Here is a 669,803-nt window from a genome sequence, read left to right on the forward strand (position 1 = left end):
GATGCAGCCCGATCCCTCGCCGGCGGAGCGGCTGCGCGCCGATCCCGACCGCGTCCCGCTACGCGATGCCGCGCTGCTCAGCGAGCTCAGCGAGCGCCTCTACGAGCTCAATTTCGATCCTGACACGCCCGACGGCCTGACCCGCGCCATCACCAAGCTGCAGCAGCGCATTTCGATGGCGCCGACGGGCGAAGCCACCGAGGGCCTGCTGCTGAAAATGCGCAGGATGGAGGATCTCAAGCCCTGGGGCTCGATCGTCTACGGACCCGACGGCAGCAAATGGGGCATCTCCTGGAACCACGCCTCGCGGCGCGCGGCGGTAGCGGATGCGCGCGGCAATTGCGCCGGCGCCAAATGCCCGATCGAGCTCTCCTTCTACGGCAAAAGCTGCGGCGCGTTTGCGATCTCCGACAAGTCCTGGTCGCTGGTCCAGCGCGAGGGCGTGCAGCGCGCCCGGGACGCCGCGCTTGACGAGTGCGGCAAGGCTGGCAAAGCTTGCCGCATTATCGGAGCCGTCTGCGCCGACGGCTCCGGCCGCTGACATCATTTTTCATTTGGATTCTTGCTCATGACCAATGCCGTCACCCGTTCGACAATCCTCGCCGTCCTGCTCACCATCGCCGCCCTCACCTCATCGTCCGCGCTGTCGCCGCTCTCGGCACAATCCGGCAGTACCGGCGGCTCGATCGGCAATGACGAGAAGTCGCTGTCGGGCTCGCGCTCGGACCGCTCGGCCGAGCCCGCGCCCTCGGCACGCCGCAGCAAGCCGGCAGCCGAGGAGCCGCGCTCGTCGTCGCGGCGAAGCGGCGGCGGAGGTGGTGGCGGTGGGTTCGACGGCGCCTGGGTGGTGACCAGCATCGGCTGTGGCGGCTCGACGTCCGGCGCGGTCGTGGTCTCCTCCGGCAAGGTCATCGGCCAGGGCGTCAGCGGTACGGTCAGCCCGAGCGGCTCCGTCAGCACGTTCGGTCATGGCGATGGCGGCGTGACCTTCACAGGTGCGGGACGTCTCGGCGTGCGCAGCGGCTCCGGAACCTGGCGCCGTTCCGACGGCTGCGGCGGAACCTGGACTTCGGCCAAACAGTAACGCCGAAACGCCCCTGCTTCGCTGCGGAACCAAACAGCCCGCAGGCCCAATTCAAGCCACATCCTCTCCGGATTTGCGGCTCATTGCCACCCAACTCTTTGATGAGAAAGGGGGACAGTAGAGTTGCATGCGTAACCGGGAGACCAGGATGGGCAACCGAACCGCGAAATTCGTATCTGCGCTCGTCGGCAGTCTCATTGCCGGCGTGCCACTGGCGGCCGTGTCGCAGAACGCGCCGGCAGGAACGAGCGCAGCCAGCCAGGCCGCCGATTGCCTTGCCTCGCCGAAGGGCACCGCGCCGCAGGGACAGCACTGGTATTATCGCCTCGAGCGAACGACCAAGCGGCAATGCTGGTACCTGCGCGCCGCCGGCGACAAGGACGGCGCGAAGGCCGTGCAGACCGCGCAGGCGCCGACCGACGCAGCACAGGATGCAGCAGCGCCGCCGCAGCAGAACGTGCAGGACGCGCGCGCCGAATATGTGGGTCCGCGCAGCGGTGCCGCCCCCAAGGCGCCGAATGCGATCGCGCTGGCCGCAGCGACGCCCCCGACACCTGCACAACAACCTGCGACCCAGGCTGATGCCGGCGCGCAGCAAGCTCCCGTCGCCACGGCGTGGCCCGATGTGCCCGCCTCCACTGCGCCAGCGCCACAGGGCGCACCCGCCATGGCCGCAGCCGCCGCGCAGCCGAGCGCAAAAGCGTCGAAATCCCCCGCCCCGCTCCCGCCCGCCGCAACGGACGGCACGATCGACAAGCCCGGCGGCTCGGTGCAGATGCTGCTGCTCGTGATCGGCGGCGCGCTGGCGCTCGCGGGCCTGCTCGCCAGCGTGATATACCGTCTCGCCCGCAGGCGCGTGCGCGTCCAGGCCGGCGACCGCCGCGGCCATTGGGACGATTGGGCGCCGCAAGACCACGACCCAAGCCGTGCACCCTGGCAGGATGCAAAGCTGGCCGCCTCACTGCGCCCGCAATCGGGTCCGGTCGACTTCGATGAAGTCCGCCCGCCGCAGACCGCCCAGCTCGCGGCGTTCACCAAGGAGATCGGCAGGCTCGCAGCCCAGTCAGCCTCGGTTCGCAACGAGGCCGCAAAGCTCGACGAGGCCGACATCTTCGACGGGACGTTCGAGATCGAAGCCGCGCCCCGGCTCGTGGCCCCCGAGACCGAAGAGTCTCAGGAGATCGACGCCGACAAGCCGGTCGCCCGCGAGGAACATGATCACGACGAGGAGATGCAGGTCGAGGATAGCGTCGACGTCGACGTGATCACCGCGATGCTGGAACGGCTGGCGAAGCAAGGGCCGCAATTGCCGCAGCCTAGCCCAGGAGCTGGCCTTGCAAACCTCGCACGAAGCCAACGAGGCCAATCCGCCGCTCGCGCTTGAGGCGCTCGGCCTTCAGGATCGACTGCACCTCGGCGAAGGCCTCGTCGACATCGTGGTTGATCACGATGTAGTCGTACTCGGCCCAGTGGCTCATCTCGTGGCTGGCGCGGCTCATGCGCTTGCGGATCACCTCGTCGGAATCCTGCGCGCGTGAGTGCAGCCGCTTTTCGAGATCGGCCGCCGACGGCGGCAGGATGAAGACGCTGACGACGTCGGCGCGCGCCTTCTCGCGCAGTTGCTGCGTGCCCTGCCAGTCAATGTCGAACAGCACGTCCTGTCCCGACGACAGCGCGGCCTCGACGGGGCCGCGCGGCGTGCCGTAGCTGTTGTCGAACACGGTCGCCCATTCCAGCAGTTCGTCGCCCTTCACCATCGCGTCGAAGCGGGACTTGTCGACGAACAGATAGTCGCGGCCATCGACCTCGCCCGGCCGCATCGGCCGCGTGGTGGCGGAGACCGACATGCGCAAGCCCGGCATGCGGTCGATCAGCATCCGCGACAGCGTCGTCTTGCCCGCGCCCGAGGGCGAGGACAGCACGAACATCAGGCCGCGCCGCTCGACACCGTCAGTACCGTGACCGCCCGTCGTCATCGATCACTCCAGATTCTGGACCTGCTCGCGGAACTGCTCGACCACGTTTTTCATGGCGAGGCCCGTATTGGTCAGCTCGATGTCGTTCGACTTCGAGCAGCAGGTGTTGACCTCACGGTGAAACTCCTGCGCCAGGAAGTCGAGCTTGCGGCCGATCGGGCCGCCCTTGCCGATCAGCTCGCGCGCCTGCGCGACGTGCGAGGCGATGCGGTCGAGCTCCTCGCGGATGTCGGCCTTGGTGGCGATAAGGATCGCCTCCTGCATCAGGCGGTCGGAATCGAAACGGTCGGAGGTGTCCAGCAGCGTCGCGATCTGCTCGGCGAGCCTCGCCTTGATCGCCTCGGGCTTGCGGCCCGGCGCGGCTTCCGCCTTCCTGGCGAGCTGCTCGATCTCGTCCACGCGCTGGGTCAGGATTTGACCGAGCGACGTACCCTCGCGGTTGCGCATCGCAACGAGCTCGTCGAGCGCCTTGTCGAAGGCCGCGGCAGCGGCAGCGCGCGCGGCCTTGTCCTCCTCCTCGTCGCCCTCGGGCTCGGCCACTTCGACGACGCCCTTGATGGCGAGCAGGCCGTCGACGCTCGGCGCCACGGCGTCGACCTTGCCGGAGATCACCGCGGCCGCCTTCAGCACCGCATTGAGCACGTCCTCATTGATGCGGACCGTGGCGGCTGCATTGGTGCGCTTAACGGTGAGATTGGCGTAGACGGTTCCGCGCGACAGAAGCTCACCGGCGCGCTTCTTGGCGTGCGCCTCGAGCTCGTCGAACCCCTGCGGCAGCCGCACCCTGAGGTCGAAGCCCTTGGCGTTGACCGACTTCAGTTCCCATTCGAACGTGTACGGCCCGCTTGCACCGTGGCTACGGGCAAAGCCGGTCATGGACGACAGCGCCATCAGGTCAAATTCTCCAGAAACGCGGGATTCGCGGGGCATCAAGCCACGCGAAACTTAAGACTATTTTGCAGGAAAGTGGAATCCGCAAAGTCCGCAGGCAGCTCTGCGGCTGGCCTAGCGCTGCACCACCGGCGGCGAGGGCTGCACCGCGCCCTGCCGCGCCGGTGCGGGAGCCGCGGGCCGTGCCGCCGGCGGCTTTTTCTGCTGGCTGGGCCGGGCCGGCGTGGTCGCCGTCGGCGTATCGGCGGCACCGGGCGCGGCGGCCGCAGCGGGCGGCGCATCCTCGGCCGGCTCGACGGTGTCGTTCTGGATCTGCTTTTCCATCGCGCGCAGCTTGGCGACGTTTTTCTGGTGCGCGTCGTAGGTTTCGGTGAAGGCGTGCCCGCCGGTGCCGTCGGCGACGAAATAGAGGTCGCGGGTGCGGGCCGGATTGGCGGCAGCCTCCAGCGAGGCGCGGCCGGGGTTGGAGATCGGGCCCGGCGGCAGGCCTTCGATCACGTAGGTATTGTAGGGCGACGGCTGCGTGATCTCGCTGCGCTTGATCGGTCGGCCCAGCGTGCCCTTGCCGCCGACGAGGCCGTAGATGATGGTCGGATCGGATTGCAGCTTGATGCGCTGCTTCAACCGGTTCGTGAACACAGCAGCGACGCGGCTGCGCTCGTCGGGCTTGCCGGTCTCCTTCTCGACGATCGAGGCCAGCGTCACCAGCTGCTCCGGCGATTTGACCGGGATGTCCTGATTGCGGCGCTCCCAGATCTCGCCGAGCACGCGCTTGTGCGCCTGCTGCATGCGCTGGATCACCTGATCGCGCGGGGTGCCGCGCGGAAACTTGTAGGTCTCCGGCAGCAGCGTGCCTTCGCGCGGCAGCTCGCGCACGCTGCCGGTGAAGATGTCGTTGTCGGACAGGCGCGCCACGATCTGCTCGGAGGTCAGGCCTTCCGGAATCGTGACCGAATGCTGCACCACCTTGCCCTCGACGATGGTGCCGATGACGTCGCGCAGGGACGCATTTTTCTGGAACGCATATTCACCCGGCTTGAGGTCCGAGCTCGCCTTCAACGCAGCAACGCTGGCGATGAACACCCAGGGATTGATGTCGGTCACGCCTTCCCGGTTCAGCGTCTCGGCGATGTCGCGCTTGCCAGCGCGCTGCGGGATGTTGACGATCTTGTCGTCCTTCAGCGGACCGGGGGCTTCCAGCACCTGCCGGCCGTAATAATAGACGCCGCCGGCGCCGAGCATGGCGATCAGCAGAAGCGTGATGATGGCGTTGCCGACGACCACGAAGGGATTGCGCGCGCGGTCCGATCGCTTCGGCGGCGGCGGGAGCTGCTCGGGCTCAAGCGCTGCCCGCGGACTCCGGGGCGAAATGGGCGGCCTTTCACTCATCGAAGCAACCTGAATCCTGCCGTTTCAATAGCGGCCCGACAATCGCTTGCCGAGCCAAATGCACGCGCCCACTTCCATGACTATCGCCGAATACGGCAAAACGGTGGATTCGTCTCAAACGCAAACTAATTGGCCAAACGCCGGACGATCACAGAGGCATTGGTGCCGCCAAAACCAAACGAGTTCGACAACGCGACATTGACCTCACGCTTCTTGGCATTGTGCGGCACGAGGTCGATCGCGGTCTCCACCGACGGATTGTCGAGATTGATGGTCGGCGGCACGACATTATCCCGAATCGCGAGAATGGCGAAGATCGCTTCGATCGCGCCGGCCGCGCCGAGCAGATGGCCCGTCGAGGATTTGGTCGAGGACATCGCGACCTTGGAGGCGGCATTGCCGAGCAGGCGCTCGACCGCGCCGAGCTCGATCTCGTCGCCGAGCGGCGTCGAGGTGCCGTGGGCGTTGATGTAGTCGAGATCGGATGCGGTGAGGCCGGCGCGCTTGAGCGCCGCCGACATGCTGCGGAAGCCGCCATCGCCATCGGGCGACGGCGAGGTAATGTGATAGGCGTCACCCGACAGACCGTAGCCGATCACCTCGGCATAGATCTTCGCGCCGCGGCGCCTCGCATGCTCGAGCTCCTCGAGCACCAGGACGCCGGCGCCCTCGCCCATCACAAAGCCGTCACGGTCCTTGTCATAGGGACGCGAGGCCTTCTCGGGCGTCTCGTTGAAGCCGGTGGAGAGCGCACGCGCGGCGTTGAAGCCGGCAATGCCGATGCGGCTGATCGGCGACTCCGCGCCGCCTGCCACCATCACGTCGGCATCGCCCAGCGCGATCAGGCGGGCGGCATCGCCGACGGCATGCGCGCCGGTCGAGCAGGCCGTGACTACCGAATGGTTCGGCCCCTTCAGCCCGTGCGCGATCGAGACGTAGCCGGAAGCCAGATTGATCAGGCGGCCCGGAATGAAGAACGGCGACACCCGGCGCGGTCCGCGCTCCTTGAGCAGGATCGCGGTCTCGGCGATGCCGCTGAGGCCGCCGATGCCGGATCCGATCATGGTTCCGGTCGCGCATTTGTCCTCTTCGGTCTCGGGATGCCAGTTGGCATCGTCGAGCGCTTGGCCGGCGGCGGCCATGCCGAAGATGATGAAGTCGTCGACCTTGCGCTGGTCTTTCGGCTCCATCCATTTGTCGGGATTGAAGGTGTCGTTGGTGCCGTCGCCGCGCACGACGGTGCAGGCATATTTCGTCTGAAGATCGGAGACGTCGAAGCTCTCGATCATGCGCGCACCGCTTTCGCCGTTGAGAATGCGCTTCCAGGTCGGCTCGACGCCGCAACCGAGTGGCGAGACCATGCCGAGACCCGTGACGACAACCCGCCTCATATCCGATAACTCCGCATCGAAAGCTTCACGGCCAATAACAAGAAACCGGCTGACCGCTGCGAAGCGGCCCGTCCGGTTTCAATGTTGTCCCCGCGAAAATGAAGAGCCTTAGCTCTTCGCGTTCTTCTCGAGAAACTTCGTGGCGTCGCCGACGGTGAGAATCGTTTCCGCAGCGTCGTCCGGAATCTCGCAACCGAATTCCTCTTCGAACGCCATCACCAGCTCGACGGTGTCCAGACTGTCGGCGCCGAGGTCGTCGATGAAGCTCGCAGCGTCGACAACCTTCTCGGGTTCAACACCAAGGTGTTCGACCACGATCTTCTTAACCCGCTCGCCAATGTCACTCATTGCTTAACCTCGTGTTGTTCCCTGTAGACCCGACCCCCCGGGACGATACGAGCCGTCGTGGTCGTGTTACTTGCCTTCGCTTACGAACTTTGATTGGCCCCATCCTAACCGACACAGGGCCCGGCGAACGACGGCCAAGGCTCCGCATCGCCAATATACAGGGTTTCAAAAACCTGCAATGGCGTTCTTTGCCCATCCGTTGAAGGTCCGGTTATCATACTTCAATTGCCTTGACTACAAGCCTCATTTCCCACCGGAAACGGCCGTTTGCCGCATCCGGCACCGCCCCATGCGGGCAGTGCGGAACGCTGCCCGTCAGATCATGGCCATGCCGCCGTTGACGTGGATGGTCTGGCCGGTGACGTAGGCCGCCTCGTTCGAGCTCAGGTAGACTGCGGCCGCGGCGATGTCCTCGGGCGTCCCCAGGCGGGCGGCCGGAACCTTGGTCAGAATCGTTTCGCGCTGCTTGTCGTTGAGCGCGTCGGTCATCGGCGTCTTGATGAAACCCGGCGCGATGCAGTTCGCGGTCACGCCGCGCTTGGCGTATTCGGCGCCCAGCGTCTTGATCATGCCGATCAGGCCCGCCTTCGATGCGGTGTAATTGCCCTGCCCGGGATTGCCGGTGACGCCGACCACCGAGGTGATGGCGATGATGCGGCCGAAGCGCTTGCGCATCATCAGCTTGGTGGCGGCACGCGCCAGGCGGAAAGTCGAGGTCAGGTTGATGTTGATGACCTCCTCCCAGTCCTCGTCGCGGAGCTGCACGAAGAGATTGTCGCGGGTGATGCCGGCATTGGCGACGAGAATGTCGACCTGCCCCATCGCAGCTTCCGCAGCGGGCACCAGCGCCTCGACCTCGTCGGCCTTGGAGAGGTTGCAGGGCAGCACATGGGTGCGCTCGCCGAGCTTGCCGGCCAGCTCGTCCAGCACTTCCTTGCGCGTTCCGGATATCGTGACGGTCGCGCCCTGCGCGTGCAGCGCCTGCGCGATTGCGCCGCCGATGCCGCCGGTCGCGCCGGTGACGAGCGCCTTTTTGCCAGTGAGGTCGAACATTGAAAAACTCCTCTAGGCCTGCTTCGCGGCGGCCAGTGCATCCTTGGCGGCGGCGACGTCATTGGGTCCACCGACCGCAACGCCGACCGCACCGTCCGCAATGCGCTTGACGAGACCGGTCAGCACCTTGCCGGCGCCGATCTCGAAGAAACGGGTGACGCCCTGTCCTGCCATATAGGCAACCGACTCGCGCCAGCGCACCGTGCCGGTGACCTGCTCGACCAGGCGGCGACGAATCTCGTCGGGATCGGTGATCGCGCTTGCCAGCACGTTCGACACCAGCGGCGCGGCAGGCGCCTTGATCGTGACCTTCGACAGTGCCTCGGCCATCGCGTCGGCGGCGGGCTGCATCAGCTTGCAATGGAACGGCGCGGACACCGGCAGCAGCATCGCGCGCTTGGCGCCCTTGGTCTTGGCGATCTCGACGGCGCGATCGACCGCGGCCTTGTCGCCGGAGACGACTACCTGGCCGCCGCCGTTGTCGTTGGCGGCCTGGCAGACCTCGCCCTGCGCCGCCTCCTTGGCGACCTCCATGGCGGCTTCGTAATCGAGGCCGAGCAGAGCGGCCATCGCGCCGGCGCCGACCGGCACGGCTTTTTGCATGGCACGACCGCGGGTGCGCAGCAGACGGGCGGTATCCGAAACCGTCAGGCTGCCGGCCGCGGCCAGCGCCGAATATTCACCCAGCGAGTGGCCGGCGACGAAGGCAGCATCCCGCCCCACGGAAAAACCTGCTTCAGCTTCCAGCACGCGCAGGGTGGCGATCGACACCGCCATCAGTGCCGGCTGGGCGTTTTCGGTGAGCTGGAGGGTTTCGGCCGGACCATCCCAGATGATCGCCGTCAGCTTTTCCCCAAGCGCGGCATCGACCTCGTCGAACACGGCGCGCGCCACCGGAAAGGCGTCGGCCAAGGCCTTGCCCATGCCAACCGCCTGGGATCCCTGCCCCGGAAATGTGAATGCTGCCGTCATCGGCGCTCCCTGCTTGTCGGCACGATCCCGCCTGAGAACCGGCAGCCGATTACGCGCGGCCGTGGTGCCTGGTTCCTTGGTACCCGGTTCCCTCGGCCATGGTTCCGGATCATGCTCTAGAGGGGGCCGTAGACACTGTCAGGGGCCGGACTGTCAAGCCGAGATGGGAACCCCCGCCGGCGTTCAACTGGGGATATGCCCCCCGTCAGAACCCGCCGGCGGTCTGGTTGGCGTCGACCTTTCCGCCCGCCTGCGCACGGCGCGCGCTGTTCACCAACTCGCCGGGCCGGTCATCCCGGTCGGGCCGGGCCGTCGCCAGCCGCAGCACGGCGGCGTAGCCCGGCTGCACCTCCATGCGGCCCGCATGCCGGCTAGCGCTCAGCAGCCGATGCACCTTCGGCAGATTGTAGCAGGGCACGTAGAACAGCAGATGATGCTCGAGGTGGTAATTCACGTAGTACGGCGCGATGAACAGGCGCTCGAGAAGATTGGCGTGCGTGGTGCGCGTGTTGCGCAAGGGATCGTTGCTGTCGGGAACGACGGCGTGCTCGGCGATGTTGCGGATGCGAGTAATGACCATCATCCAGGTCAGCAGCGGCACAAGCCATAGCAGCGGATAGGCCCACCACACGCCGGCCGCCGCGAGGCCCGCAAACATCGCGGCGTTGACGAGACATTGAGGGCCGAGCTTCTCCCAGAAATGCGCCAGGCGCTGCCGCCACGGCCAGTCCTTCGAGCCGAGCGCGTTGAGCAGCTGTGCCTTGCGCTGCTGGTAGCCGGTCTGTCCGGTGATGTCGCGGATGAACTTGCGGCGGTAGCTCAGCTTCGTGATCGGAAACGGCGCCGACAGCACGAGATCCGGATCGTCCTCCTGCTGCGTGCGCGCATGATGCTGCAAATGATAACGCCGATAGCCGCGCGTCTCCGCAAACAGCGGATAGGCGCAGAACCATTGGCTCAGCGTCAGATTGGTTTTCTCGTCGGCGGACAGGCAGCCATGCGCACCGTCATGCATCAGGATCGCAAGGCCGAGCTGGCGTGAGCCGATGATGGCGACGGCGAGAACATAGGTGACGGGATTGGGCCACCACGCAACCAGCGCAACCGCACCAATGATCAGCGCCCAGGCGTGCGCGATCAGGGCGACGCCCTTCCATGTCACGCGCTGGCGCACGTCGGCGAGTTGATCGTCGGTCAGGAAGTCGCGGGCCCGCATGCGAAGCGCGGTCATGGCCTACCCCTCATCATTCGAATGTGACGCGTCGTCGACGAGCCGCAGACGCGCGCTATCGCCGGTCGATTTCGCCTGCTCGCCGAGCACGCGCAGCATCTCGGCGCACAGCGCCTCCGCCGAGCGGCCCATCGCATAGCCTTCGAGAATGACGCCGATGGCGACGGCCCAGAAGCGCCGCGAGCTTTCGTCGGGCGCGCGCAGGGAACGCCAGCCGTGCCGCGCCACCTGGCTGGCATAGGCGCGAGCGCCTTCACTGTGCAGGCGCTCGATGGTGCGCTCGACCAGCGGCGCCAGATCCTGGCGGCGCCGCGTCAAGGTCAGGGCTTCGGCAAAGAAGGCGATTGAATCGCTCGCCGTCACGGTCTCCGCCAGGGCATGCGTGTAGTCCCGCGGCGTGCGCGCCTTCAGCGCCGCCTGCTCGGTCGCACGCGCCAGATACAAGAGGTCGCGGCAGGCGCATTCGACGAACAGCGCCTCCTTGGTGCGGAAGTAATAGGTGATCTGGCTCGGGAATGCGTCCGCGGCAGTCGCGATGTCGGCGATCGCCGTGCCCGACAGCCCGCGCTCCCGGAACAGCGGGCTCGCCGCATCCAGCAGCAGCGAGCGCATCTTGCGGCCGGCCGAGCGCGTCGCGCGGGCGGCGTGCTTGGGATCGCCCGCCACCTCAACCGCCTCATGGACCGAGTTTTCCACCATTGGGGCCTCCTCGCCGACTTATTTGTATGACATACAAACAAATAAATCAAGGCGGCATGGCATTGGAGGGTGCGCGCCGGCGACCTCCGCCGGCAACCGGGACCGAAACCCGGCCCTCCAACCTTGCAAAGCCGGCCAGAATCCGTATAAGGCGCGCATCCGCAGACCTCGGCCGGGAGCTGAACGGACGGTCTCAGCAAATCATTCGTGATTTTGGTGTGGCAGGGCCAGTCGGCCCGTCGTCCCGTGTTTCCGCCTTCTGAGCTTAATCCCAGAGTCCTTTCCGAAGGCCTCTTAAGGGCTTGACGCCGGGCGATGCGCCAACACGAGGAAAGGACCATCATGGCTCTCTATGAGCATGTCTTTCTCGCGCGTCAGGACGCGAGCACGCAGCAGGTCGAAGAACTGACTGCGCAGATGACCGGCATCGTCGAAGGTCTCGGCGGCAAGGTCACCAAGACCGAGAATTGGGGCGTTCGCTCCCTCACCTACCGCATGAACAAGAACCGCAAGGCGCACTTCGTGCTGCTCAACATCGACGCGCCCGCTGCGGCGATCGCCGAGATCGAGCGCCAGGAGCGCATCAGCGAGGACGTGATCCGCTATCTCAGCGTTCGCGTCGAGGAACTCGAGGAAGGCCCGTCCGCGATGATGCGCAAGGCCGATCGCGATCGCGAGCGTGACGATCGTGGCGGCGGCTTCCGCGATCGTGAAGGCGGCGGCGGTTTCCGTGGCGACCGTGAAGGCGGTTTCCGTGGTGGCGATCGTGACGGTGGTGGCTTCCGCGGTGATCGCGGCCCGCGCCGTCCGCGCGAAGACGCTGAAACCACCACCACGACGGATGGGGAGTAAGATCAATGGCTGAAGCTGGTGCACGCCGTCCGTTTTTCCGTCGTCGCAAGAGCTGCCCGTTCACGGGCGCCAATGCTCCCAAGATCGACTACAAGGACTCCAAGCTGCTGATGCGTTACGTCTCCGAGCGCGGCAAGATCGTGCCGAGCCGCATCACCGCGGTGTCCGCGAAGAAGCAGCGTGAGCTCGCCCGCGCCATCAAGCGCGCGCGCTTCCTGGGCCTCCTGCCCTACGTTATTCGCTGATACGACCAATTCGGCCGGCGGCCCTGAGCCGCCGGCCGAACCTTTTTCGAACTCATAAGGCTTCCGGGTCGTCCGGTCGCCGATGGTTGGGGCGAGACGCCTCTAACCGCTCGAAGGGAGCGGGACAGCTGATGATGGCATTTGTGCTGATAGCCTTGATCGCCGGCGCTGCGTCGGCTCTGATGTTCGCCTCGATCATTTCGGGCGCGCTGATCTCGCTCGTCCTGTTCTATCTCGCCCCGCTCCCGCTGATGGTCGCCGCGATCGGCTGGGGTCCGCTGTGCGCCAGCCTCGGCGGCATCGCGGCCGCGATCGGCCTCGGCGCCCTGTTCGGCCTGCCCTATTGCATCGCGTTCGCCGTCACCGTCGCCCTTCCGGCGTGGTGGCTCGGCCATCTCGTCCTGCTCAGCCGTGCCGCGGGACCCGTCACGCCCGCCGCCGCCGCCACTGATGCGCCTGCCGAGCCTGAGCTCGAATGGTATCCGGTCGGCCGCATCCTGCTGTGGATCGCCGGCTTCGCCACGCTGACCACGATCGCCGCCCTGCTCACGCTCGGGACCGACGCCGAGACCATCATGGGCACGCTGCGGCGCGGCCTGATGCGCCTCCTCCGCGCCACCGACCCGCAAAGCTCCGGCGAAATCGGCCAGTTCGTCGACGCGATGGTGCGCATCGCACCGGCAGGCGCCACCATCATCGCGATGATGACGCTGACCCTCAACCTCTGGCTCAGCGCCAAGGTCACGGCGACGTCGGGCCGGCTGCGGCGTCCATGGCCGGACATGATGACGGCGGAGTTGCCGCCGATGACGCTGGTGGGCCTCTGCATCGCGCTCGCCTTCTGCTTCACCGGCGGGCTGCTCGCGATCGCCGCGCAGATCGCCGCGGCGGCGTTGATGATGGCCTATGCGCTGACCGGCTTCGCCGTGCTGCATACCCTCACGCTGGCGCTGAAGAGCCGCACGTTCTGGCTCGGCTCGACCTACGCCGTCGTGGTCGTGTTCGGATGGCCCGTGATCGCGATGGTCATTCTCGGCCTTGCGGATGCCGTGTTCGGCTTCCGCGAGCGCTTCCTGCGCAGCCGGCAGCCGCCGCCACTGCCGACCCCTTGAGTTCAACCCGAAACCTAAACCTCAGAGAGCACTTCAAAGGAGAACGAATATGGAAGTCATTTTGCTGGAACGCGTGAGCAAGCTCGGCCAGATGGGCGAAGTCGTGAAGGTTCGCGACGGCTATGCCCGCAATTTCCTGCTCAAGCGCGGCAAGGCGCTGCGCGCCACCGCCGACAACAAGGCCAAGTACGACGGCATGAAGGCCGACCTCGAGGCCCGCAACCTCGCCTCGAAGGGCGAGGCGTCCAAGGTCGCCGAGAAGATCGAAGGCAAGAACATCGTCGTGATCCGTCAGGCGTCGGAAGCCGGCCAGCTGTTCGGCTCGGTCAACGTGCGTGACATCGTGATGGCGTTCGAAGCCGACGGCATTTCGCTGGCCCGCCCGCAGATCCAGCTCGACGCACCGATCAAGGTCATCGGCAAGCGCTCGATCACCGTCGCGGTTCACCCCGAAGTCGAAGTCGAGATCACCGTCACGGTTGCGCGCAGCCAGGACGAGGCCGAGCGCATCAACCGCGGCGAAGACATCTCGACCCGCAACGAGGACCGCGACGCGGCCGCCGAAGCGATCGCCGCCGCCGGCGAGTTCTTCGATCCGGAAGCCCAGCAAGACGACGCCGAGCCGGCTCCGGCCGCCGAAGAGAAGTAGGCAGCAACTCGTCGTGCGCGGGCTTGACCCGCGCTTCCATCGTCGAAGAACTTCTTTGATGGATTGCCGGGTCAGGCCCGGCAATGACAGGGAACAGCGAAGCCCGGTCGCCTCAGGCGGCCGGGCTTTTCGTTTTGGCGCCGACGTCTTCGTTCAGCATCGCGATCGAGGCCAGCGCCGTTGCCGTGTGCTTCTCGACGCCGTCGCTGACGCAGAACACGTCGGCGGCAACGACCGAGACCTGGCGGCCCGGCTTGATCACCCGGGCGCGGCAGATCAGCTTGTCGCCAACCGCAGGCGACAACAGATTGAGCTTGTACTCCGCCGTCAGCGCCGGCTGGCCGCGCGAGGTCGCGGCAGCGATCGTCGTGGCGTTGTCGACGAGGAAGGCGGTGACGCCGCCGTGGAAGAAGCCGTGCTGCTGCAGCAGCTCCGGCCGGCGGTCCACCGCGATCGTGCAAGTGCCGCGCGTCAACTCCGAGAGTTCAGCGCCGACCAAATTCATGAAGCCCTGCCGGCCGACATTGCTGTGGATGCGCTCGGCGACGGCTGCGAATTCCGGGTCTGCTTCGTAACGCATGGGGCCTCTCCTCATTGCTTCCTGATGCGGTCCGGCGGCACCAGCGCGCGAATGGCGCAGGCGACCAGCGTGTCGGCTTCGTTGCGCGGGTCAATGCGGTCGCGTCCCGACAGGAAGGCGCGGCAGAAGATCTGCGCGGGCCCGATCAGCTGGCTGACGAACATCACCGGCGCCATCGGCAGCAGCTCGCCGCTTGCAACCAGCGGCGCCCGCCAGCGCTCGATCCCCTCTGCGAGCCGCGCATTCTGCGCGCGCTGGGCGTCGCGGACATCCTCGCCCCACTCACTGCGCGAGATCTCGAAGAGATAGCGCGCCTCGCGGCGGCTGGTGACGACCCAGTCGAGATGCGCCCGGATCAGCCAATCGATGCCCTGCTCGGCCTCGGGAGCAGGATCGAGGGCAGCCAGCACCGCGGCGTGGTAGTGCCCGAGCACCTCCAGGAACAGGGCGCCGGCAAGCTCCTTCTTCGAACCGAACACATGAAAGAAGCTGCCGTTGGAGGCGCGCGCCCGGGTGCGGATCGCGGCGACGGTCGCAGCCTCGAAGCCGACGCGATCGAACACGACCAGCCCGGCCGCCAACAAATCGTCCCGCACGCTCACCGTCATCGACTCCTCCTAGAGTTCTACTCTAGAGCACGACTCCAATGACGGTCAATACGACGAGAAGGCCGCGACTGACGCGGCCTTCTCAGGTTCGATTGAAAACTGGAGGTTGGCTCAGCGCGAGATCGGCGGTGCCGGCGGACCGCCGGAGGACTGGGCTGGCGCCGAGGGAGCCTGTTCCTGCGGCTTCGGCGCCGGGGCCGGTTCGGCGTTGGCGGCAGGCTTCGGAGCCGCCTCTTCCGCCGCCTTGGGTGCGGCCGGCTCGGCGGGCTTGGCGGCGGCCGGCGCTGCCGGCGTCACCTGCGGGACCGGATCGGGCCGCAGTGCCGGCGTGTCGCTGCTGCGCGGCTCGACCTTGGCACTGCTGTCCGGCTTGACCTCGGCAGGTTTGGCCTCGGCAGGCTTTTCGGGCTCAGCCTTCGGGCTCTCGGGCTTCGCGGACTCAGGCTTAGCGGACTCAGGCTTGGCCGACTCCGTCTTGGGTTCGCTCTTCTCGCTTGCGGGCGCGGCGGCATCGACCTTCGGAGCTTCCTCGGTGCCGGGCTTGGCGCGTCGCTTGCCCTTGCGTCCTTCGGGCGCAGCCTGGCCTTCAGGCTTCGCGCCCTCTTCGGCGGGACGCGCGGCACGCTTCTGGCGCGCGCCTTCTGCAGCGGGAGCCGCGGCCTCGCCTTCCGGCTTGGCGGCGTCCTGGCCGCGCGGGCGACGGCCCTGATGCTCGGTATTGGTGCTCGCGTCCTTCTCCTTGGCGCCGTCCTTCTTGCCGTCCTTGGCCTGGTAACGGGTGTCGGTGGCCCCGTTGGAGACGAGGTAGGAGGCGAGGATGCCCGCCATGTCCGAGCTCGTGGTGTAGTGCTGACGCAGGAAGCCCGGCAGCGAGCCCGGCGCGACGGATTTGAGAAGTCCGCGCGGGCTCTTGTGGCAGGCGTTGCAGGTCTGCGCGAAAAGCTGGGACGGGGTTTTGCCGGCCTCGAGGTTGGTCGCTTGCGCAAATACCGGATCGGCCGCGCCGAAGCCGATCAGAAGCAACACCGTCGCGAGGCTGAGCGCTCGGCTCGACATTCCCATCATCTCCATTGAATTCCGAGAGGTGCAGCCGGCACCCGGCACGGCGGCGGGTCACCTTTTAGCCGATTGAGCCGCGAATGGAAGCAGCCTGCATGCGCAAGGATGTGATTAAGCCGCTTTGGAATATCGGCTGTGAACTCAGCGCAATAGCCGCGTCAGGGCGTGGCCGGTCAGGCGCGACGACATGCCGCTAAAAGCTGACCCGCTGCCCCGCGCGCGCGGGAGCGATCAGGCCCAAGCCTGCAAGCGCAAGCCGCAACTCACCGAAACTCGAAAGGTGAAGGGATCCTAGTGGCGCGAGGTGGAAATCGGGGCGGACCGGAAAAGCGCCGTTAACGCCAGTTGCGCCCGCAGTTCCACCAGGATTTCGGGGGCGACGGGCTGGCGACGCACTTCGGGCTGCTCGGCGTGCTCCATGGCCGCGATCAGCCCCGACAGCCAAAGCCGGCTGCCCGCCTCGCTTCGCCAGTTCTGGTGCTGCCGTTCTGGCCGCATCGCTTGCCTCGTTCCCTGTTGGCGGACCGCGGGAGACAATCCCCGGCACGACCGCCCGTTCCGCTCATAACCCCGAAAGAATCCGGGAAGATGTGATCCACTTCACATAAGTCTGGTCGGGCCTGGCTTAGACCGTCGCCATGAGCAAAGAGACCCAAACCTCATTTGACGTGCAGGACGACCTCCGCACCGATTATGCCCTGATCGTCACCGGCGTCGGGGCCGCTCTGGTTGCGCTGGTCTATCTCCTGCTGGTCTGAAGCGAGCCGAAAGCTCCAAACCGCGTGCCGTTTGGCGCGCTCTTCAATACGTCTGCGCGCTTATTTATTAGGTTCACGGTTTCAGGATATTTCCGTGGCGTGGTCGGGGCGCTTTTGGGCCGCGCAAGTTCCGCAAAAATCCGTCAAGCGCGGCGCGTGCCGCGACTGCCAATCATCCACCATTTTTTAGATCGGTTGATAGCGTCCAGCTTTTGCTTCCGCTTTGGCTTGCGGCGGCGCTTTATCCCGGCCCCGCATCCGCCCAAGAAAATTGCTAAGCACGTCCGACCATGGCCCTGACTGATTCGAACGTTCTCAAACTCGCGCCCGATGCCGGAACTCCCGCCTATCGGAGCGCGCCGCATAACATCGAGGCGGAGCAGAGCCTTCTGGGCGCGATTCTGGTCAACAACGATGCCTTTTATCGCGTCTCCGACTTCCTGGAGGCGAAGCATTTCTTCGAGCCGCTGCACCAGACGATCTACGAGACCGCCGGCAGCCTGATCCGGATGGGCAAGATCGCGACGCCGGTGACGCTCAAGACGTTCCTGCCGGCCGATACCGATGTCGGCGGCATGACCATCGGGCAATATCTTGCGCGCCTCGCCGCCGAAGCGACCACCATCATCAACGCCCAGGATTACGGCCGCACCGTCTACGACCTGTCATTGCGGCGCGATCTGATCGGCATCGGCGAGGACATGGTCAATGTCGCCTATGACGCGCCGGTCGACTTCCAGCCGCGGGCGCAGATCGAGGACGCCGAGCGAAAGCTGTACGAGCTCGCCGAGTCCGGCCGCTATGACGGCGGCTTCCAGAAATTCTCGCAGGCGCTGGCGGTCGCGGTCGATCTCGCGGCCAAGGCGTTCCAGCGCGACGGAAAACTGTCCGGCATCTCGACCGGCATGCGCGACCTCGACACCAAGATGGGTGGCCTGCAGCACTCCGACCTCATCATCGTCGCGGGCCGCCCCGGCATGGGCAAGACCTCGCTTGCGACCAACATCGCCTACAACGTCGCGCGCGCCTACGTTCCGGAAGTCCAGGCCGACGGCACCACGAAGGCGGCCAATGGCGGCGTGATCGGCTTCTTCTCCTGCGAAATGTCGGCCGACCAGCTCGCCACGCGTATCGTGGCCGAGCGCACCGGCGTCCCCTCCTCCCACATCCGCCGCGGCGGCATCTCGGAAGCCGATTTCGACAAGATCCGGGAGGTCTCGATCGAGCTGCAGTCGCTGCCCTTTTACGTGGACGCCACCGGCGGCCTGTCGATCGCACAGCTGATGGCGCGCGCGCGCCGGCTGAAGCGCCAGAAGGGCCTCGACCTGCTCGTGATCGACTACATCCAGCTGCTCTCGGGCTCCGGCAAGCGGAGCGATAATCGCGTGCAGGAAATCACGGAGATCACGACCAGCCTGAAGGCGCTGGCCAAGGAGCTCAACGTTCCCGTGATCGCGCTGTCGCAGCTTTCGCGCCAGGTCGAATCCCGCGACGACAAACGGCCGCAGCTCTCCGACCTGCGTGAATCCGGATCGATCGAGCAGGACGCCGACGTCGTGCTGTTCGTGTATCGCGAGGAATATTACCTCGCGATGAAGGAGCCGCGCCCGGGCACGCCCGAGCACGAGAAGTGGCAGCTGGATATGAGCCTTGCGCACGGCAAGGCCGAAGTCATCATTGGCAAGCAGCGCCACGGCCCGACCGGCACCGTCGATCTGGCCTTCGAAGCCTCGGTCACGCGGTTCGGCGACCTCGCGCCTGACAGTCAGCTGCCGGTTCGCAGCAGCAACGACTACTGAGTTCCTTGAACCGCAGAGTTCCTTGAACAGTATCCGCCTCTTGCGTAAAACGACGCCATGACAATGGCGTCCGACCCGAACATGAACCCGCAATCCGGCATTCTCTCCGCGGAGGCCAATCAGGCTGCCGCGCTCGCGGCCTATGGCGGCGTGCTGACCGTCGACCTCGACGCCATCATCGCCAACTGGCGCAAGCTCGAGAAGACGGCGGTACCGGCCGAATGCTCGGCTGTGATCAAGGCCGACGCCTATGGCTGCGGTGCCGAACAGGTCGCGCGTGCGCTGAACAAGGCCGGCTGCAAGACCTTCTTCGTCGCCACCATCGAGGAAGCGCGCAAGGTGCGCGCGGCCGTCCCCGAGCCCACGATCTACGTGCTCGGCGGCTACTTCCAGAACACCGGCGAGCACTACGCCAAGATCAATTGCCGCCCCGTGATCGGCGATCTCAACGAGCTCGCCGAATGGGATGTGTTCTGCCGCCGCACGGGTTGGAACGGCGGCGCTGCGATCCATGTCGACACCGGCATGAACCGGCTCGGGCTGACGCTGTCGGAAGCGCAGGCCATCATCCCCCGCATCAATGCCGGCGACCACGGCATCACACTGGTGATGAGCCATCTGGTCTCGGCCGAGCAGCTCAACAGCCCCGTCAACGCCAAGCAGCTCGCAGCCTTCCGCGGCATTGCCAGCGAATTCTCCGGCGTGCCGGCGGCGCTCGCCAATTCTTCGGGCGTCTTCCTCGGAGCGCCCTTCCAGTTCGACCTGGTACGGCCGGGCGCGGCACTCTACGGCGTCAATCCGACGCCCGAGGCCGACAACCCGATGCAGCCGGTGGTGGACCTCAAGGCGCGCATCGTGCAGATCCGCAATGTCGAGCGCGGCGAGAGCGTCGGCTATGGCGGCACCTGGACCGCGCGGCGGCCTACGAAGCTCGCCATCATCGCGGTCGGCTACGCCGACGGCTATTTCCGCGCCGCCAGCTCCAATGACGGCACCCGCGGCGCCGAAGTCGTCGTGGCCGGCAAGCGCTGTCCGGTCGCGGGCCGCGTGTCGATGGATTTGATCGCGATCGACATCACCGACTTAGCTCCGAACGCGGCGCGTCGCGGCCACATGGTGACGCTGATCGGCGAAGGCATCACCGTCGACGAGCTCGCGCATCATTTCGGCACGATCGGCTACGAGGTGCTGACCAGCCTCGGCCACCGCTATGCCCGCGTCTACAAGGGCGGCAATGTGGAGGAGCCGCTGGCAAGGCCGGAGCCCGTGCCGATCGCCGCGCAGCCGCCCTCTCCGCCGCCGCCGCCGCCGATCGAGCCGCCCGCAGCCCCGCCGCCGCTGCCGGGCTAATCAACGCTCTCCTGCCCCGAACGCTGCGCAGCGCTACATCAGCGGTGCGCTGTTGAGCCGGGGCCCATCTCTCTCAAGAGTTTGCCGCGTCGCTCTGGGTCCCGGCTCGCGCTTTGCGCGTCCGGGACACGGAACAGTTCGCTTACTTCTTCTTTCTGTTGTCCAGCGCCGCCTTGCAGGTCGCGCTGAGTTGGTCGCGCTTCTCGGTGAGGCAGGCAACGACGCGGCCGCCGCCCGGCGCGATGCCGGCGCAGAATTTGTCATAGTCGGTCTTGCAGGCGCCGCGTGGGTCGGATGATTGTGCCGACGCGAGCCCGGAGAGCGCGACGGCGACGACGATGGCGGCAAAGTTCAACTTGGACATGATATCTCCGGGATGGGGCGGCAAGAGCCGGTAGCTCTACATGAAGATCGCGACATTCAACATCAACAACATCAACCGCCGCCTGCCCAATCTCCTGGCATGGCTGCGCGCGGCAAAGCCCGATGTCGTCGCGCTTCAGGAGTTGAAGGCAAGTGATGGCGAATTTCCGGCGGCCGCGATCGAAAAGGCCGGCTATGGCGCAGTCTGGCACGGACAAAGGACCTGGAACGGGGTCGCCATCCTCGCCCGGAAGGCCGATCCCATTCTCACCCGCGACCGCTTGCCTGGAAGACCCGGCGATCGCGAAGCCCGCTACATCGAGGCCGCCGTGCGCGGCGTCATCGTCACCAGCATCTATTTGCCGAACGGCAATCCGCAGCCGGGCCCGAAATTCGACTACAAGCTGGACTGGTTCGCGCGCCTCAAGCGCCACGCCAACACTTTCATCAAGCAGGATCTGCCCGTGGTGCTCGCCGGCGACTACAACGTCGCGCCAACGGAGATCGACATCTATCCGACGCGCTCATGGGACAAGGACGCGCTGATCCAACCGAAGAGCCGCGCCGCCTATGCCTCGCTCATCAAGCAAGGCTGGTGCGATGCGATCCGCGAATTGCATCCGGACGAGCGCATCTACACGTTCTGGGACTACAAGCGAAACCGCTGGCCGCGCGATGCGGGCCTGCGGCTCGATCATCTGCTGCTCAGCCCTGCGCTGGTGTCGCGGTTGTCGAAGGCCGGTGTCGACAGGAAGGTCCGCGGCGAGGAAGGCGCCAGCGATCACGCGCCGGCGTGGGTGGTGTTGAAATAAGCCTCGATGACGGTGCCGTAGGATGGGTAGAGCGAAGCGAAACCCATCGCTATTCGCGCGTGAGATGATGGGTTTCGCTTCGCTCTACCCATCCTACAAGGTCACCGCCCGTAATAGTCCTGCACCGTATCCCACGCCGCCTTTTGCAGCAGCTGCGTGGTCTGCGCGTCCAGTCCCATGGTGTAGGCATTGTCGACCGGCGAACGCCCCGTCAGCGCAGCGAACGTCACGCAGGCCGCGAGATAGGTGCCCGCCGGAGACGGATGCCGCTTGTCCGGTGCGTAGAGATTGAGCTCCGGTTGCAGTTTTCGCACGCGCGCGAAGGCGAGACCCGCTGGAATGACCAGCGCGTCGTTGGCGTTGCCTGCGATCGTATAGGCCTCGGCCAGTTGCTCCGTCATCTCGGGCTTGTCGGCATAGGCCCAGGACATGAAGAACACCGGCCGCATGCCGTGGGCGCGGGCGATCTCACTGTCCTTCTTCGCAAAGGTCGTGAAGGCGTCCTTCAATTGCGGATGGATCGGACACTGGCTGCAATCCATCATCACGACGGCATCGTATTGCCGGCCCGGCTTGTTGAAGATGACGTTGTTCTGCTCGTCGAAGGAATATGCGCCGAGGCCGCCCGGCCGCAGCAGATTGTCCATGTCGTGCCAATCGAGGCCGGAGCCGCCGATCGTCGCCATGGTATTGCGATAGGCCGCCTTGTTGGCGGGATCCACAGCCCGCTCCATGAAGGTGAGATGTCCGGGCATGCCGTTGTTGTAGTAGAAGAAGCTGTTGCCGACGAACAGCGCTGCCTTGGGGACGTCGGGCCCGGAGGTCGTGACCTTCGGCTTGGTCTGCGCCTGCGCATGGGACCCCAATACAACGGCCAGACACATTGCAAGCATCACTCGCGCAACAAGACGCATCATGGCTTCCTCCCCTTTTTTCTCGGGCCGGAAACAAATCAGCTTTTCAGAATCGCCTCAAGAGCACGAACGCGCAGCGGACATGCGCCTTGCAAGCTCACCACAAATTCTTCCCGTCGATCATGTTCACCGGCACGGCGTCCAGATCGAATTCGTCGAACAGGCGCGCGTTCACCGCGACCTTGGGATTGTCGAAATCCGGCTTGCCGCTCGACCAGTCCGGCGACTCCGAATAGGTGCCGCAGCCGCAATTCGCGCAGAAATGGTGTTTGACCGTGCGGCTGCCCCAGAGATAGGTCGCGACGCTGCCGGGCGGCGACAGCAGGCGGAACTGCGCCGGCGTGTAATAGGCCCACAACGCGCCCCGCTTGGCGCAGAGCGAACAGGTGCAGCGCGTCACGCTCGCTGGCGCCTCCGTCACCTCGAACACCGTTTCACCGCAATGACAGCTTGCCTCGATCGGCATGACCCGCTCTCCCCGTTTGTCAGGAGATGGTCGTAGCCGGCCGCTGCTGCCAACATGCTGTCAGCAGCGCATGAGCTCAGGGCGCCTCGTGCGGCGACAGCCGCTTGGCGTTGGCAGCGACATGCTCACGATAGCGCTGGATGATGGCCGCGGGCGTCGCGCCAGCAAGCAGGTTCACGGTCGCCTCGAAGGCGGCGGCGATCTTCTCGCTGACCATCAGCATCACTTCCTGCCCGGCCGCCTCGTCGCCATGGCTGAGCTTTTCGCAGCGCAGCCGCACCACTTCGCTCGCCTCGACGGCAAGCATCGCGCCGGCAACCCAGGGAAAGCCATTGTCGGATCCGCTGAGCACCGCATGGCGGTCGAGCGCGGAGAAAGAGTGATGGTCGGGCATTGCGGACCCCAAGTTCTTTGAGTGAACGCTGCGATCAATACGCTTCAAATTCTAAGGATACGGCCGTGGAACCGGTCGGATTGGGCGGGCCTGCGGCACCGGCCATTAACCAAGGCCCTTGGGGTGGGCACTCCCGTGACCGGGACTTCGGCAGACACCGGAGCTCGGCGTGCTCGCAATCCCTGCCGGCGAAGACGCGATCAGGACCCATGCCTTCAGCCGGTCTGGCGATGAACGCGGTCAGGGCGTGCTGACGGGATTTGCCGCCCGCTGGAACCGACTCATCGAGCGACGGTTACCACCACACACAGGAGTTGCCGCCATGCGCCGCTCGATACCGAAACCGATCCGCAACAAGCTTGATCTCGCCGACCGTGCCCAGACGCGGCTCGTCAGAAAACGCCTGGGTCTCTCCGATGCCGAGCTGACCGCGATCGTCGGGCGCATCGGCAATTCCATCTCCGCGATCAGCAAGGAAGCCGCCAAGCAGCGCGCCACGGTGCTGCCTAAGCCGGTCGATGTGCCTCCCGCGGCCGTGATCGCCTCGGCAACAGCCGCCGAGCAGGCCGCGACCGAATTACCGGCAATAGCGCCGACATCCTGACCGGACTGTCATTGGGGGCAGACATGGACCAAAAAACGTCATCGGACGACGTCCTGACACGGGCGGCGTCGAGCCTGCGCCGTTCGCGGATCACGGAGGGGAAGCCGTTTCCGCTCGGTGCCACCTGGGACGGACTTGGCGTCAATTTCGCATTGTTCTCGGCCCACGCCACCAAGGTCGAGCTCTGCCTGTTCGACGATGATGGCGAGACCGAGCTCGAGCGCGTCGAGCTGCCGGAATACACCGACGAAGTCTGGCACGGCTATCTGCCGTCGGCCCGGCCCGGCACCGTCTACGGCTATCGCGTCCACGGTCCCTACGAGCCCGACGCCGGACACCGCTTCAATCCCAACAAGCTCTTGCTCGACCCCTATGCCAAGCAGTTGATCGGGCAATTGCGCTGGGGACCGGAGCTGTTCGGCTACCAGCTCGATCATGCCGACAAGGACCTCTCCTATGACGAGCGCGACAGCGCGCCCCTCATGCAGAAGTGCCGCGTCATCGACCCCGCCTTCACCTGGGGCGCGGCGCGCAAGCCCGAAGTGCCTTGGGAGCGGACGATCGTCTACGAGACGCACGTCAAGGGATTTACCCAGCTGCATCCGCTGGTGCCTGAGGCAGATCGCGGCACGTTCTCAGGCCTCGCGCATGCGGAGATCCCCGCCTATCTGCGCTCGCTCGGGATCACCAGCGCGGAGCTGCTGCCGATCCATGCTTTCGTCGACGACAGCTATCTGGTCGAGAAAGGCCTGCGCAATTACTGGGGCTACAACTCCCTCGCCTTCTTCGCGCCGGAGCCGCGTTACCTGAAGACGCCGTTCGCGAACGAATTCAAGGAAATGGTCAACCAGTTCCACGCCCACGGCATCGAGATCATCCTGGACGTCGTCTACAATCACACCGCCGAAGGCAACGAGCTCGGCCCGACCCTGTCGTTCAAGGGCATCGACAACGCCAGCTATTACCGCCTGCTGCCGGACAAGAAGCGCTACTACATCAACGATACCGGCACCGGAAACACGGTGAATCTCTCCCATCCGCGCGTGCTGCAGCTGGTTGCGGATTCCCTGCGCTATTGGGCAACCGACATGCGCGTCGACGGCTTCCGCTTCGACCTCGCCACCATCCTTGCGCGCGAGCCCTATGGCTTCGACGAAGGCGGCGGCTTCCTCGACGCCTGCCGTCAGGATCCGGTGCTGTCCAGCGTCAAGCTGATCGCGGAGCCCTGGGATATCGGGCCCGGCGGTTACCAGGTCGGCCAGTTCCCGCCCGGATGGGCCGAATGGAACGACAAGTTCAGGGACACGGTCCGCGCCTTTTGGAAGGGAGACGAGGGATCGATTGCGGACTTTGCCAAGCGCGTTTCGGGCTCCGGTGATCTCTTCAACAAGCGCGGCCGCCGGCCATGGGCCAGCGTCAACTTCGTCACCGCACATGACGGCTTCAACCTCAACGACCTCGTCTCATATAACGACAAGCACAACGAGGCGAACGGGGAGGACAATCGCGACGGCCACAGCAACAACCATTCCTGGAATTGCGGGGCCGAAGGACCGACGGACGATCCCGAAATCATCGCGCTGCGCGAACGCCAGAAGCGAAACCTGCTCGCGACGATGCTGCTGTCCCACGGCACGCCGATGCTGCTGGCGGGCGACGAGTTCGGGCACACCCAGAACGGCAACAACAATGCCTATGCCCAGGACAACGAGACCGCCTGGCTGGATTGGATGGGCATCACGGCCAACGGCCGCAACCTTCGTGAATTCACGCGCAAGCTGATCGCGACGCGCAAGGCCTTTCCGATCCTCTATCGCAGCCGGTTCCTGGTCGGCTCGCACAATGAAGAGCTCGACGTCAAGGACGTGACCTGGCTCTCGCCCTCCGGCGACGAGATGACCAGCGAGCAATGGCAGGACGGCAACGCCAAGTGTTTTGGCATGCTGCTCGACGGGCGCGCCCAGGAGACCGGCATCAAGCGCCGCGGCTCGGATGCGACGATGCTCCTGGTCTACAACGCCCATTACGACGTCGTGAACTTCACGCTGCCGCCCGTCACCGACGGCAGCCGCTGGCTGGGGCTGATCGATACCAACCAGCCGGACATCCAGATGCCTGCGTTCGAGTTCGGCCACGCTTACGAGGTGACGGGACGATCGCTCGTCGTCTTTGGCCTTGCCACCGAGAATGCGGCCACGCGTCGTCTGCGACACGGCCTCGGGGCCCTGCTGGATATCGTGGAGGCGCCGCTGCCCGGCTGGAGTTCGAGCCCCTAGGACGATAACAGGGCGCGGCCGGCATCGCCCTCTCCGGCTGCTCCGGCTAAACTGCTCCGATTCCCGGAGCGCTTCCCTTGGCCTTTCTGTTCGTCCTTGCCGTCGGCCTCGTCGCCGGCACCATCTCAGGCATCGTCGGCACCGGCTCGTCGATCATGCTGATGCCGGTGCTGGTCTACGCCTATGGGCCGAAGGAAGCCGTGCCGATCATGGCGGTGGCATCCGTGATGGCGAATTTCTCTCGCATCCTGGCCTGGTGGCGCGAGGTCGACTGGCGGGCCTGCGCGGCCTATTCGGTCACGGGGATTCCGGCCGCGGTGCTGGGCGCGCGCACGCTGCTGGCGCTGCCCTCGCATGCCGTGGATCTCGCCATCGGCATCTTCCTGATCGCGATGGTGCCGGCGCGGCACTGGCTGGCGCGGCACGACCTCAAGGCCAATCTCTGGCATCTGGCCGTCGGCGGCGCGGTCATCGGCTATCTCACCGGCATCGTGGTCTCGACCGGCCCGCTCAGCGTGCCGCTGTTCCTGTTCTACGGTCTGTCGAGGGGCGCTTTCCTCGCGACCGAAGCCGCAAGCTCGCTCGGGCTCTATTTCGCGAAGTCGGTGACGTTCGAGCGTTTCGGCGCGTTGACCGGCGAGGTCTTCATGAAGGGCCTGATCGCGGGCGCCTCGCTGATGTCGGGCGCCTTCATCGCCAAGCGCTTCGTCCTGCACCTGAAGCCGGACATGTTCCGCCTGCTGATGGACGGCATCATGATCGCGGCGGGGCTCTCGATGCTGTGGAACGCGACGCAGCCCTGAGGCCGCCGCGATCAGACGAGTTCGGGGGCGATCGAGGGGCTGTCGGCGACGACGCGGCTCTCGAGCACCGGCCGTCCCTTGAGCCATTCCAGCACCGCATCGAGCGGCTGCGGGCGCTGATAGAAATAGCCCTGCCCGAACCTCACACCCATCTCGCGCATGGCCGCCGCCTGCTCCGCCCGCTCGATGCCTTCGGCAACGAGCGTAAGCCCGAGCGTGCCGGCCAGCGATGCGATCACGCCGACGATGGCCTTGTCTTCGGCGCTATCGGGAATCTCGCTGATGAACGCCTTGTCGATCTTGACCTTGTCGAGCGGAAAGCGCCGGAGGTGCGCGAGCGAAGAGTAGCCGGTTCCGAAATCGTCGAGCGCGATCGTGGCACCCAGGCGGCGCAGACGTTGCAGCGTCGCGGAGGCGCTGGCGATGTTGTTGATCAGCGAGCCCTCGGTGATCTCGAGCTCCAGCAGCGAGGCCGAAACGTCGAAGCGTGCGCAGGTCGCGCGCAGCTCGGCGGCCAGCGAATGGTCGGCGAGCTCGGACGGCGGCAGGTTGATCGCGATCCGGATCTGCGGCCTGCCGGCGGCGGCCAGTCGTTGCAGCGCCCAGCAGGCATCGGTCAGCACGTAGCGGGTCAGCCGCGCATTGTTGCCGCTGCGCTCGATCAGCGGCAGGAATTCGGCCGGACCGATGACGCCATGCTCGGGATGGCGCCAGCGGATCAGCGCTTCGAGGCCAATGACCTCCTGGCTATCGAGATCGACCTGGCTCTGGTACCAGACCTCGAACTGTCCCTCGGCAAAGCCTGCGGGAATGGCGAGCTCGAGATCCCTACGGCGGCGGTAGTCGCGCTGCAGCTCTTCGTCCAGCACGGCGACCGTGCCGGGCGCCTTGCTCTTGGCGTGATAGAGCGCGATGTCGGCGAGCGTCGGCAGATGCGACAGCTCCGGATCGTCGGCGCGGCGCACGGCAAGGCCGATGCTGGCACGCGGCACGACCTGCTTGTCGTGTAGGTGGATCGGCTCGGAGATGGCGGCCAGCACCTGCTGGGCGAAGGCGTGCGCCGAGGTTTCGTTGCTCACTTCCGGGCGGATGACGACGAATTCGTCGCCGCCGAGCCGGGCGACCCAATCCTCGGCTTCGACCGCGCCACGAAGACGCCGGGAAATCTGGACCAGAAGCGCGTCGCCGGCCTCGTGGCCAAAGGTGTCGTTGATGCCCTTGAAATCGTCGAGATCGATGAAGCAGAACGCCACCAGTGCATCCGGCCGCCCGCCGTCGCGGCTCGCCACGGCGAGGCGCTCGGTCAGGGAGCGCCGGTTGGGCAGCCCGGTGAGCGGATCGTGCGCGGCCATGTGCCCGAGCCGGTCGAGCGCGCCGGACGTCGTGTGCTGCATGGCGTTGAAGGCGCGCGCGAGCTGGCCGAACTCGTTCGAGGAATTGACATCGGCGGGATAGGCCCGGCCGTCCTGCTTGCTGCGCTGGATCGCCGACATCATGACCGCGAGCGGCCGGCCGATGAAGACGTTGGCGGAGATCCGAATGGCGATCAGGGTCGCAAAGGTCGCGAGCAGGCCGACCACCAGCAGCAGCACCAGCCGGCTGCCCGCGTCCGCATAAAGCGCCGCGTGGGAATAAGCGATCGAGATGCGCCCGGCCTGAACGGCCATGTTGCCGTTGCTGTAGTGGATCGGGCGCGAGACCTCGGCGATCGACGGGCTCTCGGAGCGCGCCACCACGCGGGCGATCGCGGCGCCCGTGTCGTCATAGACGGCCGCCGCCGCAATGGTCTCGTCGTGCATGATCTCGTTGAGCACGCCCGTGACCTGGTCGTAGCGCATCTTCCAGAGCGGCTCGGCGATCAGCTCGGCCCGGCTCTCGGCGACGCGGGCCATGCGGGCGTCGAGCTGCTTGATCTGCGACCAGAAGCTCGATGCCTCGACGCCGGCGGAGGCGAGCAATTGCACCAGCAGCAGAACGGGCACGGTCGCCCAGATCATGGCGCGAACGACCGAGCGCGGGCGCTGCGGCGTGGCCGGCGCGTTGCGTTCAGGATCTGTCATCGCCTCATTCTTGCGCATCAGTCGGCGGCGCCTTCCGGAAGCGGCAGGGACGAAATCAGCGCGTCGAGCGAAAAGTCGTAGTGACCGCAGCGCCCGGCCTTCGCCCTGAAGCGCGTGAAGTCGATCCGGTCGAACGCACGCGTCTTGATGAGGTCGCCGACCGAGCCGAGATTCTGGCGGGTGATCGCGGACGTCTTGACCGCGACCCGGGGTGAAGCCGCCGCGAAATCGCAGCCATCGGCATAGTCGCGCAGCAGGACGATCGACCAGCCGCCGAGCAGGAAATGCCCGCCGTCGGTCAGCAGCAGGCGCCCTTCCCTGATCTCGCGCAGCGCGTCCTCCGACCAGTTGAGGCCGACCAGCTGGATGTCGCGGCCGGGCACGATGCCGGCGGCGACCACCGCACGCAGCGCGCCGAGCGCCATCGGATCGTTTCCGGCCCAGATGCCGGCGGGGCGGATCTCCTTGCGCGAGGCCCAGCCCAGATAATTCGTGGTGACCTGCTCGGCCTCCGACTGCGTCCAGTTGGCAAACAGCAGGCGGTCCACCACGACGTCGGGCGCAGCATCCACGGCGAGCTTGAGGCCAGCGTTGCGCGCGATCGACGCGGGCGTGATCTCGTCGCCGCCGATGCCGAGAATGTGGATCTTGCCGTCCGCGCTCTGCCATTTCTCGGCGCGCGCCGCCGTGATCAGCGCGTTCGCCATCCGCGCGCCCGCGGTCTGCAGATCGGTCGTGATGTCGCCGAGCCAGGTCTTGAGCTTCTGACGCGGGGCCCCGAGCCGCACCGCATCCTCGCCGATCAGCGTGTTCGAGAGCAGCAGCGTCTTGACGCCCGCAGCCTCGGCCGCCTCCAGGATCGGAACGGCGGCGGATTCCTCGTTCGACAGGATCAGGAAATCGGGCTTGTCGCGGCGCGCCACCACGCCGAAGCCGAGCTCCTGCATGGTGCGGTAGTTGCGTTCGCTGGTGAGCACCTCGACATGGGCGTCGAGCTGGCGGCCGGCCGCCTGCATGGTCTGCGCGACCATGTCCCAATAGACCTCGCCGGTCTTGCCGGGATTGACGAAGACGATGTCGAGGGGCTTGGCAAGGATCGGGCCGGCGGACGCGAAAACGCCGCAGGCCATGCCCGCAGCGAGCAATATTCGCTGGAATCTCGTCATTTCTCTTCGCCGCCCCTGATGGTTCCAAAATTGGACCCGCGTCCGCTAACACTTCGCAAAATCCACCCGGCGACAGCGGCATAGAGCTAATGAAAGGTATATCTGTCGCGGTAAATTGAGCTATTCGAAGCGCCTTCGATCACCCCCGCCGTTCCGTGCTATCAGCGAGCTGAAACCGCGACTCATCATCCCCATGGCCAAGAACACGCTTTCCTTCGTCTGCCAGAACTGCGGCGCGGCCTATAACCGCTGGCAGGGCAAGTGCGAGTCCTGCGGCGAGTGGAATACGCTCGCGGAAGAAGACGCCACTGGCAGCGTGCCGGTCTCGATCCGCTCCAAGCGCAAGGGACGGACCTTCGCGCTGGAGAGCCTGTCCGGCAAGAGCCCGGACGCGCCGCGGCTGTCCTCGGGGATGGCCGAGCTCGACCGCGTCACCGGCGGCGGCTTCGTCCGCGGCTCGGTGCTGTTGGTCGGCGGCGATCCCGGCATCGGCAAGTCGACGCTGCTGACGCAGGCCACCAGCCTGCTGGCGCGCGCGGGCCACCGCATCGTCTACATCTCCGGCGAAGAGGCGGTCGCGCAGGTGCGGCTGCGCGCCGAGCGGCTCGGCCTGTCAGATGCACCGGTGCAGCTCGCCGCCGAGACCTCGGTCGAGGACATCGTCTCAACGCTGTCGGAGGGCGCGGTCCCGCGCCTCATCGTGATCGACTCGATCCAGACCATGTGGACCGACACCGTGGAATCGGCGCCCGGCACGGTGACCCAGGTGCGCGCGTCGGCGCAGGCGCTGATCCGCTTTGCCAAGAAGACCGGCGCGGCCATTATCCTGGTCGGCCATGTCACCAAGGACGGCCAGATCGCGGGCCCCCGCGTGGTCGAGCACATGGTCGACGCCGTGATGTCCTTCGAGGGCGAAGGCTCGCAGCAATTCCGCATCCTGCGCGCGGTAAAGAACCGCTTCGGTCCGACCGACGAGATCGGCGTGTTCGAGATGACAGGGCTCGGCCTCCGCGAGGTCACCAACCCCTCGGAGCTGTTCCTGTCCGAGCGCGATCTCGGCACGCCCGGCACCGCAGTCTTTGCGGGTATCGAGGGCACACGGCCCGTTCTGGTCGAATTGCAGGCGCTGGTGGCGCCGACCTCGCTCGGCACACCACGGCGTGCGGTGGTCGGCTGGGACCCGAGCCGGCTCTCGATGGTGCTGGCGGTGCTGGAGGCCCATTGCGGGGTCAAGCTGTCAGGCCACGACGTCTACCTGAACGTCGCCGGTGGCCTGCGCATCCACGAGCCGGCGGCCGACCTCGCCGCCGCCGCGGCCCTGGTATCATCCTTGGTTAATGCGCAATTGCCGACCGATGCGGTCTATTTCGGCGAGATCTCGCTGTCCGGCGTGGTACGACCGGTGGCCCAGACCCCGGCCCGGCTGAAGGAAGCGGCAAAACTCGGCTTCCAGCGCGCCGTGCTGCCCGAATCGGCCCGGGGCGAGCCCGGCGGCGATGCCGGATTGTCGCTGAATGCGATCAACAGCCTGACCACTTTGGTGGCCGAGATCGCCGCGCGCGGCTCGCGACGGGGCGAATCCAACGCGCCGGCCGAGAAAAATGCCACACCGGCAAGATTCCGCCGCGGAGAGGGCTAGGTGGAGGTGACGCCGGAGGCCCTCTCCACTATACAGCCGTCACAAAAGCAGCATGGGATTGCGTGGTTGCGGCCTTGCCGGGAACGCCGTCTGCCCCTCTTTTAGGGCAGCGGCCAAGCACCGATTCGCTGAGCGCCTTTGAGAGTACGAGCGGACCAGACCAGCCGATGCCAGTAACCATCCTCGACCTGATCCTGCTCGGTGTGATGCTGATCTCGGGCCTGCTTGCCATGGTCCGCGGCTTCATGCGCGAAATCCTCTCGATCGCAGCCTGGGGCGCCGCGGCGATCGTGACGCTGTACTCGTTCTCGAAGCTGCTTCCGACCGCCAAGACCTATTTCAACAACGACACGGTCGCGAGCGTCGTCGTCGTCGCGGGCGTGTTCGTCGGCACCCTGGTCGTGGTTTCCGTAATCACGGTCCGGATCTCCGACATGATCCTGGATTCGCGCATCGGCGCGCTGGACCGCACCCTCGGGTTCCTGTTCGGCCTTGCTCGCGGGCTCTTGATCGTCGTGGTCGCGTTCCTGTTCTTCACCTGGCTGGTGCCCGACAAGCAGCGCCCGGACTGGGTCACGGGGGCGAAATCCCGCGTGGTGCTGCAGGGAACCGGGGATTGGCTGATGGCCCTCTTGCCTGACGACCCCGAGAACACCATCTTGAAGAGATTCAAGAAAAACAAACCAGATGATGATCAAGCTGATTCCGAGCAGCAGCCTTCGGGCACTGCCGACGGATACAGCAAACCTGCTCGTGACAGCCTGAAGAAGCTGATCGAGAAACCTGCGGCGCGTTGATTGAGCCCTAAAGAGAGGCGCGGACGAGATGCGACACCCTGACCAGGACGCCCAATTTGATCTCGATCCAAACGCCGGCCCGGGTCCGGCCGCGCTAGAGGTTCAGGACGATCTGGAAGGGGATACGCTGCGCGAGGAATGCGGCGTCTTCGGCATCTACGGCCACCCTGACGCGGCCGCCATCACCGCGCTCGGCCTGCACGCCCTGCAGCACCGCGGCCAGGAGGCCGCCGGCATCGTCTCCTACGACGGCAGCCGCTTTCATTCGGAACGCCGCCTCGGCCTCGTCGGCGACACCTTCTCCCGCCGCGAGGTGATCGACCGCCTGCCCGGCAACATGGCCGTGGGCCATGTCCGCTATTCCACCACCGGCGCAACCATCCTGCGCAACGTGCAGCCGCTGTTCGCCGAGCTCAATGCCGGCGGCCTTGCGGTCGCCCACAACGGCAACCTGACCAACGGCCTGACGCTGCGCCGCGAGCTCGTGAAGAACGGCGCGATGATGCAGTCGACCACCGACACCGAGGTGATCCTGCATCTGGTCGCGCGCTCCAGGCGCAGCCGCTTCATCGAGCGTTACGTCGACGCGCTACGCGAGATCGAAGGCGCCTATGCGCTGGTCTCGCTGACCAACAAGAAGCTGGTCGGCGCGCGCGATCCGCGCGGCATCCGTCCCCTCGTGCTCGGCGAGCTCGACGGCTGCCCGATCCTGACGTCGGAGACCTGCGCACTCGACATCATCGGCGCGCGCTTCGTCCGCGACATCGAACCCGGTGAAGTCATCGTGTTCGACGAGAAGGGCCAGGACATCCACAAGCCGTTCCCGCCGATGGCGCCGCGTCCCTGCATCTTCGAATACATCTACTTCTCCCGGCCGGATTCCATCGTGCACGGCCGTTCGGTCTACGAAGTCCGCAAGGCCTTCGGCGCGCAGCTCGCGCGAGAGAGCCACGTGCCGATCGACGTCGTCGTTCCGGTGCCGGATTCCGGCGTGCCTGCCGCGATCGGCTACAGCCAGCATTCCGGCGTACCGTTCGAGCTCGGCATCATCCGCAACCATTATGTCGGCCGCACCTTCATTCAGCCGACCCAGGCGATCCGCGAATCCGGCGTGCGCATGAAGCACTCGGCCAACCGCGCCGCGATCGAAGGCAAGCGCATCATCCTGATCGACGACTCGCTGGTGCGCGGCACCACCTCGAAGAAGATCGTGCGCATGATGCGCGATGCCGGCGCCAAGGAAGTGCACTTCCGTCTCGCCTCGCCCCCGATCCTCTATCCCGACTATTACGGCATCGACCTGCCGGATCGCGGCGGTCTTCTCGCGGCGACGCATTCGCTGGAGGAGATGCGCGAGATCATCGGCGCCGACTCGCTCGCCTTCCTGTCGATCGACGGCATGTATCGCGCCATGGGCGAGCCCGGCCGCGACCCCGCCAATCCGAAATTCTCGGATCACTGCTTTACCGGGGCCTATCCGACCCACCTCACCGACCAGACCCAGACCGAGCAGCAGCCGCGCCAGCTGTCGCTGCTGGCGGAGGCGAGCTGACGGCGAAGCCGTCATCCCGGGGCGATGCGAAGCATCGAACCCGGGATCTCGATGTATTGCCTCGAACCTCTGGATTCCGGGTTCGGTCCTGCGGACCGCCCCGGAATGACGACCACGCGGGGGCTTGTCCCGGCCATCCACGCCTGTAAAACCCCGCCATGACAAAACCCCTCGCTGACCGCATCGCTCTCGTCACTGGCGCCTCGCGCGGCATCGGCTTCGCCACGGCCATTGCCCTCGCCAAGGCCGGCGCGCATATCGTTGCCACCGCGCGCACGCAAGGCGGGCTGGAAGAGCTCGACGACGAGATCCGGAAGGTCGGCGACAGCGGCGCGACCCTGGTGCCGCTCAACCTCACCGATTCCGACGGCATCGCGCGGCTCGGCGCCGGCCTGCACGAGCGCTACGGCAAGCTCGACATCCTCGTCGGCAATGCCGGCGTGCTCGGCCCCTCCTCGCCGATCGGCCATATCGAGCTGAAGGCTTTCACCGACGTGATGGCCGTCAACGTCTCCGCGAACTTCCAGCTGATCCGCTGCATGGAGCCGCTGCTCAAGCAATCCGATGCCGGCCGCGCCGTGTTCATCACCTCGGGCGCCGCCAACAAGGCGACCGCCTATGTCAGCCCCTACGCGGCGTCCAAGGCTGCGCTGGAGACACTGGCGCGCGCCTGGGCGCAAGAGACGGCGAACACGAAGCTGCGCGTCAATTTGTTCAACCCGGGCCCGGTCCGCACCCGGATGCGCGCCACGCTGATGCCGGGCGAGGATCCGGCGACGCTCGACACCGCTGAGCAGGTCGCCGAACTCATCGTGCCGATGTGCGCGCCCGACTGGACCGAGACCGGCAAGTTCTACGACTACAAGACCCGCACGCTGATGAGCTTCCGCTCGCCGGCCTGATTGATGGTCTGATTGACTCGCGCACCTCCCCGCGATTGACTGCCCGTGCTCAAGCGGCAGCAAGCCGCAAGCCAAAAAAGGGAGGTCGCCATGGCGTCATGGCATCGCGCAGGGTTTTCGCGTGCGCTCGCAAAAATTTCTCATGCCTTCTCCATCCTGATCGCAGCCGTCGCATTCGTGCTCCCGGGCACGGCGAGCGCCGGCGACATCCCGACCTTCGCGGTCGATGCCTCCTGGCCGAAGCCGCTTCCCAACAACTGGATCCTCGGCCAAGTCGGCGGCATCACCGTCGATGGGCAGGGCCACATCTGGGTGATCCATCGCCCGCGCTCGCTCACCGACGACGAGAAAGGTGCAAGCCTCACCCCGCCGCGCTCGAAGTGCTGCGTGTCGGCGCCACCCGTTCTCGAATTCGACACTGAGGGCAATCTGCTGCGGTCTTGGGGCGGTCCCGGCCAGGGCTATGAATGGGTCGGCCGCGAGCACGGCATCGAGGTCGACGAACGCGGCTTCGTCTGGGTCGGCGGCAATGCCGACAACGACAACGCCATCCTGAAATTCTCGCTCGACGGCAAGTTCGTCGCCCAGATCGGCAAGATCGCGCCGAGCCTCGGCAGCAACGACACGACGCAGCTCGGCAAGCCCGCCGAGACCGCGATCGACAAGGAGGCCAACGAGATCTACGTCGCCGACGGCTACGGCAACCGCCGCGTCATCGTGTTCGATGCGACCACGCTCGCCTACAAGCGGCATTGGGGCGCCTATGGCAACAAGCCCGATGACGCCAAGCAGGCGCCTTACGATCCCAAGGCGCCAGTGGCGCAGCAATTCGGCAATCCCGTCCACTGCGTGAAGCTCGCCAATGACGGCCTCGTCTATGTCTGCGACCGCATCAACAACCGAATCCAGGTGTTCAAGAAGGACGGCAGCTTCGTGAAGGAGTTCTTCTTCGAGAAGAACACGCTCGGCAACGGCGCGGTGTGGGACATCGCGATCTGGCCCGATCCGAAGCAGACCTATTTGCTCAGCGCCGACGGCGAGAACAACGAGATCCGGGTGATCAAGCGCGAGGACGGCAGCGTGGTCGGCAGCTTCGGGCACAACGGCCGCAATGCCGGGCAATTCCACTGGGTGCACGCCATGGCGATCGACGCCAAGGGCAACGTTTATACCGCCGAGGTCGACACCGGAAAGCGCATCCAGAAATTCAATCTGACATCGGACGCGCTCAAATAGCGTCTCAACGCATTTTGCCCAAAAGTTAACCGACGGATGACGCAACGACGCAGCGTCATCCGGCTTTAGGCGCATTGCCGCCGGCCCTGGGACAGGCTAGAGCCATCAGCCGGAACAAGGCTCCGCAAGATAGCCGTCCGCATATTTGACAATGGAGGAAACCTTTTATGACGATGACGTTCGCGCGCCGCTCCGCGGCCCTTCTGGCCTGTGCCGCCGCCTTCGGTTTTGCAACATCCGCGTCCGCGCAGGACAAGACCGTCAAGATCGGCGTGCTCAACGACATGTCGAGCCTCTATGCCGACATCGGCGGCCCGAACGCGGTCGTGGCAGTGAAGATGGCGGTGGAGGATTCCGGCCTGGCGGCCAAGGGCTGGACCATCGAGGTCATCAGCGGCGACCACCAGAACAAGCCCGACGTTGGTGTCAACATTGCCCGGCAATGGGTCGACACCCAGAAGGTCGACGTGATCGCCGACACACCGAATTCCGGCGTGGCCCTGGCCGTCAGCAACGTCGCCAAGGAGAAGAACGTCGTCCTGCTCAACAATGGCGGCGCCAGCGCCGACCTCACCGGCAAGGCCTGCAACGCCAACACCATCTCCTACACCTACGACACCTACATGCTCGCCAACGGCACCGGCAAGGCGCTGACCAAGGCCGGCGGTGACAGCTGGTTCTTCCTGACCGCCGACTACGCCTTCGGCGCGGCGCTTGAGCGAGACACCAGCGCGGTCGTCACCGCGAACGGCGGCAAGGTGCTCGGCGGTGTCAAGCATCCGCTCAACACCTCGGACTTCTCCTCCTTCCTGCTGCAGGCGCAGAACTCGAAGGCGAAGATCGTCGGCCTTGCCAATGCCGGCGGCGACACCACCAACTCGATCAAGCAGGCCGCCGAATTTGGCATCGTCGAGGGCGGCCAGAAGCTCGCCGCGCTCCTGCTGTTCATCAACGACGTGCACTCGCTCGGTCTGAAGACCGCGCACGGCCTGACCTTCACGGAATCGTTCTACTGGGACCTCAACGAAGGCACGCGCGCCTTCTCGAAGCGCTTCCAGGAGAAGGCGACCAACAAGGCCATGCCGTCGATGACGCAGGCCGGCAACTACGCCGCCATCCTGCATTACCTGAAGGCGCTCGAAGCTCTCGGCGGCAATCCGCATGACGGCGCCAAGGTCGTCGCCAAGATGAAGGAGATCCCGACCGACGATCCGTTGTTCGGCAAGGGTCCGCTGCGCGAGGACGGCCGCCGCATCATTCCGGCCTACCTGTTCGAGGTGAAGAAGCCCGAAGAGTCGAAGGGCCCGTGGGACTATTACAAGCTCGTTGCGACGATCTCGGCGGATGATGCCGCCAAGCCGCTCAAGGACAGCGAGTGCCCGCTGGTGAAGAAGTAAGCGCGAAATTAGTGGGGCGGGTTAGCCGCAAGGCGTAACCCGCCTTTCTTCTCACGCAAAAGAAGATGGCGGATTACGCTTCGCTAATCCGCCCTACGAGAGCGGCTTGACACCACCCAGCGTCCGCACGGCGATCCCTACGCATACCACCATCAACGCCGCCGCCAGCAGGAACGGCGCGCCGGGCAGATGCAGCGGTGCACTGGCGCCGATGAAATATGAAAACGTCAGCGTAAACAAAAACGGGCCGACGAGCTGCGAGACGCTCTGCACGCTCGCGGTCGCGCCCTGCAACTGGCCTTGCTGATCGGGCGCGACCAGCCGCGTCATCAGCGCCTGCGAGGCGGCGCCGGAGATGCCCCACAGCGCCAGAATGGGTATCCCGATCCAGGAGAGCGGCCCGGTCGGCGCGGCGCCGAGGACCACGAATCCGAGCGCGCCACAACATAGACCGAGCAGCAGCGCGTTGCGCTCGCCGATCACGCGCACGATGGGGCCGATCGCGAGCCCCTGCACCACCATGGCGCAGATGCCGACCATCGCCAGCGTCAGGCCCACGGTCTTGGAATCCCAGCCGTAGCGATAGGTCGCATAGAGCACGAAGGTCGAGGGCAGCACCACATGTGCGACCTGCGCGATGAAATTGACGACCGACAACGCGGCCAGCGTCGCGTTCGAGCGCAGCAGGTGCAGCGCTCCAAGGGGACTGGCCGTTCGCCAGCGGAACGGCGAGCGCTTGTCCGGCGCCAGCGATTCCGGCAGCACGAACAGCCCATAGAGCGCGTTGGCGAAACTCAATCCGGCCGAGGCCCAGAACGGCAGGCGCGGATCGATGTCGCCGAGCAGGCCGCCGAGTGCCGGACCGAGCACGAAGCCGGCGCCGAACGCCGCGCCGATCCGGCCGAAGACCGCCGCGCGCCGCTCCGGCGGCGTGATGTCGGCGATATAGGCAAAGGCGGTCGAGATGCTGGCCGAGGTGATGCCGGAGACGACGCGGCCGACGAACAGCCAGGCCAGCGACGGCGCCAGCGCCATCAGCACGTAATCGGCGGCCAGACCGAAATTCGACAGCAGCACCACCGGTCGCCGTCCGAAACGATCCGACAGCGCGCCGAGCAACGGCGAGAACACGAACTGCATCAGCGCCCAGGCGGTGCCGAACAGCCCGAAGATGCGGGCCGCATGCGCGGTGTCGTTGTCGACGAAGCTCTCGATCAGCTTCGGCAAGATCGGCATGATCACGCCGAGCGCGAGCATGTCGAGCAGGATAGTGACGAAGATGAAGGCGACCGCGCCGCGCCGCACCGGCGCAGCGGCCTGCGCCGTCGCCTCGCCGGCGCCGTCGCTCACGACGGACGCTTGCGCTTGTGCGCGAACGGGTTGGCCTTCTCGCGCAGGGTGATGCGCACCGGCGTGCCCGGCAGCTCGAACGTCTCGCGCATGGAATTGATGAGGTAGCGCAGATAGGACTGCGGCACCGCGTCGGCGCGCGAGCAGAACAGCACGAAGCTCGGCGGCCTCGCCTTGGTCTGCGTGATGTAATTGAGCTTCAACCGGCGGCCGGACACGGCCGGCGGTGGATTGGCCTGGACCGCCTGCTCGAACCAGCGGTTCAGTGCCGAAGTCGACACGCGTTTGTTCCAGAGCGCGTAGGCGTCCTGGATCGCCTGCATCAGCCGATCGATACCCTCGCCCATCAGGCCGGAGACGGCGACGATCGGCACACCCTTGATCTGCGGCAGCCAATGATCGGCATCGCGGCGCAACGTCGAGATCGCGCCGCCGCCCTTGGTCTCCATCAAATCCCATTTGTTGACGGCGAGCACGACCGCGCGGCCCTCGCGCTCGATCAGATCGGTGATGCGCAGATCCTGCTCCTCGAAGCGGTTCTGCGAATCCATCATCATCACGACGACCTCGGCGAAGCGCACCGCGCGCAACGCATCCGCGACCGAGAGCTTCTCCAGCTTCTCCTCGATGCGCGAGCGCCGGCGCAGGCCGGCAGTGTCGAACACGCGAAACTCGCGGCCCTTCCAGTTGATCTCGACGGCAATCGAGTCGCGCGTGGTGCCAGCCTCCGGGCTGGTCAGCAGACGCTCCTCGCCGAGCAGATGATTGATCAGCGTCGACTTGCCGGCGTTGGGCCGGCCGACGATGGCCACCCGGATCGGACGCGTCGCGGCCTCTTCCTCGGTCAGCGGCTCGTCGTCCTCGACCTCGTCCTCTTCGACGGGCTCCGGCATCAGCTTGGCCAGCGCGTCGTAGAGCTCGCCCATGCCCTCGCCATGCTCGGCCGAGATCTGGATGGGGTCGCCGAGGCCAAGCGCGAAGGATTCCATCGCGCCCACGTCACCGTGCTTGCCCTCGCTCTTGTTGGCGACCAGCAGCACCGGCTTGTTGGCCTTGCGGGCAAAGTCGGCGAAGGCGCGATCGTTTGGCGTCAGGCCGGCGCGCGCGTCGATGACGAAGAACAGCGCGTCGGCCTGCGCGATCGCGGCCTCGGTCTGCTCCTGCATCCGCGCAGTCAGCGAGCCCTTGGCGCCCTCGTCGAGGCCGGCGGTGTCGATGATGGTGAATTCGAGATCGCCGAGCCTGGCCTCGCCCTCGCGGCGGTCGCGGGTGACGCCCGGCAAATCATCGACGAGCGCGAGCTTCTGTCCGACCAGGCGGTTGAACAGCGTCGATTTGCCGACATTGGGCCGGCCGATGATGGCAATCGTGAAGGACATTGGTCATTCGTGCGCTGCCGGGGCTGCGCCTGTCAATGAAAGGAAAAGGATTAGCGCGAGAAGCTGCCGCTCGGCATCGGCGCCGGGAAGGCACCCTGCGATTGCTGCTGGGTGGTCTGGGTCGGTTGCGCCTGCTGGACCGGCTGATCCGGCGGCGGCGCGGTGGTGCGCTTGCGGACGATCTTGTGCTTGGGCGGCGGGGCTGCCTGGGCCGGTGCCGCCTCGGGCTGGGCCTCGCCATCGACCTCGCCGGCCGGTGCTTCCGCCGGGGCGACGGCTGCCGCGGAAGGCTGCCTGGTGCGCTTCGCCGCCTTGGCGCCCTTCGCCGGCTTGGCCGGCTCCGGCTCTGCGGGCAAAGCCGCCACCGCCGGCGCATTCGGATCGGGCTGTTGCTGCGCGCCCTTGTACAGGTCCTTCGGCACCCCCTGCTCGAGGCCCGGCACGCCTTCCGGGAAGACCGGCTTGCGGTCGCCCGGCAGCTTCTTCTTGGTGTCGAGGAAGTCGAGCATGTCGCTTGGATCGAAGCTGGAGCAGCCGCCCAGGACGCCCGTGAAGGCGATCAGGACGGCGGCTGCGATCAAGCGTGGCGTGCGGCGCATCTGGTGTCTCGTTTACGTCTGAGGACCGTCGTCAGCTCTGGTCAGCTTTTGGCGACGGGCGGCAACAGGGCCTGGAGCGCCTCGGCGCGCGAGCGCAGGCCGGGCGGCGTTTCGCCGTCCTCCGCGATCGCGTCGAGCCATTTGCGGGCCGCGGTCATGTCGTTGTTGCGCCAAGCGGACAGCGCCAGCATTTCGCGGGCGCTGTGCCGGTAGGTCGCCTTGGGCGCGGCGGAAGGCTCCAGCCGCTGCTGCATGTCGGCATAGCTGGCGCTGTCGAGCACGAGGCCGGCCGCGCGGATCTTCGCCAGATCCTGCCACTCGCCGCCCACGCTGCGGTCGGCAGCAAGGTCGTCATACATCTTGGCGGCAGCCTTGGGATCGCGGGCGGCAGCTTCGGCCGCGGCGCGCAGCCGCGCCAGGGTGCGATAGCCCGACGGCGCCTTGGCGGCGAGCTCGGTGAAGGCGGCCTCCGCCTCGGCGTGCTTGTCCTGCTCGGACAGCTCCACGGCCTTCTCGAAGGCGGCGCCGGCCTCTGCGGCCTTCTTGGCTTCCAGATATTGGTATCCGCGCCAGCCACCGACGGCGGCGACGACCAGGACCATCAGGGCGATGAAGTAGATCGAATACTTATCCCACAGCTTCTTGAGCTGTTCGCGACGTACTTCCTCGTCGACTTCGTCAAATAATTCAGACACTTATGCTAATCCCATGCCCGTCCGGGTGCGCGCGCCGAAGCGTCCGCGTCAGGAATCCCGTCCCCCACGTCGCGGCGAGGTACCCTAATGATATGGCGCTGGCAAGGCAAAGCGAGCCCGATCAAGGCGTTAACCACCCGGGAGAGCCGGATGGCCCTGCCCCGACTCAGGCTCCCCAGAGCTCCCGGAGCTGCCGCTTCAGGACCTTGCCATTGGCATTGCGCGGCAACGGGTCGGCCGTGATCTCCAGCGTCTCGGGAACCTTGTAGTCGGACAGACGCTCGGCGCACCACGCCCGCAGGTCCGCATCCGCCACCGGTCCGCGCGTCACCACCACGGCGTGGACGCGCTCGCCCAGCACCGGGCAGGCCTTGGCGATGATCGCGCTCTCGACCACGGCGGGATGGCCGGCCAGCACGGATTCGACCTCGGCCGAATAGATCTTCAGGCCGGCGCGATTGATCATGTCCTTCTGCCGGTCGAACACGCGGACGAACCCTTCCGCATCGACCGAGCCGAGATCGCCCGAGTGCCAGAATCCGCTGGTGAAGCTTTCAGCCGTGGCCGTCGGATTATTCCAATAGCCCTTGATGACGGAGGCGCCCTGGATCCAGAGCTCGCCGATCTCGCCGGGCGGCAGCTCGCGTCCATCCGGATCCATCGCAACGATGCGCGCGCCGGGGCACGGCAGGCCGACGCTGTCGATGTGGCTCTCGGTCAGCTCGCCCGGCATGATCGTCGAGGGCGACGTGGTCTCGGTCGCGCCGTAGCAGTTCATCAGCTTCAGACCCGGGATCGCCGCCTTGAGCTTCTCGATGGTCGCGACCGGCATCGGCGCCCCGCCGAAGCCGCCGATGCGCCAGCTCGACAGATCGTAACCGTCGAAATCGGGCTGCAGCAGGCAGAGATTGTACATCGCCGGCACCATCACCGTGTAGGTGACGCGCTCGCGCGCGGCGAGCTTGAGGTAATCGGCGGCCTTGAACTCGGGCATGATGATTAGCGCGCCACGGCTGCGGATCATGGTCGTGATGTTGGCGACGACGCCGGTGACATGGCCGAGCGGCACCGCGGCGATCGAGCGATCCGCTTGCGTCAATTGCAGGCAGGACACGAACACCATCGAGGAATGCACGATGTTGCAATGGGCCAGCATCGCGCCCTTCGGCTTGCCCGTGGTGCCCGAGGTGTAGAGGATCATCGCGGTGTCCTCTTCGCTCACCTCGACCGGCGCCGGCGGCGGGGCGTTGCCCGTGAGCGCGGCGAAGCGGGATCGGGCCGGATCGTCGTCGACGGCAATGCGGTGCACCAGATCAGGCACGTCCTGCGCGTCGGGCAGCCGCTCGGCGAGCGAGGCTTCGTGGATCAGGATCTTCGCGCCGCAATTGGTCAGCACATAGGCGATCTCCGGCTTCTGCTGGCGCGTGCTGAGCAGAACCGTGACGAGACCCTCATGCGCGGCGGCAAACAGCAGCAGCGGGAATTCGATGCGGTTGCCGAGCAGGATCGCGACGCGATCGCCGCGCTGCAATCCCAGCTTGCGAAAGCCCGCCGCGATCCGTCTGGCCTGCTCCACGGCCTGCCGCCAGCTCAGCCGGACTTCGCCTGCGATCAACGCCTCGCCATCGCCGTTGCGGGCGCTGGCGTCCGCGATCATCGCCCACAGGCTCGCGGGCCGGTCGCAGAACGCCGGCACCACCCGATCGCCGAACCGCGCCTCCAGCCGCATCGGCGGGATCTGAGATTGCGACCAGTCCATCGGAACGCCCTCGGCTTGTTGCTTTGTCACGTTCCGCACACGGCTGCGCGGAACGGTCTTGCGCTGATCCGCTGGCCCTTTCGGGTCCGGATCCCCCGCTACACGCCCACGACCGGCACGCCGATCACGACCGGATGGAACGCGAACGCCAGGGCCAGATAGGCAACGAGGCCGACCGCGATCGCGATCAGGTCGTTGCTGACGCCGCCCACCGGAATGGGCGGGCCGCCGGCGTCGGCGCGATGCTTCAGCGAGATGCGGTCATAGACCGCCCAGCCCAGGAACGAGCCGAACAGGATGATGGAGCCGAGATCGCCATTGGCCAGAAGATGCGCCGCGGCCCACAGCTTGACGCCGGCCAGCATCGGATGCTTCAGCGCCGCATAGATGCGGCCGCGCAGATAGGAGGCCACCACCATGATCACCGCGGGCAGCATCAGCGCGACCGTGATGTGCTTCATCGCCTTCGGGGGATACCAGACGTCGATCCAGCCCGAACTGCGGTAATGGGCGAAGCCCCAGACGATCAGCGCGAGGCCCGCAAGCGAGACCACGGTGTAGAGGAGCTTGTAGGTCCCCTCGCCCAGCTTCGCGATCGCCCGCGCGCGCGCGTCTCGTTTGGTTGTGAAAACATGGGCCGCGAAAAACAGCACCAGCCCCAGGATCATGACCAGCAGACCCACGACATCCTCCCCGCAAAAGCAGCCCCCGCCAATGGCGTATCATCGATTGGCCGACGCTCGCAACTGACGCGCTACTTGCCGAGCTCGCGATTGTCGACATAACGGATCGCGATCGGCCGCCCGGCCAGCGCGCCACCGAGCCCACCGGTGAATTTCAGCGGCAGGCAGGCGTTCAGCGATGAATTGATCGCGTCGAGGTAGGTGGTGCGGGTCTCGGCGGGCACGCTCGCCGTCGCGAAGGTGAGACGCGGCGGGCCAACCAGGCCGCCATCCCTGTTGAAGCTGAAACGCACCGACATCTGCATGCCCGCGCGCGCATTGTCCGATGGCGGCGACCAGCAACTGCGCAACGCGGCAAAGAGATCGCCGATCGTATCGAGATCATGATCGGGCTTCCGGTACTTGGCGCGATCGGCCTCCGATGGAACGCTCTGGATGGTGAGCTGGAGGTTCTGGCCATAGGGATAGTCGATCTCGGGAATACAGGGCCCGGGTTCGAGCGGACTGCAATAAGACGGCGTGCAGGGCCTGCCGTCGAGTACGCTGCACGGCTCATGGGCGAACGGGATCGGATTGATCTGCCGCGGCCGAGCGTCGGCTGGGGCTGTCGAGATCGCCAGCAGGATGATGACGAGAATGCTGCGCCACATGATGCGAACGTGGCATCGCGAATGAACACGTCAAGCCCACACGCGGTCACATGCTCGCGTTCAACTTCGGTGTCGTCGCCCGGCCAGTGCGCAATTGCGCACTAGGGCCGGGCGACCCAGTACTCCGTGACGGCGGAGATGAAACCGATAGGCTGCGGCGTACTGGATTCCCCGCCTTCGCGGGGAATGACAGCAATGGTGTGGCCGCAGGGGTGAGCGCAACGACCGCCCCCCTACCCCCTCTTCTTGACGTCCTTGACGTTGGTGAACTCGATGCCCTCGGCGCGCTCCTTGGTATAGCCGAGATAAAATTCGTTCCGCGCCAGATAAACGGGATCACCGTCGACGTCGTCGGCGATGCTGGAGGTATTGGCGGCGAGGAAGGTGTCGAGCTTCTTGCGGTCCTCCGAGGCAACCCAGCGCGCGAGCTGGAACTCGCTCACCTCGAACTCGACCGGCAGCGAATATTCCGCCTCGAGCCGCGCCTTGAGCACGTCGAGCTGCAGCGCGCCGACAACGCCGACCAGTGCCGGGGCGCCGTCGCGCGGGCGGAACACCTGCACCACGCCCTCTTCCGACATCTGCTGCAGCGCTTCCTTCAGCTTCTTCGCCTTCATCGCGTCGGTGAGACGGACGCGGCGGACGATTTCCGGCGCGAAGCTCGGCACCCCGACGAAGTTGAAATCCTCGCCCTCGGTCAGCGTGTCGCCGATGCGCAGCGTGCCGTGATTGGGGATGCCGACGACGTCGCCGGCGAAGGCCTCGTCCGCGACGGAGCGGTCCTGGGCGAAGAAGAATTGCGGGCTCGACAGCGGCATGCTCTTGCCGGTGCGCACGAGCTTGGCCTTCATGCCGCGGCTGAGCTTGCCGGAGCAGAGGCGCGCAAAGGCGATGCGGTCGCGATGGTTCGGATCCATGTTGGCCTGGATCTTGAACACGAAGGCGCTCATGCGCGGATCGGTGGCCTCGACCTTGCGCTGGTCGCTGTCCTGCGCGCGAGGTTCGGGCGCGAACTTGCCGAGGCCTTCGAGCAGATCGCCGACGCCGAAATTGCGCAGCGCGCTGCCGAAATAGACCGGAGTCAGATGGCCTTCGCGGAAAGCTTCGAGCTCGAACGGTTTTGACGCTTCGGTGACGAGCTCGAGCTCGTCCTTCACCGCCGATGCGTCGAGATTGGCGTTGAGCTTGGCAAGCTCGGCGATCTCGATTTGCTGGGCAGCGCCGGTCTTGGCGCCGCCACCTTCGAGCAGACGCACACCGCCATTGATGACGTCATAGGTGCCGAGGAAGTCGCGGCCGCGGCCGACCGGCCAGGTCATCGGCGTGGTGTCGAGCGCCAGCGTCTTCTCGATCTCGTCGAGCAGCTCGAACACGTCGCGGCTCTCGCGGTCCATCTTGTTGATGAAGGTGATGATCGGGATATCGCGAAGACGGCACACCTCGAACAGCTTTCGGGTGCGCGCCTCGATGCCCTTGGCGGCGTCGATCACCATGACGGCGGAATCGACCGCCGTCAGCGTGCGATAGGTGTCTTCCGAAAAGTCCTCGTGGCCCGGCGTGTCCAGGAGGTTGAAGACGAGCCCCTCGAACTCGAAGGTCATCACCGAGGTCACGACAGAGATGCCGCGCTCGCGCTCGATCTTCATCCAGTCCGAGCGCGTGTTGCGCCGCTCGCCCTTGGCCTTGACCTGACCGGCAAGGTTGATGGCGCCGCCGAACAGCAGCAGTTTTTCGGTCAGCGTGGTCTTGCCGGCGTCCGGATGCGAGATGATCGCAAAGGTGCGCCGCCGCGCCACTTCGGCCGCAAGCGGGGAACGGGCCGGCGATTCGGCTGTGGTGGTGGCGATGTCGGACATGGCGGCAGCGTGTGGCAGGGAAAACGGGCCTGATCAAGCCTCATTTGGTGATTGCGAGGCCTTCCGGCCAGCCCCATATCGGCCTTGGCCATACTGGCCTTGGGGGAGGACGACCTCCCCGCCCATCAGCATGTCAGCCGCGGGGACGCCCCTGCCTTGAATGGAGGGTCGTCATGGCCTGGAGCATCCTGTTCGTCGCTGGTCTTCTCGAGATCACCTGGGCCATCGGCCTGAAATACACGGAAGGGTTCAGCAGGCTCGTTCCGTCCGTGATCACGCTCACGGCCATGGCCGGCAGCGTCATCCTGCTCGGCCTCGCCTTGAAATCGCTGCCGGTCGGAACCGCCTATGCGGTCTGGACCGGGATCGGCGCGGTCGGTACCGCGACACTCGGCATTATCCTGTTCGGGGAGCCGGCCACGGCGCTCCGCCTTGCCAGCATCGGGCTGATCGTCGCCGGGATCGTCGGGCTGAAGCTGGTTACTTGACGAAAATCGTGACGGCCCACCAGGTCAGCGCCGCGACGATGGCCGATGCCGGCATCGTAATGACCCAGGCATAGACGATCGAACTGGCGACGTTCCAGCGCACCGCCGAGAGGCGGCGGGCGGCGCCGACGCCGACGATCGCGCCGGTGATGGTGTGGGTGGTCGACACGGGAACCCCGAGGAACGTCGCCATGAACAGGGTGGCGGCGCCGCCGGTTTCCGCGCAAAAACCCTGCATCGGCGTCAGCTTGGTGATGCGCAGGCCCATGGTGCGGACGATGCGCCAGCCGCCCATCAGCGTTCCCATCGCCATCGCCGCCTGGCACGAAAGCACCACCCAGAACGGTACGAAGAATTCGCCGCCGAGATGGCCCTGCGAATAGAGCAGCACGGCAATGATGCCCATGGTCTTCTGCGCGTCGTTGCCGCCATGGCCGAGCGAATAAAGCGAGGCGGAGGCGAATTGCAGGATGCGGAAGGCGCGGTCCACCGCAAAGGGCGTGGATCGTACCGACGCCCAGGACACGATCGCAACCAGCACCATCGCCAGCAGGAACCCGACGAGCGGCGACAGCACGATTGCAATCACCGTCTTGGACAATCCGCTCCAGACCGTCGCGGAGATCCCGGCTTTGGCCACGCCCGCACCGAACAGCCCCCCGATCAGCGCGTGCGACGACGAGGACGGGATGCCGAGCGCCCAGGTCACCAGGTTCCAGACGATGGCCCCGACCAGCGCCGCGAAGATCACCTGGGCGTCGACGATCGCGGGATCGATGATGCCGGTGCCGATGGTCTGGGCGACGTGCAGCCCGAACACCATGAAGGCGACGAAATTGAAGAACGCGGCCCAGAACACCGCGAATTGCGGCCGCAGCACGCGGGTCGAGACGATGGTCGCGATCGAATTGGCGGCGTCGTGCAGGCCGTTCAGGAAGTCGAACAGCAGCGCGACGGCGATCAAGCCGACCAGGACGGGAAGACCGAGCGCAGCGTCCACAGCAGCCCTGCCCTACACTTGCTCGATGACGATGCTGTTGATCTCGTTCGCAACGTCGTCGAAGCGATCGGCCACCTTCTCCAGATGGTCGTAGATCTCGACGCCGACGATGAAATTCATCGCGCTGCCTTCGCGGTGCTTGAGGAACAGCTCCTTCAGGCCGATGTCATGGAGGTCGTCGACGCGTCCCTCCAGCTTGGTCAGCTCTTCCGTGATCGCGGTCAGCATGGCGACGTTCGGGCCGATCGACTGCATCAGCGGCAGCGCGCGTCCCACCAGATTGGCGCATTCGATCAAGAGCCCGCCGATCTCGCGCATCGGCGGCTCGAAGGTGCGGACTTCGAACAGCATCACGGCCTTGGCCGTCTGCTGCATCTGGTCGATGGCGTCGTCCATCGAGGTGATCAGGTTCTTGATGTCGCCACGATCGAACGGGGTGATGAAGGTGCGGCGCACCGCCGTCAGCACCTCACGGGTGATGTTGTCGGCGTCGTTCTCGAACTGGTTGACGCGCTGGCAATAGACCGGCGTCTCCTCACCCCCGTTCAGCACGCCCTGCAGCGCGATCGCGCCCTGGATCACCGTCTGGGCATGGCGGTCGAACAGGTCGAAGAACCGTTCTTCCTTGGGCAGGAACGCGCGAAACCATCGCATCATGAGGAAAGGCTACCGGTTGGAAATGGCCCGGCCCGAACGGGCCGTCATGAAACTGTCATAGACCATTTTCGATCCGCGTGCGTGTCATCTCACGCCCGCGGAGCCGGATCATCCACCGGATTATCGCGCCAGCGAAACTGGCGCGATATCAATAATTTAGAGCGAGCGCCGGAAGTAATGCGCGATTTCGCCGATGACGCCGCGACGGAAGGTGAGCACGCAGATCACGAAGATCGAGCCCTGGATCACCGTCACCCACTGGCCGAACCCGGCAAGATATTGCTGCATGGCGATGATCACGAAGGCGCCGACCACGGGGCCGAAGATGGTACCGAGGCCGCCGACCAGCGTCATCAGCACGACCTCGCCCGACATCGACCAATGCACGTCGGTGAGCGAGGCGTTCTGCGCCACGAACACCTTCAGCGCACCGGCGAAACCGGCCAGCGTGCCGGACAGGACGAACGCCAGGAACTTGTACTGGTCGGTGCGGTAACCGAGGGAGATGGCGCGCTGCTCGTTCTCGCGGATCGACTTCAGCACCTCGCCGAACGGCGAGTTGATGATGCGGAAGATCAGCAGGAAGCCGGCGAGGAAGCCGACCAGCACGACGTAATAGAGCACCGTCGGCTTGGAGAGATCCAACACACCGAACATGCGTCCCTGCGGGATGCCCTGGATGCCGTCCTCGCCATGGGTGAAGGGCGCCTGGAGATAGATGAAGTAGAGCAGCTGCGACAGCGCCAGCGTGATCATCGAGAAATAGATGCCCTGCCGGCGGATCGAGATGTAGCCGGTGATGAGCGACAGGCCGAACGCGGCCGCGATCCCGACGAGGATGCCGAGTTCAGGTGGCAGCGCCCACACTTTCAGCGCATGCGCGCTGCAATAGCCGGCGGTGCCCATGAACATCGCGTGGCCGAACGACAGCAGACCACCATAGCCGATCAGGAGGTTGAAGGCGCAGGCGAGCAGCGCAAAGCACAGCGCCTGCATCACGAAGAACGGGTAGACGCCCGTGAATGGCACCGATGCCAGCAGCAGCGCCATCACCACGAAAACGATCATCTCGTCGCGCATCGCGCGCGGGGTTGCCGGAATCGTGTCGTCCGTCAGGGTTGTCATATCAGGCCGCCCTTCCCGTCAGTCCCGTTGGCTTCACCAGGAGCACCAGCACCATCAGCACGAAGACGACGGTGTTGGAGGCCTCCGGGTAGAAATATTTGGTCAGGCCCTCGATCACACCGAGCGCGAAGCCGGTAATGATGGAGCCCATGATCGAACCCATGCCGCCGATCACGACCACCGCGAACACGACGATGATGAGGTCGGCGCCCATCAGCGGCCGCACCTGGTTGATCGGCGCCGACAGCACGCCGGCGAGCGCGGCAAGGCCGACGCCGAGGCCGTAGGTGAGCGTGATCATGCGCGGCACGTTGATGCCGAAGGCGCGAACCAGCGTCGGGTTTTCCGTGGCGGCGCGCAGGTAGGCGCCGAGCTGGGTCTTCTCGATCAGGAACCAGGTGGAAATGCACACCACCAGCGAGAAGATGACCACCCAGCCGCGATAGATCGGCAGGAACATGAAGCCGAGATTCATGCCGCCCTTGAGCTGGTCCGGAATGGCGTAAGGCAGGCCGGAGGAGCCGAAATAGTTCTGGAACACGCCCTGCACAATCAGCGCGATGCCGAAGGTGAGCAGCAGGCCGTAAAGGTGGTCGAGCCCGGTCAGCCATTGCAGCATGGTCCGTTCCAGGATCATGCCGAAGATGCCGACGATGATGGGGGCCAGCAGCAGCGCCCACCAATAGTTGATGCCGCCGAGATTCAGCAGGAAATAGGCGACGAAGGCGCCCATCATGTAGAGCGCGCCGTGGGCGAAATTGATGATGTTGAGCATGCCGAAGATCACGGCGAGCCCGAGACTGAGCAGCGCGTAGAACGAGCCGTTGATCAGTCCCACCAGTAGCTGAGCGTATAGAGCCTGCATCGATCCCGCACCCGGTCCCTTCGGCGTTCACTTGAAAGTCGCCCGCAGGCCTTGAAGGCCTGCGGGCCGTTATCTTACTTCTTGAGCAGCGGGCACTTGCTCTCGGACAGCGGCGTGAACGCCTGATCGCCCGGCACCGTGCCGACCAGCTTGTAGAAGTCCCACGGTCCCTTGGACTCCGAGGGCTTCTTCACCTCGAACAGATAGGCGCTGTGGATGGTGCGACCGTTGGGCTGGATCTCGCCCTTGCCGAACAACTCGTCCTCGGTCGGCATCGACTTCATCTTCTCGACGACCTTGACGCCGTCATGAGGATTGCCGCCCAGCGCTTCGAGCGCCTTGAGGTAATGACGCACGCCCGCATAGACGCCGGCCTGCACCATGGTCGGCATCGCGCCGTTCTTCATCTTCTCGCCGAAGCGCTTGGAGAACGCCCGGGTCTGGTCGTTCAGGTCCCAATAGAACGTCTCGGTGAAGTTGAGGCCCTGTGCCGTCTCGAGGCCGATCGCCTTGACGTCAGTGAGGAAGAGCAACAGCGCGGCAAGCTTTTGACCGCCCTTGCCGATGCCGAACTCGGCCGCCTGCTTGATCGTGTTGGTGGTGTCGCCGCCCGCATTGGCAAGGCCGATGATCTTGGCCTTGGACGCCTGCGCCTGCAGCAGGAAGGAGGAGAAGTCCGGCGTGTTCAGCGGATGCTTGACGCCGCCGACCACCTTGCCGCCGTTGGCGGTGACGACCGCGCTGGTATCGCGCTCGAGCGCGGCGCCGAAGGCGTAGTCCGCGGTCAGGAAGAACCAGCTGTCGCCGCCCGCCTTCACCAGCGCCTGGCCGGTGGTGTGGGCCAGCATGTAGGTGTCGTAAGTCCAGTGCACGGTGTTGGGCGAGCACTGCGCGTTGGTGAGATCCGAGGTCGCCGCGCCCGAGTTGATGTAGACGCCGTTCTTTTCCTTGATGACGTTGTTGACGGCGAGCGCCACGCCGGAATTCGGCACATCGACGATGATGTCGACCTTGTCGACGTCGAACCACTGCCGCGCGATCGCGGTGCCGATGTCGGGCTTGTTCTGGTGATCGCCGGAGATGATGTCGATCTTCCAGCCCTTCGCGGCGAGGCCGGAATCCTCGACGGCCATCTGCGCGGCGAGCGTCGAACCGGGACCGCCGAGATCGGCATAGAGACCGGACTGATCGGACAGCGCACCGATCTTGATGGACTTGTCCTGTGCGGAGGCAACGCCTGCAGCGGCGAAGGTCAGCGCGGTGGTCAGCAGCAACGATGCAATCGACTTGGTCTTCATGCAACTTTCCTTTTTGAATTTTCTCGTTGGCAGTTTAGACGCCGAGATAGGTGTGGAGCTTGTCCATATTGGCGGCAAGCTCGGCATTGGAAAACCCGTCGATGATCTTGCCGTGCTCGACCACGTAGTAGCGGTCGGCGACGGTGGATGCGAAACGGAAATTCTGCTCGACGAGGAGGATCGTGAAACCCTCCTTCTTGAGCCGCGCAATGGTGTGGCCGATCTGCTGGATGATGACGGGCGCAAGGCCCTCGGTCGGCTCGTCCAGCATGAGGAAGCTCGCGCCGGTACGCAGGATGCGCGCGATTGCGAGCATCTGCTGCTCACCGCCGGAGAGCTTGGTGCCCTGGCTGTTGAGACGCTCCTTCAGATTCGGAAACAGGTCGAAGATCTGCTCGAGCGGCAATCCGCCCTTACGGATCACCGGGGGCAGCAGCAGGTTCTCGCGCACGTCGAGACTGGAGAAGATGCCCCGCTCTTCCGGGCAGAATGCGATGCCCATGCGCGCGATCTTGTCGGAGGTCGCGCGGATGATGTCCTGGTTGTTGAACTTCACCGAGCCGGTACGCTTGCCGATGATGCCCATGATCGACTTCAGCGTGGTCGTCTTGCCGGCGCCATTGCGCCCGAGCAGGGTGACGACCTCGCCCGCGTTCACGTCGAAATTGATCCCGTGCAGGATGTGGGACTCGCCATACCATGCTTCGAGGTTGCGGACTTGAAGGATGTTTCCGCCGGTCGCAGCCTTGGCCGGAGCCTCGGCGATCGCTGTGTCAGGCATGACCGGCTCCCAGGTAAGCTTCCTTGACGCGCTCGTCCTTGGTGAGCTCGGAGTAATGGCCCTGCGCCAGCACCTGGCCGCGCGTCAGCACGGTGATGATGTCGGAGAGATTGGCCACGACACTCAGATTATGCTCTACCATCAGGATGGTATATTTCGCGGAGATGCGCTTGATCAGCGCCGCGATCTTGTCGATGTCCTCGTGGCCCATGCCGGCCATCGGCTCGTCCAGCAGCATCATCTCCGGGTCGAGCGCGAGCGTGGTTGCGATCTCCAGTGCGCGCTTGCGTCCATAGGGCATCTCGACCGCGGGCGTGTTGGCGAATTCGCTAAGGCCGACGTCGTTGAGCAATTCGCGCGCGCGATCGTTGAAGCGGTTGAGAACCGACTTGGAGCGCCAGAAATCGAACGAAGAGCCATGCTGGCGCTGAAGCGCGACGCGAACGTTCTCCAGCGCGGTGAGATGCGGAAATACCGCCGAAATCTGGAACGAACGAACAAGCCCCATGCGCGCCACGTCGGCGGGCGCCATCGCGGTGATGTCCTGCCCCTTGTACAGGATTTTTCCGGCAGACGGTTTGAGGAACTTGGTCAGAAGATTGAAGCAGGTCGTCTTGCCGGCCCCGTTCGGGCCAATCAACGCATGAATGCTGCCACGGCGAACCTTGAGCGCAACGTCGCGGACGGCGAAGAAACCCGCGAACTCCTTGGTCAAGCCTTCCGTTTCGAGAATAAACTCATCGGCCAAACAGATTTCCCCCTGCCCGCGCTAGATGCGTGGCTATCCTTGTTGCTTCGACTTTCCGGAGGCCCTGGATCAAATCCATGGAGCCTGGCCTTGGAGCCACTCCTCGGAGCCCGTCCGGAACGCCCTCTCCGGGCGCGGAATATGCCGGAGGTGACGGGGGTTAGGCAAGGCGGAAAGCTGAGCAGATCAGGGTCTCCGGCTGGGATACAAATGCTCCCTTAGTCGGAGTGGTCGATGTCGTGCCTGCCCGGCCTCCCGGTTCGCAAAGGCACCGGTCATCAAGTCGTCGTTAACGGTCTTTCGTTCCCCGCGCCAGCCTTCATAGAAAATTTTCCCGCAACTGGCATGATGCATGGGTTTTGACGTTCCGGGAATATTGTCTTGGATTTCGCCAGCGCCGCTCCTTCCGTCGTCAAGTCGATCAGGCAGCGTGATCTGCTGAACACGTGGCTGCGACTCTATGCGCGCGAGCAGATCGCGCCGGCGGTCTGGGAGTATCAGCCCGCAAGGCTCGAGGAAGAGCTGTCCGATCTCATCTATTACACGGTGGACGCGTCGACGCCGGTGCCACGTCTCACCATCCAGAGCGAAAACACGCGCATCTCGCGCGCCTACGGGCATACCGGCAAAGGCGTGCTGCTCGACGATTATCTCGGACCGAGAATCGCGCCCTATGTGATGCCGATCTATTACGAATGCGTGGCGCGCGGGCTACCCGTCTACAGCGTTGCCGACGTCGACGACATCTACGGGCGCATCGTCGCCTATGAACGGCTGCTGCTGCCGTTCCAGGCCGGCGGCAAGGTCTGTCACGTCATCGCCTCGGTGAAGACGTTCTGCGAGGACGGCGGTTTCGAGATCAAGAATCTGATGCGCGGAAATGACGCGCTGCCGCGCCCGAAGTTGCGCGTCGTGATCGACCACGACCTGTTTCACCGGGCGCCCGGCCGCATCGCGGCGGCCGACGTGGTCGAGTTTGCGGACCAGCCGGATCCCGGCCTCCCCACCGAGATCATCGAACTGAACTAGCGGTTAGCGCGATTTGGCGCCGACTTCCTTGGCATAGATTTCCGGCTTGAAGCCGACCAGCAGCTTGCCGCCGATTTCCAGCACCGGCCGCTTGATCATCGATGGTTGCGCTAGCATCAAGGCCAGCGCCTTCTTCTCGGTGACGCCCTCCTTGTCGGCATCGGGCAGCTTCTTGAAGGTCGTGCCGGCGCGATTGAGCAGCGTCTCCCAGCCGACCTTGTCGCTCCACTGCTTGAGCTTGTCCTTCTCGACGCCCGCCGTCTTGTAGTCGTGGAATTCATACGCGACGCCATGCGTGTCGAGCCAGGCCCGCGCCTTCTTCATGGTGTCGCAGTTCTTGATGCCGTAGATGATGTTGGGCACAACCAGTTCCTCGCGCATGCGTGATGCTTCGGCTGCGGCGTTGTACGAAACTCCGCTTCGCGCGACAATATTGCGAACGACGCCAACTCGCCGAACGGACATCCCATGCACGTCACGCACGATCCTGCGGCCGCCGCCGCGCCGACCATCGCCTTCAACGACTTCCTCGCGGTCGATATCCGCGTCGGCACGATCGTCGACGCCAAGCCGTTCCCCGAGGCGCGCAAGCCGGCGTTCCGGCTGTGGATCGACTTTGGACCCGCGATCGGCGTGCGCAAGAGCTCGGCCCAGATCACCGAGAACCATCCGCTCGAGACATTGGTGGGACAACAGGTCGCCGCTGTCGTCAATTTCCCGCCGCGTCAGATCGGGCCCGTCGTGTCGGAAGTGCTGACGCTGGGTTTTCCCGATGCCGACGGAAAGGTCGTGCTGGTGCAGCCGAGCAAGCCCGCGCCGAACGGCGGGCGCCTGTTCTAGAACATAGGGGTCTCGGGTCTGTTCGATGGCCGGCGCGGGCGAACCGCCGGCTTGACCGAAGCCTTGCATCGAATTAAAATGACTGATTGATCGTTTTTTATTTGTCTTGCAGTTGATCACGCCGTTGCGCGGCACAAGTGCAAAACGATCGACCAGTCAGTTATTTGGGAAGGCCACGATGCCCAAGATCAGCGACAAGCAGCGTGAAAGCCGGCGGCAGCAGATCCTCGAGGCCGCCCTCGCCTGTTTCGCCGAGGATGGTTTTCACCAGACCGGCATGGCCGACATCGTCAAGCGATCCGGCCTGAGCCACGGCGCGGTCTATCTCTACTTCCAAAGCAAGGACGATCTGATCGCGGCGCTCGCCGACGACCGGCATCGCCGCGAAGCCGTGCTCAACTCGGTCGCGCAAGGGTCGGGCGACCCGATCGAAGGACTTCACGCGCTGGTGCGCGTCTATGCGCAATGGCTCACCGACCCCGCAGGCGAGGCACGGCGCCGTGTCGGCATCCATGGCTGGGCCGAGGCCCTGCGCAACCGCCGCGTCCGCACCAGCGTGGTCGAAGGCATCGACATGCCGCGCGCTTTGATCGTGGCACTGGTGGAGCGCGGCCAGCATGACGGCCTCATCAAGCGCGATCTCGGCGCGGACGCCGTCGCACGGGTGCTGATCGCGATCTTCCAGGGCTTCGTGCTGCAAAAGTGCTGGGGCGAGGACGTCGACGTCGAGGCCTGCATGGCGACCGTATCCGCCGTGATCGAGGGCTTTCGCACGGCGAAGACCGCCAGCAGGCGGCGAACCAGGACGTAGGCGATGTCCGGGATTCACGACCTCCTCGCCGGTGGCGGCGTCGGCCTGATCGCCGGACTGGCATCGGGCTTTACGGGCACCAGCCCGGGCGGCGGTCTCGTGATCTTCTCGGTACTGCTGCTCGGGGCGGGGCAGCACGTTGCCCAGGGCACCTCGCTGATCGCTCAACTTCCTCCGACGGGTCTCGCCGGCATCCGACGCTACTGGCAAAACGGCAATCGCAGCCCCTTGCCGTGGATCGTGTGGATCGGCCTCGGATCTCTGATCGGCGGCGCCGGCGGCGGTTATGCCGCAACCGCGGTGTCCGACTCCGTCCTGCAATGGACCTATGTCGCTTATCTCGTCGCGCTGATCGCACTGTTGTTGCTGCGCCGCGACCGCAAGGACGGCAGCCACGAGGCCGACGCCCGCGATGAGCTTCACTGGCTGCCCCTGCTCCTGATCGGCACGGTTGCCGGTTTTTCCTCCGGTTTCATGGGGATCGGCGGCCGCCTTGCGATCACCGTCGGCCTCGCCGCCGGACTGCGCGTGCCGCAACACCAGGCGCAACTCGTCAGCCTCGTCTTCTCGGTGATCCCGACCAATCTTCCGGCGGCCTGGATCTATGGCAGCAAGGGGCTCGTGGTCGGCTGGCCGGCCGTTATCGGCATTCTCGCCGGCCTCTGGATCGGCACCGACCTCGGCGCGCGCATGGCCAACGGCGTCAGTCGGTCGGTGCTTCGCCGGGCCATGATCGCGCTCGTCTCGCTGATGGCGGTCTACATGACCACCAAGGCGCTGACCTGATCCTAGGGCCGCTGCGGAATGTTCAGCCCCCGCTGCACCGCCGGGCGCGCAAGACCCCGCTCGAGCCAGGCTCCGACCGATTTGAACTGGGTGAACGCGACGAGATCGCCGGCCTCATAGAAGCCGTTCAGGTTGCGCACCCAGCCGAGCATGGAGATGTCGGCGATGGTGTAGTCGTCATCCATGAACCATTGCCGGCCGGACAGATGCGCGTCCATCACCCCGAGCAGGCGTTTGGCCTCGGCGACGTAGCGGTCACGAGGCCGCTTGTCCTCGAAATCCTTGCCGGCGAATTTGTGGAAGAAGCCGACCTGGCCGAACATGGGCCCGACGCCGCCCATCTGGAAATGCAGCCATTGCAGCGTCTGGTAACGCCGAGCGGCATCCGCGGGCAGGAACTTGCCGGTCTTCTCCGCGAGATATTGCAGGATCGCCCCGGACTCGAACAGCGGCAGTGGCTTGCCGCCGGGACCGCTGGGATCGAGGATCGCCGGAATCTTGCCGTTCGGATTGAGCGAGACAAACTCAGGCGTCTTCTGATCGTCCTTGCCGAAATCGACCAGATGCACCTCGTAGGGCAGCCCGGTCTCCTCCAGCATGATCGAGACCTTGACGCCGTTCGGCGTCGGCAGGGAGTAGAGCTGAAGCAGCTCGGGATGCTTGGCAGGCCAGCGCCTGGTGACGGGAAAGACGGACAGATCGGACATCGGCACTCCGGCAAGCGTTCGTGAGATGCCGCCTAATCTAGGCGGGCGAACGAACGGCGCAAGGCCGACAAACGGTCTGGAAGATCGCGGGGAAGCGGGAACGAGCGGCAATACGCTCGAAACGTCTAGAGCGGCAGCGTTGCGACCCTGACGACCGGGGTCGTGGTTTCATGCTGCAGTCGATACTGGATGAACCATTGGCCCGTGACCAGCAGCACGGCCGTAAAGGCAATCGCGAGCGTCGCGGTCGCCCATTGGCAGACATCGTCCATGGCATTTGTCCCTCCACACTGTGGCGTTAAACGCCCGCTCATGGGCCGTGTTCCTCCCGCGCAGGAATATTTTGCCAGTTTTTCCCGTTCCTGGGACCAACGGGCATCTTGCGCGTTGTGATGGAATGAACATCGAGAAACGCGCCCTGCTCGACCACGCCCAGCGCTGTCGCCGCGTTGCGGAGGACCTCACCCATCGCGAAGCCGCGCGACGGCTGTGCGCCATGGCAGATGCATACGAAGCAAGAGCAGCGAGACTGGACGACGAGGATCGCTCTTCAACGCTCCTCCATTACTTCCGCCGCGACCTCGCCGGTCCAAGCGATCGGCAAGAGTGATCCGGTCAGTAGTTGATCTCCATCCGCAGTCCACGCGGATCGAGATCGTCTCCGCCGACGCGCTGCGTGCTGTCGCGCGCTGCGACCGCACAGGCGCAGGCGTCGATGAGATCGTCGCGGCCGATACCGGTGCCGTGGCGAAGCGTCAGCCATCGCTCGATCTCAGCGAAGCCGCGATCTCGCAGCAGCGCGATGCGCTGCTCGCGGCCGCGCGGTGAGGTCTTCGGTTCAAGCCGCATTTGCCCCGCGAGATTCCAGAAGATCAATTCCGGATGCGCTTCGCCGATCGTCGCTTGCCGCGCTGGCGTCATGGCCTCGTCCACCTCCCGCATCTTGTCCCTGATATTCCAGAGCTGCGCCGAGACGCCCCTGCCCTTACCTTCATGCGTCCAGTAGTGGCGATTGGCTGATGCCATGTCAGGAAATGTCCAGAGATCGCGGCGCGCACCGAGAAACACGGCGGGACCAACCAGCTCACGCGCGCGCAGGTCGCATTCGCGATATCCGCGCACGTTCAATCCGATCGGCATGTCGATCATCGCGCGCGCGTGCGGCATCGCAAGCAGGCGCGTCAGTCCCGGCGAATAGTCGAAGCCGTGATCGCCGTTTTCGTCGATCCACGCTGCAACCCAGCCGAAGCGAAATCCATCGAGACCGAGATAGTTCAGCACGTGATCCTTCCGCGTCTTGTCATCTTCACACGCGCATCGCTTGACATCCGCAGGTTGCGGGCGTATGTCCCGCGGCCTCGCGAACATTTCCGTCCGCGAAAACCATGAACCCAGTGATGAAGCACAGCTACGAAAGATTTGCGCGACTGTCGAATGGCCTACGGCCAATCGATTGCGCACGCCCGGCTCATGGGAGCGATCTTGCCTGACCGCAAGATCGACAGTCCGCTTCTCACGGACCCTCCCGAGCCTGCCGCTCCGGAGGGTTTTTTGTTGCCCGCCGCGCGGCCCCACCGAACGACCCGGCCATGGCCGGAACGAGAGACCCGGATCTCGGGGCTCGCGCTGGAGAGGCGCGTGCCCAAGCGCGCGGGGCCTGCCGGAGGGAACGAGGCGATGAGCCGGACACCGATGGCAGAGCGAACCCTGATGGTTCGCAACATGCGGCGCGTCGACAGCGCCGCGATCAAATTTTTCTAACTCGGTTTGTCGCGCTCGTCGCGGCTCAACCGACGCTGGTGGTGAAGATGTCGGATACTTCCTCCACGGCTATGCGGGTATGCCTCCCGCCTTTGACACACGCACCGGGATGCGGCCTCGGAAAAGGTACGCACGCGGCCCGGCGCAGGATCCGCCCGCAAGGACAGGTCCTGTGTTGTCGTCACTGAAAGCCGATATCGCCCGTTCCCCAGCGTACCCCACAATGGCCGATGCGAGAGCATCGGCCTGGCGGTGGTGAAGATGTCTGTTACTTCGTGGTGAAGGCGCGAAAGCGCCGAGCAGGTTCGAACCCTGCGCGCCGAAAGGCGGATGGCCCGCAAGGGCAGCAACAGCATCGCCCGTTCCCCGCCACCCCCATCACGGTCCGTGGTGAAGATCGCTGTTACTTCGACTGTTAATCGAGAGGTCGCGGGTTCGAATCTCGCCCGGTGTAGTGTGCACCGGTAGCTCAGTGGATAGAGCGCTACCTGGCCTGCAGGGTAAGCTGCAGGCCGGGGTCTCAGCATCGCCTGTTCCCGGATCGTGTCTGTCTCGTCCCCACCGCCGGTGGTGAAGAGCGCTGTTACTTCGGATCGCAATGTCGAAGGTTCGACTCCTTCCGGACGAAAGTCCGTAGCTCAGCGGTAGAGCATGTGACTAGCCCGCAAGGGCGTTTCAGCCTCGCTCGTTCCCCGGCACCCTTTTTCATTTTCCCCATCAACCAGAGGAGGCCGTCATGGTCAGGCTCAACAAGATCGTTCGCGCCTTCACGCGGGAGGGCGCCCGCGCGGTGCGCTTCACGCCCGAGATGGAGCTGAAGCGCGCGCTGATGAACTGCCTCCTGTGGGAGGACCAGTTCTACGAGGACGGCGTGTCCATCGCCGACCGCATCAAGGCGCTCGTGCCGAAGGTCGCGCCCGCCAAGGTCGCGCAACTCGCGAGCGAGGCGCGCGAGGTGATGAAGCTGCGGCACGCGCCGCTGCTCGTCATCCGCGAGATGGCGCGGAGCGAAAAGCACCGCGCCCTCGTTGCCGATACGCTCTATCAGGTGATCCAGCGCCCCGACGAGATGACGGAGCTGCTCGCGATCTACTGGGCGGATGCGCTCGGCCCCATGCAGCAGCGCAAGCGTCAGCCGGTCTCCGCGCAGGTCAAGAAGGGCCTTGCCCGCGCGCTGACCAAGTTCGACGCCTACCAGCTCGCCAAGTGGGACCGCGACGGTGCGGTGCGGATCAGGGACGTGCTGTTCCTGGTGCACGCCAAGCCCAGGGATGCCGACCAGGCCAAGGTGTGGAAGCAGCTCGTCGATGGCGAGCTCGCCTCCCCCGACACCTGGGAGGTTTCGCTCTCTGCCGGCAAGAACAAGCGCGAGACCTTCGAGCGGCTGATCGCCGAGCGCAAGCTCGGCGGCCTGGCGCTCTTGCGTAACCTGCGGCTGATGCAGGCTGCGCAGGTCCCGCGCGAGACCATCGCAGGCGCGATCGAGGCGATGCGGACGGATCGTATCCTTCCCTATCGCTTCATCACGGCGGCGCGCTATGCGCCGGACTTCGAGCCCGAGCTCGAGGCTGCGATGCTGAAGTCGGTCAAGGACCATGTGCGGCTCCCGGGCCGGACGCGGCTCCTGATCGACGTGTCGGGCTCGATGTTCGATCGCCTCTCCGCGCAGTCGGAAATGACGCGCGCGGAGGCGGCGTGTGGTCTTGCCATTCTTGCCCGAGAGATCTGCGACGAGGTCGAGATCTTCACCTTCAGCGACAAGGTCGTGAAGGTCCCGCCTCGCCGCGGCTTCGCGCTGCGGGACGCGATCATCGGTTCGCAGCCGCATGGCGGGACCTATCTCGGCAAGGCAGTGAAGGAGATCGACCGCAAGGGCGATCGCCTCATCGTCTTCACCGACGAGCAGAGCCACGACCAGGTGCCCGAGCCCAGGGCGCGCGGCACCATGGTCAACGTGGCCTCGTATCAGCACGGTGTCGGCCACGGCGCCTGGACCCGCGTCAACGGCTTCTCCGAGGCCGTGGTCGCGTGGATCGCGGCGTCGGAAACGGCATTGAACTGATGCGCAACAACAACGGCCCCGGACGCACGCGCCCGGGGCCTTCAAAATCTCTGAAATGATCCGCTCGTCCCTTCTATAGTGCGCGCGGAATGACAAGGACTTACGACCATGCGACGACCCGATCCCTACATGGAACGCGCCCGCGAGCTCTGCCTCGCCGCCGGCGTCGATCCCGACTCGCGCGTCGGCGAAGGACGCGGCCAGCCCGCCTGGTGCCTGTACAAGGACGCCGCGCGCAAGGAGCATCTCGCCCGCGAGGCCAATGCGACCGCGAGCTCAATCGCCGAGTTCCGGATGCAGGACGCCCGCTTTGCGAACGCGCCGCTGAAGATCTTCGGCCCGCACGAGGATTCGACGATCGCGCAGATGCGCAACTGCATGGCGGTCGGCAACGTCGTGTCCGGCGTGATCTGCGCCGACGGCCATCTCGGTTACGCCCAGCCTGTCGGCGGGGTCATCGCCTATGAGAAGCAGATCAGCATCTCCGGCGTCGGCTTCGACATCGGCTGCGGCAACATGGCGGCCCGGCTCGACATGCGGTTCGAGGATATCGCGGGCCGCGTTCCCACCATCATCCGCGACGTCGCCAGGACGATCTCGTTCGGCGTCGGCCGTGCCAACGCCGAGCGGGCCGAGCACGATCTGTTCGACGACGGCGATGCCTGGCGCGAGAGCGACATGGAGTCGTACCGCCCCAAGGCGGTGAGCCAGCTCGGCACCGTCGGATCGGGCAATCACTATGTCGACCTCATGCGCGACGAGGAAGGCTTCGTCTGGATCGGCGTCCACTTCGGAAGCCGCGGTCTCGGGCACACCTTCGCGACGCGCTACCTCAAGGCCGCCGGTGGCAAGGACGGCATGAACGTCCCGCCCGCCGTGGTCGACGAGGACAGCGAGCTTGGCCGCCGCTACATTGCGGCGATGCAGCTCGCCGGGCGTTACGCCTATGCGGGCCGCGAGTGGGTCGTCGAGCGCGTTCGCCAGATCATCGGCGGCAGCGTCACCGAGAGCGTGCACAACCACCACAACTATGCCTGGCGTGAGACCCACGACGGGCGAGATCTGTGGGTGGTGCGCAAGGGCGCGACCCCGGCGTTTCCCGGCCAGAGGGGATTCGTCGGCGGCTCCATGGGCGACGATGCCGTCATCCTCGAAGGCGTCGACAGCCCGGAAGCCAGGGCCTCGCTCTACTCGACCGTGCACGGCGCAGGCCGCCTGTTCGGGCGACGAGAGGCGAAGCGCCGCTTCTCGCGCGCGGAGATGGACCAGTGGCTCAACGAGCGCGGCGTCACCTTGATCGGTGCCGACCTCGACGAGAGCCCGATGGCCTATCGCCGCCTGCCGGACGTGCTGGCGCAGCATGCCGGCACTGTAAAGGTGCTGCACACGCTGCGGCCGTTCGCCGTCGCCATGGCCGGCGAAGGCGAGTTCGATCCGTGGAAGGACTGACACGAACCGCGGGCGGGAGGCATTGCCCCCCGCCCGCAACTCCTATGCTTTTCCGTCGCCGCGATGCCGCTCGAACAGGCGCTGCGCCAGCAGCGCGTGGCCGAGCGTGCCGCCGGCACGAACCGCTGCCGCGATCAACGCGGCTTCCGCCGATTCCTCGCGCGTGGCCCCTGCTTTCGCCGCCTGCGCCGTATGCACGTCGAGGCAATAGGCGCATTGCGTGGTCAGCGCGACCGCAAGCGAGATCAGCTCGCGATATTTCGGCGGGATCAAGCCGTCCTTGCGTTCGACCGCATGGTTGAACGCAAGGAACGCATTGGCCTCGACCGGCGCGAGCGCGATCAGGGCCGGGACCGATTTCAGATCGTCAGGGTTTTGATAATCGGTCATGGCTCATCTCGTCAGATATTCGCGCATCAAGGCGCGGGCGCGGTGCAGGCGCGCCTTGACGGTCTGCCGGGTCGCGCCGAGTGCTTCGGCGATTTCGTCGATGGTCATCTCCTTGACGTCGCGCATCAGCGCGACATCGCGGTAATGCGGCGGCAGCGCCTCGAACGCCGCGGCCACGTCGAGCCGCAGATCCGCTTCGGGGCGCGACAGCCATGCGGCTTCCGCCTCCCCCGCATCGGCAGCCGGTGCGAGGCCCGCCTTGCGCGCAAGCCGCAGGCATTCGCGGCGAACCACGCTGAACAGCCAGGCCGAGAACGCCAGCAGCGAGCGGATCGTGCCGACGTGGCGGAACAGGATCCACAGCGCCTCTTGCGTCGCGTCCTCGGCATCTGCCGAGCTGCGGCAGGTCGCTCGCGCATAGCGGCGGATGTCCGGCTGCGCCGTCTCGAGCAGCGAGGCGATCGCATGGGAATCGCCGAGCCGCGCCGCCTCGAACAGCCCTGGTGAGATTGCAGCCGCGCTCACGACACGCCCCCTCGTCCGATACCAGCCACCGCGCACATCGGACAATAGCCGACGAGGCCGGTCAGCGCGAAGCCGGCGCCGCTGAGCGCCACCAGCCAGGCCGCAGCGCCGGTGAGATAGACAAATGCGGCGATCGCCACCGCAATCCCCGCAGCAATCCGCACCGCCTGGTGCAGGCCGCCGATGTTCTTCCTGTAAAATGCCATCGCATCCTCCGTCATAGACCGAGGCAAAGTGCCTCGACTACCAAGAGGAGGTGCCGGCCGAAAAGGATTCGCGGCCGACGCTCTTTTTTCGCGGGTCAGCTCCCGACGGCCTGATAGGCCAGGCGCTTGAACTCGAAGTAGAACGGATTCCAGAAGCCCATATGGCGCTGGGCCATCAGGACACCTGCGGTATTGGCCTCCGGGCAGATCCACCAATGGGTGCCGGCCAGCCCACCCCATTGGAATTCGCCGGTCGAATTCGGCGGATCGAACGGCGCCGGCGCGAAGGTGACGGCACCGCCGAGGCCAATTCCCTTGCCGGGGATCGGGCCGAGATTGGCAAAGCGGATGGTCTGCCCTGCGGGCAGCTGGTTCGTCATCATCTGCCGCAGCGTGTCCGGCTTGAGCAGGGTGTCCGACCCCGGCAGCAGCGCGCGGATCATTGCGAGCATGTCCGGCAGGGTCGAGACCAGACCGCCACCGCCCGAGAGCCGCGGGAACGGCCGTCGATAGGCTTGCGGAAACGGCACATTGTCGTCGCGGGTCAGGCCTGGCTTCGTGGGATCGAGCGCATCGGCGCCTTTGTAGAGCGCGACCAGCCTGCCCTGCTGGGCCTCCGGCACATGGAAACCCGTATCGGTCATGCCGAGAGTATCGAAGATGCGCGCCTTGAGGAAGGCATCGAGGGGTTTGCCCGAGACGACCTCTACCACGCGGCCGAGCACGTCGGTGGCAACAGAATATTCCCAGGCCGTGCCGGGATGATAGGACAGCGGCAGATCGGCGAGCTTGTCGATCATGTCGGTGAGCGGCGTCAGCGGATTGAGCACGCGCGCGTCATTGTAGCCTTTGAACAGCACCGTGCCGGGATCGAAGATGCCGTAGCTCAGGCCCGCGGTGTGAGTCAGGAGCTGACGGATCGTGATCGGGCTTTTGGCCGGCTCGACGTCGGCAAGGCTCGCAGCGCCTTGCTTCAGCACCTTGCGATTGGCGAGTTGCGGCAGGAACTTCTCGATCGGGTCATCGAGCCCGATGCGGCCCTCCTCGACCAGCAGCATGATCGCGCAGGTGACGAAGATCTTGGTGTTGGAGAAAGCGCGGAAGATGTGGTCGGGCCGCAGCGCAATGTTCGCCTCGCGATCGGCAAAGCCGACACATTGCTGATCGACCACCTCGCGCCCGCGCAACACCGCCCAGGATACGCCGGGAATGATCTCCTGATCGACGTAACGCTGCATCGCCGTCCGCACGGCGGAAAAATCGGTCGTTCTGGCGTCCATGTGTTTCCCCCAAATTCTGGTTGGGACGGATATAGCGAATATTCGGAGGAAATGAAGGGCGCTCGGAGAGCGCCTATCCTTCCCTCATGAACGCCGTCACGTACAGCCGACGCCTGATCCGCATGCCCTGCCGCTGGTAAAGCGCGATGGCCGAATTGTTGTTCGAGAACACGTGCAGGAACGGACTTTCGCCGCGCGCCTCGATCCGTCGCGCCACCGCCGCGAGCAGCGCTTGCGCATAGCCGCGGCCGCGATAATCGGGGTGCACGCAGACCGCCGTCATCTCGACGAACCGCCCCGGCTTCATCCGCTCGCCCGTCATCGCGACCAGCTCGCCGCCGGCGCGGATGCCGAGGAAGGTGCCGAGCTCATGGGTGCGCGCAGCGAACGGTCCGGGCTTGGTCAGCTCGACCAGCGCCGTCATGGCAGGCACGTCGGCCGGCCCCAGCGTGACGATCTCGGCATCGCGCAGCGGACTGTCGGCGGGCGAGCCGATCATCTGCTCGCCGGTCTCGGCCAGCACGACCTTGAAACCGGCGGGCATCTCGACCGGCTCCGGGGTGAACAATGCGGCGACCTGCGTCCCCGACAGGAGATCGCGGAGCGCGGCAAAGCTCGCCGCGGACATGGCGGCCATATCGGCGAACGGCGTCATGTCGACGGGATAGCGCCGCGCGAGCGGGCCACCCTCGGCCAGATGCTTGTGGCTGGTCGTCAACGCGCTCCAGATCGGATGATCCAGCAGCGCCTCATCGCTGTGGGACACCGGCCTAGTCCTTGTCGAAGCTGACGATGACGGCGGCGTTGGCGATGAGGATGGGATCGTTGGCGACCTCCGTGGCCGAGGGGATCTCCAGCCCGCCCTTCACCGCGGTAACGGTCACGGTGCCGTAAGGCAGCTCCTTGGCGACGGCCTCCTTGTCCACCGCTTCGGGATTGGGCACGCCGATGGTGACGTCGACGAACATGTCGTTCGCGGTCTTGCCGATCATCCGGAAGAAGCCCAGGCTCGAATGCCGGATCGCATCCGACACCGCCCGCTTCGCCGCCTTGGTGGCGTCGCGGCCGTGGACGTCGACGCCCATGCCCATCTCGGTGACACAACGAATGCGGGTCATTTCATATTCCTGTGGTTGGTGGAGTACTTGCAAGTGTCGGCGATCAGGAGGCGCGAGACAAGTGTTCCTCTCGTGTCCCGGACGCGCTGCAACGCTCTTGCGTTGCTGCGCAGAGCCGGGACCCAGGAGACCGCAGAGCTCACTGGTGCATGGGCCCCGGCTCTGCAGCGCACCGCCAAAGAGGCGCTGCGCAGCGTCCGGGGCACGAGGCCGATGATCTCACCCCTTCGCCTTCTCATGCGCCCGCAGCTCGTCGACCAGCACGCGCACGTTCTCCGAATAGTCGATGGGGATCACGACCAGGTGCACGCCGCCCTCCCTAAACGCGGCGTCGAGCGTCGGGCCAAAGCTGTCGATGCTCTCGATCCGGTGGCCCTTGGCGCCATAGGCCTTGGCGTACTGGACGAAGTCCGGATTGCCGAAGGTCATGCCGTAGTCAGCAAAATGATCGACGGCCTGCTTCCAGCGGATCATGCCGTAGGCATTGTCTTCCAGCACCAGCACGACGAGGTTGAGCTTGAGGCGGACTGCGGTCTCCATCTCCTGGCTGTTCATCATGAAGCCGCCGTCGCCGGCGACCGCGAGCACGCGGCGATCGGGATACAGCATTGCGGCCATCATCGCCGACGGCAGGCCGGCGCCCATGGTCGCCAGCGCATTGTCGAGCAGCAGCGTGTTGGCAACGCGCGTGCGATAATTGCGCGCGAACCAGATCTTGTACATGCCGTTGTCGAGCGCGACGATGCCGTTCTCCGGGATCACCTGGCGGATGTCGTGCACGATGCGCTGCGGCGTCGGCGGCCAGCGTGCCTCGGTGGCGCGGTCGGCGATATGGCCAAGGATTTCCTCCCTGAGCGGCAGCAGCGCCGCCGCCTGTGGCAGCTTGCCTTCGAGCCGATCGGCGAGCAGCTCCAGGCTCGGACCGACATCGCCGACGACCTCGGCGTCCGGAAAATAGACCTGCTCGACGCTGGCCGACGTGTAGCTGACGTGAATGACCTTCGGCCCCGACGGTCCCATGATGAAGGGCGGCTTCTCGATGGGGTCGTGACCGATCGCGACGATCAGGTCGGCGGCGTCGATGGCATCATGGACATAGTCGCGCTCGGACAGCGCGGCGGTGCCCATATAGAGATTGGTGCCGCCAGGCACGGTGCCCTTGCCCATTTGCGTCGTGAAGAACGGAATGCCGGTGCGCCGCACGAAGCTTGCGATGCCGTGGGTCGAGCGTGGCCGGCTGGTCGCCGCGCCCATCATCACCAGCGGGCGCCTTGCAGCCATGATCATCTCGGCGGCACGGTCGAGCGCGGCGCGATGGGCGACCGGGATCTCGATCGGATGCACCGGGATCGCCGGCGCCGCCGTCACCTCGTCGCCGGCGATGTCCTCGGGCAGCTCGAGATGCACCGGGCCCGGTCGCTCCTCCATCGCGACACGAAAGGCATCGCGCACCACGGTTGGAATGCTGGAGGCGCTGACGATCTGGCGTGACAGCTTGGTCAGCGGCTTCATGGTCGCGACCACGTCCACGATCTGGAAGCGGGCCTGCCGGCTGCTCATGATCGGCTTCTGCCCGGTGATCAGGATCATCGGCATCGCGCCGAGATGCGCATAGGCCGCGCCCGTGGACAGGTTGAGCGCACCGGGGCCGAGCGTCGAGAGGCAAACACCGGGCTTGCCGGTCAGCCGCCCATGCGTGGCAGCCATGAAGGCCGCGGCCTGCTCGTGACGGGTCAGCACCAGCTCGATCCTGGAGGTGCGCAGCGATTCGACGAGATCGAGATTTTCCTCACCGGGGATACCAAAGATCCGATCGACACCCTCGTTCTCCAGCGCCGCGACAAACAGGTCCGATCCTTTGACTTTGGGTTCCTGTCCGCTCATGTCGCCTCCGCCTGCTGTTGTGCTCCCGTGTTCCGGGAACGGCTGCATCGTAGCGATATGCGGCCTCAGCACAATTCACAAAGCGGCGCGCTTGCATCAACGGCGTCCATGCGAGCGCAGCGACGCGTTGCGCTGCGTCCAGGGCACGAGACCGTCGGCGAATGACTGGCATGAGTTTACATCCTCGCGGCTTATTTCGTTCGACAGCTTGTAGATGACAGGGATGTTGCAAGCCGCGCGCGGCGTGCTATCGCTCGCATCATGACGCCGAAAAACTTCGAGGCTCGCTGCCTGCGCCTGCCGGCTGCCACCAAGGTGGTGCAATGGGAAGGCACGTCCGTGTTCAAGGTCGGCGGCAAGATGTTCGCGCTCGGCGGCGGCTTTGCCGCGGGCTCGGGCGGCTACATGTTCAAGGTCTCGGACATGGCCTATGCGATGCTGATCGAGCATGGCGTGGCGCGGCCGGCGCCGTACCTTGCGCGCGCCAAATGGGTGCAGCTCGTCAGCAACAGCGCCCTGCCCGATGCCGAGCTCGCCGGCTATCTCACGCAGGCCCATGCGCTGATCGTGGCCAGATTGACGCGGAAGGTCCGCAAGGAACTGGGGCTCGGCTAAGCCGGGCGAATTGACCTTCGCATGATATCTGACTAAAGTCAGATATCATGCTCGACCCGATCTCCCGTGTTCGCCGCTTCAACCGTGCCGTCACCTCCGCCGTCGGCGCGCTCGACACCTCTTTCCTGGGTCGCGGCCGGCCGCTGGGCACGGCACGCGTGCTCAATGCGATCGGGCATGGACGCTCTGATATCGCGGAGATCCGCGACTATCTCGGCCTCGATTCTGGATTGATGAGCCGCCTCCTGCGCAGCCTCGAGGACGAAGGGCTGGTCGAGACCGAGGCGCATCCGGACGATGCCCGCCGGCGTGTCGCGACATTGACGCGGACCGGCCGGCGCGAGTTCGCGGCCTATGAGGCGCTGTCGAATGCGCAGGCCGAGGGCTTCCTGGCGCAGCATTCGCAAGCCGAGGCGCTGCTGGCGGCGATGGATCTGATCGCCTCCACCCTGACGCGCGAGCGGATCGCGCTCGAGGAGATGGATCCGCGAAGCGAGGAGGCGCGCTACTGCCTCGGCGAGTACTATGCCGAGCTCGGCCGCCGTTTCAAACAGGGCTTCGACGTTTCTCTTTCGAGGGATCCGGATGCCAAGGAGATGCGCCGCCCGCGCGGCAGCTTCATCGTGGCGATGTCGGACACGCTGCCGATCGGTTGCGTCGGCCTGAAAGGAACGGATCACGGCTATGCCGAGATCAAGCGCCTCTGGGTCGCCCCCGCCGCACGCGGATTGCGGCTCGGCCGGCGCCTGATGGACGCAGCCGAGGATGCCGCGCGCGGGCTCGGCATCGCGCTGTTGCGGCTCGACACCAACAGCGCGCTGCCCGAGGCGGGCCAACTCTACCGCTCGACCGGCTGGCGCGAGATCCCGCGCTTCAACGACGATCCCTATCCGGACCTGTTCTTCGAAAAGCGCCTCTAGACGGAACCGGTCCGCGGTCCTCGCGCGTTAGGGTCGAAGCCGCAAGGAGAGCTTCGCCATGACGAGAGACGACCTCGCCGACATCTACCGCGCCTACATCGCCTGCCTGAACCGGCAGGACTGGCCGACGCTCGGCCGGTTCGTGCATGACGAGGTCGTCCACAACGGCCGGCCGCTCGGCCTGCCCGGCTATCGCGCGATGCTGGAGCAGGATTTTCGCGATATCCCGGATCTGCGCTTCGACATCGCGCTGCTGATCGCAGATCCGCCCCGCATCGCCGCGCGGCTGCAGTTCGATTGCTCGCCGGCCGGGATGTTCCTGGGGCTTGCCGTGAACGGCAGGCGCGTCTCGTTCTGCGAGAACGTCATCTATGAGTTCGACGACGGCAGGATCCGGCAGGTCTGGTCCATAATCGACAAGACCGCAATCGAGGCGCAGTTGAAGGTGCCGTAGCGCGGATGAGCGCAGCGACATCCGGGATTCCGCGCGCAAGGACCCGGATGTCGCTGCGCTCACCCGGGCTACGACGTCATGCCGCCACTGGAGCCACCTGCCCTTGCGGCTTCGGGAACGGCTTGAACGACATCGCCATCAGGAAGGCGCCGAGACCCATCGCCCAGGCGGCGATGTAGAGCCCGGCATAGCTGGAGAACGCATCGTAGATCAGGCCGCCGGCGAGCGGTCCGGTGGCCATGCCGAGGCTGCCGGCCATCGCCGTGCCGCCGATCACCGTGCCCATCATGCGAAGCGGGAAGTTCTCGCGGATGATCACGGCATAGAGCGGCATGGTGCCGGCATAGATGAAGCCGAAGACGGCGCCGACCGCGTAGAAGGTCGTGAGCTGATGCGCGAAGACGTAGGCCAGCGCACCGAAGGCCTGGAGCAGCAGCCCCGAGACCAGCACGCGCTTGGCGCCGAACCGGTCGCCCATCAGGCCGAAGGCGATGCGGCCGCCCATGCCGGCGAATCCCTCGATGCTGTAGATCGTCACCGCCGCGATCAGCGGGATGCCGCAGCTCACGGCGTAGCTGACGGTGTGGATGATCGGGCCGGAATGGGTGGCGCAGCAGAAGAAATTGGTCGCGAGCAGGACCAGGAATTGCGGCGAGCGCAGCGCCTCGCTCATCGACATCTCGCTCGGCCCGGCCCCCTCGCCCACCGGCGCCGCCACGGCCTGCGCGAGCGCGGGCGGACGGCGTACCAGGAACGAGACCGGGATCATGATTGCCCCCACCACCAGCGCGATGATCTGCATCGAGGTGCGCCAGTCATGGCCTGAGACGAGCCAGGCCGCGAGCGGCGACATCGTCATCGGCGCCATGCCCATGCCGGCCGAGACCAGCGACACGGCAAGGCTGCGATGGGTTTCGAACCAGCCGGTCACGGTCGCCATCATCGGCGCGAAGATCGCAGCGCATGAGGCGCCGACCAGAAGGCCGAACACGAACTGAAACACCAGCAGCGAAGTCGCATGGCTGGCGGCGTACAGGCTGAGCGCCAGCACGATCGACCCCGTCAGCACCACCGGCCGCGGCCCGAATTTGTCCGTCAGCGTGCCCCACGCCATGCTGGTGAAGGCCATTGCCAGAAAGCCGATGGTCATCGCGCTGGAGATGCCGGTCACCGACCAGCCGGTGTCCTTGGTGATCGGCTGCAGGAACACCGGCAGCGAAAACATGCCGCCGATCGCGACGCAGCCAAGCAGGCCGCCGGCAGCGACGATCACCCAGCGATAAGGGGATTGGGTCATTCTTGTCTCCCAAGACATCTTGTCTGAGTGGAAGACGAAGGGGAACCGTGCCGGCCGACAGGATCACGCAAGTTTTTGCAAGGGCCGGCCGACACAATTCGCGAAAACAACCCCATGCACAGTAGCCGGCAGCAGCGAGATCAAGGACTTACGGGGCCACGCGAACCTCCCCCGGAGCCTCACATGGCGGCATTGCGGCGCCACGTGCTGACCGTGAGCCAGATCGCTGAGACCAGGAAGTAGAGCGCGCCGACCGCCGCATAGCCGGCGACATTCGCGATCGAGGGGATTGCCGGCATCGTGGCCTGAAAGATAAAGAAGCCGCCTGCGAGGGCTGATTGCCCGCCGCTAAGCAACATGGCCCATTGGGCGCCGTAATGCTTCCAGCGCCGAACGGCCGTCCCGAGCTGAAGCAAGCCGGAGAGCACCGCCCAGGTGCCGAAGATCCCGAGCACCCAATTCATGCTCACCTGCAACGCCACCACGACCGCCAGTGTGGTCGCCAGACTGACCAGCACGTTCAGGCCTTGCGTGCGGTTTTGATTCAAGCCGCCGCTGCAGCGCGCGTCGAGATAATTGGCGGCGGCGTCCCACGCCGGGTACGCGATGAGCAGCGTTGCCGCAATCACCGCAGATGACGGTGCGACGGCAAAGGCCGCGATGACCCAAGCGACGGAAAACGCGGCCCGCACGAAGTAGTATCGCTTCAGCCATTGCGCGTTGCCGGCGACACCCGACGTGGTCTCATAAACTGTCATTTCGTACCCTTACCTACTAGTTGGTAGTTTTATCATGCAGCGATCGACGCAAGACCATCCTGACGGGTCGAATGCCTCGTTCGTCAGTGCCTGGTGGACAGCCGGTCCAGCAACGGCCGGGTGATCGTTCCGAACATTTTGGGATCGCCATAAGCGCGCGATGACAGCATCGCGCCATGAACGGTCGCCATGAATCCCTCAGCCTCGACCTTTGCAGGGCTGGCAAGATGCAGGCGCCCCTTCCGCTTGCCACGCTCCATCGCCGAATTCAGCCACGACGCGAGGGAGCGGAAATGGGCGCGGACCTCGAGCGCCACCTCTTCGGGCAGGATCGGAAGCTCGCTGGCAAGCAGCGCGCAGACGCAGAACGGAGCGGTCGCATCCGTGATGCATGCCTCCCAATAAGCCACATAGTTCTCGAGCTGGTCGCGCGGGTCCGGAATGTTGCGTTCGAGCGCCGCCAATCCCGCCTGCGCCTCCTCGCGATAGCGCGAGACCAGGGTGCGGACCAGATCGACCTTGCTGGCGAAATGATGATGGATGCTCGGCTTGCGGATGCCGACCACGTCGGCGATGTCGGCGTAGCTGAAGCCGTTGTAGCCGCCGGCAATGATCAGCGAGCGTGCGCAGGCCAGGATGTCGTCGGCGGTGGTGGAGACGTTGCTCATGCCGCCTAGCTACCTTCCAGTTGGTAGACAGTCAAGAACGGGTGCTTCAACGATCCGTGAGTGGTAAGAGCCGGCCATGACCGTCCGTCCCCTCGTCCGCTATCCCGACGGCCGGCTCGCAATGCCGGCCCGGCCCGTCACCGCATTCGACGAGGCGTTGCGCGAACTCGCGCAGGATCTGCTCGACACCATGCGCGCCGCGCCCGGCATCGGCATCACCGCGCCGCATATCGGCGTGCCCCTGCGGCTCGTCGTGCTGGAGCTCGATGCCAAGACAGGCGCGCAGACCTACGTCAATCCCGAGATCGAATGGGCTTCGCCCGAGATGATCCTGCACAAGGAGGGCAGCGTCTCGATGCCTGGCGTCAATGACGAGGTGCAGCGTCACGCGCGGGTACGGATCAGCTATTGGGATCTCGACGGCAATATGCAGAACGAGGAGTCTGACGGCTTGCGCGCCGTGTGCCACCAGCACGAGATCGACCAGCTCGACGGCATGTTCTGGATCCAGCGGCTGTCGCGGCTGAAGCGCGAGCGGCTGGTGAAGAAATTCGAGAAGCTGGCGCGGAATTCGTAGGGCGGATTAGCGGAGCGTAATCCGCCAACCCGTGCAGGGCAGAACGAGGGAGATGGCGGATTACGCCGCCCGCCGCGCTTCGCACCGCGGTCAGCTAATCCGCCCTACGCGCTCCCAGACCTCACGCCCTCTTGCCACCGCGCTTGGTGATCGGCGCGTTGCGGCGCTCGCGCTTGCCGCGCGCGATCTCGGTTGCCAGCGCGTCGAGCTTCGGCTCCCAGAAATTCCGGAACTGACCGATCCACGCATCCACCGCGCGCAGCCCCGCGACGTCGACCGAATAGAGGCGCCTCTGCGCCTCGGCGCGAACCGTCGCAAAGCCGCTCTCTCGCAGCACCTTCAGGTGCTGCGAGACGGCCGCCTGGGTGATCCCGAACTCCGCCCCGATCTTGTCGACGACCTCGCCGGACGCCATTTCGCACCCCGCCAGCAGTTCGAGGATGCGACGGCGCACGGGATCGGCGAGGACCTCGAAGACGTGCATCAGCTGCCTGTGCCGGGATGAGCGATGTCGGGCGGCATCTCGCCGCGATAGAACGCGATGGTGCGGTCCGAGCGCGCTTTCGCTTCGTCGGGATCGACCCCGCTCGCGACATGCGCCGCGCGCCAGGATTCGCCGCTGGTGGTCATGAAGTCCTTGCCTTCCTGCGAGCGCATCCAGGCTTCCGCCGTCTCGTGGTCGACCGACGCGCCCGTCGCAAGATATCGCTCGAGCCCCGCGAGAGCGAGGTCCCAGCCGATCCCCACCGCACCCGGGCCGAACTGATTCCAATGATCCTCGATGATCGCGGTGTGCTCAAGCGTCAAACGCGCCTGATTCCGCTCCGCCGTCAGCCTGACGTCGATCCAGCTGGTCGCGCCGCCGAACTCCCACGTCGCCGCAAAATGGGTCGGCGGCGTGCATGCCGTGATGGTGCCGCCCGCATTGCCCTTGACCTGGTAGCGTCCGCCGAGCTGGAGGTCGCCCTCGATCGCCGCAAACCAGCGCGGAATGCGCTCCCTGCTCGTCACGGCGTCCCAGAGATCGTCGACGCTGGTCTCGTACAGACGTGTCAAGGTCACCGTGCTGGCGGGTTTTCCGTCCTTCGCGAAATTCGTCACCGAACGCGTGACGAGCCCCAAAATTCTGGCGACGTCGATTTGCATTTGCGCTCCTCCTCGTTGTCGAGAGGATCAATATCAGTCCAACCTAATATAAGTCAATTCTTATATTAACGACCGCGCCGCTGCGGCGACTTCGCGTTCCGGGCCCGCCGCGCGCCAGCCGAATCACGGCTCCCCTCTCCGGAGCTCTGCAGCACATCAGCGAGATATCGCGCCGGCGGCTTGCCGAGCGCCTTCTTGAACATGGTGATGAAGGCCGCGACGGAGTCGTAGCCGAGATCGGCCGAGACCTGCTGCACGCTCGCGCCCGCGGTGAGTTCGCGCAAGGCGACGATCAGGTGCAATTGCTGGCGCCAGCGCCCGAAGCTGAGGCCGGTCTCCCTGACGACGAGGCGCGCGAGGCTGCTCTCGCTGAGCGCGACGCGGCGGGCCCATTCGGCGAGCGTGCTGCGGTCGGACGGGTCTTTCGCGAGCGCCGCCGCGATTCGCTTCAAGCGCGGCTCGGACGACAGCGGCAGATGCAGCTCCTGAACCGGCATGCGCGGAAGCTCGCGCAAGAGCACCTTCGCCAGCAGCTTTGCCCTCGCCTCCTCGCCAGCGGACGCCGCCGACAATTCGACGATGAGCTCACGCAGCAGCGGCGAGATCGAGAGCGTGCAGCAACGGCTCGGAAGATCGACGATATGAGGCTCGATATAGACGAAGAACAGCCGGGCATTTGCCGTGGCGCGGTTGCTGTGCTGCATGCCGCCGGGAATCCACACCGCGCAATGCGGCGGCACCATCCACAGACCCGTGGGCACGCGGCATGTGACGCCGCCGGCCAGGGCGAAAACCAATTGCCCCTTGCGATGGCTGTGATCGGGCACCTCCTCTTTCGTCCCGCTGACATCGACGCCGACGGCGATGACGGGCGCGCAGCGATCGTCGACGTCGAGGTCGGACCAGGGAAAGCGAAGGGGCTGCCGCATGCTTGCCGGTTTTTAGCAATTGATTGGCCAAGTATCTAAATTCAGCAAGGCGCAAAGTCCATAGATTGCCGTCCTGGATTTGCCCGCCCGGCGGCGGCGCACGCACGGGAGAGACGGCCATGCATGGCATGATGATTTCAAAGGCCGAGCTTGGACGCGAGGTTCGCACGCAAGCAGGCCGCGTGCGCGGCACGTCGCGGGACGCGAACGGCGTGCTGGCCTTCAAGGGCATACCCTACGCCGCCCCGCCGCTCGGGCCGCTGCGCTGGCGCGCGCCGCAGCAGCCGGCCCACTGGAACGGCGTGCGCGATGCGCTTGCCTTCGGTGCCGGCTGCCTGTCCTCGCTCGCGAACGACCATCGGCCCGGGCCGCGTGACGAGGATTGCCTCTATCTCAATGTCTGGACCGCGGCGCGCCACGCGGATGAGAAGCGCCCCGTGATGGTGTGGATCCACGGCGGCGGCTTCCAGTTCGGCTCCTCCGCCAACCCCGCGACCGACGGCAGCGCGCTTGCCGCCAGGGGCGTCGTCGTCGTCAGCTTCAACTATCGCCTCGGGATCTTCGGCTTTCTGGCGCATCCGGGTCTCGATGCGGAGGCGCCCTCGGGCAATTACGGCCTGCAGGATCAACTCGCGGCGCTGCGCTGGGTGAAAGCCAACATCGCCGGCTTCGGCGGCGATCCTGACAACGTCACCCTGTTCGGCGAATCCGCCGGCGCCATGGCCGTCGGCATGCTGATGGCCTCGCCGCTCGCGCACGGGCTGTTTCACAAGGCGATCGGCCAGAGCGGTGCGTTCTGGGACGGCCGGCACGGGCCGCTGCAGACTTTTGACGAAGCCCGCGCGCGCGGTCTCGCCTTTGCCCGGCGACAGGGCGATGGCTCGATCGCGGCCTTGCGCGAGGTTCCGGCCGACTGCTTGAACGCCGCCGCGCCGTGGAGCTTCGACGCCAGCCCAATTATCGGCGCCTTCTCGCCGAGCATCGATCACCATGTGGTGGTGGACGTACCTGCGCGGCGCTTCCTGCGTGGCGAGCAGATGCGCATCCCGCTGCTGGCGGGCTGGAATGCAGCCGAGGAATTCCCCTTCATGGCGCAGGCCCTGCCCCACGCATCGGCGGATAGCTTTCTGGCCGCAGCCGATGCGATGTTCGGCCGAGAGCGCATGGTCGATTTCCGCAGGCTCTATCCCGCTGCGACGGACGCTGAGGCGAAGATCTCCGCGGCCGCGCTCACCGGCGACCTCGTGATCGGCGAGCAATGCTGGCAGTGGCTGCGATTGCATCAACAGACGCAGCGCGCGCCGGCTTACGGCTATCTCTTCAACTACACCTCGCCCTACACGCCGATCGCCTCGCACGTGACCGAGATCCCGTTCGTGTTCGGCACGCTGACGCCGCAGCAGGTGATCAGCGGCACGACGCCACCGGCGGAAGAAGACCGCGCGCTGGCGCAGAGCATGATGGACTATTGGATGAATTTCGCCGCGCATGGCGATCCAAACGGAACGGGCCTGCCCGCCTGGCCCCATTATGACGACAGCGACGTGCTGCAGATCATCGGCACGACGATCGAAGCCCGCCCCAATCCGCAGGGCGCGCGCTTCCGCTTCCTCGACGGCTTCAGGCATGACGGCGTTCTGCCGATGCGATGGCGTGAGACGGCGTAAATCGCACTACCCGCCCGCCATCAGCACCTTCGCCAGCGCCATATAGGCCGGCAATGTCACGGGGTCGTTGGCGGCATTGCCCGCCATCGGATGCGAAGCGTAGCGCGCGATCACCATCTCGGCCTTGGGATCGATATAGATGCCCTGGCCGTGGACGCCGCGCGCCATGTAGGCACCGTGCGCGTTGTGGGAGACCCACCATTGATTGCGGTAGGAGGCGCCCGGCAGCGTGGTGTAACCGGCCGGCTTGAACTTGTCGGGATCGCCGCCGCGCGCGATGTCTTCGACCACCTGCGACGGCACGATCTGGCGGCCATTGAAGCGGCCGTGGTTGCGCATGGTCTCGCCGAAGCGGGCGAGATCGCGCAATGTCGTGGAGAGGCCGCCACCGCCGCTTTCGGTGCCGATGCGGTCAACGTGATAATGCGCGTCTTCCTCCGCGCCCATCGGCTGCCAGATCCGCTCAGACAACAGCTCGGACAGCGTCAAGCCGCTGACGCGACGGATGATCCAGGCCAGCACGTCGGTGTTGACGGTCTTGTAGGCAAAGACCTTGCCGTGCTCGCCCTGCTTTACCTGCGCCATCAGGAAATCGAAGATGGTGGTCGCACCTTCATAGCCCGCCGGGATTGGCGCCATGCCGTTGGCGCGGCGCAGGCCCCAGACGTGCGAGTTCTTGTCGGTGTAGACTTCGGTGTATTCGAGCCCCGTGGTCATATCCATGACCTCGTGCACGCGCGCATCGCCAAACGCGCTCGTCTTCAGCTCCGGCACATAGTCCGTGACGGGGGCCTGCGGATCGATCCTGCCCTCGCTGACCAGCATGCCCGCGAGCACGCCGGTGAACGACTTCGTCACGGACATCCCGATATGCGGCTTGTGCGGCTTCAGCGCGCCGAAATAGCGCTCGTAGATCAGCTTGCCCCGATGCAGCACGGCGATGCCGTCGGTATAGCTCTCCTCCAGCATTTTCTCGAACGTCATCGCCCGGCCATCCATCGTGGTGGACGCGACCGCGCCGATGTCCTGATCCGCCCGCGGCAACACCGACGCCGGCCCTGCCCCGCGCCAGACATTCACGGTCGGCACCAGCTGGCGGATGTTGCTCCACGCCCAGCGCAGCTCGGGGAAATTGCGGAAGGAGCCGTCCTGGAAGGTGATGAGGCGATCGGGGGACGGCGGGAAGCCGCGCATCCAGCCGAGGGCTTCGGGATCGGTGGTGGTGACTTGGCTCTGGGTGGCGGCGTCGGACATGAAGGGCGAACTCCGGAAGGACGAGCCGAAGTCGTATCATTGGAGAGCATGCCGCACACCCAGCGTTTGGGCCGGGTGGATACGCCACCATTGCAAGGACGTTGCTCCGCTGGGGCCGAAACAGGTTCAATCGATCGGCGCGCGCCTTGTGTGCCAGTCCGTCACCGCCTGGAAGGCATGTCCGGCGCGAGCGAGCACACCTTCCGACAGATGCGGGCCGACGAGCTGCATGCTGAGCGGCAGGCCGTCCGAGGCCATGCCGTTCGGCAGCGTGATGGTCGGACTGCCCGAGAAGTCGAACACCGCGGTGAAGCGCAGAATGCTGAGCAGCACGTTGGGATCGGCGCCGTACTCGCCCATTTTGGTCAGCGTCGGGATCGGCACGGGCATGGTGGGCACCAGCAGCAGGTCGATATCGCCGAACAGCGCCGCGAGGCTACCGCTGAACTTCAGCCGCTCGTGATGGATCTGCGCGATCTCGACCCCGCTCATCGCCCTGCCCTGCTCGATCAGCTGCGCGAGATCAGGGCCGTATTCCGACTTCCGCGCCGGATAGGTTTCTAGATGCGCCTCCGCGGTCTCGATCGAGCACATCGGAATCCACATGCTCACGAGCTTCTCGTAAGACGGAAACCTGACCTCGCGGATATCTGCCCCGAGCGCCGCCAGCGTCCGCTCGGCTTCGAGTAGCGCGGCGACGACTTGCGGGTCGATGCCGTTCTGGGTGTAGCTGCGGTCCACGCCGATCCGCAAACCCCGGACCCCGTCGCCGATCCCCGCGAGATAGTTAGGCACCGGCGCCTGCAGTGCCGTCGGGTCGTTGACATCCGCGCCTGCGATGACGCCGAGCATGGCGGCTGCGTCGGCCGCGCTGCGGCACATCGGCCCGACATGGTCGAGCGAATCCGCCAGGGGAAAGACGCCATAGCGGCTGACGCGTCCCCAGGTCGGCTTGATCCCGGTCAGCCCGCACGTTGCCGACGGAAACCGGATCGAGCCGCCGGTGTCGCTGCCGATCGCGCCGAAGCAGAGCCCCGCCGACGTTGCCACGCCCGATCCGCTCGAGGACGAGCCGACCCAGTAATCGACGCCCCAGGGATTGAGCGGCGCCTGGTCGTTCGGATGGTGACTGGTGTAGGCGCCCTCTGTCATCTTCAGCTTGCCGAGCGTGATCGCGCCGGCCTGCTCGAGCCGGTCCACGATCGTCGCGTTGAAGGACGGGACGAACCTGGCGTGGATCGTGGTGCCGCCAGCCGTCGGCGCGAAGCTGGTGTAGCAGAGATCCTTCAATCCGATCGGCACGCCGTGCAGCGGCCCACGCCAGATGCCCTTGGCGAGCTCGGCGTCACAGCGCTTGGCCTGCGCCATGGCGCGCTCGGCAAGGACGAGCGCATAGCCATGAAATTTGCCGTCGAGCTTCGCGATCCGGCTCAGCATGGCCTCGGTCACCTTCGAGGGCAGCAGCTCGCCGCGGCGAAACAGCTCGGAGAGCTCGGTGATCGACTTGTAGTGGATTGGATCTGCTGACATCTGACAGCCCTGTTGTTGTCGGAAACGGCTTCGCCTACCGGCGCCGCATACACGGCCCGGTCTCGTGACTGCGCGACCCCGGGATGCGCCTAGAACTGCACTCCGCGCGTGAGCGCACCGTCGACCACGAGGTTGGTCCCGGTGATGAAGCTCGCAGCCTTGCTGGCAAGGAACACAGCGCCGTTCGCCATCTCCTGCGGCGTGCCCATGCGGCCGGTCGGATTGAGCGCCAGCGCGGTCTGGTACAGCTCGGGATTACCGTCCTTGATCTGGTTCCAGACGCCACCTTCGAAATAGGTGTTGCCCGGCGAGACCGAGTTGGCGCGGATGCCCTTGCCGGCAAGCTGGAAGGCGAGGCCTTGCGTGTAGTGGATGATCGCGGCCTTGAATGTCCCGTAAGGACCGCTGGCGAAATCGACCTCGCGGCCCGACACGCTGGAGATTGTGACGATCGCGGCAGCCTTGCTCTTCTCCAGATACGGCATCGCCGCGTTGACCAGCCGCACCGTGCCCATCATGTCGGTGGAGAACTCCTTTTCCCAGCTCTCCTCGTCCTGCCCGATCGAGAGCGCGCTGACATTGGCGACGACGATGTCGATGCCGCCGAGCTTCGAGGCCATATCTTCCACCCAGGCCTTGAGCGCCGGACCGTTGGAGACGTCGACCGAGCTGCCGAACGCGGCAACGCCCTTCGCCTTGATCGCACTGACGGCGCTGTCCACGTCGGCCCGATTGCGCGCGCAGATGCCGACATTGGCGCCTTCGGCCGCGAAGGTGTCGGCGATCGCCCTGCCGATACCCTTGGTGCTGCCGGTGACGAGAACCTTCGCTCCCTTGAGTCCGAGATCCATGTTCATTTCCTCCCTATTGACGACTTGAAAGCACGCCCGAGGCCGTTCAAAGCAGAAGCTGTTCGCGCACGTTGTCCTCGTTGACCTCGCCGCCTGCGAGCGACCGCGTGATCTTGCCCTTCTCCATGATGTAGCAGCGCTCGGCGATCGCCAGGATCGTGTCGAGGTTCTGCTCGACGAAGATGATGGTGGTGCCTAACTCGTTGCGGAACGACCGCAGCGCCTCGCAGATGTGCTGGACGATGGAGGGCTGGATGCCCTCGGACGGCTCGTCCAGGATCATCAGCGATGGATTGCCGATCAGCGCGCGGCCGATGGCGAGCTGCTGCTGCTCACCGCCGGACATGGTGCCCGCGGCCTGCCGCCGGCGCTCCTTCAGCCGCGGGAAATATTCGTAGACCAGTTCCGGCAGCTTCTTGCCGCCGGGGCCGCCGATCAGCTCGCCGACCTGAAGATTCTCCTCGACGGTCATTTGCGGAAACACATCACGCCCTTGCGGGATGTAGCCGAAGCCCGCCCGCGCCCGCGCGTCGGCCTCCAGCGCGGTGACGTCCTGCCCCATGAAGCTGATCGTGCCGCGCCAGGTTTGCAGCAGGCCGATCAGGCAGCGCATCAGGGTCGATTTGCCGACGCCGTTGCGGCCGATCACGCCGACGATCTCGCCGCGCGAGACCGACATGGTGACGCCCTGCAGGATCGGCGTCGCGCCGTACCCCGCCCATAATTCGGCGACATCGATAATCCGCTCGGAGGACGATGGCTTAGTGAGCATGGGTCTTACCCAGATAGATTTCTGCGACCTTCTCGTCCTGCAAGATGCTTTCGAGCGTGCCGCGCGCAAAGATCCTGCCGAGATGCAGCACCGTGACGCGCTGGGCGACCTGGCGCACGAAGGCCATGTCATGCTCGACCACGAGCACCGTCATCCCCTCGGCGTTGAACGACCTGATCAATTCGCCGGTCTTGAAGGTTTCCTCGGGCGACATGCCGGCGGTCGGCTCGTCCAGCAGCAGGAGCTGCGGCTTCAACGCCAGCGCCATCCCGATCTCGAGCCATTGCTGCTGGCCGTGCGACAGCGCGCCGGCGAGCTTGTCGCAATCTGCCGCGAGATTGAGCAGCGTCAGCAGGCGATCTTCCTCGGCGATGCGCTCCGCGCCGGACAATCGTTCCTGCAGCGCGGTCTGGATGTTCTGCCGGACGGGCAATTCCTTGAACACGCTCGGGGCCTGCATCTTGATGCTCATGCCCCGCTGCACGCGCGCATAGGGGCGCTCGGCCGTAATATCGACGGTGTCGAACAGGATGCTACCCTCGGTCGGCGGATAGAGGCCGACGATCAGCTTGAACAGCGTGCTCTTGCCGGCGCCGTTGGGTCCGATCAGGCAGTGGATCTCTCCGGCATTGACCGCGAGGTCGACACCCGAGACGGCCGTCAATCCGCCGAAGCGCTTCGAGACGCCTTTGACTTCGACCAGCGCCATGATCAGGCCTCTTCCGGTTGCAAGCCGCCGGCCTCGGTCACCGCGTCGCCGCGCCGCCGGCGTCCCTGCCACCAGTCGCCCGCGAGCTTGCCGATGCCGAGCACGAAGCCCTGCGGCGCCAGCATCACGGTCGCGAGCAGCAGCGCCCCCATCAGCACCAGCGCTGCCTGCTGGCTGTAGACCGTGATGGTCTGAAAGCCGAACAGCAGAAGGAACGACCCGACCAGCGTCGCGGTCAGATCGCTGCGCCCGGAGAACGCCACCCATACGATGGGCATCGCGGCGGCCGGCAGGCCGATGCTGGACGGCGTGATGAACTGTCCCCAGGACGTGTAGAGCGCGCCGCTGAGGCCGGCGAGACCGCTGCCGATCACGAAGGTCAGCAGCTGGTATTTACGGACGTCGTAGCCCAGCATCTCGGCGCGCTGGGGATTCTCCCGCGTCGCCACGATGACGTTGCCGATGCCCGAATTGACCAGCATGCGCAGCGCGAGATAGACGATCACGATCAGCGCGATCATGACGTAATAGAGCGCCGATCCCTCGATGTAGAAGTCGCCGACGGTCAGCGGGTCCATGCCCTTCATGCCGTTGAAGCCGTTCAGCCTGGCCGGGCCGATGTGCCATTCCGGCCCTGCCGTCTGGCCGAGGAAAAAGGCCAGCACCAGCGTTGCGGACAGCGTCACGATGCCGAAGAAGATGCCGTTGATGCCGCCCCAGATCATGAAATAGCCGAGGATGCCCGCTGCGATCATCGCAAGGACGACAGAGAGCGCGAGCGCGGCGATCGTCGCGGTGCCGCCGCCCATGTTGATCGCGAGCACGCCGTAGCCGTAACCGGCGATGCCGAAGAAGAGCGTCTGGCCGAACGACAGCATGCCGCCATAGCCCCACATCAGGCAGAGGCCGAGCGCCATGAAAATCCAGATCAGGAAGTAAGCGAAATTGCCGACATCGTAGGAATCGGCCAACGCCGGATAGGCCAGCGCACCCGCGAGCACGACCAGGAAGCAGGACCAGAACATCCTGCCGCGTCCGAGCGTCTGTGGGCCTTCCAGCAGCTTGAACATCACAGATTCCCTTTAGCGGCCACGGCGAACCAGCACGCTGGAGAGCCCCTCGGGCAGCACCCGGATGATCAGGATGACGGCGACCAGCATGCCGATCTGCCCGATGATCTGGCCGTAGCTGGCGTTCAATGCCATCCGGATCATTGCCAGGAACACGGCGGCCGGCGCCGTTCCGAGCAGCACGTTGGCTCCTCCGATCACGACGGTGACAAAACTCTCGACCACGAAGGTCGCGCCCATGGTCGGGATCAGCGTCATGGTCGGCGCGTAGAGCGCGCCGCAAAGCCCGGCGAGGCCGGTGCCGATCCCGAAGCTAATCGCATAGATGCGGCCGGTGCGTGCGCCCAGCGCCTTGGCCATCGCCGCATTCTGCATCGTCGCCCGCGCGATCACGCCAAAGCGTGTCTTCATGAAGATGATGTAGAGACCGGCCAGCACCGCCACCGCGCAGCCGAACAGCACGAGGCGATAGGTCGAGAACGTATAGCCGCCGATCGCAAAGCTGCCCTCGGGCGTTCCGATGCCGCGCACGGCGGAGCCGACGATCAGGAGCATCGACTGCGTCACGATCAGGCTGAGGCCCCAGGTCGCGAGCAGCGAATCCAGCGGCCGCTTGTAGAACCGCCGTACCACGAGGAACTCGACGAGGACACCGATGAGGCCCGCCGTCAGCGCCGCCAGGACCTGTGCAACGGCGAGCGGCACACCGAGATTGACGAGGCCGACCGTGACATAGGCACCGCACATGATGAACTCGCCATGCGCCATGTTGATGACGCCCATCATGCCGAACACGATGGCGAGGCCAGCAGCCGAAAGAATCAGGAACGCGAAGACGTCGGCGAACTGATAGAACAGCGAGAACAATTCAGCCGACATCTTGGTCCCCTTGCCTATCCCGACGCCGCGTCGTTGCGGCGCCGGTCTTGTTCAGAAACGTGACAGCAATCACGAGCAAGATCCGTGCCCGCCTCAGGACTTCTTGGGGAGATGGCTCGGCGTGTACTGGTCCTTGTCGTTCTTCTTGGTGAGATCGCAGCCGATCTCGCCCAACCAATAAGGCTGGATCGTGCCGTAGTCCTTCTCGACTTTCACCTCGTGCTTCGGTCCGACCGAGATCAGGCGCATGCGGTGCGAGGTGTGCTGGCTCTTTGGATCGATGCAGACCTTGCCCTCGGGCGCGTCGATGCAGGCATCGCCGGTCGCGATCACTTTCCGCATGTCCTCGAGCTTGATCGACTTCGCCTTCTCGACCAGCGCCTTGTACATGTAGAGCGCGTTATAGGCGTTGTACCCCATGTCGTTGATGTAGAGCTCGTCGGGGAACTTGGCGTGCCAGCGCTTCTTGAACTCGGTGGCTTCGGGCGTGTCGATCTCCTCGAACCAGTTCGCGGTCGCGTGCATGTTGTTGAGCGCCGGCGGCTTGAACCGCTTGTGCTCGAAGCCGAGCATGACCTTGATCGACGAGCCCATCGGCAGATTGAGGTTGGCCGCGGCCGCCTGCTCGAAGAACGAATCCTGGGCAGCACCAACATTGATCGTCAGCAGCCAATCGGGCTTCGCCTTCTGGATGTTCTGGATGGTCTGCGCGAACTGCGACACGCCGAGCGGGATGAACTCCTCGCCGACGACCTCGCCGCCCAAGTCTTTCATGATCTTGCGGTTCCACTCCGCCGAGATCTGGCCGAAATTGTAGTCGGCGGCGATGACATAGACCTTCTTGCCGAACTTCTCGACCATCCAGGGAATCAGCGTCGAGAACTGCTGCTCGGGCACCGCGCCCATGCTGATCATGCTGGCGTCGCAGACACCGCCCTCATACTGATTGGTGTAGAAATACGGCGTCGAGGTGCGGTCGACGATCGGACGCAGCGCCTCGCGCGAAGCCGAAGTGATGCCGCCGATCAGCACGTCCACCTTGTCGCGATTGAGCAGGCGTCGGCCGAATTCCTGATAGCGTGCGTTGTCGCCCTGCGGATCGAGGTGGATCAGCTCGATCTGCCGGCCCAGAATGCCGCCGCTCTTGTTGATCTCCTCGACGGCGAGTTGCGAGCCGTGCAGCTTCGGCATGCCCATGAAGGCGAGATCGCCGGACACGTCCTCGAGCAAGCCGACCTTCAGCGGCGGTTCTGCTGCGCTGGCCATATTCATCGACGCTGCGGTGCCGAGCATGGCGCCGAGCAAAACCATCCGTAATCTGCGTCCCGAATTCATCGTGATGTCCCCTTTATTGAAAGCGGCTGGAGGTCATGGCTTGAGGTTATGGCTTGAGATAATTCTTCAGGATGGACGCCCCCATCGTGTATTTGGGGTCGACCATGTTGCCGAGGCGCATGCGGCCGGCCTGGCTGAGCAGCATGTAGGCGTCGATCTCGTCGAAGCCGTAATCGGCCGCCATCCACCGCACCAGTTCGCGATAGGCGATGCGCGCCGCGTCCTCGAGCGGACGCGCGCTGCCGATCGTCATGATGAAGTCCTTCGTCTCGAGCCGCGGCCACGCGAAGCTCCAGTTCTTGATCAGGTCGACCTGGAGCGTGACGGTCGCACGCTGCTCCATCGCCACGCCCGAAAGCTCGCCGTCGCCCTGCGTCGCGTGGCAGTCGCCGACGTAGAGCATCCCGCCATCGGTATGGACCGGGAAATAGATGATCGCGCCGGGCGCGACATCAGGCAGGTCCATGTTGCCGCCGTGATAGTCCGGCTGCAACGACGAGATCGCCTCGATCTCCGGCGAGACGCCGATCGTGCCGATGAACGGCTCGTAAGGCAACGTGAGCCTGTCGTTCCAGCGCACGCCGTTCCTGTCGACGTGGAGCTTCTTCACGCGCTCCGGCAGCGGCGGATTGAGCAGCGCCGTCGAGCTGGTCCCGACCAATCCGCCGAACTCGGGAATGATGCAGGTCGTGCCGGCCGGCTGCTCGCCCCGGGTCTCGACGTCGCGGATGTAGATGGCAAGGCAATCGCCCTTCTTGGCACCCTTCACCGCGATCGGCCCGCATTGCGGGTTGAGATAAGGAAAGTTCAGCTTGGCGATGGGGCTGTCGGTCTCCTTGGTCAGCACGCCGCCGAAGGCGTCTTCCGTTTCGACGACGACCACCCCGCCGGGGTCGATCGACAGGGTCGGCTTGGCATAGGGACCGTAGACGTAGTGGAAGTCCCCCTGCTGCTCGATCGTCAGACTATGGGTCGTGCCGGTCGCGCCCTTGGCGACGGCGCGCTTGGCCATGATGGATGTCTTCAACCAGTCTTCGGACATGAGATCGGCTCCTCGGCTCAGATCGCAGGATGACGCTTGTGCCAGTCGGTGACGCGCTGGAACGCATCGCCCGCGCGCACGAGGCTGGCCTCGTCGAAGTGACGGCCGACGAACTGGAAGCCGACCGGGCCGCCATTCGCCGCAAACCCGCCGGGCAAGGTCACGGTCGGGCTTCCCGTCATGTCGAACGGGCAAGTGAAGCGGAGCAGGCCTCCGATCAGCGAGGCGTCCTCACCGAGCGCTGCCATCTTGGCAAGCGTCGGCGCCGCGAACGCCTGGGCCGGGATCGCGAGGAGATCGACCGTCTCGAACAGCGCACGCACAGCGCCGCGAAACGCCTCGCGGCGGAGCACGATCTTCTGGTAGTCCATGCCAGATTGCTGCCGGCCGAGATCGAGTAGGCCCGCCAGCGCCGGGCCGTACTCGTCTTTGCGTGCCGGATAGGTCTCCTCATGCGCGACCGCAACTTCGATACCGCAGAGCGGGAACCAGTCGTCGATGATCGCCTTGGGATCGGGAAAGGCAATTTCCTTGATCTTCGCACCGAGATCGGCCGCCACGCGCAACCCCTCGGCCAGCACCTTGGCCGCATCGGCATCTGTGCCTTCGCTGGTCCAGCGCCGGTCGACGCCGATGGTCACGCCGCGCAGATCGCCGGTCAGGCCGGCGAGATAATTGGGTACCGACAGCGGAACCGCCGTTGTGTCCTTGGGATCCTGCCCCGCGATCACGCCAAGGATTGCGCCGCAATCGACCGCACTCCGCGCCATCGGGCCGATGTGGTCCAGCGTCGCGGCGAGTTCGAATGCGCCATAACGGCTGACCCGCCCCCATGTCGGCTTAAGCCCGGTGACGCCATTGGCCGCGGACGGAAACCGGATCGACCCGCCAGTGTCGGTGCCGAGCGAGCCGAAGCAGAGGCCAGCCGCAGTCGCGACGCCGGAACCGCTCGACGATGCGCCGGGCCAGAGATCCGCGTTCCATGGGTTTTTTGGCGGATCGATCTTCGGATGATGGTCCGCATAGGCGCCTTCGGTCTGCTGCAGCTTGCCGAGGATGATCGCGCCGGCATCCTTCAGCCGCGCGACGACCGTTGCGTCCTCGGTGGGGCGGAAGTCGCGATGGATCGTCATGCCATGCGCGGCGGGTGCGCCCTTCGCCCAGCAGAGATCCTTCACCGCTACCGGCACGCCGTGGAGCGGCCCCCTGATCTTGCCGGAGGCGATCTCCTTCTCGGCCGCAGCCGCTTCCGCGAGTGCTGAGTCGGCCATCACATGCGCAAAGCTTTTGAGCTTGCCGTCGAGCTTGTCGATCCGGCCGAGCATCGCCTTGGTGACTTCGACCGACGACAGTTCCTTGTCCTGGATCTTACGCCCAACGTCGACCAGTCCGAGGTAGTGGAGATCTGTTGCCGCCATCGTCCTTATCCTCCCACGCGATGCGACGCACGCTCACGCGCGGACATGCGTCACCGTTCTGGCGACGCGCAGCGCATCGCAAGCTTGTCTGGCGGCAAACGAAAAAAGCCACCCGTTCCTCCCGAATGAGGCAACGAATGGCTCAAATGCCGCGGCTATGATCTGTCGCTTAGGGGCCGTGATCGAACGAAGCACTTGGATTGCAAAGAGCTGGACGTCATCGGCCAGATCCGCGCACGCGAGGTTCGACAGGTCGCCCTGTAGGAGAAAAGTCTAAGTAACTGCCCATCCTGTTGTCAACGATGCTGCCTGCCTAAATTTCGAGAGTGCTGCGCAGCAAAACGGCAAGCCGACTGCAAGCCAACTCAATGCCCCTTGCGCTGTCATCGACGATGATGATTTCATCTTCGCGTTCCGCGCGATCGAAAGCCGTCAATGACAAAGCCGTCTGTTCCCGTTGGCATCATCTGCTCGCAGTCCGGGCCCTATCAGGCGATGGGCCGCGAGATCCTGAAGAGCGCGATGATGGCGGTCGACGAGATCAACGCGCAGACCGAGTTCGACTTCTCGATCACCCCTCACACTCGCGATCCCCGCGGCATCGTCTCCGAATATCACACGGCCTGCGACGATTTGATCCGCAATGTCGGCGTCGAGCACATCATCGGCTGCTACACCTCGGCCTCGCGCAAGCAGGTGCTTCCGATCGTGGAGCGCACCGATCGCCTGCTCTGGTATCCCGCCCGCTACGAGGGCTTCGAGTGCTCGGACAACGTGATCTATGTCGGCGCCTCGCCCAATCACAACGTGCTGCCGCTGGTCCGCTACGTGCTCGACAATCTGTCGCGGGAGATCTTCTGCGTCGGCTCCAACTATGTGTGGACCTGGGAAACCAATCGCGTCACCCGCGAGCTGGTCAGCGCGGCAGATGGCCACATCCTCGCGGAACGGCTGCTCGAGCTCGGCGAAAGCGCCGTCGGCCACATCGTCGACGAGATCGTCCGCCGCAAGCCGCCGATCGTGTTCAACACGCTGGTCGGAAGCTCGAGCTACGATTTCATCCGCGCCTTCGACGCCGGCACCAAGGCCGCCGGCCTCGAGATTCCCATGCTGAGCTGCAGCCTGTGCGAGCCGGAACTGGCGATCGTCGGGTCGGCATCGGCCGGCTGCATCACCTCGTCGGCCTATTTCGAAAGTATCCGCCTGCCGGAGAACCGCGCCTTCGTCGCGCGCTGGAAGGCGCGCTATGGCGAGGACAGCAGTCCTTCAGTGGACGGGCAATCCGCCTATGTCGCGGTCTATCTGCTGGCGCGCGCGCTGCAACGCGCGGGCACGTCCGACATTGCCGAGGTCAGGCGCGCCGCTGCGGGATATCGCTACAATTCGCCGCAAGGGCCGGTGTGGATCGACGGCGGCAACAATCATTGCGTCCTGACACCGCGGCTCGCCGTCTCCAATGCGCAAGGACAGTTTGACATCTTCTGGGAAGCCGACGCGCCTGTTAAGCCTGATCCCTACCTGACGCAGCTCGACGTTGCCGTCAGCCCGTCGAAGGAAACCTCGGCGGGCGGCGCATTGCCGAACGCGCCGCATTTGCGGGTTGTGAAATGAGCAGACCGTCTTCATTTTCGCTACGCGGACGCAAGGCACTCGTCGCCGTCAAGGACGAACGCGACGCAACCATCGTGCGACGCCAGTTCGAGCGTCTCGGGATCGAGGGTGTCGCGTGGACGCCGGCGGAGCCGGTCGACTTCGCGCCGGACCTGTCACTTATCGACGACGAGTTCCTGCCGCTGCTGCAACCGGCGCAACGCGCGTTGCTGGCGCGATCGCCCGTCATCGCCCTGCTCGGCACCGAAACGCCGAGCCGCCTCAAGCTGGTGTTCGAGCTCGATCCGGCATCGTTCCTGATCAAGCCGCTGCGATCGGCCGGCATCTACGCAGCGCTCGTCATGGCATTCGAGCGCAGCGAACGAACGGGTGAATTGAAGCAGCAGATCGTCAAGCTCGAGCAGCGCCTGCGGTCACGACGCATCGTGCTTGCCGCCGTTCTCCAGGTGATGCATTCGCATGCGCTCGCCGAACCTGCCGCTTTTGCCCTGATCCGCAGAACGGCGATGGAGCAACGCAAAACGATCGAAGAACTGTCCGCGGAGATCACGGCGAGGGGCGTGCTCCCGCGCGCAGCGGGTTAGAGGCCAAGAACTTGGTTCATTTCGGAAACAGCTTGTCGCGAATGTAGCGCGAGGTGGGGGTCAGCTTGAGCCCGCGCGGCTTGCGCCATTCCGCCCGGTCGAGCTCCCTCTTGTCGCCGATCTTCAACGGGCCTGACGCTTTCTTTCCCAGGAAGATCGCATCGCTCATCCGTCGGCCGGACCTTCGGTTCTTGCCGTTGACTTCCTTCCACAGCCGTAGCTCGCCGAGCCTGAGCTTGGGCAGCTCCTCCGTGATCTCGCGATGGAGGCACTTTCTCTCACTCTCGCCGGCTCGCCTGCGGCCGCCCGGAAACATCCAGCGCTTGTCACGCCGCCGCCTGACCAGCAGCACCCTGCCCTTCCTTGCAACGACGAGCTTTGATGACTTCGCCATTCCCTACTCCGTCAGCTCGATCGCGAGAGGTTGGTGATCGGAAGCATCGGTTGCTTCGTTGACCTCGATGCTGCGCACGCGACCGACCAGATCCTCCGTCACGAAAATGAAGTCGCGGCAATCCGGCCCTTCGGCCCATTGCGCGCGGTCGTAGATTCCGCAGGTTGGCGCCCGCGGGCGGCCGGGACGATCGACTGTCCACGCATCCCGATAGTTGAGACCGGGCCGGCTGGCGCGGTCGATCAGGGCATGCTGGGGATCGGCAACGTCGAAATTGAAATCGCCGCACATCAGGCTCGAGGCAGCAACGGTCTGGCTTCCATATGGCTCATCGTGGCGGGAGCCGGCCGGCCTGGGGCTCCCCGATGCGTCCTGCTGCAGATCCAGCAGCCGCGCGATTTGCGCGTGACGCTGATCGGCGGAATGAAATTCGAGATGCGTGTTGACCGTGCGGATTGCGCCAAACGAGGCCAGAACCGTCACCTCCAGGGCGTGACGGCGCATGCTGCGCACCCTACCCGCGCCTGGAAACGGCAACAGGTGATTGGCGATCTGCAACACCGGCAATCGCGACAGCGTCATGTTGCCGAAGCAGTAAAGGCTGCCCGCGCGATCCATCGTCTCGATCGCCGGCCGGAATATCGCGGTGTAGCCGGGCAGCAAGGCTGCGAGCTGAGCGCTCTGGTCCGCGCCATCGCCAAATCTCGAAAAATTGGCGCTGACCTCCTGGAAGCAGAACACATCCGCATCGAGCGTCTGCCTCGCGACGGCAACGATCCTGGAGAGATCGGTGACGCCGTCGCACCCCTTGCCGCACTGAATGTTCCAGGTGAGAAGCCGCATTACCGGATACCCGCGCGCATGAATGACTGAACGAACTGGCGCTGGAACAGCAGGAACGCGATCAGCAGCGGCGCCATCGTCATCACCGTCGCCGCTGTGATCACCGACCAATCCACGCCGGTCTCAGGCGCGCCGAACACGGCGAGGCCCACCGTGAGCGGCCGGGCTTCCACCGAATTCGTGACGATCAGCGGCCACAGGAAGTTGTTCCAGTGATAGCTGACGGAGACGAGACCGAAGGCGACATAGGTGGGCCGGGCTAACGGCACATAGACCCGCCAGAGGATCACCAGCGGGCCTGCTCCCTCGACCCGGGCGGCCTCGACCAGCTCCTGAGGCACGCTCTTGAAGGTCTGCCGCAGCAGGAAGATGCCAAAGGCACTGGCCAGATAGGGCAGCGCGATGGCAGGGATCGTATCGAGCAGGCCCAGCTTGGCGATCGCGCGGTAGTTCTCGACGATGAGGACGTCGGGCATGATCATGAGCTGGAGCAATACGAGCGCGAAGGCAATGCCGCTGCCCCTGAACCTGAAGCGCGCAAACGCATAGGCGGCCAGCGTGGACAGGATGAGCTGGCCGACCAGGACGAACGTCACCAGCACGACCGTGTTGAGATAGTAACGGGCGAACGGCGCCTGTCTCCAGGCCCGGGCAAAATTCTCCAGCGTCCAGGGCGCGGACAGGCTGAACGAGGTGGCATAGGCCGCCGGATGCAGCGCGCTCCAGAAGGCATAAGCCAGCGGGGCGAGCCAGATCAGAGCCAGGAGCCATGCCGCGACAGCCTCGACGGGGTGTGTCCGGCCTCTCATTGGTAGTGGATCCTGCGGTCGAGATAACCGAACTTCAGCAGCGCAATCGCGCTCAGGAGCATGAGAAGCACGACCGTCAGCGTGGCCGCGTAGGAGGAATCCTGAAAGGTGAAGGCGACCTCATAGATGTAATAGAGCAGCAGCGTGCTGGCGTTGTTCGGGCCGCCCTTGGTCATGATGACCAGATGGTCCACAAGCTTGAACGAGTTGATGACCGCATTGATGGCCACGAACAGCGTGGTCGGCATCAGCAGCGGGAACGTGATGCGGCGGAACGTGTACCATCGGCTCGCGCCTTCGATGGAGGCGGCCTCGTCGAGGTCCGGCGAGAGCTGCTGCAGCGCCGCCAGATAGAAGATCATGAAGAATCCGGCTTCCTTCCAGATCACCATGACGATCAGGCAGCCCATCACCGTCGAGGGATCGCCGAGCCAGTTCCAGCCGCCGAGGCCGAACAGCCCGCGCAGCTGATCGAGCGCGCCGTAATCCGGCGTGTAGAAGAACAGCCAGATGTTGGCGACGGCAATCATCGGCAGCACGGTCGGCGTGAAGTAGGCCAGTCGCAGAAAGCCGCGGCCGCGCATGTTGCGATTGACCCAGACCGCCATCAGCAGCGCGAGCGCGATCGAGGTCGGGATGGTGCCGAGCGCGAACCAGAAATTGTTGACCAGCGCCTTCCAGAAGATCGGATCGGCCGCCATGGCCTGGTAGCTGTCCGTCCCGACGAAGACCTCGTTGCCGTTCCGCTTGGTGATGAACAGCGAATGCCGGATCGTCGCGAGGATCGGCCAATGCGTAAACCCGATCAGCAGCACCGCCGCCGGCAACAGCAGCAGCCACGCATTCACGGCATTCCACCACGCCTGCGACCGGGCGCGGCGTTCGGGGATTGGCGATGAGGCGGCGAGATCGGTCATTTTGAAGCCGGCGGGATGGCGGCGAACCGCCACCCCGCCCTGTCCTTACTTGGCGGCGCGCAGCACGCGATCGGACTGCGCCTGCGCGGCGGCCAGCGCTTCCTGCGGCTTTTGCGAGCCCGTGACCGCGGCCTGCACGGCATCGTTCACGAACTTGTAGATGCGGCCGTTTTCGTGGACGGAAAGCTCCGGCACGGCATGCTCGAGCTGATCGCGCGCGACGGTCGCCTGCGGGAAACCCTTGGCGTAGTCTTCCATCGCCTTGGTCTTGTAGGCGGCCGGCGACACCGCGACGTAGCCGGTCTTCATGCTCCATTCCGCCGCACGCTCCGGCGCCGTCATCCACTGGATGAACTTGACGGCGGCCTTCTGCTGCTCGGCCGAAGCGCTCTTGAAGATGTAGAAGCTGCCGCCGCCGGTCGGCGATCCCCGCCTCTCCTTGGCCGGCAGCATGGCCACGCCGAACTGGAATTTCGCGGCGTCCTTGACGGCCGTGAGGTTACCCGTCGTGTGCCACATCATCGCCGTCTTGCCTTCGAGGAAGTCGGTGCGGAGCGTCGCCCAGTCGATGCTGCCGGTCGGCATGACGTTGTGCTTGCGCGACAGGTCGACCCAGTAATCGAGCGCGCCGACCGTCTTGGGCGCGGTGAGGTACACCTCGGTGCCGGCCTCGTTCATCATCTTCTGGCCGTTCTCGATGGCGAGCGCCTGCAGCATCCAATAGCCGTAGCCGGTCGTCGGGATCTCGACGCCCCAACGCGTCGTGTTGGCGCCGTCCTTCTTGACCAGCTTCTTCGACATCTCGACCATGTCGTCCCAGGACGCCGGCGCCTTCTCGGGATCGAGGCCGGCTTCCTTGAAGGCGTCCTTGTTCCAGTACAGCACGATGGTCGAACGCTGGAACGGGATGCTCCAGGTCTTGCCCTCGACCTGGCCGTTGGCCATGAACGCGGGATAGAATTCCTTGAACCAGGACTTGTCGCCGACGAGGTCGTCAAACGGCACGATGGCGTTCTCGTCCATCAGCGTGAACACGTCGGTCGACAGCAACACCGACAGTTGCGGCGGCTGCCCGCCCTTCATGGCGGTCATCGCCTTGGTCATCGTGTCCGTGTAGTTGCCGGCATAGACGGCCGTCACCTTGACGTCCGGATTGTCCTTCTCGAAGCGCGAGACCATGTCGTCGATGATCTTGGTGACGGGACCGCCGACCGCGACCGGATAGTACATGGTCAGATCCACCGCGGCAGCGGGGCGTGCCCCCATCGAGAGCACGGCAAGTGCGGCTGCCATCAACATCGTTCGTCGCGCAATCATCTCTCTCTCCCTCTGTAATCCACCGAGCGCCTGACACCACCGCTGCTATCCAGCGGAGGTCGCCAGCCGGCCCTCCCTGACTGAAGTCTCCAATCGGCATTCCGTCGCCGCATCGAACCGATGCTCGTGACCGGCTTCCCAGGCCAGCCGGACATCCTCGCCGGGCTGAACCTTGCTGAACCCGTCGAGCCGGACCGAGATCGGCTGACCGTCGATGTCGCACAGCACGATGCTGTCGGCCCCGAGATGCTCGACGGCCTTGACCCGCGCGGCATGATCCCCGCCGGGCACGATGCGGATGTGCTCCGGCCGAATGCCCATGAGATGACCGGCCTGGCGCACCAGGTTCATCGGCGGTGTGCCGATGAACCGCGCCGTGAACGCTGTCGCCGGCCGATTGTAGAGCTCTTCCGGCGAACCGTTCTGCTCGATACGGCCGTCGCGCATCAGCACGACGCGGTCCGCCATCGTCATGGCTTCGGTCTGATCGTGGGTGACATAGACCATCGTCATGCCGAGACGCTGCTGCAGCGCGCGGATTTCCGTTCGCATCTCGTGTCGCAGCTTGGCGTCGAGGTTCGACAGCGGCTCGTCCATGAGACAGACCCGCGCCTCGGCGATGATGGCGCGTCCCAGCGCGACGCGCTGGCGCTGCCCGCCCGACAATTGCGACGGCTTGCGATCGAGCAGATGCGCCAGACCAACGATATCGGCGACGCGACGAAGCCGGGCGTCGCGCTCGGCGCGCGACACGCGCCGCACGCGCAGGCCGAAGATGATGTTCTCGGCCACGCTCAAATGTGGAAACAGCGCATAGGACTGGAACACCATGGAGATCTTCCGGTCCGCCGGCGACAGGCGGGCCACGTCCACGCCGCCGATGGCGATCGTGCCGGCGTCGGCCTCCTCGAGACCGGCGATCAGACGCAGCGTGGTCGACTTGCCGCAGCCGGACGGTCCCAGCAGCACAAGCAGCGAGCCCTCGTCCGCCGTCAGGCTGATGTCATCGACGGCGCGCATCGCGCCCCACGATTTGGAGACATGGTTCAGCGTAATCGCCGACATGGCCGGTTCGCTCTCAGCATGATGCAGCTACGCTGATGGCGGCTCGCTCCAAAGGAGCAGCGCAATGCCGGTCGCAGACCGGTCCATGCGTCCTCCCTTGAGCCACGCGCTTTCATCGGCGTAGCGACTAATATGTTCATATGAACATAGTGTGACACCATATGAAACAGAAAATTGCGTCCCAGCTGTTCAAATGATACTTTCGTTGGGAACGGAGGGCTCATGCCCAAGAGCGCTACGACACGTCAGGTCCACACGCTGGAGATCGTGCGCGAGCAAGGCTTCGCGTCCATCGAGCAGCTTGCGGCGCGTTTCGAGGTGACCCAGCAGACGATCCGTCGCCTTGTGAATGCGCTTTGCGACCAGGGATTGCTCCGGCGCGTGCATGGCGGGGTCAGTCTCCCCGTCCAGAATCAAAACCTCGCCTATAGCAGCAGACACAGGTTGAACGCCGAGGCCAAGCGGCGGATCGCGCATGCGACCGCTAAGCTCATTCCCGACGGGACGTCGCTGATGATCGGGCTCGGCACGACTCCCGAATATGTCGCGCAGGCCCTCTCCCGCCGACGCGATCTGCGGGTGATCACCAACAGCCTGAACGTGGCCGCGGCCTTCTCGCACAATCCCGACGTGGAGATCACCATCGCCGGCGGCACGCTGCGGCCGCTCGACCGCGACATCATTGGTGAAGCCGCCGTGCGCTTCTTCTCGGGATTCCGCGCCGATTTCGGCATCTTCGGCGTCGGCGGCGTCGATCCCGACGGCACGCTGCTCGACTTCCATGTCGATGAAGTCAAGGCACGCCAATCCATCGCCGCCAATTCACGAACGTCCGTGCTCGTGGCCGACATCACCAAATTCGGGCGCAATGCGACGGTTCGCGGCGGCCACCTCGACGCGTGCCACCATCTCGTCATCGACGACCGATTGCCGGCAGCGTTCGAGCCGATCGCGCAGAGATACAGCGGCCAAATCCACACGGCCGGCGACGCTCGCGCGGATTTCGAGCTTCTCGGCAACACCTAGCCGGCAACTGCACGTCATCATTGCTCAGCCCGATCGCGCCTCCCCGGAGGCGAGGTCCGCGATCGATTCACGCTGCGTGTCGAACGGCCGGAGAGCGCTCCATTTTGTCGCGGTTGACTTGTTATAACATTTAGGCAAATGTCCTGACTAACCGGAAATATAAATCCGGATTTTCGGGAGGACCGCATGCCGTCATTCACGCCGACGCGACGAACGCTACTCAAGACCGGCACCGCAGCCGCCGCTTTCGCGACGCTTGGTCCGGCCTTTCTCCGGCAAGCCGCCGCGCAGGACGCCGACCTCGCGCCCTACAAATCCGCTGAGATCGACTGGCAGCAGGTTTCCGGCGAGACCATCACGGTCGCCGTGATACCGGCGAGCTATTTCGAAAACCTCATCACGCTGGCGCCGCAGTTCAAGGCGCTCACCGGCATCGACGTCCGCTTCGAAAAGATTCCGCCGGCACAGATCCGGCAGAAGAGCGTCATCGATTTGACCTCGAAGACCGGCACCTACGCGACCCATGCCGCCGACCCCATGTATTATGCGCTCTATGCCGCCAACAAATGGGTCGAGCCGCTCGACACCTATCTCAACGACAAGGCGCTGACCGATCCGGCCTGGTTCAAGCTCGACGACATCATTCCGGCCTGGCGCAGCGCCAACGGCATCGACGGCAAGCTCTACGGCATGCCCTATGACGGCGAAGTCACCATCCAGGTCTATCGCAAGGACCTCTATGACGCGAAGGGTCTGAAGCCGGCCGACACGCTCGAGGCCTACATGTCCAACGCCGCGGCGTTGAACACGCCGAACGATCGGGTCTGGGGCGCGGCCCTGCGCGGCGTCGCCGGTGCCGGCCAGAACATGTACATCTATCCGTCGATCTTCCGCGAGTTCGGCGGCGACTGGATGAAGGGCGGCAAGCTCACCGTCAACGGCCCCGAGGCCGAGGCGGCCCTCGCCTGGTACGTCGACATCATGAAGAAGTACGCGCCGACGGCGGCGGCCAACTGGAACTGGCCCGACATCGCCGACGCCTTCTCGCAAGGGACCGTCGCCAGCTACATCGACGCGCATTCGTCGGCGTCGGTCGTCAACAACCCCGAGAAGTCCAAGGTGATCGGCAAGGTCGCCTATGCCCGCTGGCCCAAGGGCCCCTCGGGCAAGCGCACCACGTCGATCTGGAACTGGGGCTTCCCGATCAATTCCGCGCTGCCGGAGAAGAAGCGCAAGGCGACCTGGCTGTTCATCCAGTGGGCCGCGAGCGCCGAGACCCAGGCGCGCACCGCGCACAAGTTCGCCGGTCCCACCAAGCGCTCGGGCGTCAACCGCACTTCAGTGTGGAAGAACCCCGATTACATCAAGCTGATGAACGGCTTTGGCGAGAACTTCGTCGAGGCCACGATGGGCGCACTCCAGGACGACACCGACGTCGACTGGCGTCCGCGCGTGCCGCAATGGCCGGCGATCGGCGACACCATGGCGACCGCGATCCAGTCGGCCCTCTCCGGCCAGGCCACGATCAAGGCTGCCCTCGACGATGCGCAGCGCCGCATCGAACCGATGATGCGCGGCTGAGCCATGGCGACGACAGCGGTGACATCGGCCGGGATCGCGAGCGAGGCGCCTCGCAGCGATTTCGGCCGCGTCCTGGCGCAGCGCGAGCGCCGGTTTGCAGCGGCCCTGCTTGCACCGGCGTTCCTCGCGCTGCTCGCCACCACGACGTTCCCGCTGCTCTTCCTGGTCTACACCAGCACGTTCCGGATGGATCTGGCGATGCCGTTCACCAACGGCTTCGTCGGTTTCGAGAACTACCAGGTGCTGCTCTCCGACGAGCGTTTCTGGACCTCGCTGCTGGTGAGCCTCGTCTACACCGGCTCGACCGTCGCACTGCAGGTCATCATCGGCCTGGCGCTCGCTCTGCTGGTCATGGACATGAAGCGCGGCCAGGGCTGGTTCAGGGTCATCGCCATCCTGCCCGTGGTGCTGTCGCCGGCCGTGGTCGGCATGATCTGGCGCACCTTCATGCTGGCGCCGGAATTCGGCATCGTCGACTTCCTCGCCATCAATGCAGGCCTCGGCAGCAAGAACTGGCTCGGCGATCCCACGCTTGCGATGGTCTCGGTGATCGCGATCCATACCTGGCAGTGGACGCCGTTCGCCTTCATGGTGCTGCTGGCCTCCCTCGCCTCCTTGCCAGAGGATATCTACGAGGCGGCACGGCTCGACCGCGCCTCTGCCTGGCAACGCTTCCGCCGCATCACCCTGCCCTTGCTGCGTCCGGCGATCGTCATGGTCATCATCATGCGGACCATGGTGGCGCTGACCGCGTTCGCGGCGATCTTCACCGTCACCGCCGGCGGCCCCGGCACGGCGACCGAGATTCTCAATCTCTATGCCTACCGAAAATCCTTCACCGAGCTGTCGATCGGCTACGGCTCGGCGCTCGCGGTCGCGCTGCTGATCGTGACCATCATCATCTCCGGCATCCTGTTTGCGATGCGGAGGGCGAAATGACCGCAAGACGCCTTCGCGTTGTCGCGCTGCTCGCGATCTCCATGGTCTTCCTGCTGGCCTGGGCGTTCCCGATCATCTGGAGCGTCATGAATTCGCTCAAGACCGATTCCGACGTATTGGCCTATCCGCCCAAGCTGGTGTTCGCGCCGACATGGGAAGCCTATCGCGACGTGCTGTTCGGCTCGGGATCGATCCTGCCGAACCTGGTCTCCAGCGTCATCATCTCGGTCGGCACCACCATCGTCACCATGCTGATGGCGGTGCCGGCAGCCTACGCGCTGGCGCGCCTGCGCTTTCGCGGCAAGAAGTTCGCGGGCTTCTACGTGCTGGCGACGCAGATGCTGCCGCCGGTTGGCATCATCATCCCCTACTTCCTGGTGCTGCGGAACATCGGCTGGATCGACACCTATCAGGGCATCATCCTGATCTATCTGTCGTTCTCGCTGCCCTTCGCGATCTGGCTATTGGTCTCCTATTTCGAGGACATTCCCTTCGAGATGGAGGAAGCCGCCTATCTCGACGGCGCCAGCCGATTGAAGACATTGTGGCGGATCATCATCCCGCAAGTCCGCGGCGGCATCGCGGTCACGGTCGTGTTCGTGTTCCTCAATGCGTGGAACGAATTCCTGTTCGCCGTCGTGCTGAGCGGCAACACGGTGCGTCCGGTCACGGTCGCCATGTTCAATTTCGTCTCCGTCGAGCAGACGCTGTGGGCCAAGCTCGCAGCGGTCTCGGTCCTTGCCATGCTGCCTGTCGTCGTCCTCGGCGTGGTCGCGCAGAAGCATATCGTGAAGGGCCTGACGGTCGGTGCAGTCAAGGGCGGAGGGCGCCGATGAGCGGCCAGGGTCAGGTCAGTTTTCGCAACATCGTCAAGATGCACGGCGAGTTCGCCGCGCTCAAGGGCGTCAATTTCGACATCAAGCCGGGTGAGTTCTTCGCCCTGCTCGGCCCGTCCGGCTCGGGCAAGAGCACGACGCTGCGCATCCTCGCCGGCCTCGACGCACCGACCGCCGGCCGCGTGTTGATCGACGACAAGGACGTCACCTCGACCGACGCACGCGATCGCGACATCGCCATGGTGTTCCAGAGCTACGCGCTCTACCCGCACATGACGGTGGCCGAGAACATCGCCTTTCCGCTGGAGATGGCCAAGCTGTCGAAGGCGGAGATCGCGCCTGCCGTGAAGGACGCGGCACGCAAGGTCAAGATCGATCATCTGCTCGAACGCAAGCCGGGCCAGCTCTCGGGCGGCCAGCAGCAGCGTTGCGCGCTCGCCCGCGCCATCGTGCGCAAGGCACGCCTGTTCCTGCTCGACGAACCGCTCTCGAACCTCGACGCCAAGCTGCGACTGGAAACCCGCGCCGAGCTGAAGAAGCTGCAGCGCTCGCTCGGCGTCACCGCCGTCTACGTCACCCACGACCAGGAAGAGGCCATGACGCTGGCAGACCGCATGGCGGTGTTCATGTCCGGCGAGATCCAGCAGGTCGGCACGCCCGCGGAGGTGTTCGCCCGTCCGAACTCGATCGACATTGCCGGCTTCATCGGCAATCCTCCGATGAACCTCGTTCCCGCCCGCTACGTGAATGGCGACGTCATCATCGCGGGCCATCGCCTTAAGACGACGGCCACGACCGCGGGTGAGCGCGATGTCGTGGTCGGGCTCCGGCCCGGCGCGCTACGCATGGCCGAGGGCGGCCTCGGGGCGCGGGTCGACCTGATCGAGGATCTCGGCGATACCGCCGTGCTCGATCTCGATTGCGCCGGCACCATGATCCGCATGCGCGTCGCCGACGGAAACATTCCCGGCGAGGGCGACACGATCTTGATCACAGCCCGTCCGCAAGACATTCACCTGTTCGATCCAGCAACACGCATGCGGCTCTGAGACCATGGCTGTTCAAATACGCAAGAAGAAACCTGCGCCGCTCGGCAGCGATGTGGCCGCGGAGGGCTCGACGCCCCTGCATATCCAGATCCGTGAATCCATTCGCAGCCAGGTGCGCGACGGCAAGTTGATCGACGGGACCGGCCGCCTGATGACCGAGGCCGAACTCGGCCGCCATTTCGGCGTCAGCCGCATCACCATCCGCAACGCCATCGCGCCTCTTGTAAACGAAGGCATGTTCGACCGCTCGCGCGGCCGCGGCACCTTCCTGCGCTCGAACCAGCCCGAGAACTGGGTCGGCCACCTCATGGGCTTTTCGGAAACCATCCGCGACGCCGGCTACCAGGCCGGCGCCACGATCCTGCAGCAGGGCATGACCAACCGGCACGACGCCGCGGTTCGCGAGCAGCTGCGCGAGCGCGCTGTCTGGCAGCTTCGGCGTTTGCGGCTCGCCGACGACACGCCGATCGCCATCGAGCACGCCTTTTATCCGCCGGATATCGGCCTCGAGCTCGAGAAGCGCGATCTGGTTTCGATCATCATGTACCGCGTCTTCGAGGACGAGCTTGGCCTCGCCATCAAGGATGCCCAGCAGACCATCAGCGCCGACCTCGCCGACACCGGTAGCGCCAAGCTGCTGGGAGTGAAGGTGGGCTCGCCCCTGCTCTCCATCGAGCGCGTCACCTTCGGCAAGGACGGCCGGGCGCTCGAACTGCTGCGCGCCGTTTACTTGCCGAAATATTTCCGGCTCAGCATCAACCTGACGCGCCGCCACTAGCAACGCCACACGTCAATAACGAGGACACAAACATGCCGAATGGCGCAAAGACCCCCGATAGCCCCAACATCCTGCTCATCCTCAACGACGACATGGGCTTTTCGGACATCGGCTGTTACGGCGGCGAGATCCAGACGCCGAACCTCGACCGCCTCGCGGCCAATGGCTTGCGTTACTCGCAGTTCTACAACACCGCGCGCTGCAGCCCCTCGCGCGCCTCGCTGCTCACCGGCCTGCATCCGCACCAGACCGGCATCGGCATCCTCACCTACAGCAACGGCCCCGAGGGCTACGCCGGCAACCTGAACAAGAGCTGCGTGACGATCGCCGAAGCCCTCAAGAGCAAGAACTACACGTCATACCTCAGCGGCAAATGGCACATTGCCAGCAGCCTGACGGAGCCGACCGACGCATGGCCGATGCAGCGCGGCTTCGACCATTTCTACGGCACCATCATCGGCGCCGGCAGCTTTTACCATCCCAACACGCTCACCCGCGGCAACGACAATATCGAGCACGAGGCGGTGAAGGATCCCTCGTTCTTCTACACCGACGCAATCAGCGATCAGGCCGCCGCCTTCATCCGCCAGCACAAGGCGCAGAAGCCCGACGCGCCGTTCTTCCAATACGTCGCCTATACGGCGCCGCACTGGCCGCTCCATGCCCATGACGAGGATATCGCCAAGTACAAAGGCCGTTTCGATGCGGGTTGGGACAAGCTGCGCGAGGAGCGGCTCAAGCGCCTCGTCGACGACGGCATCATCCATCCGAACTGGCGCCTGACCGATCGCGATCCGACCCAGCCGCCGTGGACCGACGCGGAGCAGCGCGAATGGACCCTGCGCTGCATGGAGGTCTATGCGGCCCAGATCGACCGCATGGACCAGGGCATCGGCCGGATCCTGAAGGCGCTGGAAGAGACCGGCGAGATGGACAACACGCTGATCATCTTCCTCTCCGACAACGGCGCCTGCGCCGAGGATATTCCGGAAGGCGTCACGGCAAAGGAGCTGGTGGATCAGCTCATGATCGCGCAGGCGAAGACACGCGACGGCAAGCCGGTACGCTTCGGCAACGACCCGACCCTGATGCCCGGCGCCGAGGACACCTATCAGAGCTACGGCACCGCCTGGGCCAATCTCTCCAACACCCCGTTCCGTCTCTACAAGCACTGGATCCACGAGGGCGGCATCGCGACCCCGTTCATCGTGCACTGGCCGCGCGGCATCTCCGAGAGAGGCGGCCTGCGCCACAACCCGAGCCAGCTCACCGACGTGATGGCGACCATTCTCGACGTCAGCGGCGCCACCTATCCCAAGGAGTACAACGGCAACGCCATCCTGCCTTGCGAAGGCGAGAGCCTGGTGCCGTCATTCGCCTCGGCCTATGGCAACCGTGGCCCTTTGTTCTGGGAGCACGAGGGCAATGCGGCCGTGCGCGTCGGCAAATGGAAGCTGGTGCGGAAGTATCCCGGCCCCTGGGAGCTCTACGACATGGAGACGGACCGCACCGAGATGAACGATCTCGCCGCGCAGCATCCGGACCGCGTCAAGGAGATGCTGGCGCAGTATCAGCAATGGGCCAATCGCTGCGGCGTGATCCCGCGGGAGAAGATCCTCGAGCTGATGAAGGCGGAAGGCGGCACCGCCTTCTGGGAGGAAGAGAAGCAGAAATAGGACATGACCGGGGATCGCTCACACTGTTGCACCCAGCATGCCGCCGGCAACGGGCCGGCGACGGGCGAGGATGCACGGGCGGCGATCCCTCCCAGTCCAACCCCGATCCGACGCCGCTGGAGCTCGCTGATCGGCGGAGCCTTTCGCATGGGATCGGACGGCATCGGCTTCGTCCAAGACGGCGAAGGCCCGATACGGCTGGTGACGCTGTCGCCGTATGCCATTGCCTGCCACGCCGTGAGCAATCTGCAATTCGGCGACTTCGTCCGTGCCACCGGCTACACGACGGACGCCGAACGCTACGGCTGGAGCTTTGTCTTCGACGGCCTGTTGCCGGAAGAGACGCGCAACGTACGCACGGCGCGCGTTCAGGAAACGCCATGGTGGGTCCCGGTGACGCGCGCCTACTGGGCGCAGCCGGAAGGACCGTCGAGCAGCATCCTCGACAGGCTCGATCATCCTGTCATTCACGTCTCCTGGAACGACGCACAAGCCTACTGCCAATGGTCCGGCACGCGCCTTCCGACGGAAGCGGAATGGGAGATGGCCGCGCGCGGCGGATTGGACCAGGCCACCTATCCCTGGGGCAACGAGCTGCAGCCCGGCGGCGAGCATCGCTGCAATATCTGGCAGGGCAACTTTCCCGACCGCAATACTGTCGATGACGGCTATTTCGGTACGGCGCCCGTTCACAGTTTCGTGCCCAACGGCTATGGCCTGCACAATGTCGCCGGAAATGTCTGGGAATGGTGCGAGGACTATTTTTCGCCGAGCTATCACCGCCTCACACCGTCACGAGACCCTTTGAACCGCGAGCCGGCTCCCAACCGATCGATGCGCGGCGGATCCTTCCTCTGCCACGACTCCTACTGCAATCGCTACCGCGTCGCGGCGCGAAGCTCCAACACGACCGAGTCCTCGTCCAGTAATATCGGCTTCCGCGTCGTGCGCACCGAGCCGCTGCGGGATCCGGCATAGGATGGCGCAGGCATCCCATCCCGCGAAGCCGGCCACGGCCCCCGGCATCCGCCTGCTGCCGTTGTTCCTGCGCAATTTCGTGCGCAATCGCGAAACCGGCCTCGTGCTGGTCGCCATCGTGGTCGGACTGCTCAGCGGCGTCCTGATCGCCGCGATCTCGAGCCTCAGCCAGGTCTCTCACGCCCTGCTGTTCGACATTCCCTACGACGCACATCTCAGCGCCACCGGCGTGATCTCCTGGCAGCGCACGCTGCTCGTCCCGATGCTCGGCGGCCTGGTGCTCGCACTGATCGGGCTGTACTTCGCCCGGCGCGTGAAGGGACAGCAGCTCGCCGACGCGATCGAAGCCAATGCGCTCTATGGCGGCCGGGTGTCCTTTCGCGGCAGCTTGCTGATCTCGATCCAAACGCTGCTGTCCAACGGGTTCGGCGGGTCGGTCGGGCTGGAAGCCGGCTATACGCAGATCTGCTCGATGTTCGGCTCCCACGTCGGCCAGCGCCTGGCCGCCCGCCGCAACGACATGCGGCTGCTGGTGGCCTGCGGCGCCGCGGGGGCGATCAGCGCCGCGTTTTCCGCGCCGCTCGCCGGCGCCTTCTACGCCTTCGAAGTCGTGCTCGGCGCCTATACCTCCGCCGGTCTCGTGCCGGTCATCGCCAGCGCGGTCACCGCGTGGCTCGTCGCGCGGCAATTGACGCACCAGTCCTTCCTGATGGTGCCCGGCTTCCCCTCACCGGTCTCCGTCGAGATGATCGGCCAGACGGTGCTGATCGGTATCATCTGCGCCTTCGCCAGCATCATCGTGATGCTCGCGGTCGCATTCTCCGAGCGCTGCTTTCAGCGCGTCACGATGTTCAAGGGCCTGCTGCGGCCGATTCTCGGCGGCCTCCTGCTCGGCGGTCTCGCCTTGCTGACGCCAACCGTGCTCGGCGCCGGCCACGGCGCCATGCAGATCCTGCTGGTCAGCAACCCGACCTGGCTCCTGCTCACGACCACGATCGTGTTCAAGATCCTGGCCTCGGCCATCTCCCTCGGCTCCGGCTTTCGCGGCGGCCTGTTTTTCGCCTCGCTCCTGCTCGGCGCCCTGATCGGGCAGCTCTACAGCATCGTGCTGACGGGCCCTCTTCCCACGCTGGCGCTCCAGCCCGGCACGGCCGCCATCGCCGCGCTCGCCGCGCTCGGAACCGGCGTCCTCGGAGCGCCCTTCAGCATGGTCTGTCTCGCGCTCGAGATCACCGGCGATTTCTCGGTCACCGTTGGAGCGGTGGTCGCGTCGTCGGTCTGCGCGCTGATCGTTCGCGAGCTGTTCGGCTACAGCTTCGCGACCTGGCGCTTTCATCTGCGCGGCGAGGTGATCCGCGGCCCGCAGGACATCGGCTGGGTCCGGCAGATGAGCGCGGCCTCCCTAATGCGCACCGATTTCGAGAATGCGCTGACGACGATGCCCATCGGCGAGGCGCAAAAGCTGTTCTCGCCGGCACAGGTCCGCCAGATCGTGCTGCGCGATCCCAACGGCATCTATGCGGGCATCGTGCCCGCCGCGACGCTGCATTCAGTGGCCAATCTGGACGACGAGCAGATCGGGTCACTCGCCCAGCAACAGGATGAGTGTCTGCTCCCGACCACGCCGGTGCGCGAGATCCTGCAGGCCTTTGAACGCAGCGAAGCCGATGTGCTCGCGGTCGTCGACCGCACCGATCATCGCGCCACGATCGGCACCTTGAGCGAAGCACACGTCCTGCGCACCTATGGCGAAGAACTCGAGCGCCGGAACCAGGAGCTGTTCTCGCGTTGACGTTTGAGCCTGACCCTTTCGGAAAGCCGCTGCGCGCTTTTCCGGGTCATGCGTCAGGGCCGCAGATCCATGTCGATCCGCACGAAGTCGCCGCGGTAGGTGACCTCGCCGAGATAGATGACGGTGCGGTCCGCGGTCGTAAAGATGCGGCGGACTTCGGCCACCGGCGAATTCAGCGGCACGCGCAGCAACCGCGCCGCCTCGATATCCGCGGCGCCGATCGTCAGGGTCTGGCGCGCGCTGGCGATGGCGGGATCCCTGAGATCATTCAGGATCGGGATCACGGTCTCGTTGCGAAAGCGCTTCGGCGACCTGCGAAAGATCTTCTCGTCGAGATAGATGGAAATGACGCAATATGGCTGCTTCTCCCGCGAATGCAGCCGGCGCATGAAGACATATTTTTCGGCCGGCTTGCCGTCACCGGGAAGCAGCGGCGCATTGGTGCGGCTCTCCGAGATGTTGATGATCTCCGGCGAGGTGTCGCGGTACATGTCGGCGAGATCGGAGAGCGTCGTCTCGACCTTGAGCCAGCGATCCTGCCCTACTGTCCCCGTAACGAAGGTGCCGCGCCCCTGCTGTGCCTCGATCACGCCGTCGCGGGCCAGCAGCTCCACTGCCTGCCTGATCGTGACGCGCGACACGCCGAACTCGGCGGCCAGCTCCTCGTTGGCCGGCAGGCGAAAGCCCTGGGTCCAGACGCCGCGCGCGATGCGCTGCCGGAAGATGTCGGCGATCTGCGCGTATTTGGGGACGTGACTGTCGGAACTCAATTCCATCTCGCCCTCCGGAATTCAGGCCGCGCGATCAGGCCATGACCAGCGCGGCACCGCGTTCGCCGATCATCAGGCTGGTCGCATTCGTGTTGGCCGAGGTGATCTGCGGCATCACCGAGGCGTCGATCACCCGCAGCCGTTCGACGCCGCGCACGCGCAGCTGCGGATCGAGCACGGCCTGCGCATCGCTGCCCATCCGACAGGTCCCGACGCAGTGAAACACCGTGCCCCCCGTATTGCGCGCAAAATCCCACAGCCCGGCATCGTCCCTTGTCGCCTCGCCCGGCACCATCTCGACGTCCCAGAGCGGGCGAAACGCCCTCTGCTGATATATCTCGCGCAGAATCTTCAGACCCGCAACAATGGTCTTGCGGTCGATCTCCTCGGCAAAATAGTTCGGTGCGATACGCGGCTGCTCGAAGGGATCGGTCGAGCTGATCGCAAGCCGTCCGCGCGATTTTGCGTGGCACTGCCAGACCGAAGCGGTGAAGCCGGAATAGCTGTGCAGGGGCTCACCGGGCTTGTCGACCGAGAGCGGCATCACGTTGAACTGCACGTCCGGCCGACCGCCGACTGCGTATTCCGTGCAGGCCGCGCCGCCTACCTGCCCCGCCCCGACCGTCAGCGGGCCGCTGCCCGCCAGCATCCACTGCAAGCCCATCTTCGCCAGTTCGACGGGATTGCGGACCTGATCGTTGAGCGAAATTCGCTCCTTCAGGCGGACGATCAGCCGGGCCTGATAATGGTCCTGGAGATTGGCGCCGACGTCCGGGGACTCGGCAACGACGGGAATGCCGAGCTTGCGCAGCAGGTCAGCCGGACCGACGCCGGAGAGCTGGAGGATCTGCGGCGACTGCAGCGCGCCGCCGGACAGGATGATCTCGCGATCGGCCGTCGCGCTGTGGACCTGCCCCTTGCTGATCCACTCGACGCCGGTCGCGACGCGACCGTTGAAAACGACCCTGCTGACTTGCGCATGGGTGATGACGGTAAGGTTCGGACGGCCGGCGGCGGGGCGCAGAAACGCCGAGGCCGAACTGGTTCGCCAGTGCCGCCCGATGCCGAGCTGGTAGGTGCCGACGCCGAGCGTCGTGGCGCCGTTGAAGTCGGGATTGCGCGGCAGGCCGAACTCGACGCCCGCCTCGACCCAGGCCTTCGAGGCCGGATTGTCGTTGCGAAGGTCGGAGACCTCGAACTCCCCGAGCCCGCCGTGAAACTGGCTCTCGCCGCCGCGGTAGCGTTCGTGGCGCCGGAAATACGGCAGGAGTTCGCGATAGCTCCAGCCCTCGGCGCCGAGACGTTCCCAATCGTCAAAATCCTCGTGCTGGCCCCGGATGAAGATCAGGCCGTTGATCGAGGACGAGCCGCCGAGCACGCGGCCCCGCGGCCAGACGATGGCACGACCGCCACTTCCCTCCGAGGGTTCGGTCCTGAACAGGCGCGAGAAGCGCTCGTTGTAAATGGTCCGGTAATAGCCGACGGGAAGCTTCAGCCAGAAATTCCGATCCGATCCGCCGGCCTCCAGCAACAGGACGCGGCAGGACGGATCGGCCGACAGCCGGTTCGCAATGACGCAGCCGGCCGAGCCCGCGCCGACGATGATGTAGTCGTAGCCGCGTGCTGGCATCAGATCGTCCGGTACTGTTCGATGGAGGCGAGATCGGGCGTGATGCCGAGGCCAGCCTCGTCACCGAGCGTGATCATGCCGTCGCGGACATCGAGCACGGGGCCGCAGAAGCGGTCGCGCAGCGGGTTTTCGTTGCAGTCGACTTCGAGCAGACCGTCGCCGCCGACGCCGGCGAGAAGATGCGCGGAGGCCAGAAGGCCGATGCCGGCGCCGAGATAATGCGGGCAGAACATCTTTCCCGACGCCAGGATGTCCCGGGCGATGCTCGCGCAAGCCGACAGCCCGCCCCATTTGGCGATGTCGGGCTGGACGACACCGAGCACCGGCTCACGCAGCACCTCGGCAAAGCCGGCGTGGCTCGCGATGTTCTCGCCGGCCGCGAGCGGAAAGCGGATGGCCTCGCGCAACTGCATCCATTCCTGCCGCGGGCGATCGGCGCGGATCGGCTCCTCGAGCCAGGCGAGAGCGAAGTGCTCGAGTTGCGGAGCAAGTTCCAGCGCCTGCGCAATCGTCCAACCCTGATTGACGTCGGCGGCGAGCATACCTTTGCCCACAAGACGGCGCAGCGCGGCGAGATTGGCGCGGTCGCCTGCCGGATCGAAGCCGATCTTCAGCTTCAGCGCGCGATAACCGCGGCCCAGCGCCGCTTCGGCCGTGCGCTCGGACCCGACCGGATTGATGCCGCTGGCGTAGACCTTGATCGTGCGCTCCGCCTCGCCGAGCAGCTTCCACAGCGCGACGTTCCGGCGGCGCGCGTGGAGATCCCAGACGGCGAGATCGATGCCGGCGATCGACTGCGCAAACGGCCCGGCCTCGCCGGATTGCAACGCAAGCACGGAGGTTCCCTGCGTCAGATGCTCGAAAGCGGCGGACGGCTCGGTCAAATTGAACCCTACCAGCGCCGGCGCGAGCAATTCGTTGACGAGCCGAACCCGATGCTCGGCGCCCGGTGCGGGGAAATTGCACCACACCTCGCCCCAGCCGATGTTCCCGTCGGTGTCTTCGACGCGGACGAAGACAGCCGGCCGATCCTTCATCCGCCCGAAGGACGTGATGACCGGCGTGGTCAGCGGGTAGCGATAGCCAAAGGCCTGGACGCTTCGGATGGTGAAAGGCTGCGATGTCATGCGGGAAACCCTGCGACGCCTACGACCAAAGGCGCCACTTGTATGGTCATCCTATTTATAATATGACCTTTGAAAACATCAACCGCAATCTGGGTGGACGCGTCGAATGAACGGAGCTGGCCTGAGACGCATCGGTCTCGGATTGATACCGTGGATCGGTGCAATCCTGCTCTGGTACGCCGTGCGCTGGAGCGGCTTCGTCAACGTCTCGCTGATCCCCGCGCCGCACCAGGTCGCCGCCAAATTCTTCGAGCTTCTCACCAAGGAAGGCCTGCTGATCGACATTTTCGCCTCGACGCGGCGCGTCTTTCTCGGCGTCGCGCTCGGCATCCTCGTGGCCGTGCCGGTCGGATTTCTGCTCGGATGGTATCGCCCCGCCCGCACCTTCGCCGACCCCATGATCAACTTCTTCCGCGCGCTGCCGCCGATCGCGCTGATCCCGCTGGTGATCGTCTATTTCGGCGTCGACGAACTCGCAAAGCTCGTCATCCTGTTCTACGCCTCGTTCTTCTCGGGCGTGATCGTGATGTATGAAGGTGTCTCGCAGATCACGCCGCTCTACATCCGCGTGGCGCAGACGCTCGGCGCCAACCAGGCCGAGATCTTCCGCAAGGTCATCATCCCCCTCACCGTCCCGCATATCCTCACGGCGCTGCGCGTGGCGTTGGGCGTGGCCTGGGCGACGCTGGTCGCATCCGAGCTGATCGCGGCGCAGCGCGGGCTCGGCGCCATGATCCAGAATGCCTCGACCTACTTCCTGCTCGACGTCATCTATGTCGGCATCATCTGCATCGGTCTGATCGCGCTGATCATGGATCTGATCCTGCGCAAGATCACGGCGCGGCTATTGGTCTGGCAGGATCGGGCCATCGCATGACCAAGCGCGCGCAGTTCGACAAGGTGTCGCTGTCCTTCGAGACGGCGAAGGGCCGTCTCAACGTCGTCGAGGACGTCAGCTACGACATCAACGACGGCGACTTCATCGCGGTGATCGGGCCGTCTGGCTGCGGCAAGACCACGATGATGAGCATGCTCGCCGGCTTCCAGAAGCCGACCACCGGCAAGGTGCTGTTCGACGGCCGTCCCGTCGCCGGTCCCGGCCCCAAGCGCGGCGTCATCTTCCAGGAATACGGCGTATTCCCGTGGTTGACGGTGAAGCAGAACATTGCTTTCGGCCTGACGCTCAACGCCAACCATGTCCCGGCCGCCGAGCGCGAGGCCATCTGCGAGCACTATCTCGGCCTGATGGGCCTGTCCGACTTCGCCAATTCCTATCCGAAACATCTGTCCGGTGGCATGCGGCAACGCCTCGCGATCGCGCGGGCCTATGCGGTGAAGCCGCAGTTCCTCCTGATGGACGAGCCGTTCGGAGCGCTCGACGCCCAGACCCGCTCCAACATGCAGAACCTGCTGCTCAAGGTGCTGGAGACCGAAGGCAAGACCGTCATGCTGATCACCCATTCCGTCGAGGAGGCGATCTACCTCGCCTCACGCATCGTGGTGGTGACGGCGCGGCCGGCGCGGATCAAGGAAATCATCGACGTTCCCTTCGCCTATCCGCGCGACGAGTCGATCCAGGAACGTCCGGAATTCGCAGAACTGCGAAGCCACATCAGACAGCTCGTGATGGACGAGTATCGCGCCCAGCAGGCACAGATGCGTCCAGTCTCGTTCTCGGAATAACAGGCAAAACGGAGGAGACATCATGGATCGGCGGCAATTTCTGACCACGACGGCGGGCCTTGCGCTCGGCACCTTCACGGCCGCGGCGCCGGCGATCGCGCAAGCGAAAACCAAGGTCCGCGTCGGCTATCTTCACACCGTCGCCGTCGACGGCCAGATCTGGACCGGCATGGACCGCGGCTCCTTCGAGAAGCAGGGCCTCGATCTCGAGCTGCGGCAATTCAACACCGGGCTGGAAATCTTCCAGGCCCTGATCGGCGGCAGCCTCGACGTGCTCGCGACCGGCGCCGTGCTCTCGAACTTCCCGGCGCGCGGCCAGGGCAAGGTGTTCCTCATCAACGACATCGAGGTCGCGACGGCGCAGCTCTGGGTTCGCGGCGATCAGGGCATCAAGTCGTTCGCGGATCTGAAAGGCAAGCGCATCGCGACCGCGACCGGCACCACGGCGCACGTGTTCCTCGACACTGCGCTGCGGGCCAACAAGGTCGACCCCAAGGAGGTCGAGCTCGTCAACCAGACCATGCCGGCGGCCGTGACCGCCTTCATCTCCGGCGCCGTGCCGGCCGTGGCGCTCTGGGTGCCGTTCAACGTCACGGTCCGCGACAAGGTGCCCGGCGCGACCATGCTGGCCGATGCGTCAGCCTATTATCCCAAGGCGGCCATCATCGGCGGCTGGGCCGCGGCGAACGACTATTACGAACCCAACAAGGAGACCCTGGCCAAGCTGATCCGCGGCTGGGCCGATGCCAACGACTACATCGTCGCCAACAGCAACGAGGCGATGGAGAAGCTGCAGAAGGGTCACTACAGCCAGACGCCGCTGTCCGACATCAACGAGTCCTTCAAGGCCCAGAAGATGTTCACGTCCAAGGACTGGAAGCGGATGTACTCGGACGGGACCGTCACCAACTGGCTGCAGCAATCGACAGACTTCTTCATGGCCAACGCCGGCATCAAGGACTTCACGCCGGCGAGCAAATATTTCGATCCGGGTCTGTATTTGAAGACGATTGCTTAGGGGCGAGCGAACTGAGGGGCTTTTTTGTGTTGGCGCCGGACACGTCACCTGTCCGGCGCGCTCGGACATCGCGACATGCACCTTGTGCGCAGCACCGCGATGCCGTCGGCGTACGTCTCCTCCAGCTGCTGCGCGAAGGTCATAGATCGCCCGTCCACCGTGTTCGAGGCGACCGCGTCGATATCATGCTCCGCGCGCGGCAGCGAAGACGCCGGCCCCGTTCCGCGCCAGACGTTCCCTGCGGGAACGATGCGCCACTGACCCGTTGAACAAACAATTCTCTCATGCGTTTACCAACCGTGTTTTCGCTGACTCCTCGCGCAAGACGGAAGGGTTGTCATGAAAGTTCGCAAATTTGCCGTCGCCGACGCATCGTTCGAACGCTCGCCTGGGCAGGATGCAGAGATATTCGCCGGCAATGTGATCGATCAGCGCGACGGCGGACCAATCACAATCGGCTTCGGGCGCTATGCGCCCAATCAGAGCCTCGAGGAAAAGCTCGCCGTGGACGACGTCATGCTCGTCCTGGAGGGCAAGCTGTCGGTGACGAGCGAGTATGGCACAGTCACCGCCGGTCCAGGTGAGATCGTCCACATGCCCAAGGGGCAGCAGGTCACCATCCGCTCCCACGAGCAAGGCGCCGTCACCGCCTACGTCACCTATCCGCATTGGCAGGAAGCAGGGTGAGATGGCTGTTGGGATGGTTGTAGCGAAGCCAGCAACCATCAACCACGCTTAAGTCTTGTGGCGATGGGTTCGCTGTCTAAGGGGACACGCTAGCCCCTACTCCCACTCAATGGTCCCAGGCGGCTTGCTGGTCACGTCGTACACGACCCGGTTCACGCCCTTCACCTCGTTGATGATGCGCGTCGCGGTCTCGCCTAAGAACTTCATGTCGAACTGGTAGAAATCCGCGGTCATGCCGTCGGTCGAGGTCACGGCGCGCAGTCCCACGACGTAGTCGTAGGTGCGGCCGTCGCCCATGACGCCGACGGTCTTGACCGGGAGCAGCACGGCAAAGGCCTGCCAGATGTCGTCGTAGAGGCCGTGCTTGCGGATCTGGTCGATATAGACGGCGTCCGCTTTGCGCAGGATGTCGAGCTTGTCGCGGGTGATGTCGCCGGGGCAGCGGATGGCGAGGCCCGGGCCCGGGAACGGGTGGCGGCCCACAAAGATTTCGGGAAGGCCGAGCTCGTAGCCGAGCTTGCGGACCTCGTCCTTGAACAGCTCGCGCAGGGGCTCGACGAGCTTCATGTTCATGCGCTCGGGGAGACCGCCGACATTGTGGTGCGACTTGATGGTGACTGACGGTCCGCCGGTGAAGGAGACGCTCTCGATCACGTCGGGGTAGAGCGTGCCCTGCGCCAGGAAGTCGGCGCCGCCGAGCTTCTTGGCTTCCTGCTCGAACACCTCGATGAAGAGGCGGCCGATGGTCTTGCGCTTTTTTTCGGGATCGGTGACGCCTTCGAGCTCGCCGAGGAACTGCTTGGAGGCATCCACGTGCACGAGCGGGATGTTGTAGTGGTGGCGGAACAGATCGACCACGGTCTTGGCCTCATCAAGACGCAGCATGCCGTGATCGACGAACACGCAGGTGAGCTGGTCGCCGATGGCTTCGTGGATCAACACGGCCGCGACCGCGGAATCGACGCCGCCGGAGAGGCCGCAGATCACCTTGCCCTTGCCGACCTGGCTGCGGATCTTGGCGATCTCTTCCGCGCGGAAGGCGCCCATGGTCCAGTCGCCGGTGAGACCGGCGATCTTGCGGACGAAGTTGCGGATCAGCTTGGCGCCGTCGGGCGTGTGCACCACTTCGGGGTGGAACATCAGGCCGTAGTACTTGCGCTTCTCGTCCTGGATGATCGCGAACGGCGCGTTCGGCGAGGTGCCGGCCACCGAGAAGCCCGGCGGCATCCTGGTGATGCGGTCGCCGTGACTCATCCAGACCTGGTTCTTGCTGCCTGAGGACCAGACATCCGCGAACAGCTGGCTGTCGGCCTTGACTTCGACATCGGCGCGGCCGAATTCGCGGTGATGACCGCCCTCGACCTCGCCGCCGAGCTGGGCGGCCATGGTCATCTGGCCGTAGCAGATGCCCATCACGGGCACGCCGGAATCGAAGATCGCTTGCGGGGCACGGGGCGAGCCGGCTTCATGCACCGACTCCGGCCCGCCGGAGAGGATCACCGCTTTAGGCTTCATCTCCTTGAAGGCCTCTTCGGCCTTGTTGAACGGGACGATCTCGCAATAGACGCCGTCCTCGCGCACGCGACGCGCGATCAGCTGCGTCACCTGGCTGCCGAAGTCGACGATGAGAATCTTGTCATGCGCCGAGGCCACCGAGGGCGTCGACGCGGAGCGGTCGTTCTGTGCTGCTGTCATGGCCAGCAAATACGCTGGCGCGGCCCTGCCCGCAACCGCGCTCGCCGCGCGCCCACATGCTTCTTTGGGCATGGACAAACGGATATAGGTCAGTATTATTGACCTATATGCTTCGCTCTCAAAACAGGGGCTGATCAGGGAGAACGCCATGTCACGGCATCACCAGCCATCCACGCTCGCGGCGCTCGGCCGGACCTGGGTCGAGGCCTGGAACGCGCGCGATCTCGAACGCGTGCTCACGCTCTACGACGAGGCCGTCCTGATGACCTCGGACCGCATCCCGATGATGGGTTTTGACGCCAGCGGCACGGTGCACGGCAAGGACGCGCTGCGCGCCTATTGGGGCAAGGCGCTCGGCCTGCTGCCGGAGCTGCATTTCACGCTGATCGATCTGTTCGTCAGCCCCGACAGCGTCGTGGTGTTCTACGCCAACGAGCGGGGGAAGAAGATCTGCGAATATCTGCGGGTGAATGATGCCGGGCTGATCGTGCAGGGCTCGGCGAACCATTTGGTGCACTAGCCCATCCCCGTCATTGCGAGCGCAGCGAAGCAATCCAGGCTGCCGCTGCGGATGCATTTCTGGATTGCTTCGCTGCGCTCGTAATGACGAAGACTGGGGCGACGGCGTGCGTTAACAGAGGCACTGCCGGCCCTTAAGACAGGATTCCCCCATGAAGCTCCCCACCTCCCCCTTCACCGTCACCGACTGGAGCAAGGTCGAGGCCACCATGCATGCCGGCGAGACCGGACAGGCGACATGGCGCACGCTCAATATCGGCGAGCTCCGGGTGCGGATGGTCGAGTATTCTCCGGGCTATCTGGCCGACCATTGGTGCGACCGCGGCCACGTGCTCTACGTGCTGAAGGGCGAGCTGGATTCCGAGCTGCGTGACGGGCGCACATTCAAGCTGACGGCGGGGATGAGCTACCAGGTCTCGGATTTCGGCGACGCCGCGCACCGGTCCTCGACGGCCACCGGGGCGACGCTCTTCATCGTCGACTGAGGTGGGGCCGACGGTTAATTTGCACCGCAAAATAGCAAAGTCGCGCGACGTTTCGGACTACGGGTGGTGCCTTGAAGTGGCCCCAAATTCTCGCTATATTGTGATCATCGATACTTGGCCGAACGACTGGGCCGCTTCGCTTCGTTGCTGACGGGCGCGCACGCTTCAGATGAATTCTCCAAACATCGACTCATCAGGGATCACGGGCGCATTGGTGCGTCATGATCCGCGTGCGTACTCAACCTAACTAAAGGAAATATCCCATGGCTATGGGCACCGTGAAGTGGTTCAACACCCAAAAGGGTTATGGTTTCATCCAGCCGGACGACGGCCAGAAGGACGTGTTCGTGCACATCAGCGCCGTCGAGCGCGCTGGCCTCTCCTCCCTCAACGAGGGTCAGAAGGTCTCGTTCGACATCGTCGCCGACCGCCGCAGCGGCAAGTCGTCGGCTGACAATCTCCGCGTCGGCTAACGCCGGCGCAGCGTTCTGACCACGGACGTACCGGCAGAACGTTAGAGCTAGAAAACCCCGCGACCGGGATCCGGTCCGCGGGGTTTTTTGCGTTTGGGGGCGTCAGACGCGGCGCTGTAGGGCGGATTAGCGCAGCGTAATCCGCCAACACCTGCCTCATCGGAGAGAGACACGGCGGATTACGCCGACCGCTGCGTTTTGCGCAGCCGCCGGCTAATCCGCCCTACGGACCTACGCCTTCTTCAGCACCGAAACGAAGAACCCATCCGTCCCGGTGCGGCGCGGCGTCATCAGCCAGCCCTCCGCCGACTGCAGCGCGGCTTGCGCAAAATCCTCCGCCTTGTCCCAGAGTACGCTCGCGGTTTGCTCGGGCGGGACGACCGCGAATTCGGGATGACGGCTCATGAACGCCCTCACCTGCTCGCCGTTCTCTTCGGACAGCACCGAGCACGTAATATAGGCAATGCGGCCGCCCGACTTTACCAGCGGCGCCGCGCGTTCCAGCACCTCGGTCTGGTCGCGTAGGCGAATCTCCAGCGCGCCGGGGCGCATGCGCCATTTGGCGTCGGGGTTGCGGCGCCAGGTTCCGGTTCCCGTGCAGGGCGCGTCGATCACGACGAGATCGGCGCTGCCACGGATATCCGCGAGAGGATCGGCCTCGCCCTTGGGCGTGCGGACATCGGCATTATGGACGCCGGCACGCGACAGCCGCTCGTGGATCGGCGCGAGCTGGCGCTTGTCGCGGTCGGTCGCGATCAGCCGGCCCTTGCCCTGCATCATGGCAGCAAGCGCCAGCGTCTTGCCGCCGGCACCGGCGCAGAGATCGATCACCTGCTCGCCGGGCTTTGCCGCGGTGAACTGGGCCGCAAGCTGCGATCCCTCATCCTGCACTTCAACGCCGCCCTTGATGAAATCCTCTTCCGCCTGGATGCCGGGATTGCGCGCATCGGCCGAAAGCGCGATGCGGAGGCCCGTTGCCGACCATGGCGTCGGTTCTGCATGAAGATGAGCAAGCGCCTTCAGCACCTTGTCGCGATTGGACTTTAGCGTGTTGACGCGCAGGTCGAGCGGGGCTCGGCTCGCCATCGCGGCGGCCTCCGCCGCACGGTCGTCGCCGAACACTTTTGCCAGGTACGGATCGAGCCAATCGGGATAGTCGCCGGCGATCGCGGCCGGCGCATCCTTCAGGGAGCGATGGCTGAGTGCGGCCTGCTCGGCCTCGGTCAGCGGCGCCGGCGCGAAGCGGCTGCCGTCGAACAGGGCGCCCATCGTCGCCGCGTCCATGGCGCGTTCGAGCCTGAGCATGCCGATCAGCCGCGCGCGCGCGGTATCCGCGTCCATCAGCCAGGCGCTCGAGGCGTAGCGGCGCAGCACGTCCCAGACGAGGCCGGCGATCGCGGCGCGGTCGCCGGAACCGGCGAAGCGGTGCGCGGTGCCCCACTCCTTCAGCGCCTTCGCCGCGGGCACGCGGTCCTTCTCGATTGTGTCGATCAGTTCAATGGCTGCGGACAGCCGGGCAGCGGGGGTCATTTGAATCTTTCAGTGAAGCTTGCAGTGAATCTTGCAAGTCAGGAATTGCGCGCAAGGGTCAGATCAGCAACAGCATCTTCAGCGCGAAGTAGATCCACATCGCCAGCAGCACGAGGCAGCCAGCGAGCCAGACCGTGGAGCGGCGGCCGAGATCGTTCGAGGAGACGAACACGCCGGCATGGGCGAACCGCGTCACCACGAACACCCAGGACATCAGCACGATGAACAGGTCGGCATGGCGGAGCGGGAGCGCCAGCGCGATCAGGACGTAGAACAGCACCGGCAGTTCGAACTGGTTGCGGTAGCAATTGGCGATTTGCGTGGCGCCCTTGGGCCAGTTCGGCTCGCCCAGCGCGATGTCGCGGATCTTGGTCTCGCCCGCAACCAGCGTGCGACGGCGCGCCAGCACCATGCCGATCAGCAGCGCGAAGGTGAGTCCCACCTGCACGAACACAGGCAGCAGAACCATCTGAATAGACATCGGAACTTTCCCGTAAGGCGGCATGCCGCGGCCCGTCATTAGCCGCGTCTGGTGGTCCTGACAATCAACGAGTTGAACCCGTGTTCCCGCTTCCGCGACCAACTGCCGACAGTTAAAGCGATTTTGCCCCCTCGGGGCGCACGGCGAGCCAGCCATGACCACCCTGTCCAGCCTTTTGACCGAATCCGCCGACGGCCAGATCGGTATCCTGATGTCGGCCCTGTCAGGTATCGCAATGGCGCTCGCGGTCGCGCTGGCGATGACGGTTTACTTCCGCTTGAGCTACCGAACCTGGCGCGACGTGGTCAGGCATGGCCTCGCCACCCTCGCCGCGCTCGTCCTGTTCGCCTTCGCCGCCTACGACATGCGCCATGCTGCGGCGGCCTATCTCGGCCTCAACCCGTCCAAGCCGGCGGTCGAGTTCGAGATCCGCATGCCCCGGGAAACTCTCACGGCGGTGTCCGATACCCAGATCGAGTTGCACACCGACCGCAACCAGACCCTGGCGCTGGTTGGCGGCGTGCAGGAACTCGGCGACGGACGCTCGGTCCTGCGTGGCGCGGTGGCGCTCAGCCAGCGCACCGCCGACCGCGTGCTGGTCGTGAACCTCCCCGGCAAGGGCACGTTCGAGTTTCGTCTCCGCCTGCCAGCCGAGCCGCATCGCTCCGAGCAGTTCGGCCCCTGGCACCTCGCCGACCGCATCGCCTCGCCGATGACGGGCGCGGTCGCACCGCAGGACGGCTACACGATCCGCTATCGCGTGCTTTAAACTTTGTTCGGTCGCCGATGACGCTTGCGCGTCATCGTTCCGACAAGCGCGCGCGGATATGGTGATGCCATGTCCGAATTTCGCCTCACGCAGATTTCCGACACGCATCTCGGCCGGCGCTTCCCCGGCCTGATCGCAAACTTCCAGGCGGTCAGCGAGCACATCGATACCAACAGGCCCGATCTCGTCGTCAACACCGGCGACGTCGCCTTCGACGGTCCGACCGGCCGCGACGATGTCGTGTTCGCAAAAGGCCTGCACGACGCCCTGCCCGTGGCCTGCCGCTACATCCCCGGCAATCACGACATCGGCGACAATCCGACCGCGCTCGGGCCTGCGCCGAAGCCTCCGGTCAGCGAAGCGCACCGCCGGCAATTCTGCGACATCGTCGGCGACGACCATTGGATGTTCGAGGCCGCCGGCTGGTGCTTCATCGGCCTCAATTCGCTGGTGATGAATTCAGGGCTCGCCTTCGAGGCCGAGCAATTCGACTGGCTGGGCATGCAGATCGCGCGCACGAACGGCAGGCCGGTTGCGCTGTTCGTGCACAAGCCGCTCTTCCTCAACCAGCCCGACGATCTCGAAACGCCGGAGACCTCGATCCGCTACGTGCCGCAGCCGGCGCGGGCGCGGCTGATCGAGATGCTGGGGACGATCGATTTGCGCCTCGTCGCCAGCGGGCACGTGCACCAGCGGCGCGACTTCACCTGGCAGCACACCCGCCACGTCTGGGCGCCGTCGGCCGGCTTCATCATCAACGATCAACGGCAGGACCGGATCGCGATCAAGGAAGTCGGGCTGGTCGAGTACCGCTTCCGCCCCGACAGTTTCGAAGTCCGCCACGTCAGGGCCAAAGGCCAGGTCGATGTCGACATCGAGAAACTGCTCGCCCAGATGGGCGGCGAGCATTGATGAGCTCCGATCGGCTCAGGCGACGCTCTTGAGATCCTGCTGGATCGCGGCGAGCAACGACTGCAGCGCCGCGCTGTTCACCGGCTTGGCTCCGGCATCATTGGCAGGCGGCAACCTGACGGGCTGCGCCGGCTTGACCGGGCGCTTCGGGAATGGCGGAGGCGGCGCCGGCATCGCGGCGCGTGTCAGATCACGCTCCTCCTCGGCATGAACGAACTTGCCGTGGATGACGTCATCGCGGCGGCCCATGACGAACATCGTCGTCCAATAGCCGGCCGCAAGCAGGATTACGCAGAAAACACTGATCTCTATCATCGCAACACCCAAAATATGCACGATGATTCAATGCCTTCGCGATCCCGTCAATGAACCGCCGGTCACACCTGCGGGTTTTGCGGGCAGGTGTGACCATTTGGTGACTCTTTCTTAACTATCTCCAGGCGGCGTGTGGCCTCGCAGCCACGGGAGTCCCGGCCTGTGTCGCGTCAGGCCTTGTCGGGCCCGACCCGGACCAGCTGCTTGCCGAAATTGGCGCCCTTCAGCAGGCCCATGAAGGCTCCGGGCGCGCTCTCCAGGCCCTCGGTGACGAACTCCTTGTACTTGACCTTGCCGTCGCGGACCCATCCCGACATGTCGCGCAGGAAGTCGCCATGGCGCGAGGCGAAGTCGGAGACGATGAAGCCGCGGAAGGTCAGCCGCTTGGTCAGCGTCGCGCGCATCATGCTGGCCGCCCATTTCGGCGGCTTGGCCTCGGTGTCGTTGTAATGCGCGATCAGGCCGCAGACCGGCACGCGGGCGAACGGGTTGAGCAGCGGGAACACCGCCTCGAACACGGCGCCGCCGACATTCTCGAAATAGACGTCGATGCCCTTAGGGCAGGCGTCCTTCAGCTTGGCCGCCAAATCAGGATCGCGGTGATCGATACAGGCATCGAAGCCAAGTTCCTTCACGACGTAGTCGCACTTGTCCTTGCCGCCGGCGATGCCGACCGCGCGTGCGCCCTTGATCTTGGCGATCTGCCCCACCGCCGAGCCGACCGCACCGGAGGCACCGGCGACGACGACGGTCTCGCCTTCTTGCGGCTTGCCGATGTCGAGCAGGCCCGTATACGCGGTCATGCCGGGCATGCCGAGCACGCCGATGGAGGTCGAGATCGGACCAAGCTTGGGATCGACCTTGATCAGGCCCTTGCCGTTCGAGATCGCGTTGGTCTGCCAGCCCGTGCGTGCACGGACGATGTCGCCCTTGGCGAAGTCCGGATTGTTGGAGGCGACGACCTCGCTCACCGCCTCACCTTCCATCACGCCGCCGACCGGCACCGGTGCGGCGTAGGACGGACCATCGCTCATGCGCCCGCGCATATAGGGATCGAGCGACAGCCAGATCGTGCGCAGCAGCACTTCGCCCGCGCCGGCCGACGGCACCGCGAATTCCTCCAGACGAAAATCAGACGGTTTGGGCTCGCCGACGGGACGTGCGGCGAGAACGATGCGTTTGCCTTGAGACATGGCTTCCTCCGATTTGCGTTTCGGCGTGAACGGAAGCGGAGGCAGCGAGGCGCGTCAATACAAAAGCGGTGGAGAGACAAACTCACTGTCATCGCCCGCGAAGGCGGGCGATCCAGTACTCCGAGACGGTTGTAACTGAACCGAAAGGCCGCGGCGTACTGGATGCCCCGCCTTCGCGGGGCATGACACCGTCATTCAAGCGCGAACGACGACTAACCCCCGCCCGGATAGTTCGGGCTCTCGCGCGTAATGGTCACGTCGTGGACGTGGCTTTCGCGCAGGCCCGCGCCGGTGATGCGGACGAACTGGGCCTTGTCGTGCAGCTCCGTCATGTCCTTGGCGCCGACATAGCCCATCGCGGCGCGAAGACCGCCGGCGAGCTGGTGCATGACGTTGCCGACCGGGCCCTTGTAAGGCACCTGGCCCTCGATGCCTTCCGGCACGAGCTTGAGCGTGTCCTTGATGTCCTGCTGGAAGTAGCGGTCGGCGGAGCCGCGCGCCATCGCGCCGACCGAGCCCATGCCGCGATAGGCCTTGTAGGAACGGCCCTGCCACAGGAACACTTCGCCCGGCGTCTCGTCGGTGCCAGCGAGCAGCGAGCCGACCATGGCGATATCGGCACCGGCTGCGAGCGCCTTGGCAAGATCGCCGGAGAACTTGATGCCGCCATCGGCGATGACGGGAATGTCGGCCTTCTTCGCCGCCTCCACCGCGTCCATGATCGCGGTGAGCTGGGGAACGCCGACGCCGGCGACGATGCGCGTGGTGCAGATCGAGCCCGGACCGATGCCGACCTTGATGCAGTCGGCGCCCGCGTCGATCAGCGCCTGCGTGCCTTCGGTGGTGGCGACGTTGCCGGCGACGACCTGCACCGAGTTCGAGAGCCGCTTGATGCGATTCACCGCATGCAGCACGTGACGCGAATGGCCATGCGCGGTGTCGACGACGACGAGGTCGACGCCGGCATCGATCAGGCGCTCGGTACGCTCGAAGCCGGTATCGCCGACGGTGGTGGCGGCGGCGACGCGCAGGCGCCCCTGCGCGTCCTTGCAGGCGAGCGGATGGGCGACCGCCTTCTCCATGTCCTTGACGGTGATCAGGCCGACGCAGCGATATTGCTCGTCGACGACCAGCAGCTTCTCGATGCGATGCTGGTGCAGCATCCGCCGCGCTTCGTCCTGGCTGACATTCTCGCGGACCGTGACGAGGCCTTCATGCGTCATCAGCTCGGAGACTTTTTGCCGGCGGTCGGTGGCAAAGCGCACGTCGCGGTTGGTGAGAATGCCTACCAGCTTGCCGGGCGTGTTCTTGCCGGCGCCGGTGACGACGGGAATGCCGGAGATGCCGTGGTCGCTCATCAGCTTGAGCGCATCGTCGAGCGTGGCCTCGGGGCTGATGGTGAGCGGGTTCACCACCATGCCCGACTCGTAGCGCTTGACCTGGCGCACCTGGGCGGCCTGCCCTTCGGGATCGAAATTGCGGTGGATGACGCCGAGGCCGCCGGCCTGCGCCATGGCGATCGCCATGCGGGCTTCGGTGACGGTGTCCATGGCGGAGGCCATGATCGGGATGTTGAGCGGAATGGCGCGGGTGACGCGGGAGCGGATGTCGACCTCGCCCGGCATGACGTCCGACAGGCCCGGCTTCAGCAGCACGTCGTCGAACGTAAAGGCTTCGCGGATGCCCTGAAGTTGCACCGTGGCCATTTGCCAACTCCTTCCTGCGGCCTTGCCGCAAATGCTAATGGATGAGCGCCGCCCTCGGCGTACCTTGCGGCATCGCCTTGAGAATCGGAGCCCATCGGTGGGGTTGACGCGGGTCGATAGCACGGCCGCGTGACGAATCAAAGCAATTCGGACGGCTGGCCAGCCATGCACAGGCTTTTTACGTAAATTCGGCGGGGATAGCCTACGCAGCCGCCCAACCGCTGTCATTCCGGGGCGCGACAAAGTCGCGAACCCGGAATCCATCCCACAGCGATCCCGCGGCCCAATAGATTCCGGGTTCGCGCCAAGAGGCTCGCCCCGGAATGACGCCAGAGTTAGAACCAACGCGCCCCGGAACGACGAAAATCGGTCACACCGTTGTTACGCAGGATCTAGGTGCTATGCGTCGATCCGCAATGGTCGCAGGCGGACGGCGATGATAAGCCGCAAGCACCCTTCCTTCTGATTTTCATGACCAATCCCTCATGGTGGACAAGCAACGCATCATTCCGCTGATCGTCGCCACTGCTCTCTTTATGGAGAACATGGACTCGACCGTGATCGCCACCTCGCTGCCGGCGATCGCGGCCGATATCGGCACCAGCCCGCTGACGCTGAAGCTCGCGATCACGTCCTATCTGTTGTCGCTCGCGGTGTTCATCCCGGCGAGCGGCTGGACCGCCGACCGGTTCGGCGCACGGATGGTGTTCGCGATCGCGGTCGGCGTGTTCATGGTCGGATCGGTCGGCTGCGCGCTGTCGTCCTCGGTGACCGATTTCGTGTTCGCGCGCATCCTGCAGGGCATGGGCGGGGCGATGATGACGCCGGTCGGGCGCCTCGTGCTGCTGCGCTCGGTGGACAAGAGCGCGCTGGTCAACGCCATGGCGTGGGTGACGGTCCCGGCCCTGATCGGTCCGGTGATCGGACCTCCGCTCGGCGGCTTCATCACGACCTATGCGTCGTGGCACTGGATCTTCCTGATCAACATCCCGATCGGGCTGCTCGGCATCTTCATGGCGCTGAAGTTCATCGACCCCATCAAGAGCGACGAACGCGAGCCGTTCGATCTCTACGGCATGGTGCTGGCCGGCATCGGGCTCGCGGGCATTGCTTTCGGCCTTTCGGTTGCCGGTCTCAATTTGCTGCCCTGGAGCACGGTCGCGGCGCTGATTGCCGGCGGCGCGATCTCGATGACGCTCTACGTCATTCACGCCCGGCGCACCGGCTCGCCCGTGCTCGATTTCTCGCTTTTGAAGCTGCCGACGCTGCGCGCCGCCGTGCTCGGCGGCTTCCTGTTCCGGCTCGGCATCGGTGCGCTGCCCTTCCTGCTGCCGCTCTTGATGCAGATCGGCTTCGGGCTGTCGCCGTTCCATTCCGGCCTCGTCACCTTCGCCTCCTCGCTCGGGGCCATGGGCATGAAGACGCTCGCGGCACGCCTAATCCGCACCTTCGGCTTCCGCAATTTGATGACAGTGAACGCGATCGTCAGCGCGGTCTTCCTCGCCGTCTGCGCGCTGTTCACGGTGACGACGCCGCTGCTGATCATCATGGTCATCCTGGTGGTCGGCGGCTTCTTCCGCTCGCTGGAGTTCACCGCGATCAACACGGTCGCCTATGCCGACGTCGAGAGCGCGCAGATGAGCCGCGCCACCACCCTCGTCAGCGTCAACCAGCAGCTCGCGGTCTCCGCGGGCGTCGCGGTCGGCGCGGCGTGCGTGGAGACGACGATGTGGCACCACCATGTCAGCGAGATCGACGCCACCGTGTTCGCGCCGGCCTTCGTTGTGATCGCGCTGACTTCGGCAGCCTCGAGCTGGTTCTTCTGGCAGATGCCGGTTGACGCCGGCCACGAGATCTCGGGCCGCAAGGCGGTGGAGATCGCAAGCCGCAAGGGCGCCGCGAAGAGCGCGGCCAACGCCGCGGTCAAGACCGCGACCGAGGATACGCAGGACGTGCGGGACCAGCGGCTGGGGTAGCCGCCGGCCCGCTCAGGACCGGGCGACCGGCTGCAGCGGGACCAGGGCGTAGCCGACACCGCGCACGGTCGCGATCGGCGCGGCCACTCCGTCGAGCTGCATCTTGCGGCGCAGCCGCACGATCAGATTATCGACCGTGTGCTCGCTGATCTCCCTGGGATCGCGGTTCGAGATGACGTCGAGCAGGAAATCGCGGCTGAGCGGCTGCGTCATGCGCGAGGCGAGCGCGGCGAGGATGTTGAACTCCCCCGCGGTCAACTGGACCATGCTGCCGTCGGGGCGGAACAGCTCGCGCCGGACCGGATCGAGGATCCAGCCGTCGAAGGTGATGATCTGCTCCGTCGTCCGCCGCAGCACGCTGCGGATGCGCGCCAGCAGCGTACGCAAATTGATCGGCTTGGAGACGTAGTCGTCGCCGCCGGCATCGAGCCCCGACAGCATGTCGTCCTCGGAGTCGCGGCTGGTGACGAAGATCAGCCCGCATTGTTCGCCGAGCCGCAGCTCGCGCGCCAGCGCGATGCCGTCGGCGTCCGGAAGGTTGATGTCGAGCAGGACGATGTCCGGCCGCAGCGTGGGCAAGGTCGTGCGCAGCTCGGCGCCGGTCGCGACGCCATGCGCGGTCATGCCCTGCTCCTTCAGGAACGAGGTCAGCATCAGCCGGATTTCCGGCGCATCCTCAACAACGAGCACACTGGTCGACATCGACTTTCCGAACTCACTTCTGACGGCCGCACGGGGGCCGCGGCACCTCAACCGACGGCGCCCTGCTCCTTCAACACGAGACCGATCTGCCGGCGGAGTGCGTTGACGGCCTCGTCCCGATCACGAAGACCCGCCAGCACGGTCCTTGCGGCGATCATCGCATCGTCCGCGCTGGCGGCAAGTTCGGACATGCGCAGATTGGCCGCGCTACCCTTGATGCGGTGGGCGATCCCCGCCAGCTCCTTCGGCGTCAGATCGCTTCGCGCCAGCGCGCGGTCGAGCTCCTGCAGGCTGTCGGCAAACATCTCCTGGAATTCGTCGATGCGATCGCGCCCGAACACCTCTTCGAGCGTGAATGCGCTGTCGGGAGCTTCCGCGGCGAGGAACGCCTCGATCTTCCAGGCGATCTCGTCAGCAGGCAGCGTCGCGGCCAGCAGGAGATCGGCGCCTTCCTCCAGCAGGCGGGCGCCCTCCTCCGGTGCGGCCGCCGCGATGATGAAGACGCGCTTGCCCTGATCCGGAGCACGGGAACGTAGCGCCTCTACGAATCCGGGCGGCGGCGCGACCGCGACGATCGCCGCGAAGTCGCGCGCCGTTAGCATGGCACCGGCGGCCTCGAACGAGGCGGCCGGGAAAACGCGAAAACCGAGGCGCCGGAGCGGATCGTGCGCGGCCTTGTGCGCATCGCCCACCACGAGGACATCACCGCCGGCGTTGAGCAGAGCGCCGGGCCCGGCCACGGACCAGCGCCGGCTCGTCAGCGCAGCCTCGATCGTGCGATGCAGGGCCGCAACATCGATCGGCTTGGCCAGATGACCGTCCATCCCCGCCGCACGGCAGGCCTCGACATCCTCCGCCATGACGTTGGCGGTCAAGGCCACGATCGGCACGTTGCTTTGCGGCGAGGCCAGATTGCGAATTCGCCGCGTGGCCTCCAGCCCGTCGACGTCAGGCATCTGCAAATCCATGAGCACAGCGTCGAAACGCGCGCTGCGGACCAACTCGATCGCCTGCTCGCCCGACTTGACCAGCGCGATCCGGTGACCTGCCCGCTCGAGGATACCGCGCGCGACGGCCGCATTGATCTGGAGATCCTCGACCAGCAGCAGGTTCAAGGGCCTCGCCGGCGCGAGCGCCTCCGCCGCCGCATCGCGCACGGCCGGCCCGTCGGCGGCCGGCAGCGGCAACGAGAAGCGGAAGCGGCTGCCGAGCCCCGGCGTGCTCTCGGCTTCGATCTGCCCCTTCATGCCCTCGACGAGCCGCTTGCAGATCGCAAGGCCCAGGCCCGTACCGCCGAAGCGCCGGCGGATCGAGGCATCGCCCTGTTCGAAGGATTGAAACAGCCGGGCCTTTTGCTCGGGCGGAATGCCGATGCCGGTATCCTCGACACAAAAGACGACAATCGCCTCGTCCTGCACGCGCACCGCGGAGACCTCGACCGTGACACCTCCCCGGCTGGTGAACTTCAGGGCGTTGCCGATCAGGTTGAAGAGAATCTGCCGCAACCGCGACTGATCGCCCAGCACCCAGCGCGGCACCGCCGGCGAAATCGCAAGCTGCAGTGTCAGCCCCTTCTCATGCGCGCGCGGCGACATCAGGTTGACGATCTCGCGCAGACCCTGCCTGACGTCGAACGGCGAACGTTCGTAAATATCGGCGTTTCGCTCGAGCTTCGAAATATCGAGGATGTCGTCGAGAATCTTGAGCAGCCCCTGCGCCGAGGAGCGGATGGTCGAAACCCGCCTGCGCTGGGACAGCGGCAACGGATCATCCAGTGCCAATTGCGCCATGCCGAGAATTCCGTTCATGGGCGTGCGGATCTCGTGGCTCATGACGGCCAGGAAGTCGGCCTTGACCTTTGCTGCCGCCTCCGCGGCGTCCTTGGCTTCGCGCAAATCGAGGTTGATCTGCTGCTCGCGCGCGATGCGCAGATATTCCTCGCGCCTGAGACGGTTGAACTGGGTGCGCGCCATCGCACCGACGACGTAGCCGACCAGGATGACCAGCACGATGATGGTCAGGTCGAGCGGACTCTCCGGATCTGGCCTGAGCACCGCCCAGAACAACAGGCTGACCGTTGGCGCATAGGCGCTCAGCAGCGCGACCCAGCGGAATCGCCCGGGGACGCAGAGGTTGAGAGCGATGGCGATCAGCGGCAGCAGCAATCCGCCGTGACGGGTCAGGCTGGGCTGGTTGAACACCAGCGCGTTCAGCGAGAAGAACGCAATCTGGTGCACATAGGTGACCGCGACGATGCGGTCGTATCGGGTCGTCCGCAGCACCGCCAATACGGCGGCAAGCCCCGCGAGTGCGATCAGGATCCGGATCTCGATGAAGAATGCCAGCCGCGGGCCGGCCAGCATCAGGACATCCAGCGGCGCGAACGACAGGCTCGCGGCCGTCTCGGCGAGGATGCAGAGCAGCGCCATCGCCCGCGCCGACCGCCAGGCGCTCGCGGAGAACACCTCCTCCATCTTGCCGTCACGAAATTCGCCGCTCGGCCCTATGCCCCCGCGAAGGTCGAATTCTACCGCCGGCATTCCGGCCCTTCTCCTCGCACGCCAACCACGCGCCTCCTTTGCAGGAGCACCTCGCGCTCGTCCAGCGCCAATTCCGCCGCGCCCCGCGCGCCGCGTTCACGATCAACCGCCGTTGATGATCAGGGCAATCGCATGTGGGAGGTTACGCTTGAGCGCCGTCTCGAAGGACGAGGCGCGCGCTCAGGTCCCGCCCCGAAACCCGGTCGCCAGTACGTAGCGCTCCGAGGAATCCTGCCGGCTCGCCGCCGGTTTGACGTGGCGCACGGTGGCGAAGTCGCGCTTGAGCTGGGCAAGCAGATCGGCGTCCGCGCCGCTCTGGAAGGTCTTTGCCAGGAACGCGCCGCCAGGCTTGAGCACGTCGCAGGCGAACGACGCCGCGGTTTCGACCAAGCCGACGATGCGGAGCTGGTCGGTCTTGCGATGGCCGGTGGTGTTGGCGGCCATGTCGGACATCACGACGTCGGCGCCGCCGCCCAGCATCGCCGTGAGCTTCTCGGGCGCGTCATTGTCCATGAAGTCGAGCTGCGCGAATTCGACGCCGGGAATCTCGGGCATCTCGAGCAGGTCGATCGCGACGACCTTGCCCTTGCCTTCCACCGATCCGACGCGTTTCGCGGCGATCTGGCTCCAGCCGCCGGGCGCCGCGCCAAGGTCGACCACGGCCATGCCGGGTTTCAGGATCCGGAACTTGTCGTCGATCTCCAGCAGCTTGAACGCGGCGCGCGAGCGATAGCCCGCCGCCTTCGCCTTGGCGACATAGGGATCGTTGAGCTGGCGTTCGAGCCAAAGCTTTGACGACAATTTGCGCTTGCCGCCGGTCTTGACCTGAACGTGCAAGCGGCCGGTGGTGTCTTTCGCCATCTCACCAGCTCCTGAGCGCGCCGTCCTCGCGCATCATCTCGACCAGCATGCCTTCGCGCAGGCCCCGGTCGGCGACGCGCAGGCGCGGCAGCGGGAAGGAGCGACGGATGGCATCAAGGATGGCGCAGCCCGCGAGCACGAGATCGGCGCGCTCGACGCTGATGCAGCTGTTGTTCGCGCGCTCCTCGTAGCTCATGCCGAGCAGCTTGTTGATGGTCGCGGTGATGTCGGAATCGTTCATCCAGATGCTGTCGATGCGGCGACGGTCGTAGCGTGCGAGATTGAGATGGATGCCGGCGAGCGTCGTCACCGTGCCCGACGTGCCGAGCAGATGCATGTCGGCGAGATCGCCACCGTGTACTTCCGCGAAAGGCGCGACGTGGTTTGCGACCTCCTGCTCCATCGCGGCGTAAATCTCGGGCGTCACGTCGCGGCCGCCGAACTGCTCGGCAAGCGTCACCACGCCATAGGGGATCGACATCCAGGCCTTGATGCGCGGCTCGGGATTTTGCGCGTCGCGCTCGATCCGCACCAATTCGGTCGAGCCGCCGCCGATGTCGAACAGGATCGCCCCCCGTCCCCTGGGGTCGACCAGCGGCGAGCAGCCGACCACGGCGAGCGCGGCTTCGGTCTCGCGGTCGATCACCTCCAGCTCGATGCCGGTCTCGGCCGCGACGCGGCTGCGGAAGCCATCCGCGTTCGAGGCCGCGCGGCAGGCTTCGGTTGCGATCAGCCGCAGCCGGCGCGCCTTGCGCAGAGTGATCTTGTCCCGGCAGATGCTAAGCGCCGCGATCGCCCGCTCGATCGCCGCTTCGCTGATCGAGCCGGTCGCAGAGACCCCCTCCCCGAGCCGGATGATGCGCGAGAAGGAATCGACGACGCGAAAGCCGTCCTGGGTCGGACAGGCGATCAGCAGCCTGCAATTGTTGGTGCCGAGGTCCAGCGCCGCATAGACGCCGGTTCCCGCTTGCGCGGGGACGGTCGGCTCGGTGGCCAATGCCACCGCCGCCATCGACCCCTCCAGCTCACCGTGCGGCGCAAGGCCGTCGCGGAGCCGCGTGTGGTCATTCATACAAACTGTCTTTCCGCGGCCGGTCGGGCCGGTCTGGAATTGCTTTTTCGCCTGAAATATTAGCAGCGCGGCGGGTATGCGCAACAACGCATCACATGGGACCATGCCCATTCGTGCGTTGTCGTGAACGGGGTGGTGGGCTATTTTTGAAGAGTCCGGTCCTCCAAGCGTCCCCCAAAACGCGCATCTGCCGGCTTTTCAGGTCAATTCCATGCAAGAACACGCCAAATCGTCCACGCTCGAAAACGCTATTGCACTGCAAAAATATGGCGTCGGGCAGCCCGTTCGCCGCAAGGAGGACGACACGCTGGTGCGCGGCAAGGGCCGCTATACCGACGATTTCAACCTGCCCGCCCAGGCCTATGCCGTGGTCGTCCGCTCCACCCATGCCCATGGCACCATCCGTGGCATCGGGATCGATGCCGCCAAGGCGATGCCGGGCGTGCTCGGCGTATGGACCGGCAAGGATCTGGACGCCGCCGGCTACGGCCCCTTCACCTGTGGCCTGCCGCTGAAGAGCCGCGACGGCTCGCCCCTCCTGCAGACCAACCGCCAGCCGCTGGCGACCGACAAGGTCCGCTTCGTCGGCGATCCCGTCGCCTTCGTCGTGGCCGAGACGCTGGCGCAGGCCCGCGATGCCGCGGAGGCGGTCGAGCTCGACATCGAGCCGCTGCCGGCTGTGACCGACCCCGAGGAAGCCGCCAAGCCCGGCGCGCCGCAGCTTTACGACCACATCCCGAGCAACGTCGCGCTCGACTACCATTATGGCGACATGGACAAGGTCAACGCGGCCTTCGCCAGCGCCGCCCATGTCACCAAAGTCGACATCGAGAACACCCGTGTCGCCGTGGTCTCGATGGAGCCCCGCGTCGGCCTTGCCTCCTACGACAAGAAGACCGAACGCTATACGTTGCAGGTCCCGACGCAGGGCGTGGCCGGCAACCGCGCCAACCTCGCCAAGAACCTGAAAGTGCCGAACGAGAAGGTGCGCATCCTCACCGCCAATGTCGGCGGCTCCTTCGGCATGAAGAACATCAACTATCCCGAGTACATGTGCATCCTGTACGCGGCGAGGGAATTGGGAAAGCCGGTGAAGTGGCTCGACGAGCGCTCGACCAGCTTCCTCTCCGACAGCCACGGCCGCGCACAGAAGATCCACGCCGAGCTCGCGCTCGACGCCGAGGGCCATTTCCTTGCGGCCAAGCTCGAGGGCTATGGCAATCTCGGTGCCTACATCACCGGCGTCGCGCCGGGCCCGCTCTCGCTCAACACCGGCAAGAACTTCTCCAGCGTCTACCGTACACCGCTGATGGCCGTCGACATCAAGGTGGTGCTAACCAACACCACGCTGATGGGCGCCTATCGCGGCGCCGGCCGGCCCGAGGCGAACTATTACATGGAGCGGCTGATCGACCGCGCCGCCGACGAGATGGGCATCAACCGGCTCACGTTGCGCAAGCGCAATTTCATCAAGCCGAGCCAGATCCCGTTCGCGGCCTCCTCCGGCGTCACCTATGACAGCGGCGACTTCCAGGCCGTGTTCAACAAAGCGCTGGAAATCTCCGACCACGAGAACTTCGCCAGGCGCAAGAAGGAGAGCAAGAAGGCCGGCAAGCTGCGCGGCATCGCCGTCGGCTCCTATCTCGAGGTCACCGCGCCGCCGAGCCCCGAGCTCGGCAAGCTCGTGTTCGATGCGGACGGCACCGTGCAGCTCATCACCGGCACGCTCGATTACGGCCAGGGCCATGCCACGCCGTTCGCGCAGGTGCTGAGCGCGCAGCTCGGCATCCCCTTTGACGCCATCAAGCTCGTTCAGGGCGACAGCGACATCGTCCACACCGGCAACGGCACCGGCGGCTCGCGCTCGATCACCGCGACCGGCCAGGCCATCGTGGGGGCCGCCAAGCTCGTCATCGAGAAGGGCAAGCGCGCCGCGGCGCACATGCTGGAGGCGTCGGAAGCCGACATCGAATTCGAAGGCGGCAGCTTCACCATCGCCGGCACCGATCGCAGCATCGACATCATGGAGCTTGCCAGGAAGCTGCATGACGGCAAGGTGCCCGACGGCGTGCCTGACAGCCTCGACGTCGACCACACCAGCGATCCGGTCGCCTCCGCCTTCCCGAACGGCTGCCACGTCGCCGAGGTCGAGATCGACCCCGACACCGGCGTGGTGCAGATCGTGCGCTACAGCGCGGTCAACGATTTCGGCACGGTGATCAACCCGCTGCTGGTCGCGGGCCAGCTCCATGGCGGCGTCGTGCAGGGCATCGGCCAGGCGCTGATGGAGCACATCCGCTACGACGAGAGCGGCCAACCGATCACGGGCTCGCTGATGGACTACGCCCTGCCGCGTGCCGAGGACGTGCCGAACATGACCGTCGGCGATCATCCCGTGCCCGCCACGACCAACCCGCTCGGCAGCAAGGGCTGCGGCGAAGCCGGCTGCGCCGGCAGCCTGTCGACGGTGGTGAACGCCGTGCTCGATGCGCTCTCGGATTACGGCATCAAGCATATCGACATGCCGCTGACCTCGGAGCGCGTGTGGCGCGCGATCCAGGACGCGAAGGGCAAGGCGGCGTAAGGGCAGCATCTCTCCGTCGAACATGGCAGCATCGGCAATGGCAACATGCTGCGGCGACTGAAGATCGTATTCCATTATTTCCGAGCCAACGCCGCTATGCGGCGCGATCAATTCGATCGCGCCGCGGAACGGCTGAGCAAGGTGTTGGAGCTCGAGCCCGGCAATCCGTACGCTCACCATGACCGGGGCGTGGCGCTGCAGGGAATGGGAAACTACCGCGGATCGATCGCCGACCTCGACAGATCCATCGCGATCGCTCCACGCCTGGCGACCGCCTACAGCAGCCGCGGAATTTCCTGGAAGTTCTTGGGCGATTTCGATCGTGCCATTGCAGATCAGCTCGCAGCCATTGCGCTATCTCCGCGCCTCAAAGACGCCCATACGGAGCTTGGAGCCGCCTATTTCTGCAAGCACGATTTTGACAGCGCGGTCCGCAGCCTGACGACGGCGATCGATCTTGCGCTCAAGGAACCCAATTGCCTCAAGCAGCGCGGCCTGGCTCACTTCTGCCGCGGAGATTTCAGGGCCGCGATCCCGGACCTGCAACGCGCCTTCGAGGTCGCGAACGACACCTACGCCTTGCTCTTCCTGCATCTTGCCCGCGCCAGGACGGATGAGGATGCGGCGACGACGGCGCTGGAGACGGACGCAACCAAGGTTAGGATCTGGCATTGGCCGTCGGCTGTGGTCGGCTTCTACCTCGGACGGGTCGCGGCCGATACGATGCTCGCGGCCGCCGGCACACCCGATGATGCCGGCGAAGCACAATTCTATCTGGGGCAGTGGCATCTGCTCCGCGGTGAGCACGCGGAGGCAAGGACGGCATTGCAGGCGGCCGCCGAGGCCTGCCCGCCGTGGTTCAACGAACATGTCGCAGCCGTCGCGGAGTTGCAGCGGCTGGGGTGAGTGGTCTCGCGGTGGCTGGCCTGCGCCGTCGCCTCCACACCCACAACTGTCATCACCCGCGAAGGCGGGTGATCCAGTATTCCAGAGACGGCGGGGCTAGAACCGAGGAGCCGCGGCGTACTGGATGCCCCGCCTCCGCGGGGCATGACACCGCGTTTGGAGTGAGACCTCGAACGCCGTAAGTACTCTAGACGCTATAGCTCCCTACGCCGCCGCCTGCTCACGCGGCTGGTAGATCGCGGTGTGCTGGCAATGCGCCAGCGCGGTGGTGCCGTTGGCGACGACGAGCGCGTCGAGCCCGACGAAACGGTGCCCCTTCTTCTCGTAGTTCGCGATCACCCTGGCCCGCGCGGTGATCTCGTCGCCGGCGCGCGCGGCGGACAGCAATTGCATGCGGCTGCCGACGTGGATCCACGGACCCAGGACAGTGTTGTCCACCAGCACGCGGTTCATCACGCGCTGGATCAGGCCGGGATGGCCAAGCCCCTCGCGCGCGAAGATCGGATCGTTCTCCCTGACATCGGCGAGATAGTCCGCGGCATCCTGCCCGGCCCAGCGGCGCGGAATCGTGCCCAGCCATTTGCCCATTTCGAAGGTCGCAGGACTGACCGGCTTGCGCTCGGCCACGGCGGGGACCGCGACATAGTCGCTCAAGGACACCGCCGGCGCAGCCGCCGGCAGCGAGGCCGTCCCCGTCGCGCACAGCTCGGTCCGGCTGAATACCTCGATCGTCAGCAAGCCGTTGTGCTCGGTCGCATCGACATCGGCGGTCTCGCCGTCATAGACCGGCTTGATGAAGCGGGCCTCGATCAGGCCACGCGACAGGAAATCGCGGCCCCAGCGCGCGATCGGCACGTGCATCATGTAGGCGAAGACGTCGACGCCCGGGACCAGCCCGCCGGAAAAGCCGAAGCGACGCGCCACATTGTCGTCGTGCATCTTGTTTTCGGATTGTTTGGCGGTGTTGTAGGCTTCGACGCGGTAGGTTTCGAGCCGGTCCGGCATGGCTGGCGTTCCCATATTCTTGTTGTTTCGGGGCCGATCGTAGGCCCCGGGGAACAGCGGTCAATCCCCTCGCCTTTGCGGCCCGAATGGGGTACCACGCGGCGGAATGACCGATACCCCCACCCGCATCTATGTCGACGCCGACGCCTGTCCGGTGAAGGATGAGATTTACCGCGTCGCGCTCCGGCACGGCGTGCCCGTCAGCGTCGTCGCGGGCAACTTCATCCGCGTGCCCCACGATCCCCTGATCGAGCGCATCGCCGCCGGCAGCGGCATGGACGCCGCCGACGACTGGATCGCCGAGCGGGCCAGGGCGGGCGACGTGGTCATCACCTCCGACATTCCGCTGGCGAGCCGCTGCGTCAAGGCCGGCGCCGACGTGATCGCGCCGAACGGCAAGCCGTTCACCGAAGAATCGATCGGCATGACGCTGGCGGTGCGCAATCTCATGACCGATCTGCGCTCGGCCGGCGAAGTCACGGGCGGCCCGCGCTCGTTCGCAGCCCGCGACCGCTCCACCTTCCTCTCGGCGCTCGACCAGACGCTGCGCCGGATCCAGCGCCGTCGCGCCGATCAGGCTGCAACACATCAAGGCTGACGATGGCGCCCCCGCTGATCCAACTCAAGGACATCAAGCTGACCTTTGGCGGCACGCCGCTGCTGTCGGGCGTCGAGCTCAATGTCGCACCGAGCGAGCGCGTCTGCCTGATCGGCCGCAACGGCTCCGGCAAATCGACGCTGCTGAAGATCGCGGCCGGCCTCGTCGAGCCCGACGGCGGCACGCGCTTCGTGCAGCCCGGCGCCACCGTGCGCTATCTGCCGCAGGAGCCTGATTTCGGCGAGCACAAAACCACGCTCGCCTATGTCGAGTCCGGGCTCGCGGGCGGCGACGACCAGCACCAGGCGCGCTATCTGCTTGAGCAGCTCGGGCTCACGGGCGACGAGAACCCGCACAATCTCTCCGGCGGCGAGGCACGCCGCGCGGCGCTGGCTTTTGTGCTCGCGCCCTCGCCCGACATCCTGCTGCTGGACGAGCCGACCAACCATCTTGATCTCGCCACCATCGAATGGCTGGAGCAGGAGCTCGACTCCAGGCGCAGCGCGCTCGTCATCATCAGCCACGACCGCCGCTTCCTGACCAATCTGTCGCGCTCCACAGCGTGGCTCGACCGCGGCAGGATCAAGCAGATCGACCGCGGCTTTGCCTCGTTCGAGACCTGGCGCGACGAGGTGCTGGCCGAGGAAGAGCGCGACCAGCACAAGCTCGATCGCAAGATCGTCGACGAGGAGCACTGGCTTCGTCACGGCGTCTCCGGCCGCCGCAAGCGCAACGTCAAGCGGCTCGCCAATCTGCATACGCTGCGCGACCAGCGCCGCAATTATCGCGGCACCGCCGGCACCGCCAGTCTCGCGGCGAGCGAGGCGGAGCAGTCCGGCAAGCTGGTGATCGAGGCCAAGGGCATCAGCAAGGCCTATGGCGAGCGCAAGATCGTCGAGAACTTCTCGACCCGCATTCAGCGCGGCGACCGGCTCGGCATCATCGGACCGAACGGCGCCGGCAAGACCACGTTGGTCAATCTGTTGACGGGCGGGGCGCAGCCCGACTCCGGCACCGTGCGATTGGGAGCCAATCTGGAGACGGCCACGCTCGACCAGCACCGCGAGAGCCTCGATCCCAAATCGACGCTCGCGGAGGCACTGACTGGCGGCCGCGGCGACCAGATCATGGTCGGCGGCAGGCCGAAGCATGTCGTCGGCTACATGAAGGACTTCCTGTTCGCGCAGGAGCAGCGCGGCACGCCGGTGGAAGTGCTCTCCGGTGGTGAGCGCGGCCGATTGATGCTGGCGCGCGCACTGGCAAAGCCCTCGAACCTGCTGGTGCTGGACGAGCCGACCAACGATCTCGATCTCGAAACCCTCGACGTGCTCGAGGAGATGCTCGGCGACTACGACGGCACGGTCATCCTGATCAGCCACGACCGCGACTTCCTCGACCGGGTCGTCACCTCCGTGATCGCACCGGAGGGCAACGGCAAGTGGACCGAATATGCCGGCGGCTATAGCGACATGCTGAGCCAGCGTGGCGCGGATCTGAAGCGCGAGACGGCAAAGGCGCAACCGCCTGCGGAGAAGAAGGAGGAGCGCGCCATAGCTCCCTCCTCCGCGCCCAAGCGCAAGCTCAGCTTCAACGAGAAGCACGCGCTGGAGACGCTGCCGAAGAAGATGGAAGCGTTGCAGGCCGATATCGCCAGGCTGCAGCGCGTGCTCGACGATCCCAATCTCTATGCCAAGGATCGGAAGAAATTCGACGATACGTCGGCCGCCATCGCCAAGGCGCATGACGAACTGTCTGCCGCCGAAGAGCGCTGGCTTGAACTTGAAATGCTTCGCGAAGAGATAGAACAGGCATAATCAATGACCACTCCCCTCGCCGCAAAAATCGCCCGTGAATACGGCACGCCCTGCGCCGTCATCGACATGGAGCGGGTCGAGCGCAACATCGCGCGGATCCAGAAGGCCTGCGACGGTGCCGGCGTTGCCAATCGCCCGCACATCAAGACGCACAAGAATCCGAGCATTGCCAAGATGCAGGTCGCGGCCGGCGCCAAGGGCATCACCTGCCAGAAGATCGGCGAGGCCGAGATCATGGCCAATGCCGGCATCGACGATATCCTGATCAGCTACAACCTCCTCGGCGAGGAGAAGATGGCGCGTCTCGGCGCACTGAATGCCAAGACCAACATGACGGTGGCCGCCGACAATTCGACCGTCGTCGCCGGCCTGCCCAAGGCCGCCGCGGCGTCCGGCCGCCCGCTTTCGGTCGTGGTCGAGTGCGATACCGGGCGCAAGCGCGCGGGCGTCGAGACGCCGGCGGAGGCGATTGCGCTGGCGCGCGAGATCGCGGGATCGAAGGGATTGGAGTTTGCCGGCTTCATGATGTACCCGACCGAGACCGGCTGGGGCGACGCACAGAAATTCCTCGACGAAGCGCTGGCCGGCGTGCGCGCGCACGGACTCGATGCCAAGATTATCTCCACCGGCGGTACCCCGAACTTGAAGAATATCGGCAAGCTCAAAGGCGGCACCGAGCACCGTTTCGGTACCTACATCTACAACGACCGCATGCAGGTCGCCGCGGGCTCGGCGACCTGGGACGACTGCGCGCTGCACATCTATTCGACCGTGGTGAGCCGCGCCGCGCCCGAGCGCGGCATCCTCGACGCCGGCTCGAAGACGCTGACCACGGACACCGGCGGCCTCGACGGCCACGGCCTGATCCTGGAGCACCCCGAGGCCAAGATCGCCAAGTTCGCCGAGGAGCACGGCTTCCTCGACCTCTCCCGCAGCAACACCCGCCCGAACGTCGGCGACGTCGTCCGCATCGTGCCGAACCACGTCTGCGTCGTCGTCAACATGATGGACGAGGTGGTGATGGTCCGCGGCGAGGAAATCATCGGCACGCTGCCGGTGGCGGCGCGCGGGAAGTTGCGGTAGGGGCTGCGTAGGATGGGTAGAGCGCAGCGAAACCCATCATGACTAGCGCAAGGCTTCAGGTGATGGGTTTCGCTGCGCTCTACCCATCCTACAAGTTAAGCCGCGCCAACACACCCCTGCCCGCCGCAGCGCCGGTAGCAAACGAGGCCTGCAGCAGATAGCCGCCGGTCGGCGCTTCCCAGTCCAGCATCTCGCCGGCGGCGAACACGCCCGGCAATTTACGCAGCATGTAGCGGTCATCGAGCTCGTCGAAGGTGATGCCGCCCGCCGTCGAGATCGCACGCTCGATCGGGGCGACGCCGGTGAGCTGGACCGGAATGGCATTGATCAGCTCTGCAAGCTCGGCCGGCGAGAACGCTGCCAGCGTCCGGCCGGACGCGATGGCCGCCTCCTGCATCAGACCGATGCCGACCGGCGATAATTGCGCGGCCTTGCGCAGGAAGTTCGCGAGCGATTGCTTGCCGCGCACCCCCGATAGCCGGGTCGTCAACGCGGCGGCGTCGAGGTCGGGCCGCAATGCGATCGAAAGCCGCGCCTGCCCGAGACCCAGCACCGCCTCGCGCAGCTCCGCCGACAGCGCGTAGATCGCGCCGCCCTCGATTCCGCCTCGCGTGATCATCGCCTCGCCGCGCACCGTATGCGCACCGATCGTCAACGCCACGCCCTTGAGTGGCTGGCCCTCGAAGCGATCGCGGAACACATTCGACCAGGCGACCGTGAAGCCGGAATTGGCCGGCCGCAGCTTCGAGATGGCAACGCCTTTGGCAGCGAGGAGCTCGACCCAGGAGCCATCCGAGCCGAGCCGCGGCCAGCTTGCACCGCCAAGCGCGATTACGGTCGCGGCGGCAACGACGGGCACGACCCCACCTGGCGTGCGAAACTGTAGCCGCCCCTCGCTATCCCAGCCGGTCCAGCGATGGCGGAAGGCAAACCGCACGCCGCTGGCATCGAGCCGGCGCAGCCAGGCGCGGAGCAAGGGCGAGGCCTTGAACGCCCTCGGAAACACGCGGCCGCTGGTGCCGACGAAAGTCGGCTCGCCCAGTGCTTCGCTCCATGCCCGCAACGCGTCCGGCGAAAAGGCATCGATCGCGGCTTGCAGCTTCGGCGCCGCCTCACGGTACCGCGCCATGAACTGGGCGAGCGGTTCGCTGTGGGTGAGATTGAGCCCGCCGCGGCCCGCCATCAGCAACTTGCGCCCCGCTGACGGCATCGCGTCGTACACGGTGACGCGCGCGCCGCCCTGCGCCAGCACTTCCGCCGCCATCAGCCCGGCGGGACCGGCACCGATGACGACGACGTCCGTCAGAGCTTGATCCCCGCCCGTGCCGCCGCCTGCGCCACGTATTTCTGAGTCTGCTCGAACGCGCCCGTCAGCGCCCTGGCCTTCGACATGTCGCTGATCTCAGCGAAATGCGCGGCGACCGCGTCAGGCGTCCATTCGGCCTCCGGCAGGTTGATGCCTTCGCTCTCCAGGATCTTGATGACCGCGAAGGAGCCGGCACCGGCGCCCATGATGGTGCGGGTCGGCGCGTCCTCGCTCAGCATGTACTCGACCGCGGGCGTGATCGCGTTCGGCTTCATCAGCTGCAACGCCTGCGGCGGCAGCAACTCCTCGGTCATGCGGGTCGCCGCCGTCGGCGAGATGATGTTGACGCGAATATTGGTCTTGCGGCCCTCTTCCGCGAGCACGTTCATCAGGCCGACCATGCCGGATTTCGCAGCGCCGTAATTGGCCTGGCCGAAATTACCGTACAGGCCGGAGGACGAGGTCGTCAAAACGATGCGGCCGTAATTGCGGTCGCGCATGCCGGCCCAGGCGGCCTTGCAGCAATAGAAGGTGCCGACGAGATGCACGTCGAGCACCTTCTGGAAATCGGCGGCTTCCATCTTGCCGAACGACTTGTCGCGCAGGATGCCGGCATTGGCGCACATCAAATCTACGCTGCCCCACTCCTTGGCGGCGCGCTCGACCATTGCAGTGACCTGTTCGAAATTGGAGACATCGGCGCCGTCGGCCATCGCGGTGCCGCCCGCCTTGCGGATCTCCTCGACCACGGCTTCGGCCGGCGACAGCGAGCCGCCGCTGCCGTCGCGCGCGCCGCCGAAATCGTTGACCACGACCTTCGCGCCGCGGCTGGCCAAGCCCAGCGCATGCGCCTTGCCGAGACCATTGCCTGCGCCGGTGACGATGGCGACGCGTCCGTCGAACCTGATTGCCATTGTGTCAAAATCTCTATTCTTCCCTTCTCCCCTTGTGGGAGAAGGTGGCGCGAAGCGCCGGATGAGGGGTCTCTCTCGGCAGTCGCGCTCGCGGAGAGAGACCCCTCACCCGCCTCGCGTTCCGCGAGGCACCCTCTCCCACAAGGGGAGAGGGTAAGACCCCGCTCTTTGCCGCTTTTTGAGCAGCGATGGGTTGCCGGGTCAAGCCCGGCAACGACGCCTCGTCTCACGCGAAATAGATCAGGCCCAGCCACTCCGCGACCAGCGCCGGCTTGTCCTCGCCCTCGATCTCCACCGTCACGTTGGTGCGGGACTGCAACTCGCCGGGCTTGCGGAGCTTGGCTTCGGCCAGCACGAAACGGCCGCGGATGCGCTTGCCCGAGCGGACCGGCGAGATGAAGCGCAGCTTGTCGAAGCCGTAATTGACGCCCATCGTGGTGCCCGCAATCGCCGGCATCACCTCATAGGACATCACCGACAGCATCGACATCGTCAGGAAGCCGTGCGCGATGGTGGTGCCGAAGGCGGTCTCCTTCTTCGCGCGCTCGGGATCGACATGGATGAATTGATGATCCTCGGTCACGTCGGCATAGCTGTCGATGCGGGGCTGGTCGATCACGTGCCAGGACGACACGCCGATCTCCTTGCCGACCAGGCCCTGATAGGCCTGAAGCGTGATCGGCGCCGACTTCCAGATTTGGTTCACTTAGGTCTCACTCCGTGTTTTCGCCAGTTCCGGGAAATCCTCCTCACGGAATTCCCGGCCGCGCAGCGGATCGTTGCGATCGTCGTCGCGCTCGAGCCGTCGTAGCTGCACGCGGCGGATTTTGCCAGAGATCGTCTTCGGCAGCTCGGTGACGATTTCGAGGCGGCGGATACGCTTGAACGGCGCAAGGCGCGTGTGCAGGTGCTGGAAGATCGAGAGCGCCGTCTCCGGCGAGCGCGCCGCGCCCGAGGTCAGCAGCACGAAGGCTTTTGGGATCGCGAGCCGGATGGGATCCGGGCTCGGCACCACCGCGGCTTCGGCGACGAGCTCATGCTCGAGCAGCACGCTCTCCAGCTCGAACGGGCTGATGCGGTAGTCGGAGGATTTGAACACGTCGTCGGAGCGGCCGACGAAGGTGAGATAGCCGTCCTCGTCTTCGAACACGACATCGCCGCTGCGATAGAGCGCGCCTTCCGCACCGGCCAATTTACCATCGTCGCCCTGATAGCCCTGCATCAGGCCGGCGGGGCGGTCGGCGCCGAGCACCAGCGCCACCTCGCCCTCCTTCGCCGGGTGACCATCGGCATCGCTGACCTGCACGCGATAGCCCGGAAGCGGCCGGCCCATCGAACCGATCTTGATAGGCTGACCGGGCGAATTGCCGGCGAGCGCGGTCGTCTCGGTCTGGCCGTAGCCGTCGCGGATGGTGAGCCCCCAGGCGGCCTGCACCTGGTCGATCACCTCAGGATTGAGCGGCTCGCCGGCGCCGCAGACTTCGCGCAAGCTCACCTTGAACGACGCAAGGTTCTCTTGGATGAAGAGCCGCCACACCGTCGGCGGCGCGCACAGCGTGGTGACGCCGCAGCGGCCGACGGTGGCGAGCAGCGCTTTCGCATCGAAGCGCGGCTGGTTGACCACGAACACAGTGGCGCCCGCGTTCCACGGCGCGAAGAAGCAGCTCCAGGCATGCTTGGCCCAGCCGGGTGACGAGATGTTGAGATGGACGTCGCCGGGCTTCAGCCCGATCCAGTACATGGTCGACAGATGCCCGACGGGATAGCTGCGCTGGCTGTGCCGCACCAGCTTCGGTTTTGCCGTGGTGCCCGAGGTGAAATAGAGCAGCATCGGGTCATCGGCGTTGGTCGCACCGTCCGCCGCAAAACTCTCGGAGGCCTTTGCGGAATCATCGTAAGCGAGCCAGCCATCGGCGGCGGCGCCGACCACGATGCGCACGACATTTTCGGCACCGAGGCTTGCGAATTTCGCGACCTGGTCTTCGGCGGCGACCACCGCCTTGGCCCTGCCGCGATCCAGCCGGTCGCGCAGTTCCTCCGCCGTGAGCAACGTGGTTGCGGGAATCACGACGACGCCGAGCTTCATCGCGGCCAGCATGGTCTCCCACAGCGGAACCACATTGCCGAGCAGCAACAAGAGATGATCGCCGCGCTTCAGGCCCTGCGCGCGCAGGAAGTTCGCGACCTGGTTGGAGCGCTTCGAGAGCGCTGCGAAGGACAGCTTGGTCTGCCGATCCTGCGCGGCGTCGACGATCCAGAGCGCGGGCTGGTCCTTGGACTCCGCATTGGTGGCCAGCTCGGCGTCGAACCAGTCGAGCGCCCAGTTGAAGGGAACCGGATCCGGCCAGCGGAAGCCTTTGACCGCCGTCTGGTAATCCGTCCGGTGTTGCAGAAGGAACGCGCGCGCTTCCTGAAATGTCGTCATGATCCGGGCCCGTCGAATTGGTTTTCGAACGTAGCCCGGATGGAGCGGAGCGCAATCCGGGGCCGGCCGCGCCAGTCGAGGGAATTGTCCCGGATTTCGCTTCGCTCCATCCGGGCTACGAAGCCCCGCTATTTTCCAGCGAGGCTGCGAACGTGCTTGATAATTCCGGAAAAATCCACCCCGCCCTGACCTGCTGCGTCGAAAGACTGATAGATCTCCTGCGCATGCTTGCCGAGCGGCGTCGCCGCGCCGGCGGCCTTCGCGGCGTCCTGAGCCAGCGTCAGATCCTTCACCATCAGCGCCGAAGCGAAGCCCGGCTTGTAGTCGTTGTTCGCCGGCGAGGTCGGCACCGGACCGGGCACCGGGCAATATGTGGTCAGCGACCAGCACTGGCCCGACGAGGTCGAGGCGACGTCGAACAGCGCCTGATGCGAGAGGCCGAGCTTCTCGCCGAGCGCAAACGCCTCGCTCACGGCGATCATGGAGATGCCGAGGATCATGTTGTTGCAGATCTTGGCCGCCTGCCCCGCGCCGCCGCCGCCGCAATGGACGATCTTCTTGCCCATGTTCTCCAGCACCGGCTTTGCCGCCGCAAACGCCTTGTCGTCGCCGCCGCACATGAAGGTGAGCGTCCCGCCCTTGGCGCCGCCGGTGCCGCCGGAGACCGGCGCATCGACCGAGAGCACACCGCTCTTGGCGGCGAGCGCATGCGCGGCCCTCGCGCTCTCGACGTCGATGGTGGAGCTGTCGATGATCAGCGCGCCCCTGGTCATGGCAGGAACGACCTCGTTCCAGACACCGAGCACGTGCTTGCCTGCGGGAAGCATGGTGACGACGACATCGGCACCCTTCACCGCGCCGGCTGCGCTGTCGGCAATGCCGGCGCCGTCGGCCTTAGCCTGCGCGCGCGAGGCCTCGACGAGATCAAACGCCACCACCTTGTGGCCGGCCTTGACGAGGTTGGCCGCCATCGGGCCGCCCATGTTGCCCAGACCAATGAATGCGATCGTGGCCATTGTCGTTTCCTCCGCTAGACGTTTCGTTGATTGAAGCACGATGAAATCAGGTCGAGCGAGCTGCCGGCCTCTTCCCTTCTCCCCTTGTGGGAGAAGGTGCCTCGCGAAGCGAGGCGGATGAGGGGTTCTCTCGGCGTATGCAGCCGGAAGATGAATGCGCGGAGAGAACCCCTCACCCGGCTGCGCTCCGCGCAGCCACCCTCTCCCACAAGGGGAGAGGGTGCACCGCGATCTCGGCCGCATCGGCTCATCTCAGATATCTTTCGTTCTATGTGAACTTCAGCTCGTCCGCGCCGATCTCGGCGAGATACGGCGCAAGCATCTGCGGCGTGACGTCCTCGATTGCTTGCGGCGACCAGCTCGGGTTGCGGTCCTTGTCGATCACGGCGGCGCGCACGCCTTCGCGAAAATCGTCGCTGCGGAACACTTCCAGCGCGGCGCGATATTCGCGCACCAGGCATTCTTCGAGGCTCGTCGACGCGCGCGCGAGCCGCAGCAGCTTCAGCGTCACCACCATGCCGCGCGGCGATTTTTCACTGAGCGTCTTCAGCGTCGCAAGCGCGAATTCCGAGCCGTCGCGCTTCAGCGCCGCGACGATGTCCTCCATCCGGTCGAAGCCGAACAGCGCATCGATGACCGGCTCCTTCGCGGCCACCGGCCCGGCGGTCTCACCGGTCGCAAAGCCGCCGATGAGCTTGCCGACATCGGCGGCACTCGCACCTGCACGCACCTTCGTCAGCGCCTCGCGCAGCTCGGGCAATTTCACCGCCGGCACCACCCAATCGGCGAATTTGGCGTGGATCGCGTCCGGCCCGTTCATGGTCTGGCCGGTCAGCCCGAAATAAGTGCCGATCTCGCCCGGCGAATGCGACAGCAGATAGGTACCGCCGACATCGGGGAAGAAGCCGAGCCCGACTTCGGGCATCGCGAGCCGGGTGCAATCCGTGACGACGCGGTGGCTGGCGTGGGCGGACAGGCCGACGCCGCCGCCCATCACGATGCCGTCCATGAAGGCGACATAGGGCTTCGGGAATTTCTTGATCCGGGCGTTGAGGATGTACTCCTCGCGCCACAGGATCTTGCCGAGATCGCCGTTGACCTTCGAGCTCTCCCACAGCGTGCGGATGTCACCGCCGGCACAGAGCCCCCGCTCGCCGGAGCCTTCCAGCACGATCACCGCGACTTCAGGATCGGCCTCGAAACGGTCAAGCGCCTTCTCGATGTCGCGAAACATCTCCAGCGTGACGGCGTTGATCGCCTTGGGACGGTTGAGCCTGATGATGCCCGCCGCGCCTTCGACGCGGGCGACGAGATCGCCCTCTTCCGCCCCGGTCATCGCGCGCCCTCGATCAGTTTGCGCGCCACGATGAGCTGCATGATTTCATTGGTGCCTTCGAGGATCTGGTGCACACGCAGATCACGCACGATCTTCTCGATGCCGTACTCGCTGAGATAGCCGTAGCCGCCGTGAAGCTGCAGCGCATGGTTGGCAACCTCGAAGCCGACATCGGTGCCGAAACGCTTCGCCATGGCACACAGCATGGTGGCGTCGGGGTCCTTGCGGTCCAGCGCCGCCGCGGCGCGCCACAGGAAGGTGCGCGCGGCCTCGAGCTCGATCGCCATGTCGGCGAGCTTGAATTGCAGCGCCTGGAATTCGTCGAGGCGCTTTCCGAACGCCTTGCGCTCCTTCATGTATGCGCGCGCCTTGTCGAGCGCGGTCTGGGCACCACCGAGCGAGCACGCCGTGATGTTGAGGCGGCCGCCATCGAGGCCGGCCATCGCGATCTTGAAGCCGACACCCTCCTCGCTCAGCCGGTTGGCGACGGGCACGCGGGCGTTCTCGAAGATCACCGCGCGGGTCGGCTGCGCGTTCCAGCCCATCTTGCGCTCATTGGCGCCGAAGGAGACGCCCGGCGTCTTGCCGTCGATGACGAGGGTCGAGATGCCGCCGGGACCGTCACCGCCGGTGCGCACCATCGCGACCAAGAGATCCGTGCCGCCGGCGCCGGAGATGAACTGCTTCTGGCCGTTGAGGACGTAGTCATCGCCGTCGCGCACGGCGCGGGTGCGCAGCGCTGCCGCGTCCGAGCCGGCGCCCGGCTCGGTCAGGCAGTAACTCGCGATCAGCTCCATCGAACAGAGCTTCGGCAGCCATTTTTGGCGCTGGGTGTCGCTGCCGAAGGCATCGATCATCCAGCTCGCCATGTTGTGGATCGAGATGAAGGCCGAGGTGGTCGGACAACCTGTCGCCAGCGCCTCGAAGATCAGCGCCGCGTCGAACCGCGTCATCGCGGATCCCCCGACATCCTCGCGGATGTAGATGCCGCCCATGCCGAGCGTGGCGGCTTCGCGCATCACGTCAACGGGGAAATGCTTTTCCTCGTCCCAGCGCAGCGCATGCGGCGCGATCTTTTCCGCCGCAAACGCCAGCGCCATGTCGCGAACCGCGACCTGATCCTCGTTCAGAGCGAACTGCATGCTGGGGCCTACCCTTTCACTCCATCGTCATTGCGAGCGCAGCGAAGCAATCCAGCATCCCTCCGCGGAGACGGTCTGGATTGCTTCGTCGCAAGGGCTCCTCGCAATGACGGCTGAGCGAGTTCACTTCATCAGCGGGATCGAGAACTCCGCACCTTCCTTGACGCCGGACGGCCAACGCGAGGTCACCGTCTTGGTCTTGGTGTAGAAGCGGATCGAGTCCGGGCCGTGCTGGTTGAGATCGCCGAAGCCCGACTTCTTCCAGCCGCCGAAGGTGTAATAGGCGATCGGCACCGGGATCGGCACGTTGATGCCGACCATGCCGACGTTGACCTTGGCCGCGAAGTCGCGCGCGGCATCGCCGTCGCGGGTGAAGATGGCGACGCCGTTGCCGTAGTCGTGGTCGGACGGCAGCGCCAGCGCTTCCTTGTAGTCGTGCGCGCGCACGACCGAGAGCACCGGGCCGAAGATCTCTTCCTTGTAGATCCGCATGTCCTTGGTGACGTTGTCGAACAGCGAGCCGCCGAGATAGAAGCCCTTCTCGTAGCCCTGCATCTTGAAGCCGCGGCCGTCCACGGCCAGCGTCGCGCCTTCCTTGATGCCGATGTCGATGTAGCCCTTGACCTTCTCGACCGCCTCGCGCGTGACCAGCGGGCCGTAATCAGCCGACGGATCGATCGAGGTGCCGATCTTGAGCGACTCGACGCGCGGGATCAGCTTTTCCATCAGCCGGTCGGCGGTGGATTTGCCGACGGGAACGGCGACCGAGACGGCCATGCAGCGCTCGCCCGCCGAGCCGTAGCCCGCGCCGATCAGCGCGTCGACGGCCTGGTCCATGTCGGCGTCCGGCATGATGATGGCGTGGTTCTTGGCACCACCGAAGCACTGGCAGCGCTTGCCGGTCTGGGCGGCGCGCTCATAGATGTACTGCGCGATCGGCGTCGAGCCGACAAAGCCGACGGCCTTGATATCGGGATCGTCCAGGATGGCGTCGACCGCTTCCTTGTCGCCGTTGACGACGTTGAGGATGCCGGCCGGCAGGCCCGCCTCGATCATCAGCTCGGCGAGCAGCATCGGCACGCCGGGATCGCGCTCGGACGGCTTGAGGATGAAGGCGTTGCCGCAGGCAATCGCGGGCGCGAACTTCCACATCGGGATCATCGCCGGGAAGTTGAACGGCGTGATGCCGGCGACGACGCCGAGCGCCTGGCGCATCGAGTAGATGTCGATGCCGGGGCCGGCGCCCTCGGTGTACTCGCCCTTCATCAGGTGCGGGATGCCGCAGGCAAACTCGGCGACTTCGAGGCCGCGCTGGATGTCGCCCTTCGCATCGGGAACGGTCTTGCCGTGCTCGCGCGCCAGCAGCTCGGCGAGCTTGTCGTAGTCGCGCTGCACCAGCTCGACGAACTTCGACATGACGCGGGCGCGGCGCTGCGGGTTGGTCGCTGCCCATTCCGGCTGCGCGGCGCGGGCGTTCTCGACGGCGGCGCGGACCTCGGCCTTGGACGCCAGCGCGACCTTGGCTTGGACGTCGCCGGTCATCGGCTCGAAGACGTCGGCGGTGCGGCCCGAGGTGCCCTTAACTTCCTTGCCACCGATGAAATGTCCGACTGAACGCATGGAATGATCTCCTTGAGGCCGAGCTTGAACGCTTTGACAAATCCTATCGACCTGCATTTATTAGGATTCAAGTCTGAGATAATGCACCATAGATGTGCGAAAATGCTGGATCAAGGCGCTATCGATTGGGACGACTTTCGCTTCGTGCTGGCCATCGTGCGGGGCGGCTCGGTGTCGGCTGCGGCAAAACAGCTCGGCGTCGACCATGCGACCGTCATCCGCCGCGTCGACCGGCTGGAGAAGCACCTGTCGGCCAAGCTGTTTGACCGCCGCAAAACCGGCTACCTCCTCACCGAGGCCGGCCAACGCGTCGCCGACAGCGCCGAAGCCATGGAATCGACCATCGTCGCCAACCAGGAGCAGGTCGGCGGCTCCGTGGCGCGGCTGACCGGTACGGTGCGGATCGGCGCGCCCGACGGGTTCGGCACCGCCTTCCTGGCGCCGCGGCTGGCGCCCTTCGCCGACCGCTATCCCGACCTCGACCTGCAACTCGTCGCGACCGCCCGACTGTTCAGCCTCTCCAAGCGCGAGGCCGACATCGCCATCAGCCTGACCATGCCGAAGGAAGGCCGCATCGTCGGCCGCAAGCTGCTGGACTACCGCCTCGGGCTTTATGCCGCTCCCGCTTATCTCGACCGTTTCCCGGCCATCACCTCGCGCGAAATGCTGCCGCAGCACCGCTTCGTCGGCTACATCGAGGAGCTGCTGTTCACGCCGGAGCTCGATTACCTGCCGCAGGTGTCGCCGCGGATCTCCGCGCGTTTCCGCAGCGCCAACCTGATCGCGCAGCTCAACGCCACCCTCTCCGGCTTCGGCATCGCGGTGCTGCCCCACTTCATGGCGAGCGATTATCCGCAGCTCAAAGCCGTGCTGCCTGAGGAGATCTCGATCACCCGGACGTTCTGGATGCTGATGCACGCCGACAGCAAGGATCTCGCGCGCATACGTGCGGTCGCGGATTACGTCAGCGAGATCGTGGAGCGCGAGCGGGCGTTATTTGCGGGGCGATGAAGGTCTCGTAGGGTAGGCAAAGGCGCGAAGCGCCGTGCCCACCATCTCTTTCGGCTCGCGCGTACTCGTGGGCACGCTTCGCTTCGCCCACCCTACGGCAGCTCGCCTAATTCTTTGCCTTCTTCGCCGCCGCCTTCGGCTCGCGCTTCGTGACCTCGAGCGCGGTGTCCTTGCCCGCTTTGAGCACCTCGTCGGACAGCTCGCTGGCGCCGGCGATGCGCGAAAGCAACATGGTACCTGCCATGGTCGCCAGCGTCGCGATCGCCTGCTTGCGCGCGGCCTTGCGCGGCGTGTTCGGGATGTAGTCCGCCATCAGCTCGATCATCTCGTCGAGCTTCCCGGCGAACGCCTTGCGTGTTTTCGGGCTCTCGCGGGCGATCTCGGCGCCCAGCGCGGGGATCGAGCAGCCATGGCCGGGATTGTCCCGGTGCAGCGCCGAGAGATAGGCCTCCGCGATCAGCGTCAGCCGCTTCTCCGGCGACACCTCATCGGTGATCTTGCGCCAGTGCTCCATCGAGCGGTCCATGGCGTAGCCGAAGGCCTCGATCACCAGCGCCTCGCGGGAATCGAAATGCGCGTAGAAGCCGCCATGAGTCAGGCCGGCCTCCTTCATGAGGTCGGCGACGCCAATGCCGTGGGCGCCCTTCTCCCGCAGCCGCACCGAGGCCTTCTTCACGATGCGGTCGTGGGTTTCCTGCTTGTGTTCCCGGGAATAGCGCATGCTGGACTCATTGGATGTCGAGGGTCATCTCATAACACGCCAAGCGCGGATTGGGTGCATTAATTCATGTTAAGTTGCTGCCGATCATGGAAAACGTTGCAGTTGCATGCACCGCAAGGGCGCCCTTTCCGTCGCGGACGAAGCCTTCGGTATAGCTGGTCTGCCGCCCCAGCTTGATCACCTTGCCCTCGGCCGAGATCACCCCGGAACGGACCGAGAGCGGACGCAGGAAGGCCAGTTTCAACTCCAGCGTGACCGAGCCCTGGCCGGCCTCGAGCCGGGTCGAGATGGCGCAACCCATGGCGGTATCGAGCAGCGCCGCGGCGGTCGCACCGTGAATCAGCCCAATGGTGTTTTCGAGATCCTCGCGCGGCTCCAGTTCCATGACGATCCGCCCTGGCTCGACCACGGCCATGGTGAAGCCGATCAGCTTGGCGAAGGGCGGTGGCGGCAGGCGGCCATCGCGAATCCCCAGCATGGCATCCATGCCGGACAGGCCCATCGCCGCTTTCGCGACCGGCACAGGAACCTGCCAGTCCACCACGCGCTCGCGCCGCTGCGCCGGCGAAAACAGGTCGGGTTGATCGATGTCGGTCATGGCCACCTCTTAATATGACATACATCATACTATGCTGCGGACTTCGTGCTGGCAACTCACCCTCCTGCCCGCTTGACAAGCCGGGGTTTGGACCCGGAAGTGATCCGATCACCGCGCCTTGCGCGCCAACCAAAGTCGATCGAGATCCCACGATGGAAATGCTCAACCACCATTGCGGCGTGACGCGCGATACGCGCGGCGTCGTCCATGTCGCGATCTGCAACGCCGGCCCCCTCAACATTCTCGGCTCGCCGGTGACCGACGCCGTGCGCGAGGGCCTGCAGCAGCTTGCCTCCGACCGCAGCATCCGCGTCCTCGTGCTGCGCGGCCAGAGCGAGAAGAGCATGATCGGCGGCGCCGACATCAAGGAGATGGCGAAGCTCGAGCAGAAATCGGCCGAGGCCTTCATCAGCCGCCTGCGCGATCTCTGCGAGGCGGTGCGCCAGTTCCCCGCCCCCGTCATCGCGCGCATGCCCGGCTGGTGCCTCGGTGGCGGGCTGGAAGTCGCCGCCGCCTGCGACTTCCGCATCGCCGCGCATGATGCGCATTTCGGCATGCCGGAGGTGCGCGTCGGCATTCCCTCGGTGATCCACGCCGCCCTGCTGCCGCGCCTGATCGGCTGGGCCCGCGCGCGCTGGCTGGTGATGACGGCGGAGAACATCGATGCATCGACCGCGCTCTCCTGGGGCCTGGTCGACAAGGTCGCGGCCGAAGGCGGCCTCGATGCCGAGGTCGAGCACGTCGTGAAGGCGCTGCTCGAATGCGGCCCCGAAGCGTTGCGCTCGCAGAAGGCACTGCTGCGGCAATGGGAGGAGCTGCCGCTGACGGAGTCGGTCAATCTGAGCGTGAAAGTGTTCGGCGAGTCGTTCCTGACCGATGAGCCGACACGGCTGATGGGCGCGTTCGTGAACAGGAAGCGGTAGGCTTGTGCCTCTGCGCTGACGCGGCTCTGACCAAGCAATAGGTGTCATGCCCCGGCTTGACCGGGGCATCCAGTACGCCGCGCCTTCTCGGTTCTGGCCGCACCGCTTCTGGAATACTGGATCACCCGCCTTCGCGGGTGATGACAGCGTGCCGCGGGGTAAAGCACCTGCTCCAATCGAACGAATAAATCTCATCCGACCCACGACATTTTCTCATCCCGGCCGCGGTTGCATTTTTTGCGGCGCATCATATGATGATCATCATCTTTAAATGTCGCCGCCAAGGGAGCCCCGTCATGGCCGAAGCCGCCGATCCCGTCGTCATCGTCTCCGCCGCTCGCACCCCGCTCGGCCGTTTCATGGGCGAGCTGTCGCCGCTTGCCGCGCACAAGCTCGGCTCGCACGTGATCGGCGCGGCGCTGGAGCGGGCAAAGCTCGCGCCGGAGAAGGTGGACGAGGTCTTCATGGGCTGCGTGCTGCCCGCAGGCCAGGGCCAGGCGCCCGCACGCCAGGCCGCGCGAGCTGCCGGCCTGCCCGATGCCACCGGCGCGACCACCGTCAACAAGGTGTGCGGCTCCGGCATGAAGGCGACCATGCTGGCCCACGACATCATCCGCGCCGGCTCGGCCGAGATCGTCGTCTCCGGCGGCATGGAAAGCATGAGCAATGCACCCTATTTGCTCGCCAAGGCGCGCGGCGGCTACCGCGTCGGCCACGACCGCATCATCGACCACATGATGATGGACGGCCTGGAAGACGCCTACGAGACCGGCCGCTCCATGGGCGATTTCGGCGAGGCGACCGCGGAGGCCTACCAATTCACCCGCAACGACCAGGACGCCTATGCGATGGAGACGCTCAGCCGTGCCCGCAAGGCGGTCGAGGGCGGCGCGTTCAAGGCCGAGATCACGCCGATCACGCTGACCGAGAAGGCCGGCCCCCGCGTCATCGCCAATGACGAGCATCCGCTGAAGGTCGATCCCGCCAAGATCCCCGGCCTCAAGCCGGCATTCCGCGCCAACGGCACGATCACGCCGGCGGCTTCTTCCGCCAATGCCGACGGCGCGGCGGCGCTGGTGCTGGCGAAGCGTTCGCTGGCCGATCGGAACGGCCTGCCCGTTCTCGCCGAGATCAAGGGCCACGCCACCCACAGCCAGGAGCCGCAATGGTTCACGACGGCGCCGATCCCGGCGATCCGCAAGCTGCTCGACAAGGTCGGCTGGGCCGCTTCCGATGTCGACCTGTTCGAGATCAATGAGGCATTCGCCGTGGTGGCGATGGCAGCGCAGCGCGATCTCGGCATCCCCCGCGACAAGCTGAACATCAATGGCGGCGCCTGTGCGCTCGGCCACCCGATCGGCGCCACCGGCGCGCGACTGATCGTGACGCTGCTGCATGCGCTCGAGGCCAACAACCTCAAGCGCGGTGTCGCCGCGCTCTGCATCGGCGGCGGCGAGGCGACGGCGATCGCGGTGGAGCGGCTCGCGCACTAGCCCTGGCGTCCGAAATTGAGGGAAGTCTGTCATTTTAGACTTCCCGAAACTGTGCCAAACAGGAAGCATGACGCGGGTCCTCGCGGGACTCGCCAACACGATTGAGGCCCAATGATCTCGAACTGGCTCGCGGCTGCACTCTCCCGCCGCAACATTCATTATGGCTGGGTGATGGTCGGCGTGACCTTCCTCGCCGCGCTGATCAGCGCCGGCACGGTCGGCGCGCCCGGCGTGTTCATCGTGCCCTTGCAGAAGGAGTTCGGCTGGAGCACGGCGGAAATCTCCTCTGCGCTGTCGATCCGCTTCATCCTGTTCGGGCTGATGGCGCCGTTCGCGGCCGCCCTGCTCAACCGCTATGGCCTGCGCAACGTCACGCTCACCGCGCAGCTCATCGTGGTCTCGGCGCTCGTGCTCTCGCTCGGCATGACCGAAGTCTGGCAGCTCGTGGCGCTGTGGGGCGTGGTGATCGGCATCGGCACCGGCATGACCGCGCTGGTGCTGGGCGCCACCATCGCCACGCGCTGGTTCGCGGCACGACGCGGCCTCGTGGTCGGCATCATGACCGCGAGCGTCGCCACCGGCCAGCTCGTGTTCCTGCCGCTGCTGGCAAGCCTCACCGAACGCTATGGCTGGCGGCTGGCGCTCGGCTTCGTCTGCGTCATGCTCGGCGTATCCGCATTCGCCGTGCTGATGGTGATGCGCGACCGGCCGAGCGATGTCGGCCTGCGCCCGCTCGGCGACGAAGGCACCGAGCCCCTGCCCGCCCCGCCAGTCAATCACGGCTCGATCACGGCGGTGGCGCTCGGCACATTGCGCGACGCCTCGAAGTCGACCGCGTTTTGGATCCTGTTCGCGACCTTCTTCGTCTGCGGCGCCTCCACCAACGGCCTCGTCCAGGTGCACCTGATCCCGATGTGCCTTGATTTCGGCATCCCGCAGGTGCAGGCGGCGAGCCTGCTGGCCGCGATGGGCATCTTCGACTTCTTCGGCACGATCATGTCGGGCTGGCTGTCGGACCGCTACGACAACCGCTATCTGCTGTTCTGGTATTACGGCCTGCGCGGGTTGTCGCTGATCTTCCTGCCCTTCAGCGATTTCTCGTTCTATGGCCTCTCCATCTTCGCGATGTTCTACGGGCTCGACTGGATCGCGACCGTGCCGCCGACGGTGCGCCTTACCGCGCAGAAATTCGGACCCGAGCGCGCCAATCTGGTGTTCGGCTGGATTTTTGCCGGCCACCAGCTCGGCGCCGGCACCGCCGCCTTCGGTGCGGGCTTCTCGCGAACGGTCTATCAGAGTTATCTGCCCGCGTTCTTCATCGCCGGCGCGCTCTGCGTGTTCGCCGCGCTGATCGTGCTGGCGCTGTCGCGGCAACCGAAGCCGCAGCCGAAACCTGCCATGGCTTAGCACCCTGGCCTAGTACCTGATTGTGGTGGTGACGCCGAACACCGCGGCGTCACCAATGCGCGAGATCCCGGTCGGATCGCCCGGATTCGGGATTCCGCCCGAGGGGCGGAAGACATATTGAAAGTAAGGCGCGACCAGCCAGCCCGGCTTGATATGCGCTTCGTAAATCATCTCGATCAGTGTCTCGTTACTCCGTACCGGGCTCTGAACGCCGGTGAAGAACCGCGTCTCCAGATCGAGATTGCGCGCGGTGTTCGATATCCGCATGTAGGCGGCCGCCACGCCGAACCGGTCGAGCGGACGGCCGGGCACCAGGCCAACGAAGCCGATGCCGCCGTCGAGATAGAGGTCGATCAGGTTGCGGTCCGGCGGGCTGTAGGCGATGCGGCCGAACGCCGTGATGCCGGGGAGCGAAGCCGAGGTGCTGTTCTCGGTGACCGACGGCGGCCGATAGAGCACCTGTTCGATCACCGCAAAGAGCCCGTAATTGCCGCGAAGTTTCGCAGGGATCCCGCTTCCGCCGGGATCGGCGGTCGACATTCCCTCCGCCGTGAAACGCTGGCTGTCGAATGAGCCGTAATGCTTCCAGGCGCCCGGCGTAAAATTGCCGGCGAGCGGACGTCCTCCGACATCGATGTCGTAGTTGAAGCGAACCTGCCCAATCACCCAGGGCGGATCGTTGACGCGGAATGCCAGGCCGTGATGATCGCGCAACTGCGGATCGGCATCGCCCGGTCCCGACGGATCGCCGTTGAACACCGCCCCGAACGCCGTGATCGTGTCCGTCAGCGCGGCCCTGATGCGAATGCCGGGGACTGCGATCGGTGGCGCCGGGCCGCCGGCCGGAAGGTTGCTCGCCTTGATCGCAGGCCAGCCGAAGGTGCCGTTGACGAAGAGATCGTCGGTCTGGCTGTCGAAGAACTCGACGTCGGCGGCCTGCTGGCCGGCCCGGATGTTGAGGCGGTCGTTGAAAAAGCTCTGCTCGAAATACGCATTGTAGAGCCGCTGGTCGGGCAGTGCCTCGATCTCGCTGATGGTGGCGAGGTTTTGCAAATTGTTGCGGGAGAGGCCCCGGCCGTAGATCACGAGCGCATTGGCGTAGAAGCGCCCGCCAGTCCAGCCGACCAGCTTGTCGAGATCGGCGTCGACCGACAGATCGAGCCGGCCGAAATGGATGGCGCCGCGCTTGACGCCGCCGGTGACGTTGCCGATGTTGTCGGCGATATAGGTGGCGCCGAAGTTGAGGCCCTTGTCGGCGAGACCGTCGTGCCACTCGTTGAACCATTTCGGCGCCAGCCAAGCGGCCGCGCTCTCGTCCTTGGCGCCGGCGAATGCACCGGTGCTCGCCGCCATGCAGGTCAGCGCGATCGCCAGGGTTTTTCGGGCACTCCAACTCACGATCGATGCGCGCTATCTGAAGATGCCCGTGCGTCGCATGAACAGATAGGCCGCACCGACGGATGAGGCCATCAACACCGCCGCATAGAGGAATCCGCTTTCGACGTCAGTCAGCGGCAGGCCCTTCGTGTTCATGCCGAAAATGCCGGTGATCAGCGTCGGCGGGAGCAGCAGCGAGGTCACGATGGAGAGCGTGGGGAGATGGCGATTGCTCTCCTCCTCGTTCTTGAAGCGTAGCTCCTCCTCGAGCAGGCGGCTGCGCTCCCTGAGCTCGACGATGTCGTGATCGAGCCCGTCGAGCCGCTGCGCCAGCTTGCCGGCGTGGATGCGCAACGCGGGCGAAAGACGATCCGTGTTCTTCTGGTCGAGCCGATGGAACAGCACGCGCAGGCCGATAAGCTGGCGATGCAGCCGGACGCAGGTCCGGCGCAGGCGACCGAGGTTGCGGCGCATCTCCGGCCTGACCTCGTCCGCGAGGATCCGCTCCTCGATGTCGTCGATCTCCAGGCCGAGCTTGTCGGCCATCCGATCCAGCGTGTCGGCGACCTCGTCGACGATCTTTTCCAGGAGGTGGGCGACATTGTCGACGCGGTAGCCGCCTTCGAGCACGCGCCGCGTCGCATCCGCCGCGCATAGCGCCTGATGGCGACCGCTGACCAGCAAGCGCTCGGTCATGGCGAAGCGCAGGAAGGCGGTCTCCTCTGTCGCGCTGTCGATGTCGCGAACGAGATCGGAGAACACGCCGTAGACGCAATGGTCGACGACGTGAAGCTGCTGGAAGGTGTCGTTCGAGAGCAGCAGCTCGCGCGCAAGCGGCGGCAGCGTCGATGCCGCGATCCACGGGCGCACGCGACCGTCGGTCAAGTTGAAATGCAGCCAGAGGCGGCCGTCATGGCTGAACTCGATCGGCCGGTCGATCGGCAGCGGCTCGGCACTGCCGTCGCCGTGCAGGCGGAACGCCCAGACCAGGCCGGGAACGGCGGGATCGGCGTTCTCGATCGCGCTGACACGCGCCGCAGGCTCGGCCATGATCACCCTCAACCGCCAACGACTGCCCACTCCGGAAGACGGCTGACGGCATCTTCTTCCGGACCCACGCGGGCTACTCAATTACGTCAGTGTTACAGCTTGATGATGGGGCCCGATCCCGCCGCCGGTAGCGTCGACGCCAGCCACCGTGGGGCGAGCGCGGCCACCGCCTCCCGGCCCGCGTCTCGTGACGATCGCGAAACGCCCCTTGCGGCGGGCAGGATGCGCGAGACATACGGCATATCCGAATTCTTGTAAAGCGAATTTTGGAGCTGGCCCGGCGACAAGCGACAGAGCAAGCGCAGGGGGCGCTCAAAAAAACGAGAAAACAACCCCATGCACAGTAGCCGAGACCAGTGAGATCAATGGCTTGGAGGAGATGCGGAGCAGGCGGCTCACAGGGTTATGGTCTGGCAGCTTTCCCCGCAGCACATCCTTCGAGACGCCCGCCTCCGGCGGGCCCTCAGGATGAGGACCGAGTGTGTGGCCGTGGCTCCGACAAGCTCCTATGCCGCTTGGCCTCATCCTGAGGAGGCGCGTCAGCGCCGTCTCGAAGGACGAGGCGCGCGCTCAGGTCTCGCGAAATGCCATACGCGATTTCCTACCCCGGCCCCGGCAGGTTGCCTGCGAACTGCGGATAGCATTCGCGCAGCTCTTCGCGAATCCGGTCGCGCATCAACGCCAACGTCGCCTGGTCCGGCAACGGGGTCGTGACCTCGCATTGCTCGTTGTCGTAGGCGAAGCCGGTCGTGCCGCGAATGTCGCGCCAGCCATAGCCGGGATGCGTGCTCTCCAGGCGAAACCGTCCCGCCTCCCGGTCGAAGGAAAACAACGCCGCATTGGTTAGCAGGGCATGCGGGCCGCCGCGCCGATAGACGGTCTCGTCGGTGACCCCAGGGGCGGACACGAAGTCCACGCGTTCCACCAGGGATCGCAGGCTGTGCTCCTCGCGGAACAGGATGACGCGCGGAACGAGGAAATACAAATAGGCCGAGCCGAACGAGCCGGGCCACCTGACCGGATTGTTCGGATAGTCGCCGGTGCCGACGAGATTGACGTTGCCGCGACCGTCGATCTGGCCGCCGCCGAGGAAGAAGGCATCGAGCCGTCCCTGCGCGGCGCAATCGAACAATTCCTCGGCGCCGCCGGTGAACGCGTTGTGCTTGACCGACCCGAGGATCGAGACCTGCACGCGCTCCGCTCCGTCGCGCTCGTTGAGTGCGCGCAGCAGCATCGCGCCGGCGGCCGGCATCGGCGACGACTGACCGACCGCGACGTGCCGCACGCCCTTCAGCAGCCGGGAGATCGTGTAGATCATCAGCTCACGGCTGGTGCACGCCTCGCTCATGCCGCGCTCCCCGCGCCCCGGATGTAGGCCTGGAAGCCCTCCAGCGAGCGCGCCGCGCGCGCGTATTTTTCGACTTCCTGCCCGTCCCTCGGATATTCGGCGTAAAGCCCGGTCGGCCATCCGCCCTTTTCCAGCTTTGCCACCGCGCTGACATAGATCGCGGGCAAGACGCCGGCGGCCATCTTCTCGTCCTCGAGCAGCGACGTCTCGGAGATGCGCTCGACGGTCACGAACGCCTTCTTGGAGGCGTGGGCCAGCAGCATGGTTTCGCGCCGGCGCCCCAGCCGGACGTTGCCGAAGCGGTCCGCTTCGGGCGCGTGAAACAGGGCGATGTCGGGCTGGATCGCCGAGACCACGACGATCTTCTCGCCGTCGTCGAACGGGTTCGACGTCACCTTCCAGTCGTCGCGCTTCTTCAGCACGTCGGTGTCGATGATGCCGCGGATCGGCATGAACGGTACGCCCTTTTCCGAGGCCGTGAGGCCTGCGAACACCGCCGGGCACGTCGCATCGCGAAGGCGAATGGATCCATCGCGGACGGCCCGGCTGAAACAGGGCGCGCCACCGGCTTCGCCGAGGCTGACGGCGCTGGTCTCCAGCGTCGCCACGGCACCGGCGCCGATGAGCATATCGACCTGCATGCCGCCAATCGGCGCGCAAACCACATGGAGATCGCGAATGCCGCGATCGATCAGCATCCGAACCAGCCCTGGAGCCGCGGCGTAGTCGTCCGGCGCCAGGCCGAGCTTGCACCCTGAAGGTATCCTCTCCGCCATCTCCTGCGGCGTTACGAAGTCTGTCATCTCGTCACCTCTCCCTGGATTCCCAACCGAGGCGCCAATTCGAACGGCGCCCTATTCTTTTCCGCCCTGATCCCTTGCAACGTAGCCATCACGCGTCTGCGGCAGCTTCCAGCCCAAAACCTTGCTTGCCACCAGCGTGCGCAAGACCTGCGCCGTGCCGCCGCCGATCGTGAACATGCGGACATCGCGCGCCATGCGCTCCAGCGGAAAGTCGCGCGAATAGCCGCGGGCGCCGAACACCTGCAGCGCGTCGTTGACGATCTTGATCGCGGCTTCCGAGGCGAAGATCTTGGCCTGCGCGGCGAGCGTGGGATCGGGGAACGCGCTGCCGCCCGGCCCGCGCGACGTCGCCGCCGCGTGCAGCATCAGGCGCGATGCGGTGAGTTGCGTCTGCATGTCGGCGAGCATCCAGTGCAGGCCCTGGAATTCGCCGATCGGCCGGCCGAACTGCTCGCGCGTCTTGGCCCATGCGATGGCATGCTCCAGCGCGCCGGCGGCAATGCCCATGGCAACCGTGCCCGCGCCGACACGCTGGCTGTTATAGGCATTAATGAGATCGGCAAAGCCGCGCTTGAAGCCGGATGGCGGCAGCAGCACCATGTCCGGGGTGATCTCGAGGTCCTCGAACACGAGCTCGCCCTCAGGCATGCCGCACAGGCCCATCGTCGTCTCGCGTTTGCTGACGCGGAGCCCCTCGGCCTCGCCGCGGATGGCGAGGAAGCCGCCGACGCCGAGATCCTCTCCGCTCTCGTCGAACACGCGCGCGAAGATCAAATGCAGACGCGAGACCCCGGCACCGGTGATCCAGTGCTTCCTGCCGTTGAGTACGTAGCGGTTGCCGCGCTTGTCGGCCCGGGTCGTCATGCCGCTCGCATCGCTGCCGGCATCAGGCTCCGTGATGCAGATGGCGGGCTTGTCGCCAGCCAGGACGAGATCGGCCGCGCGCTTCTTCTGCGCGTCGGTCCCATACGCCATGACGGTCGAGATCGCGCCCATATTGGCCTCGACCACGATGCGCGCGGAGACGGTGCAGGACCGCGCGATCTCCTCGATGACCAGCACCGTGTCGAGGAAGCTCCGGCCCTCGCCGCCATATTCGGCCGGAATGGTCATGCCCATGAAGCGCTCGGCCTTCAGCGCCGCGACGACGTCCCACGGATAGTCGCGCGATGTATCGATGTCGGCGGCACGGCCGCGGATCGTCCCGTCGGAGAGCGCCGCGGCCCTCTCCTTCAAGGCCAATTGCTGGGATGAGAGCTCCATGTCCCGTTCTCCATGTCAGCGGACGAGAAGTCCTGCCGAGCGGTGTGTCAGCCGCGTCCCATGCTGTAGAACTCCGGATTCGGCCGCATGCTGGTGACGTTGGCGAGCCGATTGGAGAGGCCAAAAAAGGCCGTGATCGCGGTGATGTCCCACATGTCCTCTTCCGTGAACCCGTGCGATTTCAACTGAGCGAAGTCGGATTCCGAAACCTTGTAGGCCTCCGTCGAGACGCGCACCGCGAAATCGAGCATCGCCTTCTGCCGCTCGGTGATGTCGGCCTTGCGGTAGTTGACCGCGACCTGGTCGGCGATCAGCGGGTCCTTGGCGCGGATGCGCAGGATCGCGCCATGCGCGATGACGCAATACTGGCACTGATTGAGATTACTGGTCGCCACCACGATCATCTCGCGCTCGGCCTTGGTGAGGTTGCCGGGCTTGTCCATGAGCGCATCATGGTAGGCGAAGAACGCGCGAAACTCGTCCGGCCGGTGCGCGAGCACGAGAAACACGTTCGGAATGAATCCGGACTTCTCCTGGACGGCCAGGATGCGGGTGCGGATGTCGTCCGGCATGTCGGCGAGATCAGGGACGGGAAAGCGGCTGATGGCAGGTGCCTGGGTCATGGCCTGGGGATCCTCACGGGCTAGTCGATGGAAATCGGTACGATCACGCGTCCCCGAACCGCGCCGGCAATGAGACGGTCCGCGACGGGGATGCAGTCTTCGAGGGAAACGCGCTCCGTCATGGCGTCGAGCCGATGCAGGTCGAGATCGCGGGCAAGCCGCTGCCACGCCTCGCGGCGCTCCTCGCGCGGACACATCACGCTGTCGATCCCGACCAGCGTGACACCGCGCAGGATGAAGGGCGCAACGGTGGCTGGAAAGCTCATGCCCGCGGCAAGGCCGCAGGCCGCGACGACGCCGCGATATTTCATCGACGCGCAGACATTGGCGAGCACCTGCCCGCCGGCGACGTCGACCGCGCCGGCCCATTGCTCTTTCGCCAGCGGCTTGCCGGGCTCGCTGAACAGCGATCGCGGCAGGATTCGCTTGGCGCCAAGGCGCGATAGGTAATCGCTCTCCTCCGCGCGGCCCGTCACGGCGACCACGTCATAACCGAGCTTCGCCAGCAGCGCCGTCGCAACGCTGCCGACGCCGCCGGCAGCGCCCGTCACCAGCACCTCGCCGGAGCCGGGCCTGATGCCGTGACGCTCCAGCGCCATCACGCAGAGCGCGGCGGTGTAGCCGGCCGTTCCGATGCTCATGGCCTGCGCGAAGGAAAAAGCAGGCTCGAGCGGGATCAGCCAGTCGCTCTTGACGCGGGCCAACTCGGCCAGACCGCCCCAATGCTGCTCGCCGACGCCCCAGCCGTTCAGCACGACCTTGTCGCCGCGCTTGAACTCGGGCGACGTGGAGTCCTCGACCGTGCCCGCAAAGTCGATGCCGGGCACCATCGGAAACTTGCGGACCACCGGGCTCTTTCCCGTGATGGCCAGCGCATCCTTGTAGTTCAGGGTCGAACAGGCGACCCGCACGGTGACATCGGCCTCGGGCAGCCGGTCGCGCGAAAGCTCGGCCAGCCCGACGGACTGCTTGCCGCCTTCATTCTCGATCAGGATGGCTCGGAAACTATTGCTCACAATCGCGGGTCCTCATGTCCTTGGCCTCGATCATCGACAGGAAGCCGCGCGCGAACACGTCGAGCGCATCGGGGCGCCGTTCAAGCTTGGCGCGCAGCACCGCCCCCTCCCAGCCGATCCAGAAAAAATGCGCGAGGCTATCGCAATCAACGCTTCCAGGGATGTCGCCAGCCGCCTGCGCCGCGCGGAGGCAGCGCGACGTCCGCGCTTCCCAATCGCTGAAAACCGCGGCGAGGCGCTGCCGGAACGGTTCGGGCAACGCACCCATTTCCTGTCCGAGATTGCCGACGAGACAGCCGCGTCGATAGCCGTAGCGCGCCATGCCCGAGCGGGCGTCCGCGATGAAATCGCGCAGGCGCTGCAGCGGGGCGCGCTCTGAATCGTCGAACCACCGATCCAGCTTGCGCGCGAAATAGCTGGCGTAAGCGTCGATCAGCTCGAGGCCGAACGCCTCCTTGCTGCCGAAGTAATGATAGAACGAGCCCTTCGGCACGTCCGCCGCGGCCAGGATCTCCTCGACGCCGACGGCGCTGAAGCCCTTCTCCGTCAGGATCGCAAGACCCGTGCGCAGCAAGCGCGCGCGGGGCGCGTTCGGCTGCGAGTGGTCCTTCGGAGGACGACCGCGCCGACGCCGCTCTGAAACCGAGGCATGGCTGTTCATGCCGATTTATTAGACCGATCGTTTTATAAAATCAACCCCGCGGTTGAATCGGTCCCCAGCTCGGCAGGGCGACAGCGCGAGGGTGCTTCCGCGCGTGAACGCGAGCTCGCCCCTGGCGGGGCTACTTCCATGCTCGTGGGAACGATTTTGCCAGTGGCCGCCTCGACGGACGAAGCGTCTCAACTCGCGCAAATGCGGTGAGGGATCGCCCTGCCCGCTGCCGCAGGATTAGCAGGTCTTCTGCTGCAGATGCTGCACGCAGGTGCAGACGGCCGTCGCCGGATACTTCACGTCGTAATAGGGAAAGCTCGAATTGGTCGGGCTGTTGGTCGAGCAGCGCGGAAACAAATAGTAGCTGTCCGACAGCTTGACGGTGCCTGCGATGGTGAAGCCGAGATTGGGCGTGTAGTCATACGACACCTCGCTCAGGATGAGGGAGATGTTGGCATTGCTGGTGCCGCTCGGCGCGGTGAAGGACGACAAGGTCATCTGCTGACCGACCGTCCTCGCCCCCGACGCGCTGGTCGACTTGCTCCATTGCACCGTGGCCTTGCCGTTGGCGTCGGTCGAAACCTCCGAGACCGTGATCGTCATCAGGGAGGCGGTGCCGCTCATCGTGGGATACGGGGCCATGATGGCGCTCGCCGCCGCGAGAATGCCGTCCATCTGGGTCGATGTGACCGCCGTGTTCTGCGTGATCATGTCGGCGACACTGTGCGCGGTGGCACTGACCTTGACGTTCATGGCGAGCCCGTTGCCGAGCTCGACGCCGCCGACATAGAGCACCAGCATGAACGGAGTCACGATGGCGAACTCCGTCGCGGCCACGGCGCGGACATCGGTCAGCAGGCTCCGAGCGCGGGACGACAGGGCGGAAAACATCAGCTGGCTCCTGGCTCGTTCTGGAACGCGGCGGACGACATGACCAGCCGGTTGCCGTTACCGAGGTTCGAGAGATTGAAACCGAGCGGCCCGAGCACGACGGGCCACACATACATGACGCGGAGAACGACGATGTCGCCGGCATCGCCGGGGTTGTACTGCCAGGTATTGGTGACGTTGCCCGAGGCATCGAAGGTCAACGTGGGCATCGCCGTGTTCGCGGCGGTCCACGAGGTCGCCACCTGCAGGTCGACCATCAGGCCGCTGCAATTGAACAGGATCACGATCTGGTCGCAGACCTTCTGCTTGAAGACCGATTGGGTCATGTTGGCGGACTGAACCTGTCCGGTCATGACGAGGCGCGCCGACTGACGCACGACGGATTCGAGCATCTGCTGGGCGAAGAACACCAAAAACGTCTGGATCAGCGCGATGACGAGCCCGAGGAACGGCGCGGCGACGAGCGCGAACTCGACGGCCGTGGCGCCCCTGTCATCGCGCGCGAACGCAGCGAAGCGACGGCGGCGTCTCTTGGTTGTTGCGGTCATCGGCCCCGTCATGCGCTGTTCCTACTGCACGAGGCTGGCTGTGCTGGACGCGACCTTGATGAAAAGGTCGGTCAGCGCTGTGGAAATGTCGCCGCCGGTCTGAACGTGGGAATAGAAGCCGGGCGACGCGCAGGACTGCAGGTTCTGCGCGATCGTGCCGGTCGAGGACGTCGGCTGGTCGTATTTGTCGATCCAGCTCATGTACCAGGAATCCGTCTTCTGGATGCCAGTCGCGGCACTGGCGATCAGCTGCAGATATTCGGTGTAGAGGATCGCGATCTTGATGCCCCGGTTCTTGATGGTCGTGCACAACGCCGTGTCGAGCGGCTGCTGGCAACGCTTGTAGGAGGCGAAGCTGCCGTTGGGGCACGTCGCGGAGATCTTGTCTTCGACGCCGTCGGTGACGAGGAAGACCACTTCCTGCGGCGTGTCGTTGGCCGCGTTGCTGCCGAGCCCGGGGTTGGGCATGATGTCGTTGAGGCTCTTGAGCGCGCCGGCGATGTCCGTGCCGTAGTCGGTCGGAGGATTGGTCGAGCTGCTGGACGAGCAGCCCGAAAAGACGCAGTTCTGGTAGTAGACCGGCATCAGCGCGATGTTGGACACCTTGGTCCCGGCCGTGGTCGGCGTGGTCAGCGTCGCCAGCGTGTTCAGGGCGACGTCGAACGTATAGAGCGCCGCCTTGTAGGTGGTGTTGTTGAGGGCGGACATGCACTGCATGACGCCGCCCGAAACGCCCGTCTGCGGACAGTTCGACCACGAATTGAGCAGCTGGTTGACGGCGCTCGTCACCAGATCGATGCGCAATGTGATGTTTCTCTGCCGCGCGATGGCGAGGTTGTCCTTGGTGCCGCCGTCGTGGGCGATGTTGGTCTCGTGGCAGGCGAAGCCGCAGTTCTGCGAGGATGATGCCGCCTGGTACGAGGACGCGGTGTACTTGATCAGATTGGCGATGTCGGTCGTGGTCGCGCCGATGCCCATGGAGGGCGAATCGTCCATCAAGAGATAGAAGTTCATGTTGGGCGCGCTGGATGCCCTCGCCGTCGCCGAACCGGCGACCTGCCAGGTCTGCTTGCCGAGGACACCCGGGAAATTATTGACGGACTGTGCGGTGTAGGACACCGTGATGGTTCGCGCGAGGCCGGTATCCGTGACGGTGACCGTCGGCGTCGGGACCGCCGACAGGCCCGGCAGATTCGCCTTCGCCGCGAACACCGCTTCCGCGGTCGCCTGGACGACGGTCTTGTCGCTCTGTGCCAGCATGGCCGGCCGCACCGCTGCGATCGCGGCCGCGTCGGCAGCTGCGTTCAACTGCTCGCGCTTGCGCAAGGCCAGCGTGTAGTCGAGCGTCATGCCCAGCAGAAAGATGATCGGTACCATCGTCAGCGCGAAGATGATGGCGACGTTGGCCTTCCGGTCTGTCGCGAAACAGAGCATTGCGCGGCGAAGCATGAGGTTCATCCTGGCTGCCGTCAGTGCGGCAGCGGTCCTTTCCCTGCGAAATCGACGGAAGAAATTGTCGGGTTTCGATCCCGGCAATCGCCCATCCCGGGCGGAATATGTCGATGGCTCTCTTAATCAACGCTTACGGCCTATCCGCAAACCGGGGAACAATGGGATCGAGATGTCTCATATCGAGAAGGCATCATTAATTTCGCTTAAATGCGATCGCAGCGATTGGCGCTAAACCCTAGGAAACACCCGTAAATTTCCGGATGAATCACAATCTGCGCGTGCCGGCGAAGGGCGCGTCAAGCGCTTCGTGCGCGCAGGCCGAACAGGACATTCGGGAGCGATCGATGCGCCCCCGTCGTCGCACGAAATCCTGCCCGCGCGCCCTCGTGATGAGAGACATATTGCCGTTAGACTCCACGGCGCAAACGTGGACAATGACCGGACGCACGCCAATGTGCGCAGTGCACGTCAAGATGCGCCTGGGGAAACAAAGGGAAACAAATGCCGGCTGCCGGTCCGTCGTCCGAACCCATCATTCCAACCGCTCCGCTCACCACCGAGATGCACGAGTCACTGCGCGCGATCGTGGGCGAGAAGGGCCTGATCGAGGACGAACACGGCAAGCAGCCGTTCGTGACGGATTGGCGCGGATTGCTGGTCGGACGCGCCGGCGCCGTCGTTCGCCCCGGCAGCACCGAAGAGGTCGCGAAGGTAGTCAGGCTCTGCCACGAGCATGGCGTCGCGATCGTGCCGCAGGGTGGAAACACCGGCCTGATGGGCGGCGCCACGCCCTGGCCCGCGCACACCGGCATCGTCCTGTCGCTGGGCCGCATGAACCGCGTGCTGGACGTCGATGCCACCGGCTACTCGATGACGGTCGAGGCCGGCTGCGTGCTGCAGACCCTGCAGGAGACCGCGGCACGGCACGACCGATTCCTGCCGCTCAGCCTTGGCGCCCAGGGCTCGTGCATGATCGGCGGCAATCTGTCGACCAACGCCGGCGGCGTGCAGGTGCTCCGCTACGGCAATGCCCGCAATCTCGTGCTGGGTCTCGAAGTGGTGCTGCCGAACGGCGACATCTGGAACGGCCTGCGGGCGCTGAAGAAGGACAATACCGGCTACGACATCAAGCACCTCTTCATGGGCGCCGAAGGCACGCTCGGCATCATCACCAAGGCCGTGCTCAAGCTGTGGCCGGCGCCGAAGGACGTCGCGACCGCTTGGCTCGCGATCCGCGATCCGCGCGCGGCGCTGGAGATCCTGTCGGACGCGCACGCGGCCTCCGAGGACAATGTCGGCTCCTGCGAGCTGATGAGCCGCAGCGCGATAGACATGGTGCTGCGGCACATTCCGGGCACTCAGGATCCGCTGAAGGCGGAGACGCCGTGGTATCTCCTGCTGGAATGGTCGTCGGCGCGCGCACGCCGGGACGGCACCGAGGGCATGTCCGAGAAGCTCGAGCAGTTTCTCGCCGACCAGCTCGAGGCCGGCCGCGTGCTCGATGCGGCGATCGCACACACGGTCGGCCAGTCCCGCAACATGTGGCGCATTCGCGAGGCTGTCGCCGAGGCGTCCCGCGCCGAGGGGCCCGGAATGAGCTTCGACGTGTCGGTCGCGATCTCCAAAATACCGGAGTTCATCGACCTCGGGCTCAAGGCCGTGCTCGACATTCTCCCGACCATCCGGCCCTACCCGCTCGGCCACATCGGCGACGGCAATCTGCATTTTTCGTTCATGGCGCCTGTCGGCATGGATCAGCAGACCCTGACGCAATACAAGGCCGCGATCACGCGGGCGGTGAACGATCTCGTCACGTCGATGGACGGATCGATCTCGGCCGAGCACGGCATCGGCATCGACAAGCTCGACGAGCTCAGCCATTACCGCTCGAAGACCGAGCTCGACATCATGCGGACCATCAAGCGCGCGCTCGATCCCCAGAACATCATGAATCCCGGCAAGGTGCTCCGGCTGTGATGGACGCCGGGCACCTTCGCCGTGGCCTCAACCGCGCGGATTGACGACCGTATAGCCTCGTAGCGAGCGCGCGTGGAGCCGCGTCGCGTGGCCGCCGGAATTGGCGTCATAGGCCATCCAGGTGTCGCCGCCGAGATGCTGCTCCAGCACGAAGACGTGCCCGCGACGCGCCGCGACCATGCCCGGCGCCGGCGCCGTGCGCGGAAAGCGCAGCCAGTTGGACGCAAGATTCAGTTCCGGCACGACGCGGCCAAACACGCGCAAGGATGCGCCGCAGCCGCAGAAGGACGACGGGCAACCGGCCGGACGGCCGCCGACGACGCGCTCACCGGAGACGGCGATCGTGGTGGCGGCGCTGCCGCCGTCGGTCACGGTCATATGCGTCGAGCGATAGGCCTGCAATGAAGCACCTTGCAGCGAAGCCCCCTGTAGTGAAGCCCTCTGGACCGACGCTTTGGGAGCCCGCTCGCGACGCGGCTGCGAATAGGAGAAGTCGCAGGGCATGGTGACGTTGCATTCGGATGCTTGCTGAGGGATGCGATAAGGCCGCGCCTCGGAAGCGGCGGAGGTGGCGACAACGAGGACGCACGCCGAAACAACCTGTTTGATCATTGCAGGAACCTAAAGTTGGAGGGTCCTGCCCCGCTCCGGAGAAACCAATATTGGTTTGACCAAAATGGGCCTAAAGGGCGGCAGAAACGGGCTTCTGCCGCCGCCCTTAACCTAGGTTATGTTCACGTTGTGCGTGTCATAACGCGGTGAGATCAACCGCCGCGCTATTGCAGAATCGCAGATGCGATCTTCTCCGCCGACATCAACACGGGGAAGTTGGTGTTGGCGCACGGCACCACCGGGAAGATCGAGGCATCGACGACACGCAGGCCCTGGATGCCCTTGACGCGGCCCTGATTGTCGACCACCGCCATCGGATCGTCGGCGCGGCCCATGCGGCATGAACAGGAGGCGTGCCAGACGCCGATGGTCGCCTTGCGCACGAAGGCCTCCAGCGCGTCATCGTCGTTCATCACCTGATCGAAGGTGAAACCTTCGACCACGAAATTGTCGATCATGTAGTGACGCAGCGCCGCCGGCCCGTCCATCAGCGTCGCGGCGATCTTGGTCAGGATCCTGTTCCTGTTATTGACGACGCCGATCTTGCGGACCTTGTCGGTGTAGGCGGCCGGGAACGGCTTGTCCGTCACCTTCTTGACGATGTCGCTCATCTGAATGGCCGCCATCTTGCGGAAGCCGCTCATCAGGCGGTCGAGATCGCGCCGGTCGGACAACAGGTTGAACTCGACGATCGGCTCCGCCGAGGGATCGCGCGAGGCGAGCTTGACCTGTCCGGTCTCCGAATAGGTCTTGTTGACGAAGGTCAGCAGCGAGCCGATCTGCTCGCCGACCGCATGCCAGGCCGACTTCGAGAGCAGGACGACGAACATGTCGCCCTTCGGCACGCCCGCAAGGCCCGAGGAATAGCGCAAGCCAAGCTGCATGTGCCGCCTGGTGTGCTCGTTCATGCGCGCGCCGCGGCGGACAAAGGATGACAGCGAAATCGACGGGTGATCCATCAGGCGCTGGCCGACCCCCGGCAAGCCCATCAAAACGGGAATGCCCATATCCTTGAGATGGCCGACCGGGCCGATACCGGCGCGCAACAGATGCGCGGGCGAATGGATGGCGCCGCTGGACAGGATGATCTCGCGTCCCCGGAATTCCTGCTCACGCCCGTCGACGACAGCCTTCACTCCGACGCATTGCGTGCCTTCGAACAGCAGCTCGCGGACCTGCGTGTTGGTGGAGATGGTGAGATTGGCGCGCTTGCGGGTCTCGCGATCGAGATAACCCATCGCGGCCGAGACGCGCTGCTCGGCCTGGTTGGAATGCGTCACCGGAAAAAAGCCGTCGACGAATTCGCCGTTCTGGTCCGGCAGGAACTGATGGCCGGCCTGCTGGAAAGCGTCGGCGAAGGCCTGCGAATGCCGCGTCCAGTGCTCCCTGGGGATGCGGCGGACCGGGATCCTGCCGTCCTTGCCGTGATACGGCCCGTCGAAATCGAGGTCGCGCTCGACCTTCTTGAAGAAGGGCAGCACCTCGTTCCAGGTCCACCCTTCCGCGCCGCGCGCGTCCCATTCGTCGTAATCGGTCGGCGCGCCGCGATTGGCCATCTGGCCGTTGATCGACGAGCCGCCGCCGAGCACGCGGGCCTGCTCGTATTTGCGCATGGGCGGACGGGCTTCGTGCGGATTGTTGTGGCTGACGACCTGCGTCGTGACCTTGAGCTCGGTCCAGTGGAAGCGCGGATCGAAATAGGCCGTGCCCGGATAGCTGTCCCTGATCTCGGCCGGCTCGTTGCCGGGCGGCGTGTCCTGCCCGGCCTCGCACAGCAGAACCTTGTTGGCGCTTCTCGCCGAGAGCCGGTGAGCCAGCACGGACCCCGCCGAGCCGCCGCCCACGATAATGAAGTCATACACGATTGGCGCTTCCTGTTGTTTTTGTTGGGACAGCTTAGCCCGTTATTGTTTTGCGGTGGAAGTGTCTTGGATTGTGTCGGTGCCGCAGCTCGTGTCCCGGACGCGCTGCAACGCTTCAAGCGTTGCGGCGCTGAGCCGGGACCCAGGAGGCTCCGGATTCGCGGTGAGATGGGCCGGCTCTGCAGCGCACAGCGGAAGAAGCGCTGCGCTGCGTCCGGGGCACGAGAATGTTACGGCCTGATCGAAAAATTCTCCGGCGGCCCGACCTTGCGCAAGGGCTCGGCGAGGCGGGCGAACTCGCACAGCAGCGAGCGCGTCTTGCGGGGATCGATAATCTCCTCGACCCAGAACTTTTCGGCCGAGCGGAACGGCGAGCGCAGCTTGTTGAGACGGTCCTGGATTTCCCCCAGCTTCGCCGCCTTGTCCTCGGCCGCATCGATGTCGGCGCGGTAAGCGGCCTCGATGCCGCCTTCCAGCGGCAGCGAGCCCCAATAGGCCGAGGGCCAGGCGTAGCGGATCGAGAAGCGGTCGGCGGGCTGATGCACGACGCCGGCGACACCGAACGCGTTGCGCAGGATCACGGTGCACCAGGGCACGGTGGTCTGGTTGACCGCGGCCATGGCACGGACGCCGTGACGAATGGTCGCCGCCTTCTCGGCATCGAGGCCGATCATGAAGCCGGGGCAGTCCATGAGATAGACGATCGGCAGATGGAACGTTTCGGCGAAGTCGACCCAGCGCACCACCTTCTGGCACGCATCCGCCGTCCACGAGCCGCCATAATGGAAGCTGTCGCTGGCGAGCACCATCACCGCCCTGCCCTCGAGCCGGGCGAGCCCGACGATGATCGGCTTGCCGAAATTCTTGGCGACCTCGAAGAACGAGCCCTTGTCGACCACGGACTCGATGATCGGGCGCACCTTGTAGACCTGCTTGCGGTTGCGCGGCACCGCGTTCATCAGCGCTTCGTCGCCGCGTTCGGGATTGTCGGTGCAGGGCAAGGTCGGCGGCAGCTCGTAGACCGACGACGGCAAGTAAGACAGGAAGCGCCGCGCACAGGCGAACGCCTCCTCTTCGGTGTCCACGGCATGATCGACCGCGCCGGCGCGGGTCTGGATGTCGGCGCCGCCGAGCTCTTCCTTCGAAAGATCCTGCCCGAGCGCCTTCACTACCGGCGGTCCCGCGACGAACATCGCGGACTTCCGGGTCATGATCGAATAATGGCTGGCGGCAAGCCGCGCGGCACCAAGTCCCGCAACCGAGCCGAGGCCGAGCGCGACCACAGGCACGCGCGACAGGTTCTCGGTCGTGAAGCGATACCATCGCGTGCCGCCGATGCCGCCGGGCAGATTGGCCGCGCCCTTGGTCTCGATGGTCTTGACCGAGCCGCCGCCGCCGGAGCCCTCGATGATGCGGACGATGGGCAGGCGGAGGTCGTGCGCCATCTCCTCGGCCATCAGGGGCTTCGCGGAGATCGAGGCATCCGCCGAGCCGCCGCGCACCGTGAAGTCGTCGCCGACGACAACGACGGTGCGGCCATCGACGCGCGCGCGGCCGAACACGCAGTTCGCCGGCGTCAGTTTCTGCAATTCGCCGCTGGTATCGTATTCACCGATGCCGGAGACGGCACCGATCTCGTGAAAGCTGCTCTTGTCGATCAGCTTGTCGATACGCTCCCGAACAGTCAGCCGGCCCTGGTCATGCTGTCGCTTGACCTTGTCAACGCCGCCCATCTCCCGCGCGAAGGCTTCGCGCCGGGCGAGCTCGTCGAGTTCCGGCTTCCAGTTCATTCACTCCCTCCGAATTGATCGGCTTGTTATTGTTGTGCACGGCCATTGCGACCGGTTTGCGCGAGATACGATTATTGAAGGCGTCGCCCTCCGCGCCCTCCATCAGGCTGCCGAGCGAACGGCCGAGCGCGAGCATGGCCGGCGCGACCTCGTCATGCAAACGCTGCTCGCCATACATCGCCGAGAGCAGACCGATCGTGATGACGACGAAGGTCTGGTACTGCGGCGACCAGATCGGCACCGCGAGGCCATTGATGTGCGGGCTCCACAGGCCGCAGGCCGTGACATAGCCGCGCTCGCGCAGCGACTGCCTGTTGGCCTCGATGCGGGGCTTGAGAATCTTCGCGGCCTCGGGCGCTTCGCGCTCCATTTCCGCGATGTAGGCATCGCCGATTTCCGGCGACAACGCCGCCGTATAGGCCGCGCCCGCCGCGGTGGACGCCATCGAGATGCGGCTGCCGGTGCCCTCGTGCAGGCCGAGCGCAGAGGCCGAGCGCGCGAATTGGAGATAGACCAGATGGAAGCGATCGGGCACGACGAAGCCGACCGTGCCCGGCAGCTGCTCGGCGACTTCTTGCAGCCGCTGGCGGATCATGCTGCGCAGCTGTGCGCCCTTCATCATCGAAGCGCTCATCGCCACCGCGCTCGGGCCGATGCGATATTTTTGATCGCGCGGCAGATACACGAGCTGGCCCATGCGCGTCAGCGTGTGCGTGAGCCGCGACACCGTCGAGCGCGGCAGGCCGCAGCGATTCGAAATCTCGAGATTGCCGAGCCTGCTGTCGTGGCCCTCGAAGCATCGCAACACGTCGAACGCGCGCGACACCACTTGAATGACATCTCCCTCACCGGCATCGCCAGCGAGTGCACCTTGCCTGCTCAACCGCTCGGATCGTCGTCCCATGTTCCCTACCGTCTGTTCCGCTGTGCGGAATTAAATTCCACTTGCAGACGACGCTACCTCAGGCATTTTGCAACGACAACAAAAAGGGATGGCATGCCAGAAATTAAGATCGTCACCGAGGTCGCGGGACGCATCTGCGCAACTCTCGTGCAAGTTGGAGGAACCGTCGCGGATGGCGACGACGTTGTAATGGTCGAAGCCATGAAGATGGAGATACCAGTACCCTCGCCTGCGAACGGCACGATCACGTCACTTCTGGTGAAGCTCGACGACGTCGTTGCGGAGGGACAGGCGATCGCGATCATCACGAACTGACTGCATTCTCCGATATTTCCGCGACAATCTGTCAGCCGTATTCGCGCATGCACGGTACGGCGTTGCCATCGCTTGTTGGCGGTGACATGATCTGTTGCAAACAAAACGTTGTTTCAAACAAAGAAAGAAACTCCTCGCGGCAAAGCGAGGATCATTGGAGGGAAACATGCTTCGTGGGCTGCTCATGCTCGCGCCTGCCTTGGTGGCGGGCATTTCTTTTGCGTCTACACGCTATGCATCCGCCGAGGACATCAAGCTGCCGGCGACGCTGACCCTCACCGCCTATGACACCGGCACCGCGGGCTTCAACATCGCGGTCGGCGTCGGCAAGATGATGAAGGACAAATACGGCACCGACGTGCGCGTGCTGCCCGCCGGCAACGACGTTGCCCGCCTCGCGCCGCTGCGCGCCAAGCGCGCAGCGGCCTCCGCGATGGGATCTGGCACCTACTTCGCGCAGGAAGGCGTGTTCGAGTTTGGCGCAAAGGAATGGGGACCGCAGCCGCTCCAGATCATGCTCTCGACCGTCGACTGCAATTGCGGTTCGCTCGGCGTTGCCGCCGACACCGGCGTGAAGGAGCTGAAGGACTTGAAGGGCAAGCGCGTCGGCTTCGTCGTCGGCTCGCCGGCACTGAACCAGAACTCGCTTGCAGTGCTGGCCTTCGCCGGCCTGACACAGAAGGACATCAAGGCGGTCGAATTCGCGAGCTACGGCGCGATGTGGAAAGGCCTGATCAACAACGACGTCGATGCCGCCTTCGGCACCACCATCACAGGTCCCGCCAAGGAAGCCGAGACATCGCCGCGCGGCCTGATCTGGCCGCCGCTGCCCGCCAAGGACAAGGAGGGCTGGGCGCGGATGCAGAAGGTCGGTTCGTTCTTCTTCCCGCAAACCGCGACCTGCGGCGCCGGCATCTCGCCGGAGAAGCCGGTCGAACTCGGCAATTACCCCTACCCGATCTTCGTCGCCTACGCCTCGCAGCCCGCCGACCAGGTTTACGCGGTCACGAAGGCGATGATCGTGAATTACGATGCCTACAAGGATTCCGCGCCCGGCGCGGGCGGGCTTGCAGCCGACCGCCAGACCAAGAACTGGGTGGTGCCGGTGCATCCCGGCTCGGTGAAGGCACTGAAGGAAGCCGGGCAATGGAGCGATGCACAGGACGCGCACAACAACAAGCTGATCAAGCGGCAGGAGGTGCTCGGCGCAGCGTGGGCGGATTACGGCAAGTCCAATCCGCCGTCGGACGACAAGGCTTTCCTCGACGGCTGGATGAAGGCGCGCGCGGCGGCACTCGCGAAGGCCGAGATGCCGAACGGGTTCGAGGAATAATCCATAGCGTTGAATAGCGCGCGCGGGGTCGATCTGATGACTGCTTCCACTACCACTACCCCGCAAGACGAGCCCAAGCGGGTCGTGTTCGACGACCCGCACGGCGCCGCCGCCAACATGCAGGAGGCTGAGGTCACGCGCGTGCGTGCGCTTCGCGGCGGCTGGCGCTGGCTGCTGGTGGCCGCGACCGCGGCGACCATTCTGCTCTGCATCAACCAGCAATTCTCGCTGCGCTTCTTCATCGGCTACACCCAGCTCAACACGGAGTATTTCTATCTCCTGATCGCGTTGATGCTGCCGTTCACCTTCCTGATCTTCCCCGGCACCGAGAGCGCGCCGCTCGACCGCATCCCCTGGTATGACCTCGTCCTGTTCGTCGCGACGTTCGCCGCGGCGCTGCTGCTGATGTCGAACGTGCGCAAGGCGGCCGAGGCCGGCTGGGAATTCGGCGGCGCGCCCAACAACGTGATCGCCGCGGGCCTCGTGATGTGGGTGATGCTGATGGAGGCGCTGCGCCGCACCGGCGGCTGGAGCCTGCTGCTGAGTGTCCTGCCCTTCACCGTCTATCCGTTGTTCGCCGAAGCCGGCTGGCTCGGGCCGTTCCGCGGCACGCAATCGACGATCGAACAGGCGACCGCCTATCACGTGCTCTCGGGCGAGAGCCTGCTCGGTATTCCCATCCAGGCCTTTGCCGACACCGTGATCGGCTTCCTGGTGTTCGGCACCGCGCTGATGATGACCGGCGCCGGAAAATTCTTCATCAACCTCGCCTTCGCGCTGTGCGGCACGTTCCGCGGCGGCGCGGCGAAGGTCTGCATCTTCGCGAGCGGCCTGCTCGGCATGATGTCGGGCTCGATCATCTCCAACGTGCTGACCGCCGGCACCATGACCATCCCGGTGATGAAGAAGAGCGGCTTTCGCGCCTCCTATGCCGGCGCGATCGAGGCCTGTGCCTCGACCGGCGCGGTGCTGGCGCCGCCGGTGATGGGCGCCACCGCCTTCGTGATCGCGCAATTCCTAAATGTCAGCTACGCCGACGTCGCGCTCGCCGCGATCATTCCGGCCGCGCTCTACTATATCGGCCTGTTCATGCAGGTCGACGCCTATGCCGCGCGCCACAAGCTCAAGGGCATTCCGCGCGCCGATCTGCCGCGCATCATGGATACGATCAAGGACGGCTGGTACTACGTCTTCGTCATCGCGCTGCTGATCGTGATGCTGCTCTACTTCAAGCGCGAAAGCCACGCCCCGTTTTACGCGACGGCGCTGCTGCTGGTGCTGAACCAGTTCTTCTCCAAGGACACGCGCTGGACCTTTGCGACGATCGGCAAATTTCTCGAGGTCAACGGCCGCACCTTCGTCGAGCTGGTCGGCATCCTCGCCGGCTGCGGCCTCCTGATCGGCGCGTTCTCGATGACCGGCGTGGTGTCGAGCCTCGCCAACGACTTGCTGCACATCGCCGGGGACAACCCGTTCCTGCTGCTCGCCATGTGCGCGCTGACCAGCCTGATCCTCGGCCTCGGGCTGACGACGACGGCCTGCTACATCTTCCTCGCCATCCTGGTCGCGCCCGCGCTGGAGAAGCTCGGGCTCAACAAGATGGCGGTGCACATGTTCATCTTCTACTGGGGCATGCTGTCGTCGATCACGCCGCCGGTCGCGATCGCGTCCTTCGCCGCCGCGGGCATCGCCGGCTCGCCCGCGATGAAGACCGGCTGGGAATCGATGTGGGTCGGCAGCATCATCTACTTCATCCCGTTCTTCTTCGTGCTCAATCCGGCGCTGGTGCTGCAGGGGCCAAGCCCCTATCTCGCCGGCCTCGGGCTGATGGGCCTCGCGGCGTTCGGCACGCTGTTCATTTGCGGCGGCATCCAGGGCTACCAGCCCTTCGTCGGCGACCTTCGTGGCGCAGGCGCGCTGGAATGGCCGCTCCGCGTGCTGCTGGTGATCGGCGGCTTCGTGGTGGCGACCCCCGGCGGCGGGATCATGCCGCTGTCGCAGCTGCAGGTGACGCTGCTGGGCCTTGCCATCCTCGTGCCCACCGTTTTGCTCGCCCTGCTGCTGGTGCGGCGGCAAACCCTGGTGCCGGACGGGTTGCGCGCCCCCTGATTGCGTTGCACAAGAGGGGCGATGACACCGCTCTCGCCTCTCGCCTCGGCCTGGACCCGTTCGAAGCCGCCCTTGCTGCGGTTTCTGGACAATTGCCTCAACGAATTCTCGGCCGAGACCTCGGGCCACGTCGCCGATTACATTCCCGAGCTGAGCAAGGCCGACCCTGCCTATTTTGGCATCAGCCTCGCCACCCTGGACGGCCATGTCTATGAGGTCGGCGATTCCAGGGTGCCCTTCACCATCCAGTCGATGTCAAAGCCGTTCGTGTTCGCGCTGGCGCTGGACCTGCTTGGCGCGGCCAAGGTCGAGAGCGCGATCGGCGTCGAGCCCTCGGGCGACCCCTTCAACTCGATCCGGCTCAATTCCGAGAACCATCCGTTCAACCCGATGGTCAATGCCGGCGCTATCGCCTGCACCGGGCTGATCTATGACAGCAAGGGCGCGGAGGCCTTCGAGCAGATCCGCCTTGCGCTCGGCCGTTTTGCCGGGCGCGACCTCGCCGTAGACGAGGCCGTCCACGCCTCGGAAAGCCAGACCGGCGACCGCAACCGCGCCATCGGCTATCTGCTCAAGACCAACGCGGTGATCTCCGACAACGTCGCCGCCGTGCTCGACGTCTATTTCCGGCAATGCGCCGTGCTGGTCACCGCGCGCGACATTGCGGTGATGGCGGCAACCCTCGCCAATCGCGGCGTCAATCCCGTCACAGGCGAGCAGGTGCTGACGCCTTACGCGATCTCGCGCACGCTGTCGGTGATGACGTCCTCGGGCATGTACGACTATGCCGGCGAATGGATCTACCGCATCGGCATTCCCGCCAAGAGCGGCGTCGGCGGCGGCATCCTGGCCGCGCTCCCGGCCCGGCTCGGGCTCGGCAGCTATTCGCCGAGGCTTGACAAGCATGGCAACAGCGTGCGCGGCATCAAGGTCTGCGAGGCGCTGTCCTCGCATTACGATCTGCACATGCTCAATCGCAGCGACGACGCCCGCAATGCCGTCATCGCCGACTACGACATCGGCAAGAGCCCGTCGCGCCGTGTCCGACGCCCGCAGGAGCGCGAGATCCTGACCGCGCACGACCAAGCGGTGCGCGTGATCGAGCTGGTCGGCGTGCTGTCCCTGTCGGCGGTCGACTACGTGACACGCAGGCTTGCAGGGCAGCAGCGTCCGCAGATCGTCGTGTTCGACCTGCACCGCGTTACCTCCACCACGCGCGCGGGCGCGCGGCTGATCGCCGAAGCTTTCGAGGAGCTCGCGGCGTTGAATGTCATCGTCGTGATTTCAGGGGTCCGGCGTGCCTCGAAGCAATGGGACTCTCTACGGGAATGGTCGGCCGAGCTGAAGAACGTCCGTGACTTCTACCTGCTCGACGCCGCGATCGAATGGGCCGAAGACCAGATCGTCTACCGCTATGGCGGCTCGATCGACTTTCACGAGACCACCGAGCTTGGCGAGCAGCCGCTGCTCGAGGGGCTCAGCGAGGACGAGCTGACGGACCTCGCCGCGATCTGCACCATCCGCGCCTATCAGTCGGGCGCGAAGATCCTCGCCACGGGCGATCCGGCCGATTCCCTGTTCTTCCTGCGCAGCGGCGCCGTGCACGTCACGCTGCGCGACGGCGTGCGGCTGGCGACGCTCACCGCCGGCATGGCGTTCGGCGAGATGGCGCTGCTGGAGCCGGCGCGCTCGGCCGACGTCTTCGCCGACATGGCAGCGACCGCCTTCGAGGCTCCCCTGACGGAGTTCGAACGCTTCCGCCAGCAGCACCCGCGCGCCAGCGAGCGCATCATGCGCAACCTCGCCCAGCTCCTTGCCGACCGCCTCATCGTCGCCAATGCTAAGGTTGATATCTTGACGTCGACATGAGCCTCATTCGCAATGAGGTTGTTATGCCCGGGCTTCCATCTCACACTTAAACTACCGGCTCGCCGCCTCGCTCAGCCGCCGCTTGATCTTCGCCGCGCTCTTGTCGAGCAGCTCGGACGGCTTCTGGCCGGTCGCGGCGCACAGGCAGGCCCAGTAATAGACGACGTCGCCGAGCTCATCGACGAGCCCGGCCTTGTCGAGCCAGTCGTCGCGCAGCAGCTTCTTGATGTGCTCGGCGACCTCGCCGGCTTCACCGGCGAGGCCGAGCCCGAGATAGGACAGCCGCTCGTTGGACGGATGCTCATCGACCTTGGCAATGGTTGCGGCCCAGGCCGCGTAGTCGTCGATCGTCATCGGCATCCCTCGCCGCGTCTTTGGGGTCAGCCGACCACTTCAGTGACCGGCTGGAGATCGATCTCGAACGTCTCCAGGAATTTCGACGTCATGATGTAGAACCCGACCGAGAGCTGCAGCTCGACCAATGCGGCGGGCGTCAGCTTCGACGCGATCGCCTTGAAGGTCGCGTCGGTCGGCTTCTTCAGCTTGACGATCTCGTCGGTGAAGGCGAGCGCAGCGCGCTGCGTCTCATCAAAACACTTGGCGGCCTGCCAGTTCTCCAGCGCCTCGTTCTGCGCGTCAGTCACGCCGACATTCTTGCCGATGCGCTTGTGCGCGACGATCTCGTACGGCGCCTCGCACAGGATGCCGGTGCGGGTGATCGCAAGCTCGCGCACGACAGGGTCGAGCTCGCCCTTGTGCCGGATGGCGCCGCCGAGGCGGCAATATTGCTCGAAGTAGCTCGGCGAGTGCGCCATCATGCGGAAGATGTTGGCGTTGCGGTTCTTATCGAGGATCTCGCGCGTGCGGTCGGATGCCTTGGACGGGTCGCTGTAATCGATGCGGGCCATGATTTTCCTGAAGTTTTTCTGAGTTTTTGATGCTCATTGTCGTTGCCGGGATAGGTCCTCAAAAACTCTATTCGTGCGTGGACGCAGGAGCAACAACATCGAGTCAAAATGCCGCCGCATTGCTGATCGACCTTGGCACAGTCGATATTCGCCGCGTGGGGACAAATCGCGGTGAATACTCGCAAGGGGTGTTCCGAGTAAAATAATTGGCCGTCTTTGCGCTTCACCGTGCATCGATGAGTCACGCCCAAGTCTAGGGAGAAAACGGCATGAAGGAAGCCACCAAGGGGGCGGCCTCGGGAGCGCTCGCGCATATGCTGGCGGTGACGGCGATGCTCGTCATCGCCAGCATCTTGTTCTACGGGCGTTAGTTCAGAGTTTGAGAGTTTTCGTCATTCCGGGGTGGCTCTCGCACAGGCCAGGCCCAGAATCCCGTTCCAGGCTCGGTCGTATGACCGCCCCCGAATGACGAATCCCATCTTTGGCGTGTAGCCCGGATGGAGCGTAGCGCAATCCGGGAAAGTCGTTCCGCGAGGCGAGAGCCCCGGATTTGGCTGCGCTCCATCCGGGCTACATTCGAATTTCACTATTTGGCTTTCGCAAAGAACGGCACCAGCTTGCCGGCGAACGGCTTGAAGCTCGCGACGACCGAATCGCCGATGGCAAGGTCGTTCTCGCCGTGGGCCATCATGCGGAACCCTTCGGCGCAATCCACCAGCAGGACGTTGTAGGGCACGTGCGCGCGCGTCTCGGGCGTCGCGGCGCGGCAGACCAGCGAAGTGGCGTAGACCCTTCCCTCGCCGCTGGCGCGCTGCTCGCGCGAATCCGATTCGCCGCACGCCGCGCAGAAGGCGCGGTGGAAATACTGGACATGCCCGCATGAGGCGCAGGTCTGGTAGGTGATGGCCTCTTCGCCCTTGGTCCAGTCGGCCAGACGCTCGCTCATCTCACCCGCTCCAGGAACATGCTCACGTGGGACGACAGCACGCCGCCATCGCCATGCAGCAGCGCGATCGAGGCATCGCGCACCTGCCGGTTGGCCGCCCGTCCTGTCATCTGCAGATGCGCCTCGACCAGATGCGCCATGGCACCGCCGACACCGCAATGGCCGTAGCTGAGCAGGCCGCCATGGGTGTTGAGCGGCATGGCCCCGTCGCGACCGAAATGACCCGCACGCACGCTCGCGGCGGCCTCACCGCGGCCGGCCAGGCCGAGGTCTTCCAGCAGCATCGCGAGCGTGATGGTGAAGCTGTCGTAGATCGCGGCGTAGCGCACGTCGGAGATCGCAAGGCCGGTAGCCTCCTTCGCGCGCGCGATGGAGATCTCGGCGCCGAGCTCGCTGAGTGCGGGCGCGGCCGTGACATGCTGATGGGTGTGGGCCTGCGCGCAGCCGCGGATGCGCACGCCCGCCTCGCCGGTCCGCTCGCGGCTGATGACGAAGGCGGCACCGCCGTCCGACACCGGGCAGCAGTCGAGCAGTTTCAGCGGCATCGCCACGGGCTTCGAGGCCATGACGTCGGCGACTGTGATGGGATCGTGGAATTGCGCGCCGGGATGTGTGCAGGCGTGGGCGCGCATCAGCACGGCGAATTCGGCGAGGTCCTGTTCGGTTACGCCGTATTCGTGCATGTAGCGCGTGGCGACCAAGCCGTAATAGGCGGGAATGGTCGGACCGAGCGGCACCTCGTAGTCGGGGTGGCCGACCTGCGCGAGCGCCTGGATCGAGGCATCGCGGCTCTGCCCGGTGAGGCGGTTCTCGCCGGCGACGACGAGCACGTTGCGGCAGACGCCCGACACGACGAGATGATGGGCCAGCATCGTCATCGCCAGCCCCGTGGCGCCGCCGACCTGCACGGCGTGGGCATAGGACGGACGGATACCAAAATGCTCGGCGAAGACGGTGGCGAGCATGATGTGCGGCGAGACTGTGGAGTAACCGCAGAGGATGCCGTCGATCTCGGAGCGCTTGAGCCCAGAATCGTCGAGCGCGGCCTGCGCGGCCTTGCTCATCAGGTCGAGCGAGGACGAACCTTCATGCTTGCCGAAGGACGTAAGGCCGACGCCGGTGATGAAGCTCATCGTGCTCTCTCCTCGTCATTCCGGGGCGCGACGAAGCCGCGAGCCCGGAATCCATACTCCCGATGGTGGTTATGGATTCCAGGCTCGCGCCAAGGGGCGCGCCCCAGAATGACGGATGAGAGATTTTTCGCCATCAATCGCCCCCTACTCCGGCGCCGAGCGCGTGACGTCGTCGCGGACCATGGCGGCGATCTCAGCTTCGGAATAGCCGATCTCGCGAAGAATCTCCGCGCCGTGCTCGTTGAGACGCGGCGCCAGCCGGACCGGCTCGGCCTCGGTCTCCGACCAGGTCGCGGTCACCTTCATGCTGCGGATCGCGCCCTCCGTCGGATGCGTCACGACCGGAAAGAAGTTGGTCGCCTCCAGATGCTCATCGTGCAGGATGGAGCCGAGATCGTGCATCGGCATGACGGGCACGTCCGCCTTCGTGAGCAGGTCAATCCACTCGGCGGTGGTGCGCATCTCGAAGATGCGGGCGAGCTCAGCATAGACGACATCGATATTGGCAGCGCGGCCGGCGAAGGTTGCGAATTTGGGATCGGCGCGGAGATCCTCGCGCCCCGTCGCCTTGAAGAAATTCTCCCACTGCTTGTCGTTGTAGACGATGACGCTGAGATAGCCGTCCGAGGTCTTGTAGGGCCTGCGGTCGCGCGAGAGGTGGCGGGCATAGCCGCCCTTGTCGAGCGGCGGCTCATAGGTGAGGCCGCCCATGTGGTCGCCCATGACGAAGCCCGCCATGGTTTCGAACATCGGGATATCGACGCGCTGGCCGCGCCCGGTGCGGTCGCGGTGCACCAGGCTGGCGCAGATCGCCCCGACGGCGGTGAGGCCGACGATGCGATCGACCAGCGCGTTCGGCACGTAGCGCGGCACGCCGTCTCCGGTCTGCGCCATCAAGGCGGGCAACGCGGTGGCACCCTGGATCAAATCATCATAGGCGGGCTTCGCCGCGTAAGGCCCGTCCTGTCCGAAGCCGAACACGCCGGCATAGACGAGGCGCGAGTTGATGGCGGAGACGACATCGTAGCCGAGCTGAAGCCGCGCCATCGCCTGCGGACGGACGTTGTAGACGAGGACGTCGGCGTCCTTCAGGAGCCGCAGCACGGCCTCGCGCCCGGCGGGCTTCTTCAGGTCGAGGCAGATCGAGCGTTTGCTGCGGTTGGTGTTGAGGAACACCGGCCCCATGCCGGCATGGCGCATCGGACCGATCAGGCGGGTGACGTCGCCGTCGAGCGATTCCACCTTGATTACGTCAGCGCCGTAATCGCCGAGCATCTGGGTCGCATACGGGCCCATCAGCACGGTGGTCATGTCGACGACCTTGATGCCCTTCAGCGGCCCCATGGTTCGCTCCCGATTGCGCGAAGGGCTCAAGGATCGGCCCCGCGATTTCGGTCCAGCTAAGGGCAGTGATGCCGCGCGCGCAAGGGCGGCCGGCGTATGGCCGCATGCGTCGCGCGGTGATACCGGCCGCTATTTCTTCTGGCGGGATTCGCGGATCTTGAGGAGTCTGTCGAGCTCGTCGTTCTGCTGGCTGATCCGGTCGGCAATACGCGACTCGTTCTGCTCGCCTGAAGCAGCAGCGGCCTGCTCGATGAGCTGGCGGATATTGTCCTCGAGGATCGCGATGCGATCGTTGAGTGCGTCGATGGAGAGAGAGTCTTCGTAGTCATTGCTCATGATGCGCGTCTCGCCAATCAATCAGGAGCGTTAAGGTGGGCCAAGCGAAGCGGGCCCACCATGATCTAACGCAAGGAATGTAGGGTGGATTAGCCGAAGGCGTAATCCACCAACTTGGTCGCCGTGGAAAGCAAAGCGGTGGGTTACGCCTTCGGCTAACCCACCCTACGCACCTACGAGGCCTACTTCAGCGGCTCCAGCACGGAGACGTAGTTCGCGACCGCAGCACCGCCCATGTTGAAGATGCCGCCGAGTTTTGCGTTCTTCAGCTGCATGCCCTCGGGCGCCTGGCCTGCCAGCTGCATCGCGGTCATCACATGCATGGAGACGCCGGTGGCGCCGATCGGATGGCCCTTCGACTTCAGGCCGCCGGACGGATTGACCGGCAGCTTGCCGTCCTTGAGCGTCCAGCCTTCCTTGATGGCGCGGGCGCCCTGCCCTCGCGGCGTCAGGCCCATCGCTTCGTATTCGATCAGCTCGGCGACCGTGAAGCAGTCATGGGTCTCGACGAAGGAGAGATCGTTGAGCGTAATGCCGGCCTTTTCCAGCGCGCGCTGCCAGGCAACGGTGCAGCCCTCGAACTGCAGGATGTCGCGCTTGGACATCGGCAGGAAGTCCTGGGCATGCGCCGTGGCGCGGAAGCCGATCGACTTGCCCATGGTCTTGGCGGTTTCGGCATCGGCCAGCACCAGGGCGGCGGCGCCGTCGGAGACCAGCGAGCAGTCGGTGCGCTTCAGGGGACCGGCGACATAGGGGTTCTTCTCGCTCTCGGCCCGGCAGAAGTCGAAGCCAAAATCCTTGCGCATCTGGGCGAAGGGATTGGCGACGCCGTTCTTGTGGTTCTTGGCCGCGATCAGCGCCAGCGCATCAGACTGGTCGCCGTATTTCTGGAAATAGGAGCTGGCGATCTTGCCGAACACGCCGGCGAAGCCGCCGACCGTGTCGCCGTCCTCGGGCAGATAGGACGCCTTCAGCAGGTTCTTGCCGATCTCCGGACCCGGCGTGCGGGTCATCTGCTCGACGCCGACGACCAGAACGATCTTGGCGGCGCCCGCGGCGATCGCGCGCAGGCCCTGATGCACGGCGGCGGAGCCCGTGGCGCAGGCATTCTCGACGCGGGTCGCGGGCTTGAAGCGCAGCTTCGGGTCGGCCTGGAGCACCAGCGAAGCGGTAAAATCCTGCGGCGAGAAGCCGGCGTTGAAATGGCCGAGCACGATCTCGTCGACATCGCCGGCCGAAATGCCGGCATCGGCCATCGCCTCATTGGCGACCCGGGTGACGAGGCTTTCGACGGTTTCGGTGTCGAACTTGCCGAACGGCGTATGCGCCCATCCGACGATGCTGGCAGTCATGGTCATGTCTCCCTGGGGGTCTCTTCCTGAGCTAAGTCTTAGCTGAGGGATGGCAAGACTTCACGCGCCTTTCAGGGCCTGAAGCGTGCGCTGGCAGATGGCAGTTATGCCGGCCCAGTTCCCGCTCCTGATCTCCGCCGTCGGGCACAGCCAGGAACCGCCGACCGCGACCACATTGGGCTCGGCGAGCCAGGTGGCCGCATTGGCCTCCCCGACCCCGCCGGTCGGGCAGAACCGGACGTTCGGGAACGGCCCACCGAGGGAGCGCAGACCCTTGATGCCGCCGGCCTGCTCGGCCGGGAAGAATTTTGCGACGTCAAAGCCATGCGACAGCGCCATCATCAGCTCGGACGCCGTTGCGATGCCCGGTGCGAACGGCAGGGAGCTGTGGGCCGCGGCCTTCAGCAGATCGGGGGTCAGGCCCGGGCTGATGCCGAACGCGACGCCGAGCTTCTCGACCCGGGTGAAGTCGGCCGGATTGAGGATCGTGCCGATGCCGACTACCGCCTCGGGGACCTCGGCCATCACCGCCCTCGCCGCCTCGATCGCCACGGGCGTGCGCAGGGTCACCTCCAGCGTGCGGATGCCGCCGGCGACCAGCGCGCGCGCCAGCGGCACGGCATCCTGGATGCGCTCGATGGTGAGGACGGGAATGACGGTCGCAGCCTTGAACAGCGCGACGAGGTGGTTCTGTTGGGCAGCTGTGGGCATCTCAGGGATCTTTTCGTTGTCGTGCGTCGCTTTGCTTCGTCGCCTACTTGGTCGCTTGACGCGTCGGTGTCGACCGGTGCCGCTTCTTCGGCGGCATGGCATAGCCCGGAATGATGGCGCCGGCATAGCAGATCACGACGCTGGCGAGGCGATGACCGGCCTGGGCTGCCTCGACCGGATCGGAACCGGCAAGCCGGGCCGCGATATAGGCGGCGGCGAAGCTGTCGCCGGCCGCCGTGGTGTCGACGACGGGATTGGTCATGGGCTCGGCGCGAACCTCGTGGGTCGCCCCGGGGAAGCGCAACAGGCTGACCGGCTCGGCGAGACGGAACACCAGCTCCGAAGTCGGGATGCGCGCCATCAACTGCTCGTGGCTTTCGCCCGGATAGAGCGCCAGCAGATCCTCGGTCGAGGTCAGCACGATGTCGGCGGCGGCAAAGGCCGCGGCAAACACCTCGCGCGCGACATCGCGGTCCGGCCAGCCGCGTGCACGAAAATTGGTGTCGAACACGAAGCGGGTGCCGAGCAGGCGCGCGCGCTTGATCGCCGCGAACAGGCGGTCGCGGCCGGCGGAATCGTAGATCGAGAGCGTGATCGCCGAGAGATAGACAATGTCGTAGCTCATCAGCGAGTTGAGCAGCTCGTCGGTCTCCGGCAGGCTCATCAGCTGCCGCGCCGCTGCGCTGTCGCGCCAGTGGAAGAACTGGCGCTCGCCCTTCGCATCCGTCTGGATCATGTAGAGACCGGGCAGCTTGCCCGCGAGCCGGGCGACGCGCCGCGTGCCGACGTTCTCCGCATTCCAGGCGGCGATCATCTCGTCGCTCAGGGCATCGTCCCCGAGCGCAGTGAGGTAGTCGACCTTGACCTCGAGCCGCGCGAGATACACGGCGGTGTTGAGGGTGTCGCCGCCGAAGCCGCGTGAGTACAGCCCGCCGCCCTGCCCGGCAGACGCGCCGCTTTGCGCCTGCCGAAGCTCGACCATGCATTCGCCGATGCAAGCAACGCTCGCCATCACCAGGGCCCGCTCTGCCGGAGATCAGGCGACGAAATTGCCGCCGAGCTCGTCTTCGATGTGAATGCGGATGATGTCGTCGAAGGTCTTCTCGGCGGTGGTGAAGCCGAGCTCGAGCGACCGCTTGGCGTTGAAGTTGCGCGGCCAGCCGCCGACGATGCCGACGATGAACGGATCAGGCTCGCGCTTGATGCGGGAAGCGACCTTTTCACCCGCCACCCGCGTCAAGGCGGCGATCTGCTCGCCGACCGTCGCCGACAGGCCCGGCATGGTCAGGTTGCGGCGCGGGCCGACCTTTTCGAGGTCCATGGTGCCGGCGTGGAGCAGGAAGCCGACCGCCGAGCGCGGCGTGGCGTGCCAGTGGCGGACGTCCTCGGACACCGGCAGGATCGCTTCCTTGCCGGCCAGCGGCTCGCGCAGGATGTTGGAGAAGAAGCCCGATGCCGCCTTGTTGGGCAGGCCGGGACGGATGCAGATGGTCGGCAGGCGGATGCCGATGCCGTCGAGGAAGCCGCGGCGAGAATAGTCGGCCAGCAGCAATTCGCCGATCGCCTTCTGCGTGCCGTAGCTGAGCAGCGGGGTGTGGAAGAACTCGTCGCCGATCGCATCCGGGAACGGAGCGCCGAACACCGCGATCGAGGACGTGAACACCACGCGCGGCTTGTAGCCGCCGCCGACGAGCCTGACAGCGTCGAGCAGCATCCGCGTGCCGTCGAGATTGATGCGGTAGCCCTTGTCGAAGTCGAGCTCGGCTTCGCCCGAGACGATCGCGGCGAGATGGAAGATCACGTCGGGCCGGCCGGCGATCAGCTTCTCGGCCGCGCCGGGGACCGCGAAATCGCCCGACACCGTCTCGACGGCGAAACCGGCCTTCTCGGGCTTTTTCGGCTCGACCACGTCATGCATGGTCAGTTTGGTGATGTCGCTCTTGCCGAGCCGGCCGTCACGCAGCAGCCGTTCACAGAGTTTGCGGCCGACCATGCCGGCAGCGCCCAGAACCAGAATGTGCAAGAGCTTACTCCTTGTTTATTGGCCGGGGTGCGCCGCTCCTGGCGCGCCCTCGGCAAGCCCCGCGATCACTCCTTCACGGCGCCGGTCATCGCGGACACATAATGCTCCACGAAGAAGGCGTAAAGGATGACGAGCGGCAGCGATCCTGCCAAGGCTCCCGCCATCAGCGATCCCCAGCGATAGATGTCGCCGTCCACGAACTCGTTGACGATCGCGACCGGCACCGTCTTGTTGCTGGTCGATTGCAGGAACGTCAGGGCGTAGATGAACTCGTTCCAGCACAGCGTGAAGCAGAAGATGAAGGCCGAGATCAGGCCGGGAATGGCGAGCGGCAGCACGATCTTGACCAAGATCTGCCAGCGGCTCGCCCCGTCGATCAGCGCGCATTCCTCGAGCTCGAACGGGATGGTCTTGAAGTAGCCCATCAAGAGCCAGGTCGAGAACGGGATCAGGATGGTCGGATAGGTCAGGATCAGGGCCAGCGGCGAGTCGAACAGGCCGTACTGGAACACAACGGTCGCGAGCGGAATGAACAGGATCGACGGCGGCACCAGATAGGCGAGGAAGATCAGGCCGCCGACGAGATTGGCGCCCTTGTAGCGCAAGCGCACGATCGCATAGGCCGCGAGCACCGATGCGACGATCGAGAGAATCGTGGCGCAGATCGCCACATACATCGTGTTCCAGAGCCAGTGCGGATAATAGCTCTCGAACAGCAGCTTGTGGAAATGCTTGAAGGTCGGATTCCAGGTCCAGAACGGGTTGAACCTGTCGAGATCGAGCAATTGGTCGTCCGGCTTCACCGAGGTCAGCGCCATCCAGTAGAACGGAAACAGCAGCACGACGACGATGATGGTGAGCGGCAGGTACAGCGTCACGAGCCGGCGCGGCACCGATTGCAGATAGCTCATGCCCTCGCTGTTATCGACGCGCGCGGGCGTCGCCAGGACGGACTTAAGGTCGACTTTCGAGGCAGGAAGATCAGTCATTGTTTTCCCCCTGCTGCCACTTGCGACGCTGCAGGCCGAACCAGGACACCATGATCGCGGCGAGCAAGAACGGGATCATGGCGCTGGAGATCGCCGCACCCTCGCCGAGCTGGCCTGCGATGATCGCGCGCTGGTAGGACAGCGTCGCCATCAGATGGGTGGCGTTGACCGGGCCGCCGCGCGTCATCGCCCAGATCAGCTGGAAGTCCGTGAAGGTGAACAGCACCGAGAAGGTCATCACGACGGCGATGATCGGCGTCAGCAGCGGATAGGTGATAAAGCGGAAATTCTGCCAGCGGCTGGCGCCGTCGAGCGTTGCAGCCTCGTAGAGCGAGGGCGACACCGTCTGCAGGCCGGCGAGCAGCGTGATCGCGACGAACGGCACGCCGCGCCAGATATTGGCGAAGATCACGCAGATGCGTGCCCAGGTCGTATCGCCGAGGAAGTTGATGTTCTGATTGATCAGGCCGAGATGCTTCAGCGACCAGGAGATGATGGAGAATTGCGAGTCGAAGATCCACCAGAACGCCAGCGCCGAGAGCACCGTCGGCACGATGAAGGGAATCAGGACCATCGCGCGCAGCATCGCCTTGAACGGCATGTTCTCGTTCAGCAGCAGCGCGAGATAGAGCCCGATCGCGAATTTGAGGGCACTGGCGACGAAGGTGTAGAGCAGCGTATTGAACACCGACAGCCAGAAGATGGAATCGTCCCACAGCCACTCATAGTTCTCGGTGGCGACGAAGTGCCCGACGCGGCCGATGCGGGTGTCGGTGAAGGACAGCCAGATGCCAAGCCCGAGCGGATAGGCCAGGAAGAAGATCAGGAATGCCATGGCCGGCACCATGAACCAGAAGCCGAGCCAGTTACGATTGTGTTTGAGCCGGGTCCAGGCGCTGTCCTCGATCATCTGAGGCTTGGCCCGGGGAAGTGCGACATCAGCCATGCCCGATATCCCTGATCGAAATGTTGAAGAGCGGCCGGCCGATGGCCGGCCGCCCCGTGACTATCAGCGATAGATGCGCTTCAGCTGGCGCTCGGCTTCCGCCATCGCGCCCTTCGCATCCTTGGTGCCGGTGCAGTAGTTGGCGAACATGTCGACGACGATGAAGTCGGCGATGGCCGTTGCCGCTTTCTCGCCGACGTGACCGATACCGGCCGCCGGCAACGTGCGCTTGGAGGCTTGCGAGAACACCTCGTTCTTGGGATCAGCCTTCCAGATCGGCGCCGACTCGTAGCCGTTCAGGGTCTGGGTCAGATAGCCCTGCGCGCCGTCCAGCCACTTCTCGTAGTTCTCCTTCTCCAGCATGAAGGCAACGAATGCCTTCGCCGCGTTCGGATATTTGGTGAAGTTGAAGGCGAGGATCGGCAGCGCGAGCTGCAGCTCGGTCGGCTTTCCAACCGGTCCGACCGGCCAGAGCGCGTGATAGGTGTCCTCGGCAAGCTCCTTCTTGCTGGCGTCGGTCTTGGCGGCGACGTAGATCGAGATGCCGTTCGCCGTGCAATAGAGCTCGCCGGCGAGGAACGCCTTGTTGTTGGAGGAATCGTTCCAGGACGCGGTGCCCGGAATGAAGGCCTCGTACAGCGCCTTGCAATATTCCAGCGCCTTCGCCGTCTCCGGCGAGTTGATGATGATCTTGTCGTTCTGGTCGACGGTGTAGGCGCCGTGACCCCACAGCACCCAGTGCAGCCACGAATTGCCGTCGCCCGAGGCATGACCGAGCGCGAAGCCGGCCGGCGTGTTGTTCGCCTTCAACGCCTTGCACATCTCGAGGAAGCCGGGGAAGTCCTTCGGGAATTCCTTGAAGCCGGCCTTGTCGAGTGCCGACTTGCGGTAGGTCATGTAGCCGCCGTTGGTCGCGACGGGAATGCCGAGCCAGTCGTCGCCCTGCTTGCAGGTCTTGGCCGCCGCGTCGGTCCAGCCGCCGTACTTCTTGCCGAGATAATCGGCGACGTCGTTCATCTTCAGCACTTTGGTCGGGAACAGCTGCGGCAGCGTGTGCAGGCCCCAGGCGAGGTCGAGACCGGAGCCGGTGTTGGCCGCAACCGAGGCCTTCGGCTGCACGTCCTCGAAGGACTCGCTGAACACGTTCATCTCGGTGCCGGTCGCCGCCTTGAACGCAGCAACCATCGCGTTGAACGCATCGTCTTCCGCCGGCACGAAGCGCTTCCAGCGCATCACGGTGAGCTTGGCGCCCGCCTCCGCCTTCCAGGGCGAGGTCTGCGCCCAGGCCTTGGCGAAGTCGAACAGTGCCGGCCCGGTGAGCATGCCGGTTGCAGCCAGTGCCGTGCCGCCCTGAAGCAGAGTCCGGCGGGTAAAGTCGTGCATGGTGTCCTCCCTGTGATGCTTTTTTATTGTAATGACTTAAAGCTACGCTACGCGTTCAGGCGTTTTCCCGTTGCGTCGTCGAACAAGTGCACCAGCGACGGATCGGGCTTCAGCCGGACCTTGTCGCCCGGGTTGAACTGATGGCGCTCGCGGAACACCGCGACGACCTGCTCGCCGCCGATCTTGGCAAACACCTGCGTCTCCGAGCCGGTCGGCTCGACCACGACGATCTCGGCCTCGGCGCCGTCGTCCGCGATGGTGAAATGCTCGGGCCGCACGCCGTAGACCGCAGGACGCCCGTCGGACGCCGCAGGCGCGGTCTTGAGCGGCAGCTTGACGCCGTTCGGTCCTTCGAAGGTCGCAACGCCGTTGACGCGCACATGCCCCTTCAGGAAGTTCATCGCGGGCGAGCCGATGAAGCCGGCGACGAACTGGTTGTCGGGCTTGTCGTAGAGTTCGAGCGGCGTGCCCATCTGCTCGACGATGCCGTCATGCATGACGACGATCTTGTCGGCCATGGTCATGGCTTCGATCTGGTCGTGGGTGACGTAGACGGTCGTGGTCTTCAGCCGCTGGTGCAGCTCCTTGATCTCGGTCCGCATGGCGACACGCAGCTTGGCATCGAGGTTAGACAAGGGCTCGTCGAACAGGAAGACCTGGGGATCGCGGACGATGGCGCGGCCCATGGCCACGCGCTGGCGCTGGCCGCCGGAGAGCTGGCGCGGATAGCGATCGAGCAGCGGCGCCAGCGCGAGGATCTCGGCGGCGCGCTTGACGCGCTTGTTGATCTCGTCGGCGCCGGCATTCCGCAGCTTCAGCGAGAAGCCCATGTTGTCGGCGACCGTCATGTGCGGATAGAGCGCGTAGTTCTGGAACACCATCGCAATGTCCCGCTCCTTGGGCTGGACATTGTTGACGACGCGGTCGCCGATCGAGATCGTGCCGGAGGTAATGTTCTCGAGGCCCGCGAGCATGCGCAGAAGCGTCGACTTGCCGCAGCCGGAGGGGCCAACCAGGACGACGAATTGGCCATCCTCGATCGGTACGGTCACGCCGTGCAGGACTTCAAAATTGCCGAACGATTTCCGCACGTCGCGGATTTGCACAGACGACATCTAGCTCCCTCCTCGAAAGTCCACGACGCCTTTCGCGCCGCGACCGTCTTGTTTTTTCAGACTTCGCCGAACGAAGCCCGACCTTAGCGGGCTACATTGTCAGCAGTTTGTGCGGTTTTGGCAATTTGTCTTTGGTTAGTCGTTGCTGGTAGCGCTGTCAACGTTCCTTTGTTTGCGGGACCGACTGTGTTAAGAGCAGCAAATGGGTCGAAAACGCACCAAGTCAGGCAAGATCCGGCTGGCAGAAGTCGCCGAACTTGCCGGCGTCAGCCCGATCACGGCGTCCCGCTTCTTTCGTAATCCGGAGGCCCTGTCGGTCGCCAAGCGGACGCGGGTCGAGAGCGCGGCGAAAGAGCTCGGCTATGTCCCGAATCTCGCGGCGCGTGCACTGGCTTCACAACGCACCGAGGTGATCGGCGTCCTGATCCCCTCTCTCACCAATAACGTGTTCTCGGACGTACTGCGCGGCATCTACGACGCGTCCGAAGGCAGCCGCTACTCGATCCAGCTGTCCAACACCCGTTACAGCATTCTCCAGGAAGAGAAACTGCTGCGCCTGTTTCTTGCGCAGAAGCCGGCCGGGCTGATCGTCACCGGCATCGACCAGACCACGGAATCGCGCAGCATGCTGGAGGCTGCCGACTGCCCGATCGTGCAGATCATGGAGGTCGGCCCCGATCCGGTCGACATGATGATCGGCTTTTCGCACTATGACGCAGCCCGCGCAGCGGTTGCGCACCTGTTCGAACAGGGCCGCCGCAAGATCGGCTTCGTCGGCGCGCGGATGGATCCCAGGGTGCAGCGACGGCTGGACGGATATGTCTCGGCCATGAAGGACGCTGGCCTGTTCGAGCAGCGCCTCGTCGTCACCACGGCAACACCAACCTCGGTCACGCTCGGCGGCGCCCTGTTCGCCGATCTCCTGGCGCGGGAGCCCGGTCTCGATGCGGTGTTCTGCGCCAATGACGACCTCGCGCTCGGCGTGCTCTTCGAATGCCGGCGCCGCGAGATCGCGATCCCCGACCAGATCGCGATCGTCGGCTTCAACGACCTCGAATTCATGGCCTCCGCCGTCCCTACCCTCACCAGCGTGCGCACCAACCGTTACGAGATGGGCAGCACGGCCGCGACCATGCTGATCGAGGCGATCGACGGCCAGCGCCCGGAGCGGCCAGTGCTCGATCTCGGCTTCAAGGTGATCGAGCGGCAAAGTTCGTCGCCGCGCCATTCGGACAGCAGGCCGGCCCTTTCGGCCGCGGGTGCGCCGAACAAAATGGTAGCGTTACCAAGTAGCCATGACTAATATCGTATTTGTGAGGAAACGACCCGCCAGCGGGCCAGCGATCCATCATTCGCGCCCTTGGGCATCGCACAAGCCGACACCCCGGGACTGATGTAGTTGGACGGACGCCAGTGCGTTTGCATTGCAGGAGAAACCAATGACAAAAAAGCCAACCAATGGGCACGCCCCCGCCGGCAACGGCTCTCGCCGCCACCTTCGCTCGCAGGAATGGTTCAACAACCCGCATAATCCGGGCATGACCGCGCTCTACATGGAGCGCTACCTGAATTACGGCCTGACCCGCGCCGAGCTGCAGTCCGGCAAGCCGATCATCGGCATCGCCCAGACCGGCAACGACCTCTCCCCCTGCAACCGCCACCACCTCGAGCTGGCCCACCGCGTCCGCGAGGGCATCCGCGAGGCCGGCGGCATTGCCATGGAATTCCCGACCCACCCCATTCAGGAAACCGGCAAGCGTCCGACCGCGGCGCTCGACCGCAACCTCGCTTATCTCGGCCTCGTCGAGATCCTCTACGGCTATCCGCTCGATGGCGTCGTGCTCACCACCGGCTGCGACAAGACCACGCCGGCCTGCATGATGGCGGCAGCGACCGTGAACCTGCCCGCGATCGTGCTGTCGGGTGGCCCGATGCTCAACGGCTGGCATGCCGGCGAGCGCACCGGCTCCGGCACTATCGTCTGGAAGTCGCGCGAGCGGCTCGCCGCGGGCGAGATCGACTATGAAGAGTTCATGGAGATCGTGGCCTCCTCCGCGCCCTCGGTCGGCCATTGCAACACCATGGGCACGGCCTCGACGATGAACGGCCTTGCCGAAGCGCTCGGCTTCTCGCTGCCGGGCTGCGCGGCGATCCCCGCGCCCTATCGCGAGCGCGGCCAGATCGCTTACGAGACCGGCAAGCGCGCCGTCGAAATGGTGTGGGAAGACCTCAAGCCCTCGGACATCCTGACCCGCGAGGCATTCGAGAACTGCATCGTGATCAATTCGGCGATCGGCGGCTCGACCAACGCGCCGATCCACATCAACGCGCTCGCCCGCCATATCGGCGTCGAGCTTTCGATCGAGGACTGGCAGAAGGTCGGCCACGACGTGCCGCTGCTGGTCAACATGCAGCCCGCCGGCTTCTATCTCGGCGAGGAATTCCACCGCGCCGGCGGCGTGCCGGCCGTGGTGCGCGAATTGATGAAGCACAAGCGCATCCACGAGAACGCCGTCACCGTCAACGGCCGCGGCATCGGCGAGAACTGCAAGGATGCGCCGGCCCCCGACAACGACGTGATCTGGGCCTATGACAAGCCGCTGGTGAAGGACGCCGGCTTCCTGGTGCTGAAGGGCAATCTGTTCGATTCCGCGATCATGAAGACCTCGGTCATCTCCAAGGAATTCCGCGACCGCTATCTCAGCAATCCGAAGGACCTCAACGCCTTCGAAGGCCGGGCCATCGTGTTCGAGGGGCCGGAGGACTATCACGAGCGGATCGACGATGCCTCGCTCGACATCGACGAGCGCTGCGTGCTGTTCATCCGCGGCACCGGCCCGATCGGCTACCCCGGCGGCGCCGAGGTCGTGAACATGCAGCCGCCGGCGGCGCTGATCAAGCGCGGCATCCTGTCCCTGCCCTGCATCGGCGACGGCCGCCAGTCCGGCACCTCGGGCTCGCCCTCGATCCTCAATGCCTCGCCGGAAGCCGCCGCCAATGGCGGCCTCGCGATCCTGAAGACCGGCGACAAGGTCCGTGTCGACCTCAACAAGGGCAGCGCCAACATCCTGATCTCGGACGAAGAGCTGAAGAAGCGCCACGCCGAGCTCAAGGCCAATGGCGGCTTCAAGCATCCCGAAAACCAGACGCCGTGGCAGGAGATCTATCGCAACACCGTCGGCCAGCAATCGACCGGCGCCTGCATGGAGCTCGCCACGCGCTACCAGAACGTCGCCGGCACGTTTGGCGTGGCGCGGGATAATCACTAGCAGCGACGCCGTCATTGCGAGCACGTAGCCCGGGTGAGCGAAGCGACACCCGGGACACCGCCCCGGATATCGCGCGCTCGCGCTCATCCGGGCTACGGCACCTCGCAATGACGACGTAGCAATCAATTTCAAGGTGAGGAGAAATACACATGGCAAACCGCCTCAAGGGCAAGCGCGCCGTCGTCACGGCTGCTGCCGCAGGTATCGGGCGCGCTTGCGCCATCGCATTCGCGCGTGAGGGCGCAACCGTCATCGCCACCGACATCAACGAAGCCGGGATCGCAGGGCTTACCAAGGAAGGCATCGCCGAGGTCGCCAAGCTCGATGTCCGCAACACCGCAGACGTCAACGCCTTCGCCAAGCGCGTCGGCAAGATCGACATCCTGCTCAACGCGGCCGGCTTCGTGCATCACGGCACCATCCTGGAGTGCTCGGAGGAGGATTTCGACTTCTCGTTCGACCTCAACGTCAAGTCGATGCACCGGACCATCAAGGCCTTCCTGCCCGACATGATCGCGGGCGGCGGCGGCAGCATCGTCAACATCTCGTCCTGCGCCGCGCTGCGGCCGCCGGCGAACCGCTACGTCTACAGCTCGTCCAAGGCCGCGGTGTCGCTGCTGTCGCGTGCGGTCGCGCTCGACTTCATCACCAAGGGCATCCGCTGCAACTCGATCTGCCCCGGCACCGTCGAGACGCCCTCGATGCTCGACCGCGCCGCCGCGCAAGGCCCGCAGGGCAAGGAGATGTTCGTCTCCCGCCAGAAGATGGGCCGGCTCGGCACCGCCGAGGAGATCGCCAACATGGCGATCTATCTCGGCAGCGACGAGAGCGCCTTCACCACCGGCGTCGACCTCGTCGTCGACGGCGGCTACATGCTCTGACACCGGGACAGCGGGCATGAACAAGATCGATCTCAACGGCCGCGTCGCCATCGTCACCGGCGGCGCCCAGGGCTTTGGCCGCGCCATCACCGAGCGCCTCACCGCCTCCGGCGCCAAGGTCGCGATCTGGGACTTCGATTCCGCGCTGGCCGAGAAGACCGCGAAGGAAATCGGCGGCGACACGAAAGTCTTCAAGGTCGACGTCACCGACACCGCCGCCGTCGAGCAGGCGCGCGATGCGACGCTGGCGGCGTTCGGCAAGATCGACATCCTCGTCAACAATGCCGGCATCGCCGGCGTCAACAAGCCGGTCTGGGAGACCGATCTCGAGGAGTGGCGGAAAGTCCTGCGCATCAACCTCGACGGCCCCTTCATCGTCTGCAAGGCCATCGTGCCCACGATGCTCAAGCAGAAATACGGGCGCATCGTGAACATCGCCTCGATCGCCGGCAAGGAAGGCAATCCCAACGCCTCGCACTATTCGGCGTCCAAGGCCGGACTGATCGCGCTGACGAAGTCGCTCGGCAAGGAGCTCGCCGCGCATGACATCCTCGTCAATGCGGTAACGCCGGCGGCCGCCAAGACCGCGATCTTCGACCAGATGACGCAACAGCATATCGACTTCATGCTGTCGAAGATCCCGAAGGCTCGCTTCGTGCTGGTCGAAGAGCTCGCCGCGATGGTGGCCTGGCTCGCATCCGAAGATTGTGCCTTCTCGACGGGCGCAGTGTTTGATATCTCCGGCGGACGGGCGACCTATTGAAGCTGGGGCCGCCCCTCGAAGGGGCGGACCATGCGGCTCGGGCGTGATTTCGGGCGTCGGGATTTCGTGAAGCTCGCGGCTGGCGCAGGCGCGCTGCCGCTGCTGTCATCGACGACATCGGCCCAACTCGCGCCCAACCCGCCGAGCATCCGCCCGCCCTCGCCGGCCGAGCGCGCCGCCATGGCACGGCTCGCGCACAGCTTCATGGACAAGTACGGGGTTCCGGCGCTGTCGGTCGCGATCGGGTATGCCGGCACCATTGTTCATGAGGACGCCTTCGGGCTTGCCGATATTGAGCGGAACGAGGCCCTGACGTCGCGGCATCTGTTCCGGATCGCCAGCGTCAGCAAGCCGATCACCTCGGTCACGATCTTCCGACTGATCGAGGAGAACCGCCTCAAACTGACGGATCGCGTGTTCGGCCCGGGCGCGCTGCTCGGCACCGATTACGGACCTCCGCCCTACTCTGCCGGTATCGACGAGATCACGCTCGAGCATCTGCTGACCCACACTGCCGGCGGCTGGAGCAACGACAACCGCGACCCCATGTTCACCCATCCCCGGATGGATCAGGCACAGTTGATCGCGTGGACGCTCGCCAACCGGCCGCTGGACCGCCCACCGGGCCAGCGCTACGCCTATTCCAATTTCGGCTATTGCGTGCTCGGGCGCGTCATCGAGAAGCTTACCGGCTGGGCCTATGCCGAGCAGGTCCGCACCGACGTGCTGGCGCGCTGCGGCGTCACCGACATGGCGATCGCCGACGACAGGCGCGAGCAGCGCCAGGCCAATGAAGTCGTCTATTACGGTCAGGGCGAAAATCCCTACGCCATGAACGTCCGGCGAATGGATTCCCATGGCGGCTGGATCGCGACGCCGGCGGATATCGTCCGACTTCTGATGCATGTCGGCGGCTTCACGCGGCCGGCGAACATCCTGCGGCCGCGCACCATCGAGGTCATGACCACCGCGCCCAGCTACAGTCCGGACTATGCCAAGGGGTTCGCAGTCAACAAATTCGGCAATTGGTGGCACAATGGCAGTCTGCCGGGCACGAGCACGATAGCCGTGCGCACCCATGGCGGCTTCTGTTGGGCCGCCTTCACCAATACCAGACGCAGGAATTCCGACATGGACGGCGAGCTCGACAATCTCAACTGGAACATGGCGCGCCAGGTCGGCGAATGGCGGGTGTCGTGATGATCCACGAAGGCGGGTGCCTGTGCGGCGCGGTACGGTTCAAGGCGGAGGGCGCGCCGCTCAACGTCCGCGTCTGCCATTGCCGTCTCTGTCAGAAGGCGATGGGCGCGCCCTTCTTCGCCCGCGCGCAGTTCGACCAGCGCTCGCTCACCGTCGAGGGTGAGACGGAGCGCTATGCCTCATCCGAGGCCATCGACCGGGTGTTCTGCAAGCGTTGCGGAACGCGCCTGTTCGCGTGGCGGCGCAACGGCACGCTGGCGGGCGTGTCGCTTTCCGCCTTCGACGACCGCAACGCCTTCGCGCCGACCGAGCACATCTGGATCTCGGAAAAGCCCGCCTGGCTGAAGCTCGACGACGGACTGGTGCAATATCAGGGGACGATCCCGGCGTGACGTCGGGCGCGGCGCGCCATCGCTCGCCGGTCGTTGGCCGATTGGCATTTCGGAACCGGCGACATTATCTTTGACCCGAAGCGTTGCTGCACCGCCGGTTGTTCGGAACGGCTGCAAGGCCGTAGGCAAACCGGGACGGACGAGCCGTGAACATTTCCCTCTATGACATCTCCGTCTGGATCTTTCCGATCCTGATTGCCATCACGTTCCACGAGGCCGCGCACGCCTTCGTCGCACATCGTCTTGGCGACAACACGGCCTTCCAGCTCGGCCGGGTCAGCTTCAATCCCGTCAAGCATATCGACCCGTTCGGCACCGTGATCCTGCCGGCGATGCTCGTGTTTACGCATTCGCCGTTCCTGTTCGGCTATGCCAAGCCGGTGCCGGTGAACTACCGCAATCTCGGTAATCCCAGGCTCGACATGGTTTGGGTCGCGCTCGCCGGCCCCGTCACCAACATCCTGCTGGCGCTGATCGCCGGTCTTGCCATCCATGCGCTGCCCTGGGCTCCGGCCGCCTCGGCGCGCTGGATCCTCGATAACATCTGGAACGCAATTCGTTTCAACGCCATCCTGGCTGTCTTCAACATGATGCCGCTTCCGCCGCTCGATGGCGGGCGCGTCGCGGTCGGCCTGTTGCCCCGTCCCCTCGCCATGCCGCTGGCCCGGCTCGAGCCGTTCGGGATGCTGATCCTGATCGGCCTGTTGATCCTGCTACCCCTTGCGGGTTCCCAGTTCGGTCTAAATCTTGATGTTATTTCAGCAATACTGCGAACGTTGACCGGTTATGTGATTCAGGCTGTTCTCTTCCTGACCGGCAATGCGTAGTTGAACAGCGACACCCGAACACAAGCCGAAGGGCCAGAGGCCGACTTGGTCAAAGCTGCCGATATGCTCATCGCGCGACGCGCCGACACCCGCGCTCGCGCCGATTTTGCCACCTGGAAGATGATGGCCAAGCTCAACGGGGCCTCCGCCTTGCCCCCGGAGGCGCAGGAATTTCTGGTGAGCTACCAGAACCTGTTGGCGCAGATGAGCGAGGGTGAGGCCACCGAGGCGACCATCGGTGCAATCTACAAGGCCTATTATGCCGAGATGGGGGGCGCGGGAACTCCGCCCGATGTCCGCCCTCGCCCGGCAGAGCCGGCGGCGGACAATGTTACCGCTTTCCGTCGCCCGGCACCGGCGCCGAAGAAGGCCGCCTCGTTCGGGGCAGCCGCATTCGGCGGAGGCCAGAAACGCCCGCTCCCGGTGGCGCTGATCTTCGCGTGCCTGGTCGTGGTCTATGTCGGAATCCGGCTCTACTGGCGCTGAGCCGTCTTCTTCTTTTTCGCATCCGGCGGCGTGAAGATGATGTCGACGGTCCGCTCGAACCGGTCCTCGGTCAGGCCGGCGGGCGGCTGCGGGATGGGATCGGACTTGCGCACGATCGAGACAGCGGCCGCATCGTAGGCGGTGTCCCCCGACGATTCCACGACGTCCACCGACAGCACGTTGCCCTTCCGGTTGATCGCGAAGCTCACCTTGACCTTCTGGTTATTGGGCTGCTTGCCTTCCGGATTGACCTTGTGGGCGGCAAGATGCGCGCTGATCTTGCGATTCCAGTCGGCCGTAATTCTCAGGATGTCCTTGCCGAGCCCGATCACGGGAGCCAGGGCCTTCTCGGCCTCGCGCGCGTCTTCATCGAGTGTCTGCCGCGCGGTCGCGACCGACTTCGGTGATGCCTCGGCCGCGGGCGTTTCGATCGCCGCGATCTTCGGATCCTCGTCCTGCGGCTTCTTGGACGTGTTTTCAGTGACGACCCGATCGGGATCCTCGACCTGCTGCGACTGATCCTTCGGCAGCTCGGTTTCCTTGGTCTCGGCCTTTTGCTCGGGGAGCGCCTGCTGCTCCTGCATCGCTTCGCTGTCGGGCCCCGGCGGCAGATCGGTGTCGGGTGCCTTGGGCGATGCCATCTCGACGGCGAACTCGGCGCCGGCCGCACCGAGGCCGTCGCCGTCGTCGTCGGCCCGCAAATGAGCCAGAGCGAGCGCAGCCCCACCCAGATGGAGCACCAGCGCCGCTACCGCCGCCACGATCCAGAGCTTCCGGGATGGTCTGAGTTCGTCCGTCATCGCGTGTCTTCTCTAGGGCTGAGCGGCGCCTGCCGCAGGCGCGCCCGGAGCGCCTTCCAGCGCCACCAGCTTCACCCGCGTATAGCCGCCTGAGCGCAGGAGCTCCATGACGCCCATCAACTCCCCGTACGGAACCGAACGATCGGCACGCAGGAACACGTACTTGTCCTTGCTCATGTCCGACAGCCCGTCGAGCGTCCCGATCAACTCGGCCCGGTGCACCGGGTTCTCCCCGAGGGCAAGCGTCAGGTCGGGCTTGATGCTGAGATAGGTCGGCTTGTCCGGCTTCTTCTGCGGCGTCGCGCTCGACGTCGGCAGGTCGATCGGCAGATCGACCGTGGACAGCGGGGCTGCGACCATGAAGATGATCAGCAGGACCAGGATGACGTCGATGAACGGCGTGACGTTGATGTCATGCGTTTCGGAGAAGTCGTCGTCGTCATCATTGTCTGCGAGCGAGACGGCCATGGTTCACTCCGCTGCGCGCGAATGCACGCTGCCGTGGCTGCGGTCGAGATCGCGCGACAGCAACCGCCCCGCGGCGCCCGAGGCGCGGCTGACCAGCTCGAGATAGCCCTTCGTCACGCGCGAGAAGTGGTTGTAGATGATGACGGCGGGAATGGCGGCGACGAGGCCGATCGCGGTGGCGAGCAGCGCCTCTGCGATTCCAGGCGCGACGACGGCAAGGTTCGTGGTCTGCGACTTCGAGATGCCGATGAAGCTGTTCATGATGCCCCAGACCGTGCCGAACAGGCCGACGAAGGGCGACGTCGAGCCGATGGTCGCGAGCACGCCCATGCCGATCCGGATGCGCCGCGCCTCGGCGCGCACGATCTCCGAAAAGCTGGAGGCCGCGCGCTCCTTGATGCCGGCATCGCTGGACAGGCCGGCCGACATCCGCGCCTCGCGGAGGGCCGCCGCCAGGAAGGACGGCAGGATGCCCTCCTTCGCACCAAGCGCCATCTGCGCTTCGGCGAGGGAGCGCGTCTCAGCCACCTTCTTCAGGGCCGAACGAAGCTTGGCGGAGGCGACCGACAGCTCGATCGACTTGGCGATGAAGACGGTCCAGGTCATCAGCGATGCGAAGGCGAGCCCGATCATCACCGCCTTCACGATGACGTCCGCCGACATGAACATCACCCAGGGCGACAGCTCCTTCATGGCCGGCGCGACGCCGGTGGCTGCCTCGGTCTTTGCGGCCGCAGGGGCCGCGGACGGCGACGACGCTGCAGGCGCGGTCGCGGTCGGGATCGCCGGCGAGGTCGCCGAGGGGACGGCTGCTGGCGCCGGGCTGGCCGCAGGCGGCGGAGCTGCCTGCTGCGTCGACGCCGCGGGCGCATTTTGTGTCTGGGCAGAAACGGGAGATGCGAGCCAGGCGGCTGCCAGCATCGCGGCGGCGGCAAGGCTTGCTCTTGAGGTCATGGTCTTCATACTTCGGCCCAGTAGCGAATGAGGTTGTGATAGATACCCGTCAATTTGACCGTTTCGGGATCGTCACGCCCGAGCCGGTCCACCAGCGCCTGTATCGCGGTGTCGAGGTCGAAGATCATGCTCCGGGCTTGATCGTCCCGTATCATGCTCTGAAGCCAGAAGAAAGACGCAACCCGCGTTCCCCTCGTCACGGGCGTGACGAGATGGAGGCTGGTCGAGGGGTAGAGCACGCAGTCACCGGCCGACAATTTGACTTCGTGCGAGCCGTAAGTGTCCTCGATCACAAGTTCGCCACCATCGTACTCTTCCGGCTCGGCGAGGAACAGCGTCACCGACAGGTCTGTGCGGATGCGAAGGCCGGTCAGCCGGTCGCCGCGGATCGCATTGTCGACATGCAGGCCGAAATGATGGCCGCTGCTCGCCGCATAGCGGTTGAACAGCGGCGGGAAGATCTGTAGCGGGACCGCCGCCGCGATGAAGCGCGGGTTCGACGTCAGCGCCGAGATGATCCGGTTGCCGAGCTTTCGCGCAACTTCGCTGTCGGGCGGCAGTTGCTCGTTGCGCTTGACGATGGCCGACTGCGCCCCCGCGGTCGAGCGGCCATCCTCCCATTCGCTGGCATCCATGATGCGGCGGAAATCCGCCACATCGTCTTTGCTCAGGATGCCAGGCAGACACGTCAACATGATCAGAACTTCGCGGTCGTGACGATGTAGAAGGCCCGGCCCGGAGCGACCGCCACAAACGGCACTGCACTGCGATAGAGCGTGTCGTAGTACAGCTTGTTGGTGAGGTTCTGGGCGTAGAACTTCATGGTCCAGTTCTTGTCGATCTTCTTTTCGACGAACGCGTCGAAGCGCCAGTAGCTCGGCAACAGATTGCCGGTATTGGCCGCGAACGTGCCGCCATAGACCTTCGAGCGATACACCGCCTGCCCGCCGATCTCCCAGCCGTCGTCGAACTTGTACTTGGTTAGCATGCTGAACGACTGATGGGCGACGTTGGCCAGCTGCAGGCCGATGTTGGAGGCGATGTTGCTCTGCGTGACCTTCGACTGCATCAGCACGAGGCCACCGAAGATGCTCCAGCGATCGGTGATCTTGCCCTCGGCCTCGATGTCGATGCCCTGGATGCGGTAGGCCGCGTTCGAGGTGAGCTTGCCGGCGGCGTCGTTCTCGCGGGCGTTGTCCTTCGTGGTCTGGAACAGCGCAGCGCTGACCAGCAGGTGCCGGTCCGCCAGCTCCCATTTGGTGCCGACCTCGGCGGCCTTGTTGCGCTCGGGCCCGAGCAGGACCGCGGTGTTGGGCGGAACGCCGCCGTAGTCGGTGCCGGTCGCGTCGAGCTCCGATCCGAACGGATTGGCGGAGGTCGCATAGGCCACATACACGCTGCCGATCGACATCGGCTTGTAGACCGCGCCGACATTGTAGTTGACGAGATCCGCGTTCATCTTCAGCGCGGGCGGCGCATTGACCGACGCGCTCATGTTGTAGCCGTCATAGCGGACGCCGCCATTCAGGATCACGGTGTCCTGCCAGTTCGCGGTGTCCATGACATAGACGCTGGTGGTGTTGACGCCATAGCGCGTCGGATTTCCAACCAGCGAAGGCGTGTTGAAGCCGCCGAGATTGGTATACTGCGGGTAGTAGAGATTGACCCCCGGCTGAGCTCCGTTGCTGGTCGAGCCAGGACCGAACAACTCCGACGAGAGGCCGGAGTAACGGTCGATCGAGATGTTCTCATTGGTATATTCGGCGCCGACCACCGCGGTGTGCTTGACCCCGCCGGTATCGAGCTTGAACGTGGCCTCGTTCTGGTTGGCCCACACGTCCACGGTCTGGTAGCGGCTCTGCGTGCTCGCGGTCGTGGTCCAGAGCATCGGATTGGAGCTGGTCGTAATCGGATTCTGCGGCAGCGTGCCGATGTAGTTGAGCAGCGAATGCTCGCCGCGCACCTTGCTGGTCAGCGTGATGGCGTCGTTGACCTTGTACTCGATCGTGCCGGTGCCGAAATCCTGCCGCGCCGTCTGGAAGTCGCGATTGAGGAAGCCGTACCAGTTTCCGCGCGGAATGCCGGCCGAGGTCACGGGCACGTTGCCCTGCTTGTAATAAGGCACGCCGAAATCGGGAAGGCCGCTGAGATCGGTGTGAACGTAGTTGGTCGTGATCTTGATGTCGCTGGTCGGGGTATATTTGGTCGAGATGAAGCTGCCCCAGCGATTGTCGGTCACGTAGTTGCGTCCGGCGACGTTGGCGTCCTGGAACAGACCGCCGGTGCGAACCGAGAAGGTGGGATCGATGACCTGGTTGACGTCGAGCGTGACGCGCTTGGTCATGTCGGTCCCGAACTCGGAATCCACGCGCTTGAAGTTGACGTCGCCAGCCTGCTTGGTGACGATGTTGATGGCGCCTCCGGCGGTGCCGCGGCCGGCATAGGAGGACGCGGGACCGCGCAGGATCTCGATCTGCTCGGTGAAGAAGTTCTCGCGGATGGAAACGGCGGGATCGCGGATGCCGTCGATGAACACGTCGTTGCGCGCGTCGAAGCCGCGGATGAAGAAGCGGTCGCCGAACGCGTTACCGCCCTCGCCCGAGCCGAGCGTCACGCCCGCGGTCGAGCGCCCGATCTCCTTCAGCGTCGTGGCGTTCTTGTCCTGAAGCACCTCCTTGCTGAGCACCGTGATGGTCTTGGGCGTATTCAGCATCTTCTCGGGAAACTTGCCCGAGGCCTGGACGTGGTCGACCTTGTAGGGCGCGGCCGGATCGGCATAGGGATTGCCGTCGACAGAGCCTGACGGCGTGGTCGGGGCCGCCTGCTGCGCCGCCTGGTCGCGCTGCGCGGCACGACGAATCGCGTTGCGGGCGCGGACCTGCTCCGGCGAGGGCTTGGATGCCGTCGGACGCGGCCGCTCGACAGGCGCGTCGACCGTCACCGGCGGCAGGTTCGACTGCTGCGCTTGCGCGCCGCTCGACACCGACGCCACCGCCATCAAGCCCGCGACTGCAGAAGCTCTCTTTCCGGAAACGCCCGCAAACTTTTCATCCAACAGATCGAATGCTGCGACCGAACGCAACGACTTCGGTGCGACCACCTGCCCCATTACCAACGCCCCATCTTCTGTTCGCTCATTCATTCCGGCGAACGATGGGTTGTTGGTATCGGCGGCAAAATAATGGGTCAATGCGAGCGGCTCGCAAGAACCCTTGAATCGATCCAGATCAAAACGATTCTAAACTTCAGTTTGAAACCGTTCTAAACTGCGATTGGACTCGTTCTAAACAACGCGCGAAAACCCGCGCAGTCGCAGCCCTCTTCGCAGCTTCAATCGCTGCTCGGCGGCTTCATCAGCGAAAACAATTCATCGACGGTTTTCTGAGCGACGGCGCGCACGCGATCCGTGCCGTCCATGCCGGCGATGTTGACGCCGTTCACGACGGCTTTGATCTCGTCCCGGAAATCGGTGAGGAAGCGCAAGGGATCGCGCTGCTCGTTGGCCACGCGCGCGATCAATCCCGTGATCAAGATCTGACACGCGATCAGCTTGCCGTTCAATTCGTCCATGCCTGCGCTCCATGTGTGGCGGCGCCGATATGAACGATGCCAAATTTCCTGACAACCGAAAGCGCCGCCGCGCGGTTTAGAACCATTCTTCTCGCCGGCACCGAACGTTGCTTGGCCACTACCCACGATGGGTATGAGCGCATCGTCTGTGTGGATCGCAAAGGACTTGCCCGTGGAGGACACCGCTGCGAAAATGCAGCTCTGCACACCGCCGCGCCACGACACTGCCCAGACGGTGCAAAGCTTTCCAATTGTTTAGGATTCTCAGCCGATAGTGCTGTTTACACTGGAACTTGGCGTGTATTATACAAGCGCGCTGGAACCCTGCGATTGCCCTGTAATTCGTAAGCGAGGGCACAAGAGCCGACACGAGACAACATGAAAAAGTCCCGGCCGATCCTCTGGCTTCTGATCATCGCAGCCGCGGCCTCCGCGGGTTACTACGGATGGCACAAATACGGCTCTCCGGACGCGACAAAAACGCAGTCAGCGCAAAAGGGTCCGTCGCGCGCGCCCGCCGTTCCCGTCAGCGTGTCGCCGGTCCAGAAGGTCGATTTCCCGGTCTACCTGACGGGTCTCGGCACGGTTCAGGGTTTCAACACCGTACAAGTCCGGAGCCGCGTGGACGGCCAGATCGACAAGATCGCCTTCGCGGAAGGGCAGATCGCCAGGGAAGGCGAGCTCCTGGCCTCGATCGATCCCCGCCCCTATCAAGCCACGCTCGACCAGGCCAAGGCCAAGAAGGCGCAGGACGAGGCGAACCTGGCCAATGCCAATCTCGAGCTCCAGCGCGCCATGAAGCTCGGCGAATTCGCCACCGCACAGCGGGTCGACACCCAGCGCTCCACCGTCGCCCAGCTCACCGCCCAGATCGCCGCCGACGAAGCCGCGATCTCCAACGCCCAGACCCAGCTCGATTACACCCAGATCAAGGCGCCGATCACCGGCGTCGCCGGCCTGCGCCTGGTCGACGTCGGCAACATCGTCAACGCCTCGACCCAGACCGGCATCGTCACGATCACGCAGGTCGAGCCGATCTCGGTGATCTTCACCGCGCCGGAAGACCAGCTTCCCTACATCAGCGAGGGGCAGAAGGCGGGCGCACTCAAGGTGATCGCCTTCACCACCGACGGCAAGAAGACGCTGGCCGAGGGCAAGCTCGCCGTCATCAACAACCAGGTCGACACCACTAGCGGGACCATCCGGCTCAAGGCGGTGTTCGACAACAAGGACCACACGCTGTGGCCGGGACAGTCGGTGTCGACGCGCCTTCTGGTGCGGACGCTCAAGGACGCGACCGTGGTGCCCGACGACGCGGTCCAGCATTCGACCAACGGCCTTTATGCCTACACGGTCAATCAGGACAACAAGGCCGAAGTGCACAAGGTCAAAGTCAGCTACGCCATCGATGGGCATTCGGTCATCGATGAAGGCTTGAGCCCCGGCCAGCAGGTGATCACCGGCGGCCAGTTCAAGGTACAGCCCGGAAGCCTCGTCTCGACGACGGTGGCAAGCTCCAACCCGGCCCAGAACAAGGTACGACAGGAATGACCGAGGGCGGGATTTCGGCACCTTTCATCCGTTATCCCATCGGCACTTCGCTGCTGATGGCCGGGATCCTCTTTGTCGGTCTCGTCGCCTACCCCCTGCTCCCGGTCGCACCGCTGCCGCAGGTCGACTTCCCGACCATCCAGATCACCGCCAATTTGCCGGGCGGCAGCCCCGAGACGATGGCCTCGTCCGTCGCCCAGCCGCTGGAGCGCCAGTTCGCCCAGATCCCCGGCATCGCCCAGATGACCTCGACGAGTTATCTCGGCACCGCCTCGATCACGATCCAGTTCGACCTCAACCGCAGCATCGACGGCGCCGCCAACGACGTGCAGGGCGCCATCAACGCCGCCAGCGGCCAGCTGCCGAAAAACCTGCCCTCGCCGCCGACCTACCGCAAGGTCAACCCGGCCGACGCCCCGATCCTGCTGCTGTCGGCGACCTCGGAGACGCTGCCTCTGACCAGCGTTAGCGACGCGGTCGACGCCCAGCTCGCCCAGCAAATCAGCCAGCTCTCGGGCGTCGCCCAGGTCTTCATCGGCGGCCAGCAGAAACCCTCCATCCGCATCCAGGTCGATCCGGCGAAGCTCGTCGCCAAGGGCCTGTCGATGGAGGACGTGCGCAGCCAGATCGCGATCACCACGGTCGACAGCCCCAAGGGCAATATCGACGGCGAGAAGCGCGCCTACACCATCTACGCCAACGACCAGCTCACCCAGTCCAAGGACTGGAACGACGTCGTGATCGCCTATCGCAACGGCGGACCGTTGCGCATCCGCGACATCGGCCGGGCCGTCAGCGCCGCCGAAGACGCCAAGCAGGCGGCCTGGGCCAACGGCAAGCGCGGCGTGTTCCTCGTGATCTTCAAGCAGCCGGGCGCCAACGTCATCGAGACCGTCGACCGGATCAAGGCGACGCTTCCGCGCCTCGTCGCGGCGATCCCGCCCGCGATCAAGATCGAGCTGATCAGCGACCGGACGACGACCATCCGCGCGGCGGTCGAGGACGTCCAGTTCACGCTGCTCCTGACCATCGCCCTCGTGGTCATGGTCATCTTCATCTTCCTGCGCAGCTTCTGGGCCACCGTCATTCCCACCATCACGGTTCCATTGGCGCTGCTGGGCGCGTGCGCGCTGATGTGGGTCGCCGGCTATTCGCTCGACAATCTGTCGCTGATGGCGCTCACCATCGCGGTCGGTTTCGTCGTGGACGACGCGATCGTGATGCTCGAGAACATCACGCGTTACATCGAGGAAGGCGAAGCGCCGATGGCGGCGGCCTTCCGCGGTTCCAAGGAAATCGGCTTCACCATCGTGTCGATCAGCATCTCGCTGGTCGCCGTGCTGATCCCGCTGCTGCTGATGGGCGGCATCATTGGCCGCCTGTTCCGCGAATTCGCCGTCGTGCTGGCGATGACCATTTTCGTCTCGATGTTCGTGTCGCTGACCCTGACGCCGATGATGGCCTCGCGCTTCCTGCGCGCCCACGGAGAGGTGCACCACGGCCGCTTCTATCAATGGAGCGAGCGCGCCTTCGACGCGATGCTGCGCGGCTACGAATACGTTCTGGATCACGCCCTCGCCTGGCGGCGCACCACGCTCGCGATCTTCTTCGCCACGCTTGGGCTGTCGATCTACCTGTTCGTCCTGATCCCGAAGGGCTTCTTCCCGCAGCAGGACGTCGGCCTGATCACCGCGACCTCGGAAGCCTCGCAGGACATCTCGTTCAAGGAGATGGTCCGGCGCCAGGAACAGCTCGGCAAGATCATCCTGGCCGATCCGGACGTCGCCAGCGTTGCCATGTCGATCGGCGGCAGCGGCCGCGCCGGCAACAACGGCAACATCTTCATCACGCTCAAGCCTCGCGACAAGCGCGAGGCCTCGGCCCAGCAGATCATCGCGCGGCTGCGTCCGCAGTTCGACAAGGTCGAAGGCGCCCGCGTTTACATGCAGGCAGCCCAGGACGTCCGGCTCGGCGGCCGACCGACCCGCACGCAATTCGAGTTCACGCTGCAGGACGCCAATCTGGACGAGCTCAACGAATGGGCGCCGAAGATCCTGGCCAAGATGCAGACGCTGGCGCAACTGCGCGACGTCGCCACCGACCAGCAGACGCAGGGCACCACCGTCCAGCTCAAGATCAACCGCGACACCGCCTCGCGCTACGGCATCCAGCCGCAGTTGATCGACGACACGCTGTATGACTCCTTCGGACAGCGTCAGGTCACGCAGTATTTCACCCAGCTCAACACCTACAGGGTGATCCTGGAAATCCTGCCGGAGATGCAGGGCAATCTCGACACCCTGAACAAGCTTTATCTCAAATCGCCGCTGACCGGCGACCAGGTGCCGCTGTCCACGTTCGCGACCTGGACTTCCGATCCGGTCCGTCCGCTCTCGATCAGCCACCAGGGCCAGTTCCCGGCGATCACGATCAGCTTCAACCTCGCGCAAGGAGTCGCGCTCGGCCAGGCCACTGAGGCCGTGCAGAAGGCGATGGCCGATCTGGGCGCGCCGCCGACGCTGAACTCGAGTTTCCAGGGCACCGCGCAGGCCTTCCAGCAGTCGCTCGGCACCGTGCCGCTGCTGATCCTCGCCGCGCTGGTCGTGGTCTATCTGATCCTTGGCATCCTCTACGAGAGCTACATCCACCCGATCACGATTCTGTCGACCCTGCCCTCGGCCGGCGTCGGCGCGCTCATGATCCTGATGGCGGCCGGATTCGACTTCAGCCTGATTGCGCTGATCGGCATCATCCTGCTGATCGGCATCGTCAAGAAGAACGGCATCATGATGGTCGACTTCGCCATCGCCGCCGAACGCGACGAGCACAAGACGCCGGAGGAATCGATCCGCCAGGCCGCGCTGCTGCGCTTCCGCCCGATCATGATGACGACGATGGCAGCGCTGCTCGGCGGCGTACCCTTGATGCTCGGCCACGGCACCGGCGCCGAAATCCGCCAGCCGCTCGGCTACGCCATGGTCGGCGGCCTGATCGTCAGCCAGGCGCTGACGCTGTTCACCACGCCGGTGGTCTATCTCTATCTCGACAAGCTCAACAACTGGTTCTCCACCTGGGGCCGGTCGGATGACGGCGAGGGCCACGAGGCGACCGAGCACGGCGGCGTCAAGCAGGCCGCCGAGTAAGCTTGCGCCGCGCCTCGCGCGACGCTACAGCGAGACCCCCGGTTCACGCCAACGCGGTTTCGCCATGCTCATGCAATCCAGACTTGTCGCCCTCGCCGCTGCCGTCCTGCTGTCGACGGCTGCCGCGCATGCCCAGCAGGGCGCCAAGAAGAACGCAGCGCCTGCCCCGGCGGCACAGCCCGCGCCAGCGCCCACGCAGCAGCAGGCCGAAGGCGCTCCCGGACAGCCCGGCTGGATCGTCCGCTGCACCAGCGCCAGCCGCGATGCGGCGCTCGAATGCGCGATGGAGCAGAACGCGGTGCTGACAAAGACCGGCCAGACCGTCGTCCTGATCAACATCCGCATCGCGCCCGACACCCGCACCCCGATTGCGCTCCTGCAATTGCCGCTCGGCCTCAACCTTCCCGTCGGCGCCAAGCTCCAGGTCGACGAAGGCAAGACGGTCGATCTCCAGATCCAGACCTGCGAGAACCGCGGCTGCTACGCCTCGACGCCACTAGCGGCGGACCTGCTCGCCGCCTTGCGGTCGGGCAAGCAGCTCAAGGTCTCCTTCCAGAACATGGCCAAAGAGACGATTGCGATCCCGATGCCGCTGGGCGATTTCGCCGCGGCCTACGACAAGATCAAGTAACGGATCTGTCATCGCCCGCCTTGTGCGCAATTGCGCACTGGGGCGGGCGATCCAGTATTCCACCAGCGCCGGTGATTGAATCGATGGGCCGCGGCGTACTGGGTGCCCGCCTTCGCGGGGCACGACACCGGGTTACTCCTACTGCCGCGCCATCTGCGCGTTGCCGACGGCCTCGCCGTCGAGCTTCTGGTCGCCATGCATGGTGACGGTCACGCGCAGCAGCTTTCCCCTGAACTCGAACGGCGCCTCGTAATGCGACACGGGGCTGCCGCGGTCACGGCCGATGTCGAGGCCCGACCACGAGATCAGCGTGTGGAAGCCGAGCTGGGTCTGCAGCGATCCCGCCTTCTCGCCGTCGATCAGCAGCGTGTACTCGCTGACGCCGGTGCGCGCGCCCTTGGCCGGCGGCTCCTTGCGCACGAGACGCTCAACATGCACGCCAAGGCGCTGTGCGCCTAGCACCTTGCGGTCCGAGCGTACGATCTGATGGCTGCCGCCGATGTTGAGATCATGCACGAGATGGCCGTCCTTGACAAAGAGGCTGTAGCCCGACGTCGCATCGCCGTGCGAGATCAGCACGCCGCTTGCGCCCGCCTCCCCGATCTCGACATGCGCCTCGATCGTGTAGCTGCGGCTTCGCACGTCGGGCGCGACGTCGGTCGGGACGTGTCCCATCCCTGCGTGGAACACGAAGTGATGTCGCGCACCGTGGAAGCGCGCGGCATTCTCCGCAAAGCGCGGGCCGAAGCGGTCGTCGAGCGGCAGCACCTTGTGCTTCTCGGCCTCGTCCCACCACATCGCGATCATGCGGCCGAGGCGCTCCGGCTCGGTCGCCGCGAGATCGTTGGTCTCGGAGAAATCCGCATCCAGATGAAACAGCTCCCATTTGTCGTTCTCGAACGGCGTGCCCGACGGATGGAAGGCGACCGCCTTCCAACCTGCGTGCCAGAGACCGCGATGGCCGAACATCTCGAAATATTGCGGCGAGGGCTTTGACGGCGCCGACGCATCGACGATCGAGCACGCGAAACTCTCGCCTTCGAGCGGCATCTGCGGACAGCCGGCAATCGTGCCGGGGGACTCGATACCGATCAGCTCGAGCAGGGTCGGCGTGAGATCGCAGGCGTGCACGAATTGGTGCCGCAGTTCGCCTCTCGCCGCGATCTTCCTCGGCCAGTTGACGACGAAGGGATCGCGGATGCCCCCGCCATGGGTGTTTTGCTTGTAGCGGCGCAGCGGCGTGTTCGATGCCATCGCCCAGCCATGCGGAAAATTGCTGTGGGTGTCGGGCCCGCCGATATCGTCGATGCGGGCGAGCTTTTCCGCGATCGGCTCCGGCTTGAAATTGAACGGGCCCATCGCATTGACGAAGCCGAGCGGCCCGCCTTCCTGGCTCGCGCCATTGTCGGACATCACGATGATCACCGTGTTGTCGCGGATGCCGGCGGTGTCGAGGAAGGCGACGAGGCGCGCAAGATGGCGGTCGGAATGGTCGAGCATGCCGGCGAAGGCCGCCTGCAGGCGCGTGAAGACGCGGCGCTCGTCGGCCGAATGCTCGTCCCAGGCCTTCACGCCGTCGTTGCGCGCGGGCATCCGCGTGTCCTCAGGTAACAGGCCCATCGCCTTCTGGCGCGCGAGGCGCTGCTCCCGCTCGACGTCCCAGCCGTGGGCGAACGCGGCGTCATAGCTCTTGATGATCTCGGCCGGCGCCTGGTGCGGCGCGTGGCAGGCGCCCAGCGCGACCCAGGTCAGCCAGGGCACATCAGGCCGATCGGCGTGGTGATCACCGATGAAGCGGATCGACTGGTCGATCAAATCCTCGGTCAAATGATAGCCGTCGGCGTAGGTGCCCGGCGGATCGATATGCGTGTTGTCGGAGACGAGTTCCGGCGCGTACTGGTCGGTCTCGGCGTCGAGAAAGCCGTAGAAGCGATCGAAGCCGCGGCCGAGCGGCCAGCCGTCGAACGGACCGGTGGCCCCGCTCTCGGTCAGCGGCGTGACGTGCCATTTGCCGATCATGTAGTTGCGGTAGCCGTGCACACGCAGCATCTCGGCCAGCGTCCCCGCCTCGCGTGCGATCTTGCCGCGATAGCCCGGATAGCCGGAATCGAAATTGGCGAGGCACCCGACCCCGACGGAATGATGGTTGCGCCCGGTGAGCAGCGCGGCGCGCGTCGTCGAGCACATCGCCGTGGTGTGGAAACCGGAATAGCGCAGGCCTTCCGCAGCGAGCCCGTCGATGGTCGGCGTCTTGATGGCCGAGCCGTAGCAGCCGAAATCGGAGAAGCCGACATCGTCGAACAGCACCACCAGAATGTTGGGCGCGCCCTCCGGCGGCTTCACGGCCTCCGGCCACCAGGGCTTGGACTCCGCAACCGTCTTGCCGACGCTGCCACGGAATGGCGTGCCGCTGCCTGCGCTCATCTGATCCTCCCTGCCGGGCCCGGGTGTTCGTTATCCCGGCGCGCGGTTGACCCGCGGCGCCCCCGGTCCTAAATTATAATCAGAATTATGATTACGATTTTTGGCGGATGCAAGCACGGATGCGCCCACGGACAGACCAGCCGGAGCTTCGCGATTTCGACCTGCCGGGCGTCGCCCCGTCCCGGCAGAAGCGCAGCCGGGAAACGACCCTGGCGCTGCTGCGCGCCGGCGCCGCGATGCTGGGGACGCGCAGCCTAGCGGAGCTCTCGATCGAGGCGCTCTGCTCCGAGGTCGGGGCCACCGTCGGCGCCTTCTACAGCCGCTTCGAGAGCAAGGAGAGCTATTTCAACGCGCTGATGGCGCTGGCGGCACGGGACGGCGAGCAGCGGCTCGACGGGATCAGGCGTCCGTCACCGGAGGCAAGCCTCGACCAGCTCTGCCCCATCATCGTCGGCGGCATCATCGCCTGGATGCGCGGCCACGAGGGCGTGCTGCGCGCCGCGCTTCAGCACGACGACACCCGCCCGGACAAATGGACGCCGTTCAAGGCGCTCGCGCAGGCAACCACCGCGCGCGCCACCCCTCTCCTGCTGCCGGCGATGGGCAAGGGCCGCAAGGCGGCAAAGACCCGCGCCATCGCCTTCGGCTTCCAGATCGTGCTGGGCACGCTGGTGAACGCGATCCTCAACGATCCCGGACCGCTGTCGCTGTCGTCGAAGGAGATGGAGACGCGGCTCGCCGGCTGCCTGCTGCTGTTGCTGCAGGCCGAGGTCGGTCGCGCGTCTCCGAAATAGGTCTTCCGTCTCTGTCGTCAGCCGATCACGTCGCTCGCCCGCAGCAGCGACGTGAAGCCGCCATAGATCATGCGCTTGCCGTCGAACGGCATGCCCTCCATCTTCAGCCGCGGATCGGCCATCACCTTCTTGTTGACGGCATCGCGGGTCGCCCGGTCGGGGTAGACGATCCAGGAGAACACCACGACCTCATCCTCCCCAGCCATCACGGCGCGCGGAAACGAGGTCAGCTCGCCATAGGGCACGTCGTCGGCGATGCATTCGACGTAATCGATCGCGCCGTGCTCCATCCAGAGCGCACATGCGGTCGTCGCAAGCGTCTTGTAGGCCTCGACCTTGTCCTTCGGCACGGCCAGAACGAAACCATCGACATAGGGCATTTCGGATCTCCTCGGGGCTGTATGACCCAAGGACGATGACGAGAGCGGCGATCCGACCGGACAATGCAGGCTTCAGATGAGGCAAACCGTCGCGAGCGACGGCGCCAGCGAACGCTGATGGCCGCCGAGCAGGCAGGCCGAAGGAAACGGACCGGACAGCGCCTCAAACTGGCTGGGGAACCTGGACCCTGGGGACCCCCAGCAAAAATTCAAAGATTTCAACAAAGGCATGATTCAAAACAGCTTTTCAGGCTGAGTGGTTACGAGTAGTGGTTACGAGTCACGGTTACGAGGACTCGAATGTCGATTGCCACGAACATCCAAAAGCGTCCTGGTCGCACGTCCTACTACGTCCGCGTTGGCGTGCCGCTGAAGCTCCAGCCGGTGCTCAAGCGCAAAGAGATTTGGCAATCCCTCAAGACGACAGACCCACGGCAAGCGCGTGATCGAGCGGCGCCGGTAATCGCTTCATTCCGCGCCCGCTTCGCTGACCTGGAGCAGCGCCGGGAGCCCTCCCCGGCTGATCTCCAGGCCGCCGTGTGGTCACATTACGAGACCGAGCTAGACCGTGACGGCCGGGCGCGCGCGTTAATGCCGACCGACGCGACGATTCAGGAAGCAAAAGGCAAGCTCGCGGGCGATATCGAGGCCGGCCGCGTGCCCTGGTCAAGCGACCCGTTGGTGCAGCTCAACGCAACAATTGAACTGATCGTCATGAGGGACGCCGCGAAGCTCGACCGCGAGCGGCGCGCAATCCAACTTGTCGAGCTACGGAAGCACCTCGCCACCGGTGAGACGGCCCTGATCGAGTGGAAAGCCGATGAGGTGATCCAGAGCGAACGGCTCCTGATCGCCAAGGGATCGCCGGCCTATCGCGACCTTTGCCAGCGCTTGCAGCGCGCTCAGATCGAGGTTTTGGAGCGTGCCGCCGAACGAGATGCCGGTAACTGGTCGGGTCTCCCCTCTGATCCGATCGTCGTGCCCGCCGATCTCACGCAGGGCAAACGGATTGCCGCGCCCGGCGAGACGCTGATGGAGCTTTACGACAAGTTCAAGACTGAGCGCATTGGCGACGCGCGGCCGGACACCTGGGATCAGAACCGCAAGATTGTGAAGCTGTTTGCCGAATTCGTCGGCGAGGCCTCGCACGTCTCGGTGATCACGCGCAAAGCAGTCCGCAACTGGAAGCAAGAGCTGGCGCGGTGGCCGGTGAAGGCAGCGGACAGCAAGGCATTCGAGGGCATGTCGTTCCGCAAGGTGATTGAGGCTAATGAGACGGTCAAAAAGCCGACGATCAGCCAGAAGTCGATTAACAAGTATTTGGCAGCACTCGGCAGCTTCGCGCGCTGGCTGTTGCAAAACGAATATATCGACGATGACGTGATGAGCGGAATGTATCTGTCGATCGACAAGCGGAGGAAGAACCGCTTCCCGTTCACCGCCGACCAGCTTAAGACCATTTTCAATTCGCCGCTGTTCGGATCATGCCTTGGCGACGATGCTGAGCACAGGCCCGGCAATTTGGCGATCAGGGATTGGCGCTACTGGATTCCGTTGATCGCGATCTATTCAGGCGCACGACTGGGCGAGCTGTGCCAATTGCTGACAGCCGACGTGCGGCAGCTTCATGGGGTGTGGATCCTCCATATCACCGAGGTCGGGGAAGAGGATGAGGACGGGTCGGCCAAGTCGACGAAGACAGGCGGGTCAATGCGCGTGGTGCCGGTGCATTCCAAGCTGATCGAGCTGGGCTTCATCGACTATCATGCCAGCGTGGTCGCGCGTGGCGGACAGCGGCTATTCCCGGAAACAGAGCGCGACAAGCGCGGCTATTTCGGCGAAGCGTCGAAGTTCTTCAACGGCTACTTCAAGGCCGTCGGCGTCAAGGTGGACAGGCGCGTCAACTTCCACAGTTTCCGCCACAACGTCACGGATGCCTTTCGCGCGGCGGGCTACCTGGATGAGCAGCATGGCGTGCTACTGGGACACACTAAAGCCAGCACAACTGGCCGGTATGGCGTGCTGCCTGAGGGTCCGCTGCGCGACCGCGTGGCGATGATTGACGCGATCAGGCACCCGCTGTAATCGGCAATGCCGGTAGAACGCTCAACACGGCCGACCTTAGCTGCGCATGGCTCCCATCGTTTAGGAACCGAGCCGCTTGTTGCACTAGCGCTTTGGACGAAACTAATCCAAGCTGCTTAGCAGCGATGTCTATCAATCCCTTTTGATCAAACATCGCCAGTAATTTCTCGACATTCTTTGTATCGATGGCCGATTGAAAATCGCATTCAAAATTCGAGATCAAATCCGGCACGTTGATTGAGGCGATCTCCGCCGTAAACGTGGCAACCAGCTGCTCGGGATTCTTTCGGTCCAGCGTCACTTTCTTGAGCCTCCGATCGACTTGGCGCGCCGCATACCGGGCAGTCGTGGGGCCCTTCTCCTGGATGGCTTTCGCGAATATTTTCTCCTTAAGTTGGCCCAGCTTGTCCGTAGCGGTAGCATCGTCAAAAGAGAGCGCCTTCGCAAATGCGGTGAATACGGTTGGCATCAGAAACACATTTTCTATCTCCGCAACCGCTAGCGGCCAGATCCCTGCCTGCTGAAGGTGGGCGATTTGCTCTCCGGTGCGCTGGTCGGCGTCCACGCATCCACAAACCGCGCCCCATCGATGCATCGCCGGGTTTGCGCGAAAACTCGCAACGGCGTGTATAACACTGTCACATGATCCGATTGGCTCAACCTTCACGTCTCGATAGGCTGAACGATAGATCAAATTATCGAGGCTGCCCCGATCACCCTCCACAAACAGGACGGGCTTACGATTGCCAGCAAGCTCCAACACGACTTGTTCCGGGAGCCCGGTATCCTCGGGAATCTCCTGTATGTCCCAAAATGAGTTGTAGTGGATCGACTTTAAGTAGAATTTTTTAGCAGTGACCCGATTTGCTGCAAACTCCAGGTCATGCGTTAAATAGACAAAGGCGCAATCCGTGCGGTGTCGCTCCAAGGCGTCCCACAGCACGTCCGTTATCGACGGATGTATGTGCAGTTCAGGTTCGTCAACGATGATGATTCCGTTGCTGGGAGCCAACAAGCACTGAGCAATCAGGTAGAAAATTACGCGTTCGCCGTCGCTCAAGTGCGTGGGCGAATATTCATCATCGCCACCTGTTCCAGGCGGATTAGCAGGTGGCTTCACGGAAATGGAAGCATCGTTGAAGATTAGAGTTCGATGAGGCAGCACAGAGGACCAGATTTCGATGAGTTCATCGATCTTCGTCTTAGGCGGAGCTGTTATCTCGCCTGATTTGCGCTTACGATGGTCATCCGCGAGAGCCCGGTTCTGCTGCGAAAACAAAGCTCGAAGCAGCAAATCGAAGTCGGAGATGAATGCCGTCGCCGGATTGCCCTGCCAACGGTGCCCTTGCTTATTGTTTCCGCCTTGGTGGCCGTAGTGCAACTGCTTCAGAGAGCTTTCGTAGTCGCCCAATTGGACGTTGGGCACCATTGAGATGTGCCGCTGAGCGCTAATGCGGTGTGAGTTCGCTTCGTGAGATGCTTCGATTTGAGCACCCAACCGAGTTTTCCCGGCGCCGTTCGCCCCAACAATGACGGTAGACGTGCCCGGCGATAAATCGATTGCAACGGTGGACGGTTGACCCCGGTCAAGGTGAGCATGGCCGCTGCTAGCGCCGGTGGCTACATTGTAGGTGATAGTTGCCATTGACGAATCCCCCGCGCAATCTAAGCGCGAGGGACGATTTTGGGCAAGACGATTCAAAAGAAGGCTAGCCCACTACTCTCCGAGATACCCGTTTTCCGGCAGCCGGATATAGCTCTTAAATTCCTTCTCGTTGTCGATTGCCGCCGCTGTCATGACGTGCGCGATGGCGCCGACACATGAGTTCCGATCGGAATATCCGGTCTTGTATGCGTCGAGAACGGTTTCGAGGAATTGGTCAAGCGCGGCGTGGTCGGTTTTGGTTGGCTGGAATGCCATTCACTTCTCCTTGTCATCGATTGGTTAATCGCTCCCTGACGACAAACCAACCGGCGAGTGATGGGCGCCGGCTGGTTGCACTGACAGAGGAGAAGTGAGCGACCGCGAAGCCGCTCACTTGATTGCGCTATAGCGTTCGTGATCAGGATCACGCGCTCTTTAGTGCGACATTTTGTTCGCATGCTGTAGCGCGTCAATGATCAGGTCGCCGCGAATCTCCATCGGCCAGATGTCGCCGGTCATGCCGAGCACAAGCTTGATCTCGTTCTCGCGCCATTCACGGGCGGCGCGGCTGCCCTCGCTGAAGGGATTACGGGCGTCGATGTCAAGGAGTGCGGTGACGAGGTCGTTGTAGGTCGAAGTCGGAATGAACGTTCCAGATGCAGCGGACAAAATCAGCCCCATGGTTGGTGATGCAGTGGAACTGAGATGCGCGAGTTGTGTGAAACTGGCCAGGGCCGGAAGTTCGACAAATGCGAAATTTAAGCCGATACTGACTTGCAGAAGCGAATCAGTTCAATGAGTTGGCGGCGCAATATTTATTTTCAAACGGCTCGCACTTACTAACATTTGGCGAAAACCGGTGGACGCGACCGGAGCGTGCTACTCTCCCGTGCTAGAAGGCTGACGACATACGTTGAACAGAGGCGCTCCATGCTTGATGGCTGGCCGATCATTGCGCGTTTCGTTCTTGGCGGGTTTTTGGCCGCTATCGGGGCGGTCGTCGTTCCGATGGCGGGTTACATTTTGAAGGACGCATGGGATGCTTGGAAGGCGAAGTCGCAGCCGACAACGTCAGCCAGTCAACCTCTTGGGGCGCCCGCAGCTCTTCTCTTCAAGTGTGATCTCGCGAAACTGCCTTCGACGGTTCCAGCCTCCGGGCAGGTATTCACGATGGATATCATCAGCAAGCAGGAAGTCGGCGCTGAAGCATGGGGATTAGGCACGCGCCACGGTCAGCCGGGCGAGAGGTGGGAGTGGTTCAAAGAGCGCGAGATTTCTATGGTTACGCGCTGCGATATTACCAACTATGCCGATTTCCCGATCTTCAACGTCGTTATGGTGTTCAAGCAAGAATTCCGCGCAGCCGTAATCCCGAAAGATAATCCCGCATCCACCGTTTCGGGCGACGTCGTGGACGCTTCTGACCGGACAGTCGTGATCGACAACATCGACGGGAAGTCCACCTTCAGCTTTTACGCCTACAGCCAGAGCCGCCATTTCGTGACCGTTCGAATACCGACGGAGGTGACCTACCTGCGTGCCGGAGGTGATACTCGAGAGAGCGCCAAGATTCTCCCCGGGTTACTGGCCGGCATGGCTTTCAGCCCCCGTCCAGACAATCCAGGACCTGAGAAGCCAGCCGGCGTTACGGTTCACTAGTCGCTCCCCCAATGATTTGCTTGACCTGCCCATAGGTCCACTGCGCATCCTGTTGCAGCGGCCGGGTCATGGTGAATGCCTGACCGATCTTGTTCGACACCCTGCGCAGGTTACGCGTGGCGTAGGTAGCCCAGCCGTCGTCGCGCAGCGGCTTAATCTTGATCTGATATTGCCGGCTTCCGTTCGGAGATGCTCCCCAAGCCCGGCGCATCGCCTCTTTCAGAACGTCGTTTTCGGTGACGGCACTAAAGGCGCCGTGAATGTGCAGCCGGCCATCCCAATCGCGGTCAACGCAGAACCAGTAAGGCAGCCGCACATCCGCCCGGGACAGCTGCTTGTCGAAAGCCCTCTTTAGAGAGTCCAGGAAGCCGCGTGGGTGAGTCAGGGCCTTCTCCCGCGCCTTCTGAGTCAGATTGAACGTAAACGCATAGGCGGGCTTGTCTGCGATCTGGAGGGCCGCTGTCGCGGCCACGGCTTTGACTAGGTCACCGGTAAGAGCCCAGACGGGTATGCTGTCGTTGGTTGGTGTTACGGAGCTGTTGATAGGGAGATTAGAGGGTGTGGGGTGTGCAACTGAAGTCTCTTCAGACAGCAAATGAGCCGGAACGCGGAAAGCAGCTATTTTTGCGAGGGTTTGCTTGTCTTTGAGGACGGACTGCCGAACCCGTTGCGGGACTTTTTTCGACCGCTTTAAGGGCTGGTTGTCCTGCAAAACCGCGGTGGTTTGACTATAGTGATCTTGCTCGGGCGTTCTTTGCAACGGCACGTTCGGGTCCTCCAGAAAGCCACCGTCCCGCCGGGCGGTGGCTTTCGCATGTTCGGGTTCAATTGGGGTCTATAGCGTCGGCGATCAGGATTGCTGCCTATTTATCGTCGGTAGAGCGTCCCGCCCGGCCTACTCTGGGTCCGGATTTCCTGTCCTATCGCCGCGCGCACTTGATGCTGAACCAGTTGAGCGATGCTCTCTGCGGTCCGCTGGTTCTCCCCAGGCGATGAGCCGGGGTTACCCGACATGTTGACGGTGACCGCCGGCGCGATGACGTGGCCCGGGTTGACCAGGGGCGTGGCCGGCGAGCCGCTACCGACCAACCCACCATCGGCAAACCGGGGAACGCGGTCGCTGTTGATCGCCTCCAGCACGGCGCGATGCTTCGCCGTCGCCGACGCACGCACCACGAATTCGCCGTCGCTGAGCCTCGCCGGGATGCTGTCGGACGTGCCACTTCCAGGACCGCTGATGTAGCCGCCGTCCGCCTTTGCGACGGCTGGGGCGCCCACCAATCCGCCGTCCGCAAAGCCAAGGCCCCCGGACAAGCTCTGCATCAGCGGCTGCACAATCAACATCTTGATCATGGCCTCTTCGAGCGCGCGCACGATGGCCCGGGACATGTCGCTGAAGCCAGCCGAAACGCTCTTGGTCCCGTCCAGGATATCGGCAAGTCCGGTCGTGAGGCTGCTGCTCATGGTGCTGCCGACGGACCGCATGGCCTCATTGGTCCGCAGGGCGCTCGCTTCAACCGACTTCAGGGCTTCCGAAACGTTCGGATAGAGGCCCCTCAACTGTTCCGCGATCTGCACGTCTTGGGGATCCAGCAATGCCGTCTGCCCGCCGCGCCGGATCGACTGCGCAACCGTGGCCTTTTCGATGGCCTCAGTGGCCTTGGCGTAGGCGCTGGCGACTTCCTCGATACGTTGGCGTTGCTCAGCCGTAACGATGCGTTCGCCCTTCCCAGCGGCGGCATTGGCCTGCATGGCGACGGTCTCAAGCTGTGCGGCGACCTTGGCGCGTTCCCGTGCGGCGGTAGTTAGGTCCAGCCCAGCCGCCTCTGCCTGCAATGCAGCAACGCGCTTCTCAACGCTGTCGGCGGCTGAGCCAAGCTTGTCCGCGCTGCTGCCGGTGCTGATCTTGGTGGGCGCCGGGCCAGTGCCGCGCGATTGCCCGGGGACAGCCGGGCCAGACTGAGCTTGGCCGGCCGTGAGTGCCGCGATCTCTTTCTGCAAGCGGTCGCGGTGGGCCTCAAGATTGGCGGTGGTGCCGTCGTAGACCTGCCCCATGCCGGGGATGGACAACGGCGGAAGGTTCACACTGCCGAGCAGCCCGCCGCCCGTGCCGTTCAAGCGCGCGTTGACCTGGGCCAATGCGTCCCGCTTGGCGTCCAGGTCGGTCGAGCTGGCCGGCATGCCGGGGATGCGGGGAAGCTTGTTCGATAGCTCGACCGCCTTGGCGATGTAGCCGATCACGTCGGCCCAGGCGCTTTTGATGTCCATCATGACGCTGGCGAGATCGTCCCAAGACGGCTTCAGCGCGGTCGAAAGACGCTGATGCGCGATCTTGAGCTGCTCGTCGACTTCCTTGGCCCGCTCGACCAAGACGTTGCTGAAAATGCCGTCGGCGTTCGCGCTGGCCTCCCTGATCGTCTGCAACATGCCTTCGGCGCTGGTCTTGCCTTGTCGCATGCGATCGATGATCTGGGCGCCGAACATTTTCTCGCCCAGGTCCAGACTGGCAGCACGCTGCCCGATCTGGTCGAGCTGCACCATGGCAGCTAGGACCGCTTTGACCTTGTCCTCTTGCGTCTGAGCGTCCCGGAACAGAACCAAGCCCTGGAGCTGCTGGCCGGCCATCTTAGCAAGCGTCTCATTGTAGACGCGCATGGCCTTCTCAACATCGGTGATCTTCTCCTCGCCGACGCTCCATTCGCCGATGTCGACCGGCGAGCGGTCCTTTGTTGCCTGAAACGCGTGGTCCAGAGCAGATTCGAGCTCGCCCGCCTCAACCTTAAGCTTGCGCGCTTCCGCCGTGAAGGCCTGCAAAAATGCCGGCGAGACGCCAAGGTTTTGGGCCTTGTCGGCGACGTCGACCATCTGTTGCATCTGCTCGCGCGCGCCGCTGATCGCGGCCGTCATGAGCTTGTATGCGCCAACCGCCAGCGCGACCTTGCCGGCGAGATCGACGGCGCCGCGCGCCATGGTCGCAAAGATCGCGTCCTTGGCAAGATCCTTGTTCATGTCGAGGAACTGCTTCGCGATCTGGCGCGTGGCGTTGCCGGTAAGCGAAGTCGTTTGCCGCAGCTGTTCCTTTAGTTGATCGAGGTTGAGCGAGACCGGAATACGCATCATGCGGCTCCAACAAAGAGCGATGCCAGAACAGTGCTGGCAATGACAACGTTGGGCGCTAGCGGCTTCTGGCGCACATGCTGGTCCAGTAGCGCCTCAACGTGGCGCTCGGGCACGCCACCGCCGATCAGTCCCAATTCGATCAGTCGCTCTACATCCTCGGGGGTGTAGTTGCCCGCCTCAAACCGTGCCAACGCGACGGCCGGCGCCGGGCCACGGAAGCTCATGACACGGCGCACCCAAGGGTGCCCCAGGTCAAATGTATGGGTGCCGCCCGCCCAGGTGATCTCGCGGGATGTCTCAGTCGTCATCAAGAACCTCATTTACGGCGTCTTCGATCGCCTTTTGCATTTCGTCGCGCATGGCGTTGTAGGTGGAGTAAAAGAAAGGCCGCGCTGGCTGCCGGCTGGTCCCGAATTCAAAGGCGAGCGAATAATCATATTCGACGCCGCTACCTTCGCGGACTTCCTTGGTCGTCATGTCGCCGCCGGCCTCAACGAAGTATTCCAGATCATTTGCGCCGGCAGCGACGGTGCAGGACGCCTCCAGAGCACCCGTCTCCGGCGACTGCTCAAGGGAGCGCAATGCCTCGCGTTGGGCGTCGGAAAGGCGGAATGCCTGCTCCCGGAGCACGTCCGATAGATGCTCGGTAATCTTGTCCGGCAGGGATTGAAGGTATGCGTCCAGATCGTCGTTATCGGCCATGCGTCACCACGATAGAAGCTCAACAGCGTTGGGCAGCTCATAGAGCGAACGGTTGCTCTCGCCGGCCGCAGCGCGCGAAATAGCCATCCAAGTTGCGGCCGCTCCGTCAATGCGATCGGTCGACTTGCTCTTGTGAATGATCCGGTTGTCGTTGGCGTCCTTGTGAATGGCGACGTTGGCGAAGTTCCAGCGCAATACCGGATGTCCCTCATGGCGAAAGTTGCCGCTAATGATCGCTCGCTCCAGAACATTGAGGGCCGGCGATTGCGTCACCCAGCCTTGACGGATCGTCACGACCGGGTAACCTTCGTCGACCAATGGCGCCATGACGCCTTGGGCAAACGCTACGTCAAAGCCGATCTCTTGGACCTGGAAGCGCTCCGCCAGTGATCGGATGTAGTCCGCGACCGCGGCGTTATCGATCACATTGCCGGGCGTGGCAGTGACGAAGCCTTCCTTTGCCCATGAGGCGTAGTTCACGCCGTCCAGATCGCCACGCTTGCGGATATCTGCCTCAGGGCAAAAGAAGTGCGGCAACACCGTGTATGTGTCGCCGTCGCGAAAGCATGCGACCACTGCCGAAAGGTCGGTGGTCTTGGACATATCAACGCCAATCCAGCACGGCGCACCGCGCAAGGCTTCATAGTCGATCGGCGCGGCGCCCTTGTCATAGGTCGCCATGTCCACAAAGGGCGAAGTTGAGTGGTCAAGCCAGACGTTGAGCTTGTATTGCAAGAGGCTGTCGCGTTCGGTAGGACTATCTTTCGCGCGCGTGACGTGTCGCTTAAAGCCGGCACTCGACGGATACCCATGGACACTACCGGGATTGACCCGGCGCCATGCGTCCTCGCTGGCATAATCGACGCTTGCCGGCGACTCAAAGAGCACCGGAAGGCAGGTCGGGTCAGTGATTTCGCCGCGCGCGATCTTGCGGGCGCGCTCAATTACCTCATGGGCAATGTTATCCTGCCCCCGGCCGGCGGTCGTCGCGACGACAAGCAAGCTGTTGTCGGTCTTGTCCAGGCCATTGGTCAGAACCTTCCAAAGTAGATCGCCCCGCCAGACGTGAAGTTCATCGGCAAGCACGAATGAAGGCGTGCGGCCCTCTTTGCTCGGTGCGTCTGCCGAGATGACTTCCAACTCGGTCCCGTCGCGGGGATAGGCGATCTTTTTCGCGCTGTTGAAGGCGTCATAGACTTTTGTCACCGGGACCAAATGCTTGGGATCGGCCTGGACGATGCCGCGCGCTTCCTTGAAGGCAATGCCGGCTTGGCCGCGGTCGGATGCTGCAAAGATCACTTCGCCGCCTGAGACGCGCTCGGGGCCAATGGTGTGAAGCAAGGCCAGGGCAGCGGACAGGCTGGTCTTGCGGTTGCCGCGCGGGACCAGGATCACGACCGTCGACACGACGCGGTTTCCGGCATCGTCGCGGGGACCATAAATTCTGCGGACAATACGTTCCTGCCAAGGATCTAGCTGAAATTGCTTACGTGACAGCGTCGATTTGGGGTGCTTCAACGACCGAAGCCAACGCACCGCACGCTCGCCATGCCCAAACGGGTCAGGAATGGGCGAGCCGTCAAAAATCCAGTGCGGATAAGTGTCAGACGATGCTGAAGGGGTTTTCATCGTCATCTTCGTCGTTGTTGTCGCGCACGGCTGGTCGCGAGCGCGAAACCGGTGTCAAACCGAGTTCAGCCGCAAGCTGGCGGGCAGTCACCATGCTCTTGTCCTGGGCGCGGAGGAGCTTCAGATCAATCTCGGTGCGCAAGAACGCTTCCAACTGCCGGACCCGGCCCATCGCAACGCAATAGCTTTCCAGCGAGCCTAGGTCCGCGATGGTGAGAATCCTGCGCTTTGCAAGCTCTGGCATGACGCGGCGCCATTCGGCCTTGGCGTGTTTGCTGAGCCAAGACGGAGGGCGGGTCGTGGCCTCGAGCGCATTGGCGGCAGCGGCAAGCTGTGGTTTTCGACCCTTCATGCCCCAACGCTCTCGACAAAATCAGGCTCTCGCGGCAACCTCAGACCATGAAACAGCGATATGATCTTCTTGCCTTCTCTTTGCTGGTTTTCTCGGTAGTCGCCTTGGTCTGCCTGACCGCAGATCCAAAGGGATTCTCGCTGAAGGACTGGCAACCGTTGATCGCGTCGTTCGTTGCGTTGGGAGCTGCGAGCCTCGCCTACAAGGCCGCCATGGCCAAAGTTGAATTCGATCGCGAGATCGCGGGCCGGACTGATAGGAGAAAGCTTCTTGGACTTTGTCTGCGATTGGAATATGCACTTCGCGTTCTCAAGCACGAGGCTGATACCGTCCAAAAGTATATTCCTGAAGGATACGTTTTCACCGACATGGAGATCGATCGAAAGGACCTTACGCTTGGCCCACCGAGAGCATTGGACGAAGCATGGGATAATCTTGACGCATTTCGCCGCGTTGTGTCTCAGGAGCTGGCGATCGTAAGAGGCGCAATTTACGACTACGAATCCCGCCTCGCTGCATGTTCCCAAGCTCCTATCTTGCTCAAATCTCCTACGAAGGTGCCTCCTGAATTGACGAAGGTGCGCGTATATGCGGGCCATCTCTCTGACAGCATAGAACGCTGCCTTCAGCCTATTGTTCGGCAAATCTCGGAATTGAAGGAATGGTAATGTGGTCACGGCCCAACTCGTTCGCAGGTGACGTCCATCCCGACGCGCCGGCCGATCTCGGTGATGCCGGTGATCTCGAATTGCTGCCCCTCATAGAGCAGCCGGTCATTGAGGCTTAGGCCGGCGAGGTAATACGTCCGGAAGATCAGCACCGCGTCGGTGGTGCGCCCGCGCGCGTCCTCACGGTCGTCGGTGGCATTCTTGAGGAGCTGCGCCCGCATGGTGGCGAACGCGGTCCAGGTCTCTACGGGCGTGCCGTAAAGGTCCAGGCCGGTGGTGCGGCGCTGGATTTCGATGATGCGGTCGAGGTTGCCGGCCCTCATGGCGCCCTCGCTTTCACGATCGCCGCGATGGTGACAACGCCATGGCTGAATGAGCCGTGAGGGTCGCGCATATACCGGGTCTGGGTGGCCTGCATGTCGTGAACGGTGAAGCCGTCGATCGGCAGCACGCCATCGGCCTGGGCATCGATCCGCACCGCCGCAACGATGGCCGAAACAGCCTCTTTGCATTGGACCAAGCCGGGCTCCTGAAACCAGACGTGCAAGGTCGCGTGCGTCGTAGCGTCCCAGCGCCGGAAGATAGTCTGACCCTCACCGATGTAAACGGCTGGCATGATCTCCGGCCGGCCATTCGCGTCAAGGATGTGGTTGGTCTGAACCAAAGCCATTAGTTCCGAGCTCGCGATCAGGCGTGTCCGGATGGCCTTCTGAAGGGCAAGAGAGGGGTCGGAAACGGTCATATTAGAAGCAAAACGCGCGGTAAGGCGCCAACAAATCGAGGAAGCCGAACGGCAATTCCTGGGCTGTCACCCCCACAAGGGAAGCTTCCCTGTTGGCGTAAAGGTGCGCGGTCAATTGCAGCACGGCTTCATTCACTGGAGCCGGAGTGCCGTCGGTGTCGGGATTTGAGGCCGTATAGGCGCCAACCCACGCCTTTGCCGCCGCCAGCTTGCCAGTAAGCAAGGCGTCGTCGGCGTCCAGGGTGACGTTCAGGTGGGCTTTAGCTTGGTCGAGGGTGATGCCGGGCACAGTCAAAAAAACTCCAATTAGACGGTCTCTTGCGTGACCCGGAGGCACCGGTCGTTCGCGTTCTTTGAGATGTTTTGAACTACCCCCCGGGTGTGTCTCGCTGAGAAGCGGACGCGGCGTTGCGGCGTGCGCTGAGGCATGGGTTGATCGTTCTTGGCTGCTGCTTCGATCAAGGGCTGCACGTGCTTGCGCACCTTGCCTGGATCTAGCTCTGCGAGCCCGCACACTTCCTCAAAGTCATTGTTGGGCTGGGTCAGCCACTCGCGAGTGCGGAGTTGGTCGAGGCGAACCGATCGTCGGACGGTCGAGAGTGGTTGCGTTGCATCCGTGATCGCTTGATGGACCACGGCGCGCCAAAGGGCCTTGTCGCTCATTGCCGGCGCTCCATGCGTTGCTTGCGGCTGGCATGACAAGGCGAGCTGGCGAGCGGTTGCCAGTTCTTCCGGTCCCAGAACAGCTTCATATCGCCGCGATGGGGAACCTTGTGATCGACGCAATCGGCAACGCGACCGCAGCCGCATGCACAGCAGCGGTTCTGAGGTAGGGCAAGGAAAGCCTTGCTCTCGCGGCGCCATTTAGAATCGTATCCGCGATCGGTGGCATTGGGCCGGCGCTGGTCAGCCTCTGCCTTTTGCCTTATCTGGCATTCACAGAGATCGGTTGCCGCAATGATCTTGCCGCAGCGACATACGCGGCGCGGTTTCCAGGCCATCAGCGCGCCCCCAATGAATGCACGGTCAGGTCGCCGATGGCGTTGAGATCGGCCTTGATGCTTCCCAGGTCGGAAGTATCGGCCGCTTGTTCCTTGCTGCCGAACAGGGCCTTGAGCATGTCCATACGGCCCTTCTGAGCGTTGATGATTTCAGAGGCCGTTGCTTCCCAAGTGTCATCCGGCGTCCAGCCGAGCCAGCCGGTGCCGATCTGGAAAAGCTGAGTGAAGTATTCATCGAACGGAATTGGCTTGCCCGTATCGGCCTTGCCGCTGGGCTTGTCGTCGGCGCCAGCGAGCAACATGACGAATTCGATCAGGTCCCCAGTTGCGCCCCAAAGATCGCGCAGGACGGCACCATTGGCCGGCAAGGCATATTCGCCCCAGGCCCGCGCGTTGACGATTGTCGCGCTGATGATGTCGAGGGCCGCAGTCAGGCTTCCGTCGGCAAGTTGCCGCGAAAGATTGTGGAAGCCGTCATAGCGTTCGTAGAGGATGAATGCGGACCGCAGCGACGGCTTCAGGTCAAACGACCTGTCACCGAGCTGGAGAGCAAAGGTATTCGCTGCGAGCCGCATAGCTGTGTTCCTTAGGTCGCCGAGACCTTGAGCTTCACGAAGCGATCGGGATGGGTCACGTCGGCGCCGACGCGCTTGCGCGCGTGGAAACGGACTTGGCCCTTGGTCGCCAGCGTGTAGGGATCGCGGAGGATCGAAATGCCGACGCGATCGACGATGCGGTAACCCTTGAGATCGCCGAACATGACCGGAACAGCATTGGCCGCGATATCGGGCATATCGACCGCTTCAACGATCGGGCGGCCCAGCAACGTGGTCGGCGCGCCTTCCGAGATCGGGTCCAGGACCAGATAGCGGCCCATGCCATCCTTCCAAAGGCGGATTGCACCGAGCGTGTTGCGGTTCATGAGCCACACGCCATTCTGGGCGTGCGCGCCCGGGAGCTTGTGGAACATGTTGATCAGCACGTCGGCCGGCGTCGATGACGGGAAGTTGGAGGCGTTGCCGGTGATGACGGTGGTGATGCCCGCCGCGTTCAGAAGGCCCATCGGCTGGGTGGTGCCGTTGCCCTTGACGAAGTGGGTGCCCTCGCCAATGCCGAATGCCTCGCCGAATTCCGAGTGAAGCTCGCCTTCCAGGCCGTAGGCATTGTCTTCCAGAAGCCAGTTCGAAACGTCCGTATAGGTCGCATACTCATACGGGGTGATGCCGATCTGCTCATAGGACGGCTCGCTACCGGTGCGGTCCTCGGTCTCGCCGACGATCACGGCAGCCGGGCTACCAGTGCGCCGGGGATACTTGACCTGACCGGCGCCGATCGTCCGGACGTTCGCATACTGGCGGATGGGCGAGAACTGGCGGAGAAGCTTCAGGATCTCGTTGCCGAATTCCGGCGGTGCGATTGCCTGGTTGTTGCTGACGACCAGGGACTTCTTTTCGACGTCGTCCATCTTGTCGGCGCCGCCGCGAAGGAACGCCTCGAAAGCCTTGGTTTCGATCTTGGGCTCATTGTCGTTCGCGGCACGATTGCCGGGCCGATTGACCTTGGCCTCGATACGGTCGAGGCGCTCGGTGAGCTTGGTGTTATCGTTGGCCGCCTTCGTTTCGAGGGCTGCCTTCAGGTCCGCCAGTTCCTTGGCGACGCTGGCGATCGGGTCATCGGATTCGCCGGTGTCTTTGAATTCGAGTGCATTCGCAGTTTTCATTGGGTGGTCCATAGCTCCTAGGATGTCAGCGATGCCGTGAATCGCTTGAGAAGATCGGCCACGGCACGCGCCGCGTCGTCGGATTTCGTGCCGGTGATGCGGGCACGGGAATGGGCGGGGTCGCGGACCAAGCTGATCTCGGCGAGGTCGAGCGCATCAATGATGCGGCCACGCGTTTGCTTGCGCGCTGCCTTGGTCCGGAAGCCGATTGACAGGCCGGTGACGAGGCCAGTCTTGAGCATTGCGCGGATGGAACGCGCGCGCGGCTGGTCGAGGTGCAACGTGCCTTTGACGGTCAATCCGTCGTCGGTCTCTTTCACCTCGTTCCAGGTGCCGACAAGATCGTCCGGCCGGTGCTGATACAAGATCGGCAGGTCCGGAAGGATCGAGCCAAAGGCGCCCTTAGTGATCAAGTCGCCGTAGCTGTCGGGGCCAGCATTGAACGGCCAAGCGATGCCGGTGATCTCACCTTCATCGCTCACGCTCAGGGTCGCTTTGATCTCCAGGCGGTCCATGCTCACAGCGATACCCAAACATTGGGCGAGGTCGCGCCAGTGAGATTGAAGCGCAGCAGACAAAGGCCCAGCTGGAAGCCCCCATTGCCGGCAGCGGTAAAGGTGACGTAGCTTTCACCGCTGCGATCGACGTTCATCCACGTGGCGCCGTTGTCGACGGACATCTGGAGCGCGACCGTTCCGCCTCCGAAGGTGCCCCAAGTGGCGACTGTTCCGACGCCGCCGGACCACGGCACAGCGGGGGTTGCGCCGTTTGCCGTGAGATTAACTTGCACTTGCTTGATCTCCATGAGGGTTGCCGAACAGCGCGCGCTCTAAGATCTTCACGGCGAGTTCGTATGTTTCGATCAGCGGCCGGCCATCGACGTAGGCGACGATCAGTTCATGGGCCCGCTTTGGCGTGATGCCACCTCCGATAAGAGCGAGGCGGATGGTTTCGGTGAGATCAGCCTGACTGAACGATCGTGCGAACATGCGATTGCTGAGCGCACCGATCGGGCCGCACTGCTTTTCGAGTTCAATGATCATTGGCTTGGTCAGACGGAAAGTGTGCTCGCCGTCGCCAAAGAACGCGGCGTAAGAGAGATCAACCATCAGCCAGCCTCGCCAAATGCGGTTTCGATTGAGCCGGCGTTGTCGGCGTAGACGCTGATGTCTTCGACGTCGGACCACGCTTGAACCGGAGTCGATCCGACAAGGCACTCGCCGTAGATCAGCGGAATGGCGTCACCTTGCCTGCCCGAATTGCCAATGTTTCCGCCGTTGACGCTGAGACCATTGGAGGCTTGGGTCTGCTCGCCGGCCGGCTTGCTGAGCAAGGTCGAGGCGCCGGACAGCGCGAGACCTAAGCCGATCGCAGCGACGGTGCCGTAAGTCGTGCCGCTGAGAATGCCAGAGGCTGCAAGCGGGGTCGCCAGCGTGCCACCGGACAAAAAGATTGCGCCGCCGACGAGAGCAGCACCGAGGACTATCTTGGTGGTGCCCTTCGCCGTATTCGATGCGGCGCCCTTCGCAACTGGGATCAGGTGCAGGTCAGCGATGCCGAGCTTGAGCTGATTGACCAAATCGAGGTCGAGCTGCATGCCGTTGCGCTTGTCACCGCGCACGATCTTATAAGCGCCTTGCTCAAGCGCCTTCACGAAGCGGCCGGGAAAGGCGCAGTTGAGCGCGCGCAATGCTTCGCCGGCTGTCGCTACATCGAAACGATGAGACGCGCCGAAATCTTTGCCGATCTTGCCATGCAAATGGATTGCGCGAAGCATCAGGCCGCCTCTTGATTGTTGGTGTTGGTGTTGAGCTTGCCGCCGGCATGAGCGGATGAGGTGTTGAAGTTTTCGAACACGTCGCCGCCCTCATACGCGGGGAGACCAAAGCCCATCTGTCGGGCTTCGTTCGGGTTGAGAACACGCGACGATACGGCGGTGCTCATTGCTTGTGCTCGCGTGAGAAGATCGGCGCGCGCAAAGCCGTCAACGTTGAACTCGATGCAATACTGATCGCGCTCCTCCGGCGTGAGCAGCTTCAATTCAAGCTCTTGCTCGAAAGCCTTGAGCCGGGGCAACAGAGCTTGCGAGAGGAATTCCTGCCCGATCGACTCAATCGAGCGCGGCTGAGCGCGATCGACCTGCATCAGCATGTGCAGCGGCACGCGAAACAGCCGCGCAATCTCCGCGACGGCATACGTGCGCATTTCCAGGAATTGGCTATCGACGCTGTTGAAGGTCATCGCCTGCCAGCTTGCATCGCTGGGCAGAACCGCCGTGCCGCCTGAGTTGCTACCGCTGTGCGCAGCCTGCCAAGCGGCTTTGGCCGCCTTTAGAGAGGTCTCGGTTGCGGTGCCTTTGAGCGAGAGAACGCCCGAAGGTCTGGCACCGTTACCGAACAAGCGGGACGCATGACGCTCGAGCACAAGCGCGAGCGCGATCGCTTCCCTGCCCTCGCCGACCAAGCCTTTGCGCTGATCGTAAGCCGGACTGGGAATGTGGATCAGGTCTGCGGCATCGATCTCGCGACCATTCACCTTGTAGGTCGGTTCGATCTCGCTATCGTCTACGGCAACCGGTGCGGTCCTGGGATCTAGCCGGACCAGTTCGGCAGCCTTGCCGCCATCAACTCGGATGACCTGCGCAAAGGCGCCGTGCGGCTGCAAGAGCGCGTCGGCCATAAGCTGGGTGCGAAACAGCGCGGCGGGCGCAAAGCTATTCGGTGCGTCGTGAAGGATTTTGTAGAGTGGGTGATCGGTGGCCTTCTCTTTGCCGCCATCCGGAAGCTGCTTGTAAATGTGAAGGGGAAGCGAGCCGGCCGGCTCAGAGATGGACCGCACCGCGCACGCAACAGGGGCGCACGTCATGGCGGTGTAAGGCGTGACGGTCACGCCGGCTAGGGTCGCGGTCGCACCGAACAAATCGAAGTAGAAGCCGCTCGCGTCAGCGAGGCTGGGCGCGGTCTTGGTCTCGATGCCGATGCCGAGAAGGGATTTGAAGCGGGACGCGAAAGACAAAAGGACAACACAGAGAGCTTGGCCCGCTGGTTAGGCGAGCGAGGGGGAGGACTTCTCTGTGTGTGCATTTGTTGCGAGCCAAAGCCCGTCAACGCAACTATATTACGCGCTATAATTGTGGCGAAAGTGAGTCGCGGTTACATGCGATGGTGCCGAAAAGCGGTTACGAGTGGCACCGCTTTCGAGGGCTCTAACTCGATCTAACTATCTGATATTCCTGGCAAAACGCCGATATGGCTGGGGAACCTGGATTCGAACCAAGACAAACAGAGTCAGAGTCTGTTGTGCTACCGTTACACCATTCCCCAACGGAATAGTCGAACAAATTCAATCACTTGCTGATTTGCTCGACTGTGGCCGGAAGCGCGTTTGGCGCAAATCACGGCTCAGGCGTGGCAGGGTTCTACCCGCTCGTCCCCGGGCTGGCAAGCGCCCCGGTGAATGGATCACCACCTACTCCAGCCTGATGTTCGCGGCCTCGATCACCTTCTTCCAGCGCGCCGTCTCGGCGGCGATGTAGGCTGCGAACGGCTCGGAATCCACGGCGACCGCGACGGCACCGAGATCGGCCAGCTTCTGTACCGTCTCCGGCTGCTGCATGAAGGCGCGAATCTCGGCCGAGAGCTTTTCGACGATCGGCTTGGGCGTACCCGCGGGAACGAAGAATCCGTGCCAGGCGACGGCCTCGAAGCCGGGCAGGAATTCGGCAACGGCCGGCGCTTGCAGATCGAAGTCGGCACGCTTGGGCGTTGCGGTCGCGAGCAGCGCGAGCTGGCCGGTCTTCACCTGTGGCAACAGCAGGGGAACGTTGTCGAAGGCGAGATCGATCTGGCCGCTGAGCAGATCCGTCAGCATCTGGCTCGACCCCTTATAGGGTACGTGCACCATCTTGGTGCCGGTCATCTGCTGGAACAGCTCGCCGGCGAGATGCTGCGAGGTGCCGACACCGGCCGAGCCGAACGAGATCTTGTCCGGGTTCGCCTTCAGGAAGGCGATCAACTCCGGCACCGTGCGCGCCTTGATCTTGTTGGGATTGACGACGAGCACGTTGGGCACGACGCTGATCTGGGCAACCGGCACCAGATCCCTGTCCGGCTGGTAGCTGAGCTTCGGCCCGTACAGCGTGGGATTGATCGCGAGCGCGGACGTGCTGGCAACGCCGAGCGTGATGCCGTCAGGCGCCGATTTCGCCAGCCGCGTCACGCCGAGGATCGAGCCGGCACCGCCGACATTCTCGACCACGAAGGGCTTGCCCAGCTTCACTTGCAGATGGTTCGACACCATGCGCGCGAAGATGTCCGCGGTGCCGCCGGCGGCGAAGGGCACGATCACCGTCACCTGCTTGGAGGGATAAGCCTCCTCGGCCTGCACCGGTGAAGTCGCCAGCAGCACTGCCGACACGAAACCAAGCCACATCGATCTCATCGAAGTTTCCTCTACTTTCATTGTGTTGTTGATTGGTCGCCGCGCGCGGCAGGCGTGTCAGAACGCGACCTCGTACATATCCAGGATCGCATTCCGGCCGAGATCGCGCGGATTGTTGTCGAGCAGGCGGCGAATGGCGTGCGCCTCGTCCGCCATCACGCCGAGGTCGCTCCTGGGTACGCCGAGCGCGGACAGCCGCATCTCGATGCCGAGGTTCTTGCAGAAGCCATAGGTGGCATCGAATGCGCGCTTCAGATCATTGCTCTCCGGCAACCCCAGCGCACCCAGCACCGCGGCTGTCTTGTCCTTCACCGCCGGCATGTTGAAGGCCAGGGTGTGGGGGAAGATCACCGCACAGGCGAGGCCATGTGCCACATGGTGACGCGTGCCGAGAGGATAGGCCACGGCGTGGCCGGCGGTCGTGTTCACCGGTCCCAGGCAATAGCCGCCATAGAGCGAGGCCAGCGACAGACCCGCGCGCGCCTCGCGATCGCCGCCATCGGCAACCGCGCGTTCGAGATAGCGTCCGACCAGCCGCGCGCCTTCGAGCGCGTAGAGGTCGATCGTCGGATGCGCCTTGCGGCTGGTATAGGCCTCGACGCAATGCGCCAGCGCGTCGACCCCCGTCGCCGCGGTGACCTCCTTCGGCACGGTCATCGTCAAGTCGGGATCGACGATGGCGATGTCGGCCAGCATGTAGCGGCTCTGCACGGCCTGCTTGTTCTGGCTGACGGGATCGGTGACCAGCGCGCGGGTGCCGGCCTCGCTGCCGGTGCCCGACGTCGTCGGTATTTGCATTAGCGCGACGCTGCGGCCGGCGACCTTCTCGGGGCCTACGATGTCGGCAAAGGGCACGTCTGACGTGCACATCACCGCGACCAGCTTGGCGAGATCCATTGCGCTGCCACCGCCGAAGCCGACGACGAGATCGGGCTTGGCGTCCTTCGCCATCGCCACGGCCTTCTCGAGATTGGGCAGGTCCGGCTCCGGCTTGACCTCGCCGAACACCTTCACCACCCCCGGCAGCGCCAGCATGTCGACACGGGCTGCGTTGAAGGGATCGGAGATCACCAGCGGCCGCCTGGCGCCGATCCGCGCGGCGAAGCGCGCCGCGGCGGTGATGGTGCCGTTGCCGAACTCCAGGACGGTAGGGCGCTGGATTTCGATGGGCGTGAAGGCGTTGGTCATCGGAAGGCTCGATCTCATGATTTGGATGCGGAGGCGCCGGCGGACAGCCGCTCGGCATAGTCGATGGCCTCGATCAGGCTGTGTTCGTTGGCGATGCCCTTGCCGGCGATGTCGAAGGCAGTGCCGTGATCGACCGAGGTGCGGATGATCGGCAGGCCCAACGTGATGTTGACGCCCGAAAGCTCCTGCCAGCGGCCGGTCGCGGGATCGACCTGGAAGCCGAGCAGCTTGACCGGGATATGGCCCTGGTCGTGATACATCGCGACCACGGCATGGTACTGGCCGGCGCGCAGCTTGACGAAAACGGTGTCGCCGGGCACGGGACCGACGACATCGAGACCATCGGAAACCGCCTTCGCGATCGTCGGCGCGGACACGTCGATGTCCTGCCGGCCGAACAGTCCGCCCTCGCCGGCATGCGGATTGAGCGCGGCGATCGCGATCTTCGGCTTGGCGATGCCGAGCCGCAGCAAGGCGTCGTTGGTGAGGTCGATCACCATGCGCAGCCGTTCCGGCGTCAGGCGCTTCGGCACGTCCTCCAGCGCCACATGGGTCGAGACATGGCTGACGCGCATGTTGCCGTGGGCGAGCAGCATCACCGAGCCACGCACGCCGGTGAGATGCGCCAGCATCTCGGTATGGCCGGGAAAATGATAGCCGGCCTTGTTGAGCGCTTCCTTGTTGAGCGGCGCGGTGACGATCGCCGCGGTCCGCTCCGCCTGCGTCAGGCGCACGCCTTGCTCGATCGCCTTGTAGGCGAACCGACCGCCATCGGCGCTGAGCACGCCGGGCCGGATCGGATCGCCTTCGTCATCGGCCTGCAGGTAGCAGAGATTGGGCCATTCGCGATCGTCTGCCGTGACCTCGGGGATCGCAACATCGGCCCCAAGTGCCGCCTTCGCACCATCGAGCGCCGCGCCACTGCCGATGACGAGCAGGCGCAGATCGCCCTTCGCGATCCGCTCCTTCAACCCGATACAGGCCTTGACGATGATCTCCGGCCCGATCCCGGCCGGATCGCCCATGGTGATGGCAAGATGACGAGAGGTCATGTCGGACTCTCCATTCTGAGAAGATGATTGTCCCGGAGCAGGTCACGCCAGAGATCGCTGGGACCGAATGCGCCGGATTTCGAGATGATGTCGACGCCGGCCCAGCGCCCGCCCTGCAGGATCGAGCGCGGCAATCCCGGTACGACGCGCCCTGTAACCTGCAGCGCTTGCGCGCCAAGGCCAACGCATGCGGCTTTCAAGGTTTCCCCGCCGGCGACGATCAGCGTGCCCGGCGGATCGAGCGCCGCGATCAGCGCCGTCATCTCGCGCGCGATCCGCCGCGCCGCTTCAGCGCGTGCCAGCCCTTCGGCCAGCGAAAATTTGACCATCGCGACGCCCTCGTCGGCCAGCTTGCGCCGAACCCTTGCGCCGCCCTCGCCCTCCGCCACCGCGAGGGTGGCCTGCCCGCAGGCCGCGAGCTGGGCCGCGGTGGCTGCCTGGTCGGAGCCGAACAGGCCGAGCACCGGCCGCCGCAGTTGCGACGGTGCCGCCGCGCCCTGACCGCGGGCAAGCGCGCCGGCGAGGCCGCCGCTGCCACACCACAGCACGGGCCCCGGCATGCGCCGCGCCATGTATACGACGCGATCGAGATCGAGGTCGGACTCGGCATCGAACACTTGCACCCCACCTTGCGAGAGCGTGTCGGGCGTGCCCTGCCGTGCCTCGATCCCGTCCTGGCGCAACTGATCGAGCAGATTGTCGCCGACCTTATGCCAATCGCCATGCACGGTGCGGGCGAATTGCTGGCCGCCGACGGTGCGGCGCCCCTGATAGTCGAAGGCGGGCGCGACCACGCAGGAGGCCCAATGGCCATTGCGCAGGCAGGCACCGAGCTCGGCCGCCCAGGCCCCACGCAGGAGGCTGTCGACCTTCTTGTAGGCGATGGTCGCCCCTTCGAGCTGCGGCGCCAGGCGTCCGACGATCTCGACGCTCTCGTCCCTGGAGCGCTCGCGGGTGCCGCTGTCGATCGCGAGGCTCCCGCCGACGGGCCTCACTGATGCATCCGACCAGATGACATCGAACGGTCCGCACAGGCCGACGAACTCCGCCGCGGTGTCGAGCGCACCGGTGAGATCGTCAGCCAGCATGCGGATGTTCGTCATCGTCATGCCGCTCCCGCGCCGAAGATCTTGCCCGGGTTCATCAGCCCGTTCGGATCGAGCAGCCGCTTGATGTCGCGCATCAGGTCGATGTCGCAGGGATCGGTGACGCGGGCGAGCCGGCCGCGATTGGTGATGCCGATGCCGTGCTCGGCGCTGATCGCCCCGCCCTGCGCGGCGGTCTCGTCATCGACGATCTCGTTGATCTCCGCCACCAGCGCGGTCGTCGCTGCGGGATCCTGGCAACGCGCGCGGTCGATCAGGGCAATCACGTGGATGTTGCCGTCACCGATATGACCGTGCATCACCACCCGCGCATGCGGCACGGCAGCCTTGATCCGGGCCTCGACATTGGTGACGAAGGCCGCCTGACGTTCGAGCGGCACCACGCTGTCATGTGAGACCACATAGCCGCTGCGCTTGTTGCCCTCGGACACGCTGTGCCTGACCGCCCAGATCGCCTTGGCTTGCGCGAGATTGGACGCGAGGATCACGTCCTCCGCGAGCCCCGCCTCCATCGCATCCGAAAGCACCGTCGCCAGCGGCTCGTCGAGATCCACGCCGGCAAGCGTGTCGGTCAGTTCGACGATCAGATACCACGGCGTCGTCAATTCGAAGGGGATCGCGACGTGCGGCACGGTTTCGGCGATCGCCTCGATCTGCGAGCGCGACATGATCTCGAGGCTGCCGAGCCGGTCGCCGACCGCTCCGCGCAGGCGCGCCATGATCTCGAGCGCCTGTTCGACGCCCTGCAGTTTCAGCAACGCCAAAGCCGAACTGCGCGGCGGCGCGAACAGCTTCAGCACCGCGGCGGTGACGATTCCGAGCGTACCCTCGGCGCCGATGAAGAGCTGCTTGAGCGCGTAACCGGTGTTGTCCTTGCGCAGTGCGCGCAGGCCGTTGAAGATGCGCCCGTCGGGCAGCACGACCTCGAGCCCGAGCACGAGATCGCGCGTCGGCCCGTAGCGCAGTACGGCCGTGCCGCCGGCATTGGTCGAGATATTGCCGCCGATCTGGCAGGAGCCCTCAGCGCCAAGGCTCAAGGGGAAATAGCGATCGACATCCCGCGCCGCGTTCTGCACCTCCGCGAGGATGCAGCCGGCCTCGACCGTGATCGTGTTGGCGAGCGGGCTGACGTCGCGCACGGCGCGCATGCGGTCGAGCCGGATCACGACATTGCCCGCGCGATCGTCCGGCGTCGCCGCCCCGCACATGCCGGTGTTGCCGCCCTGCGGCACGATCGCGAGCCGCGTTTCCGCGCAGAGTTTTACGACGGCGGCGACCTCGGCAGTCGAGCCGGGTTTCACCACCGCGGCCGCGCGGCCGTGATAGCGCCCGCGCCAGTCGACAACGTAAGGATCCTGATCGGGTCCGGACGCGATGACGTGCCGGTCGCCGACGATCGCGGCGAGCCCGGTCAACGCTTCCTGGAAGGAGTCAGACATCGCAGCGCCCAGTGGTCCGCGCCGAGCTCAGGCGGAGGCTGCGAATGCGGCGGCATTCGCAAGCAGCACTTTCAGTTGATCCGGCTGCAGGGCCTCCAGCGGCGGCCGCAGGCGCTGCCATCCGGCATGCTTGGTCCGATCGGCCGCCAGCGCCTTCAAGGAAGCCATCTGCGGAAACTGCGAGACCAGCTCGCGCGCCTTCACAATGCGGGCCTGCGCCGCCTTGAGCGCCGGATCGTCGTCGCTGTCGCCAAAGTGCTTGAAGACATAGGCCAGGCTGCGCGCGACGACATTGGAGGTCGCGGTGATGCATCCGCCGCCACCCTTGCGCAGCAACGGCAGCATCAACGGGTCGGCGCCACCAAGTACCGAGAACCCTGGGAAACGCTCGACCATCGCGGTCATGTTGGCGAAATCACCCGAGGAATCCTTGATGCCGGTGAACGTCGCCGGATAGGCCTTGCGCAGCCGCTCGATCAGCGCATGCGAGATCGGCTGCGCCGACATCTGCGGGTAGTGATAGAGCACGACCTTCAGCCGCGCATCGCCAATGCGCTGCACCACTTCGCTGTAGGAGGCGAAAATGCCGTCACCGGTGACGTTCTTGTAGTAGAATGGCGGCAGCATCACCACGGTCTCGACGCCGACCGAGAGCGCATGACGCGTCAGCGCAACGGTGTCGGTGAGCGCGGCGACGCCCGTGCCGGGCAGAAGCCGCTGCGGCGCGATGCCGGCGGCGACCACCGCCTCGAGCAGCGCTGTGCGCTCGGCCACCGAGAAGGAATTCGCCTCCCCGGTCGTGCCCAGCATCGCGATGCCGTCGCAACCTTCATCCAGAAGGTAGCGGCAATGCGCGACGAAACGTGCGTGATCGGGGGCCAGATTGTCGTCGAGCGGGGTCAGCGCGGCGGAGAACACGCCATGTGGGTGCAAGGACTGCGGGTGCAGCGAAGATGTCGACAAAGCTTCCTCCGATCGCGAAATCGATGTTGTTCGGAATGCGAACATTTGTTATTTGCTGATGCTGTCGTAAAATCAGCGCGTCCCCGCGTCAAGGGCGATAGCTGTCATGGCGGGGCATTCGGGCATGGCCAAGGTCGAGAAGAAGGCTGCAAAGCGCAAGGCCGAACCGAGCACGAAAAACCCCAAGAATTACGTTGCGTCCGTCGGCAAGGCCTTTGCCGTGCTGCAGAGCTTCAGCAGCGATGCCTTCGAACTGACCCTGAGTGAGATTGCCGCACGCGCCGAGCTTGATCGCGGAACGGCGTTCCGCCTGATCCAGACCCTGATCGAGCTCGGCTACCTCCAGGCGGTTCCGCAAAGTCGCAGGTTCCGCCTCGGCCTTGCCTGTCTCGACCTCGGCTACACCGTGCTCTCGCATGGATCGCTGCGATCGATCGTCGAGCCGCTGCTGCGCGGACTCGTGCCGGATATCGGCGATGCCGCCTCGCTTGGCATCCTCGACGGCGGCGATGTCATCTATCTCGCGCGCGTCGGCGCAGGCCTTGATCGCCACAAGATGGACCGCCGGCCGGGCACACGCATTCCCGCCTACAGCGCCGCGCTCGGCCACGTCATGCTGGCGCATCTGTCGCGCGACGAGCAGATCGCGCGGCTGGAATCCCGCCCCCGCCTCAAGCTCTCGGAACGCACGCTCACCGAGCTCGACGCCCTGCTCGCCCGGCTCGACCAGGTGAAGAAGAAAGGTCATGCCGTCTCCGACGGCGAGAACGCTTATGGGCTGCGCACCCTGGCAACTCCGATCTTCGACGCGCAGGGTGGTGTGATCGGAGGATTGAGCGTGACGGTCGATGCGATGCGCATGGATATGACAGCCTTCCGCGACCTGGCGCTGCCCCGGCTGGCGCAGGTCACCGGCCAGGTTCAGGATCTCGCGATCAAGTCGGGCTTGACGAGCTGAGCGATCCTTTCGACCATCATTGTCAAAGCGCTTTCGCGACCTATATCCCAAGGGCCTCCTTCCGAAACCCGATTTCCCCTTGCGAAGAGCCGTGCTGATTTTCTTCCTTCTCCTGTTCGTGCCGCTCGGCTTGTCGGCCGCGCGGTACTATTGGCTTGGCGATGGCCGCGGCAATTGGCAGACGGCCGACCGCTCCAGCGCAGGACTGCTGCCGCCGGCCTCGTCCCATCCCGATGCCCTGATCCGGATCTATGCAGCACGCACCGTCCGGTGGCGCAGCATCTTTGCCGTCCACACCTGGATCGTGGTCAAGGAAAAGGATGCGGCGAGCTACAGCCGATACGACTACACCGCCTGGGGCGAACCAATCCGGAGCAACGGCTTCGCTCCCGACGGAAGGTGGTTCGGCGCGTCGCCTGAAACCGTCGTCGCCGTGGACGGGCCACAGGCCGAGCTGCTCATTCCCAGGATCAGGACCGTGATCGAGACCTACAAGTTTCGAACCTACGGCGATTACAGCGCCTGGCCGGGACCGAACTCGAACACGTTCGTTCAAGCCGCGCTCGATGCGGTTCCGGAGCTTCGCGCGGTGCTGCCGCCGACCGCGATCGGCAAGGATTATCCCTATTCCGGGGAATGGATCGGGCTGACCGCCTCGCGCACCGGTTTCTATGCCTCGCTCTCCGGCTATCTCGGCCTCACCCTCGGCTGGGTCGAAGGTCTCGAGATCAACGTTTTCGGCGCCGTGCTCGGCCTCGATATCCGGCGTCCCGCCGTCAAGCTGCCGGGCATCGGCCGCCTCGGTGTTGCCGCCGGCCTGTAGAGCCTGACGGAAGATGGCGAGGTTTGGTCGCGACCGCTAGACCACGATGTGATCGAAGTCGGCGGCGATCCGCGTGTTCGGAAAGATCCGCACCGCCTCGGCGAGGATTTCCTCGTCCTCATAGCGCCCCGACAGATGGGTCAGCACGAGCTGCTTCACATTGCTCGCCGCCGCAAACGTTGCCGCTTCCGCTGCCGTGAGATGGCCGTAGTCCCGCGCGGTCGGCGTGTCGCGATCGAGGAACGTCGCCTCGATCACCAGCAGGTCCGCGCCGACGACGTGATGCGACAATCCTTCGGTGGTCTCGGTGTCGCCAATCACGACGAGCTTCTTGCCGCCGCTCGGCGGTCCCAGGACATCCTCCGGATTGATCGTTCGCTCGCCGTCGATCATGACCGCCCGGCCTGCGGCCAGCTCGCCGCGCAGGGGGCCGTCGGGAACGCCGAGCGCCGCGAGCCGATCCGGCTGCAAATGGCGGCGCGAGGGGCTTTGGAAGACAAATCCAAAACTGTCGGTGTCGCGATGGCGGACCGGAAAGCAATCGATGACGAAGTCGCCGGCGTCGACGCAACGTCCGGCGGCCAGGGGAGCGAACTCCACCGGAAGCGGCGCCCTGCCCTCGCCCCACAAGCCGGCCAGCATTCGTATGACGGTCTCGAGCGTGGCCGGGCCGCCATGAACCGTCATCACCTCGGCGCTCTGGCGTAAGAGCAGCGTGGAGAACAGGCCGGGGATGCCGAGCACGTGGTCGAGATGCGCATGCGTCAGCAGGATGCGGTCGAGCCGCCGGAAGCCGGCGCCGCTGCGCAACAATTGGCGCTGCGTACCCTCGCCGCAATCGACCAGCATGCGCTGGCCGGCCGCCTCGATCAGCAGGGCCGGATGGTTGCGTTCCGCCGAGGGAACGCTTGCCGAGGTGCCGAGGAAGGTCAGGGCAAACATGATCGTCACTTGTCGAGAATTTAAGGAGCCTGGTCACCCTGACTTGCCTGAGACCCTACAGTTTCACAACGATTTTGCCGAAGTGCGCGCCGGTTCGGAGATAGGCGAACGCTTCGCGTACCTCATCGAAACCAAAGACCCGATCGACGATCGGGTAGATTGCCTTGCCGGTCAAAAAACGATTCATCGCGGTAAAATGTTCAACCGATCCGACGGTGACGCCTATGATATCCGCATTCTCCCACTGGAGGCGCGCGAGGTCAGGTTTTGGGCCGAACCCCGTCAAAACACCGATCTGGACGATCTTGCCGCCGGACGCGACCGATCGCATCGATCGGTCATAGGTGCCGGGACCGCCGAGTTCGAGGATATGACTGGCGCCTTCGCCATCGGTCGCCTTCATCAGGACTGCATCCCAATCGGGCGTGTTGCGGTAGTTGATGAGGATCGAGCCGCCCAGCGCCTTGGCACGGGCGAGTTTCTCATCCGAAGAGGATATCACGATCGCGCGCGCGCCCAGCGCGGTGGCGAACTGAAGGCCAAACAAGGCGACACCGCCTGTTCCCTGCACCAGCAGCGTGTCGCCCTTCCCCATCCCGCCGCGTGCGATAAGGCCGTGCCAGGCCGTGACGCCCGCACAGGGCAAGGTCGCGGCTTCGATCGAGGTGAGGTGCGCCGGCACTGCGACCAGCGCTGTCGCCGGCAGCACGACATACTCCGCCAGCATTCCGTCCGCCGTGTTGCCACCGAGGGCTGACGAAACATAGCTGGCCCTGAACGGCCCCGAGACCCAATCGGGAAAGAACGAGGCAGCCACGCGGTCTCCGACTTTCCATTGCACGACGTCGGAGCCGATCGCATCAACGACGCCCGCGCCGTCAGAGAGTGGTATGCGGCCGTCCAGCCCGCCTTGGCCGACGCGGTCGAGGATCATGAGATCACGGTAATTGAGACTTGCCGCTTCGACCCGGATACGAACTTCGCCGCTGGCCGGTTCGGGTGTACCGACATCGGCCAGCACAAGGCCGCCAACGCCAGCTTGGCCGTTCAAATGGTAGGCTTTCATGTTTGCTCCTCACGCGGTGGTGTTCACAGGGACGAGCAGAGTTTGTAAGGTCTGACAGCACTGTCAGGGTCAAGAGGTTTTTCCGATGAAGATTGGCGAGCTCTCCCGCAGGACGGGGGTCAGCGTCCGAATGCTGCGCTATTACGAAGCCGAGGGACTCCTTGCGCCGCAGCGGACGGACACCGGCTATCGCGATTATGGCCTGCCGGAAGAGGAAACCGTCCGGCGGATCAAGATGCTTGGCGCGGCCGGAATGACCCTTGAAACGATCCAGCAATTGCTTCCGTGCGTGAGGAGCAACGATCCGGAATTTACGCCGTGCAACAATCTGCGCAGGATACTCGCGCAGCAAGTCAGCCTCATCGATGAGCGGATCGAGACGCTCAGCCAGAGCCGAAAGATTCTGGCAGGCTACTTGTCGAGTGTAAACTGATCGGCGGATCGTAAGCTAAGGGTCTCAACGTCCCCAGTGCCACGCCAGCAGCAGCGCGTACAGGCCCATCGACGCCGCGTAGAGCGCGGCAAGGAGTGCATAGCCCGCAACCTGGCGACCGATCGCCGCTTTCGGCGTGATCCACCAATCGAGCGCCCGAAACGCGGCGGGCACCAGCCACCAGCCGAGCAGTTGGGTGCTGACGAGATTGCCGACGAAGAGCGACAGCCAGACCGGCACGCCGTGGCTGTCGATGAACGGCGCGCTGATGAAAGTGCCCCAGAGATAGACCACGGGATAGAGCACCAGGAGGACGATCAGGTTGCTCTTCCAGATGAAGTCCGCGCCTTGTTCCGGCGCCTTCGTCTGACCGGTCGGGAACCAGAAATTGAAGCCGTAGCTCGCGCGTTTCACGTTCATGCCGGCGTTGAAGCGTTCGCCTTCCCCAAGCAGCGACTGCCGCACGGATGAATCGAGCCATGCATTGAGGTTGGCGTCGCTATCAAACGACAGGATGATGATCCATTCCTCGTGCAGGCCCGGGATCGGCCGCTCGATCTTGTGGCGCAGGAAGCCTTTGAATTCGGCTTCCGCGGCCTGGATGCGCTGCTGCCATTTCAGGAAGGCATCCTCCAGCCCATCGGGGACCTTGAAGGAGATGACGGCGGAGACCGCGTTGTCTCGTTGAACGCCGGTGTCGGGCAGGATGTGAACGTCCTCCGAACCGACGAAATGGCGCTGCACCTCGCCGATCAGCTTCGCCCGCACCTCGCTCTGAAGCCAGGCGCGCGCCGCGCCCGGGCTCGCAAAGCGCAGGATGGTCACCCAGTCCACATGCGCGGGCGGTTGCGGCGGCACCACCTCCTGGCTGAGGAAGCCGGGCCAGGTCTTGAGCACCTCGCCCACCTCGCCGTTCCAGCGGGCGAACGCGGCAAAGCCGTCGTCGGCGATGCGGCGCTGGATGACCAGGGCAACCGGCTGGCCGGCTGTGTCGGGAGATGCGCTCATGGGCCGCCCGTCTCAGCTCTTCTTGTAGAGACGCTTGCCCATCACCCAGGTCTCGTCGACGCAGCGATCGTCGCCGACCATCATGACGGCGAACAGCATGCTGGCGGCCTCGTCCATCGTACGGGGACCGGCGCCATCGGCGATCAGCGACTGATGCCAGGCTTGCGCGGCCTGCCCGCCGTTCGGATCGAGCGCGACGAAATCGGCTTCCTTGCCCGGCTCGAAATTGCCGAGCTTGTCGTCGATGTAGAGACCTTCGGCGCCGCCGAGCGTGATCGACCAGAAGCCGCGATAGGGCGAAAGCTTGTTGCGCTCGGCTTCCGCAAGGTCCTTGCGCACGGGATCGATGCTGCCGTCGAGCAGCGTGTTGTTGCACATGCCGACCTTGTAGGCGTCGTCGAGCACGGAGATCATCGAGAAGCGGTTGCCACCACCGACATCGGTGCCGAACGACATCTTGACGCGGTGCTCGGGATCCGTGGCGCGGCCGAGGCGGAACAGGCCGCTGCCGAGGAACAGGTTCGAGCACGGGCAGAACACCACCGCGGCGCCCTTCTTCGACATGCGGCGGAATTCGTTGTTGGAGAGATAGACGCCGTGGCCGCCGGAGAATTTCGGCCCGACCAGGTCGAACTTCTCGTAGACGCCGAGATAGTCCTGACAATCGGGATGCTCGACCAGCACACCGCTGCATTCGGCCGGGTTCTCGGAGATGTGGGTGTTGACCCAGCAATCCGGATGCTCGTGCTTGAGGCGCTGACAGGCTTTCAGCAGTTCCGGCGAGGCGCCGAAGGCGAAGCGCGGCGTGATGGCGTAGAGGTTGCGGCCCTTGTTGTGATACTCTGCGATCAGCCGCTTGCTGTCGCGATAGAAATTCTCAGGCGTGTCGATGAAATCGGCCGGCGCGTTGCGGTCGATGCCGGTGAGGCCCGCGATCACGCGCATGTTGCGGCGGGCCGCCTCCTCGAACAGTTCCTCGGTCGAAACCGGCGAGGAACTGGTGAAGGCCTGGCAGGTGGTGGTGCCGGAGGCCAGCAGCGCGTCGAGGAAGCGCTTCACGCCCTCGCGCGCATAGTTGCGATCCCGGTATTTGAGCTCTTCCGGATAGACCCACTTCTGCAGCCACGGCAGCAGCTGCTCGCCGTAAGCGCCGAGCACACGGGTCTGCGGCAGATGGATGTGGCCGTCGATGAATCCGGGGACGATGATGCGGTCCTTGATATGGGTGACCTCGACGCCCGGATGCGCGGCGGAGATCTTGTCATAGGGACCGAACGCCTTGATGACGCCGTCCGCGACGATCATCAATCCGTCCTGGTGGAAGCGCGCGGCGGCTTCCTCATTGCCGACATGCTTCCAGGGATCGTCGACGAAGTCGAAGAACGTGCCGCGAATACCGACGGTGGTCATGATGTCGTCCCTTCTTGTGTATGTGTGGCGCGCTGCGCCGCAGGCAGCGAGACCGCGAGCAGCGTGCCCGCAACGGCGCAGAGGCCGAGATAGAGCCATCCGGTCGGCGCCTGCGTGGCTTCAGGCAGCACCGCCGCGATCGCCATGGCGCCGCTGACGGCGAGATAGCAGAGTGCGCTGATCAGACCGCCGATCAGGCCGTGGTCGCGCTCGAACAGGCCGAGCGCCATGCCGTACATCATCGGACACAGCACGCCGCAGCCGCCGAGCACCAGCGCGCCGCCGATCGTGATCGACGTGAAATCGAGACCCAGCGTCAGGCCCGTTGCGGTCAGCACCACGGCGCCGGCGAGAAACAGCACAAAGGCGCCAAAGCCCATCACGCGGGCCGGCATCCAACTCGCGAAATGCGCACAGCTGAGCTCGCCAGCGAGATTGACACCGCCAAGCCCGAGCGCGACGAGGCCGTAGATCGCAGCGGAGTAGCCGAGACCGGTCTGGTAGAAGAACGGTGCGACGACGCCGAAGGCAAGCTGTGCGCTCGCCGCCGCGGCGAACACCAGCACGAACGCCAGGAAGCCCGGCCGCAGCAGTGCATCGCGCAGGATGCCTGCGGTGCGGCGCGGATCGAACGGCGCGCGCCGCTCCGCCGGCAACGTCTCAGGCAAGAGAAACACGACGATCGCGGCGACGATGGCAGCCGTGATGGCGATGATGACGAACACCCCGCGCCAGGAGGTCAGCTCGACGATGAAGCCGCCGGCGGCCGGAGCGAGCACCGGCGCGAGCCCCCAGGCCGCGCCGAGCAGGCCGGAGATCGCAGTCAGCTCACGGCCACGAAAACAGTCGGCCGCCACGGCATAGGCGACCACGAGACAGGTGCAGCCGCCGATACCTTGCAGGAAGCGCAAGCCGAGCAGCAGCGAAGCACTGGTGGCGAGCGCGCAGGCAATGCTCATCGCAACGAGCATCGAAAGGCCTGCGAGCAGAACCTTGCGACGGCCGAGCGTATCGGAGGCGATGCCGACCGGCACCAGCGCCAGGCTCATGCCGAGCATGTAGGCGGTGACGGTGTTCTGCATCGATGCCGAGTCGGTGGCGAGATCGACCACCATCTGCGGCAGGCCCGGCGTATAAGCATCGAGCGGGATCTGGCTGAATGGCACGACGCACAGCAGGATCGGCACGATCCCGCTTCTGGCGCGACCGGCGTCCGAAGCAAGTGCAGTCATGGCTTACGCCCCCTCGATTTCCGCCGGCCCCGTCTTTTCGTGCGCGTAGTGAGATGCGCCGATGCAGGTTGCGGATCTTGACGCGCGGAACGTGCCAGAACTGTGTGTAGAAACTCTTAGGAGCGTCCGTGTCGATCCGTTTCCACGGGCCAACGATCTGGCCGCGACGGCTCAAAACAAAAAACGCGAAAACAACCCCATGCAAAGTAGGAATCGTTGAAGAATTTCGTCTCGCGCGATCGGGCCAGATGACGCGCTCGACACGTCGGGCAAAACAGCAGCGCGGTTGCACGAACGCCCTTTGTGGGTCCGCCTGCACCCCGAGTCATTAACCGTTCAGAAGCCATGCCGGCTTCGCAGCGTAAGCGTCATCCCAATCGTCAGCAGGCCTGCTGCCCATCGCGCGGCCTCCTCATCCTGTTTCCGGGAGTGCATGATCCCTGCCTGGCCGGTTCGGCAAACTGCCGCTTGGTCGCCGGGATGCAATGGAGATCATGATGGAACGAGCCGCGGGCGCTGCCGACTTGAACTACGGCTCGATCAGCGCACTTCTCGGTGCCCTCTACGCTCGCAAGATATCGGCGTCGGAGCTGCTCGAACACACCATCGCGCGCATCGAGGCGCTCGATGGCAAGATCAACGCCATCGTCGTTCGCGACTTCGATCGCGCCAGAGACGCCGCGCGAGCCGCCGATGCTGAACTTGGCCGCGGCGAACGGCGGCGGTTGCTGGGCATTCCCGTGACCTTGAAAGAGCCGTTCAATGTCGCGGGCTTGCCGACGACATGGGGCTTTCCGCAGTTCAGGGATTTTCGACCGAAGGAGGATGCCCTCATCGTCTCGCGGCTCAAGGCAGCGGGTGCCATCGTCATCGGCAAGACCAACATCCCGATCGGCCTCAGGGATTTCCAGAGCTACAACGAGATCTACGGGACGACCAACAACCCGTGGGATCTCGGCCGGTCGCCCGGCGGCTCCTCGGGCGGATGCGGAGCCGCGCTCGCTGCGGGGTTCAGTCCGCTCTCGATCGGTTCGGACATCGGTGGCTCGATCCGGGTGCCCGCCCATTTCTGCGGCGTGTTCGGACACAAGCCAAGCCTCGGCCTCGTCCCGCTGCGCGGATACAGCCTGCCGCCGGCCTTGCCCGTGCCTGGACAGGGCGATCTCGCCGTGATCGGGCCGATGGCGCGCACCGCCTCGGACCTTGCTCTGTCGCTCGACGTGATCGCCGGCCCCGATGAGACCCGCGACGGCGTCGGCTATCGCCTCGCGCTGCCCGCCCCGCGTCAAGAGCGACTCGAGGATTTCAGAATCCTCGTGATCGACACGCATCCGCTGATGCCGACGAGCGACGCCGTGCGTTCCGCCATCGGGCGATTGGCCGAACGGCTCGAACGCAAGGGTGTGCAAGTCGCCCGCGCAAGCGCGTCGCTGCCCGATCTTGCGGACTCCGCGCGGCTCTATATGAGGCTGTTGAACGGCGCGAGGAGCCCACGCCTGACGCCGGCCGCCCTCACCGAAGCGCAAGCGGCTGCCGCAACACTGGCTCCCGATGACCGCAGCCTGCAGGCCGAGCGCGCCCGCGGCTGGGGCATGAGCCATCGCGAATGGCTCGCGGCCGATGCGGCGCGGCTTCAGTTGCAGCAGAAGTGGTATCAGTTCTTCCGCGAGTTCGATGCGGTGATCTATCCCGCCTTCGCCGTGCCAGCCTTCCCGCAAGACCAGTCCGAGCCGTTCGACGCCCGAACGCTGGACATCGACGGGAAGCGCTTCAATTACTCCGACGCGAGCTTCATCTGGGCCGATCCCGCTTCGACCTGCGGATTGCCGGCGACCGCCGTTCCGATCGAGCGCACGCCGGCGGGCCTGCCGGTCGGCGTGCAGATCATCGGGCCGTATCTGGAGGACCGCACGACGATCGCGCTGGCCGGTCTCATTGAGCGCGAGTTCGGCGGCTTCGTTGCGCCACAACTTTGGACTCAGGGCTGATGACCCAACCTCACGATCATCTTCGGGTGACGTTCGCTCAGGGCTCTCAGCTGGAGCAAGCTCTTTCGTTCGGCCCCCCGATCGAACGTAAAACTTCCGGGCTCGACATCATGCTCCCAGCCCCAGCGCGTGTGGCAAGCGTCGCCGGTTAGGAGCACCGGCCCCGCCGGTGTGCGCGCTACAAAGGAGAGATGGCCCGCGGTATGTCCGGGGGTCAGGATCGCAAAGAACGAGCCATCGCCGAAGACGTCGATCACGCCTTCCAATTTTCCGTCGGGGTCCTTCGTGAACTGGAATTCCTGAATGGCGGGCCTGCCATCGAAGAAGCGATCCTCCATCCCCTGAACGACCAGGTTCCCGAACTTCTCCTCCCGCGCCTCGCCGGGACCTGTGTAGAACGGAACATCATTCGGAACGTCCGGCATTCCGGAGACGTGGTCGAAGTGGAGATGGGTCATGAACACGCCCTTGAGCGGGACACCTTCCGATTTGATGGCTGACAGGGCATCTTCCCTGACCTGAAGTTTGTCCATCTTTGCAAAGTTTCTCAGCACCCACGGGACGCCGACGCTCTCGGGGTGCTCGGCAAACCGCTTCGAAACGCCCGTATCGATCATGAAGAAGCCCTGCGTGGGGTGCCGCACGAGATGCGTATAGATCTGGATCGGCTCCTCGTGATCCACGAACCCCGCCTCAACGGACTTCGGATCTTTCAGATTGAGCAGTCCCGATAGATCGGCTTTCCAGTCCGCGCCCACGACTGTTCTGATCGCGGTCGGTCCCGGTCTATCGATCAAGGCCTCCATCGCCGACGAACTGATCGGCTTGCCAAGGCTTGATGTCACGGTTTGATGGGTTGTCTGCGACTTGTCGGAAAAGGCAATGAGCGCAGCGCCGGACAGCGCAATGATGATGAATGCAGCAGCGGCAAGGAATCGTGATTGACGAAACATGAACGGCTTTCCTCTTTGTCCGACGCCGCTTTTGCGCTGGACTGAGAGAATAGCAATCGTCTAAATCCCTATGTCGCCATACATAAATGGATGGCCCCAGGACGAAGTCGAGGAGTGAACGTGGACCTCCAATGGGATGATCTCCGGATTTTTCTCTCCGTCGCGGATGCCGGCAGCCTCAGTGGCGCAGCCCGACGCCTCAAGGTGAGCCAGCCCACCTTGAGCCGAAGGATTGCCGAGATGGAGTACGGGCTGGGCGAGCCGCTCTTCGTTCGCAAGAACCAGGGCATCGCCTTGACCAAGACAGGGAGACGACTGCTTCCCGCCGCCCAGGGCATGGCGCAATGGGCGACGGAAGCCAATCGCTCGCTCGACGCGAAGGACTCGTCTGTGAGCGGCCGCGTGCGGATCACGGCGGCACCGTCGTTTGCCTTTGATTTCCTGGCCCCGATCTCGGAAAGGCTCAAGAAGAAGCACCCGCAGATCGCCCTCGAGGTCCTGGCGACCACCGAACGCCTGAATCTCGCGCGCGGCGAGGCGGATATCGCGCTCAGGAGATATCCGTCCGATGATTCCGACCTGGTCACAATCGACGAAGTTGTCGTGCCGATCGGGGTCTATGCGAGCAGGGATTACGCACGGAGGCTGCCCGCAAAGTACGATTTCCCGGACATTGACTGGATCGCGTGGGCGGGAGAGCGCGAGATGCTGAGCCCCAATCCGGAGCTCGCGGCCAGGATCCCAAGCTTTCGTCCCGCCTTCACGTCCGACGACTACAGTGTCCAGTTCGCGGCCTGCCAGTCAGGCGTCGGCGCGATGATCCTTCTGAAGACATCCCATCGGCTCAAGCGACCTGGCGAGCTCGTGGAGCTCAAGCTCGAGCCTCCAACTTCGCTCCGCGCAGAACTCACAATCATCTGCCACAAACGCATGGTGGATCTCCCCAAGGTCAGAACCGTCCTCGACCTGCTCAGGCAAGAATTCGCCGAGATGAGAAAAAATCAGGCCACGAAGAGTTCGCGTACCGAATCCGCAGCAGCCCCAAAACCGGTAAGGGACAGCAAGCAACGTTCGTCCAAACAGTCCGGACGGTAGATCCAAACGGGAGCTTATCTTGGTCGAGAGCTCATCATGACCTAGCGGTTTCCGACTGCGCCTCGACTGCCTGCACCGCGACCTCAGCGACCTGCCGCAGCGCCTCGCGATCGGCGCCCGACGACGCCATCACGCCCATGCCGACCGACACCGCCGAAACATAGCGCGCGAGTGCGGCGGGATCTGACGTCGGCTTGAGATCGCCTTCAGCCTTGGCGCGCACGAAGCGCTCGCGAAGCTGGTCTTCGTTCTCGGCGCGGCGGGCGGCAAGCTCGAACGGGACGCTCTCGGAGCCGGTGCCGCAGGCGATGCCGCCCTGCACGAGCAGGCAGCCGGGCGGATTGGCGGGATCGGTCTGCTTGTCGGCGATGCCCATCAGCATCCGCTCGGCAACGTCGCGGGCGGTCGGCGCCGCCACCACCTCGTCCATCCAGACACCGCGCAATTTGGTGTAGCGGTCGAGCGCGGCCTTCAGCAGGCCTTCCTTGTTGCCGAAGCAGGCATAGAGGCTCGGTGGATTAATGCCCATGGCCTCGGTGAGCTGGGCGATGGTGGCGCCCTCGTAGCCATGGCGCCAAAACACTTCCATCGCCTGGTCCAACGCCGTCTCGGCGTCGAATTCGCGGGGGCGACCCATGCCCATGTGCCTGTCTCCTTCGGAATCGGCGGCCGATATCAGCCTAACGCCAGTCCCTATCTATTTGTTCTATCTTTCTTTTTCTTGTGTCTTCCAATCGTCGCGGTATCGGCGTACAATTTTCGTAGTGAATGGTACATAAGTATCTTGCACTGCGACATCCAGCTCCACATCTGTAGTGAACACTACATATCTGGAGCGCGCAAATGCCCCCCTCCCAAAATACCCCTCGTGCCGGACGCATCCGACGCCTTCTTGGTGGCGTCGCGGTCATCGGCGCTCTCGCCGTGGCCGGGACGATCGCGACCGGCCATTACTTCCGCGCCGCTCAGGCAACGGCCACGGCTGCCGCGGCTGAACAGGCGGTGCCCGTCACCGTCGCCATGATCGAACCGCGGCAGACCGCGCTGTGGGACGACTTCTCCGGCCGATTGGAAGCCATCAATCGCGTCGAGCTTCGCCCGCGCGTCGCGGGCGCGATCCTCGCGACCAGGTTCACCGAGGGCGCGCTGGTGAAGGCCGGCGATTTGCTCTTCAAGATCGACCCGGCGCCTTACACAGCAGAGGTCGACAAGGCCAATGCCCAGCTCGAGGCGGCGAAGGCGCGCGTCGTGTTCACGACAGGCGAAGTCGAACGCGGTGCGCAGCTCGTCGGCAATGCCGTCGTGACACGCCGTGATTTCGACCAGCGCGAGAACGCCAATCGCGAAGCGATTGCCAACGTGAAGGCCGCCGAGGCGACGTTGCAGACCGCCAAGCTCAATCTCGACTATACCGAGGTGCGCGCCCCCGTGGACGGACGCGTCGGCAAGATCGAGGTCACCGTCGGTAATCTCGTCGCCGCCGGCACCGCCTCCCCCGTCCTGACCTCGCTGGTCTCGGTCAATCCGATCTACGCGTCCTTCGACGCGGACGAGGAAGTCGTGCTGCATGCACTGAACGCGATCGCAGATAGCATCGGCCAGCGCGGCAACCTCGACCAGATCCCGGTGGAAATGGCGACCTCCGGCGGGCTCTCGGCGAAAGGCCACATCCAGCTCATCGACAACCAGGTCAACGGCCAGAGTGGCACGATCCGTGTCCGCGCGGTGTTCCGGAACGAGGACGGGCGTCTCATCCCCGGCCAATTCGCCCGCGTGCGCATGGGCCAGCCCAAGCAGCAGACGCTGGTGATGATCGACGAGCGCGCGATCGGCACCGACCAGGACAAGAAGTTCGTGATGGCGGTCGGCGACGACAGCCGTGCGGTCTATCGGCCGATCACGCTCGGCGGCTCCGTCGATGGCCTTCGCATCGTCACCGCGGGCCTGAAGTCCGGCGACCGCATCGTCGTCAACGGATTGCAGCGCGTGCGTCCCGGCGCACTCCTCAAGACCGAAGTTGCCGCAATGGGCGCGCGCGGGCAGCAAGCTTCGAACCACAGCAACCAAGACGTGGTGCAACGCTAACACTCTCCGTCATTCCGGGGCGCGCGTAGCGCGAACTACGGTGCGCAATTGCGCACCTGAGAATCTCGAAATTTAGAAACTCCGACGACCACACCTCTGGATTCCGGGTTCGCGGGCTTCGCCCGCGCCCCGGAATGACTGGGGAGTTGGCGGAGACACGCGGGACATTGCCCAGGGGCAAAGCCATGAATCTCTCAAAGTTCTTCATCGATCGTCCGATTTTCGCCGGCGTTCTCTCCGTCCTGATTTTTCTCGCCGGCCTGATCTCGCTGTTCGCGATGCCGATCTCGGAATATCCCGACGTCGTGCCGCCCTCCGTCGTCGTGCGCGCGACTTATCCCGGCGCCAATCCCAAGGTGATCGCGGAGACCGTCGCGACCCCGATCGAGGAGCAGATCAACGGCGTCGAAGGCATGCTCTACATGTCGAGCCAGGCGACCACCGACGGCGCCATGACGCTGACGGTGACGTTCCGCCTCGGCACCGATCCAGACAAGGCGACGCAGCTGGTGCAGAACCGCGTGCAGCAGGCCGAACCGCGGCTGCCGGCCGTGGTGCGCCAGCTCGGCATCATCACCAAGAAGTCCTCGCCCGACCTCACCATGGTGGTGCATCTGCTGTCGCCGAACGGCCGCTACGACATGACGTATCTGCGCAACTACGCGGTGCTCAACGTCAAGGACCGCCTGGCGCGGATCGACGGCGTCGGCGACGTCCAGCTCTACGGTGCCGGCGATTATTCGATGCGGGTCTGGGTCGACCCGCAGAAGACGGCCGAGCACGGCCTCACCGCCAGCGATATCGTCAAGGCGATCCAGGCGCAGAACGTCGAAGCCGCCGCCGGCGTGGTCGGCTCCTCTCCGAACGTCAGCGGTATCGACCTGCAGCTTTCGGTCAACGCCGAGGGACGTCTCGCCAACGAGGAGCAGTTCGGCGACATCGTGGTCAAGACCGGCCCGCGCGGCGAAGTCGTGCGCCTGCGCGATCTCGCGCGCATCGAGCTCGGCGCCTCGGAATACGGGCTGCGCTCGCTGCTCGACAACAAGCAGGCGGTGGCGATCCCGATCTTCCAGGCGCCCGGCTCCAACGCGCTGCAGATCTCCGACAACGTCCGCGCCACCATGGCCGAGATCAAGAAGAACATGCCGGAGGGCGTGTCCTACCAGATCGTCTACGATCCCACCCAGTTCGTGCGGTCCTCGATCGAGGCGGTGATCCACACGCTGCTGGAGGCGATCGCGCTGGTGGTGCTGGTCGTGATCCTGTTCCTGCAGACCTGGCGCGCCTCGATCATCCCGCTGCTGGCTGTGCCGGTGTCGATCGTCGGCACCTTCGCCGTGATGCACGTGTTCGGCTTCTCGATTAACGCGCTCAGCCTGTTCGGCCTCGTGCTCGCGATCGGCATCGTGGTCGACGACGCCATCGTCGTGGTCGAGAACGTCGAGCGCAACATCGAGGCCGGGCTGTCACCGCGCGATGCCACCTACCAGGCCATGCGCGAGGTGTCGGGCCCGATCATCGCGATCGCGATGGTGCTGATCGCCGTGTTCGTGCCGCTGGCCTTCATCTCCGGCCTCACCGGGCAGTTCTACAAGCAGTTCGCGCTGACGATCGCGATCTCGACCGTGATCTCGGCGGTGAACTCGCTGACGTTGTCGCCCGCCCTGTCGGCATTGCTGCTCAAGGGCCACAACGAGCCCAAGGACAGGCTGACGATCGTCATGGACAAGGGTCTCGGCTGGTTCTTCCGTGGCTTCAACAAGGCGTTCACGCGCTCCTCGGAAAACTACAGCGGCACCGTGACCAAGGTGATCTCCGGCAAGGCCGCCGTGATGGGTCTCTATGTCGTGCTGGTCGGCCTCACCGCATTCCTGTTCCAGCAGGTGCCCGGTGGATTCGTTCCAGGCCAGGACAAGCAATATCTGGTCGGCTTCGCCCGCCTGCCCGACGGCGCCACGCTCGACCGCACCGAAGAGGTGATCCGCAAGATGAGCGACATCGCGCTGACCCAGCCCGGTGTCGAGAGCTCAGTGGCGTTTCCCGGCCTGTCGATCTCCGGCTTCACCAACTCGTCCAATGCCGGCATCGTGTTCTCCACGCTGAAGCCGTTCGACGAGCGCAAGGGCGCGGCTTTGAGCGGCAACGCCATCGCGGCCGATCTGAACAAGAAGTATGCCGGCATCCAGGAAGCCTTCATCGCCATGTTCCCGCCGCCGCCGGTCAACGGCCTCGGCACCATCGGCGGCTTCAAGCTGCAGATCGAGGATCGCGCCGGCCTCGGCTACGAGGCGTTGAACGAAGCGACCAATGCGTTCATGGCGGCGATGCAGAAGGCGCCGGAGATCGCCGGCGTGTTCTCGAGCTTCCAGGTCAACGTGCCCCAGCTGTTCGCCGACATCGACCGCACCAAGGCGCTGCAGCTCGGCGTGCCCGTGACGGAGGTCTTCAACACGCTGCAGATCTACCTCGGCTCCTACTACGTCAACGACTTCAACAGGTTTGGCCGCACTTATTCGGTCCGCGTCCAGGCCGACGCGCCGTTCCGCGCGCGTGCCGACGACATCAGGCAGTTGAAGGTGCGCTCGTCCTCGGGCGACATGGTGCCGTTGTCGGCTCTGCTGAAGATCCGCCAGAGCGCGGGCCCGGAGCGTGCGATCCGTTACAACGGCTTCCTGTCTTCCGATATCAACGCCGCCGCGGCGCCCGGCTTCTCGTCGGGCCAGGCGCAGGAGGCGGCGACGCGGATCGCGGCGGAGGTGTTGCCGCCGGGCTTTGCTTTCGAATGGACCGACCTGACCTATCAGGAGTTCATCGCCGGCAATTCCGGCATCTGGGTGTTCCCGCTGGCGATCCTGCTGGTGTTCCTGGTGTTGGCGGCGCTCTATGAGAGCCTGACGCTGCCGCTCTCGATCATCATGATCGTGCCAATGGGCCTGCTCGCCGCAATGTTCGGCGTGTGGATCACGAAGGGCGACAATAACGTCTTCACCCAGATCGGCTTGATCGTGCTCGTCGGCCTATCCGCCAAGAACGCGATCCTAATCGTCGAATTCGCGCGCGAGCTCGAGTTCGCCGGGCGTACGCCGATCCGGGCCGCGATCGAGGCGAGCCGCCTGCGGCTGCGCCCGATCCTGATGACGTCGATGGCGTTCATCATGGGTGTGCTGCCGCTGGTGCTCTCGACCGGCGCCGGCTCGGAGATGCGGCGCGCCATGGGCGTCGCCGTGTTCTCCGGCATGATCGGCGTCACCGTGTTCGGCCTGTTCCTGACGCCGGTGTTCTACGTGCTGTTGCGAACCGTCACCGGCAACAAGCCGCTGGTGCATCACGGCAGCGACGTCATCGCGGCGCCGGTTCAGGGCTCAGTCACCAGCCCCGGGCACTAGGTTGGAGCATGATCTTATCGGAAAACCGCTGCACACTTTTCCGGATCATGCTCTAAACCAGGGAAATCCCCGAGATCAGCAGCAGAACGAGCACGGTCTTGCGAAAGACCGTCTCGTTGACGCGGTGAAAGGCGATCACGCCCAGCGCGGAGCCGGCGAACAGCGCCGGCAGGCTGACGGCGAGGTCGACGAAGACCTTCGACGACAGGTCCTGGTGCCCCACCAGCAGCACGATGGCGAAGAGCTGCATCGCCGCGATGAAAGGCTGCACCATGCCGCGCTGCTCGCTCTTGGGCATGCCTCGCATGTCGCACCAGATCGTGGGAACCGCACCCGGCATCGCCGTGAGGCCGCCGACGAGCCCTCCTCCGAACCCGATCAGCGCGACCCAGTGACGGCCGACGGCTTCGCCGGCAGTGACCAGCGTCGGCCGCAGCAGCATGTAGGCGGCATACAGCGCGACCACGATGCCAAACCCGCGCCGCAGCAGATGCGTATCCATCGACTGCAGGAGCGAGATCGCGATGGGAACGCCAATCAATCCACCGACGATCAGCATCAGGCTGCCTTCCCAGCGGATGCTGCGCCGGAGCGCCCACAGGTTGGTCGCCTGCACGCCGATGCTGCATGCCATCATCAGCGGCACCGCTTCGAGCGGCTGAAACACGCGTAGCAGGATCGCGCCCGCAACGGCCGAAAACGCGAAACCGGAAAGCCCGGATACGAACGCGCCGGCGAATACGGCAACGCTGAGCAGCATGAGAGTGGTGACGTCAGGCACGGACCGTCCTCCGGTCAATCGTAGGGAATCTGCGGAACGTCGGCGCTCGGGCTCTCGGGGCAGGCTGCCGCTTCGCTCGGAAGCGAGACGTGCATCGCGTGGGCGTGGGAGCGCTCCAGGATTGCAAGCCCGACCAGTTGAAGAGTGACGAGCGCGGCCGTCAGCACGATTGCAACGATGTTGAAATTACGCGCGCTCGAAGGCCGCTTGGCCGCGAGCGTTCTCGCGCGCATCAGATCCGTGGGCATGTCTCGAAATATCCTCTTCCTTGCTGACCGGAATGATTTCGTTCAAAGGCAATGTTTCGTCCGGCCGAGCCAGCAAATGGTGATAGCGCCTTATCGCGCGCTGCGCTTCGATCCTGCGCTGCTCGCGAAACACGGCGCCGACGCGAGCGACGATGTCGCGGAACTTGTCGGCCATGGTAAGCGATGTCCTTCGCATGACGATCTCCTCTCAACCTGTGGGAGAGAATGATGAGGTTCACTCCAGACCGCTGTGAGTTGCTTCACAGAGGAAATCGAGACGTCGAACAAGAAATCGTGTGACGAGTCACTAAATGAGAACGCAAAAAATCGCGTCATTCGATCGAATGACGCGCGATAACTTCCTCATGATGTCCAGGCTTGAACCTTTCGCGAGCTGAAGCGACGCTGCTCGCGCGAGATGCTCGTCAGTGCAGCAGCGGGTTGGAGAATCCCGCCGCGAGCTTGACGAGATCCGCCTGACGAGAGACGCCGGTCTTGGCGAAGACGCGATGCAGATGCGTCTTCACCGTCGTCTCGGCGATCCCCAATGCCGCCGCCGTCTCCGGCACGCCGCCGACTTCGACGATCGACTGCAGGACCCTCAACTCCGCCGGCGTCAGCTCGAACGTGCGATCGATCAGCCCGGCACATGAGCGGCTGTCGAGTTCCGCCTTCCAGACCAGCAAGGCCCCGACGGCAGACGTGCGCTCTGTCGCTCCGTCCCGCAGCAGCGACGGCAGCGCGATCACGTGAACCACGTAATGCGATCCGTCGTCCGCCAGAAGAGGAATCTTCCGACCCATCGCCGCCGCGACGGCCACCTCTGCCGGATCACGGAAGATGTTGCGTAAGGCGACATTGGCCTCGGAGGATCTCGTCACGAGTCGGCCCGCAATGGAACGCAGCACATCGTCGGCGGCCAGGATCGTCTCCGCGGCCGGATTGCTATGCACGATCCGGCACGCCGAATCGAGCAGGACGACGCCGGCATTCAGCCGGTCCACGACGTCGGCCAGCGCGGTTGCGCGCTGCTGCTTCCGCTCGATCGCCCGGTTGATCAACAGCGCCCGGCTCGCATGCGGAACCAGAGACTTCATGCGCGCGCGCTGCTCGGCATCGAGCATGTTCCTGCCCGGGATGACGGTCATCAACATCGGACACGGCGACTTCGACTGCTCGAGCACCACGTTGGCGACGTCGACGCAGCCCTGGGGACGCAGCCATTCCTGATAGAAGCGCCCGCGGCGGTACTCGTCGAAATTCACGAGGTCCGGAATGTTGCGCACCTCGCCGTACTGGGGAAGCCGGGCGAGCGGATCGTACCGGGAGTAGGTCTCGGAATAGAGCTGGATGAAGTGCGGATCGACACCGCAATAATAGTGGGTGGCTCCCGACTTGCTGACCGTGTCCTTCGAGATCAGGCCGCAGGCCTGGCTGCCGATGAACGAGTTGAGCTTGACGACGACATCGCTCCACAACTCAGGGTGGAGCCCTGCATCGTAGATGTTCTCGATCAGCTCGGATTGCTTGGGGACTCGGGACATCCGAAGATCCATGGTCAAACGCTGAGATTGCGGGAATGTTCTTCATGCCGTGCGGCTACTGTGAGTCTGTCACGGCGACAAAAGGTTCAACTCCTGCAGCGATCGAGCGGATCAATTCACGAGCGGATTGGCGAATCCGGCCGCGAGCTTGACGAGATCGGCCTGCCGGCTGACGCCGGTCTTGGCGAAGATGCGATGCAGATGTGTCTTTGCCGTGGTTTCCGCGACGCCCAGCGACGCCGCGGTCTCCGGAATGCCGCCGATCTCGACGATCGCCAGGAACACGCGCAGCTCCGCCGGTGTCAGATCGAAGGTCCGCGCGATCAATTCACCATATGACGGCCCGCCGAGCGACACCTTGCGCAGAAGCAGCGCACCGGCGGCATCGACGACACGTTCACTGTCGTTCCGCAGCACGGACGACAACGGCAAGAGATGAGCGACGTAGCGCTCGCCGGTGGGCGACAGCAGCGGCATGGCGTGGCCGCCCGCGGCAAGCGGCGGAGCATCGCCGCGGCCTGCGAGGGCATCGCGCAGCATCTGATTGGCCTCCATGCTGGAGGTCACGAGCTGCCCGGCGACGGACCGGACCACGTCATCGGCCGCGAGCAGACTTTGACCGGCCGAATTTGCATGCACCACCCTGCACAGGCCATCGAGCAGGAAGATCCCGGCCGTCAGATTGTCGAGGACATCGGCCAGCGCGGTCGCCAGCGTCAGTTGCGCGCTCATGGTGCGGTTGATCAGGAGCGCGCGGCTGGCGTGCGGCACCAGCAGCGAGAGGCGATCCTTCATGGTCCGATCGACCATGCGGCGGCCTGACAGCACGGTCATCATCACGGGGCAGCTCGCGTTCGACATCTCGAGCACCACATTGGCCGCGTCGCTGCAACCCTGCGGCTGCATCCACTCCTGGTAGAAGCGGCCCTTGCGATATTCTCCGAAATCGACGAGGTCGGGAACACTCACAACCCTGCCGTGTGGCGGCAGGACGCTGAGCGGATCGAACTTCGAATGCGTGTCGGCGTAGAGCTGGATGAAATGCGGGTCCGCCCCACAGTAATAGTGGGTGACGCCGAACTTGCTGATCGAATCCTTTGAAAACACGCCGCATGCCTGGCCGCCGACGAAATCCCGAATGCCGGCGACGGCATCGCTCCACCGCGACGGATCGATTCCGGCGTCGTAAATGGACTCCACGAGGTCGGGCAGTTTCTGCGGGTTGGGCATGGCTCAAAACGGCACTGAGTGATCAATGCCACAGAGGATAACACAACCCAGGCATGCGGCGTCCTCCGATCGGAGGAGGCGCCGGCCGGGCGGATGGCACCCGGCCGGCGCGCACCGTGTTCGAGCCGCCAGGGCTGATGCCGGCTCAGAACGCGACGCGAACACCGCCCTTGGCAGAGCCGGTGCGGCTCTGGTCGGACATCATCATTCCCTCGACCGCGCCGAACACGGACAAATTGGTCCCGGTGCGGTAGTCGAAGCCGAGGCCCGCCACTGCACCCACCGTGCTGCGGCTGCCGGGCGTGACGAAGGACAGGTTCTGGCCGAGCAACACCGTGTTGATGCCAGTGTCGCCGGCGCGCTGGAGCGCGATGACGCCGCCATGGACGTTGGCCTTCAGTTCGCCGCCGGCGAGACTGGTGACGCGGGACAGATCAACTTCACCGCGCTCCTCGAAATCCTGCAGCGTGCGGCCGCCAACGGACAGTCCCTGCGCCGAACCGCTCTCGCTGTAGCCGTCGAACCGGCCGGCGACGTAACGCAGCCGCGCGGTCGGCGTCAGCACATAGCCGTTGCCAATGTTGAGCCTGTAGCCGTAGGCGGCCTCCGGGCTGACGTACCAGCCGCTGTAACTCGCGGTCGCCGTTTCCATCCCGCCAACCGCGGCATTGTTCAGCACCAGCCGGCGCGACCTGTTGTCGGCATTGCCGCCCTGGATCGTGAAGTCGAAGAACTGCGAGGCCCATTCGAAGCGGCTGTAGACGCCTGCGAAGACGTAATTGGTGTCGACCGATTGCGAATTGAGATCGACCGACAGGCCGCCCTGCCCGCCGCCGAGGAAAGCGCCGACCAGCCAGTCCGGCCGCACCTTGCGATCGATGCCGATCGCCCCGCCCCACGCCGTCGAGGTCGCCCGAAGCGTGGACGCGGTCTCGTCCTGGATGCGCTGGCCGCCGAAACTGCTGGCCCACACCGTGATCGGCGCGGGATCGGTCCAGAGGCTGCGCGGCGCCTTGGTGAAGGGCCCGGCCTGCGCCGTCTCCGGTGCATAGGCCATCGCCATCATGTTGCTGCCGGCCGGCCCGGCGCCACCGCTGAGGCGGCCCTGCACCAGCGAGGACACGCCGCCGGTGAAATCCATCAACGTGCGATCGGTCTGCGCCAGCGCGGTCCGGTCGAGCGTGGCCAGCGTCGTGCCGGAGACGACCGACGGGCCGTTGAAGTTGCCGCCCGAGGTGATGGTGTTGATCGTGCCGTTGAAGTGGACGAAGGTCGGCAGCGTGACAGAATTCAGCGACGACACCTTACTGCTCGGTGCAAGATTGACGTTGACGACGTCGTTGCCGGAACCGAAGTCGACCACGCCGTTGATCTTCGAGCCCGGCAGCAGCGTCAACGTGTCGGCGGCGCTCGACAGCTTGATCGCGGTACCGCTGCTGCCTGTGATCGTACCGGAGTTCGTGATCGTCGTCGCGTCGCCAGAGAAGATGCCGGTGTTCCCAATCATTGTCCCGGCGTTGAAGATGTTGCCCTTCCCCACATTGAAGACTGCGGTTCCGTTGCCCGCGGTCGCCTGAATGAGACCGGTATTGTACAGCTCGACCTGGTTCGTATTGATGCCCTGATTCGATCCAGTGATCGCTCCGGAATTGTGGATGGTTGCAGCGGCCGCGCTGATACTCAGGATCCCCGTTATTGTCCCCGAATTGTCGAGATCGAGCGCGGAGGAGCCCACGCCCACGCCGCCGCTCGATGAAATCCGGCCCGTGTTGACCAAATTGAGCGTCGGGACGGAAATCCCGATGGCCGCGCCATCGACCGTCCCGCTGTTGAAGATGGTCGCGCTCAGGCCCGCGCGAATGCCGTACTTACCTCCGCCGATCATGCCGGCGTTGGTGATCGTCGCCGTCCCGTCAGCGAGCACGCTGTCAACGGTGCCGGAAATGGTCCCGGAGTTCGTCACGACCACCACCTGGCCGCGTATCGCAACGCCGTCCGTGCCGATCGCCCGGATGATCCCGCCGCCGGAGTTGGTCACCGTGGCGAAGTTCGCCCCCCGGATGCCGAAATCCCACGCCTCGATCGTACCCAAATTCGTAATCGTGACGGCGTCGGCCGAGACTCCGACGCCGCCGAAATTCGTCGCCTGGATCGTGCCGTTATTAGTGACGAAGGCTCCTCCGGCATCGATTCCGAAGAAGCCATTGCCCACAATGCTACCGGAGTTCTCGACCGTACCGTAACCAAAAATGAGGCCGGCGTTGTCGCCCGTTACCGAAGCGCCCTGAACGATTCTGTACGTGTTGTTGGTGTCGTTGACGTCACCGTAGCCGCTCGTTCCATTGGCGTTGAGGGTCGCACCCGTACAGGTCACGATCGAATCGTTGACCGGAGCCGCGGGCGTGCACGCGGCCTCGGCCCGCTCGACCACCAGCAGCGGCCCAACCAGCAATGCCCACGCGAGGAACCGCACCGATCGCGAGATCGGGCGCCACCGTATCGCCGCGCTTAGCACCATTAAAATCATTGCCCCATACCCCAATCGAAGGCTCCCGCACACGCCCAGGCAGGCGCCTCACGCGCCGCCCCCCGATCGAAGGAAGCCAGCCTGTGCGAATCCGGATTCGCAGAACACCAAGGTAGAGAGGAGACCCGTGCCGGACTTGGACGGTTGCGACCGGCTATCGGTGCAGAACGAACCGAACACAGTTGGTGTCGCACTGGTGCAGCGCTGCTACACCGGCCGCCTGCGCTCAAGCCTGGTCCCAACCCACCCGTTCGGCACATTCCGCAAAGACCGCGGCGCGATAGATCTCGTTGCCGCCGGCATCGCGCACGCGGATCCAGGCATCGCGATCGCGCAAGTCGTCGCGCCAGACGAACAGGTGCCTTGCCATCTCGTCGGCAACGACGAACGTCGCATTGGCTTGCTCGAAGACCATGCCGCCAGGATCGATCTTCACGATATTGCCGACCAGGAGGTCGAAGAAGAAACGGCGCATTCCATACTCCGGCTGCCGATGCCGCACGCAACGCTGTGGTCGTGATTTCGCGATGACGGACCGGGCCAAATCCCGGCCGTCGATTGAAATTGACAGATGCTGAACTCGCTCGCGCGCGACTACAACATCCCGCCGCTCCTGATATCGCTCGGCGTCGCGTTATAGGTCCGCCGGAAACAGCGGTTGAAATAAGAGAGATCGCCGAACCCGACGTCGTAGGCGATCGAGCTCACCGTCCGCTCCGCAAAGCCGGGTTCCCGCAACATGCGGTGCGCGCGCTTGACGCGCTGCTCGATCAGGAAGGAGGAGAACGTCTTGCCGTCGGCCTCGAACAGGCGCTGGAGATAGCGCGGCGTCACGCCGAGCTCCTGGGCAACGGAGGCGACCGACAGATCCTGCCGCCAGCAATTGTTGGCAATCGAGACTTTTGCCTTCTGAAGCCGAGCCGCCTTGACGCCGCGCCGTCCGGCCAGCTCCCGCGTCTCGCCGGTTGCACCGAGCACGATTGCGAGAAGGTCGTGCAAATGCCCGACCGCGAGCTGCCGGAGCTCTGCCGTCGCGAACGCGTTTTCGCGCACCAGCGTCACCGCGTAGTCGACCAGCAAATTGAGACCGGTCGAACTTGCCGGCATGACCCGCATCACGGCATCGTCGACGTCCACGATCATCGGCGCCAGCACCCGCCGCGGCACACGCAGCGAGAAGCAGCTCCCCAGCAACAACCGCTCGAACGTCGTGACGTCCTCCGCACTGGTCAGGACCGCTTCGCCTGCATGGAGCTTCAGATCGTGCCCGCGCTCGGATATCCCGAGAACGCCCGACCTGTTCACGATCAGCGCAAGACTGTCGTCGCCGTCGGCCACCAGCTGCTTGGTACGAATGACCCGCGCTCCGCACAATCCGCCGATCAACAGCTGGGCTTCCGGCAAGACGTGGGACGTGAAGCTCGCCGCGGCCGGCTTCCCTTCCCTCGCCTCGACCTCGGCCTTCAACACGCCGCGACAATAGAAGTCGCGAAGCATCGGGATGCGCTCGCTTTCCGGAATTTCGCTCGTCGAAACGTTGAGAACGGAAAAATCAATCATGCTGCTCACTGCAATCTCTCCAACCGACGAGCAGGCCGGCCATACGCTGTCGCTTCCTCACACGCACGTTCGATGCCGTCGCGGCATGTCCGTGCGGCGCACGCTGCTCTTTTCTGAAGCGCGATATACGAAAGTCTCAAATGACTCGCGTCCTGCGTTCGGAGGACCCGCGAACCCGGCGCATCACAATGGATTGAGAGCGCCGGGCGGAATATTGCGGACAGTAAGAACTTACTGCGTGGGGCCCTCGCCGCCGCTCGCCCGCAGCGCGAACGGCACGGCGAAACCGGCCGCGATCTTCACCAGATCGGCCTGTCTGCCGGCGCCCGTCTTCTCGAACAGGCGACCAAGATGAGTCTTCACCGTCGTCTCGGCGATACCTAGCTTTGCAGCAATATCGGGAACGCCGCCGATCTCGATGATGGCCATCAGCACGCGTAGTTCGGACGGCGTCAGCCTGAAGGCCGCGGCAATCGCATCGGCGGCGAGCAATGGCAACATGGACGCTCTTTGAACGAAGAGCATCGTGGCTGCAACATCCCGCGGCAGATTGCGATCCCGCTTCAGCGGAAAGGCATGGAGCAGATAATGCTGCCCATCAGCCGATGTCGCAAGCTCGATCTGACGACGGGCACCTCCGTCGATTTCGCACAGACTGCGGAATATTTTGTCGGTCTGGGTGTTTCGGGCGACGATCCGGTCGCCGACCATCGCGAGCAGGTTGGCATCGGCGAACAGTCGGCGGCACGCCGCATTGGCATGGACGACCCGCCCGTCGGTGTCGAGCAGGCAGATCGCCGTGTTCAATCCGTCGAGCACGTCGGCGAGGTCGTCCACGGTATGAGACCTGGCCCTGATCTGCCGGCCCATGATCTGCGATCGCTGGACGTGCGGAGCAAGCAGCCGCATGCGCTCACGCATCGCCTCGTCGACGGTACCACGGGAACGATGACGCAACACCTGCAGGACTGTGGTGCGCGCCACCGTTTTCTCCAGCGCGATCGTCGCGAGGTCCACCGCGCCCTGCGGTTCCACCCAGTCGCGATAGAAGCTCGTCTCCAGAAAGTCCGCATAGGGCATGACGTCGGTCACGCCGATCGTCCGTTCGGGCGCGAGATTGAGATGACAATCCAGCAGAGGATCGAGCTCCACATAGCGGTCGCGATAGAGCTGACGAAAGCGGGCGTCGGTTCCAAAGTGCTGATGGATCTCGATCGACAGCCGCGCCGAATCCCTGGAGACGATCATCGCGGCGCAACCGCCGACGAAATGAGAGATTTGCTCCAAGGCGCCGCTGCGCAACCCGGGATCGACCGCCGCGTCGTAGATCTCGCCGATGAGGGACGAGAAGCGATCTGCCTGATAGGTCGTCATCGGGCGGACGGTGCGGTCTGCGCGCGACGCGCCCGGGGCGAAGAGCTCGCGATCCGGCGACTGATGGAGAAGACGGCCGGGTGAATTGCCGCCTTCGACGACGAAAAAACGTTGCAGCTGGATGCTGGAATATCGAACATCGTCCTTGCGTAACGTCAACCGCAGGGAGCGGCTTGGACGGTTTCGCCAAAGACTAGGATTAATGCGAACACCGCGCGGACTGTGTGCGATGAGTCACGCGCCTGTTCGCCCTCACGCGCTTCACGGCGGCCGTCTCGCCGGCGTCACGGCCGGCATCGGCAACTTATTTCCGGTTCTCCTCGCAGAACTTCAACGCCGCCAGCGCTTCGCCGGCGCGCGGGATCTGCATCTCGATGCTGTCGTCGTCATCGTCGTCGAAATCGATCGTAAGGCGCTTTGCCTTCGAGAGACGATCCATCATCGACTGGTCGTACTCGAAAATGCCGCGCACGGTGGTCTTGTCCATGACCTCCCACTTCGCCTTCTTCATGATATCCGCATCGTCAGTGCCGACATCGGCCCGAAGGATCTCGCCGGCCCGCTCCCATTCCCAGCCGTCGTAGATCATCACGATCACGATCGCCTTTTCGGAATAGGTGATCACGATGACGTAGTCGCGGTTCTCGTCGTCCTTGTCCTTGTAGCCACGGCTCGCATTGCAATGCGTATCCTGCGACCGCTTTTCGATCGTCCAGTCGCCGACCTTGGACTGTTGTGCAAGTGCCGGCGCGGCGCCGAGGGCGCCCGCGGCCATCAGGACGGCGAGAAGGAATCGTTTCATGTCAGCCTCCAGTGCGTTCCCCGGGCTGAGATGACCACCTCTTCGGGAGTGCCGCAAGGGCTTCGGACCTCGGACGGCGGGCCCTACCCCCGGCGCGGCACGATCGCGATCGGGGTGAAGGTGTAGACCTCTTCGCCGTCCTGATTGAGCATGGTCCATTTCACCAGCGCGATGCCCTGCGGCTTCGACTTGGACGGCGTCAGGCTCATGACCTCCCCGACCAGATGCACGCGGTCGTTCGGCCGCACCGGCAGCATCCAGCGCAGCCCGTCGACCCCCGCGCCGATCAGCGGATGCGCTCCAAAGGGACGGGTCTGGATCGCGAGATTCATGGCGATCGCGGCGGTGTGCCATCCCGAGGCGGCAAGCCCCTTGAACAGGGTCGCCTTGGCCGCCTCATGGTCGAGGTGCATCGGCTGGGGATCGAACTCGGCTGCGAAGCGCTTGATGTCGGCTTCGGTGACCACGACCTCGGGCGACCTAAACCGCATTCCGATGCTGAGATCGTCGAACCACTCGACCTGCGCCATGATTTTGCCCTGCAATGTGATTGATCGCCTCACCGGGAGGCGCGGCCGAAGACATTAACCAAGATTGGGATGTAGCGGCTCTGCAGCGCACAAACCAGCCCAGGGTTCCACGCGAAACCCCTTTCCCAATGCGACGAAACACGCCTGAAACAGATGGCCGTCTAACTAGTTATCAAAATAAATACAGGGACGGCCACCATGCAATTCCTCCTCGAACTGATCTACGAATATTCGTGCTGTCAAAACCTCGTCGCCCAGCCACTGCAGGAGGACGAGCTATGATCGAGTTGATCTCCGCCCTGCTCGCCCTTTGCAGCGTCGGCGTCTTCGCGGCGCATGCGCTGGATGCCTACCGCACCACGCACTATTGAGCGCTTCGCCCGACTGACCGCTTCGCTTCTCCGGCCCTAGAACGGCCGCCGGTAGAAGTGCTCCGAATGGGTGGCCGGCGGAAATCGGTTGGCAAGCGCGAGCGCGCCTCTCTCGTCGGTTTCGAGCGCGATCTTTTGCGCCAGCATCACGTCGCCGGGCACCAGAAAGCCTGACGGGACGAAGCACCAACCCATTGTCGCAACGCCGACCTCGTTGATCTCGTGGACATTGGCCGCCGTGCCATAGTGGATGCGGTAGGTCTTGCCGGTGTCGCAGCCGACCACATCGAAATAGCGGTGCTGCTCGAATTGGGCGCGCTGCGCCGGCGACAGCCATTCGGCCAGAAGCCGGCGGCCACGGGCATCAGGCGTGTTCTCGCCGAAGAACCGCCGGTAGAGTTCACGCAGCGCATGCAAGCGCGCACGCGCCGGCGCGCGGAGCCAAACTGCCGCGATCATGAGCAGCTCGGATCAGCCGCCGACCAGGCGGGGATAAAACAGTGTTTCGTGCGCGGTCGGGTCGAACGATCTGATGCGGGTGACCTCGCCGGGTCCGTTTCGCAGGGCGGCAGTGAAGCCAGCCCCCGTCAGCTCCCGAAAGCGCCGTTCGGCTCGCGCCAGCGCTTCGGCATTGCCAGGATCAAACTCGTGGCGCGTATCGCCAGTCTGGTCCATCACGATCTGGGTTGCCATGTTGAGTCTCCTCATGCCCAGCCCTGAATCTGATCAAAGCAAACGTCGTGCCGTCGGTTCCTGATGGCAACAACTTTCTCGCGCCGGCCCATCACGCCTTGCTGAACTGGGCCTTGCTCAACTGGTCAGCGGGAGGCGGCCGCCCCGCCGCCTTCGTCGATCTGCCGGCCCATCAGCGCGATCGCCTTCTGATAGACTCCCGCCGCATTCCACGCCTCGATGGCGGCGAAATTCGGCTCGCCCGGCTGGTAGCCGGCCCCCGCCCGCCAGCCATGCGCCTTGAGGAAATTCGCCGTCGAGTTCAGGGCGTTGGCGGCGACCTCGAGATTGCCGGTGCCATAGGCCAGGATGTTCTTGGGCATGAACTGGGTCTGGCCGACCTCGCCATGCATCGAGCCGCGGGTCGATCCCGACAGCGTGCCGCGGTCGATCAGCTTCAGGGCGGAATAGAGCTGGTCGGTGAAGAATTCGGGCCGGCGGCAGTCATAGGCAAGGGTTGCGATCGACGACAGCATGTTCTGGTTGCCGCGCTGGCTGCCGAAGCCGGTCTCCATGCCCCAGATCGCGATGAGCGGTCCGGGCGGGACGCCATAGCGCTGCTGGATCGAAGCGAACAAGGCGGCTTGCGACTGCTTGAGCTGCCGGCCCTTGGCGACGATGGTGGTGGCACCGCGCTTGGCGAGGAACTGGTCGAGCGTCAGCTGGAAGCTGCGCTGGCCGCGATCGGCCGCAATGGTGGCGCTGGCATAGTTGGCCTGCATGAGGGCCGAGAGCGCGGTCTGGCCGATGCCTTTGCCTTGCGCCTCTGCACTGAACTCGCGCTTCCAGGCCTCGAAGCCGCCGGGCCCGTTGCCGCAGGTGGCGGCCTTGGCGACCGGCGCCAGGATGAGAAGCAGCGCGGCAGCGCCGATCATGGCCGTCGCAACGGTCCTGCCCTTGGTCATTCGTGGTTCCTCTCGCTGTCACGCGACCGGCTCGCGCGGGCGCATGATCCTACGTCGGTTGCCATCGCTCAAGTCCTGAAGGCACCAATCGATCCAGGCAAAGCCCTTGACACCGGGGGTCACGCCTCGTCCGTTCCCAGCAGGAAATCAACCATGATGCCTTGGTGCTGCCGGTACATGTCCGTTCCGGTGCCCGTGACACAGCCGAGCTTGCGGGCGGCTGCAATGAACGGCGAGATCTCGGGCTTTGTGATGACGCAGCCGCAATAGGCCGACGGTGCAAGCCGCACCACATCGACCGGCAACGGATCGCCATCCTTCATCCCCGCGGGCGTCGCATTGGCGACAAAATCGAAGCCCTCGGGATCCCCAGTGCCCGCCCGCACGGGCGCCTTGCCGAGACCGTTGAGCCTGTCAATCAGCGCGTCGCGACGCTCGGCCAGGTCGTCGTGAATGGCGAGGTCGCTCACCCCGGCTTCGACCAACGCGAGAGCGATGGCCGAGCCCGCGCCTCCCGCGCCGACAAGCAGCGCCCGCATCCCCTTGGGATCGATCCCCTTCGCCCGCGCGGCACCGACGAAGCCCAGACCATCCACCATGTCGCCATGCCATGCGCCATCGGGCCGCCGGCGCATCAGGTTGACGGTTTTCAGGAAATGCGCGCGTGCCGTCGCGCTTGCGCAGGATTGGTAGCAGGCAAATTTGTGCGGGATGGTCACGACGATGCCGTCGAGATTCTTCAGCCGTGCTGCGACGGAAAGGAAATCTGGCAGGTCGGCGGGCGCGACCTGAACTGGCATGAGAATGCCGTCATGGCCACGCGCCGCGAATTCAGCGGATACCCCCGCGGGCGAGCGCACCTGAGCGATGGGATCGCCGACAATGACGTAGAGCCGCGTCGCGCCGGATGGAGCCGGGATCATGCGGCGGGTGCCGGAGCTTCGGGCGTCAATTCCAGCCCGTCGAGCTTGCCCTCCTTGCGCCACTTGTCCAGCAGCCGCAGGAACGCCATTGGCCCGCGCCAGTACTGGCTGTTTCGCGCCGCGACCGGATCGAACACGCCTTCGTTGTTATAATAGCCGGGGGTGCATTCGGCGAGATAAGTCTGGCGGCCGATCGCGGCCTTGACGACCTCGTCGACCCAGGCGTTCTCGGCGGCGATGGTCGGCTCCAGCGTCCGGGCGCCCCGCTTGCGGGCCTGATCGATCACATAGGCGATGTGCTGCGACTGCTCGTCGATGATGTGCGGGAAGTTGGCGCTCTGGCCGGCCTGCACCGTGACGATCAGGAAGCAGTTCGGAAAGCCGTGGCTGTAGAAGCTGTGCATGGTCTTGACGCCGCCCCGCCAGCGCTCGGACAGGCTCATGCCGCCACGGCCGTAAACCTCGAAGCCCATCCGGCGGGCGTAGTCGGTGCCGACCTCGAAGCCGCTGGCGTAGATCAGGCAGTCGAGCTCGTAGGCCTTGCCATCGACCACGACGGCATTCTCGGTGATGCGCTCGACGCCCTGCCCTTTGGTGTCGACCAGATGCACATTCGGACGATTGAAGGTGTCGAGATATTCGTCGTGGAAGCACGGCCGCTTGCAGAACGCCTTGTACCAGGGCTTGAGCGCGTCCGCCGTGGCCTTGTCCTCGACGATCGCATCGACGCGGGCGCGGATCTCCTCCATCTTGCGGTAGTCGGCTTGCTCGATGACCTTCAGCGCCTCCTCCATCGAGGTGACCGGCTGCGGTTGTCGGCGCGGCGCCAGCAGGATCTCGCCGAGGAGACCGGTCCAGCCGTCCTGCACCAGATCACGTTCGAACGGCTCGCCTGAGATCACCGCCGTGAAATTGTCCATGCGCTCGCGCTGCCAGCCGGGCTCGAGGCTTTGCGCCCACGCCTGGTCCGTGGGGCGGTCGTCGCGCACGCCGATCGCCGAGGGCGTGCGCTGGAAAACGTAGAGCTCCCTGGCCGAGCGGCCGAGATGCGGCACGCATTGCACGGCGGTGGCGCCGGTGCCGATGATGCCGACGCGCTTGTCGGCAAGTCCGGTCAGGCCACCACCGGCATCGCCGCCGGTGTAACTGTAATCCCAGCGACTGGTGTGAAAGCTGTGGCCCTTGAAGGTCTCGATGCCGGCAATGCCGGGCAGCTTCGGCCGGCTGAGCGGACCTCCGGCGAGAATGACGAAGCGCGCGCGGATCCGGTCGCCGCGGTCGGTCTCGACCAGCCAGCGCGCCTCGTTCTCCTGCCATGTCATCCGCGAGATCACGGTCTGAAATAGCGCGCGCTCATAGAGGCCGAAGTGCCGGCCGATGCGGCGGGAGTGCTCGTAGATCTCCGGCGCCCGCGCGTACTTGCGCACCGGTATGTAGCGGGTCTCCTCCAGGAGCGGCAGGTAGATGTAGCTCTCGGTATCGCACGCCGCGCCGGGATAACGATTCCAGTACCAGGTGCCGCCGAAGTCGGCGGCCTTTTCCACGATGCGGAAATCCTCGATGCCGGCTTCGCGCAAACGCGCGCCGCAGAGGAGCCCGCCAAAGCCGCCGCCGACGATGAGCACCTCGGTTTGCTCGCGGACGGCCTTGCGCGCAAATCCGGGATCGGCCCAGGGGTCGTCGAGATAGCGGCCGAAATCACCGGTCACCTCGACATATTGCGCCTTGCCTTCGGCGCGCAGACGGCGATCGCGCTCGTCGCGATAGCGCGCACGGAGTGCGGCAATGTCGACCGTAGGATCGCCCGCCGCACCGGTCTTGTGTCTTTCCGCTGACATGAATTCCCTCCACGGCGAACGCTGCTTCGCCGGCAGCTCGGCGCAAGCTAGCCCTGAAAAAGCGACGCATGCAATCGCGTCCCGTGCTTTTTGCGTGAACGTCGCGTGACGTTCCGCTAACCTCGCGCGCAAATCACAAGCGTGCGCCGCGGAACGACGTGGCCGTGGAGGACACCATGCAGGGATTGATGATGGACATGCCGCTCCTGATCAGCGGCCTGATCCAGTACGCCGCCGATTATCACGGCGAAGCGGAGATCGTCGCGCGCGAGATCGAGGGCGATATCCATCGCTATACCTATGCCGACGCGCATCCGCGCATCAAGCGCATGGCGCTGGCGCTGAAGCGGCTCGGCATGACGCAAGGCGACCGCGTCGGCACGCTAGCCTGGAATACGCACCGGCATTTCGAGATGTTCTACGCCGCGCCGGGCATGGGTTATGTGCTGCATACCATCAATCCCAGGCTGTTTCCCGAACAGCTCGTCTACATCATCAACCACGCCGAAGACCGCCTGCTGTTCATCGACCGCGCCACGCTCCCGATCGTCGAGGCGATCGCGCCGCAATTGAAAACGATCGAGGCTTACGTGGTGATGTCCTCGCGCGAGCGGATGCCCGAGACCAGGCTCGCCAACGTGCATTGTTATGAGGACTTGCTCGAGAAGGAAAACGATGCCGGCTTCGCCTGGCCGGAGTTCGACGAGAAGTCCGCCTCCACGATCTGCTACACGTCGGGGACGACGGGCAATCCCAAGGGCGTGATCTACTCGCACCGCGCCGCCATCCTGCAGACCATGACCTGCTGCAATTTCGATTTCCTGCCCGGACATGTCGAAGGCGTGCGCGAGGTGATGATGCCGATGGCGCCGCTGTTTCACGGCAATGGCTGGAACATGCCGTTCACCGCGCCCTATACCGGCTCCAAGCTGGTGCTGCCCGGCCGCAACTACGAGCCCGACAAGCTCTATGAACTGCTCGAAGGCGAGAAGGTGACGCTCTCGGCCGGCGTGCCGAGCTTCTGGCTCATCCTGCTCGACTGGCTCGGCCGTACCGGCAACAGATTCTCCACCTTGCGCGCGACGCTGTCGTCGGGCTCGGCGCCGCCGCGCGCGATGGTCGAGAAGCTCAAGCGCGACTATGGCATCGACTACATCCAGGCCTGGGGCATGACGGAGGCCCTGGGCTGCTCGATGCCGGGCCTGCGTCCGGGCTCGGAGCATCTCAGCGACAAGGACAAGTTCGACCGGCGCCAGGTCTCGGGCCGGGCCTGCTTCGGCACCACCCTGCGCATCGTCGACGATGGCGGCGTCGAGCTGCCGCGCGACGGCAAGACCGTCGGTCACTTGCGCGCCCGCGGCCCCTGGGTCGCTTCCGGCTACATGAAGCTGGACGAAGGCCTTGACCGCGACGGCTGGCTGATCACGGGCGACATGGCCGTGATCGACCCGCAGGGCCACGTCACGCTGACCGACCGCTCCAAGGACGTCATCAAGTCCGGCGGCGAATGGATCTCCTCAATCCAGCTCGAGGACGTCGCGCTGTCGCATCCCGACGTGCTTCAGGCCGCGGTGGTCGCGATCCATCACGAGAAATGGCAGGAGCGTCCCCTGCTCCTCGTCGTCCGCAAGAAAGGCGCGACCGTCGACGGCAAGACGCTGCTCGACCACATGAGGCCGAAGATCGCGAGCTGGTGGATGCCCGACGCCGTCGAATTCCTCGACGAATTCCCGATGACGGGGACCGGCAAGGTACTGAAATCGAACCTGCGGGAACGCTTCAAGGAGTACCGCGTGGCTTAGGCCGCCAAATTGCCACGGCGGTCTTCACCTTTTGGTCAATTCGGAAACGGTATAGCGAGACGTCGCTAACCCCGCATCGAGGACACCATGGCGTTTTCCGGATTGGGTCTGCATCTCGGCAATCTCTCCCGCCTGTCGACTGCGCAGACGCGCTCGGTCAGCCCCGAGAATTTTTCGGGCGAGAAGGGCAAGGGCGGCATGTCCGTCGACGGCCCCGCCGCGCGCCAAGCCCGCGATCTCGGCCAGGGCTGGAAGGTTTCGCCTTACGTCGTCATCGAGCCGGGCGCGACCTTTGTGCTCGCCGACATCGCCGGACAAGGCGCGATCCAGCAGATCTGGATGACCCTGGCGCGCGGGCGCCTGCGTCATTCGATCCTGCGTGTCTACTGGGACGACCAGGAACAGCCGAGCGTCGAATGCCCCGCCGGCGACTTCTTCGCCTGCGGATGGGAAGAGTTCGCGCAGGTGTCCTCGCTCGCGGTCTGCGTCAATCCCGGCCGCGCCCTCAACTGCTATTGGGAGATGCCGTTCCGCAAGCGTGCGCGCTTCACGCTGGAGAACCGCAGCGAGGAGCAGTTCACCGTCTACTACCAGATCAACTACACGCTCACCGACGTGCCCGAGGACTGCGCCTACTTTCATGCCCAGTTCCGGCGCACCAATCCGCTGCCTTTCAAGGAGGTCTACACCATCCTCGACGGCGTGAAGGGCGCGGGCCATTATGTCGGGACCTACATGGCCTGGGGCGTCAACAACAACGGCTGGTGGGGCGAAGGCGAAATCAAGTTCTTCATCGACGGCGACGGCGAATTCCCGACCATCTGCGGCACCGGCACCGAGGATTATTTCTGCGGCTCCTATAATTTCGATCCCCATGTCGCTCATGCCGGCCAAGGGCAATCGCGCTACCTGGAGTTCACCACGCCCTATTCCGGCCTGCCGCAGGTGATCCGCCCCGACGGCGTCTACAAATCGCAGCAACGCTTCGGGCTCTACCGCTGGCACATTCCCGATCCCGTGCGTTTCCGTTCCGACCTGCGCGTGACGATCCAGGCGCTCGGCTGGCTGCTGGGCGCAAAGGAGGCGAAATATCTTCCCTTGCAGGACGACATCGCATCCGTCGCGTTCTGGTACCAGACGCTGCCGACCGCACCCTTCCCAACACTGCCCGGGCCCGATTATCTCGAAATCGGCTAGTCCCCACCGATCGTTCAAGGAGACCAGAGATGCTCTACCCGATGTCGCCGAAAGTCGTCGAGCTCAAGCGCAAGCTCGAAAGCTTCATGGACCGGCACATCTATCCGAACGAGGAGAGGTTCTATCGCGAGGCCGAGGAGCTCGGGCCGTGGAAGGTGTATCCGGTCGTCGAGGAGCTGAAGCCGCTGGCGCGCGCGGAAGGTCTCTGGAACCTGTTCCTGCCGGAGTCCAGCCACGGCGCCGGCCTCACCAATCTCGAATATGCGCCGCTCTGCGAGGTCATGGGCCGCTCGCATCTGGCGCCCGAAGTGTTCAACTGCTCGGCGCCCGATACCGGCAACATGGAGGTGCTGGAGCGCTATGGCTCGGAAAAGGACAAGGAGCGCTGGCTGAAGCCACTGCTCGCCGGCGAGATCCGTTCGTGCTTTGCGATGACGGAGCCGGCGGTCGCCTCCTCCGACGCGACCAACATCGAGAGCTCGATCGTGCGCGACGGCGACCATTACGTCATCAACGGCCGCAAATGGTACACGACGAATGCGACCGACCCGCGCTGCAAGATCTGCATCTTCATGGGCAAGACCGACCCCGACAATGCCGACCGTCACAAGCAGCAGTCGATGATCCTGGTACCGATGGATACGACCGGCGTCGAGGTGAAGCGCCCTTTGCCCGTGTTCGGCTTCTACGGCGTGCCCGACCGTGCCTCCGAGGTCGTCTTCACCAATGTGCGTGTGCCCAAGGAGAACATGCTGCTCGGCGAAGGCCGCGGCTTCGAGATCGCGCAAGGCCGCCTCGGGCCCGGCCGCATCCATCACTGCATGCGGCTGATCGGCCTTGCCGAACGCACGCTGGAAAAGATGTGCCGCCGCGTGCGCAGCCGCGTCGCCTTCGGCAAGCCGGTCTCCGAGCAGACGGTGACGCAGGAGCGTATCGCCGAAGCCCGTATCATGATCGAGCAGGCCCGGCTGCTGACGCTCAACGCCGCCTATGCGATGGACACGGTCGGCAACAAGGTGGCCAAGGCCGAGATCGCGATGATCAAGGTCGCGGTCCCCAACATGGCCTGCCAGATCATCGACTGGGCGATCCAGGCGCACGGCGGCGGCGGCACCTCGAATGATTTTGGATTGACGCAGGCCTACGCCACCGCGCGCCTGCTGCGGCTCGCCGACGGCCCGGACGAGGTGCACCGAAACCAGATCGCGCGGTTCGAGCTGAAGAAATACTCGAACGCTTGAGCGAGATGCGAGCCGAAGGGCACGGTGCCTCTTCCCTTCTCCCCTTGTGGGAGAAGGTGGCGCGGAGCGCCGGATGAGGGGTACCTATCCGCACGGTAGGTGCGGAGAGATACCCCTCACCCAAGCGAGCTTGGATCAGGCAGTGGGGATGCCCTCTCCCACAAGGGGAGAGGGCACAATTATCTGCAGCGCAATCGCCGCAACCTAATCCAACACTTCCACCGTCGCGGAACGGCCCGCAACCAGCGACATCCCGGCCGGCACCGGGTCCAATGTAATCCGCACCGGCACACGCTGGGCCAGCCGCACCCAGCTGAAGGTCGGGTTGACGTTGGCAAGCATGCTCGCGCCGTCGGCACGGTCGCGGTCCTCGATGCCGGCGGCGATGCTCTCGACGTGGCCGGTGAGCACGGTCCTCTCGCCCATCAGCCGGACCTGCACCTTGTCACCGACGCGGATGCGCCCGAGCTTCGTCTCCTCGAAATAGCCTTCCACATGCAGCGTGTCGCTATCGACCAGCGCCATCACGCCCTTCCCGGCCGTGACGTAAGCGCCGGGACGCAAGTCCATGTTGGTGATGACGCCGTTGACGGACGCGTGGACTTCGCTGCGGTCCAAATTGAGCTGCGCCACGGCGCGATCTGCGACGGCTGCGTCGAAGGCCGCCTTGGCCTGGAGCTGGGTGGCGAGCACCTGCTCCTGCTTCTGCTGCGACACCGCGTCTGTGGTGAGCGCGTTGTAACGCTTCAAATCCGCATTGGCCTGGTCCAGCGTCGCCTGGTGACCGGCAATGGACGCGTCGGCCTGCCGCAGCGCCAGCGCAAACCTCTCGCGGTCGATCCGGAACAACAATTCGCCGCGGCGGACCTTCTGGTTATCCTTGACCAGCACTTCCGTGACGAAGCCGGACACATCGGGCGCGACCTGCACGACGTCTGCCCGCACGCGGCCGTCACGGGTCCAGGGCGACTCCATGTAATAGACCCAAAGCTCGCGGCCGACGGCGATTGCCGCGACGACGGCAAGGACGGTCAATGCGAGGCGGCCGAGCCCGGCGAGATTTCCTTTCATGACAGATACTCCGAGAGATAGACGACGCCGCCGAGCAGGCAGACGAAAATAGAGAGATCGAACAGCGCGCGGTGCCAGACCAGCCGGTAAAGGTCGAAGCGCTGCATCAGCCGGCGCAGCAGCGCGCTCAGGACGTAGGCGACGATGATCCATAGCAGCAGCGCCGGCACAAGCACGCCATAGATGTCGATCACATATCTCATGCCGCGACACTCTCGCCTGCGCGCGGCCGATAGGCCGGCGCGTCCGGAAACAGGCCCCGGCGGATGCCGACGAGGCCGATCAACGCATCCTCACGTGCGATATCGTTGGGATCCTTCACTGCCCCGGCCAGCGCCCGATCGACGCTCGTCAGCAGCTCGGCCGGCATCCCGCCGCCGGCATAGCTGCGGCAGGCAATAGCCAGCTGGTCGAGCATGTCGTCGATGACGGCAATGGTGGCGGCCGCGAGCCCGTAGCGGGCCCTCCGCAGATCGATGATGTTGATGCCGATACGTAGCTGGACCAGGCTGTCGGCATCGCGGCGGTCACTCTCCGAAAGGGATGCGATACGCTGCACCAGAAGCCCGAGCCGGTGCAGCATGAGGCCTGCAAACGCGGCCCGATCGTGCTTGCCGCGACGTTCGGCGGCGACCGCGATCGTCTTCCAGCTCGAGAGCACCAGGCGATTGGCGATCCACTCGGCCCCCACCCCGCGCGCGATCCGCGTCACCAGCTCGGCAACAACGACGCCGACGAAGAAGGCGAGCGCGGAATTGGCGTAGGACGCGAAATCCGCGCTGTAGGTCGACTGGATCGCAAGCAGGGTCGCGGTGTTGGCCGCAAGCGCCATCCCCGTGCCCGTCGTCGCCGGCCGGCTGATCAGGAAACCATAGAGCAGGAAGGTCGGCGCCAGCGCGACGATGAGAACCTCGAGGTGCGAGATCGCAGGCACCAGCGCAAACAGATAGACCGCGACGACTGCGATCGCGACCAGCGACCACAGCCCGAAACTGCGGATGAAGCGCGCCGGCTCGTCCTGCGCGGCGAAGAACGAGCATGCGACGGCCGCCATCATCGGGGCCGACGCACCATCCGGCCAGCCGGTGCCGATCCAGAACGTGCAGCAGATCAGGATGGCAATGGCCGCGCCGGCCGCCGACCACAGCGCAAGGCCGCGATCCCGGTGGCGAACGGGCGCGGCGCCTGCTTCGGAATGGAAGGCAAGTTCAATTGTCGCGACGTTACGGTTCTCGGCGATTGCCTCGGTCAATTCGCGGCAATCGCGCGAGAGGTCGACAAGCTCCCGCAACCGCAACAGCAGGCTGGTGACGATGATCCGCTCCCAATCGGCGCTGTCGTCGAGCACTGCCTGCCGCTCCGCGATCATGGCGCGGATCCGCTCGGCAGGCTGCCGTGCACTGGCCTCGCTCACGATCCATTGCGCGAGGTCCGCCAGCAGCCGCGTCAGCTCGGGCTGCCGGCGCAAGGCCCCCTCCCCAAGCGCAGCGAGCCGGTCTTCGAGCGAGGCGATCACGGGCAGCAGCATCAGCATGCGCAGCCGGATTTCGCCGAGCCCGTTGACGGCATTGCGGTCGGTCAACCGGTCGTAGGCAAGATGGGTGGCGAGTGTGTCGATCTCGACGATGTCGGTCGCGAGCTTGACGCGCTTGCCGCGGCGGGTCTCGTTGGTGCCCTCGTGCAGCAGCACCGCCCTGCTCAGACGGCGCGCATCCGCCAGCCAGCTATCGACGCGGTGAGCGACCGCAGGCGCGACGCTGCGGGGAAATACGATCGTGGAGACGAGGCTGGCGCAGATGATGCCGAGCGATATCTCCTCGAGTCTTGCCACGGCCGTGTCGAAAATGGCCCCCGGCTCGGACACCGCGGGAAAGCCGATCAGCGCCACCGTATAGCCGGCCAGCATGAAGACGTAGCTGCGCGGCGTTCCGTCGAGCAAGGACAGATAGAGGCAAAGCCCGACCCAGAGCGCGATCGCGAGGCAGAGCAGTTCCGGCGCATCGATGAGGTTCGGCACCAGCGCCACCGTCACGATCGCGCCGACCAGCGTGCCCATCACGCGGAACAACGCCTTCGAGCTGGTCGCGCCGGCCAGCGGCTGCGAGGTGATGTAGACCGTCGCCATGGCCCAATAGGGCCGCGGCAGGTCCATCGCGAGCGCGACGACGAGCGCCAGGATCGACGCGGCGAACGTCTTCAAAGCGAAAATGAGGTCCGCGTGGCGGACTAGGAACGGCTCGTCTGCGCGCATGATTACTTCGCCTCGGGACCGGTCTTGACGTCCTGCAGGCGACCGGCCCGCTGTTCGATGCGCTGGAGAGTCTCGAAGGTTATCGCAAGTTCCTCGGGCCCGATATCCTTCAGGAGGCTGGCCCGAACCCGCCGCAATATCCGGTTGGTCTCCTCAACCTTGGCCTCGCCCGCCCGGGTCAGATGCAGCGTCTTGGCACGGCGGTCGGTCGGGTCCTCGCGGCGTTCCACGAGACCTTCCGCTTGAAGCAGGTCGATCAGCCGCACCAGCGACGGCCCCTCGATGCCAAGCTCGTCCGCCAGCACGCCCTGGCGCACATTCTCGCCCTGGCGCGACAGCACCAGAAGCGGGATGGCGGTGGCGTAGGACAGCCCGTGGTCGGACAACGCCTGATCCGACTGGCGGCGCCAAACCCGGCCAAGGCGCGCGATGAGCCGGCCGAGTTCAGCATGGATATGAGCTTGCGAGGGGGGCACCCCGATTAGATAGGAAACTATCTATTAGGTCGCAATCGGAAAGCGATCACGAAACGGCGACCAGATCGCGACGGCGGTCCTTTGAGTTCCGGATGCCAGCCTGCACGTGGATGCGGCAGTCCGGCGCCCTCGCCTCAGTTCACCGCATACACATCCGGATCCGCGCTCGAGCTCGGTTTCTTGAAGGCGTTGCGCAGGGCGGCCGACATCGGGACGTTGTAGTTGAGGCCGTTCGGCGGCGTCGGCGACTGCAGCCAGGTCTTGTAGAGTACCTCGATCTCGGGGCTTGCGTAGAGCTCCGCGGTCGCGCGATCCGCCAGCGCCTTGAACGGGGCATCCTCCCGGCGCAGCATGATGCCGTAAGGCTCCGGCTTCGAGAACGCCTCCTCGCTGATCATGAAGGCCTGCGGCTCCTTCGAGCGCGCGATGGCGACCGCGAGCTGCACGTCGTCGAGCGCGTAGGCCTGGGCACGGTCGGTCTCCAGCAGCAGGAAGGCCTCGGCCTGGTCCTTTGCCGGCATCACGCTGATGCCGAGATTGCGTTCCGTGTTGACCTTGGCAAGCTGCGTCAGGTTGACGGAGCCGGCGACGGCCGTGACCGCCTTGCCCTTGAGATCGTCGATGGTGTTGATCTTGGCGGCCTTCTTGGCGGCGAACCGCGTCGCACTGAGGAAATGCGTGTTGGTGAAGGCGACCTGCTTCTGGCGGTCGGCGTTGTTGGTGGTCGCCGAGCAGTGCAGATCGAGCGTGCCGTTGACCATCAGGGGAATCCGGTTCGACGAGGTCACGGCGAGCGTGTCGACGGCGATGTCGGGCATGCCGAGCTGCTTCTTCACGGCATCGACGATCTTGAGGCAGATATCCATGGCGAAGCCGACCGGCTTCTGGTTGCCGTCGAGATAGCTGAAGGGCACCGATGCTTCCTGATAGCCGAGCGTGATCTTCTTCGTCTCCTTGATCTTCTGGAGCGTGCCCGACACATCTTCGGCTGAGGCCGCGCCGGCGAGGCATGTCAGGGCGAGGACAACGGTAAGTAGACGCATCGGCTGCTCCTAAGCGGGCTCGCGCCTCCATGCCGGGCGCTAGCGCGGGAGTTTGATAGCGCAGCCGCGCTCCAGCCGCCAGACCCGCCTGCGCCTAGCAGCTATCGCAGCTTTCGATACGGTGAGATCGTCCTTACGCGTCGATGCCGCGTTGGATCAGGATGCGCTCGGCGCTGTCGTTCCAGACGTCCATCTTGATGATCTTGCCATTGCGCACCACGAAGCGGTCGACGTAACGATTGCCCTCGAACGGGGTGCCGTCCTTCCATTCGCCGTAGAGCGTGCCGACGCTGTAGACCACGGTCTCGCCATCGCCGGGGCAGACGTCGAACCGGTCCATCTTCTTCTTGACCCAGCTATAGCGCTTGGCGTTGAAGCCGGTCGGACCGCGCGGATGATCGAACTCGCGCCCGCCGGTGAAGGTGATCACGGTACCCGGCGCCATATAGGCCGCCGCAGCGTCCGGATCGGGGATCATCGATGCCGTGAGATAGGCCTCCACGATCCCGGCGTCGGATAACGGAGCGGCTTCGGTTCTGGCGGCAACGGACATGGCTGGTTCTCCCAGGATTCGCGCGATACTACCGCCACCCACGCGAGATCCATGCATATATTTTGAACATTTGCCTCGCTACACTGCCGACAATCTGGAGCCGCCGGCTCCGCCCGTTTGCTCTAAAATTCCGTCCGCAGGAGCCATGACCACGCAGACCGCCTTCGACCTGATCTTCCGTCACGCGCTGTTGCGCTCATCCGCCGCACCCGTCGATATCGGCGTGAAAGGCGGCCGCATTGCCGCGATCGAGCCGAACCTCGCCTGCGAAGCCGTCGAGGTCGATCTCGGCGGGCATCTGGCCCTGCCCGGCTTCGTCGACACCCACATCCATCTCGACAAGGCCTGCCTGCTCGACCGCTGCGGCCACAATCACGGCAGCGTCTCGGACGCGATCCGCGCGGTCGCCGGCATTAAGAAGGATTTCACCGTCGAGGACGTTTACGCCCGGGGCGCCCGCGTGCTCGAACGCGCCATCGTGAACGGCACGACGCGGATGCGCACGCATATCGAGATCGACCCGCGCATCGGCCTGCGCGGCTTCGAGGCGGTCAAGGCGCTCAAGCGCGACTATGCCTGGGCGATCGACCTGTCGCTCTGCGTCTTTCCGCAGGAAGGCCTGACCAACGATCCCGGCAGCGACGAATTGCTGGTGCAGGCGCTGCGCGACGGCGGCGAGGCCATCGGCGGCTGTCCCTACACGGACACGGACCCGAACGCCCATCTCGCGCGCATCTTCGATCTCGCAGAGGAATTCGACGTCGACGTCGACCTCCATCTCGATTTCGACCTCGATACCTCCTGGTGGCATCTCGACGAGGTCTGCCGCCAGACCGAGCGGCGCAATTACGGCGGACGCGTCGCGATCGGGCACGCGACCAAACTCTCGGCCTTGCCGCCGGAGCGGATGAAGGCGGCCACCGCGCAGCTGGCGAAGGCCGGCGTTGCCGTCACCGTGCTGCCGGCAACCGATCTCTATCTCATGGGCCGCGAGGCCACCCACAACGCACCGCGCGGACTAACCCTCGCCCACAAGCTCGCCGGCGACGGCGTCGTGTGCTCAGTCGCGACCAACAACGTGCTCAATCCCTTCACACCGTTCGGTGACGCCTCGCTGCTGCGGATGGCGAATTTCTACGCCAATGTCGCGCACGCCTCGGTGAGCGATTTCGACACCTGCCTCGATCTCGTGACCGAGCAGCCGGCGCGGCTGATGAACCTCGGCGATTACGGCATCGAGGTCGGCAACCCCGCCGATCTCATTGTGCTGGATACGCAGGACAGCCGCTTCGCCATCGCCGAGCTGCCGGACATCGTGATGGGCTTCAAGGCGGGACGGCAGACATTTGAGCGGCAGCGGCCCTCGCTGTTCCGCCCGCAGAGCTGAGCGGCCCTCGCCTTCCCGCGTCTTGCACCTGGCGCGCACCTTGCGCGACACTCCGCGCCATCCATCAACGGAGCAACCGCAATGGCCTTCGACACGATCTTCCTGAACGCGCGCTTCGACGACGGCACGCATCATCACATCGCGGTCAAAGACGGCCGCATCGCCGCGATCACGCCGGCCGAGCAGCCGCCCGTGGGTACAGAGACCATCGACCTCAACAACGCCCTTGTCGTTCCCGGCTTCGTCGAAGGCCACATCCATCTCGACACCAGCTTCTATGGCGATTCCTGGCGGCCACATAAGCCCTGCACAGCCGGCTTCAACGTGCATGAGCGCGTCGCCTTCCAGGCGGAGAACATGGCCGAGGCCGCGCCGATGGACGTGCGTGCGCGCAACCAGCTCGATCTCTGTATCGGACATGGCACCACCCAGATGCGCAGCCATGTCATGGTGGACGCCTCAGTCGGCCTGAGATCGCTCGAGACCATTCTTCGCGTCCGCGAGGAATACGAGGGACTGATCGACATCCAGCTGGTCGCGTTTCCCCAGAGCGGCATTTTGATGAGCCCCGGTACGCCGCAATTGCTGGACGAGGCCATCGGGCTCGGCGCCGATCTCGTTGGCGGGCTCGATCCGGCGAGCTTCGATCGAGACATCGAAAAGCATCTCGACATCGTGTTCGGGGTCGCCAGCAAGCACGGCGTCGATATCGACATTCACCTGCACGACATGGGCACGCTCGGCGCTTTCGAGATCGAGCAGATCGCGGCGCGCACCCGCGCGCTCGGCATGGAAGGTCATGTTGCGATCAGCCACGCCTACGGGCTCGGCGACATCCCGGCGGATCATCTCAAGAAGATCGCCGCCATCCTGGCCCGGTCGGGCGTCGCGATCATGACCAACGCTCCGGGCGCCCGGCCCTTCCCGCCGATCCTCGCGCTGCGCGCTGCGGGCGTTACCGTCTTCAGCGGCAACGACAACATCCGCGACTCCTGGTGGCCCTATGGCGACGGCGACATGCTGCGGCGGGCGATGACGCTCGGCTATCGCTCCGGCTTCAACGTCGACGAGGAACTGCGTGCCGCGTTCGACGTCGTCACGGAAGCCGGCGCCAAGGCACTGCGGCTGGAAGGTTACGGCCTGAGAATCGGAGCAAAGGCCGACTTCGTGACGCTGAATGCGCCCCATGTTCCCCAAGCGGTGGTTGCGGTGCCGCAGGGCCGCGCTGTGTACAAGGCAGGTATGCTCGTTGCTTCTAACGGTACGATTGTCAGGAAAATTCACTGAGCACGCGACGTTTTCGACCGTTTTCCCGCCGATTTTCCGCTGAATCCGAGTCCGGTAGAATCCCGGACCGTAGCCCAACGCGTTGCGAGAAAGGTCCTGCTAACCCTACTAGGACATGCGCACTGACCGTCTGCGTTCTCAGGGGAAGTTATGGATTTGTTCAGCGCATTCAACAGCATCGATTATCAATCGATCCGGACCAGCACGCCTGCCGAAACCGCCGTCAAGCGATTGAGCGGAATCGGCGAGGTTCTATCGGGCCTTGATATCTCGGCGATCCACACGCAGGACGACATGACCCGCGCCTTGTGGACGCTCGATACCGCCGACAAGTGCATTCGCATGATCCTGACCGAGTTCAGGACCGAGCGCAGCAGGGACGTCGTCCGCGAAGCCGAGAGCCTGATCGACCTGATCGAGGCCGCTCGCGACGAAGTCTCCAACTATCGCAATGGCGGCAGCGCGCTGAGCTAAGCGGTCGCCCGGTCCTAACGCTTGATCTTCGCGAGGATACGGTCTGCCTCGGTGCGCCAATCGGCGCTGCGGGCAAACTCCTTCGTGCCCTTCGTTCCGAACACTCCTTCGTCCGCAAGATCGGCGATCCAGGCCTGACGCTCGGCCGTGCCCTGCGCCGACCACGGCGTCAGCCCCGCCTCACGCACGGTCTCGGCGACTTCGCGCACCTCCTCGGCACGGCGGCGGCCGTGCTCGATGACGCGCTGGAAGAAATAGGCGCCCTGCTTCTCCCAGTTGATGGCCGGGAATGTCTCGGTGAGTGACGCCAGCACGGCATCCTCGACGCCATAGGCCCGCGCGGTCGTGAAGCTTTCGATGACCATGGCCTCGAGGCCCTTGATCATGATGCTGCGGCACATCTTCACCGCCGAGGACACCCCGAGCTTGTCGCTCGCAACCTTCGCGGCAAAGCCGATCGCGTTCAGCAGCGGCTCCAGCTCCCTCGCGCCGGGACCGCCGAGCAGCAGCGGCACCTTGATGCGATATGGCGGCACCGAGGTCATCACGGCGCCCTCGACATAGCGACCGGCGGCACCGTCGATCAGCGCAGCAGCGCGCTGCTTTGCGCCGGGCGAGGCCGAATTGAAATCGAGGAACCAGGTGCCCTGGTTGATCGCGGCGGCACACGCCTTCGCGACCGGCACGGCCTGGCTTGCGGTGACGGCAGAGATGATGAAATCTGATTTTGCGGTTAGCTCGGCGTGGGACGCGGCCAGCATCACGCCGTGCCTGGCCGCATGCTCCATCAGCGGTCCGCCCTGCTCGCCTCCGAGTTTGATGTCGTAGGCCGCCACCTTGATGTCCTGCTGGCGCAAATCCTCGGCCAGGATGCGGCCGACCTCGCCATAGCCGACCAGCCCGATCTGCCAGCGCTTCGGATCCGCCATCAGTTCAATCCTCGTGTCGTCTCGTCGAAGAGTTCCTCGACTGCGTAGCGGCGCGGGATCAGCGCCTGCTGGAACGCATAGTCGACGATCAGCTCGAGCGGCTTCCTGTTGGCCTCGATCCCGAACGGAACGAAGTCCGGATTTCCCGCAGGCCCCATCTGGTCCTTGTTGCGCTTCAGCAGATCATAGACGCCCGCGACCACGTCGGGGCGCGATGTCGCGAGCCTTTCGGTCACGACCACGAGATGATTGACCGGGACGACGCCGCGACGGGCATACCACTTCGCAGCTTCAGCGGCCGTATCCGGGAAGAGCGGCTTCAGCTTCGGATCGTCGGAGGTCTCGCCAAGAACCGCGTCGAGCTCGCCATCGAGCAGCATCTGCAGGATCTTCTTGTCCTTCGGTGCCTTCTCGGTAGTGTCGACATATTCTGCAACGTGCGGATCCTCGAACGTGACCCATTTGATCCCGTCGAGATTGACCCCGTAGTCGTTGGCCAGAATGCCCCTGATCCAGGCGCCGGTCGTGGTCGTGAACGAGCGAATGCCGACACGCTTGCCTTCGAGATCGCCCGGACCGAGCGTTCCCTGCGCGGGATTATACAGCGCGTAGGAATGCTGGAAGCGGCCCATCATGGTCGCCGGCAAGAGCACCAGCGGCTTGCCGTGAGCCTTCGCCGTCAGATAGGTCACGATCGCCATCTCGCAGACGTCGAAGGCCTGCTCGCGCACCATCGGCTTGAACGCGGTGTTGGTCGGCGTGTATTCCACGAAGTCGAGATCAAAGAGATCGGAGCGGAGTTCGCCGCTCTTCACCGCCTTGACATGGGGGTGGCTGCCCAGCACGGCCTTCAGCCTGAGACGATCCATGCGCCCGCTCCGCTTCAGACGTCCTCGGGATTGTCGACATAGACGAGCCCGGCCTTCGCCAGTGCCTCGCGCATGCTGTACATGTCGAGACCCAGCTCACCCGAGGCGAGCCGCTTGCGCTTGCCGCCCTCGTCCGCGTTGCGCTTCTTCGCCTTCTCGGCGACCTCCGCGGCGTAGCGCTTCGGCACCACCACGACGCCGTCGTCATCGGCGACGACGATGTCGCCGGGATCGACGTTGACGCCGGCACAGACCACGGGGATGTTGACCGAGCCGAGCGTCGCCTTGACCGTGCCCTTGGCCGAGACCGCGCGCGACCACACCGGAAAGTTCATCTCGTGCAGCGCTTTGACGTCGCGGCAGCCGGCATCGATGATCAGCCCCTGCACGCCCCGCGCCTGCAGCGAGGTCGCAAGCAGCTCGCCGAACATACCGTCGGTGTTGTCGGTGGTGCAGCCGACGACGAGGATGTCGCCCTTCTTGCACTGCTCGACGGCGACATGGATCATCCAATTGTCGCCGGGCTGCGCCAGCACGGTGACGGCAGGACCGGCAATCGACGCGCCCGCCCAGACCGGGCGCAGATAGGGCTTCATCAGGCCAAGGCGGCCATGGGCCTCGTGCACGGTCGAGACGCCGTACTCCGCCATCCCGGCGGGATCGGCTCGCTCAATGTTGCGAACGACGACCGGCTTCATGCCAGCTCCTCCGCAACGGTCGGGAACAGGCGCTGATAGGCCTCGCCATAAGTCATGGGCACACCGGTGTTGCGGCTGCCCTGGATGCCGCGGTTGAGCGCGACGCGCTCGTAATAACCCCAGAGATGCTTTTGCGCGGCGAGAATCTGGAACGCCTCGTACTTCTCCTTCCAGACCTCGTCGATCTTGAGCAACAGGTCCGGCTTGTAGTTGCACTGCTCGGGCTGGTGCGGCTCGAACAGGAACACCGGCGGCGCCGAATATTTGTACTGCGCACCGGGCTTGTGACCCATCGCCTGCGCGACCACCCGGGTCTCCTGCGCGAAATGCGCGGCATTCGGGTGGTCGAAATTATAGGGGTCTTCCAGCGCGTGGGTCAGCACGAAGCTCGGATTGAGCTCGCGGTAGATGTCCACCATGCGGTCGAAATGCGCCTCGGTGAGCTTGAGCGGATAGTCACCGCAGTCGAAGAACTCGATCTCGGCGCCGAGCAGCTTGGCGGCGCGCTCCGCCTCGTCCTTGCGGCCGGCCTTGACCGATTCCAGCGTCGCACCCTTCTCCTTCCAGGCGAACTGGCTCTCGCCACGCTCGCCAAAGGACATGCAGACGATCTTCATGCGGTAGCCCTTCTTCGCATGCAGCGCGATGGCGCCACCGGCGCGCCAGACGAAATCGCCGGGATGGGCGGTGACCACGAGACCTGTTTTCATGGGAGAGCTCCCCTCTTTCGTTCGTCAACATCATAGGCCGCCTGCGTCATGCCGGCAGCAAGTTCATTCAGGCGGCGGCGACCGCGGCCGGCTCCTCGCCGTCGAGCACGCGCTTCAGGCGCTCGCCATCCAGCGCGCCCTCCCATTTCGCGATCGCGATGGTCGCCACCGCATTCCCGATCAGATTGGTCGGCGTCAGTCCCTGCGACATCAGGCGATGGATGCCGAGCACAAGGGCGACGCTCGTCACCGGAATGCTGCCGGTGGCCGACAGCGTCGCCGCCAGCACGACGAAGGCGGCGCCCGCGATTCCCGCCGCGCCCTTGGAGGTCACCAGCAGGATCAGCAGCAGCTCGATCTGCTCGGCGAGCCCGAACGGCGTGTTGGTGGCCTGGGCCAGGAACACCGATGCGGCGGCAAGATAGAGGCAGGTGCCGTCGAGATTGAAGGAATAGCCGGTCGGGATCACGAGCCCGACCACGCTCTTCTCGCAGCCGGCCTTTTCCAGCTTGATCAGCATCCGCGGCAGCACCGTCTCGGACGACGTCGTGGCGATGCAGATCAGCAGCTCTTCCCAGATGTATCGGATCAGCTTGAGCAGCGAGAAGCCGCACAGCCGCGCCACCGGCCCGAGCGCGACGGCAATGAAGATCACGCAGGTCAGATAGAAGCCGCCGAGCAGCTTGCCGAGCGAGGCCAGCGAGCCCACGCCGAACTTGCCGACCGTGAACGCGATGGCTCCGAACGCACCGATCGGCGCCGCCCACATCACGAAGCCGACCACCGCGAACACCATCTTGGCGGCGATGTCGATCAGATGGACCAGCGGAGCGCCCCGCTCGCCGAGCTGCACCAGCGCGAAGCCGCACAGCACGGAGATGAACAGCACCTGGAGGATGTTGCCTTCGGCAAAAGCGCCGACGAAGGTTGCCGGCACGATGTTCATCAGGAACGGCACGAAGCCGATAACGCTGGTCTGCTTGACGTAGGGCTCGATCGCGCTCGCATTGATGCTGGCGGGATCGATATTCATGCCGACACCCGGCTTGAGCAGGTTCACCGCAACGAGCCCGATGATCAGCGCGATCGTGGTCATGATCTCGAAATAGACGATCGCCTTCACCGCGACGCGCCCCACCCGCGCCATGTCGGCCATATGCGCGATGCCGTGCACGACGGTGCAGAAGATGATCGGCGCGATCAGCATCCGGATCGCCTTGATGAAGGCATCCCCGAGCGGCTGCATCTTGGCGCCCGCCTCGGGGCTGGCGATCCCGAGCACGATGCCGGCCGCCATGGCGATGAGCACCTGGATCCAGAGCTCTTTCCACCAGGCACGGCCGCGCGGCTTGTCGATCGCGAGCGCCGTCATCGGTCGAACTCGAACAGGCGCGCGGGATTGTCGACCAGGATCTTCTGCTGGAGCTCCGCCTCCGGCGCGAACAGCGGGATCAGGTCGACGAGGTCGCCGTCATTCGGCATCACCTTGACGTTGGGATGCGGCCAGTCGGTGCCCCAGATCACCCGGTCCGGCGCGGTCTCGACGATCTTTCGCGCGAACGGCACCGCGTCCGTGAATGGCGGACCGGCCGAGGAGACCCGCTCCGAGCCGCAGATCTTGACCCAGCATTTCTCGTCGCACTGCATCAGCTCGATCAGGATTCTGAACGGGAGCTGGTCGAGCCCCTCGGACGCCTTCACGCGGCCCATGTGATCGATGGTGTAGCTGAGCGGCAGCCTCGTCAGCATGTCGGCATATTCAGGCAGGTCGATCGCATCGAAATGCAGATCGATGTGCCAGCCGAGCGGCGTGACCATCCCGACGATACGGTCGAACACGCGCTTGTCGGGCACGCCGCCGAGATGGCGGACGAAATTGAAGCGGCAACCGCGAAAGCCGCCCTCGTGCAACACGCGCAGCTCACGCTCGGTGATCGTGTCGTCGATATTGGCGACCGCACGGTAAGCGCCGTTGCTCTGCGCGATCGCATCGAGCGCCACGCTGTTGTCGGTGCCGTGCACGCTGGCATTGACGATGACCGCGCGCTCGATGCCGAGCTTGGCATGCAGAGCCCTGAAATCCTCCAGCGGCGCGTCCGGCGGGGTGTAGGACCGGTCCGGCGCGTAAGGGTATTTCGCGCCCGGTCCGAAGATGTGACAATGCGCGTCGCAGGACAGCTTCGGCAGCTTGAACTTCGGCGTGCGCGTGTTCGGATCGGGCGGCGGAATGGTCGGGGTGTACATCTTATTCATCAGGTGAACTTGAACAGGCGCGCGGGGTTGTCGACCAGCAGCTTGTGCTGGATCTTTGCATCGGGCGCGTAGAGCGGGATCAGGTCGACGAGATCGCCGTCATTCGGCATGATCTTCACATTGGGATGCGGCCAGTCGGTGCCCCACAAGACGCGATCCGGTGCGTTGTCGATCAGCGCCTTCGCGAACGGCACGGCGTCATGGAACGGCTTGCCGGCGGCGGAGGCACGCTCCAGCCCGGTGATCTTCACCCAGCACTTTTCGTCCTTCTTCTGAAGGTCGAGCAGCGCGGTGAAGCCGGGATCGTCGAGCCCCTTGCCGGCCTGCACCGTTCCCATGTGGTCGATCACATAAGGTGTCGGCAGCGCGGTGAGAACAGGTGCGAATTCGCCGATCGTGCCCGGCTCGAAATAGACGTCAATGTGCCAACCGAGCTCGGCGACGCGGTGCACGATGCGCTGGAACTTGCCCATGTCGCCGATGCCGCCGAGGCGCTTGAGGAAGGCGAAGCGGCAACCGCAGATACCGGCCTTGTCGAGCGCCGCCAGCTGCTTCTCGCTCATCTCATCACTGACGTTGGCGATGCCCTTATACGCGCCCTCGCTCTGGGCAATGGCGTCGGTGACGACGCGATTGTCGGTGCCGTGCACGGTCGCATTGACGATCACACAGCGCTCGACGCCGATCTTCTCATGGACGCTTCGGAACGTCTCCAGCGGCGCGTCGGCCGTGTTGTACGGGCGCTTCTCAGAGAAGGGATAGCGCGACGCCGGGCCGAAGATATGGGTATGGCTGTCGCAGGATTTCGGCGGCAGCTTGAACGACGGCGTCTTGGGATTGGGGTCCGGCGGCGTGATCGTCGGTATCGCCTTCGGCTCTTCCGCGCGCACCTCGCCCGCGATCGCCGCACCGGCCATCCCGGTCAAGAGATGCAAGCACTCCCGCCTGTTCATGTTCCCAACACCCCGTTACATCGTCCGCCTGCGAGCGGAAGCGCAATTGCGCGCCTCCCCTCGGGCGGCTCTTTTCTAGGTCTTGTTGCTGACGGCCGGCCGCCGGCGTGCCGGCCCGGCCTGATCCAGCGCCGGCGCCTGGAATGCGGCAACGGTGGCCTGCACCAGTTGCTCGATGGCATTGGCGGGATCGCCGCCGTCTGCCTCGCCGCGCGACAGGCGCGAGACGCGATCCGGCGTCACCAGCGAATAATACAGGGCCCCGAGCAGGAAGTGGCTGCGCCAGACGATGTCGGTGCGCGGAATATGCGGCACGCTTTCGTGGATCGCGTCGATGAAGGCGTGGCTGGTGTCGTCAAACGTCTGCGCGATGATCTTGCGCGCGACCTCGTTGCCCTCGGCCGACATCACGGCGCGCAGCCGCGTGAAGCGCGCACCTCCGCCGGCAAGGTCGCTGCCCGAGGTGAAGGCCGGCACCACATAGGCGCGCACGATCGCCTCCAGCCGGTCCTGGAGATCGCGCACGCGCTTTGCAGCCGCGAGCAGCTCCGAACGACGCAGGTTCATCGGCCCGCAATGACGCCGGTAGATCTCCAGCAGCAGGCCGTCCTTGGTCTTGAAATGATAGGTGACGCTGCCGGGATTGGCCCCGGCGGCTTGCGCGATGTCGCGCACCGAGACGGCATTGAAGCCGTTGGTGGCGAACAGCTCCTCGGCCGCGGCGAGGATTGCCTCGCGCATGTTCGGCTTGCGGGCCGATTCCTTGCTGGTGGGCTTGCGTACCATGTGATTTGTACTATCGTACAAAAGATCAGGTCTCGTCAACAAAAACCATGGGCGGCGTCCGGGCGGGTCGGAAGACCGGCCGCAAGCACGTAAACGCCCGCAAGGAGTGCTGGGAAATGCTGGGTTTGAACAAGATGATCGGCGGTTTGATGCTGGGCACGAGCTTGCTGCTCACGAGCGGCGCCGCACAGGCGGCCGACACTTATCCGAGCAAGCCGGTCCATATTCTGGTCCCCTACGCCGCCGGCGGCGCGGTCGATGTGCTCGCGCGCACGCTGGCACAGGCGCTGGCAAAAACCTGGGGCCAGCAGCCGGTGGTCGACAACCGCCCCGGCGCCGGCGGCATCGTTGCCTCGCAGGCGCTGACACAGGCTGCGCCCGACGGCTACACGCTGATCCTGGTCGCGAGCGGCCATCCGCTCAACCAGTTCATCTATCCGAGCGTGCCCTACGACACGTTCAAGGATTTTACGGCGATCACGGAAGTCGCCTCCTCGCCGCTCGCGATCGTGGTGGCCAAGGACAGTCCGTACAAGACGCTCGGCGATCTCCTCGCGGCCGCCAAGAAGGAGCCGGACAAGCTCTCCTATGGCATGTCCGGCAACGGCACCTCGGCGCATCTGGCCGGCGAACTCCTGAAATACATGTCCGGCACCAAGATCGTCTCGATCCCCTACAAGGGCGGTGCGCCGGCGCTGACCGCCGTCATCGCCGGCGAGATCCCGCTCAGCATCAATCCGCTGGCGGAAGCGATCGGCCAGCTCGAAGGCGGCCCGGTGCGCGCGCTCGCTGTGACCTCGGCCGAACGTTCGAAGGCGTTGCCTGATGTGCCGACCGTCGCGGAGGCCGGCGTCGCCGGCTACGACGTCTCGGTCTGGTGGGGTGTGCTTGGACCGGCAAAGATGCCGCCGGAGATCGTGACAAAGCTCGAAACCGACCTCAAGGCCGCGCTGCAGGACCCGAACGTGATGTCGACGCTCGGCAAGATCGGCGCAGCGCCCGTCGGTTCCTCCGCCAAGGACTTTGACGCCTACATGCATGCCGAGGCGACCAAATGGGAGCCGGTGCTGAAGGCGGCCAACATCCGCGCGCAGTGAGGCTCGATCCATGAGGATTTCTCTTCGCCATGCTGCGCGCACAGCCCTGCTTGCGCTTGCCATCATCGGCCTGCCCGGCGCGCCCGCGCACGCCGATGGCGAAGCTAGGCTGCTGGCGCCGAGCGGCAGCTTGCGCGTCGGCATCTATCCGGGCAGCCCGACCTCGATGGTGACCGACGCCGCCGGCAAGCCGCACGGCCTCGCCTACGACCTCGGCGGCGAGCTGGCCAGGCGCCTCGGCGTTGGCATCGACTACGTCAAGTTCGAGCGCGTCGCCGACATCGTTGCCGCGATCCACGACGGCAAGGTCGATTTCACCGTGACCAATGCCACGCCGGCGCGCGCGAATGACGTCAGCTTCAGCCAGCCCGTGCTGGCGATCGAGCTCGGCTATCTCGTCCCGGCAAATTCGCCGATCGGAAAGGTCGAGGACATCGACAAATCAGGCGTGAAGATCGGCGTCACCAAGGGCTCGACCTCCGAGCGCACGCTGCCCGCCAAATTCAAGAACGCCACAATTGTCTCCGCCGAAAGCGTCAAGGCCGCCATCGGCATGTTCGGCCGCGGCGAGATCGATCTCTATGCGACCAACAAGCCGACGCTGTTCGAGATGTCCGACCAGATGCCGGGTGCACGCATCCTCGACGGCAATTGGGGGCTGGAGCACATGGCGATCGCGATCCCGAAGGGGCGCGAAGAGTCTCTCGTCATGCTCAATCGCTTCGTGGCGGACGAGCAATCATCAGGCACGCTCGACACGATCCAACAGCAGGCAGGCCTGCGTGGAGCGACCAAGGCCAGGCGCGAGTAAGAGCGTCGCGCGTGCTGGAGCGCAGCAGTGCGGCGATGCCCGATACCGTCGGCACGTCGCGCCGCGAATTTTAATTCCTGTTGCTGCACATCAACGCAACAATATGGACAAAGCGTCATTTGTGTTTTGCACGTCCTTGCGCGAGCAAGGACGAAAGAACACGAGAGACGACGCATGAGCAAACCCGCATTGTTGAGACTTCATCGCTGGATCACCCTGGTCTTCGCCCTTCCGCTGTTTGCGATCATCGCCACCGGTCTGATCCTGTCGGTCGAGCCGCTCGTGCAAACGAGTGGCATTGGCGGTGACGCGATCGATGCCGGCCGCGTCGTCGAACTGGTGAAGCGATATGATCCCGACGGCAAGGCGCGCGGGCTCTCCATCAACGCGGCCAGCCGGCGGATCACGATGCAGGGCACCACCGTGCCGGCGATCGATCTTGCGACCGGCGAAGCCGCGTCCGTGAGCTCGACCCTGTCGGAGTTCTTTCTCTGGGCGCGTTTCACGCATGAGCGTCTCATGGGGCAGGCCTGGCTGGTGACCGCGTCCACGCTGGCGATGGTGATCGTCCTGGTGCTCGGCATCGTCATGGGGCTGCCGCGGCTGCGCAACACGCTCTCGGGATGGCACAAGGGGACCGCCTGGTTCACGCTGCCGCTGATCCTTCTCAGTCCATTGACCGGCCTGTGCATGGCGTTCGGCCTGACTTTTCAGACGGCGGTTCCTCCAGCCACGAGTGGCCGTCCCCTCGCCCTGCCGGACGCGATCCACATGGTCGCATCCTCGCACGAGCTGTCGCATGTGATCTCGATCGGCAACCGCGGCGGCCGCATCATGGCAAGGCTCTATGACGGCGGAGAACTTCGCGCCTATGCCGTCACCGCGTCGGCGGTCACGCCGCTGCCGCGCAACTGGCCGCGCCTGATCCACGAAGGAAACTGGTCGGCCCTGATCGCCTCGCCGCTCAATGTCGTGACCTCGATCGCGTTGCTGACACTGCTGTCGACCGGGCTCCTGATCTGGGCGCGGCGAACCCTGCGCAAGCCGCGGCCCCGCGCGGGCCGGCCGGCCGACGCCGCCATTGCCGGCGTTCGCTGATCGCACCGAATATCAGTTGCGGGCATTTGCCCGCATCTTCTCCGGCGGCGCGGACCGTTGCAGGAAATCAGCGTCAGCGTCGGCCGATGGAATCAGGATTGCACGCTCGCGCGGCAGCGCCTCCGGCATCTCGTCGCGAATGAAGGCGACGAGCCGTTCCCTGACCTCGCAGCGCAAGTCCCAGGATTGCGGCGCGTTTCGCGCGCTGACCAGCGCCCGCAGTTCGATGGTGCGCGAGTCCGCGTCGATCACCTGGAGATTGACCACCGCCCCGTCCCAGAGCTTTGACTCCTTCACCGCCCCTTCCAGCCAGCGCCGGATCCGGGGGACGTCGGCGCGATAGTCGACGTGGAGCGCGATCACGCCGATCAGCGAAGCCGTGTCGCGGGTCCAGTTCTGGAACGGCTTCTCGATGAAATAGGACAGCGGCACCACCATGCGGCGCCAATCCCACAATCGGATCACCACATAGGTCGAGGCGATGTCCTCGACCCACCCCCACTCGTTCTCGATGATCACGGCGTCCTCAATGCGGATCGGCTGCGTGATCGCGATCTGCAGACCCGCGATCAGATTGCTCAGCAGCGGCCGCGCGGCAAGACCGACGATGATACCGGCCGCGCCGGCGGAGGCGAACAGGCTGACGCCGTATTGCCTCACCGAGTCGAACGTCATCAGCGCTGTTGATACCGTGATGATGACGATGATGGTGTCGGTGACGCGCTTGAACACCCGGACTTGCGTGACGTGCTTGCGCGCGACGAAGTTCTCGGTGACGTCGCGAAAGTTCTGCAGGTAGCGCGCGGCGCTCATGTCGACGATCCGGATCGAGATCCAGCCGATTAGAGCGATGACGGCCACGACGAACAGGCGCATCAAGGGCGTACGGATGTTGTCGTCGAGCGGCGCGAGCGGCAGGACCAGCGCAACGGCTGCCAGGCACAACGCAAGCTGGGCCGGGCCGGAGGTGCGTTCGATGAACACGCCTAAAAGCGGAAGACGGGTTCCAAAGGCCCGGTTCAGCAGCCATGTCGCGAGCCGGTAGACGGACAGCGCCAGCAGAATCGCGCCGACGACCAGGCTGAGGCCGACAAACCACGACGGTATCCACCCGAGCATCCTGTCGATGTCGGCCAAAAGGGCCTGCCAATTCATTGCTGTCCCCGCGCTTGCATTCACGTAGCGGGCTCAACGCCTTCCGGCCCGCTTCGCTCCCCCGCTCGGTGCAACGCAGCATTCCGCTGGTGCAACCGTCGCCGGATTGCGCTAATATTAGTGCATTCATGACTCGACGTAGCGGCAGCGCCGATCTTCCCTTGCACACCGGCCGGGTTCCGCCCTGGCTGGCCAGTCGCATGGCCTCGCTCGGCGCGATCGTCACGCAGGCGATCGTGCATCATTACGGCCGTGATGCATTTCTGCAGCGGCTGTCCCATCCCTTCTGGTTCCAGTCGTTCGGCGCCGTGATGGGAATGGACTGGCACTCCTCGGGCATCACGACCTCAGTGATCGGCGCACTGAAGCGCGGGCTCGGGCCGCTTCAGGACGAACTCGGGATCTACGTTTGCGGCGGCCGGGGCCAGCACTCGCGCAAGACGCCGGACGAGCTGATGCTGCTCGGGAATCGCGTCGGCCTCGACGGCGCAAAACTGACCCGCGCAAGCCGGCTGGTGGCGAAGGTCGACAGCGCGGCCGTGCAGGACGGCTTCGATCTCTATCTCCACGGCTTCTTCGTCACCGCCGACGGCAAATGGACGGTGGTGCAGCAGGGCATGAACGGCGACAAGCGGCAGGCTCGCCGCTATCACTGGCATTCCGAGGCGCTGAAGAGTTTCGTCGATACGCCGCACAGCGCGATCGACGGTCCCCAGCAGGGCGAGATCGTCAATCTCACCGACCATCGCGCCGATATCTCGCGCAGCGTGCAGCTCGATCTCCTCGGGGATCTCGGCCCCGATCGCATCGTCAGCGAATTCGAACGGCTCATCGGGACCGCGCCGGAGCCGGCACAGGCCATGCTGCCGCATCTGATCATGCCCGCGCATCACGATGTCAGGCCGAAGGACGTGTTCGCGCGCCGCCTGCACGGCACGCTCGCGGCCGCAGCCGAGCGCGGCCCTGTCGATTTCCCGGAGCTGCTGCTGACGCCCGGGGTCGGCGCCCGTACCGTGCGCTCGCTGGCGATGGTCGCAGAGGTCGTGCACGGCGCGCCCTATCGCTTCACGGACCCTGCGCGATTCTCGCTCGCACATGGCGGCAAGGACCGGCATCCCTACCCCGTCCCGATCAAGGTCTATGACGAGACCATCCGCGTGCTGAAAGGCGCGGTCCAGAACGCCAGGCTCGGGCGCGAAGAAGAGATGCAGGCGATGAAGCGGCTCGACGATCAGGCGCGGCGGCTGGAACGAACCGCGCGCGGGCCTTCCGTGGAGGCCTACATCGCCGGGGAACGCGCAGCCTCGCCCGATCTCGACGGCCGTTCCGTGTTCGGCTGGGAGCGCGATCTGGCGCAAGCAAAAAAGCAGACCGGCTGAACAGCGGTCCGCAAATTGGTCGCAAGCAACGCTCCATTTCCGAAGGCCAGTTGTCTTCAGCTCGCCGCAGTCAGCGAACGATCGATGCTCGCTTCGCTGCGCGCAGTTGCTCCTGTTCCGCGGCCCTCGGCCGTCACGGGAAGCGTCGTGATCGCGCGCAGGCCCGGCCGCCTGCGCCAGTGAACGTCAGCGGGATCGACGGCCAGGCCGAGTTTCGGCCATCGCACGAACAGCGCCTCCAGCGCACAGGCCGCCTCGATGCGCGCCAGCTGGTGCCCGAGGCAGAAATGGATTCCCGTTCCGAACGACAAGTGACGGTTCGGCTTGCGTTCGAGATCGAGCCTTTCAGGGCAATCATGCATCGCCGGATCCATGTTGGCCGCGGCGAGCATCACCATGACGCGATCGCCCTGCTTCAGGCGCACGCCTTCGACGTCGATGTCCCGCCGCACATAGCGCGGCTTGGAGAACTGCACGGGTGAGACGAAGCGCAGGAACTCCTCCACTGCGAGCCCAACCCGGCTCCAATCCTGCTCGAGCCAATCGCGCAAGTCGGGACGCCTGAGGAGCTCGTAGGCGGAGCCGCTGATGAGATGCGTGGTGGTCTCGGAACCGGCGGCCAGTAGCAGGAACACCATCGAGACCATCTCGTCGGGCGTGATCTCGCCGCCCTCGCGCTCGACCTGGATCAATTCGGCAATCAGGCCCTCGCCGCCCCTTTCACGCGCGATCTGCAATTGTCGTGCGAGATAGGCGCGCATCTTGCGGAACGCCCACAGCAGGCGGAAGAAGCTGAGGACGTTGGTCAACGAGGACATCTCGTTGGCCCAGGCGATGAATCTCGGACGGTCGGCTTGCGGCAGGCCCAGGAGCTCGGAGATCACCGCGAGCGGCAGGATGCGGGCGTAACGCTGGACGAGATCAGCCGGATTATCCTTCGCGAACAGCTCGTCAGCCAGACCGTCGGCGATGGCGCGGATGCGCGGCTCCATCGCGACGATCGCGCGGCGACGGAAGGCCTCGTCCACGATGCCGCGCAGCCTGGTGTGGTCAGGCTCGTCCATCGTCAGCATGTTGTTGGCGATGGTCCTCACATATCGCGGCATCCACCAGCGCAGGCCCGCGACGTCGCCATCCTCCTTGCGCAACGTGAAGGTCGCGCTGTCCTTCAGGACCGCGGCCGTCGCGTCATGTGTGGTGGTGATCCAGACATCGCCGACGAGAGGAAATCGCGTCGCGACCACGGGGCCGGACATGCGCAATGCCGCGATCGCCTTGGGCGGATCGCGAAAGAAGGCCTCGCTGGTGAAATCGAGGCGCGGTGTCATGGGATCACCGGTGTGATTGGTGGCGCGTCAACCAGATGGGATGCGGCACGGCCGGCGCAAGGGCCGGAACCGATGTGGTCTCGCGAGAGCGGACGCTTGAAACGCCCTATTCGCGTCCCGGCGAGCGGTGGCCGGTCTTGCGCTGCTGCTGCGTGTAGGAATCCCAATGGCTCCAACTGCCATTGCTGAGGCTCTGCATGTCAGTGCCGAGCGGACGTCGGGTACGCTTGTCATGATCGGCGATCACGCGCTCCGAAAGCGCGATCTTCCGCTTGAGTTCCGAGATGGTCTTCTGGGTCTGACCGTTCCGCTTCGACGAGGCGATCTCGCCCATCGTAAAGCGCGCGGTCTCCACCGCCTTCAACTCGGCGCGGTTCTTCTTCAACTGAACCCGGTGCCAGGCGATGTGGCTGTCGCTGTCCGCAACCATGTGGGAACTCCGCTGATTCGCTCCCACAGTGTATCAAGCGCCGAATCGGCGGGGCAACGCCCGCCGGGCGGCGAAAATACGGTCTTTCTGCGGGCTTAGCGCTCGGCGAAGGCCTTTTCGACCACGAATTGGGCAGGCTCGCCGTGGTTGCCCTCGACGAAGCCGCGCTCGCCCAGGAGCACGCGGGTGTCCGCAACCAGCGCCGGGCTGCCGCAGATCATGACGCGGTCATGGGCGGCTTCCAGCGCCGGCAGGCCGATGTCGCTGAACAGCTTGCCCGAGGTGATGAGGTCGGTGATGCGGCCGCGGTTGCGGAAGGGATCGCGGGTCACGGTCGGATAGTAGATCAGCTGGTTCTGGATGTACTCGCCGAGCAGCTCGTCCTTCGGCAGATGCTCGTTGATCATCTCGCCATAGGCAAGCTCCTTCACGTGCCGGCAGCCATGCAGCAGCACGACCTTCTCGAACCGCTCATAGGTCTCGGGGTCCTTGATCACGCTCAGGAACGGCGCAAGGCCGGTGCCCGTGCCGATGAGGTAGAGGTTGCGGCCCTCTTCCAGATTGTCGATGACGAGCGTGCCGGTGGCCTTGCGGCTGACGATAATCTCGTCGCCTTCCCTGAGGTGCTGAAGGCGCGAGGTCAGCGGGCCGTCCGGCACCTTGATCGAGAAGAACTCGAGGGTGTCCTCGTAATTGGCGCTGGCGACGCTGTAGGCCCGCAGCAACGGCTTCTCGCCGACCTTGAGCCCGATCATGGTGAATTCGCCGTTGCGGAAACGGAAGGTCGGGCTGCGGGTGGTCTTGAAGGAGAACAGCGTGTCGGTCCAGTGATGGACGCTCAAAACGCTTTCCTGATTGAAATTGCTCATCTCACCTTCCCTGTCGCTTCCAATGCGGTTCCGAGGCGGGCAGCTATGCGTCGTTTGTACACGATCATTCGTATACTAATGAATAATCCTGCTTGATCCCGCGGTCAAGGCTGCCCAAGATCGGAAGCGTTGCAGTTAGGAATAAGGAGCCCCTTCCATGGCGCATGACGCCCCCCAGGCCACCGGACCTTCGAAGCTCGTGATCCGGAATATCGGCCTGATCCTGTCCGGCGCCCTGGAAAAGCCGATCCTGGACGGCGACACCATCGTCGCCGAGAACGGCAAGATCACCGCGATCGGCCGTTACAAGGACCTCGACACCGAAGGCGCGACCACCATCGTCGATGCCAACGGCACCACGGTCACGCCCGGCCTGATCGACAGCCATGTCCACCCCGTCGCGGGCGACTGGACGCCCCGCCAGAACCAGATCGGCTGGATCGACAGCTCGCTCCATGGCGGCATCACCACCATGATCTCGGCGGGCGAGGTCCACATGCCCGGCCGTCCCCGCGACGTCGTCGGCCTCAAGGCGATGGCGATTTTCGCCCAGCGCGCGTTCTGGACGCTTCGTCCGGGCGGCGTGAAGGTTCACGCCGGCGCGCCGGTGATCGAATGCGAAATGGTCGAGGAAGACTTCAAGGAGATGGCCGCCGCCGGCGTCAAGCTGCTCGGCGAAGTCGGCCTCGGCGGCGTCAAGGACGGCCCGACCGCCCGCAAGATGGTCGGCTGGGCCCGTAAATACGGCATCCAGAGCACGATCCACACCGGCGGCCCCTCGATCCCCGGCTCCGGCCTGATCGATAAGGACGTCGTGCTGGAGGCCGACACCGACGTGGTCGGCCACATCAATGGCGGCCACACTGCCCTGCCCGACGACCAGATCCGCTGCATCTGCGAGGGCTGCAAGCGCGGGCTCGAGATCGTTCACAACGGCAACGAGCGGTCGGCGCTCTACACGCTGCGCATCGCACGCGAGATGAACGAGCTGCATCGCGTGATCCTCGGCACCGACGGGCCGGCCGGCTCCGGCGTGCAGCCGCTCGGCATCCTGCGCATGGTCTCGATGCTGTCCTCGATCGGCGAATTGCCGGCCGAGATCGCGTTCTGCCTCGCCACCGGCAACACCGCGCGGATGCGGCAGCTCGATTGCGGCGTGATCGAAGTCGGCCGCGCCGCGGATTTCGTCATCATGGACAAGGCCCAGCATTCGCCGGGCAAGAACATCCTGGAGAGCGTGCGGCTCGGCGACCTCCCCGGCATCGGCATGACCATCATCGACGGCATCGTGCGCACCCAGCGCAGCCGCAACACCCCGCCGGCCGGCCGGGTGCCGGAGGTGGTGGCGAAGTGACGCAGCCGGAGCGGCGCGCCGCTCCGCATCGTCGCTTGGAGGCGTTGAACAAGTCTTTGGCCTCAAGCGTCTAACGCAGGCAGCCCTCGGCGGCGGCAGTTCATTGCTGGACCTTCGAGGGAGACATGAAGAACTCATCACGGATCGCCGTCGGCGTTTTGGGCGCTGTTGCGGGCTATGTCGCGAGCTTCGTGCTGCTGTCCCTGTTCGATTTCGGCAACCGCGCGGATCCCATCACGTCGGGGTTACTGGGGCTGTTCGTCTACGCCCCCATCGGCGCGATCGGCGGCGCGGTGTTGGCCAGCTGGCTGGTGACGAGGCCGGGAAAAGACGCGAGCAACGAAAGCGTTGCGCGCAACAGCCTGAAGTCGCTCGGCGTCGTCGCCCTGCTCTGCGTTGCCGGCATCGCCGTTTACCTCGGCCTTGCCTACATGACGGCCACGCCCTGGCTGAACAGGAACGGCGCCAATCCCCTGCTGCTGTTCGAGGTGCGCTTTCCGGCCGCCATCAAGGTGCCGGCGTCAGCGCAAGGCATCACCATCGAGCTGCAGACCGACCTCAACACCATGCCGGGCGAACTCAACCCGGCCGGTTTCCATCGTGATGGCGAACAGCCTGTCATCGCGGGCGAAGTCGAGCTGGCCTTCCGCACCTCGCACCGGCAGCTTGCCGTCAACATCGAGGGGCAGCCGAGCCGGGTCTATCCGATCGGGCTGTCGGCCCGGGCCCCGCATGCGCCGGAGTTTGGCACGTGGCGGCGCATCGACGACGGCAGCGAAATCCGCTACCGGGCCAAATGGCCGGGCAAGACCTAGGCCCCGAAGATCAGCGCTTCTTCGCGATCTCACAGCGCACGTAAGTCTGGCGCCTGGCTTGCCCGACCGGGCCGTTGTCCATCACCAGCTTGCCGTCCGCCGCGATGGAGACGCGCGGATTAGAGCGAAACTTCTGGCCTTCGCCCTCGCAGGCGAGCTTCATTTTCCAGCCGAGCTTACCGTCGGCCGTGATCTCGCTGGCGCGGCACCGCGTCTCGTACCAGTACAGCCGGTTGCTGCCTTCGATGCTCATGCGGTTCGGACTGTCGTCGTCGCGACAGTCCTTTTTGGTCGATGCCCAGAAGCCTTCATAAGGCTGCGCGGCAAAGGCGGGCGCGCATTGGCCGGCGAGCGCCACACCGAAACCCAGGACGAATGCAAACCGCGTCGCCGTTCTCATGAAAAAACCTCGATGACGTCCTCATCGAGGTTAGTCGCCAATCCCCGCACCGCGTTCAACTGCCGTAGGGTGGGCAAAGGCGCGCAGCGCCGTACCCACGATCTCGCCCTGACCGCAAAAGGTGGTGGGCACGCTTAGCTTTGCCCGGCGAGTTCTTCACCGCAGCTTGCTGAGCAGCGCCATCAGCATCTCGCGCTCCCTGGCGTCGAGCGGCGCCAGAGTCTCGCGGGTGATGGCGAGCGCGTTCGGTGCGACCTTCTCCGCAAGCTGCTGGCCGGCCCGCGTCAGGCTCACCAGCAGCCGCCGTCCGTCCTCTGGATCCTGGCTGGTCTCGGTCAGGCCGCGTGCCGTCAGGCGGTCGATCACGCCCTTGATGGTCGCGACATCCATCGCGGTCAGCCGGCCGAGCTGGTTCTGCGAGCACGGCCCGGTCTCGGCGAGCTTCGACAGCGCCGCCCATTGCGTCGGCGTCAGATTGGTGCCGATATCGCGGGAGAAGATCGAGCTGTGGCGCTGCCAGACCTGGCGCAGGATGAAGCCGACCTGCTCGTCGAGCACGTAGGACGATTTGGCCGGCTTGACGCCCTTCTTCACCGCAACGCTTCTCGCCATCCGTCCCCCGCCTCTCACAACGACAGATGCGCGTCGCGGATGTCCGGACGCGCGTCGAGCTCGGCCATGGTGCCGCCGAAGCAGATACGGCCGCGCTCGATGATGTAGGCGCGGTCGGAGATCAACCGCGCGAAATGCAGATTCTGCTCGGAGACCACGATGCTTACGCCCTCCTTCTTCATGGTCAGGATGGCATCGACCATCTGCTCCACGATCTTCGGCGACAGCCCTTCCGAGGGCTCGTCGAGCAGCACCAGCGACGGATTGCCCATCAGCGTGCGCGCGATGGTGAGCATCTGCTGCTCGCCGCCGCTCATGCGCCCGCCCGGACGGTTCTTCATCTCGCCGAGGTTGGGAAACAGCGTAAACAGCTTCTCGCGGGTCCAATACGGCGCGTTCGGACGCTTGGGCTGCTTGCCGACTTCGAGATTTTCCTCGACGGTCAGATCGGTGAAGATGCGCCGCTCCTCCGGCACATAGCCGAGCCCCTCGCGCACGATCTCGTGCGTCGGCCTTGTCGAGACGTCCTTGCCCTCGAACATGATGCGGCCGGTCCGCTGCGCGACCAGCCCGACGATCGAGCGGAAGGTCGTCGACTTGCCGGCGCCGTTGCGCCCGAGCAACGCGACCACCTCGCCCTGGTCGACCTCGAAGCCGATGTCGAACAGGATATGCGCCGGGCCGTAATGGCTGTTGAGCCCCTCGACGGTCAGCTTCATGCCGATGCTCCCTCGCGATGGCGGGCATCGTAGACGAGGCCCTCGCCGAGATAGACCGCCTGCACCTGCGGATTGCCGCGCACTTCGGCCGGCGAACCCTCTGCGATCAGCGAGCCGCGATTGAGCACGAGGATGCGGTCGGCATGCTCGAACACCACGTCCATGTCGTGCTCGGTGAAGAGCACACCGATCGACTTTTCCCGCGCGATCTGCGCCGTAAGCCGCATCAGGTCGACGCGCTCGCGCGGCGCCATGCCGGCGGTCGGCTCGTCCATCAACAAGAGCTTCGGCTGGTTGGCGAGCGCCACCGCAAGCTCGAGCCGCTTGAGGTCGCCATAGGCGAGCTCGCCGCAGGGACGATCGGCATAGCCGCCCATGCCGACCAGTTCGAGCAGACGGCCGGCCTCGGCACGGTCGAACTTCGGCGCCGAGCCGAACAGGTTGAACAGCTGCTTGCCGTGCGAGATCAGCGCGACCTGCACGTTCTCGCGCACGGTCATGGTGGCGAAGGTCGCGGTGATCTGGAACGTGCGCCCGACGCCGAGCCGCCAGACCTCGCGCGGCTTCCTGCCGGTGATCTCTTCACCAAGCAGGCGGACGTGGCCTGTATCGGGCCTGTTCTGGCCGTTGAGCATGTCGAAACAGGTGCTCTTGCCCGCGCCGTTCGGCCCGATCAGCGCCAGGATCTCGCCGGCGCGCAACGAGAACGACACGCCGCGCACGGCGTGGATGCCGCCATAGGATTTGGTCAGACCTTCGACCGCAAGAAGTGGGGGTGCAACGCTCATTCGGCGGACTCGATCGGCTTGGCGAGCAGAGATGATCCTGGCGGCGAGGACTTCCTGCGCCGTTGCGCCAGCATTTCCAGCATGCCGACGATGCCCTTGGGGAAGACGACGACGATCAGCATGATGAAGCCGCCGAGCACGAGCTTCGACAGGTCGGTCTGGCTTATCAGCCAGATGCTCAGCGCCTTGTAGACGATGGCGCCGATCACCGCGCCCGACACCGTCTCGACACCGCCGAGCAGCACCATGACCAGTGCATCGACGGAGAGCGAGATGCCGAGATTGTCGGGGAACACACTGCCCTTCAGATACGCGAACAGCGCGCCGCCGATGCCGGCCGTCGTACCCGCGATCACGAAGGCCGTCCACTGGATCCGCTTGGCGTTGATGCCGACCGCTTCACTGCGCAGCAGCGAGTCGCGCGTGGCCCGGAGCGCGTAGCCGAACGGCGAGAACACCATGGCCCGCAGCGCGACGGTCACCAGCGCCGCAACGCCGAGCGCCAGCCAGTAGAAGTGCGACGGGCTTGCCGCCCAGCTCGAAGGCCAGACGCCCAATATGCCGTTGTCACCGCCGGTGACACTCACCCACTGGAACGCAATCGACCAGACGATCTGCGCGAAGGCGAGCGTCAGCATCGCGAAATAGACGCCGGAGAGCTGCACGGCGAAGAAGCCGAACACGGCAGCGCCCATGCAGCCGAGCAGCGGGCCGAGCAGCAGACAGACGATCATCGGCAGCCCCGCCATCTTGGCGAGGAACGCGACGCCGTAGGCGCCGAGGCCGAAATAGGCGGCATGGCCGAACGAGGCGAGCCCGCCGACCGACATCAGGAAGTGCAGGCTGACGGCGAAGATCACGAAGATCGCGATCTCCGAGCCGACGGTCAGTGCGTAATTGCCGGCGAACAGCGGCAGCATCGCCGCGACGACGAGTGCAGCCAGCGCCGCGAGCCGCTCGTTCGATGTCAGCGGACGCCACGGATTGACGGTGAGACCCGGCGTCTTGCGCGCGGCGGCCTCCGGCTTGCCGAACAGGCCCCAGGGCCGGACGATCAGCACCACCGCCATCACCAGGAAGACCAGGATGATGGAAATCTTCGGGAAGATCAGGATGCCGAAGGCATTGAGCTCGGAGACCAGCACGGCCGCGACGAAGGCGCCGATGATGCTGCCGAGGCCGCCGATCACGACGACGACAAAGACCTCGACGATGATGCGCAGATCCATCGCATGATGGACGGCATCGCGCGGAATCTGCAGCGCGCCGCCGAGCGCCGCGAGAAAGACGCCGACTGCGAACACCGAGGTGAACAGCCATTTCTGGTTCACGCCAAGCGCTGCGACCATGTCGCGGTCCTGCGTCGCAGCCCGCACCAGCACGCCCCAGCGCGTGCGCTGGAACAACAGCCAGAGGACGCCGAGCACGACGGGTCCCAGCACGATCAGGAACAGATCGTAGCTCGGGATGTTCTGGCCGAAGAAATCGACCGCGCCCTTGAGGCCCGGAGCCCGGCGGCCGACGAGATCGTCCGGCCCCCAGATCAGCACCACGAGGTCCTCGACCATCAAGGTCAGGCCGAAGGTCGCGAGCAGCTGGAACAGCTCGGGGGCATGATAGATGCGGCGCAGCAGCACCATCTCGACCAGCACGCCGATCAGCGCCACCGCGAGCGCGGCCAGCACGATGCTGCCCCAGAAGCCAAACGCGCCCGAGAGCCGCTCGGTCAACGTGAAGGCGATATAGGCGCCGATCATGTAGAAGGCGCCATGCGCGAAATTCACGATCCGCGTCACGCCGAAGATGATCGACAGGCCCGACGCCACCAGGAACAGCGACGCCGCGCTGGCGAGACCGGTCAGAAACTGTACGACGTAAAAGGCCATCGGCGGTCCGGGTTAGTGTTGCATGCCGCGGCATGCGAGGCTTGGTTCACCTCTCCCCGCCTGCGGGGAGAGGTCGAATTGCGAAGCAATTCGGGTGAGGGGGAGTCTCCGCGAGTCCTTTGTCACCTCCCTCGCGGAGGCTCCCCCTCACCCCGACCCTCTCCCCGCAAGCGGGGCGAGGGAGAAGAAAGACATCAATCCTTCGGACGCAGCTTCTCGACTTCGGCATCGCCAGGCAGATAGTCCGAGCCCTTCTTGTAGGACGAATCCACCATCACGCCCTTGCCGTCCTTCAGCGCGGTCTTGCCGACATAGGCGCCGAGCGTCGACTGGTGATCGATCTTGCGGAAGGTGATCTCGCCGAACGGAGACGGTACCGAGAGGCCTTCGGCCGCCGCGATCAGCTTTTCCGGATCGGTCGAGCCGGCCTTGGCGAGAATGGCGGCCGCCGACTTGATGGTCTGGTAACCGACGATCGAGCCGAGGCGCGGATAGTCGTTGTACTTGGCCTGGTAGGCCTTCAGGAACGCATCATGCTCGGGGGTCTTGATCGAGTACCAGGGATAGCCGGTGACGATCCAGCCCTCGGGCGTCTCGTCCTTGAGCGGATCGAGATATTCGGGCTCACCGGTCAGGAACGAGACGACCTCGCGCCCCTTGAACAGGCCACGGGTGTTGCCCTCGCGCACGAGCTTGACGAGGTCGGCGCCGAACGTGACGTTGAGGATCGCTTCGGGATTGGCGGCGGCAACCGCCTGCACCACCGGACCCGCATCGATCTTGCCCTGCGGCGGCCATTGCTCGTCGACCCACTGAATGTCGGGGCGCTTCTCCGACATCAGCTTCTTGAACACTGCGACCGCCGACTGGCCGTATTCGTAGTTCGGCGCGATCGTCGCCCAGCGCTTGGCCGGCAGCTTCGAAGCCGCCTCGACCAGCATCGCCGCCTGCATGTAGTTGGAGGGGCGCAGGCGGAAGGTGTATTTGTTGCCCTTCGACCACGTAATGGCGTCCGTCAGCGGCTCGGCCGCGAGGAAGAACACCTTCTTCTGGTTGGCGAAGTCGCTGACGGCGAGGCCGATGTTCGAGAGGAACGTGCCGGTGAGCATCGCGACGCCCTCGCTCGAGACGAGCTCGTTGGCCGCGGTCTGCGCGTCCGCCGGCTTGCCGCCGTCGTCCTTGGAGATGACGACGAGCTTCTTGCCGTTGATGCCGCCGGCCGCATTGACCTCCTCGACCGCGAGCTGCCAGCCCTTGCGGTAGGGTTCGGTGAACGCCGGCAGCAGCGAATAGCTGTTGATCTCGCCGATCTTGATGTCCTGCGCCAGGGCCGCATGACCCATGCCGCCCGCCACAAGCGCGAAGGCCGCGCCCACAAAATAGTTTCTCGCTCGCATCCCAACCTCCAGTTTTGAACTCTACGTCTTCAGCGTGATCTTGTCGGGAAAGCCGTGTCCGCCTCCCCGGTTCAAACCCTATCTCAAACCGTCCTCGCCCTTGACCTCCGCGACCGTCAGACCGCCGACGCGCGGCAGCGGCCGGCCGCTGTCGGTGACGGCGACCGCGACCATGATCTCGTTGGCGCGCGGTGCGTCGTTGATCTGCACCTCCATGCCGTCGAAATGGCTGCGGACGAAGGCCGCGTCCTTATGCCCCAAGGGAATGTCCAGCGTCGTGCCGGGACCGCTACGCTTCTTCGAGGACGGGATCAGCGCCGCGCCTTTGCTCAGAACCTTGCGGACCGGCGCGCCCATCTTCGGATGCAGGATCGCAGCCGCATGTTCCAGCTCGCCGTTCTCGCCGACGGCGGCGGCCTTGCCATAGCTCTGCGCCTTCGCGCCATCGATGCCGAGCGCAGCCACCGCGCGCTTCGACAGCAGCTCGCCGAGCTCCTCGCCGATCGCGATCAGCGGCGACAGGTCCTCGACATATTTGCCGGCAAAGGGATTTTCGATGACGGCGATCGCCGCCGCGCGCCGGGTCGGCGGCGACACCTGCCGGCCCATCTCCATCTGCGTCTCTTCGACGACGGTGACGATCTTGCGGATGATCGCGCTCATGTTTCGCTTCCCCGTTCAGGCAACCGCGCTCTCCAGCACAAGCGGGCGCGAGCGTTGCTCTTCTATATCCTTCTGTCCGATGACAAGCATATCACCACAAAGCCGCACCACGGCACCCTCGATCAATCCGCGATCGAACAATTGCCGTGCACATTCCGCGCCAGATTCCAGCGCTGCGGCGATCTCATTCTGTGACAATCGACCGACATTTCGGGTGACAAGACGCGCGCCGAGATCGCTGTCGGGCTGAAGCTCGCAGGCCGGCTGCCTGATGATGGCAGGATGCCCGGGCAGATCGACGGCGTTGGCGATGACGGTCGCAGCCGCATCGGCTTGCGAGGCGGTCGCCGCAAGAACCGTCACCGCGTCGGCGATCCCGAGCGAAAAGCTGCGGCCATGGCGCCCGCTGGTCGCGATGCCGCGCACGGGATCCGTCGCGTCCACTCGCATCGTCCGGATCACGCCGCCACCGTCAGGCCGGTCCATCAGGCCGACCGCGAAATGCTCGCCGGCGCCGAGATGAAGCGCGATGTCGCCGCCATTGTTGACATAGGCCCGATCGAGCGCCGCGACGCGCAGCATTGCGGTGAGAATCTCCTCCGCCACGCTGCCGGCCACCGCCGCCATCGGGGTGATGAAACCGTCAGCCGCGAAAGGCGCGACGGCTTCGTGCATCCGCAGCGCCACAACGCCCTTTAGCGACGTCTGCGGCCCAGCGGCCGCCCGCAATTCCGACAGTTCCGCACAGAGTTCGTCGAGCAATCCGGTGAAGCGTTGCGCCGCGGCCTCGTAAGCCGCACGCACCGCCTCCGCGCGTCCCCTCGCCTCGATGATGAGATCGATCGGTCCATCCTGCAAATGCAGCCGCCGGCCATCAGACAGCAATGCGATTTGCGGGAGCCGCGTCATGCCCGTGGCCCCGGGATCGGGTTCTGCCAGGGCAACTGGCGGACATCCTCGCCGTTCTGCACTTCGGAGAGCGGCTTGACGTAATCCATATGTCCGCCGAGCGCGGCATAGTCGGACAGCTTCATGGTGAATTCGATCGGCGCGACCAGCGCCGGTGTCGGCACGTAGCCGAATGCCCCGGCCGGCATCTGCGTCACGTCGACCATGTAGGTGATGCCGCCGCCCGGCCAGACATAAACAGGCGCGCCGCCGCTTGTGACGCGCGTCAGCGCGTCCTTCACCGAGCGCGTCAACCGCACCGGATTGTCGGTGACGCCGGCACGCAGGGAACCGCCGGCGCCCGCCATGAACAGCACCGTGCACAGCGCCGGCTCGCAATTCTCCTGGATGCGCTCGACCGAGAACTTCAAATCGGCGGGCATCTCGGTCTCGATCGGATTGAGGGCCTCGTCGAGCACATAATAGGACGAATGCTCGCCTGTCGTGGAGACCATCAGCATGGTCAGGCCGGCCTTGGCCTCCTTCTTGTCGAAGGGACCGAGGATCGCAAGCGGATCGGAGATATTGGTGCCGCCCCAACCCGTGCCGGGATCGGCGACCTGGAAATAGCGGCCGGGCGTCGAGCGGCGCCCCTTCATCTTGATGCCGGTGTCGGCGATGTCGAGCAGCTTGCCGGCCTGGTGTTCGCTCAGCACGCCGGTGATGTGATCGTCGACCACGACGACTTCATCGACCTTGCCGTGCCATTGCTTGGCGAACATGCCGATCGTGGCCGAGCCGCAGCCGACGCGCATGCGCTCTTCTTTGACACCGTTGACAATCGGTGGCTGGCCGGCCTGCACCACCACGCTGGCACCGCCGTCGATGGTGAGCTCCACCGCCTTGCAATTGGCGAGGTCCATCAGCGTGTCGCAGGTGACGCGGCCCTCCTTCTTGGAGCCGCCGGTGAGGTGATGCACGCCGCCGAGCGACAGCATCTGCGAGCCGTATTCGCTGGTCGTGACGTGGCCGACCGCCTCGCCCTGTGCGCGGACAGTCGCCTTCTCCGGGCCGAGATAGCGGTCAGTGTCGATCTTCACCTTGATGCCGCAATAGGAGAAGATGCCCTCGGTGACCACGGTTACCATGTCGACGCCGTCCACATCCGCGGAGACGATGAACGGTGCCGGCTTGTAATCGGGATAGGTGGTGCCCGCGCCGATCGCGGTGACGAACGTCGAGGGCTCGTGGACGATCTTGCCGTCCCAGTCTTCGGTGCGGCTGAACGGAACGAGCTTGCCGCCGTGCTCGACGGTGCGCTCCAGAATCACATGCGGATCGACGCGGACGAGCTTGCCGTCGTGATTGGCGTAGCGATCGCAGGCGCCTGCCGCGCCCGGCTTGATGTAGCACATCACCGGACAGGCATCGCAGCGGATCTTGTCGATGACGGCGCTCGTCGTTTCAGTCGTCATGTCGGAGCCAGCGGATACTGCGGTTATCATTCGTATACGAACAATGTTGCGCGCGGTCCCCGGGGACTGTCAAGCGGCGTTGCAGTGCAAAAGATGCTGCTGCCGCATAAAAGCTCATTTGCCTATCCGCCGTGTCCACAAACAAGGCAGCCGCGCTGCAGTGCGGCATGCACGGCTTGCACGTTTGTGTACAAACGGTATCGTCGCGATCGAGATTTGGCAGCAATTTGTTTGCGGGCTTGGGACGAGAATGACGCCAACACCGATCCGCCTCACCGTCAACGGCGCGATCCACGAGATCGCTGCGGCGAGCGAAACGCCGCTGCTTTACGTGTTGCGCAACGACCTCGCGCTCAACGGCCCGAAATACGGATGCGGCCTCGGCGAATGCGGCACCTGCACGGTCCTGATCGACGGCACGGCGGCGCGCGCCTGCGTGATTCCGATCGGCGGCTGCGCCGGCCGCGACATCGTGACGCTCGAAGGGCTCGGCACGCGCGACAAGCCTGACGTGGTGCAACAGGCGTTCATCGACGAGCAGGCCGCGCAATGCGGCTATTGCCTCAACGGCATGATCATGACCACCAAGGCGCTGCTCGCGATCAACCCGCAGCCGACCGAGCAGGAGGCGGTCGCCGCGCTGCGCTACAATCTCTGCCGCTGCGGCACCCATGTCGAAATCCTGCGCGCCGTGATGCGCGCATCGGGCCAGCTCACCGAGGCGGCTGACTGATGGCCTCCCCTGTTTCGATCGGAGCTGAGCGGCAATCCGGTTCGCTCGTCGTGGTCCGCAGCGTGGACGAGGTCACAACCGAGACCTTCGTCCGCATCACCGCGGACGGCGCAGTCACCGCCTATAACGGCCATGTCGATCTCGGCACCGGCATCCGCACCGCGCTCGGCCAGATCGTCGCCGAGGAACTCGACGTCTCCTTTGCGCGCGTCGTCGTCGTGCTCGGCGACACCGCCGTGGTGCCGAACCAGGGCGCGACGATCGCCAGCGAAACCATTCAGATCACCGCCGTCCCGTTGCGCAAGGCGGCAGCGCAAGCGCGCCAGTTCCTCATCGCGCGCGCGGCCGAGCGGCTGGAGCTGGCGGCGACCGATCTCAGGATCGAGGACGGCCTCGTGCGCGGGCACAACAACCGCAGCGTCAGCTATGGCGAGCTGATCGGCGGCGAAGAGATCCGTCTCGAGCTTGCCGACGATGTCACCGTGAAGGCGGTCAGCGACTATGCCATCGTCGGCCAGTCGATGCCGCGCGTCGACCTGCCGGCCAAGGCCACGGGCGAATTGACCTTCGTCCACGACATGCGCGTGCCCGGCATGCTGCACGGCCGCGTGGTGCGGCCGCCCTATTCCGGCATCGATGCCGGCCCGTTCGTCGGCACCAGCCTGATCGCGGTCGATGATTCGTCCGTGCGCGACATTCCCGGCCTCAAAGCCGTGGTGCGCATCGGTGATTTCGTCGGTGTCGTCGCCGAGCGCGAGGAAAACGCGATCCGCGCGGCGGAGCAGCTCAAGGTGAGCTGGAAGCCGACGCCTGATCTGACCGACCTTTCCGACGTCGAGACCGCGCTGCGCGCCAATCCATCGACCCCGCGCACGCTGATCGACAAAGGCGATGTCGACGCGGCGATCTCTGGCGCGGCCAGGCCGATGCAGCGCACTTACGTCTGGCCGTATCAGATGCACGCCTCGATTGGCCCGTCCTGCGCCGTCGCCGACTTCCAGGACGGCAATATCCGCGTCTGGTCGGGAACGCAGAACCCGCACGTGCTGCGCAGCGATCTCGCGCTGCTGGTCGAGCGGCCCGAGAGCGAGGTCGAGGTCATCCGCCTCGAGGCCGCCGGCTGCTACGGCCGCAACTGCGCCGACGATGTCACCGCCGATGCATTGCTGCTGTCGCGCGCCGTCGGCCGTCCCGTGCGCGTGCAGCTCACGCGCGAGCAGGAGCACGCCTGGGAGCCCAAGGGCACCGCGCAGCTCATCGACGTCAATGGCGGGCTCGATGCCGCCGGCGGTATTGCCGGTTACGACCTCGCCACCCGCTATCCCTCGAACGCCGCGCCGACGCTGGCGCTGCTGCTGACAGGTCGCATCGCGCCGGATCCCGCCGTGCTGCAAATGGGCGATCGCACCGCGATTCCGCCCTACGACTACGACCACATGCGCGTCGTCGCCCACGACATGGCGCCGATCGTGCGCGCCTCCTGGTTCCGCGGCGTCTCGGCGCTGCCGAATACTTTTGCGCACGAATCCTACATCGACGAGGCCGCCACCGAAGCCCGCGTCGACCCCATCGAATATCGCCTGCGCTATCTGAAGGACCAGCGCGCGGTCGATCTCGTCAACGCGGTTGCCGAGCGCGCAGGCTGGGCGCCGCGGCCGGTCCGCGAGGAAAAGGATGGCGAGGTCGTGCATGGCCGCGGCTTTGCCTATGCGCTCTACGTCCACAGCAAGTTTCCCGGCTACGGCGCGGCCTGGTCGGCTTGGGTCACCGACGTCGCGGTGAACAAGAGCACCGGCGATGTCAGCGTCACCCGCGTCGTCGCCGGGCAGGATTCCGGATTGATGATCAATCCGGACGGCGTGCGCCATCAGATCCACGGCAACGTCATCCAGTCCACCAGTCGCGCGCTGATGGAGGAGGTCTCGTTCGAGCGTGGCGCGGTCGCCGCGCGCGAATGGGGCGCCTATCCGATCATTCCCTTCCCCGACGTGCCCAAGATCGACGTCCTGATGCTGCCGCGGCCGGACCAGCCGCCGCTCGGCGTCGGTGAGTCCGCGTCCGTCCCGAGCGCGGCGGCGATCGCGAATGCGATCTTCGATGCTACCGGCGTGCGCTTTCGCGAGCCGCCGTTCACGCCCGAACGCATCCTGAAAGGTCTGCAAGGCGATGCATCGCCGGTGCCGCAAGCCCTGCCCGCGCCCGCTGCGCCAAGGCCATCTCGCATCTGGGAAAATCCGTTCGCCAAAAGCGCCGGCCTTGTCGCGACGATTGCCGCCGTGTGCACCGCCGCGATCGGCATCGGCGCGGCGCTGCTGCCGGCACGCGCGATTGCGCCGATCGCAAGGCCCGACGCATCGGTCTATTCCGCAGCCACGATCGCGCGCGGCCAGCAGCTCGCCGCGCTCGGCAATTGCGCGGAGTGCCACACCAGCATCAATGGCGTGCTCAATGCCGGTGGCCGCGCGCTGGAATCGCCGTTCGGCACCATCTACTCGACCAATATCACGCCCGATGTCGAGACCGGCATCGGCGCCTGGTCCTATCCGGCCTTCGAACGCGCAATGCGCGATGGCCTGCACCGCGATGGACGGCAGCTCTATCCGGCCTTCCCCTACACGCACTTCGCCAAAACTGGCGATGCCGATATGCAGGCGCTCTACGCCTATCTGATGGCGCAGCCTGCCGTGCGCGCCACGACGCCGGCGAACGAGCTCGCCTTCCCGTTCAACCTGCGTCCGCTTCTTGCCGGCTGGAACGCGCTGTTCCACGACGCGACGGCGTTCAAGCCCGATCCCGCAAAGTCGGATGCATGGAATCGCGGCGCCTATCTGGTCGAGAGCCTCGGCCATTGCAGCGGCTGCCACTCCCCGCGCAACGCGCTCGGCGCCGAGCAGCGACAAGCGTATCTTGCCGGCGGCTTCGCCGAGGGCTGGGAAGCACCGCCCTTGACCTCGCTCTCGCACGCGCCGATCGCGTGGAGCGAGGACGAGCTGTTCGCCTATTTGCGCACCGGCCATTCGCGTTACCACGGCGTCGCGGCCGGCCCAATGGCGCCTGTCGTCAGGGACCTCAAGGCCCTGCCCGATCAGGACATCCGCGCGATGGCGGTCTACCTCAATTCGTTCAACGACGCCGCGGTCGATGCGCCCGCGCTGGCCGCGACGCTGGAGAGCGCAACGCAGGTCACCGTCGCCTCATCCAGCGGCGCACGGCTCTATCAAGGCGCCTGCGCGGTCTGCCACGAGGTCGGCGGCCTGCCGCTGTTCGGCAGCCGCCCCTCGCTCGCGCTCAACAGCAATCTGCACAGCGCGACGTCGGACAATCTGGTGCAGGTGATCCTGCACGGCATCGCCGAGCCCGTGTCGAGCGATCTCGGCTACATGCCGGCGTTCAGAAACAGCATGAGCGACGCGCAGGTCGAAGAGCTCGTCAGCTTCCTGCGCGGCCAGTTTGCGCCGGACAAGCCGGCATGGAGCGGCGTGCGCGAAACGATAGCGCGGGTGCGATCATCGGCGCACTGAGCTAATACGAGGCAAGGCTGGGCTGGAAGCCTGCCCGCGGCCATCCTTCGAGACGCCCGCCTGCGGCGGGCCCTCAGGATGAGGACAGAGTGAGTGGCAACAGTTCGATAGGCAAAGCTTCCGTTTAGCCTCATCCTGAGGAGACCGCGAAGCGGTCGTCTCGAAGGACGAGGCGCTTGCTCAGCCCCGCCAAGCTCATATGCTGTAACTCACCCGTGCTTCTTCGCTTCCACCGGCGGCGTGCCGTGGGTGTGGAAGGACTCGATCGTCTTCAGGCCCCAGGCCTGGCCCTTCTTGCGCTCCTCTTCGGTCCACACGATCGGCTTCCAGTCCGGCGCGAGAATGAGGCGCGCACCGGCGTTGGCGACTTCGACGCGATTGCCGCCGGGCTCGTAGACATAGAGGAAGAAGGTCTGCTGAATCGCGTGCTTGTGCGGCCCGGTCTCGATGTGGATGCCGTTCTCAAGGAAGATGTCGGCCGCGCGGAGAATCTCCTCGCGGCTGTCGAGGGCGTAGGTGACGTGGTGGAAGCGGCCGGGCACGCCGGAATGGTCGAGCGAATAGGCGAAGTCGTAGCTCTTGTTCGACATCGTCAGCCACATCGCAGCTTCCCGCCCGTCGTTGAGCACGATCTGCTCGGTGAGGCGCAAGCCGAGATAATTCTCGAAGAACTCGCGGTTGGCCTTGATGTCGACGGCGAGGCAATTGAGGTGGTCGAGGCGGCGGACGTTGACGCCCCGCGCCGGGAAACGCTGCGCCTGGTTCTTCAGCGCGGGCTTCAGCTCCGGCGGCGCCTGATACCATTCGGTCTCGTAATAGAGCTCGACGATGTGTCCGTCAGGGTCGCGGCATCGGAATGTCGGGCCCTGCCCCATGTCGCCGTCGATCCAGCCGATGTCGAAGCCGGATCCCTTCAGCGCGGCGACGCGGCGCTCCAGCGCCTGCTGGCTGCGCGCGCGCAGCGCCATGTGCTCCATGCCTGAGGTCTTCGAGGCCGTCAGCTTCAGCGAATAGCGCTCGTAATCGTCCCAGCCGCGCAAATAGACCGACTCGCCCTTCTGCCCGCTGACGGTCATTCCCATGACGTCGACGAAGAATTTCAGGCTCTCATCGGGCTTGGGCGTCAGCAGCTCCATATGGCCGAGATGAGCGAGATCGAGGATCGGTTCGGGCTGCATGCTTTCCTCCAGGCAGAGCTGGCGATCCGCGGACCGGATCGCTCAATCGGGCGCAAAGCTGCAACGCGCTCGCAGGCCCGGTGGCGGCACGACGACCACCAGTTCATTTGTACTAATGTACAAATGATTAGGTCTCGTCAACAAATCAAACACCAAGCGTTCCCGGCGCGAACGTGCTGGGCTCAAGGACCGACATCCCCCGAACGGCGGGTGGAGTGGCCGGATGGTAAAATATTCCTTAATCACCCGCAGCGCCGAAGGCCCAAAACTGCAGCATTTTCCTGCTGTTTGTAGCCATAAGTATGCAATCGGAACAAACCCTCCGGCCGAATTGTCGCGGATTTAACGAAGCCGGCGCGCCTGCCGCTTAACCGTTTGTCCAGCGACGGCCCCGCATAGTCGAGGCAAATCGCTTGCTCTTGCCAGGTTCATTGATCGTGACATCCTTTGGACGCGTGATTTCGGTTCGCGGATCGCTCGCCCGGGTCGGGCTGCTGGCTGAAAGCCAGATGCCCATCTCGGAAGTTCGGGCAACCGTCGGCCGCTTCGTCAGTATTCGCAGCTCCAGCTCGGTCATCGTTGCGATGATCACCGAAGTCTCCTGCGAGAATTTGTCGAGCAGCGACAACTACATCGCGGTCGCCTCGGTCGACCTGCTCGGCGAGATCCTCAACGCCAGCGACAAGCCGAAATTTCAGCGCGGCGTCACCAATTATCCGACCATCGGCGACTCCGTGGACCTGATCACCAGCCAGGAGCTGCGCACCATCTACGCGCCGACCGGCTCGGACCAGATCAATGTCGGCTTCCTCCAGCAGGACCGCTCGGTCATCGCCTATGTCGATATCGAGGAAATGCTGTCCAAGCACTTTGCCGTGCTGGGATCGACCGGCGTCGGTAAATCGACCGGCGTGTCGCTGCTGCTCAACGAGATCCTGAAAGCGCGGCCGAACCTGCGCATCTTCCTGCTCGACGTGCACAACGAATATGGCCGCTGCTTCGGCGACCGCGCGCTGGTGCTGAACCCGCGAAACCTGAAGCTGCCGTTCTGGCTGTTCAACTTCGAGGAAATCGTCGACGTGCTGTTCGGCGGGCGCGCCGGCGTGCCCGAGGAGCTCGACATCCTCGCCGAGGTGATCCCGCTCGCCAAGGGCGTCTACACCCAGTACCAGAACGCCGACCGCATCGGCCTGAAGCGCATCGATCCCAAGCAGATCGGTTACACCGTCGACACCCCGGTGCCCTATCGCCTGGTCGACCTGATGTCGCTGATCGACGAGCGCATGGGCAAGCTGGAAAACCGTTCCTCGCGCATCATCTATCACAAGCTGATTTCGCGCATCGAGGCCGTGCGCAACGATCCGCGCTACGCCTTCATGTTCGACAACGCCAATGTCGGCGGCGACACCATGGCCGAGGTGATCAGCCATTTGTTCCGCCTGCCCGCCAACGGCAAGCCAATGACGGTGATGCAGCTCGCCGGCTTCCCGGCCGAGGTCATCGATTCCGTCGTTTCGGTGCTGTGCCGCATGGCCTTCGATTTCGGCCTGTGGAGCGACGGCGTCTCGCCGATGCTGTTCGTCTGCGAGGAAGCGCACCGCTACGCCTCCGCCGACCGCAACATCGGCTTCGGCCCGACCCGCAAGGCGGTGTCGCGCATCGCCAAGGAAGGCCGCAAATACGGCGTCTATCTCGGCCTCATCACGCAACGCCCGGCCGAGCTCGACGCCACCATCATCTCCCAGTGCAACACGCTGTTCACGATGCGCCTCGCCAACGAACGCGACCAGGCGCTGCTGCGCGCCGCGGTGTCCGATGCCGCCGCGAACCTGCTCTCCTTCGTGCCCTCGCTCGGCACCCGCGAAGTGTTGGCCTTCGGCGAAGGCGTCGCGCTGCCGACGCGCCTGCGCTTCAAGGAGGTGCCGCCGCACCAATTGCCGCGCGGCGAGGCCACCATCTCGAGCGTGCCGTCGGTCACCTCAGGCCACGACATGCATTTCGTCGGCGCGGTGCTCGAGCGCTGGCGCGGTGCCACCTCGCAGCGTGACGTGCCGAACGATCCGGTGTTCTCGGCCCCGCCCGCCAAGACGATGTCCAGCGTCGAAGCCCCGATGCTGCAGCCGTCGATGGGGCTGGATCCCGACCGCTTCTCGCTCCTGAAGAAGCCGCTGCGGTAAGGCTCTCGTGTCCAGGACGCGCCGCAGCGTGAAACGCTGCCGCGCAGAGCCGGTATCCACACCACTATCACGGCACCTCCTGGATATGATCTCCGGCTGTTCAAGGCACCGCTGAAGAAGCACTGCACTGCGCTCCCGGCGCGGGATGTTGCAACGCCTCTGGAGCGTCCTGCCAGCTTGGACTATGTTTTGCCGCCGCTGCTGATTACGGCAGACCTGCGCACGCGTGCCGAAGAATTGACGGACAAGACATGACTGAGCTCGACTGGCCGGAAATCCTGCTACGCCTCGGCAGCGCGACGCTGGCCGGCAGCGCCATCGGCCTGAACCGCGACCTGCACGGCAAGCCGATCGGGCTGAAGACGCTCGGCATCGTCGGGCTCTCCACCGCGACCGTCGTGCTGCTCGCGGTCCAGTTCACCGAGCCCGGCAAGATCAGCGATGCAGCGAGCCGCGTGATCCAGGGGATCCTGACCGGTATCGGCTTCCTCGGCGCCGGCGTCATCGTTCACGAGAGCGACCGCTTCCGCGTCCGTGGCCTGACCAGCGCGGCGTGCACCTTTCTCGCTGCCTGTCTCGGCATTGCCTGCGGTGCCGGGCAATGGAGGATCGTCCTGGTCGCACTCGCCTTCACCTTCCTGCTGCTCACGGTCGGCCGCCGCCTCGAACGCCGGCTGCATCGGATGCTTGGCGGCAAGGATGATCCGCATCATGCGGAAGCCTCGCCCAATAACGATGCCCGCGAGCCCAGCTAGAACCGCAGCCGCCGCGCCCATATCGGCTTCAACAGCTCGAGCACGGTCAGCAGCAGCAATCCCGCGCCGAGCGTGAGCATCAGATCGTCCAGGTGCAGCGGACCGAAACGAAACAGGCCGGACGCCGGCGGCCAGAACAGAGCCGCTGCGAGAATCGATGCGATCAACACGAAGATCCAGAGCAGTGCCGGGTTCGGACGGAAGAAGGCTGACAGGAACGAGGCGCTGAAGGACCGGTTGGCCAGCACCAACGCGACGATGCACGTGACGAGTGCGATGAAAGCGAGCGTGCGCGCCTCAGCGGGCGGAATGCCGGAGCGAAGCGCGACGACGAAGATCGCGGCGATCAAAGCAAATGCCATGGCACCCTGGAGGACGCTCCAGCCGACCAGGGCCCACGAGAACAGCTCCGCGTCCGCGCGCCGCGGCGGGCGCGTCATGACATCGCGCTCCTCCCGCTCGGCTTCGAACACGAGCGAGCAGACGGGGTCGATGATCAGTTCCAGAAACGCGATGTGAACGGGACCGAGAATCACGGGAAGCCCGAACACCAGGGGAAGCAGGGCAAGTCCCGCGATCGGGACGTGCACGGCGAAGATGAAGGCCATCGCCTTGCGGAGATTGTCGTAGATCCGGCGCCCCAGGCGGATGGATGCAACGATGGAGCTGAAATCGTCGTCGAGCAGGACGATCGAGGATGCCTCGCGGGCGACATCGGTGCCGCGGCCGCCCATGGCTATCCCGATATGGGCAGCCTTCAGGGACGGCGCATCGTTGACGCCGTCGCCGGTCATCGCAGTGATCTCGCCGTTGCGCTTCATGGCCTGCACGATCCGCAGCTTCTGCTCCGGCAGGATTCGCGCAAAGACGTTCACGTCCTTGACGAGCGCCTCCAGCTCGGTGTCGTCCGCGAGCTTGATCTGATCGCCGGTCACGACCTCGTTGGCGTCGAGCCCGGCCTGCCGAGCGATGGCCATGGCCGTCGCCGGATAGTCGCCCGTGATCATGACGACGCGAATGCCGGCCGAGCGGCATTCGGCCACGGCTTCGGTCACCTGCGGACGAAGCGGATCGGCCAGCCCGACCAGACCAAGGAAGCGAAACGAGAACCCTTCCTGCGAAGCCGGCAGAGCTTCGCCGTCGCAGCTCGCGGTGGCCACGCCGAGCACGCGAAGACCATCCTTGGCCATCGCGGCGACCGCGTCCTGCATCGCCGCCTGCTCCCCACTATCCAGCCTGCAAAGGCGAGCAATCGCTTCCGGCGCGCCTTTCGCCGCGACGAGCACGCCCTCGCGATGCGGTGATCGCCAGACCTGGCTCATCGCGAGCAGTTCTGGGCGAAGACCGTAGGTGCGTATCAAGGTCCGAGCGCCCGCGGTTTCGTCCTCCGCCGGCAGACCCGCCTGCGCGAACGCGTGGAGGGCCTTCTCCATGGGATCGAACGGTTCGGGCGAGCTCGCCAGAACGCTGCAGCGTGCCAGCTCGAAGAACTCTGCTCCGGCAAGCGCGGATGGCGAGCCGGCACGGTATGAACTCGTTCCGTCAGGGAGCCTCAATTCCGCAACCGACATCCGGTTCTGGGTGAGCGTGCCGGTCTTGTCGGTGCACAGCACGGTGGCGGAGCCCAGCACCTCGATCGCGGCAGCGCGCCGCGTCAGCACGCGCGCCTTCGAGATGCGCCAGGCACCCATAGCCATGAACACCGTGAGGACGACGGCAAACTCCTCGGGCAACATCGACATGCCGATCGCGATGCCGCCGAGCAGCGCCTGCAGCCAATCCCCGCGCAATGTGCCGTAAAGCACCACCGCGGCCAGACTGATCGCAGCGCCGCCGAGAAAGCACAGCCGCACAAGCCGCGCCGTCTGCTGTTGCAGTCGCGGCGGCTCCGCCTGCAAGCCGTGCAGCGACAGTCCAATCTTGCCGATCTCGCTGCGCGGACCCGTGGCTTCGACCTCGGCGAGGCCCTCGCCCCGCACCACCAGCGAGCCCGAATAGACGAACGGCAAATCATCGCCGCCGGGCCGATGTTCGGCAGGAGCGGCGTCGGCAACCGACGTGGTGGCGGCCTGCTTGCGCACCGGGACCGACTCTCCGGTCAGCAGCGACTCGTCGACCGCCAAATCATGCGCGCTGACGAGCACCGCATCCGCCGGAATTCGGTCGCCTTCGGCCAGAACGAGAAGATCGCCGCGAACGACCTCGCGGCCCGCGATCCGCCGCCGCTCGCCATCCCTGACCACGAGCGCCCGCGGACTGGTCAGCTCCCGCAATGCCTCCAGCACCCGTTCGGTGCGGGCCTCCTGCACGATGGTAATGGTGACGGAGATGGCGCCGAAGGCCAGCAGGAGCAACGCCTCCCTGAGATCGCCGAGCAGCAGATAGACCAGCCCGCCGCACAGGAGCAGCGCGAGCATCGGCTCGCGCAGCACCTCGAGCACGATACGCAGCGCCGTGCGCCGTTCGGCTCGAGGCAGTTCGTTGAAACCGTCCTGTTGCAGCCGCAGCCGGGCCTCGGCTTCGCTGAGCCCGGCCGACCTTCCGCGTTCTTCCTTGCTCACGTCTTCCGCCGCACGCTCCAGAGACTTCCGACGCCCACAATGGCCGTCGCAAGCAGCACGGCGACGAAGGTCTGGAAGATGGTGAAGTTCAGGGCATCACGCGCGACGAACAGCGCGGTGATCGCGCCGGCGATGACAAAGAGGATGCGAAAGATGATGCTCATGGCCATGTCTCCGATCAGCATGACCTGGAGCCCACCGCACTTCGACATCGTGGCGCAACGCTCTTCGGCAATCATGCAAGGCGGACAGTAGCGGCCGGCACCGGCACCCGTTTGCGAAAAATCAAGCCGCCTCTGGGACGCAATGTCGCTGACCCGAAAATTCCGCCGCCCCTTGCGCCTTCAAACCATGTCCGCGAGCAGCACGGCCGGAGATGTCGGGCGTGTGACCCGCATGTGAAAATGACGTCGGCGGAGAAATAAAGTTCCCGCTTTACGGGAACTCAGACAATTTCACAATCTCACACGATTTATTAAGAGCCTCGCCCCCAACTAGCACAAACACTTCGGCACAACCTTCACAGTTTCCCTCAAGACCATGGGCGGAGGCGCGGACGAGTCGTGCCTGCTAAAGGGCGCCATCTCGTGAACCTGCGAGCCTCCATCATCGCGACGTGCGTCGGCGCGGCATTCTTCGGGATCGGGTACACCTGGAACTACCAGCCCGACGCCATCGATGAAATATGGAGCATGTTTCAATCCGAGCATCGCAAGGCACGCGCGGCGGTCTCTCGCATGCTCATCGAGCCGAGCTCGGCTCACTTCAGCGGCCTGCGAACGGTCGAGGCGGACGCTGCGAGATATGTATGCGGCGCCGTGAAAGCGAACGACAAGGCCGGTCACGCCATCGATGCGGCGTTCGTATACACCGTCGCCACCGATTTCGCCCGGGTCGACGACGACGGCCGGATTACATCCCAGCACGCTCCCTACAAATCGTGCCCAAGCGCAACCGATGTCAGGACTGCCGAACACCAAATGCCGATAGCACCCGGCACGCTGGCAGTTGCCAAGGCGGTCTCGAAGATCATCCCTCAATCCAGCGGCGGCACGATGGAGCAACAGCTCGGCCAACTCGCTGCGCAAACAACAGCCGTCGCGCCAGGATCAGGCCCCTCGTCGGGTCCAGTCGGGACAGGACAGGCGCCGACGCTGGCGGGGCGGCCCTCAGGCTCGGAGGCGAAGGCCGCACCGGAGAGCGAATCCGTCTGGCAGGCCGATCGGCCGCCGGTCGCATGGCCCGCGCTCGCGTCAGGCCAATGCCCGGCGAAACCGACGCAGGAGCGGACGACGGCTGAAGCGCTCGCCTTTGCCAAGGAGATCGAAGCCCGCTGGGAGCAGTCAAGACAATCGCAGGCTTCGGCGAAGCGCGTATCGTCGGAAGAGATCAAGCAAGCACGCTGCGCGCTGCTTGCGATCGCTCCTGCGGACAAAGAATATCCGCAGGCCTGGGCAGCCTTCGTGCGGCTCCGGAGCATCGACCGAGACACCGCCGGTTGAAGCCATCGACGCGCGCGCAGCCATGCAATAGCGCGGCGCCCGACGCTCCAGTCATCGTCCGCCGAACCGCACCAGCAAGTCGCTTTGCCGCTACTGCTTCGCCATCAAGTCCAGCGCCGGAGCAAAGCGCTCCGCGAACGTCAACGACTTGGTGTGGTGAACCGCGGCAAACGATGCCGAGATTCCCGCCGTAGCTACAGCGAGCAAGGCAATTACGAAAACCAGACGGCGCATGTCCGCCTCCTGTGTGAGGTCGTCTACCCCATAGAATTGGGACGGCTCTGTTTCAGGACGGTTTCATGGCTGCGGAAATTGATTTCGCTCAAGCGCCTGTGATGGGATTCGGCTTATCTGGGCACAGGCCATCACCAACTAATAGTCATCGGCGTGTTTTTGCCGGGGAATGCGGATCGCTTCGGGAATTTTGCAGCCGCGGCTGCGATCCCAGGCAATGCGAGCAGCATCCGCTGGAACGTGGAGACATCGAGGACTACTCAAATGAAGATCGTGATCCAGAAGCTCAATGGCCTGTGGCACCTCATCGTCGGATCGTGCCAGATCCGAACGCCCTTCCTGGACACCCAGGACCGCGCGCTGGTGGTCACTTACGCCCGCCGCGCCTATCCCGGCGCCAGGATTTTCCTGCGCGACTGATATTAGGCATGACGGCACACGAGTCCCGCCGTCCTAATCAATATCCTCCGGACCGCACCAGCCGGGCAGATAGACCGCGTCCTTGCTCTTCGCCGCGGACATCGCCTTTTCCATCGCCTTGTCGAAATCGGCCTCGATCACCTTGCGCGAGACCTTTCTGCGCAGGAAATCGGCCCACAGGAATTCCGAGAACGGCGTGGTGTCCTTGGCGAAGCCGCCCATGCGGCGCAATTCGCCGGCGAGGCTCCTGTACGGATCGTCCTTGAGATCGGCGACCGACTTCGGCAGATCGCGGAACGAGCGCCGCTCACCCTTGACGTCGTAAGGGTAGACCCAGCGCTTGTTGTCCATCACGCCCCAGAACGCCTCCCGCTCGACCATGCGGAGATCGCCGACGACGGTCACCAGCACCTCCTTGACGCCTTCGTCGTGCAGCGCGCGGCCGAGGTGATGGTGGTCGATCACGTAGTAGCGGGCGTCGGGGCCAAAGACGACCGGGATCATGTGCTTGCCGAGCAGATCGGCCTGCTTCTTCTTGTCGTGCTCGCGCCAGCGTTTGCGCTTCTCCTTGACCTCGCGCATGCCGACCGTCATCTGCGTCGGCCGGAGCGACAGGATCGGAACCGGATGCACTCTCGGCTCGCGCGCGTTGGTCGTGGTCATGATCGAAGGCCCCTCGCATGGGTACAGATGACGGCTCAGGTTCCCTGACTATGACATGAGCCCCGCGGCGGCAAAACGGTTCGGAACGATGCTGCGATCACAAGCCGATGTAGAGCGGGCTGCAGGCGGGACGTCTGTCGCGCTTGCCGCGCCGTTATTGCAGCGCAACGCTCGCATCCTGCCACCCACGTCGCAGCCGCCCGGTTCCGCGATCGCCTCTCGCCGGCCCATTTACAAATAGTGCAAGTCGCTGAATACACGCCAGCATTGAAAAGATTTTCTGCAACACGTTCATCCCCTATGCTATTCAAAATCGCTGCTTCGGAGTGATCCCCGCCTCATGAATAACCAGCGGCCCATAAGCTCTGACGACGAGCACCGGGTGCTCCAGTTCAGGCCGCGCACCTCGCCTTCCCCTGCGGTGCACCGCGGCACCGGCACGGTTCAGCCGTTGCGGGTGGCGCCCGAACCACTCGACCTGTCGCGCTACGAGCAGCCGCGCGCCGAGCCGGACGATTTCCGCCATCGCATGCTCGCCAATATCGCGGCGCTGGCCTTCACCATCGCGCTCACCGCGATCGGCATCTGGCTCGCGGTCAGCATCGCCGACCTGCGCCGGACCCAGGATTGCGTGCTGATGGGCCGTCGCGACTGCGCCAAGATCACCACGCCGCACATCTAGACCCGATCCGCCGCCCGGGCTCGGCGGATGGGGTCCCGGCGGGCATCCCCAGCCCCGTCTTCTCGGCCGCCCGGCTCCATTGAACTCAGGGCGGCGCTCCGATATACGGGCTTTCGACCCGCCCAGAGGGGGGTTTGAGGGCGTCATCAGGGGCGCGATGCCCACCCACCGTGCCACTCTGGATAATCTGACAAATACCCGCAATATATCAAAGGCTTAGTGATGTCTTCCACATTCGATCAGGTCGCCACGATCATCGCTGAAACCTGCGACATCCCGCGCGACACGATCACGCCGGATAGCCATGCCATCGACGATCTCGGCATCGACAGCCTCGATTTCCTGGACATCGCGTTCGCGATCGACAAGCAGTTCGGCATCAAGCTGCCGCTGGAAAAGTGGACCCAGGAGGTCAACGACGGCAAGGCGACCACCGAACAGTATTTCGTGCTGAAGAACCTGTGCGCGCGCATCGACGAACTGGTTGCCGCCAAGGGCGCAAGCGCCTAATCGGGCGATCATGCAACTCGAATACTTCCACATGATCGATCGCGTCGTCGACCTCAACGTCGACGCGCAGACGATCGTCGTCGAGGCGACGGTCCCGAAGGAAAGCACCATCTTCGAGGGACACTTCCCGGGCTATCCCCTGATGCCCGGCGTGCTCCTGATCGAATCGATGGCGCAGGCCTCGGGCTGGCTGCAGCTCGGCGTGCTCAAGTTCGAGCGCATGCCGATCCTGGCTGCCGTGAAAGAGGCCAAGGTCCGCGGATCTGTCTTCCCCGGCGACGTCATGATCATCGAAGCGACCATGTCGCATCAGGGCTCGGGCTATGCCGTGACCGAGGCCAAGATCAAGGTCGGCGGCAAGCTGCGTGCGAATTCGACGCTCACCTTCACGCAGATTCCCTTCCCCAACGCGGATATGCGCGGCTTCATGGACGCGGTCGCCAAACGCGTCGGCTTTCCGCAACAGGCCGTATCGCCATGACTGACTCTGCTTCGAAGACCGGCCAGACGGAAGTCTGGATCACCGGCATTGGTCTTGCCACTTCGCTCGGCGAAGGGCTCGACGCTAACTGGGCCGCGCTTTCTGAAAAGCGCATCAATGTCGACGAGAAGGGCTTTGCGCCATTCATCGTCCATCCGCTGCTGCCTGTGAGCTTCGACGCCCAGATCCCGAAGAAGGGCGACCAGCGCCAGATGGAAGCCTGGCAGCGCATCGGCGTCTATGCCGCCGGCCTTGCGCTCGACTCGGCCGGCATCAAGGGCAACAAGGACATTCTGTCGAAGATCGACATGGTCGTCGCAGCCGGTGGCGGCGAGCGCGACCTCAATGTCGATACCGGCGTGCTCACGGCCGAAGCCAAGGGCGCCAATGCGCCGGGCTTCCTCAACGAGCGCCTGATGAGCGATCTGCGGCCGACGCTGTTCCTGGCGCAGCTTTCCAACCTGCTCGCCGGCAACATTGCCATCGTCAACGGTCTCGGCGGCACCTCCCGTACCTTCATGGGCGAGGAGGTCGCGGGCGCGGACGCGGCGCGCATTGCGCTGGCGCGCATCGCCTCGGGCGAGAGCGACATTGCCCTCGTCGGCGGCTCGCACAATGGCGAGCGCAAGGACCTGATGGTTCTCTACGAATTCGGCGACTTCAACCTGAAGGACAAGTTTGCGCCGGTTTGGGCGCGCAAGGATCACGCCGGCTTCGCGCTCGGCTCGGCCGGCGCATTCCTGGTGCTGGAATCGAAGGCCCATGCGGAGGCGCGCGGCGCCAAGCCGTTCGCAAAGCTGTCGAGCGTCGTTGCCGACCTCGCACGGCGTAAGCAGCCCGGCGACATGGCCGCGACGCTGGAAAAACTCTGGGGCAAGCTGCCCATGCGCGAAGGCAAGGGCGCGATCATCACCGGTGCGACCGGCGCCGAGCCCGCGACCTCGGAAGAGCGCGGCTTCCTGAAGGGACATGCCGATTTCCCGGTGCGCTCGACCGGTACGATGTTCGGCCACACCATGGAAACGCAATTCCCGCTCGGCATCGCGCTGGCCGCGCTGTCGATCTCGCGTGGCGCGCTGTTCCCGCCGAACGATTCGACCGGGACCGAGATTGAAATGCAGGGGGCGCCCACCCAGATTGTGGTGGTTGGGGCCGGACACTGGCGCGGCGAAGGCATGGCGCTGGTCGAAGCTGTCGGCTGAAGCGCGGCGCGCTTCGGCCGGATGTTGTTGTGAGCATGAACTTGTCGGAAAGCCGCGTCACACGTTGTGCTAACGCGGCCCTCCGGGTCCGGATCATGCTGTAGCTCTATCGGGGGATCGACATGACTGCACCACGCGACAAATTCGGGCGTCCCGTCGTCGTCATCACCGGCATGGGCATCATGACCTCGCTCGGCGCCGGCAAGGCCGACAATTGGGCGAAGCTCGTCGCCGGTGAATCCGGCATCCGCACCATCACGCGCTTTCCCGTCGACGGCCTGAAGACCACGATGGCCGGCACGGTCGATTTCGTCAGCGTCGAGCCGTTCTCGTCCACCGGACTGTCCGAACGGATGGCCGAGCTCGTCACGCAGGAAGCGCTCGAGCAGGCCGGCATCGGCGCCAAGGCCGATTTCCCGGGCCCCCTCTTCCTCGCGGTTGCGCCGGTCGAGGTGGAATGGCCGCAGCGCCGCGAGCTCGGCCGCGCCGTCGGCAAGCCCGACTTTACCTATGACGATCTCTTGCGCATCTCTGGCGGCGGCAAGTACAGCGCCTATCACCATCGCTTCATGTTCGGCTCGGTGGCTGCCCACCTCGCCGAGACCTTCGGCACCAAGGGTTCGCCGATCTCGCTGTCGACGGCGTGCGCATCCGGCGCCACCTCGATCCAGCTCGGCGTCGAGGCGATCCGCCGTGGCGAGACCGATGCCGCGCTCTGCGTCGCGACCGACGGTACGGTCAATCCCGAAGCCATGGTGCGCTTCTCGCTGCTCTCGGCGCTGTCGACCCAGAACGATCCGCCGCAGGCGGCCTCCCGCCCCTTCTCCAAGAATCGCGACGGCTTCGTCATGGCCGAAGGCGCCGGCGCCCTCGTTCTCGAAAGCTATGAGGCCGCTGTCGCGCGTGGTGCAAAAATCCTCGGCGTGATCGCCGGCTGTGGCGAGCTCACCGATTCCTTCCATCGCACCCGCTCGTCGCCGGACGGCAAGCCGATCATCGGCTGCATGAACAAGACGCTGGCCGACGCCGGCATGACGCCGGACCAGATCGACCACATCAACGCGCACGGCACCGCGACGCCCGAGAACGACAAGATGGAGTACAACACGACCTCGGCCGTGTTCGGCGAACTCCTGCAGAAGATTCCGGTCACCTCCAACAAGTCGATGGTCGGCCACACCATCTCGGCCGCCGGCGCGGTCGAGGCGATCTTCTCGCTGCTCACGCTGGAGCATCAGCGCATTCCGCCGACGATCAACTACGACAACCCGGATCCCACGATCCTGTTCGACGTCGTCGGCAACAAGGCGCGCGATGCCCGCGTCACCGCGGTGATGTCGAACTCGTTCGGCTTCGGCGGCCAGAACGCCTCGCTGATCCTGACCCGCGAACCGGCCTGACCGGACGCAGCATGACGCTGATTTCCATCAGCACGAAGATTCGCGCGCGCAATGCAGCCAAGTCGATCAGCGGAGGCCTGATCGGCGCCGCCACGGTCGGCATGCTGCGCACCACGCGGTATTTCGACCCGGTCAAGACCTCCAATTTCTTCGCGCGCGTCACCAAGACGATCGGCCCGCGCCTGCGCGAGCATCGCATCGGCCGCGCCAACCTCACTGCGGCCTTCCCCGAGAAGTCGCCGGAGGAGATCGAAGAGATCCTGATGGGCGTGTGGGACAATCTCGGCCGCGTCGGCGCCGAGTTCGCCCATATGGACCATGTCTGGGATTACGACCGCGCCCATCCGGAACGCAGCCGGATCGAATTGCCCAAGGACAGCATCGAACGGTTCGACCGCATCCGCGACGACGGCAAGCCGGCGCTGATCTTCGCCTCGCATCTGGCCAATTGGGAATTGCCGGCGCTGGCCGCCGTTGCGCATGGGCTGGACACGGCGATCCTCTATCGCCGGCCCAACATCGCCTCCGCCGACCGCATCATCCAGGAGATGCGCCAGGTCAACATGGGCACGCTGATCCCGGCGGGCCGCGACGCGCCGCTGCGGCTCGCGCAGGCGCTCAAGGACGGCAAGCACGTCGCGATGCTGGTCGATCAATATCTGACCGGCGGCGTCGAGGTCACCTTCTTCGGCCGCAAGACCCGCGCCAATCCGATGCTGGCGCGCCTGCTCCGCCAGGTCGAATGCCCGATCCACGGCGTGCGTATCATCCGCCTGCCCGGCTTCCGCTTCCGCGCCGAGCTGACGGAGGAAGTCCAGCCGGTGCGCGATGCCGAGGGCAAGATCGACATCCAGGGCACGACACAGGCCGTCACCAACGTGGTGGAAAGCTGGGTGCGCGAGCATCCCGCGCAGTGGCTGTGGCTGCATCGCAGGTGGCGGTAAGGCGCCCTACTTCTCCGGCAGCCCCGCGTCGACCTCGGCCTGGACCACGCGGTCCCAGGCCTCGATGCACACCGGACTGGCGTTCTTCATCGGCGGCGAAACGTTGAGCCGCGTCGTGCCGGGCCGCAGCCGCAGTCCCTCCCGCATCGCAGCCTTCGCCTCCTCGCTCCGACCCGATCGCTGGTAGGCGGCGGCGAGCAGGAAGTGCGAGCGGCCGGTGCCCGGCGTGATCGCAATCGAACGCTGCAGCCACGGCAGCGCCTCGTCGTAGCGCCCCATCAGGGCATACGCGGTGCCTGCACCGAGCAGCCAGGTCCAGCGCGAGGCCGGCGGCGTGTCGTAGCGATCGGCCTGCTCGAACGTCGCGCGCGCATCGTCGAAGCGGCCGAGATAGATTTGTCCCAAGCCGATCAGATAGAGCGCAGCGCCGTTCCAGGGATCGAAATTCAATGCCTTGGCGCATGTGACGAGACTTTCGACGAAATGATTGGTTGCGCTGAGAAAGCGGCAATAGGCCTCGAGTACCGCAATCGAATTCGGCTTCGACCTTAGCGCGTGCTGCAGCGTCGCATTGGCCATCGCCTCGACCGCGGCGGCCTCGTCCGGACTGAACCAGACCATCTGGATGCCACGCATCCGCAGCGCGGAGAGCGCGACCGCAATGTCGAGATTATCGGGGTCTTCCGTCAGCGCCTTTTGCAGCATGGCCTGCGCCGCGCCAAAACGCTCGCGCGTGGTCTGGTTGATCGATGCGAGAGCCTGCTCGACGGCCACCTTGTCGCCGCCCGCCGACGACTTGCCGCGCGCGGATGACGACGCACTCGGCTCCAGGATCTCGTTGAGACGGCGCGCCAACACATGTCCCACGCCGGCGACGAGCCGGGACTGCGCAAGTTGCGCGTCCGCTTCGTCAATGTTGGCCGACGCCGCAACGACCGATTGGACCTCGCCGGTGTCGGCTTTGATGATGCGTGCCCGCAGCATCCAGGACTGAGTCGACGACTGGTCGCTGAGCTGTAATTCGCCGCGCAGCTCATAGTCGGAGGATGCGGCCGGCCCAGTGCTGCTTCCACCTCCCGCCAGCGCCGCCGGTCGTGGCGCGACCACGCTGATGTTCTGGATCTTCGCGAAACCATCCGTGAGGCGAGCGGTGAGCTCGGCGGCCATCCCCGCGCCGCGCGGATCGCCGCTGTCGTCAACGATCTGCATCACCACGAGGCGCGGCGCCGTTCGCTTGAACAGGATGTCCGGCTTCAGCGCGCGCGTAGCGACCACAAGCCCCACAACGATCGTGCAGACTCCAGCCACGGCGGCGATCACCGCCTGCCTTCTCAGGCCGAACAGGGCCGGTTTTGGCAACGCGGCGGCGTCGGCCGGCAGCCGGGGCGCGACCACGTGGGTCACGTCCGAGCCGCTTCCCGCGTCCTGCCCCGGGCTTGCGTCGGGCGCTGCCACGACCTCCGTCGCCAGCAGATAGCCGCCCCCGGAGGCGAGCTTGATCAACTGCCGCCGCTCGTCGCCGAGCGCGGTGCGCAGCTCACGGATGCACTGGAACAGACTGTCCTCGCCGACATGGACGTTCGGCCAGACCGCCTCCATCAGCTCCTGCTTGCTCAGGACCCGGCCGCCACTGCTGGCGAACAACCGCAGCATCTCGAAGGTCTTGGGCCGGAGCTTGATCGGGGAGCCATCGGGGCCCCGCAGCTCGGCGCGCTGCTGCTCCAGCTCAAACCCGGCGAAACGAAGCAAGCGATCCCCCAACGCGTCTCTCGAGGCGGCTCATATAGCGGAAGTCTGGCAAAAATGCCCGAAAATCGGGTCTGAAACGCAAATATCAGAAACTTTCAGAAATGATCCAAGTCCTTATCAGGACACCAATCCCCACCCGATGCAATGAATCCGATCGCGGACTCGGACCGCGTGTTGGGGGAAGTGGTGAGGACGGGGAAAGATTGTTTCAAGGCGACCCGCCGACTGCGGGCCGCGCTGCTGACGTCGTCGGCGCTGGTCCTCGCCTGGGCGTTGCCGGCCGCGCCGGCGCGCGCGGCGTCGAACGGCACCTGGCTCGCCTCGCCCGGCAGCAACGACTATGGCACCGCCTCCAACTGGGACGGCGGCTTCGTGCCGGTGGGCACGGCCTCCTTCGGCACCTCTGATACCACCAGCCTGGTGATCACGAGCGCCAGCGTCGGCGGCTGGACCTTCAATGCCGGCGCCTCGAACTACACGTTTGACGTAAACGGTCCGTTGACCTTCACAGGTGTCGGCATCACCGTCAACGGCGGCAGCGCCACGATCACCAACCACAATGTCCTGAATTTCTTAAACAGCAGCACGGCCGGAAGCGCCACCATCATCAACAACGATACCCTGGGATTCTTCAGCACCAGCACGGCGGGCAACGCCACCATCATCAACAACAACGAGTTGGACTTCAACGACGCCAACACGGCAGGCAACGCCACCATCACCAACAACGGAACTCTGTATTTCCTTGGCGCCAGCACCGCCGGCAATGCCACCATCACCAACAATTACGTCGTCCGGTTCCGGTACAACAGCACGGCCGGCAATGCGGCCATCATCAACAATGCCGGCGGCTCGGTCGACTTCTCCCTCACCACAGGATTGAACGGCGACAACAAGATCAGCGCCGGCTCGATCGCGGGCGCCGGCTCTTACAACCTCGGCGCCAACGAGCTGACGGTCGGCTCCAACAATTCCTCGACCGAGGTCAGCGGCGTCATCTCCGGCGCAGGCGGCTCGCTGGTCAAGATCGGCACCGGCACGCTGACACTGTCGGGCGCCAACACCTATACCGGCGGCACCACGATCAACGGCGGCTCATTGGTGCTTGGCAATCTCGCCGGCGGCGTCGGCTCCATTCTGGGGGCGGTCACCGTCGGTAGTGGGAGCGTGCTCGAAATCTCGAACGCCGACACAAGCGGCATCACGACGATCTTGAACAATGGCTGGACGACGTTCCGCAGCGCCACCAGCGCCGGCAGCGCCACCATCACCAACAACGGCGTCCTGGAATTCATCAACACCAGCACGGCCGGCAATGCCACCATCACCAACAATGGCGGCCTGGACTTCTTCAGCTCGGCGGGCAGCGCCACCATCACCAACAACAGCGGCGGTTGGCTGAATTTCTATCAGACCGGCTCGGCGGGAAGCGCCAGCATCACCAACAACGGCACCCTGAACTTCAATGCTTCGAGCACGGCCGCAAGCGCAACCATCATCAACAACTTTTCGATGGGGTTCGTCGGCGTCAGCACGGCTGGCAGCGCGACCATCACCAACACCTATAATCTATCCTTCATGGGCTGGAGCACGGCCGGCAACGCGATCATCACCAACAATGGCGGCGGTCCCTTCCACAGTTCCATCGGAACGACCTATTTCCGGGACAACGCGACCGCGGGCAATGCGCAGCTGGTCAACAACGATCCGGGCGCGGTCTTCGATTTCTCCGGAAGCACCGGCCCAAACGGCGACAACAAGCTCAGCGCCGGCTCGATCGCCGGCAACGGCACCTTCTCACTCGGCGCCAACGAGCTCACGGTCGGCGGCAACAATCTGTCGACCACCGTGAGCGGCGTGATCGCCGATGGCGGCTACTTCGGCGGGACCGGCGGTTCGCTGGTCAAGACCGGCACCGCCACGCTGACGCTGTCGGGCACCAACACCTATACCGGCGGCACCACCTTCGCCGGCGGAACGGTCAGCGTCTCCTCGAACGCCAATCTCGGCGACGTCGCGGGCAGCCTCACCTTCAACGGCGGCACCCTGCAAGTCACCGGCACGACATTCAACACCACCGCACGCGCCATCACCCTGGGTGCCGGCGGCGGCACGATCGAGATTGCCGACGCAGCCAACGAATTCGTCGTCAGCCAAAGCATCAGCGGCGGCACGCTGACCAAGTCGGGCGCCGGCACGCTGACCCTGACCGGCGCAGCAGGTTTTTCCGGCGCGATGGTGTCTGCCGGCACGCTCGCATTCCTCGATACCACGGCCGGCAACGCCGAGATCACCAATAACGCGCAATTGACGTTCTACGGCAACTCCACGGCCGGCAGCGCGACCATCGTCAACAGCGGCAATGTGCTGTTCGACGGCAATTCCACGGCCGGCAACGCGCAGCTCGTCAACACCACGGCCGGCGCCGTCATCAACTTCTTCACCCCCGGCCCGAACAGCGACGGCAAGCTCACCGCCGGCTCAATCGCCGGCAACGGCCGCTTTGACCTCAACAGCATAGAGCTGACGGTTGGCGGCAATAATTTGTCGACCACCGTCACCGGCGTGCTCACCGGCGACGGCATGATGACAGGGACATCGCTGATCAAGACCGGCACCGGCACGCTGACGCTTTCGGGCATCAACACCTATACCGGCGCCACGATCGTCGACGGCGGCACGCTGGCGGTGAACGGCTCGATCCTGGCCTCGAGCGGCGTCACCGTGAACGCGGGCGGCGCGCTCGGCGGCACCGGCATCGTCGGCAACACCACGATTGCAAGCGGCGGCGCGCTCGCACCCGGCAATTCCGTGGGCACCCTCACCGTCAGCGGCAATCTTACTTTCGGTGCCGGCAGCTTCTACAGGGTTGAGGTCTCCCCCACTGCCGCCGACCGGACCAATGTCTCGGGTATTGCAACACTCGCCGGCGCCACCGTGCAGGCCTTTGCCTTGTCCGGCAGCTTCCGTGCGCAGACCTATACCATTCTCACGGCAACCGGCGGGTTCGGTGGAACGCAGTTCGCGGGCATCACGGGCAGCAGCTTCGCGCCCGGCGCGCGCAATCCGCACCTCACCTATGATACCAACAACGTCTATCTCGTGCTCGATCCCGGCACGATCGCGCTGCCGCCCGGCACCGGCGGTAACCAGAGCAACGTCGCCGGCGCCATCAACAAGGCGGTTGAAGGCGGCGCGACGCCGCCGACCGGTTTCGATACGCTGCTCAACATGGGCCAACCGCAGCTCAACGGCGCGCTCGGCCAAGTCTCGGGCCAGCCAGGCGCTGCTAGCACGCAGGCTGCGTTCAATGCGACGCAGCAGTTCGTGGGCATGCTCGATCCGCTCAGTGGCGGCACTGATGGCGAGCGCGGCGCAAGCGCCGGCGATGGTGGCGCGTTACACTATGCTTCGACCAGCCAGCACAACACCAGGGTGCGCGAAGCCTACGCCGCGGTGACGCCGCGCGAGGCGAGCGGCGATGTCATCGACCGGCGATGGGGCGTGTGGGCCTCCGGCTATGGCGGTGCCAGCACCTTGAGCGGCAATGCGGCGGCGGGATCGAGCTCCACCACCAGCCGCATCTACGGTACCGCGGTCGGTGCCGACTATCGTCTGTCGCCGGACACGCTAATCGGCTTCGCGCTCGGCGGCGCCGGCTTCAACTTCTCCGTCGCTGACGCGCTCGGCGGCGGCCGCGCCGATGTGTTCCAGGCCGGCCTGTATGCCCGTCACAACGTTGGGCCCGCCTACCTTTCGGCGGCGCTTGCCTATGGCTGGCAAGACGTCACCACCGACCGGACCGTGACGGTGTCGGGCACCGATAAGCTCACTGCCAATTTCAAGGCCAGCACCTTCGCCGGCCGCCTTGAAACCGGCTGGCGCTTCGCACCGATCCCTGCCTCCAGCTTCGGCGTGACGCCCTACGCGGCCGTGCAGGCCACCACGTTCCATCTCCCCGGCTACGGCGAGACCGCGCTTGTCGGCAGCAACCAGTTCGCGCTCTCCTACGCAGCGCAGGACACGACGAATGTCCGCACCGAGCTCGGCGCGCGCACCGACCAGCGCTTCCTGGTCAGCGACGGCGTGCTCACGCTGCGCGGCAGGCTCGCCTGGGCGCACGATTCCAACACCAGCCGCCTCGTCAGCGCCGCCTTCCAGACGCTGCCCGGCGCGGCTTTCACGGTCAACGGCGCCCAACCTGCGGCCGACTCCGCGCTGGTCGGCGGCCGCGCCGAGATGAAATGGAAAAACGGCCTCTCGCTCGCAGGCACGGTCGAAGGCGAATTCTCGCAGAGCACGCAGACGTACACGGGTAAAGGCACGGTGCGGTACGAGTGGTAGGTGAAGCCCCGCTCTCGCGATGCGTCGCACCAGGAGCGGTGTCCCCTCGGAACTTCAACTCATTGCGCCGGCGTGTCGATTAAGCCAAGCCGCACCACGGCTTAGGCGCCGCCACCGCCAGCGGCACGCCGATAGCGGTTCTACTGTGCATGGGGTTGTTTTTCAGGATTTGGTTTGAGCGGGTATTCCCGGAACGATTACCGCCCCGTCTTCACCTTGGTCCACAGCCGGTTGATGACCCGCTGCGTCGCCGGCTCGCGCGCCGTGATGACGAACAGCTTCGCCAGCGTCGCCTCGTCCGGATAGATGTTCTTGTCGTTCAGAATCTTCGGATCGACCAGCTTCTGGCTGGCAAGGTTGCCGTTGGCGTAGGACAGGAAGTCCGAGTTCTTGGCGGCGACGTCGGGGCGATAGAGATAGTTGATCAGTTCGTACGCCTCTTTGACATTCTTGGCGTCCGCAGGGATCGCCAGATTGTCGAAGAACATCTGCGCGCCCTCTTTCGGAATGGCATAGCCGATCTCGATGCCGCCTTTGGCCTCCGCCGCGCGGGCGCGGGCCTGCATGATGTCGCCGGACCAGCCGACCACGAAGCAGATCTCACCGGTCGCGAGCGCGCTCAAATATTCGGAGGAGTGAAACTTGCGCACGGATGGCCGGACCTTGGCGACGGCATCGGCGGCCTTCTCGAGGTCCGCCTGCTTGGTCGAGTTCGGATCGAGCCCGAGCCAGCTCAGTGCCGCCGGAAAGATGTCATCGGCGGAATCCAGCATGTGGACGCCGCAATCCCTGAACTTCGCCAGGTTCTCCGGCTTGAAGACGATGTCCCAGCTGTCGATCTTGGCGTCGGCCCCGAGGATCTGCTTCACCTTGGCGACGTTGTAGCCAATGCCCGTCGTGCCCCACATGTAGTTGGCGGCAAAGTCATTGCCGGGATCGTAGGTCGCCAGATTCTTGGTCACCATGGGCCAGGCGTTGGCCAAGTTGGGCAGCTTCGACTTGTCGAGCTTCTGGAAGATCCTGGCCTTGATCTGGCGCTGCAGGAAATAGGCCGTGGGCACGACGACGTCGTAGCCGGACTTGCCGGCCATCAGGCGCGTCTCCAGCGTCTCGTTGGCGTCGAAGGTGTCGTAGACGACCTTGATGCCGGTCTCCTTGGTGAAGGCCTCCAGGACATCCGGCGCCATGTAGTTGGACCAGTTGTAGAAGTTGACGACCCGCTCCTCGGCCCTTGCGGGGGCAGAGAGCAAATTCAGCGCGGCGGCGATCGCGAGGCTGAGGCCAAATCCGCGGCGGCTGAATTGCGTCATCTCAAGTCTACCTCTTGCGCCCGCGCACCGCGTCCGACAGCCGCTCCAGGGCGGTGTCGAGCGTCGCGTCCTTCTTGGCAAAGCAGAAGCGCACCACCGAGGTCACGGGGTCCTGCTCGTAGAATGCCGACACCGGGATGGCCGCGACCTTGTAATCCCTCACGATCCGCCAACAGAACTCGGCGTCGCTCTCGTTGAGCCCGAGCGGCGACAGATCCACGGTGAGGAAGTAGGTGCCTTGCGACTTCAGGACGGGAAAGCCGAGGCTCTCCAGGCCCTTGGTCAGGCGGTCCCTGCTCCGCGTCAGGTCTTTGCGCATCGTCAGGAAGTAGTCGTCGGACTTGCCGAGGCCGTAGGCAACGGCAGCCTGCAGGTTCGGCGCGGTGGTGAAGGTCAGGAACTGGTGCACCTTGGCGGCGACGCGCAGCAGCGGCGGCGCGGCGCAGACGAAGCCGATCTTCCAGCCCGTCAGCGAGAAGATCTTGCCGGCCGAGCCGACCTTGATGGTGCGGTCGCGCATGCCGGGGATGGTGATCAGCGGGATGTGCTTGTGCTCGTCGAAGGTGACGTGCTCCCAGACCTCGTCGCAGATCGCGATGACGTCGAACTCCTGGCAGTAGCGCGCGAGCAGCTCGAGGTCCTCGCGCGGATAGACCACCGCGGACGGATTCAAGGGGTTGTTGAAGAGCACCGCCTTGGTCTTTGAATTGAAGACGCTTTTCAGCATGTCCTCATTCAGCCGCCAGTGCGGCGGCTCGAGCCGAACGAGGCGCGGAATGCCGCCGGCCTGGCGAATGATCGGCAGATAGGAATCATAGACCGGCTGGAAGCAGACGACTTCGTCGCCGGGCTGCACCACCGCGAGGATCGCCGAGGTCAGCGCCTCGGTGCCGCCGGAGGTGACCATCACCTCGCTCATCGGGTCGAGCTTGAGGCCGTGCCAGTGACCGTAATGGGTCGCGATCGCCTGGCGCAGCTCCGGCAGGCCCATCATCGAGGGATACTGGTTGTAGCCGTTCAGCGAGGCCTCGGCCGCGGCGCGGCGGATGTCCTCGGGGCCGGGATCGTCAGGAAAGCCCTGGCCGAGATTGATGGCATTGTTGTCGCGCGCGGCCTGCGACATCGCCTCGAAGATGGTGACGGGAAGGTCGGCGAAGACCTTGTTGAGCGCGGAGCTTTTGGTCGTCATCGCGCGGTTAGCCACCGACCTTGCTGGGAAGACCCGCCGCCTTCCAGCCGAGCATGCCGCCGGCCAGATGCTTGTCGTAAGGCAGGCCCGCCGCCTGCGCCGCGAGCGAGGCCGTCACCGAGCGCTTGCCCGAGCGGCAGGCGAACACGACCTGCTTGCCCTGGGGATCGGGAATCGCCTTGGGATCGAAGGTCGAGAGCGGCACCACGACGCCGTAAGGGTAGGCCTCCGCCTGCACCTCGTTCGGCTCACGAACGTCGACCAGCAGATAGCGCCCTTCCGCGACACCCTTGGAGACCTCGTCCGGGGTCAGATCCTGTACCTGGTTTGCCACATCATCCTCCAACACCGCAGGGCCGCATGCCGGGGCGTCCCCGGCCGGCGGCAACCTCGCCTCTCGGCTCACGAAAATCAAGCGCTACAAAGGCTTGAGCCGCGCGGCGCAAGTTAAAGCTAAATCGCAGCGACTTGAAGTGCGGCTTTCGGGGCTCAGGCTCCCGCCTCGCCTTCGCTCGGTGTCATTCCCCGCGAAGGCGGGGAATCCAGTACGCCGCGACCTGTCGGTCAATCACTGGTGTCACGGAGTACTGGATCGCCCGATCAAGGCCGGGCGATGACAGCGGTGGAGACGGACAGAGCGCCGCCTCGCAGCTAGATCGCCACCTGGGTGCCGACCTCGACCACGCGGCCGCTCGGGATCTGGAAATAGTCCGTGGCGTCGTTGGCGGAGCGGCTGAGCGAGATGAACAGCCGGTCCTGCCAGCGCGGCATGCCCGAATGGGCGGCGGGCTTGAGCGCCCGGCGCGACAGGAAGAACGAGGTCGACATGATGTCGAACTGCCAGCCGAGCTTGCGGGCGATCGCCAGCGCCTTCGGCACGTTGGGCGATTCCATGAAGCCGAACTTGAGCGTCACCTTGGAGAAGGTCGGCGAGATCTGCTCCAGCTTGACGCGCTCGGCCGGATCGATCCGCGGGGTCTGGGCCGTCTCGATGGTGAGAATGACGTTCTTCTCGTGCAGCACTTTGTAGTGCTTCAGACTATGCATCAGCGCGGTCGGCGCGCTGAGCGGGTCCGAAGTCAGGAACACGGCCGTGCCCGGCACGCGCTGCGGCGGCCGCTTCTCCAGCATGGCGACGAGATCGGCGAGCGGGAACTCCAGCTTGCGCGACTTCTCGAACAGGAGCCGGCTGCCGCGCCGCCACGTGTACATCAGGATGATCATGAGCGCGCCGAGCGCCAGCGGCACCCAGCCGCCATCGAACACCTTGAGCAGGTTCGCGGTCAGGAAGGTCAGGTCGAGGCACAGGAACGGGGCAATCAAGGCAGCTGCGGTCAGCGGCTTCCACTTCCAGCCCTTCCAGATCACCACGAAGCCCATCATCGCCGTGACCACCATGGTGCCGGTGACGGAGATGCCATAGGCGGAGGCCAATGCGCTGGACGACCGGAACAGCAGCACCAGCATGATCACCGCCACCAGCAGCAGCTGGTTGATGCGCGGGATGAAGATCTGGCCGGAATGGGCTTCAGACGTATGGCGAATTTCGAAGCGCGGCAGCAGGCCGAGCTGGATCGCCTGGCGCGTCAGCGAATAGGCGCCGGTGATGACGGCCTGGCTCGCGATCACGGTGGCGGCGGTGGCAAGCACGACCATGCAGCCGCGGAAAAAGCCTTGCGGGAAGAGCTGGAAGAACGGGCTCACGATCGCGCCGGGATCTGCGAGGACGAGCGCGCCCTGCCCCAGATAGTTCAGCGCCAGCGACGGCAGCACGATGAACAGCCAGGCGGTCTGGATCGGCCGCTTGCCGAAATGGCCGAGATCGGCATAGAGCGCCTCGGCACCGGTCACCGCGAGGAATACGGCACCCAGCGTCACGAAGCCGATGATGCCGTGATGAACCATGAAGGACACGGCATAGAGCGGGTTCAGCGCATAGAGCACCTGCGGTTGGGCGATGATGGGGTGGATCGCCGCAATCGCGATCACGGCGAACCAGACGCACATGATCGGGCCAAAGAACGCGGCCACGCGGGCGGTGCCGCGCGACTGCACGGCGAACAGGCAGACCAGGATCACCACCGTCAACGGCACGATATAGGGCTCGAAGTGCAGCGTAACGTCTTTCACGCCTTCGATCGCCGACAGCACCGAGAGCGCCGGCGTGATCACGGCATCGCCGTAGAACAGCGCGCCGGAGATGATGCCGAGCAGCACGATGGTCGTCCCGCCGGTGCCGACCGCGCGCTGGGCCAGCGCCATCAGGGCCAGGGTGCCGCCCTCGCCGTTATTGTCGGCCCGGAGCAGGATCACGACGTATTTGAGCGTCACCACGACGATCAGTGCCCACAGGATCAGGGAGAGCACGCCCAGGACCGCGGCGGGCGTCGGCAGCCCCTCCGCGCCCGAGGCGGCCATGACGGCCTCGCGGAACGCGTAGAGCGGGCTGGTGCCGATATCGCCATAGACGACCCCGATGCTCCCGAGCGTCAGTGCGCCGAAGCCAGCCGTCGTGTGGGCGTCGCCATGCCCATTGGCCGCCACCGTTGCCGGGGCGGAAATCGCTACGTCACTTGTCATGGGAGAGCCCAGTGGCCTCTAAAAATGCTTCACTGCACAACGGCGGAAGAGCGCGCGGCTTATAGTCCTGCGCTGCCGGCATAGCCTAGCCCGATTCTGGGCCCTTGCCATGCAATTTCCGCATGGGTGTGCCAGTTGCACTCAGATAGTCACTTGGGTTCCGACTTCAACCACGCGGCCGGTGGGGATCTGGAAATAGTCGGTGGCATCGTTGGCTGACCGGCTCAGCGCGATGAAGATGTGGTCCTGCCACAGCGGCATGCCCGACTGCGCGGACGCCTTCAGCGAGCGTCGCGACACGAAGAACGACGTCGACATGATGTCGAACTGCCAGCCCTGCTTGCGCGCGATCGCGAGCGCCTTGGGCACGTTCGGCTGCTCCATGAAACCGAAGCGCAGACGGACCTTGGAGAACTTGTCGCTGATCTTCTCCATGCGGAATCGCTCCGCGAGATCGACCCGCGGCGTGTGCGCGGTCTCGATGGTCAGGATCACGTTGTGCTCGTGCAGCACCTTGTTGTGCTTGAGATTGTGTAGCAGCGCCGTCGGCACGAACGAGGGATCGCTGGTCAGGAACACCGCGGTTCCCTTGACGATATGCGGCGGCCGCTTCTCAAGGCTCCGGATCAGATCGTCCAGCGGCACCTCGATCCGGCGTGTCTTCTGGATCAGGATTCCGGAGCCCTTCCGCCAGGTCCAGATCGTTCCCGCCATCGCCGCGCCGAACAGCAGCGGGACCCAGGCGCCCTCGAGCAGCTTGAGCAGATTGGCGCTGAAGAAGCTGAGATCGACGACGACGAAGGGCACGATAACGGCGGCAGCGGTGGCGGCGCGCCAGTTCCACAGCTTCCAGATCACGACGAAGCCCATGATGCCGTCGGCAACCATGGTGGTGGAGACCGCGATGCCGTAGGCCGAGGCCAGATTGCTGGGGGTGTGAAACAGCAGCACCAGCAGCATGACGCCGATCAGCAGCAGCCGGTTTACCCGCGGCAGATAGATCTGGCCGGCATGGGTCTCGGAGGTGTAGCGGACCTCGAAGCGCGGCAAGAGGCCGAGCTGCACCGCTTGATAGACCAGCGAATAGGCGCCGGTGATCACCGCCTGGCTCGCGATCACGGTCGCCGCCGTCGCAAGCCCGACCAGCGGCAGCACCAGATGCTCCGGCACCATGCGGTAGAAGGAATGCTCGATCGCGCTGGGGTCGGACAGCACCAGCGCGCCCTGCCCGAAATAGTTGATCAGGAGCGCCGGCAGCACGAAGAACATCCAGGCCGACTGGATCGGCTTGCGCCCGAAATGACCGAGATCGGCGTAGAGTGCCTCGCCCCCCGTCACCGCAAGGAACACGGCGCCGAGCGTGACGAGGCCGATGGTGCCGTGCGACAGCACGAACTGCACCGCATAATAGGGATTGATCGCCGCCAGGACCGAGGGATCGTCGGCGATGTGGACGGCCCCCATCACGGCGATGACGGTGAACCAGATCACCATGACCGGCCCGAAGGCCGAGGCCACCAACGCGGTGCCCTTGCTCTGCACCGCGAACAGCAGCGCCAGAATGAAGACCGTCAGCGGCACGACATAGTGCTCGAACGCGGGGGTTGCGAGCTTGAGACCTTCCACCGCCGAGAGCACCGAAATCGCCGGCGTGATCATGGAATCGCCGATGAACATGGAGGCGCCGACCACGCCCAGCGCCAGCAGGACCCAGCTTCGCCGCCCGAGCGCACGCTGGCCGAGCGCCATCAGCGAGAGCGTGCCGCCCTCCCCGTTATTGTCGGCGCGCAGCAGCAGCAGGACGTATTTGGCGGTGACGACGATCAGCAGCGCCCACAGGATCAGCGAGAGCACACCGAGCACGATGACCCGCGAGACCGGCGCGCCATGGGCCGCGCCTTTGACCGCCTCGTGGAATGCGTAGAGCGGCGAGGTGCCGATATCGCCGAAGACGACGCCAATGCTCCCAAGCGTAAGGGCCCAAAAACCTGATTTGACCGGCCCGTCCTGGGTCTCGGCCTGTGTGATGCTCGCCGTCATGAAGATGGAAAACGCTTGTTCCCTGGAATTGATCCGGCGCCTTTTGACGCTTCCGGCGCGCCTGTCAATCGGCCCACCACCATAGCAGGCGCTGAGCCGGATGCTGTGACGCTGCAGCCACGCTCGTCGCCCGCGCGACGACATGCCTCAGGTAGGATGGTAGCGCAAGAGGACTATTGCCTGCCGCGGGATCCCATCGGGACGCCGGCACCCCGCTGCACCGGCGCGGCGCGCCGGGGCCGGATCAGGCTCACGGCTTCAGATTCGGCGGCAGCGGCGGATCTTCGCGCATCAGCGTGATGGTCACCCGCCGGTTGGCCGCGAGCGACGGATCGTCCGGAAACAGCGGCTGGGTGTCCGCCTTGCCCGACACGGCGAAGATGTGCGACGGCGGCAGGCCCTCGCGTTCGAGGATCTGGCGCACGGCGTTGGCGCGGTCGGCCGACAGGTCGAAGGCGCCGTAGTCGCTGCGGGTTGGCACGAAGCCGGCCGCGGTGTGGCCGGCGATGGAGACGCGCAGCGGCGTCGCCTTGAGCGGGACCGCGAGCTTCTCGACCAGGCGGCGGGTGCGGTCATAGGGCACCTTGGAGCCGTCGGCGAACATCGAGCGGCCGTCCTGGTCGACGATCTCCAGGTTGAGACCCTGCTTGGTCTCCTCGAACATGATGTGCTTGGACATCTCGGTCAGCTCCGGCATGTCCTGCAACGCCTGCCGCAGCGAGGCTGCGGCGAGCGCGAAATTGCGGTCGACCTTGAGCTTCGCACCCGAGGTCTTGTCACGATCCTCCTGGTCCGGCGTCGGCGTGTTGGAGGAATCCTCGGGCTGGATGTGGTCGACGTGCTTCAGCCGCGGACGGGTCGGCAGGCCGTCGGATTCGACGATGCCGGCATAGCGCGCTTCGCTCTGCACGCCGAAGGCGTCGCGCATGGAGCCTGCGACGACCTTCAGCTTGTTGGCGTCCTGGGTCGAGAACGCGACGAGCATGACGAAGAAGCTCATCATCAGGCCCATCAGGTCGGCGAAGGTCACGAACCAGCCGTGCCCGCCTCCATGTGCGTCGCCGCGCTTCTTCTTGGCCATGGCTCAGATCCCGGCGGGCAGGCTTACGCCGGCACCGGCTCGCCCTCGGCATGACGATGCTTCTCCGGCAGGTAGGCCAGCAGCATTTCACGCACCAGGGTCGGGCTCTTGGAGTCGCGGATCATCAGGATGCCGTCGATGATCAGCGTGCGGTTGGTTTCTTCGTCCAGCAGCTTGCCGTGCAGCTTGTCGGCGATCGGGGTACAGAACAGGTTCGCGACCAGCGCGCCGTACAGCGTGGCGAGCAGCGCGGTCGCCATGAACGGGCCGAGCTTGGAGGGGTCGGTCATGTTGGCGAACATCTGCACCATGCCGATCAGCGTGCCGACCATGCCGAAGGCCGGGGCGCAATCGCCGATGGCGCGATAGATCTTGCTGCCCTCGTCCAGATGCATGAGAAAATTGTCGCGGTCGCGCTCGAGGTTGTCGCGGATGAAATCGAGGTCGTAGCCGTCGGCGACGTAGCGGATGCCCTTGGCGAGGAAGGGCTCGTCGGTCTCGACCTTTTCAAGGCCGACCGGACCCTGCTTGCGGGCGATCTCGGCGATGCGAGCGAGTTCGTCGACGAGGTCGTGGGCCGACAGGCGGCTCATGGTGAAAGCGAATTTCAGGCCGAGCGGCATGCCATGCATCAGCGCGGACAGCGGAAAGCGGATCATGGTTGCGGAGATCGAGCCGCCGAAGATGATGATCATCGCATGCTCGGAGATGAACATGTGGAGATCGCCACCCAGCAGCATCATGGTCGCGATGACGATAATGCCCGCCACAAGGCCGACGGCCGTCATGATATCCATGGGAGACTCCAACGCGAACGCAACAACGGCCGTCCTGGCCGGTGGCGCGGTCCAACCCCGAACCGCATTGGAAACCCTAGAGCGCCGCCCTTAAAGCCGCGTAAAGGTTAAGTTGAGGCGGCGCGCCGGACCGGCGCGGCATGCGGAACAAACGCCGGCTTTGCCGTCTGCCGACTGGAATTTCAACGCATTGGTAACCATAATTGCGGCGCCGCGCGATGCTGTCTTCGAGGTCTAGCCCGCGGGCTCGTGAGCGCGCAGCCGTATTGGCTGATACAACGGCATCGAGGTGTCACCGATGATCTTCTGGCTGGCGAGCGCGATGGGATTGGTCATCGCCTATCTCTTGGGTTCTGTACCCACCGGCTTTCTGGCAGGGAAGCTGCTGAGGGGTATCGATATTCGAGAGCATGGCTCTAGATCGACCGGTGCGACAAATGTGTTGCGCACGCTTGGAAAATGGCCCGCGTTGGTCGTGCTTTTGGTCGATGTGCTCAAAGGCGCCGCGGCGATTGTGTTCGCCCGCTGGTTCTTTGGTTGGATATTCAAATTGCCATCGGTCACGCCGCCGGCAGCGCTCGATCCGCAAGGCTGGACGGACTGGGCCGTGTGTCTTTCAGGACTTGCCGCATTGCTGGGACACGCGCTTTCGATCTGGCTGAGCTTCACAGGTGGCAAATCCGCGGCGACTGGGCTCGGAGTCCTGCTGGCGATGTCGTGGCCAGTCGGTCTTGGGGCCGCAATCGCTTTTGCTGTCGCACTGGCCGCTTCACGCATCGTCTCGTTGGGCTCGATATTGGCCGCGCTGACGGCGATCGCCCTCGTCTGCATCCTCGAACAGCCGTTGCCTTACCGATTGATGGTGATTGCAGGTGGCATCTATGTGATCGTGCGCCATCGCGCCAATATTGAGCGACTGCTGGCCGGGACAGAGCCACGGTTTGGACAATTCAGTCCGGAGCCGGCGGCGAAAGCGTAAGAGCCACTCATTGATCGTCGAAGCTGCGCGCTTGAAGCTCACGAGCTTGGAGGCCCATACGGCGAGCCACTGCGGCCCTGCGCCACATCCGCGGCGCGAGACCATGCGGTAGTCTACGGCTCTGCCGGCCTGCTCCATGACGGGAGCGATTTGCAATGTTGACGCTGTTCAGTCTTCTCACCGCGTTGCCCGCGGTGCTGGCATTCCATCTGATGGAGCCGGCGCTCGTGCTGCCGGCATTCAGCGTTCTGCTGTTCGTCGAAGCCGGCTTTGCCGTGATCGCGGCGCGCCTGCTTCACAGTTCTGGCGACACGGACGACATCACCCTGTGGGACCTCGCCGGCGGCTTCACCCTGATCGGATGCGCCGCCGCGGTGTTTGGCGAGCCGGATCAGGCCGCCCTGTTTCTCGAACAAGGCGGCCCACGACCGGCCTCACGGCCGTAATCGCCTTAGTGGATCTCCGCCGAGCGCTTCAGCGCGGCCTTGAGCTTCTCCAGCGAGAAGTCGGGGCTGCGCGCGATCTCCAGGATCGGCGTCTCGCGGCGACCGCAGAGCTCGGCAGCCTCAGGCAGCTTCGCGGCAATGTCGTGCGGGATCACGATGGCGCCGTGCTGGTCGGCGTGGATCAGATCGTCCGATTTCACGGTCATGCCGGCGACGCGCACCTCACCGCCAAAGCTCTCGGCATGTACCCAGGCGTGCGACGGGCCGATCGAGCCGGCCAGCGCCTGGAAGCCCGGCGCCCATTGCGGAATGTCGCGGATCGAGCCGTCGGTGATGACGCCGAGGCAGCCGAGCGCCTTGTGCACATTGCTCTGCACCTCGCCCCAGAACGCGCCGTAGCCGACGTCGGGGCCGTCGATGTCCTGGATCACCGAGATGCGCGGGCCATGGCCGGTGCCGACATATTCGTAATATTCGATGCGGCGCTTGGACTGCTCTTCGGCCGGCAGCGAGGATTTCAGCACCGAGCGGATCGCGACCGTGCGGGCATAGCCGACGATCGGCGGCAAATCGGGGAACGGGCAGACCAGTTGCTTGGTGGTGTAGCCGATCAGCCTGCGCTCGGGCGCCACGATCTCCATGGCATTGCAGATCGTCGGCGTGTCGTAGCGGCCCAGCGCTTCGAGGACGGAAGCGGGCAGCGGCCCGGTCGCTTTATCGGTCACGGCGTTCTCTCCCAGATTGGCGGCTGATTGATACGATGCCGCCGTCACAGGGCGATATAGCCGAGATCGGGTCTCAACCCAACTCAGGCCGGCCTCATGGCAGATATCCGCGTGTCGCCGTTCAGTGCAGCCGTGTTCAGTGCAGCCGCCCCGGCCGGTCGTCGTCCTGCGGCGGCTCCGACAAATTCGCCAGGGTCGGCGCCGACGGCGGTGACGAGACCTCGCCGTCCGCCGGCGCAGCCGTTTCCAACGCACGTGCCTGGTCGCGATAGGATTTGAAGCCGAGCGGCAGAGCGAGCAGGTACAGCACCGTGCCGATCGACAGCACGTGCCAGGGATAGGCGATCAGCAGCGCGATGAAGACGATCACGGCGACGAACGCCGGCAGCACCAGCTCCGGCGGCACGCGCATGCGCTTGGTCTTGCCGGAGAACACCGGCAGACGCGACACCATCAGGAAGGCGATCACCAGTGTATAGGCCGCCGTCACCACCGCAGGAGCACGGCCGAGATCGAGGAAAGCGACATAGATCGGCAGCAGCACCGTGATGGCGCCGGCCGGCGCCGGCACGCCGGTGAAGAAATTGGCGGCGAAGGCCGGCTTGTTCGGATCGTCCATGGTGGCGTTGAAGCGGGCGAGGCGCAGGCCGCCGGAAATCGCGAACACCATCGCGGCGATCCAGCCGGCATTGCCGAGCTCGTGCAGCTGCCAGAAATACAGCATCAGGCCGGGCGCGACGCCGAAATTGACGAAATCGGCGAGGCTGTCGAGCTCGGCGCCGAACTTGGACTGGCCCTTGATCATGCGCGCGATGCGGCCATCGATGCCGTCGAGGGCGGCCGCGAACACGATGGCATAGACGGCGAGCGACATCCGCCCCTCGATCGACAGCCGGATCGAGGTCAGGCCGGCGCAGATCGCCAGCAGCGTGATGACGTTGGGTACCAGCATCCGCACCGGGATCGGGCGGAACCGCCGGCGGCGCGTATCGGGGTATTTGAAGTCATAGGGCGTCATGGCTGTCCTCACCTCGAGGCGAGATATAGCAAGCCGCATCCCCCTCCGCCATTGCGGCGGAAGCCCCCCTTGGCGCGACTATTGGTTAATTGGCGCGGAAGGCGCGACCGGGGTCGTCTCCGGCCAGATCGGCCAGAATTGTCTCACCGGCGATGGCGGTCTGCCCTTCCGAGACCAGCGCCTTGGTGCCGACGGGCAGATAGACGTCGAGCCGCGAGCCGAAGCGGATCAGGCCGAAACGCTCGCCGGCACCGATCGCCTGGCCTTCCCTGACGAAGCAGACGATGCGCTTGGCGACGAGGCCCGCGATCTGGACAACGCCGATGCGCGCCGTCGGCGTCGAGATCACCAGCGAATTGCGCTCATTGTCCTCGCTCGCCTTGTCGAGCTCGGCATTGATGAAGAGACCGGGACGATAGGCGATGCGGTCCACCCTGCCCGCCACGGGAGCACGGTTCACGTGGCAGTTGAACACGCTCATGAACACCGAGATGCGTTGCAATGGCCGGTCGCCGAGCCCGAGCTCGGCCGGCGGCAGCGCCATGGTGATCATCGAGACCCGGCCATCGGCCGGCGACACCACCAGCCCCTCGCGCACCGGCGTCACGCGCACGGGATCGCGGAAGAACAGCGCGCACCATACGGTGAGGATGGTGCCGATCCAGCCCAGCGGCGACCACAGCCACATCAGGAAAATGCTGACCAGCGCGAAGATGCCGATGAAGGGATAGCCCTCCTTGTGGATCGGCGGGATCTGACGTTGGATCGAATCGAGAATGGACATCGCTATCTGCCGCTCGGGTTAATGGCACGGGTCGTCGCGCGGGCCTCTTTAGGCCAGAGTTGGGACCCGAGACAAGGTCACACCGCTGCCGCGGGCGCCGTCAGGGCGTCATCGACCGGTGGCGGCTCCCGGTTGGGCGCTTCGCCGGTATCGGCCATCTGGGCCAGTTTCTCGCGCGCCGCCTCGGCCTCGCGCTGCCTGTTCCACATGCTGGCATAGAGGCCGCCATGCGCGAGCAGCTTGGCGTGGGTGCCCCGTTCGGCGATCCGGCCCTGCTCCAGCACGATGATCTCGTCGGCACCGACGATGGTCGAAAGCCGGTGTGCGATCACCAGCGAAGTGCGGTTCTTCGCCACGCGGTCGAGCGCCCCCTGGATCTCGTGCTCGGTATGGGTATCGAGCGCCGAGGTGGCCTCGTCCAGCACCAGGATCGGCGGCGCCTTCAGCACGGTGCGCGCGATCGCCACGCGCTGCTTCTCGCCGCCGGACAGTTTCAGGCCGCGCTCGCCGACCTGGGTCTCGTAGCCCTTGGGCGACATGCGGATGAAATGGTCGATCTGCGCCAGCCGCGCAGCCTCCTCGACTTCGGCGTCGTCGGCGTCCCAGCGGCCATAGCGGATGTTGTAGCGGATGGTGTCGTTGAACAGCACGGTGTCCTGCGGGACCATGCCGATCGAGGCACGCAGCGAATCCTGCGTCACGCTGCGGATGTCCTGGCCGTCGATCAGTATCTTGCCGCCGGAGACGTCGTAGAGGCGGAACAACAGCCGGGAGATCGTCGACTTGCCCGCGCCGGAGGGGCCGACGATGGCCACGGTCTTGCCGGCCGGCACCTCGAAGCTGATGCCCTTGAGGATCGGACGCGTCGGCTCATAGGAAAAGCGCACGTCCTCGAAGCGCACGGTGCCGGCTGAGATGACCAGCGGCTCGGCATCGGGCGCATCCTTGATCTCGGCCTCGCGGCCGAGCACGCCGAACATCTTCTCGATGTCGATGATCGCCTGCTTGATCTCGCGATAGACCATGCCCATGAAGTTCAGGGGCTGGTAGAGCTGGATCATCATGGCGTTGACCAGCACGAAATCGCCGACTGTATTGGTGCCGTTGCGCACGCCGATCGCGCACATCAGCATGGTCGCGGTCAGGCCCAGGGTGAAGATGATGGCCTGGCCGGTGTTGAGCACCGCGAGCGAGGTATAGGTGCGGACGCTCGCTTCCTCGTAGCGCTCCACCGATTTGTCATAGCGCTGTGCCTCGCGCGCCTCGGCGCCGAAATACTTCACGGTCTCGTAGTTGAGCAGCGAGTCGATCGCCTTGGTGTTCGCCTCGGTGTCGGAATCGTTCATCTTGCGGCGGATGCCGATCCGCCACTCGGTCGCGACATAGGTGTAGTACATGTAGACCACGACCGTGATCAGGGTGGCGGCCACATAGCGCCAGTCGAACTGCCAGAGCAGCACGGCCATCAGCAGCGAGACCTCGACGATGGTCGGGATCAGCTGCAGGATCACCATGCGGACGATGACCTCGATGCCCTCGCGGCCGCGCTCGAGCACGCGCGTCAGGCCGCCGGTCTTGCGCTCGAGGTGAAAGCGCAAAGACAGCTCGTGCATGTGGATGAAGGTGATGGTGGCGAGCTTGCGCACCGCATGCATGGCGACGCGCGCGAAGATGCCGTCGCGCCATTGCGTCAGCAGCGCCATCATGATGCGCATCGCGCCGTAGCTCGCCGTCAGCAACAGCGGCGAGGCGATCACCCAGAGGTGCCAATTGTCCGCCTGCACCGGCGCGGAATTGGCACCGGTCAGCGCGTCCGTCGCCCATTTGAAGCTGAACGGCACCGCGAGCGTGATCAGCTTGGCCGCGAGCAGCAGCACCAGCGACCACACCACCCGCATCTTCAGATCCGCGCGGTCCCCCGGCCAGATATAGGGCCACAGATGCGCGAGCGTGCCCATCAGCGTGCCACGTTCCGGGGGATTGCCGGCGGGATTGGGAACGTCGGCGCCGTCGAACGATTGAGGTTGGTTCATCAAAGAGCCCAAGAGCCCGCCGGATGCGGGCGTCACTGCGATTTACGATTTTCGCCTGTCATATAGAGCCTCCCCGATGTCAGCGCACCCCGCCAGATGGCGATTCTTCGATTGTTTGTCGCTATTTACCGGTAGATTTGCGGGCGATCCGAATCACCTGAAGGGCTTGACGCCTCTTCGCTGCAATGCATCATGGCACCAATGAGCACGATCAAAACCATCTGTGTCTATTGCGGCTCCGGCCCTGGAACCAATCCCAACTTCATCGAAGGCGCCAAGGCGCTCGGCAAGGCGCTGGCGGACGCCAAGATCCGCCTCGTCTATGGCGGCGGCTCGCTTGGCCTGATGGGGGCGGTCGCAACCTCGGTGCTGGATCACGGCGGCACCGTCACCGGCATCATCCCCGACTTCCTCCGGATGCGCGAAAACGCGCTGACGCGGGTGCAGGAGATGGTCGTCACGCCCGACATGCATGAGCGCAAGCGGCTGATGTTCGAGCGCTCCGACGCCTTCGTCGCTTTGCCCGGAGGGCTCGGCACGCTGGAAGAGCTGGTCGAGCAGCTGACCTGGCAGCAACTCGGCCGTCACGCCAAGCCGGTGCTGCTCGCCAACATCGACAATTTCTGGGAGCCGCTGTTCTCTCTGGTGTCCCACATGCGCCAGACCCAGTTCATCCGCGCCGGCCTTTCCGTCGATATCCTGAAAGCGGACAAGGTCGAGGAAATCATCCCACGGCTGCGCGCCGCGGCTGCGCAGATTCCCGACAGCCAGCGCGATCTCGCACCGGAGGTGGCGCGCAAGCTTTAGAGGCTTGCACCCTATCGATCCCGACCGGGCTGAACGATGCCCGCGACGTGGCTCACGCCGACGTCGCGGTTCATCACGCGCGGTCCGGGTTTCGGCGCGTCATGCCGCCTTGGCGGCGATACCGGCCTTCGCCTGCTCGATCTGACGGGCAAGGTCGGCAGGATCGCCCGTCGTGGCCTCGACGCCGATCTGCTGGATCTCGCCGACCCCCAGGAAGCCCAGCACGAACTTCAGATAGTTGAAGCAGAAATCCGCTCCGCCCAGAGGCCCGCCCGCGAGATAACCGCCGGCGCCGTAAGCGCTGGCCACGGTCGCGCGTCGCGCGGTCAGCAGTCCCTGGAAGCTCACGCCGTCATAGGAGAACGTCTGATTGATGCGGACGATCTGGTCGATCCAGGCCTTGAGCGCCGCCGAAATCGTGAAATTGTACATCGGCGCGGTGATCAGGATCTCATCGGCCGATTTGAGCTCGGCAATCAGCTTGTCCGACAGAGCTGTCGCGGCGCGCAGCTCGGCGGTCATATCCTGTGCGGCGGTGTAGAAGCCGGCGATCGTCGTCTGCGTGATCTGCGGGACCGGATCGGTGGCGAGATCGCGCCGCGTCACCCGGAAGTCCGCCCCGCGCGCGCGCCACGCCGCCTCGAATCCGTCGCCGAGATCGCGGGATACGGAGCCCTGAAGGCGGGCGCTGGAATCGATACGAAGCAAAACAGGCATTGGGCTCTCCGGGATGTCGACGTTGAGGCCCGGACGCTATCCGCCGCCCAGCATGACAAAAACGGCTGGCGCTGCACCACGCTCGTGCTTATTTTGCACGAATGGACATCAATTCAATCCGATTGGTGATCGACGTCGTTCGCCAGGCGAGCTTTGCCGGAGCGGCGCGGCAACGCGACGTCGACCCTTCCTCGGTCTCGCGGATGATCGCTGCCGTCGAGGAGCAGCTCGGCTTTCGCATTTTCCAGCGCACCACACGCAGCATGTCGCTGACCGAGGCTGGCGAGCGCTACGTGCGCAGGGCCGAGCTCGCCCTCCAGGAGCTCGATGCCGCCGCCGAGGAGGCAACCGCGCTCGGCACCGTTCCCCGCGGGCGGCTGCGCGTGACCGCTTCGGTCGCATTCGGCAATCGTTGCCTGGTGCCGCTGCTGCCCAAATTCAGGACGGAGTTTCCCGAGCTCCAGCTCGAGCTCATCCTGACGGACAGCAATCTCGATCTGGTCAGCGAGGGGATCGACCTCGCCATCCGCCTCGGCCCCGGCGTCAGCGGCGACCTCGTCGGCGCCAAGCTGTTCGATACGCGTTATCGGGTTTGTGCAAGTCCGGCCTATCTGGACGGAGTATCCCGGCCAAAGCGGCCCGCAGACCTCTCCGCACTGTCCTGTCTTCTGTTCACGTTCCCCGGCTTCCGATCGCGCTGGCTGTTTCGCAACCGGCGCGGCGACGTCAGCGAGGTCGCCGTCCATGGCGATCTGCTGCTCTCGAACGCGCTCGCGCTGCGCGATTGCGCGCGTGCCGGCCTTGGTCCGGCGCTGCTGCCAGACTGGCTGATCGACGAGGATCTCACCGGCAGGAAGCTCGTTGATCTGTTTCCCGATTGGCAGGTGACGGCGACGACGTTCGATACCGCAGCCTATGTGCTCTACCCGAACCGGGCATTCCTGCCCGTCAAGGTGCGTCGAACGATCGATTTCCTGCGCCGGCATCTGGTGAAGCAGACCACGCGCGCGCGACGCTGAGCCTCGCTACGCGCTCGGGAACGTCACAGCCTCTATGCGGTTGCCATCAGGGTCGGTGACGAAAGCCGCGTAGTAGCGCACGCGATCGTGCGGGCGGATGCCGGGCGCACCATCAGAGGCCCCGCCTGCCGACAGCGCTGCGGCATGAAACGCGTCGACCTCACCCGTCGTCTTCGCCCGCAGGCAGATGTGCACGCCGCTCTCGGGGGCTACGTGCGGCATGGCCTCGCGCAGATTGATCCAGAACTCGGGATAGGCCTTGCCGAAGCCGACCGTCCGTGGCCGCGTGACGAGGCGTGTGAGACCGAGAGCTGCGAGCGTGGCCTCGTAGAATTTCGCGGCGCGATCGAGATCGCTGACGCCGACGGAGATGTGGTCGATCATGGCTTGGCTCTTTCCTCCCCCCAACTGTCATCGCCCGGCTTGACCGGGCGATCCAGTATTCCGAGACGCCCGAGAGCTACCGAGAAGCCGCGGCGTACTGGATACCCCGCCTTCGCGGGGTATGACAGCCGTTGCAGGACCTACGCCGGTGCGCCCGACTTCACGAGCTTGTAGATCACCGAATCCATCAGCGCCTGGAACGAGGCGTCGATGATGTTCGGGGACACGCCGACCGTGGTCCAACTGTCGCCGTTCTCGTCCTCGCTCTCGATCAGCACGCGCGTGACCGCGCCGGTGCCGCCGTTGAGGATACGCACCCGGTAGTCGATCAGCTTCAGGCCCTCGATGTACTTCTGGTACTTGCCGAGGTCCTTCCTCATGGCGACGTCGAGCGCGTTGACGGGGCCGTTGCCTTCGGCGGCCGAGATCAGGTGCTCGCCGGCGACGTCGACCTTCACCACCGCGAGCGCCACGGTGACGCGCTCACCGAGCGCGTTGTAGCGCTGCTCGACATTGACGTCGAACTGCTCGACCTCGAAATAATGCGGCACCTTGCCGAGCGTGCGGCGCGCCAGCAGCTCGAACGAGGCGTTGGCGGATTCATAGGCGTAGCCGGCGGCCTCGCGCTCCTTCAACTCCTCGACGAGGCGCGTCAGCTTCGGATCGCTCTTCTCGTAGGCGATGCCGGCACGATCGAGCTCGGCGATGACGTTGGATCGTCCGGCCTGGTCCGAAACCAGCACCTTGCGGTGATTGCCGACCAGATCCGGCAGCACGTGCTCGTAGGTCTGCGGGTCCTTCAACACCGCGGACGCATGAATGCCGGTTTTGGTGACGAAGGCGCTCTCGCCGACGTAAGCCGCATGCCGGTTCGGCACGCGGTTGAGCATGTCGTCGAGCGTGCGCGAGACCTTGACCAGCGTCGCCAGCTTCTCGGCAGTGACGCCGATCTCGAAGGCGTCGGCAAAATCCTTCTTCAATTTCAGGGTCGGGATCAGCGAGCAGAGATTGGCGTTGCCGCAGCGCTCGCCAAGACCGTTCAGCGTGCCCTGGATTTGCCGGGCGCCGGCCCGCACCGCGGCCAGCGAATTGGCCACCGCCTGCTCGGTGTCGTTATGGGCGTGGATGCCGACATGATCGCCGGGAATGTGTTTCGTCACCTCCGTGACGATGGCCTCGACCTCGTTGGGCATGGTGCCGCCATTGGTGTCGCACAGCACCACCCAGCGCGCGCCGGCGTCATAAGCAGCCTTGGCGCAGGCCAGCGCAAAATCGGGATCTTCCTTGTAGCCGTCGAAGAAATGCTCGCAGTCGAGCATGACCTCGCGGCCGGCGGCCTTCGCGGCCGCGACGCTGTCGCGGATCGAGGCGAGGTTTTCCTCTTTCGTGGTCTCCAGCGCGACGCGTACCTGATAGGCCGAGGACTTCGCCACGAAGCAGATCGCATCCGCCTTCGCTTCGAGGAGTCCGGCCACGCCGGGGTCGTTCGAGACCGAGCGCCCTGCCCGGCGCGTCATGCCGAAGGCGGTGAAACGCGCATGCTTGAACGTCGGCTTGGTGCCGAAAAATTCGGTGTCGGCCGGATTGGCGCCGGGATAGCCCCCTTCGACGTAGTCGATGCCGAGGTCGTCGAGCATCGCCGCGATGACCTGCTTGTCTTGAAGCGTGAAATCGACGCCGTTGGTCTGCGCGCCGTCGCGCAGCGTGGTGTCGAACAAATAAAGGCGCTCCTTGCTCATGCCGCGGCTCCGAGCGTCTTCTTCATGGTGGTGTTGGCAAGCCACTCGTCATTGATGGTGACGCTGTTCCGTTGCTGGGCGGTGTAGCCGCGCTTGGCGAAAAAGCCCTGCGCGGTGTCGCTGGCATCGACCGAGAGGCTGGATGCGCCGCGGCCACCGGCAAGCTTCTCCAGCGCATCGACCAGCATGGTGGCGATGCCTTGTCCGGCCACGGCCGGATGGACGTAGAGCATGCGGATGTGGTCGGTGCCACGCAGTGAGGCAAAGCCCACCGGCGAGCCTTCGATCGTCGCGATCAGCGTCAGGTCGGCAGCGAGCCGCTTGCCGAACTCCTCGTCCTCGGCCGCTTCCATCCAGGCCTGTTGCTGGGCCTCGCTGTAATCGTCGCCGGTCAGCTCTTCGATGCTGGCGGTGAAGATCGCGGCGAGCACTGGCACGTCATCAGGCAGGAACGGCCGCAAGCCGGCCTTTGGCAAAGTCTGTCCCATCGTCTTCACCACATCCCGTAGAGTTTCAGCACGATCGCCACGGCAGCTCCAAGCAGCAGGACCTTCAGGGCGATGTAATAGAGCCAGTGACGCGGGAAAGGCGTGTCGGGCCGCTTCATCGCATAATCTCGCTCTTTGGTTCTCCTGTATCAGGGTCTTTGAAATCGCGGAGGGTAACACCCATTTCAGCAAGCACGCCGCGAAGACGATCAGCTTCGGCGAAGTTTTTATTTGCTCGAGCGACGTTCCTTAGATCGATTAGAGCCTTGGCTTGAGCGTCGATTTCGCTTCTTTGCCCCAAAACAAGTATAACCTTGCCTTTTGGATTGACTTCAACTCTAACGCCGCTTTTCTCTATCTCCGAAGTGATCGAACTTGTGGCTTCGCTTGGTGCATTATTCGCGTACGCAGCTCTCAAAGCCTGGATACGCCTAGCGTTCTTGGATGCTGCTTCGCTTGCACCAGCACCAATGGCCAGATTTATCTGCTCGAAGTACCCGGGCCGATCTAGGTTACGAAAGCCCAAGAAGCGGCAAGACGAAGCGAACTCAAGCATTTGAGAGATCGTTCCTTTCTTTGCCCGCGAGTATTGCTCTCGCAAAAGAGTCAATGCGTTGGGCGTATCGAGATCGTCAGCCAATATCTTTGATATCTCGGCTGGCGGTGGGAAGGCATGCTCTGGAAATTCGTAGTGCGATTGCAAGAGGAATGCCCAGTCTTCAAGCTCAGCATTAGCCTGAGCTGCTCGCGCTTCCGTCCAATCGCTCGGCGATCGGTAGTGAGTCATAAGCATCTGCAGGCGGAGCACGTCGCCTGGCCACTTCTCTAAGAGTTCTCGAATCGTCACGAAGTTGCCTTCGGACTTCGACATCTTCCTACCTTCGACCTCCACGAAGCCATTGTGCATCCAGAAATTTGCCATCCCTTCGGTCCCGTGCGCACAACGGGACTGGGCAATTTCGTTCTCATGATGTGGGAAGATAAGATCGAGGCCGCCACCATGAATGTCGAAAACCTTATCGAGATAGGCGGCCGACATGGCCGAGCACTCGATGTGCCAGCCTGGCCTTCCGTGAATGGCAACCACCCGCGAATTTAGTTGAAGTTCAGACGCATTTTCACGAGGAATCGTGAACTCTGCATCATAGCCACTCTTTGGGTTGGGCTTGAATTCGCCGTTCCAGCCGGGTTCTTTTGCTCCAGACTCCTTCCAGAGAACAAAGTCTTCCGCATTCCTCTTATGAGAATCTACGGCGATGCGAGCACCAGGAATCTGCTGGTCAAGTCTACGCTTTGAAAGAGCGCCATAGTCCTGCATCGAACTCACATCGAACAGAATTTCTTTTCCTTCACTGCCTGTAGCGAGATAGGCGTGATTCCGGTCGAGAAGTTGCTGGATTAGACTCTTCATGTCAGTCCGACCATCGGGGCGCGGCAGCACGAAGTCGGTTGCACGGGGTTGATAGGTCGGGGTCAAGCAGCCAAGCGCCTCTACATCAGCCTGAAACTGACTTGCGGTCGCCTCGGTCACCTTGCGTATGGCGTCATTCAACGGCAGGTCGGGATGATCGCGCAACGCCCGCGCGTTGATCTTGTCGTCCACGTCGGTGATGTTGCGGACGTACGTGACATGGGCCTCGCCGTAGAGATGGCGCAGCAGGCGAAACAGCACGTCGAACACGATCACCGGCCGGGCATTGCCGATATGGGCGAAGTCATAGACGGTCGGTCCGCAGACATACATGCGGACATTGTTCTTATCGAGCGGCACGAAGGCACGCTTTTCCCGGCTCAGCGTATCGTAGAGGCGCAATTCCATGACAAACCCATCCCTTGCGGCCGGGCGTCCGAGGCTCTCAATGTTTTGAGAAAAGACGGCACCAGCCAGCGAATCGCTAGCTCGTAATCTCGCGGCAAATGGCACAAATGGCGAGGAGACCGTTCATGCCGAACATATGGGCTATCAGGCGCCCTTCCGTCAAGAGAGCCGCGAAAACGCCGTTTTATCTCCCGTAAAGCGCACGGCCCGCCACAATGGTTCATGATCCCCTAACCATTTGAGCCCATTTTGGAACCGGCGGTTCCCCTTTTTTGCCCCGGTGCTTTTTCATGCGATTTTTGCCCGCGCTGATTGCCAGCGCCTTCGTCTTTGCGGCCTCCAGCGCCCTCGCCGAGAGCCGCGTCTTCATCATCGCCAACCAGGCCAGCGGCTACGGTGTCGACCAGTGCCTGGCCAAGGGCGACAAATGCGGCGCCTCCGCCGCGCGCACCTATTGCCAGTCACGCGATTTTGCCCAGGCATCCAGCTATCGCCGGGTCGATCCCGACGAAATTACCGGCTCTGTCCCCAAATCCGGCACAAATTGCTCTCATGGGCATTGCGACGAATATGTCGCAATCACCTGCCAGCGCTGAATTTGCTCGGAGCTGGCGCAGCTTAGGCCGGTCCCTTGGCCCCCGAAACGACGTGACGATGCCGCAGGAAGCGGCTATGGGAGGGCGCGCTTCGGCCCTGCCAAGTCACGTGGAAAGTCACATTGGGCCGTGACCTCGCTAGAATGGCGGATATGCCTGAATTCCTGACTCTCTCCCGTGCTCGCCTTCTCCTTGCCTGCACCGTGCTCTTGAGCACGGCCATGCTCACCACTGGCGCCATCGCTCAGGCAGGTCCGCCCGGACCGCCGCCGCAGGCTGGCCAGAACGGCCTCGGGACCAACCCGATGTGCGTGCGGCTGGAAGGCCAGCTCGCCGCGCTGGATCGTGGTGGCGGCGGTGGCGACCCCGCGCGCGAGGAGCAGATCCGTCGTTACCAGGATTCCCAGGCCAAGCAGCAGGCCGAGCTCGACCGCGTCACCATGCAGGCCAAGCGCATGGGCTGCGATTCCTCCGGCTTCTTCTCGCTGTTCAACGGCCAGTCGGCCCAATGCGGCCCGGTCAACACCCAGATCCAGCAGATGCGCGCCAATCTGGATCAGATCACCGGCAATCTCGAGCGCCTGCGCGGCGGCGGTGGCGGTGGCTACAGCCCCGAGCGCGACAACCAGCGCCGGTCGGTGCTGGTTGCGCTGGCGCAGAACAATTGCGGCCCGCAATATGCGGCTGCGGCGCAGCAGCAAGGCGGCGGCAATTTCCTCAGCAATCTGTTCGGCGGCAACAATCCGAACAACCCGCAAGGCGTGCCGCCCTCCGACCTCGGACCGCAATCCGGCACTTTCCGAACCGTGTGCGTGCGCACCTGCGACGGCGCCTACTTCCCGGTCTCTTTCGCGACGGTGCCGGCGCGCTTCCCCGACGACGAGAAGACCTGCAAGGCGCTGTGCCCGGCCGCGGAGGCCGTGCTCTACACCCATCGCAATCCCGGCGAGGACATGAACTCGGCGGTCTCGATCAGCGGCCAGCCCTACTCGGCGCTGCCGACCGCCTTCAAATTCCGCAGCGAGTTCAACCCGTCCTGCTCCTGCAAGGCCGCAGGCCAGACCTGGGCGGACGCGCTGAAATCGGCCGACGACAAGGCTACCGCCGAGCAGCAGGGCGACATCATCGTCACCGAGGAGAGCGCCAAGAAAATGCAGCAGCAGCGGCTCAACAAGGGCACGCCTGCCAACGCCAAAAAGGGCGCTGCTCCCGCGCCGACCACGGCGACCGCACCGGCCGCAGCGCCGCCCGCGGACACCGGCACTGCGGCGAGCTCCGAGAACAAGCCAATCCGCTCGGTCGGCCCGACCTTCCTGCCGCAGCAGCAGAAATAAGCGTAAGGCGCCCGCTCCAATCTCAACTGTCATGCCTCGCGAAGGCGGGGCATCCAGTACTCCGCGGCGGACGTCGGTTTTCACAATATCGGCCGCGGCGTACTGGATCATCCGCCTTCGCGGATGATGACAATGCTGCAGGCCGCAAGACCACGCACCTCGCCCAGCTCACGTCAATTCGCCGCGAATCCTGCGATCGATGACGCGCATGAGTTCGCCGACCCGCCCGCCGCCCGGCGGTGCAAGCGGATAGCGGCGCAGCACCTCGACGAGCCCGGGGCTCGCGCGCCGGACGGCACGTCCGAGATAGTCGGCACCAGACGCGGGCGCATCACAAGCGGCAAGCTCGATGGCCCGCGCGGCGTGAGCGGAGGCACCAAGGATGTGCCTGACCTGGGTCGCACGCGCCAACGGATGAAGATAGGCCGCAGATGATGCGCACATCGCGGCGCGGGCAGCCTGGCTTGCGGCCGCAGCTTCAGATTCCTGTGCCGCCCTCATGGCCGCCCACGCCGCATCGCGCAGCGCCTTGCCGCGCTTGCCTCCTTGCACGAACGTCCGGACGGTGTCGAGCGCATCGCGCGGACGGGCATCCGCGGGATGCGCCCGCTCGAATATCTCCAGCACCTCCGCGGCATTCTCCACCGCGTAGGCGGCGACCCGACGGAGGTCCTCCATGTCCAGAGCAATCTCGTTTGCCACGCTTCGCCCGCCCGCTACCAACAGCCGGCCATGCCTATGAATGCTCTATGGCTGAATTCGGTCGCCTGACGCATCCGCATGTGCCGATGATGACGGCGTGACGTATAGCGACGGCGCCCTACCCCTCGAACGCGTCGATCGAGGCCTTGCTGCCGCGGGAGACCAGCGTCTCGTCCGCCGCCGGCAGCTTCTCGCCCTTGTCGCGGAAGCGGTTGGTGATGGGATAGCGGCGGTCGCGGCCGAAATTCCTCGGCGTCACCTTCACGCCGGGCGCGGCCTGGCGGCGTTTGTATTCGGCAACGTTGAGCAGATGGTCGATGCGCAGCACGGTCTCGCGATCGAAGCCGGCGGCGATGATCTGATCCAGCGGCTCCTCGCGTTCGACCAGACGTGCGAGGATCGCGTCGAGCACCTCGTAAGGCGGCAGCGAATCCTGATCTGTCTGGTTCTCGCGCAGCTCCGCACTCGGCGGACGCGTGATGATGTCGGGCGGGATCACCTCGCCGGAGGGGCCGAGCGCGCCGTCCGGCTTCCAGCCATTGCGCAGAGCCGCCAGCCGAAACACCTGCGTCTTGTAGATGTCCTTGATCGGGTTGAAGCCGCCGTTCATGTCGCCATAGAGCGTGGCGTAGCCGACCGACATCTCGGACTTGTTGCCTGTCGTCACCACCATCAGGCCGGTCTTGTTGGAGATCGCCATCAGCAGCGTGCCGCGGGTGCGGGCCTGAAGGTTCTCCTCGGTGATGTCAGGCGGCAGATTCTTGAAGAGGCCGGAGAGGATGGTCTCGAAGCCGGTTACGGCTTCGGCGATCGGCAGCACCTCGTAGCGGATACCGAGATGGCCGGCGAGTTCACCGGCGTCGGCGATCGAGTGTGCCGCCGTAAAACGATACGGCAGCATCACGCCGTGCACCTGATCGGCGCCGAGCGCATCGACCGCGATGGCCGCGCACAGCGCTGAATCGATCCCGCCGGAGATGCCGAGCAGCACGCCGGGAAACCCGTTCTTGGCGACATAGTCGCGCAGGCCAAGCACGCAGGCGGCGTAATCGGCCTTGTCGCCCTCGACTTGCTCCACAATCGGTCCGGTGCAGCGCCAGTCGTCGCCGCTTCGCGCGAAGCGCAGCGTGACGATGCTGTCCTCGAACGCCGGCAATTGCGCTGCGAGCGAGAGATCGCCGTTGAGCGCGAAGGACGCGCCGTCGAACACCAGCTCGTCCTGGCCGCAAACCTGGTTGAGATAGACCAGCGGCAGCCCGCTCTCGGTGACGCGGGCGACCGCAACGGACAGCCGCACGTCGTTCTTGTCGCGGGCGTAAGGCGAGCCGTTGGGGACCAGGATGATCTCGGCGCCGGTCTCGGCCAGCGTCTCGACCACGTTCTCGTAATCCCCGGACTCCTCCAGCCAGATGTCCTCGCAGATCGGCACGCCGATGCGAACCCCGCGCACGGTCACCGGTCCCGCAGCGGGCCCACGCGCAAACAGCCGCTTCTCGTCGAACACGCCGTAGTTCGGCAAATTGCACTTGAAGCGAAGCGCGGCGATGCGGCCGCCGTCGAGCAGCGCGCAGGCATTGTAGAGCTTGCCGTCCTCGACCCAGGGCGTGCCGACCAACATGGCCGGCCCGCCATCGGCGGTCTCGCGCGCCAGCGCCTCGATCGCCGTGCGGCAGGCCGCCTGAAACGCCGGCTTCTGCACCAGATCTTCCGGCGGATAGCCGGCGATGAACAATTCGGGAAACAGCACGAGATGGGCGCCATCGGCGACGGCCTGCGCGCGCGCAGCGCGCACTTTGGCAGCATTGCCCTCGATGTCGCCCATAACAGGATTGAGCTGGGCGAGCGTGACCGCGAATGCATTGAGACGTTCGGTCATGGCCGCCCCTGTTCGATCCGCGTCAGATGAAACCCAGCCGCTCGACGATGGCGATGATCCAGAACGCGCCGGCCATCAGCAACGCCACGCCGACCGCCGCCGAGCCCATGTCCTTGACCCGGCCGATCTGCTTGTCGTGGTCCATCGTCAGCCGGTCGGCGAGCTTTTCGATCGCGGTGTTGAGCAGCTCGACCGTCAGCACGAACGCAACCGAGCAGACCAGCTCGACGGCGCGCATCGCGGTCGCGCCGATCAACCAGGCGAGCGGTATCGACAGCAGCAGCGCAACGATTTCCTCGCGAACGGCCTGCTCCGACCGAAATGCAAAGGCCAGACCGTTACGGGAATTGATCGTGGCCTTCCAGATCCGCAACAAGGTTCTAGAGCCCCGCTGCGACCGGCATCGGCTGGGCCTTGCCTGCGCGCTCCTGCTTGAGGAGCTCTGCGACCAGGAAGGCCATGTCGATGGATTGCTCGGCGTTGAGGCGGGGATCGCAGACCGTGTGGTAGCGGTCGTTGAGGTCCTCGTCGGTGATCGCGCGGGCACCGCCAAGGCATTCGGTGACGTCCTGGCCGGTCATCTCCAGATGCACGCCGCCGGCATGGGTGCCTTCGGCGGCATGGATCGCGAAGAACGACTTCACCTCGGACAGGATGCGGTCGAAGGGGCGCGTCTTGTAGCCCGACGTGGAGGTGATCGTGTTGCCGTGCATGGGATCGCACGACCACACCACCACCCTGCCCTCGCGCTTCACTGCGCGGATCATGTTCGGCAGATGCTCGCCGACCTTGTCGGAGCCGAAGCGGCCGATCAGCGTCAGCCGGCCCGGCTCGTTGTCGGGGTTGAGCACGTCGATCAGCTTCAACAACTCTTCCGGCTTGAGCGACGGACCGCACTTCAGCCCGATCGGGTTCTTGATGCCGCGGAAATATTCGATGTGGCCGTGATCGAGCTGGCGGGTGCGATCGCCGATCCAGATCATGTGGCCCGAGGTCGCGTACCAGTCGCCCGTCGTCGAATCGACGCGGGTCAGGGCCTGCTCGTAGCCGAGCAGCAGCGCCTCGTGACTGGTGTAGAAATCGGTGGCGCGCAGCTCGGGATGGGCTTCGAGATCGAGACCGCAGGCGCGCATGAAGTTGAGCGCGTCCGAGATGCGGTCGGCCAGCTCCTTGTAGCGGCGGGACTGCGGCGAATCCTTGAGGAAGCCGAGCATCCATTGATGCACGCTGCCGAGATTGGCGTAGCCGCCGGTGGCGAAGGCGCGCAGCAGGTTCAGCGTCGCGGCCGACTGGCGATAGGCCATCAGCTGGCGCTGCGGATCGGGGACGCGCGCTTCCTTGGTGAAGGCGATGTCGTTGACGATGTCGCCGCGATAGCTCGGCAGCTCGACGCCATCAAGCTTCTCGGTCGGCGAGGAGCGCGGCTTTGCGAACTGGCCGGCGACGCGGCCGACCTTCACCACCGGCACCGCGCCGGCATAGGTCAGCACCACCGCCATCTGCAGCAGCACGCGGAAGAAATCGCGGATGTTGTTGGCGCCGTGCTCGGCAAAGCTCTCGGCGCAGTCGCCGCCCTGGAGCAGGAAGGCCTCGCCGGCCGCAACCCGGCCCAGGGCCTTCTTCAGATTGCGCGCCTCGCCCGCGAACACCAGCGGCGGAAAGGTCGCAAGCTGCGCCTCGACGTCGGCCAGAGCCTTGGCGTCGGGATAGTCGGGCACCTGTAGCACCGGCTTGCTGCGCCAGGACTCGGGCGTCCACCGCTCGGACATCACAATCTCTCCGTGAAGCAAAAAAGTGCAACCTGATCTGGGGGTTGCGAGGGCCGCCTTATACACAGGCTGGCGCGACGCCGCCAGTTGTAAATCCGTTTCGTATCGCAAACCCTTGCGGGAAAAGCCAAATTCGCATTTGCTGGGGTTGGCAGAGGAAACTGGCGGCACATCCATCCCCATGGACGCGGCACTGGACGACGTTTTCATCGACGAGATCAGCTTCCCGGCGACCGACGGGTATGGGCTGACCGGCACGCTGTTCCTGCCGCGTGGCACCAAGCGCCATGCGGTGCTGATCAATTCGGCGACCGCGGTCCCGCGCAAGATCTATCGCGGTTTCGCCTCCTACCTCGCCCATCGCGGCTGCGCGGTGCTGACTTACGACTACCGCGGCATCGGCGACAGCAGGCTGCCGGCGATGGTCGGCTACAACCAGCCGAAATCGCTGGTCGGCTTCAAGGCCTCGATGTCGGACTGGGCCGCGCTCGACGTCACCGCCGCGGTGCGCTGGATGCGCGAGCGCTATCAAGGTCTGCCGCTGGCCTATATCGGCCACTCCTTCGGCGGCCAGGCGCTCGGGCTGATCGAAAACAACACCGACATCTCGCGCGCCGCCTTCGTCGCTTCGCAGGCGGCGACCTGGCGGCTGATGACCGCGCCGGAGAAATATCGCGTCTTCGCCTTCATGAATTTCGTCGGCGTCCCGCTGGTCCACGCGCTCGGCTATGCGCCGGGCTGGGCCGGCGTCGGCGAGGATCTGCCCAAGGGCGTCTTCCTGCAATGGGCCGAGTGGGTCTCGAGCCCGCGCTATCTCTTCGATTCCAAGCTGCCCGCGCTGGAGAATTTTGCGAACTTCAAGGGCGAGCTGCGGGCGCTGTGCTTTTCCGACGACCCCTGGGCGACACGGCCGGCGGTCGAGCTGCTCGCGAGCGGCTTCACCGGGGTCAAGCCGGAGGTGCTGACAGTCAAGCCGTCCGACGTCGGCGCCAAGGGCATCGGCCATTTCGGCTTCTTCCGCCCCGATCACCGCGACACGCTGTGGCGCGGCGTGGCGGAATGGATTCAGGGGGAGTGAGAGGCGGCTTTGCGTCTCTCTCGTGTCCCGGACGCGGTGCGGCACGCAGTGACGCTCCGCAGAGCCGGGACCCAGCAGGCCGCGCACTCGCTGTTGCATGGGCCCCGGCTCTGCAGCGCACCGCACCGGACGATGCTTCGCATCGCCGGGGCTGCACTGCGTCCGGGGCACGAGATCATCGTTTGAACACGCACTGTCTCAACACCGTCATTGCGAGCGCAGCGAAGCAATCCAGGAATGCATCCGCGGTGGCAGTCTGGATTGCTTCGTCGCATCTGCGCAAAATTGCTACGCAATTTTGTCGCTGAGCTTCTCGCAATGACGGAAGGTGTAGGAGAAGCGGACATCTCTCTCGTGTCCCGGACGCGGTGCGGCACGCAGTGACGCTCCGCAGAGCCGGGACCCAGCAAGCCGCGCACTCGCTGATGCATGGGCCCCGGCTCTGCAGCGCACCGCCGAAGAGGCGCTGCGCTGCGTCCGGGGCACGAGAATGGAGTTTGGCGCTCGACTGTTTCCACATCGTCATTGCGAGCGCAGCGAAGCAATCCAGACTGCCACCGCGGAAAGACTCCTGGATTGCTTCGCTGCGCTCGCAATGACGGAGCGAGTTGCAGCGGCGCATTCTCCAACTCGCATTTTGCTTGCGGACACGCCTTCGCATCCTCGCGGCTTTTCTCGCCCGAGCTTTGCTTCAATGCCTCACCCTCTCAACAACGAGGGCGCAGGGAAGACCGGGAGCCGGTTGGCTCCCGTGGACCGCTATGCCAAGGGCAGACTGCGTGTGCTGCTGCATAGCGGAGAACAGGGCAACCGGAGACATCCCGGCCTTCCCTGCGCAGTGGTTGGAACGGCTTATGTCGTGCTCTCCCCGGGAGCGTTGCACTATTGCCCCGTCGCCTTGCGGATGATTGATGCGTGCGCCCGGTTGGGCCCTCCACATCACCGCAACACTTGACGCCAGACCGCGGGCGCCAGGACCACACGATTTTGCCGTACGCCGATCACACCGGTCGTGTGCGCGAGGCGTCTTGCTCACGGTTGCCCGCCCTGCAAAGCCCGTCGCGCCGATGTGACCCACGTCCACCGCCACCCGACCCGCGTTCGTGACGATCGCGATACGCCCCTTTGTACTTGGGCCGGGATGCCGCGATGGATACGCTATTCCCGAATTTCGGTAAAGCGGAATATTTTTGACGAGACGCATTGACCCGCATCTCGGGTGTTTTGCCTGACGGGTAAGACAAGATGTCGTAGCGCGAATGAGCGACCTGCCGGCCGCAGCTCATCAAGCGCAGGCGGAAGCTACGGAGGTTGCCGCCAAGTCGCGCGCAATTACCGGATGATCGTCGTCAGCGACGAGTAGCGCCTGTTGGGCTTAACCTCGCCCGCCGAGAACTGCGCGAAGGCATCGCTGACGCGCGCGGCCGGCGTGGTCCCCTCTGCGAAGCGGAATTCCTTGGGCCGCGGCGCGTAGAAGCTGGCGTGATAATAATTGTCGTCGAACCGGACCTCGCCGACCCCGAACAACGCGTCGCAGGCGAACAGGAGCGCATAGACTCCCGCCATCGCGGCGACGACCTCCTTGAGAACAGACATTTTGATGCCCCACCCTTTTGCAGGCAGGATGCACGCCGGTTCCAAAGTCCCGGTTTACGCCGGGCAGTTCTTGTCCGCAGGGTTTGCCGCCGCTGACCGGATTGCAGACAATTTGATCGATCGCGAAAAGAGAGCCCGCCTGACCGGGTCAGGCGGGCCCAGGATTGGCCGATCGGGAGGTTATCAGACGGCCAGATTCATCCACACCGCCTTGGGCTCGGTGAAATTGTCGAGCGCCGCGGTGCCGTGCTCGCGGCCGAGGCCGGAGTCGCGCTCGCCGCCCCAGGGCAGGCGCACGTCGGTATAGCCGTAGGTATTCATCCAGACCGTGCCGGCGCGTGCCCGTTTGGCGAAGCGCTGCAGCTTGCCGATGTCGCGGCTCCAGACGCCGGCGGCAAGGCTGTAGGCCGTGCCGTTGGCGATCCGCAGCGCATCCGCCTCGTCCCTGAACTTGATGACGCTGACGACGGGGCCGAAGATCTCCTCCTGCGAGACCCGCATCTCGTGCGCGACATCGGCGAACACCGTCGGGCTGATGAAGTAACCGCGGTCGCCGATCCGCGTCCCGCCGGTGACGAGCCTTGCGCCCTCCTTTTGGCCGATCTCGACATAGTCGAGGATCGACTTCATCTGCTTCTCGGAGATGACGGGGCCGAGCGCGGTCTTGCGGTCGAGCGTATCGCCGATCCGGATCGACTTCGCGCGGGCGGCGAGCCGCTCGACGACCTCGTCATAGACCTTCTCCTGCACCAGCACGCGGGAGCCCGCCGAGCAGACCTGGCCGGCGTTGAAGAAGATGCCGGAGGCCGCGGCCTTGCTGGCGGCTTCGAGATCGGCATCGTCGAAAATCACGTTGGCGGACTTGCCGCCGAGCTCGAGCGAGACGCGCTTGAAGTTGCCGGCCGCGCCCTTCATGATTCCGCGGCCCACCCCGGGTGAGCCGGTGAAGGTGACCTTGTCCACGTCGGGGTGATTGACCAGCGCGTCCCCGACGACGCGGCCGGGGCCGGTGACGACGTTGAAGACACCCGCCGGCAGGCCGGCTTCGAGCGCGAGCTCGGCGATGCGCAGCGCCGACAGCGAGGTCAGCTCCGCCGGCTTCATCACGATGGTGCAGCCGCAGGCCAGCGCGGGCGCGAGCTTCCACATGCCGATCATCAGCGGGAAATTCCACGGCACGATCGCTGCGACCACGCCGACCGGCTCGCGCACGGTGTAGGTCAGCGCGTCCTCACGCACCGGCACGACGTCGCCGCTGATCTTGTCGGCCCAGCCGGCGTAATAGATCAGCGTGTCCACGGCGGCCGGAAAATCCTGGCGCATCGTCGCGGAGATCGGCTTGCCGGCGTCGATCGATTCCAGCTCGATGATCTCCTCCGCGTTGAGCTTCAGCAGCTCGGCCCAGCGCAGCAGGATCTGGCCGCGCTCCGACGCCCGCATCGTGCGCCACGGGCCCTCGAACGCCCGGCGGGCGGCCGCCACGGCGATCTCGACATCGGCCTCGCCGCCCTCGGCGATTGTGGCGATGACCTGCCCGGTGGCGGGATTGAGCGATTTGAAGGTGCGGCCGGAGCTGGCGGGGACGCGGCGGCCGTCGATCAGCAGATGCTGCGGCCGGGCCATGAATTCGGTGGCCGGCGAGTGTACAAAATCATATGCAACAGACATCATATTTCCTCCTGTTCTGGTATACCAGACTAGGCGTCTACAGACCTGAGTAAATATGAGCTGGTTTGCAAATGGATGCCCCGCATATGAAGTCAAGTTCATAAGGAGGCCAAGTGCTTCAAATCGAGATCGAGGCCGTCTGGCGGTTTCGCCGGGAGGGCAGCCCGCGCACCGTCGTGATCATGCTCGGCGTGCTCAACGAGATCAGGAAGACCGGCAAGATCACCAGCGCTGCCAGCGATGCGCACCTGTCCTATCGCCATGTCTGGAACCTGATCGAGCAATGGTCGGAGTTCTTCGGCACGCCGCTGGTCGAGACCCAGCGCGGCAAGGGCTCGAAGCTCACGCCGTTCGGCGAGCGGCTGGTGTGGGCCGGCGAGCGCATGCAGGCGCGGCTCGGACCGCAGCTCGAAAACCTCGCGCAGGAGCTCGCCAGCGAGATCAAGCCGTTCCTCGAACAGCGCCCCTCCGTGATCCGCGTGCATGCCAGCCACGGTTTTGCGGTGGCCAAGCTGCGCGAATTCCTCGACCGCGAGCCCGGCATCGGCGTGGACTTACGCTATGTCAGCAACCAGCATTCGCTGGTCTCGCTGGCGCAAGGCGCCTGCGACCTCTCCGGCCTGCATCTGCCGCACGGCGCGCTGCGCGCGCAGGGCATCAAGGCCGCGCGCGAATGGCTCGATCCGCGCGAAGACCGCATCATCAGCTTCGTGACGCGCGAGATGGGATTGATGGTCGCGCGCGGCAATCCCAAGCGCATCGCTTCGCTGAACGATCTCACCAAGACGGATGTCCGCTTCGTCAACCGCGACCACGATTCCGGCACGCGCCTGCTGTTCGATCAGTTGCTCGCGGCACACGGCATCGACGAGAGCAGGATCAACGGCGCGCAGCAGATCGAGTTCACCCACGCCGCGGTCGCGGCCTATGTCGCGAGCGGCATGGCGGATGCGAGCTTCGGCGTCGAAGCCGCCGCCCGGCATTTCGGCCTCGATTTCATCCGCCTCCTCACCGAAGACTATTTCTTCGTCTGCAAGCGCAGCTTCCTCGAGACGGAGCCGATGCGGCGGATCCTGGAGATCATCCGCAGCGCAGATTTTCGCGCGGCGATCGCCACCCTGCCCGGCTACGTGCCGTCGGACACCGGCAATGTGACTGGCGTGAAGGCGTTTCTGGAGATGCACGCCGTGCGGTGACGCCGCTGGGCGCGGCCGCCTTGTCCGCGACGGGCAAGAGTGGCAAGGTCGCCCAGTAGAACTTGAGAGACTCGTCATGTCGCGCGCGAGCGCCAAATCGTTGCCCCAGTTGAGCCTTCGCATCGACCTCGACGGCGAGGACCGGATCGGTCCGGGCAAGATCGAGCTTTTGGAGCAGATCCGCGAGCAAGGCTCGATCTCGGCGGCCGGGCGCGCCATGGACATGTCCTACAAGCGGGCCTGGGATCTCGTCGACGAGATCAACCGCATCTGCAGCCATCCCGTCGTGGAGCCGCAGGCCGGCGGCAAGAACGGCGGCGGCGCGATGCTGACCCCGTTCGGCGAGGGGCTGGTCGCGCGCTATCGCAAGATCGAGCGCGACGCCGCACGCGCCGTGCGCAAGGAACTGCAGGCGCTCAGGAGCGAGATCGGCCGCTCCCGCAAGTCGTGAGCGGATGACGCGCACGTGGCGCCGCGCGAAAACACCCCCCGTTAATTCTCTCGTGATCAGGTGAGGTTTTGGACATGCGATCGGCCCGGATCGGCCGCGAAAGCTGCCCCGGAGCCTCCATCATGGAACCAGCACCTCCCGCCCACGGACGCCACGACAGCGTCACCCTCGCCGAACTCCTGAGCGCGCTGAGCCATGCGCTGGATTTGACTGAGGGACAGCCGGCCGGGCATTGCGTGCGATGCAGCCGCATCGGCGTGGAGATCGGAAGGGCGATCGGCCTTGGCGAGCAGGAGATCACCGAGCTGTACTACGTCCTGTTACTCAAGGACCTCGGCTGCAGCAGCAATGCCGCCCGGATCTGCGAGCTGTATCTGACGGACGATCTCTCCTTCAAGCAGGACTTCAAGCTGATCGACGGTAGTTTATCGCAGGCGCTGCGCTTCGTGCTCAGCCACACCGGACTGAAAGCCGGGCTGGCCGAACGATTCCGCGCCATCGTCAATATCTTCCAGAACGGCGGTGAAATCGCGCGCGAGCTGATCGAGACGCGCTGCCATCGCGGCGCGGATATCGCCCGCAAGATGCGCTTCTCCGAGCCGGTCGCCGAAGGCATCAAGAATCTCGACGAGCATTGGGACGGCGGCGGCAAGCCGCTTGGCTTGTCCGGACCGGCCATCCCGATCTATTCGCGCATTGCGCTAATGGCGCAGGTCATCGACGTGTTCCACATCGCGAACGGACCCGAAGCCGCTCTTCGCGAGGCGAGGAACCGGTCGGGGATCTGGTTCGATCCCGACCTGGTCGCTTCTTTCGAGGGCCTGGCGGCAAGGCCCGCGTTTTGGGACATGCTCCGCACCGGCGACGGGCACGAATCCGCCGTTTCCCACGCGCCGGCACAAGCGAGCCTGCCTATCGACGAGGACTATCTCGACGACATCGCGGCCGCCTTCGCGCAAGTGGTGGATTCCAAGAGTCCCTACACCAGCGGTCACAGCGAGCGCGTGACGTTGTTCACCGACATGATCGCCGAGGAGTTGGGGTTCAACGCGGAGCAACGGCGCCGGCTCAAGCGTGCGGCGCTGCTGCACGACATCGGCAAGCTCGGTGTCAGCAACGCCATCCTGGACAAGCCGGGCAAGCTGGACGACGCGGAATGGGAAGTCATGAGGATGCATTCGGCGCATTCCGAGGCGATCCTGTCACGCATCGGCGCATTCCGCGACCTCGCTCCGATCGCGGGCGCGCATCACGAGCGGCTCGACGGCAAAGGTTATCCGCGCGGCCTCGCAGGAGACCAGATCAGCCTGGAAACCCGCATGATCACCACCGCGGACATATTCGATGCGCTGACCGCCGACCGCCCCTATCGCGCCGCCATGTCGGTCGCAAAAGCGATGGAGATCATGTCCGGAATGGTCGGCAGCCAGATCGACGCGAAATGTTTTGCAGCACTTCAACGCGCGCTCGGACGCATCCACGGGACCTTGGCGGCCTGACGGCCGCAACGCATTCCTAGTTCGGCCGCACCGCCATTTCCGGCATCGGCTGCGTCAGGGCCTCGCCCAGCAGACTTTGCTCGGCCTTCGCGATCGAGAACCGCACCTTGAAGCCATCCTCGGTCTGGAGGGTGATGATGCGCTGGGTCGTATCGGTCGATTGCTCCAGCACCCAGGAGGCCAGCGGATAGGCGTAGCGGAGGCTCTGGTCGCCGTAGCGGGCCTTCAAGGCGGTCTCGAGCAACCCGGGAAGCGTCATGATCAGGGCGCCGATCTGGTTGAGAGAGACGCTGACTGCGGCGGGATTGCCGGCCACGTCCTCGAAGCCCAGCAGGATTTCACCGCCGTCCGCCGCCACCTCGCAGGTCGTGAGCTGCCTCACCTTGATTTCCATCGCCGGTCCCGGAACGCACTTCGCTATATCCTGCAAGATATATCGATAAGTCGACCTGCGTCCAGCCTGCATTTTCTGGAAACGATCCAGCCGGCCGGGCAATCGCGCTCAGCCGTGGTCGGCCTCCTTGCGATGACCGCTCTCGCTGAGGCGGTCGACCCAGGCGATGCCGATCGCCGAGACGATGAAGGTTATGTGGATCAGCACCTGCCACATCACGCCGGTCTCGGTGAAATTGCTGCGCGTGGTCCCGAGATTGCCGGCCTCGATGAAGGTCCTGAGCAGCGAGATCGAGGAGATGCCGATGATGGCCATCGCAAGCTTGATCTTGAGCACGCTGGCATTGACGTGGCTGAGCCATTCCGGCTCGTCGGGATGGCCGGTCAGGTTCAGGCGGGACACGAAGGTCTCATAGCCGCCGACGATCACCATGATCAGAAGGTTCGAGATCATGACGACGTCGATCAGCCCGAGCACGACCAGCATGATCTGCTGCTCGCTGGCATCGAAGGAATGCGCGACCAGGTGCCAGAGCTCTTTGAGGAACAGCAGGACGTAGACGGCCTGCGCGACGATCAGGCCGACATAGAGCGGCACCTGCAGCCAGCGCGAGCCGAAGATGAGCTGGGCGAACAGGCCGAGGCGCGGCGGCACGGCCTGCGCCGAAGGTGCTTTGGGTTCGGACGTCATGAATCACTCCGGATTGCGGAAACAATTGTCGCCTCAGAGACTCGCGATGACGGGAGCGAGCTCGAGCGAGCCCCGATAGATCATCTCGAAGGCGACGTAAATGATGATGGCAAGGCCGACATAGGCGATCCAGCGCTGTTTCTGGAGCACGCGCCCGAGCAGATCGGCGGCGACGCCCATCAGCGCGACCGACAGCAACAGGCCGAAGGCCAGGATGTAGGGATGCTCGCGCGCGGCGCCCGCAACCGCGAGCACGTTGTCCAGCGACATCGAGACGTCGGCCGCGATGATCTGCAACGCGGCCTGGCCGAAGGTCTTTCGCTGCACCGGCGCGGCGCCCGCGCCGCCGCCGTGGCTGAACGCGAGCTGGCCTTCATGAGCCTGCTCCCGCAGCTCTCGCCACATCTTCCAGCACACCCAGAGCAGCAGCACGCCGCCGGCGAGCAGCAGGCCGATCACCTGCAGAAGCTGGGTCGCGACGCCGGCAAAGACGATGCGGAGCACAGTGGCGGCGGCGATGCCGACGATGATGGCGCGGCGGCGCTGCTCGGCCGGCAGGCCGGCCGCGGCAAGGCCGATGACGACGGCGTTGTCGCCGGCAAGAACGAGGTCGATCAGGACGACTTGAAGCAGCGCGCTCAGCGCGTCGGCAGTGATGAATTCAGTCATGTTCGATCATTTTTCGGTGCTGACGGGTCGAGCCATTGCGGCTTCTTCCGCTCGACCCAATCCAGCACCTTCGAGCGTGAGGAGCGCAGCGCAGGCACGTCCTCGGCAAGCAACGCGAGACCGAGCGGCAGCATCCAGACGCCGAGAATCGGCAGGAAGGACAGCACGCCGCCGACGATCAGCAGCGCGCCCGAGGGAATTCTGACCCAGCGGTTGGACGGTTTGAGCAGATAGGTGACGGTGTCACCCATGCGTGGCGGCAGCCGATCGACGAGCTTGTCGAGGCGCGGGTCACCACCGGCCATTTCGCCGGCGGAACCTGCGGCCTCGTCGCGACGCTCGTTCGATGCTGCGCTCATGCTTACTCCTCGGTAGCCACAGGTTGCTCGATGCGCTGCTTGCGCGACGACACCGGCTTTGCGCGCGGCAGCACCAGCGTCAGCAAGCGCAACAATTTGATCGCCTGCACCTCATGGGGATGAACGTCCTCATCGGCCGCGGCGACCCGTTCCGACAGCTCCATCAGATGCGACGACAACGGCATGTCCGAGACCGGCCGCAGCGTTTCGATCACGACATTGGCGAAATCCGGTTCCTCCAGCCGTTCGGCGAGGCCGTCGAACATCGCAAACAGCCTTTCGTCGTCGAGATGCGGCGCCAATCCGCGATCCCTGATGAACCGGATCACCTCGTCACGCTCGACCGGCGAGACCCGGCGGTCGGCCACGGCGACGAGCGCACCGGCGATCACCAGCGCGGCCGCGGCCTGCTCGTTCAGGCTGGACGGCTCGGCGATCTCGATCTCGACAGGATTTGAATGCTTGGCGTCAGTCATCGTTGCTCCTCATGTTGCGAAATGGCCGCACGGAGCTGCGATGGGGACGAATGGTCGGAGAGAACATACAGAGGCCCGACGATCGGCCGATCCATCGCATTCGCGCGGGACAGGTCATCCGACATCACGAGGTTTGCCGACATGGTCGGCGTCCTCGCCAGAGGGGCCCGGATTCTTGTTCGTGCCAGAGATAAACGCGGAGCCGCTGGAATCAAGGCGGTCCGACTGCGACCAGCCGCCGCATCGGTTCCATGCCGGCGGGTTTGGTTAAACGTTCGTACGAGGCTCGACCAGATGCGCCCGCGACGGCGCAGGATCGAAACGGTCGCCGAAATATTGCGTCTCGTGCGCCACCAAACCGTCGCGGAATTCCATGATGCTCACGACATATGACGGCACTCCGTCATAGCTCAGGACGAATTCGCTGACCCAGAGATCGCCGCCGCCGGTGATCCGCCGGACCGTGAAGCGCTTCCTGTTGGGCTGCACGAAGCGACTTTGCTGGATGTTCCTGCGACCAATGATGCGTTCGCCGGACTGCGGATAATCCAGCACGGCGTCTTCGAGATAGATGTCATGCTCGGCTTCGAAGTCGTTTGCGTCCGAAGCATCCCAATGGCGCCGGAGCGCCGTCAACCTGGCCTGATCGTCCATCTCGATGTCCTCGATCCCCGGCTTGCCTTCACTCTAGCACGAAGGCCGCCGCGATGCGGACCGCTCCAGCCGGGCAACGGGAACCATGAGGCGCGCTTCCTGTTGGCTCAGCTCGATATGAATTCCCGACAGGAACCCGCATGTGCCGATGGATCGCATACCGGGGCGAGACGACGTCTTTCGAGCCCTATGTCACCGAGCCCGAGCATTCGCTGATCGCGCAGAGCATCCGCTCGCTGCAATCGACGGCGGGCTCGAACGGTGACGGCTTTGGTCTCGGCTGGTACGGCGAGCATCCGGAGCCCGGCCTTTATCGCGAGACGCGTCCGGCCTGGTCGGACGAAAACCTGCGCTATCTCTGCCGGCATCTGCGCTCGCATTTGTTCTTCGCGCATGTGCGCGCGGCCACCGGCACGGCGGTGACGCGGCAGAACTGCCATCCCTTTGCCTGCGGCCATTGGATGTTCATGCACAACGGGTTCGTCGGCAGCTGGAATCGACTACGGCGCAAGGTCGAGGCGCTGATCCCCGATGCATTCTATCCGTCGCGGCTGGGCACGACCGATTCCGAAGCCGTGTTCCTGGCGATGATGGGCGCCGGCCTCGAGGACGACCCGCTTGGCGCGACGCAGCGCGTGCTGCAGGCCCTGCTCGGCCTCGTCAACGAAGGCCAATTGCGCGAACGGCTGCGCTTCACCAGTGCGATCGCCAACGGGCGGGATCTCTATGCGTTTCGAGTTGCGGTCAACGATGCCGCGAACACGCTCTATTTCCGCGAGGATGGCGGCCAGGTCATCGTCGTGTCCGAACCGTTCGACAAGGAATCGAACTGGACCGAGGTGCCGCCCAATCACGCGCTGATCGCGCGCGCGTCCGAAAGCGTGAAAATTGTTCCCTTCGACCTTGCAATTTCCAGTAAGTGCGACGCGGAACCCGCTCCGGTCAGAAGGATTATCGCCCGCAGGTAATACCTTTGCCGGGTGGCCCATGACATTTTCCTCGGACGTCTTGAAACTGCTTCGCCTCGATTCCTCCCGGGACAAGCAGCATCTCGTCATCCGCTCCGCCGGCGGCGGGGGCAAGGCGGCTGAGTATTCCTTCGGCATCGAAGAGGAATACTTCCTGGCCGACCGCCGCACCTTCGAGGTCGCGATCCAGACCCCCAACGAGCTGTTCGAATCGGCGAACTGGTCGACCGGAGGTCAGGCCATGCGCGAGATGCTGCAATCCCAGCTCGAGGTTGCCACCAACGTTCACGTCGACGTCAACGACGCCCGCGAGGAGCTTCGCTTCCTGCGCCGCGAGGTCGCGAACGTTGCCGGCCAGTATGGCTTCGTGATCATGGCCTGCGGCACGCATCCGACGGCGGTCTGGCGGATGTCGCAGCCGAGCCCGAAGCCGCGCTACGAGGAGATGATCGAGGACCTGCGCAGCATCGGCCATCGCAACATGATGTGCGGCATGCACGTGCATGTGCAATTGCCCGATCCCGAGAAGCGCATGGCGGTGATGCGGGCGATGCTGCCGCATCTGCCGCTGTTCATCGCGCTGTCGGCTTCCTCCCCGTTCTGGAATTCGCACAAGACCGGGCTGAAGGGCTACCGCCTCGCCGCCTATTCCGAGCTTCCGCGCACCGGCCTGCCCGAACTGTTCGAGAACCGGCAGGATTACGACGAATATATCGGCGCGTTGCAGCGCTCCGGCGTCATTCCCGACGAGAGCCATATCTGGTGGGCGATGCGACCCTCGATGCGGCACCCGACGCTCGAGCTTCGCGCGCCCGACACCTGCACCTTCGTCGACGATGCCGTCGCCATCGCCTCGCTGTATCGCTGCCTGACGCGGCACCTCTATCTGCGGCCGCATCTGTCGAAGGAGGTAACGGTGGTCGAACGCGCGATCGCGGTCGAGAACAAATGGCGCGCCCAGCGCTACGGCACCGATTGCATCTTTGCCTCCAAGGAGGGACCGGTCACGATCTCGGAGCTCCTCGCCCGGATCATCGACGACATCGCCGAGGACGCGGACGCACTGGGCTGTACCGCCGAGATCGAGCACTGCCGGACCATCGTGACCCGCGGCAGCTCGGCGGAATTCCAGCTGCGCGCCTTTCGCGAGAACGGCGACGACATCGCAGCCGTGTCACGATGGATCGCTACATCGACGATCTCGGGCACGAACGCGCCGATCGGGCACAGCGCTCCGGCACCGTCATAGCGCTCGCGCAAGCTTCGCGAACGAGAACGTCATCTCTGACTTTGCTACGTTGTGGGGAAATGCATGACTGACATCGCCTGGTGCGCCGGCTGCGGCCACAGCCTGGTCCCGATCCTGTCCGAAAACAGCCGCGCGCGGCCAAGCTGCTTCTGGTGCGAGGGCGTCGACGCCCAGGCCATGGAGATGGCAAAATGGGCGGACAGCCCGGCCGGCAAGCCGGATCGGGCAACGCCTCACGCTTTTGATTGAGAAGCTGCTGCGATTAAGCAGCTCTCCCCGTCAAGCCCGCGCCACCACGCGCGGGCGGAATACGGATGCGGCGGTCGGGGACATCGCGGCGGGCGGCTTTCGCACCGGCCGGCGTCGCGGAATGAAAAAGCTGTTCACGAGAATCGGCTCGTGGTCGCCGAGCGCGATCCGCTCCTTCGCGAGCAGGCCCATGACAGCACGCATCTTCATGACTTCCTGCGCCACGAAGCTGCAGTCCTCATCGCGGTTGATCTGCTCATGCATGATCGCCTCGGCTTCGCGCATGCTGACGCGGAGCGCTCTGATGGTTCTGCGGATTTCGCTGATACGGTTGTCCATGGCTGCCTCCATCTCGGTCGCAGCATAAGAACAAAACATGAACAATCTGTCAATCGCAGCCTTGGCCCCGCCCCGGATAATTGCTCATCACGACGGCGGCATCCGCCGACCCGCCATCGAGCTCGCTGCACGTGCAGTGGCGAGGCTTGCCGACAAATTAGACAAGTACCGTCGCTTTCTTGAAAGCACGCGCGCCTCGCGCGGCGACCGGCGGCCCGACCGGCCCTCGATCCAACGTCCTGTGCAACCATCGGATTTTTCCTGCACGGGCGCGCTCGCACCACGGCGCCGGGCTCGCTTCCCGCTTCGCAAACCAACTGGCCCGGAATTCGCAATGTCGTTGCAAGCGAAGCAACGGCGCTGAGCGGAGAACGTGATGAACGTGCATGCTGCGGGCGATCTCAAGACCACCGGCCTCACCCATCCGAACGGCGCACCGCTCCGCCTCAACACGCAGGACTTCGTCGCGATCGATCGCGACAAGAACGCGAAGTTCGAGGCGACGTACCGGCCGCAGGCGCTCTACAATCGCGCCAACGAAGGCTTTCACGCCAACAACGAGACCTTCCTGCTGCACGAAGTCGCGACCAACCTGCCGATCTACCGTCCCGACACCGGCCCGACCGACTTTCATCTGCATCTGCCACCGGGCGGCTTTCAGCTCGTGCTGGTCACCTCGGGCGCCTTCACCTTCGATTACGACGGGCGCTTCTACAATGTCGGCCCCGGCGCGGTGATGCTGCAAAGCGCGATCGTGCATCGCCAGCTGTTCTACACTTGGTCGGGCCTTGCGACCGAAGAGAATTTGAAGACGCCGCAGACGGTCGTGCCCGATCCGATCTCCATGGGCTATTCAGGCAAATTCCTCGAAGCCTTCATCACCGATCCCACCACCTTTCCGAACCCGACCATCGTCGGGCCCGATCAGATCGTTGAGGCCGAAACGCCGCGCGTGGCCTGGAGCCACCCGCTACACGATCGGCCGGCCGATGCAGGCTTCTGGCTGCAGGATCCGCTCGCGCTGGATGCGCTGTTCAAGCCGCTCACCGATGGGCCGGTCAAATCCGCCTCGCCGGTTTACGTGCGCGATATCGGCATCGAGGTGCCGAGCGGCCATCTCGTCACCGGCCACATCATCGCAACCGATCCGCGCGGCCAGTCGCTGCTGCCGAAGAGCACGTCGATCGCCGCCGACGCAACTTGCTTTGCCAGAGGCGAGGTCGTGATCTACCGCGTCATTCGCGGCATGGCCGAGTTCAGGAAGAGGTCCGGGGAGACGTTTGAGCTGGTGACCGGCGATGTGGTGACGGCCGGCAAGGAGTCGATCAGCCTCGTCGGCATCGGCGAGAACACCCAGGTCCTTCGCCTCGGCCTGCTCAAGGGCATGAACGATCTACGCAGCTGGACGCCGACACAACGCGACGAGATCGACGGCCTCGCCGGCCAGATCATCACGCAAAGGGACGTGCGCCCGCTGCGCACGGAGGGCAAGCCGGTCGGCTATCTCTACGGCTAAGAATCAGATCGAGGTCTTCTTCCTTCTCCCCCTGTGGGAGGAGGTGGCACAGGCGGCCTTCGGCCGCCGTTCTAAAGTAAACGCCGAAGCGAAGCTTCGGCTACGGCGCCGGATGAGGGGTGTGTCTCCGCCGGCAAGACTGCTCGTGAGGAAAGAGACCCCTCACCCGTCTCGCCGCTTCGCGACGAGCCACCCTCTCCCACAAGGGGAGAGGGAAAAGGGCCGCGCCCCTACTCTGCTGCCTGGCGCACGTGGCGCGCGGTCGGCGTGCGCATCGTCACGAGCTCTTCGGCCGCGGTCGGATGCAGCGCGATGGTCGCGTCGAAATCCGCCTTCGTCGCCTTCATCTTCACGGCAATCGCGACCACCTGCGTCACCTCGGCGGCGCAATCGCCGACGATGTGGCAGCCGAGCACGCGGTCAGTCGAGCCGTCGACGACGAGCTTCATCAGCACGCGGGTATCGCGGCCGGACATCGTCGCCTTGATCGGGCGGAACGTCGTCTTGTAGATGTCGACGTGGCTGAACTGCGCACGTGCTTCCGTCTCGGTGAGACCGACAGTGCCGACTTCCGGCTGCGAGAACACCGCCGTTGGAATGTGCGAATGATCGACCTGCACCGTGCGATTGCCGAACACGGTGTCGGCGAAGGCATGGCCCTCGCGGATCGCGACCGGCGTCAGGTTGAAGCGATGGGTGACGTCGCCGATCGCATAGATGCTGTCGACCGAGCTCTTGGAGAAATGGTCGACGGCGATGCCGCCATTCCTGGGGTTGATGGCGACGCCGGCGTTCTCCAGGCCGAGATTGGCCACGGCCGGGTGGCGGCCGATCGCGAACATCACCTGGTCCGAGGCGATGCTCGATCCGTTCGACAGATGCGTGGTGAATTCCTCGCCGTGGCGATCGACCTTCGCCACCGTGCAGCCGGTGAGAATGGTGATGCCCTGCTTCTCCATCTCAGCTCGAACGTGGGCGCGCACATCCTCGTCGAAACCGCGAAGGATGTTGTCGCCGCGATAGATTACGGTGACGTCGGAACCGAAGCCGGCGAAGATGCCGGCGAATTCCAGCGCGATGTAGCCGCCGCCCTGGATCACGATCCGCTTCGGCAGCTTCTTGAGGTGAAACGCCTCGTTGGAGGAGATCACGTGCTCGATGCCGGGGATCGCAGCGCCATGGTTGGGCGCGCCGCCGGTGGCGATGAGAATGTACTTGGCGGTGATTTTCTTGTCGTCGGCGAGCAGGCGGACGGTGTGCTTGTCCTCGATCACCGCACGGCTCTTGACGATCTGCGCGCCCGACTTCTCGACATTGGTCGTGTAGGCCGCCTCCAGCCGCGCGATCTCCTTGTCCTTGTTGGCGATCAGCGTCGGCCAGTCGAAGCTGGCGGGCGGAACGGTCCAGCCGAAGCCGGCGGCATCCTCGAGCTCGTGGCGGAAATGCGAGCCGATCACGAACAGCTTCTTCGGCACGCAGCCGCGGATCACGCAGGTGCCGCCCATGCGGTACTCTTCCGCGATCATCACGCGGGCGCCATAACCGGCCGCGATGCGGCCGGCGCGCACGCCGCCCGAACCACCACCGATGACGAAGAGGTCGACGTCGAATTCAGCCATTGTCCACTCCGACCCCTTTCAAAGATATCTGATCAGATAATAGCGATCAGATCTCCTTGCCACGCTTGCGCATCTCGGCGCGGAAGGCTCCCATCACGGTCTCGGAGAAGTTCTGGGCCCAGGAGTTCATGAAGGCCATGGACAGGCCGATGGCGCGCGGCTCGGCGTCGATCAGCTTCTTGCCCAGCGGCGACTTGTAGAAGGCGACGAGGTCCTTCAGCTCCTGCTCGGTGAACTCGCTGGCGTAGATCTGCGCCATGCCGTCGCCGATCTCGTTCTGGCGGCCGTTGAGCTGCTGGGCGACGACCTGGGCGACCTCGTTGAGGTCCTTCTGGTAGTTCAGGTTCTGCTGGATCAGCGCGATCTTGGTCTTCTCGACGAGGCCGGGCACGGCGCCCTGATACATCGCGGTGGCGTTCTTGATCTGCAGGATCTCCTTGGCCGCCGCGACGGCCGCGGGCGAGGCCTTCGGCTGGGCGGGCGCCGCCGCGACCTTGGGGGCCGGAGTCGGCTGCTGCGCCAGGGCCGGGACGGCCAATCCAGCAGCGAGGACCACGGCCGGCAACAACTTCAATACGATCTTCATTCCTAGTCTCCTTTCGGCTTGCGCCGTTCAATCACGCGGATTCCTTCGCCACCCGCCAGGACGGCCGAGCTGGCCAAGCCGATGAACAGCCCGTGCTCGACCACGCCCGGAATGGCGCTCAACGCCTCGGCGAGGCTGGCAGGATCCTCGATCCGTCCGAGCTTTGCATCGACGATCCAGTGGCCGCCGTCGGTGACGAAAACGTGGCCGTCCTTGCCGTTGCGGACCGCCATTTGCCCGGAAACGCCGCATTCGGCAAATGCCTTCTCGATCCCACGGCGCGTCGCGCCGAGGCCGAACGGGATGACCTCGATCGGCAGCGGAAACTTGCCGAGCGCCGGCACCCATTTGGTGTCGTCGGCAATCACGATCATGCGATCCGAAGCCGCCGCCACGATCTTCTCGCGCAGCAGCGCGCCGCCGCCGCCCTTGATCAGATTGAGCGCGGGGTCGATCTCGTCGGCGCCGTCGATGGTGATGTCGAGATGGTCGATCTCGTCCAGAGTGGTCAGCGGCACGCCGGAGCGCTCCGCGTCGGCGCGGGTCTGCTCCGAGGTCGGCACGCCGATCACCTTGAGCCCTGCGGCGACGCGCTCGCCGAGCAGCTCGACGAAATGCTTGGCGGTCGAGCCGGAGCCGAGACCGAGCTGCATCCCGTCCCGCACCTCCTCGAGCGCGCGCGCCGCAGCCTGCCGCTTCAACTGGTCCATGTTCACGTGTGCGCCTGCCTTTGAAGTCTCGAACCGGCAGCCGAGCCCGGCCGCTTTCGGCGGCCTATGTAGCCTCGTTTTCCCTCCGAGAACAGGGTCTGGGAACTGGTCTATAAGTTGATCTTATGGCGCCGCCCCTTGCACTGGCGCGACAGGGCCGATAGCGCTGGGACATGACCTCCCCTCACACCATCGTCTTCGATCTCGACGGCACGCTTGTGGATACGGCGCCCGACCTGATCACAGCCCTGAACCATGTGCTCGACCGCGAAGGGTTGCCCCCGGTGCCGATGGCCTCGGCCCGCAACATGATCGGCGCCGGCGCCCGCAAGCTGATCGAGCGCGGGCTGGAAGCGGAGGGCCGCTCCGTCACCCCCGCCGACATGGACCGGATGACCGCGGACTTCATCGCCTATTATGCCGACCATATCGCGGTTGAATCCCGCCCCTTCGAAGGGCTCGAGGCTGCGCTCGACCATTTTTCGGAACAGGGCCATCGGCTGGCGGTCTGCACCAACAAGCTGGAATGGCTGTCCAAGCGCCTCCTGGACCAGCTCGACCTCAGCCGCCGTTTCGCGGCGATCTGCGGCGCGGACACTTTTGGGGTCCAGAAGCCGGATCCGACCATCTTCCGTGAAACCGTGGCGCGGGCGGGCGGGGCCGTCAAAGCCAGCATCATGGTCGGCGATGCCGGAACCGATGTCGGGGTGGCCCGCCGCGCCGGCGTCCCGGTGATCGGGGTCAGCTTCGGCTATACGGACGTGCCGATCGCCGAGCTGAAGCCCGACCGGCTGATCCATCATATGCGCGACCTGCCGGCTGCCGCCAGCAGCCTGATGACCGTATAGCGCCATCAAGATACTGGAATTGCTGAATTATTCGGCGATCACCCGCATTCACCATCGATGACCTATGCGCAGGCCCCCGGTTGCCTGCCCCAAAAGCCGCTCCTAAAGTCCGTGCCGGGCTTATGTGGCGGTTCGTCGCAGTTTTCAGTGGATGGGTCATGCGTCGTGTGATCGCGGTTGCGTTGGCGGCAGGAGGGCTCCTCGGAGCGGCAGGCCTTGGCGGCTGCTCTTCGATGTCCTGGGACATGTTCAAATCGGCCCCGCCCTCCCTTCAGGTCAGGCTCGAATCCAATCCGCCGGGCGCCGACGCCACGACCTCGCTCGGTCCAGGCTGCAAGACCCCCTGCTCGGTCTCGGTTCCCGCTCCCGAGGCTCCCTTCATGGTGGCTTTCGCCCTGCCCAAATACCAACCGGCGAGCGTCCCGGTGAACGTGATCAGGAATCCCGGGGATTTCACCACGCCCGCCTCGGTGACGACGGACCCGAATCCGGTGTTTGCGGAACTCCAGCCGGCCACCCCGCCGAAGCCTGTCCGCAAGCCGCACCGGCCCCGGAAGCCCAAACCGGCCGCAGCCGCGCCCGCCGCAGCCCCGGCTGCCGCCGCACCGGCTGCCGCTCCGGCCGGGGCCTCGCCGTTCCCCGACCCGAACGCCGGCCGGCGCTGATCTACGTATACCACCCGATTGTCCTCGCCGCGTCCGATGCTTAGATTGCGTCCCCAAGCACCGCTGAAGCCAAGGTGCGCCCGTCGCCGTAAGTGACAAGGCCTTTTCCATGAACGGATCTACCGCGCTGTCGACCCCGATGACCGATCCGTTCGGTCGGACCATCAGCTATCTCAGGGTTTCCGTCACCGACCGCTGCGACCTGCGCTGCTTCTACTGCATGTCGGAAGACATGACGTTCCTGCCCAAGGCGAATCTGTTGACGCTGGAGGAGCTCGACCGGCTCTGCTCGGCCTTCATTGCCAAGGGCGTCAAGAAGCTGCGTCTTACCGGCGGCGAGCCGCTGGTCCGGCGCAACGTAATGACGCTGGTACGGTCGTTGTCGCGGCATCTGTCGAGCGGCGCCCTGAACGAGCTGACGCTGACCACCAACGGGACCCAGCTTGCGAAGCACGCCGCCGAGCTCGCCGATTGCGGCGTCCGCCGCATCAACGTCTCGCTCGACACGCTCGATCCCCAGAAGTTTCGCGAGATCACCCGCTGGGGCGAGATCGACAAGGTGCTGGAGGGCATCGAGGCCGCGCGCGCCGCCGGGCTTGCCATCAAGATCAACGCGGTGGCGCTGAAGAACCTCAACGAAGACGAGCTCCCCGACCTGATGCGCTGGGCGCACGGCAAGGGCATGGGCCTGACGCTGATCGAGGTCATGCCGATGGGCGAGATCGGATCGGGTCGGATCGACCAATATCTGCCGCTGTCGCTGGTGCGCGCGCGCCTCGCCCAGCAATTCACCCTGACGGATCTCGCCGAGAGCACCGGCGGCCCGGCGCGCTATGTCAGCGTCGCCGAGACCGGCGGCAAGCTCGGCTTCATCACGCCGATGACCCATAATTTCTGTGAATCCTGCAACCGGGTGCGCATCACCTGCACGGGCACGCTGCACACCTGCCTCGGCCACGAGGATGCCTCGGATTTGCGCAAACCTCTGCGTGCATCCGATGACGATACACTGCTTGCGGATGCGATCGACCGCGCCATCGGCCTCAAGCCCAAGGGCCACGATTTCATCATCGACCGCCGCCACGACCGTCCCAGCGTGTCCAGGCACATGAGCGTCACCGGCGGCTGACATCCGCGGGTTGCGGCCTTATTCCCCTTAACTATCAACAAACTTCCAATTGACTGGCGGCACGGCCGCTGGTTTGGTGCGGCAGCCTCATGCCTGCGCGGCGAGACAAGCCACGCGCCCAATTCGGCGCAGTCAAGACGGCCGGGGCACACCATCGGGGGAGGACCTATCGTTGCAAGCGCTCTTGAAGCTGAGCCAAGGAATTGACGCGTTCACACGCTGGACGGGCAAACGCCTGGCGTGGCTGATCGTGGCCGCCGTCATCATCTCGGCGGTCAACGCGATCGTCCGCAAGGTCTTCGACACCTCCTCCAATTCGTGGCTCGAGCTGCAATGGGTGCTGTTCAGCATCGTGTTCCTGCTCTGCTCGCCCTGGACGCTGCTCGACAACGAGCACATCCGCATCGACATCGTGAACAACACGCTGCCGAAGCCGGTCCGCAACATGATCGACGTGATCGGCCATTTGTTCTTCCTGATTCCGCTGTGCATCGTGATGATCATCACGGGCGTGCCGTTCTTCCAGCGCTCGTTCCACATCAACGAGCAGTCCGGCAACGCCGGCGGCCTGCCGCAATGGCCCGCCAAAGCGCTGATCATGATCGGGTTCGCCTTCCTGCTCGTTCAAGGCATCTCCGAGCTGATCAAGCGGATTGCGGTGATGCGCGGATTGATGCCGGACCCGCATGAGTCCCAGGTCTCGGCGCTCGAGGCCGAGGTCGAGCATCTCGTCGAAGCGATCGAGAAGAAGTAGCCGTTTGGCGACGGTTTAGGGGGTATCATGACCGCATTCATCATCGCCAATCTGGCGCCCATCATGTTCGCGTCGCTGGTCGTCATGCTTTTGCTTGGCTATCCCGCGGCTTTCTCGCTCGGCGCTGTCGGCCTGTTCTACGCCGTCGTCGGCATCGAGCTCGGCGAATTCCGTCCGGACTTCCTCCAGGCTTTGCCGGAGCGGGTCTACGGTGTGATGAACAACGACACGCTGCTCGCCATTCCCTTCTTCACCTTCATGGGGCTGGTGCTGGAACGATCCGGCATGGCCGAGGACCTGCTCGACACCATCGGCCAATTGTTCGGCACCATCCGCGGCGGCCTCGCCTATGCGGTGATCTTCGTCGGCGCGCTGCTCGCCGCGACGACGGGCGTGGTCGCGGCGTCCGTGATCTCGATGGGCCTGATCTCGCTGCCGATCATGCTGCGCTACGGCTATGACCGCCGCGTGGCAGCCGGCGTCATCGCCGCGTCCGGCACGCTCGCGCAGATCATCCCGCCCTCGCTCGTCCTGATCGTGATGGCCGACCAGCTCGGCAAGTCGGTCGGCGACATGTACGAAGGCGCCTTCATTCCGGGCCTCGTGCTCGCCGGCCTCTATGCCGGCTATGCCTTCCTCGTCAGCATGATCTTCCCGAAGGCGACGCCGGGCCTGCCGAAGGAAGCCATCGGCTTCCGCGAGGACAATGGCGACCGCGGCCTGACCTCGCTCGGCATGCTGTTCCTGGCGAGCTGCGTGTTCGGCTGGTTCATGATGCGCAATTCGACCGTGCACGGTGCCGACTACGTCGTGCTCAGCATGTTCTGCGGCATCATCTTCGCCTTCGCCGTCGCCGTCGTGAACTGGGTCATCGACAAGCTCACCGGCTTCCGCTTCCTGTCGAAGATGGCGCAGCAGACCACCTTCGTCATGGTGCCGCCGCTGTTCCTGATCTTCCTGGTGCTCGGCACGATCTTCATCGGCATCGCGACCCCGACCGAGGGCGGCGCGATGGGCGCCGCCGGCGCCCTCATCCTCGGCGCAGCGAAGCGTCGGCTGAGCTGGGACCTGATCCGGCAGGCCACGGAATCGACGGCCAAGCTGTCGGCGTTCGTCGTCTTCATCCTGGTCGGCGCCCGCGTGTTCTCGCTGACCTTCTACGGCGTCAACGGCCACGTCTGGGTCGAGCACCTCTTGACCTCCCTGCCCGGCGGCCAGGTCGGCTTCCTGATCTTCGTCAACGTCTTCGTGTTCGTGCTGGCCTTCTTCCTCGACTTCTTCGAGCTGGCCTTCATCGTGATCCCGCTGCTCGGGCCTGCGGCCGAACATCTCGGCATCGACCTGATCTGGTTCGGCGTCATTCTCGGCGTCAACATGCAGACCTCGTTCATGCATCCGCCGTTCGGCTTCGCGCTGTTCTACCTCCGCTCGGTCGCGCCGAAGGAGCGCTACACCGATCGCGTCACCGGCAAGCGGATGGACCCCGTCACCACGGGGCAGATCTATTGGGGTGCGGTGCCCTTCGTCGTCATCCAGATGATCATGGTCGGCCTCGTGATCACGTTCCCGTCGATGGTGATGCACTACAAGGGCGTGCAGTCGAACATCGATCCCAACACGATCAAGATCGAGGTGCCGCAGATCGAGCTGCCGCCGCTGGATCTCGGACCGCCGTCGAAGTAGCGGCGGACACCCCCCTCACCGTCGTGCTCCGCGCAAGCGGCGCATGACGGGCGGCGTGCGTGACAAGCACCGGAAACGGGGGCATACCGAGCCATCCCTAGCCCATGGATGGCCGCTCATGCTCCGTTCGCACCCTGCCCCCTCGCTCCTTCGCGCATTGACCGCCTCGCTCTGGCTGACCTGTGCGGCAACGATGGTGCGGGCCGAGCCGGTCGCCGATGTTCACGCGCTGGCGCAGAAGGAACAGCAGCCGCTGCTCGACACGCTGCGCGATCTCGTCAACATCGAATCTGGCAGCAAGGACATCGAGGGCCTGAACCAGATCGCCGAGCGCGTCGCGGGTCAGCTCAAGCAGCTCGGCGGCGACGTGGAGATCCTGCAGCCCACCGACATCACCCGCCTCGACGACACGCCCGAGACAATCGGGCCGGCCGTGCACGCCGTATTCAAGGGCACGGGCAGCAAAAAGATCATGCTGATCGCCCATATGGACACGGTGTACCTGAAGGGCATGCTGAAGGACCAGCCGTTCCGCGTCGACGGCGACAAGGCCTACGGTCTCGGCATCGCCGACGACAAGCAGGGTGTCGCGCTCATTCTCCACACCGTGGCCCTGCTGCAGAAGCTGAGCTTCAGAGATTACGGCACGCTCACGGTGCTGACGAACGGCGACGAGGAGATCTCCTCCCCCGGCTGGCGCAGCACCATCACCAAATTCGCATCCGATCAGGACGCGGTGTTCTCGTTCGAGGGCGGCGGCACCGACGGCTTGCTGCGCCTCGCAACTAGCGGCATCGGCTCGGCCTATCTCACCGTGCACGGCAAGTCCTCGCATGCGGGCGCAAGGCCCGAGGGCGGCGTGAACGCGCTGTACGAGCTTTCGCACCAGGTGCTGCAGATGAAGGACCTGTCTAAGCCCGAGCAGGGCCTGAAGCTGAACTGGACGGTCTCCAAGTCGGGCACCAACCGCAACGTGATCCCCGCGGAGGCCACGGCCCAGGCCGATGCGCGCGCGCTCAAGGTGTCCGACTTCGACGCGTTGCAGAAGGCGCTGCAAGACAAGATCAAGAACCGCCTGCTGCCCGATTCCAAGGTCGACCTGAAGTTCGAGGTGCGCCGCCCACCGCTCGAAGCCCACGAGGCCTCGCGCCAGGTCGCCGCCCACGGCAAGTCGATCTATGCGGAACTCGGAATGACCCTCAGGGTCGACGAGCGGGCGACCGGCGGCGGCACCGACGCCGCTTTCGCCGCGCTCAGGACCAAGGGCGCGGTGGTGGAAGGCATGGGCCTGTCGGGCTTCGGCGCGCATTCCAACGATGCCGAATATGTGCAGGTGGGCAGCATCGTGCCGCGGCTGTATCTGGCCACGCGCATGATCATGGATGTGTCGAGCGGCAAGCTGAAATAGTGGCGCCCTCGCCGCGCTCGGCCCTCAGCTCGATCGAGAGCGGAGACCGTTCGTCAGACCGAAAGCGGCTAGCCGAAGTCGATCGGGCTCTGGTAGCGTGAACCTCTCGGCATTCGAGGGGGGATAATCGGATGGGAGCAGTAGAACGCGCGTCGTTCGTCGTCATCTTCGCAGGTTTGGTGGGCTTCGTACTGGGAGCAGCCGCACTTGGATATGGAGCCCTGGTGCTCGGCTTCTCGCTTCTTGCTCATGCACCGGGAGGCATTCACAGTGATTGGACTTACCTCGTCTTCATGGGAACGCTTGTGTGCCTCGGTCTGGGCGGAGTTGCAGGAGGCAGAGGAGCCGCCCATCTTGCCAAGTCGTGGGGTGGCCAGACACGTAACCACTCCGATTAGTCGGCGATGAAATAGCGGCTCCGGGTCAAAACGGACCTCGCGTGTTTCTCGCCCTTCAAGGGTGTGAACACTCCCGTCGAGGCCGCAGCGCCTTCAGGAACTCGATCGGTCCGTCATCACGACTTCCGGACCGCGTCCGTGGACATTCCCTGCGCGTTTCCAATAGTATCGTCCCATTATACGTGGGGGCGATATGAGATCATTGCTTTTTCTGACCGTTGTCCTTGTCCTTCAAAACGTCTCGCCGGCCCGCTCGGAGACAGACGCCGAGCGCATTGTTCATCGCGAAGGCAGGGCTCTCTTCGACGAAGGGCACGTCGCCTACAAAGCCAATGACTACAAGGCAGCGCTCAGGAAATTCCAGCAATCCAGGATCAAATACGTCTCGCTTCGATTGCCCGATGATATCGAGAAATGCGACAGGGCGATTTACGCTGCCGCTTGCATGGATCGCATCGACGAAAAGAATCTCAGTCAGCTCAAGGAACTGGTCGCCGAGCCAGCGGACAAGCCGAAATCCAACGACCCCTATGTCGGCGCGTGCCTGCCCTTTCCGGATCTGGCAAAAAAGGTGAAGGCGAATATTGCGGGGCTCGAGGGGCAGCGGTGAGGCCGAGCGAAGCTGCAGGTCGCGCGAGTCGAGAGACAGACCGACGGTCCGATCTCTTCAGGTCGACGCCGAGCCAGCCAGCCGAAACCGCAGCGTGAACTCGGCTCCGCCTTCGGGAAGATTCACCACCGCGATCGTCGCGGCATGGTCGTCCGCCACCGCGCGCACGATGGAAAGCCCGAGGCCGGCGCCGTCGCTGCGCTGGCGGTCGGCGCGCCAGAAGCGCTGGAAGATCAGCTCGCGCTCGGCCTCCGCGATGCCCGGGCCGCAATCGCGCACCCGCATCGAGCCGTCCTCGCGCACCTCGACGTCCACCGACGTATTCGTTGCGGTGAACTTGATAGCGTTTTCGGCGAGGTTGAAGATCGCGCGCTGCAGCATCTCCGCATTGCCGTGAATCAGCACCGGCGCGTCGGTGCCCTTCAGCGCGATGTCCTTGTGCTTGGCGATCGCGAACGGCGCGATCGCGGCGACCACATCGGCGCAGACGGCGCGCAGATCCGCGGTCTCGCCGGGATCAAGCACCAGGGTGTCGAGCTCAGCGATCTCCAGGAGCTGGGCGACGATGCGGCTCATGGCCTCGATGTCGGCATGCAGCGCCTGCCGCGCCGCGCGATCGTCGAGCGTCTCGATCCGCGTGCGCAGGATCGCGAGCGGCGTGCGCAGCTGATGCGCGGCGTCCGCCGTGAATTGCCGCTGCACCCGGAAGCCGTCCTCGAGCCGGTCGAGCGCCTGGTTGACGGCGGTGACCAGCGGCAGGATCTCGCGCGGAATCTGCTCGGTCGGCAGGCGGATGTCGGTGCGCGCCGGGCCGATATTGCTCGCCTTCTCGGATGCCTTCCACAGCGGCGCGATGGCCCGGCGGAAGATAATGATGTCGGTGGCGAGCAGGATCAACAGGATCGGGATCGTGATCCACCCCACGCGGCGGAAGAAATTCGAGACGATGTCGTCGATGATGACGTCGCGGTGCGCGAGGTCCTCGGCGACCTGGATCCGCACCGTCTTGCCGTCGATATCGCGCGTGACCGTGGCGCCGGAAATGCTCTCCGACAGGCGCGTTGCCGCAGGCGCGGAACGCCGGTGCGAGGAGAACAGCAGGCGGCCGTCGGCATCGCGAATGTCGTACTGATAGCGGCCATAGGCGTCCGAATAGAGGCCCCTGAGGCTGTCGGGCAGATTGAACGTCAACATCCCGTCCGGCTGTACGACGATGCGCTCCGCCAGCACTTCGGCCTGGGCACGCATGGCGTCGCGATGCAGCTGGTCGATCTCGGAATTGAGCAGCCAGAACAGCACCAGCGGCAGGAAGATCGCGACCACCGCGACCGCCAGGATATGCAGGAACACGATGCGCCAGATCAGCGACTTGAAGGTCGGCGACCTCCCATACGATCCGGCTTGGGACCCCGCGCTGGATCCGATCCGCGCCACGCTATTTCTCCACGTCCATGAGATAGCCGACACCGCGGATGGTATGGATCACGACCTTGGCGCCGTGTTCGGCGAGCTGCTTGCGCAGCCGCGAGACATAGACCTCGACCGCGTTGGAGGCGACCTCGCCGTCCAGCCCGAAGATGTGGTCCTCGACGTTCTTCTTCGGCACCACCCGCCCCTGCCGGCGCAAGAGGATCTCGAGCACCGAGGTCTCGCGCGCGGAGATGATCCGCGGCTGGTCGTCGACGAAAATCTGCCGGCTCTCGGTGTCGTAGACGAGATTGGCCAGGCTAAGCGAGCGGCCGAGCAGCTGGCCGGGCCGGCGCAGGATCGCCTCCAGCCGCGCGATCAGCTCCTCCATCGCGAACGGTTTTGCGAGATAGTCGTCGGCCCCGCTGCGCAGGCCGTTGACGCGGTCCTGCAGGCCGCCGCGCGCCGTCAGCACCAGCACGGGGAGCGGCTCCATCTTGAGGCGCAGCTCGCGCAGCACCGACAGGCCGTCGCCGTCGGGCAGCCCGAGATCGAGGATCATCGCGGCATAGCTGACGCTGCTGACCGCCTCGCGCGCCTCGGCCGCGCTGCCCACGATGTCGCTCTGGTAGCCGGCCGCCGCCAGTCCGCCCGCGACGAGCCGCGACAGCTCGGCATTGTCCTCGACGATCAGAAGGCGCATTGCAGTCCCGCGGAAATAGCCAGATCAGTGCACGGCTCGCGCCGCATTCTCGCTGTCTTCCATCATTCGCCCGGTTTCAGCCAGCAAAAAGGCAGGCTTTGCCTGCCTTTTCGTGCTTTGTCAGTTTCGTGTAAGCCGGCGGACGGACGCCAGGCCTGCTCACCGGGGGCACCGCCGCTCGATCAGGAACGTGCTGCCGGTCGCACCGGCAAACATGCACGCGACTGCGAGGATGCTCACGGGCAGCGAGATCAGGCCATGCTCGTAGGCGTTGATGGCAACGGAGCCAAATGTCAGCCAGCCCCCCGTCATGATGAAGCTCGCGGCAGCTTGCAGGACCGCCCACGCGTGACCGGCTCGTTATTCAGGAATGTCAGCAGCACTGGCCCGGCCGTCAGTGCAAGCGTGAAGACCCAGGCAAGGATCAGCGTCGGGACGTGGAAGAGATCGATCAGGCTCGCGGACAAGGCAGGCACCTTTAAGCATCCCGGGTTTGACGTTATCCGCCGGAATGAGGTTCAAGGGCGATTGCGCCGCGGCCGGGAAGCTCTTTTCAGGTGCGCCCCTCGAAATAGGTGCACAGCTGGCTCGTCTCCTTCGGGGAGATCGCTTTACGAAACAGCCGGCACTTGAAGTGAGGGTCTTTGCCCTCCCCGCTCTCGACCAGAAAAACGCATTGACCGCACACGTCCGTATGATGACGGCGCTCGGCAACATCGAGCCCAACGAGGACGCGGCGAAGCGTATCGCGCAGCCGAGATCGATCGCAGCTCTCGAGGGCCACGATCTGATCGCCCAGGGCGTTGATCGGATCGCGCTTCAGAAACTTCTCGCCTTCGGCCGTGACACATAGCGTGATCGAGCGCTTGTCCTCTGCCGAGGGCTTGCGGACCACCAATCCCTTGTCGAGGAGCACGGCGGTAATCTGAGACGCGCCGCCGCGCGTCGTCCCCAGAAAGCCGGCGAGCGCCGTCGGCGTCCGCGACAGCCTGTTTGCGAGAGCCAGAAAGCGCAAGGCCATCCATTCGCGGTCGCTGAGGCCGGACCGCGTGCCTTCGAACAGCCAGCTGCCGGCCGATTGCACGAGGAGTTGTACGATTTCAGTTGATATGCTCAGCAATAATGCCGACGGAAAACGGCCGTTCGCATCGCGATCAGGGGATCGAGATGTTGCCGCATTTGGTGAATGCTGAATGTTGGTCGGGACTGGTTGAGTCCGGTATATCGTACCGTGAAGTCGGGACGGCGCAGCAATGCGCCTGAGGCCGCGACTCCAGCCCGATTGAGATAGTCCGATTAGCCCGATCGTTCCGCGAAAGGAACACCGCAAAACTACGCACCGCGCTCACGTCAAAGTTACGCGCGCTCAATCACAGCGCATCGAACAATACTTCACCCGCCTCTGGCGCATCGATCCCGCTCTCGGCCGAATATCTTCGTCTGCAGCTAACATGTGCTGCACCGGCAACGCGTGGAAAGCCGCACAGGCGCTCCATTGACGCGGCTGCGACCGAACGGCTAAATTGCCCACGTCGGAAAAGGCAGACTTGGTTTGGTAAGCCCAAGTCCTTTCGGTAACGAAAGCTCTGGTCTTTGGCCTCATGGCTGAGATCCCCGCGACGAACATGATCGCTATTCAAGCGGTCAGGCGTTCGTCCGTGAGGTCCTCAGGTCTGGGAAACGCTCCGGTCGAACATCGACAGCGGAGCAATTTATGCAGATCCCCGACACTCCCCTCTATGACGTCATCATCGCCGGCGCCGGTCCCGTTGGCCTCTTTCTGGCTTGCGAGTTGCGCATGACCGGCTGTTCGGTGCTGATCCTGGAAAAGGCGCAGCACCCGCACTCGCCGCTGAAGAGCCTGCCTTTCGGGTTGCGTGGTCTTTCGGTGCCGACGATCGAGAGCTTCGATCGCCGTGGCTTGCTGGAGCCTTTGAAAGCTCGTGCGGCGAGCCGAGAAAAGCCGGCGTCGCACTGGATGCAGCAGCAGCGTCGCGCCGGGGGTCATTTCGCCGGCATCCAGTTCTTCCACGATCAGATCGACGCAACGCAATGGCCGTATCGCCTGCCCGGCCCGATCGGAAGCGTCGCGGCCGACATGGAGAGCATCGAGGCCGTCCTTGCGATCCGCGCCGAGACGCTGGGCGCGGAGATCCGGCGCGGCTGGAGCGTCGAGGCTTTCAGCCAATCCATCGATCGCGTGACTGTCGATACGGCGGGCGAAACCGTCCATGGCCGTTGGCTCGTTGGTTGCGACGGCGGACGCAGCAGCGTGCGGAAGGCGGCCGGCATCGGCTTCGCCGGGACCGATCCGGAATTCACCGGCTATTCCGTGCAGGTCGAGCTGGCCGATGCGGCCTTGCTTCAGCCGGGTCGTCATTACACGCCATCGGGGATGTACACATATGCCGCGCCGGGGACGATCGCGATGGTCGATTTCGACGGCGGCGCCGCCCACCGCAGCGAACTGAAGCGCGAGCATGTCAAGGCGGTGCTGCGCCGGATTTCAGGCATCGATCTGACGGTGACGGCCCTGCAGCTCGCCACCACCTGGACCGACCGCGCCTGTCAGGCAACGAACTATCGCGCCGGCCGCGTCTTGCTGGCCGGTGACGCCGCGCACATCCATTCGCCGCTGGGCGGCCAAGGCCTGAACCTCGGCCTCGGCGATGCCGTGAACCTCGGATGGAAACTCGCGGCAACGATTCGCGGCGAAGCGCCCGCCGGGCTGCTCGACAGCTATTCGACCGAGCGACATCCTGTCGGAGCACAGATCCTCGACTGGTCGCGTGCCCAGGTCGGGCTGATGCGCCCCGGCAGGAGCTCGCGCGCGCTCGAAGCCATCGTCCGCGATCTCATCGACACGCGCGACGGCGCGACCTACTTCGCCGCGCGCGTATGGGGCGTGTCCCTCCGCTATGACCTTGGCGGAGGACATCCGTTGGTGGGGCGAAGTGCGCCCGACTTTGAACTCGCCGATGGGACGAGACTGAGCGAGCTCCTCAGAACGGGGAAAGGGCTGTTGCTGGATTTCGGCGCGCAGCCATCGTTTCAAGCGCTTGCGAGCCGCTGGCGCGGCCGGATCGACTATGTCGCCAGCGAGATCAGGGATCGATTGGGCCTGATCGCCTTGCTCGTGCGCCCCGACGGAATCGTGGCCTGGGCCAGCGAACAGGCAGCCGACACCGAGGAAGCGTCTCGGACCGCAGCGCGATGGTTCGGGGGGCCCAATGCCGGCTGAAGCCGTTTGCGTCGTCGGCTGCGCGGCAGTCTTGCAGCGATGTCGACGACGTTCCGATCGGCGGCAACAGCGGTGATCGCGGAAATGACCTCCGCCTTCCAATCGCTGTTTTTCTGCGTATGCTGAGTAGGACCGGGAGAACGGCGCTCGCTGGAGTTGAAAATGGCCTCTCCAAACCGAATTAGAGCCGCACTGAGTGCAGCGACCGTCCTCTATTTCGCCACGGCCCCTGCCCTGACCCAGACGCTTCCCTCTCATCTGCCGACGAAAGAGCAACTGGCGAACGACAATAACCTCTTCATCACGCTGGCCGCGAAAGCGCTGAAGTGGGAAGAGCCTGCCGAACCGGTCAGGATTGTTGGCCCAATCTACTTCGTCGGAACGAAGGGGCTCGGTGTCTTTCTCTTCACGACGTCCGAGGGGCATATCCTGATGAACACCGGGATGCCCTCCTCGGGACCGATGATCGTCGACTCCATTCGCAAGCTCGGGTTCAAGCCCGAGGACGTCAAGCTCATGATCAACGGTCACGCTCACGCGGACCATGCCGGCGCCTTCGCTTGGCTGAAAGCACAGTACGGCGGCGAGCTTGCCGTCATGAAGGACGACGTTGCGGCGATGGAGAGTGGAGACGCCAACGACTTCAAATATGCCAACGACCTCACCTATCCGGCGGCGAAGGTCGACCGCGTCCTGCGCGACGGCGACAGCATCAAGATGGGCGACGTGCTGCTGACTGCCTACCACACGCCCGGTCACACCAGGGGCGCGACGACCTGGGTTGCCAACCTCGTGGTCGATGGCAAATCTTATGTCGTCGTCTTTCCCGACGGCGCGGGATTCAATCCCGGTTACCGGCTGGCGAAAGATCCATCTTATCCAGGCATCGCCGACGATTACCGCCGCACCCATCACGCGCTGGAGATGCTGAAGCCGGACATCTGGCTCGCGCAACACAACGAATATTACGACCTCGAAGGCAAGCGCGAGCGCGCGAAGACGGAGGGCGTCAAGGCCTGGATCGATCCGGAAGGATACCGCCGTTTCATCGTCGGCAAAAAGCGCGCCTTTGAGGACGAGGTCGATGAAGAATTGGGAGTCGCAAAGGGAGCCGGCAAATGATCGGGCGCGTTATCCCGCTATCGCTTCTTTTCGCTCTGTTGGCCGGACCAGCCGTCGCCGAAGGCCGCGCGAAAACACCGACGCCGGTCGACGTGCACAATTTCGTCCGCGCCGAAACCAACCTCTATTTCCGCAAGGCTGCGGTCGATGACGGCGCCTTCGGCAAATTGCGGCATCGTCGCGCTGTGGCATCGATCGATAAACAGGACGTGGTGCGCATGAATCGCGACACCTTGTATTCCTCCGGCGTGTTCGATCTCGATGCCGCACCGATCGCGATCACCATGCCGGACGCCGGCAAACGCTTCATGTCGATGCAGGTGATCTCGCAGGATCATTACACGACGGCAGTGGTTTACGGTCCAGGTACGTTCAAATACACCAGGGACCAGGTCGGCACGCGTTACGTCTACGTCATCATCCGGACGCTCGCGAATTCGGAAGACGCCGACGATGTGAAGGCGGCGAATGCCGTGCAGGATGATATCCGGGTCGACCAGGCGAGCGCGGGTCGATTTGAAGTGCCGGCATGGGATAGGGATTCCCAGGACAAGGCGCGTCGCGCACTCGAAACGCTCGGCTCTCTGGGCAACATCGTCGAACGCTTTGGCAAGAAGGGTGAAGTGGATCCGGTCGATCATCTCATCGGAACGGCAATCGGCTGGGGCGGAAATCCGCGTAGCGCCGCCGACTATCAAAGCTACTACCCGCCGAAGAACGATGGAAAAACCGCCTATCGCCTGACCCTCAAGGATGTGCCAGTCGACGGCTTCTGGTCGGTCAGCCTCTACGACGGGAAAGGCTTCTTCCAGAAGAACGCGCTCGGCGCTTACTCCCTCAACAACATGACGGCAAAGCCTGACGCGAGCGGCGCCTTTGTTATCCAGTTCGGCGGTTGCGAGAGAACGACGTCGAATTGCCTGCCGATCATGAAGGGATGGAATTACACCGTCCGGCTCTATCGCCCCCGCAAGGAGATCCTCGACGGAAGCTGGAAGCTGCCGGTGCCGCAAGCAATGTGATCGTCCGCTCCGTTTCTTGGCTTATCGAAGTGAACGGTGGATTTCTACGATCGCCGCCCCTCGCCTGAGCGCACGTCGTGGTCGTGAAAAGCGTCTCCTTTGAACGGCCGCGGGATCAAAGCTCATCGTCATGTTCCGCCCGACCTCGACGAATTCTGCTTCGGATTATTCGATTGACGCTTCCACGTCTGTTTTGCCCGACGGGTCAACCACAGCACCGCTCCGGCTCCGCGCAGGGCGCTTGGCGCACGAATCTTTTCCCATGACTTATCAAGCGATTGGCTACTGTGCATGGGGTTGTTTTTCAACTTTTGGGTCTCGCCTCCACACATGACAACGCCCCGGAGCTTACGCACCGGGGCGTTGTCTGTGAGAGACGACCTGATCAGCTCTGCGAGCGCCGCGCCATGAAGATGTCGTAGCCGACCTCGGCGACCTGGAACCAGGCGTAGCCGTCGCTCGTGAACTTGGCGAGGGAGTCGTGCACCTTCTTGAAGTTGGGGTTGGTCGCAGCGACCTCGGCGTGCAGCTCCTTAGCGGCCTTGTGGCAGGCATCCATGATCGACGGCGAGAACGGATGCAGCTTGGTGCCGCCGGCGAGCAGCTTCTTCAACGCCAGCGGATTGGCGGTGTCGTAGCGTGCCATCATGTAGTTGTTGGCGTAGTGGCCGGCCTGCTCCAGCACGCTCTGGTAATGTTTCGGCAGCGCGTTCCACTTGTCGAGATTGACGAAGGCCAGCAGCATCGGCCCGCCTTCCCACCAGCCGGGATAGTAGTAGTGCGGCGCGATCTTGTAGAAGCCGAGCTTCTCGTCGTCATAGGGGCCGACCCATTCGGCGGCGTCGATGGTGCCCTTCTCCAGTGCCGGATAGATGTCACCGCCGGCAAGCTGCTGCGGCACCACGCCGAGCTTCTGCAGCACGCGGCCGGCAAAGCCGCCGACGCGGAATTTCATGCCCTTGAGATCGTCGGGCGTGTTGACCTCTTTCCTGAACCAGCCGCCCATCTGGCAGCCGGTGTTGCCCGCGAGCAGCGACGTGACGTTGTAGCTCTTGTAGAACTCGTTGAGCACCTCGCGCCCGCCGCCCTGCATGTACCAGGCCTGGTTGATGCGCATGTTGGGACCGAACGGCACGGCCGAGCCAAACGTGAAGGTCGGGTCCTTGCCGAAATAATAGTAGGAGGCGGTGTGGCCGATTTCGCAGGTGCCGTTCTGCACGGCGTCGAGCACCTGCAGGCCCGGCACGATCTCGCCCGCCGCGAAGATCTGGATCTGGAATTTGTTGTCGGTCGCTTCCGCGACCATCTTGCACATCGCCTCGGCGCCGCCAAACAGCGTGTCGAGGGATTTCGGCCAGCTCGTCGGCATGCGCCATTTGATTTCCGGCGTCGATTGCGCGATCGCGGGAGCCGCGAGCGTGGCTGCGCCAGCCGCACCAAGTCCTGTGACCTTGATGAAGTCTCTTCTCTTCATGATTTCCTGCCCTGATGTAACAGTGATTGTGAGCCTTCTTGTCGAGGCTTGGAACCAGCATGACGCAAGCCGCGGCCCAATGCCATCCCGATCGCACTGCGGCAAACAAAAAGCCCGGCCTCCATGGAGGCCGGGCTTTCCGGTCTTGCGACTTTAGGCTTAAGCGATCAGCCGCGCGTGCGCGAGCGGATCATGAAGCTGTCGTAGGTATATTCGGCGACCTGCCACCACAGATATTCGTCGGAGCGGTAGGCCTGCATCGCGTCGATCGACTTCTTGAAGTCGGCGTTCTTGGACGAGATCTCGCCCCAGAGCTCGTTGGTCGCCTTGAGGCAGGCTTCCAGCACTTCGTTGGTGAAGGGACGAAGCTGTGTGCCGCCGGCGACCAGACGCTTCAGCGCCGCCGGGTTCTGCATGTCGTAACGCGCGGCCATCCAGGTGTTGGCATTGGTCATCGCGTTGGTGAGGATCGCCTGGTAGTTCTTCGGCAGCGAATTCCACTTCTCCAGGTTGGCGAAGGCGTGCACGGTCGGACCGCCCTCCCAGAAGCCCGGATAATAGTAGTACTTGGCGACCTTGGCGAAGCCGAGCTTCTCGTCGTCATAGGGGCCGACCCACTCGGCGGCGTCGATGGTGCCCTTTTCCAGCGCCGGATAGATGTCGCCGCCGGCGAGCTGCTGCGGCACCACGCCGACCTTCTGAAGCACCTGGCCGGCAATGCCGCCGATGCGCATCTTGAGGCCGGAGAGGTCGGCGACGGTCTTGATCTCCTTGCGGAACCAACCGCCCATCTGCGTGCCGGTGTTGCCGCAGGGGAAGCCGATCACGTTCGACTTCTTGAAGAACTCGTTGCCGAGCTCCATGCCGCCGCCCTGGTACCACCAGGAGTTCTGCTGGCGCGCGTTGAGGCCGAACGGCACCGAGGCGTAGATCGCGAAGGTCGGGTCCTTGCCGACATAGTAGTACGAGACGGTGTGGCACATCTCGACGGTGCCGTTGGAGGTCGCATCGAGCGCCTGCAGCGCCGGAACGATTTCACCGCCGGCGAACACCTGGATCTGGAATTTGTTGTCGGTCATCTCGGCGACGTACTTCGCCACCTGCTCGGCACCGCCATAGATGGTGTCGAGCGATTTCGGGAAGCTCGAAGTCAGGCGCCACTTCACCTCGGGCGAGGACTGCGCGATCGCCGGCGAGGCCACCGCGGTCGCCGCCGCGCCTGCTGCCGACACTTTGAGAAAATCACGACGCTTCATCTTCAGGTCTCTCCTTGCTGGGGCGTTTCCCCTTAACTTCTCTTTTGCCGCCGCTCATTCCGGCGACGCGTTATGGCCGCGTCGAACCGAAGGGGCTTGACTGCCGTGGGCCTTTAACACGGAAGGCCCGGTTTCGGAACGCGACATTGGCATGACGGGGCTCTACGAAAGTCGCATGTCCCCCGAAAGAACGAGGGGCCATGCCGCGGGCGCCCAGCTCAGGCCCGTGCGATGACGCCTTTGAGCTGGTCCCGGACCTGCCCCGCAATGGCGCGGTAGATCGCCGCATGGGGACCGTCCGGCTCGCTATCGACGACGGGATTGCCGGCATCGGAGGTGGCGCGAATCGCCATGTGCAGCGGGATCTCGCCGAGGAACGGCACCTCAAGCTTCTCGGCCTCGTGCCGCGCCCCGCCATGGCCGAAAATGTCCGACCGCGTGCCGCAATGAGGGCACTGGAAATAGCTCATGTTCTCGACGATGCCGAGCACGGGCACGTTGACCTTCTTGAACATGGCAAGGCCGCGGCGGGCGTCGATCAGGGACAGGTCCTGCGGGGTCGAGACGATCACCGCGCCCTTCAGCGGCACGTTCTGCGCCAGGGTGAGCTGGGCATCGCCGGTGCCCGGCGGCATGTCGACCACGAGCACGTCGAGCGTGCCCCATTCGACGTCGCGCAGCATCTGCGTCACCGCCGACATCACCATGGGGCCGCGCCAGATCATCGCGGTCTCTTCCTCGACCAGGAAGCCGATCGACATGATGGCAAGGCCGAAACGCCGGAGCGGAATCATCTTGCGCTCGTCGTTCAGCTCCGGCTTGTCGTGCAGGCCGGTCAGCCGCGGCACCGAGGGGCCGTAGATGTCGGCATCGAGCAGGCCGACCTTGAGGCCGAGGTCGCGCAGGCCCAGCGCCAGATTGAGCGCAGTGGTCGACTTGCCGACGCCGCCCTTGCCGGAGGCGACCGCGATCACGGCGGCGACGCCGGGGATCTCGGACTGGCGGGCCATCGGCGATTGGGCGCCGCCCTGCGGCGGCGGCTTGTGGGCATGGACCGGCTGCACGCCCGGCGTGCCGCGGCTCGGTTGCGGAGGCGGGGTGGAGCCCGGCTTGCGCTCGGCCGTCAGCGCCACCATGACCGTGGTGACGCCGGGAATGGCGCGCACGGCGGCCTCGGCCTCGGCCCGGATGGATTCCCAGGCCCTCGCCTCGGCAGCATCGACATTGATCGAGAAGAACACCTTGCCGTCGGACGCGCTGATCGCGCTCAGCACATTGGCATTGGTGAGCGCGACCCCGCGGGGCGACTTGATCCTGGCGAGGCTGTCGAGAACCTGTTGCTGCGTCACGCTCAAAGCGCATCTCCTGAACGGAGCCTGATCCGGCCCGGGAGGGCCGCGCCGGCGCAAAGCGCGGAGCGGCATTCCGGTGTGGTCAGGCTCGAGACCCCTGGGGATGCCCCATTAGAGCGGAAACGCCCAAAAGGCTACTGCCTGCCGATATCGCCTGCCATCTCGGCGGGGGCTGCTCCCTGCTCCTTGGCGGCTTCATAATTCAGCTCGATCATGACCCCGTTGGGGTCGTTGACGAAGATCTGCCAGAGCTCGCCACCGGGCACCTGGCGGGAGTCGAATTTCATGCCCTTGGATGAAAGACGCTGCTTCATGCCGTCGAAGCCGGTGCTGACGAAGGCGACATGATGGACGACGCCGGAATCCGGCTTCTGCGGCTCCGCCGTCGCCGAAATGTCGACGAGGTGCACCACCGCCTTGCCCTCGCTGTACATCCAGGCCCCGGGGAAGGCGAAATTCGGCCGGGCGCCTTTTTCCAGCCCCAGCACATCCTCGTAGAAACGGACGGTCTCGCCCAGATTCCGGGTCCGGATGTTGAAATGATCGAGGACGCCAACGCTCACACCGCCCATGCTCTCGCTCCCTTTTTTTGAAGTCCTTGGGTCCGGCCATCCTAGCACAGGGGGCCGCCAAACGAAGCCGTTGCCCTCCGCCCTTAACGGTTTATGGTGCGCCTCCAATCCGCCCTCGCGGCGGAACTTCGAGGGCGCCGCCCGGTGTCCCCGCCCGGCTACAACCGTAAAAACTCAAAACTACGGACAAGGTACCACACATGGCTAAAGTCGCTTTCCTCGGTCTCGGCGTGATGGGCTTCCCCATGGCCGGACACCTCGTGAAAAAAGGGGGCCATGAGGTCACCGTCTACAACCGCACCGCGGCCAAGGCGAAGGAATGGGCCGACAAGTTCGGTGGCAAGACCGCGGCGACCCCGAAGGCTGCCGCCGAAGGTCAGGATTTCGTGATGTGCTGCGTCGGCAACGACAACGACCTGCGCGCGGTCGCGATCGGCCCCGACGGCGCCTTCGCCGGCATGAAGAAGGGTGCGACCTTCGTCGACCACACCACCGCCTCCGCCGAAGTCGCCCGTGAGCTGGACGCAGCCGCCACCAAGGCCGGTTTCAAATTCGTCGATGCGCCGGTCTCCGGCGGCCAGGCCGGCGCCGAGAACGGCGTGCTGACGGTGATGTGCGGCGGCGCGCAGGACGCCTATTCCGGCGCCGAGCCCATCATCACCGGCGCTTACGCGCGGATGTGCAAGCTGCTCGGACCCGCCGGAAGCGGCCAGCTGACCAAGATGGTCAACCAGATCTGCATCGCCGGTCTGGTGCAGGGCCTGTCCGAGGGCATCCACTTCGCCAAGAAGAGCGGCCTCGACGTCGCCGCGGTGATCGAGACCATCTCCAAGGGCGCGGCACAGTCCTGGCAGATGGAGAACCGCTACAAGACCATGAGCGACGACAAGTACGATTTCGGCTTCGCAGTCGAATGGATGCGCAAGGACCTCTCGATCGCGATCGCAGAAGCCCGCCGCAACGGCGCCAACCTGCCCGTCACCGCGCTGGTCGATCAGTTCTATTCCGAGGTCGAGAAGATGGGTGGCAAGCGCTGGGATACGTCGAGCCTGCTCGCACGCCTGCAACGCTGAGGACCGCAATGGCGGCCGCAGCCGGGCAGCTGCGGCCCTCGCGGGCCTCGATGCGGCGCCCGCCGCGACGAGCCCCGCATTGAACTGAAGAACGAATTCCGGGGGGAATTGACTTGCTGAGCGTGATCGCCGCCATTTTCATCCTTGCGTATGCTGCCATCGCGCTCGAACACCCTCTCGGCGTCAACAAGAGCGCCTCCGCCCTCCTCGGAGCGGGCCTGCTCTGGACCATCTATGCGATGTCCGTCGGCGACGCCTCGCTGGTCAACCACCAGCTCGACGAATCCGTCGCCTCGACCGCGCAGATCGTTTTCTTCCTGATCGGCGCGATGACGATCGTCGAGGTGATCGACGCCCATAACGGCTTCGAGGTCATCACCTCGGTCATCCGCACCACGAAGCAGACCACGCTGATGTGGATCATCGGCTTCGTGACGTTCTTCCTGAGCGCGATCCTCGACAATCTGACGACCACCATCGTGATGATCTCGCTGATCCAGAAGCTGATCGGCAACAAGGGCGATCGGCTGCTGTTCGCGTCCATCATCGTCATCGCCGCCAATGCCGGCGGCGCCTGGACCGTGATCGGCGACGTCACCACGACGATGCTCTGGATCGGAGGCCAGATCTCGCCGGTCAACATCATGAAGGCGGTGTTCCTGCCCTCGCTGCTCAACCTGCTGATCCCGCTGTTCATCATCGGCTATTCGCTCAAGGGCAAAGAGATCGTCCCTCCGCTGCAGGGGCGCGAGCAGGCCCTCAGGGTCGAGGTGTTCGAGCGCAATCTGATGTTCTATCTCGGCCTCGGCACGCTGGTTGCCGTTCCGGTGTTCAAGGCGGTGACGCACCTCGCACCGTTCATGGGTATCCTTTTCGGGCTGGGCGTCCTGTGGCTGGTCGGTGAAGTCGTGCACCGTCACAAGGACGAGGATGCGCGCCGTCCCCTCACCCTCGTCCATGCGCTGACGCGCATCGACATGAGCTCGATCGTGTTCTTCGTCGGCATCCTCATGGCGGTGGCGTGCCTCGAGCACGCCCGCGTCCTCGAGCTGTTGGCGAAATGGCTCGACACCACGGTCGGCCGTCTCGACGTCATCGTCATCCTGCTCGGGCTCCTGAGCGCCATCATCGACAACGTGCCGCTCGTTGCCGCCACCATGGGCATGTACAATCTGGTGCAATATCCGCCGGACAGCTTCATCTGGGAGTTCATCGCCTATTGCGCCGGAACCGGCGGCTCGATCCTGATCATCGGCTCGGCCGCGGGCGTTGCCGCCATGGGCCTCGAGAAGATCGAGTTCTTCTGGTACGCCCGCCGCATCGCGGGGCCGGCGCTCGTGGGCTATCTGGCGGGGGCGATGGTCTACATCGTCCAGCACGCCGCGCTGCACTGAACGGCGCGGATCGGATCCGAATTAACGCCGGGTTAACGTAATTCTTTAGCTCCTTAAGTCACCTCTTAAGGATTTCTTGCCAGAGATAGACAATGCAGAAGGCCCGCGTCCGGCGTGGGCAGGAATCGTTGTTGCTTGATGAGTAACCCCGCTGAAAAGCCTGAGGTAGTGCAGCTTCCGGCCGAGCCGGTGAGCGCTCCATCGGCGAGCAGCCGACGGGCTGCGGCGCAGCGGGTGCGCGAGGCGCGGGACAAGTTAACGTCGACGAGTGGAACCCGTCCGGCCTTCGACGCCGAGATGCTGCGCCAATATGCCCAGACGCGGCTGTCGGCCTCCTATGTCGTGATGCTGCTGGTGGTCGCGACCGGCGTGCTGTTCGGCCTGTGGATGCAGCCGATCCCCGCCGCCGCCTGGACCGCCGGCATGCTCTGCCTGCACAGTGCGATGGTCCGCAGTTGCCGGCGCTTCCTGACCGAACCCGCCTCGCCTGCGGCAACGCGCGCGTGGCGGACGCGCTTCGTTGTGCTCGACCTGCTCTATGGCCTGTGCTGGATGGCGATCCTGATCCATCCCGTGCTCGACATGGTCACGGAAACGCTGATGATGTTCCTGATGCTGCTGGTGATCGCAGTATCGAGCATGCTCGCCGCCAATCTTCCGATCGCAGCGCTCGCCGCCACCGCGCCGGTCGCGGTCGCCATGGCGCTGAGCTTCGCGATGACCGGCTCGCTGGACAATTACATCCTGGCCGCGCTCGCGCTCGCCGCGGAAGGCTATTTCGTGCTGCTGGCGCATCGCCTGCACTCCTCCACCTTCGCCACGCTGGAAGCGCGCGCCGAGAAGGACGCGCTGATCGGCGAGCTGGAACAGGCCAAGGCGATCTCGGACGAAGCCCGCCACCGCGCCGAATCCGCCAACGTCGCCAAGTCGCGTTTCCTCGCGCAGATGAGCCACGAGCTGCGCACGCCGCTCAACGCCATCCTCGGCTTCTCCGAGGTGATGAAGAGCGAGATCTTCGGCGCGCATGCGGTGCCGGTCTACAAGGAATATTCCGCCGACATCCATAATTCCGGCGTGCATCTGCTCAACCTCATCAACGAGATCCTCGACCTGTCGCGGATCGAGGCCGGCCGCTACGAGCTGAACGAGGAAGCGGTGTCGCTGGTCGGCATCGTCGCCGACTGCCATCATCTGATGAAGCTGCGTGCCACGAGCCGCGGCATCACCATCCACGAAGTGTTCGAGCAGGCCATGCCGCGGCTCTGGGCCGACGAGCGCGCGATCCGCCAGGTCGTGCTCAACCTGATCTCCAACTCGATCAAGTTCACCCCGCAGGGTGGCGAGATCTGGCTCAAGGCCGGCTGGACCGCTTCGGGCGGGCAATATCTCTCGGTGAAGGATACCGGCTCCGGAATCCCCGAGGACGAGATCCCGGTCGTGCTCGCCTCGTTCGGCCAGGGCTCCAACTCGATCAAATCGGCCGAACAGGGCGCCGGCCTCGGCCTGCCGATCGCCAAGAATCTGATCGACCTGCACGGCGGCACGTTCACGCTGAAATCGAAGCTGCGCATCGGCACCGAGGTGATCGTCACCTTCCCGCCGGAACGCGTGATGAGCGCGCTTGCGCCGCTGTCTGAGGACTCTCCGCCGCTCCAGCCGGAGAGTTCCGTACTGCCCGACGAGAAGCGCCGGCCGCGCAACAAGCCGATCATGAGCGCCGGCACGGGCTCGTAATCAGATGCTTGCAGACATGCCCGCCAATCCCTCACTATGTCCAAATGAGCAAAGAAACGCCGTGCGTCGCCGTCTGCATGATCGATCCCAAGACCAAGCTGTGCTTCGGCTGCGGCCGGACCTTGCCCGAGATCGCGCGCTGGCACGCCATGGACAGCTCCGAACGGCTCGCGGTGATGGCCTCGTTGCCGGCACGCATGACGGAAGCCGGGCTTGTGCCGATCTCAGGATCGCAGAAACGCGCCTGACCGTCCTCCACGCCTGCGGAGGCGCGCGATGATCCGCTTCCTGCTCGTTCTCGTCATGCTCGCCGGCACGGCCGGCGCGGTCGTCGCCTATGGCGATCCCGATCAGATCGTGCGCGCCAAGCACAAGGTCTCGCACATTTTTCGCGCGCAGCCGCCGGCGACGCCCGCCCCCGCCGTGCAGATCCCGCGCGGCCAGGGCGGCGAATTTGCGCTGCGTGCGAAGATCAACGGCGTCGCGGCGCCCATGGTGATCGATACCGGTGCGACCTCGGTGGTGCTGACCTGGGAAACCGCGAAAGCCATCGGGCTGCCGCTCGAGATGCTCGAATACGACGTCGATCTCGAAACCGCGGGCGGCCATACCAAGGCCGCACGCCTCACGCTCGACCGTCTCTCCGTCGGCCATCTCGTCGAGAAATCGGTGCCGGCCCTCGTCGTCCCGCGCGGGCAGATGAAGACCAACCTGCTCGGCATGAGCTTCCTCGACCGCCTGGAGAGCTGGGGCGTGCGCGCCGACAAGCTGATGCTGACGGGCTATCCCGAGCTGCAGATCAGCCATCGCCGCCCGCGCACGGCGATCGACTGATCGCGGCGGGAATTGCGGCACCACAGCCGCCAGCGCCCGCGCAAGCCGACATCCTCCGTTTCCGGACAATCAAGCCGCAGGTGTGCTTTTCCGGCTATTTACAAACCGCCTAGTCGGTTTATAACGATTGCGTTCCGGGGTTTGGACAAGCCGCTCGCCCGAGGGGATGCGGCCAAGTGGGAGATCGAAAATCATGACTGCAAGAGCCGCCATCCGCCGCACCCTGCGGATCCTGCCGTTTGCCGCAGCGTTCGCCGCGGGCAGCGCCTCGGCTGCGGACCTGTCGCCGCGCCCTGCAGCGCCCTCCTCCACCTATATGGCTCCGCAGCCGGTGTATTCCTGGACCGGTCTCTATGCAGGCTTCAACGCCGGCTATTCCGAGAGCGGCGACGACGCCTTCAACAATCTCGTCGGGACCAGCGGCGGCAAGGTCAAGGGTGCCGTCGGCGGCGTGCAGATCGGCTACAATTACCAGCTCTCGCCCATGTTCGTGGTCGGCATCGAGAACGATTTCGAAGGCGGCGACATCAAGAACCACGACGCGCTCAACAGCGCGGCGGTGAGCTTGCCCTGGTACATGACCGGTCGCGCCCGCGCTGGCATCGCGACGATGGATTCACGCCTGCTGTTGTTCGGGACCGCAGGTCTTGCCGCCGGCGAATTGAAGGACGGGCCGATCAACAAGATGAAGATGGGCTGGACCGCGGGCGGCGGCGTCGAATGGGCGTTCCTGCCGAAATGGTCGGCCAAGGCCGAGTATCTCTACACCGAGTTCAAGCATGACGATCTGCCCGACTGGAACGCCGCGAAATTCCACAGCTTCCGCGTCGGTCTGAACTATCACTTCGACCTGTTCCGCTGAGACCAGCGAAGAGCCGGATGTCGCGATCCGGCTCTTCGTGCTTGCGGCTCAAGCATGATCCGGAAAAGTGCGAAGCGGTTTTCCGGAAAGGTCATGCGCGAACAACAACCGTAAGCGCGATGACGATTTATCCAAATCTCATCGCGCTTCAGGCCGCCGCCTCGGCCGGCGCGCGTGCACCGACGCGCGCGATCGCATCGCGCAGCACCTCGAGACCGGCCCCCGGCTTCACCCCCTGTTCGGCCAGATGGCGGCGGAACGCCCGTGCACCGGGCACGGCGTGGAACGCACCGACGAAGTGCCGGGTGATCGCGTGCAGCCGCGTACCGCGCGCAAGCTGCTGCTCGATATAGGGCATCATCGCCGCGAGCGCGTCCTGCATGGTCGCGTGCGGCGCAGGCTCGCCGAAGATATCGGCATCGACGGAGAGGAGCCGCCACGGCTCCTGATACGCGGCGCGGCCGAGCATGACGCCGTCGACATGGTCGAGATGCGCCTTCGCCTCGTCTATTCCGGGAATGCCGCCATTGATGATGACGGGCACATCGGGCATCGCGCGCTTGAGGCGATAGACGCGGTCATAATCGAGCGGCGGGATGTCGCGGTTCTCCTTCGGAGACAGGCCGTTGAGCCACGCCTTGCGGGCATGCACGATCAGCGCGTCACAGCCGGAAGCCACCACCGCGCGCGCGAGCGCATCGAGCGCGACTTCCGGATCCTGATCGTCGATGCCGATGCGGCATTTCACCGTGACGGGAACTGCGACGGCGCGCTTCATCGCCTCGACGCATCGCGCCACGAGCGCCGGCTCCGCCATCAGGCAAGCGCCAAAGCGGCCGTCCTTCACGCGGTCCGACGGACAGCCGACATTGAGGTTGATCTCGTTATAGCCGAACGCCTCGCCGATCTGCGCAGCCTGCGCGAGCTCGTGCGGATCCGAGCCGCCAAGCTGCAGCGCCACCGGATGCTCGACCGCGTCGAATCCAAGCAGCCGCTCCCGGTCGCCATGAATGACGGCGCCCGTGGTCAGCATCTCCGTATAGAGCAGCGCCCGCCGCGTCAGATGGCGGTGGAACACCCGGCAGTGCCGGTCGGTCCAATCCATCATGGGCGCGACGGAAAAGAGATAGCTCTGCGATTTCAATATCTTATCCTACGCCCTCAATGGAATGAACCCGGACCATGTGCCCCCCAAGCTAGTCGAAATAGCACACGCTTGTACCTGTTTTAACCTCTCGGTGCACACGTAGTGCCCACGAATTTGGGAGTGCACACGGGCGGTCGACTTCCGCGCCAAAGGCCGCCAGGGCGACCTCATCGGACTCCTTCCCAACGAGCTTGCCATGGAGCGAGGTTGGGCCTGCCGCCTGCGGCAGGTCCTCGAGCCTTGGCCATGACAGCACCGCGCCCCGCACCGGATTGCGCGTTTGCTGGAGTTTCTCGTGCCGACGCGCCCTGTCAGTAATCCGGCGGCATTCGAAACGCCGGCGATGATCCTCGCCGGCCGAAAGCTGCGTCAGCCGATTTCTTGCCGCACCTTGGCCGCCGCATCGCACATCGCTTTCAGCTTCCCGAACGCGGTCGCGCGCGGCATGTACTTCATGCCACAGTCGGGCGCGGCAACCAGACGGTCCGGCGAGACGTATTTCAGGCCGTTGCGGATGCGGTCGGCGACCGTGTCGACGCTCTCGATCGCGGGATCCGCGAGGTCGAGCACGCCGAGCATGATCTTCTTCGACGAGAGATCCTTGAGCACGCCAAGATCGAGCTTCGGCTGCGCGGCCTCGATCGAGATCTGATCGGCAATGGTGTCGTCGAGCTCGGCGAGGAAGGAATAGCCAGCCGGCTTGTTCGAGCCCGGTACGACCGCCGCATAGCCGAAACAGAGATGTACGACGGTCGGCACCGTGATGCCCTGCAGGGCGCGGTTGATCGCCTTGACGGCGTAGCGCTTGGCGAGTTCCGGATTGTTGCGGACCCAGGGCTCGTCGAGCTGGATAACGTCCGCGCCGGCCTTCTGCAGATCGAGCGCTTCGGCATTGACGGCCTCGGCAAGCGCCATCGCGAGCTCTTCCTCGTCCTTGTAGAACTCGTTCTTGGCCTGCTGGCTCATCGTGAACGGGCCCGGCAGCGTGATCTTCGCGGCGCGCTCCGTGTTCTTGCGCAGGAACTGCATGTCGTGCAGCTCGACCGGCCCCTTCCGCTTCACCGGGCCGACGACGCGCGGCACCGGGGTCTGGGTGTTGCCGGTGCGCGCCACGATCATCGCGGGATTGTCGCCGTCGATCCCCTCGAGCGCGGTGGCGAAGCGATTGGAGTAGCTCTCGCGGCGGATCTCGCCATCGGTCACGATGTCGATGCCGGCGCGCTCCATGTCGCGAATCGCGACGATGGTGGCATCGTCCTGCGCCTCCTCCAGATGCTCCGCCGGCAACCGCCACATGTCGTGGAGGCGGGTGCGCGGCACCACCTTCGACAGCATGGCGCGATTCACCAGCCATTCCGGCTGCGGATAGCTTCCGACCACCGTGGTCGGCAGGATGTGCGTTGGCATGGTCATGGGATTCTCCTTCTTATTGTTGTTGAGCGCGACCGTTCACGCCGCGCGTCCCTCGTCCTTGACGGGATTGCGCAAAATGCCGATGCCGGAGATCTCGATCTCGACGGTGTCCCCGCCTTTCATCCAGAGCGGCGGCGTGCGATAGGCGCCGACGCCGCCGGTGGTACCGGTGACGATGACGTCGCCCGGCGCGAGCTCTGTGAAGGTCGAACAGTAGGCGATCAGGGCCTGCACGTCGAACACGAGGTCGGAGATCGGCGCCTTCTGCACCTCGACGCCATTCAGGCGCGTGATCAGGGTCTGCCTGGTGACGTCGGTCAGCTCGTCGGTCGTGACCATCCAGGGGCCGAAGCCGCCAGTGCCCGCGAAATTCTTGCCCGGAGCGAATTGCGAGGTATGGCGCTGCCAGTCGCGGATGCTGCCGTCATTGTAGCAGGCATAGCCGGCGACATGGCTGAGCGCGGCTTCGCGCGAAATGCGGCGGCCGGCCTTGCCGATGATCACGGCCATCTCACCCTCAAAGTCGAACCGCTCGGATTCCAAGGGCCGGATCATCGGCTGGCCGTGGCCGACCTGGCTGTTGGCAAAGCGGGTGAAGATCATCGGATGCGCCGGCGTCGGGTGCCCGCTCTCGGCCAGATGCGTGGCGTAATTGACGCCGATGCAAAATATCTTGTCCGGATCGGGCACGGTCGGCAGCAGCGCGACGTCCTGCAGCGCGTAATCGGGCTTTTCGCCGACAAATTTCTTCAGCTCGTCGAGCGATCCCTTGGCCAGCAGCGCCTTCAGCGTCGGATAGGCCTTCAGGCGCTTGCCGGCGTCGATGACCCCTTTGTCGGTAACGATGCCGTAGCTCGCGGTGCCTGATGTCGTGAAGCTTGCAACTTTCATCAGTCAAAGTCTCTCTTCGATGGAGGAAACATAATCGTTGATCGGAAGCGCGATCTCGCCGTTGCGGATTGGAACGCATTGCGACGGAAAGTCCTGGCGAAACCGGGCACCGGCGATCTCGGCGCGGTCGAGGAACCGCTCCAGATGGTCCATCGCACCGGTCGGCAGGTCGTGCAGCACCATCAGCGTCCAGGGCTGACTGCTGCACTGGTCGAGCGCGCGTGCGCCCCAGCCATCGGGGTCGTCCCAGTCGCGCGGAATGGAGTTCCAGAGCACACAGCTGTGCTTGTTGCGAGCGAGATGGTCGACCACGGACGGCTTCAGCAACCGCGTATCGAGATTGCCGCCGCCTCCGAACGGGCGGAACCAACGTTGCGGATGAGCGAGATCGCCGATCAGTCCTTGCGTGCGGCCGATCTCATTCTCCGCGGTCTTGCCGTCCTTCTGCTCGCCGAGCGGAATGCTGTGCGTAAAGGTGTGATTGCCGATCCAGTGCCCCTCCCCGTGCGCGCGCACCGCGAGGTCGCGCCGTGCGGGATCGGCGAGCTTCTCCCCGATGACGAAGAAGGTGGTCTTGATCCCCCGCTCGCCGAGAATGTCGAGCACGCGCGGCGTCACGTCGGGATCGGGACCGTTGTCGAATGTCAGGGTCAGATCGTACACGCCAATACCTCAGGTCGCCGGCTGCATCGCGCCCGACGCGACCTCGTCATTGGCCTGGCCGGCGCGGGTGCCGGTCTGCCAGATCGCGGCCTTGCGCTCGATCCACCGGATCCCCGCGTTGAAAGCGATCGCCATGAACAGCACGAGCAGCACGCCTGCGAACACGTGCGGACTGTCGAGGATGGTGCGGTAGCGCGAGATGAGATAGCCGATGCCGGCCGAGGAGATCAGCATCTCCGAGACCACGACGCCGACGATGACCAGCGCGCCGCCGACGCGCAGGCCCGACAGCACCGTCGGGATCGCCGCGGGAATGATGACGCGGACAAGCCGCTGGCTCAGCGTTGCGCCCATGCTGCGCGCCGCCAGCAGGAGCTGCGGATCGATGGTCTGGATGCCGGCGGCGGTGGCGAGCATCGTCGGCAGGAAGCCGTAGATCGAGGCGAACGCAATCTTGGATTCGGATCCGATGCCGAGCCACACAGTGAAGACGGGATAGAGGATAACAAGTGGTACCGCATAGAGGCTCGATACCATCGGCATGATCAGCACGCGCGGGCGCGGCAGGCTGCCGACGATGGCGCCGAGCAGGATGCCGCCGCCGCAGGCGAACGCCATGGAAACCACGACCTCGTAGAGCGTCACCGCAAGCGCATGACCGTATTCGGCCGCGTCGGTCCAACCTGCGATCAACGTCGACGACAGCGACGGCAGGAACAGTTCAGGGATGAGCCCCATGCGCGGCAAGAACTCCCATAGCGCAATCAGGCCGATCACGATCAGATATCGCAGCGACTTCGCGCTTATTTTGGCGCTCATCTCCGCCTCACGCCGATTTGCGGATGTGCCGCCAGATGCGGTCGCGCAAGCTCCCGAAAGCATCGCCGCTCAGCATTTCGTAGGTGCGCGGCCGCGGCAGCTGCACCTGCAGATGATCGACGATCCGGCCGGGCCGCGCCGACATCACGATCACCTCGTCGGCGAGATAGACCGCTTCGGTCAGGCTGTGCGTGACGAACACGACCGTCTTGCCGGTGGCGGCCCAGATGCGCAGCAGCTCGTCGCCCATGGTCATACGGGTCTGCTCGTCGAGCGCGGCGAACGGCTCGTCCATCAGCAGCACCGGCGGATCCTGCACCAGCCCGCGCGCAATCGAGACGCGCTGCTTCATGCCGCCCGAGAGCTCATGCGGATGACGCTTGCCGAAACCTTCGAGCCCAACCAGCTTGAGCGCATCCTGCGCCTTGGCCCGGCGCTCGGCCTTGGGCACGCCGCGCAGCGCCAGCGGAAACTCGACATTGTCCTCCGCCGTCAGCCAGGGAAACAGGCTGGCCTCCTGGAACACCACACCGACGCGATCAGGGTCTGGCTGCGGGATCGGCGCGCCGCTGATGGTGATCGTTCCCGAGGTCTGCTGGCGCAGGCCAGCCATCATCATCAAAAGTGTCGACTTGCCGCATCCGCTCGGGCCGACCAGCACGACGAAGCGGCCGGGCTTGATATCGAGCGAGACGTCGTCGAGCGCAACGACGTCCTGCGACCTGGTCCTGAAGACCTGGCCGACATTCTTCACCTCGATCGCGCCCGCGCGCGCAGCGGGCTTCAACGGGGTCACGTTCGCCAATGGCTGCATCGCGTTTCCACCCATCTGACAAGTTCGTTGAAGGTCATGGCGATCGCGGCGACCATCACGACGCCGGCGAGGAGCTGCTTCATCTGGAAATTTTCCCCCCAGGTGGCAATCTGATGGCCGATGCCGTCGCGCGAGGCGTACATCTCGGCGAGGATGACGCCGGTGAGGTTGAAGATCATGGAGATCCGCAACGCTTCCAGCAGTACCGGCAGCATGCTCGGCAGATAGACGCGGAACGCGGTCTGCCATGGCGTGGCGCCATAGGACCGCGCCACCGTGAGATGCTCGACTTTGACCGACTCTACCGCCGTCGTGGTCGACATGATCACGATGAAGATCGTGGAGAAGAAGCCGAATCCGACCTTCTGGGCAAAGCCGACGCCGAACACCAGGATGAACATCGGCAGGAAGATCGACTTCGGGATGCTGAAAGCGAAGAACAGCAGAGGCTTGGCCACATCGGCGAAGTAGCGGTTCTCCGCGACCAGGAAGCCTATCAGCGCGCCGAAGGGCACGGCCAGCGCGAACGCGGCCAGCACCTCGGTCGCGGTCACCATCAGATCCTTCTGCACGGCGGCGCGCTGCAGGAGATCGCCGAGCGTCACGAACGTCTCGGACGCCGACGGCAGCAGGCGCGGATTGACGATGCCGGTGCGCGACAGCATTTCCCACAGCGCCAGGATCGCGACGATGATCGCGATCCGCGCGAGGTTGATGGCGAGCGAGCCCTGCATCGCAGCTACTTGGTCGGGACGGGCTTGAACTTGGTCGAGATCACGTCCTCGACCGGCACGATGTCCTTGAGCCCGCCGAGCTTGGCGAGGTCGAGCGAGAGCTGCACGGCCGCGTTGACGTTGGCCGCGCCCATGTCGCCGCTGGTCTCGAGCTTCATGATCGTGTTGTCGTATTCGAGGCCCGCGATCTCCGGCGGCATCTCGTAGAGCTCGGCGATCAGCTTGACGGTGACGTCGCGGTTGGCACGCATGAAGGCGACCGCGCCATAAAGGGCATTCACCGCCTTCTGCACCAGTTGCGGCTTTGCATCGGCGAGTTTGTCCAGCACGATCCAGCCAGCGGTGAGGTTCGGCGGAACTGCGCTCGCATAATCGAGGATGGTCTTGGCCTCGCCGGACTTCGAGATCTGGAAGCTCAGCGGCGAATAGACCACGGCAGCCTCGACGTTGCCGGCCAGCAGGTTCGGCACGAGGCCACCACCGCCGACGGGAACGCGGGTGAAGTCGATTTTCTTGTCCTGGATGGTCCACAGCGCGAGCAGATCGGAGCCCGAGCCAGCCGCCGTGATCGCGACCTTCTTGCCGTTGAGATCCTTGACGTCGAGGGTCGACTTGGTCGGGACCATCAACTGCCAGCCGAAATTGCCCATGGCCGCATTGGCGACGATCCGTGACATCACGCCCTTCTTGCGTCCGGCCGAGACCAGCGACGGCGGATCGAGGATGATGTCGGCCGCGCCCGCGGCCATGCCTTCGAAGGTCTCGGCGCCGCTGCGATAGATGGTCAGCTCGGCCTGGATGCCTTCCTTCTCGAACAGCTTTTGCCGCACGGCCGTCTCGGCGATGGTCGTCGGCCAATAGGTCTTCGTGGGCAAGCCAACCCGAATAGTGTCGGCGGCGCTCGCGGGTCCGGCCAGAATTGTGGCGGCGACAAGCGACAAGAGCGCGTGGCGGCGATTGATCTTCATTGTTTCCTCCCGGTCTTTCTTTTTTGTATGCCGAATTTCTTGGGATCGTCAGGTCGTGCGGCTCACCTCCGCAATGCGTGAGGCGGCGAGCTCGACGAATTCTTTGGTGATGCCGAAATGCTTTGACAAGGCGCGAACTGCCGCATCCGCGTCGCGCTTGACGACGGCCGCGACGATCGCCTTGTGCTCGGCTTCGACGTCGCGCGGCTTGCTGCCGAGTTCGCGGCGGATCGAGAGGCGGCGATAGCGCTCGCTCTGCTCGTGCAGCACATCGCGAAAACCGAGCAGCCATGGCGAGCCGCAGGCATTGACCAGCGCTCGATGGAAGATGCGGTGACGGATCACCCATTCCTCGTAGTGCACGGTGGGATCATCGGGATAATGATAAGGAACGGCCTTCAGTTCTGCCCAGGCCGATTTCACCGAGGCGAGCCAGGCATCGTCACCGCGCTCGATCGAGCGGCGCAGCGCAAGCCCCTCGATATCGATCCGCGTCTGCGTCACGTCGGCAAGATCAGCCAGCGACACCGGACTTACGCGAAAGCCGCGCTGGTCGGACGCCTGCACGAGCCCGTCGGCGACGAGCCGCGACAACGCCTCGCGCACGGCGGCAAGGCTCACCGAAAACTGTTTTGCTAGACCAGCAATATGCAGCTTCTGCCCCGGCAGCAGCCGCGTCGCCAGGATATCGGCGCGCAGGCGCTCATGCAGCGCCGATGTCAGGCTGCGCGGACCTTCCCCGGGGCTCCCGGACAACTGGAACTGAAGCGGACCCATGCCACGATGATTGCAAGGCCGCGGGCGGGGGTCAATAGAAAATCGAAAATCGATTTTTACTAGGTTTCGCGTAGACCGGAGACGAGACTACAGATCGAGGCGCCCTCGCTCTCTCCAACGTCATTGCGAGCGCAGCGAAGCAATCCAGACTGTTTCCGCGGAGGGATTCTGGATTGCTTCGCTGCGCTCGCAATGACGGAGCGAGGGGCGATGCCACCGTCCTGTAGCGCGCATTTGACCTGCAGCAGCGCCGCTCACCCCCGTGGCGCCTCCGACGGCAGGACATCGAGGCGGACCGCGACCCCTTCCAGTTCCGGACTCGGCGCCGGATAGAGCTTCATCACCAACGGATCGTGGCCCGGGACGATGTGGTCTGCGTCCACCGCCGCAGCGCGGAGCTTGTCGAAACCGACCAACATGTCGCCGACATGAAACGCCGTCGTGAACGGGCGCTCGCTGGTCATGTTCTCGTAGAAATGACTGACGTCGGAGGCGAGCACCACCCGGCCGCGGCGCGTGTTGACGCGAACGAACTGGAGACCGGCGGAATGCCCGCCGGCCGCATGGACCGTCAGTCCGGGCGCGATCTCGGCATCGCCATCGTAAAACAACACCCGGCGCGCATAGTTCAGCCGCACGATGCCGCAGACATCCTCGACCTCGAAGGAATGCGACAGCCTGGGATATTGCATATACCGCCCGGTCGCGTAGGCGAGCTCGCGTTCCTGCAGGTGAAAGCGCGCATTCGGAAACCGGTCGAAATTGCCGGCGTGGTCATAGTGCAGATGCGTGAGGATCACGTCCTTGACGTCGGCGACGTCGACATTGAATGCGGCAAGCGTCTCAACGGGGCAGCGCAGGAAGGTCCGCCTGCGCTGCCTTGCAACGTCTGCGTTAAAGCCGGTGTCGATGACGACGTTGCGGCCGCCTCCCCTCGCCAGCCACATGAAGTAGTCCATCGGCATCGGCCCGTCATGCGGATCGCCGCCGATGAAATGCTCGCTCCGCTGCGCATCGCGCTTGGCGTAGCGGATGGCGAACAGCTCGTATTCCGGGTCAGCCATGACAGCTCACACGATCCCTGCTCAGGACTTTGCATCAACCTCGTTGAAGGCCTCGCGCGCGTTGCGAAAGGCATCAATGCCGGCGGGCACGCCGCAATAGACCGCGACCTGGAGCAGGATTTCCTTGATCTCCTCCTTGGTCAGCCCGTTCTTCAGGGCGCCCTTGACGTGCAGCTTGAGCTCGTGCGGGCGGTTCAGCGCGCCGAGCATCGCCAGATTGACGATCGAACGCGTGCGACGATCGACGCCCGGACGCGTCCACAGCGCGCCCCAGCAAAACTCGGTCGACCATTCCGCCATGGTGCGGGTGAATTCGTCGGCGCCGGCGATCGACTTGTTGACGTAGTCCTCGCCGAGCACCTCTTTGCGAACCTTGAGTCCTTTTTCGAACAGTTCCGTCTTGCTCATGATCGTCCCTTTCAGGTCTTGAGAGAGTAGTTGGAAGTTGACTAGCGCGGCGGCGGCCGCAGCGATTGCAGGAGATGGCCGACATCATCGACCGCATCGATCCGCCAGACCGCGTCGATGACGCGTTCCGCATCCCAATCGCTTCGGCCGGTCCTTACGCCTTCGCGCAGCTTGTCCTCGATGTCGCGGTCCGACAGCGGCGCAGCCCGGCTGCCGCGCGGCGAGACGACGGTCTCGGTGAGCATATTGCCGGTGGCCAGGCGCACAGTGACGCGCGCGGCGCCATCCGGCATTTGGGCATCGAGCTCCGCTCTCACCTTCTGCCGCAATTGCGCGATATCGGGCCGAACCACAGTCTCCTGCGCGAACTCGGCCACGCCCGCCGTGCCGAGCAGCAGCCCACAAGCAACGCAGTGATGGATGCTCACGCGCGCATCGCGCTCGTTGTTCACAGGACGATCGCCGCGCGCAAGGAGCAGGGCCGAGCCCTGCACGACGACCGAATCGATCTGATCGACGCCACGACCAATCTGTTCGCGCAGCAGCAGGCAGGCATCGATCACCGAATGGAAAACGATGCCGGCCGGATAAGGCTTGTAGGTATTCTTTGCAATTTCCCAGGTCTTGCCGAGACCGTCGAGCAAGCGAGGGAGATCCGGCTCGTCGCCCATGGTGCGCGCCCAGCCGAGCGGCCCCTCAATTGCCTGTGGCGCCGCCTCATAGCCCTGCTGCGCCAGCAGCGCGGCGAACAGTCCATTGCGCGCCGCATTGCCGACGCTGACATTCTTGGCCGCGCTCGGAAGGTTCTCGACATTGCCCGCCGACTGGCTCGCCGCCACTCCGATCGCGTTCGCTATGCCTGCCGCCGGCAAACCCAGGAGCTTCGCGCAGGCCGCGGCAGCGCCGAAAATCCCGCAAGTCGAAGTGATGTGCCAGCCCCGCGCATAATGGCGCGGCGAGACTGCATTGCCGATACGGCACTCGACATCCACGCCGAGAATGAACGCCGTCAGCACCTCGTGCCCTGACAGCTTTCGTGTCTCCGCCAGCGCGAATATGGCAGCAGCCACAGGTGCTGCCGGATGAATGATCGTCTCGGGATGAGTGTCGTCGAAGTCGAGCAGATTGGCCGATATTGCATTCAGGAACGACGCACAGAGCGCATCCATCGGCTTGGAATGACCGATCACCGTCGACCTCGCGGCGCCACTGAATGGCGCCAGCGCGCGCATCGCGGCGACGACGACGGGATCGCGCGCGGAGCCGAGCGCGGTCGCAAAGAAATTGAGGATCGATCGCCGCGCTTCATGGCTTTGCGCCTGCACGTCCGCCCATGACGACGCCGCGACGACATCGGCGAGCGTCCGGCTCACACTCGAAATTGAATCTTGCGGCACGCGGGGCGTCTTCCTCGTTTTCCCGGACCATATGACGATCCGCGGCAAACTGTCGACCCCAAATGTTATGCTTGACAGCTTGTCTGACAATCATAACAATCCGCCCCGCTGGCGCGGAATCCCGCAGCCACGACGACGGCGGCCGACAAGGCCGGCCGGCGATGAATACTGACCAACGAGATCAAGAAAGCGCGCCCGCCTCGGGATCGCGCGACAGGGAGTAGACGATGGCGGGAGAGATCCTCGGCGTAATCGGCACGGGTCGCATGGGCGGCCCCATGGCGGGGCGATTGATCGACGCGGGCTACTCGCTCGTCGTCTATGACACGCAGGCCGAGGCAACGCAGCCGCTGGTCAAGCGCGGTGCGCAACTCGCAAAGTCGCCCGCCGACGTCGCCTCGCGCGCCGACATCGTGCTCGCCAGCCTGCCGACACCCGACATCGTCAAGGCCGTCACGCTCGGCCAGGATGGTATCAGCAGCGGCAATCGCGCCAAGATCGTGATTGATCTCTCCACCTCGGGTCCCGGCACGGCGAAGTTCGTCGCGGAAGGCCTGAAGGCCAAGGGAATGACTCTCGTCGATGCGCCCGTGAGCGGCGGCATCAAGGGCGCAGTCAACGGCACGCTGGCGGTGATGGTGTCCTGCCCGCAGGCGACCTACGAGACCATCCAGCCAATCCTGAAGACTTTCGGCAAGCTGTTCTACACCGGCGACAAGCCCGGCGTGGCCCAGACCGCCAAGCTCGCCAACAATCTGATGGCCGCGGCGGCGCTCGTCATCACCTCGGAAGCGGTCGCGATGGGCGTCAAGGGCGGCGTCAACGCGAAGGTGCTGATCGACATCATCAATGCCAGCAGCGGCCGCAACAGCGCGTCCGAGGACAAATTCCCCCGCGCGGTGCTGCCCGGCACGTTCGATTTCGGCTTCACCACCGGCCTTTCGTACAAGGACGTACGGCTGTGCGTCGACGAAGCCGAAGCCATGGGCGTGCCGATGGTCTGCGGCGCGGTGGTGCGGCAGATGCTCGCGATCACCAACGCCAAATATGGCGCCTCGTCCGACTTCACCTCGATCGCCAAGGTGCTCGAGGAATGGGCCGGCGTGGAAATGCGCGGCTGAGCGCGAACGATCAGGGAGAGCGATTGCGATGACGATCGGCCCGACCGGATCAGGCAAGGTGTCGCTCTCGCGCCAGATGGCGCGGAGCGTGCTTGCGCTTGAGCTCGGTGATTTCGGGCCGGAGGTCGTGACGAAAGCCAAGCTCTGCCTGCTCGATTTCCTGTCCTGCGCGTTCGAAGCCGGCCAGCATCCCTGGAGCCGGCAGGCCATTGCGATCGCACAAGATCGCGGCAGCGCCACGATCATCGGAACACCGCAACTCTCCTCACCCGCCGACGCTGCCTTTGCCAATGCGGTGATGGGACACGGTCTCGTTCGCGAGGACATGCACGCGGCCAGCATCGCGCACCACGGCGTGGTGATCTGGCCGACATTGCTTGCGCTGTCTGAACAGGCGGCGCTCCACGGGACGAAGCTGCTCACCGCCGCCATCGTCGGCTACGAGACCGGCGCGCGGATCGGCCGCGCGCTGATGACGTCCGATCTCGCACGCCTTCATCGCCCGACCGGCCTCGTGGCCCCTTTGGGCGCGGCGCTGGCCGGTAGTTTCGCCCTTGGCCTCTCCGAGGATCAAGCGACCAGCGCCATCGCGATCGCGGCCAATACGTCGAGCGGGCTGAACGAATGGCCGCACGCCGGCGGCTCCGACATGTATTTCCATCCGGGCTTTGCCGCCAGCAATGCGATCAAGGCGGTCGGTCTTGCCGCGGCCGGCGCGTTCGGCTCGGAGACGATCCTCGAAGGCGAAGCCGGCCTGTTCGCCGCCTATCGCCGCCAGGCCGCGCCCGACAGCATCACGCTGTTCCCCAATGGCGAGTGCGAGATCATGGCCGTCTACAACAAGCCGGTCCCCGCCTGCAATTTCGCGCAGACCGCAGCTCAAGCCGCGCTTCGCGTCTCGAATGAACTCGCCAACCCCGATGAGATCGACCGCGTCGTCATTCGCGCGCCAGACGCCGCCGTGCGCTATCCCGGCTGCGACTCCATGGGCCCCTTTCGTAACGCGCTGCAGGCCAAGATGAGTATTCCTTTCAGCGTCGCCGCCACGCTGGCGCGGGGCGAGATCGAGGAAGACAATTATGCCGAGCTCGATGATGCAGATATCATTCGCCTCGTCTCGGTGACTGACCTCAAGGCCGATCCCGGCTTCACCGCTGCCTTCCCCGGCAAGCAAGGCGCGGACGTGACCGTGCATCTGCGCAGCGGACGGACGATCCGGCACGCCCTGCCCGACGTCATCGCAGCAACGCCATCAGATATTCGCGCGCGTTTCCGTACGGCAGCTGGCCGCGTCCTCGGTGAGGACCGCGCGCACCGGCTCGAGCAATCGATCGATCACTGCGAACAGCTCGGCAATGCCGGCGACATCGCAGCACAATGCCGCCTGGACAAGGCGGAACGGGTTTTACGATCGGCATCATAAGAAGTGCCGGAGACGATGGGGGAAACATGGTCGGTTTGGAGACCAGCTTAGGTTCGTCGGCCGCGCGGAGGCACGGCTGATGGAGGGATTTCTGCAAGCGCTCGCCGCGGGCCTCTTGATCGGCGCCGTCTACGGCCTGATGTGCGTCGGGCTCGGCCTGATCTTCGGCGTCATGCGCGTCATCAACTTCGCCCATGGCGATTTCATGATGCTCGGCATGTACACCGCGTTCTATCTCTTCACTGCCGCCGGCGTGCAGGCGGTGTTCGGCAATACGGTCGGGCCGTTCGTCGCCATCATCCTGGCCGGGCCCGTGCTTGCCGTGTTCGGCTATTTCGTCCACCGGACGCTGATCTCGCACGTCTCTGGTACGCGCACCGCCTCGCTCGAAGGCGACGGCCATTACGCCCAGCTCATCCTCACTCTCGGTATCGCGCTGATTCTGCAGAATGGCGGATTGATCGTGTTCGGCTCGGTGCTGGCCTCGATCCGCACGCCGCTGTCGAGCTCGGCCTGGGAGCTTGGCCCGTTCTTCGACATGAGCATCTTCCTCAACAAGGCGCGCAGCATCGATATGGTGGTCTCGCTCGCCATCATGATCCTGCTCTCGCTGCTGATCACGCGCACCCGGATCGGCAAGTCGTTGCGCGCTGCCGCGGACAATCCGACCGCCGCGACCTATATGGGAATCGATGTCGACCGGGCGCACCGCACCGCCTTCGCGCTCGGCTGCGGTATCACCGCGATCGCCGGCGGCCTGCTCGCCACCAACTATCCGTTCCATCCCTTCGTCGGCCTCGAATACGTCATCGTCATGTATGCCGGCGTCGTGCTCGGCGGCATGGGCAGCATCATCGGCGCGTTCTGGGGCGGCATGACGATCGGCCTGGTGCAGCAGATGTCGACGCTGATCCTGCCGACGCAGTTGCAGAACGCCGCGATTTTCGCCGTCTTCCTCCTCATCATCTTCTTCCGTCCGCAAGGCTTCTTCGGACGCATGGTCGAGAGGACGTGACCATGTTCCGGATGCGCTCCTTTCTGCCACCCCTGCTCTTCACGCTCGCCTATGCAGGCATTTCGCTCGGCGTCACCAACTCCTATTACCAGCTGATCCTGACGCTGGTGCCGGTGTGGGCGGTATTCGGCCTGTCCTGGAACCTGCTCAGCGGCTACACCGGGCTGATCTCCTTCGGCCACGCCGCCTTCTTCGGGATCGGCGCCTATGCGACCGCGCTCGGGCAGATCTATTTCAACATCTCGCCCTGGCTGCTGATCCCCGTCGCCGCCATGCTCGGCGGCATCGCCGGGCTCCTGATCGGATTTCCGACCTTCCGCCTGCAGGGCCACTACTTTGCCCTCGCAATGCTCGCCTATCCGCTGGCCATTCTCTACGTGTTCGAGTGGCTCGGCTTCCAGGAGGTGACGCTTCCGATCAAGCGCGACGCGCCGATCGCCTTCATGCAATTCACCGACCCCCACCTCTACACGCTGCTGGGGCTTGCACTCATGCTCGCCACGATCGTGCTGACGCAGGTCATCGAGCGCTCGCGCTTCGGCATGGCGCTGCTCGCGATCAAGCAGAACGAGGCCGCGGCCGAAGCCGCCGGCATCAACACGCTGGCCTGGAAGCTGCGCGCGATCACGCTGAGCGGCGCGATCGCCGCGGCCATCGGCGGCTTCTACGCACAAGTGCTGCTGGTCGTGACCCCGGCGTCCGTGTTCGGCATGCTGGTGTCGGCGCAGGCGCTGACGGTTGCGATGTTCGGCGGCGTCGGCACGGTCTGGGGTCCCGTCATCGGCTCGGTGATCCTGATCCCGCTCGCCGAGATCCTGCATGCCGAGGCCGGCGCGCGCATCCCCGGCATCCAGGGCGTCATCTTCGGCATTGCCATCGTCTGCGTCATCCTGCTGGCGCCGGAAGGGCTGTTCTGGAAGCTGCGTGACGTTCTACGCAAGCGGACTGCGACCAAGGCGACCGCCAGCGACACGCCGGAAGCAACCGCCGCCAATGTCACGGCGCTCAAGCCCGTCGGGCGGCAGCGTGCAGCCACTGGCGACGTCGTGCTCGAGGTCCGTAATCTCTCCCGCTCCTTCGGCGGCCTCAAGGCGGTGCAGGATGTCAGCTTCAAGCTGCATCAGAACGAGATCCTCGGCATCATCGGCCCCAACGGCGCCGGCAAGACCACGCTGTTCAACCTCCTCAACGGCTTCTTGAAGCCGAGCCAGGGCGAGGTTCTGATCGACGGACGCAACATGTCCGGCCAGCGACCCCACGTGATCTGCGAGGCCGGGATCGGTCGCACCTTCCAGGTGATGCGGCCGTTCCTGCGCATGTCGATCCTCGACAATGTCGTCGTCGGCGCCTATGTGCGCGCCCGCACCGACGACCAAGCGTGCCAATTCGCGGCCGATGCCGTCGCCCGCGTCGGGCTCTCCGCGGTCGCGAACCGCGTCGCCGGCGAGCTCTCGACCAAGGAGCTGCGGCTGATGGAGCTCGCGCGCGCGATCGCCGGCCAGCCGCGCATCCTGCTGCTCGACGAGACGCTTGCGGGCCTCGGCCATGGCGAGGCGGACGAGGTCGTTGCCGTGATCCAGCAGCTGGCGCGCGACGGCATGACCATCGCCATCATCGAGCACACCATGCAGGCGATGGTCCGCCTCGTCGACCGCTTTCTCGTGCTCGACCACGGCGCCGTCATCACCGAGGGACTGCCGGAAGTGGTGACGCGCGACAACCGCGTGATCGAGGCCTATCTCGGCAAGAAGTGGGCTGGCCATGCTGCAAATTGAAGGATTGAGCGCGGGCTACTCCGCAAAGCCCGTCCTGAACGACGTCTCGATCAATGTCGGCGCCGGCCAGTTCGTCGCGATCGTCGGGCCTAACGGCGCCGGCAAGACCACGTTGTTCAAGACCATCTCCGGCATCGTGAAGCCGAGCGGCGGAAGGATCACTTTCAACGGCGTCGATCTCCTCGCCGTGCCGCCGCCGCAGCGCGCTCATCTTGGCATCGCCCACGTGCCCGAGGGGCGCCAGGTTTTTCCGTCCCTGACCGTGATGGAGAACCTCGAAATGGGCGCGATGACCGAGAGCGGCCGGCGCGACTGGCAGGCCAATATCGAGCGCATCTTCGAATGGTTGCCGGTTCTGAAGGAGCGCCGCGATCAGTTCGCGGGCACAATGTCTGGCGGCCAGCAACAGATGCTCGCGATCGGCCGAGGGCTGGCCTCCTCGCCCAAGCTGCTGATGCTCGATGAACCTTCGATGGGACTTGCACCGTCGACCGCCGACTTCATCTTCGAACGCCTGATCGAGATCCGCCGACAGTCCGGGCTGACCATGCTGCTGGTCGAGCAGCGTGTCGCGGAGGCGCTCGAGTCCGCCGACCACGGCTATGTCCTCGAAGCCGGACACGTCGTGCTCGAAGGCAACAACGACACGCTGCGCGCGGATGACCGTGTGCGCAAAGCCTATCTCGGCATGTGACCAACATAAAAACAAAGACCAGGGAGCAAACATAATGAACAAGACAACCAAGGGTCTCTCGCGCCGGACTGTGCTGTCCGGCGCCGCCGCTGTCGGCCTCGCCGGCGTGGCACGCGCGCAGGCACCGGCTGAAGTGAAAGTCGGACTGATCGTCCCGCTGTCGGGCATTTACACCCGCCCCGGCCAGGTCATGAAGATGGGCGCCGAGATGGGCATCGAGCACATCAACGCGCAGGGCGGCATCAAGGCACTCGGCGGCGCCAAGCTGAAGCTCGTCGTGATCGACTGCGGCGACACCACCGAGAAGGCCAAGAACGCGGCGCAGCGCATGGTGGCGCAGGAGCCCGATCTGGTTGCCGCGACCGGCTCTTACCTTTCCTCCTTCACGCTCGCCGTGACCGAGGTGACCGAGCGCGCCGAACTGCCGATGTTGACGCTGTCCTATTCAGATCTCCTCACCGACCGCGGCTTCAAATACATCTTCCAGACCGCCGCGACCGCGAGCCGCCAGTCCGAGCTCGGCCTGCCGACGCTGATGAAGCTCGCCGAGAAGGCCTCCGGCAAGCGGCCGAAGACCGTGGCGATGCTGATGGACAACACCGCCACTTCAGTCGCCACCGCCAAGGCGCTGAAGGAGAAGCTGTTCGCGCAGGAAGGCCTTCAGCTCGTCGTCGAGGAAGTCTGGACCCCGCCGCTGTCGGATGCGACGCCGCTGATCCAGAAGGTCCGCTCGGCCAAGCCCGACCTGCTGCTGTTCATGCCGAACGCGGTCTCGGACGCCAAGCTCGGTCTGGAGAAGATCAGCGAGTTCGGTCTCGGCCAGGGCAAGATCCCGACCGTGTCCTTCAGCATCACCATCGCGGAGCCCGACATGCTCCAGAGCGTGAGCCCCGAGATCGTGCAGGGCATCATGACCATCGTCGCCAGCTGGGGCGCGAAGGGACACGAAGCCCTGATCGCCGAGCTCAAGGCCAAGTACAAGGAGCCGTGGGCGACGCAGAACGTCATCTCCACCTACGGCGACATGTGGGTGATGAAGGAAGCGCTCGAGAAGGCCGGCAAGGCCGACAAGAACGCGGTCGCGCAGGCGCTGCGGACGCTGGATGCCGGCGACTCCAAATATTACCCGGGTGGTCAGCTCAAGTTCGACGAGAAGGGCCGTCGCGTCGGCGCCGGCGTCGTCATCGTGCAATGGCAATCGGGCGTGCCTGTCACCGTCTATCCGCCCGAGCTCGCGCAGGCGGAGCCATTCTGGCCGAAGAAGCCTTAAGCGTCGCGCGATTTTTCAGGGAGGAGATTTGTCATGACTGCAAAGAGCAAGTTTACGATCTCGCGGCGCACATTGCTTGCCGGCGCCTCCGGCACGCTGATCGCATCCCGCGCCGGCTGGGCGCAGCAACCTGCCGAGGTCAAGGTCGGCCTGCTGGTGCCGATTTCCGGCCTGTACGCCCGACCCGGCACGGTGATGCGCGAAGGCGCCGAGATGGCGGTCGATCACATCAACGCGCAAGGCGGCGTCAAGGCGCTCGGCGGCGCCAAGCTGAAGCTCGTCGTGCTCGATTCCGGCGATACCACGGAGAAGGCCAAGAACGCGGCCCAGCGCATGGTCGCGCAGGAGACCGATCTGGTTGCGGCCAGCGGTGCATATCTGTCCTCGTTCACGCTCGCGGTGACCGAGGTGACCGAGCGCGCCAACCTGCCCATGCTCACCCTCTCCTACTCCGATCTCATCACCGAGCGCGGCTTCAAATACGTATTCCAGACTGCAGCCACCGCCGGTTCGCAAGCCAAACAGGCGTTGCCCCAGCTCATCAAGCTGGCGGAAACCGCGTCCGGCAAGCGGCCGAAGACGGTCGCGATCCTAACCGACAACACCGGCGCCTCGATCGCCTCCGCCAAGGCGATGCGCGAAGGCCTGCTGGCGGAGAACCAGCTGCAGCTGGTCGTCGACGAGACGTTCACGCCGCCGCTGGCCGATGCAACGTCGCTGGTGCAGAAGGTCCGCTCGGCCAAGCCTGACCTGCTGTTCTTCCTGCCGACGGTGATCTCTGACGCCAAGCTGCTGCTCGAGAAGATGAACGAGTTTGGCCTCGGCCAGGGCAAGATACCGACCATTTCGTTCGGCATCGCCATCGCCGAGCCGGACATGCTGCAGACCGTCAGCCCCGAATTGCTTCAGGGCGTGCTGACCTGCGTCGCGAGCTGGGGCGCCAAGGGGCACGAGGCGCTGATCGCCGAATTGAAGACCCGCTACAAGGAGCCGTGGATGACGCAGAACGCGATCTCCACCTATGGCGACATGTGGGTGATCAAGGACGCGCTGGAGAAGGCCGGCAAGGCTGATCGCGTCGCCGTTGGCGAGGCGCTGCGCACCATGGATGGCGGTCCCTCGAAATATTACCCGCTCGGTGAGATCAAGTTCGACGAGAAGGGCCGCCGCGTCGGCGCTGGCATGACCATCGTGCAGTGGCAGACCGGCGTACCCGTCACCGTGTTCCCGCCAGAACTCGCGCTGTCAAAGCCGTTCTGGCCGAAAAGCTGACAACGCCTCAAGATAACGGAGAACAACATGGACAAGGCGACTTACGACCGCGGCCTCGAAATCCGCAAGAGCGTGCTCGGCAACGAGTTCGTCGACAAGGCGATCGCATCTGCCGACGAGTTCAATCGCCCGATGCAGGACCTCACGACGGAATATTGCTGGGGCTACGTCTGGGGCCGCGACGGCCTCACGCGCAAGACCCGCAGCTTCCTCAACCTCGCGATGCTCTGCGCCCTTAACCGCCCGCATGAGCTGAAGACCCACGTCCGCGGCGCGCTCGCCAATGGCGCCACCAAGGAGGAGATCCGAGAGGTCTTCATGCAGGTCGCGATCTATTGCGGCGTGCCGGCCGGTGTGGATGCGTTCCGCAACGCGAAGGAAGTCTTCGCCGAGCTCGACAAGAAGTAACGGAGTGGTAGCTGCGATGAAGGGCAAATGGGCACTCGTGACCGGCGCGACCGCGGGCCTTGGCTTGGCCATCGCGGAAGGCCTTGCCGGCGCGGGCGCCAACATCATCCTTCACGATCTCGTCGCACCGAAGCAGGCCGCGGAAAATTTGCGCGCCCGCTTCGGCGTCGAGGTCATCGCGGCCGGCGTCGATCTCGCCAAACGCGAGGCGATCGAAGCCATGATGGCCGATCTGCTCGACCGCTGCGGCACGATCGACATTCTGGTCAATAATGCCGTTGTCAGGCACTTCTCCGCCGTCGAGCAGTTTCCGCCCGAGAAGTGGGAGCAGGCGCTGGCCGTCAACCTGTCGGCGCCATTCCATCTGATCCGCCTGGCGCTGCCGGCGATGAAGCAGCGGGGCTGGGGCCGGATCATCAATCTGGGCTCGATCTATTCGAGCCGCGCCGTCGAAGATCGCATCGACTACGTCACCACCAAGACCGCGATCCTGGGTATCACCCGCGCGGTCGCCATCGAGACTGCGCGCAGCGGCATCACCTGCAACACGCTCTGCCCGGGCACGCTGCCGACCCCTGCCATCCTAAACAAGATCGCCGGCATTGCCGAGAACAATGGCCGTGCCGTCGAGGACGTGACCCGCGACTATCTGGGCGAGCGCCAGCCGACACAACGGTTCGTCGAGATGAATGCCGTCGCCGCCATGGTGGTCTTTCTCTGCGGCCCTGCCGCAAACGACATCACCGGAACCAGCCTGCCGATCGACGGCGGCTGGTCGGTGGCATGAGGACAAAGGAATGGGAGTGCTGCGATGACTGAACAATCGGGCCAGACCGTCGTGCTGACGGGCGCCGCCGGCGGCATGGGACGCGCCATCACCAAGGCGCTGCTGGAGAGCGGCCGCCGCGTCGTTCTGGTCGACCGCGATGCCAAGGCGCTTCAAGAACTGGCGGCGACGGGCGGCGACGCCGTATTTCCGATCCAGCTGGACATCAGCGATGCCAAGGCCGTCGATGGCCTGCCGGACGCCATTCCCGGTCACTTCAAGCCGGTCGACGTGCTCATCAACAACGCCGGCCACGATATCGGCGGACGGACCCGCTTCGACATCGGCTCTGCCGACGACTGGTCCAACATCATCCAGACCAATCTGATCGGCCTGATGCGCGTCACCCGCGCGATGCTTCCCGGCATGGTCCAGCGTAACAGCGGCCATGTCGTCAATATCAGCTCCATCAACGCCGTCCGGATCGTGCCTGACATGGCGGCCTACAGCACCAGCAAGGCCGGCGTGCACATGTTCACCGAGACCCTCCGGGGCGAGCTGGCGGAGACCGCCATCCGGGTCACCGAGCTCCAGCCCGGCCTGACCCGCACCAACATCATCCTGACCCGCTACCGCGGCGATACCCAGAAGGAAAAGGACTATTTCGACCAGTTCAGGATGGCGCTGGATCCGGCCGATATCGCCCGCTCGATCGTCTTCGCCCTTGACCAGCCAGCCCACGTTCAAATTGCCGAAATGATGATTCTGCCTGTAAACCGGTACTGAGTTTTCCCGAACAGGACCCGGACATGGAAAGACGTAGCGAATTGCAGTCGACACTCCGCATCGAGGACGTCCCGACCGTCCGAGCGATGGTCGCGCAAAAGCTGCGCGAGGCGATCATGTCCGGAACGCTCAAACCGGGGCAGCGGCTGGTCGAGCGCGAGCTCTGCGAGATGATGGGCGTCAGCCGCCCCTCGATCCGCGAAGCGTTGCGGGCGCTCGAGGCCGACGGGCTGGTCAACATCGTCCCGCACCGCGGCCCCGTGGTCTCCACCATCAGCCTGGAAGAGGCCCGGCAGCTTTACGCCGCGCGGGCGGTGCTCGAAGGATATGCCGGCCGCGAATGCGCCCGGCTGAACGACCCCGAGGTGGCACGCCGGATCGGCGACGCCCTCACCCGGCTGAAGGCGGCTGCGGCCAGGCAGGATCTGGTCGGCTGCCTCGAAGCCAAAACCGACTTCTACGGCGCGCTGATCGGCGGCTGCCGCAACGCCTTCATCGAGCGCATGCTCAAGCCGCTCCACGACCGCATTCAGCTGTTGCGGATCACCTCGATGTCGCAGCCGAAGCGGATCAACAAAAGCCTGCGCGAGGTCACCGCGATCTGGCGCGCGATCCAGAGCGGCGATGCGGACCTCGCCGAGCGCTGCTGCGTCGACCACATCAACGCGGCCGCCGTGGCCGCACTCGACATGATCGAGAAATCGTCGGCGGCCAAGGAGGCGGCGCCTTCCGACGACTAAGAACAATGCCGCCAGGGAGTGCTCGATGAAGTCTGTCGTACGATCGCTGATCCTGTTGCTTCTGCTTACCCCCTGCGGCACCGCATTCGCGGACGACTACCCCTCCCGCCCGATCACGATGATCGTGCCCTTCTCCGCCGGCGGCCCCGGCGACGTCATCGCGCGCATTCTCGGCAACGCGATGAGCGCAACGCTGAAGCAGTCCATCGTCATCGAGAACGTCGTCGGCGCCGGCGGCACGCTCGGCACCAACCGCGTCGCCAAGGCTGCACCTGACGGCTACACCGTGCTGCTGATGCATGTCGGCCAGGCCACCGCGCCGGCGCTCTACGCAAAACTACCCTTCGACCCGGTCGGCGACTTCGCCATGATCGGGCTCGTCACTGACGTGCCGATGATCCTGGTGGCAAGGCCGAACTTTCCGGCCAAAGATCTCAACGAGATGATCGCGCTGATCCGCGGCGCGGGCGACAAGATGACCTTCGGCAATGTCGGGCTCGGTTCGGCCTCCCAGCTCTGCGGCCTGATGTTCATGAGCTCCACCGATACGAAACTCACACCGATCTACTACAAGGGCGGCGGGCCTGCGCTGAACGACGTCATCGCCGGCCATATTGACGTCTATTGCGATCCTGCGACCGGGCCGACGCCGTACATCCAGTCGAAAACGATCAAGGGCTATGCCATCACCAGCAAGGCGCGTGTCGCGACGCTGCCGGACGTGCCGACTTCCGCCGAAGCCGGCGTTCCCGAATTCAACGTCACGACCTGGTACGGCCTCTATGCGCCACGCGGCACGGCGAAGCCGGTCGTCGACCATCTCGTCAACGCGCTGCAGACGGCACTGAAAGATCCGGCCCTCATCAGCCGCTTCACTGAACTCAGCATGGCGCCGGTCGAGCCAGAGCGCGCAACGCCGGAGGCGCTCGAGACGTTCCTGAAGGCCGAGATCGGCAAGTGGGGACGGATCATCAAGGCGGCCGGCATCGAACCGCAATAACGCGACATCGGCAGAAGTGGCGGGCCCTGCTTAGCTCGGCAGGCGCTGCTGTGTCCCGCAATCGACACTTCCGCGGTGACGCCTACTGCACCGCGGAACGATTTGCGACGCACCATTCAAAATGAGACTGCCCGTTAAGCCGCGCATGGCCGCGACGCACGCGCTGCATCCGAGTTCGGTTAGCCTCCATCTCAAGAACCGTTCGCCTTGCCAAAACGCCGCACCTCGCGGCGGGCGCGAGCGTGCGGTGAAAAACAGCGACACGAACGCCCCAGGGAGGAGAACCATGTTGAAAGGCAGTCTAGGACTGATTGCGTTGAGCAGCCTGCTGTTGTCGGGCACCGCCTTCGCACAAGAAAAGATCAAGGTCGGCGTCACCGCGACGCTCGAGGGCACCTACACGGTGCTCGGCGAGGACGGCATCCGCGGCTTCCAGACAGCGCTCAACGTGCTCGGCAAGAAGGTCGGCGACAAGGAGCTCGAATTCGTCATCGCATCGACCGACGCGACGCCGGACTCTGCGGTGCGCGCGGTGAGAAAGCTGATCGAGCAGGACAAGGTGCAGATCCTGCTGTCGCCGCTGTCAGGTGACGAAGGCATCGCGGTCAAGAACTTCGCCAAGACCCATCCGGAGCTGACCTTCATCAACGCCGCTTCGGGCGCCCAGGAAACGACCTATGTCGATCCGGCTCCAAACTTCTTCCGCTACAACATGGACGGGGCGCAGTGGCAGGTCGGCCTCGGCAAATACGCCTATGAGGAGAAGAAGTATCGCAAGATCGCGACGGTCGGCGAGGACTACTCCTTCATCTACACTCAGGTGTTCGGCCTCGTGCTCGAATTCTGCGGCGCCGGCGGACAAGTCACCAACCGGCAATGGGTGCCGCTCGGCACCAAGGACTTTGCGTCCGTCATCGCGGCGCTGCCCGATGATGTCGATGCCATCTATCTCGGCCTCGGCGGCGCCGACGCCGTCAACTTCCTCAACCAGTACCAGCAGGCCGGCGGCAAGGCGCATCTGATGGGCGGCTCGATCATGATCGACCAGACCATCCTGTCGTCCAAGGGAAATGCCAAGCAAGCGCTGGTCGGCACGCTGGCCGCGAGTGGCCAGGCTGACACCTGGGAGGACCCGGGTTGGCAGAAATTCGTGAAGGACTATCAGGACGCCTTCCCGCCGAACAAGCGCTTCCCGAGTCCGTCGCTGCTCGCCACCAACTATTACGGCTCGACCATGGCGCTGATCCTGGCGCTGCGTCAGGTCAATGGCGATCTCAGCGACAACCAGTCGAAGTACAAGGCTGCCCTGGCAAAGATCGAGCTCGATGCGCCGAACGGCAAGATCAAGCTCGACTCCAATCGCCAGGCGATCGGCACCAACTTCGTCACTGAAGTGGTCGACGACGGCAAGGGCGCGCTGTTCTCGAAGGTCGTGAAGGTGATTCCGAATGTGAACCAGACGCTGGGCTACGACCCCGCGGTGTTCGCCAAGATCGGATTGCCAAGCCGTACAGTACCGGAATGTAAGAAGTACTGACGTAGTCGCATCAGCGACGCCATGACTGACCGGGGAGAGATTTGCAAGGCGCGGACATTCTGCGCCCTTGCATTCTCTCCCCGGTTGTTGAACGCTATCGGAAAAAGACAAGAGCTTCTGGGAGGGAAGGCATGAGCCGGGCGCTCGCCGTCTTCCACGGCCGCTTCGGCCGGGCGACGGTCTATCAGTTGAACCGCCCTTTCAACATCCACGCACATCGCGAAGGTCATTTGATCTTCCATGTCGGGGGGCGTCCCGCATGCATCGATGTCAACGATGGACGCTACGAACTCGGCGAAGGCTCCGTGGTTGCGGTCAACCCTTGGGAGCCGCATAACTTCTTGCCGTCAGACCTCGACGGCGGCGCCGTCTTCTTCGTGCTCTACGTCAATGCGGAATGGTTCGCGCCAGATGCGCCCGGCGCCGACCGCCTGCGCTTCGGCCGCACGCAGTTTTCGCGGTCGGCCGCGCTGGACAAACACATCAGGCACGCTGCGGCTCTGGTGTGCGGCGCACCCTCGCTGAACAGCCTCGATGGCGAGCTGAGACGGCTGATCGACTTTTGCTACGACGCAAGTTGGCAACAGGCCGAGAGCGCGCGTGATCCACGCACCAATGGTTCGATCACCGATTTTCGTGTTCGCAAGTGCATCAAGATGATGTCGGAGAGCCCCGGCGCCGAGATCGAACTCGACACCATCGCACGCGAATCCGGCCTGTCGCGACCGCATTTCTATCGTCTGTTCCGGACCCAGACCGGCGTCACCCCGCACCTCTATCTCAACACGTTGATGATGGAACAGGCACTGGAGGCGCTGGTGGCGAGCGAAGCGCCGATCGCCGATATCGGCTTCGACCTCGGCTTCTCCTCGCAAAGCGGCTTCACCCGTTTCTTCGCTGCCAATGTCGGGATGGCCCCGACCGATTATCGCCGCGCGGCCAAGATTTTGCGCCCCTGACCGACGCGCGAAAAGATACTCACGATCAAATGCGCCCCCATGAGCCCGACTAGGATGCTCGGAACGCGGTCCCGAAAAGAGGATCGCGCGAAGGGAGCGTACGTCCATGGCAGGGCTTGCACATGGCAGGGCTTGCATGACAAGGCCTCCGGCCGGCAACGGTCTGCGTGCGCCCTCGCCTGGCTTATGGGGAGAGGACTTGAATGACGTGACGACGGAGCGGCAATCGTGACCCGCTTTATCGAACGTCATCCCGCATGGGCGCTCATCGCCATCATCGCAGTCGCGGTGATGCTATGGCTGATCTTCGCGATTTGGCCACCTGGCCTCGAGGAGGCGATCGGCCGCAAGCGGGTCTTCCTCAACGCGCTCTTCAACGGGATCACGCTTGGCGGACTCTATTTTCTCGTTGCCAGCGGTTTCACGCTGATCTTCGGCCTGATGCGCAACGTCAACCTTGCACATGGCTCGCTGTATCTGTTCGGCGGCTATGTCGGCTACGCCATCAGCGCCTCGACCGGATCCTGGATCCTCTCGTTCATCGTCGCCTTCATCCTGACGGCGCTGGTCGGCGTGCTGCTTCAGGTGCTGGTGTTCCGACGCATGGAAGGCCAGGACCTGCGCCAGACCATGGTAACGATCGGCCTCTCGATCGTGTTCGCCGACCTGATGCTGTGGGCCTGCGGCGGCGATTTCTACCAGATCCAGACCCCGAGCTGGCTGATCGGGCCGATCGAGCTGCCGCTACTCACCGCGATCAAATCCTCGGGCGAGCCGGTGTATTTGCGCTATCCCCTCGTGCGGCTCGTGATCTTCCTGGCATCCGTGATCATCGGCGTCGCGATGTGGCTCGCGCTCAACCGCACCCGGATCGGCATGATCATCCGCGCCGGCGTCGACGATCGCGATATCCTCGCGGCAACCGGCGTCCGCATCCAGATCGTCTTCGTGCTCGTGTTCGCACTCGGCGCAGGTCTTGCCGGCGTCGCGGGCGTGGTCGGCGGCACATTCCAGTCGCTCTCCCCGGGCGAAGACATCCGCTTCCTGCTCGCCTCCCTCGTCGTCGTGATCGTCGGCGGCATGGGCTCGATCCCCGGCGCCGCGCTCGGCGCCCTGATCATCGGTCTCGCCGAGCAGCTCGGCTCGGTCTACATCCCGACCTATGCCATCGTCGTGACCTTCCTGATCATGGTGCTGGTGCTGGCGCTTCGGCCGCAGGGCCTGCTCGCGAGGCGCTGACATGTCGGTCACCCACGATACCCGCATTCAGGTTCGCAAGCCCGCCTCGGCTGTCGCTCTCGGATGGCCCGACATCAACAATCCCGCAACCTGGATCGTGGCAGCCATTCTCCTGATCATGCCGCTGATTGCCAACGGCTTCTTCCTGATCGAGATCTTCGCGTCCACGCTGATCCTCGGCACCATTGCTCTCAGCCTGATGTTCCTGGCCGGCTATGGCGGCATGGTCAGCCTGATGCAGCTCACCATCGCGGGCTTCTGTGCCTACATGGTCGCGGTGTTTGGCGTCAGCGGCAACGCCAATATCAGCCTGGGCTGGCCGTGGTGGCTGGCGGTGCCGATGGCGCTGGCGCTCGCGACGATCTTCGGCACGCTCGGCGGCGCGCTCGCGGTGCGCACCGAGGGCATCTACACCATCATGATCACGCTGGCGATCGGCGCGGCGTTCTACTACTTCACCAACCAGAACTGGGCGATCTTCAACGGCCACACCGGCATCAACAACGTCTCGACGCCGCATTTCTGGGGCGTCAACTGGCGCGCTGATATTCCCTTCTATTACGTCGTACTCGCGGTCGCCACGCTCTGTTATTTCGCGGTCGACTACATCTCGCGAGCGCCGTTCGGCCTGGCGCTGCAGGGCGTGCGCGACAATCCGCGCCGCATGGCCGCGCTCGGCTTCAACGTCAATGCGCACCGCGTCGCGGCCTATGCGGTGGCGTCCTTCATCGCGGGCCTCGCCGGCGTGCTCCAGGTCTGGAACTATCGCCAGATCTCACCGGGCACGGTCAGCGTTGGCGCCTGCATCGACGTCCTCATCATCGCTGTCGTCGGCGGCATCACGCGGCCGATCGGCCCCTATATCGGCGCGCTGGTGTTCGTCCTGCTGCGCACCTTCGCGCTCGACTTCCTGGTCAAGATCGGGCTCGACGGCAACCGCTTCCGTCTGCTGATCGGGCTCGGCTTCCTCGCCATCGTGTTCTGGTCGTCCGATGGTGTGATCGGTTTGTGGCAGCGCTGGCGGCAGAGCCAGCGTCGGCAGCCGGATCGCCCGGGCGGAGGGCACGGCCATGGATAGCGTCGCCCAACGCCTCTCCGCCGTCGGTGCCGGTGCAGCCCTGGAGCTGCGCGGCGTGACGCGGCTGTTCGGCGCGCTGGCCGCGCTGACCGACGTCACCATCACCGTGCGCCCCGGCGAACGCCGCGCCGTGCTCGGCTCCAACGGCGCAGGCAAGACCACGCTGTTCAACTGCATCACCGGCGATTTCCCGCCCTCCTCCGGCACGATCCGCTTCTTCGGCGAGGACGTCACCCACTTCCCGCCCTATGAACGCATCCGCCGCGGGCTCAGACGAACCTATCAGATCTCCGCACTGTTCCCCGGCCTCACGGTGCAGGACAACGTCTATCTCGCCTGCCGCGGCGTCTCGCGCGGCCGCTTCTCGTTCCTGCGTCCCGGGCATAACGACGCGCTGATGCATGCCGCCGATGGCCTGGTGCAGGCCGTGCATCTGACCGCCGTGAAAGACCAGCGCGTCGCCGAGCTCGCGCACGGCCAGCAGCGCCAGCTCGAAATCGCGCTGGCGCTCGCCGGCGCCCCGCGTTTCGTTCTGTTCGACGAGCCCGCTGCCGGCCTCTCGCCGACCGAACGCGCCGAGCTGGTCGAGATCCTGACCTCGCTGCCGGCCCATATCGGCTACATCATCATCGAGCACGACATGGACGTGGCCTTGCGCGTCGTCGAGAGCGTGACGATGATGCACAATGGCCGCATCTTCAAGGAAGGCCTGCCGGAAGAGATCCAGTCCGATCCCGAGGTACAGGAGCTTTATCTGGGAGGCGGCCATGAGTGATGTCCGTCGCTCACCCGCCGCGCTCGAAGTACGGGGCCTCGATGTCTATTACGGTCATTCGCACGCGCTCCAGGGCGTTGACCTCACCCTCGATGCCGGCGTGTTCTCCGTGGTCGGCCGCAACGGCATGGGCAAGACCACGCTGTGTAAGGCGATCATGGGCCTTGTCCCGGTCAGCGGCGGCTCGATCCGCGTCCGCGGCGAGGACATCACGCGGCGGCCCCCCGCCCATATCGCGCGGCTGGGCGTCGGCTATGTGCCGCAGGGACGCCGGCTCTGGCGCTCGCTCACCGTCGACGAGCATCTTCGGCTCGCCGGCGGGATGCGGTCCGGCGCCTGGACGGTCGAGCGCATCTACGACACCTTTCCGCGGCTCGCCGAGCGCAAGGACAACGGCGGCGGCCAGCTCTCCGGCGGCGAGCAGCAAATGCTCGCGATCTCGCGCGCGCTGCTGACCAATCCGCATCTGCTGATCATGGACGAGCCGACCGAGGGCCTTGCGCCAGTCATCGTCGCCCAGGTCGAGGAGATGTTGCTGCGGCTCGGCGAGGACGGCGACATGTCCGTGCTCGTGATCGAGCAGAATATCGGCGTCGCCACGGCGATCTCGCGCAATGTCGCGATCATGGTCAACGGCCGCATCAACCGCATTATCGACTCGGTACGGCTGTCCGCGGACCGCGAGCTGCAGCAACGACTGCTCGGCGTCGGCCTTCACGCCGAGCTCGAGCCAGATATCGATACGCCGTCGTCCGGCAGCGAAGCCAAGCCGGCTTCGCAGCCAGCACGCGCCAGCGGCCCGATCCGGGTCTACGTCTCCAACCCCGTCACGCCGACGCGCTGGTCCCAACCGGTCCCGATCGGACGCATCGAGGCGGCCGCGCGAACGCTGTCGACGCCGGTTGCACGCCTCGACGAGACGACACGGCGCAAACGCGAACCGGTGGCCGCCCAGACCTCGGGCCCGCCGGTCGTACTGGTCGTCGGCACACTCGACACCAAGGGCGCGGAACTCCGCTTCATTCGCGATATTGTCGCCGAGACCGGCCTGCGCACCCGGCTGGTCGACGTCTCCACCAGCGGCAAGCACGCGACCTGCGATGTCTCCGCGCAGGAAATTGCCCTGAATCACGGCCGGGGCGGCTCGGCAGCGTTCGGCCCCGACCGCGGCGCCGCAGTGACGGCGATGGCCGATGCGTTCGCCAACTGGATCAAGCGCCAGGGCAACATTGCCGGTGTGATCTCGGCCGGCGGCTCGGGCGCTGCATCGCTGGTGGCGCCAGGGATGCGGACCCTCCCCGTTGGCGTGCCAAAGCTGATCATCTCATCCGTCGCCTCGGGGGACGTCGCGCCCTATGTCGGCCCGGCCGACATCGCGATGATGTACTCCGTCACCGACGTGCAGGGCCTCAATTCGATCTCGCGCGCGGTGCTATCGAATGGCGCCAACGCGATCGCCGGCATGGTCAAGGCCCGGCTCGACCAGCGCGAGGCCAAAGACCGGGCCGCAAACGCTGCGCTGCCATCGGTCGGTATCACCATGTTCGGCGTGACGACGCCAGCGGTGCAGAGGATCGCGGCCGATCTGAGCGATGATTTCGAATGCCTGGTCTTCCACGCCACCGGCGTAGGCGGGCGTTCGATGGAGAAGCTGGTCGACTCCGGTCAGCTCTCCGGCGTGATCGATCTCACTACGACCGAGATCTGCGACCTCCTGATGGGCGGCGTGTTTCCGGCGACCGACGACCGCTTTGGCGCGGTCATTCGCACCCGCCTGCCCTATGTCGGCTCGGTCGGCGCGCTCGACATGGTCAATTTCGGCGCGCCCGACACCATCCCAGAGCGCTACCGCGGCCGCAAATTCCACGTCCACAATCCGCAGGTGACGCTGATGCGAACCACGGCGGAGGAGAACGAACGCATGGGCCGCTGGATCGGCGAGCGGCTCAACCAGATGGATGGGCCGGTGCGGTTTTTCCTGCCCGAAGGCGGCGTCTCCGCCCTCGATTCCCGAGGCCAGCCATTCTGGGACCCGGAGGCCGACGCGGCCTTGTTCCGAGCACTGGAGCGCACGGTGCGCACGACCGGCAACCGCCAGCTGATCCGCGTCAAGCAGAACATCAACGATCCCGAGTTCGCCTCGACCATCGTTGGCGCGTTCCGAACACTGTTCGGCCGCGCCGGGGCGCGCCGGAGAGCAGCGAGGTGACCGATGGCCCGGTTTGAACGCGCAGCACTTCTGAAGCGGTTTCGCGAGATGGCGAAGCGCGGCGAGCCGATTGTCGGCGGTGGCGCCGGCACCGGCCTGTCGGCCAAGTGCGAGGAAGCCGGCGGTGTCGATCTCATCGTCATCTACAATTCCGGCCGCTATCGCATGGCTGGACGCGGCTCGCTCGCGGGGTTGATGCCCTACGGCGACGCCAATGCCATCGTGCTGGAGATGGCCGGCGAAGTGCTGCCCGTCGTCAGCAAGACGCCGGTGCTCGCCGGCGTCAACGGCACCGATCCATTCCGCGACATGGATGCGTTCCTCGACCAGCTCAAGGCGCTGGGCTTCGCCGGCGTGCAAAACTTTCCGACTGTCGGCCTGATCGACGGCGTGTTCCGCGCCAATCTCGAAGAAACTGGCATGTCCTACGCTCTGGAAATCGACATGATCGCCAAGGCGCGCGAGAAGGATTTGCTGACGACACCTTATGTCTTCAGCGAGAAGGAAGCGGCTGCGATGGCGCTCGCCGGCGCCGATATCATCGTCTGTCATATGGGCCTGACGACCGGCGGAACGATCGGCGCGCAGACCGCGCCGAAGCTTAAGGACTGCCCCGCCCGCATCGACACCTGGGCTTCGGCCGCGCTGAGCGTAAATCCGGACATTCTGGTGCTCGCCCATGGCGGCCCGATCGCGGATCCCCAGGACGCCGATTTCGTCATGAAGAATACCCGCTACTGCCACGGCTTCTACGGCGCGTCCTCCATGGAGCGACTGCCGGTGGAGCGGGCACTGACGGAACAGGTACGCAAATTCAAGGCGATCGGCGCGCGATAACGCCGGAACGATAGAGGGAGGGAAACATGTCAGGGATCCTGGTCGGCGAGCTCATCCTCTGGCTGATCGTCGCTATTATCGTGATCGTGGTCGGTGTCTACATCGTCAACTGGCTCTATCACCGTTCCTCCAAGGAGGTCTCGTTCGTCCGGACCGGGTTCCTCGGCGAACGCGTCGTGATCAACGGCGGCGCCTTCGTGCTGCCCTTCATCCACGCTTACACGCCCGTCAACATGAACGTGCTGCCGATGGGCATCGTGCGCTCCAGGCAGGATGCCGTCATCACCCGCGACCGGATGCGCGTCGATATCGAGGCCGATTTCTATGTCCGCGTGCAACAGACCCGCGAGGCCGTTTCGATCGCAGCCGCGACCCTCGGCCGCCGTACCCTGGAACCAGAACAGCTCCACGCATTGCTGGCCGGCAAGTTCATCTCCGCGATCCGTTCCGTTGCTTCCGAGATGACCATGGAGGAGATGCACGAACGCCGCGGCGACTACGTTGCACGGGTCAAGACCAATGCGGCCGAAGCCCTCGCCCAGAACGGACTCGAGCTTGAATCCGTCGCCATCACCGATCTCGACCAGACCGACCTCGAATTCTTCAATCCCTCGAACCGCTTCGACGCCGAGGGCTTGACCCAGTTGATGCAGGACATCGAAGCACGTCGCAAGCTGCGCAACGACATCGAGCAGGACTCGATGATCAAGATCCGCACCCGTAATCTGGAGGCCGAGCGGCAAGCGCTCGAAATCGAGCGCGAGAGCGAGACCGCGCGACTGGAACAGGAACGCGATATCGAAATGCGGCGCGCCCTCCAGCGCACTGAGGTCGCCCGCGAACGCGCGCTGCGCGAGACCGAGGCCGAGCAGGCCCAGATCTCGGCGCGCGAGGCGATCGAACGCTCCCGCATCGCCAATGAGCAAGCAATCGCAGAGGCCCGCATCGCCTCAGAGCGCGAGACCCGCCAGAAGGAGATCGAGCGCACCCGCACCATCGAGGAGAAGGAGCTGCTGGCGCGCGAGGAGATCGAAAAGACCCGCATCGCCAACCAGCGCTCGATCGACACGACAAGGATTGCCTCAGAACGCGAGGTCCGCCAGCGCGAAATCGAGCGGATGCGCACCGTCGAGGAAGCCGAGATCGCGGCGCGCGAGGCGATCGAAAAAGCACGGATCCAGCAGGACCGTGTCGTTACCGACGCCCGCATCGCCAACGAAGAGGAGACCCGACGCCGTGAGATCGAGCGCACCCGCGCCATCGACGAGGCCGAGATTGCAGCGCGAGAGGCGACCGAAAAGGCCCGTATCGCCCAGACGCTGATCATCAATGTCGAGCGCATCTCCTCCGACGAACGCACCCGCGCGCTTGAGATCCAGCAGGTGCGCACGATCCAGGAAGCCGAAATCGAGGCGCAGCGCGCCGTCGAGGCCGCCCGTATCGCCCGCGAGCGGACTCTTGCCGCCGAACGTATCGCCGCCGAGCAGAATACCCGGCAATTGGAAATCGAACGCAATCAGACCCTCGATGTCGCCGGCATCGCCGCGCGCGAGACCACCGAGGCCTCGCGCATCGCCCAGGAAGAGCGGGTCCGTTCGCTGGAGATCGCCCGGAACCGCGCCGTCGAGGAAGCCGACATCGCCTCTCGCGAGGCGATCGAAGCGGCCCGCATCGCGCAGGAGAAGGCCGTCGCAGCCGAGCGTATCCAGGCCGAACGTGACACGCGTTCGCTGGAAATTGAGCGGACCGGTGTGCTGGAGGCGGCCGAGTTGAAGCGGCGCGACGCCATCGAGCGCCAGCGCATCGTGGTCGATCTGGCCCTCGAAGCCGAGCGGATCAATTCGTCCAAGAAGCGCGAGGTGCTCAACATCGAACAGAAGAAGGCGATCGAAATCGCGGACGAGGACCGCGTCATCGCCCTCTCCGCCAAGAAGTCGGAGCGTATCGATGCCGATCGCCAGGTCCGGCAGGCCGAGATCGTCGCCCGCAAGGAGGTCGAGACCACCGACGTCTCCCGCGAGCAGGCGCTGGAAGCGGCCCGGCTCGAACGCCGCCGCTCGATCGAGCAACTCGAAGTCGCCCGCGTCCAGTCGTTGCAGGAAGCCGAGATCGCCTCCCGCGAGGAAGTGGAGCGCGCGCGCATCGCCTCCGACCGGGGGCTGGATGAGGCGCGCGTCGGCCGCGAGCGCGAGTTGCGCAAGCTCGAAGTGAACCGCGAGAAGGAGGTCGAGACAGTTTTGATGGAGAAGGCGATCGCCATCCACCAGAAGTCGCTCGAAGAGTCCGCCGCCAAGGCGATGGCCGAGGAAGCACGGATGCGGGCTACTGAGGCCACCGAACGCGTCATCACTGCGCGCGAGAGTGAGATTGCAAAACGTCGCAAGACGGTCGAGGTGCTGCTCGCCGAGAAGCAGGCCGAAGAGACCCGGATCGCCGCGGATGCCGAACGTGTGCGTGCGGCGGTCGAGGCTGAGGCGCAGCGGATGCTCAACGAAGCCGAAAACGTGCTCACGGACCAGGCGCGCTATTCACTGTTCCGCCGCAAGCTGCTCGACAAGATCGAAGGCATCGTGCGCGAGAGCGTGAAGCCGATGGAGAAGATCGAGGGCATTCGCATCCTCCAGGTCGACGGGCTCAACGGCAACGGCCATGGCGGCAACGGCGGCCGCAGCGCCACCGACGAGGTGATCGATTCGGCTCTGCGCTACCGCGTGCAGGCGCCGCTGATCGACTCTATCCTCGCCGACATCGGCGTCGAGGGCGGCAGTCTCGCAAAAATGCCGGGCCTGATCCGCGAGGCCCGCGACATGCAGGGCATCAAGGAGTCAGCGCGCAAGGCCGGTGGAGAGAAACCGGCAACCTCCACGCCTGCGACCGAGGGCGGCGGTGAGCCGCCGGCCGAGCGCGGCCCGCGGAAGAAGAGCTGAGGTCTGACCCATGGCCCGCGTCTACGTTTCCACCGTCGTCAATGCGCGCAACGACCGCGTCTGGGCGCGGGTACGCGATTTCAACGGCTTGCCGAACTGGCACCCGGCGATCGCCGAAAGCCGCATCGAGGGCGGCGAGCCATCCGATAAGATCGGATGCGTCAGGGACTTTCGCCTGCGCAACGGCGACCGCATCCGCGAGAAGCTGCTTGGTCTCTCCGACTACGACATGTTCTGCACCTATTCGATCCTGGAATCCCCAATGGGGGTCGAGAACTATGTCGCAACCCTGCGGCTGACGCCCGTCACCGATGGCGACCAGACCTTTGTGGAATGGACCGCCGAATTCGACTGCGCGCCGGAGCGGGAGACTGAGCTCGTCGGCAATATCGGCGGCGGCGTTTTCCAGGGCGGCTTCGACGCCCTCAAGCGCGTTTTCGGAGGCTGACGCTCGTGCCGCATATCGTCAAAAGCACCATCCTGGACGCGCCGACCGATGCGGCGTGGTCGGTGCTGCGCGATTTCAACGGGCATGACCGCTGGCATCCGGCGGTGGCGACCTCCTCGATCGAGCGTGCGCATTCCTCGGACAAGATCGGCTGCGTCAGACGGTTCAAGCTGAAGGACGGTGCCGAGTTGCGCGAGCAATTACTGGCCCTGTCCGACCTCGAACAAAGCTTCAGCTATTGCCTGCTCGATACTCCGATCCCGATGTTCAACTACGTCGCTCATGTCCGCCTGCTGCCGGTGACCGATGGCGACCGGACCTTCTGGCACTGGGAATCGCGCTTCACGACCAAACCCGAGGATCGCGACCACATCACCCACATGGTGGCCGAAGACATTTATCAGGCTGGATTCGACGCGATCCGCCGGCATCTGAAGGAGGCCGCCTGAATGGCCGTCACAGTAAAATCGTTTGCGAGCGCCAGCGAAGCCGCCGGCGCGCTGTCGTCGGATCGCACCGCGCGCTATCTCGGCGGCGGCACGCTGGTAATGCGGGCGCTGAATGAGGGCGACGTCTCGATCTCGACCGTGATCCGCGCGCAAGACCAGGCTTTGACCCGGATCGACGCTTCCGGCCCGCGGGTCACGCTGGGCGCCGGCGTCACTTTCGCGCGCGTCCTTGCCGAGCGCGACCTCGGCTTCCTGCATGCCCCTGCCCGTTCGATCGGCGGCCCTGCCGTGCGCAACATGGGCACGGTCGGCGGCAACCTTTTTGCGCCCAACCCTTATGGCGATTTCACCGTCGCACTGCTGGCGCTCGATGCCACCGTCGCCGTCGCAGGCGGGTTCGGCTCGCGCGACATTCCGATCGAGGAATTCTTGCAGGCCCGTGACCGGCAGGCCGGAACCCTGGTGCTTTCGGTATCGTGCACTCGGCCGGCCAGCACCGAGGCGTTTCGTTATCGCAAGATCGCGCGCATCAAGCCGAAGGGCGGATCGGTCATCACCCTCGCCGCGCATCTGCCGATCTCCGGCGGCCGGATCGCTGGCGCGCGGATCGCGTTGGGCTCTATGGCGCCGACGCAGATCCGCGCCCGCGCCGCCGAGCGCGCGCTGGAAGGACGTTCGTTGGATCCTGCAACGATCAGCGCCGCCGCCTCAGCCGCCGCCGAGGGAACCTCACCATCCGACAACGCCCTCGGCAGCGCCTGGTATCGCCGCGAGATCGTCGGCGTGCATCTGCGCCGCCTGCTGTCCGGACAGGAATAGGTCGCCATGTCGAAGATCCCCCTGCAATTTCGTCACAACGGCCGCGACGTCGCGATCTTCGTCGATGGCGGCACCAATCTCCTGGTCGCATTGCGCGAACTAATCGGCGACATGACGCCGAAATTCGGCTGCGGCCAGGGCGGCTGCGGCACCTGCAGCGTGCTTGTCGATGGCGAGCTTCACCTCTCCTGCCTGACGTTGGCGGAAACCGTGGCCGGCCGCTCGATCGAGACGCTCGACGGCATGAAGCAGGGTCCGAACCTGCATCCGCTGCAGCGCGCCTTCGCCGACAATTTCGCCGCCCAGTGCGGTTATTGCACGCCGGGCATGCTGATGGCTGCCAAGGCGTTGCTCGACCGCAATCCGTCGCCAAGCCGTGACGAAGTCATCGAGGCCATCTCCGGCAACATCTGCCGTTGCACCGGCTATGAGCCGATCATCAATGCCATCCTCGCCGCCTCCGGCGGCCGGGTCAGCGCCTAAGGGAACGCGGCCATGCTGGAACTGCGCAAGGACATTTTCGCCGACGAGCGCGACGACAATTTGAAGGAGATCGGTAAAGGCACCCAGCGCCAGGACATGCTTGGTCATGTCACGGGCACGTCCAGTTATTTCAACGACCACAAGCTGCAGGGCATGCTGCATCTGAAGGTCGTCCGTTCGACGCAGGCCCATGCCAGGATCCGCCGCATCGACACAACGGAGGCCGAGCGTTCGGCTGGCGTGCGCCGGATCATCCGTGGCGCCGATGTGCCGGTCAATCTCAACACGCTCCTCAGCCTGATCAATTTCGGCAAGGACGACGAGCCGTCGCTGGCCGTGGACAAGGTCCGCTACAAAGGCGAGCCGATCGTTGCCATTGTCGCCGACAGCGAGCGCGAGGCCTTTGAAGCCGTCGCAAAGGTCAAGGTCGACTACGAGCCACTGCCGGCAGTCTTCGACGTCGAGGACGCGTTGAAACCCGGCGCGCCCGTGGTCAACGAGACCTACCCGAAGAACACCTTCACCTATCACGAGACCTACGATCACCAGAGGATTCGCTTTGGCGATGCCGACGCGGCACTCGCGACCGCCGATCACGTGATCGAGCAGCGGTACCAGATGTCGCCGATCGAGCACGCGCCGACCGAGACGAACGGTGCGATCGCAGCTCCGGACACCAATGGCCGCTATGTGGTCTACACCTCGACACAGGCCCTGTTCTTCTCGGTTGATACCTGCGCCAAGATTCTGGACGTGCCCTCCAACACCTTCCACTTCATCGGGGGCACGGTCGGCGGCGGCTTTGGCGGCAAGGTGGATACGCTGACCGAGCCGCTCGCGATCCTCGGCGCGATGCTAACGGGACGACCCGTGCGTTACGTATTCGGGCGCGAAGAGGAGATGCAATATGGCCCGCCGCGCGGCGCCGAGCGCATCTACATCAAGGACGGTGTGATGCGCGACGGCCGTATCGTGGCGCGCAAGATCCGCGCCTATTTCGACAGTGGCGCCTATACGCGGCTGTCGAGCTACGCCGCCGTCAAATGCGCCGCACACCTCCCCGGGCCCTATACGATTCCGAACGTCTACGGCGACGTCTATTGCGTCTTCACCAATCGGACGCCGGCGACCGCGATGCGCGGCTTTGGCGTCACGGCGATGGATTTTGCCATCGAGTGCCAGATGGACAAGCTGGCGCACCTCATCAACATGGATCCCATGGAGTTCCGCATCCTCAACGCTTATCGCGACGGTGACATGAAGGCCCACCGGCGCGAAGCCAAGAACACCGCGCTGATCGAATGCGTCCAGGTCGCCGCGGAAAAGGCAAAGTGGCCGCTTCGCGAAGAGTTCAAGCGCGCGTCCTCGCGCAAGGACGGTGGCGGCAGTCGCGCCGTCATCCCACCGACGCCGACGGATTCGTCGCGAGGAAGGCCGGCTGCACCGGTGCAGCAACGCACCAGCTACGACCGGTTGCCGCCCACCGTGACCCGTGAACCGCCGCGCGAGCCACCGCCACCCGCTCCGCCGCCGCCCTCACCGCGGCCGGCCGCGCCATCGCACGGCGCGACCCGTTTCTCGTCCGTCTTCGGCACCAGGAGGCGCTAGATGGCCCGGCATCGCGGACGCGGAATCGCGTCGATCAACTATCCCATCGGCATGAATCTCGGCGGCGACCCCAGCCAGGCGCTGGTCCACTCCAACCCGAGCGGCAAGTTCACGGTGGCACTGTCGTCGATCGACCTCGGACAGGGCATGAAGTCCGTCACACGGCAAATCTGCGCGGAGACGCTCGGCGTTCCCGTTGAGGATGTCTACGTCGATACCGCGGATTCCGACACCGGCCCCCACTGCATGGGATCGTTTGCCTCGCGCGGCACCCACCGCGTCGGCAATGCGGTGATGGCTGCAGCCCGCGAGGCGCGTGGCGTGATGATGGAAGCCGCGGCCGAGGAACTGGAGGTCAACGCCGCCGATCTCGAAACGGACGGGCGCGGCAACATCCACGTCAAGGGCGCGCCGCACCGCTCAATCTCGACCAAGGACGTCGCGATCGCGGCGCAGTTCAAGCAGGGCAAGACCATCTCTGGCCGCGGCATCTTCCTGGTGCCCCTCTCCGAGGTGAACCCGGAAACTGGCGAGATGTCGCCGGCGACCTGCTACGCCCATGCCTGCCTCGTTGCCGAGGTCGATGTCGATGACGAGACGGGCGAGGTCGCGATGGTCCGCATGGACTCGGCCTACGAGCTCGGCCGCGCGCTCAATCCGCGCCTGGTCGAACAGCAGCTCGTCGGCGGCGCCTGGATGGGCGTCAGCCACGCCCTCTACGAGACGCCCGAGCCATACTATCCCGAGCCCGTCCACGGCCCGCGCGACTTCGTCGAATATTTGATGCCCGGCCCCGGCGACATTTGCCCGCACGATATCGCCGTCCTGGAACGCCCTGCTCCTGACGGCCCCTTCGGTGCCAAGGGTCCCGGTGAGATGTGCGCCAACCCGGTTCTGCCCGCCGTGGCCAACGCGATCTTCAACGCGGTCGGCGTGCGCATCGACGATCTGCCGATCACGCCTGAAAAAGTGCTGCGTGCCATCAAAGCCCAGGGCGGTGCACGGCCCCAAGCGCGGCGCTAGAGGTTCTGGTTCATGGCGGTCCGCAGCAACATCGTCGGCATCGACAGCCCGGAGGCGCTGGAGAGAGCGCTGCGTGCGGCCTATTACCTCGCCGACGAGGGCCTTGCGACCGCCGCCTATCTCGGCCTCGCGCTCGGCAAGCCACTGCTGCTCGAAGGCGCGCCGGGCGTCGGCAAGACGGAAGCAGCCAAGGCTATCGCCGCCGTGCTCGGCCGCCGGCTGATCCGCCTGCAATGCTACGAAGGTATCGACGCTTCCGCCGCTCTCTACGAATGGAACTATCCGCGCCAGATGCTTGCGATCCGCCAGGCCGGCGACGAGAGCATCGATATCTATGGCGAAGCGTTCTTGATCGAACGTCCGATGCTGGCCGCCCTGCGCGCGCCCGATTCCACCGTACTCCTGATCGACGAAATCGACCGTGCCGACCAAGAGTTCGAGGCGTTCCTGCTGGAATTCCTCTCCGACTTCCAGATCTCGATTCCCGAACGGGGCACGGTACGCGCCGCGGAGCGTCCCGTCGTCGTGTTGACGTCGAACCGGACACGCGATCTGCACGAGGCCCTGCGCCGCCGCTGCGTCTATCACTGGATCGACTACCCCACCGAGGAGCGTGAAGCACGGATCGTGATGCTGCGGGCCTCCAGCGTCGCCGAAGCGACCGCGCGGGCCGTCGTGACCGCCGTCGGCAAGCTTCGGCGCGAGCCGCTGAGCAAGGCGCCGGGCATCGCCGAGGCCGTCGACTGGGCCGAAGCCGCAACGCTTCTCCACAAGGGGGGCGCGCGCTGGCCGGACGCCTTCAAGCGCTCGATCGGCGTGGCGCTGAAGGACGAGGAGGATTTGCACTTCATCGCGCCCCGTCTCGACGCAATGCTGGCGGAGGCGACCGCATGAGCACCGAGCTCCAGCTCCCGCGCGCTGCCCGGGTCTTCGTCTCTTTCGTCGCCCTGCTGCGCGCCAACGGCTTTGCGGTCGCCCCCGAGCAGACCACTGCGTTCCTCTCCGCGATCGAGCTGCTCGGCCCGCGCGACCTCTGGGATATCAGGCGGGCGGCACTGGCCACCCTCGCCCCGCCGCCCGAGCGCCGCGGGACCTTTGACAGACTGTTCGACCTGCACTTCCGCGGCAGCGAGGCGATCGAGCGAACCGACGACGGCGAGGACGATGAAACCGTCCGGCTTCAGGAAGAAGGCCGGGGCGACGAGGAGCCCTTGCTCTCCGACGACGCCAGCGAGTCCGGCCTGACCGCGACGCGCACTGAGGCGCTGGTCGAACGCCGCTTCGCCCAGCTCTCCACCACCGATGCGCTCCGACGCCTGGTTCGCGAGGCACCGCGACGCCTTCCCCGGCGGCGCGGCCATCGCCGCATGCGCGCCCGCCGTGGACCATTTGCCGACCTCCGCCGCACCTTGCGCGACAGCGTCCGCAGCGACGGGGAGATCCTTCGGCTCGGTCACATGAAACGGCGCCAGCGCCCGCGAAAGATTCTGATGCTGATCGACGTTTCCGGTTCGATGAAGAGCCGCACCGAGGACAACATGAAGCTGGCTCACGCGCTGATGCAGGCGGCGCCCAATGTTGAGGTCTTCACCTTCGGCACGCGGCTCACCCGTGTCACGCGCGCACTGCGGCTGAAGCGCCGCGAGCAGGCGCTGAGCGCGGCCGCTCACCTCGTCAGCGACTGGGACGGCGGCACTCGTATCGGTGATGCGCTGCAGGCCTTTCTCGCGGTCCCCCGCTTCGGTGGTTATGCGCGGGGAGCAGCGGTGGTCGTCATCTCCGACGGGCTGGAGCGGGGCGAGCCCGACGCGCTGCGCGACGCCGTCGCAAAGCTTTCGCGGCGAGCCTGGCGCGTGAGCTGGCTGACGCCGCTTGCGACGGGTCCGGGGTTCCGCCCACAGACCGAGGCGCTGGTCGCCATCGAGCGCTTCGTCGACGACCTCGTCGACGGCGGATCGAGCGCGTCGATCGTCGCACATGTCCTGGCACTGGGAAGGAGGGTTGCGTGACCGAGATTGTCGACGGCCATCATCACATCTGGCGGCAAGCCGACCTGCCCTGGCTGACCGGCCCCATGCAGCCCCGCATCTTCGGACCCTACGAGCCGATCCGGCGCGATTATCCGATTGATGAATATCTCGACGACCTCAAGGGCACCGGCGTCACCCGCTCGGTCTATGTCCAGACCAACTGGGCCAACGACCGTTTTGAGGACGAGGCGGCCTGGGTGCAGCAGACCGCCGACGAACACGGCTGGCCGCATGCCATCGTCGCCTACGCCAATTTTGCCGTGGACGATGTACGCCCGCAACTCGATCGCCTGAAGCGCTATTCTCTCGTCCGCGGCGTGCGCATGCAGCTCCACTGGCACGAGAACCCGCTCTATCGTTTCGCGGCAAGGCCCGACCTCTGCCTCGATCCCATGGTCCGCCGCAACATCGCGTACCTCGCCGACTACGGCTGGAGCTTCGATCTTCAAGTCTTCACGCCGCAGATGCCTGATGCCGCGCAGCTCGCGGAGTCCTGCCCCAAGATCACTTTCATCCTCCAGCACGCCGGGATGCTGGAAGATCTCTCGCCTGCGGGACGCGCGGCCTGGCGTGCGGGCATGGCCCGGCTTGCGGCCTGCCCGAACGTGGTCTCAAAGCTGTCCGGGCTCGGCACCTTCATCCATCGCAACGACCCCGCACATATCGCGGCCGTGCTCATGGACACCGTCGCGATCTTCGGCGCCGAGCGCTGCCTGTTCGGCTCCAATTTTCCAATCGAAAAATTGTGGACCAGCTATCGCGAGCTTGTCGTCGCGTTTCGCGCGGCGGCAGCGCAACTGAGCCCGGAGCAGCAGGACGCGATCTTCAGGGCGACGGCCACACGCGTCTACCGGCTTTAACGGACAAGAAGAGATCAGGGAGGGAAACGAATGGCGCTGGAGATCAAGATCCTGGACTACGGCGATATCGAGCTGGAATCGAGCTTTCTGGTGCTCGGCCGTGACTGCGGCCGCACCCGCCGGGTCCTCACGCTGGGCTTTTTGATCCTCGGCGGCAAATACCCTGTCGTGGTCGACACCGGCTATCGCTCCAACCAGATTATGGAGACGCTGGGCATGCGCGGCCTGCAGTACCACGAGAACATGATCGAGAACCAGCTCGCACGCCACGGCGTGCGGATGGGCGACGTCCGCTTCGTCTGCCACACCCATCTGCATATCGATCACGCCGGCAAGGACGATCTGTTCCCCATGAACACGACCGTCGTGCTCAATCGCAAGGAGCTGGAATATTCCGTCTCCGGCCTGATGCATCCGCAATATCCGGCGCCCGATATCAAGCACCTGATCGACCGGCTGCATACCAAGAGCGCCTTGCGCTTCCTCGACCTCGAGATCACCGGTCCGATCGAGCTGATGCCCGGAGTCTATTGCGACGCCGCGGGTGCCCACACGGAAGGCTCCATGAACATCATCGTCGAGACCGCCGATGGCATCGCCACTATCTGCGGGGACGTGATCTACGATTTCAACGACCAGATCGTCACGCCCTTCAACGAGATCCACGATTGGGAGCCGCGTACGACAGGCAATCACGGCACCAGCAAGCGCGCGGAGAAGGCCGCGATCAAGAAGCTGCTCAGCAACTCCCGCTATCTGCTGCCGGTGCACGACCGCCCCGCCAAGATCGAGGGCGGCAATGTCGTGGGGCGGCTGCACGACCAGGTCCCCGGCCCCATTGTGCAGTCCCTGCCCGCGCGCAACTGGTTCCCGGCTTGACGTGACCTGAGGATATCGACCGATGACACACGTCACCTTGCGCTCCGAATTCGAGACCCTGATCGATCCCTATGCGCCGGTGGCGCAGGTCGGAACGGGCTTTGACTTCACGGAAGGGCCGATCTGGCATCCGGTCGATCACTACCTGTTATTCTCTGACATGCCGGGCGATGTGCGCCGTCGCTGGGATGCGCGGCGTGGTGTCACTGAGGTCAAGCGTCCGTCGAACAAATGCAACGGCATGACCTACGATGCCGAGCTCAACCTGATCGTCTGCGAGCACGCCACCTCGTCGCTGATCCGCGAGCGGCCGGACGGTCGCCGCGAGGTGCTGGCTTCGCACTTTGGCGGACAGGAACTGAACAGCCCCAACGATGTCTGCGTGCACTCTTCAGGCGCGATCTATTTTTCCGATCCCTGGTATGGCCGGATGCCGGTCTATGGTGTCGAGCGACCGCGCCAGCTCGGCTTCCAGGGCGTCTATCGGGTCGTACCCGGCAGTGAGCCGAAGCTGGTGGTCGATCGCCACTTGTTCGACCAGCCGAACGGGCTGTGCTTCTCGCCCGATGAGAAACTGCTCTATGTCAACGACACCGTGCAGGCGTTGATCCGCGCGTTCGACGTCAACGCCGACGGCACGCTGGCGAATGCGCGGGTGTTCGCAAGCGGCATCCGCTCCGAGCTGGAAGCGGGCCTGCCCGACGGCATGAAGTGCGACCAGCACGGCAATGTCTGGGTCACCGCGCCCGGCGGTGTCTGGGTCTATTCGCCGCGCGGCGAACTGCTCGGCAAGGTCCGCGTGCCCGAGATGGTCGCCAACCTCGCCTGGGGCGGACCGGACTTCCGCACGCTGTACCTGACCTCGACGCGTTCGGTCTACGCCATCCCGACCAAGGCCGGCCCGCGTCACGAGCCCTATATGAGCGGCAGGCGCGGCAGCAGCGGCGGAGCGGCGAGCACAGGTCCCGCGGCGGCTGCTCCCATCCTCGCGGACGGCGAGATGCGGCTTGATCCCAACCGCTGCGCCATGATCATCCAGGATCTGCAGAACGACGTCATCATGGACGGAGGCGCGTTTGCGGACTCCGGCGCACCGGGACATGCCAAGCAGCAGCACGTCATCGAGAACGTCCGGCGCCTCGCGGAATCGGCTCGCGCACGTGGCGTCGCCATCATCCATGTCTGGTTCGTGGTCGAACCCGGCGCGCCGGGCGTGACGCTGAACGCGCCCCTGTTCGAAGGCCTCGTCGACAGCAAGGCGATGGTGCGCGGGAGCTGGGGGGCCGCACCCGTGTCCGGCCTTGAGCCTCGCCCCGGCGACTTCGTGGTCGAGAAGATGCGGATGAGCGCCTGGGAGGGCACGCGGCTGGAAACGATCCTGAAAGCCACCGGCCGCGACATGATCATCAACACCGGCGCCTGGACCAACATGTCGGTCGAGCACACCGCGCGCACCGGCGCCGACAAGGGCTATTTCATGATCGTGCCGGAGGATTGCTGCTCGACCATGAATGCCGACTGGCACTCCGCCTCGATCAATTTTGCCATGCAGAACGTTGCCGTCGTGACCCGTGCGGACGCCGTCATCAGAGCGCTGGGATGAGCGGTGGCAAAGCTCCTGCACCTCTCCTGCTCGCCGCGTCCTGACTCAGAGTCGAGCGCCGGCGCGCAAATCTTCCTTGACGGCTTTCGCCAGGCCCGCCCGGATTGGGACATCGACGTCGTCGATCTCTGGCGCGAGCGGCTGCCGGAGTTCACTGGCTCCATTGTCGAAGCCAAATATGCGCGCATGAAATCGCTGGCCTTCAACGAAGCACAGCGCGAGAGCTTCGCCGAGGCCGAGCGGATGGCGCTACGGTTTTCGCTGGCGGACCGCGTGTTGATCTCGACGCCGATGTGGAACTTCAGCATCCCCTACAAGCTGAAGCAGTGGTTCGACATCGTCATCCAGCCCGGGCTGACGTTCCGCTTCGATCCCGCGCAAGGTTATCTTCCGATGCTGAAGGATCGGCCGACCATCGTCATTCTCGCCTCCGGCAGCGACTTCGCCACCGGCATGAACCGCGGCCGCATCGACATGGCGACGCCCTACTTGCGCGAGGCGCTCCGCTTCATTGGCGTCACCGACGTTCGCTTCGTGCCGATCGGCCCGACCGCGGGCCCGGCCGAGCCGATCCGTAGCGCCCGCGAGACAGCGCACCGTCGGCTCGCTGAGATGGGGAAGCACTTTTGAAGTTTGTTCCCATCGAGCTCACGCTGATTGTCGGCTTCTTCGTGCTCCATCCGTGGGACGACGCACGCCGCGTGCGTATCGCCGCCCGGAAGGCCCCTTCACTCGTGGTTTACACCGTCATGGCGGTTGCCTGCGTTCTAGCCTACTCGATCGGCTCGCAGAGCTCGGGCCAATTCATCTATTTTGAGTTCTAGCGCCGGACGATGACCTTGAGGGTTGCATGCCCGATCAATCCAGTACGCCACGTCTCCGCAGAAATTGCATCACCTCGTCGGCGAGACGTTCGGCGCTCCCGGCTGCCGTGTCGAGGATCAAGTCCGGATGCTCCGGCGGCTCATAGGGTGAGTCGATGCCGGTGAAATTACGAAACTCACCGCGCCTTGCCTTGCGGTAAAGTCCCTTCGGATCGCGCTGCTCGCAGATCTCGACCGGCGTGGAGACGAATATCTCGATGAATTCACCGTTGGCGACGATCGCGCGCGCCATGCGGCGTTCAGCGCGGAACGGCGAGATCAACGCAACCAGCGTGATCAGGCCGGCATCGACAAAAAGCTTGGCCGTCTCGGCGACGCGACGGACGTTCTCCACCCGGTCGGCTTCCTTGAAGCCGAGGTCGCGGTTCAATCCCTGACGGACATTGTCGCCATCGAGCAGGTATGTTCGCTTGCCCAATGCATAGAGCTTCCGTTCGAGCAAGTTCGCGATTGTCGATTTCCCCGCGCCCGACAACCCCGTGAACCAGAGGATGACGGGACGCTGGCCGTTCAACCGCGCGCGCGCAGCCTTGGTGACGTCGAAATCGGCATGGTGAATGTTGGCGGCGCGGTTGAGGCCGAAGCGGATCATGCCGGCCCCGACCGTCTCGTTGGTCAACCGGTCGATCAGGATGAAGCCGCCGGTCGTGCGGTTCTCCCGATAAGGGTCGACCGCGATCGGTTCGACCGTCGCAATATTGACGTAGGCGATTTCGTTGAGCTCGAGCTGCCTCGCCGCCAGGTGCGCATAGTTCGTAATGTCGACGCGGTATTTCAGGGTCGTAATCGTGGCCCCGACCGTGCGGCTGCCGCACTTCAACAAATAGCTGCGCCCCGGCAACAACGGAGCCTCCGACATCCAGACGAGGTCACAGGCGAATGCGTCGGCGATTTCCGGGGGCTTGTCCGGCCTGGCGAGCAGGTCTCCGCGCGAGACGTCGACCTCGTCGGCCAACATCACCGTGACGGCATCGCCCGCACCGGCCCGCGCCAAGTCGCCGTCCATCGACACGATCCGCTCAATTCGCGTTCGAATGTTGGTCCGCGCGATCAGGACCTCGTCGCCGGGACGTAATTCGCCGGATGCTACGGTCCCGGCATAACCGCGAAACGTCGCATCCGGCCGGTTGACCCATTGCACGGGCATCCGGAGCGGCCGCTGCGGCGCGTCCGGGTCGATCTCGACGGCTTCGAGCTGCTCCAGCAACGTCGGCCCGCGGTACCAGGCCATGCGGTCGCTGCGCCGTGTGACATTATCGCCCAGCACGGCGGATGCCGGTATCGCCACGACGCTGCGAAAATGAAGCGAACCGGAAAACGCGTCAAAGGCATCGCGAATGCCGTTGAAGATGCGCTCCTCGAAATTGACGAGATCCATCTTGTTGACGACGAGGACGATGTCCCGAATTCCAAGCAGCGCGCAGATGAAGCTGTGCCGCTGGGTCTGCTCCAAAATCTCCTTGCCGGCATCGACGAGCAGAACGGCCAAATCCGCGTTCGACGCTCCCGTCACCATGTTGCGGGTGTAGTGCGGATGGCCGGGCGTATCCGCGACGATGAAACGCCGGCGGGGCGTCGCAAAGTGATGATATCCGACGTCGATCGTGATGCCCTGCTCGCGCTCGGCCTGCAGGCCATCGAGCAACAGCGCGGCGTCGGGTGCATCGCCGGTAGTCCCGGCAATCTTCGAATCCCGCACCAGCGCCTGCCGGCGGTCCTCGAACACCGCGCCGCAATCGAGCAACAGCCGGCCGATCAATGTCGACTTGCCGTCGTCGACCGATCCGCAAGTGATGAGACGCAACAGGTCGCGCTGCGGCGGCTCCGCCCCCCGCCCCGACGGGGGCTCGGCATTCAGATCAGAAATAGCCTTCACGCTTCTTTCTTTCCATCGATCCGGCTTGGTCGAAATCGATCAGCCGGCCTTGCCGCTCGGACACCGTGGCCGTCTCCAGCTCACGCACGATATCGCCGACTGTCACTGCACCGGATTCGACCGCGCCGGTAAGCGGATAACACCCCAGCGTGCGGAAGCGGATGACGAGATCCTGCACCAACTCGTCGGCCCCCAAGGGCAGCCGCTCGTCGTCGACCATGATGAGGTTTTCGCCACGCCTCACCACCGGCCGCTTGGCCGCAAAGTACAGCGGAACGACGGGAATATTCTCATGTTCGACGTATCGCCAGACATCGAGTTCGGTCCAATTGGAGAGCGGAAAGACGCGAATGGATTCGCCTGGTGCGATGCGGCAGTTGAAGATATTCCACAATTCCGGGCGCTGGTTTCGCGGATCCCAGACATGGTTTTTCGAGCGAAACGAGAACACGCGTTCCTTGGACCGGCTCAGCTCCTCGTCGCGGCGCGCCCCGCCAAGCGCAGCATCGAAGCCATGCGCAGTCAGCGCCTGCTTCAGCGCGTCGGTCTTCATGACACCTGTGTAGGCGGCGGACCCGTGCTGGATTGGATTGATGCCCTGCTCGACCCCTGCGCGATTGACGTGGACGATCAGCTCGAGCCCGAGACGCTCCGCGGTCTCGTCGCGAAACCGGATCATGTCGCGGAATTTCCAGGTGGTGTCGACATGGAGTAGCGGAAATGGCAGCTTCGCCGGATAGAACGCCTTGCGTGCCAGATGCAGCATGACCGAGGAATCCTTGCCGATCGAATAGAGCATGACCGGCTTACGGCACTCGGCGACAACTTCACGAAGGATGAAGATCGCCTCCGCTTCCAGGCGACGCAGATGGGCAGGCAGCCGTTTCATCACCGACATCCCCCTTTTGTCGGGTCGGTGCGTTCCAACCATTCAACGGACGCAATACATAACGGGAGCATATCAAGGTCTGCCAAACGATCGCGAAACAAGCCAGCAGGCTTTACTAGTGGATTTCCAGTTGCCGCGCCATGGGCCTGCCGCCAGGGCCCAATTTGCGCAGACTATTCGCATCAGTGCGGACCGGATATAGTCGAAACACGCAACTGATCGGAACTCCGCTTGACGCTCATTTGGCAATCCGGCGATGTCCCATTCGGGACCGAGAGGGCACGGCCGCAATCCGGCTATCGTCGATTTGTATGTGCCGTGCTGGCATTCCTGCTGGTTCCGCCGGCGTTCAACACCAGCTTCAACGTTCGCGGCGAGCCGATCGTCTGCACACCGGAGGACGCCTTCCGCTGCTTCATGGGCAACGAGCTCGACATGCTCGTCATCGGCAACTGCATCCTGAGAAAAGAGCAGCAGGATCCCGCACTCAAACGTGACTACAGCTCAGCTTTCACGCTTGACTGAATTGCGGGCCTCGCCTCGTCATTCCTGCAGCGCCTCCTCGCGCCGCGCGCGGATCGTCGGCAGCATGATCAGGATGATCGCGAGGACGGCCGCGGCCAGCAGGGTTGCCGAGATCGGCGAGGTCAGCAGCACCGTGGCATCGCCGCGCGACAGCACCATGGCGCGGCGGAAGTTCTCCTCGATGGCGGGCCCGAGAACCAGGCCAAGCAGCAACGGCGCCGCCGGCAGTTGCAGCTTGATCAGGACATAACCGAACACGCAGAACAATGCGGCCTCGAAGACCTCGAACGTTCCGCTGTTGATGGAATAGACGCCGATCGAGCAGAACACCATGATCGCCGGGAAGAGATAGCGATAGGGAATGGTGAGCAGCTTGACCCAGAGGCCGACCAGCGGAAGGTTGAGGATCAGCAGCATCAGATTACCGACCCACATCGAGGCGATCAGGCCCCAGAACAGCGTCGGGTTCTTGGTCATCACCTCCGGACCCGGATGGATGTTGTGGATGTTCATGGCGCCGACCATCAAGGCCATCACGACATTGGACGGCACGCCGAGCGTCAGCAGCGGAATGAACGAGGTCTGGGCGCCGGCATTGTTGGCGGATTCCGGGCCCGCAACACCCTCGATCGCGCCCTTGCCGAACTCCTCGGGATGCCGCGACAGCTTCTTCTCCAGCGTATAGGACGCAAAGGACGACAGCACCGCGCCGCCACCGGGCAGCACGCCCAGCAAGGTGCCGAGCGCCGTGCCGCGCAGCATCGCCGGCACCATGCGGCGGAAATCGTCGCGGGTCGGAAACAGATTGGTGATCTTCTGCGTCACCAATGACAGCTTGTCGTCCTGCTCGAGATTCTTCACGATCTCGGCAAAGCCGAAGATGCCCATCGCCAGCGGGACGAAGTCGAGCCCGTCGAACAACTGGGGAATGGCGAAGGCAAAGCGCTGGCTGCCGCTGTTGAGATCGGTGCCGACGAGGCTCAGCAGCATGCCGAGCACGACCATGCCCATGCCCTCGATGAACGGCCCGCTCGACAGCACCGAGGCGAGGATCAGGCCGAGGATCATCAGCGCGAAGAATTCTTTCGGGCCGAACAACAGCGCAGCCGCGGTCAGCGGACCTGCAAGAGCCGCCAGCGCCAGCGTCGCCACGCAGCCGGCGAAGAACGAGCCGATGGCGGCGGTGGCGAGCGCCACGCCGGCCCGGCCCTGCTTCGCCATCTGGTAGCCGTCGATCGTGGTCACGACGGACGAGGACTCGCCGGGCAGGTTGACGACGATCGCGGTCGTCGAGCCGCCATACTGCGCGCCGTAGTAAATGCCGGCGAGCATGATCAGCGCGGCGTCCGGCGGCAGCGCATAGGTGATCGGCAGCAGCATCGCGATGGTCGCGAGCGGACCGAGGCCGGGAAGCACGCCGATCAGGGTGCCGAGCAGGCAGCCGAAGAAGGCATAGAGCAGGTTCGCGGGCTGGGCCGCCGTGGCAAAGCCGATCGCCAGATTGTGAAAGAGATCCATCGCCCGGCTCGTTCAGTTGAGGAGAGAAGGCCAGACGGGCAATGGCAGCCCGAGCCCGTAGACAAAGACGCCAAGGCACAGCACGATCAGCACCGCCGCATTGGTCAGCGCGCCCGTCCATGTGAATTCGGGACTGGCCCTGCTCGACACCATGATCAGGACGAACAGCGCCCCGACGAGGCCAAGCGGAAACAGCAGACCCCCGAACAGCACCACCGATCCCACGATCCAGGCCAGACCCTTGAGGTCCCACCTGCGCAGCGCCTGTGCTTCCGCGCCGGGCTTCATCGCGCCGAGGATCACGACGAGACCGATCGCGGCGAGCACGATCGCAAGCAGGCGCGGAAAATAGCCCGGCCCCATCCGCGCCGCGGAGCCTGCGGGATATTGCAGCGCAGTCGCAAAGAAGAACACCGCAAAGGCCAGGAACAGGACGCCGGACGCGAAAGCCCTTTGATTGCGGATCGCCAGCCCTTTCATGTCCGTCCTCCCTCGCCAGGCCCCGCCTTCGCGGAACGCTCCTCGAGCGCTTCCATCAGAACCGGCACGCCGATCGCGCAGGCGTGCACGCCGAGATGCGCGGTCATCTGCAGAACCTGCCGGATCTCGCGATGGTCGATACCGAGCCGCAACGCGCGCTTGATCTGCACACGCAGCCCATGCGGATTGAGCGCGGTGAAGCAGGCGTTGAGAGCGAGCGAGATCAGGCACTGCGAGCGCTGATCGAGACCGTCGCCCGTGCGCCGGTCCGCCAGGAGATCGAGCAGGACGGCGAAATAGCCGGGATCGGCGCGCAACCATTGCTCGCAGAAATCCGGCCAGTCGCCGAACTGCGCAACGTAGCTGTCTCGCAAAGCCTGCTGCTCTTTCGTGAGATCGGGACGATCGTCCGGAATTCCGGCGCTCGCCAATTCCTCGGCGAGGATGCCGATGCCGACGTTGCACCCGTCCAGCCCTTGAACCGTCGCGAGCCGAAAAACGTCGATGATCTCCCGCGCCGTGGCGCCTTCCTGAAGTGCGAGGCGAAGGTGCAGCGCGAGGCCTGAGCGGAACAGATGCGTCGCCGATCCGTCGAGCGCGACGTAGATCAACTCCCGCATCTTCGGCGACAACGGCCCGTTCTCCGCGGAATAGCCGCCATATCTGCCGTAGGCTTCCAGGAACACCGGATCGAGCCGCAACAGCCCTTCCGTCCAGGGCCGCCAATAGCCGCGCGCCCTGACATAGGCCTCTTTCAGCACCTGCTGTTCCGGCGTCAGATCGGCCATCGCGATGATCCCGTCAGGCAATGTTGGTCAGAACGATGCCGCCATCGACCGTGAGCACCTGCGCCGTGATGAAGCCGCTGTCGTCGCCGGCGAGGAAGCAGATCGCCTTGGCGATGTCGTCGACCGTGCCGAGCCGGCCCAGCGGCGTTCGCGCCACCCGGCGCGCGTCGAGCTCGGCATTGCGGTTGCGCATCGTGCCCTCGGTCGGGATCGCCGAGGGCGCCACGGCATTGACGCGGATGTTGCGCTCGCCAAGCTCGGCTGCGGCTGCGCGCGTGAGACCCATCACGCCGGCCTTGATCCCGCTATAGACGATGCTGTTCTTGGCCGAGATCAGGCCGGCGACCGAGGCGACGTTGACGATGGCGCCGCCGCGCTCGGCATCCATGACCTCCGCGGCCGCCTGAATCCCCCAGATGATCGCCTTGAAGCCGATATTGAGCATGCGATCGACGGTTTCCGGAGCGACATCCGGAACGGATTGGTAGCGGACCCAGGCCGCGTTGTTGACGAGGATGTCCAGACGCTTCTGCTGCTGCGCCAATCCCAGCACGGCCTGCCGCATGCCGTCGCGGCTGGAGACGTCCTGCGCGACGGCGACCGCGTTGCCGCCGGCGGCCTTGATGGCGCTCACGGTGCCCTCGACGAATTCCGGCTTCAGATCGTTGACGCCGACGATCGCGCCGCGCGCGGCAAGCCTGAGCGCGGTTGCGCGGCCGATGCCGTTTCCCGCGCCGGTGACGAGTGCGACGCGGCCCGCGAGCGTCTGATCCCTGGTTTCTGTCATGGCAATCTCCTTCAAGCTCTCGTCCTTCAAGTTCCTGCTTCGGCGAACGGAGCAACTTCCGATACGTAGCGGCGGCCGAAATGATTGATCAGGCCGCTGGCATCACCCTGGGCCTGCAGCGTGCGGATGCGGCGCAGATGGCGATGCACCGGCACGTCCCACGTAAAGCCCATGCCGCCATGGATCTGCAGCGCGCCTTCGCTGATCGAGCTGCCATAGGTGGCGGCCGCCAGGAACGCCGCATCGCGCTGCACGGGGCCGCCCTCCCCGGACAGGCTGCGCGTGATCGCATGACGGATGCTCTCCAGTCCCAGCTTCTGCCGCGCCAGTGCGTGGCGGATGGCCTGGTTGTAGGACAGCGCATGGCCGAACTGGCGTCGCGTGGAGGCGTGCTCCTGCGCAAGCGACAGGCAGGCCTCGGCCGATCCAAGAATGGCCGCGGCGCGAAGCACGTTGGCATCCGAATTGAGCAGGTCCCACGTTCCCGCGGGCAGGATCGAGCCGACCGAAACCTCGACCTTGTCCAGTCGCACCGTGTGCTCGGGCACCGTCAGGTCGAGGCCCGCCGCCTGCTCCACCACGACGCCCCCGGCATCGGCCGGGATCAGCGCCGCAGCACCACCGCTCATGCGCACCAGGATGTGGTCCACCTTCGCCGCGCAGGGCGCCCGCGCCACCACGCCGCTCAACACCAACAGCCCGCTTTCGCGTTCGGCGACGGCCTCGCCCTGCCAGGCGATGGTGACCAGCTTCTCGCCGGACACGATCGCAGCGGCGAGACGCGTCAGCGAGGACTGAAACGCACGCCCAACGAGGATGGTCTCCAGCAGCGGAAAAGCGAGCAATCCGGAATGGGCGGCCGCGATCACCGGCACCGCGAAGCCGAGCGGCAGCGCCAGTCCCCCCACCTCCTCATCCGCGATGATTCCGAGCAGTCCGTCGCCGGCGAGATTTTGCGCCTGCGCGCGCACGTCCAGGCCCGCGCAAGCGGTGACTGCGCGCGCCGCGGTTGCCGCGAACTCGTCGGGCTGAAGTGCTTCGGCCATGCTCATCATCGTTCCCTTCGAAACCCTTCAATCGTTCGCTAGGCGAGATATCCGCCGTCGACCGGCAGGATGGCGCCGTTGACATAGGACGCCATCGCGGAGGCCAGAAAGACCACCGGCCCCGCGATCTCGTCCGGCTGCCCCACCCGCTTCATCGGCGTGCGCGCCATCAGGCCGGAGAGCCGCGCCGGATTGTCCCGGGTCGTCTCGCTCATCTCGGTCGCGATGATGCCCGGCGCGACCGCGTTGACGCGGATGCCGTCGGGCGCGAGGTCGCGGGCGAGCGCCTGCGTGAACAGCCTCACCGCGCCCTTGGACGGGGAATAACCGAGCGCACCGTTCATGCCGCCAAAGGCCGCGACGGACGCCACGTTGACGATGGAACCGCGCGTCTTGCGCAGGGCGGGGATGAAAGCATGCACCACGTTGAAGGTGCCGTTGACGTTGACGTCGAACACCTGGCGCCAGTTCTCGTGGGCGCGCGGGCTGTCGATCGGCTCGCGAATGATGATGCCGGCGTTGTTGACGAGGACGTCGGCAGGGCCGATCTCCTCATCCACGCGCCTGGCGACCTCACTGCACGCCGCGGCATCCGTCACGTCGAGCGAACAGGCGAGCGCCTCCCTGCCGGTGTCCCTGATCTCGCGCGCCGTCGATTCCGCCCGGTCCTGCCGCAGATCGGTCACGACGACCCTCGCCCCGGCCGCGGCAACGCCCAGCGCGATGGCACGGCCGATGCCCTGCCCCGCTCCCGTCACGACGACGAGACGGTTCCTGAGCAAGCCCTGCGGGTGGCTCTGGCCGTCGGACATCGTCACTTGCCTCGCGACAGCTGGAGAATGCGGTCGGCAATGATGCCGAGCTGGATCTCGGTCGTCCCGGCATAGATCGTCTCGGCCCGCGCCTGCAGATAGATCGCCTCGAAACGGCGCCGCGCCACCGTGATCGCCGGGTTCTGCGGCAGCGACGCCTGCGCGAGCAGCTCGAGGGCAAGCGCGGCAAAGCGCTGATGCGACTCGCTCCAATAGAGTTTCGCAAGGCTGCCGCGCGCGCCGATCTTGTCGCCCTTGGCCAGCGCATCCACGGCGGTCTCGACATGCGCCTTCAACACCTCGATCTCGACCGCAACTTCGCCGAGCCTGACCGCGTAGTGCCGGTCCGCGACCACCGACGCAAGCGCCGCGTCCGCCTTGCACGCCGAAATCAAATGACGCAGCTCGTTCTCGAAGCGCCAGGCGCGATACATGCGGTTGGTCGCCCGCTCGATCTCCAGCACGCGGATGGCTGCGGCCCAGCCTTCGTCAGGCGCCCCGATCGCATCCGCCTGCGCGACCTCGACCTCGTCGAAGAACACCTCGCAAAAGCTCTCGCGGCCGTCGATCGACTTGATGGTGCGCACACGCACGCCCTTGGCGTCGAGCGGCACCGCGAACATCGCGAGGCCGCGATGGCGATCCTCCAGCGCCCCGGTGCGGGCGAGCACGAGACAGCGCTGCGACCGGTAGGCGCCGCTGGTCCAGATCTTCTGGCCGTTGATCCGCCATCCGTCTCCGTCCCGCGTCGCGCGCGTGCGCAGGCCTGCAAGATCGGAGCCGGCCTCCGGCTCGGAGAAACCCTGGCACCAGATGTTGCGCATCTCCAGGATCGCCGGCAGGAAGCGCCGCTTCTGCTCCTCGGTCCCGACGGCGAGAATGATCGGCCCGGCGAGCTCCTTACCGATCGAGTTGACGCTCTCGGGCATCGCGAGCCGGCCGATCTCCTGATTGGCGATGAGATGCTCGCGCAAGGAGCGGCCGTGGCCGCCATAGGCCTGCGGCCACGTGATGCCGGTGAGGCCGGCGCGGTACATCGCCGCCTCCCAGGCGACGGATTGCGGCAGCGTCGGCGACAAGAATGCGGCGCTGTCGCTGCGGAAGCTGGCGGGCAGATTGGCGTGCAGCCAGCGATGCATGGCATCGCGATAGGCTTCGCCCGTCAGGCTCTCTCCCGCGGAGGATTGGGCCGATACCGCTTCAACTGCACTCATCGCCTGTTTCCCGTTTTCACCGCATCCGCCGACGTCACTGCGACTTGAGGAGATCGCAGGCGCTCTCCGAGGCCGGCCGCCACGCATCCTCGGGCGCGATCGTTCCGGTGATCTCGTAATAGTCGTAGGTGTATTTGGATTCCGCCGGCGTCTTGATCCGCGCGACGTAGAGCGGGCGCATCACCTGGCCGTCGGCCCGGATCGCGACGTTCTTCATCTCGAAATCGTTGACCGGCGTGCTCTTCATCTGCTTCATCACCGCATCGCCATCGTCGGAACCGCTGGCAGCCACCGCCTTCAGATAATGCGTGATGGCACTATAGGTCGCCGACTTGCCTTCGTTGAGCAGCTGGCCGCTCGTCGCCTCGGCATAGCGCTTGGCAAAGGCCCGGCTCTCCGGCGTCATGTCCCAGTAGAACGGCGTCGTCAGCCGCACGTTCTGGAGATCCTTGAGGCCGATGCCGTGGGTCTGGCTGATCATGAGGCCGAGCGGAACGAGCAATTGCGACTTGGTCAGCCCGAACTCCTGCGCCTGCTTGATCGCATTGGCGAAGTCCGCCCCCGAATTGGCGAGCGCGATCGCCTTGGCGCCGCTGGCCTGCGCCGTCAGCAGGAACGAGGACAGGTCCGACGAGTTCAGCGGATGCAGCACCGAGCCCACCACCTTGCCGCCGCCCGCTTCGATGAACTTCGTCGCATCCGATTGCCAGGCCTTGCCGAAGGCATAGTCGACCGTCAGGAAGAACCAGCTGTCGATGCCCTGCGCCAGCAGCGCCTTCACGGTCGCCTTCGGTTGCGCATAGGTGTCGACCACCCATTGCGTGGTCATCGGCGAGCATTTGTCGTTGGTGAAGAACGAGCCCGCCGTGCCCGCCAGCATGTAGGGCTTCTTGCGGGTCTTCATGATGTCCTGCACCGCCAGCGCGATCGACGAGGCCGAGCAGCCGACGATGGCATCGACGCCCTCGTTGTCGAGCCAGCGCAGCGCGATGGCGACGCCGATATCGGGCTTGTTCTGGTCGTCGGCGATCACGAGCTCGATCTTCTTGCCGCCGACCGCCCCGCCGAAATCGGCGACCGCGAGCTTGGCGGCGGCGACCGAGCCGAGGCCGCAATTGTCGGCGTAGGGACCGTTCTGGTCGTTCATGATCCCGATCTTGATCACGTCGCCCGAAATGCCCTGTGCCGACAGGGGGGCGTGCGCGAGCAGCAAGGCCATGATGCCGAGCGCCGCGATGGTCAGTCTCCTCATGTCATCCTCCTCTTCCCGTTTCCTCTGGGCTCGCTTCTGCGGCCTCTTGTCGTTCGGTTCAGTGCTTGCGGATCGGCTGCCCGGCATGGGGGATCAGCAGCGCGTCGAGCGCCACGGCTCCCTCGCCCTTGGCGCGGAGCAGCAGCGGATTGACGTCGATCTCCGCGATCTCGTCCGCGTGGGCCGCGGCAAAGCGCGACAATGCGGCAACGGCACGCGCCGCGGCGTCGAGGTCGGCGCGCGGCCGCCCCCGTGCGCCGTCGAGCACCGCGAAGGCCTTCAGCGATCTCAGCATGGCCATGGCCTGCGTCTCGCTGACCGGAGCCATCTGCACGGCGGAATCCTGCAGGATCTCGGCGAAGATGCCGCCGAGACCGACCATCACCACCGGTCCGAACACCGGATCGATGCGGCTGCCGAGGATCAGCTCGGCGACGCCCTTGGCCATCGGCGCCACGATCACGCCGTCGATCGCAGCCTGGGGAGCATGGGTCGCGACGCGGTCGCGCATCTGGGCATAGGCACGCCGGACCTCGGCTTCCGAGCCGACGCCGACGACCACGCCGCCGACCTCGGTCTTGTGCGGCAGATCGGGCGAGGCGATCTTCAGCACCACGGGATAGCCGATCTCGGCGGCCGCGCGTACCGCGCCATCCGCGTCCTGGACCAGACGCTCGGCCAGGACCGGAACGCCGGCATTTGCCAGCGCACTTTTGGCGCCGAGTTCATGCCGGAAGGCGTCGGCCGCGAGCGGCGCTGCCTGCGCGATGGCCTCGGGCTTGTCCTGCGGGCGCTGCACCGCGGCCCGCAACCGCACCAGAGCGGCGACGGTCGCACAGCAGCCGTCGAAGCTTGCGATCGTCGGAAAGCCCAGCGCATGCAGCTCGGTCAGCGCATCGTCCGGTCCCTCGACGCACAGGACGATGGGACGGGCAGGATATTGCGCGCGCATGTTGCGCAGCGTGTCCATATAGATCGAGCGCAGGCGCGGCAGATGCAGCGAGAATGGCAGCGGCACGATCACCGTGTCGGCCCGCTCGTCCGCCACGACGGCAGTCATGATCTTCTCCAGAAGATCCGGGCGGCTCGACATCTGCGCGGTGGCATCGACGGGATTGCGGGCCGACGCAAACGGCACCAGCTCCAGAATCTTGCGTTGCGTCTCCTCGCCGAGCTCCGGCAATGTCAGACCGACCGACTGCGCAGCGTCGGCGAGCAGCACGCCGAAGCCGCCCGACGCGGTGAGGATTGCGACGCCCGGGCCCTTCGGCAGCCGGTCCGGCAGCAGGATCGATGCGGCATGGCCGAGATCGATCAGCTCGTCGAGGCTGTGCACGCGCACGGCACCGCAGCGGGCAAACAGCGCGTCGAACACGGCGTCCGATCCCGCCATAGCTCCGGTGTGCGAGGCCGCCGCGGCCTGCCCGGCGGCCGACGTGCCGATCTTCATGGCGATGACGGGCTTGCCGGCCTCGCGCGCCTCTTCCAGCGCGGCGATCAGCCGGCCGGCATCGCGGCAGGCTTCGAGGCAGCACAGGATCACCTTGGTGGCGGGATCGCGCGCCATCCAGGCGATGCCGTCGGCGATATCGATGTCGCACTCGTTGCCCGTGGTGATGAAACGGCTGACGCCGACACCGCGCTCGCTGGCAAGGCGCATGGTGTAGCTGCCCAAATTGCCGCTCTGCGAGACGATGCCGAGCGAGCCTGCGGCCGGCATGCCGTGCTCCAGCACGATCGAGAACGTCGCAATGCTCTTCTCGGCGACGCTGACCGCGCCGAGGCAGTTCGGCCCCAGCAAGCGCATGCCGCTACCGCGCGCCGCAACGCGCAGCCGCTCCTGCATCGCGCGTCCCTGCTCGCCGAGCTCGGCGAAGCCCGAGGAGAACACGACGACGCTGCGGACGCCGCGGGCGGCGCATTGCTCCACCGCTTCGCCCGCGCGCTCCGCGTCGACCGCGATGATGGCAAGGTCCGGCGCTTCCGGAAGGTCGGCGACGGAGCCATAGGCCTTGAGCCCCTGCACCATCGCGGCCTTCGGATTGACCGGATAGACCCGGCCCGCATAGCCGTGACGGCGCAGCAGATCGACGGGCCGACCGCCGATCTTGGTCGCCTCCTGCGAGGCGCCGATGATCGCGATCGAACCCGGCGACATCAGCGCGTCGAGACCTTCTCCCGGCCGCATCTCAGCGCCCCTTGAACACCGGTGCGCGCTTCTCCAGGAACGCCATGCGCGCCTCCTTGGCGTCCTCCGTCTTGGACAGCGCCATGGTGATGTTCTGCTCGAAGCGATAGGCATCGCGCGGCGGCATCAGCTCGACCATGTTCGCGGCGTTCTTGGCGTATTCCATCGCGATCGGGCTCTTCGAGGCGATCTCGCGCGCGATCTTCATCGCTTCGGGGATCAGGTTCTCCTTGGTGGTGCAGGCCTCGATGATGCCGAGGCGGTAAAGCTCGGCGGCCGGCACGCGGTAGCCGGTGAAGAACATGCGGCGCATCAGCGAGCGGCCGAACAGCGTGTTCAGCATCGCCGCACCGCCGGCGAGCCCGACATTGATCTCGGGCATGCCGAACACGGCTTCCTCGCAGGCGTAGAAGATGTCGCAGGACGCCATCAGGCCGACGCCGGCGCCGAGCGCAACGCCGTTGATGGCCGCGATGACAGGCTTGGCGCATTCACGAATGCAGTTTCCGGTCTCGCGGGTGATGCGGTTGTGGCTGTGAAACGCGCCGACCTTGCTCGGGTCCGGCCGGTCCTTCAGATCCGCGCCGCTGCAAAACACCTTTCCGGCGCCGGTCAGGATCGCGACCCTGACATCGGCACGCTCGGAAATCTCGTCGAACACGGCGACGATGCGGTCGCGCATGGCGCGGTCGAGCGCGTTCACCGGAGGCCGGTTCAGCGTCACCAGCGCGATGTTGTCCGACACTTCGAGGGTGACGATATCTCCTGACATGGGCTTCCTCCTGGGCTTCTGTTGGTCTTGCTTGTGAGCGCATCGCTCGGCCTGACCGATCGGTCAGCTTTCAACGCTGATAACACCAAGCGTAGCGACTTGCAATATACTGCCGTCGTCCTATTGACCGACCGATCGGTCAGTCGTTAGGTTCACGGCAAGCAATAACGACCTTGAGGAGGACTGCCATGCCCAGGATCAGCCGACGCCAGGCGACAGCTCTGATCGCCGGCGCCCTCGCCGCGCCGCTCGCTGCGCCCGCCATCGTGAGAGCGCGCCCATCGCAAATCTTCATCATCGTGCCCTATGCGCCCGGCGGCTCGATCGACAGCCTGATGCGCTCCATCGCGAAGGCCATGGCGGAAAGCCTCGATCAGCCTGTTCTGGTCGACAACAAGCCCGGCGCCAACGGCATCGTCGGTTCGCAATATGTGGCGCGCGCGCCGAAGGACGGATCGGTCCTGCTCGCCGGCGGCACCGGGCCGATTTCACTGAACGTGCTGCTGCGCAAGAACCTGCCTTACAAGCTCGAGGACTTTGCCTCCGTCGCCATGCTCTGCAACGGGCCGCTGTCGCTGACCGTGAACGCGCGTACGCCCGCGACCGACGTGAAGAGCTTCGTCAGCTACGCCAGGGGCCGCGACAAGCCGCTGTTCTACGCCACGCTGGGTCCGGGCAGCGTCACCCATCTGTTCGGCATCATGATGGGCAAGTCGATGGGGTTCTCCGTCACCGAGGTCGCCTATCGCAACAATCCCGCCTCCATCATGGAGACGCTATCGGGCGAATGCGACCTCAACTTCGCGACCCCGGCCGCCGTGATCGAGCATGCGCGCGGAGGTCAGTTGCGCATCCTCGCGCTCTCCGCGGAAAAGCGCATGGCGAGCTTCCCCGAGATTCCGACGCTGGCCGAATCCGGCTATCCCAACCTCACCGCCTCGTTCTGGACCGCGCTCCACGCGCCCGCAGGCACGCCGCCCGACGTCATTGCGCGGCTGAACGCGGCGGCGAACGCCGCGATGCAGAAGCCGGAGATCGCAAAGCAGCTCGAGACCGACGGCCTGATGGTCGACACCGGTGCGCCGGACCGGCTCGACGCCCAATTGACCAAGGACGCGGCGCTGTGGGGGCCGGTGATCAAGGCGCAGAACATCGTCCTGGAATGAGCCGAGGCCGCCGCCCGGCGGTCAGCGCGATTTGCGCCGGCTCGCCTTGGGCGGCTCGGCCGACGGAAGCGCGACGAGTTCGCCGCTTCGCAGGCCGTTGAAGATCATGTCGAAGAAGATCTCCGCGATCTGCTCGGGGGTCGCGGATTTGTTGGGATTGTACCAGCGATGCATCCAGTTGAGCGAGGACAGGATCAGCCGCCCGGTCATGGGAACATCGACCTTCCGGATCTCGCCGGCGTCGATCGCCTCCTGGATCAGGCCGCGCAGAAAATTCTCGAAGCGGTCGCGGCGCGTCAGCCGCTCCTTGTGCCGGGTTCGGTCAGGATCGTTCCAGAAGGCGGTGGTGGAAGCGATCCAGGCCCAGCGATAGCGCCGGAAATACTCGGCCGTGGCGACCATGAAGGCGCGGATCTTGTGCGAGGGCGGGCCGTCGGGAATGCGGTCGCGCACGAACAGATAGAGCTCGAGCGTGGAGCCGACCGCGACACGCGCGTAGATCTCGTCCTTGTTGGAGAAGTGATGGTAGAGCAGCGATTTCGAGATGCCGCAGGCGAGCGCGATGTCGCGCATCGAGGTACCTTCGAAACCCTTGCTCGCAAACAGCCGCCCGGCCTCGGCGAGGATCTGCAGCACGCGGTCCGAGGCCTCGGCCTGGTTCGCAACGCCGTCTTTCATCGTTGACAGTTCGGTCATGAACTTTCGCAATCCATTCGTCAGCCCGAGAGTCTTTGGAATGAAACTAGGTTTTCGCCGACCGATCGGTCAAGCCCGGCGATGGCCGCGCGAGGAACCATGAGCGAGGTCCGAATCAGGCGCATCGGCGCAACCAAGGACCGGCTCGGCGAGAGCCCGGTGTGGGACGAGCGCCGGCAGCGCCTCATCTGGATCGACGCGCTAGCTGGAACGATCCACGTGCTGTCTCCTCTCACCGGCGCCGTCGAGCAATTCAGCGCGCCCGCACCGATCGGCTCGCTGGCGCTGCGGCACGACGGCGGCGCCATCCTGGCGCTGCGCAACGGGTTTGCGCACTACGATTTCGACCGGCGGCTCCTGACGGAGGGTCCGTCGATCGGGCTCGACCATCCCAATGTGCGACTGAATGACGGCAAGGCCGATCCTCACGGGCGCTTCCTGGCAGGCACGATGCACGGTGACCGCGCCCCGAACGAGACGCCGCTGGGCGGGCTTTACCGGCTGGACGTATCGGGCGCTCTGGAGTTGCTGGAGACCGACCTCGCCGTGAGCAACGGGCCGTGCTTCAGTCCGGACGGGCGGACCTTCTACCTTGCCGACAGCGCAAGGCGCATCATCTGGGCCTATGATTACGGCTCCGATGGCCCCCTCGCCAACAAGCGCGTCTTCGCCGACACGGAGGCGATCGGGTCCGGCTGCGACGGTGCGACGGTCGATGCGGACGGCCGTCTCTGGTCCGTCCTCGTGCGCATCGGCAAGATCGCACGATTTGCGCCGGACGGAACGATCGTGCGGACGATCGACATGCCGGTCCGTCACCCCACCAGCGTGAGCTTCGGCGGTCCCGATCTCGATATTCTCTACGTGACCTCGATCTCGCGCAGTCACGCGCTTGCCGACGATCATCCCGATGCCGGCGGCCTGTTCGCGGTCGAAGGCCTCGGCGTTCGCGGCCTGCCGGCACTGCGGTTCGGCCCGGGCTGACCCGCAGCTACTGCGCGGATCTCCTGACCATCTTCGGCACGTTCTCCGCCATGTAGTCCACGAAGACCCTGATCTTCTCCGGCAGATAGCTGCTCTGGAGGAACGCCGCGTAGATCCCTTCGTCGAAGGTGGAATTCGTCACCCGGAAGCCCGGCAGCAGGCGAACCAGCCGCTTGGTCTTCAACTGCTCCGCAACGGTGTAGTCGTCGAGCAAGGCGACACCGTGCCCGGCGACGGCGAGATCGCACAGCACCACGCCGTTGTTGCTGGCGAAGGACGACGGCACGACGATCTCGCGCAGCCGGTTCCGCCGCATGAACTTCCAGACCACGTCCTCCGGGCCCATCCAGTAGGTCAGGCAGTTGTGGCGCGTGATATCCTCGGGATCGCGCAGCTTCGGCATCCGGCCGACATAGTCCGGCGACGCCACGAGAATCCGCTCGCTCCTCAGCAGCCTTCGCTGCATGAGGCCGGGGTCCTTCGGCGCCTGGATCTGGAAGTCGATGTCGAATTCATCCTCGCGAAGCTGTGGCCGTCGCTCCGACAGGCGCAGCTCCACCTTCAGCTCCGGATAGAGCTTCTGGAATCCTGGAAGCAGCGGCGTGAGCACCTTGATGCCGAACAGCGTGCGCGAGTGCACCCGCAATGTTCCCCGCGGCGCTGTCTGAAGCGCCAGCGCGGCAGCCTCCGCATCCTCGATGCCGTGCAGCACCTGCTCGGTGCGCTGGAAGAAGATCTTGCCCGCGTCTGTCAGGCCGAGATGCCGCGTGCTGCGGTTGAGGAGCTGGACGCCGAGCTTTGCCTCGAGCTCGCCGACATAGCGCGACACCGACGCCGGCGAGAGCCCGACGCGGCGCCCGGCGGCGGAAAAGCTGCCCTCGCGGACGGCGCTGACGAACAATTCCATGGCCTGGAGGCGATTCATCGATCTTTTCAGATTTTGCAAAAGACATGCTCAGATTACGCCAATTGTTCGAAAATGCTCAAGCCCCTAACTTCATGAGAACGCGTCGCAAGAGCGACCGCGGCGCAAAAGCGACCGCGACATGGTGGAGGGAGCAACCGATGGAATTCGGCGTATTCATTCTGGCGCAGCAGCGCGGCTATCATCAGAGCTCGCAGGAAGTGATCCACAACGCCGTCGAGCAGACGGTCGCCGCCGAGCAGGCCGGCTTCGACACCGCCTGGTACGCCGAGCACCATTTCAACAATTACAGCCTCTGCCCCTCGCCACTGATGATGGTCGCCCATTGCGCCGGCCTCACCAAGCGCATCCGCCTCGGCTCCGCCGTCTGCGTGCTGCCGCTGTATCATCCAGCGCGCCTGCTCGGCGAGATCGGCTTTGCCGACACCGTCTCGAACGGCCGTCTCGATCTCGGCATCGGCTCGGGCTATCAGAAGTTCGAGTTCGACCGCTTCGGCGTCGACCTCGACCATTCCCACGCGCTGTTCGCCGAATTCTACGACGTGCTCCACGCCGGCATGAAGGAGCGCATCTTCTCCTATTCCGGCGAGCACCTGAAGATGCCGCCGACCGCGATCGCGGTGCGCACCGTGCAGACGCCGATGCCGCCGATCTGGGTCACGTCCGGCCACGGCGAGACGCTCGGCCGCGCCATCCGCGACAACCACAATCTGTTCGTCACGGCGCTCCTCAACGGGCTCGACGCCATCAAGGCGCTGCGCGAGCGTCTCGAAGGGATCGCGGCCAAGGAAGGCCGTTCCATCGACGACACCCGCTTCGGCTTCCTGCGCTGCGCCTATGCCAGCGACAATGACAGCGAGATCCAGTCCTATCTGGACAATGCACGCTTCCAGCGCCGGCTGTCCGAGAGCCTGAAGTTCCGCCGCGCCCAGAGCGACGACGGCTATTTGATCAAGGAAGAGGCCGGGCCGAACGACATGAGCCTGGAGACGATGCGGAGCAATCTGCCTGTCGGCAGCGTCAACCAGGTGATCGACCGCATGCTGGAGGAGATCAGCATCCTCAAGCCGACCCACATCGCGCTGCAGACCCAGCTCGGCGATTTCGATCAGCGCACGATGCTGCGCCAGATCGAGCTGTGGGGCAGCAGGATCATCCCCGCGATCCGCAAGGAGCTGAAATCGGGTCGCACCAGGGCCGCGGGCGAAGCGGTTTCGGCCTAGGCGCAACCGGCAAGACGCGCAATTCGGAGGTCCGTCATGGGATTTCAGATGCCTCAAATGACCGATGCCCGTTCAGTCGAAGCCGCCGAATTTCGGCTGGCGATGCGCAACCTCGCAAGCGGCGTCGCCATCGTGGCGACGGGAGCTGACACGACACGGCGCGGGCTGACGGTCAGCTCCGTCACCTCGCTGTGCCTGGACCCGCCGAGCCTGCTCGTCGGCGTCAATTCAAGCTCCGAGACCCATGCCGCCATCCTCGCCAACGGCCGCTTCGGGGTCAGCCTCCTCGGCGCTGGACAGGAGGATCTGGCGCTGCGCTTTGCCGGCAGCGTCAAGGGCGTCGAGCGCTTCGCGACGGCGCAATGGGAGCAAGGCACCCAGGACGTTCCGCTCCTCGGGGCGGCGATCGGCGCCCTGGAATGCGTGCTGCATCATCACCAGGTCGTCGGCACGCATGGTCTGTTCATCGGCAGGATCGTGGCGACGCGCGGCGGTCACGGCGATCCGCTCGTCAATTTTCAGGGCGCCCTGCACGCGCTGCCGCGGGCGTAGCTGGATTTGCCGGGCAAGATCCGGCAATACCGTCCTTATCGGCGAGGATCGCAACAGGAGCGGCCCATGATCATCGAATGTTTCGACAAAGGTGTAGTCCGGCTTTCCGAGCCGTCGGACTTCCGCAAGTTCAAGCTTGTGGTGCATGCGAAGACGTCGCCGGATGCCCAGCCCTGGAAAGGGATCACGCTGCTCGGCGACCGCGATGCGCTGGTGTCGATCGATCTGGTCCCGACGTTGGAGGGCCGGCCTGACGATGCGGACTGGCATCAGCGCTACACGGAGATGGTGGCGAAAGCCCGCGAGCATGGCTGGATCGACGCCGACAACAACGCCATCCGCGCTCATGTCGAAAGACCGCCGCTGCAATGAACGAGCTCTATCGCGGAAACAGCTTGTCGCGAATGTAGCGCGAGGTCGGGGTCAATCTGGCGCCGCGCGGCTTGCGCCAAACGGCGCGGTCGATCTCCTTCTTGTCGCCGACCTTCAGGCGCCCCGACACCTTCTTGGCCAGGAAGATCGCATCGCTCATCCGCCGGCCAGTCGCGCCTTTCTTCGCCTTCACTTCCTTCCAGAGCTTCAGCGGACCGAGCTTCAGCTTGGGCAACTCCTCCTTGATCTCGCGGCGAAGGCAGCGCCTGTCGCTCTCACCTGCCAGCCGTCGTCCCCCCGGAAACATCCAGAGCCCGTCGCGACGGCGCCTCACCATGAGGACGCGCCCTTTTCTCGCGACAACCAGTTTGGATGATTTCGCCATGGCCTAGGGGCAGATGATCGCCTTGATGATGCCATCGCGCCGCGCGACCTGCTGCTCGAACGCAGCAGGCGTCTGGTCGAGCGAGAAGCTATGGGTCGCCAGCGGTGCGAGCTTGACCTGCCCCGACTGCGCGAGTGCGATGGCGCGCGGATAGACCTCGGGCATGCGGCGTGAAAACTTGATCGACAATCCCTTCCGACGCGACTCCGCGCCGCTCAGGATGTACTGGTTGTTCTCGGGAATGCCGACGAGAACGACCCGGCCGCCGATGCGGGCGCAGCGTGCAGCGTGCTCAAAACCGTGCGAGGAGTCGGTCGCTTCGATCACGAGATCGACGCCGCGGCCTTCGGTGGCCTCGCCGACCTCGGCGAAGCTGCGGCAGGCCACATCCGCACCGAGGTCGCGCGCCAGTGCCGTGCGCTGCTCGACCGGGTCGATCGCGATGATCTTGCCGCTGCCCGCAAGCCGCGCCAGTTGCACCAGCAGCAGTCCCACCGGCCCGCAGCCGAGCACCGCCACGGTCTCCTGAAGCCGCGGACGCGCCAGATCCATGGCATGGATCGCGACGCCGAGCGTCTCCAGGATCGCCGCGCCGGCGGGGTCGATGCCGTCGGGCACCACATGCACAGCCGATTTCGGCACGCAGACGAATTCGGCCATGGCGCCGTTGTGGGGCGCGTAACCCAGGAACTTCACATTGGGGCAGAGATTGGTGTGGCCGCGGTGACACCATTCGCAATGGCCGCAGGGAATGGAGGGATCGACCGCCACCAGCGCATCGGCCGAGAACCCCGCCTTGCGGGCCGAGTCCGGCGTGAGGACGCCCGAGAACTCGTGCCCCAGGACGAACGGCCTGACTTGCGTCGGGCCCGTCGTTCCGCCCTCGAGATAGGAATGCAGATCGCTGCCGCAGACGCCCACAGCCTTGACGCGGATGATGAGCTCGTCCTCCGCGAGCGGCCTCGGTTCGGGAATATCGAGGACGCGGATATCACGAATGTCCTGGAGCACCGCAGCGCGCATGTCGAAGCATTCCCTCTGAGCAATTGTCTCCGTCATATTACATATGTAATTATCAAGTGACAAATGCTTTCGCGCGCTACGTGGCGCGCGTGCATGGGTCATCGCGCCCTCGGTGCCGAAGGCGCGGTCCTCTACGATTGGGGAAATGCGGCTATTTGTGCTTGTCGAACAGCTTCAGCGCGGCGACGGCGGTGGTCTCGTCCGTCACCAGCACCTTGCCGATCCGGCCGCGCAGCACCGCCGCGATGATCGGCGCCTTGTTGAGTCCCCCGGCGATCAGCATCGAGGTCGGCACGCGCGCCAGCTTTTCCAGCGGCATCGCAATGGCGCGGCTGTTGATGCCGTGATCGATGGGCCGGCCGGCCTTGTCGAGAAATTGCGCCAGCACGTCGCCGACGGCGCCGGCCGCCCGCAGCTGCTCGGCGCGCACGTCCGGCGGCAGCCCATGCCGCATCAGCAGCGAGCGAGGCGTCATGTCTCCCATGCTGAGCAGCGCAAGATCGATCTTCTCGACGCTGTTCAGCACCTCCTGATAGACCTCCTGGGCCAGGAAGGTGTCGCGCGAGCGCCGGCTGCTGACGAAAATCGGCGCCGCCAGATAGCTGCACTGGGCGTGCAGCCGGTGCGCGAGCTCGCCCGCGATCTCGAACGTGTTGAGTTCCAGTCCGCGCGACAGGCCGCCCATCATCGAGACGATGGAGAGGTCGGGATAGTCCGCCGGCGTGACGTAACGGATCGTCTCACGCAAGGTCGCCCCCCAGCCGATGCCGATGACGCGCGGGCGCTTCTGCTCGAGGAATTTCGACAGATAGGCTCCGGCCGCCATCCCGATCAAGCTGCCGGTCTGCTCGGGATTCTCCGGGCTCGGGATGACGACGGCATCCTCGAGGCCGCATTCCCGGCGCAGGCGGTGCTCCAGCTCGGTGCAGCTCGCAAAGGCGGAGTTGAGGCGAATGTTGACGATGCCGGTCTGCCGCGCATCCGACAGCATGCGGTTGACGCGGGCGCGGGTCAGCCCCAGCCGCTCGCCGATCTCGGCTTGGGTCAGGTTCTCCATGTAGTAGAGCCAGGCCACCCGCAGGATAGTTTGGTCAGTCACGGCGCAGCCCCCAGCAGCGGCCTCGAAACACAGTCACACGTCGGAGCATTTGAGGCGATCTTTCTTTGGCCGTCAAATCGATGCGATGCGGCATTCGTCATGCGGCCTTCGCGCCCGGCACGCCATCCTCGACCACGAAGCTCGTCAGCCGGCGCACGGCGCTGCCGGCGTCCTTGACGTCGTCGAGCACCTCGAACCCCACGGTGCAATGCCGGGCATCGAGCTCGACGGTCGCATAGCCGCGCTTGTCGCCACGCGCATAGACCAGGTGCGGATTCGCCGCCAGGTCCTTGCGTATGCTCGCTTCGCCCGGCCCGTCCGAGGTGATCGAGGTGCCGACGAACTCGGTCGCGATGGTCGGCCCGTCCGGCCGGGCGAAGTCCTGCTTCAGATCGGCGGTGAAGAAGGCGTGGCGATCGCCGCCGATCACGATCGGATTGCGCCGCCGCTGCGCCACGAGCGAATCAAGCAGCCGGCGGCGTGCATTGGGATAGCCGTCCCAGCCGTCCATCCAGAAACGCGCGCCGTCATCCCCTTCCCGTTTGTCCTGCGCCATCAGGGTCTGCTGCGCGACGATGGTCCAGCGGCCGCGGCAGTCGCGCAGGCGCGCATCGAGCCATTGCTCCTGCGCACGGCCCAGCATCGTCCGCGCCTCGTCCGTCCGCTCCGCGCAATCCGCCACCCAGGTCGGCCGCCCGCCTCCGACACAGGCCGATGCCGAGCGGTACTGCCGGTCGTCGAGCAGCAGCACGTCGAGCATCTCGCCGAAACGATAGTGTTCGTAGATCGTGGCATCGGCACCGCGTGGCCGCGCCGAGGGCGGCAGCGGCATGTGCTCGTAATAGGCCTGATAGGCTGCCGCACGGATCTTCAGGAACCGCGCGGCATCGTGCACGGTGTAGGAACGATCATTGGCGTAATCGTCCATCACCTCGTGGTCGTCCCAGATCGACAGCCAGGGAAAGGCGGCGTGCGCCGCCTGCAAATCGCGATCGCTCTTGTAGAGCGCGTAGCGGTTGCGGAATTCCTCGAGCGTCGTCGGAATTCCGACGCCGTGCTGGTGCACATGGCGCGATCCCCAGGACTTCTCGTAGATGTAATCGCCGAGATGAACGACGAGATTGAGGTCGCGCGCGGCCATGTCGCGGTAGGCGCTGAAATAGCCCTGCTCGTATTGCTGGCAGGATGCGAAGGCAAAGCGGAACGTCCGCCCGGAGCCGACCGGGGCGGTTCGCGTGCGACCGACCGGGCTGAGCGCCGAACCGGCGCGAAAGCGGTACCAATAGATGCGATCCGGCAGCAGGCCCGTCGCTTCGGCGTGAACGGAATGCGTCAGCTCCGCCGTTGCCCGCACGACGCCGCGGGAGACGACGCGCGCGAAGGCCTCGTCTTCCGCCACCTGCCATTCGACCTCGATCGATGCATCCTGCATGCCGCCGCCCTCGAGCGGCTGCGGCGCAAGGCGGGTCCACAGGATGACGCGATCCTCGCGCGGGCATCCCGAGGCAACACCGAGCGTAAAGGGATCCGCGCCAAACGAGACCGGCGCTCCCCGCACGAAGCCGGCGGGCGCAGCGAAGGCCGCGCTTGCCAGCGATCCCACGAGGAAGCGGCGGCGGGGAATCACGGCCGTGCCGATGCGGTCTGGAGCCTGCGGCGGATGCTCGCGGCGAGATCCGGTCGGTCGGTCGTGATCTGTCGCACCGGCTGGGCGAGCCAATAGGCGATCTCCTCCGGCTCGTTGGTCACCCACACGCCAAGACGCTCGGTGCCAAGCACCCTAAGAGCGAGCGGCAGCGCGAGCGCTAGCGGAGATTTTTCGACCGCGACAATGCAGCCGGGAATGGCGGCCAGTTGCTTCAGCGCGGGCTCTATTCCGCCCATCATCTCCGCCGAGCGGCGATCGAGCGAGATGAGCACCCGCGCCTCCGGCAACAATCTGCGCACGGTCTCGATCACTCCCGGCACGAAGCAAGTGATGACGGTGCGGCGCTCCAGGCCCCGGCGCTTGACCTCGTCGATCAGCCGCGCCTCCAGTCCGGGATAGGCATAGCCGAGCGCGTCCGTCTTGATCTCGATATGCAGCTCGTGCGTGGTGTCGCTGAACACATCCAGCACCTCGCCGAGCGTCGGAATGCGATCGTCGCCGGCATCGCGAAGACGCGTTGCCGTCAATTGCCGCAGGCTGCGCTCGCCGACCGGCCCGGTCTCGAACGTGGTGCGGTCGAGCAGCGGATCATGGATCACGACGATACCGCCATCCGTGCTCTGATGGACGTCGAATTCGACCGCATCGACGTCCTCCCTGCACAGGTTGCGGAAGCCCGTCAGGCTGTTTTCGGGCCAAAGATTGCGGCCGCCGCGATGCCCGGCGATGAAAACCATGATCGATTCCTATTTGCTGCTGTCGACGAGACCCTTGATGAACCAGCGCTGCAACAGCAGGACGACCAGCACCGGCGGCAGCATGGTGAGGAGCGCACCGCTCATGGCGATATTCCAGGCCGGCTCGCTGTCGGACCGGGGAATCAGGCCCTTCAACGCGATGACCGCCGTCGCCATGTCCTTGTCGGTCGTGAACAGCAACGGCCAGAGATATTGATTCCAGCCGAACAGGAACAGGATGATGGCGAGCGCCACCATGTTCGGCACCGACAACGGCAGCAGGATGCTCCAGAAGAAATGCAGCGGCGACGCCCCGTCCAGCCGCGCCGCCTCGCAGAGCTCGTCCGGGATCGTCAGGAAGAACTGGCGAAATAGGAACGTGGCCGTGGCCGAGGCGATCAGCGGCAAGATCAGCCCGGGATAGGTGTTGACCATGTTCCATTCGAGCGCGATCGCGACCTCGTGTCCGCTGAGCCAGCGCCAGAGATCGGCGACATGCAGGGTTTCCAGCAGCCATTGCAGCGGCAGCGCTGCATTCGCGACGGCTTCGAAGGTCGGGACGATCCGAACCTCGATCGGCAGCATCAGCGACATGAAGATCAGCCAGAACGCAAGCATCCGGTAGCGGAAGCGAAAATAAGTGATGGCGAAGGCCGAGAGCAGCGACACCGCGATCTTGCCGGCCGTGATGCCGAGCGCCACGACGACCGAATTGAGGAAGGTGCGGCTGAAATTGCCCTTGCTCCAGGCCAGTTGCAGATTGTCGAGGAACTGGCCGCCCGGCAGCCACGGCAGCGGCACCTTCTGAACCTCGGCCACCGTCAGCGAGCCCGCCACGAAAGCGAAATACAGCGGCACGCAGACCGTCATCGCGCCCGCGATCAGGATCGCGTGGCAGACCATGTTGAGGATCGGTGAGCGTTCCACCATCTGGCTAGACCCCGTAATTGACCTTGCGGTCGAAGTAGCGGAATTGCAGCAGCGTGCAGATCAGCGCGAAGCTCATCAACAGAACCGATTGGGCGGCCGAGGAGCCGAGGTCGAGATTGACGAAGCCGTCCACGAAGACCTTGTAGACCAGAATGTTGGTCGCGCCGGCCGGGCCGCCTTTGGTCACGGCATCGATGATGGCGAAGGTTTCGAAGAAGCCGTAGATGAAGTTCATCACGGTGAGGAAGAAGATCGTGGGCCCGAGCATCGGCAGCGCGATCGAGACGAAACGGCGGATGGGCCCCGCGCCGTCCACGGCGGCGGCTTCCATCAGCGACACCGGCACCGCGAGCAAGCCCACGACGAGGAAGATGTAGTCGTAGCAGATGTGCTTCCACGACGCGGCGAGCGTCACCAGGATCAGCGCATCGGTCGGATTGAGATTGGGGTCCCACGCGATGCCGAAGCCATGCAGCACCTGCGCGAGCGGGCCGACCGCCGGATTGAACAGGAAGGCCCACAGGATGCCGGCGATCGCGGGCGCGATCGCATAGGGCAACAGGATGATGGTGCGATAGACCGAACGCCCGCGCACGATCCTGTCGGTCGCGAACGCCAGCACGAGCGCGCTTCCCAGGGTCAGCACGTTCTGCATCACCGTGAACCAGAACGTCACAACGATCGACTGGCGATAGTCGCTGCTCGCAAGCAGCGACTTGAAATTGTCGAACCACACGAACTGGACGTTGTTTCCGAAGGGATCGCTGAGCAGCACCGACTGCGTCAGCGCCCGCAGCGACGGGATGAAGAAGAAGAACAGCAGGATCAGCAATTGCGGCAGCAACAGCAGCGTCGGCAGACCCGGCCCCTCGCCGAAATTGGCGCGCTTCAGCCCCGCTTCCTGATCGCGCCGCCGCGCCTTGCCCGAGGCGCGCGCGCCGCCGGCGGACCCGGCGGCGACGGCCTTGGAGCCACCGCTCCCGTGCTTGCGCTGAAGTACGGGCGCGCGCGCATCACGCCAGGGGATGGACAGGCGCAGCGTCATGGACGCTCGGTTTCCGGGGTCTTCCCGGCATTGAGCTTCTCGAACTGCCGCAAGATCTCGTTGCCCCGCTTGACTGCGTCATCCATCGCCTGCTGCGGCTGCTTCTGACCGGCGAACACCGCTTCGACCTCCTGGCGCTGGGCCAGCATGGTCTGCACGAAATTGCCGAACCGGAAGCCGCGCGAATTCTCGTTCGGCGTGCCGCGCGAAAGCTGCAGCACCGCGATCTCCCGGGTCGGATGATCCTTGTAATAACCCCGGTCGCGCGCGAGCTCATAGGCGCGGTTGGTGGCGGGAACATAGCCGGTTGCGCCGTGCCACCAGACCTGGGTTTCCGGCTGCGCGACGAAGTCCAGGAAGGCCGCGACGGCCTCGTATCGCTCCGGCGTGTGGCCCTTCATGACCCAGATGGCCCCGCCCCCGATGGTGCTGTTGAGCGGCGGATTGATACCGCTCTCGTGCGGCAGGAAGGTGGCGCTCCAGCTGATGGTCGCATTGCGCTCGATGTTGCCATGCGACGCGGTCGAATTGACGAAGGTCGAGCACCGGCCCGAGGTGAACAATTGCTCGGGGCTGAAGCCCTGGCCTGCGATCTGCATCACGCCGTCATCCAGCCACTTCTTGAGCCGCGCGACTTGCGAGACCACCTTGGTCTTGTTGTAGACGAACTCGGTGCCGAGCCCATCGAATCCGTTCGCCAGCGTACCATAGGGCTGGTTGTTGATGGCGCTGTAATTCTCGAGCAGGCTCCAGTAGAAGTCGCCGGGCAGCACCGTGCCACACTCGCTGATCCCCTTGGACTTGATGGCGTAGAGCTGCTTCTCCAGCTCCTGCCAGGTGTCGGCCGGCTTGTCGAAGCCCGCCTTCTGGAAGTGGTCCTTGTTGTACCAGAAGATCGGCGTCGACGAGTTGAAGGGCATCGCCGACATCCGTCCCTTGTAACTCCAGAAGCTCGCCACTGGCTTGATGAAGTCGGAGAAGTCGATCTTGTAGCCCTTCTGCTCCACGAGATCCTGCACGGGAACGATAGCCCCCGACAGCAGCATCGTCATGTAGCCACGCTCGGCGATCTGCACCATCTCCGGCGGCCGCTTGGCGCGGTAGGCGGCGATCACCCCGTTGGTCACCTCGTCATAATTGCCCTTGGCGACCGCGACGACGGTGTACTTGTCCTGCGAGGCGTTGAATTTCTCGACGAGCTCGTTGAGCCGGTCGCCGAGGACGCCACTCATGGCGTGCCACCATTGGACCTCGACCCGCGCCTGCGCCGGACCAATCATGGCCAGCGCGCCGAACAAGGCCGCGATGAATGCGACTTTCCTACCCATGGGCAGCCCTCCCTCGCCGGGCGAGAGGCCCGGCCTATACATTTGTATTTCTATAATGACATATGTGTCGGGATGATGAAAGAGGGCCGAGCATTCCCCAAACAGCGTCCGCATTCGGTGGACATCATGCCTGGAAGACCTCCCGGACGTCGGATGCTAGCCTCTGATGGTTCGACCGACCTGCTGCAGGGCCTCGAAGGCTGCGAAGCGCCGGTCGGCCCAGCCTGCCAAAGCGGCCTGCGGTCGATGGATGTCTCCCAGCACCGACATCGCCTGCATCGCCGCGCCGAGATCGGCGTGGTCACCTGACGCAACCGATCCAAGCATGGCGGAGCCGAGCAACACCGCCTCCGGGGACGCGGACGCGGCAACCGTCAACCCGGTCATGTCGGCGAGCACCTGTCGTACCAGGGGGCTCTTTGCGGCACCGCCGCTGACGACGATCGTATCGACCGCGATGCCCTTGTCCTGCTGGGCGCGGACGATCTGCCGGGCGCCGCAGCCGAGGCCGCACAACCCGGCCAGATAAAGCGCCAGTAGGCTCTCCAGATCGGACCGCAGATCGAGCCCGGCAATCAATGCGCGCGCGTCAGGATCCGCGAACGGCGCGCGATTACCGAGAAACTCGGGAACGACATGAATCCCGCCGACCAATTGCGGCAACGTTGCCGCACCGCCGCGGGCTTCGGTTTCCGCGGCAAGCCAATCGGCCAGCGTCTGCTGCTTCCGGTCTGCAGCTTGTGCCGCCTGCGCGGAATGCGGATGCATCTGCAACAGGTGCTCGATCGCTGCGCCAGCCGCCGACTGCCCGCCTTCATTGAGCCAAAGCCCCGGCACCATGGCGGAGTAATAGGGTCCCCAAACGCCGGGGACGAAAGACGGGTCCGGCGTCGTCGACATCGTACAGGCGGACGTTCCGAACACATAGGCCATGCGCGTGAGCACCGTGCCCGCCGGTCCGCGCGCCCCCACCGTCCCAACACCACCGGCATGCGCATCGATGAGGCCTGCCGCGACCGGCGTCCCCATCGCGAGCCCGAGATCGGCCGCCGCCTCCGCGGTCAGGCCCGACGCCAATTTGGTTCCGCCGGGCACGATCTCGGTGCCGATCCGGCGAAACCGTTCGTCCGCGAGCACACCGAGACCGACCTTGCGGAAGAATTGATCGTCCCAGCGGTTTTCGTGGCCGAGATAGGTCCACTTGCACGTCACGGTACAGATCGAGCGGGACAGGCTTGCCGTTGCGCGCCATGTGAGAAAGTCGGTCAAGTCCATGAACTGCCACGCACGGGAGAACGTGTCGGGCATGTTCTCGGCGAGCCATAGCAGTTTCGGCGTCTCCATCTCGGGCGAGATCGTGCCGCCGACATAGTCGAGCACTCTCTCACCGGTCTGGTTGATCCCGCGCGCCTGATCGGCGGCACGATGATCCATCCATACGATGACGTTGCGGGCGGGATCGCCCGATGGGCCGACGGGCAACGGCGTGCCGCCCTCGCCCAGCACCACCAGCGAGCAGGTCGCGTCGAAGCCGATGCCCGCGATGCTGTCCGGAGCAATGCCAGCCTGCGCCACCGCGCCGCGCACGCTGCGGCACACCGCGCGCCAGATATCCTCGCTCGACTGCTCGACGACGTCTCCGGCCTCGCGCCACAGCGCAACAGGGGCGCTGTCACTCGCGAGGAGCCTGCCGGAGCGGTCGAACACGCCGGCCCGCGCACTGCCGGTGCCGACGTCGATGCCGAGAAAATGGCGGTTATCGGATTGCTTGGTCATATCAGGATTGCCGTGCGAAAGCCGCTACAGATCGTTGCTCTGCGGCAGAATGACGAGGTCGCGGATGGTGACGTTCCTCGGACGGGTCAACATGAAGAGCACCGCCTGTGCCACTTCCACAGGCTGCATCAAGCCGCCGGCCGCCATCTCCTCGTCGATCTTCGCCTTGGGCCAGTCCTTGAGCAGCGCGGTCACGACGGGACCGGGCGCAACGGCGCCAACGCGCAAGCCATGTTTGGCGACTTGCCGGCGCAGCGTATGCACGAAGGCCTGCACGGCATGTTTGGACGCCGTATAGATCGGCTCCCAGACGACGGGAACGAGACCCGCGATCGAGCTGGTGACGATGATGTCGCCGGTGTTGCGCTCGACCATGTGCGGCAGCACCGCGTGGATCGAGCGGAACAGCGCATTGACGTTCAGATTGAGCATGCGGTCCCAGGCATCGGGATCGCCGCCGAGCACCTCGCCGCCGACATAGGCGCCGGCATTGCCATGAAAGATGTCCAGCTGACCCGCCTTCTCCAGCAGTTGCGGCATCATGGTGGCCACGCTCACGGAATCAGAGAGGTCGATGCGCAGCGGAATCGCCTGCCCGCCCAGCTCGGCGCAGGCTCGGCTCAGCGCCTCCTCGTCACGGTCGATCAGCACCACGCGCGCGCCCGCCCCGATCATTGTTCGCGCGCATTCGAGACCGATGCCTGATGCGGCACCTGTGATCGCTGCGACTTTTCCTGCGAGGTCCTGGGGCACGGCTTGTCCTTTTCTTGTGAGAGTTATTCAAGCTCGGCCATGGGACAGGCGTGAGCGCCTGGCCAGCGAATCGACGATGACCGCAATGGCGAGGACCGCGCCCGTTATCATGTACCGCAGCGACGATGAGAGATCGAGCAGCGTCAGGCCGCTCGCGATGGACTGGATGACGATGACGCCGAGCAGTGCGGAATAGGCGCTGCCGCGGCCGCCGAACAGGCTCGTGCCGCCGATGACCGCAGCCGCGATCGCGTTGAGGTTCACATCGCCGGTGCCGGCCTGTTGGCTGGACGATGCCAGCCGCGCGGCGGCCAGAATGCCGCCGGCGGCAGCAAGCGTCGCGCACAGCACGAACGCCGACGCATAGACCCGGCGCACGTTGATGCCGGCCCGGCGAGCCGCCTCGCGGTTACCGCCGACCGCGGACATCGAGCGGCCCCATTTGGTCCGCGTCAGCGCGTAGTTCATGACCACGCACAGGCCGACGAACAGGCCGAACATCCAGGGAATGCCGCGCCCGAGATTGAGATAATAGACGACGAATGCGAGCACGATGGTGACTAGCAGCGCCTTCAGCACCATGCGGCCCAGCGAGCTCGCCGACAGCCCCGCCGCCCGCCGGCGCGCCGCCGTCCGGTAATCGGTCACGAACACGACGATGCTCGCCACCGCCGCCAGCACGTAGGACACGATCGGCGGCATCACGAGCATCTGCCCGAAATCGACCAGTGGAGATCCATAGGGAAGGTTGATCGAGCCGGAAGCGCCGAGCAGATAGAGCTGCAGGCCGAGCCACCCCAGCAGGCCGGCCAGCGTCGAGACGAAGCTCGGCATGCCCAGACGATTGAACAGGAACGCATAGAGCGCACCGATGGCAGCGCCCAGCACCAACGCCGTGACGATGGCCACGGCGACCGGCCAGTCCTGCCCCACCCAGAGCACGCCGACGAGCGCCGATGCAAACCCGCTTACCGATCCCACGGACAGATCGATCTCACCGACCATCAGGATGCAGACGATGCCGAGCGCGATCACACCCACCGTCGAGCAATCGAACAGCAGATTGACCAGATTGTTCGGCGCGAGAAACACGGGATTGAGGCTCTCGAACGCCGTGCAGATCACGACGAGCCCGACGACCACGGGCAGCGAGCCGAGGTCACCGGATCGCACACGGCCCACGAAGGCGCGGATGACGCTTCCGAGCGTGTCCGCGTGTTCGACCCGTGCGTCGCTGCGGTCGAGTAGCCGTCCCGTCGAAGCAGGTTGCGTGTCGTCGGTCATCGCCCAGGCTCCGGCGACTGCTGTGCGCGGCGCCGGCTCGCGCGGCGCGAGACCGAGTTTTCATCCGCACCGGTGATCGCGGTGACGAGATCCTGGTTGGACGCGTCGGGCTCGAACTCGCCGTTGTTGCGGCCGAGACGCAGGACCACGATCCGGTCGGCGACCGCACGCACGTCTTCCATGTTGTGGCTGATCATGATGACGCCGAGGCCGCGGGCCCGAACGCGCTCGACGAGGTCGAGCACCTCCGCAGTCTGGGCGACGCCAAGCGCCGCGGTCGGCTCGTCGAGCAGGATGAGCTTCGGCTCCGTCAGCAGTGAACGCGCGATCGCGACGGTCTGGCGCTGCCCGCCGGATAGCGACGCAACGGGCTCGCGCACGCTCGGGATCCGCGCCGACAATTCGTTGAGCAAGGTCCAGGCGCGAAGCTCCATCGAGACCTCGTCGAGCCGCATCGGATTGAGCTCGCGGCCGAGGAAGATATTCGCGACCACGTCGAGATTCTCGCTGAGCGCCAGATCCTGGAACACGGTGGCGATGCCGAGGCCGAGCGCGGTGGCCGGGTCTGACAGCACGACATGCTCGCCGCCGAACGCGATCGTTCCAGAGCTCGGTTGATGCACGCCGGCCAGGATCTTCACGAGCGTGGACTTTCCGGCACCGTTGTCGCCGACGAGCGCCACGACCTCGCCGACATGCACGTCGAGATCGACATCGGTCAAGGCGGACACCGCGCCGAAATGCTTGGAGATTCCGCGAAGGCTCAAGACCGGCTTGCGCAGCCCGCCCGGCGCGGGATCGACATCCGAGATCGTGGTCATGTGCAAATCCGCCCTCTCGTCGTCCGTCCCGGCCGCCGCGCACGGCCGGGACGAAAGCAGTTACTGCGTGATGCCGAGCTTCTTGCAACCTGCGGCATATCGGCCGGTGCAGAGCTGATCGGCCGTCTGGATCTTCTTGTCGATGATCTCCGCCTTCAGGTTTTCCTGGGTGACGACCGCCGGCACGAACAGCTTCGAAGGCGCATTGAACAGCGTGGTGTCCGCCTTGGGCGCCTCCCCGGAGAGCAGCTTGACCGCGATCTGCGCGGCCGCACCGGCCACGATCTCGCTGGGCTTGGAGATCGTGTTGTACTGATCGCCGGCGATGACGAGCTGAAGCGCGGCGATCGTCGCATCGTTGCCCGTCACCGGCGGCACCGGATCGACCCCTGCGGCCTTGAAGGCGGCAATCGCGCCGCCGCCGGTGCCGTCGTTGGCGGCCACGACGCCGAGGATCTTCTTGCCGAAGCGGGTGACTTGCCCGCTCGCCCATTGCTGCGCCTTCGGCGGCGCCCAGTCCGGCGTGTCGTATTCGGCGAGGATGGGATAGCCGCTCTTGTCGAGACCGGCATGGATGCCCTTCTTGATCAGCCCGGCCGCCGCATCGGTCGGCGACCCGTTGATTTCGAGCACGCCCTCGCCCTCCTTCGCGGCGATGTTGGCGGCCTTGAGATGTTTGACGAGCGATTCCGAGATGGCCTTGCCGATGGCTTCGTTGTCGAACGACACGTAGAAATCGACCTTGGCGTCGGGGACCGGCCGGTCGTAGGCGATGACCTTGATGCCCTGCGACTGTGCCATCTTGACCAGGGAGGCCGCGGCCGTGGAGTCGACGGGATCGAGCACGATGACTTTGGCGCCCTGCGAGATCGCCGCGTTGAACTGCTGTTGCTGCCGCGCGGCGTCAGCACTGGCGTTCTGGTAGATCACCTTGCAGCTCGCACAGAGCTTCTTCATCTCCGCGGCAAAGCCCGGATAGTCGTGTTGCTCGTAGCGGGTGGAAGCCTGGTCCGGCATCAGGAAGGCAACGGTTGCGTCCTTGACCTCGGCGGCCTGCGCGCGCATCGCCGTGGTACCGAGCAGCGACAGGGCCATGGCGAGCGTTGCTGCATGTTTCGGGGAGAGGCTTTTCATTCGGACTTTCCTTTCCTGAACTGGAGTGCGGTGGTCGATCCTTGAAGATGCGTGGCTCCCTCACCGGCGACGATCGATCGCCGGTGCTACGAAGCCGCGCGGAATTCCTGGACAAGCGATTCCTGTCGCGGGCTGCCATCGGCATGCCCACGTCATTCTTCCCGTCGTGGTCGTCCTCCTTTGCTTGGTCGCCTTCTAGGCAGCGCGGGCCGTATTGCTGTTCTGCGCGAGCAATCGCCTGAAGCGCGAAGGCGGCATGCCTTTCTCGGCCAAGAACTGCCGGTTGAAGTTGGAGAGATTGTTGAAGCCGACCTCGAAGCAGATGTCGGTGATGGACGCCTGCTCGTCGCTCATCAGGATCTGACAGGCGAGATTGATGCGCAGCCGCTTGACGTATTGCACCAGCGACATGCCGGTGTGGCGGCGGAACGAGCGCGAGAATGCGCTTTGCGACTGGCCCGCGATCGCCGCGAGCTCGGCCTCGCCGAAAGGCTGCGTCAGGTTCTGCCGGATGAAGGCGAGCGCCTTGTTCATGCCGGCTGACATGTAGCCGGAGGGGTCGGGCAGATAATTCGCGCTGGAGAGCGGACGCGCGGCTCGGGCGCGCGAGAGCGTTCCGAGGATCATCAGGAACAGCTCGATCCGGCGCACGCCGTTCGCCGTCGCGATCTCCTCCATCAGCGGAGCGATCCTGTCGCTGGTGCTGCGGGTGAAGAGCGCGCCGCGCCGGGAGAATTCCAGCAGCGCACCAAGGCCGGAAAGCTCGGGCATGACCTTCGTGAGGTCGCCGATGAAGTCTTCGCTGAACTGCAGGACGCGGCCGCGCAGCGGGATGGTGCTCCCCGCAGGGAGATCGCTGATCCAATTATGCGGCAGATTGGGGCCGGTCAGCACGAGATTGCCCGGCTCGAACTCGCCGATGAAGTCGCCGACGAAATACCGGCCGCTGGTCGCCACGACCTGGTGCAGCTCGTATTCGGGGTGGAAGTGCCAGCGGACCGTGTGGAATGGGTAGCCGTGCGACCACGCCTTGAACGATTCGCCGCGCCGTATCTGGACAACTTCCAGGTCCGGTTCCATGTCCGCTCCCTTCGGGTCGGTGCGGTTTGTAATGATCCGCCCTGTTCCCTTATCGGCTGAATTGGCTCAGCGTTTCCTCTCATCCGGGATCGTAGCGACCGGTATCCGGACCCGCCACCACGATTTCAATGTGCAACTGATACTTTTTTGACGTCGACGCGGACGCGGTTTTCGCACCCGCGCTGATGCGCCCGACGCGGGGTTCGATGCGCCGGGCTTCGTGTTTTCAAGTCGATCAGAGCGAGACTGCAGCCTTCAGAACAGCGGAGCGCCCTGCCGCAGGTTCATGTGCCGGTTGACGTCCTTGTAGAGCAGGTAACGAAACCGGCCGGGGCCTCCGGCGTAGCAGGCCTGCGGGCAGAACGCGCGCAGCCACATGTAGTCGCCGGCCTCGACCTCCACCCAGTCGCGGTTGAGACGGTAGACCGCCTTGCCCTCGAGCACGTACAGCCCGTGCTCCATCACATGCGTCTCCGCAAAGGGGATCGAAGCGCCCGGCTCGAACGTCACGATATTGATGTGCATGTCATGGCGCATGTCGGCGGGGTCGATGAAGCGCGTCGTCGCCCATCGCCCCTCGGTGCCCGGCATCGCCACGGGTGCGAGCTGGTCTTCATTGGTCACGATCGCTTCGGGCACGGCCAATCCCGGCACGCGCTGGTACAGCTTGCGGATCCAGTGAACCTGCGCCGCGCTGGAACCGCGGTTGCGAAGGCTCCAGGTGCAGCCGGGCGGCAGATAGGCGAAGCTGCCGGGCCTCAGCTCGGATTCCTGATCCGCCACTTTGAGAGTCAGCCGGCCGCCTGCGACGAACAGTCCGCCCTGGGCGTCCTTGTCCGGCTCGGGCACGTCACTTCCCCCGGCCGGCGCGATATCCATGAGGTAATGGGAGAACGTCTCGGCGAAGCCGGACAACGGCCGCGCCAGCACCCAGACGCGCGTGTTGTCCCAGTGCGGAAGATGGCTGACGACGATATCGCTTTGAACGCCGCTGGGGATGACGGCGTAGGCGCTGGTAAAGACCGCGCGGCCGCTCAGCAGGTCCGTCTGCGGCGGAAGGCCGCCCTGGGGTACGTGATAGGTGCGCGACGTCATCATCAAGCCTCGTGAAAGTTATCGACCGAACGTGTCAGCGCGCGGCCGACGGAAAGCCTAGCTGCATCTGCTCGCTCAGCCAATATTCTTCGAGATTGTCGCCGCCCCCCTTGCGGTCGACGACGAGGAACGGGCTCCTCTCCGCGAGAACCAGGAGCGGATGGTGCCAGCAATTGCGGGCGTAGTTGACGCCCTGATGGCCCCTGGCCGCGAAGGCACGATAGCTCGCGGAGACCGCGGGATCCGCGCAGACGACCACCAGCCAGTCCGCTCCGTTCAAGGGCACGAACATCTGGCTTCCGAGCGGATGGCGCTCCATCAGGCGGATCGCAATTGGCAACGGCCGCACCGAGGCAAAAAACCAGCTGATATTGACCTCGCCGCCTTCTGCGGCGACGTCGATATTGGCGAGCCCGTTGAAGCGCTCGGCGTAACCCTGGTTGATCGAGATCGGGGTCATCCCCGCGGTCTCGACGACGTCTCCGAACGGAGCGAAGGCCTCTTTCGTCAAAGGCTCGATCGAAAGCGTCGTCACCATTCCCAACCTCAAGGGCTTCCCACGTTCAGAGCGTCTGCAGACCCGCGACGGGCGCATCCGCCTCGACCGGCTCCGCCCGCAGATTCTCCGCCGACGGCTCGATTTCGCCGTTCAGAATACGACGTGCCTTGGCGTGATCAAGGTCCCCCTCCCAGGAGGCGACGACAACCGCCGCAACGCAGTTCCCGACATAATTGCCGAGCGCGCGGGCGATGCCGATGAACCAGTCCACCGAGAGGATCAGCACGAGGCCGATCGCCGGGATGGCCGGAATCGCCGCCAGCGTCGCCGCGAGGACGACAATGGCCGAGCCCGGAACGCCGTGCGCACCTTTGGACGTGAGCAACGCGACACCAAGGATCGCCAGCAGATCGCCCGTTGCAAGCGGCGTATTTGTCGCCTGGGCGATGAAGACGGCCGCCAGGGTCAGATATATCGAGAACGCATCCAGATTGAAGGAATACCCGGTCGGGATCACGAGGCCAACGGTCGATCGCTTGATCCCGAGCAGCTCGAGCTTGCGCATGGTCTGCGGCAGCACGCTGTCGCCCGCGGCCGTTCCCAGCACGATCATCAGCTCTTCGCGCAGATAGGCCAGCAACTTGAACAGGCTGAAGCCGGAGATCCGCATGATCGTCCCGAGAACGACAACCACAAACAGGGCCACCGCCAGATAGAACAGGGCCACGAGGCCGCCGAGCTGCTTGAGCGAGCCGATGCCGTATTTCCCGACGGTGAAGGCGATCGCTCCGAACACCCCGATCGGCGCGAGCCGCACCACGAAATTCATCATCTTGAAGATGATCTCGTTGACGCGCTCGACGAACTCGACGACCGGCCTCGCCCGCTCGCCGCACAGCGACACGGCGCAGCCGAACATGATCGAGACGATCAGAACCTGCAGCACGTCGCCGGAGCTGAACGCTCCGACCAGCGTCGAGGGGATCAGCTTCATCAGGAATTCGGAGACGCCGCCGCCGGCGACCTGGGCGGCGGTCTGGCTGAAGCCGCTGAGCACCTTGGCGTCCAGCGTCTTCGGGTCGATGTTCATTCCAGCGCCGGGCTGGAAGTAGTAGGCAAGCGCGATGCCGAACACCAGGGCGATGGTGGTGACGATCTCGAAGTAGAGCAGCGACCGGATGCCGACCCTGCCGACCTTCGAAAGGTCGCCGGCCGCCGAAATGCCCTGCACCACGACGCAGAACACGATCACCGGCACCAGCATCTTGATCAGCTTGATGAAGCCGTCACCCAGCGGCTTCATCTGCACCGCGGTGTCGGGATAGCCGACGCCGAACGCGATGCCGATGGCGAGTGCGACGACGACCTGGAAGAAGAGTGACTTGAAGATTTTGGGCATGGCTTTCCTCGCTCGCTGGGCTTCCATGTGGCTTGGTCGGCCGGGGCCTTTGCCATTCTTGTCATTGGCGGCGCGTGCGCTTCGCCGCGGAAGGGCCTTTCCCGCGGCAGCACGCGAGACAGCTCTGCCGGTCATTCGTTGACCAGGTGCGACATCAAGTCCAATATATAGAACGACACGATCAATAGGCTTTCCCTATGGACCTCCGTCAGCTCCGCTACTTCATTGCCGTTGCCGAGGAGCGCAGCTTCACCCTCGCCGCCCGCCGGCTGAATCTCTCGCAGCCGCCGCTCAGCCAGCATATCCAGACCCTCGAGGCGGAGCTCGGGACCCCGCTGCTCTACCGGACCAGCCGCAAGGTCGAGCTGACGCAGGCCGGCGAAGCCATGCTGGCGCGCGGACGCGCGATCCTGCACCAGGTCAAGGCCGCCGAGGACGAGGCTCGCTCGATCGGGGCCGGCCTGATCGGCACGCTGGATGTCGGAGCGACCGGCTCCATCCTGCGCGGCCGTCTCGCCGAGCTGCTCGCGGCCTACCGGCAGGTCGCGCCGCTGGTCAGGATGACGGTGCACGAGCAGGCGCCGGCGCTGCAGATCGCAGCGCTCCTCAACCGCACGACCAATATCTGTCTCATTCGCGGCATTCCCTCCGAGCGCGAATTGACCAGCCGGCTTGCCTGGCGGGAAGAGGTCGTGCTCGCGATGCCGGGGACCCACCGGCTGGCGCGACGCAAGCGCATTTCCCTCGGCGACCTCGCGTCCGAGGACCACGTCGTGCTGGATCCTGGTAGCTCGGACTTCGCACGCTACTTGCAGACCTGCTGCGTCGATGCCGGCTTCCTGCCAAAAGTGTCCCAGCAGGTGGTCGACGCCCAGTCGATCCCGAGCCTGATTGCCGCAGGGTTCGGCGTGGCACTCGTGCCGCAGTCGATCGCGCGCTTCACGACCGCCGACATCGTGTTTCGTCCGATCCGGCCCTCGCCGCCCACGGCCGACGTGTTCCTGGTGTTCAGAGCCGACGAGACGTCGATGGTGGTGCACAATTTCGTCAAGCTCGCGCTTCGCTATTTGGGACATCGGAAGGGGTTGAGTTAGGGGGCAGAGGGCACGCTCTCAACGCCGCCATTGCGAGGAGCTCTTGCGACGAAGCAATCCAGAGTCTTTCCGCGGAGGGATCTCTGGATTGCTTCGCTTCGCTCGCAATGACGGTGGATGCGGTGGCAGCCTGCTTCTCCAAGTAACGCCGTCATTCCCCGCGAAGGCGGGGAATCCAGTACGCCGCGGCTTCTCGGTTCGATCACTACGGCCTGTGGGATACTGGATCGCCCGGTTGAACCGGGCGATGACACCGCGTGTATGTTGGCAGACATGGCTCTTCGACCTCGCGGCTTGTTCGCCCGAGCTTTGCTTGATCGCATCGCCCTCAAATCCAGGAGGGCGCAGGGAAGGCCGGGTGCCAGCTCGCACCCGCGGTCCGCTGCGCGAAATGCACACGCAGGAAGAACCGCACAGCAGCATACAGGTGGTGCCGATCACTCGGCCTTCCCTGCGCGATGGTTGGACGGCTTATGCCGTGATCTCCCGGGAGCCGAACTTTCCTTTGGCCTCCCTCGCCCCGCGAATTGGATGATGCAGTCTGCCCGGTTGGGCTCGCTCGCACCTTCGCAAGGGCTTGACCGTAGCAACGACGGCCAGGACCACACGGTTTTGCCGTACGCACGGCCCGTCCTTTCGCCGCAGTCTTCCCAGCCCTGTCGACAGAGCCGGGAACTTACAAACGAGACGAAGCCTAGCAGCGCCGTCGTCCGCACGAAGCCTTGGGCTCACAGGGACACCCCGCCCTGCCCACACCTCTCGTGCCGACGCTGCCGCGTCCACCGCAAGCCCGGCTCGCGATCAAGACGACGACGAAATCGCCCCTCCTGGTGAGCCGGGATGGACAACAGATACGCCGAAACCGAATTTCGGTAAAGTGGAATATTTTTGGCGGGGCGAGTTGACAGAGCGCGACCACAGGCACGTCCGTAGCCCGGGTGAGCGGAGCGATACCCGGGATTTGGTGCGACAGACGCAAAGGCCCCGGATGTCGCTTCGCTCATCCGGGCTACGGACCATCCCTGACATCGCTGTGCTCACTTCGGCGCGAGACCGCCCCAACCTTTCCAAGATTTCATGGAGGTCAAACGCTGTTGATTTGATTTCGCGGCCCGCGCGGCGAGACTTGCGGGTGATCCGGACCAGCTATGGATGGAGCTGTCTCAATGCCGCAATTCAATCCCGAGCTCGTTTGCACCATGAGAACGGCCCTGGAAGAGGCCATGACCAAGGTGCCGGCCGACCTCGTGACCATCTCGACGAAGGCATTCCTCGCCGAATGCATTCTGAAGGCGGCGGCACAAGGGCATACCAATTATGCGGATCTCGTCGCGGCCGCGACCGATCACATCCAGATGATCGCCTCGATGTTTTCGTGAGCGTCGTCTGCCGGCCGGCCGCTTCGATGCACGGCGTCAGAAGCCGGATGCTGGCGAGCGCACCGCCGGCCGCGGCCTCGGCATGCCGGCGCGATCGACGAGCAGGTCGGTGAGCCCCGCTCCGAGCCACATGCCGCCGAGCACGAGCCAGGCGGTGAGCGCGAAGACCGAGGCACCGGTGACGCCCGCACCGACCGCGCAACCACCGGCGAGCATGGCGCCAAAACCCATCAGGACCGCCCCCAGCAGATAGCGGCGCATGCCGAGCCCGTCCGAGAATCCCTCGAGCTTCAGTTCGCGGCTGCGCGCCGCGGCCAGGAACGAGCCGAGGAACACGCCGGGGACGATGCCGAGATCGAAGCCGAGCCGAAGCTGCGCGCTGTTGAGCACCAGCATCAGCAGCTCGGCCGACGGCCCGCTGAAGGTGAGGCTCTTCAGCGTCACCGGCGCGAACGAGGCCTGCGAGAGCTGGTAGGTGAAGAGCCAGCCGGCGACGACGGCCGCCCCCGTTGCAAGCGCGGCAAGGATCAGCCGGCGCGGCAGCCGGCTGCGAAAGGCGAACGACAATCCCGCGATCAGCCACACGGATCCAAAGGCGAGCTTTTCGGGCGTGCCGCCACCGAACATCGCCATGATGTCGCGCGACGGGCCGCCGTCGACCAGCCACAGATTGGACACCCATTCGCGCGCGGGCGACAGCAGGCCGCGATAAGAGGCCTGCGCGGTCACCGCAAACACCAGGCCCGACAGCAGGGCCCGCAGATTGCCATTGGCCGAAAGCACCAGGAGCCGGCTGGCGCAGCCCCGTGCCAGAATCATTCCGCAACCGAACATGACACCGCCGAGCAGCGCGCCGGAGATGCTGCCCTGCTGCGCGAGCTGGCGCGCTTCCGACACGTCGAGCCAGCGGAGCGCGACCAGCCCTTGCGTGCCGACCAGCGCCGCGGCAAAGGTGAGCAGCCAGACCGCAAGACGCGGCCCGCCCTCGCCGCGGGAGAATTCGACCACGGCGGCGCGCAGGCAGAAGCGGCTGCGCTGTGCGAAGAACCCGAACAGCCCTCCGACCACGAGGCCGCCGAGCCATGACAGCCGGTCTTCACCCAAGAGATCGATGATCGACGTCAGCACGTCCGCCTCGGCTGTTCCTGCGCGCATGCGACTCTAGGCGATCGCCCCGTCGCCTCCCATGAGGCAGATCAAGCGCCGGCCAAGCGACAGACCGGAACATCGGCAGCCTCACGGGCGCAAATAGGCAAATCCCTGCTGTTGCAGCTCGGCGAGCCGCACCACGCCGCCCTTCTCAGCCACGACGAAGCCGGGCGTGAGGTCGTCCAGCTTGACACCCTGCGCCTTCATCGTGTTGGCGCAGGCATCGAAGCCGACGCCGGCATCGACGAGCTTCGTCATCATCGCAATTGTATGGTCCTGGGCGGCCAGCGCGTGGAAAGCGCGCAGCGCCGGCCCGTGCACGACCAGCCTGATGTCGGCCTTCCCGGGTCCGCCGACGCCGTCGACGTGGTTCTGCAGATTGCCGAGAACGAAGACGACGCGATCGGCATCGGCGAGATGATAGACGACGCGCTGCCGCGCCGGCGTCTCCGTCGCCGCGGACGCCTGGCGCACCGCGAACGCACCGAAGAGCCCGGCAAGGCTCGCGCGAAGCATGGATCGACGCTGCATGGTCCCCCTCCTATCGTGTCTGCTTGATGAATTCGGCGATGCGGTCGGCGACGTCTTCGGCGAACAGGTCGCGGAAGAAATGATCGGCATCCTGGATTGTGTCGAGCTGTACCCTGCCCCCGCTCGAAGCGGCGAGCGTCGCGAAGGAAGCGGCCACGTCGGGCACGACGCTGTCCTTGGTCGCGGCAAGCACCAGCACCGGCAGCTTGGCGCGTGCCACCAGCCCGGCCGTGTCCTGGCCGGCGTCGGCGGCGTAGAACGACGCAAAGGCCCCCGCCGTGACCACGGCATTGCGGCAATAGACGAAGCCCGGCACGTCCATCCACTCACCGCCGCGGCCGGCCGCAACCGCCTTCGTGGCCAGTTCCAGAAGCGGTTCGAGCGGCTTGCCATAGGTCGTGCCGTAAGCGGCGCGCAGATCGGCCTCGGCTTTTGCCGTCACCGGCGCCAGCAGCACCGCTCCCGCCACCGCCGGGGTGTCGCTTGCCGCGAGATAGCGCGCGACCTGATTGCCGCCGCGCGAATGGCCGAACGCGAAGACCAGCCGGGACACGTCCTTCGCCCGGCCGACCCAGGCGCCGATCTCGGCAATCGCATCCTCGGCGACATAGTCATGCCGCACGGCGCAGTCATACATGCCCTTGCGGCGGTCGAGCCCGAGCGAGAGCGTATGAGCGAGCGAGGCGATGCCGCGCTGCTCCAACGCCTTGGCCACGCCCTGGATGACCTCCATGTCCTTGTGCGCGAGCGTGCCGTGGGTCATCACCACCAGCGGCGTGTCCGGCGTCATCGCGGCTGGGGTGCGCAACGTCGCCAGCGTCGTCCGGCCGGCGACCGACAGTTCGAGTTCCTGCTCGGCAGCGCGCGCGGGGCCTGCGAGCGTCAGCAAGACCGTCAGTCCCAGCAACCAGCGCATCGTTGGCTCTCTCCCCTAAGGCCGGACAATCGTCCAGTTCTTCTCCGCCAAATCCATCAGCGCGGCAACCCCGACCTGCGTGACGCTGACGCCCTCGATCAGCGGCGGTCGCCTGCCTTCCTTCACCGCCAGCGTCTCCAGCGTGTTGCCGCAGGCGATGAAGCTGACATTGGGCATCGATTTCAGGAAATTGACCAGCCGCTCCTTCACCGGCGAGCGGTCCGCGAGCAGCATGTCGAGACCCCCATTGAAGGCGACGACCACAATCTCGACGTCCTCGCCCTGCCCGGAATAGTGCCGCGAAACATTGGCGGCGACATCGAGAACGGCACGCATCTTGACCGGATCGTCGTCACTGATCTGCAGCGCGAGCCTGTGCGGCTCGGCCGCCCGGGTGACAAGCGGATGGATCGTGACGAGCAGGCCGGCAACGAGAGCCGCATGCAGAAGCGTGCGGCGGCTCGCCCAGCCGGGTCTCACTCCACGCCCCGCGACTTCTTCTCCTTGCCGTCCTCGGGCGTGACGTCGATGGCGGCCGCGCGCCCGGTGATCTTCACCGGGGCGATGCAATCCTTCATGCAGGGATCTTTCTGCCAGAACGATTTCTCGCTGGTGGCGCGGTCGTCCATCACGAAACCCTGCTCGTTCGGCATCTTGATCGCGGCGAGGGTCTTCTTGTTCAGCTCGAAGTTCTGGTCGGTGACGACGTCGTTGAGATAGAGAACGTAGGCGACCAGCGCGTAATATTCATCGACCGACAACGAGCCCGTATTGCCATAGGGCATGGCGTGACGGACGTAGTCGAACACAGTCGAAGCATAGGGCCAGTACGAGCCCACCGTCTTGACCGGATTGTCCGAGGTCAGCGAGCCCTTGCCGCCAGCCAGCACCGGCCAGCGGCCGTTGCCCTCGCCGAACTCGCCGTGGCAGGTCGAGCAATTGTCCATGAAGAGTTTTTCGCCCTGCGCGACCGTGCCCTTGCCTTCCGGCAGGCCCTGGCCGTCGGGACGCACGTCGATATCCCAACCGCGGACCTCGTCGGCGGTCGGCGCGCGGCCGATGTGATAGCGGGGACCGCTCTTGGCGTCCGCCTTCTGCTGCGCGAGCGCCGGCGCGCCCAGCGCACAGGCGAGCAGCGCGGCTGCGATGAAGTTAAGCGACTTCGACATTCTCGACCTCACCATTGGCCTGCACATGCCAGGTCTGGATGCCATTGTTGTGATAGATGGAGTTGACGCCGCGGATCTTGCGCAGCTCGGCCTTGCTCGGCTGCACGTATCCGGTCTCGTCCTGCACGCGCGATTGCAGCAGCAGCGGCTCGCCGTTCCAGTCGAACTCGTAGTAGAAACGCGTCAACGCCTTGTCGAGCACGGGCCCGTCGATCCGGGCCGGCCACCAGTTGCGGCCGCCGTCGAGCGACACGTCCACGCGCTTGACCTTGCCGTTACCGCTCCAGGCGAGCCCCGAGACGATGGTAAAACCCTTGCCGTGCCTGATCGGTGCCTGCGGGCTCGGGCTCGTGATCACGGACTTGGCGTCCATCGACCAGGTGAAGCGGCGCGCCTTGCCGTTCGGCATCAGGTCCGTGTATTTCGACGTCTCCTCGCGGGTGTGCCAGGGCTGGTCGCCGACCTTGATGCGGCGCAGCCACTTGACCCAGAGATTGCCCTGCCAGCCCGGCACCACGAGCCGCATCGGATAACCCTGCTCGGGATAGAGCGCCTCGCCGTTCATCTTGTAGGCGATGATGCAATCGTCGAGCGCCTTCTCGATCGGCAGGCTGCGATCCATCGCGGCCGCGTCGGCGCCTTCGACCAGGAGCCATTTGCCGCTGGTCTTGACGCCGGCTTCTTCCAGCAGCGTACGCAGCGAGACGCCGGTATATTGCACGCAGTGGATCATGCCGTGGGTGAACTGGCAGCCGTTGAGCTGGGCGCCGCGCCATTCCATGCCCGAATTCGCCGCACACTCCATGAAATGGATACGGTTGACGCGCGGATAGCGCTTCAGCTCCTCCAGGCTGAGAATGAGCGGACGCTCGACGAGGCCATGGATCATCAAGCGGTGATCGGTGGGATCGACCTCGGCGATGCCGCCGTGATGCCGCTCGAAGCAAAGACCGTTCGGCGTGATGATGCCTTCAAGCTCGTGCAGCGGCGTGAAGCTCACCGAGGATTCGCGCGAGGCGGTCAGCCATTCGACGTCGCGCCGCACGACATCCTTCTCGAATTTCGACGGCTTGCCGTAGGGGCGCACCGCGACGCCCTCACCGAGCGCCTTGGTCCATTCCGGCACGTTGGGCGGCTGGTTGGCGGGATTGCCGGCGGCAGCGGCCGGCCTTGCCAGCATCGAGGCCGCGACGCCGGCGCCGGCGGCCAGGAAGCTGCGACGGGATTGGCTGTCTGTCTTCGACATCGCTTCTTACGCTCCGGTAACTCTAACGGCCCGGTTGGGCTCGAGCCGAACGGTCTTCTGTCGCGTCAAATAATTCGCGACCACGTCCCAGATCGGCGGCCCCTCGGTTCCTTCGTTGACGCTGGCCCAGCCCGCGACCTGATACTCCCTGGCGGGATCGATCGGCGCGCCGGTCTTGACCATCTGCATGTCCGAGATGCGCTGTCCTTGCGGCTTGGCGACGTCGATCGCGTAGGACAGTCCGCCGATCCGCACCATGTCGCCGCCCTGCTGGTAATAGGGATCGACGTTGAAGAGGTTGTCGGCGACGTCCTCGATGATCTCCTTCAGCCGCGCCCCGGTCATGCCCATGCGGTAGACCGCCGGATAGGTGATCGCGGTGGCGTTGGTGACGTCCTCGAAGGTGATGTCCTGCCCCGGCAGCACGCTGGTGCCCCAGCGGAAGCCGGGCGACAGCGCGATCTCGGCGTCGCGCTCCTGCAGCAGAGCCTGACAGATCAGATCGTCGAACGTGCCGTTGAAATTGCCGCGCCGGTAGAGCAGCGAGTCGGTCTTGCCGAGCACCTTGGCGAGATCGGCCGCGAAGGGTTTGCGCACCTCGGCGATCTTGGCGGCCATCTCGGCATCCGCACTGATCACGTCGGAGAACAGCGGAATGAGCTTGTACCTGAAAGCCTTGACCTCGCCGTCGCGGACGTCGAGATCGAGCCGCGAGACGAACTTGCCGGAGGAGCCGGACGCGATCAGCAGGGTCTTGCCGACCTTCACCGCCTCGGGCAGCGCATCGTGGGTGTGCCCGGTCAGGATGACGTCGATACCCTTGACGCGGCTCGCGAGCTTGCGGTCGACGTCGAAGCCGTTGTGCGAGAGCAGCACGACGAGCTGCGCGCCGCCCTTGCGGGCCTTGTCGACCTGCGCCTGGACGTCCTCCTCGCGCACGCCGAACGACCAGTTCGGGATCATCCAGCGCGGATTGGCGACCGGCGTATAGGGGAAGGCCTGGCCGAGCACCGCGATCTTGACGCCGCCGCGCTCGATCATGGTCGAGGCCTCGAACGCCGCCTCGTTCCATTCGGTGTCGCGGATGTTGAGGCCGAGGAACGGGAAGCCGAGGCCGTCGATCGCCTGCTTGACCCGTTCGGTGCCGTAGGTGAACTCCCAATGGCCGGTCATGGCGTCGGGCTTGAGCAGCGCCATGCAGTCGATCATGTCCTGGCCGCGCGTCTTCAGCGAGGACCACGAGCCCTGCCAGGTGTCGCCGCCGTCGAGCAGCGCGACCTTGTCGCCACGCTCGGCGCGGATGGCCCTGATCACGGTCGCCGCGCGGTCGAGGCCGCCGATCCGGCCGTAGCTCTTGGCCAGCGCCTCGAAATCCTCCGAGGTCAGCGCATAGGCCGCCGACGAGCCCGGCGCGATGCCGAAGCGGGCGAGAAACTCCTTGCCGGTGACGTGCGGCGGCTGGCCCTTGGCCTCGCCCACCCCGAGATTGGTCGAGGGCTCGCGGAAATACAGCGGCATCAGCTGGCCGTGGATATCGGTCACATGCACCAGCGTGACGTTGCCGAGCGGCTCGAACGCCAGCAACTCCTTCTCGGTCAAGCGCTGCTGCGCGACCGCGCGCGTCAGGCCGGAGCCGACACCGCCCGACAACGCCGCCGTTGCCGCGGCAACCTGAATGAACTCGCGGCGAGAGATCATGCGCAAAACTCCTGCAAGCTCATCGTTTCAGTTGCGCACCGACGGCGTCTCGACGGCAAGGCCGATGCCGCGCCAGGCGACATAGAGCTCGAGCGCGAGGAATTCGTCCGAGAGCGGCTTGAACGGCTCGGCCCGCACGTCGAACATGCAGCCTTCGAAGCGCTCATGCAGCGGTACCAGGCGCTGGTCGCGCAGCCGATAGGTCGGAAAGCCGTTGGTCTGGCCCTGGCTGAGAAAATCGGCGCGCATGAACTTGCCGTTGTTGCGCTCGTGGCAGGACTCGCAGGCGAGATCGAGCTGGCCGTAGCGCGTGTAGTAGATCTGCTTGCCGCGCTCGAACCAGGGCGACATCGGGCCGTCGGTCTTCACCGCCACGGGCATGCCGTGCGACTGGTAGCGCACGAAGGTGGTCATGTCGGTGAGCTCCCGGGACTTGAACTTCCAGGGCTCGGCCTTCATCTTCTCGCTGCGGCAGATGTTGATGCGCTGCTCGAGATTGACCGGCTTCTTCAGCCTGTCGTCCCATTTCGGCATGGCGGCGCCGACGCCCTTCATGCTGGTCCCGGCCTCGCCATGGCAGCTCATGCAGGACTTGCCCTCGCTGCCCTCGGCCTTCTTCCAGACGTCCGCCGCGCGCTCCACGGCGAGAAAGCCGGGGTTTTCGAGGTCGTCGTCCTGCAACGCACGGGTCTCCTTGCTGCGAAACTGGTAGCCGGAGATGATGGTCTTGAAGACGTGGCCGGGCGGCGCCGCGATGCCCTTGCGCTCGGCATCGTCCGCGAACGCGAGCGTCGCAACCGACGCGGCGGCCGCGACCACAGCGGCCAACCCCAGATATCGTCGCGCCATCGTCGCCTCCCTCAATGCGCGAAGCGCATCATGCCTTGAGCGCAATCTTCTCTTCGGCCGTGATCACGGTGCCGTCGTCATCGGTCCAGGAGAACTTGAACGTGCCGGCCTCGTCGACCCTGGCGTCGAACTGGACGTAGGGATTGGCCGAGATCGCCGGCTCGAGCGCGCAGGAGAACACCGGCTTGCCGTTGAACTCGCAGGCGAACTTGTTGATGATCTTGCGCGGGATGGCTTTGCCCTGCGCGTCCTTGCGCTGGCCGGATTCCATGACGTGCGAGACCAGGGTCTTGATCTGGATCACCTCGCCCTTGGCCGCTTCCTTGGGAAGCTTGATGCGCGGTTTGTCTGCCATCTGTTTTCTCCTGAGCCTTAGCCGCCGCAGCCGCCGATGGTGACCTTGACGGTCTTCTGCTCCGTGAACAGCGAGCCGTCGCTCATCTTCGCGACCGCGACCACGTTTTGCGTGGTGGCGAGCCGGATCCGGATCGCGGCCTCCGCCTTGCCCGACAGCGGCGTGAACGACAGCGTCGCCACGCCCGCATTCGGGTTGCCGTCGGCGATGATCAGGACGTCCGTGACGTGGGAGTCCGCCGTCATCGGGCTCTCGATGCTGATCGACAGCGGCACGGTGTTGCCGTTCTCCGCGATCTCCGGCAGGTCGAGCGAGATCTTGCCCTTGGCCGGCTGCTTGCCGCCGGTGAATTTCTCGATCCATTTCGCGGCGTCGTTCGAGACTTCCGCATCGGCCGCCATCGGCATCAGGGTCAGCATGACGAAGCCGCCCCCGAGCGCAAATGCCTGCCGTCGATTGATGGCTTTCATTCCTGATCCTCCTCGCCGTCAGTTCAGCGTTTTGAGAAAAGCGATGACGTCCTCGACCTGCGCGGCCGTCAAAATGGACTTGCCGACGAATTCCGGGCGCACCCGGCTGAGGCCGTCGTTCCTGAAGAACGCCGGCATCACGGTGTCAGTGAAGATGCGCTTGGGGTCGGCGACGATGAGGCGCAATTGCGCCTCGCTGTAGCGGCCGGCGACACCGTCGAGGGACGGACCGAACTCGCCGTGGAATTCTTCGGACTTCAGGCTGGTGACCTGATGACAGGCCAGACAATTGCCGAGCGTGCGCGTCAGGAACACCTTCTTGCCGGCGGCGGCATCGCCGGGCGTACCGGTCAGGGATTTGGGCAGGGAGTCGTTGACGACATCGAGCTTGATCGGCTCCTTGACGGCCTCTTGCGCGAGGCCGGCACTGGCCGACAGACAAAGTGCAACCGCAGCCGCAAGCGAGCGCCGCATGTTCCCTACCCTTATCGCGGGGTGACGCCCGCTTCTGATCACGACGGACTCACGGTCCATCAAATTCAGTTATTATGATATGTTCATGTGATCGGCGACGTCAAGCGGAATTCGCTCACCGCGTTTCGTCAGCCGTTCGCGGCCAGAAAATCCCGGAACGAGCCGCGCTCATAGGCGCGTTCCCGCACGAAGCGAAACATCGCCAGGAAGTGCGGCGGCTTGAGATAACCCGGCGCCCGCGCCACCTCGCGCGACATCGCCTCCTTCGCCTGAAGGCCTTCGGCGGATGGCGGAAAGAACTGGAAGGTCGGCGTGAACCTGATGCCGTATTTGCGGGCGAGGTCCTTCTCGGTCAATTCCTCGCGGTCGAAATCGGTCACCTTGCGCGAGCCGATCAGATTGAGCTGCAGCACCTCGAAATTGTCGCGGATATAGCTGGCGATGCCGGTATCGGCGAAGTTCACCAGATGCGTCTCGCGGCAATAAGGACAGCCGCGCAGCTCCCACATGATGGCGAGCCGCTTGCCACCGGCCGCGGCGCTCTCCAGGTCCTCGCGCAGATCGAGGAAGCTCTGCAGAAACCAGGGCTCGTGGTAGAGCCCGTCTTCCCCGACGGCAGGCTCAGCCGCCGCCGCACTGCCGCCGACGAGGGCCGCGCCGACAGCGGACAGCAGCAGGCCGCGTCGCGTCGGCGAGCGGAGCTGCATCGGGAAATCGTGCGTCGGAAGATCTTGCGCGTCGCTCATTTTCATTATGATATTCGAATACACGAATGTGACAAGGATTTCCGATCTTGCGCTGCACCATCGTGATGCTGGCATGGCTGGCCTCGAACGCCCTGGCGTTCGGCGCGGAAACCGTCAGGCCTGCGGATGTCATGTCGGCGATAGCGCCCATCATGGCCAATCTGCGCACGGCCGCGAGCTATGCCCGCACCGGAAACGTCGCGCTGGCCCAGATCGAGACCGACGAGGCCATCGCCGGCTGGAAGCGGCTCGCGCCGACCACGTCCGGTCCCCTGCCCGCAGGCGCGCCGGCCGAATTGTCAGGCTTTCTCGACCGCGGTCGCGAGAGACTTGCGATGATCGCGGGCGCGCTGGACCGCGGCGACGATGTCGCCGCCGGCCGCGAGCTGCTTGCGCTTCGGCAGGCGTTTCACGCGCTCAGGCGTCGCGCGGGCCTCTACGATCTCGGCGACTGCATCTTCGAGATCGCGCCCGCCATGGACACGTTGCGGGGCGCTGCCAATAGGTATGGCGAGCAGCCGGTGCCCGCGAATGCCGAGGAGACCGTCGCCGCCGCAGGCGCATTTCGCGACCGGCTCTTACGCTGCAACGACTGGGCAAACAGCGAGATCGCGGCCCAGGGCGAATTCCGCCGGCTGATCGACGGCGCCATCGCCAGCAGCGGCGAGATCGCGCATGCCGCGATGGCGGGCGACGGGCCGCTCGTGCATCGCTACCTGATCGAGCTGCAATCCTTCGCCCAGTTGCTCGACTTCCGTTACGGCTAGCCTCAGCCGATGCGGGTCAATGCAGGGAATTGCTCGAGCAGCCATTCCGAGACCGCGGGCATCAATCCGGTGAGGAACATCAGACCGGTCACGACCAGGAAGACGCCCATCGTCTTCTCGATCAGGCCAAGATGCCGCCGCATGCGGCCGAGCGCTGCGATGAAGCGGCCGGTGAAGGCCGCCGCGATCAGGAAAGGGATTCCAGTTCCGACCGAATAAGCGAGCAGCAGCAGCGCCCCTCGCCCGGTCGTGTCCTCCGAGCCCGCCATCAGGAGCACGGCGGCTAGGATCGGGCCGGCGCAGGGTGTCCAGCCGAACGCAAAGGCCAGGCCCATGACGAAGGCGCCCGCCACGCCGGCCGGGCGATTGTCCACCTGCACGGTCGCGCTGCGATAGAGCAGCGGAATCCTGAGCAGCCCCAAGAAATGCAGGCCCATGACGATGATCAGCCCGCCCGCGACGATGCCGAGCGTCGACAGATGCGCGGAGACGAAGCGTCCCGCGATCGAGGCGGTCGAGCCGAGCACGACGAAGACCAGCGAAAAACCCGCCACGAAGGAAAGCGCGGAGAGCAGGATGCGCGGCCGCAGGTCCGGCCTGTCGCCGGACAGATCCGTAACCGAGACGCCGGCCATGTAGCACAGGAAAGGCGGGACCAGGGGCAGGATGCAGGGCGACAGGAACGACAACAGGCCCGCGACGAAGGCCGCGCCAAGCGTGACGTCCAAGGTCATTTCCGTCCCATCCCTAGCACATATACGAATTTAATGATATAAAGCGCCAAGGACGTTCACAAAGCAAGCCCGCGAGGCAGACCAAAAAGGCCGGTTACGCAGCATGAACAGAATCATCGCCCTGCTCGCCCTCGCCGCCGCGCTCGCGCTGCCCGCGACCACCTCGCGCGCCGCCGAGCTCGTCATGTTCGAGCGGCCCGGCTGCGCTTGGTGCGCACGCTTCAACGCCGAGATCGCGCCGCTCTACGGCAAGACCGAGGAGAGCCGGGCCGCGCCGCTGCGCCGGGTCGACCTGAACGGCCCCCGTCCCGCCGATCTCGCCGGAATCGACCCGGGTCCCTTCACGCCGACCTTCGTCGTGGTACAAGAGGGCCGCGAGATCGGGCGCATTCGCGGCTATCCGGGGGATGCCTTCTTCTTTGGCCTATTGGACCGAATCCTGTCAAAGGCGGGATCGGAACCCGAGAGGTCGTGACTGGTCTTGCGGATTTTGCTGAGAGGAACTTGACGCGATGCCGTTGCCGAAGCTGAAGGAGATCGAGGGCTCCGCCGAACTCGAGCAGATGATCGAGAAGGCGCGCGAGGCGAGCGACATGCTCAAGGCGCTGTCCCACGAGTCCCGATTGCTGCTGCTCTGCATCCTCGCCGAGGGCGAGAAATCCGTGACCGAGCTCGAGCAGTTCCTGGGCGAACGGCAATCGACCGTGTCGCAACAGCTGGCGCGGCTCCGGCTCGACCGGCTGGTGACGACCCGCCGCGACGGCAAGACGATCTACTACAGCCTCGCCAGCGAGGACGTCCGCAAGATTCTCACCGCCGTTTACGACGTGTTCTGCGAGCCGGTGCGCAAGCGCCGCCGGTAGTTTCTTCCGCGCTGGCTTTTCGCGCCCTGCAGGCGCAGATTACCCGCAAGGCCGAACCAAGAAGAAGCGGGAGGAATGCTGAGCCCTTCGATCATAGCGTTTGCATGCGGGCTCGCCGCCGGCGCCATGCTCGGCGTTGCCGGCCGCGCGGGACGTTTCTGCACGCTGGCGATGCTCGAGGACGCCTTCTTCGGATCGGATTATCGCCGGCTGAAATCCTTCGCGCTGGCCGCTTCGGTCGCCCTGCTCGCGACCCAAATCCTCGCCGCGTTCGGCATCGTCGATCTGACGCGGTCGATCTACCTCACGGGGTCGATCGGCCTTGGCGGCGCGATCCTCGGCGGGCTGATGTTCGGCGTCGGCATGGCCCTGGTCGGCACATGCGGCTTCGGCACGCTGGTGCGCGTCGGCGGCGGCGATCTGCGGGCCATCGTGGTCTTCCTCGTGCTCGGCCTGTCGGCGCTCGCGACCATGCGCGGCATCACCGGCATGCTGCGCGTGGCGTTGATCGAGCCATTATCCCTGCGGCTTACGGAAGGCAGCAACCAGACGCTGACCTCGTTGCTTGGCGCAGGTAGCGCGATGCGCGCGATCCTTGTCGTCGCGATCTCCGCCGCGCTCGCGTTCTGGGCCCTTGCGGACGGCAGGCTGATCCGGTCGCCGCGGCTGCTGGCCTCCGGCGTTGCCGTCGGCGCTGCAATCGCGTTCGGCTGGTTCGCCACCGGATGGCTTACCGACGACGAGTTCGATCCCGTGCGGGTCTCCTCGCTCAGCTTCGTAGCACCGCTTGGCGACGCCATTCTCTACATCGCCACCTTCTCCGGAGCGCGGCTCAATTTCGGCATCGGATCGGTTGCCGGCGTCGTCGCAGGCTCGTTTGCCGCCGCCATCCTCGCGCGCGGCTTCCGCTGGGAGGCGTGCGACGACGCGCGCGAGTTGAAGCGTCACATGACCGGCGCGCTGCTGATGGGCATCGGCGGAATCATGTCGATGGGCTGCACCATCGGCCAGGGCCTGAGCGCGTTCTCGACGCTTGCGGTTTCCGCCCCCGTCACGATGGTGGCCATCGCCTGCGGCACGCGCCTCGGGCTCGAGTTCACGATGACCGGCGAGTGGCTGCCGGCCGTGCGCAGACTATTCGGGGCCTCGACCTGACGAGGCCCCGCCGCCGGGATCGGCGCTCATGGACGTGACGGGCCATCGGCGTACCAGGTCAGGTTCGAGGTTACCTCGGTGACCTTTTCGACCTGCTGCGAAGCTATTTTCAGGCCGACCTGACACGCGGCGACATCCTGGCTCACTTCGCCGCTATTCGGACGGAGCTGCGAGTCGAATTTGGCGATCTCCAACGCGCGCGCCCACGCTTCCTTCTCCTGCTCCGCGCGCAAATTGAACTCGTTCTTCGCCGCCAGCAGCGCTTTGCCCGCCTCGCCCCGATCCGCTGGGGTGACCTTCCGGTCGAGCAAGTGTGCCTGACTGTTCTTGAAATCCTTCTTCACTTGTTCGTTGCGTGCATTGGCGTCGTTGAACTTCTGTTCGGCCGCCTTGGTCGGCTCGGCCTGTCGTTCAGCCGAACCGGCCAGCCGTGCCTTCGGGTCTTTCGCCTGCTCGAGCAGATATTTGGCATAATCGGCATGAAGCGCCAGGTCGGCAGGGTCACCCGCGCCAACCTCCTTCGCGAACAACTGCGTCGCGTAGTTTGCCTCGGCGACGCCGATGGCATGTTGCTGGTATTGAGAGTTGATATTCGAATCCTTTCCTCGGACGCGATCGTAGGACACGAAATTCTCGACGGCGCTGACCGCCGCCTTCTCGCTGTCCTTTGCTGCCATGCCAACTCCAGCCGCCAGGACCCCGGACGACACCGGAGCCTTCTTCGCTTCCGGCTTGGCGTCCTTGCTGTGGTCCTGCGCCGACACGATCTGGCTGTTCAGCCTGTCGGCGATATCCGCAACGATTCCCATTTTCTTCCTTCACTGTTTGACGCGCACCGCAGGCCCGCAATTGCCGGGAGCCCCCCGGACATCGCGATCTCGACGCCGCACGTCTCGTTCCGGCAAATACCGGGCGTCCATTGAGCTAACACGCCGGCGTTTATCCGCCTGTGCCCGAGATGACTGTCGTCGCCGCATTTCGATGCACAGCCCGCTGCGCGCACCATCTGAAAACGGAAGTTGACGAGGCGGTGTCGTCTTTCGCTGGCAGATCAAGGCTTGGTGGCGCCGCCGGCGGCCGCGGCGGCAGCAGCCGCCTTTTCCTGGTCGCGATATTGTGTCGCGTATCGAATGACCTCGTTCGCGTCGTCGACCGCTTTCTGGCGGATGCGATTGTTCGCGGCATTCGTTCTCGGCGTTTTCGGATCGTGATCCGATTTCAGCCAGCCGATATGATCCTGCTCGGCGTGCTGGGCCGCATCGAACGCCTTCGTGAGCCGCCTATCCGCATCCGCCGCGATGCCCGCCGGTGTCAGTTTGTTGGCGAGATCTTCCGCGCGCGTGATCACTTGAGCTGCCTTCTTGAGATCATCATCGCTGGCGTGGCCCTCATAGAGCCTCTGATATTCCTGCTTCGCAAGCGCGATCTGATCGGTTGCCAGCTTCAGCGCCCTGGCCTTGAGCTCAGCGTCCTTTGTCAACACCTCCCTTTTCTTCTCATCCCTGATCGGTGCTGAATCGCCCTTGCCCGGCTTTGCCACGTCGTGCTTGTCGATCTCGGCGAAATCCTTGGCAAGACCATAGTGATGGTCGAGAAACGAAGTGACCGCCTTCTCCACCTCGGAGGGTCCTGCCGATATTGACGAGGCCGGCTCAGGCTTCGCCGCCGGCGGGGGCGATTGCACACCGGAGATGCCTGCGCTCTTCTTCGCGGGGGCGGCTTCGGCTTGCGCGGTTCGCTGCGCAGTCGGCTGATGAACCGTGCGTGCCATTGCCGGATCTATCGTCGAGCCACTCATCCTGTTCTCCATGACGGGAATATCCGCTCCCAGCGAGCGGGATGACCATCATGCACACCACGCCCGGCGTCGCGTCATGCGAACGCAGTATGGAGCGGCGGTTGGAAGGTTGTCAGACGCTCATCTGAGCATCGGTTCGTTGACGCCGTCCAGCTCGACGAGCAGCTCGCGCGCCAGCGCGGCATCCGCCCGGTCGCCCGCCGTCTGCATGACCTCGCGCGAGATCTCGCGAGCCGCGGCGCGATCGCCGCTGCGATAGAGCGCCAACGCCAGGAACGCCTGCTGCGTGTCGGTCGGCGGCAAAGCCCGCATCGTCTTGACCGCACCGGCGTAATTGCCGGCGGCCATGTCGACCAGGGCCGCACCGATGAAGCCCGCCTCTTCCGCCGGTCGCGCGGCCCGAACGCCGGCGAAGATCGCGGCAGCTTGGGCGCCCTGTCCACGCGACAGCGCCATGAAGCCCAACTCGGCGAGTGTGCGTACGTCGTCGGCCGTGAGCTCGATCATGCGGGTTCCATCCGAAAGCGATTACTCTTCGAAGCGTCAACCGCGCTGGATATAGCGCGGCAGTCTTCGCGATGCCAACTCCCGCAGCGCATCGGCGATTGCGTTGCGCTTGTCACATGCGGCACACGAGAGCCGCTGCTTTCATGATCTATCCGACCTTCGCCTCGTTTGCGCAACAGAGGACAGGGAGAGTTCGTTTACAGCACAGGCTTTGTCGTCATTGACCAGACCCGCCGGCGCCGCGCCTCCGACGATCGGAGGATTATTGCCCGATCGTGCCCCGCTATAACCGGAGCCGCCCCGCGGCACCCACGCCTTGAAACAACGCGAGCGTCAAGATGTCCGTTGCGATTCCACGAAGGCCACTCATGCCCGACACGGGCGAACGCGCCACCGAGCTCGGCGAAGCGCAACGTCTCATCGCCCAGGGAGCCGTTCGCAAGGCGCTCGGGCTGGAGCCGGTCGATCTTCGCCTCGGCCTCGACGTCGCGCGCAACCAGCTGCAGAAGGGCGCACCGATCGAGGCCTTCGGCACCTATGCCGCCCTCGTCGTATGCGATCCCAGCGATCCCGAGCTCCAGGCCGGTCTGGCCAATTGCGCCTTGCTGCTCGGCGAAAACAGCCTCGCTTTGCACGCAGCGTCGGCGATCGTTGCGCTCGCGCCGTCGGATCCGCGCGGCTATTTCTTCTCCGGGCGCGCCTGCCTTGCGATGGGCCAACTCGCAGAAGCAACCGAAGACCTGACCGAAGCGATGCGGCTGGCGAGCGGACCGCAGGGCGACGCCGCGGCCATTCGCGAAGAAGCCAGGAAGCTGCTGGACCGGATTGCCCTGCTCAAGAAGTAATTGCCATGTCGGCCGCGACCGCAGTCCATCACGACGATCTCGAACCGACCGCCGCTGACGCCGATCCCGGCGCGGCCGAATTCCTCCTGCTTGAACAGCTCTTCGTCGCGGCGGCGACCGCAAGAGGCCTGCCGGGCCGCAAGATCGTCGCGCGCCTGAAGGATGGCGTCCTGCTCGGCCAAGCGCTCGGAATCAAGCGCGAACCGGTCGAGCTTCTCTATGCCCGGGCCCATCGCTGGGGGATGATTGGCGAGCACGCAAGAGCCGAGCGGCTGTTCGGCGCGCTTTGCATCGTCGATGCAGGCAGTGCCGATCACTGGGTCGGCCTCGGGATCTGCCTGAGGGCGCGCTCAGCCTGGCCGGAGGCGTTGGCCGCTTTCGAACGCGCGACGGCGTTGCGGCCGCGCTGGGCCGTTCCGCATCTGCATGTGCTCGAACTCTCCGCCCGCAGTCGCGACTGGACCAGGGCCGCGGCCGAGCTTGCCGCCTTCGAGCAGAAGACGACAACGGAGACACCGCCTGCCCTGACGGCCGAGGCCGAACGCTACCGCGTTGCGATCGAACTGCACCTGGCAGAGCGCGCTGGCGCGGACCAGACGGGAGAACCGGGGTCATGACGCCGATCGAGGGCTTGCTCCACACGCTAGACGACCTGATGCGCAGCAGCATGGCGGTGGAAATCGCCAAGGCGCTCGCCCCTAACTCCGATGATGAAGCATCGACCAGGATGCCCGCGGCGGGCAGCTACGGGACCAGCGCTACTCCGCTGCCGACGGGCGCGCCCGGCTTTGCCGGCCTGCGGTTGCCCACGGCATTCTCCGACCGGCTCGAGACCGAGATCGTCCGCACGTTGTTGATGAGTCTCACCGCAAGCAGCAACGCCGGTGCACAGGAGGCGCCTTCCGTGGCGCTATCGGCTGCGATCCGGCAGGCCCTGGCCGCGCAGCCCGGCAGCGCCGCCGAGCAGCAGGGCTTTGCCAGGGAAGACGCCGCACAGTTGCTCGCCACGCCACCATCGGCCCCTCGCCTCGCGATGCCCCTGCACCAGCAGGTCGTCGCGAGCGGCTCCCGCAGCGATCTCTGGGAGGGCTCGTCCCCCATGCCGAATGCGCAGCCGCAGCGCGGCGCAGCGATCGATGCCGCAACACAGCCTCCCGTCGCCGACGCAAGTGCAGACGTCGCCACTTCCCCCGACCAACAACCGCGCGCAGCCGACAAGGCGCACACTGCGGGCATCACGATGGCGGCCAGCCCGGCCATGACCGAGATGCGAGGTATCATCGCTTCGTTCGCATTGAACGCCGCGATGATCCCGGGATGGCCCTACCAGACGCAGTTCGTTCCCGGCGCCCCGAATATTCGCGAGGAAGAGCTTCTCGCCTATCTCGCCAACATGGGCGCACAGGGCGAGTTGGTGGAGAAGCTGCGGAAATCGCGGCCGCCCGCGGGAAAGCGTCTGCTCATGTGTCTCGCCGTCATGCTGACCGCAATCGAGACCGTCGTCGACGCGATTGCCAGCGAGCTCGCCTTGCTGGCCGGGGACGAAATCGCGCTTGCCGAGGATCGGGCGGCGGCGAACGCGCATGGACGCACCGGCGCACGGCATCGGCTCTACATCGAGTGATTTTCTGCACAACCGCCGCCCTGCGGCCCGATTAGGCTCACGCCGTCCATCATGCGAAGGAAAAGACGATGTCCTCCGTCTCAGGCGTCTCGCCATATTCGTCCTCACTCTGGCTCGAGGTCCCGACCGAGCCTGCCAGCGGCCCACGCGCGGACGGTACATCCGGAGCCTTTGCCACCGGCCTGCCGCCTATCGGTCCTTCGAGCGACGACGCCAGCCTGCAGCTCGTGCTCTCGATCCTGCGCAGCGACGGCGCCGACAAGGCCGCGGCGAACCGGATTCGTTCGCTGCTGAGCGGCTTTGCCGGCGTGTTTGGCGCGATCGGCGCCAACGCTCTCCAGCGGCAGCGTTTGATCGAGCAGAATGCCGACAATGCAGCCGAGATTGCCAATCTGCAGCAGCAGAAAACCGGTGCCACGTCCGATCTCGCCAGCGCCGAGGACAAGCTGCAGCACGACCAGAAACTCGACCCGCCTGATCCCGATCTGGTCAAGGCCGACATGGACGCGATCGCGGCCATCCAGGCCTCGATTTCCACGCTGACGCTGGCGATCGGAAATCTCCAGACTCAGTCGGACGCGAACGCGGCGAGGATCGCCGGCCTGCAGTCGGGCTTCCTTTCCGGCTTTGCGTCGATCGCGGCCGCCATCATCCGCAACCTCGCCAGCCAGCAGCGCAGCATCGACGCCGGCAACGACAGCTCGATCGGCCTGATCGAGAGCATCTATGCCGACGTGCAGCAGTTCCTGACCGAGGCGCAAGCCGTCAAGGAGCAGCGCCTGCAGCAGGACCGGACGGCCGATGACAAGGATATCGCGACACAGCAGACCGATGACCTGACGCGGCGGAACGCCGACGCGGCGGTGGAGCTGAGAGGTGAAGTCGCCGGCGACAATCAGGAAAGGGATCAGGACACGGCAGCGCTCAGCGCGAGGCAGGACGTGATCGCGCAAGCCGAGCAGCAAGCGATCGAAGCGGCCCGTCCCGATCCGGCGCTCGTGAACCAGCAAGCAAAGGCATTACCGACGCCCAACGATCCATCCGCAGCGTCTGACGATGCGCACCGAGCCGAGGCGGAAGCGATCGCCGCATCGACCGCGCGCCGGGCGACCGATAGCGCCGCAGATCAGCGCGATGACGATCCGGCGCGGGCCGGCCGCCGACCTGACCGCAGCTCCGCGCTTGCTCTGGAAGAACCGCGGAATTCCGCTTCCCCGATCGGCGTGCGCGATGACGCCACCTCCACCGCCGCCCGCGACGACGCCGCGGCCGTGGTGCGGCGGCACGATCTCACCGCGAACGCCAATGCCGCCGTGGCCGCGGACCACGTCGCTGACCTCAGCGAGATCGCCGATCAAGCCCTGCAGCGTGATGCGGTCGACCAGGCCGCGATCGATCGGCTGGTCGAGCGCGCCGACCGCCTGGTGGCGACGCTGAGCCACCTCCTCAATCCGCCGTCGCCCGCCGACCTGTCGGAACGCGGTCTCACCTCCGCCAGCCTGCAGGACGGCACCGGGCGGCTGCGGATTTCGATCTAGCTCCGTCCGCGCGCGCCGGGAGCACCCTCCCGCCGCGCCCCCGCAAGACGACAACAGGACTTGAACATGCTGACCGGCTTCCTGCGAACGATCTCCAAGCGAAACGACCTGATGCTGGCGTTCATGCTGGTCTGCATCGTCTTCATGATGATCCTGCCACTGCCGACGCAGGTGATCGACCTGCTTATCGGCATCAACCTGACGCTGGCGGCGATCCTGCTGATGGCGTCGGTCTATCTGCAGAACGTGGTCGAGCTGTCCTCGTTTCCCTCGATCCTGCTGCTCACCACGCTGTTCCGGCTTGCGCTGGCGATCTCGACCACCCGCCTCATCCTGATCCAGGCCGACGCCGGTCACATCGTCGAGACCTTCGGCCAGTTTGTGGTCGCGGGCAATCTCGTCGTCGGCCTCGTCGTCTTCCTGATCCTGACCATCGTCAATTTCATGGTCATCACCAAGGGATCCGAACGCGTTGCGGAGGTCTCCGCACGTTTCTCGCTCGATTCGATGCCCGGCAAGCAGATGTCGATCGATTCCGACATGCGCGGCGGCCAGATCGAGCTCGGCGAGGCGAAGCGCCGCCGCAACAAGCTCGAGAAGGAAAGCCAGCTCTACGGCGCCATGGACGGCGCCATGAAGTTCGTCAAGGGCGATGCCATCGCGGGCCTCATCATCATCGCCATCAACCTGATCGGCGGCATCGCCATCGGGACCTTGCAGCACGGCATGACGGCCGGCGAGGCGCTGGAGCGTTATTCACTGCTCACCATCGGCGACGGCCTGGTCTCGCAGATTCCCGCGTTGTTCATCTCGATCACCGCCGGCTTCATCGTCACCCGCGTCTCCTCCGAGGAGAACAAGGACCTCGGCACCGACATCGCCGCACAGCTGATGAACGAGCCCAAGGCCCTGATGATCACGGCCGGCATCCTCGGCATCTTCGCCATCGTGCCCGGCTTCCCGCCGATCGTCTTCATCGCCTTGTCGATGGCTTGCGCCGGCGCCGGCATTCTGACCGCGCGCGCCCGCAAGCGCAACCTGTCGGACCAGCGCACGCAGGAAATGCCGGCGCTCGCCGGCGCCCTGTCCGGTAGGGACGTGCCCTCCTTCCCGAAGGACGACCCCGAGGACAACGAGCCGATCGAGAACGTCAAGTTCACCCTCGTCGTTCCCCTGATCGTCGACCTCTCTTCCGCCGTCCGCAACTCGATCCGCCCGAACAAGCTCGATCGCGAGGTCGCGCGCGTGCGCCGCGCCCTCTATTTCGATCTCGGCGTGCCATTCCCAGGCGTCCACCTCCGCCTCAACGACAATCTGCGCGAGGGCCAATACCGCATCCTCGTGAACGAGATTCCGGTGGCCGCGGGAATGCTGCAGCCGAACTGGTTCATCGTTCGCGAGACCGAAGAGAACCTCAACATGTTCGACATCCCGTTCGAGCGCGGCGAGGACTTTTTGCCGAACACGCCAAGCTACTGGGTCCAGATGAAGCATCTGCCGCTGGTCGAGCGCGCCGGCATGCAGATCATGACGCCGTCGAGCATGCTGACCTATCACCTCGCGCATGTGCTGAAGAGCCACGCGTCGGAATTCATCGGCATCCAGGAGACCATGTACCTGATGAACCAGATGGAGGACAATTTCGCCGAGCTGGTGCGCGAGGCCACGCGCGTGCTTCCGGTCATCACCATCACCGATGTACTGCAGCGGCTGGTGATGGAGCAGATCTCGATCCGCGACATGCGCACCATCCTCGAAGGACTGGTCGAATGGGGGCAGCGGGAAAAGGATCCCATCATCCTCGTCGAGCACATGCGCGGCGCCATGTCCCGCTATATCACTCACAAATTCTCGGGCGGCCAGAACATCATTCCCGCCTATCTGCTCTCCAAGGAGATCGAGGACGCGGTGCGCGGCGCCGTCCGGCAGACCAGCGGCGCCTCCTACCTTGCGCTTGCGCCCGACATCCACCGCCAGCTCATCGCCTCGATGAAGAACGTGATCCGCAGCTCCGGCCAGCACAGCCTGTCGCCCGTGCTGCTGGCGCCGATGGACATAAGGCGTTTCATGCGCAAGGTCATCGAGCGCGACTTCCCCGATCTTGCCGTGCTGTCCTATCAGGAGCTGGAGCCGAGCTCGAACGTGCAACCGCTCGAGAGAATCAAGCTCGTCAACCAGCTCTCCGCCGCGTGACGTCCATCGCAGAACGCCGTGACCTGCCCGGCGAGACCGACTCCCGGCTTCGCATCGACGATTGGCGGGTGCGCATCTACGGCATCGGCTTCCTCGTTGCCTACCTGCTTTATCTCGGCGCGGGCGGCTTCGCGCACTGGCCCGCGGTCGCCGCCGCCGTGCTCCTCGTGACGTCCTTCGGCGCCTGGAAGATGCATCACCGATGCTTTCGCGCCGGCATCATCGCCGGGACGATCCACACGCTGCTGTTCCCCTTCATCGTGCAGGCGCTGTCGGCAGGTGAGCCGCTCGTCGCCCTCGTCGCCCGCTACCCGGTCTGGCCGCAGCTCCTCGTGACGCTGATCGCAAGCCGCGCTTTGGCGAGCGAAAGCCACCTCGCCTTCGCGCGCTTCTGGCTGAGACCGCTCGACCGCACCGGCCCGGTCGAGATGCAGTCGGCCGCAGCGCCGGTGGCGCTCGCCTGCTTCCTCGTCCTGCTGTTCTATCTGGCGGTACCGTATCTTATGGATCCCGGCTCCGGGCCGGTGCAGTCGGTCGTCGTCTCGGCGGTGCTCGGACGGACCGTGGTGCACAGCGCCATCATCTTCCTGTTCTTCGTCGTGATGGCCTCGATCCTCGACGCCGCGCAGCTGCATATTACGGACAGCCGGATCGTTGCCGGCGTCAGCCGCCTGATCGAAACCGAGCGCGCCCTCGGCCGCCGGCCCGATCTGTCCACCGTCCTTGCCCGGCAGCTCGCACCGGTCGGCCACACCCGCGCGGTCCGCCTGCTGACCGCCGCGCTCGACGCCGCCGGTCCGGAAGCCGCCGCATCGCCGCGCCTCGTCGCCCTGTCATTCGACCGTTTCCAGTCGGCGTCGCGCCAGTTCATACGGTCGCTGCTGCCGCTGCTGCCCTTGCTCGGCTTCCTCGGCACGGTGATCGGCCTGGCGAGCGCGATATCGGAGCTTCCGCACGATCTGAACGCATCGTCCGGGCATAACGTCGACATTTCCGCAAGCCTTGCGGGCCTCGCCGTCAAGTTCGAGACGACACTGCTCGGACTGATCGCGAGCATCATCTGCTCGCTCGCCCTCGGCCTGCTCGAGAAGCGCGAAACCGAGCTGGCCGCCATGTGCATGCTGATCGTGAACGATGCGCGAGAGGCCCGATGATCGCCCCTCCCATGCTCGACGATGTCGCGGCCGAGCGCGACGAATTCGATCCGGTGCTGGCAAGCGATCCGCTGGCGGATCTGCTGCTGAGCGTCGCGGCCATCATCGTGCTTGCGGTCCTTGCCATCCTGCCCAGCCTGCCGCAACGGACTGCCTCGGCGACCGAGGCGCAGGCCGGCTTTCAGCTGGACGGACGCCGCGTGACGCCGTGGCTCGCGACCTCCGCCGGACTTGCGATCGACAGCTCTCCGACAAACCTGATCCCACTGGACCGCATGTTTTCCGACCAGACGCTCGCGGCGGCATTGCAGGGGATGCAGCGTGCCAACGAGCCGCTGGTGCTGTTCATCGCGCCCGACGGCAGTGAGGCGGCATTTCAGTTCGAGGCGATCGCGAGCCGGCATGGCATTCGGCAGATCCGTCAGGTCAGGCTCGAGCCCGGCTGCGAACGCGCCATCGTCGCCCACTGCCTGCGGCCGCCTCCCCGCTCGAATGGACAGATCCGATGAGAGCCGCACCGGCCGGCATCTCCGCCGTGACCGACATCGCCGCGAACCTGTTCGCCTTGATGCTGCTCGTTCTCATCCTGCTGCTCGGCGCACGATCCGGATCGTCCAGTCCCTCCGAGCAGGTGCCCGAGCCGATCGACGTCGAGAGCGACCTCGTCAGCGTCGCCCGCGCGCCGCTCGCCAGCGAGGATCTCGTCGATCTCTTGTTCGAACGCCGGAGAGATTCCGACTCGATCCGAATCGACCTGCTCAACCAGGGCATCGTCGTCTCGGCGCGGGGCAAGGCCGAACGATTTGGCCTTGCCGACAACGCAATGCCGCACCTCGCTCGTCTGATCAACTCTCGCAAGACCCCGATCGGACTCTATGTGTTCAGCCCGCGCTTTTACCGGACCGTGATCGCGACCCTGGAGACATCGGGCGCGACCTGGCGCGAAATGTCGGTGCCGCAGGCGCTCAGGAGCAGCCTGACCGCGAGTGACCAGGGCTGGTCCGACGATTTCATGGGATTGATCTCCTCGCCCGCGGACCGTACGCAGTTCCGCCAGGGCCTTGCCCGGCTGCTGCAGTCCGGCAGCGACAAGGCGGCAGCCATCGCGTCGAACGCCCCAGGCGGGCAATTGCAGGCGCACAGCCTCGGCGAGCGGATCGCACGATGGTCGCAGACGGCCCTCAACGCGACCGCGATCCTGGGCGGGCTGATCTTCATCCTGTGGGTGGAATTCCGCCGACGCCGGGCCTTGTCGGCAGAAACGACATAGCGAGAGTACGGAGAGAATCATGCCCTTCGACAGCGATCCGATCCAGCGCACCGCAGGCCCCCTACCGCGCTTCCAGACCGAGGCCGGCGGCCGGGATCCGCTGCCTCTCAGCTCGCCGCTGGAGGCGAAGAAGCAGGTCGAAGCCGCGCACAAATTCGAGAGCTATCTTGAAGGCCACGCAAGGCGATCCCACGAAACGCGGGTGGAGGAACGCGCCGTGCTGTTCGACACCTTTGCGCGTCTGCGCGAGGAGAGCGTCTATTCATTCCAATACTGAACGCAGCGGCTTCCGCGGGGTCATTCGCGGATGCGCATCGCCCCGCGCAGCTGGCGCGTGATGTTCTCGATCTGGTTCGAGGCCCGGATCACCCGCGGCGTGATCAGGACGATCAGCTCGCGGCGGATCGCGTGGTCCTCCGATTGCTTGAATAGCTCACCCAGCACCGGAACCTTGCGAACCACGGGAATGCCAGTCTCGGTGCGATCGACGCTTTCCTGCATCAGCCCTGCCAGCATGACTGTCGCGCCCGACTGCACCATGATGTCCGACTTCACCTGCCGGGTCTTGATCGTCGGCGTCAATCCGCTTGTCGTGTCGTTTGGCACCGCGTCACTGACCTGCTGGTCGATCGTCAACAACGCCGAATTGTCGGCCCGGATCCTCGGCGTGACCTCGAGAATGATGCCGGTGTCCTTGACGGTGATTTGTTGAGTCACCGTGGTTCCGGTGTTGAGCTGCGCGGTCGCCGTCGAGGACGAAAACGGAATCTGGTCGCCGATGACCAGGCGCGCGGTCTTGCCGTCGACGACGGTCAGGTATGGCGTCGAGATGACCTTCACATTGGTCACCAATTGCAAGGCCCGCAGGACCACATCGACCGTCGCACCCTGTACCCCGAATTTCGCACGAACATACCCTCCGCCCTGGTTCGCGGTGACCGCGCCGTGCGGCGTCGAGCCGACCTCCAATCCCTTTCCGTTGAGAAACGCCTCGACACCACGAGACAGGGTATCATTCAACGTCACTTCCGCGACCGTCGCCTCGATCACCACCTGCGCCTGTGGCACGTCGAGCACCTTCAACCGATCCCTGATCAGCTTGAAGAACGAATAGGACGAATAGACCATCACGGCGTTGCTGCGCGTGTCGGCGACAAATTTCACCGGCGGCGCTCCTGCGACCGCGACGGCGACCGGCGCCTGGCCGGCAAGGCTGGACGCGATGGCGGCAGCGGTGCTGCCATTGCCCGAAGGCGCCGCCCCACCCGACGGCGGCGATGCGCCACCGCCAAGTGCGAAACCGGGACTGCTGAAGCCGCCTTCTTCGGGCGCGACGCCGCGGGGCACCTGGATGGGCGGCACCGGAGCCGCCGACGGAGCGGACGCCGCGGCCTGGCCGGGCTGCGCGCTCGCGGCCACAGGCACCGCCGCAGGCGCGGCAGCAGCCGCCGCAACGCCACCGCTCGCGGCGTAGATCGCCGTCAGCTGCGGCACGATCTCGTCCGCGCCGAGATGGATCAAGGGAATGATGCGCATCGCCATATCACCGCCGGTGTCGCGGTCGAGACGCCGGATCAGCTCCTTCAGGCCCTGGAGCGCCCTCTTGTCCTTGGTACCGATCAACAGCGCCTGCTGGTTATCGAGTGGAACGATGGTCGCGGCCTGCGCCTGAGCGCGGTAGAATTCCCCGAGTTGCTGAGCGATCTTTTCCGGCGAACTCTGGCTCAAGGGAACGATGGCGACGCGATCGTCGCCGAGGCTGCTGTCGGAGATGTTCACGAGCTCCGCGATCTTGTCGAGCTCGGTCGCCGGTGCCTTCACCACGATCGACGCACCGCCGCTTGCCGGGACCATCGTGATCTCCTCCGGCACCAGTTGCCGCACGAAGGCGATGACCTCATTGGCACTGCCCTTGCGCAACCGCAGCACGCGGGTCGTCTGGTCGGTGGCCCGTCCGGGCGCCACGGTCTGCTGCAGCCCGGCCATCGCCTCCGAGGTCGCGATCTGGTACACGCCGTTCATGTAGCGCATCTCGAGGCCGTTGCGGCCGAGCACGTCGCGCACGACCTGCAGCACCTGGTTCTTGGAAATCGGCTGCTCGGTGCGGAACGTCACCGACCCCGCCATATCGTCCGGCGCGACATAGTTGACGCCGAGCGCACCGCCCAGCATCTGCTTCAGGAAGAAGTCGAGAGATGCTTTCTCGAACTTGACCGTGACCTTCTCGTCGGGATCGAACTTGTTGCCTCCCGCCGACCGAATCTCCGCGGCATCCTTGCTGCTCGCCTCCTCGTCCACGGGGACCTCGACCTTCAACGAGCCCGTCCAGGCCGAGATGGCCGAGCGCGCCGCCGGCGGCTGGTTGACCCTGCTTGGGTCGACATTGGCGCCGCGGCGCACCTCGGCCCCCGTCCAGAGCCGGGAACTGTCGTCACCGCGGTAAACCGTCTCGCGCGTATTCTCGGCCGACAGCGCACCGCCGTTGCAGCCCCTGAATTCGAGCTGATCGGGCGGAAGGTTGGCGCGGTCCGCGCAGCTATCTGCGTTCAGGAATGCGCAGCCGGACGTCAAAAGCGCAGCCGCGATCAACGCCGCGACCGTTGCAACGGCAGAGCGCCCAGCACGTCTCATCAGACCGCGGTCCTTCTCTCGTCGGGCCCGGTCAACGCGGCGCACGGACGAATCGTGCAATCGCTCCGGCAGCCTGCAACTCGGACCTGGCGCATGGGGCGGCGAACCGATGACGGCGGCGAACGACTCTCGCGAGATACGCACTTCAAGCTGAAATCTCCAGGTCCAACGGACCAATATCGCCGCCGGTACAAACACGAATGGTGTCCCTCGAACGCTTCATTGCCAGAGCAATGGAATCCGGGCGTCCTACGTTCGAACGATGCAATGCGTTTTCTCCGTCACTCCGCCGACGGCCAGCGTCAAAAGCGCAATCACTTCAATCCGGGCCATGACGATTCAGTGATGATCGGCGCCCGCGCCAAGCGAGAATCTCGCGCGCTGTTGCAGGAAAGCCATCGTCGCGCGTCAACGGAATGGGCCGTCTGGTCACGAGAGCGAGCGATGCAGTTCGTCGAGCCGCGTCAGCGCCTCGTCGAGCGATTGCAGATCGAATCGCGCCTCATCCATGTCGATCGCGAGCGCGATCGCGCCATCCGGCGCCAATCCAGCGTGGACCATGGATCCGCTGAAAGGATCGTAGCCGGCGATATCGAGCAACTCCTTCAGCATCATTGCCGCCATTCGTCGCGGCCTGCGCGACAGGCAAACGATGATCCGTTGGCTATCCTCGGCTGCCATGATCGACAACGTTCCGCGCTCGGCGAATTCGAATCCGTAGCTGAAGTCCGGAGCCGGCCGGGCGGCGATCCCGGCGTTCCCGGCAAAGGCCTCGATGACCCGCCGCGCCAACACTGAAAGCTGCGCCATCTCGTGCTATGCCGCCGATGCGCCGCTGGTCTGTTCGTAGAATCGTTCCTCCTCCTCGGTGAGCCGCTGGCACAACGCGCCGAGCGCCAGGTGCTGCAGCATCCGCTCCTTGGCGTTGGACCAGATCCCGTCCGGCAGTCTGCTGTGCAGGTCCATCAGGCCGTTGGCGAACACCACCTGGCTCGCGAGCACGGCTGTGGCGACCGGGCCAAGCAGAACGCGCGTGTCGGAGGGGCCCACCACGGGCTTGGCACAGAACAACAGCAGCACCGACGTCAACTTGACCGGCTCGGGGCGCCATTCGAAGCGCGGCAGATGAGGCTCCGTCAGACGCAGCAATTCCCGCGTGTCGTCATACGCGCTCCTCAATTGCCAGAGCTTCTTCAGCTCGGAGGTCAACGAACGCAGAAAAGCCCGATCGCTCTGCAGGGTCACGCCGGCAAGATCGCTGCCGATCTCGGCGAGCAGCGCCGGCAGGCTGCTCTCCAGTCCGATCTCGACCAACTCCTCGAACAGCTCGCCGAGATTCTTAAGCTCGCGAAGCCTCCTGCGGTATCGCCTGCGCACGGCGGCCGGACTGGTCTCGAGCGTTTCCGCCGCAAGCAGGGCTTCCTGTGCCGCGATCACCTGCGCCAGCGTGGCCTGCGGCACGATGCCGTCGAGCTTGGCGGACAGCAGGCTCAGCATGTTGAGAAAAAGGGGATTGGCACCCCTGGACTCGAAATAGCCGCGCGCCAGGGCGACGGCCGTCGCCTTGTCGGTGATGCTGCCGAACTTGCCCAGCGCCTGCATGAGCTTGCTCTCGAGATCCTCCTCGTCCCGCGCCTGCCCTTCGCCGTCACCGCCGCCGCGGCTGCCTTCGCGATCGCCGATGGTGCGCACGCGCTCGTTGTCGACCTGCGCCGCCTCCTGCTCGGCAAGCGCATCGACGCCCTCAACCGGTTCGGCTTCCTCGGCGTGGTGCTCGTGCGCGGCCTCGCCGCCGGCCAGTTCAGCAAGACCATCGAGAAACTCGAACATGCGCGGCAAGGCCGTCTTGTCGATCTCGGGCAATTCGGCCAGCGTCTCGTAGAGGGACGTCGTCGTCACCCCCGGGTCCTGCTGGACGCGGCGCGCCAGGTCCTGGACGTTGGTCCGCACCGTCGTCACCACGCCGGCACCTTGCGCCGCCGCTTTCGTGATCACCGCATTGTCGAGCGTTGGTCGTACGGCTTCGCTGCGATAGCTGCCCTGCCGCTCCGCCATCAACCCGGTTCCGACCGGCGAGCCGGCGTTATCGGCGGCGATCGACTGCCGTGCCGTCTCGACCGATACTGCCACCACGCTCTCCCTAGGCGAACCGTCTCCTTCCGAAAATAACAATCCCCTCGCGCCCGACGTGTGCCGCAGATTACAGGCCGCGCGTCCCGCCGCTCAATGGAACTATCGCGGCGCAATTCGTCATCGCGAAAAGCTGATCGACGTTTCGATCGCGCGTCATTCGATCGAGGGATGTTGGGCCCTGGGTTTGGTGATAGATCCGCTCGCAGCAGGGGCATTCATTTGGATCGCCCATACTTTTGATTTTTATTTCGGGAGAACGCCGGTGGCTAGCATTGGTTTGACGGATCTTGCGCATCAGGCGGGCACACCGAAAGTTGGACGGGTCGAGCCAAGCGAAGCGGCGAGCCAGCGCTTTTCCGCGACCATGGAGAGAGCCGCGACAAATCGAGCCGCGGCTTCTCCCCCTGCAGACGTCGCAAGCGCGACGCGTCCGCCTGAAACGATCATCGCTGCGAATGGCGGAACGGCCGCGGATGCGCAGGATCGCGCGCGCCAGGCCTTGGACCTCAATCCGCCGAAGACGGCGCCGGCGCCTCACGGCGACACCATCCTGAACGGATTGCAGAATTTGCGCGGCGCGTTCGACAAGCAGGAAGCCCGCATCAACAATCTTGCCTCGGCACGTGCGGCCGACACCAACACGCTGCTGTCGATGCAGATGGAAGTCGCAAAATTCTCCGTGCTCGTCGACGTCACCTCGAAGCTGACGGGAAAGTCGACGCAGGCGCTCGAGTCCCTGCTCAAGGGGCAGTGAGAGCCTGCCACAGTCGCTTCCAGGACTCACAGCAAGCGGAGCTGCCCGCATGGGCCTGCGTATCAGGGCTTTGATCGTTCTCGCTGCGCTCGCGCTCGCGGGGTGCCAGCAGGAGGTCTACTCCAATCTGTCCGAAGCCGATGCCAACCAGATGCTCGCCGTCCTCACGGCCAATGGCATCGCGGTGGACAAGGCCTCAAAGGGAGCCAAGGACGGTTTCGCCATCTCGGTCGACCAGCGCGACATGTTGCGCGCAATCGCGCTGCTCAAGGACGCCGGCTATCCCAAGAGTACCTATGTGTCGCTCGCCAAGGCGTTCGAGAAGACCGGGATCATGTCGACGCCGTTCGAGGAACGGGTCCGCTACATCAACGCGCTCGGGGCCGAGGTGTCGCAAACGCTGAGCCAGATCGACGGCGTCGTTTCTGCGCGCGTCCATATCGTGCTGCCGGATTCCCCAACGCTCGGCCAGCCGGTGAAGCCGTCCTCCGCGGCGGTCTTCATCAAGCACCAGCCCGGCGTCGATCTCGATTTCTTCCAGCCCCAGATCCGCCGCTTGGTTTCGAGTGCGGTGGAAGGGCTGGATTATTCGGCCGTGACGGTCGTGCTGATGGACGCCGCGCCGACCAAGCTGAGCACAGCGGCACCGGCCGACCGGCCGAAGACCATCGAGGTGCTCCCCGGGCTCAGCGTCCTCGAAGGCAGCCAGACCCGTTTCTGGCAGATCGCCTCGGGAACCGGCGTGCTGCTCGTCGCCCTGATCGCCCACAGCCTGATCTCCCTGTTCTCGTGGTGGCGCGGCCGGCGGCAGGATCGGGGCGGCCGTTCGCCCGCGACCGCGATGGCCATGGTGGAGCCGTCGTGACAGCGGTCCTGGCAGCGCGAGCCGAGGAGTTCACTGCGCCGGAGCGGCCTCCGCTCCCCGACATTCCCGCGACGCCGGATCCGCGCGCGGAAGCGCGAACACTGGAATTGGCCGCGCGCCTGGCCTCGCTGCTCCGGCGTCCGATCGACTACATCGACCCCACGCAATGCAAGCTTGAGCCGCTCGGCGGCGCGATGATTGACACCATGGCCGGTCACCGGGCGTTTCGCGCTCCGATCAACCGCGCCGTTGCAGCCCAGATCGGCTTCGATGCCGTTCCGATCGACAATCTCATGCTCGGCCGCCTGCGCCGCGCGCCCTCCTCGCGCCTTGCGGTCGTGATCCTGACGGCTCCATTGGACGAGGTAGCACACGTGGCGAGGCTGCTGGCCGCCGCCATCCTGTCACGGCGGATCCGCGGCACGGTCATGAAGGCCGATCGCGAGCAGATCCGCGATGCACTCGGCGGAGGCGTGTTCGACTTCGCCATCCAGGAAGTCCCGGTGCTCTACCCCTCCCTCTGCGAGCTCGACCTGACACCGCGCAACGAGCCGCTGCAGCCGACCACGGAGCCCGGCCAGGTCGGGCAGATCGAGCAGCTCGGGATGGCGGCACTCGGCAGGTTCCTCGACGGCACCGAGCCCTCGCTCGCCGGCCCGTTCGCGCTGCGCCTGCCGTCGGCCATTCATTATGCGTCGCGCGACAGCGCCGTCGGACGTTTCGAGACAATCCATTGTGATCAGATCGTAAAGATCGTGCGCCGGAGACAGCAATCGTGGTCGGCTATTATCGATTGAAGGAATTCGACTACGCGCTGGCGGCCGGTGCACATATTTTGCCGCGGTCCGAATTCGCAGCCATCGAAGAGGCCAATCGGCTGATCGCGGATGCGGAAGCCGCAGCGACCGAACTGCGTCATCAGGCCGAATTGTCGTATCAGAGCGAGACGCGCCGCGGCTACGAGGACGGCCTCGTCGAGGCACGGATTCGATCGGTCGGCCAGCTCATCGAGGAGAGCCGCACGCTCGATATGGGGCTGGTCGCGATCGAGCGCGATCTTTCCCGCCTTGTCGTCGAGTGCGTTCGCAAGCTCGTCGACGGGTTCGACGACGTCGCGCGCGCCGAGGCCCTGGTGAAGGCCAGCTTGCGGCAGATGCGCCGCGAGAAGAGCGCCGAGCTTCGCGTCTCGCCCAGCCTGCACGCACATTTTCGCGAACGCATCGCGGCCATCCTGCACGAATTCCCGGAAGTCCAGCTCGTCGACCTCGTCGAGGACCAGACGCTGCAGGGATCGCGCATCATCCTTGAAACAGGTGTCGGACGCGTCGACGGCAACATCGCGGAACGGTTCGCCGACCTCGAAGCGGTCATCCGCAGCGCGCATGCGAAGGCCGCCGCCGACGTGCTCGACGCCCTCAGCAACCACAGCGACGCTTCGAGCGAGATCCAGCCGTGAACAAATACGCAGGCTCGACCGAAACCGCGGCCTTCGACGTCGCCTCGATCCGCGCCGCCCGGTCGGCGCGGATCACCTCCAGGCTGGCCGGGTTCGTCACCGACCTGCAAGCGCGGGTCGCGACGTTCGAGCCGTTCCACCTCACGGGCCGCGTGCGGAAGGTCGTCGGCACCATCATCCACGCCGCGGTCCCGGACGTCCAGGTCGGAGAGATCGTCGAGCTCTACACGCGCTCGACCGGCAGCAGCCTGCTCGCCGAATGCGTCGGCTTCCTTCAGGAGGAAGCGCTGTTGTCGCCGATCGGCGAGACCCACGGCGTCTCGCCGCGGACCGAGGTGCGCCGCACCGGCCGCGTGCAGTCGGTCGCGGTCGGCCCCGGACTCAAGGGCCGCGTGCTCGACGGCTTGGGCAACTTCATCGACGGCCGGCCCGAGCGTTTCGAGCCCGAGGCCTGGTATCCCGTCCACAAAGGCTCGCCGGACCCGATGAAGCGCCGGGTGATCGACCGTCCGCTCACCACGGGTCTTCGTGCCATCGATGCCCTGCTGACGCTCGGCGAAGGCCAGCGGATGGGAATCTTCGCCGCCGCCGGCGGCGGCAAGTCCACCCTGCTTTCCATGATGGTCAAGGGCGCCGATGTCGACGTCACGGTGCTGGCGCTGATCGGCGAGCGCGGGCGCGAGGTGCGCGAATTCATCGAGCACGACCTCGGCCCCGAGGGCATGGCGAAGGCGGTGCTCGTGGTCGCCACCTCGGACAAGAGCCCGATGGAGCGCGCCAAGGCCGCTTATGTCGCCACCGCGATCGCCGAGTATTTCCGCGACCAGGGCCAGCGCGTCCTGTTCCTGATGGATTCCGTGACGCGCTTTGCGCGCGCGCAGCGCGAGATCGGCCTCGCCGCCGGCGAGCCGCCGACCCGGCGCGGCTTTCCGCCGTCGGTCTTCGCCACGCTGCCGAAGCTGATGGAACGCGTCGGCATGAACGACACCGGCTCGATCACCGCGCTCTACACCGTCCTCGTCGAAGGCGATGATATGAACGAGCCCGTCGCCGACGAGACGCGATCTATCCTCGACGGCCATATCATTCTGTCGCGCAAGCTGGCGGCGGCAAGTCACTATCCGGCCATCGATATCCTCAGCTCCAAGAGCCGCGTCATGGACGCGATCGTCCCGAAGCGGCAGACCGCAATGGCGCGCAAGGTGAATGCCTGGCTCGCCGCCTATGCGGACATCGAGCTGCTGGTGAAGGTCGGCGAATACAAGAAGGGCTCCGATCCGCAGTCGGACCTTGCGATCGACAAGCACGATCCGATCAACCAGTACCTGCAGCAGGCGACCGACGAATTCGACGACATGGAAACCACCCTCGCCAAGCTTGCGGAGCTGACCTCATGATCGAGCAGCTGAAGCTGTTGCTGCGGCTCAAGGAGCTGAAGGAAGACCGCGCCTTGCGTGCGGTGAACACCAAGCGCATCGAGGTCACCGCCGCGCTCGCCGAGCTCGACCGCGCGAAAGGCCATGTCAGGGACAGCGAGAGGACGCTGCCCGAGCGGGAAGACGCCATCTACGAACCCATCATCGGCCGCGTCATCGACCACGACAAGATCGAGGAGACCAAGGGCCTGCTGTGGCAGCTGGAGAACCAGCACGCCAAGCTGGTGGATGCCTCCGAGCGCGCCGTGCACGTCCACGCCCGCCTCGACCGGCAATTGAAGGACGCCGTTGCCGCGCATCGTCAGTCGATGAAGGAGCGCGACAAATATTCGCTCCTCACCGGCACCATCGGCGACGAGGTCCGCGGCCAGGCGGCGTACCGGGACGAGATCGAGATCGAAGACATGTTCAGCTCGAGAAGCAGGAGGCCAGCATGATCAACATCGGCAAATCCGGCAGCGGTGCATTGCCCGGCAACGGGCTCATGACCCCGAACGATGTTGGCGTCGATCCCCGCGCCGGCACCGGCCCGCAGGCCGACCTGACCGACGGCGGATCCCTCGACTTCGACGACGATCTCACCGGATCGTCCTACGCGATGACGGATCGCGAGGCCGGCTTCCTCCGCAGCTTCCGCGCCGCCATCCGCGAGGCGAAGCGCGATTCAGAGGGCCAGGACGGCCAGGAGCAGCAGACGCCGGAGCCGCGCGTTCTGGCTATCGCCGAGCAGCCGCGCTGGACCGGATTGCCCACGCCCGCCGATGCGGCTCCCGCCCCTGCCGCCGCATCGTCGACCGACGCCATCGTGAACGCCGTGACGGAAGCGATCGACCGATCGATCCGTGCCGAGATGGCGCCGCGCGACGGCGCGCCGCTGCAGCTCGCTCTCGCCTTCCCGCACGAGGAGCTCGGCCTCACGGGGTTGTACATCACGTTCACGCCGACCACGCTGGACGTCACCTTCGAGCGCGTCGGGCCGGAACTCTCCGAAGCACTGGTCCGCGCCGCCGAAGCCCTGGCCGCACGGCTGTTGACGCGCCAGTCCAAGAAGATCGTTCGTATTCTCGATATCGAGAAGCGTCCTGACGCGGCGGATCGGGAGCCTGATGCTCTGCCACCGCTCAGCCTTTTTCTCTGATCGCTTCCCCATCGCAATGATCGCTGTCTTGTGCTCATGACCATCGTTCACTGGCAACCGCCCGCGTTTTCGGCCGCGTTCGATGACCACGAGCTGTGGAACGCGATCCTGTCCTATCGCGACGTGCCGCTGTCACGGGGCCCCTCCGGTGCCGCGTTCCGGTTTGCGGCGATCGATCCGCCCGATCCGGCGACGCCCGCACTTCTGGTGCAACCGGACGGCAGCCCGCTCTTCGTTGCCATCATCGAGACGTTTCCCTTCGCGGCGCTGTTCGGCGCAGATCTCGATATGCCTGATGTTCACGGCCTGCCACCCGCACTGCGCGGCTGCATCGAGGAAGGCGTGGTCGGCACCATCTGGGATGCGATTCCCGAGAACCACATGGGCCGGCCCACAATCGTCGCGCGCGGCGCGTTGCAGGAGGTCTCCCGGCGGATCGGCAACGGCCTGCAATGGTTGTCGGTGACCATCGAGCGCATCGCGGCCGAGCCGGTCCGGCTGGTCATCGGCGCGGCGATGTCCTCGTTCACCTCGGTGGTCGCGGCGGGAGCGATTGCACCCGCGGCCGTCAAACTGGGATTGGCGGAGAGCCTTGCGACCGAAGCCTGCCACACCCTCGGAAGCCTTCGCTTGTCGTATCGCGACCTCTCGCGGCTGCAGCCGGGCGATGTGGTTGCGCTTCCGCGCCTGCCGCCGGATCTCATCGTGCTGCGGGCGCAAGGCCGCGCGCACGCCTTCCGCCTCACCGATGAAACCTGGGTCTGCCTCGGCCATGAAGTCACCGAGCGGTACCGACGATCCCTGCTCGAGAGGGTGAACAGCATGTCCGACGACCACGATCCCTTGCCCCGGATCGGCGCAGATCCGCAACCGGATGCCGCGGCGACCGACGCACCTGTCGCGACAATGGCCGAGCTCGGCGTCATCGTCGATTTCGACATCGGCCGCATGAGCATCCCGCTCGCGCAGGTCCAGGCCTGGCAGCCCGGCGCCGTCGTCTCGCTCGATCGTCCCGCGCTCGACAACGGCGTCGAGGTGGCGATCCGCGCCAACGGCCAGCTGATCGGCATCGGCGATCTGATCCGCATCGACGAACGCATCGGCGTGCGCATCACCCGCGTCATGTCCTCTCCGGCATAATTCAGCGTCGGCAACACACGGCCATGACCGATCCCTTCAATCTCATCCTCATCCTCGGCCTTGCGGCGCTGCTGCCGTTCATCGCCGTCGTGACCACGAGCTTCATCAAGATTTCGGTGGTGCTGTCGCTGGTCCGCAATGCGCTCGGCGTCCAACAGGTGCCGCCGAACATCGCGCTCAATGCGCTCGCGATGATTCTTTCGGCCTACATCATGGCGCCTGTCGTCATGGAAACGTACGACCTCGTCAGCGCAGCGAAACCGAACTACGGAACGGCCGACGGCCTCAAGACCGCCTTCGAGACCGGCCGCGGACCGCTCGAGCGCTTCCTCGGCAAGCATGCCTCGGGCCGCGAGAAGGCCTTCTTCCTGGAATCGGCGCGGGAGCTCTGGCCCAAGACCCTCTCCGACGGCCTGACCGCGGACAACATCGTGATCGTCCTGCCGGCCTTCACGGTGAGCCAGCTCCGCGAAGCCTTCGAGGTCGGATTCCTGCTCTACCTTCCCTTTCTCGCCATCGACCTGATCGTGACCAACATCCTGCTGGCGCTCGGCATGATGATGGTCAGCCCGCTGACGATCTCGCTGCCGTTCAAGCTGTTCCTGTTCATCACCGTGGACGGATGGTCCCGCCTGATCCTCGGACTGGTGAAGACCTACTCCCACTGATCGTCTCGCTGCGTTCCCGCGCGGCCCGTCCCCCGGAAAGATCGCCATGTCTCCCAACGAAGCCGTGCACCAGCTCAACGAGGCGATGATGCTGGTCCTGATGCTGTCATTGCCGCCGATCCTGGTCGCCTCCGCGGTCGGCATCCTCGTCGGCCTGCTGCAGGCGCTGACCCAGGTGCAGGAGCAGACGATCTCGTTCGCCGTCAAGCTGATCGCGGTCGCCGTCACCATCGCCGCCATGGCCGGCTTCCTCGGCAGCGAGATCTTCACCTACACGATGAACCTGTTCAACAACTTCCCGGCGATGACCTGAGGCGTCCGATGCAGGCCGTGGTCGAACTCCTGCGGGTCTACACCGACTATTTCCTGGCCCTGCTTCTGTCTCTGCCGCGGCTCTACGCCTTTCTCAGCGCCTCGCAGCTGCTAAACTCGGCCGCCGTTCCCATGATGCCGCGCGCCGCCACGATCCTGTCGCTGGCCCTGATCGCGGTACCCATCAATCTCGACTACGCCATGAGCTTCGACCACTCCGCCGCCGCGCTCGCGCTGTATTTCGCCAAGGAATATGCGGTCGGTTTCCTCGCCGGCTACGTGGTCGGATGGATGTTTTGGGCCGTCCAGGCTGTCGGCGGGTTAATCGACAGCCAGCGCGGAGCCGCCGTCGCATCCGCGATCGATCCGCTGCAGGGCGAGGAAACCTCGCTGCTGGGCACGCTGTTGTCCCAGGCCTTTCTGACCTACGTTCTGTCGACCGGCGCATTCCTGCTGGTGCTCGGCGTCGTCTACAGGTCCTACGCGATATGGCCGGCAGCGAAGGCCATCCCCATCGCATCGGATCTGTTTCCCGGGATGGCGCTCGGCCTCGCCGACACCGCCATGCGGATGGCCTTCGTGACCGCCGCGCCAGTGCTCGCCGTGATGTTCCTTGCCGAGTTCGCCCTCGCCATCGTCAGCCGCTTCTCGCCTCAGGTTCAGGTCTTCGTGCTGGCGATGCCGATCAAGAGCGTGCTGGCGATCCTGGTGCTCGTCTTCTACGCGCCGATCCTGATGCCGTTCGTCGAGCGCCAGTTCGCCTCCTTCGACCGCAACATCGGGCAGATGTACGAGCTCCTCAGGCTCGGCGATCGGATCGGCCGGCCCGCAACTGCCCACGATCCTGCCCCGGGAGGCCGCAAATGAGCCAGTCGTCCGGCGAAAAGACCGAGCCGCCTTCCCCGAAAAAGATCCGCGACGCGCGCGCCAAGGGCCAGGTGGCCAAGAGCCAGGAGGTCGTGACCACCGCCTCGCTCGCCGCCGTGTTCGCGACGATCTGGTTCACCTGGCCGAACATGATGGCACGCATGGTCGGCCTGCTCGACCAGATCGCGTACCTGCAGGCCGGCCGCTTCAGCGACACCGCGGCCGCGGCCATCGCGATCGTCTCGCACGAGACGGTTGCGATCCTGCTGCCGATCCTCGGCGCCGCGCTCGTCGCCGGCATCTTCGCCAACTATCTGCAGATCGGCTCGATTTTCGCGCTCGAAAGCCTGATGCCGAAGCTCGAGAAGGTCAGTCCGGGCTCGGGCCTGAAGCGCATCTTCTCCATGAAGCAGCTCGTCGAGGTGCTGAAGTCGCTGGTGAAGATCAGCTTTCTCTCCACCCTGCTTTACTTCGTCATCAAGGGCGCGATCGGCCCCTACATCGCCTCGCTGTCCTGCGGGCTGACCTGCCAGACCTCGATCACGGTCGCGATGCTGCGCGACCTGCTGCTGTACTCGGCGCTGGCGTTCGTCGTCGTGGCCGGTTTCGACTTCATGTACCAGAAATACAGCTACACCAAGGGCCTCATGATGTCGAAGGAGGAGCGTAAGCGCGAATACAAGGAGAGCGAGGGCGACCCTCACATCAAGAGCCACCGTCGCAGGCTGGCGCAGGAGCTGGTGATGGGCGATGCCGGCCAGAAGGCCCGCCGCGCCACGGCCGTCGTCGTCAATCCCACCCATGTGGCGATCGCCCTGAGTTACGACAGCGACAAGCTGAAGCTGCCGGTGGTGACGGCAAAGGGGCTCGGCGGTCAGGCCCATGTCATTCGCACCGAGGCCGAGTCGGCAGGCGTGCCGATCTTCCGCAACGTCACGCTGGCCCGGGCGCTGTACGCCAGGACCGACCTCGAGGATATCGTACCCGATGAGCTGTTCGATGCCGTCGCCGAGGTGCTCGTCTGGGTCCAGGCGAACCGGCACCTGCTCTACAAAGGCCCGCTCGCACGCGGCGTGATCGACATGGATGCCGGCGATCACCGCCCCAAGACATGACCGATCGGCGCGCATTGACGTGCCGTCTCTGCTCGTTTGCCGCCCCGGGCGATCACGGCGAGCCGAGAGCGCTGCGCGTCACGTTCAATTGCTCTCCAGCCTTTCGCCGAGCTCTTTGAAGGGAGCCTGGAGGCTGGGCTTCAGCGTGGCGGCATACTTAATGCAGCTTTCTCGAACCGTTCTCGCGAGCTCCGCGCGCTGCGGTCCGTGATTTTGATCGATCGCGGTTGTGATTCGTCTGAGGACGAACAGAGCTTCGTGAGGCTTACCCAAATGCGCGAGCATGTCCGGAACGAGGTCGCGATGACGTTGCAGGTCGTTCACCGCCGATTGCATCGAGCGCGGCGTTCCCTCGCGCACGATGAATTTGAGCACCGCCGCACGCTGATCGGCCTTGAGGTCCTTATTGGTCAGGTTCGCAATCTCCTTTTTCAGCTGCTCTTCCTGACCCGTGTATGGCGCGAGATCCGAAACGGCACGGCCGATGATCGCCCGGTCGCTGCTCGGGTCGGCAAGCAGCATGTTCAACGTCACGGTCAGCGCTTCGGCATACATCTTTCTCTCGGCTCCATCGGGCATGGTGCCGATCACCTGAGTAAGCGGCAATGCCGCGGCTTTGGCCTGCTCGGGGCTGAGCGCTTCAATTGCTTCGAGCAGAGGGCCTACCTGGCTGCGTCCGTCGATGGCCAACATCTCTCTTGCGATGATCTGTCGGGTCGCAACCGTGTCAACCTCGGTTTTCCGATGGGTGGCGAAGTACAGCAGGTTGGTGAGCTTTGCCGCACGGTCCTTGGCATCGCCCGGCCCTTTGAACGACCGATCGAAGTCTTTGAGCGCATCCAGCAACGTGGATGGCCGCTTCGTGGCCGGCGCTCCTCCCCCGCTCGTGACGTCGTCCGGACTGACGAAGGCCGACGCAGGCACCAGCGGTCCACTCGCATGAGCGGCAGGCGATCCTTTCACGCCGACATGCAGATCCGCAACGACAGTCACGGGCGCCGAGGACTGATGCGCCGAAATGCCCGATGAGACACGGTTTTCGGATTTGGATGGCGCTATCTGGTCCTGACCACTCTGTATCGCATTGCCGGCATCGACATGCGGAGGTTGGGTTGCTTCGATCATCGGATCTGCTCCATTTCCGTCACTTGCTTCGGTCCTGCCGACCGATAGCGCGTCCGGCCACCGCATGATGTGCCGCACGTCACGGCGGGGCTTCTGTACCCCGCCTCGCAGGACGAGAGGCTCGCCTGCACAGAGCCAGCGTCAGATATCATCCCACGACTTCCGTGCAGCCGGCCGAACCGCCGGCGACTGCGACGGCCGGTTCAAGGCGACGTTGATGACACTCGTCTTGTCGTCGAATGCCCTGATCTGTCCCTGGGCCAAATGCTGCCTGCCAGCGACGTCGACGTCGAGAAAAGGCCTGTCTCGGCTCGTGTTGCCGCCGAGAACCACGAATGTCCCTTCGTCTTTCGGCTCAGGGGCCGGTTGCTCGCCCTTCTTCAGCACGCGGATCTCAATCCCTTCCTCGTGAGCTGCCTTCAGGAATCCAACGGCGGATTTGAGTCTGGTCGACAGGTCCGGCACGTTCTTGTTGTCGCTCGCGACCTTCTTCAGCAGCAAATTCCAGTCTTGTTCGGTGGGACCGCCCTCCCGCGCCAGGATCCGGGTCACCAAGGGCTGGTCCGAAGACAGGGCGTCGGTCCACAGCACTTTCACCTCTGCCTTCACCAAGGTGGGTACCAGCGTCTTGGTCATGCCGGTGAACATGTCGTTGACATGCTGATAATCCAGCGTCCGGTCCGCAAGCCTGTTGCCGATCTGGATGCTGCCATAACCGACGATCTGCTCACGGACAAACTTGGATGCCTCGTGCGCATCAATCACGCCCGTTTTTCCCAGCAGCGGCAACTCCTCTATCTCCACGTGACCGGTCTGGTGATCCGCAGAAGGCACTCGCCCGGTCCAGGCATCCGGTATGCCCGCCGCACCCGGCGGCGGATCATGGTCGGCAATCGGCAGATCTTCCGCTCCGAGCCTCCAAGCCGGAATCGTCGTTTCGGGATGAACCGGCGCGCCGTCCAGCACAGGCGCCGCGTAGGTCTCGTGCTGGCCGAGAAGGATGCTCTGCGCAACGTCCTGGCTCAGGTTCCCAGGCGTGACGCTCTCCTTGCGTACCGTGTCCTCGGCGCGGCAAACCTCCGCCGCCGATTGTGGGATGGACGCGGTGGACTGGCCTGCGCTTGCTGACACGGTCATGAGACGGTCCTCTAGATCTCCGCGGCGACGAAGCGGCCGCCGCGATCGAGGTCGCCCCATCGGCACCTCCGCTGAGACCTGGCTAACGCACCAGGACGCCGTGCGGAGTGCGCTAGATGACAGCCTATTTCTGGTTCAGCCAGTTCAGCTGCTGGGCATAAATGATGGTCGCGTAACCGTTCTTCTGCTGGATCACGGAGCCGAGCTCACCCACCAGCGCCAGACGGCTCGCGCCGTCGGGCGCTCCGCCCTCCCGCATCCGCTCGCCGCTGCGGGTCTGCACGTAACGGCTCCCGGCGACGCTCGCGCCGGAAACGTCGAGGGCGTAGGGCCGATAATCCCGCAGCAGGAAGCGAATGAAGTCCGGATTGCGCGGCGCCTCGCTTAGATAGAGCGAGATCGGCGCAGCATCGCCCAGGCGCGAGAGACATTCGGTCGCCAGCCGCGGATCCAGCGCGGCCTCCAGAATGAACGCCTGGTCCTCCTGCGTGAACTCCGTCAGCGAGTAGGAGTTCGAGATGCTGAGCAGGTCGAGCCAGAAGACCGCGGTCGGCAGGTTCTCGGTCGTCAGCCGCGACCCGACGCGGCAGGCGTTGGTAATCCCCTGCAGGTTCCCGGTTGCCAGAAGCGGCATGTACTTCTCCACGGCCTTGTCGCGGTCGGTCTGGTCGCCGCCATTGCCACGCCGCGCGATCGCAAGCCTCTGCTGCAGCAGGAATTCGAAGTCCTTGGCCAGAGCATCGTCAGCGCCTTTCCGCCATCCGACCAGCAGCTGGTTGGCGCGCTCGGCAAGGCGCAATGGATCGGCGCTGGCGCGCGCGGGCACGATGCCGCTCGCCGCCGCCTTCACCGATCCCGTCGGCTTGGCATCCGCCGCCGCAAGTTGCGGCGTGGAGCCGGCGAACAGATCGTCGATGCGGTATTGCCCTTGCAGCAGCTTGTCGCGATCGAGCGCGCGGTCGCCGCCGGCCTGCGCGCCGATCATGACCGGCAAGGTCGCCGCACCCACCAATGTTCCGTCCGGCTTCTGCAGCTGGACGAAGGACCGCAGCGGAATGTCCTTGCTCGCCCGGCGCGAATAGGACGTCAGAAATCCGACCCAGGAATCGATCTTATCGATCGGGAGGATGCCGCTCGCTTCGATGATTTCGCCGTCGAGCCGCAGCAGCACGAATTGATCGATCTGCGCCGTGCGCGCGATTTTCTGCACTTCATCGAGCAGCGTCCGGCCGGTCCGGATCCTGGACTCGATAGCGCTCAGGCCCGCGATCGACCCTCGCAACTTTTCGACGAATTGCCGCGCGACCTCCTCGTTGAGCACGACGCCGTCCAGCGTGAGCTCGCCGCCGGGCGAGAGCGTGTAGCTCACCTGCATCTTCTCGGACTTGATCAGCCCCTCGATCTCGCTCCTCAGCGCCTCCAGCACGCCGAGGCGGAAATAGACCTGCGCGCCGGTCTTCTCGACCGCCGCCACCAGGGCGCGACGCTCGAAGCCGTCTTTGACGAAGCCGGTCGCGTATACGGTGCCGTCGACCTCCCGCTTCAACGCAACCACCTTGCCGAAGGGAAACTGATCCAGCGCGGCGCGAGCCACCCGCTCGGTATCGCCTTGCTCCACCCGCGGTACCGGGTGCTCCCTGCCGCCGACGATGAAATAGGCGGCGCCGATGCCGATGATTCCGAGCAGGGCCGCAACCGGCATCGCCAACCGCAGGGTCCGGCCATTCAGCTTCAATACGGATGGCAACGCCATCGCAAAGGCAGGCAGCCGCTTCTTTCGCGCGTCGCTCTTCGGCTCGTTCTGTTCGATCAGCGTGGTCCAGTTGGCGTTCGGCGGCGCCAGAACGAGACGCATCATGCCGATGGTGATGATGTCCAGCGGCTCGACATCGTGCCACTCCGAGCCCGCGGCGACATCAGTTGTTCCGCCGATCGTCACGCCGCCCGAGCCGCCAGCAATCTCGATCTTGCCCGGCGTGATGCGCAGCCTTGCCTGGCCGCTCTGCAGGCTGACATCGATCAGCTGGATGTCATCCTCGTTTCCGGAACCGATCGAGTATTCCCCGGGAACAAGTGAGACCTCGGCGCCGACCTGGACGCCGTTGAGGATCTTCAGGATGACACGGTCGAACAGTTTCGATTCATCCATCGCCAGCATTCCGATCCGCTTGTGGGCCACACCGATTTCAGGATCGTCGGTTCTTCTTCACGACCATCCAGCTCCATCCTCCGATCGAAGGATTGATCGGCGCGCGTTTGCCGATAATTCTCTTAGTATGAAACGCGCTCCATGTTTGCTTGGACAATTGCGACCGCCATTTCGACAGGAGCGCACTCGCCATCAACTTCGGGAGGTTCGCCTCTGCTGCAAGTCGGTTTCGACCTTCGATCACCTCGGAACGTGACGCCGTTCACCGACGACGGATCACGTTCGTACGACGCTTCGATGGATCACATGATTGCGATGCTGCGGGACATCAGGTCTTTCAGCATCAGAACGATTTCGAGTATTTATGGCGCAGGGAACTGGCGTGTCCTTACATGATCGAGCCGTCCTGAATTCGGAGGCGACGACCGCGCACGGCGCAGTCTCGACGTTCGATGCCGACGCCGCCGCGCTGGCACGCCCGACCATGCCGACAGGCGCCGTGGGGTTTCGTGCGCTCAAGTCCACCTCCGATTTCGTATCCGTCGGCAACGATGCCTGGGACGCGCTGATCTCGGCGTCGACGCGCCGCCTCTACGGCAACAACGAGGTGATCTATCTCCAGGAAGAGCCCGCGCAACACCTCCATTTCGTGATGTCGGGGCACGTTCGCCTCTCCTACGTGCTCGATGACGGGTCTGCGATCCTGTATGCGATCCTGCCGGTCGGCGCGAGTTTCGGCGAACTCGGCGTGTTCGACGGCGGCGTGCATTGCGACATGGCGACCGGGGTCGGAGCGACCATCGTGGGCAGCCTTTCCACCGTGAAGTTCAACGAGCTTTGCAGGCGCTTTCCTCAACTCCAGGACTGCATCGCGCACCTGATCGCGCGGCGCTACCGATCCTATGTCGATCTCACCCGCCTCATGAGCTTGAAGACGCTGCACGGGCGCGTGGCCCAGGCGCTGCTCAGGCTCGCCGACGGCCTCGGCTCCAAGGAAGATTACGACGGCCAGGCGGTGCCGCGCATCGGACCGATGGTCACCCAGGCCGACATCGGCCTGATGGCGCGGGGCGCTCGCGGAAGCGTCAACCGGACCTTGAAGGCGTGGGAGCGCGCGGGATGGGTCGTCTCGAAGGATCGCGCGATTTTGATTGTCGACCGCAGGGCGCTGGAGACCGTCGCCATGGAGCAGGACTGCGATGGCTGACGTCGACCCCCACGGGATCTCCGGTCTCGCGATGACCGAGCTCGAAGAGCGGCTGCACGGCAGCGAACGCCCCGCCGTGATCGCGGCGACGCTGGCGCGGCTCGACCATATCGCCAGCCGGATCGCTGCATTTCAGCGCTCAGGACCTTCTCCCGTCGATTACGCGCGCGCAACGGCCATCGGCCAAGCCGTCGCCGCGGCGCGCGACGTCGTCACGGGAGCCACCCCCGCTCGATGAGCCTCCGCTCGCGAGCAATGCTGCAGGAAACCTCGCCGGGATCGCCCCGGCGAGCAACACAGGAGAACTGACTATGGCCGGCTCAACCAACGCTGGATCATCGGACTTCGCGCCGACGCTCGACACGGGCTCGGATCACAACTCGACCATCACCCAGGGTGGTTTCAAGTACAGCTATCTCAACCGGGACGGCTTTGACCTGGTCTGGAACCAGCAGCATCTGCAGACCCAGATGAGCAAGATCGAGGACGACATCCGCAACATCCAGCAGAACGCCAACCTCTCCGACACCGAGAAGGCGTTCTCGATGCAGATGGCCATGAACACATGGTCGACCATCGCGAATTTGCGCACCAACACGCTCAAGGCGGTATCCGACGTGCTGCGGACCTGCGCCCGCAACATCGAGTAATCGGCGGGGTCGCGGATCCGGACGTTGGAGCGAGTGCATTCGTTGCTGGCGGAATGCACTCGCGATGCCGGTTCGGATCGCGGCGCTCCGCGACGGGGATCAATCATGTCATCGCAACGCTCCTTCGCATTGGCCTTTCTGGCCGCCGGATTCGTTCTCGCGGCAACACCGGCCAAGGCGCAGCTCGTGCTCATCTGCTACACGCTCCACAACGACCTCGCGAATTTCGACCGCCGCGCGCATCTGGTCGCGCACTTCTACGAAGGTGGTCCCCGCTCCCATCTCGGCGGCGCCGACGGCATTCGCCTGCGCATCATCGATCAGATGCGGCAGCTCGGATGCCCGTTGCCGCTCGAGCCCGTGACCTACAGCGACTTCCGCATTCGTCCGCCGGCGCCGCGCGTCCCCATGGAACCTCGCCCGGGACCGTTGATCGTCAAATAGGTCGCTGGGCTCTGCGGCCGGCGTCGCGGGCCTCAGGCAAAGTGCAAAATCAGCAGCACGCGCTGGGCGGCACGCAGCATCTCGGCAAAGTCCGGACGCCCGCGCGCGATCCGGGCACCGACCGCCAGCAGCGACTGCGCGGCCTTGCGGTTGCCGCGCTCGAGCTCGCAAAAGCCGGCAATGCAATAGGCGCGGGGATGCTTCTGCGGCAGCTTCAGGCATTCATTGGCAAGCAGCAGCGCTTGCGCGAAATGACCGAGGCGCGCAGCACACAACGCCAGCGCCGAGAGCGTCTCCGCCTCGTCGGCCTGGAGATGATGAAGCGTCGCGAGCAGGACTGCGGCACGGCCGATGTCCTCGGCGGCAAACGCCTCGGCCACGCAGGCATGCAGCAGCAGCGACGGCTCGCCGCAATCCATATCCGACCGGCGCGCGACGATCGTTCCGTGCAGGGCTTCGATGGCGCCATCGCTCCAGTCGTCCCGGAGGAGCGCCAGCACGGCAGAGGCGACCGGATCGCCGCTCCACCGGCGGGCCTCGAACGCGCCGCGCGCCCGGCGCAAGACAACATCCGGTCGTGTCAGGTCGATCGCTCCGGCGACTGCGGGCGCCGCAAGGCTCGCGACGGCTGCGCGCGGTGCGAGAAGGTCCAGCACGATGTCGATATCCCGGTTTTCCAACGGCAGCTCCACGCCCCATTCGGCGCGCCCCCTGAAGCGGGTGCGCCGGCCGACACTCGAAAATCAGTTCCTGCGATGCTTCCCATCCACGCCGCGTCAGCGCGACGCGGTGCCCGCGCTGCGGGCTCGCCGAACAGACAAGCCATCATCATTCAATCCGGGTTGTCACCTATATGACACGCCAGCGCAGAGCGGCGTGATACCCGCTGGCTCCAGGCTGGCGGCGCCGACCGCTCCCCTCCATGCGACCGCGCGCAAATCGACGGATGCTGCTTTTGGATATCGAAGGTTTCGTGAACGGCCAGCCCCCCTCCCGCGAAACGCGGGAATGGGCGCGCGTGCTCGGTGAGCTTCGCATGAAGCTCGACCACATCTGCGCCGCGCCGCTGATCGCATCCGATGGCGAATCCAGGCGCATCATCTTGGCCATGCCCCATTGCGCCGACATGACCGAGGTCGACGCGTTGATGGACCGTTTGCTGATCCGGGTCGGCGAATTGCTATCGGCGACGACTGGCGCCCCGCCGCAACTCACCCGTCTCGGCCACAAGGCACGCGAGCACGGCCGCGCAGCCCTGCGCAGGAACAGCCAACAGCACAATTTCGGCGAACAGGACGCCGGGGGGTTCGTCCCGCGCGCCCGCATCAATCTTTGATCTCGAGGATATGACATGAGCGATTTCTGGAGCGGCGCCTTTGGCAATGCGCCGGTCATCCAACCGACCACTGGCGAGCAACTGCCGCCGCCGCTGAACACGCCCTACGACAATCTGCTGGGCGACACCCCCGGGCTCGATCCCTCCATCAACAATGCCGGTGCCCAGGCGGTATTTCCGGATCTCAGCCCCGATCCGGATTCGCCGGACAGCCTGATCGCAAAGGCCGGCAAGCCCGCCCATTTTGACGATCCGCCTTCCGCGCTCACCGCGAATATCTTCGCAACCTGGCATAGCGCGTATCAGGCGGAGTACATCAATAGCCACAAGGGCGAAGCCGATGGGCACGGTATCCTGACCATCGGGTCCGGAGCCGATGCGATCCACGTCACCCTCTCTGGCGACCAGACCAAGGTCTACATCCTGGAGTCCCTGCAGAAGGCGGACTTCGCCACCATGGCCAAGGACGATCAGGAGCGGATCGCCATCGACGCGAGTGCCGGCGCCACGCTAACGCGATTGGGGATGACGGGAAACAAGGCGGACGCGGACGGTCAGATCAAGAAGACAAAAGACGCCATTGGCCAAGCTCTGGTCCCTCCCCTGACCGCCGACCAGGAGGCTCTGGTTGAGCAAACGTTCTTGGAGGAGATCAAGAACGTCCAGAAGCGCGTGGACGCCGGCGGCGTCTATTCACTAACCGACATCAACTCCGCGCTCCAGGCCATCAAGGACCGGTACGATCGGCTCGCCGCATTCTGGAAAGCCGTCAATGCCGCTCCGCCGGCGCCGGCTTTCAACGATCCCAACCAGTTTACAGGCGTCATCAGCTTGGACGGCAACGCTGCGATCAACCGCGGAATCGACGTCTTCGTGAACGCGGAAAAGCAGATCCTGGCGGCGGACAATGCGGCGATGCAGATCGCCAACACCGGCACGCTGGTCGGGCTCACGAAGCATCTCGACGCGCCGAACCTGCTGGCGGCGTTCCAGCTCAGCGCCAACCTCAAGGACCAGGCCATCAACGCCGCCGACACCGAGGAGATCAATCAGATCAACGAGCTCTTGAAAACCTACAACGTGATCCAGGAGCTCATCAACCAGACCATCGCGACGTTCGATGCATCGAAGAACGACGAGAAACGCGGGATGCTCGGCTACGACGAACACGGCGACGTCGGCAACAATTCCGGAATTCTGCCCGGAACCAGAGACAAAGTCGATCCCAGAAAGATCCTCGACACACACACGGCGATCGAAACGCTGAAACAGCCAAAAGAGGTCGACGGCGGTGACGATGACAAGAACAAATTCACTCCACCAGCGCTGAGCGAGGCGCAGGTCAAGGCCATCAGCATGTTCGAAAAGGAACTCAATACCGTCGCCAGCCCGATCGAAGATCTGCTCGGCGTCAAGCGACCCGGTTTCGACTTCTATGACAATACGGGCAAGACGCTGAACTATTTCCAGAAGTCGACCTGGGACCAATTTTCGGCGACGCTGAGCAACACGGTGCAGCAGATCAGCCAGGAGAACCAGCTCAAGTTCAACGACATCAACACGCTGGAAAAGGAGCGCACCACGCATTTCCAGTCGGCCACCAACGCATTGTCGAAGGCCGGCGACATTCTCGCCAGCATCGGCAGGAACATCAGCTAGCGGATCCCAGGAGAGTGCGGGGCGAGCGACCTTCCGTCGTCGCCCCCTCCTCCACGCTGCAGCCAAGCGGAGCCGCCTATGCGGATCAGAAGCCTCGAAGTCGGTCTGGAGACCATATCCCGCTATCAGGTGGGGGACGACGTTCATCTCCCCCCGGAGAAGGGACTGCGACCGGTCTTTCTGCCGGTCAGCCAGCCGCTCGACGACGTCCTGAAACGACCGTCGCTCGATGAACGCCTGCCGGCTCTGCTGCAGCCGGAATTCCTCGATCCGGATCTGCTCGAACCGGCGATGCTGGCCGATGTCCGCCTCCAGGCGCAGGAGCTGATCGCGGCTTGCGCGAAGCGGGAGACCGGTGCTCGCAAGGGATTGCTCGAGCAGGCGGCCACTTGCCTCGAGGACGAAAACAGCCTCGACGAGGAGGTGCGCCGCTCGCTCGCCGCACTGCTGCGCGGCTAGACATGAGCCCGACCAACCTTCCGAGCGTCAAGGACGCCACCCGCACCGTTCGCGCCCCCAACGGCCAGCCGCCGCACGGCGCGGGACAGCTGTCGGTCAAGCAGCGCGACTTCCTGCTGCTCAACATCTACGTGCTGGCGCAGAACGGCTTCACAGAACGCGCTTCCACCCTCGCACAAGCCCTGCACGTCCTCGGAGACAATTCCGCCGCGGTCACGCTGGCGCGTGCCGTGCTCGGCTTCTTCGCACAGGATTGGGGCGCGGCGCTGGCCTGCCTCGACGAGCTCGACCGCATCGATCCGATCGAACGCTTCGGCGCCTATACGATGACCGATGCGCAGCGGCTGCGACGCTATCTCAAGGCGCGGTGCTTCTATCAGCTCAACGATCTGCCCCGCGCGCGCGACGTGGTGGAGAGCTATCTGCGACACGGCAGCGAAGCGGCGGACCAGGCGGGATAGCGTCTGACCTCACGCTCCGATCGAGCAACGGCCTCGAACGTGCATTCGCGGAGAGCGTCACGCCGAACGCGAACGGGCTGTCACGCCTGGTACAGCGCATGGCCTGCGGGTGCAGTACCGAGATGCGGTTCCGGATTGTCCCCGGATTGCTTCGAGCTCCGGGAGAGGTCCGATGTCGCCGCTGCCACCCACCGCCCCCCGAAAGGTGATCGTCGGCGACGAACCTCTCTGGATGGAAGGCCCTGCGACGGCGAGCTCCCCGGCTCCGGACAAAATCAAGCCCGGGATCTCCTCGCCGGGCAACGCGCCGCTTCCGCGTCAGGGTCCGTCGATGCCCGCCGTGCCCCGCGGCAAGCAGCCGGTCGTCGCGGCCGCGACCCTCCATGAGGCCAGCGCAACGGATGCGCGACTGCGCGCGATGGACCGCTGGCTCGGTGGAGACCGCTCAGCCGCGGAGCTCGGCGACGCACTTCTTGGCCGCACCGAATTGGGGCCGTTGTCGGCGGCCGAGCAGCGACATTTGGTCGATCGGGCGCTCGACCGCGATTTTTCGGACATCGAGAGGATCGTCGAGCGGTCCCACCGGGATCCGGCGTTGCGCGACATCGTCGCGCAAGTGTTGATCAAACGCATCATCAAGCTGCAGCGCCAGCCGGATGCGCCGGACCTGCATCGTCACCAGCAGGCGACCGAACTCGTGCTGCCGCTGATGCACACCTTGCAAGACCATGATGACGAGCTCGGCGAAATGCTGTCCCGGTTGAAGCGCGTCGAGGCCCAACTCTTCGCCGATGCCGCCTGCGGCAAGGAGCGGCGCTTTACTGGCCTGTTGCCTGAAGCCCGGAATCAGATCCTGGCCGCGCTGAACGTCACCAGCCATACTGTCGCGACCAAAGAGATCGTGACCACGATCCACGAATTCACCGCCCCCCGGGATTTCGGTCAGGCGCGCCAACTCGGCTCGAATCTCGCGATCGCGGTCTCACGTGAATGGAGTCCGAGCGGTGACGCTGGTGCCGCCGCAACCCGCCTCAAGGAGGTCCTGACGCGGTCGCAGGGCGGCATCGAGCTGCTGTATGGCGGCTCGCCGCTTCGACGCCAACTCGGGCTCAAGATAGTCGCGGACTTTCCGATCAACTCGGCCGTCCTCGCGCAAGGCAACGACCCCTTGCGCATTCCGGCTGTGACCCAGATCGCAGCGCATCTTCTGCTGAAAGACGCAACATATGGCGACGCCGATCGCGATGCCGCGCAAGCGCGTCTTGCTGACCTCCTCAAGACCGAAAATGGACAGGCGCTGATCTTCGGCGGCCTCGACGAGGATACCATCCCGGCTGCAGCCCGGCACGAGGCGCTGATCGCATTTCTGTCGGATCCGTCGCTGACGGCTGCCGGCCTCGACGACATCAGAATGAGTTCGGGCCCGGTCAGCCGAGTCCGACGCGATCCATGGGCAAGTCCGGAATTGATCAGCCGCATCATGCAGACAAGAGCGTCCCTGATCCGCAACGACGAACCAACGCAGCTGTCGGGCGTCGATCTGGAGAACATCGTCGGCGCGGCCATGGGCCACGCGCCTCACCATCCTGACAAGACCGTCGCGATGCGTCCGATCGACACGGAGCAATCGCATGCGATGCTCGCCGGCAAGCTCGCCCTGTTCAGCCGTGATGAAGGCGTCCAGCTCGTCGCTACAAAGATCCGCGAGGTCGGCGGTCCCGACCCGAAGGTGACCTTCCTTCCCGTGACGGTCTCGAGCGAGGAATTCGGGCCGGTGCAATTTTCGCTGTTTCGCGTCGAGACCGCGCACGGCAGCCAGTTCGTCGATCACGTCGGTCGCAGCTATGACAGTTTCGACGACTGGCTGAAGAACAACAAGCTGCCGCCGGGCCTGATGGTCTACCCCGAGGGCGGGCATTTGCAGACCGTGAGCGGCGATCCGAAAGCGGGACGTGCGGATTCGTTGCGGCTCGCGCATCGCCCGACGCCCGAATCCAGCATCGGCGCAAAGATCGTCGACAAGGCCGCTTTCGCCGGCGGCATCGTGGCCGGCGGCCTGCTGATCGTCGGCACCGGCGGCGCCGCACTGGCGGTGATCGGCGTGGCCAGCGGCGTATGGGGAACGTATCGCGCCGGCGGCGAGTTGCTCGACCGCCATGCCCATGGCCAGACTGTCTCGCTTGCCGATCCCGCCGCACGCGCGCTCTGGTTCAATTTCGCCGCGAACGCCAGCAGCATCGGCGCGTTCAGCGGCAAGCTGGCCGGACGCCTCGCCGCCGGGGCCAATGCGGCGGCCGCCCGCACGGGACCGGTCGTCAATGCCCTGAACAAGACCGCCGAGCTCGCCAACAATGCGGCGATCGTCAACGGCGCGATCGAGTTGGCGCGCAACGCCGGCGCGATGTCGGCGGATCAATTGGCCAGCGAGAGCCTTCAGCTCGTCTTTTCGGCGGTGGTGTCCCGCGTCGCCGCGCAAAGGGCGCGCACCGCGGCTGAGTCCGCCGCACGGCTCGCGGAGCTGCGGGCCGCGATCGAAATGCAGCTGGCTCGACTGGCGCAGAGCCGCCCGGTCGAGGCCACCAGCGGCACGCACGCTCCCCACGCAGCCTCCGGCGCCGGTCACGATAAGATCGGTCAGACACATCAGGTCGAACTCGCGGGACATCAGCCTCCAGGTGACGGCCCCGCCGGCACACGCCCGCCTGGCAGCGGTGGCAACGGAGGCTCCGGCGCGGACGGTGGCCACGCCAATACCGGCAAACCGCAACGGAGCGGCGGAGACGTGATTGATATCGACAGCGGAGCGCGGGAGCGACCACGCATGGCGCCGATGGGCGCGCAACCGTCGGCGACGACACGGCCCGTCGCCGGTGGCCCGGTACGAACCCCCTCCCCTGGGGAGCTCGAACAGCTCGATCGTCTCGGCCAGGCCGCGAGCGCCGCCATGGCGCGTGCGAAGCGCGAAGCCGACACCGGCAATGGGACCATCCGAGGCGACGTGCTCGACCATCTTGAAGACGCGCTGGGCGCGCTCGAGCGGGCCGTTGAAGCAACTGACCCCGGCGGAACATCTCCGCAGCATCGACTTCTCGGCGAGTTACTCGACGGATATCACCAGCTACCCGATCTCGCGAATACCAGCGCGCTCAGCAGGAGGTTCAAGAACAGACTGCTCGAAGGGGGATTCGAGCGGAATGCGAAAGGACAATATGTCAGTCCGGAGGCTCGCGCGGCCGCGGAGGCACCGCTCCCCGAGGCCGGAGAGACTCGTCGAGGTTTCGAGGCCGTCAACCAAAGGCTCCGTAACCGCACGCTTCCCCGGGACGAACGCACCAGGTTGCGCCAGGAGCGCGGAGCCCTGATCACCGGATTGGCTCGCGCGGTGGAACGCCTTCGGGTCCAGTTGCGTGACCCCAACCTGTCGCGACAGAACAGGGACGAGATCGAGGCCAGGCTCACCGGCTATCGAAACGAGTTTCGCGGCATGACCGAGTTGGACGCGCAGCAGTTCGGTCATGGAAGCGAAGGCATCCGTTGGAATGCGGCTGGAAAGGCCGCTTCCGATTACCGGACGAGCCCTAAATTCGCCGAGCTCATTCCGCCCGGCGGCGTGCGTGATGCATTCGAGCAAGCATGGTCGTCCTGGATGGCCAGGCAAGAGCAGCTGGCACTCACCGAGACCGGTCTCTCCGCGGCGATCCGCCGGGTCGCGGAATCCGTTCCCGAATTGCAGCCGCGCGCGGGTGAAATCGTCGCTGCCTTCCGGGAGGCGATCGGCCCGCTCGCTCAGAACGATCGCCTGCCGATCCAAGCGCTGGAGTTCGGGCCTGTTGGCGCGGACCACCCGCAGGCAGCGGCGCCGACCATCCGGCCCGTCGTTGCCGCCCCAACAGCCCCGGCGCCGGAGCATGCCACGAACGTGCCTCATGATCCCGCGCAGGTGCGGGCAGCGTATGGGCAGGCGGCTTTGCGGGTCGCCCGCCTCGGCCAGGCGGTTCAGGATTCGGAAAGCGACATGCGCGCCGGAAACGCGACGCCGCAGGCCCGGGCTCGCCACGAGGCCCTGGTCGCGCAGCGCGATGCCGCGGTGAAACGGTTGGAGGAGCTAGCCTCCGCGTTCGGCAAGATCATGGCGGCATCGGATCCGACGGCAAATCCCGAGGCCACATCGGACGGCGCCAGGCCGGCCGCGCCATCGGTCGCGGAACGTCTGAAGCAATACGAGAGCGCTAATGCGAGCCGCGGGATCAAAGGCTTCACGCCGGAGCAGCGCAGCGAGCTGAGCAGGCTCGCGGCGGCCGAAATGACCGACGCGAACCTGCGATTGGACATTGCCGAGGCCGAGGAGCGAGCGGACGCGCAGAGGAACGGTCGCGTTTCTCCGGACGTCGAGGCGAGAGCCAAGGCCGCGCGCGGCGCACACTCCGAGGCCGAAATCAACTGGCACAAATTCGTCGAAGGCATAGAGCTGCCGCCATCGCTGTCGATGAGCCTTGCGGCTCTCAACGCCGAGGTGGACAGCGCCCTCGCCGACTTCAACCGCACCCGCGAACTGTTTCGGCGATCCGAAGCACATCCGGCGGAGTATGTCGACGCGCTGACCAGGCTCAATCGGGCCATCAGCAATCTCTTTGGAGCCTGGCGGATGCGGGGCGACGGCGCTTACGCGTCCCTGGATGATGTTGCCAAACGCATGCACGCGATCGCCGAGATCCGTTCGGAGCTCGAGTCCGGCACCCCGCTTCGGGAACTTGAAGAACTCGCCAACGCACAGGCGCGGAACCTCAAGGCAATCGATGCCGATCCCAGCGTCATCAAACCCTGGGAGGATCTGGCCGCGCTCGCGAACCAGACCTCGCGCGACTGGAAGAGCGCGCCGCGGGACGCATTGAGAGAATACGTCTCCAGACTGGCCCACCGTCGAGGCCAGATCGCGCCCGGCTCGGCCGCGGCAAGAGACCCGCTGACATTAGGCGGCAACAGCTCGCGCAAGCCGATGGCCGATGCAGCTGCGCGCGCGATGATGGATCTCGAAATCTTGAAACGTCTCGCCTCGGCGCCTGGTAGCAATGCGTCGGTCCTCGCCCAGCTCGGAGCCGCCCGGCAACGGATCGACGAACTCTACCGCGCGACGATCACGGCGTCGCGAGGGCATACCCCGGCCGCCCCCGCGATCCAGCAAGACATGGCTTCGCTCGCGATCCTGATCAACGAGTATCGCGCCCAGCACGCCGACCTGCGAAATTCGATCGGCGAGGCGGCGCGCCACAACGCGGGCGGCCTGCTCGACCAGGCCGCCGATGTCACAGTCGGCCAACTGACGGAGCTGTTCTTTCCAAGCAACTAGGCGCGAGCGAACGCCTTCGTTCGTCGCGGCGCGCTGTGCCGACGTGTCATCCGTGAGACAGCCGACCGCGGCCTCTCATGTAACAACGCCTCGGCGAGCCCGTCGTCCTGCGGCGACGCGCCCAGCGGCCACAATACCCCTTACGCGGAAACAAGGAGAATCGGATGTCCCCACGTACCGAAGCGGCGCCCCGGCCGGCGCTCCCTCCGACGATCCCAGGTGGCGACGCGCGGCCCGATGCGACGTCTCAGCAATCCCGCCCCTCGGCCGGGCTTCTCGGGCCATCGCAGGCTCCCGCGGCGCCTCTGACCCTGCTTCCGACGGCGCAAACGTCGGCAGCATCGGTGGTCAGCCCGCAAGCCCTTCAAACCGCGTCCGATATCGTTGCGACCGCGCTCCAGGACGGACACGGCGACGCCCTCAAGACGTTGCAGCTTCTGAGCACAGGCTGTCAGCAACAGCCCGATGAGGTGCGGCGACTGGTCTTGCAGGATCCCGCGACCTCCTACCACGTCAATGACGCCGTCAGGCAGATCAATGCACCCCTGAGCGATGCGACACTGTTGCCACGGCAGCGGGCAGACCAGGCTGTTCACAATCTTGCGAAGGCAGCCACCCTCGTCGATCGCGAATTCGCCGGCATGCTCGCACAATGGGCTGCGGTGGACTATCACCAGCCCACCGGAGGCAATCCGAGCCTGCCGACACTCGCACCGCTTGGACCGGACGGTCTTGCCGACGTCGTTGCGCTCTGCGACCGGATCTCCGGCGCGAGCAACGGCGATCGCGTGGTCGCGGAGTTCGCATCCCTCACCCCATGGAATGCGGAGCCCGTGCTCGGCGCCATCCAGCACGGCGGCGGCATGGCCTATGCTGTCGCCCACGCGCGTCAGGCACGGACACAAGGCGGCGATGCATCCCAGGTGTTTCAAACTCTTGCCGCCAGCACGCCCGGCTCCCAGGCCGACATCCAGCACAAGACGAGCGCCGACGTCGAGGCGCTCGCCAAGCACGACAGCGAGCTGGCCTGGCTATCGACGACCGTCGGCCCGGCTCTCACCGCGGAGCAATCACAAGCGGCGATGACCGCCTATTTCGCACACAAGGGCCCGGAATGGCGAGCCGAGCACGATCGCTTGAATCAGTCGATCATCGATGACGGCAGCAGGCTGGTCCGGCACATGATCGCGCTGGGCAAGCTGACCAACCAACTGAACGCCGGTCCCGAATTGCTGGGCCAGTGGATGGCCATCGCCAACGACAAATCCGCACGGCTGGCGATCGAGATGGCGATCGAGTCCGATCCAAACCTGCGGAAGGACGGAGCGCTGAACGACATCGTCGGCATGCTCTCGTCTCTTCGGGGGCACGACGCCTCCGTTTTGTCGCTGGCAACGGGAGGCAAGCTCGCCTTCCTCGGCTTGCGGCTCACCAACGTCACTGCCACGGCCATGATACGCGCGATCGTGTCCGACAAGCTCGCCGGCATCAGCGTGACTGACCCGAAGCGGATCGAGAAGGCGGTCGAGGCGATCAAGGGGCTGGTGGATACGCGCCTCGCGAAATTGCTCGGAGTCTCGAAGCCCGAGCTCGACAAGGCGATCGCAGCCGTCACGAAGATATCGCGAGCGGCGACCGATGATGCAGCAGCGCTTGCGGGCTTCAACGCGGAGCTGGAAGCGGCCGGGCGTACGCCCGCCGCCTTCGCCCGGGATGCCCTGGCCGGCAAGTTGATGCGCGGCATTGCGCTAGGGGTGGTTGCTCTCAACCTGTACAACACCGTGCACCTCGGGCATCTCGACGTGAATAGCGTGGGCAAGACTGTCGTGCTCAGCGCGCTCGGAGCGCAGAGACTCAGTGAATTTCTGGTCAGTGTCGGCGCAGCCGATGCCGCCAAGGGATTTGGGCGGATTGCCGGTACGAAATTGGGCGGCGTCGCCGCCGGCGAGGTCTTGATTGGCGCGTTCGCGCTCATCGAAGCGGTGAACAGCGTGCGCTCCGGCTTCGGACTCGGCGTTCCCCAGGACACCGCCGCAGCCCTCGCTTCCGCCGGCTCGGCCATCGGATTCGGAGCCGCGGTGGCACCGGCATTTGGGGCAGCATCCTGGGCCGGACCGGCCGGCATTGCCGTCGCGACTGTGTCGGTGGTCGGCAAGGCGGTCTACGACGGGCACAAGGCGTCTCATCAGTACGAGGAGCCGATGCGGATCATGCTGCGCGCCGCCGGCTTCAGCCCGCAGGCTGCGAGCGCGTTGAGCAAGCAGAGCGGCTTTTTCACCACGCTCCCCGGCGGCTCCCAGGTCGCATTCCTCGCCCGTTATGCGGAATACCGCCAGATGACGCCCGACCAGCTTCTTACCTGGGTCAACGGCCTCAGCGACGGCCAGCTCCGGCAGCTCTCCGAACGCGTGCTGACCGAGCTCGGACAGGGTGAGGACGGCCGCGACAGGTCCTCCGAGATCAGGACGCAATGGGCCGGTGATGCGATCGCCAAGGGCGTCGGTTACGGACCGGGCCAGGAGACCATCTTTGCCGTCTTCGACCTCGGGCTCGATCACGAGCGAATTCCTCATCCGCAGGCCAAGGACATTCGTCCCTATCGCTAGGCGCGAATCCAACGAATTCAGCGCACAGGAGACGTCGGAATGAGCGGCGAAGTCAGCGGCCCTCCATCCCAACAACCGGTTCACGCACGGTCTCCGATCGAGATTGCGGAGGCACCCGCGGCAGGCAAGCCGGTCTCCGCGGGAATCGCGACCCGAACGGCGCCACCGCCCTCGCCTCCCGCGCCCGAGCCCTTCAATCTCAATCGCGAGATCGCCGAGGCCCTCAACAGATCGACGGCCGATGCGCTCGCCGTTTACGAGGCCAACATCGGGACAAAGCGGACGATCGAGCAATCGAAGCTGACACCCGACGTTAAGCAGGAGCAGCTGGCCCGGCTCCGTCCCACGCTCGAACGTCACGCCACCGAGGCGCGAAACCTGGCCGACGCGAACGTCGAATGGCAGCAACGAGCCCTGCGCAAAGCCAAGGACGCCAGCCACGCGGCCACTGAAGCGTCGAAGCGCGCGGTCGAGAAGGCCGTGCGAGCCAGGCACACCGTGCCCATGGGAACGCCTCAAGCGGATGCCTATATCCGCTCGATCTACGACGAGAGGGCCACGGCAGCGACACGAACACGATTGACCAGCGACGCCTATGATGAAGCCCGGCGTCATGCCAGCGAGGCCCACAGACTCCAGTTGAGAGTTTATCACCATCTGGGCGTCAAGCCGCCGCCGCTGCCCCTCGAATAGACGAGAGTCGCTCCGCAACGCCGCACCCAGCGCGTCCGAACGCCCCCGCAAAACAGAGCGGCGCTGTAACTCCTGCGACACAGCCGCTGCGCCGCCACGGTTAAGCTGCCGACACTGTTCTAGGACCTTACTGCGATGTCGATACTGGATGGACTGCCGAAGACCGAGGCCGATTGGCGCCGCATGATCGACATCGCCGCCCCGATCGCGCAAGGCCTGATCGACAGCCTCGAGCTTTCGCCGAAGACGCAGAGCGTCCTCAAGCTGATGTCGGAAGGCATGGCGCTAGCCGACATCTGCGGCCTCACGCAGGAAGAGCGCGACGCCATGTTCATCCGCGGCTGCCGGATGATCCAGGCCGGAGACGTCACGAAGGGGCGCGACTGGATGATCGTGCTACACCAGCTCGAACCGCTCGACGCCCGCGTCATCTACGCGATCGCCCTCACCTACCAGGGCGAGGGCAACATCGCGCTCGCTGCAAAGCTCTATGTGCATTTCATCGCCCTCGATGCCGCCAATCCGGAAGGGCATCTGCGACTCGGCGAATGCCTGTTGTCGGCGCGCGAATATGACGGCGCGATCGCCCATTTTGCCGTGGCCGAACGACTGAGCCGCAGCAGCAATACCGCCGCCGCGGCCCACGCCGTGCGGATGCATGCCCATGCCATCGAGCGGCGCTCCGCGCATCGGCACGCCGGCCAGGCCGCGCGGTAGCGATTTGACATCACCAGCAAGAGCAATTCGCCCATGGACGCCATAACCAAGCCAGTCTCGCCAATCTCGACCGGACAGATCGCGCCGCAGATCGTTCCGGTCGATCCGAAGGTCGGCGCCGGAGTGGCCGGTGCAACCGCCGTCGGCAACGGCAACCTGCCGCCGCCCGGCGGCGTTAGCGACGACCTCGGCGCAGCCTTTGCCAGTCTCGCCGGCTTCATGCCGAACAACGAGAGCCCGGAGCTGACCTGCGCGGTCGCAGCCGCCAAGATCGCCGACATTCTGGGCAAGGCCAGCCGCGACGAGATCAAGGTCGACGACCAACGCCGGCAGGAGGTGGTTGCGCGGCGAATGGCGGCTGCGCAGAAGGCGATCGACGAGCTCGCCAAACAGTCAGACAGCTCGTTTTGGGATGACCTCTCGAGCGTCTGTGACGCGATCGCCACCGTCTTGAGCATCGTCGCCGGAGGAGCCGCAATCGCAACTGGCGTAGGCGGACCGATCGGCGTGTTGCTGATCGCTTCCGGAGTCTGCGGGTTGATATCCGCGACCGATAGCACGCTGAACATGACGACCGGGCATGGCATTGCGGGCAGCCTTTATCTGTTGACCCACCCGGGCGACGAGGATGGTGCCAACAAGGCCGATGAGGGCTTCCGCCTCGCGTTCGGTATCGCGCAGACAATTACCGGCCTGTTGACCTTGGCGTGCGGCAACCCATCCGAGATCGAGAATGGCATTCTCATGCTGACCACCAATCTCGTGAAATTCGGAAGTGATGCGACAGCCGCCTACATCGACTACGAGAACGCCGGCCACCAGGCTGCAAGCAGGCGGGCGCACGCCGATCAAGAGATCGCTCAGGCTACGATCGAGCAGATCGACGAGTATGTGCAGCAGGCCATCAAGCGCCTGACGACCACGAGCGAGAGCTGGAGCCGGGTCCTCGAGACCACGGCCGATACCCTGCGCAACAAGGCCAACGCGACGTCGCGGGTTCGCTTCGCCTGACCATCCATTCACGCAAGGAGACACCAGATCATGATCGAGACCATTCGAAATTCCGGACCGCGGCTCGACCAGCCGCTGCAGGACGACGCGCAGCCTGTCGGCAAGGCTGCTAGACCCACCGCTTCGGGCATCTCCAGCCTGCAAAGCACCATTCCGCCGTCGACGGCCTCGGCGTCGCCGAGCGCGGCGTTGACATTTGCGCCGACCTCAAAGATTGCGGCCGCCGCGTATGACAGCGCGGTGGAGGGCGCCGCCGGCCGCTTCTCTGCCGCGACCAGCGCCCTGAACCCCGCAATCGCAGCGGGCAGCGACGCCGATCTCGCACTGTCGCCGCTGGATGCCGCCCGTGCCCTGTTCAAGGCGGCCCTGGAATCGAACAATCAGCAGCAGGACGACGCCCTCCAGAAGCGCAAGGACGCCATGGAGGTTGCGCGAGGCAAGGAATTGGCACAGGCGGCGCACGAAAAGGCAGCTGCCGACGACATTGATAGCAACTCCTGGAAGCAACTCGGAACCGCACTGGCCGCCGCCGGCGCCGACTTCGCGGGGAACCAATGGGCGTCCAGTGGCTGGAGCAAGCAGGCTCTCGCGGACTCTGCCAAGGCCCTCGATGCCGGTTCGAAGAAGTTTGGTGCGATGACCGAGTCCGATACCAAGCGTCATGACGCGGACGGTCACCTCGCCGCGTCCGACGCCGCAGCCGCCAACACCCAGAAGGCCGACGCCAACGACATGGCTGAACGGCTGCGTCAGCAATTCCAGCAGTTGTTCCAGGCCTTGTCGGAGATGCGGGCCGAGAAGGCCAACCAGCTTCGCGCGCTGGCCTGATGCTTCGGCACCGGATCTGCGAGGCTTGATGGCCGCATCCTTCACGATCGCACAACTATGCCGCACCGCCACGCCACGGCTGCGGGACGGCCGCCGAGACCAATTGCGATGAACGACGACTTTCGTCGCCTGATCGAGACGCTCTGGCAGTCGCTCGGCCTGTCGCCGCCCCGTTTCCAGTCCGGCGACGGCGTCTCGCTCGGCATCGACGGCATATCCGTCGCGTTGACGCTTAGTCATGACGAGCGCCATGTCGTGGTCTCAGGCCCAGTCGGGGCACTCTCCAGCGATCCCCTCGCGAAGGACGAGGAGATCGCCCGCCTGCTCAAATCCAATTTGCGATTCCTGCCATACCGGCGCGCCTGTTGTCGCATCGACAACAGGTCTTCGCCGCCGGCCGTCAGGATCGAGGCGATCTCGCCTTGCCTCCCCGACGCCATGACCCGCCTGGTCGAGACGATCGGCGACGTCGTCCATATGGTGGTCGACTACGCCGCCGAGCTCGGCCATTCCAAGGCGCCGCGTTTGGCCGCGCCTGCGCCGAGCCCGGGCTCTGAAGATACCATTCTGATCTTCCGGCCCTGAGACAAGGCGCGACGACCGGCGGTGATTGCCGGCAACGAACGAATTGCCGAACGGCCCATTGCGAGGAGAAGAGACATGAGGACCATCCCGGTCGATGCGGCGCGCCGCCTCGGAACGTTTCTCGCCAGGGACTTTTGCGCGATGTTCGGACCGGCCCATGGCGCGCTGGCGGATCAGCTCGGGTCGCTCGCGCGCATGACGATCGAATGCATCGCCGGAAGCGACGCGCTTTATCACAATTACGAGCACACCTGGCTGGTGACGATGGTCGGCCGCGACATCCTGCACGGCCTGATGATGTCGCGGCGGATCGAGCCGCCCGACTATATGCACCTGATCCTGGCATGCCTTTTCCACGATATCGGCTATGTCCGCGGCATCCTCGGTGGCGATACGCTTGATGAGTTCGTCGCGCACGAGGACGGCCGGAGGATCAGGCTCGCCCGCGGCGCCTCCGATGCGGCGTTGATGGCCTGTCACGTCAACCGATCGAAGATGTTCGTCCGCGAACGGCTCGCCGGCACGGCCGGCATCGACGCCGATCGCGTTGCGGACGCGATCGAATTCACGCGGTTTCCGCCCTCCCCGGCGGACAGATCCGCAACGGCCGACTTCGTGCCGCGGCTGGTCCAGGCCGCGGACTTCATCGGCCAGCTCGGCGATCCCATGTATGCGCGCAAGGTCAATGCGCTGTTCTACGAATTCGAGGAGAACGGCCGCAACCGGCAACTCGGCTATTCCTCTCCCGCCGACCTCGTCGACAAATATCCGGAGTTCTTCTGGAACACCGTCTCGGCCCACATCGGCGACGGCATGACCTATCTGAACCTGACGGCCTCGGGCCGGCAGTGGATCGCCAATCTGCATCACCATGTGCTGTGCGCCGAGCACGCCTTCCGCATGATGGGCCCGCAACTCGGGCCAAACGAAGCTGCGCGGGCACTGTGGCGGAGGTCGCTGTCCCCGTCTCTCTCCGGCCCGGGTTAGCGGTGGGAGCGCGCCAGCGTTGCTACGTTGCGTCCGGAGCAGGAGAGAATGGCGTGGGCCGCGCTCGCTCCGCGTCATTGCGAGCGCAGCGAAGCAATCCAGGATCTTTCCGCGGAGGGATTTTCTGGATTGCTTCGTCGCATCTGCGCAAAATTGCTACGCAATTTTGTCGCTGAGCTCCTTCGCAATGACGGTGGATGGCGTGGCAGCCTGCCAATCCAACCAACGCCGTCATTCCCTGCGAAGGCGGGGAATCCAGTACGCCGTGACTTCTCGGTTCGAACGCTGGCGTAACCCGGATGAGCGCAGCGACATCCGGGATTCCGCAGGCACTGTCCCGGGTATCGCTGCGCTCACCCGGGTTACGAAGAGAGACGAAAGCTAGGACGGCGCGCGCACCGTCAGTTCATAGGTCTCACCGTCAGGAAGAAAGCCGCCCAGCCAGTTGTAGCCTCGCTTCTCCAGCTGCGGGAAAAGGAACACCGGCTCGCGGCTGAGAAACGCCGTCAGCGTTTCACCGGCCGCCAGCGTCTCGGCCGCGGCGAGTATCCTGGTCATCGGCTCCGGCGGATCCAGCTCCCTGGTGTCGAGGCGCAGCTTCGAGTCCGGCCATTTGGCGATGGGCTGCGCTCTTGCCGCCATAGCCTCGGCGGGCGCGCCGGTCGGCGTGAACAGCACCTGCCAGTCGCCTCCGCCGATCTCGGTGGCGGAATGGGCGAAGCCCTTTCCGGCCATGACGTCGAACAAGGGCACCGGCTTGAACGGCGCGTACAGCCGGATGCCCTGACCCGGCTGGATGCTTTCCACGGCGGCCATGATGGCCGAGAAGGGCTCGCCCCCGGCGCGCAGGATCGGACGGACATCGACATCAAGGTAATCGGTCATCTCTCGTCCCTCTCCTTCAACGCCGCGCCTTCAATCGACGGAAACCGCCGAGCCGCCCGGCGCCAGCGCCGACGGCTTCGCGGCCTCCGTCGCGCCGGCGTCTCGCAAGGCAGCCACCACCGCGCGCGCGACGAGATCCTCGATACCGGGCCCGCTGCCCATGATGCCGGCGAATACGACCTCGGGGCGGCCGAGCCGCGCAACCAGCTTCGGCGCATCCTTCGCGCCGTGCAGACCTTCGCCGGAAAACAGGCCGAGCACGATGGCGGGCCCATGAATGGATTGCGCGGCCTCTTCGAGCGAGGGCTGCTCCTCCAGAAAGGCGACCACGACCTCTCGGCAAGCCGCCCGCGTCTCGATCTCGCGCGCGACCTGCTCGGTGGCTTGGCGCGAGGCCGGATTGCGCTTCGAGCCGTGCGCCAACAGCACGAATGTGCACGCCTCCGGCGCGTAACCGTGATCGCGCGCGCAAGCCACGGCCTGGTCGCACAAGAGGTCGGGCAGGCCCGGATCGAGCCCGAGCGGCGGCAGCATGTCGATGCTGCGGCCGTCGCCTTTGGCTTCGTCGAGAAGCTGAACCAGACGATCCCGGGTGAAATAGCCGCTGGATGCAAACAACGGATAGACCAGGATTCGACGGGCGGTCAGCGTCTCCAGGGCTTCACTGATGCCAGGCGTGCCCGAGATGAAGCCGATGGCGACCTCGGCCACAAGGCTACGAGAAGCCAAGGCGCGCGCAAGCTGGAACGCGCCCTCGTTGCCAGCGTCGGGCCGCCGCTCGCCATGGGCTGCCAGCAGCAACGCGATTGGCGGGGCAGTGCCCGGCTTCTCAATGACTGGTGCCATCGGAAAAGGTGATCTTGTTCCAGACGTTGTACTTGCCCGAAGGGCGCGACATCGGAATACGCTTCACTTCGGCAAAGGTTGCCGCATCATAGACCACCAGCGCGCCCTGGTCTTCCCAGATCGACACCAGGGCATAACGCCCATATCTGTCGAATTCGACATGGGCTGCCGTCTTGCCCGGTTCCGGCGTGACCTTACGGACCACTTCGAGCGAGCGCTTGTCGATGATCGACAGCGTGTCCTTGCCGCTGCCCATCATGCTGTCGGTCCAGGCATAGGGCGTGTTTTCGTGGCTGCGCATGAAGAAGCCGGGTCCTGGTGTCTCGATCACCTTGATCTGCGACCAGTCCTGCATGTCCAGCACGCTGATCTTGCCCGCCTTCAGGAGCGGCGTCGCCATCACCAGCCGGCCGTTCCAGGTCCAGGAAATGCCCGAGCCGAGATGGGGCAGCCCCGGCAGATCGAGCTGCTTGATGTCGCGCCCGACCGTCAGATTGACCACGATGGCCCTGCCCTCCCGGGCCGAGCCGATCAAATTGCGATAGGGCGGATCGAAGAAGAAGTCGTCGAGCGGCTCCGGCGTCTCGATCCGGCGCAGCGCGAACAGCCCCTGCGAAGATGGCAGCGCCTCGATCATGCCCTTCTCGTGGCTGTGCACGAAGCCGGCATAGACCGGGCCCGCATTCGGGTCGGTCGCGATTTCCCAGATCTCCGGCACGTCCTTCAGCGCCGCGATGAAGCTGTTGCGCGACGGCGCCTGATACACCGCCGAGACCCGCGAGGACGTCCCCAGGCGGTCCTTCACGTCGAAGATCTTCTCGACCGACAGATCGTCCGCCGAGAGCATCACCAGCGTGTGCGGCAGATAATTGGCGACCGCGATATGCTTGCCGTCCCGGGAGATCGCGATGTTGCGCGCATTGATCCCGGCGCGCACCTCCGTCAGCATGGTCAGCGTCCAGAGATCGTATTTGCTGACCCAGCCGTCGCGCGACATGAAGAAGACGTAGCGCCCGTCGGGCGTGAATTTCGGGCCGCCATGCAGCGCGAAACGCGTCTGGAAGCGCGCCAACGGCTCGAGGCGATCGCCGTCCAGGATCGTCGCGTGATGATCGCCGGTCTCGACCACGACGAACAGGTTCATGGGATCGGCATCGAAGCGCGGACGTTCCAGCGCGGGCGCCGTGGCGTGCACGACGCGGGTCGCGTCGATCTCGGCCGCACCCCAGGCGGGCACCGACGGCAGCGGCGCCGAGATATAGCCGACCAGCGCCGCGATCTCATCCTTGGCAAGCTTACCGGAAAAGCCGGGCATCTGGGTGGCGGCGCGGCCGTCGGCGATCACCGTGACGGCGCGTGCACCCGTCATGCGGCCGAGATTTTCCGGCAGCAGCGCCGGCCCGAGCCGGCCGAGCCGGTCCGCGCCGTGGCATTCGGCGCAATTGTCCGCGAACAGCTTTGCCGCATCCGGCTCGGCGCGCGCAGGGCTTGCCAGCGCGAGCAGCGCGAGAGCGACGAGAATGCGATCAAACAGAAAGCGGCGCTTCATGACGTGTTCCCCGATAGATGCTGGTCTTGACCCGCTCGCCCGGTGCCGCAAGGCCGATCTCGGCGTCGCTGAGATAGCAGCCGGGATCTTCGGCCCAGGGATCGCCGGTGATGCGCTGCGCGCGCACGCGGGTGTTGCCGTTGCAGATGTCGAAATAAGCACAACCGCCGCAGCGGCCGGAGACGTGACGCGGCTTCTGCTTCAGGCCCGCCATGATCGGATCGGAGGTGTCCGGCCAGATCTCGGAGAAGGGACGCGTCTTCACGTTGCCGAGCGTATGATGCCACCACATCGTGTCCGGGTGCACATTGCCGAGATTGTCGATGTTGGCGACGTTGACGCCGGAGGAATTACCGCCCCAGCGCACCAGCTTTGCGCGCAAGCTCGCGGCATAGTCCGGCACGGTCCGCTCGGCCCAATGCAGCAGATAGACCGCATCGGCGTCGTTGTTCCCAGTCACGATCTCCATCTCGCTGCCCGACTGCGCCCAGCGCCAGGCTCGCGCGATCACCATGTCCATGCGGTCGCGCGTCGTCTGCCACATGGCGTCGTCGCCTCGGTTCTTGTTGCCGCGGCCGGCATAGACGAGGTGCGAGAGGTAGAATTTCGGAAAGTTCTCCTGCTCGACCAGATCGAGCAGGCGCGGCAGCTCCGCCGCGTTATCCTCCGTCATGGTGAAGCGCACGCCGACCTTGATGCCGCGGTCGCGCAGCAGCCGCAGGCCGTTCAGCGCCTCCTGATAGGCGCCCTGCTTGCGGCGGAAACGGTCATGGGTCTCGCCGATGCCGTCCAGCGAAATGCCGACATAGTCGTAGCCGATATCGCGGATGCGGTCGGCCATGGCGGCATCGACCAGGGTGCCGTTGGACGACAGGCCGACATAGAACCGCATCGCCTTGGCGCGCGCCGAGATCTCGAAGATGTCGCGCCGCATCAGCGGCTCGCCGCCGGACAGGATCAGCACCGGCACGCGGAACGCCTTGAGATCGTCCATCACGCCGAACACTTGCGCAGTCGAGAGCTCGCCGGGAAAGTCGACGTCGCCGGAGATCGAGTAGCAATGCTTGCAGGTGAGGTTGCAGCGGCGGATCAGGTTCCAGATCACCACCGGTCCAGGCGGCTGCCGGACAGGCCCGGTCGGGGCCGGCTCGTGCAGCTCGCGCAAATATTGGCTCAGGCGAAACATGACCGGCTCCCGTCAGGCGGCGATGCGAAGGCCGGTCTTTTTCAAGATCCGGGTCGAGAACAGAACCTCATGGGCCCGCGCGGCGGGACCGACCAGCACGGCGATTTCGGCGACTTTCGCCCTCACCTCGTCGCGATTGCGGCCATGGACCATGGCAAAGAGATTGTAGGACCAGAGCGGCAGGTGACGCGGCCGCTCATAGCAATGCGTGACGAAGTCGAGCGCGCCGACCCTCGTGCCAATATCGACAATGGCCTCGTCCGCGATGTCCCACACCGACATGCCGTTGGCGGTATAGCCGAGCGCATAATGATTGGGGACCGCGCCGATGCGGCGGATCGCCCCCTCCTCGAGCAGCCGCGTGAGGCGGCTGATCACCTCGGCCTCGTTAAGGCCAAGCTGGCCGGCGAGCGCGCGATAGGGCTCGGCCACCAGCGGAAGCCCGGCCTGTGTGGCGGCGATCAGCTTGCGGTCGATAGCATCGAGCATGTCTAGACCTCCACGCGGAAACCGACGAAGAACTCGCGCGTCTTGGGCATGGCGCGCACGGCAAGGCCCGTCTCGCGCTCGATCTCGGCAATCACCTGGTCGATGCGACCAGGAGCATCCGTCGACACGACGAACCACATATTCAGCTCGTGATCGCGCTGGTAATTGTGCGCGATCTCGGGATGGGCGTTAACGAGATCGGCGACCTCCTCGAACCGCTCGGGCGGCACGGCGATCGCGGCGAGGCAGACGGCCCCGCCGAGCGCTTCCGCATTCCAGAGCGGCCCGAACCGGCTGAGCTGCCCGCCCGCGAGCAGATTGCCGATCACCTCGATCATTTCGCCTTCGCTCAGGCCCAGCTCTGCGCCGGCATCGCGGTACGGCCGCTGTGTCAGCGGAAAGCCGCCCTGCAGGCCGTTGATGATCGCCTTTTCGGTCGGGTCCAGCGAGCGCATCAATACGTCTCCTTACGCCTCGAGAAGACGGCGCCGCGCTGCTTGAAGCAGCGCTTCGAGAACAGCACGGCCTGTTGCGCAAGCCCGGTATCGGCGAGCAGGTTCACTTCGTCGATCGCGGCATGGGCCTCCTCGCGCGATCTCGCATGCACCATGCAGAAGAGATTGTACGGCCAGACCGGCGGCCGGGGCGGACGCTGGTAGCACAGCGTCACGCTGGGATGGCGGGCGAAGATCGCCGCGACATCGTCGATCATCTCGCCCGGAATGTTCCAGACCGCCATCGCATTCGACCGGAAGCCAAGATTGTCATGACGCACCACGCAGCCGAAGCGCGTCACCACGCCGGCCGCGACCAGGTGCTCCAGCCGCGCAATGACCTCGTCCTGGCCAAGCGCGAGCTGATCGGCGACCGCGAGATAGGGATGCTCGACCAGCGGCAGCCCGTTCTCGATCGCGGCGAGAATGCGCTGGTCGCGCGGATCGGGACGATAGTCTCCCGCCGCCGGCGCCGAACGCTTCTGCGCGCGCGGCTCGCGCAACGAAAAGCCGAGGCCGAGATGATAGGCCTGCACCATCGGCAGGTCCACGACGGGCAGCCCCGTCTGCGCCTCGATGCTGTCGATGGTGTCCGCGATCGCCGCGGCATCGGTGCCGGCGATCACAAACCACAGGTTCAGATCGTGCTCGCGCTCGTAATTATGCGTGACCAGCGGCTCGCGGCTGACGATCGCGGCGACCTGCTCGAGCCGAGCGGGCGGGACCTGCAGCGCGGCCAGCGTGCTCGCGCCCACCGTGTTGGGACGGACCACGGCGCCGACCCGCGAGATCAGATCGTGCTCACGCATGCGGCGGAAGACGCCGATCGTCGCCTGCTCGTCGAGCGCGGCGGAGCGGCCGACGATCTCGAACGGCTTCTCGACCAGCGGGAAATCGTGTTGCCAGCGATCGATCAAAGCGAGTTCGACGGAGCTTGGCGTCATTGTCCGATCCTCGTCGCGCGCGCGGTGAAGAAAATTCCGGACGGCTTTTGCGCCGGGATCTCCGTCTTCTTCGCGAAGGAAGCAGCGTCGTAGACGTCGATGCGGTCGGCATCGCGCACCGAGACCCACACCTCGTTGCCGCGCGGGGTGAACTCCATGTGGAGCACCGCCGGACCGGGCGTCAGGCGATGGATCACCTTGAGCGTCTCGGTGTCGACGATCTCGATCGTGTCGTTGAAGGGATGGGCGAAGTTCACCCAGACATGGCGCCCGTCGGGCCGCGCCACGGCGAACACCGGCTGGCCGTGAGTGGCGGTGCGTCCGACCTCGGCAAAGCTGCGCAGATCGACCGCGATCAATTCGTGATGGCCGACGGCGGGAAGCAGCAGCTTGTCGCTCGTCGCGCCCCACCCTTCCAGATGCGGCATCTTGTAGACCGGCAGCGCCTCCTGGCCACGGCCATAGCCGTTGAGGATGCGCTCGGCCTTCAGCGGTGCGCGCCAGGTGTCGACATGCACGACGCCGTCCTCGCCGAACAGGCCCGCAAGATAGTGGCGGCCGTCGGGGGTGACGTTGCCGTCATAGGGCAGCTTGCCGACATCGGTGAGCCTGGTGATGCCGGGCGTCTCGACGTTGGTGAGATCGGCGATCCAGATCTCGCCGGCGTCGTACAGCGCCCAGGCAAAGCGCCGTCCTGGCAGGTCGACCAGCCCGACCGTCTTCGAGGACTTGCCGCCTGCGCCGATCGCCGGAATGTTGGCGACGGGGTCGAGCGTCCTGGCGTCGAACACCTTCACTCCGCCCGGCTCGTAATTCGAGACCGCGATCAGCTCGCCATCGTCGGAGATCGCGCCGCCGATCGAATTGCCGGCCTGCACGATGCGCCTCGCGATCGTGCTCGTGAGCATGTCGACCTTGGTGAGGCCGCCGTCACGTCCGAACACATAAGCATAGCGCTGGTCCGGCGAGAACACCGCGGATGCATGCGAGAGATCGCCGAGCCCCTCGACGCGGCCGATCGACTTGCGTTCGGTGGCATCGACGATCAGCACCGAGCCCGTCGCCCGCTCCACCACCAGGCCGAGATTGCCGGTGCCGCGCAGCGCGTCGGCGCGCGCGAGCGCCGGCATCAGCAGCAACAGGGTCAGACACCATCGCGCCAAATTTCTCATGGCAGATCTCCCTGCTGCAGGCGCTCCACGATCCAGCGCACGTCGGCTTCGCTCAGCAACGGGCGCCAAGGCGGCATCGGCGTGCCCGGCACGCCGTCCAGAACGATGCTGACGAGCTGGTCGCGGTTCCAGGCGCTGAGATGATCGGGCGTCAGCGGCTTGCCGAGCCCGCCCTTCAGCGTCAGCCCGTGACAGGAGCCGCAATCCTGTCGCACCAGATTGGCAAGTTTTGCGGCATTGACGTCTGCGTCGCCCGCGGCGGCCGGCCCGATCGCAACGGCCGATGCCAGGGCGACGCTAGGCCACAACTGAGATCGCCTCGCAAATTGCCGCATCGCTCCGCGCGCTCCGTTCTGACGCGAGTCCTGCGACCTTTCCGATGATGAAAAGAACGGGACCGCTGAAGGAGACGTCTTTCAGAGCGACCGGAAGCGCCTCCAGGGAAGCGCATATTCGGCTTTCCTGCGGCGTCGTACCTTGACACACCGCAAGGACCGGAGTGGTTCCTGGCAGTCCCTGTCCGATCAAATTGTGGACGATCTCGGGGATGTTGGAAAGGCCCATATAGACGACGAGCGTCGTGTCGGGATCAGCGAGGCTCTTCCAGTCGAGATCGAGCGGCTCGTTGGCCTTGCGATGGCCGGTGACATAGCGCACGCCGGAGGCCATGCCGCGATGCGTCAGCGGCATCCGCGCCGCCGCGGCGCAGCCCTGTGCCGCGGTGATTCCCGGCACCACCTCATAGGAAATGCCGGCCTGATCGAGTTCGGCCGCTTCCTCCGAGCCGCGCCCGAAAATGAAGGGATCGCCGCCCTTGAGCCGGACGACGGTTCGGCCAGCGCGCGCCAAGCGGACCAGCATCTCGTTGATTTCTTCCTGCGGCACCGGATGATGGGCCGCCTGCTTGCCGACATTGATCTGGAGCACCCCGTCCGCAATGGTCGCCAGAATGCTCGGCGGTACCAGACGGTCGTAAACGACGACGTCGGCCTCGCGAATCGCGCGGACCGCCTTCAGCGTGAGCAGCTCCGGGTCACCGGGACCGGCGCCGACGAGATAGACCTTTCCAACAGCCATGATGCGCTCCGCCGAAAACCATCACGAGAAGGCAGCCTGGTGCGGCGATCACTCGCCGCACCAGGCCTTGCTTGTCAGTAGACGTCGTTACGCGTGTTGAAGACGTTGAACTTGCCGGTCGGAGTGACCAGTCGCCGGTCACGAATGACCGTCTTCAAGGTCAAGGTCTTGTCGTCGACGACCACGATCGCCGAGTCCTGCGCCTTGTTGTTCCAGACGGAGAACCAGATCTCCGTGCCGTCCTTGTTGTACTCGCCCTGCACCACGCGGCGGGCGCCTTCCGAGATGCCCGACCACTGGCCGATCGGCAGCACCTTGTAGGTCGGCTTCTCCTTGGCGAGGTCCTTGATCTTGAACACAGCGACCGACGAGGAGATCTCGGCGTCCGTGTTCAAGGGCGTGTCGACGTAGAGGTTCTCCGACTTCGGATGCGTCTTGATGAAGAGCGATCCGCCGCCCTGCCCGTCGACCGTCTGCACGACCTTCCAGGCGAACTGCTTGTGCTTCTCCGGATCGGTGCCGATGAAGGAGATCTGCTCGCTGCCGAGATGGCTCGTCGCCCAGACCGGCCCGAACTTGGGATGCTCGAGATTGGCACCGCGTCCGGGATGCGGGGTCTGGCCGCCGGTTTCGACGACGCCGACCAGCTTGTCCTCCTTGGTGTCGACGATCGCGACCTTGTGGCGAGCGTTCGCGGCGACCAGGAAGTAGCGGCCGGTCTTGTCGAAGCCGCCGTCATGCAGAAAGCGCTCGGCCTCGATCGCCGTCACCTTCAGGTTCTTGAGATCCTGATAATTCACGAGCAGGACCTGGCCGGTCTCCTTCACGTTGACGACGAACTCGGGCTTGAAGTGCGAGGCCACGATGGAGGCAACGCGCGGCTCCGGGTGATACTCCTGGGTATCCTCGGTCATGCCGCGGGTCGAGACCACCTTGAACGGCTCGAGCGTCGCGCCGTCCATCAGCACATATTGCGGCGGCCAGTAGGCTCCGGCGATCGCAAACTTGTCCTCATAGCCCTTGAACTTCGAGGTTTCGACCGAGCGTGCCTCGGTGCCGATCTTCAGCTCGGCGACCGTCTGCGGCGGGTCCATCCACAGGTCGATCAGGTTGAGCTTGGAATCGCGCCCGATGATGTAGAGGTAGCGCCCCGATGCCGACATGCGCGAGATGTGCACGGCGTAGCCGGACTTGATGATGTGCTCGATCTTCTTGGTGGCGCCGTCGATCAGCGCGATTTCACCGGCGTCACGCAGCGTCACCGAGAACAGGTTGTCGATGTCGAGCTTGTTCATCTTCTTGGTCGGCCGCTGCGCGACCGGAACCAGGACCTTCCAGCTCTCCTTGATCTCCTTCATGCCGAACTCCGGCGGCTGCGCCGGGGTGTTCAGGAGGTAGCGCGCCATCAGGTCGATGTCGGCGGCCTCGAGCTGGCCCGAGGTGCCCCAGTTCGGCATGCCGCCGGGCGAACCGTAAGTGATGAAGTCACGCAGATAGTCGAAGCCCAGCTTCTTGGTGAGATCGGGCGTGAGCGGCTTGCCGGTCGCGCCCTTGCGCAGCACGCCGTGGCAGCCGGCGCAACGTTCGAAATAGATCTGGTTGGCCTTGTCGAACTCGGCCTTGGTGAGGTTGGGGTCGCCCGGCTTGGTGCCGGGCTGCTCGGTCGCGCCCTTGCCGAGAACGTCCAGGCTCGGCTGGTATTGGCCGCCCGGCGTGGTCTTGTGCTGCTCGACATCGGCAGGTTTCGGCGCCGGAGCCTGCTGCTGCGCGTAGCCGGCCGTCGTCGCACTCAAAAGCAAAAGGCTCGCTACGGCAACGCCGCCCGCAAGCTTTGGAAACAAGGAAGCTCGGCCTCGCATTACATTCCTCCAGCATGAGAATCCGATGAGGCCTTATGCAGCGATTTTGAGGAATTCTCCTTGACCGCGGTCAATCGCAACATTGATCCACCTCAATGCGCTCGCCCCATAACGCTGCCTGATCCCTCGATGCGATCGCCAGGAATCATCCCCACTGCCTTACGACATGCCGTGTCCGCACTGGCGACATTGGCGTCGATGTATTGCAGCGCAAACGCCGCCGACCTCAACGCCGCCGCCAAGTTTTTCTCCGAGCCCGTCGCGATCGAGCGTGCCGATGGCAAGCCTCCGGCAGCCTTGGTGCGGGCTGCGGACGGGCGCGTGCTCGGCTACGCTTTTTCGAGTCTCGATGTCTCCGGCTCGGTCGGCTATGCCGGCCGGCCGCTCGATATCGTCGCGGCGGTGACGCCAGAGGGCATCGTCGCCGGCGCCGAGATCGTCGCGCATGAAGAACCGATTCTCGTGATCGGAATTCCGCGCGACGCGTTGGCCGCCTATGTCGCCAATTTCCGCGGCTTCGATGTGCGCGGCAGCACCACACTCAAATCACCGGGGGAGTCCGCGCGTGGCCCGCACGCCGTCGCCGGCGCGACCATCACGAGCACCGTGATTCGCGATGCGATCGTGCGCTCGGCGCGCGCCGTGCTGCGCAGCCGGACCAGCGCGCCGGAGCGGGCTGCACGGCTCGACCGCGAGACGCTGCGCCGATTGTCCTGGTCTGCGCTGCTCGCCGAGGGCGCCGTGCAGCGGCGGCTGGTGAACAGGGGCGAAGCGGCAAAGCTGCTGGGGACGCGGGACAACGAACCCGACAAGGCGTTCATCGACCTCTGGATGGCGCTCGCCACACCGCCGCCGATCGGCGAGAGCCTGCTCGGCCAGCGCATCTACGAGAGCGAGACGGCGAAGATCGGCCCCGAGGACGACCTGCTTCTGATCGGCGCGTCCGGACTTTATTCGTTCAAGGGCACGGAATGGCGCCAGGCCGGGACCTTCACCCGGATCGAGATCGTCCAGGGCTCACGAACGCTGCGTCTCAAGCCGGCCGATCATACGGCGGTGGAGTCGTTGCACGCCGCCGGCGCACCGGAGCTGCGCGAGATTGCCGTGTTCCGTATCCCGCAGGCAAGTGGCTTCGATTCGACCAAGCCGTTCCGGCTCGACGTCGATCTCGGCGCCGGCGCCGCTGCAAGCGGGCCCGCTGTGGTCTCGCTGGACTATCGCATTCCCGAGCGCTACCTGATCGCCGCGCCCAGCGAGCCGCCCGCGGCATCGACGACGGCGGCCCCCGCTCCGGTGCAGACGGTGTGGCAGGAGATCTGGTGGGCGCGGCGCTACGAGATCGGCGTGCTCGGCGCGATGCTGACGGTGCTGGCGGCCATCCTGATCTTCCAGGACACCGTGACGGCTCATGGCGTGTTCTATTATCGGCTGCGCACAGCCTATCTGCTCACGACGCTGGTGTTCCTCGGCTTCATCGCCAATGCGCAGCTCTCGGTCGTCAACGTCCTGACCTTCATCCACGCCCTGCTCTCCGGCTTCCGCTGGGAGCTATTCCTGCTCGATCCTCTGGTGTTCCTGCTCTGGAGCTTCGTCGCCTTCAGCATGTTGTTCTGGGGCCGCGGCGTATTCTGCGGCTGGCTCTGCCCGTTCGGCACATTGCAGGAGCTCACCAATCAGCTCGCGCGCCGGCTCGGCATCAAGCAGATCGAGATTCCGTTCGGGCTGCATGAGCGACTGTGGATGATCAAATACGTCCTCTTCGTCGCCATCCTCGCGATCTCGCTGCGCTCGATCCTGACCGCGTTCCAGCTCGCGGAGGTGGAGCCGTTCAAGACGGCGATCACCATGAAGTTCCTGCGGGAATGGCCGTTCGGCGTCTATGCCGGATTGCTGCTGCTCGCCGGCCTGTTCGTCGAGCGCTTCTACTGCCGCTACCTCTGCCCGCTCGGCGCTGCGCTGGCGATCCCGGCGCGGATGCGGATGTTCGAATGGCTCAAGCGCTACCGCGAATGCGGCGCGGAATGCCACGTCTGCGCGCGGCGCTGCACCGTGCAAGCGATCCACCCGCTCGGCCAGATCAACCCCAATGAATGCATCTATTGCCTGAAGTGCCAGGCCAATTATTTCGACCACGACGTCTGCCTGCACCTGAAGAAGCGCGCACAGCGGCGCCAGCCGTTGCCGCAAGCCCCTTCCAAGCCGTCGTGAGGAAACACGATGCTCCCTGATCATCCGACACGACGCCGCGCCATCACGATCCTCGCATCGGCCGCCGCAGTCGCCATCGCAGGTCCCGCCAGCCCCGCGCGGGCCGATTTCGAATGGCGAGGTACGGCCATGGGCTCTGACGCGCGGATCTTGTTCAACGGAATCGAACCGGCAAAGGCAAAAGGCATCGCCACACTGGTCGAGGCGGAGATTGACCGCCTCGAGAATGCACTGAGCCTGTTCCGACCCGGATCGGAACTCTGCAGGCTCAATCGCGACGGCGCGCTCGCCGCACCCGGCGGCGATCTCCGTCGCGCCGTGGCGCTGGCGCTTGAGATCGCGGACGTCACGAACGGCCTGTTCGATCCGACCGTGCAGGCGCTGTGGGAAGCGCATGTCGATTGGTTCGCGGACAGGAGCCACACCGGCCTGCCGCCGCAAGCCGTCATTGCCCGCGCAAGGCAGGTCGTCGACTGGCGGAGTATCCGGGTCGAGCCGGATTCAATTCATCTCGGCGACAATCAGCGTCTGACGCTCAATGGCCTCGGCCAGGGTTACGTCACCGACCGCGTGGCCGAATTGCTGGCAGCGAAAGGGCTCACCAACGTCCTCGTCGATCTCGGCGAGATGCGGGCGATCGCGCCGCGCCGCGATGGATCGCCATGGCTGATCGCACGTCGCGACGCAGACGCGCTACAGCTGGCGGAAGGCGCCCTCGCCACTTCGGAGGGCACGGGCTGCGTGCTGGGTGCCGATGGCGCGGCGCATCATCTGTTCGATCCGCGCAGCGGCCGCAGCGCGGCTCATTGGCGAACCATCACCGTGCACCATCGCTCGGCCGCCGTGGCCGACGCTTTGTCGACGGCACTTTCCATCGCATCGGCGGATGAGATCGAGGCGCTGCTGCCCCGGCTGAGCGGCACCGCAATCTGGGCAACCGATCCGGCCGGGCGCCGCTCGACCTGGAGCGCCGGCCCACACGACGGCATCGTCGGCTGAGCGACGATGCACGCCGGGCGGACAATCGGCCCGCAGGTCGGTTCGACCTGGATTACTTGGTCTTGCCGTCGGCGTCGTATTGCTTGAGAAACGCCCAGAGGTTCTTGGCCTCGGCCTCGTTCTTGATGCCGGCGAACGCCATCTTGGTGTTGGGCACCTTGGCCTTGGGATCTTTGATGTAATCGAGGAAGCTCGCCTCATCCCAGGTGATGCCGGAATTCTTGTTGGCGTCCGAATAATTGTAGCCCGCAACCGATCCCGATTTGCGGCCGTCGAGACCATTGAGGATCGGGCCGACCTTGTTCTTGGCGGTCGCCCCGACATCATGGCAGCTGGCGCATTTCTTGAAGGCGGTGGCCCCTGCCGTCACATCCTGCGCGAGAGCAGCGCTGCTCGACACCGCAGCGACTGCAATTGCGATCAAAACACGCTTCATTTCGTCGTCTCCTGTTAGAGTGAAACTGGTCGGGCTACGCCGCGGATACGCCGGCGCGGTGGGCGAGAGATCAAAGGAGGCCGGCGCTCACCGGCTTGGAGAGCATGCGGATTACGCCAATACGGATTTCACCTCGGGCCGGATCGCGCGTGGCGCGGGCGGCTGGGCGCACATCATCTTGGGTTTGACGGGGCAACGCGCCGTGATGCGATCGCAGGCCACGAGCTTGCAAAGCTGCGCCATGTCGCGCACCACCACGTTCGAGGCACGGACGTCGACGCCGACCGCGCGCAGCTTGGCGAACACGCGCGAAAGTGATTCCGGCTTCAAGCCGAGCCTGCCGGCGATCAGCGATTTGTCGTAGGGCAGCGTGATCGTGCACGGCCCCTTGGTTCGCGGCGCCAGGGATGCGAGAAACTCGGCCACCCGCTGCGTAGCGCTCTGCGCCATCAATTGCTCGATCTGCTGAACCATGCGGTGCAGATGTTGCGAGGTCGACGCGATCATCGCGATCGCAACGTCGGGCATCTGGCGAATGCAGGCGATGACGTGGTCGGCCGGTATGACCATGACCCGGGCCGACGTGACCGCGCTGGCGGTAGCAGGATAGCGACCGGACGTGAATGTGACCGCCTCGGCCAGGCTCTCGCCTCTGGTGACCACGTTGAGTACTGCCTCGTCCCCGGCGGGGGTGACCCGATACAGCTTGATCCAGCCATCCAGCACGACGAAGAATGCCTGCGCCGGCTCGCCCTGACGAAACAGCGTGTGGCCCGGACGGAGATTGAAGATGCTGGCTGGCCCCAGCAAGACCGCAAGAGCTTGCGGATCGAGCCCGCTGAAGACCGGTATTTCAGCGGCGATCTCAAGATCAACCGGAGTGGGCGCCATCATCGTCTCATCCCTGATGTTTGATCTTGTTGCCTGACTATTGATCATTCATCGCGACATATTTTGAGCTGGATCAATTCCGCCGAAGCGTCGACTTGCCCGGCTCTCCATCAACAGGATGCGATTGCACGTCGGAGCACCCGCGATGCAACAATCGACCGATTTCCATCCAGAACTCTTTGTGGAAGCGCAAACTTTTGCGCGTTCGCGACGAATGGACGCCGACAGCCGTCTCGTGGCGCAGCCGAGCGCATGTCGACGTGACATGCGATCATGACGATGCAGCGAACTCGCGCAGTCCGCGAATCATACGATCCGCAGGTATCGGGCAGCTGGATGCCGTGATATTTTACGGAAAGGAAACGACGATCGGTCCGCTATGTCTGATCGCGGGTCATGTGCCGTGGCAACGTCGCAAGCACGTGCAACAGCAGCGCGACAAGGGACGTCGCCGCAAGAACGACCGTAAGTCCCTGGACCGGATCGCTGGAGACGACCGCCGCGAGCGAGGCACCGCAAGCCGCGCCCGCCATCTGCGCGGAGCCGAACAAGGCGGCCGCCTGCCCGGCCCTGTCGCCGAACGGCGATAGTGCCGCCGCGCTCGAAAGCGGGCTCGCAATTCCGACCCCGAACAGGAAAACCGGAACGACCAGGAGAAACGAGACGAGCGCGATCTGTCCGATCAGCGTCATGGCAAGCAGCGCAACCGCGCCAATCGCGGCCGCAGCGAGGCCAATCGAGGTCGCGCCATGGCGACCAAACCGGGCCGCCAGTCGCGGCGCCAGCACGCCGGCGCCAAACACGATGAAGACGACACCTGCAAACAGCCAGCCAAGAGCCAGCGGCGACAGGCCAAATCCCTCGAGAAGCACGCGCGGCGCGCTGGACAACACAGCGTACAGGCCAGCCATGAGCAGACCGGCCGTCCTTGCGGGCGCGCTGAAGCGTGCGTCTCGAATAAGGCCGAGATAGCAACGGATGATTTCCAGCGGAGGATGTGGACCACTGACCGTCGCAAGGGTTTCGCCGACGAACGTCAGATACAGCGCTCCCGTACCGACAGCGACGGCCGCGACGAAGACGAATTCGAATCGCCAGCCGAGAAGAAGATCGATCGCGCCGCCAAGCAGAGGCGAAAGGCCCGGCGCCGCGGCGGTGGCGATCGTGATCGATGCCATCGCCCGGGTCAGTCCCTGCCCCTCGAACAGATCGCGAGCGATTGCGCGCGACAACACGGCAACGGCGCAGACGCCGGCCGCCTGCATCGACCGGCCAATCAGCAGGTTGGTGAAATCTCCGGCGAATGCGCACCATGCCGTGCCGAGCACGAAGACGCACAGCCCGGTGACGATCGGCGCTTTCCGCCCGAACCTGTCCGACAACGGGCCGACGACGAGCTGCCCCGCAGCGAAGACCACCAGAAAGACCGGTATGCTCGACGTCACGGCCGCGCTGGACACGCCGAGATCGGCCGCGATCGCCGGCAGCGAAGGAAGGAAGATGTTGGTGGACAGCAGGCCCATCGCCGCGAAAGCGCAGATCACGCCTCTTGCGGCCATGCTCGTTCGTTGTCCGGACTTGCCGGCCGCAACCTTGGCCAGTGCGACGTCACTGCTCATGTCTGGTGCTCTCGCGGATTGATGGCTCGCGGGATCGGCTGCTGCCGTCAGCAGCGCCGATCGGATCACGGCAATACTGAGCAGTGCACCTCGGCGTGTCGTCCCAGGAATGGGGGAAAGGACCGCTCCAAAGGACGGCAAATCACGCGTCGCTCCTGCCCGCGTTCAACCAGCGAGCGGTGTCGCATACTCCGCCACGAGCCGGACGAGATCGGCCTGCCGGGCGGCACCGGTTTTTTCGAAGAGGTTGCTGACATGCGTCCTGATCGTGGTGTCGGCGACACCGAACGCGCTGGCAATCTCCGGAACTCCGCCGACCTCGACGATCGCGAGCAGGACGCGCAGCTCTGTCGGCGTCAGCTTGAAAGCGCTGCCGATCGCCTGCGATGCGAAGGGCAAGGCGAGCGAGGCCTTTCGAACGAACAAGGCGGCAACGGCCGTGTTGACGATCCCGGCGCGACACCGCGCGCCCGAGGTCAGGGGCAGCGCATGCGCAACATAGCGTTCGCCGTCGCTGCCGGTCAGCGGCATCGCGATGCCCCTGGTGCCGAGTGCGGCGTCGCCCTGCCCGGCGCTCGCAAACACCTCCCGCAAGGCTCGATCGGCCTGCGTGTCACGCGCGACGAGCCGGCCGCCGGTGGAGCTCAAGACAGCGCCTGCAGCGAGAAGTGCGTTGCCCGCGGCATTTGCGTGAATGAGCCGGCCGCCGATATCGACGAGAAACATGCCCGCATCGAGCCCGTCCAGGGTATCGACGAACGTGGCGACCTCCGCCGCCCTGAACTCGAACATCCTGCCGATCAAGACCGAACGCCGGATATGTGGGGCAATCAGCTTCATTTGCCGCCGCGCATGATCGTCGGCGATGCCGTCTGCCTGGTGACGAAAGACGCCGAATATCGCCGCCCGCATCGTGGTTCTGTCGACGACCGCACTGAGAAAGTCGACCAGGCCTTGAGGCTCGGCCCATTGGCGATAGAAGCTGGTGCGGGTGAGCTCGTCGCGCGGTATCAGATCTGCGGTGGCAATCGGCTCTTCGAGGTCCCCCTGGAAATGCGCCACTGCAGCCGGGTAGATCTCGCCGAACAGCTCCACCGGCAGCGGCCTCTGGAATCCGAAGCCGTGGGGAATGGCGGCGTGCTGGACGCCGACATCCTTGCAGAACAGCCCACCGCCGACGCCGCCGACAAACCGGGCAGCTCCTGCAATGGCGTCCTGCCAGCGTGAGGCGTCGATCGCGGCGTCGTAGACGACGCCGATCAGATCGCTGAACTCTAGCTGATCACCGGGACTGACTGGCACGGACAAGGTCTGGACCGATCGCAGGTTTGGCACACGGTTCATCGGGCGCGCGGAACGTGGCCTTGCGAAGGCGCCGCCCGCATGCTCCGGGGCCTTCCAGGCCGATCATTGTCCGTTCCTCTCAAATCATATCGCCCGCTCACACTTGCCCGGCGCGGACGCCCGGTCATCCTCCGTTCGGAGGATGTGCGATGCGAGCGACTGACGGCAGGCCGCCGATGATCGATGGCCTCTGCAATTACTCCCGCCGAGGCGATTCCGCGTCCTGCGAACCTAGGAGGCCGCCGTCCGCGACCATCCGAGAACGGCCGCAATCGCCTCAGTTCCCCTCGCGCACGAAGACGTAAGTGGCGGAGTATGGGGCAACGAGCGAGGTGCCGGTCTTCTCGCAGGAGCCTTGCACGGCACCGCCATGAGTCTCGATCCGCTGCACGGTCGTCACCTTCGAAAACAGGCCCTCGCCGCGCGCGCTGACGACGTTGAGCTTGAGCCAGGCAATGTCGTTCGGCGTCGCGCCGGGAGCGCTCGCGACGACCTTCCCCGTGATCGCGCTGCCGTCCACGCTCTCCCAGATGGGACCTGCATAGTGGCGGCCGACGGTCGTACCGTCCGAGATCAACGTCGCGATCGGCTCGCGGAATGTCCACACCAGCTTGCCGTCGCTGCCGGCCTTGCAATCGTAGGTCTGCGCACCTTCCGCGAGGAGGCTCGCAACCACCGCTCCCTCGGAGGCGATCTCCTTTGGCACCGTCGACTTCGGCGTTCCTGTGCCGAATGTGATGACCGCAAGGACTACCGACAATAGTTGGGCGACGTTCTGCATGCCTGTCTCCTGCCAGATCGATCTCTTGACCTCTTCACGGCGCGCCGCACACCATCGCGCGTCGCCGTCGTGCCAAGGGCGCCGTTGTGGCCTTCGAATTCAACCGATCGTCAGGTACCAGTCGCGCGCAAACGCCGCCTCCTGCAAACCTGGGAGACGTCGCTCGCGATTCCGTGTGAAGCGGGACTTGTGTGGGACGGCAAAAGCCGACTACTCCCCGATCACCCCTAAAACGACCCCGCGATGGTGAGGCGGACCGTCAACGGCTCCACGGGATGCAACACATAGTCCATCACGCCATTCTGACAGACTGACGTCGGCGCGGTGCCGGCCGTACAGAGGTTGTAGAGCGTATCGGTCTTGAGCAGCGATCCGTAGGCATAGGTGATCTGGCTGGCCTTCGTGTTAAGCAGATTGAGCACATCGAGCTGAAGGCGCCAGCCATTGTAGATGCGATAGCCGAGGCGGCCGTTGAAAATGCTGGTCGCTGAGGAGCGGAACGAATTGTCCTCCGTCAGCGGGCTCGGTCCCAGATAGCGCCAGCGCAAGCCACCGAACCAGCCGGTCTTCTCGCCCAGCGTGACGCCGACGGACGCCACCATCGCCGGCGCGTTCGGAATGTAGTTGCCGGGCGCGTTGCCGATCTGCGCTTCGGGATAGCCGGCAAGCGAGGCGTAGACTTCCGCCTGCGCGCTGTCATAGCCGCGAAAGCGCGCATGGGTCATGGCGAGATCGGCGTCGATGTCGATCCACGACCGGGGCCGGTAGTGGTTGGTCCATTCAAGACCATAGCGGCGGCTGGCACGGGTCGCCGAGGTGTCGCCGGCATCGCCGGAGAACAGGATCTCGGAATCCTGATCCAGCATGAAGAAGCTGAGCGAGGTGTCGAGGCCGGGAACGATCCTGCTGCGCATGCCGACCTCTGCCCCCTTGGTACGGACCAGCAGCGGCGACGGCGTCAGCCGCGTTGCGGGATCGCTGGGGTCTTCCGTCGTGGTCGCGCCGCGGGCATCGTTCGAGTGCATGCCGTAGCCGGCGCCGAGGAAGAGCTCGGTCTGATTGAACGGGCCGAGCACCATCCTGAATTTCGGGCTGCCGAGCGCGGCGTCCGCACGGCCGGAATTGCTTGTATTGAACCGCGAGTTGACGTCGGCGGCATAATAGTCGCCGCGCCAGCCCACGGTCGTCCTGAGCCAATCCGTCCAGCGCACGGTATTCTCGGCATAGACGCCGACGCTGCCCTCGCCGACCTTGTCGCTGCGGATGTTGGAGAGAAAGCCGCGACGGAACGTGTTGGTGAGCGCAAGGTCGATCGCATCATAGCGCGACTGCAGGCCGAAGGTCGTCTGCATCGGCAAGCCTGCGAACGAGCCGTTCAGCGATCGTGAGACGTTGGCGCCTGCCATCAGGCGGTCGTCGTGCTGGTGGAATTGGTCGCCGAGCACGGGATCGCTGAGGTAGTAGGTGAAATTGTTGAAGAGGTCGAGCTGGCTCTTCACGACATAGGCGTTGACTTTCCAGGAACCGAGATCGTCGCTCTGCGCGATGCGTCCCGACAGCGCAAAGCGATTGGTGTTGCCGCCGTCGCTCGGGTCTTCCGAGCCGAAGCGGCTGAGAAAGCCGGATGTGATCGCGCGTTGCGGTACCTGGTCGGTCGAATTCCACGAATTGGCATAGGCCATGCCGGTGATGGAGACACCGTCGGTCGCGGTGCCCTGGCTGTAGCGCACGAGGCCGTTGAGCTTCCGTACATTGTCCGGATTGTCCCAGGGGCCGTTGTAGGTGCCGATCTCGCCTGCCACGAGCATCGAACCGTCACCAACCTTCGCGGAATCCATTCCGAGCAGACGGCGGTAGCCAAAGCTGCCCACGGTCGCCTGCGCAAGTCCCCTGGTGCGGTCGATCAAGCCGATATGGACGCTTCCGGCCGAAGCGAAGTCGCCTTCGTCGGCAAAGTACGGCCCCTTGCGCACATCCACCGCGGCGATGGTTTCCGGAATCAGCCAATTGAGATCGGCATAGCCCTGGCCGTGCGCGTGGGTGCGCATGTTGACGGGAACGCCGTCGACGGTGATCGCAAGGTCGGTGCCGTGATCGAGATTATACCCGCGCAAAAAATACTGGTTGGCTTTGCCCTCGCCGGAATGCTGCGTCACGATGAGACCCGGCACGGCTTCGAGCGCCTCGCCCGGCCGCGTGAACGGGCGCGCATTGAGCTGATCGCCCGAGACGGTGATCTCGCTGGCCATGCTCGGTTGGTCCTTTGCACCCGAGGCGACGCTGCGCACGTCCGATGCTTGCGTCGCCGTCGGATACACCAAGATGCGATGGCCGGCCGGAGACAGCGCGCCGGTGCGGCGCGATGTGACCGGCTTCTTGCGTCCTGCTGTCTCGCCGCCGCCGACCCGGATCGACGGCAGCTCGCGCGAGGCGTCACTGCTCTGCGCCAACGCGCAGCCGTCATCGGCGAGCAGCACCAGGGCCGAGAGTGCCGTCAGCGCGCCGCAGCCACGACCGGGCTCACGCCGCTTCGGTTGCATCGGCGCATTCCAGGGCCTTCGCTCGGCCGCCCTCGACGATGCGACGATAGAGCACGACGGAGACGAGCCAGGCGATTGCGAACAGCGCGACCACGGCGAAGCCGACATTGGCGAGCGACTCGTTGAGGCCATCGACCAGCGTCCACACGCCCCCGGACAGGCCGAGCCGATCAGCGGCGAGCCCAAGCGCTTCGATACCGCCGATGAAAAGTGCGACCGCCACCGAGGCGCCGGTGATCGTGAGATTGTACCAGAGCTTTCGCAGGGGATCGACGAAGGCCCATCGATACGCGCTCACCATCAACGCGGAATCGGCGGTGTCGACCAGCGCCATGCCCGAGGCGAACAGCGCGGGGAAGACGAGTATGTCGGCAACCGATGCGCCGCGCGCGGCTTCGGTTGCGGAGATGCCGAGCAGGCCGATCTCGGTCGCCGTGTCGAAGCCGAGCCCGAACAGGACGCCGAGCGGATACATGTGCCAGGGTTTGGTGACCAGCCGGAACAGCGGCCCGAGCAGGCGCGCGAGGAAACCGCGATTGGCGAGCAGCCGCTCCAGACCTTCGGCATCGTGAACGCCCTGCTCCCGCGCCGCGCGAAACGTCCGCCACAGCCCGACGAAAATAGCGAGATTGATGGCCGCGATCGCCAGCAGGAACAACGCCGACACCGACGTGCCGATGAGGCCACCGATCTCCTTGAGCAGGCTGTCGCCGCCGAGGCTAACCACGCCGAGCGCGAGCAACAGGGTCGCAGCCACGACGACGGTGGAATGGCCGAGCGCAAAATAGAGGCCGACGCTGTGCGGCGCGTCGTCCGTTTGCATCAACTTGCGCACGACGTTGTCGATGGCAGCGATATGGTCGGCATCGACGGCATGGCGCAGGCCGAACACCCAGGCCAGCAGCGCCGTCGCCAGTACCGTCGGCCGGTCGCCGAACAGCGCGAAGGCCCAGACCCAGGCGGCGATGTTGGCGGCGATCAGCCCTCCGAACAGCACGAGCGTCCCGGATCCGATCGCCCGCAAAGTCCGCCTCACCGCCTGCTCCATTCACCCGATCGCGTAGTATGAGGTTTATCAAGAACCCTCATACTGACAAGAGCAAGAGCTGCGCCATTTTGGCTTCGCGGCCGAGGGCGCCTGGACGGGAAAGTCAACCCATTGATTTAATCCAGGATTTCTCGCCACGGCCGCGTAGCAGCATGGCTGGGATGCTGGGCTCTCACATGATCATGCCCTCACGACGGCCCGGAAGCGCTTCACATGTCCACGGTCATCGACAAGAGGTAGGTGCGCGGCGCGCCCAGGAAGAACGTTCCGAACGACGCGACGCTCGACCAGTAGCTCTCGCCGGTCACGTTCTGGATGTTGGCGCGGAACACCGTCTTCCGGCCGTTTATCGCCGTGGTGTAGCGGGCGCCGAGGTCGAGCCGTGTCCACTCCGGAATCGACTGCTTGTTCGCGGAGTCGATGAACTGCTTGCCCGTGTAGATGACGGCTCCGTTCAACGTGAGGTCTCTCATCCACGGCAGATCCCACTCCGCGCCGATATTGGCCTGTACGTTCGGCACGCCGATCGGTGTGTTGCCCACATTCGCCGCGACTGCGGTCTTCGTCAGCGTACCGTCCAGCAGCGATACGCCTCCGAGAATGCGAACATCCGGCATGAGCTCGCCATAGACGTTGAACTCGAGCCCGCGGACTTGCTGTTCGCCTGTCGCCGCGAAGCGCCCGGCGGAGAGCTCGCCGCTCGCCTTCGAAATCTCGAAGGCGCTGAAGGTGGTCGCGATCCGGCCGAACTCCACCTTGATGCCGGCCTCGTACTGCTTGGCCACGTAAGGCTGCAGCACTTCACCGAAGTTGGACGCGGCCTGCGGTGCCACGTCGCCCCGCGCGAGGCCTTCGACGTAGTTCGCGTACAAGGAGACATTCTCCAGCGGGCGGACGACGAGGCCAACCACCGGCGTGACCGCACTCTTGTCATAGGACGACGACAGCGTTCCCACATTGGAGAGATAGTTGTTGGCCTCGATGCCCTGGCGCCGGACACCCAGGGTCAGCAGGACACGCTCGTCGAGCACGGACAAGGTGTCGGCAATCGAGAGCCCGGTGAGCTCGCTGTCCGAAAGCCGCGGGCGGCCGCTCGCCTCGTTGGCAAACTGTGTCGGTGCGACGGAGGGACTGTAGATGTTCGACGTGACCAGAGTGCCGTTGGTCAGCCGCCGGTACAGCGCGTCATGATAGACCGAGGCCTGGACGGCGACGGCATGATGCACGAAGCCGGTATCGAAGCGGGCGCGAAGGCCACCATCATAGGTGGTTCGATCGATACTGAGTCCGAAGAACTGCGGCGTGGACGTAGTGTCGCCGCTGGTGTTGACGATGGTCGGAAGGCCGAAGAACCGCTCGACATTGGTCTTGGAGCCGCCGACATCCGCAAACAGCGTGACCTGGTCGCTGACATCGTACTCGGTCCGCAGCAAGGCCGAGTGGTCGGTGATGCGCGACCATTCCCAGGGCTGGGTCACGTTTAGCTTGCCGTCCGGCGCCTTCGGCACCTGCAGGCCGGACCCCATCAGGAATGGACGCTGGGGCGCATCGAACCGATCGGTCTGCGTGATGAGATAGAGCCAGGACCTGAAGCGCTCTCCTTTGTAGTCGAGAGCGAGCGATCCGACACCGGTCGCCTCGGACTGGCGATCGATGGGCGTATCGCCGCCGCGGACGCTTCCGCTGGCGCGTACGCCCCATTCCTTGCCATCCCCGTAGCGCCTCGCGACGTCCCAGTGACCGCCGAAGCGTGCAGTCGAGCCGTAGCTTGCGGTCAGACGGGTCAGTTCCTCGTCCGCGCGCTTGGGCACGACGTTGATGACGCCGCCGACGCCGCCATTGGGCGCCATGCCCGACAGCGCGGCCGAGGGACCCTTGAGCACTTCGATGCGCTCGACGTAGTCGGTGAGGATGCGATAGGTCGGCGCGATTCCGTAGAGTCCCTCGAAAGCAAATTCGCCGTTGTTGCCTTCGTTGATCGGAAAGCCGCGAATGTTGAAGGAGTCCAACACGCCGCCCGTCGGATGGGAGCTTCGCACCGAGGGATCTAGGATCAAGGCATCCGCACCCGTTGCGGCCTGCTGATCACGAACGAACTTGTCGGTGTAGCTCGTCGCGCTGAACGGCGACCTCATGGTGCTGGTATTGCCGAGCATCCCGAGCCGCGCGCCTTGCGCAACCTGACCGCCGGCGAATGGCGGAGCGACGGCCGGTTGCGATTGCACCGCGACAGTCGGAGCTTGCGGTGCGCGCCGCGAGGTCGACCTGACCCGGGCGTCGTTTCGCCTGGCAGGCGCGCGGCGGGCCGACGGCTTCGCCGGCGCATCGACCGTCACCGGCGGCAGAGCGGTTCCACCTTGTGCCGTTTGAGCTTGCGCAGGTAATTCGAACCACGTCAGCAACGCCGCTCCACCCAGCAGCGCCATTGCTACGCGCGCCACCGTCCCAACCCCACCCGTACGTCGCATTCCCGGCAAGCCCTTCTTCCATAGCGCGCAGCTCGCCGTGAAGCGGCTCCGCGCTCGGCCAGCAGCGAACAGGGACCGAAGAGCTACTCTTCGGATCCGAGTTCGGCCGGCACATATGCCCCGTCAATCAATTGCTCTGCAGAGGCCCACGCGCATTCGCTGCCTTCGTTCTGGCAGCAACATTTAGACACGAACGATCTGCATCGCCTCTTTAGGAAGAGGCCACCATGACGGCAACGCAAATGCGCGCGCCGCGACTTAGAAGACCTCGATCAATAGCGATCGACGGGCGAATGTCTGGAACGATTCAAATGCGCTGTGGATGAAACGAGTTTGGTGCGGTCAAATTGCCGCAGGAAGATCCGGCAGAAGCGCACGCGTCAGGACGCTGCGTCATCATGTCGTTGCTGCCGCCTTCATCGCAACGACGTCCGCCAATGACGCGCACTATCTCAGCGAGATCGTGATCTGACTGACGTTGGCTGCGAGCTCCAGCCCCGCTTTCGGCCCCTGCATCACGATCGTCACGCCCTTCTCGTTGCGAAGGTGGACGCCGTTGACGCCGCCGACCAACGCAAAGCCGCCGCCGACGGAGCTGTAGGTGCCGGCGAAATCGCCGATCTCCCGGATGCCCGAAGCCCAGCCGTCAAGCCGGCCGACCGTTGCACCCGCCGTGATGCCGAGACTTAAGCCCGTGATCCTGAAGGGGTAAGTTCGTCCGCGATAGGTCAGCACGCCGCTGCCAGCGCCGCCGCCGATCAGAAGGCCACCCTTGACGATCTTGGCGCGGACGTGACCGGCCGCTTGCGCAAAAGATGGTGTCGCCGGCGCTGCCAGAAGGAGCGCCAGCAGGACCGTTGCGATCGAGCGAAACATCAGCGCGCGCCGTTCACGGTTTTGCGGCATCGACCTTCTTCCAGGTCTGATCCGGATCAAACAGCGTGGTGCGCTCGGCGACGAACGTCGTGCGCTTGCCGAGATCCTTTTGATAGACGGTGCCAGCATGATTGACGAGGAACGTCATCACACCGGAATTGCCGTACTCGGCGGGCCAGGCGATCAACGCGAAGCCGCCGATCATCTTGCCCTTGACCACGTAGTTGAGCGCGCCACCGGCCGCATCCGCGCCCTGCCCTTTGAGGATGTGGAAGTAATAGCCGTGATAGGGCGCAGGTCCGACATCGCCTGCGCGATAGCCCTCCTTCGATGCCTCGGCCGCCAGCGCGCCGAGCGGGCTCGGATCGCTGTCGTCACGCCAGAACAGACCGTCCTTCTTTCCCGGCGTCGAGACGATACGCTGAGCGTAGACACCGGCGCCCTCGCCGCGATCCTTGTCGGCGTATTCGTTCTGCGCATCGACATAGGCGAGCGCTGTCTGGATCGCATCGAGCTCGTTACGGCCGATGCGACGGCGCAGCACCTCGATTCGTCCCTCATCGGTGTCGAACTCCCACCCGGTCCTGGTGTTGACCAACGGAATCGGGAACGGGAAATCGTCGGGTCCGAGCAGCAAGGTCGCGCTCTTGTTGCCCTCGGCCTTGATGCCGTGCTTGGCATCGTACATCGACGTGAAGCGCTGGCGGATGTCGTTGTCCGCGATCTCGTCGCCGGAGGAGACGATGTCGTCCGCGGCCCTGCCGAGCACCTTCAGAATGTCGCCCGGTCCGCTCTTCACCGCGGCCGCGAGCGCCGCGGCCGCATCCTCGGGTGTCCTGAACGACTGCTGAGCATGCGACGCAGACCCCAGCAGAGCCAGCGCGAAGAGACCCGGCAACATGGCCCGGCGGAGTGATGTCAGACCGGTCATGGCGTCACCTCTGCAGGGATCCTCGCGCCGCCGGCGAGCCAGTCGCGGTAGGTGCGGAATGTCAGCCCGAGCTTCTCGTAATGAACGCGCAGATAGCCGTCGCTGCCGCGCGTCACTGCGTCAGGCATCACCTGCTCAACCTCCTGCGCCATGACGCCGACATAGGCCTTGTCGCTACCGATATAGCTGAAGCGGTAATAGCCAAGACCGCTGGCGAGATGACCGAGCAGGACGATATCGTGCTTCAACGCGATGTCGGAGCGCCGGCCGCCGCCACCACCACGACCGCCGCCTCCAAATCCTCCTCCGCCACCGCCGCGTGCCGCCATTCCGCCACCACCGCCGCGGCCGGCCATGCTCGGTCCAGCGCCGCCACCGCCGCGCGGCATGCTGGCCATGCTTGAACGTCCCCGCGCAGATGCCGCGGCCGCCGACCGGCCCGAGGAGACGTTCATCGCGCCGCCGCGATTGCCGCCACCACCGCGATTGGCGGCAGCGCCACCGCTCGCGCGATTCGCAGCCTTCGCACGGTCCCCGCCGCCCTTGGCGCGGTCACCTGCACCCTTGGCACGATCCCCGGCGCCGGCGCGATCACCGCCGCCCGGCCGATCGCGGGTCCCGGCGCTTGGACGATCGCCTGCACCCGGACGATCTCCGCGATTGCCCGCGCGATCACCGGCACGATCGCCGGCGCGATCTCCCGCACCCTGATTGGGACGCAGCACCTGGTTGCCGTCACGGCCGCGGAAATCCATCCGGTCCGAGACGCCGGCCTTCATATTGTTGTTGCCGAAACGCTGCTGAACGTTGGTGTTGTTGTAGCGCACTCCCTGGCGATGAGCGGGATTGTGCTGCCAGCCATTGCCGATGTTCGTGGTGCGATGATTGACATAGACATTGCGATTGCCCCAGTTGCAGCCGCCGCCCCAGTAATTGCCCCAGCGCCCGATCGCCCAGGCGGTGCCGAAGGCGAGGCCCGCGGCAACCACCCCCGCGCCGATATAGGAAGGGTAGCCCCAATAATAGGGCGGATAGGCCGCATAGGGCCAAGTGCCGTAAACCGTCGCCGGATCGTAATACGGCACGTACATCTCCGCAGGATTGGCCTGCTGCACCACGACAACCTGCTTGCCCGCCTGGGACTGCACGCTGACCTTCTGCTGCTTGGTGGTGACCAGCTTCTTGTTGTCATAGGCCTTGGTGCGCAGGCGCTGGACTGCATCCATCACGTCGGGCTGCTGGGCGAGAAAGGCATCGCCGAGCTTTTTGCTCCATTCGAGCTGATCGCTCATCATGGTCAGCACATCGGCGGTGCTGGCCAGCGCTTTGACGCTGTCGTCCCAGGCCTGCTTCTCGACCTCCGTCTTCAGCGCATCGCCCTTCAAGGTCTTGCGCTCCTTCAGCCAGCGGTCGGCCTGCACGACCTCCAGGGGATAGGTCGAAGCGGCGAGAACGTTGGCCAGGAGCTCGTCGGGATAGAGCGCGATGGGCGCGACCAAGGCCTCGAGCTGCTCCGGCTTCAGAAGCTCGGCCGTCGGCGCAGGCGGGCTCGCGGGCTGCGCCTGCGGTGCGGTAGCTGCAGGTGTCGTTGTGGTCTGCGCCGTTGCAGCGACGGAGGTCGCCATCAAGAGCGCAAGTGCCATCAGGGTCTTGCCGCAGCGGAACATCACATCCTCCCTCGGGCTTCCAGTCCGGGACGATCGGGCCGGGGCGCGGAGGTTTGTTGATCGAGATCAACGAAATGAGGTCATCCGCGCCCGTCCAGTCATCCCCCAGCGGAGAAAGCAGGCCCCGCCGCCCCGGAGGCCCGATCAGGATCAAGCCACCGGCCGTCAGCGGACGATTGGAAGCCGGATCGTGAACAGCGCGCCGCCCGCGGGCAGGTTCGCGGCCGAGATCGTGCCGTCATGGGCCTCGACGATGGTCTTGACGATGGCGAGCCCCATGCCCATGCCTTGCGGCTTGGTCGAGAAAAACGGATTGAAGACATTTGCGAGATCGGAGACGTCGATCCCCGGTCCCGTGTCGCTGACCCTGATCTCCGCATCCTTGCCGGCGCGCAAGGTCGAGACGCTCACCTCGCGCTTTGCCGCTTCCGCGTCGGCGATTGCATCCATTGCGTTGATGATCAGGTTGAGAACGACCTGCTGAAGCTGGATCGGGTCGCCTTTCACCGGCAGGTCGGTCGCGGCCGGCATGTAGATCAACGTGATCCGACGTCCGTCGGCGACGGCGCGCACAAGACCGATGGCTTCGCGCACCATATCATTGAGCTCGATGTCCTTGACCTCGAAGGGTGTCTTCTTCAGGACGCTGCGCAACCTGCGGATCACCTCGCTCGCCCGCTGATCGTCACGCCGGATGTCGGCAAGGATCTGCCTGACTTCATTGATGTCGGGTGAAGCGGCCTTCAACAAGATCTCCGCTGTCTCGGCGTTGGTCAGGATGGAGCCGAGCGGCTGGTTCAATTCATGGGCGATGGACGTGGTCAGCTCACCAACGGCCGAATAGCGGTTGGCGTGGGCAAGCTCGGCAATGCGCTGGCGCGACTCGATTTCGGCGAAGCGGCGGCGCCCGCGCTCGTGCAACAATCCGCTGATGAGTCCGGCCTGCACCAGGAAGACGGCCGCAATCATCAACATCTGCCAGCGGTAACGTTCCCAGATGTTCGGTTCGCGAAACAGGATTTCGCTTCCGGGCGGCAAACGGCTCTCGCTGATGCCCCAGCGCTGCAATTCCCGCCAATCATATCGCGGCGGCGCGAAGCCGATCGGCTCGTAATTGATGTTCCCGGGTTTTGCGCCCTCGAGAATACCGATCATGGCACTGACCGTCCTCGAACTCGTGTCCTTGACCAACTGCATCGGTCCGCCGACCGCGCCGCCACCGAAAAACGGTTCCTGATAGGAGAAGATCGGGGCATTTGCGACCGCGTGCAGGCTCCGCAGCGCGATGTCGCTCTCATGCACGACGCCCGCCGCATCAACCGACATCAGGCCCCAGAACAGCACGGTGTGTGGCGGAAGCGCCGATGCACGCTTCAGGATGTCATCGAAAGACAAATCCGAATACCAGAGAAGCTCCAAACGCCCCGTGAGAGGTTTCAGCTCCCGCCTCACCTCCTCGACCCAGAATTTCTCGAGCGGCGAAGCACCGATGATGACCGCAACCGATTTGGTGTCCGGAAGAACCTGCAGGATATTCTCGAATGCGGCGACGAAGTCGTTGTGGATCGCCACGACGACGTCGTTGTCGCGGAGATTGGCGCGATCGATCAGCCGGCGCTCGACTGCGGCCAGCACGAGCGGCGTATCGGGAAACAGTTTTGCGCGATATCTCTGCGCGAACCTGGCCGCGGGGGCACCGATGCTCAACACGATATCGGGCGTCGCTCCCTGGTAGAGCGACTGCAGATAATCGACGAACGGCGCCTCGGGCCCGGGATTGTTGAAGCGCGCCGTCAGCAGCGCGTGCTCCTGGATATCCAGGGGCCAGGGCGATTGCCGCTCCAGCTCGGCCTTGATCTCGCGCGCATACTCGCTCCAGGGTCGAAACTCGCGGCCGAAGGAATGCAGCACCAGCACGCGCTTGAGCTCGCCGCGGAGGCTCCGCCCGACGGCCTCGGCACGCTCCGGCGCAAGGCATACGGCGACGACCAGGCAGAAGCACGCCAGTGCGACCGCTGCCGGCCTGAGCCTGACCGAAACACCGCACATGCGCCCGTTCTGCTCCACTCCCGCAGCTTCCGACGGCTGGGTTTCAAACAATCTAGCGGGAATAGCGTTGCCGGGACAGTGCCGGCGACGCAAATCCAACTCCCGCTCAGTGTCCGCTCAGCACCAGCGTCTGGATCGGCAACAGCAGCGCCTGGATACGCAGCAGCAGCGCGTGAACGAGGCCGACACCATCCACGACGTGCAGCGCGATCTTCCGGCTGGTCGGCGTATCCTTGGCCGAGATTTCCTCGTGATTGCTGGTATAGGCGTTGACGACGCAGCTGCTGCCGGGGGTCACGCCATCGAGGCCCCCTTTGTAGAGCGGTTCCAGAAACACCAGGATGGTCCCGGGGCGGACGGCGTTCTGTGGATCGACAAGCAGCTCTCCGGATCGGAACTGTCCGGCGGCGATGTAGTCCTGCACGGTCGTGATCACCATCGGGATGATCACCCACGGCTTCGAGATGCAGGTTGCTTCCGCGACCATGCCCTCTTTCATGACTTGTGCCTCGATCTGGCCGAACCCGGCCTGCAACACCTTGCGACCGGCCCCGTCCGGAATGAGCACACCAGCCGGGCGCATCAGCTGATTGACGACGTCCCCGGGACGGATCAGGAATTGCTCGACACGCCCATCGACACCGGCGCGGACGAAGGTCTTGTCGAGATCGACCTGGGCCTGAGCGAGCGCAGCCTCCGCGCTGGCTTTCTGTGCCGGCAGCAGCACCGAGACCTGCAAAGCCGCCGATTGCTTCGCAGCCGTCGCAGCGTCGATCCCGGACTGGCGCTGATCGACCAGCACGTTGAGTTTGTCGATATCGCGTTGCGGGACTATACCGGGATTGCGGCGCTGGAGCTCGGTCTTGACCTCGAGTTCGTCCTTGGCCTGCTGGTAATTGGCCCTCGCCTCACCAACCTGCGCCTCCGCCTTGACCACCTCCGCCTGCGCGGTCTGCACGGCGGCATCGACCTCCGCGACCTTCCGCTTCGCAGTTTCAAGCGCGGCCTGCTGCTTCGAGGCGTCGAGGGTGAACAGGACATCGCCCTTTTTCACCGGTGCGCTGAAGCCGACCTTGACGTCGGCGACGCGACCCGAGCCTTCGGGCAGGATCGGCACCGTGCGAAAATACAGCGTTGCGGATGATGTCGTCGGATGGAAATAGAAGATCATGGTGATCAGCGACACCGTCAGCATCAGGCAGCCCGTGATGCCCCAGCGCAGCTCGTACCAGATCGAGAAGAACGTGATTTCCTTGCCGAAGCGCTTGCCCTGGCCGTAGCGACGGTAAAGATAATCCGGCAGGATCGTCAGCAGCGAACAGAACATCAGCTCAAACATGGCTGTGCTCCTTCCCCTTCGCCGGTCCGGACTTATCAGGAGGGGCAGGCGCCACCACGGCCTCCGTCCGGACATCCTCGCCATCGGCAGCCGGCGTCGCCTCCGCGATCTTCTCGACCGATCCGGCAATGCTGCGCAGCGGTGTGCCGAAGTCGGGAAGGTCGATCATCGCCAGCAGCAAGCCTGCGATCCAGAAGATATGCATGTGCGTGAACAGCGAGATCAGGCCGAGCACCGCGACGAACTCGAATTGCAGCTTTTGCGATTTGTGCGCCATCCGCTCGGGCAGGCTGTGCAGCTTCCAATAGAGCGTGCCGACCCAGAGCACGGTACCGATCAGGAACAGGCCCATCACCACCATCAGCGTATCGGTCCCGCTCCCCGGGGCCAAATAGAACGGCAGATGGTGCGGAGCCATCGGATGCAGCTGGTCGCTCAAACGTCTCTCCCGGTCAGCGAGGTCTACTTGCGTCACTGTGTTCAGACAGCTTCCCGTATTGCTTGACTTGAATCAAGGGAATGCCCCTCCGCCGGACCTAGCGTTCCCTCGATGCTGATTGGATAATCATCAGGAGCCGCAGCCATGTCCGGCCTCGACGATCTCATCCCCGACGCCGCCATTATCCGGAAGGAAGCCGCCCTCAAGGAAGCCGAGAAGGCCGAGGAGTATGTCCGCCTCGCCGCCGCGGCCGATGCCGAGAAGCGCGCGCTGATCGAGCGACTCAGCAAGCCCTCCGGCAAGAGCGAGGAGGAGAAGATCAAGCTTGCCTCGACCATCATCCAGCGTGCAGTGCGAAACGGCCTGACGGAGGTTCTCGTCTATCGCTTCCCCAACTCGCTCTGCACCGACAAGGGGCGCGCGATCAACCAGATGGAGAAGGGCTGGGAGACCACGCTGACCGGGATTCCCAGGGAGATCTTCCAGCTCTGGACCGACTATCTGAAGCCGCGCGGCTATCGCATCGCCTACCAGGTCATCGATTTTCCAGACGGAGTGCCCGGCGATATCGGCGTGACCATTTCCTGGGACGAATGACGAGCTGAACGAGAGGAACGGCATGGCCAGCGAGGCGCCCGACGGGCGGATGAAGCGGAAGGACTACGAAAAGAAGCTGAGAAAGCTCCAGGTCGAGCTCTGTCACCTCCAGGATTGGGTCAAGGCCCAGAAGCTGAAGGTGATCGTCATTTTCGAAGGGCGCGACGCCGCCGGCAAGGGCGGCACCATCAAGGCTTTGACCGAAAAGGTCAGCCCGCGCGTCTTCCGTGTCTGCGCCCTGCCCGCGCCCTCCGACCGGCAGAAATCGCAGCTGTTCATGCAGCGCTACATCGAGCAATTTCCCGCCGCCGGCGAAGTCGTGATCTTCGACCGCAGCTGGTACAACCGTGCTGGCGTCGAGTATGTCATGGGCTTCTGCTCCCCGGTCGAGCATAAGCGCTTCCTTGAACTGTGTCCGCTGGTCGAGCGATTTGCCGTCGATGCCGGCATCATCCTGATCAAGCTGTGGCTCGAGGTCGGGATGGAGGAACAGGAGCTTCGCTTCAAGGCCCGGATCGAGGATCCGCTGCGGCAATGGAAGCTGAGCCCGATGGATACCCAGTCGTTCGGCCGATGGTACGACTATTCGCGCGCACGCGACATGATGTTCGAGGCAACTGACACCAAACATGCGCCGTGGCGGTTGATCCGCTCCGACGACAAGCGACGCGCGCGGCTCAACGTCATCTCTCATATCCTGCAAGCGATCCCCTACAAGAAGCTGAAGCGGGAGAAGGTCAAGCTGCCGCCGCGATCCCACAAGGGGCGCTACAACGACCAGGCGAGCCTGCGCGGGCTGAAGTTCGTCGAAGAGCGATATTAAGACGCGCGATGGTGAAACGCGAAACGGGCTGCGATGACGCAGCCCGTTTGTCCTTGGGGACGACTGCTCAGCCTCATTTAAGCCGGATCGTGACCCCTCCGACCGCAGCCGACACTTCCGCGCCGACCTTCGGGCCGCTGAGCTGAAGGATCACGCCATTGCCGTTCTGCAACTGTACCGCACCGGCACCGGCAGCGACGGCGCCGCCGGCGCCGCCGACCACGTACGACCCCTCGATGGACGCGGGGCCTCTCAGATTGAGGGCCCTGCCAACCAGCTTGGTCGTGGACGCGCCGACCGTAAGGCCGACGCTCATGCCGGAGACCGTGAAGGGATATTTCTTGCCTCTGTAAAGCAGAACTCCTTCGCCGCCCCCGACGCCGACGATGAAGCCACCCTTGGTGAAGACGACGGCGACCTGCCCGGTGTCGGCTCGCGCTGGCGTGGCGACAGTGATGGCGGTTGCGAGCATGACGATTGCAGCAGCGCTGAAGCTAGACTTCTTCATGACGTTGTTTCCCCTTCCTGATCATTGCGCCAGTATCATTGCGAAATAGCCGAACACGGTGAGCAGGATGCCCGACACGGCGTAGCCGACCGGGAATCCGATCCAGGGCACCGAGCTCTGGATTTCGACCGCGGCCTCACGGCACGGTCCGGAATGCGAGCGCGCGCCGGCGACGCCGCCCATCAGCACGGCCGGATTGATCTTGAAGACGTGGAAGCCGATGGCCCAGACGATGAACGGCGGGATCGTGCAGGCAATGAAGCCGACGAGGAAGATCTTCAGAGCCACCGCGCCGGTGAGCTGGGCCAGCAGCCCGGCGCCGGCATTGACGCCAACGATCGCCACGAAGACGACGAGGCCCAGATCCTCCAGCACGTTGCGCGCTGCATTCGGCGTGTTGCCGAAGAAGCGCAGGCGCGACACGATCGAGGACACGATCACACCCGACAGCAACAGGCCGCCGGCATTGCCGAGACCGATCTTGGCGCCGAAGGCCGGGAACTCGATCTTGCCGATCAGGAAGCCGATGATCATGCCGAGGGCCAGGGTCAGCAGATCGGTCGAGGTGTTGGACCGGGCAATCCGGCCCCACATCTCGCCGAGCTCGCTAACCGCCGACTTCAAGCCGACCACGGAGACGATGTCCATCCGCTCCAGCTTGGTCTTGAGACCCGCCGGAATCTGGACGCCGCCCCGCTCGACCTTGGTGACCTGCAACTGGCCGGCAAGCGCGGTGTCGCGGAAGGATTCGAACGTGCGTCCCACCATCTCCTTGTTGGTGACGAGGATCTCGGCCTGGTCCATGGGGATTCCGAGTGTCTTGGCATCGGCAACCTCAGGTCCGATCAGACCCATCTTGTCGGTGAGATGTTCGGTCGAGCCGCCGAGCGCGACGATGTCGCCTCTCTGCAGAACGAGCTCGGCATCTGCGCCTTGCGCCTCGCCACCGCGCGAGACGTTGACGATGCGGTATTCGGGATTGATCGCCCGGAACTTGGCGATACTCATCCCGGCCGTCGCCGAATTCTCCAGCCGATAGGCACGCAGGCCGAACTGGCGGAAGCCGGTGAGACCGCCACCCTCGAGATCCTTGACGCCAAATTCCTGCTCGTACTGCCGGGCCGCCGCCTTCGCATCGACGCCCCACCAGCGCGGCAGGTATTTGCAGATCAGGATGATGCCGACGGTCCCCCAGATATAGGTGATACCGTAGGACAGCGCGATCATGCCGGAGGCATCCTCGGGCTTCATTCCCTCCGGCAGCTTGACGACACCCGAGGTGATGGCTTGCTCGGCCGAGCCGATCGCGGCCGACATGGTCTGGGAACCCGCCAGCATGCCGCCGGCAGCGCCGGGCGGGAGCGAGAACATCTTGGCGCCGATGACGACGAGCGCGAGCCCGATCACGCTCGATACCACTGCCAGAATGCAGAACTTCAGTCCGTCGCCCTTCAGGCTGTTGATGAAGGACGGGCCTACGCGCAGGCCCACGCCATACATGAAGAGATAGTAGAACAGGCTCTTGGCGAAATTGTTCAGCTCCAGCTTCACGCCATAGCTCGAAGCCCAGACGGAAACGCCCGCGCCGACCACGATGGCGCCGGCGACCATGCCGAGGCCGTAACCCTTGATGCTGGCCCGGCCGATATAGACGGCGAGACCGACGACGAAGAACAGCAGCAGATATGGATTCTGCTGCAGAAACGTGAAGAACGCCTGCATGTTGGTCCCCTCCAGACTTATGACGCGGCCTTGAGCTTCGGCTGCGCGCCGGGCTTCGGCCGCCCGAGCTTCGCCAGGGCCTCCGTGCGCACCAGCTTCAACCCTTCCTTGGCGTCGTAGCCGTGGATTTCCTTCACATCGAGCTTGCGCATGAAGTCGATGGTCTCCTGCGTGATGACCTGCCCCGGCACCATGATCGGGAAGCCCGGCGGATACGGGATCACGAAATTGGCCGAGACGAGCTCGGGACCCGCCTTCAATCGCCGATCGATCTCGGGATCGCCAAGGCGGATGTGCTCGCAGCCGGCGACGTCGTAAGCGGCATAGAAGCCGGTGCGGATATCGCCTTCGTTGGTCTTGGTGCCGGCATCACCCCGGAAGCTCGGGTGGAAATGCGAGAAGTTCGGCAGATCGGGCACGTCCTTCATCAGGCTCGTCACCCGCGCCTCGAACGTCTTGCGGGCGTTGGCGCCGCCATGGGCGAGGCCGCGGTCGATCTCGCCCGCGATTTCGGCGAGCACGCGGACGAGATGCGCGACGTCGCTGCGGGTGTTGTTGATGTTGGACTGGACCAGGACCGAGTTGCGCGAGGTCTTGTTGACCTGGATGTTGTACTCGTTGGCGAGAATGCCCTTGAACTGCGTTCCGTCATACCCGGCCATGCCGCACACCAGCGTCATGCGGGTCGGATCGAGGCAGAACTCGTCTTCATCCAGGCTCTTGAGCGTGTTGGCCCAGTTGACGCCGGGCGTGAGAAAGTCGGTGAAACCGCTCTGGCGATATTGAGCCGGCACCATGGCGTCGGCGCCGAGGATGCGGAAGTATTTCGAGATCAACGGATTGTTGTTGACCGCCTGGCGGATCGCGAACGCGATCTCGATCGCATTGGCGACGAGGCCATAGCCTTCCAGCTCCATCTGCCGCCGCGAGATGTCCAGGCTGGCGATCAACTGCTGGTTCGGGCTGGTCGAGGCATGGGTAAACACCGCTTCCTTGAACTGCTGCTCGACCGTGTGGAAATCGACGTCCTTGACCGAGAGCATGGATCCCTGGCGGATCGCCGACATCGACTTGTGGGTCGAGTTGGTCTGGTAGACGCGCAGCCGGATCTGGCGCGGATCCGGGATCAGCCGGGTCTTGAGCAGCACCTCGTCGGTCGGGTTCTTGCCGAGCTCGGCCTGCTGCTTCTCATAGGCCGCGACCGACTTCGGATCGTGCATCCAGGCCTCGATCTCGTTGGCGGCGCCAAGTCCGGTGCGGCGGCGCAGGAAGGGCGAGAAGCGCGCGAAGCCGAACCAGGCCTCGTCCCACAGGAAGATCAGGTCGGGCTTGATGGCGAGACATTCCTCCATCACCCGGCGGGTGTTGTAGATGTGGCCGTCGAAGGTGCAGTTGGTGAGATCGAGCAGCTTGACGCGGTCGAGCCGGCCGTCGGCCTTTGCGTTCAGCAGCGCCTGCTTGATCGTCTTCAGCGGCACCGCGCCGTACATCGAATATTCCGTCATCGGGAACGCTTCGACATAGAGCGGCTGCGCGCCGGCCAGCACCATTCCGTAGTGATGCGATTTGTGGCAATTGCGGTCGACGATCGCGATGTCGCCGGGCGCCAGCAGCGCCTGCACCGCCATCTTGTTCGAGGTCGAAGTGCCGTTGGTGACGAAGAAGACGCGGTCGGCGCCGAGCGCCCTCGCCGCCTTCTCCTGCGCCTTCTTGATGTTGCCGGTCGGCTCGAGCATGCTGTCGAGACCGCCGGTGGTGGCGCTGCTCTCGGCCAGGAACAGGTTCGGGCCGTAGAACTCGCCCATGTCGCGGATCCAGTCGGACTTGAAGATCGACTTGCCGCGCGCGATCGGCAGCGCGTGGAAGGTCCCGATCGGCCGCTGCGCGTATTTCTTCAGATTGTCGAAGAACGGCGTGTCGTAGCGATCCTGGATGCCTTCGAGGATCGACAGATGCAGCTCCAGAAGCTCCTCGACGGAATAGAAGATGCGCCTGATAACATTGGCCTCGGGATTGCCGGCCAATTCCTCCACGTCGCGGTTCGAGATCATGTAGAGGTCGAGCTCGGGCCTGACGCGCTTGATGATCTGGGCGAGCCGAAGCGCCGAAGCGTCGGATTCGTCATTGAGATTCACCGTAGCCATGATCGAGCGCAGCACCGGCGCATTGTGGCGCGAGCGCAGGCCAAAGCCCTCGTTGATGATGACGGCCCCGATATTCGGGTTGACCATCGTGGCGCAGAAGGCATCTTCCAGGCTGCCGACGATCACAGGCTCGTAGACGAAGGCATCGACCGGGCGGCGCAGCTTGCGCCATTCGGCCGTGAGCGCCGGCCATTGGCTTTGCGATACGCCTGTCACGATCAGGGTCTCGAAATACGGCCTGCGCGCCGTATGCGCGCCGAAGGTCGGCGGCACCAGCTCGGGCGCTTCGCCATTGCCGTCATCCTTGGCACTCCAGTCACCGGCATGCTGGCGGAACGACCGCGTGGCCAGCGCCTGGGCAATCCTCGTCGCAAGCGAGAACGAGGCCGCGCCGTCGCCGGCCGCAGCCGCTTCCCGCAAGGCCCCTATCAGCTGCATGCCGGGATAGCCGTGGAATTCCTCGGTGATCGACAGATCGGCCAGCGCCGCATCGTAGGCCGCGCGATTGCCAACCCGGGCCCAGACCTTGGCTGCCTCGACCAGATCGCGCCAATCGTCCGCCCGGGCTCCAGGGCCGGAGAAAAACTGGTCGATGCGCTTTTGCGTCGGCTTGGTGTCCTTGGACATGCATGTCTCCCGATCGTCAGCGGTCCCTGACAGTCTCTTGACGGTCTTCGGGACGAGAATGATGCGTCACCGTGAGATCGCGGCCGCCGGGTCCATTGATCCAAGTCAACGGTCGGACTCATTCTGAGGAGAGCATCGGTCCGAGGCGTCAGTTCGCATCGCAACATGCAGCCCTCAGGCTGTCCTGTGCACCGTGGCGGCCTGCGCCTCACCGAGCACGCTGTCCAGTGAGCGCAGCCATTGGACGCTATCGGTCTTCTCCGCGAGCCCTTCGGCTTGCAGGAGGTTGCGGAGCTGTGCGTGCGCGCCGACGATACAGAGAGCGACCTTCCGCGAGGTGAGCTCATCATAAAGGTCGTGCAGCATGTGCGCGCCCGCGAGATCGATATAGGGCGAAGCCGAGAGGTCGCACACCACCAGCCGGACCTCCGGCGACGCCGCGAGCGCATCGAGGACCCGGTCCAGGATGTTCTCGGCGTTGATGTAGAGCAGCGAGGCCTCGGGCCGAAACGCGATGATTCCAGGCAGCGGCTCGACCCCTACATGCCCCGCACTGTCCGAGAAGCGGCCGCTGCCGGGCAAACGGCCGATGAAGGCGACGTGCGGCTGCGAGGCCCGTATCAACAGCAGCAGGATCGATGCGATCGCGGCGAGCAGGACGCCCTGGAGGATTCCGAGCAGCAGCACGGCAATCAAGGCAGTTCCCGCTGCATGGAAGTCGATCCGGCTAACCCGCCACATCCGCACGAGGGCGCGGACATCGACCAGTCTGTAGACGGCAGCAAAGACGATGGCCGCGAGCACCGCCTTGGGCAGATTGGTGAGCAGCCCGGTGAAGAACAACAGGCACAGTCCGAGCGTGACCGAGCAGATGATCAGCGCCAGAGGAGTCCGCGCGCCCGCGCTGTCATTGACCGCGGATTGCGACAAGCCGCCGGCCACGGGATAGCCGTGTCCGAGCGCGGCCGCGAGGTTCGCCGCTCCCAGTCCCAGAAACTCCTGCCGGACATCAAGGGGATAGCCGTGCTTGGCGGCGAAGCTGCGGGCGGCAGAGACGCCCTCGATATAGGCCAGCAGCACGCAGCCGGCGGCAAGCGGAAAGAGATCGTCGAACTCCAGCAGGCCGAAGGTCGGCATCGCGAACGCCGGCAATCCCAGTGGAATCTTTCCGGTGACGGGCACGCCGAGGGCAGGAAGTCCGAGCAGCGTTGCTGCGACGATCGCCATGACCACGATCGTGATGCCGACGGGCTTGCCCGGGAGGAACCGCTCGCCAAGCAAGAGCAATGACAACGCGACGGCGCCGATCGCGAGCACGAGCGGGTCTATGGCACCGAGCTGTCCGAACAGCTTGATCGCGCGATCGAAGAAATTGTGGCCGCCACCGGCGACGCCGAGCAGGCTCGGCAACTGGCTCATGATGATCGTGAGCCCTGCCCCGGCCTTGAAGCCGACCAGGATGCTGTCGCTCACAAGCCGGATCAGCACGCTCAGCTTGAACAGCCACGCGATGAAGCACAGCACCGCGACCGCAAAGGCCGCAAGACTTGCGATCTGCGCATAGCGCAACGCATCTCCTCCGGCCAGCGCACCGACGGTACCTGCAATCATCAGGGATATCGCCGAGGTCGGCCCGATCGCAAGCTGCCGCGATGCTCCCAGCAAAGCGTAGCCGAGACCGCCGAGCATATAGCCGTAGACGCCAATTTGAGGCGGCAGGCCGGCCAGCGCCGCATAGGCGAGCGAGACCGGAATGGCGTAAGCGGCAAGCGTGACGCCGGCGATCGCGTCCGACGCAAGCCACTCTCGCCGATAGGCGGCAAGCCAGCTCGCCGGCGGGAAGAAACGCGTCCATCGGGGCCCGGGCGACGTGCTCATGGCGCGCCCTTCTGGTGCGAGGCTTCGCAACGCAGCAAGACGGCCAGCAGCGCGACCACGGGAATACCGAGCGCGAGGTTCGGAATGGCTTGCGTGACGAACGCGCCGGCCGCAGCGCCGCAACCGAACACGGCGCATAGAGCGAAATAGATACCAGAACGCCGCAACGTGCCGGGCGGCGCGCTCCCGGCCACGGCCACAAAGATCGTCTCGATCGCCTGGCGCAGATTGCCCGTGATCATCACCGTGCTGCAGAGAACACCTTCGACCCTGGTGAAGACCGCGGTCTGCATCGCGGCGACGAGCGAGATGCCGAGCGTCCCGGCCAGATCCGGCATCCTGTTATGCAGGATGCCGATCGCGATCAGCAACAGGATCTCGAGCAAGATGCTGATTGCACTGGCCCGCTCGCCTGCGACGCGGCGCAGCCATGTCGCGATCACGATACCGGCGGCAAAGGCGAGCAGCGGCGGCACGAAGTGAAGGGCCTTGGTCCAATTGCCGGCCGTCGCATGGACCCAGAGGAAGATCAGGTTGGCGGTCTGGGCATTCGCCATCACGCCATGGATGATCCAGGTATAGGCGTCGATATAGCCGCCGGAGAACGCGAGCAGCAGGACGATCTCGACCGTTTCGTCACGACGGGTCGTGGCGGCTGCAAGGTCAAGAGCACTCATGTCGGCGATGCCGGCTGCCGAAAACTCCGCATGGTTCGATAGGCGATGCCTGGTCGCTCGCAAGGCTTGATCTGGATCAAGCAATCCCTGCGATTTCGCGAATGAGATCCCGGCGAAGCGCCGGGGAGATGCGACATGGATACCGTCAGGTGGATCATCTCCACCGCTCCGGAAATCTTCTTGCTGCTGGCGGTCGCCATCGGCACCATTCTGGGCCGTGTCCGGATCCGCGGTTTTGCCGTCGGGACCACCGCCTGCATCCTGATCGTGTCCGTGCTGCTTGGACAGCTCGGCCATTTTGCGTTTCCCTCGTTGTTGCGCGTGGTCCTGTTCAGCCTGTTCGTCTTCACGATCGGCTATCGGTCCGGCCCGGAATTCTTCGCTTCCCTGAGCGTGCGCACGCTCGCCCAGGTCGCCGTGGCGCTGGTGCTGGGCGGCACCGGTCTCGTCATCGTCCTGTTGTTTGCCCGCAGCTTCGGGCTCGATCCCGGCACCGCGTCCGGAATTGCGGCCGGAGCGCTGACGCAATCGTCGGTGATCGGAACGGCGTCGGGCGCATTGGCCCAGCTCGGCCTGCCCAAGGACATGCTGAGCCAGCAGGAGGCGAACATCGCCGCGGGCTACGCGGTGACCTACGTGCTCGGCTATATCCTGACGCTGCTGTTCGTGCCCTTCGTCGCGCCGAAATTGATGGGGATCAACCTGAAGGCGGAGGCCAAGAAGCTCGAGGCCGAACTGGCCGGCGGTGATCCGCCGAAGACTGAAAACCTCTCCTATCGCAAGTTCCAGGCTCGCGCCTACCGGGTGACGGCGGGCGCCGGCCGCACCGTCAAGTCGATCGAGGAGGAAATCGGCAGCCGCACGGTCGTCGAGCGCATCGTCCGCGGGGGCGCGGATGTCGAGCCGCATCTGGAGACGGTGCTCGAAGCCGGCGACGACATCGTCATCGCCGGCCGCACCGCGGTCATCGTCGCCGCCAGGCCGATCATCGGTACCGAGATCGACGCCGACGAGATCCTGAAGGCGGTCCCGGGCAACGTGCTCGAGGTGCTCGTGGACAATCGCCATCTCCATGGCCGCTCGATCCAGGACATCGCAGCACGCGTCGGCCCCGACGCCCGAGGTGTCTTTCTGCGCGGGCTCACGCGCATGGGCCGCGAGGCGCCATTGAGCGCGGAAACCCGGGTCTATGTCGGAGACGTCATGACGCTCGTCGGCAGCACGCGCAATATCGAGCGCGCGGCCAACTCGATCGGCCAGGTTCTGCGCTCGGGCGATCGCACCGACATCGCGTTCCTCGCCGCCGGCATCGCAGCCGGTCTGCTCGCCGGGCTCGTCAGCTTCAAGGTCGGCACTGTTGCCCTGACGCTCGGCGGCGGCGGCGGCGCCCTGATCGCCGGCCTCGTCTGCGGCTGGGTGCGGTCGCGCAAGCCAATCATCGGGTCATTGCCCCCGGCAGCTCAGCAGACCCTGAGTGATCTCGGACTCGGCGGGTTCATCGCGGCGATCGGCCTCGGCAACGGCGCCGCCGCCTGGGCTGCGATCCAGGCGCATGGGATGCTTCTGGTCGGCATGGGGCTCGTCACCACGATCGTGCCGCTGGTCGTCGCGACGCTGTTTGCCTACCACGTGCTGCGCATGAATCCGGTCATTGCTTGCGGCGCGTTGGCCGGCGCCATGACGGTCGATGCGGCGGTGACCGGCGCGTGCGAGGTCGCCGAGAGCCAGACGCCGGTTCTCGGCGTCGCCGTCCCCTATGCGGTCGGGAACGTGCTGCTCACCGTCCTCGGCCCGATCATCGTGGCTGCGACCTACAGCGGATGATGGAGTCCAGTGATGTCGTGGCCGGCCAGATCGGCGATGGGATATTTCGCTGCCCTGCTGCTCGCGTGGGCCATGTTCGCCCCGGCCGCGCGCGCCGGAGATGATGTTCGCATCCAGGAGGAAGTTTGGGCGCTGCCGCTCGCGCTTCCGATGTTCGCCTATCTGGTGCGCCCGGTCGGCGACGGCCCCTTCCCGCTCGTGATCATGAACCACGGCGTCTCGCTCAACCCGACCGACCGCAGCTTCTTCCCGCTCGTCGAATTCCGCGATGCCGCCCAATGGTTCGCAAGGCGCGGCTACCTCGTGGTGGCTCCGGTCGGCACCGGCTATGGCGCGGCCGCGATCGACATTCCCGAGCGCGCGATCTACGGGCCGTTCTTTTCGAAGATCGGCAAGTGCAGCAATCCCAACTTCTTCGATGCCGGTCTCGCTGTCGCCAAAACCGATCTCGCGATCATCGACTATCTGGCCGCCGAGCAGCGCATCGTCCCCAAGGACGTGATCGTGGTCGGGCAATCCGCCGGCGGCTGGGCCTCGATCGCCCTGTCGAGCCTGAACCCGCCGCAAGTCAAAGCCATCATCACCTTCGCGGCGGGCCGCGGCGGACGCGTCGGCGGCAAGCCGAACAACAATTGCGCGCCGGACAGGCTGGTGCAGGCGACCGCGGATTTCGGCCGCACCTCGCGCGTGCCGATGCTGTGGATCTACATCGAGAACGACACCTTCTTCGGCCCCGACTTGTCGAAGCGCATGCACGCGGCATTCACCGCCGCCGGCGGCCGGGCCGAGTATCATCTGATGCCGCCGTTCGGCGATGAGGGGCATTTCTTCATCGGCGCGAAGGACGCGATCCCGCTTTGGTCGCCGCTCGTTACCAAGTTCCTCGACGCGCGAAATGAGTGCCCGACCGAGAGGCCCAACCATGCCAACTGCCCGTGATTGCCTTACAGCCCTTCTGGCCATCGCCCTCGCCGTCACCACGACCCTGCCCGGCCGCGCCGCACCGAAGGACGCTCGGGCCGAAAAGCCGTCTGAAGTCACACCGCGCGGCCAGCGTGAAGCCAAGGACATCAGCTACGGAGATTGGCAGAAGCTCTGCTTTAAGGCCGGCGGTTCGCCCACGCTGTGCCGGACCTCGATCACAGGCCGCTTCGCGACTGGACAGACGGCCGTGCGGGTCGATCTGATCGAGCGCGAAGACTCTGCCACGACGCGTCTGCAACTGTTCGTGCCTGTCGGAATGTACCTGAAGCAGCCGCCCAGGCTGAGCGTCGACCAGAGCACGCCCTTCCATGTGCCCTACACCTGGTGTCTCACCAATCTCTGTGTCGCCGCAGATGTGGCGGCGCCGAGGATCATCAAGGAGATGGAGTCCGGCAAGATCCTGACGCTCGAGCTCATCGACTCGAACCTGCTCGCCCTGACGACGCCGATCCCCCTGACGCAGTTTGCCTCCGTCCGCAAGGGAACGGCCGCCAGAACGCTGGAGCAGGATATCGACGAATGACGGCCGAATCTGATGTCAGGAAATGCCGGCGCGCTCGACGCATCGAATCAGAGATTCCGCCGCAAATGGCTTGGTCAGATAGGCGATGCAGCCGGACCCGAGCGCCGCATCCCGGTTCGCCGGGCTGTCATTGCCGGTAATGTAGATTACCGGCACGGAAACGCCCCGCTCAGCCAGAATTCGCCGCACGTCGATGCCGGATTCCCCACCAAGGTCGATGTCGAGAACGATGCAGATCGCCGTGTCGAAATTGCCTTGTCGGAGCAAAGCCTCCGCGGTTTCGAACAGTGTGGCGTCGAAGCCGTAGCCCCGCAGCAATCTGGACATGCTGGTCCGCATGGACTGATCGTCATCGACGACAAGGACAGACCGGCGTGGCGGCAAGGCGATCGGCCTTCTTGAAAGGTTAGCGAACGACGCGCTGCGATGGCGAAGCGAAAAGCGAGTACACTTGCTCTGCGTTGCCGACCCGGCGCCTGTCGATCATTGCGCACGGCGCGCCGCGCACTGTCAACACACCTTGATATTGTACTTTGGGGCAGTCACACCGATGGAACCGGCTCGCGATAGCTAATGCTCGTTCGCACCGATCATTCCGAGTCGCTCGGCGATCGAAACGAGCTCCGCAAGCGAATGAACCTGCATCTTTTCCATCACCTGATGGCGATGCGCCTTCACCGTGCGCTCGGTGGTTCCGAGTTCATGCGCAATCTGCTTGTTGATCCGGCCACGCACGATGAGATCGAACACCTGCCGCTCCCGGTTCGTCAGCGTCGCCAGGCAGGCCCGAAACGTGTCGAGCCTGCCGCGCTGCGCGCGCGCGGCCCGCTGACGCGCCAGGGCGCGCTCGATGGCATCGATCAACTGCTCGGACGAGATCGGCTTGGTCAGGAAATCTTCCGCCCCGGCCTTGATCGCCCGCACGGTGGTCGGTGTGTCTGCGTGCCCGGTCAGGAAGATGATCGGCAGTGTCGAGCCGGATGCGATCAACTGCGCCTGCAGATCGGGGCCGCTCAATCCGGGAATTCGCACGTCGAGCAGAATGCATCCCTCATGCACGTCATCCACTGAGGATTTCAGCAGCTCCAGTGCTGATGCATAGGTCACGACCTCGTAGCCCGCGAGTTTCAGGCGCCGCGCGATCGCGGTACGAAAAGACTCATCGTCGTCAACCACGTGAACGAGGCCGGGCACTTTCAACCTCTCGCCTGTTCAGCCGGGGACGATCGACGTCCCCTCGCTCTGCAAAATCCATCTCTAGCAGAGTGCGAGATCGAAATATCCGCTCACAATGGGCCAAATCCCCGCAGTGGCAGCGACTTCTCATTCCACGCACCAAGCCCCGGGAACTGTCCCTTGGTACAATGAACCTAGGGACAATGGATTGAAATACCGCCTTGGTCGTAAATCAACCTCGGCGGGAGCGGGACAGCGCGGCGCATTCCCAGCTTGGAAATATTTCGTCCGACGGACCAAATTCGGCGATGAGCTGAGGACTTGGCCTATGTTTGTTCGCATCACCAGTGATTCCGCACTGCGTCCCAACTCCCTCCGCGACCTCGGCATGACCAGCGATTCAAATGCGCTCGTCAGTTTAAGCGAATTTTCCTATAGAAAAGGAACCGAGATCTACGGGGAGAAGGAGCCCGCCGAATACGTCTACCAGGTCAAGGCTGGCGCGGTCCGAAGCTACAAGCTGCTATCGGATGGTCGCCGGCAGATCGGCGCATTCCACCTCAGCGGGGATATTTTCGGCCTCGAGAACGGCAACGAGCACCGGTTCACGACGGAAGCCGTCGTCGACACCACGGTTCGACTGATCAAGCGGCAAAGTCTCGAAACGGTGGCCGAAAGCGATGCGACGGTCGCCAAGAACCTGCTGAGCATGACCACGACCAATCTCCAGCACGCGGAAGACCACATGCTGCTGCTCGGCCGCAAGACCTCGCTGGAGCGGGTCGCCGCATTCCTGCTCGAAATGGACAAGCGGCTGACGGCGGCGGGGGTCATCGCGCTCCCGATGTCCCGGCGCGATATCGCCGACTATCTCGGCCTGACGCTGGAGACCGTCTCGCGCGCCCTGTCGCGCCTGCACGAGCTCGGCATCCTCGGCTTCATCGGCAACACCCAACGGCAGATCGTCCTGCTCGACCGCAATCAGCTCGCCGGCCTCGATCTCCAGTCTTGAGACCGGCAAGACGTCGGTCACCGTCGCCGGACGATACGTTGTCCGCCGCAGCCTGTCCTATATCTGGTGCGAACCTGAGCCAGGCGACTCGGTCAGCCCGAGATGGTCGAGTGTCTTGCGCAAGACCTCGAAGAGAATGGCAGCCGACCAGCCGAACAGCAGCACGCCGTTCATGGCGGTCAGCGGGCCGATCAATCGCCATTCGCGAACCGGCGTGATGTCGCCGTAACCGAGCGTCGTGTAATTGACGAAAGCGAAGTAGAGCAGATCGGCGTCGGCGGCGGCCGCCTGGACAATTCTGTAGGTCGCAGCCCACGTCAGGACTTCCAGCATGTGCGCAAGCATCAGCACCACGGCCGTCGCGATCATGACGCCCATCAGGTGCAGCCTTGGCCGCCCGGTGTGACGCAGCCCCGCGCTGCGCGCGATCCCGACGGCGACCACCGTCACGAGCGCGTGCAGCCCGATATTGATCAGGCTCACCAGCGTGCCGACAAGGAATTGCAGCATCACGGCGACCACCCCGCCCTCATTTCGTCACCCAACTGTCTTGGGCCCGTGCACGACAATCGCATCCGTCGGCAACAGCGACGGTTGATCCAGGTCAACGGCGCCTCACGAGCGCGCCGGCGCACCATGCCAGGATCGTCAATCGCAGTCGGGCGACCTCAGTCGCGCTTGGGCACGACCGCGGTGACGATGGGAGCCAGCCGGGCCAATTCGTCCTCGACGAGGCGCTGAAACTTGTCGGGAGCGGAATCGACGTCCGGCTCCAGACCTTGCGAACGATAGCTTTCCTGCAATTTGGGATCGGCCATGGCCGTGCGGGTTGCCGCAGCGATCCGCTCCACGATCGCGTTCGGCGTCGCTCGTGGAGCGAACAAGCCAAACCAGCCTGCATATCTGAGATCAGGCATGCCTTCCTCGATCACCGTCGGGATATCAGGCGCGCCGCTCAACCGATGATCACTCGTCACCGCGATCAGCCGCAGCTTGCCCGCAACGTGCAACTGCAGGATCTGGCTCGAAACCACCGCAATCACCGCGGATATCTGGCCACTCACCAGATCGTTGGTCGCCGGCCCCATGCCCCGATAGGGGACATGGACGAAGTCCGCCGCGAGCCCGGATTGCTGCCTGAACATCTCCCCGATGAGATGATTGCCGGTGCCGATGCCCGGCGTGCCGTAGGACAGCTTGCCCGGATTGGCCCTGGCAAAAGCGATCAGCTCCCGCAGGTTCTTGACCGGCAAGGAAGGATGAACCGCGAAGGCGAGCGTGCTGGTGATCAGACGGTAGATGGCGCGGAAATCGCGAACGCCGTCATAGGCCGGCTGCGACGAGGACAGCGGGATCATCACCTGCGTGCTGCCATTGCCGAGCAGCAGCGAATAGCCGTCGGCCGTGCTCTGCGCCACCGCGGCAGAGCCGATCGCGCCGCCCGCACCGCCGATGTTTTCCACATAGATCGGCCCCAGCAGCGGGGCGACCCGCTCGGCCCAGGGACGGCCGATCTGATCACCCGCGGCGCCGGCCGTATAGGGAATGACCAGCCTTATCGGCCGGGCGGGATAATCGTCGGCGCCTGCGCCACGGGGCCAGGCGGCCAGCGCAGCCATCTGCGCCGCCGAATTCAGCAATTTTCGTCGTGAAAAGAGGGGCATCGCTTTCGTATTCAGGAGCTTGCCGGCCATGTTACACGAGCGGGACGATCTGAAAATCCACGCGGAGAGATCGCTGCCCTGCACCGCCCAGACAACAGATCGTGCCGGGACGCAATTCTTGGGCGGCCGATGATCCGCTGATGGCACAAGTCCCGGCCAAGGCACCCTCGATACTTAAGAATTTGGTAACGATACGAACGCTGTTGAACGCATTAATGCAAATCGCACGCCGCCGGTGTCTCGTCCGTAACGACCCTGCTATAAAGCGCAGCCACGGCTCAATCGACCTTCGCGAATTGTCCGGTTTCCCTGATTGCGCATGAACAAGCCCAGCAACAATTTCGACATCGGCCTCGAGCCATCGTTCGATTTTCTGTCTCCGGAATATGCCGAGCTGTTCGATCGCTCGGCGGCCACCGCGTTTCAGCATCCGATCTGGCTGCACAGCCTCTATGCCCGGCTCGCCTCGACTGCCGGTGCGACGCCTCTGGTCGTCGTGGTCCGCCACCACGCGACGGGAGCGCTTGCGATGGTGCTGCCCCTGCTCCGGATCCGGCGCGGCCCGATCCGGACCGTCGAGTTCGCCGACCTGCGCGTTTCCGACTATCTGGCGCCGGTTTGCAGCCCGGATGTGTTTTCGCAATTGCTCGACGACGCGGCGGCATGCGCGGAGATCCGGCGCCTCGTTCGCCCCTTCGATCTGCTGCGCATGAACAAGCTGCCCGACGCCCGGCTTCCGATCGAGAATCTCCTGGCGGCATCCCGACGCGTCTCGATGGACACCAATTCCTACGCGACGGTTCTCGTTGCGCCGTTCGAACAATGGCGGGCCAGCGCGATCGACCGCTCCTATCAGAAGGAGCTCGCAAAGAAATATCGCCAGCTTCAGAAGAAGGGCGCGCTGACCTTCTCGTGTTGCAGCGACAGCGCCTCCGTGCTCGAAGCACTGGAAGTGATGAAGAAGTTTCGCGGTCCGCGCTTTCAGGCGCAGGGCGACGGAGACCTGCTTCAGCGTCCTGAATTTTTCGGCTTCTACTCCGACGTGGCCTTGCGTGGGCTCGGCAGCTTCGTGCGCCTCTACGCCATGAAGATGGACGGCGAAGTGATCGCCGCCGTGCTCGGGCTGTGCCATCGGGGCAGCCTCCTCATCATCATGAGCGCCTTCGACATTGCGGGCTACAAGAGCCAGTCCCTGGGCGCACTGATGTTCGAGCAAGTCGCGCGGGATTGTATCGAGCGCGGCGACCAGATGCTCGACTTCACGATCGGCGACGAGCCCTACAAGAAGCTGTTCGGTGGGCAGCCCTCGCCGATGTGGGCGGTGACGCAGGTCGGCAGCACCGCAGGGAGCATCGCCCTGTTCGCGCTGAAGCAGGCGCCGTGGCTGAAGCTAGCCGCCAAGCGGCTGTCGGATTTGCGCCTGCTGCCCGCCCGCACCCCGACGCCCACGCGCTGAGCCGGCGCGGGCGACGGAGCGTCACGAGCTCAGGCGCGCAGTGCGCCGCGAACGCGCCCGATCCAGCCCGGATGCATCTGATCGACGCGGTGCGTCAGGCTGCGCCGCAGGAAGTGCAGCCGGCGCCGGACATCCCAACCGATATCGTTGCGCGAGGTCAGGGCCTGGCGGAAGCGCGCCATCTTCAGAGACTGCTGGTCCGCCGCGATCTTGTCGCGATCGGAATAGAACTGCGAGATCTTCTCCAGGCCCATCCCTGGTGACGCGAGCCATTTCGGCGCGTATTCGGTGCACAGACGATCGACGTCCACCAGAAGACGCGCGACGCCCGTTCCGGCGGCGGGGCAATTGGTCTGGAACGCGTCGCCGACGAGCACGATGCCCGGCTGGAGATGTCCCTCGACGACGGTCAGGTCCATCACCCAGTTCTGGACCTTGTCGATGACGCGGAAATCGCCGAGATAGGGCCGCAATCCCGGCAGCAGACGCAAGACCGTCGCTTCCGGCTCGCGGCGCAGCTCGCGCATGATCGGATCGGCGGGATCGCGGAACATGAAGAGATTGGCCCGCATGCCGGTGCGAACGGGGAACAGGCTGAGATAGTCGATGCCATCCGCCGTGCGCTCGCCGTAGCAGGTCAGCGCCTCGAAATCGAACCGGCGGCCATCCTGTCGGGCAATCGTGAAGCCGAACGACACCGAATGGCGCTCGGCAAGGACCCGCCGCTTGATACCGAGCTTGTAACCGAGCGCCGCCGCCATGCCCGTCGCAAGAACGACGAGACGCGCGGTCACGCGCCGCCCCGAGGCCAGCTCGAGATGCTGGACGTCGTCGCTGCTGCTGATCGCGGTGACTTCGTCGACGATCAGGCTGGAGGAAGCGGGTATCTGGCTGCGCGCCATGGCAACGAGATCGGAATAGGAAAATCCGTAGGCCTGACCGACGCTGACATCGACCACCTTGCCTTCCCGGATGTTGAGCACCCGATCGTATCGGCAAGCGGCATTCTCGAGCGCGTGGAAGAAGCCCAGCTTGCGCAGCAGCTCCAGTTGATGGCCGCCGATCTTTTCGACCCGGAATTCGTCCGGATGAACCGCGCGCTTCTCGATCAGGGCGATGCGATGACCCGCACGCGCCAGAACGGCAGCCGCAAGCGATCCTGCAAGGCCGCCGCCGACGATCGCGATATCCGCAATGGTGCTGGAAGTTTCAGCGGTGGCGTTCGGCTCGGTCACGGTTTTGTCCGCCGTCATGATCTGGGCTCCCACGGTCAACTAAAGTCGCACGTGCAATTCTCCGGCCTGATGTCGCATCGCAGGGCCAAAGGCGATGATTTCTCGATATCGAGGTTAACGAGCGGAAGCCCGGCTCTCCTGTCGGCGGCCGGCACGTCTCTTGCTCGGGATTCCCCGTAAATTGCCGTTTCCGGCAGCGCGGCGCGCCGATCCAGTCGTGCCTTTCCGCATTGAAACGGCTGATCCTGCCTTTCAGCCCGTCGTTGCGGCGCTACGCCGTCAGCCGGTTCGAGCTGAACCTCGCTTGATTTGGGACAATGGGGACGACGATGTTCCACAGTGAAGCAACCGGCGTCGTCGCAGCATCGTCATTGCCGCCGAGATGCCCCATTAACACTCGGGGTTTTTCGGCATGCTAGGTTGTCGTCCGTAACCGGAACATGTCTCTTCAGGAAAGAGCAGCTCCTTAGATTTCCATGATCGAATTCATTCTCCAGTTGTTGCGGCGTGACGTTACGCGAGGTGTCGTCGGAACCATCCTTCTCAAGGTTGGCAGCGGCGGGCTCGCGTTCGCGCTGTTTTCGCTGGCGGCGCGAACGATGTCGCCTGACGGCTTCGGCATCTTTGCGACGTGGCTTTCGGTTGCCCAGATCGCAGCCGTCGTGGGACTAGTCGGGCAGGAATCGTTGCTGGTCCGCTTCCTGAACGAGTATCAGGTCGGCAACCGGCCGGACCTCATCAAGGGCGTCCTGCTGTCGAGCTCCAGGCTTGCCTCGGCCGCCATGCTGATCGTGATCGTCGGTATCGCCATCGCGGCGAACGCGCGAGGCGACTGGTGGGTGCTCATCCTCGCGGTGTCGGCCTACACGGCCGTGAATGCCGGCGTGATGCTCGGCAGTCAGATTGCTCGCTCGCTGGTCAGCATTCTCATGGGCGAGGGAAATCGCGAGTTCTTCTGGCGGGTCCTCGTCGTCCTCTTCCTGCTCGTCATGCTGCTCGCTCACCGGCAACTCGATCCCGCCGAGCTTTTTGCGGTCATGACCGTGGCCATGTCGGTCGGCCTCGCTGCGCAGATCATTTCGATCGCGCGCGTGCTGCCTGATTTGCGCGGCACGGCGGCGCGTTCGGAAACGTCCCGCTGGCGCTCGAGCGCCCTGCACTTCTGGCTCGCATCTATCCTCGAGGTCGCAAACCAGTATTTCGACGTCATCCTGGTTTACTGGATGCTGGACCCTACGACGGCCGGAATCTATTTTGCCGCCTCGCGTCTCGCCAACATCTTCGCCATGGTGTCCGCGGCGCTGTACACGTTCGGCGCGCGCAGGCTTCCGTCGCTGTATTTCAGCAAGAACCAGCCGGAGTTCGAGCGAACTCTGCGGTTGATGGCGGAAGTGACCGCGCTTTGCGTGGCCGCGGGCCTCGCCACGGTCTGGATCGGGGGGCCCTATCTGCTCAGCCTGTTCGGGCCTCATTTCACCGAGCAGCATTCGGTCCTGATCGTGCTTGCAATCGGAACCGCCATCCAGGCCGCGGGCGGCCCGTCCGCCGCGATCCTGCAGTTGACCGGCCATGAGCGGATCTATGTTCCGGTCGTGGCGGCCAACGTCGCGCTGCGTCTGGCGGGATTTCTCATTCTCATCCCCTGGCTCGGCCTGCTGGGCGCGGCGATTTCGGCCACGGTGTCGCTGGCGCTGGCAACCATTGCCCTGAACGTGCTCTGTCGCCGGCGAACCGGCGTGGATCCTTCAATCCTCGTGCTCTTGCGCTTCGGTGCACTCAAGCGCGGCAATTATGCCGTTCGCGGCGCCGACCCCGGTGAATAGGCGCCCACCGCAGAATCGCTCCGCAGGCCCCGGCAAAGCGTCTGCACCGCGCAGATCCGATTGGTTAACGCGCTTCCAGCTCGTGATTCGGGAACCGGTGAAAAGGCTGCGCGAACGATCTTGGTCGCCGAGCCCTGCATTAACTCCGTTTGTTTCTAGTCGGTGTCCACGCGATGTCCGCATGATAGGTACGGAGTTAAGAAGGTGAAGAATTCGTTTCTTTAGCGGGTCGGGATTCGTGCTCCACTATCAGCCGAACAAGGAACTGGGCGAGACGACCGCGACATCAACCGCGCGGCCGAACGGCAGTGGACGAAAGCTGCACGTGCTTCTCGCGCAGACCCAGGCCGAGAACGCCGGCGCGCAGGAAATTTCGAGACTGCTCGGCGCCGGGCTGACCGCGCGCGGCTACCGCGTCACCAACCTCTTCTTCTTCCGCAAATCGGATTCGTTCGACGAGCCGCCCGATACGCTCTACTGCGCGCCGAGCCGCCCGGGCAATCCGCTGGCGCTGCTGCGGATGCTGTGGACACTCGGTAGTCATATCAGGACAGTCAGGCCCGACGCCGTGCTGACATTCCAGCATTTCGGCAACGTCATCGGTGCCGGCGTAACGCGCCTCGTCAGCCGCGCCCCCGTCATCGCCAATCAGGTGTCATCCGCGTTGGCGATGAGCTGGCCGGTCCGCACCGCCGACATCGTCATGGGCAGCGTCGGCTTTTTCAACCGCATCACACTCAATTCGAAGGACATGGAGCGCGAGTATTCGCGCTATCCCGCAGCCTATCGGTCGCGCATGGTGCATGTGCCCCATGGCTTCGATGACAAAGCACTCATCCTGTCGAAGGCGGCTGCGCGGGAGAAATTCAACCTGCCACCCGATCGCGTCCTGCTCGGCTGCGCGGCTAGGCTGCATCCGCACAAGCGGCTCGATGCGGCGATACGCCTGCTGCCGGATCAACCAGACTGGCACCTCGCCCTCGCCGGCCAGGGCGCAGACGAAGCCCGGCTGAGGCAGCTTGCAGACGAATTGAAGGTCACGGACAGGCTGCATCTGCTCGGGGAAATTCCGCCGAGCCGAATGGCGGACTTTCTCGCCTGCCTGGACGTGTTCGTGTTCCCGACCCAGGCGGAGACGTTTGGCCTCGCTGCGGTCGAAGCTGCGAACGCCGGTGTTCCCTCGGTCGTCACCGATCTTCCCGTCCTGCGCGAAGTGTTGTCGTACGAAGGAAAGCCGACGGCCCTCTTCGTCGATGCGGCCGATCACGCGAAACTGTCGGCGGCCGTCTCCCGGCTGGTGACGGACCAACATCTGAGCGACGAGCTGCGACAAAACGCCAAAGGCCTGCGACTGCGCTATTCGGTAGATGCCATGGTGGAGGAATACGTTCGAATTCTCGGCCAGGTCACCTGACCAGACGATTGGAATAGATGGGCTCGACATGATCATCGAGTTTCGCTGTGAACGTGAGTACGCGCGGCGATGGATGGCCCGCGATACGCTGTTGATCGACGACCGGGACGTTCCGGTTCAAATCGCGTGGACTGCGACGACCGAGCCGCGGCCGGCGGGTCTCGACGCCCTGTTCGAGCTCGAACGCCTGGTGCTGCACAAGGGCCAGCACAGCGGCGCCAACAGGCTCACCATCATTCCGGAACCGGCGCGGGCGAGCACCGCGACGGCTGACGTGATCGTCGACTTCACCGGCGCCGCGCGCGATCCGAATAGCTCCGCGAAACTGTATCTGCGCCCGCTGTTCAATGGCGTCGCGGGCGAGAACGCCGCGCTCGCCGCCATCCTGGCCGGCGACCTGCCGGTCATCGACATCGTCAACGAGGTCGACGGCTCCACGATCGATCGCGGCCATCCCTCCGGAGAAATTGCCGCCGGCCTGAGCGGCGCGCTCGAAACCGTGATGGCGCGGACCCTGACCATGGTGGCGGCGATCCTGTCGGGAAGGCCGCGCCTGCTGCCGGACCTGGCGCGTCCGGCCGCGACCATCCCGCGCCGTGGCCCCGTCGGTTATGTCACCCGCGGCCTCGCCGTTTCCATCGCCAAGGAGATCTACCGCCTCTGCTGCTATGCCCCACATTGGCATGTCGGCTGGCGCTTCAACGAAGGCGCAGGTGTGTGGCAGACGGGTGATCTGTCCGGACCGGCCTGGCACGTTCTTCCAGATCCCGGCCATCGCTTCTACGCGGACCCCTTCCCGATCACCTGGCAGGGACGAACATTCGTCTTCTTCGAGGATCTCGATCACCGTGTCGGCAAGGGCATCATTTCGACGATCGAGTTCGGAGACACCGGGCCGGTCGGCGAGGTCCTGCCGGTGCTGGAAGAGCCCTGGCATCTCTCCTACCCGTTTCTGATCGAAGACGGCGGCGAGTTGTGGATGATCCCCGAGAGCTCGATCCACGGGGACGTCGCTCTCTACAAATGCGTCCGGTTCCCCGACAAATGGGAACGACACACGACGCTGCTCTCAGGCCTTGAGCTCGCCGACGTCACGATCACGCAGCACAACGGCCTGCATTATCTGTTCGGCGCCTGGCGCGACGGCGCCGGCGGCTACTCGGATTCGCTGGCGATCTACTACGCCGACCATCTGCACGGCCCCTGGCTGCCGCACGCCAGCAACCCGGTCCTGATCGACCGTGCCAGCACGCGGCCGGCAGGGAATTTCGTCACGATCAACGACAAACTGTGGCGCCCGGTCCAGAACTGCAGCGACGGATATGGCGCGGCGCTCGCGCTGGCGGAAGTGGTCGAACTGTCGCCGACGACGTTCAGGCAGATCGTGCGCCATTCCCTGCGCCCCGGGCCGGTGTGGCCCGGCCGGAAGCTCCACACCCTGAACCGCTGCGGGCGGCTCGAGGTGATCGACGGATCGCACGTGCAACCCAAGACCCGCGCTCTCGCGAGCAGATTTCCGTCGACCGTTCCCTCTCCACGCACCAGTCCGAGTACCGCCCGCTAACGCGGATGGCTCAAATCTCGCTCGACCGCGCGGCGTCGCTCGCGCCATGTCCGAGCGCACGGGCAAGCACATGCCCGATTGCCCCTGCTTGTGAGGCGCTGCCGCGCCACGCCACGATCTGGTCGGGACGTATCAAGGCGAGGTCTGCCTCGTAGAGGTCACGCAGCGATGCCGGCAGCGTGACGAGCTTCACGTCGACGCCGAGCGCACGGACCGCGTCAGCGATCGCAGCGGAAGCAAACTCACCGAACTGCAGCAGCGTCCATTCGAACCCGAGCAAATCGTACAGGGACACGCCGTCGTCCAGCCACGCATGCGGTGCGCGGCCGCCGGGACAGGCGCTGGGAACGTAGACGTTCGCAGTATCGGGCGGCGGCTGGGTGCCATCGGAGACGATGATCGGCGAGCCGTCATAGCGCCCGCCGAAGGTCACACCGGGGATGTTGAACTCCGCACGGGCGTGCTGCTCGAGATAGACGCCTGCCGTCCGCCGCGCCTCGCGGCCCTCGTCCGTGGCATCCTCGATCTCTGGCGCCGGCGCGAACAGACCAAGGGAATCGGCAAAGCGCCGGGCATAGCCGGTGTTGCGCAGCGCCACCGGACGCCGCTCGATCTCGTAGCTGTCGAGCAGCGTCGCCGGGCTCAGCCCCTTGACCACGCTGGCGAGCTTCCAGCCGAGATTGACCGCATCCTCGATCGCGGTGTTGTAACCGAGCCCGCCGGTCGGCGTGAACAGATGCGCGGCGTCGCCGCCGAGGAACACCCTGCCCCGCTGCATCCCGTTCGCGACCAGGGCGTGCCCCGCGGTCCAGGTCAGAAACGAGAGCACCTCGCAGTCGATCGGCGCACCGCAGGCACGCTGGAACGCCGCCTTGGCCTCGTTGATCCCGATTGCGCTCTCGTCTTCGCCCGGCCGAAGCTGCGTGTGAAACGCGAATTCGTCGCGCCCGTTCACGGAGGCCATGAAGGCGCGGCGATCGCCATTGAAGCAATTGTACATCCACGCTTTGGCGTGCGGGATGCTCGCATAGAAGTCCGGCGCGCGGAGATACACCGCCAGCATGCGGCCGCCCATGAAATCGCGCTGCGTCCCGGTCTCGCCGCCATAGACGATGCCGAGCGATTGCCGCACCATCGAGCGCGGCCCGTCGGCGCCGACCAGGAAGTCGGCCTGGACCTGAAGGCGCCTGCCATCATCGAGACATTCGACCTCGCCCAGGATGCCATCGTCGTTTTCGACGTAACCGACGAGACGATGGCCGTAATTGAGCTTGATGCCGGCAAGCCGTTCGGCATGCCGGCGCAGCACGGCCTCCACATATTTCTGGGAGACGCGATGCGGCAGCTCTGCCGCGCTCCAGGAGCCCGACATCCCCTTGATCAGATCGCCCGCGCGCGACGATGACGGCAGCGCAAATCGCGCCAGCTCGTAGCCGGCATAGCGCGTGAAATACGCAACGTCGGTCGGATAGTCCGCCGGCAGGCCCTCACGCCGGATTTCATCGGCAAAGCCCAACCGCCGATAGTGCTCCATCGAGCGCGCCTGCGTCGCGTTAGCCTGCGGATTGAAAGCGGTGCCGGGCTTCTCATCGACCACGATCGCGGACACACCACGGCGGCCGAGCTCGTTGGCCAGCATCAGCCCGCAAGGGCCGCCGCCCACGATGAGTACCGCGGCCGTCAGACGTGTTTCCAAGGCGTGTCTCCCCACCAGCAATATCCTACATGGTAAGGAGGCTTGACGATATCGTCAAGTAACCTGACTAATCCGCATCGTCGAGCGTATCGAACCTCGCGCCATAGACCGCCAGCCCCTTCAGGATCGCCTCCATCGCGGCCTTGCCGAGCTCTGCGCGCATCTCCTGCTCGGCGACATCGACGGCATCGCGGAACGCGTCGAGCCATTTGCGGCCGGCCGGCGTGAACTTGACGATACGCGCCCGCCCGTCGGTCGGATCGGCAATGCGATCGACGAGACCGAGTTCGGCACATTGATCGACCAGTTCCCCCATCGCCTGCTTGCTCATGGAGGCGCGGCGTGCCAGTTCGGTGAGACGCGTCCCCTCGACGTCGAGATTCCGCGTCAGGCTGACATGCGCGATGCGCGTCTCGTCGTGCCCCCGCTCGCTCATCAACTCGAGCACGCGCCCTTCGAAGCGCCGCACGGCGTTGTTGAGCAAGCGACCGATATTGGCATGCCGCCACGCTGTGCCGGACGTGGTGCCGGCTGTTTTGGCTTTCACGAGATCTGCTTCCGATTCGACCGACCGAGGTTGCGCGAAGCTAGCACACAGGCGGCCTCGCGCGCTCGGACGGCGATCGGCGCCATGGCGCAATCGGGCGGCGTCATTCAGGACGCCGCCCGCTATTTTCGCATCTGCGGACCAGAGACGCCGCGTCTACTGCGAGCGATCCGAGGTCCAGCCCTTGTACTCGGCGATGTTGTCCCGGGTGACGAGCTTGGACGGCAGCAACTCGACGGTCGAAGCCGGCTTCTGGCCATTGAGGATGCCGACGCCGACCTGCACGGCCCGCCGCGCCATGAAGAAGGGGTCCTGCGATGCGGACGCCTGGATCTGCGGCGACTGCGGATCCTTCAGCGCCGCCTCGATATCCGGCGCGCCGTCGACCGCCGTGATGATGATGCCGGTGCGGTTCTGCTGGCGCGCGGCAAGGTCGGTGCCGATCGCCTGCGGATCGTTGATGGCGAAGATGGCGTCGATCTTGGGGAAGCGGGTCAGATAACCCTGCGCGACGGTGAGGCCACCTTCACGCGAGCCCTTGGCATCCTGGTCGCTGGACAACACCTTGATGCCGGCGTTCTTCGACAAGACGTTCTTGCAGCCGACGACGCGGTCGATCACCGCGGACACCTGCGGGCCGTTCTCGATGATGACCTCGCCCTTGCCGCCGAGCTTGTCCACGATGTACTGGCAGGAGATTTCGCCGGCCTGCACATTGTTCGTGGTCACGGTGGCATCGGCGCCTTCGGCCGCGGTATCGACCGCAACGACGACGATGCCCGCGGCTTGCGCCTTCTTGATCGCCGGCCCGATCGCCTTGGGATCGCCGGGGTTCAGGAGGATCAGGTCGACGCCGGCGGCGATGAAATTGTCGATCTGGGTGACCTGCTTGCCGAGATCGTATTCGAAGCCCACCGTCGTGATCTTCACGTTGGGATTGGTCTTCTTCGCCTCGAACTCGGCGCCCTTCGACAGCGCGACGAAGAACGGGTTTCCCATCGATCCCAGCGAGACGCCGATCGACTTGAGGTCCTTGGCGAAGGATGGCGCGGTGGTCAGGGCGAGCGCCGTCGCGGCGCCCGCGAGCATGATCGTCTTCAACATGGACTTCCTCCCTGGTCTGTCTTCGTCCCCGGCACGGCAGACCAGTTGCCGCAACGGAATTTGCATCGAGCGGGCGCGCCGCCGCCCTCAGGTTCTGGCGGATCCCTGCAGCCGGTAACGATCGAGCGCGACGGCACCGATGATGACGAGCCCCTTGATCACGTACTGCCAGATGTCGGAGACACCGACGAGGATGAGGCCGTTCGACAGCACGGCGATGATCAGCGCGCCGACCAGCGTGCCCCAGATCGAGCCGATGCCGCCGACGAACGAGGTACCGCCGAGGATCACGGCCGTGATCGCATCAAGCTCGTAGGACTGGCCGAGTTGCAGGCCGTTGGCCGCATAGAGCCGCGCCGCCTGCATGGCGCCGCCGAGCCCGGCGAACAGACCCGAGACACCGTAAACGAAGATCAGCACCGCCCAGACCTTGATGCCGGCAAGCCGCGCCGCGCTCTCGTTGCCGCCCACCGCATAGATGTGCACGCCGAGCACGGTCCGGCGCAGCACCACCCACGAGAGCAGGATGACCAGCAAGGCGATCACCGAGAGCCACGGGATCGAAGCGACGCCAGGAATGAGCGTCAGCGAACCATTGCCGATGAAGGCGTAGGGAATGGAGGGATTGAACACGGTGGTGTCGGCCCCGAGCAGGCGCGCGAGGCCCCGCACCGCGGTGAGCGAGCCGAGCGTCACGATGAAAGGCGGCAGGCGAAGCAGCGCGATCAGAGCACCGTTGGCGATGCCGAAGCCGAGGCCGGTGAGCACCGAAGCCGGCAACCACAGCATCCCGAGCTCCGGAAATTTGGAAAGCGTCAACCCCGCCATCGCGGATGCCGCCAGGATCGAGCCGACCGAAAGGTCGATGCCGCCGGTGAGGATGACGAAGGTCATGCCTGCGGCGAGCACGGTGTTCACGGCCGCCTGCTGCAGCACGATGCCGAGATTTTGTCCGGTGAAGAAACGTCCTTCGGACAACATGTGAAAGCCGATGCAGAGAATGAGCAGCACCGGCAGCATGCCGAGCGCGCTGATCAGCACCCTCACCCGCTGGCGCCGCGTCTCTGCCGCGGCACCGTTGGTCGCCGTCGGGGCGGACTGGACCTCCGCAGCACCATTGTCAGGCATCGAGATGCTCCATCCCCGTGGCAAGCGCCATGATGTCTTCTTGCGTCAGCGGCGAATTGGGGCCGCGCGTCACCTCGCCGGCAATGTGTCCGGCACGCATCACGACGACACGGTCGCAGATGCCGATGATTTCAGGGAGATCGGACGAGATGACGAGGATCGCTGTGCCGGCCTTGGCCAGATTGTCGATGATCGAATAGATCTCCGACTTGGCGCCGACATCGACGCCCCGCGTCGGCTCGTCGAGGATCAGGACTTTCGGCGCGATGGCGAGAAGCCGCGACAGCAGCAGCTTCTGCTGGTTGCCGCCGGACAGGCCGCCTGCGGGCACACCGACATTGGCGGCACGGATGCTGAGGCCCGCGAAAGCCCGGTCGGCGCGCTCGCGCGCCTTGTCGCGATCCAGGAACCAGCCGAGCTTGGCATCGCGGCCGAGCACAGCGAGGTTGATGTTGTCCAGACACGACATGTCGAGAAACAGGCCGAGCGCCTTGCGGTCCTCGGTCAGATAGGCAATCCCCGCCTCGAGCGCCTCGCCTGGGTTGCGAATCTCGACCGGCTGTCCCTCCAGCTCGAGCCGGCCGGAGGTCTTCGGCAGCGCGCCGATGATGAGATGCGCAAGCTCGGTGCGTCCGGCGCCGATGAGACCAGCGAGCCCGACCACCTCGCCCGCATGCACGGTCAGCGAGCAGCCTTTCACGCGCCGTCCGTCCGCCATGTCGATCGCGGCGAGCACGGGATGTCCCCGCCCCGCGTCCGGATCATGGTCCTTCTTGTAGAACGAGGAGACGTCACGTCCCACCATCATTCGCACGATGGTGTCGGCACGGATCTCGGGCTTGTCGAGCGAGCCGACCAGCCGGCCGTCGCGCAGCACGGTGACGCGGTCGCCAAGCGCATAGACCTCGTCCATGCGATGCGAGATGTAGATGATGGCGAGCCCCTCGGCGCGGAGCTGGCGGATCAGCGCAAACAGCCGCGCACTCTCGCCCGCCGACAACGCGGTGGTCGGCTCGTCCATGATCAGGATCTTCGATCTTGCGTGCAGCGCGCGGGCGATCTCGACCAGTTGTCGTTGCCCCATGGAGAGATGCGCCACCAGCGTCGACGGCAGGAAGTCTGCGCCGAGCCGCTTCAGGATATGGCCGACGCCATCCCGCATGGCCCCGCGCGCCAGCAGACCTTTCCGCGATATCTCCCGCCCCAGATAGATATTCTCGGCAACACTCAGATTGGGAGCGAGCGACAGTTCCTGATAGATGATCGAGATGCCCGCCGCGCGGCCGCCGAGCGGACCTTCGATCCGCACCGGCTGCCCCTCGATGCGGATCTCGCCTCCGGGATCGGGCCTGTAGGCGCCGGACAGGATCTTCATCAGCGTCGACTTGCCGGCGCCGTTCTCCCCCATCAAGGCATGGATCTCGCCGGCATGGACGGTGAGATCGACGGCCCGCAGCGCCTTGATGCCGAAGAAGGACTTTGAGACCCCGCGCATCTCGAGGATCGGATCGTTCATCGTGCCTCCCGGCGCACAATGCGTTTCCTACCCGCGTCTCGATCTCAGTGTCAGCGCGGCTCACGCATTAAACAAAACGCCGGATGCCAGGGCAATACCGAACAATGGGGAACGCAGCATCGTGGCGGCGCTAGTGGCAAGGACGATACAGTTCGCGCCAGGCGGGAAGCCGCTCGGCATAGGCATCCGTCAGCCCGGCGTCAGGTTCGAACGTCTCGATGCGCTGCGGTCGCGTGCACACGGTTTCGACTGCCTCACCCGTGACAGCAAGCCGCCCCAATCTCGCCGCACCGAACGCCGCGCCGGTCTCGCCGCCGGCAAAGCGGTGGATCGGAACATTCAGCACGCTCGCCAGCACCGAGAGCCAGAACTCTGATCGCGAACCGCCGCCGATGACATCGGCTTCGGCAATCGTGACACCAGCCTCCGCGAGCACGTCGCGGCAATCGGCTAGCGCGAAGGCAACGCCTTCGAGCACGGCCTGCACGATCGCTGCGCGATCGGTGACATGGCTCAAGCCATCGAGCATGCCGCGCGCACCGGGATCGTCATGCGGCGTCCGCTCGCCGGCGAGATAAGGCAGGAAGCTCACCGGCGACGGCGCCCGCGGACGCGATCCCAGTGGCGCCAGCAGCTCCGCTTCGGTGACGCCGAACAGGCGCGCGGACCAGGCAAGGCAGGAGGCGGCCGACAGGATCGCGCCGGCGTGGATCCACATTCCGGGAATGGCGTGACAAAACGTGTGCACCGCGCGGTCCGGATTGGCGGCGATCGTGCCGGTCGGCACGAGTAGCGCACCCGAGGTTCCCAGCGACACGAACGCGGTTCCGGGATGGATCGCGCCGATGCCGACGGCGCCTGCCGGATTATCGCCGGCGCCGCCTGCGATGATCGGCGGCCTGGTCATGCCCCAGCGCTGCGCGAGCTCGCCGCGCAGTGTCGTTGCAGGCGCGCAGCCCTCGACCAGACGCGGCATGTGTTCGCGCGACAGGCCGGTCGCGGCCAGCGCTGCGTCCGACCAGTCGCGGCGCGCGGCGTCGAGCCAGAGAGATCCCGACGCATCCGAGACGTCCTCGATGGCCTCACCTGACAGCACCAGGCGCAAATACGCCTTTGGCTGCAGCACGAGTTTTGTCGCGGCGAAGATATCGGGCTCGTGCGTCGCGATCCAGAGCAGTTTTGGCGCGGTGAATCCCGGCATCGCCTTGTTGCCCGTCACCGCACGCAAGGCTGGCCAGCGCTGCTCCAGGACACGACACTCCGCGGCGGCGCGGCCGTCGTTCCAGAGGATGCAGGGCTGGAGCGGCTTTCCGCTCGCGTCGAGCAGCGTGGCGCCGTGCATCTGGCCGGACAGTCCGATGCCTTCGACCGCGGCCAGCTCGAGGGCATGCGATGCCTTCAGGGCATCGAGCGTGGCAAAGGCCGCATCGATCCACTGTGCGGGATCCTGCTCGAAATAGCCCGATTGCGGTGAGTTGATCGTCAGCGGCCGGCTTTCGCTTGCAACCACGCGCTGGGCATCGTCGACGAGAACGGTCTTGACTGCGGAGGTGCCGAGATCGATGCCGAGATACATGGGCGTTCCCGTTACTTCGCCGCGTCGATCCAGATCCCCGGCTCGGAATGCTCGCGGATGTGGCTGACCAGGAAGTCGGAGAACACCCTGATCTTGGCGGGCAGCCTGACACGATTTTGATAGGCGATGTTCATGGTGAGCAGCGGTAGCTGCCAGTCCCGCAGGACAGGCACCAGCCGGCCGGCCGCGATATCGCCCTGCACGATGTAAAGCGGCTGAATCAGGATGCCGAGCCCTGCGCGCGCGGCACCACAGATGATCTGGCCGTCATTGCTGTCGAGCGTCGGCGCGATCCGGACGGTGTGCGCCGCGCTGCCCTGACTGAGCCGCAGCGAATAGGGATCGTTGGCGAGGTTGTAGATCAGCATGTTGTGGCGCGCGAGATCGGAGGGATGCTCTGGCTGGCCGTGCTTCTCCAGATAGGAGGGAGCTGCCGCGAGCACGCGATGCATCTGGCCGATACGGCGGACGACGATGTTGGAATCGGGCTCCTGCTCGCGCGTGCGGATCGCGACGTCGATGCCGGCTTCGATGAAGTCCAGATAACGGTTGGCGCTGATGATCTGGACGCTCAGATCAGGATAGAGCGCGCGAAACGCGGGCAGCATCGGTGCCAAATAGATCATCGCGAAGGATAGCGAGCTCGTCACGCGCAGCATGCCCTTCGGCGAGAGCGCGCGATCGGAGACGGCATCCTCGGCCTCGGCGAGTTCGTTCAGGAGCGTACTGCAGCGTTGCAGGAGTTCCTGCCCTGCCTCGGTCAACCACTGACGGCGGGTGTTGCGCTCGATCAGCCGGACCGCAAGCCGCTCCTCCAGCGCGCTGAGATGCCGGCTGGCGGCTGCGTTCGACATCCGCAGGGTCTCGGCCGCCTTGGACAGGCTGCCGAGTTCGGCGGTTTTGGAGAAAACTTCGAGTTGGAGCAGCCGGTCCATTTTTGTCAAAATAGGAAAAGAGACTTACAAATTTTGGCCTTTATTTCCGATTTCTGCAAGGCAAAATGGCACCCAACAAAGCACAATGGCAGGCGAGGAAATCAGGAAATGTCGGGCCCGATCAGGCACATCGTGATGTGGCGGCTTCGCGGGGAGACCCAGGAGGAGCGCTCCGCCGCCCGCCTGAAGGTCAAGACCCTGTTCGAGGGCCTCCAGGGCCGGATCGACGGCCTCACCCATATCGAGATCGGCATGGACGTCAGCGCGGTCGACTACGCCTGCGACGTGGTGCTGTTCTCCGAATTCACCGACCAGGCCGCGCTCGCCGCCTATGCCAATCACCCCGAACATTTGCGCGTGCGCGAGGCGCTTGGCGACTTGCGGATCGGGCGCTTCCAGGTCGATTATCCCATCAAAGAGACCGGCGCATGATCGGTTCGTTCACCTTTGAAAACCTGCCCTGCCGCGTCGTGTTCGGCAGCGGAACGCTGGCCGGCGCCAAGGCGGAGATCGAGCGGCTCGGCGGCAAGCGCGCGCTGGTGCTGACGACGCCGCAGCAGGAGGCCCAGGGCAAAAGCTTAGGGGCAGCGCTCGGCTCGCTCTATGCCGGCATCTTTCCCGGCGCCACCATGCATACCCCGGTCGAGGTCACCGAGCGCGCGCTCGCGGCGATGAAGGCGTGCGAGGCCGATTGCGTCGTTTCGCTCGGCGGCGGCTCGACCACCGGGCTCGGCAAGGCGCTGGCCTTGCGCACCGGAATCAACCAGCTCTGCATCCCCACCACCTATGCCGGCTCGGAGATGACGCCGATCGTCGGCCAGACCGAGAATGGGTTGAAGACCACGGTGCGCGATGCGGCGATCCTGCCGGAGACCGTGATCTACGATGTCGATCTGACCTTGACGCTGCCGGCGAGCCTCGCCGTGACATCCGGCATCAACGCCATCGCCCATGCGGTGGAGGCGCTCTACGCCCGCGATGCCAATCCCGTGACCTCGCTGATGGCGGAAGAAGGCATCCGCGCGATCGCGCGTGCCTTGCCCGCCATTGCCACGAAGAGTGATGACCGCGAGGCCCGCACCGAAGCGCTCTATGGCGCCTGGCTCTGTGGTGTCTGTCTCGGCACCGTCGGCATGGCGCTGCATCACAAGCTCTGCCACACGCTCGGCGGCACTTTCGATCTACCGCACGCCGAAACGCACACGATCGTGCTGCCGCATGCGATGGCCTATAACGCACCGGCCGTGCCCGCCGCCATGGCGCGCGTCTCGCGTGCCATCGGCGCAGCCGATGCAGCGCAAGGACTTTATGACCTTGCGAAGAGGCTTGGCGCAAAGCTCGCGCTCCGCGATGTCGGCATGCCCGAGAGCGGCATCGACAAGGCGGCCGACCTTGCGGTGACGAATGCCTATTGGAACCCGCGCCCGCTCGAGCGCAATGCCATCCGCGACCTGATCGCGCGCGCCTGGGCGGGAGAGCCGCCCGGCGCCGTCAAAGCTGCGGCGTAACGCGATGCGGCGCACGCTGATCAAATCCGCTGTTGTCGTCAGCATGGATGACGCGATCGGCGACCTCGCAACCGGCGACGTGCTGGTCGAGGGCGGCCGCATCGCCGATGTGCGGCCGTCGATCGACGTTGCAGCCGACGCCGAGATCGTCGACGGCAAGGGCCGCATTGTCATCCCCGGCCTGATCAACGCGCACATGCACACCTGGCAGACCGGCTTGCGCGGCTTTGCCGCGAACTGGACGCTGCTGGAATATTTCCGCCGCATGCATGCCGGGCTCGCGACCGTGTTCCGGCCCGATGACATCTACATAGCAACGCTCGTCGGCGCGCTGAACCAGATCAACCACGGCGTCACCACGCTGGTCGACTGGTGCCACAACAACCCGACGCCCGATCACACCGACGCTGCCGTGCGCGGCCTGATCGAGAGCGGCATCCGTGCCGCCTTCTTCCACGGCTCCCCAAAACCCGAGCCGAAGCCGGGCGAGCCGCATTTCTCGGAAGTGCCGCATCCGCGCCGCGAGGTTGAGCGGCTGCTTGCAGGCCCCCTCGCCGACCGCGACGGCCTCGTCACGCTGGGCCTCGCCATCCTCGGCCCGCATTACTCGACGCTCGACGTCGCCATGCACGATTTCGCTCTCGCGCGGGAGCTGAACCTGATCGCCTCCATGCATCAGGGCGGCGGTCCGGCGAAGACGCCCGGCGGCTGGGAAAGGCTGATCGAGGCCGGCCTCGTTGGCCCCGGCGTCAACATCGTCCATGGCAACGACCTGCCTGACGCGCTGCTCGACCGGATGGTCGATCTCGGCGTGTCGTTCTCGGTGACGCCCGAGAACGAGATGATCCAGGGTCACGGCTTTCCGATCACCGGGCGCCTTCTCAAGCGTGGCGTTCGCCCGTCCATCGGCATCGATCTGGAATCGGTGCTGGCCGGCGATCTCCTCTCCGTTGCGCGCGTCGCGCTCTCCATGCAGCGGGCGCTCGATAACGCCGAGTCTCGCAAGGCAAGCGGCACAATTCCTGCGACGACCACCATCCCCGTCCGCGAAGCGCTGCGCTGGGTCACGACGGAAGGCGCGCGCATGCTCGGCCGCGAGCACCAGATCGGATCGCTGACGCCCGGCAAGCTCGCCGATCTCGTCATCATCGATGCCTCCGACCTCAACCTCGTCCCGGTGCACGACCCCGTCGCGACCGTGGTGATGCAGACGAGCCTCGCCAATATCGAGGCCGTCATGATTGGCGGCGCCTGGAAGAAACGGAACGGCCGGCTTCTCGCCGACGGTTTGGAGACGAAGAAGGAGTTGCTGGCGCAATCCGGCCGGCGGCTCGTGCAGGACATCGAACGACAGGGACGCGCCGCCTGAAGGCGCCAATGGACAAGAACAATGACAGACGCTTCGAAAAACATTGCATTCATCGGGATCGGCAAAATGGGCCTGCCGATGTCGGCGCTGGTTGCCAAGGCCGGCTATGCCGTGACCGCGTTCGATCAGAGCGCAGCGCGGATCAGCGAGGCTCGCGCGCAAGGCATTGCGATTGCCGCCTCACCCGCCGAGGCGGTTAGCGGCAAGGCCGCGATCATCACCTCCCTGCCCGATGACGCCGCCTTGCGCGGCGCGTTGCTCGGCTCCGGCGGCCTGATCGCCGCGATGGCGCCGGGCGCCGTCCTGATCGAGACCAGCACCGTGAGCGTCGAGGCTTCCACCGAAGTTGCCGCCGCCGCGGAGTCCCGCGGGATCGCCTATCTGCGCGCACCGGTCTCCGGCAATGCCAGCATCGTTCACACCGGCGCCCTCACCTGCTTCGTCTCGGGCCCGAAGGGTGCATTCGAGAGCGCAAAGCCGTTGTTCGCCGCCTTCACGCGCGCGCAGACCTATCTCGGGTCGGCCGAGGAAGCGCGCTACGCAAAGCTTTCGGTCAATTTGATGATCGCGGTGTCGGCCGCGATGATGGCGGAGAGTCTCGCGCTGGCGCGCAAGGGCGGCATCGCCTGGCAAGACATTTTGAAAGTCCTAGACGACAGCGCGGTGGCTTCCCCCATGGTGAAATACAAGACCGCGCCACTGCGGACGCGAGATTTCGAGTCCACCTTCTCCTGCAAGCAGATGGCCAAGGACCTCGACCTGATCCTCGGCGCCGGTCATGCCGTCGGCGTGCCGCTGCAGCTCGCCGCCCAGGTGCGCGAGACCTATGGCGCGCTGGTCGCACAGGGCGACGGCGACACGGATTTCATCGCGACCGTCAAGCATCTCGAACGGCTGTCCGGCCTCGACGAGCCCAAACTCTGATCTACGGAGCACCCATGCGCAATTTCAACGAGAACACGATCACCGACGCGGTGCTGGAGCGGATCGCAGGCGCAACCGACCCGCGTATCAAGAAGGTGAGCGAGGCGCTGGTGCGGCACCTTCATGCCTTCGTCCGCGAGGTGCGGCCGACCCAGAAGGAATGGGAATTCGGCATCGAGTTCCTGACCCGCACCGGACACATGTGCAACGACAAGCGCCAGGAATTCATCCTGCTGTCGGATACGCTCGGCGTCTCCATGCTGGTCGATGCGATCAACCACCCGGTGCCGGAAGGCGCGACCGAGACCACGGTGCTCGGGCCCTTCTTCGTCCAGGCCGCGCCCGAGAAGGACAGCGGTGCGGATATCTCAGGCCCGATGGAGGGTGATCCCATGCTGGTCACCGGCTCGGTCTCGACGGTCGACGGCAAGCCTCTGGCAGGTGCCATCGTGGACGTCTGGCATTCCGACGACGACGGCTATTACGACGTGCAGCAGCTCGACCAGATCGGCGATCTCGCGATGCGCGCCCGCTTCCACACCGACGGCAATGGCCGCTTCCATTTCTGGTCAATCAAGCCCGCCGCCTACCCGATCCCGCATGACGGTCCCGTCGGCGACATGCTGGAGGCCCAGGGCCGCCATCCCTGGCGCCCGGCGCATGTGCACTTCATGATCTCAGCGCCCGGCTTCGAGCAGCTCGTGACGCATGTGTTCGTCGCCGGCGATCGATATCTCGACAGCGACGTCGTGTTCGGCGTGAAGGACAGCCTGATCCGCGAATTCGTGCGTCAGCCCGCGGGCCGTGCGCCGGATGGTCGCATGGTGGACAGCGAGTATTTCCACCTCAATTACGACTTCGGCCTGAAGCAGGTCGCGAGCAACGCAAGAGCGGCGTAAGCCGAACGTAGAATCGACGGACTGACAACAGTTCGCGACAAGGACGACAGGGAGAGACGATGGGACCGCGGGTCAACAGTGCCGCCTTGGCCGAATGCCTCACCGGCATGATCGGTCCGCGCGCGAGCGTTGCGCGCGGCGTGCTCGATCAGCATGGGCAGAGCGAGTCGCATTATCGGAGCCTGCCGCCCGACATCGTCGTCTTTCCTGAAACCACGCAGGAGGTCGCCGAGATCGTCAAGCTCTGTGCGGGCGCCGGCATGCCGATCGTGCCGTTCGGCGCCGGCACCTCGCTCGAAGGCAACGCGGCCGCGGTGGCCGGTGGCGTCTGCTTCGACTTCGCACGCATGAACAAGGTGCTGGCCATGCACGACAGCGACATGGACGTCGTCGTGCAGCCCGGCATCACCCGCAAGCAGCTCAACGCGGAGCTGCGCAACACCGGCCTGTTCTTCCCAATCGACCCCGGCGCCGACGCCTCGATCGGCGGCATGACCTCCACGCGCGCCTCGGGCACCATGGCGGTGCGCTACGGCACCATGAAGGACAATGTCATGGCACTGGAGGTGGTGCTGGCCGATGGCCGCATCATCCGCACCGCCAGGCGCGCCCGCAAATCGGCCGCGGGCTACGATCTGACGCGCATGTTCGTCGGCGCGGAAGGCACGCTCGGCGTCATCACCGAGATCACGCTGAAGGTGCACCCGGTCCCGCAGGCGATCTCGGCCGCGGTCTGCAGCTTCGACACATTGCACGATGCGGTCAACACCGCGATCTCCGTGATCCAGTCCGCCATTCCCGTGGCGCGCGTCGAACTACTCGATGACGTCATGATGCGCGGCATCAACGCCTATGCCAAGCTCGGCTACCGCGAGGCACCCACTTTGTTCTTCGAATTCCATGGCTCCGAGGCCTCCGTCGCCGAGCAGGCCGAGGCCGCGCAGGCCATCGCCGCCGACCACGGCGGCCACGGCTTCGCCTGGGCCAAGGCGCCGGAGGATCGCAGCCGGCTATGGCATGCCCGCGACAACACGCTCTATGCCGGCCTCGGCCTGCGGCCGGGTGCGCGCGCCGTCATCACCGACGTCTGCGTGCCGATCTCGCGGCTCGCCGAATGCCTGACCGAAACCCGGCGCGATGCGGACGAGCACGGCTTTACCGCGCCGATCGTCGGCCATGTCGGCGACGGCAATTTCCACATGCTGATCCTGATCGATCCCGCAAAGCCCGAGGAGGCCGAAGGCGCCAAGGCGCTGCAGGCCCGCATGGTCGCCCGCGCCATCGCCATGGACGGCACCTGCACCGGCGAGCACGGCATCGGGCTCGGCAAGATCGACTATCTCGTCGATGAGCTCGGCGACGCCGTCGACGTGATGCGGTCGATCAAGACAGCGCTCGATCCTGGTGGACTGATGAACCCGGGGAAGATCTTTGCGAGCGGAGTCAGATCATGAGCGATGGGCTCCCGGTCGAGGTGATCTCGCCCACGCCGCTTTTGGAGCTGCGCGGCATCAGCAAGGAATTCCCGGGCGTCAAGGCGCTGGACGACGTGTCCTTTGCTGTCTATCCCGGCGAAGTCCACATGCTGCTCGGCGAGAACGGTGCCGGCAAATCGAGCCTGATGAAGGTGCTGTGCGGCGCCTATCGCGCCGACGCCGGCGAGTTCTATTACAACGGCGGGAAGGTCGAGATCTCATCGACGGCCGACGCGCAGAAGCTCGGCATTGCCGTGATCTTCCAGGAATTCTCGCTGGTCCCCTATCTCGACATCGCCCAGAACATCTTCCTCGGCCGTGAGCCCCGGGGGCGCATCCTAGGCACGATCGACCGCCGAAAGATATTGGCTGACGCCAGGCGCGTGCTCGACACGATCGGCTTCGATATCGATCCCTCAACCACCGTCGAGAAGCTCGGCGTCGCGCAGCAGCAGATGGTGGAGATTGCCAAGGCGATCAGCCAGAACGCCCGCATCCTCGTGATGGACGAGCCGACCGCGGCGCTATCCGACCGCGAGACCGAGTTGTTGTTTGCGCTGATCGCCAAGCTCAAGGCCGATGGCGTCTCGATCGTCTACATCTCGCACCGCATGGCCGAGGTGTTCGCGCTCGGCGATCGCATCACGGTGCTGCGCGACGGCCGCCGTATCGACGGCGTCAAGCCGGCCGATGTCTCGCCGGACCAGCTCGTGCGCATGATGGTCGGCCGCAACGTCGACATGACCTATCCCAGGCACTTCGCCGACAAGCCGGGCGAACTGCTGCTCGAGGTGAAGGGCCTGACCGCGTCGACCGGCATCTCCGACATCAACATCGAGGTACGCCGCGGCGAGATCGTCGGCCTGTGCGGCCTGGTCGGGTCCGGCCGCAGCGAGGTCGCCCGCGCCATCTTCGGTGCGGATCCCGTGACGTCGGGCGAGATCATCTTCGACGGCAAGACCATCTCGGGCGAGCCTGACCTTGCCGCCCGCCGCGGCATCGCGCTGATCCCGGAGAGCCGCAAGAGCGAGGGTCTGGCACTGCTGCGCTCGGTGAGCGACAACCTCGTGGTCTCCGCGCTGCGGAAGCTCTTTCCGAGCGGCCTGTTCGACCAACGCTCGGCCCAGCGCACCGCCGATGGCCTGATCCGGCAGTTGCGCATTGCAACGCCAAGCGCGCGGCAGACCGTCGGCCTGCTCTCGGGCGGCAACCAGCAGAAGGTCGTGATCGGCAAATGGCTGGCGGCCGGCTCAAAACTCTTCATCTTCGACGAGCCGACGCGCGGCATCGACATCGGCGCCAAGTCCGAGATCTTCGCACTGATCGACCGCCTCGTCGCCGAAGGCGCGGCAGCGCTGATGATCTCATCCGAGCAGATCGAGATCTGCCATGTCTGCGACCGTGCCTATGTGATGCGCGAAGGGCGCATCGCCGGGCACCTGGCCCGCAACGAATTGACCGAGGAGAACATCGTGCGCTTGGGGATGCATCATGCGTGAAGCCGCGGTCGTCTCAACGCCGAACCCACTGCAGCGCATTCCCGGCGTTGCCATCGTGCTGGTGCTGCTGATCGCGCTGTTCAGCGCGATCGCACCCGGCTTCCTGTCGGTCGCCAATCTCTCCAACGTGCTGGTGCAGTCGACCATCCTCACCATGCTCGCGCTGCCGATGACCTTGATCATCATGACCGAGGGGCTGGACCTGTCGATGGGTGCGGTGCTGACGCTGACCTCGCTCTGCGTCGCCATCGTCTCGCTCGCCACCAAATCCATGCTGCTGGGCCTCGGCGCCGGCCTGCTGGTCGGCACCGCCTTCGGCGTTGCCAACGGCTGGCTCGTCGCCATCCTCGGCATCCCGCCCTTCGTCGCGACGCTCGGCACGCTCGGCATGGCTCAGGGCCTGTCGCTGATCGTCAGCGACGGCCAGAGCGTGGTCGGCATCCCCCACAGCGTGCGCGACATCTATTCGGCGACGCTGCTGGGCATTCCCGTGCCGATCGTCATGGCGCTGGTGACCTATGCCGCCTTCCACGGCCTGCTCTATCACACCCGCTTCGGCACCTACATCTTTGCGCTCGGCGGCAACCGCGAGGCCTTGCGCTATGCCGGCCTCTCGCCGAACAAGCTGCTGATCGCGGTCTATGCCATCGGCGGAGCCATGGCTGGCATCGCGGGCCTCTTGATGACAGCCCGCATGAACTCCGGACATCCCACCGCCGGCCTCGGCCTCGAGTTCGACGCCATCGCCGCCGTCGCGGTCGGCGGCACCTCGTTCGAGCGCGGCAATGGCTGGCTGCTCGGCACCCTGCTCGGGGTTCTCTCCGTCGGCGTGCTGCGCAACGGGCTCAACCTGATCTCGCTGCCGTCCTCGGTGCAGGTCGCAAGCGTCGGCGTCCTCGTCATCGTCGCGTTGTTCCTCGATGGCCTCAGGAGCCGGGCATGACCGACATCACCAAAGAGGCACTGATGCCGCCCCGCTCCTTCCTGTCGCAGGACGCCATCCAGGTGTTCTACCGCCTGCTCGCTGCGCTGCTGATCTGCGCGGTGCTCGCCGTGCTCAGCGAATCCTTCCTGAGCCTCGGCAACATCCTCAACGTGCTGCGCCAGGCGAGCCTGACCTTCTTCATCGCCTCCGGCCTGACCTTGGTGGTGCTGACCGCCGGGCTTGACCTGTCGGTCGGCGCCAATGTCGCGCTGTCGGCCTGCATCGCCGGAACCGTGATCCACAAGACCGGCTCGCCGGCACTCGGCATCCTCACCGGCCTTGCCTGCGGCGGCCTCGTCGGCCTGCTCAACGGCATCATGGTCACCGCGCTGCGCATTCCCTCCTTCATCGCCACCTACGGCATGCTGTGGGTGCTGAACGGCCTCACCTACTGGTACATGGCGGGCGAGACGCTGCACGGCTTCCCGGCCGGCTTCCGCCAGATCGGCAGCGGTTATCTGTTCGGCCTGCCGATCCCGGTCTATCTGCTGCTGGTGTTCCTCGGCATCGGAACGCTGTTCGCGCAGCGCACGGTCTGGGGACAGGAGATCTATGCGATCGGCGCCAACCCGGTTGCCGCCCGGCTCTCCGGCATCCCCGTCGCGCGGCGCCTGCTGCTGGTCTATGCGGTGTCGGGCACCATGGCGGGGCTCGCCTCGATCATCTTCCTGTCGCGGCTCAATTCGGCCGAGGCCGACATCGGCGAGAGCCTGACCTTGCCGGCGATCGCGGCCGTGCTGATCGGCGGCACCTCGCTGTTCGGCGGTGTCGGCACCGTGTTCGGCACCTTCATCGGCGCGCTGATCCTGACGCTGGTGCTGAACGGCATGAACCTGCTCTCGGTCAGCGCCAACTGGCAGCCGCTGGTCACCGGCGTCATCGTCATTCTCGCGGTCTGGCTCGACATGAAGACGCGCCGCCGCGCGCAATGAGTTCTCAGGACTACCAACAAGCAAAATGAGGGATGGAGGCAACATGAAACGTAAACTGGGTTACCTGACGCTGCCGCTGCTGATGGCCGCGGCATTCACGACGCAGGCGCGGGCCGACGGCGAGACCATCGCCGTCTTCACCAAGAACCAGACGAACCCGTTCTTCCAGACGGTGCGGGTCGGCGCCGACAACATGGCCAAGACGCTGAACGCGAAGACGCTGCAATACATCCCGACCAAGCCGGACTCGATCCCCGAACAGCTCAGCCAGATCGAGGACGTCGTGGTGAAGAAGCCGAGCGCGATCGTGTTCACGCCGGTCGACTACAAGGCGATGGTGCCGGGCGTCGAGAAGATCAACGAAGCCAAGATCCCCGTCGTCAACATCACCGACCGCTCCGCGGGCGGCAAGTTCCTGTCCTTCGTCGGTGCCGACGACTACAGCCTTGGACTCGAGACCGCGCGCTTCCTGCTGAAGACGCTGGGCGGCAAGGGCAACATCGTCATCATCGAGGGCGTCAAGGGCTCGCTGACCAATGTCGACCGCGTCCGCGGCTTCAACGACGCGCTGAAGGAAGCCCCCGGCGCCAAGCTCCTGGCCTCCCAGCCCGGCAACTACCAGCGGCTTCAGGCGCTCCAGGTCATGGAGAATCTGATGCAGTCGAATTCGCAGATCGACGGCGTGCTCGCCGCCAACGACGCGATGGCGGTCGGCGCGATCGAGGCGCTCGACGGCGCCAACCGCAAGGCGCAGGTGATCGGCATCAACGGCACCAAGGAGGCGATCGACGCGATCAAGTCCGGCAAGCTGCTCGCCAGCGGCGACTACAACGGATTTGCGCAAGGCTGCCTCGGCACCATGATGGCGATCCGCGCCTTGCGCAGCCAGCCCGTCATCGCCGAGATCGTGCTGAAGCCGACCGTCATCACCAAGGACAATTACCAGCCGTTCGACGTGCCGCTGGAGCAGCGCACCTGCCCGACCTTCGAGGAGGCCAGCAAGCTCGGCGCCAAGTAAGTTCCCCCATCACATCCGGACGGCCGCCCCGGCGGCCGTCCCAAGAACCAACGCCGAAGAAACGGAGACCACCATGCTGTTTGCCATTCACGCCATCGACCGCAGCGGCGCGCTGCCGACGCGGCTCGCCAATTACGATGCCCACAAGGCGTTTCTGAGCGACACCTCGGGCTTCGGCGTCAAGATCGTGATGTCGGGACCGCTGGTCTCCGACGATGGTCAAACCATGATCGGCAGCCTGTTTCTGATCGAGGCGCCCGGCCGTTCCGAAGTCGAGGCCTTCAATCGCGCCGACCCCTTTGCCGCGGCGGGCATCTGGGAAAAGGTCACGATCACCGGCTTCCTGCGCCGGCAGGGTTGAGGCCGGCCGCATCAAAAGTGCGAAAACAACCCCATGCACAGTAGAACGGGGTTTGATTTCATTGACGAATTCCGTCGCCAAATCTCGCAGCTTCAGCTGCTCGCTACCCCTTCGCCGTCTTCGAGATGACAGGCCACCCATTGCTCGCCTCCCACCGCACGTAGCACCGGCTCGTCGACCCGGCAGCGGTCGAAGACGAGCGGGCAGCGGGTATGGAAGCGGCATCCCTTCGGCGGATTGATCGGGCTCGGCACGTCGCCTTTGAGGATGATGGGATTGCGCTGCGCGCCCGGCTCGGGCAGTGGCACCGCGGACAGCAACGCCTTGGTGTAGGGATGCCTTGGCGCGGCAAAGATCTCGCGGCGCGGCGCCACTTCCACGATCTTGCCGAGATACATCACGGCGACGCGGTGGGTCATGTGCTCGACGATGGCGAGGTCATGGCTGATGAACAGCAGCGCAAGGCCGAACTCGCGCTGGAGATCCTGCAGGAGGTTGACGATCTGCGCCTTGACCGAGACGTCAAGCGCGGAGACCGCCTCGTCGCAGACGATCAGCTCGGGCTCGGCGGCGAGCGCCCGCGCGATGCCGATGCGCTGCCGCTGGCCGCCGGAGAATTCATGCGGCCTGCGATTGAGCGCCTCGCGCGGCAGGCGCACGGTGTCCATCAGCGCGGTGACGCGCACCTCGAGATCCTCGGCGGATTTGGCGAGGCCGAAATTGCGGATCGGCTCGGCCAGGATGTCGCGCACGCGCATGCGCGGGTTGAGGCTGGAGAACGGATCCTGGAACACCACCTGCACGCGGCGCCGCATCTGGCGCATCGTGCTGGGATGGGCATCGTCGATGCGCTGGCCGTCGAGGATCACCTGTCCGGAAGTGATGTCGAACAGCCGCAGAATCGCGCGGCCGACCGTCGACTTGCCGCAGCCGGACTCGCCGACCAGCGACAGCGTCTCGCCGCGCGCGATCTCGAACGATACGCCGTCGACCGCATAGACGAATTCGGACTTGCGCTGGAAAAGACCCTTCTTGACGGGAAAATGCTTCTTGAGGTCGTTGACCTGGAGCAGCGGAGGACTCATGCCGCGACCGCCCCCTTGGCGGCATAGTGGCAGGCGGCAATGTGGCGCGGACCCTTCTCCTCCAGCCCCGGCGCGTACTGCCGGCAGAGATCGGTCGCCAGCGCGCAGCGACCGGCGAAGACGCAGCCGGTGATCGGCTTCCTGAGATCAGGCACCTGCCCCGGGATCTCGGCGAGCCGCGTCGCGGTCCCCGCGAGCGAGGAGCCGAGCCGCGGCACCGCACCCAGCAGGCCTTGCGTGTAGGGATGGCGCGGCGAGCGAAACAGCTCGGCCACCGGCGCCTCCTCGACCTTGCGTCCCGCATACATCACCATGACGCGCTCGGCGATTTCGGCGACGACGCCGAGATCGTGGGTGATCAGGATGATGGCGGCGCCGACCCGGCGCTTCAGGTCCAGCATTAGCTTGAGGATCTGCGCCTGGATGGTCACGTCGAGCGCCGTGGTCGGCTCGTCCGCGATCAAAAGCTTTGGATTGCAGGCCAGCGCAATGGCGATCATGACGCGCTGGCGCATGCCGCCGGAGAGCTGATGCGGATACTCGCGCACGCGGCGTTTCGGCTCGGGGATGCCGACCAGCGTCAACATCTCAACCGCGTGCGCCTCTGCCGCGGCCTTGTCCAACCCCTGATGGATCATCAAGGTCTCGCGGATCTGGCGGCCGACGGTGAGCACCGGGTTCAGGCTCGTCATCGGCTCCTGAAAGATCATCGAGATGTCGTTGCCGCGGATGGCGCGCATCTCGCGGTCCGACAACTTCAGGAGATCCCTGCCCGCGAAACGGATGCTGCCCGCGATCCTGCCCGGCGGCTCCGGGATCAGTCGCATCAGGGACATCGAGGTCACCGACTTGCCGCAGCCGGACTCGCCGACGATGGCCAGCGTCTCGCCCTCGTTGACATGAAAGGACACCCCGTCCACCGCACGATTAACGCCGCTGGGGGTACGGAAATGGGTCTGGAGATTTTCGACTTCGAGCAGCGCCATCGCGGTCAGCCCCTCACAGGCTCTTGGCCATGCGCGGGTCGAGCGCATCGCGAAGGCCGTCGCCGAGCAGATTCACGGCGAGCACGGTGACGGACAGGAACGCCGCCGGGAAGAACACGATGTAGGGCTTGACCTGCCACAGCGCGCGCCCCTCGGCCATGATGTTGCCCCAGGACGGAATGGTCGGCGGCGTGCCCGCGCCGATGAAGGACAGGATCGCCTCGGTGATCATGGCGCTGGCGCAGATATAGGTCGCCTGCACCAGCATGGGCGCGACCGTGTTGGGCAGGATGTGGCGCAGGATGATCATCGGCGTGCGCGTGCCGCAGGCGACCGCCGCATCCACATAAGGCTGCTCGCGCAGCGACAGCACGACGCTGCGCACGAGACGCGAGACGCGCGGAATCTCGGCCACGGTGATGGCGAGGATGACGTTGCCGACGCTGCCGCGCGTCAGGGCCATCAGCGCGATCGCCAGCAGGATGGGCGGGATCGACATCAACCCGTCCATGAAGCGCATCAAAATGCCGTCGGCCCAGCGGATGAAGCCGGAGACCATGCCGATGGCAAGTCCGGCAGCGGACGCGAAGATCGCGACCGACAGGCCCACCGTGAGCGACACTCGCGCGCCGAACAGCACGCGCGAATAGATATCGCGGCCGAGCACGTCGCTGCCGAACCAGAAAGCGGCCGACGGTGCACGGGTGCGTTTGGCCGGCGCAAGCGCGGTCGGGTCCACCGTCCAGAGATAGGGCGCGAAGATCGCGATCAGGACCAGTGTCAGCAATAGCGCGCCACCGATCGCGACGGTGGGGTGGCCGCGCAACAGGCCGACGAAGCCGCGCCGGATCTTGACCGGGCGGAGGATCTCCGGCAACTGCGGCGCAAGCACGAGGCCTGCGGGAAGCGATTGCGGATTGACTGTCGTGTCGGTCAATAGCGGATCCTCGGGTCAACGAGCGTATAGATGACGTCGATCATCAGATTGACGAGGACGTAGACGAAGCTGAACAGCAGCACGATGCCCTGGATGACGGGATAGTCGCGGCGCAGGATCGCATCGATCGTGAGCCGGCCGAGGCCGGGGATCGCGAACACGCTTTCGGTGACGACCGCGCCGCCGATCAGGAGCGCGATGCCGATCCCGATCACGGTCACGATCGGAACCGCCGCGTTCTTCAATGCGTGGATGAACAGGATGCCGCCCTGCCCGAGGCCCTTGGCCTTGGCGGTGCGGATATAATCCTGCTGCAGCACTTCGAGCATGGCGGCGCGGGTGATGCGCGCGACCAGCGCAATATAGACGCAGCCGAGCGCGATAGCCGGCAGGATCAGATTCTCCAGCCACGGCCAGAAGCCGGAGCTGAGCGGCGTGTAGCCCTGCACGGGCAGCCATTCGAGCTCCAGCGCGAAGACATAGGCCAGCATGTAGCCGACCACGAACACAGGCAGCGAGAAGCCGAACACCGCGAAGCCCATGATGACGCGGTCGATCAGACTGCCGGCCTTCCAGGCCGCCACCACGCCGAGCGGCACCGCCACCAGGATCGTGAGCAGCAGCGTGACGATCATCAGCGACAGCGTCGGTCCGAGACGCTGCCCGATCATCGCCGAGACCGGCAGATTGGTGAAGATCGACGTGCCGAGATCACCATGCAGGATGCGCCAGACCCAGCTGCCGAACTGGACCAGGAACGGACGGTCCAGCCCGAGGCTCTGGCGGATGCGCTCCACATCCTCCGGACTGGCCTGATCACCCGCGATCACCACGGCCGGATCACCCGGCGCGATGTAAAGCAGGCTGAACACGAACAGCGCAACGATCGCCATCACCGGCAAGGTCGCGACGATGCGACGGAGGATGTAGGAGAGCATCTGGCCTCAGCGCGCCATCATGCCGACTTCGACACGCCCCAGAAGAACGGCAGCGGCCCCTTGGCGATGCCGGAGACGTTCTTGCGCCATGCCGTGTAGGTCAGGAAGAAGCCGGTCGGCGCATAGACGACATCCTCGATCGCCGCCTTGTTGACCCGCCCGATCGCCGCCTTCTCTTCGTCGACGCTTTTGGCGTCGAACCAGCCCGTGATCTCCTTTTCGGTGTTCGGGCTGTTGGGCCAACCGAACCAGGCCTTGTCGCCGTTGGCGCGAATGGCGGTATAGGCGGCAGGCGTGATGCAATCGGCGCCGGCGTGCCAGCTGTGGAACATGTTCCAGCCGCCCTGCCCCGGCGGCGTCTTGGCGGCGCGGCGGGAGCCGACCGTGCCCCAATCGGTCGCGACGAAATCGACATTCATGCCGAGCTTCTTCAGGAGATCCGCGGTGACGTCTCCTTGTGCCTTGGTGATCGGCTGGTCCTGCGCGACCAGGCAGGTCACCGGCTGGCCGGAATAGCCGCTCTCGGCCAGCAGCTTCTTGGCCGCGTCGAGATCGCGCTTGCCCTTGAGGATATCACCGCCCAACTCGTTGTAGACCGGTGTGTCCGGCGTGAAGAAACCTGGCAGCGACTTCCACAACGCGTCGTCGTCGCCGACGATCGCGCGCATGTAATCTTCCTGGCTCAGCGCCATCAGCACCGCCCGCCGCGCCCGCACGTCGTTGAACGGCGCGAACAGATGGTTCATGCGGAACGAGCCGATATTGCCGAGGGGATCGCCGATGTCGACGCTGATGTTCTTGTTCTTCTTCAGCACCGGCACGAGGTCGGCGATCGGATTCTCCCACCAGTCGACCTCACCGTTCTGCAGGGCGGCGGCCGCGGTGGCCGGATCCGGCATCACGATCCATTCGACGCGATCGACCATCATCTGCTTGCCGCCGGCGAGCCAGGATGGCTTCTCCTGCCGCGGCACGTAATCGGCAAATTTCTCGAACACGGCCTTGGCGCCCGGCACCCACTCGCCCTTGGCGAACTTCATCGGGCCCGAGCCGACATATTCGGTGATCTGCTTGAACGGATCGGTCTTGGCGATGCGCTCAGGCATGATGAATGAGCACGGCGCATTGTTCTTGGCCAGCGCGTAGAGCATCTTCGGGAAGGGCTGCTTCAGGACCCATTTGAAGGTGCGGTCGTCGACGGCGGTCAGCTCTTGCTGGATCGCAATGATCATCAGGCCCATGGGATCGCGCGCCGCCCAGCGCGACAGGCTCGCGACGACGTCCTTGGCCAGCACCGGCTCGCCGTCATGAAACTTGAGGCCGGGGCGCAGCTTGAACGTCCAGGTCTTGCCGTCGTCGGTGGTCTCCTCGGACTCCACCATCTGGCGCTGCGGCTGGAGCTGCGCGTCGATGCCGTAAAGCGTGTCCCAGACCAATGCTGCCGCATTGCGCACGACATATTGCGTGCCCCAGATCGGATCGAAATTGGCAAGGTTGGCTTGAGGTACGAAACGCAGGGTACGGGCCGATGCGCCTTGCGCGATGGCCGGGGCCGAGAGGCCGGTCAACGCCAGACCGCCCGCACCGGCCAGTCCCTTCAGTACGGTCCTGCGATCCATGAAATCCTCCCAGTATTGCCGTGATGCCGGCCATCGTTGGCCAAGAGCAGTGAAACCAGAGCTCATTGGCAAGCAAATGGTATGCCACTAAATGCGCCTTCACCAGCGCGATCTCACTGTCATCTTCGTGAGCCAGACTCCGAGGACCGCCGACAGCTTCAACTGAACGAAACGGCTGTTGCCCCCGACAATTTCTGATGGCAGCATTGTGCGATGCATTAATCCGGTTGTCGTGGACGAGAGCGGCAAGATCAGCGGCAAGATCGAATGAAACGGCGCCAGTTCATATCGCTTATCGGTGGCGCGGCGTTGTCACCGCTGGCCGGAATGCCCGCAACCGCAGAGCCCGGCTCCTGCAGCGCCCCTGCCTCGCAAGCCGATGGTCTGCCGATTGCGCCCGGCACCGCGGACGGGCTGGTCGATAACTCGGCGTTGTGCAGGATGACCGACCGGCTCGCGGCGTCTGCCAATGTGCACGCCGTCCTGGTCTCGCGCGGCGGCAAGCTGGTGTTCGAACGCTATTTGAAGGGCTACGACGAGGCCAACGATCGTCCGATTGCAAACGCCGTCTTCGATGCCGATACGCTGCATGACATGAAATCGGTGTCCAAGAGCGTGGCATCTCTCGTGCTCGGGATCGCGATCGATCGGGGTCTGATATCGGGCGTCGACGAACCGATCTTCAACTTCTTCCCTGAATTGTCGGACCTGCGCTCGTCCGAGAAGGACCGCATCCTTCTGTCGCACGCGCTCACCATGTCGGTCGGCATGAAATGGGTGGAGGCAACGCCGAGCACCGGCAACGACAATAACGACGAGGCCCGCATGCACATGGCCGCCGATCCCTGCCGCTATGTGCTTGGTCTTCCCATGATCGCGCCGGCCGGACAGGACTTCTTCTACAACACCGGCGTGCTCACGCTGGTCTCGGCCATCGTCCGAAAGGCCGTCGGAAAGCCGCTCGACGAATTCGCCCGCGAGGTGCTGTTCGAGCCGCTCGGCATTACCCGCTTCGAGTGGTCGCGCGTGAAGGGTGACACCAATGCCGGCGGAGGACTGCGGATGCGTCCGCGCGACATGGTCAAGATCGGACAGCTCGTCCTCGCGGGCGGCCGCTGGAACGATCGTCAGATCGTGTCGAAGGCATGGATCGACGCCTCGACAAGACCGCGGCTGGAGGCCACGGGTCCCTACTTCTACGGCTATCTGTGGTGGCTCGGCCGCTCCCTCCACGGCGGACGCGAGATCCATTGGGACGCCGCGCTCGGTCGCGGCGGGCAATCCATCCGCATCGTTCCCGAGCTTGATCTCGTGGTGACCGTGACCGCCGGCTATTATCAGGACTACAGCCCGCGCGCCTTTCAGCTGCAGTCCGGCATTTTCAAGGAGGTCTTGCGAGCCGTTCCCGTTGCGGGCTGACTTGCGTATTGGACGCGATCAACGCGATAGCATCAGGCGCCGCCAGCCAATGACGATTCCCGTGACGGAAAAGACAAATCCAAACCCGCACAGCGCGATAATTAGGACCTCGCGCAGAACCGGATGCGCGAGAAGGACCGGAAAATCCAGCGTGTGCAGCGCGCCATACGCCCAGCGATAGGCGCGACGCGAAGCATCCAGCCTTTGCAGCAAATTGCCATCGGCGCCGTCGATATCGAACCAGAGATCGCCGCAGCGAGACCGGTAGACCGGCGCACCCACGACGGCGGAGCGCGCGGGATAGTCATCATTGCTGGCGAGAATGCTGGGAACGCCGCAATCCGCGGCAAGGCGGGTCGTCAAGGTCTGAACGTCATGCGCGCTCAGAAATCCGGCCTGCCCCGTATCGGACGCATCGTTCGTCCTGACCAGCGCCTGCGAATCCAGCGCAAGCTGGTCGCGGCGGTAGAGCTTGCCGTCGAAGGCGAACCATTCGGCCTCCCGCGCCGATGACGGTAGCGGCGTCCGGTCGAGCGCTGCTGCGGTCGCCCAGGCGGGCATGGCATGCACCGCAGCCGCTTCGAGAGCGGTCAGTTGCCCCCGCGAGAACAACCGGCCATGATCCATCGACAGCCAGCCGCTGAAGATCCAGCTGAGGACGAACACCATCGTTGCAAGGCCGAGGACGTGATGCCATGCGTGCCAGCCGCGATAAGGCGTTGCGAGACGGGCATTGTTCGTCTTGATCCGCACGATGCCGAGCGCCGCGCCGAGCACGGCTGCGATCAAGGCCAGCAACGATAGCGTCCAGACGGCGCCATCCCAAAGCGCCCAATTGCTTCTCAGCACCGTCGGATAGATCCAGTGCAGCACGCTGCCTAGGAGATTCCAGCCGCGCTCGCTTCGCGTCGTATCCAGGACGACTTCGCCTGTTCGCGAGGAGACATAAATCTCCGTCCCCTCGGGATCGCCGAGAGCGATGCGAAACAGCGGCCGATGGCGATCGAAGCCATTCGGCACGGTCCACTGATCGTATTCCACCTGCGCTGACATCGTTGCGCGCGCGGCATCGAGCCCGCGGCGGCGAGCGTGATCCTGCGCGATGGCAAGCGCCACATCGGAGGAAGCTACCGATGCGTCGCCTCCGTCGGCGGCGCGTACCGCGCGCAGGCGAGATGATCCCGCAATGACATAGGCGAGCCCGTCGCTGCGCCGGATCAACCGAACGCGCGTCGCATCTGCGATCCCGCTCGCGGCGACCGCATCGGCGACCGCGATCCGCGCCTCTATCCGGTCCAGCGGGGCCAGCCCGGCAAAGCGTTCCGCTTCCGTCAGCGACGGGAACGGAACGAAGTGCATCACGATGCCGGTCGCGAACCACATCGCGAACAGCAGGCAGAACGCGATCCCGAGCCAGCGATGCAGCAGGACGATCGCGCTCATCATGCGGTCAGCGCCCTACCATTTGAACGCGGCCGAGAGCTCATAGGTACGCGGTGCACCGAGCAGGATCTGATCGGGATAGAACGGATCGCCCCAGATCGCGTAGCGCTTGTCCGTGATATTGCGGACGCGGAAGGTCAGGCGCGCCTGGTCGACCGCGGCAAACACCGTCTTGGGGATGTCGACGAAGGCATAGACGTCGGCGACGGTATACGCCTTCATCGTCACCGTGTTGGCATCGGTGTTGTAGCGGTCGCCGACATGGCGGCCGGTGATGCCAAGCTCGACCGGCCAGGGCGTGAAGAACCGATACGACGCGCCGGCATTGGCGACGACGCGCGGCACGTTCGGCGGCGTGTTGCCGGAGAACGAGCCGCCGACGAAGTTGAAGTCGGCATAGCGCGCGTCGACATAGGCGATGTTGCCCCAGAGCCGCAGCGGATCGATCGGGCGTATGGAGGCCGCAAGCTCCACGCCCCTGGACTCCTGCCGCCCGGCGATGTTGAGCGTCTGGCCGCCGGCCGCGGCATAGACGTTCTTGCGCAGGATGTCATAGGCCGAGAACGACCATTCCGCCCGGTTGTCCCAGAACAGATGCTTCACACCGGTCTCGTAGGTGCGCGCGGTGGTCAGATCGAGCTGATCGGTCGGGCGCAACAAGAAGATGTTGTTTGCAGCCACGTCTGCCCCGGTTGCGTACTGGCTGTAGAAGGTCAGACCGGGTACGGCTTCCCACGTGTAGCCGATACGACCCGTCACGGGCGCCCAGTCTTTCGAATACGGGAATCCTGCCTTCACCAGTCCGTTGACGTCGGTCGAGTTGCGGTCGAGCCCGATATGCTCGACACGCAGGCCGCCGACCAGCGCAAAGTTCCGCGTCAGCTTCAGCCGGTCCTCGAACGACAGCGCCTCGTTGTCGATACGCGCGGTCTGTTGCTGCGTCGTCAACAGGCCGTAGAAGCCGAGGTTGGGATCGACGAGCGACACGGAATCACCGGGGAAGTTCGCAGCGCCCGGTCTGACGAAGTCGAGATAGCTCGACGACAGCGTCGTCACCATCCGGTTGTCGAACCCGGCGATGTTCGCATCCCAGATCAGGTCGGTAACATTGCCGACCAGCCGCTGGCTGTGCGCGACATAGAAGCGCTCGCGGTCCACCCGGTTGGTGGTCGCGTTGAACGCCTCGATTTCGTTGTTGAACCAACTGCGCTCGGCGCCATAGCCGTAGGCCTGGCTCTTCAGCGTCAGATCGGGCGCCAGCTTCAGCTCGAAACCGCCGCGCAGCCAGACTTCCTGTCCAACGTTACGGTTATCGAGGACGTTATAGTTGGTTTTGAAGGTGCGGTCGTCGATGGTGACGGCGCCGAGATTGGTTCCGTTGTAATTCGAGACGTAATTGCCTGAAACAATTCCGTTCGTCGCATGCGAGCCGCTGAAGGCGACCGGCACCAGCGGCGCACCCCAATAGGCCTTGCCGCGATCTTCGCGATACTCGATCGCGCCCCAGACCTTGAGACTGTCGGAGACGCGGTAGTTGAGCTGACCCGACACATCCAGCATCTTGGTGTTGGTGTCGTCGACAAAGCCGTTGAGCGAGGAGCGGCTGATGTCGAAGCGGTAATCGAGGCCCTGCACATTGGTGCTGCCCCCCGAGCCGTAATGCGCGCGAAACGAGTTGAGCGAGTCCCAGGAGAAATCGGCCTCGTTCCGGATCGGCCCCGTGTGCGGCTGCTTGGTGACGAAGTTGATCGCACCGCCGGCGGCGCCCTCGCCCGACATCAGCGAGGCCGGACCTTTCAGGAATTCCACGGCCTCCAGATTGGCGGTGTCCATGATCCGCGAGGTCATGTTCTGCGGGCCGATCTTGATGCCGTTATAGAGCGTGTTGATCTGGCTGTTGGTGAAGCCGCGCATCGAGAAGCCCGCGGGCTCGCCGGGAGCGTCGCCTGAGGTGACGCCGACCGCGCCCTGCGCCACTTCGGACACGGTGCGATAGCCCTGCTCGCGCATGGTCTCCGCCGAGATGACCTCGACGGTCGCGGGCGTCTGCCGCACCGTCAGGCCGAGTCGCGAGGCGCTTTCGGCCACCGCATTGCTGTTAAGCGGCGTCGCCGCCTGCGTCTGTGCGCCATCGCCCGGCATCGCGGGCTTTGGCGCTGCAATAGAAGCGGATCTGCGCGATGATGCGCGGCGGGCGCTTTGCCCTTCCCGGCCGGCAGGCTTGCTGGCCCGCTCGCGGGATTGGGCGGGCGACACCTCGATCGGCGGCAGCGGCTCGCGGGATTGCTGGGCCTGCGCGGCCGGCATATCGGCCGCGGCAAGCGCAAGGGCGGCGGAGGCAAGCACGAAACGGCGCGGTCGTACGATACGGATGGAAGACACGGCAAAAAACCTCGGTATGACGTCAGTGGCACGTCACAGCGAACGAGGTCTCACCTTGGGCCTTACGGCCGTCCGATGAAGCCGAATGTCTGTACTCCCCGACCGACATCTTCGCGTGTGACCACGGCTGACGGCAGGTCTCCTGGCTCGCGGGTCAGTACCTTGCATCGCCTTCCCGGGACCGAGATGCCCAGTGGCCAGTGATGCAAGATTCGCCGCTTACAGTTGCGGGGGCAGCCACGGCATTGGGGACAATGTCCCCGCACCGCATTCCCTTTTCATCCCCTCTCGGGGAAACCGTCGCAAGCATCTAGGATTACCATCACGACGGAGTCAATGTATCCCATGCGGCGTTATTGCCACAGCGACCAACTTCCTTGGAGTGTTTGAGCATGGAAGGCGAGACCTTCCTCTGGCTGATACGGCACGCGCCCGTCGCGGGCGTCGCAGGCACCATCCACGCCGCCGATGCGCCGGCCGATCTCGGCGATCGCGTGCGGCTGGATGCGCTGCGGCGCCGTCTGCCGCAGGATGCCGCCGGCTATGCCAGCCCTTCGCGCCGCACGGTCGAGACGGCGCGCGCGCTCGGGCTCGAACCGGAGTTGATCCATGAATTCCGCGAGCAGGATTTCGGCGACTGGACCGGCCATCGGCATGACGAGCTCGCGGCCAGCGGCGGCGAGGCCTACGCGGAGTTCTGGAATGATCCGGCTGGCGGACGGCCGCCGGGCGGCGAGAGTTTTGCGGACCAGGTCGCGCGCGTCCGGCTGGGCCTGACGCGGATCGGCGGCAGACCGGCCACGCTCGTCGTGCATTCAGGCACCATCCGCGCCGCGCTTTGCATCGCGCTGGATCTGACGCCGCAGGCCGCGTTGCGCTTCGTGATCGATCCCTTGTCCCTGACCCGGATCGACCGGCTCGCGACGGGCTGGCGCGTCGTGTCGGTCAATCAGCGGATCAGCTAGGCCTGTCGGGCACGTTGGCCTGCGCGAAGGTGGCCATGCCGTTGTGAAGCGCGCAGGCGAGACGCACCAGCGGCAGCGCGATGGCGGCGCCCGATCCCTCGCCGAGCCTGAGATCGAGGCTGATCAGCGGCTGCACGTTCAGAGCACGCAACACGAGCCGATGTCCCTGCTCGGCCGACTGGTGCGAGGGCAGCAGGAAGGGCTGGCACGACGGGTTCAGCCGCGCCGCCGCGAGCGCGGCGACCGACACGATGAAGCCGTCGATCAACACGGGAATGCGGCGCTGCGCGGCCGCGATGATCGCGCCTGAGATCGCCGCGATCTCGAGGCCGCCGACGGCGCACAGGATCTTTTCCGGCGACGCGCTACCGACGCCATGCCGCGCGATTGCCGCATCGATCACGCGGGCCTTGTGCGCACGGCCGGCCGCATCGACGCCGGTGCCGCTGCCGGCTATCTCCTCGGCGCTGGTGCCGAGCAGGCTCGCCGCGATCGCCGCCGACGTGGTGGTGTTGCCGATCCCCATCTCGCCGAAGATCAGCAGATCCGGCTTGGCTGCCTCCGCGCGAACGACCGCGCGCTGGCCTGCCTCGAAGGCGAACGCCAGCTCCGCAGGCGTAAGCGCCGCCTCGACGCTGAAATCGCGCGTGCCGTGGCGCGGCTTGTCGGTGATGATATCAGCCATCGCCTCATTCGCCAGCGTGCCGGCATCGACGACGTCGAGGCTCGAGCCGAGCTCGCGCGCCAGCACCGAGATCGCGGCACCGCCGGCTGCAAAATTCGCCATCATCGCGATGGTCACGGCTTGCGGATAGGCCGAGACGCCCTGCGCGACGATGCCGTGGTCGCCGGCGAAGACGATGATCGGCACGCGCGCGGCCCGCGGTTTGTCGGTTGCCTGCAGGCCCGCGAGCTCGATCGCGAGCTGCTCGAGCCGGCCGAGCGCGCCGGTCGGTTTCGTCAGTTGCGCCTGCCGCGCGATCGCGGCGTCGCGATGGACCGCGGAGATCTCGGGGCACTGTTGATAAATCCATTCGGGGAGCATGCTGCCTCGCCTAACGCGCGCGCTTGAGAATGTAGCTGTCCATGATCCAGCCATGCCGCTCGCGCGCCTGCTGACGCACTGCGACGATGCGCGGGCAGAGTTCGGCCAGCGCACCGGACATGAGGATCTGATCGGGCATGCCGAGATAGGCGCCCCAATAAATGTAGAGCCCGGCCGGATCGAGCGACTGGAACGCGGTGCCGCCGTCGAGCATCACGACGACGGTGTCGACGCCTGCCGGCCAGCCGCCCTCGCGCAAGCGCCGCCCCGTCGTGACCAGAAAGGGCTCGCCGATGTCGTTGAGCGGTAGCGCATGCACCGCGCACAGGGCCTGGATCGAGGTGATGCCGGGCACGACCTCGATTTTCGGCAAGGGATCGAGCCGGCGTGCAATGCGCAGCGAGGAATCATACAGCGAGGGATCGCCCCAGATCAGCAGCGCGACCTTGCCCTCGCCGTCGCGATGATCGGCGATCGCCTGTCGCCAGGTCGCCGCGATCGCATCGTGCCAATCGTCCACACCCTTGCGGTAGTCCGCTTCCTCTGCGTCCCGCACGGGAAGATCGAACTCGACGATGCGCGTCGTTTGGTTGGTCAGGACATCCGCACAGATCGTCCGCCTGAGATCGGCGAGATCGGACTTCGCCGTTCCCTTGCGCGGGATCAGGACGAGATCGGCGGCGTTGATGGCTTCAACGGCGGCGCGCGTCAGCTGGCCGGGATCGCCGCAACCGATGCCGATCAGGGAGAGCGTGAGCATCGCGAGCGCGAAGGGCGGCGGACCGCCCTTCGCTGATCTCTCAGGCCGCGTTGTGCAGGCGCGGGGTGACGAAGCCGGGCGCGGTGACGCCGCGCAGCGACTTCGCCAGCGCCAGCACGGCGAGATCAGCCAGCGGCTCGATCACGATGACCAGCGCGTAGGACGCCGCGAACGTAGCGATGCTCGCAAGGTTGCTCATCGCAAAGCCCGAGCCATAGAGAGCCCAGAACGCCACCCAGCCGATCACGCCGGCCTGATAGGTCGTCGAGAGCGCCAGCGCCTGGCGATACCTGAGATCGACATAGGCGGTGTTGCGCGGGATGATCCGTGAAGCGATCGCCTGGATCGCGAACAGCGGCACCAGCAGCGTCGTGACGTTCATGCCGTATTGCGGGATGTCCTGAGGCTCGAAGAACACGCCCTGCAGCAGCAGGCCGAATGCGAGGCCGAAGGCGGCGGGCGCGGCACCGAACAGCAGGAACAGCGTCGAGCCGAGGATGAAGTGCACTTCGGAGACACCGACCGGGAAGTGCGGCAGGATCTCGAAGAAGACGAAGACGAGAACGGTGGTCGCGAGCGTCCGGCCTGCGAACGAGCCGATGCCCTGCTCGCGCACGGTCTCGGCCGCGAGCTTCAAGGCAACGCCGCCTGCGGCGATGCCGGTTGCGTAACTCAACACGAGCTTGGCGCCCGTCACGATCCCGGGTTCGATATGCATGGCTCAGATCCTTCCTGCCGTCACACCCGACGGCCTTGGCCTCAAAACGTGCAGGGCCGGTCTCCTGGCTCGCGGTTCACTGGGTGCTCCGGCCTTCCCGAGCCTCAACGGCCCAGTGGCTGATCGAAGTCCCTCACCGCTTACAGTCGCGGGGGCGGCTGGGGTTTTGGGCGCCGCAACTGGGTCCGCCCACCCCCATTCCCGATTATGCTCCGACGCTTTGCGCCGCGTTGAGCACCATGCCTCTCCTGTGTGCCTCTTTCGCCGAGCCGGCGTCAAGTGGCGAGGCGCGGCCGGGGCGATCATGACGGATAATCCCCTGCCAGCGCGCCGAACAGGATCACGGCGGCGGTCGAGGGCGCGCCCCCGCGGGCAAGCTGCTCGGCAAGCTCGGCAATGGTGGTGCGGACCAGAAGCTCGTCGGAACGGCCGAGGGATTCGGCGACCAGCGCCGGGGTGTCCGCGGCGAGCCCGTGCGCGATCAATTTTGCGGCAAGCGCCGGAAAGGTGCGCCGGCCCATATAGACCACGGTCGTCGCTTCAGGGTCGGCCAGCGCCGCCCAATTCAGATTCGGCGGCAGATCGCCGGTGACGTCGGCGCCGGTCACGAACTGCACCCGGCGCGCGGTGTGGCGCCGGGTCAGCGGAATGCCGGCCTGGGCCGCCGCGGCACAGGCCGAGGTGACGCCGGGAACGATCTCATAGCCAATGCCGGCCTCGCGCAGCGTCTCGATCTCCTCCTCGAGCCGGCCGAAAATCCCGGCATCGCCCGACTTGAGCCGCACCACGCGCACCCCGGTTGCCGCATAGTCGACCAGCAGACGGTTGACGTGATGCTGCTTGGTCGAGGGGCGCCCCGCGCGTTTCCCCACCGCGACGAGATTGGCATCGGGCCGGGCCAGATCGAGGATCGCGCCGGAGGCGAGATCGTCATAGAGCACGACGTCGGCCTCGCGCAGCCGCGCGGCGCCCTTGAGCGTGAGCAATTCAGGGTCGCCGGGCCCGGCGGAGATGAAGGAAACAAATCCGCTCATCGATCCTCCGCGATCAGGTGAAAGAAGGTGCCGCTGACGTGGCCGCGCTGCGAGCCGCTCTCGGCGACGACGGCGCCCGTTGCATCATGCACGACCGCGAGCGGCGTGTCAGGCTGGGCAAGGATGGTCGAATAGTGAAACTCATGCCCACGCAGCCGCGCACCGGGGCGATGTCCCGGCATCGGCGCGGCAAGCGTTGCGAGGCGATAGCCGAGATGCATGCGGCGTTTGGCAAAGCTGGTCTCCAGGCCAAGCAGGCCCGTCATCTCGTGGCGGACACCGTCCGCGTCGGTCAGAGCGGTTCCGAGCACCATATAGCCCCCGCATTCGCCATGTACGGGCCGCGTTTCGGCGAAGGCCCGCAAGGCGCTGCGAAACCGGGCATTGGCGGCGATCCTGCCGGCATGCAGTTCAGGATAGCCGCCGGGCAGCCAGCACACGTCCGCGCGCGTATCAGGCGCTTCATCGGCCAACGGCGAGAACGGCACGATCTCCGCGCCCGCCGCGCGCCAGGCCTCCAGCATGTGCGGATATACGAAGGAGAACGCGGCATCGCGCGCAAGCGCGATGCGCTGGCCGGGTGGCACCACGTTCGCTCCGCTCGCCGCCGTCGGCGGCGACGACGACCAGCTGGCCGCGGATCGCAGCACCGCTTCGAGATCGACATGCTGCGCAACGAACCGTGCAGCCTCGTCGATCAGCTTTCCGATTTCCGCCTGCTCTTCGGCCTGCACCAGGCCGAGATGCCGCTTCGGCAGGCTGATCTCGGCATGGCGCGGCAGCGCGCCGAACACGGCGATGCCGGCGTCGACCAGCGCGCGCCGCACGAGGTCTTCATGCCGCGGGCTGGCGACGCGGTTGAGCACGACACCCGCGAGGCGCACACCGGCGCGGTAGTCGCGCAGGCCCGCCGCGATCGCGGCGGCCGTCTGCGCCTGCCCGGACGGATCGATCACCAGCACGACCGGCCAGCCCAGGATCTCCGCGATATCGGCGGTGGCACCGGTGCCGGACACGCCGCGCGCGGCAACGCCGTCGAACAGGCCCATCGATCCCTCGGCGAGCACGATATCGGCATCCGCGCCGCGGCTGACGAGATGCGCGATGGTGCCGCGATCCATCGCCCAGCTGTCGACGTTGACGGAGGCGCGTCCCGTCGCAGCGGCGTGGAAGGCGGGATCGATGTAGTCGGGGCCGCTCTTGAAGCACTGCACGTTCAGGCCGCGATGGCGCCAGGCACGCGCGAGCGCCAGCGTCAGCGTGGTCTTGCCGACGCCGGAGGCCGGCGCGGAGATGACGAGGCCTGCCGCCATCACGTCGCCTCCGGAAAGCGCGGCTCGGTGCCGACCGGCCGATAGCGGCGGTCGTAGTCGCCGGCATAGAGGCGGCTTTCGTCGAAATGCGCAGCGCCGAGCGTCCTGCCGACCAGGATCAGGGCAGTGCGCTCCATCTCGGTGCCGACAGCGGCATCGAGCGTCGCCAGCGTCGCGCGCACGATGCGCTGCTCCGGCCAGCTCGCGCGCCAGACGATCGCGACCGGGCAATCCTTGCCATAATGCGGCGTGAGCTCGGCGACGACCTGGTCGAGCAGATGGATCGAGAGATGGATCGCGAGCACGGCGCCGGTCGCGGCGAAGGCGCCAAGCTTCTCCCCCTCGGGCATCGCGCTGGCGCGGCCCGGCGTGCGCGTCAGCACCACCGTCTGGGCGAGCCCCGGCAGTGTGAGCTCCGCTTCCAACGCTGCCGCAGCGGCGGAGAACGACGGCACGCCCGGCGTCACCGTCACGGGAATATCGAGTGCGCGCAGGCGACGGAGCTGCTCGCCCATCGCCGACCAGATCGAGAGATCGCCGGAATGCAGCCGCGCGACATCCTTGCCGTCCGCATGCGCCGTAGAGATCTCCGCGATGATCTCGTCGAGCGACAGCGGCGCGGTGTTGACGATGCGCGCCCCGGGCGGGCAATGCGCCAGGACGCCTTCGGGCACAAGGGAGCCCGCATAGAGGCAGATCGGACAGGACGCGATCAGGTCGCGGCCGCGTAAGGTCAGCAAGTCAGGCGCGCCAGGCCCTGCGCCGATGAAATGCACCGTCATGCGCCGTCTCCTTCGGCGATCGCGGCCGTCGCCGTGCGGTCCTGCGAGACCACGCGCGTCGCAATCAGCCGGGCCCGTGGGCCCACGGCGGCGAGCGCCGCGGCTTCTGCGACCGATCCCGTGCCGAACTTTTCCGCGACCAGCCCTGATTGCGTGAACGTGTCGATGCCGGCCAGTGTCTCCGCTGGAATCGCCCTGATCGGCAGTCCGCACTCGCGCGCGAGCTGCTTCAGCGGTTCTGTATCGGCCTTGTCGCTGGCGGTCGCCATCGCGGCAAGCCCTTCCGGGCCGCCCGCAGCCAGAAGCGCCTCACGCAGCGAAGCCAGCGTGACATCCTTCCTGAATCCGAGCCCGGCGACCTTCATCGCACCACGCTCCATTGCACCACCGGTCGCGCCGCCTCCCAGGAGCGGTACCGGCCGAGCGGCGCGGCTAGCGCGATCTCGACCCGCATCAGCTCGCCGCCATGACGTTGATGCAGCTCGCCGAGCAGCGCTTCCGTCTCCAGCGTCACGGAATGCGCCACCAGCCGCGTGCCCGGCGAAAGCCGCGACCAGATGGCATCGAACGTCGCGTGATCGAGGCCACCACCGATGAAGACGGCATTCGGCGCGTCCAGCGCAGCAAGCGCTTCGGGTGCTTTCCCCGCGACGACAGTGATGCGGTGCGCCAGCCCGAACGCAGCCGCATTCTTGCCGATGTTGGCAGCCCGATCCTCGCGCGCCTCGACGGCGATCGCCGTCCCGCCGCACAGCGCCCACTCCACCGAGATCGAACCCGAGCCGGCGCCGATATCCCACAGCCGCTCGCCGGGACGCGGCGCCAACGCCGACAGCGCGAGCGCGCGCACGGGCCGCTTGGTGATCTGGCCGTCGTGGGCGAACAGATCGTCCGGTAGCCCTGAGCTGCGGGGAATGCCTTGCGTTCCCCTCGCCCACAAGGCCACCGCGACCAGATCTGCGGCGACCTCCTCGGCAAAGAGGTCGACGCGATGCTGGTCGATATATTCCCGTGGCCCGCCCAGCGCCTCGAGCGTCCACAACAGCGAGGCGCCCCATCCGCGCTCGGTCAGCCATTTCGCGAGGTCGCCGACCGCCGCCGCGTCGCGCATCAGGCAGATGATGCGCTCCTCTCGCGCCAGATGCGGCACGAGGCGCTCGAATGGCGCGGCATGGAGGCCGATGCACGTCACGGACTCCAGCCGCCAGCCCAAGCGCGCGGCCGCGAGCGAGAAGGTCGACGGTGCCGGATATGCCATCCACTCATCGCTACCGAGCTTCTCGGCGAGCACAGCGCCTGCGCCGTGCCAGAAAGGATCGCCGGAGGCGAGCACCACGGTCGGCTGGCCGCGGCAGATCAGCACGACCTTGGCGTCGAACGGCACCGGCCACGGACGGCCACGGCTGTCGACGCCGGCGAGCGCAAGATGGCGTTCACCGCCAAAGACAGTTTCGGCATCTGCGAGCGCCTTTCGGCTTGCTTCGGACAGCCCGGCAAGGCCATCTTCGCCGATACCGATGATGGTTAGCCAGGGATCAGACATGATGCGCGCCCTCATACTGGGCGGAACGGCCGATGCAAGCTTGCTCGCTGCGGAGATCGCGCGTGCCGGGCTCGACGCCGTCTATTCTTATGGCGGCCGCACCCGCGCGCCCGCCGACCAGCCGCTGCCGGCCCGCATCGGCGGCTTCGGCGGCGTCAGCGGGCTGGCCGACTACATCCGCCGCGAAGCCATCACGCGTGTGATCGACGCCACGCATCCGTTCGCTGCCGAGATGAGCCGCAACGCAATCGAGGCTTGTACGCAAACCGGCACGCCGCTGCTCGCGCTGGAACGCGCGCCTTGGACCGCGATATCTGGCGACAGCTGGATAGAAGTCGCCGATGTCAGCGCGGCGGTCGCTGCGTTGCCCGAGGCGCCAGCAAATGTATTCCTCGCTATCGGCCGGCAGCACATCGCGCCGTTCGCCAGCAAGCCACAGCATGTCTATACGCTGCGCTTCGTCGATCCGCCCGAAGCGCCGCTGCCCTTCGCTGCCGACGTGATTGTCTCGCGCGGACCTTTTACGTTCGACGGCGAGCTCGAGATGATGCGCGCCCGCGAGATCTCGTGGATCGTCGCTCGCAATTCCGGCGGCGACGGCGCGCGCGCCAAGATCGACGCGGCCCGCATGCTCGGCCTTCCCGTGGTCATGATCTCGCGACCGGAACTGCCCGAACGCCGACGGGTCGAGAGCGTCACCGAGGTGATGCAGTGGCTCGGTCATTCGACCCGCCTCGGTGCATAGACCCAGCGGCCGACGCGGCGTGTCTGCGAATTGCCGACGATGACCAGCGTGCGCATGTCGGCCATCTCGGGCGTCGCTTCGTTAAGCGTCACGGTCACGATCTTCTCGTCCGCCGCGCTGACCGCGCGCGCGAAAATCACGAGGCGCTCGCCGCAGCCGGCGTCCCTCAGCACCGCGAGCGCGCGGCCGAAACCTTCGGGCCGGCTCGCCGAACGCGGATTGTACATCGCGATCGAGAAATCGGCCTCCGCGGCGAGCCGCAGCCGCTTCTCGATCACGGGCCAGGGCTTGAGATTGTCCGAGAGATTGATCGCGCAAAAATCGTGACCGAGCGGCGCGCCGGCACGCGCGCTAGCTGCCAGCATCGCGGTGATGCCGGGCAGCACGCGGATCGGCAGCGCCTGATATTGCGGCGCCTGTTCGAGCGCCTCGAACACCGCCGAAGCCATCGCGAACACACCGGGATCGCCGGAAGACACGATGACGACCTGCCCGCCCTCGGACGCAAGCCGCAGTGCGTCGCTCGCCCGCTGCAGCTCCTCGCGATTGTCGGACGGATGCAGCGTCAGCCCGGCACGCGGCGGCACGCGCGCGACATAGGGCGCGTAGCCCAGAATGTCGGTCGCCGTCGCGAGCGCTGCCGCAACCTCGGGCGTCACCAGGGCATCGCTGCCCGGCCCGAGGCCCGCGATGGTCAGCGTGCCCGTCATTCGGCAGCGTCCAGATGCCGGCCCTTGCCGTGCACCAGCACGATCGCGAAGTAGGGACAGTCAGCGGCATCGACCTCGGCGAGCCGCACCACGCGCTCGCCCGGCATGGTGCCGCGCTCGACCAGCCAGGCGTCGCCCAGCCGGCCGGTAGCTGCGAGCGCGCGGCGCACCTTTGCAAGGTTGCGGCCGGTCTTCATGACAACGAGTGCATCGGAATCACGCATGCGGCGCTCGAGCTCGTCCTCAGGCAGCGTGCCCATCAGCACGGTGGTCACGTCGTCGCCGAGCGCGATCGGCCGTCCGACGCCGTTCCAGCAGCCGACCATGCCGGGAATGCCCGCGATCACCTCGATCTCGACGCGGCCCTGCAGGCGCGTGTGCAGATGCATGAAGGAGCCGTAGAAATATGGATCGCCCTCGCAGAGCACGACCACGTCGACCGCGCGCGACAGCCGCGCCAGGCGCTCGGCCCATTCGTCGTAGAAACCGGCGAGCAGTTGAACGTATTCCACGCTGTCGAACGCGATCTCCGTCGTGACAGGATATTCCATTGGGTATTCGGTGACGTCAGCGGCCAGCATGCCCTCGACGATACGCCGCGCCTGACCGGGCCTGCCTTTCTTGCGAAAATAGGCGACGTGCTTCGCAGCCCGCACGTTGCGATCGGAGCGCACGCTCATCAAGTCAGGATCGCCGGGGCCGAGACCGCAGCAGATAATGCGTCCCATCGCTATTCGCTCCGGCTCGCCAGCGCGTTCACGGCGGCAACGGTGATCGCGGAGCCGCCAAGGCGTCCTTCCACGGTCAGCGCCGGCACGGGCGGAGCGGCCATCAGCGCCGCCTTGGACTCGGCCGCACCGACGAAACCGACCGGGCAACCGATGATCGCCGCCGGCCGCGGGCAGTCTGGGTCCTCAAGCATGTTGAGCAGATGAAACAGCGCGGTCGGGGCGTTGCCGATCGCGACGATGGCGCCGCCAAGATTCGGTCGCCACAGTTCGAGTGCCGCTGCCGAACGGGTGTTGCGCATGGATTGCGCGAGCGCAGGCACGGTCTCGTCGCCGAGCGTACAGATGACGGCATTGGCCGCCGGAAGCCTCGCGCGCGTGATCCCTTCCGAGACCATGCGCGCGTCGCATAGGATCGGCGCGCCTCTTTGCAGCGCGGCGCGCGCGGCCGTCGCCATGCCTGAAGTGAAGCGGATATGCGCCTCCAGGCCGACCATGCCGGCGGCATGGATCATCCGCACCACCACCTGCTCTTCGTCGGGTGTGAAGCGGGCGAGATCGGCCTCAGTCCGGATGGTGGCGAAGGATTGCCGGTAGATCGCCGCGCCGTCGGTCTCGTAAATATGCGGCATCAGTGTCCTCCGACGAGGATGGAGGGATCGCTGACGATGTCGTCGCCGTCCAGGCCGCGCAGGCTCGGCTCGTCACGCGTCGAGCCATCGCGGACGAGATCGAAGCCGGCGCGCGTCGCGATCAGCGTGACCGCGGCCGTGCCGGAATGGGCGCAGCCCTTGCCGCAGCCGGAGACGTGCAGGCGCGCGTCGGCGGCAATGCGGGGCGCGAGCGCCGCGGCCAGCGCGCGGGTATCGGCGTGGGCCTCGCGGCAGCGCGGTGCGCCGCTGCAGGCGATGACACGCAGCGCGGGATCGAACGGCTCGGTGATGAGGCCCGCCCCGCTCGGCATCTCCCGCTTGCCCTCGCTCAGCACCATGCGCCAGGGCGTCATGCGCAGCGCATGGCCGCAGGTCGCGAATTGATGCAGCGTCGTGTGCAGCATCTGCCCGAAGGCGACGCCGACCATCGCGCCTTGCGGATAACACCCGGGCCGCGACGCCGCCATTACGGGCGCAGGCTCGGTCTCGCCGCGCAGCGATGGCGGCAATTCCACGCCGGAGGCGATATGGGCTGCCATGCGCCCTCGTCCGCCGCGCGCGCCGCCGGAGACCAGGAACCAGCTCGCAAGCGCCAGCGCGGTGCTGACGGCCTCGCCGCGCGCGACGGAACGGCCGAGCGTCGCACCGTCGGCTCGCACCAGCAGACCGCCGGAGCGATCGCGCTCGATGCGGATGTCCGCGGAATTTCCGGCAAGCACCCGCGACCGTCCGTCGTCGATGGCGAAGCCGAACTTGGTGGGAAGCGCGAGGCCGCTGTCAGCGAGCGCCTCCTCCAGCCCGGCGGCAAGCGACTGTGTTTCGTCGCCACCAGTCCAGAAAGGCATCACCAGAATGTTGCGCCTGGCTTCGACATCGGCGTCGGGGTCGAGCAGCGCCAGTTGCGCGAGGCCGTCGATCAGCGGCCGATGGCTTTGCTCGCTGACGCCCCTGATCTGGAGGTTGGCCCGGCTCGTCACGTCGATCAGACCGTTGCCGTGTTGCCCGGCGAGTTCGGCAAGCCCGGTGATTTGCGCGGCTTCGAGCCGCCCACCGAACGGACGCACGCGCACCACGAGGCCATCGCCCGACAGCATCGGGCGCAGCGCGCCGGGACACCAGCCCTTGACCGCGGCCGCGCTCATGAAGCCTCCCGCAGCGCCGCGGCGATCGAGTTGCGGCGCGTTTGCCACAGCGCCGCATCATGCAGGCGCGCAAAACAGCTTTCCATCGCGGCGAGCGCCGCGGGGTTCTCGCGCGCCATGAAGGCACGGACGTCGTCATGGCCGAGCGTCGCATCGTAATAGAGATCGAACAGATGCGGCGGCACGGCGCCGGCGAGATGCGCGAAGGCGGCCATATGCTCGAGCGTCGCCGTGATCTCGGCGGCACCGCGAAAGCCATGGCGCATCATGCCGGCAATCCAGGCGGAATTGGCCGCGCGCGCGCGGACGACGCGAGAAATCTCCTCGGTTAGCGTGCGTGCATGCGGCTGCTCCGGGCGCGTCGTGTCGAGGTGATAGAGAGACGGTTCCGCCGCACCGAGATGCGCTGCCGCCGCCGCGACGCCGGCCTCATGCGCGGCATAGTCGGCGGCGAGCAAAAGATCGGTTTCCGGCAGGTCCTGAACGTGGACAAAGGCGTCGGCGGCAGCGAGGCGCTGCTCGATGCCGGCGCGATCGTGCTGCATCCCGCCGTCCGCCACAAACGCCCAGGATGAAGCCGACAGCCAGGCTTCGCCGGCGGCGTCACGTGTCTCGGGTGTGAAGGCATCGGGGATCGCCGACTGGCCAACGCCGTATTGCCCGGGACGGGGCGCGAACACACGGGAGGTGCGGTGGCGATACGGGTTCTCATCGCCCTCGTCTTCGCGGCCTGCGAGCGCCTCGGAAGCCGCTTCGAACAATTGCGCGAGTCCCGAGAAGACATCGCGGAACAGGCCGGACACCCGCAGCGTGACATCGATGCGCGGGCGGCCGAGCTCGGCGGGCGCGACGATGTCGTAGCCGGTGATACGGCCGGAGGCGTGATCCCAGCGCGGCGCGAGACCGGCCAGATGCAGCGCCATCGCGAACTCCTCGCCCGCGGTGCGCATCGTCGCCGAGCCCCAGAGATCGACCACGAGGCCCTTCGGCCAGTCACCGTGATCCTGCAGGTGACGACGCAGCAGCTCCTCGGCGAGCTTGATGCCCTGCGCATGCGCCGACGGCGTCGGCACCGCGCGCGGATCGACGGCAAAGAGATTGCGTCCCGTCGGCAGCACGTCCTGACGGCCGCGATAGGGCGAACCGGATGGCCCTGGCGCAATGCGCTTGCCCGCGAGCGCGGAACGCAGCGCATCGCGCTCCGCTTCACCGCAGGTGCCGCGGCCGAACACGTGCAAGCCGTCGCCGTACTGGCTTTCCTTGAGATCGCAGACGAAGCGGTCGATCCGCGGAATGGCTTCGGCGGGCGCCGCGGAGGCATCGAGGCCAAGATCGTCTTCAAGGCCCGCTGCACGCGCCTCGTCGCGGATGGCGGCGATCAGCCGCTGGCGGCGCGCGGGATCCAGACCATCGGCGGTCGAATATTCATCGAGCAGGCGTTCGAGACGGCGCAAGCCTTCCGGCACGGCCGATGTCTCCAGCGGCGGCGGCAGGTGGCCGATGGTGACCGCGCCAATGCGCCGCTTGGCCTGCGCGGCCTCGCCGGGATCGTTGACGATGAAGGGATAGATGACGGGGAGATCGCCGATCAGCGCCTCCGGCCAGCAGGCGGAGGACAGCGCCACGGATTTCCCGGGCAGCCATTCCAGCGTGCCGTGCGCGCCCATATGCACGATTGCGTCGATCCCCTGCGCGCGAAGCCAGAGATGGAACGCGACGTAAGCGTGCCGCGGCGTGCGGGCGAGATCGTGATAGTCGGCATCGCGCGTGGTCGCATCGCCGCGCTCGGGCTGGACCGCGATGATCGATCGTCCGCATGGGCGCGCCGCGAAGCGGAAGGCGCCATCGCGGCAGCTCGGATCGGTCTCTGGTGCGCCCCAGGCCTGCGCGAGATCATCCTGCAGGGATTGCGGCAGGCGCGCGAGCGCGGCGCGATAGTCGGCGACGTTCCAGGCGAGCTGCTGGGTCAGCAACTGCTCGCCGAGCGCAGGCGCCGGCGCGACATCGTAGCCGGCCTCCGCGAGATCGGACAGCAAGGCTTCGACCGAAGCCAGCGCATCGAGACCGACGGCATGCGCGATCTGGTGCGGGCGGCCCGGATAATTCGAGAGCACGATCGCGGCACGCTTCGCGGCAGCCGGCGTTTCCGCAAGACGCTGCCAGGCCGCGACACGCGCGGCGACCGCCTTCACGCGCTGCTCATCCGGCCGATGGGCCAGATGCGAAAATTGCAGATCCGGATCGCGCTCCGCCGCCGACTTGAAGCTCACAACGCCAGCGAAGATTCGGCCGTCGACCTCGGGCAGCACCACATGCATGGCGAGATCGCCGGGCGACAGGCCACGCAGCGACTCCGCCCAGTCCTCGCGCCGCGCGGTGGACAGCGCAATTTGGAACACCGGGCACGAGGCGGCATCGAACGGCGTCGTGCCGTCGTCGCCCACGGCCGAGAACGCCGTCGCGTTGACGATCGCAGCCGCCGGATTTTTCGCAAGATACCCGCGCAGCCAATCGGCGACGCCTGGGGCCTTCAGCGAGGTGGCAAAGGCGCCATAGGCGTCGAATCCCTTATCTCGCAACGCCGCGATCAGCGCATCGACTGGGCCGGTGTCCGCGGCGGTGAGATAGGAGCGATAGAACGTCACGAGTGCGAGCGGCTTGGCTCCGGCTGCGGGCGCAGCGATGACGCCGCGCGCGGGATCGTAGAAGCCCATCTCGGGCACGGTCATCTCGCCGATGACGGGGCCGGCATACAGGCCCGAGGCCAGCGCAAGCTGCGCGATCGCGGCCTGCGCCGCGACCGGGCCGCCGGTGTCGCAGAGCACCTTCAACCGCCGCAGCGTCGAGACCGGCAAGGTCGAGTACGCATCGAGGCGCGTGTCGTCACGGCCATCGGCCGGCAGCACGGCGAGCACGATGCCGCGGTCCTTCGCGAGCTGCTGAAGCGCCGCGAGGCCGTAGGCCCAATAGGACTCGCCGCCGATCAGGCGCACGAGGATTCCACGCGCCTGCGACAGCGTGCGCTCGACATAGGTGTCGACCGACAGCGGATGACGCAGCTCCGCGAGATTGGCGAGCCGCAGCGACGGCAGCCTCTCGCGGCCCCGCCGCCAGCCCGCCGCGAACGCCGCAAGGTCGGAATCCGAATACGAGAGCACCACGAGATCGGCCGGATCCTGGCCGATGTCCCTTGGCGTCGCGGTCTCCTCGAGACCGCGGCTCTCGCGGAAGACGACGTGCATCAGATACCCAGTCCCGCCTTGATCGCAGCCTCGTCGATATCGCCGTGCTCACCGATCACGACGAGCTTCGACTGTCTGAGGCCTGCGCCCCAGGGCTTGTCGAACTGGTGGCGCACGCGCTCACCCACCGCCTGCAGCAAGAGGCGCATCGGCTTGCCCGCGACGGCGATGTACCCCTTGACGCGCAGCACGTTCTGCTCTCGCGCCAACTTCTGGACCGATGCGACCAGCGCATCGACGTCGGCGACTTCAGGAAGATCGATCACGACGGAATTGAAATCATCATGTTCGTGCTCCTCCTCGCCGTCGTGATGCGAGGGACGCGCGGCAAGATCATTCTCGGCGGCAGCGCCAAGGCCGAGGATGACGCGCGCGTCGATCGCGCCGTCGGTCACGGGCAGCATCGGCACGCGGCGCGGCATCTCGGCGGTGATCACGGCCTTGGCGGCCTCAACGCCGGCGGCACCGGCGAGGTCCGCCTTGGTCAGCAGCACGATGTCGGCACAGGCGATCTGGTCCTCGAACACTTCCGACAGCGGCGTCTCGTGGTCGAGATTTTCGTCGGCGGCGCGCTGCGCCTCGACCGCAGCCGGATCCGGCGCGAAGCGGCCGGCCGCGACGGCTTCGGCATCGGCCAGCGCGATCACGCCGTCGACCGTGATGCGCGAACGGATCTCGGGCCAATCGAACGCTTTGAGCAGCGGCTTCGGCAAAGCAAGACCCGAGGTCTCGATCAGGATGTGATCGGGCCGCACCGGCCGCGCCAAAAGCTTCTCCATGGTCGGGATGAAATCGTCGGCGACGGTGCAGCAGATGCAGCCATTGGCGAGCTCGACGATGTTCTCCTCCGGGCAGTTTTCATCCGCGCAGGATTTCAGGATCTCGCCGTCGACGCCCTCGCTGCCGAACTCGTTGACGAGCACGGCGAGCTTCTTGCCGTTGGGATTGCTGAGCAGATGCTGGATCAGCGTCGTCTTGCCCGAGCCGAGAAAACCGGTGACCACCGTGACCGGGACTTTTGCGAGCGAGTTCATTCGGCGGCCTCCGGCAACGCGGCAATGGGGGGAATGCGCGCAAGCGACTGCTTGCGGAAGATTTCAGGGCGGCTGCGCCAGGGCACCAGCCCGTCGGGCGCGGCCGCATAGGCCGCAGCGCCGGCGACGACGTCCTGCGCATTCGCATCCGACAGGCGGCCATAGACGTAGGACCAGCGGCCCGGCGCGCTCAGCGCCACCGAGCAGCCCTGGCTGCAGGCCGACAGGCATTCGACGGGAACCACATTGACGCCGTCGGGCACGCCGGCCTCGAGGATGGCGCCATGCAGGCGCTTGCCGGGCGTGGTTTCGCCCTCGCCGAGCGTCTCGCCGGCTTTGCAGGTGATGCAGACATGCAGTGTGACGGTCATCGCCTCTTCCAGATAACAGCGGGAGGCGATGAGGCACACGGACCATTCTCCTGAAGGGCCCGTTTCCCCGTCGCGGAACACCCCGTCCGCCGGTCCAAAACTCGTCCGCGCTGGCAGGTCTCCCGGCTTGCGGAGCAGGGCTTTTGGCCCTTCGATCCCCGCCTTCCCGATTCCCCGAGGGAATCAGTGGCTTCGGGCATCTCTCCGGTCACGGTCGCGGGGGCGGCTGCAGTTTGGAGCCAAATCTTGCCGATTCGGACCCTATCGCATTCCCTCTTCGCCTGTCATAGGACAGGAACCAACGCCGGGCCACCATTTGCCGGTGGCCGCCTCTTGTCAAGCCGAAGGACCGGGACCGATGACGCCTGAACCGGAGACCCAAACCGCCGAGGAATCTGACGCCCGGCACGCCCAGAAAATGGCGAAGAAGAAGGCCGCCCGCGACAAGATCATGGCGACCAAGAGCGGCGAAAAGGGCCTCATCATCGTCCACACCGGCGCCGGCAAGGGCAAATCCTCGTCGGCCTTCGGCATGATCGTGCGCTGCGTCGCGCATGGTTTTCCCTGCGCGGTCGTGCAGTTCATCAAGGGTGCCTGGGATACCGGCGAGCGGCGCCTGCTCACCGGCCATTTCGGCGAGCTCTGCCAGTTCCACGCGATGGGCGAAGGCTTCACCTGGGAGACACAGGACCGCGCCCGCGACATCGCCGCCGCACGCGCCGGCTGGGAGAAGGCCAAGGAGCTGATTCTCGACGAGAACCTGCGGATGGTCGTGCTCGACGAGATCAACATCGCGCTGCGCTACGACTATCTCGACATCGCGGAGGTGGTGGAGTTCCTGACGACCTCAAAGCCGCCGATGACTCACGTCGTGCTCACCGGGCGCAACGCCAAGGACGAGCTGATCGAGATCGCCGACCTCGTCACCGAGATGACGCTGGTGAAGCATCCGTTCCGCTCCGGCATCAAGGCGCAGGCCGGCGTCGAGTTCTGAGTTCGATGGCACGCGCGCTGATGATCCAGGGGGCCGGCTCTGACGTGGGCAAGTCGCTCATCGTCGCGGGCCTTGCGCGCGCTTTCACGCGGCGTGGCTTGCGCGTGCTCCCGTTCAAGCCGCAGAACATGTCGAACAATGCCGCCGTCACCGTCGATGGCGGCGAGATCGGCCGTGCCCAGGCGCTGCAGGCGCTCGCCGCCGGCGTCGAGCCGCACACCGACATGAACCCGGTGCTGCTCAAGCCCGAGACCGACGTCGGCGCGCAGGTGATCGTGCATGGAAAGCGCATCGCGACCGCACGGGCGCGCGACTATGCGGCGATGAAGCCGTCACTGATGGGCGCGGTGCTGGAGAGTTTCGAGCGCCTCAAGGCGCGATCCGATCTGGTGCTGATCGAAGGCGCCGGCAGTCCGGCCGAGGTGAATTTGCGCAAGTCCGACATCGCCAATATGGGCTTTGCGCGCAAGGCCGACGTGCCGGTCGTGCTGGTCGGAGACATCGACCGCGGCGGCGTCATCGCCCAGCTCGTCGGTATCAAGACGGTGATCGATCCTGATGATGCCGCGATGATCCAGGGTTTCGTCATCAACAAGTTCCGCGGTGATTCCACGCTGTTCGACGACGGCTACAGGCTGATCGAACAGAAGACCTCATGGCGCGGCTTCGGCGTGCTGCCGTGGTTTGCGCGCGCCGGCGAGCTGCCGGCCGAGGACGCGCTGGGCCTGAGCGATGCGCGCAAGCCGGGCCAATGCAAGATCGCCTGCCTTGCGCTGTCGCGCATCGCCAATTTCGACGATCTCGATCCGCTCAAGCTGGAGCCCGGCGTAGATCTCGTGCTGGTGCGCCCGGGCGAAGCGATCCCCGGCGACGTCAGGCTCGTCATCATCCCTGGCTCGAAGTCCACCCGCGGCGATCTCACCTTTTTGCGCGCGCAGGGATGGGACATCGACCTGCTCGCCCATCACCGCCGCGGCGGCCATGTGCTCGGCCTCTGCGGCGGCTATCAGATGCTTGGGCGCGGCGTCGCCGATCCTGATGGCATCGAAGGCCCCGCGGGCGATACGCCGGGCCTCGGCCTTCTGGAGGTCGATACGGTGATGAGCCCGCAGAAGACGCTGACGCGTGTCGCGGCCGTGCATGCGGCGACGGATCAGCCGATCGAGGCTTACGAAATCCACATCGGTCGTACCGACGGCCCGGACCGCGCCCAGCCCTTCGCAAAGCTGAACGGCGAGCCGGAGGGCGCGATCTCGCGCGATGGCCGTGTGCAGGGCAGCTATCTGCACGGCCTGTTCACGTCCGACGCTTTCCGCAAGGCGTATCTGGCGAGGCTCGATATTCAAGCAGGCGACGAGCCCTATCACGCCAGGGTCGAGAGCGCGCTCGACGCACTGGCCGATCACATCGAGAAACATCTCGATGTCGAGGGCCTGCTCGCGCTAGCGCGCTAGCACCTCGGCAAGGCGCGTCCATTCGGCTGCGCTGCCGGGCAATCCGAGGCGCAGCCATGTCGGTTGTTGTGCGAAGACACGCGACCAGATGTGGCCGCGCGCAAGCTTCTCCTGCGCAGCAAGCGCGTTCGGCGTCTCGTAAAGCCGAAACAGCGGCGCGCCGCCAACCAGCCGCCAGCCCTGCACGCGCGCCATCTCGTCGAGCCGAGCACTGTCGCGCACAAGCCGCGCGGACGTGGCGTCGGCCCAGGCATCATCGCGCAAGGCGCGGCAGCCGATCGCGATGGCCGCGCCCGAGACTGGCCATGGACCCGAAAACGCAACGAGCTTGTCGATGTCCGCGGCATTGCTGATTGCGAATCCGAGTCGCAGGCCAGCCAGGCCGTAGAACTTTCCAAAGGAGCGCAGGATCAGCAGCCCCGGCCGATCCGCTTCCGACGCGAGCGACAATTGCGGAACGGCATCGGCAAAGCTCTCGTCGATCACGAGACGTCCGACATGCGGCAGCAACGCCAGCAGATCTTTGGGCGAATGGCGGCGGCCGTCGGGATTGTTGGGATTGACGACGATGGCGAGGTCCGCGCCTTCGAGCGCAGCAGGCTCTTCGACCTCCTGCACATCCCACCCCGCGGCCGCCAGCACGCCGGCATATTCATTGTAGGTCGGCGCCAGGATGCGCGCACGCCCGGGCGGCGCCAGTTGCGGCAAAAGTTGAATGGCGGCCTGCGCACCGCCGAGCGCGACGAGCGGCGCGCGCGTGCGATAAGCGTGATGCGCCGCCTGATGCAGCGCCTCGATCTCGGCGCGCGAGGGCAGCGCGGTCCAGGCGCGCGCACTCACTTCGCCCACGGGATATGGCAACCGGTTGATCCCGGTTGACAGGTCGATCCAGTCCTCCGCGCGCCCGCCAAAGCGCTGTTGGGCCAGATCGAGATTTCCACCGTGCTCGCGCATGCCCCGTTGTTTCACGCGAAGCTGACGATCGCAAGCACGCCGGCGAGCAGCAGCATGGCGCGGCGGTAGACCGCAAGTCCCTCGCCGATGTCGGCGGCCAGCGGATCGCGCGCGCCTTCGTTGAGCCACGGCTCGTTCGTGATGCTGCCGTGGTAGATGCGGGGACCGCTGAGCCGCACGCCCAGCGCACCTGCCATCGCAGCTTCCGGCCAGCCGGCATTGGGCGAGCGGTGACGGCGCGCATCGCGCGTCATGCACGCCAGCGCCACCGATCGCCTTGGCGCCAGCAGCACGAACAGAAAGCCGGTCAGACGCGCGGGAATGAAGTTCGCGACATCGTCGATGCGCGCGGCGGCCCAGCCGAACGCTTCGTGCCGCTCGCTGCGATGGCCGATCATGGAATCCAGCGTGTTGATGGCCTTGTAGCCGAGGATGCCCGGCAGGCCGAACAGTGCACCCCAGAACACCGGCGCGACGATGCCGTCCGAGGCATTTTCGGCAAGGCTTTCGATCGCGGCCCGCGCGATGCCGGCTTCATCGAGCGCTTTGGGATCGCGACCGACGATGCGCGAGACCGCCTCGCGCGCAGCGGCGATGTCGCCCGCCAGCAAGGGGCCAGCAACGGCGGCCACGTGATCATGCAGCGAGCGCAGCGCGACCAGCGGCCAGGCCAGGAGTCCGACCATCACGATCTGGATCCAGCCCGTGGGAAGCAGGAGCTGAATCACCCAGCCGATCATGCTCGTGAATGCAATTACCAGCAGCGCGCCGGCGATCCCCGCCGCGCGGCGGAGAGCCGGCGGGTCGGCATCGCGATTCCAGCCAGCATCGATGGCACCGATCAGCCGCCCTAGCCAGGTCACGGGGTGGCCGATCCGCGCGAACAGCCACGACGGCCAGCCCACAAGGGCATCCACCGCCATCGCCACCATCATCGCACCCGCAAAGCCCAATCCCGCCTCCTGTCCCGCCCCTGTTGCGCAAAGCAAGGGGCGAGCGCAAGCCCCTCCGCGCCTGATTTCGGCTTTGTCTTTGGCCGCGATTGGTGGTTAGTCAGGCGCTCCAGGAGACCTTCATGGCCGTCATCTTGATTACCGGCGGAGCGCGATCGGGCAAGAGCAAGCGTGCGGAAATGCGCACGCGCGCCTTTCCCGGGCAGCCCGTCTATGTCGCGACGGCCGAAGCGCTCGACACGGAGATGGAAGCACGCATCGCAAAGCATCGCGCGCGGCGCGGAACCGACTGGATCGAACGCGAGGTGCCGCTCGATCTCGTGCCGGCGCTGGTCGCGACGGATGGCGGTGGCGCAAGGCTGGTGGATTGCCTGACGCTATGGCTCTCCAATTTGATGCACGCCGAGCGCGATTGGGAACGTGAGGTGACCGAGTTCGCCGGCGCCCTGCCCCGTTTGAACAGCCCCGTCGTCCTCGTCACCAACGAGGTTGGTCTCGGCATCGTCCCCGACAACGCGCTGGCACGCCTCTATCGCGACGCCGCCGGATTCATGAACCAGACGATCGCGGCCGCCGCCGACGAGGTCGAGTTCGTCGTCGCCGGCCTGCCCATGAAACTGAAATGATGCCGCGCGCCGAGCTTCTCAAGGACATCGTTGCCGATCTCAGGATGGCGGTATCCTTCGTCACGATCCTCCCGGTGGCATCGTCGAAGCCCGCAGCTGACGGCGCCGTCGCACGCGCGAGCTGGGCGCTTCCCGTCGCAGGACTGCTGGTCGGCCTGGCCGGCGCGTTCGTCTACAAGGTCGCCATCCGCGTCGGCCTCGCGCCGAACCTTGCCGCGCTGCTTACCCTTGCGACCACCGCCCTCATCACCGGCGCGCTGCACGAGGACGGTCTTGCCGACACCGCGGACGGGCTCGGCGGTGGCCGCACGCGCGAGCGCAAGCTCGAGATCATGCGCGACAGCCGGATCGGCACCTATGGCGCGTGTGCGCTGATCCTGTCGTTCGGCCTGCGCTGGAGCGCTCTCGCCGTCATCGCCAACCCCCTCGCCGTCGCGCTCGCGCTGTGCGCGGCGCATGCAGCAAGCCGCGCCGGCGTGCCGGCCTTCATGTTGCTGGTGCCGCCCGCCCGGCCGGACGGGCTCTCGGCGAGCGCCGGAGCGCCGCCCGGCCGCAGCGTCGCTGTCGCCTTTGCACTGGGCACGCTCGCTCTTGTCCTGACGCTCGGACCAGGCAAAGCGCTTTCCGGCTTGATCCTGCTCTCGCTCGCCGGACTGTTGCTGGCGCGGCTTGCCATTCGCCAGATCGGCGGGCAGACCGGCGACATCCTCGGCGCATTCGAGCAGCTCGGCGAGATCCTGATCCTGCTGGTCGCCGCGTCCTTCCAGACGGGAGGCTGATCCATGGTCGCGTTCGACGACACGTTCCGCAGGCAATTGCACGAGCTGTTCGTGTGGCGCCGCGACGTGCGCCGCTTCCGCAGCGATCCGCTGCCGGAGGGCGCCATCGATCGGCTGATCGAAACCGCCTGCCTCTCCCCCTCGGTCGGCCTCAGCCAGCCCTGGCGCTTCGTCCTCGTCGACGATGCCATGCGCCGCCGCGCGGTGATCGACGATTTCAAGGCGTGCAATGCCGATGCGCTGGGCTGCTATTCCGGCGAGCGCGCGGCGCGCTATGCCACACTGAAACTATCGGGCCTCGAACAGGCGCCCGGCCATCTCGCCGTGTTCGCCGACAAGGCCAGCGACATCGGCCACGGCCTCGGCCGTGCGACCATGCCGGAGACCACGGAATATTCCGTTGTCGCCGCCATCACCGCGATGTGGCTCGCCGCGCGCGCGGAAGGCATCGGCATCGGCTGGGTCTCGATCCTCAGCCCGGATCGCATTCACGGCATCCTGGACGTGCCCGAGACCTGGAAGTTCATCGCCTATCTCTGCATCGGCTACCCCGAAGTCGAGTGCGACCAGCCGGAGCTGGAGCAGGCGAAGTGGGAACGCCGGCGCGGGGCGGAGGAGTTTACGCTGCGGCGTTGAACGGACGGCGCGTCAGGTTCGAACGTGAGAAGCTACCCAAAATTCATCCTCGTCATTGCGAGCGCAGCGAAGCAATCCAGAAACTTTCCGCGGAGGGATTCTGGATTGCTTCGTCGCAAGGGCTCCTCGCAATGACGGGTGAGAGAGCAGCGCTCGCAATGACCAAGCTGGTGCTGCGCTAATCGAAATCCGGTCTCGTGCCCCGAACGCAGCGCAGCGCCTCCCTGGCGATGCGAAGCATCGTCCGGCGAGCGGTGCGCTGCAGAGCCGGGGCCCATTTAACAGCAAGTGCCGTAGCCTCCTGGGTCCCGGCTCTGCGGAGCGTCACTGCGTGCCGCACCGCGTCCGGGACACGGACTGTTGGTCCATCCTCGTCATTGCGAGGAGCCCTTGCGACGAAGCAATCCAGAGTCCCTCCGCGGAGGCAGTCTGGATTGCTTCGCTGCGCTCGCAATGACGGGGAAAGAGCGTCGGGCCGCCGCTACGACTTGCTCCTGCCCGCCACCGCTGGCGGGGCGCTTTCCTGCTTCTGGAACATCAGGAGCGGCCGGAAGATGACGCGGCCATAGGCCTCGTAATGGTTCTGGGTGGACACCGCCATCTTCACCGGCGTCGCGTAATTCGCTTCGAACGTCATGAACTGGGCATAAGTCCAGGAGAAGCCGACGCCGACTGAGGCCATTTCGGTGACGCCCGGGAAGGTCGAATACACCGCGCCCCAATCGGTGAAGACATAGGTGTCGAAGCCCCGGAGCCATTGCGACCAGTTGTAGTGCAGCTCGGCGTTGACATAATAGCCGCTGTCGCCGGAGGCGGCGTTGGAGGGATAACCGCGGACGGTGGTGGGACCGCCGATCGAGAAGATCTGATCGCCCGGCAGCAGCTTTTCCTGCGTGTACTGCCAGCTCGCCAGCACATTGGCGCTGAAATTCTGAGGTCCCGCAGCGCTGGTCGCAAGCAGCGAGCCGGTATAAGTGTTGAACGCGCGGTTGTTGCCGAGCACGAAGTCGTGCCACGCCACGTAATTCACCGCCGGAGAAACGGTGATCGAATAGCTATTGCCGGATTTGGTGACCGAGACGCCCGCCGTGGACTTGTCGTAGTGATCGTCGGTGACGGCGATGGTGGCAAAACGGCTGACCGTCTTGCCTTCGGTCAGGGCTGCGTTGAGCAGCACCAGCCAGTCCTGCGTCACCCAGACCGGCTGGCTGAAATTGACCGCGGCCTGACTGGAGCGGCCGGTGACGTCGAGCGCGACGAACGGTCCCTGGACGATCTTGATCTTGCCTTCGGTATAGCTGACGCCGGCACGGCCGCCCCAGGGATTGACCGGGATGTTGTAGGCGACATTGCCGTTGAGATTGCCGTCGGAACGGACGCCGTAGAAGGTCAGGCGGTCGTCGACGCCGAACAGGCCGTGGCGCTTGTAGAACGCCCCGCCCTCCCAGCGTCCGGTGTTCTCCGAGCCCTGGTTGTCGGTGAAGAGCTGCAACGTGTCGACCGGCGGCTCGATCACGGCGAACTGGAGGTCGGTGAGGCCAAAACTCGTGCCGGGCTGCAGCAGCGCCTTGATCTGCACGTCATTGGTCCGGTTGAACCAGGTCACGTCGCGGTTGAGCTTGGGAACGTCGAGGACCTCGCCTTCGGGCTCCTTCACGCGATCGAGGATGTAATCGGTGCGGGTCTGCTTGTTGCCCTCGAAGGTCGTCTTCTGAAGCCGGCCTTCGGTGAGCTTGACGCGGACGATGCCGCCCTTGGCGTCCTGCTCCGGCAGAGTCGCAATGCCCGTGACGATGCCGCGCGCGGTGTAGACGGCGTTGATGTCGGCAACGAGCTGCAGCAGCGCGGCGATGTCGACATCCTTGCCGACATATTTCTTCGCGATGTCGTCCAGCTCTGCCGGCGTGATGAATTTGGACTCGTCGAACGTCACCTTGCGCAGGCGGAACTTCGGTCCACCCGGCTTCAGCAGCTGGGATTTCTCCCGTTCGCCGCCGATCACCGCCGGACCATTGAGCTTCGGCGGCGCGCTCTGCTGTTCGAGCTGGCGTCGCTGCCGGTCGACGTCGTTCTGGATCACGCCGGGATTGATCGACTGGGCGCGTGCAGCAACGATGCTGGACGCTGCCAGCCCGATCGCCAATGCTGCCCCCAGAATCCGCATCCCTGCCCCAGTTACCATGCCTGTGCGAGGCGGCCAACGGCCGGCTTCGCCATTTCAACCGCCGCGTCCTTCCAGCCCGCGCGGCCCGCACGCTGCCCCTTCTGGCGCAGCTTGCGCATGTCGCTGATCCCTTCGATGTTGACGGCGGGGCCGGAGCCGACGGCCTCGACCGGCCGCGGCATCAGCAGCGCGTCGAGCCGCGCCTGGCCGGAGAGACCGAGCAGGTAGAACGTTCCGCCATCCTTCTTCGCCAGCCAGCTCTCGATGCTCTCCTTGCCGTCGCCGTCGACCGCGATGTTGCGCACCATGCTGGCGCCGGTGAAGTCGTTGCAGCAGGTGTGGCCCGGTCCGTAATTGGTGACGGTCGCGGAGACGTCGCCGGTATAGAACACCACATAGGCGTTGCTGACATTGGCGTTGCCGACCTGGCTCATCGTGAACACACCGCCGGGCTGGTAGAGCTGGAGGCTCGGACCATTGGTCGGCGCCAGCGAGCGATTGTTGAGTAGCACCTGCTGGGTCGCGGTGGTGAGCATCAGCTGGCCCGGCACATAGCCGTTCAGGATCGAGACGGCGTGCGCGTCGGTCCAGAAGTTCGCGTCCACCACCCTGAACTGGTTGACGATGATGCTGTCGGGGTCGATCCAGATGTTGGCGGACTTGGCGACGCCGCCGTTGTAGCCGGTGATGTTCATGACCAGCGGGATCGCGGGGTTCGACCGGACCTGCTCGCCCCTGACGTTGATCGTGTCGGCCGCGAGATCGAGCTCGCTCACGACGCTGACCCAGTTGATGGTCAAATCACCCGACGACCGCATCTTGACGACGTTGCCGCTGACCCGGTCGAACGCCACCGATCCGGCCACCTGGAAATGCGTGTCGCCGTTGGCGGAGATCGATCCGCCGCGCAGCGAGCCGGTGTCGGACGTGACGTTGAGGTCGCCGGCATCGCCCGGGATGCCCGTCGTGGTGAGCTGGCTGAAGACGATATCGTTCACGGCGTGCAGGGTCTGCGTGCCGCCGCTGATGGCGGTGCCGACGGTGATCCCTCCCGTCGTCGCGGTGACGTCGAGCGTGCCGCCGGCATTGAGATTATCCCAATGAACGACCGTTCCACTAAGGACCGCGTTGCCCGTCGAGGCCGTGAGGTTGTGACCGGTGTTGGTGGTTGCGGCGATCAGCCTCGCCGAGCCGTTGGCCGAGACCGAGCCGAGCGTCGGCACGCCGCCTGAGATCACAGTCTGCGCCAGGATGAAACCAGTGTCCGCGGTGACGTTGATGCTGCCGGCATCGCCGTTGACGCCCGTCGTGGTCAGCGCCTTGAAGGTGACGTTGTCGCGGGCGTGGATGGTTTGCGTGCCGCCGCTCTGCGCGGTCTGGAAGGTGATGCTGCCCTGCCCCGCGGTCGCGCCCAGGCTCGTGCCGACATTGAGCACGTTCCAGTCGATCGGACCGCCATTGGCGGTCAGCGAGCCGGAGCCGGTGGTGGTGGAGAATGTGTTGCCGGTGACGGTCGTTGCGGCCAGCAGGCTCGCCGAGCCATGGGCCGAGACCGAGCCGAGCGTGGTCGCGCCGCCCGACGTCACCGTCTGCGCCAGGATGAAGCCGGTGTCGGCGGTGACGTTGATGCCGCCGGCATCGCCATTGACGCCGGTGGTCGTCAGCGCCTTGAAGGTGACGTTGTCGCGGGCGTGGATGGTCTGCGTGCCGCCGCTCTGCGCGCTCTGGAAGGTGATGCTGCCCTGCCCCGCGGTCGCGCCCAGGCTCGTGCCGACATTGAGCACGTTCCA

The 669,803-nt window shown here is 65.0% G+C and carries 644 protein-coding genes, 2 tRNA genes, 1 pseudogene and 3 riboswitches (1 of these 650 only partly in view); of the genes and pseudogenes, 260 read left to right on the plus strand and 387 right to left on the minus strand.

Going from position 1 to position 669,803, the window contains the following annotated elements:
• The 3 genes from QRQ56_RS08800 to QRQ56_RS08810 all read left to right on the plus strand — a co-directional run.
• Window positions 1-541 carry the 3' portion of a caspase family protein gene (locus QRQ56_RS08800; RefSeq protein ID WP_438739146.1) on the plus strand. The gene continues 800 nt to the left of window position 1, outside the view, so 541 of the gene's 1,341 nt are visible here — the last part of the coding sequence; its start codon lies off the left edge, out of view; it ends in the stop codon at window positions 539-541.
• 27 nt (window positions 542-568) lie between these two features.
• Window positions 569-1,084, plus strand: coding sequence for a hypothetical protein (locus QRQ56_RS08805; RefSeq protein WP_438739147.1), 516 nt, complete (start codon window positions 569-571; stop codon window positions 1,082-1,084).
• A gap of 148 nt (window positions 1,085-1,232) precedes the next feature.
• Window positions 1,233-2,468, plus strand: a complete 1,236-nt coding sequence (locus QRQ56_RS08810; RefSeq protein ID WP_438739148.1) for a hypothetical protein — start codon at window positions 1,233-1,235, stop codon at window positions 2,466-2,468.
• Here QRQ56_RS08810 and gmk read toward each other — a convergent pair.
• The 9 genes from gmk to QRQ56_RS08855 form a co-directional block, all read right to left on the minus strand.
• The gene (gene gmk / locus QRQ56_RS08815; protein WP_438739149.1) at window positions 2,401-3,060 is read right to left on the minus strand and encodes a guanylate kinase; all 660 of its coding nucleotides are present in this window, start codon (window positions 3,058-3,060) and stop codon (window positions 2,401-2,403) included. The genes QRQ56_RS08810 and gmk overlap by 68 nt on opposite strands.
• Window positions 3,061-3,063: 3 nt before the next feature.
• The gene (locus tag QRQ56_RS08820; protein ID WP_438739150.1) at window positions 3,064-3,951 is read right to left on the minus strand and encodes a YicC/YloC family endoribonuclease; all 888 of its coding nucleotides are present in this window, start codon (window positions 3,949-3,951) and stop codon (window positions 3,064-3,066) included.
• A 114-nt stretch (window positions 3,952-4,065) separates the two neighbouring features.
• Complete coding sequence (gene mltG / locus QRQ56_RS08825) at window positions 4,066-5,340, minus strand: endolytic transglycosylase MltG (RefSeq protein WP_438739151.1); 1,275 nt, start codon at window positions 5,338-5,340, stop codon at window positions 4,066-4,068.
• Window positions 5,341-5,465: 125 nt separating this feature from the next.
• Window positions 5,466-6,731, minus strand: a complete 1,266-nt coding sequence (gene fabF, locus QRQ56_RS08830; protein ID WP_438739152.1) for a beta-ketoacyl-ACP synthase II — start codon at window positions 6,729-6,731, stop codon at window positions 5,466-5,468.
• A gap of 108 nt (window positions 6,732-6,839) precedes the next feature.
• Window positions 6,840-7,079: an acyl carrier protein gene (locus QRQ56_RS08835; protein WP_008130699.1), complete on the minus strand. Its 240-nt coding sequence runs from the start codon at window positions 7,077-7,079 to the stop codon at window positions 6,840-6,842.
• A 315-nt stretch (window positions 7,080-7,394) separates the two neighbouring features.
• Window positions 7,395-8,132 carry a 3-oxoacyl-[acyl-carrier-protein] reductase gene (gene fabG, locus QRQ56_RS08840; protein WP_438739153.1) on the minus strand — a complete coding sequence of 246 codons (738 nt, stop codon included), beginning with the start codon at window positions 8,130-8,132 and terminating at the stop codon, window positions 7,395-7,397.
• Window positions 8,133-8,144: 12 nt separating this feature from the next.
• On the minus strand, window positions 8,145-9,104 hold the full coding sequence (fabD, locus tag QRQ56_RS08845) for an ACP S-malonyltransferase (protein WP_438739154.1): 960 nt from the start codon (window positions 9,102-9,104) through the stop codon (window positions 8,145-8,147).
• A 205-nt stretch (window positions 9,105-9,309) separates the two neighbouring features.
• The gene (locus QRQ56_RS08850) at window positions 9,310-10,335 is read right to left on the minus strand and encodes a fatty acid desaturase family protein (protein ID WP_438739155.1); all 1,026 of its coding nucleotides are present in this window, start codon (window positions 10,333-10,335) and stop codon (window positions 9,310-9,312) included.
• A 3-nt stretch (window positions 10,336-10,338) separates the two neighbouring features.
• Window positions 10,339-11,034: a TetR/AcrR family transcriptional regulator C-terminal domain-containing protein gene (locus QRQ56_RS08855; protein ID WP_438739156.1), complete on the minus strand. Its 696-nt coding sequence runs from the start codon at window positions 11,032-11,034 to the stop codon at window positions 10,339-10,341.
• Window positions 11,035-11,376: 342 nt separating this feature from the next.
• On the opposite strand from QRQ56_RS08855, the gene rpsF reads away from it, so the two are divergent.
• From rpsF to rplI, 4 genes are all read left to right on the plus strand, one after another.
• Window positions 11,377-11,886: a 30S ribosomal protein S6 gene (gene rpsF, locus QRQ56_RS08860; protein WP_438739157.1), complete on the plus strand. Its 510-nt coding sequence runs from the start codon at window positions 11,377-11,379 to the stop codon at window positions 11,884-11,886.
• A 5-nt stretch (window positions 11,887-11,891) separates the two neighbouring features.
• The gene (rpsR, locus tag QRQ56_RS08865) at window positions 11,892-12,131 is read left to right on the plus strand and encodes a 30S ribosomal protein S18 (RefSeq protein WP_007592020.1); all 240 of its coding nucleotides are present in this window, start codon (window positions 11,892-11,894) and stop codon (window positions 12,129-12,131) included.
• Window positions 12,132-12,262: 131 nt separating this feature from the next.
• Window positions 12,263-13,243, plus strand: a complete 981-nt coding sequence (locus tag QRQ56_RS08870) for a hypothetical protein (protein WP_438739158.1) — start codon at window positions 12,263-12,265, stop codon at window positions 13,241-13,243.
• 49 nt (window positions 13,244-13,292) lie between these two features.
• Window positions 13,293-13,892 (plus strand): 50S ribosomal protein L9, encoded by a 600-nt coding sequence (gene rplI, locus QRQ56_RS08875; RefSeq protein ID WP_438739159.1) that lies wholly within the window; start codon window positions 13,293-13,295, stop codon window positions 13,890-13,892.
• Between the two features lie 112 nt (window positions 13,893-14,004).
• On the opposite strand, the gene QRQ56_RS08880 is transcribed toward rplI, so the two are convergent.
• The 4 genes from QRQ56_RS08880 to QRQ56_RS08895 form a co-directional block, all read right to left on the minus strand.
• On the minus strand, window positions 14,005-14,472 hold the full coding sequence (locus QRQ56_RS08880; protein WP_438739160.1) for a PaaI family thioesterase: 468 nt from the start codon (window positions 14,470-14,472) through the stop codon (window positions 14,005-14,007).
• Between the two features lie 11 nt (window positions 14,473-14,483).
• Window positions 14,484-15,080, minus strand: a complete 597-nt coding sequence (locus tag QRQ56_RS08885; protein WP_438739161.1) for a TetR/AcrR family transcriptional regulator — start codon at window positions 15,078-15,080, stop codon at window positions 14,484-14,486.
• 111 nt (window positions 15,081-15,191) lie between these two features.
• Window positions 15,192-16,136: a hypothetical protein gene (locus tag QRQ56_RS08890; protein WP_438739162.1), complete on the minus strand. Its 945-nt coding sequence runs from the start codon at window positions 16,134-16,136 to the stop codon at window positions 15,192-15,194.
• A gap of 294 nt (window positions 16,137-16,430) precedes the next feature.
• Complete coding sequence (locus tag QRQ56_RS08895) at window positions 16,431-16,637, minus strand: transcriptional regulator (protein WP_438739163.1); 207 nt, start codon at window positions 16,635-16,637, stop codon at window positions 16,431-16,433.
• Window positions 16,638-17,187: 550 nt separating this feature from the next.
• On the opposite strand from QRQ56_RS08895, the gene QRQ56_RS08900 reads away from it, so the two are divergent.
• Window positions 17,188-18,696 carry a replicative DNA helicase gene (locus tag QRQ56_RS08900; protein WP_438739164.1) on the plus strand — a complete coding sequence of 503 codons (1,509 nt, stop codon included), beginning with the start codon at window positions 17,188-17,190 and terminating at the stop codon, window positions 18,694-18,696.
• A gap of 63 nt (window positions 18,697-18,759) precedes the next feature.
• Window positions 18,760-20,046, plus strand: coding sequence for an alanine racemase (gene alr / locus QRQ56_RS08905; RefSeq protein ID WP_438740118.1), 1,287 nt, complete (start codon window positions 18,760-18,762; stop codon window positions 20,044-20,046).
• Window positions 20,047-20,188: 142 nt separating this feature from the next.
• Here the strand turns inward: alr and QRQ56_RS08910 are convergent, their stop codons facing one another.
• Window positions 20,189-20,410, minus strand: coding sequence for a cysteine rich repeat-containing protein (locus QRQ56_RS08910; RefSeq protein ID WP_438739165.1), 222 nt, complete (start codon window positions 20,408-20,410; stop codon window positions 20,189-20,191).
• Between the two features lie 40 nt (window positions 20,411-20,450).
• On the opposite strand from QRQ56_RS08910, the gene QRQ56_RS08915 reads away from it, so the two are divergent.
• Complete coding sequence (locus QRQ56_RS08915) at window positions 20,451-21,221, plus strand: exodeoxyribonuclease III (RefSeq protein WP_438739166.1); 771 nt, start codon at window positions 20,451-20,453, stop codon at window positions 21,219-21,221.
• Window positions 21,222-21,322: 101 nt separating this feature from the next.
• Here the strand turns inward: QRQ56_RS08915 and QRQ56_RS08920 are convergent, their stop codons facing one another.
• From QRQ56_RS08920 to QRQ56_RS08930, 3 genes are all read right to left on the minus strand, one after another.
• The gene (locus tag QRQ56_RS08920; protein WP_438739167.1) at window positions 21,323-22,138 is read right to left on the minus strand and encodes a DUF4886 domain-containing protein; all 816 of its coding nucleotides are present in this window, start codon (window positions 22,136-22,138) and stop codon (window positions 21,323-21,325) included.
• Window positions 22,139-22,232: 94 nt separating this feature from the next.
• Window positions 22,233-22,601: a GFA family protein gene (locus QRQ56_RS08925; RefSeq protein ID WP_438739168.1), complete on the minus strand. Its 369-nt coding sequence runs from the start codon at window positions 22,599-22,601 to the stop codon at window positions 22,233-22,235.
• Between the two features lie 76 nt (window positions 22,602-22,677).
• A complete protein-coding gene (locus QRQ56_RS08930) occupies window positions 22,678-22,995 on the minus strand; it encodes a hypothetical protein (protein ID WP_438739169.1) in 318 nt (105 codons plus the stop codon).
• A 322-nt stretch (window positions 22,996-23,317) separates the two neighbouring features.
• On the opposite strand from QRQ56_RS08930, the gene QRQ56_RS08935 reads away from it, so the two are divergent.
• The 3 genes from QRQ56_RS08935 (at window position 23,318) to QRQ56_RS08945 (ending at window position 26,678) form a co-directional block, all read left to right on the plus strand.
• Complete coding sequence (locus tag QRQ56_RS08935) at window positions 23,318-23,599, plus strand: hypothetical protein (RefSeq protein WP_438739170.1); 282 nt, start codon at window positions 23,318-23,320, stop codon at window positions 23,597-23,599.
• Between the two features lie 23 nt (window positions 23,600-23,622).
• A complete protein-coding gene (gene glgX, locus QRQ56_RS08940; protein ID WP_438739171.1) occupies window positions 23,623-25,875 on the plus strand; it encodes a glycogen debranching protein GlgX in 2,253 nt (750 codons plus the stop codon).
• Window positions 25,876-25,952: 77 nt separating this feature from the next.
• Window positions 25,953-26,678, plus strand: coding sequence for a sulfite exporter TauE/SafE family protein (locus QRQ56_RS08945; protein ID WP_438739172.1), 726 nt, complete (start codon window positions 25,953-25,955; stop codon window positions 26,676-26,678).
• Window positions 26,679-26,689: 11 nt separating this feature from the next.
• Here the strand turns inward: QRQ56_RS08945 and QRQ56_RS08950 are convergent, their stop codons facing one another.
• Both QRQ56_RS08950 and QRQ56_RS08955 read right to left on the minus strand, forming a co-directional pair.
• Complete coding sequence (locus QRQ56_RS08950; protein ID WP_438739173.1) at window positions 26,690-28,756, minus strand: putative bifunctional diguanylate cyclase/phosphodiesterase; 2,067 nt, start codon at window positions 28,754-28,756, stop codon at window positions 26,690-26,692.
• Window positions 28,756-29,904: an ABC transporter substrate-binding protein gene (locus tag QRQ56_RS08955; protein ID WP_438739174.1), complete on the minus strand. Its 1,149-nt coding sequence runs from the start codon at window positions 29,902-29,904 to the stop codon at window positions 28,756-28,758. The genes QRQ56_RS08950 and QRQ56_RS08955 overlap by 1 nt, the downstream gene beginning before the upstream one ends.
• Window positions 29,905-30,097: 193 nt before the next feature.
• Between QRQ56_RS08955 and radA the strand changes: the two genes are divergently transcribed.
• The 6 genes from radA to QRQ56_RS08985 all read left to right on the plus strand — a co-directional run bounded on the left by radA (window position 30,098) and on the right by QRQ56_RS08985 (window position 37,427).
• Window positions 30,098-31,543 carry a DNA repair protein RadA gene (gene radA / locus QRQ56_RS08960; RefSeq protein WP_438739175.1) on the plus strand — a complete coding sequence of 482 codons (1,446 nt, stop codon included), beginning with the start codon at window positions 30,098-30,100 and terminating at the stop codon, window positions 31,541-31,543.
• Between the two features lie 167 nt (window positions 31,544-31,710).
• On the plus strand, window positions 31,711-32,340 hold the full coding sequence (locus QRQ56_RS08965) for a CvpA family protein (protein WP_438740120.1): 630 nt from the start codon (window positions 31,711-31,713) through the stop codon (window positions 32,338-32,340).
• A gap of 28 nt (window positions 32,341-32,368) precedes the next feature.
• Window positions 32,369-33,892 (plus strand): amidophosphoribosyltransferase, encoded by a 1,524-nt coding sequence (gene purF / locus QRQ56_RS08970; RefSeq protein WP_438739176.1) that lies wholly within the window; start codon window positions 32,369-32,371, stop codon window positions 33,890-33,892.
• 158 nt (window positions 33,893-34,050) lie between these two features.
• Window positions 34,051-34,794, plus strand: coding sequence for an SDR family NAD(P)-dependent oxidoreductase (locus tag QRQ56_RS08975; protein ID WP_438739177.1), 744 nt, complete (start codon window positions 34,051-34,053; stop codon window positions 34,792-34,794).
• A 90-nt stretch (window positions 34,795-34,884) separates the two neighbouring features.
• A complete protein-coding gene (locus tag QRQ56_RS08980) occupies window positions 34,885-36,030 on the plus strand; it encodes a hypothetical protein (protein ID WP_438739178.1) in 1,146 nt (381 codons plus the stop codon).
• 167 nt (window positions 36,031-36,197) lie between these two features.
• Entirely contained in the window at window positions 36,198-37,427 is a 1,230-nt protein-coding gene (locus QRQ56_RS08985; RefSeq protein ID WP_438739179.1) for an ABC transporter substrate-binding protein, read from the plus strand.
• Between the two features lie 93 nt (window positions 37,428-37,520).
• Here QRQ56_RS08985 and QRQ56_RS08990 read toward each other — a convergent pair whose 3' ends face one another.
• From QRQ56_RS08990 to QRQ56_RS09025, 8 genes are all read right to left on the minus strand, one after another.
• A complete protein-coding gene (locus QRQ56_RS08990) occupies window positions 37,521-38,777 on the minus strand; it encodes a TCR/Tet family MFS transporter (RefSeq protein WP_438739180.1) in 1,257 nt (418 codons plus the stop codon).
• Window positions 38,774-40,156: a ribosome biogenesis GTPase Der gene (gene der, locus QRQ56_RS08995; RefSeq protein WP_438739181.1), complete on the minus strand. Its 1,383-nt coding sequence runs from the start codon at window positions 40,154-40,156 to the stop codon at window positions 38,774-38,776. Before der ends, QRQ56_RS08990 begins: the two co-directional genes overlap by 4 nt.
• A 50-nt stretch (window positions 40,157-40,206) precedes the next feature.
• Window positions 40,207-40,755, minus strand: a complete 549-nt coding sequence (locus QRQ56_RS09000) for a hypothetical protein (protein ID WP_438739182.1) — start codon at window positions 40,753-40,755, stop codon at window positions 40,207-40,209.
• Between the two features lie 41 nt (window positions 40,756-40,796).
• Entirely contained in the window at window positions 40,797-41,450 is a 654-nt protein-coding gene (locus QRQ56_RS09005; protein WP_438739183.1) for a tetratricopeptide repeat protein, read from the minus strand.
• 166 nt (window positions 41,451-41,616) lie between these two features.
• Complete coding sequence (locus tag QRQ56_RS09010; RefSeq protein WP_438740121.1) at window positions 41,617-43,209, minus strand: class I adenylate-forming enzyme family protein; 1,593 nt, start codon at window positions 43,207-43,209, stop codon at window positions 41,617-41,619.
• A gap of 98 nt (window positions 43,210-43,307) precedes the next feature.
• A complete protein-coding gene (locus tag QRQ56_RS09015; RefSeq protein WP_438739184.1) occupies window positions 43,308-43,892 on the minus strand; it encodes an NnrU family protein in 585 nt (194 codons plus the stop codon).
• A gap of 71 nt (window positions 43,893-43,963) precedes the next feature.
• Complete coding sequence (locus tag QRQ56_RS09020) at window positions 43,964-44,542, minus strand: hypothetical protein (RefSeq protein WP_438739185.1); 579 nt, start codon at window positions 44,540-44,542, stop codon at window positions 43,964-43,966.
• Between the two features lie 233 nt (window positions 44,543-44,775).
• Window positions 44,776-46,398: a peptide chain release factor 3 gene (locus QRQ56_RS09025; RefSeq protein WP_438739186.1), complete on the minus strand. Its 1,623-nt coding sequence runs from the start codon at window positions 46,396-46,398 to the stop codon at window positions 44,776-44,778.
• A gap of 173 nt (window positions 46,399-46,571) precedes the next feature.
• Between QRQ56_RS09025 and sugE the strand changes: the two genes are divergently transcribed.
• A complete protein-coding gene (sugE, locus tag QRQ56_RS09030; protein WP_438739187.1) occupies window positions 46,572-46,886 on the plus strand; it encodes a quaternary ammonium compound efflux SMR transporter SugE in 315 nt (104 codons plus the stop codon).
• Here sugE and QRQ56_RS09035 read toward each other — a convergent pair.
• The 7 genes from QRQ56_RS09035 to QRQ56_RS09065 form a co-directional block, all read right to left on the minus strand.
• Complete coding sequence (locus tag QRQ56_RS09035) at window positions 46,879-47,886, minus strand: inorganic phosphate transporter (protein ID WP_438739188.1); 1,008 nt, start codon at window positions 47,884-47,886, stop codon at window positions 46,879-46,881. The two genes, sugE and QRQ56_RS09035, sit on opposite strands and share 8 nt — an antisense overlap.
• A gap of 12 nt (window positions 47,887-47,898) precedes the next feature.
• Window positions 47,899-48,543 (minus strand): DUF47 domain-containing protein, encoded by a 645-nt coding sequence (locus tag QRQ56_RS09040; RefSeq protein WP_438739189.1) that lies wholly within the window; start codon window positions 48,541-48,543, stop codon window positions 47,899-47,901.
• Window positions 48,544-48,699: 156 nt separating this feature from the next.
• The gene (locus QRQ56_RS09045) at window positions 48,700-49,668 is read right to left on the minus strand and encodes a branched-chain amino acid ABC transporter permease (RefSeq protein ID WP_438739190.1); all 969 of its coding nucleotides are present in this window, start codon (window positions 49,666-49,668) and stop codon (window positions 48,700-48,702) included.
• 1 nt (window position 49,669) lies between these two features.
• Window positions 49,670-50,533: a branched-chain amino acid ABC transporter permease gene (locus tag QRQ56_RS09050; protein WP_438739191.1), complete on the minus strand. Its 864-nt coding sequence runs from the start codon at window positions 50,531-50,533 to the stop codon at window positions 49,670-49,672.
• 74 nt (window positions 50,534-50,607) lie between these two features.
• Window positions 50,608-51,831, minus strand: a complete 1,224-nt coding sequence (locus tag QRQ56_RS09055) for an ABC transporter substrate-binding protein (protein ID WP_438739192.1) — start codon at window positions 51,829-51,831, stop codon at window positions 50,608-50,610.
• Between the two features lie 34 nt (window positions 51,832-51,865).
• Complete coding sequence (locus QRQ56_RS09060) at window positions 51,866-52,612, minus strand: ABC transporter ATP-binding protein (protein WP_438739193.1); 747 nt, start codon at window positions 52,610-52,612, stop codon at window positions 51,866-51,868.
• A complete protein-coding gene (locus tag QRQ56_RS09065; RefSeq protein ID WP_008551999.1) occupies window positions 52,605-53,360 on the minus strand; it encodes an ABC transporter ATP-binding protein in 756 nt (251 codons plus the stop codon). The genes QRQ56_RS09060 and QRQ56_RS09065 overlap by 8 nt, the downstream gene beginning before the upstream one ends.
• Window positions 53,361-53,741: 381 nt before the next feature.
• Between QRQ56_RS09065 and QRQ56_RS09070 the strand changes: the two genes are divergently transcribed.
• Window positions 53,742-54,389 carry a hypothetical protein gene (locus QRQ56_RS09070; protein ID WP_438739194.1) on the plus strand — a complete coding sequence of 216 codons (648 nt, stop codon included), beginning with the start codon at window positions 53,742-53,744 and terminating at the stop codon, window positions 54,387-54,389.
• Window positions 54,390-54,392: 3 nt separating this feature from the next.
• Here the strand turns inward: QRQ56_RS09070 and QRQ56_RS09075 are convergent, their stop codons facing one another.
• Window positions 54,393-54,752, minus strand: coding sequence for an ArsC family reductase (locus QRQ56_RS09075; RefSeq protein WP_438740123.1), 360 nt, complete (start codon window positions 54,750-54,752; stop codon window positions 54,393-54,395).
• Between the two features lie 105 nt (window positions 54,753-54,857).
• On the opposite strand from QRQ56_RS09075, the gene QRQ56_RS09080 reads away from it, so the two are divergent.
• The 3 genes from QRQ56_RS09080 to QRQ56_RS09090 all read left to right on the plus strand — a co-directional run bounded on the left by QRQ56_RS09080 (window position 54,858) and on the right by QRQ56_RS09090 (window position 56,826).
• Window positions 54,858-55,229: a tRNA-binding protein gene (locus QRQ56_RS09080; protein ID WP_438739195.1), complete on the plus strand. Its 372-nt coding sequence runs from the start codon at window positions 54,858-54,860 to the stop codon at window positions 55,227-55,229.
• 178 nt (window positions 55,230-55,407) lie between these two features.
• Window positions 55,408-56,040, plus strand: a complete 633-nt coding sequence (locus tag QRQ56_RS09085; protein WP_438739196.1) for a TetR/AcrR family transcriptional regulator — start codon at window positions 55,408-55,410, stop codon at window positions 56,038-56,040.
• 3 nt (window positions 56,041-56,043) lie between these two features.
• A complete protein-coding gene (locus QRQ56_RS09090; RefSeq protein WP_438739197.1) occupies window positions 56,044-56,826 on the plus strand; it encodes a sulfite exporter TauE/SafE family protein in 783 nt (260 codons plus the stop codon).
• 2 nt (window positions 56,827-56,828) lie between these two features.
• Here QRQ56_RS09090 and QRQ56_RS09095 read toward each other — a convergent pair whose 3' ends face one another.
• Both QRQ56_RS09095 and QRQ56_RS09100 read right to left on the minus strand, forming a co-directional pair.
• Window positions 56,829-57,533 (minus strand): glutathione S-transferase N-terminal domain-containing protein, encoded by a 705-nt coding sequence (locus tag QRQ56_RS09095; protein WP_438739198.1) that lies wholly within the window; start codon window positions 57,531-57,533, stop codon window positions 56,829-56,831.
• A 125-nt stretch (window positions 57,534-57,658) separates the two neighbouring features.
• Complete coding sequence (locus tag QRQ56_RS09100) at window positions 57,659-57,805, minus strand: hypothetical protein (protein WP_438739199.1); 147 nt, start codon at window positions 57,803-57,805, stop codon at window positions 57,659-57,661.
• 125 nt (window positions 57,806-57,930) lie between these two features.
• Between QRQ56_RS09100 and QRQ56_RS09105 the strand changes: the two genes are divergently transcribed.
• Window positions 57,931-58,143, plus strand: coding sequence for a hypothetical protein (locus tag QRQ56_RS09105; RefSeq protein ID WP_438739200.1), 213 nt, complete (start codon window positions 57,931-57,933; stop codon window positions 58,141-58,143).
• Between the two features lie 5 nt (window positions 58,144-58,148).
• Here the strand turns inward: QRQ56_RS09105 and QRQ56_RS09110 are convergent, their stop codons facing one another.
• A complete protein-coding gene (locus tag QRQ56_RS09110) occupies window positions 58,149-58,814 on the minus strand; it encodes a DUF429 domain-containing protein (RefSeq protein ID WP_438739201.1) in 666 nt (221 codons plus the stop codon).
• Window positions 58,815-58,967: 153 nt separating this feature from the next.
• Here QRQ56_RS09110 and QRQ56_RS09115 point away from each other — a divergent pair, with 153 nt between their 5' ends.
• The 4 genes from QRQ56_RS09115 to QRQ56_RS09130 all read left to right on the plus strand — a co-directional run bounded on the left by QRQ56_RS09115 (window position 58,968) and on the right by QRQ56_RS09130 (window position 62,805).
• Window positions 58,968-59,294, plus strand: a complete 327-nt coding sequence (locus QRQ56_RS09115) for a hypothetical protein (RefSeq protein ID WP_438739202.1) — start codon at window positions 58,968-58,970, stop codon at window positions 59,292-59,294.
• Window positions 59,295-59,755: 461 nt separating this feature from the next.
• A tRNA-Arg gene (locus QRQ56_RS09120) sits at window positions 59,756-59,922 on the plus strand.
• A gap of 108 nt (window positions 59,923-60,030) precedes the next feature.
• Window positions 60,031-61,356, plus strand: a complete 1,326-nt coding sequence (locus tag QRQ56_RS09125; RefSeq protein WP_438739203.1) for a TROVE domain-containing protein — start codon at window positions 60,031-60,033, stop codon at window positions 61,354-61,356.
• A 108-nt stretch (window positions 61,357-61,464) separates the two neighbouring features.
• A complete protein-coding gene (locus tag QRQ56_RS09130) occupies window positions 61,465-62,805 on the plus strand; it encodes an RtcB family protein (RefSeq protein ID WP_438739204.1) in 1,341 nt (446 codons plus the stop codon).
• Window positions 62,806-62,847: 42 nt separating this feature from the next.
• Here the strand turns inward: QRQ56_RS09130 and QRQ56_RS09135 are convergent, their stop codons facing one another.
• From QRQ56_RS09135 to QRQ56_RS09165, 7 genes are all read right to left on the minus strand, one after another.
• A complete protein-coding gene (locus QRQ56_RS09135) occupies window positions 62,848-63,195 on the minus strand; it encodes a carboxymuconolactone decarboxylase family protein (protein ID WP_438739205.1) in 348 nt (115 codons plus the stop codon).
• 3 nt (window positions 63,196-63,198) lie between these two features.
• Window positions 63,199-63,720: an RNA polymerase sigma factor gene (locus QRQ56_RS09140; RefSeq protein WP_438739206.1), complete on the minus strand. Its 522-nt coding sequence runs from the start codon at window positions 63,718-63,720 to the stop codon at window positions 63,199-63,201.
• Window positions 63,717-63,926 carry a YgaP family membrane protein gene (locus QRQ56_RS09145; protein WP_438739207.1) on the minus strand — a complete coding sequence of 70 codons (210 nt, stop codon included), beginning with the start codon at window positions 63,924-63,926 and terminating at the stop codon, window positions 63,717-63,719. Before QRQ56_RS09145 ends, QRQ56_RS09140 begins: the two co-directional genes overlap by 4 nt.
• Window positions 63,927-64,021: 95 nt before the next feature.
• Complete coding sequence (locus tag QRQ56_RS09150; RefSeq protein ID WP_438739208.1) at window positions 64,022-65,206, minus strand: serine hydrolase domain-containing protein; 1,185 nt, start codon at window positions 65,204-65,206, stop codon at window positions 64,022-64,024.
• 73 nt (window positions 65,207-65,279) lie between these two features.
• Window positions 65,280-65,972, minus strand: a complete 693-nt coding sequence (locus QRQ56_RS09155) for a GNAT family N-acetyltransferase (protein ID WP_438739209.1) — start codon at window positions 65,970-65,972, stop codon at window positions 65,280-65,282.
• Window positions 65,973-65,976: 4 nt separating this feature from the next.
• Window positions 65,977-66,324 carry a Lin0512 family protein gene (locus QRQ56_RS09160; protein WP_128262042.1) on the minus strand — a complete coding sequence of 116 codons (348 nt, stop codon included), beginning with the start codon at window positions 66,322-66,324 and terminating at the stop codon, window positions 65,977-65,979.
• 219 nt (window positions 66,325-66,543) lie between these two features.
• A complete protein-coding gene (locus QRQ56_RS09165) occupies window positions 66,544-68,208 on the minus strand; it encodes an acetolactate synthase large subunit (RefSeq protein WP_438739210.1) in 1,665 nt (554 codons plus the stop codon).
• A 261-nt stretch (window positions 68,209-68,469) separates the two neighbouring features.
• Between QRQ56_RS09165 and QRQ56_RS09170 the strand changes: the two genes are divergently transcribed.
• Genes QRQ56_RS09170 through QRQ56_RS09180 form a run of 3 tightly spaced genes read left to right on the plus strand, consistent with a single transcriptional unit; the run spans window position 68,470 to window position 70,197 of the window.
• Window positions 68,470-68,823: an MmcQ/YjbR family DNA-binding protein gene (locus QRQ56_RS09170; protein ID WP_438739211.1), complete on the plus strand. Its 354-nt coding sequence runs from the start codon at window positions 68,470-68,472 to the stop codon at window positions 68,821-68,823.
• Between the two features lie 47 nt (window positions 68,824-68,870).
• Window positions 68,871-69,743: a GNAT family N-acetyltransferase gene (locus QRQ56_RS09175; protein ID WP_438739212.1), complete on the plus strand. Its 873-nt coding sequence runs from the start codon at window positions 68,871-68,873 to the stop codon at window positions 69,741-69,743.
• A gap of 58 nt (window positions 69,744-69,801) precedes the next feature.
• The gene (locus QRQ56_RS09180; RefSeq protein WP_438739213.1) at window positions 69,802-70,197 is read left to right on the plus strand and encodes an ester cyclase; all 396 of its coding nucleotides are present in this window, start codon (window positions 69,802-69,804) and stop codon (window positions 70,195-70,197) included.
• 76 nt (window positions 70,198-70,273) lie between these two features.
• Here the strand turns inward: QRQ56_RS09180 and QRQ56_RS09185 are convergent, their stop codons facing one another.
• The 3 genes from QRQ56_RS09185 to QRQ56_RS09195 form a co-directional block, all read right to left on the minus strand.
• On the minus strand, window positions 70,274-71,494 hold the full coding sequence (locus QRQ56_RS09185) for an MFS transporter (RefSeq protein WP_438739214.1): 1,221 nt from the start codon (window positions 71,492-71,494) through the stop codon (window positions 70,274-70,276).
• Between the two features lie 179 nt (window positions 71,495-71,673).
• A complete protein-coding gene (locus tag QRQ56_RS09190; protein ID WP_438739215.1) occupies window positions 71,674-72,252 on the minus strand; it encodes a DUF308 domain-containing protein in 579 nt (192 codons plus the stop codon).
• 83 nt (window positions 72,253-72,335) lie between these two features.
• A complete protein-coding gene (locus tag QRQ56_RS09195) occupies window positions 72,336-72,920 on the minus strand; it encodes a TetR/AcrR family transcriptional regulator (RefSeq protein ID WP_438739216.1) in 585 nt (194 codons plus the stop codon).
• A 76-nt stretch (window positions 72,921-72,996) separates the two neighbouring features.
• Between QRQ56_RS09195 and QRQ56_RS09200 the strand changes: the two genes are divergently transcribed.
• On the plus strand, window positions 72,997-73,497 hold the full coding sequence (locus QRQ56_RS09200; protein WP_438739217.1) for a peptide deformylase: 501 nt from the start codon (window positions 72,997-72,999) through the stop codon (window positions 73,495-73,497).
• A gap of 121 nt (window positions 73,498-73,618) precedes the next feature.
• On the opposite strand, the gene QRQ56_RS09205 is transcribed toward QRQ56_RS09200, so the two are convergent.
• The 3 genes from QRQ56_RS09205 to QRQ56_RS09215 all read right to left on the minus strand — a co-directional run bounded on the left by QRQ56_RS09205 (window position 73,619) and on the right by QRQ56_RS09215 (window position 75,572).
• Window positions 73,619-73,981 (minus strand): ArsR/SmtB family transcription factor, encoded by a 363-nt coding sequence (locus QRQ56_RS09205; RefSeq protein ID WP_438739218.1) that lies wholly within the window; start codon window positions 73,979-73,981, stop codon window positions 73,619-73,621.
• Window positions 73,981-74,643 (minus strand): SRPBCC family protein, encoded by a 663-nt coding sequence (locus QRQ56_RS09210; protein ID WP_438739219.1) that lies wholly within the window; start codon window positions 74,641-74,643, stop codon window positions 73,981-73,983. The genes QRQ56_RS09205 and QRQ56_RS09210 overlap by 1 nt, the downstream gene beginning before the upstream one ends.
• 65 nt (window positions 74,644-74,708) lie before the next feature.
• Window positions 74,709-75,572 carry an AraC family transcriptional regulator gene (locus QRQ56_RS09215; RefSeq protein ID WP_438739220.1) on the minus strand — a complete coding sequence of 288 codons (864 nt, stop codon included), beginning with the start codon at window positions 75,570-75,572 and terminating at the stop codon, window positions 74,709-74,711.
• A 119-nt stretch (window positions 75,573-75,691) separates the two neighbouring features.
• On the opposite strand from QRQ56_RS09215, the gene QRQ56_RS09220 reads away from it, so the two are divergent.
• Window positions 75,692-77,239 carry a carboxylesterase/lipase family protein gene (locus QRQ56_RS09220; RefSeq protein ID WP_438739221.1) on the plus strand — a complete coding sequence of 516 codons (1,548 nt, stop codon included), beginning with the start codon at window positions 75,692-75,694 and terminating at the stop codon, window positions 77,237-77,239.
• Window positions 77,240-77,245: 6 nt separating this feature from the next.
• On the opposite strand, the gene QRQ56_RS09225 is transcribed toward QRQ56_RS09220, so the two are convergent.
• The 10 genes from QRQ56_RS09225 to QRQ56_RS09270 form a co-directional block, all read right to left on the minus strand.
• Window positions 77,246-78,493, minus strand: a complete 1,248-nt coding sequence (locus tag QRQ56_RS09225; protein ID WP_438739222.1) for a serine hydrolase domain-containing protein — start codon at window positions 78,491-78,493, stop codon at window positions 77,246-77,248.
• A 126-nt stretch (window positions 78,494-78,619) separates the two neighbouring features.
• The gene (locus QRQ56_RS09230) at window positions 78,620-80,023 is read right to left on the minus strand and encodes an amidase (protein WP_438739223.1); all 1,404 of its coding nucleotides are present in this window, start codon (window positions 80,021-80,023) and stop codon (window positions 78,620-78,622) included.
• 89 nt (window positions 80,024-80,112) lie between these two features.
• Window positions 80,113-80,874, minus strand: coding sequence for an SDR family NAD(P)-dependent oxidoreductase (locus QRQ56_RS09235; protein WP_438739224.1), 762 nt, complete (start codon window positions 80,872-80,874; stop codon window positions 80,113-80,115).
• A gap of 46 nt (window positions 80,875-80,920) precedes the next feature.
• Window positions 80,921-81,646, minus strand: a complete 726-nt coding sequence (locus QRQ56_RS09240) for an ABC transporter ATP-binding protein (RefSeq protein ID WP_438739225.1) — start codon at window positions 81,644-81,646, stop codon at window positions 80,921-80,923.
• The gene (locus QRQ56_RS09245) at window positions 81,636-82,355 is read right to left on the minus strand and encodes an ABC transporter ATP-binding protein (RefSeq protein WP_438739226.1); all 720 of its coding nucleotides are present in this window, start codon (window positions 82,353-82,355) and stop codon (window positions 81,636-81,638) included. Before QRQ56_RS09245 ends, QRQ56_RS09240 begins: the two co-directional genes overlap by 11 nt.
• Before the next feature lie 2 nt (window positions 82,356-82,357).
• Window positions 82,358-83,425, minus strand: a complete 1,068-nt coding sequence (locus QRQ56_RS09250) for a branched-chain amino acid ABC transporter permease (RefSeq protein ID WP_438739227.1) — start codon at window positions 83,423-83,425, stop codon at window positions 82,358-82,360.
• A 12-nt stretch (window positions 83,426-83,437) separates the two neighbouring features.
• The gene (locus QRQ56_RS09255; RefSeq protein ID WP_438739228.1) at window positions 83,438-84,304 is read right to left on the minus strand and encodes an ABC transporter permease subunit; all 867 of its coding nucleotides are present in this window, start codon (window positions 84,302-84,304) and stop codon (window positions 83,438-83,440) included.
• Between the two features lie 93 nt (window positions 84,305-84,397).
• Entirely contained in the window at window positions 84,398-85,615 is a 1,218-nt protein-coding gene (locus tag QRQ56_RS09260; protein WP_438739229.1) for an urea ABC transporter substrate-binding protein, read from the minus strand.
• A 70-nt stretch (window positions 85,616-85,685) separates the two neighbouring features.
• Window positions 85,686-86,681 (minus strand): acetamidase/formamidase family protein, encoded by a 996-nt coding sequence (locus QRQ56_RS09265; RefSeq protein ID WP_438739230.1) that lies wholly within the window; start codon window positions 86,679-86,681, stop codon window positions 85,686-85,688.
• A gap of 17 nt (window positions 86,682-86,698) precedes the next feature.
• Window positions 86,699-88,099 carry an amidase gene (locus QRQ56_RS09270; RefSeq protein ID WP_438739231.1) on the minus strand — a complete coding sequence of 467 codons (1,401 nt, stop codon included), beginning with the start codon at window positions 88,097-88,099 and terminating at the stop codon, window positions 86,699-86,701.
• Window positions 88,100-88,534: 435 nt separating this feature from the next.
• Between QRQ56_RS09270 and QRQ56_RS09275 the strand changes: the two genes are divergently transcribed.
• Both QRQ56_RS09275 and QRQ56_RS09280 read left to right on the plus strand, forming a co-directional pair.
• Window positions 88,535-89,710, plus strand: coding sequence for a transporter substrate-binding domain-containing protein (locus QRQ56_RS09275; protein ID WP_438739232.1), 1,176 nt, complete (start codon window positions 88,535-88,537; stop codon window positions 89,708-89,710).
• Window positions 89,707-90,294 (plus strand): ANTAR domain-containing response regulator, encoded by a 588-nt coding sequence (locus QRQ56_RS09280; protein WP_438739233.1) that lies wholly within the window; start codon window positions 89,707-89,709, stop codon window positions 90,292-90,294. Before QRQ56_RS09275 ends, QRQ56_RS09280 begins: the two co-directional genes overlap by 4 nt.
• A 16-nt stretch (window positions 90,295-90,310) precedes the next feature.
• Here the strand turns inward: QRQ56_RS09280 and QRQ56_RS09285 are convergent, their stop codons facing one another.
• The 6 genes from QRQ56_RS09285 to QRQ56_RS09310 form a co-directional block, all read right to left on the minus strand.
• The gene (locus QRQ56_RS09285; protein ID WP_438739234.1) at window positions 90,311-90,688 is read right to left on the minus strand and encodes an NUDIX hydrolase; all 378 of its coding nucleotides are present in this window, start codon (window positions 90,686-90,688) and stop codon (window positions 90,311-90,313) included.
• Between the two features lie 3 nt (window positions 90,689-90,691).
• Window positions 90,692-91,531: an endonuclease/exonuclease/phosphatase family protein gene (locus QRQ56_RS09290; protein ID WP_438739235.1), complete on the minus strand. Its 840-nt coding sequence runs from the start codon at window positions 91,529-91,531 to the stop codon at window positions 90,692-90,694.
• Entirely contained in the window at window positions 91,531-92,340 is an 810-nt protein-coding gene (locus QRQ56_RS09295; RefSeq protein WP_438739236.1) for a carbohydrate ABC transporter permease, read from the minus strand. The genes QRQ56_RS09290 and QRQ56_RS09295 overlap by 1 nt, the downstream gene beginning before the upstream one ends.
• Window positions 92,337-93,257 carry a carbohydrate ABC transporter permease gene (locus QRQ56_RS09300; RefSeq protein ID WP_438740124.1) on the minus strand — a complete coding sequence of 307 codons (921 nt, stop codon included), beginning with the start codon at window positions 93,255-93,257 and terminating at the stop codon, window positions 92,337-92,339. The genes QRQ56_RS09295 and QRQ56_RS09300 overlap by 4 nt, the downstream gene beginning before the upstream one ends.
• A gap of 45 nt (window positions 93,258-93,302) precedes the next feature.
• Window positions 93,303-94,556 (minus strand): ABC transporter substrate-binding protein, encoded by a 1,254-nt coding sequence (locus QRQ56_RS09305; RefSeq protein ID WP_438740126.1) that lies wholly within the window; start codon window positions 94,554-94,556, stop codon window positions 93,303-93,305.
• A gap of 63 nt (window positions 94,557-94,619) precedes the next feature.
• A complete protein-coding gene (locus QRQ56_RS09310) occupies window positions 94,620-95,639 on the minus strand; it encodes an ABC transporter ATP-binding protein (RefSeq protein WP_438739237.1) in 1,020 nt (339 codons plus the stop codon).
• Between the two features lie 222 nt (window positions 95,640-95,861).
• Between QRQ56_RS09310 and QRQ56_RS09315 the strand changes: the two genes are divergently transcribed.
• From QRQ56_RS09315 to QRQ56_RS09355, 9 genes are all read left to right on the plus strand, one after another.
• A complete protein-coding gene (locus QRQ56_RS09315; RefSeq protein ID WP_438739238.1) occupies window positions 95,862-96,665 on the plus strand; it encodes a DeoR/GlpR family DNA-binding transcription regulator in 804 nt (267 codons plus the stop codon).
• Window positions 96,666-96,851: 186 nt separating this feature from the next.
• The gene (locus QRQ56_RS09320; RefSeq protein ID WP_438739239.1) at window positions 96,852-98,246 is read left to right on the plus strand and encodes an ABC transporter substrate-binding protein; all 1,395 of its coding nucleotides are present in this window, start codon (window positions 96,852-96,854) and stop codon (window positions 98,244-98,246) included.
• Between the two features lie 3 nt (window positions 98,247-98,249).
• Window positions 98,250-99,185 (plus strand): carbohydrate ABC transporter permease, encoded by a 936-nt coding sequence (locus QRQ56_RS09325; RefSeq protein ID WP_438739240.1) that lies wholly within the window; start codon window positions 98,250-98,252, stop codon window positions 99,183-99,185.
• The gene (locus QRQ56_RS09330) at window positions 99,182-100,021 is read left to right on the plus strand and encodes a carbohydrate ABC transporter permease (RefSeq protein ID WP_438739241.1); all 840 of its coding nucleotides are present in this window, start codon (window positions 99,182-99,184) and stop codon (window positions 100,019-100,021) included. The genes QRQ56_RS09325 and QRQ56_RS09330 overlap by 4 nt, the downstream gene beginning before the upstream one ends.
• Window positions 100,018-101,070, plus strand: coding sequence for an ABC transporter ATP-binding protein (locus QRQ56_RS09335; RefSeq protein ID WP_438739242.1), 1,053 nt, complete (start codon window positions 100,018-100,020; stop codon window positions 101,068-101,070). The genes QRQ56_RS09330 and QRQ56_RS09335 overlap by 4 nt, the downstream gene beginning before the upstream one ends.
• Window positions 101,071-101,074: 4 nt before the next feature.
• Window positions 101,075-101,848, plus strand: a complete 774-nt coding sequence (locus QRQ56_RS09340; RefSeq protein WP_438739243.1) for a GntR family transcriptional regulator — start codon at window positions 101,075-101,077, stop codon at window positions 101,846-101,848.
• 32 nt (window positions 101,849-101,880) lie between these two features.
• The gene (locus QRQ56_RS09345) at window positions 101,881-103,524 is read left to right on the plus strand and encodes an arylsulfatase (protein ID WP_438739244.1); all 1,644 of its coding nucleotides are present in this window, start codon (window positions 101,881-101,883) and stop codon (window positions 103,522-103,524) included.
• Window positions 103,525-103,653: 129 nt separating this feature from the next.
• On the plus strand, window positions 103,654-104,502 hold the full coding sequence (locus QRQ56_RS09350) for a formylglycine-generating enzyme family protein (RefSeq protein ID WP_438740128.1): 849 nt from the start codon (window positions 103,654-103,656) through the stop codon (window positions 104,500-104,502).
• A 1-nt stretch (window position 104,503) separates the two neighbouring features.
• Window positions 104,504-106,294 (plus strand): chloride channel protein, encoded by a 1,791-nt coding sequence (locus QRQ56_RS09355; protein ID WP_438739245.1) that lies wholly within the window; start codon window positions 104,504-104,506, stop codon window positions 106,292-106,294.
• 53 nt (window positions 106,295-106,347) lie between these two features.
• Here QRQ56_RS09355 and QRQ56_RS09360 read toward each other — a convergent pair whose 3' ends face one another.
• The 3 genes from QRQ56_RS09360 to QRQ56_RS09370 are packed head-to-tail and all read right to left on the minus strand — an operon-like array spanning window position 106,348 to window position 109,821.
• Window positions 106,348-107,070 carry a GntR family transcriptional regulator gene (locus QRQ56_RS09360; protein WP_438739246.1) on the minus strand — a complete coding sequence of 241 codons (723 nt, stop codon included), beginning with the start codon at window positions 107,068-107,070 and terminating at the stop codon, window positions 106,348-106,350.
• A 28-nt stretch (window positions 107,071-107,098) separates the two neighbouring features.
• Entirely contained in the window at window positions 107,099-108,694 is a 1,596-nt protein-coding gene (locus QRQ56_RS09365) for a GMC family oxidoreductase (protein ID WP_438739248.1), read from the minus strand.
• Entirely contained in the window at window positions 108,694-109,821 is a 1,128-nt protein-coding gene (locus QRQ56_RS09370) for a mandelate racemase/muconate lactonizing enzyme family protein (protein ID WP_438739249.1), read from the minus strand. Before QRQ56_RS09370 ends, QRQ56_RS09365 begins: the two co-directional genes overlap by 1 nt.
• Before the next feature lie 106 nt (window positions 109,822-109,927).
• Between QRQ56_RS09370 and QRQ56_RS09375 the strand changes: the two genes are divergently transcribed.
• The 4 genes from QRQ56_RS09375 (at window position 109,928) to QRQ56_RS09390 (ending at window position 113,209) form a co-directional block, all read left to right on the plus strand.
• Window positions 109,928-110,698 carry an ABC transporter permease gene (locus QRQ56_RS09375; RefSeq protein WP_438739251.1) on the plus strand — a complete coding sequence of 257 codons (771 nt, stop codon included), beginning with the start codon at window positions 109,928-109,930 and terminating at the stop codon, window positions 110,696-110,698.
• Window positions 110,695-111,504 carry an ABC transporter ATP-binding protein gene (locus QRQ56_RS09380; RefSeq protein WP_438739252.1) on the plus strand — a complete coding sequence of 270 codons (810 nt, stop codon included), beginning with the start codon at window positions 110,695-110,697 and terminating at the stop codon, window positions 111,502-111,504. The genes QRQ56_RS09375 and QRQ56_RS09380 overlap by 4 nt, the downstream gene beginning before the upstream one ends.
• A 22-nt stretch (window positions 111,505-111,526) precedes the next feature.
• Window positions 111,527-112,522, plus strand: coding sequence for an ABC transporter substrate-binding protein (locus QRQ56_RS09385; RefSeq protein WP_438739254.1), 996 nt, complete (start codon window positions 111,527-111,529; stop codon window positions 112,520-112,522).
• A 339-nt stretch (window positions 112,523-112,861) separates the two neighbouring features.
• Entirely contained in the window at window positions 112,862-113,209 is a 348-nt protein-coding gene (locus QRQ56_RS09390) for an ethanolamine utilization protein (RefSeq protein WP_438739255.1), read from the plus strand.
• 96 nt (window positions 113,210-113,305) lie between these two features.
• Here QRQ56_RS09390 and guaA read toward each other — a convergent pair whose 3' ends face one another.
• Window positions 113,306-114,904, minus strand: coding sequence for a glutamine-hydrolyzing GMP synthase (gene guaA / locus QRQ56_RS09395; RefSeq protein ID WP_438739256.1), 1,599 nt, complete (start codon window positions 114,902-114,904; stop codon window positions 113,306-113,308).
• 148 nt (window positions 114,905-115,052) lie between these two features.
• Here guaA and QRQ56_RS09400 point away from each other — a divergent pair, with 148 nt between their 5' ends.
• The 3 genes from QRQ56_RS09400 to QRQ56_RS09410 all read left to right on the plus strand — a co-directional run bounded on the left by QRQ56_RS09400 (window position 115,053) and on the right by QRQ56_RS09410 (window position 116,381).
• Complete coding sequence (locus tag QRQ56_RS09400; RefSeq protein ID WP_438739258.1) at window positions 115,053-115,424, plus strand: nuclear transport factor 2 family protein; 372 nt, start codon at window positions 115,053-115,055, stop codon at window positions 115,422-115,424.
• Window positions 115,425-115,575: 151 nt separating this feature from the next.
• Entirely contained in the window at window positions 115,576-115,908 is a 333-nt protein-coding gene (locus QRQ56_RS09405) for a DHCW motif cupin fold protein (RefSeq protein ID WP_438739259.1), read from the plus strand.
• A 263-nt stretch (window positions 115,909-116,171) separates the two neighbouring features.
• A complete protein-coding gene (locus QRQ56_RS09410) occupies window positions 116,172-116,381 on the plus strand; it encodes a cold-shock protein (RefSeq protein WP_008141931.1) in 210 nt (69 codons plus the stop codon).
• Window positions 116,382-116,612: 231 nt separating this feature from the next.
• Here QRQ56_RS09410 and QRQ56_RS09415 read toward each other — a convergent pair whose 3' ends face one another.
• Both QRQ56_RS09415 and QRQ56_RS09420 read right to left on the minus strand, forming a co-directional pair.
• The gene (locus QRQ56_RS09415; RefSeq protein WP_438739261.1) at window positions 116,613-117,911 is read right to left on the minus strand and encodes an RsmB/NOP family class I SAM-dependent RNA methyltransferase; all 1,299 of its coding nucleotides are present in this window, start codon (window positions 117,909-117,911) and stop codon (window positions 116,613-116,615) included.
• A 58-nt stretch (window positions 117,912-117,969) separates the two neighbouring features.
• The gene (locus QRQ56_RS09420; protein WP_298242595.1) at window positions 117,970-118,392 is read right to left on the minus strand and encodes an MAPEG family protein; all 423 of its coding nucleotides are present in this window, start codon (window positions 118,390-118,392) and stop codon (window positions 117,970-117,972) included.
• Between the two features lie 154 nt (window positions 118,393-118,546).
• Between QRQ56_RS09420 and QRQ56_RS09425 the strand changes: the two genes are divergently transcribed.
• Window positions 118,547-119,161 carry an acriflavin resistance protein gene (locus QRQ56_RS09425; protein WP_438739263.1) on the plus strand — a complete coding sequence of 205 codons (615 nt, stop codon included), beginning with the start codon at window positions 118,547-118,549 and terminating at the stop codon, window positions 119,159-119,161.
• 69 nt (window positions 119,162-119,230) lie between these two features.
• The gene (locus tag QRQ56_RS09430; protein ID WP_438739264.1) at window positions 119,231-120,073 is read left to right on the plus strand and encodes a metallophosphoesterase family protein; all 843 of its coding nucleotides are present in this window, start codon (window positions 119,231-119,233) and stop codon (window positions 120,071-120,073) included.
• A 15-nt stretch (window positions 120,074-120,088) separates the two neighbouring features.
• Here QRQ56_RS09430 and QRQ56_RS09435 read toward each other — a convergent pair whose 3' ends face one another.
• The 3 genes from QRQ56_RS09435 to guaB form a co-directional block, all read right to left on the minus strand.
• The gene (locus QRQ56_RS09435) at window positions 120,089-120,388 is read right to left on the minus strand and encodes a hypothetical protein (protein ID WP_438739266.1); all 300 of its coding nucleotides are present in this window, start codon (window positions 120,386-120,388) and stop codon (window positions 120,089-120,091) included.
• A gap of 170 nt (window positions 120,389-120,558) precedes the next feature.
• A complete protein-coding gene (locus QRQ56_RS09440) occupies window positions 120,559-121,581 on the minus strand; it encodes an NADP-dependent oxidoreductase (RefSeq protein WP_438739267.1) in 1,023 nt (340 codons plus the stop codon).
• A 212-nt stretch (window positions 121,582-121,793) separates the two neighbouring features.
• Window positions 121,794-123,287 carry an IMP dehydrogenase gene (guaB, locus tag QRQ56_RS09445; RefSeq protein WP_438739268.1) on the minus strand — a complete coding sequence of 498 codons (1,494 nt, stop codon included), beginning with the start codon at window positions 123,285-123,287 and terminating at the stop codon, window positions 121,794-121,796.
• A 485-nt stretch (window positions 123,288-123,772) separates the two neighbouring features.
• Between guaB and QRQ56_RS09450 the strand changes: the two genes are divergently transcribed.
• Complete coding sequence (locus QRQ56_RS09450; RefSeq protein WP_438739270.1) at window positions 123,773-125,263, plus strand: DHA2 family efflux MFS transporter permease subunit; 1,491 nt, start codon at window positions 123,773-123,775, stop codon at window positions 125,261-125,263.
• 12 nt (window positions 125,264-125,275) lie between these two features.
• Here QRQ56_RS09450 and QRQ56_RS09455 read toward each other — a convergent pair whose 3' ends face one another.
• The 4 genes from QRQ56_RS09455 to QRQ56_RS09470 form a co-directional block, all read right to left on the minus strand.
• On the minus strand, window positions 125,276-125,965 hold the full coding sequence (locus QRQ56_RS09455; RefSeq protein ID WP_438739272.1) for a response regulator transcription factor: 690 nt from the start codon (window positions 125,963-125,965) through the stop codon (window positions 125,276-125,278).
• A 47-nt stretch (window positions 125,966-126,012) separates the two neighbouring features.
• Window positions 126,013-128,505 (minus strand): ATP-binding protein, encoded by a 2,493-nt coding sequence (locus QRQ56_RS09460; protein ID WP_438739274.1) that lies wholly within the window; start codon window positions 128,503-128,505, stop codon window positions 126,013-126,015.
• A gap of 180 nt (window positions 128,506-128,685) precedes the next feature.
• The gene (locus QRQ56_RS09465) at window positions 128,686-129,366 is read right to left on the minus strand and encodes an RlmE family RNA methyltransferase (RefSeq protein ID WP_438739276.1); all 681 of its coding nucleotides are present in this window, start codon (window positions 129,364-129,366) and stop codon (window positions 128,686-128,688) included.
• A gap of 1 nt (window position 129,367) precedes the next feature.
• Window positions 129,368-130,438 carry a Ppx/GppA phosphatase family protein gene (locus QRQ56_RS09470; RefSeq protein ID WP_438739277.1) on the minus strand — a complete coding sequence of 357 codons (1,071 nt, stop codon included), beginning with the start codon at window positions 130,436-130,438 and terminating at the stop codon, window positions 129,368-129,370.
• A 211-nt stretch (window positions 130,439-130,649) separates the two neighbouring features.
• Here QRQ56_RS09470 and QRQ56_RS09475 point away from each other — a divergent pair, with 211 nt between their 5' ends.
• Window positions 130,650-133,022 (plus strand): xanthine dehydrogenase family protein molybdopterin-binding subunit, encoded by a 2,373-nt coding sequence (locus tag QRQ56_RS09475; protein WP_438739279.1) that lies wholly within the window; start codon window positions 130,650-130,652, stop codon window positions 133,020-133,022.
• Between the two features lie 45 nt (window positions 133,023-133,067).
• The gene (locus QRQ56_RS09480) at window positions 133,068-133,928 is read left to right on the plus strand and encodes a tetratricopeptide repeat protein (RefSeq protein WP_438739280.1); all 861 of its coding nucleotides are present in this window, start codon (window positions 133,068-133,070) and stop codon (window positions 133,926-133,928) included.
• A gap of 204 nt (window positions 133,929-134,132) precedes the next feature.
• Here QRQ56_RS09480 and QRQ56_RS09485 read toward each other — a convergent pair whose 3' ends face one another.
• On the minus strand, window positions 134,133-134,933 hold the full coding sequence (locus tag QRQ56_RS09485) for a hypothetical protein (RefSeq protein WP_438739282.1): 801 nt from the start codon (window positions 134,931-134,933) through the stop codon (window positions 134,133-134,135).
• 106 nt (window positions 134,934-135,039) lie between these two features.
• On the opposite strand from QRQ56_RS09485, the gene QRQ56_RS09490 reads away from it, so the two are divergent.
• From QRQ56_RS09490 to QRQ56_RS09500, 3 genes are read left to right on the plus strand one after another with little or no spacing between them, the layout of a single operon-like run.
• The gene (locus QRQ56_RS09490) at window positions 135,040-135,531 is read left to right on the plus strand and encodes a YaiI/YqxD family protein (RefSeq protein WP_438739284.1); all 492 of its coding nucleotides are present in this window, start codon (window positions 135,040-135,042) and stop codon (window positions 135,529-135,531) included.
• A gap of 2 nt (window positions 135,532-135,533) precedes the next feature.
• The gene (locus tag QRQ56_RS09495; protein WP_438739285.1) at window positions 135,534-137,345 is read left to right on the plus strand and encodes an ABC-F family ATP-binding cassette domain-containing protein; all 1,812 of its coding nucleotides are present in this window, start codon (window positions 135,534-135,536) and stop codon (window positions 137,343-137,345) included.
• Window positions 137,346-137,348: 3 nt separating this feature from the next.
• Entirely contained in the window at window positions 137,349-138,428 is a 1,080-nt protein-coding gene (locus QRQ56_RS09500) for a D-TA family PLP-dependent enzyme (protein WP_438739287.1), read from the plus strand.
• An 88-nt stretch (window positions 138,429-138,516) separates the two neighbouring features.
• Here QRQ56_RS09500 and QRQ56_RS09505 read toward each other — a convergent pair whose 3' ends face one another.
• The 8 genes from QRQ56_RS09505 to QRQ56_RS09540 form a co-directional block, all read right to left on the minus strand.
• The gene (locus QRQ56_RS09505; RefSeq protein WP_438740130.1) at window positions 138,517-139,734 is read right to left on the minus strand and encodes an NAD(P)/FAD-dependent oxidoreductase; all 1,218 of its coding nucleotides are present in this window, start codon (window positions 139,732-139,734) and stop codon (window positions 138,517-138,519) included.
• Complete coding sequence (locus QRQ56_RS09510; protein WP_438739289.1) at window positions 139,731-140,648, minus strand: SDR family NAD(P)-dependent oxidoreductase; 918 nt, start codon at window positions 140,646-140,648, stop codon at window positions 139,731-139,733. The genes QRQ56_RS09505 and QRQ56_RS09510 overlap by 4 nt, the downstream gene beginning before the upstream one ends.
• 226 nt (window positions 140,649-140,874) lie before the next feature.
• Window positions 140,875-141,354 carry a MaoC family dehydratase gene (locus QRQ56_RS09515; protein WP_438739291.1) on the minus strand — a complete coding sequence of 160 codons (480 nt, stop codon included), beginning with the start codon at window positions 141,352-141,354 and terminating at the stop codon, window positions 140,875-140,877.
• Window positions 141,355-143,073, minus strand: a complete 1,719-nt coding sequence (locus QRQ56_RS09520; RefSeq protein ID WP_438739293.1) for an AMP-binding protein — start codon at window positions 143,071-143,073, stop codon at window positions 141,355-141,357.
• A gap of 128 nt (window positions 143,074-143,201) precedes the next feature.
• On the minus strand, window positions 143,202-144,332 hold the full coding sequence (gene mmsB, locus QRQ56_RS09525; protein ID WP_438739295.1) for a 3-hydroxyisobutyrate dehydrogenase: 1,131 nt from the start codon (window positions 144,330-144,332) through the stop codon (window positions 143,202-143,204).
• A gap of 25 nt (window positions 144,333-144,357) precedes the next feature.
• Window positions 144,358-145,425, minus strand: coding sequence for an enoyl-CoA hydratase/isomerase family protein (locus tag QRQ56_RS09530; protein WP_438739296.1), 1,068 nt, complete (start codon window positions 145,423-145,425; stop codon window positions 144,358-144,360).
• On the minus strand, window positions 145,422-146,567 hold the full coding sequence (locus QRQ56_RS09535; protein ID WP_438739298.1) for an isobutyryl-CoA dehydrogenase: 1,146 nt from the start codon (window positions 146,565-146,567) through the stop codon (window positions 145,422-145,424). Before QRQ56_RS09535 ends, QRQ56_RS09530 begins: the two co-directional genes overlap by 4 nt.
• A 123-nt stretch (window positions 146,568-146,690) precedes the next feature.
• On the minus strand, window positions 146,691-148,187 hold the full coding sequence (locus QRQ56_RS09540) for a CoA-acylating methylmalonate-semialdehyde dehydrogenase (protein ID WP_438739300.1): 1,497 nt from the start codon (window positions 148,185-148,187) through the stop codon (window positions 146,691-146,693).
• Between the two features lie 102 nt (window positions 148,188-148,289).
• Between QRQ56_RS09540 and QRQ56_RS09545 the strand changes: the two genes are divergently transcribed.
• Complete coding sequence (locus tag QRQ56_RS09545) at window positions 148,290-149,198, plus strand: LysR family transcriptional regulator (protein ID WP_438740132.1); 909 nt, start codon at window positions 148,290-148,292, stop codon at window positions 149,196-149,198.
• Window positions 149,199-149,304: 106 nt separating this feature from the next.
• On the opposite strand, the gene QRQ56_RS09550 is transcribed toward QRQ56_RS09545, so the two are convergent.
• Both QRQ56_RS09550 and QRQ56_RS09555 read right to left on the minus strand, forming a co-directional pair.
• On the minus strand, window positions 149,305-149,919 hold the full coding sequence (locus QRQ56_RS09550) for a TetR/AcrR family transcriptional regulator (protein WP_438739302.1): 615 nt from the start codon (window positions 149,917-149,919) through the stop codon (window positions 149,305-149,307).
• A 64-nt stretch (window positions 149,920-149,983) separates the two neighbouring features.
• Window positions 149,984-150,517 (minus strand): PaaI family thioesterase, encoded by a 534-nt coding sequence (locus tag QRQ56_RS09555; RefSeq protein ID WP_438739304.1) that lies wholly within the window; start codon window positions 150,515-150,517, stop codon window positions 149,984-149,986.
• 152 nt (window positions 150,518-150,669) lie between these two features.
• Here QRQ56_RS09555 and QRQ56_RS09560 point away from each other — a divergent pair, with 152 nt between their 5' ends.
• From QRQ56_RS09560 to QRQ56_RS09570, 3 genes are all read left to right on the plus strand, one after another.
• Window positions 150,670-151,440 carry an enoyl-CoA hydratase gene (locus QRQ56_RS09560; protein WP_438739305.1) on the plus strand — a complete coding sequence of 257 codons (771 nt, stop codon included), beginning with the start codon at window positions 150,670-150,672 and terminating at the stop codon, window positions 151,438-151,440.
• Between the two features lie 296 nt (window positions 151,441-151,736).
• The gene (locus tag QRQ56_RS09565; protein WP_438739307.1) at window positions 151,737-152,933 is read left to right on the plus strand and encodes an acetyl-CoA C-acyltransferase; all 1,197 of its coding nucleotides are present in this window, start codon (window positions 151,737-151,739) and stop codon (window positions 152,931-152,933) included.
• A gap of 111 nt (window positions 152,934-153,044) precedes the next feature.
• Window positions 153,045-154,340, plus strand: a complete 1,296-nt coding sequence (locus QRQ56_RS09570; protein WP_438739309.1) for an MFS transporter — start codon at window positions 153,045-153,047, stop codon at window positions 154,338-154,340.
• A gap of 9 nt (window positions 154,341-154,349) precedes the next feature.
• On the opposite strand, the gene QRQ56_RS09575 is transcribed toward QRQ56_RS09570, so the two are convergent.
• The 11 genes from QRQ56_RS09575 to QRQ56_RS09625 all read right to left on the minus strand — a co-directional run bounded on the left by QRQ56_RS09575 (window position 154,350) and on the right by QRQ56_RS09625 (window position 165,360).
• Complete coding sequence (locus QRQ56_RS09575) at window positions 154,350-155,693, minus strand: carbohydrate porin (RefSeq protein ID WP_438740133.1); 1,344 nt, start codon at window positions 155,691-155,693, stop codon at window positions 154,350-154,352.
• Between the two features lie 57 nt (window positions 155,694-155,750).
• On the minus strand, window positions 155,751-156,767 hold the full coding sequence (locus QRQ56_RS09580; protein WP_438739310.1) for a transporter: 1,017 nt from the start codon (window positions 156,765-156,767) through the stop codon (window positions 155,751-155,753).
• Between the two features lie 601 nt (window positions 156,768-157,368).
• Window positions 157,369-158,115, minus strand: coding sequence for a CoA-transferase (locus QRQ56_RS09585; protein ID WP_438739312.1), 747 nt, complete (start codon window positions 158,113-158,115; stop codon window positions 157,369-157,371).
• The gene (locus tag QRQ56_RS09590; protein ID WP_438739314.1) at window positions 158,112-158,918 is read right to left on the minus strand and encodes a CoA transferase subunit A; all 807 of its coding nucleotides are present in this window, start codon (window positions 158,916-158,918) and stop codon (window positions 158,112-158,114) included. Before QRQ56_RS09590 ends, QRQ56_RS09585 begins: the two co-directional genes overlap by 4 nt.
• A gap of 51 nt (window positions 158,919-158,969) precedes the next feature.
• Window positions 158,970-160,181, minus strand: coding sequence for a 3-sulfinopropanoyl-CoA desulfinase (acdA, locus tag QRQ56_RS09595; RefSeq protein WP_438739316.1), 1,212 nt, complete (start codon window positions 160,179-160,181; stop codon window positions 158,970-158,972).
• A gap of 47 nt (window positions 160,182-160,228) precedes the next feature.
• Entirely contained in the window at window positions 160,229-160,804 is a 576-nt protein-coding gene (locus tag QRQ56_RS09600) for a peroxidase-related enzyme (RefSeq protein ID WP_438739318.1), read from the minus strand.
• 20 nt (window positions 160,805-160,824) lie between these two features.
• Window positions 160,825-161,820, minus strand: a complete 996-nt coding sequence (acuI, locus tag QRQ56_RS09605) for an acrylyl-CoA reductase (NADPH) (protein WP_438739319.1) — start codon at window positions 161,818-161,820, stop codon at window positions 160,825-160,827.
• The gene (acuR, locus tag QRQ56_RS09610) at window positions 161,810-162,481 is read right to left on the minus strand and encodes an acrylate utilization transcriptional regulator AcuR (protein ID WP_438739321.1); all 672 of its coding nucleotides are present in this window, start codon (window positions 162,479-162,481) and stop codon (window positions 161,810-161,812) included. The genes acuI and acuR overlap by 11 nt, the downstream gene beginning before the upstream one ends.
• Window positions 162,482-162,709: 228 nt before the next feature.
• Window positions 162,710-163,363, minus strand: a complete 654-nt coding sequence (locus tag QRQ56_RS09615; RefSeq protein ID WP_438739322.1) for a TadE/TadG family type IV pilus assembly protein — start codon at window positions 163,361-163,363, stop codon at window positions 162,710-162,712.
• A complete protein-coding gene (locus QRQ56_RS09620) occupies window positions 163,363-163,923 on the minus strand; it encodes a TadE/TadG family type IV pilus assembly protein (protein ID WP_438739323.1) in 561 nt (186 codons plus the stop codon). The genes QRQ56_RS09615 and QRQ56_RS09620 overlap by 1 nt, the downstream gene beginning before the upstream one ends.
• Before the next feature lie 9 nt (window positions 163,924-163,932).
• Window positions 163,933-165,360, minus strand: coding sequence for a TadE/TadG family type IV pilus assembly protein (locus QRQ56_RS09625; RefSeq protein WP_438739325.1), 1,428 nt, complete (start codon window positions 165,358-165,360; stop codon window positions 163,933-163,935).
• Window positions 165,361-165,864: 504 nt separating this feature from the next.
• On the opposite strand from QRQ56_RS09625, the gene QRQ56_RS09630 reads away from it, so the two are divergent.
• Entirely contained in the window at window positions 165,865-167,340 is a 1,476-nt protein-coding gene (locus QRQ56_RS09630) for an FAD-binding oxidoreductase (protein ID WP_438739327.1), read from the plus strand.
• Between the two features lie 27 nt (window positions 167,341-167,367).
• Here the strand turns inward: QRQ56_RS09630 and QRQ56_RS09635 are convergent, their stop codons facing one another.
• From QRQ56_RS09635 to QRQ56_RS09650, 4 genes are all read right to left on the minus strand, one after another.
• A complete protein-coding gene (locus tag QRQ56_RS09635) occupies window positions 167,368-167,742 on the minus strand; it encodes a hypothetical protein (RefSeq protein WP_438739329.1) in 375 nt (124 codons plus the stop codon).
• 374 nt (window positions 167,743-168,116) lie between these two features.
• Window positions 168,117-169,814 (minus strand): GMC family oxidoreductase, encoded by a 1,698-nt coding sequence (locus QRQ56_RS09640; RefSeq protein WP_438739331.1) that lies wholly within the window; start codon window positions 169,812-169,814, stop codon window positions 168,117-168,119.
• A 230-nt stretch (window positions 169,815-170,044) separates the two neighbouring features.
• Window positions 170,045-171,604, minus strand: coding sequence for an acyl-CoA carboxylase subunit beta (locus QRQ56_RS09645; RefSeq protein WP_438739332.1), 1,560 nt, complete (start codon window positions 171,602-171,604; stop codon window positions 170,045-170,047).
• Window positions 171,534-172,508, minus strand: coding sequence for an IclR family transcriptional regulator (locus QRQ56_RS09650; RefSeq protein WP_438739333.1), 975 nt, complete (start codon window positions 172,506-172,508; stop codon window positions 171,534-171,536). Before QRQ56_RS09650 ends, QRQ56_RS09645 begins: the two co-directional genes overlap by 71 nt.
• Before the next feature lie 93 nt (window positions 172,509-172,601).
• Here QRQ56_RS09650 and QRQ56_RS09655 point away from each other — a divergent pair, with 93 nt between their 5' ends.
• The 4 genes from QRQ56_RS09655 to glsA all read left to right on the plus strand — a co-directional run bounded on the left by QRQ56_RS09655 (window position 172,602) and on the right by glsA (window position 178,134).
• Window positions 172,602-172,823 carry an acetyl-CoA carboxylase biotin carboxyl carrier protein subunit gene (locus QRQ56_RS09655; protein WP_438739335.1) on the plus strand — a complete coding sequence of 74 codons (222 nt, stop codon included), beginning with the start codon at window positions 172,602-172,604 and terminating at the stop codon, window positions 172,821-172,823.
• A gap of 166 nt (window positions 172,824-172,989) precedes the next feature.
• Window positions 172,990-174,156 carry a TAXI family TRAP transporter solute-binding subunit gene (locus tag QRQ56_RS09660; protein ID WP_438739336.1) on the plus strand — a complete coding sequence of 389 codons (1,167 nt, stop codon included), beginning with the start codon at window positions 172,990-172,992 and terminating at the stop codon, window positions 174,154-174,156.
• 36 nt (window positions 174,157-174,192) lie between these two features.
• Window positions 174,193-176,265, plus strand: coding sequence for a TRAP transporter permease (locus QRQ56_RS09665; protein ID WP_438739337.1), 2,073 nt, complete (start codon window positions 174,193-174,195; stop codon window positions 176,263-176,265).
• A gap of 21 nt (window positions 176,266-176,286) precedes the next feature.
• On the plus strand, window positions 176,287-178,134 hold the full coding sequence (glsA, locus tag QRQ56_RS09670) for a glutaminase A (RefSeq protein WP_438739338.1): 1,848 nt from the start codon (window positions 176,287-176,289) through the stop codon (window positions 178,132-178,134).
• 51 nt (window positions 178,135-178,185) lie between these two features.
• Here glsA and QRQ56_RS09675 read toward each other — a convergent pair whose 3' ends face one another.
• Together QRQ56_RS09675 and QRQ56_RS09680 are read right to left on the minus strand one after the other, a co-directional pair.
• Window positions 178,186-178,488 carry a nucleoside triphosphate pyrophosphohydrolase family protein gene (locus tag QRQ56_RS09675; RefSeq protein WP_438739339.1) on the minus strand — a complete coding sequence of 101 codons (303 nt, stop codon included), beginning with the start codon at window positions 178,486-178,488 and terminating at the stop codon, window positions 178,186-178,188.
• Between the two features lie 26 nt (window positions 178,489-178,514).
• The gene (locus QRQ56_RS09680) at window positions 178,515-179,042 is read right to left on the minus strand and encodes a carboxymuconolactone decarboxylase family protein (protein WP_438739340.1); all 528 of its coding nucleotides are present in this window, start codon (window positions 179,040-179,042) and stop codon (window positions 178,515-178,517) included.
• 29 nt (window positions 179,043-179,071) lie between these two features.
• Here QRQ56_RS09680 and QRQ56_RS09685 point away from each other — a divergent pair, with 29 nt between their 5' ends.
• Complete coding sequence (locus QRQ56_RS09685; protein WP_438739341.1) at window positions 179,072-179,248, plus strand: hypothetical protein; 177 nt, start codon at window positions 179,072-179,074, stop codon at window positions 179,246-179,248.
• Between the two features lie 380 nt (window positions 179,249-179,628).
• Here the strand turns inward: QRQ56_RS09685 and QRQ56_RS09690 are convergent, their stop codons facing one another.
• The 12 genes from QRQ56_RS09690 to QRQ56_RS09745 all read right to left on the minus strand — a co-directional run bounded on the left by QRQ56_RS09690 (window position 179,629) and on the right by QRQ56_RS09745 (window position 191,320).
• A complete protein-coding gene (locus tag QRQ56_RS09690; RefSeq protein ID WP_438739342.1) occupies window positions 179,629-179,988 on the minus strand; it encodes a Zn-ribbon domain-containing OB-fold protein in 360 nt (119 codons plus the stop codon).
• Window positions 179,985-181,121, minus strand: a complete 1,137-nt coding sequence (locus QRQ56_RS09695) for a thiolase family protein (RefSeq protein ID WP_438739344.1) — start codon at window positions 181,119-181,121, stop codon at window positions 179,985-179,987. The genes QRQ56_RS09690 and QRQ56_RS09695 overlap by 4 nt, the downstream gene beginning before the upstream one ends.
• A gap of 144 nt (window positions 181,122-181,265) precedes the next feature.
• Window positions 181,266-182,465, minus strand: coding sequence for a CaiB/BaiF CoA transferase family protein (locus QRQ56_RS09700; RefSeq protein ID WP_438739345.1), 1,200 nt, complete (start codon window positions 182,463-182,465; stop codon window positions 181,266-181,268).
• 129 nt (window positions 182,466-182,594) lie between these two features.
• Window positions 182,595-182,801, minus strand: a complete 207-nt coding sequence (locus QRQ56_RS09705; RefSeq protein ID WP_438739347.1) for a hypothetical protein — start codon at window positions 182,799-182,801, stop codon at window positions 182,595-182,597.
• A 182-nt stretch (window positions 182,802-182,983) separates the two neighbouring features.
• Window positions 182,984-184,153, minus strand: coding sequence for an acetyl-CoA acetyltransferase (locus QRQ56_RS09710; protein WP_438739348.1), 1,170 nt, complete (start codon window positions 184,151-184,153; stop codon window positions 182,984-182,986).
• A gap of 60 nt (window positions 184,154-184,213) precedes the next feature.
• On the minus strand, window positions 184,214-184,864 hold the full coding sequence (gene eda, locus QRQ56_RS09715) for a bifunctional 4-hydroxy-2-oxoglutarate aldolase/2-dehydro-3-deoxy-phosphogluconate aldolase (protein WP_438739349.1): 651 nt from the start codon (window positions 184,862-184,864) through the stop codon (window positions 184,214-184,216).
• Window positions 184,865-184,907: 43 nt separating this feature from the next.
• Window positions 184,908-185,876: a sugar kinase gene (locus tag QRQ56_RS09720; RefSeq protein WP_438739350.1), complete on the minus strand. Its 969-nt coding sequence runs from the start codon at window positions 185,874-185,876 to the stop codon at window positions 184,908-184,910.
• A 24-nt stretch (window positions 185,877-185,900) separates the two neighbouring features.
• Window positions 185,901-186,887, minus strand: a complete 987-nt coding sequence (gene denD, locus QRQ56_RS09725; protein ID WP_438739351.1) for a D-erythronate dehydrogenase — start codon at window positions 186,885-186,887, stop codon at window positions 185,901-185,903.
• Window positions 186,888-186,952: 65 nt separating this feature from the next.
• Window positions 186,953-187,876 (minus strand): carbohydrate ABC transporter permease, encoded by a 924-nt coding sequence (locus QRQ56_RS09730; RefSeq protein ID WP_438739353.1) that lies wholly within the window; start codon window positions 187,874-187,876, stop codon window positions 186,953-186,955.
• Window positions 187,869-188,822 (minus strand): carbohydrate ABC transporter permease, encoded by a 954-nt coding sequence (locus QRQ56_RS09735; protein ID WP_438739355.1) that lies wholly within the window; start codon window positions 188,820-188,822, stop codon window positions 187,869-187,871. Before QRQ56_RS09735 ends, QRQ56_RS09730 begins: the two co-directional genes overlap by 8 nt.
• Window positions 188,823-188,885: 63 nt before the next feature.
• A complete protein-coding gene (locus QRQ56_RS09740) occupies window positions 188,886-190,205 on the minus strand; it encodes an ABC transporter substrate-binding protein (RefSeq protein ID WP_438739357.1) in 1,320 nt (439 codons plus the stop codon).
• Window positions 190,206-190,252: 47 nt separating this feature from the next.
• Entirely contained in the window at window positions 190,253-191,320 is a 1,068-nt protein-coding gene (locus QRQ56_RS09745; RefSeq protein WP_438739359.1) for an ABC transporter ATP-binding protein, read from the minus strand.
• A 202-nt stretch (window positions 191,321-191,522) separates the two neighbouring features.
• Between QRQ56_RS09745 and QRQ56_RS09750 the strand changes: the two genes are divergently transcribed.
• From QRQ56_RS09750 to QRQ56_RS09785, 8 genes are all read left to right on the plus strand, one after another.
• A complete protein-coding gene (locus QRQ56_RS09750) occupies window positions 191,523-192,623 on the plus strand; it encodes a LacI family DNA-binding transcriptional regulator (protein ID WP_438739360.1) in 1,101 nt (366 codons plus the stop codon).
• A 136-nt stretch (window positions 192,624-192,759) separates the two neighbouring features.
• Window positions 192,760-194,589, plus strand: a complete 1,830-nt coding sequence (locus QRQ56_RS09755; protein ID WP_438739362.1) for an IlvD/Edd family dehydratase — start codon at window positions 192,760-192,762, stop codon at window positions 194,587-194,589.
• A 149-nt stretch (window positions 194,590-194,738) separates the two neighbouring features.
• Window positions 194,739-195,470, plus strand: a complete 732-nt coding sequence (locus tag QRQ56_RS09760) for an SDR family oxidoreductase (protein WP_438739363.1) — start codon at window positions 194,739-194,741, stop codon at window positions 195,468-195,470.
• A 16-nt stretch (window positions 195,471-195,486) separates the two neighbouring features.
• Window positions 195,487-196,233 (plus strand): SDR family NAD(P)-dependent oxidoreductase, encoded by a 747-nt coding sequence (locus QRQ56_RS09765; RefSeq protein ID WP_438739364.1) that lies wholly within the window; start codon window positions 195,487-195,489, stop codon window positions 196,231-196,233.
• 30 nt (window positions 196,234-196,263) lie between these two features.
• Window positions 196,264-197,433: a serine hydrolase domain-containing protein gene (locus QRQ56_RS09770; protein WP_438739365.1), complete on the plus strand. Its 1,170-nt coding sequence runs from the start codon at window positions 196,264-196,266 to the stop codon at window positions 197,431-197,433.
• Window positions 197,433-197,825, plus strand: coding sequence for a GFA family protein (locus QRQ56_RS09775; RefSeq protein ID WP_438740135.1), 393 nt, complete (start codon window positions 197,433-197,435; stop codon window positions 197,823-197,825). The genes QRQ56_RS09770 and QRQ56_RS09775 overlap by 1 nt, the downstream gene beginning before the upstream one ends.
• A 146-nt stretch (window positions 197,826-197,971) precedes the next feature.
• Window positions 197,972-198,652, plus strand: a complete 681-nt coding sequence (locus QRQ56_RS09780) for a site-2 protease family protein (protein WP_438739366.1) — start codon at window positions 197,972-197,974, stop codon at window positions 198,650-198,652.
• A 63-nt stretch (window positions 198,653-198,715) separates the two neighbouring features.
• A complete protein-coding gene (locus QRQ56_RS09785; RefSeq protein WP_438740136.1) occupies window positions 198,716-199,138 on the plus strand; it encodes a hypothetical protein in 423 nt (140 codons plus the stop codon).
• Here QRQ56_RS09785 and QRQ56_RS09790 read toward each other — a convergent pair.
• The 6 genes from QRQ56_RS09790 to QRQ56_RS09815 all read right to left on the minus strand — a co-directional run bounded on the left by QRQ56_RS09790 (window position 199,126) and on the right by QRQ56_RS09815 (window position 204,930).
• Window positions 199,126-199,938 (minus strand): energy transducer TonB family protein, encoded by an 813-nt coding sequence (locus QRQ56_RS09790; RefSeq protein ID WP_438739368.1) that lies wholly within the window; start codon window positions 199,936-199,938, stop codon window positions 199,126-199,128. The two genes, QRQ56_RS09785 and QRQ56_RS09790, sit on opposite strands and share 13 nt — an antisense overlap.
• Before the next feature lie 12 nt (window positions 199,939-199,950).
• Window positions 199,951-200,406 (minus strand): TonB system transport protein ExbD, encoded by a 456-nt coding sequence (gene exbD, locus QRQ56_RS09795; protein WP_438739370.1) that lies wholly within the window; start codon window positions 200,404-200,406, stop codon window positions 199,951-199,953.
• Between the two features lie 3 nt (window positions 200,407-200,409).
• Window positions 200,410-201,369: a tonB-system energizer ExbB gene (exbB, locus tag QRQ56_RS09800; RefSeq protein WP_438739371.1), complete on the minus strand. Its 960-nt coding sequence runs from the start codon at window positions 201,367-201,369 to the stop codon at window positions 200,410-200,412.
• The gene (locus tag QRQ56_RS09805) at window positions 201,366-202,055 is read right to left on the minus strand and encodes a Fe2+-dependent dioxygenase (protein WP_438739373.1); all 690 of its coding nucleotides are present in this window, start codon (window positions 202,053-202,055) and stop codon (window positions 201,366-201,368) included. The genes exbB and QRQ56_RS09805 overlap by 4 nt, the downstream gene beginning before the upstream one ends.
• A gap of 2 nt (window positions 202,056-202,057) precedes the next feature.
• The gene (locus tag QRQ56_RS09810; protein ID WP_438739374.1) at window positions 202,058-204,469 is read right to left on the minus strand and encodes a TonB-dependent receptor; all 2,412 of its coding nucleotides are present in this window, start codon (window positions 204,467-204,469) and stop codon (window positions 202,058-202,060) included.
• A 221-nt stretch (window positions 204,470-204,690) separates the two neighbouring features.
• Complete coding sequence (locus tag QRQ56_RS09815) at window positions 204,691-204,930, minus strand: hypothetical protein (protein WP_438740137.1); 240 nt, start codon at window positions 204,928-204,930, stop codon at window positions 204,691-204,693.
• A gap of 378 nt (window positions 204,931-205,308) precedes the next feature.
• Here QRQ56_RS09815 and QRQ56_RS09820 point away from each other — a divergent pair, with 378 nt between their 5' ends.
• The 3 genes from QRQ56_RS09820 (at window position 205,309) to QRQ56_RS09830 (ending at window position 210,255) form a co-directional block, all read left to right on the plus strand.
• Complete coding sequence (locus tag QRQ56_RS09820) at window positions 205,309-206,481, plus strand: efflux RND transporter periplasmic adaptor subunit (RefSeq protein ID WP_438739375.1); 1,173 nt, start codon at window positions 205,309-205,311, stop codon at window positions 206,479-206,481.
• The gene (locus QRQ56_RS09825; protein WP_438739377.1) at window positions 206,478-209,624 is read left to right on the plus strand and encodes an efflux RND transporter permease subunit; all 3,147 of its coding nucleotides are present in this window, start codon (window positions 206,478-206,480) and stop codon (window positions 209,622-209,624) included. The genes QRQ56_RS09820 and QRQ56_RS09825 overlap by 4 nt, the downstream gene beginning before the upstream one ends.
• Before the next feature lie 64 nt (window positions 209,625-209,688).
• Window positions 209,689-210,255 carry an invasion associated locus B family protein gene (locus QRQ56_RS09830; protein ID WP_438739379.1) on the plus strand — a complete coding sequence of 189 codons (567 nt, stop codon included), beginning with the start codon at window positions 209,689-209,691 and terminating at the stop codon, window positions 210,253-210,255.
• A gap of 138 nt (window positions 210,256-210,393) precedes the next feature.
• On the opposite strand, the gene QRQ56_RS09835 is transcribed toward QRQ56_RS09830, so the two are convergent.
• On the minus strand, window positions 210,394-212,679 hold the full coding sequence (locus QRQ56_RS09835) for an arylsulfatase (RefSeq protein WP_438739381.1): 2,286 nt from the start codon (window positions 212,677-212,679) through the stop codon (window positions 210,394-210,396).
• Window positions 212,680-212,798: 119 nt separating this feature from the next.
• On the opposite strand from QRQ56_RS09835, the gene QRQ56_RS09840 reads away from it, so the two are divergent.
• The gene (locus tag QRQ56_RS09840) at window positions 212,799-213,473 is read left to right on the plus strand and encodes a TetR/AcrR family transcriptional regulator (protein WP_438739383.1); all 675 of its coding nucleotides are present in this window, start codon (window positions 212,799-212,801) and stop codon (window positions 213,471-213,473) included.
• 17 nt (window positions 213,474-213,490) lie between these two features.
• On the opposite strand, the gene QRQ56_RS09845 is transcribed toward QRQ56_RS09840, so the two are convergent.
• On the minus strand, window positions 213,491-213,853 hold the full coding sequence (locus tag QRQ56_RS09845; RefSeq protein WP_438739385.1) for a DUF1428 domain-containing protein: 363 nt from the start codon (window positions 213,851-213,853) through the stop codon (window positions 213,491-213,493).
• A gap of 300 nt (window positions 213,854-214,153) precedes the next feature.
• On the opposite strand from QRQ56_RS09845, the gene QRQ56_RS09850 reads away from it, so the two are divergent.
• Entirely contained in the window at window positions 214,154-215,938 is a 1,785-nt protein-coding gene (locus QRQ56_RS09850; RefSeq protein WP_438739387.1) for a DUF6538 domain-containing protein, read from the plus strand.
• On the opposite strand, the gene QRQ56_RS09855 is transcribed toward QRQ56_RS09850, so the two are convergent.
• The 3 genes from QRQ56_RS09855 to QRQ56_RS09865 form a co-directional block, all read right to left on the minus strand.
• Window positions 215,922-217,583, minus strand: a complete 1,662-nt coding sequence (locus tag QRQ56_RS09855) for an AAA family ATPase (RefSeq protein WP_438739388.1) — start codon at window positions 217,581-217,583, stop codon at window positions 215,922-215,924. The genes QRQ56_RS09850 and QRQ56_RS09855 overlap by 17 nt on opposite strands.
• Before the next feature lie 72 nt (window positions 217,584-217,655).
• Window positions 217,656-217,859: a hypothetical protein gene (locus QRQ56_RS09860; protein WP_438739389.1), complete on the minus strand. Its 204-nt coding sequence runs from the start codon at window positions 217,857-217,859 to the stop codon at window positions 217,656-217,658.
• A gap of 159 nt (window positions 217,860-218,018) precedes the next feature.
• Window positions 218,019-218,264: a hypothetical protein gene (locus tag QRQ56_RS09865; protein ID WP_438739391.1), complete on the minus strand. Its 246-nt coding sequence runs from the start codon at window positions 218,262-218,264 to the stop codon at window positions 218,019-218,021.
• 249 nt (window positions 218,265-218,513) lie between these two features.
• Between QRQ56_RS09865 and QRQ56_RS09870 the strand changes: the two genes are divergently transcribed.
• Window positions 218,514-219,242: a hypothetical protein gene (locus QRQ56_RS09870; protein WP_438739392.1), complete on the plus strand. Its 729-nt coding sequence runs from the start codon at window positions 218,514-218,516 to the stop codon at window positions 219,240-219,242.
• Here QRQ56_RS09870 and QRQ56_RS09875 read toward each other — a convergent pair.
• From QRQ56_RS09875 to QRQ56_RS09900, 6 genes are all read right to left on the minus strand, one after another.
• A complete protein-coding gene (locus QRQ56_RS09875; protein WP_438739393.1) occupies window positions 219,229-220,008 on the minus strand; it encodes a hypothetical protein in 780 nt (259 codons plus the stop codon). The genes QRQ56_RS09870 and QRQ56_RS09875 overlap by 14 nt on opposite strands.
• A gap of 101 nt (window positions 220,009-220,109) precedes the next feature.
• Window positions 220,110-222,362 carry a hypothetical protein gene (locus QRQ56_RS09880; RefSeq protein ID WP_438739395.1) on the minus strand — a complete coding sequence of 751 codons (2,253 nt, stop codon included), beginning with the start codon at window positions 222,360-222,362 and terminating at the stop codon, window positions 220,110-220,112.
• A complete protein-coding gene (locus QRQ56_RS09885; protein WP_438739396.1) occupies window positions 222,359-222,670 on the minus strand; it encodes a gene transfer agent family protein in 312 nt (103 codons plus the stop codon). Before QRQ56_RS09885 ends, QRQ56_RS09880 begins: the two co-directional genes overlap by 4 nt.
• Complete coding sequence (locus QRQ56_RS09890; RefSeq protein ID WP_438739398.1) at window positions 222,660-223,064, minus strand: hypothetical protein; 405 nt, start codon at window positions 223,062-223,064, stop codon at window positions 222,660-222,662. The genes QRQ56_RS09885 and QRQ56_RS09890 overlap by 11 nt, the downstream gene beginning before the upstream one ends.
• Window positions 223,065-223,067: 3 nt before the next feature.
• Complete coding sequence (locus QRQ56_RS09895) at window positions 223,068-224,699, minus strand: terminase large subunit (protein WP_438739400.1); 1,632 nt, start codon at window positions 224,697-224,699, stop codon at window positions 223,068-223,070.
• Window positions 224,668-225,045 carry a P27 family phage terminase small subunit gene (locus QRQ56_RS09900; RefSeq protein WP_438739402.1) on the minus strand — a complete coding sequence of 126 codons (378 nt, stop codon included), beginning with the start codon at window positions 225,043-225,045 and terminating at the stop codon, window positions 224,668-224,670. Before QRQ56_RS09900 ends, QRQ56_RS09895 begins: the two co-directional genes overlap by 32 nt.
• A 47-nt stretch (window positions 225,046-225,092) precedes the next feature.
• Between QRQ56_RS09900 and QRQ56_RS09905 the strand changes: the two genes are divergently transcribed.
• Window positions 225,093-225,713: a hypothetical protein gene (locus QRQ56_RS09905; RefSeq protein WP_438739404.1), complete on the plus strand. Its 621-nt coding sequence runs from the start codon at window positions 225,093-225,095 to the stop codon at window positions 225,711-225,713.
• Between the two features lie 5 nt (window positions 225,714-225,718).
• Here QRQ56_RS09905 and QRQ56_RS09910 read toward each other — a convergent pair whose 3' ends face one another.
• From QRQ56_RS09910 to QRQ56_RS10000, 19 genes are all read right to left on the minus strand, one after another.
• Window positions 225,719-226,036 (minus strand): phage head closure protein, encoded by a 318-nt coding sequence (locus QRQ56_RS09910; protein ID WP_438739405.1) that lies wholly within the window; start codon window positions 226,034-226,036, stop codon window positions 225,719-225,721.
• Window positions 226,033-226,455 (minus strand): DUF3168 domain-containing protein, encoded by a 423-nt coding sequence (locus tag QRQ56_RS09915; RefSeq protein ID WP_438739407.1) that lies wholly within the window; start codon window positions 226,453-226,455, stop codon window positions 226,033-226,035. Before QRQ56_RS09915 ends, QRQ56_RS09910 begins: the two co-directional genes overlap by 4 nt.
• A 1-nt stretch (window position 226,456) precedes the next feature.
• Window positions 226,457-226,744, minus strand: coding sequence for a head-tail connector protein (locus tag QRQ56_RS09920; protein ID WP_438740139.1), 288 nt, complete (start codon window positions 226,742-226,744; stop codon window positions 226,457-226,459).
• Window positions 226,745-226,761: 17 nt separating this feature from the next.
• Window positions 226,762-227,118 (minus strand): hypothetical protein, encoded by a 357-nt coding sequence (locus QRQ56_RS09925; protein WP_438739408.1) that lies wholly within the window; start codon window positions 227,116-227,118, stop codon window positions 226,762-226,764.
• Window positions 227,115-227,456, minus strand: a complete 342-nt coding sequence (locus tag QRQ56_RS09930; protein WP_438739409.1) for an HNH endonuclease — start codon at window positions 227,454-227,456, stop codon at window positions 227,115-227,117. The genes QRQ56_RS09925 and QRQ56_RS09930 overlap by 4 nt, the downstream gene beginning before the upstream one ends.
• Window positions 227,456-228,031, minus strand: a complete 576-nt coding sequence (locus QRQ56_RS09935; protein ID WP_438739411.1) for a hypothetical protein — start codon at window positions 228,029-228,031, stop codon at window positions 227,456-227,458. Before QRQ56_RS09935 ends, QRQ56_RS09930 begins: the two co-directional genes overlap by 1 nt.
• A gap of 11 nt (window positions 228,032-228,042) precedes the next feature.
• Window positions 228,043-229,176, minus strand: coding sequence for a phage major capsid protein (locus tag QRQ56_RS09940; RefSeq protein WP_438739413.1), 1,134 nt, complete (start codon window positions 229,174-229,176; stop codon window positions 228,043-228,045).
• A gap of 17 nt (window positions 229,177-229,193) precedes the next feature.
• Complete coding sequence (locus QRQ56_RS09945) at window positions 229,194-229,691, minus strand: HK97 family phage prohead protease (protein ID WP_438740140.1); 498 nt, start codon at window positions 229,689-229,691, stop codon at window positions 229,194-229,196.
• Between the two features lie 2 nt (window positions 229,692-229,693).
• Complete coding sequence (locus QRQ56_RS09950; protein WP_438739415.1) at window positions 229,694-229,981, minus strand: hypothetical protein; 288 nt, start codon at window positions 229,979-229,981, stop codon at window positions 229,694-229,696.
• Window positions 229,956-230,285, minus strand: a complete 330-nt coding sequence (locus QRQ56_RS09955) for a gene transfer agent family protein (RefSeq protein WP_438739417.1) — start codon at window positions 230,283-230,285, stop codon at window positions 229,956-229,958. The genes QRQ56_RS09950 and QRQ56_RS09955 overlap by 26 nt, the downstream gene beginning before the upstream one ends.
• On the minus strand, window positions 230,285-230,953 hold the full coding sequence (locus QRQ56_RS09960) for a hypothetical protein (protein WP_438739419.1): 669 nt from the start codon (window positions 230,951-230,953) through the stop codon (window positions 230,285-230,287). The genes QRQ56_RS09955 and QRQ56_RS09960 overlap by 1 nt, the downstream gene beginning before the upstream one ends.
• Window positions 230,953-232,191, minus strand: a complete 1,239-nt coding sequence (locus QRQ56_RS09965) for a phage portal protein (protein WP_438739421.1) — start codon at window positions 232,189-232,191, stop codon at window positions 230,953-230,955. The genes QRQ56_RS09960 and QRQ56_RS09965 overlap by 1 nt, the downstream gene beginning before the upstream one ends.
• Window positions 232,192-232,425: 234 nt before the next feature.
• Window positions 232,426-232,499: transfer RNA gene (locus QRQ56_RS09970), tRNA-Gln, on the minus strand.
• Window positions 232,500-232,644: 145 nt separating this feature from the next.
• Window positions 232,645-233,616 (minus strand): Bug family tripartite tricarboxylate transporter substrate binding protein, encoded by a 972-nt coding sequence (locus QRQ56_RS09975; RefSeq protein ID WP_438739423.1) that lies wholly within the window; start codon window positions 233,614-233,616, stop codon window positions 232,645-232,647.
• A 57-nt stretch (window positions 233,617-233,673) separates the two neighbouring features.
• Window positions 233,674-234,804, minus strand: a complete 1,131-nt coding sequence (locus QRQ56_RS09980; RefSeq protein ID WP_438739425.1) for an iron-containing alcohol dehydrogenase — start codon at window positions 234,802-234,804, stop codon at window positions 233,674-233,676.
• A 14-nt stretch (window positions 234,805-234,818) separates the two neighbouring features.
• Window positions 234,819-235,856 (minus strand): 4-hydroxythreonine-4-phosphate dehydrogenase PdxA, encoded by a 1,038-nt coding sequence (gene pdxA / locus QRQ56_RS09985; RefSeq protein ID WP_438739427.1) that lies wholly within the window; start codon window positions 235,854-235,856, stop codon window positions 234,819-234,821.
• Complete coding sequence (locus QRQ56_RS09990; RefSeq protein WP_438740142.1) at window positions 235,853-236,959, minus strand: four-carbon acid sugar kinase family protein; 1,107 nt, start codon at window positions 236,957-236,959, stop codon at window positions 235,853-235,855. Before QRQ56_RS09990 ends, pdxA begins: the two co-directional genes overlap by 4 nt.
• 2 nt (window positions 236,960-236,961) lie before the next feature.
• Window positions 236,962-238,401 carry an FAD-binding oxidoreductase gene (locus QRQ56_RS09995; protein ID WP_438739429.1) on the minus strand — a complete coding sequence of 480 codons (1,440 nt, stop codon included), beginning with the start codon at window positions 238,399-238,401 and terminating at the stop codon, window positions 236,962-236,964.
• A 27-nt stretch (window positions 238,402-238,428) separates the two neighbouring features.
• Window positions 238,429-239,349: a dihydrodipicolinate synthase family protein gene (locus tag QRQ56_RS10000; RefSeq protein ID WP_438740144.1), complete on the minus strand. Its 921-nt coding sequence runs from the start codon at window positions 239,347-239,349 to the stop codon at window positions 238,429-238,431.
• 121 nt (window positions 239,350-239,470) lie between these two features.
• Between QRQ56_RS10000 and QRQ56_RS10005 the strand changes: the two genes are divergently transcribed.
• Both QRQ56_RS10005 and QRQ56_RS10010 read left to right on the plus strand, forming a co-directional pair.
• The gene (locus tag QRQ56_RS10005) at window positions 239,471-240,322 is read left to right on the plus strand and encodes an IclR family transcriptional regulator (protein WP_438739431.1); all 852 of its coding nucleotides are present in this window, start codon (window positions 239,471-239,473) and stop codon (window positions 240,320-240,322) included.
• Between the two features lie 91 nt (window positions 240,323-240,413).
• Window positions 240,414-241,145: a DUF3750 domain-containing protein gene (locus tag QRQ56_RS10010; protein WP_438739433.1), complete on the plus strand. Its 732-nt coding sequence runs from the start codon at window positions 240,414-240,416 to the stop codon at window positions 241,143-241,145.
• Window positions 241,146-241,181: 36 nt separating this feature from the next.
• Here the strand turns inward: QRQ56_RS10010 and rnz are convergent, their stop codons facing one another.
• Together rnz and QRQ56_RS10020 are read right to left on the minus strand one after the other, a co-directional pair.
• Window positions 241,182-242,087 carry a ribonuclease Z gene (rnz, locus tag QRQ56_RS10015; RefSeq protein WP_438739434.1) on the minus strand — a complete coding sequence of 302 codons (906 nt, stop codon included), beginning with the start codon at window positions 242,085-242,087 and terminating at the stop codon, window positions 241,182-241,184.
• 55 nt (window positions 242,088-242,142) lie between these two features.
• Complete coding sequence (locus tag QRQ56_RS10020; RefSeq protein ID WP_438739436.1) at window positions 242,143-243,153, minus strand: zinc-dependent alcohol dehydrogenase family protein; 1,011 nt, start codon at window positions 243,151-243,153, stop codon at window positions 242,143-242,145.
• An 85-nt stretch (window positions 243,154-243,238) separates the two neighbouring features.
• Here QRQ56_RS10020 and QRQ56_RS10025 point away from each other — a divergent pair, with 85 nt between their 5' ends.
• A complete protein-coding gene (locus tag QRQ56_RS10025) occupies window positions 243,239-243,586 on the plus strand; it encodes a MerR family transcriptional regulator (RefSeq protein ID WP_438739437.1) in 348 nt (115 codons plus the stop codon).
• 24 nt (window positions 243,587-243,610) lie between these two features.
• Here QRQ56_RS10025 and QRQ56_RS10030 read toward each other — a convergent pair whose 3' ends face one another.
• From QRQ56_RS10030 to QRQ56_RS10040, 3 genes are read right to left on the minus strand one after another with little or no spacing between them, the layout of a single operon-like run.
• The gene (locus tag QRQ56_RS10030) at window positions 243,611-244,594 is read right to left on the minus strand and encodes an antibiotic biosynthesis monooxygenase (protein WP_438739439.1); all 984 of its coding nucleotides are present in this window, start codon (window positions 244,592-244,594) and stop codon (window positions 243,611-243,613) included.
• A 12-nt stretch (window positions 244,595-244,606) separates the two neighbouring features.
• A complete protein-coding gene (gene guaD, locus QRQ56_RS10035; protein ID WP_438739441.1) occupies window positions 244,607-246,004 on the minus strand; it encodes a guanine deaminase in 1,398 nt (465 codons plus the stop codon).
• Window positions 246,001-247,236 carry a multidrug effflux MFS transporter gene (locus QRQ56_RS10040; RefSeq protein ID WP_438739443.1) on the minus strand — a complete coding sequence of 412 codons (1,236 nt, stop codon included), beginning with the start codon at window positions 247,234-247,236 and terminating at the stop codon, window positions 246,001-246,003. Before QRQ56_RS10040 ends, guaD begins: the two co-directional genes overlap by 4 nt.
• A gap of 494 nt (window positions 247,237-247,730) precedes the next feature.
• Between QRQ56_RS10040 and QRQ56_RS10045 the strand changes: the two genes are divergently transcribed.
• Window positions 247,731-249,224, plus strand: a complete 1,494-nt coding sequence (locus QRQ56_RS10045; protein ID WP_438739445.1) for an amidase — start codon at window positions 247,731-247,733, stop codon at window positions 249,222-249,224.
• Here QRQ56_RS10045 and QRQ56_RS10050 read toward each other — a convergent pair.
• The gene (locus QRQ56_RS10050) at window positions 249,215-250,177 is read right to left on the minus strand and encodes an MBL fold metallo-hydrolase (protein ID WP_438739446.1); all 963 of its coding nucleotides are present in this window, start codon (window positions 250,175-250,177) and stop codon (window positions 249,215-249,217) included. The genes QRQ56_RS10045 and QRQ56_RS10050 overlap by 10 nt on opposite strands.
• Window positions 250,178-250,297: 120 nt before the next feature.
• On the opposite strand from QRQ56_RS10050, the gene QRQ56_RS10055 reads away from it, so the two are divergent.
• The gene (locus QRQ56_RS10055) at window positions 250,298-251,272 is read left to right on the plus strand and encodes a LysR family transcriptional regulator (protein WP_438739448.1); all 975 of its coding nucleotides are present in this window, start codon (window positions 250,298-250,300) and stop codon (window positions 251,270-251,272) included.
• Between the two features lie 34 nt (window positions 251,273-251,306).
• Here the strand turns inward: QRQ56_RS10055 and QRQ56_RS10060 are convergent, their stop codons facing one another.
• A complete protein-coding gene (locus tag QRQ56_RS10060) occupies window positions 251,307-251,915 on the minus strand; it encodes a TetR/AcrR family transcriptional regulator (protein ID WP_438739449.1) in 609 nt (202 codons plus the stop codon).
• A 200-nt stretch (window positions 251,916-252,115) separates the two neighbouring features.
• Here QRQ56_RS10060 and QRQ56_RS10065 point away from each other — a divergent pair, with 200 nt between their 5' ends.
• Complete coding sequence (locus QRQ56_RS10065; RefSeq protein ID WP_438739451.1) at window positions 252,116-253,357, plus strand: efflux RND transporter periplasmic adaptor subunit; 1,242 nt, start codon at window positions 252,116-252,118, stop codon at window positions 253,355-253,357.
• 185 nt (window positions 253,358-253,542) lie between these two features.
• On the plus strand, window positions 253,543-256,743 hold the full coding sequence (locus QRQ56_RS10070) for an efflux RND transporter permease subunit (protein ID WP_438739452.1): 3,201 nt from the start codon (window positions 253,543-253,545) through the stop codon (window positions 256,741-256,743).
• Window positions 256,744-256,795: 52 nt separating this feature from the next.
• Here QRQ56_RS10070 and QRQ56_RS10075 read toward each other — a convergent pair whose 3' ends face one another.
• From QRQ56_RS10075 to QRQ56_RS10150, 16 genes are all read right to left on the minus strand, one after another.
• The gene (locus tag QRQ56_RS10075) at window positions 256,796-257,524 is read right to left on the minus strand and encodes a sulfite exporter TauE/SafE family protein (RefSeq protein ID WP_438739454.1); all 729 of its coding nucleotides are present in this window, start codon (window positions 257,522-257,524) and stop codon (window positions 256,796-256,798) included.
• Window positions 257,525-257,538: 14 nt separating this feature from the next.
• Window positions 257,539-257,772 (minus strand): hypothetical protein, encoded by a 234-nt coding sequence (locus QRQ56_RS10080; RefSeq protein WP_438739456.1) that lies wholly within the window; start codon window positions 257,770-257,772, stop codon window positions 257,539-257,541.
• Window positions 257,711-257,947: a hypothetical protein gene (locus tag QRQ56_RS10085; RefSeq protein ID WP_438739458.1), complete on the minus strand. Its 237-nt coding sequence runs from the start codon at window positions 257,945-257,947 to the stop codon at window positions 257,711-257,713. The genes QRQ56_RS10080 and QRQ56_RS10085 overlap by 62 nt, the downstream gene beginning before the upstream one ends.
• Window positions 257,948-258,197: 250 nt before the next feature.
• Complete coding sequence (locus QRQ56_RS10090) at window positions 258,198-259,316, minus strand: helix-turn-helix transcriptional regulator (RefSeq protein WP_438739459.1); 1,119 nt, start codon at window positions 259,314-259,316, stop codon at window positions 258,198-258,200.
• A 111-nt stretch (window positions 259,317-259,427) separates the two neighbouring features.
• Complete coding sequence (locus tag QRQ56_RS10095) at window positions 259,428-260,546, minus strand: helix-turn-helix transcriptional regulator (RefSeq protein ID WP_438739460.1); 1,119 nt, start codon at window positions 260,544-260,546, stop codon at window positions 259,428-259,430.
• 145 nt (window positions 260,547-260,691) lie between these two features.
• Complete coding sequence (locus QRQ56_RS10100) at window positions 260,692-263,019, minus strand: autotransporter domain-containing protein (RefSeq protein ID WP_438739462.1); 2,328 nt, start codon at window positions 263,017-263,019, stop codon at window positions 260,692-260,694.
• Window positions 263,020-263,299: 280 nt separating this feature from the next.
• Window positions 263,300-263,548 (minus strand): DUF6894 family protein, encoded by a 249-nt coding sequence (locus QRQ56_RS10105; protein WP_438739463.1) that lies wholly within the window; start codon window positions 263,546-263,548, stop codon window positions 263,300-263,302.
• A 119-nt stretch (window positions 263,549-263,667) separates the two neighbouring features.
• A complete protein-coding gene (locus tag QRQ56_RS10110; protein ID WP_438740146.1) occupies window positions 263,668-264,633 on the minus strand; it encodes a helix-turn-helix transcriptional regulator in 966 nt (321 codons plus the stop codon).
• A gap of 231 nt (window positions 264,634-264,864) precedes the next feature.
• Complete coding sequence (locus QRQ56_RS10115; protein ID WP_438740148.1) at window positions 264,865-266,007, minus strand: LuxR C-terminal-related transcriptional regulator; 1,143 nt, start codon at window positions 266,005-266,007, stop codon at window positions 264,865-264,867.
• A gap of 304 nt (window positions 266,008-266,311) precedes the next feature.
• A complete protein-coding gene (locus tag QRQ56_RS10120) occupies window positions 266,312-266,809 on the minus strand; it encodes a hypothetical protein (RefSeq protein ID WP_438739464.1) in 498 nt (165 codons plus the stop codon).
• 83 nt (window positions 266,810-266,892) lie between these two features.
• A complete protein-coding gene (locus tag QRQ56_RS10125; protein WP_438739465.1) occupies window positions 266,893-267,339 on the minus strand; it encodes a MaoC family dehydratase in 447 nt (148 codons plus the stop codon).
• 407 nt (window positions 267,340-267,746) lie between these two features.
• A complete protein-coding gene (locus tag QRQ56_RS10130) occupies window positions 267,747-268,169 on the minus strand; it encodes a hypothetical protein (RefSeq protein WP_438739466.1) in 423 nt (140 codons plus the stop codon).
• Window positions 268,170-268,181: 12 nt separating this feature from the next.
• A complete protein-coding gene (locus tag QRQ56_RS10135; RefSeq protein ID WP_438739468.1) occupies window positions 268,182-268,403 on the minus strand; it encodes a hypothetical protein in 222 nt (73 codons plus the stop codon).
• A 125-nt stretch (window positions 268,404-268,528) separates the two neighbouring features.
• Window positions 268,529-269,347, minus strand: a complete 819-nt coding sequence (locus QRQ56_RS10140; protein ID WP_438739469.1) for a lytic murein transglycosylase — start codon at window positions 269,345-269,347, stop codon at window positions 268,529-268,531.
• Window positions 269,348-269,466: 119 nt separating this feature from the next.
• Entirely contained in the window at window positions 269,467-270,270 is an 804-nt protein-coding gene (locus QRQ56_RS10145) for a shikimate dehydrogenase family protein (RefSeq protein ID WP_438739470.1), read from the minus strand.
• The gene (locus tag QRQ56_RS10150; RefSeq protein WP_438739472.1) at window positions 270,267-272,108 is read right to left on the minus strand and encodes a flavin-containing monooxygenase; all 1,842 of its coding nucleotides are present in this window, start codon (window positions 272,106-272,108) and stop codon (window positions 270,267-270,269) included. Before QRQ56_RS10150 ends, QRQ56_RS10145 begins: the two co-directional genes overlap by 4 nt.
• 176 nt (window positions 272,109-272,284) lie before the next feature.
• On the opposite strand from QRQ56_RS10150, the gene QRQ56_RS10155 reads away from it, so the two are divergent.
• The 3 genes from QRQ56_RS10155 to QRQ56_RS10165 all read left to right on the plus strand — a co-directional run bounded on the left by QRQ56_RS10155 (window position 272,285) and on the right by QRQ56_RS10165 (window position 276,348).
• A complete protein-coding gene (locus tag QRQ56_RS10155) occupies window positions 272,285-273,910 on the plus strand; it encodes a long-chain fatty acid--CoA ligase (RefSeq protein ID WP_438739474.1) in 1,626 nt (541 codons plus the stop codon).
• Window positions 273,911-273,997: 87 nt separating this feature from the next.
• A complete protein-coding gene (locus QRQ56_RS10160; RefSeq protein WP_438739476.1) occupies window positions 273,998-275,107 on the plus strand; it encodes a glycoside hydrolase family 172 protein in 1,110 nt (369 codons plus the stop codon).
• Window positions 275,108-275,136: 29 nt separating this feature from the next.
• Window positions 275,137-276,348, plus strand: coding sequence for an acyl-CoA dehydrogenase family protein (locus QRQ56_RS10165; protein WP_438739478.1), 1,212 nt, complete (start codon window positions 275,137-275,139; stop codon window positions 276,346-276,348).
• A 204-nt stretch (window positions 276,349-276,552) separates the two neighbouring features.
• Here QRQ56_RS10165 and QRQ56_RS10170 read toward each other — a convergent pair whose 3' ends face one another.
• The 6 genes from QRQ56_RS10170 to QRQ56_RS10195 form a co-directional block, all read right to left on the minus strand.
• Complete coding sequence (locus QRQ56_RS10170; protein ID WP_438739479.1) at window positions 276,553-277,419, minus strand: efflux RND transporter periplasmic adaptor subunit; 867 nt, start codon at window positions 277,417-277,419, stop codon at window positions 276,553-276,555.
• Window positions 277,416-277,622 (minus strand): DUF1656 domain-containing protein, encoded by a 207-nt coding sequence (locus QRQ56_RS10175; RefSeq protein ID WP_438739481.1) that lies wholly within the window; start codon window positions 277,620-277,622, stop codon window positions 277,416-277,418. Before QRQ56_RS10175 ends, QRQ56_RS10170 begins: the two co-directional genes overlap by 4 nt.
• Window positions 277,619-279,670 carry an FUSC family protein gene (locus tag QRQ56_RS10180; protein ID WP_438739483.1) on the minus strand — a complete coding sequence of 684 codons (2,052 nt, stop codon included), beginning with the start codon at window positions 279,668-279,670 and terminating at the stop codon, window positions 277,619-277,621. The genes QRQ56_RS10175 and QRQ56_RS10180 overlap by 4 nt, the downstream gene beginning before the upstream one ends.
• Window positions 279,671-279,672: 2 nt before the next feature.
• The gene (locus QRQ56_RS10185) at window positions 279,673-280,146 is read right to left on the minus strand and encodes a MarR family winged helix-turn-helix transcriptional regulator (RefSeq protein WP_438739485.1); all 474 of its coding nucleotides are present in this window, start codon (window positions 280,144-280,146) and stop codon (window positions 279,673-279,675) included.
• A gap of 134 nt (window positions 280,147-280,280) precedes the next feature.
• A complete protein-coding gene (locus tag QRQ56_RS10190) occupies window positions 280,281-281,189 on the minus strand; it encodes an amino acid ABC transporter substrate-binding protein (RefSeq protein WP_438739487.1) in 909 nt (302 codons plus the stop codon).
• Between the two features lie 133 nt (window positions 281,190-281,322).
• Entirely contained in the window at window positions 281,323-281,742 is a 420-nt protein-coding gene (locus QRQ56_RS10195) for a nuclear transport factor 2 family protein (protein WP_438739489.1), read from the minus strand.
• Between the two features lie 145 nt (window positions 281,743-281,887).
• Here QRQ56_RS10195 and QRQ56_RS10200 point away from each other — a divergent pair, with 145 nt between their 5' ends.
• The 3 genes from QRQ56_RS10200 to QRQ56_RS10210 all read left to right on the plus strand — a co-directional run bounded on the left by QRQ56_RS10200 (window position 281,888) and on the right by QRQ56_RS10210 (window position 284,890).
• Window positions 281,888-283,129, plus strand: a complete 1,242-nt coding sequence (locus tag QRQ56_RS10200; RefSeq protein WP_438739491.1) for an amidohydrolase family protein — start codon at window positions 281,888-281,890, stop codon at window positions 283,127-283,129.
• 81 nt (window positions 283,130-283,210) lie between these two features.
• Window positions 283,211-284,416 (plus strand): amidohydrolase family protein, encoded by a 1,206-nt coding sequence (locus QRQ56_RS10205; RefSeq protein ID WP_438739493.1) that lies wholly within the window; start codon window positions 283,211-283,213, stop codon window positions 284,414-284,416.
• A 156-nt stretch (window positions 284,417-284,572) separates the two neighbouring features.
• On the plus strand, window positions 284,573-284,890 hold the full coding sequence (locus QRQ56_RS10210; protein WP_438740149.1) for a hypothetical protein: 318 nt from the start codon (window positions 284,573-284,575) through the stop codon (window positions 284,888-284,890).
• A 14-nt stretch (window positions 284,891-284,904) separates the two neighbouring features.
• On the opposite strand, the gene QRQ56_RS10215 is transcribed toward QRQ56_RS10210, so the two are convergent.
• The 8 genes from QRQ56_RS10215 to QRQ56_RS10250 all read right to left on the minus strand — a co-directional run bounded on the left by QRQ56_RS10215 (window position 284,905) and on the right by QRQ56_RS10250 (window position 292,088).
• Complete coding sequence (locus QRQ56_RS10215) at window positions 284,905-285,822, minus strand: DUF1932 domain-containing protein (protein ID WP_438740150.1); 918 nt, start codon at window positions 285,820-285,822, stop codon at window positions 284,905-284,907.
• The gene (locus tag QRQ56_RS10220) at window positions 285,819-286,688 is read right to left on the minus strand and encodes a hypothetical protein (protein WP_438739495.1); all 870 of its coding nucleotides are present in this window, start codon (window positions 286,686-286,688) and stop codon (window positions 285,819-285,821) included. Before QRQ56_RS10220 ends, QRQ56_RS10215 begins: the two co-directional genes overlap by 4 nt.
• A 14-nt stretch (window positions 286,689-286,702) precedes the next feature.
• Complete coding sequence (locus QRQ56_RS10225; protein WP_438739497.1) at window positions 286,703-287,386, minus strand: 4-carboxy-4-hydroxy-2-oxoadipate aldolase/oxaloacetate decarboxylase; 684 nt, start codon at window positions 287,384-287,386, stop codon at window positions 286,703-286,705.
• Complete coding sequence (locus tag QRQ56_RS10230; protein WP_011086622.1) at window positions 287,383-288,096, minus strand: PIG-L deacetylase family protein; 714 nt, start codon at window positions 288,094-288,096, stop codon at window positions 287,383-287,385. The genes QRQ56_RS10225 and QRQ56_RS10230 overlap by 4 nt, the downstream gene beginning before the upstream one ends.
• Window positions 288,097-288,163: 67 nt before the next feature.
• On the minus strand, window positions 288,164-289,468 hold the full coding sequence (gene dctA / locus QRQ56_RS10235; protein WP_438739498.1) for a C4-dicarboxylate transporter DctA: 1,305 nt from the start codon (window positions 289,466-289,468) through the stop codon (window positions 288,164-288,166).
• Entirely contained in the window at window positions 289,465-290,349 is an 885-nt protein-coding gene (locus tag QRQ56_RS10240) for an amidohydrolase family protein (protein WP_438739499.1), read from the minus strand. The genes dctA (QRQ56_RS10235) and QRQ56_RS10240 overlap by 4 nt, the downstream gene beginning before the upstream one ends.
• Complete coding sequence (locus QRQ56_RS10245; RefSeq protein WP_438739501.1) at window positions 290,349-291,302, minus strand: amidohydrolase family protein; 954 nt, start codon at window positions 291,300-291,302, stop codon at window positions 290,349-290,351. Before QRQ56_RS10245 ends, QRQ56_RS10240 begins: the two co-directional genes overlap by 1 nt.
• 75 nt (window positions 291,303-291,377) lie before the next feature.
• Window positions 291,378-292,088, minus strand: coding sequence for a TetR/AcrR family transcriptional regulator (locus tag QRQ56_RS10250; protein WP_438739503.1), 711 nt, complete (start codon window positions 292,086-292,088; stop codon window positions 291,378-291,380).
• A 116-nt stretch (window positions 292,089-292,204) separates the two neighbouring features.
• On the opposite strand from QRQ56_RS10250, the gene QRQ56_RS10255 reads away from it, so the two are divergent.
• The 3 genes from QRQ56_RS10255 (at window position 292,205) to QRQ56_RS10265 (ending at window position 295,094) form a co-directional block, all read left to right on the plus strand.
• Window positions 292,205-293,185 carry a tripartite tricarboxylate transporter substrate binding protein gene (locus tag QRQ56_RS10255; RefSeq protein WP_438739505.1) on the plus strand — a complete coding sequence of 327 codons (981 nt, stop codon included), beginning with the start codon at window positions 292,205-292,207 and terminating at the stop codon, window positions 293,183-293,185.
• 10 nt (window positions 293,186-293,195) lie between these two features.
• Window positions 293,196-293,996 (plus strand): ABC transporter substrate-binding protein, encoded by an 801-nt coding sequence (locus QRQ56_RS10260; protein ID WP_438739507.1) that lies wholly within the window; start codon window positions 293,196-293,198, stop codon window positions 293,994-293,996.
• A gap of 174 nt (window positions 293,997-294,170) precedes the next feature.
• The gene (locus QRQ56_RS10265; protein WP_438739509.1) at window positions 294,171-295,094 is read left to right on the plus strand and encodes a PepSY domain-containing protein; all 924 of its coding nucleotides are present in this window, start codon (window positions 294,171-294,173) and stop codon (window positions 295,092-295,094) included.
• A gap of 12 nt (window positions 295,095-295,106) precedes the next feature.
• Here QRQ56_RS10265 and QRQ56_RS10270 read toward each other — a convergent pair whose 3' ends face one another.
• Window positions 295,107-296,249, minus strand: a complete 1,143-nt coding sequence (locus QRQ56_RS10270; protein ID WP_438739510.1) for a mechanosensitive ion channel family protein — start codon at window positions 296,247-296,249, stop codon at window positions 295,107-295,109.
• A gap of 128 nt (window positions 296,250-296,377) precedes the next feature.
• Here QRQ56_RS10270 and QRQ56_RS10275 point away from each other — a divergent pair, with 128 nt between their 5' ends.
• Window positions 296,378-297,628 carry a DUF763 domain-containing protein gene (locus QRQ56_RS10275; RefSeq protein WP_438739511.1) on the plus strand — a complete coding sequence of 417 codons (1,251 nt, stop codon included), beginning with the start codon at window positions 296,378-296,380 and terminating at the stop codon, window positions 297,626-297,628.
• A 56-nt stretch (window positions 297,629-297,684) separates the two neighbouring features.
• Here QRQ56_RS10275 and QRQ56_RS10280 read toward each other — a convergent pair whose 3' ends face one another.
• The 3 genes from QRQ56_RS10280 to QRQ56_RS10290 form a co-directional block, all read right to left on the minus strand.
• The gene (locus QRQ56_RS10280; protein WP_438739512.1) at window positions 297,685-298,956 is read right to left on the minus strand and encodes a cytochrome P450; all 1,272 of its coding nucleotides are present in this window, start codon (window positions 298,954-298,956) and stop codon (window positions 297,685-297,687) included.
• Between the two features lie 106 nt (window positions 298,957-299,062).
• Window positions 299,063-299,386 carry a hypothetical protein gene (locus QRQ56_RS10285; protein WP_438739514.1) on the minus strand — a complete coding sequence of 108 codons (324 nt, stop codon included), beginning with the start codon at window positions 299,384-299,386 and terminating at the stop codon, window positions 299,063-299,065.
• A 95-nt stretch (window positions 299,387-299,481) separates the two neighbouring features.
• On the minus strand, window positions 299,482-300,255 hold the full coding sequence (locus QRQ56_RS10290; protein WP_438739515.1) for a ferredoxin--NADP reductase: 774 nt from the start codon (window positions 300,253-300,255) through the stop codon (window positions 299,482-299,484).
• Between the two features lie 157 nt (window positions 300,256-300,412).
• On the opposite strand from QRQ56_RS10290, the gene QRQ56_RS10295 reads away from it, so the two are divergent.
• Both QRQ56_RS10295 and QRQ56_RS10300 read left to right on the plus strand, forming a co-directional pair.
• Window positions 300,413-301,609 carry an amidohydrolase family protein gene (locus QRQ56_RS10295; RefSeq protein WP_438739517.1) on the plus strand — a complete coding sequence of 399 codons (1,197 nt, stop codon included), beginning with the start codon at window positions 300,413-300,415 and terminating at the stop codon, window positions 301,607-301,609.
• Between the two features lie 125 nt (window positions 301,610-301,734).
• Window positions 301,735-302,424: a hypothetical protein gene (locus tag QRQ56_RS10300; protein WP_438739519.1), complete on the plus strand. Its 690-nt coding sequence runs from the start codon at window positions 301,735-301,737 to the stop codon at window positions 302,422-302,424.
• 10 nt (window positions 302,425-302,434) lie between these two features.
• Here the strand turns inward: QRQ56_RS10300 and QRQ56_RS10305 are convergent, their stop codons facing one another.
• The 9 genes from QRQ56_RS10305 to QRQ56_RS10345 all read right to left on the minus strand — a co-directional run bounded on the left by QRQ56_RS10305 (window position 302,435) and on the right by QRQ56_RS10345 (window position 311,252).
• Entirely contained in the window at window positions 302,435-302,824 is a 390-nt protein-coding gene (locus QRQ56_RS10305; RefSeq protein WP_438739521.1) for a hypothetical protein, read from the minus strand.
• A gap of 156 nt (window positions 302,825-302,980) precedes the next feature.
• On the minus strand, window positions 302,981-303,436 hold the full coding sequence (locus QRQ56_RS10310; protein ID WP_438739522.1) for a MarR family winged helix-turn-helix transcriptional regulator: 456 nt from the start codon (window positions 303,434-303,436) through the stop codon (window positions 302,981-302,983).
• 14 nt (window positions 303,437-303,450) lie between these two features.
• Window positions 303,451-304,155 (minus strand): ABC transporter ATP-binding protein, encoded by a 705-nt coding sequence (locus QRQ56_RS10315; RefSeq protein ID WP_438739524.1) that lies wholly within the window; start codon window positions 304,153-304,155, stop codon window positions 303,451-303,453.
• Complete coding sequence (locus tag QRQ56_RS10320) at window positions 304,152-304,943, minus strand: ABC transporter ATP-binding protein (RefSeq protein WP_438739525.1); 792 nt, start codon at window positions 304,941-304,943, stop codon at window positions 304,152-304,154. The genes QRQ56_RS10315 and QRQ56_RS10320 overlap by 4 nt, the downstream gene beginning before the upstream one ends.
• Window positions 304,940-306,829, minus strand: coding sequence for an ABC transporter permease (locus QRQ56_RS10325; protein WP_438739527.1), 1,890 nt, complete (start codon window positions 306,827-306,829; stop codon window positions 304,940-304,942). Before QRQ56_RS10325 ends, QRQ56_RS10320 begins: the two co-directional genes overlap by 4 nt.
• 194 nt (window positions 306,830-307,023) lie before the next feature.
• The gene (locus QRQ56_RS10330; RefSeq protein ID WP_438739529.1) at window positions 307,024-308,226 is read right to left on the minus strand and encodes an ABC transporter substrate-binding protein; all 1,203 of its coding nucleotides are present in this window, start codon (window positions 308,224-308,226) and stop codon (window positions 307,024-307,026) included.
• 78 nt (window positions 308,227-308,304) lie between these two features.
• Window positions 308,305-308,889: an amino acid synthesis family protein gene (locus tag QRQ56_RS10335; RefSeq protein ID WP_027557295.1), complete on the minus strand. Its 585-nt coding sequence runs from the start codon at window positions 308,887-308,889 to the stop codon at window positions 308,305-308,307.
• Window positions 308,890-308,904: 15 nt separating this feature from the next.
• The gene (locus QRQ56_RS10340) at window positions 308,905-309,798 is read right to left on the minus strand and encodes a UPF0280 family protein (protein WP_438739532.1); all 894 of its coding nucleotides are present in this window, start codon (window positions 309,796-309,798) and stop codon (window positions 308,905-308,907) included.
• The gene (locus tag QRQ56_RS10345; protein ID WP_438739534.1) at window positions 309,795-311,252 is read right to left on the minus strand and encodes a 6-hydroxynicotinate reductase; all 1,458 of its coding nucleotides are present in this window, start codon (window positions 311,250-311,252) and stop codon (window positions 309,795-309,797) included. The genes QRQ56_RS10340 and QRQ56_RS10345 overlap by 4 nt, the downstream gene beginning before the upstream one ends.
• A 250-nt stretch (window positions 311,253-311,502) precedes the next feature.
• Between QRQ56_RS10345 and QRQ56_RS10350 the strand changes: the two genes are divergently transcribed.
• A complete protein-coding gene (locus QRQ56_RS10350; RefSeq protein WP_438739536.1) occupies window positions 311,503-311,985 on the plus strand; it encodes a (2Fe-2S)-binding protein in 483 nt (160 codons plus the stop codon).
• Window positions 311,985-315,506: a molybdopterin cofactor-binding domain-containing protein gene (locus tag QRQ56_RS10355; protein ID WP_438739537.1), complete on the plus strand. Its 3,522-nt coding sequence runs from the start codon at window positions 311,985-311,987 to the stop codon at window positions 315,504-315,506. The genes QRQ56_RS10350 and QRQ56_RS10355 overlap by 1 nt, the downstream gene beginning before the upstream one ends.
• A 209-nt stretch (window positions 315,507-315,715) precedes the next feature.
• On the opposite strand, the gene QRQ56_RS10360 is transcribed toward QRQ56_RS10355, so the two are convergent.
• Window positions 315,716-316,684, minus strand: a complete 969-nt coding sequence (locus QRQ56_RS10360; protein WP_438739539.1) for a catechol 2,3-dioxygenase — start codon at window positions 316,682-316,684, stop codon at window positions 315,716-315,718.
• Window positions 316,685-317,121: 437 nt separating this feature from the next.
• On the opposite strand from QRQ56_RS10360, the gene QRQ56_RS10365 reads away from it, so the two are divergent.
• Window positions 317,122-318,861, plus strand: a complete 1,740-nt coding sequence (locus tag QRQ56_RS10365; protein ID WP_438739541.1) for an ATP-binding protein — start codon at window positions 317,122-317,124, stop codon at window positions 318,859-318,861.
• A 251-nt stretch (window positions 318,862-319,112) separates the two neighbouring features.
• Window positions 319,113-319,616, plus strand: a complete 504-nt coding sequence (locus tag QRQ56_RS10370; RefSeq protein WP_438739543.1) for an MgtC/SapB family protein — start codon at window positions 319,113-319,115, stop codon at window positions 319,614-319,616.
• On the opposite strand, the gene QRQ56_RS10375 is transcribed toward QRQ56_RS10370, so the two are convergent.
• Window positions 319,613-322,177: a cation-translocating P-type ATPase gene (locus tag QRQ56_RS10375; RefSeq protein WP_438739544.1), complete on the minus strand. Its 2,565-nt coding sequence runs from the start codon at window positions 322,175-322,177 to the stop codon at window positions 319,613-319,615. The two genes, QRQ56_RS10370 and QRQ56_RS10375, sit on opposite strands and share 4 nt — an antisense overlap.
• A complete protein-coding gene (locus QRQ56_RS10380) occupies window positions 322,174-322,341 on the minus strand; it encodes a hypothetical protein (RefSeq protein WP_438739545.1) in 168 nt (55 codons plus the stop codon). The genes QRQ56_RS10375 and QRQ56_RS10380 overlap by 4 nt, the downstream gene beginning before the upstream one ends.
• Window positions 322,342-322,764: 423 nt before the next feature.
• Here QRQ56_RS10380 and QRQ56_RS10385 point away from each other — a divergent pair, with 423 nt between their 5' ends.
• The gene (locus QRQ56_RS10385; RefSeq protein WP_438739546.1) at window positions 322,765-323,679 is read left to right on the plus strand and encodes a hypothetical protein; all 915 of its coding nucleotides are present in this window, start codon (window positions 322,765-322,767) and stop codon (window positions 323,677-323,679) included.
• 90 nt (window positions 323,680-323,769) lie between these two features.
• On the opposite strand, the gene QRQ56_RS10390 is transcribed toward QRQ56_RS10385, so the two are convergent.
• Window positions 323,770-323,913, minus strand: a complete 144-nt coding sequence (locus QRQ56_RS10390; RefSeq protein WP_438739547.1) for a hypothetical protein — start codon at window positions 323,911-323,913, stop codon at window positions 323,770-323,772.
• A 264-nt stretch (window positions 323,914-324,177) separates the two neighbouring features.
• Here QRQ56_RS10390 and QRQ56_RS10395 point away from each other — a divergent pair, with 264 nt between their 5' ends.
• A complete protein-coding gene (locus tag QRQ56_RS10395) occupies window positions 324,178-324,333 on the plus strand; it encodes a hypothetical protein (protein WP_438739549.1) in 156 nt (51 codons plus the stop codon).
• 33 nt (window positions 324,334-324,366) lie between these two features.
• Here QRQ56_RS10395 and QRQ56_RS10400 read toward each other — a convergent pair whose 3' ends face one another.
• Entirely contained in the window at window positions 324,367-324,996 is a 630-nt protein-coding gene (locus tag QRQ56_RS10400; RefSeq protein WP_438739550.1) for a ParB-like protein, read from the minus strand.
• Window positions 324,997-325,336: 340 nt separating this feature from the next.
• Between QRQ56_RS10400 and QRQ56_RS10405 the strand changes: the two genes are divergently transcribed.
• The 6 genes from QRQ56_RS10405 (at window position 325,337) to QRQ56_RS10430 (ending at window position 330,215) form a co-directional block, all read left to right on the plus strand.
• On the plus strand, window positions 325,337-325,678 hold the full coding sequence (locus QRQ56_RS10405; RefSeq protein ID WP_438739552.1) for a hypothetical protein: 342 nt from the start codon (window positions 325,337-325,339) through the stop codon (window positions 325,676-325,678).
• Window positions 325,679-325,900: 222 nt separating this feature from the next.
• Window positions 325,901-326,188: an acyl carrier protein gene (locus tag QRQ56_RS10410; protein WP_007592476.1), complete on the plus strand. Its 288-nt coding sequence runs from the start codon at window positions 325,901-325,903 to the stop codon at window positions 326,186-326,188.
• A gap of 10 nt (window positions 326,189-326,198) precedes the next feature.
• On the plus strand, window positions 326,199-326,669 hold the full coding sequence (locus QRQ56_RS10415; RefSeq protein ID WP_438739553.1) for a 3-hydroxyacyl-ACP dehydratase FabZ family protein: 471 nt from the start codon (window positions 326,199-326,201) through the stop codon (window positions 326,667-326,669).
• On the plus strand, window positions 326,666-327,871 hold the full coding sequence (locus tag QRQ56_RS10420) for a beta-ketoacyl-ACP synthase (protein ID WP_438739555.1): 1,206 nt from the start codon (window positions 326,666-326,668) through the stop codon (window positions 327,869-327,871). Before QRQ56_RS10415 ends, QRQ56_RS10420 begins: the two co-directional genes overlap by 4 nt.
• 122 nt (window positions 327,872-327,993) lie before the next feature.
• Window positions 327,994-329,271 carry a beta-ketoacyl-ACP synthase gene (locus tag QRQ56_RS10425; protein WP_438739557.1) on the plus strand — a complete coding sequence of 426 codons (1,278 nt, stop codon included), beginning with the start codon at window positions 327,994-327,996 and terminating at the stop codon, window positions 329,269-329,271.
• An 11-nt stretch (window positions 329,272-329,282) separates the two neighbouring features.
• Window positions 329,283-330,215 carry a lipid A biosynthesis lauroyl acyltransferase gene (locus QRQ56_RS10430; protein ID WP_438739559.1) on the plus strand — a complete coding sequence of 311 codons (933 nt, stop codon included), beginning with the start codon at window positions 329,283-329,285 and terminating at the stop codon, window positions 330,213-330,215.
• Between the two features lie 6 nt (window positions 330,216-330,221).
• On the opposite strand, the gene QRQ56_RS10435 is transcribed toward QRQ56_RS10430, so the two are convergent.
• Window positions 330,222-331,964 carry a winged helix-turn-helix domain-containing protein gene (locus tag QRQ56_RS10435; RefSeq protein WP_438739561.1) on the minus strand — a complete coding sequence of 581 codons (1,743 nt, stop codon included), beginning with the start codon at window positions 331,962-331,964 and terminating at the stop codon, window positions 330,222-330,224.
• Between the two features lie 186 nt (window positions 331,965-332,150).
• Between QRQ56_RS10435 and QRQ56_RS10440 the strand changes: the two genes are divergently transcribed.
• Window positions 332,151-336,308 (plus strand): autotransporter outer membrane beta-barrel domain-containing protein, encoded by a 4,158-nt coding sequence (locus tag QRQ56_RS10440; RefSeq protein WP_438739562.1) that lies wholly within the window; start codon window positions 332,151-332,153, stop codon window positions 336,306-336,308.
• A gap of 197 nt (window positions 336,309-336,505) precedes the next feature.
• On the opposite strand, the gene QRQ56_RS10445 is transcribed toward QRQ56_RS10440, so the two are convergent.
• The 7 genes from QRQ56_RS10445 to QRQ56_RS10475 all read right to left on the minus strand — a co-directional run bounded on the left by QRQ56_RS10445 (window position 336,506) and on the right by QRQ56_RS10475 (window position 345,305).
• Complete coding sequence (locus QRQ56_RS10445) at window positions 336,506-337,618, minus strand: polyamine ABC transporter substrate-binding protein (protein ID WP_438739563.1); 1,113 nt, start codon at window positions 337,616-337,618, stop codon at window positions 336,506-336,508.
• Between the two features lie 7 nt (window positions 337,619-337,625).
• The gene (locus QRQ56_RS10450; RefSeq protein ID WP_438739565.1) at window positions 337,626-338,807 is read right to left on the minus strand and encodes an aminotransferase; all 1,182 of its coding nucleotides are present in this window, start codon (window positions 338,805-338,807) and stop codon (window positions 337,626-337,628) included.
• Between the two features lie 7 nt (window positions 338,808-338,814).
• Window positions 338,815-339,141, minus strand: coding sequence for a rhodanese-like domain-containing protein (locus tag QRQ56_RS10455; protein ID WP_128925005.1), 327 nt, complete (start codon window positions 339,139-339,141; stop codon window positions 338,815-338,817).
• 317 nt (window positions 339,142-339,458) lie between these two features.
• Complete coding sequence (locus QRQ56_RS10460; protein ID WP_438739566.1) at window positions 339,459-341,387, minus strand: potassium transporter Kup; 1,929 nt, start codon at window positions 341,385-341,387, stop codon at window positions 339,459-339,461.
• Between the two features lie 141 nt (window positions 341,388-341,528).
• Window positions 341,529-343,427, minus strand: a complete 1,899-nt coding sequence (locus QRQ56_RS10465; RefSeq protein WP_438739568.1) for a potassium transporter Kup — start codon at window positions 343,425-343,427, stop codon at window positions 341,529-341,531.
• Between the two features lie 250 nt (window positions 343,428-343,677).
• A complete protein-coding gene (locus QRQ56_RS10470; protein ID WP_438739570.1) occupies window positions 343,678-344,508 on the minus strand; it encodes a flagellar motor protein MotB in 831 nt (276 codons plus the stop codon).
• Window positions 344,509-344,531: 23 nt separating this feature from the next.
• Window positions 344,532-345,305, minus strand: coding sequence for a motility protein A (locus QRQ56_RS10475; RefSeq protein ID WP_438739571.1), 774 nt, complete (start codon window positions 345,303-345,305; stop codon window positions 344,532-344,534).
• A gap of 298 nt (window positions 345,306-345,603) precedes the next feature.
• Between QRQ56_RS10475 and plsY the strand changes: the two genes are divergently transcribed.
• Both plsY and QRQ56_RS10485 read left to right on the plus strand, forming a co-directional pair.
• Window positions 345,604-346,284 (plus strand): glycerol-3-phosphate 1-O-acyltransferase PlsY, encoded by a 681-nt coding sequence (plsY, locus tag QRQ56_RS10480; protein WP_438739573.1) that lies wholly within the window; start codon window positions 345,604-345,606, stop codon window positions 346,282-346,284.
• Window positions 346,285-346,439: 155 nt separating this feature from the next.
• Window positions 346,440-346,730 (plus strand): hypothetical protein, encoded by a 291-nt coding sequence (locus tag QRQ56_RS10485; RefSeq protein WP_438739575.1) that lies wholly within the window; start codon window positions 346,440-346,442, stop codon window positions 346,728-346,730.
• Between the two features lie 5 nt (window positions 346,731-346,735).
• Here QRQ56_RS10485 and QRQ56_RS10490 read toward each other — a convergent pair whose 3' ends face one another.
• The 4 genes from QRQ56_RS10490 to QRQ56_RS10505 form a co-directional block, all read right to left on the minus strand.
• On the minus strand, window positions 346,736-347,455 hold the full coding sequence (locus tag QRQ56_RS10490) for an RraA family protein (RefSeq protein ID WP_438739577.1): 720 nt from the start codon (window positions 347,453-347,455) through the stop codon (window positions 346,736-346,738).
• Between the two features lie 136 nt (window positions 347,456-347,591).
• Window positions 347,592-348,473, minus strand: a complete 882-nt coding sequence (locus QRQ56_RS10495) for a CDP-alcohol phosphatidyltransferase family protein (protein WP_438739579.1) — start codon at window positions 348,471-348,473, stop codon at window positions 347,592-347,594.
• Between the two features lie 85 nt (window positions 348,474-348,558).
• A complete protein-coding gene (locus QRQ56_RS10500) occupies window positions 348,559-349,257 on the minus strand; it encodes a phosphatidylserine decarboxylase (RefSeq protein WP_438739580.1) in 699 nt (232 codons plus the stop codon).
• A gap of 77 nt (window positions 349,258-349,334) precedes the next feature.
• Window positions 349,335-351,290 carry an ABCB family ABC transporter ATP-binding protein/permease gene (locus QRQ56_RS10505; protein WP_438739582.1) on the minus strand — a complete coding sequence of 652 codons (1,956 nt, stop codon included), beginning with the start codon at window positions 351,288-351,290 and terminating at the stop codon, window positions 349,335-349,337.
• A 201-nt stretch (window positions 351,291-351,491) separates the two neighbouring features.
• Here QRQ56_RS10505 and QRQ56_RS10510 point away from each other — a divergent pair, with 201 nt between their 5' ends.
• Window positions 351,492-352,097 (plus strand): TIGR00730 family Rossman fold protein, encoded by a 606-nt coding sequence (locus QRQ56_RS10510; RefSeq protein ID WP_438739584.1) that lies wholly within the window; start codon window positions 351,492-351,494, stop codon window positions 352,095-352,097.
• Window positions 352,098-352,196: 99 nt separating this feature from the next.
• Here the strand turns inward: QRQ56_RS10510 and QRQ56_RS10515 are convergent, their stop codons facing one another.
• A complete protein-coding gene (locus tag QRQ56_RS10515; RefSeq protein ID WP_438739585.1) occupies window positions 352,197-352,814 on the minus strand; it encodes an FMN-dependent NADH-azoreductase in 618 nt (205 codons plus the stop codon).
• 101 nt (window positions 352,815-352,915) lie between these two features.
• Here QRQ56_RS10515 and QRQ56_RS10520 point away from each other — a divergent pair, with 101 nt between their 5' ends.
• Complete coding sequence (locus QRQ56_RS10520; RefSeq protein ID WP_438739587.1) at window positions 352,916-353,833, plus strand: LysR family transcriptional regulator; 918 nt, start codon at window positions 352,916-352,918, stop codon at window positions 353,831-353,833.
• A gap of 6 nt (window positions 353,834-353,839) precedes the next feature.
• Here the strand turns inward: QRQ56_RS10520 and QRQ56_RS10525 are convergent, their stop codons facing one another.
• The 4 genes from QRQ56_RS10525 to QRQ56_RS10540 all read right to left on the minus strand — a co-directional run bounded on the left by QRQ56_RS10525 (window position 353,840) and on the right by QRQ56_RS10540 (window position 358,263).
• Complete coding sequence (locus QRQ56_RS10525) at window positions 353,840-354,217, minus strand: VOC family protein (RefSeq protein WP_438739589.1); 378 nt, start codon at window positions 354,215-354,217, stop codon at window positions 353,840-353,842.
• Window positions 354,218-354,357: 140 nt separating this feature from the next.
• Entirely contained in the window at window positions 354,358-355,956 is a 1,599-nt protein-coding gene (cimA, locus tag QRQ56_RS10530) for a citramalate synthase (protein ID WP_438739590.1), read from the minus strand.
• A complete protein-coding gene (locus tag QRQ56_RS10535; protein ID WP_438739592.1) occupies window positions 355,953-356,444 on the minus strand; it encodes a GNAT family N-acetyltransferase in 492 nt (163 codons plus the stop codon). The genes cimA and QRQ56_RS10535 overlap by 4 nt, the downstream gene beginning before the upstream one ends.
• Window positions 356,445-356,559: 115 nt before the next feature.
• Window positions 356,560-358,263 carry a cysteine--tRNA ligase gene (locus tag QRQ56_RS10540; protein WP_438739594.1) on the minus strand — a complete coding sequence of 568 codons (1,704 nt, stop codon included), beginning with the start codon at window positions 358,261-358,263 and terminating at the stop codon, window positions 356,560-356,562.
• Between the two features lie 290 nt (window positions 358,264-358,553).
• Here QRQ56_RS10540 and QRQ56_RS10545 point away from each other — a divergent pair, with 290 nt between their 5' ends.
• A complete protein-coding gene (locus tag QRQ56_RS10545; protein WP_438739596.1) occupies window positions 358,554-358,859 on the plus strand; it encodes a hypothetical protein in 306 nt (101 codons plus the stop codon).
• Window positions 358,860-359,002: 143 nt separating this feature from the next.
• Window positions 359,003-360,193 carry a DUF2865 domain-containing protein gene (locus QRQ56_RS10550; RefSeq protein ID WP_438739597.1) on the plus strand — a complete coding sequence of 397 codons (1,191 nt, stop codon included), beginning with the start codon at window positions 359,003-359,005 and terminating at the stop codon, window positions 360,191-360,193.
• A gap of 168 nt (window positions 360,194-360,361) precedes the next feature.
• Here QRQ56_RS10550 and QRQ56_RS10555 read toward each other — a convergent pair whose 3' ends face one another.
• From QRQ56_RS10555 to QRQ56_RS10570, 4 genes are all read right to left on the minus strand, one after another.
• Complete coding sequence (locus QRQ56_RS10555) at window positions 360,362-360,871, minus strand: putative immunity protein (protein WP_438739598.1); 510 nt, start codon at window positions 360,869-360,871, stop codon at window positions 360,362-360,364.
• A 142-nt stretch (window positions 360,872-361,013) separates the two neighbouring features.
• Complete coding sequence (locus QRQ56_RS10560) at window positions 361,014-362,771, minus strand: NAD+ synthase (RefSeq protein ID WP_438739599.1); 1,758 nt, start codon at window positions 362,769-362,771, stop codon at window positions 361,014-361,016.
• A 22-nt stretch (window positions 362,772-362,793) separates the two neighbouring features.
• Window positions 362,794-363,147, minus strand: coding sequence for a diacylglycerol kinase (locus tag QRQ56_RS10565; RefSeq protein ID WP_438739600.1), 354 nt, complete (start codon window positions 363,145-363,147; stop codon window positions 362,794-362,796).
• 4 nt (window positions 363,148-363,151) lie between these two features.
• On the minus strand, window positions 363,152-364,540 hold the full coding sequence (locus tag QRQ56_RS10570; protein WP_438739602.1) for a class II 3-deoxy-7-phosphoheptulonate synthase: 1,389 nt from the start codon (window positions 364,538-364,540) through the stop codon (window positions 363,152-363,154).
• 181 nt (window positions 364,541-364,721) lie between these two features.
• Between QRQ56_RS10570 and QRQ56_RS10575 the strand changes: the two genes are divergently transcribed.
• On the plus strand, window positions 364,722-365,618 hold the full coding sequence (locus QRQ56_RS10575; RefSeq protein ID WP_438739604.1) for an alpha/beta hydrolase family protein: 897 nt from the start codon (window positions 364,722-364,724) through the stop codon (window positions 365,616-365,618).
• 1,332 nt (window positions 365,619-366,950) lie between these two features.
• Here the strand turns inward: QRQ56_RS10575 and QRQ56_RS10580 are convergent.
• Both QRQ56_RS10580 and QRQ56_RS10585 read right to left on the minus strand, forming a co-directional pair.
• Complete coding sequence (locus tag QRQ56_RS10580; protein WP_438739605.1) at window positions 366,951-367,214, minus strand: hypothetical protein; 264 nt, start codon at window positions 367,212-367,214, stop codon at window positions 366,951-366,953.
• Window positions 367,215-367,397: 183 nt separating this feature from the next.
• Window positions 367,398-368,882, minus strand: a complete 1,485-nt coding sequence (locus tag QRQ56_RS10585; protein WP_438740151.1) for an aldehyde dehydrogenase family protein — start codon at window positions 368,880-368,882, stop codon at window positions 367,398-367,400.
• Between the two features lie 113 nt (window positions 368,883-368,995).
• On the opposite strand from QRQ56_RS10585, the gene QRQ56_RS10590 reads away from it, so the two are divergent.
• The 3 genes from QRQ56_RS10590 (at window position 368,996) to QRQ56_RS10600 (ending at window position 372,028) form a co-directional block, all read left to right on the plus strand.
• Complete coding sequence (locus QRQ56_RS10590) at window positions 368,996-370,078, plus strand: substrate-binding domain-containing protein (protein ID WP_438739607.1); 1,083 nt, start codon at window positions 368,996-368,998, stop codon at window positions 370,076-370,078.
• Between the two features lie 76 nt (window positions 370,079-370,154).
• Entirely contained in the window at window positions 370,155-370,529 is a 375-nt protein-coding gene (locus tag QRQ56_RS10595) for a winged helix-turn-helix domain-containing protein (RefSeq protein WP_438739609.1), read from the plus strand.
• 122 nt (window positions 370,530-370,651) lie between these two features.
• The gene (locus QRQ56_RS10600; RefSeq protein WP_438739611.1) at window positions 370,652-372,028 is read left to right on the plus strand and encodes an HD-GYP domain-containing protein; all 1,377 of its coding nucleotides are present in this window, start codon (window positions 370,652-370,654) and stop codon (window positions 372,026-372,028) included.
• A 16-nt stretch (window positions 372,029-372,044) separates the two neighbouring features.
• On the opposite strand, the gene QRQ56_RS10605 is transcribed toward QRQ56_RS10600, so the two are convergent.
• The 6 genes from QRQ56_RS10605 to QRQ56_RS10630 all read right to left on the minus strand — a co-directional run bounded on the left by QRQ56_RS10605 (window position 372,045) and on the right by QRQ56_RS10630 (window position 375,270).
• Entirely contained in the window at window positions 372,045-372,422 is a 378-nt protein-coding gene (locus QRQ56_RS10605) for a hypothetical protein (protein WP_438739613.1), read from the minus strand.
• A gap of 108 nt (window positions 372,423-372,530) precedes the next feature.
• Window positions 372,531-373,112, minus strand: coding sequence for a TIGR00645 family protein (locus tag QRQ56_RS10610; protein WP_438739614.1), 582 nt, complete (start codon window positions 373,110-373,112; stop codon window positions 372,531-372,533).
• Window positions 373,113-373,145: 33 nt separating this feature from the next.
• Window positions 373,146-373,781 carry a TerC family protein gene (locus QRQ56_RS10615; protein WP_438739616.1) on the minus strand — a complete coding sequence of 212 codons (636 nt, stop codon included), beginning with the start codon at window positions 373,779-373,781 and terminating at the stop codon, window positions 373,146-373,148.
• A complete protein-coding gene (locus QRQ56_RS10620) occupies window positions 373,778-374,140 on the minus strand; it encodes a hypothetical protein (protein ID WP_438739618.1) in 363 nt (120 codons plus the stop codon). Before QRQ56_RS10620 ends, QRQ56_RS10615 begins: the two co-directional genes overlap by 4 nt.
• Before the next feature lie 2 nt (window positions 374,141-374,142).
• Window positions 374,143-374,616: a TerB family tellurite resistance protein gene (locus QRQ56_RS10625; protein ID WP_438739620.1), complete on the minus strand. Its 474-nt coding sequence runs from the start codon at window positions 374,614-374,616 to the stop codon at window positions 374,143-374,145.
• 267 nt (window positions 374,617-374,883) lie between these two features.
• Window positions 374,884-375,270 (minus strand): nuclear transport factor 2 family protein, encoded by a 387-nt coding sequence (locus QRQ56_RS10630; RefSeq protein ID WP_438739622.1) that lies wholly within the window; start codon window positions 375,268-375,270, stop codon window positions 374,884-374,886.
• Between the two features lie 140 nt (window positions 375,271-375,410).
• Between QRQ56_RS10630 and QRQ56_RS10635 the strand changes: the two genes are divergently transcribed.
• The 3 genes from QRQ56_RS10635 (at window position 375,411) to QRQ56_RS10645 (ending at window position 377,736) form a co-directional block, all read left to right on the plus strand.
• Window positions 375,411-376,238, plus strand: coding sequence for a class II glutamine amidotransferase (locus QRQ56_RS10635; protein WP_438739624.1), 828 nt, complete (start codon window positions 375,411-375,413; stop codon window positions 376,236-376,238).
• Window positions 376,239-376,257: 19 nt separating this feature from the next.
• Window positions 376,258-377,487, plus strand: a complete 1,230-nt coding sequence (locus QRQ56_RS10640; protein WP_438739625.1) for a carboxylate-amine ligase — start codon at window positions 376,258-376,260, stop codon at window positions 377,485-377,487.
• A gap of 63 nt (window positions 377,488-377,550) precedes the next feature.
• Window positions 377,551-377,736, plus strand: a complete 186-nt coding sequence (locus QRQ56_RS10645; protein ID WP_438739627.1) for a hypothetical protein — start codon at window positions 377,551-377,553, stop codon at window positions 377,734-377,736.
• A 30-nt stretch (window positions 377,737-377,766) separates the two neighbouring features.
• Here the strand turns inward: QRQ56_RS10645 and QRQ56_RS10650 are convergent, their stop codons facing one another.
• On the minus strand, window positions 377,767-378,087 hold the full coding sequence (locus tag QRQ56_RS10650) for a hypothetical protein (RefSeq protein WP_438739629.1): 321 nt from the start codon (window positions 378,085-378,087) through the stop codon (window positions 377,767-377,769).
• A 364-nt stretch (window positions 378,088-378,451) separates the two neighbouring features.
• Here QRQ56_RS10650 and QRQ56_RS10655 point away from each other — a divergent pair, with 364 nt between their 5' ends.
• Window positions 378,452-379,591 carry a hypothetical protein gene (locus QRQ56_RS10655; protein WP_438739630.1) on the plus strand — a complete coding sequence of 380 codons (1,140 nt, stop codon included), beginning with the start codon at window positions 378,452-378,454 and terminating at the stop codon, window positions 379,589-379,591.
• Between the two features lie 230 nt (window positions 379,592-379,821).
• Here the strand turns inward: QRQ56_RS10655 and gor are convergent, their stop codons facing one another.
• The 3 genes from gor to rpiA are packed head-to-tail and all read right to left on the minus strand — an operon-like array spanning window position 379,822 to window position 382,512.
• On the minus strand, window positions 379,822-381,210 hold the full coding sequence (gene gor, locus QRQ56_RS10660) for a glutathione-disulfide reductase (protein WP_438739632.1): 1,389 nt from the start codon (window positions 381,208-381,210) through the stop codon (window positions 379,822-379,824).
• Window positions 381,211-381,256: 46 nt separating this feature from the next.
• Window positions 381,257-381,796: a DUF2059 domain-containing protein gene (locus QRQ56_RS10665; protein WP_438739633.1), complete on the minus strand. Its 540-nt coding sequence runs from the start codon at window positions 381,794-381,796 to the stop codon at window positions 381,257-381,259.
• A gap of 2 nt (window positions 381,797-381,798) precedes the next feature.
• A complete protein-coding gene (gene rpiA / locus QRQ56_RS10670) occupies window positions 381,799-382,512 on the minus strand; it encodes a ribose-5-phosphate isomerase RpiA (protein ID WP_438739635.1) in 714 nt (237 codons plus the stop codon).
• Between the two features lie 167 nt (window positions 382,513-382,679).
• On the opposite strand from rpiA, the gene QRQ56_RS10675 reads away from it, so the two are divergent.
• The 7 genes from QRQ56_RS10675 (at window position 382,680) to QRQ56_RS10705 (ending at window position 390,001) form a co-directional block, all read left to right on the plus strand.
• Window positions 382,680-383,354, plus strand: a complete 675-nt coding sequence (locus QRQ56_RS10675) for an HAD-IA family hydrolase (protein ID WP_438739636.1) — start codon at window positions 382,680-382,682, stop codon at window positions 383,352-383,354.
• A 158-nt stretch (window positions 383,355-383,512) separates the two neighbouring features.
• Entirely contained in the window at window positions 383,513-384,019 is a 507-nt protein-coding gene (locus tag QRQ56_RS10680) for a hypothetical protein (protein ID WP_438739638.1), read from the plus strand.
• Between the two features lie 109 nt (window positions 384,020-384,128).
• Entirely contained in the window at window positions 384,129-385,148 is a 1,020-nt protein-coding gene (gene moaA, locus QRQ56_RS10685; RefSeq protein ID WP_438739640.1) for a GTP 3',8-cyclase MoaA, read from the plus strand.
• 172 nt (window positions 385,149-385,320) lie between these two features.
• Complete coding sequence (locus tag QRQ56_RS10690; protein WP_438739641.1) at window positions 385,321-385,902, plus strand: TRAP transporter small permease subunit; 582 nt, start codon at window positions 385,321-385,323, stop codon at window positions 385,900-385,902.
• Between the two features lie 27 nt (window positions 385,903-385,929).
• Window positions 385,930-387,585, plus strand: a complete 1,656-nt coding sequence (locus QRQ56_RS10695; RefSeq protein ID WP_438739643.1) for a TRAP transporter large permease — start codon at window positions 385,930-385,932, stop codon at window positions 387,583-387,585.
• A 118-nt stretch (window positions 387,586-387,703) separates the two neighbouring features.
• On the plus strand, window positions 387,704-388,993 hold the full coding sequence (locus QRQ56_RS10700) for a M20/M25/M40 family metallo-hydrolase (protein ID WP_438739645.1): 1,290 nt from the start codon (window positions 387,704-387,706) through the stop codon (window positions 388,991-388,993).
• 600 nt (window positions 388,994-389,593) lie between these two features.
• Complete coding sequence (locus QRQ56_RS10705) at window positions 389,594-390,001, plus strand: hypothetical protein (RefSeq protein ID WP_438739647.1); 408 nt, start codon at window positions 389,594-389,596, stop codon at window positions 389,999-390,001.
• 57 nt (window positions 390,002-390,058) lie between these two features.
• Here QRQ56_RS10705 and QRQ56_RS10710 read toward each other — a convergent pair whose 3' ends face one another.
• The 5 genes from QRQ56_RS10710 to QRQ56_RS10730 all read right to left on the minus strand — a co-directional run bounded on the left by QRQ56_RS10710 (window position 390,059) and on the right by QRQ56_RS10730 (window position 393,195).
• On the minus strand, window positions 390,059-391,435 hold the full coding sequence (locus tag QRQ56_RS10710) for an ATP-binding protein (protein ID WP_438739649.1): 1,377 nt from the start codon (window positions 391,433-391,435) through the stop codon (window positions 390,059-390,061).
• 1 nt (window position 391,436) lies between these two features.
• Window positions 391,437-392,111, minus strand: a complete 675-nt coding sequence (locus QRQ56_RS10715; protein WP_438739651.1) for a response regulator transcription factor — start codon at window positions 392,109-392,111, stop codon at window positions 391,437-391,439.
• Window positions 392,112-392,270: 159 nt separating this feature from the next.
• Window positions 392,271-392,423 (minus strand): hypothetical protein, encoded by a 153-nt coding sequence (locus QRQ56_RS10720; protein ID WP_438739652.1) that lies wholly within the window; start codon window positions 392,421-392,423, stop codon window positions 392,271-392,273.
• Entirely contained in the window at window positions 392,420-392,587 is a 168-nt protein-coding gene (locus tag QRQ56_RS10725) for a hypothetical protein (protein WP_438739654.1), read from the minus strand. Before QRQ56_RS10725 ends, QRQ56_RS10720 begins: the two co-directional genes overlap by 4 nt.
• Before the next feature lie 77 nt (window positions 392,588-392,664).
• Entirely contained in the window at window positions 392,665-393,195 is a 531-nt protein-coding gene (locus QRQ56_RS10730; RefSeq protein ID WP_438740153.1) for a MarR family winged helix-turn-helix transcriptional regulator, read from the minus strand.
• 630 nt (window positions 393,196-393,825) lie between these two features.
• Here QRQ56_RS10730 and QRQ56_RS10735 point away from each other — a divergent pair.
• The 3 genes from QRQ56_RS10735 to QRQ56_RS10745 all read left to right on the plus strand — a co-directional run bounded on the left by QRQ56_RS10735 (window position 393,826) and on the right by QRQ56_RS10745 (window position 397,496).
• A complete protein-coding gene (locus QRQ56_RS10735) occupies window positions 393,826-395,352 on the plus strand; it encodes an FAD-dependent monooxygenase (protein ID WP_438739656.1) in 1,527 nt (508 codons plus the stop codon).
• 162 nt (window positions 395,353-395,514) lie between these two features.
• The gene (bla, locus tag QRQ56_RS10740) at window positions 395,515-396,474 is read left to right on the plus strand and encodes a subclass B3 metallo-beta-lactamase (RefSeq protein WP_438739658.1); all 960 of its coding nucleotides are present in this window, start codon (window positions 395,515-395,517) and stop codon (window positions 396,472-396,474) included.
• Complete coding sequence (locus QRQ56_RS10745) at window positions 396,471-397,496, plus strand: DUF1254 domain-containing protein (RefSeq protein WP_438739660.1); 1,026 nt, start codon at window positions 396,471-396,473, stop codon at window positions 397,494-397,496. The genes bla and QRQ56_RS10745 overlap by 4 nt, the downstream gene beginning before the upstream one ends.
• Window positions 397,497-397,881: 385 nt before the next feature.
• Here the strand turns inward: QRQ56_RS10745 and QRQ56_RS10750 are convergent, their stop codons facing one another.
• The 4 genes from QRQ56_RS10750 to QRQ56_RS10765 form a co-directional block, all read right to left on the minus strand.
• On the minus strand, window positions 397,882-398,970 hold the full coding sequence (locus tag QRQ56_RS10750) for a TRAP transporter substrate-binding protein (protein WP_438739662.1): 1,089 nt from the start codon (window positions 398,968-398,970) through the stop codon (window positions 397,882-397,884).
• A 167-nt stretch (window positions 398,971-399,137) separates the two neighbouring features.
• Window positions 399,138-400,226, minus strand: a complete 1,089-nt coding sequence (locus QRQ56_RS10755) for a TRAP transporter substrate-binding protein (RefSeq protein ID WP_438739664.1) — start codon at window positions 400,224-400,226, stop codon at window positions 399,138-399,140.
• Between the two features lie 218 nt (window positions 400,227-400,444).
• Window positions 400,445-401,581 carry a P-loop NTPase gene (locus tag QRQ56_RS10760; protein ID WP_438739666.1) on the minus strand — a complete coding sequence of 379 codons (1,137 nt, stop codon included), beginning with the start codon at window positions 401,579-401,581 and terminating at the stop codon, window positions 400,445-400,447.
• Between the two features lie 131 nt (window positions 401,582-401,712).
• Window positions 401,713-402,150, minus strand: a complete 438-nt coding sequence (locus QRQ56_RS10765) for a VOC family protein (protein WP_438739668.1) — start codon at window positions 402,148-402,150, stop codon at window positions 401,713-401,715.
• Between the two features lie 200 nt (window positions 402,151-402,350).
• On the opposite strand from QRQ56_RS10765, the gene QRQ56_RS10770 reads away from it, so the two are divergent.
• The 6 genes from QRQ56_RS10770 (at window position 402,351) to QRQ56_RS10795 (ending at window position 408,047) form a co-directional block, all read left to right on the plus strand.
• Window positions 402,351-403,223, plus strand: coding sequence for an NAD(P)-dependent oxidoreductase (locus QRQ56_RS10770; RefSeq protein ID WP_438739670.1), 873 nt, complete (start codon window positions 402,351-402,353; stop codon window positions 403,221-403,223).
• Window positions 403,224-403,336: 113 nt separating this feature from the next.
• On the plus strand, window positions 403,337-404,617 hold the full coding sequence (nhaD, locus tag QRQ56_RS10775; RefSeq protein WP_438739672.1) for a sodium:proton antiporter NhaD: 1,281 nt from the start codon (window positions 403,337-403,339) through the stop codon (window positions 404,615-404,617).
• A gap of 138 nt (window positions 404,618-404,755) precedes the next feature.
• Window positions 404,756-406,351, plus strand: coding sequence for a sensor histidine kinase (locus QRQ56_RS10780; RefSeq protein WP_438739674.1), 1,596 nt, complete (start codon window positions 404,756-404,758; stop codon window positions 406,349-406,351).
• A gap of 44 nt (window positions 406,352-406,395) precedes the next feature.
• The gene (locus QRQ56_RS10785) at window positions 406,396-406,599 is read left to right on the plus strand and encodes a DUF1289 domain-containing protein (protein WP_438739676.1); all 204 of its coding nucleotides are present in this window, start codon (window positions 406,396-406,398) and stop codon (window positions 406,597-406,599) included.
• 28 nt (window positions 406,600-406,627) lie between these two features.
• Window positions 406,628-407,185 (plus strand): TIGR02281 family clan AA aspartic protease, encoded by a 558-nt coding sequence (locus QRQ56_RS10790; RefSeq protein WP_438739678.1) that lies wholly within the window; start codon window positions 406,628-406,630, stop codon window positions 407,183-407,185.
• Window positions 407,186-407,378: 193 nt separating this feature from the next.
• Window positions 407,379-408,047 (plus strand): outer membrane protein, encoded by a 669-nt coding sequence (locus QRQ56_RS10795; RefSeq protein ID WP_438739680.1) that lies wholly within the window; start codon window positions 407,379-407,381, stop codon window positions 408,045-408,047.
• A gap of 148 nt (window positions 408,048-408,195) precedes the next feature.
• On the opposite strand, the gene dusA is transcribed toward QRQ56_RS10795, so the two are convergent.
• From dusA to QRQ56_RS10855, 12 genes are all read right to left on the minus strand, one after another.
• The gene (gene dusA / locus QRQ56_RS10800) at window positions 408,196-409,191 is read right to left on the minus strand and encodes a tRNA dihydrouridine(20/20a) synthase DusA (protein ID WP_438739682.1); all 996 of its coding nucleotides are present in this window, start codon (window positions 409,189-409,191) and stop codon (window positions 408,196-408,198) included.
• Between the two features lie 372 nt (window positions 409,192-409,563).
• Window positions 409,564-410,607 (minus strand): uroporphyrinogen decarboxylase family protein, encoded by a 1,044-nt coding sequence (locus QRQ56_RS10805; protein WP_438739684.1) that lies wholly within the window; start codon window positions 410,605-410,607, stop codon window positions 409,564-409,566.
• Between the two features lie 36 nt (window positions 410,608-410,643).
• On the minus strand, window positions 410,644-411,498 hold the full coding sequence (locus QRQ56_RS10810; RefSeq protein ID WP_438739685.1) for a fumarylacetoacetate hydrolase family protein: 855 nt from the start codon (window positions 411,496-411,498) through the stop codon (window positions 410,644-410,646).
• 3 nt (window positions 411,499-411,501) lie between these two features.
• Complete coding sequence (locus QRQ56_RS10815) at window positions 411,502-412,161, minus strand: polysaccharide deacetylase family protein (protein WP_438739687.1); 660 nt, start codon at window positions 412,159-412,161, stop codon at window positions 411,502-411,504.
• A gap of 9 nt (window positions 412,162-412,170) precedes the next feature.
• Window positions 412,171-412,980, minus strand: a complete 810-nt coding sequence (locus tag QRQ56_RS10820) for an ABC transporter permease (protein ID WP_438739689.1) — start codon at window positions 412,978-412,980, stop codon at window positions 412,171-412,173.
• Between the two features lie 7 nt (window positions 412,981-412,987).
• Window positions 412,988-413,794, minus strand: coding sequence for an ABC transporter ATP-binding protein (locus QRQ56_RS10825; RefSeq protein WP_438739690.1), 807 nt, complete (start codon window positions 413,792-413,794; stop codon window positions 412,988-412,990).
• Window positions 413,773-414,528, minus strand: coding sequence for an ABC transporter permease (locus QRQ56_RS10830; protein ID WP_438739692.1), 756 nt, complete (start codon window positions 414,526-414,528; stop codon window positions 413,773-413,775). Before QRQ56_RS10830 ends, QRQ56_RS10825 begins: the two co-directional genes overlap by 22 nt.
• Window positions 414,529-414,533: 5 nt before the next feature.
• The gene (locus QRQ56_RS10835) at window positions 414,534-415,496 is read right to left on the minus strand and encodes an ABC transporter substrate-binding protein (RefSeq protein ID WP_438739693.1); all 963 of its coding nucleotides are present in this window, start codon (window positions 415,494-415,496) and stop codon (window positions 414,534-414,536) included.
• A 48-nt stretch (window positions 415,497-415,544) separates the two neighbouring features.
• Window positions 415,545-416,252, minus strand: coding sequence for a GntR family transcriptional regulator (locus QRQ56_RS10840; protein ID WP_438739695.1), 708 nt, complete (start codon window positions 416,250-416,252; stop codon window positions 415,545-415,547).
• A gap of 275 nt (window positions 416,253-416,527) precedes the next feature.
• Window positions 416,528-417,337 carry an N-acyl homoserine lactonase family protein gene (locus QRQ56_RS10845; RefSeq protein WP_438739697.1) on the minus strand — a complete coding sequence of 270 codons (810 nt, stop codon included), beginning with the start codon at window positions 417,335-417,337 and terminating at the stop codon, window positions 416,528-416,530.
• 21 nt (window positions 417,338-417,358) lie between these two features.
• Complete coding sequence (locus QRQ56_RS10850) at window positions 417,359-417,745, minus strand: carboxymuconolactone decarboxylase family protein (RefSeq protein ID WP_438739698.1); 387 nt, start codon at window positions 417,743-417,745, stop codon at window positions 417,359-417,361.
• Between the two features lie 41 nt (window positions 417,746-417,786).
• A complete protein-coding gene (locus QRQ56_RS10855) occupies window positions 417,787-419,142 on the minus strand; it encodes an MmgE/PrpD family protein (RefSeq protein ID WP_438739700.1) in 1,356 nt (451 codons plus the stop codon).
• Window positions 419,143-419,369: 227 nt separating this feature from the next.
• On the opposite strand from QRQ56_RS10855, the gene QRQ56_RS10860 reads away from it, so the two are divergent.
• The 33 genes from QRQ56_RS10860 to QRQ56_RS11020 all read left to right on the plus strand — a co-directional run bounded on the left by QRQ56_RS10860 (window position 419,370) and on the right by QRQ56_RS11020 (window position 453,999).
• The gene (locus tag QRQ56_RS10860) at window positions 419,370-420,263 is read left to right on the plus strand and encodes an NAD(P)-dependent oxidoreductase (RefSeq protein ID WP_438739702.1); all 894 of its coding nucleotides are present in this window, start codon (window positions 419,370-419,372) and stop codon (window positions 420,261-420,263) included.
• Window positions 420,264-420,291: 28 nt separating this feature from the next.
• Window positions 420,292-421,686, plus strand: a complete 1,395-nt coding sequence (locus QRQ56_RS10865; RefSeq protein ID WP_438739704.1) for an MmgE/PrpD family protein — start codon at window positions 420,292-420,294, stop codon at window positions 421,684-421,686.
• 79 nt (window positions 421,687-421,765) lie between these two features.
• Complete coding sequence (locus QRQ56_RS10870; RefSeq protein WP_438739705.1) at window positions 421,766-422,701, plus strand: branched-chain amino acid ABC transporter permease; 936 nt, start codon at window positions 421,766-421,768, stop codon at window positions 422,699-422,701.
• A gap of 2 nt (window positions 422,702-422,703) precedes the next feature.
• On the plus strand, window positions 422,704-424,476 hold the full coding sequence (locus QRQ56_RS10875; protein ID WP_438740155.1) for a branched-chain amino acid ABC transporter ATP-binding protein/permease: 1,773 nt from the start codon (window positions 422,704-422,706) through the stop codon (window positions 424,474-424,476).
• Window positions 424,463-425,170, plus strand: coding sequence for an ABC transporter ATP-binding protein (locus QRQ56_RS10880; protein ID WP_438739707.1), 708 nt, complete (start codon window positions 424,463-424,465; stop codon window positions 425,168-425,170). Before QRQ56_RS10875 ends, QRQ56_RS10880 begins: the two co-directional genes overlap by 14 nt.
• Before the next feature lie 34 nt (window positions 425,171-425,204).
• Window positions 425,205-426,440, plus strand: a complete 1,236-nt coding sequence (locus tag QRQ56_RS10885; protein WP_438739708.1) for an ABC transporter substrate-binding protein — start codon at window positions 425,205-425,207, stop codon at window positions 426,438-426,440.
• Window positions 426,441-426,473: 33 nt separating this feature from the next.
• The gene (locus QRQ56_RS10890) at window positions 426,474-427,712 is read left to right on the plus strand and encodes an ABC transporter substrate-binding protein (protein WP_438739709.1); all 1,239 of its coding nucleotides are present in this window, start codon (window positions 426,474-426,476) and stop codon (window positions 427,710-427,712) included.
• A 27-nt stretch (window positions 427,713-427,739) separates the two neighbouring features.
• A complete protein-coding gene (locus tag QRQ56_RS10895; protein WP_014496467.1) occupies window positions 427,740-428,120 on the plus strand; it encodes a carboxymuconolactone decarboxylase family protein in 381 nt (126 codons plus the stop codon).
• A 4-nt stretch (window positions 428,121-428,124) separates the two neighbouring features.
• Window positions 428,125-428,907, plus strand: a complete 783-nt coding sequence (locus QRQ56_RS10900; RefSeq protein WP_438739711.1) for an SDR family oxidoreductase — start codon at window positions 428,125-428,127, stop codon at window positions 428,905-428,907.
• Window positions 428,908-428,931: 24 nt separating this feature from the next.
• Window positions 428,932-429,672, plus strand: a complete 741-nt coding sequence (locus QRQ56_RS10905; protein WP_438739713.1) for an SDR family oxidoreductase — start codon at window positions 428,932-428,934, stop codon at window positions 429,670-429,672.
• Window positions 429,673-429,695: 23 nt separating this feature from the next.
• Window positions 429,696-430,412: a GntR family transcriptional regulator gene (locus QRQ56_RS10910; RefSeq protein ID WP_438739714.1), complete on the plus strand. Its 717-nt coding sequence runs from the start codon at window positions 429,696-429,698 to the stop codon at window positions 430,410-430,412.
• 25 nt (window positions 430,413-430,437) lie between these two features.
• On the plus strand, window positions 430,438-431,412 hold the full coding sequence (locus QRQ56_RS10915) for a tripartite tricarboxylate transporter substrate-binding protein (RefSeq protein WP_438739715.1): 975 nt from the start codon (window positions 430,438-430,440) through the stop codon (window positions 431,410-431,412).
• 286 nt (window positions 431,413-431,698) lie between these two features.
• Window positions 431,699-432,949, plus strand: a complete 1,251-nt coding sequence (locus QRQ56_RS10920) for an ABC transporter substrate-binding protein (RefSeq protein ID WP_438739716.1) — start codon at window positions 431,699-431,701, stop codon at window positions 432,947-432,949.
• Window positions 432,950-433,080: 131 nt separating this feature from the next.
• Window positions 433,081-433,908: an AraC family transcriptional regulator gene (locus QRQ56_RS10925; RefSeq protein WP_438740157.1), complete on the plus strand. Its 828-nt coding sequence runs from the start codon at window positions 433,081-433,083 to the stop codon at window positions 433,906-433,908.
• 228 nt (window positions 433,909-434,136) lie between these two features.
• Window positions 434,137-435,147 carry a branched-chain amino acid ABC transporter permease gene (locus tag QRQ56_RS10930; RefSeq protein WP_438739717.1) on the plus strand — a complete coding sequence of 337 codons (1,011 nt, stop codon included), beginning with the start codon at window positions 434,137-434,139 and terminating at the stop codon, window positions 435,145-435,147.
• Window position 435,148: 1 nt separating this feature from the next.
• Window positions 435,149-436,225 (plus strand): branched-chain amino acid ABC transporter permease, encoded by a 1,077-nt coding sequence (locus tag QRQ56_RS10935; RefSeq protein WP_438739718.1) that lies wholly within the window; start codon window positions 435,149-435,151, stop codon window positions 436,223-436,225.
• Entirely contained in the window at window positions 436,218-437,000 is a 783-nt protein-coding gene (locus tag QRQ56_RS10940; protein ID WP_438739720.1) for an ABC transporter ATP-binding protein, read from the plus strand. The genes QRQ56_RS10935 and QRQ56_RS10940 overlap by 8 nt, the downstream gene beginning before the upstream one ends.
• Window positions 436,993-439,209 carry an ABC transporter permease gene (locus tag QRQ56_RS10945; protein WP_438739722.1) on the plus strand — a complete coding sequence of 739 codons (2,217 nt, stop codon included), beginning with the start codon at window positions 436,993-436,995 and terminating at the stop codon, window positions 439,207-439,209. The genes QRQ56_RS10940 and QRQ56_RS10945 overlap by 8 nt, the downstream gene beginning before the upstream one ends.
• 3 nt (window positions 439,210-439,212) lie before the next feature.
• Window positions 439,213-440,046: a phosphoenolpyruvate hydrolase family protein gene (locus QRQ56_RS10950; protein ID WP_438739723.1), complete on the plus strand. Its 834-nt coding sequence runs from the start codon at window positions 439,213-439,215 to the stop codon at window positions 440,044-440,046.
• A gap of 26 nt (window positions 440,047-440,072) precedes the next feature.
• Entirely contained in the window at window positions 440,073-442,973 is a 2,901-nt protein-coding gene (locus tag QRQ56_RS10955) for a flotillin domain-containing protein (RefSeq protein WP_438739725.1), read from the plus strand.
• Between the two features lie 10 nt (window positions 442,974-442,983).
• Window positions 442,984-443,421: an SRPBCC family protein gene (locus QRQ56_RS10960; protein ID WP_080134478.1), complete on the plus strand. Its 438-nt coding sequence runs from the start codon at window positions 442,984-442,986 to the stop codon at window positions 443,419-443,421.
• A gap of 5 nt (window positions 443,422-443,426) precedes the next feature.
• On the plus strand, window positions 443,427-443,870 hold the full coding sequence (locus QRQ56_RS10965; RefSeq protein ID WP_438739726.1) for an SRPBCC family protein: 444 nt from the start codon (window positions 443,427-443,429) through the stop codon (window positions 443,868-443,870).
• Window positions 443,871-444,689 (plus strand): FAD binding domain-containing protein, encoded by an 819-nt coding sequence (locus QRQ56_RS10970; protein WP_438739728.1) that lies wholly within the window; start codon window positions 443,871-443,873, stop codon window positions 444,687-444,689.
• A 6-nt stretch (window positions 444,690-444,695) separates the two neighbouring features.
• Window positions 444,696-445,172, plus strand: a complete 477-nt coding sequence (locus QRQ56_RS10975) for a (2Fe-2S)-binding protein (protein ID WP_438739729.1) — start codon at window positions 444,696-444,698, stop codon at window positions 445,170-445,172.
• Window positions 445,173-445,184: 12 nt separating this feature from the next.
• The gene (locus QRQ56_RS10980) at window positions 445,185-446,780 is read left to right on the plus strand and encodes a xanthine dehydrogenase family protein molybdopterin-binding subunit (RefSeq protein ID WP_438739730.1); all 1,596 of its coding nucleotides are present in this window, start codon (window positions 445,185-445,187) and stop codon (window positions 446,778-446,780) included.
• Complete coding sequence (locus QRQ56_RS10985; protein WP_254130403.1) at window positions 446,781-447,803, plus strand: xanthine dehydrogenase family protein molybdopterin-binding subunit; 1,023 nt, start codon at window positions 446,781-446,783, stop codon at window positions 447,801-447,803.
• A 12-nt stretch (window positions 447,804-447,815) separates the two neighbouring features.
• Window positions 447,816-448,697, plus strand: coding sequence for an AAA family ATPase (locus tag QRQ56_RS10990; RefSeq protein WP_438739731.1), 882 nt, complete (start codon window positions 447,816-447,818; stop codon window positions 448,695-448,697).
• A complete protein-coding gene (locus QRQ56_RS10995; RefSeq protein ID WP_438739732.1) occupies window positions 448,694-449,812 on the plus strand; it encodes a vWA domain-containing protein in 1,119 nt (372 codons plus the stop codon). The genes QRQ56_RS10990 and QRQ56_RS10995 overlap by 4 nt, the downstream gene beginning before the upstream one ends.
• The gene (locus tag QRQ56_RS11000) at window positions 449,809-450,693 is read left to right on the plus strand and encodes an amidohydrolase family protein (RefSeq protein ID WP_438739734.1); all 885 of its coding nucleotides are present in this window, start codon (window positions 449,809-449,811) and stop codon (window positions 450,691-450,693) included. Before QRQ56_RS10995 ends, QRQ56_RS11000 begins: the two co-directional genes overlap by 4 nt.
• 30 nt (window positions 450,694-450,723) lie before the next feature.
• Window positions 450,724-451,572, plus strand: coding sequence for an MBL fold metallo-hydrolase (locus QRQ56_RS11005; protein WP_212300604.1), 849 nt, complete (start codon window positions 450,724-450,726; stop codon window positions 451,570-451,572).
• A 22-nt stretch (window positions 451,573-451,594) separates the two neighbouring features.
• Window positions 451,595-453,175, plus strand: a complete 1,581-nt coding sequence (locus tag QRQ56_RS11010; protein ID WP_438739735.1) for an isochorismatase family protein — start codon at window positions 451,595-451,597, stop codon at window positions 453,173-453,175.
• Window positions 453,176-453,178: 3 nt separating this feature from the next.
• Window positions 453,179-453,805, plus strand: a complete 627-nt coding sequence (locus QRQ56_RS11015) for an FMN-dependent NADH-azoreductase (RefSeq protein ID WP_438739736.1) — start codon at window positions 453,179-453,181, stop codon at window positions 453,803-453,805.
• Window positions 453,802-453,999 carry a hypothetical protein gene (locus tag QRQ56_RS11020; protein ID WP_438739737.1) on the plus strand — a complete coding sequence of 66 codons (198 nt, stop codon included), beginning with the start codon at window positions 453,802-453,804 and terminating at the stop codon, window positions 453,997-453,999. The genes QRQ56_RS11015 and QRQ56_RS11020 overlap by 4 nt, the downstream gene beginning before the upstream one ends.
• Before the next feature lie 34 nt (window positions 454,000-454,033).
• Here the strand turns inward: QRQ56_RS11020 and cysC are convergent, their stop codons facing one another.
• Window positions 454,034-455,935: an adenylyl-sulfate kinase gene (gene cysC, locus QRQ56_RS11025; RefSeq protein ID WP_438739738.1), complete on the minus strand. Its 1,902-nt coding sequence runs from the start codon at window positions 455,933-455,935 to the stop codon at window positions 454,034-454,036.
• Window positions 455,919-456,824, minus strand: coding sequence for a sulfate adenylyltransferase subunit CysD (cysD, locus tag QRQ56_RS11030; protein WP_438739739.1), 906 nt, complete (start codon window positions 456,822-456,824; stop codon window positions 455,919-455,921). The genes cysC and cysD overlap by 17 nt, the downstream gene beginning before the upstream one ends.
• A gap of 339 nt (window positions 456,825-457,163) precedes the next feature.
• Between cysD and QRQ56_RS11035 the strand changes: the two are divergent.
• A pseudogene (locus tag QRQ56_RS11035) lies at window positions 457,164-457,349 on the plus strand (carbamoyltransferase C-terminal domain-containing protein); the annotation flags it as partial.
• Between the two features lie 18 nt (window positions 457,350-457,367).
• Here QRQ56_RS11035 and QRQ56_RS11040 read toward each other — a convergent pair.
• From QRQ56_RS11040 to QRQ56_RS11085, 10 genes are read right to left on the minus strand one after another with little or no spacing between them, the layout of a single operon-like run.
• Window positions 457,368-458,867, minus strand: a complete 1,500-nt coding sequence (locus tag QRQ56_RS11040) for a tripartite tricarboxylate transporter permease (RefSeq protein WP_438739740.1) — start codon at window positions 458,865-458,867, stop codon at window positions 457,368-457,370.
• A 12-nt stretch (window positions 458,868-458,879) separates the two neighbouring features.
• Entirely contained in the window at window positions 458,880-459,347 is a 468-nt protein-coding gene (locus QRQ56_RS11045) for a tripartite tricarboxylate transporter TctB family protein (RefSeq protein WP_438739742.1), read from the minus strand.
• Window positions 459,344-460,135: a carboxymuconolactone decarboxylase family protein gene (locus tag QRQ56_RS11050; RefSeq protein ID WP_438739743.1), complete on the minus strand. Its 792-nt coding sequence runs from the start codon at window positions 460,133-460,135 to the stop codon at window positions 459,344-459,346. The genes QRQ56_RS11045 and QRQ56_RS11050 overlap by 4 nt, the downstream gene beginning before the upstream one ends.
• 13 nt (window positions 460,136-460,148) lie before the next feature.
• On the minus strand, window positions 460,149-460,922 hold the full coding sequence (locus tag QRQ56_RS11055; protein WP_438739745.1) for an SDR family NAD(P)-dependent oxidoreductase: 774 nt from the start codon (window positions 460,920-460,922) through the stop codon (window positions 460,149-460,151).
• A gap of 26 nt (window positions 460,923-460,948) precedes the next feature.
• Window positions 460,949-461,968, minus strand: coding sequence for an acyl-CoA dehydrogenase family protein (locus tag QRQ56_RS11060; protein ID WP_438739747.1), 1,020 nt, complete (start codon window positions 461,966-461,968; stop codon window positions 460,949-460,951).
• 38 nt (window positions 461,969-462,006) lie between these two features.
• On the minus strand, window positions 462,007-462,780 hold the full coding sequence (locus QRQ56_RS11065) for an SDR family NAD(P)-dependent oxidoreductase (RefSeq protein ID WP_438739748.1): 774 nt from the start codon (window positions 462,778-462,780) through the stop codon (window positions 462,007-462,009).
• Between the two features lie 2 nt (window positions 462,781-462,782).
• Entirely contained in the window at window positions 462,783-463,994 is a 1,212-nt protein-coding gene (locus QRQ56_RS11070; RefSeq protein WP_438739749.1) for an acyl-CoA dehydrogenase, read from the minus strand.
• Between the two features lie 34 nt (window positions 463,995-464,028).
• Window positions 464,029-465,246 carry an ABC transporter substrate-binding protein gene (locus QRQ56_RS11075; RefSeq protein WP_438739750.1) on the minus strand — a complete coding sequence of 406 codons (1,218 nt, stop codon included), beginning with the start codon at window positions 465,244-465,246 and terminating at the stop codon, window positions 464,029-464,031.
• 58 nt (window positions 465,247-465,304) lie between these two features.
• Window positions 465,305-467,434 carry an acetate--CoA ligase family protein gene (locus QRQ56_RS11080; RefSeq protein WP_438739751.1) on the minus strand — a complete coding sequence of 710 codons (2,130 nt, stop codon included), beginning with the start codon at window positions 467,432-467,434 and terminating at the stop codon, window positions 465,305-465,307.
• Window position 467,435: 1 nt separating this feature from the next.
• Window positions 467,436-468,206 carry an enoyl-CoA hydratase/isomerase family protein gene (locus QRQ56_RS11085; RefSeq protein WP_438739752.1) on the minus strand — a complete coding sequence of 257 codons (771 nt, stop codon included), beginning with the start codon at window positions 468,204-468,206 and terminating at the stop codon, window positions 467,436-467,438.
• Between the two features lie 188 nt (window positions 468,207-468,394).
• Between QRQ56_RS11085 and QRQ56_RS11090 the strand changes: the two genes are divergently transcribed.
• Window positions 468,395-469,372 (plus strand): tripartite tricarboxylate transporter substrate binding protein, encoded by a 978-nt coding sequence (locus QRQ56_RS11090; RefSeq protein WP_438739753.1) that lies wholly within the window; start codon window positions 468,395-468,397, stop codon window positions 469,370-469,372.
• 21 nt (window positions 469,373-469,393) lie between these two features.
• On the opposite strand, the gene QRQ56_RS11095 is transcribed toward QRQ56_RS11090, so the two are convergent.
• Window positions 469,394-470,068: a TetR/AcrR family transcriptional regulator gene (locus QRQ56_RS11095; RefSeq protein ID WP_438739754.1), complete on the minus strand. Its 675-nt coding sequence runs from the start codon at window positions 470,066-470,068 to the stop codon at window positions 469,394-469,396.
• A 99-nt stretch (window positions 470,069-470,167) separates the two neighbouring features.
• On the opposite strand from QRQ56_RS11095, the gene QRQ56_RS11100 reads away from it, so the two are divergent.
• Entirely contained in the window at window positions 470,168-471,052 is an 885-nt protein-coding gene (locus tag QRQ56_RS11100) for an SMP-30/gluconolactonase/LRE family protein (protein ID WP_438739755.1), read from the plus strand.
• Between the two features lie 7 nt (window positions 471,053-471,059).
• On the opposite strand, the gene QRQ56_RS11105 is transcribed toward QRQ56_RS11100, so the two are convergent.
• Window positions 471,060-471,977, minus strand: a complete 918-nt coding sequence (locus QRQ56_RS11105) for a LysR family transcriptional regulator (protein WP_438739756.1) — start codon at window positions 471,975-471,977, stop codon at window positions 471,060-471,062.
• 140 nt (window positions 471,978-472,117) lie between these two features.
• On the opposite strand from QRQ56_RS11105, the gene QRQ56_RS11110 reads away from it, so the two are divergent.
• The 3 genes from QRQ56_RS11110 (at window position 472,118) to QRQ56_RS11120 (ending at window position 474,124) form a co-directional block, all read left to right on the plus strand.
• Window positions 472,118-473,200, plus strand: a complete 1,083-nt coding sequence (locus QRQ56_RS11110; RefSeq protein WP_438739758.1) for an LLM class flavin-dependent oxidoreductase — start codon at window positions 472,118-472,120, stop codon at window positions 473,198-473,200.
• A gap of 36 nt (window positions 473,201-473,236) precedes the next feature.
• Window positions 473,237-473,752 (plus strand): flavin reductase family protein, encoded by a 516-nt coding sequence (locus tag QRQ56_RS11115; protein ID WP_438739759.1) that lies wholly within the window; start codon window positions 473,237-473,239, stop codon window positions 473,750-473,752.
• Between the two features lie 66 nt (window positions 473,753-473,818).
• The gene (locus QRQ56_RS11120) at window positions 473,819-474,124 is read left to right on the plus strand and encodes a hypothetical protein (RefSeq protein WP_438739761.1); all 306 of its coding nucleotides are present in this window, start codon (window positions 473,819-473,821) and stop codon (window positions 474,122-474,124) included.
• Window positions 474,125-474,131: 7 nt separating this feature from the next.
• On the opposite strand, the gene QRQ56_RS11125 is transcribed toward QRQ56_RS11120, so the two are convergent.
• The 17 genes from QRQ56_RS11125 to dctA (QRQ56_RS11205) form a co-directional block, all read right to left on the minus strand.
• A complete protein-coding gene (locus QRQ56_RS11125; RefSeq protein WP_438739763.1) occupies window positions 474,132-474,509 on the minus strand; it encodes an NUDIX hydrolase in 378 nt (125 codons plus the stop codon).
• A 3-nt stretch (window positions 474,510-474,512) separates the two neighbouring features.
• Window positions 474,513-475,532: a zinc-dependent alcohol dehydrogenase gene (locus tag QRQ56_RS11130; RefSeq protein WP_438739765.1), complete on the minus strand. Its 1,020-nt coding sequence runs from the start codon at window positions 475,530-475,532 to the stop codon at window positions 474,513-474,515.
• A gap of 151 nt (window positions 475,533-475,683) precedes the next feature.
• On the minus strand, window positions 475,684-476,631 hold the full coding sequence (locus QRQ56_RS11135) for a sugar-binding transcriptional regulator (RefSeq protein ID WP_438739766.1): 948 nt from the start codon (window positions 476,629-476,631) through the stop codon (window positions 475,684-475,686).
• Between the two features lie 97 nt (window positions 476,632-476,728).
• The gene (locus QRQ56_RS11140) at window positions 476,729-478,258 is read right to left on the minus strand and encodes an alkaline phosphatase D family protein (RefSeq protein ID WP_438739767.1); all 1,530 of its coding nucleotides are present in this window, start codon (window positions 478,256-478,258) and stop codon (window positions 476,729-476,731) included.
• Complete coding sequence (locus QRQ56_RS11145; protein WP_438739768.1) at window positions 478,255-479,016, minus strand: glycerophosphodiester phosphodiesterase family protein; 762 nt, start codon at window positions 479,014-479,016, stop codon at window positions 478,255-478,257. The genes QRQ56_RS11140 and QRQ56_RS11145 overlap by 4 nt, the downstream gene beginning before the upstream one ends.
• A gap of 9 nt (window positions 479,017-479,025) precedes the next feature.
• Entirely contained in the window at window positions 479,026-479,946 is a 921-nt protein-coding gene (locus tag QRQ56_RS11150) for an ABC transporter permease subunit (RefSeq protein WP_438739769.1), read from the minus strand.
• 4 nt (window positions 479,947-479,950) lie between these two features.
• Entirely contained in the window at window positions 479,951-480,991 is a 1,041-nt protein-coding gene (locus QRQ56_RS11155; protein WP_438739771.1) for an ABC transporter permease subunit, read from the minus strand.
• Entirely contained in the window at window positions 480,988-482,319 is a 1,332-nt protein-coding gene (locus tag QRQ56_RS11160; RefSeq protein ID WP_438739772.1) for an extracellular solute-binding protein, read from the minus strand. The genes QRQ56_RS11155 and QRQ56_RS11160 overlap by 4 nt, the downstream gene beginning before the upstream one ends.
• A 156-nt stretch (window positions 482,320-482,475) precedes the next feature.
• Entirely contained in the window at window positions 482,476-484,095 is a 1,620-nt protein-coding gene (locus tag QRQ56_RS11165; RefSeq protein WP_438739774.1) for an FGGY-family carbohydrate kinase, read from the minus strand.
• Between the two features lie 24 nt (window positions 484,096-484,119).
• On the minus strand, window positions 484,120-484,848 hold the full coding sequence (locus QRQ56_RS11170; RefSeq protein WP_438739776.1) for an SDR family oxidoreductase: 729 nt from the start codon (window positions 484,846-484,848) through the stop codon (window positions 484,120-484,122).
• Between the two features lie 27 nt (window positions 484,849-484,875).
• Window positions 484,876-486,132: a sugar ABC transporter permease gene (locus QRQ56_RS11175; protein ID WP_438739778.1), complete on the minus strand. Its 1,257-nt coding sequence runs from the start codon at window positions 486,130-486,132 to the stop codon at window positions 484,876-484,878.
• Window positions 486,129-486,953: an ATP-binding cassette domain-containing protein gene (locus QRQ56_RS11180; protein ID WP_438739780.1), complete on the minus strand. Its 825-nt coding sequence runs from the start codon at window positions 486,951-486,953 to the stop codon at window positions 486,129-486,131. Before QRQ56_RS11180 ends, QRQ56_RS11175 begins: the two co-directional genes overlap by 4 nt.
• 60 nt (window positions 486,954-487,013) lie before the next feature.
• Window positions 487,014-488,087 (minus strand): ABC transporter substrate-binding protein, encoded by a 1,074-nt coding sequence (locus tag QRQ56_RS11185; RefSeq protein ID WP_438739782.1) that lies wholly within the window; start codon window positions 488,085-488,087, stop codon window positions 487,014-487,016.
• Between the two features lie 195 nt (window positions 488,088-488,282).
• Entirely contained in the window at window positions 488,283-489,167 is an 885-nt protein-coding gene (locus QRQ56_RS11190; RefSeq protein WP_438739784.1) for a helix-turn-helix domain-containing protein, read from the minus strand.
• 255 nt (window positions 489,168-489,422) lie between these two features.
• A complete protein-coding gene (locus tag QRQ56_RS11195) occupies window positions 489,423-490,262 on the minus strand; it encodes a bifunctional allantoicase/(S)-ureidoglycine aminohydrolase (protein WP_438740159.1) in 840 nt (279 codons plus the stop codon).
• Between the two features lie 34 nt (window positions 490,263-490,296).
• Complete coding sequence (locus tag QRQ56_RS11200) at window positions 490,297-490,800, minus strand: ureidoglycolate lyase (RefSeq protein WP_438739786.1); 504 nt, start codon at window positions 490,798-490,800, stop codon at window positions 490,297-490,299.
• A 25-nt stretch (window positions 490,801-490,825) separates the two neighbouring features.
• Window positions 490,826-492,160: a C4-dicarboxylate transporter DctA gene (gene dctA / locus QRQ56_RS11205; RefSeq protein WP_438739787.1), complete on the minus strand. Its 1,335-nt coding sequence runs from the start codon at window positions 492,158-492,160 to the stop codon at window positions 490,826-490,828.
• Between the two features lie 197 nt (window positions 492,161-492,357).
• Between dctA (QRQ56_RS11205) and QRQ56_RS11210 the strand changes: the two genes are divergently transcribed.
• Together QRQ56_RS11210 and QRQ56_RS11215 are read left to right on the plus strand one after the other, a co-directional pair.
• On the plus strand, window positions 492,358-493,254 hold the full coding sequence (locus tag QRQ56_RS11210) for a LysR substrate-binding domain-containing protein (RefSeq protein ID WP_438739789.1): 897 nt from the start codon (window positions 492,358-492,360) through the stop codon (window positions 493,252-493,254).
• Window positions 493,255-494,420: 1,166 nt separating this feature from the next.
• Window positions 494,421-494,633, plus strand: a complete 213-nt coding sequence (locus tag QRQ56_RS11215; RefSeq protein WP_438739790.1) for a hypothetical protein — start codon at window positions 494,421-494,423, stop codon at window positions 494,631-494,633.
• A gap of 36 nt (window positions 494,634-494,669) precedes the next feature.
• Here the strand turns inward: QRQ56_RS11215 and QRQ56_RS11220 are convergent, their stop codons facing one another.
• The 12 genes from QRQ56_RS11220 to QRQ56_RS11275 form a co-directional block, all read right to left on the minus strand.
• Window positions 494,670-495,761 carry a YeeE/YedE family protein gene (locus tag QRQ56_RS11220; RefSeq protein WP_438740161.1) on the minus strand — a complete coding sequence of 364 codons (1,092 nt, stop codon included), beginning with the start codon at window positions 495,759-495,761 and terminating at the stop codon, window positions 494,670-494,672.
• A gap of 108 nt (window positions 495,762-495,869) precedes the next feature.
• Window positions 495,870-496,313, minus strand: a complete 444-nt coding sequence (locus QRQ56_RS11225) for a DsrE family protein (RefSeq protein ID WP_438739792.1) — start codon at window positions 496,311-496,313, stop codon at window positions 495,870-495,872.
• A 10-nt stretch (window positions 496,314-496,323) separates the two neighbouring features.
• Entirely contained in the window at window positions 496,324-497,229 is a 906-nt protein-coding gene (locus QRQ56_RS11230) for an alpha/beta hydrolase (protein ID WP_438739793.1), read from the minus strand.
• Between the two features lie 15 nt (window positions 497,230-497,244).
• Complete coding sequence (locus QRQ56_RS11235) at window positions 497,245-497,676, minus strand: DsrE family protein (protein WP_438740162.1); 432 nt, start codon at window positions 497,674-497,676, stop codon at window positions 497,245-497,247.
• Between the two features lie 29 nt (window positions 497,677-497,705).
• Window positions 497,706-498,398, minus strand: a complete 693-nt coding sequence (locus QRQ56_RS11240) for a c-type cytochrome (protein ID WP_438739795.1) — start codon at window positions 498,396-498,398, stop codon at window positions 497,706-497,708.
• Entirely contained in the window at window positions 498,382-499,644 is a 1,263-nt protein-coding gene (gene soxC, locus QRQ56_RS11245; RefSeq protein WP_438739797.1) for a sulfite dehydrogenase, read from the minus strand. Before soxC ends, QRQ56_RS11240 begins: the two co-directional genes overlap by 17 nt.
• A gap of 6 nt (window positions 499,645-499,650) precedes the next feature.
• The gene (soxB, locus tag QRQ56_RS11250) at window positions 499,651-501,342 is read right to left on the minus strand and encodes a thiosulfohydrolase SoxB (RefSeq protein ID WP_438739798.1); all 1,692 of its coding nucleotides are present in this window, start codon (window positions 501,340-501,342) and stop codon (window positions 499,651-499,653) included.
• Window positions 501,343-501,369: 27 nt separating this feature from the next.
• Window positions 501,370-502,191, minus strand: a complete 822-nt coding sequence (gene soxA, locus QRQ56_RS11255; protein WP_438739799.1) for a sulfur oxidation c-type cytochrome SoxA — start codon at window positions 502,189-502,191, stop codon at window positions 501,370-501,372.
• A gap of 28 nt (window positions 502,192-502,219) precedes the next feature.
• The gene (gene soxZ, locus QRQ56_RS11260) at window positions 502,220-502,546 is read right to left on the minus strand and encodes a thiosulfate oxidation carrier complex protein SoxZ (RefSeq protein ID WP_018316049.1); all 327 of its coding nucleotides are present in this window, start codon (window positions 502,544-502,546) and stop codon (window positions 502,220-502,222) included.
• Window positions 502,547-502,563: 17 nt separating this feature from the next.
• A complete protein-coding gene (gene soxY / locus QRQ56_RS11265) occupies window positions 502,564-503,016 on the minus strand; it encodes a thiosulfate oxidation carrier protein SoxY (RefSeq protein ID WP_438739800.1) in 453 nt (150 codons plus the stop codon).
• A gap of 18 nt (window positions 503,017-503,034) precedes the next feature.
• Window positions 503,035-503,490, minus strand: a complete 456-nt coding sequence (gene soxX / locus QRQ56_RS11270; protein WP_438739801.1) for a sulfur oxidation c-type cytochrome SoxX — start codon at window positions 503,488-503,490, stop codon at window positions 503,035-503,037.
• A gap of 128 nt (window positions 503,491-503,618) precedes the next feature.
• Window positions 503,619-504,197, minus strand: coding sequence for a SoxW family protein (locus QRQ56_RS11275; RefSeq protein ID WP_438740164.1), 579 nt, complete (start codon window positions 504,195-504,197; stop codon window positions 503,619-503,621).
• An 86-nt stretch (window positions 504,198-504,283) separates the two neighbouring features.
• On the opposite strand from QRQ56_RS11275, the gene QRQ56_RS11280 reads away from it, so the two are divergent.
• Window positions 504,284-505,003 (plus strand): hypothetical protein, encoded by a 720-nt coding sequence (locus QRQ56_RS11280; RefSeq protein ID WP_438739803.1) that lies wholly within the window; start codon window positions 504,284-504,286, stop codon window positions 505,001-505,003.
• A gap of 2 nt (window positions 505,004-505,005) precedes the next feature.
• On the opposite strand, the gene QRQ56_RS11285 is transcribed toward QRQ56_RS11280, so the two are convergent.
• Entirely contained in the window at window positions 505,006-505,737 is a 732-nt protein-coding gene (locus QRQ56_RS11285) for a cytochrome c biogenesis CcdA family protein (RefSeq protein WP_438739804.1), read from the minus strand.
• A gap of 103 nt (window positions 505,738-505,840) precedes the next feature.
• Between QRQ56_RS11285 and QRQ56_RS11290 the strand changes: the two genes are divergently transcribed.
• The 3 genes from QRQ56_RS11290 (at window position 505,841) to QRQ56_RS11300 (ending at window position 507,755) form a co-directional block, all read left to right on the plus strand.
• Entirely contained in the window at window positions 505,841-506,212 is a 372-nt protein-coding gene (locus QRQ56_RS11290) for a thioredoxin (RefSeq protein ID WP_438739806.1), read from the plus strand.
• 37 nt (window positions 506,213-506,249) lie between these two features.
• On the plus strand, window positions 506,250-506,600 hold the full coding sequence (locus QRQ56_RS11295) for an ArsR/SmtB family transcription factor (RefSeq protein WP_438739807.1): 351 nt from the start codon (window positions 506,250-506,252) through the stop codon (window positions 506,598-506,600).
• Between the two features lie 75 nt (window positions 506,601-506,675).
• A complete protein-coding gene (locus QRQ56_RS11300; protein WP_438739808.1) occupies window positions 506,676-507,755 on the plus strand; it encodes a YeeE/YedE family protein in 1,080 nt (359 codons plus the stop codon).
• 26 nt (window positions 507,756-507,781) lie between these two features.
• On the opposite strand, the gene QRQ56_RS11305 is transcribed toward QRQ56_RS11300, so the two are convergent.
• The 3 genes from QRQ56_RS11305 to QRQ56_RS11315 all read right to left on the minus strand — a co-directional run bounded on the left by QRQ56_RS11305 (window position 507,782) and on the right by QRQ56_RS11315 (window position 510,060).
• A complete protein-coding gene (locus QRQ56_RS11305; protein ID WP_438739810.1) occupies window positions 507,782-508,564 on the minus strand; it encodes a hypothetical protein in 783 nt (260 codons plus the stop codon).
• A gap of 242 nt (window positions 508,565-508,806) precedes the next feature.
• Window positions 508,807-509,295 (minus strand): hypothetical protein, encoded by a 489-nt coding sequence (locus tag QRQ56_RS11310; RefSeq protein ID WP_438739812.1) that lies wholly within the window; start codon window positions 509,293-509,295, stop codon window positions 508,807-508,809.
• A 378-nt stretch (window positions 509,296-509,673) separates the two neighbouring features.
• Window positions 509,674-510,060, minus strand: a complete 387-nt coding sequence (locus QRQ56_RS11315) for an HrpB1 family type III secretion system apparatus protein (protein WP_438739813.1) — start codon at window positions 510,058-510,060, stop codon at window positions 509,674-509,676.
• Between the two features lie 368 nt (window positions 510,061-510,428).
• On the opposite strand from QRQ56_RS11315, the gene QRQ56_RS11320 reads away from it, so the two are divergent.
• The 9 genes from QRQ56_RS11320 (at window position 510,429) to QRQ56_RS11360 (ending at window position 518,961) form a co-directional block, all read left to right on the plus strand.
• Complete coding sequence (locus QRQ56_RS11320) at window positions 510,429-510,905, plus strand: tetratricopeptide repeat protein (protein ID WP_438739814.1); 477 nt, start codon at window positions 510,429-510,431, stop codon at window positions 510,903-510,905.
• A 5-nt stretch (window positions 510,906-510,910) separates the two neighbouring features.
• The gene (locus tag QRQ56_RS11325; protein ID WP_438739816.1) at window positions 510,911-511,522 is read left to right on the plus strand and encodes a hypothetical protein; all 612 of its coding nucleotides are present in this window, start codon (window positions 510,911-510,913) and stop codon (window positions 511,520-511,522) included.
• A complete protein-coding gene (locus QRQ56_RS11330) occupies window positions 511,519-512,529 on the plus strand; it encodes a hypothetical protein (RefSeq protein ID WP_438739818.1) in 1,011 nt (336 codons plus the stop codon). The genes QRQ56_RS11325 and QRQ56_RS11330 overlap by 4 nt, the downstream gene beginning before the upstream one ends.
• A 68-nt stretch (window positions 512,530-512,597) precedes the next feature.
• Window positions 512,598-514,067 (plus strand): hypothetical protein, encoded by a 1,470-nt coding sequence (locus tag QRQ56_RS11335; protein WP_438739819.1) that lies wholly within the window; start codon window positions 512,598-512,600, stop codon window positions 514,065-514,067.
• A 66-nt stretch (window positions 514,068-514,133) separates the two neighbouring features.
• Window positions 514,134-516,260, plus strand: a complete 2,127-nt coding sequence (gene sctV, locus QRQ56_RS11340) for a type III secretion system export apparatus subunit SctV (protein WP_438739820.1) — start codon at window positions 514,134-514,136, stop codon at window positions 516,258-516,260.
• The gene (locus QRQ56_RS11345) at window positions 516,257-517,414 is read left to right on the plus strand and encodes a MotA/TolQ/ExbB proton channel family protein (RefSeq protein WP_438739822.1); all 1,158 of its coding nucleotides are present in this window, start codon (window positions 516,257-516,259) and stop codon (window positions 517,412-517,414) included. The genes sctV and QRQ56_RS11345 overlap by 4 nt, the downstream gene beginning before the upstream one ends.
• Window positions 517,415-517,425: 11 nt before the next feature.
• Window positions 517,426-517,923, plus strand: coding sequence for a hypothetical protein (locus tag QRQ56_RS11350; RefSeq protein WP_438739823.1), 498 nt, complete (start codon window positions 517,426-517,428; stop codon window positions 517,921-517,923).
• Window positions 517,920-518,684, plus strand: coding sequence for a hypothetical protein (locus tag QRQ56_RS11355; RefSeq protein ID WP_438739825.1), 765 nt, complete (start codon window positions 517,920-517,922; stop codon window positions 518,682-518,684). The genes QRQ56_RS11350 and QRQ56_RS11355 overlap by 4 nt, the downstream gene beginning before the upstream one ends.
• Before the next feature lie 19 nt (window positions 518,685-518,703).
• The gene (locus QRQ56_RS11360; protein WP_438739827.1) at window positions 518,704-518,961 is read left to right on the plus strand and encodes a hypothetical protein; all 258 of its coding nucleotides are present in this window, start codon (window positions 518,704-518,706) and stop codon (window positions 518,959-518,961) included.
• Window positions 518,962-518,981: 20 nt separating this feature from the next.
• On the opposite strand, the gene QRQ56_RS11365 is transcribed toward QRQ56_RS11360, so the two are convergent.
• From QRQ56_RS11365 to QRQ56_RS11375, 3 genes are all read right to left on the minus strand, one after another.
• The gene (locus tag QRQ56_RS11365) at window positions 518,982-521,315 is read right to left on the minus strand and encodes a hypothetical protein (RefSeq protein ID WP_438739828.1); all 2,334 of its coding nucleotides are present in this window, start codon (window positions 521,313-521,315) and stop codon (window positions 518,982-518,984) included.
• A gap of 429 nt (window positions 521,316-521,744) precedes the next feature.
• Window positions 521,745-522,125 (minus strand): hypothetical protein, encoded by a 381-nt coding sequence (locus QRQ56_RS11370; RefSeq protein ID WP_438739829.1) that lies wholly within the window; start codon window positions 522,123-522,125, stop codon window positions 521,745-521,747.
• Between the two features lie 6 nt (window positions 522,126-522,131).
• Window positions 522,132-523,445 (minus strand): wHTH domain-containing protein, encoded by a 1,314-nt coding sequence (locus QRQ56_RS11375; protein WP_438739830.1) that lies wholly within the window; start codon window positions 523,443-523,445, stop codon window positions 522,132-522,134.
• 265 nt (window positions 523,446-523,710) lie between these two features.
• Here QRQ56_RS11375 and sctI point away from each other — a divergent pair, with 265 nt between their 5' ends.
• From sctI to sctU, 12 genes are all read left to right on the plus strand, one after another.
• Window positions 523,711-524,202: a type III secretion system inner rod subunit SctI gene (gene sctI, locus QRQ56_RS11380; RefSeq protein WP_438739831.1), complete on the plus strand. Its 492-nt coding sequence runs from the start codon at window positions 523,711-523,713 to the stop codon at window positions 524,200-524,202.
• A 49-nt stretch (window positions 524,203-524,251) separates the two neighbouring features.
• Window positions 524,252-525,067, plus strand: a complete 816-nt coding sequence (gene sctJ, locus QRQ56_RS11385) for a type III secretion system inner membrane ring lipoprotein SctJ (RefSeq protein WP_438739832.1) — start codon at window positions 524,252-524,254, stop codon at window positions 525,065-525,067.
• A complete protein-coding gene (locus QRQ56_RS11390) occupies window positions 525,064-525,864 on the plus strand; it encodes a hypothetical protein (protein ID WP_438739833.1) in 801 nt (266 codons plus the stop codon). Before sctJ ends, QRQ56_RS11390 begins: the two co-directional genes overlap by 4 nt.
• Window positions 525,843-526,523, plus strand: coding sequence for a type III secretion system stator protein SctL (sctL, locus tag QRQ56_RS11395; RefSeq protein ID WP_438739835.1), 681 nt, complete (start codon window positions 525,843-525,845; stop codon window positions 526,521-526,523). The genes QRQ56_RS11390 and sctL overlap by 22 nt, the downstream gene beginning before the upstream one ends.
• A gap of 71 nt (window positions 526,524-526,594) precedes the next feature.
• The gene (sctN, locus tag QRQ56_RS11400; protein ID WP_438740165.1) at window positions 526,595-527,920 is read left to right on the plus strand and encodes a type III secretion system ATPase SctN; all 1,326 of its coding nucleotides are present in this window, start codon (window positions 526,595-526,597) and stop codon (window positions 527,918-527,920) included.
• Window positions 527,917-528,396 (plus strand): type III secretion system stalk subunit SctO, encoded by a 480-nt coding sequence (sctO, locus tag QRQ56_RS11405; RefSeq protein WP_438739837.1) that lies wholly within the window; start codon window positions 527,917-527,919, stop codon window positions 528,394-528,396. Before sctN ends, sctO begins: the two co-directional genes overlap by 4 nt.
• On the plus strand, window positions 528,393-529,097 hold the full coding sequence (locus QRQ56_RS11410) for a hypothetical protein (RefSeq protein WP_438739838.1): 705 nt from the start codon (window positions 528,393-528,395) through the stop codon (window positions 529,095-529,097). Before sctO ends, QRQ56_RS11410 begins: the two co-directional genes overlap by 4 nt.
• A gap of 36 nt (window positions 529,098-529,133) precedes the next feature.
• A complete protein-coding gene (locus tag QRQ56_RS11415) occupies window positions 529,134-530,237 on the plus strand; it encodes a FliM/FliN family flagellar motor switch protein (protein ID WP_438739839.1) in 1,104 nt (367 codons plus the stop codon).
• A gap of 23 nt (window positions 530,238-530,260) precedes the next feature.
• Window positions 530,261-530,905 (plus strand): type III secretion system export apparatus subunit SctR, encoded by a 645-nt coding sequence (gene sctR, locus QRQ56_RS11420; protein WP_438739841.1) that lies wholly within the window; start codon window positions 530,261-530,263, stop codon window positions 530,903-530,905.
• 46 nt (window positions 530,906-530,951) lie between these two features.
• A complete protein-coding gene (gene sctS, locus QRQ56_RS11425) occupies window positions 530,952-531,218 on the plus strand; it encodes a type III secretion system export apparatus subunit SctS (RefSeq protein WP_438739843.1) in 267 nt (88 codons plus the stop codon).
• Between the two features lie 8 nt (window positions 531,219-531,226).
• Entirely contained in the window at window positions 531,227-532,084 is an 858-nt protein-coding gene (gene sctT / locus QRQ56_RS11430) for a type III secretion system export apparatus subunit SctT (protein WP_438739844.1), read from the plus strand.
• Window positions 532,081-533,199: a type III secretion system export apparatus subunit SctU gene (gene sctU, locus QRQ56_RS11435; protein ID WP_438739845.1), complete on the plus strand. Its 1,119-nt coding sequence runs from the start codon at window positions 532,081-532,083 to the stop codon at window positions 533,197-533,199. The genes sctT and sctU overlap by 4 nt, the downstream gene beginning before the upstream one ends.
• A gap of 84 nt (window positions 533,200-533,283) precedes the next feature.
• Here sctU and QRQ56_RS11440 read toward each other — a convergent pair whose 3' ends face one another.
• From QRQ56_RS11440 to QRQ56_RS11450, 3 genes are all read right to left on the minus strand, one after another.
• On the minus strand, window positions 533,284-534,324 hold the full coding sequence (locus tag QRQ56_RS11440) for a hypothetical protein (protein ID WP_438739846.1): 1,041 nt from the start codon (window positions 534,322-534,324) through the stop codon (window positions 533,284-533,286).
• A 141-nt stretch (window positions 534,325-534,465) separates the two neighbouring features.
• The gene (locus QRQ56_RS11445) at window positions 534,466-535,461 is read right to left on the minus strand and encodes a hypothetical protein (RefSeq protein ID WP_438739848.1); all 996 of its coding nucleotides are present in this window, start codon (window positions 535,459-535,461) and stop codon (window positions 534,466-534,468) included.
• Between the two features lie 124 nt (window positions 535,462-535,585).
• Window positions 535,586-537,610, minus strand: coding sequence for a hypothetical protein (locus tag QRQ56_RS11450; protein WP_438739849.1), 2,025 nt, complete (start codon window positions 537,608-537,610; stop codon window positions 535,586-535,588).
• A gap of 382 nt (window positions 537,611-537,992) precedes the next feature.
• Between QRQ56_RS11450 and QRQ56_RS11455 the strand changes: the two genes are divergently transcribed.
• The 4 genes from QRQ56_RS11455 (at window position 537,993) to QRQ56_RS11470 (ending at window position 539,911) form a co-directional block, all read left to right on the plus strand.
• On the plus strand, window positions 537,993-538,817 hold the full coding sequence (locus tag QRQ56_RS11455) for a Crp/Fnr family transcriptional regulator (RefSeq protein ID WP_438739851.1): 825 nt from the start codon (window positions 537,993-537,995) through the stop codon (window positions 538,815-538,817).
• A complete protein-coding gene (locus tag QRQ56_RS11460) occupies window positions 538,810-539,055 on the plus strand; it encodes a hypothetical protein (RefSeq protein WP_438739852.1) in 246 nt (81 codons plus the stop codon). Before QRQ56_RS11455 ends, QRQ56_RS11460 begins: the two co-directional genes overlap by 8 nt.
• A 73-nt stretch (window positions 539,056-539,128) precedes the next feature.
• Window positions 539,129-539,467, plus strand: coding sequence for an EscF/YscF/HrpA family type III secretion system needle major subunit (locus QRQ56_RS11465; RefSeq protein ID WP_438739853.1), 339 nt, complete (start codon window positions 539,129-539,131; stop codon window positions 539,465-539,467).
• A 105-nt stretch (window positions 539,468-539,572) separates the two neighbouring features.
• On the plus strand, window positions 539,573-539,911 hold the full coding sequence (locus QRQ56_RS11470) for a hypothetical protein (protein ID WP_438739854.1): 339 nt from the start codon (window positions 539,573-539,575) through the stop codon (window positions 539,909-539,911).
• A 32-nt stretch (window positions 539,912-539,943) separates the two neighbouring features.
• On the opposite strand, the gene QRQ56_RS11475 is transcribed toward QRQ56_RS11470, so the two are convergent.
• Entirely contained in the window at window positions 539,944-540,591 is a 648-nt protein-coding gene (locus QRQ56_RS11475; RefSeq protein ID WP_438739855.1) for a hypothetical protein, read from the minus strand.
• Window positions 540,592-540,857: 266 nt separating this feature from the next.
• Between QRQ56_RS11475 and QRQ56_RS11480 the strand changes: the two genes are divergently transcribed.
• The 12 genes from QRQ56_RS11480 (at window position 540,858) to QRQ56_RS11535 (ending at window position 556,600) form a co-directional block, all read left to right on the plus strand.
• Window positions 540,858-541,247 carry a hypothetical protein gene (locus tag QRQ56_RS11480; protein WP_438739856.1) on the plus strand — a complete coding sequence of 130 codons (390 nt, stop codon included), beginning with the start codon at window positions 540,858-540,860 and terminating at the stop codon, window positions 541,245-541,247.
• A gap of 15 nt (window positions 541,248-541,262) precedes the next feature.
• Window positions 541,263-542,906 carry a hypothetical protein gene (locus tag QRQ56_RS11485; protein ID WP_438739858.1) on the plus strand — a complete coding sequence of 548 codons (1,644 nt, stop codon included), beginning with the start codon at window positions 541,263-541,265 and terminating at the stop codon, window positions 542,904-542,906.
• A 78-nt stretch (window positions 542,907-542,984) separates the two neighbouring features.
• Entirely contained in the window at window positions 542,985-543,365 is a 381-nt protein-coding gene (locus tag QRQ56_RS11490) for a hypothetical protein (protein ID WP_438739860.1), read from the plus strand.
• A gap of 2 nt (window positions 543,366-543,367) precedes the next feature.
• Window positions 543,368-543,826 (plus strand): hypothetical protein, encoded by a 459-nt coding sequence (locus QRQ56_RS11495; RefSeq protein WP_438739862.1) that lies wholly within the window; start codon window positions 543,368-543,370, stop codon window positions 543,824-543,826.
• Window positions 543,827-543,998: 172 nt separating this feature from the next.
• Window positions 543,999-549,173 carry a DUF4781 domain-containing protein gene (locus tag QRQ56_RS11500; RefSeq protein ID WP_438739864.1) on the plus strand — a complete coding sequence of 1,725 codons (5,175 nt, stop codon included), beginning with the start codon at window positions 543,999-544,001 and terminating at the stop codon, window positions 549,171-549,173.
• A gap of 164 nt (window positions 549,174-549,337) precedes the next feature.
• Window positions 549,338-551,779, plus strand: a complete 2,442-nt coding sequence (locus QRQ56_RS11505; protein ID WP_438739866.1) for a hypothetical protein — start codon at window positions 549,338-549,340, stop codon at window positions 551,777-551,779.
• 39 nt (window positions 551,780-551,818) lie between these two features.
• Window positions 551,819-552,472, plus strand: coding sequence for a hypothetical protein (locus tag QRQ56_RS11510; protein WP_438739867.1), 654 nt, complete (start codon window positions 551,819-551,821; stop codon window positions 552,470-552,472).
• A gap of 135 nt (window positions 552,473-552,607) precedes the next feature.
• On the plus strand, window positions 552,608-553,189 hold the full coding sequence (locus QRQ56_RS11515; RefSeq protein WP_438739869.1) for a hypothetical protein: 582 nt from the start codon (window positions 552,608-552,610) through the stop codon (window positions 553,187-553,189).
• 33 nt (window positions 553,190-553,222) lie between these two features.
• Entirely contained in the window at window positions 553,223-554,200 is a 978-nt protein-coding gene (locus QRQ56_RS11520; protein ID WP_438739870.1) for a hypothetical protein, read from the plus strand.
• 30 nt (window positions 554,201-554,230) lie between these two features.
• Window positions 554,231-555,028 (plus strand): hypothetical protein, encoded by a 798-nt coding sequence (locus QRQ56_RS11525; protein WP_438739872.1) that lies wholly within the window; start codon window positions 554,231-554,233, stop codon window positions 555,026-555,028.
• Between the two features lie 108 nt (window positions 555,029-555,136).
• Complete coding sequence (locus QRQ56_RS11530) at window positions 555,137-555,613, plus strand: CesT family type III secretion system chaperone (RefSeq protein ID WP_438739873.1); 477 nt, start codon at window positions 555,137-555,139, stop codon at window positions 555,611-555,613.
• A 75-nt stretch (window positions 555,614-555,688) separates the two neighbouring features.
• Window positions 555,689-556,600 (plus strand): metal-dependent phosphohydrolase, encoded by a 912-nt coding sequence (locus QRQ56_RS11535; RefSeq protein ID WP_438739874.1) that lies wholly within the window; start codon window positions 555,689-555,691, stop codon window positions 556,598-556,600.
• 381 nt (window positions 556,601-556,981) lie between these two features.
• On the opposite strand, the gene QRQ56_RS11540 is transcribed toward QRQ56_RS11535, so the two are convergent.
• From QRQ56_RS11540 to QRQ56_RS11590, 11 genes are all read right to left on the minus strand, one after another.
• On the minus strand, window positions 556,982-557,485 hold the full coding sequence (locus QRQ56_RS11540) for a DUF2249 domain-containing protein (RefSeq protein ID WP_438739876.1): 504 nt from the start codon (window positions 557,483-557,485) through the stop codon (window positions 556,982-556,984).
• Window positions 557,486-557,515: 30 nt separating this feature from the next.
• On the minus strand, window positions 557,516-558,331 hold the full coding sequence (locus QRQ56_RS11545; RefSeq protein ID WP_438739878.1) for a CbiX/SirB N-terminal domain-containing protein: 816 nt from the start codon (window positions 558,329-558,331) through the stop codon (window positions 557,516-557,518).
• Window positions 558,315-559,880: a cytochrome D1 domain-containing protein gene (locus QRQ56_RS11550; protein WP_438739879.1), complete on the minus strand. Its 1,566-nt coding sequence runs from the start codon at window positions 559,878-559,880 to the stop codon at window positions 558,315-558,317. Before QRQ56_RS11550 ends, QRQ56_RS11545 begins: the two co-directional genes overlap by 17 nt.
• Window positions 559,858-561,066, minus strand: a complete 1,209-nt coding sequence (gene nirJ, locus QRQ56_RS11555; protein ID WP_438739881.1) for a heme d1 biosynthesis radical SAM protein NirJ — start codon at window positions 561,064-561,066, stop codon at window positions 559,858-559,860. The genes QRQ56_RS11550 and nirJ overlap by 23 nt, the downstream gene beginning before the upstream one ends.
• Before the next feature lie 12 nt (window positions 561,067-561,078).
• A complete protein-coding gene (gene ahbB, locus QRQ56_RS11560) occupies window positions 561,079-561,555 on the minus strand; it encodes a siroheme decarboxylase subunit beta (protein ID WP_438739882.1) in 477 nt (158 codons plus the stop codon).
• A gap of 2 nt (window positions 561,556-561,557) precedes the next feature.
• On the minus strand, window positions 561,558-562,010 hold the full coding sequence (locus QRQ56_RS11565) for an Lrp/AsnC family transcriptional regulator (protein ID WP_438739883.1): 453 nt from the start codon (window positions 562,008-562,010) through the stop codon (window positions 561,558-561,560).
• On the minus strand, window positions 562,010-562,993 hold the full coding sequence (ahbB, locus tag QRQ56_RS11570) for a siroheme decarboxylase subunit beta (RefSeq protein WP_438739885.1): 984 nt from the start codon (window positions 562,991-562,993) through the stop codon (window positions 562,010-562,012). The genes QRQ56_RS11565 and ahbB (QRQ56_RS11570) overlap by 1 nt, the downstream gene beginning before the upstream one ends.
• Window positions 562,990-564,165 carry a cytochrome D1 domain-containing protein gene (locus QRQ56_RS11575; RefSeq protein WP_438739887.1) on the minus strand — a complete coding sequence of 392 codons (1,176 nt, stop codon included), beginning with the start codon at window positions 564,163-564,165 and terminating at the stop codon, window positions 562,990-562,992. The genes ahbB (QRQ56_RS11570) and QRQ56_RS11575 overlap by 4 nt, the downstream gene beginning before the upstream one ends.
• Entirely contained in the window at window positions 564,162-564,473 is a 312-nt protein-coding gene (locus tag QRQ56_RS11580; protein ID WP_438739889.1) for a c-type cytochrome, read from the minus strand. The genes QRQ56_RS11575 and QRQ56_RS11580 overlap by 4 nt, the downstream gene beginning before the upstream one ends.
• A complete protein-coding gene (gene cobA, locus QRQ56_RS11585) occupies window positions 564,463-565,242 on the minus strand; it encodes a uroporphyrinogen-III C-methyltransferase (RefSeq protein WP_438739891.1) in 780 nt (259 codons plus the stop codon). The genes QRQ56_RS11580 and cobA (QRQ56_RS11585) overlap by 11 nt, the downstream gene beginning before the upstream one ends.
• A gap of 74 nt (window positions 565,243-565,316) precedes the next feature.
• The gene (locus tag QRQ56_RS11590) at window positions 565,317-567,035 is read right to left on the minus strand and encodes a cytochrome D1 domain-containing protein (RefSeq protein ID WP_438739893.1); all 1,719 of its coding nucleotides are present in this window, start codon (window positions 567,033-567,035) and stop codon (window positions 565,317-565,319) included.
• 237 nt (window positions 567,036-567,272) lie between these two features.
• Between QRQ56_RS11590 and QRQ56_RS11595 the strand changes: the two genes are divergently transcribed.
• The gene (locus QRQ56_RS11595) at window positions 567,273-569,309 is read left to right on the plus strand and encodes a 4Fe-4S binding protein (protein ID WP_438739895.1); all 2,037 of its coding nucleotides are present in this window, start codon (window positions 567,273-567,275) and stop codon (window positions 569,307-569,309) included.
• 9 nt (window positions 569,310-569,318) lie between these two features.
• A complete protein-coding gene (locus QRQ56_RS11600) occupies window positions 569,319-570,308 on the plus strand; it encodes an FAD:protein FMN transferase (RefSeq protein ID WP_438739896.1) in 990 nt (329 codons plus the stop codon).
• 52 nt (window positions 570,309-570,360) lie between these two features.
• On the opposite strand, the gene QRQ56_RS11605 is transcribed toward QRQ56_RS11600, so the two are convergent.
• The 14 genes from QRQ56_RS11605 to QRQ56_RS11670 form a co-directional block, all read right to left on the minus strand.
• Complete coding sequence (locus tag QRQ56_RS11605) at window positions 570,361-570,744, minus strand: c-type cytochrome (RefSeq protein ID WP_438739897.1); 384 nt, start codon at window positions 570,742-570,744, stop codon at window positions 570,361-570,363.
• Window positions 570,745-570,855: 111 nt separating this feature from the next.
• Window positions 570,856-571,638, minus strand: a complete 783-nt coding sequence (locus tag QRQ56_RS11610) for a Crp/Fnr family transcriptional regulator (RefSeq protein ID WP_438739899.1) — start codon at window positions 571,636-571,638, stop codon at window positions 570,856-570,858.
• Window positions 571,639-572,012: 374 nt separating this feature from the next.
• Entirely contained in the window at window positions 572,013-573,254 is a 1,242-nt protein-coding gene (locus QRQ56_RS11615) for a Bcr/CflA family efflux MFS transporter (RefSeq protein ID WP_438739900.1), read from the minus strand.
• Between the two features lie 165 nt (window positions 573,255-573,419).
• Window positions 573,420-574,556, minus strand: a complete 1,137-nt coding sequence (locus QRQ56_RS11620; protein ID WP_438739901.1) for a helix-turn-helix transcriptional regulator — start codon at window positions 574,554-574,556, stop codon at window positions 573,420-573,422.
• Window positions 574,557-574,875: 319 nt separating this feature from the next.
• Window positions 574,876-575,379, minus strand: a complete 504-nt coding sequence (locus QRQ56_RS11625; protein ID WP_438739902.1) for a DUF3455 domain-containing protein — start codon at window positions 575,377-575,379, stop codon at window positions 574,876-574,878.
• Between the two features lie 227 nt (window positions 575,380-575,606).
• Window positions 575,607-577,919 carry a TonB-dependent receptor gene (locus QRQ56_RS11630; protein ID WP_438739904.1) on the minus strand — a complete coding sequence of 771 codons (2,313 nt, stop codon included), beginning with the start codon at window positions 577,917-577,919 and terminating at the stop codon, window positions 575,607-575,609.
• Window positions 577,900-578,967 (minus strand): HoxN/HupN/NixA family nickel/cobalt transporter, encoded by a 1,068-nt coding sequence (locus tag QRQ56_RS11635; RefSeq protein ID WP_438739905.1) that lies wholly within the window; start codon window positions 578,965-578,967, stop codon window positions 577,900-577,902. Before QRQ56_RS11635 ends, QRQ56_RS11630 begins: the two co-directional genes overlap by 20 nt.
• 209 nt (window positions 578,968-579,176) lie before the next feature.
• Window positions 579,177-581,435: a TonB-dependent receptor gene (locus QRQ56_RS11640; RefSeq protein ID WP_438739907.1), complete on the minus strand. Its 2,259-nt coding sequence runs from the start codon at window positions 581,433-581,435 to the stop codon at window positions 579,177-579,179.
• Between the two features lie 447 nt (window positions 581,436-581,882).
• Window positions 581,883-582,341 (minus strand): hypothetical protein, encoded by a 459-nt coding sequence (locus QRQ56_RS11645; RefSeq protein ID WP_438739909.1) that lies wholly within the window; start codon window positions 582,339-582,341, stop codon window positions 581,883-581,885.
• Window positions 582,325-583,242, minus strand: a complete 918-nt coding sequence (locus QRQ56_RS11650) for a DUF2950 domain-containing protein (RefSeq protein WP_438739911.1) — start codon at window positions 583,240-583,242, stop codon at window positions 582,325-582,327. Before QRQ56_RS11650 ends, QRQ56_RS11645 begins: the two co-directional genes overlap by 17 nt.
• Window positions 583,239-584,909: a DUF3300 domain-containing protein gene (locus tag QRQ56_RS11655; RefSeq protein ID WP_438739912.1), complete on the minus strand. Its 1,671-nt coding sequence runs from the start codon at window positions 584,907-584,909 to the stop codon at window positions 583,239-583,241. The genes QRQ56_RS11650 and QRQ56_RS11655 overlap by 4 nt, the downstream gene beginning before the upstream one ends.
• 165 nt (window positions 584,910-585,074) lie before the next feature.
• Window positions 585,075-586,958 carry a sensor histidine kinase gene (locus tag QRQ56_RS11660; RefSeq protein ID WP_438739914.1) on the minus strand — a complete coding sequence of 628 codons (1,884 nt, stop codon included), beginning with the start codon at window positions 586,956-586,958 and terminating at the stop codon, window positions 585,075-585,077.
• A 106-nt stretch (window positions 586,959-587,064) separates the two neighbouring features.
• A complete protein-coding gene (locus QRQ56_RS11665; protein ID WP_438739915.1) occupies window positions 587,065-588,297 on the minus strand; it encodes an HlyD family secretion protein in 1,233 nt (410 codons plus the stop codon).
• Window positions 588,290-588,715, minus strand: a complete 426-nt coding sequence (locus QRQ56_RS11670; RefSeq protein ID WP_438740167.1) for a hypothetical protein — start codon at window positions 588,713-588,715, stop codon at window positions 588,290-588,292. The genes QRQ56_RS11665 and QRQ56_RS11670 overlap by 8 nt, the downstream gene beginning before the upstream one ends.
• 165 nt (window positions 588,716-588,880) lie before the next feature.
• On the opposite strand from QRQ56_RS11670, the gene QRQ56_RS11675 reads away from it, so the two are divergent.
• Window positions 588,881-589,333, plus strand: coding sequence for a hypothetical protein (locus QRQ56_RS11675; protein WP_438739917.1), 453 nt, complete (start codon window positions 588,881-588,883; stop codon window positions 589,331-589,333).
• Between the two features lie 22 nt (window positions 589,334-589,355).
• Entirely contained in the window at window positions 589,356-590,156 is an 801-nt protein-coding gene (gene ppk2, locus QRQ56_RS11680) for a polyphosphate kinase 2 (RefSeq protein WP_438739919.1), read from the plus strand.
• A 73-nt stretch (window positions 590,157-590,229) separates the two neighbouring features.
• Here ppk2 and QRQ56_RS11685 read toward each other — a convergent pair whose 3' ends face one another.
• The 5 genes from QRQ56_RS11685 to QRQ56_RS11705 form a co-directional block, all read right to left on the minus strand.
• Window positions 590,230-590,664, minus strand: a complete 435-nt coding sequence (locus QRQ56_RS11685) for a hypothetical protein (protein ID WP_438739921.1) — start codon at window positions 590,662-590,664, stop codon at window positions 590,230-590,232.
• Between the two features lie 21 nt (window positions 590,665-590,685).
• Window positions 590,686-592,386 (minus strand): aspartate:alanine exchanger family transporter, encoded by a 1,701-nt coding sequence (locus QRQ56_RS11690; protein WP_438739922.1) that lies wholly within the window; start codon window positions 592,384-592,386, stop codon window positions 590,686-590,688.
• Window positions 592,387-592,403: 17 nt separating this feature from the next.
• The gene (locus QRQ56_RS11695; protein ID WP_438739924.1) at window positions 592,404-595,157 is read right to left on the minus strand and encodes a decarboxylase; all 2,754 of its coding nucleotides are present in this window, start codon (window positions 595,155-595,157) and stop codon (window positions 592,404-592,406) included.
• A 174-nt stretch (window positions 595,158-595,331) separates the two neighbouring features.
• Window positions 595,332-597,035, minus strand: coding sequence for a SulP family inorganic anion transporter (locus tag QRQ56_RS11700; RefSeq protein ID WP_438739925.1), 1,704 nt, complete (start codon window positions 597,033-597,035; stop codon window positions 595,332-595,334).
• Window positions 597,032-597,712, minus strand: a complete 681-nt coding sequence (locus QRQ56_RS11705) for a YoaK family protein (protein ID WP_438739926.1) — start codon at window positions 597,710-597,712, stop codon at window positions 597,032-597,034. Before QRQ56_RS11705 ends, QRQ56_RS11700 begins: the two co-directional genes overlap by 4 nt.
• A gap of 135 nt (window positions 597,713-597,847) precedes the next feature.
• Between QRQ56_RS11705 and QRQ56_RS11710 the strand changes: the two genes are divergently transcribed.
• The 3 genes from QRQ56_RS11710 (at window position 597,848) to QRQ56_RS11720 (ending at window position 601,043) form a co-directional block, all read left to right on the plus strand.
• Window positions 597,848-599,536 carry an aspartate:alanine exchanger family transporter gene (locus tag QRQ56_RS11710; protein ID WP_438739928.1) on the plus strand — a complete coding sequence of 563 codons (1,689 nt, stop codon included), beginning with the start codon at window positions 597,848-597,850 and terminating at the stop codon, window positions 599,534-599,536.
• Between the two features lie 72 nt (window positions 599,537-599,608).
• Window positions 599,609-600,475 carry an alpha/beta hydrolase family protein gene (locus QRQ56_RS11715; protein WP_438740168.1) on the plus strand — a complete coding sequence of 289 codons (867 nt, stop codon included), beginning with the start codon at window positions 599,609-599,611 and terminating at the stop codon, window positions 600,473-600,475.
• The gene (locus QRQ56_RS11720; RefSeq protein ID WP_438739930.1) at window positions 600,459-601,043 is read left to right on the plus strand and encodes an invasion associated locus B family protein; all 585 of its coding nucleotides are present in this window, start codon (window positions 600,459-600,461) and stop codon (window positions 601,041-601,043) included. Before QRQ56_RS11715 ends, QRQ56_RS11720 begins: the two co-directional genes overlap by 17 nt.
• Window positions 601,044-601,058: 15 nt before the next feature.
• Here QRQ56_RS11720 and QRQ56_RS11725 read toward each other — a convergent pair whose 3' ends face one another.
• Both QRQ56_RS11725 and QRQ56_RS11730 read right to left on the minus strand, forming a co-directional pair.
• Window positions 601,059-601,427 (minus strand): response regulator transcription factor, encoded by a 369-nt coding sequence (locus tag QRQ56_RS11725; protein ID WP_438739931.1) that lies wholly within the window; start codon window positions 601,425-601,427, stop codon window positions 601,059-601,061.
• Window positions 601,428-601,613: 186 nt separating this feature from the next.
• Window positions 601,614-602,237, minus strand: coding sequence for a response regulator transcription factor (locus QRQ56_RS11730; RefSeq protein WP_438739933.1), 624 nt, complete (start codon window positions 602,235-602,237; stop codon window positions 601,614-601,616).
• A gap of 310 nt (window positions 602,238-602,547) precedes the next feature.
• Between QRQ56_RS11730 and QRQ56_RS11735 the strand changes: the two genes are divergently transcribed.
• Window positions 602,548-603,231 carry a helix-turn-helix domain-containing protein gene (locus QRQ56_RS11735; protein WP_438739935.1) on the plus strand — a complete coding sequence of 228 codons (684 nt, stop codon included), beginning with the start codon at window positions 602,548-602,550 and terminating at the stop codon, window positions 603,229-603,231.
• A 57-nt stretch (window positions 603,232-603,288) separates the two neighbouring features.
• Here the strand turns inward: QRQ56_RS11735 and QRQ56_RS11740 are convergent, their stop codons facing one another.
• Both QRQ56_RS11740 and QRQ56_RS11745 read right to left on the minus strand, forming a co-directional pair.
• On the minus strand, window positions 603,289-603,744 hold the full coding sequence (locus QRQ56_RS11740) for a potassium channel family protein (RefSeq protein WP_438739937.1): 456 nt from the start codon (window positions 603,742-603,744) through the stop codon (window positions 603,289-603,291).
• 155 nt (window positions 603,745-603,899) lie between these two features.
• Window positions 603,900-604,895 carry a Bug family tripartite tricarboxylate transporter substrate binding protein gene (locus QRQ56_RS11745; RefSeq protein ID WP_438739938.1) on the minus strand — a complete coding sequence of 332 codons (996 nt, stop codon included), beginning with the start codon at window positions 604,893-604,895 and terminating at the stop codon, window positions 603,900-603,902.
• Window positions 604,896-605,214: 319 nt separating this feature from the next.
• Between QRQ56_RS11745 and QRQ56_RS11750 the strand changes: the two genes are divergently transcribed.
• The gene (locus QRQ56_RS11750) at window positions 605,215-606,351 is read left to right on the plus strand and encodes a GNAT family N-acetyltransferase (protein WP_438739939.1); all 1,137 of its coding nucleotides are present in this window, start codon (window positions 605,215-605,217) and stop codon (window positions 606,349-606,351) included.
• A gap of 29 nt (window positions 606,352-606,380) precedes the next feature.
• On the opposite strand, the gene QRQ56_RS11755 is transcribed toward QRQ56_RS11750, so the two are convergent.
• Window positions 606,381-607,604 (minus strand): FAD-dependent oxidoreductase, encoded by a 1,224-nt coding sequence (locus tag QRQ56_RS11755; protein ID WP_438739941.1) that lies wholly within the window; start codon window positions 607,602-607,604, stop codon window positions 606,381-606,383.
• A 458-nt stretch (window positions 607,605-608,062) separates the two neighbouring features.
• Between QRQ56_RS11755 and QRQ56_RS11760 the strand changes: the two genes are divergently transcribed.
• From QRQ56_RS11760 to QRQ56_RS11770, 3 genes are all read left to right on the plus strand, one after another.
• Entirely contained in the window at window positions 608,063-609,409 is a 1,347-nt protein-coding gene (locus tag QRQ56_RS11760) for a lipopolysaccharide biosynthesis protein (RefSeq protein ID WP_438739942.1), read from the plus strand.
• A 238-nt stretch (window positions 609,410-609,647) separates the two neighbouring features.
• A complete protein-coding gene (locus QRQ56_RS11765; protein WP_438739943.1) occupies window positions 609,648-610,823 on the plus strand; it encodes a glycosyltransferase family 4 protein in 1,176 nt (391 codons plus the stop codon).
• 28 nt (window positions 610,824-610,851) lie between these two features.
• On the plus strand, window positions 610,852-612,387 hold the full coding sequence (locus QRQ56_RS11770; protein WP_438739944.1) for a glucosamine inositolphosphorylceramide transferase family protein: 1,536 nt from the start codon (window positions 610,852-610,854) through the stop codon (window positions 612,385-612,387).
• A gap of 10 nt (window positions 612,388-612,397) precedes the next feature.
• Here QRQ56_RS11770 and QRQ56_RS11775 read toward each other — a convergent pair whose 3' ends face one another.
• From QRQ56_RS11775 to QRQ56_RS11805, 7 genes are all read right to left on the minus strand, one after another.
• Window positions 612,398-614,083, minus strand: coding sequence for an FAD-dependent oxidoreductase (locus QRQ56_RS11775; RefSeq protein WP_438739945.1), 1,686 nt, complete (start codon window positions 614,081-614,083; stop codon window positions 612,398-612,400).
• Between the two features lie 67 nt (window positions 614,084-614,150).
• Window positions 614,151-614,630 carry a MarR family winged helix-turn-helix transcriptional regulator gene (locus QRQ56_RS11780; RefSeq protein WP_438739946.1) on the minus strand — a complete coding sequence of 160 codons (480 nt, stop codon included), beginning with the start codon at window positions 614,628-614,630 and terminating at the stop codon, window positions 614,151-614,153.
• A gap of 156 nt (window positions 614,631-614,786) precedes the next feature.
• A complete protein-coding gene (locus QRQ56_RS11785) occupies window positions 614,787-615,734 on the minus strand; it encodes an ABC transporter substrate-binding protein (protein WP_438739947.1) in 948 nt (315 codons plus the stop codon).
• Between the two features lie 87 nt (window positions 615,735-615,821).
• Window positions 615,822-616,862, minus strand: a complete 1,041-nt coding sequence (locus QRQ56_RS11790) for an ABC transporter permease subunit (protein WP_438739949.1) — start codon at window positions 616,860-616,862, stop codon at window positions 615,822-615,824.
• Window positions 616,855-618,378 (minus strand): sugar ABC transporter ATP-binding protein, encoded by a 1,524-nt coding sequence (locus QRQ56_RS11795; protein WP_438739950.1) that lies wholly within the window; start codon window positions 618,376-618,378, stop codon window positions 616,855-616,857. The genes QRQ56_RS11790 and QRQ56_RS11795 overlap by 8 nt, the downstream gene beginning before the upstream one ends.
• Window positions 618,379-618,508: 130 nt before the next feature.
• Entirely contained in the window at window positions 618,509-619,954 is a 1,446-nt protein-coding gene (gene xylB / locus QRQ56_RS11800; RefSeq protein WP_438739951.1) for a xylulokinase, read from the minus strand.
• Window positions 619,955-619,965: 11 nt separating this feature from the next.
• Window positions 619,966-620,889, minus strand: coding sequence for a LysR substrate-binding domain-containing protein (locus QRQ56_RS11805; RefSeq protein WP_438739953.1), 924 nt, complete (start codon window positions 620,887-620,889; stop codon window positions 619,966-619,968).
• 108 nt (window positions 620,890-620,997) lie between these two features.
• Here QRQ56_RS11805 and QRQ56_RS11810 point away from each other — a divergent pair, with 108 nt between their 5' ends.
• From QRQ56_RS11810 to QRQ56_RS11860, 11 genes are all read left to right on the plus strand, one after another.
• Entirely contained in the window at window positions 620,998-621,321 is a 324-nt protein-coding gene (locus QRQ56_RS11810) for a Dabb family protein (protein ID WP_438739955.1), read from the plus strand.
• A complete protein-coding gene (locus tag QRQ56_RS11815) occupies window positions 621,318-622,397 on the plus strand; it encodes a maleylacetate reductase (protein ID WP_438739956.1) in 1,080 nt (359 codons plus the stop codon). The genes QRQ56_RS11810 and QRQ56_RS11815 overlap by 4 nt, the downstream gene beginning before the upstream one ends.
• Window positions 622,398-622,401: 4 nt before the next feature.
• Window positions 622,402-623,766 (plus strand): amidohydrolase family protein, encoded by a 1,365-nt coding sequence (locus QRQ56_RS11820; protein ID WP_438739958.1) that lies wholly within the window; start codon window positions 622,402-622,404, stop codon window positions 623,764-623,766.
• Between the two features lie 21 nt (window positions 623,767-623,787).
• On the plus strand, window positions 623,788-624,690 hold the full coding sequence (locus QRQ56_RS11825; protein ID WP_438739960.1) for an NAD(P)-dependent oxidoreductase: 903 nt from the start codon (window positions 623,788-623,790) through the stop codon (window positions 624,688-624,690).
• Between the two features lie 14 nt (window positions 624,691-624,704).
• The gene (locus tag QRQ56_RS11830; protein ID WP_438739962.1) at window positions 624,705-625,589 is read left to right on the plus strand and encodes an intradiol ring-cleavage dioxygenase; all 885 of its coding nucleotides are present in this window, start codon (window positions 624,705-624,707) and stop codon (window positions 625,587-625,589) included.
• A gap of 59 nt (window positions 625,590-625,648) precedes the next feature.
• Window positions 625,649-627,043 (plus strand): FAD-linked oxidase C-terminal domain-containing protein, encoded by a 1,395-nt coding sequence (locus QRQ56_RS11835; RefSeq protein WP_438739964.1) that lies wholly within the window; start codon window positions 625,649-625,651, stop codon window positions 627,041-627,043.
• On the plus strand, window positions 627,040-628,563 hold the full coding sequence (locus QRQ56_RS11840; protein WP_438739965.1) for a sugar ABC transporter ATP-binding protein: 1,524 nt from the start codon (window positions 627,040-627,042) through the stop codon (window positions 628,561-628,563). Before QRQ56_RS11835 ends, QRQ56_RS11840 begins: the two co-directional genes overlap by 4 nt.
• The gene (locus tag QRQ56_RS11845) at window positions 628,556-629,506 is read left to right on the plus strand and encodes an ABC transporter permease (RefSeq protein ID WP_438739967.1); all 951 of its coding nucleotides are present in this window, start codon (window positions 628,556-628,558) and stop codon (window positions 629,504-629,506) included. The genes QRQ56_RS11840 and QRQ56_RS11845 overlap by 8 nt, the downstream gene beginning before the upstream one ends.
• On the plus strand, window positions 629,503-630,480 hold the full coding sequence (locus tag QRQ56_RS11850) for an ABC transporter permease (protein ID WP_438739968.1): 978 nt from the start codon (window positions 629,503-629,505) through the stop codon (window positions 630,478-630,480). The genes QRQ56_RS11845 and QRQ56_RS11850 overlap by 4 nt, the downstream gene beginning before the upstream one ends.
• A gap of 43 nt (window positions 630,481-630,523) precedes the next feature.
• Entirely contained in the window at window positions 630,524-631,498 is a 975-nt protein-coding gene (locus tag QRQ56_RS11855; protein WP_438739969.1) for a sugar ABC transporter substrate-binding protein, read from the plus strand.
• 73 nt (window positions 631,499-631,571) lie between these two features.
• Complete coding sequence (locus QRQ56_RS11860) at window positions 631,572-631,859, plus strand: YciI family protein (RefSeq protein ID WP_438739970.1); 288 nt, start codon at window positions 631,572-631,574, stop codon at window positions 631,857-631,859.
• A gap of 92 nt (window positions 631,860-631,951) precedes the next feature.
• On the opposite strand, the gene QRQ56_RS11865 is transcribed toward QRQ56_RS11860, so the two are convergent.
• From QRQ56_RS11865 to QRQ56_RS11885, 5 genes are read right to left on the minus strand one after another with little or no spacing between them, the layout of a single operon-like run.
• A complete protein-coding gene (locus tag QRQ56_RS11865; protein WP_438739971.1) occupies window positions 631,952-632,944 on the minus strand; it encodes an ABC transporter ATP-binding protein in 993 nt (330 codons plus the stop codon).
• Entirely contained in the window at window positions 632,941-633,930 is a 990-nt protein-coding gene (locus tag QRQ56_RS11870; RefSeq protein WP_438739972.1) for an ABC transporter ATP-binding protein, read from the minus strand. Before QRQ56_RS11870 ends, QRQ56_RS11865 begins: the two co-directional genes overlap by 4 nt.
• Window positions 633,931-633,943: 13 nt before the next feature.
• The gene (locus tag QRQ56_RS11875) at window positions 633,944-634,867 is read right to left on the minus strand and encodes an ABC transporter permease (protein ID WP_438739973.1); all 924 of its coding nucleotides are present in this window, start codon (window positions 634,865-634,867) and stop codon (window positions 633,944-633,946) included.
• Window positions 634,864-635,805 carry an ABC transporter permease gene (locus QRQ56_RS11880; RefSeq protein WP_438739974.1) on the minus strand — a complete coding sequence of 314 codons (942 nt, stop codon included), beginning with the start codon at window positions 635,803-635,805 and terminating at the stop codon, window positions 634,864-634,866. The genes QRQ56_RS11875 and QRQ56_RS11880 overlap by 4 nt, the downstream gene beginning before the upstream one ends.
• Window positions 635,806-635,822: 17 nt before the next feature.
• Window positions 635,823-637,424: an ABC transporter substrate-binding protein gene (locus tag QRQ56_RS11885; RefSeq protein WP_438739976.1), complete on the minus strand. Its 1,602-nt coding sequence runs from the start codon at window positions 637,422-637,424 to the stop codon at window positions 635,823-635,825.
• Between the two features lie 327 nt (window positions 637,425-637,751).
• Between QRQ56_RS11885 and QRQ56_RS11890 the strand changes: the two genes are divergently transcribed.
• Complete coding sequence (locus tag QRQ56_RS11890) at window positions 637,752-638,843, plus strand: serine hydrolase domain-containing protein (protein ID WP_438739977.1); 1,092 nt, start codon at window positions 637,752-637,754, stop codon at window positions 638,841-638,843.
• A gap of 18 nt (window positions 638,844-638,861) precedes the next feature.
• Here QRQ56_RS11890 and QRQ56_RS11895 read toward each other — a convergent pair whose 3' ends face one another.
• Window positions 638,862-640,289 carry a PepSY domain-containing protein gene (locus QRQ56_RS11895; RefSeq protein WP_438739978.1) on the minus strand — a complete coding sequence of 476 codons (1,428 nt, stop codon included), beginning with the start codon at window positions 640,287-640,289 and terminating at the stop codon, window positions 638,862-638,864.
• A gap of 12 nt (window positions 640,290-640,301) precedes the next feature.
• Window positions 640,302-642,668 (minus strand): TonB-dependent receptor, encoded by a 2,367-nt coding sequence (locus QRQ56_RS11900; RefSeq protein WP_438739979.1) that lies wholly within the window; start codon window positions 642,666-642,668, stop codon window positions 640,302-640,304.
• A gap of 115 nt (window positions 642,669-642,783) precedes the next feature.
• Window positions 642,784-642,985: riboswitch (cobalamin riboswitch) on the minus strand.
• 75 nt (window positions 642,986-643,060) lie between these two features.
• Here QRQ56_RS11900 and QRQ56_RS11905 point away from each other — a divergent pair.
• Complete coding sequence (locus QRQ56_RS11905) at window positions 643,061-643,633, plus strand: histidine phosphatase family protein (RefSeq protein WP_438739981.1); 573 nt, start codon at window positions 643,061-643,063, stop codon at window positions 643,631-643,633.
• Here QRQ56_RS11905 and cobT read toward each other — a convergent pair.
• From cobT to cbiE, 8 genes are all read right to left on the minus strand, one after another.
• Complete coding sequence (gene cobT / locus QRQ56_RS11910) at window positions 643,626-644,678, minus strand: nicotinate-nucleotide--dimethylbenzimidazole phosphoribosyltransferase (protein WP_438739983.1); 1,053 nt, start codon at window positions 644,676-644,678, stop codon at window positions 643,626-643,628. The genes QRQ56_RS11905 and cobT overlap by 8 nt on opposite strands.
• A gap of 10 nt (window positions 644,679-644,688) precedes the next feature.
• Entirely contained in the window at window positions 644,689-645,438 is a 750-nt protein-coding gene (cobF, locus tag QRQ56_RS11915; protein ID WP_438739985.1) for a precorrin-6A synthase (deacetylating), read from the minus strand.
• Between the two features lie 40 nt (window positions 645,439-645,478).
• Window positions 645,479-646,156, minus strand: coding sequence for an energy-coupling factor ABC transporter permease (locus QRQ56_RS11920; protein WP_438739986.1), 678 nt, complete (start codon window positions 646,154-646,156; stop codon window positions 645,479-645,481).
• 37 nt (window positions 646,157-646,193) lie between these two features.
• Window positions 646,194-646,413: riboswitch (cobalamin riboswitch) on the minus strand.
• Between the two features lie 45 nt (window positions 646,414-646,458).
• Window positions 646,459-647,190, minus strand: coding sequence for a uroporphyrinogen-III C-methyltransferase (cobA, locus tag QRQ56_RS11925; RefSeq protein WP_438739988.1), 732 nt, complete (start codon window positions 647,188-647,190; stop codon window positions 646,459-646,461).
• Window positions 647,187-648,503 (minus strand): cobyrinate a,c-diamide synthase, encoded by a 1,317-nt coding sequence (locus tag QRQ56_RS11930; protein ID WP_438739989.1) that lies wholly within the window; start codon window positions 648,501-648,503, stop codon window positions 647,187-647,189. The genes cobA (QRQ56_RS11925) and QRQ56_RS11930 overlap by 4 nt, the downstream gene beginning before the upstream one ends.
• Window positions 648,503-649,285, minus strand: coding sequence for a precorrin-4 C(11)-methyltransferase (gene cobM / locus QRQ56_RS11935; RefSeq protein WP_438739990.1), 783 nt, complete (start codon window positions 649,283-649,285; stop codon window positions 648,503-648,505). Before cobM ends, QRQ56_RS11930 begins: the two co-directional genes overlap by 1 nt.
• The gene (locus QRQ56_RS11940; RefSeq protein WP_438739991.1) at window positions 649,282-649,650 is read right to left on the minus strand and encodes a cobalamin biosynthesis protein; all 369 of its coding nucleotides are present in this window, start codon (window positions 649,648-649,650) and stop codon (window positions 649,282-649,284) included. The genes cobM and QRQ56_RS11940 overlap by 4 nt, the downstream gene beginning before the upstream one ends.
• Window positions 649,647-650,828 carry a precorrin-6y C5,15-methyltransferase (decarboxylating) subunit CbiE gene (cbiE, locus tag QRQ56_RS11945; protein WP_438739993.1) on the minus strand — a complete coding sequence of 394 codons (1,182 nt, stop codon included), beginning with the start codon at window positions 650,826-650,828 and terminating at the stop codon, window positions 649,647-649,649. The genes QRQ56_RS11940 and cbiE overlap by 4 nt, the downstream gene beginning before the upstream one ends.
• Between cbiE and QRQ56_RS11950 the strand changes: the two genes are divergently transcribed.
• A complete protein-coding gene (locus tag QRQ56_RS11950; protein WP_438739994.1) occupies window positions 650,827-651,573 on the plus strand; it encodes a cobalt-precorrin-6A reductase in 747 nt (248 codons plus the stop codon). The two genes, cbiE and QRQ56_RS11950, sit on opposite strands and share 2 nt — an antisense overlap.
• Here the strand turns inward: QRQ56_RS11950 and cobJ are convergent.
• From cobJ to QRQ56_RS11985, 7 genes are read right to left on the minus strand one after another with little or no spacing between them, the layout of a single operon-like run.
• Window positions 651,549-652,283 (minus strand): precorrin-3B C(17)-methyltransferase, encoded by a 735-nt coding sequence (gene cobJ / locus QRQ56_RS11955; RefSeq protein ID WP_438739995.1) that lies wholly within the window; start codon window positions 652,281-652,283, stop codon window positions 651,549-651,551. The genes QRQ56_RS11950 and cobJ overlap by 25 nt on opposite strands.
• Window positions 652,280-653,011, minus strand: coding sequence for a precorrin-2 C(20)-methyltransferase (locus QRQ56_RS11960; RefSeq protein WP_438739996.1), 732 nt, complete (start codon window positions 653,009-653,011; stop codon window positions 652,280-652,282). Before QRQ56_RS11960 ends, cobJ begins: the two co-directional genes overlap by 4 nt.
• Before the next feature lie 2 nt (window positions 653,012-653,013).
• A complete protein-coding gene (locus QRQ56_RS11965) occupies window positions 653,014-653,643 on the minus strand; it encodes a precorrin-8X methylmutase (protein WP_438739998.1) in 630 nt (209 codons plus the stop codon).
• Window positions 653,643-654,806, minus strand: a complete 1,164-nt coding sequence (cobG, locus tag QRQ56_RS11970; protein WP_438739999.1) for a precorrin-3B synthase — start codon at window positions 654,804-654,806, stop codon at window positions 653,643-653,645. The genes QRQ56_RS11965 and cobG overlap by 1 nt, the downstream gene beginning before the upstream one ends.
• Window positions 654,803-658,048, minus strand: coding sequence for a cobaltochelatase subunit CobN (cobN, locus tag QRQ56_RS11975; RefSeq protein ID WP_438740001.1), 3,246 nt, complete (start codon window positions 658,046-658,048; stop codon window positions 654,803-654,805). The genes cobG and cobN overlap by 4 nt, the downstream gene beginning before the upstream one ends.
• Entirely contained in the window at window positions 658,048-659,082 is a 1,035-nt protein-coding gene (gene cobW, locus QRQ56_RS11980) for a cobalamin biosynthesis protein CobW (protein WP_438740003.1), read from the minus strand. The genes cobN and cobW overlap by 1 nt, the downstream gene beginning before the upstream one ends.
• Entirely contained in the window at window positions 659,079-659,453 is a 375-nt protein-coding gene (locus QRQ56_RS11985; RefSeq protein ID WP_438740005.1) for a DUF1636 family protein, read from the minus strand. Before QRQ56_RS11985 ends, cobW begins: the two co-directional genes overlap by 4 nt.
• Window positions 659,454-659,548: 95 nt before the next feature.
• Window positions 659,549-659,771: riboswitch (cobalamin riboswitch) on the minus strand.
• 40 nt (window positions 659,772-659,811) lie between these two features.
• Here QRQ56_RS11985 and cobO point away from each other — a divergent pair.
• Window positions 659,812-660,447: a cob(I)yrinic acid a,c-diamide adenosyltransferase gene (cobO, locus tag QRQ56_RS11990; protein WP_438740006.1), complete on the plus strand. Its 636-nt coding sequence runs from the start codon at window positions 659,812-659,814 to the stop codon at window positions 660,445-660,447.
• A 5-nt stretch (window positions 660,448-660,452) separates the two neighbouring features.
• On the plus strand, window positions 660,453-661,901 hold the full coding sequence (locus QRQ56_RS11995; protein ID WP_438740008.1) for a cobyric acid synthase: 1,449 nt from the start codon (window positions 660,453-660,455) through the stop codon (window positions 661,899-661,901).
• Here the strand turns inward: QRQ56_RS11995 and cobD are convergent.
• Complete coding sequence (cobD, locus tag QRQ56_RS12000; RefSeq protein ID WP_438740010.1) at window positions 661,890-662,855, minus strand: threonine-phosphate decarboxylase CobD; 966 nt, start codon at window positions 662,853-662,855, stop codon at window positions 661,890-661,892. The two genes, QRQ56_RS11995 and cobD, sit on opposite strands and share 12 nt — an antisense overlap.
• A gap of 11 nt (window positions 662,856-662,866) precedes the next feature.
• Complete coding sequence (gene cbiB, locus QRQ56_RS12005; protein ID WP_438740012.1) at window positions 662,867-663,808, minus strand: adenosylcobinamide-phosphate synthase CbiB; 942 nt, start codon at window positions 663,806-663,808, stop codon at window positions 662,867-662,869.
• Window positions 663,809-663,930: 122 nt separating this feature from the next.
• Here cbiB and cobU point away from each other — a divergent pair, with 122 nt between their 5' ends.
• The 3 genes from cobU to bluB are packed head-to-tail and all read left to right on the plus strand — an operon-like array spanning window position 663,931 to window position 665,849.
• Entirely contained in the window at window positions 663,931-664,434 is a 504-nt protein-coding gene (gene cobU / locus QRQ56_RS12010; protein ID WP_438740013.1) for a bifunctional adenosylcobinamide kinase/adenosylcobinamide-phosphate guanylyltransferase, read from the plus strand.
• Window positions 664,431-665,213 (plus strand): adenosylcobinamide-GDP ribazoletransferase, encoded by a 783-nt coding sequence (gene cobS, locus QRQ56_RS12015; protein WP_438740015.1) that lies wholly within the window; start codon window positions 664,431-664,433, stop codon window positions 665,211-665,213. Before cobU ends, cobS begins: the two co-directional genes overlap by 4 nt.
• Before the next feature lie 3 nt (window positions 665,214-665,216).
• Window positions 665,217-665,849, plus strand: coding sequence for a 5,6-dimethylbenzimidazole synthase (gene bluB / locus QRQ56_RS12020; RefSeq protein ID WP_438740016.1), 633 nt, complete (start codon window positions 665,217-665,219; stop codon window positions 665,847-665,849).
• Window positions 665,850-666,330: 481 nt separating this feature from the next.
• Here the strand turns inward: bluB and QRQ56_RS12025 are convergent, their stop codons facing one another.
• On the minus strand, window positions 666,331-668,013 hold the full coding sequence (locus tag QRQ56_RS12025; protein ID WP_438740018.1) for a ShlB/FhaC/HecB family hemolysin secretion/activation protein: 1,683 nt from the start codon (window positions 668,011-668,013) through the stop codon (window positions 666,331-666,333).
• A gap of 11 nt (window positions 668,014-668,024) precedes the next feature.
• On the minus strand, window positions 668,025-669,803 hold a 1,779-nt coding region (locus QRQ56_RS12030; protein ID WP_438740020.1), incomplete at its 5' end, for a beta strand repeat-containing protein.

Source organism: Bradyrhizobium sp. U531 (assembly GCF_051710265.1).
Taxonomy (GTDB): domain Bacteria; phylum Pseudomonadota; class Alphaproteobacteria; order Rhizobiales; family Xanthobacteraceae; genus Bradyrhizobium.

Bases quoted from the DNA above. Each gene is read 5' to 3' on its own strand.
- QRQ56_RS11820 (WP_438739958.1), top strand. From the start codon at position 622,402: ATGCGGCGCACGCTGATCAAATCCGCTGTTGTCGTCAGCATGGATGAC.
- QRQ56_RS10535 (WP_438739592.1), bottom strand. From the start codon at position 356,444: ATGGGACAGACTTTGCCAAAGGCCGGCTTGCGGCCGTTCCTGCCTGAT.
- QRQ56_RS10525 (WP_438739589.1), bottom strand. From the start codon at position 354,217: ATGATCGACCACATCTCCGTCGGCGTCAGCGATCTCGATCGCGCCGCG.
- QRQ56_RS11995 (WP_438740008.1), top strand. From the start codon at position 660,453: ATGGCACGCGCGCTGATGATCCAGGGGGCCGGCTCTGACGTGGGCAAG.
- QRQ56_RS10545 (WP_438739596.1), top strand. From the start codon at position 358,554: ATGCGATTTTTGCCCGCGCTGATTGCCAGCGCCTTCGTCTTTGCGGCC.
- QRQ56_RS11815 (WP_438739956.1), top strand. From the start codon at position 621,318: ATGATCGGTTCGTTCACCTTTGAAAACCTGCCCTGCCGCGTCGTGTTC.
- QRQ56_RS11200 (WP_438739786.1), bottom strand. From the start codon at position 490,800: ATGGTGACGACGCTTTCGATCGAGCCTTTGACGAAAGAGGCCTTCGCT.
- QRQ56_RS11350 (WP_438739823.1), top strand. From the start codon at position 517,426: ATGCTCGACGATGTCGCGGCCGAGCGCGACGAATTCGATCCGGTGCTG.
- QRQ56_RS11070 (WP_438739749.1), bottom strand. From the start codon at position 463,994: ATGAGTGCAGTTGAAGCGGTATCGGCCCAATCCTCCGCGGGAGAGAGC.
- QRQ56_RS10190 (WP_438739487.1), bottom strand. From the start codon at position 281,189: ATGCGTCTACTTACCGTTGTCCTCGCCCTGACATGCCTCGCCGGCGCG.
- QRQ56_RS08855 (WP_438739156.1), bottom strand. From the start codon at position 11,034: ATGGTGGAAAACTCGGTCCATGAGGCGGTTGAGGTGGCGGGCGATCCC.
- QRQ56_RS09055 (WP_438739192.1), bottom strand. From the start codon at position 51,831: ATGAAGACCAAGTCGATTGCATCGTTGCTGCTGACCACCGCGCTGACC.
- QRQ56_RS10845 (WP_438739697.1), bottom strand. From the start codon at position 417,337: ATGGCTGACCCGGAATACGAGCTGTTCGCCATCCGCTACGCCAAGCGC.
- QRQ56_RS11225 (WP_438739792.1), bottom strand. From the start codon at position 496,313: ATGCAGCGTCGATCCATGCTTCGCGCGAGCCTTGCCGGGCTCTTCGGT.
- QRQ56_RS09430 (WP_438739264.1), top strand. From the start codon at position 119,231: ATGTCCGAATTTCGCCTCACGCAGATTTCCGACACGCATCTCGGCCGG.
- QRQ56_RS10610 (WP_438739614.1), bottom strand. From the start codon at position 373,112: ATGACGTCCGAACCCAAAGCACCTTCGGCGCAGGCCGTGCCGCCGCGC.
- cobO (WP_438740006.1), top strand. From the start codon at position 659,812: ATGACGCCTGAACCGGAGACCCAAACCGCCGAGGAATCTGACGCCCGG.
- QRQ56_RS09040 (WP_438739189.1), bottom strand. From the start codon at position 48,543: ATGATGCGATGGTTTCGCGCGTTCCTGCCCAAGGAAGAACGGTTCTTC.
- QRQ56_RS08910 (WP_438739165.1), bottom strand. From the start codon at position 20,410: ATGTCCAAGTTGAACTTTGCCGCCATCGTCGTCGCCGTCGCGCTCTCC.
- QRQ56_RS10935 (WP_438739718.1), top strand. From the start codon at position 435,149: ATGTCGGTCACCCACGATACCCGCATTCAGGTTCGCAAGCCCGCCTCG.
- QRQ56_RS10350 (WP_438739536.1), top strand. From the start codon at position 311,503: ATGACGCCAACACCGATCCGCCTCACCGTCAACGGCGCGATCCACGAG.
- guaD (WP_438739441.1), bottom strand. From the start codon at position 246,004: ATGACCACCGTCGGTATTCGCGGCACGTTCTTCGACTTCGTCGACGAT.
- QRQ56_RS10420 (WP_438739555.1), top strand. From the start codon at position 326,666: ATGACTGACTCTGCTTCGAAGACCGGCCAGACGGAAGTCTGGATCACC.
- QRQ56_RS10885 (WP_438739708.1), top strand. From the start codon at position 425,205: ATGAACAAGACAACCAAGGGTCTCTCGCGCCGGACTGTGCTGTCCGGC.
- QRQ56_RS10070 (WP_438739452.1), top strand. From the start codon at position 253,543: ATGAATCTCTCAAAGTTCTTCATCGATCGTCCGATTTTCGCCGGCGTT.
- soxX (WP_438739801.1), bottom strand. From the start codon at position 503,490: ATGCGGCGCTCGCTTGCGGCTGCGGTTGCACTTTGTCTGTCGGCCAGT.
- QRQ56_RS09815 (WP_438740137.1), bottom strand. From the start codon at position 204,930: ATGGACGAATTGAACGGCAAGCTGATCGCGTGTCAGATCTTGATCACG.
- QRQ56_RS08890 (WP_438739162.1), bottom strand. From the start codon at position 16,136: ATGTCGAGCCGAGCGCTCAGCCTCGCGACGGTGTTGCTTCTGATCGGC.
- QRQ56_RS08955 (WP_438739174.1), bottom strand. From the start codon at position 29,904: ATGACGAGATTCCAGCGAATATTGCTCGCTGCGGGCATGGCCTGCGGC.
- QRQ56_RS11885 (WP_438739976.1), bottom strand. From the start codon at position 637,424: ATGGATCGCAGGACCGTACTGAAGGGACTGGCCGGTGCGGGCGGTCTG.
- QRQ56_RS08805 (WP_438739147.1), top strand. From the start codon at position 569: ATGACCAATGCCGTCACCCGTTCGACAATCCTCGCCGTCCTGCTCACC.
- QRQ56_RS10380 (WP_438739545.1), bottom strand. From the start codon at position 322,341: ATGAGCATCATCTTTCGCATCCTCTTTGTCATCGCCGGCGCGATCACC.
- QRQ56_RS10275 (WP_438739511.1), top strand. From the start codon at position 296,378: ATGACTCGACGTAGCGGCAGCGCCGATCTTCCCTTGCACACCGGCCGG.
- QRQ56_RS11855 (WP_438739969.1), top strand. From the start codon at position 630,524: ATGAAACGTAAACTGGGTTACCTGACGCTGCCGCTGCTGATGGCCGCG.
- QRQ56_RS09365 (WP_438739248.1), bottom strand. From the start codon at position 108,694: ATGCCAGCACGCGGCTACGACTACATCATCGTCGGCGCGGGCTCGGCC.
- fabG (WP_438739153.1), bottom strand. From the start codon at position 8,132: ATGTTCGACCTCACTGGCAAAAAGGCGCTCGTCACCGGCGCGACCGGC.
- QRQ56_RS10700 (WP_438739645.1), top strand. From the start codon at position 387,704: ATGCTCCGTTCGCACCCTGCCCCCTCGCTCCTTCGCGCATTGACCGCC.
- QRQ56_RS10050 (WP_438739446.1), bottom strand. From the start codon at position 250,177: ATGTTTCGTCAATCACGATTCCTTGCCGCTGCTGCATTCATCATCATT.
- QRQ56_RS09760 (WP_438739363.1), top strand. From the start codon at position 194,739: ATGGCAAACCGCCTCAAGGGCAAGCGCGCCGTCGTCACGGCTGCTGCC.
- QRQ56_RS09940 (WP_438739413.1), bottom strand. From the start codon at position 229,176: ATGAAAACTGCGAATGCACTCGAATTCAAAGACACCGGCGAATCCGAT.
- sctJ (WP_438739832.1), top strand. From the start codon at position 524,252: ATGGGCCTGCGTATCAGGGCTTTGATCGTTCTCGCTGCGCTCGCGCTC.
- QRQ56_RS10425 (WP_438739557.1), top strand. From the start codon at position 327,994: ATGACTGCACCACGCGACAAATTCGGGCGTCCCGTCGTCGTCATCACC.
- QRQ56_RS11545 (WP_438739878.1), bottom strand. From the start codon at position 558,331: ATGGCACCAGTCATTGAGAAGCCGGGCACTGCCCCGCCAATCGCGTTG.
- cobU (WP_438740013.1), top strand. From the start codon at position 663,931: ATGGCCGTCATCTTGATTACCGGCGGAGCGCGATCGGGCAAGAGCAAG.
- QRQ56_RS10325 (WP_438739527.1), bottom strand. From the start codon at position 306,829: ATGGCCTTTTACGTCGTACAGTTTCTGACCGGTCTCGCCAGCGCGGCG.
- QRQ56_RS09135 (WP_438739205.1), bottom strand. From the start codon at position 63,195: ATGACCGATTATCAAAACCCTGACGATCTGAAATCGGTCCCGGCCCTG.
- QRQ56_RS11120 (WP_438739761.1), top strand. From the start codon at position 473,819: ATGATCATCGAATGTTTCGACAAAGGTGTAGTCCGGCTTTCCGAGCCG.
- QRQ56_RS09150 (WP_438739208.1), bottom strand. From the start codon at position 65,206: ATGGACGCCAGAACGACCGATTTTTCCGCCGTGCGGACGGCGATGCAG.
- QRQ56_RS10160 (WP_438739476.1), top strand. From the start codon at position 273,998: ATGGCGTTTTCCGGATTGGGTCTGCATCTCGGCAATCTCTCCCGCCTG.
- exbB (WP_438739371.1), bottom strand. From the start codon at position 201,369: ATGAAGACCATGACCTCAAGAGCAAGCCTTGCCGCCGCCGCGATGCTG.
- QRQ56_RS10890 (WP_438739709.1), top strand. From the start codon at position 426,474: ATGACTGCAAAGAGCAAGTTTACGATCTCGCGGCGCACATTGCTTGCC.
- QRQ56_RS10865 (WP_438739704.1), top strand. From the start codon at position 420,292: ATGACGATCGGCCCGACCGGATCAGGCAAGGTGTCGCTCTCGCGCCAG.
- QRQ56_RS10925 (WP_438740157.1), top strand. From the start codon at position 433,081: ATGAGCCGGGCGCTCGCCGTCTTCCACGGCCGCTTCGGCCGGGCGACG.
- QRQ56_RS09730 (WP_438739353.1), bottom strand. From the start codon at position 187,876: ATGACTGATCTTCCTGCCTCGAAAGTCGACCTTAAGTCCGTCCTGGCG.
- QRQ56_RS11510 (WP_438739867.1), top strand. From the start codon at position 551,819: ATGAGCGGCGAAGTCAGCGGCCCTCCATCCCAACAACCGGTTCACGCA.
- QRQ56_RS10575 (WP_438739604.1), top strand. From the start codon at position 364,722: ATGGACGCGGCACTGGACGACGTTTTCATCGACGAGATCAGCTTCCCG.
- soxB (WP_438739798.1), bottom strand. From the start codon at position 501,342: ATGATCTCTCGCCGCGAGTTCATTCAGGTTGCCGCGGCAACGGCGGCG.
- QRQ56_RS09685 (WP_438739341.1), top strand. From the start codon at position 179,072: ATGCTCATTGTCGTTGCCGGGATAGGTCCTCAAAAACTCTATTCGTGC.
- QRQ56_RS10735 (WP_438739656.1), top strand. From the start codon at position 393,826: ATGCAGATCCCCGACACTCCCCTCTATGACGTCATCATCGCCGGCGCC.
- sctR (WP_438739841.1), top strand. From the start codon at position 530,261: ATGACCGATCCCTTCAATCTCATCCTCATCCTCGGCCTTGCGGCGCTG.
- QRQ56_RS11535 (WP_438739874.1), top strand. From the start codon at position 555,689: ATGAGGACCATCCCGGTCGATGCGGCGCGCCGCCTCGGAACGTTTCTC.
- cimA (WP_438739590.1), bottom strand. From the start codon at position 355,956: ATGAGCAAGGAGCGCCTTTATTTGTTCGACACCACGCTGCGCGACGGC.
- QRQ56_RS10960 (WP_080134478.1), top strand. From the start codon at position 442,984: ATGGCCCGCGTCTACGTTTCCACCGTCGTCAATGCGCGCAACGACCGC.
- QRQ56_RS11110 (WP_438739758.1), top strand. From the start codon at position 472,118: ATGGAATTCGGCGTATTCATTCTGGCGCAGCAGCGCGGCTATCATCAG.
- QRQ56_RS09520 (WP_438739293.1), bottom strand. From the start codon at position 143,073: ATGACGACATTTCAGGAAGCGCGCGCGTTCCTTCTGCAACACCGGACG.
- QRQ56_RS11215 (WP_438739790.1), top strand. From the start codon at position 494,421: ATGCCGCAATTCAATCCCGAGCTCGTTTGCACCATGAGAACGGCCCTG.
- QRQ56_RS11155 (WP_438739771.1), bottom strand. From the start codon at position 480,991: ATGACGCTGCGCCTGTCCATCCCCTGGCGTGATGCGCGCGCGCCCGTA.
- QRQ56_RS09710 (WP_438739348.1), bottom strand. From the start codon at position 184,153: ATGACTGCCAGCATCGTCGGATGGGCGCATACGCCGTTCGGCAAGTTC.
- QRQ56_RS11305 (WP_438739810.1), bottom strand. From the start codon at position 508,564: ATGGGAATCGTTGCGGATATCGCCGACAGGCTGAACAGCCAGATCGTG.
- QRQ56_RS10355 (WP_438739537.1), top strand. From the start codon at position 311,985: ATGGCCTCCCCTGTTTCGATCGGAGCTGAGCGGCAATCCGGTTCGCTC.
- dctA (WP_438739787.1), bottom strand. From the start codon at position 492,160: ATGCCCAAAATCTTCAAGTCACTCTTCTTCCAGGTCGTCGTCGCACTC.
- QRQ56_RS11840 (WP_438739965.1), top strand. From the start codon at position 627,040: ATGAGCGATGGGCTCCCGGTCGAGGTGATCTCGCCCACGCCGCTTTTG.
- QRQ56_RS10580 (WP_438739605.1), bottom strand. From the start codon at position 367,214: ATGTCTGTTCTCAAGGAGGTCGTCGCCGCGATGGCGGGAGTCTATGCG.
- QRQ56_RS10795 (WP_438739680.1), top strand. From the start codon at position 407,379: ATGACTGCAAGAGCCGCCATCCGCCGCACCCTGCGGATCCTGCCGTTT.
- QRQ56_RS09860 (WP_438739389.1), bottom strand. From the start codon at position 217,859: ATGGCATTCCAGCCAACCAAAACCGACCACGCCGCGCTTGACCAATTC.
- QRQ56_RS11480 (WP_438739856.1), top strand. From the start codon at position 540,858: ATGCTGCTTTTGGATATCGAAGGTTTCGTGAACGGCCAGCCCCCCTCC.
- QRQ56_RS09440 (WP_438739267.1), bottom strand. From the start codon at position 121,581: ATGTCTCAAGGCAAACGCATCGTTCTCGCCGCACGTCCCGTCGGCGAG.
- QRQ56_RS10860 (WP_438739702.1), top strand. From the start codon at position 419,370: ATGGCGGGAGAGATCCTCGGCGTAATCGGCACGGGTCGCATGGGCGGC.
- QRQ56_RS09460 (WP_438739274.1), bottom strand. From the start codon at position 128,505: ATGCCGGCGGTAGAATTCGACCTTCGCGGGGGCATAGGGCCGAGCGGC.
- QRQ56_RS10995 (WP_438739732.1), top strand. From the start codon at position 448,694: ATGAGCACCGAGCTCCAGCTCCCGCGCGCTGCCCGGGTCTTCGTCTCT.
- QRQ56_RS11795 (WP_438739950.1), bottom strand. From the start codon at position 618,378: ATGAACGATCCGATCCTCGAGATGCGCGGGGTCTCAAAGTCCTTCTTC.
- QRQ56_RS10785 (WP_438739676.1), top strand. From the start codon at position 406,396: ATGAGCAAAGAAACGCCGTGCGTCGCCGTCTGCATGATCGATCCCAAG.
- QRQ56_RS09340 (WP_438739243.1), top strand. From the start codon at position 101,075: ATGGCTGTTCAAATACGCAAGAAGAAACCTGCGCCGCTCGGCAGCGAT.
- QRQ56_RS09650 (WP_438739333.1), bottom strand. From the start codon at position 172,508: ATGGGACGACGATCCGAGCGGTTGAGCAGGCAAGGTGCACTCGCTGGC.
- QRQ56_RS09335 (WP_438739242.1), top strand. From the start codon at position 100,018: ATGAGCGGCCAGGGTCAGGTCAGTTTTCGCAACATCGTCAAGATGCAC.
- QRQ56_RS10810 (WP_438739685.1), bottom strand. From the start codon at position 411,498: ATGAAAGTTGCAAGCTTCACGACATCAGGCACCGCGAGCTACGGCATC.
- QRQ56_RS10085 (WP_438739458.1), bottom strand. From the start codon at position 257,947: ATGGCCGACAAGTTCCGCGACATCGTCGCTCGCGTCGGCGCCGTGTTT.
- QRQ56_RS10145 (WP_438739470.1), bottom strand. From the start codon at position 270,270: ATGATCCCGGCTCCATCCGGCGCGACGCGGCTCTACGTCATTGTCGGC.
- QRQ56_RS09645 (WP_438739332.1), bottom strand. From the start codon at position 171,604: ATGAACTGGAAGCCGGAACTCGACGAGCTCGCCCGGCGCGAAGCCTTC.
- QRQ56_RS11315 (WP_438739813.1), bottom strand. From the start codon at position 510,060: ATGATCGAGCTCACGGCCGACGACGTACGCACACTCGCCGAGTTGGGC.
- QRQ56_RS09510 (WP_438739289.1), bottom strand. From the start codon at position 140,648: ATGGCAATCAGGTTCGACGGACGCGTCGCCATCGTCACCGGCGCAGGC.
- QRQ56_RS09580 (WP_438739310.1), bottom strand. From the start codon at position 156,767: ATGGCCGAGCCTGCGGCGCGTGTCAGCGCGATCGAGAACGCCGATCCC.
- QRQ56_RS09205 (WP_438739218.1), bottom strand. From the start codon at position 73,981: ATGCACGTCTTCGAGGTCCTCGCCGATCCCGTGCGCCGTCGCATCCTC.
- QRQ56_RS11850 (WP_438739968.1), top strand. From the start codon at position 629,503: ATGACCGACATCACCAAAGAGGCACTGATGCCGCCCCGCTCCTTCCTG.
- QRQ56_RS11285 (WP_438739804.1), bottom strand. From the start codon at position 505,737: ATGACCTTGGACGTCACGCTTGGCGCGGCCTTCGTCGCGGGCCTGTTG.
- guaB (WP_438739268.1), bottom strand. From the start codon at position 123,287: ATGGCCACGGTGCAACTTCAGGGCATCCGCGAAGCCTTTACGTTCGAC.
- QRQ56_RS10415 (WP_438739553.1), top strand. From the start codon at position 326,199: ATGCAACTCGAATACTTCCACATGATCGATCGCGTCGTCGACCTCAAC.
- QRQ56_RS09845 (WP_438739385.1), bottom strand. From the start codon at position 213,853: ATGCCCTATGTCGATGGTTTCGTTCTGGCCGTGCCGAAGGACAAGGTC.
- QRQ56_RS09020 (WP_438739185.1), bottom strand. From the start codon at position 44,542: ATGTGGCGCAGCATTCTCGTCATCATCCTGCTGGCGATCTCGACAGCC.
- QRQ56_RS09495 (WP_438739285.1), top strand. From the start codon at position 135,534: ATGGCGCCCCCGCTGATCCAACTCAAGGACATCAAGCTGACCTTTGGC.
- QRQ56_RS09345 (WP_438739244.1), top strand. From the start codon at position 101,881: ATGCCGAATGGCGCAAAGACCCCCGATAGCCCCAACATCCTGCTCATC.
- QRQ56_RS10200 (WP_438739491.1), top strand. From the start codon at position 281,888: ATGACCACGCAGACCGCCTTCGACCTGATCTTCCGTCACGCGCTGTTG.
- QRQ56_RS09810 (WP_438739374.1), bottom strand. From the start codon at position 204,469: ATGGGGCAGGTGGTCGCACCGAAGTCGTTGCGTTCGGTCGCAGCATTC.
- QRQ56_RS10980 (WP_438739730.1), top strand. From the start codon at position 445,185: ATGCTGGAACTGCGCAAGGACATTTTCGCCGACGAGCGCGACGACAAT.
- QRQ56_RS09910 (WP_438739405.1), bottom strand. From the start codon at position 226,036: ATGAGGGCCGGCAACCTCGACCGCATCATCGAAATCCAGCGCCGCACC.
- QRQ56_RS09490 (WP_438739284.1), top strand. From the start codon at position 135,040: ATGACCGATACCCCCACCCGCATCTATGTCGACGCCGACGCCTGTCCG.
- QRQ56_RS10370 (WP_438739543.1), top strand. From the start codon at position 319,113: ATGACTGAGCTCGACTGGCCGGAAATCCTGCTACGCCTCGGCAGCGCG.
- ahbB (WP_438739885.1), bottom strand. From the start codon at position 562,993: ATGACGCCAAGCTCCGTCGAACTCGCTTTGATCGATCGCTGGCAACAC.
- QRQ56_RS10495 (WP_438739579.1), bottom strand. From the start codon at position 348,473: ATGACGCCCTATGACTTCAAATACCCCGATACGCGCCGCCGGCGGTTC.
- QRQ56_RS09840 (WP_438739383.1), top strand. From the start codon at position 212,799: ATGCGCCCACGGACAGACCAGCCGGAGCTTCGCGATTTCGACCTGCCG.
- QRQ56_RS09690 (WP_438739342.1), bottom strand. From the start codon at position 179,988: ATGAGCGAGCGTCTGGCCGACTGGACCAAGGGCGAAGAGGCCATCACC.
- QRQ56_RS11720 (WP_438739930.1), top strand. From the start codon at position 600,459: ATGCCAACTGCCCGTGATTGCCTTACAGCCCTTCTGGCCATCGCCCTC.
- sugE (WP_438739187.1), top strand. From the start codon at position 46,572: ATGGCCTGGAGCATCCTGTTCGTCGCTGGTCTTCTCGAGATCACCTGG.
- QRQ56_RS09190 (WP_438739215.1), bottom strand. From the start codon at position 72,252: ATGACAGTTTATGAGACCACGTCGGGTGTCGCCGGCAACGCGCAATGG.
- QRQ56_RS10720 (WP_438739652.1), bottom strand. From the start codon at position 392,423: ATGACGGGGGGCTGGCTGACATTTGGCTCCGTTGCCATCAACGCCTAC.
- QRQ56_RS09420 (WP_298242595.1), bottom strand. From the start codon at position 118,392: ATGTCTATTCAGATGGTTCTGCTGCCTGTGTTCGTGCAGGTGGGACTC.
- QRQ56_RS10615 (WP_438739616.1), bottom strand. From the start codon at position 373,781: ATGACTGAATTCATCACTGCCGACGCGCTGAGCGCGCTGCTTCAAGTC.
- QRQ56_RS09975 (WP_438739423.1), bottom strand. From the start codon at position 233,616: ATGAGATCGATGTGGCTTGGTTTCGTGTCGGCAGTGCTGCTGGCGACT.
- QRQ56_RS10745 (WP_438739660.1), top strand. From the start codon at position 396,471: ATGATCGGGCGCGTTATCCCGCTATCGCTTCTTTTCGCTCTGTTGGCC.
- QRQ56_RS11300 (WP_438739808.1), top strand. From the start codon at position 506,676: ATGCTGAGCCCTTCGATCATAGCGTTTGCATGCGGGCTCGCCGCCGGC.
- QRQ56_RS11550 (WP_438739879.1), bottom strand. From the start codon at position 559,880: ATGAAGCGCCGCTTTCTGTTTGATCGCATTCTCGTCGCTCTCGCGCTG.
- QRQ56_RS11365 (WP_438739828.1), bottom strand. From the start codon at position 521,315: ATGAGACGTGCTGGGCGCTCTGCCGTTGCAACGGTCGCGGCGTTGATC.
- QRQ56_RS09735 (WP_438739355.1), bottom strand. From the start codon at position 188,822: ATGGCTGATGTCGCACTTCCCCGGGCCAAGCCTCAGATGATCGAGGAC.
- QRQ56_RS09175 (WP_438739212.1), top strand. From the start codon at position 68,871: ATGCTCGACCCGATCTCCCGTGTTCGCCGCTTCAACCGTGCCGTCACC.
- QRQ56_RS11715 (WP_438740168.1), top strand. From the start codon at position 599,609: ATGTTCGCCCCGGCCGCGCGCGCCGGAGATGATGTTCGCATCCAGGAG.
- QRQ56_RS09945 (WP_438740140.1), bottom strand. From the start codon at position 229,691: ATGGACCGCCTGGAGATCAAAGCGACCCTGAGCGTGAGCGATGAAGGT.
- QRQ56_RS09905 (WP_438739404.1), top strand. From the start codon at position 225,093: ATGAAACAGCGATATGATCTTCTTGCCTTCTCTTTGCTGGTTTTCTCG.
- QRQ56_RS11190 (WP_438739784.1), bottom strand. From the start codon at position 489,167: ATGGAACCGGACCTGGAAGTTGTCCAGATACGGCGCGGCGAATCGTTC.
- QRQ56_RS10975 (WP_438739729.1), top strand. From the start codon at position 444,696: ATGTCGAAGATCCCCCTGCAATTTCGTCACAACGGCCGCGACGTCGCG.
- QRQ56_RS10110 (WP_438740146.1), bottom strand. From the start codon at position 264,633: ATGATTGATTTTTCCGTTCTCAACGTTTCGACGAGCGAAATTCCGGAA.
- QRQ56_RS09750 (WP_438739360.1), top strand. From the start codon at position 191,523: ATGGGTCGAAAACGCACCAAGTCAGGCAAGATCCGGCTGGCAGAAGTC.
- QRQ56_RS11505 (WP_438739866.1), top strand. From the start codon at position 549,338: ATGTCCCCACGTACCGAAGCGGCGCCCCGGCCGGCGCTCCCTCCGACG.
- QRQ56_RS09315 (WP_438739238.1), top strand. From the start codon at position 95,862: ATGCCCAAGAGCGCTACGACACGTCAGGTCCACACGCTGGAGATCGTG.
- QRQ56_RS09160 (WP_128262042.1), bottom strand. From the start codon at position 66,324: ATGACCCGCATTCGTTGTGTCACCGAGATGGGCATGGGCGTCGACGTC.
- QRQ56_RS11450 (WP_438739849.1), bottom strand. From the start codon at position 537,610: ATGGATGAATCGAAACTGTTCGACCGTGTCATCCTGAAGATCCTCAAC.
- soxZ (WP_018316049.1), bottom strand. From the start codon at position 502,546: ATGGCAGACAAACCGCGCATCAAGCTTCCCAAGGAAGCGGCCAAGGGC.
- QRQ56_RS09235 (WP_438739224.1), bottom strand. From the start codon at position 80,874: ATGGATCTCGGACTCAAGGGAGCGAAGGTTCTCGTCACCGGCAGCACC.
- QRQ56_RS09310 (WP_438739237.1), bottom strand. From the start codon at position 95,639: ATGTCGGCGATTACGCTGAACCATGTCTCCAAATCGTGGGGCGCGATG.
- QRQ56_RS11240 (WP_438739795.1), bottom strand. From the start codon at position 498,398: ATGTCGAAGTCGCTTAACTTCATCGCAGCCGCGCTGCTCGCCTGTGCG.
- QRQ56_RS10485 (WP_438739575.1), top strand. From the start codon at position 346,440: ATGTTGACGCTGTTCAGTCTTCTCACCGCGTTGCCCGCGGTGCTGGCA.
- QRQ56_RS09675 (WP_438739339.1), bottom strand. From the start codon at position 178,488: ATGACGATCGACGACTACGCGGCCTGGGCCGCAACCATTGCCAAGGTC.
- QRQ56_RS09240 (WP_438739225.1), bottom strand. From the start codon at position 81,646: ATGCTCACTAAGCCATCGTCCTCCGAGCGGATTATCGATGTCGCCGAA.
- QRQ56_RS11530 (WP_438739873.1), top strand. From the start codon at position 555,137: ATGAACGACGACTTTCGTCGCCTGATCGAGACGCTCTGGCAGTCGCTC.
- QRQ56_RS09895 (WP_438739400.1), bottom strand. From the start codon at position 224,699: ATGACGATGAAAACCCCTTCAGCATCGTCTGACACTTATCCGCACTGG.
- QRQ56_RS10830 (WP_438739692.1), bottom strand. From the start codon at position 414,528: ATGCAGGGCTCGCTCGCCATCAACCTCGCGCGGATCGCGATCATCGTC.
- QRQ56_RS09050 (WP_438739191.1), bottom strand. From the start codon at position 50,533: ATGCAGGCTCTATACGCTCAGCTACTGGTGGGACTGATCAACGGCTCG.
- QRQ56_RS11605 (WP_438739897.1), bottom strand. From the start codon at position 570,744: ATGAAGCGTGTTTTGATCGCAATTGCAGTCGCTGCGGTGTCGAGCAGC.
- QRQ56_RS09085 (WP_438739196.1), top strand. From the start codon at position 55,408: ATGCCCAAGATCAGCGACAAGCAGCGTGAAAGCCGGCGGCAGCAGATC.
- QRQ56_RS09790 (WP_438739368.1), bottom strand. From the start codon at position 199,938: ATGACGGACGAACTCAGACCATCCCGGAAGCTCTGGATCGTGGCGGCG.
- rnz (WP_438739434.1), bottom strand. From the start codon at position 242,087: ATGTTTGCCCTGACCTTCCTCGGCACCTCGGCAAGCGTTCCCTCGGCG.
- QRQ56_RS09925 (WP_438739408.1), bottom strand. From the start codon at position 227,118: ATGAGCGACAAGGCCCTTTGGCGCGCCGTGGTCCATCAAGCGATCACG.
- QRQ56_RS10305 (WP_438739521.1), bottom strand. From the start codon at position 302,824: ATGAGAACGGCGACGCGGTTTGCATTCGTCCTGGGTTTCGGTGTGGCG.
- QRQ56_RS09720 (WP_438739350.1), bottom strand. From the start codon at position 185,876: ATGGCGAGCGTTGCTTGCATCGGCGAATGCATGGTCGAGCTTCGGCAG.
- QRQ56_RS11760 (WP_438739942.1), top strand. From the start codon at position 608,063: ATGATCGAATTCATTCTCCAGTTGTTGCGGCGTGACGTTACGCGAGGT.
- QRQ56_RS09265 (WP_438739230.1), bottom strand. From the start codon at position 86,681: ATGTCCGAAGACTGGTTGAAGACATCCATCATGGCCAAGCGCGCCGTC.
- QRQ56_RS11185 (WP_438739782.1), bottom strand. From the start codon at position 488,087: ATGAAAAGCCTCTCCCCGAAACATGCAGCAACGCTCGCCATGGCCCTG.
- QRQ56_RS10205 (WP_438739493.1), top strand. From the start codon at position 283,211: ATGGCCTTCGACACGATCTTCCTGAACGCGCGCTTCGACGACGGCACG.
- QRQ56_RS10025 (WP_438739437.1), top strand. From the start codon at position 243,239: ATGAAGATTGGCGAGCTCTCCCGCAGGACGGGGGTCAGCGTCCGAATG.
- QRQ56_RS10510 (WP_438739584.1), top strand. From the start codon at position 351,492: ATGAGCACGATCAAAACCATCTGTGTCTATTGCGGCTCCGGCCCTGGA.
- QRQ56_RS09370 (WP_438739249.1), bottom strand. From the start codon at position 109,821: ATGACATCGCAGCCTTTCACCATCCGAAGCGTCCAGGCCTTTGGCTAT.
- QRQ56_RS10020 (WP_438739436.1), bottom strand. From the start codon at position 243,153: ATGAAAGCCTACCATTTGAACGGCCAAGCTGGCGTTGGCGGCCTTGTG.
- QRQ56_RS10600 (WP_438739611.1), top strand. From the start codon at position 370,652: ATGGAACCAGCACCTCCCGCCCACGGACGCCACGACAGCGTCACCCTC.
- QRQ56_RS11880 (WP_438739974.1), bottom strand. From the start codon at position 635,805: ATGCTCTCCTACATCCTCCGTCGCATCGTCGCGACCTTGCCGGTGATG.
- QRQ56_RS11360 (WP_438739827.1), top strand. From the start codon at position 518,704: ATGCCCTTCGACAGCGATCCGATCCAGCGCACCGCAGGCCCCCTACCG.
- QRQ56_RS11105 (WP_438739756.1), bottom strand. From the start codon at position 471,977: ATGAATCGCCTCCAGGCCATGGAATTGTTCGTCAGCGCCGTCCGCGAG.
- purF (WP_438739176.1), top strand. From the start codon at position 32,369: ATGCGACACCCTGACCAGGACGCCCAATTTGATCTCGATCCAAACGCC.
- dctA (WP_438739498.1), bottom strand. From the start codon at position 289,468: ATGACGGCGCTCGCGATCGACAAGCCGCGCGGCCGTGCCTGGTGGAAA.
- QRQ56_RS09220 (WP_438739221.1), top strand. From the start codon at position 75,692: ATGCATGGCATGATGATTTCAAAGGCCGAGCTTGGACGCGAGGTTCGC.
- bluB (WP_438740016.1), top strand. From the start codon at position 665,217: ATGGTCGCGTTCGACGACACGTTCCGCAGGCAATTGCACGAGCTGTTC.
- soxA (WP_438739799.1), bottom strand. From the start codon at position 502,191: ATGGCGCGACGATATCTGGGGTTGGCCGCTGTGGTCGCGGCCGCCGCG.
- QRQ56_RS11860 (WP_438739970.1), top strand. From the start codon at position 631,572: ATGCTGTTTGCCATTCACGCCATCGACCGCAGCGGCGCGCTGCCGACG.
- QRQ56_RS10005 (WP_438739431.1), top strand. From the start codon at position 239,471: ATGGCGGGGCATTCGGGCATGGCCAAGGTCGAGAAGAAGGCTGCAAAG.
- QRQ56_RS11635 (WP_438739905.1), bottom strand. From the start codon at position 578,967: ATGGAGCAGGCGGTGAGGCGGACTTTGCGGGCGATCGGATCCGGGACG.
- QRQ56_RS09765 (WP_438739364.1), top strand. From the start codon at position 195,487: ATGAACAAGATCGATCTCAACGGCCGCGTCGCCATCGTCACCGGCGGC.
- QRQ56_RS09620 (WP_438739323.1), bottom strand. From the start codon at position 163,923: ATGACGGGGCCGATGACCGCAACAACCAAGAGACGCCGCCGTCGCTTC.
- QRQ56_RS09275 (WP_438739232.1), top strand. From the start codon at position 88,535: ATGACAAAGCCGTCTGTTCCCGTTGGCATCATCTGCTCGCAGTCCGGG.
- QRQ56_RS09285 (WP_438739234.1), bottom strand. From the start codon at position 90,688: ATGGCGAAGTCATCAAAGCTCGTCGTTGCAAGGAAGGGCAGGGTGCTG.
- QRQ56_RS09485 (WP_438739282.1), bottom strand. From the start codon at position 134,933: ATGCCGGACCGGCTCGAAACCTACCGCGTCGAAGCCTACAACACCGCC.
- QRQ56_RS09615 (WP_438739322.1), bottom strand. From the start codon at position 163,363: ATGTTTTCCGCCCTGTCGTCCCGCGCTCGGAGCCTGCTGACCGATGTC.
- QRQ56_RS11985 (WP_438740005.1), bottom strand. From the start codon at position 659,453: ATGACCGTCACACTGCATGTCTGCATCACCTGCAAAGCCGGCGAGACG.
- QRQ56_RS09540 (WP_438739300.1), bottom strand. From the start codon at position 148,187: ATGCGTTCAGTCGGACATTTCATCGGTGGCAAGGAAGTTAAGGGCACC.
- QRQ56_RS11940 (WP_438739991.1), bottom strand. From the start codon at position 649,650: ATGAAGGTCGCCGGGCTCGGATTCAGGAAGGATGTCACGCTGGCTTCG.
- QRQ56_RS11290 (WP_438739806.1), top strand. From the start codon at position 505,841: ATGAACAGAATCATCGCCCTGCTCGCCCTCGCCGCCGCGCTCGCGCTG.
- radA (WP_438739175.1), top strand. From the start codon at position 30,098: ATGGCCAAGAACACGCTTTCCTTCGTCTGCCAGAACTGCGGCGCGGCC.
- QRQ56_RS10715 (WP_438739651.1), bottom strand. From the start codon at position 392,111: ATGCGCCTTCTGATCGTCGAGGACAATGCCGAGCTGTCGCGGCTCGTC.
- QRQ56_RS10550 (WP_438739597.1), top strand. From the start codon at position 359,003: ATGGCGGATATGCCTGAATTCCTGACTCTCTCCCGTGCTCGCCTTCTC.
- QRQ56_RS11655 (WP_438739912.1), bottom strand. From the start codon at position 584,909: ATGTTCCGCTGCGGCAAGACCCTGATGGCACTTGCGCTCTTGATGGCG.
- QRQ56_RS09115 (WP_438739202.1), top strand. From the start codon at position 58,968: ATGGCCTACGGCCAATCGATTGCGCACGCCCGGCTCATGGGAGCGATC.
- QRQ56_RS11965 (WP_438739998.1), bottom strand. From the start codon at position 653,643: ATGCCGCATATTTACGAGACCGACGGCGCGGCGATCTACCGGCAATCC.
- QRQ56_RS10790 (WP_438739678.1), top strand. From the start codon at position 406,628: ATGATCCGCTTCCTGCTCGTTCTCGTCATGCTCGCCGGCACGGCCGGC.
- QRQ56_RS11630 (WP_438739904.1), bottom strand. From the start codon at position 577,919: ATGCAACCGAAGCGGCGTGAGCCCGGTCGTGGCTGCGGCGCGCTGACG.
- QRQ56_RS11095 (WP_438739754.1), bottom strand. From the start codon at position 470,068: ATGACCGAACTGTCAACGATGAAAGACGGCGTTGCGAACCAGGCCGAG.
- QRQ56_RS11670 (WP_438740167.1), bottom strand. From the start codon at position 588,715: ATGGCTCCGCACCATCTGCCGTTCTATTTGGCCCCGGGGAGCGGGACC.
- QRQ56_RS10650 (WP_438739629.1), bottom strand. From the start codon at position 378,087: ATGGAGGCAGCCATGGACAACCGTATCAGCGAAATCCGCAGAACCATC.
- QRQ56_RS11125 (WP_438739763.1), bottom strand. From the start codon at position 474,509: ATGGCGAAATCATCCAAACTGGTTGTCGCGAGAAAAGGGCGCGTCCTC.
- sctS (WP_438739843.1), top strand. From the start codon at position 530,952: ATGTCTCCCAACGAAGCCGTGCACCAGCTCAACGAGGCGATGATGCTG.
- QRQ56_RS10155 (WP_438739474.1), top strand. From the start codon at position 272,285: ATGCAGGGATTGATGATGGACATGCCGCTCCTGATCAGCGGCCTGATC.
- guaA (WP_438739256.1), bottom strand. From the start codon at position 114,904: ATGACAGCAGCACAGAACGACCGCTCCGCGTCGACGCCCTCGGTGGCC.
- QRQ56_RS09010 (WP_438740121.1), bottom strand. From the start codon at position 43,209: ATGGACTGGTCGCAATCTCAGATCCCGCCGATGCGGCTGGAGGCGCGG.
- QRQ56_RS10080 (WP_438739456.1), bottom strand. From the start codon at position 257,772: ATGCCCACGGATCTGATGCGCGCGAGAACGCTCGCGGCCAAGCGGCCT.
- QRQ56_RS10780 (WP_438739674.1), top strand. From the start codon at position 404,756: ATGAGTAACCCCGCTGAAAAGCCTGAGGTAGTGCAGCTTCCGGCCGAG.
- QRQ56_RS10665 (WP_438739633.1), bottom strand. From the start codon at position 381,796: ATGAAGATCGTATTGAAGTTGTTGCCGGCCGTGGTCCTCGCTGCTGGA.
- QRQ56_RS11230 (WP_438739793.1), bottom strand. From the start codon at position 497,229: ATGCGCTGGTTGCTGGGACTGACGGTCTTGCTGACGCTCGCAGGCCCC.
- QRQ56_RS11090 (WP_438739753.1), top strand. From the start codon at position 468,395: ATGCCCAGGATCAGCCGACGCCAGGCGACAGCTCTGATCGCCGGCGCC.
- QRQ56_RS09700 (WP_438739345.1), bottom strand. From the start codon at position 182,465: ATGGGGCCGCTGAAGGGCATCAAGGTCGTCGACATGACCACCGTGCTG.
- bla (WP_438739658.1), top strand. From the start codon at position 395,515: ATGGCCTCTCCAAACCGAATTAGAGCCGCACTGAGTGCAGCGACCGTC.
- QRQ56_RS10915 (WP_438739715.1), top strand. From the start codon at position 430,438: ATGAAGTCTGTCGTACGATCGCTGATCCTGTTGCTTCTGCTTACCCCC.
- QRQ56_RS11085 (WP_438739752.1), bottom strand. From the start codon at position 468,206: ATGTCAGGAGATATCGTCACCCTCGAAGTGTCGGACAACATCGCGCTG.
- QRQ56_RS10540 (WP_438739594.1), bottom strand. From the start codon at position 358,263: ATGGAATTGCGCCTCTACGATACGCTGAGCCGGGAAAAGCGTGCCTTC.
- QRQ56_RS09545 (WP_438740132.1), top strand. From the start codon at position 148,290: ATGCTGGATCAAGGCGCTATCGATTGGGACGACTTTCGCTTCGTGCTG.
- QRQ56_RS10515 (WP_438739585.1), bottom strand. From the start codon at position 352,814: ATGCCTGTTTTGCTTCGTATCGATTCCAGCGCCCGCCTTCAGGGCTCC.
- QRQ56_RS09695 (WP_438739344.1), bottom strand. From the start codon at position 181,121: ATGAGCTTCATCACCGGCGTCGGCCTTACGTCCTTCGGCAAGCATGAA.
- QRQ56_RS11050 (WP_438739743.1), bottom strand. From the start codon at position 460,135: ATGGCCGATCTGACGCCGGAACAGCAGGTGCTGAAAGAGGCCTATGTC.
- QRQ56_RS10750 (WP_438739662.1), bottom strand. From the start codon at position 398,970: ATGAAGAGAAGAGACTTCATCAAGGTCACAGGACTTGGTGCGGCTGGC.
- QRQ56_RS09295 (WP_438739236.1), bottom strand. From the start codon at position 92,340: ATGAGAGGCCGGACACACCCCGTCGAGGCTGTCGCGGCATGGCTCCTG.
- QRQ56_RS08820 (WP_438739150.1), bottom strand. From the start codon at position 3,951: ATGGCGCTGTCGTCCATGACCGGCTTTGCCCGTAGCCACGGTGCAAGC.
- QRQ56_RS09320 (WP_438739239.1), top strand. From the start codon at position 96,852: ATGCCGTCATTCACGCCGACGCGACGAACGCTACTCAAGACCGGCACC.
- QRQ56_RS10045 (WP_438739445.1), top strand. From the start codon at position 247,731: ATGATGGAACGAGCCGCGGGCGCTGCCGACTTGAACTACGGCTCGATC.
- QRQ56_RS10770 (WP_438739670.1), top strand. From the start codon at position 402,351: ATGGCTAAAGTCGCTTTCCTCGGTCTCGGCGTGATGGGCTTCCCCATG.
- QRQ56_RS09100 (WP_438739199.1), bottom strand. From the start codon at position 57,805: ATGGACGATGTCTGCCAATGGGCGACCGCGACGCTCGCGATTGCCTTT.
- QRQ56_RS09470 (WP_438739277.1), bottom strand. From the start codon at position 130,438: ATGAATGACCACACGCGGCTCCGCGACGGCCTTGCGCCGCACGGTGAG.
- QRQ56_RS11615 (WP_438739900.1), bottom strand. From the start codon at position 573,254: ATGAGCAGTGACGTCGCACTGGCCAAGGTTGCGGCCGGCAAGTCCGGA.
- QRQ56_RS09255 (WP_438739228.1), bottom strand. From the start codon at position 84,304: ATGTCGGCTGAATTGTTCTCGCTGTTCTATCAGTTCGCCGACGTCTTC.
- QRQ56_RS10390 (WP_438739547.1), bottom strand. From the start codon at position 323,913: ATGCGCCGTCTGGTTTTCGTAATTGCCTTGCTCGCTGTAGCTACGGCG.
- QRQ56_RS10255 (WP_438739505.1), top strand. From the start codon at position 292,205: ATGCTGGGTTTGAACAAGATGATCGGCGGTTTGATGCTGGGCACGAGC.
- QRQ56_RS10105 (WP_438739463.1), bottom strand. From the start codon at position 263,548: ATGCGCCGTTTCTTCTTCGACCTCCTGGTCGGCAATATCGTGAAGATC.
- QRQ56_RS10285 (WP_438739514.1), bottom strand. From the start codon at position 299,386: ATGGTTGCGGACAGCGACAGCCACATCGCCTGGCACCGGGTTCAGTTG.
- QRQ56_RS11685 (WP_438739921.1), bottom strand. From the start codon at position 590,664: ATGAAGAAGTCTAGCTTCAGCGCTGCTGCAATCGTCATGCTCGCAACC.
- QRQ56_RS10195 (WP_438739489.1), bottom strand. From the start codon at position 281,742: ATGTCCGTTGCCGCCAGAACCGAAGCCGCTCCGTTATCCGACGCCGGG.
- eda (WP_438739349.1), bottom strand. From the start codon at position 184,864: ATGCCCACAGCTGCCCAACAGAACCACCTCGTCGCGCTGTTCAAGGCT.
- QRQ56_RS11895 (WP_438739978.1), bottom strand. From the start codon at position 640,289: ATGATGAGCGCGATCGTCCTGCTGCATCGCTGGCTCGGGATCGCGTTC.
- QRQ56_RS11145 (WP_438739768.1), bottom strand. From the start codon at position 479,016: ATGGTTTTCATCGCCGGGCATCGCGGCGGCCGCAATCTTTGGCCCGAA.
- QRQ56_RS10635 (WP_438739624.1), top strand. From the start codon at position 375,411: ATGTGCCGATGGATCGCATACCGGGGCGAGACGACGTCTTTCGAGCCC.
- QRQ56_RS11515 (WP_438739869.1), top strand. From the start codon at position 552,608: ATGTCGATACTGGATGGACTGCCGAAGACCGAGGCCGATTGGCGCCGC.
- QRQ56_RS09080 (WP_438739195.1), top strand. From the start codon at position 54,858: ATGCACGTCACGCACGATCCTGCGGCCGCCGCCGCGCCGACCATCGCC.
- QRQ56_RS11565 (WP_438739883.1), bottom strand. From the start codon at position 562,010: ATGCGCTCGCTGGACCCGACCGAAAAGGCGATCATCAACGGCCTGCAG.
- QRQ56_RS10985 (WP_254130403.1), top strand. From the start codon at position 446,781: ATGGCCCGGCATCGCGGACGCGGAATCGCGTCGATCAACTATCCCATC.
- QRQ56_RS09280 (WP_438739233.1), top strand. From the start codon at position 89,707: ATGAGCAGACCGTCTTCATTTTCGCTACGCGGACGCAAGGCACTCGTC.
- QRQ56_RS11165 (WP_438739774.1), bottom strand. From the start codon at position 484,095: ATGACCAAGCAATCCGATAACCGCCATTTTCTCGGCATCGACGTCGGC.
- QRQ56_RS09955 (WP_438739417.1), bottom strand. From the start codon at position 230,285: ATGGTTGATCTCTCTTACGCCGCGTTCTTTGGCGACGGCGAGCACACT.
- QRQ56_RS10605 (WP_438739613.1), bottom strand. From the start codon at position 372,422: ATGGAAATCAAGGTGAGGCAGCTCACGACCTGCGAGGTGGCGGCGGAC.
- QRQ56_RS11745 (WP_438739938.1), bottom strand. From the start codon at position 604,895: ATGCCCCTCTTTTCACGACGAAAATTGCTGAATTCGGCGGCGCAGATG.
- QRQ56_RS11785 (WP_438739947.1), bottom strand. From the start codon at position 615,734: ATGTTGAAGACGATCATGCTCGCGGGCGCCGCGACGGCGCTCGCCCTG.
- QRQ56_RS11690 (WP_438739922.1), bottom strand. From the start codon at position 592,386: ATGCAGGCGTTCTTCACGTTTCTGCAGCAGAATCCATATCTGCTGCTG.
- QRQ56_RS10330 (WP_438739529.1), bottom strand. From the start codon at position 308,226: ATGCGAGCGAGAAACTATTTTGTGGGCGCGGCCTTCGCGCTTGTGGCG.
- sctV (WP_438739820.1), top strand. From the start codon at position 514,134: ATGCTGACCGGCTTCCTGCGAACGATCTCCAAGCGAAACGACCTGATG.
- QRQ56_RS09805 (WP_438739373.1), bottom strand. From the start codon at position 202,055: ATGTTGACGTGTCTGCCTGGCATCCTGAGCAAAGACGATGTGGCGGAT.
- pdxA (WP_438739427.1), bottom strand. From the start codon at position 235,856: ATGACCTCTCGTCATCTTGCCATCACCATGGGCGATCCGGCCGGGATC.
- QRQ56_RS11750 (WP_438739939.1), top strand. From the start codon at position 605,215: ATGAACAAGCCCAGCAACAATTTCGACATCGGCCTCGAGCCATCGTTC.
- QRQ56_RS10270 (WP_438739510.1), bottom strand. From the start codon at position 296,249: ATGAATTGGCAGGCCCTTTTGGCCGACATCGACAGGATGCTCGGGTGG.
- QRQ56_RS09435 (WP_438739266.1), bottom strand. From the start codon at position 120,388: ATGATAGAGATCAGTGTTTTCTGCGTAATCCTGCTTGCGGCCGGCTAT.
- QRQ56_RS10335 (WP_027557295.1), bottom strand. From the start codon at position 308,889: ATGAGCGCGATCATCCGCAAGATCGTCACCGTCGTCGAAGAGACGCAG.
- QRQ56_RS10765 (WP_438739668.1), bottom strand. From the start codon at position 402,150: ATGGGCGGTGTGAGCGTTGGCGTCCTCGATCATTTCAACATCCGGACC.
- QRQ56_RS11540 (WP_438739876.1), bottom strand. From the start codon at position 557,485: ATGACCGATTACCTTGATGTCGATGTCCGTCCGATCCTGCGCGCCGGG.
- QRQ56_RS11665 (WP_438739915.1), bottom strand. From the start codon at position 588,297: ATGTTTGAGCTGATGTTCTGTTCGCTGCTGACGATCCTGCCGGATTAT.
- QRQ56_RS10320 (WP_438739525.1), bottom strand. From the start codon at position 304,943: ATGAGCGTTGCACCCCCACTTCTTGCGGTCGAAGGTCTGACCAAATCC.
- QRQ56_RS09330 (WP_438739241.1), top strand. From the start codon at position 99,182: ATGACCGCAAGACGCCTTCGCGTTGTCGCGCTGCTCGCGATCTCCATG.
- QRQ56_RS11625 (WP_438739902.1), bottom strand. From the start codon at position 575,379: ATGCAGAACGTCGCCCAACTATTGTCGGTAGTCCTTGCGGTCATCACA.
- gmk (WP_438739149.1), bottom strand. From the start codon at position 3,060: ATGACGACGGGCGGTCACGGTACTGACGGTGTCGAGCGGCGCGGCCTG.
- rpsR (WP_007592020.1), top strand. From the start codon at position 11,892: ATGGCTGAAGCTGGTGCACGCCGTCCGTTTTTCCGTCGTCGCAAGAGC.
- QRQ56_RS09245 (WP_438739226.1), bottom strand. From the start codon at position 82,355: ATGGCGCTGGTCGAAGTCAAAGGCGTCTCGAAGCGCTTCGGCGGATTG.
- sctT (WP_438739844.1), top strand. From the start codon at position 531,227: ATGCAGGCCGTGGTCGAACTCCTGCGGGTCTACACCGACTATTTCCTG.
- QRQ56_RS10895 (WP_014496467.1), top strand. From the start codon at position 427,740: ATGGACAAGGCGACTTACGACCGCGGCCTCGAAATCCGCAAGAGCGTG.
- QRQ56_RS08895 (WP_438739163.1), bottom strand. From the start codon at position 16,637: ATGCGGCCAGAACGGCAGCACCAGAACTGGCGAAGCGAGGCGGGCAGC.
- QRQ56_RS10620 (WP_438739618.1), bottom strand. From the start codon at position 374,140: ATGAGCGCAGCATCGAACGAGCGTCGCGACGAGGCCGCAGGTTCCGCC.
- QRQ56_RS09590 (WP_438739314.1), bottom strand. From the start codon at position 158,918: ATGACAGACTTCGTAACGCCGCAGGAGATGGCGGAGAGGATACCTTCA.
- QRQ56_RS11490 (WP_438739860.1), top strand. From the start codon at position 542,985: ATGCGGATCAGAAGCCTCGAAGTCGGTCTGGAGACCATATCCCGCTAT.
- sctU (WP_438739845.1), top strand. From the start codon at position 532,081: ATGAGCCAGTCGTCCGGCGAAAAGACCGAGCCGCCTTCCCCGAAAAAG.
- QRQ56_RS11705 (WP_438739926.1), bottom strand. From the start codon at position 597,712: ATGAGTGCTCTTGACCTTGCAGCCGCCACGACCCGTCGTGACGAAACG.
- QRQ56_RS10310 (WP_438739522.1), bottom strand. From the start codon at position 303,436: ATGGCGAGAAGCGTTGCGGTGAAGAAGGGCGTCAAGCCGGCCAAATCG.
- QRQ56_RS09125 (WP_438739203.1), top strand. From the start codon at position 60,031: ATGGTCAGGCTCAACAAGATCGTTCGCGCCTTCACGCGGGAGGGCGCC.
- QRQ56_RS08900 (WP_438739164.1), top strand. From the start codon at position 17,188: ATGGCCCTGACTGATTCGAACGTTCTCAAACTCGCGCCCGATGCCGGA.
- QRQ56_RS11325 (WP_438739816.1), top strand. From the start codon at position 510,911: ATGTCGGCCGCGACCGCAGTCCATCACGACGATCTCGAACCGACCGCC.
- QRQ56_RS09290 (WP_438739235.1), bottom strand. From the start codon at position 91,531: ATGCGGCTTCTCACCTGGAACATTCAGTGCGGCAAGGGGTGCGACGGC.
- QRQ56_RS10130 (WP_438739466.1), bottom strand. From the start codon at position 268,169: ATGATCGCGGCAGTTTGGCTCCGCGCGCCGGCGCGTGCGCGCTTGCAT.
- QRQ56_RS09385 (WP_438739254.1), top strand. From the start codon at position 111,527: ATGGATCGGCGGCAATTTCTGACCACGACGGCGGGCCTTGCGCTCGGC.
- QRQ56_RS10585 (WP_438740151.1), bottom strand. From the start codon at position 368,882: ATGTCTGTTGCATATGATTTTGTACACTCGCCGGCCACCGAATTCATG.
- exbD (WP_438739370.1), bottom strand. From the start codon at position 200,406: ATGGCCGTCTCGCTCGCAGACAATGATGACGACGACGACTTCTCCGAA.
- QRQ56_RS08810 (WP_438739148.1), top strand. From the start codon at position 1,233: ATGGGCAACCGAACCGCGAAATTCGTATCTGCGCTCGTCGGCAGTCTC.
- QRQ56_RS11005 (WP_212300604.1), top strand. From the start codon at position 450,724: ATGGCGCTGGAGATCAAGATCCTGGACTACGGCGATATCGAGCTGGAA.
- QRQ56_RS10880 (WP_438739707.1), top strand. From the start codon at position 424,463: ATGCTGCAAATTGAAGGATTGAGCGCGGGCTACTCCGCAAAGCCCGTC.
- QRQ56_RS11835 (WP_438739964.1), top strand. From the start codon at position 625,649: ATGGGACCGCGGGTCAACAGTGCCGCCTTGGCCGAATGCCTCACCGGC.
- QRQ56_RS11675 (WP_438739917.1), top strand. From the start codon at position 588,881: ATGTCCGGCCTCGACGATCTCATCCCCGACGCCGCCATTATCCGGAAG.
- QRQ56_RS09170 (WP_438739211.1), top strand. From the start codon at position 68,470: ATGACGCCGAAAAACTTCGAGGCTCGCTGCCTGCGCCTGCCGGCTGCC.
- QRQ56_RS09785 (WP_438740136.1), top strand. From the start codon at position 198,716: ATGCTCATCGCGCGACGCGCCGACACCCGCGCTCGCGCCGATTTTGCC.
- QRQ56_RS10060 (WP_438739449.1), bottom strand. From the start codon at position 251,915: ATGGGCATGGGTCGCCCCCGCGAATTCGACGCCGAGACGGCGTTGGAC.
- QRQ56_RS09950 (WP_438739415.1), bottom strand. From the start codon at position 229,981: ATGGAGATCAAGCAAGTGCAAGTTAATCTCACGGCAAACGGCGCAACC.
- QRQ56_RS09450 (WP_438739270.1), top strand. From the start codon at position 123,773: ATGGTGGACAAGCAACGCATCATTCCGCTGATCGTCGCCACTGCTCTC.
- QRQ56_RS10640 (WP_438739625.1), top strand. From the start codon at position 376,258: ATGACATTTTCCTCGGACGTCTTGAAACTGCTTCGCCTCGATTCCTCC.
- QRQ56_RS10140 (WP_438739469.1), bottom strand. From the start codon at position 269,347: ATGACCAAGGGCAGGACCGTTGCGACGGCCATGATCGGCGCTGCCGCG.
- cobM (WP_438739990.1), bottom strand. From the start codon at position 649,285: ATGACGGTGCATTTCATCGGCGCAGGGCCTGGCGCGCCTGACTTGCTG.
- QRQ56_RS10405 (WP_438739552.1), top strand. From the start codon at position 325,337: ATGAATAACCAGCGGCCCATAAGCTCTGACGACGAGCACCGGGTGCTC.
- QRQ56_RS10825 (WP_438739690.1), bottom strand. From the start codon at position 413,794: ATGCAGCCATTGGCGAACGTGACCCCGTTGAAGCCCGCTGCGCGCGCG.
- QRQ56_RS09105 (WP_438739200.1), top strand. From the start codon at position 57,931: ATGAACATCGAGAAACGCGCCCTGCTCGACCACGCCCAGCGCTGTCGC.
- QRQ56_RS11805 (WP_438739953.1), bottom strand. From the start codon at position 620,889: ATGGACCGGCTGCTCCAACTCGAAGTTTTCTCCAAAACCGCCGAACTC.
- QRQ56_RS08920 (WP_438739167.1), bottom strand. From the start codon at position 22,138: ATGATGCGTCTTGTTGCGCGAGTGATGCTTGCAATGTGTCTGGCCGTT.
- QRQ56_RS11440 (WP_438739846.1), bottom strand. From the start codon at position 534,324: ATGATCGAAGCAACCCAACCTCCGCATGTCGATGCCGGCAATGCGATA.
- QRQ56_RS12025 (WP_438740018.1), bottom strand. From the start codon at position 668,013: ATGCGGATTCTGGGGGCAGCATTGGCGATCGGGCTGGCAGCGTCCAGC.
- QRQ56_RS10135 (WP_438739468.1), bottom strand. From the start codon at position 268,403: ATGGCAACCCAGATCGTGATGGACCAGACTGGCGATACGCGCCACGAG.
- QRQ56_RS10625 (WP_438739620.1), bottom strand. From the start codon at position 374,616: ATGACTGACGCCAAGCATTCAAATCCTGTCGAGATCGAGATCGCCGAG.
- QRQ56_RS09555 (WP_438739304.1), bottom strand. From the start codon at position 150,517: ATGACCGACATCGATCAACCCGACCTGTTTTCGCCGGCGCAGCGGCGC.
- QRQ56_RS09885 (WP_438739396.1), bottom strand. From the start codon at position 222,670: ATGACGACTGAGACATCCCGCGAGATCACCTGGGCGGGCGGCACCCAT.
- QRQ56_RS11810 (WP_438739955.1), top strand. From the start codon at position 620,998: ATGTCGGGCCCGATCAGGCACATCGTGATGTGGCGGCTTCGCGGGGAG.
- QRQ56_RS08885 (WP_438739161.1), bottom strand. From the start codon at position 15,080: ATGACGGTGAGCGTGCGGGACGATTTGTTGGCGGCCGGGCTGGTCGTG.
- QRQ56_RS10520 (WP_438739587.1), top strand. From the start codon at position 352,916: ATGGACATCAATTCAATCCGATTGGTGATCGACGTCGTTCGCCAGGCG.
- QRQ56_RS10460 (WP_438739566.1), bottom strand. From the start codon at position 341,387: ATGACAAGTGACGTAGCGATTTCCGCCCCGGCAACGGTGGCGGCCAAT.
- mltG (WP_438739151.1), bottom strand. From the start codon at position 5,340: ATGAGTGAAAGGCCGCCCATTTCGCCCCGGAGTCCGCGGGCAGCGCTT.
- QRQ56_RS10505 (WP_438739582.1), bottom strand. From the start codon at position 351,290: ATGAACCAACCTCAATCGTTCGACGGCGCCGACGTTCCCAATCCCGCC.
- QRQ56_RS10290 (WP_438739515.1), bottom strand. From the start codon at position 300,255: ATGAGCAATTTCAATCAGGAAAGCGTTTTGAGCGTCCATCACTGGACC.
- QRQ56_RS11930 (WP_438739989.1), bottom strand. From the start codon at position 648,503: ATGGCGGCAGGCCTCGTCATCTCCGCGCCGGCCTCCGGCGTCGGCAAG.
- QRQ56_RS11920 (WP_438739986.1), bottom strand. From the start codon at position 646,156: ATGCATATCGAACCCGGGATCGTGACGGGCGCCAAGCTCGTGTTGAGT.
- cobA (WP_438739891.1), bottom strand. From the start codon at position 565,242: ATGGCTGTTGGAAAGGTCTATCTCGTCGGCGCCGGTCCCGGTGACCCG.
- QRQ56_RS10040 (WP_438739443.1), bottom strand. From the start codon at position 247,236: ATGACTGCACTTGCTTCGGACGCCGGTCGCGCCAGAAGCGGGATCGTG.
- QRQ56_RS09480 (WP_438739280.1), top strand. From the start codon at position 133,068: ATGCTGCGGCGACTGAAGATCGTATTCCATTATTTCCGAGCCAACGCC.
- QRQ56_RS09270 (WP_438739231.1), bottom strand. From the start codon at position 88,099: ATGGCGGCAACAGATCTCCACTACCTCGGACTGGTCGACGTTGGGCGT.
- QRQ56_RS09145 (WP_438739207.1), bottom strand. From the start codon at position 63,926: ATGGCATTTTACAGGAAGAACATCGGCGGCCTGCACCAGGCGGTGCGG.
- QRQ56_RS10225 (WP_438739497.1), bottom strand. From the start codon at position 287,386: ATGAAGCCGGTCGTCGTTCGCAACATTGAGCGAGCCGATCCCGCCGGG.
- QRQ56_RS11660 (WP_438739914.1), bottom strand. From the start codon at position 586,958: ATGTGCGGTGTTTCGGTCAGGCTCAGGCCGGCAGCGGTCGCACTGGCG.
- QRQ56_RS09000 (WP_438739182.1), bottom strand. From the start codon at position 40,755: ATGCGCCGCACGCCACGCTTGATCGCAGCCGCCGTCCTGATCGCCTTC.
- QRQ56_RS10475 (WP_438739571.1), bottom strand. From the start codon at position 345,305: ATGGATATCATGACGGCCGTCGGCCTTGTGGCGGGCATTATCGTCATC.
- QRQ56_RS11825 (WP_438739960.1), top strand. From the start codon at position 623,788: ATGACAGACGCTTCGAAAAACATTGCATTCATCGGGATCGGCAAAATG.
- QRQ56_RS10905 (WP_438739713.1), top strand. From the start codon at position 428,932: ATGACTGAACAATCGGGCCAGACCGTCGTGCTGACGGGCGCCGCCGGC.
- QRQ56_RS11525 (WP_438739872.1), top strand. From the start codon at position 554,231: ATGATCGAGACCATTCGAAATTCCGGACCGCGGCTCGACCAGCCGCTG.
- QRQ56_RS09060 (WP_438739193.1), bottom strand. From the start codon at position 52,612: ATGCCTGACACAGCGATCGCCGAGGCTCCGGCCAAGGCTGCGACCGGC.
- QRQ56_RS09405 (WP_438739259.1), top strand. From the start codon at position 115,576: ATGAAGCTCCCCACCTCCCCCTTCACCGTCACCGACTGGAGCAAGGTC.
- QRQ56_RS11710 (WP_438739928.1), top strand. From the start codon at position 597,848: ATGGATACCGTCAGGTGGATCATCTCCACCGCTCCGGAAATCTTCTTG.
- QRQ56_RS11410 (WP_438739838.1), top strand. From the start codon at position 528,393: ATGATCAACATCGGCAAATCCGGCAGCGGTGCATTGCCCGGCAACGGG.
- QRQ56_RS11470 (WP_438739854.1), top strand. From the start codon at position 539,573: ATGTCATCGCAACGCTCCTTCGCATTGGCCTTTCTGGCCGCCGGATTC.
- QRQ56_RS11575 (WP_438739887.1), bottom strand. From the start codon at position 564,165: ATGAGAAATTTGGCGCGATGGTGTCTGACCCTGTTGCTGCTGATGCCG.
- QRQ56_RS11355 (WP_438739825.1), top strand. From the start codon at position 517,920: ATGAGAGCCGCACCGGCCGGCATCTCCGCCGTGACCGACATCGCCGCG.
- QRQ56_RS10265 (WP_438739509.1), top strand. From the start codon at position 294,171: ATGAGCAAACCCGCATTGTTGAGACTTCATCGCTGGATCACCCTGGTC.
- QRQ56_RS11845 (WP_438739967.1), top strand. From the start codon at position 628,556: ATGCGTGAAGCCGCGGTCGTCTCAACGCCGAACCCACTGCAGCGCATT.
- QRQ56_RS08880 (WP_438739160.1), bottom strand. From the start codon at position 14,472: ATGCGTTACGAAGCAGACCCGGAATTCGCAGCCGTCGCCGAGCGCATC.
- plsY (WP_438739573.1), top strand. From the start codon at position 345,604: ATGATCTTCTGGCTGGCGAGCGCGATGGGATTGGTCATCGCCTATCTC.
- QRQ56_RS09585 (WP_438739312.1), bottom strand. From the start codon at position 158,115: ATGAGCGAGGCGTGCACCAGCCGTGAGCTGATGATCTACACGATCTCC.
- QRQ56_RS11075 (WP_438739750.1), bottom strand. From the start codon at position 465,246: ATGAGGAGACTGACCATCGCGGCGCTCGGCATCATGGCCTTGCTGCTC.
- QRQ56_RS09830 (WP_438739379.1), top strand. From the start codon at position 209,689: ATGCTCATGCAATCCAGACTTGTCGCCCTCGCCGCTGCCGTCCTGCTG.
- QRQ56_RS09660 (WP_438739336.1), top strand. From the start codon at position 172,990: ATGCTTCGTGGGCTGCTCATGCTCGCGCCTGCCTTGGTGGCGGGCATT.
- QRQ56_RS09935 (WP_438739411.1), bottom strand. From the start codon at position 228,031: ATGCGGCTCGCAGCGAATACCTTTGCTCTCCAGCTCGGTGACAGGTCG.
- QRQ56_RS08915 (WP_438739166.1), top strand. From the start codon at position 20,451: ATGAAGATCGCGACATTCAACATCAACAACATCAACCGCCGCCTGCCC.
- QRQ56_RS09745 (WP_438739359.1), bottom strand. From the start codon at position 191,320: ATGTCGTCTGTGCAAATCCGCGACGTGCGGAAATCGTTCGGCAATTTT.
- cobT (WP_438739983.1), bottom strand. From the start codon at position 644,678: ATGCTCCCCGAATGGATTTATCAACAGTGCCCCGAGATCTCCGCGGTC.
- QRQ56_RS11040 (WP_438739740.1), bottom strand. From the start codon at position 458,867: ATGGATCTCTTTCACAATCTGGCGATCGGCTTTGCCACGGCGGCCCAG.
- QRQ56_RS10500 (WP_438739580.1), bottom strand. From the start codon at position 349,257: ATGTCCATTCTCGATTCGATCCAACGTCAGATCCCGCCGATCCACAAG.
- QRQ56_RS10230 (WP_011086622.1), bottom strand. From the start codon at position 288,096: ATGAAAACAGGTCTCGTGGTCACCGCCCATCCCGGCGATTTCGTCTGG.
- QRQ56_RS10245 (WP_438739501.1), bottom strand. From the start codon at position 291,302: ATGAACAGGCGGGAGTGCTTGCATCTCTTGACCGGGATGGCCGGTGCG.
- QRQ56_RS10410 (WP_007592476.1), top strand. From the start codon at position 325,901: ATGTCTTCCACATTCGATCAGGTCGCCACGATCATCGCTGAAACCTGC.
- QRQ56_RS11610 (WP_438739899.1), bottom strand. From the start codon at position 571,638: ATGATGGCGCCCACTCCGGTTGATCTTGAGATCGCCGCTGAAATACCG.
- QRQ56_RS09360 (WP_438739246.1), bottom strand. From the start codon at position 107,070: ATGGAATTGAGTTCCGACAGTCACGTCCCCAAATACGCGCAGATCGCC.
- cysD (WP_438739739.1), bottom strand. From the start codon at position 456,824: ATGAAACGGCTGCCTGCCCATCTGCGTCGCCTGGAAGCGGAGGCGATC.
- QRQ56_RS10970 (WP_438739728.1), top strand. From the start codon at position 443,871: ATGGCCGTCACAGTAAAATCGTTTGCGAGCGCCAGCGAAGCCGCCGGC.
- QRQ56_RS09325 (WP_438739240.1), top strand. From the start codon at position 98,250: ATGGCGACGACAGCGGTGACATCGGCCGGGATCGCGAGCGAGGCGCCT.
- QRQ56_RS09865 (WP_438739391.1), bottom strand. From the start codon at position 218,264: ATGGGGCTGATTTTGTCCGCTGCATCTGGAACGTTCATTCCGACTTCG.
- gor (WP_438739632.1), bottom strand. From the start codon at position 381,210: ATGGCTGAATTCGACGTCGACCTCTTCGTCATCGGTGGTGGTTCGGGC.
- QRQ56_RS09855 (WP_438739388.1), bottom strand. From the start codon at position 217,583: ATGGCAACTATCACCTACAATGTAGCCACCGGCGCTAGCAGCGGCCAT.
- QRQ56_RS09355 (WP_438739245.1), top strand. From the start codon at position 104,504: ATGGCGCAGGCATCCCATCCCGCGAAGCCGGCCACGGCCCCCGGCATC.
- QRQ56_RS10465 (WP_438739568.1), bottom strand. From the start codon at position 343,427: ATGACGGCGAGCATCACACAGGCCGAGACCCAGGACGGGCCGGTCAAA.
- QRQ56_RS09995 (WP_438739429.1), bottom strand. From the start codon at position 238,401: ATGTCTGACTCCTTCCAGGAAGCGTTGACCGGGCTCGCCGCGATCGTC.
- QRQ56_RS09500 (WP_438739287.1), top strand. From the start codon at position 137,349: ATGACCACTCCCCTCGCCGCAAAAATCGCCCGTGAATACGGCACGCCC.
- QRQ56_RS09390 (WP_438739255.1), top strand. From the start codon at position 112,862: ATGAAAGTTCGCAAATTTGCCGTCGCCGACGCATCGTTCGAACGCTCG.
- QRQ56_RS09740 (WP_438739357.1), bottom strand. From the start codon at position 190,205: ATGCACGACTTTACCCGCCGGACTCTGCTTCAGGGCGGCACGGCACTG.
- QRQ56_RS11180 (WP_438739780.1), bottom strand. From the start codon at position 486,953: ATGACCACGATCTCGGATGTCGATCCCGCGCCGGGCGGGCTGCGCAAG.
- QRQ56_RS10945 (WP_438739722.1), top strand. From the start codon at position 436,993: ATGAGTGATGTCCGTCGCTCACCCGCCGCGCTCGAAGTACGGGGCCTC.
- QRQ56_RS10340 (WP_438739532.1), bottom strand. From the start codon at position 309,798: ATGACGCGGCTCCCGCAAATCGCATTGCTGTCTGATGGCCGGCGGCTG.
- rpsF (WP_438739157.1), top strand. From the start codon at position 11,377: ATGGCTCTCTATGAGCATGTCTTTCTCGCGCGTCAGGACGCGAGCACG.
- QRQ56_RS09425 (WP_438739263.1), top strand. From the start codon at position 118,547: ATGACCACCCTGTCCAGCCTTTTGACCGAATCCGCCGACGGCCAGATC.
- QRQ56_RS09655 (WP_438739335.1), top strand. From the start codon at position 172,602: ATGCCAGAAATTAAGATCGTCACCGAGGTCGCGGGACGCATCTGCGCA.
- QRQ56_RS09630 (WP_438739327.1), top strand. From the start codon at position 165,865: ATGCCGGCTGCCGGTCCGTCGTCCGAACCCATCATTCCAACCGCTCCG.
- QRQ56_RS09380 (WP_438739252.1), top strand. From the start codon at position 110,695: ATGACCAAGCGCGCGCAGTTCGACAAGGTGTCGCTGTCCTTCGAGACG.
- QRQ56_RS11210 (WP_438739789.1), top strand. From the start codon at position 492,358: ATGGACCTCCGTCAGCTCCGCTACTTCATTGCCGTTGCCGAGGAGCGC.
- QRQ56_RS08870 (WP_438739158.1), top strand. From the start codon at position 12,263: ATGATGGCATTTGTGCTGATAGCCTTGATCGCCGGCGCTGCGTCGGCT.
- cobJ (WP_438739995.1), bottom strand. From the start codon at position 652,283: ATGACGGGCACGCTGACCATCGCGGGCCTCGGGCCGGGCAGCGATGCC.
- QRQ56_RS09550 (WP_438739302.1), bottom strand. From the start codon at position 149,919: ATGCGCTATTCCCGGGAACACAAGCAGGAAACCCACGACCGCATCGTG.
- QRQ56_RS10315 (WP_438739524.1), bottom strand. From the start codon at position 304,155: ATGAAGCTGACCGTCGAGGGGCTCAACAGCCATTACGGCCCGGCGCAT.
- QRQ56_RS09625 (WP_438739325.1), bottom strand. From the start codon at position 165,360: ATGCTTCGCCGCGCAATGCTCTGTTTCGCGACAGACCGGAAGGCCAAC.
- QRQ56_RS09755 (WP_438739362.1), top strand. From the start codon at position 192,760: ATGACAAAAAAGCCAACCAATGGGCACGCCCCCGCCGGCAACGGCTCT.
- QRQ56_RS09250 (WP_438739227.1), bottom strand. From the start codon at position 83,425: ATGTTCAAGCTGCTGGAAGGCCCACAGACGCTCGGACGCGGCAGGATG.
- QRQ56_RS10920 (WP_438739716.1), top strand. From the start codon at position 431,699: ATGTTGAAAGGCAGTCTAGGACTGATTGCGTTGAGCAGCCTGCTGTTG.
- QRQ56_RS10950 (WP_438739723.1), top strand. From the start codon at position 439,213: ATGGCCCGGTTTGAACGCGCAGCACTTCTGAAGCGGTTTCGCGAGATG.
- nirJ (WP_438739881.1), bottom strand. From the start codon at position 561,066: ATGTTTCGCCTGAGCCAATATTTGCGCGAGCTGCACGAGCCGGCCCCG.
- QRQ56_RS11160 (WP_438739772.1), bottom strand. From the start codon at position 482,319: ATGGGTAGGAAAGTCGCATTCATCGCGGCCTTGTTCGGCGCGCTGGCC.
- QRQ56_RS11320 (WP_438739814.1), top strand. From the start codon at position 510,429: ATGCCCGACACGGGCGAACGCGCCACCGAGCTCGGCGAAGCGCAACGT.
- QRQ56_RS09225 (WP_438739222.1), bottom strand. From the start codon at position 78,493: ATGTCCGACGCCGCCACCCAGAGCCAAGTCACCACCACCGATCCCGAA.
- QRQ56_RS08975 (WP_438739177.1), top strand. From the start codon at position 34,051: ATGACAAAACCCCTCGCTGACCGCATCGCTCTCGTCACTGGCGCCTCG.
- QRQ56_RS10115 (WP_438740148.1), bottom strand. From the start codon at position 266,007: ATGACGACCTATCAGGCAGATCGCTTCTCGTCCCTCATCGGCGAGATC.
- QRQ56_RS11445 (WP_438739848.1), bottom strand. From the start codon at position 535,461: ATGACCGTGTCAGCAAGCGCAGGCCAGTCCACCGCGTCCATCCCACAA.
- QRQ56_RS08835 (WP_008130699.1), bottom strand. From the start codon at position 7,079: ATGAGTGACATTGGCGAGCGGGTTAAGAAGATCGTGGTCGAACACCTT.
- xylB (WP_438739951.1), bottom strand. From the start codon at position 619,954: ATGTATCTCGGCATCGATCTCGGCACCTCCGCAGTCAAGACCGTTCTC.
- acdA (WP_438739316.1), bottom strand. From the start codon at position 160,181: ATGGAGCTCTCATCCCAGCAATTGGCCTTGAAGGAGAGGGCCGCGGCG.
- ahbB (WP_438739882.1), bottom strand. From the start codon at position 561,555: ATGCTCGATGCTATCGACCGCAAGCTGATCGCCGCCACACAGGCCGGG.
- QRQ56_RS11080 (WP_438739751.1), bottom strand. From the start codon at position 467,434: ATGCGGCCGGGAGAAGGTCTCGACGCGCTGATGTCGCCGGGTTCGATC.
- QRQ56_RS09835 (WP_438739381.1), bottom strand. From the start codon at position 212,679: ATGAGCGCAGGCAGCGGCACGCCATTCCGTGGCAGCGTCGGCAAGACG.
- QRQ56_RS10645 (WP_438739627.1), top strand. From the start codon at position 377,551: ATGACTGACATCGCCTGGTGCGCCGGCTGCGGCCACAGCCTGGTCCCG.
- QRQ56_RS11600 (WP_438739896.1), top strand. From the start codon at position 569,319: ATGCTCCCTGATCATCCGACACGACGCCGCGCCATCACGATCCTCGCA.
- QRQ56_RS10680 (WP_438739638.1), top strand. From the start codon at position 383,513: ATGCGTCGTGTGATCGCGGTTGCGTTGGCGGCAGGAGGGCTCCTCGGA.
- QRQ56_RS11100 (WP_438739755.1), top strand. From the start codon at position 470,168: ATGAGCGAGGTCCGAATCAGGCGCATCGGCGCAACCAAGGACCGGCTC.
- QRQ56_RS11275 (WP_438740164.1), bottom strand. From the start codon at position 504,197: ATGCAGCTCCGCTCGCCGACGCGACGCGGCCTGCTGCTGTCCGCTGTC.
- fabF (WP_438739152.1), bottom strand. From the start codon at position 6,731: ATGAGGCGGGTTGTCGTCACGGGTCTCGGCATGGTCTCGCCACTCGGT.
- QRQ56_RS09305 (WP_438740126.1), bottom strand. From the start codon at position 94,556: ATGTTGATGGCAGCCGCACTTGCCGTGCTCTCGATGGGGGCACGCCCC.
- QRQ56_RS10280 (WP_438739512.1), bottom strand. From the start codon at position 298,956: ATGACACCGCGCCTCGATTTCACCAGCGAGGCCTTCTTTCGCGATCCG.
- QRQ56_RS11735 (WP_438739935.1), top strand. From the start codon at position 602,548: ATGTTTGTTCGCATCACCAGTGATTCCGCACTGCGTCCCAACTCCCTC.
- QRQ56_RS10125 (WP_438739465.1), bottom strand. From the start codon at position 267,339: ATGGCGCAGGTCGAGTGGTTCGACGATCTCAGCATCGGAATGCGGTTT.
- QRQ56_RS09890 (WP_438739398.1), bottom strand. From the start codon at position 223,064: ATGGCCGATAACGACGATCTGGACGCATACCTTCAATCCCTGCCGGAC.
- QRQ56_RS08925 (WP_438739168.1), bottom strand. From the start codon at position 22,601: ATGCCGATCGAGGCAAGCTGTCATTGCGGTGAAACGGTGTTCGAGGTG.
- QRQ56_RS10820 (WP_438739689.1), bottom strand. From the start codon at position 412,980: ATGAGCGCCAAAATAAGCGCGAAGTCGCTGCGATATCTGATCGTGATC.
- QRQ56_RS10395 (WP_438739549.1), top strand. From the start codon at position 324,178: ATGAAGATCGTGATCCAGAAGCTCAATGGCCTGTGGCACCTCATCGTC.
- QRQ56_RS10165 (WP_438739478.1), top strand. From the start codon at position 275,137: ATGCTCTACCCGATGTCGCCGAAAGTCGTCGAGCTCAAGCGCAAGCTC.
- QRQ56_RS09820 (WP_438739375.1), top strand. From the start codon at position 205,309: ATGAAAAAGTCCCGGCCGATCCTCTGGCTTCTGATCATCGCAGCCGCG.
- QRQ56_RS11065 (WP_438739748.1), bottom strand. From the start codon at position 462,780: ATGTCCGACGGCCAGAGCCACCCGCAGGGCTTGCTCAGGAACCGTCTC.
- QRQ56_RS10300 (WP_438739519.1), top strand. From the start codon at position 301,735: ATGAAGAACTCATCACGGATCGCCGTCGGCGTTTTGGGCGCTGTTGCG.
- QRQ56_RS09185 (WP_438739214.1), bottom strand. From the start codon at position 71,494: ATGACCCAATCCCCTTATCGCTGGGTGATCGTCGCTGCCGGCGGCCTG.
- cobN (WP_438740001.1), bottom strand. From the start codon at position 658,048: ATGCACGTCGTCTTCCGCGAGAGCCGCGGTCTCGAGGAGACCGCGACG.
- QRQ56_RS08965 (WP_438740120.1), top strand. From the start codon at position 31,711: ATGCCAGTAACCATCCTCGACCTGATCCTGCTCGGTGTGATGCTGATC.
- QRQ56_RS08850 (WP_438739155.1), bottom strand. From the start codon at position 10,335: ATGACCGCGCTTCGCATGCGGGCCCGCGACTTCCTGACCGACGATCAA.
- cobD (WP_438740010.1), bottom strand. From the start codon at position 662,855: ATGCGCGAGCACGGTGGAAATCTCGATCTGGCCCAACAGCGCTTTGGC.
- QRQ56_RS10910 (WP_438739714.1), top strand. From the start codon at position 429,696: ATGGAAAGACGTAGCGAATTGCAGTCGACACTCCGCATCGAGGACGTC.
- QRQ56_RS09560 (WP_438739305.1), top strand. From the start codon at position 150,670: ATGGAAATGCTCAACCACCATTGCGGCGTGACGCGCGATACGCGCGGC.
- QRQ56_RS09215 (WP_438739220.1), bottom strand. From the start codon at position 75,572: ATGCGGCAGCCCCTTCGCTTTCCCTGGTCCGACCTCGACGTCGACGAT.
- QRQ56_RS11295 (WP_438739807.1), top strand. From the start codon at position 506,250: ATGCCGTTGCCGAAGCTGAAGGAGATCGAGGGCTCCGCCGAACTCGAG.
- QRQ56_RS09465 (WP_438739276.1), bottom strand. From the start codon at position 129,366: ATGGCGAAAGACACCACCGGCCGCTTGCACGTTCAGGTCAAGACCGGC.
- QRQ56_RS09665 (WP_438739337.1), top strand. From the start codon at position 174,193: ATGACTGCTTCCACTACCACTACCCCGCAAGACGAGCCCAAGCGGGTC.
- QRQ56_RS09400 (WP_438739258.1), top strand. From the start codon at position 115,053: ATGTCACGGCATCACCAGCCATCCACGCTCGCGGCGCTCGGCCGGACC.
- der (WP_438739181.1), bottom strand. From the start codon at position 40,156: ATGTCCTTCACGATTGCCATCATCGGCCGGCCCAATGTCGGCAAATCG.
- QRQ56_RS09260 (WP_438739229.1), bottom strand. From the start codon at position 85,615: ATGGTTTTGCTCGGCGCCATGCTCGGCACCGCAGCGTCGATGAATATG.
- QRQ56_RS11905 (WP_438739981.1), top strand. From the start codon at position 643,061: ATGGAAGGCGAGACCTTCCTCTGGCTGATACGGCACGCGCCCGTCGCG.
- QRQ56_RS10875 (WP_438740155.1), top strand. From the start codon at position 422,704: ATGTTCCGGATGCGCTCCTTTCTGCCACCCCTGCTCTTCACGCTCGCC.
- QRQ56_RS09990 (WP_438740142.1), bottom strand. From the start codon at position 236,959: ATGACGAACATCCGCATGCTGGCTGACGATCTCACCGGTGCGCTCGAC.
- QRQ56_RS10655 (WP_438739630.1), top strand. From the start codon at position 378,452: ATGAACGTGCATGCTGCGGGCGATCTCAAGACCACCGGCCTCACCCAT.
- QRQ56_RS08950 (WP_438739173.1), bottom strand. From the start codon at position 28,756: ATGCGCAAGAATGAGGCGATGACAGATCCTGAACGCAACGCGCCGGCC.
- QRQ56_RS11460 (WP_438739852.1), top strand. From the start codon at position 538,810: ATGGCTGACGTCGACCCCCACGGGATCTCCGGTCTCGCGATGACCGAG.
- QRQ56_RS09180 (WP_438739213.1), top strand. From the start codon at position 69,802: ATGACGAGAGACGACCTCGCCGACATCTACCGCGCCTACATCGCCTGC.
- QRQ56_RS11055 (WP_438739745.1), bottom strand. From the start codon at position 460,922: ATGACAGAAACCAGGGATCAGACGCTCGCGGGCCGCGTCGCACTCGTC.
- QRQ56_RS09980 (WP_438739425.1), bottom strand. From the start codon at position 234,804: ATGACCAACGCCTTCACGCCCATCGAAATCCAGCGCCCTACCGTCCTG.
- QRQ56_RS10095 (WP_438739460.1), bottom strand. From the start codon at position 260,546: ATGCCCAACCCGCAGAAACTGCCCGACCTCGTGGAGTCCATTTACGAC.
- cobG (WP_438739999.1), bottom strand. From the start codon at position 654,806: ATGAGCGCGGCCGCGGTCAAGGGCTGGTGTCCCGGCGCGCTGCGCCCG.
- QRQ56_RS11520 (WP_438739870.1), top strand. From the start codon at position 553,223: ATGGACGCCATAACCAAGCCAGTCTCGCCAATCTCGACCGGACAGATC.
- QRQ56_RS10755 (WP_438739664.1), bottom strand. From the start codon at position 400,226: ATGAAGCGTCGTGATTTTCTCAAAGTGTCGGCAGCAGGCGCGGCGGCG.
- sctO (WP_438739837.1), top strand. From the start codon at position 527,917: ATGATCGAGCAGCTGAAGCTGTTGCTGCGGCTCAAGGAGCTGAAGGAA.
- QRQ56_RS11010 (WP_438739735.1), top strand. From the start codon at position 451,595: ATGACACACGTCACCTTGCGCTCCGAATTCGAGACCCTGATCGATCCC.
- QRQ56_RS10595 (WP_438739609.1), top strand. From the start codon at position 370,155: ATGTCGCGCGCGAGCGCCAAATCGTTGCCCCAGTTGAGCCTTCGCATC.
- QRQ56_RS10240 (WP_438739499.1), bottom strand. From the start codon at position 290,349: ATGAATAAGATGTACACCCCGACCATTCCGCCGCCCGATCCGAACACG.
- QRQ56_RS09045 (WP_438739190.1), bottom strand. From the start codon at position 49,668: ATGACAACCCTGACGGACGACACGATTCCGGCAACCCCGCGCGCGATG.
- QRQ56_RS09680 (WP_438739340.1), bottom strand. From the start codon at position 179,042: ATGGCCCGCATCGATTACAGCGACCCGTCCAAGGCATCCGACCGCACG.
- QRQ56_RS09230 (WP_438739223.1), bottom strand. From the start codon at position 80,023: ATGTCAGCAGATCCAATCCACTACAAGTCGATCACCGAGCTCTCCGAG.
- QRQ56_RS10430 (WP_438739559.1), top strand. From the start codon at position 329,283: ATGACGCTGATTTCCATCAGCACGAAGATTCGCGCGCGCAATGCAGCC.
- QRQ56_RS11790 (WP_438739949.1), bottom strand. From the start codon at position 616,862: ATGCCTGACAATGGTGCTGCGGAGGTCCAGTCCGCCCCGACGGCGACC.
- mmsB (WP_438739295.1), bottom strand. From the start codon at position 144,332: ATGCGGCCGAGATCGCGGTGCACCCTCTCCCCTTGTGGGAGAGGGTGG.
- QRQ56_RS09775 (WP_438740135.1), top strand. From the start codon at position 197,433: ATGATCCACGAAGGCGGGTGCCTGTGCGGCGCGGTACGGTTCAAGGCG.
- QRQ56_RS10090 (WP_438739459.1), bottom strand. From the start codon at position 259,316: ATGTCCCGAGTCCCCAAGCAATCCGAGCTGATCGAGAACATCTACGAT.
- QRQ56_RS09600 (WP_438739318.1), bottom strand. From the start codon at position 160,804: ATGACCCAGGCACCTGCCATCAGCCGCTTTCCCGTCCCTGATCTCGCC.
- QRQ56_RS11770 (WP_438739944.1), top strand. From the start codon at position 610,852: ATGATCATCGAGTTTCGCTGTGAACGTGAGTACGCGCGGCGATGGATG.
- QRQ56_RS09165 (WP_438739210.1), bottom strand. From the start codon at position 68,208: ATGAGCGGACAGGAACCCAAAGTCAAAGGATCGGACCTGTTTGTCGCG.
- ppk2 (WP_438739919.1), top strand. From the start codon at position 589,356: ATGGCCAGCGAGGCGCCCGACGGGCGGATGAAGCGGAAGGACTACGAA.
- QRQ56_RS09565 (WP_438739307.1), top strand. From the start codon at position 151,737: ATGGCCGAAGCCGCCGATCCCGTCGTCATCGTCTCCGCCGCTCGCACC.
- QRQ56_RS10445 (WP_438739563.1), bottom strand. From the start codon at position 337,618: ATGACGCAATTCAGCCGCCGCGGATTTGGCCTCAGCCTCGCGATCGCC.
- QRQ56_RS10570 (WP_438739602.1), bottom strand. From the start codon at position 364,540: ATGTCCGAGCGGTGGACGCCCGAGTCCTGGCGCAGCAAGCCGGTGCTA.
- QRQ56_RS11870 (WP_438739972.1), bottom strand. From the start codon at position 633,930: ATGGCGCTGCTCGAAGTCGAAAATCTCCAGACCCATTTCCGTACCCCC.
- QRQ56_RS10850 (WP_438739698.1), bottom strand. From the start codon at position 417,745: ATGAGCAAGACGGAACTGTTCGAAAAAGGACTCAAGGTTCGCAAAGAG.
- QRQ56_RS09870 (WP_438739392.1), top strand. From the start codon at position 218,514: ATGCTTGATGGCTGGCCGATCATTGCGCGTTTCGTTCTTGGCGGGTTT.
- QRQ56_RS11645 (WP_438739909.1), bottom strand. From the start codon at position 582,341: ATGCCGCAAAACCGTGAACGGCGCGCGCTGATGTTTCGCTCGATCGCA.
- QRQ56_RS10180 (WP_438739483.1), bottom strand. From the start codon at position 279,670: ATGCGCGCAGACGAGCCGTTCCTAGTCCGCCACGCGGACCTCATTTTC.
- QRQ56_RS10805 (WP_438739684.1), bottom strand. From the start codon at position 410,607: ATGACCATGCCAACGCACATCCTGCCGACCACGGTGGTCGGAAGCTAT.
- QRQ56_RS11695 (WP_438739924.1), bottom strand. From the start codon at position 595,157: ATGTCCAAGGACACCAAGCCGACGCAAAAGCGCATCGACCAGTTTTTC.
- soxY (WP_438739800.1), bottom strand. From the start codon at position 503,016: ATGAAAGCCATCAATCGACGGCAGGCATTTGCGCTCGGGGGCGGCTTC.
- QRQ56_RS08985 (WP_438739179.1), top strand. From the start codon at position 36,198: ATGACGATGACGTTCGCGCGCCGCTCCGCGGCCCTTCTGGCCTGTGCC.
- QRQ56_RS10400 (WP_438739550.1), bottom strand. From the start codon at position 324,996: ATGACCACGACCAACGCGCGCGAGCCGAGAGTGCATCCGGTTCCGATC.
- QRQ56_RS11335 (WP_438739819.1), top strand. From the start codon at position 512,598: ATGTCCTCCGTCTCAGGCGTCTCGCCATATTCGTCCTCACTCTGGCTC.
- QRQ56_RS10360 (WP_438739539.1), bottom strand. From the start codon at position 316,684: ATGCAGCCCGAACCGATCCTCGATCTCGCTCATCTCGGCCATATGGAG.
- QRQ56_RS11865 (WP_438739971.1), bottom strand. From the start codon at position 632,944: ATGAGTCCTCCGCTGCTCCAGGTCAACGACCTCAAGAAGCATTTTCCC.
- QRQ56_RS08935 (WP_438739170.1), top strand. From the start codon at position 23,318: ATGCGCCGCTCGATACCGAAACCGATCCGCAACAAGCTTGATCTCGCC.
- QRQ56_RS11175 (WP_438739778.1), bottom strand. From the start codon at position 486,132: ATGACCGACGACACGCAACCTGCTTCGACGGGACGGCTACTCGACCGC.
- QRQ56_RS09850 (WP_438739387.1), top strand. From the start codon at position 214,154: ATGTCGATTGCCACGAACATCCAAAAGCGTCCTGGTCGCACGTCCTAC.
- QRQ56_RS11890 (WP_438739977.1), top strand. From the start codon at position 637,752: ATGCCCGCAACCGCAGAGCCCGGCTCCTGCAGCGCCCCTGCCTCGCAA.
- QRQ56_RS10555 (WP_438739598.1), bottom strand. From the start codon at position 360,871: ATGGAGGACCTCCGTCGGGTCGCCGCCTACGCGGTGGAGAATGCCGCG.
- QRQ56_RS10955 (WP_438739725.1), top strand. From the start codon at position 440,073: ATGTCAGGGATCCTGGTCGGCGAGCTCATCCTCTGGCTGATCGTCGCT.
- alr (WP_438740118.1), top strand. From the start codon at position 18,760: ATGGCGTCCGACCCGAACATGAACCCGCAATCCGGCATTCTCTCCGCG.
- QRQ56_RS10695 (WP_438739643.1), top strand. From the start codon at position 385,930: ATGACCGCATTCATCATCGCCAATCTGGCGCCCATCATGTTCGCGTCG.
- QRQ56_RS09195 (WP_438739216.1), bottom strand. From the start codon at position 72,920: ATGAGCAACGTCTCCACCACCGCCGACGACATCCTGGCCTGCGCACGC.
- QRQ56_RS09880 (WP_438739395.1), bottom strand. From the start codon at position 222,362: ATGATGCGTATTCCGGTCTCGCTCAACCTCGATCAACTAAAGGAACAG.
- QRQ56_RS09570 (WP_438739309.1), top strand. From the start codon at position 153,045: ATGATCTCGAACTGGCTCGCGGCTGCACTCTCCCGCCGCAACATTCAT.
- QRQ56_RS11755 (WP_438739941.1), bottom strand. From the start codon at position 607,604: ATGACGGCGGACAAAACCGTGACCGAGCCGAACGCCACCGCTGAAACT.
- QRQ56_RS10175 (WP_438739481.1), bottom strand. From the start codon at position 277,622: ATGAGATATGTGATCGACATCTATGGCGTGCTTGTGCCGGCGCTGCTG.
- QRQ56_RS10170 (WP_438739479.1), bottom strand. From the start codon at position 277,419: ATGAAAGGAAATCTCGCCGGGCTCGGCCGCCTCGCATTGACCGTCCTT.
- QRQ56_RS11415 (WP_438739839.1), top strand. From the start codon at position 529,134: ATGACCATCGTTCACTGGCAACCGCCCGCGTTTTCGGCCGCGTTCGAT.
- QRQ56_RS11465 (WP_438739853.1), top strand. From the start codon at position 539,129: ATGGCCGGCTCAACCAACGCTGGATCATCGGACTTCGCGCCGACGCTC.
- QRQ56_RS09770 (WP_438739365.1), top strand. From the start codon at position 196,264: ATGCGGCTCGGGCGTGATTTCGGGCGTCGGGATTTCGTGAAGCTCGCG.
- cobW (WP_438740003.1), bottom strand. From the start codon at position 659,082: ATGAACTCGCTCGCAAAAGTCCCGGTCACGGTGGTCACCGGTTTTCTC.
- QRQ56_RS11045 (WP_438739742.1), bottom strand. From the start codon at position 459,347: ATGAAAGGGCTGGCGATCCGCAATCAAAGGGCTTTCGCGTCCGGCGTC.
- QRQ56_RS10250 (WP_438739503.1), bottom strand. From the start codon at position 292,088: ATGGTACGCAAGCCCACCAGCAAGGAATCGGCCCGCAAGCCGAACATG.
- cobA (WP_438739988.1), bottom strand. From the start codon at position 647,190: ATGAGCGGATTTGTTTCCTTCATCTCCGCCGGGCCCGGCGACCCTGAA.
- soxC (WP_438739797.1), bottom strand. From the start codon at position 499,644: ATGTCGAAGACAGACAGCCAATCCCGTCGCAGCTTCCTGGCCGCCGGC.
- QRQ56_RS09025 (WP_438739186.1), bottom strand. From the start codon at position 46,398: ATGTCCGACATCGCCACCACCACAGCCGAATCGCCGGCCCGTTCCCCG.
- QRQ56_RS10675 (WP_438739636.1), top strand. From the start codon at position 382,680: ATGACCTCCCCTCACACCATCGTCTTCGATCTCGACGGCACGCTTGTG.
- QRQ56_RS11700 (WP_438739925.1), bottom strand. From the start codon at position 597,035: ATGAGCACGTCGCCCGGGCCCCGATGGACGCGTTTCTTCCCGCCGGCG.
- cobF (WP_438739985.1), bottom strand. From the start codon at position 645,438: ATGCTCACGCTCTCCCTGATCGGCATCGGTTGCGGCGATCCCGGCCAG.
- QRQ56_RS09575 (WP_438740133.1), bottom strand. From the start codon at position 155,693: ATGGCGGCGAGCACCGGTGCATTCGCCGGCGCCAAGGACGAGAGCGCG.
- glsA (WP_438739338.1), top strand. From the start codon at position 176,287: ATGACACCGCTCTCGCCTCTCGCCTCGGCCTGGACCCGTTCGAAGCCG.
- QRQ56_RS11150 (WP_438739769.1), bottom strand. From the start codon at position 479,946: ATGGTGGAACGCTCACCGATCCTCAACATGGTCTGCCACGCGATCCTG.
- QRQ56_RS09930 (WP_438739409.1), bottom strand. From the start codon at position 227,456: ATGGCCTGGAAACCGCGCCGCGTATGTCGCTGCGGCAAGATCATTGCG.
- QRQ56_RS10470 (WP_438739570.1), bottom strand. From the start codon at position 344,508: ATGGCCAAGAAGAAGCGCGGCGACGCACATGGAGGCGGGCACGGCTGG.
- QRQ56_RS11195 (WP_438740159.1), bottom strand. From the start codon at position 490,262: ATGACGTCGCGCACCTATCACGTACCCCAGGGCGGCCTTCCGCCGCAG.
- QRQ56_RS10120 (WP_438739464.1), bottom strand. From the start codon at position 266,809: ATGAAACGATTCCTTCTCGCCGTCCTGATGGCCGCGGGCGCCCTCGGC.
- QRQ56_RS09415 (WP_438739261.1), bottom strand. From the start codon at position 117,911: ATGACCCCCGCTGCCCGGCTGTCCGCAGCCATTGAACTGATCGACACA.
- QRQ56_RS11130 (WP_438739765.1), bottom strand. From the start codon at position 475,532: ATGCGCGCTGCGGTGCTCCAGGACATTCGTGATATCCGCGTCCTCGAT.
- cbiE (WP_438739993.1), bottom strand. From the start codon at position 650,828: ATGTCTGATCCCTGGCTAACCATCATCGGTATCGGCGAAGATGGCCTT.
- QRQ56_RS09535 (WP_438739298.1), bottom strand. From the start codon at position 146,567: ATGCAGTTCGCTCTGAACGAGGATCAGGTCGCGGTTCGCGACATGGCG.
- QRQ56_RS11485 (WP_438739858.1), top strand. From the start codon at position 541,263: ATGAGCGATTTCTGGAGCGGCGCCTTTGGCAATGCGCCGGTCATCCAA.
- QRQ56_RS10870 (WP_438739705.1), top strand. From the start codon at position 421,766: ATGGAGGGATTTCTGCAAGCGCTCGCCGCGGGCCTCTTGATCGGCGCC.
- fabD (WP_438739154.1), bottom strand. From the start codon at position 9,104: ATGACGGCAGCATTCACATTTCCGGGGCAGGGATCCCAGGCGGTTGGC.
- QRQ56_RS10030 (WP_438739439.1), bottom strand. From the start codon at position 244,594: ATGAGCGCATCTCCCGACACAGCCGGCCAGCCGGTTGCCCTGGTCATC.
- QRQ56_RS09375 (WP_438739251.1), top strand. From the start codon at position 109,928: ATGAACGGAGCTGGCCTGAGACGCATCGGTCTCGGATTGATACCGTGG.
- QRQ56_RS09410 (WP_008141931.1), top strand. From the start codon at position 116,172: ATGGCTATGGGCACCGTGAAGTGGTTCAACACCCAAAAGGGTTATGGT.
- QRQ56_RS11960 (WP_438739996.1), bottom strand. From the start codon at position 653,011: ATGGGACGCATTATCTGCTGCGGTCTCGGCCCCGGCGATCCTGACTTG.
- rplI (WP_438739159.1), top strand. From the start codon at position 13,293: ATGGAAGTCATTTTGCTGGAACGCGTGAGCAAGCTCGGCCAGATGGGC.
- QRQ56_RS09705 (WP_438739347.1), bottom strand. From the start codon at position 182,801: ATGAGCAATGACTACGAAGACTCTCTCTCCATCGACGCACTCAACGAT.
- QRQ56_RS09900 (WP_438739402.1), bottom strand. From the start codon at position 225,045: ATGAAGGGTCGAAAACCACAGCTTGCCGCTGCCGCCAATGCGCTCGAG.
- QRQ56_RS09475 (WP_438739279.1), top strand. From the start codon at position 130,650: ATGCAAGAACACGCCAAATCGTCCACGCTCGAAAACGCTATTGCACTG.
- acuR (WP_438739321.1), bottom strand. From the start codon at position 162,481: ATGAACAGCCATGCCTCGGTTTCAGAGCGGCGTCGGCGCGGTCGTCCT.
- QRQ56_RS10150 (WP_438739472.1), bottom strand. From the start codon at position 272,108: ATGTCAGCGGAAAGACACAAGACCGGTGCGGCGGGCGATCCTACGGTC.
- QRQ56_RS09825 (WP_438739377.1), top strand. From the start codon at position 206,478: ATGACCGAGGGCGGGATTTCGGCACCTTTCATCCGTTATCCCATCGGC.
- QRQ56_RS11500 (WP_438739864.1), top strand. From the start codon at position 543,999: ATGTCGCCGCTGCCACCCACCGCCCCCCGAAAGGTGATCGTCGGCGAC.
- QRQ56_RS09300 (WP_438740124.1), bottom strand. From the start codon at position 93,257: ATGACCGATCTCGCCGCCTCATCGCCAATCCCCGAACGCCGCGCCCGG.
- QRQ56_RS08930 (WP_438739169.1), bottom strand. From the start codon at position 22,995: ATGCCCGACCATCACTCTTTCTCCGCGCTCGACCGCCATGCGGTGCTC.
- glgX (WP_438739171.1), top strand. From the start codon at position 23,623: ATGGACCAAAAAACGTCATCGGACGACGTCCTGACACGGGCGGCGTCG.
- QRQ56_RS10295 (WP_438739517.1), top strand. From the start codon at position 300,413: ATGGCGCATGACGCCCCCCAGGCCACCGGACCTTCGAAGCTCGTGATC.
- QRQ56_RS09915 (WP_438739407.1), bottom strand. From the start codon at position 226,455: ATGACCGTTTCCGACCCCTCTCTTGCCCTTCAGAAGGCCATCCGGACA.
- QRQ56_RS11830 (WP_438739962.1), top strand. From the start codon at position 624,705: ATGCGCAATTTCAACGAGAACACGATCACCGACGCGGTGCTGGAGCGG.
- QRQ56_RS10450 (WP_438739565.1), bottom strand. From the start codon at position 338,807: ATGACGACCAAAAGCTCCGCGCTCAACAAGGTCTTCGCCGACCTTCCC.
- QRQ56_RS09960 (WP_438739419.1), bottom strand. From the start codon at position 230,953: ATGCTTCGCGCAATCCATTTGCATGGCAAGATCGGCAAAGATTTCGGC.
- QRQ56_RS08980 (WP_438739178.1), top strand. From the start codon at position 34,885: ATGGCGTCATGGCATCGCGCAGGGTTTTCGCGTGCGCTCGCAAAAATT.
- QRQ56_RS10835 (WP_438739693.1), bottom strand. From the start codon at position 415,496: ATGAAGATCAATCGCCGCCACGCGCTCTTGTCGCTTGTCGCCGCCACA.
- QRQ56_RS09210 (WP_438739219.1), bottom strand. From the start codon at position 74,643: ATGCAAATCGACGTCGCCAGAATTTTGGGGCTCGTCACGCGTTCGGTG.
- QRQ56_RS09095 (WP_438739198.1), bottom strand. From the start codon at position 57,533: ATGTCCGATCTGTCCGTCTTTCCCGTCACCAGGCGCTGGCCTGCCAAG.
- QRQ56_RS09130 (WP_438739204.1), top strand. From the start codon at position 61,465: ATGCGACGACCCGATCCCTACATGGAACGCGCCCGCGAGCTCTGCCTC.
- QRQ56_RS10065 (WP_438739451.1), top strand. From the start codon at position 252,116: ATGCCCCCCTCCCAAAATACCCCTCGTGCCGGACGCATCCGACGCCTT.
- QRQ56_RS10260 (WP_438739507.1), top strand. From the start codon at position 293,196: ATGAGGATTTCTCTTCGCCATGCTGCGCGCACAGCCCTGCTTGCGCTT.
- QRQ56_RS09530 (WP_438739296.1), bottom strand. From the start codon at position 145,425: ATGACCGGGGCGGAAGAGGGCGATCTCGTCGCCCGCGTCGAAGGCGCG.
- QRQ56_RS10940 (WP_438739720.1), top strand. From the start codon at position 436,218: ATGGATAGCGTCGCCCAACGCCTCTCCGCCGTCGGTGCCGGTGCAGCC.
- QRQ56_RS11370 (WP_438739829.1), bottom strand. From the start codon at position 522,125: ATGGCGCAGCTTTCAGTGTTGGCGCGGCGGGTCATCGAGGCCTTTGCC.
- QRQ56_RS09200 (WP_438739217.1), top strand. From the start codon at position 72,997: ATGACCGTCCGTCCCCTCGTCCGCTATCCCGACGGCCGGCTCGCAATG.
- QRQ56_RS11060 (WP_438739747.1), bottom strand. From the start codon at position 461,968: ATGGCCGAAGCACTTCAGCCCGACGAGTTCGCGGCAACCGCGGCGCGC.
- QRQ56_RS10220 (WP_438739495.1), bottom strand. From the start codon at position 286,688: ATGGATCGTCTCAGGCTGAAGGCCGTGCTGGGCAGCCACCCCCATGTC.
- QRQ56_RS11115 (WP_438739759.1), top strand. From the start codon at position 473,237: ATGGGATTTCAGATGCCTCAAATGACCGATGCCCGTTCAGTCGAAGCC.
- QRQ56_RS10630 (WP_438739622.1), bottom strand. From the start codon at position 375,270: ATGGACGATCAGGCCAGGTTGACGGCGCTCCGGCGCCATTGGGATGCT.
- QRQ56_RS09090 (WP_438739197.1), top strand. From the start codon at position 56,044: ATGTCCGGGATTCACGACCTCCTCGCCGGTGGCGGCGTCGGCCTGATC.
- QRQ56_RS09455 (WP_438739272.1), bottom strand. From the start codon at position 125,965: ATGTCGACCAGTGTGCTCGTTGTTGAGGATGCGCCGGAAATCCGGCTG.
- QRQ56_RS11495 (WP_438739862.1), top strand. From the start codon at position 543,368: ATGAGCCCGACCAACCTTCCGAGCGTCAAGGACGCCACCCGCACCGTT.
- QRQ56_RS11650 (WP_438739911.1), bottom strand. From the start codon at position 583,242: ATGACCGGTCTGACATCACTCCGCCGGGCCATGTTGCCGGGTCTCTTC.
- QRQ56_RS11330 (WP_438739818.1), top strand. From the start codon at position 511,519: ATGACGCCGATCGAGGGCTTGCTCCACACGCTAGACGACCTGATGCGC.
- QRQ56_RS10560 (WP_438739599.1), bottom strand. From the start codon at position 362,771: ATGACCGAACGTCTCAATGCATTCGCGGTCACGCTCGCCCAGCTCAAT.
- QRQ56_RS11950 (WP_438739994.1), top strand. From the start codon at position 650,827: ATGATGCGCGCCCTCATACTGGGCGGAACGGCCGATGCAAGCTTGCTC.
- QRQ56_RS10990 (WP_438739731.1), top strand. From the start codon at position 447,816: ATGGCGGTCCGCAGCAACATCGTCGGCATCGACAGCCCGGAGGCGCTG.
- QRQ56_RS11640 (WP_438739907.1), bottom strand. From the start codon at position 581,435: ATGCGACGTACGGGTGGGGTTGGGACGGTGGCGCGCGTAGCAATGGCG.
- cobS (WP_438740015.1), top strand. From the start codon at position 664,431: ATGATGCCGCGCGCCGAGCTTCTCAAGGACATCGTTGCCGATCTCAGG.
- moaA (WP_438739640.1), top strand. From the start codon at position 384,129: ATGAACGGATCTACCGCGCTGTCGACCCCGATGACCGATCCGTTCGGT.
- QRQ56_RS10345 (WP_438739534.1), bottom strand. From the start codon at position 311,252: ATGACGACTGAAACGACGAGCGCCGTCATCGACAAGATCCGCTGCGAT.